Origin of the sequence: Leptolyngbya sp. BL0902 (assembly GCF_016403105.1) — a bacterium.
Lineage (GTDB): Bacteria > Cyanobacteriota > Cyanobacteriia > Phormidesmidales > Phormidesmidaceae > Nodosilinea.
In genome coordinates, this window is record NZ_CP046155.1 from 1,660,822 (window position 1) to 2,583,567 (window position 922,746).

Annotated in this window: 767 protein-coding genes, 4 tRNA genes, 1 other RNA gene, 8 pseudogenes and 2 riboswitches (2 of these 782 cut by a window edge); of the genes and pseudogenes, 360 read left to right on the forward strand and 420 right to left on the reverse strand. The window is 58.0% G+C overall.

All coding sequences use genetic code 11. The features are described from left to right. A protein-coding gene (locus GFS31_RS07505; protein WP_198807571.1) for a GGDEF domain-containing protein crosses the window boundary here: on the forward strand, window positions 1-1,419 show its 3' portion. It extends 192 nt beyond the left edge of the window; only the last 1,419 of its 1,611 coding nucleotides appear in the window; the start codon falls outside the window, past its left edge; its stop codon occupies window positions 1,417-1,419. 135 nt (window positions 1,420-1,554) lie between these two features. Here the strand turns inward: GFS31_RS07505 and GFS31_RS07510 are convergent, their stop codons facing one another. Beyond that, window positions 1,555-2,319 (reverse strand): PspA/IM30 family protein, encoded by a 765-nt coding sequence (locus tag GFS31_RS07510; RefSeq protein WP_198807572.1) that lies wholly within the window; start codon window positions 2,317-2,319, stop codon window positions 1,555-1,557. 98 nt (window positions 2,320-2,417) lie between these two features. Beyond that, entirely contained in the window at window positions 2,418-3,668 is a 1,251-nt protein-coding gene (locus GFS31_RS07515) for a hypothetical protein (protein WP_198807573.1), read from the reverse strand. Window positions 3,669-3,841: 173 nt separating this feature from the next. On the opposite strand from GFS31_RS07515, the gene GFS31_RS07520 reads away from it, so the two are divergent. From GFS31_RS07520 to GFS31_RS07535, 4 genes are all read left to right on the forward strand, one after another. Continuing rightward, entirely contained in the window at window positions 3,842-4,153 is a 312-nt protein-coding gene (locus GFS31_RS07520) for a DUF6464 family protein (RefSeq protein WP_198807574.1), read from the forward strand. Between the two features lie 22 nt (window positions 4,154-4,175). Next, window positions 4,176-4,763 carry a hypothetical protein gene (locus tag GFS31_RS07525; RefSeq protein ID WP_198807575.1) on the forward strand — a complete coding sequence of 196 codons (588 nt, stop codon included), beginning with the start codon at window positions 4,176-4,178 and terminating at the stop codon, window positions 4,761-4,763. Window positions 4,764-4,845: 82 nt separating this feature from the next. Further along, window positions 4,846-5,406 carry a pentapeptide repeat-containing protein gene (locus GFS31_RS07530; RefSeq protein ID WP_198807576.1) on the forward strand — a complete coding sequence of 187 codons (561 nt, stop codon included), beginning with the start codon at window positions 4,846-4,848 and terminating at the stop codon, window positions 5,404-5,406. A 108-nt stretch (window positions 5,407-5,514) separates the two neighbouring features. Next, window positions 5,515-6,159 carry a hypothetical protein gene (locus tag GFS31_RS07535; RefSeq protein ID WP_225907612.1) on the forward strand — a complete coding sequence of 215 codons (645 nt, stop codon included), beginning with the start codon at window positions 5,515-5,517 and terminating at the stop codon, window positions 6,157-6,159. Window positions 6,160-6,260: 101 nt separating this feature from the next. Here the strand turns inward: GFS31_RS07535 and xseA are convergent, their stop codons facing one another. Next, entirely contained in the window at window positions 6,261-7,493 is a 1,233-nt protein-coding gene (gene xseA / locus GFS31_RS07540) for an exodeoxyribonuclease VII large subunit (protein ID WP_198807577.1), read from the reverse strand. A 354-nt stretch (window positions 7,494-7,847) separates the two neighbouring features. Here xseA and GFS31_RS07545 point away from each other — a divergent pair, with 354 nt between their 5' ends. Then, window positions 7,848-8,750, forward strand: a complete 903-nt coding sequence (locus tag GFS31_RS07545; protein WP_198807578.1) for a cell division protein FtsX — start codon at window positions 7,848-7,850, stop codon at window positions 8,748-8,750. Window positions 8,751-8,796: 46 nt separating this feature from the next. Here GFS31_RS07545 and GFS31_RS07550 read toward each other — a convergent pair whose 3' ends face one another. Then, window positions 8,797-9,573, reverse strand: coding sequence for an S-adenosyl-l-methionine hydroxide adenosyltransferase family protein (locus tag GFS31_RS07550; RefSeq protein WP_198807579.1), 777 nt, complete (start codon window positions 9,571-9,573; stop codon window positions 8,797-8,799). 110 nt (window positions 9,574-9,683) lie between these two features. Here GFS31_RS07550 and GFS31_RS07555 point away from each other — a divergent pair, with 110 nt between their 5' ends. Then, window positions 9,684-10,394, forward strand: a complete 711-nt coding sequence (locus GFS31_RS07555; RefSeq protein ID WP_198807580.1) for a cysteine hydrolase family protein — start codon at window positions 9,684-9,686, stop codon at window positions 10,392-10,394. Window positions 10,395-10,458: 64 nt separating this feature from the next. Here the strand turns inward: GFS31_RS07555 and GFS31_RS07560 are convergent, their stop codons facing one another. The 4 genes from GFS31_RS07560 to GFS31_RS07575 all read right to left on the reverse strand — a co-directional run bounded on the left by GFS31_RS07560 (window position 10,459) and on the right by GFS31_RS07575 (window position 12,995). Next, window positions 10,459-10,770 carry a hypothetical protein gene (locus GFS31_RS07560; RefSeq protein ID WP_198807581.1) on the reverse strand — a complete coding sequence of 104 codons (312 nt, stop codon included), beginning with the start codon at window positions 10,768-10,770 and terminating at the stop codon, window positions 10,459-10,461. A gap of 194 nt (window positions 10,771-10,964) precedes the next feature. Further along, a complete protein-coding gene (gene surE, locus GFS31_RS07565; RefSeq protein ID WP_198807582.1) occupies window positions 10,965-11,648 on the reverse strand; it encodes a 5'/3'-nucleotidase SurE in 684 nt (227 codons plus the stop codon). Between the two features lie 12 nt (window positions 11,649-11,660). After that, window positions 11,661-12,641: a porphobilinogen synthase gene (gene hemB, locus GFS31_RS07570; RefSeq protein ID WP_198807583.1), complete on the reverse strand. Its 981-nt coding sequence runs from the start codon at window positions 12,639-12,641 to the stop codon at window positions 11,661-11,663. Window positions 12,642-12,857: 216 nt separating this feature from the next. Beyond that, window positions 12,858-12,995: a photosystem II reaction center protein K gene (locus GFS31_RS07575; protein WP_190496662.1), complete on the reverse strand. Its 138-nt coding sequence runs from the start codon at window positions 12,993-12,995 to the stop codon at window positions 12,858-12,860. Window positions 12,996-13,295: 300 nt separating this feature from the next. Between GFS31_RS07575 and GFS31_RS07580 the strand changes: the two genes are divergently transcribed. Then, the gene (locus GFS31_RS07580) at window positions 13,296-14,642 is read left to right on the forward strand and encodes an ATP-dependent RecD-like DNA helicase (RefSeq protein ID WP_198807584.1); all 1,347 of its coding nucleotides are present in this window, start codon (window positions 13,296-13,298) and stop codon (window positions 14,640-14,642) included. A 184-nt stretch (window positions 14,643-14,826) separates the two neighbouring features. Here GFS31_RS07580 and gcvP read toward each other — a convergent pair whose 3' ends face one another. The 3 genes from gcvP to sppA (GFS31_RS07595) all read right to left on the reverse strand — a co-directional run bounded on the left by gcvP (window position 14,827) and on the right by sppA (GFS31_RS07595) (window position 19,457). Next, complete coding sequence (gene gcvP / locus GFS31_RS07585; RefSeq protein WP_198807585.1) at window positions 14,827-17,826, reverse strand: aminomethyl-transferring glycine dehydrogenase; 3,000 nt, start codon at window positions 17,824-17,826, stop codon at window positions 14,827-14,829. A 208-nt stretch (window positions 17,827-18,034) separates the two neighbouring features. Then, the gene (gene aroH, locus GFS31_RS07590) at window positions 18,035-18,421 is read right to left on the reverse strand and encodes a chorismate mutase (RefSeq protein ID WP_198807586.1); all 387 of its coding nucleotides are present in this window, start codon (window positions 18,419-18,421) and stop codon (window positions 18,035-18,037) included. A 169-nt stretch (window positions 18,422-18,590) separates the two neighbouring features. Further along, a complete protein-coding gene (sppA, locus tag GFS31_RS07595) occupies window positions 18,591-19,457 on the reverse strand; it encodes a signal peptide peptidase SppA (protein WP_198807587.1) in 867 nt (288 codons plus the stop codon). Window positions 19,458-19,725: 268 nt separating this feature from the next. Here sppA (GFS31_RS07595) and GFS31_RS07600 point away from each other — a divergent pair, with 268 nt between their 5' ends. Beyond that, a complete protein-coding gene (locus GFS31_RS07600; protein WP_198807588.1) occupies window positions 19,726-20,748 on the forward strand; it encodes a DMT family transporter in 1,023 nt (340 codons plus the stop codon). A gap of 56 nt (window positions 20,749-20,804) precedes the next feature. Here the strand turns inward: GFS31_RS07600 and GFS31_RS07605 are convergent, their stop codons facing one another. Then, entirely contained in the window at window positions 20,805-21,692 is an 888-nt protein-coding gene (locus GFS31_RS07605) for a sensor histidine kinase (protein WP_198807589.1), read from the reverse strand. Between the two features lie 187 nt (window positions 21,693-21,879). Here GFS31_RS07605 and GFS31_RS07610 point away from each other — a divergent pair, with 187 nt between their 5' ends. Continuing rightward, window positions 21,880-24,609, forward strand: a complete 2,730-nt coding sequence (locus GFS31_RS07610) for an MGH1-like glycoside hydrolase domain-containing protein (RefSeq protein ID WP_198807590.1) — start codon at window positions 21,880-21,882, stop codon at window positions 24,607-24,609. Window positions 24,610-24,671: 62 nt separating this feature from the next. Here GFS31_RS07610 and GFS31_RS07615 read toward each other — a convergent pair whose 3' ends face one another. Beyond that, entirely contained in the window at window positions 24,672-25,769 is a 1,098-nt protein-coding gene (locus tag GFS31_RS07615) for a 4-hydroxyphenylpyruvate dioxygenase family protein (RefSeq protein ID WP_198807591.1), read from the reverse strand. A 277-nt stretch (window positions 25,770-26,046) separates the two neighbouring features. Here GFS31_RS07615 and GFS31_RS07620 point away from each other — a divergent pair, with 277 nt between their 5' ends. From GFS31_RS07620 to GFS31_RS07635, 4 genes are all read left to right on the forward strand, one after another. Next, window positions 26,047-27,576: a phytoene desaturase family protein gene (locus tag GFS31_RS07620; RefSeq protein WP_317135088.1), complete on the forward strand. Its 1,530-nt coding sequence runs from the start codon at window positions 26,047-26,049 to the stop codon at window positions 27,574-27,576. 144 nt (window positions 27,577-27,720) lie between these two features. Further along, a complete protein-coding gene (locus GFS31_RS07625) occupies window positions 27,721-28,206 on the forward strand; it encodes a hypothetical protein (RefSeq protein ID WP_225907613.1) in 486 nt (161 codons plus the stop codon). A 163-nt stretch (window positions 28,207-28,369) separates the two neighbouring features. Beyond that, entirely contained in the window at window positions 28,370-29,236 is an 867-nt protein-coding gene (locus GFS31_RS07630) for a hypothetical protein (protein WP_198807593.1), read from the forward strand. A gap of 216 nt (window positions 29,237-29,452) precedes the next feature. Next, a complete protein-coding gene (locus GFS31_RS07635) occupies window positions 29,453-30,913 on the forward strand; it encodes a RecQ family ATP-dependent DNA helicase (protein ID WP_198807594.1) in 1,461 nt (486 codons plus the stop codon). 105 nt (window positions 30,914-31,018) lie between these two features. On the opposite strand, the gene GFS31_RS07640 is transcribed toward GFS31_RS07635, so the two are convergent. Beyond that, window positions 31,019-35,161 (reverse strand): hypothetical protein, encoded by a 4,143-nt coding sequence (locus GFS31_RS07640; protein ID WP_198807595.1) that lies wholly within the window; start codon window positions 35,159-35,161, stop codon window positions 31,019-31,021. Between the two features lie 453 nt (window positions 35,162-35,614). Here GFS31_RS07640 and GFS31_RS07645 point away from each other — a divergent pair, with 453 nt between their 5' ends. Together GFS31_RS07645 and GFS31_RS07650 are read left to right on the forward strand one after the other, a co-directional pair. Continuing rightward, window positions 35,615-36,805 carry an HhoA/HhoB/HtrA family serine endopeptidase gene (locus GFS31_RS07645; protein ID WP_198807596.1) on the forward strand — a complete coding sequence of 397 codons (1,191 nt, stop codon included), beginning with the start codon at window positions 35,615-35,617 and terminating at the stop codon, window positions 36,803-36,805. A gap of 82 nt (window positions 36,806-36,887) precedes the next feature. Then, window positions 36,888-37,232, forward strand: coding sequence for a DUF4870 domain-containing protein (locus GFS31_RS07650; RefSeq protein ID WP_198807597.1), 345 nt, complete (start codon window positions 36,888-36,890; stop codon window positions 37,230-37,232). 87 nt (window positions 37,233-37,319) lie between these two features. Here GFS31_RS07650 and GFS31_RS07655 read toward each other — a convergent pair whose 3' ends face one another. Next, the gene (locus GFS31_RS07655; protein WP_198807598.1) at window positions 37,320-40,781 is read right to left on the reverse strand and encodes a PAS domain S-box protein; all 3,462 of its coding nucleotides are present in this window, start codon (window positions 40,779-40,781) and stop codon (window positions 37,320-37,322) included. Between the two features lie 798 nt (window positions 40,782-41,579). On the opposite strand from GFS31_RS07655, the gene GFS31_RS07660 reads away from it, so the two are divergent. The 3 genes from GFS31_RS07660 to GFS31_RS07670 all read left to right on the forward strand — a co-directional run bounded on the left by GFS31_RS07660 (window position 41,580) and on the right by GFS31_RS07670 (window position 47,465). After that, window positions 41,580-45,896 (forward strand): response regulator, encoded by a 4,317-nt coding sequence (locus tag GFS31_RS07660; RefSeq protein ID WP_198807599.1) that lies wholly within the window; start codon window positions 41,580-41,582, stop codon window positions 45,894-45,896. Next, window positions 45,893-47,047: a response regulator gene (locus GFS31_RS07665; RefSeq protein WP_198807600.1), complete on the forward strand. Its 1,155-nt coding sequence runs from the start codon at window positions 45,893-45,895 to the stop codon at window positions 47,045-47,047. Before GFS31_RS07660 ends, GFS31_RS07665 begins: the two co-directional genes overlap by 4 nt. 175 nt (window positions 47,048-47,222) lie before the next feature. After that, window positions 47,223-47,465 carry a DUF6761 family protein gene (locus GFS31_RS07670; protein ID WP_190493176.1) on the forward strand — a complete coding sequence of 81 codons (243 nt, stop codon included), beginning with the start codon at window positions 47,223-47,225 and terminating at the stop codon, window positions 47,463-47,465. Window positions 47,466-47,687: 222 nt separating this feature from the next. Here the strand turns inward: GFS31_RS07670 and GFS31_RS07675 are convergent, their stop codons facing one another. Beyond that, complete coding sequence (locus tag GFS31_RS07675; protein ID WP_198807601.1) at window positions 47,688-48,035, reverse strand: hypothetical protein; 348 nt, start codon at window positions 48,033-48,035, stop codon at window positions 47,688-47,690. A 114-nt stretch (window positions 48,036-48,149) separates the two neighbouring features. On the opposite strand from GFS31_RS07675, the gene GFS31_RS07680 reads away from it, so the two are divergent. The 3 genes from GFS31_RS07680 (at window position 48,150) to GFS31_RS07690 (ending at window position 52,229) form a co-directional block, all read left to right on the forward strand. Further along, window positions 48,150-48,314, forward strand: a complete 165-nt coding sequence (locus GFS31_RS07680; protein WP_198807602.1) for a hypothetical protein — start codon at window positions 48,150-48,152, stop codon at window positions 48,312-48,314. A 100-nt stretch (window positions 48,315-48,414) separates the two neighbouring features. Then, the gene (locus tag GFS31_RS07685; RefSeq protein WP_198807603.1) at window positions 48,415-50,241 is read left to right on the forward strand and encodes a hypothetical protein; all 1,827 of its coding nucleotides are present in this window, start codon (window positions 48,415-48,417) and stop codon (window positions 50,239-50,241) included. Further along, window positions 50,238-52,229, forward strand: a complete 1,992-nt coding sequence (locus tag GFS31_RS07690; RefSeq protein ID WP_198807604.1) for a DUF3685 domain-containing protein — start codon at window positions 50,238-50,240, stop codon at window positions 52,227-52,229. Before GFS31_RS07685 ends, GFS31_RS07690 begins: the two co-directional genes overlap by 4 nt. Window positions 52,230-52,270: 41 nt before the next feature. On the opposite strand, the gene GFS31_RS07695 is transcribed toward GFS31_RS07690, so the two are convergent. Then, window positions 52,271-52,429 carry a hypothetical protein gene (locus GFS31_RS07695; protein ID WP_198807605.1) on the reverse strand — a complete coding sequence of 53 codons (159 nt, stop codon included), beginning with the start codon at window positions 52,427-52,429 and terminating at the stop codon, window positions 52,271-52,273. Between the two features lie 680 nt (window positions 52,430-53,109). On the opposite strand from GFS31_RS07695, the gene GFS31_RS07700 reads away from it, so the two are divergent. Further along, the gene (locus tag GFS31_RS07700) at window positions 53,110-53,631 is read left to right on the forward strand and encodes a hypothetical protein (RefSeq protein WP_198807606.1); all 522 of its coding nucleotides are present in this window, start codon (window positions 53,110-53,112) and stop codon (window positions 53,629-53,631) included. Between the two features lie 17 nt (window positions 53,632-53,648). Here the strand turns inward: GFS31_RS07700 and GFS31_RS07705 are convergent, their stop codons facing one another. Beyond that, on the reverse strand, window positions 53,649-54,560 hold the full coding sequence (locus GFS31_RS07705; protein ID WP_225907614.1) for an FkbM family methyltransferase: 912 nt from the start codon (window positions 54,558-54,560) through the stop codon (window positions 53,649-53,651). An 82-nt stretch (window positions 54,561-54,642) separates the two neighbouring features. Beyond that, window positions 54,643-58,323: a Yip1 family protein gene (locus GFS31_RS07710; RefSeq protein ID WP_198807607.1), complete on the reverse strand. Its 3,681-nt coding sequence runs from the start codon at window positions 58,321-58,323 to the stop codon at window positions 54,643-54,645. 330 nt (window positions 58,324-58,653) lie between these two features. On the opposite strand from GFS31_RS07710, the gene GFS31_RS07715 reads away from it, so the two are divergent. Next, window positions 58,654-60,096, forward strand: coding sequence for a sodium/glutamate symporter (locus GFS31_RS07715; protein ID WP_198807608.1), 1,443 nt, complete (start codon window positions 58,654-58,656; stop codon window positions 60,094-60,096). Window positions 60,097-60,108: 12 nt separating this feature from the next. Here GFS31_RS07715 and GFS31_RS07720 read toward each other — a convergent pair whose 3' ends face one another. Together GFS31_RS07720 and GFS31_RS07725 are read right to left on the reverse strand one after the other, a co-directional pair. After that, a complete protein-coding gene (locus GFS31_RS07720; RefSeq protein ID WP_198807609.1) occupies window positions 60,109-60,327 on the reverse strand; it encodes a hypothetical protein in 219 nt (72 codons plus the stop codon). A gap of 193 nt (window positions 60,328-60,520) precedes the next feature. Next, on the reverse strand, window positions 60,521-60,850 hold the full coding sequence (locus tag GFS31_RS07725) for a hypothetical protein (RefSeq protein WP_198807610.1): 330 nt from the start codon (window positions 60,848-60,850) through the stop codon (window positions 60,521-60,523). 244 nt (window positions 60,851-61,094) lie between these two features. Between GFS31_RS07725 and GFS31_RS07730 the strand changes: the two genes are divergently transcribed. Next, a complete protein-coding gene (locus tag GFS31_RS07730) occupies window positions 61,095-62,402 on the forward strand; it encodes an aminopeptidase P family protein (protein WP_317135089.1) in 1,308 nt (435 codons plus the stop codon). A 166-nt stretch (window positions 62,403-62,568) separates the two neighbouring features. Then, window positions 62,569-63,330 carry a response regulator transcription factor gene (locus GFS31_RS07735; RefSeq protein ID WP_198807612.1) on the forward strand — a complete coding sequence of 254 codons (762 nt, stop codon included), beginning with the start codon at window positions 62,569-62,571 and terminating at the stop codon, window positions 63,328-63,330. 153 nt (window positions 63,331-63,483) lie between these two features. Here GFS31_RS07735 and GFS31_RS07740 read toward each other — a convergent pair whose 3' ends face one another. Together GFS31_RS07740 and GFS31_RS07745 are read right to left on the reverse strand one after the other, a co-directional pair. Continuing rightward, window positions 63,484-64,527 carry an ABC transporter permease gene (locus GFS31_RS07740; protein ID WP_198807613.1) on the reverse strand — a complete coding sequence of 348 codons (1,044 nt, stop codon included), beginning with the start codon at window positions 64,525-64,527 and terminating at the stop codon, window positions 63,484-63,486. 41 nt (window positions 64,528-64,568) lie between these two features. Continuing rightward, window positions 64,569-65,417 carry an Npun_R2479 family HD domain-containing metalloprotein gene (locus GFS31_RS07745; RefSeq protein WP_198807614.1) on the reverse strand — a complete coding sequence of 283 codons (849 nt, stop codon included), beginning with the start codon at window positions 65,415-65,417 and terminating at the stop codon, window positions 64,569-64,571. Between the two features lie 410 nt (window positions 65,418-65,827). Here GFS31_RS07745 and GFS31_RS07750 point away from each other — a divergent pair, with 410 nt between their 5' ends. Then, window positions 65,828-67,171: an efflux RND transporter periplasmic adaptor subunit gene (locus GFS31_RS07750; RefSeq protein WP_225907615.1), complete on the forward strand. Its 1,344-nt coding sequence runs from the start codon at window positions 65,828-65,830 to the stop codon at window positions 67,169-67,171. A gap of 17 nt (window positions 67,172-67,188) precedes the next feature. Here the strand turns inward: GFS31_RS07750 and GFS31_RS07755 are convergent, their stop codons facing one another. Beyond that, window positions 67,189-68,367, reverse strand: coding sequence for a histidine kinase (locus tag GFS31_RS07755; RefSeq protein WP_198807615.1), 1,179 nt, complete (start codon window positions 68,365-68,367; stop codon window positions 67,189-67,191). A gap of 614 nt (window positions 68,368-68,981) precedes the next feature. On the opposite strand from GFS31_RS07755, the gene GFS31_RS07760 reads away from it, so the two are divergent. The 3 genes from GFS31_RS07760 to GFS31_RS07770 all read left to right on the forward strand — a co-directional run bounded on the left by GFS31_RS07760 (window position 68,982) and on the right by GFS31_RS07770 (window position 71,086). Beyond that, window positions 68,982-69,554 carry a hypothetical protein gene (locus tag GFS31_RS07760; protein ID WP_198807616.1) on the forward strand — a complete coding sequence of 191 codons (573 nt, stop codon included), beginning with the start codon at window positions 68,982-68,984 and terminating at the stop codon, window positions 69,552-69,554. An 81-nt stretch (window positions 69,555-69,635) separates the two neighbouring features. Next, a complete protein-coding gene (locus GFS31_RS07765) occupies window positions 69,636-70,073 on the forward strand; it encodes a hypothetical protein (RefSeq protein WP_198807617.1) in 438 nt (145 codons plus the stop codon). Between the two features lie 35 nt (window positions 70,074-70,108). Further along, window positions 70,109-71,086, forward strand: coding sequence for a HEAT repeat domain-containing protein (locus GFS31_RS07770; RefSeq protein ID WP_198807618.1), 978 nt, complete (start codon window positions 70,109-70,111; stop codon window positions 71,084-71,086). Between the two features lie 116 nt (window positions 71,087-71,202). Here the strand turns inward: GFS31_RS07770 and GFS31_RS07775 are convergent, their stop codons facing one another. Further along, entirely contained in the window at window positions 71,203-71,871 is a 669-nt protein-coding gene (locus GFS31_RS07775; protein WP_198807619.1) for a DUF1269 domain-containing protein, read from the reverse strand. Between the two features lie 263 nt (window positions 71,872-72,134). Here GFS31_RS07775 and GFS31_RS07780 point away from each other — a divergent pair, with 263 nt between their 5' ends. After that, window positions 72,135-74,078, forward strand: a complete 1,944-nt coding sequence (locus tag GFS31_RS07780) for an ABC-F family ATP-binding cassette domain-containing protein (protein ID WP_198807620.1) — start codon at window positions 72,135-72,137, stop codon at window positions 74,076-74,078. 156 nt (window positions 74,079-74,234) lie between these two features. Here the strand turns inward: GFS31_RS07780 and GFS31_RS07785 are convergent, their stop codons facing one another. Together GFS31_RS07785 and GFS31_RS07790 are read right to left on the reverse strand one after the other, a co-directional pair. Continuing rightward, window positions 74,235-75,206 carry an SPFH domain-containing protein gene (locus tag GFS31_RS07785; RefSeq protein WP_198807621.1) on the reverse strand — a complete coding sequence of 324 codons (972 nt, stop codon included), beginning with the start codon at window positions 75,204-75,206 and terminating at the stop codon, window positions 74,235-74,237. Between the two features lie 106 nt (window positions 75,207-75,312). Further along, window positions 75,313-75,744: an NfeD family protein gene (locus tag GFS31_RS07790; RefSeq protein ID WP_198807622.1), complete on the reverse strand. Its 432-nt coding sequence runs from the start codon at window positions 75,742-75,744 to the stop codon at window positions 75,313-75,315. A 218-nt stretch (window positions 75,745-75,962) separates the two neighbouring features. On the opposite strand from GFS31_RS07790, the gene GFS31_RS07795 reads away from it, so the two are divergent. Next, window positions 75,963-77,813, forward strand: a complete 1,851-nt coding sequence (locus tag GFS31_RS07795) for a PP2C family protein-serine/threonine phosphatase (protein WP_198807623.1) — start codon at window positions 75,963-75,965, stop codon at window positions 77,811-77,813. A 26-nt stretch (window positions 77,814-77,839) separates the two neighbouring features. Here GFS31_RS07795 and GFS31_RS07800 read toward each other — a convergent pair whose 3' ends face one another. Continuing rightward, entirely contained in the window at window positions 77,840-79,006 is a 1,167-nt protein-coding gene (locus tag GFS31_RS07800; protein ID WP_263974919.1) for a geranylgeranyl reductase family protein, read from the reverse strand. A 330-nt stretch (window positions 79,007-79,336) separates the two neighbouring features. Here GFS31_RS07800 and rimO point away from each other — a divergent pair, with 330 nt between their 5' ends. After that, the gene (gene rimO / locus GFS31_RS07805; protein ID WP_198807624.1) at window positions 79,337-80,659 is read left to right on the forward strand and encodes a 30S ribosomal protein S12 methylthiotransferase RimO; all 1,323 of its coding nucleotides are present in this window, start codon (window positions 79,337-79,339) and stop codon (window positions 80,657-80,659) included. Between the two features lie 99 nt (window positions 80,660-80,758). Then, complete coding sequence (locus GFS31_RS07810) at window positions 80,759-82,186, forward strand: DEAD/DEAH box helicase (RefSeq protein ID WP_198807625.1); 1,428 nt, start codon at window positions 80,759-80,761, stop codon at window positions 82,184-82,186. A 756-nt stretch (window positions 82,187-82,942) separates the two neighbouring features. Here the strand turns inward: GFS31_RS07810 and GFS31_RS07815 are convergent. The 3 genes from GFS31_RS07815 to GFS31_RS07825 all read right to left on the reverse strand — a co-directional run bounded on the left by GFS31_RS07815 (window position 82,943) and on the right by GFS31_RS07825 (window position 85,201). After that, on the reverse strand, window positions 82,943-83,548 hold the full coding sequence (locus GFS31_RS07815; RefSeq protein WP_198807626.1) for a Uma2 family endonuclease: 606 nt from the start codon (window positions 83,546-83,548) through the stop codon (window positions 82,943-82,945). A gap of 107 nt (window positions 83,549-83,655) precedes the next feature. Continuing rightward, the gene (locus GFS31_RS07820) at window positions 83,656-84,240 is read right to left on the reverse strand and encodes a Uma2 family endonuclease (protein WP_198807627.1); all 585 of its coding nucleotides are present in this window, start codon (window positions 84,238-84,240) and stop codon (window positions 83,656-83,658) included. A gap of 70 nt (window positions 84,241-84,310) precedes the next feature. Then, window positions 84,311-85,201, reverse strand: a complete 891-nt coding sequence (locus tag GFS31_RS07825; protein WP_198807628.1) for a hypothetical protein — start codon at window positions 85,199-85,201, stop codon at window positions 84,311-84,313. Window positions 85,202-85,441: 240 nt separating this feature from the next. On the opposite strand from GFS31_RS07825, the gene GFS31_RS07830 reads away from it, so the two are divergent. Together GFS31_RS07830 and GFS31_RS21665 are read left to right on the forward strand one after the other, a co-directional pair. After that, window positions 85,442-85,813, forward strand: coding sequence for a hypothetical protein (locus tag GFS31_RS07830; protein ID WP_198807629.1), 372 nt, complete (start codon window positions 85,442-85,444; stop codon window positions 85,811-85,813). Beyond that, window positions 85,810-85,923 (forward strand): annotated as a pseudogene (locus GFS31_RS21665) (hypothetical protein); the annotation flags it as partial. The gene GFS31_RS07830 and the pseudogene GFS31_RS21665, both read left to right, overlap by 4 nt. Window positions 85,924-85,930: 7 nt before the next feature. Here the strand turns inward: GFS31_RS21665 and GFS31_RS07835 are convergent. Further along, entirely contained in the window at window positions 85,931-86,206 is a 276-nt protein-coding gene (locus GFS31_RS07835) for a hypothetical protein (RefSeq protein ID WP_198807630.1), read from the reverse strand. A gap of 537 nt (window positions 86,207-86,743) precedes the next feature. Here GFS31_RS07835 and GFS31_RS07840 point away from each other — a divergent pair. Then, window positions 86,744-87,007 (forward strand): hypothetical protein, encoded by a 264-nt coding sequence (locus tag GFS31_RS07840; RefSeq protein ID WP_198807631.1) that lies wholly within the window; start codon window positions 86,744-86,746, stop codon window positions 87,005-87,007. Further along, window positions 86,988-87,428, forward strand: a complete 441-nt coding sequence (locus tag GFS31_RS07845; protein WP_198807632.1) for a putative toxin-antitoxin system toxin component, PIN family — start codon at window positions 86,988-86,990, stop codon at window positions 87,426-87,428. The genes GFS31_RS07840 and GFS31_RS07845 overlap by 20 nt, the downstream gene beginning before the upstream one ends. Window positions 87,429-87,670: 242 nt before the next feature. Here the strand turns inward: GFS31_RS07845 and GFS31_RS07850 are convergent. Together GFS31_RS07850 and GFS31_RS07855 are read right to left on the reverse strand one after the other, a co-directional pair. Further along, a tRNA-Val gene (locus GFS31_RS07850) sits at window positions 87,671-87,742 on the reverse strand. Between the two features lie 142 nt (window positions 87,743-87,884). After that, complete coding sequence (locus GFS31_RS07855; RefSeq protein WP_198807633.1) at window positions 87,885-88,355, reverse strand: hypothetical protein; 471 nt, start codon at window positions 88,353-88,355, stop codon at window positions 87,885-87,887. A gap of 275 nt (window positions 88,356-88,630) precedes the next feature. Here GFS31_RS07855 and hetZ point away from each other — a divergent pair, with 275 nt between their 5' ends. From hetZ to GFS31_RS07870, 3 genes are all read left to right on the forward strand, one after another. Continuing rightward, window positions 88,631-89,770, forward strand: a complete 1,140-nt coding sequence (gene hetZ, locus GFS31_RS07860; RefSeq protein WP_198807634.1) for a heterocyst differentiation protein HetZ — start codon at window positions 88,631-88,633, stop codon at window positions 89,768-89,770. A gap of 45 nt (window positions 89,771-89,815) precedes the next feature. Then, complete coding sequence (locus tag GFS31_RS07865; protein WP_198807635.1) at window positions 89,816-90,742, forward strand: hypothetical protein; 927 nt, start codon at window positions 89,816-89,818, stop codon at window positions 90,740-90,742. Window positions 90,743-90,879: 137 nt separating this feature from the next. Continuing rightward, window positions 90,880-91,350, forward strand: a complete 471-nt coding sequence (locus tag GFS31_RS07870; protein WP_198807636.1) for a gas vesicle protein K — start codon at window positions 90,880-90,882, stop codon at window positions 91,348-91,350. Window positions 91,351-91,513: 163 nt separating this feature from the next. On the opposite strand, the gene GFS31_RS07875 is transcribed toward GFS31_RS07870, so the two are convergent. The 3 genes from GFS31_RS07875 to GFS31_RS07885 all read right to left on the reverse strand — a co-directional run bounded on the left by GFS31_RS07875 (window position 91,514) and on the right by GFS31_RS07885 (window position 93,759). After that, a complete protein-coding gene (locus GFS31_RS07875; RefSeq protein ID WP_198807637.1) occupies window positions 91,514-92,080 on the reverse strand; it encodes a hypothetical protein in 567 nt (188 codons plus the stop codon). A gap of 106 nt (window positions 92,081-92,186) precedes the next feature. After that, complete coding sequence (locus GFS31_RS07880) at window positions 92,187-93,353, reverse strand: RNA-guided endonuclease InsQ/TnpB family protein (RefSeq protein WP_198807638.1); 1,167 nt, start codon at window positions 93,351-93,353, stop codon at window positions 92,187-92,189. A 235-nt stretch (window positions 93,354-93,588) separates the two neighbouring features. Then, window positions 93,589-93,759: a DUF4278 domain-containing protein gene (locus tag GFS31_RS07885; protein ID WP_198807639.1), complete on the reverse strand. Its 171-nt coding sequence runs from the start codon at window positions 93,757-93,759 to the stop codon at window positions 93,589-93,591. Window positions 93,760-93,799: 40 nt separating this feature from the next. Next, window positions 93,800-93,855: riboswitch (Glutamine riboswitch) on the reverse strand. Window positions 93,856-93,994: 139 nt separating this feature from the next. Between GFS31_RS07885 and GFS31_RS07890 the strand changes: the two genes are divergently transcribed. Next, entirely contained in the window at window positions 93,995-94,819 is an 825-nt protein-coding gene (locus GFS31_RS07890; protein WP_198807640.1) for a creatininase family protein, read from the forward strand. A gap of 44 nt (window positions 94,820-94,863) precedes the next feature. On the opposite strand, the gene GFS31_RS07895 is transcribed toward GFS31_RS07890, so the two are convergent. From GFS31_RS07895 to GFS31_RS07935, 9 genes are all read right to left on the reverse strand, one after another. Further along, on the reverse strand, window positions 94,864-96,321 hold the full coding sequence (locus GFS31_RS07895) for a phenylalanine--tRNA ligase subunit alpha (RefSeq protein ID WP_198807641.1): 1,458 nt from the start codon (window positions 96,319-96,321) through the stop codon (window positions 94,864-94,866). A gap of 69 nt (window positions 96,322-96,390) precedes the next feature. Then, entirely contained in the window at window positions 96,391-97,554 is a 1,164-nt protein-coding gene (locus GFS31_RS07900; protein ID WP_198807642.1) for an adenylate/guanylate cyclase domain-containing protein, read from the reverse strand. Between the two features lie 117 nt (window positions 97,555-97,671). Continuing rightward, window positions 97,672-100,968, reverse strand: coding sequence for an MHYT domain-containing protein (locus tag GFS31_RS07905; RefSeq protein WP_198807643.1), 3,297 nt, complete (start codon window positions 100,966-100,968; stop codon window positions 97,672-97,674). Between the two features lie 433 nt (window positions 100,969-101,401). Next, window positions 101,402-102,493, reverse strand: a complete 1,092-nt coding sequence (locus GFS31_RS07910) for an AI-2E family transporter (RefSeq protein WP_198807644.1) — start codon at window positions 102,491-102,493, stop codon at window positions 101,402-101,404. Between the two features lie 18 nt (window positions 102,494-102,511). Continuing rightward, complete coding sequence (locus tag GFS31_RS07915; RefSeq protein ID WP_198807645.1) at window positions 102,512-102,841, reverse strand: DUF2288 domain-containing protein; 330 nt, start codon at window positions 102,839-102,841, stop codon at window positions 102,512-102,514. 139 nt (window positions 102,842-102,980) lie between these two features. Then, entirely contained in the window at window positions 102,981-104,321 is a 1,341-nt protein-coding gene (locus GFS31_RS07920; RefSeq protein ID WP_225907617.1) for a YcbK family protein, read from the reverse strand. A gap of 260 nt (window positions 104,322-104,581) precedes the next feature. After that, the gene (locus GFS31_RS07925; RefSeq protein ID WP_198807646.1) at window positions 104,582-105,034 is read right to left on the reverse strand and encodes a DUF2214 family protein; all 453 of its coding nucleotides are present in this window, start codon (window positions 105,032-105,034) and stop codon (window positions 104,582-104,584) included. Window positions 105,035-105,119: 85 nt separating this feature from the next. After that, window positions 105,120-105,866 carry a type 1 glutamine amidotransferase gene (locus tag GFS31_RS07930; RefSeq protein ID WP_198807647.1) on the reverse strand — a complete coding sequence of 249 codons (747 nt, stop codon included), beginning with the start codon at window positions 105,864-105,866 and terminating at the stop codon, window positions 105,120-105,122. 92 nt (window positions 105,867-105,958) lie between these two features. Next, the gene (locus GFS31_RS07935) at window positions 105,959-108,307 is read right to left on the reverse strand and encodes an ATP-binding protein (RefSeq protein ID WP_198807648.1); all 2,349 of its coding nucleotides are present in this window, start codon (window positions 108,305-108,307) and stop codon (window positions 105,959-105,961) included. Between the two features lie 397 nt (window positions 108,308-108,704). Here GFS31_RS07935 and cobN point away from each other — a divergent pair, with 397 nt between their 5' ends. Continuing rightward, entirely contained in the window at window positions 108,705-112,754 is a 4,050-nt protein-coding gene (cobN, locus tag GFS31_RS07940) for a cobaltochelatase subunit CobN (protein WP_198807649.1), read from the forward strand. Window positions 112,755-112,812: 58 nt separating this feature from the next. Here the strand turns inward: cobN and argF are convergent, their stop codons facing one another. From argF to GFS31_RS07970, 6 genes are all read right to left on the reverse strand, one after another. Next, on the reverse strand, window positions 112,813-113,730 hold the full coding sequence (gene argF, locus GFS31_RS07945; RefSeq protein WP_198807650.1) for an ornithine carbamoyltransferase: 918 nt from the start codon (window positions 113,728-113,730) through the stop codon (window positions 112,813-112,815). 131 nt (window positions 113,731-113,861) lie between these two features. Further along, window positions 113,862-114,569 (reverse strand): TIGR02466 family protein, encoded by a 708-nt coding sequence (locus tag GFS31_RS07950; protein ID WP_198807651.1) that lies wholly within the window; start codon window positions 114,567-114,569, stop codon window positions 113,862-113,864. Window positions 114,570-114,632: 63 nt separating this feature from the next. Continuing rightward, complete coding sequence (locus GFS31_RS07955) at window positions 114,633-116,270, reverse strand: 2-isopropylmalate synthase (protein ID WP_198807652.1); 1,638 nt, start codon at window positions 116,268-116,270, stop codon at window positions 114,633-114,635. Between the two features lie 299 nt (window positions 116,271-116,569). After that, on the reverse strand, window positions 116,570-118,087 hold the full coding sequence (locus tag GFS31_RS07960; RefSeq protein WP_263974920.1) for a M16 family metallopeptidase: 1,518 nt from the start codon (window positions 118,085-118,087) through the stop codon (window positions 116,570-116,572). A 204-nt stretch (window positions 118,088-118,291) separates the two neighbouring features. Continuing rightward, a complete protein-coding gene (locus GFS31_RS07965) occupies window positions 118,292-119,947 on the reverse strand; it encodes a M16 family metallopeptidase (RefSeq protein ID WP_263974921.1) in 1,656 nt (551 codons plus the stop codon). A gap of 235 nt (window positions 119,948-120,182) precedes the next feature. Further along, the gene (locus GFS31_RS07970) at window positions 120,183-121,754 is read right to left on the reverse strand and encodes an ABC transporter permease subunit (RefSeq protein WP_225907618.1); all 1,572 of its coding nucleotides are present in this window, start codon (window positions 121,752-121,754) and stop codon (window positions 120,183-120,185) included. 199 nt (window positions 121,755-121,953) lie between these two features. On the opposite strand from GFS31_RS07970, the gene GFS31_RS07975 reads away from it, so the two are divergent. From GFS31_RS07975 to GFS31_RS08025, 11 genes are all read left to right on the forward strand, one after another. Beyond that, window positions 121,954-122,718, forward strand: coding sequence for an amino acid ABC transporter ATP-binding protein (locus GFS31_RS07975; protein WP_198807653.1), 765 nt, complete (start codon window positions 121,954-121,956; stop codon window positions 122,716-122,718). 154 nt (window positions 122,719-122,872) lie between these two features. Beyond that, complete coding sequence (locus GFS31_RS07980) at window positions 122,873-124,051, forward strand: response regulator transcription factor (RefSeq protein WP_198807654.1); 1,179 nt, start codon at window positions 122,873-122,875, stop codon at window positions 124,049-124,051. Between the two features lie 36 nt (window positions 124,052-124,087). After that, complete coding sequence (locus tag GFS31_RS07985; RefSeq protein ID WP_198807655.1) at window positions 124,088-128,155, forward strand: PAS domain S-box protein; 4,068 nt, start codon at window positions 124,088-124,090, stop codon at window positions 128,153-128,155. Continuing rightward, window positions 128,148-128,528 (forward strand): response regulator, encoded by a 381-nt coding sequence (locus tag GFS31_RS07990; protein WP_198807656.1) that lies wholly within the window; start codon window positions 128,148-128,150, stop codon window positions 128,526-128,528. Before GFS31_RS07985 ends, GFS31_RS07990 begins: the two co-directional genes overlap by 8 nt. Before the next feature lie 164 nt (window positions 128,529-128,692). Beyond that, window positions 128,693-129,082: a response regulator gene (locus GFS31_RS07995; RefSeq protein ID WP_198807657.1), complete on the forward strand. Its 390-nt coding sequence runs from the start codon at window positions 128,693-128,695 to the stop codon at window positions 129,080-129,082. 178 nt (window positions 129,083-129,260) lie between these two features. Next, complete coding sequence (locus tag GFS31_RS08000; protein ID WP_198807658.1) at window positions 129,261-129,755, forward strand: DUF1269 domain-containing protein; 495 nt, start codon at window positions 129,261-129,263, stop codon at window positions 129,753-129,755. Between the two features lie 398 nt (window positions 129,756-130,153). Continuing rightward, a complete protein-coding gene (locus GFS31_RS08005; protein ID WP_198807659.1) occupies window positions 130,154-130,927 on the forward strand; it encodes an SH3 domain-containing protein in 774 nt (257 codons plus the stop codon). Between the two features lie 87 nt (window positions 130,928-131,014). Further along, complete coding sequence (gene folB, locus GFS31_RS08010) at window positions 131,015-131,392, forward strand: dihydroneopterin aldolase (RefSeq protein WP_198807660.1); 378 nt, start codon at window positions 131,015-131,017, stop codon at window positions 131,390-131,392. Between the two features lie 123 nt (window positions 131,393-131,515). Next, on the forward strand, window positions 131,516-132,412 hold the full coding sequence (lipA, locus tag GFS31_RS08015; protein ID WP_198807661.1) for a lipoyl synthase: 897 nt from the start codon (window positions 131,516-131,518) through the stop codon (window positions 132,410-132,412). Between the two features lie 17 nt (window positions 132,413-132,429). Further along, window positions 132,430-133,197, forward strand: coding sequence for a lipoate--protein ligase family protein (locus GFS31_RS08020; RefSeq protein ID WP_225907619.1), 768 nt, complete (start codon window positions 132,430-132,432; stop codon window positions 133,195-133,197). 237 nt (window positions 133,198-133,434) lie between these two features. Beyond that, window positions 133,435-134,706 carry a SpoIID/LytB domain-containing protein gene (locus tag GFS31_RS08025; protein WP_225907620.1) on the forward strand — a complete coding sequence of 424 codons (1,272 nt, stop codon included), beginning with the start codon at window positions 133,435-133,437 and terminating at the stop codon, window positions 134,704-134,706. A 39-nt stretch (window positions 134,707-134,745) separates the two neighbouring features. Here the strand turns inward: GFS31_RS08025 and GFS31_RS08030 are convergent, their stop codons facing one another. The 4 genes from GFS31_RS08030 to GFS31_RS08045 form a co-directional block, all read right to left on the reverse strand. After that, window positions 134,746-135,177, reverse strand: a complete 432-nt coding sequence (locus GFS31_RS08030; protein ID WP_198807662.1) for a pentapeptide repeat-containing protein — start codon at window positions 135,175-135,177, stop codon at window positions 134,746-134,748. Window positions 135,178-135,587: 410 nt separating this feature from the next. Next, window positions 135,588-136,958 carry an N-acetylmuramoyl-L-alanine amidase gene (locus GFS31_RS08035; protein WP_198807663.1) on the reverse strand — a complete coding sequence of 457 codons (1,371 nt, stop codon included), beginning with the start codon at window positions 136,956-136,958 and terminating at the stop codon, window positions 135,588-135,590. 76 nt (window positions 136,959-137,034) lie between these two features. Beyond that, window positions 137,035-137,547 carry a GNAT family N-acetyltransferase gene (locus GFS31_RS08040; protein ID WP_198807664.1) on the reverse strand — a complete coding sequence of 171 codons (513 nt, stop codon included), beginning with the start codon at window positions 137,545-137,547 and terminating at the stop codon, window positions 137,035-137,037. A gap of 91 nt (window positions 137,548-137,638) precedes the next feature. Further along, window positions 137,639-137,815, reverse strand: a complete 177-nt coding sequence (locus GFS31_RS08045) for a hypothetical protein (RefSeq protein ID WP_198808327.1) — start codon at window positions 137,813-137,815, stop codon at window positions 137,639-137,641. Window positions 137,816-138,596: 781 nt separating this feature from the next. On the opposite strand from GFS31_RS08045, the gene GFS31_RS08050 reads away from it, so the two are divergent. From GFS31_RS08050 to trpA, 8 genes are all read left to right on the forward strand, one after another. Further along, window positions 138,597-140,165, forward strand: a complete 1,569-nt coding sequence (locus tag GFS31_RS08050; protein ID WP_225907621.1) for a DUF3370 domain-containing protein — start codon at window positions 138,597-138,599, stop codon at window positions 140,163-140,165. Window positions 140,166-140,340: 175 nt separating this feature from the next. Continuing rightward, window positions 140,341-140,829, forward strand: a complete 489-nt coding sequence (locus GFS31_RS08055; RefSeq protein WP_198807666.1) for a hypothetical protein — start codon at window positions 140,341-140,343, stop codon at window positions 140,827-140,829. Between the two features lie 96 nt (window positions 140,830-140,925). Further along, entirely contained in the window at window positions 140,926-141,291 is a 366-nt protein-coding gene (locus tag GFS31_RS08060) for a metal-sensitive transcriptional regulator (RefSeq protein WP_263974922.1), read from the forward strand. Window positions 141,292-141,445: 154 nt separating this feature from the next. Then, window positions 141,446-143,023: an endo-1,4-beta-xylanase gene (locus tag GFS31_RS08065; protein ID WP_198807667.1), complete on the forward strand. Its 1,578-nt coding sequence runs from the start codon at window positions 141,446-141,448 to the stop codon at window positions 143,021-143,023. Between the two features lie 393 nt (window positions 143,024-143,416). Continuing rightward, window positions 143,417-143,968 (forward strand): DNA starvation/stationary phase protection protein Dps, encoded by a 552-nt coding sequence (gene dps, locus GFS31_RS08070; protein ID WP_198807668.1) that lies wholly within the window; start codon window positions 143,417-143,419, stop codon window positions 143,966-143,968. Between the two features lie 626 nt (window positions 143,969-144,594). Next, window positions 144,595-144,837 (forward strand): NAD(P)H-quinone oxidoreductase subunit L, encoded by a 243-nt coding sequence (gene ndhL, locus GFS31_RS08075; protein ID WP_198807669.1) that lies wholly within the window; start codon window positions 144,595-144,597, stop codon window positions 144,835-144,837. A 4-nt stretch (window positions 144,838-144,841) separates the two neighbouring features. Next, window positions 144,842-145,138: a DUF3007 family protein gene (locus GFS31_RS08080; RefSeq protein ID WP_198807670.1), complete on the forward strand. Its 297-nt coding sequence runs from the start codon at window positions 144,842-144,844 to the stop codon at window positions 145,136-145,138. 221 nt (window positions 145,139-145,359) lie between these two features. Then, window positions 145,360-146,157: a tryptophan synthase subunit alpha gene (gene trpA / locus GFS31_RS08085; RefSeq protein ID WP_198807671.1), complete on the forward strand. Its 798-nt coding sequence runs from the start codon at window positions 145,360-145,362 to the stop codon at window positions 146,155-146,157. A 17-nt stretch (window positions 146,158-146,174) separates the two neighbouring features. On the opposite strand, the gene GFS31_RS08090 is transcribed toward trpA, so the two are convergent. Beyond that, window positions 146,175-146,450, reverse strand: a complete 276-nt coding sequence (locus GFS31_RS08090; protein ID WP_198807672.1) for a hypothetical protein — start codon at window positions 146,448-146,450, stop codon at window positions 146,175-146,177. Window positions 146,451-146,795: 345 nt separating this feature from the next. Between GFS31_RS08090 and GFS31_RS08095 the strand changes: the two genes are divergently transcribed. The 4 genes from GFS31_RS08095 (at window position 146,796) to GFS31_RS08110 (ending at window position 149,737) form a co-directional block, all read left to right on the forward strand. Further along, on the forward strand, window positions 146,796-147,440 hold the full coding sequence (locus tag GFS31_RS08095; protein WP_198807673.1) for a response regulator transcription factor: 645 nt from the start codon (window positions 146,796-146,798) through the stop codon (window positions 147,438-147,440). 63 nt (window positions 147,441-147,503) lie between these two features. Continuing rightward, window positions 147,504-148,379: an S-methyl-5'-thioadenosine phosphorylase gene (locus tag GFS31_RS08100; RefSeq protein ID WP_198807674.1), complete on the forward strand. Its 876-nt coding sequence runs from the start codon at window positions 147,504-147,506 to the stop codon at window positions 148,377-148,379. A gap of 178 nt (window positions 148,380-148,557) precedes the next feature. Then, a complete protein-coding gene (rpe, locus tag GFS31_RS08105) occupies window positions 148,558-149,259 on the forward strand; it encodes a ribulose-phosphate 3-epimerase (protein ID WP_198807675.1) in 702 nt (233 codons plus the stop codon). A 289-nt stretch (window positions 149,260-149,548) separates the two neighbouring features. Next, window positions 149,549-149,737, forward strand: coding sequence for a hypothetical protein (locus tag GFS31_RS08110; RefSeq protein ID WP_198807676.1), 189 nt, complete (start codon window positions 149,549-149,551; stop codon window positions 149,735-149,737). Here the strand turns inward: GFS31_RS08110 and GFS31_RS08115 are convergent. Further along, on the reverse strand, window positions 149,734-150,195 hold the full coding sequence (locus GFS31_RS08115; protein WP_198807677.1) for an orange carotenoid protein N-terminal domain-containing protein: 462 nt from the start codon (window positions 150,193-150,195) through the stop codon (window positions 149,734-149,736). The genes GFS31_RS08110 and GFS31_RS08115 overlap by 4 nt on opposite strands. Window positions 150,196-150,525: 330 nt before the next feature. Here GFS31_RS08115 and GFS31_RS08120 point away from each other — a divergent pair, with 330 nt between their 5' ends. Continuing rightward, window positions 150,526-150,924 carry a polymer-forming cytoskeletal protein gene (locus tag GFS31_RS08120; protein ID WP_198807678.1) on the forward strand — a complete coding sequence of 133 codons (399 nt, stop codon included), beginning with the start codon at window positions 150,526-150,528 and terminating at the stop codon, window positions 150,922-150,924. A gap of 16 nt (window positions 150,925-150,940) precedes the next feature. On the opposite strand, the gene GFS31_RS08125 is transcribed toward GFS31_RS08120, so the two are convergent. Beyond that, entirely contained in the window at window positions 150,941-151,231 is a 291-nt protein-coding gene (locus tag GFS31_RS08125; RefSeq protein WP_198807679.1) for a hypothetical protein, read from the reverse strand. Between the two features lie 34 nt (window positions 151,232-151,265). Here GFS31_RS08125 and GFS31_RS08130 point away from each other — a divergent pair, with 34 nt between their 5' ends. After that, the gene (locus tag GFS31_RS08130) at window positions 151,266-151,748 is read left to right on the forward strand and encodes a hypothetical protein (RefSeq protein WP_198807680.1); all 483 of its coding nucleotides are present in this window, start codon (window positions 151,266-151,268) and stop codon (window positions 151,746-151,748) included. Between the two features lie 65 nt (window positions 151,749-151,813). Further along, window positions 151,814-152,569, forward strand: coding sequence for a serine O-acetyltransferase (gene cysE / locus GFS31_RS08135; protein WP_198807681.1), 756 nt, complete (start codon window positions 151,814-151,816; stop codon window positions 152,567-152,569). A gap of 56 nt (window positions 152,570-152,625) precedes the next feature. Here cysE and GFS31_RS08140 read toward each other — a convergent pair whose 3' ends face one another. Then, window positions 152,626-153,555, reverse strand: coding sequence for an NAD-dependent epimerase/dehydratase family protein (locus GFS31_RS08140; protein WP_198807682.1), 930 nt, complete (start codon window positions 153,553-153,555; stop codon window positions 152,626-152,628). Between the two features lie 363 nt (window positions 153,556-153,918). On the opposite strand from GFS31_RS08140, the gene GFS31_RS21570 reads away from it, so the two are divergent. Both GFS31_RS21570 and GFS31_RS08155 read left to right on the forward strand, forming a co-directional pair. Further along, complete coding sequence (locus tag GFS31_RS21570; RefSeq protein ID WP_263974923.1) at window positions 153,919-155,298, forward strand: pentapeptide repeat-containing protein; 1,380 nt, start codon at window positions 153,919-153,921, stop codon at window positions 155,296-155,298. A 58-nt stretch (window positions 155,299-155,356) separates the two neighbouring features. Beyond that, window positions 155,357-156,004: an HAD hydrolase-like protein gene (locus GFS31_RS08155; protein WP_198807683.1), complete on the forward strand. Its 648-nt coding sequence runs from the start codon at window positions 155,357-155,359 to the stop codon at window positions 156,002-156,004. Here the strand turns inward: GFS31_RS08155 and pdxA are convergent. Next, complete coding sequence (gene pdxA, locus GFS31_RS08160; protein WP_198807684.1) at window positions 155,984-157,087, reverse strand: 4-hydroxythreonine-4-phosphate dehydrogenase PdxA; 1,104 nt, start codon at window positions 157,085-157,087, stop codon at window positions 155,984-155,986. The genes GFS31_RS08155 and pdxA overlap by 21 nt on opposite strands. A gap of 194 nt (window positions 157,088-157,281) precedes the next feature. On the opposite strand from pdxA, the gene GFS31_RS08165 reads away from it, so the two are divergent. Together GFS31_RS08165 and GFS31_RS08170 are read left to right on the forward strand one after the other, a co-directional pair. Next, window positions 157,282-157,386 carry a PetM family cytochrome b6-f complex subunit 7 gene (locus GFS31_RS08165; protein WP_198807685.1) on the forward strand — a complete coding sequence of 35 codons (105 nt, stop codon included), beginning with the start codon at window positions 157,282-157,284 and terminating at the stop codon, window positions 157,384-157,386. A 76-nt stretch (window positions 157,387-157,462) separates the two neighbouring features. Beyond that, complete coding sequence (locus tag GFS31_RS08170; RefSeq protein ID WP_198807686.1) at window positions 157,463-158,419, forward strand: SDR family oxidoreductase; 957 nt, start codon at window positions 157,463-157,465, stop codon at window positions 158,417-158,419. A gap of 156 nt (window positions 158,420-158,575) precedes the next feature. Here the strand turns inward: GFS31_RS08170 and GFS31_RS08175 are convergent, their stop codons facing one another. The 4 genes from GFS31_RS08175 to GFS31_RS08190 all read right to left on the reverse strand — a co-directional run bounded on the left by GFS31_RS08175 (window position 158,576) and on the right by GFS31_RS08190 (window position 162,865). Then, window positions 158,576-158,815 (reverse strand): NifU family protein, encoded by a 240-nt coding sequence (locus GFS31_RS08175; protein ID WP_198807687.1) that lies wholly within the window; start codon window positions 158,813-158,815, stop codon window positions 158,576-158,578. A gap of 208 nt (window positions 158,816-159,023) precedes the next feature. Beyond that, complete coding sequence (egtD, locus tag GFS31_RS08180; RefSeq protein ID WP_198807688.1) at window positions 159,024-160,001, reverse strand: L-histidine N(alpha)-methyltransferase; 978 nt, start codon at window positions 159,999-160,001, stop codon at window positions 159,024-159,026. A 162-nt stretch (window positions 160,002-160,163) separates the two neighbouring features. After that, window positions 160,164-161,453 carry an ergothioneine biosynthesis protein EgtB gene (gene egtB, locus GFS31_RS08185; protein WP_198807689.1) on the reverse strand — a complete coding sequence of 430 codons (1,290 nt, stop codon included), beginning with the start codon at window positions 161,451-161,453 and terminating at the stop codon, window positions 160,164-160,166. A gap of 38 nt (window positions 161,454-161,491) precedes the next feature. Beyond that, window positions 161,492-162,865, reverse strand: coding sequence for a S41 family peptidase (locus GFS31_RS08190; RefSeq protein WP_198807690.1), 1,374 nt, complete (start codon window positions 162,863-162,865; stop codon window positions 161,492-161,494). Window positions 162,866-163,249: 384 nt separating this feature from the next. Between GFS31_RS08190 and GFS31_RS08195 the strand changes: the two genes are divergently transcribed. Beyond that, window positions 163,250-165,355: a prolyl oligopeptidase family serine peptidase gene (locus GFS31_RS08195; RefSeq protein ID WP_198807691.1), complete on the forward strand. Its 2,106-nt coding sequence runs from the start codon at window positions 163,250-163,252 to the stop codon at window positions 165,353-165,355. 295 nt (window positions 165,356-165,650) lie between these two features. Here the strand turns inward: GFS31_RS08195 and GFS31_RS08200 are convergent, their stop codons facing one another. The 4 genes from GFS31_RS08200 to GFS31_RS08215 all read right to left on the reverse strand — a co-directional run bounded on the left by GFS31_RS08200 (window position 165,651) and on the right by GFS31_RS08215 (window position 170,044). Next, the gene (locus GFS31_RS08200) at window positions 165,651-166,769 is read right to left on the reverse strand and encodes a site-2 protease family protein (protein ID WP_198807692.1); all 1,119 of its coding nucleotides are present in this window, start codon (window positions 166,767-166,769) and stop codon (window positions 165,651-165,653) included. A gap of 272 nt (window positions 166,770-167,041) precedes the next feature. Then, window positions 167,042-168,721 carry a transglutaminase-like domain-containing protein gene (locus GFS31_RS08205; protein WP_198807693.1) on the reverse strand — a complete coding sequence of 560 codons (1,680 nt, stop codon included), beginning with the start codon at window positions 168,719-168,721 and terminating at the stop codon, window positions 167,042-167,044. 134 nt (window positions 168,722-168,855) lie between these two features. Then, entirely contained in the window at window positions 168,856-169,026 is a 171-nt protein-coding gene (locus GFS31_RS08210) for a hypothetical protein (RefSeq protein WP_198807694.1), read from the reverse strand. Window positions 169,027-169,153: 127 nt separating this feature from the next. Then, complete coding sequence (locus GFS31_RS08215; RefSeq protein WP_198807695.1) at window positions 169,154-170,044, reverse strand: LD-carboxypeptidase; 891 nt, start codon at window positions 170,042-170,044, stop codon at window positions 169,154-169,156. A gap of 207 nt (window positions 170,045-170,251) precedes the next feature. Here GFS31_RS08215 and trmB point away from each other — a divergent pair, with 207 nt between their 5' ends. The 3 genes from trmB to GFS31_RS08230 all read left to right on the forward strand — a co-directional run bounded on the left by trmB (window position 170,252) and on the right by GFS31_RS08230 (window position 173,661). After that, window positions 170,252-170,887 (forward strand): tRNA (guanosine(46)-N7)-methyltransferase TrmB, encoded by a 636-nt coding sequence (gene trmB / locus GFS31_RS08220; RefSeq protein ID WP_198807696.1) that lies wholly within the window; start codon window positions 170,252-170,254, stop codon window positions 170,885-170,887. A 171-nt stretch (window positions 170,888-171,058) separates the two neighbouring features. After that, window positions 171,059-172,531, forward strand: a complete 1,473-nt coding sequence (locus tag GFS31_RS08225; protein WP_198807697.1) for a sugar transferase — start codon at window positions 171,059-171,061, stop codon at window positions 172,529-172,531. 305 nt (window positions 172,532-172,836) lie between these two features. Continuing rightward, window positions 172,837-173,661 carry a glycosyltransferase family 25 protein gene (locus tag GFS31_RS08230; protein ID WP_198807698.1) on the forward strand — a complete coding sequence of 275 codons (825 nt, stop codon included), beginning with the start codon at window positions 172,837-172,839 and terminating at the stop codon, window positions 173,659-173,661. 197 nt (window positions 173,662-173,858) lie between these two features. On the opposite strand, the gene ahcY is transcribed toward GFS31_RS08230, so the two are convergent. Together ahcY and panB are read right to left on the reverse strand one after the other, a co-directional pair. Then, on the reverse strand, window positions 173,859-175,133 hold the full coding sequence (ahcY, locus tag GFS31_RS08235) for an adenosylhomocysteinase (RefSeq protein ID WP_198807699.1): 1,275 nt from the start codon (window positions 175,131-175,133) through the stop codon (window positions 173,859-173,861). A 266-nt stretch (window positions 175,134-175,399) separates the two neighbouring features. Next, a complete protein-coding gene (gene panB, locus GFS31_RS08240; RefSeq protein WP_198807700.1) occupies window positions 175,400-176,185 on the reverse strand; it encodes a 3-methyl-2-oxobutanoate hydroxymethyltransferase in 786 nt (261 codons plus the stop codon). A 216-nt stretch (window positions 176,186-176,401) separates the two neighbouring features. On the opposite strand from panB, the gene GFS31_RS08245 reads away from it, so the two are divergent. The 4 genes and pseudogenes from GFS31_RS08245 (at window position 176,402) to GFS31_RS08260 (ending at window position 179,388) form a co-directional block, all read left to right on the forward strand. Then, window positions 176,402-176,695: a nucleotidyltransferase family protein gene (locus tag GFS31_RS08245; RefSeq protein WP_198807701.1), complete on the forward strand. Its 294-nt coding sequence runs from the start codon at window positions 176,402-176,404 to the stop codon at window positions 176,693-176,695. Between the two features lie 184 nt (window positions 176,696-176,879). Further along, window positions 176,880-177,727 (forward strand): annotated as a pseudogene (locus GFS31_RS08250) (IS630 family transposase). Beyond that, entirely contained in the window at window positions 177,717-177,992 is a 276-nt protein-coding gene (locus GFS31_RS08255) for a DUF86 domain-containing protein (protein WP_225907622.1), read from the forward strand. Before GFS31_RS08250 ends, GFS31_RS08255 begins: the two are co-directional and overlap by 11 nt. A 106-nt stretch (window positions 177,993-178,098) precedes the next feature. Next, window positions 178,099-179,388 (forward strand): pentapeptide repeat-containing protein, encoded by a 1,290-nt coding sequence (locus tag GFS31_RS08260; protein ID WP_198807703.1) that lies wholly within the window; start codon window positions 178,099-178,101, stop codon window positions 179,386-179,388. Between the two features lie 141 nt (window positions 179,389-179,529). Here the strand turns inward: GFS31_RS08260 and GFS31_RS08265 are convergent, their stop codons facing one another. The 5 genes from GFS31_RS08265 to GFS31_RS08285 all read right to left on the reverse strand — a co-directional run bounded on the left by GFS31_RS08265 (window position 179,530) and on the right by GFS31_RS08285 (window position 183,535). Next, window positions 179,530-179,763 carry a photosystem II protein, Psb35-related gene (locus GFS31_RS08265; RefSeq protein WP_198807704.1) on the reverse strand — a complete coding sequence of 78 codons (234 nt, stop codon included), beginning with the start codon at window positions 179,761-179,763 and terminating at the stop codon, window positions 179,530-179,532. 357 nt (window positions 179,764-180,120) lie between these two features. Continuing rightward, window positions 180,121-180,642 (reverse strand): hypothetical protein, encoded by a 522-nt coding sequence (locus GFS31_RS08270; RefSeq protein ID WP_198807705.1) that lies wholly within the window; start codon window positions 180,640-180,642, stop codon window positions 180,121-180,123. After that, the gene (locus GFS31_RS08275) at window positions 180,639-181,292 is read right to left on the reverse strand and encodes a hypothetical protein (protein WP_198807706.1); all 654 of its coding nucleotides are present in this window, start codon (window positions 181,290-181,292) and stop codon (window positions 180,639-180,641) included. The genes GFS31_RS08270 and GFS31_RS08275 overlap by 4 nt, the downstream gene beginning before the upstream one ends. Window positions 181,293-181,449: 157 nt before the next feature. Then, window positions 181,450-182,442 (reverse strand): NAD(P)/FAD-dependent oxidoreductase, encoded by a 993-nt coding sequence (locus tag GFS31_RS08280; protein ID WP_198807707.1) that lies wholly within the window; start codon window positions 182,440-182,442, stop codon window positions 181,450-181,452. 163 nt (window positions 182,443-182,605) lie between these two features. After that, on the reverse strand, window positions 182,606-183,535 hold the full coding sequence (locus GFS31_RS08285) for a carbohydrate ABC transporter permease (RefSeq protein WP_198807708.1): 930 nt from the start codon (window positions 183,533-183,535) through the stop codon (window positions 182,606-182,608). A gap of 377 nt (window positions 183,536-183,912) precedes the next feature. Between GFS31_RS08285 and GFS31_RS08290 the strand changes: the two genes are divergently transcribed. The 3 genes from GFS31_RS08290 (at window position 183,913) to GFS31_RS08300 (ending at window position 188,677) form a co-directional block, all read left to right on the forward strand. Then, window positions 183,913-186,915, forward strand: coding sequence for an AAA family ATPase (locus tag GFS31_RS08290; RefSeq protein WP_198807709.1), 3,003 nt, complete (start codon window positions 183,913-183,915; stop codon window positions 186,913-186,915). Between the two features lie 91 nt (window positions 186,916-187,006). After that, window positions 187,007-187,360 carry a hypothetical protein gene (locus GFS31_RS08295; RefSeq protein ID WP_198807710.1) on the forward strand — a complete coding sequence of 118 codons (354 nt, stop codon included), beginning with the start codon at window positions 187,007-187,009 and terminating at the stop codon, window positions 187,358-187,360. Window positions 187,361-187,441: 81 nt separating this feature from the next. After that, window positions 187,442-188,677 (forward strand): LL-diaminopimelate aminotransferase, encoded by a 1,236-nt coding sequence (locus tag GFS31_RS08300; RefSeq protein WP_198807711.1) that lies wholly within the window; start codon window positions 187,442-187,444, stop codon window positions 188,675-188,677. Between the two features lie 81 nt (window positions 188,678-188,758). Here the strand turns inward: GFS31_RS08300 and GFS31_RS08305 are convergent, their stop codons facing one another. The 3 genes from GFS31_RS08305 to tatA all read right to left on the reverse strand — a co-directional run bounded on the left by GFS31_RS08305 (window position 188,759) and on the right by tatA (window position 193,142). Next, complete coding sequence (locus GFS31_RS08305) at window positions 188,759-189,166, reverse strand: hypothetical protein (protein WP_198807712.1); 408 nt, start codon at window positions 189,164-189,166, stop codon at window positions 188,759-188,761. A gap of 127 nt (window positions 189,167-189,293) precedes the next feature. Continuing rightward, window positions 189,294-192,185: a CapA family protein gene (locus GFS31_RS08310; protein ID WP_198807713.1), complete on the reverse strand. Its 2,892-nt coding sequence runs from the start codon at window positions 192,183-192,185 to the stop codon at window positions 189,294-189,296. Between the two features lie 765 nt (window positions 192,186-192,950). Further along, window positions 192,951-193,142: a twin-arginine translocase TatA/TatE family subunit gene (gene tatA, locus GFS31_RS08315; RefSeq protein WP_198807714.1), complete on the reverse strand. Its 192-nt coding sequence runs from the start codon at window positions 193,140-193,142 to the stop codon at window positions 192,951-192,953. A gap of 166 nt (window positions 193,143-193,308) precedes the next feature. On the opposite strand from tatA, the gene GFS31_RS08320 reads away from it, so the two are divergent. After that, entirely contained in the window at window positions 193,309-195,153 is a 1,845-nt protein-coding gene (locus GFS31_RS08320; RefSeq protein WP_198807715.1) for a tetratricopeptide repeat protein, read from the forward strand. 112 nt (window positions 195,154-195,265) lie between these two features. Here the strand turns inward: GFS31_RS08320 and GFS31_RS08325 are convergent, their stop codons facing one another. Next, a complete protein-coding gene (locus GFS31_RS08325) occupies window positions 195,266-197,014 on the reverse strand; it encodes an ABC transporter ATP-binding protein (protein ID WP_198807716.1) in 1,749 nt (582 codons plus the stop codon). Window positions 197,015-197,196: 182 nt separating this feature from the next. Between GFS31_RS08325 and GFS31_RS08330 the strand changes: the two genes are divergently transcribed. From GFS31_RS08330 to GFS31_RS21575, 4 genes are all read left to right on the forward strand, one after another. Continuing rightward, window positions 197,197-197,817, forward strand: a complete 621-nt coding sequence (locus GFS31_RS08330; RefSeq protein ID WP_198807717.1) for a chorismate lyase — start codon at window positions 197,197-197,199, stop codon at window positions 197,815-197,817. 335 nt (window positions 197,818-198,152) lie between these two features. Beyond that, window positions 198,153-198,235: riboswitch (Glutamine riboswitch) on the forward strand. Between the two features lie 40 nt (window positions 198,236-198,275). Beyond that, entirely contained in the window at window positions 198,276-198,701 is a 426-nt protein-coding gene (locus GFS31_RS08335) for a DUF4278 domain-containing protein (protein WP_198807718.1), read from the forward strand. 352 nt (window positions 198,702-199,053) lie between these two features. Further along, window positions 199,054-199,953, forward strand: a complete 900-nt coding sequence (locus tag GFS31_RS08340) for a hypothetical protein (protein WP_198807719.1) — start codon at window positions 199,054-199,056, stop codon at window positions 199,951-199,953. A 296-nt stretch (window positions 199,954-200,249) separates the two neighbouring features. Further along, window positions 200,250-200,423 carry a hypothetical protein gene (locus GFS31_RS21575; RefSeq protein ID WP_198807720.1) on the forward strand — a complete coding sequence of 58 codons (174 nt, stop codon included), beginning with the start codon at window positions 200,250-200,252 and terminating at the stop codon, window positions 200,421-200,423. 289 nt (window positions 200,424-200,712) lie between these two features. Here GFS31_RS21575 and GFS31_RS08350 read toward each other — a convergent pair whose 3' ends face one another. Then, a complete protein-coding gene (locus tag GFS31_RS08350) occupies window positions 200,713-202,344 on the reverse strand; it encodes a cation:proton antiporter (RefSeq protein WP_198807721.1) in 1,632 nt (543 codons plus the stop codon). Window positions 202,345-202,498: 154 nt separating this feature from the next. After that, window positions 202,499-205,051: a glycogen/starch/alpha-glucan phosphorylase gene (locus GFS31_RS08355; RefSeq protein WP_198807722.1), complete on the reverse strand. Its 2,553-nt coding sequence runs from the start codon at window positions 205,049-205,051 to the stop codon at window positions 202,499-202,501. Between the two features lie 500 nt (window positions 205,052-205,551). On the opposite strand from GFS31_RS08355, the gene GFS31_RS08360 reads away from it, so the two are divergent. The 10 genes from GFS31_RS08360 to dapB all read left to right on the forward strand — a co-directional run bounded on the left by GFS31_RS08360 (window position 205,552) and on the right by dapB (window position 215,883). Continuing rightward, window positions 205,552-206,985 (forward strand): potassium channel family protein, encoded by a 1,434-nt coding sequence (locus GFS31_RS08360; protein ID WP_198807723.1) that lies wholly within the window; start codon window positions 205,552-205,554, stop codon window positions 206,983-206,985. A 250-nt stretch (window positions 206,986-207,235) separates the two neighbouring features. Continuing rightward, window positions 207,236-208,582, forward strand: coding sequence for an ATP-binding protein (locus tag GFS31_RS08365; protein ID WP_198807724.1), 1,347 nt, complete (start codon window positions 207,236-207,238; stop codon window positions 208,580-208,582). A 6-nt stretch (window positions 208,583-208,588) separates the two neighbouring features. Next, window positions 208,589-210,079 (forward strand): tetratricopeptide repeat protein, encoded by a 1,491-nt coding sequence (locus tag GFS31_RS08370; RefSeq protein WP_198807725.1) that lies wholly within the window; start codon window positions 208,589-208,591, stop codon window positions 210,077-210,079. 66 nt (window positions 210,080-210,145) lie between these two features. Further along, complete coding sequence (locus tag GFS31_RS08375) at window positions 210,146-210,352, forward strand: AbrB/MazE/SpoVT family DNA-binding domain-containing protein (RefSeq protein ID WP_198807726.1); 207 nt, start codon at window positions 210,146-210,148, stop codon at window positions 210,350-210,352. Continuing rightward, complete coding sequence (locus tag GFS31_RS08380; RefSeq protein ID WP_198807727.1) at window positions 210,349-210,726, forward strand: type II toxin-antitoxin system VapC family toxin; 378 nt, start codon at window positions 210,349-210,351, stop codon at window positions 210,724-210,726. Before GFS31_RS08375 ends, GFS31_RS08380 begins: the two co-directional genes overlap by 4 nt. A 332-nt stretch (window positions 210,727-211,058) precedes the next feature. Continuing rightward, window positions 211,059-212,741, forward strand: a complete 1,683-nt coding sequence (locus GFS31_RS08385) for a S8 family serine peptidase (RefSeq protein WP_225907623.1) — start codon at window positions 211,059-211,061, stop codon at window positions 212,739-212,741. Between the two features lie 67 nt (window positions 212,742-212,808). Further along, the gene (locus GFS31_RS08390; protein WP_198807728.1) at window positions 212,809-213,561 is read left to right on the forward strand and encodes a lipase family protein; all 753 of its coding nucleotides are present in this window, start codon (window positions 212,809-212,811) and stop codon (window positions 213,559-213,561) included. Window positions 213,562-213,613: 52 nt separating this feature from the next. Continuing rightward, window positions 213,614-214,207: a GIY-YIG nuclease family protein gene (locus GFS31_RS08395; RefSeq protein WP_198807729.1), complete on the forward strand. Its 594-nt coding sequence runs from the start codon at window positions 213,614-213,616 to the stop codon at window positions 214,205-214,207. A 275-nt stretch (window positions 214,208-214,482) separates the two neighbouring features. Then, window positions 214,483-215,052, forward strand: coding sequence for an acetolactate synthase small subunit (ilvN, locus tag GFS31_RS08400; protein ID WP_410503862.1), 570 nt, complete (start codon window positions 214,483-214,485; stop codon window positions 215,050-215,052). Window positions 215,053-215,058: 6 nt separating this feature from the next. Further along, on the forward strand, window positions 215,059-215,883 hold the full coding sequence (gene dapB / locus GFS31_RS08405; RefSeq protein WP_198807730.1) for a 4-hydroxy-tetrahydrodipicolinate reductase: 825 nt from the start codon (window positions 215,059-215,061) through the stop codon (window positions 215,881-215,883). A gap of 217 nt (window positions 215,884-216,100) precedes the next feature. Here the strand turns inward: dapB and GFS31_RS08410 are convergent, their stop codons facing one another. The 6 genes from GFS31_RS08410 to GFS31_RS08435 form a co-directional block, all read right to left on the reverse strand. Then, a complete protein-coding gene (locus tag GFS31_RS08410; RefSeq protein ID WP_198807731.1) occupies window positions 216,101-216,745 on the reverse strand; it encodes a sigma-70 family RNA polymerase sigma factor in 645 nt (214 codons plus the stop codon). A 377-nt stretch (window positions 216,746-217,122) separates the two neighbouring features. Beyond that, window positions 217,123-217,719, reverse strand: a complete 597-nt coding sequence (locus GFS31_RS08415; protein ID WP_198807732.1) for a heme-copper oxidase subunit III — start codon at window positions 217,717-217,719, stop codon at window positions 217,123-217,125. Window positions 217,720-217,777: 58 nt separating this feature from the next. Next, window positions 217,778-219,421, reverse strand: coding sequence for a cytochrome c oxidase subunit I (ctaD, locus tag GFS31_RS08420; protein ID WP_198807733.1), 1,644 nt, complete (start codon window positions 219,419-219,421; stop codon window positions 217,778-217,780). 142 nt (window positions 219,422-219,563) lie between these two features. Then, window positions 219,564-220,556: a cytochrome c oxidase subunit II gene (locus GFS31_RS08425; protein WP_198807734.1), complete on the reverse strand. Its 993-nt coding sequence runs from the start codon at window positions 220,554-220,556 to the stop codon at window positions 219,564-219,566. A gap of 419 nt (window positions 220,557-220,975) precedes the next feature. Next, complete coding sequence (locus GFS31_RS08430; RefSeq protein ID WP_198807735.1) at window positions 220,976-222,910, reverse strand: hypothetical protein; 1,935 nt, start codon at window positions 222,908-222,910, stop codon at window positions 220,976-220,978. A gap of 90 nt (window positions 222,911-223,000) precedes the next feature. Further along, window positions 223,001-224,650 (reverse strand): serine/threonine-protein kinase, encoded by a 1,650-nt coding sequence (locus GFS31_RS08435; protein ID WP_198807736.1) that lies wholly within the window; start codon window positions 224,648-224,650, stop codon window positions 223,001-223,003. Window positions 224,651-224,826: 176 nt separating this feature from the next. Here GFS31_RS08435 and GFS31_RS08440 point away from each other — a divergent pair, with 176 nt between their 5' ends. Continuing rightward, window positions 224,827-225,807: a Gfo/Idh/MocA family protein gene (locus GFS31_RS08440; protein ID WP_263974924.1), complete on the forward strand. Its 981-nt coding sequence runs from the start codon at window positions 224,827-224,829 to the stop codon at window positions 225,805-225,807. A 286-nt stretch (window positions 225,808-226,093) separates the two neighbouring features. Here the strand turns inward: GFS31_RS08440 and GFS31_RS08445 are convergent, their stop codons facing one another. The 6 genes from GFS31_RS08445 to mfd all read right to left on the reverse strand — a co-directional run bounded on the left by GFS31_RS08445 (window position 226,094) and on the right by mfd (window position 231,135). Next, window positions 226,094-226,321: a hypothetical protein gene (locus tag GFS31_RS08445; protein ID WP_198807737.1), complete on the reverse strand. Its 228-nt coding sequence runs from the start codon at window positions 226,319-226,321 to the stop codon at window positions 226,094-226,096. A gap of 42 nt (window positions 226,322-226,363) precedes the next feature. Continuing rightward, window positions 226,364-226,774, reverse strand: a complete 411-nt coding sequence (locus GFS31_RS08450; protein ID WP_198807738.1) for a putative toxin-antitoxin system toxin component, PIN family — start codon at window positions 226,772-226,774, stop codon at window positions 226,364-226,366. Next, complete coding sequence (locus GFS31_RS08455; RefSeq protein WP_198807739.1) at window positions 226,771-226,983, reverse strand: hypothetical protein; 213 nt, start codon at window positions 226,981-226,983, stop codon at window positions 226,771-226,773. The genes GFS31_RS08450 and GFS31_RS08455 overlap by 4 nt, the downstream gene beginning before the upstream one ends. A 28-nt stretch (window positions 226,984-227,011) precedes the next feature. After that, a complete protein-coding gene (locus GFS31_RS21255) occupies window positions 227,012-227,164 on the reverse strand; it encodes a hypothetical protein (protein WP_263974925.1) in 153 nt (50 codons plus the stop codon). 61 nt (window positions 227,165-227,225) lie between these two features. Further along, window positions 227,226-227,567 carry a DUF6972 family protein gene (locus tag GFS31_RS08465; RefSeq protein ID WP_198807741.1) on the reverse strand — a complete coding sequence of 114 codons (342 nt, stop codon included), beginning with the start codon at window positions 227,565-227,567 and terminating at the stop codon, window positions 227,226-227,228. 31 nt (window positions 227,568-227,598) lie between these two features. Beyond that, complete coding sequence (gene mfd, locus GFS31_RS08470) at window positions 227,599-231,135, reverse strand: transcription-repair coupling factor (RefSeq protein ID WP_198807742.1); 3,537 nt, start codon at window positions 231,133-231,135, stop codon at window positions 227,599-227,601. A 380-nt stretch (window positions 231,136-231,515) separates the two neighbouring features. Between mfd and GFS31_RS08475 the strand changes: the two genes are divergently transcribed. The 7 genes from GFS31_RS08475 (at window position 231,516) to GFS31_RS08505 (ending at window position 243,940) form a co-directional block, all read left to right on the forward strand. Then, complete coding sequence (locus tag GFS31_RS08475; protein ID WP_198807743.1) at window positions 231,516-232,982, forward strand: ATPase domain-containing protein; 1,467 nt, start codon at window positions 231,516-231,518, stop codon at window positions 232,980-232,982. A 24-nt stretch (window positions 232,983-233,006) separates the two neighbouring features. Next, complete coding sequence (locus GFS31_RS08480; protein ID WP_198807744.1) at window positions 233,007-233,411, forward strand: hypothetical protein; 405 nt, start codon at window positions 233,007-233,009, stop codon at window positions 233,409-233,411. 17 nt (window positions 233,412-233,428) lie between these two features. Further along, window positions 233,429-235,537, forward strand: coding sequence for a putative bifunctional diguanylate cyclase/phosphodiesterase (locus GFS31_RS08485; RefSeq protein ID WP_198807745.1), 2,109 nt, complete (start codon window positions 233,429-233,431; stop codon window positions 235,535-235,537). Window positions 235,538-235,674: 137 nt separating this feature from the next. Further along, entirely contained in the window at window positions 235,675-236,385 is a 711-nt protein-coding gene (locus GFS31_RS08490) for a hypothetical protein (RefSeq protein ID WP_198807746.1), read from the forward strand. A 268-nt stretch (window positions 236,386-236,653) separates the two neighbouring features. Then, window positions 236,654-239,053: a phosphoketolase gene (locus GFS31_RS08495; RefSeq protein ID WP_198807747.1), complete on the forward strand. Its 2,400-nt coding sequence runs from the start codon at window positions 236,654-236,656 to the stop codon at window positions 239,051-239,053. 308 nt (window positions 239,054-239,361) lie between these two features. Beyond that, window positions 239,362-242,616, forward strand: a complete 3,255-nt coding sequence (locus GFS31_RS08500; RefSeq protein ID WP_198807748.1) for a glycoside hydrolase family 15 protein — start codon at window positions 239,362-239,364, stop codon at window positions 242,614-242,616. Between the two features lie 121 nt (window positions 242,617-242,737). Next, entirely contained in the window at window positions 242,738-243,940 is a 1,203-nt protein-coding gene (locus tag GFS31_RS08505; protein ID WP_198807749.1) for a response regulator, read from the forward strand. A 56-nt stretch (window positions 243,941-243,996) separates the two neighbouring features. Here GFS31_RS08505 and glgA (GFS31_RS08510) read toward each other — a convergent pair whose 3' ends face one another. Then, window positions 243,997-245,487 (reverse strand): glycogen synthase GlgA, encoded by a 1,491-nt coding sequence (gene glgA, locus GFS31_RS08510; protein WP_198807750.1) that lies wholly within the window; start codon window positions 245,485-245,487, stop codon window positions 243,997-243,999. Between the two features lie 127 nt (window positions 245,488-245,614). Between glgA (GFS31_RS08510) and GFS31_RS08515 the strand changes: the two are divergent. The 4 genes and pseudogenes from GFS31_RS08515 to GFS31_RS08530 form a co-directional block, all read left to right on the forward strand. Then, window positions 245,615-245,944 (forward strand): annotated as a pseudogene (locus GFS31_RS08515) (Uma2 family endonuclease); the annotation flags it as partial. Window positions 245,945-246,297: 353 nt separating this feature from the next. Next, window positions 246,298-247,317, forward strand: a complete 1,020-nt coding sequence (locus GFS31_RS08520) for a sugar transferase (RefSeq protein ID WP_198807752.1) — start codon at window positions 246,298-246,300, stop codon at window positions 247,315-247,317. 58 nt (window positions 247,318-247,375) lie between these two features. Beyond that, a complete protein-coding gene (locus GFS31_RS08525; RefSeq protein WP_198807753.1) occupies window positions 247,376-248,677 on the forward strand; it encodes a Ycf66 family protein in 1,302 nt (433 codons plus the stop codon). 166 nt (window positions 248,678-248,843) lie between these two features. After that, window positions 248,844-249,833, forward strand: coding sequence for an NAD-dependent epimerase/dehydratase family protein (locus GFS31_RS08530; protein WP_225907624.1), 990 nt, complete (start codon window positions 248,844-248,846; stop codon window positions 249,831-249,833). 8 nt (window positions 249,834-249,841) lie between these two features. Here the strand turns inward: GFS31_RS08530 and sppA (GFS31_RS08535) are convergent, their stop codons facing one another. The 3 genes from sppA (GFS31_RS08535) to GFS31_RS08545 all read right to left on the reverse strand — a co-directional run bounded on the left by sppA (GFS31_RS08535) (window position 249,842) and on the right by GFS31_RS08545 (window position 253,294). Further along, entirely contained in the window at window positions 249,842-251,722 is a 1,881-nt protein-coding gene (gene sppA, locus GFS31_RS08535) for a signal peptide peptidase SppA (protein WP_198807754.1), read from the reverse strand. 71 nt (window positions 251,723-251,793) lie between these two features. After that, entirely contained in the window at window positions 251,794-252,735 is a 942-nt protein-coding gene (locus tag GFS31_RS08540) for a glycosyltransferase family 2 protein (protein ID WP_198807755.1), read from the reverse strand. Between the two features lie 322 nt (window positions 252,736-253,057). Further along, a complete protein-coding gene (locus GFS31_RS08545) occupies window positions 253,058-253,294 on the reverse strand; it encodes a DUF4327 family protein (protein ID WP_225907625.1) in 237 nt (78 codons plus the stop codon). A gap of 426 nt (window positions 253,295-253,720) precedes the next feature. Here GFS31_RS08545 and thrS point away from each other — a divergent pair, with 426 nt between their 5' ends. The 3 genes from thrS (at window position 253,721) to GFS31_RS08560 (ending at window position 259,934) form a co-directional block, all read left to right on the forward strand. Further along, entirely contained in the window at window positions 253,721-255,532 is a 1,812-nt protein-coding gene (gene thrS / locus GFS31_RS08550) for a threonine--tRNA ligase (protein WP_198807756.1), read from the forward strand. Between the two features lie 181 nt (window positions 255,533-255,713). After that, the gene (locus GFS31_RS08555) at window positions 255,714-257,660 is read left to right on the forward strand and encodes a cation:proton antiporter (protein ID WP_198807757.1); all 1,947 of its coding nucleotides are present in this window, start codon (window positions 255,714-255,716) and stop codon (window positions 257,658-257,660) included. 186 nt (window positions 257,661-257,846) lie between these two features. Beyond that, window positions 257,847-259,934 carry a S8 family serine peptidase gene (locus GFS31_RS08560; RefSeq protein ID WP_198807758.1) on the forward strand — a complete coding sequence of 696 codons (2,088 nt, stop codon included), beginning with the start codon at window positions 257,847-257,849 and terminating at the stop codon, window positions 259,932-259,934. Between the two features lie 70 nt (window positions 259,935-260,004). Here GFS31_RS08560 and GFS31_RS08565 read toward each other — a convergent pair whose 3' ends face one another. Then, window positions 260,005-262,278, reverse strand: coding sequence for a pentapeptide repeat-containing protein (locus tag GFS31_RS08565; protein WP_315865631.1), 2,274 nt, complete (start codon window positions 262,276-262,278; stop codon window positions 260,005-260,007). Window positions 262,279-262,645: 367 nt separating this feature from the next. On the opposite strand from GFS31_RS08565, the gene carB reads away from it, so the two are divergent. Both carB and GFS31_RS08575 read left to right on the forward strand, forming a co-directional pair. Next, on the forward strand, window positions 262,646-265,888 hold the full coding sequence (carB, locus tag GFS31_RS08570) for a carbamoyl-phosphate synthase large subunit (RefSeq protein WP_198807760.1): 3,243 nt from the start codon (window positions 262,646-262,648) through the stop codon (window positions 265,886-265,888). A 223-nt stretch (window positions 265,889-266,111) separates the two neighbouring features. Continuing rightward, window positions 266,112-266,480 (forward strand): hypothetical protein, encoded by a 369-nt coding sequence (locus tag GFS31_RS08575; RefSeq protein ID WP_198807761.1) that lies wholly within the window; start codon window positions 266,112-266,114, stop codon window positions 266,478-266,480. A 234-nt stretch (window positions 266,481-266,714) separates the two neighbouring features. On the opposite strand, the gene GFS31_RS08580 is transcribed toward GFS31_RS08575, so the two are convergent. Together GFS31_RS08580 and GFS31_RS08585 are read right to left on the reverse strand one after the other, a co-directional pair. Continuing rightward, window positions 266,715-266,918, reverse strand: a complete 204-nt coding sequence (locus GFS31_RS08580) for a hypothetical protein (protein ID WP_198807762.1) — start codon at window positions 266,916-266,918, stop codon at window positions 266,715-266,717. Window positions 266,919-266,950: 32 nt separating this feature from the next. Next, window positions 266,951-267,718 carry an endonuclease/exonuclease/phosphatase family protein gene (locus tag GFS31_RS08585; RefSeq protein ID WP_198807763.1) on the reverse strand — a complete coding sequence of 256 codons (768 nt, stop codon included), beginning with the start codon at window positions 267,716-267,718 and terminating at the stop codon, window positions 266,951-266,953. 218 nt (window positions 267,719-267,936) lie between these two features. Between GFS31_RS08585 and GFS31_RS08590 the strand changes: the two genes are divergently transcribed. Further along, window positions 267,937-268,488, forward strand: coding sequence for a Uma2 family endonuclease (locus GFS31_RS08590; protein WP_198807764.1), 552 nt, complete (start codon window positions 267,937-267,939; stop codon window positions 268,486-268,488). A gap of 112 nt (window positions 268,489-268,600) precedes the next feature. Here GFS31_RS08590 and GFS31_RS08595 read toward each other — a convergent pair whose 3' ends face one another. The 19 genes from GFS31_RS08595 to GFS31_RS08685 form a co-directional block, all read right to left on the reverse strand. Beyond that, window positions 268,601-272,344 carry a PAS domain S-box protein gene (locus GFS31_RS08595; RefSeq protein ID WP_198807765.1) on the reverse strand — a complete coding sequence of 1,248 codons (3,744 nt, stop codon included), beginning with the start codon at window positions 272,342-272,344 and terminating at the stop codon, window positions 268,601-268,603. 201 nt (window positions 272,345-272,545) lie between these two features. Next, on the reverse strand, window positions 272,546-273,265 hold the full coding sequence (locus GFS31_RS08600) for a Uma2 family endonuclease (protein WP_198807766.1): 720 nt from the start codon (window positions 273,263-273,265) through the stop codon (window positions 272,546-272,548). Between the two features lie 199 nt (window positions 273,266-273,464). After that, the gene (locus tag GFS31_RS08605; protein ID WP_198807767.1) at window positions 273,465-273,920 is read right to left on the reverse strand and encodes a PPC domain-containing protein; all 456 of its coding nucleotides are present in this window, start codon (window positions 273,918-273,920) and stop codon (window positions 273,465-273,467) included. 81 nt (window positions 273,921-274,001) lie between these two features. Further along, on the reverse strand, window positions 274,002-274,712 hold the full coding sequence (locus tag GFS31_RS08610; RefSeq protein WP_198807768.1) for a hypothetical protein: 711 nt from the start codon (window positions 274,710-274,712) through the stop codon (window positions 274,002-274,004). Beyond that, window positions 274,699-277,095 carry a CHASE2 domain-containing protein gene (locus GFS31_RS08615; protein WP_198807769.1) on the reverse strand — a complete coding sequence of 799 codons (2,397 nt, stop codon included), beginning with the start codon at window positions 277,093-277,095 and terminating at the stop codon, window positions 274,699-274,701. Before GFS31_RS08615 ends, GFS31_RS08610 begins: the two co-directional genes overlap by 14 nt. An 82-nt stretch (window positions 277,096-277,177) precedes the next feature. Beyond that, window positions 277,178-280,282, reverse strand: a complete 3,105-nt coding sequence (locus GFS31_RS08620; protein ID WP_198807770.1) for a CHAT domain-containing tetratricopeptide repeat protein — start codon at window positions 280,280-280,282, stop codon at window positions 277,178-277,180. 157 nt (window positions 280,283-280,439) lie between these two features. Beyond that, window positions 280,440-280,742 (reverse strand): DNA-binding protein, encoded by a 303-nt coding sequence (locus GFS31_RS08625; protein ID WP_198807771.1) that lies wholly within the window; start codon window positions 280,740-280,742, stop codon window positions 280,440-280,442. Then, complete coding sequence (locus GFS31_RS08630; protein WP_198807772.1) at window positions 280,732-281,067, reverse strand: type II toxin-antitoxin system RelE/ParE family toxin; 336 nt, start codon at window positions 281,065-281,067, stop codon at window positions 280,732-280,734. Before GFS31_RS08630 ends, GFS31_RS08625 begins: the two co-directional genes overlap by 11 nt. A 78-nt stretch (window positions 281,068-281,145) precedes the next feature. Continuing rightward, window positions 281,146-281,856: a tetratricopeptide repeat protein gene (locus GFS31_RS08635; RefSeq protein WP_198807773.1), complete on the reverse strand. Its 711-nt coding sequence runs from the start codon at window positions 281,854-281,856 to the stop codon at window positions 281,146-281,148. A gap of 170 nt (window positions 281,857-282,026) precedes the next feature. Next, window positions 282,027-283,238: a DUF1822 family protein gene (locus tag GFS31_RS08640; RefSeq protein WP_225907627.1), complete on the reverse strand. Its 1,212-nt coding sequence runs from the start codon at window positions 283,236-283,238 to the stop codon at window positions 282,027-282,029. Beyond that, the gene (locus tag GFS31_RS08645; protein WP_198807774.1) at window positions 283,235-284,578 is read right to left on the reverse strand and encodes a hypothetical protein; all 1,344 of its coding nucleotides are present in this window, start codon (window positions 284,576-284,578) and stop codon (window positions 283,235-283,237) included. Before GFS31_RS08645 ends, GFS31_RS08640 begins: the two co-directional genes overlap by 4 nt. 215 nt (window positions 284,579-284,793) lie before the next feature. Beyond that, entirely contained in the window at window positions 284,794-288,072 is a 3,279-nt protein-coding gene (locus tag GFS31_RS08650; protein ID WP_225907628.1) for a tetratricopeptide repeat protein, read from the reverse strand. Between the two features lie 110 nt (window positions 288,073-288,182). Then, the gene (locus tag GFS31_RS08655) at window positions 288,183-291,146 is read right to left on the reverse strand and encodes a CHAT domain-containing protein (RefSeq protein ID WP_198807775.1); all 2,964 of its coding nucleotides are present in this window, start codon (window positions 291,144-291,146) and stop codon (window positions 288,183-288,185) included. A gap of 189 nt (window positions 291,147-291,335) precedes the next feature. Then, window positions 291,336-291,791, reverse strand: a complete 456-nt coding sequence (locus GFS31_RS08660) for a hypothetical protein (protein ID WP_198807776.1) — start codon at window positions 291,789-291,791, stop codon at window positions 291,336-291,338. Window positions 291,792-292,055: 264 nt separating this feature from the next. After that, window positions 292,056-294,857: a CHAT domain-containing tetratricopeptide repeat protein gene (locus GFS31_RS08665; RefSeq protein ID WP_198807777.1), complete on the reverse strand. Its 2,802-nt coding sequence runs from the start codon at window positions 294,855-294,857 to the stop codon at window positions 292,056-292,058. Window positions 294,858-294,913: 56 nt separating this feature from the next. Next, window positions 294,914-295,330: a hypothetical protein gene (locus GFS31_RS08670; protein WP_198807778.1), complete on the reverse strand. Its 417-nt coding sequence runs from the start codon at window positions 295,328-295,330 to the stop codon at window positions 294,914-294,916. A gap of 94 nt (window positions 295,331-295,424) precedes the next feature. After that, on the reverse strand, window positions 295,425-295,676 hold the full coding sequence (locus GFS31_RS08675; RefSeq protein WP_198807779.1) for a hypothetical protein: 252 nt from the start codon (window positions 295,674-295,676) through the stop codon (window positions 295,425-295,427). A gap of 110 nt (window positions 295,677-295,786) precedes the next feature. Next, window positions 295,787-296,881: a 3-isopropylmalate dehydrogenase gene (leuB, locus tag GFS31_RS08680; protein WP_198807780.1), complete on the reverse strand. Its 1,095-nt coding sequence runs from the start codon at window positions 296,879-296,881 to the stop codon at window positions 295,787-295,789. 82 nt (window positions 296,882-296,963) lie between these two features. Beyond that, complete coding sequence (locus tag GFS31_RS08685; RefSeq protein WP_198807781.1) at window positions 296,964-297,620, reverse strand: MotA/TolQ/ExbB proton channel family protein; 657 nt, start codon at window positions 297,618-297,620, stop codon at window positions 296,964-296,966. A 94-nt stretch (window positions 297,621-297,714) separates the two neighbouring features. Here GFS31_RS08685 and GFS31_RS08690 point away from each other — a divergent pair, with 94 nt between their 5' ends. Both GFS31_RS08690 and nadA read left to right on the forward strand, forming a co-directional pair. Continuing rightward, on the forward strand, window positions 297,715-298,344 hold the full coding sequence (locus tag GFS31_RS08690) for an L-threonylcarbamoyladenylate synthase (RefSeq protein ID WP_198807782.1): 630 nt from the start codon (window positions 297,715-297,717) through the stop codon (window positions 298,342-298,344). 134 nt (window positions 298,345-298,478) lie between these two features. Beyond that, on the forward strand, window positions 298,479-299,444 hold the full coding sequence (gene nadA, locus GFS31_RS08695; protein ID WP_198807783.1) for a quinolinate synthase NadA: 966 nt from the start codon (window positions 298,479-298,481) through the stop codon (window positions 299,442-299,444). A gap of 85 nt (window positions 299,445-299,529) precedes the next feature. On the opposite strand, the gene GFS31_RS08700 is transcribed toward nadA, so the two are convergent. Both GFS31_RS08700 and GFS31_RS08705 read right to left on the reverse strand, forming a co-directional pair. Next, complete coding sequence (locus tag GFS31_RS08700; protein WP_198807784.1) at window positions 299,530-300,036, reverse strand: hypothetical protein; 507 nt, start codon at window positions 300,034-300,036, stop codon at window positions 299,530-299,532. Window positions 300,037-300,177: 141 nt separating this feature from the next. After that, entirely contained in the window at window positions 300,178-300,660 is a 483-nt protein-coding gene (locus tag GFS31_RS08705) for a TerB family tellurite resistance protein (RefSeq protein WP_225907629.1), read from the reverse strand. 430 nt (window positions 300,661-301,090) lie between these two features. On the opposite strand from GFS31_RS08705, the gene GFS31_RS08710 reads away from it, so the two are divergent. From GFS31_RS08710 to GFS31_RS08730, 5 genes are all read left to right on the forward strand, one after another. Continuing rightward, window positions 301,091-301,726, forward strand: a complete 636-nt coding sequence (locus tag GFS31_RS08710; RefSeq protein ID WP_263974926.1) for a M23 family metallopeptidase — start codon at window positions 301,091-301,093, stop codon at window positions 301,724-301,726. 1 nt (window position 301,727) lies between these two features. Next, a complete protein-coding gene (locus GFS31_RS08715; RefSeq protein ID WP_198807785.1) occupies window positions 301,728-302,567 on the forward strand; it encodes a DUF3153 domain-containing protein in 840 nt (279 codons plus the stop codon). 115 nt (window positions 302,568-302,682) lie between these two features. After that, complete coding sequence (locus tag GFS31_RS08720) at window positions 302,683-303,021, forward strand: lipopolysaccharide assembly protein LapA domain-containing protein (protein WP_198807786.1); 339 nt, start codon at window positions 302,683-302,685, stop codon at window positions 303,019-303,021. A 107-nt stretch (window positions 303,022-303,128) separates the two neighbouring features. Further along, the gene (locus tag GFS31_RS08725) at window positions 303,129-304,001 is read left to right on the forward strand and encodes a segregation/condensation protein A (RefSeq protein ID WP_198807787.1); all 873 of its coding nucleotides are present in this window, start codon (window positions 303,129-303,131) and stop codon (window positions 303,999-304,001) included. 272 nt (window positions 304,002-304,273) lie between these two features. Next, on the forward strand, window positions 304,274-305,440 hold the full coding sequence (locus tag GFS31_RS08730) for a sugar phosphate nucleotidyltransferase (RefSeq protein WP_198807788.1): 1,167 nt from the start codon (window positions 304,274-304,276) through the stop codon (window positions 305,438-305,440). A gap of 174 nt (window positions 305,441-305,614) precedes the next feature. Here GFS31_RS08730 and aat read toward each other — a convergent pair whose 3' ends face one another. The 5 genes from aat to fabD all read right to left on the reverse strand — a co-directional run bounded on the left by aat (window position 305,615) and on the right by fabD (window position 308,858). Continuing rightward, entirely contained in the window at window positions 305,615-306,208 is a 594-nt protein-coding gene (gene aat / locus GFS31_RS08735) for a leucyl/phenylalanyl-tRNA--protein transferase (protein WP_317135090.1), read from the reverse strand. A gap of 99 nt (window positions 306,209-306,307) precedes the next feature. After that, window positions 306,308-306,697: a phage holin family protein gene (locus GFS31_RS08740; protein ID WP_198807789.1), complete on the reverse strand. Its 390-nt coding sequence runs from the start codon at window positions 306,695-306,697 to the stop codon at window positions 306,308-306,310. Continuing rightward, window positions 306,690-307,241, reverse strand: coding sequence for a hypothetical protein (locus GFS31_RS08745; protein WP_198807790.1), 552 nt, complete (start codon window positions 307,239-307,241; stop codon window positions 306,690-306,692). The genes GFS31_RS08740 and GFS31_RS08745 overlap by 8 nt, the downstream gene beginning before the upstream one ends. A 65-nt stretch (window positions 307,242-307,306) precedes the next feature. Beyond that, window positions 307,307-307,945 carry a lysophospholipid acyltransferase family protein gene (locus tag GFS31_RS08750; protein ID WP_198807791.1) on the reverse strand — a complete coding sequence of 213 codons (639 nt, stop codon included), beginning with the start codon at window positions 307,943-307,945 and terminating at the stop codon, window positions 307,307-307,309. Window positions 307,946-307,970: 25 nt separating this feature from the next. After that, entirely contained in the window at window positions 307,971-308,858 is an 888-nt protein-coding gene (fabD, locus tag GFS31_RS08755; RefSeq protein WP_198807792.1) for an ACP S-malonyltransferase, read from the reverse strand. 192 nt (window positions 308,859-309,050) lie between these two features. Here fabD and GFS31_RS08760 point away from each other — a divergent pair, with 192 nt between their 5' ends. Beyond that, window positions 309,051-309,614 (forward strand): type II CAAX prenyl endopeptidase Rce1 family protein, encoded by a 564-nt coding sequence (locus GFS31_RS08760; protein WP_198807793.1) that lies wholly within the window; start codon window positions 309,051-309,053, stop codon window positions 309,612-309,614. Between the two features lie 131 nt (window positions 309,615-309,745). Here GFS31_RS08760 and groL (GFS31_RS08765) read toward each other — a convergent pair whose 3' ends face one another. The 4 genes from groL (GFS31_RS08765) to GFS31_RS08780 all read right to left on the reverse strand — a co-directional run bounded on the left by groL (GFS31_RS08765) (window position 309,746) and on the right by GFS31_RS08780 (window position 313,924). Continuing rightward, window positions 309,746-311,380: a chaperonin GroEL gene (groL, locus tag GFS31_RS08765; protein ID WP_198807794.1), complete on the reverse strand. Its 1,635-nt coding sequence runs from the start codon at window positions 311,378-311,380 to the stop codon at window positions 309,746-309,748. Between the two features lie 120 nt (window positions 311,381-311,500). Continuing rightward, on the reverse strand, window positions 311,501-311,812 hold the full coding sequence (gene groES, locus GFS31_RS08770; RefSeq protein ID WP_198807795.1) for a co-chaperone GroES: 312 nt from the start codon (window positions 311,810-311,812) through the stop codon (window positions 311,501-311,503). A gap of 243 nt (window positions 311,813-312,055) precedes the next feature. Further along, the gene (locus GFS31_RS08775; RefSeq protein ID WP_317135091.1) at window positions 312,056-312,976 is read right to left on the reverse strand and encodes a histone deacetylase; all 921 of its coding nucleotides are present in this window, start codon (window positions 312,974-312,976) and stop codon (window positions 312,056-312,058) included. Window positions 312,977-313,078: 102 nt separating this feature from the next. Then, a complete protein-coding gene (locus GFS31_RS08780) occupies window positions 313,079-313,924 on the reverse strand; it encodes a hypothetical protein (RefSeq protein ID WP_198807796.1) in 846 nt (281 codons plus the stop codon). 524 nt (window positions 313,925-314,448) lie between these two features. Here GFS31_RS08780 and GFS31_RS08785 point away from each other — a divergent pair. Further along, complete coding sequence (locus GFS31_RS08785; RefSeq protein WP_317135092.1) at window positions 314,449-315,420, forward strand: homogentisate phytyltransferase; 972 nt, start codon at window positions 314,449-314,451, stop codon at window positions 315,418-315,420. A gap of 24 nt (window positions 315,421-315,444) precedes the next feature. On the opposite strand, the gene GFS31_RS08790 is transcribed toward GFS31_RS08785, so the two are convergent. After that, window positions 315,445-316,542: a DUF4268 domain-containing protein gene (locus tag GFS31_RS08790; RefSeq protein WP_198807797.1), complete on the reverse strand. Its 1,098-nt coding sequence runs from the start codon at window positions 316,540-316,542 to the stop codon at window positions 315,445-315,447. Window positions 316,543-317,023: 481 nt separating this feature from the next. Here GFS31_RS08790 and GFS31_RS08795 point away from each other — a divergent pair, with 481 nt between their 5' ends. After that, window positions 317,024-318,451: a hypothetical protein gene (locus tag GFS31_RS08795; protein ID WP_198807798.1), complete on the forward strand. Its 1,428-nt coding sequence runs from the start codon at window positions 317,024-317,026 to the stop codon at window positions 318,449-318,451. A gap of 4 nt (window positions 318,452-318,455) precedes the next feature. On the opposite strand, the gene purU is transcribed toward GFS31_RS08795, so the two are convergent. The 5 genes from purU to GFS31_RS08820 form a co-directional block, all read right to left on the reverse strand. Continuing rightward, window positions 318,456-319,310: a formyltetrahydrofolate deformylase gene (gene purU / locus GFS31_RS08800; RefSeq protein ID WP_198807799.1), complete on the reverse strand. Its 855-nt coding sequence runs from the start codon at window positions 319,308-319,310 to the stop codon at window positions 318,456-318,458. A 57-nt stretch (window positions 319,311-319,367) separates the two neighbouring features. Then, a complete protein-coding gene (locus GFS31_RS08805; RefSeq protein WP_198807800.1) occupies window positions 319,368-320,129 on the reverse strand; it encodes a DUF4340 domain-containing protein in 762 nt (253 codons plus the stop codon). Between the two features lie 125 nt (window positions 320,130-320,254). Then, a complete protein-coding gene (gene rimM / locus GFS31_RS08810; RefSeq protein WP_198807801.1) occupies window positions 320,255-320,890 on the reverse strand; it encodes a ribosome maturation factor RimM in 636 nt (211 codons plus the stop codon). 8 nt (window positions 320,891-320,898) lie between these two features. Next, entirely contained in the window at window positions 320,899-322,191 is a 1,293-nt protein-coding gene (locus tag GFS31_RS08815) for a valine--pyruvate transaminase (RefSeq protein ID WP_198807802.1), read from the reverse strand. Between the two features lie 225 nt (window positions 322,192-322,416). Next, window positions 322,417-323,238: a photosystem II manganese-stabilizing polypeptide gene (locus GFS31_RS08820; protein ID WP_198807803.1), complete on the reverse strand. Its 822-nt coding sequence runs from the start codon at window positions 323,236-323,238 to the stop codon at window positions 322,417-322,419. Window positions 323,239-323,640: 402 nt separating this feature from the next. Here GFS31_RS08820 and GFS31_RS08825 point away from each other — a divergent pair, with 402 nt between their 5' ends. Together GFS31_RS08825 and GFS31_RS08830 are read left to right on the forward strand one after the other, a co-directional pair. After that, complete coding sequence (locus GFS31_RS08825; protein WP_225907630.1) at window positions 323,641-324,048, forward strand: hypothetical protein; 408 nt, start codon at window positions 323,641-323,643, stop codon at window positions 324,046-324,048. A 320-nt stretch (window positions 324,049-324,368) separates the two neighbouring features. After that, on the forward strand, window positions 324,369-325,988 hold the full coding sequence (locus GFS31_RS08830; RefSeq protein ID WP_225907631.1) for a hypothetical protein: 1,620 nt from the start codon (window positions 324,369-324,371) through the stop codon (window positions 325,986-325,988). Here the strand turns inward: GFS31_RS08830 and GFS31_RS08835 are convergent. Next, window positions 325,912-327,222, reverse strand: a complete 1,311-nt coding sequence (locus tag GFS31_RS08835) for an NAD(P)/FAD-dependent oxidoreductase (protein WP_198807804.1) — start codon at window positions 327,220-327,222, stop codon at window positions 325,912-325,914. The two genes, GFS31_RS08830 and GFS31_RS08835, sit on opposite strands and share 77 nt — an antisense overlap. Before the next feature lie 462 nt (window positions 327,223-327,684). Beyond that, entirely contained in the window at window positions 327,685-329,583 is a 1,899-nt protein-coding gene (locus GFS31_RS08840) for a tetratricopeptide repeat protein (RefSeq protein WP_198807805.1), read from the reverse strand. A 296-nt stretch (window positions 329,584-329,879) separates the two neighbouring features. Here GFS31_RS08840 and GFS31_RS08845 point away from each other — a divergent pair. Beyond that, window positions 329,880-329,952 (forward strand) — tRNA-Thr (locus GFS31_RS08845). Between the two features lie 287 nt (window positions 329,953-330,239). Continuing rightward, window positions 330,240-330,815 carry a Uma2 family endonuclease gene (locus tag GFS31_RS08850; protein WP_198807806.1) on the forward strand — a complete coding sequence of 192 codons (576 nt, stop codon included), beginning with the start codon at window positions 330,240-330,242 and terminating at the stop codon, window positions 330,813-330,815. Window positions 330,816-330,844: 29 nt separating this feature from the next. Here GFS31_RS08850 and GFS31_RS08855 read toward each other — a convergent pair whose 3' ends face one another. From GFS31_RS08855 to GFS31_RS08880, 6 genes are all read right to left on the reverse strand, one after another. Next, window positions 330,845-331,978, reverse strand: a complete 1,134-nt coding sequence (locus GFS31_RS08855) for a glycosyltransferase family 4 protein (RefSeq protein WP_198807807.1) — start codon at window positions 331,976-331,978, stop codon at window positions 330,845-330,847. A 77-nt stretch (window positions 331,979-332,055) separates the two neighbouring features. Next, entirely contained in the window at window positions 332,056-333,210 is a 1,155-nt protein-coding gene (locus GFS31_RS08860) for an NAD-dependent epimerase/dehydratase family protein (RefSeq protein ID WP_198807808.1), read from the reverse strand. Between the two features lie 154 nt (window positions 333,211-333,364). Continuing rightward, the gene (locus GFS31_RS08865; protein WP_198807809.1) at window positions 333,365-334,537 is read right to left on the reverse strand and encodes an esterase-like activity of phytase family protein; all 1,173 of its coding nucleotides are present in this window, start codon (window positions 334,535-334,537) and stop codon (window positions 333,365-333,367) included. Between the two features lie 112 nt (window positions 334,538-334,649). Then, window positions 334,650-335,348, reverse strand: a complete 699-nt coding sequence (locus GFS31_RS08870; protein ID WP_198807810.1) for a TIGR04283 family arsenosugar biosynthesis glycosyltransferase — start codon at window positions 335,346-335,348, stop codon at window positions 334,650-334,652. Then, the gene (locus GFS31_RS08875; protein ID WP_198807811.1) at window positions 335,333-336,007 is read right to left on the reverse strand and encodes a TIGR04282 family arsenosugar biosynthesis glycosyltransferase; all 675 of its coding nucleotides are present in this window, start codon (window positions 336,005-336,007) and stop codon (window positions 335,333-335,335) included. The genes GFS31_RS08870 and GFS31_RS08875 overlap by 16 nt, the downstream gene beginning before the upstream one ends. Window positions 336,008-336,035: 28 nt before the next feature. After that, window positions 336,036-336,377 (reverse strand): Dethiobiotin synthetase, encoded by a 342-nt coding sequence (locus GFS31_RS08880; RefSeq protein WP_198807812.1) that lies wholly within the window; start codon window positions 336,375-336,377, stop codon window positions 336,036-336,038. A gap of 356 nt (window positions 336,378-336,733) precedes the next feature. Between GFS31_RS08880 and purD the strand changes: the two genes are divergently transcribed. Beyond that, on the forward strand, window positions 336,734-338,014 hold the full coding sequence (gene purD / locus GFS31_RS08885) for a phosphoribosylamine--glycine ligase (RefSeq protein WP_198807813.1): 1,281 nt from the start codon (window positions 336,734-336,736) through the stop codon (window positions 338,012-338,014). An 11-nt stretch (window positions 338,015-338,025) separates the two neighbouring features. Here purD and GFS31_RS08890 read toward each other — a convergent pair whose 3' ends face one another. From GFS31_RS08890 to GFS31_RS08905, 4 genes are all read right to left on the reverse strand, one after another. After that, window positions 338,026-338,292, reverse strand: coding sequence for a hypothetical protein (locus GFS31_RS08890; protein WP_198807814.1), 267 nt, complete (start codon window positions 338,290-338,292; stop codon window positions 338,026-338,028). A 114-nt stretch (window positions 338,293-338,406) separates the two neighbouring features. Next, a complete protein-coding gene (locus GFS31_RS08895; protein ID WP_198807815.1) occupies window positions 338,407-338,901 on the reverse strand; it encodes a pentapeptide repeat-containing protein in 495 nt (164 codons plus the stop codon). A gap of 138 nt (window positions 338,902-339,039) precedes the next feature. After that, window positions 339,040-340,686 (reverse strand): CTP synthase, encoded by a 1,647-nt coding sequence (locus GFS31_RS08900; protein WP_198807816.1) that lies wholly within the window; start codon window positions 340,684-340,686, stop codon window positions 339,040-339,042. 47 nt (window positions 340,687-340,733) lie between these two features. Beyond that, window positions 340,734-343,226, reverse strand: coding sequence for a putative PEP-binding protein (locus GFS31_RS08905; RefSeq protein WP_198807817.1), 2,493 nt, complete (start codon window positions 343,224-343,226; stop codon window positions 340,734-340,736). Window positions 343,227-343,689: 463 nt separating this feature from the next. On the opposite strand from GFS31_RS08905, the gene GFS31_RS08910 reads away from it, so the two are divergent. Together GFS31_RS08910 and GFS31_RS08915 are read left to right on the forward strand one after the other, a co-directional pair. Continuing rightward, window positions 343,690-344,439 (forward strand): ComF family protein, encoded by a 750-nt coding sequence (locus tag GFS31_RS08910; protein WP_198807818.1) that lies wholly within the window; start codon window positions 343,690-343,692, stop codon window positions 344,437-344,439. 618 nt (window positions 344,440-345,057) lie between these two features. After that, entirely contained in the window at window positions 345,058-348,900 is a 3,843-nt protein-coding gene (locus GFS31_RS08915) for a caspase family protein (protein WP_198807819.1), read from the forward strand. 67 nt (window positions 348,901-348,967) lie between these two features. Here the strand turns inward: GFS31_RS08915 and GFS31_RS08920 are convergent, their stop codons facing one another. The 5 genes from GFS31_RS08920 to pstB all read right to left on the reverse strand — a co-directional run bounded on the left by GFS31_RS08920 (window position 348,968) and on the right by pstB (window position 356,104). Then, window positions 348,968-350,110 (reverse strand): glycosyltransferase family 4 protein, encoded by a 1,143-nt coding sequence (locus GFS31_RS08920; RefSeq protein ID WP_198807820.1) that lies wholly within the window; start codon window positions 350,108-350,110, stop codon window positions 348,968-348,970. A gap of 56 nt (window positions 350,111-350,166) precedes the next feature. Continuing rightward, the gene (locus GFS31_RS08925) at window positions 350,167-351,624 is read right to left on the reverse strand and encodes an MFS transporter (RefSeq protein ID WP_225907632.1); all 1,458 of its coding nucleotides are present in this window, start codon (window positions 351,622-351,624) and stop codon (window positions 350,167-350,169) included. Window positions 351,625-351,729: 105 nt separating this feature from the next. Then, window positions 351,730-352,716 (reverse strand): DNA repair protein RecO, encoded by a 987-nt coding sequence (recO, locus tag GFS31_RS08930; protein WP_198807821.1) that lies wholly within the window; start codon window positions 352,714-352,716, stop codon window positions 351,730-351,732. 57 nt (window positions 352,717-352,773) lie between these two features. Then, window positions 352,774-354,993 (reverse strand): AAA family ATPase, encoded by a 2,220-nt coding sequence (locus tag GFS31_RS08935; RefSeq protein WP_198807822.1) that lies wholly within the window; start codon window positions 354,991-354,993, stop codon window positions 352,774-352,776. 307 nt (window positions 354,994-355,300) lie between these two features. Beyond that, window positions 355,301-356,104, reverse strand: coding sequence for a phosphate ABC transporter ATP-binding protein PstB (gene pstB / locus GFS31_RS08940; protein ID WP_198807823.1), 804 nt, complete (start codon window positions 356,102-356,104; stop codon window positions 355,301-355,303). A gap of 407 nt (window positions 356,105-356,511) precedes the next feature. Between pstB and GFS31_RS08945 the strand changes: the two genes are divergently transcribed. Next, window positions 356,512-359,019, forward strand: coding sequence for a PAS domain-containing protein (locus tag GFS31_RS08945; RefSeq protein ID WP_198807824.1), 2,508 nt, complete (start codon window positions 356,512-356,514; stop codon window positions 359,017-359,019). A gap of 125 nt (window positions 359,020-359,144) precedes the next feature. Here GFS31_RS08945 and GFS31_RS08950 read toward each other — a convergent pair whose 3' ends face one another. Both GFS31_RS08950 and GFS31_RS08955 read right to left on the reverse strand, forming a co-directional pair. Further along, on the reverse strand, window positions 359,145-360,119 hold the full coding sequence (locus GFS31_RS08950) for a DUF1517 domain-containing protein (RefSeq protein WP_198807825.1): 975 nt from the start codon (window positions 360,117-360,119) through the stop codon (window positions 359,145-359,147). Between the two features lie 110 nt (window positions 360,120-360,229). Next, a complete protein-coding gene (locus GFS31_RS08955; RefSeq protein WP_198807826.1) occupies window positions 360,230-361,078 on the reverse strand; it encodes a hypothetical protein in 849 nt (282 codons plus the stop codon). 235 nt (window positions 361,079-361,313) lie between these two features. Between GFS31_RS08955 and GFS31_RS08960 the strand changes: the two genes are divergently transcribed. Continuing rightward, the gene (locus GFS31_RS08960) at window positions 361,314-361,967 is read left to right on the forward strand and encodes a TetR/AcrR family transcriptional regulator (RefSeq protein WP_225907633.1); all 654 of its coding nucleotides are present in this window, start codon (window positions 361,314-361,316) and stop codon (window positions 361,965-361,967) included. On the opposite strand, the gene queG is transcribed toward GFS31_RS08960, so the two are convergent. Further along, window positions 361,959-362,933 (reverse strand): tRNA epoxyqueuosine(34) reductase QueG, encoded by a 975-nt coding sequence (gene queG, locus GFS31_RS08965; RefSeq protein WP_198807828.1) that lies wholly within the window; start codon window positions 362,931-362,933, stop codon window positions 361,959-361,961. The genes GFS31_RS08960 and queG overlap by 9 nt on opposite strands. A 364-nt stretch (window positions 362,934-363,297) precedes the next feature. Between queG and GFS31_RS08970 the strand changes: the two genes are divergently transcribed. The 8 genes from GFS31_RS08970 to GFS31_RS09005 all read left to right on the forward strand — a co-directional run bounded on the left by GFS31_RS08970 (window position 363,298) and on the right by GFS31_RS09005 (window position 370,409). After that, the gene (locus GFS31_RS08970) at window positions 363,298-366,678 is read left to right on the forward strand and encodes a tubulin-like doman-containing protein (RefSeq protein WP_225907634.1); all 3,381 of its coding nucleotides are present in this window, start codon (window positions 363,298-363,300) and stop codon (window positions 366,676-366,678) included. A gap of 126 nt (window positions 366,679-366,804) precedes the next feature. After that, window positions 366,805-368,178, forward strand: coding sequence for a hypothetical protein (locus GFS31_RS08975; RefSeq protein WP_198807829.1), 1,374 nt, complete (start codon window positions 366,805-366,807; stop codon window positions 368,176-368,178). Window positions 368,179-368,447: 269 nt separating this feature from the next. Then, window positions 368,448-368,723, forward strand: coding sequence for a hypothetical protein (locus tag GFS31_RS08980; RefSeq protein ID WP_198807830.1), 276 nt, complete (start codon window positions 368,448-368,450; stop codon window positions 368,721-368,723). Continuing rightward, a complete protein-coding gene (locus GFS31_RS08985) occupies window positions 368,720-368,980 on the forward strand; it encodes a hypothetical protein (RefSeq protein ID WP_198807831.1) in 261 nt (86 codons plus the stop codon). The genes GFS31_RS08980 and GFS31_RS08985 overlap by 4 nt, the downstream gene beginning before the upstream one ends. 79 nt (window positions 368,981-369,059) lie before the next feature. Beyond that, window positions 369,060-369,281, forward strand: coding sequence for a hypothetical protein (locus tag GFS31_RS08990; protein ID WP_198807832.1), 222 nt, complete (start codon window positions 369,060-369,062; stop codon window positions 369,279-369,281). Between the two features lie 51 nt (window positions 369,282-369,332). Continuing rightward, a complete protein-coding gene (locus GFS31_RS08995) occupies window positions 369,333-369,557 on the forward strand; it encodes a DUF433 domain-containing protein (RefSeq protein WP_198807833.1) in 225 nt (74 codons plus the stop codon). Further along, on the forward strand, window positions 369,554-369,895 hold the full coding sequence (locus GFS31_RS09000; protein ID WP_198807834.1) for a DUF5615 family PIN-like protein: 342 nt from the start codon (window positions 369,554-369,556) through the stop codon (window positions 369,893-369,895). Before GFS31_RS08995 ends, GFS31_RS09000 begins: the two co-directional genes overlap by 4 nt. A 190-nt stretch (window positions 369,896-370,085) precedes the next feature. Beyond that, a complete protein-coding gene (locus GFS31_RS09005) occupies window positions 370,086-370,409 on the forward strand; it encodes a nucleotidyltransferase family protein (protein ID WP_198807835.1) in 324 nt (107 codons plus the stop codon). 104 nt (window positions 370,410-370,513) lie between these two features. Here GFS31_RS09005 and rsmD read toward each other — a convergent pair whose 3' ends face one another. The 7 genes from rsmD to GFS31_RS09040 all read right to left on the reverse strand — a co-directional run bounded on the left by rsmD (window position 370,514) and on the right by GFS31_RS09040 (window position 374,920). Then, the gene (gene rsmD / locus GFS31_RS09010) at window positions 370,514-371,071 is read right to left on the reverse strand and encodes a 16S rRNA (guanine(966)-N(2))-methyltransferase RsmD (protein WP_198807836.1); all 558 of its coding nucleotides are present in this window, start codon (window positions 371,069-371,071) and stop codon (window positions 370,514-370,516) included. 49 nt (window positions 371,072-371,120) lie between these two features. Then, window positions 371,121-372,338 carry a hybrid sensor histidine kinase/response regulator gene (locus tag GFS31_RS09015; RefSeq protein WP_198807837.1) on the reverse strand — a complete coding sequence of 406 codons (1,218 nt, stop codon included), beginning with the start codon at window positions 372,336-372,338 and terminating at the stop codon, window positions 371,121-371,123. A 26-nt stretch (window positions 372,339-372,364) separates the two neighbouring features. Beyond that, window positions 372,365-372,796, reverse strand: a complete 432-nt coding sequence (locus GFS31_RS09020; RefSeq protein ID WP_198807838.1) for a response regulator — start codon at window positions 372,794-372,796, stop codon at window positions 372,365-372,367. A gap of 102 nt (window positions 372,797-372,898) precedes the next feature. Further along, window positions 372,899-374,020: a DUF3326 domain-containing protein gene (locus GFS31_RS09025; protein WP_225907635.1), complete on the reverse strand. Its 1,122-nt coding sequence runs from the start codon at window positions 374,018-374,020 to the stop codon at window positions 372,899-372,901. Between the two features lie 101 nt (window positions 374,021-374,121). Further along, the gene (locus tag GFS31_RS09030; RefSeq protein ID WP_198807839.1) at window positions 374,122-374,346 is read right to left on the reverse strand and encodes a hypothetical protein; all 225 of its coding nucleotides are present in this window, start codon (window positions 374,344-374,346) and stop codon (window positions 374,122-374,124) included. A 12-nt stretch (window positions 374,347-374,358) separates the two neighbouring features. After that, a complete protein-coding gene (locus tag GFS31_RS09035) occupies window positions 374,359-374,676 on the reverse strand; it encodes a 2Fe-2S iron-sulfur cluster-binding protein (protein ID WP_198808126.1) in 318 nt (105 codons plus the stop codon). A gap of 70 nt (window positions 374,677-374,746) precedes the next feature. Beyond that, window positions 374,747-374,920 (reverse strand): hypothetical protein, encoded by a 174-nt coding sequence (locus tag GFS31_RS09040; RefSeq protein ID WP_198807840.1) that lies wholly within the window; start codon window positions 374,918-374,920, stop codon window positions 374,747-374,749. Between the two features lie 153 nt (window positions 374,921-375,073). Between GFS31_RS09040 and GFS31_RS09045 the strand changes: the two genes are divergently transcribed. Beyond that, window positions 375,074-375,634: a DUF2854 domain-containing protein gene (locus GFS31_RS09045; RefSeq protein ID WP_198807841.1), complete on the forward strand. Its 561-nt coding sequence runs from the start codon at window positions 375,074-375,076 to the stop codon at window positions 375,632-375,634. Between the two features lie 67 nt (window positions 375,635-375,701). Here GFS31_RS09045 and GFS31_RS09050 read toward each other — a convergent pair whose 3' ends face one another. The 5 genes from GFS31_RS09050 to GFS31_RS09070 all read right to left on the reverse strand — a co-directional run bounded on the left by GFS31_RS09050 (window position 375,702) and on the right by GFS31_RS09070 (window position 380,635). Next, window positions 375,702-376,550 carry a metal ABC transporter permease gene (locus tag GFS31_RS09050; RefSeq protein ID WP_198807842.1) on the reverse strand — a complete coding sequence of 283 codons (849 nt, stop codon included), beginning with the start codon at window positions 376,548-376,550 and terminating at the stop codon, window positions 375,702-375,704. 91 nt (window positions 376,551-376,641) lie between these two features. Further along, entirely contained in the window at window positions 376,642-376,941 is a 300-nt protein-coding gene (locus tag GFS31_RS09055) for a helix-turn-helix domain-containing protein (RefSeq protein ID WP_198807843.1), read from the reverse strand. A gap of 612 nt (window positions 376,942-377,553) precedes the next feature. Next, window positions 377,554-377,925: an MGMT family protein gene (locus tag GFS31_RS09060; RefSeq protein ID WP_198807844.1), complete on the reverse strand. Its 372-nt coding sequence runs from the start codon at window positions 377,923-377,925 to the stop codon at window positions 377,554-377,556. Window positions 377,926-377,976: 51 nt separating this feature from the next. Continuing rightward, window positions 377,977-380,124 (reverse strand): glycogen debranching protein GlgX, encoded by a 2,148-nt coding sequence (gene glgX / locus GFS31_RS09065; protein ID WP_198807845.1) that lies wholly within the window; start codon window positions 380,122-380,124, stop codon window positions 377,977-377,979. Window positions 380,125-380,212: 88 nt separating this feature from the next. Then, the gene (locus tag GFS31_RS09070) at window positions 380,213-380,635 is read right to left on the reverse strand and encodes a hypothetical protein (protein ID WP_198807846.1); all 423 of its coding nucleotides are present in this window, start codon (window positions 380,633-380,635) and stop codon (window positions 380,213-380,215) included. Between the two features lie 258 nt (window positions 380,636-380,893). Between GFS31_RS09070 and GFS31_RS09075 the strand changes: the two genes are divergently transcribed. The 4 genes from GFS31_RS09075 to GFS31_RS09090 all read left to right on the forward strand — a co-directional run bounded on the left by GFS31_RS09075 (window position 380,894) and on the right by GFS31_RS09090 (window position 385,853). Then, complete coding sequence (locus GFS31_RS09075) at window positions 380,894-382,834, forward strand: caspase family protein (RefSeq protein WP_198807847.1); 1,941 nt, start codon at window positions 380,894-380,896, stop codon at window positions 382,832-382,834. A 40-nt stretch (window positions 382,835-382,874) separates the two neighbouring features. After that, the gene (locus GFS31_RS09080) at window positions 382,875-383,366 is read left to right on the forward strand and encodes a DUF427 domain-containing protein (protein ID WP_198807848.1); all 492 of its coding nucleotides are present in this window, start codon (window positions 382,875-382,877) and stop codon (window positions 383,364-383,366) included. A gap of 60 nt (window positions 383,367-383,426) precedes the next feature. After that, complete coding sequence (locus GFS31_RS09085; protein ID WP_198807849.1) at window positions 383,427-384,392, forward strand: UDP-glucuronic acid decarboxylase family protein; 966 nt, start codon at window positions 383,427-383,429, stop codon at window positions 384,390-384,392. 75 nt (window positions 384,393-384,467) lie between these two features. After that, window positions 384,468-385,853, forward strand: coding sequence for a UDP-glucose dehydrogenase family protein (locus GFS31_RS09090; protein WP_198807850.1), 1,386 nt, complete (start codon window positions 384,468-384,470; stop codon window positions 385,851-385,853). Here the strand turns inward: GFS31_RS09090 and GFS31_RS09095 are convergent. After that, complete coding sequence (locus tag GFS31_RS09095; RefSeq protein ID WP_225907636.1) at window positions 385,850-386,422, reverse strand: DUF1824 family protein; 573 nt, start codon at window positions 386,420-386,422, stop codon at window positions 385,850-385,852. The genes GFS31_RS09090 and GFS31_RS09095 overlap by 4 nt on opposite strands. 104 nt (window positions 386,423-386,526) lie before the next feature. Here GFS31_RS09095 and radC point away from each other — a divergent pair, with 104 nt between their 5' ends. The 3 genes from radC to nrdJ (GFS31_RS09110) all read left to right on the forward strand — a co-directional run bounded on the left by radC (window position 386,527) and on the right by nrdJ (GFS31_RS09110) (window position 390,632). Further along, window positions 386,527-387,258, forward strand: coding sequence for a RadC family protein (radC, locus tag GFS31_RS09100; protein ID WP_198807851.1), 732 nt, complete (start codon window positions 386,527-386,529; stop codon window positions 387,256-387,258). A 227-nt stretch (window positions 387,259-387,485) separates the two neighbouring features. Next, on the forward strand, window positions 387,486-388,691 hold the full coding sequence (gene nrdJ, locus GFS31_RS09105; RefSeq protein WP_317135093.1) for a ribonucleoside-triphosphate reductase, adenosylcobalamin-dependent: 1,206 nt from the start codon (window positions 387,486-387,488) through the stop codon (window positions 388,689-388,691). Window positions 388,692-389,567: 876 nt separating this feature from the next. Continuing rightward, window positions 389,568-390,632, forward strand: coding sequence for a ribonucleoside-triphosphate reductase, adenosylcobalamin-dependent (gene nrdJ, locus GFS31_RS09110; protein ID WP_317135097.1), 1,065 nt, complete (start codon window positions 389,568-389,570; stop codon window positions 390,630-390,632). A gap of 157 nt (window positions 390,633-390,789) precedes the next feature. On the opposite strand, the pseudogene GFS31_RS09115 reads toward nrdJ (GFS31_RS09110), so the two are convergent. Continuing rightward, a pseudogene (locus GFS31_RS09115) lies at window positions 390,790-391,068 on the reverse strand (transposase); the annotation flags it as partial. 80 nt (window positions 391,069-391,148) lie between these two features. Between GFS31_RS09115 and recG the strand changes: the two are divergent. Next, the gene (recG, locus tag GFS31_RS09120; protein WP_198807853.1) at window positions 391,149-393,725 is read left to right on the forward strand and encodes an ATP-dependent DNA helicase RecG; all 2,577 of its coding nucleotides are present in this window, start codon (window positions 391,149-391,151) and stop codon (window positions 393,723-393,725) included. 1,374 nt (window positions 393,726-395,099) lie between these two features. Here the strand turns inward: recG and GFS31_RS09125 are convergent. Further along, entirely contained in the window at window positions 395,100-395,591 is a 492-nt protein-coding gene (locus tag GFS31_RS09125; protein WP_225907637.1) for a hypothetical protein, read from the reverse strand. A gap of 66 nt (window positions 395,592-395,657) precedes the next feature. Then, entirely contained in the window at window positions 395,658-396,623 is a 966-nt protein-coding gene (locus GFS31_RS09130; protein ID WP_198807855.1) for a TIGR04168 family protein, read from the reverse strand. 161 nt (window positions 396,624-396,784) lie between these two features. Between GFS31_RS09130 and GFS31_RS09135 the strand changes: the two genes are divergently transcribed. Then, window positions 396,785-397,603: an HAD-IIB family hydrolase gene (locus tag GFS31_RS09135; protein ID WP_198807856.1), complete on the forward strand. Its 819-nt coding sequence runs from the start codon at window positions 396,785-396,787 to the stop codon at window positions 397,601-397,603. Between the two features lie 61 nt (window positions 397,604-397,664). Here GFS31_RS09135 and GFS31_RS09140 read toward each other — a convergent pair whose 3' ends face one another. After that, entirely contained in the window at window positions 397,665-399,416 is a 1,752-nt protein-coding gene (locus GFS31_RS09140; protein ID WP_225907638.1) for a DUF697 domain-containing protein, read from the reverse strand. A gap of 298 nt (window positions 399,417-399,714) precedes the next feature. Between GFS31_RS09140 and GFS31_RS09145 the strand changes: the two genes are divergently transcribed. Beyond that, the gene (locus tag GFS31_RS09145; protein WP_225907639.1) at window positions 399,715-400,170 is read left to right on the forward strand and encodes a T3SS (YopN, CesT) and YbjN peptide-binding chaperone 1; all 456 of its coding nucleotides are present in this window, start codon (window positions 399,715-399,717) and stop codon (window positions 400,168-400,170) included. On the opposite strand, the gene GFS31_RS09150 is transcribed toward GFS31_RS09145, so the two are convergent. The 4 genes from GFS31_RS09150 to sat form a co-directional block, all read right to left on the reverse strand. Beyond that, window positions 400,167-400,937 (reverse strand): DsbA family protein, encoded by a 771-nt coding sequence (locus GFS31_RS09150; protein ID WP_198807857.1) that lies wholly within the window; start codon window positions 400,935-400,937, stop codon window positions 400,167-400,169. The genes GFS31_RS09145 and GFS31_RS09150 overlap by 4 nt on opposite strands. A gap of 77 nt (window positions 400,938-401,014) precedes the next feature. Then, window positions 401,015-401,734 (reverse strand): potassium channel family protein, encoded by a 720-nt coding sequence (locus GFS31_RS09155; protein WP_198807858.1) that lies wholly within the window; start codon window positions 401,732-401,734, stop codon window positions 401,015-401,017. 78 nt (window positions 401,735-401,812) lie between these two features. After that, window positions 401,813-404,062, reverse strand: coding sequence for a caspase family protein (locus tag GFS31_RS09160; RefSeq protein ID WP_198807859.1), 2,250 nt, complete (start codon window positions 404,060-404,062; stop codon window positions 401,813-401,815). 45 nt (window positions 404,063-404,107) lie between these two features. Then, window positions 404,108-405,289 carry a sulfate adenylyltransferase gene (gene sat, locus GFS31_RS09165; RefSeq protein ID WP_198807860.1) on the reverse strand — a complete coding sequence of 394 codons (1,182 nt, stop codon included), beginning with the start codon at window positions 405,287-405,289 and terminating at the stop codon, window positions 404,108-404,110. 522 nt (window positions 405,290-405,811) lie between these two features. Here sat and glyS point away from each other — a divergent pair. Then, window positions 405,812-407,968, forward strand: a complete 2,157-nt coding sequence (gene glyS, locus GFS31_RS09170; protein WP_198807861.1) for a glycine--tRNA ligase subunit beta — start codon at window positions 405,812-405,814, stop codon at window positions 407,966-407,968. Between the two features lie 116 nt (window positions 407,969-408,084). On the opposite strand, the gene GFS31_RS09175 is transcribed toward glyS, so the two are convergent. Next, a complete protein-coding gene (locus GFS31_RS09175; protein WP_198807862.1) occupies window positions 408,085-408,822 on the reverse strand; it encodes a succinate dehydrogenase/fumarate reductase iron-sulfur subunit in 738 nt (245 codons plus the stop codon). A 262-nt stretch (window positions 408,823-409,084) separates the two neighbouring features. Beyond that, on the reverse strand, window positions 409,085-409,249 hold the full coding sequence (locus GFS31_RS09180; RefSeq protein ID WP_198807863.1) for a hypothetical protein: 165 nt from the start codon (window positions 409,247-409,249) through the stop codon (window positions 409,085-409,087). Window positions 409,250-409,611: 362 nt separating this feature from the next. On the opposite strand from GFS31_RS09180, the gene GFS31_RS09185 reads away from it, so the two are divergent. The 3 genes from GFS31_RS09185 to GFS31_RS09195 all read left to right on the forward strand — a co-directional run bounded on the left by GFS31_RS09185 (window position 409,612) and on the right by GFS31_RS09195 (window position 410,812). Continuing rightward, window positions 409,612-409,827 (forward strand): DUF2997 domain-containing protein, encoded by a 216-nt coding sequence (locus tag GFS31_RS09185; RefSeq protein WP_198807864.1) that lies wholly within the window; start codon window positions 409,612-409,614, stop codon window positions 409,825-409,827. Window positions 409,828-409,870: 43 nt separating this feature from the next. Next, window positions 409,871-410,263, forward strand: a complete 393-nt coding sequence (locus tag GFS31_RS09190; protein WP_198807865.1) for a DUF1257 domain-containing protein — start codon at window positions 409,871-409,873, stop codon at window positions 410,261-410,263. Window positions 410,264-410,347: 84 nt separating this feature from the next. Next, window positions 410,348-410,812: a ferredoxin gene (locus tag GFS31_RS09195; protein WP_198807866.1), complete on the forward strand. Its 465-nt coding sequence runs from the start codon at window positions 410,348-410,350 to the stop codon at window positions 410,810-410,812. Window positions 410,813-410,883: 71 nt separating this feature from the next. Here the strand turns inward: GFS31_RS09195 and GFS31_RS09200 are convergent, their stop codons facing one another. Beyond that, a complete protein-coding gene (locus GFS31_RS09200) occupies window positions 410,884-414,789 on the reverse strand; it encodes a hypothetical protein (protein ID WP_198807867.1) in 3,906 nt (1,301 codons plus the stop codon). 249 nt (window positions 414,790-415,038) lie between these two features. Here GFS31_RS09200 and GFS31_RS09205 point away from each other — a divergent pair, with 249 nt between their 5' ends. Continuing rightward, window positions 415,039-416,241: a cysteine desulfurase family protein gene (locus tag GFS31_RS09205; protein ID WP_198807868.1), complete on the forward strand. Its 1,203-nt coding sequence runs from the start codon at window positions 415,039-415,041 to the stop codon at window positions 416,239-416,241. Between the two features lie 36 nt (window positions 416,242-416,277). Here the strand turns inward: GFS31_RS09205 and GFS31_RS09210 are convergent, their stop codons facing one another. The 11 genes from GFS31_RS09210 to lysA form a co-directional block, all read right to left on the reverse strand. Next, window positions 416,278-418,206, reverse strand: coding sequence for a GTPase family protein (locus GFS31_RS09210; protein WP_198807869.1), 1,929 nt, complete (start codon window positions 418,204-418,206; stop codon window positions 416,278-416,280). A 138-nt stretch (window positions 418,207-418,344) separates the two neighbouring features. Beyond that, a complete protein-coding gene (locus tag GFS31_RS09215; protein ID WP_198807870.1) occupies window positions 418,345-418,545 on the reverse strand; it encodes a hypothetical protein in 201 nt (66 codons plus the stop codon). A 206-nt stretch (window positions 418,546-418,751) separates the two neighbouring features. Then, on the reverse strand, window positions 418,752-420,182 hold the full coding sequence (locus tag GFS31_RS09220) for a low-complexity tail membrane protein (protein WP_198807871.1): 1,431 nt from the start codon (window positions 420,180-420,182) through the stop codon (window positions 418,752-418,754). A 4-nt stretch (window positions 420,183-420,186) separates the two neighbouring features. Then, on the reverse strand, window positions 420,187-423,225 hold the full coding sequence (infB, locus tag GFS31_RS09225; protein ID WP_198807872.1) for a translation initiation factor IF-2: 3,039 nt from the start codon (window positions 423,223-423,225) through the stop codon (window positions 420,187-420,189). 351 nt (window positions 423,226-423,576) lie between these two features. After that, window positions 423,577-423,861 (reverse strand): YlxR family protein, encoded by a 285-nt coding sequence (locus tag GFS31_RS09230; RefSeq protein WP_198807873.1) that lies wholly within the window; start codon window positions 423,859-423,861, stop codon window positions 423,577-423,579. 206 nt (window positions 423,862-424,067) lie between these two features. Then, the gene (gene nusA / locus GFS31_RS09235; RefSeq protein WP_198807874.1) at window positions 424,068-425,495 is read right to left on the reverse strand and encodes a transcription termination factor NusA; all 1,428 of its coding nucleotides are present in this window, start codon (window positions 425,493-425,495) and stop codon (window positions 424,068-424,070) included. A gap of 83 nt (window positions 425,496-425,578) precedes the next feature. Then, on the reverse strand, window positions 425,579-426,049 hold the full coding sequence (gene rimP / locus GFS31_RS09240) for a ribosome maturation factor RimP (RefSeq protein WP_198807875.1): 471 nt from the start codon (window positions 426,047-426,049) through the stop codon (window positions 425,579-425,581). A gap of 169 nt (window positions 426,050-426,218) precedes the next feature. Next, window positions 426,219-426,407: a hypothetical protein gene (locus GFS31_RS09245; protein ID WP_198807876.1), complete on the reverse strand. Its 189-nt coding sequence runs from the start codon at window positions 426,405-426,407 to the stop codon at window positions 426,219-426,221. A 188-nt stretch (window positions 426,408-426,595) separates the two neighbouring features. Further along, a complete protein-coding gene (locus GFS31_RS09250) occupies window positions 426,596-427,351 on the reverse strand; it encodes an isoprenyl transferase (RefSeq protein WP_198807877.1) in 756 nt (251 codons plus the stop codon). After that, window positions 427,348-428,268, reverse strand: a complete 921-nt coding sequence (cdaA, locus tag GFS31_RS09255) for a diadenylate cyclase CdaA (RefSeq protein ID WP_198807878.1) — start codon at window positions 428,266-428,268, stop codon at window positions 427,348-427,350. The genes GFS31_RS09250 and cdaA overlap by 4 nt, the downstream gene beginning before the upstream one ends. Window positions 428,269-428,394: 126 nt before the next feature. Further along, window positions 428,395-429,804 (reverse strand): diaminopimelate decarboxylase, encoded by a 1,410-nt coding sequence (lysA, locus tag GFS31_RS09260; protein WP_198807879.1) that lies wholly within the window; start codon window positions 429,802-429,804, stop codon window positions 428,395-428,397. A gap of 190 nt (window positions 429,805-429,994) precedes the next feature. Here lysA and GFS31_RS09265 point away from each other — a divergent pair, with 190 nt between their 5' ends. From GFS31_RS09265 to GFS31_RS09295, 7 genes are all read left to right on the forward strand, one after another. Then, entirely contained in the window at window positions 429,995-430,597 is a 603-nt protein-coding gene (locus GFS31_RS09265; RefSeq protein WP_198807880.1) for a GNAT family N-acetyltransferase, read from the forward strand. Window positions 430,598-430,796: 199 nt separating this feature from the next. Beyond that, window positions 430,797-433,262, forward strand: a complete 2,466-nt coding sequence (locus GFS31_RS09270; protein ID WP_198808130.1) for an ATP-dependent Clp protease ATP-binding subunit — start codon at window positions 430,797-430,799, stop codon at window positions 433,260-433,262. 285 nt (window positions 433,263-433,547) lie between these two features. Beyond that, window positions 433,548-434,240: a response regulator transcription factor NblR gene (gene nblR / locus GFS31_RS09275; RefSeq protein ID WP_198807881.1), complete on the forward strand. Its 693-nt coding sequence runs from the start codon at window positions 433,548-433,550 to the stop codon at window positions 434,238-434,240. Window positions 434,241-434,288: 48 nt separating this feature from the next. Continuing rightward, complete coding sequence (locus GFS31_RS09280; RefSeq protein ID WP_198807882.1) at window positions 434,289-434,924, forward strand: DUF192 domain-containing protein; 636 nt, start codon at window positions 434,289-434,291, stop codon at window positions 434,922-434,924. 451 nt (window positions 434,925-435,375) lie between these two features. Further along, complete coding sequence (locus tag GFS31_RS09285) at window positions 435,376-435,948, forward strand: helix-turn-helix domain-containing protein (protein ID WP_198807883.1); 573 nt, start codon at window positions 435,376-435,378, stop codon at window positions 435,946-435,948. Window positions 435,949-436,018: 70 nt separating this feature from the next. After that, a complete protein-coding gene (locus tag GFS31_RS09290) occupies window positions 436,019-436,156 on the forward strand; it encodes a hypothetical protein (protein WP_198807884.1) in 138 nt (45 codons plus the stop codon). An 83-nt stretch (window positions 436,157-436,239) separates the two neighbouring features. Further along, window positions 436,240-436,410, forward strand: a complete 171-nt coding sequence (locus GFS31_RS09295) for a DUF433 domain-containing protein (protein ID WP_198807885.1) — start codon at window positions 436,240-436,242, stop codon at window positions 436,408-436,410. A gap of 207 nt (window positions 436,411-436,617) precedes the next feature. On the opposite strand, the gene frr is transcribed toward GFS31_RS09295, so the two are convergent. Continuing rightward, window positions 436,618-437,178, reverse strand: coding sequence for a ribosome recycling factor (gene frr, locus GFS31_RS09300; protein WP_198807886.1), 561 nt, complete (start codon window positions 437,176-437,178; stop codon window positions 436,618-436,620). Further along, window positions 437,168-437,896 carry a UMP kinase gene (gene pyrH, locus GFS31_RS09305; RefSeq protein ID WP_198807887.1) on the reverse strand — a complete coding sequence of 243 codons (729 nt, stop codon included), beginning with the start codon at window positions 437,894-437,896 and terminating at the stop codon, window positions 437,168-437,170. The genes frr and pyrH overlap by 11 nt, the downstream gene beginning before the upstream one ends. Before the next feature lie 302 nt (window positions 437,897-438,198). On the opposite strand from pyrH, the gene pgl reads away from it, so the two are divergent. From pgl to GFS31_RS09330, 5 genes are all read left to right on the forward strand, one after another. Next, a complete protein-coding gene (gene pgl, locus GFS31_RS09310; protein ID WP_198807888.1) occupies window positions 438,199-438,960 on the forward strand; it encodes a 6-phosphogluconolactonase in 762 nt (253 codons plus the stop codon). Between the two features lie 128 nt (window positions 438,961-439,088). Then, the gene (locus tag GFS31_RS09315; RefSeq protein ID WP_198807889.1) at window positions 439,089-439,547 is read left to right on the forward strand and encodes an FHA domain-containing protein; all 459 of its coding nucleotides are present in this window, start codon (window positions 439,089-439,091) and stop codon (window positions 439,545-439,547) included. A 74-nt stretch (window positions 439,548-439,621) separates the two neighbouring features. Beyond that, window positions 439,622-440,317 carry a lecithin retinol acyltransferase family protein gene (locus tag GFS31_RS09320; protein ID WP_198807890.1) on the forward strand — a complete coding sequence of 232 codons (696 nt, stop codon included), beginning with the start codon at window positions 439,622-439,624 and terminating at the stop codon, window positions 440,315-440,317. Window positions 440,318-440,503: 186 nt separating this feature from the next. After that, entirely contained in the window at window positions 440,504-442,345 is a 1,842-nt protein-coding gene (locus tag GFS31_RS09325; RefSeq protein WP_198807891.1) for a mechanosensitive ion channel family protein, read from the forward strand. 218 nt (window positions 442,346-442,563) lie between these two features. After that, window positions 442,564-444,414: an N-acetylmuramoyl-L-alanine amidase gene (locus tag GFS31_RS09330; RefSeq protein ID WP_198807892.1), complete on the forward strand. Its 1,851-nt coding sequence runs from the start codon at window positions 442,564-442,566 to the stop codon at window positions 444,412-444,414. A 173-nt stretch (window positions 444,415-444,587) separates the two neighbouring features. Here GFS31_RS09330 and GFS31_RS09335 read toward each other — a convergent pair whose 3' ends face one another. Together GFS31_RS09335 and GFS31_RS09340 are read right to left on the reverse strand one after the other, a co-directional pair. Then, window positions 444,588-445,544, reverse strand: coding sequence for an RNA polymerase sigma factor, RpoD/SigA family (locus GFS31_RS09335; protein ID WP_198807893.1), 957 nt, complete (start codon window positions 445,542-445,544; stop codon window positions 444,588-444,590). A 98-nt stretch (window positions 445,545-445,642) separates the two neighbouring features. Then, complete coding sequence (locus GFS31_RS09340) at window positions 445,643-445,792, reverse strand: hypothetical protein (RefSeq protein WP_198807894.1); 150 nt, start codon at window positions 445,790-445,792, stop codon at window positions 445,643-445,645. Window positions 445,793-446,369: 577 nt separating this feature from the next. Here GFS31_RS09340 and prfB point away from each other — a divergent pair. The 3 genes from prfB (at window position 446,370) to GFS31_RS09355 (ending at window position 449,387) form a co-directional block, all read left to right on the forward strand. Continuing rightward, a protein-coding gene (gene prfB, locus GFS31_RS09345; RefSeq protein WP_198807895.1) for a peptide chain release factor 2 occupies window positions 446,370-447,495 on the forward strand; the annotation gives its coding sequence in 2 pieces (ribosomal slippage) (window positions 446,370-446,444 and window positions 446,446-447,495; 1,125 coding nt in all). A gap of 285 nt (window positions 447,496-447,780) precedes the next feature. Further along, window positions 447,781-449,013 (forward strand): formamidase, encoded by a 1,233-nt coding sequence (fmdA, locus tag GFS31_RS09350; RefSeq protein WP_198807896.1) that lies wholly within the window; start codon window positions 447,781-447,783, stop codon window positions 449,011-449,013. Window positions 449,014-449,018: 5 nt separating this feature from the next. Beyond that, a complete protein-coding gene (locus GFS31_RS09355; protein ID WP_198807897.1) occupies window positions 449,019-449,387 on the forward strand; it encodes a zinc ribbon domain-containing protein in 369 nt (122 codons plus the stop codon). 476 nt (window positions 449,388-449,863) lie between these two features. On the opposite strand, the gene GFS31_RS09360 is transcribed toward GFS31_RS09355, so the two are convergent. The 7 genes from GFS31_RS09360 to GFS31_RS09390 all read right to left on the reverse strand — a co-directional run bounded on the left by GFS31_RS09360 (window position 449,864) and on the right by GFS31_RS09390 (window position 455,827). Beyond that, complete coding sequence (locus GFS31_RS09360) at window positions 449,864-450,085, reverse strand: BrnA antitoxin family protein (protein WP_198807898.1); 222 nt, start codon at window positions 450,083-450,085, stop codon at window positions 449,864-449,866. 6 nt (window positions 450,086-450,091) lie between these two features. Then, window positions 450,092-450,334, reverse strand: coding sequence for a YgiT-type zinc finger protein (locus tag GFS31_RS21670; protein WP_198807899.1), 243 nt, complete (start codon window positions 450,332-450,334; stop codon window positions 450,092-450,094). 226 nt (window positions 450,335-450,560) lie between these two features. Beyond that, entirely contained in the window at window positions 450,561-450,782 is a 222-nt protein-coding gene (locus GFS31_RS09370) for a hypothetical protein (protein WP_198807900.1), read from the reverse strand. A gap of 110 nt (window positions 450,783-450,892) precedes the next feature. Then, window positions 450,893-451,294, reverse strand: a complete 402-nt coding sequence (locus tag GFS31_RS09375; RefSeq protein WP_198807901.1) for a PIN domain nuclease — start codon at window positions 451,292-451,294, stop codon at window positions 450,893-450,895. Continuing rightward, window positions 451,291-451,485, reverse strand: coding sequence for a type II toxin-antitoxin system VapB family antitoxin (locus GFS31_RS09380; protein ID WP_198807902.1), 195 nt, complete (start codon window positions 451,483-451,485; stop codon window positions 451,291-451,293). The genes GFS31_RS09375 and GFS31_RS09380 overlap by 4 nt, the downstream gene beginning before the upstream one ends. 111 nt (window positions 451,486-451,596) lie before the next feature. Next, complete coding sequence (locus GFS31_RS09385; protein ID WP_198807903.1) at window positions 451,597-452,745, reverse strand: hypothetical protein; 1,149 nt, start codon at window positions 452,743-452,745, stop codon at window positions 451,597-451,599. 436 nt (window positions 452,746-453,181) lie between these two features. Further along, window positions 453,182-455,827: a DUF3536 domain-containing protein gene (locus GFS31_RS09390; RefSeq protein ID WP_198807904.1), complete on the reverse strand. Its 2,646-nt coding sequence runs from the start codon at window positions 455,825-455,827 to the stop codon at window positions 453,182-453,184. A 466-nt stretch (window positions 455,828-456,293) separates the two neighbouring features. Here GFS31_RS09390 and GFS31_RS09395 point away from each other — a divergent pair, with 466 nt between their 5' ends. Beyond that, window positions 456,294-456,698 carry a hypothetical protein gene (locus GFS31_RS09395; RefSeq protein ID WP_198807905.1) on the forward strand — a complete coding sequence of 135 codons (405 nt, stop codon included), beginning with the start codon at window positions 456,294-456,296 and terminating at the stop codon, window positions 456,696-456,698. Between the two features lie 94 nt (window positions 456,699-456,792). Here the strand turns inward: GFS31_RS09395 and GFS31_RS09400 are convergent, their stop codons facing one another. The 3 genes from GFS31_RS09400 to GFS31_RS09410 form a co-directional block, all read right to left on the reverse strand. Beyond that, the gene (locus GFS31_RS09400) at window positions 456,793-457,476 is read right to left on the reverse strand and encodes a Crp/Fnr family transcriptional regulator (protein WP_198807906.1); all 684 of its coding nucleotides are present in this window, start codon (window positions 457,474-457,476) and stop codon (window positions 456,793-456,795) included. 115 nt (window positions 457,477-457,591) lie between these two features. Then, window positions 457,592-458,452: a 3'(2'),5'-bisphosphate nucleotidase CysQ gene (locus tag GFS31_RS09405; protein ID WP_198807907.1), complete on the reverse strand. Its 861-nt coding sequence runs from the start codon at window positions 458,450-458,452 to the stop codon at window positions 457,592-457,594. A gap of 82 nt (window positions 458,453-458,534) precedes the next feature. After that, entirely contained in the window at window positions 458,535-458,912 is a 378-nt protein-coding gene (locus GFS31_RS09410) for a YccF domain-containing protein (protein WP_198807908.1), read from the reverse strand. Window positions 458,913-459,111: 199 nt separating this feature from the next. On the opposite strand from GFS31_RS09410, the gene sfsA reads away from it, so the two are divergent. After that, window positions 459,112-459,846 (forward strand): DNA/RNA nuclease SfsA, encoded by a 735-nt coding sequence (gene sfsA / locus GFS31_RS09415; RefSeq protein ID WP_198807909.1) that lies wholly within the window; start codon window positions 459,112-459,114, stop codon window positions 459,844-459,846. A gap of 36 nt (window positions 459,847-459,882) precedes the next feature. On the opposite strand, the gene GFS31_RS09420 is transcribed toward sfsA, so the two are convergent. Then, window positions 459,883-460,272: a DUF1622 domain-containing protein gene (locus GFS31_RS09420; RefSeq protein WP_225907641.1), complete on the reverse strand. Its 390-nt coding sequence runs from the start codon at window positions 460,270-460,272 to the stop codon at window positions 459,883-459,885. Window positions 460,273-460,407: 135 nt separating this feature from the next. On the opposite strand from GFS31_RS09420, the gene GFS31_RS09425 reads away from it, so the two are divergent. Beyond that, window positions 460,408-460,749 carry a hypothetical protein gene (locus GFS31_RS09425; protein WP_198807910.1) on the forward strand — a complete coding sequence of 114 codons (342 nt, stop codon included), beginning with the start codon at window positions 460,408-460,410 and terminating at the stop codon, window positions 460,747-460,749. A gap of 375 nt (window positions 460,750-461,124) precedes the next feature. On the opposite strand, the gene GFS31_RS09430 is transcribed toward GFS31_RS09425, so the two are convergent. From GFS31_RS09430 to GFS31_RS09510, 17 genes are all read right to left on the reverse strand, one after another. Beyond that, window positions 461,125-461,577, reverse strand: coding sequence for a nuclease (locus GFS31_RS09430; protein ID WP_225907642.1), 453 nt, complete (start codon window positions 461,575-461,577; stop codon window positions 461,125-461,127). Further along, complete coding sequence (locus GFS31_RS09435; protein WP_198807911.1) at window positions 461,571-461,855, reverse strand: hypothetical protein; 285 nt, start codon at window positions 461,853-461,855, stop codon at window positions 461,571-461,573. The genes GFS31_RS09430 and GFS31_RS09435 overlap by 7 nt, the downstream gene beginning before the upstream one ends. An 82-nt stretch (window positions 461,856-461,937) precedes the next feature. Beyond that, a complete protein-coding gene (locus GFS31_RS09440; protein WP_198807912.1) occupies window positions 461,938-462,114 on the reverse strand; it encodes a hypothetical protein in 177 nt (58 codons plus the stop codon). 17 nt (window positions 462,115-462,131) lie between these two features. Further along, a complete protein-coding gene (locus GFS31_RS09445) occupies window positions 462,132-462,488 on the reverse strand; it encodes a DUF5615 family PIN-like protein (RefSeq protein ID WP_198807913.1) in 357 nt (118 codons plus the stop codon). Then, window positions 462,481-462,864, reverse strand: a complete 384-nt coding sequence (locus GFS31_RS09450) for a DUF433 domain-containing protein (RefSeq protein WP_198807914.1) — start codon at window positions 462,862-462,864, stop codon at window positions 462,481-462,483. Before GFS31_RS09450 ends, GFS31_RS09445 begins: the two co-directional genes overlap by 8 nt. 93 nt (window positions 462,865-462,957) lie before the next feature. Beyond that, entirely contained in the window at window positions 462,958-463,137 is a 180-nt protein-coding gene (locus GFS31_RS09455) for a hypothetical protein (protein ID WP_198807915.1), read from the reverse strand. Between the two features lie 31 nt (window positions 463,138-463,168). Beyond that, the gene (locus GFS31_RS09460; protein WP_198807916.1) at window positions 463,169-463,432 is read right to left on the reverse strand and encodes a type II toxin-antitoxin system RelE family toxin; all 264 of its coding nucleotides are present in this window, start codon (window positions 463,430-463,432) and stop codon (window positions 463,169-463,171) included. Further along, entirely contained in the window at window positions 463,425-463,703 is a 279-nt protein-coding gene (locus GFS31_RS09465) for a hypothetical protein (protein ID WP_198807917.1), read from the reverse strand. Before GFS31_RS09465 ends, GFS31_RS09460 begins: the two co-directional genes overlap by 8 nt. 21 nt (window positions 463,704-463,724) lie before the next feature. Further along, window positions 463,725-463,883, reverse strand: coding sequence for a hypothetical protein (locus GFS31_RS09470; RefSeq protein ID WP_198807918.1), 159 nt, complete (start codon window positions 463,881-463,883; stop codon window positions 463,725-463,727). Window positions 463,884-463,914: 31 nt separating this feature from the next. Beyond that, window positions 463,915-464,322, reverse strand: coding sequence for a hypothetical protein (locus GFS31_RS09475; protein ID WP_198807919.1), 408 nt, complete (start codon window positions 464,320-464,322; stop codon window positions 463,915-463,917). A gap of 6 nt (window positions 464,323-464,328) precedes the next feature. Next, entirely contained in the window at window positions 464,329-464,538 is a 210-nt protein-coding gene (locus GFS31_RS09480; RefSeq protein ID WP_198807920.1) for a hypothetical protein, read from the reverse strand. A 422-nt stretch (window positions 464,539-464,960) separates the two neighbouring features. Then, a complete protein-coding gene (locus GFS31_RS09485) occupies window positions 464,961-465,668 on the reverse strand; it encodes a hypothetical protein (protein WP_198807921.1) in 708 nt (235 codons plus the stop codon). Further along, window positions 465,665-466,804 carry an AAA family ATPase gene (locus GFS31_RS09490; protein ID WP_198807922.1) on the reverse strand — a complete coding sequence of 380 codons (1,140 nt, stop codon included), beginning with the start codon at window positions 466,802-466,804 and terminating at the stop codon, window positions 465,665-465,667. The genes GFS31_RS09485 and GFS31_RS09490 overlap by 4 nt, the downstream gene beginning before the upstream one ends. A gap of 370 nt (window positions 466,805-467,174) precedes the next feature. Then, window positions 467,175-470,363 carry an excinuclease ABC subunit UvrA gene (gene uvrA, locus GFS31_RS09495; protein WP_198807923.1) on the reverse strand — a complete coding sequence of 1,063 codons (3,189 nt, stop codon included), beginning with the start codon at window positions 470,361-470,363 and terminating at the stop codon, window positions 467,175-467,177. Window positions 470,364-470,570: 207 nt separating this feature from the next. Then, a complete protein-coding gene (locus GFS31_RS09500) occupies window positions 470,571-471,293 on the reverse strand; it encodes an amino acid ABC transporter ATP-binding protein (RefSeq protein WP_198807924.1) in 723 nt (240 codons plus the stop codon). Continuing rightward, window positions 471,286-471,945, reverse strand: coding sequence for an amino acid ABC transporter permease (locus GFS31_RS09505; RefSeq protein WP_198807925.1), 660 nt, complete (start codon window positions 471,943-471,945; stop codon window positions 471,286-471,288). Before GFS31_RS09505 ends, GFS31_RS09500 begins: the two co-directional genes overlap by 8 nt. 9 nt (window positions 471,946-471,954) lie before the next feature. Further along, complete coding sequence (locus GFS31_RS09510; protein WP_198807926.1) at window positions 471,955-472,746, reverse strand: transporter substrate-binding domain-containing protein; 792 nt, start codon at window positions 472,744-472,746, stop codon at window positions 471,955-471,957. Between the two features lie 237 nt (window positions 472,747-472,983). Between GFS31_RS09510 and GFS31_RS09515 the strand changes: the two genes are divergently transcribed. The 5 genes from GFS31_RS09515 to GFS31_RS09535 all read left to right on the forward strand — a co-directional run bounded on the left by GFS31_RS09515 (window position 472,984) and on the right by GFS31_RS09535 (window position 476,598). After that, window positions 472,984-473,068, forward strand: a tRNA-Ser gene (locus GFS31_RS09515). Between the two features lie 33 nt (window positions 473,069-473,101). Continuing rightward, complete coding sequence (locus GFS31_RS09520) at window positions 473,102-473,953, forward strand: ABC transporter ATP-binding protein (protein WP_198807927.1); 852 nt, start codon at window positions 473,102-473,104, stop codon at window positions 473,951-473,953. Window positions 473,954-474,002: 49 nt separating this feature from the next. Beyond that, window positions 474,003-474,446, forward strand: a complete 444-nt coding sequence (locus tag GFS31_RS09525) for a hypothetical protein (RefSeq protein WP_198807928.1) — start codon at window positions 474,003-474,005, stop codon at window positions 474,444-474,446. Between the two features lie 9 nt (window positions 474,447-474,455). After that, window positions 474,456-475,067, forward strand: coding sequence for an SMC-Scp complex subunit ScpB (gene scpB / locus GFS31_RS09530; RefSeq protein WP_198807929.1), 612 nt, complete (start codon window positions 474,456-474,458; stop codon window positions 475,065-475,067). A 7-nt stretch (window positions 475,068-475,074) separates the two neighbouring features. Then, the gene (locus tag GFS31_RS09535) at window positions 475,075-476,598 is read left to right on the forward strand and encodes a cobyrinate a,c-diamide synthase (RefSeq protein ID WP_198807930.1); all 1,524 of its coding nucleotides are present in this window, start codon (window positions 475,075-475,077) and stop codon (window positions 476,596-476,598) included. Between the two features lie 94 nt (window positions 476,599-476,692). On the opposite strand, the gene GFS31_RS09540 is transcribed toward GFS31_RS09535, so the two are convergent. Together GFS31_RS09540 and GFS31_RS09545 are read right to left on the reverse strand one after the other, a co-directional pair. Then, window positions 476,693-476,872, reverse strand: a complete 180-nt coding sequence (locus tag GFS31_RS09540) for a hypothetical protein (RefSeq protein ID WP_198807931.1) — start codon at window positions 476,870-476,872, stop codon at window positions 476,693-476,695. 151 nt (window positions 476,873-477,023) lie between these two features. Further along, window positions 477,024-478,622, reverse strand: coding sequence for a photosystem II high light acclimation radical SAM protein (locus GFS31_RS09545; RefSeq protein ID WP_198807932.1), 1,599 nt, complete (start codon window positions 478,620-478,622; stop codon window positions 477,024-477,026). A 571-nt stretch (window positions 478,623-479,193) separates the two neighbouring features. On the opposite strand from GFS31_RS09545, the gene GFS31_RS09550 reads away from it, so the two are divergent. The 21 genes from GFS31_RS09550 (at window position 479,194) to GFS31_RS09650 (ending at window position 507,639) form a co-directional block, all read left to right on the forward strand. Beyond that, entirely contained in the window at window positions 479,194-479,526 is a 333-nt protein-coding gene (locus tag GFS31_RS09550; RefSeq protein WP_198807933.1) for a DUF1830 domain-containing protein, read from the forward strand. A gap of 98 nt (window positions 479,527-479,624) precedes the next feature. Beyond that, the gene (locus GFS31_RS09555) at window positions 479,625-480,059 is read left to right on the forward strand and encodes a DUF4079 domain-containing protein (RefSeq protein ID WP_198807934.1); all 435 of its coding nucleotides are present in this window, start codon (window positions 479,625-479,627) and stop codon (window positions 480,057-480,059) included. 29 nt (window positions 480,060-480,088) lie between these two features. Continuing rightward, the gene (locus tag GFS31_RS09560; RefSeq protein WP_225907643.1) at window positions 480,089-480,736 is read left to right on the forward strand and encodes a hypothetical protein; all 648 of its coding nucleotides are present in this window, start codon (window positions 480,089-480,091) and stop codon (window positions 480,734-480,736) included. A gap of 216 nt (window positions 480,737-480,952) precedes the next feature. Next, entirely contained in the window at window positions 480,953-481,492 is a 540-nt protein-coding gene (locus GFS31_RS09565) for a tetratricopeptide repeat protein (protein WP_225907644.1), read from the forward strand. A 284-nt stretch (window positions 481,493-481,776) separates the two neighbouring features. Then, the gene (locus tag GFS31_RS09570; RefSeq protein WP_198807935.1) at window positions 481,777-483,594 is read left to right on the forward strand and encodes an aspartate kinase; all 1,818 of its coding nucleotides are present in this window, start codon (window positions 481,777-481,779) and stop codon (window positions 483,592-483,594) included. 290 nt (window positions 483,595-483,884) lie between these two features. Continuing rightward, on the forward strand, window positions 483,885-484,739 hold the full coding sequence (locus GFS31_RS09575; RefSeq protein WP_198807936.1) for a universal stress protein: 855 nt from the start codon (window positions 483,885-483,887) through the stop codon (window positions 484,737-484,739). Between the two features lie 637 nt (window positions 484,740-485,376). Continuing rightward, entirely contained in the window at window positions 485,377-486,699 is a 1,323-nt protein-coding gene (locus GFS31_RS09580; protein ID WP_198807937.1) for a CmpA/NrtA family ABC transporter substrate-binding protein, read from the forward strand. A gap of 157 nt (window positions 486,700-486,856) precedes the next feature. Continuing rightward, on the forward strand, window positions 486,857-487,702 hold the full coding sequence (gene ntrB / locus GFS31_RS09585) for a nitrate ABC transporter permease (RefSeq protein WP_198807938.1): 846 nt from the start codon (window positions 486,857-486,859) through the stop codon (window positions 487,700-487,702). A gap of 356 nt (window positions 487,703-488,058) precedes the next feature. Further along, window positions 488,059-490,053, forward strand: a complete 1,995-nt coding sequence (locus GFS31_RS09590; RefSeq protein WP_198807939.1) for a nitrate ABC transporter ATP-binding protein — start codon at window positions 488,059-488,061, stop codon at window positions 490,051-490,053. 88 nt (window positions 490,054-490,141) lie between these two features. Further along, on the forward strand, window positions 490,142-490,981 hold the full coding sequence (locus GFS31_RS09595; protein ID WP_198807940.1) for a nitrate ABC transporter ATP-binding protein: 840 nt from the start codon (window positions 490,142-490,144) through the stop codon (window positions 490,979-490,981). Window positions 490,982-491,169: 188 nt separating this feature from the next. Further along, window positions 491,170-494,622 (forward strand): CHAT domain-containing protein, encoded by a 3,453-nt coding sequence (locus tag GFS31_RS09600; protein WP_198807941.1) that lies wholly within the window; start codon window positions 491,170-491,172, stop codon window positions 494,620-494,622. A gap of 134 nt (window positions 494,623-494,756) precedes the next feature. Continuing rightward, entirely contained in the window at window positions 494,757-495,776 is a 1,020-nt protein-coding gene (locus tag GFS31_RS09605; RefSeq protein ID WP_198804640.1) for a trypsin-like serine peptidase, read from the forward strand. A gap of 114 nt (window positions 495,777-495,890) precedes the next feature. Then, window positions 495,891-498,197 (forward strand): caspase family protein, encoded by a 2,307-nt coding sequence (locus tag GFS31_RS09610; RefSeq protein ID WP_225907355.1) that lies wholly within the window; start codon window positions 495,891-495,893, stop codon window positions 498,195-498,197. A 51-nt stretch (window positions 498,198-498,248) separates the two neighbouring features. Beyond that, window positions 498,249-498,563, forward strand: a complete 315-nt coding sequence (locus GFS31_RS09615; RefSeq protein ID WP_198804641.1) for a hypothetical protein — start codon at window positions 498,249-498,251, stop codon at window positions 498,561-498,563. Next, the gene (locus GFS31_RS09620; RefSeq protein WP_198804642.1) at window positions 498,550-498,948 is read left to right on the forward strand and encodes a type II toxin-antitoxin system death-on-curing family toxin; all 399 of its coding nucleotides are present in this window, start codon (window positions 498,550-498,552) and stop codon (window positions 498,946-498,948) included. Before GFS31_RS09615 ends, GFS31_RS09620 begins: the two co-directional genes overlap by 14 nt. Before the next feature lie 216 nt (window positions 498,949-499,164). Further along, a complete protein-coding gene (locus GFS31_RS09625; protein ID WP_198804643.1) occupies window positions 499,165-501,711 on the forward strand; it encodes a type II CAAX prenyl endopeptidase Rce1 family protein in 2,547 nt (848 codons plus the stop codon). Beyond that, the gene (locus GFS31_RS09630; RefSeq protein ID WP_198804644.1) at window positions 501,708-502,721 is read left to right on the forward strand and encodes a hypothetical protein; all 1,014 of its coding nucleotides are present in this window, start codon (window positions 501,708-501,710) and stop codon (window positions 502,719-502,721) included. The genes GFS31_RS09625 and GFS31_RS09630 overlap by 4 nt, the downstream gene beginning before the upstream one ends. Window positions 502,722-502,790: 69 nt before the next feature. Further along, window positions 502,791-503,990 (forward strand): lipase family protein, encoded by a 1,200-nt coding sequence (locus GFS31_RS09635; protein ID WP_198804645.1) that lies wholly within the window; start codon window positions 502,791-502,793, stop codon window positions 503,988-503,990. A gap of 212 nt (window positions 503,991-504,202) precedes the next feature. Further along, window positions 504,203-504,829 (forward strand): ribonuclease D, encoded by a 627-nt coding sequence (locus GFS31_RS09640; protein ID WP_198804646.1) that lies wholly within the window; start codon window positions 504,203-504,205, stop codon window positions 504,827-504,829. Window positions 504,830-504,985: 156 nt separating this feature from the next. Continuing rightward, complete coding sequence (locus tag GFS31_RS09645) at window positions 504,986-506,956, forward strand: D-Ala-D-Ala carboxypeptidase family metallohydrolase (RefSeq protein WP_225907356.1); 1,971 nt, start codon at window positions 504,986-504,988, stop codon at window positions 506,954-506,956. 11 nt (window positions 506,957-506,967) lie between these two features. Beyond that, window positions 506,968-507,639: a lysozyme gene (locus tag GFS31_RS09650; protein ID WP_198804647.1), complete on the forward strand. Its 672-nt coding sequence runs from the start codon at window positions 506,968-506,970 to the stop codon at window positions 507,637-507,639. 249 nt (window positions 507,640-507,888) lie between these two features. Here GFS31_RS09650 and GFS31_RS09655 read toward each other — a convergent pair whose 3' ends face one another. Beyond that, the gene (locus GFS31_RS09655; protein WP_198804648.1) at window positions 507,889-508,029 is read right to left on the reverse strand and encodes a hypothetical protein; all 141 of its coding nucleotides are present in this window, start codon (window positions 508,027-508,029) and stop codon (window positions 507,889-507,891) included. 116 nt (window positions 508,030-508,145) lie between these two features. On the opposite strand from GFS31_RS09655, the gene GFS31_RS09660 reads away from it, so the two are divergent. Continuing rightward, window positions 508,146-509,042 (forward strand): AEC family transporter, encoded by an 897-nt coding sequence (locus GFS31_RS09660; RefSeq protein WP_198804649.1) that lies wholly within the window; start codon window positions 508,146-508,148, stop codon window positions 509,040-509,042. A 171-nt stretch (window positions 509,043-509,213) separates the two neighbouring features. On the opposite strand, the gene GFS31_RS09665 is transcribed toward GFS31_RS09660, so the two are convergent. Together GFS31_RS09665 and GFS31_RS09670 are read right to left on the reverse strand one after the other, a co-directional pair. Next, window positions 509,214-510,053, reverse strand: coding sequence for an inositol monophosphatase family protein (locus GFS31_RS09665; protein ID WP_198804650.1), 840 nt, complete (start codon window positions 510,051-510,053; stop codon window positions 509,214-509,216). 137 nt (window positions 510,054-510,190) lie between these two features. Beyond that, the gene (locus tag GFS31_RS09670; RefSeq protein WP_198804651.1) at window positions 510,191-510,559 is read right to left on the reverse strand and encodes a 2Fe-2S iron-sulfur cluster-binding protein; all 369 of its coding nucleotides are present in this window, start codon (window positions 510,557-510,559) and stop codon (window positions 510,191-510,193) included. 140 nt (window positions 510,560-510,699) lie between these two features. On the opposite strand from GFS31_RS09670, the gene GFS31_RS09675 reads away from it, so the two are divergent. Together GFS31_RS09675 and GFS31_RS09680 are read left to right on the forward strand one after the other, a co-directional pair. Further along, window positions 510,700-510,786 (forward strand) — tRNA-Ser (locus GFS31_RS09675). 93 nt (window positions 510,787-510,879) lie between these two features. Beyond that, window positions 510,880-511,767, forward strand: a complete 888-nt coding sequence (locus GFS31_RS09680) for an alpha/beta fold hydrolase (RefSeq protein ID WP_198804652.1) — start codon at window positions 510,880-510,882, stop codon at window positions 511,765-511,767. A gap of 73 nt (window positions 511,768-511,840) precedes the next feature. Here GFS31_RS09680 and GFS31_RS09685 read toward each other — a convergent pair whose 3' ends face one another. Together GFS31_RS09685 and GFS31_RS09690 are read right to left on the reverse strand one after the other, a co-directional pair. After that, complete coding sequence (locus tag GFS31_RS09685; RefSeq protein WP_198804653.1) at window positions 511,841-512,545, reverse strand: methyltransferase domain-containing protein; 705 nt, start codon at window positions 512,543-512,545, stop codon at window positions 511,841-511,843. 11 nt (window positions 512,546-512,556) lie between these two features. Then, entirely contained in the window at window positions 512,557-512,739 is a 183-nt protein-coding gene (locus GFS31_RS09690; protein ID WP_198804654.1) for a hypothetical protein, read from the reverse strand. Between the two features lie 313 nt (window positions 512,740-513,052). On the opposite strand from GFS31_RS09690, the gene GFS31_RS09695 reads away from it, so the two are divergent. The 5 genes from GFS31_RS09695 (at window position 513,053) to mnmE (ending at window position 518,789) form a co-directional block, all read left to right on the forward strand. Beyond that, window positions 513,053-515,557, forward strand: coding sequence for a mannose-1-phosphate guanyltransferase (locus GFS31_RS09695; RefSeq protein ID WP_198804655.1), 2,505 nt, complete (start codon window positions 513,053-513,055; stop codon window positions 515,555-515,557). A 157-nt stretch (window positions 515,558-515,714) separates the two neighbouring features. Then, a complete protein-coding gene (locus GFS31_RS09700; RefSeq protein ID WP_198804656.1) occupies window positions 515,715-516,179 on the forward strand; it encodes a single-stranded DNA-binding protein in 465 nt (154 codons plus the stop codon). A 6-nt stretch (window positions 516,180-516,185) separates the two neighbouring features. Then, window positions 516,186-516,854, forward strand: coding sequence for a Uma2 family endonuclease (locus GFS31_RS09705; protein WP_225907357.1), 669 nt, complete (start codon window positions 516,186-516,188; stop codon window positions 516,852-516,854). A gap of 89 nt (window positions 516,855-516,943) precedes the next feature. Then, window positions 516,944-517,378: a SufE family protein gene (locus GFS31_RS09710; protein WP_263974821.1), complete on the forward strand. Its 435-nt coding sequence runs from the start codon at window positions 516,944-516,946 to the stop codon at window positions 517,376-517,378. A gap of 7 nt (window positions 517,379-517,385) precedes the next feature. Next, window positions 517,386-518,789 carry a tRNA uridine-5-carboxymethylaminomethyl(34) synthesis GTPase MnmE gene (gene mnmE, locus GFS31_RS09715; RefSeq protein ID WP_198804658.1) on the forward strand — a complete coding sequence of 468 codons (1,404 nt, stop codon included), beginning with the start codon at window positions 517,386-517,388 and terminating at the stop codon, window positions 518,787-518,789. Here mnmE and GFS31_RS09720 read toward each other — a convergent pair. From GFS31_RS09720 to psbX, 4 genes are all read right to left on the reverse strand, one after another. Next, on the reverse strand, window positions 518,751-520,001 hold the full coding sequence (locus GFS31_RS09720) for a sensor histidine kinase (protein ID WP_198804659.1): 1,251 nt from the start codon (window positions 519,999-520,001) through the stop codon (window positions 518,751-518,753). The two genes, mnmE and GFS31_RS09720, sit on opposite strands and share 39 nt — an antisense overlap. 183 nt (window positions 520,002-520,184) lie before the next feature. Beyond that, on the reverse strand, window positions 520,185-520,547 hold the full coding sequence (locus GFS31_RS09725) for a hypothetical protein (protein WP_198804660.1): 363 nt from the start codon (window positions 520,545-520,547) through the stop codon (window positions 520,185-520,187). A 17-nt stretch (window positions 520,548-520,564) separates the two neighbouring features. Next, a complete protein-coding gene (locus tag GFS31_RS09730; protein ID WP_198804661.1) occupies window positions 520,565-521,365 on the reverse strand; it encodes a Ycf66 family protein in 801 nt (266 codons plus the stop codon). A gap of 311 nt (window positions 521,366-521,676) precedes the next feature. Next, entirely contained in the window at window positions 521,677-521,796 is a 120-nt protein-coding gene (gene psbX / locus GFS31_RS09735) for a photosystem II reaction center X protein (RefSeq protein ID WP_198804662.1), read from the reverse strand. Between the two features lie 195 nt (window positions 521,797-521,991). Between psbX and GFS31_RS09740 the strand changes: the two genes are divergently transcribed. Together GFS31_RS09740 and GFS31_RS09745 are read left to right on the forward strand one after the other, a co-directional pair. Next, window positions 521,992-522,276 (forward strand): YggT family protein, encoded by a 285-nt coding sequence (locus tag GFS31_RS09740; RefSeq protein WP_225907358.1) that lies wholly within the window; start codon window positions 521,992-521,994, stop codon window positions 522,274-522,276. Window positions 522,277-522,294: 18 nt separating this feature from the next. Next, window positions 522,295-523,218, forward strand: a complete 924-nt coding sequence (locus GFS31_RS09745; RefSeq protein ID WP_225907359.1) for an ion transporter — start codon at window positions 522,295-522,297, stop codon at window positions 523,216-523,218. 56 nt (window positions 523,219-523,274) lie between these two features. On the opposite strand, the gene GFS31_RS09750 is transcribed toward GFS31_RS09745, so the two are convergent. The 7 genes from GFS31_RS09750 to GFS31_RS09780 all read right to left on the reverse strand — a co-directional run bounded on the left by GFS31_RS09750 (window position 523,275) and on the right by GFS31_RS09780 (window position 530,911). Then, window positions 523,275-524,150 carry a TlyA family RNA methyltransferase gene (locus GFS31_RS09750; protein ID WP_198804663.1) on the reverse strand — a complete coding sequence of 292 codons (876 nt, stop codon included), beginning with the start codon at window positions 524,148-524,150 and terminating at the stop codon, window positions 523,275-523,277. Further along, window positions 524,143-524,601: a tetratricopeptide repeat protein gene (locus GFS31_RS09755; RefSeq protein WP_198804664.1), complete on the reverse strand. Its 459-nt coding sequence runs from the start codon at window positions 524,599-524,601 to the stop codon at window positions 524,143-524,145. The genes GFS31_RS09750 and GFS31_RS09755 overlap by 8 nt, the downstream gene beginning before the upstream one ends. Window positions 524,602-524,733: 132 nt before the next feature. Further along, window positions 524,734-525,615, reverse strand: coding sequence for a dihydropteroate synthase (folP, locus tag GFS31_RS09760; protein WP_198804665.1), 882 nt, complete (start codon window positions 525,613-525,615; stop codon window positions 524,734-524,736). A gap of 110 nt (window positions 525,616-525,725) precedes the next feature. Beyond that, the gene (locus tag GFS31_RS09765) at window positions 525,726-526,667 is read right to left on the reverse strand and encodes a serine hydrolase (protein WP_198804666.1); all 942 of its coding nucleotides are present in this window, start codon (window positions 526,665-526,667) and stop codon (window positions 525,726-525,728) included. A gap of 88 nt (window positions 526,668-526,755) precedes the next feature. Continuing rightward, window positions 526,756-527,304, reverse strand: coding sequence for a Crp/Fnr family transcriptional regulator (locus tag GFS31_RS09770; protein ID WP_198804667.1), 549 nt, complete (start codon window positions 527,302-527,304; stop codon window positions 526,756-526,758). Between the two features lie 70 nt (window positions 527,305-527,374). Next, window positions 527,375-530,359, reverse strand: a complete 2,985-nt coding sequence (locus GFS31_RS09775; protein ID WP_198804668.1) for an MFS transporter — start codon at window positions 530,357-530,359, stop codon at window positions 527,375-527,377. A gap of 339 nt (window positions 530,360-530,698) precedes the next feature. Then, window positions 530,699-530,911: a hypothetical protein gene (locus GFS31_RS09780; protein WP_198804669.1), complete on the reverse strand. Its 213-nt coding sequence runs from the start codon at window positions 530,909-530,911 to the stop codon at window positions 530,699-530,701. Between the two features lie 65 nt (window positions 530,912-530,976). Between GFS31_RS09780 and GFS31_RS09785 the strand changes: the two genes are divergently transcribed. Then, window positions 530,977-533,061 (forward strand): M3 family metallopeptidase, encoded by a 2,085-nt coding sequence (locus tag GFS31_RS09785; protein WP_198804670.1) that lies wholly within the window; start codon window positions 530,977-530,979, stop codon window positions 533,059-533,061. A 174-nt stretch (window positions 533,062-533,235) separates the two neighbouring features. On the opposite strand, the gene GFS31_RS09790 is transcribed toward GFS31_RS09785, so the two are convergent. Further along, window positions 533,236-533,889 carry a class I SAM-dependent methyltransferase gene (locus GFS31_RS09790; protein WP_225907360.1) on the reverse strand — a complete coding sequence of 218 codons (654 nt, stop codon included), beginning with the start codon at window positions 533,887-533,889 and terminating at the stop codon, window positions 533,236-533,238. Between the two features lie 37 nt (window positions 533,890-533,926). Then, window positions 533,927-534,544 (reverse strand): 4Fe-4S single cluster domain-containing protein, encoded by a 618-nt coding sequence (locus GFS31_RS09795; RefSeq protein WP_198804671.1) that lies wholly within the window; start codon window positions 534,542-534,544, stop codon window positions 533,927-533,929. A 263-nt stretch (window positions 534,545-534,807) separates the two neighbouring features. Here GFS31_RS09795 and GFS31_RS09800 point away from each other — a divergent pair, with 263 nt between their 5' ends. Then, window positions 534,808-535,314 carry an ureidoglycolate lyase gene (locus tag GFS31_RS09800; RefSeq protein ID WP_198804672.1) on the forward strand — a complete coding sequence of 169 codons (507 nt, stop codon included), beginning with the start codon at window positions 534,808-534,810 and terminating at the stop codon, window positions 535,312-535,314. A gap of 124 nt (window positions 535,315-535,438) precedes the next feature. Here GFS31_RS09800 and GFS31_RS09805 read toward each other — a convergent pair whose 3' ends face one another. Continuing rightward, the gene (locus tag GFS31_RS09805; RefSeq protein WP_225907361.1) at window positions 535,439-536,482 is read right to left on the reverse strand and encodes a hypothetical protein; all 1,044 of its coding nucleotides are present in this window, start codon (window positions 536,480-536,482) and stop codon (window positions 535,439-535,441) included. 371 nt (window positions 536,483-536,853) lie between these two features. Here GFS31_RS09805 and GFS31_RS09810 point away from each other — a divergent pair, with 371 nt between their 5' ends. After that, entirely contained in the window at window positions 536,854-537,408 is a 555-nt protein-coding gene (locus GFS31_RS09810) for an HD domain-containing protein (RefSeq protein WP_198804673.1), read from the forward strand. A gap of 226 nt (window positions 537,409-537,634) precedes the next feature. Here GFS31_RS09810 and GFS31_RS09815 read toward each other — a convergent pair whose 3' ends face one another. Then, window positions 537,635-538,219: a Tfp pilus assembly protein FimT/FimU gene (locus tag GFS31_RS09815; protein ID WP_198804674.1), complete on the reverse strand. Its 585-nt coding sequence runs from the start codon at window positions 538,217-538,219 to the stop codon at window positions 537,635-537,637. A gap of 54 nt (window positions 538,220-538,273) precedes the next feature. On the opposite strand from GFS31_RS09815, the gene GFS31_RS09820 reads away from it, so the two are divergent. After that, window positions 538,274-538,918, forward strand: a complete 645-nt coding sequence (locus tag GFS31_RS09820; RefSeq protein WP_263974822.1) for a DUF456 domain-containing protein — start codon at window positions 538,274-538,276, stop codon at window positions 538,916-538,918. Between the two features lie 48 nt (window positions 538,919-538,966). Here the strand turns inward: GFS31_RS09820 and kaiC are convergent, their stop codons facing one another. From kaiC to GFS31_RS09835, 3 genes are all read right to left on the reverse strand, one after another. Next, window positions 538,967-540,523, reverse strand: a complete 1,557-nt coding sequence (gene kaiC / locus GFS31_RS09825; protein WP_198804675.1) for a circadian clock protein KaiC — start codon at window positions 540,521-540,523, stop codon at window positions 538,967-538,969. A 132-nt stretch (window positions 540,524-540,655) separates the two neighbouring features. Then, window positions 540,656-540,970: a circadian clock protein KaiB gene (gene kaiB, locus GFS31_RS09830; protein ID WP_198804676.1), complete on the reverse strand. Its 315-nt coding sequence runs from the start codon at window positions 540,968-540,970 to the stop codon at window positions 540,656-540,658. A 174-nt stretch (window positions 540,971-541,144) separates the two neighbouring features. Next, on the reverse strand, window positions 541,145-541,996 hold the full coding sequence (locus tag GFS31_RS09835; protein ID WP_198804677.1) for a circadian clock protein KaiA: 852 nt from the start codon (window positions 541,994-541,996) through the stop codon (window positions 541,145-541,147). A gap of 283 nt (window positions 541,997-542,279) precedes the next feature. Here GFS31_RS09835 and GFS31_RS09840 point away from each other — a divergent pair, with 283 nt between their 5' ends. From GFS31_RS09840 to GFS31_RS09860, 5 genes are all read left to right on the forward strand, one after another. Further along, window positions 542,280-544,211 (forward strand): sensor histidine kinase, encoded by a 1,932-nt coding sequence (locus GFS31_RS09840; RefSeq protein WP_198804678.1) that lies wholly within the window; start codon window positions 542,280-542,282, stop codon window positions 544,209-544,211. A gap of 284 nt (window positions 544,212-544,495) precedes the next feature. Continuing rightward, window positions 544,496-548,128, forward strand: a complete 3,633-nt coding sequence (locus GFS31_RS09845; protein WP_225907362.1) for an EAL domain-containing protein — start codon at window positions 544,496-544,498, stop codon at window positions 548,126-548,128. 151 nt (window positions 548,129-548,279) lie between these two features. After that, window positions 548,280-548,747, forward strand: a complete 468-nt coding sequence (locus GFS31_RS09850) for a hypothetical protein (protein ID WP_198804679.1) — start codon at window positions 548,280-548,282, stop codon at window positions 548,745-548,747. Between the two features lie 213 nt (window positions 548,748-548,960). Beyond that, complete coding sequence (locus GFS31_RS09855) at window positions 548,961-549,335, forward strand: cyclic nucleotide-binding domain-containing protein (protein WP_198804680.1); 375 nt, start codon at window positions 548,961-548,963, stop codon at window positions 549,333-549,335. Between the two features lie 112 nt (window positions 549,336-549,447). Beyond that, the gene (locus GFS31_RS09860; RefSeq protein ID WP_198804681.1) at window positions 549,448-551,037 is read left to right on the forward strand and encodes a glucose-6-phosphate isomerase; all 1,590 of its coding nucleotides are present in this window, start codon (window positions 549,448-549,450) and stop codon (window positions 551,035-551,037) included. A 67-nt stretch (window positions 551,038-551,104) separates the two neighbouring features. Here GFS31_RS09860 and selD read toward each other — a convergent pair whose 3' ends face one another. The 6 genes from selD to rpiA form a co-directional block, all read right to left on the reverse strand. After that, a complete protein-coding gene (selD, locus tag GFS31_RS09865) occupies window positions 551,105-553,609 on the reverse strand; it encodes a selenide, water dikinase SelD (RefSeq protein WP_198804682.1) in 2,505 nt (834 codons plus the stop codon). A gap of 92 nt (window positions 553,610-553,701) precedes the next feature. Beyond that, window positions 553,702-554,490: a twin-arginine translocase subunit TatC gene (gene tatC, locus GFS31_RS09870; RefSeq protein WP_198804683.1), complete on the reverse strand. Its 789-nt coding sequence runs from the start codon at window positions 554,488-554,490 to the stop codon at window positions 553,702-553,704. A 140-nt stretch (window positions 554,491-554,630) separates the two neighbouring features. Next, on the reverse strand, window positions 554,631-555,674 hold the full coding sequence (locus GFS31_RS09875) for a helix-turn-helix domain-containing protein (protein WP_198804684.1): 1,044 nt from the start codon (window positions 555,672-555,674) through the stop codon (window positions 554,631-554,633). Window positions 555,675-555,840: 166 nt separating this feature from the next. Further along, window positions 555,841-558,639, reverse strand: coding sequence for a U32 family peptidase (locus GFS31_RS09880; protein WP_198804685.1), 2,799 nt, complete (start codon window positions 558,637-558,639; stop codon window positions 555,841-555,843). A gap of 66 nt (window positions 558,640-558,705) precedes the next feature. Then, window positions 558,706-559,332 (reverse strand): class I SAM-dependent methyltransferase, encoded by a 627-nt coding sequence (locus tag GFS31_RS09885; protein WP_263974823.1) that lies wholly within the window; start codon window positions 559,330-559,332, stop codon window positions 558,706-558,708. An 81-nt stretch (window positions 559,333-559,413) separates the two neighbouring features. Further along, on the reverse strand, window positions 559,414-560,124 hold the full coding sequence (gene rpiA, locus GFS31_RS09890; protein WP_225907363.1) for a ribose-5-phosphate isomerase RpiA: 711 nt from the start codon (window positions 560,122-560,124) through the stop codon (window positions 559,414-559,416). A gap of 336 nt (window positions 560,125-560,460) precedes the next feature. Between rpiA and GFS31_RS09895 the strand changes: the two genes are divergently transcribed. Further along, window positions 560,461-561,414: an alpha/beta fold hydrolase gene (locus GFS31_RS09895; protein ID WP_198804686.1), complete on the forward strand. Its 954-nt coding sequence runs from the start codon at window positions 560,461-560,463 to the stop codon at window positions 561,412-561,414. Window positions 561,415-561,488: 74 nt separating this feature from the next. On the opposite strand, the gene GFS31_RS09900 is transcribed toward GFS31_RS09895, so the two are convergent. The 3 genes from GFS31_RS09900 to GFS31_RS09910 form a co-directional block, all read right to left on the reverse strand. Further along, window positions 561,489-562,004, reverse strand: coding sequence for an alpha/beta hydrolase (locus GFS31_RS09900; protein ID WP_198804687.1), 516 nt, complete (start codon window positions 562,002-562,004; stop codon window positions 561,489-561,491). Between the two features lie 106 nt (window positions 562,005-562,110). Continuing rightward, window positions 562,111-563,319 carry a saccharopine dehydrogenase family protein gene (locus GFS31_RS09905; RefSeq protein WP_198804688.1) on the reverse strand — a complete coding sequence of 403 codons (1,209 nt, stop codon included), beginning with the start codon at window positions 563,317-563,319 and terminating at the stop codon, window positions 562,111-562,113. A 194-nt stretch (window positions 563,320-563,513) separates the two neighbouring features. Further along, window positions 563,514-563,909 (reverse strand): hypothetical protein, encoded by a 396-nt coding sequence (locus tag GFS31_RS09910; RefSeq protein WP_198804689.1) that lies wholly within the window; start codon window positions 563,907-563,909, stop codon window positions 563,514-563,516. Between the two features lie 316 nt (window positions 563,910-564,225). Here GFS31_RS09910 and GFS31_RS09915 point away from each other — a divergent pair, with 316 nt between their 5' ends. Continuing rightward, complete coding sequence (locus GFS31_RS09915) at window positions 564,226-565,005, forward strand: metallophosphoesterase family protein (RefSeq protein ID WP_198804690.1); 780 nt, start codon at window positions 564,226-564,228, stop codon at window positions 565,003-565,005. 44 nt (window positions 565,006-565,049) lie between these two features. On the opposite strand, the gene GFS31_RS09920 is transcribed toward GFS31_RS09915, so the two are convergent. The 3 genes from GFS31_RS09920 to GFS31_RS09930 form a co-directional block, all read right to left on the reverse strand. Then, complete coding sequence (locus tag GFS31_RS09920) at window positions 565,050-567,320, reverse strand: DUF3769 domain-containing protein (protein WP_198804691.1); 2,271 nt, start codon at window positions 567,318-567,320, stop codon at window positions 565,050-565,052. A 172-nt stretch (window positions 567,321-567,492) separates the two neighbouring features. Next, window positions 567,493-567,609 (reverse strand): photosystem II reaction center protein I, encoded by a 117-nt coding sequence (locus GFS31_RS09925; RefSeq protein WP_198804692.1) that lies wholly within the window; start codon window positions 567,607-567,609, stop codon window positions 567,493-567,495. Between the two features lie 243 nt (window positions 567,610-567,852). Further along, entirely contained in the window at window positions 567,853-569,181 is a 1,329-nt protein-coding gene (locus GFS31_RS09930; RefSeq protein ID WP_198804693.1) for a hypothetical protein, read from the reverse strand. Window positions 569,182-569,232: 51 nt separating this feature from the next. On the opposite strand from GFS31_RS09930, the gene GFS31_RS09935 reads away from it, so the two are divergent. Next, window positions 569,233-572,625, forward strand: coding sequence for an alpha-mannosidase (locus tag GFS31_RS09935; protein WP_198804694.1), 3,393 nt, complete (start codon window positions 569,233-569,235; stop codon window positions 572,623-572,625). A 27-nt stretch (window positions 572,626-572,652) separates the two neighbouring features. On the opposite strand, the gene rsgA is transcribed toward GFS31_RS09935, so the two are convergent. The 5 genes from rsgA to grpE all read right to left on the reverse strand — a co-directional run bounded on the left by rsgA (window position 572,653) and on the right by grpE (window position 578,099). Further along, complete coding sequence (gene rsgA / locus GFS31_RS09940) at window positions 572,653-573,789, reverse strand: small ribosomal subunit biogenesis GTPase RsgA (RefSeq protein ID WP_225907364.1); 1,137 nt, start codon at window positions 573,787-573,789, stop codon at window positions 572,653-572,655. Beyond that, window positions 573,786-574,043: a sulfurtransferase TusA family protein gene (locus tag GFS31_RS09945; RefSeq protein ID WP_198804695.1), complete on the reverse strand. Its 258-nt coding sequence runs from the start codon at window positions 574,041-574,043 to the stop codon at window positions 573,786-573,788. The genes rsgA and GFS31_RS09945 overlap by 4 nt, the downstream gene beginning before the upstream one ends. A gap of 5 nt (window positions 574,044-574,048) precedes the next feature. Next, window positions 574,049-575,176, reverse strand: coding sequence for a molecular chaperone DnaJ (dnaJ, locus tag GFS31_RS09950; protein ID WP_198804696.1), 1,128 nt, complete (start codon window positions 575,174-575,176; stop codon window positions 574,049-574,051). A 118-nt stretch (window positions 575,177-575,294) separates the two neighbouring features. Continuing rightward, window positions 575,295-577,247: a molecular chaperone DnaK gene (gene dnaK, locus GFS31_RS09955; RefSeq protein ID WP_198804697.1), complete on the reverse strand. Its 1,953-nt coding sequence runs from the start codon at window positions 577,245-577,247 to the stop codon at window positions 575,295-575,297. A gap of 177 nt (window positions 577,248-577,424) precedes the next feature. Beyond that, window positions 577,425-578,099 (reverse strand): nucleotide exchange factor GrpE, encoded by a 675-nt coding sequence (grpE, locus tag GFS31_RS09960; protein ID WP_198804698.1) that lies wholly within the window; start codon window positions 578,097-578,099, stop codon window positions 577,425-577,427. Window positions 578,100-578,698: 599 nt separating this feature from the next. Here grpE and GFS31_RS09965 point away from each other — a divergent pair. The 3 genes from GFS31_RS09965 (at window position 578,699) to GFS31_RS09975 (ending at window position 583,329) form a co-directional block, all read left to right on the forward strand. After that, window positions 578,699-580,702 (forward strand): GspE/PulE family protein, encoded by a 2,004-nt coding sequence (locus GFS31_RS09965; protein ID WP_198804699.1) that lies wholly within the window; start codon window positions 578,699-578,701, stop codon window positions 580,700-580,702. Window positions 580,703-580,912: 210 nt separating this feature from the next. Beyond that, window positions 580,913-582,016 (forward strand): type IV pilus twitching motility protein PilT, encoded by a 1,104-nt coding sequence (locus GFS31_RS09970; protein WP_198804700.1) that lies wholly within the window; start codon window positions 580,913-580,915, stop codon window positions 582,014-582,016. Between the two features lie 92 nt (window positions 582,017-582,108). Continuing rightward, window positions 582,109-583,329 carry a type II secretion system F family protein gene (locus GFS31_RS09975; protein ID WP_198804701.1) on the forward strand — a complete coding sequence of 407 codons (1,221 nt, stop codon included), beginning with the start codon at window positions 582,109-582,111 and terminating at the stop codon, window positions 583,327-583,329. A gap of 157 nt (window positions 583,330-583,486) precedes the next feature. Here GFS31_RS09975 and GFS31_RS09980 read toward each other — a convergent pair whose 3' ends face one another. The 5 genes from GFS31_RS09980 to GFS31_RS10000 all read right to left on the reverse strand — a co-directional run bounded on the left by GFS31_RS09980 (window position 583,487) and on the right by GFS31_RS10000 (window position 586,269). Further along, window positions 583,487-583,900, reverse strand: coding sequence for a metalloregulator ArsR/SmtB family transcription factor (locus tag GFS31_RS09980; RefSeq protein WP_317135019.1), 414 nt, complete (start codon window positions 583,898-583,900; stop codon window positions 583,487-583,489). 134 nt (window positions 583,901-584,034) lie between these two features. After that, window positions 584,035-584,526, reverse strand: coding sequence for a hypothetical protein (locus GFS31_RS09985; RefSeq protein ID WP_198804702.1), 492 nt, complete (start codon window positions 584,524-584,526; stop codon window positions 584,035-584,037). Between the two features lie 152 nt (window positions 584,527-584,678). Further along, window positions 584,679-585,239 (reverse strand): cofactor assembly of complex C subunit B, encoded by a 561-nt coding sequence (locus tag GFS31_RS09990; protein ID WP_225907365.1) that lies wholly within the window; start codon window positions 585,237-585,239, stop codon window positions 584,679-584,681. A gap of 151 nt (window positions 585,240-585,390) precedes the next feature. Beyond that, window positions 585,391-585,780 carry a PadR family transcriptional regulator gene (locus GFS31_RS09995; protein ID WP_198804703.1) on the reverse strand — a complete coding sequence of 130 codons (390 nt, stop codon included), beginning with the start codon at window positions 585,778-585,780 and terminating at the stop codon, window positions 585,391-585,393. A gap of 312 nt (window positions 585,781-586,092) precedes the next feature. After that, the gene (locus tag GFS31_RS10000; protein WP_198804704.1) at window positions 586,093-586,269 is read right to left on the reverse strand and encodes a hypothetical protein; all 177 of its coding nucleotides are present in this window, start codon (window positions 586,267-586,269) and stop codon (window positions 586,093-586,095) included. A 229-nt stretch (window positions 586,270-586,498) separates the two neighbouring features. Here GFS31_RS10000 and GFS31_RS21260 point away from each other — a divergent pair, with 229 nt between their 5' ends. Both GFS31_RS21260 and GFS31_RS10010 read left to right on the forward strand, forming a co-directional pair. Continuing rightward, a complete protein-coding gene (locus GFS31_RS21260; RefSeq protein ID WP_198804705.1) occupies window positions 586,499-587,053 on the forward strand; it encodes a J domain-containing protein in 555 nt (184 codons plus the stop codon). Continuing rightward, window positions 587,050-588,072 carry a WD40 repeat domain-containing protein gene (locus tag GFS31_RS10010; protein WP_198804706.1) on the forward strand — a complete coding sequence of 341 codons (1,023 nt, stop codon included), beginning with the start codon at window positions 587,050-587,052 and terminating at the stop codon, window positions 588,070-588,072. The genes GFS31_RS21260 and GFS31_RS10010 overlap by 4 nt, the downstream gene beginning before the upstream one ends. A gap of 18 nt (window positions 588,073-588,090) precedes the next feature. On the opposite strand, the gene GFS31_RS10015 is transcribed toward GFS31_RS10010, so the two are convergent. Further along, window positions 588,091-588,612, reverse strand: coding sequence for a GNAT family N-acetyltransferase (locus GFS31_RS10015; RefSeq protein WP_198804707.1), 522 nt, complete (start codon window positions 588,610-588,612; stop codon window positions 588,091-588,093). 272 nt (window positions 588,613-588,884) lie between these two features. Between GFS31_RS10015 and GFS31_RS10020 the strand changes: the two genes are divergently transcribed. The 3 genes from GFS31_RS10020 to GFS31_RS10030 are packed head-to-tail and all read left to right on the forward strand — an operon-like array spanning window position 588,885 to window position 591,143. Further along, window positions 588,885-589,622 (forward strand): hypothetical protein, encoded by a 738-nt coding sequence (locus GFS31_RS10020; protein ID WP_317135020.1) that lies wholly within the window; start codon window positions 588,885-588,887, stop codon window positions 589,620-589,622. A 30-nt stretch (window positions 589,623-589,652) separates the two neighbouring features. Beyond that, window positions 589,653-590,564 carry an alpha/beta fold hydrolase gene (locus tag GFS31_RS10025; RefSeq protein WP_198804708.1) on the forward strand — a complete coding sequence of 304 codons (912 nt, stop codon included), beginning with the start codon at window positions 589,653-589,655 and terminating at the stop codon, window positions 590,562-590,564. A gap of 33 nt (window positions 590,565-590,597) precedes the next feature. After that, window positions 590,598-591,143, forward strand: coding sequence for a pyridoxamine 5'-phosphate oxidase family protein (locus tag GFS31_RS10030; protein WP_198804709.1), 546 nt, complete (start codon window positions 590,598-590,600; stop codon window positions 591,141-591,143). On the opposite strand, the gene tsaB is transcribed toward GFS31_RS10030, so the two are convergent. The 4 genes from tsaB to GFS31_RS10050 all read right to left on the reverse strand — a co-directional run bounded on the left by tsaB (window position 591,138) and on the right by GFS31_RS10050 (window position 597,595). Continuing rightward, window positions 591,138-591,785, reverse strand: coding sequence for a tRNA (adenosine(37)-N6)-threonylcarbamoyltransferase complex dimerization subunit type 1 TsaB (gene tsaB / locus GFS31_RS10035; RefSeq protein WP_225907366.1), 648 nt, complete (start codon window positions 591,783-591,785; stop codon window positions 591,138-591,140). The genes GFS31_RS10030 and tsaB overlap by 6 nt on opposite strands. A gap of 120 nt (window positions 591,786-591,905) precedes the next feature. Further along, on the reverse strand, window positions 591,906-595,034 hold the full coding sequence (locus tag GFS31_RS10040; protein WP_198804710.1) for an efflux RND transporter permease subunit: 3,129 nt from the start codon (window positions 595,032-595,034) through the stop codon (window positions 591,906-591,908). 91 nt (window positions 595,035-595,125) lie between these two features. Continuing rightward, window positions 595,126-596,127 (reverse strand): NAD-dependent epimerase/dehydratase family protein, encoded by a 1,002-nt coding sequence (locus GFS31_RS10045; protein WP_198804711.1) that lies wholly within the window; start codon window positions 596,125-596,127, stop codon window positions 595,126-595,128. An 82-nt stretch (window positions 596,128-596,209) separates the two neighbouring features. Next, entirely contained in the window at window positions 596,210-597,595 is a 1,386-nt protein-coding gene (locus GFS31_RS10050; protein WP_198804712.1) for an efflux RND transporter periplasmic adaptor subunit, read from the reverse strand. A gap of 252 nt (window positions 597,596-597,847) precedes the next feature. Between GFS31_RS10050 and GFS31_RS10055 the strand changes: the two genes are divergently transcribed. From GFS31_RS10055 to GFS31_RS10065, 3 genes are all read left to right on the forward strand, one after another. Beyond that, window positions 597,848-598,393, forward strand: a complete 546-nt coding sequence (locus tag GFS31_RS10055) for a PadR family transcriptional regulator (protein ID WP_198804713.1) — start codon at window positions 597,848-597,850, stop codon at window positions 598,391-598,393. A gap of 410 nt (window positions 598,394-598,803) precedes the next feature. Beyond that, window positions 598,804-600,879 (forward strand): NAD(P)H-quinone oxidoreductase subunit 5, encoded by a 2,076-nt coding sequence (locus GFS31_RS10060; protein WP_198808150.1) that lies wholly within the window; start codon window positions 598,804-598,806, stop codon window positions 600,877-600,879. A 379-nt stretch (window positions 600,880-601,258) separates the two neighbouring features. Next, a complete protein-coding gene (locus GFS31_RS10065; RefSeq protein WP_198804714.1) occupies window positions 601,259-602,857 on the forward strand; it encodes an NAD(P)H-quinone oxidoreductase subunit 4 in 1,599 nt (532 codons plus the stop codon). 224 nt (window positions 602,858-603,081) lie between these two features. Here the strand turns inward: GFS31_RS10065 and fusA are convergent, their stop codons facing one another. Continuing rightward, entirely contained in the window at window positions 603,082-605,172 is a 2,091-nt protein-coding gene (gene fusA, locus GFS31_RS10070; protein WP_198804715.1) for an elongation factor G, read from the reverse strand. 605 nt (window positions 605,173-605,777) lie between these two features. Between fusA and ftsH the strand changes: the two genes are divergently transcribed. The 6 genes and pseudogenes from ftsH (at window position 605,778) to GFS31_RS10100 (ending at window position 610,613) form a co-directional block, all read left to right on the forward strand. Next, window positions 605,778-607,688: an ATP-dependent zinc metalloprotease FtsH gene (ftsH, locus tag GFS31_RS10075; RefSeq protein ID WP_317135021.1), complete on the forward strand. Its 1,911-nt coding sequence runs from the start codon at window positions 605,778-605,780 to the stop codon at window positions 607,686-607,688. 224 nt (window positions 607,689-607,912) lie between these two features. After that, window positions 607,913-608,761, forward strand: a complete 849-nt coding sequence (locus GFS31_RS10080) for a sulfotransferase family protein (RefSeq protein WP_198804717.1) — start codon at window positions 607,913-607,915, stop codon at window positions 608,759-608,761. Window positions 608,762-609,006: 245 nt separating this feature from the next. Then, a pseudogene (locus GFS31_RS10085) lies at window positions 609,007-609,147 on the forward strand (transposase); the annotation flags it as partial. An 88-nt stretch (window positions 609,148-609,235) separates the two neighbouring features. Then, window positions 609,236-610,028 (forward strand): annotated as a pseudogene (locus GFS31_RS10090) (IS5 family transposase). A 36-nt stretch (window positions 610,029-610,064) separates the two neighbouring features. After that, window positions 610,065-610,241, forward strand: coding sequence for a hypothetical protein (locus GFS31_RS10095; RefSeq protein ID WP_198804718.1), 177 nt, complete (start codon window positions 610,065-610,067; stop codon window positions 610,239-610,241). A gap of 45 nt (window positions 610,242-610,286) precedes the next feature. Further along, entirely contained in the window at window positions 610,287-610,613 is a 327-nt protein-coding gene (locus GFS31_RS10100) for a hypothetical protein (RefSeq protein ID WP_198804719.1), read from the forward strand. Window positions 610,614-610,673: 60 nt separating this feature from the next. On the opposite strand, the gene GFS31_RS10105 is transcribed toward GFS31_RS10100, so the two are convergent. The 3 genes from GFS31_RS10105 to GFS31_RS10115 form a co-directional block, all read right to left on the reverse strand. After that, window positions 610,674-611,615, reverse strand: a complete 942-nt coding sequence (locus tag GFS31_RS10105) for a DMT family transporter (RefSeq protein ID WP_198804720.1) — start codon at window positions 611,613-611,615, stop codon at window positions 610,674-610,676. A gap of 104 nt (window positions 611,616-611,719) precedes the next feature. Then, window positions 611,720-611,890, reverse strand: a complete 171-nt coding sequence (locus tag GFS31_RS10110) for a DUF1328 domain-containing protein (protein WP_410503850.1) — start codon at window positions 611,888-611,890, stop codon at window positions 611,720-611,722. Between the two features lie 192 nt (window positions 611,891-612,082). Then, entirely contained in the window at window positions 612,083-612,670 is a 588-nt protein-coding gene (locus tag GFS31_RS10115; RefSeq protein ID WP_198804721.1) for a DUF2808 domain-containing protein, read from the reverse strand. A 271-nt stretch (window positions 612,671-612,941) separates the two neighbouring features. Here GFS31_RS10115 and GFS31_RS10120 point away from each other — a divergent pair, with 271 nt between their 5' ends. Continuing rightward, on the forward strand, window positions 612,942-613,637 hold the full coding sequence (locus tag GFS31_RS10120) for a Mo-dependent nitrogenase C-terminal domain-containing protein (protein WP_198804722.1): 696 nt from the start codon (window positions 612,942-612,944) through the stop codon (window positions 613,635-613,637). 94 nt (window positions 613,638-613,731) lie between these two features. Here GFS31_RS10120 and GFS31_RS10125 read toward each other — a convergent pair whose 3' ends face one another. Continuing rightward, on the reverse strand, window positions 613,732-614,244 hold the full coding sequence (locus GFS31_RS10125) for a methyltransferase family protein (protein ID WP_198804723.1): 513 nt from the start codon (window positions 614,242-614,244) through the stop codon (window positions 613,732-613,734). A gap of 167 nt (window positions 614,245-614,411) precedes the next feature. Here GFS31_RS10125 and ispF point away from each other — a divergent pair, with 167 nt between their 5' ends. Then, window positions 614,412-614,906, forward strand: coding sequence for a 2-C-methyl-D-erythritol 2,4-cyclodiphosphate synthase (gene ispF, locus GFS31_RS10130; RefSeq protein WP_198804724.1), 495 nt, complete (start codon window positions 614,412-614,414; stop codon window positions 614,904-614,906). Between the two features lie 101 nt (window positions 614,907-615,007). Here ispF and GFS31_RS10135 read toward each other — a convergent pair whose 3' ends face one another. Continuing rightward, complete coding sequence (locus GFS31_RS10135) at window positions 615,008-617,809, reverse strand: GAF domain-containing protein (RefSeq protein WP_198804725.1); 2,802 nt, start codon at window positions 617,807-617,809, stop codon at window positions 615,008-615,010. A gap of 450 nt (window positions 617,810-618,259) precedes the next feature. Between GFS31_RS10135 and GFS31_RS10140 the strand changes: the two genes are divergently transcribed. Further along, window positions 618,260-619,393 (forward strand): quinone-dependent dihydroorotate dehydrogenase, encoded by a 1,134-nt coding sequence (locus GFS31_RS10140; RefSeq protein ID WP_198804726.1) that lies wholly within the window; start codon window positions 618,260-618,262, stop codon window positions 619,391-619,393. A gap of 8 nt (window positions 619,394-619,401) precedes the next feature. Here the strand turns inward: GFS31_RS10140 and GFS31_RS10145 are convergent, their stop codons facing one another. Genes GFS31_RS10145 through ureE form a run of 3 tightly spaced genes read right to left on the reverse strand, consistent with a single transcriptional unit; the run spans window position 619,402 to window position 622,999 of the window. Next, a complete protein-coding gene (locus tag GFS31_RS10145) occupies window positions 619,402-621,657 on the reverse strand; it encodes a pentapeptide repeat-containing protein (RefSeq protein WP_225907367.1) in 2,256 nt (751 codons plus the stop codon). 56 nt (window positions 621,658-621,713) lie between these two features. Further along, entirely contained in the window at window positions 621,714-622,427 is a 714-nt protein-coding gene (locus GFS31_RS10150; RefSeq protein WP_225907368.1) for an urease accessory protein UreF, read from the reverse strand. 47 nt (window positions 622,428-622,474) lie between these two features. Next, window positions 622,475-622,999 (reverse strand): urease accessory protein UreE, encoded by a 525-nt coding sequence (gene ureE / locus GFS31_RS10155; RefSeq protein WP_263974824.1) that lies wholly within the window; start codon window positions 622,997-622,999, stop codon window positions 622,475-622,477. 139 nt (window positions 623,000-623,138) lie between these two features. Between ureE and GFS31_RS10160 the strand changes: the two genes are divergently transcribed. Both GFS31_RS10160 and GFS31_RS10165 read left to right on the forward strand, forming a co-directional pair. Beyond that, on the forward strand, window positions 623,139-623,942 hold the full coding sequence (locus GFS31_RS10160) for a photosystem II S4 domain protein (protein WP_317135022.1): 804 nt from the start codon (window positions 623,139-623,141) through the stop codon (window positions 623,940-623,942). 548 nt (window positions 623,943-624,490) lie between these two features. Continuing rightward, on the forward strand, window positions 624,491-624,982 hold the full coding sequence (locus GFS31_RS10165; protein ID WP_225907369.1) for a hypothetical protein: 492 nt from the start codon (window positions 624,491-624,493) through the stop codon (window positions 624,980-624,982). A gap of 163 nt (window positions 624,983-625,145) precedes the next feature. On the opposite strand, the gene GFS31_RS10170 is transcribed toward GFS31_RS10165, so the two are convergent. From GFS31_RS10170 to GFS31_RS10180, 3 genes are all read right to left on the reverse strand, one after another. Continuing rightward, a complete protein-coding gene (locus GFS31_RS10170; protein WP_198804727.1) occupies window positions 625,146-625,712 on the reverse strand; it encodes an FKBP-type peptidyl-prolyl cis-trans isomerase in 567 nt (188 codons plus the stop codon). A gap of 163 nt (window positions 625,713-625,875) precedes the next feature. Beyond that, complete coding sequence (locus tag GFS31_RS10175) at window positions 625,876-626,619, reverse strand: response regulator transcription factor (RefSeq protein WP_198804728.1); 744 nt, start codon at window positions 626,617-626,619, stop codon at window positions 625,876-625,878. Window positions 626,620-626,777: 158 nt separating this feature from the next. Beyond that, the gene (locus GFS31_RS10180) at window positions 626,778-627,953 is read right to left on the reverse strand and encodes a hypothetical protein (protein WP_198804729.1); all 1,176 of its coding nucleotides are present in this window, start codon (window positions 627,951-627,953) and stop codon (window positions 626,778-626,780) included. Window positions 627,954-628,253: 300 nt separating this feature from the next. Between GFS31_RS10180 and GFS31_RS10185 the strand changes: the two genes are divergently transcribed. From GFS31_RS10185 to smpB, 4 genes are all read left to right on the forward strand, one after another. Next, window positions 628,254-628,520: a YciI family protein gene (locus tag GFS31_RS10185; RefSeq protein ID WP_198804730.1), complete on the forward strand. Its 267-nt coding sequence runs from the start codon at window positions 628,254-628,256 to the stop codon at window positions 628,518-628,520. Between the two features lie 118 nt (window positions 628,521-628,638). After that, window positions 628,639-630,435 (forward strand): peptide ABC transporter substrate-binding protein, encoded by a 1,797-nt coding sequence (locus tag GFS31_RS10190; RefSeq protein ID WP_225907370.1) that lies wholly within the window; start codon window positions 628,639-628,641, stop codon window positions 630,433-630,435. A 55-nt stretch (window positions 630,436-630,490) separates the two neighbouring features. Next, complete coding sequence (locus tag GFS31_RS10195; RefSeq protein WP_198804731.1) at window positions 630,491-632,722, forward strand: serine/threonine-protein kinase; 2,232 nt, start codon at window positions 630,491-630,493, stop codon at window positions 632,720-632,722. A gap of 300 nt (window positions 632,723-633,022) precedes the next feature. Continuing rightward, window positions 633,023-633,493, forward strand: a complete 471-nt coding sequence (gene smpB, locus GFS31_RS10200; protein ID WP_198804732.1) for an SsrA-binding protein SmpB — start codon at window positions 633,023-633,025, stop codon at window positions 633,491-633,493. A 141-nt stretch (window positions 633,494-633,634) separates the two neighbouring features. Here the strand turns inward: smpB and GFS31_RS10205 are convergent, their stop codons facing one another. Then, on the reverse strand, window positions 633,635-634,159 hold the full coding sequence (locus GFS31_RS10205) for a hypothetical protein (RefSeq protein ID WP_198804733.1): 525 nt from the start codon (window positions 634,157-634,159) through the stop codon (window positions 633,635-633,637). A gap of 211 nt (window positions 634,160-634,370) precedes the next feature. Between GFS31_RS10205 and dxs the strand changes: the two genes are divergently transcribed. From dxs to GFS31_RS10255, 10 genes are all read left to right on the forward strand, one after another. Then, entirely contained in the window at window positions 634,371-636,278 is a 1,908-nt protein-coding gene (dxs, locus tag GFS31_RS10210) for a 1-deoxy-D-xylulose-5-phosphate synthase (protein WP_198804734.1), read from the forward strand. Between the two features lie 665 nt (window positions 636,279-636,943). Continuing rightward, window positions 636,944-638,044 carry a glycine cleavage system aminomethyltransferase GcvT gene (gene gcvT / locus GFS31_RS10215; RefSeq protein ID WP_198804735.1) on the forward strand — a complete coding sequence of 367 codons (1,101 nt, stop codon included), beginning with the start codon at window positions 636,944-636,946 and terminating at the stop codon, window positions 638,042-638,044. Between the two features lie 353 nt (window positions 638,045-638,397). Continuing rightward, the gene (locus GFS31_RS10220) at window positions 638,398-639,234 is read left to right on the forward strand and encodes a tetratricopeptide repeat protein (protein WP_198804736.1); all 837 of its coding nucleotides are present in this window, start codon (window positions 638,398-638,400) and stop codon (window positions 639,232-639,234) included. A 106-nt stretch (window positions 639,235-639,340) separates the two neighbouring features. Further along, on the forward strand, window positions 639,341-642,547 hold the full coding sequence (locus GFS31_RS10225) for a DUF4912 domain-containing protein (RefSeq protein ID WP_198804737.1): 3,207 nt from the start codon (window positions 639,341-639,343) through the stop codon (window positions 642,545-642,547). A gap of 102 nt (window positions 642,548-642,649) precedes the next feature. Then, window positions 642,650-643,819 (forward strand): efflux RND transporter periplasmic adaptor subunit, encoded by a 1,170-nt coding sequence (locus GFS31_RS10230; protein WP_225907371.1) that lies wholly within the window; start codon window positions 642,650-642,652, stop codon window positions 643,817-643,819. A 6-nt stretch (window positions 643,820-643,825) separates the two neighbouring features. Then, window positions 643,826-645,025, forward strand: coding sequence for an ABC transporter permease DevC (gene devC, locus GFS31_RS10235; RefSeq protein ID WP_198804738.1), 1,200 nt, complete (start codon window positions 643,826-643,828; stop codon window positions 645,023-645,025). A 3-nt stretch (window positions 645,026-645,028) separates the two neighbouring features. Then, window positions 645,029-646,201: an ABC transporter permease DevC gene (devC, locus tag GFS31_RS10240; RefSeq protein WP_198804739.1), complete on the forward strand. Its 1,173-nt coding sequence runs from the start codon at window positions 645,029-645,031 to the stop codon at window positions 646,199-646,201. Then, a complete protein-coding gene (locus GFS31_RS10245; protein WP_198804740.1) occupies window positions 646,198-646,983 on the forward strand; it encodes a DevA family ABC transporter ATP-binding protein in 786 nt (261 codons plus the stop codon). Before devC (GFS31_RS10240) ends, GFS31_RS10245 begins: the two co-directional genes overlap by 4 nt. A 267-nt stretch (window positions 646,984-647,250) precedes the next feature. Continuing rightward, window positions 647,251-647,742, forward strand: a complete 492-nt coding sequence (locus GFS31_RS10250; RefSeq protein ID WP_198804741.1) for a T3SS (YopN, CesT) and YbjN peptide-binding chaperone 1 — start codon at window positions 647,251-647,253, stop codon at window positions 647,740-647,742. 191 nt (window positions 647,743-647,933) lie between these two features. Continuing rightward, a complete protein-coding gene (locus GFS31_RS10255) occupies window positions 647,934-648,377 on the forward strand; it encodes an S-layer homology domain-containing protein (RefSeq protein WP_225907372.1) in 444 nt (147 codons plus the stop codon). Between the two features lie 26 nt (window positions 648,378-648,403). On the opposite strand, the gene GFS31_RS10260 is transcribed toward GFS31_RS10255, so the two are convergent. From GFS31_RS10260 to GFS31_RS10275, 4 genes are all read right to left on the reverse strand, one after another. Continuing rightward, window positions 648,404-648,967, reverse strand: a complete 564-nt coding sequence (locus GFS31_RS10260; protein ID WP_198804742.1) for a cupin — start codon at window positions 648,965-648,967, stop codon at window positions 648,404-648,406. Window positions 648,968-649,090: 123 nt separating this feature from the next. Next, on the reverse strand, window positions 649,091-650,398 hold the full coding sequence (locus GFS31_RS10265) for a PQQ-dependent sugar dehydrogenase (RefSeq protein ID WP_198804743.1): 1,308 nt from the start codon (window positions 650,396-650,398) through the stop codon (window positions 649,091-649,093). A gap of 36 nt (window positions 650,399-650,434) precedes the next feature. After that, window positions 650,435-651,691 carry a gephyrin-like molybdotransferase Glp gene (gene glp / locus GFS31_RS10270; RefSeq protein WP_198804744.1) on the reverse strand — a complete coding sequence of 419 codons (1,257 nt, stop codon included), beginning with the start codon at window positions 651,689-651,691 and terminating at the stop codon, window positions 650,435-650,437. A gap of 161 nt (window positions 651,692-651,852) precedes the next feature. Further along, window positions 651,853-653,535 (reverse strand): glycosyltransferase family 39 protein, encoded by a 1,683-nt coding sequence (locus GFS31_RS10275; RefSeq protein ID WP_198804745.1) that lies wholly within the window; start codon window positions 653,533-653,535, stop codon window positions 651,853-651,855. A gap of 452 nt (window positions 653,536-653,987) precedes the next feature. On the opposite strand from GFS31_RS10275, the gene gap reads away from it, so the two are divergent. After that, window positions 653,988-655,013, forward strand: a complete 1,026-nt coding sequence (gap, locus tag GFS31_RS10280; protein WP_198804746.1) for a type I glyceraldehyde-3-phosphate dehydrogenase — start codon at window positions 653,988-653,990, stop codon at window positions 655,011-655,013. 129 nt (window positions 655,014-655,142) lie between these two features. On the opposite strand, the gene GFS31_RS10285 is transcribed toward gap, so the two are convergent. From GFS31_RS10285 to GFS31_RS10335, 11 genes are all read right to left on the reverse strand, one after another. Then, window positions 655,143-656,018 carry a universal stress protein gene (locus tag GFS31_RS10285; RefSeq protein ID WP_198804747.1) on the reverse strand — a complete coding sequence of 292 codons (876 nt, stop codon included), beginning with the start codon at window positions 656,016-656,018 and terminating at the stop codon, window positions 655,143-655,145. A gap of 545 nt (window positions 656,019-656,563) precedes the next feature. Beyond that, on the reverse strand, window positions 656,564-656,758 hold the full coding sequence (locus GFS31_RS10290; RefSeq protein WP_198804748.1) for an NblA/ycf18 family protein: 195 nt from the start codon (window positions 656,756-656,758) through the stop codon (window positions 656,564-656,566). Window positions 656,759-657,101: 343 nt separating this feature from the next. Then, on the reverse strand, window positions 657,102-659,906 hold the full coding sequence (locus GFS31_RS10295; RefSeq protein WP_225907373.1) for a UPF0182 family protein: 2,805 nt from the start codon (window positions 659,904-659,906) through the stop codon (window positions 657,102-657,104). 167 nt (window positions 659,907-660,073) lie between these two features. Continuing rightward, window positions 660,074-661,138: a serine/threonine-protein kinase gene (locus GFS31_RS10300; protein WP_198804749.1), complete on the reverse strand. Its 1,065-nt coding sequence runs from the start codon at window positions 661,136-661,138 to the stop codon at window positions 660,074-660,076. Window positions 661,139-661,293: 155 nt separating this feature from the next. Further along, complete coding sequence (locus tag GFS31_RS10305) at window positions 661,294-662,385, reverse strand: sensor histidine kinase (RefSeq protein WP_198804750.1); 1,092 nt, start codon at window positions 662,383-662,385, stop codon at window positions 661,294-661,296. Between the two features lie 8 nt (window positions 662,386-662,393). Next, a complete protein-coding gene (locus GFS31_RS10310) occupies window positions 662,394-662,621 on the reverse strand; it encodes an indolepyruvate ferredoxin oxidoreductase subunit alpha (protein WP_198804751.1) in 228 nt (75 codons plus the stop codon). Between the two features lie 168 nt (window positions 662,622-662,789). Continuing rightward, a complete protein-coding gene (locus GFS31_RS10315; RefSeq protein WP_198804752.1) occupies window positions 662,790-664,028 on the reverse strand; it encodes an ATP phosphoribosyltransferase regulatory subunit in 1,239 nt (412 codons plus the stop codon). Next, complete coding sequence (locus tag GFS31_RS10320; protein ID WP_198804753.1) at window positions 664,028-665,008, reverse strand: J domain-containing protein; 981 nt, start codon at window positions 665,006-665,008, stop codon at window positions 664,028-664,030. Before GFS31_RS10320 ends, GFS31_RS10315 begins: the two co-directional genes overlap by 1 nt. A 246-nt stretch (window positions 665,009-665,254) precedes the next feature. Continuing rightward, on the reverse strand, window positions 665,255-666,349 hold the full coding sequence (locus tag GFS31_RS10325; RefSeq protein WP_198804754.1) for a glycosyltransferase family 4 protein: 1,095 nt from the start codon (window positions 666,347-666,349) through the stop codon (window positions 665,255-665,257). A 43-nt stretch (window positions 666,350-666,392) separates the two neighbouring features. Beyond that, entirely contained in the window at window positions 666,393-667,067 is a 675-nt protein-coding gene (locus GFS31_RS10330) for a HEAT repeat domain-containing protein (protein ID WP_198804755.1), read from the reverse strand. Window positions 667,068-667,134: 67 nt separating this feature from the next. Continuing rightward, on the reverse strand, window positions 667,135-667,590 hold the full coding sequence (locus GFS31_RS10335; RefSeq protein WP_198804756.1) for a thiol-disulfide oxidoreductase DCC family protein: 456 nt from the start codon (window positions 667,588-667,590) through the stop codon (window positions 667,135-667,137). A gap of 267 nt (window positions 667,591-667,857) precedes the next feature. On the opposite strand from GFS31_RS10335, the gene GFS31_RS10340 reads away from it, so the two are divergent. The 6 genes from GFS31_RS10340 to ruvC all read left to right on the forward strand — a co-directional run bounded on the left by GFS31_RS10340 (window position 667,858) and on the right by ruvC (window position 674,169). Then, the gene (locus GFS31_RS10340; RefSeq protein WP_198804757.1) at window positions 667,858-669,147 is read left to right on the forward strand and encodes a glucose-1-phosphate adenylyltransferase; all 1,290 of its coding nucleotides are present in this window, start codon (window positions 667,858-667,860) and stop codon (window positions 669,145-669,147) included. A gap of 10 nt (window positions 669,148-669,157) precedes the next feature. Further along, a complete protein-coding gene (locus tag GFS31_RS10345) occupies window positions 669,158-669,700 on the forward strand; it encodes an AAA family ATPase (protein ID WP_225907374.1) in 543 nt (180 codons plus the stop codon). A 36-nt stretch (window positions 669,701-669,736) separates the two neighbouring features. After that, the gene (locus tag GFS31_RS10350) at window positions 669,737-671,458 is read left to right on the forward strand and encodes an ArnT family glycosyltransferase (protein ID WP_198804758.1); all 1,722 of its coding nucleotides are present in this window, start codon (window positions 669,737-669,739) and stop codon (window positions 671,456-671,458) included. Between the two features lie 97 nt (window positions 671,459-671,555). Continuing rightward, on the forward strand, window positions 671,556-672,296 hold the full coding sequence (locus GFS31_RS10355; RefSeq protein ID WP_198804759.1) for a DUF561 domain-containing protein: 741 nt from the start codon (window positions 671,556-671,558) through the stop codon (window positions 672,294-672,296). Between the two features lie 228 nt (window positions 672,297-672,524). Next, complete coding sequence (bchI, locus tag GFS31_RS10360; protein WP_198804760.1) at window positions 672,525-673,628, forward strand: magnesium chelatase ATPase subunit I; 1,104 nt, start codon at window positions 672,525-672,527, stop codon at window positions 673,626-673,628. A gap of 55 nt (window positions 673,629-673,683) precedes the next feature. Then, window positions 673,684-674,169 carry a crossover junction endodeoxyribonuclease RuvC gene (gene ruvC, locus GFS31_RS10365; protein ID WP_225907375.1) on the forward strand — a complete coding sequence of 162 codons (486 nt, stop codon included), beginning with the start codon at window positions 673,684-673,686 and terminating at the stop codon, window positions 674,167-674,169. Between the two features lie 92 nt (window positions 674,170-674,261). Here the strand turns inward: ruvC and GFS31_RS10370 are convergent, their stop codons facing one another. Together GFS31_RS10370 and glpX are read right to left on the reverse strand one after the other, a co-directional pair. Then, on the reverse strand, window positions 674,262-675,554 hold the full coding sequence (locus GFS31_RS10370) for a glutamyl-tRNA reductase (protein WP_198804761.1): 1,293 nt from the start codon (window positions 675,552-675,554) through the stop codon (window positions 674,262-674,264). A 325-nt stretch (window positions 675,555-675,879) separates the two neighbouring features. Next, on the reverse strand, window positions 675,880-676,917 hold the full coding sequence (glpX, locus tag GFS31_RS10375) for a class II fructose-bisphosphatase (RefSeq protein WP_198804762.1): 1,038 nt from the start codon (window positions 676,915-676,917) through the stop codon (window positions 675,880-675,882). A 321-nt stretch (window positions 676,918-677,238) separates the two neighbouring features. Here glpX and GFS31_RS10380 point away from each other — a divergent pair, with 321 nt between their 5' ends. The 3 genes from GFS31_RS10380 to hslO all read left to right on the forward strand — a co-directional run bounded on the left by GFS31_RS10380 (window position 677,239) and on the right by hslO (window position 679,477). After that, a complete protein-coding gene (locus tag GFS31_RS10380; protein ID WP_198804763.1) occupies window positions 677,239-677,850 on the forward strand; it encodes a TetR/AcrR family transcriptional regulator in 612 nt (203 codons plus the stop codon). A gap of 44 nt (window positions 677,851-677,894) precedes the next feature. After that, window positions 677,895-678,374 (forward strand): cupredoxin domain-containing protein, encoded by a 480-nt coding sequence (locus GFS31_RS10385; RefSeq protein WP_198804764.1) that lies wholly within the window; start codon window positions 677,895-677,897, stop codon window positions 678,372-678,374. A 191-nt stretch (window positions 678,375-678,565) separates the two neighbouring features. Continuing rightward, a complete protein-coding gene (hslO, locus tag GFS31_RS10390) occupies window positions 678,566-679,477 on the forward strand; it encodes an Hsp33 family molecular chaperone HslO (RefSeq protein ID WP_198804765.1) in 912 nt (303 codons plus the stop codon). Between the two features lie 44 nt (window positions 679,478-679,521). Here hslO and GFS31_RS10395 read toward each other — a convergent pair whose 3' ends face one another. Beyond that, window positions 679,522-680,475: an MraY family glycosyltransferase gene (locus GFS31_RS10395; protein WP_198804766.1), complete on the reverse strand. Its 954-nt coding sequence runs from the start codon at window positions 680,473-680,475 to the stop codon at window positions 679,522-679,524. 441 nt (window positions 680,476-680,916) lie between these two features. Here GFS31_RS10395 and xdhA point away from each other — a divergent pair, with 441 nt between their 5' ends. Next, window positions 680,917-682,380, forward strand: coding sequence for a xanthine dehydrogenase small subunit (xdhA, locus tag GFS31_RS10400; protein ID WP_225907376.1), 1,464 nt, complete (start codon window positions 680,917-680,919; stop codon window positions 682,378-682,380). Between the two features lie 120 nt (window positions 682,381-682,500). Continuing rightward, the gene (xdhB, locus tag GFS31_RS10405) at window positions 682,501-684,825 is read left to right on the forward strand and encodes a xanthine dehydrogenase molybdopterin binding subunit (protein WP_198804767.1); all 2,325 of its coding nucleotides are present in this window, start codon (window positions 682,501-682,503) and stop codon (window positions 684,823-684,825) included. Between the two features lie 43 nt (window positions 684,826-684,868). Here the strand turns inward: xdhB and GFS31_RS10410 are convergent, their stop codons facing one another. Next, window positions 684,869-685,759, reverse strand: a complete 891-nt coding sequence (locus tag GFS31_RS10410) for an ABC transporter permease (protein ID WP_198804768.1) — start codon at window positions 685,757-685,759, stop codon at window positions 684,869-684,871. A 130-nt stretch (window positions 685,760-685,889) separates the two neighbouring features. Here GFS31_RS10410 and GFS31_RS10415 point away from each other — a divergent pair, with 130 nt between their 5' ends. Further along, window positions 685,890-686,585, forward strand: coding sequence for a hypothetical protein (locus GFS31_RS10415; protein WP_198804769.1), 696 nt, complete (start codon window positions 685,890-685,892; stop codon window positions 686,583-686,585). Here the strand turns inward: GFS31_RS10415 and GFS31_RS10420 are convergent. Continuing rightward, the gene (locus tag GFS31_RS10420; protein ID WP_198804770.1) at window positions 686,578-688,398 is read right to left on the reverse strand and encodes an ABC transporter ATP-binding protein; all 1,821 of its coding nucleotides are present in this window, start codon (window positions 688,396-688,398) and stop codon (window positions 686,578-686,580) included. The two genes, GFS31_RS10415 and GFS31_RS10420, sit on opposite strands and share 8 nt — an antisense overlap. A 261-nt stretch (window positions 688,399-688,659) precedes the next feature. Here GFS31_RS10420 and GFS31_RS10425 point away from each other — a divergent pair, with 261 nt between their 5' ends. Then, window positions 688,660-688,905 (forward strand): type II toxin-antitoxin system HicB family antitoxin, encoded by a 246-nt coding sequence (locus GFS31_RS10425; RefSeq protein WP_198804771.1) that lies wholly within the window; start codon window positions 688,660-688,662, stop codon window positions 688,903-688,905. Continuing rightward, window positions 688,905-689,126: a type II toxin-antitoxin system HicA family toxin gene (locus GFS31_RS10430; protein ID WP_198804772.1), complete on the forward strand. Its 222-nt coding sequence runs from the start codon at window positions 688,905-688,907 to the stop codon at window positions 689,124-689,126. The genes GFS31_RS10425 and GFS31_RS10430 overlap by 1 nt, the downstream gene beginning before the upstream one ends. Before the next feature lie 19 nt (window positions 689,127-689,145). Here the strand turns inward: GFS31_RS10430 and GFS31_RS10435 are convergent, their stop codons facing one another. After that, a complete protein-coding gene (locus GFS31_RS10435; protein ID WP_198804773.1) occupies window positions 689,146-690,807 on the reverse strand; it encodes an L-lactate permease in 1,662 nt (553 codons plus the stop codon). 257 nt (window positions 690,808-691,064) lie between these two features. On the opposite strand from GFS31_RS10435, the gene GFS31_RS10440 reads away from it, so the two are divergent. Together GFS31_RS10440 and GFS31_RS10445 are read left to right on the forward strand one after the other, a co-directional pair. After that, the gene (locus GFS31_RS10440; RefSeq protein WP_198804774.1) at window positions 691,065-694,058 is read left to right on the forward strand and encodes a type I secretion system permease/ATPase; all 2,994 of its coding nucleotides are present in this window, start codon (window positions 691,065-691,067) and stop codon (window positions 694,056-694,058) included. A 63-nt stretch (window positions 694,059-694,121) separates the two neighbouring features. Next, window positions 694,122-695,696: an HlyD family efflux transporter periplasmic adaptor subunit gene (locus GFS31_RS10445; protein WP_198804775.1), complete on the forward strand. Its 1,575-nt coding sequence runs from the start codon at window positions 694,122-694,124 to the stop codon at window positions 695,694-695,696. A 91-nt stretch (window positions 695,697-695,787) separates the two neighbouring features. On the opposite strand, the gene GFS31_RS10450 is transcribed toward GFS31_RS10445, so the two are convergent. From GFS31_RS10450 to GFS31_RS10460, 3 genes are all read right to left on the reverse strand, one after another. Next, a complete protein-coding gene (locus GFS31_RS10450) occupies window positions 695,788-696,477 on the reverse strand; it encodes a MarC family protein (protein WP_225907377.1) in 690 nt (229 codons plus the stop codon). A gap of 70 nt (window positions 696,478-696,547) precedes the next feature. Continuing rightward, window positions 696,548-696,871: a phasin family protein gene (locus GFS31_RS10455; protein WP_198804776.1), complete on the reverse strand. Its 324-nt coding sequence runs from the start codon at window positions 696,869-696,871 to the stop codon at window positions 696,548-696,550. Between the two features lie 283 nt (window positions 696,872-697,154). Further along, window positions 697,155-697,931: a phosphoadenylyl-sulfate reductase gene (locus GFS31_RS10460; protein WP_198804777.1), complete on the reverse strand. Its 777-nt coding sequence runs from the start codon at window positions 697,929-697,931 to the stop codon at window positions 697,155-697,157. A 190-nt stretch (window positions 697,932-698,121) separates the two neighbouring features. On the opposite strand from GFS31_RS10460, the gene puuE reads away from it, so the two are divergent. Continuing rightward, a complete protein-coding gene (gene puuE / locus GFS31_RS10465) occupies window positions 698,122-699,042 on the forward strand; it encodes an allantoinase PuuE (protein WP_198804778.1) in 921 nt (306 codons plus the stop codon). Window positions 699,043-699,097: 55 nt separating this feature from the next. Here the strand turns inward: puuE and GFS31_RS10470 are convergent, their stop codons facing one another. The 4 genes from GFS31_RS10470 to GFS31_RS10485 all read right to left on the reverse strand — a co-directional run bounded on the left by GFS31_RS10470 (window position 699,098) and on the right by GFS31_RS10485 (window position 704,583). Further along, the gene (locus GFS31_RS10470; protein ID WP_198804779.1) at window positions 699,098-701,104 is read right to left on the reverse strand and encodes an alpha/beta hydrolase; all 2,007 of its coding nucleotides are present in this window, start codon (window positions 701,102-701,104) and stop codon (window positions 699,098-699,100) included. 108 nt (window positions 701,105-701,212) lie between these two features. Further along, window positions 701,213-702,778, reverse strand: a complete 1,566-nt coding sequence (locus tag GFS31_RS10475; protein WP_198804780.1) for a peptide ligase PGM1-related protein — start codon at window positions 702,776-702,778, stop codon at window positions 701,213-701,215. A gap of 132 nt (window positions 702,779-702,910) precedes the next feature. Then, window positions 702,911-703,843, reverse strand: a complete 933-nt coding sequence (gene hetR / locus GFS31_RS10480; RefSeq protein WP_198804781.1) for a heterocyst differentiation control protein — start codon at window positions 703,841-703,843, stop codon at window positions 702,911-702,913. 200 nt (window positions 703,844-704,043) lie between these two features. Further along, window positions 704,044-704,583: a hypothetical protein gene (locus GFS31_RS10485; protein WP_198804782.1), complete on the reverse strand. Its 540-nt coding sequence runs from the start codon at window positions 704,581-704,583 to the stop codon at window positions 704,044-704,046. Between the two features lie 319 nt (window positions 704,584-704,902). Between GFS31_RS10485 and GFS31_RS10490 the strand changes: the two genes are divergently transcribed. Genes GFS31_RS10490 through GFS31_RS10500 form a run of 3 tightly spaced genes read left to right on the forward strand, consistent with a single transcriptional unit; the run spans window position 704,903 to window position 707,810 of the window. Continuing rightward, entirely contained in the window at window positions 704,903-705,397 is a 495-nt protein-coding gene (locus GFS31_RS10490) for a Ycf51 family protein (RefSeq protein ID WP_198804783.1), read from the forward strand. 50 nt (window positions 705,398-705,447) lie between these two features. Beyond that, entirely contained in the window at window positions 705,448-706,602 is a 1,155-nt protein-coding gene (locus tag GFS31_RS10495) for an iron-containing alcohol dehydrogenase family protein (RefSeq protein ID WP_198804784.1), read from the forward strand. A gap of 2 nt (window positions 706,603-706,604) precedes the next feature. Beyond that, window positions 706,605-707,810 carry an aspartate aminotransferase gene (locus tag GFS31_RS10500; RefSeq protein ID WP_198804785.1) on the forward strand — a complete coding sequence of 402 codons (1,206 nt, stop codon included), beginning with the start codon at window positions 706,605-706,607 and terminating at the stop codon, window positions 707,808-707,810. A gap of 120 nt (window positions 707,811-707,930) precedes the next feature. Here GFS31_RS10500 and asnS read toward each other — a convergent pair whose 3' ends face one another. The 7 genes from asnS to GFS31_RS10535 form a co-directional block, all read right to left on the reverse strand. After that, the gene (asnS, locus tag GFS31_RS10505) at window positions 707,931-709,316 is read right to left on the reverse strand and encodes an asparagine--tRNA ligase (protein ID WP_198804786.1); all 1,386 of its coding nucleotides are present in this window, start codon (window positions 709,314-709,316) and stop codon (window positions 707,931-707,933) included. An 89-nt stretch (window positions 709,317-709,405) separates the two neighbouring features. Then, entirely contained in the window at window positions 709,406-710,089 is a 684-nt protein-coding gene (deoC, locus tag GFS31_RS10510; protein ID WP_198804787.1) for a deoxyribose-phosphate aldolase, read from the reverse strand. 249 nt (window positions 710,090-710,338) lie between these two features. Beyond that, a complete protein-coding gene (locus tag GFS31_RS10515) occupies window positions 710,339-710,683 on the reverse strand; it encodes a type II toxin-antitoxin system RelE family toxin (protein WP_198804788.1) in 345 nt (114 codons plus the stop codon). Next, window positions 710,676-710,915 carry a hypothetical protein gene (locus tag GFS31_RS10520; protein WP_198804789.1) on the reverse strand — a complete coding sequence of 80 codons (240 nt, stop codon included), beginning with the start codon at window positions 710,913-710,915 and terminating at the stop codon, window positions 710,676-710,678. The genes GFS31_RS10515 and GFS31_RS10520 overlap by 8 nt, the downstream gene beginning before the upstream one ends. A 144-nt stretch (window positions 710,916-711,059) precedes the next feature. After that, complete coding sequence (locus GFS31_RS10525; RefSeq protein ID WP_198804790.1) at window positions 711,060-711,860, reverse strand: endonuclease; 801 nt, start codon at window positions 711,858-711,860, stop codon at window positions 711,060-711,062. A gap of 1 nt (window position 711,861) precedes the next feature. Continuing rightward, on the reverse strand, window positions 711,862-713,142 hold the full coding sequence (locus tag GFS31_RS10530) for a DNA cytosine methyltransferase (protein WP_198804791.1): 1,281 nt from the start codon (window positions 713,140-713,142) through the stop codon (window positions 711,862-711,864). Between the two features lie 269 nt (window positions 713,143-713,411). After that, window positions 713,412-713,618, reverse strand: coding sequence for a hypothetical protein (locus GFS31_RS10535; RefSeq protein WP_198804792.1), 207 nt, complete (start codon window positions 713,616-713,618; stop codon window positions 713,412-713,414). Between the two features lie 185 nt (window positions 713,619-713,803). Between GFS31_RS10535 and glgA (GFS31_RS10540) the strand changes: the two genes are divergently transcribed. Both glgA (GFS31_RS10540) and GFS31_RS10545 read left to right on the forward strand, forming a co-directional pair. Next, entirely contained in the window at window positions 713,804-715,279 is a 1,476-nt protein-coding gene (gene glgA, locus GFS31_RS10540; protein ID WP_198804793.1) for a glycogen synthase GlgA, read from the forward strand. A gap of 130 nt (window positions 715,280-715,409) precedes the next feature. Then, window positions 715,410-715,862: an acyl-CoA thioesterase gene (locus GFS31_RS10545; protein ID WP_198804794.1), complete on the forward strand. Its 453-nt coding sequence runs from the start codon at window positions 715,410-715,412 to the stop codon at window positions 715,860-715,862. Here the strand turns inward: GFS31_RS10545 and GFS31_RS10550 are convergent. After that, entirely contained in the window at window positions 715,765-719,346 is a 3,582-nt protein-coding gene (locus GFS31_RS10550) for a bifunctional diguanylate cyclase/phosphodiesterase (protein WP_198804795.1), read from the reverse strand. The genes GFS31_RS10545 and GFS31_RS10550 overlap by 98 nt on opposite strands. Window positions 719,347-720,225: 879 nt before the next feature. Here GFS31_RS10550 and GFS31_RS10555 point away from each other — a divergent pair. The 4 genes from GFS31_RS10555 to GFS31_RS10570 all read left to right on the forward strand — a co-directional run bounded on the left by GFS31_RS10555 (window position 720,226) and on the right by GFS31_RS10570 (window position 724,045). Beyond that, window positions 720,226-720,450: a hypothetical protein gene (locus GFS31_RS10555; protein ID WP_198804796.1), complete on the forward strand. Its 225-nt coding sequence runs from the start codon at window positions 720,226-720,228 to the stop codon at window positions 720,448-720,450. Window positions 720,451-720,473: 23 nt separating this feature from the next. After that, window positions 720,474-721,958 carry a glutamate synthase subunit beta gene (locus GFS31_RS10560; RefSeq protein WP_198804797.1) on the forward strand — a complete coding sequence of 495 codons (1,485 nt, stop codon included), beginning with the start codon at window positions 720,474-720,476 and terminating at the stop codon, window positions 721,956-721,958. Between the two features lie 186 nt (window positions 721,959-722,144). Then, complete coding sequence (locus GFS31_RS10565; RefSeq protein WP_198804798.1) at window positions 722,145-722,702, forward strand: alpha/beta hydrolase; 558 nt, start codon at window positions 722,145-722,147, stop codon at window positions 722,700-722,702. A 122-nt stretch (window positions 722,703-722,824) separates the two neighbouring features. Next, on the forward strand, window positions 722,825-724,045 hold the full coding sequence (locus GFS31_RS10570) for a glycosyltransferase (protein WP_198804799.1): 1,221 nt from the start codon (window positions 722,825-722,827) through the stop codon (window positions 724,043-724,045). A 54-nt stretch (window positions 724,046-724,099) separates the two neighbouring features. On the opposite strand, the gene gmk is transcribed toward GFS31_RS10570, so the two are convergent. Both gmk and GFS31_RS10580 read right to left on the reverse strand, forming a co-directional pair. Further along, on the reverse strand, window positions 724,100-724,726 hold the full coding sequence (gene gmk / locus GFS31_RS10575; RefSeq protein ID WP_198804800.1) for a guanylate kinase: 627 nt from the start codon (window positions 724,724-724,726) through the stop codon (window positions 724,100-724,102). A gap of 106 nt (window positions 724,727-724,832) precedes the next feature. After that, window positions 724,833-725,567 carry a phycocyanobilin:ferredoxin oxidoreductase gene (locus GFS31_RS10580; protein ID WP_225907378.1) on the reverse strand — a complete coding sequence of 245 codons (735 nt, stop codon included), beginning with the start codon at window positions 725,565-725,567 and terminating at the stop codon, window positions 724,833-724,835. Window positions 725,568-725,687: 120 nt separating this feature from the next. Here GFS31_RS10580 and GFS31_RS10585 point away from each other — a divergent pair, with 120 nt between their 5' ends. Next, window positions 725,688-726,776, forward strand: coding sequence for an AI-2E family transporter (locus GFS31_RS10585; protein WP_198804802.1), 1,089 nt, complete (start codon window positions 725,688-725,690; stop codon window positions 726,774-726,776). Between the two features lie 45 nt (window positions 726,777-726,821). Then, window positions 726,822-727,178, forward strand: a complete 357-nt coding sequence (locus GFS31_RS10590; protein WP_198804803.1) for a hypothetical protein — start codon at window positions 726,822-726,824, stop codon at window positions 727,176-727,178. 154 nt (window positions 727,179-727,332) lie between these two features. On the opposite strand, the gene GFS31_RS10595 is transcribed toward GFS31_RS10590, so the two are convergent. The 13 genes from GFS31_RS10595 to GFS31_RS10655 all read right to left on the reverse strand — a co-directional run bounded on the left by GFS31_RS10595 (window position 727,333) and on the right by GFS31_RS10655 (window position 741,910). Then, window positions 727,333-728,931, reverse strand: coding sequence for a B12-binding domain-containing radical SAM protein (locus GFS31_RS10595; RefSeq protein WP_198804804.1), 1,599 nt, complete (start codon window positions 728,929-728,931; stop codon window positions 727,333-727,335). Window positions 728,932-729,189: 258 nt separating this feature from the next. Continuing rightward, the gene (locus GFS31_RS10600; RefSeq protein ID WP_198804805.1) at window positions 729,190-730,260 is read right to left on the reverse strand and encodes a D-alanine--D-alanine ligase family protein; all 1,071 of its coding nucleotides are present in this window, start codon (window positions 730,258-730,260) and stop codon (window positions 729,190-729,192) included. A 217-nt stretch (window positions 730,261-730,477) separates the two neighbouring features. Continuing rightward, window positions 730,478-731,617, reverse strand: coding sequence for a hydrogenase formation protein HypD (hypD, locus tag GFS31_RS10605; RefSeq protein WP_198804806.1), 1,140 nt, complete (start codon window positions 731,615-731,617; stop codon window positions 730,478-730,480). A gap of 89 nt (window positions 731,618-731,706) precedes the next feature. After that, window positions 731,707-731,907, reverse strand: coding sequence for a hypothetical protein (locus GFS31_RS10610; protein ID WP_198804807.1), 201 nt, complete (start codon window positions 731,905-731,907; stop codon window positions 731,707-731,709). A 2-nt stretch (window positions 731,908-731,909) separates the two neighbouring features. Next, complete coding sequence (locus GFS31_RS10615; RefSeq protein WP_198804808.1) at window positions 731,910-732,383, reverse strand: type II toxin-antitoxin system VapC family toxin; 474 nt, start codon at window positions 732,381-732,383, stop codon at window positions 731,910-731,912. Next, on the reverse strand, window positions 732,383-732,655 hold the full coding sequence (locus tag GFS31_RS10620) for a HypC/HybG/HupF family hydrogenase formation chaperone (protein ID WP_198804809.1): 273 nt from the start codon (window positions 732,653-732,655) through the stop codon (window positions 732,383-732,385). The genes GFS31_RS10615 and GFS31_RS10620 overlap by 1 nt, the downstream gene beginning before the upstream one ends. Before the next feature lie 80 nt (window positions 732,656-732,735). Next, on the reverse strand, window positions 732,736-735,339 hold the full coding sequence (hypF, locus tag GFS31_RS10625; protein ID WP_198804810.1) for a carbamoyltransferase HypF: 2,604 nt from the start codon (window positions 735,337-735,339) through the stop codon (window positions 732,736-732,738). Window positions 735,340-735,567: 228 nt separating this feature from the next. After that, window positions 735,568-736,437, reverse strand: a complete 870-nt coding sequence (locus tag GFS31_RS10630; RefSeq protein WP_198804811.1) for an ABC transporter permease — start codon at window positions 736,435-736,437, stop codon at window positions 735,568-735,570. An 84-nt stretch (window positions 736,438-736,521) separates the two neighbouring features. Beyond that, on the reverse strand, window positions 736,522-737,367 hold the full coding sequence (locus GFS31_RS10635; protein ID WP_198804812.1) for an ABC transporter permease: 846 nt from the start codon (window positions 737,365-737,367) through the stop codon (window positions 736,522-736,524). A gap of 155 nt (window positions 737,368-737,522) precedes the next feature. Then, window positions 737,523-738,632: an extracellular solute-binding protein gene (locus tag GFS31_RS10640; RefSeq protein WP_198804813.1), complete on the reverse strand. Its 1,110-nt coding sequence runs from the start codon at window positions 738,630-738,632 to the stop codon at window positions 737,523-737,525. Between the two features lie 199 nt (window positions 738,633-738,831). Further along, window positions 738,832-739,962, reverse strand: a complete 1,131-nt coding sequence (locus GFS31_RS10645) for an ABC transporter ATP-binding protein (protein ID WP_198804814.1) — start codon at window positions 739,960-739,962, stop codon at window positions 738,832-738,834. Between the two features lie 78 nt (window positions 739,963-740,040). Then, window positions 740,041-740,709, reverse strand: coding sequence for a flavin reductase family protein (locus GFS31_RS10650; RefSeq protein WP_198804815.1), 669 nt, complete (start codon window positions 740,707-740,709; stop codon window positions 740,041-740,043). Window positions 740,710-740,800: 91 nt separating this feature from the next. Continuing rightward, the gene (locus GFS31_RS10655; RefSeq protein ID WP_198804816.1) at window positions 740,801-741,910 is read right to left on the reverse strand and encodes an extracellular solute-binding protein; all 1,110 of its coding nucleotides are present in this window, start codon (window positions 741,908-741,910) and stop codon (window positions 740,801-740,803) included. Window positions 741,911-742,949: 1,039 nt separating this feature from the next. Between GFS31_RS10655 and GFS31_RS10660 the strand changes: the two genes are divergently transcribed. Then, on the forward strand, window positions 742,950-743,204 hold the full coding sequence (locus GFS31_RS10660; protein ID WP_198804817.1) for a hypothetical protein: 255 nt from the start codon (window positions 742,950-742,952) through the stop codon (window positions 743,202-743,204). Window positions 743,205-743,257: 53 nt separating this feature from the next. Beyond that, the gene (locus tag GFS31_RS10665) at window positions 743,258-744,538 is read left to right on the forward strand and encodes a murein transglycosylase A (RefSeq protein ID WP_198804818.1); all 1,281 of its coding nucleotides are present in this window, start codon (window positions 743,258-743,260) and stop codon (window positions 744,536-744,538) included. 92 nt (window positions 744,539-744,630) lie between these two features. On the opposite strand, the gene GFS31_RS10670 is transcribed toward GFS31_RS10665, so the two are convergent. Beyond that, window positions 744,631-745,314, reverse strand: coding sequence for an aspartate/glutamate racemase family protein (locus tag GFS31_RS10670; protein ID WP_198804819.1), 684 nt, complete (start codon window positions 745,312-745,314; stop codon window positions 744,631-744,633). Between the two features lie 209 nt (window positions 745,315-745,523). Between GFS31_RS10670 and GFS31_RS10675 the strand changes: the two genes are divergently transcribed. Next, entirely contained in the window at window positions 745,524-746,270 is a 747-nt protein-coding gene (locus GFS31_RS10675) for a TSUP family transporter (RefSeq protein ID WP_198804820.1), read from the forward strand. Window positions 746,271-746,365: 95 nt separating this feature from the next. Then, window positions 746,366-748,021, forward strand: coding sequence for an alpha/beta hydrolase (locus GFS31_RS10680; protein ID WP_198804821.1), 1,656 nt, complete (start codon window positions 746,366-746,368; stop codon window positions 748,019-748,021). An 83-nt stretch (window positions 748,022-748,104) separates the two neighbouring features. Here GFS31_RS10680 and GFS31_RS10685 read toward each other — a convergent pair whose 3' ends face one another. Continuing rightward, window positions 748,105-749,091, reverse strand: coding sequence for a GntR family transcriptional regulator (locus GFS31_RS10685; protein ID WP_198804822.1), 987 nt, complete (start codon window positions 749,089-749,091; stop codon window positions 748,105-748,107). Window positions 749,092-749,423: 332 nt separating this feature from the next. Here GFS31_RS10685 and GFS31_RS10690 point away from each other — a divergent pair, with 332 nt between their 5' ends. After that, window positions 749,424-750,161, forward strand: a complete 738-nt coding sequence (locus GFS31_RS10690; protein WP_198804823.1) for a dienelactone hydrolase family protein — start codon at window positions 749,424-749,426, stop codon at window positions 750,159-750,161. Between the two features lie 2 nt (window positions 750,162-750,163). Here GFS31_RS10690 and GFS31_RS10695 read toward each other — a convergent pair whose 3' ends face one another. Beyond that, window positions 750,164-752,077 carry a WD40 repeat domain-containing serine/threonine-protein kinase gene (locus GFS31_RS10695; RefSeq protein ID WP_198804824.1) on the reverse strand — a complete coding sequence of 638 codons (1,914 nt, stop codon included), beginning with the start codon at window positions 752,075-752,077 and terminating at the stop codon, window positions 750,164-750,166. 99 nt (window positions 752,078-752,176) lie between these two features. On the opposite strand from GFS31_RS10695, the gene GFS31_RS10700 reads away from it, so the two are divergent. Both GFS31_RS10700 and GFS31_RS10705 read left to right on the forward strand, forming a co-directional pair. Further along, the gene (locus tag GFS31_RS10700) at window positions 752,177-752,326 is read left to right on the forward strand and encodes a hypothetical protein (RefSeq protein ID WP_198804825.1); all 150 of its coding nucleotides are present in this window, start codon (window positions 752,177-752,179) and stop codon (window positions 752,324-752,326) included. Between the two features lie 97 nt (window positions 752,327-752,423). Continuing rightward, window positions 752,424-752,618 carry a DUF2283 domain-containing protein gene (locus tag GFS31_RS10705; protein ID WP_198804826.1) on the forward strand — a complete coding sequence of 65 codons (195 nt, stop codon included), beginning with the start codon at window positions 752,424-752,426 and terminating at the stop codon, window positions 752,616-752,618. A gap of 69 nt (window positions 752,619-752,687) precedes the next feature. Here the strand turns inward: GFS31_RS10705 and GFS31_RS10710 are convergent, their stop codons facing one another. From GFS31_RS10710 to GFS31_RS10720, 3 genes are all read right to left on the reverse strand, one after another. Continuing rightward, complete coding sequence (locus tag GFS31_RS10710; protein WP_198804827.1) at window positions 752,688-753,392, reverse strand: Uma2 family endonuclease; 705 nt, start codon at window positions 753,390-753,392, stop codon at window positions 752,688-752,690. Window positions 753,393-753,552: 160 nt separating this feature from the next. Next, a complete protein-coding gene (locus GFS31_RS10715) occupies window positions 753,553-754,611 on the reverse strand; it encodes an aromatic ring-hydroxylating oxygenase subunit alpha (protein WP_198804828.1) in 1,059 nt (352 codons plus the stop codon). A 198-nt stretch (window positions 754,612-754,809) separates the two neighbouring features. Continuing rightward, complete coding sequence (locus tag GFS31_RS10720) at window positions 754,810-755,229, reverse strand: hypothetical protein (protein WP_198804829.1); 420 nt, start codon at window positions 755,227-755,229, stop codon at window positions 754,810-754,812. Between the two features lie 323 nt (window positions 755,230-755,552). Between GFS31_RS10720 and ssrA the strand changes: the two genes are divergently transcribed. Further along, window positions 755,553-755,941: a transfer-messenger RNA gene (gene ssrA, locus GFS31_RS10725) on the forward strand. A gap of 527 nt (window positions 755,942-756,468) precedes the next feature. Beyond that, window positions 756,469-757,308 carry a DUF1350 family protein gene (locus GFS31_RS10730; protein WP_198804830.1) on the forward strand — a complete coding sequence of 280 codons (840 nt, stop codon included), beginning with the start codon at window positions 756,469-756,471 and terminating at the stop codon, window positions 757,306-757,308. Between the two features lie 71 nt (window positions 757,309-757,379). Here GFS31_RS10730 and opcA read toward each other — a convergent pair whose 3' ends face one another. Further along, the gene (opcA, locus tag GFS31_RS10735; RefSeq protein WP_198804831.1) at window positions 757,380-758,723 is read right to left on the reverse strand and encodes a glucose-6-phosphate dehydrogenase assembly protein OpcA; all 1,344 of its coding nucleotides are present in this window, start codon (window positions 758,721-758,723) and stop codon (window positions 757,380-757,382) included. A 140-nt stretch (window positions 758,724-758,863) separates the two neighbouring features. Beyond that, window positions 758,864-760,393 carry a glucose-6-phosphate dehydrogenase gene (zwf, locus tag GFS31_RS10740; protein ID WP_198804832.1) on the reverse strand — a complete coding sequence of 510 codons (1,530 nt, stop codon included), beginning with the start codon at window positions 760,391-760,393 and terminating at the stop codon, window positions 758,864-758,866. A gap of 406 nt (window positions 760,394-760,799) precedes the next feature. Here zwf and GFS31_RS10745 point away from each other — a divergent pair, with 406 nt between their 5' ends. Further along, window positions 760,800-761,219, forward strand: a complete 420-nt coding sequence (locus GFS31_RS10745; protein WP_198804833.1) for a heavy metal-responsive transcriptional regulator — start codon at window positions 760,800-760,802, stop codon at window positions 761,217-761,219. A gap of 133 nt (window positions 761,220-761,352) precedes the next feature. Further along, window positions 761,353-761,805, forward strand: a complete 453-nt coding sequence (locus tag GFS31_RS10750) for a hypothetical protein (RefSeq protein WP_198804834.1) — start codon at window positions 761,353-761,355, stop codon at window positions 761,803-761,805. A 39-nt stretch (window positions 761,806-761,844) separates the two neighbouring features. Here the strand turns inward: GFS31_RS10750 and GFS31_RS10755 are convergent, their stop codons facing one another. From GFS31_RS10755 to GFS31_RS10790, 8 genes are all read right to left on the reverse strand, one after another. Beyond that, the gene (locus tag GFS31_RS10755; protein WP_198804835.1) at window positions 761,845-762,279 is read right to left on the reverse strand and encodes a GNAT family N-acetyltransferase; all 435 of its coding nucleotides are present in this window, start codon (window positions 762,277-762,279) and stop codon (window positions 761,845-761,847) included. 2 nt (window positions 762,280-762,281) lie between these two features. After that, complete coding sequence (locus GFS31_RS10760) at window positions 762,282-763,049, reverse strand: class II glutamine amidotransferase (protein WP_198804836.1); 768 nt, start codon at window positions 763,047-763,049, stop codon at window positions 762,282-762,284. 57 nt (window positions 763,050-763,106) lie between these two features. Then, window positions 763,107-763,970 (reverse strand): BMC domain-containing protein, encoded by an 864-nt coding sequence (locus GFS31_RS21675; protein WP_198804837.1) that lies wholly within the window; start codon window positions 763,968-763,970, stop codon window positions 763,107-763,109. 37 nt (window positions 763,971-764,007) lie between these two features. Beyond that, window positions 764,008-764,766, reverse strand: a complete 759-nt coding sequence (locus GFS31_RS10770) for a hypothetical protein (protein ID WP_198804838.1) — start codon at window positions 764,764-764,766, stop codon at window positions 764,008-764,010. 79 nt (window positions 764,767-764,845) lie between these two features. Continuing rightward, window positions 764,846-766,822 carry a ribulose bisphosphate carboxylase small subunit gene (locus tag GFS31_RS10775; protein ID WP_198804839.1) on the reverse strand — a complete coding sequence of 659 codons (1,977 nt, stop codon included), beginning with the start codon at window positions 766,820-766,822 and terminating at the stop codon, window positions 764,846-764,848. 114 nt (window positions 766,823-766,936) lie between these two features. Further along, window positions 766,937-767,239 carry a EutN/CcmL family microcompartment protein gene (locus GFS31_RS10780; RefSeq protein WP_190496455.1) on the reverse strand — a complete coding sequence of 101 codons (303 nt, stop codon included), beginning with the start codon at window positions 767,237-767,239 and terminating at the stop codon, window positions 766,937-766,939. Window positions 767,240-767,246: 7 nt separating this feature from the next. Then, window positions 767,247-767,585, reverse strand: coding sequence for a carbon dioxide-concentrating mechanism protein CcmK (locus GFS31_RS10785; RefSeq protein WP_080806052.1), 339 nt, complete (start codon window positions 767,583-767,585; stop codon window positions 767,247-767,249). Window positions 767,586-767,782: 197 nt separating this feature from the next. After that, window positions 767,783-768,091 (reverse strand): carbon dioxide-concentrating mechanism protein CcmK, encoded by a 309-nt coding sequence (locus tag GFS31_RS10790; RefSeq protein ID WP_190496457.1) that lies wholly within the window; start codon window positions 768,089-768,091, stop codon window positions 767,783-767,785. A gap of 714 nt (window positions 768,092-768,805) precedes the next feature. Here GFS31_RS10790 and GFS31_RS10795 point away from each other — a divergent pair. The 3 genes from GFS31_RS10795 to GFS31_RS10805 are packed head-to-tail and all read left to right on the forward strand — an operon-like array spanning window position 768,806 to window position 773,419. Next, the gene (locus tag GFS31_RS10795) at window positions 768,806-770,641 is read left to right on the forward strand and encodes an NAD(P)H-quinone oxidoreductase subunit F (protein WP_198804840.1); all 1,836 of its coding nucleotides are present in this window, start codon (window positions 768,806-768,808) and stop codon (window positions 770,639-770,641) included. A gap of 2 nt (window positions 770,642-770,643) precedes the next feature. Beyond that, a complete protein-coding gene (locus tag GFS31_RS10800; RefSeq protein WP_198804841.1) occupies window positions 770,644-772,230 on the forward strand; it encodes an NADH-quinone oxidoreductase subunit M in 1,587 nt (528 codons plus the stop codon). Between the two features lie 55 nt (window positions 772,231-772,285). Further along, window positions 772,286-773,419, forward strand: a complete 1,134-nt coding sequence (locus tag GFS31_RS10805; protein WP_198804842.1) for a CO2 hydration protein — start codon at window positions 772,286-772,288, stop codon at window positions 773,417-773,419. A 64-nt stretch (window positions 773,420-773,483) separates the two neighbouring features. On the opposite strand, the gene GFS31_RS10810 is transcribed toward GFS31_RS10805, so the two are convergent. From GFS31_RS10810 to phoU, 4 genes are all read right to left on the reverse strand, one after another. Next, window positions 773,484-774,518: a hypothetical protein gene (locus GFS31_RS10810; protein WP_198804843.1), complete on the reverse strand. Its 1,035-nt coding sequence runs from the start codon at window positions 774,516-774,518 to the stop codon at window positions 773,484-773,486. 305 nt (window positions 774,519-774,823) lie between these two features. Continuing rightward, complete coding sequence (locus tag GFS31_RS10815) at window positions 774,824-775,486, reverse strand: flavin prenyltransferase UbiX (protein ID WP_225907379.1); 663 nt, start codon at window positions 775,484-775,486, stop codon at window positions 774,824-774,826. A 9-nt stretch (window positions 775,487-775,495) separates the two neighbouring features. Then, the gene (locus GFS31_RS10820; protein ID WP_198804844.1) at window positions 775,496-777,877 is read right to left on the reverse strand and encodes a ribonuclease R family protein; all 2,382 of its coding nucleotides are present in this window, start codon (window positions 777,875-777,877) and stop codon (window positions 775,496-775,498) included. 374 nt (window positions 777,878-778,251) lie between these two features. Further along, entirely contained in the window at window positions 778,252-778,947 is a 696-nt protein-coding gene (gene phoU / locus GFS31_RS10825) for a phosphate signaling complex protein PhoU (RefSeq protein WP_317135100.1), read from the reverse strand. A 390-nt stretch (window positions 778,948-779,337) separates the two neighbouring features. On the opposite strand from phoU, the gene psaM reads away from it, so the two are divergent. Continuing rightward, the gene (gene psaM, locus GFS31_RS10830) at window positions 779,338-779,433 is read left to right on the forward strand and encodes a photosystem I reaction center subunit XII (RefSeq protein WP_198804846.1); all 96 of its coding nucleotides are present in this window, start codon (window positions 779,338-779,340) and stop codon (window positions 779,431-779,433) included. 104 nt (window positions 779,434-779,537) lie between these two features. Here the strand turns inward: psaM and pyk are convergent, their stop codons facing one another. Continuing rightward, window positions 779,538-781,325: a pyruvate kinase gene (gene pyk / locus GFS31_RS10835; protein WP_198804847.1), complete on the reverse strand. Its 1,788-nt coding sequence runs from the start codon at window positions 781,323-781,325 to the stop codon at window positions 779,538-779,540. A gap of 412 nt (window positions 781,326-781,737) precedes the next feature. Here pyk and crtR point away from each other — a divergent pair, with 412 nt between their 5' ends. After that, the gene (gene crtR, locus GFS31_RS10840) at window positions 781,738-782,625 is read left to right on the forward strand and encodes a beta-carotene hydroxylase (protein WP_198804848.1); all 888 of its coding nucleotides are present in this window, start codon (window positions 781,738-781,740) and stop codon (window positions 782,623-782,625) included. 123 nt (window positions 782,626-782,748) lie between these two features. Here the strand turns inward: crtR and GFS31_RS10845 are convergent, their stop codons facing one another. Together GFS31_RS10845 and GFS31_RS10850 are read right to left on the reverse strand one after the other, a co-directional pair. Then, window positions 782,749-784,608: a mechanosensitive ion channel family protein gene (locus GFS31_RS10845; protein WP_225907380.1), complete on the reverse strand. Its 1,860-nt coding sequence runs from the start codon at window positions 784,606-784,608 to the stop codon at window positions 782,749-782,751. 90 nt (window positions 784,609-784,698) lie between these two features. Continuing rightward, the gene (locus tag GFS31_RS10850; RefSeq protein ID WP_198804849.1) at window positions 784,699-785,604 is read right to left on the reverse strand and encodes a transglutaminase domain-containing protein; all 906 of its coding nucleotides are present in this window, start codon (window positions 785,602-785,604) and stop codon (window positions 784,699-784,701) included. Window positions 785,605-785,688: 84 nt separating this feature from the next. On the opposite strand from GFS31_RS10850, the gene GFS31_RS10855 reads away from it, so the two are divergent. Both GFS31_RS10855 and GFS31_RS10860 read left to right on the forward strand, forming a co-directional pair. After that, the gene (locus GFS31_RS10855; RefSeq protein ID WP_198804850.1) at window positions 785,689-787,224 is read left to right on the forward strand and encodes a S10 family peptidase; all 1,536 of its coding nucleotides are present in this window, start codon (window positions 785,689-785,691) and stop codon (window positions 787,222-787,224) included. Between the two features lie 110 nt (window positions 787,225-787,334). After that, window positions 787,335-787,709: a hypothetical protein gene (locus GFS31_RS10860; RefSeq protein WP_198804851.1), complete on the forward strand. Its 375-nt coding sequence runs from the start codon at window positions 787,335-787,337 to the stop codon at window positions 787,707-787,709. A gap of 112 nt (window positions 787,710-787,821) precedes the next feature. On the opposite strand, the gene GFS31_RS10865 is transcribed toward GFS31_RS10860, so the two are convergent. The 4 genes from GFS31_RS10865 to acpP all read right to left on the reverse strand — a co-directional run bounded on the left by GFS31_RS10865 (window position 787,822) and on the right by acpP (window position 793,958). Continuing rightward, entirely contained in the window at window positions 787,822-789,984 is a 2,163-nt protein-coding gene (locus tag GFS31_RS10865) for a Tex family protein (RefSeq protein WP_198804852.1), read from the reverse strand. A gap of 83 nt (window positions 789,985-790,067) precedes the next feature. Continuing rightward, window positions 790,068-792,074, reverse strand: coding sequence for a transketolase (tkt, locus tag GFS31_RS10870; protein ID WP_198804853.1), 2,007 nt, complete (start codon window positions 792,072-792,074; stop codon window positions 790,068-790,070). A 243-nt stretch (window positions 792,075-792,317) separates the two neighbouring features. After that, window positions 792,318-793,571, reverse strand: coding sequence for a beta-ketoacyl-ACP synthase II (fabF, locus tag GFS31_RS10875; protein ID WP_198804854.1), 1,254 nt, complete (start codon window positions 793,569-793,571; stop codon window positions 792,318-792,320). A 147-nt stretch (window positions 793,572-793,718) separates the two neighbouring features. Next, window positions 793,719-793,958 carry an acyl carrier protein gene (acpP, locus tag GFS31_RS10880; protein WP_198804855.1) on the reverse strand — a complete coding sequence of 80 codons (240 nt, stop codon included), beginning with the start codon at window positions 793,956-793,958 and terminating at the stop codon, window positions 793,719-793,721. 185 nt (window positions 793,959-794,143) lie between these two features. Between acpP and GFS31_RS10885 the strand changes: the two genes are divergently transcribed. The 4 genes from GFS31_RS10885 (at window position 794,144) to GFS31_RS10900 (ending at window position 800,149) form a co-directional block, all read left to right on the forward strand. Further along, window positions 794,144-794,950, forward strand: a complete 807-nt coding sequence (locus GFS31_RS10885; RefSeq protein ID WP_198804856.1) for a PD-(D/E)XK nuclease family protein — start codon at window positions 794,144-794,146, stop codon at window positions 794,948-794,950. 160 nt (window positions 794,951-795,110) lie between these two features. Then, a complete protein-coding gene (locus GFS31_RS10890) occupies window positions 795,111-795,896 on the forward strand; it encodes a glutamine amidotransferase-related protein (RefSeq protein WP_225907381.1) in 786 nt (261 codons plus the stop codon). Window positions 795,897-796,113: 217 nt separating this feature from the next. After that, window positions 796,114-799,752: a PAS domain S-box protein gene (locus tag GFS31_RS10895; RefSeq protein ID WP_198804857.1), complete on the forward strand. Its 3,639-nt coding sequence runs from the start codon at window positions 796,114-796,116 to the stop codon at window positions 799,750-799,752. A gap of 13 nt (window positions 799,753-799,765) precedes the next feature. Next, window positions 799,766-800,149: a TrkA C-terminal domain-containing protein gene (locus GFS31_RS10900; RefSeq protein WP_198804858.1), complete on the forward strand. Its 384-nt coding sequence runs from the start codon at window positions 799,766-799,768 to the stop codon at window positions 800,147-800,149. Here GFS31_RS10900 and GFS31_RS10905 read toward each other — a convergent pair. Further along, window positions 800,127-800,873: an SIMPL domain-containing protein gene (locus GFS31_RS10905; RefSeq protein ID WP_225907382.1), complete on the reverse strand. Its 747-nt coding sequence runs from the start codon at window positions 800,871-800,873 to the stop codon at window positions 800,127-800,129. The two genes, GFS31_RS10900 and GFS31_RS10905, sit on opposite strands and share 23 nt — an antisense overlap. 306 nt (window positions 800,874-801,179) lie before the next feature. Here GFS31_RS10905 and groL (GFS31_RS10910) point away from each other — a divergent pair, with 306 nt between their 5' ends. Then, a complete protein-coding gene (groL, locus tag GFS31_RS10910) occupies window positions 801,180-802,844 on the forward strand; it encodes a chaperonin GroEL (RefSeq protein WP_198804859.1) in 1,665 nt (554 codons plus the stop codon). A 119-nt stretch (window positions 802,845-802,963) separates the two neighbouring features. After that, window positions 802,964-804,256: a magnesium/cobalt transporter CorA gene (corA, locus tag GFS31_RS10915; RefSeq protein ID WP_198804860.1), complete on the forward strand. Its 1,293-nt coding sequence runs from the start codon at window positions 802,964-802,966 to the stop codon at window positions 804,254-804,256. On the opposite strand, the gene GFS31_RS10920 is transcribed toward corA, so the two are convergent. From GFS31_RS10920 to GFS31_RS10970, 11 genes and pseudogenes are all read right to left on the reverse strand, one after another. Further along, a complete protein-coding gene (locus tag GFS31_RS10920; protein ID WP_198804861.1) occupies window positions 804,253-805,233 on the reverse strand; it encodes an ATP-binding cassette domain-containing protein in 981 nt (326 codons plus the stop codon). The two genes, corA and GFS31_RS10920, sit on opposite strands and share 4 nt — an antisense overlap. A gap of 198 nt (window positions 805,234-805,431) precedes the next feature. After that, window positions 805,432-806,340, reverse strand: a complete 909-nt coding sequence (locus GFS31_RS10925; protein ID WP_198804862.1) for a cation diffusion facilitator family transporter — start codon at window positions 806,338-806,340, stop codon at window positions 805,432-805,434. Between the two features lie 218 nt (window positions 806,341-806,558). Further along, entirely contained in the window at window positions 806,559-807,086 is a 528-nt protein-coding gene (locus GFS31_RS10930) for a hypothetical protein (RefSeq protein ID WP_225907383.1), read from the reverse strand. A 109-nt stretch (window positions 807,087-807,195) separates the two neighbouring features. Further along, a complete protein-coding gene (gene ndk / locus GFS31_RS10935) occupies window positions 807,196-807,645 on the reverse strand; it encodes a nucleoside-diphosphate kinase (RefSeq protein ID WP_198804864.1) in 450 nt (149 codons plus the stop codon). Between the two features lie 154 nt (window positions 807,646-807,799). Next, complete coding sequence (locus GFS31_RS10940) at window positions 807,800-809,320, reverse strand: aminotransferase class I/II-fold pyridoxal phosphate-dependent enzyme (protein WP_263974825.1); 1,521 nt, start codon at window positions 809,318-809,320, stop codon at window positions 807,800-807,802. A gap of 48 nt (window positions 809,321-809,368) precedes the next feature. Further along, complete coding sequence (locus GFS31_RS10945) at window positions 809,369-809,848, reverse strand: ABA4-like family protein (RefSeq protein WP_198804865.1); 480 nt, start codon at window positions 809,846-809,848, stop codon at window positions 809,369-809,371. 11 nt (window positions 809,849-809,859) lie between these two features. Beyond that, a complete protein-coding gene (locus GFS31_RS10950) occupies window positions 809,860-810,951 on the reverse strand; it encodes a cation diffusion facilitator family transporter (RefSeq protein ID WP_225907384.1) in 1,092 nt (363 codons plus the stop codon). An 80-nt stretch (window positions 810,952-811,031) separates the two neighbouring features. Further along, window positions 811,032-813,017 (reverse strand): two-component system sensor histidine kinase NblS, encoded by a 1,986-nt coding sequence (gene nblS, locus GFS31_RS10955; protein WP_198804867.1) that lies wholly within the window; start codon window positions 813,015-813,017, stop codon window positions 811,032-811,034. Window positions 813,018-813,087: 70 nt separating this feature from the next. Then, window positions 813,088-813,432 carry a hypothetical protein gene (locus GFS31_RS10960; protein WP_198804868.1) on the reverse strand — a complete coding sequence of 115 codons (345 nt, stop codon included), beginning with the start codon at window positions 813,430-813,432 and terminating at the stop codon, window positions 813,088-813,090. Between the two features lie 441 nt (window positions 813,433-813,873). Next, entirely contained in the window at window positions 813,874-814,980 is a 1,107-nt protein-coding gene (locus GFS31_RS10965; RefSeq protein ID WP_198804869.1) for a hypothetical protein, read from the reverse strand. A gap of 172 nt (window positions 814,981-815,152) precedes the next feature. Next, window positions 815,153-815,702, reverse strand: a pseudogene (locus GFS31_RS10970) (IS5 family transposase). 227 nt (window positions 815,703-815,929) lie between these two features. Here GFS31_RS10970 and GFS31_RS10975 point away from each other — a divergent pair. The 5 genes from GFS31_RS10975 to GFS31_RS10995 all read left to right on the forward strand — a co-directional run bounded on the left by GFS31_RS10975 (window position 815,930) and on the right by GFS31_RS10995 (window position 821,094). Beyond that, on the forward strand, window positions 815,930-817,609 hold the full coding sequence (locus GFS31_RS10975) for an ABC transporter substrate-binding protein (protein ID WP_198804870.1): 1,680 nt from the start codon (window positions 815,930-815,932) through the stop codon (window positions 817,607-817,609). A 330-nt stretch (window positions 817,610-817,939) separates the two neighbouring features. Continuing rightward, window positions 817,940-818,437: a DUF4168 domain-containing protein gene (locus GFS31_RS10980; RefSeq protein WP_198804871.1), complete on the forward strand. Its 498-nt coding sequence runs from the start codon at window positions 817,940-817,942 to the stop codon at window positions 818,435-818,437. Between the two features lie 357 nt (window positions 818,438-818,794). Beyond that, window positions 818,795-819,535, forward strand: coding sequence for a hypothetical protein (locus GFS31_RS21265; RefSeq protein WP_198804872.1), 741 nt, complete (start codon window positions 818,795-818,797; stop codon window positions 819,533-819,535). A 33-nt stretch (window positions 819,536-819,568) separates the two neighbouring features. Continuing rightward, entirely contained in the window at window positions 819,569-820,006 is a 438-nt protein-coding gene (locus tag GFS31_RS10990; RefSeq protein ID WP_198804873.1) for a hypothetical protein, read from the forward strand. Window positions 820,007-820,224: 218 nt separating this feature from the next. Then, on the forward strand, window positions 820,225-821,094 hold the full coding sequence (locus GFS31_RS10995) for an aldose epimerase (RefSeq protein WP_198804874.1): 870 nt from the start codon (window positions 820,225-820,227) through the stop codon (window positions 821,092-821,094). 20 nt (window positions 821,095-821,114) lie between these two features. Here the strand turns inward: GFS31_RS10995 and GFS31_RS11000 are convergent, their stop codons facing one another. From GFS31_RS11000 to GFS31_RS11010, 3 genes are all read right to left on the reverse strand, one after another. After that, window positions 821,115-821,843, reverse strand: a complete 729-nt coding sequence (locus tag GFS31_RS11000) for a hypothetical protein (RefSeq protein WP_198804875.1) — start codon at window positions 821,841-821,843, stop codon at window positions 821,115-821,117. Between the two features lie 12 nt (window positions 821,844-821,855). Beyond that, window positions 821,856-823,721 carry an ATP-binding protein gene (locus GFS31_RS11005; RefSeq protein WP_198804876.1) on the reverse strand — a complete coding sequence of 622 codons (1,866 nt, stop codon included), beginning with the start codon at window positions 823,719-823,721 and terminating at the stop codon, window positions 821,856-821,858. Between the two features lie 106 nt (window positions 823,722-823,827). Further along, the gene (locus GFS31_RS11010; protein WP_198804877.1) at window positions 823,828-824,061 is read right to left on the reverse strand and encodes a type II toxin-antitoxin system CcdA family antitoxin; all 234 of its coding nucleotides are present in this window, start codon (window positions 824,059-824,061) and stop codon (window positions 823,828-823,830) included. Window positions 824,062-824,202: 141 nt separating this feature from the next. Here GFS31_RS11010 and lepA point away from each other — a divergent pair, with 141 nt between their 5' ends. Both lepA and GFS31_RS11020 read left to right on the forward strand, forming a co-directional pair. Continuing rightward, window positions 824,203-826,008 (forward strand): translation elongation factor 4, encoded by a 1,806-nt coding sequence (gene lepA, locus GFS31_RS11015; RefSeq protein ID WP_198804878.1) that lies wholly within the window; start codon window positions 824,203-824,205, stop codon window positions 826,006-826,008. An 88-nt stretch (window positions 826,009-826,096) separates the two neighbouring features. Continuing rightward, the gene (locus tag GFS31_RS11020; RefSeq protein ID WP_198804879.1) at window positions 826,097-828,169 is read left to right on the forward strand and encodes a hypothetical protein; all 2,073 of its coding nucleotides are present in this window, start codon (window positions 826,097-826,099) and stop codon (window positions 828,167-828,169) included. Window positions 828,170-828,367: 198 nt separating this feature from the next. Here the strand turns inward: GFS31_RS11020 and GFS31_RS11025 are convergent, their stop codons facing one another. The 5 genes from GFS31_RS11025 to rpmG all read right to left on the reverse strand — a co-directional run bounded on the left by GFS31_RS11025 (window position 828,368) and on the right by rpmG (window position 833,652). Continuing rightward, complete coding sequence (locus GFS31_RS11025; protein WP_198804880.1) at window positions 828,368-828,610, reverse strand: hypothetical protein; 243 nt, start codon at window positions 828,608-828,610, stop codon at window positions 828,368-828,370. Window positions 828,611-828,784: 174 nt separating this feature from the next. Beyond that, the gene (recQ, locus tag GFS31_RS11030; protein ID WP_317135028.1) at window positions 828,785-831,052 is read right to left on the reverse strand and encodes a DNA helicase RecQ; all 2,268 of its coding nucleotides are present in this window, start codon (window positions 831,050-831,052) and stop codon (window positions 828,785-828,787) included. A 111-nt stretch (window positions 831,053-831,163) separates the two neighbouring features. Then, window positions 831,164-833,200 carry a ribonuclease catalytic domain-containing protein gene (locus GFS31_RS11035; RefSeq protein WP_198804881.1) on the reverse strand — a complete coding sequence of 679 codons (2,037 nt, stop codon included), beginning with the start codon at window positions 833,198-833,200 and terminating at the stop codon, window positions 831,164-831,166. Window positions 833,201-833,238: 38 nt separating this feature from the next. After that, window positions 833,239-833,454 (reverse strand): 30S ribosomal protein S18, encoded by a 216-nt coding sequence (gene rpsR / locus GFS31_RS11040; protein ID WP_190496343.1) that lies wholly within the window; start codon window positions 833,452-833,454, stop codon window positions 833,239-833,241. A gap of 9 nt (window positions 833,455-833,463) precedes the next feature. Beyond that, the gene (rpmG, locus tag GFS31_RS11045; protein ID WP_190496341.1) at window positions 833,464-833,652 is read right to left on the reverse strand and encodes a 50S ribosomal protein L33; all 189 of its coding nucleotides are present in this window, start codon (window positions 833,650-833,652) and stop codon (window positions 833,464-833,466) included. A gap of 193 nt (window positions 833,653-833,845) precedes the next feature. Here rpmG and serS point away from each other — a divergent pair, with 193 nt between their 5' ends. From serS to GFS31_RS11060, 3 genes are all read left to right on the forward strand, one after another. Continuing rightward, entirely contained in the window at window positions 833,846-835,123 is a 1,278-nt protein-coding gene (serS, locus tag GFS31_RS11050; protein WP_198804882.1) for a serine--tRNA ligase, read from the forward strand. Window positions 835,124-835,240: 117 nt separating this feature from the next. Then, a complete protein-coding gene (locus tag GFS31_RS11055; RefSeq protein WP_198804883.1) occupies window positions 835,241-837,346 on the forward strand; it encodes an FAD-dependent oxidoreductase in 2,106 nt (701 codons plus the stop codon). Window positions 837,347-837,496: 150 nt separating this feature from the next. Then, window positions 837,497-839,143, forward strand: coding sequence for an ABC transporter permease (locus GFS31_RS11060; protein WP_225907385.1), 1,647 nt, complete (start codon window positions 837,497-837,499; stop codon window positions 839,141-839,143). A gap of 51 nt (window positions 839,144-839,194) precedes the next feature. Here GFS31_RS11060 and GFS31_RS11065 read toward each other — a convergent pair whose 3' ends face one another. The 3 genes from GFS31_RS11065 to GFS31_RS11075 all read right to left on the reverse strand — a co-directional run bounded on the left by GFS31_RS11065 (window position 839,195) and on the right by GFS31_RS11075 (window position 842,812). Next, window positions 839,195-840,991: a SulP family inorganic anion transporter gene (locus GFS31_RS11065; RefSeq protein ID WP_198804885.1), complete on the reverse strand. Its 1,797-nt coding sequence runs from the start codon at window positions 840,989-840,991 to the stop codon at window positions 839,195-839,197. Between the two features lie 174 nt (window positions 840,992-841,165). Then, complete coding sequence (gene nusB / locus GFS31_RS11070) at window positions 841,166-841,831, reverse strand: transcription antitermination factor NusB (RefSeq protein ID WP_198804886.1); 666 nt, start codon at window positions 841,829-841,831, stop codon at window positions 841,166-841,168. 102 nt (window positions 841,832-841,933) lie between these two features. Continuing rightward, on the reverse strand, window positions 841,934-842,812 hold the full coding sequence (locus GFS31_RS11075) for a DUF502 domain-containing protein (RefSeq protein ID WP_198804887.1): 879 nt from the start codon (window positions 842,810-842,812) through the stop codon (window positions 841,934-841,936). A gap of 375 nt (window positions 842,813-843,187) precedes the next feature. Between GFS31_RS11075 and rplU the strand changes: the two genes are divergently transcribed. Both rplU and rpmA read left to right on the forward strand, forming a co-directional pair. After that, window positions 843,188-843,535, forward strand: coding sequence for a 50S ribosomal protein L21 (rplU, locus tag GFS31_RS11080; protein ID WP_198804888.1), 348 nt, complete (start codon window positions 843,188-843,190; stop codon window positions 843,533-843,535). A 94-nt stretch (window positions 843,536-843,629) separates the two neighbouring features. After that, window positions 843,630-843,896, forward strand: a complete 267-nt coding sequence (gene rpmA, locus GFS31_RS11085) for a 50S ribosomal protein L27 (protein ID WP_198804889.1) — start codon at window positions 843,630-843,632, stop codon at window positions 843,894-843,896. 264 nt (window positions 843,897-844,160) lie between these two features. Here the strand turns inward: rpmA and sir are convergent, their stop codons facing one another. The 5 genes from sir to GFS31_RS11110 all read right to left on the reverse strand — a co-directional run bounded on the left by sir (window position 844,161) and on the right by GFS31_RS11110 (window position 852,564). Then, window positions 844,161-846,101 carry a sulfite reductase, ferredoxin dependent gene (gene sir / locus GFS31_RS11090; RefSeq protein ID WP_198804890.1) on the reverse strand — a complete coding sequence of 647 codons (1,941 nt, stop codon included), beginning with the start codon at window positions 846,099-846,101 and terminating at the stop codon, window positions 844,161-844,163. A 227-nt stretch (window positions 846,102-846,328) separates the two neighbouring features. Beyond that, window positions 846,329-848,536, reverse strand: coding sequence for an EAL domain-containing protein (locus tag GFS31_RS11095; RefSeq protein WP_198804891.1), 2,208 nt, complete (start codon window positions 848,534-848,536; stop codon window positions 846,329-846,331). Then, a complete protein-coding gene (locus GFS31_RS11100) occupies window positions 848,493-850,829 on the reverse strand; it encodes a GAF domain-containing protein (RefSeq protein WP_198804892.1) in 2,337 nt (778 codons plus the stop codon). Before GFS31_RS11100 ends, GFS31_RS11095 begins: the two co-directional genes overlap by 44 nt. Window positions 850,830-850,990: 161 nt before the next feature. Next, complete coding sequence (locus tag GFS31_RS11105) at window positions 850,991-851,548, reverse strand: hypothetical protein (RefSeq protein WP_198804893.1); 558 nt, start codon at window positions 851,546-851,548, stop codon at window positions 850,991-850,993. 245 nt (window positions 851,549-851,793) lie between these two features. Next, window positions 851,794-852,564: a uracil-DNA glycosylase family protein gene (locus GFS31_RS11110; protein WP_198804894.1), complete on the reverse strand. Its 771-nt coding sequence runs from the start codon at window positions 852,562-852,564 to the stop codon at window positions 851,794-851,796. Between the two features lie 468 nt (window positions 852,565-853,032). Between GFS31_RS11110 and GFS31_RS11115 the strand changes: the two genes are divergently transcribed. Together GFS31_RS11115 and GFS31_RS11120 are read left to right on the forward strand one after the other, a co-directional pair. Beyond that, window positions 853,033-854,721: a hypothetical protein gene (locus GFS31_RS11115; RefSeq protein ID WP_198804895.1), complete on the forward strand. Its 1,689-nt coding sequence runs from the start codon at window positions 853,033-853,035 to the stop codon at window positions 854,719-854,721. A 32-nt stretch (window positions 854,722-854,753) separates the two neighbouring features. Next, the gene (locus GFS31_RS11120; RefSeq protein WP_198804896.1) at window positions 854,754-855,812 is read left to right on the forward strand and encodes a hypothetical protein; all 1,059 of its coding nucleotides are present in this window, start codon (window positions 854,754-854,756) and stop codon (window positions 855,810-855,812) included. On the opposite strand, the gene GFS31_RS11125 is transcribed toward GFS31_RS11120, so the two are convergent. Beyond that, a complete protein-coding gene (locus GFS31_RS11125) occupies window positions 855,785-856,972 on the reverse strand; it encodes a transposase (RefSeq protein WP_198804897.1) in 1,188 nt (395 codons plus the stop codon). The two genes, GFS31_RS11120 and GFS31_RS11125, sit on opposite strands and share 28 nt — an antisense overlap. 474 nt (window positions 856,973-857,446) lie before the next feature. Between GFS31_RS11125 and GFS31_RS11130 the strand changes: the two genes are divergently transcribed. Next, complete coding sequence (locus tag GFS31_RS11130) at window positions 857,447-858,670, forward strand: ATP-grasp domain-containing protein (RefSeq protein WP_198804898.1); 1,224 nt, start codon at window positions 857,447-857,449, stop codon at window positions 858,668-858,670. 58 nt (window positions 858,671-858,728) lie between these two features. Here GFS31_RS11130 and GFS31_RS11135 read toward each other — a convergent pair whose 3' ends face one another. Beyond that, window positions 858,729-859,832, reverse strand: coding sequence for a KamA family radical SAM protein (locus GFS31_RS11135; RefSeq protein ID WP_198804899.1), 1,104 nt, complete (start codon window positions 859,830-859,832; stop codon window positions 858,729-858,731). Between the two features lie 278 nt (window positions 859,833-860,110). On the opposite strand from GFS31_RS11135, the gene ureG reads away from it, so the two are divergent. Further along, the gene (gene ureG / locus GFS31_RS11140) at window positions 860,111-860,725 is read left to right on the forward strand and encodes an urease accessory protein UreG (RefSeq protein ID WP_198804900.1); all 615 of its coding nucleotides are present in this window, start codon (window positions 860,111-860,113) and stop codon (window positions 860,723-860,725) included. A gap of 100 nt (window positions 860,726-860,825) precedes the next feature. Here the strand turns inward: ureG and ttcA are convergent, their stop codons facing one another. Both ttcA and GFS31_RS11150 read right to left on the reverse strand, forming a co-directional pair. Continuing rightward, the gene (gene ttcA, locus GFS31_RS11145; RefSeq protein WP_263974826.1) at window positions 860,826-861,752 is read right to left on the reverse strand and encodes a tRNA 2-thiocytidine(32) synthetase TtcA; all 927 of its coding nucleotides are present in this window, start codon (window positions 861,750-861,752) and stop codon (window positions 860,826-860,828) included. A gap of 69 nt (window positions 861,753-861,821) precedes the next feature. Next, the gene (locus GFS31_RS11150; RefSeq protein ID WP_198804902.1) at window positions 861,822-863,051 is read right to left on the reverse strand and encodes a polysaccharide biosynthesis/export family protein; all 1,230 of its coding nucleotides are present in this window, start codon (window positions 863,049-863,051) and stop codon (window positions 861,822-861,824) included. 347 nt (window positions 863,052-863,398) lie between these two features. Between GFS31_RS11150 and GFS31_RS11155 the strand changes: the two genes are divergently transcribed. The 4 genes from GFS31_RS11155 (at window position 863,399) to GFS31_RS11170 (ending at window position 868,126) form a co-directional block, all read left to right on the forward strand. After that, window positions 863,399-863,557 carry a hypothetical protein gene (locus tag GFS31_RS11155; protein WP_198804903.1) on the forward strand — a complete coding sequence of 53 codons (159 nt, stop codon included), beginning with the start codon at window positions 863,399-863,401 and terminating at the stop codon, window positions 863,555-863,557. 177 nt (window positions 863,558-863,734) lie between these two features. After that, window positions 863,735-864,619: a cell division ATP-binding protein FtsE gene (gene ftsE / locus GFS31_RS11160; RefSeq protein WP_225907386.1), complete on the forward strand. Its 885-nt coding sequence runs from the start codon at window positions 863,735-863,737 to the stop codon at window positions 864,617-864,619. Window positions 864,620-864,850: 231 nt separating this feature from the next. Continuing rightward, window positions 864,851-865,738 (forward strand): M23 family metallopeptidase, encoded by an 888-nt coding sequence (locus GFS31_RS11165; RefSeq protein ID WP_198804904.1) that lies wholly within the window; start codon window positions 864,851-864,853, stop codon window positions 865,736-865,738. 192 nt (window positions 865,739-865,930) lie between these two features. Beyond that, a complete protein-coding gene (locus GFS31_RS11170) occupies window positions 865,931-868,126 on the forward strand; it encodes a lytic transglycosylase domain-containing protein (RefSeq protein ID WP_198804905.1) in 2,196 nt (731 codons plus the stop codon). Here the strand turns inward: GFS31_RS11170 and GFS31_RS11175 are convergent. The 5 genes from GFS31_RS11175 to GFS31_RS11195 all read right to left on the reverse strand — a co-directional run bounded on the left by GFS31_RS11175 (window position 868,108) and on the right by GFS31_RS11195 (window position 873,981). Continuing rightward, window positions 868,108-868,248 carry a hypothetical protein gene (locus tag GFS31_RS11175; RefSeq protein ID WP_198804906.1) on the reverse strand — a complete coding sequence of 47 codons (141 nt, stop codon included), beginning with the start codon at window positions 868,246-868,248 and terminating at the stop codon, window positions 868,108-868,110. The two genes, GFS31_RS11170 and GFS31_RS11175, sit on opposite strands and share 19 nt — an antisense overlap. Before the next feature lie 257 nt (window positions 868,249-868,505). Then, the gene (locus GFS31_RS11180; protein ID WP_198804907.1) at window positions 868,506-869,792 is read right to left on the reverse strand and encodes a URC4/urg3 family protein; all 1,287 of its coding nucleotides are present in this window, start codon (window positions 869,790-869,792) and stop codon (window positions 868,506-868,508) included. 155 nt (window positions 869,793-869,947) lie between these two features. Beyond that, window positions 869,948-871,288: a GTP cyclohydrolase II gene (locus tag GFS31_RS11185; protein WP_198804908.1), complete on the reverse strand. Its 1,341-nt coding sequence runs from the start codon at window positions 871,286-871,288 to the stop codon at window positions 869,948-869,950. Between the two features lie 365 nt (window positions 871,289-871,653). Next, window positions 871,654-873,051 carry an oxygen-independent coproporphyrinogen III oxidase gene (gene hemN, locus GFS31_RS11190; RefSeq protein ID WP_198804909.1) on the reverse strand — a complete coding sequence of 466 codons (1,398 nt, stop codon included), beginning with the start codon at window positions 873,049-873,051 and terminating at the stop codon, window positions 871,654-871,656. Between the two features lie 180 nt (window positions 873,052-873,231). Then, window positions 873,232-873,981, reverse strand: a complete 750-nt coding sequence (locus tag GFS31_RS11195; protein ID WP_198804910.1) for a heme oxygenase (biliverdin-producing) — start codon at window positions 873,979-873,981, stop codon at window positions 873,232-873,234. Between the two features lie 479 nt (window positions 873,982-874,460). Here GFS31_RS11195 and acsF point away from each other — a divergent pair, with 479 nt between their 5' ends. The 4 genes from acsF to hydA all read left to right on the forward strand — a co-directional run bounded on the left by acsF (window position 874,461) and on the right by hydA (window position 879,180). Further along, window positions 874,461-875,537: a magnesium-protoporphyrin IX monomethyl ester (oxidative) cyclase gene (gene acsF / locus GFS31_RS11200; protein WP_198804911.1), complete on the forward strand. Its 1,077-nt coding sequence runs from the start codon at window positions 874,461-874,463 to the stop codon at window positions 875,535-875,537. A 114-nt stretch (window positions 875,538-875,651) separates the two neighbouring features. Beyond that, window positions 875,652-876,254: a DUF1176 domain-containing protein gene (locus GFS31_RS11205; protein WP_198804912.1), complete on the forward strand. Its 603-nt coding sequence runs from the start codon at window positions 875,652-875,654 to the stop codon at window positions 876,252-876,254. A 166-nt stretch (window positions 876,255-876,420) separates the two neighbouring features. Next, window positions 876,421-877,515, forward strand: coding sequence for an alanine dehydrogenase (gene ald / locus GFS31_RS11210; RefSeq protein ID WP_198804913.1), 1,095 nt, complete (start codon window positions 876,421-876,423; stop codon window positions 877,513-877,515). A gap of 249 nt (window positions 877,516-877,764) precedes the next feature. Continuing rightward, entirely contained in the window at window positions 877,765-879,180 is a 1,416-nt protein-coding gene (gene hydA / locus GFS31_RS11215) for a dihydropyrimidinase (RefSeq protein ID WP_198804914.1), read from the forward strand. A 134-nt stretch (window positions 879,181-879,314) separates the two neighbouring features. Here hydA and GFS31_RS11220 read toward each other — a convergent pair whose 3' ends face one another. The 3 genes from GFS31_RS11220 to ybaK form a co-directional block, all read right to left on the reverse strand. Continuing rightward, window positions 879,315-879,899, reverse strand: coding sequence for a response regulator (locus GFS31_RS11220; protein WP_198804915.1), 585 nt, complete (start codon window positions 879,897-879,899; stop codon window positions 879,315-879,317). Window positions 879,900-880,048: 149 nt separating this feature from the next. Beyond that, the gene (locus GFS31_RS11225) at window positions 880,049-880,750 is read right to left on the reverse strand and encodes a CIA30 family protein (protein WP_198804916.1); all 702 of its coding nucleotides are present in this window, start codon (window positions 880,748-880,750) and stop codon (window positions 880,049-880,051) included. A 180-nt stretch (window positions 880,751-880,930) separates the two neighbouring features. Then, window positions 880,931-881,416 (reverse strand): Cys-tRNA(Pro) deacylase, encoded by a 486-nt coding sequence (ybaK, locus tag GFS31_RS11230; protein WP_198804917.1) that lies wholly within the window; start codon window positions 881,414-881,416, stop codon window positions 880,931-880,933. A gap of 288 nt (window positions 881,417-881,704) precedes the next feature. Between ybaK and GFS31_RS11235 the strand changes: the two genes are divergently transcribed. The 15 genes from GFS31_RS11235 (at window position 881,705) to GFS31_RS11305 (ending at window position 902,275) form a co-directional block, all read left to right on the forward strand. Beyond that, window positions 881,705-882,226, forward strand: a complete 522-nt coding sequence (locus tag GFS31_RS11235) for a DUF2062 domain-containing protein (RefSeq protein WP_225907387.1) — start codon at window positions 881,705-881,707, stop codon at window positions 882,224-882,226. A gap of 163 nt (window positions 882,227-882,389) precedes the next feature. Further along, window positions 882,390-883,442, forward strand: coding sequence for a permease (locus GFS31_RS11240; protein ID WP_198804918.1), 1,053 nt, complete (start codon window positions 882,390-882,392; stop codon window positions 883,440-883,442). Between the two features lie 113 nt (window positions 883,443-883,555). After that, on the forward strand, window positions 883,556-884,362 hold the full coding sequence (locus GFS31_RS11245; RefSeq protein ID WP_198804919.1) for a TIGR03943 family putative permease subunit: 807 nt from the start codon (window positions 883,556-883,558) through the stop codon (window positions 884,360-884,362). Window positions 884,363-884,364: 2 nt separating this feature from the next. Continuing rightward, entirely contained in the window at window positions 884,365-885,999 is a 1,635-nt protein-coding gene (locus GFS31_RS11250) for an Ig-like domain-containing protein (RefSeq protein ID WP_225907388.1), read from the forward strand. A gap of 112 nt (window positions 886,000-886,111) precedes the next feature. After that, complete coding sequence (locus tag GFS31_RS11255) at window positions 886,112-887,914, forward strand: sodium:solute symporter family protein (RefSeq protein ID WP_263974827.1); 1,803 nt, start codon at window positions 886,112-886,114, stop codon at window positions 887,912-887,914. A 467-nt stretch (window positions 887,915-888,381) separates the two neighbouring features. After that, window positions 888,382-889,671: an SLBB domain-containing protein gene (locus tag GFS31_RS11260; protein WP_198804920.1), complete on the forward strand. Its 1,290-nt coding sequence runs from the start codon at window positions 888,382-888,384 to the stop codon at window positions 889,669-889,671. A 27-nt stretch (window positions 889,672-889,698) separates the two neighbouring features. Further along, window positions 889,699-892,005 carry a GumC family protein gene (locus tag GFS31_RS11265; protein WP_198804921.1) on the forward strand — a complete coding sequence of 769 codons (2,307 nt, stop codon included), beginning with the start codon at window positions 889,699-889,701 and terminating at the stop codon, window positions 892,003-892,005. An 11-nt stretch (window positions 892,006-892,016) separates the two neighbouring features. Further along, window positions 892,017-893,903: a polysaccharide biosynthesis protein gene (locus GFS31_RS11270; protein WP_225907389.1), complete on the forward strand. Its 1,887-nt coding sequence runs from the start codon at window positions 892,017-892,019 to the stop codon at window positions 893,901-893,903. A gap of 369 nt (window positions 893,904-894,272) precedes the next feature. After that, complete coding sequence (locus GFS31_RS11275; RefSeq protein WP_198804923.1) at window positions 894,273-895,247, forward strand: NAD-dependent epimerase; 975 nt, start codon at window positions 894,273-894,275, stop codon at window positions 895,245-895,247. Window positions 895,248-895,556: 309 nt separating this feature from the next. Further along, window positions 895,557-896,852, forward strand: a complete 1,296-nt coding sequence (locus tag GFS31_RS11280; RefSeq protein ID WP_198804924.1) for a flippase — start codon at window positions 895,557-895,559, stop codon at window positions 896,850-896,852. Between the two features lie 51 nt (window positions 896,853-896,903). Continuing rightward, complete coding sequence (locus GFS31_RS11285; RefSeq protein ID WP_198804925.1) at window positions 896,904-897,749, forward strand: sulfotransferase domain-containing protein; 846 nt, start codon at window positions 896,904-896,906, stop codon at window positions 897,747-897,749. Window positions 897,750-897,811: 62 nt separating this feature from the next. Continuing rightward, the gene (locus tag GFS31_RS11290; protein ID WP_198804926.1) at window positions 897,812-898,597 is read left to right on the forward strand and encodes an FkbM family methyltransferase; all 786 of its coding nucleotides are present in this window, start codon (window positions 897,812-897,814) and stop codon (window positions 898,595-898,597) included. Between the two features lie 497 nt (window positions 898,598-899,094). Next, entirely contained in the window at window positions 899,095-899,973 is an 879-nt protein-coding gene (locus tag GFS31_RS11295) for a glycosyltransferase (protein WP_198804927.1), read from the forward strand. 208 nt (window positions 899,974-900,181) lie between these two features. Continuing rightward, window positions 900,182-901,390 (forward strand): ArnT family glycosyltransferase, encoded by a 1,209-nt coding sequence (locus GFS31_RS11300; protein WP_198804928.1) that lies wholly within the window; start codon window positions 900,182-900,184, stop codon window positions 901,388-901,390. Between the two features lie 534 nt (window positions 901,391-901,924). Next, window positions 901,925-902,275 (forward strand): winged helix-turn-helix transcriptional regulator, encoded by a 351-nt coding sequence (locus GFS31_RS11305; protein WP_198804929.1) that lies wholly within the window; start codon window positions 901,925-901,927, stop codon window positions 902,273-902,275. Between the two features lie 17 nt (window positions 902,276-902,292). Here the strand turns inward: GFS31_RS11305 and mnmG are convergent, their stop codons facing one another. The 6 genes and pseudogenes from mnmG to GFS31_RS11335 all read right to left on the reverse strand — a co-directional run bounded on the left by mnmG (window position 902,293) and on the right by GFS31_RS11335 (window position 911,256). Then, a complete protein-coding gene (mnmG, locus tag GFS31_RS11310) occupies window positions 902,293-904,212 on the reverse strand; it encodes a tRNA uridine-5-carboxymethylaminomethyl(34) synthesis enzyme MnmG (protein WP_198804930.1) in 1,920 nt (639 codons plus the stop codon). Between the two features lie 159 nt (window positions 904,213-904,371). After that, on the reverse strand, window positions 904,372-904,986 hold the full coding sequence (locus GFS31_RS11315) for a hypothetical protein (protein WP_198804931.1): 615 nt from the start codon (window positions 904,984-904,986) through the stop codon (window positions 904,372-904,374). 216 nt (window positions 904,987-905,202) lie between these two features. After that, window positions 905,203-905,999 (reverse strand): annotated as a pseudogene (locus GFS31_RS11320) (IS5 family transposase). Window positions 906,000-906,078: 79 nt separating this feature from the next. Continuing rightward, on the reverse strand, window positions 906,079-906,597 hold the full coding sequence (locus GFS31_RS11325; RefSeq protein WP_198804932.1) for a Uma2 family endonuclease: 519 nt from the start codon (window positions 906,595-906,597) through the stop codon (window positions 906,079-906,081). Window positions 906,598-906,792: 195 nt separating this feature from the next. Further along, window positions 906,793-909,675, reverse strand: coding sequence for an isoleucine--tRNA ligase (gene ileS / locus GFS31_RS11330; protein WP_198804933.1), 2,883 nt, complete (start codon window positions 909,673-909,675; stop codon window positions 906,793-906,795). 255 nt (window positions 909,676-909,930) lie between these two features. Continuing rightward, entirely contained in the window at window positions 909,931-911,256 is a 1,326-nt protein-coding gene (locus GFS31_RS11335; RefSeq protein ID WP_198804934.1) for a four-carbon acid sugar kinase family protein, read from the reverse strand. 385 nt (window positions 911,257-911,641) lie between these two features. Here GFS31_RS11335 and GFS31_RS11340 point away from each other — a divergent pair, with 385 nt between their 5' ends. After that, on the forward strand, window positions 911,642-912,292 hold the full coding sequence (locus GFS31_RS11340) for a Uma2 family endonuclease (RefSeq protein WP_198804935.1): 651 nt from the start codon (window positions 911,642-911,644) through the stop codon (window positions 912,290-912,292). A 170-nt stretch (window positions 912,293-912,462) separates the two neighbouring features. Here GFS31_RS11340 and GFS31_RS11345 read toward each other — a convergent pair whose 3' ends face one another. The 3 genes from GFS31_RS11345 to GFS31_RS11355 all read right to left on the reverse strand — a co-directional run bounded on the left by GFS31_RS11345 (window position 912,463) and on the right by GFS31_RS11355 (window position 915,122). Next, window positions 912,463-913,827, reverse strand: coding sequence for an FAD-binding oxidoreductase (locus GFS31_RS11345; RefSeq protein ID WP_198804936.1), 1,365 nt, complete (start codon window positions 913,825-913,827; stop codon window positions 912,463-912,465). A 72-nt stretch (window positions 913,828-913,899) separates the two neighbouring features. Next, complete coding sequence (gene rnc, locus GFS31_RS11350; RefSeq protein WP_198804937.1) at window positions 913,900-914,553, reverse strand: ribonuclease III; 654 nt, start codon at window positions 914,551-914,553, stop codon at window positions 913,900-913,902. Between the two features lie 47 nt (window positions 914,554-914,600). After that, the gene (locus tag GFS31_RS11355) at window positions 914,601-915,122 is read right to left on the reverse strand and encodes an NYN domain-containing protein (RefSeq protein WP_198804938.1); all 522 of its coding nucleotides are present in this window, start codon (window positions 915,120-915,122) and stop codon (window positions 914,601-914,603) included. 363 nt (window positions 915,123-915,485) lie between these two features. Here GFS31_RS11355 and GFS31_RS11360 point away from each other — a divergent pair, with 363 nt between their 5' ends. Then, the gene (locus GFS31_RS11360) at window positions 915,486-916,313 is read left to right on the forward strand and encodes an ABC transporter permease (RefSeq protein ID WP_225907391.1); all 828 of its coding nucleotides are present in this window, start codon (window positions 915,486-915,488) and stop codon (window positions 916,311-916,313) included. 25 nt (window positions 916,314-916,338) lie between these two features. Here the strand turns inward: GFS31_RS11360 and GFS31_RS11365 are convergent, their stop codons facing one another. After that, window positions 916,339-917,532: a serine/threonine-protein kinase gene (locus GFS31_RS11365; protein WP_198804939.1), complete on the reverse strand. Its 1,194-nt coding sequence runs from the start codon at window positions 917,530-917,532 to the stop codon at window positions 916,339-916,341. A gap of 450 nt (window positions 917,533-917,982) precedes the next feature. Here GFS31_RS11365 and GFS31_RS11370 point away from each other — a divergent pair, with 450 nt between their 5' ends. From GFS31_RS11370 to GFS31_RS11380, 3 genes are all read left to right on the forward strand, one after another. Further along, entirely contained in the window at window positions 917,983-919,365 is a 1,383-nt protein-coding gene (locus GFS31_RS11370; protein WP_198804940.1) for a putative bifunctional diguanylate cyclase/phosphodiesterase, read from the forward strand. A 41-nt stretch (window positions 919,366-919,406) separates the two neighbouring features. Continuing rightward, window positions 919,407-920,170 (forward strand): IS5 family transposase gene (locus tag GFS31_RS11375; RefSeq protein ID WP_410503851.1). Its coding sequence is split into 2 segments (ribosomal slippage): window positions 919,407-919,742 and window positions 919,745-920,170, totalling 762 coding nucleotides; the frame shifts between segments, so codons are not numbered across the junction. 18 nt (window positions 920,171-920,188) lie between these two features. Beyond that, window positions 920,189-920,551, forward strand: coding sequence for an EAL domain-containing protein (locus GFS31_RS11380; protein ID WP_198808176.1), 363 nt, complete (start codon window positions 920,189-920,191; stop codon window positions 920,549-920,551). A gap of 121 nt (window positions 920,552-920,672) precedes the next feature. Here the strand turns inward: GFS31_RS11380 and GFS31_RS11385 are convergent, their stop codons facing one another. Next, window positions 920,673-920,948: a hypothetical protein gene (locus GFS31_RS11385; protein ID WP_198804941.1), complete on the reverse strand. Its 276-nt coding sequence runs from the start codon at window positions 920,946-920,948 to the stop codon at window positions 920,673-920,675. A 93-nt stretch (window positions 920,949-921,041) separates the two neighbouring features. Beyond that, the gene (locus tag GFS31_RS11390) at window positions 921,042-921,386 is read right to left on the reverse strand and encodes an ArsR/SmtB family transcription factor (RefSeq protein WP_198804942.1); all 345 of its coding nucleotides are present in this window, start codon (window positions 921,384-921,386) and stop codon (window positions 921,042-921,044) included. Window positions 921,387-921,559: 173 nt separating this feature from the next. Here GFS31_RS11390 and GFS31_RS11395 point away from each other — a divergent pair, with 173 nt between their 5' ends. Continuing rightward, on the forward strand, window positions 921,560-921,730 hold the full coding sequence (locus tag GFS31_RS11395; protein ID WP_198804943.1) for a metallothionein: 171 nt from the start codon (window positions 921,560-921,562) through the stop codon (window positions 921,728-921,730). A gap of 136 nt (window positions 921,731-921,866) precedes the next feature. Here the strand turns inward: GFS31_RS11395 and GFS31_RS11400 are convergent, their stop codons facing one another. Next, on the reverse strand, window positions 921,867-922,746 hold the 3' portion of the coding sequence (locus GFS31_RS11400; RefSeq protein ID WP_198804944.1) for an aldo/keto reductase. Its footprint extends 107 nt past the window's final position; the window shows 880 of its 987 coding nt (coding positions 108-987); its start codon lies beyond the right edge, outside the window; the stop codon is at window positions 921,867-921,869.

A 922,746-nucleotide genomic window follows, 5' to 3' on the forward strand; every position in this document is an offset into this window, starting at 1 on the left:
CCCCAGCCCGACCTTGCCCCCATCACCGAAACCCTCTCCCTCGGCACGATCTACCGCATTGAGGAGGCGACCCCATCATCAGCGCCTTCCCAGACAGAGCCCCCTGCCCCTGCCCAAGCGGCGTTAATGGGCCGCATCCATCCCCCCCGCACCTCCTACTACCTGACCCTGTATATTCCGGGCATTGTGGCAGAGTCGCTGTCGGTGTCCCAGGTGAAAACCTTGGCCTACCTGGCTCAGCAGTTGTTGATGTGTCTGCGGGCGGTGCCGCTCCCGCCCGACTTGGTGCCGCCGCCCCTGCCCTCCCAACTGAGTAGCCTAGAGAATCCCGACGATCCCGAAAACTTTGATAATTTGGCCGATCTGGTTCAGCCCAATCAGGACTTTCTCTCCCGCGTGGTGTCCATCAACCCGCCGCGCCCGGTGGGAGACCACCAGGTCTATCCTCGGTTGCCCAGCATGATAGACCTGGTGGCGCAACTCCAAGCCTGCCTCTCCTACGAGCAACTAGGGCAGCTTTTGGGGGAGTATTTGCCGCCGTTTTTCCCGCAGCAGGCCGGACAGTTGACGCTGATTTCGGGGGTGCCTCCCCAAACCTTGGTGCTAGCCCACTGGGGGCATGATCAGCGGTTTAAAACCCTGGTGCAGCAGTGCCCCCTGGTGGATCATCCTGCCCCCTCTCCCCGCTTGGGCCTTTGCACTCGCTGCCACCCGGTTCCTGGCGAAGCCCCCAGCCCCGGCGTTGTATGTACGGTTTTGGGGCACTCTAGTCAGGCCACCTGTCTGCTTCAGGTGAGCCACCTAGACAGCGGCCCCAGCCCCCTGCAAAACACGCTGCTCCAAAAACTATCAGAGCATATGCTCTACGTCATGCAGCGGCTACTGGTGCTAGAGGATTTGCAATCCCAGGCCACCCACGACCCATTGACCGGGTTGCTCAATCGTCGGCCCATGGAAACGGTGCTGCAAAACCTGTGTCAAACCGGAAACCGTCAGCAGTCGGTTAGCCTGATTTTGATTGATATCGACCACTTCAAGGTAATCAACGACACCTTTGGCCATTTGGTGGGCGATCAGGTGCTCAAGGATCTTAGTGTGCTGCTGCGCGGCCATGTGCGGTCGCAGGATATCGTATGCCGCTACGGGGGTGAGGAATTTTGCATGGTCCTGTTCGACACAGCGTTGGATGTGGCCATCAGCCGCGCCGAGAAGATCCGCCGTGCCGTCAAATACCTCACCCTCACCCACGAAGGCACCCCCATCGAACCCCTAACGATTTCCCTGGGCGTGTCTTGCTTTCCTCGCCACGGACAAGACCCAGATCAACTGCTGCAACGGGCCGATCAAGCCCTCTACTGGGCCAAGGCCCACGGTCGAGACCGCACCGCCACCGCCGATGAAGCGGTGACAGAGACCTAGGCCCTTGCCTGCCGCCGTCGCCTGGGCTTGGAGTCAAGGAAAGATGGCACTCCCCCTAGATCCTCTCCCAGCTTTGGGGAGGGCCTAGGGGGGAGTGCGCGTGGGGCCGTCTATCGGCTCTGAGGGTAGCGGGACCTAGATATTGTCGATCTGGGCGCGGAGGGCTTCCAGTTCGGCGTCTACGGCGGTATCCTTGGGGGCGGCGGTGCCTCCGGCGGGGAGCTGAGCTTGATCGACGGTGCCGCCCGATAGCTGGGCTTTCATGGCAGCAAGTTCCGAGTCTACGTCGCCCCCAGCTTCGAGGGACATAAACTGGCTTTCCAGGTCAGCCCCGGCCAGTTCGGCGATGGCTTCGGATTTAGCCTCCATTTGCAGCACTTTTTCCTCCATGCGCTCGAAGGCGGCCATGGCGCTGCTGGTATTGAGGCTGCTGGTGGTGCTTTGCAGTTGTTCGGTGGCCTTGGCGGCGCTGGCGCGGGCCTTGAGCATATCCTTCTTAGTCTTGGCTTCGGCCAGCTTGCTCTCTAGGCCAATCAGGTTGCGCTTGAGCTGATCGACCGTCACGCTTTGGGTATCGAGTTGGGCCTTGAGGGCGGCGGCGGTTTCGGCCTGGGTTTTCTTGCGGACGAGGGCTTGGCGAGCCAGTTCTTCGTCGCCCTTTTGCAGCGCCAACTGAGCCCGCTGCTGCCAGGTATTGGCTTCGCTGCTGGCCTTGTCGTACTGCTGCTGTACGCGCTTTTGGCTGGCGATGGCGGTGGCCACGGCCTGACGCATCTGCACCAGGTCTTCCTGCATGTCAACGATGGCCTGATCGAGGATTTTCTCAGGATCCTCCGCTGCACTAACGGCAGCGTTGAGGTTAGAGCGAACCACTCGGCTAACCCGATCAAATAAGCCCATGATGTCCTGCGTCCTTAAACGGTGTATCGCAATGTCTTTCCTAGTTTATCGAAAGTGAACCGGATCGACTGGAGTCTAGCCGGGGGGATCGACCGATTTTAGGATTCGTCATACCAAACAGCACGCCACGCTTGTTCAGCCTCGGCGGTGGCCAGTTCCCGCTGCACCTTTTGGTACTGCTTGCCCAGCTTGCGCAGGTGCCCTAGGGCTTTCCGCAGTTTGCTGCGCCCCATGGAGGACTGTACATCGCCAAACTCGAGATCCGCCAGCCGCAGGTGAACGGCGGCAAGGTGGGTCATGCGCCCATCCCTGGGATCATCGTCCTCCTCGTCAAGATCGTCATCGGGGTCGTCGTCCTCGTCGGGGTCATCGTCTAGGCGGTCGCGATCCGAGGGCTCTTCGTCTAGGGCATCGTCCATCGTCCCGGCCATGGCCACTAGCACGCTGAGCACGTTGGGTACTGCCCGTCCCCGCATTGGCCCCATCTCAGATTCCGAGGCGGCATCTAGGATAGCCTCCGGCAGATTTGGGATAATCTGCGCCTCTTGCAGCCGTTGGTTGACCTGCTTCGAGACTTGCTGAAGCAGGATGCGAAGGTGTTGCTCTAGCCAAATGTGCTGCTTAGCGAGGCGGGTTGGGGTCATGTTGTCCCCGGTAAACAGCGATTCCCCAAAGGTTTCGGCCATTTCTTCGGCCAATGCCGCCATCACCATCGACTTGAGGATGGACGGTAGCGGCACGTCGTCATCCTCGTCCTGCGAATCCTCGGCTTGCCCGTCGTCCTGCCCGTCGTCCTGCCCCAGATAGCTGGAATCGCGGGCTTCTGCATCGGCGTTATGATCTCCCGGCCCCTCCGGCGATGGAGGGCTGGCGGCGCTTGAATCACCCAAAGCATCTGAGGCATCTGAGGCCCCTAAGGCATCGGCTACATCTGAGGAGCCTGGGCGATCCGGCACATCGTCTGCCGCCGTACCGGGCAAGAATCGGATCGCCAGATTTGATCCTCCCAGCAAGCTGGGGCGGATTACCCTGCCTGGCTCATTAGCGGAGGGAACTGAGGTGCCGACGGGGGCCTCTAGGAGCTGTCCTAGCTGGGTTTGAGCGGCCTTGCCCAGGCGGCGGATATCCCGCTGAAGGGCCTCTCGCTGGGAGACGGACAGGGCCAAAAACGCTTCTGGGTAGACCTGGGTACAGAGGTGGTAGGTGGCCATCACCACCTGCCGCTTCGCCGCTATGCCTAGGTTGTCGAGGTAGCTGGCGTACAAACGACGGAACTCTGCCGCCAGAGAGACCGTGGTAGCCGTGAGGCTATCAATTTCTCGACGAATGGTTTCTACTGGCCTAACCATGGACTATTTTTCACCGAACCACGACTTATCATGCCCGCTGTAGGTAGCCACAGCGGGCTTCTACATTACAGATCACTAAGGAACGCAACGCAACGTACCAATCTACTCCGCGATAGGCGAGGAGACCGGGGGAGCAAGGTAGGATAATTCTGCCAAGTTTTTCGCCCCTATTCATGCTCATTATTGCCCTCATTTTCATCGTTGGTCTTGCCCCGGCCTGTATCTCAGCCTATCTCAGCATTCGCGAGGATCGGGCCGCTAAGGACTACGGCGTCGGGGGTGCGGTGTCTCCCCTGCCCAGCATCACCCGTATGCTGGAGGGCAATGACGACATGCACTACGTCGATGGCCTGGGCTATATGGTTGGCGATATTACCTGCGATCTCAATGCTCGCTCGCCCTATTTGCGCTGCGCCATCAACCCCCTGGGGCCGTGCGATGGATGCAGCGCCTACGCCCCCAGGGTCTTTGATCGCCAGGTTTAGTCGGCCCTAGATGAATGCCTCGATGACGGCCTGGGATACTCCCCACCCGTGGCTCACTGCACCCGAACCCGGCGTTGACCCTGTGGTGCGGGCCAATGCCTACCTGCGCTGGGTGCGCCAGCGTTCCCCCCAATCCGACTGGATTACCCTCCCCGTGGCAGCAGAACAGCACTTGGCGGTGCTCACAGCCCTAGGCTTAGACATCCACACCCTCAACCAGCAACTGCACCAGATTTTGATGGATCTGCTGGCCGGACTGCGCCTAGAGGAGCGGCCCCTAGTGCAAATGGTGGCGGCTCCCCTGGCCCTGAGGGTAGGCATTGACGGCCTGTGTAACCTGCAAACCCAGCCCATCACGCTAATTGTCGATCCCAGCCGCATTGCGGTGGACGATTGGCCCCACCTCGTCGTCCACGAACTGGCCCACGCCCTCACCCAGGGCACAGGCCACGGCCCTCGTTTTTTCCACGCCCTCACGGCCCTCTGCATTGCCCAAGATTTGCCCATCCCCCCCAGCGACAGCCTTCAGCGTGGCCTGTTGCCCTACTGGCCCCCCTGCCGCCCCAACCCCCAGGCCGATCAATTCTGGTCAGCGGGAGAATGGGGCTAGGGACGCATGAGCCCAATGAGGGCGTTCCAGGCTGGTCGTTGGGTGGGACAATAGCCATATTCCTAAACGATTGATAACGGTTATGAAACGTCTCTTCGCCCTCCTGTGCCTGGTTGTCCTGCTGTGGGGAGTGGGGGTTCGCCCTGCTGCTGCCGCGATTCCAGAGGATGTCCAAAAACTGCTCGACACCAACGAATGCCCCGTCTGCATCCTCAATGAAGCCGACCTGCACGGGCTGGATCTGGCCAGCGCCAACCTCAAAATTGCCGTCTTGGTCGATGCCAACCTGGTGGAGACCGATCTACACGACGCTAACCTGATGCTGAGCGACCTAGAAGCTGCCAACCTGACCGGGGCCAACCTTGCCAATGCCCGCATGAACGGGGCCAACCTGCTGCGAACCACCCTGGCCGGGGCCGATCTCTCCGGTGCGGAAATGACCCAGGCCAACCTAGAGGACGCTGACCTCTCTGGGGCCAACCTTTCCAATGCGGTGATGCTGAGCGTGACCCTCGGATCCGCCAATATGGAAAACGCCAACCTGACCGGGGCCAACCTGCGCGGCGTCAACCGCAGTATGGTGCGCTTCTGCAACACCACCATGCCCGACGGAGCCATCGAAAACCGGGATTGCGGCAAGTAGTATCTCCATAGGCAGCCCCATAACCCCTAGCGGTTTTGTGGTGGATGCGGAGTACCTGTCCGCCTAGGAATAAGGGGCTTAAGCCCCTTGCTGAACCCCGCAATAACGATGGTCAATCAGCCGATGGATCTCTTTTCCCAGCCCCCCCGCTGCCGCGTTGGCAAGGTGGTGAAGTCCAACTCCCACTGCGACTATGTGGTGCAGGTGGACGATGCCCAGGATGTCGTTACTCCGCCCAGCCCGGAGGATTGTGGCTTTGGTCAATTCGTCAGCTTCGACAACGACCGCCGCCACTGGGCCGTGGGATTGGTTTACAACTCCCAACTGTTCAACCCCTTGTTTCTCAACAACGGCCCCCGGCTGTCTAGCGAACCCGACCCCCTCTTCACCCCCGACCTGGTACAGGAAACCCGCACCCTGCTGGGCATCGTCTTGGTGGGCAGCTTTGCCGAAGGAGATCAAGGCCGCTACGGCATCCACGGCATCCCCCGCGTAGTCGTCCCCGCCAACACCGCCGTCTACAAAATGACCGACGAGGAAATCTACCAGTTTCACCGCAACGGCGAGGGGAAATCCCAGTTCAGCTACTACAGCCATTTGCTGCGATCCGGCGGATTGTTTGCCGCCCAGCTCGCCCTACAAGTGTTGACCGACCTGGTAGACAGCCACCTCTTCAGCGAGGTGGAGGAAAAGGCGCTGCAAGTGCTGGGTAAAGAACTGAGCTGGAAAAATACCCTAGGGGCCATCCGCTAGGGGTTCAGAGTCGGATCAGGGTTTAGAAAACACGAGAGTGGGGAGCCGTCAGCCGTCAGCGGACACTGCGGACGCCGATGTAATATCGCTGGCAAGATCCCTCAACGCTGGGGCTCCGTGGCCATCACCTGCGCTGTGACTTGGCCCTGGGCGAGTTGGATTTGGAGAACTTGGCCGGGGCTCAGATGATCCGCTTGGGTGACGAGGTGTCCGGCCTCGTCTTTGACCAGGGCATAGCCTCGGCGGATGACGGTGTCGGGGTCGAGGGTCATCAGGTGGGCGCGGAGAGCTTGGCAGCGGTCGGTGGCGCGGCGCAGTTCGCCCTGGACAGCGTAGGTCAGACGCCCCTGAAGCTGCGACATTTTGGCCTGCTGTTGTTCCAGCCGTTGATCGATCCGCAGCCGTTGCAGCCGTTGGCCCAGAGTTTGGAGGTCGTCCTGGGCGAGGGCAAGCGTCTCTGTGACCACGGTTTGCAGTCGAGCCTGCCGTTGCTGGTGGGCCGCTTCTAAGTCGGCCAGGGCCGGGACAGCAGCCAGGGCAGCGGCGGTGGGGGTGTGGGCACATAGATCGGCGGCGAGGTCGGCCAGGGATTCGTCGCGCTGGTGGCCGATGCCTGTAACAACGGGGATGGGGCAATCGGCCACGGCCCGCACCACTCGCTCATCGTCGAAGCAGTCTAGATCCTCGCTGGCCCCGCCGCCCCGTGCCAAAATCACCACCTCAGCTCGGCCATCCTGCGCCACCCGATCTAGGGCTGCTGCGATGGAATCAGGGGCACTATCTCCCTGCACAATGGCCGGGGAAAAGAGAATGTGCAGCCCTGGGTGGTGATGGCCCAAGGATCGCTGAATATCCCCCCAGGCAGCGGCTTGGGGCGACGACACCACGGCAATGGTGCGGGGCAGGGTGGGCAGGGGCCGTTTATACTGCGGGTCGAACAATCCCTCGGCCTCTAGGCGCTGTTTGAGCTGGCGCAGCCGGAGTGCCTTCAGCCCGTCCCCCGTGGGCAACACCTGCCAGACGGTGATTTGATAGCTGCTGCGCTGGGGATACACCTTCACCGTGCCCAGCACCATCACCTGTTCACCCACCTTGGGCAGGTCGTTCATTTTGGCAAACTGGCTGCGCCACGCCACACAGCTAATGGTGGCCTTGTTGTCTAAATCCGTCAGGTTAAAAAATAAACCCTTACTGTGGGAGTTGGCGCTAGAAACCTCCCCAACGACCCACACCCGCCGCAGTTGGCTGTCTTCCTCCAGCAGGGCTTTGATATAGTCCACCAATCCGCCCACACTGAGGGGATCCGCAGCCGGGAGGGACGTAAACGAAACCATAGACACTCAATCGGCAACAGGTCTAAAGGATACCCCTTTCACCATAGCCCGATATTGGGAATTAGCCCGATGTTATGAATTAGGCCGATGTTGGTAATCAGGCCGATGTTGCAAAGCCACACGTTTGCTTGACAAGCCCCCAACAGGTCGATAGCCTCTACAGATTGACGATAGTCTCTACAACCCCACAGGTCACACCACAGATTGAACACCGTGACCCAGATGGGACAGCGCGACCTAGCTTGGGCCTTCCTCTTGGTTGGCCCCTTGGCCGGGGTATCGGTGTCTAGGGGTGCCCAAGGAAGCGGATGTCCTAAACTCAGTCCAGCGCCCAGAGGATGGGCAGAGGTAGCCATGTTCTCGTTTTTTACCCAGGTTGACTATCTGCTGCGGGAAACGCTGCTGGGTCTGCGGCGGGGCGGCTGGATGAACTGGGCCGCCATCAGCACCATCACAGTCTTGCTCTTTTTGTTTGGGGTGAGTTTGCAGTCCACCTGGCAGCTAGAGCGGCTGCTGAACCAATTTGGGAGCCAGCTTGAGGTGTCAGCCTATTTGCAAAGCGGGTTTCAGGCCAACGACCTACGGGCCGCTGTGGTTGCCATTCCCAACGTGGTGGAGGTCACGCCCATCACGAAAGAAGAAGCCTGGGCCAGTCTCGTGCAGGATTTGGGGATTTCCAACATTGAGGGCGCTACGGCCCAACTGAGGGGCAACCCCCTAGTGGACGAACTCAAGGTCAAAGCTAGGGACTCGGAGGCTGTTCCCGCCATTGCCAACCAGCTGGAGCAACTGGAAGGAGTGGATGAGGTACGCTACATCGACGAGGCCGTGACCCGACTGGCCCAGCTCAACGAAGGACTCCGATGGACTAGCATCATGGTCATCACCGTCCTCACCTTCACAGCCACCGCCGTCATCACGACCACCATCCGCCTGATTGTGCTGGCCCGCCGCCGCGAAATTGAGGTAATGCAGCTCGTCGGAGCCACCCGCACCTGGATCTATTTGCCCTTTATCCTACAAGGGGCCAGCTTTGGCATTGCCGGAGCCGCCGTGGCCTGGGGGCTGTTGTTCACCATCCAAACCTTCTTGGCCGAACTCGCTCAGCAACAGGCCGACTTCATCCAGTTCCTTGCCCAGGGGCTCAGCCTCAATTCCCAGCAGTTGATCGTCCTGGCCACGGCCTTGCTGGGGCTGGGCACCCTGGTCGGGCTCATGGGGAGCCTGTTGGCGGTTCGTAAGTTCTCCCTGCGGTAAGTCACCTTAGTTTGGGGTAAGCCTTGATGACCCACCCGAGGAAAGGCTAGGGATGTTGTACCAGGCACACCCGATCTCCAATAGCAAGGCCCAACTCGTTCTGGGCGCTGCCTTGGTTCATAGCGATTTCCAAAAAACCGTGGCTACCGACTAGGGCTAGGGGGGCACCGGGAGCCACATCATTGTAGGCGGTGGTGCTGGGCAGAGTTTTCTGATGCCAAAGGAGATGCCAGGGGCCATCGCTGAGGTGGATCGCTGGAATGGTGGTGATGGCATTGCCAAAGTGGTCGATGTATTGGATGCTGCCCTCCAGCCCTTGGTCGGTGTGTTGGAGGGGTGATACCGGGAGCTGCACCAGGGATTCTGGCGCAAGGGGGGTGCCTAGGGCCGCTAGCGTCACCCCATTGGCCATGTGGGCCGCTACGGGGGCAAAAATATCTCGCCCTTGGAAGGTGGCGCTGGGGGTAGACAATCGCCAATAGGCCGGGTTTGTAAGCTCCACTGCCTCTAGCACCGGGGCGTATTCCAGCACGCCGCTGAGGATGCCGTTGTCTGGCCCCACAAAACAGCCCCCCGCCAGCCGCACCGCCACGGCCCGTCGGTTAGTCCCCACGCCAGGATCAACAACGACGAGATGCACCGTGTGGGGCGGAAAGTAGGGAAACACGCTCAACAACTGAAACCGCGCGGCCCAGAGGTCTTGGGGTGGGATGTCGTGGGTTAAATCTACTATGGTGGTGGTGGGGCAACGGCTGGCAATAATGCCCTTCATTACGCCCACGTAGGCATCCTGGTGGCCAAAGTCGGTTAATAGCGTAATCATGGCATCGGTTTTATCACGGCCTTGCCCTTAGAATAGACCCTGTCTAAGCCAGAGAAACCGTTTTTGTAGAAAAATGGTTAGAGACTGGCGGTCTGAGGAAAATCTTGGCGATGGCTGTCATTGCGGCGCAACCCTACGACTATCCGCTGCCCACCGAGACGGGGATAGCCCTAGTCATTATCGACATGCAGCGCGACTTTTTGGAACCAGGAGGCTTTGGGGCCGCCCTGGGAAACGAAGTTAGCCGCCTTCAGGCCATTGTGCCCACGGTGCAGCGGCTGCAACGGGCCTTCCGGGAACGGGGCTGGCTGGTGCTGCAAACCGTGGAAGGCCACCGCCCCGACCTAACAGACTGCCCTCCCAGCAAGCGCCAGCGGGGCAACGCCGCCCTCAAAATTGGCGATCCAGGGCCGATGGGGCGAATTTTGGTGCTAGGGGAACCGGGCAATCAAATCATCCCAGAACTGGCCCCCAAGCCCGATGAACCCGTAATTGCCAAACCGGGCAAAGGCGCGTTTTACAACACAAATCTAGAGTTTCTGCTCAAAACCCACCACATTAGTCACCTGATTGTAACTGGGGTGACAACGGAAGTCTGTGTGCAAACCACCCTGCGCGAAGCCAACGACCGAGGCTATGAATGCCTTTTGGTCGAAGACGCCACCGAAAGCTACTTCCCCGAATTTAAACAAGCCACCCTGGACATGGTACGCGCCCAGGGTGGCATTGTAGGTTGGACGGCCACCGCCGACCAAGTCCTGGATGGGCTTACGGACATCCCCCTCAACCCCCAGAACAAGGAGGCGTCCTCAGCCTGCTAGTCTGCGGCTCAGCTCGTCGTCGTTGGTAATCCGCTGTAGACAATCTCCCAGGGGCAGAGGTCAATTAGCAGTGCCACAGCAGTTTCAGATCCGCTTGTCGGGTTTCGGCGATGCGTTGATCTTGGTAGTGCAAGTCTTCTAGCCAACGACGCAACTCAACCTCAGATACTAAATGTACCGATTGCCCCGTGATGGGATCGTAGGCGTTCCAGGCTGGAGCGCTGTCCCGGCTCTGGCTTTGCCACACCCGTGGTTCATCCGAGATCTCGACATGGCTGATCACGAGCTGCCACAACCGATGCAGCCACTCCGCCGCCCTCGATGGGGATGATTCGGAATAGGCCAGTTCGGGCCAATAAGCGGTATGCACCTTCATAGTTCACCTCCTGCATTTCTTTTATTAGCCTAATTTTCTGTAGCAAAAATTACAAAAACTGATGTTCATGGATGACATGAACAAAGTTGATAGTTCGGGCTCTTAGGATGATCTAGGACGGGTGCCGCCTTGCGATAGTTGAGCCCATTGGGGGCAGCGATAATCGAGGGTGAGGCCGTCACTCGTTCTAGGGCCTACCAAAGGCAGATTTTGGTGACAGCAATGTTGCCCCCAAAGCAAACCGCCACATCGGAATCGGGGTCGTGGCGGCGGTTGCCGTACTGGCCTGTGTAGTGAAACTGGTTGTCTTCAACCTTGAATTCTGTGGGCAGCGGCTGGGTGCAGGGCGGGCAGAACACCATCTCCGGCTCTGGATCGTGGGTTTGGAGGTGGGGCAGGTTCACGTTCCAAAAGCACCCCGGTGAAAGCGGTTCCGCCATCAGGGTGCGGATCACCTTAGTGGCCAACTGGCGGGCCTTGCCCCAGTCAATGGGCTGGCGATTGCGAATGTAGTGGGAAATGGCGATGCCAGGAACCCGCAACAGGGCCGCTTCTCGCACCGCTGCCACCGTCCCGGAAACGTAGAGATCCGCCCCCATGTTGCCCCCGGCATTGATGCCCGACAGCACCCAAGTGGCCTCAGGACACAGGTGCCCCAGGGCCACACGGGTACAGTCGGCGGGGGTGCCGCCAATGGCAAAGGCGCGGTCGTCGCGGGGTTGGATGGCAATTGGCCCACCCCGGTTCATCTGGTGGCTACAGCCGGAGAGATGCTGATCCGGCGCAACCACCCAGGTCGGCTGATCGGCCAGGGCATCCCGCAGGGCTTGAATACCAGGGGCGTCGATACCGTCGTCGTTGGTGAGGATAAGGGTCATGGATGGAGGTATTTAGGCCAGCCAGCGGGCCACATCCTTGGCATGGTAGGTGAGGATCAGATCCGCCCCAGAGCGCTTGAAGCTAGTCATGGTTTCCATCACGATTTTTTGCTCGTCCACCCAGCCATTGAGGGCGGCGGCTTTCACCATGGAATATTCGCCAGAGACGTTGTAGGCAGCGACGGGCAGATTGGTGGCTTCCTTCACCCGCCAGATGATGTCCATGTAGGCCAGGGCGGGCTTCACCATCAGCATGTCGGCCCCCTCGGCGATGTCGAGCTCAATTTCCTTCAGGGCTTCGGTGCCGTTGGCGGGATCCATTTGGTAGGTGCGGCGGTCGCCAAACTGGGGTGCGCTTTCCGCCGCATCCCGGAAGGGGCCGTAGTAGGCGGAGGCGTACTTGGCGGCGTAGGAGAGAATCGGCGTATCGCTGAATCCGGCCTCATCCAACCCGCTGCGAATGGCCTGCACAAAGCCATCCATCATGCCAGAGGGGGCGATGATGTCGGCCCCTGCCTTGGCTTGGGCCACCGCTGTTTTCTTCAGCAGTTCTAGGGTGGGATCGTTCAGCACCCGTCCGCTGAGGTCGCCCACTTCCAAGTAACCGCAGTGGCCGTGGGAGGTGTATTCGCACAGGCAGGTATCCACAATCACCAGCAGGTCGGGGACGGCTTCTTTCACCGCCGTGGTGGCCCTTTGCACAATGCCGCAGTCGTGCCAAGCCCCAGTGGCGTCGGTGTCTTTATCGGTGGGAATGCCAAACAAAATGATGGCGGGAATGCCCAAATCGTAGACTTCCTTGGCCTCTTCGACGATTTTATCCACCGAAAGCTGGTACACCCCCGGCATGGAGGAAACTTCCTTGGCCACGCTTTCCCCCGGCACCGCAAACAGCGGATAGATCAAATCCGCCTGGGTGACGATGTTCTCTTGCACCATGCGGCGAAGTTGAGGATGCTGGCGCAGACGACGGGGACGATGGGTGGGGAACATAGGCGACGATGCCGAACAAGGGCAAGGAAAAACGGCGATGAAAAAACGTAAAGATATCTAAAACTAAACCGCCATTTTGGAGCGAATACAAGCGGTTGGTTACGTTCTGTAACCTGAAATCGACGGCCTGATATGGCCATGAAAAAAGCTGCCATAGACCCATGACAGCTTTTTAGGGTTTAGAGCCCATCCGTTCGTGGGTGGCCCCCAAAAACCTTATTTGAAGCCCACGGCGGCTTGCCACACAAAGGCCAGCAGCAGGAAGAAAACGGGAATGATGGGCAGCACATCCACCAGGGGATCGAACAGTGAATAGGCTTCGGGTAGCTTAGCCAGCAGCATTACAGCATCCATGAACGGTTAATCCTCTCTCTACACAGCCAAATGAACCGAACCGATTGATGAAGGGAGACACCCCGTGCCCCTGGTTTCAATCGAAATGTATCAGAATTATGACGCATTTTATCACGCTGTGATCGCTATCCTGGGGCAAGGGCTGCCGTCGATTTCGCCTGTCGATTTCGCCCGGAAGCTGGGCACACTGATGGCAGGGCTAAGACCGGAATGAAGCCGGGAGGCTTCAGGGGGCCGATTTGGTGCCGTGTTGCTCATTGTCCTCGCTGCCGTTGCCGACCGTATCCCTCCGCAAAGCCCATGGTGACACCTCAGCCCACCTCTCCGTCTCAGCGTTCTGGCCGAAAAACCCAGAGCCGCAAAACCTCTGATCGCACGGTGGAACTGACCCCCGATCAGGCAACAGCCTTGGCGGCGTTGGATGACTTTGTGTCGGGCGATGAAAAGCTGTATTTGCTGACGGGCTATGCGGGCACGGGCAAAACCACCCTGTTGCAGGCGTTTATTCAGGGGTTGCGGCAGCGGGGAGATCATCGCCCCATTGTGCTGACGGCCTTTAGCAACAAGGCCACCAAAGTGCTGGCCACCATGGCGGCCCGGTGGCGGCTGGAGGTGGACGCCATGACCTGCTGCAAACTGCTGGGGCTGCGTCCGGTGGTGAACGAAGAGGACGGCAGGCAGGTGTTCCAGGTCGATCAAAAGCAGCGCAGCCAGTTCGACCGCTATCGCCTGGTGATTGTGGACGAATGCTCCATGGTCAACGAGGAACTGTGGGAACTACTGGTGAATGCGGTGTCGAACCTGTACCACAGCACCCAAATTTTGTTTGTGGGAGACCCAGCCCAGTTGCCCCCGGTGAATGAGCCGGAATCCGCCTGTTTTCGCACCATTCTGCACCGCAGCGAACTGACGGAGGTGGTGCGCTACGGCGGGGCCATTGGCGTGGTTGCCGAAGACCTGCGCCGCAACCTAGAACGGCCCACCCTGCCCCGCTTCCGCACCGACAGCAACGCCGACCACACCGAGGGCTGCTTTGTGCTGCCCCGCCCCACCTGGGAAAAACTGTTGATCAAAGCCTTCACCAGCCCCAGCTACCAAGACAACCCCGACCAAGTCCGCGCCCTGGCCTACACCAACCGCCGCGTCAACGAACTCAACCGCATGATTCGCCACGCCCTGCACCCGCCCAACGCGCCGCGCTTTGTGGCTGGAGAACGGCTGATTGCCCTCAACCCCTGCCTAAATGAAGAAACCCTAGTGCTGTCTACCTCGGCGGAATGCGAAGTCCTCTACACCGCACGGGGGCGCGAGGGGGAATGGCCCGTGTGGATACTAGAGGTGGAAACCGAAGAGGGCGACTACAAAACCCTGCGCGTGCTGCACGAATCTGGCCAGAGGGAATTTCAAGCCAAACTGGATGGTTTGGCCAAGGAAAAACGCTGGATGGAATTTTGGGATCTGCGCCAGCGCTTCCACGAGGTGGACTATGCCTACAGCCTCACGGTGCACAAAAGCCAGGGTTCCACCTTCCAAGATGTGTTCGTGGATATTCCCTCCATGAAGGCCAACCGCAATATCATCGAACGCAACCAGCTTTGCTATGTGGCCTTTACCCGCGCCGCCAAACGATTGTTTTTGTATCAGTAAGCAACCTCCCAGGCCGTCCACTACCCAGGAGGTTGAAGATAGCCAGGGAGGTTAGGATACCGTGAGTAGTCTGTCCCCCGACGGTTAGCTGCCGCCGATTGTCATGCAGACAATGGTGACAGCAGCTTCACGGTGGCAGTGAGAGCAACGCGCAGGCCAAGGATGCCCTCACTGCATCGACAGCCTAGCCGTTGTGCGTTACCTCACCCGCGCCGTCGCCGTAGGCTTCCATGCCAATGCAGGAGCACACCAGGTTCCGATCCCCATAGGCTTGGTCAATCCGGTTCACCGCTGGCCAGAACTTGGCGCTGCGGCAGAACTCCGTGGGAAACACGGCCTGGGCGCGGTCGTAGGGACGGTTCCAGTTGGAGACCAGATCCGCCGCCGTGTGGGGGGCGTTTTTCAGCAGGTTGTTCTCGGCGTCGGCCTTTCCGGTTTCGATGGCGCGGATTTCCTCGCGGATGGCGATCAGGGCGTCACAGAAGCGATCCAGTTCGGCCTTGGATTCGCTTTCCGTCGGTTCCACCATCAGCGTCCCCGCCACGGGCCAAGACATGGTGGGGGGATGGAAGCCGTAGTCAATCAGGCGCTTGGCCACGTCCTCCACGCCCACATCGACGGACTTTTTGAAGGGGCGCACATCCAGAATGCACTCGTGGGCCACGCGGCCATTTTGCCCGGTGTAGAGAATGTCGTAGTGACCCTCCAGGCGCTGGGCGATGTAGTTGGCGTTGAGGATGGCGACCTCGGTGGCCCGCTTCAGGCCCAGCGGCCCCATCATGGCGATGTACATCCAGGAAATGGGCAGAATGCTGGCGCTACCCCAGGGGGCGGAGGTGACGGCTCCAATCCCTTGATCGCCGCCGACTCCGTGGACGAGGCTATGTCCCGGCAGGTAGGGCACCAGGTGCGCCTTCACCCCAATCGGGCCGACCCCAGGGCCGCCGCCACCGTGGGGGATGCAGAAGGTTTTGTGCAGGTTGAGGTGGCAGACATCTGCGCCAAAGTCCGCCGGACGGCAGAGACCCACCTGGGCGTTCATGTTGGCTCCATCCATATAGACCTGGCCGCCGTGGCTGTGGACAATCTCGCAAATGCGGGCAATTTCCGCCTCAAACACGCCGTGGGTGGAGGGGTACGTCACCATCAGCGCCGCCAGGTTGTCGCTGTGCTTTGCCGCCTTGGCTTCCAGGTCGGCCACATCAATGTTGCCCTCCTCGTCGCAGGTCACGGGCACCACCTTCATCCCGGCCATCACCGCACTGGCGGGGTTGGTGCCGTGGGCGGATTGGGGAATCAGACACACGTTGCGGTGAGTGTCACCCCGCTGCTGGTGGTATTCGCGGATTACTAGCAGTCCGGTGTATTCCCCTTGCGCCCCGGCGTTGGGTTGCAAAGACACGCCATCAAACCCGGTGATTTCCGATAGCCAGGTTTCCAAATCCGTGAACAACTGCCGATAGCCCTGGGCCTGATCCACCGGGGCAAAGGGGTGAATCTGACCAAACTCCGGCCAGGTGACGGGGATCATCTCCGCCGTGGCGTTCAGCTTCATGGTGCAAGACCCCAAAGGAATCATCGCCGTCGCCAAGGACAAATCCTTCGCTTGCAGACGGTGCAGGTACCGCAGCATCTCCGTTTCGCTGTGGTAGCGGTTGAAGGTGGGGTGGGTCAGGAAGGGGCTGGTACGGACGTGGATGGATGGCACTGGCGAAGTACCCAACAATTCCGAACTTTGTTCGCGTAGCGTCTCCGAAGGAGAAACTTTGAACTTTGAACTTTCCTCCCCAGTAAAGACGGTGATCAGATCTTGAAGATCCGCATCGGTAACGGTTTCATCCAGAGCAACAATCAGGGTCTCACTATCCACCACACGCAGGTTGATGCGGTGGGCGGCGGCGCGTTGCAGAATGGCGGATTGCTGACTACCGACGGTGACGTGCAGGGTATCGAAGTAGGGTTCATGGCCGAGGGTGAATCCGGCGGCGGTGAGGGCTTGGGCCAGGGTTTGGGTCTGCTGATGGATGCGGCGGGCGATGGCCTTCAGCCCCTCCGGCCCGTGGTAGACCGCATACATACTGGCCATAATCGCTAGGAGCACCTGGGCAGTGCAGATGTTGCTGGTGGCGGCATCGCGGCGGATGTGTTGTTCGCGGGTTTGCAGCGCCAGACGCAGGGCGGGGGCACCGTAGCTATCTTTAGAAACCCCCACCAAACGACCGGGCAGCTTGCGGGCAAAGGTATTGCGGGTGGCAAAGAAAGCGGCGTGGGGGCCACCATAGCCCAGGGGTACGCCGAAGCGCTGGCTGTTGCCCACCACGATATCCGCGCCAAATTCCCCAGGGGGCCGCAGCAGGGTGAGGCTGAGCAGGTCGGCAGCGACGGTGGCTAGGGCGTTGGCGGCATGGGCCTGGGCGATGAAGGCTTCGTAGTCGTAGATGGCCCCATCGGTGGCGGGGTATTGCAGCAGCACGCCAAAGACGGGGGTGGCAAAGTCGAAACTGCGGTGATCGCCTACTACCACGTCGATACCCAGGGGAAGGGCGCGGGTTCTCACCACGTCGATGGTTTGGGGGTGACAAGCTTCGGACACCCAGAACGTCGTTGCGTCCTTTTTCTTGCGGGCGTTGAAGGCCAGGGTCATGGCTTCCGCCGCCGCCGTGCCCTCGTCTAATAAGGACGCATTGGCGATTTCCATCCCGGTCAGGTCGGTAATCAGGGTTTGGTAGTTCAGCAGTGCCTCTAGGCGACCCTGGGAAATTTCCGGCTGGTAGGGGGTGTATTGGGTGTACCAACCGGGATTTTCCAGCACGTTGCGCTGAATGATGCCGGGAGTGAGGGTGTTGGCATAGCCCAGGCCCAGGTACGATCGCCACACCTGGTTCTGGCTAGCCAGGGTCTTCAGCTTGGCCAAGGCCGCCGCCTCATCTAAGCCCTTGGGTAGGTCAAGATCCTTCGGTAGCCGAATCGCAGCGGGAACCGTCGCCTCGATGAGTTCTTCTAACGACCCATAGCCTAGAGCCGCCAGCATCGCTGCCTGTTCCGCCGCTGTTGGCCCCAGGTGCCGCGCCACAAAGGGGCTGAGGGGTTGCGCTGGTACGGCGTGGCCATTGGTTGCCTTCACCCCATTGGCAGAGGCAGACGGAGAAGAAACGGTAATCGGTGCAGAGAAGGCTTGCGTCATACCCGCTGTGGCTCGCTGTGAAGAGAAACGTCTCAGGCTGGCACGCTCATCCACAAAATCTGAGCGCCCTAGACAGCCTGACTGTTTATATTTTGAAACAAACCTGTTGTTTTTGTCTCAGCGAGTCCATAAATCCACATCCCGCCCACCGTAGGAGCAAGGTCTCCTTGCCCGCTAGATACCCGGTGGGCCGGGGTCGGGTTCAGCGTTAGACCGAGGTGGAGGTGAGGCTGAGGTCGGGGCGCAGGCTTTGGGCTCCGCGCAGGTAGGCGTGGGAAATGGCGGCATGGACGATGGGCAACTGCACATGGAGCATGACCCGAATGCAGCAGGGCAAGCTACCTTCAACGTGCATGTGCTGGACATCGAGCAGGGCCACATTATCCCAACCGGGGCGGCGACGGGCCACGGCGGCGGGGAAGATAGCGTCTAAATCTCGCGTGACGGAGAAGGTGGCGCTAATGATGCAGGAGGGATCGAGCTGGTTGCGCGTTTCTAGGGCGTCTAACAGCTCTGTGACCGCCTCGGCCATGGCCGCTTCGGTGTTTTCTGTCACGGTCACAGCCCCTCGAATTGCCCAGGTTCGCCAGTCCACGCCCTATCCTCCACGATGTTCAATCTGATGATTTAACCTAACCAACGTTTTAATTGACGTTGTTGTGCCAGAACAGCCCACTAAGATGGGCCTAACCAAGGCTCTGCCACAGGTTGAAGCGGCCTCAGCCCAGCGCCCATATTAGCGAATCTTTCTGTTCCCCATCCTATCAGGGCCGATAGAGCCACAGGGGCAGGCCACTGGTGGATTGCTCGAAGGCGATCCAGTCGAGGGTGGCGCTTACCGTTTCGGGGGAGAGTCCGGCGGCGGCTAGGGCGGGATGGATACGATTGACCTGGCCTTCGCTGCTGCCGGGAAGCAGTCGCCGCAGACCGCCTTTTTTCTCGCCGATGGTGATACATTCCGCCTTGTCGGGATCCAATCCGGCTAGTTCTGCCGTCCAGCGGCGGGCGTCTTCTTCGCTGCCGAGGCGGTCTACCACGCCCAGGGAAACGGCCTGTTCTCCGGTGAAGATGCGGCCATCGGCAAAGCTGCGGACGGTGTCTTCCGTGAGGCGGCGGGCCTCGGCCACGGTTTTCACAAACTGGCCATAGCTGATGTCGATCAGCTCTTGCAGGATGACCTTTTCTTCGTCGGTGAGTTCCCGATCAAAGGCGAGAATGTCTTTGTAGGGGCCGGATTTGATCACCTTGAAGGACACCCCCACCCGCTCTAGCAGGCGTTCTAGGTTGTTGCCCCGCAAAATGACGCCAATGCTGCCCGTGATGGTGCCGGGATTGGCCATGATGTGATTGGCCCCCATGCCGATGTAGACGCCCCCAGAGGCCGAAATATTGCCAAAACTAGCGACAATTTTGACCTTCTCTTGCAGGCGACGCAGGGCGGTGTAGATTTCCTGGGAATCGCCCACGGTGCCGCCCGGACTGTCAATCCGCAGCAGTAGAGCCGGGAATTTGCGCTCTTCAATGGTTTTGAGGGCTTCGAGGACGCGCTTACGGGTGGCCGCACCAATCGCGCCAGTCACTTCAAGGCGGGCGATGGATTTACGGGAACGGGGGGGAATCGGCCAAATCATAGCGGTATACAGATGATGGGGAACGAGGGGAGGGCAACGGAAAAGATAGCCGTCCTGTAATGTATTGTAGCTATCTTAACAATTCCCTGGAACGCGCTTTGACAGGCTAGGAGGGGGTTTCGGCAACGACGACGGAACTGCGTTAAGCTTTCTCCAAGGATTCCGATACAAGTCGCTATATTTCTTCATGCCATCCGGTGATGATGCTCTGATGATCCCATCGTCGCGATCCTGACCTCCTCCCCCGCTTTCCTAACGCCGCTTGCCCATGGATGCTTCTGAGTCTCTCCAGCCACCCGCCCGGAACCCCATTCTGCTGATTGCCCCGTTTTTTCTGTGGGGAACGGCCATGGTGGCGATGAAGGGAGCTATGCCCCACACCACGCCCTTTTTTATGGCGGGGATGCGGCTGGTGCCAGCGGGGCTGTTGGTATTGTTGGTCAGCCTGGGGCTGGGGCGTCCCCAACGGTTGAGCGGCAAGGCTTGGCTGTGGATTGCTCTGTTTGCCCTGGTGGATGGCACCCTGTTCCAAGGCTTTTTGGCGGCGGGGTTGCAGCGCACCGGGGCGGGCTTGGGCTCGGTGATGATTGACTCTCAACCCCTGGCGGTGGCGGTGATGGCGCGGGGGTTGTTCGGCGAACACATCGGTGCCCTGGGCTGGATTGGCCTGCTGTGGGGCATTGCGGGCATTAGCCTGCTGGGCCTGCCCGATGAGTGGATTTTCGCCCTCGTCCACGGCAACACCGACTGGCTGACCGACGGCACCGCCCTAGATACCCTGCTGCAAGGGGGAGAATGGCTGATGCTGCTGGCGGCACTTTCCATGGCCACAGGGACGATCTTAATCCGCTACGTCTGTCGCCATGCGGATGCGGTGGTGGCCACGGGCTGGCACATGATCCTGGGCGGCATTCCCCTGTTTGGCCTTTCCGCCTTCACCGAAACCCAGTCTTGGCAAGGGCTAACCGGAATGGACTGGGCCGCCATTGCCTACTCCACCATCCTCGGTAGCGCCCTCGCCTACGGAATTTTCTTCTTCCTAGCCTCCCAGGGCAACCTCACCAGCCTCAGTGCCCTCACCTTCCTCACGCCAGTATTTGCCCTGCTGTTTGGCAACCTGTTCCTGGGGGAAACCCTTTCGTCCCTACAATGGCTGGGGGTGAGCTTTACCCTAGTCAGCATTTACCTGATCAATCGGCGAGAACCCCTTACCCAACGGCTGCGGCAGTGGCTTTTGGCCTGGGAAACCCGATCAACCTCTGCGGGCGCTGCGGAGTCTAACCAGAACTAATAGGGGTCGGCTGGGGGTCGCCCCTGGGCCTAGGTAAACTCCCCCGGCTGGCTTGCCTACGGGTTATCGCTAGCTCGGGGCAAGGTCAGCGTTAGGGTGTGCTGATCGGCGTTGGTGTCAGAGTTGGTGTCAGACATAGACCAGACGGTGCCCCGGACAGCGATGTGCAGGTGCCCCAGCAAACGATGGGCCAGATGATAGCGAAAGCTGGGAGAAATGGCTGGATGAGCGCCCTTGTCTGCTGCGGGTTGGGGGAGGTCGGAGGGCGCAGACGGGGGCCATTGGCTGGCCGGAGCGTTGCAGGTGAAGCTCAGCGTCACGGTGGCATCATCGGATTCGGGATGGCCAACTTCGGTGCCGCCACTGTCTAGGAGGCGAAGGGAAATGGCGGTACTGCCAGCGACAAGGGCCGCTTCGACCAAACCTAGCAGGGCTTGGGTCAGCCAGTGTTCGTCGGATAGCACCTGGGGGGGCTCTGGCCCTGGGTTGACGGTTAGCCGACACTGGCGGTTAATGCACTGCATTTCGGTAAACCGCTGCACGGTGGCCAGAACTTTTCCCAGGGAAACGGAGGTCTGGGCGGGCTCCAGAGCACCGATATCCAGTTTGGACAAACCGATCAGGGTATCCAGATTTTTGAGAATGCGGACAATGGCCTGGTTGGCCTGGGCGATAAATTCTCGCTCTTCGTCGGGATTTTCGCAGAGGTCTTCCAAAATAAGCTGGTGCAGGCTGATCACCTGGTTGATGGGAGCGCGTAGCTCATGGGAAGCTGTGCCGAGGAAGGCAGCGAGGGCGTGGTACTGCTGCTGCAAGCGGTGGTAGGCGAGGCGGAGGATATCGAAATCGACAGGATCGGCAAGGTGGGCGGGGTCGGTAGAAGGGGCGGGATCGGAATAATCAGCGCCATCGTGGAAGGGGCTGGGACTGGCAGAGGAAGGCATGACAGACCAAGGGTATAGAGGGTCACATTTATCGACTAAAGTCTATCGCCCGAAAGCCGATGAGATGTCCTATAACTGCTGTAGATCGGTTTTGTAAGCTGGCAGAGTGCCCCAAGGTTCTTCCTAAATTTGCCTTCTCCTAAATCTGCCTCCTGATTTGTCCCCTATATTCCCTAGGATCTTGACCATGTCCCTAGAATCCCAACGCCTCCAGCAACTCTACAGCGGTGCAACCAACTGGTACAAATGGGGGCCATACCTCAGCGAACGCCAGTGGGGCACCGTGCGCGAAGACTACAGCGCCGACGGCAACGCCTGGGACTATTTCCCCCACGACCACGCCCGTTCCCGTGCCTACCGCTGGGGAGAAGACGGATTGGGCGGCATTTGCGATGATCACGGATTGCTCTGCTTTGCCCTAGCCCTGTGGAACGGCAAAGACCCCATCCTGAAGGAGCGGCTGTTTGGCCTCACCAACGGCGAAGGCAACCACGGGGAGGACGTGAAGGAGTACTACTTCTACCTAGATAGCACTCCCACCCACTCCTACATGAAGTATTTGTACAAGTATCCCCAGGCGGAATATCCCTACGAAGACCTGGTGAAAACCAACGCCAGCCGGGATCGCTACCAGCCGGAGTATGAGTTGTTGGATACGGGCATCTTTGACGACAACCGCTACTTCGATGTGTTTGTGGAGTATGCCAAGGCCGACGCCGAGGATGTGCTGATTCAAATCACCGTGGCCAACCGTGGCCCAGAGGCGGCTCCCCTCCATGTGCTGCCCACCCTGTGGTTCCGCAATACCTGGTCGTGGGAGGACACCGGGGAAAAGCCCGCCATGACCGCCCAATCGGGCCAGAATTGCGGTGTGGTGCAGGCCCATGTCAACAACCCGGTGCTGACCCCCTTCATCCACGACTACTATTTCTACTGCCAAGCCGGGGTGCCGCTGCTGTTCACCGACAACGAAACCAACACCGAGCGCATCTTTGGCCAGCCGAATGAAAATCCCTACGTCAAAGATGGGATCAGCAATTACGTGATCCACGGCCAAACTGAGGCGGTGAATCCTAGCCAAATCGGTACTAAGGTGGCTCCCTACTACCAAATCACCGTAGGGGCCGGAGAAACCACCGTGATTAAACTGCGGCTGACCAAGGCCACTCCCGCCGAGGTGGGCGATCCCTTTGGCGACTATTTTGACCAGAGCTTTGCCGCTCGGATGCAAGAAGCCGACGAGTTCTATGCCACGGTGATTCCCCCCTCGGTGCAGGCGGATGCCGACCGGGCTAACGTCATGCGCCAAGCCCTGTCGGGGATGATGTGGACGAAGCAGTACTTCTACTACGACCTCGACCCCTGGCTGCGGGAGCGCAACGTCAACCCCTGGAGTTCCGTGGCGGACAAAAAGCGGGTGCGGAACAGCGACTGGTTCCACATGAAAAACGACGACATCGTGTCCATGCCCGACAAGTGGGAATACCCCTGGTATGCCGCCTGGGATTTGGCCTTCCACGTCATCCCCATCAGCCTGATCGACCCCGGTTTTGCCAAGGATCAACTGATGCTGATGCTGCGGGAAGACTACCTCCACCCCAACGGCCAAATCCCCGCCTACGAGTGGAACTTTGGCGATGTCAACCCCCCCGTCCACGCCTGGGCCACCTGGGAAATCTACACCCGCGACCGCCAGGTTCACGACGGCAAGGGGGATGTGGAATTTCTCAAGTACGCCTTTTCCAAACTGCTGATCAACTTCACCTGGTGGGTGAACCGTAAGGACGAGGGCGGCAACAACCTGTTCCAGGGCGGATTCCTAGGGCTGGATAATATCGGCGTGTTTGACCGCAGTTCGCCCCTACCCACGGGTGGTTTCCTAGAGCAAGCCGACGGCACCGCCTGGATGGTGTTTTTCAGCCAGCAGATGTTCCAAATTGCCCTAGAACTGGCCCTCCACGACCCGCTCTACGAAGACTTTGCCCTCAAATTCTTCCAGCACACCATGTGGATTGGCGGCGCGATGGATCGCATGGGCGAACACCAGGACGAACTGTGGGATGAAGAGGACGGCTTCTTCTACGACGTGCTGCGCCTGCCCGATGGCACCTCCACCCGACTGAAGGTGCGCTCTCTGGTGGGGCTGCTGTCGGTGATGGCGGTGGCGGTGTTCCCCCGCGAGGTGCTGCAAAAACTGCCGCGCCTGAGCAAGGAAATCCAGGAGTTTCTGGCCAAACACCCGGAACTCACCCACAACATCCACCTCACCACCCAACCGGGCGTGCGCGACCGCTATATGCTGGCGGTGCTGAATGAGGACAAGCTGAAGCGGGTACTGTCGCGAATGCTGGATGAAAGCGAATTCCTCAGCCCCCACGGCATTCGTTCCCTCTCCCGCCACCACCTGGACAATCCCTATATCTTCCACCACGGTGGCCAGGAGTATAAGGTGGGCTACGTCCCCGGCGATTCCACCTCTGGGATGTTTGGCGGCAACTCCAACTGGCGCGGCCCGGTGTGGATGCCCATGAACCTGCTGCTGGTGCGGGCGCTGCTGCAACTGTTCAGCTACTACGGCGAAGACTTCACCCTAGAATATCCCACCGGGTCGGGGGAACAGAAAGACCTGTTCGACATCGCCCAGTGCGTGGCCGAACGGATCGCGGGGATTTTCCTCAAGGACGAAAACGGGCGGCGTCCGGTCTATGGCCCCTGCGAAAAGTTCCAAACCGACCCCCACTGGCAAGACCTGATCCTGTTCTACGAATACTTCAACGGCGATGATGGATCCGGTATTGGGGCCAGCCACCAAACCGGATGGACGGGCTGCGTGGCACGGCTCCTCCAAGCCCTCGGCTACTTCACCAAAGAGATGATTCTGGAACACAGCATCCCCAGCATGATCCGCGATAAGTAACCCCCCAGCCACCCCGTAGGGGCGAGGTCTCCTCGCCCTGGGGTTCTGCATCCAAAGCCAGCTTAGGCCAAGCTACCCCGCTTGCGTTGCTCCTGTTCAATGGCCTCAAAGAGGGCCTGAAAATTCCGTTCGCCAAACCCCTGGGCAATGATGGGGCGTTGATCTGCCCAGCCTTTTTGGCGCTGGATGATCTCAAAAAACAGCGTCGGGATAGGAAAAATGGGCTGGGTAAAGGTTTGCAGGAGCTTGGTCTGGGGGGTGTCGTCGTCCCAATCGGCCAAAATCTGAAGCCGCACCCAGTCCGCCTCAATGTCCCCGTGGCCGGGGCGCTGGGCCAGGGATTGGTAGTAGCCCGGAGGCACATCCAAAAACTGCACTCCCAGCGCCTTCAAACCCTCGACAGTCTTGACAATATCCCCCGTATGCAGGGCCACATGCTGCACCCCGGCACCACGGTTCCAGTCCAAAAACTCCTGAACTTGGGAATTGGCGGTGGTGGGCTCGTTAATCGGCAGGGTGGCTCTGCCTTGGGGATGGGCGAGTACCTGACTCCGCAGCCCCGACCAGGGGGTATCAATGGTAAACCGCTGCTGGGGCCGGAACCCAAACCGCTGCCCATACCACGCCACCGCCGCCGCCAGTTGCCCCGCTGGAACGTTGATCACCCCGTGATCGATGTGGCTAATGGGCGACGCGTCCTGGGGATTCAACGGCCCCTTGACCGCCCCTACCCCCGGCACCCAGGCCATGGGCCGCGCCGATTCTACGAGGGTGTGGCGGAGATTTCCCCAGCCCCGCACCTGGCACCAGCGACCACCCGCCGCTTCGGTAATGGGTGTTAGCAAATCCGTGTCGCCGCCTGCAAATTGGTAGGTCAGGGTGTGATCTAAGTCCGGCACCCAAAAGGCCACATCGCCCAGTCCGGGTGGGTGCTGCTGGAGATAGGCGGCAACGGCGGGATCGGTGTCGTGGGGGGCGCTAATCAGCACGGGGATTTGGCCCAAACACACCAAGGCCGTGTGATCAGCCATTGCAGGATGCGCCATCTGGGCCTGTCCACCCCACTGCCGAACTAAGCAATCCCGCCAGTGGGCCACGTCATCGACATAGAGGTGTAGGTGGTTGAAGTCCATGGAATCGGGAACGGGGGCAATAGACACCAGCCTAGTATGCCTTCTCCATTTCTGGCATGGTCATCGCCAGGGCAACGGGTTCGTCGTTCTGGGGTTGTCCTATCCCTGTCCCAGGGCACAACTTCTAGATGCCGTTCTGTCTAGGGCACGGATTCTGAATCAAATCCGCCGCTATCGTCTAACCAGCGGAGAAAGGAAAAACCTTCTATGATCACCTTGGGCGCTGTTCTACGGCCCCTTCTTTGGCAATGATGGGTGTAATTTTTCGATGGCAAATCCGACAATAACCCCAACAGCAACCGACGTGATCATTATCGGCAGCGGCATCGGTGGCCTGTGCTGTGGGGCGTTGCTGGCGCGCTATGGCCTGCGGGTCGTGGTCTGCGAAAGCCACACCATTCCGGGCGGCGCGGCCCACGGTTTCGAGCGGCAGGGGTTTCGGTTCGATTCTGGCCCGTCGCTCTATTCGGGGCTGTCCTCGCGGCCATCGACGAACCCCCTGCGCCATGTGCTGGATGCCCTTGGCGAAGCGGACAGCATCACCTGGGCCAACTACGACACCTGGGGCGTTCGCATTCCCGAAGGCGACTTTGACACCACCATCGGCAACGACCAATTTTGCCAGGTGTTGCAGCGGGTGCGCGGCGACAATGCCGTGCAGGAATGGCGACGGCTTCAGCGGGTGATGGCACCTCTGGGACGAGCGGCCACGGCCCTCCCTCCGGCTACGTTGCGGCTCGATTTTGGGGCCTTACAAACGGTGCTGCCCTACGCCTGGGAACTGCTGCAAAATGCCCCGGCGTTGGCGCAGTCTAGCCAGCCCTTCAGCACGATTTTGAACCGCACCGTCACCGATCCCTTCATCCGCCACTGGATGGATATGCTGTGCTTTTTGCTCTCTGGGCTCCCGGCTGAGGGCACCAGCACCGCCGAAATCGCCTTTATGTTTGCCGAGTGGTACCGACCGGGGGTGACGCTGGACTATCCCATCGGCGGCAGTGCGGCCTTGGTGAATGCCCTGGTGCGGGGGCTAGAAAAATTTGGCGGCACCCTGCGATTGGGTGCCCCTGTGAAGGAAATCCTTGTCCAAAACGGGCGGGCAACGGGGGTACGGCTGCGTTCTGGGGAAACCCTCACGGCGGGGACGGCAGTAGTTTCTAATGCGTCGATTTGGGATACCCTGCCGCTGGTGCCTGCGGGTGCCTTACCTCAGTCATTTATAGACGAACGCAAGGCCATGCCCACCTGCCCCAGCTTTCTGCACCTGCACCTGGGCATTGATGCCACGGGGCTGCCGGAGGATCTGGCCTGCCACTACATCACCCTGCAAGATTGGGGTCTCGGCATCACTGCCCCCCACAATTTAATTGTCATGTCCATCCCCACGGTGCTAGACCCGTCCCTCGCCCCAGCGGGCAAGCACACCATCCACGTCTATACCCCCGCCACCGAACCCTACGACCTGTGGCAAGGGCTAGATCGCCGCAGTGCCGAGTATGCCGCCCTGAAGGCCGAGCGGGCTGAACCCCTCTGGCAAGCCCTGGAACGGGTGATCCCCGACGTGCGGCAGCGGGTGGAAGTAGAACTGGTGGGCACCCCCCTCACCCACGAACGCTTTTTGCGACGGTATCGCGGCAGCTATGGCCCCGCCGTTTCGGTGCAGGATGGCCTGGTGCCCAGCGGCAAAACACCATTGCCAGGACTGTGGTGTACGGGAGATTGCACCTTCCCCGGCATTGGCCTTCCCGCCGTGGCGGCGAGCGGTTGGATTGTGGCCAACAGCCTCACCTCGGTTAGCCAACAGCAGCGCCTTCTGGGCACCGCCCTACGGTAGGGCAATCCACCCTCAAGCCTGCGCCTTCTCGCCTTAGCCTTCCCCCGCCTGGGTCTTCCCCCACCTAATCCCTTGATCGATAATAGAGATATCCAGCCATGGCCTAACACTCTAACGGTGATCGCTTCAGACTAGGAGGTTGGTATGGCGCTGAATTCGTCTCGTGGTGAAGATCCTCTCTTCCTAGAGGACTTGCGGTTAACCCAGCAAATCACAGTTCTGTGGGGTGTGTTTTTGCTCGGTCTTTTATTTCACACCCAGCTTGCCCTCATGCCCCTGTTCCACGGGCTGAGTGTCCTTGCGGCCCACGGTCATGTGGCCACCACCATCGCAGAGATTGAGCCCGTGCTGTGGGGGATGTTGGCCTTCTTTATCCTGCCGCTGCTGGCCATGGTGGCTATTGTAATCCACCCGTCCCACTCGCTGCGGTTGGCCCACCTGGGGCTTACCGGGGTGTATACGCTGCTGAACCTCTTCCACCTGGCCGCCGACCTGGTGATCCAGCCCGTGGCTTGGTACCAAATTGTGCTGATGGGGTTGTTGGTCAGCGTAGGGCTGTTGCTCAACCGAGCTGCCTACCACTGGGTGAGGCTCCATGTCCCCCATCCCCGGCGGATCGTGCCATCCTAGGGCGTTGCTGACTCCAGGTATAAACGTATCTTGAAAGTCTTGAGAAGCCCACTCACCTGGAAAAGAGGTGATACAATCTTTCGCAATTACTGTGTGGTGTCTAGACCTAATGGTCTATTGCAACGAATCATCGGCAATTTTTGAGGAGTTTAAAAGAAGATTTATGGCCTACTTCAAATCGTTTTCGACTTTAGTAGGGGTGGCGGCTCTCGCTAGCGTTGCCACGGCCCTGCCTGCCCAAGCCGAAGCCTTTACCGCCGAAACCCAAGATGAACTGGCCCTCGCTGTGGTAGAAACCGCTGAGGCCACCCCCGAGGCCAGCGCCGACCTAGCCGTTGAGACCCCCACGCCTGAAGTTGCTGAGGCCACCGTTGTTGAGGCTACGGTTACGGAAGAAGCCACCCTAGAAACAGCCGAAGTGATTCCTGCGGATGCCGCCACCACCGCCTCCCTGTTGATGGAACCCACCGTTCCTGTGGCCTTTCAAGCGAGCGACGAAACCCTAATCAGCTTTGATGATGCCGGACTCCAGGCCGCCCTCAATGGGGCTATCCCCGATGCGGCCCCCGTTGTGGGTGAAGGGCTGGAACTGGCTCAGGCGGGTCGTCGTCCCATGGCGGCTTCGGTTTCTCCGGCCTATCTGGGCGTGGCGGGGAACGTGGGCTTTGGCGATCCTGACAGCGCCATTGGCGACTTTGGCGTCAATGTGATCAGCAAGATTTCCCTCGGCCCCCGGTTTGCCCTGCGGCCCGGTTTCTTTATCTCCGAGCGGTTCACCAACTTTGCGGTGCCCCTCACCTACAACTTCAATACCATGGCGGCTCGTGGGGTGCTGTTCCAGCCCTACGTGGGGGCTGGGGTAGATGTGCCCTTCAACGGCAACACCGCGCTGATGCTGAATGCTGGGGCGGATATTCCTATCTCCCGTGCCTTCACCCTCAATGCCGCCACCAACGTCCGTGTCACCAGCGGCTTTGGTATGGGCTTTTCTCTGGGGGTAGGCTATAACCTTCCCTTCGTCTTCCAGTAGACCCCACACTCATAGGCCAAACTCTCATAGGTCTTGATTGGCCAGATGAGCCTAGTTTCAGAGGCTAGGCTCTCCCTGATTCTCAAAATCTCCAACGGGCGGATGCCAAGAGTATCCGCCTTTTCTTGTAGGTTTGGCCATCCAAAGTGGCCCTTGAAGAGGCCCTGGGCACCTTGGAATCATCCCACCGTTGGGGATTCTATTGGGGGCCTTGCCATGACCACAAGCACCAGCATTACCTGGGATCAGGTTCTACAAACCTTTCAGCGCCACTGGGGCTACAGCCAGTTTCGACCGCCCCAGGACGACATCATTCGATCCCTCCTCGACCGCCGCGATGTGCTGGTGGTGTTGCCCACGGGGGGAGGTAAGTCGCTGTGCTTTCAGCTTCCGGCCCTGCTGCAATCGGGGCTGACCTTGGTGGTATCGCCCCTGCTGGCGCTAATGGAAAACCAGGTGCAAGAACTGCGCGATAGGCAGCTCCCGGCGGCCACCCTCCACAGCCAGATGCCGCCCCACCAGCGCCGCCGCATTTTGCAAGATCTGGAACAGCAGCGGTTGCGGCTGCTCTATTTGTCTCCCGAAACCCTGCTCAGCCCGCCCGTGTGGGAGCGGCTGTGTGCCCCCACCCTGCAACTCAACGGCCTAATTTTGGACGAAGCCCATTGCCTTGTGCAGTGGGGCGAGACCTTCCGGCCCGCCTACCGACGGTTGGGGGCGGTGCGCCAAGCCCTGCTGGCGGTGCGTCCCCCCGGCAGTACTTTGCCCATCGCCGCCTTTACCGCCACCGCCGACCCCCAGGCCCAGCGGGTGCTGCGGGACGTCTTGCAGTTGCAACACCCCCAGATGGTGCGCCTCAATCCCCATCGGGCCAACCTGCATTTGGCGGTGAAGACGGTGATCAGTTCCGGCCAGCGGCAGCGGGCGATGGAACACTTTCTCCGGCAACAGACCCACCGAGCGGGCTTGGTCTATGTCCGCACTCGCCAAGACAGCGAAACCCTGGCCCAGAATTTGCAGGCCCAAGGCTATCGCACCGCTCCCTACCACGCCGGATTGACCGGACAGGATCGCCGCCGCACCGAAGCCGCCTGGATGGCCGACGACCTTCAGTTTGTGGTCTGCACCTCCGCCTTTGGCATGGGGGTGAACAAGCCCAACACCCGCTGGGTGTTGCACTACCAAACCCCCTGCACCATTACCGAGTATGTGCAGGAGGTGGGCCGCGCCGGACGGGATGGCGAAGCAGCGGTGGCCCTCAGTTTGGTCAGTGAGCCAACGGGCTGGCTGGATAACAGCGACCGTCAGCGGGCCAAGTTTTTTGAAACCCAAACCCAACGGTTGCAGCACAAGGCCCAGCAGCTCGTCCGTCAAATTCCAGCTACCGGAGACGTCCGGGAGGTGAGCCAAGCCTTTCCCCATGGTGCGATTTCGCTCTCGTGGCTACACAGCCAGGGACAACTGTGGTGGCTCGATCCCTTTCGCTATCAGTTGCAACCTGCCGCCGCCCGATCCACGGCCAACACCACCAGCCCTAGCCAAGCCATGCACCGATTTTTGCACAGCCGTCAGTGCCGCTGGCAGTCGCTACTGGTGGCCTTTGGCTTTCGTACCGAGGCCCAGTACCTAACCCGCTGCGGCCACTGCGATAATTGCCTCAAATCGCCCGCGCCCTGATGGGCACCGTTGCCCCAGGAATCTAGCTTTTCTCCGGCCTTCGCAAGGGAAAAATCTGCGGAGAATGCCCTAGATCAAACTTGGGGATGGTCGAGGTGGAGTCGGCTACTGCCAGCCGTCTAAATTATCTAGCCAGGTTTGGGTGATTTGCAGCCATTGGGAACGGCGACGCTCGAAGTCGGCCGCGACCCAGATGAGGGCCACCCCCACCGCAATGCCCAGCACCCACTTCATCAGAGGATAGACCGCATTCAGCAGCACCAGTTGATTGAGGGCGTTGAGGGCAAAGACCAGGGTGCCCACGTAGAGAAAGGCACGAATCCGCAGGAATAATCCTGCCGACAAGAGGCCCAGGCTCAGCGCACCCACGGGCCAGCCCGTCCACCGAGTTGAGACCAAAGCCGTGACCAGCACCAAGCTGATCGCCGCCACCCGCAGCCAGTGTCGTACGGTTTTGCCTGTTTCGACTTTCAGGGTTGGGTCAACCTGGGCGATGTAGAGTAGGGCGAGGCTGAGGGGGAGAAGCATCAGCACCGGGTCTTGGATGGCGCGTTGGTTGAGCCAGAGGCCCACCGCCCACACCGCCAGCCCCGCTGACAGGTAAGACACCCGCACCTTGCCGCTGTGCCATGCCAGCCAGCCATAGAAACCCACCAACACCCACAGGGTTGGCACATGGTATGCGCCCTGGGTCAGCAGCGTGATGGTCAGGGGCACGATCACCGCCATCACTCGCCAGGGCCGCTGGGGCCACCCCCAAGTAGACCAAGGAATCCAGTAAATCGGCACCGCCACGGCACAGGCCACCACGCCCCACCAACTATCCAGCACCGCCAGCCCCGGAGCCGCCAGCCGCACCAGCGTAAACCAGCCTACCAGTTCAACCAGCCCGCCATAGACCCAGGCCGATTTGAGATCCGCTTGCTCCCCCCAGCGCCCTTGCCCCAGGGCGTAGATCACCAGCGTTGCCGCCACGGCTACCCCCACCCCCGCCAGGGAGGTCGTTTCTCCCGCCGCCATCAGCCCGAATCCGGCCCCCAGCATCAGCCCAGAGCCCGTGAGCCAGTGCAGGTGCGCTGCCCAGATCAGTTCCTCCTGGGGCAAATCCCACCGCTGAAGCCGCGCCGCCGTCAACCGATAGACCGCCATAATCAGCGCCGCCACCCCTGCCAGCACGATCAACCCATCGGCCACGGCCCCCGCCGGAGCCTGGAGCATTTGGTACAGCACCAGCTCATACCACCCCACTGACAGCCCCATCAGCCCCAGCCAGCGGGCCAGGGGTTGCCGCCCCCGTCGGCCCATTTCTAAAATCAGCAAGGAAGCGCCCACCACCAGCCAGCCCGTCCAGGCCGTGGCGGTGTAGCTCCTCAGCACCAGCGCCAACCCGGCATAGGCCAGGGTTAACCGCTGTAGGGGAACCGCCAACGGCGAACGCATCCGCGCCAGCCCCGTGGCCAAGCCCAGGGAGATAGCCCCTAGGCCCAAGGTGGGCACCGCCAGCGCTAGAGGACTGCCCCACCGCCAAACCATCGCCTCTGCCACCCCAAGCTGCACGGCCCAGCCTGCGATGTAAACCGTTTTCGGCTGCACCTGTCTCCAATAGCGCAGGGCTAGGGCTAGCAGAATCACTAGAACAGCCAGGACGAGCATGATTTGGGGCGGTGCATCCGGAATTATCCAGCCCGTTATCACCCAGTGGGGATAGAGGGTCATCACCGTGAGGGTACCGAGGGCGAGAATGTGGCCCCATTGGTCGCAGGCGGTGCGGTAGAGGGAGGGGAGTGGGGAGTGGGGGGTCGGGAGTCGGGAGTCGGGAGTGGGGGGTCGGGAGTCGGGGAGGATGCGCCAGGTGGCCCAGAGGAGGAGGACAAGGGCGGCGGTGAGGCCGTACCAATTGATCCAGTGGCGAGAGAAGAAGGGAATACTGCGGTCAACCAGGGCGACGATGAGGCCCAGGCCGTAGGTAACGGTGAGGAAGGGGATAGGAGGACGGCGCAGGGTGGCGCTGTGGGTGGCCGAGAGGACGGTGGCGGTGGCGAAGCCAATCAGCCGGGTTTGGGGCATCCCTAGGGTAAAGATCAGCGCTAGGGGGGTGAAAGGCACACTAGCCTCCGTACGGCCCACCAGGGTCAAGGCGACGGGAATGGCTAGCCCCACTAGCGTCCAGGGGCTTTGCAGGCGGACGGTATCGTTCACTAGGTGCCACCACAGCAGCCCGTAGGTGGCGGCAGAAAGCCCGATTCCGTACATCCAGGCGCTTTTGCCCCACAGGTTGGGAAGGACTTTGCTGCCGAGAATGGCCGTGACCGCCATCGCCGTTACCACCGCCAGCCAATGGGTGAGGGGCCACTGGGGCCAGCGTTGGCCGAGGGTAACGAGAATGGTGGCAATGGTGAGACCGTAACTGAGCAGGATCCAACCCTGGGGGCGTCGTCGTCCGGCCAGCACATAGGCGGTAACGGTGGAGGCGATCAAATTCACCACCAGCACCCGCCCAACGGGTATGCTCACCAGGGTCAGCAAGAGGTTGCTTCCTAGGGCGATGCCATCGCTGAAGCCGCCCAACTGGGGCCGATTGCGACGGTAATACCAGTCTCCCAAGGCCACCATCGCCACCACGTAGGGAAACAGCGAAATCCCCAGCAGGGTCGGGGGCCACCAGACCGCCACTAACCTAGTGGTCAGGGTTCCCACCATCGCCTGTCGCAGATCAACGGGCAGCAATTCCCAACCCACAAAGCCAAGCTGCACCGCAATGGCATAGGCCATCAGCAAATCCCGCCGTTTGCCCAACCGCTGCAACGCCTGAAGCCGCAACCCCAGCCCCAGGGCGCTAATGCCAAAGGCTTGGGCCAGCCAGTCGGAGATGGTCAGCAGCCAACTCCAGAGCAGCAGCAGGCGACCGAGGAGGATGGGCCAGCGGGTGAGGGGATTGGGGGATGGGGAGAGGAAAGAATCGGGAGATGCGGGGAGGGGAGAATCGGGGGAATTCGACGAATCTGGGGGATGTTGAGCAACTGGATCAGAGGAAAGATGGCGCTGCCCCAACCAAACCCAAGTGGCGGCATAGATCCCAAAGGCAAGGCCAAATTGCCCCCACTGAAAGGGCGGCACCTGGGTGATGGCCCGCAGCAACAGCAGCCCCAAGGAAATCCCAATCGTCAATGTGGGCCAATGGAAGGCGATAGAACGGTGTGGGCTCCCGGAATCGCCTAATGTTGAGGGCGGCGTGGTGGATCTTTGGCCCTTGGAGCCTACTGACATAGAGACACCGGGACGGGCGGACTCTCCCAAAGTTGGAGGGCGGGGGGCCAGATGAAGCTGTCGGTACAACGTCACCGCTGCACTGCCCAAAACGCTCAGATACACCGCCAGCAGCGGATTACCCGCCAAACTCCAGCCCGTGTGCAGGTAGGCCAGCCCTAGGGTATTGCCCTGTTCAAGCCGCGATCCCCCCTTTTGCCGCAGTTCTTGCATCGCCACCAGGGAGAGAACCCCCGTGGCCACCAGCCCCAGCCCCAACCCGCCGGAGGTGGCCCACACCCCCAGGCCATCCATCGCCCAAAAATTGAGGGGTACCAACAGCAGGGTTATCATGCCCAGGGTTCTGGCGGTAAGTTGCAGATTGGCCCCCCGACCACAGAGCAACCCCACCAGCCAAAAGGCCAGGGTATAGGCCAGCAGCACCAGGTATTGCCCCACCGCATTGAACCGCGCCCACTGGGTTGCCGCCAGCACCGCCGAGGACAACACCACCAAAAAGACCCCCAACCCCAGCAGCCACACCACGCTCAGCTCACTCATCAAACGGTTGAGCCAAACCCCAGTAGGTGAAGGATCTCGCCCTCTGGATGGCGACCTAGCAGGCGGCTCCCTCGGCGGCATGGGGCGTCGAGGGCTCGGTGGCGCATTCCCAGAACGGGAGGGCGGCGGCGGTAGCGTCCGAAACAGGGCCTCTTCTGCCGCGTCCTCGGCCACCTCCGGCGGCAAAAAGTCTGCCACTCTGGGCGATGCAGGGGTGGCCGCTGTTGGGGTTTCGAGGGCGGCGCTTGCGGTTGGCGACACCGAGGCTTGGTCGAATATGGGCGGCAGGGCACAAGCGAGCTGGGCTTGGGCAAGGGCTAGCACCTGTGCCTCAGACAGCAGCCCCAGCCGCAGCCAAGCTTCCAGCCCCTCTAGCAGGCCCGATTGGTCGGGGTCTAAATCCAACTGGAGGCGAAGGGGCGGCACGGAGGGGTCAACCATGGCGGGGCTGCTGAGGTGGTCAAGGCTGCGGAAATGCCGAATGCAGAGGGTCGTGGGCAGGCGGAAGGCACCCTTAACATGAGGATGAAATTAGGGATCTACATTCGTCCTGGCGACAGTGTACTCGACCGGAACCCAGCCTAGCCTAGAAACCTCAACGCAACCCCTGCGGAGATTGTTGAGGCGAGAGACTGCCACGAATCCCACACGACGAGCCTTGCCGCCACCTCACACCGCTGACTCATCCTAGTTCTGCCTCCCTGGGGCTTAACCTGGGGCGATTGTCGAGACTCTGTCATGGGCAGGCCAACACGAGGACGGGGGTTCGGTATCCCCATCCCCCTAGGTTTCGGTCTTTGTGGAACAATTTTGGGTAATGCAAACCACGGCTATGCCGACCGTTCTGCGTCACTGTTGTGCGTAAAAGGGCTTGATCCGTTGAACCAGGAACGTTTGAGTGTAAGACGTTTAAACCTAACCCCGCTGATCCCAGGGCGATGGCAATCCCTCAAGCGCTGGCTGCTGGTGGGGTTGGCCAGCTTAATCACCCTGGTGGCCATACCCGCCGCCCCTGTTCAGGCCCAAAATGCCGCCACCGCTGCCATCGGCAACGAAAGTTTTGTGGCTGGGGCGGTGCGTCGGGTGGGGCCAGCGGTTGTCCGCATTGACACCGAAAAAACCATTACCCGCCAGTCCTCAGATCCCTTCATGGACGATCCATTCCTGCGCGATTTCTTCGGTGGGTTCCCTCGCCAGCCCCAGGAAGAACGCCTGCGGGGCCAGGGGTCGGGGTTTATTATTGACCGGACGGGCAACATTCTCACCAACGCCCATGTGGTCAACGGGGCCGACCGAGTGGTGGTCACGCTCAAAGATGGCCGCAGCTTTGAGGCCATTGTGGAAGGGGTAGATGAGGTCACGGATTTGGCCGTGGTCAAAATCGACGATACCGAAGGCGATCTGCTGCCCGTAGCAGCCCTAGGCGACTCTGACCAAGTGCAGGTGGGGGATTGGGCCATTGCCGTGGGCAACCCTCTAGGGCTCGACAACACCGTTACCCTCGGCATCATCAGCACCCTCAAGCGGTCGAGCAACTCCGTGGGCATTCCCGGCAAGCGCCTAGAGTTCATTCAAACCGATGCCGCTATCAACCCCGGTAATTCCGGCGGCCCCCTCGTCAACCAACAGGGTGAAGTCATCGGCATCAATACCGCTATCCGTGCCGATGCCATGGGCATTGGTTTTGCTATCCCTATCAACAAGGCGAAGGAGATTAAAGACCGCCTCGCCCGTGGGGAAGCGGTTGCCCATCCCTATATTGGTGTGCAAATTGCTAACCTCACGCCGGATATGGCCCAGCGTAACAATGCCGATATCAACTCTGGGATCTATCTACCCGAAGTTGACGGGGTGCTGGTGATTCGTGTCCTTGAAGGTACCCCCGCCGCCGAAGCTGGCCTGCGTCGAGGCGATGTCATCCTAGAGGTGGATGGCGACACCATTCGCAGCGCCGATGCCCTCCAATTGAAAGTGGAAAATACCTCCATCGGCGATACCCTCCAACTGAAAGTTCAGCGGGGCGAACGACCCCTCACCCTGACCGTTACCACGGCTGAATTACAAGAGGCCAATGACCCTCGCTAGTTCACCTCTGATCATAGGCTCCTAATTCTGGATGAACGGAGCCCCTCCTGTTAAATTGCTTTGTCCTAGGAGACCCTGAACCATGCAATCAATGGAAGATCCCGGCACCCGCAAAATTCTGTCCGCCGTCAGCCACGGCTCTATTTTCTTCAATGCCCTAATTCTCAGTGTGGGCGTCCCCATTGCGATTTTGCTGATCTCTAACGATTCCGTCATCAAAAACAACGCTAAGGAAGCGATCAACTTTCACATTAATATGTGGTTTTGGTGGACAGTGGCAGGTTTTCTCGCCTGGATTTTGATCGGTATTCCGCTGCTGATTATTTTGGCCGTTGTGAACTTTATCATGCCTATTTTGGCTATTTTTCATAGCCTTACCAACGCTAACTCTACCTTCCGTTATCCTTTGATTTTGCGGCTGCTTTAGGGCATTTTTGAATCAGCCGTTTTAGGGCAATGGTTTAGGCCACGGGGGCAATGGGGAACTACCGGAATAATAAGATGGTTGGCAGATCTAGGATAACCTAGGCCGCGTATGCAGCAGGCTGTGAATGATGGTGGCCAGTTGGTTGAGGCGCACGGGCTTGGCCAGGTAGGCATTGGCCCCGGCGGCGAGGCAGCGCTCCTCGTCATTGACCATGGTCAGGGCCGTAAGGGCAATGATGGGGATGTGTTCAAACTGGGGCAGGCGACGCAGGTGGCCGATGGCTGTGAGGCCGTCTACACGGGGCATTTGAATATCCATCAGGATCAGATCGGGTGGGTTAGCCTGGGCTTGGTCGATGGCTTGCTGGCCATCGTAGGCAAAGCGTAGGGCATAGCCCTTGGCCCGCAGGTAGCTGGCGATGGTGCTGATATTCGCTTCATTGTCCTCCGCCAAAAGGATGACTGGGGCAGAGCCAGGATCGGCGGCAGGGGCGCTGCTGTTGGGGCGGTCGGCTTCTGGCTCTGTCAAGTGGAGGTTGGATAGGCTAAAGGCGTCGCAGGGAAGATCGATACTGAAGCAACTGCCCACCCCTAATTCGCTGGTCAGGTTCACCTGGCCACCATGGAGTTCCACAATTTGTTTGACCAGGGTGAGCCCTAGGCCCGTCCCGGTGTATTGACGGTTGAGGGCGCTGTCAATCTGCACAAAGGGGCGAAACAGGCGCTGAATATTTTCTGGGGCAATGCCGATGCCAGTATCGGTGATGGCAAAGCGGAGAAAGGACGGAGAGTGGGCCGTTGCATCGCCGAAGGGTAGGGCAACCGAGGGCGATGGGGGACGGGGAGCATCAACCCCAGGATCAGCGGGGGGGAGGAGCGTCACCGTCAGGGAGATGCGGCCCTGGATGGGGGTAAATTTGACCGCATTGGTCAGCAGGTTAAGCAGGGCTTGGCGCACCCGCCGTTCATCCACCCACAGGTTGGGTAGCTGTGAGGGAATGTGCGCTTCCAGGTGAATTTGCTTCTTTAGCGCCTGCTGTTTGACAAAGGCCAGGGTGGAGGAGCACAACGGAGCCACCGGAACCGAGGCCAAATCTAGCTCAATCTGGCCAGATTCAATCTTAGCGACATCCAAAATGTCATTAATCAGCGAGAGCAGGTGGGACGCGCTCCGCTCTACAGTTTGTAGCGCCTTGATCTGCTCTGGGGTGATGGGGCCAAACACCTCCTCCTGCATCCCCTCGGTCATGCCCATGATGGCGTTGAGGGGAGTCCGCAGTTCGTGGCTCATGTTGGCCAAAAACTCGTCCTTGAGACGGGTGGCGCGGGCTAGTTCTTGGTTAGATTGGGCCAGTTCTTGGTTGGCCTGGGTCAGTTGGGCCTGGGTTTGCTGTCGCTCCGCCAGTTCTCGCTGGAGCTGATCGTAGAGGGTGGCCTGCTGGATGGCGATGGCCAACTGGGCGGACAACTGCTGACCCAGACCAATTTCGTCAGTATCCCAATGGCGGCTGTGGTGACACTGGTGAATGCAGAGCAGCCCCCACAGATCATCCCCGCAGATCAGCGGCAGCACCAGGTTAGCCCGCACCTGAAACTGAGACAACACCGATTGATGGCAGTCTTTCAGAACGGTGATGTCCTCCATGGCGCAGTATCGTCCTTGGATGTATTCCGGCGCGTGGTGCTCACCAAAGCAGTGGTCATGGACGGGAATAGCCAACACCGAGGGTAGCCCCGGCAAAACGGCCTCCGCCACAAAGGTTCCATCGTCGTAGCCGGATGCTGGGTCGAAGCGGAAAATGCCCACCCGGTCGGCCTGGAACACCTGACGAATTTCGCGACAGGCGGTGTCAAAAATTACCTGAAGATCCAGGGATTGGCGAATGTGTTGGGTAATTTCCCGCAACAGCGCCTCCTGTTGAATTTGTTGTTGAATGCGTCCTTCGGTCTGCTTTCGTTCTGTGATGTCTTGGATAACAGCGAGGACGTTCTTGCGGCCTTGGGCATCCACCAGCAGCGTGGTGGTAATGGTGACGATGCGATACAAGCCGTCCCGGTGGCGAATGTTCCACTCCTCAGCCACCGAGTTCTGGCCCTGGTGCATCGCGTCCATGCGTTCCATGGCTCGCTGCCGCGCTTCGGAGTCGGGATACAGGGTTTGGTACCAGCCAAGGTGGTTAATTTCGTCCTGGCTGTAGCCCGTAATCACCTCCATTTGCGGATTCCACACCGAAAAGCGCACAAAGGGGAACCCAGGGCAAGCCTGACAAACACAAATTCCTTCCGTGAGGTGATCCAGAATCAGGCGGCGGAAGGTGTTTTCCTGGTGGATGGCCTCCTCCACTAGGCGGCGTTCGGTGATGTCTGTCACCATAGCTAGGAGGCCGTCGTACTGGCCCTGGTCATTCACAATGGGGCTGATGGACACCAGCACCCACAGCGTGGAACCATCCCGACGCCGCAGCGGCAGTTCATCCAGTGCGGCCTGCCCCGCTGCGCACCGTTGAATCAGGGCCTCCACCTGGGGATGAAACGTCACCTCGATGTAATCGAGCCAAGAGGTGCCGACGATGGCCTCGGCGGTTTGCCCCAGCAGGGCCAGCAGGGTAGGATTCGCCAAAACATGGCGGGCCTCGGCATCCAAAATCCACACCCCCTCGCTGGCGGTTTCGATGATTTGGCGGTAGCGGAGTTCACTCTGGTGGAGGGCCAGGGTGCGCTCGGCCACGCGACGCTCTAGGTCGGCGTTCAGTTCTGCCAGGGCCATTTCCACCTGCTTCAGCTCCGTCACATCCTGCACGGTGCCCTGGGATAGGTAGGGATTGCCGTCATCGTTGTAGAGGGTTTCGCACTGCTCCTGCACATACTTAATGCGGCCATCGGGCAACCGCAGGCGGTGCACCACTTTGTAGGGCTTTCTGTCCCACAGGTGGCGACTGTACGCGGCATGGACAGCGGCCCGATCCTCCGGGTGAATAGCCTGCAAAAAGGCTTCGTAGGAGGCTCCAAATTTTTCAGCGTCAATCTCAAAAATGCGAAAAATTTCCTCCGACCAATGGAGCGTGTTCGTCCACAGATCCATCTCCCAGTGGCCAATCTGGGCAATGCGCTGGGCCTCTCGCAGGCGGCGGTTGGCCAATTGCTGATTCTGATCGACCTGCTTACGCTCGGTAATTTCCATCATGACGCCACACCACCGCATCCCACCCTGGGGCAGCAGCTCTGGTTGGCCGTGGGCGCGTATCCATTTCTCCTGGCCCGCCGGGGTAATAATGCGATACTCCTGGCAAAAGGGTTGCTGATGGGTAGCGCTGGCGGCGAGGGCCGCTCGATAGTCAGCCCGATCCGCCGGGTGAATGGTATCGAAGAAGCGCTGTCCATCCTGGGCTAAATCCGCCGCCGCTAGGCCATAGAGTTCCTGGACTTGGGGGCTGATGTAGGGAACCTGGAAGGTACCCCGGAGAGCCTGCTCCAGAATGTAGAGTGTACCGGGAACCATGTTCACCAGATGGGCCAAGGAATCTCCATCAACCAGGGGAGGGATCGGCATACTGTCCTGTTGGGGGGATGGCATTGGCGGATGGGGGCGCATACGGCAAGCGTCTCAGGCCGGGGTGTGGCGATATCCTCTATCCTATCGCCCTTCTCCCCTCCCAAGTCTCAATTTTTAGGTTGGCTCGCTACTGGGGAATTATGCTGAAAACCGCGATGGAGAACCCGTAGAAATCACGATATCTTTACTCATTGAAGAGAAATTCTAGGGTTTAAATCACCCCACCAAACCACCCTAAATGAATGAGAGATAGCACCGCGATGGTGGATTACTTCAGCAGAGCCATGCACTGTATTCATTCCCCTGATTGGGCTGCATGGCTTCACCTAAAACGATCAAAAACGTCCCCCCGCCTACGAACTAGCCAGACCAATGACTCCGTTCTTCTGCGGATAACAGCCCCTCAGATCTCCGCATTTACCACGAGATTAGATCCAGTGGCCTAGCATATTCTCGGTCACAATCAACGACATTCCGTTTTATAGTGAAGCTAGGAAAAGATTATATTTTCTTAACCATCAAGCTCTGTGACCCACTCCCAGGCTTTAGCCTAGAACGAGATTTTGGGACTTTATTGCCCCCATGATTTAGGACAGCGATAACCTAGCCGCTCACACCACTTTCTGGCTTTTTCTAGCGACGGCTTCTCAATTGTTGACACACTTACATGATTATTCACACTATTGACGTTGCCCTTGGTTTCAATCTCCTAGCCCGACCGTTCCCATCCGTTGTCTTTGGGTGCACTCTGCGCTGAGTCTTGCATTAGTTGAGTTGGTTTAGTCCAGGACAGCCATGGCTTCTGCCTTTTTCATTGACCCCGCCAGCCTTGATCTTGCCGTGGTGCGTAATCCCCTGATGGTAGCGCCCGAAACCCCGCTGGTCGAAGCCATCGCCGCCATGACTCAGACCCGCCAGTCTTGCACCCTAGCCGCCACCCCCGCCAGCCCCCTGGCCCTAGCCGGGGAGGTCAGCTGCATTCTGCTGGTGGAGGCCGATTGCCTGGTCGGCATTGTAACGGAGCGAGATCTGGTGCGCTTTAGTGCCGAGAAGATGGCCCTAGCGGGAAAAACTGTGGCGGAGGTCATGATCTCCCCCGTGATCACCCTGGCCGAGGGCGAATTTACAGACGTATTTATGGCGGCTAATCTCCTGCGGCAGCACCGGATTCGTCATTTGCCCTTGGTGGATGAGGGGGGCAAGGTGACGGGGCTGATTACCCACGAAAGCCTTCAGCAGTTGTTGCGGCCTGTGGATCTGCTGCGGCTGCGGCTGGTGGCGGAGGTGATGACAGGCCCGGTGGTGTGTGCCCCCATCCAGGCTACGGTGCAGGAAATGGCCGAACGGATGGCCCGCCAGCGCATCAGTTCCGTGGTGATTGTGGAGTCTGTGGGGGATCGGGCTATCCCCGTGGGGCTGGTGACAGAGCGAGACATTGTGCATCTCTATGCCCTGGGCTTGGCCTTCGACCAAGTGCAGGCCCAGACCGTCATGGGCCAAATGCTGGTGACGGTGCAGCCCCAGGACAACCTCTGGGACGTGAACACCCTGATGAAGCAGCACCAGGTGAGCCGGGTGGTGGCGGTGGACGAAACGGGACAGGCGGTGGGTATTGTCACCCAAACCACGCTGCTAGAAACCCTCAACCCCCTGGAAATCTATCGCCTGGTGGAAACCCTGGAGGCACGGGTAAGCCACCTAGAGGCGGAAAAAATGGCCCTGTTAGAAGGTCGTCGCGAGAAGCTGGAGCAGCAGGTGCAGCAGCGCACCCAGGAGCTCGAGTCCCAGGCCAGCCGCGAACACCTGGTGCGAGACATTGCCACCCGAATTCGGTCTTCCCTGCGGCTGGACAGCACCCTGGACGCCATTGTGCAGGAGGTGCGGGAGTTCTTAGCCTGTGATCGCACGGTGGTATACCGCTTTGACGCCGACTGGAACGGCACCGTCATTGCCGAATCGGTGGATCCAGACTGGCCCACCATTCAGGGTCGTACCATTGAAGATCCCTGCTTCAAAGATCGGGCGGTGAAGCTGTACCAGCAGGGACTCAAGCGGGCCGTGGATGATATTTTCCATGCGGGCTACCCCGACTGCTACATCGATACCCTGACGCTGTACCATGTGCGGGCCAATTTGGTGGTGCCCATCCTCGTCCAAGATTCCCTATGGGGGCTGTTGATTGGCCACCAGTGCAGCGGCCCCCGCCACTGGCACCGGGCCGATCTCAACTTGCTGGATGACATTGCCGTGCAGATTGCCCTGGCCATTCAGCAGGCCGAACTCTATGAACAGGGGCAGCGGGCTATGGCGGCCCTACAAGACCTCAACCACGAGCTAGAAGCCCGTATTGAGCGCCGCACCATCGAGCTACGGAACAGCGAAGCCCGCCTGCGCCGCCTGTTTGACCAAAACCCGGTGGGCATTGCCGTATCCAACCTCCAGGGGCAGATTACACGGGTCAACAACAGCCTTAAAACCATGCTGGGCTATGCCGAAGCGGAACTGTTGGATCAGTCGATCTATGCCCTGTTAGACGATTCCACGAAGGCCGCGCAACCCTGGCTAGAGGACTTGCAGGACTCCACCCTCTCCATGACCACGCGGGAGGTGACACTGCGATCCGCCAAGCGGCGGCGGGTGTGGGCCACCCTCACCAGCGCCCTGATTTTGGATGCCTTTGGCCACCCTGCCGAGGTGATCCACCTGATCGAAGACATCAGCCTGCGGAAACAGGCGGAGGCCGACCTCACCCGCTATGCCCAGGAGGTGGAAGACCTCTACAACAATGCCCCCTGCGGCTACCATTCCCTGGATGGGGAAGGGCGGTTTGTGCGGATTAACGACACCGAACTGAAATGGCTGGGCTATGAACGCCGCGAGGTGATTGGTCGCCACATTAACTATTTCCTCACGCCAAAATCCCAGGCGTTGTTTGCCGAGTCCTACCCGCGTTTCCATCAGTCGGGCTGGGTGAAGGATCTGGACTTTGAGCTTGTGGCCAAGGACGGCACGATTTTTCCGGTGCTGCTGAGCTCCATGGCGGTGCGGGATGCCCAGGGAAACTACCTCTACAGCCGCACCACCACCTTTGATATGCGGGATCGCAAGCAGGTGGAGTTGGCCCTTCAGGAGAGCGAAGAGAAATTCCGACAACTGGCCGAAAATATTGCCGGGGTGTTTTGGATGCGCGACTTGGCCGGAAACCTGCTGTACGTCAGCCCTGCCTACGAAACCCTGTGGCAGCAGTCCCTTGACAGTCTGAAAGCACGGCCTATTTCCTGGCTAGAAGCCATCCATCCCGAAGACCTCGCCCGCATGAACAGCAACGTGCAGGAAAATCTGGCCTTTGACGAAGAGTATCGGGTTACTCTCCCCGATGGCCGGGTGCGATGGATCCACGACCGGGGATTTGAGGTGCGCAATGCCGAGGGCCGGGTCTATCGCCTCGCGGGCATTGCCGAGGACGTGACCGAACAAAAGCAAGCCGCCCAAAAGCTGCAAGCCACCAACGAACAACTCATCCTCTCCAATGCTGAACTGGCCCGCGCTACCCGCCTCAAGGACGAATTTTTGGCCAACATGAGCCACGAACTGCGCACGCCCCTCAACGCCATCCTGGGGATGACTGAGGGCTTCCAGGAGCAGGTGTTTGGCCCCATGACCCCCGAACAACGCCGCTCCATCGCCACCATCGAGCGTAGCGGGCGGCACCTGCTGGCGCTGATTAACGACATTCTGGATCTCGCCAAAATTGAATCCGGCAAGCTCACCCTGCAACGGGCCGCTGTCCCCGTCTCCTACCTGTGCGACTCTAGCCTTACCTTTGTGCGCCAGCAGGCCACCCAAAAGGAAATCCAGCTCTCGACCCACATCCCGCCCAACCTGCCGGATCTGGTGGTGGATGAACTCCGCATTCGCCAGGTGTTGATTAACCTGCTGAACAACGCCGTGAAGTTTACCCCCAACGGTGGCCAGGTGTCGCTGACGGTGGAGGCCCAGCGGCAACCAGGAGCGGCGTGGATCACCTTTGCCGTCACCGATAGCGGCATTGGCATTGCCCCAGAGGCCATCGGCCAACTGTTCAAACCCTTTACGCAGATCGACAGCGCCCTCAACCGTCAATACACCGGAACGGGACTGGGACTGGCCCTAGTAAAGCAACTGGTGGATCTCCATGGCGGCACCGTCTTTGTTTCCAGTACCCTAGGCCGAGGCAGTTGCTTTACGGTGCGCTTGCCCTACGCTGCCGTGGCCCACACCGAAGATGCTCCTGCCCCCGCCCTGCCCGCCATTCCCGATGGGGCCACCGTGCTGATCGTTGAAGATATGCCCACCGCCGCCGCCCAAGTCAGCCGCTACCTGGAGGAACTGCATCTGCAACCCATCACCTGTACCCGCGCCGAAGAGGCGTTGGCCCTGGTTCAAACGCAGCGGCCCGCCCTGATCATCCTAGATTTGATGCTGCCCGATCTCCCCGGCACCGAAGTGCTGAGCCAGATCAAGGCCGACCCACGCACCCAAGACATTCCGGTGGTGATTACCTCGGTGCTCGACGAGCGATCCCAAAGTTTGGCCCTCGGAGCCTTTGATTACCTGGTCAAGCCCATTAGCCGATCCAGTCTGCACCAGGTGCTCGCCCGGTTGGGTCAAGGGGAATTCCGCCACGATGCATCGGGGGATGCGGCTCCAGCGGGGGCTACCCCAGGCTCCCTCCCCGCCGTTGCGGCCCCACCGACAACGCCCCGCATCCTGCTGGCCGAAGACAACCCAGCCAACGTCGCCACCCTGTCGAGCTATCTCAGGCATCGGGGCTTTCAACTGGTGGTGGCCAGCAATGGCCAAGAGGCCGTTGATCGCTGTGCCACCGAAACCTTCGACCTGATTTTGATGGACATTCAGATGCCGATTTTGGATGGCCTTGCCGCCATCCGCCAACTGCGGGCCATCCCCGCCACCGCCACCGTACCCATCGTTGCCCTCACCGCGTTAGCCATGGCCCATGATCGGGAAAACTGTATAGCAGCAGGAGCGAATGATTACCTCACCAAACCCGTTAGACTGAAATCTCTGGTGGACGTAATGCAGCGCCTTTTAGCGGAGACCCACCCATGACAGCTAACTCTGTTTCCCCCCTGTGGGCGGAAACGCTTCCTTCCATTTTGGTCGTTGACGATGAGATCGATAACTTTGATGTTATCGACACCCTACTGTGCCAGGAAAACTACCAGTTGCACTATGCCTCTGGGGGCCAAGAGGCACTGGATTTGCTCAGCACCTTCAAGCCCGATGTCATCCTGCTGGATGTGATGATGCCCAACATGAGCGGGCTAGAGTTTTGCCGCATCCTCAAGCAGGATAGCCACTGGCGCAACCTGCCCATCATCATGGTCACATCCCTCAGCTCCAAGCAAGACCTGGCCCGCTGCCTCGATGCCGGGGCCGATGACTTCATTGCCAAGCCCGTCAATAGCTCGGAACTGCGGGCTCGGCTCAAATCCATGCTGCGGATTAAACAGCAGTACGACAGCCTCCAAGCCCTGCTGCAACTGCGGGAAGACATGGTGAAAATGATCATCCACGATCTGCGAAATCCGCTCTCCAGCATCATCCTGGCGGCGGAAATTATGCGCTATCCCAACCTGCCGCCGGAAAAGCAGGATCGCAAACTAGAGCAGATCCTCGCCTGTAGCTACGAACTCAAATCCCTGATCGACGACCTCTTGCTGATGTCTAAGCTGGAGTTGGGCAAGCTCACCCTCAATCACCAAACCGTGGATTTGGTGGAATTTTGCCAAGCCGCCCTGGTGGGCATGAACGACGTGGCCAGCCAAAAACACCTGCACCTCGCTTCCCAATTTCCGCCCCCAGGCTCCTATCCCATCCAGGTTGATCCCACCCTGTTCCGGCGGGTACTAGATAACCTGATCTCCAATGCGGTCAAATTTTCCCCCGACGGAGCGGAGATTACCCTTACCGCTGCGTACTCAGCGGACAGCGGGTTCCAGATTTCCATTGCCGACCTTGGCCCCGGCATTGCCCCTGACCTACGCCAAAAAATCTTTGAAAAGTATGAGATTGGTTCCCTCGTCACCGGGGTCAATCAAATTGGCTTGGGTCTGGCCTTCTGCAAAATTGCCGTGGAAGCCCACAACGGCGCTATCTCCGTGGCTGACAACCAGCCCAGGGGCAGCATCTTTATGGTGGATGTGCCCTCAGCTAGCCCGCTACCCCCAACCGCTCCAACAACAACGGCGCTATCCTGAAGTAAGCTTTACCCCTAGGTAGAGCCCTCGATGACACGGATCTTCCTAAGCCTGTCTGGGGCCAACGTATGAAGCTACATTAAGGGGTAGGGTGTTGTTCTCCCAAAAGTGGGAACTTTTTAAAGAAGGGGACGCCTTGATCCCCAGTCGTAGTGGAGCCATAACGAAGGAACCTATGCTTCAGGATGCCAAAGCGGTTCGTTACTACCAGCGGATAACCGATGCCTTTGTAGACCACTGGCACCGAGGCTATCGCACCAGCGACCTCCGCCTGTTCTTGGAAGGCTATCTGGCCGCCCTGCGCCACGCTGATGCCCTAGAACCCTACCTGATTCACCGCCTAGAGGAAGATACCCTGCGCTACCTCAACGACCCCTCTAACTTTGCCGTTCCCCAGGCCGAACCCGAAATTTACTAAGTCCTGGCCCGGTAAACGAGCGCATTGGGCACCGCCCAGGGGAGTACTGCCAAGACCGCCCTAGGGAAGCATGGCCCCGACCCTTGGCCTAGAATGCGGGGTTTTCAGGCTTTGTGGCCTTCGCGTTTTACCCTACAGTCCATCTGTGGCGCACCTTGGGCTATCCATGGCGTCTAGCTCGCATTGCCGCCAGATTTGACCTAGGACACCGACGAAGCCAGCCTAGGAGGGTTCTTCGGGGAAGAAGAAGTCGGTGGATTCTTCGTCCTCATCTTCCTCGGCGGCGGTGTAGCTGCGGTAGTATTCCTCCAGCTCAGCGGCGCTGATAGAGCGCTCGGAGGGATTTTCAAAAAAAGTTTTGACCTTTAGGTAGCGACGCAACCCTTCTGCCCCGGCATCGTGCTGGGTGGCGGCTTTGAAGTCTTCGGGGAAGGTATCGCTGATGTGGAGCCAAGCCTCCTCTAGAATGTCCTCCACGTCTTCGTTGGGCGCGGTTTCAATCAGCGCTTCGAGTCCGTCGAGGATGTCGATGACCTTGAGGATTTCTGGCAGTTGTTCCGAATCAGACATTGAGCCGCGTGCAGGTAAAGGCGAAGGAACCGTCATCCGCTCCCCTGGGGCCGAAGAACTTGAGCGACCGCAGAACTGAGGCAACCAGACGACTTAGGAGAATTTTAGAGGACGATGGGTCAGATTGATCGGCGGCAAGCCTGGATTGACGATCCTGGGATGGGACGGCGGATCGGGCCAACCATGGGATTCGGGGCTGGGGGGCTGGCAGGGGGCCAGGAAGTAGGCCAGGAAGTGGGCCGCAGTCACCCTCCAGAAGAAGGCCCGATGGGCGACTAAAAAGGCGGTTCACTTCTGGCGATTGCTTCTAAAATGTGGCATTGCCTGGGCGCTGGCGATAGCGTCCGGCTTCGTTCTTTTGGCTTGGGTGGGTGAGTCCATGGCGTCTACATCAGCGCGTTCGCGATCCGCATCCTCTGGAGCGCCGAAACAACCGCACTATCGGTCTGAGGCAACTCGTCTGCGTCCCCTTGGCTGGCTGTGGCCGGGTTTGTGGATGGTGCTGCTGACGGGGTCGGGGCTATTTTGCGGGTGGGCCTTGCTGTGGCTAACCCGCATTCCGCCCCTGCCCGACTGCGACCAAATCACCCCCTTCCACTCCTCCAGCGATATGCTGTATTGTGCCCAGGCCCAGGCCCGCACCGGGGAACCCAACAACCTCACCCAGGCGGTGCTGCTCACGGTCAACTGGCCCGCCAACGACACGAACTATGACGAGGCCCAGGAGGTGCTGAAGGACGCCTCGGAGCAAATCCTGGTGTTGGCTAACCGCTGGGCTCAGGCCGGACGCTTGGAGGACGCCATCAGGCTGGCGGGCACGATTCCCCTCAACACCCCCCTGCGATCTTCGGCCCAGGCGGTGATCTTTGAGTGGCGGCAGGACTGGGATCGGGGCCAAGCCCTAGAGGCCAACCTCAAAGCCGCCCTGTCTACCCAAAACTGGGAGCAGGCCAAGGACTATTTGGAGGGGTTTAAGGCGATTTCAAGCCCCTACTGGAATACGAATCGCCTCAATTTTTGGCATCACCAAAACCAGCTTGAGCAACAGGCGTGGAATCAATTGTTACAGGCTCGATCCCTAGCCGCCACAGGAACTTCTGCCGATCTCCAGGCCGCGATTGCCTTGGCCCGCGACATTGACCTTCGCAGCCAGGGGTGGGCCACCGCCGAAACGGAGGTTAACCAGTGGGGCAAGCAACTGCTAGCCCAGGGGCTAACCGAGTGGAACAACGGCAATTCTGAGGCGGCCCTCGCCCTGACTAAGGGCGTGCCTCCGATTCCCGACCTCGACCCAGCGGCGGCGGATTTGCAGCGGTTGGCCCAGGCCCAGCGGTTGATGGCCCACACCGGAGCCGATAACCTCGGTGGCGAACCCCACTATGGCCACCTTCTGAACCTGATGGAGGCTATGGCCGCCGTTCAGCAAATCTCCCCAGGCAGCGCCTTTGCGGCGGCCAGTCAGCCCAACCTCGACACCTGGCACGCCCATCTAGAAGACCTTCAGCGGCTTAAGTTCAGCACAATGGTGGCCAAGGCTGGACGGCGCATGACCTACCAGTGGGCCGAAGCCCAGGCGCTTCAGGTGGAGGTAGAGCGACCCCGACGAATCCAGGGCCAAACTCTCATTTCTACCTGGCGGGCCAACCTCGAACGCATTGAGGATCGCCCCATCCTGATCCAGGCGCGGGCCATCGCCCAGCCAGGGACGATTCCGGCCCTGCGATCCGCCATGGATAGGGCCAGCCAAGTCGAGCTGGGGCGGGCGTTGCGAGGAGAAGCCCAAACCTTAATTGCCGCCTGGCGGGATGAGATCCAGGTGATTGAAGATCGGCCCATGCTGGATGCGGCTGTGGCCCTGGCAAATCAGGGTAAGCTGAGAGAGGCTATCCAAGAAGCCCAAAAAATTGGGGCCAACCGCGCCCTCCATAGCCGCGCCCAAACGCTGGTTCAAGATTGGACGACCGAGCTTCAGATTGCCGAAGATCGACCCATTCTAGATCGGGCCAAAAACCTAGCCTACGCTGGAAGCCTCACAGCCGCCATCAACCTAGCTTCTCAAATTGCCCCAGGCCGCGCCCTCCACGCCGAAGCCCGCAGTGCCATCGCTCGCTGGCAGGCCGAGCGGGCCTACATCTGGTCGATTTGGGAGGCTGAGGGTCGCAGCACCCCTACTAGCGCCAACTCCCCTAGTTCAGACTCAGAATGATCGACTCCCCCCTGCGCCTCATGCTTGTTGACGAGGATCCTGTCTTTCGGATGGGCCTGCGGATTTGGCTAGAGCAGACCGCCGGGTATCGGGTCGTGGCGGAGGCTAGCCAGCCGGAGGAAGCCCTGGCGCTGTTAACCCGTTACCTCGGTGGGGGGTGGTCGGAACTGGATGACAATCAATCCGCCGATCCTGGTCAGGGGGCGGATCAGGCGACGGATCAGGGGGTTGATCTCGTCATTCTTGATCTGGGGTTGGGGACAGGGGCTCCGGCCCAGTCTCCCGGCCTGCAACTCTGCGGCGACATCAAAACCCGCTTCCCCTCCCTGCCTGTGCTGGTGCTCAGCGCCCAAGGGGAACCCATCCTGGCCGCCGCCGCCCAACAGTTGGGGGCCGATGGCTTTGGCCTTCGCAGTATGCCCGTACAAGAATTACGGGCCTGGATAGATCGCCTGAGTGGGCGTTCTCCCCAGCGTGAGGTTGGCCCACCCTTGCGCCCCCCCATCACCTCCCCCATTGGGCCTGCCCCCCCTGGGCCCCCCCCTCGTCTAGGGGAGCGCTGGCCGGAGACGCCTACCCTGGGCCGTCGCCCCTGGGCTTCCCTGCGCCGTTCTCTGCGCCAATCATCCCTTCAGCAAATTGAGGCCGTGATGGCCACCATTGAAGCTGAACAGCGGCGGGGGCGGGCTGACCTATGGACAGAGGCGGTGATGGCCGGACGCTACCGAGAGCTGCGAGCGGCCCACTGGCTGATGACTACCCTGCTGGCCACTCCCACCCTCGATGCGACTCCAACGCCGGATCCTAGGGGAGTCAAAGAATCCCGCCCAGCTCCTGAAGATCGGTGGGAGCTTTCCCAGGCCGCCCCAGGGAGGTCGTCCTTTGAACCCTCGCGTCGTCCCGTGGATGACGCTGGGGGCGATGGCTGGGGGACGGCTTCCCCAGGTCAGACATCGCCAGGTACTCTCATGGTCGAAGCGCCTAGGGCCCTTGTGCGGGGAGACCTATCCACCCTGGTATTTGAGCGGGTGTTTCGCACCTTCCAGGGGCGTCTAGACAACACCAGCCAGATCCCCCAGGAAACGGATATTCTGCGGGAAGACCGGAAACGTGAGCTGCTCTACCTTGCCCTGCGTAAGTTTGAGGATGCCCTGGAGGCCATGCGTCAGGCCAACCTGCCGCATGGGCAACTCACAGAACAAAGCGCTCTGCTGCTGCGAGATGTGTGGGCCGCCACCCTGACCGACTTCTTTGGGCGCTACTACACCCTCCCCATGACGAATCTAGAGCAGCCCGTGGTGCCCACCCTGATGGCCGAGGCCGAGGTGGTGCAGCGGTCGATTCTCAGCCCCATTCCCCTGGTGCCAGACCTGCTGGCGCATCTGTTGTTTTACGACGATCTGGTTATTGACGGCGTTCCCCACGCGGCCACTACCCTTCAAGCGCTCAGTCGCAGCCAGCTTTTGCTAGAGCATTTGTTGCTTCAGGTGGCCAATGGCGTCATTCAGCCGCTGCTTAACTGCTTTGCTGATGTGGAACTGCTGAAGAAAAATCTTTACCAGCGCCGTCTGATGTCCAGCCGCGACATCGAGCGCTTTCGCAACGATCTGTCCTGGCGCTATCGCTGGGATGGTTTAGTAAACGAGCCCAAGGCCATCTTTGAAAGTCAGCATCGTCTGTGGCGCTTCACCGAGCGGGGCATTCAAACCCAGACCATCTACACCCCCCGCCGCGACGAACTCGAAAGCCTGTCGGGGCTGCAACGGCTCGTCACCCTCACCATCGAAGCCCGCGATGCCGTGGCTCCCCGCTTTCGGGCGGCGGTGTCTTTCATGGGCAGCGGCGTAGTCTATGTGCTGACGGACGTGATTGGGCGCGGCATTGGCCTCATTGGCCGAGGAATTTTGCGAGGGGTGGGGAATGCATGGCGCGATCCCCGTTCCCGTGGCCCCGCCCGTCCGCCCAATGACGGGGATCAATCCCTTTGATCCCCAGCCGTTGGGTTTCCGGTTCTTTGATCCCCAGCCCCCTAGGCCGCCGCCAGCCGACGAATTGGGGCTACGGGCGGTTCGACATAGGTGGGCACCTCCTCGGGCACCATCACCGGGTCAGGCAGATGAATTTCGATGGGTTGGGGTAAGAGTTCCAGCGGATTGATGTCGGGCATCGCGGTGGTAAACACTGGCATAGAGAGCGAACAGGCATTCCAGCGCCCCTGTACTGGCACCCCAAGCTGATCGCAATGGCCACCCCGTCGCCCCTCTGGCGTGTAATGACGGCAGCGACTACAGCACAAAACTTGACACCCCATCTTTTGCATCGCCGTATCCTAACGTGTGAGAAACTTTCCGTATTTTCTCTCCTGGTCTTTTTGGGGATCGCAGACTTCAATACACCAGGCAGCAAGCCTTTTCATGCGGTTCTTAGGCAAAAAGCTCTCTTCTGATTTCAGATTTTCTTTATATTTTCTTCAAAGATGCTTACATTTACTAAGACGAGTAATCTCTAGGTGATTACGCTACTGAAACAAGCTGGGGATCAAAGTTGATGATGACAGCATTCAGGCTTTTTATGACCAATTCCCTCAACCGTTTTCTATTTCTAGAGTGGCTCTATTGACCCCATAGAAGTTTTTCGAGGGATAGATCCCCAGAACCAGAGGGCTAAGGCTGGCTCAGAGCGCTTCATCGTGGGTCTATCTGCCTAGTGTTGGGGATCACTGACATCGCCCCGGAGAGCGGTAGGCTATGGCCTTGAAATTTCCTCAAAGCCCGTGTTATCAAGAGGCGTCAGGAGATAGGAACCCCGCCCGTTAATGATCGGTGATCGTTGTCCAACCTATCTAGCTCAAGGAGCAAACGACTAGCCATGGTGACTAACCAACTGGATACGGCGGTTAAGAGTTTTCAGCCCATCAACCAAACGGTGGAGCGCTACACTCGGCTCTGTCGGGCCTACGTGCAACTGTCCGAGCGCTTTCACCAGCTTGATGTGGAGCACATGACCTTGAAGGGGCAAGTGGTGCCGCTCCTCAAGGCGCTTAAAATGCAGCAGGATCGGCTGCGGCAGATCCAGGCCGACAAGGAGGCGCTGCAACAGGCGCTAGACCAGCAATCGGCCCAGCACCGTCAGGAGGTGCAGGCCATCGCCCAGACCTACGAGGAACGGATAGACCGCTTAACTCGCCACATTGAAGAGCTTCGATCCCTCGATGGGCTACTGTCGCCGGAAGCGGCCCAGGAACTATCGGAGGCCGAAAGCCAGATGGAGTTAGTGGAAGCCACCATACAGGAAATGGCGGAGGATGACGAGCCTGACCTAACAGAGGATGAGAAAACGCTGTTAGCCGCCTATCGGGCCAACCCTGGGGCGTTTTTGGTCGTGCCCTAGGTGTAGCCAGCCTGGGCCTATCCGGCGGTGACGAGGACGAGGTTGCCGACAATCCAGTTGACCAAGCCACCTCGGTAGGGAGCGCAGAGGCGCTGCACCTGATCGGCGTTCGGCTGGTGATGGCGAAAACTGAGGATGTTACCGTAGACGCCGTTGGCCAAAAAGGGCGTTTCGGTTTCCAAATCCAGGGCTTGCAGGTCAAACACCTTGGCCGAGCTGCCCGGTGCGTAGTCCACCATGATGCTGGTTTGGTAGCCCAGCCGTTGCAGGATTTTGAGGCTGTCGAGGGTGCCTTCCACAAACTCCGGTGCCCAGCCCTGGGTGCCTTGGGCGTAGCTGCTGCCGCCGCCGTATTCAAACATCACCACCGCCGGAAGCCGATCTGGGGGCAGAGCTTCAAACTGCCGAATCACCACAGGTTCCCAGCCTTCGATATCCAGTTTGAGGGCGGTGATCGCCTCAGTTTCGGTTTGGCTCAGCAGCGTGGTTAAATCCAGGGTTTCGACGGTTTGGGTGTTGTCGGAGGATCCGAACCAGTCGGCAGAAAGGGAGCTAAAGTTGCGGTTGCCGACCTTTGCAAATTCGCCCAGGTGCAGGGCGGCCTGCCCCACCTGGTCAGACAGACACAGTTCCAGGAGCGTGATCCCCTGCTGTTGGCAACGGCGTTTGAGCTTGTCCGTAGGCAAGGGTTCTACCGCCACGGTGGCAAAGCCCAACTGGCGAAACAAGTCGCAGTAAAAGGCAAAGGTGCCCACGCCCACATCAAAACAAACGCCCTGGCGCTGGGGATCAACCTCCGGCAGCAGGTGACGGAGCAGGGCTTGGCAACAGGCTTCAACACGCATGGGGTTTGGGGCGAAAGGACGGTGGATGGCCCTCACCCCCAGCCCCTCTCCCAGGGAGGAGAGGGAAGCCGGAAGGTTTTTCAAAGTCCCTCTCCCAACTTGGGAGAGGGATTTAGGGTGAGGGCAAGGGACTGGGCAACTCACGAAGCATCTACACGCCAACCACCTAAAAGGTCATGGGCGCAATGGGTTCGATGGTGGGATCATAACCGCCAATCTGGCTGGTTCGCAGCACCCAGGCGGAAGCGCCGGATTTGAGGAACTGCTGCACCACCACATCGCTGGCCTTGCGGGGCAGCACCGTGCGCCAACTACCCAGGCCCATCAGCAGGTTGCGGAGGGGGTCGTCTTCCAGGGAACTGCCGAGGTTGAATTCGTTCCGTTCCCAGTCGGGGCGGGTGTTGCCGAAGGGTTGGAGGGCGCGTTTGAGGGACTGGCCCAGGGCGATCATGCGGTCAAAGTCCTGGGCTTGGTCAGGGTGGCGCTCGGCCCAGTCTTGGAGTTCGGCTTGGTAGCCCTTCACGCCCTGAACAAGCCCCTGCATACTGGCAAACAGGGCTTGGTTAGAGTCTTGGGAGCAGTTATTCGACGGGCCGACGAAGGTGCCCCCGGTGCCGTCTCCGATGCGGTAGCGGGCGGTCATGGCCTGGAGGTGGGCCTCCATGCGGACGAGGGGCGACATCCGGGCGCGGTCAAAGTCGTAGGTGCGGCTGAAGGCGTCCAGTTTCACCAAAATGTCGCAGGTGGGGCGATTACCCAGCCAGCCCCGCTGTCGATCCCCCTGGTAGCGCGACCAGTGGATCGTGCCCGCAATCAGGCCATCTACGTTGTGGGCATAGACCTGGTAGTAGCGAATCTCAAAGCGGCGTTCGTCGGCGAGGGGATCGTGGACGACCTCGGCCCGTCCGTAGGCAAAGTGGCCAAAGAAAATGGGGCTGAAGGCGGCGGGTTCTTTCTTTTCACCGCCAATACCGCCGTAGGTATGGAGCAGCAAGGCCCGATCTCCCACCTGCCATTCGTCGATGGCCTCGGAGATGGCCTCCGGTCGGCCATTGTCGCGGTGGGTACACAGCACCGATCCCACCTTGCCCTTTTGGTTGGCTACATCAGCCCAGGACTCCTTGCGGATGTAGCGGTAAGCTCCTTTGGCACCGCCAAACACGACCCGCTCTGGCTGAAGCCGAAACAGGGAACGCGGCCCCCAGGCTTGCACGACAAAAATTCCCGCCGCGTCGGGGGCACCGTAGATGTACCAGCCCTGTTCGTTGTAGGGAGATTGCTCAATTCCGGCACTGGTGGAGGGATCGCTGCCGTATAAGTCCAGGTGGCTGGGCTTGGGCACGCGCACCTCCTCAGTGGGGCCATCGAAGGCGCGGCTGACGCGGTTAAAGTGGCGCACCTGGAAGCGATCCGTCCCCGCGACCGGAGCCACAAACTGCACCAGGCCGTAGTAGCGTCCGGTCACTTCCATGGGTTGCCACCGGATCCGCAGGGTGATCCCGTTGGTCTCCCGCTGCACCTGGGGATCTTCCACCGCCACGATCATCTCGTCGTCGGGCAGAGATCCGGCCAGGGATTCTAGGGGATCCACCCGCAGCCAGTGGTTCACCCGCACTGGATGGATCGCCCCACTCTGGCGGCTGCTGTACTCCACATCGGCGCTAAAGTGGACATCGTGGGTGGCGGCCTGCACAAACTGCTGCACCAGGGGATCCTCCGCCCATCTCAGCTTCACCACCTGGCCGATCAGGTCAGTGTGTTCTGCTGGGGCCTGGTGGATTTCGTAGTAGACGCCGCCGAAACGACCCGCCTTGGCTGGAAGGATCAGCCGCCCTACCCAGTCGGCGATGGGCACGTAGCGGCTGGGATCGGGCCGTTGGTTGAGGGGATAGCTTTGGAACTGCACCAGGGGGCTGGCGCGGAAAAGGTCGTAGTGGCTGGGTTTGCGCTGGTTGACGAGGTCATCCCCCAGCACCAGATCTCCTTTCACAATGGCGTTGATGGTGTCGATGGTTTGCTGAAGGGAACTGCGGCCATCTTCAAGGATAAGGTTAGGATCCAAAATGCCCCCCGGTACCTGGTGGCCCACTGGCCCCATGGGAATGATGGAAATTTTGCCCCGCCGCTTGGCCCGATTCCAGTAGGACAGCGGAAAAATCCGCCAGCGACCAGGGAACATCTTAGGGCCGATGCGCTCTACCACATCCTTTTCGCCCACCAGATGATAGAGGTGTTCTAGCTTCAGCAGGTCGATATTGGCGCTCATCACGCCGCCCAAAGAAATCACATCCACCGGAGCACCCAAGGCCCGCTTCAGGTAGGGGCCACAGGCACAAGACATCTGCCCGCCGCCGCTATAGCCAATAAAGGTGACGGGAATACCGCTTTCTAGGGGGTAGCCGTTTTTGATCAGGCCGTTGTAGACGACCTGGGCCATACCTTGGTTATAGAGGGGGCCATAGCGCCTGTCGGCGGAAACTCCCACAATGAGCACGTTGCGAATGTTCACCAGCAGGCCCAAAACGCTCATGGGGTTGGCGAAGCGCAGTTTGTCGGCAAAGCGCCAGAGAAACGCCAGGGGCCGATCCTCATCTAGGGGCGCATTCATCACCGAGTAGGGCATGATGCCGCGCACCAGGGCCACATCGGGCGGCAGGGTGGGGGCCAGAGTATCCAAAAATTCTTCAATGTCCGGCAGATATTCAAAGGTAGACTTGCCGATGCCGTCTAAGTACACCACGTAGCGCGAAAAGGGCTGATCCGACGCCGGAGCCTGGGCCAGTTCCCCCGCATTCACCGTGGTATTCACATCATCCTCATACCAGCCCGCCCACCAGCCGAGGGTTTCTAAGGGAGCCAGCAGCCCCGCCACTACCAGCGCCACTATCCCTACCCACAGCAAATTCAGTACCCACTGGACGGGGTCGGGAAAGGTCGCAAACCAGCCAAACCACCACTGCCGCAGGGGCCGCAACAGCACCAGCATCAGCAGGGTGAGCAGCACCATCGCCACCACGCCCAGGACGGCCTTCACCGTGGCACTCCAGCTTCGCTCCTGGCTGGCGGTGCCATCGGCGGTGGGCAACCTGCCCCCCGACACCGTTGCCCCAGCGCCCGCCAGCGCCATGGCCGGAGGATCGCCTATCACCGCCCCCACCACATCCCCCTGGCTGAGGGAGGCCATGCGCTGGTTCAGTTCCTCCTGCCAGCGGGTGGGCACTTGGTTGAGGCGATCCTCCATGGAGGCCGTCAACCCTCGGCGGCTGGTGACAAGATCCACCCCAGCGGCCCGGTTGGCCACGCCCTTACTCAGCTTGGCAATGGGCCGCCCGACGGTGTTTTGCAAAATTTGCAGCAGCACCCAGCCCCAGCCCACATAGCGGAAGGCTTCACTCGTTGGCAAATTCGTCACCGCCCCAAAGCCCACCACCATCGCCAGCAGGTGCCAGATGGACAGCACCGTCAAAATCGGCACGCCTAGGTAGGGCATGGCCCCCAAAAAGCTGAACAGCAAGGGCGCATAGGCCGCCCCCAACACAATCACAATGGCGCTAGGGGGTACCGAAACCGTCCCCGGCAGCAGGGTAAGGAGCCAGGTGCTTAGCCCCAGGGCCAAAAAACCGCCCGTAAACAGCAGGGCATTGATCAGCAGGCTAATCGCAAACCGGGAGCGCTTCACTTCGTTGAGGAACAGCACCACGCTCTGGCCAATGCCCTGGGAAATCCCCGCCAGCAGCACAATCACCAGGGCAAAGGTCTGCCCGTGGGGCACCGTGGTGGCAATCCGAAAGGCCTCCCCATTCAGGGCAAAAATGTAGCCCAGCACTTCCCAAATGCGATCCATCATGGGGCAATTCCTCAACCTCACGCCATTGTTGTGCCGTCATCTTACTGTACCCCCGGTGAACTCTACCCTAGGGAGGATGTTGGGGGCGATGTGCCCACAGCTACCGCAAGGCCAAAACGCCAGCGTTATATAAACCCCATAGCGTCAGAATGCTAAGATTCAGGGCTATTCCGTGTCATCCGTTGAGCCTCCTGGCTTGTGCGGATGATCTTCCTGGCCCCCTACATAAGGGGGATTTCGCTTCAACGTCCCTGCTTCCCACGGGGGATTCGGGGGATTGCCCGTGGCTAACGGGTGCTGCTGTCGTTAATCTCTAGATGGGGAAAGGCTGTGTTCAACCTCCGAACGGTGATGTTCGCCTTTGTGGTGCTGGCGCTGTTGCTGCTGGCGGGGCGCTACGTCAAACATCAAAGTCGCTGGTGTCAGCGGCTGTATTTGCCTGCGTCGATTGTGGCTGGGGTCTTGGCCCTGCTGCTGGGGCCAGAGGTGCTGGGGGCTATCGTCACCGCCATCGCCGGAGAGGAGGCCTTTCTGGCGGGGGGGCTGTTCTCCCCAGAAATCCGCACCGTGTGGTCGCAGGCTCCGGGGGTGTTTATCAATATTGTGTTTGCCGCGCTGTTTTTGGGCGAAACCATCCCCGCCCCCGCCGATATTTGGCGCAAGGCCGCGCCCCAGGTGGTGTTTGGCCAAACCCTAGCCTGGGGGCAGTACGTGGTGGGCAGTCTAGCGACCATCCTGATTTTGATGCCGCTGTTTGACGTCAACCCCATCGCCGCCGCCCTGATCGAAATTGGCTTTGAGGGGGGGCACGGCACCGCTGGCGGTATGGTAGAAACCCTGGCCGACCTGGGCTTTGAGGATGGCGGCGACCTAGCCATTGGCTTGGCTACCGTGGGCATTGTCTCCGGCATTATCTGCGGTACCGCCCTAGCCGACTGGGGCCGTCGCAAAAACCATGTGGCCATGGTCAGCCGCGATGTCACGGAACCCGACGAAATTCCTGACCTGAATGTGTTGGCGGAAACCCCAGAAATTCGACAGCAGCGGGCTCAGCTCCTGCGAAATCTGCTGATCGATCCCCTGTCGATTAACTTTGCCATTGTGGGGGCGGCCATTGCCGTGGGTTGGGTTATCCTCGAAGCCCTGAAGTGGATCGAGGCCGTCACCTGGGGCCAAACCGGATTTGCCGTGTTTCCCTACGTGCCCCTATTTCCCCTGGCGCTGATCGGCGGCATCGTCGTCCAATCCATCCTCAATCGGCTGGGTCTGGGGGCGTTGGTCATTCGGCCCATGGTTCACAATATTGCTGGGGTGGCCCTAGATGTGGTGATTATCGCCGCCATCGCCTCCATTTCCCTGCGCGTCATCGGCGGCAACCTGGGGGTCTTCCTCATTCTCAGCGTGGTCGGCATTCTGTGGAACGTGCTGATTTTCCTCTGGTGGGCACCGCGCATTTTCCCCACCTACTGGTTCGAGAAGGGTATTGGCGATATGGGCCAATCCATGGGCGTCACCGCCACGGGCATTTTGCTGATGCGGATGGTAGACCCCGACAACCACACGGGAGCCTTCGAGGGCTTTGCCTACAAGCAACTTTTCTTTGAGCCCATCGTCGGGGGTGGCATCTTCACCGCCGCCGCCCCCGTACTGATTGCCAACCTCGGTATTGGCTCCGTCCTCGCCCTGACCAGCGGTCTGCTGCTGTTCTGGATTGTGCTGGGCTACGTCCTCATCCGCCAAGAACGCCGCCGCCCCTCCCCCAGCGAAGCCTAGCCCTGAATGCTCCTAGAACCGAGGCCGGGTGAGCAGGCAACTGAGCCCCAGGGCCACCGACCCGGCTAAGGTGGCCGCCGTGGAGGCATCACTGCCGACCACCACCAAACCACCGTAGATCAGAATACCTAAGCTAGCGATCTGCCCTAGGGGAGTCGCCAAAAAGTCTAGGAAGGCTAGGGACTCCTCTAGGAACCGCAAAAGCTGAAGAAATCGGGCTAGAAGCGCCATAGTCGTTAGCCAGCAAGAGATAACGGCGTCGCCCCACCGTTGGGCCTAGGATGGTTATCCTGCCCAGAACCGTCTGAGACACGATGGGGCTGGGGCCACTAATGGGTATTTTAACCTAACCCTAAGCGGCTAGTGGTCTCTGTACCTTGGGCTACAGGGCCAGGGCCTTTGGGCAGGCGGAGGGTGCCTAACCCTAGCGCCCTTTGCGAAGACGATAAGCCACCATGTCAATCACGTTGCTGGGCTGGGGCCGTTGGTGCGTTCCCGGCCTGGGGGCGGCGACGGGCACCAACGGCGGCAGGGCCAGGGCCGATCCTCCGGCAACAGCAGCCGGGACTACCGAGGGTGGGCCAGGGACAAACAACTGCGAGAAGGAGACATTGATCGCCGCCTCTGGACTCCAGTTGTGTTGTCGCACCCAACAGTGGTCATGATCGCAGCAGACCACATAAAAGTCTGGAACATGGGCATCTTGGCCCTTAAGACGGACTCGTGCCCCGGGTCGAAGAATGAGGGAAGCCATAACGCCAAACCTAAACTAGGCTAGTCATCACACTTCTATATAGTATATTTGAACTGATTTTGTAAAGGAGGATGTTAACCTAGTCAGTATCCTAAGCCATTGGCCTAGGTCTTGGTGCAGCCCTACACCTGACTTTAAGGTTTTGGTCAAAAAATGTATTCTTGGCGGTGAATCTTCTATGATTTTGTCAGAAAAAATAGACTCAAGTCAAGGAAAAAACAGGATCGGCAGCGACAGATCGGCCTTGATTGACTATTTGGCTCAGCGGCGGGCGGATCTGGCCCAGCGGTGCCCGTATCCTGTGCTGCTGTGGGCGGGGGATCCGCCATCGCGGAATTTCCCAGCCAATACCTATCCCTTTCGGGCCAGCAGCCACTTCCTCTACTTTGCCGGACGCCCCCTCCCCGGTGCCGCGCTGCTCTTGGCAGAGGGCAAAGCGACGCTGTTTATGGATGAGCCTGCCCCCAGCGCGGCCCTGTGGCATGGCCCCACCCCCAGCCCAGCCGCTCAGGCAGAGGGCATCGGTGCCCAGGCGGTATATCCCCTGGCGGATCTGCTCCAGCAAACGGTGGATGCCGTTACCCTACCCCCCGATCTCACCCAGGTCTCGGATCGGGCGATGGCCCTTGTGCAATCGCTGGTCGATCTGCGCCTCCGCCATGACGATTGGGCCTTGGCGGAGATGCGCTTTGCGGCCCAGGTCTCGGTGCAGGCCCACCGAGCCGGAATGGCGGCCACTCGCCAGTCGACCACCGAAGCTGAGGTGCGAGCCGCCATCGAGCAGGTGATGATCGCCCACCAGTGCCCCTGCGCCTATAACAGCATCGTCACTACCCACGGTGAGGTGTTGCACAACGAGCACTACCACCACCCTCTGCAACCGGGCGACCTGCTCCTGGTGGATGCCGGGGCCGAAACCCCCCAGGGCTGGGCCGCCGATATTACCCGCACCTGGCCTGTGTCGGGTCAGTTTTTGTCGCCCCAGCGAGATCTCTACAACGTTGTTCTCGCCGCCCACGATGCCTGCATTGCAGCGGCCAGACCGGGGGTGGAATATCGAGACCTGCACCTGCTAGCCTGTCGTACCCTGGCGGCGGGCCTAGTAGACCTGGGCATTCTACGCGGACAGCCCGATGACTTGGTAGAGCGGGATATCCACGCCCTGTTTTTTCCCCACGGCGTTGGCCACCTGCTAGGACTAGATGTTCACGATATGGAAGACCTCGGCGATTGGGCGGGCTATGCCCCCGGTCGGCAGCGCAGTTCGCGCTTTGGTTTGGGCTATCTGCGGCTAGATCGGCCCCTTGCCCCCCGTATGGTCGTCACCATCGAACCAGGGTTTTACCAGGTTCCGGGCCTGCTCACGCCAGCCCGCCAGTCGGGCCAATACGACGACGCCGTGAATTGGGAACGCCTGGAGGACTTTGCCAGCGTGCGCGGCATTCGCATCGAAGACGATGTGCTAATTACGCAGGAGGGGTGTGATGTGTTGACGGCGGCCTTGCCCGTTGTGGCGGAGGAATTGGAGGCGCTGGTCGGGGGGAAGGGATAGACGAAACGGCGACCGTGGGGAGTCAGGGATCGGGGAATACTGGGGGATGGTGTCGCGGCTGGTTCGTTTTCGGGCCATCGTCTTCCTGATAATCTTCCAGTTTTCTCTAGTAAGGGGGCTGGATCAGACCTGATATGATCCAAGAGAAGACTTTTTCACCCTAAATATGAATTCCGCAGAGCTTTTGTCGTCGGTCTCGCCCAACCTGCGCGTGGGGCTGGGGCGAGTGCTGATTGTCGAAGACGAAGACCTGATTCGGGAAACCCTAGCCCTGGGGCTGGCAGAGGAGGGTTTTGAGATTTTGATTGCCGCAGATGGCCTCACCGCCCTTGATCTGCTGGGAGGCACTGCTAGCGCCAGCCGGGTCAGCCGCCCAGAGATTAACCTCGTGGTGCTGGATCTTATGCTGCCGGGGATGAACGGTCTCGATCTGTGCCGTCTTCTACGCCACCAGGGCATTGATGTTCCCATTTTGATGTTGAGTGCCAAGGGCACCGAGACAGATCGGGTTGTAGGACTCGAAATTGGGGCCGACGACTATCTAACCAAGCCCTTTGGAATGCGCGAACTGGTGGCCCGTTGCCGCGCCCTGTTGCGTCGTCGCCAAGGCCAGCCCCAGACAGATCCAGATAACGTTCTAACCTTTGAGGAAATTGCCCTGCATCCCCAGGAATGTCGCGTCTTCCTGCGGGGTGAGGAGATCAGCCTCTCGCCCAAGGAGTTTCGCATTCTGGAACTCTTTATGGGGCAGCCCCGGCGGGTATGGTCTCGCGATCAGATCATTGATCAAGTGTGGGGTCACGACTTTATGGGCGACAACAAAACCGTGGATGTCCACATCCGCTGGCTACGGGAAAAACTAGAGACCGATCCTAGCCACCCCACCTACATCAAAACGGTACGCGGCTTTGGCTACCGCCTAGGCTAGCCCCTCAGCAACTCTAATCTCTGGGGCAGGGACGGCTGATCGACTTACGGTTGGTCTAACCCTAGCCTCAGTTCGGGCCAAACACCGCCCCAGCGCCTAGCCTTGATTGACCACTGACAGGCTACGCCCTGATCGATAGGATGCTTGGCATCGCTACTGTTTCAAGGTTCTTGGATCCAAAGCATCGCGCAGGCCGTCGCCCAGCAGGTTAAAGGCGAGGGACGTGACCACAATCAAAATGGCCGGGGGCCACACCAGCCAGGGTTGCAGCACCAGGATGGAGGCATTGGTGGCGAGGGTGAGCATATTGCCCCAGGAGGCGTCGGGTTGTTGGATGCCGAGGCCGATGAAGCTCAGCACCGCTTCCGCCAGGATGAAGCCGGGGATGGCCAGGGTGGCGGCGATAATGCCGTAGGTGGCGGTTTGGGGCAACACGTGGCGAGTGATGATGTAGAGGGGCCGTCCGCCCATGACGCGGCTGGCCTGGACAAAGTCTTGCTCTTTGATGGAAAGCACTTGGCCGCGAATCACCCTGGCGAGTCCGGCCCAGCCCACTAGGGAGGTGATCAGCACGATCAGGAAAAAGCGCTGGATGCTGCTGAGTCCGGCGGGGAGGACGGCGGCGAGGGCGACGAGGAGGTAAATGCTGGGGATGGTCATCAGCACTTCCACAAAGCGCATCAGCACGGCATCTACCATGCCGCCAAAGTATCCGGCGATGCCGCCCACCAGCAGGCCCAGCGGGAAGGAAATCAGGATGCCGATCAGGCCCACGGCAAGGCTGACGCGGCTGCCGTGGATGAGGCGGCTGAATTGGTCGCGGGCCTGTTCGTCGGTGCCGAGCAGGTTGAGGTAGCCGGGGCCAGTGGTGTCGAGTAACTTGAGTTGTCCTGCCTCGTTGCGGTGCAAAATCCGCAGGGCGGAGGGCTGGCTGCGATCTACGATCAGTTCTCGATCCCCGGTTTCTAGATCCACCGGGCCCTGGGTGGTGGGGTAGACGTGGGGGAAGAAGCGCCCGGTGTCGGCGTCGCGCCAGTAGATTTGGGTGGGGGGCAGTAGGGAGCCGTTGGCCTGGGCGGCGTAGGGGCTGTAGGGGGCAAAAAAGTCGGCCCCAATCGCCACGGTGTAGAGCAGAATTAGCAATACAGCCCCCAGTTGGGCCAGACGATTGGTTTTAAGTTTGCGCCACCAGGTCATAGCCGCTTCGTGTAGATTACGTGGGAGTTTAGGGGTGCCCGTTACGTGTGAATAACGGTTTTCTCGTTCTCCACCATAAACACATTTGAGTAAAGGTTAGCAATGATTTGCTTGCCTTCTTGGGTGAGGGAGAGGTAGCGCAGGCCGTCTTGGATGTAGGGATGCACCACATTCCAATAGAATCCGGGGTAGTTGGCGCGGAGATCGGCGGGGTGCTCATAGCCGAGTTTTTGGTTTTGTCCGGTTTCTTCAAATTCGTAGAACAGGGCACCGATTTTCTTCAGGTAGCGGGGATCACTAAGCTGGCCGATCAAATCCGCCGCCCGCACTAGGCCCGGAAAGTGCTGGGTGTCTTGGTGGTCTTCCTCCTTGGGCACCGGGAAGCGGGTGAGTTCAATATTGCGTTTGATCACCTCAGCGTTGATCAGCTTGTTGCCGCCAAAGCGTTCTTCAATAAACCGCTTGCCCCGGTCTACGTGGTAGGGCGTCAGGGAGGCATCAGACGCCCCCGGTTGCAGCATCACCATTTCGTCCCCTTGGCCCGTGGAATACAGGTGGTTGCGGTCTTGGTCGTGGCGGCAAACGCCCTTCACGTAGCCAATGTCGTGACAGACCAGGGAAATGATGAAATGCATCCAGTCTTCGCAGGTGACGCCGCCCTCGCGGATGTGTTTGCCGCGCAGAATTTCTTGCCCCACTAGGGCCACCAAAATAGTGTGCTCGACGTTGTGATAGAGGGCATCGCTGTTGGCGATATTTTCCAGCGCCATGCTGCCCGCCCAGGCAATGATGTCTTCGTAGGTGGGGTTTTGGCCGCCGTAGGTGCGGTGATAGCCTGTCCTAAGCTTCGTGACAAAGTCGCTGATGAGGAGTTCGGTGGCGTTAAACATTCCCAAAACCTGCCTTCGTTAGCCTGAGTGAACGGTAGTGGAACCGGAACGAGCCGCTGCGGTGAGCCTGGAGGGTGAGACGGTGACGATAGGGAGGGCGATGGTTAGGAACTCGACTCACGGGCTTTGTTGTGTAAAGGTACCAGGTTTCCTTCTTTTGTACCTACTGCTATTACACCAAATCCCCTGTTCTGGGAGTGTGATTTTAGTCAGCAACCACCGTGAACTAGGCTACATTCCAAAATACTAGGGGGTAAAAGCAGCGCAGCAACACTGCCAAGCCATTGATCCGTCCTAGGTGGGGCGGGGCTAATCCAGCCGTTCCAGTTGGCCTGACGCTGAACCAACCGTCCTGCCCCGTTCCCAAGGACGGGAATGAATCAGGCATAATGGAGGCGATACATTTTGTAATGTTTTGGCTGACCTGTGCCCTGAAGGACAACGCTGTGCAGAACCTCCATTCTCCCCAATCGCGAGAATCCACCGCTCCATCCATTACCGAAGGCATGGCCTATGGTGATGTGGCTCCGTTATCGAAGGGTCGCCCCTGGAAGCCTGTGCTGTTGGGGTTGGGGGCTGGGGTGTTACTAACCCTGTTGGGCACGCGCATCCTGGGTGGTCAACAGGCGGCCCCACCAGCGGAGGAAACGGCCCCCGCCCCGGCCCAAGCGTCCCAAACGGTGACGGTGGCCCCTGTCGTTCCGGCCTCGGTGGCGGATACCCTGGCGGTAAACGGCACGGTGCAGGCGGTGGATCTGCTGTCCATTTCCCCCCAGGCCAGCGGACTGCAAATTCAGCAGTTGCTCGTCCGCGAAGGCGATGCCGTGGCCGCAGGGCAAGTCTTGGCAATTCTGGACGACGCCACCCTGCAAGCGGATCTGCGCCAAGCCCAGGCTCAGCTATCGGTGTCCCAGGCCCAAGTCACCCAGCGGCAGGCGTCCCTCTCCCAGGCCCAGGCCAACGTAGCCGAGGCCCAGCAAAACTTAGAGCGGCTGCGCACCCTCGCCGCCCAAGGGGCCATCAGCGAACAAGAACTCACCCGCCAACAAACCCAAACCACCACAGCCCAGCAGGCGGTGGGCTTGGCCCAGGCCGAAATTGAAAGCGCCCAGGCCGGGGTGCGCTCCCAGCAGGCGGTGATTGATCGGCTACAAACCCAGCTTGGCCAAACCTCGGTGCGGTCTCCGGTGGCGGGCATTGTGGCGGAGCGGCGGGCCAATGTGGGCGATGTGGCCTCCCCCGGCAACCCCATCGTGACGCTGATTCAAAACAACCAGCTCCGGCTGGTGGCCGAAGTGCCCCAAACCCAGTTGGATCGAGTCTCTGTGGGGGCCTCGGTCGCCATTTCCTCCACCGCCGATAGCCGCCTGCGCCTCCAGGGTACAGTGCAGTCCATCGATCCCGTGGTAGATGCCACCAGCCGCACGGCCCAGGTCAATATTTCCCTCCCCGGCAGCGACCTGCTGCGTCCCGGTCTGTTCCTGCGCGGCGATATCCGCACCAACAACCGCCAGGGGCTCGTGATCCCCGCCACCGCCCTACAACCTCAGCCCGATGGCAGTTCCCTCGTCTTTGTGCTGGGCGAGGGCAACCAAGTCACCGCCCGCTCGGTGGAGTTGGGCAACCGCCTTCCCTCCAACGGCGACCAACCCGCCCTAGTGGAGGTCATCCAAGGCTTGCAGGCTGGCGAACAGGTCGTCACCTCCGGCGTCGGCTTCTTGCAGGATGGCGACATTGTCCGCCTTGCGCCCTAGGCTGCGTCCAGGCCAGCCTAGGCGCGGTAAACGGGCAGCGTGAAGTAAAAGGCGCTGCCTTCTCCCGGTACTGAATCCACCCAAATTTGGCCGTAGTGGGCGCGGATGATGCGCTGACACAGGGCCAACCCCAGGCCATAGCCCTCCTGGGTCACATCGCGCTGGAGGCGAAAGCTTTCTTCAAAAATACGGTCTCGGTTTTCCACCGGAATTCCTGGCCCGGTGTCGATGACGCCAACCTGCACCTTTTGGGTGGTGCGATGCAGGGCAATCAGGGAAACCGTGCCGCCCTCCGGTGTGTATTTGATGGCGTTGTCGAGCAGATTGCTAATCACCCGCTTCACCTGGCTACCGTCGGCATAGACCGGGGGTACATCCTTGGGCACCTCGGTTGCGAGGTTGAGTGCCTTAGCCTGAATGCGATCCTGGGTTTCCTCCACCACCGCTTCACACAGGGCAACGAGGTTCAGTTCCTGGGGGTGGATTTGTAGATCGAGGGTGGCACCTCGGGCGGTTTTCAAAATGTCGGTAATCATGCGGTTGATGGCCCGCACCTGGGTTTTGGCGTGCTTTAGCAGTTGGCCCGTTAGCTCTGGGCTGAGGTCGAGGTTGCGGCGCTGGTTGGGGGCATAGCCCAGCTCTAGGGTTTCGATGGCGATGGAGGCGGCGGTGAGCGGATTTCGCAGATCGTGGGCCATCATGGCAATGATGCGGTCTTTGAACCGCAGCTGGGCTTCCAGCTCGTCTTTGATTTGGTTGAGGCGAAAAATTTCGTCGGATAGCTTGATGAGCTCAGCGGAGTGCGTTACTTGATCATCTGCCTCGGCCAGTTCTAGATCGAGGGCCGTCGCCTCCAGCAGGGAGGGAATATCTTTGGTGGGAGGCTGGTGTTCCTCTTGCCAGCGGGGCCACCAGTGCTCTAGTTGGCTAACAATGTCGCTTCCGGCTAGTAACTGCTGCGGCGGTGGCGAAACTTTCACTAGGGAAGGGCTAGCCACCAGTTTGTAATGTTCCGCGAGGTAGGGCTGCTCGCCGATGTCTACCACGTCTAGATGAAATTGAAACCGATCCTCTAGGGTTTTGAGGTATTGCCGAATCTGCTGGACTTGCTGGGTCAAACTGGGGCGCTTGTCAATGAATAGAAGAAGTTTCAGGGGCACCCGGCCCTGGCCTAATGTATCGGCGGCAACTTCCATACCATCTCCCCGGACTGCGCCACTCACCATGACTCACGCACCTTGACTGAAGGATAGGCCATTGCAGGCCCATCAGGCTATATATAGCCTAGCCTGATCCGCCCATGCCAACGGGATCAGAAGCCACACTCCCAGGCATCGGGCCTAGGCATCGTCCCTCAGCCCCAGCAAGATGTCCTCTCACCTGAGAATGAGGCCCGCAGGCTGGATTTCTCTATCCCTGGATGGACGCAGCACCGATCCTTGGCCGGAGGTCAACCCCAGCGAGATGGCTGACAATTATAGAGGTGGCACCTTAGCCCCTAAGTCGCCAAGGCATTGCCTCTATAACAACATTAGGCGGCGACCAAGCCCACTTATCCGGCCCTTTATCTAGGATTCCCAAGCGGCTAGGCCATGGCCCAAACCTTGTTCAAAGAGTTGTTACGGTCAGCCAAAATCCCCCGATTTGGACAGACGGTTCCACTACATTGAACGTAAGGGCTGTGTGGTTAGCAGCCTCTGCCTAGGGCCTTCACCACAGTGCCATCCCCGACCCACTAGCGGTCTAGCTTAACCCATCTAGGGTTGAAAACATTACGACATCAGAGGAGGGACATCCCATGATCGGATCCATGACACTATCAAGATCAGTGTTGTCTCCGCTGCGATGGGCAACACCTCGTTCCCTAGCCGGAACGGTGGTAGCCTGTGCTGTCGTTCTGGGGCTGGGCCTCAAGGCTCAGGCCAACTCTAGCAATCTGGTGATCCTTGAGCAGTCTCCAGCCATCGTAGAAACCCTAGCCCAAGCGGCCCGATCCTTCCCTGCACCGGGGCAATATCTCTTTGGCCAGTCTGCCGAGCCCGACCAAATTGGCCACGGCTACATCGCGATGGAAAGCAATGGCCAAGACCTTTATGGTGCCCTCTATTTTCCGGGTTCTTCCTTCGACTGCTTCTATGGCCAGGTGCAAGGCAACGCCCTCGCCATGACCATCATCGACAGCTACAGCGAGGAAGCCTATCCCTACAGCATCGCCCTCGATCCCCAAAGCGCTATCGCCACCGAAGATTTGGGAACCACCACCGTTCCCCTCAACCTCCATGGGTTCCATGCCCTCGAACGCCTCACGGATAACGACCAGCGGATGCTAGAGGTGTGTCGGGCAGAGGTTGCCCCTGAGCTATCTAACCGCCCTGAACAATAGTTGTTTGGTTAACCTGTTAACGGTTGAAAACAAAGCGCTATCCTATTCTGAAAGCTAATCTCTTTCGTCTAAGCAGACAGCGTGAACGCAGCAGAACAGGCCAACAGCATCGAGTTTGCCAGCAAAATCGCCACCGTAGTCGGGCTGTTTAAGGGCGAATTCCCCGACCTGCGGGTGGATCTCAAACCCTGGGCCAATGATCGGGAAACCCGCGACCTCGTCGATCCCGATTCTATTGACCTGGGGTTTCACTTTCCGGGGGTGAGCCGTCTGTTTCGCTGCCGCAGCCTGCTGGTGCAAATTCGCCTCCACCCCGACCCCGATACCGAAGAACGGCGCGTCATCGGCCTAGAGGTGGCCGGGTTCGACCATCGCGGCAAACAATGGACGCTTTCCACCATCGACAACTGGGCCTTTTCGGGCAGTCTTTCCCCAGATCCCACCTGCGGCGAACGCCTCAAACAATGCTGCCGCCAAACCCTAGCGCTTTTTTCTAACTCCCCCGATGCGGCACAATAGCGTTCTCATTCTTCTTCCAAGGAGAACGAATAGATATGATCAATCTTCAAAATCTTCAGGATATATTGAGCGATCCCAAGATTGATGAGGCCGTCTTGAGTGAAAATCAAGACTTCTTTACAGAGTTATGCCAACATAGTCCAGGTCATATATTAAGAGACCAGTATTTACCTGCTCCGTGGCAAGCATGGCTAGCTCGACATCCTAGCGTAGAATTGCGCCAATCTACGGCGAACAACCCTTGTTTGCTCAGAGAAATCATAGAACGGCTTGCGAAGGACGATGATGCTGGCGTCCGTGATGCAGTGGCGGGAAACTTAAATACTCCCCCAGAAATTTTGAGTCAGTTAGCTACAGACCATGTTCGGAATGTACGCCTCCATGTTGCTCGTCATCGGCAAACTTCCAGCGACACACTGCTAGGCTTGATGCAAGACCCATTATGGGAGGTACGCAGAAATGTGGCTTGCCACCTCAATACTCCGGTGGAAGGATTGATTCACTTAGCCCACGATTCAGATTGGCGCGTTCGCCATTGTATTGCTGAACATACCAAGACTCCCGAAACTCTTCTGATAAGACTCGCCCAAGATGTTGATTCACAAACTCGCTGCGCTGCGGTAGCCAACTCCCGATTTCCGTTGAGTCACTTAATCCACCTAGCGAAGAGTGAAGACCTTTGGCTACGTCGAGGGGTAGCTCGTAATCGTTGTGCCCCTGAATTTCTCTTAATTCATCTGGCTCAGGACAGAGATGAGTCGGTTCTCTACGACGTTGCTGGCAATCCTAATACGCCCGCAAAAATACTATCTGATTTATCCCAAGTTTTTGTTGTAAGTATTCTGGTGCAAGTTGCCAAAAACCCTAACACTCCAGGTAGCGCCTTAGCGCAACTGGCTCACATCAACGATGTCGCTACCTTAGCTAACGTTGCCACTCACCCTAATGCCTCTAAGGAAGTACGCCAACTAGCCTTAGAGAAAAAAGCATATCTATCGAGGGATTATCTATAGCCGTTTTGCTCCAGATAAGCTTGAAGAAAGCGCTAAGAACCTTGACTTGCAGGTTGCCCAGATTAAGGTGCAGCTTATTGGTCAAAAACGGCTATATCTGGTCAGGTCAGGCAGCGTTATGCCATTGAGGAAGAGTTTTCTTCGTCCTCATCATCGCCAGCAAGGAGAATTTCAGCGCTGTCTAAAAAGAGACCTTCATCGGTTATGGCCACACCGCCGATGCTGAGGCTGTCTGTGGTTTGAGCGATGCGGGCGGCTCCGAGGGCATCGGTTCCGGCCCCGGCGGTGTAGAGGACGTTGCCCCCGGCCTCCAGTTGTTCAGCGATGTCGGCCTTGATCACCTCGCGGATGAGCTGGGCTCCGGCGGCGGCGAGGGCGGCTTCGAGTTGTTCCACCCAGGTGTGTTCAATCACGGCAATAATCGCCGAGGTATTGGGCTGAAGGGCCGATCCCAAGTCCTTCATTTCGGCCTTAAGGGGAGCGCTGCGGAGTTTGCCCACCAGCGCCCCAATCACGCCGCCCCCAGCGGCCACGGCCACCGCCGGAGGAGCCAACACCAAGCCGATCAGGCCGCCGACCACACCGCCCGTCATTAGCCCTTTGCGGCTGCGGCGTTTGGCGTCGGTAATTTTGAGCTTGCCCTCGGCGTTTTTGACCACCACGGCGGCATCTATGATGCCGATCAGGCCATCCCGTTTTCCTTGCTTAATGTCTTCCATCACGAGGCCAGCGCCATCCACGCTGTTAAAGGCGGCCACAATGACCTGTACGGGGCTTTCACTCATAACGATGTTCTCCGGTTATGTAATGGCGCAGACTTGAATAGTATGCCCCGTCTGGCGACGATTAAGGGCAGGTGAATGGTAGGGGACGTCACCTTGCGATGGAGTCCTACCGTCACTGTAGGCAGCAATCCTAAGAAACCCGTAGGGCTGAATTGATCCGCGCATCCAGCGGCGGATAGGTCACACTATTAGACTGGGGTAGGGCCAGATCCGCTCGGCTCTAGCTTTTGGTTGATTGATTTGCGTTATTTGGCTTTGGTGCTATGACCCTGTTTACCCTGCGCTCCGCTCACAAAGACTTTGGCATCAAAGAAATCCTGCGGGATGCCAGCTTCAGCCTAGAGGAGGGCGACAAAGTGGGCCTGATTGGCACCAACGGCTCCGGTAAATCCACCCTGCTCAAGATGATTGCGGGGCTAGAGCCCTTCGATGGCGGCGAGTTTTGGGTGAACCCCGGCGCTAAAATCGTCTACCTGCCCCAGCAGCCCGACTTTGACGCCAACCACACGGTACTTGAGCAAGTATTTGCCGACGCCGGAGAATCCATGGCGCTGATTCGCGAGTATGAAGACCTCTCGCACCACTTGGCCCAGGGCACCGGGGATAGTGATCGCCTGATGGCCCAGCTCTCTGTCGTGGCCGAAAAAATTGCCGCCGCCGATGCCTGGGATTTGGAAACCAGCGCCAAGGTAATTCTCAGCAAATTGGGCATCGAAGACTTTGACGCTAAGGTAGGCGATTTATCCGGCGGCTATCGCAAACGGGTAGCCATTGCCGCTGCCCTCCTAGCCGACCCCGACGCCCTGCTGATGGACGAGCCCACCAACCACTTGGATGCCGAATCGGTGGAATGGCTGCAAAGTTATCTCGGTGGTTTTCGCGGAGCCTTGCTGCTGATTACCCACGACCGCTACTTTTTGGATCAAGTCACCAACCGCATCCTAGAAATTGACCGGGGAGACCTCTATGGCTATGGCGGCAACTACGCCTATTACCTAGAGAAAAAAGCCCTATCCGAAGCTTCAGAAGTAAGCTCCCAAAAGAAACATGCGGGCGTGTTGCGACGAGAACTGGAATGGCTAAAGCGTGGCCCCAAAGCCCGCAGCACCAAACAAAAAGCCCGCATTGATCGCATTGGGGAAATGCAAAATCGGGAGTTTAAGCAAGCCCTGGGCAAGGTGGATATTTCCACAGCAGGTCGCCGCATTGGCAAAAAGGTGATCGAGCTAGAACATGTGGCTAAAAGCTACGAAGACCGTACCCTATTCAAAGACTTTACCTATGCCTTTGCCCCAGATGATCGCGTCGGCATCATTGGCCCCAACGGCGTCGGAAAATCGACCCTAATGAATGTGATTACCGGACGGCTAGAGCCAGACAGTGGCACCGTAGAGATGGGCACCACCATCCACGTCGGCTACTTCGATCAGCATTCCGACGATCTGTTTACCAACCCCAGCCAGCGGGTGATTGAATACCTCAAAGAAACCGCCGAACTGGTCACAACCGCCGACGGTAGTACCATTACCGCATCCCAAATGCTGGAGCGGTTTTTGTTTACCCCCAACCAGCAATATGCCCCCCTCGAAAAACTCTCTGGGGGCGAACGGCGGCGGCTCTTTTTGCTGCGGGTGTTGATGTCGGCCCCCAATCTGCTCATCCTCGATGAACCCACCAACGACCTGGATGTCCAAACCTTGAGCGTGCTGGAAGAATACCTAGAAGAATTTAACGGCTGTGTGATTGTGGTATCCCACGACCGCTACTTCCTAGATCGCACCGTCAATACCATTTTTGCCTTTGAGGGCCATGGCATTCTAAGACAGTATCCCGGCAACTATTCTCTCTATTTAGACTATAAAAAAGCGGAAAAAGAGCGGGAGGAAGAACGCCAACGGGAAGCCGCCAAAGCCAACGAAAAAGCCGCTTCCTCTAGTCCGTCAGCCAAAACATCCAGCGCCGCACCTTCCAGCTCTAGCGCCCCAGGCAAGAAACTTTCTTACAAGGAAAAGCGCGAGTACGAACAACTGGAAACCCAAATTCCAACCCTGGAGGCCGAGAAAGAAACTATCGAAAAACGGCTCTACGGCGATGCCCCTAGCGACTACGAAGAAGTCACCCGCCTGTCGGAGCAACTCGCCGCCCTTTCCGCCCAAATTGACGCCGCCACCGAACGCTGGATGGAACTCGCCGAACGCCTGGAATAGCATCTTTTTCAGCCTACGCCCCTTCAGACTACTCAACTCGTAGGTGAAGTGGCGTAATCGCGGCATCCAACCAGGCCCAAAAGCCTCGGCAGCATTGGGTTCCGCTGGGCTAACCCCAACCGACGGGGGAAATGTATGGGGCCGCCAGGATATCGGCTAGCCCATGGGCGGGGTGTTGCCGTCGCCGACGATGGCCCGCATGCCCTCTAGGGTGGCGGGGATGCTCTTGGGATCCATAAACATCACTTTGCTGCTGTCGCTGCTGCCGATCTTCAGCCCCATTTCGAGGTATTGCTGGGCCAGGATGTATTGCAGCGATTCCCGTGCATCGGGGTCGGCGGCAATGGTTTTGGCGATGATCTGGATGGCCTGGGCCGTAGCTTGGGCTTGGAGCACCTGCTCTTGCTGGAGGGCCTGGGCGCGGAGGATGATGGATTTTTGCTCGGCCTCGGCATCCAAAATGGCGGCGGTTTTGCGGGCTTCGGCATCCAGCACCGCCGATTCGGCCCGTCCCTTGGCGGAGTTCACCGCCGATTCTCGCTCCCCTTCGGAGGTGAGGATAGCGGCCCGCTTTTTGCGCTCGGCGGCCATTTGCAGCTCCATGGAATCTTGAACGGCCTTGGAGGGCACGATGTCGCGCAGTTCTACGCGAGTGACTTTGACACCCCAGGGGTCGGTGGAGATATCCAGTTCGCGCAGCAGGATTTCATTAATTTCGGAGCGGGCGGTGAAGGTTTCGTCGAGTTCCAGTTTGCCCATCTCGGCTCGCACCTGGGTGAGCACCAGGTTGACCATGGCCGATTGCAGGTTTTCTACCTTGTAGTAAGCCTTTTCCATATCCACAATCCGCCAATAGACCACCGCGTCCACGCTGATGGAGACGTTGTCGCGGGTGATGCACTGCTGGGGTGGAATATCTAGCACCCGTTCCCGAATGGTTTGCTTAAACACCACGCGATCCAGGAACGGCACCACAAAATTGAGCCCAGGGGACAGCTTTTTGCCCGTATATTTGCCTAGGGTTTCTACCAGTGCCTCATCACTTTGGTTGACGATGCGAACCCCGCTGGCCGCGATGGATCCGCCCAGAATCATCATGGTGATGATCAATCCGAAAATACTTCCCATGGGTCAAAGGCTCCTCAAGTGTTTGAACAGGTGAATCGGTTGATGAACCAAGGCAGGAGGGGGTTGAACAGCAGACTCTATCGGGCCACAACGCCCAGAGATATGGCTATGGCCACTCCTTAATCTCGCTCTCAGGCATCACGTACAGGGTGTTGCCCTTGCGCCGCACCACCACCACCGTTTGGTTGGCTCCAATGGTAATGGTTTCATCGTCGCAGCGAGCCTGCCAGGAATTGCCCTCGTAGAGCACACGCCCCGCGTCTCCTGGGGCAATGGCTGTTAGGGTACGGGCCTCGGTGGCATCGAGCAAAATGGGGGGCGTCCGCTGGGGCACAAACCGCTTCAGGAAGAAAATGAAGACCAACGACAGCACCATCCACAGGGCGGCTTGCAGGCTGAATTGGGGCACCACCAGCGACACCAGCGATACCAGGATGGCGCTGACTCCCAGGGTGGACTCAACAAAGGCGGTGGGAATAAAGAGCTCCATCAGGCAGAGCACCGTTCCTAAAATGAGCCAGAACAAGGCATAGTTCATAGTGATCAGGTGGCCTAACCTAATGTTTGAGAGGTCTAGGTTTAATCTATCCTTAGAGGCCAAAGCTTGGGGTCGCTAATTACATTCTTTTAACGGAGAGTAACGGTTGTGGCGGATCATTATCCTCCCTTAGGCTAGGCCTGGGGCTTTCCTGCCCTTTTCACAGCGCCTGTGCCCCAGCCCCCAATGTTTCCCTTGCCCCCAACCTGTCTGAGTCTATGAACCGTGCTGAGCGCTTTTCCTCCCGCTACCAGCCCTACCTCTGGGTGGTGGGCGATGGGATTGAAACCCTGCCCCTTGATGAACTGGTGAGTCAGCGATACCGGGTGGTGGCCCCGCGTCTATGGCTCGATACCCAGCCTGAGCAGCGGCCTGACACCCCCGATACCCTGCCCGACCAAGCCCTGCCCTACCTCCGTACCCATTCCCTACGGCTCCATGTGCCGGGGCTCTATGGGGCACTTCAGCCCGGACTCTCGGATCCCCTTTTGCTGCTGGAAAATGCCCCCATCCATCCCCAGGCGGGGGTTCTGTTCCCCGCTATTGAGACGGCGCTGGCTGGGGCCGACCCTCTGCGCCAAATGCAATGGCTCTGGCAAACCTGGGAACTATGGCAGCGGCTAGCCCCCTACGATCTGCGCCGCAGTTTGCTCCAGCCCCAAAACCTGCGGGTAGAGGGTTGGCGCATTCGGCTCCTAGAACTCTATGACGATGGGGCAGCTCCCGGCTTGACAGATCTGGCTGCTCTCTGGCAGTCCTGGCGAGAGTCTTGGCATCCCTCCCTCTCCGAGCCCCTCACGGTCTTGATCGCGGCGATAGAAGCCGCCGAAGCGGATGAAGACACCCTAGAACTAACGCTCAACCAACTGCTCCTAGCGCAAAGTGCCCTGCGACCGGGCCGCTTTGCCCTCACTGGAGCCACCGCCATTGGCCCCACCCAGCCCCGCAACGAAGATGCCTGCTGGCCCGATAGCACCCTCCTCGACACCCGTGCCGAGAACGGCCTTCAGGTGGGCATCGTCTGCGATGGGGTAGGTGGCCACGACGGTGGTGAAGTGGCGAGTCAGTTGGCCATTCAGTCCCTCAAACTGCAACTGCAAACCTTCCTGGCGGAGGTGGAGAAGGAGACTCAAATTCTGCCGCCCCAGGTGATCATTCAGCAGATTGAGGCCGTTCTGCGCATCGTCAACGACTTAATCAGCTTTCAAAACGACAGCCAAAGCCGGGTGGGACGGCAACGCATGGGCACCACCCTGGTGATGGCGGTATTGGTGCCCCAACGGGTGATTACCGAGGCCGGGGCGCAGCGGGTCACGGAGGTCTACCTAGCCCACATTGGCGACAGTCGCGCCTACTGGATCACCCCCGACTATTGCCACCTGCTGACCGTGGATGACGACATCGCCGGACGGGAGGTGATCGCCGGACGCCAAACCCTCTCCCTCGCCCTAGAACGCAGCGACGCCGGAGCCCTCACCCAAGCTCTGGGCACCCGCAGCGGCGACTATTTCCATCCCCATATTCGGCGCTTTGTCCTGGATGAAACGGGGGTTTTGCTGCTGTGTTCCGATGGCCTCAGCGACCACTACCGCATCGAAGACGCCTGGGCCAACTACATCGGTCTGATTGTGAAAGACATCGTTACTTTAGAATCGGCGGTGGCCTCCTGGCTGGAGTTGGCTAACCAAAAAAACGGCCACGACAACGTAGCAGTGGTGCTTATCCACCATCGCATTGCTGCCCCCGTCGAGGCACCGACCGAGGCTGAAACCACGGCCCCTCGCGTTTCCCCCACCGAATCCACCCTCTACGGCGAAACCTCAGAGGAAGAAGCCAGTGCGCCCCTCACACCCAAGCCCAAGCCTGTGCCCCTGTGGGTACTGCTGCTGTCGGGGGCCATTTTGCTCACCGCCGTAGCCAGTTGGTGGTTTACCCGTCCCACGCCAGAGCCCACCACGCCCGAAGATGCCATCGAAATCCCTGTGGTGCCCCCCAGCGACATCAACCCACTTGACCCCGAATCACAGCCTGAGTCTGAGGAGGGCGCTGATCCCGATACCCCCAATTAGGGCAGTTCTCGCCAGCGGAGCCACCCTTATCGCCCCGGAATCAGCCCAGCACCTAGGCGTTTCATCACCCGGTTGGCAATGTCGGCGTACTGCACTTCCCCCGCCAAAATTTGGCCTAGGCGCTGGGTGGCGGTGGGGCGTTTAATGCCCACTCGGTAGCCAATCCCCGGCACCCGGAAGAACAGGCCCGAAATCCGTTTGGCCCACTGCATATCCGCCCCCCAGGATGTCTGCATCTCAGCGGTATAGTCCGCCAGGGCACCCGTTTCGCCGGATAAGGCCCGATGGATTGCCGCCGCTGCCTTGACGCCGCTAATCATGCCGGGACGAATGCCCTCGGCACTGAGGGGATCCACAATCGCCGCCGCCTCGCCCACCAGCACCGCCCGCTCCCTGTGGAGGGGATGCTGGCCATCCCACAGCTTCAGCGCATGGTGATAGGTCTGGGCCTGGGCGGGGTTGACGCCAATGGTTTGGCAATAGCGATCTAGGGCGGTTTGATAGTCCGCTGTGGCCTTATCTGCGGCCTTACCAACGGCGGATTTGCCTACAAAGGACGCCGCCCCAATGGAATAGCCCTGGCGCTTAGGAAAGTTCCACAGACAGCCCTGCTTCACCAGGCCAAACTCAAAGCTCATCGGGAAGGTGTCCGCCACGGGATCGGCGGTCGTCACTTCCAACAGCGTCGCGATACGCAGGGGCAGGCTCGGAAAGCCCAGCCACCCCGCCATCGGCCCCTGGGCTCCATCTGCCGCCACCAGGTAAGACGCGGTGAACGGGCCGCTGGGTGTGGAAACCTGCCACCGATCCCCGGCTAGGGCGATCCCCGTCACAGGGGTGCCGTCCTTGACCTCTGCCCCCTGGGCTTGGGCTTGCTGCACTAGGAACTGATCAAACACCTCCCGCCGCACCATCCAAATCGGCTCGGCGGTTTCGAGGGCGGCGTCAATGGGGTCGTCAAGTTGGTAGGTATAGCGCACTTGCCGCCGCTGGTTGTCGATGGCGGGGGCAAAGTCGAAGTCAAAATACTGGGCCACACTGGGGGAAACCGCCCCACTGCAAGGCTTGTAGCGCGGGAGAGAAGCCGCTTCCAGAACCAGCACCGAACGCCCCTGCTTGGCCAGGTGGTAGGCTGCTGACGATCCCGCTGGCCCCGCTCCCACCACAATACAATCGTAAATCCGGTCGTCCATCGCGCTTCTCACCCCTCTCCGTACCCGCTCTATGTCCTCCCAGCCTAGGGGAAAACCAGATGCCTTGATGCATCGATCCGAAAATATGTTAAGTTGTGTTAATAGTCTAGGGATTGTCGGCTATCAAGCCTCACAACAACGCTTAGGCGGGTTAAACCCAGCCATCACCAGATTCCCTTGGGTGGATAAATCCGGTGGTAGGTATCCAAACTCGCTCTCAAAGTATGCGTTTTCAAACGATGCCCTAGGGCCACAGCAATGGGAGGTACTGTTCATTCTTCCTGATGCTGAAGGATAACATCTGTACCTGTTGTTGTTAGGAATTGATGCATGGGGCTGAAGCCGACCGTTGCCTTTAACCATTTAGGATGCGAGAAAAATCGCGTTGATACGGAACATATGCTGGGCTTGCTGGTGCAGGCGGGCTATGGCGTGGATGCCAACGAAGAATTGGCCGATTACGTGGTGGTCAACACCTGTAGCTTCATTGAGGAAGCCCGCAAGGAGTCGGTGCGGACGCTGGTGGAACTGGCGGAAGCAAATAAGAAGATTGTGATCACGGGCTGTCTGGCCCAGCATTTTCAAGACGAATTGCTGGACGAATTGCCGGAAGCCGTGGCCCTGGTGGGTACCGGAGACTACAACCGCATCGTGGAAGTGATCGAGCGGGCCGAGGCCGGGGAACGGGTGAAGCTGGTGACGCCAGAACCCACCTACATCGCCGATGAAACCGTGCCCCGCTACCGCACCACCGCCTCCAGTGTGGCCTACCTGCGGGTGGCGGAGGGCTGCGACTACCGCTGCGCCTTCTGCATCATCCCCCACCTGCGCGGCAACCAGCGATCCCGCTCCATCGAGTCCATCGTGGCCGAGGCCAAACAACTGGCCGACGAAGGGGTGCAGGAACTGGTGTTGATCTCCCAAATCACCACTAACTACGGTTTGGATCTCTACGGCAAGCCTGCCCTGGCGGAACTGCTACGGGCCTTGGGCGAGGTGGATGTGCCCTGGATTCGGATGCACTACGCCTACCCCACGGGGCTGACTCCGAAGGTCATTGACGCCATCCGCGACACCCCGAACGTCCTCCCCTACCTGGATTTGCCCCTCCAGCATTCCCACCCGGAGGTGCTGCGGGCCATGAATCGGCCTTGGCAAGGGCAGGTCAACGACGACGTGATCCACCGCATCAAAGACGCCCTCCCCGAAGCGGTGCTGCGAACCACCTTCATTGTGGGATTTCCTGGGGAAACCGACGAACATTTCGAGCATCTGCTGGCCTTTGTGGAACGCCACCGCTTTGATCACGTCGGCGTGTTCTCCTTCTCTGCTGAGGAAGGCACCCCCGCCTACAGCCTGCCCAACCAAATTCCCGAAGCCCTGCGGGAACAGCGGCGCGAAACCCTAATGCTGGCCCAACAGCCCATCGCCTGGGCCAACAATCAGGCGGAAATCGGCAAGACCGTGGACGTGCTGATCGAGCAGGAAAACCCCGCCACGGGCGTTACCATCGGTCGCTCTAGCCGCTTTGCCCCAGAGGTGGATGGCGTCGTCTACGTCACGGGTTCGGCCCCGCTGAACGACATTGTCCCCGTCACCATCACCGCCGCCGACACCTACGACCTGTTTGGTCAGATCGCCGAAGTGCCCTAGCCCCAGCGATCCCAGCGGTGGATCCCCCTGGTTTTATGCCCCCTAGCGGCCTCTGTTTTCCCGTTTCTCCCGACTGTGTCATCTCTTCGAGGATTCGTTATGACCTTCTCCTTTGCCAGCCTAGGTTTGTCGGCTGCCCGTGTTAGCCACCTAGAATCCCTGGGCTACCACGAGCCCACCGCCATCCAAGCGGAGGCCATTCCCCACCTGCTATCGGGCCGGGACTTGATTGGTCAGGCACAGACCGGGACGGGCAAAACCGCTGCCTTCTCCCTGCCGCTGATGGAGCAGGTGGATCCCAATAATCCCGCTGTCCAAGCTCTGGTGCTAACCCCGACGCGGGAACTGGCGCTGCAAGTCTGCCAAGCCATGCGGAGCTACCGCATCCAGGGACGCCCCAAAATCCTGGCGCTCTATGGTGGCCAATCCATCGACCGTCAGCAAGAACAGCTCCGGCGTGGGGCGCAGATTGTGGTGGGTACTCCAGGCCGTGTCCTCGACCTGCTGAACCGAGGCACCCTCTCCCTCAAAAGCCTGGGCTGGCTGGTGCTGGATGAAGCCGACGAAATGCTGAATATGGGCTTCATTCAGGATGTGGAAAAAATCCTCAGCAAAGCCCCCGCCAATCGCCAAACCGCCTTTTTCTCCGCCACCATGGCCCCAGAGATTCGGGAACTGACCACCAAGTTCCTGCAATCCCCCGTCACCGTCACTATCCAAGCCGCCAAAGCCTCGCCTCGGCACATTCAACAAATGTCCTACGTGGTGCCTCGCGGCTGGACGAAGGTTCGCGCCCTGCAACCGATTCTAGAAATCCAAGACCCCGAATCCGCCATCATCTTTGTGCGGACGCGCCGCACCGCCAGCGATCTCACCCGCCAGTTGCAGGCTGCTGGCTACAGTGTGGACGAATACCACGGCGACCTCAGCCAGTCCCAGCGGGAACGCCTGCTGCTGCGGTTCCGCCAACAACAGGTGCGCTGGGTCGTCGCCACCGATATCGCCGCCCGGGGCATCCATGTGGATGACCTCACCCACGTCATCAACTTTGACCTCCCCGATGCCGTGGAAAACTACGTCCACCGCATTGGCCGCACCGGACGGGCCGGAAAAACCGGGGTCGCCATTTCCCTGGTGACGCCCCTAGAAAAGTACAAGCTGCGCCAAATTGAACGGCAAACCAAGCAGCCCATGACCATCATGCAAATCCCCACCCGCGCCGAGATTGCCGCCCGCAATCTGGAACGGCTGCGGAGCCAAGTGCGGGAAGCCATCACCAGCGAACGGCTGGCCTCCTTCCTGCCCATTGTGTCCCAACTCAGCGAAGAGTACGACATCCACACCATCGCCGCCGCCGCCCTGCAAATGGCCTACGACCACACCGTACCTGCATGGCAGCGCAGCGATCACCATGTGCAGACCGAATCTAGCCCTAAGACGTCGGGAAGCCATAAATCCATCCCCGCCCCCAAAAAGCGCAGCCAGCGAGTTTCCCAAAACCAACCTGTAGAATCTCCTGGCAATTAAAGGCCACCCCAGTGTGAAAACGTTTAGGTGAGTGTTATTTCGTTAGATTACGTATGAAACAACACAACCTAAACTCTGAGGCATCCTAGAATTAGGTCAGTACCGGATCGTGCCGCTGCCTAGTCTGGGAGGTTTTGAGCCATGCTGGTCATGATGACGGATAACCAAATCATCTCGCCCCACACGATCTGTCAGAACTGTCTTCTGGCAGATCACAATGGAGAACCCCGGTGGCGACAGGGCAGTTTAGGGTGCGGTCGCCTAGTGTCTGGGCTGAGTCATGGACAACCTGCCCAGTTTGAATGCCAAATGGGCTTTCGTGTCGCCAGTGTTGATTGACCGTATCCCCTCAGCAATCGCTAAGACGCTGGGGGTGATGATACAGGCATGGGCTAGGAGATGCAACGCTGTAACGGAGCAGAGAGCCGTTAGATAGGGCGCTTGATGCGCTGTCATTGCTTTGGGTCAATTAAGCCCTCCGTTGGCAGACAGCTTGCTCATCAGCCCGTTGTGGGGGAATAGCTGTAGTGCGTTATGTCCTGTGTCAAAAACCAGGCGCTGTGGCGCATTTCTGATTGCCCATTGGACTCCATAGGCATCGATCTGGTTGACTGACAAAACTTGCTAGAACCCATCTTCATCGAAGGGGCCAGAGACCTGAACCCTACGTGAATCCAATGCGGTAGAGGAATGGTTTTCGCGTCTGCTGAAAATCCTTTTTCAGTCAGGGCATCAGTCCTCACTGTACTGTGGATATTATGATCCTGGCGGCAAAATCTCTGACAGAGAAAGCAAAATATCGGAGAAATTCAGAGGCGACATTTGATTCGGCTCAGTCAAGATGAGGTGGTGACAATAGCCCATTGCCGTAGGTTCGCGAAAGAGATGGATCTGGCGATTTTTGAGATCCAGAACCCAATAATCGGCAATGCCCGCTTGGGCATAGAGCTTGGCTTTTACCTCGCAATCTTGCCGTAGGGTGGAATCGGCCACCTCCACCACGAGATAAACCTGCTCTGGACGAGGATGCTGCTCGGCATAATCCAGAACGGTACCTTGCACAACCGCTAAATCCGGCTCCGGTTCCGAGAAATCGTCCAGTTGGATAGGGTCTTGGGTGCGAACTAGAGCGCGTTCTTCCAATTGGGCACGCAAGGCATTGGCTAGGAGATGCAGCGCTGTGACGTGGGGTGTGCCTTTGGGAGCCATTAGGGTGATCTGTCCAGCCAAAAGTTCTGTGCGTTCGTCGGCCCTGAAGAGGCCGAGTTCCCCCATGCGGTGGTAGTCTCGCACCGTCCATCGCTTGAGCTGGCTCGGTTCCAAGACTAGGGAACCGCTAGAAAGGGCGCTTGATGCCGTCATCGCTCTCCAGAGTTGGGGTCGGTAAAGCCCCCGTGTTTACAGGATAGTTTACCCAAGGGTGACTTATGGAGTAAGTCAAGTCAGGAACTATTGGGAAAACTGAAAAATCAGGGCATTGAAGAAAGCTGATCAAGGTTTTTGTAGAGAGCCTCAATTTCGCAAATCAAGTTAGTACTGCTAAGTACAAGGGCGTCGCCGTCCTGAAAAATCTGGGGAGCCCATAGATTATTGGAATGACACTGAAACCGTTCGACCAAAATTTGACTTTGGTGAATAAGCATATACTCTTCTAACGTAGAAATAGTTTTGTCATCGGAGAACTTATCGCCCCTATCAAAAGCCTCATTAGATTCAGATATAACTTCGATAATGAGCTTGGGATAGAGGATAAACTCCTCGATAGAGGTACGGTCACGCCTATCACAGGTAATGGTTAAATCAGGATAGTAAAAGAGATTAAGGGCTGGCAGACACACCTTCATACCCATAGCATAGGAAATGTAGTCCGTACCTCGTAGATGATTGACGAGGAGAGCTGAAATATTACCAGCAATGATGACATGGGCTTTACTGACCCCTGCCACTGCAATAAGCTGTCCTTGCAAATATTCGTGCTTAATCGGACTGATGCGTTCGATAGCTAAATACTCGTCAGTCGTAAAGCATGAATACCGTCTGTTTCTCCTGGTCATTGAAGTATATCTAGTGTTTGATCAATACTAAGCTTAAAGTAAGCGATGTGGACTTCTATATTACTTGGAATTACTTAAACCAAGATGGTGGCAGAAGGAATATTGGGCCTTTAGGATGTACACGAATAGAGTCTTCAAAGATCTCTGACCATTTCTCAAAACTCTGGGCAAGGTTTTCTTCCTGTTTTGCATCTATAGCCATCATTCCTAAACAGTCTGTCAAGTGAATTCTGGCTCGACGACCATCAAAGTTCTTGTAGACACCATCGAGCATCACGTAGAAATCGATAGTCATCACAGATTTAGGGGATTGTGAGACAGGCAAGGGAGAGATACTTTCTTGATGATTCCAGATGCCTGAGTAAGCGCAAAACTTTGATGGAGCGAACTGTTTAGAGTAAGGGTCAAATACAAAATAGGTGATGGTGCGCTGTCCCCACTTATCCCTTGCAGTAGGATCATGGAGAATTTCATGGTTCCATTGCCTCAAATTTAGAAAAATCTCCAAAAAGTCTCCAACAAAGTGGAGCCTTCTATCCTGGAGATCAAGAACAGATTCAGAAACAGCTATGGCACGAAGGATCTCCGCTTTGATATCCAGGAATTCGTTGACGATAGATTGCTCGGATAGGTGATTGATTCTTTTGATATTCTTTGGAGATAGTTGAGGCAAGAGAACCGTTTGAAATGCATTCATCCCGATCTCTCGCATGAGAGCAATCGTATTAGCAGCTAAATTCCGTCTTCCTCTGGCGACATGGGAGCTAACCATGCTAATAAAGGCATCATTGGTCTGTTGGGCCTGGAAGAGATGGGTTGTCGCAAATTTGGCATGATTCGCAACTGGATCAGCTCTGCTAACCTCAAATTCAATCCATAGCTTTCTATGATCTTCTTCTCTTTCTAAAAGTACGTCTGCCCTGGATGAATATCCCAGGATATCAGACAGTTCTTCTGGCAAGACTTGAACCTCTGAACGACACGACCAACCCGTTGGTAGTTGGCGGCTAAACTCGGTTTGTAGAAAGCTCGTTAGGCGACCCATCGTAGAGGGGTAATGGTTGTAATGCGCTAATTATATCGCCTGGACAAAAAACACGGGTATGGTCTACTTTTCAACTTCCTCCTTTCTCTCTGGCACCCCAACCCGGCTTCCCTCAGACAACTGCGATAATAAACGCAAACCCTCTCTGGCATTGCCATGGCAAAAATCACCCTCGACATCCCAGACGAGCTGATCGACCAACTCTCCGAACTAGGCCAGCCTATCGCAGACTGGCTACCCCAGCAGTTGCCCAACCTGCTCACCCAAGGTCGCCAACCCGCCATTCTCCCAGCCCACATCTACCGCTACATCCTCGACTTTATCGCTAGCGGCCCTACCCCCCAGGAAATCTTAGACTTTCGGCTCACCCCAGCCATGCAAGACCGTCTGCGCAGCTTAGTGGCTCGCGCCCGCTCCGGTGACCTCATCCCCTCAGAACAAGCCGAACTCGACGAATATGAGCGCATTGATCACATCATTGTCATGCTCAATGCAGGCCATTTCAGCAACCTGCTGGGGCAAGCATGAACAAAGCCTATATCTCTGTCAGCTTGCGTCGTTTCGTCGAGCAGCGGGCCAACAACCGATGCGAATATTGCCTACTGCCAGGGGCGGCCACCTTCTTCCCTCATGAAATTGACCACGTCATCGCTGAAAAGCACGGGGGCAAGACAGATGTCTCTTGCGGTACAACTCCCACAGATCGTCAATTCGCCTTGGTTCAGCCACTTTCTGAACCACCTCCGGCTTCGGAAACAGGCGATATTTTTCTTTGGTGGGGTCAAAGGTGCCATTCTTCAGATCCACCGCCAGCAACTCAGCCCGGTTTTCTGGGCCAACTCTCGATGCGTCGGCGTATCCTTGGCCCCGATGTAGCAGTAGTCCGCCTTGCCCTGGTACGTCCAGTAAAGCCGCAGCCATCCATGGCTCACGCCGATAGACACGCTCCCCTTTGGAGCCTTACGACGTCGTTGACGCTTTTCTGGGTGGACAGTATCGGCAGAAACCTCAAAAGTCGCTCTGTTCAACACGTTGGGCCATGGAACTCAATTATCCTAATCGCATCCGGATAATGAGTACTCCTGTATCTATCCATACCTCTCGGTGACGGCTTAATGAGAATTTCAGATTCCCAAAAACAACAATGCGTAAGGGCTAGAGTCCTTACGCATCAAAAGGTTTACGGACAGAGCAAGGGCGATGAGAGGGTTTATCGATCTGGCGAAATTTGGCTTCGTGTCTGAGGCTCTTGATGCCCCTGACTGTGTTGCTCAACGAAGTCGAGAATATGGCGATTAGCGTCTTCAGTATGGATTGGAATGGGCAGGGTCTCTGGCCCAGTGGCATCGTAGCTGGCTAGAAGCCAGTCGCCCAAATTTTTTGTGCTCAAGCCCTGGCCTCATCACCACAATCCTTGGGGCTAAACTTAAAGCAGAATCCCTATCAGCCCTGAGTGCGATGACCAAGACCAACGTTGTCAGCATTACCCAAGCACGTCAGTTTGCCTTCCCGCCCGAAGTCCTCGCCACCCTAGAGCCAGGAGACGAGTATCTGCTGTGGCAAACAGACGACACGATTGTGCTGAAGAAGATTACCCAGCCCCTCTCCTTCGATGCCTTGTTTCAGCGCATTGAAGCCCTTGGCCCTGATCCCGATCAACCCACAGAGGCCGAAATCTGTGCCATTGTAAAAACCATTCGCCATGACCGAGCCCAAGCTTAATGTCGTGCTCGACACCAACGTTTGGGTTTCGGCCCTGCTGTTTGGTGGGCAACCAGCTCGTCTGGTTCAACTCGCTCGCGATGGCCAAGTGCAACTTTGTATGTCTCAAGCCTTGCTGAGCGAGTTGGCTGATGTACTGCGCTATCCCAAATTCCAATCTCGCCTACAGCGTATCGGCACAACTCCAGAATCGCTGCTCATCAACATCTCGCGACTAGCCTCCTTTGGCACAAAGGTTGTCTCCATCGATGTGCCAGAGCTGCGGGATCTTGACGATAAAATTGTGCTTGAAGCGGCCATTGCGGCCCAAGCGGTGGCCATTGTTTCTGGCGACGACGATCTTTTGGTGCTCAAAAGTGTTGCGGACATCCCTATCCTGACCGTTAAAGCATTTCTAGCCTGCTACTTCCCAGATTGGTAAGTTCATACCCGCGAGAGCAGCACATGGCTACTCTTTGTGGGAGGCCGTAGAGAACCCTCGCGGCACCAGCAACCTTTCCTCCTGCGATACATCGCCCCTTGGCTCACAATGAATCCCACCACTAGGGGTCAGTGAAACAGGATGATCAAACCTACTCAGTGACGGCTTAATGAGAATTTCAGATTCCCAAAAACAACAATGCGCAAGGGCTAGAGTCCTTACGCATCAAAAGGTTTAGAGTATGGGCGATACTGGATTCGAACCAGTGACCCCTTCCGTGTGAAGGAAGTGCGCTACCACTGTGCTAATCGCCCGTCGGTTCTATAAGGTAGCACAGGATGCGGTTTGAACTCAACCAATTTCGCCATTTTTTTGACCAGGCTACGAGGGGGATGTCACCCCTATAGCAGTGGGCTAGGTTGCCCGCTTGGCTTATTGAGCGATACGGCCTTCTATTTAAGCGATATCCGATGGAGTGGGCGGAGCTTGGGTTTGGGTGAGCTGAGCCTGGACGAGGGCTTCGAGATCTTGGCGGCGCACTTCAATGCCTTGCCCCTGTTGACCAGGCACTTCGCAGAAAATTAGGCTGTCGATGGGCTTCATAGCCAGCAGTTGGAACAGGATATTAATGACGGGAACGGGTAGGGCCATCACCTGGGGATCTTTTATGGTGGCTTGGCTGGCGGCGGCGTCTTGCAGGGTGGGATAGGCGTAGACGACATTTTTGCGCGCGGCAGGCTGGGTGCGGTTCGTGAGGGTGGTCATCACCCAGCTTTGCTCTAGGTTTTGCAGGATGTAGTACTGGGGATGCTGAAGCTGGACGGCAATGGCTTTTAGCACCGGAGCAATAGCAGCGACAGCATCCGGGTTAATCAGATGGCTGGGGGTGTTTTGGATGAGGTCGGTAATTTGGTTGTCGAGGGTCATGGAGAGTAGGGCGCTAGGGGGAGATCGATAGTTCTACGGAGAGATGTTAGACTTGGCCTAGGGAATAATCCAGAAGAAACCTTGCTGCCCACGGGATGGAGTGGGGTTCCTCTGCCGTCATCAGTATAGAGTAGCGCTGTCGGTTCAAGATGGTAGCCACGGCAGGGGGCGCATCTACACAGCCTGCATACCTTGGGATATCGCACGATGGGGTATCTCGCTTTGGGGTATTGATCATCAAAAATGACCCAGCGATCTGTGTTGGTTTGGGGGTAATGCGCTTGAGCCAGGAAAGTTGCGTGCTGTCGGCGGATGCATTCGCTCAGGATTTGTGGGACGAGCTGCGGGAAAAAACCAGCGCGGCGGAGGGGGTGTGCTGGGCGGTGGCTAATCGGATTAGCCAGGAAGTGCAGCGCATCTGCCGGGAAAGCGACCGTATTCAGTCCTCTGGGGAGGTGGCGGTGTGGGCCAAGACCCTGGGCAAGCATCGCCTCGATCAATGCCTCCGCTACTACCACCTTGGATCGCGGCAGGGGCGTGTGGAACTGCACAGTACGCTCAGTTCCATGGTGTATCGCCACATGACGCTCCCCCAAACCCAGACGAGCTACCAGGCTCGGATAGCACTGATTGAAGATTTTTTGCAGGGCTTCTACGTAGAAGCCCTGAGTGCCTTTCGGCGTGAGAGCCAACTCACGGATCACTATCAGCCGCGTACTCTCTTGGAATTAGCAGAGTATATGGCCTTTGCGGAGCGCTACGGCAAGCGTCGGATTCCGCTACCGGGGAACCGCAGCCAACAGTTGATTGTGCTGCGGGTACAAACCTTTATCCGTCAGCAGCCGCCGGAGTTGGCCATTGATATCACCCAGGCCATTGATTATGGTGGCGAGGCCGACGATCTGCGCCCCATGGCCTCCCACCAGCGCATCCGGGAGGAACTGCTGGCCCAGGGAGAAGAACCACCGGATCACTCCCTGCGGGATACGGTGATTGATCGGCTGATGGCGTACCTCAAGGAGCGAAATCAAGAGGATTGCGCCGATTACTTTACCCTGCGCCTACTAGACCTGCCCGCTCAGGAGATTGAAGATCTTTTACACCTCACCCCCCGCCAGCGCGACTATCTTCAGCAGCGCTTCAAGTACCACCTGCTACGCTTTGCCCTCTCTCACCATTGGCAACTGGTGCACGAGTGGCTAGGGGTGGGCCTAGAAACCAACCTTGGCCTCACGCAGCCTCAGTGGCAGCAGTGGCACCACACCCTAACGGCCCAGCAGGCCGAGCTGTTACGCCTCAAGCAGTCGGGCATGGGCGATGGAGAAGCGGCTAAACAACTGGGCCTCACGGCCACCCAACTCCAGAAACAGTGGACTACATTATTGGCACAGGCCTGGGAAATTCGTAATCTTTAGTATCCGGATAGACGGATTGGGGCGATGAATAGAGACTCAGATATCATGAAAGCCATCCTGCTGAAGCTGCTGTTTGAAGCGGTTCCGGCGGAGAATCCCCCATCAGAAGAGGATAACTTGGGTTTTCAAGACCCCTGGCCCCATCCCCTCACCATCGATGATGTATCGGCCTATTCCCATGGTGCAGACCCCAACGCCGTTTTCGACCCTGGAGATCATCCCGTCGTGCAAACTCAATTTGAGGCTCTTTTAAAGCGTCGCCTAAGCCAAGATATTGCCCAACATCCACCGCTGTTTCCGTGGGAACAGGCGCTACAAGATTACCCTGATCACCTGCGATCTGAGGCAGACCTCACCACTCTGTGGCTAGACCACCTGCGAACCCTAGAAGTTCCCGCTAACTTTCCAGAGGAGGTGCTGACAGAACTGTTTGGCCACTGCCAGCGGGTTGCCCGCCAGACGGCCCAACTAGGACGGCAACTGGTGGAGGCTGTCGAGGATCTCTTTCCTAACCAACCCCAGACCCTAGTCTACGTTGCGGGCCTGGTGGCAAGGCCCAACGCCCGATCCGCCACCACCGAAGCCATCAGCAGCCTAGACTACACCACCGCCTCCACCCAGCAGCAAATTGCCCTCACCATGCTGGCCGCTCGCAGCATTTTTGAGGCGCTGTCCCTGGTGGTTTCGCCCCTCACTCCCAGCCTCACCCGCACCTGGACAACCACCGACGGCCCCCTCAGCGTGACCGCCTCTCGGTTGACGGATACCCTCCTAGAGATTCGCGCCGAGCTTCCGGCAGCGGGGGCCGTCACGCTCACGGGGCTCAGCGATACCCTCCACGCCGACCGCTCTAGTCCGGGGGATTTGATTCTGCAACTGACCCATCCCCATCCCCAAACCCCCTACGTCCTAGAGGTTAGCCTGGGGCAAGAGATGTCCCCCCTACGGTTCCAGATTGTGGTCGAAGCCTAGGCCCCTAGACCAGCCGATCTCAGGAGGTAGGCTAGGGTGAACCCCAATCTTGATTGCTCCGGCCCCGGCCTGGGGTGCGTAGTATCAAGGGGTGATTTCAGCAGGGTAGTATCAAGGGGGTGGTCTAAACTAGGAGTATGACCACTGATGTGCCCGACTCTACCCCATTCCCTGACATCGCTCTACAGCCCTCGTCCAAGGCCGATGCTGGCCTAGCGCCGCTGCTGCTGACGGTGATCGAGCTGGTGCGTCAGCTCATGGAGGCTCAGGTGATCCGACGCATGGAGGGAGGCGACCTCAGCGACGATGATTTAGACCGAGCCTCGGAAAGCCTCACCAAGCTGGAGGAGCAGGTGGTCAAGCTTTGCGATATTTTTGAGGTCGATCCTGCGGATCTTAATATTGATCTAGGAGAAATTGGTACCCTCTTGCCCAGGGCAGGGCATTACTACCCCGGTGAAGTCTCCCAAAGTCCGACGATTCTGGAGTTGTTGGATCGTCTTCTGGATACAGGGGTGGTGGTGGAGGGCAATGTGGAGCTTGGTATGGCGCAGCTCAACCTGATCCACGCCAAGCTGCGCCTAGTGCTCACGTCTAAGCCAATTTAGGGTGCGGTCGTCGTCAAGATCACTAAGGTAGAGACAACTAAGGGGGTAGGCCGTTAGCTTACCCCCTGATTGAGGCCAAACCCCTCTGCCTTGGCTGGGTTTGCCATCCATTCCTTCCCGTATCCACCTAGGCGTATCTCCTGGGAGAAACCTAGGCTAAGTGCTAAAAATCATCCTCGTCCACGGGGCTGGGGGAGGTTGGCATTGCCATCGGATTAGCCTGGGTAGGGGGCTCCACAACCGGGGTGGCAGGAGCATCCATGGTCGGGGCGGGGGAGGTCGCTGGGGCTGGGGCTGAAGAAACCGCAGGCGCAGACGGTGCAACGGGTGCTGCTGCCGGAGCTACCGGGGCTGCCTTGGGCGCTGAGGCTGCCGGAGTGGAGGCAGGCAAACCCAGTTGTTGACGGGCTTGGCTGAGCAAATAGGCCGAACCTGATTTGATGGTATCCAGCAGGGCCGCCCCCGTGGTTTCCATGGATAGCGGCTCAGCATCAGCGCTTTTGGTGCTGAAGTTGGTGTACCAAACTCGCGTCCGGCTTCCTAGGCTGATGGAATTGCGGTAGAACCACTCTCCCCCCACAAAGGTGAGGCAAATCACCAGCCACAACAACAGCCCGGTAGCTCGCAGGATCTCCCAGGTGCGGGTGAGCATTTTTTTATAGATCTCGCCCGTTTCGCCAGAAAAGACCAGTTGGCCGACAACATTGGCCTGTTCTTTAATTTTATCCATCGAAGATAGTCCTCCTAAAGGTCGATGTATATAGGGACTTCAGCCGATTGACACTCCCCTAGCCGCAGCCAGAAGGATTCTTGGTTCAACGACCGGGCTTACCCCGTCAGGCCGGAGCCAAACGGGATAGCGGCCCCATCTCCCCAAGCGTAGAAATTCCCCTGTGCCCCAGGGTATTGAGTCCAAGCTGCAAGATGTTAAGGGCGGCCTGCCCATCTCGGTCAGCTTCATAGCCGCAATAGGAGCAGCGATGGGTTCTGACGGAGAGGGCTTGGGTGACGATTGCACCACAACCGGGGCAAGGCTGGCTGGTATAGCGGGGTGGTACGGCAACCGTAACTTTCCCATACTTCGCGCCAAAATAGCCTAGCCAGCGACAAAAGGTTGCCCACTCGGCATCACTAATCGACTGGGCCCCGTGCCGATGGTGAACAAGCGCTTCCACCGTTAAGGCTTCGTAGGCGACCAAGTCGTTAGATTGGATCAGCGCGTGGGCAATTCCCTTCACCCACTCTATACGCTGCCTACTTACCCTTAATTGTGTCCGGGCGTATCGGCTCCTAGCCCTGTGATAGTTCTTAGACTGAGGTTTGGATCCTTTACGGAACTTTCTAGACTTTTGTCGATTGGCCCGCTTGAGCCGTGCCTCAGCGTCTCGATAAAACGGAGGGGCCTCTACGACACGGCCATCGCTGGTGGCGATGAAATAGCGAAAGCCTAAATCAATGCCAATGGCTCGCTGGCTCGGCTCTATTTGAACCTGGCTTTCGGCCTGGATACAGAACTGAACGTAGTAGCCATCGGCCCGACGAACTAGACAAACCCGTTTAATGCGGGACTCATCGTAGTGCGCCAGATCGTAGGTTCCGATCAACCGCAGATCTCCAATGCCAAAGCCATCGGTGAACCGAATGCGCTTTGGCCCCAACAGCTTCCAGCCAGAGGTTTTGTATTCTACCGAGCGAGAATGCCGTTTGAACTTGGGGAACCCCACGGGCTTAATTCCCCGTTTGCAGTGATCGTAGAACCGACTGATTGAACTCCAGGCCCGCTCCGCCGAGGCTTGACGCGCCATGGAATTGAGTTTTTTGGCAAAGGGAAACTCCTCAGCCAAGTCTTTGCAGAGCTTGTTGAGGTCATACTTGCCTACCCCCCGGTTGTCCATCCAATAGCGCAGAGCTTTGTTCCTCACAAACTGCGAGGCGCGTATGGCATCATTAATGGCGGTCGCTTGGGCGGGTTTTACCCTAGCCTTGAACTCAAGGACAATCATCGCATTATGCTATCACAAGCAGCATAAAAAGATGCTGAGGTCAGCCCAGCCTAAAAGCTGAGCTAGACACACCCGATGGTGGCCTTGCTTTGGCTGGGCGCTAGGCCCCACGGTGATCCCATGTTTCAGCGCTGTTCCGCTTCTCCACCATAAAAATCTCCCCCGCAGCCTTGAGACCTAGGGGGAGATGAAACTATCCGCCAATGGAGCAGAATAGTGGTAAACCGCTAGAGGTTTAACGGACTACGGCTCCACGGTACTTCAGCCCTTGAACCCGAGCAGCAGGAGCCTGCTTGGCCAGATGCCGAGCAACCGTCGCGCCCCGATAGCGACCGATGACTTCTTCTTCGATGGAAACCTGGGTGTCGGGAGCGTTGTAGCTGACGCCGCGATAAATGAGGGACATAATTCGCCTCTCCTTAGGATGAGTGAAGGGAGTAAACAGAGGCGCGTTCCTTCGGGCTAGGCCCTACTTCCGTCTCTCAGAGGAGAGATGAACGTTCTTTCTGTATGTATTGTTACCGTTTACCAGGAAACTGTCAAGGCTTTATGTCAGGGAACCTAGAAGACTATCCCGTTGCGTGGGCTACCCCGAGGAATGGTATCGTCACAGGCAACGGCCCTTATCCCTTACCCTACCCATGCACGGCCCCATTCCTCCCCATCGTTTTTTCCCCTATCTCACCTGGACGGAGATTGAGGCGATGCCCCACCGCGATCAGGTGGTGGTCGTCCAGCCCATGGGCGCGGTTGAGCAGCATGGCCCTCACCTGCCTTTGGTGGTGGATAGCGCCATTGCCACCACGGTTCTGGGGCAGGCCCTTGACCACCTCGATCCCGCCATTCCGGTCTACAGCCTGCCGCCCCTGTACTACGGCAAATCCAATGAGCACTGGCACTTTCCTGGCACGATTACCCTGTCTGCCGAGACCCTGCTGCGGGTGATTACGGAGGTGGCCGAAAGCCTGTATCGGTCAGGGTTTCGTAAGCTTGTGCTGCTGAATGCCCACGGGGGCCAACCCCAGGTTCTCGAGATTGCCGCCCGTGATTTGCACCTGGCCCATCCCGATCTGATGGTATTTCCGCTGTTTGTGTGGGCGGTGCCCAATGCGGCGGCAGAGTTGCTGACCCCCCAAGAGCTTGATCTCGGTATCCACGCGGGAGATGCCGAAACCAGCTTGATGCTGTCGATGTTGCCCAACCAGGTGCGGATGGATCGGGCCAGGGCAGAGTTTCCCCAGGATTTACCCACCGAGAGTTGGCTAACGATGGAGGGGGCGCTCCCCTTCGCCTGGGTGACGCAGGATCTAAGCCAGAGCGGCGTGTTGGGCGATCCTACGGTGGCTACGGTGGAGAAGGGCGACCAGTTGCTAGCGTCCCTGGTGCAGGGTTGGGTAAAGGTGCTGGGGGATATCCATCGGTTTCAGCAGCCCGGTAGCCAGGGGCGATCTCAGATCGACGGCTGACCTCCTCCTCTGCTTGATTTCCCTAGGCTGACTGGGGGGTGGGCTTAGGGATTCAGGCGAATGGCAATGTCGGGGCCAATTAAGTCCGAGAGCTTATCCATGCCGTAGAGCAGCATGGCGATGCGTTCTAGCCCCAGCCCCCAGGCCACGGTGGATTTGTGGCCGCAGCCCAGGGGATCTAGCATTTCCTGGCGAAATAGCCCGGAGTTGCCCACTTCGATGTAGCCGCCGCTGGGGGCGTGGTAGGCGAGCACCTCCAGGGAGGGTTCGGTGTAGGGGTTGTAGGTGGGTTTGAACTTGAGATCGGTGAAGCCCAGGCGCTCGTAAAAGTAGGTGAGGTAGCCCATTAGGGTACGCACGCTCAGCAGTTCGCCAATCACAACGCCTTCGATCTGGTGAAATTCTGCCAGGTGGGTGCGGTCTACGGTTTCATTGCGAAATACCCGCTCGATGGAGAAATACTTGCCGTCCTGCCCCTGAAGTTCATACAGCCGTTGGGCGGTGGAGGTGGTGGTGTGGGCGCGGAGGAGGGCGCGGCTGGCTTCGGCCTCCGTCCACTGGCCGCCGTAGTGGGTTTCGTGGCCTTGGCGCACCCGCTGGATCAAGTCGGCATCCTCCGGCAGGGGCAGGGTCTGGGGATTAGCCAAGTAGAAGGTATCCTGCACCTCGCGGGCGGGATGATCCTGGGGGGTGAAGAGGGCGTCAAAGTTCCAAAAGGCCGATTCCACAATGCTGCCAGACATTTCATCAAAGCCCATATTGAGGAAAATATCGCGGATGCGCTGGATGCACTGGGTCAGAATGGTGGGCCGACCGTAGGCCACATTGGGCACTTCGGCCTGGATGTCGTAGGGTTTGAGGTTGGCCTGCTGCCATTGCCCCGACAGGATCAGCTCGCTGGTGAGGGTAGTAACAACATCGCTGAGGGTGAGGGCTTGCAGGCTGGGCAGTACCGTCAGGCTGTGGTCGATCTCTAGGTGTTGAGCCACATAGCCCTGCTGCTGAAGCCAGTCTAAGGAAGCCGAGGGGAGGGCTGCGCTCTCCTGCCCCGCTGTGATGTGCGCCAGCACGGCCTGCCGCTGTTGGTAGGCCGCCAGTACCGCCGACTTGAGGATCACCACCTGCCCCTCGCCGTCGCCATCGGCCAGATCCACCGCCTGTTCCCGGCGCAGGGCTCCATAGTGGAGGCTGAAGGCAGACCCCAGTTCGGCTTGGAGGGTGCGTCGATCCGTCTGCCCCTGCAACAGCCGCTCCGCCAGGGCCATCCCTGGGAGTTGCCCTCCCAGCGCCTGCCCCTTGGTGGTCAGCTTCCAGGTGGGGTGGGTCTGCTCTTGCCAGTGTACGTAGCCCTCTAGGGCATCGCTGCGGATAAAGCCATTGATAAAATTGACATCAAAGCCATGCTGGGCACAGAACTGGTTGAGGCTATCGACCTGGGTGTGGGGCTGCAACAGGGCCACAAACTGACGCTGTTTGCCAGTGAGCTGAAGCACATCGAGCATTGCGGTACCGCCGGACTCATATCGTTGTTCCTAGCCTACCAGGGGATCTGAGCCCTCGCGGCGCATCGGCTAGGTGGGCATACAAAACTCTACCGCCTGATCGGGGTTGAGGGTGAGGCCGGGGCGGGAGACAAGCCAGTAGGTGGGGATGGGATCGCCGCTTTTGAGGGTGATATTACCCCGCGCTTCGCAGATGAAGTCCTGCTTGAGGTAGTGGTAAGAGCGATCTGAGATTTGAATCCTTCCGGCCTCACCGCTAGATTCCATGAAGCTGGCGATGTTGACCGTATCGCCCCAGAGGTCGTAGATAAACTTGCGAATGCCGATGACCCCGGCCACCAAGCTACCGGAGTTGATACCAATACGTAGCTGAAAGGGCTGGCCATCGGGGCGGCGAAAATCGCCAATGGTGGCCTGCATATCTAGGGCCATCTGGGCAATGGCATGGGCGTGATCGGCCCTTGAAGCGGGCACCCCTGCCGCCACCATATAGGCATCGCCAATGGTCTTAATTTTTTCGAGGCCGTGGCCCGCCGCCAATTCATCAAAGCGGGAAAAGATACGGTTGAGCTGGCGCACCAGGTCGCAGGGGGTCATCTGGGCCGACACCTGGCTAAACCCCACGATATCCGCAAACAGGATCGTTACTTCATCGAAGTGGTCGGCAATGGCCCGCTGGTGTTCCTTCAGCCGCTGGGCAATCTGAAAGGGCAGCACATTGACGAGGAGTTCCTCCGACCGCTGGCGCTGCTCCCGCAGTTCCAACTCTACCCGTTGCCGCACCTGAATTTCCTGCTGAAGCTGGCGGTTTTGGGCCTCAAGCTGCTGTTGCTGTCGCCGAAGGTCGATCTGGTGCTGCACCCGGAGCAACACTTCGTAGGCTTTGAAGGGCTTCACAATGTAGTCAGCAGCCCCTAGGTTAAAGGCGCGTTCCTTTTCGGCCTCGGCATCGCGGGCGGTGAGAAAGATAACCGGGATGGCTTGGGTGGTGGGATCATCTTTCAGGTGCTCACAGACCTCAAAGCCATCCATGGCGGGCATGGTGATATCCAGCAGCACCAAGTCTGGCGGGCTAGCGGCAACGGCCTGAAGCGCCATGGCTCCACTGATGGCCTTGCGGCAGCGGTAGCCGCGTCCTTCGAGAATGGTGGACAAGACCCGGAGGTTATCGGGGATATCATCCACCAACAAAATATCCACATCCTCGGATAGAGAGGCAGCGGCAGTCGTCATAGCAGATCACAGGGAATCGACAGGGAAACAGGAACAACCAATCAAGCCAACCCATCAAGCTAGACCATCACCAGACCCAGGGCCAGACAGCCCTGGGCTCTTGATGGGCCTTTGCCCCTAGGGTGAGGACGCCCCCTGGAGGAGGGGCTGGGCCGTGAGATCGAGGATGATATCGAGGCGGTAATCGTTGACGAGGTGGGTGAGTTGGGCGGCCAAGGTGTGCTGATGGGGGGGCAGTTCAGCAATTAGCCGAGTCACCTGGCGATCATCGGCGGCCTGGGCCGCTTGGCGCAGTTGGGCAATCCAGTCGGCGGGTAGATGCATGAGATCAGCATGGGTCAGGGGGCGATCCCCCATTGGCACACCGTCTTCCTTCGAGTCTAGCGCTGGTTGGCCACTGTTGTAGTCGTAGGTAAGATGCAGCCACTGGCCAACGGCCTCTAACAACACCTCCCGCTGGATGGGCTTGGGCAGCACCGCATCGCACCCCGCTGCCAAACACACCGACTGCTGCTCCTCAAACACACTGGCCGTGACGGCAAGGATAATGGGATGGGCTTGGGGGTTGTCGGGGGCGGCTGTTTGCCGAATATGGCGAGCTACCCCATAGCCATCCAAAATGGGCATCCGCATATCCAGGCAGATCAGGTGGGGATGCCAATCGGCCCAGATATCAACGGCCTCCTGACCGTTACAGGCTTCACACACCTCAAAGCCTACGGACTCTAGCCAGTGGCGCATCAGCAAACGGCTTTCCGCCACATCGTCTACGACCAGGATACGCGGTACAGCTTGGCCAGCGCTGAGGCGCAGGATGGAGGACTGGGGCTGGGCGTCGGAGGGATGATCGAGGGTGGTGAGGCTCACAGGGAGCGTGACCGTAAAGATAGACCCCTCATCGGGCCGACTATCCACCTGAATTTCGCCGCCCATCAGTTGGGCAAAGCGGTAGCTCAAGGACAGCCCTAACCCCGTGCCTTCCGCCGATTGGCGGCCCGATTGGGTTTGCTCGAAGGGCTGGAAGAGGTTGGCCATCTCCGCTGGGGCCATGCCCACCCCCGTATCCTGTACCTCCACCACCAGGCAATGGGTCTTCGGGAAGGTGGATCCGCTGTCTACCCTAGGATTGGGTTCTAGGCGAGACCGCACCACCACGCTGCCCTGGTGGGTAAATTTGATCGCATTGCCGACCAGGTTAATCAGGATTTGCCGCAGTTTTCCGGCATCGGTCCACAGGTGCTGGTTCATTGCTGGGGGAGGCGACACCAGCAGGCAAATGCCCTTGGCCTTCGCTTTAATTTGCAGCATGTCCCCCACCCCTTGCAGCAGTTGGGACAGGTCAAAGGATTCTTCGTCTAGGGTGAGCTTGTTGGCTTCAATTTTGGCCAAGGACAACACGTCGTTGATCAGCCCCAGCAGGTGGTTGCCGCTGCGGTTGACAATGCCGATCAGGTGGCGATGATTATCCTGGAGGGTGGCGTCCTCACTGAGAATCTGGGTGAACCCTAGGATGGCGTTAAGGGGCGTGCGCAGCTCGTGGCTCATGCTGGCCAAAAATTCGCCCTTGGCTTGGCTGGCGGCGTCGGCAGCGCGTTTGGCGAGGGCGAGGGCTTCGGCCTGCTGCTGGGTTTGGTGCAGCAAATCCGCCTGCTGCACCGCCGTACCCAACTGGTTGCCCACCTGGATCAGCAGCTTTACCTCGTGGCGTGTCCACAGTCGGGGTTGGTGGTGTTGGTAAATGCCTAGCAGCCCCCACAGTTGGCCCCCGGCAAAAATTGGCACAATAATATAGGCCCGCACCTGCCATTGCTCTAGGAAGCCCAAATAGCAGGGGCTAAAGCCTCGGGTGTAGATATCGTTAACGCAGTGGAACGTGCGATTGGTGCGGTAGGTTTCGGCTTGGGTGGCCTGGAGGTAGGTGTCCTCTAGCAGGTAGCCCTCTTCTAGGGGGTCGCTTTGCAGTTGCCGCGCCCCGCAGTTGCCCTCATCCACCAGCCGATCGCCGCTGGGATCTTGAATCAGGGTGGATTGGGCCAGGGGATCGGTGAGGAACTCGGCCACCACGGTGCCGCTCCAGTCGGGGTTGAACTGGTAAATCCAGACTCGGTCGCAGTCTACCGATTGTTGAAGCGCCTGGGTCGTGGCGCTAAAAATAGTCTCCAGGTCTAGGGTTTGGCGCATTTGCTGCACAATGCGGGTGATGGCCTTTTCCCGGTTGGCAATGGCCCGCACCGCATCCTCGGCCTGTTTTTGGATGGTAATGTCGCTACAGGTGCACACCGCGCACTCCACTTGGCCTTGGTCATCCTGTTGGGGATCCACATTCACCAGCAGCCAGGTAGGGCGGTCTCCGTGGTGGGCGCTGACTCCCATAACCGCATCGTGACAGGGAATTTTGTGGGCAATGGCCTGCTGAACGGGTAAATCGTGGAGGGCAAAATAGCTGCCATCCTCCCGGAGAAATGTGGCAAACTGGCCAAAAACTACGGGTTGGTTGGTATCTTCGGGCAGGCCCAACAAACGCCGTGCCGCCTGGTTCGCCGTCATAATTTCTGCCTTGGCATTGAGCATTAGCACCCCCACCCCCATGTCTCGAATCAGGGTGCGGAAGCGTTGTTCACTCTCACTCAAGGCCTCTGCCTTTACGCGCTGTTGTTTCAGACGCTGATCGACCCAGGCGGCGAGCAGCGCCAGCCACAGCATCAGCCCTGCCCCCACGGCTACCGCCAGGGCGAGCCAGCGGGACTCTAGGTGGGGAACTTGATCAAAGGTGGGCCAGGTGAGGCTGGGGTCGGGCCAGATTTGAGTTGCCATCATACCCGTGTAGTGCAGCCCGCCGATGCCCGCCGCCAGAACCAGTACTGCTAGGCGCTGGAACCAGGCGAAGTGCTTCACATCTGGGGCCATTTGCCGCAGCCCTAGGGCCACCGTGGCCGCTACCATAGCCATCACCACCGAGGTTGCCACCAGGGGCCAGCGGTAGGTGATGTGGGCAGGCATCTTCATGGCGGCCATTCCGGTGTAGTGCATCCAGGTGATAGCCAGCCCCATCATGCTGCCTCCAGCCCCCAAGGCTAGGCCATTGGCCATAGGTCGTTCAGCTAGCCACAGAGCAACCGCCGCCGCCAAAATACCGTAGGCCAAGGACAGCCCCGTTGTGAATGGATCGTACTGCACGGTTAGAGGCATCTCAAAGGCCAGCATGGCCACAAAGTGGGTGGCCCAAATGCCGATGCCCATGGCCGTCCCTCCGCCTAGCAACCACAGCCAGCGCACGGTTCCTGCCGTCCCGATCACCTTTTGCCCCAAGCTGAGGGTGGTGTAGGCGGTGAGGACGGCAACGCCCAAGGACAGTGCCACCAGCCCCAGGCTGTAGTGCCCTAGGATAATCCCGCTGGCTGCTAGCTCCACCATAATGTTTGCTCCTCAATGTCCTTCAGCCTGATGGCGTATTAACGGTGTGAATGATGGAGGGAAGCGCGACGAGCTTGGGCGACAGATGCCAGTGCCCCACAGCGCAACCATGGGTTTTCATCGCCGAGGCTTTGTTGCTACGGACAGACACCCATGTATAAACTATGATATCAAACAGTATCTATAGCTACGATTTAAAACCACAATGACAAGAACAAGCACCCTTTGTATACAACCATAACAAGCAATATCCGCAAGGATCGCCAGAAGCGTCATGAAAATAGTCTGTGATAGACATCACATTTACTCAATAAGTGATGCGAAGAATGAAGGGCTAATACGAGGTTTCTGACGTTGGGGTGCTGCCCCAAGGCAGGGCGGCAGGTATCGGTCGGTTTTCGGGGCAGGCGTGCTTTGGGGGGTGGGTCGAGGGCTAATCTGACGTAGATTTGCCGCGCATGGCGTCAATCTCTAGCCAGGTGATCATCACCCCCGCCACAGGCACCGCTAGAAAGAGCCCCAGCACTCCGGCCACGGTGGCTCCCACAATGAGGGCAAAAAACATCACGACAGGGTTGATATCGAGGGAATCCTTCATCACGTAGGGCAGCAGCAGATTTTCCTGCACCTGTTGCAGCGCCACACACACTACCAGCGCCGTCAGCGACATCCAGGCGCTTTGGGAGAGCAGCAGCAGGGTAATTAACCCCACACCCAGGGTAGCCCCAATGCCGGGGATGAGATCCAGTAGACCTGCGATTAGCCCCAAAAAGGCGGCGTAGGGAATGCCCAGCAGCAGAAAAACCAGAAACGTTGATCCGCCAAAGAACAAAGACAGCAGCAGCAGCCCCCAAAAGAAGCCCAGCAGGTTGTGCTGTACCACGGTATTGAAGCGCTTTTTGTGGCGAATGGGTAGATGCTTGAGCAGCCACCACCACACCTTGGCCCCGTCCAGCATCATAAACAGCGTGACCACGGCGATGAGAATGGCTAGTACCAGGTTCGCCAGGGTAGACTGGAGCAGCCCTAGCCCAGCCGTCAGCACCGACACCGCCTGACTTTGGATGTGGGGTTCTAGCCCCTGCACCTGCACCGGAATGTTCCAGGCTCGAAATAGGCTGTCGAGGTCGTTCACCCAGGGCATTACCGAGGCTGAGAGGCTTTGCAGGTTAGCCACCAACTGCTGCCCCTGGGAAATCACGACGGTACCCAAGGTGAGGGACAATCCTACCGCGATGGCCAGGGCCGTCAAAAACACGGCAATGGTGGCCAGGGCTTTGGGTAGCCAGCGACTCAGCCAAGTGGCAGGATGGCTGAGCAAAAAAGCCAAGATTGTGGCCGTGACAAAAACCGCAATGAGCACCCGAAAGTAGGCCAGAAGCTGGATCAGCGCCCAACCGCTGGCGAACAACAGCAAAAAGCGGATCAGCACATGGTTACTAATTACGCTCCAGATTCCTTCCGCCTCGGTATTTTCGATGTCGTCGGGGGCGGGCGGCTCTCGGTTGAACTCCTCAAGTCTCATAGCCTGTCGTCAGCCCAATTAGGCCAAGGGAAGGTCGGGGAACATCGTCTCTGGGGCCTCACTATCTTGCACTAGCACAAAGGGCTGCACAATCAGGGACTGAAAGCGCTTGCCCACGGCCTGGGCCCAGGTTTCTAGCTGGTGGGGAGAGGGCTTGGTAATCAGGGCCTCCGCCATCCAGCGGTTGACGGCAGCCACGTCGTCGGTGGCAATCGCCACGCCTACTTCGGCCAAGTCCAGCCGCGCATCCACCAGCACCACCGCCCCCCGGTCTGCATGGGGGCTGAGCCAGCGCCATTCCGCTGGCCCTACCATTTCAGTGAGTTCGGCTTTGAGGTCTTGGGTCATGGACGTTGCGGGGAGTGGGAAGAACAACAGGCTTACCGGATCAGCATAACGCACTGTCCGACCGCCCTTGGAGGCGGATCGATGGTGGGGCGATCTCCGTAGGCCCATACATTGCCCTACTCCAGTGATGGGCGTGACCTCAGAACCCCCAGGTGCGCCTTGGCCCCAAATCCAGGTGGATGATGTTGGGGATGTTGCTGTAGATGCCGATGCCACCGGGCCAGCTCAGCATCACGGCGTTGGCCACCTGGCGACCGCTCATGCCCTGCACCTGCAAATCGACGGCGTTGCCCACTAGGTGCTGGCTACGGGTAGCCCCGCCCACAGCGGCATTGACATCGGGGGGACGGTACCAGGAATTGACCCGAAAGGGCCGTCCAATGCGGTTACGGACGGGTTGTAAGGCTCTGGCTAGGGCAATGATGTTATCGGCAATGGCCTTGGTGGGGGGGATGCGGGTCGCGTCACGGGTGGCCTCTCCCCAGGTGAAGTTGCCCCCCGGAATAATTGGTTGATCCGTATAAAAGGTAGAGGTATACCCCGGCAGTCGGAAAGGCCGTCCAGTAAACTGCGGCGGTGGCGGCGGCGGCGGCGGTGGTGGCGGCGGTGGTGGCGGCGGTGGTGGCGGCGGTGCCACCGGACGAGGATAGACCACTCGGCCAGCCTGTTCTACCTGGGCATGGCCCTCAAACACATACCAGGTATTAAAGCCCGCCAGGTCGTCTTTGACGTATTTGAAAGTGAACCGAATGTGGCCGTTAAAGCTACCCTGGGCATCGGCGAAGGCATAGCTGGCCAGCACGTAGGTGGTGCCCCGGGTAACGGTGATCATCTCCGCCGCCGCGAGTTGGCTAGATTGCAGCGGTCGCCGTTTAAAGGGGGTATCGCGGTTGACCCGCAGGATAAAGGCATTAGGATCTTCGCGGGGGTAGACCACATCGCCGTCAAAGGTGACAAAGGCGTGGGGCGTAAAGGTAAACCAGGTGCTACGCCCTTGGATGAAGTCTTGGGTATCGCGAATGGCAAACTTGATGTGGTTATTAAAGTTGCCCTGGGAGTCGCTGAAGGCGTAGGAATGCAGGTTAAACTGCTGCCCCCGTCGTGCTGAGGCCCGCTCGCTAGGGTCGAGCAAGGTGGAATCTAAGGGACGGCGCTTGAGGATAGTGTCGCGGTTGATCCACAGGACGGGCATACTCTCCTGGTCTTCTAGGGGGTAGAGGATCACCCCATCGGCTGACTCCACCTGGGCATCGCCACTGAAGACAAACCAGGTATTGAACCCGTTGATACTGCGGTCTCGCATGGCAAACCTGATGTGCCCGTTGAAGGGGCCATTGATGTCGGCATAGGCGTAGGAATGCAGGGGGTAGGTGCTGCCTGCCGCGATGGCTACCTGCTCGTTGGGTTGCAGGGCATCCGCTGGTTCGGGGCGCATTTTAAACACCGTAGCCCGATTCACACGCAAAACTTGATTACTCATCGCGATGCCCTGTAAAAAAGCCGACACACCGAGGGAGGCTGGGGAACGCCGCCCAGTGTAGCCCAAATTATTGTAGGCGGCAGCGGTTCCCTCCAGGCCATGAATCTCACGTTATGGCGGCTAGCCCCAATCCTGGTCATTTACCCCCGATTGAAACATCAATCCCGCTCTGGCTTAATCTGCTGTTGACTGAGGTTTCCGCCACGAAGAAAGCCTCAGTCCGTATAGGGGGGGTATTCGGATAGAGCATTGGGCCACAATCAGGCCAGCAGACCACGGGCCAGCATAGCCGCCAAGAGCGGAATCAGCGCCAAACCCAGCAGTTCTCCCCGCACAATCCAGACAAACCGTTGGCCTTGGGCGGTGGTGAGGGTGGGGGGTTCTGCCTTGCGTAGGCCGCCAATCCAGGTCAGCACGGAAATCGTGGGATAGAGCGACAGGAGCCCCACCCCAATAAACAGCCCCACCTTGGCGTGGAACACAGGGTTGTGGAGGTAGTAGTCGGCCCCTTGGCCAAAGTACATCACGCGCAAAATGCCCGTGACCAGCACAGTGACGGCGGCAAGGCCATAGAGACTATCGGTGATCACCAAGCGCCACGCTTGCTTGAGGGTGATCTCGGCGGAAAAGAGCTGGTGTTCGACCACCAGAGCAGCAAAGGCCACCATAAAACTAAGGTAATGCAGGTAGGCGGTCAGGGCGCTGTTCCACATGGGCTGTCCTCACTCGGAAAGGTATTGGGGGAAAGTAGGTTGGGGAAGGCTCCGTCAGGAACAAAAACCCAAACGGTTAACTACCTTAGCAGAGGATTGGGAGGCTACAGGGCGGTGTGTCTTGGGCAGCGGCCTGCACCTGGGCATACCAGCATTGGGCGAGGGTTTCGGTAAACTGATCGGCTTTGGCCCAGTGTTGATCAAACTGTTGCTGAACCTCCTCCAGGAGGTGGGGGGATTGGGTTTTGACGGTGTTTGACAAAAACGCCCACCAGCCCCGGAAAATATCAGGAGTCGCTTCGGGGTGGAACTGGAGCCCGTAGGTGTGGGAGCCCAGACGAAAGGCTTGGTGCTTGCAGCGGTCGCTGGTCATTAGCCAGTCGGCCCCCGCCGGGAGGTCAAAGGTGTCGAAGTGCCACTCCAGCATCGGCATACCGTCAGGAAAGTTCTGAAGCCAGGGTTCTGGAGCTGCTGTAGCGACTGGAAACAACGGCGTAAAGCCCAACTCAGGCGTGGTATTGGCATAGACCGCTGCCCCAAAGGATCGGGCAATCAACTGGGCTCCTAGGCAGATTCCAAGGACGGGCTTATGCTGGCGGTGGAACTGCCGAATCAGCGTCATGGTTCGCTGGAGGTGGGGAAAATGCTCGTCGTCCCAAGCCTGCATAGGGCCACCCAATACCAGAAGACCGTGGTACTCGCCCTGGGGTGGATGGGATCGCTGGGCGGCGTTCCAGGTGTGGAGCCAAGCTCCCTGCAACTCCAGGTATCGCCCCAGCAACCCCGCTGGAACGGTGTCTATATGCTGTACAACGAGAATGTCGGTGGACACAGACGTTAGCCTCCCAAGGCATGGGTAATAGCTCAGACTGAACAGCAAGCATCAGCCTGGGATAATGCCTAGGACAGCATAGCCCTAAACCTCTAAGGATTTGATAACCCCGGAGCCGGATCACTCATGAGTTGGCGCATGGTGGTGAGCAGTTGCTTGGGGTTGACGGGGTGCACCAGGGTAGCGGCGGCTCCGGCCTGCCGAGCCTGACGATCTTGGTCGGGGGAAAGATCCGCCGTGAGGGCCAAAATTTTGACCCTAGGATGGTGGAGGGACTGCCCCAGGGCGGTAATAATGTCGTAGCTGTTGGCGCTAGCGAGACCTAGGTTGATAATGATGGCGGCGGGCTGAAGCAGCTCTACCTGATCCAGTACCCGCGATCCGTCCACAATCCAAATCACCTGATAGTCGGCGGCGGTGAGCATATCGCAGATAATGCTGGCGTTTTCCTCGTTGTCTTCCACCAGCACAATTCGACCGACCACGGGCTCATCCACCGGGGGGGACGGAATCGGAGAGTCGCCCTGGCGGCGCTGAAGGGGAATACGGACGCTAAACAGCGATCCTGAACCCACCTTAGACACCACTTTGATGGATCCACCATGGAGTTCTACCAGTTGTTTAGTCAGGGCTAAACCCAGCCCTGTGCCCTGGTATTCTCGCTGGCGCACGTTTTCGAGTTGTTGAAACTTCTGAAACAGAAGCGGTTGGGCCGATTCTGGAATGCCAATGCCCGTATCGCTCACCTCAAACACCGCCACGTTTTGCTCTCGCCGCACCCGCAGGGTGACTTTGCCCTCGGCGGGGGTAAACTTCACAGCATTGCTCAGCAGGTTGCTGAGAATTTGCCGCACCCGACGCGGATCCGCCACAAAGCTATCCTGGTCTGGGGCAATCTTGAGATCAAGCACCACATCCAGGTCATTTCTGGCGGCTTCGGCCCGAAAGGCATCGACGCTTTGGCGGCTCAGGGAAGTAAGGGAAAACTCGCGGACTTCTAAAACGGTGCGGCCCGACTCGATTTTAGATACCTCCAAAATGTCATTGATGACGGTGAGTAGGTGTTCGCCGCTGGTGTGGATGGTATTGAGGTAATCCCGCTGGCGTTCGCTCAAGTCCCCCAACGACCAGCGCAGCAGCGTGGCCGACATGCCAATGATGTAGGTAAGGGGCGTTCGTAACTCGTGGCTCATGGTGGCCAAAAAGTCGCTCTTGGCTCGGTTGGCGGCCTGGGCGGCGGCCAGGGCATCCCGCAAATCCTGGGTGCGCTCAATCACGCAGACCTCTAGGTTTTGGGTTTGGCGCTGCAACTGCTGATAGAGCTGGGCCTGGTTGATGGCGATGGACAGGTGCTCGGCGATGTGGCCTAAAAACTCAATTTCCCAGGCTTCCCAGTGGCGTTGGGCATTGCACTGATGGACAATCAGCAATCCCCAAAGCTGCTGCCCCACCAAAATCGGCACCACCACCTTAGACTTCACCCCCACCTGGGCCAAAAAGTTGTGGAGGCAGGGCACCGAGGCGTAGGTTTCGTCAATGTCATCCACCACAACGGTTTGGCCCGCCAGGTAACGCTCCCGACAGGGGGGCGAGTGGCTAAAGCAAAAATTCTCGGTGTAGTGCAGCACCGAGGACAGGGTTTCGCTGGCCTTGGCTTCGTAGGTGATGTAGCCCCCTTGGCGGGCAGGCTTGGCCACGACCTCCGCTAAGGAATGCGGGGCATGGGCGCTCTGGTCAGGGGATAGCGAGGGCAGGGCCTTGGATGCGGCCTGTGGGAGGGAGTCTGAAGGCAGATTCGACCATGAGTCTGAGGGTGAGCCCAAACCTGGATCGGAGCTTGGATCTGAACTTGGTGCCGCCTGGTCATGGGCTGAAGACTCCGAAAATTGGTAGATCAACAGCCGATCTGCCTGGAGAAAATGCCGCACTTCCGACACCGTGGTTTGCAAAATCACCGATAAATCAAGGCTCTCTTGGATTTTTGTCACCACCTGATTCAGCACCAAGCTGCGCTCAAGCTGGCGATCTAGGCGATCTTGGACGGGCTTGCAGGCAGAGGGCACAGCCGTGATACAAAAGTCTAGCCACGCCAGCATGAACTGGGCCTGGGCCGCAGGATCCAACGGGCCAAGGTGTTGCCTCAAATCTGCCAGATGAGCCCGTTGCGCTGGATGATCCGAGGCCGCGACCCCATCGTCTAGGAATGCCTGAATAGCCGACGGATCCATCACTAGGTAAAGCGCGACCCCATCGGGCGGCACGGCCTGGGCTGCTTCAGTCTCCAGCGGCTCCTGAATAGGCTCCGCCAGCAACAGCACCGCCAGCGATGGGCCAAGGAGACCCCAAAATTGATCCGATGGCTGAAGCGCTTGGGGATAGTCTGCTTCGGTAATGAGGGTAAGCTGATAGCGCTGGCTATATTGATCCAGGAACAGCCCCATAGAATCCAGCACTGTTCTGGTAATAATCTGTTGAGCACTATCCGGAAAAAGCCTCGGCATTCGCTTATTTAGGGGCTGAAATCGCCCATTTTAGGTTCGTTTTCGTGAAAGCCAGCCTGTTATGAAGGGAAATCTAAAGGATCAATCGAAGTCAATATCCTATCGGTGACGGGTGCTAAAGTCAGTGAAAAAACTAGATATCTTAATCGTTGATGGCCATGCTCCGCCGATGCCAGAGTGGCGTTAAGGGTGCCTGCCCTCTACGGACATCTGGCGGGAGATGGTAGGACATCGCCCATAAATCGTTATTGTCTATAGTAGCTTTGGCCGTGCCTCCTCTCCGGCATCCGCTAGAGTTCCTTCAGATTTTGGCGTTCCTTCTCTTCAACCCTGTCCTATGCATCGCTTAGCTGCCACCCCCGGAGGGTGGACTCCCGACACCGACGGCGTGATTTTTGTGGAGCAATCCCCCGCCGATTGGGTTTTCCTCACCGCCGCCGATACCGAAATTCAGACCCTCGCCGCTGCCCAAAAGCGTTTACCCCAGGGCTTTCCCTCGCTGCGTGTGGCCAACCTGCTCCAGCTTCAGCAGCAGTTGGCCATCGATACCTACGCCGACACGGTACTCAACCACGCCAAGGTCATCATCCTGCGAATCCTCGGTGGCCGCGCCTACTGGCCCTATGGTCTAGAGGTCGTCCAAGATACCGCCGCCCAAACCGGATCCCACCTGATTGTCCTCCCTGGAGATGATCGGCCCGCCCCGGATTTAATCAGCCATTCCACCGTGCCCCTCACCGTGGCCAATCAACTCTGGCGCTACCTAAATGAAGGCGGCGTGGAGAATATGACCCACGGGCTGTTGTGGCTGGGCGATCAGCTTTTTGGCACCAATTATCGGCCCCCAGAACCCCAGGAAATTCCAAAAGTGGGGTGCTATCCGTTTGGCCTAGCCTCTGCTGCCCTCACCCCTAGCCCCCACTCCCCACTCCCCACTCCCCACTCCCCACTCCCCATCGGACTTCTCTTTTACCGCGCCCACTACCTGGCAGGCAACACCGCCCCCATCGACGCCCTCTGTGCTGCCCTAGTGGAACGAGGTTTGTCGCCCATCCCGGTGTATGTGTCGTCGTTGCAGGATCCCGATGTGCAGGCGGAACTGTTGGCGCTACTGAAGCCCAAGGACAGCCCCGGCATTGAGGTGCTGCTGAATACCACCAGTTTTTCCGTGGCCAAGCTGGATGGCGGTACGCCCAACCTGGATCTCTGGGAACGGCTGGATGTGCCCGTGTTGCAGGTGATCCTCAGCGGCGGCACCCAGGAAGCATGGGCCAACCAAAGCCTGGGCCTTTCCCCTAGGGATATCGCCATGAACGTGGCCCTGCCGGAGGTGGATGGGCGGATTATTACCCGTGCGGTGTCCTTCAAGGCGGCACAGCAGCGCAGCGATGCCCTAGAAACCGATGTCGTCACCTATGAACCCGTGCCCGACCGGGTAGATTTTGTGGCGGATTTGGCGCGGCATTGGGCCACCCTGCGCCGCACTCCCGTGGCCGAACGCCGCATTGCCCTGGTGTTGGCCAACTATCCCAACCGCGATGGTCGCTTAGCCAATGGGGTCGGCCTAGATACACCCCAAAGCGCCATTGAAATCCTCCACGCCCTCCAAGCCGCTGGCTACACCGTAGGCGATATTCCCACCGATGGCGACGACCTGATCCAACGCCTCACCGCTGGCCCCACCAACGACCCCGAAGGCCGAGACTTCCGCCAAATTCGCCAAACCCTGCCCCAAGCTGACTACCTCGCCCACTTCCACCACCTCCCCGCCCCTGTCCAATCCGGCATGGTAGAACGCTGGGGCCAACCCACCCCCCACACCCCCGACTCCAGCCCCAATTCCCAGTCCCCAACCCCCATTCCCCATTCCCCATTCCCCATTCCCGGCCTCCAACTCGGCAACGTCTTCATCGGCATCCAACCCAGCCGGGGCTACGACGTAGATCCCTCCCTCAACTACCACGCCCCCGACCTCGAACCCACCCACGATTACCTCGCCTTTTACCTGTGGCTGCGGAAGAGTTTTGGAGCGCAGGCCATCGTCCATGTGGGCAAGCACGGCAACTTAGAATGGCTCCCCGGCAAGGGTGTCGGCCTTTCCCAAGATTGCTACCCCGAAGCCATGTTTGGCCCCCTGCCCCACCTCTATCCCTTCATCGTCAACGATCCGGGGGAAGGCTCCCAGGCCAAACGCCGCGCCCAGGCGGTGATTCTCGACCACCTGACGCCGCCCCTCACCCGCGCCGAACTCTACGGCCCCCTGCAACAGCTAGAAGGCTTGGTAGACGAATACTACGAAGCCCAAAGCCTCGACCCCACCCGGCTCAAGGTCATCGGCGATAAACTCCTCACCCTCCTCACCGAAACCCACCTCCTTAGCGAAATTTCCCCAAAAATCACCTCAAATTCCCCCCAAAATCACCCTCTCCCCCTCCCCTCGTCCACCAATCTCCCCCTCTCCCCCTCCCAAAATCTCCCCACCCTCCTACCCACCCTCGACACCTACCTCTGCGAACTCAAGGAAGCCCAAATCCGCGACGGCCTCCACATCTTTGGCCGCTGCCCCGACGGTCGCCAACTGCGGGACTTAATCCTCGCCATTGCCCGCCACCCCGGCCCCGGTCGCCAGGGGCTTACCCGCGCCATCGCGGAAACCTGGAACCTCGACCTCGACCCCCTCACCGCCGACCTGGGGGCACCCTTCGATCCCGCCTGCCAATCAGGGAGTCATCCCTCATTACACACCTGCCGCATCGTTGGCGATGTTGTTGAAGCATTAGAAGAAGAAGCCGCTCGGTTCGTGGAAGCCTTGCTACACGGAGAGTCCCCTGATCCGAGCCGCCCTCACCCTAGCCCTCTCCCAGAGGGAGAGGGAACCGGAGGTATACCTGACACTCAGCTAGAAATAGATCAGTCACTATCTGAGAACCTAACCCACTCCCCCTCTAGCCCCCCTCTCCCGGGGGGAGAGGGGCTGGGGGTGAGGGCCAACCTCCCTACCGAAGAGAACTCACCCCTTACCCCTGAACTCCACTGGATCCAAACCACCCTCCTCCCCGCCCTAATCCGCACCCGCGACGAAATCACCTACTTACTTAAGGGTCTGGACGGTCGCTATGTGCCCAGCGGCCCCGCCGGAGCGCCCACCCGCAACCGCCCGGATGTGCTGCCCACCGGGCGAAATTTCTTTTCCGTAGACATTCGCGCCATCCCCACCGAAAGCGCCTGGGATGTGGGCCGACGGGCGGCGGAAACCCTGATTGTGCAATACACCCAGGACAACGGCGACTATCCCCAAACCCTGGGCCTGTCGGTGTGGGGCACCTCCACCATGCGGACGGGGGGTGATGATTTGGCTGAAGCCCTGGCCCTGATGGGGGTGCGTCCGGTGTGGGATGGGCCTTCGCGGCGGGTGGTGGATTTTGAGATTTTGCCCCTGTCGGCCCTGGGTCGGCCTAGGGTGGATGCCACCCTGCGGATTTCCGGCTTCTTTCGGGATGCCTTCCCCAATTTGATTGACCTGTTTGATCAAGCGGTGGCGGCGGTAGCGGGGTTGGACGAACCCGCTGACCAGAATCCGTTGGCGGCACGGGTCAAGCAGGAATCGGCCCAGTGGGAACAGCAGGGACTCACCCCAGAGCAGGCGGCGACCCGTTCCCGCTATCGGGTGTTTGGCTCCAAACCCGGTGCCTATGGGGCGGGGTTGCAGGGGTTGATTGAATCCCAAAACTGGACGACCGACGAAGACCTCGCCCGCGCCTACCTGAACTGGAGCGGCTATGCCTACGGGCGCAAGGCGGAGGGCCACGCCGCACCGGAAGCCTTTGAGCAACGGCTGCAACAGTTGCAAATCGTCCTCCACAACCAAGACAATCGAGAGCACGACCTGCTGGATTCCGACGATTACTACCAGTTCCAGGGGGGCATGACGGTGGCGGCGCGGACGCTTCAGGGTCAGCAGCCCACGGTTTACTTTGGCGACAATGCCATCACCGCCCAGCCCAAGGTGCGGACGCTGGAGGCGGAAATTGCCAAGGTCTACCGTTCCCGCGTGGTCAACCCCAAGTGGATTGAAGGGGTAATGCGCCACGGCTACAAAGGAGCCTTTGAAATGGCCGCTACGGTGGATTACCTGTTCGCCTACGACGCCACCGCCCGCTGTGTGGCCGATCATATGTATGAGGGCGTTGCTAACGCCTACGTGCTGGATCCCCAGGTGCAAGCCTTTGTGCAGCAGTCGAACCCCTGGGCGCTGCGGGACATGGCGGAACGGCTGTTGGAAGCCCACCAGCGAGGAATGTGGGCCTCGGCGAATCCCACGATGCTGGACGACCTGCGCCAGATTGCGAACGAGGCGGAGGGCATCCTAGAGGCTCGACAAACGTAGCCCCTTGGGGACAGGCTTGGCGGCTGCCCCCTCCATCCAGGGAGAAGCGTCCTGGGAACTAGCCGAGGACGCTGGCAAGAAGGGCCTTCTGGGCGTGCATCCGGTTTTCCGCCTGATCCCACACCCGCGAGGCGGTGCCTTCGATCACCTCGTGGGTGATTTCTTCGCCCCGGTGGGCGGGCAGGCAGTGGAGCACGATGGCGTCGGGGCTGGCTTGGCTGAGGAGGGCGTCGTTGACCTGGTAGGGCTGGAAGATGGGCAAGCGTTGATCCGCCAAATCTTCCTGACCCATGCTGGCCCACACGTCGGTATAGAGCACCTGCGCCCCCCGCACCGCTGCCTCTGGATCTTGGGTAATCATCACCTGGGCATCGTGGGTTGCAAGGGCTTGGGCCTGGGCCACAATGGCCGGATCGGGGGTGTAGCCTTCGGGGGAGGCGATGTGGACGTTCATGCCGACCATGGCGCAGCCCAGCAGCAGAGAGTGGGCCACGTTGTTGCCGTCGCCCAAGTAGGTGAGGGTCAGCCCCTTGAGGTCGCCAAATTCCTCTTGAATGGTGAGCAGGTCGGCCAGAATTTGGCAGGGATGCTCTAGGTCGGTGAGGGCGTTGATGACGGGAATGCTGGCGTAGTCGGCAAATTCCTGGATTTCGGCCTGGTCAAAGGTGCGAATGGCCACCACATCCAGATAGCGATCTAACACGCGGGCGGTGTCGCTGGTGGGTTCGCCGCGCCCTACCTGGGTGACGCCAGCATGGAGATCCAACACCTGCCCCCCCAGTTGGTACATGGCCACGGAAAAACTCACGCGGGTGCGGGTCGAGGCTTTGCGAAACAGCAGCCCCAGCACCTTGTTGGGAAACAACGGATTGCTCCGGCCCGCCTTCAGGTCGGCGGCAAATTCCAGGAGTCCGGCAAGTTCGTCGGCACTGAGGTCGCTAAGGCTGAGAAGATCGCGTCCGCGTAACGATGGCATGGGGCGTATCACTGCTCTAAGACATGAAAATACGACATTAGCAGATCCAGGGGAGGCGGTTCCCCCGAATTTGTATTCTAGACCGTGAATTGTTAGGAAATCCTGGGGAAGCTTCCCGACTGGAATGCCGCCTAGCTCTCCCCAAACCGTTTCCACTGGCTGGGGGGCGGGGTCAAAAATTCGTAGGAACCCGCCGATTGGCCGGGGGCGGCGGTGAGCACGATATCAAAGGACAGGGAAATCCGTAGCCCTTCGGTGTGGTTTAGGGTGACGCCGTGGCGCTGTTTGGAGGGAAACACGATCAAACGCCCCTCCGTCGGCAGGTAAAGGGCCTGGTCTTGGTTGAGGTAGTTCCACTGGGCGATGATGTCGGTGTTTTCGCTGCCCAGGCCGGGGCTCACTTCGTTTTGGCGAACATCATCAAAAAAGGCCAAACAACCCGCCTCATCGCTGCCCGATTCTGGCACCGCTACGTAGTACACGGCGCTAATGTGGGCGGTGTTGTGGCAGTGGGAACCCACCTCCTGCTGATGGCGCGACACCACGGGCCAAGCCCGCTGGATGTACAAATCCACCTGATCCAAATCCAGCCCTAGGGCCTCTAGGTATTGCCGGGTGTGGGTTTCCACCTGGGCCACAACCCAGGCAAAGCGCGGATCGAGGTGGATTTGCGCCACCCCGTGCAGATCGCCCGTCCAGGCCATCTCCGGGAAGTTGCGCGGCTCATAGCCCGCCTTTTCTAGGGCTAGGACGGCCTCGATCAAGGCTTGCCGATGCTGGGACGCATCAGGCAGATCCTCGTAGTAAATCGCCAGGGGAAACCAGGTGTCTACGGGCATGGGAAACGGTAGCGGCAGTGCTCCACTAGGGGACGGATGGCCTTGGCCAGGGAACGACGGGCGCTAGGCGACGGTGACGGGGGCAGCATCTCGCTGGGGATGGAGTGCCTGCCCTTCTTGCAGGGCCGAATAGAGCCGATTGAGGGCGTGCAGGTAGGCGTGGGCCGAGGCTACGACGATGTCGGTGTTGGCGGCATGGCCAGAGAACACCCGCTCCCCGTGGCGAATGCGGATGGTGACTTCGCCCAGGGCATCAATGCCCGCCGTGACGGACTGCACCGAGAATTCGATCAACTGATTCTCGATATTCACCACCCGGTTAATCGCCTTGTAGACCGCATCCACGGGGCCAGTGCCAATGGCAGCATCCATCAGTTCTTGGCCGTCGGGGGTGCGGATGGTGACGGTGGCGGTGGGTTTGGCGCTGTCGCCGCAAGACACCTGCACCAGGCCGAGGTGGAAATGTTCGGGAGCCTGCTGGGTTTCGTCGTTGACGATGGACTGAAGATCCCAGTCAGTGATCTCTTTTTTCTTATCGGCCAGTTCCTTGAACCGCAAAAAGGCCCGGTTGATAGACTGATCATCCAGCTCATAGCCCAGTTCTTGCAGGCGGGTGCGGAAGGCGTTGCGGCCCGAATGCTTGCCCAGCACGATCTGGTTGTCCGTCAGACCGATGGAGGTGGCGTCCATGATCTCGTAGGTGAGCTTGTTCTTCAGCACACCATCCTGGTGAATGCCAGATTCGTGGGCGAAGGCGTTGGCCCCCACAATCGCCTTGTTGGGCTGCACAAACATCCCAGTCAGGTTCGACACTAGGCGCGAGGTTTTGTAGATCTGGCGGGTGTCGATGTTGGTGAGGGGTTCTTCCGAATCCGCCGGACGACCGAGGAAGGGATTGTAATAGGAACGGCGCACATGCATGGCCATCACCAACTCTTCCAGGGCGGCGTTTCCGGCCCGTTCGCCAATGCCGTTGATGGTGCATTCCAACTGCCGCGCCCCGTTTTTGACGGCCTCCAGGAAGTTGGCCACCGCCAAGCCCAGGTCGTTGTGACCATGGACGGAAATCACCGCCTGGTCGATGTTGGGCACGTTTTCTTTGATGCCGCGAATCAGGTTGCCAAACTCGGTGGGGGTGAGGTAGCCCACGGTGTCGGGGATATTGACCGTAGTCGCCCCAGCAGCAATCACCGCCTCCAGCATTTGGTAGAGAAATTCGGGGTCAGAGCGTCCGGCATCTTCGGGGGAAAATTCCACATCGTCGGTGAAGGTTTTGGCGTAGGCCACCATCTCCGGCGCAATGGCCAGCACCTCGTCCCGGCTCTTCCGCAGCTTGTACTGCATGTGAATGTCTGAAGTGGCGATGAAGGTGTGAATCCGGCCCTTGGCGGCGGGCTTGACGGCTTCTCCGGCTCGCTCAATGTCGGCCTTCGTCGCACGGGCAAGGCCGCAGATCACCGGGCCATCGGCGGTACCCACTTCGCGGGCAATCTTTTGGACGGCCTCAAAGTCTCCAGGGCTGGCAAAGGGGAACCCGGCTTCAATGATGTCTACCCCCAGCCGCGCCAGTTGCCGCGCAATGATCAGCTTCTCCTCCACGTTTAGCGTCGCCCCAGGGGACTGTTCGCCATCCCGCAGGGTGGTATCAAAGATCAAAATGCGGTCGTGCGAGGGGCGGTCGGGGCTAGACGAGTGGCTCATGGTAACTCCCACAAGGTAGAGGTAGAGAAACCGTAACAGCTACGGCAACAGGCAAAACGTCGATACAGCTAGGTGATATAAAACGACAACTACGCAAGTTCGTCGCTGTTGTCACCCTAGCTTAGGGTCTCTAAACAAATGTATCGATTCTAACTATTCTAATCCCAGAAAGTCGGATTCGCTACGACTTAGCCTCCCAAAATCTAATCATTCGCTGACCATGGCCGGGGCGACGATCCGCACATCCGGCCACAGATTTGGGAGCGCCCTCTGGGGAAGCGCCCTATCGGCCATCGGGCTTAGCTCTGTGATGGGGCGGGAATGGTGATGTCGATGGCGGTGACTTGGCCATTGGGGGCCAGGGTGGCGAGGGCGGGGGTGATGCCGGATTGATTCCCCACCACCAGGATCACCAACTGGTCGGGATCCAAACGAGCCTGGGCCGCCGTCAGGACATCCTGGGCGGTGGTGGTTCTCACCTGGGACTGGAACTGGAAGATAAAGTCAGCGGGATAGCCGTAGTATTCATCGCGGATCAGACGGTTGAGGGCTTGGCTGGGGGTTTGGAAGTTAAACACAAAGCTGTTCAGCACCGCATCCTGGGCCTGGGCCAACTCAGCGGCGGTGATGGGCTCTTGGCGGATGCGATTAATTTCGGCCTTGACGGACTGCACAAAGGGCACCGTGGTTTCGGTGCGGGTTTCGCCACCGCCCACGAACAAGCCGGGGTAGTCTAGCCGGGGTGCCCAGAAGGCATAGACCGAGTAGGCGAGGCCCTGACGGGAGCGGACTTCGTTGAACAACCGCCCCGAAAACCCATTCAGCACCTCATTCATCACCGACAGGGCGGCGTGGTCGGGATAGTTGAGCTGGCCGCCCAAGTGGCCAATCTGCACCGAGCTTTGGGTCATCTGGGGTTGATCCACCACAAAGACTCCGGCCTCGGCCTGGGATACCTCCGGCAAGGGCGTTACGGTGAGGGCCGTTCCGGTGCCGCGCCAGGAGCCAAAGCGCTGCTCAATCAGTTGCTTCATGGTGGCGCTGTCAAAGTCTCCCACAATGCCGAGGATGGTGCGCTCTGGCCGCACGGACGCTTGGTAGAAATCCAGAATATCCTGCCGACCAATGGCCGCTAGGGTGGCATATTCCACGGTGCGGGCGTAGGGGCTGTCGGGGCCGTAGACGCGCTTACGAAACTCGCGGGAAGTGATGCTGTCGGGGCTGTCGTTGCGGCGGGCAATGCTGCCGCTGGCTTGGCGCTTGAGGAAGTCAATTTTGTCCTGGGCAAAGGCGGGCCGCTGGATCACATCGGCAAACAGGGTCAGGATGTCTGGGGTGTCTTCCGCTAGGGCGCTAAAGCTGGCACTCCCCGCCGCAAGGTCAAAGCCCGTTTCGATGGAGGCTGCCCGATCCTCTAGGGCTTCGTTCAGGGCGTCGGCGCTGAGGTTGATGGTGCCCCCCAGCCGCATGGCCTCCCCGGTGATGCTGGCCAAGCCCACCTGGGTTGCTGGCTCAAACCGAGACCCGGTGCGGAAGGTGGCCGATCCGCTCACCAGGGGCAGCTCGTGGTCTTCCATCAGGTACACCACCAGGCCATTGGGCAACTGGTAGCGCTCGTAGGCAGGCACCTGCACCTCCGGCAACGCTGGGAAGGAAAGTTCATCAAAGTGTCGAGGGGTGAGGGCATTGGCGGGGGCGGGCCACCCCAGCAACAGGCCCAACCCCGTTCCCAGCAGGGCCAGCAGCAGCATCGTCATCCAGCGGCGGGGAAGGCGGCGCGGACGGGGGACAGGGGCAGTCGGTCGGTTATGAGTCATGGCTTAGGTCAAGATGGCGGGGTAATCAAGGGTAGGCAGAGGCTCTAGGGGCGTCCGCAGCGGGCTGGGGGATGGTCATGAGCCTCCCTGGGTGGTCAACGGGAAGCCGAAGATCAGGCCCCCTGTGGGCAGGGGAAAACGGAATTTAAGGATCTTTGGGCAACAGGTCGCCTCAAAGCCCCTGGCCCAGGGCAGGGGACTCGCCTACTGAGTGGGGGCGGTCAGCAGCCTGACGGCGGTGCGCTGCTGGGCCTGGAAGAGGCTCTGGGCCACCCGCTGCACATCCGCCGTGGTCACTTGCTCAATGGCGTCGAGGTCGCGGAAGATGTTGCGCCAGTCTCCGGTTTTGGCCTGGTACTCCGCCAGCAGGGAAGCGAGGCCACTATTGGAGTTGAGGCTCCGCAGCAGTCCGGCGCGAGACTGGGTTTTGACTCGATCTAGCTCAGCCTGGGAGACGGGTTCCCGTTGCAGGCGTTCTAGCTCGGCGTGGAGCAAAATGGCGATGTCGTCGGGGCTGTGGCCGGGGGCAGTGAGGCCATAGACGCCAAACAGGTTGTCGTACTTGTTGCCGGGGAAGCCATTGAGGGTGCCAACATCCAGCGCCACCGGATTATCCACCACCAAGGCCCGGTAGAGGCGGCTGGTGCGGCCACTGGTGAGCAGACCGTCAATCATGTCGTAGATCACATGGTCGGGATGGCGGAGGCTGGGGCGAGGGTAGCCCTCGATGTACCAAGGCTCTGAGGGCAGTTCTAGGGTGAGGTTGCGCGGCGCAGTTTGGGGCGGCTCATTCACCAGGGGCTGGGGCGGCGTGGGACGGGCGGGATAGCGGCCAAAGTAGACCTCGGCAAGGCGTTTCACCTCGGCAGCGTTGACATCGCCCACAACGACCGCCGTCAGGTTGCCGGGGCCATAGTAGGTGTCGTAGAAATCCTGGATATCCTGGCGGGTGGCGGCATAGAGGTCGGCCTCATAGCCAATGATGGGCCGTCGATAGGGGTGCTGCTCAAAGGCATTTTCCAGAAAATTCTCGACTAGGGTGCCGACGGGGGAGTTGTCTACCCGCATCTGCCGCTCCTCTAGGATGACGTCTTTTTCCTCAAAAAATTCCCGGAATACGGGATCCAAGAATCGCTCCGATTCTAGGGAAAACCACAGTTCCAGCTTGTTGGCAGGCAGGCTGTAGAAATAGCGGGTGGCATCGGCCCCGGTGGTGGCGTTCAGCCCCACGCCCCCGGCCTGCTCGATAATTTGGCCGTACTGGTTTTGCACCACATAGCTAGAGGCCTGTTGGCGAAGGGCTTCTAGCTCGGCCTTCAATTCCGCAGATCGGTTGGCATTCCCCGCTGCTTCGGCCTGGAGCTTTTCAGCAAACACCCGATCCATCGCCGCTAGCACCTGGACTTCTGAGGCATGGTCAAGGGTGCCGATGCGGCTGGTGCCCTTAAAGGCGAGGTGCTCCAGATAGTGGGCCACTCCGGTTTTGCCGTCCTCCTCATCCACCGCGCCCACATCGGCGTGGATCATAAACGACACCACCGGAGCCTGGGGCCGCTCTAGCACAATGAAGGTCATGCCATTGGCCAGGGTGAACTGGGTAACGGCTTCGGTAAAGCGATCAAGGTAGGGCTGAATGGAGGTCTGCCCAGGCCGGAGCCCCTCCGCCCAAGCCGGAGCCATGCCGCCCAGCCCTAGCATCACCGCCAGAACTAAGGCCAGCCCCCGTCCCCCTAGCATTCCCAGCCAGCGGCATCCCGGCCAGAGGCGGGTAGTGAGGAGTTGCAGGAGGGCTTGCCCCCATAGCATCGGGCGGACGGTTGGATGACGGAAGGAACGAGGACGCAGGAGCGGTGCAGACATAGGCTGAGTTAGAAAAATCCCAGCCTCCAGGATAGTAGAGCAACGCGGTTGTTGACCATTGGAGGCGACGGTTCGCCAAGGCTCCATGGGGCTGGTCGATTCCGTACCAACGGGCGATCAAACCATGCCCCAGCCGCGCCGTCCGCCTTGGGTTAAGGCGGTTGATCAAGGCCGGGACACCGAATCCAACGGGGCACAAATCAGCCGGAACCCCGAATCAAACGGGAGAATATCCCTAGGGGCTGGCCTGGGTAGGGGTCAACGGCTGAGGCTGAGGCTGGATGGGCCGATTGAGCGGATTCATCACCACCTCTAGGCGCTTGAACAGCAGAGAAGCCAGGGAGGTCATCACCAGGTAGACTAGGGCCACGGCCAGGTAGATCTCGAAGGCGCGGTAGGTGGTGGCCACCGTGAGTTGCCCTTGGCGGAACAGTTCCTCAAAGCCGATCACCGCCGCCAAGCTGGTGTCTTTAATCAGGGTGATGAACTCGTTGCCGAGGGGGGGCAAAATCCGCCGAAACGCCTGGGGAAAGATAATGTAGCGCATGGTTTCGATGGGGTTGAGGGCGAGGGATTCTCCGGCTTCCCACTGGCCCCGGTCGATGGATTGGATGCCGCCGCGCAGAATTTCCGCCAGGTAAGCGGCCACATTCAGGCTGAGGGCCAGAATGGCGGCAAAGAAACGGCCAAAGCTGAACTCTAGGCCCAAACTTTGGAACAGGGCGGGCAGGCCAAAGTAGATCATGAACAACTGAACCAGCATCGGCGTGCCCCGGAAAAAGTCCACATAGACCCGGCCGATCAACCGCAGGAAGGGAAAGGGGGAAATCAGGGCAAAGGCCAGTAGGGTGCCGCCGATCAGGCCAAAAATGAAGGAGAACACCGTCAGCAAAATCGTTACCCAGGCTCCGCGCAGCAGGTTACGCCACAGTTGGGGCCAGTTGAGGCCGCTGGCGGTGCCGCTGCTGAGGGCGGGGGCTACCACGGGCAGTTCGGGCGCGTCGGCGGTGAACCACTGGCGATAGATTTGGTTGTAGGTGCCGTTTTGGATCAGGTCGCCCAGGGCCGTGTTCATCAGGGCTAGGTCTTCGGAACCCTTGGGCAGGGCGATGCCGTAGTATTCCTCGGTCAGCAGTTCACCGACGATTTTGATGCCCTGGAGGTTGGCTTCGTTGATGGCAAACAGGGTGACGGGCAGATCATTCACCACCGCATCCACCCGGCCATTCAGTAGCTCTTGCAGGGCCAGGGGGGCGCTGTCGAAGGTGCTGATGGCGGCTCCATCGACCAGTTTGGCCTGTTCGGCTCCGGTGGTGCCAATTTGCACGGCAATGCGCTTGTTGGCCAAGCTCTCGAAGGAGTCGATCTCGGTATCGCTCTCTCGTACCGCAATGGCCAAGCCCGCCTTGAAGTAGGGTCTGGAAAAGTCGATGGTTTGAGCCCGTTCGGCGGTGATGGTCATGCCGCTGATGGCCCCGTTGATGGTGCGGGCTTGCAGGGCCGGAATTAGGCCATCAAAGGGGAGGGCGATGAATTCCACCTCGCGCCCCGCCGCCTCACCGATGGCGTTCATCAGGTCAATGTCAAAGCCGATCAGGTTGCCCGTGGCTTCATCCTTCATTTCAAAGGGCGGGAAGGCGGGCTCGGTGCCAATTTTCCAAACTGGGGGTGAGCTTTGGGCGGCTCCCTGGGAAACCCTAGGCCCATACCCCAACCCCAGCACCAGCAACACCCCCAACCCCAGGGCCAAGATGCGCCTAACCCAGTGACGACGCAGCGCCAAACGAGACAGAACAGAATCCACCACAGCGTTACTCCCTCCCAAACGGTATAGACCTAGGCCAGATGGGATGACCCCACTAGACCGCTAATGAACCATATAGAGGGGTGGAATGGCGAAAATGTTGACTTCGCTACAGATTTCTCCTCAAAATCCGTGGATTTCTTTAAGAATTCTCAAGCTTATATCCGCTGCCCGATAATAGCCCTAGCGTTTTGGCCCGCCTATGACCGCCCTTTCCTCCCCCAGTTCCGTCATCACCTGCGAAAATCTGCACAAAAGCTTTGGCCCCATCGAAGTGCTGAAAGGCATCTCCACCGCCTTTGAGAAGGGGGATGTGGTCTCCATCATCGGCCCTTCGGGCTGTGGCAAAAGCACCTTTCTGCGCTGCCTCAATCGGCTGGAATCCATCAACCAGGGGCGACTGGAGGTGATGGGGCAAGATATGTCCTCCCCCAAGCTGTCTTGGCAGGCGCTGTACCATCTCCGCAGCCAGGTGAGTATGGTGTTTCAGCATTTCAACCTGTTCCCCCACCTGACGGTGCTGGACAACCTGATGCTGGCCCCCCAAAAGGCGCTCAAGGTCTCCAAGGCCGAAGCCCAGGATTTAGCCCTCCACTACCTGACCAAGGTGGGCCTAGGGGAACGCGCCCACGCCTACCCTGAACAGCTTTCTGGGGGCCAAAAGCAGCGGGTGGCCATCGCCCGCAGCCTGTGCATGAAGCCGGAGGCGATTTTGTTTGATGAGCCCACCAGCGCCCTCGACCCCGAACTGGTGGGGGAGGTGCTGGGCGTGATGCGGCAACTGGCGGAGGAGGGCATGACTATGGTGGTTGTCACCCACGAAATGCAGTTTGCCCGCGAGGTCTCGAACCGGGTGCTGTTTTTCAATGCCGGACTGATTGAAGAGGAAGGCGTGCCTAGCGAGGTCTTCGCCAACCCCAGCAGTGATCGCCTCAAGGCCTTCCTGCGCCGCCTGAGCCAACACTGATTTCCCTCGATCTTCCAGGGCCTTGCAACCCTCACCTCAGCCCCCCCAGACCAAATCCTAAGAATGATCTCAGGCTCGTCTAGGACGGGTCAAAGACTAGCGTATCTTGGTAGGCAGCAAGGCTGATGATGCGCTGACCTAGGTGGCTGTACCGATGAAAATTTTGCTGATGGAGGACGATGCCCCCACCCGTGAGCACCTAACCGCCATTTTGTCGGGTCATCGCTATGCGGTGGACAGCGTTGAGGACGGCACCACGGGGCTGGAGATGGCGATGCAGTGGCCCTACGACCTGCTGATCGTAGATTGGCAATTGCCCTCCCTCAGCGGCCTGGAGGTCTGCCAGCGACTGCGCCAGAGGGGAAGCCAGACGCCCATTCTCATGTTGACCGTGCGGGATGCCAACGCCGACATTGTGGCAGGGCTGGATGCCGGAGCCGATGACTACCTGGCCAAGTCCTCCGAGCCATCCCAGTTGTTGGCTCGGGTGCGGGCCTTGCTCCGACGCAATGCCACGGTGGCCGATCCGGTGCTGCGCTGGGGGGATCTCACCCTCGATCCGGCCCAGGCCCAAGTCACCTACCAAGGCCAGCCCATTTCCTGCCGTCCTAAGGAATACGAGCTGCTGGAACTGTTTTTACGCAATCCCCAGCGCCTCCTCACCCGCAGCCTGATTATCGATCACCTCTGGCCCATGGCCGATGCCCCCACCGAAGGATCGATTACCAACCTGGTGAAGGATGTGCGCCAGCGGTTGAGGCGGGCGGGCCTGCGCGACCATCCCATCGAAACCGTCTACGGCCTAGGCTATCGGCTCCGGGCTCCAGCGGTCATCGAGGCCCCACCCTTTACGCCAGCGGCTGCCCCCAGCCAAGAGGCCCCGCCCGTGGTCAAGCCGGATGTTGAGCTGGACATTAAGCCGGACGTCAAACCAAGCGCCACCACGGATAGGGAAGCCGGGGATGATCTGGCCCTAGGGCCAAGCCTGGAGACCGCCCTACCTCCACGCTTAGCCACCGCCCTAGAAGGAGCCACCCAGCGCTTTCACATTGCCCTAGACCAGCGCCTTGCCCTGCTCGAACAAACCGCCGCTGCCGCCGCCACCCACACCCTCACCGCCGAGAAGCGCCAGCACGCCTTTGCCGAAGCCCACCGCCTAGCTGGGGGATTAGGAATGTTTGGCTATGGCCAAGCGGCCCAGGCCGCCGAAGCCCTGGAGTTACTCCTGTGCCCCGCCGCCGCCCAGCTTGCCTCTCCCCAGCTTGCCGCCCAAATGCAGCACCACCTCACGGCCCTCAAACAAGCCCTCACCCACCCCCCTGACGGATCCTGAACTTGTCTCCACCCGCCTCGCAACTCCTGACTTCCCATGCCCGCCCCCTTCCCCCGCCCCCTTCGCCCCTTGGCCAGTATTCCGCTGCTCTGGGTGATAACCATTCCCCTCGCTGTGTCGGCCCTGAGTTCCTTGGCGGGGGCGATCTATGTGTCCTATCGCCATAGCCAGGGGGTGGTCGTGGAACTGGGGCAGCAATTGCTCGGCAAGACCAACCAGGTGATTCATCAAGAACTGGAGGACTATCTGGAAATACCGCTGCTCATGAACCACCTGAATGCAGACGCGGTGGATCGCTACGGCTTGGATATAGCGGATTCAGCCACCTTAGAAGCCTTGCTGTTTAGCCGATTGCAGCAGTTTGAGGAGGTCGCGGGGGTTTGGTTTGCAAGCCCAGAGGGACGGCTGCGGGTGGTGGAGCGTGACCCAGACCCACGCCTGGTGGTGGCAGAGCCCACTCAGCCCAACCGTGTGGCCGTGTATGAGCTAGGGCCGACGGGGGCGCGAGGCTCCTTGGTGGAGGTGTCGGAAGATTTTGACCTGCGCCGGGATCGACCCTGGTATGGGGGCGCAGTGGCGCGGGGGCGGCTGGGCTGGAATCCGCTGTTTCCGCCAGGGGCATCGGACGACCTCACCCTCGACCACCTCACCCTGAATGCCTCCCAGCCCATCTATGCCCCGGACGGCACCCTGCGAGGGGTGTTTGCCGTGCATCTACGGCTGGATACGTTGAGTGCGATGCTGCAAACCTTAGATATCGGCCAGGTGGGCTATGTCCTCATCACCGATGCCAATGGGGCGATTGTGGCCACCTCCAGCGCCGAACCGCCCCATCGCCTGGAGGGGGGCAACGGCACCGCCCAGCCGTCTCGCCGTCTCGCCCTGGCCACCAGTCGGGATCCGTTCCTTCGGGCGCTGAATTCCCTATTGCAGGAGCAGCACCTCTTGCAACGGGCCAGGGACACCGAGGCCGCGATGGCACAGTTTCGGCACCACCAAACGACGCACTACGTGAGCGTATCCCGGTTTCACGATGCCTACGGCCTGGATTGGCGGATCATCACCGTGGCCCCAGATCGCTATTTTCTGGGACATCTGCCCCGCCACCAGCAGCAAGCGCTGTTGCTGTGGCTGTTGGGGGTGATCAGCGCCCTAGGGCTGGGCCTGGTGGTGGCCCGGTTGTTCCTGTATCGGCTGAGGCACTATTACCGGGCGAGCCAAACTTTGGCGGCGGGCGACCTCAGCCAGCGTCTACTCACAGACAGCCCCATCCGAGAGCTAAACGGCATGGCCAGCGCCTTTAACCACATGGCTGACCAGTTGCAACAGTCCTTCCAGGGCATCCAGACCGCCCTCCAGGAGTCGGAGGCTAAGTTCACCACGATTTTTCGCGCTAGCCCGGTGCCCATGGCCATTGCCACCCTCAAGGAGCGGCGCATGGTGGCGGCCAATCACAGTTTCTTGACCCTGCTCAAGCAGCCGACGGAGGCGGTGGTGGGCCATCGCTGGGAGGACTTGGGGGCCAACCCCGACGGGGGTGAACCCTGGTGGCAGACCCTTGATATCCCGCCGCCAGTCCGCGATCTAGAGGTGCAGATCGCAACTGGGGCGGGGGTGCGTACGGTGCTGCTGTCGGCAACGGTGCAGGCGCTATCGGGGGAGGACTGTATGATCCTCACCTTCCACGACATTACCCAGCGGCGACAGGCGGAGGCCCATCTGCGCCAAACGGAGCAATGGCTGCGCCAGTACAGCCAGATTTCCCCCACCATGATCTACACCTACGTCGAAACGGCTACGGGGGGCCATGGCTTTGAATACCTCAGTGCTGCCCTAGAGGACATTGGCGGCATCAGCGTGGAGGAGGGGCTGCGGGATGCGAACGCGGTGCGGGGGCTGATCCATCCAGCGGATCGAGACGCCTACCTCCAGGCCGAAGCGGAGAGCGAAGCTACCCTCACAGCCTTTTCCCACCAGTGCCGCATTGTCACCCCTGCTGGCCAGATGAAGTGGGTGCATGTGCAGTCGCAGCCAGAGCGTCGCCGAGATGGATCGACGGCTTGGCATGGGGTGGTGGTGGATATCAGCGCTGAAAAGCACATGGAGGAAGCCCGATTGCAGAGCGAGGCCCAGCGACGTGCCATTCTCAATGCGCTGCCCGACCTGATTGTGCGTACCCGCCGAGACGGCACCTACCTGGAGATTAAGCCCGCCGCTACCTTCCCCACCGAGTTACCCTATTTTGTTGTGGGCAATAACCTGCGCCAGGTCTTGCCGCCCGATTTGCTGGTGCCCTACCTACAAACCATGGAGCGAGCCTTTGCCACGGGCGAAACCCAGTGCTATGAGTACGCCATTGAGGTGCAGGGAGAGACCCTCTGGCAGGAGGTGCGGATGGTGCCCATGGGCCTAGAGGAGATGCTGTTTGTGGTACGAAACCTCACCGATCTGCACCGCATGGCCATGGCGCTCCAGGAGAGTGAAACCCGATTTCGCCAGCTAGCGGAAACCGTAAAGGAGGGCTTCTTTGTCTACGAAATGGCAAGTCGTCGCTACTCCTACGTCAACCCGGCCTATGGGGCTGTGCTAGGGTTGGCTCCCCAGCCCGATCCACCCATCAACAAGCGCTGGGAACGCCTCCTAACCCATAGCCCCGCCGATCAGCCAGCCCGGAGCTTCATGCTCAGCCAGGAGCAATGGCTGAGCCACATTCACCCGGAGGATCGGCCCCGCATTGAAGCGGCCCTACAACGGGAACGCCAGGGGGAACTCTTCGACCAGGAATATCGCTACATCACCCCCGCTGAAGATCTGCGCTGGCTGCGATCCAAGGCATTTCCCCTCAAAGATGAGACGGGACAACTCATCCGCATTGTGGGTACTGTGGAAGACATCACCGAGCGACGACTGGCCGAAGATGCCCTGCGCCAGAGCGAAGCCCGTTTCCGCCGAGCCTTTGACCACGCCCCCTACGGTATTTCCCTGGTGTCGCCCACGGGCCAGTTTGTGATGGCAAATCCCAAATACTGTGCCCTGCTGGGCTATAGCGAAGCCGAACTACGCCAACTCCGGTTTCCAGACATTACCCACCCCGATGACCGCGAAGCCGACTGGCAGGCATTTCAACGCATGATGGCTGGGGATGCTTCGGCCAGTCAGATCGAAAAGCGGTACCTTACCCAGGAGGGGGAGGTCATCCCCGTAATTATCAACACTGCCCCCGTCTACGATGTCAATGGGCACCTACTCTACTCCGTGGGCCATGTGCAAGATATTCGCGAGCGCCAAGCCATCGACCGCATGAAGGACGAGTTTATTTCCGTGGTCAGCCACGAACTCCGCACGCCCATCACCTCCATTCAGGGTGCCCTAGCCCTGCTGGGAGCCGGGATCTATGCCAACCGCCCCGACAAGGCCAAGGCTATGCTGGAGATTGCTATTAACAACAGTGATCGCCTCGTTCACCTCGTTGATGATATTCTCAGCTTCGAGCGCCTAGAGTCGGGCCGGGTGCAGCTTGAGCCCGAACTCTGCCAGGTGGAAGACCTCTTTGCCCAGGCCGTCGATAGCGTCAAGGCCCTGGCGGATCAGGCCCACATCACCCTAGAGACCCAGCCCCGCTGCGCCCCCCTAGAAGCCGCCCCCGACGCCATTGTGCAGACCCTTACCAACCTGCTCAGCAACGCCATCAAGTTTTCCCCTCCGGGCAGCACCGTCTGGCTCCGAGCCACCCTTACCGACGCCATCGATCCCAGCCCTGCCTCCTCAACCCGTCTTTCCCCCAACTCCCGCCTTCCCCCTCCCGCCTTCCCCCTTCCGCCTTCCCCCACCCCACCCTCCTACCTGCTCATCACCGTCCAAGACCAAGGACGCGGCATCCCCGCCAACAAACTCGACCACATCTTCGAGCAGTTTCAGCAGGTGGATGCCTCGGATTCTCGTCAGCGGGGAGGAACGGGGCTGGGCCTTGCTATCTGCAAACGCATTGTCGAGCAACATCAGGGCCGCATTTGGGTAGAGAGCCAATTAGGCCAGGGCAGCACCTTCTACGTTGCTCTTCCCCTCCAGACCCCCAACGCCTCCCAGGAGGTCTTCCATGCCTAAACGCCTGCTGATTGTGGACGACGAAGACGATATCCGCACCATCGTCACCGCCGCCCTCGAGGAACTCGCGGGTTGGCACATCATCGAAGCCGACACGGTGCAGACGGGTTTAGACCTCGCGGTCAGGGCCCAGCCCGATGCCATTTTGCTCGACATCTCCATGCCCGACAGGGACGGCTTCAACCTCTTTGCCCAGCTTCAGGATCAGCCTGCTACCCAGGCTATTCCCGTGATTGTGTTCACCTCCAAGGTGCTGGCCCAGGATCGATCCCGATTCGCCACCCTCGCCATCGCCGGGGTTATCACCAAGCCCTTTGATCCTCTACGTTTGGGCAACCAAATTGCCAGCCTCCTCGCCTGGGAAATCCCCTAGGGTACCGCCACGACAACCGCTGCCCTACGGCCCTCAAATCCTATAAATTTCCTATAGTCTTGCGGTAGGCTTAGGGTCGGGTTCTAGGGTTGCCCATTGATGGCTGTCACAGTCCTTGCCCCAGCCTTGCTCTGATCTTTGGTTCCCAGTTTGAGGGACATTCCATGCCTAGCCCAAGGCTGCTGTTGATTGAGCATGAAGCCAGTCTTCGAGAGGTTCTGGGTGCTTGCCTAGGGGAACTAGGAGACTGGGACGTGACCACCTCTCGGTTTATTCAGGAGGGGATTTTACTGTGCAAAAAACATCGCCCTGACGTAATTTTGGTGGATGCCTCAACTCCAGAAGCCGACGCTCTCCTACTGATGGAGCAGCTTAAGCGCGACTCTCTTAACCAGGCCATTCCCATTGTTTTGATCAGCGCTAAAGCAGACTGGTTTACAGCCCCTGAACTACACCAGATGGGCTTTTTAGGCGCTATTTCTAAGCCTTTTAATCCATCAACACTGTCTGCTAAAATTCACCACATGATGGCTTATTCAGCTTCAACCTCCTAGGGATAGCAGCTACATCTAAAGATAAGCTTAACCTTTTCCTGGCAGCCATAGCCTACACTGAGAAAGTTCCCTGAAGACTTTCAGAGACTTTTTCTTGGCCAACGGTTTAGAATACTTTAGTTTATTCACAGCTTTGGCCAATCAATTTCACAAGGCTTCACAAAATCAGGAGAATTTCATGTCTACGTTAACCGTGTGGAAATTTAAGACCGCTGAGGGTGCAGAAAACGCCTTAGCCAAACTAGAAGGTCTGCAAAAACAAGAGCTAATCAAGGTGCTAGACGCTGCCGTGGTCACTTGGCCAACGGGTCGTAAAAAGCCTAAAACCTACCAAGCCGTGAGCACCGTAGGGGTAGGAGCCCTGGGGGGTGCCTTTTGGGGGATGCTGTTTGGTTTGATTTTCTTGGTGCCTCTGTTTGGCATGATTGTGGGCGCAGCAGCAGGTGCCCTATCCGGCAAGTTTACCGACTACGGCATCAATGACGACTTTATCAAAGACCTGCGCGATAAGGTAACAGAAGGCACCTCCGCGCTCTTTTTGCTGACCGGACAAGTTACCGTAGACAAGGTTAGTGAAGCCTTTTCTCCCGATGAGGCTGGCGAACTTATTCAGTCCAATCTATCGGCAGAACAGGAAGCTAAACTGCGGGAAGACTTCGGTGCTGAGTTGTAGACTAAGCATCAGATTCCAGGGTTCTCCTAGATAGCACTGGCTAGCTGATGGGAGTTTGCTAAGCCTATGCTGACGCTAATGGGGGTGAACTCTGGAATCGATCCCACGCTTGTCACCCTCCCCCGATAGCCCTTTCCCAAGCTGGAAGATAGACGTTAAGGCTGGCCTCCCTTTGCTTCGCCCATGGGCCGCCAGCCTGCGGTGATGAATACCCGCCTGGGGGGTCTCAATGGAAACTTCTATACCTTCTCTGTGGCCGCCTGCGAGTAGGCCGCTGACGGGATCTGGGCCTGCCGATTCGTCCAGGTTTTTAGCGCCCGGAGATCTCACTTTTCGAGGGATGGTGTAGCATGGCGGCTGATTCATTTCCACCGTGAAATAGCGCCCTGGAGAACGTTATGCTGTGGCCCCTTGGAGGAAACGCCCCTTGGTTGAGGGTTGGCCTGGTTGGCCTGCTGTTGGTGGCGGGCTGTAGTAGCTCGGATACCATAGCCACCGAAGCCAGCACCCCCACCGACGCCCCCCCTGAACCAGCGGCGGCCCCTACCCTAGAGGAAACTATCGCTGGGTTCCGCGCCGCCGTGATTGATCCGCCCCGTGTGACTACCCTATCTGGCCAAACCCCAGGGGCAAAAATTAACTTGCGCTCCCAGCCCACCACCCTCTCCCCCATTGTGGGCAGTGGCACGGCGGGGGATGAGGTGCGGCTGCTGCGCCTCGCGGAGGGGGAAGGGGGCTATAGCTGGTACTATGCCCAGTCTCCGGCGGCGGATCAAGAGGGCTGGGTACGGGGTGACTTTGTGGATATTAGTAATGCCACCCCGGTGACGGCTACCCCCTCAACGGCACCCAGCGCCGCCCAGAATGCCCTAGCTACAGCCTCTCCTCCCTGTGGATCTGACCGACAAGAAGCCCTGTTTGAAACCCAGTCCTACACCGTGCATTTGTGCCAGTCGGCCCAAGGGCTGCGCTACGTAGGCACCAACCGAGCCACCCAAGAGTCGGTCATTATCGACGATGTGGCCGTTAACCAATCCGTCTACATTGCCATTGACGGCAATCAGCAATACCATATCAGCGACACCCACCTCGCCCGCTACGAAGTGCACGACGGCAGCTATCGGCCCCTCCAGAGCGAGCCCGTAACTCGGTTTGAGCGCTTTTTGTATTAGAACGCTCTTCGCCTTCGTGGCCATGGATTAATGGGAGAATCCCTGGAGAAAGCCCCGCCTTGCCCCTGCCCTTGCTTGATGCCGTAGATGGACACCCTAGACGCCCTTCACCTCACTGCCATTCGTGCCTACGGCTATACGGGCGCTCTACCCGAAGAAAACGTCCTGGGCCAGTGGTTTGAGGCGGATCTCACCCTCTACCTCGACCTGTCCCGCCCCTGCCAGAGCGACCACCTGCCCGATACCCACAACTATTGCACCGTCGTTGAGCGCACCCAGCGGATCATTCGCGAACAGCGCTTTGCCCTGATTGAGCGGCTAGCCGGGGAAATTGCCCAGGAAGCTCTGGCCACCGACGGTCGAATTCGTCGGGTGCGGGTGAAGGTGACAAAGCTGACACCGCCAATTCCTGACTTTAGTGGCCAGGTGGCAGTAGAAATCACCCGCGATAGAATGCAACCATAGCAACAGCCCGCCGAGCTGATTGCCGTTCATCCACAGCCCTGGATGATGCATCCGCCGGGTGAAGCGATGGCTAGTGCTGCCGCTGTCCCTCCTCTCTCCTGCCCTGATCTCCCGCACCCACCCATGGCCGCTCCCCACTCCCTGCGCGACGACATTGCCCGTATGCCCGATTGGCTCCGCCGCCCCATCGGCAAGGCCAGCGAAATTTCCACCGTGCAGCGGATTATTAAAGAGCGACACATCCACACCATCTGTGAAGAAGGTCGCTGCCCCAACCGGGGAGAATGCTACGCTAACCGCACCGCCACCTTCCTGCTGATGGGATCCGTGTGCACCAGGGCCTGCGCCTTTTGCCAGGTAGACAAGGGCCACGCCCCCATGACCCTCGACCCCTACGAGCCCGAAAAAGTCGCAGAATCGGTGCGGCTGCTGGGCTTGCGCTACGTGGTGCTCACCTCCGTGGCGCGGGATGACCTGCCCGACCATGGGGCCAGTTGGTTTGCAACGGTGATGGCCACCATTCGCCAGGTCAACCCCGGCACCGCCATTGAAGTGCTCACCCCCGACTTTTGGGGTGGCCTCGGCGGCGAAACAGCCCAGGCCGACCGGGTTCGCACCGTGGTTGCGGCCCAGCCCGCCTGCTATAACCACAACCTCGAAACCGTGAAGCGCCTACAAGGCCCCGTGCGGCGAGGGGCCAAATACGACCGCTCTCTGCGGGTGTTGGCCCTGGTCAAGGAAGCGAACCCGGCCATTGCCACCAAGTCTGGCCTGATGGTGGGCCACGGCGAAACCGAAGCGGAACTGATCGAAGCCATGGCCGATTTGCGTAGCGTGGGCTGTGACCGCCTTACCCTCGGCCAATATATGCGCCCTTCCCTCGATCACCGTCCCGTAGACCGCTATTGGACGCCCGAAGAATTTGACCGCCTTGGCCATATCGCCCGCGACATGGGCTTTTCCCACGTTCGTTCTGGCCCGCTGGTTCGCAGTTCCTACCACGCGGGAGAATCCCCCTGAACCGGGAGGCGAGTACCATGTCCCAACCCTGGCGACTGATTCCGCCCATGGTGGCCCCCGGTGCCCTACACATGGCTATTGATGGGTGGTTGCTGGATCAGCACCTCCACCACGGCCACCCCCCCACCCTGCGGTTTTATACCTGGGATCCTCCCGCCATTTCCCTGGGGTTCAGCCAGCGGCGCAATTTGCCCGATCATTGGTCTACGCTCACCTGGCAGGGACAGCCCATTGACCTAGTGCAGCGACCCACCGGGGGGCGAGGTGTGCTGCACCAGGGCGACCTCACCTATGCGCTGATCACCTCCGGGTGGGATGGAACACGGGAGCAGGTGTATCGCCATCTGTGCCAGTTTTTGATCCAGGGCTGGGGCCAGTTGGGGCTCCCCCTGGAGCTTGGATCAGCCACCCGGCCCGACCTCTCCTCTGCAAACTGTTTTGGGCTATCCACCGCCGCCGACCTAGTGACGCCGACCGGGCTGAAGTGGATTGGCAGCGCCCAACTGCGGCGGGGGCAGGCGATTCTTCAGCATGGATCTATGCGGCTCAATCCAGACCCAGACTTGTATGAACAGGTCTTCCAAACTCCGGCCCCTAGGGTAGATGCGGGGATCGTCCTGCCTCCTCAGTCCTCCATTATTGATGCCCTCGTGCAAGCGGCCACCCGCAGCTTTGGCTGCACCTTTGTGACCCAACCCCTCAGCGCCAAGGAGCTAGTCAGCATTCAGTCGCGCAGCCATGACCACCCTACCAAGGCCAAAATCGGGGAACAAAACTGGCGGTGAAAGGACTGAGGCCCCCACGTTCCGAAGGGTTGATAGCAGAGGGCTAGCGAGCCAAACGCTAGAGCCATGGGCATCGTTGGCACAGCCTGAAGCGTTGGCAACGACAGGGCAGTATCGAGACCCGACTCTGACGGGCCATCGGCAAGGGGCGGTCGTTTTTAGAGGTTTGCGGTTAAATAGTAGGGGGACTTTGCATCGAATAATGTCATTGGTTGTCGCAGAGGTTGGGACGTTAGCATGAAGCGTTTTTGGATGACTGGGCGGTTTCAGCCTCACCAGCCGACCCTTCGGCAGTGGCCCCTCAAGTCTGTGCGAAGCTTGCCGATCAAAATTCCAAACCTGGGGGCGTTTCAGATCCCGGCCTGGAGAGCAGTCCAGGCATCACGGCGGCTTCAGATCCTTGGCGGTCTGGCTCTGGCTGGGCTGGTGATTACCCCGCTGTCGCTAGCTTCTGTCCATCGGAGGGGGGCTCCCTCGGCCCCTGCCATGGTGCAGTCCTCCCTGTGGGAGGCTACTGGGCTCGTGCGGCAGTCGGTGGTGGATCTCCACCGAATTCAGCGCCTTGCCATGCAGGCAGGCATGGCGACACCCAATCTGGATGCGCCTGACGCGGCCTCTACGGTCGAAGAAGACGCCGCTTTGGCCAGTGCGCCCTCGGCTCCAGCCGCACCCTCGGCCCCCCAGACCTCGACGGTGGTATCTGCGGCCTCATCCCGCACCGTGCCCCAGCCGCCCCCGGCCCCCAGCCCTGCCATCAACGTCGCCTTTGACCCGGCCAAAACCATTGATACCAACCTAGAAATGCGGGTAGCCGTGGCCAGAAACGTGTCCTCCCTTGAGGTAGCGACTTCCACCGATGGGTATTTGATGGATCTCAACGGCCAAGGGTTTTGCAACCTTCCCGCCCAGCGGAGCGTAGTGATTCGGCCCCAAGGCGGCGGATTGGGCTATGGCGGCTGTCAGCTCACAGGCACCATCTGGCTAGAACCGGGGGAGGGGGGCTATGTCTATGTGGGCAATGCCTGGTTTAAGGGGCGAGTGCTGCTCATGGCTAGCGGATCAACCCTGACCGCCGTAAACTTTGTGCTGATGCATGACTACCTCAGCAGCGTGGTAGGCAGCGAAATGTATGTGACGTGGCCCCTAGAAGCCCTCAAAGCCCAGGCCGTGGCCGCTCGATCCTACGCCCTGGTACACCACGTCCGCCACGCCAATCGCGCCTACGACCTAGACAACACCCAACGCTACCAAGCCTACCTAGGCATCGCCAAGGAAACCAACACCACCCAGGCCGCCGTAGCCGCCACCTCCGGCGAATTTATTAGCCACAACGGCGGCATCGTGGAATCCCTTTACGCTGCCTCCGATGCCATTGTGCAATCGGCCCACAGAGGCCGAGGGATGAGCCAACGGGGCGCGATGGAACTGGCCCGCCAGGGGTTCCGCTATACCGAAATCCTCAGCAATTACTACCCTAACACCAGCCTTTCTCGCCTGGTGGTGCAGTAGGGCAAGCCCCCCGGCCTTTGGCCTTGTTCAAGCTAGGGCTTAGTCGCCGCCAATGCTAATGGGCGTACCGACGATTTCGGTGCCTGTTAGGTTGGCATTCAGCCAGGAGGAACCCGCCACTTCAGCGAAATAAATCCGGGCCTCGGTGAGGTTGGCGTCATCTAAAACAGCGTTGTTCAAGAGGGCGTTGGTCAAAAAAGCTTGGCTGAGGTTGGCTCCTTCCAGGTTGGCCCCAGAGAGATCCGCGCCTTCTAGGTTGGCTTCCGTCAGGTTGGCCCCAGATAAGTTGGCCCCCGATAAATCGGCTCCAATCAGGTGGGCTTGGGTGAGATCGGCCCCCGAAAGATCGCAACCTGCACAGAGGTTAGTGGTTAGAAGTTGCTGCACCTGGGCGGGGTTCTCGGCCTGGCTGGGTAGGGCTATCACCAAGGGCAGAGCAAGGGCTGTGCCAAGGGCAAGGGCAAGTTTCATGATATTCCTCCAGGGTGGGTGCAGCGCCTCCTGGACAGAACCTTTGGCCCTGCTGAAAACCAACAGGGCAGTGACAGGCTTACCTCGGCCTTCCCAGAGGCAGGACACACCCTTCACATCAAAAACAGTACGAAAACGGCTCAAAAACGGCGCGGGTTGCCCATCAAATCGCCTGGGAAGGGCTGCTGTCTGAAGCGCTATACGCTGATCCTGGCACATTCCCCCGGCCCTCGCCAGGGAAACACCCAGCTCCGTAAAGAAACGATAACTCTGTGCCCCCGTGGGTTTTGCCCCCGATTCCATGCCTGCAACAGCATCGCTGGGCAGTAGGGGCACCGCAGACTTGATCGGGCTCCAAGCAGTGTAAACGACCCTCATGCTTGGGCTGCGCGAGTCCGTGGAGACTGGGCTTAGAGCATCCCTGCCGATTCGTAGAGGCGGCGCATGAAGGCGAGGATTTTGCGGCCATAGTCGGGGTCGCTATTCCAGCGTCCGGTGAGTTGATCCACCAGGGGGGCCACGCCCCGGCGCACAAACTGAAAACGCGGATCCACCTGGCTTTGAATCAGCGGCTCTAGGCTACCGTAGGCTTTGAGGTGCTGAATTTGGGCGCGAACGCCAATCCGAGCGGTGGGAAAGGAAGACCCCTCTGGGCCACCCGTGGGCGATCCCAAACCGCCAAAGTTATTGTGGGCGGGGTTCAGTCCGCTACCAAAGTGGAGGGAGTTAGTTTCCACCAGCATTTGGCAAAAGGCGATGTCGTGGTTGATGCCCTCAATGGCGGACTCTTCGCGGTAGAGCTTGGCTAGGTCTTGGTACTGGGTGACGGCGGCTTCGTTGACGGTTTTGAGGAACATGATTAACTGCACCTCAGAGCTACTGCCCAGCCCCATCAGCCGATCCATCGATCCGGGGCAGATGCCCATGCCCGTGGCCGAGCGCAGGAGCAGGGTGCGGGTTTCACCGTTCCAGTTCACCGAAACGTTGTAGCTCCGCAGATCCACGGCCTTGATATAGACCACATTGCCGTAGCGCAGGCGGGTGATGTTGGGGGCGTTGGTGAGGTTAACCCCCAGCAGATCGGCCAGGTCTACGGGCACGTAGGAGTTGTTGTTGACGATGATGCCCGTTTCGGGGTAGATGCCGCCGTTGATGCTAATGCGGATTTCGGGAAAGGTGGAGGCGCTAGGGGTTGTCGTTGCTGCCGCCGCCACCGGGGCCACCGACCGACTCCAGGAGGCCAGCCCGTCGGCCAAGCCCAAGGCCACATCCCGCCGCTGGTTTTGGATAATGGCCAAATCCTGGGGGCTGGTGAGGTGGCCAAGTTCCATCAGCAAGGACGGACAGCGCAGGGATCGGGTGAAATCGAGCCAGCCCGTGGGCGATTCCGTGTCGGGTTTGGCCCCCCGGCTGGGTAGTTGCGTCACCCGTCGCCGCAGAGCCAGCAGCAAAATCTCCGCATGGGAGCGACGCACCTCGTTTTGGGCGATGTAAAACACCGAAGATCCGCGCACACCGGGATCGCTGTAGGCTCCGCCGTGGATTTCCAGCGCCACATCCTGGGGCTGGCAGCGCATGTTGATCCAGGCAATGCCCTGGGCCGTGCTCAGGTCGTCGGGCACCGCCAGCACAGGTAGCCCTCGCGACCGCAGTTCCGCCACCACCAAGTCCCGCACCTGGATCATCTCTGCGGCCTCGGTGGTGCTGGCCAACACCAGTCCCGGATCGGCTACGCCATCTTCGTAACCGCCGTGGCCCGCTGAAATAAAAATCTGTGCCATGGTGACAAGGGGTTGAGCAACTCTCTGGCCAGAATCATACCTATGAACTGGGCCATTGGGACGGTTTTCCCGCAGCCTACCCCCGCCCAAAGCGCTGAAGCGCCTCCCCCGTCAGGCGGCACAGTTGCCACTCGGGTTTGATCTCCGCCCCCAGGCGCTGATAGAACTCAATGGCCGGGGTGTTCCAATCCAGCACACTCCACTCAAACCGCCCACAGCCCTTCTCTAGGGCCACCTGGCCCAGGTACTTGAGCAAGGCTTGCCCCACCCCCCGCCGCCGATAATTCGGCAGCACAAACACATCTTCCAAATACAAACCGGGCTGCATCAGGAAGGTGGAAAAATTATAGAAATACAGCGCCATCCCCGCCGTGCTTCCCTCCAGTTCCGCCAGCACCGCCTCGGCGTAGGGCCGCTCCCCAAACAGGTGACGGGCCAAATCCTCCGGGCGTCCCGTCACCTCATGGGACAGCTTTTCGTATTCCGCCAGCGACTGGATGAGGGCGACGAGGGTGGGCACATCCGCCGGAGTGGCGGGACGAATGGTGATGGCGGTCTGGAGGGTCGAGCTGGAGTCGGAAAAGGCCATAGATGCAACAAAGCCATACTAGGAGAAGTCGTTTCCCATCCTAATATGGCCTAGGGCGGCGGTGGCGATGGCAACCGCCTAGGGCTCAGGGCTAAAGGCCGTCGGACACTTCTACCCGCTGGGCAAAGGGTTCGCCTTCAAAGGGCTGTAGACCAATGGCGGGATAGTTGTCGTCGCTGGGGCCAAAAATGCGAGCGATAGGATCCACAAAGTATTGAGTCAGCCCATCGAGAAAGCGCCCAAAAACTGACATTGCAGAGCGTTTCATAGTGCCACCTTAGCATGGGTAACGTTTTGGAAGTTGGTTTGAAGATTGGCAGCTTTATGCTCGGGAGAAGATCGCCTGCCAATTCATAAAACCTTCAGAAAAGCCTATTAAAAGCCTGCTAGACTGCCTTAGAGCCAGAGCTAAGTCAATCAAAAACAATGCTTTAAGATCTTGACGAGCTTTGATAAACCAGCTTTTTTGTCAAAGGATATAGAAAATTACAGTTGCCTAAACAGTGTGTTTTAGCTAGGCTTATCTGACAGTTAGATGAGTTATCCCCTAACACTTTTATCCTACGAGATTAAGGCCATCCGTCCTCATCGGTAGTGACTATTCTTTACAGACTTAGCCAGGGGCCAGCAAGGGTCAAAATCCGTAAGAATCCCGGAAAACCGCTGACCTCGCGCCACCCAAGATCCCCAAGCCAAGATCCGCAGGCCGCGTTGGGATCCAAGCCCAAGCCAGCATCCTGTTTCAGGGGGCTGTACCTTGACCTTGATCCCCGTCAGGCAACAAAATATCTCCAAATATTTAAAGATGCTTCAATTTTTAGCCATTGGGCGTGAAATGAGCAGCCCCACGAAATGGTATGTTGGATCGGATTAAAACTGGTGACGAGCCAGTCGGTATTTAGGGGTCGGTCTACCAGATTGAGTTGTCTCCCCTGGGGCAGCCTTCCGTGTGTTAACTTTCCGTAGTTTCTGAGATCGCCATGCTAAGTGCACTTGTGGCTTTGACGCTTTCCCCGGTCTTCGCGCAGATTCCGCAGACTGAGGCAGCGATGCCGGCACCCGTCATTCCGGCGGATCCAACGGAGACGGTAATTCTTTCCCGCGATGGTACCTACGCCGAGGTGATTCGGCGGCAAGAAGTACGACCTCTTCCAGGTGGCCTTGACAACGTTCCGGTCTTTAACAGCAACAGCCCTGAGGTGGTGCAGCAGGAGGGCATTTTGCTCTCCACCTTCCCCCCAGAGGGTATGGCTACTCCCGCCGCCCACCTCAACTACGCGTTCAACGGGCGGTTTGACATTTTTGCCCACCACATTGCCCGAGGGCTTGATGCCGATGATCGGCGCACCCTGTTTATTGGGGTAGTGGTCTACAATCCGGGCAGTGAGCCCGTCACCGTTACCCTTGAGCAAGGGGTGAGCTATCTCAGCCAGGAAGCCCCCTTCTTGCAGTTGCCAGATATGCGGCTGAGCAACAACGGCAATGTCTTTGCGGGGCCAGGTAGCCGAACCGCCACCGATATGCTGCGGGGAGCCAGTCAGGCCCATTGGCCGCGCTCGATCACCATTCCGCCGGGTCATGTTCACCTGCTGATGAATACCCCCATTCCCCTGCGTCAGCTCACGGTTCCCGCCAACGGCAGCCATCCCCAGGGGGCTATTATTCCTAAACCCCAGGTGCAGCCCGTTACGGTCACGGCGGCGGCGGATCAAATTTTGGACGCCAATGGCCAGGTGCTGCCACCCCCACCCGCTGTAGAGCGTCCCATTCCCAGCAATGGGCGCACTGCCATGATGTATCTCACCAGCGATGGCCCGGTGCATTTGGCAAGTTTAGCTAAGTATGCTGACCGCACCGCCTCTGGAGATGAAAAAGTCCCCACCCTCAGCGACTGGATTCGCATCCTCAAGCAGGGGCGGCTGTCGGGGCCACGGGATCTCCCCCCCTCCGACCCCAACACTTTCCGCAGTGGCCGCTTCTACTATGGCCGGGTAGCGGGTGTGGCCAAAGGATCGGTCTGGCGGGCCAACCTCACCGACACCCCTGAGGCCGAGGTGCTGACGGTGCCCACGCCCGGTAGCTCTATTTCCTATGTCATCAGCTCTGTAGACCGCAATACCTTTGGCACGGGGCAGATTCAGAGTGCGCCTATGGTTGCCCGGTACCCTGATACGGCCTTCCGAGCCCACGGCAACTACGGTGTACGCTACAGCCTTAACCTGCCGCTGCACAACAACACCAGCACGGCTCAAACCGTCACCATCAAGTTCCAAACGCCCATGCAGGATGACGCCCTGGTGGCGGGGCTGCGGTTCCGTCGTCCTCCCGAAAACCGGATTTTCTTCCGGGGAACGGTGCGCGTCCGGTTTAGAAACCAGATGGGCATTGAGCAAACCCACTATGTCCACTTGGTGCAGCGCCGGGGGCAGGAAGGAGAACCGCTGCTGCGCCTCACCCTACCTCCTGATACTCGCCGCGATCTGGCTGTGGACCTGATTTACCCCGCTGATGCAACGCCCCCCCAGGTGCTGACGATCTTTAACGGCAACAGCAGCCCGGTGTTTGGAGCGAACGACCCCACACCGACCCCTTCGCCTTCCCTCAGCCAAGACTTCTAGCCAGTCTCACGCCGCTGAGGATCCTCTATGGGAGGATTCTCCGTAGGGAATCTTCGATCCCAGCCCTTGCGGGCGGTGGTTCTAGGCGTCCTCACGGGTTCGAGAGCCAGGGCGAGGGCGGGAGCGCTATATTGGCTAAAGACTTTGAAGACCCACGGTGCGGGAGGAGATCGCGATGATGATGGGAATAATTCACAGACTAGGTAGGGCTTACCGTCAGGCCACCCCCCAACAGGTGGCGTTCCGGCGCTCTGGGCTGTGGGGCGGCAGTCTGGTGCTGGTGGCCTTGCTGATGGTGGGTTGTGGCCCTAGCACTACCGCACCCAGTGACCCTGCCACCAGCGGTGGATCAGGCGACGGGGCAGCGGTCAGTGCGGTGAGCCCGGAGGCTTCCCTGGCCCAGCACCTCGCGGCCACAGGCAGCACCATGTATGGAGCCTACTGGTGTCCCCACTGTGCCGACCAAAAGGCCATGTTTGGCGAAGCGATTGACCTTGTTCCCTACGTGGAATGCGCCGCCGATGGGGAGAACGCCCAGCCGGAACTCTGTAGCGCCAAAAATATCCAAGCCTACCCCACCTGGGAAATTGATGGCCAACTCTACCCTGGGGTGAAATCCCTAGAGGACTTGGCTCAACTGTCGGGCTATCCGGCCACACCCTAGCCCGGTGATATGGGTCTAGATCGCGGGTTCTGTCCTAGGTCATCGCTCTACTGTCCCCATCTTTTTTCCTAAACCCTTGTCTTTTTTCCTAAACCCTTGCACAACCTCACTTCCCATTCTCACCCCCATTCCCACGAGCCTCTGACGGCATCCGCAGGGCATAGCGACAGCTCCCGATCTGTCCATCCCCACGTCCACGATCCAGAATCCTTGCGCCGTATTGCCAACCGCCTGTCTCGCATTGAGGGACACGTTCGCGGTATCAAAACCATGGTGCAGGAAAGTCGTCCCTGCCCAGACGTCCTTGTGCAAATTGCGGCGGTGCGAGGGGCGCTGGATCGGGTAGCCCGAATTATTTTGGACGAGCACCTGACGGAATGTATCAGTCGGGCCGCCGAAGCGGGCAACATTGAGGACGAGATTGCCGAGCTTAAGGCCGCGCTAGATCGCTTTTTGCCCTAGGGCGTGTCATCAATTGGAGGGAAATCGCAATTTTGCGCCACTCCAGCAGCCTAGCCAAGGGGGTTAAGCCCCTTGTTCCATAGAGATATGGACGGCATAATGCGGGTCTGAGCTTATTTGATGACACCTCCTAGCTTGTTCCCTGACTGTACCTATGGAACGTCGCGATTTTCTTCGCACCGCTACCGGGGGATTGCTGGTGTCTCCCATGGCGCACGACCTTAGCCGCAGGCTTGCCCAAGCCCAGGATGGATTCCTAGAGATTTTGGTGTACCGACCGGATGGGGTACCCGTCTCGGTGGATCGACTGCGGCAGTTGTACAGCCTAGATTTGGACGACGAGCCCCTACCCCACCCGGAGCGGCACATTGAGCCGGGGCAGGTTTGGCTTCGTTCGCCCCCGTCGGCCCCCTTTGCCCTGGCGCTGCAACTGCCCGTCGAAGGGTTTGGGGATGTCACCCTCTACGCCGATAACCAGGGCCGAGGCTTTACCCCGACAGATTTTCCCCTGGTGCTGAATGCCGCCTTTGCCCGCGACCGTCTGCATCGGGTCAACAAAGCGATTCGCCAGTGGCAGCGGCAGGGCTACGGCGTTCCCCAATCGATTCGGGATCGTCTGGATAAAGCCCAGGCTTTTCTCCATCAGGCGAACCAGGAACCGGATCGCCCTCGCCAAGTGGCCCTGTGGAATCAGTCCCTCAATGAAAGCCTCTGGGCTGGGGAGGAAGCCGCCCTCAGCCGCGCCCGCCAGCGCATCGCCCGCACGGCTCCCCGGCGTTCGTTCAAACTGGGCTGTAATGCCTTTGGCCATCCTTACCTGGGCGCTACCTACGACCACTACTTCAGCGCCCTGTTTGACACCGCCACGGTGCCCTTCTACTGGCAACCCTTCGAGCCAGAGCCGGGGCAATTCAACGACGCCACCCTAGAGCAGCAAGTCACCTGGCTCCAGGCGAAGGGCATTCGGCCCAAGGGGCATCCCCTGGTGTGGTTCCACGAGGCTGGCATTCCCGACTGGGTGCGCCCCATGACCTACGACCAGGTTAAAGCAGCCCTACGCCAGCGGATTCTGGCCATCACCCGTCGCTATGGCGACCGCATTCCCGCCTACGACGTGATCAACGAAGCCCACCACGTTCCCTGGAGCAACGACCTCAACTACAGCCCGGAGCAGCTGGTTGAACTCACCCGCCTCGCCTGCGACACCGCCCGGGAAGGGCATCCCACCGTGCAGCGGATTGTGAATAGCTGCTGCCTGTGGGCGCGTAACGTAGCGATGTATGGCCCACCCCAGCGCAGTCCCCTGCAATACCTGCGGGCTTGTTTAGCGGCCAACCTTGACTTCGAGGTGATCGGCCTTCAGCTTTACTACCCCGACCAGGATATGTTCGAGATCGACCGGATGCTAGACCGCTTCACCGCCCTTGGCAAACCGATCCACATCACCGAAATGGCGGTTTCCTCCAGCACCGGGGTGGATGAAAACTCCCAGCTTGGCGACGCCCGTGGCCTGTGGCACGCCCCCTGGAGCGAAGCCGTCCAGGCCGACTGGGTGGAGTCCATCTACACCCTCGCCTACAGCAAGCCAGAGATTGAAGCCGCCACCTGGTGGGACTTTTCCGACCAGGGCACCTTCTGGCCCTTTGGCGGACTGCTGCGCCGCAACCACCAGCCCAAAGCCGCCTACTACCGCCTCAGCGCCCTCAAAACGGCCTGGGGATTGTCCGCCTAACCCGTCCTGGCACTACCGCTCTCCTACCCAAATTCCGCCCTGGGGTACAGGCATCATCCCGCCCTCGTCGCCTAGAGTCTAGACAGCGATGGCCTCGGCGGCGTTGCCTAAGCGTGCACCAATGCCGCCCTGTCCCTCCACCGACCTATGTCCTTAGACGGGTCTTTGCTAACCGAGCTTGCAAGTCGTACTCATAACGACTATGATTTAAGAGTATTCAACTTCAGCCCACAGTTCCCAATTCGCAGACTCGGATGCCTCTAGGCCAAATCGCCGCATCCCAGTTGCCCCATCCAATCCGCTGCACCGATGAGTGCCCTGGATGACGGTTGTGACGGTTGAGCGTCCAAATCATTGGTTTTTGTTGATTCTTGTTGATTTCAGAGAGGCATTATGATTGCTACTCCCACCCGCAAAGCTGACGCTACGCGCAAAGCTGACCCTGCCCGTCGGTTCTACCCCACCCGCATTGATCTACCCGCAAACGTCCGTGCCCAGGTGGTGGCGGTACTTAACCAAACCCTAGCGGCCACGGTGGATCTCAAAACCCAGGCCAAGCAGGCCCACTGGAACGTCAAGGGGATGAGCTTCCTGCAACTGCATGAACTCTTTGACGAGATCGCCGGAGAGCTAGAAGGCTATGTGGACATGGTGGCGGAACGGGTGACGGCCCTAGGCGGCACTGCCCTCGGTACTGCTCGCACAGCGGCTAACGCGTCGATTTTGCCAGAATATCCCTTTGAAGCGGTGGATGGGCCTGAGCACGTAGCGGCTCTGGCCGAACGACTGGCGCTGTACGCCAAGCACGTTCGCAAAGCCATCGACACCACCGACGACCTCGGCGATGCCGACACCGCCGATCTATACACCGAGATCTCCCGCACCGTAGATATGCGGCTGTGGTTCCTGGAAGCCCATCTGGTCAAAAAATCAGACCTCGACTAGGTTCCATTTGGCAAAATGGGGGCGGAGGGACTCGAACCCTCACGACCGCAATGGTCAACGGATTTTCATCCTCCCGCCGCTTTCGCGACCGCTAGGCTTGGGGCTGTGCCCTAGCCAGCGTTGAGAATTGGACCCTCCCTTTACCCTCGGCTTGACGTTAGGGTAGCTCCCGTCGGGCCTCTGCACCTTCCAGCCTAATGTCCCGATTGACCGGGGTGTTGGGCTGGCTTGGCTCAGGATTGCCGTGTTCAGGGCCTTGGCCTGGGCTTGGAAATCCAACGCACCGCCGCCACCCCAAAGGTAGGTTTCCCTGAGTTTGAGAGCTTCCACTTAGCAGATTTCTCCGCTAAGGCTCAGTTTTCTAAGTCCGTAGCGTCTACCATTCCGCCACGCCCCCATGACGCCACCCTAGGCTTGGCCCGTGGCAACGTCGTGTATTATTCCACCACCAACTGGCCCCAATTGCAACCACCACCTCAGACTCTTGGTGCCAGATCGGGCCAATAAGGACTTGTTCAAGGGCCGCATCCTGCCCTGACAATCCCTTACAATGGCTGAAAGATTGTCGGCCATGGAGGTAAACATCCGCGACGATCTGGCCCCTATCCGCTCATGGTTTGGACGTTATGCTTGCCGATTTCACCCTTTCCACGGATCTCCTGATCACCCTAGCGCTCTACGGTGGCCTAGCCGGAGTGTATTTAGTGGTGCTACCCCTGGCCATCTTGTTCTATTTGAAAGCCAACTGGCACCGGGCTGGGTCGGTAGAGCGGACGGCGCTCTACGGCCTGATGTTTGTTTTCTTCCCAGGGATGCTGCTGTTTAGCCCCTTTCTAAACTTTCGGCCCCAGGCCCGCAATCTGAGCTAGCCCCATGCGACGCATTGACGTATTTGGCATTGGTATCGGCGTCTTCCTGGCTGGAGGCGGGCTTTTCCTCGCCTTTCGGGTGCTGGGCCTAGACGGCATTTCGGCAGGCATTTGGAGCCAAGCCGTGATGGTGGGCGGCATTGTCGGCTGGCTGCTGACCTACCTGTTTCGGGTTGTCAGCCACAACATGACCCTCAACCAACAGATGGAAGACTACGAAACCGCCGTGCTGCAAAAGCGCCTAGAGGAGCTGACGCCGGAGGAACTTGCCGCCCTACAGGCCAAACTGGATGATCAGTAGTCCCTAGATCTCCCTATTCCCCATCTCCAGGGATCTCTATTGCGGCAGAATCCAAGCCGCTCTGCCCCCATGAATCTTCCTCAGATCTGGCCCCCGACGACCTAGCTTGGCCAGTCATCGGGGGGCGCTCTCCCATCGTCGCTAGATCAGCGCTGGCCAGCATAGACGCCGTGCCCGTCTTGGGCTAGAGTGCTCTATTGGACGTTTATTGGCCCCTTCCTATGGCTCGCGTTGCAGAACATTTCCAGGCCCTCAAAGCGCGGGGCGAATGCGCCCTCATTCCCTTCATCACAGCGGGGGATCCTGACCTGGAAACTACAGCCGCCGCGCTGAAGGTTTTGGACGACAACGGAGCCGACCTGATTGAACTGGGGGTGCCCTACTCTGACCCGCTGGCCGATGGCCCGGTGATTCAGGCCGCTGCCACCCGCGCCCTGGCGAAGGGCGTCACCCTCGATCAGGTGCTGGATTTGGTGAAAACCGTTAGCCCCAGCCTGACTTCACCGATCATTCTATTCACCTACTACAACCCGATTTTGAATCGCGGCATCGAGACCTTCATGGCCGACATCGCTGCTGCCGGAGTCGCGGGTCTCGTGGTGCCCGACCTTCCCCTAGAGGAAGTAGAGGGGTTGCTACAAGCCGCCGCCGCCGCCCATATCGATGTGACATTGCTGGTGGCCCCCACCTCGCCCCTAGATCGCATTCAGGCCATTGCCGCCCAGGCCCAGGGGTTTGTCTACCTGGTGAGCGTCACCGGGGTGACGGGGATGCGTCAGGAGTTGCAAGGTCGGGTGAAGGAACTGCTCGACAGCCTAAAGCAAACCACCGACAAGGCCATCGGCGTCGGCTTTGGCGTCTCTGGCCCAGACCAAGCCACCCAACTACGCCAGTGGGGGGCCGATGGCGTGATTGTGGGCAGCGCCTTTGTCAAACGGCTCGATAGCGGGGATTCCCCAGCGGCCCTTCAAGACATTGCTAACTTTTGCCGGGATCTCAAAACCGCCATCCAGGGCTAGGACTGGAGGGCGCTAGGTTACGCCTGCCAGTCAGGACAGGGGCTATCCGCCAGCCAGCCGTAGGGATGCATGGCGCAAATCAAGGTGTGGCGACGGGCGCGACTGGTGCCGTAGGCAACTCCGTGATAGTTGGCACACTGCCGACAGGGCAGGGGCCGGGAAGGGGTAGGATCGGCAAAACCCACCTGGGATCGCAAAATGTGCTGCTTGCTTTGCCGACGATGCCACTGTTCATAGGCCCGACGATGGCAGCGGGCATTGGCACGGCTGAACAAATCCCCTGGGAGCGTCACAGTACCCTCATCCGAGTTGAGTGAGTAGCGATGGGTTCTAGCCTAACGAAAGCGCTTTCCTAACGGCCTGAGTGTGAAACAGATCGAAAAAATCGATCCCAAAAATTGCGATCCCGCTCTCTTTTCTCCCATTCTGCAAAAATCCTCACGGTTGGATGACGCCGAAACCCGTGTCTTAGAGTATTATCAGCAGTGACGGATAGATCCGTCTAGGTTGGTGCGTCGGCTGGGCTAACCGAAGAGAACGCCGCTGAAAAGTTTTGTCAAATCATAGATCGTTTGGTGTAGGCTAACCCACCCAGTCGGGAATGATGAATTAAGAGCTATTGGAATCACTGTCAGAGCATGAAGGATCCTAACGCAGGCGACCAAAAGCAACTCTTGCTAATTGACGACGACCCCAACCTCATTTTGCTCGTCAAAGATTATCTGGAGTTTCGGGGCTACGACGTCAAAACCGCTGGCAACGGTCGTGAAGCGTTGGAGCTGTTGGAAGACAGTTTGCCCGACATGATTATTTGCGATGTGATGATGCCCGAAATGGATGGGCACACCTTCGTTAAGCACGTCCGAGATAATCCAGAAACCGAGTGGATTCCCATCTTGTTCCTGTCCGCCAAGGGGCAAAGCCAGGATCGGGTGAAGGGGCTGAACACCGGGGCTGATGTCTACATGGTCAAGCCCTTCGAGCCAGAGGAACTGGTGGCCCAGGTGGAGTCCTCCCTGAAGCAGGCTTCTCGCCTGATCAAGCAACAGGCCAAGGCGGGCGGTGGCCCTGCCATTCAGGTGCCCTTTGATGTGGAACTCACCCCCACGGAGCTGCGGGTGGTGCAGTTTGTGGCGCGGGGCATGGCCAACCGCGAAATTGCCGACGAACTCCAGGTCAGCCAGCGCACCATCGAAAGCCACGTCAGCAATATGCTGGGCAAAACCGGGCTGCACAACCGTACCGAACTCGCCCGCTGGGCCATCGAAAACAACAAAGCCTAGGTTCTCGCCCCATCATCCCGCTATATGATGGGGGTCGGCGTATTGGCAGGACTGGGCAAAACGATGGCAGCACAGGCGCGAATTGGCATTATCGGCGGCAGTGGACTCTACCAAATGGAGGCGCTGACGGATCGAGAAGAGGTGCGAGTGGAAACGCCCTTTGGCGATCCCTCCGATGCCATTATTTTGGGCACCCTAGACGGCACCCGTGTGGCCTTTCTGGCCCGCCACGGTCGGGGCCACACCCTCATGCCCTCGGAACTGCCCTTCCGCGCCAACATCTACGCCATGAAGTCCCTGGGGGTGGAGTACCTGATTTCCGCCTCGGCGGTGGGTTCCCTCAAGGAAGCGGCCAAGCCTTTGGACATGGTGGTACCGGATCAGTTTATCGACCGCACCCGTAACCGCATCTCCACCTTCTTTGGTGAGGGACTGGTGGCCCACATTGCCTTTGGCGACCCAGTCTGTCCCCAGCTTGCCCAAATCGTGGGGGATGCGGTGGAAAGCTTAGACCTACCTGACGTCACCCTACACCGGGGCGGCACCTACATTTGCATGGAAGGCCCCGCCTTTTCCACTAAAGCTGAGTCGAACCTCTACCGCAGTTGGGGGGCAACGGTGATCGGCATGACCAACCTGCCCGAAGCCAAGCTCGCCCGCGAAGCCGAAATCGCCTACGCCACCTTGGCCCTCGTCACCGACTACGACTGCTGGCACCCCGACCACGACAGCGTTACCGTGGAAATGGTGATCGGCAATCTGCAAAAGAACGCCACCAACGCCCAGCGGGTCATCCGCGAGGTCGTCAGCCGCATCGCCGCCCATCCCCCTGAATCCGAGGCCCACTCCGCCCTCAAATACGCCATCATTACCCCCCTAGACAAAGCCCCCCAAGCCGCCCTCGATAAACTCAGTTTGCTGCTGCAAAAGTACCGCTAAGGGGCTACCTGGGTGTTCCGGCTTCTTCAACAAACTGGGTTCTCTAGGTGACGGAAGACCACGCCCCGACCGAGATGAAGAAAGGCTGGTCAGAAATTCAGAACTTTTATGAGAAGAGCGCTTAAGCCTTTGTTACGATGGTTACGAATGCCATTGCGCACCAAGGAGAACATCCACCATGCCACAGAGCCAAAAGTCCGTCGTTATTTCCCCTTCCATCCTGTCGGCAGACTTTAGCCGCCTAGGCGAAGAAATCAAGGCCGTTGATGAAGCCGGGGCCGACTGGATTCATGTGGACGTGATGGATGGTCGGTTTGTGCCCAACATCACCATTGGCCCCCTGATTGTGGATGCCATCCGGCCCTACACCCAAAAGCCCCTGGACGTTCACCTGATGATTGTGGAGCCCGAAAAGTACGTGGCGGATTTCGCCAAGGCTGGGGCCGACATCATCAGCGTCCACGCCGAGCACAACGCCTCTCCCCACCTGCACCGCACCCTGGGCCAAATCCGGGAACTGGGCAAGCAGGCGGGTGTCGTGCTCAACCCCTCCTCTCCGCTGTCCCTGATCGAGCACGTGCTTGATCTGTGCGACCTGATTTTGATCATGAGCGTGAACCCCGGCTTCGGTGGCCAGAGTTTCATTCCCACCATGGTGCCCAAAATCCGCGCCCTGCGGGAAATGTGCGATGAGCGCGGCCTGGATCCCTGGATTGAAGTGGATGGCGGCCTGAAGGTGAACAACACCTGGCAGGTGCTAGAAGCCGGAGCCAACGCCATTGTGGCTGGGTCGGCGGTGTTCAACGCCCCCGACTATGCCACCGCCATCGAAGGCATCCGCCACAGCAAGCGCCCCACCCCCGAACTCGCTGCCGTCTAGGATCTAAGCTGGAACATAGCTGCCCACCGTCCTGCGGTGCTATGCTCCGGCGTCTAGCTCACATCAACGGCCTAGGCTATTTGGCTTAGGCCGATTGTTTTTGGGAAAAATCCCGGATAGCGCAGATAGTGCCTTGGATCGACCCGCGATGGGGAACCACCCATCTCACACCCAAGGGTGAACGCGATCACTAATGATGGCCTGCACCGTCACATTATTGGCTACAGCCCGTCATCATAGGAAACTGTGGCCAGGAATAGGCTAGGAGTATCCCCATTCAGGATCGTCCATGCCTACCCTGTCCCTGCTCGTTTCCTTGGATTTATCTGCGCCCTGTCTGCTCTGTGCCCAGAGGGCCGCAGTTCGCCAGGGCTGCCCTCTCAACTCAGGGGCAACAGCCCAGCGCCAGACCCAAGCCCAAGCAGAGCAGCGAACCGAAACCGCCGCCCTATGGGAGGTGATGATGCGTCCGGCCTAGGCTATGGCCTGTCGGAGGAAATGAATGCGTTCATTCAGCCCCATGCCGCTGAGGCGAGAGCGTAGCAGATAGGTGTCCGCCTGACGATTCGCCCGTTGCACCACCGCTTCCCAAGGCAAATTGCGCCCCCGGTTGAATAAGCGATGCCAAAATGCCAGCTTCATATTTGGATTCAAGGCTTGGTAGGCATGGGTGAACCGAGTATCGGCATGGCCCAAAATATCCCGACAAATATCTATCTGCTCCTCCCGACTCACCTGCTGCACCTGCTGCACCAACTGCTGCACCGCTTGGGAAAATAGGGCCAAGGGGGCTACCGATCCAAAGGCTTGGCCCATGGTGTCGTAGGCTTGCCATAGGGTCACAAGCTGGCAGTCCGTTGGAGCCTGACGAAAGAGGCCGACAGTATCTTCGACGGAAAAGCGAAGTTCTTGGGCACGAACATTGGCGATAGTCATCGGAGTATCCCTCATGGTGATTTGTTATAGATGGCCAAATTGGCCTAGGGCTAAGCCTGGAAGATGCGTCTCCTTACGGACGCCGATTCTGAGCCGAAAAATCTAAAATGCTAAAAAACAGATATTTTTTCCTGCTGTTTATATTGATCCCCATTTTTTTTGGGACAGGGCCATTTCTTCCAAGTTTCTTAGGATTTGCGGATCGCGTTACACTGTCTCTGGTCTACTGCGCCATCGAAATCCTAGGGAAAGCGGTGGATCATTCTGCCTATTCATTTGGGCAAGGTTGCCCCATGTCGTACCATGTTTCATCTAGGGAAAAGGCTATCTATGCTAAAACGCAAGCCGACGCCGATGCTCACCTACCTGAGCCAAAAAACCGAGTTTGAGGGGGTGCTCCACGCCGAGGGTATGCTGCGGGTGGACGGCATCATCCACGGCACCGTGGAGGTGAATGGAGACCTAGAAATTTCGGCCTCTGGACTGGTAGAAGGGCCAGAGGTCAAAGCAAGGAATATCGTGGTGCAGGGCGTTCTCAAGGCGAAGGTCTGGGCCGAAGGCAAACTCACCCTCAGTCGCACCGCCCGCCTGGAGGGGGACGTCGTCGCCGGATCCCTAGAAATTGAGCCCGGAGCCTACTATACGGGCTACATCGAAACCCGCGATGCCAAATCCTTGCCCCCCGCCCGCGAACTGCCCGAACTCTACGGCACCACCACCGATCTCTAGGGCAACCCCAGCAGGCTTAGGAGCGCTCATCATCGTGCATCAGCCAGGTTGCCAGACCCAAGCCTGCCACAATCAGCATCCATGGTGAGGGCACCAGCAGTTGCCCCAAACCGGGCAGCAAATCTATCGTGGTGCAAATGAACCACGCTATCGACGCGCAAAAAATTAACCAGACAATTTCCATGGGAGATAGCGGCTGAATGGCTTGGAGCGGAGGAAGCAGCGACATCGAGGGCACCGCCTTTCGTGCCTCAGCCAGTTTAACTTCTGTCCATCCCCAGGCCCAAGGGGGGGGATCGTCGATCATGCTAGTGCTATCTCTACAGTAAAGGTGGATTGCCATGGGGATCCTACGTCAGCGATATGGGGTAGTAGCCCTGGCCCTCTTGGCCCTGGGTGGCCTTGGCTCTGCCGCTGCCCTGGCCCAAACCGCCAATTTTGCGCCCATCACCCTATCCAGCGGTCAGCCCACCGCCACCGTCAGCGGCACCACCGCCGGAATTTTCTCCGTGGGCAACCTAGCCATGCGCGATCAGCGGGGCACCATCTGCGTGGGGTTTGCCGATGCCAGCCCCAGCCACATCCTTACCCTGCAAGATCCTATGGCCCAAATCACCCTCCAGGTGAACAGCGGCGGCAGCGACACGACCCTGCTGCTGCAAGGCCCCACCGATAGCCTCATCCGTTGCGGCGAAGATAGCGGTCGGCGCAACTTAGACGACCGCATCCAGGCCCAAAACCTGCCTGCAGGCACCTACCGCATTTGGGTCGGATCCCATGACCAAGGGCAACGCATCAACTACTCCCTCACCGTTGGCCCCTAGCCCTGTTAGGGATCACCAATCCCACGCTAGGATAGTAGTGCCCTTGCTGATTTTCCTGAAAGCCTGTGCTTAAAACTCTGGTTGCAGATTTCCGTGTCGTTTTTGATCGCGACCCCGCTGCCCGCAACTGGTTAGAGGTAGTGACTTCCTACCCAGGGTTCCATGCCCTGGCCATGCATCGGTTTAGCCACTGGCTATGGAACCTGGGCATTCCAGTGATGCCTCGGCTGCTGTCCCACTTGGCCCGCTTTCTCACAGGTATTGAAATTCACCCTGGGGCCACCATTGGTCGAGGGGTGTTCATCGACCACGGCATGGGCGTTGTGATTGGCGAAACCGCCATCGTGGGCGACTATGCCCTAATTTACCAAGGCGTGACCTTGGGCGGCACTGGCAAAGAAAGCGGCAAGCGTCACCCCACCCTAGGCGAGAACGTCGTTGTTGGGGCTGGAGCCAAAGTATTGGGCAACATTCAAATCGGCAACAATGTCCGCATCGGCGCTGGATCCGTGGTGCTCCGTGAGGTGCCCTCCGATTGCACCGTGGTCGGGGTGCCCGGTCGGGTGGTCTATCGCTCTGGAGAACGGGTAGAACCCCTAGATCACGGACGACTGCCGGACTCGGAAGCCCAGGTTATTCGCGCCCTCGTAGACCGGATTGAAGCCCTAGAGCGAGAGGTGCAGGCGATGAACCAAACCGCTGCCGCCCCCACCCTAGAACATGAACTGGCCACCGTTGTAGCCACTGGCCGGGGCGACCGCACCCTCTGCCGCATCCAGGATCGCACTATCGATGAATTCTTTGACGGTGCTGGCATCTAGACCCCTTGGCAGCGGGCGTCACGCGCAGGGCGGGCATAGCTCACCCTGCGCGTGACCTAGCCGAGAATTTGGTCGTCCAAGCTGAAATTCACCTCGGTTTTGGCTTTTCCTGTGGCCAGGTAGTCGTGCTGGAAGGAATCCTTCAGCCCAGTTACCAGGTCAAACTTCGGAGCCCAGCCCAGTTCGGCTTGGGCTTTGTCGATGGCGGTGAAGAAGTGCTGCACCCGCATGGGGAAGGCTTTGGCCTTGCCGAAGTCGAAGGCTTTGGGGTCGTAGTGGACGATGTCGAGATCGGCGGGATCTTTCCCGGCGGCTTGGGCACAGGCGCGGGCGAGGCCATCAAAGGTGACAGCCTTTTCGCCGGAGATGTTGTAGATCTGACCAATGGCGGTGTCGTTGCCCAGCACAGCGGCCATAGCTTCGGCTAGGTCTTGCACATGGCCCAACTGGGTGAGGTGCATGCCATTGCCGGGGATGGGGACAGGCCGCCCCCGCACGATCCGGTCGAAGAACCAGGCTTCGAGGGGATTATAGTTTTGGGGGCCATAGATATATACCGGACGCACGGAGGTGAAGGGCACCCCCTGGGCCTGGAGGTAGGCTTCGGTTTCAAACTTGCCCTTGTGGCGGCTCTTGGGATCGACAGCATCCCCTTCGATGTGGGGCATTTGGTCGGCCTTGAGGTATACCCCGGCAGAACTGACGTAGACGAAGTGCTTCACCTTATCACCAAACAGTTCTACCAAAGGCTGAGTGTCTGAAAGTTCGCGCCCGTTGTTGTCAAAGATGGCGTCGAAGGATTCTCCCGCCAGCTTACTTTTCAAGGTATCCGCATCGGTGCGGTCGCCGACGATGGTTTTCAATCCCTCTATGGGGGCAGGCTTTTTGCCCCGGTTAAACAGCACTACCTCGTGCCCTTGAGCCACCAATAGCTTGGTCAGATACACCCCAATAAACCGGGTGCCGCCCATCACTAAAATCCGCATCCTTACCTCCCAACCGCAGAATTACGCTAATTCCAGCCCAAACCGATCTGGCGAAAAGGCTCAGGGGAACAGAACCATGGCGGTAAATCAGCCCCCTTGGCTGTCTCTACAGCGGGCCAGGTGCCTGCTTGCGCATGGATTCATTCGAGTCCCTAAGCCCAAGTCACTTCTCGGAAGAACTGGGTATGTGTCCCTATATTAAGCCGTGGCGATCCCCGAAGTTTGCTTTAAGAATCAGTCGGTTTGGGGAGATTGACCTTAAGCTAAGCAGTAGATCCAGGCCAAGCCCTTACGCGGGAGGGGGAACCCGCCTAAAATGTTAGGAATCGAAAATTTTACCCTGCGGTGTGAGCACACCTCCCTATGCGAGAGCTGGATAACGCCTACCGAATGCTAGAGCTAGAGCCTGGTGCCTCCCTGGAGGAAATTAACCAGGCTTATAAGGATCTGGTGTTTGTCTGGCATCCAGATCGCATTCCCCAAGACAACGAGCGTCTCTACCAAAAAGCCCAGGATAAAATTAAAGCCCTCAACCAGGCGCGGGATCTGCTGCGTACCCACAGCCGCAATGGCCGCAGCAGTGCCAGTTCGGCCAACAGTCGCTATGGTAGCAGTGCCAGCCGCTCCTCCTCCTCCTCGAGCTACTATTCAGCCTCCCAGTCCTCCAGCGAGGGCAGTGACCGCCGCTACTATGGCAACAACTACCGTCCGCCCTACGGCTACGGCAGCGGCTACCGTCGGCCCTACGAGCCTAATTCGGCCCAGGCCAGCAACCCAGGCAACAGTCAGAGCAACGGCCAGGGCAGCAGCCAGGGAGCCAATGGGACAGGGCAATCAGCCTATCCCAACTACCAAAGCCGCTACTACCGCTATCAACAGAATACCTATGGCCCGCCACCCTACGGCTCTGGCACCGCAGCCAGCAACGGTCAGGGGACTGCGGCCCATGGCCAACCTAAGGCCGATACGGCTAAACCTTCAACCAACGGAAATTCCGCCAATGGCACCGCCGCCAGTGATACCGCCGCCAACGGTACCTCCACCAGCAGCAGGGAGTCCGCCGCCACTGGCCAACCAGGATCCTCCCCAGCCTCTAGCTCCTACCAAACCTATCGCCAACGGCGCGATGCCGCAGCGGGGGTAGGCCGTTCCTCGTCCGGGCAGAGCGGATCCTCTGCGCCGGGCCAAGCTAGCGGTTCAGAGGATCCTAGCCAAGCCTCTGGCCGCTCCGGCGTTAACCCCAATACGACGGGCCCCACTGGCCCCAAAGTGACTCCCAACACCGCCCCACCCCAGGGTTCAGCAGTCGATCCGGGCTACAACACCTACAATGCCCACACCCGCAACGCCGCCAGCAGCGCCCACCGAGATCGCCAGCGCCCTGACCTCAGCGGCAAAGACCTGCGGGGGGCCAACCTGCGGGAAAAAGACTTTGCCAACCGCAACCTCAGCGGGGCCGACCTCAGCGGGGCCGACCTCAGCGACGCCTTTTTGCACAAAGTTAACCTCAATCGGGCCAACCTCAGTAAAGCCAAGCTCTTTCGCGCCAATCTGCTCCAGGCCGACCTCAGCCATGCCAACCTGCGGGAAGCCGACCTAATTGGGGCCGACTTCAGCGGGGCCGACCTCAGCGGGGCCGACCTCAGCGGGGCCAAGGTTGCCGTGGGAGGACGCACCATGGTTAAGCTCACGGGCACCATCCTCACCGGAGCCATTATGCCCGACGGCTCTATTCACGATTAGCGGCTCCAGTCATTGAGCCAGTTACTGAGCTAGTCACCAAGCCAGTCACCAAGCCAGCATGAATCTTTTGTTTGACCTCGACGGCACCCTGACGGATCCCCACACCGGGATTGTGGCCTGCCTCCAGCACGCTTTGACCGTCATTGATCACCCCATTCCCGACACTGACGCCCTCACGGCCTTAATTGGGCCACCCCTGCGCCAAGGGCTCAGCCAACTGCTGCAATGCCCTCCCGAATCTCCCCTGGTGGATGCCGCCATCGCCGCCTATCGCGAACGGTTTGCCGCCGTCGGCCTATTCGAGAATCGCCTTTATGACGGTATCCCCACCATCCTAGACACCCTAGCCGCCCGTCACCGCCTCTTTGTTGTCACCTCCAAGCCACGCATCTTTGCCGAACGAATTGTCACCCATTTTGGCCTTGCCTCCTACTTTCAAGCCGTCTACGGCAGCGAGCTAGACGGCACCCGATCCGACAAAGGCGACCTGATTGCCCACGCCCTCTCCCAGTCTCGCCTAGCCGCCGCCGACACCGTAATGATTGGCGACCGCCAGTACGACATCATCGGTGCCTTACGTCACCAGGTTTTGCCCGTGGGCGTACTGTGGGGCTACGGATCGCGCCAAGAACTCATCCAAGCCGGAAGTCACCATCTGCTCCAGCACCCTAGGGAGCTAACCACCCTAGAGCGACGACTGACCTAAGCGTACCTGGGCCAGTTCAATGGCTAGGTCGATGGCGGCGATCATGCTGCTGGGGTCGGCGATCCCCTTCCCTGCAATGTCAAAGGCGGTACCGTGGTCGGGGGATGTCCGAATGAAGGGTAGCCCTAGGGTCGTATTCACCGCGCGGTCAAAGGCCATCAGTTTGACCGGAATCAAGCCCTGATCGTGGTACAGGGCCAGGTAGGCATCGTGGGCTAAGGGCATCGCCTGGGACTCGGTGCCAAACCAGGCTTGACCTGGGCGCACCCACAGGGTATCCGGCGGGGTGGGGCCATCCAGTTGCGCCTGGGGATAACGCTGGCACTGGGCCTCCAGCCAGGGAATCAGCCAGTCCTGTTCTTCGCGGCCCAGTTGGCCCCCTTCGCCGCTGTGGGGGTTGAGTCCAGCGATGGCAATCCTGGGTTGAGCAATGCCAAAGTCTTGGCGCAGGCTGCGGATGAGTAAGTCCAGCTTTTGGGACATCAGGGCCGGATTGAGCACCTGGGGCACCCGCTGAAGGGGAATGTGGGTCGTCGCCAGCATCGTCCGCAGGGGCCAGCCTGTGTGGGGAGATCGGGCCACAAAGGCCATGGCGAAGTCCTGCACTCCGGCCCCCTCCGCCAACAGCTCCGTTTGGCCAGGGTAGTTGTGGCCAGCGGCTTTCCAGGCGGATTTGGCAATGGGGGCAGTGACAATGGCCTCAAACTGCCCAGACACCGTAGCGGCGATGGCGGCTTTCAGGTAGGCAAAGCTAGCGGCTCCAGTGGCGGCACTCTCCTGTCCCCAGTCAAACTTGCCGTCGGCGAGGGACGACGGCACTTCTACCAGCGTGATCTGATCCCTCTGGGGCCAGGGTTTTACCCCAGGCGCGTGGCTAAAGTGGGCCAGGGTGCGCTCCAAAACCTCCGCGCTGCTCAAGAGCGTAATCTCAGCCTGGACTGACCAATCCTTAGAGGCCAGGGCTTTCAGTACCACCTCTGGGCCAATGCCAGCAGGATCACCCAGGGGAATCACTAACCGGGGGCGGCTGGGTGCCGTGGCGGCAGAGGCATGAGGCGTGATGGGTTTAGGAATCGTGGTCATCGGCGGCGTCACCAAACGTTCTAAAATAGGGGCGGCTTACGGAATGGGCTTTGACCCCAAGGTTCTAGGCCCTCATAGGGTGGCTCAGGGCGTTTAGCCTTCGATTCATTCCTAGTTTGCGCTGAGGCTAGGGTCAAAATCTATCCATGCAGCCTTGATATATCGCTTTATCTGCTGTTGTAAGGAGTTTTCTAATGGGCGGCGAAATTTTTAGCACCTCTGTTCTTATCTTTACCTTAACCCTGGTGGGGCTGGGGGCAGGCTTCCTGTTGCTGCGGATCCAGGGCGGCGAAGAGTAGATTTCTTCCCGACCGCCTGCCGGGGGGGAGTCCATCTGATATTCTTAGAACAAGTTAACTTTTGTATCATTCCCCCATGAAAGTACTCGTTGTTGGCGCGACTGGCACCCTAGGCAGGCAAATCGTTCGCCGTGCGTTGGACGAAGGGCACGAGGTGCGCTGTATGGTCAGAAGCGCCCAGCGGGCGGGCTTTTTGCGGGAATGGGGCGTGGAATTGGTGCGGGGCAATCTCACCCAGCCCGATACCCTGCCCCCAGCCCTAGCAGGGGTTGATGCGGTGATTGATGCCGCCACGGCCCGCCCCTCAGAATCCGTGCAAACCGTGGACTGGCAGGGCAAAGTCAACCTGATTCAAGCTACCCAGGCCGCTGGAGTGAAGCGGTTTATCTTCATTTCCATCCTCAATTCTGAGAAATTCCCCCACGTTCCCCTCATGAACGTGAAGCGCTGCACCGAAAAATTCCTGGCCGAGTCCGGGCTAGACTACACCATTCTGCAACCCTGCGGCTTTCTCCAGGGCCTCATCGGCCAGTACGCCATCCCCATCCTAGAAAAGCAATCCATCTGGGTGATGGGCGAAGCGGCCCCCACCGCCTACATGGACACCCAAGACATCGCCAAGTTTGCCATCAAAGCCCTCACCACCCCCGAAACCGTCAACCGTACCTTCCCCCTGGCTGGGCCTCGGGCCTGGGGGGCCTACGAAATCATCCGCCTCTGTGAGCGCAAGTGCGGCCAGAGTTCCAGGGTATCCCGCATTTCCCTCGACCTGCTGCGGGTAATTCGCAAAGTCGCCTACTTCTTCCAGTGGGGCTGGAACTTTGCTGACCGCCTCGCCTTTGTGGAAGTGGTCTCTGGAACGCAGCCCCTAGACGCCCCCATGGATGAGGTCTACAGTGCCTTTGGCATGAACCTAGAGGACACCACCACCCTCGAAGACTATATGCAAGAATACTTCAGCCGAATCATGAAAAAGCTGAAGGAACTCGACTACGACCGCGACAAAGCCAGCAAGAAAAAGCTGCCCTTCTAAGGGGATGCCTACTTGGGGACGCCTACTCACCACTAGGGCGACATGGCGAAACAAGAAAGGCAGCAAGGACAGCAAACACCCCACCCATTTCAGGTTTCCCCTGGGTGGGTAGGGGGGCATCTCACCCACTGGGCCAAGGGATTGGGCCGTTAGGGCTTAGAAGACCTGCTCAATTTCGGCGATTTCGGGGATGAACTCCCGCAGGCGGCGCTCGATGCCCATGCGGAGGGTCATGGCAGAACTGGGGCAGGAACCACAGGCCCCTTGCAGCCGTAGCTTTACAATCGGGCCATCAATTTCCACGAGTTCCACATTACCCCCATCCGCCAACAGGTAGGGGCGCAGTTCATCCAGCACCTGTTCAACATTCTCGGAGGTGAGGGCAAGGGTTTGCATGGCAGAATCCTAGGGGTAAACATCTTCTCTATTGTTTCATTGTAAGGATATCCCTAACCCTTCAGGCCATGGCAACCGTTGAATTCTTCTGGGGTGGCAATAGATCAGGGAGGTTCCTGGCCCAGAGTTGAAATCCTAGCAGGCCAGAGGATATCCCACCGGGGAATGCGGTGGCCCTAAAAGTGCTTCAGCCTAAAAGTGCTTCAGCCTAAAAGTGCTTCAGATGGTGGAGGCTGAAGTGCTGATCAGGGTCAACCCAGACTTCGATGGGCTGAAATCCTGCCTCCATCGCCAAAAGCTGAAATTCCTCAACCGTGTACTTGTAGGAATACTCAGTGCGCAGCGTCTCGCCTTGGGTGAAGGAAATTTCAGCGTCGCCGATGGCAACGCCCTGATCTGCTAGGCTCACAATGGCCATTTCAATGCGTCCGGCAGCTTCATTGTAGTGGGCTTGGTAGGTGAACTGGCTGAGGTCAAAATTGGCCCCCAGTTCTCGGTTGATGCGGGTGAGCAGGTTGAGGGCAAAGGCGGCGGAAATGCCCTGGGCATCGTCGTAGGCGGGTTCTAGAAGGCTGGCGGATTTTTTCAGGTCTACCCCCACAATCAACTCCCCCAGCCCCGCCACGGTTTTGAGAAAGGCGACGGCATCAGCGGGCTCTAGGTTGCCGATGGAAGAGCCAGGGAAAAAGCCAAGGGTGGGGCGCTGGTGCAGTTCCGGCACCTGATCCAGCGGTAGGGGTTGGGTATAGTCGGCGCAGAGGGCAATGGTTTCGAGGCCGTCAAAATCCTGCATCAGGGCGAGGCAGGATTCTTGAAGATGCTGGCGGGAAATATCCACCCCCACGTAGGTATGCACCTGGGGCGCAGCCTGGAGCAGAATCCGAATTTTTTGGCTGCTGCCGCTGCCCAATTCCACCAAAACCCGATGGTTGAGGGCGCGGGCAATGTCCTCGGTGTGGGCGCGGAGGATGGCCATCTCGGTGCGGGTGAGGTAGTACTCCGGCAGTTGGCAAATGGCATCGAACAGTTCTGAACCCCGTTTGTCGTAGAGGAACTTGGCCGAGAGCGCCTTTTGGGGCTGGGCCAAGCCCTGCAATACGGCACTACGGAAATCCTCCATGGGCGGATGGAAATCGTACAGTTTGACAGACTGAGGCTGGGCCTGAAAACGCGCACCGGAAGACATAGGAAACCTTAGAATTCGCTGGGAGATGGCGGCAACCATGGGCCAAAACAACGATACTGGCCTGGTTGAGGAGTTGATGTGAGTCGCCGCCGTAGAGGCATCGCGGTTGCAGTGTCTCTCCTCCTATCATCCTCCAGGATGAACCGGGTCGATACCCATGCCCTAACGCGCTAGACGAATACCGCTAAACTGCCAGCGAGCACTAGGCGGGAAAAAGTTACGGTAGCTGGGCCGAATGTGGCCGGGGGGCGTGACGCAGGATCCGCCGCGCAGCACCATTTGGTTGCACATAAATTTGCCGTTGTACTCGCCCACCGCACCAGGAGCCACCCGAAAGCCGGGATAGGGCAGGTAGGCGCTTTGCGTCCATTCCCAGGTGTCGCCATAGAGTTGGTAAATTGGGCCATCGCCCTGGGCGGGCTGGGGGTGGAGGGCATCGCTCATCAGCAAATTACCCTGAGTGGGGACGGTGGCAGCGGCCACTTCCCATTCGGCTTCGGTGGGTAGACGGTAGCCCCGCCACTGGGCATAGGCGTCGGCCTCGAAGTAGCTGATGTGGGTGACGGGTTCGTTGACATTCAGGGGACGCAGGCCACCGAGGGTCATCACCCACCAGTCGGCCCCTTGTTTTTGCCAGTAGAGGGGCGCTTGCCAGCCGTCCCGCTGCACCGTGGCCCAGCCTTCAGAAAGCCAGTATTGTGCGGTTTGGTAGCCGCCATCGGCGATAAATTCTAGGTATTCGCCATTGGTGACGGGACGGTTGGCCAGGGCAAAGTCATTCAGGTAAACCCGATGGCGGGGGCCTTCGTTATCAAAGGCAAACTGGTCGAAGGTTTGGCCAGAGGTTTGATGGCCGATGTCATACAGTCCGCCTGCGAAGTCCACAAAATCCAAGGCTGGAGCCGTCTGGTCAGCCTGCACCAAGTCCTCTCGATAGGCAGGATGGAGGGGGTTCACCGCCAGGTTGTATTTCAGGTCAGTCAGCAGGAGTTCCTGGTGCTGCTGTTCGTGGTGTAGGCCGAGGGTGATTAGGGCGGCGATGTCCGGTTCTTCTCCCCGCTGGCGAATCAGGCGATCCATAGCCTCATCCACGTAGGCCCGGTATTGGTACACCTCAGCCACCGTGGGTCGGGAAATCAGCCCCCGCTGGGGCCGAGGATGACGGCTACCCACCGCTTCGTAGTAGGAGTTGAACAGGTAGCCATAGCCGGGGTGGAAGACCTCGTAATCGGCTAAGTAGGGCCGTAACAAAAAGGTTTCAAAGAACCAGGTGATGTGGGCCAGGTGCCACTTGGGCGGGCTCACGTCGGCCATGCTCTGTACCCCATAGTCTTCAATCACTAGGGGCTGACAGAGGGTTTCGCTGAGTTGACGGACGGCAGCATAGGCACCCTCAAGGTCTGGCCCTGGGGCGCGGCCTAGGCGAGGAACCTCAGTGGAGGAGAGAATCATGGCGCTAACAGGTTGGTGATGGGGTGGCCATACCCACTCTACGGCTCCGTAGGCTCAATGCGGCCCAGTTGCCGTGGCCCCTGGGTGCCTTGGCGAGCGATGATGGCCTGTTCCAGCGCCTCGGTAGCACGCACAAACTGGAGATCGGCATCGGTGCCTAGGCGATTGGGGTTGCTGAATAACTCGCTGCGCTGACGGTCATTCAGTTCCACTACCACATCGGGGGTAATGCCCTTACGGCTGATGTCGGTGCCGTTGGGAGTGAAGTAGTGGGCCACGGTGACGGTGAGGCCCGAACCATCGGACAGGCCGTGCAAGGTTTGCACCAGGGCCTTGCCGAAGGTGGGGGTACCAACGACGGCGGCGCGGCGATTGTCTTGCAGGGCTCCGGTGAGGATTTCGCTAGAACTCGCAGAACGGCGATCTACCAGCACCGTCAGGGGCAGTTGGGTGAGGGCCGTGCGGTTAGCGGAGAGAGATTCTGTGGTGCCATCACGGTAGACAGTGCGAACAATGGGGCCGTGCTGGAGCCACATACGGCCAATGTCAATGCTGGCCAACAGCAAGCCGCCGGGATTGCCGCGCAAATCGAGCACAAACCCCTCTACGCCCTCTGCGGTGAGGGCCAGAATCGCTCGCTCCATTTGAGGGGCGGCATGGGCGTTGAACTCGATCAGCCGGATATAGCCGATGGATCGCCCGCCCACGGTGCGGTTAGCGTATTCCACGGCGGGCATTTCCATCCGGGCGCGGGTCACAATGATGCTGCGAGGATTGCCGCCATTGCGCCCAATACTCACGGTCACTTGGGAATTTTCCGCCCCCCGGAGCCGTTGACTTACCCCTTCCGCCGTGAGGTTGGCGGTGCTTTGGCCATCCACCATGACAACGTGATCGCCCACCATCAACCCAGCCTGTTCGGCGGGAGATCCGGGGGTGATGGCGGTGATGACCACGCGATTCTCCTGGCGCTGCACCTGCACCCCAATACCGGATATCTCCCCGGCAGTTTGGTCGGTGAGGTCAGAATATTCGGCGGGCGAGAGAAACCGAGTGTAGGGATCGTTTAACTGGCGCAGAGCGGCCCGCAGAGCACTATAGGCGGCTTCGCGGGAGGTGTAGTCTTGGCTGAGCAGGCGCTGGCGAGTGGCTAGCCAGTCCGTTTGGTTGAAGCTGGTATCGACGTATTCTCGATTAACAATCTGCCAAGCCTGATCCAACACCGCCTTGGGGCTCTCTTGCAGGTCAGAACCAACGGCGACACTGCGGGACTGGGTCGGCAAACGAAGGGCTTCACTGGTGGAGGCCGTTGCGGGCGCTAGGCTTACCCCTCCTAGGGCAACTGCCGCCAGAGGGGCGAGGAGGAGCGCACGCAGGGAAACGGTGGGCAACTTTTGGGGCAATACCAGCATGGCGATTCCGATGACCTGGGCAAAGGGAGGGAAAAGGTCAGGTGGGCTAGATTGGCGAAAAACCGACAAAAACGAACTATTTTTCTGAGGAAAACCTACAGAATGGATTTGTCGCCCCCGTTAGCGATGCTATCGGCCCACCACCGCCACGGGTATCCCGCCACCTGGCCCCATTGTGACGGATCGGTCAAAGCTTTGGCCAGATAATTGTGCCAATTTTGCAGAATGCCACAGATTTCTTTAAAGTTCGTGAAGCAGCCGTACTCTCCTCACCGATCTCCCCCACAGCAGCAATCCTCGCAACGGCATCCCCGTGGGCAGCGCCAGCACTTCCTGTTAGGGTTACTGATAGCCCTTGGTTTTGCTGTAATGCCCATGTCTGCGATGCCTGCACCTGCCCAATCCCTTGCCTACCCCGCCAGCCCCCGCCAAGCCCAGGTGGATGTGTACCACGGCGTTGAGGTGGCCGATCCCTACCGCTGGCTAGAGGACACACAATCCGCCGAGACCCAAGCCTGGATTGAGGCCCAGAATCAGCTCACCTTTGGCTATTTAGCCCAACTGCCGGGACGGGATGCCCTCAACCAGCGGCTCACAAAATTATGGAATTACGAGCGCTACGGTACACCGTTTAATCGGGGTGGACGGTACTTTTACTTCAAAAATGACGGCCTGCAAAACCAAAGCGTCCTTTATACCCTGCCCAGTTTGGACGCTGAACCGAGGGTGCTGTTAGACCCGAATACTCTGTCCGAAGATGGCATTGTAGCCCTCAGCGGCATGGCGGTCAGCGAAAATGGGGCGTACCTGGCCTACGGGCTCTCCGCCAGCGGGTCAGACTGGGTGGAATGGCGGGTGCGAGACATTGCCACCGGGGAGGACACCAACGACCTGCTGAAGTGGGTGAAGTTCTCTGGAGCCTCCTGGAGCCACGACCACCAGGGATTTTTCTATAGCCGCTACGACGAACCCGACCCCGCCAATCTCCACGAGGCCGTTAACTACTACCAAAAGCTCTACTACCACCGCCTTGGCACCCCCCAAAGCGAAGATGTGCTGATCTACGAACGGCCCGACCAAAAGGAATGGGGCTTCAGCGGCGGCGTCACCGAAGACGGGCGCTACCTGGTAATTTCTGTGTGGCGCGGCACCGATCCGAACAACCTGGTGTTCTACAAGGATTTGGCCAATCCCGACAGTCCGGTGATCGAACTGATTTCCGAATTTGAGTCCAACTACAGCTTCGTGGCCAATGAGGGCACTCGCTTCTGGTTCCGCACCGATTGCCAAGCCCCCAAGGGACGCCTGATTGCCATCGACCTCACCCAGCCCGACCCCAACCACTGGCAGGAGGTGATCCCCGAAGGCGAGGACACCCTAGAGGGGGTGAGTCTGCTGAACCATCAGTTTGTGGTGGATTACCTCAAGGACGCCTACACCAAAATCCAGATTTACGCCCTAGACGGAGCCTGGGTGCGGGATGTGGAACTGCCGGGAATTGGCTCGGCGGGCGGCTTTGACGGCAAACGCGAAGACACCGAAACCTTCTACAGCTTCACCAGCTTCACGGTGCCCAACACCATCTACCGCTACGACATGACTACCGGGGAAAGCACCCTCTACCGCACTTCCCAGGTGGATTTTGACCCCGCTGCCTACGAAACCCGCCAGGTGTTCTACCCCAGCGCCGACGGCACCCGCATCCCCATGTTCATCACCCACAAACGGGGGCTGGAGCTAAACGGCCAAAACCCCACCCTACTCTACGGCTACGGCGGCTTTAACGTGTCCCTCACCCCGGCCTTTTCCGTCAGCAATTTGGTGTGGATGGAGATGGGCGGCGTCTATGCGGTGCCTAACCTGCGCGGCGGCGGTGAGTATGGCGAAGACTGGCACCAGGCCGGAATCAAGCTCAACAAACAAAACGTGTTTGACGACTTCATCGCCGCTGCCCAATGGCTGATCGACCAGGGCTATACCACCTCCGCCAAACTTGGCATCATGGGCGGCAGCAACGGCGGCTTGCTCGTCGGAGCCTGCATGACCCAACGGCCCGACCTCTTCGCCGTGGCCCTGCCTGCCGTGGGGGTGCTGGATATGCTGCGGTTTAACCAGTTCACCATCGGCTGGGCCTGGGAATCAGACTATGGATCGCCCCAAAATGAAGCAGAATTCCGCGCCCTCTACGCCTATTCGCCCCTGCACAACCTGCAACCGGGCACCGCCTACCCCGCCACCCTGATCACCACTGCCGACCACGATGATCGGGTCGTCCCCGCCCACAGCTTCAAGTTCGCCGCCGCCCTACAGTACGCCCAGGGTGGCGAGGATCCGGTACTCATCCGCATCGACACCAAAGCAGGTCACGGAGCCGGAAAACCCACCGCCAAAGTGATTGAAGAAGCCGCCGATAAATGGGCTTTCGTGGCCTATCACCTAGGTCTTGAGACTGACCTCACCGATGGGGTAAAAAACGGTATCAGCTCGTGATTCAGGCAGCGTTGGCAAGTAGGGCGAAGGACGATTTGCCCCAGAGCCCAGGCACCGCCTGATTTTGGGATGCGTATGATTCGGTGGGACGGGCGATGGCGCATCGGAGTCGAGCCCTGCCCGTGGTGTAAAAAGTCCTGAAACACCGTAGGGCTTCAGTTCACTGACAATCCTAAATCCGATTAGGAAACCCCCTATTCGGGTTGAGGCTTCGACCAGTTCAGCCCCAGCAGGCTTCGGTTTCAAATCGGGGGCAAACAATCGGGATTTAGTATCCGTGATCTGTTCGCAGTGGCTAAGCCACCTGGGGCGATTGCAGCAACGCCTGAATCGAGCGCTTTTCTAGCAGACCCGCTAGGGATCCATCGTTATCAATCACCGCCAGAGCGTTGATATTGCGGGTTTCCAGGGTCTTCACCACCTCCATCAGCGGTTGCTCGGCCCCCACCGTCAGAATGTCTCCCGCTGGTTCCATGATGGCGGACACGGTGGTGGTATCCCACTGGTCGCGGGGCACCTGCTTCAGGGCGTCTACCAGTACCGTCCCTACCAGCAGCCCCGTTTCGTCGGCCACTAGGAACTTACGCCAGGCCGAAGGCGCAGCCAAAAGGGCGTTTTCGGCAAACTCTCGCAGGGAAACGTTCGCTGCGGTAATGGGGCTATCTTGCGCCACAGCATCGGCGGCAGTAAGGCCCGTGAGACGACCTTGCACTGCGCCAAACTGGGCGGTACGGTTGGCATTTTGCAGCAGGAACAGGCCAATCAGTAGCGCCCAAAAACTGCCCAAAGAGCTAAGCCCCAAAACAGACGCTCCACCCAGGATGATCGCCGTCCAGCCCAGCAGTTGACCCACGCGGCTGGCAAACACCAAACCCTTGTGGGGCTGTCCCGTAATCTTCCACACCAGCGACTTCAGTACATTACCGCCATCCAGCGGCAGACCAGGAATCAGGTTAAAGGCTCCCAGTGCCAGGTTGATATAGGCCAAAAGTCCAACGATTCCGGCAATTGGGCCAGAGAGGGGCAACGCCAAACCCGCCACCGAGAACAGGCCAAACAGGGCAAAGCTCACTAGGGGGCCAGCGATGGCTACCTGAAATGCGCCTTTGGGGGTCTCGGATTCTTTTTCTAGGGCCGCCAACCCGCCAAACAAAAACAGCGTGATTGAGTTGACCCCGATGCCCTGCTGTTTTGCGGCAAAGCTATGACCCAGTTCGTGGGCCAGCACCGAGGCAAACAACATCAGCGCCGAGCCCAGCCCCAGCACCCAGGGCAATGCCCCACCCAACGCCGGAAACGCCGCCGCCAGTCCGCTGCCGTACTGCCACGTCACCAGCAGCAGCACCAAAAACCAAGACCCATTCACATAAAAGGGAATACCAAATAGATTCCCTACTCGTAAGTTGCCGTTCATGGGGCACCTCTCATTTAAAGCCTGAGGACAGGGGGCGAAATCCTGGGATTTGTGTCCTGTCCATAGGTCTTATTGTAACGAACTGTTAATGAGGCTCTCATCTATCGGGGGTAGGGAGAACCGTCGCCCCTAGGGTGGGTCTGCTCGACCTTGGCGACCTCAACCGGGCAACCCGAGCTTCACCCAAAAGGCCGTGGCGTTCACAATCAGGGCCACCGTCGCCGAAATTAACAGGGCAAAGGCTAGCGCCACCATGGGGTGTGATCTTTATCCTAGGGTTGCAGCTCGCCTAGGATGCGAAACCGCATATGGTTGACGGCCAAATCGCCGAGCTTCGTGTCGGGGCTGCCTTCAGGACGGATTAACTTCTCGAAGGGGATGCCCTTGCCCATTTCCACGTGCCACCAGGGCAGGCCCATGAAAAAGCGAGTGGGGTAGGGGCCACCGTCTTGGATGTCGTCGGGGTTGGATTCCATCGGTAGCCAGCCCGTGCCGGGGATGTAGAACTCAATCCAAACGTGGTTGAAGTCGGGTTCTAGATAAATGCCGGGTTTGTCGGCCTGGGCGGGGCATTTGTAGCGGCCCACGGTGCGACAGGCGATGCCGTTCAGCCGCATCAGCGCCAGCAGCAGGCCCACGTATTCACCGCAGGAGCCGCGCCCCCGTTCGAGCACCACGTCCGGGGTGTCGATGGCGGGGGTGACGGCGTAGGAGAGTTTGTCGTAGACGTAGTTGCGGATGCTGAGCACCTGGCGCAGGAGGTTGGTTTCGCGGCCAATGCTGTCGCGGGCGGCGGCTTGGATCAGGGGGCTATCCATGGCCAGTTCGTCATCGTCGATGAGGTAGCGGGGGCCAAATTCCGTGGGCAGGGGCGGGGCGGCTTCTACTTGGCGGGGGGTGAGTTGGTACTTGATGCCGTAGACCTCTACCAACGCCCTCCAGCCAAAAATGTGGCGTTCGTGGGGGTCGAGGGTGGGGAACTTGAAGCTGGCCACCCGTTCGCCGTTTTGCAGATCTTCTTCGTAGGGCAGGCCCACGGGCTCGATGGTGCGCAGGGTTTGACGGTCGGTGTGGGTGGGGAAGGCCATGCGCCATTCCACGTTTTGCAGGGCAGCGGCGTCTTCTAGGGCGTCGATTTCCTCTACGTAGGTCATTTCCACTAAAAAGCCGTTGGTGCGGCAGTAGTTTTTGGCCTTGTCCCAGCGGTAGGTGAGGGGGTGGATCAGGGTGGTATCCCGAAAGGTGAGTTCAAAGGGGAGTTCGCTGTTGGGGTCGTCGCGCACGTAGGGTTCTTCGTTGGTGTAGGAAACCCAGAGGGTGCCCTGCTCCGGCTGGGTGTGGGGCGGTACGGCAATCCCCGTGGGTGTGGGGAAGGGGGTAAGCATTTTGACCACCAGTTCCCCGGTGGCGCGGTCGAGGCAGTAGACGGTCTGCTCGGTTTGGTCGCAGGCCCAGAGGTAATCGCCCCAGACCGAGATATTTTGTACCCCAATGCCCGGTGCCGGGAACTGGGTGATGCGCTGGCCCGAATCGCGGTTGTAGACGTAGATGTAGCCCGCCTTTTTGCAGCTCACGTAGAGGGTGTTTTCCCACACCGCCACGCCATCGGCGGTGTAGGGCAAGGTGAGGACGGGGGTGAGGTTAATGGCATCGAGGGCGGTGACGTAGATGCTGTGGCCCTTGGCGATCCACACTCGCCCTTCCCAGTGGGCAATTCCGGTGGCCTGGTCAAACTCGGCGGCGTGGCGCGGGTTGAGGATAGCGGCATCCCCCGTCTTGGGGTCAATCTTGAGCAAATAGCCCCGAAAGGGATCGACCGCTAGCAAATCTTCTCCCCGCAGGGCCAAGCCATAGACCGCCTTCACCCCAATCGGCTGGAGCAAATGGGAGGCAAAGGCGGAGGAATCCGATGCAGTTGCAGAGGCAGGGGCAGCAGAAATGAAGTCAAGCATGGGGGGCACGGTCATACCTAGGAGCGGCCACGGGTTGGCCATTGTATTGGTCATATCCTAGGGGACTGTGCCCGAAAAAAGTGTATTTTGCTAGGCCAAGGGCAAAATCAACAGGCCCCACTCAGGCAAAGTGGCTACTCGCCTTCCTGGCTGATCTGCTGCTCTACGGTGCTGATGGCCGCATTCACTGCCGCCAGCCGGGTTTCGAGGGAATCGCGGAAGGCTTTCATCATCTCTAGTTTGTAGCGCTGGTACTGTCGTCGAGACTCGGTGCTGGGGGGCATACAGAAGGGAGGAAAAAACATGGCTTTACCGCAAGAGGGACGTTTTTATTATGGCCACAAAATTTTAGGAAGGGGAGAACGCTATGGGGTGTGATCGACTTGTTACCCGCAGTTCTGCCCCCCAGAGCAGGCTCACTCGATCCGCAGGCTACAGGATGGCGAGGGTACCCTGATCGCCGTTGAGGTGGGCCATGGCCCCTACGGGCAGGGCAGCGTTGTCGCCATCGTGGCCAAAGGGCAATCCGGCAACAATGGGAATCCCCAGATCCCCCAGGCGATCCCGCAGCACCTCCTCTACCGTAAAGCTGGGGACGTTTTCGGGCGGTTCGCAACGGCTGAAGCGGCCTAGGGCAATGCCTTTCACGCCCTGAAATTTGCCCATCATGCGCCAGTGGGTGAGCATGCGGTCGATGCGGTAGGGGGCTTCGGTGACATCTTCTAGGGCCAAAATCACCCCGTCTAGGTTGGGTTCGTGGGGGGTGCCCAGCAGGTGGGTGGCCACGGTTAAATTCGCCGGAAGGAGTGGCCCCGTCACCCGACCGCCGCCCCAGCCCAGCCCCCGAATGGAAGGGATGGGTTGCCCCATGAGCAAGTCCTTTAGGCGCTGCTGCGACCAGTCAGGCTCTGCGGCCAGGGTGGTCATCAGCGGCCCGTGGATACCGACGATGCCCTGTTGTGCCAACCCCCACAGCAGGCTGGTGATATCCGAAAAACCCACGAGCCACTTCGGCGGCAATGGATTGGGCCACTGCCATTGTTCCAACACCCTGGCCCCGCCATAGCCACCCCTAGCGCAGAGGATGGCCTTGTAGTCGGGATTGGTGAGCACCTCCATCCAGGCTTGGCGACGCTCGTCATCCCGTCCGGCCAAATAGCCCCACTTCTGGCCCACGGCGGCAGGGACGTCAATTTCAAAGCCCCAACTGCGCCACAGGTCTAGCCCTTGTTTAAAGGAGTCCAACTCACGCAGGGCACCGCTGGGGGCCATCACGGCTAGGCGATCTCCGGGCTGAAGCGGTGGTGGATAGATGGGCGTCATCGAAGCTGGAGGGATCGCCGTCGGAGGGATCGCATCGGGTGATGCTGGGGTGTCTTGAACCGGGACATTCGGTGCATCCGACGGCTGAGAACGTGGGAAATCAGGCGAGGTTGCCCTGGCCCTGGGCTCCGGCTGGGGGAATTGAACTATCTGCGAGGGGGGCTGTGGCATGATAGGGAGTTGGAGTCTTAGCAAATAGGTCAGCTTGTGGCGGTTGTTCGGGTGCGCCAGCACGTTAATCCACTCAGTGAAAAATACCAGATTCCCATCCCTTTCCCCGACTGGAGCCAGGTTTTCCCCCATCCCCAGCGGCCCCTGCACATTGACATCGGCAGCGCCAAGGGGGTGTTTGCCATGGAAATGGCCCGACTTCAGCCAGAGTGGAATTTGCTGGGTCTAGAAATTCGCAAACCCCTGGCGGAAGAATCCCAGCGGCGCAAGGAAGAACTGGGCCTGACGAACCTGCACCTGATGTTTTGCAACGCCAACATCTCCTTCCGTCCGCTGATGGAAAGCTGGGGCGCGGCCAACCCCCTGCAACAGGTGTCGATTCAGTTTCCCGATCCTTGGTTCAAAAAACGCCACCAAAAACGTCGGGTGCTGCAACCGGAATTGGTCAATGACATCGTTGCTTTCCTGCCCAGCGGGGGCCGGATTGTGATTCAGTCTGACGTAGAAGACCTGGCCCTAGATATGGTGGAACGCCTGGGCGAACATCCCCAACTGGTGCGCACCGCTAATTATTGGCTACCAGAAAGCCCCTTCCCCGCCCAAACCGACCGCGAGCGCGTCACCCTAGAGCAGGGGCTCCCGGTCTACCGAGCCATTTTTAGTAAGCCGTAGCGCAAGGGTAAAACCTGCTGAGGCTAATCGTTTCATGCCTTTCCCGCCACGCTATGCGGCCCTTGGCTAACAAAATGTGACTAACGGGCCTGGGCTGATCGTTTCTCCGGGAGATTGCGGAATACTGACGAAGAAGCCTTCGGTTTTGTCCCCCGTGCTGGGGTTTGTTCTATGGATTGCCACCGTGCTGCGCCCACCGTGTTTAAGTATCGGCCCCACCTCCGTCGCGACCGCTCCCAGGATCTTCGGGCTCCCCGTCGGCTGCACCTGCGGGATGCCTTAACCTGGTCTACCCAGCGCGGGCTGGTGCTGATGGCGGGGGATGTGCTGGCGTTAGGGGTGTCTTGGCATTTAGCCCGGTCGCTGAACCAGCTATTCTCGCCCATTCCATCTCAGTTGGTGTGGTGGACGTGGCTGGGGTTACCCAGTCTGTTTTGGGTGATGGTCGCCTATACCCTGGGCCTGTTTACCTATGCGGGGCTCTACCGATCTAGCCGTCAGGTCAAAAACTACCTCCAGGCGGGCAAACTGGTCAGCTTGGTTTACCTCACGGCCCTGGTGGTGATGTATTTTTACGATCCCAAGCTGGATTTGCCCCGGTCGCTGTTTTTCTCCGCCTGGATCAGCAGCGTCGCCTTTGTGGTCATCACTCGCGTTGTCATGACCCTGGCCCTGCGCCCCTTAGAAAAATCCCGCAACCCCACCCGTGTGTTTCTGATCGCCCCGGCCCATCGGCTCAAGCGGCTGGCGGATATTTTAGATCAGCGGGCCAGGGTGCCTGTGATTGGGGCGGCCCTGGCCTCCACAGCCAACTCCAGCGCCACCTACCAAGCCATCCTCGCCTCCAACGCCACCCTGGTTCTGGCGGAAAGCATTCCCTCCGCCGACTTGGCCTCAGAACTGTACTGGAAACTGCGGCGGGTGGGTCTGCCCATGCAGCTTCTCCCCACCAGCCGCGATATGCTCTACCGACGCGGCCAACCCGAAACCGTCGCCGGACTGCCTACCCTCCGCCTCGATGCTCCCCTCGTTGGCGGCTGGGACTACCGAGTGAAGCGCTGGATGGACTACCTCGGTGCGGGGTTGGGCGTGCTGATGTTGGCCCCCGTGTTCCTCGCCATTGCCATCGCCATTCGCCTCGATTCCCCTGGCCCCGTCTTCTTTCGGCAAGAGCGGGTGGGCCTCCACGGCAAGCCCTTCCAGGTCTGGAAATTCCGCACCATGACCGCCGATGCTCCCCAAAAACAGGCCCAACTGGAACAACAAAACGAAACCGCCGACGGCATTTTGTTTAAGGTCAAACACGACCCCAGGGTGACGCGGGTGGGTGCTTTTCTGCGCCGCACCAGCCTGGACGAACTGCCCCAACTCTTTAACGTCCTCTGCGGCCAAATGAGCCTGGTTGGGCCTCGTCCCTTGCCCCTGCGCGATGTTGCCAAGTTCGACGGCTGGCACAACATCCGCCACCAGGTTCTCCCAGGGGTGACGGGGCTCTGGCAAATTTCAGGTCGATCCGACATCGACACCTTCGACGACGTGGCCCGCCTCGATCTCCACTACATCGACAACTGGTCAATCAACCTCGACCTAGAAATTCTCACGGAAACCGTCGGCATTGTGTTCCTAGGCAAAGGGGCCTACTAAGCTTCTGTTCCCCAAGTTTAGAAAGCCCTGACTTGCCCACCCCAGGTCCCCCAGCCAGGGGCTGGGCAACACCGTCAAAACTTGGCTATCCTTAGTCTTCTACTACGCTAGGGTGGATCCATTCATAGCATTTTAGCGGGGCTGCTGCTAAGATTTAAGCCATTGCCAACCGATTGGCCTGTCTCCTAGGGGTGCATCTCAGATCAAGGCACTATCTTTTAGCGGTAAGGTACTGCCAAAATTATGATCTACCACGCTGCCCTGCCGATCCGCAAGACATGCTCAATCCTATATGAGACAAGATAATGGTGCTTCAGAATCTCTTTGAGAGGACGTATATTATCAACCTCCCAGAGCGAGCCGACCGACGCCAAGAGATTCAAGCAGAGCTCAAAACCATTGGGTCTGACTTAGCACCGGGAAAAGTAGAGTTCTTTGAAGCGATAAAGCCCACCGACTATGGGGCTTTTCCTCGCCGTGAGGTACTAGGCTGTCTTCTCAGCCATTTACACATTCTCAAAATAGCCAAAGCCGAGAACTTAGAGAACGTCTTGATTATTGAAGATGATCTAGCAATTTCTAAGCGCATCCAAAGAGTAGCCCAGTATCTACCTGATTTCCTGCAAAGTACAGACTGGGATATTCTCTTTCTTGGCTTTTTGCCACGGTATGGCCTTCAATTTAAAGACTATTACCAAGAGCCCGTCGAGCAAGAAATCAACCAATATACCGCCAGATCTTTTTCTGCCAAAATCACTAATAAGCCCCTGCGAGGCACGCACTTTTATGCTGTCAATCGAAAGATATACACTCCTCTCATCCACTATCTAGAGGAGTTGCTGAACCAGCGATTCAAGGAAGCCTCGGCGGTTTCTATCCAATCTTTCGATAATCTAGATGGAGCCTATCTAGATACAGCCTATTTCCTCTTTAATCAGGCCCATAAAAATACTCGAATATTCATTGTTTGCCCACCTCTAGGGTGGCAGCGCAGCAGTCGAAGCGATATCAATCCTTCCAGACTTGATCGCCTAGAAGGTCTATCATTTTTGCTGACTATCTATCGCGGCATTAAATCTTTTGTTAAGAAAAACATGGAGTCTGTTCACCCTTTTTTCTTTTCAAGATAGGCAAAGATTAGGGTTCTTTCTGCGGCTGTCCTTTGCGCCATTGGCCGCATCGGCAGCTGCGCCGTTTCCCCAGGGTTGTGCCGGACGTCTAGGCCCAAAAGAGTAAGGCACCATGACCTGAAAAGTAATGCAGCTTTTCTTCAGGCCATGGTGCCTCAGCGTCCTAGAACGACCTAGGGCTGAACCACAGAGGTGGCTTAGGTGCCCACGGTCCAGGAGTTGATGTACAGTTCCTGCTCAGCTGTGAGGGTATCGACTTCGATGCCCATGGCTACCAGTTTCAGGCGGGCGATCTCCTTATCTACCGCTTCGGGGATGGAGTGCAGACCGGGGGCCAGAGAGCCCTTGTTCTTCACCAGGTATTCGCAGGCCATGGCCTGGTTGGCAAAGCTCATGTCCATCACGGCGCTGGGGTGACCTTCGGCAGCGGCGAGGTTCACCAGGCGACCTTCACCCAAGACGATTACCGACTTGCCGTTGTTCAGCAGGTATTGCTGGGTGAAGTTGCGGACTTGTTTCACTTCGGTGGCCATGGTGCCCAGGGATTCTAGGTCGATTTCGATATCGAAGTGGCCGGAGTTGCAGACCATGGCTCCGTCCTTCATCGCCTCGAAGTGCTCGCGGCGGATGACGTGCTTGTTCCCAGTGACGGTGATAAACAGGTCGCCCTGGGGAGCAGCCTCAGCCATGGGCATCACTTGGAAGCCATCCATGGCCGCTTCGATGGCGCGGATGGGGTCGATTTCGGTAACGATCACGTTGGCGCCCATGCCCTTGGCCCGCATGGCGGTACCCTTGCCACACCAGCCGTAGCCTGCGACAACGATGGTTTTCCCGGCCAGCAGCACGTTGGTGGCGCGGATGATGCCATCCAGGGTGGATTGCCCGGTGCCGTAGCGGTTGTCGAAGAAGTGCTTGGTGTCGGCGTCGTTCACGTTCATGGCGGGGAAGCTCAGCACCCCATCCTTAAACATGGCCTTGAGGCGGACGATGCCCGTCGTGGTTTCTTCGGTAGTGCCGATGATGTCGGACAGTTGCTCTTTGCGGGTTTGCACCAGGGTGGCGACCACGTCGCTGCCGTCGTCGATGATGATGTTGGGACGGTGATCCAGGGCAGTTTCTACGTGGCGGTGGTAGGTGGCGTTGTCTTCGCCCTTGATGGCGTAGACGGGGATGCCGTAGTCGGCTACCAGGCTAGCGGCCACATCGTCTTGGGTAGACAGAGGGTTGCTGGCAATCAGAATGGCATCGGCCCCAGCATTCTTCAGCGCGATGGCTAGGTGGGCAGTTTCGGTGGTGACGTGGCAGCAGGCGGAGATGCGAATGCCCGCCAGGGGTTTTTCCTGGGCAAAGCGATCCTGAATCTGCCGCAGCACAGGCATTTCGCGCCCAGCCCATTCGATCCGCTGCTTGCCTTGGGGGGCCAGCTTGATGTCTTTGATGTCGTACTTAAGTTGTAACGTGGTGGTCATAGATTCTATGCCTAGTGAATGTGTCAGCCGATCTCAGGTGGGAACTGGGTCTTGAACCCAATCTACGTTGAACCGCCTAGCCTTGGCCCTCACCCTAAATCCCTCTCCCCAAGGGAGAGGGACTTTGAAGGACAACTCCGATTCCCCTCTCTTTCCTGGGAGAGGGGCTGGGGGTGAGGGCCACGCTAAGGTTCATGGCAGACAGGTTAAAAACCGTCCGTGTGCCCTGGGGGTTTTGGGGTCAGCCTTCTTAGCTTAACGGAAATTTACCCAGGGTATTGCCCCGACCGTACCTCCTCACAGAACTGCTGGGCGGCATCGATGGCTTGCTGGCGGAGGTTGGCGTAGGCTTTGGCAAAGGGCGGCTGCCAGGGCGACAGGCCCAGTACGTCTGCCGTTACCAGCACCTGCCCGGTGCAGTGGGGGCCAGCGCCAATGCCAATGGTGGGAATGGTGAGGGTGTCGCTGATGCGTTGGGCCAGGTCGGCGGGGATGTGTTCCAGTACCAGGGCGAAGGCTCCGGCTTGTTCTAAGTCCTGGGCTTCGGTGAGGATGCGGTCGGCTTCGGCCTCGGTTTTGCCCTGTTTGCGAAAGCCGCCAAACTGGTTCACCGACTGCGGCGTCAGACCCACATGGCCCATCACCGGAATGCCCCACTGCACCAAGTTTTGCACTCGCTCGATCACCGCTGGATGGCCCCCCTCTAGCTTGACGGCCTGGGCGGCGGACTCTTTTAAAATGCGACCCGCCGAACGAATGGTCTCTTCCACGCTGGGCTGGTAGCTGAGGAAGGGTAAGTCCACCACTAGGAGCGCTCGTTCTACCCCGCGCCGTGCGGCCTTGGCGCAGATCAGCATATCCTCTAGGGTGAGCGGCAGCGTGGTGTCATAGCCCAGGGCCACCATGGCGAGGGAATCCCCCACCAGGATGATGTCCGCCCCAGCCTGGTCGGCAATGTGGCCCGACATCACATCCCAGGCCGTCAGCACCACCAAGGGCGAGGCTCCCTGCCGCTGCTTCCAGGTCGCCACTTGCGAAACACTCACTGCCATCGTTGCCGCCTCAGAATTTCTATGCCATCGTTCGCTACCCCCAAATTATCCCTGTCCACGGGGTCGAATTTCGCGGTATTCGCGGTATTCCCCAGACCGTTGCCCGGTGCCCCCCCATTGCAACCGCAAGGTATTGACAGATAGGCCACCCAGGGCCGAAAGGGAACAGGGTAAACTAGAGGATGGGACTTAATGGCCTTGAAGGGGTTGGCCTTTATGAAAACTCTGGAGGAAATTCAGCAGTGGCTTATACACAATAAGCCCTTGTTACAAGAACGTTACAGCGTTCGAGAATTAGGTATTTTCGGCTCCTATGTCAGACAGGAGCAGACGGAATCTAGCGATGTTGACCTATTGGTTGAGTTTTCGGAGACACCGAGCTTATTAAAATTTGTTAATTTGGAAAACTACCTTAGCGATAACCTGGGAGTCAAAGTTGATCTGGTGCATAAGACAGGTTTAAAGCCGCGCCTTGGAGAGCATATTTTGGCAGAGGTTATTTATCTGTGACCAGGCGGCAAATTCAGGACTATTTGCAAGACATTTTGGATGCTGTCGCGGCGGTTGAACAATTTACAACGGGCATTGATTTCGACACTTTCTCGCAAAACTTGGAAAAGGTATAGTTGATTGACTTTAGACTGGGACGTTTTTAAGCTATTTATAAGCGGAGTGATGGTTGAACGAAGAAACGATGCCTTACAGTCTGGATTTAAGGAAGCGCGTGATCGACTTTGTAGAAGGAGGTGGCAGCATCTCGAAGGCGGCGAAAACCTATCAAGTCGGTCGTGCGACAATCTATCGCTGGTTAAATCGAGTCGACTTGGCCCCGACCAAGGTAACCCGACGCCAACGTAAACTCGATTGGGACGCTCTTCGCAAAGATGTGGAGCAGAATCCAGAAGCCACGTTGAAGGAACGGGCTCAGAAATTTGGGGTGAGCATTAGTGCGCTCTCTAAGGTCTTCAAGAAAATGAAAATCACCCGAAAAAAAAAGAACTAAGGTATCGAGAGCGAAATGCAGAAGAACGCATGAAATACTATCGAACCCTGAGAGCATTGATTCAGGTGTATGGCGTCAAAAGCCTGGTCTATATTGATGAGTGTGGGTTTGAGGAAGGCGTGGCTTGTCTGTACGCTTGGTCGAAACGGGGAAAGAAAATCTATGGAGAGCGCCAGGGCAAGCGAGGGAAGAAGGAGAATCTGATTGCGGCCCGGAGGAAAGGCAGAAAAGACTTGATTGCCCCAATGTTGTTTACCGGAAGCTTAGATGCTGAAGGATTTGAGGGATGGTTTAGTCTGTTTTTGTTGACGAACGTCACGACCCCCTCAGTTTTTATTCTAGATAATGCTCCCATCCATCGAAAGACGAAGATTAAAGAACTAGCAGAAGAGGCGGGGCATCAGATTTTATTTTTACCGAAGTACTCTCCCGACCTAAATGATATCGAGCATGACTTTAGTGCCTTAAAGAGAGCCAGAATGTATGCGAAACCCGGCACTTCTCTGGATGACATTATTCGAGACTATTGTGCTTCCTGATGTCTCATTACTAATTCCATCAACTATATTTGCGGTTTCACGAGCTATCGAAATTATGGGTGAGGCCGTAAAGCGCATTCCCGATTCGGTGAGAAGCCAGTATCCTGATGTTCCCTGGCGGGACATTGCTGGAATGCGGGATAAATTGATTCATGATTATTTCAATACGGATGTAGAAATTATCTGGAAGGCGGTTCAGGAGGACGTTCCTCAGTTGAAAACTATGATTTCTAGAGTGATCGTTGACTTAACAGAGAAAAAATAATTAAGCGCCACGGCATACCCTGAGACATCTGCTTAAGCCAAGACCTCGTATTATCTAAACACCGATTACCTAAACATCGACATCGCCCCCCTGATTCTGGTTGCCCATGACCTCTGTGCCACCCAACCCTGCCCCCCTCGGTGGAAACAGCCCTGACCGATCCACCGCCTCCATTCCGCCATCGGTCGCGCCTACCCCAACGCCTCCCGCGACATCTCCTCCAGCCGTGCCTGCCAATGCTCCTAGCCTAGGGGAGGAGCCGATGCCTGTGAGCGACCTATCGCCTGCGTTAGCCAGCCCCCTCGCCACCGCTAATGCTGTGACCTTGGTGGCGGTGGGGGTGATTGTGATGGGGCTGATTGTCGATAGCGTTTGGTTGATTTTGGCGGGTTCTCTGGTGGCCACGGTGGTCTCCCTGCGATTGATGTGGCCCGTCTTTGCCGAAATTTTGGCAGAGCTTTCCCCCCGGCAACAGTCCCTCGTGGTGTCTATTCCCAGTGCTTTTATCGGCCTGTTTGGGCTGATGCAGATTACCGGAATTAACCGCGCCATCCTCACCTGGGGGCTGACGTTGCGGTGGGATGTGCTGGGGGCGCTGGGGGATTTTTTGGGAGCGGTGGGCCAGATTTTCATTGCCTTTTTGGCCCTGTTTGTGGCGTGGCGACAGTACGTCATCTCCCGCGACTTGACGGTGCAGCAAAACCTGATTACCCAGCAGCAAACCATCGACGCCTACTTCCAGGGCATTTCCGACCTGGTGCTCGACGATGAAGGCTTGCTAGAGGACTGGCCCCAGGAGCGCATCATTGCCGAGGCCCGCACCGCCGCCATTCTCAGCAGCGTGGATGCTGGGGGCAAAGCTAAGGTGATTCGCTTCCTGTCTCGCTCCCGCCTGCTTACCCCCCTCAAACGGGATGCCCGCCTGGGACGGGCTATCCTCGACGGGCGGGGCGGCTACGAAGAAGATCGGCCCCAGGGCACCCGCGTCATCGACCTCGGGGCGATGCTGGCCATGGCCGACTTGCACAGCACCGACCTGCGCTGGGCCGACCTCAGTGAAGCCAACCTAATCCGCGCCAACCTGCAACGGTGCGACCTGGTGAAAACCAACTTTTCCCGCGCCATCCTCTGCGATGCCGACCTCTCCGGGGCCGACCTGATGGGCACTCTGTTGTTCTACGGCAACGCCAAAACCGCCACCCCCCGCACCCGCACAGGCACCCCCGATTACATCACTGGAGCCAACACCGGGGCCGTGATCGAAGGCATCAACCTCACCAACGTCGAACGCCTTTCGGAGGAACAGCGCTGGTATTGCTGCGCCTGGGGTGGTTCCCTCACCCGTGCCACCGTGCCGGGGGGCTGCGGCGATATTCCCAACCTGCTGGGCCGCTAGGCCGCCATCAACTCCCCAAAAAAAAGACCCAGCCAAGCCGGGTCGAGAGTTCACTGTGGGGAAACCATCCCTAGAGAGAGGAGAACAAAGATTTAGAGTGTACCGACAGTACAGGCTCCTAACGCCAGTCCTGAGAGCGTCCTAAACTTGGCCAAGGGTGTTGCTGGTGAAGGCATCGCCGGAGTAGGCCGGGACGCGGTCGGTGAAATCGGTGGCTTGTCCGGTCACGCTTTGGGCCAGTTGGTCAAAGGATGCGGAGTTCCAGTTGCGCTCGTGGATGGGCTTGCTTTGCTCACCCCGGAAATAGGCTTGGCTACCAATCAGAGCCACGGCAACCCAGCCAACCACAAACAGAGCAATCAGAATGGCAAACATGGAAGACCTCCTAAAAGGCTAACGTTCTTGGGCAAAGGCACCGCCAAGAACCTGAAGTTAACGGAAGAAAAGGTGCATTTGCCTTGTATGTGTATCAATGTAACAAAAAAGAAACGATATGTAAAGATAGATTGCCATTTTATTAATGTAGTGATATTACGATTTTGGGTGAGGAGAGCCGAACCTCAGCGCAGCCGAACCCCAAGCCAGTTCCCTAGGGATTGGTCTGTCATCAGCATGGTTATCAGCGTTGACATTGCATCTGGCGAACAACGGGCGCACTCCTCCCTGCCCTCGCCCTAGCAATACCGCTAAGGTGAAAGCAGAGGGGCAATTGTTTGAGCCTCAGATGTTCTATTACTGGTTAAGCAGTTGGACGGCTTCCTTCCAACTCCGGGGCTTGATCGAAAATGCGGCTTTTACCGCTCCCAGCGTTGCATAGCGAGCCTTGAGGCTGGCCTCTGTCCAAGGGTGCGCGGCCTTATCGACAGTCTCAGCCCCAGCAGCCTGCGTAAGGTGATCAAGCTGTTGTTGGGCCGTCAACTCACGAACTTGGCGCTCTAGCTGAGCGACCCGCAACTCATCGAGGTGTTGCAGTTTGGTTTCAGCAGCCACGTAGGCTTCATAATGTCCCTGGGCAAGGGCTTGCTGCCGTTCAGCCCTAAGCGCATTAAGGATAGGCTGTAGGTCTGCCCCTGAGTCTGTTGTTGCCTCCAGTTGCGGTATGGATGGAGACTCATAGGCGTCTGTAAGCGCTTCTAGGGCGGTCGTGAGCATTTCCTCTTGAGCCTGGGCGGCGTGCAATGTTGAAACCCCGGCAGCGTAGAGGGTTTGCTTTAACTCATCCATATCTTTTTGTCGTTCGCTGCGTCGTCTCATTGCTCAATTCCCGTGTAGTCTTGCTCAATTTTCTCTAGAATTTGCCGCAGTTGTTCAGGGAGTTGTGCCCGTTGCTCGAAGCTAACGTCTTGATAAGCGCGGGCAATTTCGGTCATGTCTTGGTCATACTCAGCTTCAACCGCATGGATTTTCTGATAGGCTTTTCCGAGTTGTTCGGTTGTGGTTTTAAGGTTTTGCATCGCTGTTTTATAGCGATCCATTAATTGATTGACCTGTTGTAGGACGCGGTTATGCTGCCTGACAATATTGCCTAGGCGACCACGCATAGAATTGCGGGATTGAATGGCCGTCTTTAACCGCTGCAAAAGCTGCTGATTGTGATGGTGTTGTTCCTTAAGTTTTAAGCTGGCTTCCTCAAAGGCTTGCTTCTGCCTTGTTATCTCTTCATCGGCCTGCGTAAGTTGTAGATGGACTTGCTCAACAGCCTGCTTTTGCCTTTCTATTTCCTCATCGGCCTGGAGCAGTTCATGCTTTTTATTTTTGATTTCCTCGTCGGCCTGGATTAGATCTTTGAAAAGATCATCAACCTGTTTCCGGCGAGATTCTAACTCTTCTGCCTGCCTAGCCCAGTTATGATATTGAATCTGAGGGGGCTGAGCTTGATTTTTGTTGCGGTTGAGGTTTTTCATCGCCAAACTACGAATGTTTTCTTGAAGTCAACAACGACCAACGACCGTAACCAGCGCCACAGGGCTGCAAATCATAATGTTGCTAGCCTCAAGATGCCCAGCAACTGCAAAGAACAACCCACTCAATTGATCTAGGAGGCTTTCAAACAGCGGATCTTTAAGCTGGGATATTGTCTTCCCACTTGCGGGGGGGGCTGGCGCGGCGAATGTTGCGCCAAATTTGCGTGGCGGCTAGGGTGCCATCGGCTACGGCAATGGAAACTTGGTTGAGGCCCTGCTTGAGGTCGCCCAGGGCAAAGATGCGTTCGTGGCTGGTTTGGGCCATGGTGTTGGTGACGAGGTTTTCGCCGTCCCATTCCAGTCCCTGGATGTCTTTGAGGTAGTGGTTGTGGTAAATCGACCCCATGCTGACTAGGCCCGTGGTGGCTTCGACGAGGGTGCCATCAGCCAGCTCTACGCCGCTGAGGTGGTGCTTATGGCCGTGGAAGCGCACAATGGGCGATTCGTGGAGGGGATAGCCATGCTCTGCCAGTTTTTGCTTCATGGCGTCGCTGACCTCAAACAGGCCGTGGGTGAGCACGGAGATGTAGGGCGTAAACCAGTTCATCACGAAGGCGGCGTTAATTTGGCCTTCCGATCCAGCAATCAGCACCGCCTTTTGGTCGCGCATGTCGTGGCCATCGCAGATCATGCAAACGTGGAGGGTATATCCGGCGAAGTCGTAGACGTTCTGCATGTCATCGAGTTTGGGCAGCACGTCAATCACCCCAGAGGCGGCGATTAGGTAGCGGGTGCGGAACACAGGATAAGTGCTGTCTTTTTTGCCCACCTTCACTTTTACAGCAAGGGTGTCGCCCTCGTCGGCAACAGCTTCCACAAACCCGCGCAGGTAGTCGGCTCCCCAGTCTACCGCCTGCTTCATGCCGTGGTTGAGAATGTCGCGACCGGGGGTGGTGGGGTCAAAACCGACGAAATTACGCAATTCCTGCATCCACACCGAGCGCCCTTTGCCCTTCTCAATCACCAGGCAACTGAGGCCATAGCGGGCCAGATAAATAGCCGCCGACAACCCACCCATGCCACCGCCCACCACAATGGCGTCATAGACGTGATCGAGGCGGGTCTCAAGGTTTTTGCTGGAAAGTTTCATGGCGACTGGCTAAGGAAGGGCGACAAGGTTAGATAGGCTGCAATGGAACACAAGCCCCCACCTAGGATATCGCACGGCCTTGGGGGATTTCTAGGCCAAATCCTACCCACCCTAGCTCCTCCATCTCGCTGCCGAGGCTTTTCTCTGGGCTTAGGGCCTCCTACTAGTTCATGGGCGTTAAATCCCCTTTGCCTAGGGTCAATCGCAGGGCAGAGAGGGCCAAAATAGCCAGGAATAGAGCGAGGCCAATGGTGCAGGCGTAGCTGATTTCCAGCTTTTCAAAGGCTTGCTCGTAGATGTAGTAGACCATAGTTTTAGAGCTATTGCGGGGGCCGCCCTGGGTCATGATGAAGACCTCCTCGAAGACCTTGGTGGCGGCAATGGCGGAAATAATCGCCACCAGCCACAGGTAGGGCCGCATTAGGGGCAGGGTGATATCCCAGTGGCGTCGCCAGCCGTCGGAGCCGTCGATGGCAGCGGCTTCGTAAAGATCCTGGGGGATGCTTTGTAGCCCCGCCAAATAAATCACCATATAGTAGCCCAGGCCCTTCCAGATGGTGACAAGCATCACGCTCCACAGCGCCAGGTGGGGGCTGGTGAGCCACGGAATGCCACGGGAAATTAGCCCTGTGGCCGTCAATACCTGGTTAAACAGGCCATTTTCGGCATAGAGCCACCGCCAAGCGATGCCCGCCACCACCATCGACACCACCACCGGAGAATAATAGGCCACCCGCAGCCAGTGGATGCCCCGCAGTTGGCGGTTCACCAAAATCGCTAGCCCCAACGGCGCAAAGGTGAGTACGGGCACTACCCCCAGCAGGTAGACCAGGCTATTCCGCACCGTTTGCCAAAATACCTGATCGGCCATCAGCCGTTTGAGGTTGGCCAACCCTACCCACGTGGGCGGTGCCGTGAGATCCAGCCCAAAGCTAGTGAAGCTGAGGTAAAAGGCTTGCAGCGCAGGCCAAAAAACGGAAATCGTCAGGGCCACTAGGGCGGGTAGCAAAAACAGGTAGGGCACCGCCGCCTGGGGAATTTGGGCGGGGAGGCGCTCCAGACGGTAAAGATTGCGATGGGGGGGAGAAGTCATGGCAGGGAGGTAGGGCTTGACCCCAATGAAAGATGTGGGGCACAGTCTTCGACATCGTCATCATCATACTCATACCTATCGCCCCCAGGGCACAAGGATAACGGTGATGGGTAGCAGCTCAAACCGTGTTGAGATGGCCACCGATTCACCCTCAAGATAGGCTATTTCTGGCAGGCAGAGGGCTGGAGTCTCTATCTCTGAAACATCGGCTTCTAAAAAGTTGTGGACAACCCGAAAGGGCGGTGGCAGAGAGGATTTCTACAGTATTTTTCTGGGGTTTCTTGGCCTTTTCAGAAGGCTTGATTTGATTCGTGCTCCGCAAAGCGACCGGAAGTTCTGGCGTACTGTACACTAGGGAAAGTGGTGCTTTTGTATCCATGATCCCCAAGCAAATTACGCTGAAAAACTTTCTTAGCTACCGTGAGGCTAGCCTAGACTTTAGTGGGCTGCATGTGGTTTGCATTGCAGGACAAAATGGTGCCGGGAAGTCGTCGCTTTTAGAGGCCATTGGCTGGGCATTATGGGGCCAAAGCCGGGTAGCCAGCGATGATGACGTCATTCACCAAGGGGCGATGGAGGCTAGGGTAGCCTTTGTGTTTCAGCAGGGGGATCACCAGTATCGGGTGATGCGGAGCCGCCACCGCCAGCAGGGGGCCACCCTAGAATTTCAGGTACAGACGGATCAGGGCTATCGATCCTTAACCCAACGCAGCATTCGCGCCACCCAGCAGCTTATTGGCCATCACCTAAAGCTGGACTATGACACCTTTATCAACAGTGCTTACCTGCGCCAGGGCGGGGCTGACGACCTGATGATGAAGCGCCCCAGCGAACGGAAGGCGGTGCTGGCACGGTTGCTCAAGCTTGACCGCTATGATGTGCTGGCGGAACGGGCGCGGGAACAGGCCCGTCAAGCCAAGGCCGAGGTGGATCTCCGTCGTCAGGCCCTGGCGGGGTTCACGGCGACCCTGGCCGATTATGAAACCACCCTGGCCTCCCAGACCCAGCTTGAGGCCGATTTGCAGGCCCTGGATCGCGATCTGGCGGATACCCAGGCCCACATCCAGCACCATCAAACCCAGGCCCAGGCCCACCAGGATCGGCAGCAACAGCAGCAGATCTACAGACAGCAGCGCGATCATCTCCTGGCCCTTCAGCAACAAACCCAATCGGCTTTGGCCCAAGCGGAGGCAGACGCCCACCGCTGCCAGAGCACCATCGCCGAGGCAGCGGTGATCCTAGCAGGGGTTGAGGCCTTGGCGGCCCTAGAGGCCGAGGAACACGCCCTAGGCCAGCGGCTCCAGGAGGCCCAAACCTGGCAGCAACAGCTGGAGCAGGTGACGGCGGACTATCAGGCCCAAGCCCAGGCTCTCCAAACTCGGCAGCAAAAGATCCAAAGCCAGTTAGAGGCGGTACTGGCCCAGCGGCAAGAACTCGCAGACACCCTCAACCAAACCGAGAACGTGAAGGCAGCCTGTGATCAGTTGGCGGTGGCCAAAGCGCGGCTTAAACATCTGGATGCCTTACAGCTTCAGGTGGGGCCGCTACGCCAGCGGCAGCAGCAGCTTCAAGCCCAGCTTCAGCGCCAAGAAACCCGGCTACAAACCCGCCTAGAAGAAGCCCAATCGGCCCTCGACCAGGGGCATCAGGCCCAGGCCCAACAGCCACCCCTGGAGGTCTCAGCCCAGGCGGTGGAGCAAACCCTCAGCTACCTAGAGCAGCGCCAGGTCTATCAAGATCAGGTGCGCGATAAGGGGCTAGAGCGACGGAGTTTTGTGGCCATGCTCCAGGCTAAGCAGCGAGACTGCGAAACCCAGATGGCCGAGATTGCCCAAAAGCTGTCGATGCTGGGCCAGCCCGATGCCCTGTGTCCGCTGTGTGATCGCCCCCTGGACGGCCCCCATCGATCCCTCGTCACCGACCGCCAGCGCCATCAGCAGCAAGACTTGCAGGATCAAATTTGGGTCATTCGCGAACAGTTGGCGGCCTCCGAGCGAGAAATTCAGGTATTACGGCAGGAATATCGGGCGGTAGAGGCTGAACTGGCGCTTTATGGCCCAGTGTTCCATCGTCAGGGCCAAATTGATGCCCAGCGAGCTTCACAGATTTCCACCCAGCAGCGTCTCCGGGAGCTGGAAACGGAGTGTGTCCAGCTTCGGCAATCCCTTCAGGAGCGCACCTTCGCGCCCGATCTCCAGGCCGAACTAGGCCAGATCGAACATACCCTTCATCAGCTTGCCTACGACGACCGCGACCATGCCCTGGCACGAGGGCAAGTTAATCGCCTGCGGTGGGCCGATCTCAAGCAGCATGATCTCACCCAGGCCCAGCAGCGCCAGCGACGGCTGCGGGAACAACAGCGCCAACTAGAGCAGGCACTCGTAGACATTGATAGCCAGCAGGCGGAACTAGACCAGGGGGCCATGGCGGAGGAAATCCAGGTGCTCCAGGCAAGGCTGCAACCCCTCAAGGCGGATCTAGCCCGCTACCATGGGGTGCGGCAGGCGCTTGGGGAGGCCCAGGGGTGGCACCGTCGGCAGCAAGACTTGGCACAGGCTCGGCAGCAATGGCCCCTCATAGAGCAGCGCTGTGCAGAGTTGCGCCGTCAGCAGCACGATCAGCAGCAGACTCTCGCCCAGATTACCGCCCAAATCGAGCAGGGCCAGCCCCCTACGCCTGCCCATGATTCGACCGATCTAGATCGGCTCACCCAGCGGTTGGCCACCCTACAGCAAAAACGGGATTACCTGCTGGCCCAGGTGGGAGCCCTCGCCCAGGTACAGCACCACCAGGCTGCCCTGCAAGCTCAGATCGATCAGCAGCAGCAGGACTTAGCCCTGGCCCAGCAGCGTCAGCAAGTTTACCAGGAATTGGCCCTAGCCTTTGGGCGCAAAGGCATTCAGGCCGCCATCATCGAAAATCTGCTGCCCCAACTGGAGGCGGAGGCCAATCACCTGCTGGGGCGGCTGAGTCATCACCAGCTCCATCTGCGCTTTGTAACCCAGCGAGCCAGTAAGGGGCGTCATGGGAAGCGGATCGAGACCCTCGATATCCTGATTGCCGATGCCCAAGGCACCCGCCCCTACGAAACCTACTCCGGCGGCGAAGCCTTTCGGATTAACTTTGCCCTGCGGCTGGCCCTCGCCCGCATTTTGGCCCAGCGGTCGGGGTTGGCCCTACAACTGCTCATTATTGACGAGGGCTTTGGCAGCCAAGATCCCCAGGGCTGCGATCAGCTCATTGCGGCTATCAATGTCATCGCCGCTGACTTTGCCTGTATCCTCGCCGTCACCCACATCCCCCACCTGCGCGAAGCCTTCCCCACCCGCCTGGACATCACTAAAACCGTCCAGGGTTCGCAAATTGCCCTGTCCGTTTAGGGCTCAGGGCCAGTGTGACCTCCTTAGGGCAACCCGACGGCCACCCTCAACGCGCTAGCATACGACTAGTTCGTCGCTCCCTGCTGCGCCTATGCCAACCTGCCCCCGCTGTCAGTCTGCCCTAGACGCTGCGATGGTTCACTGTCCTCGCTGTCAGCTTGTGCTCAAGGCCCATGGACATCCTGGCATTCCCCTCCACCGGGCGCTGGATGGCGAACCCCTCTGCGCGACCTGTCGCTACCACGCTGACGATAGCTGCAATTTTCCCCAGCGCCCCCAGGCCCAAACCTGCACCCTCTACCGCCCTCCCATTCAAGAAACAGAGGAGCATCGATTCCCCCCTCGGCGGGGCTTCCTCGGTCAACGGTGGCGGCAATACCAAGGGCTGGGGGCAGTGCTGGCCTTGCTGTTGATCAGCCTTGTGGTGGTTCTGCTGCAAGGCTAGGGAAATTAGGGCAATTTCGATCCCAAAACACCCTGGTAATGGCGGTACTCTGGTTGAAGCAACAAATCGACACAAACCAGCATGGCTACCATTAACGATAACTACCTCAAGCTCAAAGCGGGCTACCTGTTTCCAGAAATTGCCCGTCGGGTCAATGCCTTCGTGGAGGCTAACCCCGATGCGCCGATCATCAAATTAGGCATTGGCGATGTCACCGAACCCCTACCGGAAGCCTGCCGCAACGCTATGATCCAGGCGGTGCAGGATATGGGAGATCGCGGTTCCTTCAAGGGCTATGGCCCCGAACAGGGCTACGGCTGGCTGCGGGAGAAAATTGCCCAGCACGACTTCCAAGCTCGGGGCTGCGACATTGACGCCTCGGAAATCTTCATCTCCGATGGCTCGAAGTGCGACTGCGGCAACATTCTCGATATCTTTGGCGACAACAACTCCATCGCCGTCACCGACCCGGTCTACCCCGTCTATGTAGACACCAACGTGATGGCGGGCCACACGGGCGAAGTGAACGACAAGGGCGAATACGAAGGGCTGGTCTATCTGCCGATTAGCGCCGAAAACAACTTCACGGCCAGCATCCCCAGCGAAAAAGTAGACCTGATCTACCTCTGCTTCCCCAACAACCCCACCGGGGCCGTGGCCACCAAGGAACACCTGCAAGCCTGGGTGAACTACGCCCGCGCCCACGGCTCCATCATCCTGTTTGATGCCGCCTACGAAGCCTTCATCACCGACCCTACCATCCCCCACTCCATCTACGAAATTGAGGGAGCGCGGGAGTGTGCCATCGAGTTCCGCTCCTTCTCGAAGAATGCCGGATTTACCGGGACTCGCTGCGCCCTGACCGTGGTGCCCAAGGCCCTGAAAGGCAAAGCCGCTGACGGCAGCGAGGTGGAACTGCATGGGCTGTGGAATCGCCGCCAGTCTACCAAGTTCAACGGCGTGTCCTACCTTGTGCAGCGGGGGGCCGAGGCAGTTTATTCCCCCGAAGGCCAAGCCCAAACCAAGGCGCTGATTGACTTCTACATGGAAAACGCCCGCATCATCCGCGAGCAGCTCACTGCCGCAGGCATCAGCGTCTACGGTGGCATCAATGCGCCCTACGTGTGGGTGAAAACCCCCAACAGTCTATCCAGTTGGGATTTCTTCGATAAACTACTGCACACCTGCCACGTGGTGGGCACCCCCGGTTCGGGCTTTGGGGCCGCTGGGGAAGGCTACTTCCGCATCTCCGCCTTCAACAGCCGCGAGAACGTCGTAGAAGCCATGCGCCGCGTCACCGAGAAGTTCCGGGCCTAGGCTTCTGCCGTCCTAGAGCTGAACCCTTGGCCACGGGGATGGTGCTGTATCGCCATGGCAGTGCCATCCCTCGGCCTCGGTTCAGCGTTGCTGAGGATCCACGCACCAGGCCGCCAACCCAGCCAAGTGTAGGCAGGCATTGAGCACGACCACGTCATCCTCTAGGCCAGCGGGCGACTCGAAATCTGGGTCATCGTCATCGGTTTCCACAAAGTAAAGCATGGCCCCCTTCAGCCAAGGCTGCGATACGGCAGGCAGGGTAGCCCACTGGCCCAGCAAGCGGTCATAGGTCGTGGCTAGGGCTTCGGCTTGGGCTAGATTGACCAAAGAACTCCCCTGGGCGGCAAAGCGTGCCCGTTGCAGGTGAGCCTGGACGCGATTGCCCAGGTAGGCCAAATCAATCGCGTCGGCCCGTTGGGCACAGCGCACAAGGGCCTCGGAGAGGTTGGCATCCAGCCCCTCCGGCAGTTGAGACAGATCGATAGGCATAGGTGTTTTACGAACGACAACAGGGCCACAGGTGCCCCCATGGCCTAGACTTAGGATGCCCTAAGCCACCCTCTGCCAACGTCTCCTTTACAGAATGCAGCCTAGGAGGACAGGGCAGAGCTACCCCTTAGAACTGATCCTCGGCGCTGGAGATGACCTCTGGGCTAGGCACCCCTGGCGTAGGGGTCGCTGTCGGGGCTGGCTCTGGGGCCAAGGCAACCTCTGCGCCCCTGGCCCCCGCCACACCAGCAACGGCGTCTGGGCTATCAGCGGCACCGAGCGGCCCTACTAGGGGCTCAGCTTGGGGTGGAATGACCTTTGTTTCAGGGAAGGCCGCTGCTGGGATCGTCTCTTTGCCCTGGTCTGGCTCCTGCCCCACCGGAGCAGCCTCGCTTCGGCCCTCCTTCTCCTCGGCAGCAGCGCTCGGGGTCTCAGGCTCCTCCCCTTCGGGCAGGGCTTCCAGCATTTCGTTTACCCCTGGCTCCTCGGCCACCGGAACATCGGCGGGGCTGGGGGATACATCCACAGCTAGCTGGGGGGCTGGAGATCTGGGGGGCGCGGACGGGGCAACCTGGTCAACCATCGGGGCCACCGCTGGATCTGGGCTCAGCGACGTGGGGGCCACCTCCATGGGAGCCGTAGGCACCGCAGGCACCGTGTCGTTCCAGGCTTCGGCGGCAGGGCCAGAGGGGCGCAGGGATTCAACAAGTCGCCGCAGCAAGTCGGGCTGGGTTTGGGCGGCGAGGGTATCGTCTTCGGCCCCAGATCGGTTTTGGGGAACGGGCTTAAACTCCTGCTCTCTGGGCGAAACCTTCGGCCCCCACTCCGGCAAGGTTTGATCCATTTGGTTCAAATCGAGGCCGGATTCGCCTTCGGGTAGAGGCAGTTCGAGGGTATCGCTGGGGGTGTCCTCGGTGGCTGGGGAGCTAGCGTCGTCCGCTTGGATCTGCTCTGTTCCGTCCCCATTGTCTGGCTCCGTCACCTCGGTCTCGACGGGTGCAGGATCGAGGATGAGGATATCCTCAGCGTCGGGGGTGACGAAGGGGCTGCTGGGGTCGAGGTCGGCGGGGGATGGCATGGCCGGAGCGGTCAAATCTAGCACCACGGACGACTGGAGGGGGGTTTCAAACTGGGCAGAGGCTTCCTGAATCCGCTGAAGCACCGCCTGTCCCTCTTGGCCAGACAGGGTTTGGGGCCGAGAGTCGCGAATCCGCACAGGCACAAACTCCACCTGCATTTGATCCTCTTGCAGCGATACCTTCAGCACCGCTGAATCTTGATCGCGCAGGGGCTGGTCAGGCTTAAAGACAAAGTCGCCTAGGGAATAGGCAATGGGCCGACCTTTGTAGATTTCTCCTCCCTGGATCACGGTGGGATGGTAGCCCACCACCACATCAGCCCCTTGGTCAATGGCAAGGCGGGCCAGGTTGGTTTGCACAAAGTTGGGGGTTTCCTCCAGGTGATCGACCCAGCGGAAGTTCACCACAATCCAATCCACCTGGTCGCGGATAGCCTGGATATCTTGCACAATTTCTGGCATGTTCTGGGCATTAAAGCCCGCCCGCTCCTGGAAGGCCGTAGACCGCTTGAAGTTCTCCAGCTCTCGCACCACCGCTTCGTTGGTGGTTTCGTTGGCCCCAGCCCGCTCTCTGAGGGCGTTGGTATCCATGGCGGCATTGTTGCCTCCCATGGCATAGCTGAGGTAGGCAATGCGTTTGCCCTTCACGTCTAAGATTTCGGGACGACGGGCTTCGGTGGCGTTCCGCCCTGCCCCCACCCGGTAGAGGCCGTTGCTGTCGAGGGCGGTCAGGGTTTCCGCTAGCCCTTCAGCCCCGTACTGCATCAGGCTGCTGTGGGTGAGGTTGACAATATCAACGCCGCTGTTGGCCAACATCCGCGCGGCCTCTGGGCGCAACTGCTGACGAAATCCCTCTTCGAGGGTCGTCGCTGCTGTGGCAAGGGGAGTCGCTAGGTTTACTAAGGAAACGTCTGCCTTAAAGTAAGCTTCCACATCGGCAAAAAATCCGCCATTTTCCTCAATTTCAGCAAAATTGAGGTTTTCGAGAGAAATGTCGCCCCCAAAGAGCAACATCACCTGATCTAAGGGCAGGGGGCTGGGCTTGGTGTGGGGAATCACCGCCACGGGTTCTAGGGCCGTATCCACCACCGACGGACGAGAACTCGATCCCTGAGCCCTTGGCGGACGGGGAAACTCCGCTGGAGCCGCCGTAGTTGTACTGGATCGACCTACGGGATCAACCACCGTTTGGCCCACGGCCTGCCCTGGGGTAGCCTCCGTGGAGGGCCGCAATGCTGGGGTTGTCTCGGCGGTCGCCGCATCCCAAGCACCACCGGGAAGATCTAACGATTCTGCCCCAACGCTGGAGCGATCCTCATGCACCTGGGCAGAGAAACTAGGCAAGCTGGGGGATGGCCCCGACAGAATCACCTCCAGCAAGCAGCCAAACACAAAGGCCGCCACCGCCGACCCAGTCAGCATCATGGTACGCAGGGTTTTAAACCGCTGACTGTTGGCCTTGGAGGCTGTCGCGGAGCGACGACGGGGAGTGCGGAGGGACGGTGGCAGGGGGGCTTTGCTTCGAGGGACGGCCTGGGCGATTTGATCGTTGGCCTGTCGTCGTCGCAGGGCCGGGGTCGAAATCTTGATCCGTTGTTTCCACAGCACCCGCTGCCACCCCACTGGGCGAGCCAGAATGTAGATGCCCTCAATCAGTTCGGAGTTGAGTTGCCAAACGCGATGGCACAAAAACCGCGTCAGCCGATCCTGAATCGGTGCCCGCTCAAACTCCACCGTCAGCTTGAGGCACCCCGGTCGGTCGTCGGCCTGCACCTGCACAAAAATTCCCTGATTGACCAGAGGCTCATTGAGCCACAGGGCTAAGTCCCGAAAATAGCCCGCCGCCGCCCGTTCCTTCACCGAAGGGGGGGCCGCCGGAGGGGCCGCTGGAGGAAGCTGGGGCTGGGCGATGGGCCGAGGGGGAACAACCGCGCTAATCATGGTGAGACCTGAACAACACACAGAGGCGAAAACCGCCGAAAGACCTACCCTAGGGCCAAAAGTTGGCCCAGGCAGCGAATCTTAATGGGCCATGATAGCCACTTTTTTCAGAAACGATGAACCTTTTTAGCGCAACGGCCAGATTTCCCGACGTCTCCTTCCCCTTGCCCCGGCTTTCCCCATGTTTGCTGGGTTGATGAGACGGCCTCCCTGCCGGGTGAAGAGCAGTCGTCTTAGCCAAACTCGTGAGCGATGCGGAGACTAAGGCACTTGAGTATCACACAAATCAATTAAAAGCCTGGGTAATCCTACGGAATCCAGCCCTGCTTGAATCGCTCGCTCTAGGGTAGATTCGGTATTTATCTCGAAGTCATGCTTCTTTGCACCCTAGACAATGTAAGTAGCTCTGGAGAATACAGGTACGCGACAGCTAGAGTCCACTTGGGGGCAATTGGGCAATAGCAAACTCCTGCCTATTCAACATTCTCACAGATAAATGTGTCCGATCCCAGGGGGCTTTCAGGGGTCGGACACTTTTATTTTAAATCCATCTGGGCAGGGTCAGCCTTTAAACCAGGGGTAAATACGTGGGATTGGGTATGGGCACCACGCTGGACGGTAGGTTGAACAACAGTAGGCGACAGGAATCGGCCCAGTCCTGGTTGTCCTAGGGCTGGTTGCAGGCAGGAGATGCCAATGGCTAGGGCGACCCGACCGTGGAGGGGTCAAAAGAGCCCGAACTGCCGGGGAAATCGGGCCACGCCCCTAACGATAGTCGGCGTCTTCAGCGTCTTGGTAGGGGTCGGTTTCACTGGGCTTAGCCGCATTCACCTCTTCTTTGAAGCCTCGCAGGGTTTTGCCCAGGGCTCCACCCAATTGGGGGATTTTTTTTGGCCCAAAGATGAGCAACGCAACGCCAAGCACAATCGCAACTTCAGGCCAACCTAAATTAAACATGGCGATAGCAGTAAGTGAACATCTAGCCGACAACTAGCCGACAACAGCCACCCTGGGAATCCGTCCGGCCTAGGGCTGGTGGACTCTGGCGACTCAACGGCATTCTCCCACGATTCTCTCGGACATTTGCCGTTATCCTGATCACCATCCCCCCCAATTTTCAACGATGACCTCACCCTACCAAATGCTGATCGATCAACTGGTGACGGATACCCTGAAGGGCAAAATCCAGTCAAAGCAACAGGTGTATCGGCGGTTGCAGCAGGGGCTCGAACCGGGCAGCGGCGAACTGTTTGAGCGGGCCTTGGCCCAGACGCTGGCTCAGGTGGAGCAGGGGCTAACGGAGGCGGACGAATTCAAGCAGGCGAAGGCCCAACGGCAGCAGCGGGCGCTGAAGATGATTGAGACCGAGTGGCAGCGCTGGCAAGCCGATAACCAAGCCTCCGCTGTCTTGACTGGGGTGGCGGCAGAGCTGGTTCAGGGAGCGGCGACGGAACGGCTGACAACCCTGCTGACGGCCCTCGACCCCAACCAGCCCCAACCGCTGGATCGCGATCAGCTCCGTCAGTTGGCCCATACCCTGCATCAGGCCGCAACAACGGAACCCGAAGCCCAAACTGGCCCTGACCTCAAGGCCTTGGCTCAAGGGTTGGAGCAGGGGCTTACCACCTGGCAGGGGCTAGAGACCGAGGTAGTGGGCTGGATTTTTTCGGCAGGGCAGTCCTCCCTCGGTTTTGGGGATAGGCGTGAAACCCAGGGGCCTTGGGCTTTCTGGGGTAAGCAGACCCAGCTTCCATCCCTGCGCTACCTGTTTGAAGATGTGGCCCTCAACCAAAACGTTACCGCAGCGGGCCTGTCTGCGCCCCTCCTCACAGCGGACTGGGTGGCCTGGGTGGTGGTGCTGCAACGGCTTCAGCGGGCCTTGGTCAACTGGTTTGATCAACAGCCCTACGATCCCAAGGCCGGGAAACGCCTCTCCATTGCCACGTTTTTGAGCTTTGCCGTGGTGTGGAGCCAAATTGCGCGCCGCCTGAGCCAACTGGGGCAAGTCTCCCTGGCCCAAGGAAGTTTTCAGGTGTTGCTACAGGGGTTGCGGCAGTTTGCCAATCAGCCCTATTTCCCCCTCTACGGTGGGTTGTTTACGGCCCTGTCTGGGGAGCCCCTGCGAACGCTGCTAGACTACCTGGATCAGCCCCTTCAGCAGGTGCCCAATACGGCCACAAAGGGCCGCATCCTAACGCTGCTGGGCTATTCTCAGCGGGCCATGGGCAACTATCTCCAGGCAATGGCCTTCCACCAGCAGGCCCTGACCATCGCCCGCGAAGCCCAGGATAGCGGGTGCGAAATTGCCAGTCTCAACCACCTCAGCCGCACCGCTGCCGCCCAACAGGACTATGAAACGGCCCTGGGCCACAGCCAGCGGGCACTAATGCTGGCTCGCCAGCAGGGAGACACCCTGGGTCAGGCTAATGCCCTGGCCAACCTTGGCTCTAGTCAGGTGGCCCAGGGGCAGGCCCAAATCCTAGCGCCAGAGCAGTATGAGGCGGTACTGAGCTATTTGGAGCAGGGGGTAACGCTGGCGGCCCAGGTGGGGGATCGCCCCAGCCAGGCCCTCTGCGCCAATAGTTTGGGAATTGCCTACCTCAAGCTCGGCCAGTATGAGGCCGCGATCCATGCCCTGACCAACGGTTTACAGATTGCCCAGGCCATTGGCGATAGGTTCCTCGTGGCGTCAAATTTGGCCCATTTGGCGGCATCCCAGCAGGGATCGGACGATCTGGATCAGGCTATTCTCACGGGCGGGTTGGCCATGTATCTCTTCAACCAAATGGGATCGGACGACTGGCGACAACCCGCCGCCTTGCTCAGCATTCTCCAGGGGCAGATGGGGCCAGAGGCGTTTCAGGCCACCCTCGAAAGCCATCGACCCCAGATTCTTGCCGCCATTGGCGTAGACGGCTACGACTACCTCTTGCCCCTGCTCACCCGCTACCGAGAAACCTTGGGCTAGTCAGGACACTCACCGCAGTGCCATCAGTCGATGCTTCGGTAGCGGAGGCCGAACCGGATGCGTCGCGTTAGGAGCCGCTCAGCCACCCTGATGGGCCGACCCCCAACAGAGATCAATGCAGTTCGGCTTCGAGCTGGTGTTGCTCCCACAGTTCCCGGTAGAGGCCCCCCTGGGCTAGGAGGTCGCTGTGGGTGCCCATCTGCACAATGCGGCCCTGATCCATCACAAAAATGCGGTCGGCGGTGGCGGCGGCAGACATTTGGTGGGAGATAAACAGCACGGTTTTTTGCTGAGTGCCCTCGGACAGGGCGTTCAAAATGGCGGTGGCCGTGCGGTTATCGACGCTGGAGAGGGCGTCATCTAGTACCAGGATGGGGGCATCGATTACCAGGGCGCGGGCCAGGGCGGTGCGCTGTCGCTGGCCCCCCGACAGAGTAATCCCCCGTTCCCCCACAATCGTGTCGTACTGATGGGGGAAGTTCTGGATTTCGGCGTCCATTTGGGCCTGTTTGGCGGCGTACTGCACCTCGCCAAAATCCGTTAGGGGTACACCATAGCGAATGTTGTTTTGGATGCTGGTGCTAAACAAAAAGCTGTCCTGGGGCACGTAGGCAATGGCTCGCCGCAGGTCTTGCAGAGGCACTTCTAGCACATCACGGTTATCAATTTTGAGCTGCCCTGGCTCTACCTCCAGCAGGCGGGGCAGGGCGTTGGCCAGGGTGGATTTGCCGGAGCCAATCGGCCCCACAATGGCGATTCGTTCCCCCGGCGCGATGGAAAAGCTGACCCGATCTAGGGACGGGGTCTCGCTGCCGGGATAGGTATAGCTGAGGTCGCGGGCTTCTAGGCGTCCATCCACCGCCGTGACGGGCAGCGGCACCAGGGGCGGATGGTCTTGAATTTTGGGCTCGGCCTCCAGAATGGCCTCCACCCGGTCGATACTGACCTCGCCGCGCTGGTAGGCGGTGATGGTGAACCCCAGCAGGGCGGTGGGAAACACCAGCCGCTCCACGTACAGCAGCAGGGCCACAAAGTCGCCCACGGTGATGCCGCCCTGGGCAATGGTGCCCGCCCCGGTGGCCAAAATCACCAGCAGGCTAATGCTGGCCAGCCCCCCCAGCAGCGGAAACAGGGTGTTGCGGGTTTTCGAGAGGGTGAGGTTAGCCTTCAGCAGGTCGTGGTTGAGGCGCTGGAAGGCTTGCCGCTCGTTCTCTTCCTGGGCGTAGATTTTGATCAGGGCAATGCCGCTCATGTCCTCTTGGATCAGGTCGCTGAGGCGAGACAGCCGCTCCTGTAGCTCCATCTGCTCTTGGCGCAGGCGGTTGCTGAAGGACTGCACCAGTACCAGCATCACCGGATAGACCACCAGGGAAATCAGGGTCAGCCGCACACTGATGGACAGCATCACCGGAATCGTGAGGGCGTAGGCAAAGGCAGTGTTGGCCAAACTGAGGATGGCGAACCCCAGCAGCCGCCGAATGTTGTCCACATCGCTGGTGGCGCGGCTGATCAACTCTCCAGCGGTGTTGCGGCTAAAGTAGGCGGGCTCCATTTTCAGCAAATGCTCAAAAATGCGCTGCTTCAGGTCAAACTCCACCTGTCGCCCCACCCCAAATAGGGTAATCCGCGACACCATGCGAATCCCCCACATCACCGTGGCCAGAACGAAGACCATGAGGGCGTAGTACAGCACCCGGTCGTAGCTGAAGGCGACTTGCAATTCGTCGATGCCGTCGCGGATCAGCAGCGGAATCCACACGCCCAGTAGATTTACCAGGAACAATGCCCCCACCCCTAACGCCGCCTTGGGCCAATGGGGGCCGAGGTAAGTGCCTAATTTTTGTAGCCGTGATCGCGCCATAGCCGCCGCCTGAACTGTTCTCCTATCCTAGACGAATCCCCGCCGGGGGGAATCTGTCTGGCCCAGTCTGCCCCCTCAATCGAGATCTTTACCCGTCTGCCGCCCGATCCCGTGGGCAACATTACCCCCACCCGAAGCACAAGGTTTACTATGAAGCTAGAGATGAACTTTTGTAACACACCTTGGCCTCTGCAACCCAGCCGATAAACCCCAACGCCCTCCCCTGTGCTTGGCACGCCCTAGAACCCCAGTGGCAGGCCGGATCGCCCTTGGTGCAGCAGGGGCTCCCCCACGACCAAATGGCCCCGGCATGGCAAATTTTGCTGTTGGGCGACGGTTCCCCCACCCGCCACCTGCAACTGCTGACCCGCGAACCCACCGAAGTAGACGTGATTGATATGTCCCGCGTGGGCATGGATTTGGACGGGGCACCGGACATTATTCGCGTAGTGCCGGGGCCACGGGTGCGCCGCCAGGTGTGGCTCCGAACCGCCTCCGGGCAGCGTCTCGCCTATGCCGCCTCCTGGTGGGAAGCCAGCCATGTGGACGAGTATTTACACAATAAATCTCTGCCGATCTGGGCCAGCCTCGCCCGCCTGCGGACAGAACTGTATCGCGATATTCAGGGGCTCTATTTTGGCAACTCTCCAGCCCTAGAAGCTGCCTTTGGCCAACCGGGGCCGTTTTGGGGCCGTCACTACCTGTTTTGGCACCGAGGCAAACCCCTAACGCTGATTTACGAGGTCTTTTCCCCCTACCTCACCCGCTACCTAGGGCCAATGCAAAGGCCGATTGAGCCCTAGAGCCGTTCGGCAGCGCAGGGCGGCGTAGCGATCTGCGGGCGGCCCTACCGCCTAGACTAGGTGCTGCTATTGTTCTATTCCGCCAGTAGCACCCTACGGTCTATCCCTAGCTGGGGGATAGATCCTGATCTGTCTTGGCGAACTCGGGCGCTAGAAAGCAGGAAATTGGGATTCTAGCGGCTCCATTGGTAAAGATTTGCAGATTGGCCTGGGGCAGCGTATGGCTTAAAAGCCTTTCCCAGAGAAGGCTTCAGGCTTTTTAGAGCCAAGCTTAACAAAATGCCATGAGTTGTTGACATAGAGAGATTTCCGTAAAATTGAATACAGAACATCTAAACGTTCATCTGGGCTTCCCTAGGACGGCACTGCCCCCTAAGCCTAGACGGAAGTAAGGAGCTGTCTCCTGAAGGAACGCGCCCTCTGAGCCGTTGTTGAATCCTTTTTTGACAGGAGCGTTTATGAAACTGTGTTATCGCGGGGTTGAGTACGAACAGAATCTCCCCTCTCTCGAAATGAAAGACAGTGAGATCACGGGCTGCTACCGAGGCCGTACCCTCACCTTCTCCTACCCTAGCCATGTGCCTGTGCCCCAGCCTGTGGCTCGCTATACCTACCGTGGCGTGGGCTATGAAACCACCGCCCAAGGACGTGTTCAGCCCGTAAGTGCTAGCCCTGCGGCAGAGGTTCGCCAGCCCGTATTTCAGGGCATTAAAAGCGCCGATAGCCCGATGATGCAGGCCCGCCGCCACCTGTTGATGGAGGCCAGCACCGCCCATCGCACGAATATTCAGCGTTCCTTAGATCATCGTCTTTCGGTGGCCAAGGCCCAGGGCAATGACCTCCTGGTGCAGCAGTTGGAAGCTGAACTGCACCAACTGGCCTAGACGCCATTGGGACGGGGTGGCTGCATCGTCGGATGTTTGCCTTCCCCTGTTTCCACCAAATATCCAGCGGTTTTAGTCTGCGCTAAAAGACTAAAACCGCTAGGGTTTTCAGTCTGCGCTGTAGCTGGAGCAGCCCAAGGGCATCTACAAAGATGCCCTTTTTTTGGGTCTAGGCTACCCTTGAATCCACAATCATCCCGTCCCCACCCGCAACCCACCCGGAGGGGAGCGGTTCCCTCGCCCCATTTCCCAGATGCAAGATAGCCATGCCCCCCATCCATCCAACCCCTTGCGTCTACACCGGGCTAGGCCAGACGTGCCGCCGACTCACCAGCCACTTGCCCCCCAGGCAATGGGTGATTTGTGGCGGGGAGATGCGGTAGCGGCCTGTGGTTCCCTGTGGTGGGATGGGTTTGAGGGGGTATGGACAGCAGACAGGTGGGACGGCGACCTAGGGGCGACCGCATCGCCAAGGGTAGGGCGATTGGGCGGATTGGAGGCGACCGACACCGAGGCCGCCGTGGCATTTTTGCACCAAGCGGGGGATGTTCTGCGTCAGCAGGGCTGCACCCTAGCCCTAGGGCCGATGGATGGCACCACCTGGCAAAGCTACCGTTGCGCCCTGACCTGGGACAACGGCCCCCCATTTTTCGGTGAACCCCAGACCGATCCGCGCTGGGTAGACTGGTTCCTCCAAGCCGGATTTACCCCCGTGGCCAAGTACGTATCGCGCCTGTGTCTGGATTTGACGCAGACCCATTCTGCCCAACGACAGCGACATACTCCGGCCTCGGTACAGATTCAGTCGGCCCAGGGTGTGGCGGTTGAAGCCCTGTTGCCCAACATCTACGCCCTGGTGATGGCCAGCTTTCGACGCCAGCCCCTGTTCCAGCCCTTGCCAGAGCCGCTGTTTATCCAACATCTGCGGCCCCTGCTATCCCAGGTAGATCCGGCCCTGATTCAACTCGCTTGGGATCACGATCACTTAGTCGGGATTGTCCTCGCTCTACCCGACCTGCTGGCGACGGATTCCCAACGATTCATCATCAAAACCCTGGCAATTTGGCCCAATCGAGCCTATGCCGGACTGGGAACAACGCTACTTGAAGCAGCCCACCGCGCCGGATATCACCAGGGCTATCGGCAGGCCATCCACGCCTTGATGCATTGCCAAAATCCGTCCCTCAGCCTCAGTCGTCGCTATAGCCAGCCTTTCCGAGACTATGTGCTGATGGGCAAAGCACTCGCCTGAAGCCAACAAAAAACCCAGCCGTCCAGAGCTGGGTTGGGGGTAAAGGGTGGATTTAAGGGTTGGATTGAAAGATTTGATAAATCGGTTGGATTGATGAGCCTTGTTGGCTTAGTACCGCTGATGTTAGCAAAGAATTCTGGATTGAGTGGCGATTGGGGCGCGGCTGTTAGAGAATCTTGACATTGACGGGCCGAGGAACATCCCAAACCTCGGATCGTTGTGGCGGGCATGATGGGGCTAGGGTTAGCCCAACAGCTTCTCAACCTAGGTCGCACGGTCGCCATGATTTATGGTTGATGTCGATCCTCTGGCGTGCCGATTTGCCCGTGAAAAAATTGGCGTTATGGCCTTTGAGGGCAGCGCAGTCAGCGATAAACTTCGAGTCGGGCCAAGTTGAGGTGCTTAAGCTGCCGATTTCTAATGATGCCTATGTGGCTGTTCAGACGGTGGCCCAAATTGGCCAAGACTAGGATTTCTCTAAGGGTCCGCTGATTATGGACTACCAGCGCTATCCCCACACTGGGCTGGAAATTCCGAACGGCAATAAGTAAGGGGTTACAATTATGGATAAGACGCATTTCGACTTCCCTCAATGCCCCCACGCAAGGCAGCAGGAGGGTTGAGCGCAGTCGAAACCCGGAGCCAAACTTAATTTTAATTTAGCCATTCTACTTACTGTTTTGGAGGCGGGATCAACCATTCTCATGGTAACTCGTCCCGATTTAGTGAAGACTATGATCAACTACCTAGGTATTTACACTAATCATCGTCCAGCGATAGAAGTTTCTCATCCAAATCTTTAACGTAGGAACTGACTAAATCTTCTGGAACAATGCGTTTTCGGAGTGCATTGCTGACAGCTCCCTTTTCGGCTAACAACAACTGCCGCCGAATGCTATCTAGCTGACTATCGTGACGCTCTGACTGCCCTGTTCTCGAACGGTTGTAAGCATCTCTCAATACTCGTTCTGAAACGGCGACCTTCGCTTGATAGGATGCCCATAGTTCTTCGTAGACAGCTTTAGATAGAACACCTGCTTTTAACAGGTTATCTAACTCATCTTGGGCCGCTTTCGCCGCAATCAATTGAATCTGGAGAGCCCCAATTTCTTGGATTACATTCGACACATGGCTGATATTGAGATTTTTGATCAGCCAAGGCAATGCCAATCCTTGAATAACCAAGGAAAATAACACCGCTCCAAACACGACCTCAACAATGAAATCACGCCCTGTCAGTGTCAAAGGAATAGCCACGGTTAAGGCCATAGAAAGCGAACCCTTGATATTCCCAAGCACCAAGACATGCTGCCACGATAGGGGAATGGGACGATCAATCCACCGCAACAGGGCTAGAAGTGAGTATACAGAGAAAATACGCCCTAACTGGTAGGCCAAAATAACTAATAAAATTGAGGGTAGAGCCTGCCATAGGGCTAGCGGATTAATTTCAATGCCAATCAGTAGAAAAATAAATGTGTTGACAATAAAACCTGCATATTGCCAGAAGCTAATCAGCGTGATTCGATCTGAGGCAGACTCAGTTCTGGGTAGCCCAAAATTGCCGAATACAAGGCCAGCGACCACAACGGCAACGGCCCCTGATACACCCAAAAATTGCCCAATCTGAAACGTTCCTAAAGCTAGGGCTACGGTCAATAACAGGCTACTGAGTGGGTCTTGTAGGCGCACAAAAACGGGTAAACAGAGATAGCCCAAAACGCCACCGACAATCGCCCCCCCTAAGGCCACCGCCAACACCTCTTGGATACCTTGGGCAACGGTGATACTACCCGTGGTGTAGATGGCGAGGAGCAGGTTAAACGACACCAAGGCGGCGGCGTCATTAAAGAGCGTTTCGCCCTCTACGATGGTTGAAAGCCGAGAGGGAACCTGAATTTCTTTAAAGACGGCAATGATGGAAACTGTATCGGTATTGGCCAGAATGACCCCGACTAAGAAGGCCGGAATCCACTCTAGCCCTAGCCCAAATTTTACGACGGTAGCAATAATAGCTGAGGAGAGAATGGCCCCAGGCCCAGCCAAAATGGCAATGGGTTTGAATGTACTTCGGAGTCGGCTAATATCCGTATTAATTGCCGCATCAAAAATTAGAATAGGCAGAAAAAGATTGAGGACTAAAGAAGGATCGAGGCCGACTTGGCGAGATAAAAAATTTGTCAGGGGCAAACCCGCCAGTACCAACCCGGTCACGTAGGGAATGCGCAATTGCTGCGTGACTAGGGCCACCGTTGTTGCCACAAGCAGCAGGGTAATCAGAAGAATAGCGAGTTCAGGAATATCTGTCGCTGTTTGACCATTGACCGCCGTAGAACTGTCTAAGTTCATCGCTTGCGCTAGTAAGAAACTAATAATCAAGAATTCCTCCATGGATTAGCTTTGTCAACAAAAAACTCAGCCGATTAGAGCTGAGTTTAAAGGTAAAACGTACAATGAGGACTTAGATTTGAAGGCTGGGTTTAGGCGTTTGATCCCTGAGCTTTTGAAGCCTAGGCCTGCCCATGCTAGCAAAAAATCCCCTATTCTACTGAATCCGGCAGGTTAGCTCATTGCCTAGGCCAAAGTCCCCGTCGGCGTATTCCGTGAGGGTGATGGGCAGGGGCGAGGCTTTCCAGATGCCGTTGCAGTAGTCGCGGACGGAGCGGTCGGAGGAGAACATCCCCATACGAATGGCGTTGAGGATGGCCATGCGTGTCCAGCTATCGGTGTGGCTGTAGGCCTCGCCCACGGTGTGCTGGCAGTCGAGGTAGGACTGATAATCCGCCAACAGCAGGTAGGGGTCTTGGTAGAGCAGTTTGTCGAGCAGGGGCTTGAACAAGCCACCGTCCCCCTGGGAAAAGTGGCCGGAGGCAATCAGGTCGATGGCGTCCTTCAGCAGGGGGTTGGCCTGGTAGTAGGCGTAGGGGTTGTAGCCCTGGGCCTTGAGATCCACCACCTGGTCGGCGGTGAGGCCAAACAGGAAGAAGTTGTCGGCCCCCACGGCATCGCGGATTTCGACGTTGGCCCCATCCAAAGTGCCGATGGTGAGGGCACCGTTCATGGCGAATTTCATGTTGCCTGTACCGGAAGCTTCGTAGCCAGCGGTGGAAATTTGTTCGGACAAGTCCGAAGCGGGGTAGATGCGCTGGCTGTTGGTGACGTTGTAGTTGGGCAGAAAGATCACCTTCAGCTTGTTGTGCAGGTCGGGATCTTTGTTCACCATGTCGCCCACGGCGGTGATCAGCTTGATCATCAGCTTGGCCATCCAATAGCCCGGAGCCGCCTTGCCCGCAAAGATGAAGGTGCGGGGGGTGATCTCCAGATTGGGGTTTTGCTTGAGCTGGCTGTAGAGGGTGACGATGTGCAGCACGTTGAGGTGCTGGCGCTTATATTCGTGGATGCGCTTCACCTGCACGTCGAACAGGGAGGCGGGATCGACCAAAATGCCGAACTGATCGTGGATGCGGCTGGACAGATCCCGTTTGACGGCCTGTTTGATGTCGTGCCACTCGTCGCGAAAACCGCTGTCGTCGGCGAGGGGTTCGATCTGCTTCAGTTCGTCGAGGTGCTTGATCCAGCGGTCGCCAATGCGGCTGGTAATCAGGGTGCTGAGGCGGGGGTTGCTGAGCACCACCCATCGACGGGGAGTAACGCCGTTGGTGACGTTGCAGAATTTTTCCGGGAACAGTTCGTAGAAATCCCGCAGAACGGTTTGCTTCAGCAATTCACTATGCAGGGCCGCGACGCCGTTGATGGTATGGCTACTCACGCAGGCCAGGTTCGCCATCCGCACGTAGCGCTCGCCGCTTTCGTCAATCAGCGACATCCGCGCCAACCGTCCGGCATCCTTGGGGAACTTCATCCGCACCAGTTCCAAAAAGCGGCGGTTGATTTCGTAGATGATGTCCAAATGGCGGGGCAGCAGCTTGCCGAAGAGGCTGATCGGCCATTTTTCCAGGGCTTCGGGCAGCAGGGTGTGGTTGGTGTAGGCGAAGGTTTTTTGGGTAATTTCCCAGGCCAGCGTCCAGTCGAGACCGTGCTCATCCAGCAGCAGGCGCATCAGTTCCGCCGAGGCAATGGCGGGGTGGGTGTCGTTGAGCTGAATGGAGAATTTTTCGTGGAACTTCTCCACGGGCAAACCCTGCCCCGCCAGGATGCGGAACATATCCTGCAAGGAACAGGAGACAAAGAAAATCTGCTGCTCTAGGCGCAGTTGCTTCCCGGCCTGGGTTTCGTCGTTGGGGTAGAGCACCTTGGTCAGGTTCTCGGAGGAGACCTTTTTCTCCACCGCGCCGTAGTAGTTGCCCTGGTTAAACACCTCAAAGTCAAAGGATTCGACGGCCTCGGCCTTCCACAGGCGCAGGGTGTTGGCAGTGTTCACCTGGTAGCCCAGGATCGGCGTGTCGTAGGGAACGCCTAGCACTTCGCGCTCCGGCACCCAGCGCACCCGATAGCGGCCTTGGTCATCGGTGTAGGTTTCCGTATGTCCGCCAAATTTCACTTCCACCGCCCACTCAGGACGCACCACCTCCCAGGGGTTGCCGTTGCGGAGCCATTTGTCGGTGCGCTCCACCTGCCAGCCGTCCTTAATATCCTGGTGAAAAATGCCGAACTCGTAGCGAATCCCGTAGCCCAGGGACGGAATTTCCAGGGACGCCATGGAATCCAGATAGCAGGCCGCCAGCCGTCCCAAGCCGCCGTTCCCCAGCCCCGGTTCCTCCTCCTGGGCCAGCAACTCATCAAAATCCAGACCCAGTTCTTCAATCGCCTGCTTCACCTCGTTATAAAGGCCCAGGTTAATCAAGTTATTGCCCAGGTGTGGCCCCATCAAAAATTCCGCCGACAGGTAGCACACCGTCCGCGCCCCGGCCTGGGTATAGCGCTCGGCGGTGGTGTTCCATCGGTGCAGCATCCGATCTCGCACCAGGTAGGCCAGGGCCATGTAGTAATCGTGCTGGGTGGCCAAGGCGACGGGCTTGCCCTGTACAAAAAACAAATTGTTCAAAAACGCCCGCTTAATGCTGTCAATGCTGGAACCCGTGCGTTCTCCAGCCAGGGCAATGGCGACAGCGGCATCGGTGGTGGCAGTGTTGTCCATGGATGGGTAGACCTTAGGCTCCGAATAATTGCAGTAACGGACGGTATGACGTGCCGAGCACGAACGACAAGCGACTATACCCTATCAGATCAAAGTCAGAACGCAAGGATTGTGGCCTAGGGCACGATTTAATTTAAGTTTAAGGGGATGGACTCATCTGACCTCGTGGAAGCAGAAACGGCCCAGACTCACCCTGATTGACTGACAAAACTTGCTCAAACCTACATCTGCTAAAGGGTCAGGAAACCTGTCCCCCACATAAACCCAGGGCTGTAGGGGCGCAGTTTTCGCGCCCGAATCAGAAACTTTTGTCTGTCAACCAGAGCCTCACCTGCAATCGGGCATTTTCCAAGAGCTAGAACGATGAAAATGCGAGATGATTTTCCTGCGATTTCTTACTGGCCCTAGACCAATCCTTGTAACCTGCTGGCTGTGCCCAAATAAACCTCTCCTCTCCGCAAAATTGGCTATGGTAATGGGTGCTGTTTTACCCCGTGGCCATGACGCCCCCCTCTCTCGCCCCTTCCATGCAGCAGCGGGTGGATCGTGCCCTCCACTCGCCCACCATCGAGTTCATGCTGATTGGGCTGATTTTGGCCTCAGTGCTGTTGGTTTTTATTGAGGTAGGGTTGCCCTTTGGCAGTGGGGGCCACGGGGTAGTCGTAGGGCTTCAACGCTGGCTAACCGGGGCGTTTTGGCTAGAACTAGGACTGCGCGGTTGGGCAGCCCGGAATAAACAGCGCTTCCTCAAGCATTACTGGTGGGATATTCTGGCGGTAATTCCCTTCCCCACTCAGATTGTGGTGCTACGGCTGTTGCGGCTGCTGCGGCTGCTGCGGGTGGGCATTTTGCTAAACCGCAACCTAGGCCGAATTTACCCCGCCCTCGCCATTGGTCTGGGAGCGCAGATTGGCCTAGTAGCTATCCTGGGAGTGCTGCTACTGGGGGGTGGCCTGGGTATTTTTCTGGCTGAAGGGGGCATCAACGACGACATTGAAAACCTGCCCCAAGCCCTGTGGTGGAGCCTGTTTACCCTTGTTGCCGCCGAGCCGATTGGGGCCGAACCCGTTACTCTGGTGGGGCGCATCCTGACGCTGATGGTGATGCTGGGCGGGCTGACCCTGTTTGCGGTGATTACAGGGCTAGTGTCAGCGGTGATGGTACAACGACTGCGATCCACCATGGAGTATCGGACGATGGCCCTGGACGAACTGAGAAACCACACGGTGATCTGCGGCTGGAACCGCAACGGACGCCACATCGTTGAAGAGTTGCTGTTTGACGGCGGCTTGCAGGACAGCCCGATTTTGATCATCGCCGAATTTGAGGAAACCCCAGAACGGTCGTTGCGTCACCTCAACCTGTCCCACATTTATTTCCATGTGGCCGACTACACCCGCATCGACGTGCTCAAATCCATCAACATTGCCCAGTCCGCCCGCGCCATCCTATTGGCCGACACCACCCGCCCCCGCAGCGACCAAGACATCGACGCCCGCACCGTCCTCGCTGCCCTCACCATCGAAAAAATTAACCCCGCCATCTACACCTGCGCCCAACTGCTCGACCGCCGCAACGACGTCCAACTCAAGGCGGCGGGAGTAGATGACGTGATCGTGGCCGACGAAGTGACCAGCCACATGATCGCCACCTCCGCCCGCACCCAAGGCTCAGTGGAGGTGATGGCCGAACTGCTCACAGTGCAAGTGGGCAATCAGTTCTATAAGGTGCCCATTCTCCCCTCCTGGGTGGATCTCTCCTTTTGGCAGGCGGTAGATCGCCTCAAACGATCCCACGATGCCTTGCTGGTGGCCGTAGAACTGAGCTACCCCAATCGACACACCTTGGTCAATCCCCCCGCCAACTATCGCCTTGGCCCCAAGGATCAACTCATCGTCATCGCCCGCAAACGCCCAGAACTGAGGGACTATTGAAGCCTGACCTGGTCAAGACCGTCCTTCATCCACCCGTCGGCAACCTTGGATATCTGTACTAGGATGGCATCAACCCCTCTCTCCCGACCTGACCATGCCGTCGTTCTGATTTTCTACACCCCGGCAGAATGAGCCCGATGTGCGGATCTCGCCCCTTTATCCGCCAACTCTTGGCTGAGGGGAAAACACTGTACGAGCAAGACCAAACCCTGGGGGTAAAATTCAAACAATTTGACCCATAACCTGCCCTATGACCGCCACCCCACGCCCCAGCGATGAAGAACTGCTGACGGAAATCTACAGTTCCTTTGAGCCGTTTAAGCCTCCGGTGAAGGAAGCCTACGTGGATTGCCAGGAGGTGCGGGGGCGTTGGGATGTGGTGCGCGAACTGGGCCGACGCATCACCCGATCTAAGGAACCCACCTGTCAGTTGTATACGGGCCATCGGGGGGTGGGCAAATCCACGGAACTGCTGCGGCTGCGGGAGTTTCTGGAGGGGCGGGGCTATTTTGTGGTGTACTTTGCCGCCGATAACGAAGACCTGGAACCCCAGGATGCGGAGTATGCCGATATTCTGTTTGCCTGCACCCGCCACCTGGTACAAAGCATCCCCATCGACAATCACAACCCCCTAGTGGATTGGCTGCGGGAGCGGTGGGAATCGATGAAGGAACTGGCCCGCTCGGAGGTGCAGTTTGATGGGCTGAGCCTGGAGGGTCAGATTGCCCAGTTTGGCAGCATTAGCTCCACCCTGCGCACCATCCCCGACAAACGGCGGGAAATTCGCCAAAAGGTGAACGACTACACCCCTTCCCTAGTGGCGGCGCTGAACGATTTTATTCAGGAAGCCCAGAAAACCCTGCCGGAAACCTGCCCCGGCATTGTGATCATGGCGGACAACCTGGATCGGATAGTGGAAATCCAGAAAGAAGGACAGCCCAGCAACTACGACGAAATTTACCTCAACCGCAGCGAAATTTTGCGGGGACTAGCCTGCCATGTGATCTACACCGTGCCGATTTCCATGGTCTATTCCGAACGGGCCACCCGCCTGGAGGACAACTATGACAAGCCCGACGTGTTGCCCATGGTGATGGTGCGCTACCCCGATGGCACCCTCAACCCAGAGGGGCTGGCCAAGTTTCGAGAAATTATCCAAAAACGGGTGGCGCTGATTGATGCTGACCTAGCAGAACACTTAGATAGCCAACTCTTCGACAGCCCGGAGACCCTAGAACATCTATGCCTGATGAGCGGCGGACACCTGCGAATTTTGATGCAGCTCATTCAGCGGGCCATCGACTGGACGGATCGCCTGCCGATTACGGCCCAAGCGGTGCAAATTGCCATCGAAGAAGCCCGCGAAACCTACCTCAACACCATCCAGGCCGACCAATGGAAACTGTTGGCCCAAGTCTGCCAAAACCGCTTTGCCGACAACGATCCCCACTGTCTACGGTTATTGCTAAACCGCTGTCTGCTGGAATATCGCTACTATGATCAGCAAGGCAAACTGCACCGCTGGCACAACGTCCACCCCCTCATCGAAGACCTCCCAGCCTTCCAACGCGCCATGACCCAAAACCCCTTCTCCTAACTCTCCATGACCCTGGCAAAAACGGCCAAACAAATTGCCGCCGACCCCGAAGCCCAATACCAGGCTTTGCGACGGTCTTTGCGCCGCCGAAAAGGGTTTGGGTTGTTGTTTATCCAAGCCAGCCCCGCCAAGGCCCAGGAACTTTTGCAGCGCCTCCAAACCGACCTGCCCCAGAAAACCATCGGCACCCTCACCCTCACGGAACCCATCACCAATCTCTACAACCTGGTAGCCGAACGCCCCGACCTGGCCGACCTCAATATCCTCTTCATCCAAGGCATCGAAAAATCCCTAGAAGCTGATATTAAACCGGGCTATGGCGGCGAAGGCGACTACTACAACCTCGATACCCTGCCGCCCCTGCTTAGCCACCTCAACCAACAACGCGACAACTTCCGCGACCACTTTGGCCACCTGTGCTTTGTGTTTGTGGTGCCGCCCTTTGCCCTCAAATACTTCCTCCGCCGCGCCGCCGATTTCCTCGACTGGCGATCCGCCATCTTTACCTTTGCGGATACCCACGCTGAAGAACGCAAGATTCAAGCTCGAATTCAAGTTGCCCAGGGTGAAGAAACTAAAGATAGCAACCTGCAAGCTTTGATCTATTTTTTGCAAGGCAACGCCCAAAACGAAACTGGTGACTATAAAAAGGCTATCGCAAGCTACGATGCCGCTGCAGCAGTCGCCGTGATACCCGAATTCCATGGCTTGATTAACAATAACAAAGGGATTGTGCTGGAAATCTTGGGCCAGCATGAGGCCGCGATCAGTTGCTACGACGCCGCTTTGACCATCAACCCCAACAATCATGAAGCGCTCAACAATAAGGCGAATACGCTAAGCAACTTAGGTTATTATGAAGCCGCAATAACCACTTACGATGCTGCCTTAGCGATCAAACCCGACTTGCATGAGGCACTCAACAACAAAGGGATTGCGCTGGAGAAATTAGGGCAGTATGAGGCCGCCATCGCCGCTTATGACCAAGTCCTAGCCATCAAACCCGATAAACACAACGCACTCTACAACAAAGGAATTGCGTTGGATCACTTAGGTCAGTACGAGTCCGCTATTGCTGCTTTTGACCAAGCTCTAGCCATCGAACCCGACGATCATGAAGCGCTCAACAACAAAGGGATTGCGCTGGGGAAATTAGGGCAGCATGAGGCTGCCATCGCTACCTTTGACCAAGCCCTAGCCATCGAACCCGACTATCATGAAGCTTGGGACAGCAAAGGTTATGCCTTGGCAATGAAGGGGTGCTTTGATGAGGCCATTATTTGTTTCGATAAAGCTATTGAGATTAACCCTCAATATGCCAATGCTATTTACAATAAAGCGTTTACTGTAAGTAGAACGTGCAACTTAGATGAGGCATTAGAGTTACTTCGGTGGGCCATTGCCCTAGACCCCAAGTATCGCACCATGGCCAAAACCGACACCGACTTTGACCCCATCCGCCACGACGACCGCTTTCGGGCCTTGGTGGAGGGTTAATAATGGGGAGATGAGTGGGCGAACAGATTAGGAATTGAGAATAACGATATGAATCAAACACTTTCTATGGCATCTGTTACCGTATCAGCAGATTTGCAAATCACTATCCCAGCGGCGGTGGGCCAGTCCCTAGGGCTTTCTGAAGGGCAGCGCTTCCAGGTTGTGCGGTATCAAGACCGAATAGAACTGATTCCCATTCGCCCAGTGCGATCCCTCAGGGGTTTTCTTAAAGGAATGGAAACCACCCTAGACCGAGATACCGACCGACTATGAAGAACGTGGTTGACTCCTCTGGTTGGCTGGCCTATTTTGCCGACGAACCCAGTGCAGACTTTTTTGCCCCTGCGATTGAAGATATCAGCGGCTTAATTGTGCCTACAATTAGCTTGTATGAGGTCTTTAAGCACATCCTGGTTCGACGCAGCGAAGATGAAGCGATGCGGGCTGTGGGGGCTATGCTGCAAGGCCAAGTGATTGATTTAGATCGTGAATTAGCGCTCAACGCTGCTAAGCTTTCCGTAGAAAACAAGTTGCCAATGGCAGACAGCATCATTCTTGCCACAGCCTATAAGTTCGATGCCATTGTTTGGACTCAAGATAACGACTTTGAGGGATTGCATAACGTTCGCTACTTGGCCAAGACATAGGTAGGCTCTAGTTTTTGCCTACGCCGAACGTTGCCCCCATCCGCCACAACGAACGCTTTCGGGCCTTGGTAGAGGGATGTTAACAGGATCAAGAAGATCGCCATATCAGTGAAATGTGGCCGTACGTTCAATTGATCCAGAAATGCAACTGACTGCGCTGCTCTTTCCTCTGACGCCTTCTATGGCAGTGTTGCCTCACAAAGAGACTGGCAGGACTTTTGAGTGAAAATCTTAAGGAGGACAGCGGATTTGCTGCCGCTGGCGGTGCCTTTGCGATAGAGTTTGCCCAGGGAGCGATCCCGCCACGTCATCAATGGTTAGGACGGTTATCTATGGGCAAGCAGCGCCGGGGAGCCAGCATGATCTCCCGCCTCACGTCAGGGGCTCGTTCTCGCCAGGGGCGGCGTGGATCGGCTTGGGGCAAAATCGGGCTGGGAGCGCTGGGTGGCCTCGGTCTGTTGGCCCAGCCGGGATGGGCGCTGTTGACCTCGGTGGGGGCAGAGGGCATTGATGCCCGACGGCTCCATGGCGCACCCTACCACCTCACCGGGGAAAAAATTGCCATTGGCCAGGTAGAAATTGGCCGTCCGGGGCAGTTTGGGCTAGATAAGCGGACGCTCATGAACTCCCCTGTGGCGGTTTGGCGGGTGTTGCAGCTAGATCGGTGGGCCACCGCCAACGAATTTGTGGATGGCCATGCGGCTAACGTCGCCAGCGTTATGATTAGCCAGGACAAGACCCTCACCGGGGTGGCCCCAGAGGCGCTGCTCTACGCCGGGGCGGTGGGCAGTATGGACAATAGCCGCAGTGCCCAGCCAGAGCAATGCGTGGTTTCCCAGGCGGTAGCCGAACAAAACGGCGGCGATGTGCGGGCCTTGAACTACAGCTTTGGCGAACCCCTCAGCCGTGATCCTCGCGCTAATCCGGTGCTGGATGGCAATGCGCTGCTGACCCAGTGCATTGATTGGCTATCGCGACGGCATGGGGCGCTCTATGTGATTGCGGGCAACCAGGGCCGAGGGGGGATTCCCATTCCCACAGACAACTTCAATGGCCTCAACATTGCCTACTCCCGCCGCGATGTTAATGGCCGCTTCACCCGGTTGGATCCGGCTAACCTGGGCAGCGAACCCACGGTACGATCTCCTCGCTCTCCCAACCCTGAAACTAATGTGGGGGCGAGGCGATCCATCAGCCTTGTGGCTCCCGGCAGCGAGATTGAAATGTTTGACCCCGACGGACGACAACGGATCTCCAGCGGCACCAGCTTTGCGGCTCCCCATGTGGTGGGCACCATTGCCCTGATGCAGCAGTTGGTGGATCGCCAGATTCGCGCCGGACTCGATAACTGGTCGGTCAACGGACGGCACCCCATGGTGATGAAGGCGGCCCTGCTGAACTCCACTGACAAGCTGGAGGACAGCGGCGATGGCCTCCGCCTGGGTATGGCCCGCACCTTGGTAGACAACAACAACCGCCCCTGGACTGACTCTGATGCCTACCGCGACCCCAAAATTCCCCTCCACCGCGACCTTGGCACCGGGCACCTGAATGCCTACCGCGCCTACCAGCAGCTTTTGCCCGGATCCTTTGGGCCAGGAGACCGCATTCCCACTGTGGGCTGGAACTTAGGTGAAGTGGATCAGGCGAATGCCCAAGCCCACGACTATGTGTTTGCCGAATTGCTCCAGGGCGGCAGCTACCTGTCGGCCACCTTGGCCTGGGAGCGGGTGGTGGATTTGGTAGACAGTAACCGCAATGGCCGCTACGACCTGGGAGAAAGCTTCCAAGATCGGGGCCTGAATGACCTCGACCTTTACCTCCTACCCGCCGACAGTGACGACCTCAGTGCCAGCCTGTGGTCATCGGAAAGCGATGTAGACAGCGTAGAGCACCTGTTTTACCAAATTCCTGAAACCGGATACTACAAGCTGAGGGTGGTCTACCAGCGCCAAGTCCATGCTCAACCTGCCCAGCCCTATGGCCTCGCTTGGTGGGCCGTACCAGCTCCCTGAGTTGGCCCATGAGATCAGGCCCTAAAATCGGCATGTTAGATTTGCCCCTACGTTAGGAGTCCGCCCCATGGTTGACTATGCCTTGGCTCTCACCTGTGCCCGTCTGTGCGAGGAAATCTACCGCGACTTTAGCGGGCTGCGCTTTTCCGCCTATCCCGATGTGGAACCCACCTTCATCCAAAGCCAGGATCAAGGCTTTACCGATACCCAGGCGGCGGTCTTGAATAAGCTCAACAGCGACCGGGTGTACCTCATCTTTCGCGGCACCGACAAATCCATCGACTGGATGAACAACGTCCAATTCCGCCAGCAAATCTACCCCTACGGCGACGGTAACACCGACGTTAGGTTTCACCAGGGTTTTATGACTGCCTACTTTGCCGTGCGCGATCAGGTGCTAGACACCCTCGCCACCTTCACCGGGCAGGAAGTGGTCATCACCGGGCACAGCCTTGGCGGTGCATTGGCCACCATCGCGGCCCTCGATCTTCAATACAACTTTGGCCGCGCCAACGACCTCCGGTTCATCGTTAACGCCTTTGGCGCACCCCGCGTTGGCAACCAGGCCCAGGTAGAGTCCTATAATCGCCGGGTGCCCAACAGCCAGCGGTTCATCTACGGCTGGGATATTGTCACCCGTGTGCCCCGCGAATGGCAGGGGTTTACCCATGTAGATACGGCCATCCAGCTTGGATCGCGACTCACCTGGCGCATCCTCAGCCGCCGCTTCAGCGACCACGCCATTGCCGCCTACGTCGCCGCCCTCGAAGCCGACTCCCCCCTCACCGCCCCCGAAACCCTCACCCAAGCCCTGCAATAACCGTTCTCAATTCCCGACTCCCGACTCCCGACTCCCGACTCCCGACTCCGCCATGTCCGCCCCCGATCAACCCTCCCTCCTCTCCCAATCCGACCTCCGGGCCGCAGATGTCTCCTGGGCCTACAACCGGGAGTCGGGCACACCCATGTCTCCCGCAGAATTGCAGCAGTGGAAGCAACGGGTGGCGGACTACCAGCGGTCGGTGCAGCAGGCTCCAGCGGAAAAACAGGGCTGTTTGTTTGAGATCGATCCCCCCATGGCCGAAACCATCGACCCCTTCACGCTGCTGCCTCAGAATGCCGAATTTTGGCGCGGTCAGTTCCAGGAGGCGGGCGTTCCGGCCCTGTATTTTGTGGTGGATCATGAGGTGCCGCTGCTGCTGTATGTGGGGGAAACGGTGAAATCGAACCAGCGCTGGCAGGGTGTCCACGACTGCAAACGCTACATTCTGAGCTACGTCTCTGCCCACCGCATCCACGACCTGCCCGTGGCGGTCAACATTGGCTTTTGGCCCCACGCCGAGGCCGACCGCAGAGCCCGCCAGCGCCTCGAAAGCGATCTTATCCGTCGCTGGCGATCCCCCTTCAACAAAGAAAACTGGACGATCTGGAGCACTCCCTTTGTGGGGGGCAAGCTAGAGGGCTAGGTCGCTGTCGGGGTTCCCATGGCCTCGCTACCCCCAATGGGCGAGGTCTTTGGCTTGCCACGGCGAAAATTGTCCCTACTCTATGTCAAATCCCATGTAAGCCATGGTTACGGTTGCCGAAGGGGCCAGGATTTCGGGGTATGATGATGGTTTGCGGAAGCTGCCCAACCCTGTCTATCCCTACAGCCAGTTGGGTCAGAGCCAAGCCTCGATGGCTTCCCCCGTCCATCGCCAGTTTTCCAATCTCAACCCTAGCGAATTCCCTTCCCTGTCCTATGGTGAACACTGCCGCTCTCCCCGTCACCGCCCCCGCTGCCCCCCAGGCCATCAAGCACACCCTCTCTGTGCTGGTGGAAGATGAGGCGGGCGTTCTCACCCGCATTGCGGGGCTGTTTGCCCGTCGAGGCTTCAACATCGAAAGTCTGGCGGTTGGCCCAGCGGAAAAGTCTGGCGTGTCCCGCATCACCATGGTGGTGCCGGGGGATGAGCAGGTGATTGAGCAACTCACCAAACAGCTCTACAAGCTGATCAACGTGATCAAGGTCAACGACATCACCTACACCCCCTGCGTCGAGCGCGAACTGGTGCTGCTGAAGGTGAGCGCCACCAGCGCCAACCGCTCCGAAGTAATTGACCTAGCGCAGATTTTCCGGGCCAGGGTGGTGGATGTTTCCGAAGACACCCTCACCCTAGAAGTGGTGGGCGATCCGGGCAAAATTGTGGCCATCCTGCAAATGCTCAACCGCTTTGGTCTGCGCGAAATTGCCCGCACCGGAAAAATTGCCCTCCCCCGCGAATCCGGCGTTAACACCGAATACCTCAAATCTCTGGCCGACAAAATCTAAACCCCTATGACAACCCCAACCACAATTCCCGTTGTTGTCAACGGAGCCTGCGGCAAAATGGGCCGCGAGGTGATTAAAGCGGTGGCCCAAGCCGAGGATATGACCCTGGTGGGGGCCATCGACAAAAAGCCCGACATCCTTGGCCAAGACATTGGCGAGGTGATTGGCTTTCGGCCCCTAGAAGTGCCCGTCATGAACGACTTGGAGGCCACCCTAGTCGCCGCCCAAAGCGAAGGGCAGGCGGTCATGGTGGACTTCACCCATCCTGATACCGTGTATGAGTCGGTGCGGGCAGCGATTGCCTACGGGGTGCGCCCCGTGGTGGGCACAACGGGGCTCAGCCCCGCGCAAATCCGCGATCTAGCCGAGTTTGCCGACAAGGCCAGCACCGGATGTTTGATCATCCCCAACTTCTCCATTGGTGTGGTGTTGATGCAGCAGGCGGCGCAGCAGGCGGCGCAATACTTCGACCATGTGGAAATCATTGAACTGCACCACAACCAAAAGGCTGACGCCCCTAGCGGCACCGCAGTACAAACGGCCCAAATGCTGGCCGAAGCCCAAAAGTCCTTCAATGCGCCCCTGGTGAAGGAAACCGAAACCCTGCCCGGTTCGAGGGGCGGGGCCACCCCGGAGGGTATCCACATCCACAGCGTGCGGCTCCCCGGCCTGATTGCCCACCAAGAAATCCTCTTTGGCGCACCGGGCCAACTCTACACCCTCCGCCACGACACCAGCGACCGGGCCAGCTTTATGCCGGGGGTGCTGCTCTGCATCCGCCGAGTGATGCCCCTCAAATCGCTGATCTACGGCATGGACAAGATCCTCTAGGGTTGCGCCATTCCAAGGCATCCTACCCCCATCTGATTTTTGGACATCAGATGGGGCACTCTAATTAGGGGCGGCGGGCTTTTAGCGCCCTGAAACAAGGGCCAGTCTGCGGCGATATCGCAGATGGCCTAGTCTGCTACTTAGGGCTACTTGGGCTGGTAGGCGCAGAGATTGAACAGGCCGTGGCGGTTGGAGTAAAGCCTAGCCCGCTCAGTTCTTACTCGCTACCAAGGTAGGGCTGCAAGTCTACCTGAAGGCGCTGACGGGCACGGGCAATACGAGACTTGACGGTGCCGAGGGAAACGTTGGTAATCTCCGCAATTTCCTCGTAGGCCAAGCCCTGGATTTCCCGGAGCACAATGGCGGTACGGAAGACTTCGGGCAGATCGGCGATGGCCTGGTGAAGCTGGGTGTAAAACTCTTGGGTCATCAGGGTATCTACCGGGCCGGGGTCGGCAGCGGGAACATCCCACTCCACGGATCCATCCTCTAGGTTGAGGGGGGCATCCAGGGATAGGGTGCCGCGAGAACGCTTGCGGCGGCGCAGCTCGTCGTAGAACAGGTTGGTGGTGATGCGGCCTAGCCAGCCCTTAAACTTGGCGGGTTCGTTCAGCCGTCTAATGTTGCGGTAGACCCGAATCCAAACCTCCTGGGAGAGGTCGGCCCGGTCGGCCCAGTCGGGGGCAAGGTGGTAGAGCAGCTTGTCCACATGGCCCTGGTAGCGGCGCAGCAGTTCGGCAAAGGCCACCCGGTCAGGACGGAGGCGCTGCTGACAAAGGGCCACCAGTTCTGAGTTGGTTAGCTCGCTGGGGCTAACCGCTGGCTTGGAAGTTCTGAGGGGGACAGACCAAGTAGAGAACATAGGATGACTTATTCTTTCTACAATGACGCCGTTCTATCGTGGCGCTACGAGCACCGTTCACAAACAGCACAGCGCGATTGGATCTAGACCCGATCTCGCCATGGCTGTAACTCCTCTCACCAAACCCCGTGGGGCTTGTCCGTATTTTGCACGGGGGTGGAAGACCGAACATCCCCCCTTGTGCCTGTAGCTAGGTTGGCACACCGCCCCCTAGTCACCGCCCAAAATCTGCACCATACCCATTCATTCCATAAAAAACTGTCCCGGTCGATAGATCTTCCAGGACAGCGTCGCTATCTCAGGCATTCCCGCTCAGGCTCCATGGGCCATGCCATGGACGGGATGCCAGATTTTCCTCAGCTTGCAACCCTTGCCAGTTACACCAGCGTTAGCAGGTAGATCAGGGTGAACAGCACAATCCACACCACATCCACAAAGTGCCAGTAGATTTCCGCCATTTCCGGCCCGGTGTGGGTCACGTCGCTGTAGTGCCCAGCCCGCCGAGACCGCCACAGAACGCCCAAGATCAGCAGTAACCCAATGAACACATGGACTCCGTGAAAGCCCGTCATCAGGTAGAAGCAGTTGCTAAATAGATTGGTTTTGAGGCCATAGCCCAGGGTCATATATTCATAGACCTGACCTACTAAAAAGACGGCTCCCATCGCTGCCGTGACGCCAAACCAGAGCCGCATTTTGGCCAGGTCATTTTTCTTAATAGCCTTGGTACCGAGGTTAATCACCAAACTACTGGACACCAGAATGAAGGTGTTCACCGCAGGCAATAGCAGTTCCACCTCGGTTTCTTTGGGGGGCCATTCCGCGATGGAGCTGCGGAACACCAGAAACACCGCAAAGAATCCGGCAAACATGAGAAATTCTGAGGCCAGAAAGGTCAGTAATCCCAGAACCCGAAGATCTTGGTGCTCCTCATGGGCAACGGCGGGCGTGGCTGAATCGATAGTGCCTTGCATAGGAAATTGGGTGAAAAAGGGACAGGAAAAGGTGGGCATTGCCCACCCTACGTTTACGCTAAGAGGCTGTTTCTAATTCCTTTTCAGGTTCGTGGCCATACTCGTAGGGGCCGTGGGTGACAACGGGTAGCACTTCCCAATTTTCGATGATCGGGGGTGAAGCGGTTGTCCATTCCAAGGTCAGCGCGTTCCAAGGATTATCGCCAGCTTCTTCGCCTTTATTCCAACTCCACAGCACATTGCTGTAGAAGGGAATTACCGACACCGCAAGGATATAAGCGCCTACCGTAACGAGCTGATTCAGGTCGGTGAATTGGGCGTCATACATGGCCACTCGGCGGGGCATTCCCTGCATTCCCAAGGCGTGCATGGGGGTGAAGGTGAGGATGGTGCCGATGAAGGTGAGGACAAAGTGAACTTGGCCCAGTTTTTCGTTCAGCATTCGTCCGGTAATTTTGGGGAACCAGTGGTAGACCGCTGAGTAAATCCCAAACACCGAACCGCCAAAGAGCACGTAGTGAAAATGGCCAACCACGTAGTAGGTATCGTGGACATGGATATCAAAGGGAGCGGTGCCGAGGGTGACGCCGCTGAGGCCCCCAAACACGAACATCGACAACAGACCAACGGCGAATAGCATGGCCGTGGTGTAGCGAATTTTTCCGCCCCAAAGGGTGGCAACCCAGCTAAAGATTTTGATGCCTGTGGGTACGGCCACAATCAGCGTGGAAATGGTGAAGAAAATCCGCATCCAGGGGGGCGTACCGCTGGTAAACATGTGGTGAACCCACACAAACAGGCCCACAAAGCAGATGGTGAGCGAGGAATAGGCAATCGCCTTATACCCAAAAATCGGCTTACGGGCATGGACGGGAATCACCTCCGACATGATGCCGAAGATGGGCAGAATCATCAGATAAACCGCCGGGTGAGAATAGAACCAGAAGAGGTGCTGATACACCACCACATCGCCGCCCGCATCGGGTTTGAAGAAGGAGGTGCCAAAGTTGATATCAAACAGCAGCAGAATCAGCCCAGCGGCGAGGACGGGGGTGGAAAACAGGGCCAAAATAGACGTCGCCACCATGGCCCAGCAGAATAGGGGAATTTGATCCCACTTCATGCTGGGGACGCGCATTTTCCAGATGGTAATCAAGAAGTTGACGGAACCCAAAATAGAGGAAGTTCCCACCAGCACAATCGCCAAAATCCACAGGGTTTGGGCGGCGTTGGCGGTAATTTCGCTCAGGGGCGGGTAGGATGTCCAGCCTGCCTGGGCACCGCCGAAGTAGAAGCTGCCTAATAACAGCGCCCCAGCGGGAGGATTCAGCCAAAAGGCGATGGCGTTCAGTTTCGGGAAAGCCATATCCCGCGCCCCAATCATCAGGGGAATTAAGTAATTGCCAAATCCCCCAATGGCGGCGGGCACAATCCACAGAAAGATCATGATGGTGCCGTGGTTGGTCAAAAAGGCGTTGTAGAGTTCGGGGCTGAGGAAATCTGAATCCGGCGTGGCCAATTCTGTCCGCAGCATGACGGCCATAAAGCCGCCGACCAAATAAAACAAAAAGGAGGTGACGAGGTACTGAATCCCAATTACCTTGTGATCCACATTAAAGGTGAAGTAGTGGTACCACTTCCACTTATCGGGATGTCCGTGGGGAGCCACAGGACTGTTAAAGGAAAGGTCTGCTTGCGCCATAAAGGGGGTTGGTTAAAAACGTCTTTGGAAGGTTGGGTTGGTTAGATTGAGTGAAGTTTCTGAGTGGTGTCTTGCTTTAGTGCCTTGCTTTAGCGGTGCCTTGCGCCGCGTTGGCGTTAGCCTCGCCTGGGCGTTATGCACCCTACGGTTTGAGGGTTGGGGCTAGTTGGGCGATTTGGGCCGCTTCGATGGGGATGTCTTGGGCGATTTGGGCCAGGTATTCGGCATCGGTGCGAGGGGCAGAGTTGAAGGCCACCGTTTCGGCAGAACCAGGCAGGGCGGCGACGCGACTGGCTTCCCAAGCAGCGTAGTCTTCGAGGGAATGGACGATCACCTGGGTTCTCATGCCGCCGTGGTAGGCTCCACAGAGTTCGGCGCAGACGACGGGATAGGTGCCTTCTTTGGTGGCCACAAAGCGCAGTTCAGCGGGCTGACCGGGCAGGGCATCCTGCTTGAGACGGAATTGGGGCACCCAGAAGGAATGGATCACATCCTGGGCTTCGATGAGCAGTTGCACATCCTGGCCAATGGGAACATGGAGTTCACCGTCCACAATGCCCGTGTCGGGGTAGCGGAAAATCCAGGCGTACTGCATTCCGGTCACATTCACCGTCAGGTCAGGGATATTGCCCTCCACCATAGGCGATGCCCCAAAGCCGTAGACCTGGCGGGTTTTGCCCTCTTCTGCCTGGGCCAGCATGGGCGAACCCACATCGGCCATTTCGTGCTGGGGCGCTTGGGCCATCATCATGCCGCCGTGGTGATGGCCACCGGGGGCAAAGCCGCCCATATCTTGAAACACCACCACGCTATAGAGCCCCAACCCCACCACAATGATGGCGGGAATAGCCGTCCAAAAGGCTTCTAGGGGCAGGTTGCCCTCAATGGGAAGGCCGTCGGTGTCGTCCCCTTTGCGGCGGCGAAAGCGAATGAGCGAATAGATAATGGCACCCTGCACCACAATGAACAGGGCCGTGCCGATAGTGACCATGACGTTAAAAAAGTCATCCACTAGGGGCGCTTGTTCTGAAGCTTGAACGGGTAGAAGGTGATTATTTTGCCCATACCAAAGGCTGATTAGGGTCACTACTACCCCAATCACGAGAGTCCAAAAGGGGGCCGGAATTTGTTGCATAGCCGATCTCCGCAGGGGAGGCGCAGGATGGGAAACGGAATTTAACGCGACTACTAAAAAATAGGGTCGCCGTCTATGGCATCCTAAAACCCAAGTCTTTGGAGAGCGGTAAAACTTTGGATTTGCTTTAGAGTGTCCCAGCTCAGTGCTTATCAAAAATCCATAAACATTTCACAATCCAGCACTGACTCAAGAATCCAGCGTCAGCGGATCGCCAACGGGCTCTATTCATCTGGTCTTGGCCCTTATCTGAGCTGAGGTTCTACTAAACCCTACGTTGAAACCCCTAATTCTCCTGGGGGGCATTGCGGCGAACCGAGTGGATTAGGGGGTTCCTATGTGGGGTTGTCGCCGCGTAGGCGGGCCGCGCCCTACAGTCCCATTCTTTGGGAAGCGGGGCTATGGCTTCGGATTTGGCATTAGATGTAGGGCCGTTTCCGCAGGTCGGGTTGGGGGCGATCAGCGGGTTCGGAATCGGCGGGGGCTTCCCCCCGGTCAGAGGGGCTGGATTCGCCCATGTCTTCTGGTTCTAAGGGCTGGAAATCGAGACGCGGCTCGGTCATGTAGGGCTGGGTGAGGTAGGGCTCAATGAGCTCTGGCATCACCATGCGCTGTTCATCGGCTCCGTTGGGGTCGGCTTCGCTAGGATCCGCTTCCTCTGCGGGTGCTGGCGACATATCCGTTGTAGCAGGCACCTCATACACCGGAATGGGGGGCGGATCTGGGGTAACTGCTGGCTGATCGTCACCAAATCCGGGTAGGGTCTGCTGTTGAGCCCAATTTTTCCAGCGCTTCATCATTCCCTTGCCCCGCTCCATGGGCGATGCTGGGGGCATCGTCATCTGAGATGGGGAGGCCTGGGTTTGCGTTTGGGTGGGTGAGGTCTGCCCTTGGGAATCTTCCGAAGCAAACGGATCCAATGCTGGGACGGGTTCGCTATTAGGGGGTATCTCCGTATCGGGTTGAGGATCCGCTTTCGGGGTGGGCTGGCTAGCGTTAACGTTGCCCCCTCGATCTTCGACCTCTGGGGCAGGGGCGAAAATGGGAGACTCCTCGGTTTTTACCTCTGCCTCGGACGCTTTAAGGTTAGCTTCGTCTGGGCTGGAGGTTTCGAGATCCGTGGTTTCGATATCAGTAGTTTTGAGATCAGTAGCTTCGAGATCGGTCTTGTCACGATCCTCCGATCCTAGGCCAGGTTCACTGATCTCAGGGGCGTTGAGGGCAGATTCATCCGGGTCAGCCGCGTCTAAGGCGGAGTCGCTAGGATCCGTTGGCGCTGGGGTGGGTTGGTCTTGGGCCTTGGTCTTGCTGGCAGGGGCGGCAATCGTTGGCGCTGGGGACGTTGGCGGCACAGTAGAAGCAGGCGCATCAGCTTCATTCATGGCCTCATCAATGGGCTCCGGCGCGGGCGGCGTGTAGGTGGGGTCGATAATGCTGGCGACGGCCTTGAAGTCTAGCTCGCCGCGCACCAGGCGAGACAGGGTATCGGTGCCGCCGGGCTGGTAGTCGATAATGCGGACAGTGTTGTTGAAGCGATTGTCAATGGGGCGTCCGGTTTCGTCAATTAGTTCTAGCTGCACCCAGTTTTGACCGGGCTGGAAGCCTTTCAGGTAAATGGGCTGCCATTGGTCAAACACAAAGCTTTGGCCGTTGACGGTGCAGCGAATCCGCCAGTCGTGAATATCGTCCTTGGAATCGGCCTGGGCGCTGAGGTGCAGGGGGGCATTGGTAAGGTAGAAGTCCAGCATGATTGGCTCGGCCCCGTAGGTGCCCTGGGGGCGGCTGTAGGTCAGCAGGGGGGCGCTGGCGTTGACTTCGTTTTGAGGAGTGGGGGCAAAGATGTGGAAGGTGCGCTGGTCAAAGGCTCCTTCATTTTTAAAGCTTTCGTGCCAGGGGCGAGAGGCAAAGACGCGCAGGGTGTGGGTGCCGGGAGCTAGGTCTTCCAGGATCAAGGCTTCCGAGGCATCGTAGACGGCTTGGTAAGGCTGGTCGTCTAGGAATACGTGGAGGTGGGGGCCAAGCTGCCAGGTTTTGTCTTTAAACAGAGGCAAGCCGCGCACCTGAAACCGCACCGACACCGTGGCATTCTCCACCACTTCCCCCGGTCGGGGGCTGAGGATCCGTACCTGGGGGGTGTAGGCATCAATGATTTGCTTGAGGGTGTCTAGGGTTTCCGGTGGCGACACCTCGGCAATGGGGCCTGCCAGCAGGTGCGGCGCTTCCGTGGGTTCCGCCAGCAACGCCGTGGGCTCCGTGGGTTTGGCACAGCCCACCACGGCCCAGGTCAAGACAATCATTGCTAACAACGCCACTATCCGCTGCCCGCGATGGATAACTCCCTGTGCGTTCGCCATGGCCCTTGCACTACCCTAAGTCTGCCTTATTACCATAGGGCACTTTCGGGCCTTTAATACCACCGACCGGGTGCCTCGACCATCGGATCTCTAGAGGATCCCCCGACGGCCATTGGGCAGCACTGTAGACCAGTTGGTGCGGGCGGTGGCGAGTTGCTCATCGGTGATCAGGGCTCCCGTGAGATCAGCTCCACAGAGGTTAACCCCTCGTAGATTGGCATTCGATAGGCAAGCCTGGGCCAGGTTAGCCCCCCGCAAATCGGATCCCTCCAAGTTGGCGTTGTGAAAGTAAGCTTTGACGAGCTTAGCGTTACGAAGGTTGGCCTTGGGCAAGCTGGCTCGGCCAAAGTTGGCGTTGCTGAGGTCAGCCCCCTGAAAGTTGGCGTTAATCAACTTAGCTTGGTTGAAGTTGATATCAGTCAAAGCTGCCCGCTGCACATCCAGAGCGCGGAAGGTTTGGGAGGAAAAATCACGCCGCCCCTTGGCATACTTTTGCTTCACCTCCTCTGAGGTCATTTGCAGGCGGGCTGGACGGGCCGCTGAGGATGGCCCCCGGTCAGCGGCAGATCGCGAGGCGGCAGACCGGGAAGCGGTATATCCGCCATAGCTGCTGTTGCCAGCGGAGGGCGCATCAGCCTGACTGCTACTGGCCCGTTCTCGGCGGGCGCGAATGGCCGCGGCAAGGCGGGCCGCTGAAGAGGCGGGGGAGTTGTGGTCGTAGCTCGAGGGGGTCGGCTCTGGAGATTTAGCCCCTAGTCGTCCATTGTGGCCACCCGTAACATCCTTGTTGACGTCCTTCGGTTGGGTGGGGGTAGCCATATTTTGAGCGAGGCTCATCAGGTAGGGCTCTAGATCCAGATCCCGCAGCACCGCCTCCGCCGATTGGTAGCGGTGGCGCACAGAAATCTCCAGCATTTTCTCCAGCACCTTAGCAAAGTGGTCGCTGACGTGGACTTTGTCGCGCCAGAGCAGTTCCCCCGTCATCGGGTCATAGTTGAGATCCTTGGGGGCTTTGCCGGAGAGCAGATAAATGCAGGTGACGCCCAGGGCGTAGATATCGCTGGCATAGACCGGGCGCATGGCCATTTGTTCGGGCGGGGCATAGCCCGGAGTGCCGATGGCATAGGCGGTGAGGGCCGTTTGCTCGGAGCTAGCGGCCTGCACAGGGTTGACCTTATCTTTGACGGCTCCAAAGTCAATCAGCACCAGCTTTTTGTCTTGGTCGCGGCGAATGATGTTGGCAGGTTTGATGTCTCGGTGGATGACGTGGTTGGAATGGACAAACTGAATCATCCCCAAAATTTCGCTGAGGAACTGCTTGACCCCGGCCTCAGTGAAGGGGCCACCCCGCTTAACTTCCTGCTGGAGAGTGGCCCCATTGATAAATTCTTGCACCAGGAAAAATTCCTGATCCATTTCAAAATAATCGAGCAGGCGGGGCAGTTGGGGGTGGCTACCAATTTTGCCAAGAATTTTGGCCTCCCGCTGAAACAGATCCCGCGCCATATCAATGAGCTGCTGGGAGTCGGTGGCGGGGCGCAGTTGCTTAATGACGCAGGGGGGTTTGCCCGGTAGCATTTCGTCCCGCGCCAGGAAGGTAGCCCCAAAACCGCCGCGCCCCAAGGCCCGCAGCACCCGATAGCGACTACGCAGCAGCAACGATGCCCCACAGGCTTGACATTGCACCTGGGTGGGCGGGTTTTTGGGCTGAGGACAATCGGGATTGATACAGTAGCTCATTCGACCCAGTGACTCTATCGTGGGGGGCCAAGGCGGGCGGCTAGTGCCACCTTAACTTAATTATTCCCCGTTTCGGAGAGGGGTTATAGCATTCATCGCTAGGGAAATATACTTCTGGAGGAATTAGGTGAGCCACTGTGAAAACTTGGTAAACCTTCACGGGAGACAATGGGCAGGTGGCGATTAACATTGGCATGGTAGGAACGGGCTTCGTTGCTCAGCGGCGGGCAGAAGCCTTGGCGGTGGATGGACGGGGGCGACTGGTCGCGGTGACAGGGCACCATCCAGAGGATACCCAGACCTTTGCCCAAACTCACAGGGCTACCGCCGTGGCAGACTGGCCCAGCCTCATCTCCTGGCCAGATCTGGAGGTGATTATAGTCAGCCACGTGAATTGCGACCACGGGATGGTGGTGCGCGCAGCCCTGGAGGCAGGGCGACATGTGGTGGTAGAGTATCCCCTCGCCCTAGACTGGCGTGAGGCCGAACGCTTAGTAACCCTGGCCCAACAGCAACAGCGCCTGCTCCATGTGGAGCACATCGAGGTTTTAAGCGGCAATCATCAAGCCCTCAAGGCCAACCTATCCGCCCTTGGTATCCCGCTCCATGTCCGCTACGTCACCCTTTCGCCCCAGCGTCCCGCCCCAGATCGGTGGACCTATCAACCCGATTTGTTTGGGTTTCCCCTGGTGGGTGCCCTCTCCCGTGTCCATCGCCTGGTGGATGCCTTTGGCCCTGTAGCCCAGGTATCGGGTCAAAACCAATATGACGGCTGGTCAGAGAATCCTGACACCTTACCCCGCTATCGCACCAACCTCTGTGCGGCGCAAATCACCTTTCAATCGGGCGTTCAAGGGGAACTGCTCTACGGCAAAGGAGAAGCCATTTGGCAGGCGACGCGACGGCTGGAGGTCATCGGCACCCAGGGCCAAATCCACATCGACGGCGACACAGGTCAGGTGATCACCGCTGAGGGCACCACACCTCTCGAAATTGGGTCTCGCCGAGGTTTGTTAGCCGCCGATACCCGCGCCGTGTTAGATCACCTCTGCCAAGGCACCCCTCTATATCTCACCCCTGCAGAAAGCGTTTACAGCCTGCGAGTGGCCAATGCCATCGCCACCGCCGCCCAAACCGGGCAAGTGGTCAAACTCTAGCTCGACAGGACATAACGAGGGCACTTTGACCTGTGATGTGGGGCAGAGGTCGTTATGGATGCCCTCAGACTTCAATGAAGTCCTACTCAGTCTTGGCTGGCTGGTTGACTGACAAAAGATTCTGCTTCGGGCGCGAAAACCGCGCCCCTACCGCATTGGATTCATGTAGGGGTCAGGTTTTCTGACCCTTTGACGAATGTAGGTTTTCGCAAGTTTTGTCAGTCAATCAGCTTGGCTGGGGCGAGGGCGGGGGATGACGTGATATCGATGTTCTGCATCTGGTTGTCTATTGTGGTTGTGGCATCGCTTCAATCAACGCCCTAAGCGCTTTGTTAACGGCTTTAGGAGTCGTAAATACCTGGGCTACATCATCATCTAAAACAACAACCTTGAGCTTTTCTACAGAATTTCCAACAGCAAAACGATTAGGCTTTGCTTTTTGATAGTCAAAGCGATACTCTGGCTGCAAATTATTGTCACAAATCGGCATGGGGTTAGAAGGTGTTTCATCCATACTTCCAACGCACTGGTGAGTAGGCCGAAAGAAAATTTGATTTTAGCCAGACCATAGACGTTCTTCGTAGGCCGCAAATTCCGCAGGCGAAAGGATGTCAACCGATTGAAAAGGGTTGAGCGACAACAGATCCTTATCGCCAGTAACAATACAAACAGCATTACCAGCAATTGCTGTTCCTAAAACGTTGTCATCATCAGCGTCTCGACAGATCTGAGAGGTGAAGGGAATCGGTTTAACGATCTGGACTCTATTTTGTAAAAGTATTCTAATAGATTGGGAGTCTTCATCAGAGAGGTTGAACTTTTGCGTCAAATTTCTATGCAGCTCTTGAAGAATGAAATCAGATGCGATCACCTGATGAGAACGTAGACAATGCTCGACTAGGCGATGACAAACACCTTTGGCGATGAACGCAGCGATCAAGACATTTGTGTCAATTACCAGCTTCATGACACCAGTTCAAAAATGTCGTCATCTGTATATTCTGTTTGAGCTTTTTGCAGCAGTTGGGAACGTAGCGATCTGAATTGATGGATGAACAGATAGTCGCGAATAGCCGATTGAGCCACGCTTTCTGGGGAAAGCCCCTCAGCTTGCGTCATCGTAACTAGCATGGCTTGGATGTCTGGGGGCAGTGTAATGGTTAGCGTATCGTTCATAGATTTAGCCCAACACGAGATACAACAACTATATCTCTGATTCAGTTAACCGCCCCTCAACAGGTTCGTACTCATCTTCTAACAGCCAGGTTTGGGCTTCGTCGTAGGTAGCGCTGCTAAAGACAACCTTGTAGCCATCAGCGGGATCATGGATGCGACAACTGCCAGAAGGTTCACCCATCAACAACAAAAGGTAAGGTGGGGACAGCAATGGGTCGATCCATACCTCAACAAAGTCCCACTCAGTCTTGGCTGGGGCGAGTGCGGGGGATGACGTGGTATCGATTTTCTGCATCAATTTTCACCTCTCCATAGAATAACGGAGTACTTGAACCATCGTTGGGGCTGATGCGATAACCAATGGCTTCCGTAAAAAATAAGCCATAGCGCTCATACCCTCGAATGTTTCCTGTGAACTCACCTCTGGCCTTGATGGCTTCGGCTACGCTTTCCATTGTGGCTGCATTCTTAAAAATGTGGGCAGCCCTGCCTCGGCGTAGCAACCGCTGCACCTGGGGCGTGTCCGGCAAGTGCTTGGCGATGTGCCTGGTATCGAGGGTAATCTGACGTTCAATACCACTCATGACTTAGCTCATGGGACGAATTCCAACGGCTTTAACTCGCCAGTGGCTCTGGTATTGCCTCCTGCAAAAGCCCCAGCCATTCGGTCAGGCTTTCGAGTTGTTTTTCGGGTTTGAGGGCACCCAAACCGCGCACGACGATTTTGCCGCTGCCGTAGACGAAGCGAGATTGGAGGTGGCTGGGCAGGTTTTCGCTGAGCTTTTTCCAGGCGGGGCCTTCCATGGGGGTTTCTAGGATGACGTGCTGTTTGCCTTCGGGTTTGATGCGGGCGATGCCAGCGGCCTTGGCGACCAGTTTAAGTTCCAGCATTCGCACCAGTTGTTCGGTGGCGTGGGGGATGGGGCCATAGCGGTCGCTGAGGTCGGCGGCGATTTGCATCAGTTCTACCTTGCTGTTGGCGGCGGCGAGGCTGCGGTAGGCGCTCATCTTTTGTTCGAGGTCGGGGATGTAGTTGTTGGGGACAAAGGCGGTGACGTTGAGATCGACCTGGGTGTCTTCGACTTGGGGGATGTCCTGGCCGCGAATTTCGGCGATGGCTTCCTCCAGCATGTCCATGTAGAGGTCGAAGCCGATGGCATCCATCTGGCCGGATTGTTCCACGCCCAGCAGGTTGCCGACGCCGCGAATTTCCATATCCCGCATGGCCAGTTGGTAGCCGGAGCCGAGTTGGGTGAATTCTTGGATGGCGCGGAGCCGCTGGCGGGCTTTGTCGGAGAGGGCTTTTTTGGGGTAGAACAACCAGGCGTGGGCTTGGATTCCGGCCCGTCCCACTCGTCCGCGCAGTTGGTAGAGCTGGGAGAGGCCGAAGCGGTGGGCATCTTCCACCAGGATGGTGTTGACGCGGGGAATATCGAGGCCGGATTCGATGATGGTGGTGCAGAGCAGGATTTCCGCGTCGCCGTTGCTGAAGGTGAGCATGGTGGATTCCAGTTCGCCTTCGTCCATTTGGCCGTGGGCGACGGCAATGCGGGCAGCGGGCACCATTTCGCGAATTTTGGCGGACACATCCTCGATGCCTTCCACCCTGGGCACCACGTAGAACACCTGGCCACCCCGGTCTAGCTCCTGGCGAATGGCAGTGCGGATGGCTTCGGGATCGAGGGGAGAAAGGTGAGTTTTGATCGGGCGACGGGACGGGGGCGGCGTGGTGATCAGGCTCATTTCGCGCACGCCGGAGAGGGCCATGTAGAGGGTGCGCGGGATGGGGGTGGCGCTGAGGGTGAGCACATCCACCTGGGTTTTGAGGGATTTGATTCGCTCTTTTTGGTTCACCCCAAACCGCTGTTCTTCATCGACGACGAGCAGGCCCAGGCTCTTGAAATCGATGCCCTTGCCCAGCAGTTGGTGGGTGCCGACGACGATATCCAGTTCCCCGGTTTTCAGCCGTTGCAGGATGTCTTTTTTCTCGGACTGGGTGCGGAAACGGTTGAGCAGGCCCACCTGGATCGGGTAGGGGGCGAAGCGTTCCTTCAGGGTGTGGTAGTGTTGTTGGGTAAGGATGGTGGTGGGAGCCAGCAGAGCCACCTGTTTGCCAGCGGTGACGGCCTTGAAAATGGCGCGGAGGGCCACCTCGGTTTTGCCAAAGCCCACATCGCCGCAGACGAGGCGATCCATGGGACGGTCGCTTTCCATGTCGCGCTTCACGTCCTGCACCGCCTTGAGTTGGTCGGGCGTGGCCTGGTAAGGGAAAGAGTCCTCCAATTCCTGCTGCCAGGGCATATCCGCCGGAAAGGAAAAGCCCTCCTGCTTGGCCCGCTGAGCGTAGAGTTGGAGCAGATCCACCGCCACCTTTTGGATCGCCTTTTTGGCCTTGCCCTTGGTTTTCTCCCAGGCGGAACTGGTCATTTTGTTGAGCACCGGAGCCTGCCCCGTCGCTGCCCGATAGCGAGACAGGGAACCCACGGAATCCGCCGCCACCCGCAGCAGCCCATCGGCGTACTGGATCACCAGGTAATCGCGGGTTTCGTGGTTGAGGGTGAGGCTTTCTAGCTTGATGAACTTGCCGATGCCGTGGCTGCGATGCACCACAAAATCCCCCGGCTTCATCTTGTTGGGGTCTACCTGCTTGGAGGCCGCCCGCCGCCGCTTGCGCACATAGCCGCCCGTAGCCAGAGTATGCTGCCCAAAAAATTCCCGGTCGGTCACAACGGCAATGCGGAAGGTGGGCAACACAAAGCCCTCTAGCTCCGCGAGGCCAGAATACTTCACCGCCACGGGCACCCGCTGCCCCTGGAGCTTGTCGATGGCGTTGTAGTCCCTGGGGTTGGGGATAAACTGCGCCGGACAATCGTGCTCCTGCAACAACGCCACCGACCGCGAGGGCTGCGCCGACACCAGCCACACCGCATGCTTGCGGTCGCACTCCTGCCGAATCGTCTCCGCCAGCTTGCCAAACTGGTGCGGAATCGCTGGCACCGGACGACTGGCCAAATTCAGCCCACCGTGGTTCACCTCCGTCAGCTCCGACAAAAACAGACGAGGGAAGACTTCCGCATCCGCCAGAGTATCCCCAAAAGCCCGATGAATCTTCGGCAAACTTTGAACTTTGCCTTTTGAACTTTGAATTTCCTCTAACTCCGACTCCCGACTCCCGACTCCCGACTCCCGACTCCCCACCTCCTGCCAATGCTCCTCCACATGCTCCACCCACCGATCACCGTGGGCTTGGCACTGATCCACTTCATCGATGGCGAGGAGGGTGTTTTCGGGTAAGTAGTTCAGCAGCGAGGCCGGACTGTCAAAGGCCAACCCCAGCCAGCGGCGGGTGCCTTCGGGAACGATGCCGTCGTTGAGTCCTTCGAGGGCAGCGGCGGAAAAAAGCCCCTCCAAGTGGCCCTGTTCCCGTAGGGCTTCCAAAATCACCGGGCCATACTGGGTGGGGGTGAGGACGAGATAATCAATGGCATCGAGGGAGCGCTGGCTGGCGGGGTCAAATTCCCGCATCCGTTCCAACTCATCGCCAAATAGTTCCAAGCGCACGGGCAGTTCCGCCGCCACGGGATAGACATCAATAATGTCCCCCCGCTGCGCCCACTGGCCCTCGGTTTCCACCACCTGGACTCGCTCGTAGCCCAGTTTGGCGAGTTGCTGGCCTAGAGCTTTGAAGTTGACTTCCTGACCCAGTTGCAGCCGCAGACAGTAGGGTTCCAGCGCATCAACAGGGGGTAGGTGAGGCTGAAGGGCGCGTTCTGTCGCCACGATGGCAATGCGGCGGGCGGTGTCCTCTCCCCGCAGGGCCAGCAGATCGGCGAGGACTTGCAACTGCCCCCAGGTCATTTCCGATTCCTGGTCAAAGGGGTCGTAGGGGGAAGCCTCCGAGGTGGGGTAGAAATGCACCGTGTCCCAGCCCATCGCCTCCAGTTGGGTGGCCCAGCGTCCGGCTTCCTCCAGGGTGGCAGTGATCACCAGCAGGGGCCGATCCTTGGCCTGGGCTAGGGCCGAAGACACCAATCCCTTGGGCAACCGCGCCGCCCCGTTGAGGTGCAAACTGCCCTGCTGATCCAGCTTGCCCAGCAGTTCTGTGGTGAGGGTAGAACGTTGCAGCGCACGGGTGACGGAGGAAAAGGCCATAGGGCTACGGGTAGGGTTAGGGATGGGGGAGTAGGGGAAACGGCACACAGAACATCCCCCTAGTGCCTTGACTAAGGGAAACCGAGAGCCCAGTGGGATGGGATACCTCTCGTTTAATGATCTTAATTTTACCTATCTTAATACGGTGCCACGGGGGCGGTTTGAGCGGGTGTTTTGGCGAGATGACAACCGGGGGATAGCTTTCGGGCCGTGGCGGGGGCAGAGAGGGGCGCATGGCCCAAAAATCGCCCAAGGTTGGTGCTAGGGGGTGAAGATATGCTGATTTTATCGGGCTGGAGGATAGCGCAGGTTTACCATAGTAAGCGAACCTATCTTACCTATCCTAGGCGGGGGTAGGGTGGCAGCATCGGGAGTATGGCATGACCAATCATGGCGTGATTCGCCAGTCTACGGGCATTGATGGGCTAGACGAAATTTTGGACGGAGGTCTAGTACCTAACCGTACTTACTTGGTGCGGGGTGGCCCTGGCACGGGCAAAACTACCATCGGCCTCCACTTTTTGGCGGCGGGGGCCAAGGCTGGAGAGCGCACCTTTATGATTACCCTGGGCCAACCGGAGGATCAAATTCGTCAGGATGCCCAGTCGATGGGGCTGGACTTATCGACGGTGCAGGTGCTGGATCTCAGCCCCAGCAAGGATTTCTTCATGGCGGATGAATCCTATGATATCTTTTCCCCCGCTGAGGTGGAGCGCGTGCCCACCACCCAAACCATCATTCAGGCCATTGAAGCCCACCGCCCCCAGCGGATTATGGTGGATGCCATTACCCAACTGCGCTATCTCAGTGCCGACGCCTTTCAGTTCCATAAGCAAGCCCTGTCCTTCCTGCGATTTCTGACCCAGGGCAACGACCAACCCGCCACGGTGATGTTCACCTCCGAGGCCAGCCCCGAAGCCCCCGATGACGACCTGCGGTTTATGTGCGATGCCGTCATTAACCTAGAGTTCAACCAGCATGAACGGACGCTCCAGGTGTCGAAATATCGGGGCAGCGAGTTTCAAAACGGCGTGCATTCCCTGCGGTTGAGCAGCCGAGGGGCGGAGGTGTTTCCCCTGTTGCGGCCCCGTGCCCATAGTCGCAAGGTTTTGGTCGAATCCCTATCCTCTGGCGTGCCCGAACTGGATGAACTGCTCCACGGCGGTCTAGAACGCGGCACCGTCACCATCATCACCGGGCCAACGGGGGTGGGTAAATCCACCCTGGGGATGCAGTTCATTAAAGAAGCCGCAGGCCGAGGGGAGCGCTCTGTCATTTACTCCTTTGAGGAAGAGCAGGAAAATTTGCTGCTTCGCTGCGATAAGGTGAATCTGCCCGCCCGCCGCATGATGGAACGGGGCACCCTCTCGGTGGTAAAGGTGGATCCGCTTCAGCTTACCCCCAACGAATTTAGCCGGATCGTGCGCCAAGAGGTGGAAACTCAGCAGGCCACCATGGTGATGATTGACAGCACCATGGGCTACCGCCAGTCCTTCCGCACCGCCGACGAAAAGCACATGAGCGGCGAGATTTTGGCCCTCTCCCGCTACCTGTCGAACATGGGCGTGACTACGCTGCTGTCTAACGAGGTGGAATACGTCACCGGAGACTTTCGCCCCACGGAGGTCGGCATTAGCTTTTTGGCAGACAATATTATCTTCATGCGCTACTTGGAAATGGACGGCCAGATGCAGCGGGTGATTGGGGTGCTAAAAAAACGCCTGAGCGACTTTGAAAAAACGCTGCGGCCCTTTGCCATCACCCTTTATGGCATCAAAGTTGGGCCGCCCATGGTCGATCTGCGCGGTATTTTGACAGGCAATCCCCACCTCAAGGCCGACTCCTAAGCCCTTTGTCGAGGACTCCTTGCCATGCCCCCACCCACCCCCACAGCCCCCACCGGGGATGGAACGCAACCCGCATCCTACGTGGTGGTGCTATCGAGCCTGCCCCGCAATACCGAACTGCTGGTGGAGTTTATTCAACGGCAGGGCTATCCGGCCCAAGGGGCCACCGACCTCGACGATTTAGACGGCTTACTGGACGATGGAGCCGCCGTCAGTCTGGCCTTGTTGGATATTGCGGGCCTCAATGCCGGATTATGGAGCCGCTGCGAACGGCTGCAAGCGCTGGGCATTCCGTTTTTAATTATTTCGCCCCGCCAAAGTGTCGTGGTAGAACGGGAAAGTATGGCCCACGGGGCACGGGGCACCCTAACCAAACCCCTGGTGATGCGCGAGCTCGCCGCCCTCATCAACGCATTACTGAAAGACTAAGCGGGGAGTAGCCGGGAATGACCCAGTTTCAGCCGAATGTAACTAATTCCTTGGAAACCGTTGATCCCCCGCCCCTGGAGCGATCCAACGAGATGATTTTGATCGCCGTTACGGGGGCACAAGACAGCAAACTGCTGAGCCAACAGCTCAGCCCCTACTACCAGGTGTGCAGCCTAGAGCCGGGTACTGAGGCGCTAGAGCAAAGACTACAATCCAGCGAGTTTGACCTCGCCATTCTGGACGGCATTGCTCTAGATCGCCATTGGCAAACCCTGGGGCAGCGTAAGGCCACGCACGAGCCCATCTTGCTACCGTTGTTGCTGGTGTCCTCTCGGCAAAACCTGGGCTATGTCACCCGCAACCTGTGGCAAATCGTCGATGAAATTATCATCACCCCCATCGAGCGGCGGGAACTGGTGGCCCGCATTAACATCCTGCTGCGGGCGCGGCGCTACTCCCAGGAGTGGCAGTCTCGCTACTTCATGCTGGCCGATGCTGCTGCCATTGGCATTGCCCTGGTGCAAGAGGGCACCATTGCTTGGGCCAACCGCACCCTCACCGACTGGCTTCAGCAACCCTTAACGGCCCTGCTGGGGCATCCGCTGCTAAAGCTGGTCTGCCCGGAGGATCGCCCACGGGTCGATCAGGCTATCCAAAATTCGACGGGGTGGCTAGGGGCCGTCACCTGCGACGAAGTCTATCTCGATCTGCCCCAGAAATGTGCCGTCGAGTTGCGCTTTCAGAGTTTGAGCTATGGGGATCGGCCCGCCATTTTGGCCCTGTTGACGGATATTACCGAGCGGGTGAACTATCACAAGCACCTCATCTGGCAGACCCAATTCGATGCCCTGACCGGGCTGGCCAACCGCCATCGCCTAATCACGCGCCTCGAACAGGCCATCGGCTATGCCCAGCAGCAGCACCATCAGATCATTCTGCTACGCATTGATCTCAACCGCTTCAAAGACTTCAACGACGCCTGGGGCCAAACCGCCGGGGATGTGCTGCTCCGCAACATCGCCCAACGCCTAGCCGAGGACTTTACCGAACCCCACACCGTCGCCTACTGGGGGGCCGGAGAATTTGTGATTGCCCTGGCCGATCCCTCAGCGGATCTCGATTGGCTGGCCTGGGTGGATCACATTATCCAGCGCATTTCCGCTCCCTGCGGCATTGAGGAGGATCGCGAGGTCAGTATCTCCTGTCGGGTTGGCATCAGCCGCTATCCCCAAGACAGCCACGAAGCCGAAAGCCTAGTCCGTAAAGCGGGGGTGGCCCTTTCTGCGGCCAAGCAACAGGGGCTGAGCCATGCCCTCTATACCCCCGGTTTGATGACCGATTTATCCCAGCGGGTGGCCCTAGAAGAAGCCCTGCGCCACGCCCTAGAGCGAAACGAACTCTATCTGCTGTATCAACCCAAACTCAATCTTTCCACCGGACGCATTGACGGAGCCGAAGCCCTGCTGCGGTGGCGCAATCCCGCTTGGGGAGAGGTCTCACCCGGACAGTTCATCCCCCTCGCCGAAGCCACGGGGCTGATCTACGACATTGGGGCCTGGGTGCTGCGGGAGGTGTGTTGCCAAATTCACCAGTGGAGCGAGGAAGGGCTGTGTTTGGGCCGCATTGCCGTTAACCTCAGTGGTCTGCAAATTCAGCGGGGGGATTTAGTTGAAGTTGTGCGCCATACCATGGCCGACTTCGGCATCCATCCGGCTCAGATTGAGCTAGAGGTGACGGAATCCTTTTTTCTGCACTACAACGACCACATCGACACCACCCTCCGTACCCTCATGGATCTGGGTATTACCCTTGCTATTGACGACTTTGGCACGGGCTACGCCTCCTTGGCCTACCTCAAGCACCTTCCTTTTAATGTGATCAAAATCGACAAGTCCTTTGTGGATGGTTTGCCCGACCATCAGGGCGATTTGGCCATTGTGCGCGCCATTATCGCCATGGCCAAAAGCCTAGGCTTAAAGACCGTGGTCGAAGGGGTTGAAACCGAAGACCAATACGCCTGCCTCGCCCACGAAGAGGTCACTTGGTTCCAGGGGTTTTGGTACAGTCGCCCCATTTCCCCGGCGGTGTTGGGCGATCTGGTGCGACAACAGATGGCTCCACCGTAGACCATGCTTCTCGGTACCGCCGCCGAATCTTTTGTCAGCCAGTCAGACCCCATGGTCTTTGATCGCAGCCTCGTTGACCCTAGAGGCAGCATCGCCAAAGTTTAGGTATTATCTATCAACGCGCATCCTCAATACCTATGGCCCAATTGCTGAAGCCTACGATCCTTCGCTATATCATCACTGTGATCTTAGTAACGGCCATGGTGTTGCTGGCTCGATTGGTCATTACCTGGGCCGCAGAAATTTTTCTGCACCCCATACCCATTGCCGGGGGATGGATTAAAAGCCTCGAACTGATTGAACTCAGCGTGATTGTGCTGTTTGCGCTGTTGGGTTTTGGGCTGGGAGCGGCTGCCATGCACTTGCCCGCCAAAACCTCGCTAGGCTGGAAAGCCTTGGCCTTGGTGGTGATTTTCCCGCTGGTCTTTTTCAGTAGCTATTGGCTGAGGTATCAACTGTGGCTAAATCAGGTGACGGCCCAATCGGATCTCCCCCGCCAGCAGGTTGTAGAGACCGCCAACGTTGCCCTGGAGCGAGAGAGCGGCAGTGGCGGATTTTGGGGCTACTATCGCACCACCGTTCGGATGCCCCTCCTCCCGGCCACGGGAGAAGAACTCCAGCGCATGACCGAAGATCAGCGCTGGTTTCGCGCCGAACTGACCCGATTCAGCGGCATTGAACCGGGCGTCTTTTCCATGATTTTTGACGGCGCAGGCTGGGGCATTCGGGCCTTCTATCTGCTCCTGGCGGTAGGTACTAGCCTCATCTACTTCCTGAAGGGCGTAGCCTGGGCCGACACGCAACACCTCCGCCGCCTCACAAAAATCAAGCCTCAGGTATCGCCCTAGAAGATGCCCAAGCCCTCTGGATTTCCCTGGCCCCTTAGATCTCCTCTCTGGGGGCCGCGCACCCATCCTAGGGAATCATTCCTGCGGCGTAATGCGCTGCCCTAGGGCGGCAAAGTGTTCTCCATTAACCCCGCCTTAAAACAGATTTGCTAGGGTACAGGGGCCTGCACTGGGCCTTCTGGAGTGGTCTTCTCAGCCCTCTAGCCTAATGGGCCATGCCGCGATTCATCGCGTGGGCTCGATTTGCTCTCTCAAATTTGGCAGACCTATGGTAGCAACGTTCTCTCCTCCATCTCAAGGGTTAACCGACGACGAACTTTACAAAATCCATGCCTACTGGCGCGCCTGTAACTATCTGGCGGTGGGCATGATCTATCTCAAAGACAACCCGCTGCTGAAGGAACCCCTGAAGCCAGAGCATGTGAAGCATCGCCTGCTGGGTCACTGGGGCGCATCACCCGCCCTGAGCTTCACCTACGTCCACTGCAATCGGCTGATTAAAAAGTACGACCTGGATATGATCTTCGTGGCTGGCCCTGGCCACGGTGCCCCCGGCGTCCTCGGCCCGGTGTATTTAGAAGGTACCTACTCGGAGATCTATCCCGATAAGAGCGAAGACTACGAGGGGATGCAGCGCTTCTTCAAACAATTTTCCTTCCCGGGCCACATCGGCAGCCACGTCACCCCCGAAACCCCCGGTTCGATTCATGAGGGCGGCGAACTGGGCTACAGCATTTCCCACGCCTACGGGGCGGTGCTGGATAATCCCGACCTGATCGTCACCTGCGTGGCCGGAGATGGCGAGGCGGAAACCGGGCCACTGGCGACGGCGTGGCACTCCAACAAGTTCATCAACCCGGCCCGCGATGGGGCGGTGCTGCCGATCCTCAACCTAAACGGCTATAAAATAGCCAACCCCAGCATTCTCTCCCGCATTTCCCACGACGAACTCAACGCCCTGTTCTACGGCTATGGCTACACCCCCTACTTTGTGGAGGGCAGCGACCCCACCGAAATGCACCAGAAAATGGCGGCGGTGATGGAGGAATGCGTCCTCAAAATTAAGGAAATTCAGCGAGACGCTCGCATCAACGGCAATGTGGAGCGCCCCCGCTGGCCGATGATTGTGCTGCGGTCGCCCAAGGGCTGGACGGGGCCAGACTATGTGGACGGCCACAAGGTAGAGGGCTTTTGGCGAGCGCACCAGGTGCCCATGGGCGGTATGCACAGCAACCCCGAACACCTGCACGACCTGGAAACCTGGATGCGGAGCTACGGGCCAGAGGAACTGTTTGACGAAAACGGCACCCTGCGGGCGGACATTAAAGCTATGGCCCCCGCTGGCCCCCGCCGCATGAGTGCCAACCCCCACGCCAACGGTGGACTCCTCCGCAAGGCGCTGAAAATGCCGGACTTCCGGGACTACGAAATTCCGGTGCCCCATCCCGGCAGCGTGGAGTTTGAAAACACCAAGGCCCTGGGCATCTTCATGCGCGACATCATGCGCGACAACGTCAAAAACTTCCGGCTGATGGGGCCGGACGAAACTCACTCCAACCGTCTGCACCCGGTCTATGAAGTCACCAAAAAGGCGTGGATGGCTGACTTTTTGCCGGAGGACATGGACGGCAGCGAACTCTCCCGCGATGGTCGGGTGATGGAAATGCTGAGCGAACATACCCTGCAAGGCTGGCTGGAGGGCTACCTGCTGACCGGACGCCACGGTCTGTTCCACACCTACGAAGCCTTTGCCCATGTGGTCAGCTCCATGTTCAATCAGCACGCCAAGTGGTTGGACATCTGCAAAAACCATGTGCCCTGGCGGCGGTCGGTGTCGTCCCTGAATATTCTGCTGTCCTCCCTGGTGTGGCGGCAGGATCACAACGGCTTTAGCCACCAAGATCCCGGTTACGTGGACTTGGCCACCAACAAAAGCCCCGAAGTAGTGCGGGTTTACTTCCCCCCCGATGCCAACTGCCTGCTCTCCGTGGCCGACCACTGCTTCCGCAGCGTGGACTACATCAACGTGATCGTGTCCGACAAGCAGAACCACCTGCAATACCTGACCATGGATCAGGCCGTCCAGCACTGCACCAAGGGCATCGGCATTTGGGACTGGGCCAGCAACGACGACTGCGGCACCGAGCCAGACATTCCCGATGTGATCATGGCCTGCTGCGGCGACATCACCACCAAGGAATCCCTGGCCGCCACCGCCATCCTGCGGGAGGAGTTCCCCTACCTGAAGGTGCGATTTATCAACGTGGTAGACCTATTCAAGCTGGTCTCGGAAGGGGAGCACCCCCACGGCTTGAGCGACCGGGATTTTGATTCCCTGTTCACCCCCGACAAGCCCGTGATCTTCAACTTCCACGGCTACCCCTGGCTGATCCACAAGCTGGTCTACCGCCGCTCCAACCAAGACCGCATCCATGTGCGCGGCTATAAAGAGCAGGGCAACATCAACACCCCGCTGGAGCTGGCGATCAACAACCAGATCGACCGCTTTAACCTGGTGATCGACGTCATCGACCGGGTGCCCAAGCTCGGTTCCGCCGCCGCCCACGTGAAGGAAAAGATGAAAAACAAAATCATCGAATGCCTCACCTACGCCCACACCGAAGGCAAAGACCAGGACGAAATCACCCACTGGAAATGGCCCTACTAGGCCGTTGCTCTAACCCGCAGGGTATCTTCCCGACCGGAGGATCTTCGTCGTTCTCGCTCTAGATGCGCGCGCTCTCGCCCGACGGGAGGGCAAGGCTAGAGCGGGTCTCCCCCGAAGATCCAACCATAGGCGATTCAGGGCAGCCCCAATGACGCTGACTAGGCTGGTCAGCGAGGTTTTACCGTATAGTTAAGGTCTAATTAAGGGCGGTCTAGGCTGTAGCTTAGGGGTGGATCTGGCCTTGTCGGTGGCCGTTGCGTTGATCCATTTCCCAACCCGTCTTTCAACCCCGTTGTGCGTTCCTATCTATGTTTTTAGTTCATCTCCAAGAGCAGTTAGACCGTTACTACCAGCAGGTAAAGACGGGGATTCTGTCGCGGCAGCATCCCGTTAGCGGCCTCATGCCTGCCAGTACGGCGGTGAACAGCCACGGCAACTACACCGATGCCTGGGTGCGGGATAACGTCTACAGCATTTTGGCGGTGTGGGGATTGGCCTTGGCCTATCGGCAACTGGATGACGACCAGGGCCGCACCGTGGAGCTAGAGCAAAGCGTGATTAAGCTGATGCGGGGGCTGCTGGTGGCGATGCTGCGGCAGGCCCACAAGGTAGAGCGGTTTAAGGAACGCCAAGACCCCCTGGAAGCACTCCACGCCAAGTACGATACGGCCAGCGGCACCCCCGTGGTGGGCGATGACGAATGGGGCCATTTGCAGATTGACGCCACCTCAGTCTTTTTGCTGATGCTGGCCCAGATGACGGCCTCCGGGTTGCAGATCGTCTACACCCTAGACGAAGTGAACTTTGTGCAAAACCTGGTCTACTACATTGGCCGCGCCTACCGCACGCCGGACTACGGCATTTGGGAGCGGGGCAACAAAATTAACCACGGCAAGCCGGAACTGAACGCCAGCTCCGTGGGCATGGCCAAGGCGGCATTGGAGGCGATGCGGGGCATTAACCTGTTTGGGATGCGCGGTGGTCAGGCGTCAATTATCCATGTGCTGACGGACGAAATTGCCCGCGCCCGGATTACCCTGGAATCCCTGCTGCCAAGGGAATCGGGCTCTAAGGAAGTAGACGCGGCCCTGCTGAGCGTGATTAGTTTTCCGGCCTTTGCGGTGGAGGATGCGGCCCTCGTCCGCAAAACCCGCCAGAAAATTGTCGATAAGCTGCAAGGAAACTACGGCTGCAAGCGCTTCCTGCGGGACGGCCACCAGACCGTGATCGAAGACACCACCCGCCTCCACTACGAACCGGAGGAACTGCGCCAGTTTGAGCACATCGAATGCGAGTGGCCGCTGTTTTTTACCTACCTGTGGCTCGATAGCCTGTTTGCTGGGGATCAAGAACAGATCGCCTTCTACCAAGAGCGTTTAGCAGCGCTAGAGGTGCAGCGGGACGGGGTAGGCTTGCTGCCGGAACTGTATTACGTCCCCGAAGCCAAGCTGGATTTGGAGCGGGAAAAGCCGGGGAGCCAAACCCGCGAACCCAACGACAACCTGCCCCTAGTGTGGGCACAGAGCCTTTACCTGCTGGGCCAACTGGTGCGGGATGGGTTGCTGAAACCGGGGGATCTGGATCCACTAGGACGGCATTTGAAAGTGGGCGAACAGCGCTATCCCCTGGTGCAAATTGCCCTGCTGGCGGAGGATAAGGCGCTTCAGGCGGAACTCAGCACCTGCGGCCTTGACACCCAAACCCTAGAGGAAATTGACCCCGTGCTGGTTTTTCCGGCAGCGGAACTGTCGGCCATCTACGCCGAAATTGGTAAGAATGAGACGCTGGCCATTAGCGGGCGTCCGGTGCGGCGGCTACGCAGCCTGACTACCTCCCGCGTGTTTCGCATCCAGGGCCAGCCAGCGGTGTTTTTGCCCTCGTTTTTGGATCAGCAGCGGTTTTACCTCACCCTGGACTACCACTTTTTGGTGGCCCAAATTCGCAGCGAACTGGCCTACATCTACGACCACTGGCGCGAACCGGGTCGCCCCACCGTCACGCTGCTGCTCACCCACGCCATGTTCCAACTGGGGCACAAACCCATCCACCAATCGCCCCTGCTGGCCCTGATGCAGGAAATCAGCACCGGGCGCTGCGACCATGTGCCCGTCCGCCTTGGCCCTCTGCATCAGCTCATGATGACCGCTAGCCTAGAACGGGTTGATAACGTCAACAACTACCAGTTGGGTAGTGGTGCGGTGGGCTATAACCCGCTGTGGACAGGCTATCTGGGCTTTGAGCCGGGACGGGATGGCCCGCTGTCGTTGCTGGAGGAATTTGACCTTGAGCAGGAAACCAACCTAGAGCGCATCCTCAGCCACCTACGGGAGTCGAGCAATGTCTACGAGCAGATTGAACTCCTCAGCACCCTCAGACACCTGAAGGGACTGAGCTTTGATACCGGACTGGGTGGCCCCAACCGCGCCGTGACCGTAGGAAACCTGCTGGACGAAATCTATGCCAAGGCCAGCCAGCTCGAACAGTGGGACATTCTGCGGCGGGCAGCGGGCTTGCTAGAAAAGGCCGACATCACCCTCTCCGATGCGGTGACGGAACTGCTGGTGCGACAAAAGCAAATTTCCGTCGGCAAATCCTACAGCGAAGATTCCCTGATCACCGAACCCATGGCCCACGGGGAAATCGTCGAAAAAATCCGCACCTTCTGCGGCGACGACGTGCGCGACCATGTTCTTACCCAAGAGGTGCTGATCGATCTGAGTATTTTGATTAAGGCGGAACCCACTTTATTTAACGGCCTGCTGACCCTGCGGGTCGGCTACCTGCTGCTGTTGCTCACCAGCGAACTGGCCCGCGAACGCGACCTCCCCCAAGACGAAGCCTACGGTCAATTGCTGGCCCTCAGCCCCCACGAGTTGAAAAAACGCCTGCGCCAGGTTCTTGCCGGATTCAGCGGCCTCAACCAGTCCATCTTCCAGCGAGAATCCCTGCATGTTAAACCCCATAGCGCCATCAACTGGCAGGTCATCCCCGACGAACTGGAAGCACTCCCCGAAACCGAAGCCCCCACCCCCCAAGACTGGTGGCGAATGCGCGTCATCGACGGCGAAATCGCCCGCATTCCCCAGGAGTTTTATAGCCAGGTGTGGGAGGTGTTGCGCCACTCCAAGGGCATCGTCATTGGCAACAAGCTCGACCGCAAAAACCGCCTTGACAGCGCCCATATTCTCTCGGAGATGACCCCCGGTGAGCAAAACTTCGAGCGCTGCATCACCCACCTGCTCAGCAAAATCCAAGCGCCGGAGTATCGCCACGTCAACCTCGAAGCCCTGCGGGAAATGGGGGAAATCTTCAAGGTCAACCCCGACCTGTACTTTGAGGACTACATCTATCTGGATGTCCTCATCGGCCACGCCGTCCGCCTTGGCTGGCTCGATCAACAGCCCGAACGCTTCGCTACCTACGAATCGGACAAAGCCCAGGCATGGCATTCCTTCTACCAACTGCCCCCGGCCCAGTGCGCCACCTACATCGCCATGGCCCTCCAGTTCCTCACCGTATTGGGCGAGGCCGAGGCGCAACCAGAGTCGGAGCCCGTCGTCTAAGGCCACAGCCATCACCCAGGTTCAGGGGCGTTAGTCCGCATGGCGTATTCCCTTGTAAAAAATACTACGCTATGATGCTTGATACGTAGCGTAGCCGACTGTCTTACTGCGGAGGAGCGCCGTGAAAGTTTTAGTGATTGAAGATGATCCCATCGTTGCGGCATCACTTCATCATCTGCTGGGCCAGTACCGCTACTCCGTAGACATTGCGAGCAGTGCCGAGGTGGGCCTAGAAATGGTCGCCGCCTACGCCTATGACCTGCTGGTGCTAGACCGTGGATTGCCTGGAATGGATGGCGTGAGCCTATGCCAGCGGTTGCGGGCCGAGCGTCAAGACATGCCTATTCTGCTGCTCACGGGGCAGGGGGGAGAGGGCCACTACCAGGCCGAAGCCCTGAATGCTGGGGCTGATGACTACGTGGCGAAGCCCTTTGATGCCGAGGAGTTGGTGGCCCGAGTACAGGCGCTTTTGCGGCGCAGCCACGGTATTGCGCACCCCATTCTCACTTGGGGTGGTCTTGCGTTAAATCCGAGCTGTCGTCAGGTCAGCTATGGTGATACGCCTCTGTCGCTCACCCCGAAGGAATACAGCATCCTAGAACTCCTGCTGCGCCATCCCACCATGGTGTTTAGCGCCCAATCCATCCTTGACCGCGCCTGGGACTCCACGGATGCGCCAGGGGAAGAGGTGGTGCGATACCACATCAAAGAATTGCGCCACAAGCTTTCTGTGGCCGCTGCGCCCAAAATGCTCATTGAAACAGTGCACCGAGTCGGCTATCGGCTCAACCCACTGTATGCTTCTCCGCAGAGCACCCAGGGCGAACCCATCCCTGCCGAACCGCCACCGTCTGTCCTACCCCAAGAGACTGACCTCACCACCCGAAACCATCAGTTGCAGACGGCCCTGGAGATTTTGCAGACATCTCAGGCCAATTTACGCCAGCATCTAGCCGATCTCCAGGCAATCCAAGCCGCCCTCACAACGGAGCGCGATTACTATCGAGACCTGTTTCAGTGGGCTCCAGAGAGCTACTTGGTTAGCGATCTCCAAGGCACCATTCAGGCGGCGAACCAAGCGGCGGGTGCCCTGTTGGGGACAGCCCCTCAGGCCCTTATCCACCAGTCCCTAGCCCAGTTTGTGGCCGGGTCAGATCGCCCAGCCTTCCAAGCTAGCCTCCGCCAGCAACGTTGGCCCTATCCCTGGAGAATTCACCTACAAACCGCCCAGGGCAATGGGGTACCCGCCCTGATATCCGCCACGCCCATCGTGGATGTTCAACATCAGTGGATAGGGCTACGCTGGCTGATTCGGAAAGAATAAGCCCACCCCGCACGGGGGATCTCGCAGGGGCCGTTGATGGACGCTGGAGCCGCGACCTAGATCGTGGTCTTTGCTTCAGGGCTGAGGGGTGCAGCCTCGGCAGCATTGGCGGATCCGTCGGCGCTGGCGACGTTTACCAGAGGAGCAACCTTGGGTGCTAATTGCTCCCGATAGTCGAGCCCTAGGACTTCGCTGTAGAGCTTGATGTATTCCACCGCCGACTTGTCCCAGCTAAAGTCTTGGCCCATGGCCCGCTGCTGGAGTTCGCGCCACGCATCCTTGTAGCGGTACCCTTCCCAAGCCCGAATCAGGCAGGTGAACAGGTCGAGGGGTTCGTAGCGGTCGAAGCAGTAGCCCGTTCCGGCGTGGTTAGCGGGGTCGTGGTGCTGCACGGTATCCACCAGGCCGCCTGTGCGCCGCACGATGGGAATACAGCCGTAGCGCATGGCGATCATCTGGCTGATGCCGCAGGGCTCAAACCGGGAGGGCATCAGGAAGGCGTCGGATCCGGCGTAGATGCGGCGACCAATGCCTTCGCTGTAGAGCAGGTAGGTGGCCATGCGCCCCCGGTAGCGGCTGGCCATTTGCCAGAGCTGGGTTTCGTAGTAGCGATCCCCGGTGCCCAGCACAATGATTTGGGAATCGGTGTAGGACAGGAACCGATCCAGAATTTGCAAGATCAGGTCAATCCCTTTTTGCTCCACCAGACGTCCGACGAGGCCGATCAGAAATGCTTGGGAATTGACCTCTAGGCCCAGTTCTTCCTGGATGGTGATTTTGTTGATGCGCCGCTGATCGAGGGTGTCGGCGGTGAAGTTTTTGGCAATGTAGCGGTCGTTGGCGGGATCAAAGGATTCGGTATCAATGCCGTTGAGTAAGCCGCTGAGTTTGCCCTGTTCGTAGGACAGCAGCCCGTCGAGCTGTTCACCGTATTCGGGGGTTTGGATTTGGTAGGCGTAGGTGGGTGATACGGTGTTGACCCGGTTGGCAAACTGAATCGCCGCCGCCATGGTGTTGTGGCTTTGCATGTACCAGGGGCACCAGGTCATTTGCTCGAGCTGCCAGCGCCAGGGGCCTTGATAGGCCAGGTTGTGGATGGTGAAGACGGTTTGGATGTGGGGGGTTTCGTGCATCCAAACCGGAATCATGCCCGTGTGCCAGTCGTGGCAGTGGATGATGTCGGGGCTCCAGTAGTTCCAGGCGAACTCAGCGGCTCCATTGGAGAAGAAGGTGAACCGCCAAAATTCGTCATCGCCAAAGTACACCCGGCGGGGATCAAAGGCGGGATGGCCAAACAGGTAGAGGGGAACGTCCGAATCGGGGAAGGTGGTTTCGTAGACCTCGAAGTCGTTGAACATGGCGGTGCCTTTCCAGATGGACTGCTTGGGGATGTCCACCTTGTCGGGCATGAAGCCGTAGTAGGGCATAAAGATCCGCACATCGTGCCCCATCTTGCGGAGCACCTTGGGGAGGGAACCCACCACATCTCCCATGCCGCCAACCTTCGCCAGGGGCGCTGCTTCTGCTGCCACAAAAAGAATCTTCATATCGCCCCGCTTTTGCCGAAATCACTGCACAAATCCTAGGTTCCAGTCTACGGGGGTGTGGCGGTTATGCCTAGACGTTGGGGCTGATTTCCGTGTCTCTGGGAGGTATCTATAATTTCGCTTACCCAATGGGGCCGAACGCTCCCCCGATGTGGCCTGGGTGCGGCTAGAACGCTGGCAACGGCTGACCCCGGCAGAACAGGATTCCTTCCCGCCCCTCTGCCCCGACTTTGTGATTGAATTACGGTCTAAAACCGACCGCCTTGCCCCTTTACAGGCCAAACTGCGGGAATATCAAGCCAACGGTTGCCAACTGGGCTGGTTAATCAATGGGCAAGATCGCCAGGTGGAGGTGTATCGGGCCGAGCAGCCGCCGGAGATACTGGATGCGCCGCTGACCCTATCTGGGGAAGCCCTCTTGCCGGGGTTGATCGTGAATACACTGGAACTTTGGTAGGCTTTGCCCTCCCAAATCTGTAATTAGAGGGATTCGCGATTGGAGGGATTTTGGTGGATCGGAAAAGGGCGTTAACGTTAAGAATCTCATCGGGTTTAGATCACCCCGGCCCCCTTGTCTAGGGCGATACCTAGGAAAAATCCTCGCTAAGTCCTCAATCTCCTGTTAAGAGTCGTTGAAGGGGTGACGAGAATTACGCACGCTATCCTGGGTAAACCCTTATAGTGCCCCTATAGGTTTTGGTTAAAACTGGGAATCCTAACCTTCAAGGGATCTTCGCTCCTTCACATCTATAGAAGGAGGCTGGCCCCGACCTTAACCGTTCTGCGACTTGATCTCTGAAGGACGCCGCTATGACCTCACCCTTTGCCGCTAACCAGGATGCCACCAACCCCACCCCCCAAGTGGACACTACTGCACCCTCCAGCGTCGTGTCTGTGCCGCCCACCCTCACCGTAGTAGAAGCCGTGGAGTTTGAGCGCCAGGTGCGGGCCGTCTGCCAACAGGATCCCCCGCCCCACACCGTGGTCATCGACTTTAGCGCCACCACCTTTATGGACAGTAGCGGCATTGGGGCACTGATGCTCTCCTACCGGGCCTGCCAAGGGCGGCAAATCCCCATGGTGCTGCGCGGGGTGCGAGAGCAGGTGCAGATGGTGCTGAGTATGACCGACCTCGACCAAGTCTTTACCATAGAGCCCGGAAACTCCGATGAGGCCACCCCCGTCAGCCCTGCGCCAGCGGCCCTCACGGCCATCACCACCCATCCCTCTGTGACCTCTCGCGGTAAGCGGGCCATGGATATTGTGGGGGCCGTGGTGGGGTTGGGCATTACCGCAGTGCTGTCGGTGCCCATTGTGATTGCCATCAAACTAGAGGACGGTGGGCCAATTCTCTTTCGGCAGGTGCGCTGCTCGTGGATGGGCAAGCGGTTCTACATCTGGAAGTTTCGATCCATGGTGAGAAACGCCGAAGCCCTCAAGGCCAAGGTACAAAACGAAGTCGAGGGGCCGCTGTTCAAAAACGAAAACGATCCGCGTATCACCAAGGTGGGCCGATTCCTGCGCCGCACCAGCCTGGATGAACTGCCCCAGTTTTGGAACGTGCTGATGGGCGACATGAGCCTAGTAGGCACCCGCCCCCCCACGCCCGACGAAATTGAACAGTACAAAATCCCCGAATGGCAGCGGCTGGACGTAAAACCCGGCATGACCGGAGAATGGCAGGTGAACGGGCGATCCACCGTGAAAAAGTTTGAGGACGTGATCCGCATGGACTTGAACTACCAGGAAAACTGGAGCCTGATGTACGACATGAAGCTGATCGTTAAGACCATCCTGGTGCTCTTTTCCAAGAAATCGGGAGCCTCCTAAAGCCATCGCCAGACCTGCGATAGAGTGGGGTGGATGTGATGGATAACGAGTACAGGACATGGTGGCACAACTCTTGTCCGGGGCATTGGCCGGGATTGTGGGACTGGGCAGCGTTGCCCTTTACCTAGCGGCTTTTTTCTTCCCAGAGGTACACCGCCGCCACGACTTTTTTTGGAGCGGGGTGGGCTGCTTCTATGCCCTCATTCTGTGGCTCGATGCAGGGCAAATCACCCCCACCGAACTGTTGGGGCACCTGGCCAGCATTAGCCTGATGGGCTGGCTGGGCTGGCAAACCCTCACCCTGCGCCGCAAACGCACCCCTATTTCTCAACAAACCCCCTACACCGCCGATTCCTGGCCCACCTTTCGCCGAGAAATGACCGCCCTGGGCCTGGATGCCCTGCGCCAAACGCCCCTGCGCCGCTGGTTGCCCGATCCCAATCCGGCAGAACCCTCTGGCATCAAGGGCATTCGGGTCTCGGCGCTGAAGGATGTGGGCTATGAATTTGTAGACTCCGTTGAGCCCCCCGAACCTGCTGCGGTGGCTAAGGTGAGGGCACTCCCACGCAGGGTTAGGGACAAACTCGTCCAAGACGAACCTGTTCAAGCTAACCCTGTTCAAGTCCAGCCCGTCCAGGATGAACCTGTCCAAGATAAACCCGTTCCAAGTGAACCTGCGCAAGACAAGGCCACCCAAGACGAAAGTGAGACCCTAACCCGCGATGCCGTCATCAGTGATCCCATAGCAGGGGAACCCTCCAAGGCGGCTGCCATTCCAGGTGATGCCGCTCCAGCCACTCCAGACCCAGAATCGCCTCCGAAAGATAGTTCTCGGCAAGATGCTTCTCAGCCAGCGTCCCGTGAGCAGGTCGAGCAAAGGGTAAGGGTTTCTCGCCCAACCGTCCCCCCCCCATCGCCCCAGCGTCAGCCATCCCTGAAGCAACCTTTAGCACGATCTTCGCCAACTCCATCGCCAGCCGCCAGCCGTTCCGGTGGAAAATCGTCCACAGCCTCCCCACGCGGCACGATGACCTTGGGCCAGCGTGTCCAGGGCTTAACGACCTGGGTGCAAGACCTGGTGCGGGCCAAAACCGCTCCCAAGCCGAAACGAGCGGTGATTGAGATTCCACCCCGGCCCTCCTCTTTGGCGAAACGACCCGATGCTGTCCGCAACCCAGAAACGTCGTCTTCCACGGCCTCTTCGTCGCCGGATTCGTCTGTTGCCACTCCCAAGACCAGGGTTCCGTCAGAACCCGCCATCTCATCAGCCCAGCCATCTCAATCCCCGGCACCGCCTCGGACAGACTATCCTGCCCCAGAAAGCAGCAATTGGGATGACGACGATGAGGACTGGGTTTAACGTCAGTCGCGCATGAAATTAGCTTCTTCAGACCAGTTCTAGAGGACGGCGGCAGAAAACCCAGCAGACACGGGGCCTAGGCTTGGATTTCATCCCCCCACAGGCGAAAATAAAGCCATAGGCATTTTGCCAATGGAATTAATTGATAAGGACTAGCTAAAAACCCTTGGATACTTCCGCCTCAAATTCCCCTTCCCCAGGGTCTGTACGGGTCTTTATGACCGGGGCCAGCGGCTGCATTGGGCACTACATTCTAGAACTGCTGATGCAGGCAGAGCGCTACGACATTTATCTACTGCTGAGAAACCCCGATAAGCTGCGATTACCCGTGGCCAATCACCCCAGGGTGCATATTCTCGAAGGTGGTCTGGCGGATATTGATCGATACGCTGACCTGATCCCGACGATGAACCTGGCCATTCTCACCGCTGCCGCCTGGGGTGGCGATGATGACTATGTGTTTGGCACCAACGTCCACCACAACCTGCGGCTGATGTCCATGCTGGATCCAGATCGCTGCCAGCAGGTGATTTACTTTTCCACCGCCAGCATTCTAGATCGCAGTGGCAAACCTCTCCCAGAGGCAGGCACCCTCGGCACCGACTACATTCGCAGCAAGTACAAGTGCCACCAGCGACTACCGGAACTCGCCCTCTACCCTAAGATCACCACGGTGTTTCCTACCCTGGTCTTTGGGGGAGATAAGGACAAGCCCTACTCCTTCATCTCTGCCGGGTTGCAAGACGTCACTCGCTGGGTGGGGCTGGCGCGGTTCCTTCAGGCCGATGCCGGGTTTCACTTTGCCCACGCCCAAGACATTGCGACGGTGGTGGCCCATCTGCTAGAACACCCGTCGGACAAGGGCTACCGGGAATTTGTAATTGGCAACCCGGCGCTTTCGGCCAACCAAGCCATCGAAGAAATTAGCGACTATTTTGGTCAACGCATCTGGTTTCGGGTGCCCCTGTCCATTGGGTTAGCCAATCTGCTGATCAAGGTCTTCCGGGTGCAAATGGCCCCCTGGGACTACTTTTGCCTGCAATATCGCCACTTTGTCTACCAGGGCGCGATTAACCCGGCCAGCTTTGGTATGGATCCCTACTGTGCCACCCTGGCAGATTTGCTGCGGGTTCACGGCATTGCTCGTCGCTCCTAAGCCCGTCCCTAGTCTAGTCTGAGGGTATAGGGTAGGCGCATGTAGAGCCCACGGGGGTCGTTGAGGGTGGCAATCAGGGCAAGGCTGTCTCCGAGGAAACGCTCTCCCTGGGCCGTGAGGGTATCGGTCGCCAGGGGGGAAACGGCAAAGGGCTGGGTAACTAGGGGTCTGCGGCCACGGGCCTGACCTTGAGCACCCAGAAATGTGACCCAAAACTGCTGCCAATCACTGGGTTTGGGATAGCTTTCTATACGCCAGTCTTCGCTGAGTTCCGCCAGGTTAGCGGCGGTTTCAATGGCCTGCTGAAGCCCCCCCAGTTCATCTACCAGTCCTAGGCTTTGGCCCGCTTGGCCCGACCACACCCGCCCTTGGGCTAGGTTGGCCACTTCGGCGCGGGGCAACTGACGACCGCCCTCCACCCGATCTAAAAAGGCGTTGTAGAGGGTATCGACGGTGCCTTGGAGAATGCCCAGTTCCTGCTCGGTTTTGGGGCGCGAAACGGAGAAAATGTCGGCCAATTCAGCGGTTTTTACCCCCTCCCAATTGAGGCCCACACGATTGCTGAGGTCTTCTAGGTTTAGAAATAGGCTGAATACCCCAATGGAGCCCGTAATGGTGCCCGGTTGCGCCACAATGGCGTCGGCACTAGCGGCAATCCAGTAGCCCCCGGAGGCCGCTACATCCCCCATCGACACCACCACCGGGATGCCCTTGGCCTGGATCAGCTGCACTTCCCGCAGAATGACCTCCGAAGCCAGGGCACTCCCCCCCGGACTGTTCACCCGCAGCACCACCGCCTTCACCTCGTCATTTTGGCGCAGTTGGCGCAGTTGGCGGGCTAGGGTGTCTCCGGCAATCACCCCGGTGCCTAGGCCATCAGATCCGCTATCGCCGTAGACAATCGGGCCTTCGGCGTAGACCACTGCCACCTCGGCACTGGCGGAACGGGTGGCCCACTCGTCTTCTACGGTGGCGGCGTAGGTTGGGAGGTCAATCTGCCGAAACTCGGCTGCGTTGTCTCCGTCGTCGTCGGATTCTCCGGTCAACTCCCGTAGCGCGGCAACTACCTCATCTTCGTAGGCTAGGTCATCTACCAAGCCCGCCGTCTTCGCCGCTTCGCCAAACAGCAGCCCTTGGGTATTGGCAATCGCCTGAAGCTGCTGGGGCGTGAGAGATCGGGGCTGGGCCATGGCCGTCAGCAGCCCTTGCCAAATCTCTTGCAGCAACCGCTGGGTTTGCTCCCGTTCCTGGGGGCTCATGGCGTTGTTGGTGAAGGGCTCCACCGCCGACTTATAGGCTCCGGTGCGCGTCACCTGCACCCCAATGCCCAGCTTTTCTAGGGCGTCGGCCTGGTAGAGAGTTTCGCTGTAGAGGCCGTTCATTTCCAGGTCGCCAAAGGGATGGAGGTAAACGGTATCCGCCAGGGCCACCAGGGCATATTCCCGCTCCGACCAAGAGACATCGTAGGCCAGGATGGGTTTGCCGGATGCCTGAAACCGGGTCAACACCTGGGTGATCTCCTGTTGATTAGCCAGCCCCATCCCCACGGTAGAGCTGCCCTTGAGGTACAGGGCCACGATTCGATCATCCTCGGCGGCGGCCTCTAGGGCCAAAACCACCTGCCGTAGGGCCACCTGGGGCGACATCCGGCCATTCACCACAAAATCCCCTGGAGCCTGAACCATGGGCGTATCAGGTACCAGGGTGCCTAGGTCGTACACTAGCACCGAATCCTTCTCGACGGTGGGGCTACCGCCGCCCCTGGCCAATCCGGCAATCAGAGCCCCCGTCAGCCCCACGGCCCCTAGGGCCAACAACCCACCCGCCACCAGAAAAAACAAAACTGACCCAGTGAAACTGGCCAAGGTGTACTTCAAAAACTGCCGCATGGCGGAGGGCTCGCGTGAGGAGGATGCTTACCAATGTACCGTAGTGCCCCCCTGGCCGCACTGGGGCGTCCTCACCCCCCCTGCTGCTGCATTTCGGCGTAGGCGGCGTAGACCCCCTGCACGTTGTACCAGTTGAGAAAAACCCGCGCCACCTCTAGGGCCAGTTGGGGTTTGCCCTGGGCAATCAGCCAGCGCAGCAGGGGGGCCAGGGTGTGTTCGTTCAGCCGTCCGCCCAGGGAGAGCGCACCCCACAAAATCCGGTGCAGCCCGGTCATTTGAATCATCATCCGCACTTCACGGGTGGGGTGTTTTTGGTAAAACAGCACCCCCATGCGGCCCCGCTGAATTTCCTTGTCGATCAGCGAGGGTACATCTTCTAGGGCAAAGGGCGGGTGCCAGTGGTAGCCTACCGCTTCGGGCACTTTAATCAGGGACAGCCCCAGGTTTTTCAGCCGCACCCCCAGCTCCAAATCTTCCCAGCCGTAGAGGGTGAACTGGGTATCAAACAGGCCCGCCTCCATCAGCCAGCGCTTGGCAATGGCGACGTTGCCCGTAGCAAAAAAGGCTTGGGAATAGTCGGTGATTTTGTAGGGTTCGCTGGTGGGGTTGTCGAAATTGGCCGTATTTACCACCCGTCCGTAGGTGAAGAAGCGGTCGTGGCCTGCCTTGGCCTGGGCTGCTTGCAGGGCGGCGGCGTGGGACTGCAAAAAGCCTTCCAGCACCACCAAATCGCTGTCGATGAAAATAATGGTGTCGCCCTGGGCTTTTTCAACACCGAGGTTGCGGGCGGCGGCGGGGCCTTTATGATCTTGCTCAAACAGCACCACATGGGGCAGTTCTGCCTGGTGCTGTCGCAGCCAAGCCACGGTGCCATCGGTGGAGCCATCATCGACCACCACCACCTCGTAGCCTGCGATCAGGGTGGCTTCGTAGGTTTGTTGTTCCAGCGCCCGCAGACATTTCTCTAAAATCGGCAGGCGGTTGTAGGTGGGAATGACAACGCTAAAAAACACAAATCGCCTCCATACGGCTTCCCTATCCTAGCCCTTTCGCTACCAATCTCTAAGGCGAGTATGCCGAACCTAGGGGTGGCCTGCGACCCAAGACATCCTCACAACAAAAACGCTGGGGAATTGCTCTCCAGCGTTTTGCGTCTGCCCAATGGGATCGAGTGAGATCCTAATCTGGCAATGTGTCTACGCTAATTGATGATTAGATTTCGGTCGGGGTTGAGTTTCTTGATGGTGCATTGCTGCGCGTTGGCGATAGCCTCGCTTTAGCGTTATGCACCCGACGGAATCTTCGCCCTGACGGCGTGAGCATTGGACGTGCAGACTAATCTTCTTCCCAGGTTTGGACGGCTAGGAGGTCGGCGATGGGATCTTGGGTGGAAAAGTCAAACTCTTCGAGTTCTTTCTTCCAATGGGCCCAATCGTCGCCAAACAGCAAAGCAATTTTCCAAATGGGGTCGCTGGGCTTCACCATTTTGGATTTTTTCACCAAAGACTCGACTTGTCGCTGAAATTTCACCATGGGGTGGACGACAGCTACGTCGGCAGTTAGTTCAACCATATTTTCTGTTAAAAAAGCTCTTCGATATTGCGGTGGAAACGCTAGCCCGCACAGACTTGAAACTGGCGCTAAGACTAACTTTGCACTTCAGGGAGTCAGGATAACACAAGACTATGGAAAACAGTCAAACGTTATTAGAATAACGAAAACTTTTTCCCTGGACTATCCTGCCTTAGGGCAAGGACGGGGAGCGGGATCGCTCACTCGTGGCTCCATTCACACTGTACTCACTAAATTGCCCTTTGCCTAGGGGGTAGTGGCGTACAACTTCACGATAGCGCATTTCAGGCCCGATGGAGCCGAACGAATCGGTTTTGGGGCAGGGATATCCGTACTTTGGCCCCAAGAACATCGGGCCGAAGGATAATCGCTCAACATTAGTCGCTAAACTAGGTCTAGTCTTTTTGTCTTTCAACCCGTTGACCCATGGCTTCCTCCGCCCCCTCTGTTTCTGCCGATAGTCAGCCCATGGTGCTGCCCCGCACCAGCGAATCTGAGGCGCTGAAGCGGATCCGTCACACCTTTTCCCATGTGATGGCGATGGCGGTGCAGCGGCTTTTTCCCAAGGCGCAAGTCACTATCGGCCCCTGGATCGACTATGGCTTTTACTACGACTTCGACAGCCCGGAACCCTTCACCGAGGCGGATCTGAAGGCGATTAAGAAGGAGATGATCAAGATCATCAACAAAAAGCTGCCCGTGGTTCAAGAAACCGTGACACGGGAGGAGGCCCAGCGGCGCATCGAAGCCCTGGGGGAACCCTACAAGCTGGAAATTTTGCAAGACCTTCAGGAGCCCATTACCCTGTACCACCTGGGCGAGGAATGGTGGGATCTCTGCGCGGGGCCGCACGTTGTCAGCACGGCTGACCTCAACCCCAAAGCCTTTGATTTGGAGAGCGTGGCCGGGGCCTACTGGCGCGGCGATGAGAAGCGGGCACAACTTCAGCGCATCTACGGCACCGCCTGGGAAACCCCGGAACAACTCCAGGAATACCAGCGGCGACGGGAGGAAGCCAAACGGCGGGATCACCGCAAGCTGGGGAAAGAACTGGGCCTGTTTATTTTTGCCGATGATGTGGGGCCGGGGTTGCCCCTGTGGACCCCCAAGGGCACGGTGCTGCGGGAAACCCTGGAAAACTTTCTGAAGCAAGAGCAGGTAAAGCGGGGCTATCTGCCCGTGGTAACGCCCCACATTGGCCGGGTGGATTTGTTCAAAACCTCGGGCCACTGGCAAAAGTATAAGGACGACCTGTTCCCGATGATGGGCGAAAACGAGGACGAGGGCTTTGTCCTCAAGGCGATGAACTGCCCCTTCCACGTACAACTCTACAAGTCTTCCCTGCGCTCCTATCGGGAACTGCCCCTGCGTTTGGCGGAATTTGGCACCGTCTACCGCTACGAGCAATCCGGTGAGCTGGGTGGCCTGACGCGGGTGCGGGGCTTTACCCAGGACGACGCCCACCTATTTGTCACCCCCGACCAGTTGGACGACGAATTTCTCAAGGTGGTAGATCTGATCCAGTCCACCCTGCGGGCGCTGAAGTTAGACACGTCTTTCCGGGCGCGGCTGAGCTTCCGGGATCCCGCCTCCGACAAATATATCGGCTCCGAGGATGCCTGGAACAAGGCCGAAAACGCGATTCGCCGCGCCGTGGAAACCCTGGGAATGCAGCACTTTGAGGGCATTGGTGAAGCGGCCTTCTACGGCCCCAAGCTCGACTTCATCGTGCGGGATGCCCTAGATCGGGAATGGCAACTGGGCACCGTGCAGGTGGACTACAACCTGCCGGAACGCTTCGACCTGGAATACGTGGCTGAGGATGGCTCCCGTCAGCGTCCGGTGATGATCCACCGCGCCCCCTTTGGCTCTCTGGAACGGCTGATCGGCATTTTGATCGAAGAATACGCCGGAGACTTCCCCCTGTGGCTGGCCCCGGAACAGATGCGGCTGCTGCCCGTCACCGAGGAGCAAGCCAGCTTTGCCCAGGCCGTAGCCGACCAATTCCTGGCCCAAGGGGTGCGGGTGGTGGTGGATGCCAGCGGGGATCGCCTCGGCAAGATGGTACGCAACGCCGAAAAAGCCAAGGTGCCGATCATGGCGGTGATTGGGGCCAAGGAAGTGAAAACCAACGCCCTCAGTATCCGCACCCGTGCCCAGGGCGAACTGGGGGCTACTCCGGTCTCTGAGGTCGTTGAGCGCGTCACCCAAGCCATCCGCGAACGGGAAGACTTTTAGGGGCAGGAACAGATCCTTGGGAGAAGCCCGGTTGCTTAGCATACCTGGGCTTCTGGGTGGATCATTCAGGGGAATAGAGGGGCTGGGAAGCCCAGTGCTATCCTAGACGGGACTTGCTGCAAGGAATTTTCGGGCCGTCCAAGGGAGATTCCCTTGGGCTGGTTCACCGCTAGAGAGAGCTATGGACAACGCCTTCGAGCTAACGCTGCAAATGGTGCTGACGGTTTTAGCCGGGGTGACGGCTCAGGTGGTGGGCGAGTTCGCACGGGTGCCCAGCATCATCTTTTTGCTGATCTTTGGCATCGGTCTAGGGCCAGATGGCCTGGGGCTGATTCATCCCCAATCCCTGGGGGTGGGGTTGGAGGTGATGGTCTCCCTGAGTGTGGCGCTGATTTTGTTTGAGGGGGGCCTCAGCCTGGAGCTGAGCGAACTGGGCCAGGTGTCTAGCAGTTTGCGGAACCTCGTCACCATTGGCGTGTTTGTCACCCTGATTGGTGGCGGCGTGGCGGCCCACTGGCTGGGGGAATTTCCCTGGTCGTTGGCGTTCCTCTATGCCTCGCTGGTGGTGGTGACTGGCCCCACGGTGATTACGCCCCTGCTGCGCCAGGTGCAGGTAGACCGCAAGGTGTCTACCCTGCTGGAGGGGGAAGGGGTGTTGATCGACCCAGTGGGGGCGGTGCTGGCCGTGGTGGTGCTGGGGATCATCCTCAATGGCGATGCCGATGTGGGGTCGGTGGTGGGTGGCCTCACCCTGCGCCTGGGCATTGGCACGGTGATTGGGGCCATCGGCGGCGGGTTGATCGGCTGGTTTCTGAAGAAAGCCAGTTTCGTCAGCGATGACCTGCGGAACCTGGTGGTGCTGGCGGGGCTGTGGGGCATTTTTGGTCTGGCCCAAAGCGTCCGCAGCGAATCGGGCCTGATGGCGACGGTGGTGGCAGGCCTGCTGGTGCGCTCCCTTTCGGTACCCGATGAACGGCTGCTGCTGCGGTTTAAGGGGCAGCTTACGGTGCTGGCGGTGTCGGTGTTGTTCATCCTGCTGGCGGCGGATTTGTCCATTGCCAGTGTGGTGGCCCTGGGCTGGGGGGCGGTGGGCACGGTGCTGGTGCTAATGCTGCTGGTGCGGCCCGTGAGTATTTGGCTGTGTACCCAGGGCAGCGGCATGAACTGGCGGCAAAAGGCGTTTCTAAGCTGGATTGCCCCGCGCGGCATTGTGTCGGCTTCGGTGGCGTCCCTGTTTGCGATTTTGCTGACGGAACAGGGCATTAGCGGCGGCGATGCCATTAAAGCCCTGGTCTTTCTCACCATTATTATGACGGTGCTGGTGCAGGGGCTGACGGCCCGCTGGGTGGCCCAGGGGCTTGGCATTGCTAAGGCCAATGCGGTGGGGGCGGTGATTGTGGGCTGCAACCCCCTCAGTGTGCTGATTGCCCGCTTGATTAAGGACTACGGCGATCCCGTGGTGCTGATTGACACCAACGAAGCCGCCCAAGAGGATGCCGCCAAGGAGGGGCTTGACCTCCTCATTAGCAGCGCCCTCGATCATGGGGTGCTAGAACAGGCGGGGCTGGCCAAGGCCGGAACCTTTCTGGCTATCACCAAAAACGGCGAAGTCAACGCCGTGGTGGCCCAGCGTGCCCTAGAGGAATTTCAGCCCCCGCGTGTCATCGCCGTTATGCCCACGGATAAAGACCTTGGGGAAGTGCCCAACCAGGGCAAGCTGAAGGAAGCCCAAACCCCCAGCCTCTCGTTGAAAAAGTGGAACCGCTACCTCACGGATGGGGAAGTACGCCTAGGGGAAACCCGCCTGCGATCCGATGCCACCGAACTGCAACAGGCTCACCTGTCAGCCCTGGTGCGCGGCGGCGAGATGATCCCTCTGCTGGTGGAGCGGGACGGTGCCCTCCAGATCGCCCTCGGCCAAGATGCCTGGAAAGTGGGGGATCGCCTCATTTACCTGCTCCATGACGCCACCCCCAAACTCCTCAAGCGCCTTGGGGGCAGCACCCAACCCGTCAAGCTAACCCCCGAACCCTTGCCCACCGTGGAAGATGTGCCCCTAGCCCCCCCGGAACCAACGCCCGCCCTAGAAGATCCACTGAACCCACTGCCCACCGTCCCAGACTCCTGAGTTACGAGTGGGGGGGCAGGGGCCAGACAGCCTGTAACAAATGATGACGTCCAGGGACTCACACGCCAGGAAAGGAGAAGTTTTCCTGAAGAATGTTCCGGCGGTAAAAAATGTCCTCTTTACTGGGAAGAGGTACTGAAGATCTGGACTCACGATCTTGTGTATCCGCTGCCGTCAGGGGCACGTATGAGCACACCGAGTTTGCCTACCCTACCCGACCGCGTCTTTGCCGAAGCCGTGGTGCGTTCTGCCAGTGGCGCGTCGTTGCTAGACAGCCCAGAGGCCGTCACCAGCGAGACGGTGGATCAATTTTTGGCCAGCGCTGACACGGTGCAAGCCGCTGCCCAAGAATTGCGCTCCGCCGGGTTTGACGTTATCGACATCGGCAGTATTTCTATCACCGTAGCGGCTCCCCCAGTCATCTACGAACGCGCCCTCTCTACCCAGCTTCAGGCGGTGGATCGGCCCGTGATCAAAGAACTGGGCCAAGCCACCACCTCCACCTTCATCAACGCCGCCGACACCAAACCCTTTGGCGAAGTGGATGTCTCCTGCACCCCCTTTAGCCAATTGCTGGATGGCGTTGCCCTCAGCGAACCGCTCTATTATTTTGGGTGCGATACCCCCTCACCCACCCCGCCCCTCACCGCCGAAGACTACCTAACCGTGCCCGATGGCGTGGCCGAAGGACTCAACGCCCAACCCGCCCATCGGCAAGGCATCACGGGCAAGGGCATCAAGGTAGTGATGGTGGATAGCGGCTGGTATGCCCATCCCTACTTCGCCAAGCACAACTACAACGTCAAGGTCGTCCTCGCCCCCGGTTCTACAAACAGCGACACCGATGGCCTTGGCCACGGCACCGGAGAATCCGCCAACCTGCTGGCCATCGCCCCCGACATCGAACTCACCATGGTAAAGGCCGATGTGGCGATTTCTGGCGCATCTAAGCACGTCAATGCCGTCAGTGCCCTCCGCAAAGCCATTGAACTGCGGCCCGATATCATCTCCTGTAGCTGGGGTTCCGACCAACGGCGGCGGATCATTTCCCCTTACAACCGCGTCATGGGGGCGGTGATTGCCGATGCGGTGCGGCGCGGCATTACGGTGGTGTTTTCCGCTGGCAACGGCCAATACGGCTTCCCCGGCCAACACCCCGATGTGATCTCGGCGGGTGGCGTCTATCGCTACATCAGCGGCCCCCTCAAGGGCACCCTAGAGGCCAGCAACTACGCCAGCAGCTTTGTCAGCCCCATGTATCCGAAACGCAATGTGCCGGATGTGTGCGGCCTGGTGGGCAAACTGCCCTACGGCAGCTACCTGATGCTGCCCATCCCTCCGGGCTGTGAAATCGACCGTCGCCTCTCCGCCCTCAACGATGGCACTAAGGTGTCCGATGGCTGGGCGGCGTTCAGCGGTACCTCCGCCGCTGCCCCCCAAGTCGCCGGAGTTTGCGCCCTACTGAAACAACTTAACCGCGACCTTTCCCCCGCCCAAATTAAAGCCATCCTGCGAGACACCGCCATTGATGTCGCCGAGGGCTACAGCAATCCCTCCAGCAGCGGAGCCGCCGCCAGGGCAGGCCCAGATTTGGCCACGGGCTACGGGCTGGTGGATACAGAAAAAGCGATCAATTCTGTTCCTAAATTCCCTAAAGCCCCCAAAGACGCTTGTTGTGAACCCTGTGCGTCTCAGTCAGATTTCCAATCAGACCCCCAACGTTTACCCTCATTACCTACCCGGAGCACCACCATGAGCAGCGAATTCCCAAAACTTCAGAAGCATTTGGACGAGATCAGAATCAAGATTGATAAAATGCTGAAGGATGAGTTTATTAAAAATGAACTTATTGAAGAAGTCGAATTAGAGATTAAGCCTGAATTCTTTGTTTCCCGATCTTTCCAAGCTGATGTTGTACTCAAACTTCAAGAGATACTCGCTAAATTGCCTACAACGGGTTCTGGAAATTCAAAAAAAATCGATGCCAGCAAGATTCAGAAACAACATATTTTTGCAGCACAAAGTCTATTGCAGATGTCTCGCTGTGAAAAATTAGCCATTGGAGTTCTGGTCTCAGGTCTAGAAAGTAGCTCAGAGGAAGTTCCTGAACTTGCTTCAAAGGCACTAGGAGAAATAAAAAAATACTTAGCTAACAATAGCATTGATTCTTTTGCCAATAATGGTTTAAGATCTTTGCCTGGCAGACCACTAAGTCTACCGGAATGTGAGAATCTTGGACTTGATTACCCATGTGGATATAAGCCTTTTAGTTGATTTAAGCTGTTACACGAAATTCGCTTAATCAACCACAGTATGTGCCTAGAATAGGCAATATCTCAATTCATCAATGCTGTGTTGTGCGTTCATATTCGTAGAATATGCCGCCTTCAAGCATGATCTTTCGTATGAGTTCGCAATCTCTGTCTGGATCCAATTCCATATTGCTAGGCAATCGAGTTTTACAGATAAATGATTCATTCAACTGATCTTCTGTTAAACCTATACTATTTTCTAGATTGGCCATAAAGAAATAACTATTTTTTAAGTTGGCATTCTTTAGAGAGGCATTGTGAAAATCAGCATTCATGAGATCAGTGCCTTGAAAATCTGCCTCGTCTAGATATGCATTTCTAAAGCTGGAATTTGCCATAACAGCTCGCCTAAAATCACCTCTCCATGCAAATGAATCATGTAGACTAATTCCAAGAAGATTCTCATTGCATAATTTGACTTCATCCAGATTCCCTCGTTGTCCAGAGAGGAGTAAGTAACGCAGAAGGAAAACTGCTTGTGGATTTTGAGTGCATGAATCGTCCAGAAAAAGAACTGAGTGGGCGATTTTCAGGACGAAAAAATGAGTGACTAACAAAGAACCTAAAATTGGAAATATTGATATTGCCAAAATATTTTTAGCTATTCTATTTCTTTGAAAATCAGAAGATTTTTGGATGAAATCGCAGGTGTTTTTTGAGATTTTGGCTTCAAAGGTTTCATGGTCTAATGAGACAAAGAATCTCGCATTATACAAGGCTTTACCCTGCAATAAATACTCATTGTCTCTCTGATGATTTTCCCACTCTTGAGCAGCCTGTTCAATTTTGTCGCGTTTGCGTAGAAGTTCCCATTGGTCAGCAAGCCAGTCCCGCAATTCAGACCAGTTGTGGATAAGGGCCTCATGGGCGACTTCTACCATTTCAATTTGTTCTTCGTTGGCAAAGGTGATTAAAATCCATACACCAGGGCGGGTAAACTGGTCAATAATGGCTTTAACTTGAGCCGCATCTTGGTCTTTAGTAGCCAGTTCTGAGAGAGGAACACGGCGGCGGGTCGCGGTTTTGTCGTCGTTGACTTTGATTAGGCGCAGGAAGATGGATCGGGCGATCTTTTGGTCGGCTTCTGAGAGGTTTTCGTAGATTTTTTTGGCTTCATTGGCGAGGGCACCGCCGATGCCGCCTACACGGTTGTAGGTTTCGATGGGTTCGATGCCTTGGCGCATTTCTTCCCAAATTTGGGTCAGCAAAAATTGCAGCAGGGGCAAGGCTCCCTCTTGGCCCATGGCATCTTTAACGAGGATTTGCACCAGGGATTTATTCAGGAGCAGATTGACGCGATCTCTCGTATTGCGGTCGAGTTTGGCGAGGGCCAGTTTGGCGGGTTGGGTGATGGCTTGTTCCAGTTCTGCGGGCTGCATCACGGGGATGAGGCGACCGGGATCGGCGAAGAGTTGGTTAAATTGGGGATGCTGTTGGGTGGCGCTCAAAAAGTCGCTACGCATGGTGAGGATAACGGCGACGCGCTGGCTGGGGTCGATGGCGGCACCGCGCAGGTTGCAGATAAAGGCGTGGCGTTCCTGGGCGTCTTCGCAGAGGGTGTAGATTTCCTCGAATTGGTCGATTAGAAGAATCAGGTAGGCTTTAGGGCTGTTTTCGAGCAGGCGGTCGGCGATGAAGCGGAGGCCATCGAAGGCTTGTTTGCTGTCGGAACGCAGCAGTTCGTCCTGAAATTCGCGGATTTTAGCGATGGAGAGGTCGCCTGGGGTGGCAAGGCGGGCCAGGGCGGTGGCGAGCACTTCCAGGGGATGGTTGCCCGGTTTGAGGGTGAGGATGTGGGGGCTATCTTTGCCGGGGAGGGGGTGTTTGCGGAGGGCGGGAATCAGTCCGGCCCTGGCGAGGGAGGATTTGCCGGATCCCGATGGGCCATAGATGGGCAGCACCCGAATGGTGTGTGGGTCGGCGTAGCGTTTTTCAAAGCGTTGGCGCAGGTCTTCCACCAGTTGGTCGCGGCCAAAGAAGCGGTCTTGGTCTTCCTCCTCAAAGGCGCGGAGGCCTTGGTAGGGGTTTGGCCCTAGCTCTAGGGGGGTGGGGTCGGTGGGGGCTGGAAGCGGAGGAGGTTCCGGTAGGGTATCTAGATCCTCCAGCAGTGCCGAAATTTCCTCTAACCCTCGGCCTGTCGGGCTTTCGACCCATTCCAGCAGTGCCATCACTCGACTGGCCTGGGGGGCGCTGGGGCCAGGAACCAACCCAGATGGGGGCCAGATGGCAAAGAGTAGTTTCTCAAAGTCGGGAGTGGCGAGACGGTTGAGAGCGTTGGCAAGCTGAAGACGGCTGAGACCAGACATGGCGAAGGTGTAGCGCACTTGTGCTTAGGATACCCATCCCTCTGGAGAAGCAGCGGGTTATCTCGGAGGCTTTACAAACTGTTGAAGTTGGGTGGCGACGCCAGGAGAAAACTGAATCAATACCTTAAATCGTTCTAGCTCGTCGGGCCTGGGCGACAGAATGAGGGGATAGGGCTGGGATGCGTGGGACAATCGCGGCGACACGTTATGGCTTATGGAAGTTTTAGGTAGTTTTGCTTAAATTTAAGGAACGGTGACATTCCGCTCCTTGGCCCTCTCCATCGGCCCTGACGGTTTCAAGATGAGCAATCGGATTCCGCCGTTAGCCCTTAGAATAGGTTGGATTTTCTCACCACCCCTCCTGCTTATGCCTCGCCGCGACGACATCAAAAAAATTCTGCTGATTGGCTCTGGCCCCATTGTGATTGGCCAAGCCTGCGAGTTTGACTACTCCGGCACCCAAGCCTGCAAAGCCTTGCGGGAGGAGGGCTATGAGGTGGTGTTGATCAACTCCAACCCGGCCACGATTATGACCGACCCGGAAACGGCGGATCGCACCTACATCGAGCCGCTGACGCCGGAAATTGTGGAGCGGGTGATTGAGCGGGAGCGGCCCGACGTAATGCTGCCGACCATGGGCGGACAGACGGCGCTGAACATTGCCGTGGCGCTCTCCAAGAACGGGGTGCTAGAGCGCTACGGGGTGGAACTGATTGGGGCGAAGCTGGAAGCCATTGAGATGGCGGAGGATCGCAAGCTGTTTAAAGAAGCCATGGAGCGGATTGGGGTGGGGGTATGCCCCTCTGGTTTGGCGGAAACCATGGATGAAGCGCACCAGATTGCTAAGCAAATCGGCAGTTTCCCGCTGATTATTCGGCCTGCGTTCACCATGGGCGGCACCGGGGGCGGCATTGCCTACAACCAGGAGGAATTTGAAACCATTGCCCGTTCGGGGTTGGACGCCAGCCCGGTGTCCCAGATTTTGATCGAGCAATCCCTGCTGGGCTGGAAGGAATACGAGCTAGAGGTGATGCGCGACCTGGCGGATAACGTGGTGATTATCTGCTCCATCGAAAACTTTGACCCCATGGGCGTCCACACGGGGGATTCGATTACCGTGGCCCCGGCCCAGACGTTGACGGACAAGGAATACCAGCGCCTACGGGATGCCTCGATTAAGATCATCCGCGAGATCGGCGTGGAAACGGGCGGATCGAACATTCAGTTTTCGGTCAACCCCAACACGGGCGAGGTGATCGTGATTGAGATGAACCCTCGCGTGTCGCGCAGTTCGGCCCTGGCCTCTAAGGCGACGGGCTTCCCCATTGCCAAGTTTGCGGCCAAGCTGGCGGTGGGCTACACGCTAAACGAAATCTCCAACGACATCACGAAGAAAACCCCGGCCAGCTTCGAGCCGACGATTGACTACGTGGTGACGAAGATTCCCCGCTTTGCCTTCGAGAAATTCCCCGGCACCTCCAACACCCTGACGACTCAGATGAAGTCCGTGGGTGAGGCCATGGCCATTGGCCGCACCTTCCAGGAATCCTTCCAAAAGGCGCTGCGGTCTTTGGAAATTGGCCGAGCGGGCTGGGGCTGCGACATGGCCGAAAAACTGCCTAGCCTCAACGAAATTCGGCCCAAGCTGCGGGTGCCCAACCCAGAGCGGGTGTTTGAACTGCGCCACGCCATGCAGTTGGGTCTGACGGTGGATGAAATCTACGAACTGACGGGCATCGACCCCTGGTTTTTGCGGCAACTGGAAGGGCTACTGAAAACCGAGAAATTCCTCAAGCGCACCGCTTTAACGAGTCTCAGCGCCGACCAAATGCGGGCGATCAAACGCCAGGGCTTTAGCGACCGCCAGATTGCCTACGCCACCCAAACCACCGAAGACGAGGTACGCCAGTATCGCAAGGGCTTGGGCATTATTCCCGTCTACAAAACCGTGGACACCTGCGCCGCCGAGTTTGAAGCCTTCACCCCCTACTACTACTCCACCTACGAAGACGAAACCGAGGTGCTGCCCAGCGACCGCCCCAAGGTGATGATCCTTGGCGGTGGCCCCAACCGCATTGGCCAGGGCATCGAGTTTGACTACTGCTGCTGCCACGCCTCCTTTGCGTTGCGGGATGACGGCTACGAGACCATCATGGTCAACTCCAACCCGGAGACCGTTTCCACGGACTACGACACCAGCGACCGCCTCTATTTTGAGCCGCTCACCAAAGAGGACGTGCTCAATATTATTGAGGCCGAAAATCCCGTGGGCATCATCATCCAGTTCGGTGGCCAAACGCCCCTAAAACTGGCGGTTCCCCTCCAGCAATACCTGGCTTCTCTGCCCACGACAACAACCAAAATTTGGGGTACTTCGCCGGATTCTATCGACACCGCCGAAGACCGGGAGCGCTTCGAGGCCATCCTGCGAGAACTCGACATCAAGCAGCCCCCCAACGGCATGGCCCGCAGCTATCAGGATGCGCTGAAGGTGGCTCAGCAGATTGACTACCCCGTGGTGGTACGGCCCAGCTACGTCCTCGGCGGGCGGGCGATGGAAATCGTCTACTCCGACGAAGACCTCGAACGCTACATGACCTACGCCGTCCTCGTCGAGCCGGATCACCCCATCCTGATCGACAAGTTCTTGGAAAACGCCATCGAGGTCGACGTAGACGCCATCGCCGACCACACGGGCCAAGTCGTCATCGGCGGCATCATGGAGCACATCGAGCAGGCGGGCATCCACTCCGGCGACTCGGCCTGTTCCCTGCCCACCATGACCCTGCCCCCCGAAGCCCTCGCCACCATCCGCGACTGGACGACCAAACTGGCCAAGCGCCTCAACGTCATCGGCCTGATGAACATCCAGTTTGCGGTCAAGGGCGATCAGGTCTACATCATTGAGGCCAACCCCCGCGCCTCCCGCACGGTGCCCTTTGTCTCCAAGGCCATCGGCCATCCCCTAGCCAAACTGGCGGTGCGGGTGATGTCCGGCAAAACCCTGGCAGAACTGGGCTTTACCACCGAGGTCATCCCTAGCCACATTGCGGTCAAGGAAGCCGTCCTGCCCTTCGACAAATTCGTCGGCACCGACGCTCTGCTGGGGCCAGAAATGCGCTCCACCGGGGAAGTCATGGGCATTGACGCCGACTTCGGTAAAGCCTTCGCCAAGGCGGAACTGGGGGCCAACCAAAAGCTGCCCCTCACTGGCACGGTCTTCATTTCCATGAACGACCGCGACAAAGCAGCGGTGATTCCTGTGGCGAAGGAAATGGCCGAGATGGGCCTGAAGCTGATTGCCACCAGTGGCACCCGCAAAGCCCTGATGGACGAAGGGCTAACTGTAGAACGCATTCTCAAGGTTCACGAAGGCCGTCCTAACATCGAAGACGCCATCAAAAACGGCGAGATTCAACTGATCATCAACACCCCCGCAGGTAGCACCGCCCTAGAGGACGACCGCTCCATCCGCCGCACCGCCCTCGCCTACAAGGTGCCGATCATCACCACCATCGCCGGGGCCAGCGCCACCGCATCGGCCATCCACTCCCTGCAACAGCATCCCCTGGAGGTGAAATCCCTTCAGGAGTACGTGGGACGGTCGTAAGTCATGGGGCGATAGGTTGAGGTACTGGGTCATTAGCAACCTCCCAGCACCTCAACCGAGCAGCAACTCTACCTTCCAGCGCCTAAAATAGCCGCATCACCAGGGCCGTCGCCGCTGATTACAATGGGGATATTCCGTCGCTCAGTTTGGGTTAACTTCCTGGGGTTAATTCCCAACACCCTTGTGACCGTGCTTGCCATTGCCGTTGCTTTCCTTCGGTTCTATGACGCCCAAGACTTCCTCATCCTCGGATTCATCGACAACCCCCGACTCTGGAGCAACCGACTCACTGTGGCAGCCCTCCTGGCTACACTGGCTAGTTTCGGCGTTGAGTGGAACCGTCGAAATCGAGAAACAAACCGCCTGGCTGAAGAAGCACAACGAAGAGCTGAGGAAGATCAACGAAGAGCTGAGGAAGCAGCGCGAGCTGAGGAAGATCGAGCTGAGGAAGAGCAACGAAGCATACGAGAGGAAAACCGAAGAAATCAGGAAGCAGAACGAGCGGCTAGCCGAGCTCGAATCCAAAATCGATGGATCGTTCTACAAATACGGTATTTATTCAACCCCAGCGAAGAAACCCGATCAGCCATAGCCGATTTTCTCCGGTTTTTGCAGGAATATGGTGAAATCTAGGCAGGATTTGGGGAATACCAATTGTCTACGCGGCTGGGGCGGTATCTCCAAGGACAACAAACGGTTTTTAGCGCAAACAGTTTTCAGCAGAGACTCGACCCGTGTTGTCACGGTATCTAACGGGCGAGGTATCTAACCGGGCAGAAAGCCTCGCCCGTTGGGTTGGCGGGGTTAGGAACCAGGATTATCTGAGTTAATCAATGGTGATGGTTTGGGGGCCGCTGCCGTTTTGGTGATTGGCGCTAGGGGCGGGGCTGGCTCCTTGGCGACGCAGCCAGTCCTGTACCGGGTCTTCGGCGAGGTTGAGCCGCAGGAGGCCAGAGGCCACGCCGCCTAAAAACGCCGCCGGATGGCGCATCAGTTCTTGCACAAAGGGCGAAAGTTCGTCTAGAAACATGGGTATAGTCCTCCATTCCACGCCTCGTTATCCTAGCCCGAAAGTCCGCGACAGGTAATCTCGATCCCCACCCCAAAGTGGTCGGAAAGCCCCCGCAGTTCCTCCAGCCCCTCTGGCCACGCAAAGGTGCGCTGAATCTCAAGCTGGGGGTCGTCCGTCATGCAAATGTGGTCGATATTGGAATGCTGGCCGTTAATCAGCCGCCGCACCGGGTCGTTATCGCCAAAGGTGAGACATTCCAGGTCGGCTTCTAGGAGGGCTTGGCGTAGGGCTTGCTTGGTGCGCCGCGATCCATAGTAGGGCAGCACATTGAGATCCTGGTTAAAGTCTCCAGCTACGATTAGCAGGGTATTGGGGTAGCGTTGCCGCAGCCGCTGCCAGTCGGCCTGTTGAACTGCTAGCGCCGCCAAAAAGGACTCGCCCGCTTTGCCAGAATAGCCCCGCCACGAACTCCCCAGCCAGGGCAGCACGGTGCCATAGACTAGGCATTGGCCCCCGCTGTCTAGGTCAATTAGGGCGCAGGCGGTGCGCTCTGGGTCAGCGGTCATAAGGGGCAATACCGACCGTAGATCATGCTCCCGCACCGCAAGGTGTATCCAGTGGGTCTCGTCACGGCACCCGTTTGCCCCGGCTTCAACCCGATCACTGATCACCGACCGATAGCCTGCGAGGGTGAATTCGGGATGGGTTTCGGTAAAAATCCACAGGTCAGCGTCGGTGTGGTCTATCCAGTGCCGTTGGGCTTGGGCTTGGGGCGTGGAGGGCTGGGCTCGCTCTAGGTTCCAGGTGGCGATCTTCATACCGGATACAAGGGGCAGAGAATGGTAATAAAAATTACTAAACCCCGGACAACTTGCCTTTGCATAGCATCTTCGATACAAAGTTCTTTGGCAGAACGTTTTGATGCGCTCCTCAATCCAGGATTGGATGCACCGTGGGATGCGCGGTTTCTGACAAGAAATCTCCTAAGCTAGGGAAAGAGATACCCCCGTTGCCCCCTACCTTGAGGTACTGTGCTGTGGCCTACCTATCCTCTGCCCTGCACCACAATTCGATCTACTACGCCCGCATCCTGCGTAACCTGATGGGCTTGCTGGAGGCCAGTTGTCGCGACAGTTTTTATGAGGTGTTGCCCAGGGGTGTGCAGGTGTGGGTGCCGGAGGGAAACTGGGGAATCTATCCTGATCTGACAGTGATTGCTGGGGAACCGCTTTTCCATGAGGGCTACGCCAACCGCCTCACCAATCCCTGCCTGCTATTTGAGATCCTGTCTGAACCCACCGAGGGCTATGAACCGACCGCAGACACCATGCTGGAACGGAGCGGCAACTTTAGCGCCTGTCGCCATATTCCCTACCTTCAGGAATACGTGTTTGTCCATCAGCACAACCCCAAGGTAGAGCAGTTCTACCGGGCCACCGACGATGTGTGGGAGCTGGCCATCTACGAAGGACTAGAAGCAGTGGTAGAGCTCAACTTGACTGATACTCGCCTGCCGTTGAGCAACATTTATCACGGGGTTGAGTTAGCGCCTATCCACACATCCCTGGGCTATACGGAATCCGAATAGAAAATCTCCTATATCAATCAAGGCTTTCCTCGTTGAGGAGGCGATGCCAACGACCAGATCAGCCTGAGCGGAACTGATTTTTTAATCGGGGATAGACGACCGGGATTTCGTATTACGTCAAGGAGGCCCGCTCCCGTACCAAATGCTGCACCAGATGCCCCACATCCCTCAGCCGCAGGGGGCGTGGAAGAGTCGCCTGGGCTCCAGCAGCGAGGTAGCGGTTGGCCTCTTCGGGGCTAGCCTGGGGGCCAAGCAGGGCCACAATGGGAATGATATCCCCCTCATCTGCGGATCGGGTGTGGCTGAAGAGTTGACCTAGGGTTTGGGTGAGGGTCTGGATCAGCACTACGCCATCGGTGGCTTGGGTATCTACCATCACCAGGGCTGGAGGAAGATTTTGGGGCGTGGCCAACAGGTCTGCTTCGGAGATCACCTCTACTCGGTAGCCCTTACCCCGGAGATAGCTAGACAGGCTGCTCGGCAAAACAGCATCCGCCGTTATCAGCCAAATTAAAGGAGACGCTGGCGGCCTCGTCTCCGGGTGAGTAGGGCTAGCCGAAGCGAGGTCGGCGGCAACCGCATAGGGTAGGTAGACCGTGAAGCAACTGCCTTTCCCTAGGGCGCTGGTGAGGACAATGTGGCCCCCATGCAGCTCTACCAAGCGCTTCACTAGACCCAAGCCTAGCCCGGTGCCTTCGTACCTACGGTTGAGGGCACTATCCAACTGGATAAAGGGATCAAACACCCGTGCTTGATCCGCTTCTGCAATGCCGATGCCCGTATCGCTGACCGAGAGACACAGGTAGGCTGGGGGGTCGCTTTCCTGGGTGGCCTGCCCCTCCGAGGGTTGACCCTCACGGGGCTGTACCGCCATCGTGAGGGTTATCGATCCCCCTTCGGGCGTGAATTTGACTGCATTGCTGAGCAGGTTAATTAACACCTGCCGAATGCGCCGTTCATCCACAGTCATGCGGGGCAGGGCAGCGGGCAACTGGGTGGAGAGGTGGATGGCCTTGGCTTGGGCCTGGGGCTGCACAAAGGCGAGGCTGGCGGTGCAGAGGGCCACCATATCGACGGGAATGGTCAGGTCGAGGGTCATCTGTCCCGATTCCAGCTTGGAGACGTCCAAAATGTCGTTGATCAGCGCTAATAGGTGGGATCCGCTGCGATCTACCGTTTCCAGCGCCTGAACCTGCTGGGGGCTGACGGGGCCAAACACCTCCTCCAGCAGCCCTTCGGTCATTCCCAAAATAGCGGTGAGGGGCGTCCGTAGTTCGTGACTCATGGCCGCTAGGAATTCGTCCTTGAGGCGAGTGGCTCGCCGGAGGTCTTCGTTGGTCTGCTGAAGCTGGATCTCGGCCTGTTTGCGGTCGCTGATTTCAATGCAGTAGCCCACAATTTCCTGGGGCTGGCCCTGGGCATCGCGCACCAGGCTCAGTTCATTGCGCATCCAGCGGTATTGGCCGTTGCGGTGTCGCCAGCGATACTCATGCACCGAGTGCCCCTGCTGGAAAAAGACCGCCAGTTCCTCCGTCACCCGTTCGGCATCGTCGGGGTGGATGTGAATGGCCCAAAAGCCTTCCCAGCCAACGATTTCTGCTGGGGAATAGCCCACCATGCCCTCAATATTTTGGCTGATGAAGGTGATGGTGTAGTCCATGCTACAGGCGAAAATAGCGGCGGGGTTAGTGGCCAAGATAAACTCTAGGCGATCCTTGAGCTGTTGGGTTTCTGCCTCAGACTGCTTCAAGACCGTGATATCCTGCACCGACCCAAGGATAGAAGCCACCCGGCCATCGGCGTCGCGGCTGAAGACGGTATAGCGGTTGAACACCCAGCGAGGTTCGCCCTGGGCATCACAAATCCGTAGTTCATTGCTGCGAGTTTCACCGTCGGCGAGGTCATTCAGGTGGGCATAGTCATCGATCAGCCGTGCTAACTGATCAGGGGGCAACAGCCGAGAGAAAAAGTCAGCCCCCATGGCCAGTACGTCTTCGATGCTGTAGCCGAGAATGTCCTGCACGGCCCCGCTCACGTAGAGGTTGCGGCGTTCCTTGATGCCGTAGACATACAAAATATTGGGCGAGGCATCGGTGATGTGCTGTAAAAAGGCGCGGCTCTCCTTAAGGGCGCGTTCCGCCCGCTTCCGATCACGAATATCCACCGCCAAGCAGAGGGTTTCGCGTTCGTTGACCATCACGCCCCCAATCAGGATAGGAATCCGATGGCCTTCCCGATGGAAGTACTCCTTCTCAAAGGCGCTAATCCAGCCCTGCTGCGCCAGTTCTACCGCCAGTCGTCGATCCTGTTCGGCATACTCCGGCGGGGTGAGGGCATCCCAGCGCAGGGCTCCTGCTTCTAGGGCTTGGCGGTCATAGCCCACCAGGGTTAAAAAATAATCGTTAGCCTCCAAAATGCTGCCCTCTAGATCGGTCAGCAGCAGCCCCACCACATCCGACTGGAGAAGCTTCCGAAAACGACTCTCGCTGGTTTGCAAATGGGCGAGGGACTGGTTGAGGTCGGCCTGACTGGTTTGAATCGTCTGCGCCATCCGATTAAACGTGTCCGTCAGATGGGCCAGTTCGGCAATGGCGGTGGGCTCGGTCAAGACCTGGGGCAATCCCTCCGCCAACCCTTGGCTGGCCTGGGCAATTTGCCGTAGCGGGGCCATAATCAACCGTGCGGTTAGCCAACCTAGCCCCGTCGATGCGAGCAGCGTCCCCCCCCACAGAAGCCATAAACTCCGCTGATTGGCCTGCACATTGGCCATCAAGTCTGCATTGGGCAATATCAGTACTAGTACCCAGTCTAGGCCATAGGAATCTCGGTAAGTTTGCGCATCCACATACAGCACATCGCGGTTGACTTGCAGGGTTGCATGGCTGTGGCGAGGCAGGTGATCGAAGGTCGCATTCCCCTGGAGCAGGTGTTGGGCAACGGCTCGCAGGTGGGGATCGTCGCTCTCCTGGGCATAGAGGCGCTGAATGGTGCCTTGTGCATCGCGGCTATAGGGTGGGTCTGGAGCAGAACTAGCGACTAGCGCCCCAGACCGCTCCCAAATAAACGCCTGCCCTGTCGGCGAAAACTCTAGCTCAGCTAGAAACTTGCTAATATCCGCCAACAGCAGAAACGAATTTAAGACTCCCTCAAATTGCCCCTGGTCATCCCGCAAGGGCAGCAGGGCATTGATGGAAAGCTGGGATGTGGTGTGGGTCGAAAAAATCGGCGACCAAGCCTGACGGGGGAGGGACTGCGCCGCCCGATACCAGGTTAATTCGCTGAGGGGTAAAGATTGGGTGTAGGCCACTTCTTGCGGTAGGCCCCGATCATCCACCAAAGAAAAATAACGTTCGCTGAGATGGAGGGGGTTGCGATGAATTAAAAAAGGCGTGTTGGGCAACAGAGATCGCCCTGTGAGTTGCTCTGCTTGGGCCAGGGATATGGGGCTGGTTAACTTGCCGTAGCCTAGCTCTAGCCCCGATTCTAGCCCTAGGGTCACGGGGGGCAGGGTGGGCGCAAGCTGCATTTGTCGCCACAAAATCTGGCGCAGTTGAGCTTCGTTCTCCACAGGCCACTGGCTTTGCTGAAGGAGCTGGTAGGTGGCTTTTAGGGCACGATGGTGCCGCTGCAACCGCAAATCTAGATCCGCGTGAATGCGCTGGGCAGTCTGTTCACGGAGCTGCTCAGCGACCTGCTCTAGATCCTGTCGGGCGCTGCGCTGAGACAGGTAAACCGCCACCCCCACTGCCCCTGCCACCTGCACCACAAAAGGTACCACCAGCACCCACAGCAGGGGCACTCGGGGCCACTTCTGCCGCTGGGCATTGGGCCAAACCTGAGGCAACGGCAACTTCATAGGTCAGCGAATTGTTGAACTGCGGCTTTTTCCAGTGTCCCTCTGTCAGACTATAGGCATACAACCCCATAAACCCTGATTTTACCCTTGCGGGTTCTACTGAATTAGGGCCGCTGAGATACTGGTCGTGTCGGATCCCTCTACAGCCTCAATAGCCAGGTGATCCAGAGAGCAATTACGGCTTGTTGCGTTTAGATCGTCCTAGGCAATCTCATCAGGGTCAATCCCTAACTCCCGGAGCTTGGCGGCTAGCCTTTCACTCCGCTGCCGTTCGGCCTTAGCAGATTCCTCTGGACTGGGCACCAGGTTGCCCTCTGGGGTAAAAAAGCGCAGTTGGTTGTTGTGAATGCCCAGGTACAGCCCCAGTTGCTCACTCCAGCGCCAGCCCCGATCATTGGCCTCCAGCGGACGATAGGTGCCATCAACTAAATGAAATCCCTCAAACTCCAAACTATGGGGGTCGAACCAAAAATAGTCGGGGGTGCGGAAGGTGTCTTGGTAAAGCTGCTTTTTCAAGCCCCGGTCGGTCTGGGCAGTGGAGTCCGACAGCAGCTCGATAATCACATGGGGGTACTTGCCCTCCTCTTCCCACACCACCCAACTCTTGCGAGGACGACGCTCGGTACCCAGCACCACAAAGAAGTCCGGCCCTCGGAAGTCCTCCGACTTGCGCTGCTTAGGGCTGTAGTAAATGGTGAGGTTGCCAAAGGCGTAGTAATCTTGGCGGTCGCGCCAGAGCCAATCTAAACACTGAATTAACAGCAGAATTTGGCGCAAATGAAGTTCGGTTTCCAAGGGGGGTTCGTCGCTATAGAGGTCGCCAGGGGGAAACACCACCGCTTGCTCAGCCGGGGATGCCGCCGTCTGGGACGGATCGTTAGGGGCGATCACGGAAGTAGCGGAGGGCTGGGCAAGCGTCATGGCAAGGGTGCGAGTGCGGGTGCTTTCAGTATAGCGATGCGAGTAGGGCCAGATTTTTTGTAGGTGAGGTAGCGCAATAGCAGACCCCAACCAGCCCAGCCACTCTGGCGGGTGTTGGGGTCTGATCCGCTGCACTCAACCTACGTTAGGGATGGGTTCTACTTTAGGAATGGGTCAGGCCATCCGGGAGGTGGAATCCCTACTGGGGCAGCACCGCCAGACGGTAGGATCCCTGGCCTTCAAACTCGAAGGATGTCACCAGCAGCAGGTATTGTTCGGTGCCGGGGAGGGTGATGTCGATGCGGGAGTTGGTGTTGGTGGGGCTGATGTCGTCGTTGGAGGCGATGGATTCGCCCTTGGCATTAATCAGGATCAACACGGGGTCGAAGTCATCGCTGTCTAGGGTGATGCTCACCGATTGTCCGGCGGTGCCGTTGAAGGTATGGGTGGAGGCAAAGCGGTTGCCTTGGTCAAACTCCACCACCTGTTTGTGGGGGCCAAGGCGGTCTTGGACTTGCAACAGGGGCGCAGAGGCCACCGCATGGGCAAGGGAAAGGGTTGGCATGCTGTGGGCGGTATGGCGTACCGACAACGGGGCAGCGGTTGAAATGACTAGGGTGGCAAGAAAAAGGCCGATGGTGCTGAGGCGTTGCATAGGAGTAAGTCCTTACGAAGGGGGTTGATTGCGGTCGTAGGGACTTACTTCTGAGCCATCACCACTTATTCAGGTTTGGGATTATCCATCCCTGAACATATCTTGGGCACAAATCGCCTCAACCACGGCCTGACGCATCATGGCCAAAACCCTGGAGGGGTCGTCTACCGAGAACAACCAGCCTAGGGCATCGGCATTCAGGTTGCGATCCAAAAAGAATTCGGCCTTGGCTAGGGCGATGGCTTCTGTATCCAGATCGTTGTGGGCTAGATTCGCTTCGAGGTGGGCTAAATCGGTGGCAATTTGGTCGCGCTCCTCGCCCTCCGGCATGATCTGCAAAGGAAATCGGCGGCTAGAGACTACACGGCCATCCAGGGCAAAGGTCTCGACTTGCTGCTCGTAGGTGGTGCCCGGTTCGAGAGGATCGCCGTTGTAGGGCTGGATGGCGACAAAGGTTTCATCCGGCGTCAACGGCGTTGTCCAAAAGGGTTCCTCGTCATCTGAAATATAGAAAGCCGTACTTTTGAGGTCGCCCTGGAGGATCAGCAGCGGTTCTAGCGTCCAAACCATCTCGCCATCGCCAGGGCTAACCAGGCAAACGCCACTGCCCCGCGATCCGCCATCGCGGCCACGGTTGGTGTCTTGCAACGGGCCACCGCTGGCCAGAGTGCGAAGGCGACCCCAACTTAGCCAAGGGCTGAGCGTTTCGGAGGATGCGGGGGTGAACGAGGACAGAGTGGCCACCACCGCCACACTACCGATAGCCGCCATCATCCATCTAGCTTTGTTCATCGGGGGCCTCCTTAAGCTTGGGTAAACTGTACAGCCAAACTGTGAGCGTGGGCAGCAGCCAGGGCAACAGCACCGCCGCCGACAGATACACCTGCAACGCCAACACTCCATAGCCCAGGGTGGCCATCACCAAGCAGGCCGCTAGGGTCATCCGTTTGGGGGAACGTTGGCGAAGGTACAGGGTGAGCGCTTTGCCCACCGCCGCCGCCGCCAGCACCAGCCACAGGTCGGGGATGGGAATCACCAGGCGATTGTGGAGTAGGTGGTGGGTGATGTAGGCATGGGTTTCGCCGCCCGTGAAGTCGAGCAGGCGTTGTCCGGTGCGGTCGCGCCAGTAGCCAATGGCGGCGGGCTGGGGAAAGTTGTCGTCGCCCTCGCGGCCAATGCCTGCGGCATCGTAGTAACCCGGCACGATCATCACCAGGGTGTTGTCGAGGCGGGAGAGGGGCAACAGGGCCGTTTCCGGGTCTTCCAAAAGCTGCCAAGCGGGCACCGTGCGGTAGACCTGGGAGGGGGGAATGGAAAAGTCGATTAGCGGTTGCAGCCAGTGTTGGCCCCAGCGGGTGGAGAGTTGGGTGAGGGGATGCACCTCGGCCCACGGAGATAGGCCCAGGGAAGTCTCGCGCTGGTAAGCTTGCACTTGGGCTTCTAGGGCAGGGCCGCTGAGGCTGGGGCGAGGCACATTTGAATCGCCTTGTTTGGCTCTCTGGTGAAGTGTCCAGGCGGTGGCCAACTGGTAGCTAAAGGGGGTTTTGGCGTCGGGATGGGCCTCGCGGGGCAGCACATGGCGAAAGGGAATAAAGGCGTTGCCCTGCAAAATTCGGTCAGGGTCGATCACGGTGGGGTAGGGGGTTGTCCAGGAAAAGTCGCGGTTGCGGCTGCTAATCAGCACGGGCCAGGTTTGCTGATCCAGGGCGCGGCTCAGGGCTTGGTTGAGGGCGGGATCGTGGTCGGTTTGGGGTAAGTCGAGGATGTAGTCGAGGCCAATCACAGCGGCCTGACGATTACTCAGTTCAGTAATCAGGTTGGCCAACAGGGCGCGGTTGATGGGTCTGGGGTTGTCGATGCCCAGGCGGGTAAAGGTTTCGGGGTCGATCTGCACCAGCACAATCGGCGAGGGCGAATCGGCGGCCACTTGCCCTGTGCGATCTCGGTAGATGGCCTGGGCCAGCACCCGCTGATCCAGCAGCCAATCCTGGACGGCAGGCACCAGGCTAACTAGGCAGAGGGTCGCAACGGTGACGGCCTCGTAGGCGGTGGGTTGCCAGCGACGGATCAGGGAACGCCAGCCCACGGGCTGAATCCGGTAGGGCACCGAGTCGGGGTGGCGAAACAGCGACGGCACCAGGTAAGCCGAGGGATAGGTGAGTTCCTGCTTCACCTTGAGGTAATCACTGGCCTGACGCAGGGCCTCCTGCACATCGTCGAACTGGGTGAGGTGCTGCAACAACTGCACCAAAAAGGTTTGGGCCACCTGGTTATGAATCGGCTCCCGCATAATCGCCACCTGGCTCAGCCCCAAGCTAATCAACGCCTGAGCGATATCCAACCCGCTGCACGAGTTAAACAGGGCAAACTGAAGCCCGTGGCGCTGAGCGGCTTGCAGGGCGGGGGCCAGTTCCTTGATGGAAAGGGCGGTGTTGGGCGCAATGGCCACCTGGCCATCCAGCAGGGCCGATTCGTTGCTGTGTCCGGCAAAAAACAACACATCCCAACCGCGAGGATCGGCAATGGTGCGGCCAATGCGCTGCTTGAGGGCGGTAGTATCTTCCCCCGGTTGCCAGCCCAGGTAGTGAATCTCTAGCAGCCGATTTTGGGCATTGAGGGCGTTGCGTTCGCCCGTAAAATTCAGCCCGGTTTCGTCGCCCAGGATGGCCAACACCCGCGCCTTGCCCCGCCGAAAGGACTGGCGATTCACCGTCGTGGCCCGAATATTCGGCGGCGAGCGCACAATCTGCACCTGCTGGCCCAATTCCCAGGTTTCCCAGGGCAGACGGGCAATGTCTATGGGGTCGCAGGCGATGAATAGCTCCAAGGGGGTGCCGTTGCGCTCCGCCGTTTGGGAAGCCGCCGCCAACTCGGCCCGCAGGTCGTAGAGCTTGCCGTCCTTCAACCAAGTGTGAAACTCCGACAACAGCCGCGCCTCGGCCTGCTTAAGCTGACTGTGCCAATCCACCTCCACCGCCATTACCTGCCCTGCCACTCCCACTCGGCCCCGCATACCGTGCTTGTAGTAGCCCAGGTAGGCCCGCTGCCACGCGCCATACAACCCCAGCAACGCCGGAGGAAACGGCACAGTCACCGTTAATCGCTGCCCCTGGCCCCAGGTAAGGTCAAACAGGCAGCTTTGGTCGATTTTGTGGATAGTTAGGCGATAGGACATGGGAGGGGGCAGGGTGAAAAAGACGCGGTGAACTGGAGAGGGGGAGAGGGGGAGATACCGCTCAGAAGGCGTAGGTTGGCCATTACTCCATCGGGCTCCATTGGCCAGAGAACATAAACGAGGCCCAGTAGTAGGGATGCTGGTAGGTCGGATTCTGCATAAACTCAAGCTGTACTTGGCGCAGGGCTTCGCTGCGGCCTTCGCCGTCGGTGAGGCGTTGGTAATAGCGCTGCATCAGTTCGGCGGTGCCGAGGTCGTCCACCTTCCACAGGCTCATCAGTTGGCTTTCGGCCCCAGCCATCACAAAGGCGCGACGCAGCCCATAGACCCCTTCGCCATTGGCCACGTCACCTACCCCGGTTTCGCAGGCGCTGAGCACCACCAAACGAGTGCCACGCAGATTGAGTGTGGTGGCCTCTAGGGCGGTAAGAACGCCATCTTCCCCAGCACTGGTGCGACTGTTGAACCCAGCTAGGGCCAACCCAGACCGCAGTAAGGGATTTTCGTTGTTGACGGGGCGAGTCGGCGGCGCAACCAGGCCCGTGGGTTCCAAAAATCCGGTGGCTCGGTCGCCACGGGTGGCCGGGGGCGGCACAAATTCCACATCTTCGAGGAAAAATCCGTGGGTGGCGATGTGCAGAATGCTGGGGGCTTGCACGGCCTTGAGGGCGTTTTCGGTGGCGGTGGTTTCGGTGAGGAGGATGGCGTTGCTGGGCAGCAGGGGGGCGATGGCCTCGACTTCTCGCTGGGTGCCGGGGAGGGGGCCAAAGCGGAGGTTGGTGATGTCGGTGGAGCGTTGGGTGGCCCTCACCCCCGGCCCCTCTCCCATGGGGAGAGGGGAGTTAGAAGCGGCGGCGGTGAGTTGGGTGGCGTTGGGGTTGGCGGTGTCGTAGTTGGGGTTGGCGAAAATCACCGGGGGCTGCTGGCTGGGGGCGGGGTTCTGCAATCGCAGCAGGTCGCGCCCGGTGGTGAGGTGGGTGAGGGTGTAGGTTTCGACCAAATAGCGGTCTTGCTCGTCAAGCAGGGCGGCGAAGGGGATCAGGTTGAGCTGGCTGTCGGGGGAGAGCAGCAGGTGGGTGGCCTCGCCGAGCAGGGGGCGGATGGGGGCCATGACCAGATCATCCAGGGCGCGGGCGGTGGTGCGGGCTTGGGTGAGATTTTGGGAGGTGCGGGTGGCGGCGAGGAAGGCACGGGCGACGGTGTCGATGGCTTCGGCCTCGCCCAGGTCTACCCATTTGGGATTGCCAGTGCTGTGCAGAATGTAGGCGGCGTAGCGAGGAGTGCCCCAGCGTTCGGACTGGCTAGCGGCGGGGTTGAAGGGGCGATACTGCACCAGTTCCACCAGGGCAGCATCAGCGGGAATCAGCGCCTGGACGGCTTCGATTTCGACCGGCTCGGTTTCGACCCGGAACTCGGCGCTGCGGCGGGATAGTTCGTTCTCTAGGCGGTTGGCTTCTTGGCGGAGGTTGTCGATGCGGTTGCGGTAGACCTCTGGGTCTTGGTTGCCTAAACCCGCATAAAGTTGGGTGGCGAGCTGGGTTTGCGCGGCGGTGTAGTCATCCAGCAAAGGGGCGAGGTCGGTACTAAGGTTTTGGCGTAGGAGTTGTTGGGTGTCGGTGACGGCATCAAGGACGCGGCCCTTGCGGCGGAGTATGGTGGTGAGGGCGAGGCGGGCGGCGGTGGGATTAGTTGCGGCGTTTTGTAGGTGTAGAGAAGTCACATGATTGGTGGTGGCAGAAAGGGTAGCGATGTATGCCCGTTTGCGATCATCAGAGCCGATGGCCAGGTTTAGGTTGAGGTTGGCTTCTTCAATAGCCAGTCCTTGCCGAAAGTATGTGAGCGCTGGCTCAATTCTGCTTTGAGCATGGTAAAGCCCAACTAAGTTATTGAGGCTGGTAGCGATATGAGGATGACTGTCTTCCAAATGCTCTCTATGAATCGCCAGTGACTCTTGCATGAAGAGTTCAGCTTCCCTATAGCGTCCTTGTTCCACGTACAGCGTTGCCAAATTGTTGAGATTTAGGGCAACATCAGGGTGACTACCGCCCCAATGCTCTCTGCGAATTGCTAGTGATTCCTCGAGAAGGGATTCAGCCTGATCATATTGTTCTTGAGCCTGATACAGCCCAGCTAGATTACTAAGGCTAGAGGCGACATCAGTGTGGCTAGGGCCAAAATGCTCACGAAGAATCGTCAGCGACTCCTGGTAAAGAGGCTCGGCCTCCTCGTAGCGCCCCTGCACAAAGTACAGCAAGGCAAGGCCATTGAGGCTTTGGGCAACGTCGGGGTGGCTGTCGCCCAACTGCTCATAACGAATTGTGAGTGCCTCTTGGTAGAGAGGTTCAGCTTCCCCATAGCGCCCTTGATCATGGTACAGCGAAGCCAAGTGGTCTAGGCTTTGGGCGACGTCAGGGTGGCTGTTACCCAAATGCTCATGGCTAATTTCCAACGCCTCTTGAAAGAGTAATTCTGCCTCCCCGTAGCGCCCTTGGGCCTGATATGTCGAAGCAAGGTTATTAAGACTGCTAGCGACATCAGGGTGGCTGTCACCCAACAGTCCACCAAGAATTCGTAGGGACTCCTGGAATAGTGGTTCTGCCTCATCAAAGCGCCCTGCCTCATACAGCTCAACTCCCTGAGCATTGATACGGACTGCTTCAGCTCGTTGTTCGGCTCGCTCTACGTCAGCCGTGGTTCCAGGTTGTATGGTTAATTGATAACGTCCCGTTTCACCGGAGATAAAAGAGAGCACACTAACCTGGTATGTGCCCGTGTCAGGCAAGCTCAGAACAAGACGAGCATTGGTGCCTTCTCCACCATCATGATTTGCACCAACCAGTTCGCGATTGAGGTCAAATAATCCTAAAAATGTGTCAAATTCATCGCTGATGAGATCAATGACCACAATTTGACCCGCTACAGCTTCAAACATGTGGACAGTCCAAAATCGGCCATCGCTCATAGTTTCGCTGTTCTCATCCAGCACCCCCGTAAAAGTCAGCGGCTCAAAGTCTGGAACCGACTGGGCCACCTTTATCGACTTACCCTGGGCCGAGGGCTGCGACCACGCCCTGGGGCTATGGCCCAGCAGCAGCAGCGCCAGCAGCGCCAAACTCGCCAAACGGGTTGGCCTGCTTTTCTGAAATATCCAAAGCAGTCTGCGGATAGGCTGGGGCAGGGATTTCATCGCAACCTCTGGGGGCTAGGGGGTCGATAACAGGGGCATTTCCTCCTTATATAGTCCTGGCCGAGCCGAGCTTATTCAGTTTGGCCCAGACAATCTTTAGGATTTGGTGCTACCGACGCCGATAGGCTCAGCTTCCATGCTCTGCTATGGCGATTGCCTAGGCTGCGTTCGACTCAATCGGCTTTACGGTCAGGGTCAAACCCACTGACTTCAAAACCGCAATCAGATTGATCAGCGTTGGGTTGCCATGCTCAGACAACATCTTGTACAGGCTTTGGCGATTGAGGTCTGTAATTTCAGCCAAAATACCAACCCCGCCGTGGGCATCGGCCACATAGCGCAGCGCCATCAAAAACTCCGCAACATTGCCGCCCTCAATCGCCGCTGAGAGATAGTCCGCCGCTACCTCAACATCACACAGTTCTTCAACCAAAATATCGTCATAGCTTTCAGTCGGCATGGCTTGTATACTCCTGCCAATAGTCGTGGGCATTCTGAATATCCTGCGGCTGAGAAGACTTGTCGCCGCCGCAAAGCAAAATCACGATCTCAGCCCCATCCAACCCAAAGTAAACCCGAAACCCTGGCCCAAAGCTGAGCCTTAATTCGTACACCCCCGCCCCCACACTACGACAATCGCCAAAGTTGCCTAGCCGCAGTCGATCAATCCGCTGCAAGATCCTGGCCTTATATCGTTTGTCCTTCAGACCCTTAATCCAAGTCTTGAAGGGGGTTTTGCCACCGGGTGTCACGTAGGATTTGACTAACCTGGGCTTGCTTTCCATAGATGAATTGTCGCATAAAAGCGACTGGGCAATTCAGAGATTCATGATTGGCCGCGCTGACCGTGCTACACCTAGCGACTACTGCCCCAGCGCCAACGCTTCCAAATGGTGCTTCATGGCCAAATCCCCGTGGCCACAGAGGCGGCAGAGTTTCGCCATCTTTCGCCGCACCTTCACCTCAAACCAGCGGCCCTCAAACACCGCTGATTTAGATTGGGCCATATCCAGCGCCCCTTCGTAGCAAGCCAGGGCATACCAGTATTGCGACTGAGCTTGGTACACCTGGCCGAGGTCAACCAGCACCAGCGCTTCGCCCACTTCATCACCTAGCCTATGGCGAATCGAGAGTGCCTGTTCAAGCTGTTTTACCGCCAGGGCATAGTGCCCCTCACAGAAGTTGGCCTGACCCAGCAGGTGCAGGGCGGCGGCATGGTGGGTTTGTACCTCGGTGGGGGGGTGGGGGGTGAGGCTGGCCTTGGTAAAGCTGTGTACTGCAAGATTGGCCCAGCGGCGGGCGGATGTGTAGTCATACCGTTGCAGCATTAGGGTCGCCAGTTGGCAACAGGTTTGCCCTAGGCCCAGCCAGTCTTGGGCGGCGCGAAAGGCGGGAATTGCTTTTTGGTAGCAGGCCATCGCCTGGGGCCATCGCTCTAGTTGCAGGTAGAGCAGACCTTCGGTGCGGTGGGCTTGGGCAACCTGGCGGGATAGGGTGGTTTGGACATCGGCAAGTTTGGCTCCGATGAGGGCAACGGTGGCTACGGTGCAACGGAACGATAGCTGAACGTTCATGGAACAACGGTTGAATGGGGGCATCCTGATCTATGGCTGGCGATACAGAACCTATTCACGCTGACTTTTCCAAATTCCTGGCACGGCAACCCAAAACCCTCCAACCTTGGCCTAGCTCTGGGGGGGCATTGCTTCGCGAAGGTATCCTACGGGCTGGGCTAGGCGTGCGACTAGATTTCTGGCTGAAAGGCAAAGGGGGGCCAGTTCAGGGTAGAGCCGTTGGGCATTTCAACGGTAACGGTAAACTGCTCATCCCAGGCGCCGATTACCTGACCGTAGACGTAGGTGAGGTCTGGGCCTGGGGTTTGGTTTACCAAAATGCCTTCGGCATCGCGCACCACGAGGCGGATACCGGGGGGGAGCTGCTCTCCGGGTACTGGCCCCAGGAAGAAAATAATCGACCATTCCGGCGGCGAAGACTCAAACATCGTCCAGGTGAGGGCGTAGAGGCGAAAGGGAAGCCCCACGCGCTGGAGGTCGGTGTAGGCTCCTCGCGCGGTTCTGGGAATGGAGACCCCTTGGGGGGCAAGCTGGCGCAAGACGGCCTCAAGCTGCTCGGCGGGGGTGCTGACGGACATCATGGCGTGGGCGGGGGCCAAGGGGGGCAGCAGGTTCCAGGCCAGCCCATCGGCCACGGTGTCGAGTTGGTCGCGCAACCAGCGGCCTGCGTTGATTAGGCGATCCATCGACTGAGCTAGATCGGGCCGTTGTCCTGTTGCAGATAGGGCGGATGCCGGAGTCGCCTGGGTTGGGGCAGATTCGGGGCTGGATGCCGCCAGTTGGTCAGGATTCAGGCAGGTGAGGTAGAGCAGAATATCTTCGGGAGAACGGTCGAAGTAGGCCACGGGTACAACATAGGTGCCATCGGCTTGAAGGATGAGATCTCCCCGGCGTTGGTGGGCCAGCAGATGATCGCGTCGGAGTCCTGCCAGGATGGTGACTTGATCCGCTTCTTCGTGGACTTCCGCCAAGATATAGAGGTGGGCGAAGTGGGCGGCATCGTCTAGGCTGCTTTGGGGAATCGTCACTACGTCATCACTGAGGCTACCCTGGGCCACGATGGCCAGTCGAAAATCGTTGACCGTGTAGAGGGAATCCGGGGTAGGAAGACCGTTGGGGTCGTAATACAGCGGGAGATCATTGGCCCCAGATTCTAGCCAGGTTTGTAGCCCCTGCACCGCCATGGCCCGCAGCAAGGTTGGCCACTGCTGAGACTCGTCAGGATGTTGCTGACAAGCCCGCACTGCCCAGTCCATCGCAGCGGGTGACAGGGCGACGGTGGTAGCGTGGCTGGGCTCAAACTCAAACTCGGTCGATTCTGTGGCGTGGCTCATAGGACGAAGGGCGATGAAGGGATGGGCAGCGAAAGAGGGCAACATCATGACTCGGCACCCGGCATAAAGGAATGAATGGTGATACAAAGCTGCTGAGAAAACAGGCTTTTGGCGGTGCGGCCCTTGGGCTGTTGGGCTTCGGCGGCGGCTTCGGCCAGGAGGCTATCTACCGTTTCGGCCAGCAGGGTTTCTAGGGTTTGGTCGATGGCCTGCAAGCGGTCGGCAGAGACATAGGCCACGGCCTGACGCCGGACGGTTTCGTAAATGTTGGGCAGCAGGCGATGGCGCACCTCCGACCGCAGCCGTTTGAGGTTGAGCAAGCGATTGACCTGCACCTGGGAAGTGAGGCCGATGTCGGCGGCAAATTTGCCCATGGGTAGCCCCCGGCAGTGGAAGAGGTGCAGCCCTTGCACGTAGGCCCGATCCTGCGGTGGTTTGCGGCCTCGCAGCCGATCCACATTGGCCTGAATGACGGCGGCAATCGCCCCATCCAGTTCCTTCACCAGAGCTTGGCGATAGGCTTGCAAAAACTCGTCTTGGTCGTCGCCTGGATCGGGGGGCTGGCTGGTTTGGGTGGTGGCCACCGTTTCCCAGTCGAGGCCGTCGCTGTGGTAGACCGGGGCAGGCCCACCCCGCACATGAACCCGATACTGCCGCAGTTGGGCCGCCAGTTGGCGCAGTTGAGCCAGCACGTCTTTGGGTGGCAGGTCGGGGTTGATGGCCCGTAGTTGCTCGGCGGTGGGCGTTTGGCAGCGGCCTCCTTTTCCACTCACACGCTGGGCGATCCGCGCCCGTTGGTAAACCTGGTGATAGCGCCCTAGCAGGGTGGTTGCCTGGGTCACTTCATACTCGCTGCACAGGTGATACTGCCGCAGAATGCGCTGGAGTTGGCCGGGTTGGGTGTCGTTCAAAATGGCCCAGTCGCTGGCGCGATAGAGTCCTTTTTCTAACAGCGCCTGGTTTAAGGCCGGATGATGGCTGGTGCGCCGACTGGCCCAGGTGCTGAGGGCGGCTTTGGCGGGGTCGTAGGTGGCCAAAATTTCCAGGCTAAAGGGCGGAGAGGTCGCGTCTAGTCGCCCATCGTCATCCAGCACCAGGTAGAACAAATCGGTGGCGGCAAAGCCATAGTCTCGCCCAAACCGCTGGGCCAAACCCAAACACACCTGCTGAATCTGGTGACTAATAAAGCACCGCAGGCTGAGCTGCGCTAGATCCGCCTCTGGGCCACCCGCCGCCCAGGTGAGAAAGATCATCTGCGACCAATCAGCTTCGGGGGCAGAGGCAATGGTGGCCTGGAACCAGGCTTGCACTTGGGGAAGCGCCTGCACCTGACACTGCCCTGAACTCGTCAGGCGCACCAGTTGCCAATAGCGGGAAGCGGTATCCATGGGTTGCTGAAACGTGTGGGCCAAGGGTAACAGTCAGGGTGGCAGGGTCATTCCCCCCGCCACTATTAACTATTGCTGACCACCGAGAACTTATTCATGGAGTTTCAGGAATTTTGGCAAGGCTTGCCTGTCCGGGAATAGAGTCCGCTGGCTGAGCCAAGTCGTTTACGCAATGTCTTCCAACAGGAAACAGCCTGCGGGATAGTGCGACACGACTAGAGGCCATTGCCAATCAGAATGAATGGTGCCCAGTGGTAGGGGTGCTGGGAGCCCACTGCTGAGAGCGGTCTGCTATCAAGGGTCTCAACCGAGATAGAGGCTCGGGAAGCAGCGAGGCGGGTGGCGGTATCTTCGTTGTAGAGCAGGCTGAGCTGCGCCTGACGCAGGGCCTCAGCTTTGGTCAGTTCGCCTGTGGCTAGGAACTCGTAGAACCGCTGCATCATGACACTGGTGCTGTCGTCGTTCACCTTCCACAGAGAGGCGATCACGGTTTCGGCCCGCCCTGGAGCCAGAAAGTAGGAGCTAATGCCCGCAATTTCGGAGCCGTCCCCAGCGGGGCCACCCAACGCCGTCTGACAGGCGGAGAGCACCACCAGGTGTAGATCCTCCAGCAGGTGTTCCCGCGCTTCGATGTCTGCCACCTCCAGGCGACTGCCATCCCCCAGCAGAATATAGGAATCACGAGGTCGTCCGGGCACAAAGGCGGCGTGGGTGGCAATGTGCAGCACTCGGTGCCCCAGCAGATTAGTCTCCAGGGTATTGAGGGTAAAGTCTTGATCGAAAAAGACGCTGCCAGGGAAAATGCCCTGGCCAGGGGCCGCCGCCCCCCGCACGATGCCCGTCAGCTCATCCTTGACCGCAGGTAGCGGGTCAAAGCCTGGAAACGCCTGGGTCAGCCCTAGTCCCAGCACCGGAGCCTCGTCCACGGCCCCCAGGCGGCTGGTGGTGTTGGTCACCGCCGGAGAAAGGACGGTGGAGAGGGTGTAGCGCTCCAGTAGATAGCGTTCCCCATCAAACAGCACCGCCATGGGGATGTAGCGGGTGACCCGGTCATTGACGAAAATCAGTTGTTCAATGTTGTTAGCCTCCAGGGGCGCTTCCAGGGGCCGCACCAACCAGTCGTAGAGCTGCTGGCTGGGGGCTTGCAGGTCGCTGAGGTTGCCCGCTCGGGTCAACTGTTCTCCCAACCGCTGCACGGCCCTGGATAGCTCGGCCTGGGAGACCGACACTTCCACCGTGCCCACAGCACCAGCGGTGGCCCACAGTAGCCACAGCTTGTCTTCGGTGACGAAGGGATAAATCAAGACCGAGTTGGGGTTGGCGGCCAGCAAGGCACGGGCATCGCTGCCCAGGCGGCTGGGGTCTTGGAAAATATCGTCGTTCCGCCGATTCTGCCGTGCCTGGTCTTGGAAGGTGGCAACCCGGTCTTGATACTGGTGGTTAAGGGTGGTGAGCTGCTGGTTCAGGTCGTTGAGGTCGGGACAGTTGGTTCGACGACAGGCGGCCACCTCCTGGCCAAAGGCGATCAGGTCGCCGTGGGCTGCGACGATGGGTTGCTCGGTGTCGGTATAGGCCACGGCGGTGCCAGTCCAGGTGGCGCGGGTGTTGGTGAACTCACGCAGTTCTTCGAGCTGCAACAGGTCGAGCACCTGCTGGGCTTCGGGTATGCGTCCTTGGGAGAGGAGCAGGTTGGCTAGACGACGATAAGACCCGGCAATGGTGTCGGTGAAGGACTGTTGCAGATTAGTGTCTAGGCCACGAATGTCGCTGCGAATGGATTCATGTACTGCAACGCTGGCTTTGAGGAAGACAATGGCTAAGTCGGGGTTGCTTTGCTCATCAAAGAGAACACCAAGGTTACTCAGGGCAAGCCCTTCCCCTGCTCGATCACCAATCTCGCGGAAAAGAGCTAGACCTTGTTCATAGAAAGCCATGGCTTGGCGATAGTCTCCCAAACCGTCGTAAGCACTACCCAAATTCCCTAGGGCACGTCCTTCCCCTGCCCGATTGCCAATCTCGCGGTCGATTGCCAAACTTTGTTCATGCAAGGCAATAGCTTGGCGATAGTCTCCCAAACCGTCGTAAGCACTACCCAAATTCCCTAGGGCACGTCCTTCCCCTGCCCGATCTCCAATCTTGCGGGAGATCGCCAAACTTTGCTCATAGAAAGCAATGGCTTGGCGATAGTCCCCCAGACTGCCGTAAGCAATACCCAAATTCCCTAGGGAACCTCCTTCCCCTGCTCGATCGCCAATCTCACGAGCGATCGTCAAATCTTGCTCATAGAAGGCAATGGCTTGGCGATAGTCTCCCAAGTTGCGGTAAGTATTGCCCAAACCACTCAGGGCACGTCCTTCCCCTGCCCGATCACCAATCTCGCGGGCGATCGTCAAACTTTGCTCATGGAAAGCAATGGCTTGGCGATAGTCTCCCAGGCTGTAGTAAGCATTGCCCAAATTCCCCAGGGCAGTTCCTTCACGCGCCCGTTGGCGAAGCCTCTCCTCTGGAGAATCGCCGAGCTCGCGGAAGATAGCCAGACTTTGTTCATGGAAAGCGATGGCTTGGCGATAGTCCCCAAAGTTGCGGTAAGTATTGCCCAAATTCCCTAGAACACTGCCTTCCCCTGCCCGGTTGCCAATCTCGCGGGCGATTGCCAAACTTTGTTCATGGAAAGCAATGGCTTGGCGATAGTCTCCCAAACTGCCGTAAGCAATACCCAAATTCCCTAGAACACTGCCTTCCCCTGCCCGGTTGCCAATCTCGCGGATGATCGCCAGACTTTGTTCATGGAAAGCAATGGCTTGGCGATAGTCTCCCAATCTTTCGTAAGCAAGGCCCAAATTCCCTAGAGCGTTCCCTTCTCCTTGGCGATCTTGGCTCTCTAGATAGAGAGCCAGCGCCTGTTCCCATGATCGCAGTGCCTCCCGAAACTGGCTAATGTTAAGTTGCTGCCCACCCTGTTGCAATAGCCGATTGGCCTCCACCTGCCGCAAATGCTGCAAAGCCGCCCCACTCAGCAAAGGCACAGCTTGCTCAGGAGCACTCTCCACAACCGTCAGCCGATAGCGCCCGCGAGAGGTGGCCTCTAGCCCGTTGGCCCAAACTTGGTAGGTGCCATTGGCAGGCAGCGTCAGCGTGATGAATGAGTGGTAGTTGCCTGCCTCGGTGTCGATATCATCATTCCTAGCTAGCTCGTTGCCCTTGCTATCTCTCAGCAGCAAAAACGTGTCGAATTCAAGGCTTTCCAGAGTGATGGCGACTATTTGGCCCGCCCGTCCCTCAAAGGTGTGGGCGTCGTACAGGCTGCCATCGTTGAGGATGCTATCACCGTCCTCAAGCACCCCCTCTACCTGAAGAAGAATTTCAGAATCAGCCTGGGCCATCGCGGCGGGTATCAGATCCCAGGGTTCTTTGAAGGACCCTGGGATCTCGGCAAAGGGCACCATAACCGCCGTTGCTGCGACCAAACCCAACCACTTTGCTGCATATCTCATAGGGGCAATGCTCCGCCTGGGGGTGACACCACTATATAGGTCTGGGCCAGAGTGACCGATTCAGATGATGGCATGGGAAAGGATAATTAATTGATCACAAACTCAGAGCACTATTCGGCTTGCCCCATCAGCGTAAGCGCCGCCCACAGTCGGGGATCGGGGTGGTTTTCTAGGGTCGTCAGCATGGCTTGCCGAACGGCTTGGGCTTTGTCTCCGGTTTGTTCCCACTGGTCGTAAAACGTCACCATCCATTCGGCGGTGGCGGCATCATCCACGGCCCACAGCGACACCATTAAACTGGGCACCCCCGCCGTTACAAAAGCACGAGATAGGCCAATCACCCCATCGCCTGTAATCCGTCCTCCCCCGGTGTCGCAGGCGCTCAACACTACCAGTTCGGCGTTCAGGTTCATTTGCAGAATTTCGGCAGCGGTGAGCAAGCCACTATCGTTGGCAGAAGGGGCCAGCGCAATCGCCCCCGGCACATCCAGCACGCCAGAGTCCTCCGGGGTGCCATATTCCAGCAGCCCGTGGGTAGCGAGGTGGATCACCCGCGCCGCAGGCATCTGCGCGACAACGGCGGATTTGCTGGCGTTACCACTGAGGAGAGCGTTGGCATCCAGGGTATCGGCAATGGCGATGGCCTCCCGCTCAGCTCCGGGTAGGTTGCTGAGTTGTGTGGTTTGGTTGGTCTGGGGGTTCCAGACGGAGGGCATGGTCGGGTTGCCGACAATCAGCAGGTCAGTGGGTCGATCTGTGCGGGCCTGCTGAGCCACTGCCTGTTGAGCGGTGAGGTCAAGGACTTGAATGGAGGGAGCCGTGAGAATGGTGTGGTTTTCGATTAAGTAGTCGCCGTTGCCATCTACCAAGGCCGCAAAGGGAACTAGAAATAAATCTTGGTGAGGAATAAAAACCACCCGCTCGTTAGGATCCGTGGGTAACGATTGGGCAATCGGCTCAATTAAGAATCGGTGGAGTTGTCGCAACTGCTGTTGCCGCTGACCCTGACGCCGTTCCGCCTCTTCGGGGGTCACTTCGGCGATAACGGTAGCCCGGTCTTGGCTTCGCGCCCCCAGGGTTTCGCGTACTAAATTGACCAATTCAGGTAGATTTTCATCACCCAAATCTACCTGCTGAAATTCAATTTCCCCGGTGGGCTGAACCACCCAGATAAAAAGAGATTTTTCTGAAATAACGGAATAATTGACTAGGGTAGCATTCTGTTCTCTGGCAACCCGTTGAATTCCTGCCAAGTCGAGGCCATTGATAGACTCTAAACTTGTCACGTTGGTGTTAGCGTTATTTGCGATGCGGTTAGCCAACAACTCTACAAAGGCTCTGGCTCTACCTTGTTCTGCATAAACCAGAGCTTGTTCTGGCTTATTTTGGCCAACTAGTGATCGCTGGAGATTTGAGTAAGCGCCTAGATAAGTATCAAAAAAGGAAACTTTTTCAGCATCAGATAAACTTGCTGTTCGGAGGGAATCAAAAATAGAAATCGCACTCAAAAATGCATTTGTTGAATCAGAAAATTGATCTAATTCATAGTAAGCCAGACCCAACTCATTTAGTCCAAATCCTTCACCCCTTCGATCATTGATTTCGCGAAAGATTAAAAGAGATTGACTAGACCATGTAATCGCCTCTTGATATTGACCTAATTTAGTGTAGGTAGCTGCTAAATTAACGAGTGCATTTCCTTCATTATGTCGATCACCAATTTCATGGCCAATAGTGATACTTTGCTCATACAGTGAAATTGCCTCCTCATACTGCCCTAGTCGGTCATAGATGGCACCCAAAAGCACCAGCATGGCTCCTTCGGCCCACTGATCGCTGATCTGACGATTAATCTCAAGGGATTGTTCATAGAGTGAAATTGCCTCCTCGTATCGCCCTAGTTGATAATAGGAAATTCCTAGGCCACCCAAGGCACTTCCTTCACCTGATAGATGACCAATCGCGCGCGCAGTAGCAAGCTGTTGCTCATAGAGGGTACGCATTTCTTCATATTGCCCTAGATTGTTATACAGACTTGCTAAATTACTCAGTGTGTTACTTTGACCCTGTCTACCTAGTTGCGGAAAAATAGATTGCACTGTCGGGTTACGGTACAGCTCTAATGCCTGATTAAAGGATTGCAAAGCTTTTTGAAAATTTCCGACTTGATTTTGTCGAATACCCTGGTAAAATAACCCATCTGCCTCTCTTAAGTATGAAGCGGAAAGCGCATCTTCTGTAGAGGCTAGCTGGAGTTTTAGACGATAAGATCCAGTATCTCCAACCGCATGAGAATTTGCCAACAGGCTGTATGTACCTGTAGTAGGTAGTGTAGCAACAATGAGAGAATGAACCCCTGCTGAATCATCGCTTTGTAGCAACTGATAAGGAAGATGCTCTGCTCCATTGGGAGCTAGCAGGATTAGGAAGGTGTCAAATTCCTCACTTACCATATCAATGCGAATGGTTTGTCCTGCATGTCCTTCAAATGTATGTACATTGTAATAACTGCCATCATTAGGCGAAACTTGACTCGTTTGATCGAGTATACCCTCAACAAAGTGGGCACCTATCTCAATTTCTTCTACAAAAGAAGGCTGAATTAAAAGAGTATAAGATCCAATTTCATTTTTATCATAAGAATTTGCCCACAGTGTGTAAATACCTGTAGTAGGCAGCGTAACAAAAATGCGAGAATTTGTTCCATCAAAGTCGTCATTTTGTGTCAAAACAGAGCCATCTGGAGCCAGCAACCATAGGAAGGTATCAAACTCACGACTCTCCATGTCAATGCGAATGGTCTGCCCTGCTTGTCCTTCAAAAGTATGGGCGTTGTAATAACTCCCATCACTAGTCATCACTTGGCTTGTTTGGTCAAGACTCCCTTCTAACCTTTGAGGTGTAACGGCCTGCTCTACTTGGGCAAAGGCTTGTTCTGGCAACAGCAATACAGCGGCAGGCAGGGCTACAGGAAAAAGCAACCAAGAGAGGAGCACTGAAAGCAGGGAAGAGCCTTGCATAAAGCCACCTAAACCAAAGATGAGATAGTTTCTGGAGTATACTAAACCCACCACAATTCTGAACCTAGTAAAAATGGTGTGCGAGCCTGCAGGAGCATCAAGCTTTGTTTATGCCCGTACCATCTATTATCTTTATCTACTAGAAACCAAAAAACGAAAATATTTGGAAAGATTTAATGCGAAGAGGGCTGTCGTTACCCTCCTAGCCTGCTGCGTAATGTGCTAGTGCCTTAGTATTGTGTCTTATCTTCTAATTACCTCTAAGCTGACAGGACAAGCGCCCAATGGATTGATGCAGCCAAACATTGAGTATTGAATCGAGAAGGTGCCCCCATGGTTAACTGTAAACTCAAACGATTCATTGCCAATCCGATTAGGAGCTTCTAGTAAGAGATTTCGGCGGGTAGCATCATAGATTCGGATATCAACATCACCAAGAATGGTGGAGGCATTTAGAACATAGGTGCCGGGGCCAAGATTATAATCAACATAATTCCGTTGTCCCGAATGGAGAGAGCCAATAAACCTAGCACTGGCTGATCGAGGGTTCACACCCTCTGCCAGAAATAAGATAGACGCCGTTAAGGGGATGAAGACAATCGATTGCAGGATTTTCATGTTTTTTATCAGATAATTTTTCTGGAATACATTCATTTTTGGGTTGAGTTTATGACTCAGCAGGTTGCGATCATCTTCCATTCGCTCAAACCTCTAGCGCTATCCAACGTCACCACTACCTATTTCTGGGCTGGGTGAACCTATTCAGCTTTGCCAAGAAACCCGATTTCTGGACTGATTGTTGATTGGTATCGCCCAACTCTGAGCACTCTGGTACGCGAAACCGGGTCCCTAGCTTCGTTGTTGGGAAACCTGCAAAGTAGGCGGCGAGATTAAGATAGCTTGCTTTTATAGTTGGCCACTAGGATCATTCATCGCGGTGGATCAATCTGGGAGTGGCCAAACTTAAAGACCGTTGCCAATGAGAATAAACGGTGCCCAAAAGTAGGGGTGAGCCAAGTTACGGCTCTCTCGGCTCTGGAGCGGCTGGCCTGTGGCGATCTCCACTAACTCTCCGGTGGCGCGGGTACCTCCCACCGCCGAAAAATCATTGGTAATCAGTGCGTTCTGCGCCGCCTGCAACGCTTCGGCTTTGGTCAGACCCTGCCCTAGCGCATCATAAAAGGCTCCCATGAGTACCTGGGTGCCCTGGTCGCTCACCTTCCATAGGGAAGCTAGAACCCCCATCGCCCCCGCCTCCTGGATTTGATAGCCCAGACCCAAAATTTCTACGCCGCTGCCCAGTTCTGCACTGCCCACCGCCGTTTCGCAGGCACTCAGCACCACCAGTTCGGCATGGTTCAGGTTCCAGCTTCGGCGAATATCTTCGAGGGTCACATACTCACCACTGCCCAGCACCACAAAGGATTGGCGCGGGTCATTTTCTACCACCGCCCCATGGGTGGCCAGGTGGAAAATGCTGTAGCTGCCCAGGCGATTCTCTAGCTCGGCTCGGCTAAAGCCCTGGTTGAGCAATACCCGAGTATTGGGGATTTGCGCGGCTAGGGTGTTGACCTCGGTTTCGGTGTAGGGCAAGTCCTCGAAGGTAAAGGCCCGGTCGCCCACATTCACCGTAAAGGTGCACTCCGCACAGGCTGCTGCCAGCAGTCGCCGCCGATGAGCATCGGGCACCCGGTCAAAGTTAGAGAGCGACACCGCCGTAATGTGGCTGAGGCTGAAGCGCTGGGCTAAATACTGGTCGCCATCGTGCAACGCCGCCAGGGGCACATAGCGCAGGGCACCATCCGGCGCATAGAGTAACGACTCAATCCCCGCCTGGGCCAGGGCATCTTCTAACGGAGCCACCAGCCAACCATAGAGCTGCTGGGCGAGGGGCTGAATATCGCTACGCGGGTTTTTGAGGGCTTGGCCAAAGGCCACGATGGTGCGGTTGAGTTCGGCCCCCGATACGGCGATGGGGTAGCGCAGGGGTGGGCCATCAGCGGTGACGAGGACGAGTTCGAGGCGGTCAGGCAAAATCAGCGGGTAGAGCAGGGCCGTCTTTTGGGGCAAGGCGCGTAGGTTGTTTTGCAGGGCGCGATGCTGGGTTTCGATAGCTAAATTTTGGCCCTCAGTTTCCTGACGAATTTGGGCCAATAGCTGCCGCACCTCCGGCAACTCTAAAAAGGCGGTGAAGCGGCGTTGCACATCGGCATTACGCTGACGCAGGGTGGAGAGGCGCTGTTGCTGAGTGGGGCTAAGGCTGTCGTAGTCGGCAGCTTGCAGTTGAGCAAGTTCGTCGGCATCGGCAATGACTTGGTTGTAAAGGGCCAGCAGGTCGGTTTCCATTGGCCAAAAGGCTACGCTGCCGCTGGTGTCGTCGGTGCTGCGAACTCCTCCCAGAGAATCATCCAGTTCCTGCACCTTCAGCAAATCCAACACCCGCTGGGCTTCTAGGATGCGGTTTTGTTGCAACAGCAGGTCGGCTAAGAAGCGGTAGGCATCGGCAATAGTATCGGTGAAGGACTGTTGCAGGGCCGTATCCAGTCCACGAATATCACCACGAATAGATTCCCGCACCTCGACACTGGCTTTGAGAAAGGTAATCGCCAGTTCAAGTTGGTTCTGTTCCGCTAACAGAAACCCGATATGGCTCAGCAATAAACCTTCTTCTGCCCGATTGCCAGTCTCCCTAGCAATAGATAGAGCTTGCTGATATTCTTGAAAAGCTTGATGATATTGCCCTAAAATGACATTAGCATAGGCTAACCCACCCAGCGAACTACCTTCGCCAGGACGATCTCCAATTTCACGGGAAATGGCCAAACTTTTTTCATAGAGACTGATAGCTTCTTGATAGTTCAAAAGCCAAAGATAAGCATTACCTAGGTGATATAAAGCGACTCCTTCTGATCTGGAATCACCAATCTCGCGGGAAATCTTTAAGGCTTGCTCATAAACATCAATTGCACGTTGATACTGCCCCAGCGTGACGTAACTAACTCCTAAGCTAGTGAGAGCGCTGCTTTCACTAACTCGATCACCAACTTCGCGGGCAATAGCCAAACTTTGTTCAAAAAAGTCAATGGCTTGTTGAGTTTGCCCCAACTGGCCGTAGGTATAGCCGATTTGGCCTAGTGTGTTAGCTTCACTATCCTGATTCCCCATCTGACGGGCAAGTTCCAGGCTCTGCTCATAGAAACTAAGGGCTCGTTGATAGTCTCCCAATCTGTCGTAAACACTACCTAGCCCTCCTAAGGCATGTCCTTCGCCGTTGCGATCTCTAATCGCACGGGTGATAGTCAGACTGTGCTCATAAAATGCAATCGCTTGGCGATAGCTTCCTAAACCAAAATAAGCATTACCCAAACCATTCAAGATATAGGCTTCACCACCACGAGCCCCTCTCTCACGGGCGATAGTCAACCCTTGCTCATAGAAGTCAATCGCTAGGGAATAGTTTCCTAGAATGTAGTGGGCACCACCTAAATTAGCTAACGTGCGACCTTCGCTATCACGATCCTGAATAGCTTGATAGAGCATCAGCGCTTGCTCCCAATGTTGAATAGCCTCTCGCAACTGGCTGGCTTCGGCGTATTCAACGCCTTGTTGCAACAGTCGATCCGCCTCAACCTTACGGTCTTCGACACTTTGAGCCATCGCCGAGACCGTCAGACTCCAGGGTTCATTAGAAAAAACAGGATTCTCAAAAGGCACCAGCACAGCCGTCAGTGCAACCACAGCCAACCACTTCCCGGCCTGTCGCATGGGGGCAATACTCCATCTAGGGATGACATCACTATATCTGTCTCGCCACGATCCACTTATTCAGTGGTTGATTCAATGGTTGCGATAACCTGAAACGCCGACTCATCCAGGGGTTCTGTCTGGGCATTGCCATTCACCACTGGGTGTAGCGTCACCTCCAGGGTTGTCCAATAATCCATATTGCCTTCGCGTTCTACGGTAAGCTCCACCGGGTCGCTAAAGGCTGAAACCGCCATCCCGTGGCGAAACCGTTGGCTCTCAGCATCCCAATTCACGCCCGTGGCAAAGCGCCGATAGCAGGTACGGGCGACAGGGCGCGATAGCCCATGACTGGACTGGTCGAAAGGGCGACTGGCAGCGGCACTATGCCAGCCAGTCAGGGCAATGATGTAGAGAGGGGGCGGGTGAGACGGGCCGCAAAGGCAAACGGGAGGCGTTCCATCATGGTGGAGACTCTGGTTGAGGGCCAGCAATGGCGGGTTGCTTTGCCCTCACCTATAACTCTCACTAGAGAACTTATTCCCCCCAATGCCATGAGGAAACTGTACCCTCATGGTTGGGGAGACGCTAGTGCAATCCAGGCTCAATCTGGTTGAGGGGAATGAAGCATTCACTGGGTAAGAGGATCGGGCGCTCCCCAAAGATCAGTTTGCCGCGATGGGTTTTGGTGCTGATGGCAATGCCCACGGGCCGCTGGAAATCTTCGGGATGCACCTCGTAGTAGGTGCGGTAGATTTGGCGGGCAGCTTTGAGCAGGGCGGGGTTAAAAACCGGGGACAATAGGGCGGTATCTGGCAGAGATACCGCTGTCTCGCTCATAACGGAAGGAGGGTTCTGTAGACCGTACACGACTCACCTGTGACTCTTCGACAAGACTTTAACCGATATCCCCAGGGCTGGTTAATCGTTGCCTAATGTTAATCGAGAACTCAGGATTCGGACGCATTAATTGCCGCCAGGAGTGCGTCGCCCATGCCCTTGCAGCCCACAGCGGTCATGCCCTCGGACATGATATCGCCCGTCCGGTAGCCCTGGTCGAGCACCGTATTGACCGCTTGTTCGATGCGGTCGGCGGCGGCGGGTTGGTCTAAACCGTAACGCAGCATCATGGCCGCACTGAGTACCTGGGCGAGGGGGTTGGCCTTGTCCTGTCCGGCAATGTCGGGGGCGGAACCGTGGACAGGTTCGTAGACCCCCGGCCCATCAGCTCCCAGGCTGGCGGAGGGCAGCATCCCGATGCTTCCGGTCAGCATGGCAGCGGCGTCGGACAAAATATCGCCAAACAGGTTTCCGGTGACGATGGTATCGAACTGCTTGGGCCAGCGGATGAGCTGCATGGCCGCATTGTCTACATACAAATGGCTGAGGGTGACATCGGGGTAGTCCGCTGCCATCGCGGTGATCCGATCCCGCCACAGTTGCGACACCTCTAGCACGTTGGCCTTGTCTACCGAGCAAAGCTGCCCCCGCCGCTTTTGGGCCGTTTCAAAGGCGACTTTGCCGATGCGGTCAATCTCGGAATCCGTGTAGGCCATGGTGTTGACCCCCCGCTTTTCCCCGGTTTCGGTTTCAAACAAGCCCTTGGGGGTGCCAAAGTAAATGCCGCCCGTCAGTTCGCGAACCACCATGATATCTACCCCCTCCACCACCTCGCGTTTGAGGGAAGAGGCATCCACCAACTGGGGCAAAATCGTGGCGGGGCGCAGGTTGGCGAACAGCCCCAATCCTGCCCGCAGCGCCAAAAGACCCGTTTCTGGCCGCTGGTGCCGGGGCAGATTGTCCCACTTGTAGCCGCCGATGGCCGCCAACAGCACCGCATCGCTGCCTTTGCAGGTATCCAGCGTGGCCTGGGGCAGGGGTTCCCCGGTGGCATCAATGGCCGCGCCCCCAATCAGCGCCTCCTCAAACTCAAAGCTCAAGTCCATCTGCCGACCCACGGCCTTGAGCACATCCACGGCAACGGCCATAATTTCGGGGCCAATGCCATCACCGGGCAGCAGGGTAATGCGGTAGGAGGAGGTCATAGGACAGGTTCGTAAAACGGTGGACAAAGGGGGCGCAAACGGCCCCTGGGCAGCTTTCTATCATACCCCGGCAGGCCGACCCTCAGACCGATTTCCCGCCCCAGTCCCCGCTGCGTCCAGGATTGCGATCTTGACGATAGTGACGCCGCTGCAAAATCTCCAGCTTGCCTGCGGTTTCCTGAATGAGCGCCCGCTGCCGTCGGTAGAGCCCCTGGAACAGGTTGGCCAACAGCAGGGCCACGATGGCCACCACCAGTCCGGCGGCGGTGGAGGTGAGGGCTTCTCCTACCCCCAGGGTCACGCCGGGTTCGTTGCCCCCTTCCCCCAAACGCAGCGAGGCCAGGGCTCCCATCAGCCCCAAGACCGTTCCCAATAGGCCCAGCAACGGCGCAATGCCCACCACCGTCTCAAACCAGGTTTGAAACCGCTTGAGCTGGGGCGTTTCCGCCTGGGCCGCACTTTCTAGGGCCAAGGAAAATTCCTCTGGCGTGGCATCGTCTAGACTAAGGGCGGCGAGAAAAATTCGGGCGATGGGGCTATCGGGGCGCTGCTTGAGCAAGGCCATGGCCCGCTGAGGATGATCGGCATAGGCGGCGAGCAGGGCCGTTAACCAAGCTCGCTGCTGCCGGAGGAGGCATCCCCAAAACCAAGCCCGCTCCACGGCCAGGGCCAGGGTGAGTCCCGAAAATAGGAGGAGAGGCACCATCACAATGCCCCCCGCTGCCAAAAGATTGACCATAGATTTAGATCCACCCCCAGATCCACCACGCAGCGCCCATCAATCCTACATTGGAGAATGTGAGTTTGCCTTGATCCATCACCTCAAACAGCCCATGCCCCAGGTTTCCCTCTCAGACTTTTTGGCCGCCGTGCAGTCTGGCCAACTGGTGAGTTTTCCCACCGATACGGTGCCTGCCCTCGCGGCCTTACCCCAGGCCAGTGACCGCATCTACCACCTCAAACAGCGCAGCCAAACCAAACCCCTGATTTTAATGGGGGCCAACCTGGCGGATCTCTGGCCCTACGTGGCCGGGTCAGCCACCGATCAAGCTCGCTGGACGGCCATGGCAGAATGCTATTGGCCCGGAGCCCTCACCCTGGTGCTGCCCGCCAGCGACCGCCTGCCCCCCGCCATGAATCCGGCCAACACGGGCACCCTCGGCCTGCGGATTCCGGCCCATCCCTTGGCCCGCTACCTGCTAGAACGTACTGGCCCCCTGGCCACCACCAGCGTCAATCACTCTGGCCAGCCCCCCCTCGACACCCTGACGAACATCGCGGCGGAGTTCCCCGATCTCACCCTCCTCAGCCCCATCGCCCTCACCGAGATTTATGCCCAGCTTGGCGAACCAATGCCGCCACTGGATCAGCCCCAGGGTTCTGGCCAGCCCTCCACCGTGGTCGCTTGGCAAGGGGAAACCTGGACGGTGCTGCGCCAGGGATCGGTGCTGGTTGAGCCCTAGCCGCCCCGCAACCCCAGACCGATTCGAGGGGCAATCCGAGGACTGGAAATGCCGTCGGATCCTCGACGACTTTTGGTGAATTAAACTATAATAAAGACAGCTTCATCCTGTTCTTCTACTAAAAGTTGGCTCCTGTGTTTACGACCCTTTCTCCCTCGGCGGCAGTTTTGCCCGAACGTTTAGACCTGTTTGAAGCCATCGAAACGCTGAAACAGGAGCTAAACGCCGTTATTCTGGCCCACTACTACCAAGACCCTGATATCCAAGACGTAGCCGACTATATTGGCGATTCTCTGGGCTTATCCCGTCAGGCGGCGGCCACCGATGCCGATGTGATTGTGTTTGCCGGGGTTCACTTTATGGCAGAAACCGCCAAAATTTTGAACCCCACCAAGCAAGTGCTTCTGCCCGACCTCGATGCAGGCTGCTCCTTGGCCGATAGCTGCCCCCCCGATGCTTTTGCCGCCTTCAAGGCCCAACATCCGGGGCATTTGGTAATTTCCTACATTAATTGCACGGCTCACATCAAGGCCATGAGCGACATCATCTGCACCAGCTCCAATGCGGTGAAGATTGTCCAGCAAATCCCCGCTGACCAGCCGATTATCTTTGCCCCCGACCAAAACCTAGGCCGCTATGTGATGGAGCAAACCGGGCGCGACCTGGTGCTGTGGCCCGGAAGCTGTATGGTGCACGAAATTTTCTCGGAGAAAAAGCTGGTGCAGTTGCAGGTCGAATACCCCGATGCCGAGGTGATCGCCCACCCCGAATGCGAAACGGCGGTGCTGCGCCACGCCCACTACATCGGCTCCACCACCGCCCTGCTGAAGTACGCCCAGGCCAGCCCCAAACAGCAATTCATCGTGGTGACAGAACCGGGCATCATCCACCAAATGCAGAAGGATGCCCCCGGCAAGCAGTTCATCCCCGCCCCGCCCACCGCCGCTTGCGCCTGCAACGAGTGCCCCCACATGCGGCTAAACACCCTTGAAAAGCTTTATCTCGCCATGAAAAACCGCCAGCCCGAAATCACCCTACCGGAGGATTTGCGACTGGCGGCCCTGGCTCCCATGCAGCGAATGCTGGAGATGAGCGTTTAGGATCGGGAAAAAAACCAGAATCCGTGAGCTTTTCCAGCTCCCCTCCTCGCAGGAGAGGGGCTGGGGGTGAGGTCTTCTGAGACCGTTAACGACAGTTGCCCCGACCCCACTGCATGTCGTAGCCGACGGAAACCTGGTCGCCAATTTGGGCGGGGTTAGGGGAAAGGTGAACCAGGGTGACATCCGCCATCCCCTGCACCGAACCGCGCCAGATGTCTTCTCCGGCGGCGTTGGTGCCGTCATAGCTGAGGAAAGACTCCGCAAACACTTCTCCAGTGGCGGGCCGCTTCAGCTCAACCCGCGAAAACCCGGCCTCACGGGTAAAGTCAACCGTAAAATCGATATCGTTCACCGTGATGGATCCGGTGCAAGTCATAGCCAGATTGTCCTGGTTGGGTTCTTCGGGAGGGGCTGAGGCGGCCTGGGGCACCGGAGTGGTATCGGGGGCCGGAACCACATCCTCCGTGGGGGCCGAGGTGGGTTCGGGGCTGGAGGTTGCCGTATCTTGGGGCTGAGAGCCGCCATTGCAGGCTACCGCTCCCAGACCTAGCAGCAGGGCGGATCCCATCAAAATCATCCGCGACTTGATCATTGGGCTAATCTCCTTGTTATTGAACGAAGCCGGATCACCTTATACCGCGCAATCGTAGAAATCTTATAGGAACCCTGCCGTTTCCCTGGTGATGCGGTGCATGGCGGCGCGAAGGTTCCCCACGTTAGCTTGGACGCTGCCCTAGCTGGCCTGGATGAAATCCTGCAACGTGCTGGTCAACTGTTCCACCAGGGTGGCGGCACCGGGATCGGCGCTGGCTTGCTCAATGTGCTGCACAGTGTCGGCGGGGAGCCCCAAGAGCGTCACCAACTGTTGGTAGGCGTTGGCTTCTTCAGGGTTGATCAGGGCTTCGTCGGGGGTGCGGGCGCTGGCGCTGATCACCTGATAGCCCAACTTCAGCACCAGTTCTTTTTCGGCGGTTTGGGTGAGGCGGGGCACCAGTTCGCCGAGGGGAATATTCTGCATCAGGTAGTCGCGCAGTTCAGCGCGGAGGGCGTCTCGATGGGCGTCGCTCTGGGCAAAGAGATGGCTAAATTGATCCAGCATTACTTCCACCTCTTCATCGGCGAGGTGGCCATCGCTCCAGGCGAGGGTGGCGGCAATGCGAAGTAGGGTCATTTGGGCAGGGCTGATGGAGGGAGGCGACGGGGGCTGTACCGACATAGAAATCTCCACGGTGTTGGGTAATGGAAATTGAGGCTGAGGCGTATTAGTAGTGACCCTACCACGGCCCCTTTTTCTACCCCGACCCCCATTGGGCCAATGTCATCAATCTCTACAAAACCACGGAAAACGATACTTTCCCGCCCTGCCTTGGCCTTGGGCGGGAGGGCCGATGGATTGGTATGGATTGGATAGCCGACGGATGGATGAATCGTGCGGGGTGCGGGGAATGCCTGCCAGAAACGGGAAATCGGCCTGGGTGATGGGATGAGGGGACAGGCCAAAAGGGGGCTAGACAGAACACAGCGCCGGGGGGCCAAAAAAGGTTATCCGCGTACGGAAATCTGGGATAAGCTTAGGGCGATATCCCCCCTCAGGAGTGCCTGTTTAAGGCGTTGGGATCATCGCTGCTCCCCCTCAGTCTTTGCGTATGATGTGGCAATTTTTGACTCAATTTGCCCCGGCTCGGCGGATTTCCGCTCGGGTGCTGCTGCCCCTGCTGGGAACAACGGCCCTCCTCACCACAGTGGCTACCCTGCCGCTGCGCCAAATGGTACAGGCTCAGGAAGTAGCCATGGGCAGTGCCGTCATGATGTGGACTCAGGCGTCCTTCCCGGTGGAAAATTTCCAAACCTATACGTCGCCCTTTGGCTATCGTCGAGATCCCCAAAGCGGTGCCCAGCGATTCCACTACGGCCTGGATTTGGCCGCTCCCAACGGTAGCTATATCCGCAACTGGTGGGCCGGAGAGGTGCTGTGGGTTGAAGATCAAGGGGCCTGCGGCACCGCTGTGGCTATCCAGTCGGGGGAATGGACGCACATCTACTGCCACATGCATGGCCGGGTAGAGGGCAGTGGTCAAAGTCGGACGTTGGTGGATCGTCAGGGCGGCATTCAACTGCGCCCCGGCCAAGCCGTGCCCGCTGGAGCCCGCATTGGCCGGGTGGGGATGACGGGCCGCACCACAGGCCCTCACCTGCACTGGGGCATGAAGTACCAAGGAAATTGGGTCGATCCCGCCCTGGTGCTTCAGGCGATGTATGTCAGTCAGCAGGCGGCACGATAGGATGCGGGGTTGCCGCTGGCGTCTCTGGAGGCTGGGGCTGTGGGTCAGCCTAGTGTGGCTCTTGGGGGGATGTTTTCAGGCCGATCTCACCCTTCAGTTTGACCACCACCACCACGGATCTTGGACGCAAACCCTCACCCTCGGAGAGCGTAACCTGGCCTTTATTGGGGATGCGCTGGATCCGTGGCTAGCGGAAATTCGCCCTTCGGTGCAGCGCTTTGGGGGGCAAATTCGGCAAACCCCCAGCCGCCTGGATCTGACGGTGCCCTTTAGCACCCCGGCGGATTTGGCCAGCCGTTTTAAGGACGTGTTTTCTGCCCCGTTGCCGGAGTCTCTGGGTGTTGGGGCAATGGAGGCCACGGCAGGGCGTTCTGTGGCGGAAAATTCGGCGGCGCAGGACGCGATGACGGCTCCGTTGGAGATGGCCGCAACGGATGCCCAATTGGCGCTTCCTGGCCTGGGTATCGTGCCCTTTCGCCTTGAGGCCCAAGAGCAGAACTGGGGCTTGTTCAGCCACGTTCATTTGACCTATGACCTCGACCTCCGCGCTGTGGAAGGGGTTGTCGCGGCGGCCACCCAGGCGGAACCCACCCGCGAAGATTGGGTCTCCTTTCGGCTGCGAGTGCCTTGGGGGCTGCGCTCGGTGGCCTCTGAGGCCCTAGCCCCAGTCCGCCGTGATGCCCACGGTGCCCAATGGAATCTCCCCCTCGGACAACAAATCCACATTGACGTGGGGTTTTGGTTGCCCAACGGGGTGGGGCTGGGAGGGTTGGCCCTGGCGCTGATGGTGCTGCTGGGCTATGGCCTCCGCTATCGCTGGCTAGGGCCACCTCGGTCGTGACGGGCGCGTTTACGATGGGCTGAGGCGCTTAGCTGAGGATTCTTAAAGGAAAGTCGCCTTGGTCTATGGGAGGATAATCCCCAACAAGTAGGTTGAATCGTTAAGACACACCGCCATGAAACAAATTAACTTCGTCGTCATTTTTGTGATTGCCCTGGCCCTGGTGTTGTTCGCCATAGAAAACACGGAGCCCGTGCTGATCCACATTGCCAAGGGGCTAGATGTGGAGGCTCCCCTGTGCGTTGAGCTGATGATGGCCATGGGCATTGGAGCTGTGCTGGCCTGGGTGTTTAGCGTGTGGGCTCAGGTACAGGGCTATCTGGCGGTGAATCCGCAGGTGAAGCAGCGAGAAATTCGCATTCAAGAACTGGAGCAGGATGTGGAGCGCTATCGGGTGGAACTGGAGGAACAAAGCCTGTTGTTGCCTGCCTCCAAGGCCAAGGCCGAGGGCTAGGGCAAAAAGGTGGCCCCATCCTACCGCCCAAGACAGATGCCGAAATCTCCAACCTGAGTTAAGATCCGTCGATCCTTCCGGTGTGGCCCTTGCAGGCTGTTGACTCCATGGCTGCTTCTTCCCTTGCCCAAACCGCCATTGCCTTTTTGATCGATCTCGCTGAACGGGGCGAAATCGACCCCTGGGATGTGAAGGTGATTGACGTGATGGATCGGTTTCTCACCAGCCTGCACGATCAGGCCGAAGCCTTGGCGCAACAGGGCCGCACCCCCTACGAAGCCAACCTGTCCGAGTCGGGCCAAGCGTTTCTCTATGCGTCGATGCTGGTGCTGCTGAAGGCCGATGCCATGGTGCGCAGCGAAACCGCCGAACCCGACGAGGTGGAGGAGGAACTGTTTTGGCCGGAGGAAGCCCTGGCCACGGTGCCCCTGCCGCGCAACCTAGAGCGCCATCTCCATCGGCGGGCGGTGGCCGCTCCCCCCAAGCGGCGGCGCGTCACCCTAGAGGAGCTGATTCAGCAGTTGGAGGCCATGGCCGAGGTGATGGCCGACCACCAGCCCCGCAGCCGGATGCGTCGCGCCAAACCCCAGGCCAAACGGCAGGCCGTCCGCGCCATTGCCCAACTGGCCCACCAAGAAAACCTTTCGGAAATTGCCGCCGCCCTAGAGCAATTCCTCGATGCCTACTGGGACACCCTCGACGATGATCATCCCTGCTGGCTCGACTTTGAAGAGCTGATCCAGGCTTGGCCCAACTTTCAGCCCGAAGAACTGAAATCGGCCCACCCCTTTGCCACCGAGGCCGAAGCCCTCACCCACGAGCGAGTTGGGGTGTTTTGGGGGCTGTTGTTTCTGTCGGCCCAGTCTAAGGTGGAGCTGTCGCAGCAGGCGTTCTACCAAGACCTGCGGGTACGCAACCTCAACCGCTCTCCCCTCAGCGCCGAGGAAGCGGGCCTGGAGCCGTTTATCCTGCCCGACTAAGCCCGGTAGACTAAGCTAGGGACGGGCGTCAAGCGGGGACAAACTGGGGCGGTATACGCTGAATTTATCCCAGCATGAAGACTGCCTACCGTTGACCCGCCGCGCTGGTGCCCTATTTTAACGTCCTGATAGGATAAACAGGCCGTGGCTTGGAGCGCCAACTATGGGACGTCTGGATTGACTTGCCCTGGTTTTCCGCCATGATGTTAGGGTGCTGCGTCTAGGCTTGGCTTGTTATAGGTTCGTTATAGGTTTTAAGGACAGTTATTGTTATGAAAGCAATGATTCTGGCGGCTGGGAAAGGGACTCGCGTGCGTCCCATCACCTACACCATTCCCAAGCCCATGATCCCCATCATGCAGAAGCCCGTGATGGAGTTTTTGCTGGAACTGTTGCGGCAGCACGGCTTCAATCAAATTATGGTGAATGTGAGCCACTTGGCCAACGAAATTGAAGGCTACTTTCGGGATGGGCAGCGGTTTGGGGTCGAAATTGCCTATTCCTTTGAGGGGCGGATTGAGGAGGATGGCCAACTGGTGGGCGAGGCCATCGGTTCGGCGGGGGGGATGCGAAAAATCCAGGACTTTTCCCCATTTTTTGACGACACCTTTGTGGTGCTTTGTGGTGATGCCCTGATTGACCTCGACCTCACGGAGGCTGTGCGCCGCCACCGCGAGAAAGGATCCATCGCCACCATCATCACCAAAACCGTGCCCCTCAAACAGGTGCCCAGCTATGGCGTGGTGGTGACGGACGATACGGGCCGGGTCAAGTCCTTCCAAGAAAAGCCCGCCGTGGAGGATGCCCTGAGCACCGAAATCAACACCGGGATCTACATTTTCGAGCCCGCCGTGTTTGACTATATTCCCTCCGGCGTTCCCTTCGACATTGGCGGCGACCTCATGCCCCGCCTGGTGGAAAATAACGCCCCCTTCTACGGCATTCCCATGGACTTTGAATGGGTAGACATCGGAAAAGTGCCCGACTATTGGCGTGCCATTCAGGATGTGCTGACCGGAGTGGTTGACCTGGTGGATATTCCCGGCCAGGAAATTCGCCCCGGCGTCTACACCGGACTGAACGTGAAGGCCAACTGGGACAACATCCATATCGAAGGCCCGGTCTACATTGGCGGCATGACCCACATTGAAGACGGCGCGACCATCATCGGCCCCAGCGCCATTGGCAACAACTGCGACATTTGCAGCGGATCCATCGTTGATAAAAGCGTGGTCTTTGAATATTCCCGCATCGGCCCCGGCGTGCGCTTGGTAGACAAGCTGGTGTTTGGCCGCTACTGCGTCGATAAAACCGGAGCCTCCATCGACATGAAAGCCGCCGCCCTCGACTGGCTGATCACCGACACTCGCCAGGATCTCCCCGCCAACCCCCCGGTGGAGCAACGGGCCATTGTGGAACTCCTGGAGCAGCACATCTAGACCCCTCCTAGACCCCTCACTGACAACCCAACCCTGCAAGGGGCAAGGTATCGGCTTTGAGGCTGACCTTGAGCCCTCCGCCTAAATCCCTCTCCCGTGGGGAGAGGGACTTTGAAGCTGGCTAGTTTCCTGGGGGGAGAAGGGCGGGTTGATGGGGTTGGGGCTTGTGCTCGACTATAGGAAGGTGCAGTTTTGGGCCAGGGCCACCTTCAGCAGGGTTTTGTAGTCTCGCTCGGGCACGATGTAGGCCCCAAATCGGGCGAGGTGGGGGTTCATCATCTGGGCATCGAACACAATAAAGTGCTGTCGCCGCAGATGTTCCACCAGTTTCACCATGGCCACTTTAGAGCCTTCCGAAATCCGAAAAAACATGGATTCGCCGATGAACGCGCCGCCGATGGCCAAGCCCAGGATGCCGCCCGCTAGCTCGTTGCCCTGCCAGGTTTCAAAGCTGTAGGCCCATCCGGTTTGGTAGAGCTCCCAGTAGACCTGCTTCATGTCGTTGGAAATCCAGGTGGTATCTCGGTCGGCGCAGCCTTCCACCACCTCCTGAAAGGCTTGGTTGATGGCCACCCGGAAGCGGTTTTGGTTCAGGGCTCGACGGAGCGAGGTGGGGTAGCGAAAGCGTTGGTCGAGGGGAATGAGGGTGCGTTGGCGGCTGGCGTACCAGCCCAGATTATCGCCATCATCATCGGCCATCAAAAAATAGCCCTGGGAGTAGCCGTCAATAATGGCGTCGATGTCGTACTTGGGTGGGCGCAAGGTCACAGGAAGTCTCCGTACCGCTAGTCACTATTATCCTTCAGTCCCTTGGGCTTATCGCTGGTCGCGGGGGCAGTGGACGCTGAAAAAGCCATGGCAGGTTCCCTAGGACTTGGCCCGCAGCAGGGCGACGGAACGGGCCAGACGGGCTTGGGTTTGCACCATAACGGGGCCGCGCAGGCGGGCTTGCCCCACGATGAGGAGCAGGATGCCTAGGCCACCATTCACCCCAGCCACGGTGGCTACCGATTCTAGCCAGTCCCACCCTAGACGATGGAGGCCCAGGATAGCCACCCCCTGGAGTAGGATGAGCCCCATAGAAAATAGGCCGATGCCGAGGCTGAGCAACACCACACCGCCCAGGAGGCGCTGACGTTCGTAGGTGGCTTCCTGCACGGCCACATCCAGGTGTAGATCCACCAGCACCGAAAACAGCCGCACAATGCGCCCCAGGTAAGCCTCCATCCGATCTAGGACAGACTCGGAACTAGCCACGCTTGCCTCCCAACAGCAGTCCTACAATAATGCCTAATCCCAAGGCCATGAGCAGGCTGGTTCCAAGGTTGCGGCGGGCCTTTTGCTCCAGTTCGGGCAGCAGATCGGCCTTAAAATCCTGCATGAGCTGGTCGGTGCGCTGTTCGAGTTCCCCCAATAGTTGGTCAATGGTGGAGGGTAGGTCGTTCGAGGTTTCTGGCACCGTTGCGGGGTCTGTCGCGTTGAAAGTTGCTTTGGAGGCTTCTGGCACCGTTGCAGGCGCGGGTTCTGCTGGCCTTGTATTCTCCGGCGCGGGTTCTGCAACCGGGTCAGGGGGGGGCTCGGTGGGCAGCAGGCTGGCCAGTTCGGCTAGGTGCCGACGCACCAGGGCGCGGGTGTGGTCGGTGTGGGTGGCGATGTAGATAACGGTGGCCTCTGGGTCATCGGCGACGTTTTCTAGGGCTTCCTGACTGAGATCGGGCCACTCCTCTAGCATCAGGGGCACCAAGTCGGTCAGGGGAAGCGTGGAGAGGGCTGGGCCAGGGCAGGGGTCAGCTAAGGACATGGGAGCTAAAACGCGAGGGCAACGGGCAATAGATAAGGCTATTCTAGTCCCATCGCCGAACCTGGCTAGCGACCCAAATCATGGAGGCGATGGATGGCCTCGGTGCATTGGGCGGTGACGGCTTCTAGGGCATCGCGCTTGGTGGTGGAGGGGGGGGCAATGGGTTCGCCAATGCGGATGGTGAGGGGCACCGGGCGAGGCAAGGCCAACCCCTTCTTTAGAATGCTGTGATTTCCCCAAATGCTGACAGGCAGTAGGGTGGCCCCAGCCTTGGCGGCAATCATAGCAGCTCCAATTTTGGGGTTAGGGATGCGGCCATCGGCGGTGCGGGTGCCCTCTAGGAAGATGCCCACCGCCCAGCCTTGGTCAAGCTGTTTCAAGGCTTCGCGAATGGCGCTACGGTCGGCACTGCCCCGCTTAACGGGATAGGCTCCGTAGAGGGTAATGGCCTGTTTGAGGACGGGCACCTGAAACAGTTCCTCCTTGGCCATGTAAGACACCGGGCGGCGCACGGCGGCGGACAATAGCGGCGGGTCGAAGTCGCTGGCGTGGTTAGCCACCACCAGGAGTTTGCCCGTCATGGGCACGTTTTCGGCCCCATGCACCCGGCCCCGAAAGTAGGTGTGAAACAGCGGACTCACCACCGTCCACTTAAACAGGTGATAGAGCAGCAGATTAACGGCAGGTTCGCGATCACGGCCCATGGTCAAGTCCTCGGAGGGGAAGTATCTAGCCCTGGGCCTCTAGCTGGGCTAGGGTGCCCACGTTGACTAGGGCCAACTCTTTGCAGGTGCGCTTAATTAGCCCGGTGAGCACGTTTCCTGGCCCCACTTCGACCACGGTATCGATGCCGAGGCTGGGCAGGGCAAGGCTAATTTCGCGCCAGCGCACCGATCCGGTCATTTGCTGCACTAGGCGCTGTTTCAAGACCGATCCCTCGGTGGCGGGGGTGGGGTCTACGTTGGAGAGTACGGGCACCTGAGCCTCGCGGAAGGTCACGGGCTCTAGCACCGTCGCAAAGGTCTCTGCCGCCGAGGCCATTAGGGGCGAGTGGAAGGCTCCGCTGACGTTGAGCTTCACGGCTCGCTTGGCCTTGACGGCTCCCATCACGGCCTCGACGGCGGCGGGGGTGCCAGAGATCACGACCTGGCCAGGGTTGTTGTCGTTAGCTAGCACGGCCCCAGGGTTGGCGGCGAGTTGGGCCATCAGGTCGTCCATATCGAACCCTAGCAGGGCCGCCATCATGCCGTCGCTGGCTGCGGCCATCAGTTCCGCCCGCTGCTTAACCAGGGCCAACCCGTCGGCAAAGTCAAACACCCCAGCGGCATAGAGGGCCACGTATTCCCCTAGGCTGTGCCCTGCGACGGCGGCGGGAGACTGGCCCCGCTCCTTCAGAAAATCCACCAGCAGGGTTTCTAGCACGTACAGGCAGGGCTGGGTGTAGCGGGTGTTGGAGACCTTGTCTGCGGCGTCTTGGATCACCTCCGGCACCGACCAGCCCAGTACCGCCTCGGCCTCGGCAAACCGGGCCTGGGCCTGGGGTAAGTCGGCCAAATCCATTCCCATCCCAATGGCTTGGGAACCCTGACCCGGAAAGACCCATGCTGCTGTGGTCATTGCTGTTCTACCCTCTCCTGCGCGAACGGTGTGGTTGTGTGGTGGCTGACTGGTCACACGGAATGAGGTTAATGTCTCACAAAACCGTTCACCCAGAACAGTCTGTCTGCCAAAACCTGTGGGTACAGGGGCCGTGCCGACAGCCGGAAACCGTGGCTACCATAGTGCTAAGTCGCTATTCCCGCCTGTGCGTTGAATTATTTTCGTTTGCGGATTTACATTGCCCTGCGCGTTAGCCTGCATCGGCTGGAGATGGCGGTAAAAACGCGCCCTCGCTGGTCAGATTGGGCGCTAGCGGCGGGGCTGTTGGCGGGCTATAGCATCCTTATCCTGCCCTTGGGGTTTTGGCATCACTGGCTGACGCTGGGGGTGGCGCTACCGTGGCCCCAGGGGGTGGGGCTGGCGGCGCGGGTGCTGGTCATTCCGGCCCTCACCGAGGAAGGCTTTTGGCGGGTGCTGATGTTGCCCCACAAAACCGAAATCCTCACCCCTCGCAAGCGCTGGCTGGTGGGAGTGCCCATGCTGGGCCTTTTTGTGCTGATGCATGGGATCAGCAGCCTCACCCTCTATCCCCAGGGGTTTCCGACCTTTATCTCACCGATGTTTCTGCTGTCGGCTACCCTGCTAGGGCTGATTTGCACCCTGGCCTACTGGGCCTCTGGGTCGGGCTGGGTTCCGGTGGCAATGCATTGGCTGGTGGTGTTTGTGTGGCTGATGTTTTTGGGCGGATATAGCCAACTGGGGCTGGGCGGCTAGAAAAACCCCTGACTCGCTGGTCTCGTGGGCGAGGCAGGTCAGGGTGGATGCGGCTGAATTTGGCCTAGGGCTGGGCTGTCTTCCCCAACGCCGGATGGATAGGGATTGGGGAAGAACGGGGAGCTACGACCTTAGTAGTCGAAGTCGCCGCCCATGCCAGCACCTGCGCCAGCGGCAGGAGCCTTAGGTTCAGGCTTATCGACCACGATGCACTCGGTGGTGAGCACCATGGAGGCAATGGACGCCGCGTTTTGCAGCCCAGAGCGGGTTACTTTGGCGGGGTCAACGATGCCAGCCTCGAACATATCGACAAACTGGTTGTTGGCGGCGTCGTAGCCGATGGTGAAGTCTTTTTCCTTCACCTGCTCGACGATCACCGCACCGTTGAAGCCCGCGTTTTCCGCAATCCGATTGAGGGGAGCGGTGAGGGCACGGGTGACGATCTGGGCACCCAGCAACTCTTCGCCGCTGAGGTTGGCCTTGGCCCACTCCTCCAGTTGGGGAGCCAAGTGGGCCAGGGTGGTGCCGCCGCCGGGGACAATGCCCTCTTCCACCGCCGCCTTGGTGGCGTTGATGGCATCTTCTAGGCGCAGCTTGCGATCCTTCATTTCGGTCTCGGTGGCCGCACCCACTTTGATTACCGCCACACCGCCGGACAGCTTGGCCAAACGCTCTTGCAGCTTCTCTTTGTCATAGCTGGATTCAGTTTCTTCGATCTGACGACGGATCTGCTCGCAGCGAGCCTTCACAGCCTTCTCGTTGCCCTCGGCCACGATGGTGGTGGTGTCCTTGGTGATGGTGATGCGGCGGGCGCTGCCCAGCATATCCACCTTCACGTTGTCGAGCTTCAGCCCGGTGTCTTCGGAGATCACCTGACCACCTGTCAGCACGGCGATGTCTTCCAGCATGGCCTTACGACGGTCGCCAAAGCCGGGAGCCTTCACAGCGGCCACGTTCAGCACGCCGCGCATCCGGTTCACCACCAGGGTCGCCAGGGCTTCTTTTTCGATGTCTTCGGCGATGATCATCAGGGGCTTGCCAGAACGGGCCACCTGCTCTAGCACGGGCACCAGGTCTTGCACCAGGGTGATTTTTTTGTCGGTCAGCAGGATGTAGGGGTCGTCGAGGACGGCTTCCATCCGCTCGGTGTCGGTGACAAAGTAGGGCGATAGATAGCCCTTATCGAAGCGCATCCCCTCGGTGACTTCCAGTTCGGTGGTCATGGACTTGCCTTCTTCCAGGGAAATCACCCCTTCGCGGCCCACCTTGTCCATGGCGTCGGCGATCATTTGGCCCACTTCGTCATCGTTCCCGGCGGAAATGGCCCCCACCTGGGCGATGGACTTAGAATCTTCTACGGGACGGGCGTGCTCGGCAATGCGATCCACCAGAAACGCGGTGGCCTTGTCGATGCCGCGCTTGAGGGAAATGGCGTTGGCACCCGCAGCCACGTTCCGCAGACCTTCCTTCACAATGGCGTGGCCCAGCACAGTGGCGGTGGTGGTGCCATCTCCAGCGGCGTCGTTGGTCTTAGAAGCGGCCTGACGCAGCAGGGAAACGGCGGTATTTTCGATGTGATCTTCGAGCTCAATTTCCTTGGCAATGGTGATGCCGTCGTTGATGATTTGGGGTGCACCAAACTTTTTCTCTAGCACCACATTGCGACCCTTGGGGCCAAGGGTAACGGCCACCGCTTCGGCCAACATATCAAAACCGCGCTCTAGGGCACGACGGGCATCTTCGTTGTAGGTGATGGTTTTAGCCATAGAAAAACTATCCTCCCAACAAGGTGAATTTGTTGAAACTAACTGCGTTTGGTTGAAGAAAAATTGGATTGGTAATTGCTCCGAGAAATGGTGGGCGGTGCCCACCCTACCTAGGGAGAATTAACCTAGGGCGGCGAGGATATCGGACTCGCGCAGGAGCACGTAATCGTCGCTGCCGAGTTTGATGTCGGTGCCAGCGTACTTGGAATACAGCACCTTGTCGCCCACCTTCACTTCGATGGCCTGGTAGCTGCCGTCATCGTTGCGCTTGCCGGGGCCAACTTGAATTACTTCGCCAACCTGGGGCTTTTCCTTGGCGGTGTCGGGCAGCAAAATGCCCCCAGCGGTCTTTTCTTCAGCTTCGCTCACCTTCACCAAGATGCGATCCCCTAGGGGCTTCACGGTGGACGCATTTAGGGTAACAGCGGCCATAGTATTCCTCCATTCACTAACAGCATAAGAAGGCTGGAAATTCGCAACAGCAAAGGGCAAACCTGCAACGGTAAGGAACAGGTCTATGTCCCTGAACTGCCGATTTTCCTGGGAGGGTGCCGGATAAATTAGCACTCTCACCACCTGAGTGCTAATTTATCCGGCCATCCCCGCTTCGACAATTCTTTGCTAGGTGTGGTTTGCCGAACTTCGGCCAGTGGTTGCCTTGGCTAGTGATATGCCCTACAGCCGATGGCGACGGAAGACCTCGGTAGCGGCCCGGTGCAGCAGCGAATGACGGTAAATCAGGTCGTCCATGGCATCGCCATAGCCGCCACCGATGACGCAAGCGACGGGATATCCAGCGGCGATGCAAGTTTCTAGCACCCAATGGTCGCGCTGGTAAAGCCCGGTATTGGTGAGGGCCAGCTTGCCCAGGCGATCCTCGCGGTGGGGGTCGGCCCCGGCATCGTAGATCACCAGGTCGGGCTGCACCTGGCTCAGCAAATCCGGCACATACTGGGCCAGGGTGTGCAGATAGGCGTCGTCCTCCATACCCACGGGTAGGGGCACGTCTAAATCGCTGGTTTGCTTGCGGGCTGGAAAGTTGGCGTCGCAGTGCATGGAAAAGGTGAACACGCTGGGGTCATCCCGAAAAATCCAGGCGGTGCCGTCCCCCTGATGGACGTCCAGGTCAATCACCAGTACCCGCTGCACCTGGCCCTGCTGCTGCAATACGCGGGCGGCAATGGCGATGTCGTTAAAAATGCAAAAACCCGCCCCGTAATCGGGAAAGGCATGGTGGGTGCCGCCAGCGGTGTTGCAGGCCAGCCCCCGACTGAGGGCCAGCTTGGCTGTAAGAATGGTGCCCCCCACCGCTGTGCAGGTGCGCTTCACCAGGGCCGCACTCCAGGGTAGGCCAATGCGCCGTTGCAGCTTGGGGTCTAGGGTGCCCTGCTGATAAGCCTGCACATAGGGGGGGCGATGCACCAGCTCCAGCCAGTCTGAGCTGGGGGCTCCGGGGTGGTAAATTTGGTCGGTAGTAATCACCCCATCCTTCAGCAGCCGATCCTTCAGTAGGGCAAACTTCGGCATGGGAAAACGGTGCCCCTCCGGCAGTGGGGCCACATAGTCGGGATGAAAAATAATCGGCAGATCGCTCAAGGCCCAGTCTAGAATGCCCCATTGGCGATCATGCCAGCGGAATCCCTATCTCGCAAGGCAAAACCCCAGGAAAAAGAGGCGTCTTTCCCAAAAACTAGGCCATCACATCAAGGACGACAGGGAACGCCGCTGCCGCAGATCCAGGGCATGGGCCAAGCTGTCCTCTTCCCAGTCGAGGGGGTGGGCTTCCTCGTCGGGCAAGACCTCCGGCTGGTGAGGATCGGCGGCTTCTGTACCCTGGGGGCTAGGCGGCATCACCTGGGCGGGGGCCGGAGGCGCGGGAGACGGACGGGGCGGACGCGGAGCCTGCATGGGGGCGCGGGGCACGGGGGCAACTGCGCCTGCCTTGCCAGCTTGGGCCGCATCCACCGAATCATCAAACAAGTTCATGGCCAGATCGTCCGCCATCGCCCCGTCGGCATCTGCCAAGGTCAACGGTAGGGTATCTCTCACGGCGCGGGCACCCTGCACAATCACGGCATCCCGTTCGGGAGAATAGGGCCGCAGCCGCTTTGGCCCGGTAGGAGTAGGAGGCTTGGGCTTTACCCGGCGCACCCGACGCACCCGGCGTTTGACCCGGCGGCGGTGGACGGTTTTAGCCTGTTGGGTAATCACCCAGCTCCCTAGGGCACAAAGCCCCACCAAACTGCTAAAGCCCCACAGAGTCACTTTGGTCTTTTGGCGCGGGAGGGCGGTAACGCTGGTGGATGCGGTAGCCCCCAGGGGATCTGCTGCCGCTGGGTTGGCCTCTGATCGGGGCTGGGGGATCGCCACAGAGCGGGGTGTCTGTACCGGAGATGGCCCTGTGGCTGTTCGATCCGGGTTGTTAAACACCAGGCGCTGCGCGGCCACCGCCGCCACACAAATTGTGATGAGCCACAAACTGCCCAGCACCGTCAGCGGACGATGGGACAGCAACCTTACCCAAAATCGAGGGGAACTGGGCACGGGCGCTTGAGTCGCCGAAAAAAGCGCGTTAGGGCTGGGGGGGGAATGCTTCCCGGTATCTCGCACCATGGTAAGTGACCTAAGTCTAACGAGTCGCCTCGGCCTCTGAACCCAGCAGAAGCCTAGGACTGACTATAAGGATAGCGAGGAGCGCAGAATATAGCGTCGTTTTTTGGCCACGGGCCGAAGGTCTTCTCGAACCCAGGCAACCCGTCCGTGGACTTGCCAGCCGTTCTCACCCTATTCAAGCAGGTAGATGAAAGCCATGGTTCAAGGGGGCTTGCCAGTCTTTTCCCTTAGCCCCCTTGGCTTGGACGGTACAAATCACGATACAAATCACGATGCAAATCATCGAGAAACCATGCGACAGCCCGGAAGAAACGCGACTCTCCATCTGCCTGTAGGCCATGATTTAGGGCGAACAGCCGATAAGCTAGAGACGGCTAACATTTTTGTGGGCCATGCGGTGCCCCCAGGGGCCCTAGCTAGATCGTTACGCTAACCTGCCCATCGAGGTACCTGTTGTGACCGTGTCCCCCCAGGGGTCTTCCCCGCGCCTACGCTTTCGCCAAAATCCCCTGCGTTGGCTCTATGCCCTATGGAAATTTTGGCGACCCCATACGGTCATCGGCACTAGCCTCAGCGTGTTAGGCATCGCCATCATCGTGCTGGCGGATGGAGCCACAACCTCGGTGCCCAACGGGTTGGGGATGGTAGGCACTGCCCTCGCAGCTTGTCTGCTGGGCAACCTCTATATTGTGGGCCTCAACCAACTGGAGGACATTGCCATTGACCGCGTCAACAAGCCCCACCTGCCCCTGGCGGCGGGGGAATTTACGATCTCCGATGGCCGCTGGATTGTGGCCCTGGCCGGAGTGGGCGCGGTGGCCGTGGCGGCGGGGGGCGGGCGCTGGCTCCTGGGCACCGTGGGCCTCAGCTTGATGATTGGCACCGCCTATTCCTTGCCTCCCCTGCGGCTCAAGCGGTTTCCCTTTTGGGCGTCCTTCTGCATCTTGGCGGTGCGGGGAGCGGTGGTCAACCTGGGGCTGTTTCTGCACTTTAGCCAGCGGCTGGGTCAGCCCTTGGCCATTCCGGGCCGGGTGTGGGCTTTGACGGTGTTTATCCTCCTATTCAGCATTGCCATCGCCCTTTTCAAGGATATTCCCGACATCGAAGGAGATCGCCGCTACGGCATTCGCACCCTTTCCCTCCACCTAGGCCAGCGCCCGGTGTTTAACCTCGCGAGGGGCTTGCTTACCGTGGGCTATGGGGGGATGGTGCTGGTGGGGCCTTGGCTGGCGGGGGTCAATCGGCCCCTGTTGATCGTCACCCACCTGCTTGCCCTCGCCGCCCTGTGGATTGCCAGCTTTCGGGTTGCCCCCCTCCATCCCCACCGCCCTGGGGCTACTCTCTCCTACCCCAACTTCTACCAATTCATCTGGAAACTCTTTTTTCTGGAGTACCTCATCTTTCCCCTTGCCTGCTGGCTTGCCTAGAGTTCGTTCTCCATGGCGTGAGGCTTAGGGGCGCTGACTGGCAGGCAGAATGAGCGTATCCGTGAGGGAGGCTATCCGGTGGTGCGGCATGGCGTGGTAGCCGTTGGCATCGAGGTGTTTGATGCGCTCGAAGAACACCTCATAGAAGCGCTCTAGGCAATCGCAAAACCAGGCTTGGTAGTGGGGCCACTGGTCACGCTGGTCAAAGTCTACATTGTCCAGCAGGCAGGCGATCACACAGGTCTGATCGCCGCTGTCGTCCCAAATCAGGGGCAGGCCAATTTCGTCGGCAATGAGGTCTCGCTCGTGGGCTAGCAGATAAAAGTGGGCGTGGGCATCAGTGCCCGACAGCAGCAGCTCGGTATAGAGACTGCGGTGCTCCAAATCGAGGATGGCATTCAGACGAAAGCCCGCCCTGGCAATGGCAAAGCCCATGGTGGCCTCCGGCGTAGGGTTGCCCGGTTTTACCAAGCTACCCAGGCGATCCATCTGCTCGCACAGGCCCGTCCAAAAGTCTAAATTGGCCTGCTGAGCCTCAGTCAGGGGTTCTGGTTCCGGTTCTGGCTCTGGCGCTACCGTCCCCCTCGTCTGGGGCTGGGAACCTTCATCGGCTCCCTCCTCAAACTCCCCCAGGCTGTCTTGCAGGGCTGTGAAATTCACGGCCATTGCGTTTTTCCCGATGCACCATAGCTCTACCTCTACTCCCAAGAAGGCAACCTGGGCTTGGCCAAGCTGATTCAGCCAGTTGAGGGTTTGCTGATGCTCGGTCGTGAACTCAGCGGCGATCCAAACCACCGTTGAAGCCTCTGCCAACGCAGCCCCGGTGATCAGCGCCCCCAGTTGCGGCGTTTCACTACTTCCTGGATAGGCGGCGACCAGGACAATCTGATCCGTCTCCGCCTCCTGAAACAAGCCGTACTCTGAAGCGCTACCAGCCTTGTCTTCAGGGCCATCATCCTCAGCCCAGGGAGCCAGGGTCAGCCCCAAGGCATCGCTAAGCAGGTCTAGGTTTTCGGCCTCCGCCAGCCAGTGCTGAAAATCGGCGGCATTTTGCCAATAGTCAGCGGGATTCATTTTTTCGAGCCGTCCCAGCTTGGGTTTGGCAGATGGCTTGGGCCGCATGGATAAAGTCACTCAGCAGGGTTTATGATCCTACCTCCTATTATGGCCTAGGGCGTCTGCAAACCTCATGCTAACCAGGGCAAAGGCCCACCCACGGCGCGAGGGCCAGCCTGGGGCCAGCCGTTGGGTATAACGATAGGTTACTAAACCTTGACCTACCCTTAGCAACTGAGTGAAAATACTGAAGAGATGCACGGGTAGCTAGCCCATCTCTTCATGACGTGCTCTTAACACTATCGTCGTTTTACCCGTGCTTGGTGGGCTCCACAGCCTAGATTTTTGCGCTCTCTAACCACCTAACCCAAGGTGTCCTAGGCGTTTGTTTTTACACAAGCTCCCCAATTTTTGCGCCTCGTCTTGCCCCAGGCCGTGATCACCAGCCCATTTCCTCAGTCTATGCCCACCATCAAAACATCAAGGGTGGCCTCATTATTCATGCCGTCCGGCTCGATGCATTGCTGACTTAAAAGGAAGGTTTATCATGAGTCAACTGACTGGAAACCTAGGGGGAACCCCCGAAGCCGATAGCTTTACTGGATCACTCACCCTTGCCAGTGATGGCCCACTTTCGGCGGCGGCTATTGTCAACGCTCGTCTCCTCAGTCTCAGCGGTGATGATGTTATCCAGGGCATCGCGCTGGTCACGGCAGCGGCGGGGGAATCCGCAGGGCTGAAGTCTGCCTTCATCGACACCGGAGACGATGACGACACGCTGTATTTTTCTGCCCTGTTCAAGTATTCGCCCTCCTCCAGTGCGCTCCTTCCGGCGGCTAGCTATGGGGTGCAGTGGGCCACCATCCTCACGGGCAGCGGTAACGATATCCTGCGGATTGAAAGCGGCCTCGCCGATACTCCCTTTGGGGCCAGCCCAGCCTATGGGGTCTATCAATCCAGCCTGGATACTGGTGACGACGATGACCGAGTCACGGTGACGGCTCGCTCTGGCTTTGACACTGGCCCCACCTACGGACTCTACCAAAGCACGCTCAAGGGCGGGGCAGGACAGGACGAACTCATCATTGAGAGTACCAGCACGGGGTATTTTCAAGGGACGCCAAGCTACGGCAGCTACCAAAGCACCGTGGACGGCGGTAGCGGCAATGACGAGATCTCTCTGTCGGCCTACTCAGGTTCACGCGGTGGCGGCACAGCCTACGGTGCGCTAGAAACCACGGTGCTGGGTGGGGCAGGTCGGGATGAAATTACCCTTTCCGGTTCGGCTGGCGGGATGAGCCACAGCAGGAGTTACGGCGCAGCCCAGAGCTTAGTAGATGGTGGCACAGGCAACGATCTGATTACGCTGTCGGCTATGGCTTCCGGTGCGGCAGATACCCAAGCCTATGGTCTATTCAATGGCCGAGTGCTGGGGGGCGATGGCAACGATGAGATCATCATTTCAGGCTCCACAAACAGTGGATCCAATGGTCAAGGCATCGGGGTTTATCGAGGTACGGTGAACGGCGGCTATGGGGACGACGAGATCACCATTTCAGGCGAGCATACCCACGACAACCCCAGCAATGTGGCCTACGGGCTGTGGCAAGCCTCGGTCTACGGCGGCGCAGGGAACGACATCATCACCGTTAGCGGCACCACCCTGGCCTTCAAAGACAGCCTGATCCACGGCGGGGACGGGAATGATCGCTTTGAGGTGGGCATCGGCCACGGCACCGTAGATGGTGGTGTGGGACGTGATCTCATTCTGCTGGACTTCTTCGAGGCCCAAACCATGACCGTACAAGCCTTGGCCAATAACGGCCTCCGCATCACAGGCACTGCCGATGCCCAGGGCAATCTTCTAGAGGCCCCCTGGACGCAAACCATCATCAATATGGAGCAGTTTCAGGTCGGCAGCCACCTGTTTACAACCAGCCAGGGGGCGGCAGCCTACCTCCAAAGCTTGACTTAGGCCCTCAGCCAAAGACCACGGTGCGGTTGCCGTAGACCAGGGTGCGGCTGTGTAGGTGCAGGCGCACGGCACGGGCCAACACAATGCGCTCCATGTCCTTACCCTTGCGGATCAGTTCCTTCACGTCGTCGCGGTGGCTGATGCGTACCACGTCCTGCTCGATAATCGGGCCTTCGTCGAGATCGGAGGTGACGTAGTGGGCGGTGGCTCCAATGATCTTCACCCCCCGCTGATAGGCCCGCTGGTAGGGGTTGGCCCCCATGAAGGCGGGCAGGAAGGAGTGGTGAATGTTGATCACCTGGCTGTATTCCGCCAGAAAGTCCGGCGAGAGCACCTGCATATATTTAGCCAGCACCACGAGGTCAATGTTGTAGTCCTTCAGCAGGGCCAGTTGCGCCTGTTCCTGCTCGGCCTTGGTGTCCTTGGTGATGGGGAGGTGGTGGAAGTCGATGCCGAACTGGTCGGCGATGGGCTTGAGGGTGGGGTGATTGCTGATGATTAGAGGAATCTCGGCTTTAAATTCCCCGGCCTTGTGTCGCCACAGCAAATCTAACAAACAGTGATCCTGATGGCTCACCCAAATGGACAGACGGGGCACATCATCGGAAAAGCTGAGCTGCCAGGTGGCCCCCAGGGGTTGGGCGATGGCGTTGAAGGCGGGGCCAATGATCTCGCGGGGCAGGTTAAAGCCCTCCAATTCCCACTCTAGGCGCGACAAAAACAGCCCTGCTTCTGGGTCGCAGTGCTGGTCGGCGTGGAGGATGTTGCCGCCGTTGGCATAGATAAAGTTGGCCAGTTTAGCCACCAGCCCCTTTTGGTCGGGGCAAGAGACCAGCAAAATCGCCGTCGGAGAAGCCATGGTTGGAAGGTAATAGGCCCAGGGAACTCTGGAATCTTATCATTTGTCGCCGATGACCTAGTTGCCTTCTCCATTGGGTGGATTGGGTTCGGCGGGGTCGGCCTCCGTCGCTCCGTCGCTGCCAGGACGATCCGCCGGGATCTCGATCTCTAACGACGGCTCGGCCAAGGGAAGATTCTCCAGTGCCGGATCACCCAAGGCCGGGTCATTGTCTGAGGATGCTCCGGGCGAGGTTTCCCCTTCTCCCTCCACGGGCATCTTCCATTCTTCGAGGGGACGGTTGATGCCGTTGGCCACATCGCGAGTCACCACCAGCACCTCATACTCGCCCGTGGGAGACGCCGGGGGCCAAGTTTCACCGGGATCCACAATGGCGTAGTTGGCGTTGCCGCTAAAGTCTCGCCCCCCCAAAATCAAGACGTACTCGGTGCCGTCTTGCAACACTACGGTGACTTGGCCGAGGGGTTGGTCAAGGCCGAAGTCGGCCAGTTGATCCGCCGCCATTGTCACCCGTTGCAGCGGAGAATCGGTGATTAAGCGACTCAGCAAAAAGGCCACCGCCCCCGGTTCTGCCACCCGGTTTTCGGGCTCAATCATCTGCCAGTTGCCAGCCCCATCCCCCTCAAACACCAGTACCTCGCCATCGCGCTCCACCGTCACGGTAGCAACGTCGGTTTCAGCAAAGCGAAAAATTGCCCCCCGCCCTGCCTGCACTTGGCTGGCGGGCTGGCGGCGCTGCTGCGATTCGCCCATCAACACCCCCGCTCCCAGCAATAGGGCTACACCGACCAACACCACCGTTCCGCGCTTCAGCTTCATGGCCCAATGTTCTCCTTTCCATGACATTTCACCGAGGATCCATCTTAGCCAAGGGCGCTACCCGTCGCACCCAGGAGTCCGGTCTAGGGGATATTGACCGCTTTGGTTGGGGCCGAGATCGGGCGCTAGGCATCCAGAAGACCGTCGGGGGGCGTGAGGTAGAGACAGCCGTTGGCCAGGTCTACGGTCGGCACAATGGCTTCCACAAAGGGCACCAAGACTTTGCGAGACTTAGGGCGGGATTTGGGCCGATCCGCTACGGGGGAATCCTGGGGCAATGGGGCACCGGAATTTTGGGCCATAGCCTGATCCGATGCGCTAGCGTCCGGTGCGCTGGGATGCAGGGTAATTTCTAGCAGATCGTTCCCGGCTTCGTAGAGGTCGGTGACGAGGCCGATTTCCGCCCCGGTGGCCTGGAGGATGGCCCGTAACCCCATCAGATCGGCGGCGTAGAATTCACCCGCTTCCAAATCGGGGCGATCTGCGGCGGGCACCAGCAGGGCACAGCCGCGCAGGGCCTCGGCCTGGGTGCGGTCGTCAATGCCGTCTAGCTGAATCACGTACAGCCCCTTGCCGTCCATGGATCGCCCTTTGACCAGGGTGACAGGCTCAGGGTTGGGCCGCTGGGGATATTGAATCCACCGCGCCCCCGGATCGAGGAAGCGCTCAGGAAAGTCGCTGCTGGGATAGACCCGCACTTCGCCGCGCACCCCCTGGGGAGCCACAATGCGGCCAATTTCAATCCAATCGGTATCTGCCATGCGATCTCCTACACCGTCGCCACGGCGGCGGGAACGGTGGCATACAGATCGTCCACCACCCTGGCCAAACGCTCAGCGGCGGTGGCCAGTTCTGGGGCGCTGGCGGTGAGGCTAATCCGCAGACATTGGCGGGTGTGGGGCCAATCCTCCCGCAGGCCGGGGAAGAAGGGGTTGCCTGGGACTACAATCACGCCCTCCTGCTTCAGCCGTTGGTATAGCGCTTGGTCGGTGATGGGCAGATGGTCGAACCAAATCCAGGCGAAAATCGCCCCCTCACCCCGATGCAGATACCAGGGCACGGACTGGGGCATGGCCCGATCTAGGGCAGCCTCTAGCACCGCAAATTTGTCTTGATAGTAGGGGCGAATCACCCGCTCCGAAATCTCCGCCAAAGCACCGGAGGCGATGGCGCGGGCGGCAATGGCCTGTCCATAGCGGGAGGAGTGGATGCAGAAGTTGGTCTGGAAGCATTCCAGCACCTCAATCAGGGCCGGATCGCCAATGGCCACCCCCACCCGTTCCCCCGGCAGACCCGCCTTCGAGAGGCTCATGCAGTGGAGGATGTTCTCGCCAAACAGGGGCGTCATCTCGGTAAAGTTGAGGGCCGGAAAGGGCGGGGCATAGGCGGAGTCGATCAGCACGGGCACCTGGTGGGCGGCGGCAAGGTTGGCAATTTGGCGCACCTCGTCATCGCTGATCACGTTGCCCGTGGGGTTGCAGGGGCGGGAAAACAGCACAAAGCCCGTATCCGCCGTAATTTCGAGCTGGCTGAAGTCGGGCCGATACTTAAACCGATGGCCCGCCTCATCCACCTCCAGGGCCGGACGGTAGGCCTTCACCGCCTCCGGCACCAGGGAAATGCCGCCGTAGCCCGTATAGTCTGGGCTGAGGGGCAGCACAATGTCCTTCATGTGGCCGCTGCGGGTATAGCCCCCCAGGGCGTTGGCCGCTAGGAAATAGAGGGCCTGACTGCCGGGGGTAATCAAAATGTGGCGATGGGTGAGAGACAGCCCGTAGCGCTGGTTAAAGTCGTTACAGATGGCCTCCACCAATGGCCCATAGCCCTGGCTGGTGCCGTAGCGACACACCACCTCGCCATACTCCGGGCTGTTGAGCAAATCCTGGGTGCAGTCTCGCCAAAGCTGCTCCACCTCCGGCAAAATCACCGGATTGCCCGCACTGAGGTTGATGAAGTCTCGCCCCTGGCCTGCCCGTAGGGTTTCAATGATGTCTTTCATAATGGCGCGAACCCCCGTCAGGTGGGACATTGCTTCGCCAAATTGAGTCAGAGCAGGCAGCATAGGCATTCAACCGATGGGGAAGGGACGGCGGGGATAGGCCGATAAAAAGGCATTCCCCTACTATATCAAGCGGGTTTCCCATCCATGGGTTTCCTCGGTGGATTGACTTGGAGAAGTTAGGGCATAAAAAAGCAGGGATCCATTAGAACCCCTGCTTTTTTATGCTTACTGCCAATCTAGGAACCGTTGGAAAGGCCCAAGGCCCGGTTTCCTGGAGCTTTCTCCCTAGACTTCCTCTAGACGAGCGTAGAAGACGCCTTGGACTTTGATGTCTACAGGCTCAGCGGTGCCCATGTCGGTGTCGGAGGGCTGTTCGGCCTCGAAGGTGCCGCCAATTTCCCCGGTGCTGCCGTCAATTTTGGAAATCCGCAGGGACATATGGCCCTGGCCGATGTCGAATTTTTTGACGGTTTCTGCCACGTACTCGTCACCGCTGGCGGGCAGGGCCACGGCGGTATCGTATCCGGTGGTCAATCCGCGAGCCTTGGGATCCAGGAAGTTGGAGGTGCGGTAGGAGGGTACTTTGTAGTCGCCTTCAAAGTCGGTGGAGGTGGTGAGGGCACCAAGGCCAGGTTGGGACTGGGCCGTTAGACCTTTGACGGTAAACAGGAAGGGCTCTTGTTGGCCACCGGGCAGTTGCACGGTGATGGCTTGGAAGTCGATACCACCCGTTTCGGAGAACAGCAGGCTGCCGTCATCTTGAACGGTGAGGTCGCCGCGCACCTGATCCAGACTGGAGGTATAGCGGGTCAGCACCTTACCAGGAATGTAGGCCGCTTCCTGGCGCTTGGAGGTGGGCTCTTCCTTCACAAAATAGGCGGTGGGCTCAATACACATCCCCACAATCTCGTACTTTTTCCCGGCCTCTAGGGGCAGGCTACCCCGAGTCATCTCGGAGAGTTGGGGGCACTTGTTGGCCAAGCCCGTATTTCGGATTTGGTCATAGGTTAGGGGCACACTGCTGGTGGCGGTGGGGGCCTCACTACAGGCCGTTAGCACGCTTAGGCAAACGGCCAAAAACGCAACGATAAGGGCGCGATACCTCATTGTCTACCTCAAATCAGCATGTAATAAAAACTAGGAGCCACTTACTGTCTTAGAGATTGTTAAACAGCGCAATGGCAAACCCCGCGAGCACCGTAGCATAAGCAGGCTGACCGAACATAAAGAAAAGATCAGACGCTTTGGATGCGGCTCTGATCTCCTCGAATGCTGCACAATCCCCAATCGTAGGACCTCAAGTAAGCATTCTACATGGCTTCAGGCTTCTTTCTCAGAATTCTCCGATCATTCCCCCCTGCCCCTTGGCCCCGTCTTGGGCAATTGGAGGCTGTTTGCCGTCAGACCTTGGGCAGACACGGTGGATGAGGGAGATGTAAAGTTCCGCAACGCTTGCCTGGGATGGAAGTACAAGTATTAAGCTATTTAACAAATTCTAGCCTTGACCCTATGACTGAATCGGTTTCCATTGAATCCTCCGAGGTCTCAGCGGCGGCGACCGGGGCTCTAGCCCAGGATTTGCAGGAGATTGCCACCGCCATTGATGCCGCCGCCCAGGGCCGCAAGGGGGATAGCGTCGCCCTCTTGGCGCTACTGCGGCTGTTAGAACAGCACCATCGCGATATCTGTGAAACCCTGTTCCGCGATTCTTTGCCCAGCAATCGCCACACCCTTTACACCCTACTGCGCGACATTGAGGTGCATGGTGGCTGGCCCTACATTCAGCGGATGAAGCTGAGATCGTTTCTGGCCAACTATCCCCATCTAGAGGAAGCCGCTGAGCCTGACCCTCCGGCCTTCCCCCCGGAAGAAGACTCTTTGGACGAGGACTGCCCGCCCATCATCCTAGATGACTAAATCCTAGATGGCTGATTGCCCTGGATGAAGGCCCTCTGGATGACGGCCCTGGGTGCTGGATAGTTCTGGTTGCCCTAGATCGTCAGCCCCAACCGTGCTAATCCTGTGGAGTTCCATTACCATAGCTCCCCATGGGTGGTGATTGGGCGGTTCTGTCGGGAACTGAATCGGTCATTGTTTCGTTAGAGACAGGGTGGCCCTGGGACATCGGTGCAGGTCTGGATCAATGGCCTGGTGCTTTCAGGGGGGGAGCTGGTAAGCCTAGGGCAAACCTGGGCCAAGGCTGGGGCAAAACTAGGGTTTAGGTGGATAGCGTGAGCATGGTCAACCAAGGCGGGATCAACCAAGGCGGCAGTCAACCCTTAGCTGGTGTAGATCAGCACCTATCACGGGTGGCAACGGGTGAAAAGCGGCCCTCTCACCCCAGACCTTGGCGGCAGCGAGCCCAGGGAGTCACGCTTCATGGGCTGGCTCTGGCGGTGGGGCTGGTGGGGTTGGCCCTCCCCCGTCCAGCCTTGGCCAACCTCAATGTTTATTGCCAAGTTTCCCAGGCAGAGGCCCAGGCCAAGGAAGACTTGCGACGAGCGGCCTTTAGCGGGGATGCTACGGCCCAACAGCAGTACCAGGCCACCGTGCGCCAGCACGCCGAGAACCTGCGCCGTTGCCGAAGCCAGCAGTGGCCCCAGCGGCAGGCGGTGTGGCTGCGGCTCTACCCCTGCGACCTTCAGCCCGGTGTGCTGGAGGCGGTGATGGATCGGGTGGTGAACCTGGGCTACAACGAGGTCTACGTCGAAGCCTTCTATGGCGGGCAGGTGCTGTTGCCCCAGGCCGATAACCCTACTGTGTGGCCTTCGGTGGTGCAGTCTCCCGGCTACGAGCGGCGAGATTTGCTGGCGGAATCCATCGAAAAAGGCCGCTATCGGGGGCTGAGGGTGGATGCTTGGGTGTTTGCCCTCAACTTTGGCTATACCTATGGCCTGCGTCAGGATCGACAGCAGGTGCTTGCCCTCAACGGTCGGGGCCAAACCACCCACGCCTTTGCGAGAGCAGGGGAGTCCAGCAATCCCGATGAAGTATTTGTCGATCCCTACCATCCCCAAGGGCGGGCCGATTATGCCCAAATGCTGGCGGCCATTTTGCGCCGTCGCCCCGATAGCGTTCTGTTCGACTATGTGCGCTACCCCAGGGGGGTGGGGGCCAACTCCGTGGTGGATAGCGTAGACGACCTGTGGATTTACGGCCAAGCCTCCCGCGAAGCCTTCCTTCAGCGGGCCGCAAATCAGCAAGGGCGAGAACTGATGCGTCGCTACATCAGCCGAGGATCCCTCGAAGACAGCGACATTGATGAAGTTCGTGCCCTCTACCCCAACGAGGCCGAGCCCCTGTGGCAAACCCGCCAGCCCACTCCGCGCCAGCCCAACCAGCCCCTTCCCGCCGCCGCCAGTCTCCGGCCTCAGTTTCAGCGGGAACTGTGGCAACTGGCGGTAGCCCATGCGGTGCAAGGGGTGGTGGACTTTGTGAAAATGGCGGAGGATCAGGCCCGTCGTAGCGGCATTTCATCGGGGGCGGTGTTTTTCCCCGATGGCAACCAAACCGTGGGCACGGGCGGCTACGATTCGCGCCTGCAATACTGGGAGCGCTTTCCTACCACCATGGCGTGGCATCCCATGGCCTACGCGGTGTGCGGCCACACGGGCTGCATCTTAGACGGCATTCGGCGAGTGATTTCCATGGCTCCGGCCAACTCCCAGCCGTTGATTATGCCCGCCATTGCCGGAATTTGGGGCCAGCCCACCCACAACCGCCCCGCCATTGAAGCCCAAATGGAAGCCATGCGGCGGGCCGTGCCAGAAATCAACGCCGTCAGCCACTTTGCCTATTCTTGGCAGGATCCAGAGTTTGACCGGGTGCGGAAGTTTTGTTCGCTGACCCGGCCCTAGCCATGGCCCGCCCCGCCAGCCAGCCCGTCGTCCAGGCATTCTGGAAGTTAAAGCCGCCCGTAATGCCGTCAATATCGAGGATTTCCCCGGCAAAATGCAGCCCCGGACAACGGCGACTTTCCAAGGTTTTGAAGTCCACTTCCTTCAGCGCCACCCCGCCACAGGTGACAAACTCATCCTTAAACACGCCCCGTCCGGCAATGGCGTAGCGGCCTTGGGTGAGTTCGGTGACGAGTCCTTGTAACTGCCCCTTGCTGAGGTTGGCCCAAGTGAGGTCGCGATCTAGCCCTACCCGCCGCTGAAGCAAGTAGAGCCACAGCCGCCGCGACAGGGCCGGAAAGGGCGAAAAACTCACCATCAACCGTTTACCCTGGTTTTGTTTGAGATCCAGTAAGGTTTGCCGCACGTCGTCTTGGCTGAGGTGCGGGAGCCAGTTGACCCCCAGGCTAGCCCGATAGCGCTGCCGATGGAGATCTACCGCCCCAAAGGCCGACAGCTTGAGGATGGCGGGGCCGCTCAGCCCCCAGTGCGTGACCAACAGCGGGCCACGCTGTTTGAGGGGTTTGCCCTGGTCGAGGTGCAGGGTCAGGGCCACATCCTCCACCGATACTCCAGCGAGGGCATGGAGGTCAGGATCCGCGACGTTGAAGGTAAACAGCGACGGCACCGGAGGCACCAGGGTATGCCCTAGGGACTGGGCCAGCCGATAGCCCAGGGCACTGCTGCCCGTGGCCAACAGCAGCCGATCACAGCGCCAGGATGGTTCTTCCTTCACCGCTACCGTGAAGCCATGATCTCGCTGGGTAATGCCCGTCACCGCTTGGCCACAGTGCAGGGTGATGCCCCGTCGCCGTGCTTCCCCCAGCAGGCCCTCCACAATGGTGGCAGAGTCATCGGTGGTGGGGAACATTCGCCCATCGGCCTCGGTTTTGAGGGCAATGCCAAGCCGCTGAAACCAGGCGATGGTGTCCTTGGGCTGAAACTGGCTGAAGGGGCCACGCAGGGCACGGCTGCCCCTAGGATAGTGGTTGACCAGCACCGCCGGATCGAAACAGGCGTGGGTCACATTGCAGCGCCCGCCACCAGAAATTCGCACCTTGGCCAGGGGTTCGCGCCCTGCCTCAAACAGGTGAACGGTGGCTGAGGGAGCCGCTTCGGCACAGGCAATGGCCCCAAACACCCCCGCCGCTCCGGCTCCGACAACAATCACTTGGGCAGACGGGGATGGAGGCATGGGCTACAGGTATCGGGTTGAGCATGGGGAGTGTCTAAGCGCGTGGGCTGAGAGGGCACGGCTTCGTCGTAGCCCAGCCTTGCATTGACGACGCTAGGCACCCAACGGGCTAGAACGCGGATCTCCTACAGTTTACAAGCTGCCTTGCAAAGAGCAGGGGACATCACCCCAAGTTCCCTGTCCCCATGTCCATCGAGGCTTTCCTCGCTGAGGAGGCTACACCAACGACAAGCTCAGCCTGAGCGGGATCGGTTGTTCCATTGGGAGGAGGCAACCGGGATTTAGGATCCATCGGCGGCTATAGGATCGCTATAGGATCCGTCGGTGGCTACTAGAGAATCATGACACCTGCTGTCCGTGACCTACTCCCGACACCGATGCCAGCAGACAGTGTGGGCTTCTTCCCCCGGAAGTGTTCTACCCCTGGATACCGGGTTCGAGCTTCTCCTACTAAAGTTGGTACTAAAGTTGGGGCAAAACGCGACCGAGCAAATCCGGTGGCAGTTGAGATAAAACAGCCTGCTGTCCAGAGAAGCCCAGAATCTCGAAATGGAGGCGCACGGAATACACCAGGGCAGTGGCCAGGGTATCCAACGCTTCGGGCTGATCTTGCCAGCCTTGGTAGGCCAGAAGGTAGTGACTGAGGGCGGCGTTGAGGTGACGTTCTCGGTCTTCGGATTGATCGGCAGGCAAGGATAGGGCCAGTTGGTCGTGAACAATGCCTGCGCTGTGGCAGGTGGCCCATACATCAAACCCAGGGGGCTCCGAGGGCGATTGCTGGAGCAAATATTCCACGGCATCGAGGGCGGCTTCGTAGGCATCCACGGCCTGCCGAAGGCTGAGCAGGCGTTCTTCAGGCTGGGAAGTTTGCTGTTGGGCCAAGTCCCAGTAGGCGGTGCCGAGGTTGTTGTGGGTGACGGCGCAGCCCGCCGGAGTTGTGACCAGGGTGCGATAGACCAGCGCCGTTTGGTAGGCATCCACAGCCTGCTCTAGCCAGGGAATGGGATTTTCGTGGTGGGCGAGGCTCCAGTAGGCGATGCCCAAGTTGTTTTGCAGCATGGCATATTCTTGGGGCTCCGCCTGGGGCGTACGGTAGCGCAGAGCTTCTTGGTAAGCGACAATGGCCCGGTGCAAATGGTACTGGGGCCGCTCTATCTGTGAAAGCCGCCAATGGATCGTCCCCAAGCTATTTTGGCCGTTGGCATAGGCAAGGGGATCGGCGGCAACATAGCGTAGGGCTTGGGAGTGGGCCTCCACAGCCTGTTCCAGATACCCCAGGGGATCTCCCAAGTCTGCCAGTTGGGTATACACCCCGCCTAAATTGCCGTAGAGCCGCCCTAACGTATCTAGGGAAATCTGTGCCCGGTTGTCCGCCGATCCCTCAATAGCTTGTTGATAAGCCGCCACACTGCGCTGAAGCCAAGGCTCGATGGCCTGCGGCTGCGACTCTCGCTGGGCTCGCATCCAGTACAGGCTGGCCAAGTCATTGAGGGCATCGCACCAAGCCCTATCGCCCACCCCCAAATCCTGAGTTGCCCGTTGATACACCTCTAGGGCAAACGTCAGCACGGGTAGACCCTCTGGCCCTGGGGTAATCTCCCCCCGGCAAACCTGTGCCAAAGCCAAGTGCGCCCGCGCCAGGGTAAGCGGCCCCGCCTGCTGTTGGTGCAGCCGATGAATATATTGCCACCGCTGGCGAATGGCCTCCTGACGGGCCAGGGCCATGGGCAACACCAGCCCCTCCAGCATTGTTGCAGCGGTTGAAGACTCTGTCTCCTCAGACGCCAGCGACGGCACCGAAGGAAACTCTACCACCGCCGAGGTCGGCTCCCCCTCAAACTCATACAGCCCATTTCGCAACTGCCAAAACCCCGGCACCATCTGCTGAATTTTGCCCAGCCAGGGCCGAGGCAGCCATACCACCAGCCGACCATCCAGCTGGGTTAGCAGCGCATCGACCCGCAACAGCGATGCCAAAAACCGCTTTTGCACCGTAGGCGACTGCCGCGTTAGGGCCTCAATTCCCAAAATTTGGAACGCCGGAAGGGTTCTGCCCTGATCCGCTAGTCGGGGCTGCTGTTTTAGCCACAGTAAGACCTCCTTCACCACATCAGGATGGTCTGCATCCAGCCGCAGCGTCACTAGGGGTGAGGGCTCCCGTCCCGCCTGAGAGGCCCCCGCCGCTGCGGTCAGATCCGCCGCCAACTGCCGAGCCAACCGCTGCTGCAAGGCCCCATCATCGCAAACGGCCAACAGCAACTGTCGCCGCAAGTGAAGCTGTAGCGCCGCCCGCAACTCTTGGTAGACGGCCCGATTGTGCCCCAAAAACGTCTGTGAATTCAACGAAATAGCAGCAACCACGGCAAAAAGATGACGAGTAGATGACCAACCCCTATCCCGTTCACGACAGCGGAATAACCCAGCCACCAGAATCGGGAACTAGCACAACCCAACTTCCCAAAGTTTCACCGATACCCGTGAAAACCCGGAGGATTGGGTCGTCCCTTAACTAAAGTTTCATCACTGTCACAAGGATTTAGGCTAAAAGCTGTGCCACTTCCCCCGCTGGGTAAGGACTTACCGTTCTCCAACGCTGCCTCCCGGCACAACACGCCTGTCCAAAGCATCGCCAGACCGCTATACTTGAAGGTGCTTTTGCTGGTGTAGCTCAGTTGGTAGAGCAGCTGATTTGTAATCAGCCGGTCGCAAGTTCGAGTCTTGTCACCAGCTTTTCTGTGAAACCCCTGTAGCTGAAGGGTTACAGAGGTTTTTGCTGACTGGCCATCTTCAATCATGAAGTGCCTATGTATTGAACTAGACATTCTTTCCGGCAACTTTGACCAGGGCCTAGGCAAGTACAAGCCACAGTCGGCCATGAGTATGACATCGCTGCTGGATATTCACCCAAGCTGAATGATCTGTGGCGGCAGTACTGTGCCAAAAGGCCAGGATGATGATACGAAGCTGTTCCCCATCTTGCTTGCTAAATTAAGGATATCCTTTGCGCTCTCGGTGCCATGACGACCCTGACCCTAACCCTCGACCCGGTGGTGCGGCTCACCCATGAGCAGTTCTATGAGCTGTGCAAAGTGAACCAAGACCTTCGCCTAGAGCGCAGCAGCACCGGAGAGTTAATCCTCATGCCTCCCACCGGATGGGAATCTGGCAAGCGCAATGCCGACCTCATAACTAACGTCACTCTCTGGAATCGTCAAACCCAGATGGGCTTTGTCTTTGATTCCTCTACCGGGTTTTCGCTCCCCAATGGGGCAGATCGTTCGCCAGATGTGGCTTGGGTAGAAAAATCACGCATTGAGGCCATCGCCCCTGATCCAGCTAAGTTTTTGCCCCTGGCCCCCGATTTTGTGATTGAGCTACGGTCTGCGACAGACAAACTCACTACCCTAGAGCGCAAAATGGCTGAATACCGAGACTGTGGCGTGCGTCTGGGCTGGCTGATTGACCCGCAGGAAAAGAACGCGCAAATCTATCGCCTGGGCCGACCCACAGAATACCTCAACCAGCCGGAACAACTTTCTGGAGAGGCGGTGCTACCGGGTTTTATCCTCTCCCTGGCAGAAATTTGGGAGTAGGCTTGGGTTTTGCTGACTACTACCATACCCTAGGCCGCTAGGGGCAGGGAAGTTTCGGCGAGGACTTGGTGGTAGAACTGCTGAAGCTGACGGGTGGCGGCGGCCCAGCCCCATTGTTCGGCTTCGGCCACGGCATCTTGGCGCATGGTTTCCCGCTCGGTGGTGGCTTCAATTAGGCGGCGGGTGGCGATGATGGCCCCTTCCTCGTCCTTGGGGTCGAACAAGAACCCATTGACCCCATCGGTGACGATATCGGGAATGCCGCCGGAGTTGGCCGCTACCACCGGACAGCCTGCGGCCATGGCTTCGAGCAGAACCAGGCCGAGGGTTTCGGTGCGGGAGGGAAACACAAAGGCATCCGCCGAGGCGTAGGCCGAAGCGAGATCTTCCCCGGCTAGGTAGCCGACAAAGTTCGTCGGCGTATCGGCAAAGTGGGCTTCGAGTTCGGTGCGGTAGGGGCCATCGCCCACCAGGGCCAGCCGCGCACCAGGAATGGCTTGCAGGATGGGCTTGATCCGGTCGATTTCTTTTTCGGCAGATAGTCGGCCAATGTAGAGCAGCAGCGGTGCTTCAGGATGCCCTTGGGACAGGCGATCCCGCATCGCGGCACTGGCCAGTTCAGGCCGGAACAGTTCGGTATCGACGCCCCGCTGCCACACGTCGATGCGTTCTACCCCATGCTCCGACAGTTCGGCCTGCATGGCAGTGGAGGTAACGAGATTGATGCGGGCCTGGTTGTGCATGGCCTTGATCAGTTCCCACATCACTCCTTCCAGCATCCCCAAACCGTAGTGCTCCAAATACTTGGGCAGGTGAGTGTGGTAGGAGGCCACCAGGGGCACGTTCATGGCTTTGCTGTAGTAAATCCCCGCTAGGCCCAACACCGCTGGGTTCACGACATGAATCAGGTCGGGCCGAAAGCGATCTAGGGCCTCCCCAATGGAGGGCCGGGGCAGGGCCAGCTTGAGTTCAGGATATAAGGGCAGCGGGAAGCCCGATACGCCGTGGATTTTCGCCCCTCGGTATTCCGTCAGCCCACCCTCTGGGGAAAACACCAAAACCTGATTGCCCTGGCGCTGGAGATGATCGACGGTGTGCTTGAGGCGGGTGACAATGCCATCAACCTTGGGCAAAAAGGTCTCGGTAAAGAGAGCAATTCGCATGGAGAACCGGGGGCTAAGGGAAGACAGGAAAAATTAAGGAGGGCCAGGGCCTTGGTAGACCCTGACCCTAGCGTGGACTAGCTACGCCGCCACTGCACCTTGGGCATGATCTGGCTGTGGTCAACGCGATCTTTGTACTTAACCGCGAAGTTCAGCAGGCTATCTAGCAGCGAGTCGGACAGCAGGTGGGGCTGTAGACCCAGATCAAGCAGGTTGGTGTTCTTGGCGTTGAAGTAGTGGTCTTCAGCTTCCACGCGGGGGTTTTCGAGGTGGTTGATTTCCACATCGAGGCCCAGGGTGGTGCCTGCTTTCTTCACCAGCATGGCCAGGTCGCCGACGCTGAACATTTCGGTGAACTGGTTGAAGACGCGGAAGATGCCGGGGTCGCCCGGATTAGCGATGGCGATTTCGATACAGCGCACGGTGTCGCGGATGTCTAGGAAGGCGCGGGTTTGGCTGCCTTTGCCGTACACCGTCAGGGGGTGCCCCACGGCGGCTTGGATACAGAAGCGGTTGAGGGCGGTACCAAAGACGCCGTCGTAGTCGAGGCGGTTGATCAGCAACTCATCCATGCCCGTTTCTTCGGTGAGGACGCCGTAGACCACGCCCTGGTTGAGGTCGGTGGCGCGGAGGCCCCACACCTTGCAAGCAAAGTGGATGTTGTGGGAATCGTGTACCTTACTGAGGTGGTAGAAGGAACCGGGCTGTTTGGGGTAGGGGAGGGTGTCCTTGCGGCCATTGTGCTCAATGGTGATGTAGCCCTCTTCGATGTCGATGTTGGGGGTGCCGTATTCGCCCATGGTGCCCAGTTTCACGAGGTGGCAGTCGGGGAAGTTGTCCCGCAGGGCGTAGAGCAGGTTCAGGTTGCCAATCACGTTGTTGGATTGGGTGAGCACGGCGTGTTCCCGGTCAATCATGGAGAACGGGGCGGAACGCTGCTCGCCAAAGTGAACCACTGCTTCCGGCTGGAAGTCCAGCATGGATTTTTCGAGGAAGGGGTAGTCGTTGATGTCGCCGATATAAAGGTCGATGTGCTTGCCAGTCAGCTCTTTCCAGCGCTTGAGACGAGCCTGGATGGGGGCGATGGGGGTCAGAGTCTCGATTTGCAGTTGAGCATCCCAGTGACGCCGCACCAGATTATCGAGGATCCCGACTTCGTAGCCACGATTGGAAAGATAAAGAGCGGTTGCCCACCCGCAGTAACCGTCACCGCCAATTACAAGGACTTTCATATCAATGCTTCATTCTCGTTGCTGATACCAAGACAATTTACCAGTTTGGCGACCCTGTAAACCACCGATCTTGAAATATCCGTAAAGCCAAATCTGCTGCTGTGACGATTGATTCGGGCTAGGGAAAGCCCCTGTTATGGATCCAGTACAACCTTTATCGCAGCCCTTGCAGCCGCAACAAAATAAACTGCGTCGGTCGCCCTGGCTCAAAGTTGTTGTCGCTGACCAAAATCAGGCTTTGGCTCCCGTCGGGCAGGCGCGGCCCTAGGGTCATGCCCTCTAGGTTGTCTACGGGAAGGGTGGTGTTGGCAAAATCCAGCACCAGTTGTTTGCGGATGGGAGTGATCCCCTCGGCCCCGCGCAGGCTAGCAAGGGTAGAGGTGTCCGTTGCGCCCCCTGTCGCCAGTTGATACAGTTTGACGTTAAAGCCTCGCAGGCCAAAGGCCCGTTCTAACCCCAAAAAGTGGCCCCCCTGGTCAATTAGGAGTAGTTCCGTCAGGCCGTTGACCACTGCCCCGGAGGGCTCCAAATCGAGGGGATAGGCGTGCTCGGCAATCAGGGTGGATTGATCTTGCCCTAATAAATAGTGTAGAAAGCGGCTCTGAAGCGGCTGGGCGGGGTCAGGTTCGTAGTCTTGTACTAGGGCCGACTCTGTAGCCATGAACAGACGAAAGGGCTCTGTCTGTCCGGCGGTGCCCGGTGTGGCGTTAAGGGTGAGAGCTTCAAAACTGAGGTTGTTGCGGACGCCCTGGGTGGGTGGATCGGCGTCATCGGGCAAAAACCGATCTGGGATGCGAAAAGCTGTCACTAGCCGACCCGTGGCCCGATCAAATTCTCCCAAGAAGGGCGGAATGCCTCGCGGGACGTCACCCTCGCTGCTCATGAAGACGCTATTGCGGGGGGAGAGGGCAAAACCCTCTGGGTCAAGCTGGCCACGGGGATAGGGGTTGCCCTCGCCATCGGTGAAGGGCGTCACGGACTGAATCGTCACATCCCTAAACCGGGGCTGGCCATCGTTGCCCAGACTAAAGGTCAGCACCAGTTGATAAAACCGAGGTGGCCCAAAGCGGCCCCGGTCATCGGACAGGGCATAGAACTGATCCACGGAACGGTCGTAGGCCAGGGCCGACAATCCGCCCACGGTGGTATCTTGAAACTCTTGGGTGGGCAGCGTGTAGACATCCAGCACCTCCGCCACCAGGGGCAAAAACAACCGTTCCTCCGCCCGCAGTTGGGGAATGGCGCAACCGCCCAGCGCTAGGGTGATGCTGAGCACGAGCGCAAAGACTTGTAGCCCGCTCCGACTGAAGATTCCCGTCTGTCCCATGGATGCCTGTCCCTCCGTTGCTTGCCTGCTGTTGCTTACGGCGAATGGCGTGGGGCGATCACCGCAGCCTGACGCGATCACCATGCCATCCGATCCTTAACATGGTTTGGGGTTATCCCGGTTTAGATCGACCCAAATGACGATACCAGTGGGCCAGTTTGGTGATGTCCCACCCCAGCAGATAGCCGATCACCATGCCCTGGTTGGCGAGGGTGGTGCGCCCCACCCCCAGGCGCTGCCAGCGACGGCTGGAAGTAACGACAGGCACAGGCACAATGGCCACTCGGCCCTGACGGTTGAGGCGCTGCACCAGGTCAAAGTCTTCCATAATGGGCAGTGAGGCAAAGCCACCCAGGCGATGGAATTGCTCAGCAGTCAGGAAAATAGCTTGGTCGCCGTAGGGCAGCCGCAGCCAGCGCGACCGCCACCTCACGCCCCATTCCACCCAGCGCAGACCCCAGCCAGGGCCGTCGATGGCTAGGTCAAAGGCTCCGGCTACAACGCCCGGTTGGCCTAGGGTTTGGCGCACCAGAGCGGCGGCGTTGGGCGGCAGTCGGGTATCGGCATGGAGGAAAAGCAGAATGTCCCCCTGGGCAATGCTGGCCCCCCGGTTGAGCTGCGCTCCCCGCCCCCCAGCGGCCACCACTACCTGGGCACCCCGGGCCTGGGCGATGGCGCAGGTGTCATCGGTGCTGCCCCCGTCGGCCACAATCACCTCTAGGGCTGAGGGCAGATGGTCTAGGGCAGGGCCGAGGGTCTGGCCTTCGTTGAGGGTAGGAATGATAACGGAGATACCTACGGGCCGGGACATGGGTCGGTGGAAACGCTGGAGGGTAGGTTGGGGCCACTAGGGGAGCTAGGCCGCAACGAAGACGGCAGATGGGCCAGGTCCTCTGGGGTGTCAATATCGGTGAGGGTGGGCAGGTAGGTGGGGGTGAGGTGAAGGCGCTGGGCCTGGGCAACGGTTTGGGCCAGTACGGCAGAGGTACTCCAAGCAATATCTTGGAAAAGTTCGGGCTGGGGAGCTGTCAACCCCAGCAGATAGTAGCCACCATCCTGGGCGGGGCCAAGGACAAGATCGGCCCCGTTGGCCAGAGTCGCTAAGCTTTGATTAAGCAAGGCTGCATCCAAGCCGGGACAGTCGGTGCCACTCACAAGGACGATTCCATAGCCCTGGGCGAAGGCCCAATCCACGGCGGTGGTGAGACGATAGCCGAGATCGCCCTCCGGTTGGGAGCAGTATATCAGGCCATCACCGAGCCAAGTCCGCATCGCTGCTTCCGAGGCCCCGCAGTACCACAGAGCGATATCCACCGCCGCATCCATTGCTCGCACCTGGGCTATCATCCCCTCCGCCAAGCGTTGATACAGGTGGGCCGCTCCCGCTGGGCCGAGGGCCGGAATTAGACGGGTTTTGGCTTGTCCTGGGGTAGGATAGCGGGCAAGCACCAAGACACAGGCAGGCCCCATAGCATCTGTCTCCAACCGAGGTACCGATTTAGTTCGTCTGTCCGGTCATAATGGTGCGGGCCGACTGGCGCAAGCGCGTCAGGTCATCGGCCAGCAGCGGTGGCCAAAAGACCCCCTCCGCAACACCCTGACGATAGAGGTGGGTGCTGTCATCGATCAGCACCAGCAATGCCTTTAGCAAGGTGCGGTCTAACACGGGCTCGTCCTTGAGGCCATCGTCAAGCACCTTGAGCGCCAGGATGAGCGACGTTACCTGCCCAGGGAGAGGCGGTTTCCCCCGACGCAGGCAGGCAATAAACGTCTCCCGCTGATCGTCCGTGGATGAGAGGGTTTGCTGAAGTAAAAACTGGTGGGCTGTGTCAAAGTCCATAGGGGTTCTGAGCAAGGGTCGTAATAGGCCAGGGGGGTTAACTGTAGAAACAGCCGCAAAAACAGCCATAGAAAACAGCCGTAGAAATACGGTGGTGATGCCCCGCGTATGCTCTCTTATTCCTCGCCCTAGTGTATCGCCCTGGGGCAGTCTTAGCACCACCGTCTCCGTCGATGGGGCCCAACCATACCGAATGGTGGCTGGCAATGGCCCACACAACGGTGTTGTTTCGCCAGGAACATGGGAGAATAAAGGGCGCAATGGCTATGGTGGAAAATGCTGCATCATAGTGCCTAATGCGTCTGCTGCCGCTGATCCAGCGCAGGCAGATAACGTTATACCGTGGGAGGTTCTTTGTGAAAGCTTTAGTGATCGGCAGTGGTGGCCGAGAGCATACCCTAGCCTCAGTGTTACTTCAGTCTCCCAAAATTACGGAAGTGGTATGCATTCCCGGTAACGGTGGCACCGCCGCCCTGGCCCACTGCCGCAACCTTGCCCTCAACCCCGAAGACTTTGAAGGCATTGCCCGTTTTGCCCTAGTCAATAATCTGGAGTTGGTGGTGGTTGGCCCAGAGCAACCCCTCGCCCTCGGCATCACCGACTTCCTCCAGGCTCAGGGCTTAAAAGTATTTGGCCCCTCTCAGGCGGGGGCGCAGATCGAGGCCAGCAAAGCCTGGGCCAAGGCGCTGATGGTGGAGGCAGGCATCCCCACCGCCGAAGCAGCGGTGTTTGAGGCCGAGGCTCCGGCGCTGGCCTACCTCAAGGCCCAAAAGGCTCCCATTGTGGTCAAGGCCGACGGTTTGGCAGCGGGTAAGGGTGTGATCGTCGCCCAAACCCTGGACGAGGCCAAAGCGGCGGTTTCCGACATCTTTAGCGGCAAGTTTGGTGCCGCCGGAAGCCAGGTGGTAATTGAAGAATTTATGACCGGGCAAGAAGCCTCCGTGCTAGCCATCACCGATGGCCAAACCATTCGGCCCCTGCTGCCCGCCCAAGACCACAAAGCCATTGGCGAGGGCGACACTGGCCCCAATACAGGCGGCATGGGAGCCTATGCCCCCACCCCCATCGTCACCCCGGCCCTGATGGATCGGATCCAAGCCGAAGTCCTAGAGCCCGCCCTTGCCACCCTGCGTCGTCGCGGCATTGACTATCGCGGCGTCCTCTATGCGGGGCTGATGATTACCCCCCAGGGCGATCCCAAAGTCGTCGAGTTCAACTGTCGCTTTGGTGATCCCGAAACCCAGGCGGTGCTGCCCCTGCTAGAAACACCGCTGGATCAGGTTGTCCTGGCCTGCATTGAGGGGCGTCTAGACGCCCTACCGCCTCTGGAATGGAAGCCTGGTGCCGCCGCCTGTGTGGTGCTAGCCGCCGAGGGCTACCCCGATGCCTACCCCAAGGGCATGGAAATTTCCGGCCTCACCGACGCCGCCGATACCGGAGCCCTCGTTTTCCACGCGGGCACCCAGGCCAAGGGTGGCATTACCGTGGCCAACGGAGGCCGAGTGTTGGGGGTCACAGGCTTAGGTGACACCTTCGAGTCCGCCATTGCCAATGCCTACGCCGCCGTAGACAAAATCCACTTTGACGGCAAGTACTGCCGCCGCGACATCGGCTACCGGGTGAAGGGCCTCAAATAATCAGCCCAGCCCTAGCCTAAATCCTCCGAATCCCACTTGAGAACAGCGGCATCAACGCCCTGTTCTCGCTTGCGTTTGGCGTCTTCCTCAAACCACTGGATGATGTGGCTGGCCGAGAGGGAGGCGAGGGGAATATCCAAGTCGGCGGAGATAACCCCCAGCAGTTTGGCGGTGGAAATGGTGAGGCGGGCCAGGAATTTTTCGGGGGAAGACAGCAGCGCCCCATCTACCTGGGCTGATTCGGCCTCGGTGAGGAACTGAGTAGACTGATCAAGCATGGATTGCCATCGGTAACAACGGGACGGAAGCGAAGATAGGGGGCGGCAGACGACGGGCAGAGTTTGACCAATCACGTCGAGCGTTTACACACCACGGCGTTTTCTCAGCCCAGCCTAGCGGCAACCGAGGCTGTCGCGGGTAGAGACTTGGGTGGTGGGGTTGGTGCCGTCGGCAATTTTGCAGAGTTGGGCAATTTGGAAGCGGTCGATGATGGCTCCAGAGAAGTCGGCCCCGGTAATTTTGGTGTCGTGGAAGCTGCTGCTGGTGAGTAGGGCGTCGATAAATTGGGCATTGGAGAGATCGGCTTCGTCAAAAATGACGCGATCGGCGAAGGTCTGCGAGAAGTTGGCCCCGGTTAGGTTGGCCCGCACAAAGGAGGCTTTGGTCAAAATGGTGCGGCTGAGGTCGGCGTCGGTGAAGTTGGCCTCTCGCATTTCGGCGGCGGCAAAGGAGGTACCGGAAAGGTTTTGGCCGGAGAAGTCGCGAAAGCTGAGGTCGGTGAGGGTGTAGTCCACCGTATTATCTTGGGCGAGGGCCACCGGGGTGTTCCCCAGCCCGCCGAGGAGAATCACCATCGCCGCCAGCATTACCGACCACAGCTTAGCCATCCCAGATTTCCTAGACCGCATAGACACCATTCATTTCCTTTTCCCACGGCGGGGTTGCTATCCCAATCATGGCCCATTTTGCAGGGTTCTGCCAAAGTAGGGCTATCCCTAGCGCGAGGATCCCATCCTGACTTAGCGCTAGGCTTCCACCGCTGTTCCCAGGTTCGCGGCGACGGGTTCTGCTGGGGCCGACTGGCCTAGGGCCGCACTAACCAACCCCAGGAAGAGGGGATGGGGTGTGCTAGGGCGAGACTTGAATTCGGGGTGGAACTGGCTGGCGATGAAGAAGGGATGGTTGGGCAGTTCTACAATTTCCACCAGGCGACCATCGGGGGAGGTGCCGCTGACCTGGTAGCCCGATTCGAGGAACAGGTTGCGGTAGGCGTTGTTGAACTCGTAGCGGTGGCGGTGGCGTTCGTAGACGACCTCTTCGCCATAGAGGCGGCTGGCCAGGGTGTTGGGGGCGAGGCGACAGGGATATAGCCCCAGGCGCATGGTGCCGCCCAGATCGACCACGTCCTGCTGTTCGGGCAGGAGGCTGATCACCGGGTTGGGCGTATCGGGATGGAATTCGGAGCTGTCGGCGTTTTCGAGGTGGGCCACATTCCGCGCCCATTCCACCACCGAGCACTGCATCCCCAAACACAGCCCCAGGAAGGGAATGCCCCGTTCCCGCACGTACTGAATCGCCTGGATTTTGCCGTTGACGCCACGGGTGCCAAAGCCACCGGGCACCACCACGCCATCCATCTGGCTGAGGTAGGTGTCGGCTCCGTCGGTTTCAATGTCCTCGGAGTTGACCCAGTGGATTTGGAGGGCGGCTTGGCGGGCAATGGCGGCGTGGCGCAGCGCCTCCACCACCGACAGGTAGGCATCACTGAGGCTGACGTATTTGCCGACGATGGCGATATTCAGCGGCTGGCTGGAGCTAGAGAGCCCGTTGACAATGGCTTCCCAGGTGCCCAGATGGGGCTGACGGGGTTCCATCGCTAGGATCTTGAGGGCCTGCTCGGCCAGTCCTTCCTGCTCTAGGTTGAGGGGCACTTCGTAGATGCTGCTGGCATCCTGGCAGGTGACGACGGATTCCACCGAGACATCGCAGAACTCAGAAATCTTTTCCTTCATCGGTTCTGGCAGGGGTACCTGGCAGCGGCAGACCAAAATATCCGGCTGGATGCCGATGGAACGCAGTTCCTTGACCGAGTGCTGGGTGGGCTTGGTTTTCAGTTCTCCGGCGGAGGGAATCCAGGGAATCAGGGTGACGTGCATATACAGCACATCCTGCCGCCCCACGTCCTTGCGGAACTGGCGGATGGCTTCGAGGAAGGGGAGGGATTCAATGTCGCCGACGGTGCCGCCGATTTCGGTGATCACCACATCGGGGTTGGTGTTGCGGGCCACCCGATGCACCCGGTCTTTAATTTCGTTGGTGATGTGGGGGATGACCTGAACGGTGCCGCCATGGTAATCGCCGCGCCGCTCCCGGTTAATCACCGCCTGGTAAATCGACCCAGTTGTGACGCTGTTCAGCCGCGACATGGCCGTATCGGTGAAGCGTTCGTAGTGGCCCAAATCCAAGTCGGTTTCGGCCCCGTCTTCGGTCACAAACACCTCCCCATGCTGGAAGGGGCTCATGGTGCCGGGGTCTACGTTGAGGTAGGGGTCGAGCTTGAGGATGGACACGGAATAGTCCCGCGACTTCAGCAGCCGCCCCAAACTGGCGGCCACAATCCCCTTGCCAATGCTGGAAACCACACCGCCCGTCACAAACACAAACTTGGTCATTGCTGCCAAACCCCAGACCCTTAACCTGTTAATTGTGCCACATTGCGCTAGCCCCTGCCCCCTTGGCGCTGCTCGGCCTGCCACACCGCTTCTAGGGTGAACGGTAGGGCAGCGGTTTCCACGGAAATCGAGTCGATGCCCCAGGCCACAAACTTGGCAATGAGGTCGGGGTGGCGCACCGGGGCTTGACCGCAGATGGAGCACACCAACCCGCAGCGGTGGGCTTCTTGGATCAGGTGAGCCATGGCCATTTGAATCACCGGATGGCGTTCATCGTAGGCGGAGGCCATGATGGGCTGATCGCGATCCACTGCCAGCAGCAGTTGAGTGAGGTCGTTGGATCCAATGGCGATCCCTTTCACCCCGGCTTGGGCATAGGCCGGGATCGAAAACAGCACCGAGGGCACCTCGGCCATAATCCACAGGGCAAAGTCCTCGTAGTCTGTGAGTCCGGTCTGGCGAAGATATTGCTGACAGGCCAGCACCTCTTCCACGGTACGCACAAAGGGCAAAATCAGCTCTAGGTTGGTATATCCAGCCCGTTGCAGGGTGGCTAGCGCCCCCAGTTCCACCTCAAACAAGCGGGCGTCGATACCGTAGCTGAGGGTGCCCCGCAGGCCCAGCATGGGGTTGGGTTCTAGGGGTGGGCTCCCTTCTAGGGCTTGCCATTCGTGGGAACGCAAATCCAGGCTGCGGTAGCGCAGAGGCTTGGGGCCAAGGATTTTTAGGATGGGTTCAATTTGCTGCACAATCCGGCTTTGTAGCTCGGCCCCCTGCCCCTCGTTCACCCAGTGCCAGGGGTGACGGCCCTCCAAAATATCCAGCAGCAGCCACTCCGACCGCAGCAGCCCCACCCCGGCAATGTGCTCCGCCGGGAGGGCATCCAGCCGCCGAATTTGGCTGAGGTTGGCCATCACCTTGGTTCGCAGTTCCGGGTAGCGACCGACGGGCATGGGCGGGGGCGGTACGGCGGGCTGGGCGGGCGGCGAGACTGCCATGGCCGGGACGCGGGCGGGATCTAAGCCATAGACCACCCCTCGGTCGCCATCCAGAAACAGGAGCATGGCGTCTTCTAAAATTTGGGTCGCCTGGGGAGATCCGACAACGGCAGGGACGCCAATTTCCCGCGCCAAAATAGCCGCATGGCAGGTGGCCCCGCCCTGCTCGGTGACAATGCCCGCCACCGCCCCTAGCTGAAGAAACACATCGGGCTGGAGATCGGGCAGCACCACAATGGCATTGGGAGGAAGCGGGCGCGGCAAATCTTGAGGCTGAGAGGCCACCACCGCCACCCCCTGCACCTGCCCCGCCGAAGCGCCAATGCCCTTAACCACCGCACAAATGGCAGGAAGGTGAGGAGGATGAGGCGGTTGGGCAGACGTAGTGGGGGGGGGAGTCAGTGCCCCAGGGGGCTGGGCCAGCGCCGGGGGGGCTGGGGGGAAATAGGGCATCACCTGGGTGACGATAAACTGCCAACCCTCGCCCCCTTGCCCAGGGCAGAGAATCCACTCTAGGCCCAGGTCAAACTCCAAGGCGGTAGGAGCCACCCAAGGATCCGTCGCCAATACCTGACGGCTACGCTGACCTAGGTCAATTAACTGGTAGACCTGCTCTGGGGTCAGCAGTGGCGGCAACACTGGATCCTCCCGCTGAATCACCCGTAGGGGCAGTCCCGGCGCAGTCTCTCCCAGGGCCTTGCCCCCCAATGCCCTGGTTCCTGATTGGGATGTGCCTCCCGCAGATGAAGATGAGGGGGGCGTTGACGGTAGATTGCTCCCCAGAGCCGCCATCGCCGCTGCCTCTGGGCCAAGGCTGACGCAGTATCTCTGCTCCTGAAATCCAGGCTTCCATTGCACGCTATTCGGCTGGGTCAGCGACATTTGGCCCCGGGCTGGAATCGCCTCCCCCCGCACTAGGGGCAGTCCCAGTCCCTCCACACAGTCCCACGTGGCTTCCTTGGCCCCCAGCCGCAGCGTACCCGATACCAGCGCTGGATAGAGGGGCATGACTAGGGTGGCCAAGGGCAGTTGGGCGAGGGACTGGCGGCGATGTCGCCACACCACCAAGCTCCGGGCCGAGATCGCCTCCCCCCAAAACTGCTGAAGTGCCTTGGCCAAGGGCACCATTGCTGGACTACCCACCTGGGCAGGCAACAAACCCAAGCCCAGATCAGCGCGGCGGCGAGTAATGGGCCATCCCAACGACGCCCGCAAAATCCAGGTTGGATGGGGCCAATCCGCCCAGTCAGCCCCTAGAGATGACAGGGGTGGCGCATCCGCCCAGGCCCGCTGAGCCTGCTGGCTGAGGTGCTGTAATTCGTGGAAGCCCGCTTGTTCCAGCCGTTCCCCATCCTCTAGGCGCTGTCGCAGATCTGCCCCTAGGGCGGTTGCCCAAACCTCTTGCCAAGCCTGAGCTGCAATGACCCGCCCCGCCGCAACGGGGATCTGCTGCCTCCCCAGTAACCCCAGGGCATAGGCTTTGTAGCCCACCTGCGGTAGGTCATTGGCACAGACCCGATCTAGCGGTTGCAACCAGGACATGGCAAAAGCGGAGACAGATCTTGAAGGGGGAAAGCTAATAATCCGCTTGTTATGGGAACCCGCTTGTTATGGAGAGTCTAATATAAACAAAAATTTATGAACGGTCTTATAGGGTGGCCTACTATGGCAATGCCTCGGAGCCGTCATGCCATCATCGCGATGACCGCGTCCTTCCATGGGCTTTTGCTTGGCCTAGAGCCCCTTGGCCTAGGAGTCGGCTGCCTAAACATTCCAGAATAAGCAAGCGCATTAGGATTGTTATACCTCCACTGTACGTCCAATCCGCAGGATCTGGGTAGAGTGGGCGACCATCCACGGCTGGCCCCCCGACCACACCCCAGAATAGCCACGACTACTCAACCACTTACGCCAATTAGCGCTTTCCACCGCCCCATCGCCCTGACAGAATAAACCTAACCGTATCGTGACATCTACAGGGCCGCACCACACCGGAGGAAACACTATGGGTATCGGACTCGGCCAAGCCCCCTGGCAGCGCAGCCAGGCTCTCCTCGACCTCTTCCTCAGCCGCGCCTGCCCCCTCTGCGAACGGGCAACGCCCCAGGTACTTTGTCCCACCTGCGTAGGCCAGATTCGCCAAAGTCGCCTCGCCACCCCCCTCGACTCCAGCCACCCGGGGCTTCCCATCCTCAGTTGGGGGCGCTACGAAGATACCCTGCGGCAAATCATCCGCCAGCTAAAATATAGCGGCCACCCCGAACTAGCCCACTGGCTGGGGATAGAACTAGGCCAAACCTGGCAGCAATACCAGCGAACCACTCCCCCATCCCCTCGCCCCGTGGTGCTGCTACCCATTCCCCTTCACCCTAGCAAGCTCAAGCAGCGCGGCTTTAACCAGGCCGAACGATTGGCGCAGGGCATGAAGCGTATCGTCCCGGCCCCCGTCGTGGGAGAAGGACTCCTGCGAGTGCAGGCCACCCAAGCCCAACATAGTCTCAGCCGCGAGGAACGTCAGACCAACCTCGCCCACGCGTTCCAGGTTAATCCCCGCCATCTGCCAACCCTCCGCCTCAAAACCGTCTGGCTAGTAGACGATATCTTCACCACCGGAGCCACCGCCCACGCCGCCGCCCAAATCCTCCGCCACAGCGGCATCTCCGTTGGGGGCATCTGCACCGTTGCCCGGTCTGGATTGTCGTCCCCCAACCCAGACCAGGCTGACACCGTTAAATCAACACAGAAAAATCACTGAATTTCAGCTTTTCTTTAGTTTTTAAGGCCGCCAATCTATAAAGAATGTTGTCAATAGAGTGATGTCTAAGAACTGTTATCGCACTATGTAAAAAACTATCGGGATGGGTTCAACCTAACTGTCTGACAAAAGATTCTGCGGCGGGCGCAAAAAACTCGCCCAGCTACAGCATTAGATTCACCTAGGGCTCAGATATCCTGCTCTTTCGGCAGATACGGGTGCTAGCAAGTCTTGTCGGTCAACCAGGGGTTCAACTGGCTAGGATTGCGTTGATCTATGGAAAAGAGAGCAATCAACAAAACGCTTTGTTACCCTTAGTTAAGAGGAGATTTGAGCCAATTTGAAATCATTCTATTCTTTAAAGAAATAAGCTTAACCATTGATGAGAGACGGCTATTCACAAAGTAGGGAAACTGCGCTTTAGCAACCTGGGTTGACCCAGGCCAGCCTAGAATCGTGAGGTTTTTCGGCTTGAGCGTCAAGTCTTCGACCTGGTGAATCAATGCTGTAGCCTCACCCCAGAAAATATGGATTACATGGAGCGCACCGCACCAAACGCCCATTCAGCACCTCAATTTCCTATCGTTTAATCCAATTCATCACCCTTGGCAGGTTCCCATGGCCAACATCTACACCCTCCTCGTCGGCATTAACCAATACGATCCCTCTTCCTCGGTGCCCCATTTACAGGGCTGCACCAACGATGTGCAAGCGATGCAGACCTATTTAGAAGGTCGCGTGGGCCAAGAGGGTGGACAGTTGCAGGTGAAAACTTTGCTGAATGAAGCGGCTACACGGCAGGCGGTGATTAATGGTTTCCGTAACCACCTGGGGCTGGCAGGCCCGGAGGATGTAGCGCTGTTTTTCTATGCGGGCCACGGTTCCCAAGAACAGGCCCCGGAGGAATTTTGGCACCTAGAGCCAGATCGTTTGAATGAAACCCTGGTGTGCTACGACAGCCGTTGCCAGGGCAGTTGGGATTTGGCCGACAAAGAATTGGCCAAGCTGATTGCGGAAGTGGCGGCGAACAATCCCCATATGGTGGTGATTTTAGACTGTTGCCATTCCGGTTCTGGCACCCGTGGCGATGCCGAGGCCAGCGAATCAGTGCGGCGGGCACCCACGGATAAACGTCAGCGGCCCATCGACAGCTTTATTGTGACGCCAGAGGAAATTCCAGCGGCAGCGCCTGTGACCCGCAGCCTGGGGGCTGTCAGCGGTTGGCGGATTCCCCAGGGTCGCCATGTGTTGTTGGCCGCCTGCCAAGACATTGAAGAAGCCAAGGAATATTCCAGCGATGGCGAGCACCGGGGGGCGTTTTCCTACTTTTTGCTAGAGACCCTGCAAAAGGCTAACGGCAGCCTCACCTATCGCGACCTGTTTAAACGCACCTCGGCCCTGGTGCAAAGTCGGGTTTCGGCCCAGGCTCCGCAGCTAGAGGCCAGCGTTCCCGAAGATTTGGATCAGCCGTTTTTGGGCGGTGCGATTCGGCCTAGGAGTCCTCACTTTTTGGTGAGTTGCCACCCCCAAGAAGGCTGGATCATTGACGGCGGCAGTATCCACGGTATTCCTCAGCCCAAGGGCGGAGAAACGACGGTTTTTGCCCTATTTCTGTCAGATATGGCTGATAGTGATCTCGGCCACAGTACGCCCCTGGGCACCGCAACGGTCATGGCGGTGAAACCCACATTTAGCCGGGTCGAACTTTCAGGTATCGAGTCGCTCTCGCCGGAGATGGGCTTTAAGGCGGTGGTCAAAACCTTACCCTTGCCGCCTATGGGGGTGCATCTGTTGGGGGATGAGGCTGGGGTAGGGCTGCTGCGTGGTGCGATTATGGGCAGTAGCTTTCAGCCTGCTTCTCTGTATGTCAGAGTCGTGGAAGATGTCGCTGATGCTACGTTTCAGGTGGTCGCCCAGGATGGCGAATACCGCATCAAACGACCCGCCGATGATCGGATTTTGCTGGAGCCCGTGCGCGGTTTTGACAATGGTAAAGCCCGCGAAACCCTCGGTTTGCTAGAGCACCTAGCCCGCTGGACAACTACCCTAGAACTGCAAGGCTCTCCCACCAGCCGCATTGCCGCTAATGCCATTCGGATGGAAGTGATTTTGCCCGACCAAAGCCGTCACCAAAGCGACCTGCGGTTGAGCTATAGCGCCGACAACAAAGCGCCCAAATTCCAGATCAAACTCACTAATACCAGTTCCCAGCGGCTCTATTGCACCGTGTTGGATTTAACCGAGCGGTTCGCCATCAGTGCGGCCCTGTTTGAGGCAGGGGGCGTGTGGTTGGATCCAGGTCAGGAAGCCTATGCTCGCCAGGGGGAATTGGTCTCGGCCACGGTGCCCAAGGAGTTGTGGGAACAGGGCATTACGGAATTTAAGGACGTGCTGAAGCTGATTGTTAGCCCCACCGCCTTTGATGGACGGTTGCTGGAACAGCAGAAACTCAATCTCTTCCAGGGCGAACTGCACGGCTTCTATCGAGAGGATGTGACCCGTTCCATGCCGCCCAAGGGGATGCTGAATCGGCTGATGAAGCGCATCCAAACCCGCGACATTGGCGACGACGAGGACGAAGACACCACCGACGACTGGATGACCAGCCAGATCACCATTACCACCGTGCGCCCCAGGGAAACCGTGGCCCTCTCTGCCGCTGCGCCCCAGGTCACGTTGATGAATGGCATTACTATCCAGAACCCGGAGGGCTTTTCGGCCCAGGCGCGGCTTACCACCGTCACCCAATCCACCCGCGATTTGGGCAGTCACATTTTGCCGCCGTTGCTGAGGGATCAGACCCAGGCGTTTCAGTTCACCGCCAGCCGCGCCACCGATCCGGGTCTGAGTGCGCTGGAGTTGCGGGACGTGAAAAATTCAGAGGCCGTCACCGCCGCAAATCCTCTGAAGCTGGTGGCCGATGTGGCCCTAGAACCCGACGCCATGGTGCTGCCCGTGGCCTTTGATGGCGAGTTTTACCTGCCTCTGGGGCACGGCATCAGCAAAGACAACCAAACCGAAATTACCATCGAACACCTGCCGGAACCCATCAGTGAAGGGCAACGCAGCCTGGGAGGCGCGATTCGGATCTTCTTCCAAAAAGTGGTGCGGCAAAAGCTGGGGTTGCCCTTTGAATACCCCTTCCTCCGGGTGGCGGAGGTCAATAACGGCGAGGTCACTTACATCACCGACCCCGCTACGGTAGCCAGTCGGGTGGCCCAAGCCCAGCGCATTGCCCTCTACATCCACGGCATCATTGGCGACACCGAAAGCATGGTGCCCAGCATCGAAACCGCCATCGCCGCCCTAGCCGGAGAAGCCAAACCCCTCAAGGACTGCTACGACCTCGTTTTGGCCTTCGACTACGAGAGCCTCAATACCAGCATCGAGACCCATGCCCAGGGCCTCAAACAACGGCTGGAAAGTATCGGCCTTGGCCCCAACCACGGCAAAACCTTGCACATTATTGCCCACTCCATGGGGGGGCTGGTGTCCCGCTGGTTCATCGAGCAGGAGGGCGGTAAGGAGGTCGTCCAACACCTGATTTTGCTGGGCACTCCCAGCGGTGGATCCCCCTGGCCCCAAACCGTGGCGGGCATTACCACGCTGCTGACGATGGTGCTGAATGGCCTGTCTAAGGTGACGTTCCCCATCGTGTTTGTCTCCAGTGCCCTCAAACTCTTGGCCAAGGGCGTGGAAAGCATTGAAACCATTGATGTCACCCTGGATCAGATGGATCCCAATTCCGACTTCATCAAACAGTTGGCCATCACCCCCGACCCCGGCATTCCCTACACCGTGATTGCTGGAAATATTGCCCTAATTCCCGCCGACCATCCCCAGGGCAACCTGCGGCAACGGTTGATGGAAAGGATGAAGGGCTTGATGGAACTGCCGTTCTTCGGCATTCCTAACGACCTGGCGGTAACGGTAGAGAGCATCAAAGCCGTCCCCCCCGGTCGTCAGCCCGCCCCGGTGATGGTAGAAGTGGCTTGTGATCACCTGGTCTACTTCAGCGATCCGGTGGGCGTCAAAGCTCTAGGTGACATGGCCCAAAGTGCACTGACAGGGACTCTTTCCAGTCCAGAGCTTTCTACGTCAGAATCACTTGCCTCGGAGCCATTTAGCCCAGAACTACCCAGCCCAGCTTCTCCCAGTTCAGGATTGCCTAGGCCAGACCCTCTTCAGGATGAACCCTCTGAAGTCACAGGTGATGCGGTGTTCCTGATCTCTGGGACGCCTGACATCGTTGGGCCTGACCCGGTAACAGCGAATCCTGTCACACCTGCTGACTCAGGGCCAGAAACATCCCCTAAAAATCCGCTGTGGTGGTGGATTGTGGCGGCAGTGGTCTTCTTGGTGGTGGGCTTTGTGGGGTTGAAGGTATCGAACCCACCGTCGGAGCCTGTTCCCAATCTGCCCCAGTCAGGGTTGAGCTCTGGAGGGACTTGGACACTCTAGATCGCTCTCCGTGGGCGAGGGGGCCGGGGCATCGGGCTACTGAGCTGAACCCGAACTGAGGTTAGCGTTACAGACCAAGGGCCACTGGAGACCGGGAGGCGACCACCCCATAAAGCTGTTCCAGGGCAGAAAGGTTGGCGCTGAGGGTATAGCGAGAGACCACCCGTTCGCGGGCTTTGCGGCCTAGAAGCTGGGCAATTTCGGGATGGTCGCGCAGCAGGGGCAGAATGGTTTGTAGCTGCACGGCTACCCGCTGGGGATCTAGCACAATCCCGGCCCCGTTGGATAGGACTTCTCCATCGGCCCCGGCATCGGTGGCCACGCAGGCCGTCCCGCAGGCCATGGCCTCCAGCAGCGACAGAGACAGCCCCTCCACAAAGGAGGGCAGGATAAAGCCATCGGCCCCCCGCAGCAGGTCAATGCGGCGCTGTACGTCGGAAACGTAGCCCAGCCAGAGGATATTGTCGTCGTCGTAGAACAGCTTGAGGGAGTTTTCTAGCGGCCCGCTGCCCATGATGGCCAGCTTGCAGGTTGGCCCCATTTCCGCCTGTCGCCAGCCCTTCAGCAGGGATTCCACGTTTTTTTCGGGGGAAAGCCGACCCTGGTAAACAAACAGCCGTTCGGCCCCCAGTTCCACCTTCGCCGCTGAGGGGCCGGGGGCGTAGCGCTGGGTATCCACACCGTTGGGAATCACCACCAGGCGATCATCGGGAACGCCCAATTTGTTCAGCAGGTCGCGCTGGAGATCGGAGAAGACGATCACCCGGTCGTAGTTGGCCAAACAAGGAGCGTAGAGCTGGTAGGTGAGGTGCTGGGTGCCGGAGGTGATGCTGCGTACCTTGCGGTCGAAGGCAGGGTGGAAGGTGGCCACCAGGGGCAGACCCAACTCAGCGCAAATTTCCGGCAGGCGAAAATCCAGGGGCGACAGGGTGAGGGAAGCGTGGACAATATCGGGCTTCAGCCGTCGCAGGGCGTTGGTCAGCAGCTTGCGCGACTTGAGGGAGGGAATGGTGAGAATCTGCGACTTAAACAAAAAGGGCAGGGGCACTTCGGCGGATTCAGGATGGGCCTCTTCCTCGGCTTCCTGGGGTTGGGCAAAGTGCAAAAACGTCACCCGATAGCCCCGGTCTAGCAGGGCATTGGTGATTTCTCGACTGTAGGTGACATTGCCGCAGAAGGGGGATTTCTTGCCAAGCCACGCGATATGCATTCACAGTTCGGGGGATAGGGGGAAGGGCCAAGGGATAGAGACGACAGGGGGGCAATCTATCTCAAAGCCGTATCGGCAATATACCAGGTTGCCACACCCACCACACCCACCATCACCCCCAGCACCCCAAACACCGTCGGCAATCCTAGGGCTGTTTCCACTAGACTCGCTAGGGCCAGGGGCAGGGTGAGGGCAATGTTGACCAGGTTATTTTGTAGGCCGAATACTTTGCCCCGCATATCCTCCGGGGTGGTTTCTTGAATTAGGGTTTGCATGGGGATCGCCACTAGGGATCCCGAAAAGCCCAGCACCGTCAGCAGCCCTAGGGACAGCCAGAGTTGTTGGGTCGTCCAGGCCAGGAGTCCTAGGCTGAGGGCCATGCCCAGGGTGCCCCACAGGCTGAGGTAGCGGCGCGGCACCCGGTGGCCAGAATGCCCCACAGTAATCGCGCCCAGGGCCAGACCAACCCCACCCGCCGCCAGCAAAAAGCCAAACTGAGACGCCTTCAGGGTGGGCAGCAACTCCGCCAGCCGCACCCCCAGCACCGCCAACGCCGCAAACACGCAGGACAGCAGCACCAACTGCACAATCGCCACCCGCACCTGGGTATGGTGCTTGAGGTAGCTCAGGCCATCGCGGATATCCCGCCAAAACTGCGACCAGTCTTGCCCGGTGGAGAGGGTTTCTTGGCCGGGACGCAGGGTGGCCAAACACAGCCCCGCCAGCAGGTAGCTCACTCCCACCAGCACCGCTGGGCCATTGTCGGTGATGCCCAACATCAGCATCAGCCGATCTGCCAGGGCCAAGAGGGGCTCACCCACCGCAAAGCCCACAATCACCGAGGCGGTCATGGTCGTGGTGTAGAGGGAGTTGGCAGGCAGCAGGTCGCCCTCCTTCACCAGCACCGGAATGATGGCCTGCTCTGCGGGGGCAAAAAACTGGGTGAGGGTGGAAATGGCAAAGGTGACGGCCAGGAGCAGCCAAAAGGCCAGCGGCCAGCCCGCCAGGGTGCCCCAATCCGTGGCCACCCACAGGCAGAGGGGCAGCAGCAGCACCAGCCCCCCCCGCAGCAGGTTCGACAGCACCAGCACCGACTGCTTGCGCCAGCGATCCACAAACACCCCCGCCGCCGCCCCAAACAGCACCGCCGGAATCGTGAAGGCGATCATCACTGCCGATACCCAACTGCTAATGCTCTGGCCGGGGGTATCAAACCGGGCGGAGATGATCGCAATCATCAGCACCAAGTAAACCTTGTCCGCCAGTTGGGAAAACACCTGCCCCAGCCACAGGGTAAGGAAATTTCGGTTTTGCAGCACCCGCCCAAAGCCGGGGCCATGGGGTTCTTCCCCGGCGGACGGACTTGAATTGGGGTCAGCGGCGGGTTGGGGCGAGGGAGCGGTATGCATGGAGGGGGTGTCGTCGGCTGGGCTGACGGTTTCGCCATAGCCAGGGCGATCATTGACCTCTGGGGTGGTCTGGTCTGAGGAATCGATATCAAACTCGCGCAGCATGGGGAAACCAACGAACCAACGTCATAACCGAGATCTGCTAAGGGCGACCCACCAATGACCCGACCTTTTTCGTCCTAGCGCCATGTCTAATTAAGCTATGTCTAATTAAACAGTAGCAAAGCAGACATCAATCAACGCCGCCGAACGAATCGGTCGCTCGAAGTAGTCCTGGGCATAGTTTCGCAGCAGACGCTCAATTCTGGCCCAAACGAGGGACTGGGTTGAGGATACTGTCGCCAGGGCATCGGGTAGCACGGGCAGGGTGGTGATAATTTCCGGCTTGCTCAACTGCTGGAGCAGCACCACTTCCATGGCGTTGAGGGACTGGGGTGGGGCGGTATGGGCGCGATAGGATCCGGTGGCCTCCCGTGCGGCTTGGGTGTCTGGAAAATCGGCGGTGAAGGTGTCTGAGGTAGCGGCTTGGGCCGTGTCAGAGTCCGAGGCCAAGGCTCCTGAATCGAAGGCATCGGAAACAGACGCGGGGCGTTTTTTCGGTCGGGGTCGCTGGGGTGCTTGTCCCTGGTTGAAGGCCGACCACTGCACCAATCCCCCCGCTTCGGGGCTAAAGCCCACCGTCCAGGCCGCATCCATCAAATTCGGCACAATGTCCTCCCGGCTGAGGCAGCAGCGATGTACCTCCGGGGCCACCCCCGCCAGGGCCAACAGGTGATACAACCCGTGGGTGAGGGCCGCCAGCAGCGCACTGGGCGGACTGGCTTCGATACGTTCCAGGTGCTCCACAAACAGATGATATAGATCCGCCTGGGAGCCGTCATTCAGGGCCATAAACAGCACAATTTCCGCCAAATACTGGCTAGCGGTGAGGCGTCCCAAATCCTGGCTCAGCTTGGGAAAGGTACGGGCCGTTTCCGCCTGCACCACCTTATCCAGCCGCTTGCCCTTGGCCACCAGCCAGTCGTTAATCACAAACAAATCGCTGCGCCCCCCCAGCCGCGACTGATGCTTCCGCGACCCCGGTGCCACCGCCCGAATCAGGCCCAAATCGGGGGTGAGAATGGTCAAAATCCGATCCGCCTCCCCCAGGGGCATGGCCTTGAGGTTAATTCCGGTGGCTTTGTAGGTGCGGCTCATGGCAAGGGGGGATCACAAAAAATAAGGACTCCCAGAACGCGAAATCCTTAACTTACTCTAGGCGGTTAGGCTGGCTTTCAGGTAGACCAGGGTGGATTGCCAGTCGATGGTTTGGGCCGTGAGCTGGCGTTGGCAGAGGGTTTGGATGGCGGCTAAATCTTTTTCGGACAGATGGGGGGCAATTTGATCGCGGTAGCTGGGGGGATGGTGATCCACCGCAAACCAGCGCTGTAAAAGGGCTTCGGACAGGTAGATTCCCGTGTGCAGTCGGTTGGTGGAAAGCTGCACGGTAAATCTGGCCTGATGAAAGAGCGTTTCTAGGGTGTCGGCCTGCCAGTTAAATCGGGGATCATCGCTGGAGGCCAAGGCGTTTTCTTCAGCTTGCTGCCAACGTTTGACCAGGGCTTTGCTGAGGGACGAGGCATCCACCAGGCTGGAAATGCGCTGGCTGTGGCGGGGGATGGTTTCCACCAGCAGCACCACGCCCCCTGGGGCCAGCCATTGCCGCAGAATGTCCACAAACCGCTCCCGGTTCACCGCTTGGCCAAAGGCGTTGCGGCCTACGATACGCTCAAAGGCCAGATCGGGACTGTGGGCCGCGAGGTAAGCGGAGAGGGCTTCGTAGTCGGCGTGGACGAGGGCGGGGCGGTGGAGTTCCGGCAGGGCGGCGGCTTGCTCGGCGAGGGCTTCGTAGTCTTGGGCATTGTGAACCCTAGCGTAGACCTGGCCTTCGGGCACGCGGCGCAGGGCTTCCCAAGTCAGCAATCCCGTGCGGGCGTGGAGATCCAAAATGCGGTGATGGCGCTGGGGTGGGGCCAGGTCAAACAGACGATCCCGCACCTGACCCAGTTGCACTCCGGCTTGGCTAAGGGTGCGTTGCAGCCAGCGGTCTCGCGCCGGATCGTCGGGGCTGTAGGTGAGCACGTCCGGCAACCCGCTGGAGCCATCCACCAAGGCCGCTAGTTGGGCCTCTCGCCGCTGGGCCACCTGGGTTTGCAGGGCCGCTTCGTAGCCCTGGCTGGAGGGTTGATAGAACACCTGCCCCTGGAGGCCGTTCGGCAAATACTGCTGCGCCACCCAATGATCCCGGTAGGCGTGGGGATAGAGGTAGCCCTGGCCGTGGCCTAGGTCGGCCTTGTCGCGGTTGGCATCCCGCAGGGGGTTGGGTACGGCGGCTTCGCGCTCCCGTTCTACCGTGGCCAGCGCCTCAAAAAAGCCCATGGTGCTGTTAGATTTGGGGGCCGTCGCCAAATACAGCGTCGCCTGGGCTAGGGGATAGCGCCCCTCCGGCATCCCGATGCGGTCGAAGGCATCGGCGCAGCTTGTCACCACCGCCACCGCCTGGGGGTCGGCCAAACCCACGTCTTCGCTGGCGAGGATAATCAGCCGCCGCAGAATAAACCGAGGATCTTCCCCGGCATAGACCATGCGGGCCAGCCAGTAGAGGGCGGCATCGGGGTCGGAACCGCGCACGCTTTTAATAAAGGCGCTGATGGTATCGAAGTGGGCGTCCCCTTCCTTGTCGTAGAGCACCGCCCGCCGCTGGATCGACTCTTCAGCGACAGCCAGGGGAATCGTAATGTTGCCCGCGTTGTCGGGAGGTGTGGTTTCCACCGCCAGTTCCAGGGCATTCAGCAAGGCTCGCGCATCGCCATTGGCCACGTTCACCAAATGCTCCAAGGCGTCTGGCTCTAGGTGAATGGGCCGATTGCCGTAGCCCCGTTCTGGGTCGGTCAGGGCTTGGTGAACCACCCGCCGCAATTCCTCCGGCCCTAGGGACTGCAACTGAAACAGGCGAGAACGGCTGACCAGCGCCTTATTCACCTCAAAATAGGGATTTTCCGTAGTGGCCCCAATCAAAATCACCGTGCCATTCTCCACCCAGGGCAGCAGCGCATCCTGCTGAGCCTTGTTGAAGCGATGCACCTCATCCACAAACAAAATCGTGCGCCGACCATAGCGCCCCCGCAAATCCTGGGCCTGGGCAATGCCCTCCCGCAGGTCTTTCACCCCCGCCAGCACCGCATTCACCGCAATGAAGTGGGCGCTGGTGGTGTTGGCAATAATCTGGGCCAGGGTGGTTTTGCCCGTCCCCGGTGGGCCAAAGAAAATCAACGACGACAACTGATCCGCCTGAATCGCCCGCCGCAGCAACCGCCCCGGCCCCACCACCGCATCCTGGCCAACAAACTCATCCAACGTCCGAGGCCGCATCCGCGCCGCCAGGGGAGCTTCCCGGTCAATCTGGGCTTGGCGGTTGTGGTCAAACAAATCCATAGTTAGCCCACCTTCAACACACACTCCGGCTTATATCCTGCGGGAACATAGGCCAACACACCACAGTAGACAAGCTGCCTACCTCATTTCCCATATGCTCTCATTTCCCAAGCGCTAGGGATGGTAGCCCGGTGATGCTAAACAATCAAGGCTTCCCTGTAGTCTAAAATGTGACCCCAAAATAGGCTCCTGCCAGCCATCTCTAGTTGACCTAGGCTGATTGCAGAACCCTATTCATCGGTGATGCAAGCCTACGGAGCCTGACAAACAGGCAGAATCTTTGGGCAGTTAGCTAGATCTCTGGGCCTTAGCCGAATCGTCCAGAGACATAGTCGCGGGTATATTGCTCTTGGGGGTTGTTGAAGATCACCTCCGTGCGGTCATACTCGACCAAAAAGCCCACCTTGCCGCCTCGGTTGGTGGCTTCGGCGTTAAAGAAGGCGGTGCGGTCGGACACCCGCGACGCCTGCTGCATGTTGTGGGTAACGATGATGATGGTGTAGTCCGCTTTGAGTTGCTGCATGGTTTCCTCAACCTTGATGGTGGAGATGGGGTCGAGGGCCGAGCAGGGCTCATCCATGAGGATAATATCCGGCTGGATGGAGATGGCGCGGGCGATGCAAAGGCGCTGTTGTTGGCCACCGGAGAGGGAAAGGCCACTCTCTCGCAGCTTATCTTTCACTTCGTCCCACACGGCGGCTTTACGGAGCGAGGTTTCCACCAGTTCGTCCATATCGCCTTGATAGCCATTGATGCGGGCTCCCCAGGCCACATTTTCGTAGATAGATTGGGAAAAGGGGTTCGCCTTTTGAAACACCATGCCAATGCGGCGACGCAGGCTAACCGCGTCAACCTGTTTGCTGTAGATGTCTTGGCCGTGGAAGGTAACGCGGCCCTCCACGCGGCAACTAGGGATCAGGTCGTTCATGCGGTTAAAGCAGCGGAGTACCGTGCTTTTGCCGCAGCCTGAGGGGCCAATGAAGGCAACAATATCGCGGGTGGGGATATCAAGGTTAACGTCGCGAACGGCTAGGGTAGGGCCATAGTAAACATTGAGGCCCTCGGCCCGGAGGGCAAGGCTGGTGGAGCTAGGGGCAGACAGGTTAGCCATGGAAATACCCAAAATTGCGCGACAGTAAACGGTAGGGAACCAAAGGACAGGACACAGCGATCATAGTTTTTACTATCATTGCAGGGGATGGGACGACCTGGGGTTAAGACGAGGCTAAGCACCTTTGGCCAAGTTCTGGGCTGAGGCCAGAGTGGGGCACTCGTCATTGCGCCAGATCACTGCAAGCGGCGGAAGTCATGCCTATGATGCTGCCACGGGTGATGTTACCGACCTGGGGCAACGGGTATAGCCTGCTGCTAAGGGAGAAGCGTCCTGATTCGGTCGGTCGTTTCTTGATCTGTGGAGACCAATGGCTGTCCTCACAGATGGCGCTATCGGTGGGTCGCTTTATCCTTAAAAGACCAGGTTAGGGTGCTTTGCTTAGAATTCTTTCGCCGATCATATCCGTGTCCACCCCTCCTACCTCTGGACGCTTTAGCCCCCAGTTCGCGTCCCTTTCCCTCCGTACCCTGATGCTGGCCGTTTTGGCGCTGCAAATGGCCGGAGTGGTAGGGCTGATCATCTTTCTCAGCTATCGTCCAGACTGGCAAGCCCTTGGCATCCTGAGCCTAGTGGTTATCATCGCTGCCATGGGGGTGGGGCTGCTGGCCATCGATCGGCTGTTGCAGTCTTTACAAACCCTGAAGCGGGCAGCCCAGGCGATGGCCCAAGGCCAGTGGCACCCGCCCTTGCAGCCCTCACGCTTTGGAGAAATGCGCCAGTTGATGCTGGCCTTTAACCACATGGCGGCTCAGCTTCAAGGCTCCTTCGCCGAGCTGGAATACTTTAACCAAGCCCTCGCCACCAGTGAGCAGCGCTGGCGCGAGTTTCTAGACGCCATTCCCCTCGGCATTGTGGTTTACGACCGGAACGGTCAACTGGTGTTTGCCAGTGCTGAGGCCCGTCGTATGCTGGGCTTAGAGAACCTACCCTCGGTGCCGAACCTCAGTTTAGCCGAGACCTTTCTAGCCTACCGGGCCGATGGCGCGGAGCCCTATCCTGTCGAGGAGCTACCTGTGACCCAATCCCTCCACGGAGATCGGGGCTGGGCCGACGATTTGATTCTACGCCAGGGCAACCACAGTATTCCTGTGGAGATGGCCAGCACCCCCATTTTTGAGCGCACGGGGCGGGTCGAGTTTGCCGTGGCCGCGTTTCAAGACATTACGACCCGACAACAGGCGCAGCAGGTACTTACAGACTATAGCCACACCCTAGAAGCCACGGTGGCCCAGCGCACCGATGCCCTCCACCAGGCCCAGATTACCCAGCGGGTCATTCTCCAAGCCATCCCAGATCTGCTGATGCGCTACAACCGAGACGGGATCTGCCTGGATGTTTTGAGTACCGGATCCGTGGCGATGCTTGCCCCCCCTAGCACCCAACTTGGCCGCTCTCTGGCGGAGGTGTTGCCCGCCGATATGGTGGCCGAGCGCATGCGCTATATCCATCTCACCCTAGATACAGGTCGGCCTCAGCAGTATGAGTACCGCTTTGAGACCTCGATGGGGTGGCGGCATGAGGAGGCCCGCCTCGTGATGAGCGGTGAAGATGAAGTGCTGATCATCGTGCGAGACATTACCGAGCGCAAGCAGGCAGAGATAGCCCTGCGGGAGAGCCAAGCCCTTTATCGTTCCTTGACCGATGTGCTGCCCCACGGCCTATATCGGCTGGATCGACAGCACCGCCTCACCTTTACAAATCCGGCCTACCTCAGCCTGATTAACTGCACCTCCGAGGACTGCCTAGGCAAGACCGCCTTTGACCTCTTCCCCGCCGCCCAAGCCCAGCGCTATGTAGAGGACGATGAAGGGGTGATGTCCACCGGATCGGCCCTCAACAAGGTTGAGATCTACGTTCCCCCAGGCCGCTCGGAAACCCACTACCTTCAGATGTGTAAAACGCCTCTCTACGACGAAAACGGAACCATTGTGGGGATGCAGGGGGTGTTTTGGGACGTGACGGAGCTGAAGCAGACCGAAGCCGCCCTCGCCCGCCAAAAGCAGTTCTTGCAAAATGTCATCGACAGCATCCCTAGCATCATTGTGGTCAAGGATCGAGAGAGCCGCATTCAAATGGCCAACCAAGCCAGCGCCGCCCTCCACGGCATGACCCCCGAAGCCATGCTGGGCCGACAGGATGTGGAGATGAACCCGAATGTCTCTCCCCAAGAAGCCGAGGAAAACTACCGCATCAATCAGCACGTGATTGATACCGCAGAACCCTATCAATCGGAGCAGGAAATTGCCGACGTGCATGGCGTCAGCCGCTGGTACCAAATTTTGGTCAACCCCTTCCGCGACACCAACGGCAACATCAATGGCGTGGTGGGCAACTGCATTGACATCACTGACCGCAAGCAGATAGAAACCGCCCTCCAGGAAGCCAACGAAAAACTAGAGCGCCTCGCCACCCTAGATGGCCTTACCCACATCCCCAACCGCCGCCGCTTCGACCAATACCTAGAACAATCGTGGCAGTGTCTGGTGCGAGAGCAGCAGCCCCTATCGCTGATCCTGTTTGACGTAGACTACTTCAAACTTTACAACGACCATTTTGGCCATCAGCAGGGGGATGAAGGCTTGATTGCCATTGCCGAAGCAGCCAGTCGGGCGGTGAAGCGATCCGCCGACCTGATCGCCCGCTATGGCGGCGAAGAATTTGGGGTCATTTTGCCCAACACTAACCGCATCGGAGCCGAAAACGTGGCAAAAGCCATCCAGCAGGAAGTGGCTGACCTCCAACTCCCCCACCCCAAGTCGGAGATCAGCGATTATCTCACGGTCAGCATCGGTATTGCCAGCACAGTCCCCGACCCCGACCAGTCGATGGAGGAGCTGATTGCCACCGCCGATGCCGCCCTCTACCAAGCCAAGCGTCGGGGTCGCAACCGCTACTGGGTTCGCCTCCTCTAGCCCGTCTCGATGGCCTAGGCGATGCCATCAAAAAGCCCCCGTCCTAGGCTGGGCGGGGGCAGGCAGGTTCATCCTAATCCTACAGAGGCGTTAGCCAGCCAGACCTGTTCTGGCGCTTCCTGGTGCTACAGCAGCTTCAGGTTAGGATATTCTGCAATCATTTCATCAGCGCTGAGAGTTTCCCCAGACTGCTGGGGCGTCCACAGCACTTCCACCGCCAGAAGGTTATCGCTGGCAATGGCTCCCATTTTGCCCAGGGCTCGCCGCAGGTCATCGGTGGAGCGAATGTCGGGCAGGTCTAGCTTGCCTTGGGCCGCGACTACCAGCGTGGCCAGAATATACTCCCCAGGGGTAGCCCAATCGTCGGCTTGGCCGGGCAGGGTAGCCTTGGCCGTCGCTTGGGTAATCTGGCTGTTGACGTTGGACAGCGTTTCCTCTGTGAGTTGGCTGCGGGTCGCCAGGGTATAGCGGTTAAATTCCTGCTCGGCACTCAGTAGACGGGTTTGGGTATCTTCGCTGGCTCCGTAGACCCAGTAGTCGGGGTGGCGCAGCAGGGAGAGGGTGGTTTCTTGCAGCAGCTTGGCTAGCCCAGCGGTACTGCCCGTATCGGCAGTGAGGGCGAGGCGGTTGAGGTCATCCTGGAGGGAGCGGGCATTGGCCAGCAGCCCCACTTGCAGCTTGGCCACCGTCACCGGAGGATTGCTGGAGGCGGCGATGGGCATCGCGTCATCTCCGTCCCCAGATCGCCGGAAGCTGTTCACCAGGAAATTGGCAATGGCAAACACCATCAGCAGGGTAAACAAGCCGCCAAAGCCACCCCCAAAGCCAAATAGGGGAAACAAGAAGGGAAAGCCAAAGCCGAAGCCCCCGCCGGGATAGTAGCCCCCGCCACCCACCGGAGCGCGAGAAGTCGGGGCCGGGGCCATGCGAGGAGCCGGAGCCCGGAAGCTGCCGCCACCGATGCGCCCTCCGGCCTTGGCCGCCCAGGCTCCATCGGCATGGCCAAAGACCAAGACGACGGCTAGCCCAAGGGCAAGCAGGGGTTTCCAGAGGGGTTTGACCCGTGGCAGCGTCAAGCGTTGAAAAAGTCGTTGCAGCATAGCGTTATAAACACCGGAAATGTCAGGCGTTGGTTCATATTTCTATACTTTACCGCGCCCGTCCCCAGGAGCTAGGGCCAAGCGGCCCTTAGCTGGGTGGGAAAGCCGTACTATTCGGCGGATTGCATCCGTTCGGCTTCTTCTAGGGCCAAGGTTTTATTGCTGGCATAGACGGCGATGCGATCCTGGGCGATGGGGTAGCGCTCGTCCTCGGGGGGCACGTCGGCCATCAAATCGGAGGCCCGCTGCCACCGCACCGCTAGATCCAGCCAGTCGGCGGTGGTGGTGGCTGATTTTCCGTCCTCAACCGCTTGCTGGGCAATGCGAACGGCCAACACAAAGGGATCTTGATCCGCCGGAATGGCCGGAGTTACGGGGGCGGTGGGGCTGTCGGTATCGGGTGAAGACAGTCCATCTAGGCTAGCCCGCAGCCAGTCTTTGGTGGCCCAGCCCACAATCAGCAGCAGCAGGGCCAAACTTGCCCCACCAATCAGCCCCCGCCAAAAGGCCGACCGACTAGCCATGGTTTTCGGGCTGGGCACATCCTCCAAAAAGGGCGTGCGCTGGCGTGGAGTGCGGGCATCCTGCCACAGCCGCACCAGGGGGTTGGGCCGTTTGAGGGTGACGGGTTCGGCCCACAGCAAGCTGTTTTCTGGATCTCGCTTAATCTCGTCCAGCCAGAGGAGCTGCTGTTCCTGCACAATGCGACTATTGATGTTGACCTTGGTAATGCCCTTGGGGCTGATCGACTCCAGCACCGTTTTGACCTGATCGACCACGGTGGCTTGGGGCAACTGATCGGCGGTCGCGGCTTCCACGAGCAGTTGCAGCACGCCGTTATCCTGCACTGCCCGCGTGCGGATGCCATCCTGAGCAAAGTGCTCGTTGAGAAGCTGAATAATGGCGGCCACGCTGCCCTGGCGTGCCTGGAGGTCAATATCGTCGATGGTGGAAGGCATGGCAAATATAACCCGTAACAGTAGGCGGCCAACGGGATCCCAGGGTCATTGATTGGCGATGATCCCAGAAATTATATCAAGCCTTGCCCAAACTGCCGCCCTTCTACCGTCCACCCTCTTCTGTCCTTTCCCAGACCTCTGTAAGATAGATTCACCAGGGTAGCCAACGGGCGGGATTGTGGCACCGATGTACTGCGCTCGATCCCCATTTCCCAACGGCGAGAGGACATCACAGGTGGGCCAAAGCTTGGAACGGAACGACAAAGCAACGCAAATCCTCAAGGGAGCCATGCAGGAGTTTCTGCATTATGGCTATGCAGGCACCAGTATGGATCGAGTAGCGGCTACTGCTGGAGTCTCTAAACCCACGGTATACAGTCATTTCCACGATAAAGAGGGGCTATTCCATGCGCTGGTGAAATACGTGGCTCAAACCCGCTGCCAGCAGGTCATGGGTAACGAAACGCTCCAGGGGCCGCCTGCGGTGGTGCTGCGCCAGGTCATGACCAAAGCTATCGACAGCGAAGTACAGGATCTCGACTATCAAAATTTTGTGCGCCTGGTGGCTGGAGAGTCGGCCCGGTTTCCGCACCTCGCCCAGGCTTTCATCGAACACCTGACCAAGCCCGCCATCGAAGAACTCACAACCTACCTCAAGACCCGCCCCGAACTCCACCTCGCCGACCCCGAAGCCATGGCCCATATTCTATTGGGATCCACAGCCTTCTATATCCTCTCCCAGCGCATCATGCATGGCCACACCCTGCTGCCCCTAGACGCCCAGCGATTGGTAGATAGCCTGGTGGATTTGGTCACTGGCTCTGCCCTCGCGACTGCTTCTCGCGCCATGATGTCTTGTGATCTTCCTGCTGGCGATAGATCAGGGTGAAGATGGCTCCCCATTTTGCAGGATGGCCTGGGCATTGCGTCGCCACATGGCAGGCTTAATGCGCCGCAGGGCCGAGGCTCGGAAGCGTTCGTCCCATTCGGCCTCTGAGATCTGGGCAAGATCCGCCAAAGATGGGGATAGATGATGGGGATAGGGCTGAAATTCCGCCACATCTGTGGGCTGGGCAAAGCGGATATTCCAGGGGCAAACCTCCTGGCAAATGTCGCATCCAGCCACCCAGTTTTTCAGGTGAGGAACAATGGTATCCGGCAGGGTATCAGCGCGGTTTTCGATGGTGTGGTAGGCAATGCAGCGGTTGGCATCCACCACGTAGGGCTGGGTGATGGCCCCGGTGGGGCAGGCGTCTAGGCAGCGGGTGCAGGTGCCGCAATGGTTGGGGTGGGGGCGGTCGGGCTCTAGTTCTAGGGTGGTCAGCAGTTCGCCCAAAAACACCCAGGAGCCGTACTGACGGGTGATCACATTGCCGTTTTTGGCCAGCCAGCCCAGCCCCGCCTGCTGCGCCCAGAATTTGTCCTGCACCGGGCCAGTGTCGGCATAGTAGCGCACCTGCACCGGGTGCCCCGCTGCTTGGGCCTCCTGCTCTAGCCAGTCAGATAGGGCCTTCAGCCGCTTATGCAACACACGGTGATAGTCTCGCCCCCTGGCGTAGCGGGAGATTTTGCCCTGGGCTGGATCGGTGGGCTGAGGATGAGGGGTGTAATAATTCAGCGCCACACAGATGATTGAACGAACCCCAGGCAACACCTGGCGCACATTTTGCCGTTTGGGGCTGTCCATCCAGGCCATATCCGCCTGGTAGCCTTCCTTGATCCACTGCTGAAGGTGATCTGCCGCCGTCTGCTCAGTATCGCTAGGCGATGCTTCCACCGCCGCAATACCCACTCGGTGAAACCCCAGGCCCAGAGCATAATCCGTCACCTGTTGGCGATTAGGGGGAACGTTCATCAGCCACCACAACTCCGTCCGTCTCTAGTCTAGGGCTAGCGCGTTGATGAGGTAGCGATACGCCAGGGATGCACCAGCCCCCGATGCCCCCAGCCAGCCCGATTTCATGGGGATAGTGTCCTGAATTCTCGAATTTTCTTGAAGATTACGGGGGCATTCCCTAAGGCTGGTCTAGCTTAGGGGAAACGGCCCTCACCCCCAGCCCCTCTCCCTTAGGGAAAGGGAGGCCGGAAAATTATGATTCAAAGTCCCTCTCCCAGCTTGGGAGAGGGATTTGGGGTGAGGGCAGGGACGTAGCTCCCTAGCTAGACTAAAAGCACGTCCGCTTCAATCACCCCTCACCTATCCCTTCGGTGCCCCAGCTATGAGCGAATACACAGGCATGACCCCCACGGTAATCATCGGTTTGGGGGGGACTGGCAAAGAGATTTTGATTAAAATCCGCCGCATGATTGTGGAGCAGTATGGCTCCCTGGATGCGCTGCCGATTGTGTCGTTTTTGCACATTGATACCGAACAAAATGCGCGGGTTTCTGAGGCGCAAACGGTCTTAAAACAAGATATTTCTCTGCGGCCCATTGAGCAGATTTGGGCCAAGGTGGAGGATGCTAAGGCGATTCTCAATAAGCTGTCGGCCTATAGCTATTTGGACGAATGGTTCCCCAGCGAATTAAAAGGGACGGACTCGATTTTGGCGGGGGCGGGTCAGATTCGCGCCCTGGGGCGGTTTGCCTTTGCCCTCAACTATCCGCTGATTAAGGACTATTTCAATAAGGCCAAGGGGCGCATTGTTGGTCACGAAAAGTTCATGCTGGATCGCTGGAAGGTTCAGTTAGATAAGGGCATCAATATTTTTGTGGTCTGCTCCCTGTCTGGCGGCACGGGTTCCGGCATGGTGCTGGATTTGGCCTACAACCTGCGGGACTGGGTGCCGATTTCGGAACTGCCTCAGACCAGTTCGTTTTTGGTACTGCCGGGAGCGTTTTCGGGGTTGGGGGATCGGGTGATTGCCAATGCCTACGCGGCGTTGATGGAACTCAACCACTTCAGCCGGGGCGACACCCGCTTTGACGCGCAGTATAGCGACAGCCAAAGCGACCGCATCACCAGCCAGAGCGGCCTGGATGTGCCCTTCAACTTCACCTACCTGGTGGGCAACAGCAACGATAAAGTGACGTTCCCGACGTTAGGGGATGTGCTGGAAATGGTGGCTCAGAACGTGTTTTTAGACTTTAGCTCCGGCTTTAGCCAATACAAGAAGCTGGTGCGGGATAACGTGCGTAAACATTGGGCCAGCCCCGATGCCCTGGGCTATCCGCAAAACTTCATGAGCTTTGGCCTGTCCAGCATTCAGTTTCCGGTGGAGCGGGTGTTGAATGCCTGTTCGGCACGGCTGGCGGGCAAGTTGGTGGATTGGTGGAGTAACCCCACCCCGGCCCCTTCGGCGATGTCCGACCTGATTCGCACGGAAATTTTGCCGGGACTGTTTTTGGCAGAATCGGAACACGATCACCAAATCATCGACAGCATCAGCATGGGCGACAACAAAAAGCCCTACGCCAAGGAGGTAGCAGACTGGGTAGCGGGGATTCGCAAACGCCGCAATGATTTGAACATTCCCTTCGAGAATTTGCAGCGGTTTATCTCTAACGAACAGGAGAAATATGCCCCCCACTTCCACGACACGGGCACCGATCCCAAGCGCTGGAGCGACTACTTCCAAAAAATGTGGGATAACCTAAGCTGGCTCATTCCTGAAAAGCGCAAGGAACTGCGGGCCACGGTGTATCAAATGGTGGAAGATCGCTTTCGGGGGCCAAAGTTTACCCGGCAATTTTTGGAAGTGTTAATTGAAGTCTTTGCCGACTTCCGCAGCAAGTTTGATCAAGATCGTCAAAAAAATTGGTTGCCCAAGGAACGTTCGGCCCAAAATGCCCTGCAAACCCTGCTCAAACAGATCGATAACCACGCCCAGCAAATGCTGATGCTCAACCGCAAAAAGGTCATTGAAGATGATTTCACGGGCATCATGCAGGCGCTAGAGCAGATTTATGTCTCCAAAGTGGAGGTCAAGGCCCGCACCCTGGGGGTGATGCTGCTGGATGGCCTGCGGGAGGAAATTGACCAGCTTTTGGTAGACCTCACCGCCTTTGAAACCGTGCTGGCCAACGTCCAGGCTGAACTCAAGGATAAGGAGCGCGTCTACACCCGCGAAACCGGGGGGCTCACCGTCAACGGCATTTTGCTCTACGACGAAAAGGAAATCGACGCCGCCTACCGCAATACCGTGGCCGACCAGGAAGAAACCCTCTGCCAAACCCTCTCCCAACAGGTGCTTGAAGACCTGCGCCTGCGCCTGTTCGACCTCTATCCCTTCGATGCCCTGAAGACCAAAGACCTCTACGAACGGCTGCTGGGGCAATCGATGGAGGTGTTTCGCCGCCGCAGTCAGCTCGACATTTCCACCGCCCGCAAGTTCCTCGAACAATACCCCACCGTGGAAATGCAGGAGGCCCAAATCAAAACCACCTTTGAGAAATCCGAAGCCTTTTTGCGCCTCAGCCAGGAGCAGAAAAAGCTGGGCTGGGACGACAAGTTGGAGAAGTACCAAAAACTCGTCGGCATCCAGGGCGGCAGCAAACCCACCGACCCCGCCGTGTCGGCCCTGCTGCCGATGATCCGCAAAACCAGCACCGTCACCGACAAGGAAATTCGCCCCCTCAACGACCCCTACCACATCTACTTTGTGCAGGAAACCGGAGCCTTTCCGCTGCGGATGATTGAGGGCATGGAACGGATGCGATCCCTCTACCGCGCCGTGTCCCAGGCCGACCACAACCCCCTCCACACCCACCAAGACTACCGCCAGTTTGGCGACGTGATGCCCGAAACCAGCAACGAACGGCAGGCCCGCTACAACCTGATGCTGGCCAACGCCCTGGGCCTGGTGCGCGAGGAGGAAAACCGGGTGACGGGCTTTGCGGAAATCAAGTTCACCTACCGTGATAAGCTGACGGGCTTCGACAAAACCGACGTGATGGGCACCACCTGGGAGGAGGCCGAGGACTTCCTGCTCACCGACCAAAACCGCCGCCTCGCCGAAACCCTGGACAACGCCATCCGCGCCATCGGCGAACAGGCCGCCACCAAACCCCAAAAGCAAGCCCTCTACACCCAGGTGATGGCCTACCTACAACAGCAGGAACGCACCCTCCCCGGCGGCTCCGACAGCGAGGACTACAAACGCATCCAAGCGGCAATCTCCAATTTCGTCACCACCCACCGCCTCTTTATTCCCGGCGAAAATCCCGCCCCCGCCGCCACGAGTCCCATGACGCCTTCACCCACGACTCCGCCCCCCGTGACCTCTGCCCCGGTCACGCCATCCTCTGCCCCTGCCGCTGCCTCCACCGATGAGAACCTGGGCAAATACGCCAAGCTCGTCGAAACCTGCTACCGTCGCGGCGATCCCTCTGCTACGGAGCTAGAACTGCTGGAAAAATTCCGGGTGAGGTACGGTGTTTCGGTGGAACAGGCCAATGCCATTGCCGCCCAGTTCCAACCCCAAGACACCCTAGAACAGTCCGCCGCTGAATATGCCCTGATGTTCCGGGCTTTCATCGAAAATGATGGCGACATTGACCTAGAAGAACAAGCCCAACTGCTGGAACTTCAGGAAGAACTGGGCCTGACCAATGAGCAGGTGGCCATTATTGAGGAGAATGTGCGATCAGAGTTGGCTTAGGGCCACACCGAGATCCCAGGGTTCTTCAAGAACCCTGGGATCTGATCTGTAAGAGCAGTCTAATCCTAGAAGCTAAGAATCTAATAGTCTTCATTTAAATGTTGTCAATTCAAAGCAGAAATATAAATGCACGAAGCTTTAATGGTTCTTTCCAACAATCAATTCCAGAAAGTGATAGCGGATCGCGTTCAGCATCAGGATTTTAAAAGAATATTTCAATGCCCTGAATGCCATGCAACACTCACTTTCCGAAGAAGCTATACAAGGAACGGCCATCATGTACCTGCTGCATTTGTTCATCCTCGGGACGGCAAACCGTGCGAGGAAAGGGTCGAATACAATTTTTCACCAACCAAACAGCTTTCACCTTTTGAGTTAATTAATCGAGGACAGAATACTCAAAAGCTTGAAAAAGCGTTTTTGCGTTGCCAAAAATATTTTGCGATAGGCACACAAAAGAGTTCTAAGATTCCCTCTATGCTTGATGGATGGTACAACACAGCGGCAGGAAAAAGTTCGCGTGGAGACTATTGTTGCGGCATATTTGATTTAACCATATTTGACGATCCCTTTACTGAAGATTGGATAATAACAGATAGCAACTTAAAGAAGAAAATTGAATACAACAAAATCAACGGAGCGATACATGATAATCCTGATTTTTTGATTGAAGCAGTATCAAAAGTATTCAGCTCGAGGAGGCTAGATATACATTTTAATCAAGAGGTACATAAAGTAAAGAACTCTATTCTGTCAGATCCTCAAAGATTCAATTTCTTTGAGAAGAAGAGAAAATCTGATTGGTGGAAAGAGTTTTATGAAAATATTTATGGAAAGACCCTAGATTCTTTATCCGTTGAAGATTTAGTGGATGAACATATTGCTCATCTGAATGGTCTACTAAGATATCTGCGACAAGGAATTTCCCTTGAGGCCAAAAAGAAATTCTTTGAGGTTCTTATTCTTGGAAGTCTTGATTTTCCAGTCACTAGAGATATTGTATGGACTCAGGAACAAAGAAATAGCTATGAGAGTAGCGTATTAGTGGGCTTGTGTATTCAAGAGGCCGATGATTTGGCAAAGAAAAATGGAATTGACAAGAAGGCTATTTTTTTAGACTATCCAATTCATATAATCGCAGAAGCTAGACGAAAGGCTCGATTGAACTATGAACGCATATTTGAAAGTATACTTTTAGAACATCGCAGCAGCGTATTAAAGAAGCGAGAAGGAATGATAGAATCTTTTTCCTTGATGAGTAAAGATTTTCTTGAAGGTATAATGACCGATCAACATCTAAAGGATGCCATATCTGATTTCGATAGGGGCAAGAGAAGTTTAGGAAGTCGGTTTATTAGATTTTTTGTCTCCAGACAAATATCTTTCATAAAAAGATATGACTGGTCTGTATTGCCTTTATTTTATGAAGATATACGATTTCTTTACTTAGATTTCTTTCAACCTAGCAAAACGAGTAAAGAATCATCAAAAGCGGATTAAAAAGCCAAAAATATATTGCTAGAAATGTTGAATTTAATCTAAATTAGCGAATAAATAAAGTCTGAAACTTTTATGGCATTTAAATTTATCACCGAAATCTTCGTCCACTACTGGTAACGCCTAATTGCCAAGCATCCCGCCATTACTGATTTAGCAAATCTTCTGCAATGACAGAGAAAACCAAAACCATCCTCTGTACTTTTCCTTGCATCACCTTCCACATCGAAAACTCAAAATAGAATAACACCATCACAATTGAGGACAATTCTATGACCGTTCGACAACGACGTTACAGCAAAGAAGAACTCGCCCGACGAGGGCAAGAACTGTATGAGACTAGCATTCGGCAACAAGTCGAAGCTGGAAACGAGGGTAAAATAGTAGCCATTGACATCGAAACAGGTGATTTCGAGGTTGATGAGAACATTGTGCCTGCAACTAATCAACTCTTTGAACGACATCCTGATGCACAACCCTGGGTGATTCGGATCGGACATCGTGCCGTCGATCATTTTGGGGCGCGAAGCTTGAAAAAAACACCATGATGCAAGGGGTTGTCAATTTACGGCGTGAAGCAACTCTGACGGTTGTTGTGGGTAGCTCTAATCAGAATGTACAAGCCATCGAAGCGGTAATTGATACAGGATTTACTGGGTTTCTGTCCTTACCATCAGCAATCATCACCACGCTCAACTTACCTTGGAGTGCCTCCGACATTGTTACCTTAGGAGACGGCAGCGAAACCCTGTTCGATTTATACACAGCCGTTGTGCCTCTAAAAATCCCTGCCTTTGCATCCTAGGTTTCAGGATAAAAGCCGAGCACAGAACTCAATCAAAATCTTCATCAATTGAGACCTTGAGCTTAGGACTATACAAAAAATGCCGACTGAAATCCAGAAAATCTATGATCACGTTCTATCAACGTTATCGTCTAACGAACGATTACAACTGGCGACGCTAATTCTAAATAGCCTTGTTCAGGAAACCATCAATGTGGACGAAAGCGGCACTTGGACAGAACAAGATCAACGTGATCTCACCACGTTTTCCTTGCAATACGCCATGACTTCATTTTCCGACGATGAGGAGATAGTCGAGTGATTTATAATCCGGGTGACATAGTAACTATTGAACTTCCTGAGGTCTTTTAAAATGTCAAAGCTACTTGAAAGAATCACCATCAATCCAAAGCAATGTGGAGGTCGCCCTTGCATTCGCGGTATGCGAATCCGGGTCTCTGACATCCTAGATTTATTTGCAGCAGGCTTAAGTGCCGAAGAAATTTTAGAAGATCTGCCAGATCTAGAAATGGAAGACATCCAAGCCTCCCTAACCTATGCTGCCCGGAAGCTCAATCATCCCATCCTAGTCGCATGACAACCCTCTGGATCGACGCGCATCTTTCCCCAGCCCTAGCAACCTGGATAACGGATAACTTTGATGTAACCGCAGTGGCACTTCGAGATATTGGATTACGGGATGCCGAAGATCCTGACATCTTCGAGGCTGCAAAGTCGCAATCTGTCATCTTTATGACCAAAGATAGAGACTTTGTTGATCTGGTTGATCGCCTTGGGCCACCCCCTCAAATCATTTGGCTAACCTGTGGCAACACCTCAAATGCTCGGTTGCGAGAGATTTTGGGTTCTGTTCTACCCACGGCTTTAGAAATCCTATGCTCAGGTGAATCCTTAGTGGAAATTGGTGGAGATTAAAATTAATATTAGCCTAGGGCACGCACTAGAAAAGCCCAACAAAAATGCGTTGTTAGAGCCAGTAGACTACTCAGATTTAGAGTGGAAATACAATTGAAATTCCCGCGATTATATAGTTTAGTATTAGAGAATCTGATTACTACTGATGATGCCTAAATTTCCAAAATCTCGATATTAGGGTAAGCATTCTATGTCAACAACACCCGTACAAACAAAGGCCCAAGCTCTGGCCTTGCTCCAAGAGCATGATCAGGAACTATACCACTTTGGTGTTAAGCGTTGCGGCATTTTTGGATCCTTTGTTCGAGACGCTAAAATCCATCCTCAAAGCGACGTTGATATTTTGGTCGCCTTTGAGCCAGACCAAAAAACCTTTGACAACTTTATGAATCTCTCCTTTTTCCTAGAAGATCTCTTTGGCCGAACCATTGACCTTGTTACGGTCGAATCCTTAAGTCCTTACATTGGCCCACGTATCTTGGAGGAGGTTGAATATGTCTCCATCCGCCCGTGAATACCTACAGCATATTCTTGATGAAACAACCTGCACAGACCTTCGGGCATTGTCTGGAGGGTAGCGTCACACAGGGCAAAATTGCTCTGGGTTGCCGGAAGTGGCTAAGGCGAATTATCGGGGGATGAGACTTGGTAGAAAGCGAGATGGGTGGTGCCGTAGTGCTTTTGGCGCACCAAAGTTAAACCGGAAATTTCGGTCGGTTGCCAGCCGTTAGTTCCGTGCTCTACGGCTACTTCTCCGGTGGGGTTTAGCAGCCCATAGCGGGCAATGCGCTCTAGAACGGGGTCGTAGAGATCGCTGATGTAGGGCGGATCAAAGTAAATGAGGTCGAAGGGCTGGTGCTTCAGCCGTGAGAGTTGGTTCACCACATCGCCTTTGAAGAGACGAAACACCTGGTCAGGCTGGGCCACGCGCTGCCAGTTTTCCCGTGCCACAGCATAGGCAGCGGCGGATTGCTCGATACCCACGACTTCAGCGGCTCCGCGACACAGCGCCTCGGCTCCCATGGCTCCACTGCCAGCGCAGAGATCCAGCCAGCGACAGCCCGCCACTCGCCCCTGCCAAATGTTAAACAGCGCCTCCCGCACCCGTGCCGCTGTGGGCCGAGTGGCCTCGCCAGGGAGGGTTTTGAGGGCACGATTACCGTAAATTCGCAGCATAGGATAATCCTATCAGTCTGGTTGCTCCCAGGCCCAGGGAAGGGCGGCATTATCGAGGGACGGCGATTTGGCGGGGCAGGGTGACGGCGAAGGTAGAACCTTGGCCGAGCTGGCTTTCGACGGTGATGGTACCGCCCATGAGGGTCACGAGGGATTGAACGATGGCTAGCCCTAGCCCGGTGCCCGATTGGCGGCGGCGCAGGGTTTGGTCGCCCTGGCGAAAGGCTTCAAAGATATGGGGGCGCTGGTCGGGGGGAATGCCGATTCCGGTATCGGCGACGGTGAGGAGGATGGCATTGGCCCGATTTGGCGCAATGGCGGCGGAGACGTGCACTTGGCCCTGGTCGCTGAACTTGATGGCGTTGGACACCAGGTTGGTGAGGATTTGGCGCAGGCGGCGTTCGTCGTTCATCAGGATTGGATCGTCTAGCTCTAGGGTGGCCTCTAGGGAAAGGGCCTTGACCTGGGCGAGGGATTGTAAGTCCGACAGCACCGACGTCACCAGGCTATGGAAATTTACCGGGGCAGCCATGAGGGTCATCCGCTGGGCCTCCAGTTTGGAGAGATCCAAAATGTCGTTGACGAGGGCGAGCAGGGTTTTGCCATTGGCGAAGATGCGCCGCACCATCTCTGCCTGGTGAGGGTTGAGGTTGCCCTTAGACTGGCTTTCGAGGATTTGGGAAAACCCCAAAATGGCGTTCAACGGGGTACGAAGTTCGTGGCTCATGGTGGCCAAGAATTCCGACTTCACTCGGTAGGCTTCCAGCAGCTTTAGGTTTTGGTTTTCGATGTAGCGACGTTGGCGTTCCAGTTCCTCATTTTGCAGGGTCAGCAGGCGGTTGCTTTCCTGGAGTTTGGCCTGGGCTTGGGCCTCTCGCTGCTCGGCGGCATAGACCCGGAGGGCATTCCGCAGCAGCAGGGCCAGTCGGTCGGCAGATACCCGCGTCTTGACCAGATAATCGCTGGCTCCGGCCTTCATCAGGTCTACGGCGATCTGCTCATCTCCTTGGCCCGTCAGCACAATTAGGGGAATGGTGACGCCCTGCCCCCGCAGATCCCGAATTAGCGTCAGGCCATCGCGATCCGGCAGTTGGTAATCCAAAAATACGCAGTCGTAGGACGCTTGCCGCAGTTGGGCGAGGGCCTGCTCGGCATGGGTCACTTCCGTCACCGTCACCGCTAGGGCCGACCGCTCCAGGGCGCGGCAAATCGCCATCCGATCCACCTCGTCATCGTCTACCAGCAGCAGTTTTAGCGATTCGATCATGGAGTTAAGGGGGATGCGGGCGGAGGCTAGGGAATCTCGCAGATAGCCCAATAGTCGTTCAGGGAAGCAATCACCTCGGCAAAGGTGGCAAAGGCGACGGGCTTGAGGATATAGCCCGCCACATTTAGGCGATAGGCTTCGAGGCGATCCTGGTCGGCGTCGGAGGTGGTCAACACTACCACGGGGGTGGCCTTGAGGGTATCATCCCGGCGCAATTCCCGCAAAAACTCTAGGCCATTCATTTTGGGCATGTTGATATCCAGCAGCACTACCCGTCGATCCTTGGGCAGGGGCGCTTCGGCCTCAGCGGCTCCTCGCAGCATATTTAGGGCTTCGAGGCCGTTGTGGGCCACATAGAGCGGATGGTGGATATTTTGGCGGCGAAAGGCCCGCTCTACATTCATTACATCAACTTCGTCATCCTCCACCAAGAGGACGTTCACGGTTCGTTCTGGCATCGTTCGGTGCTCCGAGGGTCATCATTCTTCCCCATCTGGCCCCATTGTAAGCAGCGATACCAATAGCCTCAATCTGCCCTAGGGGAGAGCCTTGCCCCTGCTCTAAGGGGTGTTCTGGGGCAGCACCGAAGCCGTCCTAGGGGTTATCCAGGGCGCAAGGTGAGGCACCTGGGGGGTTAGGGCTTGGGGATGCACCCCAGCTCGATGGGCAGCAATGACCCCGACGGCCTCCAGGTAAGAGGCCACGGTCACGGGCGATCCTCCCAGGGCTGTGAGGGGAACGTTCAGCGTCGTGGTGTTGTCCGCCACGGCAATCACCAGGGTGTGGGTGCGGCTGAGGCTAAGGACGGCACCGCCCCCGCAGGCACTCGCAGGCACCACAATGGCGTCTACCTGATCGGCCCACATATCCCCCGCGCCACGATCTCCACGGGTGACAAACTGCGGCGCACGGCTCAGCCCCGCCAGCACGCAGGGCAAAAAGGTGTAGCCAATTTCCTCCGCCGCCGCCTTGGGCGATACCAGCGGATCCAACGGCAGCGGACTAAGGGCCGGAGCATGGGCACAGGGCACCCCAAAGCGACGCACCACCAAATGACTAATCACCGCCTCGGCCCCGGCTACGAGGTCAACCCCTTGGCCTAGGCGATAGTTTTGCAGAGTTTCCACGTCGGCTTCATCCTCGTCATCGGGGAAGCGAGCCACCACCGCAATGGCATCGGCCCCAGCGGCAATGGCTTTTTCTGCCGCCCGCAGCAGACTATCGGGCCGCTCTAGGGTGCCCCAGGTGGCCCCGGATTCTGCCTGCCGTAGCGTTACCCCTAGGGGCGCATCGGTGATCACATAGTCCCGCAAATCTAGGCCCAGGGTGGCGCGGGTGGCTTCGGCGGCTTGGATGTGGCGTCCGCGCAGATCGTCTTCGATGGCGGCATCTAGCACCAGGCCAATGCGGTTGCGATGCACCGGACGCAGCCCCCATCGCCCCGCCGCAAACTGATCGAGCCCATACCCTTCCACATACAGGGCATTGGGCAGGGGCCAATATAACTGCGCCCCATTCATCACGTTGGGATGGGTAATCAGCCGATCTACCACCGAGGCCACCACCCGCGCCGCTGGCAGGGCATCCCCCGCATAGCCGCCAATGGCCGCTCCCACCCCCGTCGGCACCACCATCACCGCCGTGTAGGGCCGAAACCCATGCCCCGAAAATCCGCTCATCATCCCCTCAACCCTTTCCGCTACCTTGCCGCCTGCCGTTGCTATCCCTAAAAACTTGTCTCATCCTGGGCCTAGGGCAACCGATTTGCCGGGGGCGTCTAAATCTACCGTGATGGCACCTCTACTGTGGTGACAACGGCCTCCACCGTCGCCAAGCCCGCCGCTTCATCGACCTGGGTGATGGCCCAACGCAAGGGCTCTCCCACCTGACCTAAGGCTGTTTCCACGGTGGTCACGGGGTCAGCCTTGAGGTCAGCCAAGGATAGGCTCAGGGTGATGAAGTGCGTATTGAGGGTTGGGAAATTGAAAACGTGGGGATGGCAGGACATGGAATCAGCGCCTTAGCCCTTGCCAAACTGCTTTTGGTAAACGATGTCTTCTTTTTCGGTCTCAATTTTGAGGTCAGAGCGGGGGTAGGCCACGCAGAGCAACGCATAGCCCTGTTCTTGTAGATCGGGGCTCACCCCCATGCAGTCGGGCTGATCCACCGTGCCCTCAACGACCAGAGCCGCACAGGTGGTACACACCCCCGCCCCACAGGAGGTGGGCAAATCCAGCCCCGCCGCATGGGCCGCCTCCAGAACGGTTTGATCCTCCGGCACCGCAATGGTGGTGGTGGTGCCCTGGTGACGAATTTCTACGCTGTAGCTGGTGGCCATAGTGGGAATTGCTCGATGGTAGTGACTGAGTGGGGTGTGCTGCATAGCAACTATGCAACTATTCAACCTATCATCCCGCCGGGAAAGTGCGGTCAAATTCTTCCAGCAAATCGTCCATTTCCTCTAGGGCTTGGTTTACATCAATGCGGAGGGTGCCTAAGTCGGGCTGCTCCAGCAACCGAATCAGGGCGTCTCGCTTACCCTTAATCGCTTCTACCTTGTCCCGAATGGTCTGTGCATCCATAGCGTTGTTCCACCGTCGTGCTTAGGGTCGTCCTTAGATAAGATAAACAACTTTGGGGGCGGTGGGGAGTCAGAAGTCGGGAGTTCTGCTGCCCCTACCCTTCTCGCCGCCAAGGGGGCATGATGAAGGGAGTGATGTGAACGTGGGACTGCTATGTTGGGCCGAATTAATCTAAGTCTGGTGCTGCTGGCGATTGGGGGAGGGCTAACCATCGTGGGCTTTGTGGCCTATTTTCAGGCCAACGCCACCCTCAATCTCGCCGGATTTTTCTATGGCATTCCCATTTTGCTGGGGGGATTGGCGCTGCGGGCAGCAGAACTAGAGCCCGTATCCTACAGCCAACCCCCCTCGCCGGAGGTGATCGCCCTGCGGGAAGCCCAGGCTACCCCCACCCAAAATCAGGTGCGCCTAGATGTCACCCGCTACCGCTACGGCCAGGAAGCCCATTTGGATGTGGCGCTACAAAAGCTGGGCCTCAGCCCCACGGGGGACGAATGCCCAGAACTCAGCAGCATTTGCGAAGTGGAGATGGACGGCAACTATGCCCTGGTGCTGGAGTTTGATTCGCCCACGGTGCCCTTCTCCACCTGGGTCGAAAAGCAGGGCAAAATCGAAACCTTCTTTGGGCCGGGGGTGCGGGCCGAACTCAATGCCCCTGCCGAAGACAAGGTGAACCTCGCCCTAGTGACGGTGCTCCCCGCCGCTGACGCCTAGACAGCCCAGCGGGTTGGCGCTGATCGTGGTTTGGGCTGAGGCAGCGACGGGGACAGGGGCGATAAAGTTATTCCCCGGCCATGCGGCGGCGCAGACCACGGGTGAGGATGCCCTGACGGGGGCTGAACAGCAGGGCCAGCAAAAACCCAACAAAAACCGTGAGACCAATGGCGGGGCCAGAGGGCAAGTCGAGGTAGTAGCTGCCGTACATCCCAATAACGCCAAACAACACCCCAAACCCAGCGCCGCCAATCATCATCCAGTGTAGTTCCGTCACCAGAAGGTAGGCGGTGGCGGCGGGGCCAACCATCAGCGCCACCACCAAAATAACGCCCACGGTTTTTATCCCCGCAATAATGGCCAGGGTGAGGGCAGCGGTGAGGCCCAGGTTAATGCGCTGAACGGGCAAGCCCAGGGCTTCAGCCCCCAGGGGATCGAAGGTAAAAAACAGCAGTTCCTTGTAGAACAGCTTCACCCCCGTCAGCACGATCACCGTAATCAGCGCAATTTGCCAGAGATCCTGGGGCACAATGCTGAGAATATCGCCGAACAGCACTTGCTCTAGGCTGATGGGCGTTTGCAGCACCGTGAGTAGGGTAATCCCAAGGGAAAAAAAGGTGGAGAAGGTGATCGCCATGGCGGTGTCGGCCTGGATGCGCGACTGGCGGCGAATCCAGGCAATTACAGCGGTGCTGCATAGGCCCATAGCAAAGGCTCCCAGCAGCATCGGTAGGCGCAGCACCTGGGCAATGGCCAAACCGGGCAAAACGCCGTGAGCCACCACATCCCCCAGCATGGCCATACGCTGCACGATGAGATAAGTGCCTACCACAGGGCAGAGAATCCCCGCTAGAACGCTGGCAACGAGGGCCTGACGCATGAAATCGTAGCTGAGCGGACTGAGCAACCCGTCCATAGGGCAATGTTGGTTGAAAGGGCCATCGCCATCTTAGGAGATTGCTGACCTAGTGCCCAACCGAGCCCCCCAGCCCTAGGGCTACTCCACCCTAGCGGGCGCTGGCTCGACGAGATAGCCCGCTCGATACCTCAGCCCCCTTCAGGCCGAGGGCATCGGCATAGCGCTGAATGCAAATCCCGATGGGCCATGTTCCGGGCAAATTGCGAAAATCACGGCATTCAATGGCTTGAATCAACGCAGGAGATAGAGAACTCCGCTGGGCCACATCAATGATGGTGAGCCCTTGCTCTAGACGTACTTGATATAAATAAGCAGCAACTTCACAAAAGTGATCTTGTTCCGATGTCTGAGCCAGTTTAGCTACTTCCATATCCTCTGTGATGGACATCCTTGAGCGACCAATATCCGACATTAGCATACCCACAAAAGAGACCATAGAGTGAGGGCATCAGGTAAGGTTATTTTCAGTATCAGGGCTTTTTGTGATAGCCAGACTATGTCTTGCCTGAGATTGAGCCTAGGTTTTGATGCACTCTGATCTTAGCTTATGTGATTTCTGAGCCTCGTTCAAGGGCAGAAAGGTATGCTGTAATTTTGACAGAAAAAAGTAAATTATTGCTCTCCAGAGGGAGTCGATGCTTTTCTATTATCCGCCAATCTTTTCCTAGGTTGATTTCCAGAATCAGATCATCAACGCCATGAAAGACAGGGTTTAAGTCAGGAGCTAAAGCCATAAGGAGGTAATTAAAATCTCCAAAAAGTCATCTTTTCAGAATAGATTGCTTACCTTTGAGACCTTTTAAGCTGACTGGCTGACAAAAGATTCTGCGGCGGGCGCGAAAACCGTGCCCCTACAGCAAGGTTCACGTAGAGGTCAGGGCTCCTGACACTCCAACCGCCTATCTCCAAAGAAGGTTGGGCCTAGCAAAGCGGTATTCCACATCCGTAGTGACCGGGATTGAGCATCCGGCAGGGATGAAGGTTCTCCAAAAGCTTAGTCCTATTCGTCTGTGATTTCCGCTTCTACCACCGGGCGCAGGGCGGTTGCTATGAGATCTTGTGAGGGTTGCCAGCGGTAGCGCTGGAGGTCAATGCGACCCTTAGCATCAAACTCAATGCCCTCATCCTCTAGGATCACCCGCTGAAGGTCATCGGTGCCGTTACGAAAGGGCGATTCGGAGACTTCCCCCTTAGCGTTGATCACCCGTTGCCAGGGCACATCATCCTTGTCCATGTCCACTCGGTAAAGGGCATAGCCCACCAGGCGCGGCTTGCCAAAGAGTCCCGCCAGTTCGGCTACCTGGCCATAGGTGGCGACTTGTCCGGGGGGAATTTGCCGGACGATGGCATAGATGCGCTCGTAGGTCAGCATCGCTGAGAATCCTTTTCACCGAAAAAACTACGCTCACGGGAGCATCACAGGCTACTGGAAACACTGCTGGCAGCGCAGGACGACGACGGAAAAATCCGCCAGGGTAATGACTTCGTCGGGGATGTAGCTGTGGGCATCCTCCACAAAGCCTGTGTCCTTTTGGGTGTCGAGTACCAGCGTCCAGGCCTTTTGCTGGAGGGTAATTGGGATGTGGAATTCCTGGGCTTTGGATTGGGCGTTGAATATCAGCAAAAAGCTGTCGTCTACGACCCGTTCCCCTTGACGGTTGGGGGCCATCAGTTCGGCTCCGTTGAAGAAGACGCAGATGGCCTTGGCCTCACCCTCATTCCATTGGTCTTCGGTGATTTCTTGGCCGCTGGGGTTATACCAGCCGATGTCGTGGATGCCGGAACCGTGGATTTCACGGCCCTGGAACCAGTGGCGGCGGGACAGGTTGGGGTGCTGGCGGCGAAGCTGGATCAGGCGGCGGGTGAAGTCTAGAAGCTGCTGATTTTCCGGCGTGAGGTGCCAGTTGAACCAGGAAATCTCGCTGTCTTGGCAGTAGGAATTGTTGTTGCCGCCCTGGCTGCGGCCCAGTTCGTCGCCCCCCAGCAGCATGGGCACGCCCTGGGAGAGGAGGAGTGTCGTCAGAAAATTACGCTGTTGCCGTTGGCGCAGTTCCAGGATGTCGGGATCATCGCTATCGCCCTCTTCGCCGCAGTTCCAGGAGCGGTTGTAGCTTTCGCCGTCGCGGTTATCCTCTTGGTTGGCTTCGTTGTGCTTCTCGTTGTAGCTGACCAGATCGCGCAGGGTAAAGCCGTCGTGGCAGGTGATGAAGTTGATGCTGGCGTGGGGCCGCTTGCCGTTGGCCTGGTAGAGGTCGGAACTGCCCGTAATCCGAAAGGCAAATTCCCCCAAACGACAGTCGTGATCGCGCCAAAAGTCTCGCAGAGAATCGCGGTATTTGCCGTTCCATTCCGACCACAACAGCGGAAAGTTGCCCACCTGATAGCCGCCCTCGCCAATGTCCCAGGGTTCGGCAATCAGCTTGGTGGTCGAGAGGACGGGGTCTTGGTGGATGATGTCGAAAAAGGCGGCGAGGCTGTCCACTTCGTAGAGTTCCCGTGCCAGGGCCGAGGCCAGGTCAAACCGGAAGCCATCGACGTGCATCTCCTGCACCCAGTAGCGCAGGCTATCCATAATCAGCTTGAGGACCTGGGGATGGCGCACGTTGAGGGAGTTGCCGCAGCCCGTGAAGTCCATATAGTACCGAGGCGCATCCTCTACCAGGCGATAGTAGGCGGCGTTGTCGATGCCGCGCAGGGTCAGGGTTGGCCCCAGGTGGCTGCCCTCCCCCGTGTGGTTGTAGACCACGTCGAGGATGACCTCGATGCCCGCTCGGTGCAGCGCCTTCACCATGCGCTTAAACTCGTTCACCTGCTGGCCTGCCGTTCCGGTGGCGCTATAGCCCGTGTAGGGGGCAAAGTAATTGAGGGAATCGTAGCCCCAGTAGTTCCGCAGTCCGGTTCCGGCCAGGTGCCCCGGAAAGGCGTGGAAATGATGCACCGGAAGCAACTCGATGGCGGTGATGCCCAGGCTTTGGAGGTAGTCGATCATCACCGGATGGGCTAATCCCGCATAGGTGCCGCGCAGTTCCTCCGGCAGGTCTGGGTGGCGTTGGGTAATGCCCTTCACGTGGGCTTCGTAGATGACGGTGCGGTGCCAAGGGGTATCGGGATGACGATCATCGCCCCAATCGAAGCTAGGGTCAATCACAATGCCCTTCGGCATATAGGCGGCGCTATCCGTTGCCGAAAAGGAGAGATCGGTATCGTCTTCGGCAATTTCCGCCATGTTGTAGCCAAAGGTGGCGGGATGCATCTGCACATCGCCATCCAGGGCACGGGCGTAGGGGTCGATCAACAATTTATGGGCATTGAAGCGATGCCCCATTTCAGGATTGTAGGGGCCGTGGACGCGATAGCCGTAGCGCTGTCCGGGCTGTATTCCGGGCACATAGCCATGCCAAACGTAGTTTTCCACCTCCGTTAGGGGAAGGCGGGTTTCCTGTCCCGCTGCATCAAACAAACACAGGTCAACGGCGGTGGCATTCTCGGAGAACAGGGCAAAGTTGGTGCCTTGCCCGTCCCAGGTTGCGCCGAGGGGATGGGGACGCCCCGGCCAGACTGTCATGGTCATGGTGCCACAGCAGGATAAACGGCTACGTTCAGCTTAACAGGCTTCCCCTATCGGGCTATGGGGGCTGGCGGAGAGGTGCGAGCCGCTCTTAGGGCAGGAGTAGGGCGCGGGCGGCGGGGTAATACTGCACCCAAGACAGCACATCGGGTTGGCGCTGCCAATCGCGGCGGCTAACGGCCACAGCAAGCACGGGCATGGAGAGCCCCTGGCTTTCGCCGATGATAGTGACAACCACATCGGTCATCAGCACGTCGCTGTCAAAGCTGCGCTGCACTCCGGCGCGGGCGATGATTTCTGATCGACGCAGGAAGGTTTCAAAGCTTTCGTTTTCTTCCCGCACTAGGAACAGGTTGAGCCGGGAGGTGTAGGCTTCGGCAACGGGGGGAGCCACCGCCAACGGCACACCCGCCAGCCCCATACTCAAGGTCAGGGCTAGGGCTAGCTGTAGGAATCCTCGCCGCCACGGCCCCGTGGATGTAGCGCGCCGACGTGGAATACGATAGCGAGCCATGACACCTTCCTCCGAAACAGTTGTGGGATTCCCTGGCAGGACAAGCAGGATAAAGCAACCCCAAGGGGATGCTCTGCCCCAAGACGCGCTGGCCTGGGCTAAGTTCCATTGTATCGAGCCGAGCGGGAAACGCTTCAGCCAACTGCGCCCAGGTCAGACGAAAAAATCCAGACCATAAAATAACGTGGGGTTTCCTGCTCCTCTCTCGGAGGTAGGCGCTACTATGGCAGGTAAATTTCACGGAGACTCCCCCCAGGCATGGCTAGCCACTGGCCGATAGTTGTCGGCATCAACCAATACCAACAGCTTCAGCCGCTGATGTACGCGCAGTTTGACGCCATTGAGCTGAAGGATTTCCTGGTGCAGGAGGCGGGGCTGGCTCCCGATGCCTGTGCCCTGCTCACGGATGTCTCGCCCATGGTGTATCAGGGGGCGGCGTTTCCCAGCCGCGATGTGCTGCTGCAACGGCTGAGCCAGACGGTGGCCAAGGCCGGGGCCAACGATACCCTTTTGTTTTTCTTCAGCGGCTATGGGGTGAGTTGGGAAGGGCAAGATTATCTGCTGCCCATTGATGCCGACCCCAGCCGCATTGTGCAGACCGGGATTTTGATCGCGGATGTATTCAAAACCCTGACGGAGGGAGCCGCCTCTCAGGTGTTGGTGATGTTGGATATGAACCGTCCCCAGTCGGCCATTGCCCCCTCGCGTTTGGGGCAGCAAACCCTAGAACTGGCTCAGGACTTGGAAATTCCGCTGCTGCTGTCCTGCCAGCCCCAAGAATTTTCCCAAGAAACCCTGGCTGTTCGTCACGGGCTATTTACCGAAGCCATGCTCGAAGGGCTGCGGTTCCACGGGTGCCTCACCCTCACCCAACTGGCCGACTATTTGGCTACCCGCGTGCCCGAACTCTGCCGCCACCACTGGCGACCGGAGCAGCACCCTGTAGCGGTGATTCCAGCCGCCCAGCGGTTTTTGATGCTGGTGCCTCCAGCGGCGGCGGGCACCATTGCCGGAGGCCCCAGCCTTGCGCCCCCCATCCTCGGCGATGGCGTCCCCCTGGTGGATGGCCCTTCTGTGCCGCCCTCGGCCCTGGTGCCGCCCTCACTACCCGCGAGCTTAGCTGCTGCCGAGGAGCCTCTGGTAACAGCGGCGGACGGTGGCGCACCTACGGCAACCCCAGCAACCCAGACTGAGGAAACGGCCCCCCCACCCAAGACCCAAGCTCCGGGCTGGCCACAGTGGGCCATCCTGGGGGCAGGGGTGCTGCTGTTGGGGGTATTACTGCGGAATCAGGCGGTCTTTTGGGGCAACCGTACCCCTACGCCAGATCTACCAGGAACCGAAGCGCCTTTAACACCGCTGCCCGACGGGGGTGAGACCACCGACGTTTCCCCTGGGGAAGCCCCCGCCGAAGAAACGGCCCCGCCAACGCCTAACCCCCTCTTTCCGGGCACCACCATCGACGGGCCAACGGCGCTGGGGCTGGCCCGCCAAGCTCTAGCAGGTCGCCAGTTTGGGGAAGCGCTCACCTGGCTCAATCAAATTCCTGAAGGGGAGCGACCGGAGGACTTTGATGCCCTAGTAGCCCAGGCCGAAGCTGGCCAAGCCAGCGCTGTGGTAACGGGGGAGGTGATCCTCAACGATGCCCGCCGTTTGGTGGAGCCCGTGCCCGCCTCGCTGTTTAACGACGCCATTGAACGCGCCCGTCAAGTGCCTGTGGGCGATCCTCAATACGACCGTGCCCAGGCCGACATCGCCCGCTGGAGCCAGGTGATCCTAGACCTAGCCGAGGGCCGCGTTGCCGCTGGAAATTTTGATGGAGCCATCGCCGCCGCCAGCCTAGTCCCCGCTGACCAAGCCGAGACCTACGCCCAGGCCCAGGCGTCCATCCAACGCTGGCAGCAGCGCCAAACCAACCGCCAACTGCTGCAACAGGCCCAGGGGATGCTCCAGCCGGATCAGGCGACATCCTTTAGGGATGCCATTGTTTTGGTGCAGCAAATCCCGGCAGACTACCCAGAATACCCCGTGGCCCAGGAGCGCATTAGCCAGTGGAGCCAGGATATTCTAGTGATTGCCCGCGCCCGCGCCGCCGCTGGAGACGTGGCCGGAGCCATTGCCGCCGCCGAGCGAGTGCCCCCCAACACCAGCGCCTACGACCAAGCCCAGCAGGAAATTCAGACCTGGCAGGGGCAGTAGGGCTTCCCCATACTCCTTATCTTCCTGATCCTAGGACACCATGCCCACCCCCATCCCCCCTGGCCCCGGTCAAGAATCTGTTTGGGACTACCCCCGTCCGCCCCGCCTAGAAGCCTCCCCCCGTCGTATTCGGGTCGTGTTTAACGGCGAGGTCATCGCCGACTCTTGCCGCCCCCAGCGCGTGCTAGAAACCAGCCATCCCCCGGTGTACTACCTCCCGCCGGAGGATGTGCAGATGGCCTACTTTCAGCCCACCACCAAGGCCAGCTTTTGCGAGTGGAAGGGAATGGCGGCCTACTACACCATCACCGTGGGCAATCGTCAGGTGGAAAACGGCGCTTGGTACTACCCAGAGCCCACCGGGCCTTTCCGGGACATTGCCCACTACATCGCGGTGTATCCCGGCAAAATGGACGCCTGCTATGTAGACGACGAGCAGGTGCAGGCCCAGCCCGGAGACTTCTATGGCGGCTGGATCACATCAGATATTGTGGGGCCGTTTAAGGGCGGTATGGGCACCTGGGGCTGGTAGTCGGGTTCCCAACTGGGGTACCTTGGAGGCACACCTCCACCGATTTCTAGGCAACCCGTTATGCGAATTTTAGTCACTGGAGGGGCCGGGTTTATCGGTTCCCACCTGATTGATCGGCTGATGACCGCAGGCCATGAGGTCATTTGCCTCGATAACTTCTATACGGGCCGCAAACAAAACGTCCTGAAATGGATGGATCATCCCTATTTTGACTGCATTCGCCACGATGTGACGGAGCCGATTCGCCTGGAGGTTGACCAGATTTATCACCTCGCCTGTCCGGCTTCCCCGGTGCACTACCAGTACAACCCGGTGAAGACCATCAAAACCAACGTGATTGGCACTTTGAATATGCTGGGGTTGGCCAAGCGGGTGAAGGCTCGGTTTTTGTTGGCCTCCACCTCAGAAATCTACGGCGACCCCCTAGTTCACCCCCAAACCGAAGACTACTGGGGCAACGTTAACACTATCGGCATTCGCAGTTGCTACGACGAAGGCAAGCGCGTCGCGGAAACCCTCTCCTTTGACTACCATCGTCAAAATAATGTGGATATTCGGGTGGCGAGAATCTTCAACACCTACGGCCCCCGGATGCTAGAAAATGATGGCCGGGTGGTGAGCAACTTTGTAGTGCAGGCCCTCCAGGGTATTCCCCTGACGGTCTACGGCACCGGGAGCCAAACCCGTAGTTTCTGCTACGTATCCGATCTCGTCGATGGCTTAATTCGGCTGATGAACAGCGACTATGTTGGCCCAGTCAACCTCGGCAATCCCGATGAGTACACCATCCTAGAGCTAGCCCAAGCAGTGCAAACCATGGTGAACCCCGACGCCGAACTCGTCTACAAACCCCTGCCCCAGGACGATCCCCAGCGCCGCCAGCCCGACATCACCAAAGCCAAAACCCTCCTCCACTGGAGCCCCACGGTGCCCCTTCAAGAGGGCTTGACTCGCACCATTGCCGATTTTCGCCAGCGGATGGAGGAAACGAACGCCACGGCCACCCCGTCCGTGACCTCGGCCTAGGGATGCGATAATTTTTCGGCTGCCATTTTCCGTCTGCAATATTTCCGCTGGTTGATTTAGTGAGGAGTTCTGAACATGCGTGTATGCGTCATTGGCACGGGCTATGTGGGTCTTGTTACCGGGGTGTGTTTAGCCCATGTTGGCCATGATGTGATCTGCATCGACGTGAACGAAGAAAAAGTGAAGCTGATGCAGTCGGGGCAGTCTCCCATTTTTGAGCCGGGTCTTTCGGATCTGATGCAGTCCTCCATGGCGGCGGGGCATCTCCAGTTTTCCACCGAGCTCAAGCAGGGGGTAGATCACGGCGAAATTCTGTTCATTGCGGTAGGAACTCCGGCGCTGCCCAACGGCGAAAGCGACACCCGCTACGTCGAAGCCGTGGCCAAGGGCATTGGTACCCACCTCAACGGCAGCTATAAGGTGATTGTGAATAAATCCACGGTGCCCATCGGGTCTGGAGACTGGGTGCGCATGATCGTACTAGACGGGGTGGCCGAACGGCAGGCCGTGCCCGTGGCCGCAGGCAGCACCGAATGCAGCGCCTCAACCGTCACCGCCGACTTTGATGTGGTCAGCAACCCAGAATTTCTGCGGGAAGGCTCCGCCATCTACGACACCTTCAACCCCGACCGGATTGTGCTGGGCAGCAACAGCCCCCGCGCTGTGGACATGATGCAGCAGCTCTATGCCCCCATCGTGTCGGGCCAGTATCGCGAGGTGCCCGGTGGCGACCCTGTGCCTGTCTTGGTCACGGATATCAGCTCGGCGGAGATGGTGAAGTACGCCTCCAACGCCTTCCTCGCCACCAAAATCAGCTTTATTAATGAGGTCGCCAATATCTGCGACCGGGTGGGGGCCGACGTGACCCAGGTGGCGGCGGGCATTGGGCTAGATTCTCGCATTGGCCAAAAGTTCCTCCAGGCGGGCTTGGGCTGGGGCGGCTCCTGTTTTCCCAAAGACGTCGCGGCCCTGATCCACACCGCCGAGGACTACGGCTATGAGGCTCAACTGCTGAAGGCGTCTGTGGCCGTCAACCAGCGCCAACGGCTGATCGTTCTCGAAAAACTTCAGCAGGTGTTGAAAATCCTCAAGGGCAAAACCATCGGCCTGCTGGGGCTCACCTTCAAACCCGACACCGACGACATGCGCGATGCCCCGTCGCTGATTCTCATTGAGCAGCTTAACCGCCTAGGGGCCAAGGTAAAAGCCTACGACCCCATCGTCTCCCAAAGCGGCCTGCGCCACGGCCTGACCGGGGTGATTGTAGAAAACGATGCTCTCCACCTAGCCGACGGCTGCGATGCCCTCGTCCTCGTCACCGACTGGGCCCAATTCCAAGACCTAGACTACGCCGCCCTAGCCCAGCGCATGCACAGCCCCATCCTCATTGATGGGCGTAATTGCCTCGACCGCGAAGCCCTAGGGCAGGCCGGATTCCAGTACGTCGGCATTGGCCACTAGGGCCGAAATAGGGTGAAGGGAAAGGGGCCGTAGGTGCCCACAAGTTCCGCATATTCGGGTTCTGAACTGTGGAAGGTAATCAGTACGCCCCGCGATGGGCCGCTGTAGTCATCCAGATACCAGGCTCCTTTAAGGGTGTTGAACTTGAGGTAAACGGCTCCTTCCCGCGTTGGCAAATCCAGCGTCACCGTCACTCCTAGGGCCGCCAAAAATGACTCCATCGCCTCCTTGGCCTCAGAGAGGGTATCGGCACAAATGCCAAGGGTTTGGTAGTCGGACAAATCGTTGAAGGTAGCCAAGTCTTGGCGCATCTGATCGAGGTCAGCTGCGCTCAGTGCGGGAGGCGTCTTTAGGCAACTCAAAACATTCAGCCGCTTACGGATAGCAGCGAGATCGGCGGTGGGATGGGTCGAAACCATGGTGTCCTCAGCAAGGGAACTGGACAGGGAACTTAGACAGGCGATGGGGGTAGAAGGCTGACGTCGGCGGGTGGAGGATGCCGTGGGGCCTAAAAACCAGAGATCCCACCGAGCATCGAGGTCAAACCCTCCCCAGGACAATTTAGCCAATTGGCGTAACCCTAGCCTAGGGGGTTCCATCGAAGCCGCTACTTGGGCTTACTAATCCTGGGTCAAATACCCGTCGCCTAGGGATTATAAGGTGCACTTCAGCTATGACTTACCACGTCCGAGTGTTGGATATGCCGTCCAGTGATCGCCCCCGCGAACGATTGTTGTCCTACGGCTCTAAGAGTCTGTCCACAGCGGAACTACTGGCTATTTTACTAGGAACCGGGCAAGGCCCCGGCAAACTTTCGGCGGTGGGTTTGGGGCAATTAATCTTGCAGGAAATGGGCCATAGCCAGCGGGATCCCCTCTCCGCCATGCGCGACATGACCGCCCACGACCTCACCTGCATTCCGGGCGTTGGCCCCGCCAAAGCGACTACCATCATCGCCGCCATCGAACTCGGTAAGCGCGTCCTCCAGGCCATTCCCCCCGAAAAAACCGTGGTAGATGATCCTGCCATCGCCGCCGCCGCCCTCAGCCACGACCTGATGTGGCAAACCCAGGAGCGCTTCGCCGTGGTACTGCTGGATATCCGCCATCGCCTGCTGGGCACCAAGGTGATCACTATCGGCACCGCCACCGAAACCCTGGCTCACCCCCGCGAAATCTTCAAAGAAGTGATTCGCCACGGAGCCGTGCGCTGCATCGTGGCCCACAACCACCCCAGCGGCAACCTCGACCCCAGCCCCGAAGACCTTTCCCTCACCCGCCAACTGCTTCAGGGCGCACAAATCCTCGCCACCCCCGTTTTGGATCACCTGATCCTCGGCAACGGCGACTACCGCAGCCTGCGCCAAACCACCCAACTCTGGCAAGAAACTCCCCAAGGAGCCTAGGAATTGGGGATTAGGGGCTAGGGATTAAGGTATTGGGAGCGAAAACGAATGGGACGAACCGTAGGGTGCCATTCGCGAAGCAATGCACCCCTAGATACTGCTGTGCAGTGCTACGGACGGGGGCTAGATTTAGCGTCATATAAGGTTCTGTATCGCAGGACAACACTAAATCGAGGAGAATTGGGTATCATGGAAAGCTGCTTACTCTATTCCTGCAAGGCTCTCCCATGGTTCAAGAAATTCCCCGTACTCGGCAGCAAGGGCCGTTCCCCGAAGCCGCCCCTGCCGCATTCCCGGTGTTTTACCGTACCTATAGCCGTCGAGGCGAGGTGGTGCCGGGGCAACGGGAAACCTGGGATCAAGTCTGTGACCGCACCCTCGAAGGGCTCAAAGAACTGGGCAACCTCACCGATGACGAGGTTGAACTGCTCAACCGGATGCAGCGTCAGGTGAAAGCCCTGCCCTCTGGTCGTTGGCTGTGGGTGGGCGGCACCGCCTGGAGCAAGCAACCTGAGAACTTCTCTGGAGCCTACAACTGCACCAGCACCAACGTTGTAGACTGGCGCGCCTTTGGCCTGATGATGGACTTGGCCATGATGGGCTGCGGCACTGGGGCTATTTTGGAACCCAAATACATCAACCAAATCCCCGCCATCCGTAACCGCATCAGCGTCACCATGGGCGGCGACATTGGCGAAACCCCCGCCGAAGAACGCCGGGAAATCACCGAAGTTTCCATCGACGGCAACCAGGTCAACATTCGTGTGGGCGACAGCCGCCAGGGCTGGGTGCAGTCCTACCAAACCCTGCTGGAACTCTCCACCGATGAGCGCTTCACCGACACCGTGGAAGTCACCATCGACCTGCGCGATGTGCGCCCTGCCGGGGAAAAACTCAAGGGCTTCGGCGGTGTGGCCAACCCCATCCGCCTCTCGCTGCTGTACGACCGCTGCGCTAACATCCTCAACAAAGCCCTCGGTCGCCAGCTCAATTCCGTCGAGTGCTGCCTGCTAATCGACGAAGCCGCCGCCTGTGTGGTAGCAGGTAATATCCGAAGATCAGCGGGAATGAGGCAATTCGACAGCAATGACGACCTAGCGGCTGGGGCCAAGGACAACCTCTGGCAACAAGATGCCGAGGGCAACTGGCGCATCGACCCCGAACGGGACGTGCTGCGGATGGCCAACCACACCCGCGTCTTCCACGAAAAGCCCAGCCTGCAAGATTGTGTAGACTCGGTGCGGAAGCAGTTCTATTCCGGCGAGGGCGCAATTCAGTGGGCTGGAGAGGCCATTGCCCGGTCGAATGCAGATTTGCTCAATACTGCCGAAAAGAAGGAGGTGTTCATTCAGCTCTATGGTGAGTCTGAAGAAAAAGCTAGGGCCTATCTCAAGCAGCTTTTGCTTGAGCATCGAGGTGCTAGCGAAGGTTAGGGTCGCAGATTGCGTCTGATGTGGAGAAACCGATTTGGAGAGAATTCATGGCAATTGATACAGCAAGCATCGAGCTAGAGCTCGATCATCGATTGGGCTGTTATGGCCTCAATCCGTGTGGTAGATGATTTTGCCTCACGTTAAAAACCCGGCAAAAACGGGGAAGGCTGCGATGCTAATCCCGTGGTAACCAGTTGGGGTAACGCCCGCTGGCACCGTACAGAGTAGAGGATGAAACTTTATAGTTAGCCATTTAGATCTGGCGTACTATAAAGACTATAATTCCTCCACGAGTGTCGGGCTACGTCATGAACGGAAGAACCTATTGTGGGCATTACAACGGGTATTATCTCAAGTCCACCTTGGAATATATCTATGCTCGGTATCTCGACCATGTAGGCATCGCCTGGGAGTATGAAGTAAAAACCTTTCAGCTCTCCAACGGCGGTTCTTACAAGCCTGATTTTCGGCTAGAAGACGGTTCCTTATTGCTCGCGAAAGTGTTCAGTTAGTGCTGTCCGAGGAAAAATCACACCAGCGGTGATTACATCCATTCAAGAATTAGCCCTAGCGTTTGCGACAGCCAATTCTGAGGCGATTCTAAACTGCAAGCTCAACGCGATTCGGCCTATACTTCAACCGTTTTACGATGAAGTGTTTCGGCGATACAACATCCAGGACGAACGAACCTTAAGTAAAGCGCTCCTTGGCTATCAGGCTAGTCGAAAAGACATCTTGGCCTACTTCCGTTCTTTAGTAGAAAAGGTACTCGGAACTACAGGGAAATGAATCTGTAGAACTAGGGGATAAAGAGCCTCTAGGGTAACAACATTTTTTCTGCCGTCACAATAACAACAGCAGAAAAAACTGGAGATCATCGGAGCTGATTTTCATTGCAATTTGGCGGAGGTACATTTGAATCAGCTTGATCCTGGCAACCTTCAGGATCAAGAGGATGCCTTCACGGCGGCGGCGCTGTCGGTGGCGGTGCTGTTGAACCACCAATTTAACGAGCCCCGCTATCAGCAGTCGCGCCTGGAAGATCCGATTGTGGGAGTGTCCTTCACCGGATTGTTCGACTTCTTTGTGCAGGCGTTCGGCGTAGACTGGCTGCGCTGGTGGGAGGCGGGCCGTCCTGACACCATGCAGGGGCTGGAGTTTAAACAGAAAGAACAGGACTACCTGACCCGCTGGAAGGAGATCGTCCATCGGGTGGTGTGGGAGTACTGCGACCGTCACGGGTTGAAGCGGCCCAACCGCTGTACCACGGTGCAGCCTGCGGGGACGAAATCCCTGCTGACGGGGGCATCTCCTGGCTGGCACCCGCCCAAGGCCCAGCGCTTTTTGCGGCGGATTACCTTCCGCAAGAACGACCCCGTGGCCATGGCCTGCATCGACTACGGCTATTCCGTGGTGCCCTCCCAGTCCGACAAGGACGAGAACGGCAACCTGTTGAATGATCCCTTCGACCCGCGCTGTACCGAGTGGCTGGTGGAAATTCCTGTAGAAGTGCCCTGGGCCAACCTGCCCGGTGCCGACGAAATCGCCATCGAAAAATTCACGGCGGCGGCCCAGTTCGACTTCTACATGCAGGTGCAAAAGTACTACACCACCCACAACACCTCGGCCACCATCGAGTTTCGAGAGCCGGAACTGGAAGCCCTGGGCGAACGGATTTACCAAGCCATCCAAAACGACGAGGGCTACATCTCGGCGGCGCTGCTGGCGCGGTTCGACGACCTGCAAACCTTCCCCCGGTTGCCCTTCGAGCCGATTGACAAGGCCACCTACGACGCTGAAAGTCAGAAGGTAGAAGCCCGTCGCGGCACGGCGGATTTCCACTCAGCCCTAGCGCTGTACGATGCCGGAGACCTGATCGAAGCTGGCCCCGCTGGCTGCGACTCCGACAAGTGCATGATGCCGGAACAAAAGCCGGAGTAGATCCGCATGGAAAGTCCCCTAGTCGATGCCTCAAAAGGCAGACCTAGGGGGTTTTTATAGCCCATCGTCCTCTCAGATCAGCCCGTTGAGGCAAAATCTGGGAGGACGTTGTTTACATCAGCCTCGGCTGCATCAAGGACAAGCGGCGCTGCTGAATAGCAGGATGATCCGGTCGTCCTGCCGAGACCTGAACCCAGGCCCGTAATCGGTTGTGGATCGCGTCCCAGGTGCCGTCGTTCACCCACGCTCGATAGTCCGTGTAGACGGTTTGCCAGACCGGGAAGTCGCTCGGTAGGTCTTGCCAACCGCACCCTTGCTTGACTAGGTAAAAGATAGCGTTCAGCACCGCCCAGAGGCCGACCGTTCGAGGCCGACCACCGGGCTTTGCTGGAGGTAACAGGGGTTCAATCAACCTATATTCTGTGTCTATATCTATAGAATAACCCGCCCCCTAGAGAACCTAGTGCCCCGGTCTCTTGGCATACTAGAGGCGCTGGCGATTTTTGTTCCTGCCCTATGGTGTCCGATCCGCAACCAAATTCACCCGACTGGCTGCGTCTGCAACGGGCGCTGTCGGTGGAGGCTGAGAGCGGGTTTAACGACCTGGTGGGCAAACAGCAGACCTTCAGCGAGTTTTTGCGAGACAGTTTGCAACAGCCGCCGGGAGTGTTGCCGCCGGATCAGCAGCGGTCTTGGCAGAGTTTGGCCCAAAAGTATAGTGACTATAGCGATTTGGGCTTTGCCCAACGGCAGCATTTGGTGGCGGAAACGCGGCGGTTTCTCTACGGCACCCAGCGGATGCTGGAGCAGTTTGGCAAAACCCAGGCCCAGCGGGGGCGGGGAGACGGTTCGGAGGACGCAGGGGACAGGGGGGATGCGGGGACGGGGGGAAGGTCGGCGGCATCGGCATCTGCAACGGTGGCGACTTCGGCGGCAAAGCGTAGCCCTAAGACGGCGCAGGTGGCGGGAACCAGTCCAAATAGCTTTGGCTTTGGGTTGGATCAACCGCTCACCTACCTGAAGGGGATTGGCCCCAAGAATAGTGAGCGACTGGCCAAGCTGGGCCTGTTCACCGTGCAGGATGTGCTCTACTACTATCCCCGCGACCACATCAACTATGCCCAGCAGGTGAAGATTCGCGACCTGGTGCCGGGGGAGACGGTGACGATTGTGGGCACGGTGAAGCGGGTCAACTGTTTTACCAGTCCGCGCAACAAGAAGCTGACCATTTTTGAGCTGCAACTATCGGACGGCAGCGGCACCCTCAAGCTAAATCGCTTTTACCCCGGCAACCGCTACGCCACGCCATCTTGGCAGCAGCAGCAAAAGCGCCAGTATCCCCAGGGGGCGGTGGTGGCGGCGTCGGGCTTGGTGAAGGAGGGCAAATATAACGTGACCCTGGAGGATCCGCACCTGGAGGTGTTGGACAGCCTCAGTGATCGCATCGAATCCCTCACCATTGGGCGGCTGGTGCCCGTGTATTCGCTGACGGAGGGGGTGACGGCTGACCTGGTGCGACGGGTGGTGGTGGCCTCGTTGCCAGCGGTGCCGTTGGTGAAGGATCCTCTCCCCGTGGATGTGCGGCAGCGCCAGGGGTTGGTGGCGTTGGAAACCGCCGTTGCCCAGATTCACTTTCCTGATGACGAGGAAAACCTGACCCAGGCCCGCCGCCGCCTGGTGTTCGATGAGTTTTTCTATCTGCAACTGGGCCTCTTGCGTCGTCGGCAGCAGCAGCGCCAGCAGCAAACCGCCATCACCCTAGCCCCCACCGGAGAGTTGATTGACCGCTTCTATGGCATCCTGCCCTTTAAGTTAACCGAGGCCCAGCGGCGGGTCGTGAACGATATTTTGTCTGACCTGCAACAGCCCATCCCGATGAACCGCCTGGTGCAGGGGGATGTGGGGTCAGGCAAAACCGTGGTGGCGGTGGTGGCGATTTTGGCGGCGATCCAGTCCGGCTATCAGGCGGCGTTGATGGCCCCCACGGAAGTCCTCGCCGAGCAGCACTATCGCAAACTGGTGGACTGGTTCAATCAGCTGCACCTGACCGTGGAACTGCTGACCGGATCGACTCGCGCCGCCAAACGCCGCAAAATTCTGGGGGAACTGGCCACGGGGGAACTGAAAGTCCTGGTCGGCACCCATGCGCTGATTGAAGACCCGGTGCAGTTCTGTGCCCTGGGCCTGGTCAGCATCGACGAACAGCACCGCTTTGGCGTCCAGCAACGGGCGCGACTAATGCAGAAAGGCGCGAATCCCCACGTCCTCACCCTCACCGCCACCCCCATCCCCCGCACCCTGTCGCTAACATTGCATGGGGATTTGGACGTGAGCCAGATCGACGAACTGCCCCCCGGACGCAAGGCCATCCAAACCACCCTGCTCACCAACCAAGACCGCACCCACGCCTACGACCTAATGCGGCGGGAAATTGCCCAGGGTCGCCAGGTCTATGTGGTGTTGCCCCTGGTGGAGGAGTCGGAAAAGCTCGACCTCAAATCCGCCGTGGACGAGCACCAGCGCCTCGCCGAGGTGATTTTCCCTGAATTTAAGGTTGGTCTGCTCCACGGCAAAATGTCCTCCGCTGAAAAGGACGCGGCCATCACCGCCTTCCGCAACCAGGAAACCCATATCCTGGTGTCCACCACCGTGGTCGAGGTGGGCGTAGACGTACCCAACGCCTCGGTGATGCTGATCGAACACGCCGAACGCTTTGGACTGTCGCAACTGCATCAGCTCCGGGGGCGGGTGGGTCGTGGGGCGGCGCAATCCTTCTGTTTGTTGCTCAGCAGTAGCCGCAGCGAAAATGCCCTGCAACGGTTGCGAGTGCTGGAACAATCCCAGGACGGCTTCTTTATTGCGGAAATGGATCTGCGCTTTCGAGGGCCGGGGGAAGTGTTGGGTACCCGACAATCTGGCCTACCTGATTTGGCGTTAGCGAGTTTGATCGAAGACCAGGACGTTCTCATGTTGGCCCGCGAAGCTGCGGAATCTCTACTGAACGAAGACCCTACTCTCTCCCGCTGGCCTCGGTTAGCGAAGGAACTACAACGTCGCTACGACAAATTTATGGGCGGGGCGATTATGACCTAGCGGATCCAGCCTACAATGAAGGGGCATCCGCGCCCTGATTAGCGAAAGACTGCCCCATGGAGAGAGTCGCTTTTCCAACCTCAGCACGTAACAGATGGGTTCTTTGCCCCGCCACAATGCCCCTTAAAGCCTCACCCCTAGCCTAGGTCTTTTCTGAAGCACCCTCACCCTCAAGCCGATCCTAGGCCATAAAACAGGCCAAACGAGAGCGAAAAATTAGTCCAATTTCAGTCCAGACATAAGGCAGAGAATCTGAAACTATTGCAAAACAGAAGCTTGAGGATTTTGATTGTTTGCGGTGTAGGCAACTACTCAAAAAACCTCTTTATCCACGGGTGTCTAGGGTTCTGCTCTGCTACAAACTCTTCCAGCAACCTTCCTGTCCAGCGATGTCCAACAAGGACCTCCGCGAAGCAAGGGTGTCACTGGAACTGCCCTAAAAATCCGCGCCAGCCGCCCAACCTCAACTACGTTGCCTTGCTAAACCAAGCCCAAATTTCATCACCCCGACCTCCAAAGGGCGAAGCGGCAGGGTACATTCGCGGCGATAGCCCCACCCATCAAAACCCTGATCGCCTCGGCGAGACGCAAGGCACCCCCAAACGAATCAAGGGTAGCCAAGCAGAATTTGACACTAGTCTTAAGACAAGAATAAGCAGTCTAATAAAAAGTCTAGCTTCGAGACTTAAAAGACCTGATGCGAGATGCCTTCGATGGTGATGCGCCTCAAGCCAATAATGCACACGCAAGCACCCTCATCCGAGAAGCTATGGAGTCAGGCATTGCACAGCACGTACAGAAGGTGCCCTGCGCACTGAGCCCATAAAGCCAAGTTCAAATCGAATTTGCTACCATATCTCGTAAAAAGACTCATAATTATCTAAATAAGTCTATTAAAAAGATGATTAAGTCTATTTGCGAGATTATTGTCAACCCATTGCTCAATTCTTTGCGCCTAGGCTGTGACCGCAAGATCGAGATCAGAAAAGTCCCTTAATAAGAATTAGCAGTCTATTCAATAGACTTAAAATGAGGTGTTTAAGACTTTTTGCAAGACAACCTACTTGCTTATCACCTGAGTTTGCGATAGGTCAATTGCTGTCATCTTGAGCAATCTGCTTCCTGGATTGCCAGAGCGTAGGTCTACTGGATTTATCGGGGGCGTGGTTCCCTGCTCTCATCCAGCGCCTATGACATTCATGGCGGTGCTGATGATTCTGTCTCAATAAAGGAATCAAGGATGTCTAGATTGGACTATTTTTAGTACTATCAAGTCCAGATATAAGACTTGCGGGCGATTCTTGGGAGTATTTCAGGACTCTGGGGCGCATGGAAACGGCCACTATCGAATAAGAAGGCTGATGGCCTCTATTCTTAATGGTTTTTCATATTATTTTCTGTGGATAAGATTGGAGTGCTGGCTGGCGCAGCGGATTGCTGTTGTTTGAGCGCTTCCCATTGTTGTTCGAGTTCTGCGCGTTCTTGTTTTAGGCTGCGCTCTAGTTCTTGGATTTCGTCCCGGCGGGCAGCTGTCTCTAGGGCGCGACGATCTACCTCTTGGCTTTTTAGGGTGAGGGACTGCCGCCATTGTTCGGCCCGTTCAATCTCCTGCTCTAGGGCGGTAGGGGTGACGCCATAGCTGAGGTAGTCTTCGACTAGATTGAGCACCCAGGCGGTTGCGTCTTCAATGGCGCTAACTTGGTCTGGCCCTTCCACATCTACCAGCACCAGATGGCCTTCTTGGAACGCTAGCAAGCGAGAGGTTTCCACGGTGCGCTCGGCAGGGAGGCGTTCCCAGGTGGATTCGGAGGTACGCACCGCCAGCAGCGCGAGTTCAGCCCCGCCAACTAATGTTTTTCTTTGCACCTTCGCCAAATACTGCATGGGCGGCTACGGGATTGCGATGGACTGAGTATACCGCTAGAGATCGTTTCAACGGACGGGGGATGTTCCGGTTAGCGCCTGGTGGAGGAGGGAAGGCTCCATCAGGTCGTTGTCGTCAACGATGCCGAGTTGATCATCGACCCAAACCTGGCGAGCACGAGTGACCTGGTTGGCTTGCAGCGTGACTAGGGAAAAGTGGCGTTGGGTGACACCATTCTGCTGTCGCCAACGGGGCACCCTAGCGGCATTGAGGTAAACCGTTGCCCCAGCGCTGTGAATTTGGCGGCGCAGGCGATCTTTGCGATGGCGTAGGGTGTGGTGCATGTGCCCAAAGGCCACCAACGGAACGGTTTTACCGCTCTGCTTAGCGTAGGCAATGGCCGCCGCTAGGTCAGGATCACCATAGTCACTGCCGATGGGGTTCCAATCTCGCCCACAGGGATCTTCGGGCGCTGCGCCCAATCCCTGTGGGCCACTGTGGCCAATGAAAATGAGGTTGTCATAGGCGGTTGCATTCACGGCATCGCACAGACGCTCGATGGACGCTTCCCAGCTATTGACCCCATAGCGTTCGGCGTAGAAGGGGGCATTTGTCCAAGTGGAGCCCCCCCAGCTAAACGGACGTCCACCCACTACCGATAGGCCCAACTGGGGTAAGTCTAGATGGCCATAGCCTACATGGCAGTGGCCCAAATCCTGCAACTGCTGGGCGACCCAATCCTCCTGTTGGCGGTTGTAAGGGCACTTCTTTTGACCCCAAGGCGTAGCGCTGTACCAGGCATCGTGATTACCTAAAATTACGGCTTTGGGCAAATCTAGGGCCGCCACCTGGCGCACCAACGCAACGGCCTCATTGCCAAAATCACCTACAAACAGCACTAAATCCACCCCCAACCGATGCAGAGCCAGCGCATCAGCCTCGCTCCACTGATCGTGGACATCTCCCACCACAGCGAGGGTGAGGGGCGCGGGGGCGCGGTTAGTATGGATTGGGGCGGAGGCAACGGAGGTCATGGGCGAGGCAGGTGGAGGGATGAGAGAGAATGAGGGTGAGGGGCAATCTCAAGCTATTCAAGGGAGTTTGCGATCTACTGAGCCTATCTTTTATTAAAGGTCAAAATTTATTAAAGGCCAAAATTACCAGACAATAAACGGGTATCCACCGGGCCGAAGTCATGCCTTATCTAATTTTTACCGACCTCGACGGTACCCTCCTCAACGCAGAAACCTACGACTGTCAGGCCGTACAGCCTGTTCTGACGGCCCTGGCTCAGCGGTCTATTCCGGTCATCCCCGTCACCAGTAAAACCCGTGCCGAAGTAGACCACCTGCGGCAGGCCCTGGGGTTGCGAGATCCCTTTGTGGTGGAAAACGGCAGCGCGATTTACGTCCCCCAAACCGGAATTCCCTTTCCTTGCCCAGCGGGGGAGGACGAGGGCAACTACCGCGTTGTGACCCTGGGGTGCAACTATGTCACGGCGCGGGCCGGATTGAAGGCCATGGCCCAAATCTTGGGTCGTCCGCTCAAGGGTTTTGGAGATTGGAGCGTGGAGCAAGTGGAACAGCTCACGGGGCTATCGACCGCAGCCGCCAAACGGGCCAAGGCCAGAGACTTTAGCGAACCGTTTATGACGCCCAAAAACGTGACAGAGGCCGATCTCCAAGGGGCGGCAGAGGAAATGGGGTTTCGGGTGGTGTTAGGAGATCGCTTCTCCCATCTGATTGGCGGCGCAGCGGGTAAAGGAGAAGCGGTGCGCCAACTCGTAGCCCTCTACCGAAGCGCCTACCCCGATACTCCCCTCACCACCCTGGGCCTGGGTAACAGCCCCAACGACATCCCTATGCTAGAGGTGGTCGATCAGCCGATCATTCTACCCGGCGTGTCGGGTCCCCATCCTCAACTGGCGGAGCGGGGTTGGCCCGTAGCTCCGTCTCCAGCCCCTACGGGTTGGGCCGAGGCCGTCATCCATCAGATCGATGACCTGGCTCCATGAAACAGCTCCATGACCTGGCTCAATGGGATTGAGTTCCCTCACCCCCTTTTTCCACCCAAGTCTAGCCCTGCAACTTGGCCCGCAACTCAGTTTTGATGCGGCTCAAAATCGAGGCTTCATCTAGGCTGTCTAAAATTTGGCGTACCACAGCCTTTGGCCCCTCTGGCCCCCAGGCAGCTCCGTTGGTGAGGTAGGTTTTGGCGACTTGGCCTAGGCCGTAGGTAGAGAGTCCAGCCACCGCCGCTTGGGTGAGGGCCACAGGAATGTAGGGCGCAAGGGACAGGCCCCCCGTCGCCAAGGCTGACACCCCCAGTAATCCCTTCAGGGAACTCAGACCTACCGTCACCGCCACTTCACTGAGGGTAATGCCGCCAAGGCCGACAGCAATTTGCTTGAGGAGCTGAATCGCTGCCGTTTGGGTCATGGGCAGACCGTAGATGCGGGAGAGGGTGAGGATCAGCGACACGTCAATCAGGGCTCCACTGATTAGGTCGGCCATGGTGATGGGGTTTAGGGCCACAGCCACAGCCGTAATCATCACCCCATTCCAGATCGTGTCGTCGGCGATGCGGTCACAAATTTGCCGCTTGCGTTCCACAATTTCTGCACTGATGGCGTCGGCATAGATCAACGTGTTTAGCGCCACCAGAGCCTTACCCTCGCGGTGCAGGATGTCCAAAATCTTGAGTTTGAGGTCGTCTACCTGGGGCGTTCCCCGCACGGTTTCGTAAACGACAGAGCCATCCCCCTGCTCCACCGCCTGCACCGCCAGGGGAGCCGCCGCCACCCGCACGATTTCCTCCGGCGAAATCAAATCCTTCAGCCGTTGGTCGCAGAGAACGTCGTAGATTTGCTGGCAATCCGCCTCCGGGTACTGATCCATCTTGTTGAACACCAGCAGAATTGGCTTGCTGGCCCGCCGCAGGGCGTGGAGAGCTTCATACTCCACCCGCGTCAGGTCGCCCGCAATCACAAACAAAATCAAGTCCACCTGTTCGGCAACGCGCTGAGCCAGGGTAGCCCGTTCCTCCCCCGCCACCTCATCCAGGCCGGGGGTGTCAATCAACTCAATGCGCGACTGGCCGAGGCTCTTCAGCGACACCCGCCGTAAATCCGGTCCCTCCTCAGCCCCCGCGCCCCAATCTTGGGCCACCGACCACTGCGCTCCTTCCACCACTTGGGTGACGCCGTGAATCGGGCCTGTAGCAAACACCTCCGCACCCAGCAACGCATTTAGCAGCGACGACTTGCCCCGCCCCACCAGACCAAACACCGCAATATGAACGACGGTGTTCTCCAACTTATCTAGCAACCCGCTGAGGCTGTGGATCGCCTCATCCAGGCCCGTGCGCTCCCGTGGGGTTAGGTTCAGCCGCTGCACCAAATCCCGCAGCGCCCCCTGGGCACGGCGATAGTTGGCGTCATCTTGCAGGGTTTGAACCTCTCCCACCAGTTGCCCCAACTCCTGTTCCACCTCATCCCAGGTGGGGGGCCGAGAGGGCGGCGGTGGCAGAGGACGGACGGCGCTGGGCAGGGGCGAGACCGGGGAAGCAGGAGGGCTGTCTGGGTCAGAGGCCATCCAGGTAAGGGCCGCATCCACATCGTCCCAGATCCCATCGTCCCACCCTGGAATATCCCTCGCCAAAACGATGGCCGTACTAGGCGGTGCAGCCCCGTCAGACGATCCTGGGCTCCTGGGAGACGGTTCGCCAGGAGATAGTTCACGAGACTCACTAGGAGACAGTGCGCTGGAAGACGCTTCGGCAGCAGACCATTCGCTGGGCAAGGGAGAAGACAGTTCGCTAGAAGCCATGGGCCTGATGTGTGATAACCCGAATCTTCAGCATAGCGAAGGGCTGCTCGTAGCAGGGTGAGAACTCCCAGGGAGATCACCGGAATTTTGGACGATTCTGATGAATCCCTTAGCAAGGGATGCGAGAATAGGTCAGAAAAGCGACGTTGGGCGACGTTCGATTCTCCCTTGGGCGATCAGCTGGGCTAAAGTGCGGCAGTCACCCTCAATCTGCGCCGCAGTTCTCCTTCTCGGCCATCTCACAGCGGCAATCTCGTAATTGCCAATCTCGCAATCGTATCGACACTAGACAGACACCATGGGCAGTATCGAGTTCAAAACACCGGGCCAACGGGAGGTCTACTACCGGATTTTGCCCTGGATGCATGATTTATTTGGGGAGTCTCTGGTGGTGTTTGAGGATGAGCCCCTGTTTATCGTCAATCTAGGCTCAGCGGTGGCCTCCACGCGGGTTGTTCCGTGGCACGAAGACGAAACCCTCATCACCACTCGCTCCTACGTGGTGACAGACATTCACCTCACCCCAGAGCTGAGTTACTACCTGCTACGAGAAAACAACAACATCTACTTTGGCCGCTTTGCCTACGATGCCGAAAACGACATTGTGTTTGAACACAGCCTCCTAGGCGAAGGCTGCGAACGCAATGCCCTCAACCATTCCGTCACCACCGTCATCCGCATCGCCGATAACTATGATGACGAAATTGTGGCCCGGTGGGGTGGCAAGCGAGCCCTAGACCGTTGGGCTTCCTAGTCGGTGCTGGGTTGGTTCACAGGCTCGGAGGGTTGGGTGTTGGCTCGGATGCGCCCATTGATGTCCTGGAACAAGATTTCCAGCAGTTCCGGCGTAATGGCCCCCGGAATTAGCAGGTCGTTCATCAGAAAGGTGGGGGCGCTTTGGAGTTCGAGGCGCTGGGCCAAGGCCCGATCCCGCTGGAGGGTGGCCTCTGCTTCGGGGCCGTGGCGATCTCGGTTGAACTGCTCCAAATTCAACCCGATGGCGCTGGCAAGCTCCAGGTAAAGATCCTCCCCCAGCCGTTCCTGATTGGCAAAGAGACCATCGTGGTAGAGCCAAAACTGCCCCTGCTGGCCTGCGGCCCAAGCGGCTTTGGCGGCGGGGGTGGCCTCAGGATGGATATTATCCAAGGGAAAATGCTTGTAGACGTAAAGCATATCCCCGTTGTGGCGACGGATAAAATCCTTCATCTGGGCGGCAGAAACAGCACAGTAAAGGCACTGAAAATCAGAAAACTTAAACAGCACAATGGCCGCATTGGGGTTGCCCTGGGTGGCCGAGGTGGCGATCAACTCTGCCCGATCTAGGCTGGTGATCACCTCGGTGACAACGGCCTGCTTAGGGCCAGTAGCCGCTGGGCTATCGGACGGGGGCTCGGCTGTCCCCAAGAGCGTTGGCCAAGGCACCAGGGCCGCCAAGGGAACGATTAACCCCAGCCCCACTAGGCCCAAACAAAACCACAACAAACGCTTAGAGTGAAGAATCTTTTGCCAGATTTGTGCCATGGGGGAGAGGGGTTCTGTTACCGGAGTGGGGGGCAAAGGTGCAGCCTGGGGGGCCATGAGGGGCCACGATGACCCAGCTATGGGCGGTGCAGGGTAGATACCAAAGACGGCGGATCGGGGGCAGAGCAAAGCCCCATGAAGTCGATCAACTGTCGCACCAGTTCGGGCTTAGTGACGGCAAGGATGGTAGAGCCACTTTCTAGGATAGAACTGCCGTTGGGAATGCTAAGGGCTTCGTGGGGATGGGCTTGGTAGCCAATGATGAGCGTCCCCGCCGGGAAGCGAGGATCCTGGGCAATTTCAGCCACGCTGCGGCCCACAATCGAGCAGGTTTGGGGAATAGACAGCTTCAGCACTTCAATTTGCCCCTGTTCAAAATGCATCATGGCATCCACCTGGGGATACTCAATGGCGTTGACCATACGGTTAATGGCTAGGTCTACCGTGCTCATGATGTGGGTTGCGCCCGCCAAGTGATAGGGCTCCGCAAAGTCGCGATCACTCATTCGCACAATGATTTGCGGCACGCCATAGTGTTTGCACAGCGTTACCAGGGCCAGGTTCAGGGCATCCTCCTGAAGCGTGGCAATCACCACTCCAGCCTTGCGAATCCCGGCCTCTAGCAGCACCGTCGTATTTACAGCGCTGCCTTCAAAGGCCATCACCCCAATCTTTTCGCGCACCTGCTGACAGACAAGGGGGTTGCTATCAACCACCGCAATGGTGTGCCCCATGGCCAACAAAGTTTTGGCCAATTCTGTACCCATGCGCCCCATGCCGCCAATCAGTATGTACATCTCGCCTCCTGCTATCCTCACCTATCCTAGCGGAGTGCCAATCCGAAAAAAGCCCCGACCCTTTGGAGAGGGAGGCTCCTAGGACAGGGTGATGCCATAGCTGACATGCAGCGTAGCCCACTGTCGATGGTCTAGGGCATAAACATCCCCAACACTGCGCCCCTCTGGGAGCGCATCGTCATGATGGAGGTCTTGTAACAGGGCTTGGGCAAATTTCAGGGGTTGCTCAACCCGCTGTAGGTCGGCCTGGGGAGGGGGCAAAGCGCCATCGGCAGCGAGTACCGCAAGGCTGTAGGTCAGGGGTTGGGCGCTGAGAACAATGTGTGTCTCAACCCAGGCGGTAGACCCCAGAATGCCCCAGCCGTTGGCCTGATTGGGCACCAACAGGGTTTGTCGAGGAGCCAAGGGCGGCAGGATAAGCTGGGTCTCGTCGGTATTACCGCTCTCTTCAGGGGGCACCACCAAAGCCGAGCAGTCTCCTTGGCTATTGAACCGAATCACCATCACGTATAGGGGCACTGCGCTATGGTTGGTGATGCGATACTGGAACCGGGTATCCCGTGGCAGGTTGAGGCGAGTGGGGCCGTTGCCGGGATCGGTGAGGCCGGGGTGGGTGCGGCGGCTGGCTTCTGTCTGTTGGCGCAGCAGCACCGTGGGCTTGGGGCCAACGGCTTCCACCGCCACTGAGGCCGCAAGCCCAGAGGCAAAGCGGTTTTGGGTCAGGCGGATCAGCTTCAGGGCCAATAGGGAACGCAGGGTGGGCGTCAGGCGCGTAATAGCGGTTTTGACCGCCTCATCCTTGGCTAGCATAGTCCCCGGCACCAGGGTGCGATTGGGGGCAAACAAACCATAGCTGCTTTCTGTTTGCCGATCTGGGGAGGCCGGACGGTCACTTTCGTTGGCGCGACCCACAGGCCCCAAGGGCAAACGCCCAAACAGCGCGTCGGCACTGTGATCTCCCGCAGTTTGGGCCGTCACGAAGGGCAACCCTGCTAGAGCGCTGGTAGCATCCACTCGCTCCACCCGTTTAAGTTGGGCATCTAGGGCCACACCGAGGGAAAGGTTGGTGGGCAACAGGCGCACTGTTTCGTACAGCGGCTGGGCCGTGGTGGGTAGGGGGGCATCGGCCATCACGGGTTTGGCGATGCCATGGAGGCCCGTACGCGACTCTAGCCGCAGGTCTAAACCAGGATCGGGGAAGACATCGGGGACCGTGGACTCCGTAGACGTAGCGGCATCGGCAGCGAGAGGATTGGGGATGGTAAACCGAGATCCGGGCTGGAGGTAGGGCAGTAGTTCTGGCGAGAGCCCGCCCAGCCAAAGGTCGAGGCTGCGTTGGTCGGCGGGTTGCGCTATGCCTGCCGCATTGGGCTGATCTGGGGGCAAGCTGTAGGGCATAGTCACGGCCTTGGGCACCAGCACATTCCCCAGGGTTGGGACTTCATCCGGCCCAGTCCAGCGCTGGAGCCGATCCCCCGTCCGCTGGATCAGCAGCTTGGGATTGGGATCCGCTGCGGCTTCCCATAGACCTTGGGTGAGGGCGTAGGTGAACAGTCCGGCGCTGAAGCCATCCCACGGCCCCTCTAGCACCAGACTGCCGGGGGTATTGGCTCTCAACAGCAAACCGGGCCAAGGGGTTTCGCCTTCTCTGGCTCCTTCCACCGTGCCCAAGAAAGGTTCCGGCAAGTGGCCCGTGGGCACCGTGGGCCGAGATCGCACCTTCATATTGCCCCAGCGCAGATAGCCCGTATCCTGGCTTCCGGCGTCGATCACCGTGGTCAGATTAGCTGTGGCCACCCGTCGCAGAATGGCCGAAATTTCCACCTCAAACAGGTCATTTAGGGCGGGCTGATCGCTGCTGGGCAGGCGTCCATCCACGGGCACCCAGGTGCGGTAGGTGCGGCTGGGGTTGCCGTCCCAGCGCACTTGGCTACCGTAGCCGCTGAAATGCAGCAGCACCACGTCGTCGGCCTGGGCCTGCTGAACGAGGTGCTGATCGAGGGCGTTGAGGATGCCCTGGCGGGTCGCCGCCTGATTCGTGAGGGTGAGGATATCCGAGGGCGCAAAGCCAAAGCGGTGGATAAGCAACTGCCGCTGCATCTCCACATCGGTGAGGCACCCCTTGAGGACAATGTCTTGACCAGGGGTGGGGCTAATGGCCCGATCTGGGTACTGGTTAATGCCAATCAATAGGGCCAGCTTGCGACGGGCAGGTTTGCCGAGGGCTTGGGCATAGGAAGCGGGCCAAACCAGGCTACCCCCCCCTACGCCTAGCGCCCCCAGCGCCAGAATCGCCCCTTGCAAAAACGTCCGTCGATTCAGTGTCACGGAATGGCTTGCCCCAGTGATGGTGTGCCCTAGGTAGAGGATACCTTAGCCGACTGCTTCGGGGACTCGCATGGCGCGGGCCAGTTCCGCCGCCACTTCGGGCCGGGAGAATTCCGGCGGGGGCAGTTCTCCCCGGCGCAGCATCTCGCGTACCTTGGTGCCCGACAGGTGGATGCGCTCCTCCTTGGTGCTGGGGCTGGTTTTGGAGGTGGCCATGCCCCCCGTGCGGGTGCAGTAGAAGGCGTGCTCAAACTTCATCGGCACGATGCCCAGTTCGGCGGGGTCAAACTCGTCGAAGATGTACTGAGCGTCGTAGGTGCCGTAGTAGTCGCCCACCCCGGCATGGTCGCGCCCGACGATGAAGTGGGTGCAGCCGTAGTTTTTGCGAATTAGGGCGTGGAAAATGGCTTCCCGTGGCCCTGCATAGCGCATGGCAGAGGGGTTAATGGCCAGAATCACCCGATCCTGCGGGAAATAATGCTCCACCATAATTTCGTAGCAGCGCATCCGCACATCGGCGGGGATGTCGTCGGACTTGGTGGCCCCGACCAGGGGATGCAAGAACAGCCCGTCCACGGTCTCTAGGGCGCACTTTTGAATGTACTCGTGGGCGCGGTGGATGGGGTTGCGAGTTTGGAAGCCCACCACGGTTTTCCAGCCCTTTTCCCGGAACATCGCGCGGGAGACAGCGGGGTCAATTTGGTACTTGGGGAACAGGGGATGGGGATCCCGCTGCATTAGCCAGATCGGGCCAGCCAGGTTCACCGCGCCCTGCTCATAGACCACCTTCACGCCGGGATGCTTGTCTTCGTCGGTGCGGTAGACGTTGATGGCCTCGCGGGCTTTGTCGTAGGTGTATTTTTCTTCCAGTTCCAGCACGCCCACAAAGCGCCCGGTGGGGTCATCCAGTCGCACCAGGGAGCCTTCCTTCAGGGGATCCGCCACCGCTTCGCTCACAGACAGGGTGACAGGCACCGCCCAGGGCAAGCCATTGGCCAACCGCATATCCGTCACGACGGGATCGTAGTCGGCCTTTTTCATAAAGCCGTCTAGGGGGCTGAAGCCGCCAATGGCAATCATCACCAGGTCGGAAAAGGCCCGTTCATCCAAGGTCACACGGGGCAAATGATCGGCCTGATCCAAAAAATGGGCTTCCTTTTCGGGGGAAACTAGGCGATTGATGAGCGTGCCACCGTGGGGGGCAATACCATCCTTATGCATCGTCATGAGAGATACCGTTTTCCTACACTGGGCGACATTGGCCGCGAAGTCAGACCGGAGCAGCGTCATTACCCCTAGGGTCAATGTCCGCCGTTGTCATTAAGGCGATGAACCATACTCGCCAGGGCCACAAACCACACAATGGCTCGATTGACTCGCTTACTCCATGAAATTACATCTTGGCACCAATGTCACCTGCGACGGAGATTTTCATGGGTTCAAAATTCAATTTGACTGCAATTCAACTGCGATTAGACGGGAATTTATCTGCTGTAGAAAATTCTGCCACAGAGTCGAGGTCGCCACCGAAGAATCATCTGCCCATCAGCCGTGGATGACCGTGGCGATCTCCTCACCTTGGTATCGAGTCATGGGTTTATGTTGACCTGTCCCTCCACAAACCCCCAAAGCCCAGCGTCGCTTCTTGGTAGACTGGTAAAGCTGCAAAAAATCTGGCCTGTCAGGGTGATGGCCCTATTCAGGCCCAGTCGGTAGCACTGCGATCCACGGTTTACTTTCTCTTTTCCTATGGCGACATTTTTGCTGGAAGTGGGCACCGAAGAATTGCCCGCCAGTTTTGTAAGCGATGCCCTGGCTCAGTGGCAGCAACGGGTTGTGGCAGATTTAGAAGAACAGGCCCTCGCCCCAGAACTGGTGCGGTTTTACGGCACTCCTCGGCGGTTGGCCATGGTGCTAAAGGGGTTGCCCGACCGTCAGCCCGACCGCACGGAGGAGGTGAAAGGCCCCCCGGCCCAGGCGGCGTTCAAAGACGGCCAGCCCACCAAGGCCGCTGAAGGGTTTGCCCGTTCCCGTGGGGTCGAACTCGATGCCTTGGAAGTGCGCGAAACCGATAAGGGCGCGTTTGTCTTCGTCACCCAGGCCATTGCCGGACGACCCGCCGCTGAGGTGTTGACAGAGCTGATTCCCGGCTGGATTTTGAACCTCGAAGGCAAGCGCTTTATGCGGTGGGGCGATGGCGATCTGCGCTTCCCTCGGCCCATTCGCTGGCTGGTAACGCTGCTGGATACCGAAGTGCTGCCCCTCACCCTGGAAAATGGATCCATCACCTGCCAGAGTGGTCGCCATTCCCAAGGCCATCGAGTCCTAGCGCCAGAGGCCATCGCCCTGAAGCAGGCCCAAGACTATGTGGAAACCCTGCGCCACGCCTTTGTGGAAATCGATCCCGTTGCCCGTCGCCTGCTGATCCAAAAGCAGGTGGAGGATGCCGCGAAGGAATTGGGTGGCGTACCCGTTATTTCGGAAGCCCTGTTGGACGAAGTGACCAACCTGGTGGAGTGGCCCACCGCCGTCGTCGGCCAGTTTGACGCAGAATTTTTAGAACTGCCGCCGGAAGTCGCCACCATGGAAATGGAAAGCCACCAGCGCTATTTCCCGGTGCGGAAGTCGGCCCAGTCTGCCGACCTCATGCCCTACTTCATCACTATTTCCAACGGCGATCCGGCCAAAGCCGCCATCATCGCTGAGGGCAACGCCAGGGTGATCCGCGCCCGCCTCTCCGACGGCAAGTTTTTCTTCGATGCCGACCGGGCCGTTTCCCTGGATCAATTTGTCGAAAAGCTGGAAACCGTCACCTTTGAGGAGCGGCTGGGTTCCGTGGCCGCCAAGGTGCAGCGCATCGAAGCCATCGCCGCCCGCATTGCCGCTCAGCTTGGGGTCGAGGCTGCGACTCGCCAACACATCCAACGCGCCGCCCACCTGTGCAAGGCGGATTTGGTCTCCCAAATGGTGGGAGAATTCCCCGAACTCCAGGGCGTGATGGGCCAAACCTACGCCACCCACAGCGGCGAACCCGACGCCGTCGCCACCGCTATTTTTGAGCACTACCTGCCTAGGGGTGCCCACGACCAACTGCCCCAAACCCAGGTGGGCCAAGTCGTTGGCATTGCCGACCGCCTGGATACCCTGGTCAGCATCTTTAGTTTGGGCGAAAAACCCAGCGGTTCCTCCGACCCCTTTGCCCTGCGCCGCGCCGCCAATGCTGTGGTGAACATCATCTGGGCGGCGGGTTTGCCCCTTAACCTGCTGGCCCTGCTTCAAGATGTAGTGGCCGATGCCGTGGCGAATCCGGGTATCCCCATTGCCGACGCCGAACCGCTGCTGGGCCAACTGCGGGACTTTTTCCTCCAGCGGGTGCAAACCCTGCTCCAGGACGAATTGGGGATTGATTACGACCTGGTGAATGCCACCCTAGGCGAAGACAATCCCGCCTACGCCGACCGCGCCCTGGTGGATTTGCTGGACACCAAAAATCGGGCGCAGTTCCTCCAGGAAATCCGCCAGGACGGACGCCTTGCCACCATCTACGAAACCGTTACCCGCGCCACCCGCCTTGCGGCCCAGGGCGATCTGGCCACTACGGTTCTTGACCCCGCTGGATTGGTGGATGCCAAGCAGTTCCAATCCCCCGCCGAACAGGCGTTTTTGGACACCCTAGACACCCTACTGCCCCAAACCCAAGCCGCCCAGGCCAGCCGCGACTATCAGCAGTTGCTCTCCGGCCTTCAGCAAGCGGCCCCCGTGGTCAGTGGTTTCTTCGATGGCCCCGATAGCGTCTTGGTGATGGACGAAAACCCCGCCATCCGCCAAAACCGCCTGAATCTGCTAGGTCTGCTGCGAAACCATGCCCTGGTATTAGCTAACTTTGGGGCGATTGTGAAAGGCTAGGGGTGATGCGAGTCGGGCTGCTTATCTGAGTTGAGAGCAGCCCAACCGCTAGCGAGAAACAGCGCCATAGCGAACCGAGGCCCACAGCACTTCCCCAGCCCCTCAAACCCAACCCCTCAAAACTGAGCCATGAGATATTCCCGACGCAGACGAGCAATGGCGTCGATGGAAATCCCCTTGGGGCACACCGCCTGACATTCGCCGTGGTTAGAGCAGTCCCCAAAACCTTCGGTGGCCATTTGCTCAGTCATCGCCAGAACGCGGGCTTTACGCTCAGGATGTCCCTGGGGCAAGAGGGATAGGTGAGCGACCTTAGCTGCGGTAAAGAGCGAGGCGGAAGCATTGGGACAGGCGGCCACACAGGCTCCACAACCAATGCAGGCCGCATAGTCAAAGGCTTGATCGGCCTGGGGCTTGGGCACAGGCAGGGCGTTGGCCTCCGGGGCAGACCCGGTTTTGACTGAAATATACCCCCCCGCCACCATAATCCGGTCGAGGGCGGTGCGATCCACCACCAGATCCTTCACCACCGGAAACGCCTGGGCGCGCCAGGGTTCTACGGTGATGGTGTCGCCATCTTGGAAGTGACGCAAATAGAGCTGACAGGTCGCCGTTTCTTGCTTCCCCCCGTGGGCCTTGCCGTTGATCATCAGACCGCAGGATCCGCAGATGCCCTCGCGACAGTCGTGATCAAACTCCACCGGGTCTTCCCCTGCGTGGATCAGTTGCTCGTTCAAAACATCCAGCATTTCCAGGAAGGACATATCTGGATGGGCTGTGGCCAGGGTGTAGGTGCGCAGTTGCCCCAGCTGATCGACACTGGGTTGTCGCCAAATCTTGAGGTGAAGTTGCATCGTACCAGACCCAGATCAAACAACGTGAAGCACCGGGCCAGCCTTGAGGAGCTTTGCCGATTGAGCCCTGTTCCGACGGGAGATGGCCTGAACCGAGCCCTCTCTAGGGTATACCCGATCATTCCAGAAAAAACTACCCTACCGATGACCAGCTAGCGCTCCTCTTCTGAACTGGCGGCGAGGCTGGCCCATCAACGCCAGGGGCACCCGCCAACCCCAAAGCCAGCTTGCTCTAAACTAGCTGAACCTCAATCAGCCTGCCCTAAATCAGGTTGAGAAAATGCAGTACCCCTTCCCCACTGAGACGCTCGATCACGATGGCAAAGGCAAAGCCCAGCATGGCAAGGCGGCCATTGAGGTTCTCGGCATCGCGGGTAAACCCCCAGATGGAGGACTCGGCCTGGGCGGGGGCAGATAGGCGGGTCATAGCTTCTCCTATTTGTAACGCTTTGTTAAGAAGGATAACAATTTACCTGCAAAAATGGGATGCCTCCCTAGGCCGTCTCCGCCCAACAGCCCGGTTTACACCGCTCTTAGCCCTTTGCTTCTACCTTGACGCCCCCAAAAAGTTACGCGACACTACATCTCATCGAGAGTATCGCTCTCCCCAAACAATGCAGGTCAATGCCAGTTATTGACTTTTGCAATGTCCAGCGGCAGCGAAAACCCTTGATCCTTAGTAGGATAAAATGGCACGGTTTCTGCACTAGCCCCAGGTAAAAGCTAGATACAAACCTAGGTCTATCCGTGCTTTTGGCCTTCCGTGACCCCAAAAGTGAACACCTATCTATGGAAACCCTAGAGTTCATTATTTATCCCGATGGTCGGGTTAAGGAGATGGTGACAGGCATTGTCGGGGCTTCCTGTGCCGAAGTGACGGCAGCCATCGAAGCCCAGTTGGGCACGGTGGTCTCCCATCAAACCACCTCCGACTACTACGCCCAACCCCAAGAGCAATCGCTCCAGGAACGGGCCGCAACTCAGGTTTCCTACAGCCAGTGGTAAGCGCTTATCTTTAAGGTTTTGTTCTCAATATCCCGAAGAAAACATGTCACACTTTAGCCAGATTAAAACCAAGCTCCGTAACCTGTCCTCCCTGCAAGCGGCCCTCACCGATTTGGGCACAGCATGGAAAGCTGGCCCCTGTTCGGTGCGCGGCTACCAAGGCCAAACCGAAGTAGCCGAACTGGTGATTCCCCAGGAAAATGGCTATGACATCGGCTTTCGTCGCAACGCCGACACCCAAGACTATGAACTGGTGGCCGACCTGCAATATTGGCAGCAACCCCTCACGGTGGATGGTTTTCTGCGCCAAGTGACCCAGCGCTACGCCTACAACACCGTCATTACTGAGAGCCAGCGCCAGGGCTTTCAGCTTGCCGAAGAACAGGTCCAGAGCGACGGTTCAGTGCGCCTCGTGGTGCAGCGCTGGAACGGTTAGGCTCACTGCTCTGGTGATGGTGACCAAGATCCTTAGGCGGATCGCGAGGCCATCGTTCTTTCCTGTTGGCACGGAGTTTGCCCCATGGCTGATGTCGATTCCTCTCTGAACTGCCCCGCCCCGCCTAGCGGGCTAGAGCCTGAGTTGGGCGGGAACCTGCGCCAAGCCGATGACCGTACCGGACTAGAGCCGGAACTGGGGGGGCAACTGCGGCAGCGGGGGGTCTATGTGGATGAAATCACCTGCATTGGCTGCAAACACTGTGCCCATGTGGCCCGCAACACCTTTTACATCGAGCCCGACTACGGTCGTTCCCGCGTCTACCGTCAGGATGGCGACTCGGAGGACATCATTCAGGAAGCCATCGACACCTGCCCCGTAGACTGCATTCACTGGGTAGACTACACCGAGCTGAAGCAGCTTGAGGCAGACCGCAAACACCAAGTCATTCCGGTGGCTGGGTTCCCGGTAGATAAGGCCACCGCCGTTTTACAAATGCGGCGTTCCAAGCTCAAGGCCCAACGAGCTTCCCACAAGTCAGACACCTAGGCAGGGCCGTTCCGCATGGGTGATGCGTAGTGGTGCGTTAGGCATGGGCTAGATCACCGATGGCACTCATCTCAGAACAACGCCGCAGACGAGTCCTTGACCCATGCCCCCAGGGATTGGAGCACATCTAGTTCGGCAGCAGAGAGCCCTGTAGCTCCCTGGAGGTTCACCCCGGCATAGGGGCGATCGGGCTGAAGTTGGTGGCGGCAACCGCCTCGGTCTACCTCCCAAACGAAGACGTCTGAATTGTGGCTGGCCGTAGCCAGGGATGTGCCATCAGCGCTGAAGAGAGCCGCCCAAATAGGCTGGCGATGCCCCCGCAGACGGCGACACCGACGGTTAGTTTGGGGATGCCACAAATCTACTTCAGTGCCGTGGCTGGTGGCCGCGAGGGCGGTGCCGCTGGGGTCAAAGGCGACGCTATGGATCCAATGGCCGTCGGGCGGTGCCCAGCGTCCCAATGTGCGCCCCTGGGGCAGATCCCACCAAACAACGGTGCCATCATGGCTGGCGCTGATCAAGGTTGCGCCATCAGGGCTAAGGGCAAGGCTGTGGACGGGGCGCTGATGGCCCTGCAGCCGTCGGGGCTCTGCATCCTCGGGGGGCCACAGAGCAATAGTGCCGTCCCGATGGCCGCTGAGGAGGCGGGGATGGTTCAACCTGGGGTCGTCCTTTCCATCGGTTGCGCCCCAGATAAGGGTAGAGGGCGGCGCAGACCCACTAGGCCACTGCTGCAAGCGTTGGCCACGACTAACTGACCACAGAGATAAGGCGTGGGCATCGGCACTGGCTAGCCCTTGGCCATCGGGGCTGAAGGCAAGGCAATGGGCCAACTGATGAGCAATCCACTGGCGCTGTCCCGTGGCGCTGTGCCACAGGTGAATCGTTTGGTTGGCGCTGGCGCTAGCACACCACTGGCCATCGGCACTGAGGGCCAAGGCTTGGATCGAGTCGGTGAGGCCCGTTAGGGTGCGGGGGGAAGAGGGGCGAGGGTCTAGTGGCCAAAGCCTGAGTTGGTCATCGCTGTGGCCCGTCAACAGTTGGGCAGCAGCGGTGCTGAGGGCCAAGTGGGTGACGGGATGAGCCTGCCCTAGAAAGCGGCGGAATGCTTCCCCTGTGTTAGCCTGCCATAGGTGAATCTGATAGTCACTCCCCGTGACCAGGTATTGACTGTTGGGGCTGAAGCTAAGCCACCACACCGGAGCCTCTGCCGAAGGTAGGCCATAGCAGAGAGTCCGGCTGGGGATATCCCACACCACCACGCTAAAGTCGGGACGGCTACAGGCCAGGTATTGCCCATCGGGGCTGAGGGCAAGGGCGGGCAAGGGCTGGACATCAATGGTCAGCAACCAACAGGGACGCCCCGTTTGCACATCCCACAGCACGAGGCCATGGTCGTCGTAGCCTGCCGCAAAGGGTAGGGCAGGGCTGTGGGGATCCTTGGGGTCGGGCAAAAATCCAGCGGTGCGAATCGAAGCTGGAGCCGGAGCCCGAAAGGCCGTGATGAGGCACGCCTGGGATAGATCCCACAGGCAGGTAGTTTGGTCGTCGCTGCTGATCAGGCGATCCCCCGCTGCACTAAAGGCTAAGCTATGAATCGCCCCTGGATGCTCTGTCCAGCAGGCCCAGCAGCGCCCAGAGGCCACCTCCCACAGCCGCAGTTCCCCTTGGCTATCCCCAGAGGCCAACCAAACGCCATCTCCGCTGAAGGCCAGGGCTTGTACCGCCGCCCGGTGGCCGCAGAGGGCATCCGAGTGGGTGCGACGACTCAGCAGCCAGAGTCTAATTTGCCCCGTGGCGTCGCCCGTAGCCAAGGTGTCACCATCGGGGTTAACGGCTAGGGCCTCAATGGCCAAGGCCGCACCGTCGTCGAGCCCCTGCACCCCCTGGCCCCGATCCACCGACCACAGCAGCAAACGCCCCTCCTGGTCGCCCGTTACCATCAGCGGTTCCTCACCCTCGGCTAGGGCCATCGAACCGCTGGCTAGATTCACCGGAGGACAAAAGGCCACCCGAGGACTGCGCCCTAGGGCTGTCGCAAAGGCCGTTTGCCGAAACTGCACCTGACGGAGGTTAGCCCCCTGCACACTAATCTGGCGGAGGTCGGCCTGCCAGAGGGCCAACTCAGAAAAATCTGCCCCGCTAACGCTGACCCCCAAGGATTGGCAAAGCTGCAACCAGTTCGCCGCCCCAAAGCCGGGTTGGCCCCGGTGCTGTTGCCGCAAGGTCTGAAGCCGTTGATGACACGCCTGCGTCAAGTCTGCCAAAAGAGGGAACCGCTGGCGTAATTGCTGGGCCAAGGGATCGACTAGGGCGGATCGCTGCTCGGTTTGCACCGATTCTGAGGCCGTCATCATCACCAGGGGCAACCGCTGAAGCCAGTGAAACTCCCCCGCCAGCCATTCCATGGCCAGCAGATCTAGCAAATGAGGCTCCACCAACCTTTGCACCAAGGGCGGTAGACCGAGGTGGGTATCGGTAGGGGGGAAATCAGACGGGGGACCCTCCGGCTTAGAAACCTGGCTTGGAATTTGGGGCGTCCCTTGCGGCCAGGCTGGCAACCTATGGGACGGAGAGACTGGGGCCACCTGCACCTGACACAGCCCCCGATCAACCAAGGACTGCACGACCGCTGGCCCAGGATAGTTGGGCATTGCCGTTTGCAATGCCTTTAGGGCAACCGGAGCACGGGCCAAAGCCAGCCAAAATAGCAGGTACTCTTCCTCAAAGGTGAGCCGTTGCAGGAAGGCTTTCCAGGGATCTGCTAACCATTCCGGCTGGGGGCTTTGGGCGAGGAAGGCCGCAAGCTGGCCCTGATAAACCGTGGTGAGGGTAGTGGCGAGGCGACGTAGCAGCAGCGGGTTGCCACCGTAGCGTTGCCTAAACCGTTCCCCTTGGTCGGGCGTCATAGATAACACCCCACGCTGGTGCAGCAAGGCTTGGGTCTCCGCCGCACTCAGGTCTGACAGCCCATAGCCCTGCGCCCGTGGCCCCATCCACTGAAACCGATCCGCCGGAGGCTCACGGCTAATAACCACCACACTACTGGCATGGGCGTGGGTGGCCCACCGTTGCAGCAGGCGCTGTAGCGTTTCAGTGCCCGGTTGGTAATGGCCTGCCAGTTGCTGGGGCGCTAGCCGAGTTTCCAGCCCATCCACCACCAGTAGGCAGCGCTGTTGCTCTAGCTGGGCCAAGACCCCATCTATGCCGACGGTGCCTGGGGCAAACGGTTCCTCCGGCCTCAACCAATCCGCTAGGGCCACCAGCAGCGACGCATCATCGGGATAGTCCGCCAGATCCACGTAGCCACAGCGATCCATCTGGGGGCCAAGGCGGTGGATGAGCTGCCCCGCCAGTGCGGTCTTCCCAACACCGGGCAAGCCCCACAGCAACACCAGCCGACAGGGGCCATCCTCTACCCCCTCCCCAGTAATCCACTGACTGAGGGTGGCCAAGTCCTCCGCCCGACCCCAAAAATCCGCTACCTCCATGGCTGGAGCCGATCTCACCCCCCGCTGGGCCACTGGAGCCGCTCCCCCAGCATTGCCCAGTGTCTCCGTGCTGGCTGTCCCCAAGGTTGGCGTCAAGGTTGGCGTCTCAGATCCTGGTACTCCCAATCCTGACGCGCCTAACCCTGGCATGATAAGTCCTGCCGCTGCCGACGAGTCCACCCCCAGTCCACGGGGGGATTTTCCCTGCTGAGCCCAGGTTCGCAGCACATTTTGTAGGTTACGCTTTGTCACCTTAATGCCCTGGTGGTGGGGATCCACCAAGCCAGATAGCAGGTGCCATAGCTTTGGCCCCACATCTTTTTTGAGGTAATCCTCGGAGTAGCCCACCGCCTGGTCGGCCATGGCCCCGTAGGTTTGGTTGTGCCAAGCGCCCTGCAATACCAGGCGCTCCACATCCTTTAGCGGTCGCCCAAGCTGCTCCAGAGCCGCCTGATTGACTAGCCCCGCAATGTCTTCAAAGTCCATTCACCTGCCACCCCTGGCCCCGGATGCCTAGGGCTTAGTCTACCCCGAATAATTCAGCCCTTTCCAGAACTCCCTGGGGGCCGGGGGTAATCCATGGCCAAACCATGGCAGCAGACGCCCATCAACCAAACCAGTTGGGGGCGATTTTCCATCGTCTAGGGCTGTCATTCGCCCAGAACCGCTATAGCATCAAAGGACGAGGTGAACTTCCCCCAGGCAAACTTCCCCCAGGCAACCAGGGACATAGCGATGACTCAGCGACCCATTTATCTAGATGGCCATGCCACAACCCCCGTAGATCCACGGGTGATGGAGGCCATGATTCCCTTTTTTACCCAGCAGTTTGGCAATGCCGCTAGCAGCAGTCACCTCTATGGCTGGGAGGCCGAAGCCGCCGTCAAGCAGGCCCGTGAGCGCTTGGCAGCGGCGATTAATGCCAGCCCAGAGGAAATTGTCTTCACCAGTGGGGCCACGGAGGCCAACAACCTCGCTATCAAGGGCGTCGCGGAGGCGTATTTCCAGCGGGGGCGGCATATTGTCACCGTGCAGACAGAACACAATGCCGTCCTGGATCCCTGCACCTACCTCGCCAGCCTAGGGTTCGAGATTACCGTTTTGCCCGTGCAGGCCAACGGGTTGGTCAATCTGGATGACCTGGAGGCTGTACTCCGGCCCGACACGATTTTGGTGTCAGTGATGGCGGCCAATAACGAAATCGGCGTGCTGCAACCCCTGTCAGACATTGGCCAACGCTGCCACGACCTGGGCATCCTCTTCCACAGCGATGCCGCCCAGGCCATCGGCAAGGTGCCGTTGGACGTGCAGGCCATGCAGGTGGATTTGATGTCCCTCACGGCCCACAAGGTCTACGGCCCCAAGGGCATCGGTGCCCTCTACGTGCGGCGGCGCAACCCCAGAGTCACCCTGGCCCCCCAGCAGCACGGCGGTGGCCACGAGCGGGGGATGCGCTCCGGCACCCTCTATACGCCCCAAATTGTCGGCTTTGCTAAGGCGGTGGATCTGGGTCTGGCAGAAATGACCGCAGAAACCCCACGGCTGAAGGGGCTGCGCGATTACCTCTGGGCCAGGTTACAGGCGTGTGATGGCCTCGTAATGAACGGACACCCTAGCCAGCGCCTACCGGGCAACCTCAACCTCAGCGTAGCCGGGGTTGATGGCCAAGCCCTGCACCTAGGGCTGCGATCCCTAGTGGCCATTTCCTCCGGGTCGGCCTGTAGTTCCGCCAGCCGCCAGCCCTCCCATGTGCTCAAAGCCCTGGGCCGCAGCAATGATCTCGCCTACGCCACCCTGCGCTTTGGCCTGGGCCGCTTCACCACCGCCGACGAAATTGATCACGTAGCCGAGGGCGTCATCGCTACGATTACCGCCCTGCGCTCCGCCGCCATAGATCCCATAGATCAAGGCCACACCGTGCCAGAGGCTATTTCCTAGCGATGGTTGGGTGGTGGTTGAGGCCAGCCATCGGGGTCAACGAGCCGCAACGGATACCTGAACCGACTCAAACTGGGAAAGGTAATGATCAATGCGCTGGCGGGTTTGGTCGGCGGTGAGGGATTGCGTCCAGTATTCCACCATGGCATGGCCAAAGGCCCAGGCGGCTTTGTCGGGGTGGGTGTTGTGCTCTAGCAGCAGCGGCCAGAGGGAGAGTAAATCAAGCTGAACACCAGGGGGCGCAACGACTTTATAGAGGTCGTAGGCGAGCTGGAGCTTACCAATCACCACAGGTAGCTGCTCGATGGGAATTTGTTCTGCCAACAGGTAGGCCAGGGTTGGGGTTCCGGTGGTGAGGGTGGCCAAAAATTGCAGAATTGGGCTCTTGAGGAAGGCCGCAAGCCCCTGGGTGGTGCTCATTTGCAGGCGGTAGCGGTCAATGATTCGGGCGGCGGCGATAACCTTGGAGTCTCGATCTCGCAGAAATCGGGCTAGGCGAAGTTCCTGGGTGGGGTCGATCTGCTCCAGCAGGGTAACGGCCAAAGCTTCGGCATTCCAGGCCAATCGGCCATTGGCGGGGTCGTAGGTGACGAGGGGCAAAACCCGATCACACAGGTCGCCCAGTTGAGTTTGGCGATATTGGGTAGCTTCTCGGATCGCGATTTCCTTAGGCCGATTGCCCCACTGCCAGTCGTAGGGAGGCTCCCACTCCCGCAAAGGCCGCAGCCGATCCACCTGGGTAACAATGGCAATGGTGCCCAGGTCGGGCACGGCTTCCCGCATGTCTTGGAGTAGGTCGGCATCCATTTGCAGAGCCGGATCCAGGGCTGGAGTAACCAGCAGCAGCAAATCCGATTGATGGGCACAATCCAGCAGTGCTTCGCGATAGTCCTCTCGCTCCGCCTGTTCATAGCCAGGAGAATCCCACAGCGTCAGAGTTTCGCCGCTGTCGGTCTGCCAGTGGTAGGTGCGGATGGCGTCGGTGCTGGGTAGCACATCCACCTCGGCCAGATTCGCCTCAAACAGGGTGTTGATAACGCTGCTTTTTCCGGCCCCGGTGCGCCCCACCAGCAGCAAATTCAGGGGCTTTTCTGCCAGAGTATCAGCGGGTTCCGCCTGATCAAGAATGTCCCGCAGGGTTTGGGTTTTGATCTGGGGCAGCGCTGAAGCCTTATCCGCAGGTAGGGGCATATCGGGCAACTGTCCCCCGTAAAGCAGCACCGCCTGCCGATAGAGGTTACGCAGGGCCGCTTCCCGCAGCAGACTATTGAGGTTGCCTAAGAGTTGCTGATTGGCCACGGCACTGGCAGGTTGGCTAACGGTGCGGGCGGCGGCGGCGGCAGGATTGAGGAACCACTGTGCCCATCCCCAGGCTTGCCATAATTTTCCAGCTACGGGCTCCAGTTTGCGGTAGACCTCATAGCCCTGTACCGCTTGTCCCACTGTCACCTGGCCCAGCACCGGGGAGAGTTGATCCATCCAGCGATCCATTTCGTCCACGGTGCCCCGCAGCAGGCCGTAGGCATCGGGCACATAGATGTTCAAGAGGGGATATTTGACCTCTGGGTAATAGGCATTAGCCACCGCCGTCACTACCTCCCGGCAGCGCTCCCCAAAGGGATTCCAGTCCTCCCAAACGGGCGGATCGGCTTGGGCCTGTGCCAAAATCTTCTCTAACGCCGCCTCAGCCTCGGATCCGATGGCCGTATTGGGGGTTACCGCCTCCACCGCTGCCTCTAAATCCTGTTCCGCCTGCTTCAGAGCCTCAGCTATAGGTTGTCGTAACGGCTTCAGCCAGCGAGCCAGCAGCCACCGCCAGCCGACTAATACGACTGCTACGATAGCCCAGATCCAGTTAATCCCCCAGGCGTGAATTTGTGCCCCCGCCGCTGCCACCACAAACCCCACAATGCTCAAGGGGGGCAGGGCCAACACAATCCATTGCCAGGGCTGAAGCTTAATCATGATGGGGAGAATCCGTCTACTGTGCCTACTATAGCCCTCCCCGGCTGGGCCATAAAACGCAAAACAGCCACAGCTTAGCTGCGACTGTCTGGGTTAAAGTACGTTACCAATGATTTTGGAAATCCCTAGGGAAAAGACTTAGTAGGCTAGGGTCTCTAGGGTTTCGCGCAGGTAGCGGCGCACCAGGTAGTCCAGGGAAACGTTGTCCGCTTCACCTTTTGAGAGTTCACCTTTCCAACTCCGAAAGCCTGAACTGCTGGCAATCGCAGAACGTAGGCTGCTCCAAATTTGGGCGTGATCAGAAAGGGCGCGGGAGTCCGCAGAACGAGATACTGCCATAGCTGCCTCAACAACGTTTTAGGTCAATCAACAAAACAAACTTGAACACTGCACCGATAGAAGGTAAGGTCGGCGTCAGGGTGATACCGCTGAACTTTGACCCGTTGGCGCAAGGGCTATAGGTTTAAGATAGCGCAAGTTTCTTGGGGGTCATTGTGCTTGGGGCCACAATTCGGCCCTTAAACCGCCAAAATTCAAAGCTAAAATCAGGACGGATCGGATATCCGCACCACAGCCACTTCAACGGTCTGTTCCTTGGCTGACTCCACCGAGGCTTCCCAATTGGGGTCTTGTTCCCAGTCGTGGGTGGTCTGATCCCATCCGTCATTGCCGTGATCCCAGTCTTCAGAAGATTGAGATTCGGCCTGGGGTTCGGACACTGAAACCTCAGCGATACTTTCAACAGTCTCAACCGTCTCTTCAGCCGCTACTTCAACGATGGTGTCGTTGCTTTCGAGGTCAATTTCTTCAACCGCTTCAACGGGAAGGTCGTTAACTTCGAGGTCAGTCACTTCGCCAGACACTTCGACCGTAATTTCGTTGGTTTTGATGCCAATTTCTTCAACCACTTCAACGGGAAGGTCATTAACTTCGAGATTGTCAGCGTCTTCGACCGTCGCCTCAACGGTTGTAAGGTCGTTAGTCGCGTTGTCGCCACTGAACGAATCTGCGCCGTCAAGACGATCCATAGCGTCGTTCAGGGAAATGGTGGCGGACTCGGCGACCTCTAGGGTGACTGGTTCTGGGCTTTCAGGCAACGCCTCATCGTTAGCCGCTAACTCGGTTGAGGGCTGGAGTGAATCGGCCCACACTTGAGCTTCATCCATTTCGGGCTCGAAGGCTGTAGCATCCGGCCCTGGAGAGAACGTGATCTCTGGGGTGTCAATTGCAACCTTAGCCAATGCCGTCTCAGCCAACTCTACTTCAACGAGTTCTGGGCCGACAGCAGGTTCTAAATCAACAATTTCTTCTAAATCAACAGCGCCTGACTCTTGTGCCACAAGCGCTTGCTCAACGCTGGCCTCCACCGCAGACACCGCACCCTCAGGCGGCAGCACTTCCGGCAACAGGCGCTTTAAGGGAATTCCCACCTGGGTAAAGTTGGCTTTGACCTGATCTAAAGAATAGGGAGTGGTGCGTTTAAAGCGCTTCTCAGAGGTAGCCATGACGGCCAGAACGCTGACAGGCACCTGGAGAAACAGGTTAGCTAGGGCGAAGGATCCCGCCGCCACCGCCAGTCCGCCAAAATGTCCCAAGGAGGCGAAGGGCGTAATGTCTGCCGCCACCACAGCCCTAGGGTAGATTTCCCACAGCAGCCAGACCAGCAAGATCGGAGACACGATGGCCAGACTACGCACCCACCACTGCTGGAAGATCGTCAGCATCCGCCTCTGATCGTCGCTAAGAGCAGTCGGTTTTAGGGTGAGCGCCAGCAAACTGAAAATATAGAAGGGTCGCCTAAGCTGCATCCACAGCGCCGGGGAAACCCCCAGCAACGCCAGCAGCGCCAGTTCAAGACCGGGCCACTGGGGCGAACCCACCGCTAAACCCAGCATCGAGATTGCCAGCCACAGAGGAACCGTGGCGAGGCCAGCCAGGTGTACCCAAAGGTACGGGTCGTAGCGGTGGGTAGCCATAGGGTTAGGTCATTGCTAGGGTACGTCGCTTCGTCACCATGCGGAAGGCGTCGATGATGTCGCCCTCCTTCCAGTCGCTGAAGCTGTCGATGCCGATACCGCACTCGAAGCCTGCCGCAACGTCTTTGGTGTCTTCCTTCATCCGTTTGAGGGAGTCGAGCTTGCCCGTGTAGACAACCTCGCCACCGCGCACCACCCGCAGGTTGCAGTTGCGCGTTACCTTGCCCGACAGCACATAGCAGCCTGCCACAGCGCCCTTGCGTACTGGGAAGACGGCCCGCACTTCCACCTGGCCGAGGGTTTCCTCCACCATTTCGGGATCGAGCAAGCCTTCCATGGCCCCTTGGATGTCGTCCAGCAGGTTGTAGATCACCTCGTAGTCTCGCACATCCACGCCCAGACGATCCGCCGACTGACGGGCACCGGGGGCGAGGGTGGTGTTGAAGCCGACAATCACCGCGCCACTGGCAGCCGCGAGATCCACGTCGGTTTCGCTGATTTCGCCCGGAGCGGCCAGCAGCACCCGAATCTGCACCTCGTTCTGGGGCAACTGTTGCAGGGCGGCGAGGATAGCCTCGATGGAACCCTGCACGTCGGCCTTCAGCAACAGGTTGAGATCCTTCAGATCCCCTTCCTGGACTTGGGCTGAGATGGTGTTCAGCGTCACCCGGCGAGAGGCCATCGCCTGCTGGAGGCGAGACATCCGCTGCTCAGACATCCGCTTGTCGGCCACTGCCCGCGCCGTTTTCTCATCGGGGTAGACCTCGAACTCGTCCCCAGCGGCGGGGACATCGTTCAGACCCAGCACCTCCACCGCAAAGGAGGGCGTGGCCTTGTCTACCCGCTGGAGTCGGTCGTCGAGCATCGCCCGCACCTTACCCAGCACGGGGCCAGCCACCAGGGAATCGCCCACCTTCAGAGTGCCGTTTTGCACCAGTAGGGTAGCCACAGGGCCACGGGCCTTGTCGAGGTTGGCCTCGATGACAGTACCCCGTGCCCGACGGTCAGGGTTGGCCTGGAGGTCTTCCACCTCGGCCACCAGCACAATCATTTCCAGCAGGGTATCCAGGTTTTCGCCAGAGAGGGCGCTGACGGGCACCATGATGGTGTCGCCGCCCCATTCTTCGGGCACCAGGCTGTGCTCCATGAGCTCCTGCTTCACCCGGTCGGGGTTGGCGGTTTCCTTGTCCACCTTGTTGATGGCGACAATCAGCGGCACCTCAGCGGCCTTGGCGTGGCTGATAGCCTCAATGGTTTGAGGCCGTACCCCGTCATCAGCGGCCACCACCAGAATGGCGATGTCGGTGACACGGGTACCCCGCGCCCGCATGGCGGTGAAGGCTTCGTGACCCGGCGTATCCAAGAAGACAATCTGGTGAGACTGTCCGGCGTGCTCCACATCCACGTGGTACGCCCCGATGTGCTGGGTGATTCCCCCCGCCTCGCCCTGAGCCACCTTGGTTTTGCGGATGGAGTCGAGCAGGGTGGTTTTCCCATGGTCTACGTGGCCCATAATCGTCACCACCGGAGGCCGACGCTGGAGGCTTTCCAGATCTGCCGCGTCGAGCATTTCCGTGACCTTCTTAGCCTCAGACTGAGCGGCTTCGGTTTCAACCACCACCTCAAACTCCTCGGCCACCATCTTGGCGGTTTCAATATCAAGGGTTTGGTTGATGTTGGCGGCGATGCCCTTGAAGAACAGGGACTTGATCAACTCGGTGTCGGGCACCATGATCATCTCGGCCAGCTCATGCACCGTCAGCCCTTCGGTGAGCACGATCAGTTCAGGCCGCTCCTGCTTGGGAGCCGATTCCCGCCGATCCCGTCGTCCACGACCGCCACCACTGCTGCTGTCGCGGTGCTGGGGGCGATGGCTCTTCACCGTGGGGGTGGAGGGCTTGCCGCTGCCAGCGCTCTTGGGCTTGGGCGGACGAGCCAAAGACATACTGAGGTTCATGGCCTCGGTGTCTTGCTCTTCACCGTCTAGCTCATCGGCCAGGGCATCGAGATCTTCGTCTTCGTCCTCTAGGACGGCCTGACCCCGGCGCTTGGTCTTGCTGACCTTGCCCGCCTTTTCGCGCATTTCCATTTCATCGTCTTCGTCCTCCCGTTCCTTGCGCTTGTGGCGCGGGGGTGAAGGCCGACGCAGGCGGCTTTCTAGATCTAGAGGATCCACACCGATGACGGAAATAGAGTCGTCGCCGCCCTCTTCTTTACCCTTCGCGGCGGTTTCCTTGGCCGGGGTCGGGGGCGCATCAGGACGACGCAGTTTGGGCTTAGGCTTCAGACGGGGGACGTTAACATTTTCGTCCTCGTCCATCTCGCGAATGGGAATGGTAGGCCGTACCGCAGGCTCTTCGCCATCCCGAGCCTCGGCCCGCTTAATGACGGGGCGAACAGGGCGGGGCGCATCTCCAGTCTTGGCGCTAGGCGGTGCCCCAGCGGCAGCGACAGCACCCCGGCTGGGAGGGCCAGCCAGCTTGGGTCGAGGTGCTACCGCCGCCACCTCAACGGTTTCCGTAGGCTCTGGACGATAGTCATCATTACTGGGGGGGGCCGAAACCGCCGCCGCTGGACGGTTGGGTGCAACGACTGGACGGGGCTTACGATCCTCCATTAAACCGCCGTCTTTAGCGCCTGGGCTAACGGGACGGCTGGGCTTATCAACGATATCGGCAGCAGGACGAGTCGGCTTACTCGGTGCTGCCCCGTCATTGGCTCCCCCATTCCCAGGGCCACCCTCAGCGGGCCGTTCTGGTTTGGGCGTCACACGGTGGCGACGGATTTCTAAAATCTGCTGTTTTTGCTCTGGTCGGCTGCTGCTCTTAACTAGGTTAGGGCGAGGACGATTTGGGCGAGCGGCACCACCGCTTTGGCGCGTTTTCTGAGCTTCTGAGCGAATTTGCTCTGCCTGTGAGTCATCAAGGGTGCTGCTATGACTTTTCGCGGCAATGTCAAGGCGATCACAGATCGCCAAAATATCCTTATTCTCCAAATTCAGTTCCTTAGACAATTCATAAATTCTGACTTTGCCGTTGTTCATCCAGTTCTCCCTACGCTAGTCAAGAAAATTAGTTCATAAAGCCAACCTGCTTCGTCCAACACAACGACATCAAAACCATTCTGACGCATACGTTAGCCTAGCAAGGCATTGTAAACCAAAGCTAGATACTCTCTGAGCCATCTAATCTAGTTTACAGATTTATCGGATGGGATGGGCAAGCTTTCCCGTCCGGTGGTAGGTTTCTAGGCTGCGGATGTCCCCCTTCCCAGTGTAGTCAAGGCCCAAGCGCCTAGGCGGCGGCGCTTTTGGGTGAGGCTAGTCAGGCAAGATAGACCAGCTTTTTCCCAGTATGCCCAGTGGGGCATGATTTCCCTATCCTAGCTTAGGAAGCTAACGGCTCGGCAGCTTGGATGCCAAGGGGCTGACGCCAGCCTCTAGGCGCTGCCAAAGCTGGGGCCAAAGACTATCGGGAATGGGCGCTTTGAGGGCGCGACCAAGACGGTTTTTGCGCTGGGCAATCCGCAGACAGTCGGCCTGGGGGCACAGGTAGGCAGATCGCCCCATACCCTGATCGAGGCAGACGGTGGTGGAATGAGCCAGACGCACCACTCGCCAGAACTCAGCCTTGGGGGCAACGCGCCGACAACTGACGCAGCGCCTATCGTTGGGAGCCATAGGGTAAAAGCGCAGTCCGATGAACAACTTACCCCACGATAGCAGCTATCCTTCAGCCCCCAGCCCCCACGGGCTACTCCCTGTCCATCAGTCACTGATATTGATGCCGCGTAGATCTACGGAACCGTAGCGCCACGGGAAAAGGGAATCGAACGGGAGATGCCCTAGGGCTAGCCCAAACTCAGGTGCCGTGGGCTGGGCTAGGGCTATTCCTCCTCCGTTGCGGCGGATTCTAAGTCTAGGTCTTCCGCCTCGTCTGTGGGAGCGATGGGTTCGGGCTCAGCGGGTTCCACGTCCTCCTCCTCTTTGAGGAATCCGGCTTCCAGTTCGGCCTCCACTTCTTCGGCGGCGGCGGCAATGGCGGCCATCTTGGCTTCGCGGGCGGCTTGGGCGGCTTTGGCCTTGGCTTCGGCTTCGGCAGCTTTGGCCTGGGCTTCGGCTTCGGCGGCTTCACGGGCGGCTTGCAGTTCCGCTAGTTTTTGATCTTCGGCGGCATAGTCATACTTGCCCGCGTCCTTGATGTCGATTTTCCACCCGGTCAGGCGGGCCGCAAGGCGGACGTTTTGCCCCTCTTTGCCAATGGCGAGGCTGAGCTGATCTTCGGGCACCAGCACATGGGCCTGCCGCTCGTCGGGGTTAACCAGGCGCACCTCATCCACCCGGGCAGGGCTGAGGGCGTTGGAAATGTAGGTGGCAGGGTCGGGCGACCAGCGGATCACGTCGATTTTTTCGCCGCGCAGTTCGTTCACCACCACCTGAATCCGCGATCCCCGTGCGCCAATGCAGGCCCCGACCGGATCCACGTCTCGCTCTAGGGTATCCACGGCAATTTTGGTGCGGGGGCCAACGGAGCGGGAGGGCGGGTTGGCTTCGCGGGCCACGGCCACAATGCGGACGATTTCGTCTTCGATTTCCGGCACTTCGTTGGTGAACAGTTCCACCACCAGGGCCGCATCGGCACGGGAGACCAACAACTGCGGCCCCCGGTGAGACCCCTCAGACACTTTTTTGAGGGCAACCCGGAAGGTGGCGTTGGCCCGGTAGTTGTCGTTGGGCAGTTGATCCCGCTTCAGCAGTTCCGCCTCCACTTCCGGCTGACCCACGCCGCTACTCACGGCCATAATCACCGACTGCCGCTCAAACCGCAGCACCCGCGCATTCAGAATCGCTCCTTCGAGATCCTGAAACTCCTCCTGAATCAGCTTACGCTGCTGATCCCGCAACTTCTGGGCCAGAACCTGCTTGGTTTGAATCGCTGCCATGCGGCCAAAGTCACCCTGATCGGGCGTGACATCCAGCACCACCGTATCCCCGGCCTGGGCTTCGGGAGCCACTTCCCGCACTTCGTCCAGGGCGATCTGGTGATCCTGGCTGGTCACTTCCTCGACGATGGTTTTGGTGGCCAACACCCGGAACCCCTGTTCGCCGTAGTCATCCACATCCAGTTCAATATCGAAATTGTCAAAATACTCTTCATCGAAGTGGAGGCCCATTTGCTGGGTGCGGCGGTAGCGTTCGTAGCCCTTCAGCAGCGCCTCGCGTAGGGCATTTTCTACAGCGTGTTTGGGCAGATTCTTTTCTCGACTAATGGTGTCGATCATCTCCTGCAAATTGGGCAGATTAACCAGAGACATAGACAATTACCTTTCAACAGTGTGAGTTTGAAATACATGGGAAGGCCGAGGGTAGGCCCACGGAAGACCGCTATTCGGGGCTGCTAATCAGGGCTTTCGTTACTCAGTTCCACAGCGGTCACGTTCTCGCGGGGCAGGGTGATGGGTTTGCCCCGTTGGCTAATCACCACAGCGGCATCGTCCCGGTGCAGGAGTTGACCCACCCAGGTTTGCTTGCCCCGGTAGGGTTCTGCCAGCCGCACTTCCACCATGAACCCCTTGAATACGATAAAGTCCCGGTCGGTGGAGAGGTCGGAGGACACCCCAGGACTCGACACCTCCAGCACGTAGGCATCGGGAATCAGATCGGAGCCATCGAGGACTTCTTCGAGGGCTTGGCTCATTTTTTCGCAGTCCTCTAGGCCCGTATCTTCGTTCTCCAGGCTGCGGATATCAATCCGTAGAACCGGGGGAGACTGGTTAGTTTGAAAGACTGCCTCCACCACTTCCAGTCCCAGTTGTTCGGCAACGGGGGCAGCAAGGGCAAGCACCTGGGGGATGATGGGGTGAGTCATGGCGAAGAGCGGCGGGGCGAAGGAAGAACTGGTATCTAGGGCGGGATTGCCGTGAACCAGAGGCCCACGGACAATAAAAAAGTGGGCGTTGACCCACCTCCCTAGACCCTAAGACTAAAGGAACCCAAGCCCGAAGACTTGAGTGCTTCTATTCTAACCAACTTTGGCCCTATTCGGACTCCATGCGGTTGAGGAGTTGATACACAAAGAGTTGCCGTAGGGCAGCGGCCTCTAGGTTGGGCTGGTTCGCTCTGGCCTGAAGTTCGGCAGAGTAGTAAACCAGCCCAGCGGTGGTCAGCAGCAGAATCACGATATTCCGCAGAATGAGGTAGCAGGGAAGACAACGATTTTTCATCATGATGAGAAAACCCCGATGCCGTGTTAGCGTGTGGCGACGTAACGGCTATAGCTCTATCTTAACCGTTCGCCAAGACCGTGCTGATGGGCATTATACGGTCAATAAGATCGCGCCTTAGCCTCTCCTCAGGGGTTCTTCACCCATGGACAGGAAGGACTCTGGAAAAAGTGCGCTTACCACGGCTGAGGCTAAACATTCACTTTGCCAAAGCGGCGTTCTCGCCCTTGGTAGGCGATGAGGGCTTGGTGAAATTCAGTGAGGTCAAAGTCGGGCCAGAGAGTGTCGGTGACGTAGATTTCGGCGTAGGCCAACTGCCACAACAAAAAGTTACTGATGCGCATTTCGCCACTGGTGCGGATGAGCAGGTCGGGATCGCGTAAGCCCGCTGTGTAGAGCTGCTGGCTGAACCGATCCTCGGAAATGTCGTCGGGCTGAAGTTCTCCCCGCTGTACCTGGGCCGCAAGACGGCGGCAGGCTTCAACAATTTCCTGGCGTCCACCATAGTTGGTGGCCACTGTGAACTCAATGCCCTGATTATCCTGGGTTTTAGCCATGGCCTGCTCAATTTCCGCTTGGAGGGAGGCGGGCAGAGCGGTGAGATTCCCCACAAAGCGAATCCGCACATTTTCCGCCATCATTTCCATGAGTTCTTGGCGCAGCACCCGTTCAAACAGGGTCATCAAGAAGTCCACTTCCTCTAGGGGCCGACCCCAGTTTTCTGTGGAAAAGGCGTAGGCCGTGAGGGCACCAATGCCCCAATCCCGACAGACCCGCAGCAGGGTTTTGAGGGTATCTACCCCGCGTCGATGGCCCATGATGCGGGGCAGTCCCCGGCGTTTGGCCCAGCGTCCGTTACCGTCCATAATCACCGCCACATGGTGGGGTAGGCGGTCGGGGTTGAGATCGGTGGGGCGGACGTAGGGCGCGAAGGGCTTGGGGGTCATTTTTTCTCTCGAGGAGACGACGATGCCGGACGAAATAAGCGGAGAAGCAAAGCGAGGGCCTGACTACTGAGCCGCCGCCCCAGGGTGCGAAGCTGGGGAGCTACGGCCTCACGATCCCCCGTTTTGGAGAACTTGGCGTTGAGGATGCTCCGCAGGCGGCTGCTCGTCAAGGGCCGATCTAGGATACCGCCCTCTGCCAAGGAAATCGAGCCTGTTTCCTCAGACACCACCACACACACACAATGTTCAACCCGTTCGGTGATGCCCATAGCGGCCCGGTGGCGAGTGCCCAACTGCCGCGAGGCCACCCGCTCGGAAATAGGCAAAATCACCCCGGCGGCGAGGATGCGCGATCCCCGAATCAGCATCGCCCCATCGTGGAGCAGGGTGGTGGTTTGAAAAATGGTCTGAATCAGTTCCTTGGATACCTCGGCATTCATCCGCACCCCAGGCACCGAAAAGTCTCGCTCGTCGATGGGCTTATCCACCTCCAGAATTAACAGCGCCCCCGTCCGATTTTGGGACAGTTCCTTCACCGCGTCCACAATTTCATCGATGACGCTGTCTGGCTGGGCCATGGTTTCCTTCGGCGGACTCAGCAGCTCCCACAGTCGGCCCTGCCCCAGCAGTTCTAACAGCCGCCGAAACTCCGCCTGGAGAATAAACGCCATGGCCACCGCCGAGCCAATTACCAGCTTATCCAGCACAAACCCCAGCAGCGTTAGCCCCAGGAATTTGCTCAGTGCTGCCGCCAGCATCAGAAAGATCAGCCCCCGCACCATCCACAGGGTACGCCGCTCGCCAATCACCACCAGCACCACATAGCTGAGGGCTAACACCAGCGCAATATCGAGGGCCTGGAGCGCAAACCTGACCCGGTCTAGGTTGGTTAGCCATTGCTCCCAGGGATAGTTCATGCCGTGTTAGAAGGAGGTGCCTTGCGGATAGTGCGGCGCGTCGAAGGTGGATCGAGAAATGCGAGGCTAGCCGCCGAAACGTCAAAGGAACCTTGGAGATTGGCGGCTTATGGAGGCTGAACGAATCTAGGGCTGAGCGGCCTTGAGGGCGAGGGACTCCGGTAGACAGTCCTGACGTAGGAGATCCTGAAGAGTTTCCCGCCGCAGAATTAGACGGGCTTCGCCATCCCCAACGAGAACCGCCGCTGGTCGGGGCACTCGGTTGTAGTTCGACGCCATGCTGTAATTGTAGGCACCCGTGGCCGCAACGGTGATCACATCGTCGGTGCGCAGGGTAGGCAGGGGCGCGTCTTTGATCAAGATATCCCCCGATTCGCAGTGCTTCCCGGCTAGGGTGATGGTTTCGCTGAGGGGAGCCGACATGCGGTTGGCCACCAGGGCGCGATAGACCGATTGGTAGGTGATGGGGCGCGGATTGTCGGACATGCCCCCATCCACGGCGGCGTAGGTGCGAATACCGGGGACTTCCTTTTGGCTACCCACCCGATAGGCCGTCACACAGGCACTTCCCACCAGGGAACGGCCCGGTTCGCACAGCAGCCGGGGCAGGGGCAGACCTTGGGATTTACAGGCGGCAACCACGCTGTCGCAGACGGTTTTCACCCAGGTTTCGATGCTCGGTGGGTCATCGGATTCGGTGTAGCGAATGCCCAGACCGCCCCCCACGTCCAGTTCCGTCAAGGTGAGGCCGTAGCGCTGGGCCGTCACAATCCACTGGGCCATCACGCCGCCGAGATCGGTGTGGGGGTTGAGTTCAAAAATTTGAGAGCCAATGTGGGCATGGACGCCGAGGCAGTTCAACTGGGGCTGTCCGGCCAGGAATTGGAACACCGATTCAATTTGGTCGGGATCAAAGCCAAACTTACTATCCAGGTGTCCGGTGCGGATGTATTCGTGGGTGTGGCACTCGATGCCGGGGGTAATCCGCAGCAGAATGGGCACGGTTTTGCCCTGCTGGGTAGCCAGTTCGCCCAGGGTTTTCAGTTCGTACCAGTTATCGACAACGATGCGGCACCCGGCATCCAGGGCCAGGGTCAGCTCGTCCACAGACTTATTGTTGCCGTGGAAATAGATTGTGTCAGGATTCACCCCAGCTTCGGTGGCGGTGAACAGTTCCCCCGCCGAAACCACGTCGATCCCCAGCCCTTCGGATGCCACAATGGCGCACACCGCGAGGCAGTTCCAAGCCTTGGAGGCATAGAGCACCAGGGCTTCGCCGGGATAGTACTGCTCGAACCCTTGGCGATACTGGCGGCAAGCCGCACGCAGGCTGTGGTCATCCAATATATAGAGAGGTGAGCCAAACTGCTCCACCAAATCCACCACGTCGCAGCCGCCCACAGTCAAATGATCCGCATCATTCACGGCAGCGGTGAGGGGCAGCAGGTTTTGGTTGGGTGAAGGCGAAGGCGAATCGGACAGGTAGCGGCGGCTGCTCTGGGTGCCAGCGTTGGTCGGAGGAGAGGTGAGTACCATGGAAAAAATCAGAGAAAATCTGCCGTAGAGGAATGTCTAGTAATGTCTATGCCCGGTCTGCCCTAGGGGGTTGGGTGCCAGGGCTAGGCTCTCGCCCTAGGCCGAAACCATAGACGGCCCACAATTCAGCCGCCGTTCGGGCATCCCATAGACCAGTGTACAATCAAGGACTGTGTCGATTCCCTGTGCCATGGGGCAAATTTTCTGCACTACCCCCACCCCCGATCACATCCCGGCCCTGGTTGATTTCGATCAACAGGTGCTAGGGGGGCTATGGAGTGCCGACGGCTATCAACGGGAAATGGCCAGCCCCAATAGCTGCCTGCGGGCGCTTAGCTTCTCGAATTTAGGGGCCAGCGCTGCCATCAAAGACGACTCCAAGGTCAACTATCCCGACCTGTTGGGAGTGGGTTGCTACTGGGCCATTTTGGACGAAGCCCACATCACCCTGCTCGGCATCCTACCCACCCACCAGCGGCAGGGGCTAGGGCGGTGGCTGTTGCTCCATCTACTAGAGGACGCCTGCGACCGGGAGATGAGCCGCGCCACCCTAGAGGTACGGATTTCCAACCAGCGGGCCATTGATCTCTACGAAAGCCTGGGTTTTAGCGCCTTGGGCCAGCGCAAACGCTACTACCATGACGGGGAAGATGCCCTAGTTCTCTGGCAAAATTCCCTAAAAACCGCTGCATTTCAGGAGAATTTGCGTTCCAGACGCATCGCCACCGAGGCCCGATTAGCCCAGCAGGGAATACAGATTATGACCCCAAAAAATGTAGCCAACCGAACCTAAAACCGAACCATTCCGGTTGCGAAAATTAATATTTTCTTCCAAAGCCAAGGATTGATCGGCCTTGATCCCGAGGTCATTTTAGGGATCGTGGGGATCCCATCCCCCATTGGCAAAATCAATGGTTTGATGGGCCACAAACCACAAAAATCGCTGTGCTAGAATTTCCCTATCCGGCACGCACCAGGTGATTAATACCATCATGTTTGAACGCTTCACAGAAAAAGCTATTAAAGTCATCATGCTGGCTCAGGAGGAGGCACGTCGGCTTGGCCACAACTTTGTGGGCACCGAACAAATCCTGCTGGGGCTGATTGGGGAAGGCACGGGCGTGGCCGCCAAGGTCTTAAAGTCCATGGGCGTCAATCTCAAAGATGCCCGTATCGAGGTCGAGAAGATCATTGGTCGCGGTTCTGGCTTTGTGGCCGTCGAAATCCCCTTCACCCCCCGCGCCAAGCGGGTGCTTGAACTCTCCCTGGAAGAGGCTCGTCAACTCGGCCATAACTACATTGGCACCGAGCACCTGCTCCTGGGTCTGATCCGCGAAGGCGAGGGGGTCGCGGCCCGCGTGCTCGAAAACTTAGGCGTTGACCTCTCAAAGGTGCGAACCCAAGTGATTCGGATGCTGGGGGAAACCGCCGAGGTTTCTGCTGGAAGCAGCGGTGGGCGCACCAAAACCCCCACCCTGGACGAATTTGGCTCCAACCTGACCCAGATGGCCACCGACGGCAAGCTGGATCCGGTGGTGGGTCGGCAAAAGGAAATCGAGCGGGTGATTCAAATCCTCGGTCGGCGCACCAAAAACAACCCGGTGCTGATTGGCGAACCCGGTGTGGGTAAAACCGCCATCGCCGAGGGCTTGGCCCAGCGCATCGGCAACGGCGACGTGCCAGACATCCTGGAAGATCGCCGCGTGGTGACGCTGGATATTGGTCTGCTGGTGGCGGGCACCAAGTACCGAGGCGAGTTTGAAGAACGCCTGAAGAAAATCATGGATGAGATCCGCACCGCCGGAAACGTCATCCTGGTCATCGACGAAGTCCACACCCTAATTGGGGCCGGGGCTGCGGAAGGCGCGATTGATGCCGCCAACATCCTCAAGCCTGCCCTGGCGCGGGGTGAACTCCAGTGCATTGGGGCCACCACGTTGGACGAGTACCGCAAGCACATCGAGCGGGATGCTGCTCTGGAACGCCGCTTCCAGCCCGTCATGGTGGGTGAGCCCAGTGTCGATGAAACCATCGAAATTCTCCACGGTCTGCGGGATCGCTACGAGAAGCACCACAAGCTGAAAATCTCCGACGAAGCCCTGGAAGCAGCGGCTAAACTCTCGGATCGCTATATTTCCGACCGCTTCCTGCCCGACAAGGCCATCGACCTGATCGACGAAGCCGGATCCCGTGTGCGCCTGATCAACTCCCAGCTTCCCCCCGAAGCCAAGGAGAAGGATCGGGAACTGCGCCAGGTGCTGAAGGACAAGGACAACGCCGTCCGTTCCCAGGACTTCGATAAGGCCGGGGAACTGCGGGATCGCGAAATGGAGCTGAAGGCCGAAATCCGCGCCATTGCCCAAAACAAAGCCACCGAAGACGCCGAGGGCGAAGACCAACCCGTCGTTGGCGAAGAGGACATCGCCCACATCGTCGCCTCCTGGACGGGGGTTCCGGTGAACAAGCTAACCGAGTCCGAGTCCGAGAAGCTGCTGCACATGGAAGATACCCTGCACCAGCGCTTGATTGGTCAGGATGAAGCGGTGAAGGCGATTTCCCGCGCCATCCGTCGGGCCCGGGTGGGCCTCAAGAACCCCAACCGTCCCATCGCCAGCTTCGTCTTCTCTGGCCCCACCGGGGTCGGTAAGACGGAATTGGCCAAGTCCCTGGCCTCCTACTTCTTCGGATCCGAAGAGGCGATGATCCGGCTGGATATGTCCGAATTCATGGAGCGGCACACCGTTTCCAAGCTGATCGGCTCTCCTCCGGGCTATGTGGGCTACAACGAAGGCGGTCAGCTCACCGAAGCCGTCCGTCGTCGGCCCTACACCGTGGTGCTGTTCGATGAAATCGAAAAAGCCCACCCCGACGTCTTCAACATGCTGCTGCAAATCCTGGAAGACGGTCGCCTCACCGATGCCAAGGGCCGCACGGTGGACTTCAAGAACACCCTGCTGATTATGACCTCCAACATCGGCTCTAAGGTGATCGAGAAGGGTGGCGGCGGCCTCGGCTTCGAGTTCGAGCAGGATCAGGCCGAATCCCAATACAACCGGATTCGCTCTTTGGTGAACGAGGAACTGAAGCAGTACTTCCGCCCAGAGTTCCTCAACCGTTTGGACGAAATCATCGTCTTCCGTCAGCTCACCAAGGACGAGGTGAAGCAAATCTCCGACATCCTGCTGAAGGAAGTATTCAACCGTCTGACCGAGAAGAACATCAACCTGCAAGTCACCGAGCGCTTCAAGGAGCGTCTGGTGGAAGAGGGCTACAACCCCAGCTACGGGGCACGGCCCCTGCGTCGGGCCATCATGCGCCTGCTGGAGGACACCCTGGCCGAGGAAATTCTCTCCGGTCGCTTGGGCGATGGCGACACCGCCACCGTCGATGTAGACGACAGCGGCAAGGTAACAATTCAGTCCGAGCATCGGCGTGAGCTGATCTCCGCTGAGAGCTAACCGCTGGCCCTCACCCCAACCCCTCTCCCACAGGGAGAGGGGAGCCGGAAGTCCTTCAAAGTTCCTCCCCCACATTGGGAGAGGGACTTAGGGCAAGGTCTGTAGAGATTCCGTGAGCTACATCAGTCGCTGATTCGGATCGACGGTTCATCAAGATCGGTTACTCAAGGGGAGGGCTACTTTGGCCTTCCCCTTTTACATTTCACAAGGTCATGGCCTTCACGCGCTATAATCGCGATGTTTTGACTGATACCAAAGTTAACCCCCCAACCGATTGAGGAGGCTATGGGCACCGCAGCAGCGTCGGAACCCACCATTTTGATTCTGGGTACCAGCGAGGGGCAAACTCGCCAGATGGGCCTTGACCTTCAGGAGGCAGGCTATCATCCGGTGATGGCCCATAGCCGTAAGGAGGGTCTTGCCTTGGCCACAGACATCAGCCCCGCCCTGATTGTGGTAGATCGGCTGCTGGGGAACGAGTCTGGGCTGTCGGCCTGCCAAGCCCTGCGAAAACAGGGCATCAAAACGCCCATCGTGCTGCTAATGGTGAAGGAGAACCTGGAAGATCGGGTGGCCTGCCTGGAGTGTGGGGCCGATGATTACTTCCTCAAGCCCTACCGTGCCGATGCTTTCCTCAAAATTGTGCAGCTTTACCTCAAATCCAGTCCGGCGGAGGTGGAAAGCCTGCGCTTCGGCGAACTCACCTTGGACTTGGTCAACCGCCACGCCAGCCGCAATGGTCGTGTGATCGAACTCACCATGAAAGAGTTTGACCTCTTGAAGTACCTGATGGAACATCCCCGCGAAGTTCTCCATCGGGAGCAAATTTTAGAAAACGTTTGGGGTTACGACTTCGTGGGCGAATCTAACGTGATTGAGGTTTATATTCGCTATTTGCGCCTAAAAATTGACGGTGAAGACGAAAAACGCCTGATTCAAACCGTGCGCGGCGTCGGCTATGTGCTCCGCGAAAGCTAGTTTCTCCCTGTCTACTTTTCTTTCTATAATCTGCGTCCCGGTGGTGCCATGGTTTTCCGATTCTTGTCAACCTGCTCGCGATGGCGTACTGGCCTGTGGTCGGGCTGTTGCGCGGTGCTGCTGGCCGCTAGCGTCGGCTGCACGAACCCCCAAACCATAGCTCCCACACCGACAGATACTAGCCCAGGGTCGGACAATCCTGCCCTCAGCAGCCCACCTCACAACAGCTTGGAACTTGAGGCTGACGACACACCCACAGAGCCCGACGACACCGCTAGCAATGCCACAACCAACCTAGGTCAACAGTTGCCCATTACCGCCAAAACAACTCTGGGCGGTAAAGAGATCTTCCTAGAGGTAGCTGCAACTCCGGCCCAGCAAGCCCTAGGACTGATGTACCGCGATGCCCTACCCGACGACCGAGGCATGGTATTTCCGATGAATCCCCCCCGTCCGGTACGCTTTTGGATGATGAACGTGCCCGTAGCCCTGGATATGGTGTTTGTCTACCAAGGCCAAATTCAGTATATCGCTGCTGAGGTGCCCCCCTGTATCGCCGATCCCTGCCCCACCTATGGCCCCGACAATCAACTGATCGACCACGTGATTGAACTCCGAGCCGGACGTGCCGCCGAACTAGGCTTGCAGGTAGGTGATGCTGTCGAGATTCTTCCCATTGATTAGACGGATTAAAGGGGTTGACTCAACGGGTCATAGCTAGGTAGGGAACAGACACTTTATGCTAAATCCTGATTGTTCACCCCTGATTGAAAAACCGACCTTGCTCAGGCTGAGCCTGTTGTTGGCGTAGCCTTCTCAATGGGGGAAGCTTCAATTTATATAGGGGATTCCGACTCAGCTTTAGTGTTACACCAACAGACAAAGCAAGGGCCAAAAAACTATCTAGAGCAGCACTGAATTGGCCTAAAGCGTTGACCTGGATAGACTCGGCTTATTTCCGACAAGCTATCAAACTTGTCTTGGGCCGCATCGGTGGTGGAATAGCGGAAACACATGGTACTTTAGGGCTAATTCTCTGACTCTAGAGCTTGCATCAACGTAGTAAGTAAGTGAACAGAATTAAACATAGCGATGGAGGTAAGCTGAAGAGCCACCCATCGAGATTGTTCCAGCGATGTCAACACCTCCTCTGCGAGTTGAACTGAGTGCGGAGGAAGACCTCACCCTGCAAGAGTTGCGAGTGGCATCTGACGTGCCTCAACGCACCAAAGACCGGGCTGAAGCACTGAGGTTAAGCCATCGGGGATGGACGCCAGCCCAAATTGCTGAATATTTGGGTTGGCAAGTCGCCACAACCCGCAGGGCGATTCATCGTTGGCAGCGGGAGGGGCTCTATGGGTTGTGGGATAGTCCTCGCCCAGGTCGTCCGTCGCCATGTACCCCAGCCGTGATGAGTGCATTAGAGCAGCATCTATTGACAGAGGAGGGCACCGTTAATAGTCGTCAACGACGAGACATGAGCTATGGCTTAGTCGTCGGCAGCCTCACGAGTGCCACTTACATCCGATTCATGAATTGGCAAGCCACCCGCGCCCAACGGCTATTTCAGCGTACCGGTATTGCCACGGTGATTGTCCAGGATAATGCCTCGATCCATACCAGCAAGGCGGTGCAAGAGCGGATGCCCATCTGGCAGCCTCAAGGTCTAGATTTCTTTCAACTGCCCCCATACTGTTCGCAGATGTAGCTTGCTTCCCGCAGGGTATCCGATTGAGACCGAATGGCATCAACTCAAAGCCCATGAGATGCGAGGTGCGATGTTTGAAGACACCTATGACTTAGCGATGGGTGTGATGACTGGATTGAACCGTCGCGGAGCCCAAGCAGGCTACACACTCAAACGCTTTAGTTTTGCCTCAAATCGTCAAGCCAATCCTAAATTCCTCATGGTCTAGCAGGACTACGTTTATTTAGGGCCATCTACTTACCAACTCGCTGCATTCACATAACCCACTGAATAACCAACAGGAGAAAACCCATGCTGGGCTTTGATCGGATTACCTTTGATCCAAAAATTATGGCTGGGCAAGCCTGTATTCGTGGAATGCGGGTTCCAGTTTCCTTAGTGTTGAACCTAGTCACCAATGGTCAGACCGTAGAGGCCATTATTGAAGACTATCCCTACCTAGAACTTGAAGATATTCAGTAATCTTTGCAGTATGCCGCTTGGCTGGCCTCTGACCGAATTTATTGGGCTGAGGGTGCCTAATGAGATTTCTAGCTGATATGGGTATTTTACCCTGCACTACATCTCACCCTAGCCTAAAAATATCCCAGAGTTCTGACGTGGTTGGCGATGAATATTGGCATCGCTCCACTTGGAACCCTGGGATATGGCGTGACCCAAGACGCTGGGTTAGACAGTGGTGATGTCCTTTTCTTTGATGGCTAGGAGATCATCCAGCTTAGCGATGTATTTATCGGTGAGCTTTTGGATTTCGTCCTGATAGTCGCGGGATTCGTCTTCAGAAATCTCGCTGGCTTTCTCTAGCTTTTTGATGCCGTCGATGCCGTTGCGGCGCTGGTTGCGGATGGAGACCCGGCCTTCTTCAGCGATTTTGTTGGCGGTTTTAACAAATTCCTGCCGCCGCTCGGTGGTGAGGGGGGGAATATTCAGCCGAATCACCTTGCCGTCGTTGTTGGGGGTGAGGCCCACGTCAGACATGGAAATCGCCCGTTCGATGGCGGTTAGAGTGCTGCCGTCGTAGGGCTGAATCATCAGGGTGCTGGCGTCGGGGATGGAGATGTTGGACATCTGCTTGAGGGGGGTGGCCACGCCGTAATATTCCACTTCAATCCGGTCTAGCAGGGAGGCATTGGCCCGCCCGGTGCGGATGGTGTTGAAGTTGCGCTGGGTGGCCTCGGTGGCCTTCTGCATTTGGTCTTCAATTTCAAGCAAAATATCGTCAGCTGACATCACAAGCCTCTCCTACAATCGTGCCAATGGGTTCACCCGTTAGCGCCCGTTTAATGTTACCAGGCACTGACAGGTCAAATACCATGATAGGGATGTTGTTGTCCTTGCACAGGGCAATGGCGGTGCTATCCATCACCTTGAGGTCGTGCTGGAGCACATGGCCATAGGTGAGGGTGCGATAACGTTTCGCCTCCGGGTTAATTTTAGGATCAGCGTCGTAAACACCGTCAACCTTGGTGGCCTTGAACACCACTTCGGCGTTGATTTCGGCGGCGCGGAGGGCGGCGGTGGTGTCGGTGGTAAAGAAGGGATTGCCGGAACCCGCCCCAAAAATAACCACCCGGTTTTTCTCCAGGTGGCGAATGGCGCGGCGGCGAATGTAGGGTTCGGCCACTTCCTGCATGGCGATGGCCGTTTGGACGCGGGTGGGCACGCCCTTGCGTTCGAGGGAATCTTGCAGGGTCATGGCGTTCATCACCGTGGCGATCATGCCGATGTAGTCCGCCGTGGCCCGATCCATCCCCGCCGCCGAACCCATGATGCCGCGAAAGATGTTGCCTGCGCCCACCACAATGGCGATTTCAATGCCCTCTTCCACCACCTCGGCAATTTCAGCAGTGATGGCTTCTACCACGTTGGGGTCAATGCCGTAGGCGAGATCGCCCATCAGGGCTTCGCCGCTCAGTTTGAGTAAGACTCGCTTATAGGGATTCGTCATAGGAGGTCGGTGTAGGTGAGGTTCGTGAGGTCTAGAAAGTCCCACACCACTATACCGAGTGCTAGGGTCAGTGACTCACAAACCCCAAAGCAAAACCCTCATCTTTCCAGTTCCCAGCTTCCGATTCCCGCTTCCTGACTTCTGACTCCCTATATTCCCTATTCCCCACTGCCAACTCCCCTAAAGATTTCATGGAACTTCCCAGGCTCCGGCCAAAATCAAGCTAGGCTACCTACAGCTTTGCAGGGCCAGCCCTCCCGTGGCCGCCGCTGCCATTCGGTCTATATCTCTGGGGTGCATCCATGACTGAGCCAACCATTTCCATCCTGCCGGACAAAACGGCCCTCGTGCAGTATGCCCTAGGGCGTTCGGTAGACATCATTCAGCAGGCCATTGCCGACCACGGCTATTGCACCCTGGCGCTGGCGGGGGGCAGCACCCCCAAACCCCTCTACGAAGGATTAGCCCAGCAGGATTTGCCCTGGGACAAGCTCTACATTTTTTGGGGCGATGAGCGCTATGTGCCTGTGGATCATCCCGATAGCAACGCAGGCATGGCGAAGCAGGCTTGGTTAGACCAGGTGCCCATTCCGGCGGATCACATCCACATCACCCCCACCGCCGAGGGCGATCCGGCCCAGTCGGCCCAGGGCTATGAGGATATGCTTAAAGCGGCGTTTGCCCCGTTGCAACCCCTGTCTGGGGCGGGCTTTCCTCGGTTTGACCTGATCTGGCTGGGCATGGGCGACGATGGCCACACCGCGTCCCTGTTTCCCCACACAGCGGCCCTAGAGGAGGCAGAACGCTGGATTACTGTGGGCGACAAGGACGGCGAACCTCGGATTACCTTCACGGCCTCGCTGATTAACCACAGCCGTCGGGTGATGGTGGTGGCGGCGGGGGCCAGCAAGCAGCCTGCCCTGGCCCAGGTGTTTTCGGCCACGGCAGCGGACGCCGACTACCCCATTCGCCTGGTGCGGCCCACCGGAACCCTAGAGTGGCTCCTAGATGCCGAGGCTGTGGGTAATTTGGCCTTGCCAGACGCGCAGCGCATCACCCCCTAGGGGCTGGGGGCACCGCCGGGGAATGAACCTTTTTATCTTTTCTGCCCTCGGTTGCAGTCACAGTGCGCGAAGTTCTGAAGACTCCCCTATGATTAGTGTCTATAAGCTAGAATCTCAAGCCAGTTAATGTGATTACCCTTTCCCTGCTCCATCCCCTGCATAAAACCCCGGTACAGCACTGGCCTTTTGACCAGGAAACCGTGATCCGGGTGGGTCGATCTAGCGATAACAATGTGATTCTCTACAGTGCGGTGGTGTCGCGGCACCACGTGGAAATTCTTCGTACCGAAAATGGCTGGCGCATCAAAAACATTGGCACCAATGGCACCTATGTGGACGGCAAGCGCATCGACGAAATTCCCGTGGAGGATGGAATCATCATTCGGCTAGCCCGATCTGGCCCCAACATCCAAATCCACACCACCCCCGAAAAGCGCGACCCGCTGAAGGAACTGCTCAACAGTCGGCGACGGGAGGACAGCCACAGCCCCGACGATCTCCATCCCATCCCCACCGCCCTCGATGCCGACGATATGCCCCACCAGGCAACCCTGATTGGCGAGGACAAAGACGGCCTCACCCCCTAGTGTTCTCTCCGGCACTGGAAAGATCGGTGTCGATAGCCGTTCCCTGTTCCCCGTTTGCTCCTGGCGAGGTGCCCATGGTGAGAAGCGATCAAATCTACGTGATGCGCCCCCTAGCAAGTATTCAGGGGGTCTACCAACACCACGGCATCGACTGCGGCGATGGCACCGTTATCCACTACCGCAAACTGGGAGACGACGCCCAAATCGAGCGCACCAGCCTAGAGATGTTTTCTTGGGGCAACCCCATTCGGCGGGTGTATCACGCCGCGATGGATCCCGAAGATGTAGTGATGCAACGGGCCGAAAGTCGCCTTGGAGAACGCCAGTATGATTTGTTCTTCAACAACTGCGAACACTTTGCCACCTGGTGCAAAATAGGCCGTTCCGAAAGCGCCCAACTTGCCGCCTTTGGCCTTGATCGAGACCGGGTAGCAAGCCCTCTATTTCATCGCTGGGCCGAACGCACCAGCCAACACCAAACCCCAGAACAGGCGCTCATTCTGTTCCATAGGGCCATGGGCGACATTGCCGTGGCCTACCAATCCGCCCTCACCCAGCAGCAGACCCTTCAGCAAGAGATGGATACCTGGCAAAAGGTGGCCGAACGGGCCTTATCTCAACAGCGCGAAGACCTCGCTAGAGCCGCCCTCCATCGCAAAGTCACGGCCCAGCGCCAAGTGGATGACCTCACCCAACAACTGCGCGACTTGGTGGGGGTAGAACTATCGCTTCAGCAAAGCCGGGAGATGGCTGAGGGGAGAGGCTTGTAGGGAAACCGGGAAGCAGCGCCTGCATGGGGGTGCGGTTGAGCCGTGGGGAAGGCAAGCGGCTTAGCTGAGGATTGAAGGCCGAACTGGGTTGCCTCACAATCCGAAAAATTCGCCCTATCATGGTTTCCCGGTGCGCCTAGGCCCAGATGGGGCCGTTGCCACCGTTGCTGAGACGAGTTGGGGGGGGTGAAGCGCTTGATTTTTCCTAGGATGCGGCGCTGGTGGTGGGTGATGGTGCTGGCGGCGGTGGTCGTCTCGGTTCAGGGTTGGGGCTTCCGTCCGGCCTTGGCGCAATTACCTAATCCGCTGGGAGGAGCTGGGGGCAATGGCCCACCCCTGGGGGTGCAGCGCATTGGGGTGCTGGAGGCAACAACCGTTGTGCTAGACGGCAACAATCTGTTTGACATTGCCTCTCCGGTGGTGTTTAACCGCAGTGAACCGGGGGAACTGGTACCCGTAGAGGTGCGGGCGCGGCAGATTGAAACCCACCTCAACCAAGTGGTGAGCCAAACCCTGCAATACCTCAGCTTGAATCCAGAGATGGGAATGCCGGAAGCAGACATTCGGGCGCTGATTCAGGTCAATATTCAGGAAATGAACAAGCTGCCCGTGCTGTTTGCCACCGTGGGCAATCTGCCCGACCCCAGGGGCCTGCTAACGGTGATTGATAGCGATGCCCAGTACCACGGCCTAGCCAAGATGGAACTGGCGGCCATCTGGCAGGAAATTTTGGAAGAAAGCCTGCAAGATGCCCTGGTCAGTCGGTTGCCCGGTGCCCTGCAAATGCGGCTGCGGCGGACGGGGGTGATTGGGCTGGTGGCCCTATTGATCACCCTGGCCCTGGCAGGCATTTGGCAGGCGTTGGGCTGGCGCAAGCGTGATTTGGAACAACGCAAGGCCGACGAAGTCAGCGGTCTGGCTCCACCGATGCCGTCCGGTCAGATCTCAGTAGCAGCGTCTCCTGGGCCACGGTCTCGCCCTGTTCCCTGGCCCCACGCCCTTTCGGTGGATCATCGGCTGCAACTGGTGGCCTTTCTGCGCTGGCTGATGTTTTGGGGCATGGCCTTTGTGTGGATTATGGCCCTCGCCAGTGTGCTGTACCAGTTTCCCCAAACCCGCCGCTATGCCTCTGGGCTGTTTTCCACCCCGGCCCTGCTGCTGCTGACTTGGTTTGTGGTGGGGTTGCTCAATCGCCTCGCTAACCTTGCCATTGACCGCATTGCTAGCGCCTGGGAAAAGAACGAACTGGGCAGCGTGGAAAATATCCAGCAAAAGTCGATGCGAATTTCCACCATTACCCGCGCCGCCAAGGGGTTTAAGACCACGGTGATCTACATCCTGGCGCTGCTGTGGGTGTTGCAGGTGCTGCGGCTGGCCCCGGCCTCGCTGCTGGCGGTGGGGGCGTTGGCGGCTTTGGCTCTGTCCTTTGCGGCCCAAAATTTGGTGAAGGACTTGGTGAACGGCTTTCTGATTTTGATGGAGGATCAGTACGCCATTGGCGACCTGGTTTCCACGGGCCAGGTGACGGGCATTGTGGAAAACCTCAACCTGCGGATTACCCAAATTCGCGGCGAAGATGGCCGCTTGGTGACGCTGCCCAACAGCCTCATCTCCCAGGTAGAAAACCTCAGCCGCACTTGGTCGCGGGCCACCCTCAAAATTGATGTGGCCTACGGCACCGATGTGGATCACGCCCTGGCGGTGGTGCGCCAAACCGCGCAGAAAATGGGCCAAGACCCCACCTGGGGCTACGCCATCCTCGACGCCACCGAAATGCTGGGGGTCGAAGCCATGTCCCATGCGGGGCTCACCCTGCTGCTGTGGATCCGTACCCGTCCGCTGAAGCAATTTTTGGTAGCCCGCGAGTTCCGCCGCCGCCTACGAATTGCCTTTGAACAGGAAGGCATCGCCATCGGCGTCCCGCAGCAGGTGTGGCGGGGCGATCACCCGCTGGAGCCCCTCACCGATGCAAGCAGGGCGGACTCCTGGGAACGATCCCCACGCCCTGCGGGGCCAGATAGACCCTAGGAAGAGCCCATCACGGTTTGGTGCGTTAACCAACGGCAACTGTCTCGGTTTTGGCAAACTGAGCTAATATCTAAGCCGATTTAGGTCATTGCTGGGGCGAATGTCCCCCGATGTCATCCCCAATGCCGCCTTGGGCGTGTTCCGAGGCAGCACGGATGAATTCGGGGAGGATTTTCAGCGGCCTAGGGATCTTTAGCGGATGTGGGAGGCCGATTCGCTTGCGCGTTCAACAGGTATTTACAGGGGTTGTCGGCGTGGTGGGGGCCTGCCTGTTTGGGGGGATGCCCGCCAAGGCCAGCCCACGACTCCACACGTGGCAGTTTGACACGGGACAAAACCGCTTTATGTTCACCACCGAGGGCGGCGTGCAACCCCAGGTGAGCCTCGGTCAGCACCCCAATCGGCTGATTATCGACCTCCCTGGCGTGGTTGTGGATGAGGCCGTGGCTGATCAATTCATTGGCGGCGCGGTATGGGCCGTGAAGGTGATGCAGGTGGATGCCCGCACTACCCGCATGGTGCTAGAGCTTGACCCTAACTACAGCATTGATCCCGGTCAGGTGCGGGTTTGGGGGCTGACGGAATCTCAATGGGTGGTGCAGTTGCCTAGTTTTGCTCCAGGGCAGGGTACCGACGACGACCTAGCCTGGACAAGCGCCACCGCAGACACCCCCCAGGCGTCCCCACCCGCCAGTCACCCCTCCACCCAAACCTGGCCCAGCCATTCGTTACCGAGTCAGCCCCTCACCCTGCGCCCCAGGGAAAGAACGGATCCCGTCCCTCCAGCCTATGGAGATCTTCAATCCAAAGCCAATTCAGGGGCGGGGATGGATACGGGGATGGATAGCGTTGTCCTTCCGCCAGCGACGCTTCACCGCAGCGCCACTCCGTCCACCCTCAGCCCGTTTCCCTTTCCCTCGGCGCGGCCTGCCACCCCGCAACCGCCTCCCAATCCGGCGGATGTGAACCTTCGCCTATCGCCCCGCACCAACGCCACCCCCCTGCCGCCGCTGCTCAGCCGCAACCAGATTAGCTATGCCCCAGTGACGACGGTGGCCACGGTGATTCAGGGTATTCAGGCCACGCCCCACGGGTTTTTCATGCCCCTAGCCGGGGCCTCGCCCCAGGTGCAAATCTACCGCACCCGCGACGCCAACCAGATGCGGCAGATTGTGATCGACGTGCTGAATGCCGCCATTCCGTCGCAGCTCACCGCCGATGCGCTTCCGGTGCCCCGCTACGGCGTCTCTCGCTGGACGCTGACCCAGTTCCCCACCCTGCCCCCGGCGGTACGCATCACCCTCAACCTCGATAACGTCAGCCCCGATTGGCAGGTGAGCCCGGTGGCCGGAGGGCTGATGATTACCCCCGTTGGCACAGCCGCCCAGCAAGTGGCCACGGCCCCAACCACGGTGGTGCTGCCTGTCCTCCATACCGCCCCCGGAGGCCAAACCTTCTCCCCAGGGGCCATGGCTCCGGTAGCCCAGGCTCAGCCCGCCGTTAATCCTTTGCCCCAGCATGGTCAGGTGCTGGTAATGATCGATCCGGGCCATGGCGGGGCCGATCCGGGGGCGGTGGGCATCGGTGGTTTGCAGGAAAAAGTGGTGGTCAGTGCGGTGTCTCAGCACGTAGTCAATGCCCTCAGCCGCCAAGGCATTGCCGTACAGGTAACGCGCCAGGGCGACGAAACCCTCGACCTACAGCCCAGGGTAGACCGTGCCGCCGCCGCCAATGCCACGATTTTTGTCAGCATCCACGCCAATGCCGTGAACATGCAGCGCCCGGAGGTGAACGGCCTAGAAACCTACTATTTTTCTGAAACCAGTCTGCCCCTGGCCAATGCCATCCATCGGCGGGTGATGGGTTCCGTCTCCATGAACGACCGAGGCGTGAAGCAGGCCCGGTTCTTTGTGCTGCGCCGCACCACCATGCCCGCCGCCCTGATTGAAATCGGCTTTGTCACCGGAGCCCTAGACGCCCCCAAGCTGCGCGACCCCCAGTGGCAGGCCCAAATGGGGCAGGCCATCGCCCAGGGCATTGTGGACTACCTCCAGAGCGGCGGTCGGTGATGGGAGGTGAGGCGCGGCTAACCCCAACCCCTCTGCCACAAGGCTACCGCTTGTACATCAGCCCACAAGGAAAGGGGATCTAGCCAATATCAAAGCCCCTCTCCCATCATTGGGAGAGGGGGTGGGGGTGAGGGCCGCACTCAGGCCCAGGAACGCTTCTTGATCTACGGAGCTTAGCTCGCGAGGTATTCGCGGATGTCGGATTGGCGCTTACGTAGTTTGGTGAGGGCTTCCCGCTCAATTTGGCGCACCCGTTCGCGGCTGATGGAGAGGCGATCTCCAATTTTGGCGAGGGTCATGGTTTGGCCGTCAGCAAGGCCAAAGCGCAGGGAAAGTACCTCCCGCTGTTGGGGCGTCAGTTCGCCCATGAGGCGCTCTAGGTCTTGGCGCAGGGAGGTTTGGGCGGCAAACTCTTCGGGGGAGGGGCCGTCGTCTTCCAGTAGCTCTACCAGTTCGGTATCCTGGTTATCGCCCACCTTGAGGTCGAGGGAGAGGGGCTGACGGGCCTTTTCCAAGTATTCCCGCACCTGCTTGGTGGTGAGGTCGCACTCGGCGGCGAGTTCGGCTACGGTGGCGGCGCGGCCATGCTGTTGGGCGAGCTGTCGCTGGGCTTTTTTCAGCTTATTGAGTTTTTCGGTGATGTGGATGGGCAGGCGGATGGTGCGGCTTTTTTCGGCGATAGCGCGGGTGATGGCCTGACGGATCCACCAGTAGGCGTAGGTGGAGAAGCGATAGCCCTTGGTGGGGTCAAACTTTTCGACGCCGCGCTGCATGCCGATGGTGCCTTCCTGGATCAGATCCAGCAGGTCAACGTTGCGCTTGATATATTTTTTGGCCACGGAAACCACCAGGCGCAGGTTGGCTTCCACCATTTTGCGCTTAGCCATCTCGCCCTCACGAATGACCCGCTTCAGTTCTGGCAGAGACACCGAAGCGGCTTCAGCCCAGGTCTCCAGGCTCAGGGTTTGTCCGGTGGCCTCCTCAAGGTCGCGCCTCCGGGCCTCCAGCAGAGACAACCGCTGCACCTGTTTCCCCAGAACAATCTCTTCCTCGTGGGTCAGCAGGGGCACCCGACCGATCTCCTTGAGATAGGTGCGTACTAAGTCGGTGGAATGCGGCGACGTTTTCATGGCAAAAGCAGACTAAACGGTAGGGAGGAGTCTAAACAGACCAGTCGGCCAACACGTGAGCGCATCTGGGGGCCAGGTGCTCAACCCCAGAACAGCCCCTAACGGCGACGATCAGCGGAGCGATCATCCACAGGGATTGGGATAGGAACCTCTTGATGGGCGGCTTCGGCCTCGGCCTTGCGATTGGCGATTAAATAACCAACGCCTAGGGCGATCAGCGCACTGTCAAGCAGAGTGGCAATGTCCATAACTGTTGTGACTCGAATCTTTATGTAAACAACTGTAACATTTATGAACAGGGTCGGGAATAGTTATTCTTACTCAATTTGTTTTTGTAGCGACCTGAACTCTTTGCAGGATATAGCGTTTGGGGGCGGTGGACTGCATTCCTTGCGACATATTTTTCGTGGCAAACCCAAAAATAATCTTAAGTTTCCATAGAAGTATTAACGATTGTTGCGATTTCTTTAGGAAAGGGGCTCAGCTAGGGGAGTGATTACTCCGGTGGGTGATGGCGGCCATGGAGGGTGTCCGCGATCTTGCCCTTGAGAACTATGATCGTCCTAGGGCCAGCGGTTGCACTCTATCTGGGGAGAGGTTGTCTGAGAAGAGGCAGGGGGCGGCGGGGGTGCAATGAGCCCAGGATCTACTAATTTAGTGGTGTGGGCTCAGTGGTGTAGGTCATCTTCAGCAGATCGCCCGCTCCATGGGGTAAGGCTGCCTTCGCTGGCTCAAGGGCAGGTCAGGTGTCTCCCCCATCGTGTTCCGCGAGATCTCCTGATCCTCCCAGGCCCCGTTCCAACGTTTCTTTTTCTCAGCGATCCCATGCTCGACACTGTAGACCTCAAACGCGACCTCGACCAGCTCACCCACCGCCTGGGTAAAACCCAGGACTATCTTTGACATCCCTGCCCTAGAAGCGAAGATTCAAGACCTAGAGCAAGTTGCCGCTCAGCCCGACTTTTGGGACGACCAAACCAAGGCCCAGGAGACCCTTCAGGAACTGAGCGACTGTAAGGCAAATGTGGCCCAGCTCACCCAATGGCAGGCCAGCCTAGAGGATGCCGCCGCCATCCTAGACCTGTTGCAGGTGGAGAGCGACGAAGCCTTGCTCCAGGAGGCGTGTGACAATGTGTCCCAACTCAGCCACGAGCTAGACCAGTGGGAGCTTCAGCAGCTTTTGGCTGGCCCCTACGACAAAAAAGGGGCCGTGCTGACCATCAACGCCGGGGCAGGCGGCACCGATGCCCAGGATTGGGCAGAAATGCTGCTGCGGATGTATACCCGCTGGGCGGAGCGGCAGGGCTATGGTGTGCATTTGGTGGAGATGTCTGAAGGGGAAGAGGCGGGGCTGAAGTCTGTGACGCTGGAAATTACTGGACGCTATGCCTTTGGCTACCTCAAGTCTGAGAAGGGCACCCATCGACTGGTGCGAATTTCGCCCTTTAATGCCAACGGCAAGCGCCAAACTAGCTTTGCTGGGGTGGAGGTGATGCCGATTTTGGATCAAACCGTGACCCTAGATATCCCCGAAAAGGATCTGGAAATCAAGACCTCGCGCTCTGGTGGGGCGGGGGGCCAAAACGTCAACAAGGTAGAAACGGCGGTGCGGATTACTCACTTGCCCACGGGTATTTCCGTGCGCTGCACCCAGGAGCGCTCCCAACTGCAAAACCGCGAAAAGGCCATGGCTATCCTCATGGCTAAGCTGTTGATTATCGCCCAAGAGCAACACGCCCAAGCCATTGCCGAAATTCGCGGCGACATGGTGGAAGCGGCCTGGGGCACCCAAATCCGCAACTATGTGTTTCACCCTTACCAAATGGTGAAGGATTTGCGCACCGGGGTTGAAACCACCGCCATTACCGATGTGATGGACGGCGAGTTGGAGGCGTTCATCCAAGCCTACCTGCGCCAGGAAAGTCAACTGATCCAAGAACCTGCGGTGTAGGCTGTCCATTCTCCTGTCAGGTTCTTCGGTTGCAGGGAAACCATTGTCTAGAGTCGATCACCCTCCTGACTCCCAGAGGAGGGGGGTGATTGGGGGTGAAGATGATCGCACAAGCGAGCAACCAGTTTATGAGGATTTTACAGTCCTCGGTTGATGCGGATTGATGTTGAACTAAGGCGACGTTGCGGGGCCACATGCCCCCCAACAAAAGTAGTCTTGGATACGGTTCAAAATTTTTCCCATGATAGGGTATGGCCCAGTGACCGCTATCGAGGATGCATTGTCATGGCTAGTACCCTGATCAAAATCGATTTGGACAAGTCTCCCTACGAGAACGACATGATCCACAATCGCTGGCACCCAGATATTCCGATGGTGGCTATGGTCAAGCCGGGGGATGACTTTATTATTGAGTGCTACGACTGGACAGGGGGCCAAATCCACAACAACGACAGCGCCGACGATGTGCGCGATGTGGATCTGACCCAGGTGCACTTTCTCTCTGGCCCCGTGGGCATTGAAGGGGCCGAACCGGGGGATCTGCTGGAGGTAGATATCCTCGATATTGGAGCTTTTGAGGCTAGCCAATGGGGCTTTAATGGCTTCTTTTCCAAGAAAAACGGCGGCGGATTTCTCACCGAGCATTTCCCAGAAGCGCAGAAGTCGATCTGGGATTTCCACGGCATGTTCACCAAGTCTCGCCATGTGCCCAACGTGGAGTTTGCGGGGCTGATTCACCCCGGATTGATTGGCTGCTTGCCCTCTAAGGAAATGCTGGCGGAGTGGAACCAACGGGAAAGCGCCCTGGTGGCCACCAACCCCGACCGGGTGCCGCCCCTCGCCGCCCTGCCCTACGCCGAAACCGCCCACATGGGCCGCATGCCCGCCGACCAAGCCAAAACCGCCGCCGCCGAAGCCGCCCGCACCGTTCCCCCCCGCGAACACGGCGGCAACTGCGACATCAAAGACCTCTCCCGTGGGGCCAAGGTGTACTTCCCGGTCTATGTCAATGGCGGCGGCCTGTCGGTGGGCGATTTGCACTTCAGCCAGGGCGATGGCGAAATCACCTTCTGCGGTGCCATCGAAATGGCGGGCTGGATTCATTTGCGGGTGAACCTGATCAAAGACGGCATGGCCAAGTACGGCATCAAAAACCCCATCTTCAAGCCCAGCCCCATCAAGCCCCGCTACGAGGACTACCTGATCTTCGAGGGCATTTCCGTCGATGAACAGGGCGAACAGCACTACCTAGATGTCCATGTGGCCTACCGTCAGGCTTGCTTGAACGCCATCGAATACCTGACCAAGTTTGGCTACAGCCGCGCCCAGGCCTACGCCATCCTCGGTTGTGCTCCGGTGCAGGGCCACATCAGCGGCGTGGTGGATATCCCCAACGCCTGCGCCACCCTCTGGCTACCCACCGAAATCTTCGACTTCGACATCCAGCCCGGTGCCGCTGGCCCCCAAGCCCAAGCCAGCGGCACCATGGATATTCCCCTATCCCCGGATAAGGAGTAGCGCCCATGCCGCTATACGACTACAAATGCCGGGAACATGGCTTGTTTCAGGAGTTGGTGCTGCTGTCGGCAGGGGATCAACCCCAGCCCTGCCCCCACTGCGGCACCCTCTCAGCCAAGGTGATTGTCCTGCCAGCCACCATCCTGGGGCTAGACCCGACCCACCAGGCCATGGCCCGCAACGAGCGCAGCCAGCACGAGCCCCAGTTTTCGACCCCAGAACAACGGATCGAAGACCGGGCCAAGCAGCGCCACGACCGAGGCTGTGGGTGCCAAAGCTGCCACGATCCAGCCCTCAGCCCGTCTAAGGCGCTCTATACCGCCGATGGCAAAAAGTGGTTCCCCTCCGCCAGACCCTGGATGATTAGCCACTAGCCCACCATCCTGATTCCCTTGTTGCCTATGCCGCAGTTCTCGAAAACATCGTAATTGGTGTTTTCGAGAATGAATCCATTGCTATCGTTTAAGTGCTTCGCGCCTGACATTTTGTGGTTCGGTAGTGCCTTTGCAATACTCACAGGTGTGTCCATACATACGATTAGCCCTCAAGTTCAGCTATCTAGTTGAAGATAGTGGTGAATTATTTCTATGGCGAGGCTTTCTGGGGGGTTTAGAAACAATTGTTCTAGCGCTTTTTGCCTGTCGTTTTCGCAAATCATCACAAATAGCTTTTAAATCATATTCAAAGGCTTTCGCGTAGTCTTCTCGATTTTTGTGGATTCTTCTAGAACTTCATTGTTCCATATATCTAGGCTCCCATTAACTCGTAAGGTATGCAAGTTGTGAGTAGTTTTTCTGCGAGTAATTTTGATGCCGAGAATACATCCTCCAGTTGAAAATCAAACAAATTTCTATGCGACTGGCTGTTCGCCGTGACTTTCAATGTAATGGCGCAAAATTGAGTTAATTAAAGCTTTATATTCGCCACCTTGGGATTGAAACCAGTTCAACACATCGGGTTCAATTTCAACGAGCTGATGGGCTTGGGATGCAGGAATCCTCAGCGTGGCGTTTTCAAAAAATGCCTCGGTTAAGGGGGGAATGTCGGAGTAGTCGATGCCTTCTTCGTCCATGAGTTTTTAGGCTGATTTTAGATGGGCGACTGGAATTCTTTCAGTTCTCTCAGGTGATACAGATCCAGTAGCAATGGCATGGACAGCATGAAGGATATCGGCTGAATAGTATCGGTTGCCGCAGTTATCGCAAACACCAATTACGATATCTTCGAGGATGACAAATCCGTCTCTATGCTTGAATGCTTCGCGTTTGACGGTTCGAGGTTGAACGGTGCCTTCGCAATACTCACAGGTGTATCCATACATACGATTAGCCCTCAAGTTCGGTTATCTAGTTGAAGATAGTGACGTATTATTTCTATGGCGAGGCTTTCTGAGGGGTTTAGAAACAATTTTTCTGCCGCTTTGTGCCTGTCGTTTCCGTAAGTCATCACAAATAGCATTTAAGTCATACTTGAAGGATTTGGCATGGTCTTCTCGATTTTTGTAGATTCCTTCTAGAATTTCATTACTCCACATATCTAGACTCCCATTAACTCGTAAGGTGTGCAAGTTCTGAATATTTTCTGTTATTGGCGGCGATGTCTGACTCGGCCTTGGCAATCAGGGGATCGAGTTTTCCGGTGGCAACGTCGGATTCAAGTTGTCTATTCCACATTTCGTCGAGATACTCTTGAAGCCAGGTTGCTAGGGCGCGAATTTCATCTTCTGGCAGTTGCTTGATTGCGGTCTCAACGTCTAAGCGCTTCGTCATAGGATATTCATCCTTGAAGACTGCATCTATTCTATCGCTGAGGTAGGTGGTGCATTGCAGCCAAGGCGGTTGACTTAAGAGGTTCTGGCATTGGAGATGTACCCGACAGGCTACTCAACAACCAGCACGGAAGCTAAGCCTAAGTGCTTAACGCAAGGAATAAAGTCTCTATCTGAAAATAGGAGGATATGATTTTCTTCAATACAAAAGGTGGCGATAATCATGTCAATTGTTTTGCGGACTGTGATTCCCTTTTTTCTGAGGAGACGAAAGTTATCTGCGCTCTTAATGGCCAGACTTATGTTAATTAAGTTGAATATCGTGAGGGAGGTGAGCAACTGCTTGGCTGTTTCATAATCGGCATCTTGGCGAAATCCTTGCAATACTTCTGTAAGAATGATGTCGCCAATGGCTAGGGGTTGAGTACTCAAGAGTTGGTCAAGGATCTTTACCTGAGGTGTGTTGCGACCATTAAAGTAATCAATCCACACGCTAGAATCGACTAAAATCATGGGGATGTTCTCATCTCATCAAGGTCGCCACTCCAGGGTAGTTTGCCGCGAAAGGCTTTGATGGCTTCTTGTCGTTTAATTTGAATGAGCATGGTTAGGGCTAGTTCAATGACTTGATCGGTTGCGGTTAGGCCAGTGGCTTGCAGGGCATCGGCCATGAGTGATTCGTCAACTTCTACATTGGTTTTCATGGTTTTAGCCGTGAAAGAGAATGTTTTATAGTGTTGCATAGCGCATTGCGAACAAGGCGATTAACCTAATATTTGCAAAGGATGTTGATGCTGTTAATGCAACCTATCGCGCTAGTTCTTACCTCGGTTGTTCAGCTTTCTTGCAAGTGAAGCCCAACTATTTGCAGAAACACCAAAGAAATCTTTTGCTTCCTTGAAACTTGAAAACTCTAATTTTAGAGATTCTTCAGTATATATTTTGATGTCATCGGAATTTTTATCGTCAAGTTGATCAGTTATACTTTCGCCGGAAGAGTCAGGAAACAAATTTTCGTTTTCATTATCCTCACGGTTTGAATTAACCTTCTCTGCTAAGTCCATCCAATCGTTAGCATCAATGTCAAGGCTGAGACAAGCATGTTCAAAAGTCACATAGTTCTCTTTAAGATGCTTGGCCAACTCTCGATTAAGATTGGCTTCTGCATTCTGGATTTCAGCGGCAGCAGCAACTTGAGCTTGATCAAGTTGAGCCTTAGAACCTTCATTAACCAGATTCAGAAAACTTTCCTCCTCCTCTTTTTCTTGCTTTTTCGATTCCTTCAAGAGCTTAGCCGACTTTTCAGCATTTTCAAATCTCTCAGTCTCTTTTTGAATACGCTTGATTTGACTCAAAGAAAAATACACCCAAGCAGAAGCGAGAATAGGCGTCAACAATAAAATTGCCAGAAGACTAGGAAGTACAGAATTGATCGCAATCCCAATAACTATTGGTGAAAGCCAGATCGAAACCCAAAATAATTGTTTCGTACTCTTAAGCGACTCATAATTCTTTCGTTGGCTTTTGGACTCTAAATAAATAGATTCATAGCGTTTTATGTCTGCCATTTTTACAAAGGTTAGACATTCTGCCAGCCTAACCTTTGCGATTTCATTATTTGATCGGGATGCTTCTATCATAATGTCAATTTTATTTAAGACAGAGTCATTAGCATTGCTAATAGAGGCGTTAAGGTTAGATCTTGTCCTAGAGACTCCTTTATAACGAAATACACGTCCATGATTTCTAACAGAAGCTCTTTGATCTCTTACCCAAAGCTTTAAACTGGTTTTCTCTTGCCTGTAATTTCGCTGAATTTCTTCATAGACCTGAATTGCTCTCAGGCAAATCACCCCTATTTCTTTTGCGTTATCAGCCGATATGATTATATTGTTTGTGGCAGCTAATTCCTCGTTTCGCTGAGAGAATTCAGAGGGATTGAGATATCTAAATGTGTACGTCATAGTTCTTCGTCTTGAGGTTTTCTACTATTTCCACATGGAGATGAATATTTGAATGAATGCCACTAATTTATTCTGTCAAAAAAGGACTTGCTGATAGATAAGCGGATCGGATTTTAAATCTTGAACGACTACGGTAGTGGAAAATTTTCGAGAGCTTTGTAATCCTCAAGAGTGTCTTCAGCATGGTAGCGACATCCACGGATTGCAAAAAACTGCCGTAGCTCTGACATTGAAATAACAAAGGCTCCTTAGGGAGCCTTCGCCAAAAGCTAGTTTTGGTATTCAGAATCGTCCTTACCGGGTTTCCTCGACCTGTTCAGGTGACGGGATGTCATGCTGTGGGCATGTCTACTGCATCCTATCCCAGACCTTAGCTCAGGACACTTGTTGCGTCAAGTGGCCGGAGTTGCTTGAATGCAAACGATGATCGGCCCACTCAAACCTGCTCCAGGGTCTTCAGCACAGCGGCCACATCCACCGAGAGATATTCGCCAAGGCGGAGGATTTCGCGGACTTGGGCGCGGCTTTCTAGGGAGAGGGATTTGCCGCTTTGGGCGGATTGTTTGAGCAGGGCAAACACCTGGCGGTGGAGGTGTTGGTAGAACAGTTCTTGGGGGCGTTCTAGGGACAGGCCCAGGCCCAGGCGGTCGCCGAGGTCGATTAGGCGGCCCAGCCATTCCACATCGGCGACGAGGGAATCGGTGGACTCTTGGCTAAGGATTTGCCAAACGGAGCGGCCAATCAGGCGTTCTAGCATGGGTTTGGCATCGGGCAGGGAGAGGCTGGCATGGAAATAGCTGGCCTCGGTGGCGATGGCATCCAATTCGTTGATGAAGTCTTCCCCTTGGCGGAGGGGGTTGGCGCTGGGGTCGCTGGTTTCCCGTTCTAGGGCGTGGAGCACCTCTAGGGTGCGCTGGCTGAGGGCGATATCGGCGGCGACTTGCAGTTCGCGGGGCACGGGCAGGCCATCGCGGTGGAAGGCACGCAGCACACCGTAGTTGTCGCGGTAGACCTGGGAATAGAGTTGGTCGAGGCGCAGCAGCGTGTCTTGGGAGAGCAGCTTCATCATCCGGTGGCGTTCTTCGGCAAACAGGTCTTGCAGGCTGTAGGCTTGGGTGCCGAAGGTGCGGTTCATGGCCAGGATGGTTTGGGCGGCGCTGGCTTGGCTGAGGCAGTCGAACAGGTCGTCCTTGGCCTGGGTGTAGTCGAGGCGGGAGTGGAAACTGCGGATGCAGCAATGGAAATCCCAGCCGCCTAGGTGGACAACGGCAAAGGCGAGGCTGAGGGCTTCGCGGGTGATGGTGGAGGTGATATCCACCAGGCCAACGGCGAGGGAGATGGGGCCAAGGCGCTGGCGGCGATAGTCGTGCTGTTCGACGGTGTAGCAGTAGACAGACTGCTGGCGGCGATAGTCCGTAAACAGGGAACCCATGGCGTAGTGGGCGGCCACCTGCTCTAGGCTGATGCGGGAGGGTTTGACCAGGGCGCGATAGACCCCGGCTCCATCCTTGAACTCGTCCACATTGCTGGGAGCCTGGGCCAGCCGCATCACAAATTCCTGCTCCAGGGCGATCCCCGCCACTTCTCCGGCGAGTTCGAGGGCGCGGGCAGCGTAGCGCAAAATTTGGGTGCCTTCGGGCCGAGAGACTTCCTCAAAGAACCAGCCGCAACTGGTGTACATCAGCAGGGTGTGGCGCTGCATTTCCAGCAGGCGCAGGGTTTCCACCCGCTCGCTGGGGGAAAGCTCCCGCCTTTGGTGAGCGGCCAAAAAGGCGTTGAGGCTGTCGTCACTGCGGTCGCCCATCACCTGAATGTAGGCATCCCGCGCCGCCCAGGGATCGCGCAGGAGGTCAGCCCCCCGCTGTTCAAACACGATGGCCAGCTTGTCCCGCAGCCAATCCAGGGCATCCCGCAGCGGTCGCCGCCATTGTTGATGCCACACATCGCCGCCGCCACAGCCGCAGTCCTCCTGCCAGCGGTCTACCCCGTGGGAGCAGCTCCAGGCAGTGACAGGCTTCAGTTCGGCTTCCCAGGTGGGGGGATGGGTGGCCAGATAGTGGGCGTAGTTGGTCACCGTCCAGCCCTGGCGGGGGAATTCTTCGGTGACGGCATAGGCCAGAGCTTTTTCGGCCCCGGCCTTGTGGTGGCCAAAGGTTTCGCCATCGGTGGCCACAGAAATGAGCTGGAAGGGACGGTGATCCCCATGGATCGCCTGCCCGATGCGTCCGGCAAAGTGGGAGGAAGCGGCCAGCACATCGTTAAAGCCCATGTCCCGCGAGATCGGGCCATCGTAGAAAAACACATCAATATAGCGGTTGGGATCAGCGCTACCGTCCTCGTTTTTGAGGAAACAGCGGTAGGGACGGCTGGGATCAATCTGGCCACCGCCCACCTCTTGCCAGTCTTCTCGCTCGCCGTGGTGGCTGGCCAAGGGCCGACAGCGCTGCACCTGGGAGGGAGCCAGGATGGTGAACTTGATCCCCTCCTGCACCAGCACTTCCAGGGTGGGGTAATCCACCGCCGTTTCCGCCAGCCAAATGCCTTCGGGATCGCGCCGGAACCGCCGCCGAAAATCCGCGATCCCCCATTTCACCTGGGTGACTTTGTCTCGTGGGTTGGCCAGGGGCAGAATGATGTGGTTATAGACCTGGGCAATGGCGTTGCCGTGGCCCTGCAAGCGGGCGCAACTGTTGCGGTCGGCATCCAAAATGCGCTGGTAGGTCTCGATGTCGTGGCGCTCCATCCAGCTCAGCAGGGTGGCCCCCATGTTAAAGCTGATGTATTCAAAGGTGTTGACGATGCGTACCACCTCGCCCCGGTCGTTCAAAATCCGGGCGTAGGCGTTGGGCCGATAGCATTCGTGGTGGATGCGCTCGTTCCAGTTGTGGAAGGGGGCGGCGCTGGGCTGCTTCTCAATGGCATCCAGGTAGGGATTTTCGCGGGGGGGCTGGTAGAAATGCCCATGCACACAGACAAATACTCCGGTGCTCACGGCGGGGATCAGCCCACTGCTAGGAATTTCGGCTTTAGACGCCGGATCAATTGCCGCGTCAATCACTGAATGCCGAGAGGAATCAGCCATAGGTAAAGAAGGGGATAAATTGCAAAAAATGTTTTATAAAAATGCCCAAAGCGCCCTATCAGACTGGCTTTGGGGCATGGGATAACACCATTCAAAGCCGAACTTTTATCATTGGATGACGATTTAAGCACCCCAGGTTTGCTTAGGAAGGGGTATTCATAATCTCCATTATGGTAGCGCCCTTTTTTCGATGGCCGCTGCAATACTTAACCTGCCGTGATATTTCGTCATTGGAATCAGGACTGGCTACGGAGATAGGATAGGCTCCAGCCCAAGGCAATCTGCATAGGCGGAACATGGCGATCTTGCCCCCTGACGGGCTGACACAACGCCGAAACGCCCGGATTTTTTGTAGGTTGGGTCTAGGCAAAACCTGATGGCAGAATCAGCGAGCGTTAATTTCGGCCAATACCGCCTAAACTTGGGCTGTTTAGGGATAGTTGCACCACTGCAAACGAGCACCGCCATGATTGATTTGGACATTACCAGCACCCGCGTTGAAGAGTTGATTGTGAGCCTGGGTGAGGAGGGCGAGGAGGTGCTCAGCGGCTACACCATCACGGGCACTCTGGCCGATGGCCGTACCCTATGGCTGGCGGATGTCACCGCCAACACGCATCCTGCCATGGAGGACTTGGATATTGAGGAAAACTTGAGCAGCCCCACGGTGGAGGAGGCGCAGGTAATTGCTCACCTGCTGGCGGCGGCTCCGCAGATGCAGAGCATCATTTTGGCCCTGGCCACCGAGGCGATCCAAAACGACGGACGCATTGACATTGACCACGCCGTCTATGCCCTAGAGGTGCTGGCGTCCCTCAGCGAGGAGGAGATAGACGACAGCGATGAGGGCGAAGGGGACTGGGACGACTGATCACAACTCCGCCCATTGGCCCCTGAGGAGCCTCCCAACTAGCCGTGGGGGGCAAGAGGCTGGGTCGATCTCAGCCGAAACACCGCCCCTGCGGCTACATCCGCCCCGCCAAGTGGGCGAGTTGTTTGGGCGATTTGAGGGTGAGCACGGCCCGGTCGGTATCTTGGCTGAGCCAGCCTTTTTCCACCAGCTTAGCCATAATTTTCTGGGCTTCATCGGCGGTGATGTCTGAGAGATCCGCCATATCCTGGGCGCTCATATCCAGCAGTTCCACCCCGGCTTCCACGGGCTGACCGTAGGCTTCCTGGAGCGAGACGAGGGTGTTGGCCAGTTTTACGGCGGGGGGCTGTTGGCGCAGTTGCAGGCGCAGGTTAGTTTGGCGCAGCCGTTGCACCATCAGTTGCAGCAGACGGTGGTGCAGTTGGGGATCTTTAAACAGGGTTTGGATGAAGCGCTGGGCGGAAATACTCATCAGCTTGACGGCGGTCATCGCCACCACATCGGTGGAGCGAGGGGATTCGTCCAAAATCGCCATTTCCCCAAAGAAATCGCCCTTGCCCAACACCGCCAGGGTAATGAAACGGTCATCCACATGGCGGCGCACCTTCACCCATCCGGCCTCAATAAAGTAAACGGCGTTGCCCCAGGCGTCTTCCATCACCACGGCCCGGTTGGCGGGGTATTCGTGGTGGGTGGACACCGAGAGCAACCACTCCACAGTTTCGGGGCTGGCGGCACTAAACAGGGGATAAAGCTCGGTAAAGATATCAGGCTGCATAGCAGACAAGCATAAAGGGAGAAGCGACGAAAGCACCAGGGCTGACTGTCCCTATTGTGCCCTGCGAAGCGGCGAAACCGATCCCTAGGTGAATCGGAGTTGGGTGGGAGATCCCCTAAATTAGGGCAGGGGCAGTGGCCACAACGCGCTGAATGACAGGCCGAAACTGCGCCATATAGGGGGGCCAACCCACGAGAATTGGCTGCCGATGGGTGACGGTATCTGGATCAACGTGGGGTTCGCTAAAGCGTAGGGGGTTGCCGTCTAGGTCGCAGCAGACCAGCCCCGCCGCATGGGCGAGGGCCAAGGGGCCAACGGTATCCCACAGCTTCACCCGGCCATTGAGGTAGATATACAGCCCCGCCTGCCCGGTGATGACCTGCAACACCTTGAGGCCAAAGCTGCCCAGGGATACAAAGGACATCCCCGGCAGGTGGCGAACCAGATCTGCCCCATACCGTCGCCGATCCTGATCGCCAATCACCAGGTTCCACCGTTGGCCAGAAATCAGGGGCGGATGAACGGGCGTTAACGGCTGTGGCGAGTCATACCCTTGCTGCCAAAATAACCCCTGTTCTCGGCTTCCCCAGTAGATTTTCCCGTGGGCAGGAGCGTGGATCCATCCGGCCTGGGGCTGACCATCCAGCAGATAACCCACCATCACCGCATAGTTGGGCCGTCCGTGGATAAAATCATCGGTGCCGTCGATGGGGTCAACGAACCACAGCCGCCGCTGGGATACCTGGATCTGGCGCACCGTGGCTCGATTTTCCTCGGTGATGATGCCATCCTCGGGAAAGAGCGTCTGGAGTCCCGCCAACAACTTAGCATCCAAGGCTCGATCTACCGTGGTGACGTAGTCATCAACGCCCTTTTCAAAGACCTGAAAGCCAATCTGCGCCTGCTGACGGGCATAGTCACCACAGACCGTCACCAAGTGACGAATGGCATAACAATCTGCGGGGCGGAGGGACATGGTGCTGAGGCCAACGGGGGAACACGTAACCAACCCTTCCCAGTCTAGCCGGAAGGTTGCCCCTGACGGGCGCTGGCTGGCGTTAGGAAATGCGCTGAAAGCGGCGACCGAAGGGAAACAGCGCAATCACCACCAGCTTGACGTGCTGTTTGGCGAAGGGCAGGCCAATGATGGTGATGGCCAAAATGAGGGCGTGGGTGAGATGGGTAATGGCAATGCCCCAGCCCACCACCAGCATCCACACCACGTTGAGGATAATGTTCACCACGCTGTTGGCGTTGGTGTCCTCCACAATTTCGCGACCAAAGGGGGTCATGGTGGCGGTGCCCAGCTTAATGGCTTGCAGGCCAAAGGGAATGCCGATGATGGTCAGACACAGCAACAGCCCGCCTAGGATGTAGCCCAGTCCGGCCAGAAATCCACCAAAAATTAGCCAGATGATATTGCCCAGTAAGCTCATGGTTGGGTGCTCCTCAGAACGGGATGTTCCTTCAACAGATGATCGTTGGATCGTTCACCATCGCCTTCAGGATACCCAATGGAGCCCCCGATGGCAGGGCGGTTTGGGCCAGTTTATGGGTACGGATTGACCCACCCCGTCGAGGTGCGACCGTCGGGTTTCCTGGTAGGGTAGTCCATGACCCTCTGCCCCATGCCCTATGGCCGCTACCGATTGGTTTTACCCCTTTCCTCCCCTCCAGGAGGGCACCCTGCTCAAGCGCTACAAACGTTTTTTTGCCGACATTGAACTAGACAGCGGCGACATCATCACCGCCCACTGCCCCAACACTGGCCCCATGACGGGCATTTGCCACATCGGCGGACGGGTGATGGTTTCCCACAACCCCAGCCCCAAGCGCAAGCTGGCCTATACCTGGGAACTGGCGGCGGTGAACGACACCGTACCTACCTGGGTAGGCACCAATACGGCCCTCCCCAACCGGGTGATGAAATCGGTGCTAGAAGCGCGGCTGATTCCTGAACTGGGCGATTACACCACCATCCAGCCGGAGGTGCGCTACGGCCACGATGGCAAAAGCCGGATTGATTTTGTGGTATCCGGCGAGGAGGGCCAGCCCCCCACCTACATCGAAATTAAAAACACCACCTGGGCCAAGGACACCCTCGCCCTATTCCCCGATACGGTGACGACCCGGGGCCAAAAGCACCTCCGGGAACTGATGGGCCTGATCCCCAACGCCAAGGCTGCCATGGTGTACTTCATCAACCGAGGCGACTGCACCCACTTTGCACCGGGCGATGCAGCCGACCCCACCTACGGCGACCTGCTGCGGCAAGCCATGGCCGCTGGGGTACAGGTGCTGCCCTGTCGGTTTGACATCACCCCCCAAGGATTGCGCTATCTGGGCTTGGCTCCCCTGGCGTTTGAATGATGACGTCCCGCTAGGAGGCGCTGCCGATGGAGGCCCCTACCCCTGCCGTAGATTTTCCTGGGCAAGACGTTCCCGCTCTAGGGCCAACTCCATCTCCATCTCCTTGCCCAAAAAGTAGTTCAAAAACGTCCGAATCACGGCAATCAGCCCCAGACGGGCCAAATCTTGGCTGGTGGGAGCCACGGTGGTGCCCAGGATATCTGCCCCTAGCTGAAATTCCAGCGCCAGGGCCAGCCAACTGCCAAAGGCCAACCGCACCTGGTTAAAGGGAAATTCCCGCCCCCGCGACTGTCGCCGCAACTGAACCCACAGGTGGAGGGTTCTCAGCAGTCCCACAACAATACACAGCACCGAAATGGCCTCTAGCACAAAGGTCGTCAGCACGACCACCTGCTCTAGCCCCTGTTCTAGGGATTCCACCAACATCGACTTATCTCCTCTGTTCTGTGGCGCTTTCGCTGCGTTTGATTCGGTTAATGCCGTTCATGGCCATTCTCCCTCCCTTGTCCCCTGATTTGGTAGGCTTGAGGCTCATTCCCCCTAACCTCTCCCCGTTGATTTATGTCTCAAGCCCTAGAAACCCCCGATCAGCAGATTGCGGTGCTCGAAGCCAACGTCCTGAAAATTTGCCAGGTTTGCGACCAAGGCTACCAAGCACTGGGCGAAAAAGGCACCGTCATTGTGCTGCGCCAGCTCGAAAACCCTACTCTAGAACTGGAGGATTGGCAGGTAAAATATCGCCCCCTCAGCCGCATTGACGATATTCTCTCAGACTGGAAGCAAACGCCCCTCCAGGATATGATTATTCGCTACAACCCTGATGTATCAGTGGTTTGCACCTTTCTTTACCCCAACGGTGCCCACACCAGCTACCACTTTGGCAAGGTTTCCCCCAGCGACTGAAGGTGAGGGCTAAATCTGCCCAAGAGCGCCCTCTGGATCAACTCACCTGCGGTTCCAACCCTCAACGCCAACCCCTCGTAAAGTCCCTTGATTAAAGTTGAGCATGGAACTTTAACCTGTGCAGCCCTCCATAGACGCTCTCCACAGACAAAGACTTAACGCCATTGGCGAAGCCGCAGCAATACTAATCCAAGCTGTAGAGGCCATTAAATAAGCAATAGCCTAGTCCTATCAGGCTACAGAGCCTCCATGGCAGCGCCCTTATCCTGTCGGATGCCGCTCTAGCGCCTTGGCCCAATACTTGCCCGTGTAGGAACCCGCCACCTGGGCCACCGCGTCTGGGGTGCCCTGGGCAACTAGGAAGAGCTATTGAGCCTACGCCAGGATGTTTTGCCATTGCTCTGCCGCAATAAATCTAGATAGATGTCCCACATTAGTTGTGGCAATGACCACCGAGGATACCGTTATCGTTTGGGCCTGGGCAATGAGGATCATATCACCGTCAATGGTTTTATCGCCTGCGGTGGGCTGTCCCTGCTGCCGTGCCTGCGCCCATAATGCCGCCGCCTGACGCATAGCAGCGGTGGTAAGGGGCAAATACTCAACCCGCTCACACAAGCTATCCAGCCTAGCGAGTCCCTTCAGCTTATTGGCTCGTAACAATTCCCGCCGAACTTCGTAATCCGCAATTTCAGGAACAATGATGCGAGTACCCGCATTCAGATGAGCCTGAAGCCACTGATTACAGGCGATGCCATAGGACGAAAGCTTTGGATTCGTGATCAACCTGATTGGCCCGGTATCCAAGACAATGGCCCGTTCTACCATGTCTGTCCCTTCATCTCGCTGGGGAATAATTCGCGGTCAGACAGCCGATCCTCGTCTAGCACTTGCAGCAGATAGCGGCCTGTCTCCTGCTGCTCCGCTTCGTCCTCATCGTCAATCCAAGACTGAAGCATATCCACCGTTTCGGCTTGGTTTTGCTTAACGATGAGCGATGTCGCCAAAAGCTGAAGGGTCATGGCTTCAACCGATAGCCCGTGTTGCGCGGCTGCTTGCGCTAAGTATTGCTCTAACTCGGGGGGCAGATCGAGGGTTAAGGTCATCGTTCTATCAGGCTACATGGCCTCTATGGTAGCGCCCCTACCCCGCCGGATGCTGCCCTAGCACCTTGGCCAAATACTTGCCCTAAAAAACAGGAAATAACCGGGAACCCGCCACCTGGGCCACCTCTTCCGGGGTGCCTTGGGCGATCAGTTCGCCGCCTCGGTCGCCGCCCTTTGGGCTGAGGTCAACAATCCAGTCGGCGCAGCGGATGACGTCGAGGTTGTGTTGGCCTATGAAGACAGCATTGCCCCTCCCCATTGCAACTAATTTTCGTCTCAGGATCGCCATTGGTTTAACCAGCCAACTTGCCCCAGCCAAGTATCCGCCGTAGTCTCCTGCAACAAGCGATCCAGGGCGTGGATCAAATTAGCCAAGCTCCAGCTACTCTGAGCCGCCAGGATGATACCGCTATGTTCGGGATATTGCACCGCCAGCGCCAGAAAATCCTTCACATTAAAGGTAAAAATACATCGGCCCTGGGCTGTCGCTTGCAGAAGCTGGGCTTTATCGCTGGCGTCTTCCGGCATCCAGGGGTTGGGGGTTCGGGTAACATCATGTCCACGGGCCACCAAGGTTGAATGCAGGGCTTTGATGGAGGTATCTGCATCCAAGTGCAGTTTTGGGCTAGGCATGGGAGGCCTCGATTGCAGCCTCTAGTACCATCGCACCCTCTATCTCGACTTGGTTTGCCGCATAGAAGGCGAGGGCATCCTCAATTTGAGGAATACTCAGGCTGTATTCTTCTGCCAGTTGTTCCTTGGTGAGGCCCCACTGGTGGAGGGCAATGGCGAGGGTTTGTACCCGAATACCCGTACCCGCGACCACTGGCACAGGCTGACCGCTGGCTCCCTGGCGATAGACCACGTTGGGGAATGCCGGATCGGTAGCCTGATGTAAGACTTTCGCCAAAAGCTTAAGGGTCATGGCTTCAACCGATAGCCCGTGTTGCGAGGCTTCTTTCGTCAAGTATTGCTCTAATTCGGGGGGCAGATCGAGGGTTAAGGTCATCGTTCTATCAGGCTACATAGCCCCTATGGTAGCGCCCCTACCCCGCCGAATGTTGCTCTAGCACTTTGGCCAAATACTTGCCCGTGACGGCTACTATTCTGCGGATAACCACTGATCGTTAGGTTCTGGCGCAATGTCAGCGACCTTAGCTAATACGGCCTCGTAGCTAGAGCGATTGCCTTGGCTGGCACGTTCTTTTAGATACCCTTCGGTGGTTAGGGCTGAAATTTTTTCAGCAATTTTTGATTGCAATACGGCTTTGAGGATGTTCATCGCTTACGCCTCCCGTTTTACTGCATTCCCTTTATGGTTCATAGGCTTCGCTGCGGTGGGCGATGGCTATGACGAAGACCTGCACTATATCATCGTTCACGGAGTAAATGACTCGGTAGTCGCCAATTCGATAACGATAGTAGCCTGCGTACTCGCCTTTGAGAGCTTTGATGTTGGGGTGAAACCGGGGAGTTTGCTCTAGCTGCTGCAAACATCGAGCAATTTTCTTGGCTAGGGCTTTATCTGCATTGGCATAGGTTTTTGCGGCATCTGGGTGAAGGAGAACGTCATACATCGGAGCGAATGGTTCTCCATGCGGTGTACTGGGCTTGGGGCGTTGCCTGGTTTTGCTTAATGCGTTCTAATAATCCAGGAATGGCTAAAAGTTCTTGGGTGGCGGCTTCGCTTTCTGCATTTGCTAGGTAAGCAGCAAAATCGACCAGAACTTGTAGACGCTCTGGGGAGAGTTGTTTAAGGGAATTATTAAGCTGGCATTGTAGTTCTGCTACAGATACTGCAACGACTGAATCCATATCTTCGACTGGGAAATTATCGGTAGAGTTCATAGCAGTTACCGCTTAGTGACTTTAATGAGGTGTAAAAAATGGTTTTGATTGGACTGAAATTACATCGTATACTTTTCCTGAAACTGAAGCTTTCTGAAGTTCGCGCTCTAGCCATTGCCGTTTTTCGTCAGACAGAGAAAGAATGACCTGCGCTAAGGATTCCACTATTTCTTGATTCATGGAATATCTCCAAAACACAGCATTAGACTATCTATGGCGACTTGGGTTTAACCTCAAATTCCATTTTGGAGCGATAGAAACAGACATCAAATTCCATGAAAAAGTTTGTCTGTCCTAAAATGAGAGGAGCATCCTGACTTTTTGTCCAGGCAAATGCTAGCCGAGTCGGTGCAATATCTCCAACTTGAACCATCGCAAAGAAAGGTATAGCAGGCTGGGCGCTCAAGTTGCCTGCTAGTTGAATGATGGCCTTGCTGTCGTCCCAAGTGGCTCCCAAGCGGAGTCCCAAGTCATAGGGCATCACATTGATGGTCGCACCGCTGTCTACCAGTCCAATCGCCTCAACCGTTTGATCTTCACGGCGAAGAATGAGCGGTACCCTTGGCAAGCTATCAAACTCGTCTTGGGATGAATCGGTGGTGGAATAGCGGAAACGCATGGTGATTTAGGGCTGATTCTCTGACTCTAGAGCTTGCATCAAGGTAGCACCAGCCCCAAAGTTGTTGTAAGGGGTTGGCAAGTCATAGACTTTGAAGGGTTTTAGAGGTGAGATATCCTCGGCTGCTTCTAGATCCTCTGCCAGAATCCGAATCAGTTTTAGCTTCTCAATAATGGAGAGCTGACGGACGGATGGAAGAACTTCAGACAAAGTCATATAGTGTCTCCAAGCTTAAAGCCCTGTACTGCAAGTGTAAATCTTTAGAGAATGTTTGAGCAGTGATCTGCTGTAACTTTAGTCATCTATCAATCCCCCTCCTCAAAAAGAATTTCACGCTCTAGCGATTTTCGTTCCTCGTCAGACAAAGCAAGAATGACCTGCACAAAGGATTCTACCAACTTTTGATTCATGGGCTATCTACAACTTTTAAGAGAGTGCTTACACAAAATTTTAATTGGCCTCATTTTTGAAAAACATGAACTTAGCAAACCCTGTATTTTGTTGACAGTAAATTTATGCGATAGCAAACAATCTTAAACTCCTAGAAATGACTTCTCTGCCGTCCGTACCAATGAATTACCAAAGTGATTAATATTGATATTGAATTAGCATTATGTTTTCTCAACTTATATTTTTAATCAGCCACTTTCTTCAGCCATTTGAACCATAATATTCTTGACTTTTTCACAGAACTCCAAAAAAAGCTGGAAGGTTAGGAGATCTTTCGGCTGGTCTTGAACCCTTTTCTGAAGCTCATCAAAATAGTATTTCTCTTTTGCATCTTTAGGGTTTTTCTTGCTATATATTGTGTTTCTTGACCTAAAAACTTCTCTCAGATATTCATAATGAAAATCAGCATGATTTCTCATTTCATATTTCCCCATTTCTTCAGGGTTACTTCGAGAGACATCATAGTAATTCACATAATCTGCCAAGGGTCGCTCTAATGGTTGCCTAGAGTCGAAAATCTTCCTGTTGCCCAGCAGCCAAGTCTCTATACATCGATTTTGTATAATAATTTCAACTTTAGTTCTTCCCAGGTTGACTTCTTCATTGCTGATAAAGTCACGAATATATTGAACTCTTTCCTCTACTGACTCCTCGTCTGCATCGACACATATAACAAGATAATCATATCTTGCAACTTCTGAAATTTTGTCAACGGCATTTTCAAGGCCATCATACAAAATTCTAGGATAACCCTCTCCACTAACGAGGTAATAATTATTGGCTTTAACTTGGTCGTGATACCTAACTCTTACTAGATTCGGAACAAGATACTCAAGCCATCTTGGATATATCTTTCTCTCTGTGCTATTCCCCTCAACTAAGAAGTAAATATTCATCTCTGCTCTTCTAAATCTGCTTCATCTTCCAGAACATTTATTAAATCGATAAATGCTTTCTGTCTAGACTGAGATATATGAAAATCTTCTGGACTTTTGGCAGTTACTAAGCCAGCCTTTCGAATTATTATCTTCCAATAGGCGGGACTAAAATTATTTATTATGTAGGGATGATGGCTAGTAATAATAAATTGTGAATTTTTATCATCCAGCACAAGTTCGGTCACACTGTCTAGACAGTTAATGCCTAAACTATTTTCAAACTCGTCAATCAGGATAATGCAGTTTTCAGGAGCTAGATATAGCTCACTAATATACATTAACGTCTTCATCATTCCTGATGAGATATTTTCGATCCAACCATCTACGCCTTTTTCTCTAATACTGATTGTGGTAGCCTCCTTTAGGAGTTTAGATAGCGCGATAGGGATATCCTCGTCTTTTATTGTCTCAATTTTTACGTCTGAGACATTTGGGAAGATCGACATGAAAGCTTCTTTAATTCTATTGAATTCTTCTGGAAGTATCCTGTAGAGAATAGCTAGCTTTATAGGTACTGGCAAGCCACTTTCCTTCAAAACAGAAAGCGAAGATTTTTCAAACTTTTTAAAGATAGATATTGGCAAACGCCAAACCCGATCAATACTGTCAGAATCAGCCAATATAATTTTATCTAATGACTCTTTTACGGGAGCAATTTGATCCTCTTGCTTCAATAGCTCAACAACACTTTCAAAAGGTGATAGCTTAGGAGTCTTGACCCCATTAAATATTATTTCCGAGTCTTTTCGCTCTATCAAAACACTTTCATTATTGCAGACTAGCTTTTCACTTATAAGTTTTACCTGCTCATTTTCTTCTGGACTCTCGTCGATTGAGATGGCATTTTCTTTTGTTTCAAACTCCCCACTCCAAGTATATTCAAGATTGTTGTCTGCAATGAAACAAACATTCCATTTAACTCCGTTAAGGGATGCGCCATTAGCTATAGACTTCAAGCTATAAATGGATCTGAGTATTCTTGTTTTCCCAACACCAGATACACCAACTAGGAGGTTTAGATTTGGCAAAAAATCGACTTCTGCTAGCTTCCACTTATACTCATCATCGTAGTACTCTAATCTTTTTATTTGCATAGTAGTGATAATCTCCTAACCATCTTAAGGACAGATCAAAACTGTAACAACTCTTTTGGTGGGTTCTAGTGCTTGTATAGAAATTTATATTACTCCAGGCATAACTAAGTGAATGACAAAGGAATCAGAAGCTCCAGGAGCTATGCTAAGCCAACCAGCATCTAAATTGCATATCGGCTTTCTCTAAAGCTCTTGCTGTAAGGCTTTTGGGTGATTTGGTCATTACATTTTAGATGACTAATAGCTCAGTAGCATTTTAACTATTTCATAAACGTTGGATCCGGATAATAATCACCACTATGATAGGTATTCTCCATCACACCTGCGGGATAACGCCCAGACTTTAAGGAATTAATTATCATCCTTGCCCCTACCCCGCCGGATGCTGCTCTAGCACCTTGGCCAAATACTTGCCCGTGTAGGAACCCACCACCTGGGCCACCGCTTCCGGGGTGCCCTGGGCGATCAATTCGCCGCCTCGGTCGCCGCCCTCTGGGCCGAGGTCAACAATCCAGTCGGCGCAGCGGATGACGTCCAGGTTGTGTTCAATCATCAGCACCGAGTTGCCCTTGTCCACCAGGCGTTGCACCACATCCAGCAGTTTGTGGACATCGTAGAAGGACAGCCCGGTGGTGGGTTCGTCGATGAGATAGAGGGTTTTTCCGGTGGAGCGGCGGGCCAGTTCGGAGGCGAGTTTCATCCGTTGGGCTTCGCCACCGGAGAGGGTGGGGGCGGTTTGGCCCAGGCGGATATAGCCCAGGCCCACGTCCACCATCGTTTGCAGGCGGCTGGCGGCCTGGGGGATATTTTCAAAGAAGGCGAGGGCTTCTTCGGCGGTCATGTTCAGCACGTCGGAGATGTTTTTGCCCTTGTAGGTGACTTGCAGGGTTTCGCGGTTGTAGCGCGCCCCTTTGCACACCTCGCACTGCACATAGACATCGGGCAAAAAGTTCATTTCAATCACGTTCACGCCCTGGCCACCGCAGGCTTCGCAGCGTCCGCCCTTGACGTTGAAGGAAAACTGCCCCGCCTTGTAGCCCCGCGCCTTGGCCTCGATGGTTTCGGTGAACAGGTTGCGGATGACGTCGAACACGCCCGTGTAGGTGGCGGGGTTGGAGCGGGGGGTGCGGCCAATGGGGGATTGGTCGATGACGATGACTTTATCCAGGGCTTTGAGGCCATCCAGCTTTTCCAGGTCTTTGGGGAAGGGGACTTTGCTGCCGAAGTGGTGTTGTAGGGCGGGATAGAGCAACTCGTTGACCAGGGTGGATTTGCCGGAGCCGGATACCCCCGTAATGCAAACCAGCTTGCCCAGGGGCAGCTCCACGTCCAGGTTTTTCAGGTTGTTGCGGTGGGCATTTTTGAGGGTGAGGGATCGCCCGTTGCCGCTGCGCCGTTCTGCTGGGGTGGGAATGCTGAGCCGCCCGGAGAGGTACGCGCCCGTGAGGGAATCCTTCGCCGTGGTCAGCGCCTTCAGGTCGCCCTCGGCCACAATCGCACCGCCGTGGATGCCCGCCCCAGGGCCGATATCGACGAGGTGATCGGCGGCGCGGATGGTGTCTTCGTCGTGCTCCACTACGATCAGGGTGTTGCCCAGATCCCGCAGGCGGGTGAGGGTGTTGAGCAGGCGGTCGTTGTCCCGCTGGTGCAGACCGATGCTGGGTTCATCCAACACGTAGAGCACCCCGGTTAGGCCAGAGCCGATTTGGGTGGCCAGTCGGATGCGCTGGGCCTCGCCACCGGAGAGGGTCATCGCCGTGCGGTGCAGGGTGAGGTAGTCCAGCCCCACGTCCATCATGAACTGCAAGCGGGCGCGGATTTCCCGCAGCACCAAGGCCCCAATTTGCAGTTGGCGGGCCGAGAGCTTGGGCGCGTCGCCTTCTTCGCCCACCAGGTTACGAATGCGGCTGAGGCATTCCCGAATCGAGACATTGGTGAGGTCGCTGATCGAGTGGGGGCCAATGCGGACGGCGTTGGATTCCGGCTTCAGGCGGGTGCCGTGGCAGACTTCGCAGGTCTGATCGACCAGGTATTTCTCTAGCTTTTGCTTGTAGAGTTCCGAGGTGGTTTCCTTATACTGTCGTTCCAGGATGGGCAAAACGCCCTCATACTGGCGATAGTAGCCCTTGCGCTCCCGGTAGCGCGAGTCGGATTCAATGTAGATTTTTTCCTCGCTGCCGTGGAGAACGATGTGCTGCTGTTCGGGGGTGAGGCTGTCCCAGCGGGATTGGATTTCAAAGCCAAAGGCTTGGCCGACGCTGTAGAGCAGCGAGAAATAATAGGTGTTGTCCTTTTCCGACCAGGGGGCCACGGCGGCGTAGACGGGCAGGGTGGGATCGGGCACCACCAAATCCGCCGAAAAGGTGCGCAGACTGCCCAACCCGTGGCAGTGGGGACAAGCGCCATAGGGCGAGTTGAAGGAGAATAATCGCGGCGACAATTCCTCCATCACCGCCCCATGTTCGGGACAGGCGAAGTTTTCCGAAAAGACCAGTTCCTTCGGCAACGCATCGGCCAAGGCCGCACCATAGCTACCCCCGGCCTCCGCCGCCTGGGGGACTCGATCCGGTAGGCGATCCGATAAAGACACGACATTATCCTTGGCGGCCACTGCTTCGGATCCTGATTCCTGGTTCTTGTCGGCCAGAATGTCAATCACCGCGATCCCCTCCGACCGCTTTAGACAAGTGGCCAAGGAATCCGCCAAACGTTCCTGCAAACCGTCTTTTTTCACCAAACGATCTACGACGACTTCGATATGGTGGCTATGGTTTTTGTCGAGTTCAATGTTGTCGGTCAGTTCGCGAATTTCCCCATTCACCCGCACCCGCACAAAACCTTCCGACGCAAGGCTGGAGATCAGCTTTTTGTGAGTTCCCTTCTTGCCGCGCACCACGGGGGCGAGGATTTGGAATCGCGTCCGATCCGGCAGGGCCATTACCCGGTCGATCATTTGGTCGATGGTTTGGGGCGAAATGCTGCGGTCGCAGTGGGGACAGTGGGGATCCCCGGCCCGCCCGTAGAGCAGACGCAGATAGTCGTAGATTTCCGTCACCGTACCCACCGTGGAGCGGGGGTTGTGGGAGGTGGACTTTTGGTCGATGGAAATGGCGGGACTCAGTCCCTCAATGGCATCCACATCGGGCTTATCCACCTGGCCCAAAAACTGCCGCGCATAGGCACTGAGGGATTCCACATAGCGGCGCTGACCCTCGGCAAAAATCGTGTCGAAGGCCAGGGAGGACTTGCCGGAACCGGAGACCCCCGTAAACACCACCAGCTTGTTGCGGGGAATCTCTAAGTCCAGATTCTTGAGATTATGCTGGCGCGCTCCCCGAATGCGAATCACGTTGTCATCGAGGGCGGAATGGTGGTGGGCGAGTCCAGCGTGGCCGAGGTCAATCCCGGATTCCGCGGGACTGTCCTGACCGTTGACGGCCTGTTTGCTGGTGGATTTTTTCCTGCTTGTCTTGCCCGTGGTGGAGGCTTTACCCGTTGTGGACGCTCGCCCGTTGCGAGAGTTGTCGGATTTCTTAGCAGCAGCGTCCGATTTCGGCATATTGGGGGGCTTCGTGACAATGCCCTATCAATTTAACATTTATACACACAGGTGTCTGAGGCCCGACGCTCTTTAGGAAGGCTTACCCAGATCACGCTGCCCAGCCGCAGGAAGCCCCCCAACCCCCGCCCCTTATGCGGGAGAGGATCCAAAAGGATGTGCCCCGGCGCTACGGACGGGTCAAGGCATGTGTCCGAGGAACGAAACCTACAACACTTTTTCCAAAAACTGCTGGGCGCGATCACTCTTGGGGCTGCTGAAGAACACATCGGGCGGGGCATCTTCCACCAAATAGCCGCCATCGAGAAACAGCACCCGGTCGGCCACTTCGCGGGCAAACCCCATTTCGTGGGTGACGATGCACATGGTAATGCCCGTATCGGCTAGCCCCTTCATCACGTCTAGCACTTCTTTCACCATTTCGGGGTCGAGGGCGCTGGTGGGTTCATCGAAGAGCATGGTGTCGGGCTGCATGGCCAGGGCGCGGGCAATGGCCACCCGCTGTTTTTGTCCACCGGAAAGCCGGGAAGGATACTGATCTGCCTTTTCGGCAAGCCCCACCTTGGTGAGCAAATCCAGGGCAATTTGGCTGGCGTCGGCCTTAGACAGTCCCTTCACCTTCATGGGGGCGTAGGTGAGGTTTTCCATCACCGTTTTGTGGGGAAATAGGTTGAAGTGTTGGAATACCATGCCCACATTTTGGCGCACTTTTAGGATGTCGCACTTGGGGGAGGTGATATCCATGCCGTCCACAAAAATGTGGCCAGCAGTGGGGGTTTCTAGCAAATTAATGCAGCGCAAAAGGGTGGATTTTCCTGACCCAGAAGGGCCAATAATCGCCACGACCTGACCCGTTTCTACCTCCGTGGAAATGTCCTTGAGGACTTCCAATGGCCCAAAGGATTTGACCAGACGTTCGATTCTAATCACTGCGGCGCATCCTCCGTTCCAACACTTGGGCGGCCTGGGTGAGACCCATAACCATGATGTAGTAGATAACGCCGACCACAATCAGCGGCTCGAAATACAAAAAGGTTTGCCCCGCCACCACCTGCGCCCGCCGCATCAAATCCAGCACGCCGATGGTGGAGACCAGGGCAGAATCCTTCAGCAGGGCGATGCTTTCGTTCACCATGGCAGGCAAGATATTTTTGAACGCCTGGGGCAAAATGATGTCCAGCATCATCAGCTTGTAGGGCACCCCCAAGGACAGCGCCGCCTCCCGCTGTCCCTTATCCACCGCCATAATGCCCGCCCGGATGGTTTCGGAACTGTAGGCGGCGGAGTTGAGGGCAAAGGTGAGCACCCCGGCCTCAATGGGGGTAATGCGGTAGCCGATGAGCTGAGGAGTGGCAAAGTAGACCAGGGCCAACTGCAAAATCAGCGGCGTACCCCGAAAAATGGAGGTGTAAAACTCCGCAAACCACCGCACAGGCTTCACTGAGGAAATTTTCAGCAGTGACAACAGCGTGCCCAGGGTGAACCCAAACACCGCCGACAGCAGCGTGAACTGAAGCGTCACCACAACGCCCCTAAGGATGAAGGGCAGCGATGGAACAATTTGACTAAAATCTAGGTTCATGGCGATGCCCTAACTTTCCCGGTCGCCAAACCACTTCAGCACCAACTCTTCCATCAGGCCGCTGCTCTTCATTTCCGCCAGCACCCGGTTAAAGTCCTCCACTCTTTCGGAGTCCTTGGGGAAGGCAATGGCTGAGCCTGCTGCTTCTTGGTCTTCGATTTCCACGGCTCTCAGGTCGGGGTTGTTGGCCAAAAAGCCATCGGCCACGGTGTTCTCCATGATGGCAGCGTCAATCCGGCCCGACCGCAGCTCTTGGACGATTTCGTTAATCCGGTTGAGGGGGGCCAAGGTGAGGTTTGGCACCTCCGCCACGAGGTCGTTGCCCAGCCCCTCTTGGATGGATCCTAACTGCACGCCCAGGGTTTTTCCCGCCAGGTCTTGTGGCCCGGTGATGGCTTGATCCGCCGGGAACACCAGCATATTTCTGGCTTCAAAGTAGATTTCGGAGAAGTCTACATTCTGCTTGCGTTCTTCGGTGGGGGTCATGCCCGCCATCACAAAGTCGGCCCGTCCAGCCTGCAACGCCGGAATTAGGCCATTGAAATCCATATTGGTGATTTCTAGCTCGTAGCCCAACTCCGTGGCAATGTGGCGGGCAATGTCGATATCAAACCCCACAATTTCCTCGGTGCCGCCGGAGGTCTCCACAAATTCGTAGGGGGGATAGTCTGCCGAGGTGGCCATCACCAAGGTTTGCCCCCCGCTCCCTCCTGTTGAGGAGCCACCGCCACAGGCTGAGGTGAGCCCCACCGTCAAGCAGGCCACAGCGGCGGTAGAAGCCAAAAACCAACGGCGTTTCATGGGGACTCCTTAAAACCAGTTCTAAAGGGGGTATTCCTAACAGTTAGGAAGATTAACCCCCGAATATAGTGCATAGCTTGGGCTTTCGCCATACCCAGGCTAATCACCCCCGTGATCTGGTGCTGGCGCGTAGATTACATTTTGGGGGTTTGGTGTCTTGGGTGGCCGAGGATTTCCAGAATGCCTCTCCTGGCGTTCTGGACTCCCCCAAGGGTGATATAACAGAAATACTCACCGGGAGAGGTGGCAGAGTGGTCGAATGCGTCCGACTTGAAATCGGATGAGCCGCAAGGTTCCGTGGGTTCGAATCCCACCCTCTCCGTCAAGATAGACAATACGGGATATCTCATAGGCGATGGCTGCTGCGGTTTGTCTGCAAAATGTGCACAAGGTCTACAACGGGGTGCCCGTCGTCAATGATCTTTCCCTGTCCATTGAGGCGGGGGAGGTGTTTGGGCTACTGGGGCCAAACGGGGCCGGAAAATCCACCACCATCCGCATGGTGACGACCCTGACCCGCCCCAGCCAGGGAGACATTGTGGTGGCCGGGTATGACGTCAACCGCCAGCAGCTTGAGGTGCGCCGCCAGATTGGGGTGGTGCTGCAACAAACCAGCGTGGATGGCGACCTGACGGTGTGGGAAAACATGGAATTCCATGGCCGGATGCACCACATCCCCACGGCCCAGCGGCGGCGCAGCATCGACACCTGGCTGGAGTATGTGGAACTGCAAGATCGCCGGGACGACAAGGTAAAAACCCTCTCCGGCGGCATGAAGCGGCGTCTGCAAATTGCCCGTGCCCTGCTGCACAACCCCAAAATTTTGTTCCTCGATGAACCCACCGTCGGGCTAGATCCCCAAACCCGTCGCCGCCTCTGGGAAATCATCCAGCGCCTCAACCAGCAAGGTATGACCATGCTGCTCACCACCCACTATATGGATGAGGTGGAATACCTCTGCAACCGGATTGGGGTGATGGATCAGGGCAAGCTGATCGAACTGGGGACGCTGGATCAACTGCGTCAGCGCCACGGCCAGGGCATCATCATGACCCAACGGGACGACCGCTGGGACTATCAGTTCTTCCCTACCCTGGAAGCCGCCAATGCCCACCTCGACCAACAACCCGACAAAACGGGCATGATGGTACGCCCCTCCAACCTGGAGGATATTTTTGTGGAACTGACGGGACGAAACCTGGATTAAAGGCGGTATGGTATAGGCGACGTATCCTTGCCCCTAGGAAACATTTGCCATGGATTTAATGGGTTTAGTCAACCAAGTCATCGCCAGCAGCGACACCGAAGCCAGCAAAGGGCTGGTGGGATCGTTGCTAGGCAGCCTCAACCAAGCCCCCGTTGAGAACACCCAAATTGGAGCCATCGCCGGACAGTTGCAGGGGGTGCTGCAAACCAAGGCCCAAGGTCAGGCCGATGCGGGATCCCTGATGGGCGTGCTGCAAACCGTGGCCAGCAGTGGAGCCATTGAACAACTCCTTGCCTCCGATCAGATCTCCGCCATTGCCAAGCAGGTCGGCGTCGATCCGACCATGGTGAGAAGCGTGACGCCGCTGATTGCCCAGTTTTTGGTGAAGGGATCGAACCAGCAGGGCGGTGGGATGCTGCAAAAGGTGCTGTCTGGGGAAGTGGATCTGGCCCAGATGGCCAACCTGATCGGCATGGCCAGCAAGTTCCTGTAGTCTGTCCCTATGTCGAGCCTAGCCACCACCATCGAAGCGATTTTGTACCTCAAGGGCCAGCCCCTTTCCCTGGCCAAGCTGGCGGAACTGGCCCGCTGCGAACGGGAAGACATTGAGGAAGGGCTGATTGACCTGATGGACGAGTATGCCCACCGGGATGGAGCCCTGGAAATTGTGGAGACGGTGGATGGCTACTGCCTGCAACTGAAGGAGCGCTATCGGTTTTTGGTGGATATGCTGATCCCCCTCGATCTGGGGGTGGGGGCGCTGCGAACCCTCGCCGCCATTGCCCTGCGCGGCCCCATCAGCCAAACGGATTTGGTGGATCTGCGCGGGTCGGGGGCCTATCAGCATGTGCAGGAACTCCTGGCCCAGGGCTTTATCCGCAAGCGCAAGCAGTCCGATAGCCGATCTTCTCTGGTGCAGGTGACGGATAAGTTCTACCAGCATTTTGAAATTGACCAACTGCCGGAACTGCGCCCCAAAGCCGCCCGCCCACCCAGCCCCGCTGATGTGGAAGAGGATGATCCTGACGGGGCTGACCCCGAATCTGACCCCGAAGCGGCGGATGCGGTGGACAGCCCCCCAACGGCCCCATCTGCCGTGGATTCCCTAGCTTGAGGCGGCCATGAACGGGAACCCCACGGGCGGAGTGGTGATTGCCGGGGAGCGTAGCGGCGTGGGCAAAACCACCGTAACCCTGGCGCTGTTGTCGGCCTTGGCCCAGCGTTCTCAGCGGGTGCAGTCCTTCAAGGTGGGGCCGGATTATATCGACCCCATGTTTCACCGTCGGGTGACGGGTCGCCCGTGCTACAACCTTGACCCGGTGCTGACCTCAGCGGCCTACGTGCGCCAGTGTTTTGAGGAACGCTGCCGGGATGCCGACTTTGCTGTGGTAGAAGGGGTGATGGGCCTGTTTGACGGAGCCACCGGATCGTCGGACACCGCCAGCACCGCCCACATCGCCAAGCTGCTGAACCTGCCCGTGGTGCTGGTGGTGGATTGCAGCCGCCTCTCCCGGTCGGTGTTGGCCATTGTGCATGGCTATCGCAGCTTGGATCCAGACCTGACCCTGGCGGGGGTGGTGCTGAACCGGGTGGGTAGTGATCGCCACTTGGAACTGTTGCAGGATGCCCTGGGCACCCTCGATCTACCCATCCTCGGCGTCCTGCGTCGGCAGAGTGATATCACCATCCCCGACCGCCACCTGGGCCTGGTGCCAACGGCGGAACTGCCCCAACTTCAGGACTGCCTAGATCGCCTCGCTGACCTGGGCCAAACCTGCTTTGACTGGGCGCGGCTGCTGCCCCATCTCACCCCATCCCGCCCACCGTCTCCGGCAGAGGCATCCCCAGAAGCATCCCCAGAGGCATCCCCAGAAGCATCCGCCCAGAACAAACCCTCACATCACCTCCCTACGGCCAGCCCGTCGCCGTGGGGGCTGTTCTCGCCCAATCAGCAAGGGGCCTGTGACCGTATCCGGCGCACTCGCCCCCGCCTCGCCGTGGCCCAGGATGCGGCCTTTAGCTTTTACTATGCCGACGGGCTGGATTACCTGGCCGAGTTGGGGGCCGAACTGGTGCCCTGGAGTCCCCTGGCGGATGCAACCCTGCCCGAAGCGGTGGATGGGCTGTACCTTGGGGGCGGTTTCCCAGAAATGTTTGGGGCGGCCTTGGCGGATAATCAGCCCCTGCGGCAGCAGCTTCGGCAGCGCATCACCGCCGGATTGCCCACCTACGCCGAGTGCGGCGGCTTGATGTACTTGGCCGAAACCCTGGTGGACTTGCAGGGGCAGGCGTGGCCCATGGTCGGGGTGCTGCCCACCACGGTAACGATGGAATCGCGGTTGACCCTGGGCTATCGACAGGCCACCGCCACCGTCGCCAGCGTCGCCCTTCAGGCCCACCAGCAGGTGTGGGGCCACGAGTTTCACCATTCCCAGGTGACGGTGCCGCCCACGCCGCCGCTGTTTCAACTGCGCCGCTTTGATGCGAAAAACCCCCACGCCACCGAGGGCTGGGGGTCTCGCCATGTCCATGCGTCCTATGTCCATCTCCATTGGCAGGGCTGTCAGGTTCAGGCGGTGCAGTTTCTCTCGGCCTGCGCCGACTACCGGGCTACGGCCAGTCTCTCCGCGTTCCCCAGGGCCTAGGATTTGGGCACTGTCGCGTCAGTCGCTGGACTGCACCGTTCACAAGCCTCTGGCCTGCGGCAGGCGGGACGCCCACGCGACGATGATATCGAGGCTATAGGCCGGGATTGTAGCCACGGCCCAGCATTTGGGCGGTGCGGCACTGAGTTTGCGTCGTCCAGGTTTTGTCCCTAGGAGCATCATCCCCCAGGCCGGGATCATAGCCAACGCTGAGGATGTGGCCAAATTGGGTCAGTTTTTTGGCATTCCAGCCTTTGGATTGGGTCGTAATCATAACGTCTCCGGTTTGTTAAGCGGTTTTATTGACCTCTAAATCCTAACAAACCGTATCTTGTGTTACCAAAACCATCGTTTATGTTATCCATGAGAAGGTTTGATGGAACGATGGCGAGGCCCCATTTCCCCTGAGCACCTTGGACGAGCCGCTAAGCCGACAGGGAAGCCAGGGGGCGTTTTTCTTCCTGGATGGGCGCACTCAGGGCTTCCTCTAGGGGGGCGCGGCCTAGGCGTTCTTCCAGGATGTCCATTACCTCGCGGCCAAAGTCGTCGGGGTTGCGCTGCCACGCTTCTAGGCAGACTTCCCCAAAGAAGGAACCCAGCGGTTCGGGGTTCCACAGCAGCTTTTTCGACACCCAGGGCAGATGGATATCGAGGGGGTTGTAGTCACGCTTGAGGATGTTTTTCTCGAAGGCGTATTCTTCGAGGTGGGTGTGGGGTTGCAGGCCGATGAAGAAGATGGCGGGTTCTACCTTGTCGCGGCCAAAGACTTCTTCGAGGGCGCGGTGGTAGGCCAGGGTTTGGCGGATGGTTTCGGGCCGTTCGTCAATCACATTAAAGGAGTAGTTGACGGACACTAGGTCGTTGAAGCCAGCGGCCTTCAGGTCTTTGCAGTTTTGCAGCACCGTCCGCAGGTTGTAGCCCATTCGCATTTTGCGCACCAGTTCTTGGGAACCGCTGGTAATGCCGATTTCAAAGTAGTTCATGCCCGTGGCGACCATCAGGTCGGCCAGCTTGGGCGTGATGTTGTCGGCGCGGATGTACGCGGCCCAGTGGATGTCCTTCATTCCAGCATCGAGGATTTTTTGCAGCAGTTCTTCGGCATCCTGCATGAAGCGGCGGGCCGGGATGAACTGGGCATCGGTGAACCAGAAGTTCCGCACGCCCCGGTCGTAGAGTTGGCGCATTTCGGCGACGACTTCATCGGCGGGGTTAATGCGAACCTGCTTGCCTTCCACCACGGTGTAGACGCAGTAGCAGCAGTTGTGGGGACAGCCGCGCTTGGTTTGCACGCCGATGTAGAAGTCTTGATCTTGCAGGTAATAGTCAAATTCGGGCCAAATTTGCTCAATATAGCCGTAGTTGCAGGCGCTTTTCTCGATGGGTTCCGGTTCTTCGTGGATCAGGCGCTGGCGGGGGGTGGTTTCTCCGGCAATGTAGCAGCGCTGATCGGAGAAATCTTGCCCCCGCAGTAGCCGCTCTAGCAAGGTTTCCCCTTCGCCCACGGAGATAATGGTGCCCTTGGGCAGGCGCTTATTCAGTTGTTCGTAGAACACGCTGACGGCCCCGCCGCCCACCACCACGGTGACGTTATCGTGATGGCGTTTGGCCCGTTTTAGCCCCCGCTTAATCAATCCCTGGTTGCGCCACAGTTCCGCCAGGTAGGTCGTCGCCATCCGCAGACCACCCATCGCCCCCCGCGCCTTCAGAAAGGGGTTGCGGGCATAGAAGAATTCAAAGGCGTTTTGCAGCGGGTTGCCGCCCCGTCCGCCCACGGGGGCAAAAATCTGGATATCTCGCCAGGAGAAGACCAGCAGCGTGGGCCGAAATTCGTCGATGCAGCGATCTAACGCCGCCCCATAATCCAAGGGCGGCACGGCTCCGAGGTCGAAAATCCGCTGTTCTAACTGGGGGAACTGCTTGTGAAGATGATCGGCCAAGTACACCACCCCAATGGGAAAAATCGGGTTGCAGGGCAACCGAACGTAAAGCACACGGGGCAGATCGGCAGATTGAGGGGTCATCATTCGCTATTGGAGACGCTATCGGAGAAACAGGCCAAGTGTTCCAAACGGGACAGCCCTTGCCAGGGGATCGCTCACCCTGAGAATGGTTCACCTATCTTTACAATAACACTGCCCACCGAGGGCGGCAGCGGTAGGAAATTCGCTTCTAGGTCAAGAGGGATAGACTTGGATCAATAGGGGCATCACGGCTCTGCCCCAGGCGCATGGCACAACGGGGCCTAAGCCATCGCCTAAAACCAAAGAAAATATTAAGTTTTTCGGCTCTAGAGAGGCTGAGATTGGGGCGGATGAGCCCCTGCTGTCCCCTTAATGTCTTTTTCAAATATCTTCCCGAAGACTGTGCCCTAGGACATAGAACCAGCCCAGAAAAATAGTCCTTTAGTATGAGTCCGTCGTTGGTCAAGTTGGGCCGTCAAGCCCTTGCAGATAGGTAAAGTCTTCCAAAGAAACGTTACTTTGTATGCCTTATCATTACAGTCTCCCAGGGGTTGGTAGTCGCCTTTACAGCCATTGGGGATCACCAAGTGCTAGGGTCTCTCTAGTGATTCATGCAGTTATGCCCGCAGCATCAATGGCACAAATTCTTGATCCCATCCCTTCCGATAGCTCCAAGCAGGTGCTCTGTTGCTATGTCAACGCCACCAGCAAAATTCAGATTGCTCGCATCACAAATGTAGCCGATTGGTATTTTGAACGGGTTGTCTTTCCGGGTCAACGCCTGATGTTTGAAACGGTTCCCAAGGCCTTGCTAGAGATTCACACGGGTATGATGGCGAGCGCCATTTTGTCGGACACCATTCCCTGCGAACGCCTCGCCGTTGACCAAGACACCCTTGAGGTCATTGCCGAACCGCCCCCGTCCCCAGAGTCCAGTGCCGAGCAGCCAGTGGCAGCGGCATCCTAGGAAGGTATCGAGCTGTAACATCCCGTGCCATAGATCGCGCCGTGGTCGCGAGGTCGTGCTATTGAAAAGGTAAGTCTTCCTGCGTTTGGGCTCAAACTTTGGACTTACCTTCTTTTTTATGGCTATGGCGCATTGCCGCGTGGTCGATGGGGCTCACCCTCACGGGCTACGGGCTCTTGGCCGCGACGGGGGCGTACTGGGCCTATCGTCGTCGCCAACCGGATCCTCCATCCTGGCTGCGGCTGTTGCACCTCACCCTAGGCGTCACGCTGGTGATCTTGGTGTTGCTGCTGTTGTCCATCGGCATCGTCGGTACCCTGGGCGAATACGGAAACCTCGGCCATTCTGTACATTTGCCTTTGGGACTGTCGGTGGTGAGCTTGGTTCTGGCCTCCGCCTGGAGTGCCAGCCGTATTAGTGTAGAACGGCCCTGGGCCAGAAAACTTCATCTCGCCCTGAATGGCGGACTCGCCCTAGCCCTAGCGGGAGTGGGCCTATCGGGTTGGCAGGTTGTTCAAAAGTATTTACCTTAGGGGAAGCCCATCCACTGCCGACGTCCCCCATGGATTCCACGCCCCTTGAGACCGCCGATGCTTCCGGTGTTGCCGTCCCTGAACTTTCAGCGAAGCCCAGGCTAGAAGACACCGGGGAGAACCGCCAGGTGTTTCCCATTGCGCCCTTCATTCGCCTCACGCTGTTGTTGTTGTACGTGGCGTTGATGGGGCCATTGCCCTTTCTGGCCAAGGCGACGGAGGCTCCCGTATCGCCTCTGGTTCTCACGGTGGGGATTGTTCTCGGTTGGATCGGGCTCTATGGTGCCCTCGGGCAACGGGTGGTGGTGGATGATCAGGCCATCGAAGTCACCTATCCCGCCTGGATTCGCTGGCTATTTCGGGGTGGCTGGCGGTTGCCGTGGGATCAGGCCCAGGCGATTAAGCCTCGTTCTACCGGGCAGGGCGGCATCGTCTACTACTTTGTAGGGGCTGATCCGGTGGGGGGCCAGCCCAAAGCCTACTTGCTACCGATGCGCGTGGCGGGTTTTGCGCGATTGGTGGGCCTGGTGCAGCGCTACACCAATCTCGACACCCAGGACATCAAACCCCTCGCCCAGCCCTGGATGTACGGCATTTTGCTGCTGTTTACCCTGTTTTTGCTGCTCATTGACCTGTGGACGATTTCCACCGCCCTCTCCCTCCCCGGTGCGGCCTAAAGCCCTATCCTGAAGCGGCTGTCTAGGTCGTGAATTGCGGCTATACGTTTCACCGCTTCATTCCCATCCGACTGGGTGCTCGGTAGCACGAACAACCTACGGTAGAGCGGGCATCCTGCCTGCCAGAGAGACAGCCATCTTGGCTGTTCTACATTAGGTTTATGATCAAGTGACGTCACTCAACACCCTTAACGTTACGCCGCCCCTGCGGGGGAAATGCTTGCTACCATGACCGCCGATTCCCGTGCCCAGGCCCAGACCGAATATGCCTATGGCCAAGCGGCCTTTGAACATGGCCAATATCGACAGGCGGTGGAGCACTTTGAAGCAGCGGTGGGCCTTGCCAAGGCCGCGACTCCCCTCGGAGGAGAAATCCAGATTTGGTTAGTCAACGCCTACAACGCCGTCGGTCGGGCGCAAGAGGCCGAAGCCCTGTGCGAAACCCTCACCCGCCATCCCGACCTGGAGGTACGCAAGCAGGCCAAAAACCTGCTGTACATTCTGCAAGCGCCCCAACTGCGCCGTCCCGGCAACTGGATGAGCCAAATTCCCGACCTGGGCACCCTAGAAGAAGGTGATTCCTTTAGCGGTCGCGGACTGGCCACGGTAGCTCCCCGCAGCGCTCCCAAACGTGCCGCCAAACCAGAGCCGGAACCCCTTGATCCCAGCCAGATCAACACCCGCGACAATGGCTTTTTGTGGTTGGCCCTAGGGTTTGTGGGGCTGGTGCTAGGTGGCCTGCTGTGGCTGAGCTAATAAGCTAGGCAGAAGATGAAGGGGTAGAAACTGCTGATATAATGTCGGATCTGTCTAAAGCGTTACGTCAGTTTAGGGATTTCGGTTTAAATTTGGGCCAAGCCCTCTGGGGATAGGCTCATTTGGGCCAAGCCCGTTGGGGGTCAGCCAAGTTGGCGCAAGCCCGTTGGGGTCAATTTGCTTAGCCCACCGTTGAAACGGGTTCATAGGCAGATTGGCAAAACGATGGGAGCCGCTAGGGGCTTGGTCGGGTAGCTGTTGCAGGGATGAGGAAGGCAAGAACTATGGCGCTGATCGTACAGAAATATGGGGGCACCTCCGTGGGCACCGTGGAGCGCATCCAGGCGGTGGCGCAGCGGGTAAAGGCGACGGTGGAGGCCGGGAATAGCGTGGTCGTCGTCGTTTCGGCCATGGGCAAAACCACCGACGGTTTGGTGAAACTGGCCACCGAAATTACCGATCAGCCCAGCCGCCGCGAGATGGATATGCTGCTTTCCACCGGAGAACAGGTGTCCATTTCGCTGCTCTCCATGGCGCTACACAGCATTGGCCAAGACGCCATTTCCCTCACCGGGGCGCAGGTGGGCATCATCACCGAGGCCGAACATACCCGTGCCCGCATCCTCACCATCAACCCAGAGCGGATGCAGCGCCATCTAGCTGAGGGAAAAGTGATTGTGGTGGCGGGCTTCCAGGGCATTAGCCAAACCACGGATTTAGAAATTACCACCCTGGGTCGGGGCGGCTCCGACACCTCAGCGGTGGCTCTAGCAGCGGCTCTCCAGGCCGATAAGTGCGAAATCTACACCGACGTACCGGGGATTCTCACCACCGACCCGCGCCTAGTGCCCGAAGCACAACTGATGGAAGAAATTACCAGCGACGAAATGCTGGAACTGGCCAGCCTGGGGGCCAAGGTGCTGCATCCCCGCGCGGTAGAAATTGCCCGCAACTACGGCGTGACCCTAGTAGTGCGCTCGAGCTGGACGGACGAACCCGGCACCCGCGTGATTTCGCCCCAGCCCCAGCCCCGCCCCCTGGAAGGCTTGGAACTGGCCCACCCCGTCGATGGCGTGGAGTTTGACACCGACCAAGCCAAGGTCGCCCTGCTGCGCATTCCCGACCGTCCTGGCATTGCCGCTCGGTTGTTTGGCGAACTGGCTGGCCAGGATCTCAACGTAGACCTAATCATCCAGTCCATCCATGAGGGCAACACCAACGACATCGCCTTCACGATGGTGCGCTCCAACCTCAACCGGGCCGAAGCCGTGGCCGAAGCTATCGCCCCCGCCCTCCGCAGCAACCCCACCGACACCACCCAAGCCGAGGTGATGGTAGACACCAACATGGCCAAAATCAGCATCGCCGGAGCTGGAATGATTGGCCGTCCGGGGGTAGCCGCCAAAATGTTCTCCACCCTGGCCGAGGCGGGCATCAACATTCAGCTCATCTCCACCTCAGAGGTGAAGGTAAGCTGCACCATCGACACAGCAGACTGCGACCGCGCCCTCGCGGCCCTGTGCGAAGCCTTTGAGGTTACATCTTCTTCCATGCCCCAGTCCGAGGGGCCAGCCCTCGCTTCTACCAAAAGCACCCCGGTGGTGCGCGGTGCCGCCCTCGACATCAAACAGGCCCAGGTGGCCATCCGCCATGTGCCCGACCAACCCGGCATGGCGGCGAAAATCTTCCAACTCCTGGCTAATAACGGGGTTAGCGTGGATATGATCATCCAGTCCCAGCGCTGCCGTTTGGTGAACGGCCAGCCCACCCGCGACATCGCCTTCACCGTGGCCCAGGCCGATGCCCGCATGGCCAAGGAACTGATGGAACAGGCCGCCACCGACCTCGGCTTTGGGGAAGTCGTCGTCAACGAAGCCATTGCCAAGGTGAGCGTGGTCGGCATTGGCATGATCTACGCCCCCGGCGTGGCCGCTCGGATGTTCAAGGCGCTTTCTGAACAGGGGATCAACCTGCAAATGATCGCCACTTCGGAAATCAAAATTAGCTGCGTGGTGGATGAAGCGGAAGGGGTCAAAGCCCTTCAAGCCGTTCACCATGCCTTTGGCCTCGCAGGCACTCAAGCTATCGTTGTCCCCGCTTAGCAGGATACTGAAGCATCTGACCGTCTGACCGCTAGACCTTGGATGCTCACTCCAGATGCTCACTCCATCGGCCTGCCCCCCTTGTTGCCCTTGGGTGGGTTAACCCGTGCATCCCCTCGTCAATACAAATTATGAATGGCAACCAAGGAGGGGGAAAGCCCATGCCTATGATGGTTGAGGTGGACGACGCGCAAGGCATTATCCTGTCTGCGATTGAGGCGATTGACCACCGTTTTCGTTCACGACAACTCTCACGACAATTTTATTCGGCAGTTTGAGACGAGGATCCCATGATAGAAAAAATTCTTTTGGCCGACTCTGGCACTGGGAATACCGAAGCCATGATGAAGGTGCTGATGGATATTCCCCTCATCCAGCGGGCGGCGGTGACAGTGCTCCATGTGGTGCCCTCCCAGGTGTCTGCCGAAACCATGGCCAGCAAGTGGGAAGAGGGCGGACGCACCCTAGCCACGGCCATCCAAAACCTCAACCTCGACCCCGGCAAGGTAACGGCGGTGCTGCGGGAGGGCGACCCCAAGGATGTGGTGGTGCAGGTAGCCGACGAAACCGACGCCAGCCTGATCGTGATGGGATCGCGGGGGCTGCAAGGGCTGAAGGCGATTCTGGAAAATTCCGTCAGCCAGTACGTCTTTCAGTTGGCGTCTCGTCCCATGCTGCTGGTGAAGGACGACCTCTACACCATTCGCCCCATCAAGCGGGTGCTGGTGGCCATGGATAAATCCGACTCGGCCAAGGAAGGGCTGAACATCGCCCTCACCCTGCTGCGCGACATCAAGGGCGGCGAACTCACCCTCGTCCACTCAGTCTCCAGCCTGAAGGCCAAACCCTTTGATATCACCAGTATTGACGCCAACCAAGATCCTGTGCTTGTTGCAGCGGCAGAAGAGGCCCGCAAGTATGGTGTGACCTGCAAGCTAGCCGCCCCCGAAGGCAAGGCCGGACAGCGCATTTGCCAACTGGCGGAAGACCGCAATATCGATCTGCTAATCCTCGGTTCCCCCGACCGTCGGCCCACCATTGCCAAGGGCTTGCCCGATTTGGATAAGGTGCTGGGCGAATCCCTCACCGACTATGTGCGGGTCTATGCGCCTTGCCCGGTGCTAATCACCCGCATGAAGGGCTAGGCTGAGGTTCGATCAATCTTAGGGTTCTCTAACTTATAGCCCATTGATAGCGGCATCCCAGCTAGAGTCCTGGGATCTGGTGAATCGGCATCCCAGCTGCAAACCGCCCAATAGCAGGGGTCTCTTCGGAGGCCCCTGCTTTGCGTTGGGGCCAAGAAACCGCTGTATTATGCAAAATCTACATGTGAGTCATGCATAAAAAGTATCGCCTAGGGGAAAACGTAACGAAACATACAAAAGCACCTTGAGAGTTTGAATAATTTGTTAACAAACATAACTAAGCTTTTTTCAAGGTCTAACTTTGCCGAAATTTTGTTTAGCCGATGGAAGCCAATTCATGTTTGAAAAGGTCGCGTTTTATTGGGCTTAGGTCGGCTTGTCTACTTTTATGGGATTGGATTTTTGCAATCTTCCCACGGCCTTGCTTTAAGGTTCAGCCGCCCATAGGCCAGAGGTGTAGATAAAGCCGAAATGCGGATCTGTTGATCCTAATTCTGGTTTTTGATTTGCTTCTGCGACGGTGTTTGAGACTATCAAACACGCTGTCTATTACAGATTTATTCGTTGCAATGACGTCAATGTGTTCCCTGTTGAAGGGTGGCGTTGCCCTAGGTTATTAGGATTTTAAGGATCAACCATGACTCGTCTCAATCGTCGTAAGTTTTTGTTCACTGCTAGCACCGCCGCCGCTGGTACAGTTTTCCTCCACGCCTGTAGCCAAGGGGGGTCTAATACCTCTGCTGATGCGGGATCGACAACGTCTCCCATTGCTGACACTGGGCCTGTGGAAGGGCTGGAAACCACCACCGCCAAGCTGGGTTTCATTGCCCTCACCGATTCGGCCCCGCTGATTATTGCCAAGGTGAAGGGCTTTTTCGACAAGTACGGTATGACCGATGTGTCGGTGGAAAAGCAAGCCTCCTGGGGCACCACCCGCGACAACATCGTGCTGGGTTCCAGCGGCGGCGGCATTGATGGGGCGCACATTCTCACCCCCATGCCCTACCTGATTTCCCAGGGCATCGTCACCGATGGCCGCAAAATTCCCATGTACATCCTGTCTCGTCTGAACGTCAACGGCCAGGGCATCTCCCTCTCCAACGACTACAAAGACCTCAATGTGGGCCTAGACAGCAGCACCCTCAAGGATGTGTTTGCCCAGCGCAAGTCTGAAGGCCGGGATCTGAAGGCGGCGATGACCTTCCCCGGTGGCACCCACGACATGTGGATTCGCTACTGGCTGGCCGCTGGCGGCATCAATCCCGACAGCGACATTTCCACCATTGTGGTGCCGCCCCCGCAGATGGTAGCCAACGTCAAGGTGGGCAACATGGACGCCTTCTGCGTGGGCGAACCCTGGCCCCTGCAAACCGTGAACCAGCAGATCGGCTTCAACGCCCTCACCACCGGGGAAATGTGGAAAGACCACCCCGAAAAAGCCTTTGCCATGCGGGCCGACTGGGTGGATGCCAACCCCAACGCCACTAAGGCGCTGCTGATGGGCGTTCTGGAAGCCGCCATCTGGTGCGACCAGCCCGAAAACAAAGAGGAAATGTGCCGCATCCTCTCCGAGCGGGCTTGGTTCAATGTGCCCTTTGAGGACATCATCGACCGATCCATGGGCAAGTTTGACTTTGGCAATGGTCGGGTGGAGGAACTGCCTGAACTGATGCAGAAATACTGGAACGACAACGCCTCCTACCCCTACAAGAGCCACGACCTCTGGTTCTTGGTAGAGAATATTCGCTGGGGTCTGCTGCCCAAGGATACCGATGTCAACGCCTGGGTAGACGAGGTGAACCGCGAAGACCTCTGGCGCGAAGCGGCCACTGCCCTCGGCCAAGAATCCGCCATTCCATCCAGCCCCTCTCGCGGCGTGGAAACCTTCTTCGATGGCGTCACCTTCGACCCCGAAAATCCCCAGGCTTACCTGGACAGCCTCCAGATCAAGAAGGTCTAGCCCCAACGCTGAACCTACCCTTTTCCCCCACCCTGGAGATCCCCCTAAATCCCCCTTAGAAAGGGGGACTTTGGCCACCATCTACTCCCCCCTTCCCAAGGGGGGCTGGGGGGATCCAACCTAAGTCGCCCCACCACCTCGCCACTGGAGATTTCCCATGACCGCACCCCTCGATATTCGTCCGGCGCGATCGCGCTTTAACGTTGCCCGATTGGGTAATCAAGCCCTCAACTGGCTGAAAGGTCTGATTGCCCCCGCCGTTGCCATCGCTGTTTTCTTGGTGGTGTGGCAAATTTTGACCATGAGCCCCGATGCCAACCTGCCCACGCCCATCCGCACAGTTCAAGACACCTGGGAACTGATTATCAATCCCTTCTTTGACTATGGCGGCACCGATAAGGGGCTATTTTGGCAGGTCTGGAGCAGTCTGCAACGGGTGGCCATTGGCTTTTCTTTGGCAGCAGTAGTGGGCGTGGCTCTGGGCATTTTGGTGGGTACCAGCCCGCTGATGTACAGCGCCCTTGACCCCATTTTTCAAATTCTGAGAACGGTGCCTCCCCTGGCCTGGTTGCCGATTTCCCTGGCAGCGCTGCAACAGGCTGGCCCTTCTGCCATTTTCGTGATTTTTATCACCGCCATTTGGCCGATTATTATCAACACCACCGAGGGTGTGCGCCAAATTCCCCAAGATTACAACAACGTCGCCAAAGTTCTCAAACTGTCCAAACCCACCTATTTCTTCAAGATTCTCTTTCCCGCCACCGTGCCCTATATTTTCACGGGCCTGCGGATTGGGATTGGCCTCTCTTGGCTGGCCATTGTGGCGGCAGAAATGTTGATTGGCGGCGTCGGCATCGGCTTCTTTATCTGGGATGCCTGGAACAGTTCCCGCATCAGCGATATCATTATCGCCATCATTTATGTAGGCGTTGTGGGTCTGTTGCTGGATCGGCTGATTGTCTTCATCGGCACCCTGGTGCTGCCTGAAGAACAGAAGAAATAGCCCTCACCCCCAGCCTAGAACCCTCACCCCCAACCCCTCTCCCATGGGGAGAGGGGAGCTAGAAGGGGAGACGGATAGGAAATCCTAGGGTTCTTTGACTTTGTTCAAGACGGTAGCCAATCACCCAAACCCAAACCCTCAAATCTGGTTTAAGTAGGTTGGGTGAAACGAAGCGGAACCCAACAGACGAGATCCCAGGGTTCTGAAGTTTGTTACTGCACTAACCTCGATACTTTAGTTAGAACCCTGGGATCTGAAGCTGATTACGCCACACCACAGAATTTTGTTGGGTTCTGTCATCGCGCCACCCAACCTACGCCAAGCCTTATTCCCTGACCCTAATCCCCCCACGAACCATGGCTGTTTTTGTTGAAGTTGACCACGTTGATCGCGTCTTTAACCTGCCCGATGGTGGGGAATATATTGCCCTCAAAAATATTGATCTGAATATCCACAAAGGGGAATTTGTCTCCCTGGTGGGGCACTCTGGCTGCGGCAAATCCACCCTGCTGAATATTCTTTCTGGATTGGATAAACCCAGCAGTGGCGGCATCATCCTAGAGGGGCGGCAGGTGACGGAACCTGGCCCCGACCGGATGGTGGTGTTCCAAAACTATTCCCTCCTGCCCTGGCTGACGGTGCGCCAAAACATCGAGCTGGCGGTGGATCAGGTGATGGGGCACCATCCCAAGGCGGTGCGGAAGCGGATGGTGGATCACCACATTGACATGGTGGGGCTGCAAAAGGCGGCGGACAAGCGACCGGGGCAGATTTCCGGCGGCATGAAGCAGCGGGTGGCGATTGCCCGTGCCCTGGCGATTAGGCCCAAGCTGCTGTTGTTGGATGAACCCTTTGGGGCGCTGGATGCGTTGACCCGTGGCGGTTTGCAGGAACAGCTCATGCAGATTTGCCAAGAGCATGAAGTCACCTGTGTGATGGTGACGCATGATGTGGATGAGGCGCTGCTGCTGAGCGACCGCATTGTGCTGATGACCAACGGCCCCGAAGCCCACGTGGGTCAGATTGTGGATGTGCCCTTCCCTCGCCCCCGCGAGCGCATGGAGGTGGTGAAGCACCCCAACTACTACAGCCTGCGGAACGAGATTGTCTATTTCCTCAACCAGCAAAAGCGGGCCAAGCTGCAACGGGCCAAGCCTGCGGTGGCGGTGGCGGCCAACGGCCTGGAAAAGGTGAACCTGGAGCTGGGGTTCATTCCCCTGGTGGACTGTGCGCCGCTGATTGTCGCTAAGGAAAAGGGCCTGTTTGAAGCCAACGGTCTCAGCCAAGTGACCCTGAACCGAGAGCCGAGCTGGAATGCCATTGCCGATGGGGTCACCAAGGGACGGCTGGATGCGGCGATGATGGTGGCGGGGATGCCCCTGGGCTTGACCCTAGGCTATGGCAACCAGCGCCCGATGCCCATGGTCAGCGCCCTCACCCTCAGCCGCAACGGCAACGCCATCACCTTTAGTAAGCGCCTGTTTGATCAGGGCGTGCGTTCCCTAGAAGATTTCAAAGCAGCTCTCGACCGTCGGCCCGACCAAGTGCATACCCTGGCGGCGGTGCATCCCACCTCCATGCACAACCTACTGCTGCGCTACTGGCTGGCGGCGGGCGGCATCGACCCCGACCGGGACGTGAGCGTGACGGTGATTCCCCCGGCTCAAATGGCCTCGAACCTGAAGTCGGGCACCATCGACGGCTACTGCGTGGGCGAACCCTGGAATGCGCGGGCGGTGGCCGAAGGGCAAGGCGTGGTGCTGGCCACCGATAACGACATCTGGCCGGGGCACCTCGAAAAGGTTCTGGGCGTCACCGAAGCCTGGGCGAACCAGTATCCCAAAACTCACCTCGCCCTGGTGAAGGCGCTGCTGGAAGCCTGCGAATACTGCGACGACCGCCGCAACCGGGAGGAAATTGCCGAAATGCTGGCCCGTCCTGAATACGTGGGTGCCGACGAAGACCTGATTCGCCAAGGCTTTATCGACCCCTACGACCGAGGCGACGGCAGCGAACCCCAGCAAGTGCTCAACTACATCCAGTTCTTTACGGGCAAGGCCAACTTCCCCGATGTCACCGAGGCGGTGTGGATGATGACCCAAATGGCCCGCTGGGGAATCACCCCCTTCCCCCGCAACTGGCTAGAAATTGCCGAACGGGTGAAGCGATCCGACATCTTCGGCCAAGCGGCCCGCGAACTGGGCCTGCTCGACATTGGCCGCGACCGTCACACCATCACCCTCTTCGATGGCATCCCCTTCGACCCCGATCATCCCCTCGACTACCTCAACCAATTCGCCATCAAACGCGATTTGCGTATTGAGGAAATGCCGATGGAAAGCCGCCGATAATTTTGCCTTTTGAACTTTGAACTTTGCATTTTGAATTCAAAGTTCAAATTTGAGCCTTCAAAACTCACCCCATCCTCTTTAACTGACCATGCAAGTGTTAAACTCTCCCACCCAATCCCCCTCTGAGCGCCTGACCCAGGAACCCTTCTTGGTGATCGACAACCTCTCGAAGGTCTACCCCACCCCCACCGGAGACTACGTGGTGCTGGATGGCATCAATCTCGCGGTGAAGGAAGGGGAATTTGTCTGCGTCATCGGCCACTCTGGCTGCGGCAAATCCACCCTGCTGGATATGGTGGCGGGCTTTCGGCAACCCACCGAGGGCCAAGTACGCCTAGAGACTCAGCCGATCCAAGAACCCGGCCCCGACCGCATGGTGGTGTTCCAAAACTACTCCCTGCTGCCCTGGCTCACGGCCTACGAGAATATCTATTTAGGGGTGAATTCCGTCTTCCCCAACAAGCCGGAAAAGGTGAAGAAGCGGATTGTGATGGAGCACCTCGCCCTGGTGGGCCTAGAGGAAGCCGCCCACAAAAAGCCCGGTGCCCTCTCCGGCGGCATGAAGCAGCGGGTTTGCATTGCTCGTGCCCTAGCCCTGCGGCCCAAGGTGTTGATTTTGGACGAACCCTTCGGTGCCCTCGACCCCATCACCCGCGAGGAACTTCAGGAGGAACTGCTGAAAATCTGGCAAGACCACAAAATTACGGTGTTGATGATCACCCACGACATCGATGAAGCCCTGTTTTTGAGCGACCGGGTAGTGATGATGACCAACGGCCCAGCGGCGCAAATCGGCGAAGTGATGAGCGTTCCCTTTGCCCGTCCCCGCGACCGCAGCCGGATTATGGAAGACCCCCGCTTCTACGAACTGCGCAACGAAGCCCTCGACTTCCTCTACCACCGCTACGCCCACGACGATACGGAGTAACGGAACAAGCCCAGCAATATCAAGCGTGACCCATCTGTACTACAGGGCCTCTAGCATTGGCTTTTGCGCTACTTTCAGGGCAGGGTCGCAAGGCTCTAGCGTGGGCAATCATCGGCCAGAAAGGTGAATAAGTCGTCTGGGGCAGGGCAGATATAGTGGTGTCATCCCCTAGATGGAGCATTGCCCCCATGCGACAGGCTAGAAAGTGGTTGGGTTTAATGGTGCTGACGGCTCCGCTGGTCTTTATTGGATCAGCTTGGGCCAAAGCCTCTGAATGGCCCAACATCAAAGATACGCAATTACTGACACCAGGCATTCAGACCAAGGAAAGTACCTCAGGTACCTTTAGCACTACGTACCACCTAGATGACCGCAGCGGGAATATTACGCTGCAATCGGGTAACGATGGCGCTGATTCGGTGCGGTTGGTCAACGCACATCAGTTTGAAGGTCGGGCAGGTCAGACAATGACCATCCAGGTTAGAAGTCGTGACTTTCCGCCCTACCTCCTCCTGCTCGATGAATCCACCAAGGCGCTGGTGGGTGTTGGATTGATCACCCTAGTTTCCAATGAGGATGCTTGGCTGGTGGCTACCCTGCCAGCAGACGGCACCTACAGCCTCTATGTGACCACCCACAACGACAATGGTCGGGGAGCCTATCAGTTTCGGATTGCCAACGCAACGGAGGCGGAGATTTTGACCGCTGAAGCTGCGTTCCTATCAGAGCGGGGAGGGGGGCAGTACGATGATGGGAACTTTGCCGCCGCACTACAGTTTTATGGGCAAGCCTTGAACAACCTCCAATCTGTAGATGCGATGGGCCGTGAGGCCATACCCGAAACGCTGTGGGCGATCCATAGCCGAGAGAAGGCCAGGATATTGCTGATGATGGGCAATGCCCACGACCCCCTAGGCAATTATGAGCAGGCCATCGACTTTCAGCAGCAGGCCATTGACCTTCGGCGTCAACTTCAAGATCAGCGAGGTGTGGCTGTTGCGCTGACGGCCCTCGGCAATACCCACAGCCGTCAGCAGCAGCATGAAGCGGCCATCGCCGCCTACGAACAAGCCTTAGAGATTTGGCAAGCCCTAGACAATAGAGCAGAGACAGAGTCCCTGTTAGATCGACTGGGAAACCTCTACAGCGTCACCCACCAGCACCAACGCGCTATCGAGGCCCACGAGCAATCCCTAGCCATCAAGCAGGCCAACCAGAACCGCCGTGGTGAGGCAGAAGTGCTGCGGTATCTTGGCATCTCCCATCGCATCCTCAGTAACTATCCCCAAGCCCTTGACCTTCATCAGCAGTCTCTCACCGTCGCCCGTGCGATTTCAGATCGCACCCAGGAGGCAGCAGCCATTGGTAATTTAGGGCTCGTTTATGGGGCGATGGGCAACCCCGCGCAGGCCCTTGACTGGCATCAACAAGCCCTAGAGATTTACACCGAGCTTAGCGACATTAACGGGCAAAGTAATGCTCTAGACAGCCTTGGTATTGCCCATTTCAATCTAGGGCAGTATCCGCAGGCGATGGAGTCCTATCAGCAGGCACTGACGTTATCCCATGGGGCCAATGACACCGCTGGGATTCGCCGCACAACCAATAACCTGGGCTTTTTGTACCAAACCCTAGGCCGAGACGAGCAAGCTTTTGAACTGTATGAACAAAGTTTGAGTTTGGCCCGCCAGTTGCAAGATCGCTCTAGTGAAGCTCTAGCACTTAGAAACCTGGCATCCGTTCACCCCAACTATTTTCGCCGCATTGAACTGTTGAACCAAAGCATTGAGATCGCCAACAACTTAGACGAACCTCTCGCCTTGATTCGAGCTTGGGTTGACCTAGGCCAATGGTACTTTGCCAACCCTAGGACGTTAGGAGTGTCAGAGGGTGCGTTACAGGTTGATTGGAGATACCCAGAAATTCTAGAGTTCTATCAACGAGCACTCACCCTTGCTCAGCAGCGTGGCCTGCGGGCCGCAGAGGCTTCTATTCTGAATGACTTGGGCAATGTTTACCGGAGTATCAATCCATCCCTAACTCCAGATGCAATCATCGCCTACGAGCAAAGTCTTGCCATTTACCGCGAACGGGACAATCAAGCGGAGGTAGGGAATAGTCTCTATCGGCTGGCTCTTGCTCACCTAGATTTAGCGCAGTATGCCCAGGCAGAACAGTACCTACAGAGCGCTCTAGACGTGCTCGATAACCTGCGCGAAGGCGACCTCAGCGATGCGGATAAGTTAGCGCTGTTTGAAACCCAACGGGGAGCCTATGGGACTCTACAACGTATTCTGATCAATCAGGGGCGGACGGAAGATGCCTTGGTGGCCTCAGAGCGGGGAAGGGCCAGGGTGTTGGTCGAAACATTAGCCAATCCAACAGGCAACTCAGTGGAGCTAGAGCGTCTTGATACCGTCCCTAATTTGGCCCAAATTCGGCGCATTGCCCAGCAGCAAAACGTCACCCTTGTGAGCTATGCCAGACCCCAGGGGGCCAACCAACTCTATATCTGGGTTGTGCAGCCCACGGGCAACATTGCCTTTGAGTCGGTAGCCCTGGCCTCAGAGACCAGTCTTGCGGTAGAAAATGCAGCGGGAAACATCGAACTTCAGCGTCAACCCTCAAGCGAGCCTCGCCTACAAGACTTGGTCACGATAGCCCGCCAGTCCCTTGGCGTGCGCGGCGACCGTTTTGCCACTGCCCTTGTGGAACTTACCCCCGAAGCCCTGGCCCGTCAGCAGGCCGAAACCGAAGCCAACCTCCGCCAGCTCTACGATGTGCTGATTGCCCCCATCGCCGACCTGCTGCCCACCGACCCCACGCAGCCCGTGGTCTTTGTGCCCCAAGACGAGCTGTTTCTGGTGCCCTTCGCCGCCCTCAAAGCGCCCGATGGCCAATACCTGATTGAGAACCACACCCTTCTCACCTCTCCCTCCATTCAGGTGTTTGGCCTTGCCACCGAAGCTAGGGCCAGCGGCGGTTCCTTTGCGGTTCGCAACCCGCTGATTGTGGGCAACCCCACCATGCCCACAGTCACCTTCCTCAGCGAGGGCGGCACTTTCCAGGATGTGCGGCTCGATCCACTGCCCGGTGCCCAGCGAGAGGCCGAAGCCATTTCGGGCTTTCTGCAAACTCCCGCTTTGCTAGGAAATGCCGCCACCAAAACGGCGGTGCAGCAGCGCATGGCGGGGGCCGATGTGATCCACCTAGCCACCCATGGCCTGCTAGAGTATGGCGACCCGCAACAGACTGGAACCCGTGACTTTCCCGGTGCCATTGCCCTCGCCCCTGGTGGTGGCGATGACGGCTTGCTAACGGCGGCGGACATTTTGCAGATGAACTTGCAGGCGGATCTGGCCGTCCTCAGCGCCTGCGACACCGGGCGGGGGCGAATTACGGGGGATGGCGTAGTGGGTCTATCTCGCGCCTTTGTGGCGGCGGGGGTGCCCAGCATCATCGTGTCCCTGTGGGCGGTAGATGACGAGGCCACGGCTGACCTGATGGTGGCCTTTTACGACCATTGGCAACAGAGCGGCGACAAGGCCCAGGCATTGAGACAGGCCATGCTCACCACCCTGGAGCAACACCCCGACCCGCGCCTGTGGTCGGCGTTTACGCTGATTGGTTCTCCCAATTAGGGTGGGCTGTCTATGGCTTACAGAGTCCTAGACTACGGATCTTCCTCAAGGTTGCCATGAAATAATGTGGTGGAGCTGTATAAGTCTCATCACGTCAGACGTAGATCACACTGTTTACCCACGTTGTGATTCTGATGAAACGACTGTCTTTGTCTAATCTGTCTTTGTCTAATCTGTCCTTGTTCAGAGCCGCAGGGCTGATGGCCACGGGTGCGGCCCTGCTCGGCGCGGGGGTGGCCACTCCCCTAGCAGCCCAGGCGGGGTCTGCGGTGCTGGAGGCGTTTACCCAGGCACAACACGCCGCCGCCGAAAAAGCGCGTAGCTTTGGCCTAGGGCCGGATCTTGAGTCCCAGATTCCAGAGGAATTGAACCAGTCTCAACATCCAACCGCGCAGGATGCTGATGGGAGTGGTCGAGGTATTATCGGCCTCAGCGATGATCGCGCTCCGATGACCAGCCGTAGCTATCCGTGGTCGGCGATTGGGCGACTGCAAAGCCCGGTAGATGAGAACACCATCACCATCTGTAGCGGCACCTTGGTGGCTCCAGATATCGTCCTCACCAATGCCCACTGTGTGATCAACCCCGAAACCAGCGAAATCAAGCCCGACATCACCTTTCATCCCAATATGATTGATGGCCGCGTGGCCGACCCCAGCCACATCGCCCAGGCCGTAGACCTGATCTATGGCACCGATTTTCGCAACGACAACCGCGCCCCCCACCCCCAAGATTGGGCTTTTGTGCAGCTAGATCGTCCCCTCGGCGACACCTACGGCACCCTGGGCTGGACGCCCCTTTCTGTGGGCGACCTGGTGCGGAACCACCGCAACCAAATCATTACCGTGGGCTACTCTGGCGACTTTCCGGCGGAGGCACCGGGGCGCACCGCTGGCGTCCACATGGGCTGCAATGTGCTGGGCGAAGTGGAAGGTAGCCTCATCCACGACTGCGACACTCACCCCGGCTCCTCCGGTGGCCCAATGATGACGGTGATTAACGGCGAGTACCGCATCATTGGCATCAACTCCGCCGAACGCACCGAACGCGCCACCAACCCCACCACGGGCGAGGTGGTCGCCAGCCGAGGCATCGTCAACTACGGCGTTAAAATTCAGCCCATCATCGACTTCCTCCGTCAGGCCCAACGATAGCCCCCCAGCCAGATCGGGCCATCAAAATCCCCAAAACCCTCCGATCTGGCCTAACCTTATCCCAACTCCCGACTCCCTGTCCCCGACTCCCTGTCCCCGACTCCCCCCTTCCCCATGCCCCCCATCAAACGCCGCCACTTCCTACAAGCTGCCGGATCCACCCTCGCCGCCCTTGGCCTCAGCCAAACGGACTTTTTACGCCAAACCCAGTCGTACAGTCGCGCCCTGGCCCAAACCACGCCCCGCAAACTGGCCCTGCTGGTGGGCATCAATCAATACAGTGCCCTCAATATCCCAAACCTGAACGGTTGCGTTCGCGATGTGGAAATGCAGTACGAGGTGCTGGTACACCGCTACGGCTTCAACCCCAGCGACATTGTGATGCTCAAAGACGGCTCGGATTTGCTGCCTACACGGGCCAACATCCTGCAAGCCTTTGAGGAACATTTGATTGCCCAGGCCCGCCCCGGTGATGTGGTGGTGTTTCACTATTCCGGCCACGGGTCGCGGGTGTTGGATCCTAACCCGATTGTGGTGAGCCAGTGCGGCCCCAACAGCAATCCCAACGGCATCAACGGCACCCTCGTCCCCAGCGATGCCACCTTTACCCGCATCAGCGACATCGAGTGGGGCGTAACGGACATCATGGGTCGCAGTCTGTTTTTGCTCACCCAGCGCCTCCAGACCGACCAGGTTTGCATGGTGCTGGATAGCTGTTTTTCGGGGGCGGGCACGCGCGGCAATGCCCAGGTGAGATCCACCACCAACTCCCGCCTCAGCAATGGGGCAAGAATCCTCCGGCCCAGTGAGGCCGAACTGGACATGCAGGCTCGATGGAAGCAAGATTTGGGGCTAGAACTCGATGCCTTTAACCGCCGCCGTTCCGAGGGCATTGCCCAGGGCATCGCCATTGGCTCCGCCAGTTGCGACCAAGAAGCCTACGAACTGCCCTTTGACACCAACGCCGTCGCCGGAGCCTTCACCTACCTGTTGACTAGCTACCTGTGGCAGCTTCCCGCGCCAGAATCCGCCCGCACCACCCAGATCAACCTCGTTCGCAGCACCCGCCTCGCCGCCCAAAGCCGAGGTACCCAGGTGCCCATCTTCGAGGCTGCTCCCGGCAGCAATGTTCTGGATCAGCCGCTGTATTTTGCCAATACCCTGGCCCCCTTTGCCGAAGGCGTGGTGCTCAGTGTCATCAGCGACCAAATTGAACTGTGGCTGGGGGGCATGTCAGAACACACCCTCCAAACCGCCCAACCGGGCAGCGTCTATGCCCTGATCGACCCGGCCACCGCTCAAGAGGTCGGAGATATTCGGCTAGAGTCGCGCATCGGCCTGCGAGGCATTGCCCGCCCGGTCGGAACCGTCAACGCCCGGTCAGGGCTGCTGGTACGCGAGAAGGTCGCCGCCCTCGCCCTGCCCACCCTGCGAGTCGGCCTAGATCCTTCCCTCGCTGCCGAACAGCAGGTGGCCACCACCGCCCTCACGAGTGCCCTCAGCACCAGCAACGGCGACAGTCGTGTCACCGTGCTGCCCCTCGACCAGCAAAGCAACGTAGCCTACGTGCTCGCCCGCACCGATGACGACACCCAAGCCCGTCTGCGGCAGGCCGGAATCCCCCCCGAACATCTTCCTGCGGTGGGTTCCATCGCCCTCTACTCGGCAGACTTATCCACCGTGGTGCTGGGCACCGCCGGAGGAGCCGTCAACGAAACATCAGCGGCGGCGGTACAGCGGCTACGGCCCCGATTGCGCGGCTTGCTGGCGGCCCAAGTGCTGCAATCCCTAGCCGGACTCTCCTCAGATTTGCGGGTCAGCGGGGAGATCATCCCCCGTAGCGGCCAGGGCGGCACCGTGCCCTTTGCCAGCCGAGGCTCCCGGGGCCAGGGAAGCGTTCGCACCCAAATTGCCCCCGCCACCTATCAATCTGAGGAACTGATCGACGTTCGCATCACCAACGAAGAAAGCACCCCCGTCTACGTCGCTTGCCTGATCATCGACAGCAGCGGCAATTTAATTACCCTACACCCCGCCCGCTGGGATGCCCCTGACCTAGCCTCCCAAATTGCCCCCGGCGAGTCGCTGGTGGTGCCCCGCGCCGAAGATGGCGTGCAGTTTAGAGTCAAGGGTGCAGGCTTTTTAGAAATTTTGACCATCATCAGCCAAACTCCGCTGCGGGGGCTGCTGCGCAATATGCAGGCCATCGCCAGCCGAGATGGGCGCACCCGTGGGGCCGTCCGTTTTGGTGACGGCGCAGGGGATCACCTGACGATGCTGGATGACCTCTTGGGAGACGTAGATACCCTCTCCCGCAGCCGCGCCACCGGGGCGCTAGAAAGCCGCATAGACAGTCAATCTACAGCGGTTGAAGCCGGGGCCATTGCCGCCTTTTCTACCATTCTCGAAATTGTGGAGTAATTGAGCAGCAGTTCTATACTGGACGTATTCCACCCACCCAGGGGGAGACCCATGCAAACCGAAACCCTCAACGACCAAGCCCTCGAAGATCAAGCACATCAAGACCAAACCCTCAAGGCCCAAATTCTGGCCGAGTTGGATCACCTATCGGGCGAAACCCTAGCGGAAATTCTGGCCTACGTGCAGTCCCTCAATCCTGAGTCTGCTTCGACGGCCTCAACACCGACAGAGGAAGCGATCAATAGGGCGGCGGCGTCCACAGATGAACCAGATGTTGTTTTTGCAGATCAAGAGGCTGTTTGGCAAGCCTATTTAGAAACCGAAGCCGAGCGAGAAGAGGTGTATTGTCGCCTTGCAAACTCCTAAATTTCTGACGATTGAAGCCGTCCTGCGCCTTCATGACAGGCAAATTGAACGGTTCGGCGGCACCGCTGGCCTGCGCGATCAGGGCTTGCTAGATTCGGCCTTGGCTCAGCCCCAGGCTACCTTCGGCGGCGAGTGGTTGCATCCCACCCTGGCGGATCAGGCGGCGGCATATCTTTATCACCTGTCGCGCAATCATCCCTTTGTGGATGGCAACAAGCGCACAGCCTTTGCGGTGATGATGACGTTTTTGCGGGTCAATGGCTACCGCCTGACGCTGACCGATGATGACGCCTACGACCTGGTGATGCAGGTGGCCCAAAGGCAAGTGGAGAAGGATGCGCTGGCGGCTCGCTTGGCGGCGGCGTTGGTGCCCACGGAAGACTAAACGCCAACGAAGATCAAGATCTACGCAATCGGGGATGAATTGCCCTTAAAATAGCGCCATTCCGACGTTAAGGATGATGGCCCCTAGGGTTTTCTGGGGAATGTCTGTCCTTATAATTGGCCTTGCCCCCCATCTAATGTGCCGATGGCTAACCGTAGTGCTGTGTATTCTGGGTCTTCTACTAGGTTTTGGCGTCGGTCGATAGGGTCGATAGGATTGCGGCTGAAGGGCTGGCGGCGATGGTTAGCCTTGGCCCTCAGTGTGGCCTGCTTGGTGCTGCTGGGTTCGGTGGCGTGGGGGCAAGATCACTCAGAAACCGGGGGGCTCACCCCAAGACCCATGCCCCTGTCTAACTACGAACTGGCCCAGGCTCAGCCCTTCAACCGGGCGGAGAACTACCCCATCACGCCCCTGCCCACTTCGCCCCTGCTGCGACCCAACGGGGATTGGCTTGGGCGGTTGATTTTGCCCAGTGAGAACGAGTATGCCGCCGATCCGGGGGATTGGGCCTGGTTTGAGGTGTGGCATGGGGCGGATCCGGCCATGGTGGGGCAGGTGGTGAAGCTGACCTGGCAACCGGGGGAAGACAACACCCGCTACATCCAGGCGGTGACGAAGGATATTACCTTTTCCCCCCAGGCCGAGCGGTTTTGGGAGAATGGCAATATTGTCCCGATTCGACTGAATGGGCGCAAGCAGGTGGGGCCGATGCAGTCTTTGGCCGGGGCGCGTCCCCAGGATGATGTGACGGTGCGGCTGGTGGAGCCGGAACGGGTAGATGAAAACGGTCGGCCCGTGCTGCAAACCACCCTAGAGCCCATTCAAATTACTGGGCGCGAGTATGGTTTGGTGAAGCTGTTAGAGCCGGACGAGGCGGTGAATGCAACCCTGCCGACAGAATGCCCTGGCCCTGCGCCTTGCCCGACGGAATTCTTCCGGGTGCAGTTCTACGATGCAGCGACCCAGGATTTTACTGGCCCCATCGGCACGGTGCGGATTCCCCAGCAACCCATGGCTCGCAGCGAGCGGTTTTTCTCCAATATTCGCGACCTAGTGGATTCCCCCGCCGGACGGGAGGGCTGGTATATCTACGGTTCGCGGGATGGCGATGGGATGTTTACGGTGCAGTCCCTCAAGCCGAGGGCGCTGTTTCAGCTTCAGCCCGACCAAGTGGTGCTGGGGCGCGATCCGGGGCTGAAGTACATCAATCGAGGCAACTGGCGGGATACGCCCCAGCGCAAGGGCACCCTCCAGCGCGTCCTAGTTAGCCCCAACGGTGGCAGTTCCGATGCGGCCCGCGCCCAATGGAAAGAGGGCGACTATGGCCTGCTGGTTCACCTGTTTGGCGGCATTGGCGGCGAAAATAGCGAGTTTGCCCCCGTGGGAACGGTCACAGGCCACTTTTCCTACGGCCTCACCCGCGTGGTGCGAGAGCCCATCACTAACGAGCTTCAGTTTGCGGTGCAGTATCAGCAAGTCTATGCCCACAACGGCGGCGGCATTATCTCCGGCACCCACGACTGGGCTGACTATACGGGGGACATGCAGCGGGGCTGGTTGGGGCTGCGTCCCCTGTCGGACATTGTGGTGAAGCTCGATTCCTTCATCACGCCCTTGCAGTTTGGCGATGTGACGGTGTCGCTGTTTCGCGAACTGCTGATTCAAACCCAGGTGATGATGGCCCGCTACCGCACCGGGGACGGCACCGGATTTTCCGGCGTAACCCCGGCCACCTCCTGCGTGCAGGATTCCAACCAGGCGTTATTTATCGCCATGCAGCAAATCCGCCGACAGATTGAGGAAAACCCGCAGATTGTGGCGTGGGTGCGGCAAAACCCCAACAGTCCTGAAGCCCGCCGCGCCCTAGAATTTGTGGCCCTAGGGGAAGACTTGGAAGCGCTACTCACCCCCTACGGCGTCATCCGGCCCGACTGGCAAAGCAACGCCGACACCCTGGCAGGGGTGGATACGACCGGGGTGTTCGCCAACAATCGCGGCCTCTTTAGCGGTGCCCTGAGCTGGCAGTCGATGATGCCCCGCTGGGGTCATGATGCGGTAGCCCGTGTGTTCCTGCGCCACGGGGGCCAGCTTTGGTTTTTGCGAACGAACATGGTGGGCGGCAACGATCCCCGCATAGAGCCCATTCCTCCCACCGGGCTGATGGGCGGCATTCCCGTCGTTGGCACCGTGGCCCAGCGGTTGGCCGATGCCTTTGTCACCTGGCCCCAACCCGACACGATTTTAGTGAGTCTATTGGGCCTGCTTCTCTACGGAGCCGTGGCCCTGCCCTTTGGCCGTCGCAGCGGATTTTTGGTGGGCAAAAACGCCATGGAGTCGCCCATCTATACCCTCTTGGCCGGGGTGAAGCTCTGGTTTGTGCCCTGCCTGGTGGAGGAACTGATCTTCCGGGTGGCGATGCTGCCCCACCCCATGGAGGGCGTGCCGGGGTGGCGCTGGCTGCTGTGGACGGTGCTAAGCGTGACGCTGTTTGTGCTGTACCACTACGGCTTAGGAAAAACCCTGTACCGGGAAGCTAAGGACACCCTACAAGATCGCCGCTTCCTCACCCTGGTGGGCTGGCTGGGGCTGCTATTGGCGGGGCTGTATTGGATCACGGGCTCCCTGTGGCTGGTGGTGTGGGTGCATTGGGCCGTGGTGGTGGTGTGGCTTTTCACCCTCGGCGGCTTTGACCGAATGCCCAGACTGGGCCGCCGCGCCCCCAAACCCGACCCTGCGCTACCCCCTGCCGAGGTGTTGCCATGATGCCCAACGATAACGCCAATCCGAAACAAGACCATCTAGGACAGGATGCCCCAGGGGGAAGCACCCCAGACGACCGCAGTCCCGGCAACGATCTCGAATCGAGTGCTTTGGAAACGGAGAATCTCGAAACGGAGAATCTCGAAACGGGGAACCTGGGAGCAACTGATTGGGAAAGGAACGATCTGGAAAAACGCGCCTGCCTCCATACCCTCGCCGCTGTGGCCAATTTGGACGGCACCCCCACCCCGCTGGAGCTAGACGCCTTCCTCAAGGCCCTCACCACCTTCCAGCCCTGGCCTGCTGACCTCACCCCGGAGGGCTTGCTGAATCAGCACCCAAACTTGGCGGAGCATCTGCCCTCCATCACTACTCCAGAACGCCAGCAGCAGGTGTACCAAGCCGCCTTTGGCATTCTGCGATCTAAGGGCATCACCCGACAAGAAGCCGCCGCCCTGGCCCAAATACGCTCGGCCTTTGGGATAGCACCCGCCCTGGCCAGACGGTTAGAGCGTCGGCCCCTGCAAGCCCTCCCCCCCGAAACCGTCAACTCTACCCTAACGGGCATGGTGGCGATGATCTACCGCGAAGGCCAAGTGCGCCGCATGATTATCGACTACTGCATGGCCACCGCCATTGTGGGCCTAGTGCCGATTCGGGGCGGGGGCAGTTTGGAAGTCAAATTCCTCGTCGTGCTAGGGCTGATTTTGAAGATGATCTGGGATATTCGCAACCAGTGGGGCAAACCCCAGGGCCAGGATGCGCTGGCGGTTTTGGGCAACTTTTTCGGCTTTGTGTGGGCGGTGATGGCCGGATTTTTGGCCTGGGGCACCATGATTGCCCTCGGCGTGATTGTGCCCTATGCCGGAGCTTTTGCCGTCGCCGCTGGATTCACCACCGCCACCTGGATCGCCGGACAATCTACCAACCAGTTCTACACCAGCCCCCAACGGCCCGATTTAGTCGCCCTCCGCCGCGCCTTCCCCACGCTGCTGCCCCCTGCGGATTCCTAGCCCTGGCCCCCATTCAATTTCCCGATTGCGTTCCCTCTTACCCCTTTACTGCCCTGTCGGAGCCTTGTGATGGATATCAACCCTGGAAAAGTCAACCGCCGACACTTTTTATTGGGCGGTGTCGCCGCTGGCAGTGCCGCCACCTTTGGCACCGAGTCGATTCGCCGACAGCGAGCCGCCGAGCGACAGGCCATGATTGACGCCTACGCCGCCCAGTTCTACAACCCCAACGACATCATTCAGGCGGCAGTAACGGGCGATACCCGCATGGTGGAGGAGTTTCAATCTATCCAGGCTTCGGCGGCTTTTCCGGCTCCTCCCATTCCCTACAATCGCGAGATGTCTAAACGGCTGATTTTGCTGAGCCGTCTGGCCACCCAGCAGTACATCACCGGGCGCAACGACCCCACCTACGACGGCAATCTTCAGCAGTTGTTGGATTACGACGAAAGTTTGGACAAGTACCGCTTGGTGACGAATTTTCGCGGCCAGGAACGCCAGGTCAACGACACCGTAGAAATTCAGATTCCCCAGGAGATCATCGACGACCCCACCCTGATCAACAACCCCACCACCCTAGAAGACAACCTCTCCCAAACCGAGGACGCCATCCGCACGGGTGTCACCACCGCCGTCAGCATTGGTCGCCGCATCGAGGTGTTTTTTGGCTTTTTGCTAGAGTCCGACGACGACAGCATTCTGGTGTTTCGCGGCACCCAGCGCACCTCCGAATGGATCGGCAACATCTACGCCGTACAGCAAGACTACCTCAACCCCAACACCGATCAGTCCATCGGGCGCATCCACATGGGGTTTCGCCGCATTGCCGACGGTATCATCAACCCCCTGGCGGTGGATGCGGTGCGGCAAATTAACCCCAACAAACCCTGCTATGTGTCGGGCCACAGTCTCGGTGCAGCCCTGGCGACGGTTTTGGCCCTTGATATCGCCTTCGCCGTGCCCGAACTCCAGCCCCAGCTCCAGGTCTACGTTTATGCTAGCCCTAGGGTGGGCAATCCCAATTTTGTGCGGAGCTACGCCCAAATTTTGCCCAACAGCTACCGCATCACCAATCTGGCCGACCCCATCCCCACCATGCCCCCCACCCGAATGCGGGCGGAATTTGTGCATATTGGCGAAGAATGGGCCTTTCTCAGCCAGGGCGGAGACGTGCTGCCCAACCACATTGTGGATACCTACCGCCGCGCCATCAACGCCGAGGTGGAAAGCAACCAATCAAGAAATTTCCCCCTGGCAGGACTGGCCTAGGGTTCAGGGATCCATCGAGCCATGGACGCCCCAACCCTGCTGTGAGAGAAATCATGAATTGGCATGAACCGGATCGGTTGCTGAATCTTGGTTCCTCAATTCGGTAGATTGGTATAGGCCAACCGCAGACGGGCCTGGGCCAACCGCCCGCCACCGACCCCCTAGGCCACCTTTAGCCCCCCAGCAGCCCCCAATCGCCCCTTGAATCGGTTATGACAGACAACTTCGAGATTTTTGACCGCGACCTTTCCACCGACGTCCTCAACCGCTACCTCCAAGCCGAGGTGATGGCCTGCGACACCGAAACCATGGGCCTGTTGCCCCAGCGAGATCGGCTTTGCCTGGTGCAGCTCAGCAATCCAGAGGGCTATGTGGCTGTGGTGCGAATTGAACGGGGCCAGACCGAAGCCCCCAATCTGAAGCGGCTCTTAGAAGCGGAACACAGCCTCAAACTGTTTCACTTTGCCCGGTTTGACCTCGCCACCCTGCGCTATCACCTCGGCATTCACGTTAACCCGGTATTTTGTACCAAAATTGCCAGCAAACTAGGCCGCACCTACAGCCCCAAACACGGCCTCAAGGATGTGGTCAAGGAGCTCGACGGCACCGAACTAGACAAAACCGCCCAAAGCTCCGACTGGGGCAACGCCATGAACCTCTCGGAGGAGCAACTGCGCTATGCCGCCAACGATGTGCGCTATCTCCACAGCATCCACCGCAGCCTAGAAACCATGCTGAAGCGAGAAGACCGCTGGGAACTGGCCCAGGATTGCTTCCGCTGCCTACCCACCTTCGTCAGCCTCGATCTACTGCAATACAACAACCTGTTTGAGCACTAACGCAGATCGCCAGTAGAGCGCCCATAAATGGCAAAGTCTCCGCCGTGGGAACGGATCGGGGGTGGGGAGTTCTGTCTGGGAAAAGAGGAACTATGATGAACGAGTTCTGACTGATCACAGACTTCTCATTACCGATCCCTATCCACGAGACGCCCCATGGGAACTTGGGTTAAGCAAACCGACCAGGCCATTTACTTGATGTCCGGGAATACCTACCTGGAGGTGATTCCCAAGCGTCCTTCTACCACCAACCCCAAGGAGCAGGTGGCCAATGTATCGGCCATGAAGGGCTGGTTTGCCCGTGGAGATCGGCCCAGGGGCATGACCTTTGCCATCGGCACGGGGGATCCAGAACCGCTGCCCACGCCGCCGCCGCCGGGGGCCGGGGACGGGCTGTTGATTCCAGACAACAACCAAATCATTGTCACTAGCGACACGTTCTTTAAGATTCGGCCCGTGCAGTCCAGCGGGCTCACCTCCTCGGAGAAGGTGTGGGTGCGGCGGGGTACCCAACTGGCCCTGCGCTACTACGCCGATGGCGGCAGCGACCACTGGCGGGTGGAGTTGGCAGACCCCTTGGGCGATGGCAACCGCACCCTTTGGTACGTCTACAATCTTCACGCCCGTCTCGGCACCGAAGCCACCCTCACCGTCACCCGCGACACCCTGTTTAAGCGAGAACCCAAGCCCTCCACCAGCCTGCCCAACAGCGCCAAGGTGTTTGTGTCCGAGGCGCAAACCTTTAGGCTCAAATCCTTTCGCCCTGCGGCGGACAATCACACCCTAATTGAACTGGCCGATACCACCCTTGGCCCCAGCAACGAAACCCTGTGGTACGTCTACAACCTCCACGCCAGCGCCAGCACGGGCGGCGGCACCATCCCTCGCCCCCACGATGGCCTTCAGGTGCAGACGGTGCGGGATACGGTGTTTACCCTGCGGCCCGAAGCGCCGGAAACCCTGCCAGAGTCGCAAAAGGTGGCGGTACCCAGGGGCCAAGTGTTGAACATTCAGTACTACATCGACCAGGGCAGCGACCGCTGGCTGATTGACCTGGTGAGGCCAGAACTGGGCGATGGTCGGGCCACCCAGTGGTACATCAACACCCAGGACACCAAGCTGATCTCCGCCATCACCCTGACGGCGGTGACAAATACGGTGTTCAAAGCCGAGCCGATAGCTTCCTCGTCCCTCGCTCCGGAGGACAAGGTAGACATTCCGGCCAACACCCAGTTCAGCCTGATTGGCCATCTGCCAGCGGCGGGCAACCATGCCAAGGTGCGCTTGGCCGATACCACCCTGGGCGAAGACGAAATCGATACCTGGTACGCCTACAACCCCCATGTGCGGATTGTGGGCCAGCGACAACTGCTCCAGGTGCGGGGAGATACCATCTTCAAAACCAGCCCCGCCCTATCGAGCGAACTGCCGGAAACCGACAAAGTGCTGGTGAAATCCAACACGGTGCTAGAAATTAGCTCCTACTCCCAGCCGGAGAAAAACCATGTGCGGGTGGCCTTCAAGGGGGCGTTCCTGGGTTCCCAACGGCGCAATACCTGGTTCTGCTACGTGCCGGATATCTACATCATCGGCACCGAAATCGGCAACAACCCCACCGACCAAGGCCCGCCGCCGCCCCCCTCCGGCAGTCGCGGCATGGCCCTTCAGTTTCCGGGCTTTAGCGGCACCTATTATTCCAATGACCCGATTTACTGGACAACCCAGTACGGCGACCGGGGCAACTTTACCTGGGGCGAAGCCCTCCACGTCAACACCAGCACCGGGCAGTATCGCCGCCCCGCCAATGCCGAGGTGATCTACGGCATTCTCCGCATTGCTAAGGCGCTGGAGGACATCCGCAAACGCTACGGCAGACCCGTGATCATCACCTCCTGGTATCGCGATCCGGCCACCAATGCGGCGGTGGGTGGGGCGTCCCAGTCGCGCCATTTGCTGGGGGATGGGGTGGATTTCGTCGTCTCTGGTCGCCATCCCTACGATGTCTACGCGGATTTGGATAGATGGTGGGGCAACCAGGGTGGCTTGGCCAGCTCCCGATCCTTCACCCACATTGATGCCAGGGGCTATCGCGCCCGCTGGAACTACGACGGCACTGGCCCCGCTTAGGAGGAGAAACCATGGGCACCTGGATTAAAGAAACCGATCTGGCCATGTACCTGATGCAGGGCGGCGTGTGGATTTCCCGCATCACCAAAGCCCCCTCAGCGGCCAACCCCAAGGAAAAAGTGGCCGACATCACCGGAATGGAAGCCTGGTTTTCCCGCGCCGATGCCCCCACCGCCATGACCATTTCCCTCGGCACCGGAGCCCCAGAACCCGACCCCTGGCAACCGCCCCCCACCGCTGGCAAAATCAACGCCGAAGGGCTGGCCCTGGTCAAACACTTTGAAGGACTACGCACCACTGCCTACCAAGATTCCGTCGGCGTGTGGACGATTGGCTATGGCCACACCAGCATGGCTGGCCCGCCCCCGGTCTACCCCGGTATGACCATCACTACCGCCGAAGCCGAAGCGATTCTTCAGCAGGATTTGGAGGTGTTCGAGCGGGGCGTTTCCCAGGCGTTGACCATCACCACCACCGCAAACCAGTTTTCGGCCATGGTGTCCTTCGCCTTTAATGTGGGCCTCAGCGCCTACCGAAGTTCTACCCTGCTCCGCAAGCATAACGCCGGAGACTTCGCGGGAGCCGCCGCCGAATTTCCCCGCTGGGTCTATGCCGGGGGCGAAGTGCTGCCCGGTCTCGTCCGCCGCCGCGACGCCGAACGCACCCTCTACCTCAAACCCTAGCCCTACTTAAACAAAATTGATTCAGCAGATGAAGAAACCGATCTAACAGTAATTAGCCACGAAGCTTGGGACATTAGGACTCATCATCAGTCTGAAGAGGGAGAAGCCCCATCATTTCATGATATGCAGTATCTTCTTGAACTAATCGCTGCTGATTTTAAGATCGAGCAAATGTTGCTTTTCCAAACAATGTAGGGTGACGGCAGGAACGCATTCATAGCACCATGAAAAGACATGAAAAAACTATTGTCAGAGGCGTCCGGGTTCCTGAAAGTTGCCATTAAAGAAGAGGTAGAGCCAGGAATTTGGCTTGGCCAGCCGCTTGACCAAGACCTTAATCAACCGATCATGGTTTACGCCCACGACTACCTTCAATGCTATCCATGGCATGAACTAGCTCTCTAAAACCCATCCAATTTTTGTTCACCATAGATTACGATTTGCACATCCATCCTACGTTCTACATAAACCAACGGGGAGGATGTAGTTTCTAGAAAGAGTTCTCCGTGCTGTTAAAAATTCTGCCGCTGCTGCTGGTCTGCGTTTTGGGTTTTGGGCTGCGGCGGGTTGGTCTGATAGGCTCTAGGGATGCCCAAACCATCGGCACACTCTTGACCTATTTGGCTTTGCCAGCAGTAATTTTACGCGCCCTGGCCACCGCCACTCTCACGCCTGACCTCATCTACCTGCCCCTCTCCGCGCTGATTGTTGTCCTAGGGCTGACCCTGATTGGGGCATTGATTCTCAAACCGCTGAACTGGCCACGACCCCAGGCTGGGGCTTGGATGATCACCTTTCTCACCTTTGAGGGCGGGGCCGTGGGCTATCCCACCATGCTGCTGGCCTTTGGAGAAGAGGGATTGAGTCGGCTGGTGTTGTTTGATCTGGCCCAAGCCGTCTACCTGCTAACGGTAGTCTACGGCATTGCCACTTGGTATGGATCCGCCGAAATCACCCTAGGGCGAGTGGGTCTGAAACTGGTCAAAACTCCCTTCTTTTGGGCAATCTGGATTGGCCTAGGCCTAAATTTCCTAGGCTGGCAACCGCCCCCGCTGATGGCGTTGCTGGATATTTTGGCCAACAGTTTTGTATTTCTGGTGCTGGTGCTGCTGGGGCTAGAATTTCACCTGCAAATCGCCTCAGTAGGGCGGTTTCTGGCCCTAGCCCTGCTAAAGGTGAGCATTGGGCTGGGGTTGGGTTGGGGCATCTCTGCCCTATTTAGTCTGACGGGGCTAGAGCGGGCAGCGGTGTTGGTGGGATCGGCTCTGCCCCCCAGTATGCTAGCCCTTTTGTTTGCCCAGGAAAACCAGCTTGACACCCGCTTTGTGATGAGTTTTATCTCCGTTGCTGTTCCCATCTATTGGCTGGTTATGGCGTTTTTTCTGCCCCAATTATCTGTCTAGACTAGAGGCTCTATTCGATCCTATTCGGGCCTTCTAAAGGAAGATCGGCAGAAGGCTAGGATTGTCATTCCTACGCTCAATCTGAATCAAAAAACATAGCAGTTCTCTGATTGATGCCGTACACCTATAGCCCTAGTTGACTGACAAAAGATTATGCATCGGATGCACGCCCTAGGGATGGGGTAGGGGTGTGAAGTCGAGGGGTTTCACCTGCTGAAGCACCTGAGCCATGGCGTCATGGAGGTGGCCATTGGTGGCCAATAGCCGACCGCTCTGGACGATCAGGGGGCTTTGGTCGTAGGCGGTGACTTTCCCTCCGGCCTCGCGGATGAGGGCAATGCCAGCGGTAATATCCCAGGGAGACAGGCCCCGTTCCCAGTAGCCATCGAGGCGACCGCAGGCGACGTAGGCCAGGTCTACCGCCGCCGATCCCCCCCGCCGCACGCCCTGGGTGAGGTGGGTGAACTGGCAGAATTCGGCATAGTTATTGTCGGCGGTGTCGCGGCGGTCGTAGGCAAACCCGGTGACGAGCAGGCTTTGGGCCAAATTATCCGTTGTCGAAACCTGCATCGGCTGGCGGTTGAAGGTAGCCCCTTGCCCCTTCGCCGCTTGAAACAGCTCGTTCAGGATGGGGTTATAGACCACGCCCAAAATCGGCTCGCCCTCAAACAGCAGGCCAATGGAAACCGAGCAGAAGGGATATTGGTGGGTGTAGTTGGTGGTGCCATCGAGGGGATCAATCGCCCAGAGAAAATCGCTGTTGGCTTGCCCTCCGGCTCCCGATTCCTCGGCCAAGATGCCGTGACTGGTGGGCAGATGACGGCCCATCACCGCCATAACCGCCGCCTCTGCGGCCCGATCCGCCTCGGTTACAAGGTCGCCAGATCGCCCCTTTTCCCGCACATCCTGGAGATTGCCCCAGTAGTGCTGAAGCACCGCCCCAGCTGATTGCGCCGCTTCGGTGGCTACATCTAGCCAAGTGAGTAGATCACGGTCGGAGGGAAAGGTCATGGGAGCCAGTACAGATGACAAAGGACAAAGGGCTACCGTTGGGTAGTGCTGAGGAGACGTGACCTCTTCAGCGGATAGCCTAGTAGGATGCGTTGGTCGACGGCATGAGCCAAGCCCGTGGGCCAACCAACCGACGGCTAATCGTCTTCTAGGGGGAGGCCAAAGCGCACCTTGCCCTTGCCGAAGTAGCGGCCAAACTGAAGTTCGTAGACCTCGTCTTCGTCTTGGGTTTCCACGCGCAGGTCGCTGCGGGCATAGCTGACGCAGAGCAACGCATAGCCCTGGGCCCGCAGGTCGGGAGAGAGCCCCATGGCCTCTGGCTGCACGAGATCGCCCTCCAGCACCCGCACGGCGCAGGTAGTGCAGGCTCCGTTGCGGCAGGAGAAGGGGAGGTCGATGCCTTGGCTTTCGGCGGTGTGAAGGATATAGCGATCCTCGGGCACCTGAAACTGGTAGGTTTTGTTGGTATCGCGGTGGTGAACGATAACGGTGTGGGTAGGAGCCATAGCGCCGATGAAAACCAGGACAATGAGGGGTTTATCCTCCTATGCTCTCATGAAAAATTCCTTCCAAAACAAATTGTGGCATTTTGGGCCTTTTCTTTGGTAGGATATCTATCCGGTGGCGAAATGCTACCCCACACCCTGGAGAGATGGCCGAGCGGTTGAAGGCGCAGCACTGGAAATGCTGTTTAGGGGTGACTCTAACGAGGGTTCGAATCCCTCTCTCTCCGTCCCTAGCCCTGACATAGTCCTAAGCGTAGTCTTCCCTAGCGCTGAGCTAATGGATTGACCTCAACGCATGGTTGTCTACGGATCGTGATTCTGTGCTTCAGTTTCAGCCAGCGGGTTTTGTGCAGCGGGTGATGGCCACGCCCCTTGGCGTCATGGCCTACTATACCCATCCCCCTGCGGAAGAGGGCCAGGATGATCGCCCGCCCCTGGTGTTTTTGCACAGCCTGGGGGGTGGGTCTTCTGCCTTTGAATGGTCGAAGGTCTATCCTGCCTTTGGCCACAGCCACCGGGTGATCGCCCCTGATCTGGTGGGCTGGGGGCAATCGGCCCATCCGGCGCGAGATTATCACGTCCAAGATTATTTTCAGGTCATCACCCACCTGCTCGAAGCTTTGGCAGAGCCGCCCGCTCTGGTGGTGGCCACCTCGCTGACGGCGGGGGTGATTATCCGGCTGGCGACCCAGCGCCCCGATCTATTCAAGGGATTATTCCTCGTCTCGCCCTCCGGCAACGGCGACTTTGGCCGCGACTACCGCGCTAGCCTGCCCGCTCTGTTGGCCAGCACCCCTGGTGTGGATAGCCTGCTCTATCAACTGGGTGCGGCCAACGAACTGGCGGTTCGGGGCTTTCTGTCTACCTTCTTGTTTGCCAACCCCAGCCGCATCACCGAGGACATGGTGCAAGCCTATCTCACCTGCACCCAACAGCCCAACGCCCAGTACGCGGCCTTGGCCTCCCTCAACGGCACCATTAGCTTTGACCTATCGCGCTATATGGGCCAGCTTGCCACCCCCACCCACATCATTCTGGGGGCAAAATCCCGCTTCACGCCGCCCAACATTACACGCCGCCTCGCCAGCCTCGCCCCCCAGGCCGTGGAGGCGGTGGTAGAGCTTCCCGACGTTGGGGTGCTGCCTCACCTAGAGCAGCCTGAATTGGTAGTGGAGGCTCTCCAAGAATTTCTCAACCGCTGGGCGTAGCGGGTCAGCCCTGGACGTTAGAAGCTCCCCAGAACCGTTCAAGACCTCTTCAGTCACTTCTAGAAATCTTCAATTAGCCATCCCACTTCACCTTAAACAGGCGAAACAGTTCGTAATCGCGATGGGAAACCACCCGTCCGCCGTTCGATTTCACCAAAGCAGGCCACTGATCCAGGGAATCAAGCTGCACTTCGGCCCCCAGGTAGGTTTCTAAAATTGCCCAGCTTTCCGCCAGGGGCGCGTCGGGGTTGAGGGCATCGAACAGAAAGTGGCCACCGGGCTTGAGGACTTTTTTCACCTGTTGCAGCACCGTGTCCCAATAGTCAGCGGGGTAGTAGCAACTAACGCCCGTGGCGATTACCAGGTCGAAAAACTGGGGTTCGTAGTGATCCTGCAAACGGTGGGCGGGGGCTTGTTTCATGCCCTTAAAGAGCTTGGAATTGAGCTGTGGCCCCCGGGCGGTGACGGCCTTGCAGGCAAATTCGCTGATGTCGTGGCCGTGGAACAAGGCGTCCCAGTCTCGCCAGGGATAGACCAAAAAGCTGATGCCGCAGCCGATATCGAGGCAGTGATCTTTTTTGTGGGGTTTGATGGCTTCCCAAAAGGGCGTGGAGATGTGCGGCGTTAACCGTCCCGCCACCCAGTCTTTGAACAGGGGCATTTCTTCGATTTCCTGGGGGAGGTCGAAGGGTTGGCCCGAAAATTCTTGGTTATAGCGCTGGGCAACGGCCTGGAGGGTGGCTCCCCAGGGGGAGGGATCGGCGTTGGGTAGGGGCATTCGTGTTTGTCCTAACCTTTGAGGGCGCGGTTGAAGTTTTCGCGATAGGACTTGCTGGAGGCCAACAGCAAGGGCCACAGCAGGGTCAATTTCACCTTGCCCTCGCTGAAGGTGGTGCGCTTGAAGCCTGCCCAGAACTTCCAAGCGCCGCCGCCATAGACACCCATCAGCACCAGAAACAGCAATGGACTCATAGGTTTTCCTCCGGTTGGGGCCTTCCCCTTTCTTACTAAAATACTAAGGGTTGGTCAATTTGTGCAGAACAGCGGGTCGTGATCAGGGGTTAGGGCCAGGGTCAGTAGGCGGCAGGAAGGTCGTTTTACCCCATAGCCTCAGCCCTAGGATAGACATCTAGGTCGCGTTCCTCCCGTAAGCTATCGATGTTACGGTAGCCTCAAGGGTTCCCAGGTATAGTCGGCAGGGGAGGAATGGGTTAATAACGGGTCGATGGCTCACAGGCGAATCGACAGGGTTGCAAATACCGTTGAGTAGCAGGAAGGAGACAAGATGCGTGCAGTGCTAATGGCTGGCGGTTCAGGGACACGGTTACGCCCCCTCACCTGCGACCTTCCAAAACCGATGGTGCCCATCCTCAATCGCCCTATCGCCGAGCACATCGTCAATTTGCTAAAGCGCAACGGCATCTATGAGGTGATTGCTACGCTGCACTATCTGCCCGACGTCATGCGCGACTATTTCCAGGACGGGCGCGAGTTTGGGGTGCAGATGACCTACGCCGTGGAGGAGGATCAACCCCTGGGCACGGCGGGCTGCGTCAAGAATATTGCGGATTGGTTGGACGACACCTTTTTGGTGATCAGCGGCGACAGCGTCACGGATTTTGATCTGCAAGCGGCGATTCGCTTCCATCGGCAGCGGGGATCGAAGGCGACCCTGGTGCTCACCCGTGTGCCCAACCCCATCGAGTTTGGGGTGGTGATTACCAACGCCGAGGGCCACATTCAGCGCTTTTTGGAAAAACCGTCAACCAGCGAAATTTTTTCTGACACCGTCAACACAGGTACCTACATTCTGGAACCGGAGGTGCTGGACTACCTGCCTGCCAACCAAGAGTGCGACTTTTCTAAGGATCTCTTCCCCCTACTGCTGGCCAAGGGCGAACCGATCTACGGCTACGTGGCCGAGGGCTATTGGTGCGATGTGGGCCATCTGGATGCCTACCGCGAGGCTCAGTACGACGCCCTTCATGGCAAGGTGATGGTGGACTATGCCTACCCGGAGACCTCGGTGGGGATCTGGGTGGGCGAAAATACCTACATCGACCCCACCGCCCAACTGCATCCTCCGGTGATGATTGGCAAAAACTGCCGCATCGGGGCGCGGACGGTGCTGGAACCGGGGACGGTGATTGGCGATAACGTCACTATCGGCAACGACGCCGACCTCAAGCGCCCGATTGTCTGGAACGGGGCCATTGTGGGGGATGAGGTACACCTAAGGGCCTGTAGCATTGCGCGGGGGGCCAGGGTAGATCGGCGTTCCCATGTGTTGGAAGGGGCGGTGATTGGGCCGCTCTCCACCGTGGGCGAAGAGGCCCAGATTAGCCCTGGGGTGCGGGTTTGGCCCAGCAAGCAAATTGAGTCAGGGGCGATCTTGAACATCAATTTGATTTGGGGCAACACGGCCCAGCGCAATTTGTTTGGGCAACGGGGGGTTTCGGGGCTGGCCAACATCGACATCACGCCGGAATTTGCCGTCAAACTGGGGGCGGCCTACGGGTCTACTCTCAAGCCCGGTTCCCACGTCACCGTCTCGCGGGATCAGCGCAGCATTTCCCGCATGGTGTCCCGGTCGCTGATTGCGGGGCTGATGTCCGTCGGTATCAACGTCCAAAATCTGGAATCCACCGCCATCCCCGTGGCCCGTGTCGCCCTGGTGCAGATGGGCGTGGTGGGCGGCATCCACGTTCGCCTCCATCCCACCCGCCCCGACCAGGTGTTGATTGAATTCTTCGACGAGCGCGGCATCGACATCGGCAAGGGCAAGGAAAAGAAAATTGAAGGCGCTTACTTCAAGGAAGACCTCCGCCGTTCCGCCATCGACGAAATCGGCACCGTCACTACCCCGGCCCGCCTGGTGTCCACCTACATCACCGCCTTTGAAAAACACCTGAATGTCGAGGCCGTTACCCATAGTCAGGCCAAGGTCGTCATCGACTATGCCTATGCCGTGTCTGGGGCAGTGCTGCCGCAAATCCTCGGCAAGTTTGCCTGCGATGCCGTAGTGCTGAATGCCAGCCTGCGCCAGTCGCCCCTCTCCCCCGACGAACGCGAGGTGATGCTGGGCCAACTGGGTCAGGTGGTGCAGGCGCTGCGGGCCACCTTTGGGGCGCAGGTGTCGGCCAACGGCGAACAGTTGATTTTGGTGGACGAGATGGGGGCGCAAATTCGCGGCGAAACCCTTACGGCCCTGATGGCCCACCTGATGCTTACCGCCCAGCCCAGGGGCACCATCGTCGTTCCGGTGCAGGCTTCCGGGGCCGTGGAACACATCGCCCGTCGCCACGGTGGCCAGGTGATTCGCACCAAGGCCAACCCCACGGCGCTGATGCAAGCCTGCCAAGAAAACCCCAACGTCGTCCTCGGCGGTAGCGGTGACATGGGCTTTATTTTCCCCGAACTGCACCCCGGCTTTGATGCCATGTTCTGCATCGCCAAGCTGATTGAAATGCTGAGCCTACAAGACCATTCCCTCGGCCAAATCTGGTCAGACCTGCCCCGCACCATCCACCGCAGCCAAACCCTGCGCTGCCCCTGGACGGTAAAAGGTGCCCTCATGCGCCATTTGGTGGAAACCACACCCCAGGAACGCCTAGAACTGATCGACGGGGTTAAAATTTTAGGAGACAACCCCGACGACTGGGTGCTGGTGCTGCCCGATGCCGGGGAACCCCTCGTCCATCTCTTTGGCAACAGCCAAAACCGAGACTGGCTCGATGCTACCCTCAACCAGTACCATAGCCAGGTGCAGCACTTTATTGACCAAGCCTAGGGGAGGCCGTCCTAGGGAGTTCAGTCGCCCCTGAATTTCCCCAATCCGACAGGAAAGCCCGCCCTCGGTAAGCCAAGTCAATCGCCTGCGTCCAAGCCCTGCCGTCCAAGCCCTCGGGTCAGGGCCGCTCAATCCGGGTATCGAAGGAGAATAGCCGATGAACAACTGTATGCTTTTGGCGGAGATCGTCCAAGCGCCCCAACTCCGCTACACCTCGGATACCCAAACTCCCGTGGCCGAGTTTGTGGTGCAGTTCCCCGGCCTGCGGGACGGCGACCCAGCGGGGCAAATGAAAGTCGTCGGCTGGGGCAACCTGGCCCAGGAAATTCAGGAAAACTACCAGGTGGGTCAGCGCGTCCTGCTTGAAGGTCGCCTGGGCATGAACACCGTGGAACGCCCCGAGGGCTACAAAGAAAAACAGGCCGAACTCACTGTCCAGCGCATCTACAACGCCGGAACCTTCGCCACCATGCCCATGGCCGCCCCCACCCCCCTCACCGCCAGCGCCCCCGCTGCCTCAGCGCCGCCCCGGCCCGCCGCCACTCCCCGACCCACCGCTCCGACCCCCAGCCCCGCCGCTGATTCCGACCCCGGCATCAACTACGACGAAATCCCGTTCTAGGGCGGAATGGCCATCCCCACCATGACCTCCATCCTCGCCACCCCTCTCAGCCAAATTGAGCTAACCCCTGGGAGTGCCCTACAAATTTCGGGCCTCTCCTGGGATAGCTACGGAGCGCTGCTGGAGGAACTGGGCGAAACCCGCGCCACCCGTATCGCCTACGACCAGGGAGTGCTAGAAATCCGAATGCCGGGACAGTTGCATGAAGTCATCAGCCAGGTGCTCGCCGCCATCATTCTGACCTTGGCCGAGGAATCGGGACTAGAGTGCAACAATTTAGGTTCTATGCGGATGAATCGGCCCGATTTGGCGAAGGGAGTAGAACCAGACGGCTGTTTTTATCTTCAAAATGCTCACGCTGGCCAGGGCATGGGTTCCAGGACACCTCTAGAGTTACCCCCCGATGGGGTGCTAGAGGTCGATATTGCCAATCGTTCCGACCATAAGCTGTCCATCTACCAGGCTATGCCCATCCCTGAGGTGTGGCTATATCGACAGGAAGCCCTGACTTTTTTGGTGCTCCAGGACGGTGACTATCAGCCCCAGCCTGTTAGCCGTGCGTTTCCTTTCGTCACCGACGACCAACTCAACCAGTGGATTCAACTCCGCAAAACCGGAACTGACCTCACCGTAATCCGAGCGGTGCGCCAATTTTACCGGGATAGGTTGAGATAGTGGGGAATTTACCTCGGCCTCCCCATTCCAAGGGGGTGGTTGTGTGAGAATAATCGTTGTCGCCTCCCATTGTTCTGTGGCCCCGTTCTATGTCTACCCGTCCCGCGTCCGTCGAAAAAATCGTTAGCCGTTTTCAGCAAACCGCCGACCCCAAGCGTCGCTACGAGCAGTTGCTGTTCCTAGCCAAAAAGCTGGATCCCCTGCCGGAGGACTGCAAAACCCCGGAAAATAAGGTGCAGGGCTGTGTCTCCCAGGTGTTTGTGGTCGCTGACCTAGTGGAAGGCAAGGTGCAGTACCAGGCGGATTCTGACGCCCAAATTACTAAGGGTCTGGTGGCCTTTTTGGTGCGGGGGCTCAACGGCCTCACGCCCCAGGAAATTGTTGACCTCAGCCCCGATTTCATCAAAGACACCCAGCTCGATGTCAGCCTCACCCCGTCACGGGCCAATGGGTTCTACAACATTTTCAAAAAAATGCAGACCCTGGCGGCGGGGTTCCTGGTAGCCTCGTCGGCCCAAGGTTAGGCCCGTTATGGGTATCGATAGGGTTCAAACCAGCCAGCCGCCCCAGGGCGAAACCATTGCGGCCATTGCCACGGCGATTGTGCCACAGCAGGGCAGCGTGGGAATCGTACGGCTGTCGGGGGCGACGGCGTTGACTATTGCCCAGGCGTTGTTTCGGGCTCCGGGGCGGCAACCCTGGGAGAGCCACCGCATTCTCTACGGCTATGTGGTGGATCCTGCCACGGGGCAAACGGTGGATGAGGCACTGCTGATGCTGATGCTGGCCCCCCGTTCCTACACCCGCGAGGATGTGGTGGAATTTCACTGCCACGGCGGCGTGATGGCGGTGCAGCAGGTGTTGCAGTTGTGTTTGAACCAGGGGGCACGGCTGGCCCAGGCGGGGGAATTTACCCTGCGGGCCTTTTTGAACGGAAGGCTCGACCTCACCCAGGCGGAGGGGGTGGCGGATTTGGTGGCGGCGCAATCGACCCTAGCGGCAAGAACGGCTCTGGCGGGGGTGCAGGGCAAGCTGACTCAGCCCATTCGCGCCCTGCGTTCCCGGTGTTTGGATATTTTGGCGGAGGTGGAGGCCCGCATTGACTTTGAGGACGACCTGCCGCCCTTGGATGAGGCGTCTGTTCGTCGAAATCTGGATGGGGTGCTAGCCGAGGTTGACCAACTCCTGGCCACGGCGGAACAGGGGGAACGCCTACGCACGGGGCTGAAGGTCGCCATTGTGGGACGGCCCAATGTGGGTAAATCCAGCCTGCTGAATGCCTGGAGCCGCACGGATCGCGCCATTGTCACCGACCTGCCAGGGACGACCCGCGATGTGGTGGAGTCGCACTTGGTGGTGGGCGGCATTCCGGTGCAGGTGTTGGATACGGCGGGGATTCGCGAAGCTACCGACCAGGTGGAGCAGATCGGCATCGAACGCTCTCGACGTGCCGCCCAGGCAGCGGATTTGGTGCTGCTGACCCTGGATGCCACGGCAGGCTGGACGGAGGCGGATCAGGCGCTTTACGACCTAGTGCAGGATCGACCCCTGATTGTGGTGATTAACAAGCGGGATTTGGTCAATCAGGACATCGCCATTGCCCTGCCCGATGCCCATGTGCCCACGGTCTACACCGCCGCCGCCCAAAACCAGGGCATCGACGCTTTGGAGAACGCCATCCTCAAGGCAATCCACGCCGACCAGATCGCCCTGAGTAATTTGGAATTTACCCTCAACCAGCGCCAAGCCGCTGCCCTCACTGAGGCCCACATTGCCCTGCGCCAGGTGCAGCAGACTATTGAGGGTCAGCTTCCCCTCGATTTTTGGACGATTGACCTGCGTACCGCCATCCACGCCCTTGGATCCATCACGGGGGATGAACTGACAGAATCTATGCTAGACGAGATTTTCAGCCGTTTCTGCATCGGCAAATGAGGGCATCGGGGAGATGTCCTTGGGCCTCGGCAGCGTCGCCTGGGCTGGAAGCCACAGGGTAAAGCAACTGCCCTGCCCTGGTGCCGATTGGACAGTGATGGTGCCGCCGTGGAGGGTCGCCAACCGTTGCGCCAAATGCAGCCCCAACCCGTGGCCCGCCCGTCGGTGATCGCCCTGGCGAAACCATTGAAAAATGGCCTGCTGCTCTGCTGGAGGGATGCCAATGCCTGTATCTTGAACCTGCACAGAAACCCAGGCACCAGAATGCTGGGGGCTAGACGGTAGACCTTGTGGAGGCTCTGAGGTCTGCCCTAGGGTAATCTCAACCCCGCCTTGGTCGGTGAACTTGATGGCGTTGCCCACCAGATTGGTCAAAATCCGCCGCAGTTCCAAGGGATCGCCCATCACCACCGGAAAGTCTGCGCTGTGGGCAGACGAATTGGGTGGGTCAGCCCTGGACAATGAGGCATCATTAACAATGAACTGACACGTCAACCCCTTAGCGGTGGCCAAGGGGGAAAGGGCTTTGGTAACGGTATCCGCCAGATCGGGTAGGGAAATAGCAACCTGGGTCAAGGTTTTCTGTCCGGCTTCATGGCGATAGACCTCTAGCAGCGTGTTCACCATGTTCAGCAGATGGTCGTTGCTGTCGATGATGCTCCCCATAGCCTCGTGGGCCTCATCGGGCAAGGGGCCAAAAGCCTGGTTACGGCACAGCTTTAGCATTCGATTAGCCGCAACCAGAGGGGTACGCAAGTCGTGGGTGAGGCGGGCCACAAAATCATCGCGCTGGCGCATCATGTGGGCTTGGGCATCCATACTGCGCTTTAATCGCAGCAGAGACCGCACCCGCGCCCGCAGTTCGTTCACATCTACAGGCTTGCGGATAAAGTCATCAGCCCCGGCATCCAACCCCTGCACTAGGCTGGACTGGTCATGGGCGGTAATCAACAAAATGGGAATGTAGGGCAGATCGGGATTTTGCCGGAGGCGCTGCGTCACCGCGTAGCCGTCGAGGTCGGGCATCATCACATCCAGCAAAATCAAATCTGGAGGTCGCTGCTGCACCAGATCCAGCGCCGCCTGCCCCCCAGAGGCTAGCCCGATGCAGTAGGCAGGATCATCCAGAATTGTTTCAATCAAAAACAGGTTATCCGGTGAATCATCCACCGCCAGAATATTAAAAGGATCCAACACCGATGCTGCGGCCATTGACCAACTCTATAAGATAGGTCAACAAGGGGGGAGACAGCCTTGCCTGCCATGCTTCTCCCTTGCCGACGTGTGCTTTTTTATTTAGCCCACAGTCTATCGGATCATTCCTCTATCTATCGGTTGGACTTGTCACGATTTGGACGACGAGCCCTGGGCAAAGGCGTGAGAACGCACCCCTGATTACTCCGCTTGGCCACTTTGACGGCCCAGTTCGTAGACCCCACCCACCATGAAGGCAATGATCCCCAAACTCACGGCCCAACTACCGCCCAGGCTAAAGGAAAGACCGTAGTGGGCCACACCACCAAGGGCCAAGAAGGGAACGACGCTGAGCAGCGAAGCCGCCGCCATTTGGGCCTCTGTCTGCCCTGGGCGGTTCAATCGGGTTGAAGCCTGCGCATTGGTCTTGAGAGAATGAATCCAGCGTTGACAGCCATCAATCACCCGGTCGGCCACGGGAGAAAAGCCCAGGTACAGCGCTAAGGCCCACAAAACGGTTCCGGCAATAGAGCCTAGGGAAAAGGGCAAAACGGAACTCACCATAGAACTCATCATTGGCTCTAGCCCCACCCATCAGAGGGGCCGCCGGGTCGATAGTCGGGCCGAGGAGGATTGCCCTGATACCGATCTTGGTAGTCGCTGCGGGTTTTGGGCCGACGGCGACGGAGACGCTCATCGGGGCGGGGGGCGCTGCTGTAGGTTGATCCCTCAGAATAAACCGGGCCGACCGATCCGTCGGAATAGCCGGATCCATCCGAGCGTTCCCCAGGCCGTTCCCCAGGCCGTTCCCCAGGCCGTTGATCGCCAAAGTCATCGGGGCGTGGGCTGGGCGGCATGGCACCCCGGTCATCATAGCGGGGGGCGTAGGGATCCTGGGCATAACCAGAGGACTGGGCGTAGGGCCGTCCGCCTTCGTCGCGCCCGCCCAGCATGGGACGAGGCCGAGCGTAGGGGTCTTCTAAGCCATAGTCCCGCCGATCCAGTTCTGCCCGCATGTTGGCACGGTTGTCTCCGCTATAGGCTGGACGACTGGGGCGATTTTGGGGTCGATAACCGCCGCCATAGCCATCGCGACCATCGCCCTGGGGTGTAGGGCGACCTTGGTAGGGCTCGCGGCCATTGACATTTTGAATCAGGAGGGCGGTTAGCATCCCCACCATGATCATTTGCTGAAAAGATGGGATCAGTTCCATGGTGAGATGCCCTAACAGGAACACCCCTGAAATCAGCATCAGAACGGCATAGACCCGATCCGAATCGCGCCCATACCCTGGCCTAAAGCGCTCTAAAAAAAACAGCGCAACGGCGCTGAGAACCAAAAAAATACCAAGCAGGAGGGGAACAGGAGTACCAAAATTCACAGTGGATTCCTCGATAGGATGGCAACGCCAAGGCTAGGAGTTCCCCAAGGGCCAGAGCGCGTACCTGGAATGGATAAGTTGGATCCGCAGGGAGCTAGATAGGCATGTCCGTGAGGGTGGCTATGGCCCCTAGGCAACCTCGGCGACAGCCCTAGTCTCACCAATTCTAACGGACTTCCGACGATTCTATAGAGGCTAGTCTGTCATGGTGGCACAGAACCACGCCATGGACTTGAGGCTTCCTACCTAAAAAGGGTCGGCAACTCGGCGTCACCGACCCTCTCCACCGCTAGCCTGAGAAGAACGAAAGACTACTGACGCTGAATTTTGTCCCGCTGGCTCAGGAAGAGGAGCGCGATGGTCGCGGGGACGACAACGATCAACGCTCCGGCCAGAATGCTCAGAAGGAAATTGGTGAGGGAAGGTGTCATAGGGGTGTGTCCTGATAACGATTTCGACAAATTGTTACTCAATATTATTGATCAACTTAACACGGTGAACACAACAGCCCGTCTAGGATTCAGCCCCAGATGGTCAAATCCCTAAGGTTTCTGGGGTTGGTAGAGCATCATGCGGTGTTTACAAAGCTTTAGAATGAAGGAAACTTTAGATTCCCAGGTGTGACTATGGCCCTGTCCGTAGCGTTGAACTGGGGCGTAGGGCTACTGCTGGCTCTAATGACCCTGCTGTTTATTTTCCGTATTGTGCTGACCTGGTACCCTCAGGTTGACCTCACCAAACTGCCCGTATCCCTAGTGGTGTGGCCCACGGAACCGCTGCTGGCTCCGGTGCGAAAACTAGTTCCCCCCATCGGTGGCGTCGATATTTCCCCGGTGATTTGGGTGGGCATCATCACGCTGCTGCGAGAAATTTTGGTGGGGCAGCAGGGCTTACTGCGTATGCTGGGCTAGGGGTTGCCCACAAGCATCATGTCTTCAGACCCTAGCGTTTCTAACCCCATTTCTGGCCCAACCTCAGACCTAGGAGGATCTCCCCAGGCTAGTTCTGGGGCGATGGCAGGCATCAAGGACAGCATCCCTACGGCGGTCTATCCAGCCCTGGGCACCAGTCGGCGAGATCGCCTGCGCGGCTACCTAGAAACCACCGAAACCTTGACCGGGCAAGTGATCAATGGCGTCATTGTGGCGCTGATTTTTTTGTCCGCCGTTATTTTTGTGGTCAAAACCTACCCGATTTCCCCCAGTTTAGACACCTGGTTAAATCGACTGGATTGGCTGATTGTATTGGCCTTCACCCTAGAATATGGCCTGCGGCTGTGGGTGGCTCCTCACCCCTGGCGCTATGCCCTCAGCCTCTACGGGTTGCTGGATTTGGTGGCCATTCTCCCCTCCTGGATTGGGGTGTTTGATATCCGCTTTTTGCGCTTTTTTCGGTCGCTGCGGATTCTCCGACTGGTGCGAATTTTCAACAATCGCCTTTGGTTTGGCCAAGTTACCAGCGCCGACAGCCTAATTCTGCTGCGGATTCTGTTCACCCTAGGGGCGATTATTTTTATCTACTCCGGCCTAATTTTTCAGGTGGAGCACCCCCGCAATCCCGATGGGTTCAAAACTTTCTTAGACGCCCTCTACTTTGCTGTTGTCACCATGACTACCGTGGGCTATGGCGATGTCACCCCCATTTCCGATGCTGGGCGCGGGCTCACGGTGGCCATGATTCTAACGGGCATTGCCCTAATCCCTACCCAGATCAGTAGCCTCATCCGGCAGTTGGTGAAGGTGACAGACTCCCGCCACCAGCCCTGCTCCGGCTGTGGCTGGGCCAACCATGACGATGATGCTCGATTCTGCAAGCGCTGCGGGACAGGGCTGGAGCACCTGGCAGCAAAATAACCCCATGGGCCATGGGCAGGCGACCCGCTCCCTTGACCCGCAAGGCCCAGCGATCTTCAACCGAGGGCCTTGCGGGCTTGGAGGGCAATCTGGAGAAAATCGGGGTCGAGGGAGGCGTGACCCTCCAAACCGCCAGGGACAGGGGCAGAATCTGGGGTGGAGCTTGGCGCGGTGGTGGTCATAGGGGTCATGGGTTGATCCAGCCAGAGCAGGTATTCGATATTGCCCGCTGGCCCCACCAAGGGCGACCAGGTGACGCCGCGATAGCTCCAGCCGAGGGTCATGGCGGCATCGAGAACGCTGGCGAGGGCGGCGGCATGATCCTTGGAATCTCGCACGACACCCTTCTTGCCGATGCGATCCCGCCCTACCTCAAACTGCGGCTTGACCAGCAGCACCACCTCGCGGGGGGGCACCAGCAAGGCCCAAAAGGCGGGTAAGACCTTGGTGAGGGAAATAAACGACACATCCATCACCCCAAGGTCGGGACGGGGATCGGTGGCGCTGTACAAATCGTCAGGGCTGAGGTGGCGCAGGTTGGTGCGCTCTCGCAAAATCACCCGGTTGTTTTGGCGCAGTTCCCAGGCCACCTGGCCATAGCCCACGTCAATGCCGTAGACCCGGCTAGCCCCGGCCTGCAACAGACAGTCGGTGAAGCCCCCGGTGGAGATGCCGCCATCGAGGGCCACGCGCCCTGCCACGGTGACGGGAAATTCCGCTAGCGCCTTGGCCAGTTTCTCGCCCCCCCGCGACACGTAGGGCGATTTTTCCTTCACCTGAATCTCCGCATCCTCGGCGACGGCGGTGCCCGGTTTGTCGATGACGGCGTGGTTAACCTGCACCTCTCCCGCCTGAATGAGGCGCTGGGCCTGCTGCCGAGAAGGACACAGCCCCCGCTCTACCAAAAGCACGTCTAACCGCTGCTTAGCCACGCCCCTGCCCCGCCTTGGCCGCCCGGATCTGGTGTTGCCGCGCCGCCACCTGCTCTAGGGCATACTTTACCCGATCCAGTCCGGCCTTGGTGCCTTGCTGCTGGTAGCCCTCGCTGGCCTGCACTAGGATTTGGACGGCTCGGTTGTCGTTCCCCAGGTTGGCGTGGGCGAGGCCGCCGTTATAGAGGGCTTCGGCGCAGGTGGGTTCGAGGGCGATCACCTGACTAAATTGGTCGATGGCTTGGGCGTAGCGCCCTGATTCAAAGGCTTGCACGCCCGCTTGAAAGTATTCCCGCGCCCGATCAGTCACGGGTGCGGACAACTCTTGCACCGGAGCGGGAAACAGTACCGTAGCCCCCAAAGGACGGCGATAGGCCACCAGCATCGACCCCATGCCAAAGCCCAGAATGCCCAGGACAACAACGAGCCAGGTAATCAATTCCGTTGACATGGAAGGGGACATCCTTAGGAATAAGGGTAGGGGATCTCGCGAAAAGCCCAAGCCAGACTGTTTTTGGCAAAGGCCAGCGGGAATCGGCAGCGCCGGGGATCTGGCCCCAGGAGGGAGGCTGTCTATCGTTGCTTAATCCGCCGTTGACCGCCAAACGGCATCGGCCACTCGACACACATCATACATTTCAGCGCCATCGTGGACTCGGATCATGTCGGCCCCGCCCGCAATGGCGGCACAGCAGGCCGCCGCCGTACCCCATACCCGCTGTTGGGGATCAGGCTGGTCAAGGATCCATCCAATAAAGCTTTTGCGCGATGGCCCCACCAGCAGCGGGCAGTCTAACTCGCGGAATTTGCCCAAGTTGCGGAGGATTTCGACATTTTGGGGATAGGTTTTGGCAAAGCCTAGGCCGGGGTCGATGGCGATTCGACTGGGCTTGACGCCTACGGCAATGGCGTCTTCAATGCGGCGCGCTAGGAATTCGTAGATGTCGCCCATGAGGTCGGGGTAGTCGGTGTGCTGCTGCATGGTGGCGGGGGTGCCGCGCAGGTGCATGAGCATCACCGGAACGCCTAGATCGGCCACGGTGGAGAGCATGGCCCGGTCGTAGGTGCCGCCGGAAATATCGTTGATCACGTCGGCCCCGGCCTTAACCGCCGCCCTGGCCACGGCGGATCGGGTGGTATCGACGGAAATCACGGCCTGCCGGAGAATCTCGTCCTCGTCGGCCCGAATGGCCTGGATCACCGGAATTACGCGGTTTAGTTCCTCCTCCCTAGAAATGGCCTCCGACCCTGGCCGGGTGGACTGCCCGCCAATATCGACGATGTCGGTGCCGTTGTGTACCAAATGCCGCGCCTGGGAAACGGCCCGCTCTACCGTGGCAAACTGCCCCCCATCACTAAAGCTGTCGGGGGTGACATTGAGGACGCCCAGAAGGTAAGTACGGCTGCCCCAGGCGAAGGTACGGTCGCGAAGTATCCAGGGGGTGGGCGTGGTGGGGGCTGACATGGAGCGGCGTCCGGGGTGAGGGCGAGGGGCAGAGGGGATTCTAGCACGCCCTTGGCACGCCACAACTCGCACCAGACACGGCCATTGTTCCCCAGAATTTCATTCTACCCCTAGCTTGCCAAGCGAGTTTGCGCGGCTAGGTGCTGGGTGAGGTAGGGAATGAGGTCGCGATTTTGGCTGTGTTCCGGGCCTTCGGTAAAAATCACTAGGGTGAAGGGATGGTGTCCGGGGATTTCAACGTAGGCGCTATCGTGGCGCACCTGACTGGTAAACCCCGCCTTAGAGTAAAGGGCGGCGTTGGTGGGTAGCCCTGCCCCAATAAACCCCGTCACCTGATCCTCCTCCGGGCTGGGGGGGCGTTCTAGGGTGAGATCTCGCCGCATCAGCGCCAGCATGGCCTGGGATCGGGCCGCCGACACCGCCACACCGCCCGCGATGCTGTGGATCAACCGGGCTACGGCATTGGTGGTTAGGGCATTGCGGTTGTCATAATGTTCGCCCACAAAGGCCCGCTCGCGGCCATAGGGGCCATCGCCCCAGGTTTTTTGGTTGAGGTTGGCCGTCGCCACCTCTGGCCACTGCAAAGACTGAAAAAAGCGATTCACAATATTGCGCTGATACTGCCAGGTTTCAAAGGGGCCGGGGGGCAGTTCGGGGCCGCTGGTGGTGCCAGACAGCACATCTACCACCAGGCTGGTGGCGTCATTGCTGGAGTCCACAATCATGTCTTTGAGGGCGCGGTCTAGCTCCGCTGAGGGGGGCACCATGCCCTGCTCTAGCCACTCGTGGGCCGCCACCAGATAAAACAACTTCACCACGCTAGCTGGATAGATTAACTCTACCCCCCGGTAGCTGGCTCCCCGGGGCGAGTGCTGCCAAAATTCGTGGGCACTAAGGGCACCGCCTGTGTTGGTCAGGTAGGGCGGATCGTAGACCACCCAGGTAACGGCGATTTGGTGGGGAGCGAGGGCCGGATAGGCCTCCCAAAGCTGATCTAGGGCCTGCTTTAGCCCTTGGTTGAGATCAGCATCGTCGGTAAAAAAGGTTTTCATGGAGCAACGGGCTGGGCCTTGAGGAGGAGCAGGAAACGTGACTGAGGTAGGGGCAATGAACCCCATCAGGGCGGATCGGGTCGGCGGGTTAGTACAGAATCGGGCTGTCCCAGGCGGGGACGGGATAGCCATTGCCCGACCGCTCTGGCAGGGCTGCGGGCACTCCCCGGTCAACCTTAGCCGCCTTGAGGCGATTTTTCACCAGGTTGAGATCCTGGTTGAGTTCGCGGATGCGGCGGGACAGCAGGCGAATAATGTTGACGGCAATGCCGGGGGTTTCGTCGATGGCGTCGTAGAGCTGCTGCTGGGTCAGCACCAGGCAGTCGCAGGGGGCAAGGGTGGTGACAGAGGCGGATCGGGGTTCGGCGTCAAACACCGACATTTCCCCAAAGCAGTCTCCCGCCTGGAACTGAGCCACCTGCTGCCCGCTGAGGTGGACGCTCACCTGGCCCGACACAATGATGTACATGGCCCGTCCCTCTTGGCCCTCGGTGATGATGGTGTAGCCCGCTTCAAAGTGAACTTCGTCCATAACCGGGGCCAGTCGCATCAAAAAGTCATCCCGCAGTTCCTCAAAAATGGGCACTCGGCGGATAAACAGCAGGCGATCTAGGCTGTTGAGGGTGGTGCTTGGCATAGAAAAATTAACGCCGACGGAGAAAAAGGCCGCAAACCGCTGAAACCATCCCAGATTAGGCCATCCCAGGTTAGGGCTCTGGTTCCAAATTATAGGTGTTGATCAGGTGGTTGACTTGGTTGGCCACCAATTCGTTGGGGTCGTGCTGCATCCGGGGCAAAATGTCTCGCAGGGCGCGGGGGGAGGCCACCGCAAGATAGGCCAGAACGGCCTCCCGCACAAAGCCCGTGGGGTGCTGGAGCAGGGCGAGGGTGTGTTCCGCCGTAACATTCCAGTGCTTGGCTTTGGCTAGGTGAAAACAACAGGCCAAGGCCCAGTCCGACAGAAGGCTCCGCAGATCCAGCAGTTGCCGCAGGCGATCTCGCGGCGACAGGGGCGTGTAGGCAATCAGCGGGGTTGAGAGGCTGAGGCGCTTGAGCTTGTCGGCGTCGGGCTGGCGATCTAGCAGAATGAGAATCGTGCGCTTGCTGGAAATGTCGAGGCAGTTATCGAGGATTTCTAGCCCCTTGGCCCAACTCGACACCGACCCGCTGAGGCTGGCCTGGGCCGCCTGCACCGCATTGGCTGGCGAGATAAACCGCAGCAGCATGAACAACCGCTCAATGGCGTCGATTTCCAGCCCCTCCAGGGCCGATAGCAACAGCCGTTCCTCCACAGTGGTGGCCTGACCGAGGTCGAGCTTGGCCGCCAGGATTTGGCCCACAAAGGCCAGTTCCGTATCCAGCAGATCCTCAAAGCCGCTACGCCCCAGCAGTTGATCCAAGGCGTTGTCAATCAGGCTGGATCGCTTCACCCCGGTTTCTTGGTAGAGCTTCAGCAAAATCCGCAGAATTTGGCGACGGGTTGGCCCCCAGGAACTCATCAAGTTTTGGATTAATAGCTCTAAGGCCCGCGAGGTACCGATGGCCCCAATCACCTGCCAAGACTGGTTTCGTAGCGCCTCTGGTTTATATTCATCGGTGGCCAGGGCCTCCAGCATGGGCAGGGCTTCATCTCCTAGGCGGGTGAGGGCATCGCTGGCGGCGGCGCGGGTCGATTTATACTGCAATGCCCGCAGGAGGGATGGGTAGTATTTTTTGTACTGGGTGGCGGCAATGGCCTCTAAAATGGCTCGCCGCACCCGCAGCGACGGATCCTGAAGCAGGTCGTCAATGTAGATGCTGAGGGACTCCATGTAATCGGCCTCCCCCAGGGCTTGGCAGCCCATCACCCGTTCCCGTTCTCGCTCATTCACCAGCATTTTTCGCAGCGTGGCCGTGGCCTCGGCACGGTCGTTGATATTGCCCCGGCGCAGCATCAGCGACGCCGCTGTCCCCCGCACCACCGCATCCACATCGGGGGAGAGGTAGGGCCGCAGCTCATTGATATCGTAGGTTTCCTGGGCCAGCCACACGTAGCGCAGGGCCAGTGCCTGCACCTCCGGGCTAATGCGGGGCTGAGTCAGGAGGGTGCGCACGGATTGGTGATATCGCGGATCGGGATGGTCGAGCATCACCTGAAGACTGTGTTGCTGAAGACCAGGGGAAAAGTTGGCCAGGTGAGGAGTCAACACCTCGCCCAGTTCCTTCGGCGCAATCTGACTCAGAACGTCGATATAGGAATGCTTGTCGGCTTCAGACTTGTTTTTTTCCAGCCCTTCCACCAGGTTCTTCTTCATCCCCCGTCGATCCCCGTCGGAGAAGGTGGTGAGACCCCGTTCGGCCCCCTGCACCAGCAGATTGAGGTAGCGGGTACGAAGCAGCGCCATCAGCCCAAACCACACCAGCCCCGCCACCACCGTTCCCGTCAGAAAAATTTGGGACTGAATGATGACATCGTCGAGGCCAATGCGGTTGGCCACGGCAATGGTGACGAGAATCGCCACCCCGGTGCCGCCCATGGCCAGGGGCTCAGCGATACCGCCCACCCAAGACTGCACCGTACTGCGTACCCGGTCGGGGATGGGCTGGAAGAGGACGGGGCGGGTGGTGGCCACTAGGGTATAGCGCAGCCACTCGTCAAAAAACTTGAGAATGACGAGGCCAAAGAAAAGGGCCTCTGCACCCCCCAAAATGGGAAAACTAGCGGCCAAGGTGAGCATACCTGCAACCACAATCACCGAAGGCAACACCAGGGCGACCGCAAATACCCCTTCCCGCTCAATGAGACGGCTGGAGGTAAACCATTGAGTAAACAATTCGATGAGCCCTAGCAAACCGCTAAAAATCCCCAGGAAGGCGGCAATAGCTTCAACTTCGAGGTTGCGATCTAGCTGCTGAAAAAACTGAAATTCAATGGAGAACAGCAGCATTTGGGCCAGCACAAAAAAAGAAAATAGCAGCACCACATACTGCCGCATGGCACCCTTTAGGCGCTGGCGAGATTGATAGCTTTCTACGTCCTGGGCCTGCCGTTTAGGCGAATCTGGAAAGGCGTGGGCATAGTTAACGCTGAGGTAGTAGAGAATCACGGTTCCCACAATCATGACGCCAAAGGACAGCATCATGACATTTTGAAGACCAATGAAACGCATTAAAATGGCTACCGAAAACCCACTCAGTACATCAGCAAGCAAATTGCCGCTGCTGATAATGGGAAAGGCTCGCTTAATCTCACGAATATTAAAAATTTGATTGGCCGTAACCGATAGGTTTAAGTCATTGAGGTTATAAATTGCCTCAATCCATAGTCTCAATAAAAAGACCGTTAAAAAGGTAAACGATTCTACTGATAAACCCCACAAAAAAATCGGGATCGGCAGGGCCATCAGGAGCGAAATTAAAACAATCACCCAGCGCAGGGGAAACAGCCGTTGCAGCCAGGAATAGACCACGCTCATGCCCAGCCCCACCCCGGCGCTGAAGATATAAATCCAGGGCAGGCGTGCCGCGCCATACTTGCCCAAAAACAGCTCCGCCGAACTGACTTCCAGCCACAAAATCCCCATGGATGTGGCGGTGTAAAAGGCAAACATCAACAGGGTGCGGCCCTGCTCGTCGGCGCGTAGGTTAATGAGGTTGAGGAAGCGTTCCCGCAGTCCTCGACGGGGTGAAGCGGGGATGGAAGATACACTCATGCCGTTGCAGGGAGGAAGTCTATGCCTAAGGATAGCGAATGGCCTGCGCCTAGGCGTCAAGGCGGCAACAATCTCCCATTTCCTGGGAATCGACGTCTCATACTGAGTCCGGCTTGCTTACCCCCAGTATCAGCGGGCGAGGAGACCGCTCCCCTCCGGTCTATCGAACTAGAGATCGGGGTTTTCTGGATCAGATTTGATATCGGTTTGATATCAGCCAGATCAGCCCTGGATCGCCGGAGGGTTAGGGTTGTCTGTTCAGGTGGGGCTGCTTCCTGCCATGGGCCATTTTCTAGAGGCCCAGTTGGTCATGCTTCTAGCAGACGGGCGAACAACAGGCTATCCATGCTGCAAATCCTCGGCGACCCGCTCGGCAAAGCCGCCCTGTAGCTCCAACCGATGGCTGCCAGGACACTGAAGCACACCAAGGGTAGCGCTATACTGGGCTAAGCTAAACTCATAACGACTTCGACTAGCCTGTTTCTCCCAGCTAGGCCACGGTCTGCCGCTCCAGCGTCTGGTTCCGGCCAATCCGGCGGGAATCGGAGACAATGGCTAAAGAGATCCTCTTAACGATTGCGACTCTACTCCTTTAACGATCCTTAACTGTTCTAACTATGACGGTCACTACTGTACACAACCCCCTCCTTCTCGGCACTGGGCTACCGCCCTTCGACCGTATCGAAACCGCCCATATTGTCCCTGGTATTAAAGCCCTGCTGGAAAACCTGGCGGCGGACTTTGCGGCACTCGAAGCCAGCGCCACCCCCACCTGGGATGGTTTGGTGGAACCCCTCACCCGCATTGAGGAGCGCCTAGGCTGGAGTTGGGGCATTGTGGGGCACCTGATGGGGGTGAAAAATAGCCCCGAGCTACGGGCCGCCTACGAAGAAGTGCAGCCCGCCCTGGTGCAGTTTGCCACCCAAATGGGCCAGAGCAAGCCCCTCTACGACGCCTTTAAGCAACTGCGGGCCAGTGCCGAGTGGGACAGCTTTGACCCGGCCCAGCAGCGGATTGTGGAAACCTCCATCCGCGAGGCGGAACTGTCCGGCGTGGGATTGGAAGGGGCCGAGAAGGATCGCTTCAACGAAATTCAGCAAGCCCTGGCGGAACTGACCACCAAGTTTTCCAACAACGTGCTGGATGCCACCAAAGCCTTCAGCCTTACCCTCACCACGGCGGAAGAAGTGGACGGCCTACCCCCCAGCCTGTTGGCCCTGGCGGCACAGCTAGCCCGTGACGCAGGCTCAGAGGGCGCAACCCCCGAAGCTGGCCCCTGGCGGATTACCCTAGATTTCCCCTGCTATGGGCCGTTTATGCAGCACAGTCGGCGGCGGGATTTTCGGGAACAGCTCTATCGCGCCTTTGTCACCCGTGCTTCCGAAGGCGATGTGAACAACAATCCCAACATCGAGAAAATTTTGGCCCTGCGCCACGAAATGGCGAACCTGCTGGGCTACAGCACCTATGCCGATCTCAGTCTGGCCCGCAAAATGGCCCCTTCCGTGGAAGCCATCGACAAGCTGATGGGCGAACTGCGTGCCGCCAGCTACGACACCGCCGTCAAGGAGTTGTCGGATCTGCAAGCCTTTGCCGCCGAAAAAGGAGCCGCCGAAGCCAACGCCCTCACCCACTGGGACACCGCCTTTTGGGCCGAGCGCATTCGCGAAGAACAGTACGGCCTCAATGATGAAGAACTGCGGCCCTACTTCCCCCTGCCCCAGGTGCTCGACGGATTGTTTGCCCTGGCGAATCGGATTTTCGATATCACCATTGCCCCCGCCGATGGCACGGCCCCGGTGTGGCATCCCGATGTGCGCTACTTTCAGGTGCTCAACGGCGGCGGCGACCCCATCGCCCACTTTTATCTCGATCCCTACAGCCGTCCTGCGGAAAAGCGGGGCGGAGCCTGGATGGATACCTGCATCAATCGGGGCAAAATTGCCGGACAGGTGCGCCTCCCCGTGGCCTACCTGGTGTGCAACCAAGCGCCCCCGGTGGATGGCAAGCCCAGCCTGATGACCTTCCGCGATGTGGAAACCCTGTTCCACGAGTTTGGCCACGGCCTGCACCACATGCTGACCCAGGTGGACTACACCGGGGCGGCGGGCATCAACAACGTGGAATGGGACGCCGTGGAACTGCCCAGCCAGTTTATGGAGAACTGGTGCTACCACCGCGATACCCTGCTGACCCTGGCCCGCCATGTGGATACCGGGGCACCCCTGCCGGAGGATCTGTACCAAAAAATCGTCGCGGCCCGGACGTTTATGACCGGAAGCGCCATTCTGCGCCAGGTGCGCTTTGGCTGGACGGACATTGAACTGCACCACCGCTATCAGCCCGACGGCGGCGAAACCGTGGCCGAAGTGAACCAGCGGATTGCCGCCCAGTCTTCGATCCTCAAGCCGCTGCCGGAGGATGCCTTCCTCTGCGCCTTCACCCACATTTTTGCCGGGGGCTATGCCGCAGGCTACTACAGCTACTTCTGGGCCGAGGTGCTGAGCGCCGATGCCTTCGCCGCCTTTGAGGAGGTGGGCCTAGAGAACGAGCAGGCCGTCGTGGAAACGGGTCGTCGGTTCCGCGATACCGTCCTCGCCCTAGGTGGTAGTCGTCACCCCATGGAAGTCTTCAAAGCCTTCCGGGGTCGGGAACCCAGCACCCAAGCCCTGCTGCGGCACCGGGGGCTAGTGGCGGCTTAGAACCGTGGGTTCTCCTCACCCAAAGTCCCGCTCCCATGGGAGCGGGACTTTGAACCCTTCTAGCTCCCCTCTCCTTGGGGGAGAGGGGCTGGGGGTGAGGGAGGCCAGGGTATCGAGCCACTGAGTTTAACTCGACCTGAGGTTCATGGGATCTGCGCCACAGAAACCGGGGGTTTAGCCCATTGATGACCCATCCTCGATCCCCACCTCCTTCACAGCGGTGGCAATCATCAACCCCCAAAAGAAGCCAAAGCGTTTGCGCTGGGAAGCGTTGACCTGCAACCCCGCCTGTTGAAAAAAAGATGCGAGTTCCTGCTGGGTATAGCAGTTATGGTGGGCGGGGTCGCGCCATTTCAGCCAGAGATCACAGAGGCGACACCACAGAAAATCTCGACACCAGTCCAAAATCACGATGCGTCCACCCGGTTTTAGCACCCGTTTCATATCTATCAGGGCGGCGACGGGATCGGGGAAATAGTGGAAGGCGCTGGCAGAAAGGATGACATCAAAGGTCTGATCCGCGTAGGGCAGGGCTTCGGCTTTGGCCACCTGAAAGCAAACCTGGGGCCAGGAAGCACATTTTTTGCGGGCCGTGGCAATCATCGCTTCGGCCAAATCAATGCCGTGGATCACCTGATGGGGCTGGACGGCAAGCTGAAAGCGCTCCAGTTCTCCGGTGCCACAGCCGACATCCAACACCTGTTCATCGGGGTGCAAATCGGCCCAATCGAGCAAAAACCGCAGGGTGGGGTGGGTGTAGTGCTGCCAGCGACGATCATAGTCCTGGGCCATTTGGTTATATTGCTGCTGAACCACGGGGGTCTTCATGGAAATCCTGGTTTAACGGGCTTTGCCTAACCTGTGCCTAGTCTGTGAGCAATTGCCCTCGGTATCCGGTGACGATGCGGCTACCGTCTTTGAAAATGTGGACTTCCAGTTGGTCGCTGGCCCAGGTGATGGCGTTTTTGAGGGCCGGGTTGAAGATGTGAACCCGCTGATTGCGCGACGACACTGGGGAATCTGGGGCATTCACCGCCTGAGATTCAACAAACGGCCCGTCAATCAGCAAATCCAGTTGATCCAGCAAATCCTGGGCACCGGGGGGCGCATCGGCGGATTGCAGTTTTTCGAGGGTGAAGCCCGTGAAAGACATCACGGTTAACCCATGGGCCTTTACCAAGGCCGCTAACTGGGCCAGGGCCGGAGCCTGCCAAAAGGGTTCCCCGCCGGAGAAGGTGACACCCTGGTTTTTGGGGTTGGCCAAAATACGCTCGGCTAAGTCTTCTATAGCCACAAGTTGATTTTCCTCGAAGCTCCAGCTTGCCGGGTTAAAGCAGCCCGGACAATGCAGCAAACAGCCCTGCACCCACACCACCGCTCGGCAACCGGGGCCGTTCACCTCCGATTCGTTCACGTAGCCCATGATATTGAGATGTCCGGCGGGGATGCGGCTGAGGGCATCGGGGGGAGTGGGGGGAGTCATGGTGAGAAGCGGGTGGGGAGTCGGGAATCGGGAGTCGGGAGTCGGGAGTCGGGAGTCGGGAATTACAAAGGCAGTGAAGGTGGAGGGAATGCAGGATTGGGGTTGATTCTAGCGAAAAGGTTACTTCATAGCCAAGCAGTGATTAATGAAGCGTAATGGGTCTGTATGGGCGATTGGGGTGCAGGCCCAGAGGATGGTAGCCGTTGCGACGGACCCCCCTACGCCAGTGGTAGCCTAGGGGCAAGTCTGATCGTCAATCGACCATGTCTGTATCCTCTCCCCCTCGCAGTCAGCGTCTTCTTGTGGTGGAACCCATCACCGCCGAAGCCTTTGCGCCCTATGGCCAGGTGATTTTTCCCAACACCGATGGAGCCCCCTTTGGCCCCGCCGATGCCCAGCTCGTCCTCAACCAGGGCATTCCGCGCTTTTACCTGATGACCCTCACCCACGCGGGCACCGAGTTTCACGCCCTTACCCGCCATCGCCGCTGCACCCAATGCCTAGGGGCGCTGGCCAATCAGGATTGGCTGATTGCGGTGGCCCCTCCCAGCGAGGCTGACCAGCCCGACCTTAGCGCCCTGAAAGGCTTTCATATTCCGGGGCACTGCTTCATCAAGCTGGCGGTGGGCACCTGGCACGCGGGGCCATATTTCACCCAGCCCAGCGTTACCTTTTACAATTTGGAACTCAGCGATACGAACCTCACCGACCACCAAACCTGTAATCTCGCCCAAACCTTTGGCCTCAGTTTTGTCCTCAAGGCACGTTAGGTGGGCGGTGTCCACCGTCTGATATTCGCTGTAGATGGGTCATGACTAACCTACGATTCAGTCTCGGATTGGGCATGAGAGCCAGGATCAAGAGGTTATCCGTGGGCGGTGTTCACCCGACGCTTTAATCTTCCTCGACCAGTTGCCAGCGGATGGTTTGGGCGGTGGCGCTGTTCAGTTCCCCCAGGCGCACCTGCACGGTCTCACCGATGATGGGGCCGAGGGCGGTGAGCAGGGCGCGGAGGTTGGGGGTACTGTCACCGCTGTCTACATAGACGCGCTCGGAGAGTTGGTTCAGTCGTTTCCAGGCGGTATAGAGTTTGGCGGCGGTTTGCTCAATCAGGGCGGCCTGGGCCACCATGTCGGCGGCGGAGTTGAGGCACCCAACTCGCAGGGCTTCCTCTAGGGCCAGTTCTAGGTCAAAGTTGCCGATTTCTAGAAGCTGTACCTGGTTAGCAGAGGCTAGGTATTTCGACAGATAACGCGCTTCGGCGGTAACTTGCTTGAGGGTATCCAGGTCGGGGTTGAGTTCGACTTCGGTTTTGAGGGTGGTTTGGTGGACGGGGGGAAGCTTTTCCATCTCCTTCACCAGGGGGGCAATGTAGCGGCTGGGGATGGTGTTGTTGGCGGCTTTTTCCCGCAGGGTTTCGGGGATGAGATCCGAGGTCATCGCCGCCCATTCGTTGGCCACTTGGCGCACTTCGCGGCGGGTAACGTGATCCCCTTTGCGGGCCACATCGCTGACCAACTGCTGCACCTCTGGGGCGGCTTTGGCGGTTTCCACAAAGGCCCGCTTGCTGAACTGGTTAACATCCTTGGGGGTCAGCATCCCCGAATCCAGGAGGTGATCGGCGCTGTCCGCCAGTTCAATCAGGTTATAGGCGTAGCTTTTGGTAATTTCGCGCTCCTTCAGCCAGTTGAGGAAGCCCGTACCCCGGCCATCGCCGCCCTGCTTTTCCCGGTCACGCACGGCGCGAAGAATGCGCCCCCGCCAAATATCCGTTTGCAGGTCAAAGCGGTCGCACACCTGCCAAGCCGCTTCCACCTGGCGGTTGAACTCGTAGTCCGAGATGCCCTCATCGTTGGGATCCGGGAGCTCAAAAGCCAACTCCTCCACCTGCATGGCCGACCGAATGGTCTCCGATGAGTAGGGGGTTGATGCTGTCATTCCGTTCTTGGCGCTTAACACAGGGTCTTTTTCTCCCACATTTTTTCCCATCCATGCGGCGATCCCCCTAGGGGGCGATGGCGGGGTGTGAATTAGTATAAAGCTAACCCCAGGGCCAACAGTGAACAAACTCTGGGGAAATGGCGCTACCCCTGGGATCTTGCGCCCTCCCATTAACGGTCAGACCTAGGTGAGGGAAGCGGAGGCGGGCCTTGTGGGGCGCTATATCTAGCGTAGCCCATCGGGTTGAGGGGTGTGGCCGTTCGTGGGCGTCGTGTCACAGTTGGTAATGGTGGAGAGTGCACAGTTGCGGGCGGTTCCCGGAAAAGGGCGAGTATCATACGGGAGTTGTCCTACCCCGTCCTGCCGCCATGTCCACCGATTCCACCACGGCCCTGGTGCTCCAGGCCCTCCAGTTCGCAGCCCTCAAACACCGAGACCAACGCCGCAAGGATGAGGCCCAGTCTCCCTACGTCAACCACCTGATTACGGTGGCTAACCTGCTGGCCAACGTGGGGGGCGTTACCGATCCCGTCACCCTGATGGGGGGCGTGCTGCACGACACCCTCGAAGACACCGCCACCACCCCCGCCGAGCTAGAAGCCGCCTTTGGCCTCGCAGTCTGCCAAGTGGTGCAGGAAGTGACCGACGACAAAAGCTTGCCCAAGGCCGAGCGCAAACGCCTACAGATTGAACACGCGCCCCATCGGTCTCACCATGCCCGCCAGATTAAACTGGCCGACAAGATTTCCAACGTGCAGGATATTGCCGTTTCGCCCCCGGCCACTTGGCCCCTGGAACGCCGCCAGGAATACCTCGCCTGGACAGAGCAAGTGGTGGCTGGATGTCGAGGTGTAAACCCCGCCCTCGAAGCTCTCTACGACCAAACCCTGGCCCAGGGGTGGCAGGCCCTAGGTCGATCCTAGGGCTGATCTGGGGCTTCAGTCGGATTCGGCGGGGCCTTAGGCCACCTTCTTTGCCAAGCGCCCCCCTTCATCGCCTTGGGTGCCGCCGTCTCATACCAAATCCGAGTTAGGAACCCCCGATTCCTACCCCCGCCAACGCTAGGGGCGATGTCTCCTCACCCGCTCAGGATACCGAGGGCAAACGAGCCGGATTGAGTATCAGATGCCGTCGTATCGGGTGCCGCTCTTAGTAGCAATGACGACCATCAGAATTAGGTCTGGCTTGCCCCTGTCCTTGGCGCATGGCCCCAAGGAGGGTGGACACCACCACACAGCGATGGCTGCGTCGGCCCCCAGCACCAACAACAGTGATGCGCCCTAGCTGAGATCTGACGTTGCCTTTATGGTCAAATCTCACGTAGTAAATGCCGCCACTCTGAAGCAGCGTATTATCTTCGCCTGCAAGGCCCACGCCTTCAATCAGGGGTATCCATTGCGTGACCCGAACGGCGGCGATGGAGTCGGGATGGCTCGCCCATTCCAGCCTGCCATTGCGTTCCCGCAGGCTAAAGCGCTGGGGCTGGCGCAGTTGGGAGGCATCCCACTGGGTGCGACGCAAAGCCTGATAGAGCATGGATTGGGTCATGTTGACGCGCCGCTGATCGAGAAACCCCAACCAACTGGGGAGGGCAATGGCCACCACAAGGGCGACCAGCGTTACTACAATGAGGCTTTCCAGCAGGGTGAAGCCCCCCTGGGGGAAAGGTCTTTGGGATGCTACACGCCTTGCCTGGACAGAAGCCCCAGGTGGCCGGGAAGGAAATGAAGCCATGGTGTACATTTACAAGTAGACGCCCCTAACTGGCCTAGGATGCCCGCCCCTGCTATGTTTGCCCCTGCTTTGCCATCCCCTCAGTCAATCGGCGTATCTCTTGGCGCATTCGGGTCTCTCCCCATCAGCAACGTCATTGCTCAGGTCACTCCAACCGCCTGGGTGGCTCCCCTCTACGGGCTGTTGCTGCTGGTAATGGTCGTGGGGGTTGTGGGGGCGGTGGTGCCTGCCCTGCCAGGGATTAGCCTCGTGCTGGGGGCCGTGATTGTGTGGGGCTTTGTGGTGGGCTTTAGCAGCCTGAAATGGGCCTTGGGGGTAACGATAGTTGCCACCGTGCTGAGCGTCCTGATTGACTACCTGGCTGGAGTTCTGGGGGCGCAGCGGGTAGGGGCAAGCACTTGGGGCCAAGTGGGGGCGTTTATTGGGATGTTTTTGGGGCTGTTTGGGCTGCTGCCCCTGTTGCCCACGGGCATTCCGCTGCTGGGTCTGCTGCTGGGCACGGTGTTAGGGGCTTTTATTGGCGAATTTCTGTACCGCCGCGAGCTGGCGCTGGGTCAACGCATGATCCAGTCCGGCAAAGTAGGGATAGCCATTGTGGTGGGCACACTGGTGGGCAATGTGCTCCAGGGAGTATTGGCGCTGATAGCTTTTGTCGTGTTTGTGGCGACGACCTGGCAAGGCGTTTGGGCGCTGATGTAAGCTCTCCCTAAACTTCCGTTCCTATTCCTAAGCAGAAATCGGCAGCGGCTACTCCATAGCGTCGCTTTGGACACCCTGGACGATGCGGGACAGTTCGCTCTTTTCGTCCACGGCAATGCGGGTGGGAGAACCGCTGATAATCCGCTCCAGGTTGCGGAAGGAGTCTTTAATTTCCGGGCCGTGGCTGCTGATGGTGTATTCCCGAATGCCCTTGTCGTGCCAGGAACCGCGCATTTTGAAAACGTTGATGGCGCGAGACATTTCGCCGCGTACCTCCACGTATTGCAGCATCAAAATCGTGTCGGTGATGGTGGAAATGTGGGACTCGGTGATGGAGTGCAGCCCCATGAACTGCTCGGTGGTGTTGGTGAAGAATCCGGTGATTTCCTCCTGCTTGGCAAAGCCCGTGACGCCAATCACAAACTGGCGGAAGGAGTTGTTGCTGACGCCGCGATCCAGGGCTGAAAGGGAGTCAATCGCCATGCGGGCGGGCTTGAACTGGGAAATCTCGGTCTTGATGATTTGTAGGTGATCTTCCAGGCCAGCGGATTCGGGGTAGGCGCAGATGATTTTGAGGAGGCCCTGCTGCTCCATGGCCTCAAAGTCGATGCCCCAGGAGTAGGCGTTGCGGGAGAGCTGGGCGCGGGATTCTTCGTAGGCAAACAGGATGGCCCGTTCTCCGGCCTTGCAGCCATCGACGAGGAACTTGCTGACCAGCAGGGTTTTGCCCGTACCCGTGGCCCCGGTAGCCAAAATGATGGAATCCTTGAAAAAGCCGCCGCCGCACATTTCGTCGAGGGTGGGCACGCCGGAGGACACCCTGGCATTGGAGGATCGCTGGGTCAATCGCATCGCTCCCAAGGGGAAAATGTTAACGCCGTCGTTGGTGATGGTGAAGGGATATTCCCCCTTCATGTGGGTGGTGCCGCGAAGCTTGAGGATTTCCATGGTGCGGCGGCGGCGTTCCCCTTCCAGGGCGTTGCGGACGATCACCACGTTGTCGGAAACAAATTCTTCCACCCCAAAGCGGGCGACGGGGCCGTATTCGTCCAGGCGTTCGGTGGTCATTACCGTGGTCACGCCCATCAGCTTAAGGCGGGCCACCAGGCGAAAGATTTCTCGCCGCACCACGGAGGCGGCATCGTACTGCTGAAACACCGCCGTCACCGAGTCGATGGAGACGCGCTTGGCCTTGTATTTGCGGATGGCGTACTGGATCCGCTCGATTAGGGCCGACAGGTCAAAGTTGCCCACCACATCCTGACCTTCCGGGTCGGGGGAGGCATCGAGGATGAACAGCTTGCCCTCGTCCACCAGCTTTTGCAGATTCCAGCCAAAGCTGTAGGCGTTTTGAATGATGTCCTCCGGCGATTCCTCGAAGGTGACAAACACACCGGGCTCGTCAAATTCGGTGATGCCGTTGTAGATAAACTGCACCGCAAACAGCGTCTTCCCCGTCCCGGAGGTGCCGCTGACCAAGGTAGAACGACCCATGGGAATGCCGCCATGGCTGATGTCGTCAAAGCCCTCGATCATGGTGCGGGTTTTGCGAACCCCCAAGGGCAGGGTAGAGGAGGGCAGATCGGGTTGGGCGTTGTCAGTCATGGGAAGGGCTTAGGGCAAACAGGAAGGAAGAGGCAAGGCCATCAGGGGTGAGCCATTAGCATACCGTGATCCGATGGGCTAGATCTGACTCACAGGGGCTGAGTTGCGGCTCAGCGACAAGGTCATGGTCGGTTAGTTGTAGATATCATCCTCACGGAGTTCATCGTAGAGAAGATCGAGGCCAATCAGCACCCGTTCTCGGTCGGAGAGATCGCCGATAATTTTCCGCACCGGGGGCGGCAAAATCTTTGAGAGGGTGGGGGTGGCGAGGATCTTATCCTCCTCCGCCAGCTGGGGATTTTTCAGCACATCAATCACCTTGAGGGCATAGACCCCCTGAAACTCTTGTTCGAGAATGTTGTTGAGGGTTTTGAGCGCCCGAATCGAATTGGGCGTATTACCCGCCACATAGAGCTTCAGGATGTAGGTTTTTTTGACGGCACTCATGGGCTTATGCTCTGCAAAGGAAGAACTAGGGAAACCTAGATTAGGGACGCCATTGATTATATCGGCTGAACTGAACTCGCCCTTATCCAACTCCCGCAGAACCACTGTCCGTGGATTTACTGACCCCGTTTTTGACTACAAAGAGGATGGTTGTGGCCTCAGCGGGTGGATAGGCTAGGGCTCTCTAGGAATAGAGCGGCGATACATTTCACAGAGGTGGGCGATCACATCAATCAGGGTGAGACGGTAATCCAGCAAAATTTCCTCACTGCGCCCCTCCAGCTTAAGCTGCTTGGAGAACTCATCCATCAAATCCATGTGCATTTCCACAATCAGCGATACCGAAACATCCGCCATGAAGGCTTGATTCACAAAGGCATCAATGTTGGGATTGAGGTTGGCGTCGTTGGAAAAATAACCCAGCACAATCTTGCGGTAGTCAATTTTGAGCTGGTTGAGAAGCGCGTCACGGTCAACCTGACTCATATTGCGGAGGAAGTATTCGGGATTACGCTTGTAGTAAACGCCAAGGTAGCCCAGGCGGGCCTTGAGCTTGTCGGTGAGACGCCCCTGCTGGGCACTCAGCAGTTCGGGAATAGCTGCCGCCGCCGCAATAGGCGGTAGGACAGGGCTGGCGGGCAATGCCAAAAACTGCTGAATGGCGCGGGTGATGGCGGCTTCCAGTTGGCCGAGGTGGTCGCTGGACAGAACCACAACGGCACTGTGGTAGACCTCGGCCCAGGGCTGGTGGGTCAAGCTATGGTCGGAGGGATCCGCCGCTGAAGCAACCACCACTACGGGCAGCAAAATGCCCGCCTCGGCCAAGGCGGGCAGCCAGGGTTTCAGCAGGGCATCTTCGGTGACGAGGCAGTCAATTTGAGCGCCTCGATCTCGCAACTGCACCAGACTCTCCTCCACGGTGGTGCCCAAGCACACCACAAATCGGTCGGGCGATAAAAGCTGCCCCGCCTCAGCCAGCGACTCCCGAGACCGAGCAAGGATATAGATCTGTAAGGGTGCAACCAAAGTAGCTAATCTGCTAAAAGAACGCTAAACCGTGAACGCCAGCCGCCAATGCTAGCCTGGGATGATAAGCCCAGGATTGAGTGGCTGTCAGAACGTTATCTTAGAGCCCGGCCAGGTCACAAATGTTGATATTTCTTAATTGTAAAGGCTGGTTGCCAGGATGTTGCCTGATTATTGCAATTTACAACCTCGCCAATAGAATCGTGATCAGGCCCATGGCTAGCCCCATCACCATCAAGGTGGGCCATGCTCCCACCGTCTTCACCCATAGGGCAGGCTGAGAATGGCGTCGTCGTCTTCGTCCCAGCCGTCTTCACCCCCTAGCCCAGAACCTCCAGCTTTGGGGCTGTGGCCTTGGCTGATGGCGGTACCCAGCTATCCACCCACCGCCACCCTCGCCCAGGTGGTGGCCGATCTGGCCCAGCGGGGAGGATCCCCATGGCCTAGCCACATCATTGTGGTAGACAATCATCAGCGCCCCCAGGGAGCTTTGGCCTTGGGCTGGTTGTGGGTGCGCCAGCAAGGGGAAGATCCCGCCGCCGTGGATCTTCAGGCTTGTTTGGCCCACCTAGAACCCGTGACCGCTATCCTCGCCGATACCGATCCTAACGACCTGGGGCGGGCGCAAATGGCTCTGTCTGCCTCCTGCTGGGTGGGAGTGGACGCCGAGGGCACCTATCGAGGCACCGTGAATCGGCTCGCCTTGGTTGATCAGGGGTATGGGCTGTCGGCGGGGCGGGCTGTCGATCACCGTCGGCTACGGGCCGCCTCAGATCAAGAGCAGCAGTGGGTCATGGCCATTGGCCATGCCCTCAAAAACCCCCTCACGTCCCTATTGGGGCTGTCTACCCTGCTGTTAGATCATCGGGTTGGCCCCCTCAACGACCGTCAGGCCCGCTATGCCACCTTGATGCGGCGGGCCATTCGCAAGCTGATCCGCCTTGTGAATCAACTGGTGGACTGGATGCGCCTGGAGGCAGGGCAAATTGACCTTGAGACGGAGACCCTAGACCTGCGAGCCTTAACGGAAACCCTGCTGCCTACATTTCTCACCAGTTGGCTGCCCGATGCCGTTGCCCCTCCGCCCTGGATGGCTACCTTTAGCTGCTCTCTGCCCGCCCACCTGCCTGCCCTCAAGGCCGACCAGCGACGGGTTCAGCAAAGTCTGTACGGCGTTTTGGGCTATCTCCTCCACCGGGGGGCTACCCCTCAAACCCTCACCCTAGAGCCTTGGGGTTCCTGGGTTGGGCTAACGATCCGAGCAGAGGCCCCGGATGCCGACGTTCCGGCATCCATCCCCTGGACTGTCACCCTGGGGGTCGAGGTAGATAGTTTAGAGACGTTGGGGTTGGCCCTGGCCCGTCGCCTTTGCCAGCAGCAGGGCGGCGACCTGGTGGGGTTCTGCTCTCCCCTCGATGGCTACCACATTACCCTCCTGTTCCCCCCGGATCGATCCCAGGCCGAGGCAAGGGCAGGGGGCGATACCGGACTGGAACACCTTGTCTTGTTGGTCAGCACCAATGGCAACCAAGTCAGGGCCCTCCAGGAATACCGCACCGACCAAACCATTCGGCTGCTGCTGGCTACCGGATGGGAGGAGGCCATGGACTTAGCTCAGCGGCTCACCCCATCCCTAGTGTTGCTAGATCAGCCATCCCTGGTAGATTTGCCGCCGAACCCCCTGGCCATTTTGGCCCAGATGATGCCCCGCCCTGATTCGCTGGTGATGGTGAACAGTGCCGATTCCCTGGCCTTAGCCCTAGCGACCCTGTCCAGACCATCCCCCGTCCGGGAGATAGTCCCGCCGCCTCTCCCAGCCACCCCTACCCCCAGTCCACCCACCCTGCTGATCTTGGCCTACCGAGGTCGATCTTCCCGCGAACCGGGCACCCTCGACACCGACTGGCAGGCTACCCTGCAACGACAGCGCTGCCGTTTGGTGCAGGCCGATGACCTGGTGCAGGCCAGACTACTCTGCCGGGTGTGGCAGCCCCAGGCCATTGTGCTGACGGGCGGCGAGGGCTTCACCACCGAAGACTGGGACTGGGTGGTGCAATGCCCAGAGCTGATGGAGCGGCCCTGGATCACCCTCTCAGCCCTGACTGGCCCTGTTCCGGCTGGGTTAGTGGTGGTGGATGGGGCCCAGATTCTAGCGCCCTCTACGCCGGAAGACCTGGTACATCTGATACAGATGCTTGAGACTACCCAAGGGTAAGATAGGATACTAAAAGCAACAATATTTAACGAAAACTAGCCCCATAAATTCCATCAACAGCGGCGATCTGAGAACCATGCCCCAACGATTCCCAGTCCCCTAGCCTCTGCTCGGTTCGCAGTTTAGGGACCTCCCAACTAGGGCCGTTGTGATCTCTGGATCTGGCGTTGGCAGGGCTGAAAAGTGCCTTGTTAACGCTGTCGTTGAGTCGTCTGGCTAGGTTGGCCGTTCCGCTCGGTCATTTTGCTTGGCACTTTAGTTTGGCAGTTTCGCACCAAGATTCTGTGAGTAATGATCGCGACTTCCAGTGTCAACCTACCGCCTACCAACGGTTGATTGACAGCTTGCCTGGGATTGTCTTCCAATCCGTCAATGACCATGACTGGTCCATGCGCTATCTCAGTGCAGGCTGTCAGCGGCTGACGGGCTATTCAGCGGAGGAACTCCTGGGAACAGATAATGACCTTACCTACAATCGCATCACCCACCCTGAGGATTTACCCCGCGTGATGGAGACCATTCGGAGCGACCTGGCGACCCACCAAACCTACGAAGTGGAGTATCGCCTGCTGCCCCGCAGCGGAGGCGAAAAATGGGTGTGGGAGAAGGGCATCGCGGTGCTCGATCAAACGGGCCAAGTGGTTCGCCTGGAGGGCTTCATTACCGACATTACCCCCCTCAAGCAGTCAGAGGCCGCCCTCCGCACCATCGAGCAGACCCTGCGGTCGCGGGAGTCCTTGCTGCATCTGGTGCTAGACAGCATCCCCCAGCCCGTCTTTTGGAAGGATCGCCAGAGTCGTTATCTGGGCTGCAATCGGGCCTTTGCGGCGGCAATGGGGGTGGCGGATCCCCAGGAGGTCGTTGGCAAAACGGACGCCGACCTAACGTTAGTCAGCGCCGAGGAGGCCGCCTACTACCAGGCCCGCGACCGCCTGGTGATGGATCACAACCAGCCCGATCTCCATTCCCTAGAGCCCCAATACTATGCCGATGGCCAGCAGCGCTGGATCGACTGTAGCCGTCTGCCCATGCACAACGACCAGGGTGACGTGATTGGCATCCTGGCCATTTTTGCCGATATGACCGATCAAGTCCTAGCCCACCAGGCGCTCAAGCTCCGCGAATCCTACCTGTCTACCGTGTCGGCGCTGCAACACCAGTTGCTCAGTTGGCAGTGGGACTGGGCCGATCCCAACCTGAGACGGGTATTTGCCACCCTGGGGGAGGTCTCCAAGGCCAGCCGCGTGTACTACTACGAACTGTTCCAAGACGAGACGGCGACGTTGCGACTGCGCCAGCGGTTTGAATGGTCAGCCCCTGGGATTCCGGCGACGTCGGATCTCCCGGCCTACCAAGTGATGCCTCTGGTGCCGCTGTTTGAGGACTGGTATCCCCCCCTAGCCCAGGGCCAATGCCTAAACCTCACCCAGGATCAGTTTTCGGAGCTTCAGTACCAGGCCCTCTCGCTGCCGCCCAGCAACGTTAAGTCCTTGCTGCTGCTGCCGTTGATCATCCAAGGGCAGTTACAGGGAGTGATGGGTTTTAGTCAGTGCGTGACCGCCCAAACCTGGGGCCAAGCCGAGGTGGACTTGCTTCAGGTGGTGACGGCGGATATGGCCCTAGCCCTAGAGCGGCAACAGTCAGAACAGGCCCTGCGAGCAGCGGAGGCCAAGTATCGAAGCATGTTTGAAAATGCCGTTGAGGGAATCTTTCAAACTACGCCCGACGGCCACTACCTAACCGCTAACCCCATGCTGGCGAAGATCTATGGCTACGATTCGGTGGAGGAGCTGATGGATCGCCTCACCGACATTGATCACCAGCTCTACGTCCATGCCCATCGGCGGCAGGAGTTCATCAATGCCATTGATCGCACCGGGGCGGTCATTGGGTTTGAGTCGGAGGTCTACCGAAAGGATGGCCGCATCATCTGGATTTCCGAATCGGCCCGGGCCATCTATGACGACCAAGGCAGCATCATGGGCTACGAGGGCACGGTCGAGGACATCTCCGAGCGCAAACGGGGTGAAGCTGAACTTCTGCGGCGAGACCAGCTCTTGCAGGGGGTGGCCCAGGCCAGTCATCGGCTGTTGGCGGCGGCCCACATTGATGCGGTCATCCCGGAGGTGTTGGCCATTTTGGGAGAATCGGCCAATACCGACCGGGCCTACATCTACGAGCACCATCCCCACTCCCAAACCGGGGCCGTGGCCATGAGTATGCGCTACGAATGGACCCGACCAGGCATTGCCCCCACCATCACCCAGCCCCACTGGCAGGACCAGGCCTACGAAACCCTAGGGGTGCAGCGCTGGTACGAGGCGTTTGCAGCCAATCGGCCCATCGCCGGTTTGGTGCGCCACTTCCCCGCCCAGGAGCAGACCCTGCTGTATCGGGATGACATTCTCTCGATTTTGATGGTGCCGATCTTCATCGACCAAGACCTATGGGGCTACATTGGCTTTGATGCCTGCCGCGAGGAATGGGAATGGAGCACCAGCGATGAGTCCATCCTCGTCACCGTGGCAGCGAGTTTGGGGGGCTTGCTGAAGCGCCAGCAAACCGAGCAGGAAATGTACCACCAGGCCTACCACGATACCCTCACGGGCCTGCCCAACCGCACGTTTTTCAACCAACACCTGCCCGAAGCCCTGAACCAGGCCCGCAACAGCGACCAAATGCTGGCGGTGGTGTTCCTCGACCTGGATCGGTTCAAAACCATCAACGACACCCTCAGCCACGCCGTGGGGGATTTATTGTTGCAGCAAGTCACCCAGCGCATCGCCAAAACCCTGCGGGCGGGGGATATTGTGTCTCGCTGGGGTGGGGATGAATTCACCCTAATTTTGCCCAATATTTCCAGCGCCGAAGACTGCGCTAAGGTGGCCCAGCGGATCGCCCATCAGCTCACTGAGCCCTTCTTGCTCGATGGCCACGAGCTCTATGTCACCACCAGCATCGGCATCGCCCTCTATCCCCACGATGGCGACGAAATGAGCGTGCTGCTGCAAAACGCCGATGCCGCCATGTATCGCGCCAAGGAACAGGGCCGCAACACCTATCAGTTCTACACCCAATCCCTCAGCACCGAAGTGAGTCAGCGGCTTCAGCTCGAAAGCTACCTGCACCATGCCCTGTCTCGCCAAGAACTGCTGCTTCACTACCAGCCCCAGGTCGATCTAGCGACAGGCAATGTGGTGCAAATGGAAGCCTTACTGCGCTGGCACCATCCCCAACTGGGCCTCGTCAGCCCACCAGCCTTCATTCCCCTGGCAGAGGAGACCGGGCTGATTATTCCCATTGGGGAGTGGGTATTGCGAAGCGCCTGCGCCCAGGCCATGGCTTGGCAGCGGCAGATAGGGTGCCCCATTCGGATAGCTGTCAACCTATCGGCCCGCCAGCTTCAGCACCCCGACCTCGTTGCCGTTGTGGCCTCAGTGCTGAAGGACACGGGGCTCCCCCCCCAGGATCTAGAGCTAGAAATTACCGAGACCACCGCCATGAAAGACGTCGAAGCTTCAATTCGGCGATTGCTGGCCCTGCAACGCCTGGGGGTTCGCATCTCCATGGACGACTTTGGTACCGGATACTCCTGCCTCAGCTACCTCAAGCAAATTCCCCTCACGGGCCTCAAAATTGACCGGGCCTTTGTGAAGGATTTGCCCACCAACGCCGCCGACCAAGCCATGGTGCAGGCCATCACCGCCATGGCCCAAGGGCTGGGGCTGAGTGTGGTGGCAGAAGGGGTCGAAACCCTAGAGCAAATGACCTATCTCCGTCGCTACCACTGCTACGTCATGCAGGGCTACCTCTTGGGCAAACCGCTCCCCGCCGCCACCGCCGCCCACTACTTAACCCATCGTTACGATTATCTCCAGCCTGCATCACCCCTGTCTCGCCTGCCATCGGCCTCCTAGCCTGGATTCTGGCCTTTGGCCCTCCCCTGCTGTGGATAGCCTTACTCTTCTCTCAGTGAAGAATTATTGAGGTATCACAAGTTACACGACTTCCCTTGGGAAGATTAAGGGGTGTAGAGGCCAGGGTTGCGAACGCGCCCTATAACATTCCATGAATAACGCACTCCTAGAGGCTATCCAAAAATCCGATGGTCGCTACCTGAACGACCAAGAACTGCGCTCCTTCGACGAACTAGCCGAGGCCTTTCAAACTCGCATCGCCGCCTACCTATACATCAAAGAGCACAGCAAAGAATTGGTGATCAATGCGCTGCGGCGGCTGATTCAAACCCCCCATCGGCAGGTGGTGCAAGAGCACGGAGCCCAGTGCCAGCGGGACATGATGTATACCCTGGAGTACATCGCCAAGGGCTTGCTGCTGCGGGATGAAGACGGCTTCATGGAAGAGTACCTGGTGTGGATGCAGAACATCCTCCGCGCCTTCCATCGTCAGGATGCCTGCGTTGTCGCCTACAAGCTGCTGAAGGAAGAGGTGCGTACCACCATGCCTGGAGATCAGTCCAACACGGTAATCCTCTACCTCGAAAAACTCATTGAAGCCCTTGATACTGGCATTTAAGTTGTATCAAATCATGCCTAGGAGTGGGTTCGCCCTAGGGCATACGCCTCTGCAAGACACCCAGCGGCAGGGAAAACGGCGGCGCTCCCCAGGTTGGGCTGCGCCGGAGGCCGGGGCTTAAAGTGGCGTTAACCCGGCAGGGCAAAGGGCGCTATAGAATGGCTGGCATAGGCTTCTGTTTGTACTATTCATCCATTGTTGAGAGGCGCTGCCATGCTGAATCCGGCCCACGCTATTGCGCTGTTTGCGAAGGCTCCCGATGTGCAGGTCTATAGAGCAGGGGACGTCATTTTTGAGATTGGCGCTGTTGGCCAAGTGATGTATGGCGTGATTGAGGGCGAGGTAGACATGCTGGTAAACGGCAAGGTCTTTGAGACCATTCAAGCCGGAGACGTGTTCGGGGAAGGAGCCCTGGTGCAGGATCCGCCCCTACGGGCCTCAACTGCCGTGGCCAAAACCGACTGTAAACTCGCCGCTGTGGATCAAACTCACTTCAAGTTTTTGGTGCAAGAAACCCCCCTCTTTGCCCTAGAGGTGATTCGCAGTATGTCTACCCGGCTGCGGAGTGCCAAGGCCAATCTCGCCTAGGATTTTGGGAGAAAGGCAGTGTTATCTCACGATTCAGCCGAAATTCCTCAAAACGAAAGAGCACCCCTTCAGTACACTAATAGAGCATTGGGTTCGTACGAGGACTAAGCGCATGACGGCAGCGGCTCTTTGGCAACGCTACAAGGACTGGCTCTACTATCACGAGCGACTGGGCTTTTACCTCGACGTCAGTCGCATGGGGTTTGACGATGCCTTTGTGGCCAAGATGCAGCCCCGTTTTGCTAAAGCCTTTGAGGACATGGCGGCCCTGGAGGCCGGAGCCATCGCCAACCCCGACGAAAACCGCATGGTGGGCCACTACTGGCTGCGGAATGCTGATCTTGCCCCCACCCCAGAACTCAAGCAAGACATTCTAGACACCCTGTTTCACATTGAGCAGTTTGCCAGCCAGGTACGCACCGGGGGGATTTGCCCACCAGGGCAAGAGCACTTTACCGATGTCCTGTCCATCGGCATTGGCGGGTCAGCCTTGGGGCCACAGTTTGTAGCCCAAGCCCTAGGGCCAGATTTCCCGCCCCTCAAGATTCACTTTATTGACAACACCGATCCCGAAGGCATTGACCGCACCCTCGCCAAGCTGGAGGACGTGCTGCCCACCACGCTAGTCATCGTCACCTCCAAATCCGGCGGCACCCCCGAAACCCGCAACGGTATGTTGGAGGTGATGAATAAGTTTGCTGCCAAGGGGCTAGATTTCCCCAAGCAGGCGGTGGCCGTCACCGGGCGGGGGAGCCTCCTGGAAAACCAGGCTATCCAAGAGGGCTGGCTGGCCACCTTCCCCATGCGCGATTGGGTCGGGGGCCGTACCTCGGAACTGTCCGCTGTGGGTCTGCTGCCTGCGGCCCTGCAAAACATCAGCATTCGATCCATCCTGGGTGGGGCCAAGGAAATGGACATCGCCACCCGCGTGCCCGACCTGCGCCGCAACCCCGCCGCCCTGATTGCCCTCGCCTGGTATTACGCGGGCAACGGCAGGGGCGATAAGGACATGGTGGTATTGCCCTACAAAGACAGCCTGCTGCTGTTCAGCCGCTACCTCCAGCAGCTCGTGATGGAGTCCCTCGGCAAAGAAAAAGACCTCGACGGCAACGTGGTCTATCAGGGCATCGCCGTCTACGGCAACAAGGGTTCCACAGACCAACACGCCTACGTGCAGCAGCTTCGGGACGGTCTGCCCAGCTTCTTTGTCACCTTCATTGAGGTGATGAAGGATCGGGCTGGAGAATCCATCGAGCTAGAACCGGGCATCACCTCCGGCGATTATCTGTTTGGCTTTTTGCAGGGCACCCGCAAAGCCCTCTACGACAACGCCCGCGAATCCATCACCATCACCATTCCCGAAGTGAATGCCCACACCGTCGGGGCACTCATCGCTCTCTACGAGCGGGCCGTGGGGCTCTATGCCTCCCTGGTGAATATCAACGCCTACCACCAGCCGGGGGTAGAGGCCGGGAAAAAAGCCGCCGCTGAGGTATTAAAAGTGCAGACGGCTATTGTGGACACCCTGCGCCAAAGCGAGACCCCCCTCAGCCTGAAGGAACTGGCTGAAAACGCTGGTTATCCCGATGACATTGAAACCATCTACGCCCTCGTTCGCCACCTCCACTCCAACCAGCGCCAGGTGGTCATCCACGGTAATCCAGGCTATCCCGATGTGATCAAAATCGCCGCCATTGCCTAGCCTCAGTTCCCTGCCACCTCGCCCCTGAGTACCAATCCCCCCAAACTGAGGTGTGCTGATGCATCCCCTAACGCTGATGGAACGTCAGTCTGAGGGGCGTTTTGGTCTGGTCTAGGGGATGCACTGTGCCAATGATGGCGGCGGCGGGGTAGCCCTGCTGATGCAACTGCTCTAGGCAGGCGTTAGCTTGGTCGGCGGGTACGGCGGCGAGCAAGCCTCCAGCGGTTTGGGGATCAAACAGCAGGGGATAGGAGGGGTGGCGGGCGTAGTCGGCGGCGTGGGCGATGGACTGAGCGGCCTGTAGATTCTGGGCTTGTAGGGAACTGACGATTCCCTGGGCGAGGGTTTCGTGGGCACCGGGCAACAGGGGCAGGGCATCGAGATCAACGGTGGTGCTAACCGCTGAGGCATTGACCATCTCCAGCAGATGCCCCGCTAGGCCAAACCCCGTCACGTCCGTACAAGCGGTGGCTTGGTGCTGCCGAAAAATCTCGGCGGCGGCGCGATTGGGGGTGATCATGGCCTCAATTGCCGCCTCAATCCAGCGACCCTTGGCCCGTTTCTGCATGTCCGCTGCAAACAGGGTGCCCGTGCCCAGGGCTTGGGTCAGAATCAGCCGATTGCCCGCCTCCATCCCGCCCTTGCGGAGGAGGTGATCGGGATCCGCGACCCCGTTGCAGGCAAAGCCCAGGGCTAGGTTTGGGCCTTCTATCGTATGGCCACCAACGAGGGGGGTGCCTGTAACCTCTAACCCTGTGTAAATGCCGGACAGCAGGTGATAAAGGGTTTCCGTCTGGAGCTTCGGCGTGGCATAGGGCAGTTGCACCATAGCTAGTACGCTGTGGGGCTGGGCTCCCATGGCATCGAGGTCGCTGAGGCCATGCTTGAGGGCAATTTGGGCAAAGACGAAGGGATCGTCCACCAACGCCGGGAAGTAATCCACCGTGTGCACCATCACCCGACCGGGGGGGACGGCCATCACGGCAGCATCGTCGGGGGATTCTAGGCCAATCAGCAGGTCTTCTGGGGCGGTGGCAAGGTGAGGAAAATCCAGTCGGACACGACGGATAGCCTGGGAGAGGACGGTGCTGCCAATTTTGGAGCCGCAGCCGGAGCAGGGGAGTGGGGAGTGGGGAGTCGGGAGTGGGGAGTGGGGCGTCGGGAGTCGGAAGTGGGGCGTCGGGAGTGGGGGGGATTGGGGAGGGGAGGTCATGGCCGGGAAGTCGGTGAACAGGGCCATGAATTTGCGGTCGATGTGGTCTTTCCAGCGGCGGCAGAGGGGAGATTCCCAGGCAAGAGGGCCACGGGCGGCAATGGTGTTGCCATAGCCCACGTCGATGAGGTTCAGAAATTTCTGCTGGGGCCGAAAGGGTTGGAGGGGTTGGCCTTGCAAGAATCGGCGCAGGTTCTCGTAGAGCGGCTGGCCTTGGCGCACGGCAAACACGCCTGCCTTGGGGCGGGGATGGTTGACCATGGTGGCCACATCCCCAGCGGCAAAGATGTTGGGATGGGACAGGGTTTGCAGGGTGTCGCCCACTTGAATAAAGCCCTGAGTGTCTAGGGACAGACCGGAATCCTGGAGCCAGCTAGGGGCGGCGGCATTCGTCACCCAAAAAACGCGATCACACCCCACCGCTAATCCAGACTCGCTGTGGACAATGCTTTGTCCTGTCGCCTCATCCAGGGTGATGGCCGTCACGGCATCCTTCAGATGTACCTCAATGCCCCGCTCCTGGCAGATTTGCAGAATGCGGCGTCTTGTCCAGCGGTTGCGGCCCTCCGCCAGTTCAGATCCGCGATGGAAGAGGTGAAGGGTGGCCCTCACCCCCCGGCCCCCTCTCCCACGGGGAGAGGGGGAGCTAGAGTTTTCAACGTCCTTTTCCTGTGGGAAGAGGGATTTAGGGAGTGGGAGATCAGGGGAGTCGGGAGTCGGGAGTCGAGAGTCGGAAGGATCGTCAAAGTCCCTCTCCCTGGGGGAGAGGGATTTAGGGTGAGGGCCATCTAGGGAATCAGGCAACAAGCTTTCCAGAAATGTCGTTAGCCGAGCCTCCATGTTCAGGGTGAGTTCTACGCCGCCTACGCCGCCGCCGACAATGGCAATGGTGCGCGGCTGATCGGGCTGGGCCTGGATTTCCGCTAAAAAGTCCTGCCACTGGTGGAGGAGTTTGGGAACAGGTTTGGCGGGGATGGCGTAGTCTGAAGCACCGGGGACGGTGAAGGTGGCGGGGGTGCTGCCTGTGTTGATGGACAGCACATCAAAGGCGATGGGGGGATGGTGGGCGCAAAGCACCCGCTGATTGGCCAAATCCAGCCCCACGGCTCGATCCATCACCAGGCGGCAGTTCGCGAACCGGGTGAGGGGGCGCAGGTCGATGTGGGCTTCATCGAAGTCATACACTCCGGCCACATGGCTGGGCAGCATCCCGGAATAGGGGGTGTCTACCAGGTCGGTAATCAGGGTCAGCCGCACGCCGGGGAGGGGATTCATGCCCCACTTTCGCAAGACTAGGGCGTGGCTATGGCCGCCGCCCAGAAGCACGAGGTCGGTGGTAAGGGGCGTAGCTGGCATCATGGCTGACGTTACCCCAGCAGGTCTAGGAACGGTTGCTGAGCGAGTTGCATCGGTCGCTGAGGTATCGGTCGCTGTAGCATCGCAGGGTGTCCCTAGCGGCCAATGGCCTTGACCAGGAAAATGCCGCCAAAGTAGAGGAACAGCACGGCCCCGCCTAGCAAACTTTGGGTAACGGGGTCGGTCGATGGCGTGAGCACGGCCCCCAGCACAGCGGCCCCCAGCAGTACGTAGCGCCAGCCAGAGAGCATTTGCTTCGAGTTGACAATGCCCAACAGCCCCAGCAGCAGTTGCAAAACGGGAATTTGAAACGCCAGCCCCGTACTAAACAGCAGCAGCAGCACAAATTCAAAATAGCGGTCGATGGACCATAGCTGCTCCACCACGTCGGCCCCGTAGCTGATGAAAAAGTTGAGGGCGGCGGGAATGAGGGCGAAGTAGGCGAAGAACAATCCCGCAAAGAACAGGACGCTAGAACCCAGCACCATCGGCCCCACAAGGCGGCGTTCCCGACGGGTGAGACCGGGCAGCACAAACATCACCACTTGGTAGAGGATGAAGGGACTGGCGATAACTAGGCCGCTGTAGCCCGCCACCTTGAGGGAGACGAAGAAATATTCCCCCGGCGACAACTGGAGAAACTTAACCCCCTGGGCAGGAATTTCCAGCAAGCTAACGATGCGGTTGACCTGCCAGAAACAAGCCACAATGCCCACCAGCACCGCAATCAGCGAGTAGAAAATCCGCATCCGCAGTTCTTCCAAATGGTCGAACAGCGACATTTCCACATCGTAGGGCGCTTCGTCCAGGTCAGCCTCAGCAGTGGCCCCGTTGAGGCGGCTTTGCTGGGGAATGGCGGTGTCAAGATCGGTGGGCGGCGTCATGGCGGCGGCAATGTCCCAGGGAGAAAGGGGCGGTTACGGTGCGTTCTGTGCTTCTTTGGTGCTTTTTATTGTAGCGGGATGTTCCAAGGAACCTAGGGGAGTGCTAGACCAGGGCAACCCTGCTAGACAGCGATTTTTCCCTAGGGGGTAGCGAGTTCGGCGGCGTTGGAATTGGGGTTAAGCCGCAGGGTACGCACCGCCCCAGAGTTGCCCAGCACCACCGGATCCTCGCCGTTAAAGGAGAAGGACACGCCGCCCGCATTGCCTGTGGTAAAGACCAGGGAATTTTGGGCCGTCCAGGTTTCCTCATAGCCACTCTCGGAGGTGCCTTCGTAGACCGTGCGACCATCGGCCACCACACTCAACCAGGAGCGCTCAGTGAGTTGAACCGCCACCACAATGGGAGCCTCTAGGGCCACGGGTTCAGGCTCAGGTTCAGGCTCAGGAATCACGGGGGTTTCGGGTTCCGCTGGCGTGACTTCCTCGGTGGGCGCTTCAGCGGTTTGGGGGGCTTGGCCTCGGCCCAACACCATGCCAATGCCGCCACCAATCAGCAAAATGGCTCCCACCATCAGCAGCCAGAGGGGAAAGCCGCCCCGTCGATCCGGCAGCGGGGCCATCGGTGGCAGGGAAGTAGATAGAGGCGCGTTTTGCACCGTGGAGGTCGGAGCCTTAGCAGGTTGGGAAGCCGCCGCCATGGACGCTGCCGAGGGGACAGGCTCAGGGGCAGGAATCGGGGTAGGGGCAGGAATGGGCTCAGGGGCCACAACAGGCTTTTCGACGGTTGCGGGGGCGGGCGTTTGCACTACCGTGGGAGCCGGAGTGGACTGAGGCTGGGGCGCAGGTTTGGCCACCGGAGCAGGGGCCGCAACACCATAGCTCATCGCCGGAGTGGCCGCACTGGAGTCCGTCATCATGGGCGGCGGCGTCACCACAAATTCCTGGGAAATGGCCTTGCCATCTAGCCCTAGCGCCTCGGCATAGCGACGGATGAAGCCCTGGATAAAGACGGGCTCTGGGAGTTGATCCTCGCGCCCAGTTTCCAGGGCTTGCAGCAGGGCGGGGCGAATGAAGATTTGGTTAGCCAGGATGTCTAGGGACAGTCCTTGCTCTTGCCGCACTTGGCGGAGATAATCCCCGATGCGTTGCAGTTGCTCAACCTGGATAGGCGCTAAGTTTGCCACGCGACCTCACTGAACTCGGTGATGGTTAATGAATCTAAACGAAGTTATTTTAATGGATGGCGGCCAGGGATGGCGGGATTTGGCTAGCATTACCCCAGATTCTGCCCCTTCACCACCCCATGACCTCATATCTCACGCCCTAGGGGCAGGGCATCGCGATTCCCACCTAACGACCGCTTTTGCCCCCCTTGCGGCTAGGGGAAGAGCCGGAATCCATTGGCCCACGGGTGACGCCCAGCTTGCTTTCCAGCTTCAGGCTGCGCCAGAGTTGGGTGCCTGTGATGTGGCCGTCCAAAAGCTGCTGATATTGCTGAATGGTACGGCTGACCTGGGCCGGGGTTTCGTTGAGAAATTCTAGCCGCAGGGTGTGCGCCCCCAGGGAAATCAACCGCTGGGCGTATTCTGCCCCGGTTTGGGCCACGCCGTTGAACAGGGTATTGCGGCATCCGGCATCGGCCTGGAGGATGTGCTCGGTGCCCACCCGATCCCGCAGTTTCACCCCATGGCTTTCGCAGGGACGGCCACAGTCCCGAAAATCCTTGCCGTCAGACAAAAAGGCACAGAACACGCAGTGCTCCATGTGGAACATCGGCATGTGCTGATGCAGGGTGATCTCAAACCACTGGGGCGGGGCCGATTGCAGCAAATCCCCCAGTTGGTCGGCGTTGAGGTCGTAGGAGGCCGTCACCCGTTCCATGCCGTAGCGCTGGATGAAGTAATCCGCCGTGAGGGCGTTGGCCACGTTGAGGGAAAAATCCCCAACGCAGCGCTGATCGGCAAAGTAGGCCAGGTGATCGTAATTTCGCACCAGATAACCATCGGCCTCCGAGCGTTTCACCTGCTCCAAAATGTAGGTTTCGCGGGGCTTGGTGATGCGCGGCGGAGCCACCCACAGGGTTTGGTTTTTGTGGCGACGATTGGCCCGGAACCACTGCACTGTGGCGCGATAGGTGGCGGGGTTTTCCCATTCGCAGTAGATGGTGTCAATGCCGGACTCTAGGACGGCTTCGAGTTGAGCCTGGGTGCGGACGAGGACGGTGAGGGTTGGGGAATCGGGAATCGGGAGTCGGGAGTCGGGAGTCGGGTAGGGGCGGGGTTCCCCCGTCCCCAACGCATCGGGAGTCGGGAGTAAGTCCGTGAGCTTGGCTTGGGGCGAAAGTTGCCAGCGGCGGGGTTGGGCGCGTTGGGCATCCAGGGTTTCGACGATGGCGCGGCGGAGGCGGTTGAGTTCGCTGACGGGCAGCATGACGGAGCCGCTAAGTCGATTGTCGAGGGAACCTAGGCGGAAAGGAGTGTTGCCCAGTCGGCCCAACTGTTGTTCCAATCGTTCCGTGGTGAGGGGATTGGTTTCGGCAGCGACCAATGGCATGGCAGACTCCACCTGGGCGATGTGGCCGACCTCATCCTGGGCGGTCAACACCAAGGGGTGATCCACTTCCCCTTGAACGGTCACGGCAATGGGGCGCTGAAATTTGGGGGTATCTCCGGCGTAGGTTTGGCGCAGTTCCTTGTCTAGGGCAGGGTCGCTGGTCTTCCAGAGCCAATCTCCCACCCGAATGCGGTTGAAATTCACCGCCTGTCGGCCAAATTCTAGGGCCACCTCCTCGCCCTTAGGGATGACCTGGTAAATGCGGCCCCCTTCCTCCTGGGCGGCGGGCTTGCCTTGGTCAAACACCACGCCATCCCCGGCTTTTAGAGGCGCTTCGGGCGTTAGAAACACTCGCCCCCCAGCAATGCGGCTGACCCGACCGAGGTACACCCCCCGCTTTTTGCCAAACCGTCCGTGAACGAGCGCCTGGTTATCAATACCTTCAAACCAGCCCGTATACAGCCCACGGGAAAAGGCCATTTCCAACTGATAGCGATCCTCCGCATCAGCCTGCGCAAGATCCCCCCTGCCCCCCTTAGTAAGGGGGGAATGAGGCTGATTCAAAGTCCCCCTTACCAAGGGGGATTTAGGGGGATCCCCAGCCTTGGCCGCTCGTCCCTCAGTCTCTTGCCCCCGATCTAGCTGAATACTCCCTTGCTGGAATTCGTTAGTGATGCTAGAAAACGCCGCATCAATGGCGCGACGGTAAATGCGGGTGACGTTGGCCACATATTCCGGCGTTTTCAGGCGACCCTCAATTTTGAGGCAGTGAACCCCCACTTCGCCCAGGGCAGGCAGCACGTCCAACCCCGACAAATCCTGGGGACTGAGCAGGTATTGACGGTCGCCCAAATCCACCGTTTCGCCATCGGCAACCAGGTCGTAGGCCATGCGGCAGGCTTGGGCACATTCCCCCCGGTTCGCCGACCGTCCGCCCAGGGCTTCGCTCGTCAAACACTGGCCGGAATAGGCCACACACAGCGCCCCGTGAACAAACACTTCCAGGGGCATAGCGATGGCCTGATCCCGCAGGTGATCCTGAATGCTTTGGATGTCTTTGATGGAGCATTCCCGCGCCAGCACCACCAGTTGACAGCCCAATTCCTTCGCAAAGGCCACCCCCGCCGCACTGGTCACGGTCATCTGGGTAGAGGCATGGATGGGAAAATCCGGTGACAGGTGTCGAATCAGCCGACAGAGGCCCACATCCTGCACAATCACCGCATCCACCCCGGCGGCGATGATGGTTTTGAGGTACTGCTCCGCCTCCGCCAGTTCCGCCGGAAACACCAGGGTATTGAGGGTCACATAGCCCTTCACACCGCGACGGTGCAAAAAGGCCATCAAATCGGGCAGATCGGCCTCGGTAAAGTTTTCGGCCCGCATCCGCGCATTAAACCGATCTAGGCCAAAGTAAATGGCATCGGCCCCATTTTCCACCGCCGCCTTAGCGCAATCCCACTGCCCCGCCGGAGCCAGCAATTCCGGGCGTTTCAGAGGGATTTCAGAACGCTCTGGCGTAGGGATGTTGTCAGGGATCAATCCCGTCTGAGAAGCAGGGCTGGAGGCAGGATCGGTCGGCAGGGAAAGAGACATGGCAGCGTAGGACGGGCACGGCCCATCATTCAGAAACGTAGGGGGAAACAAGGCTCCCTCCCCAGTCTAGGGCTTCACCGCCAAGACCTGTACCACCGCACTACGGCCCCGGTGGCCAATGCCTTCGTGGATGTCCCGCTCCAGTTCTTGGCCAATTTTGAAGGTCAGCCCCGCTAGTTCTTGCTGAAGGGTGGGCCAGTCCATCATCAGGTCGGCGGTGGGTGGCCCTCCGGTTTTGAAGGTGAGCTGGGCCGGGGTGTAGGCTTCTAGCACGAATACCCCACCGGGCCGCAGCCCTTCTACCACTCGTTGATGTATCTGAGCGCGTAGGGGCGGGGGCAGATGGCAAAAGATGGAAACAATGCCGTCCCAACTTTGGGGCTGAATTTCAAACTCCGCCAGGTCGGCCACGAGGGTTTGCAGCGGGACGCCATGTTCTGCCGCCAGCCGTTGGGCCTTGGCAATACCGACTTCCGAGGCATCCACCGCAGTGACCCGATAGCCTTGCTGGGCCAGATACACTGCATTGCGCCCCTCGCCCTCGGCCAAACAGAGGATTTTGCCCCTGGGGATTTGCGGGCAAACCTGACGCACAAAGTCGTTGGGCTGTTTGCCGTAGAAGTAGTCCGGTCGGTTGTAGCGGTCGTCCCACATGGCGTTGACCTGGGTGGTGGCTGGGGGAAATCTCCTCAATCCTAGTAGATTTCCTGGGTGAGGAGCCGAAGGGTTGGGGACGGGGAGACCCCGCCCCTACGGTTGGAATTTAGATCGGGGCTACAGCTTGCGGACGCTGGCTTGGCCGTCTTTCACTTCGCCGATGAGAACTTCGGTGGCGAGGCCGACGAACAGGCCGTTATCCAACACGCCAGGGATGTTGTTGATGGTTTTTTCCAGGCCAGCGGGGTCGTCGATGGCGGTGAACTTGACATCCAAAATCATGTTGCCCTGGTCGGTGATGACGGGGCCATCTTTTTTGATGCCCATCCGCAGTTCGGGTTTGCCGCCGAGGGCTTCTAGGGCTTTGCTGACGGGGGTAACGGCCAGGGGCAGCACCTCCACGGGCAGAGCAAAGGTGGTGCCGAGTTTGTCCACCAGTTTGGAGCTATCCACCACCACGATGAATTCCTTAGCCAGCCCATCCACAATCTTTTCGCGGGTGTGAGCTGCGCCGCCGCCCTTCACCAGGTTCATGGTCGGGTCTACTTCGTCAGCCCCATCAATGGCGATGTCGATGCCGTCGATTTCGTCCAGGGTGGTGAGGGGAATGCCGTACTGCTTGGCCAGCACCGACGCCTGGAAGGAGGTGGGCACCCCTTTAATATTGCTGATTTCGCCCTTGGCCAGCCGCTCGCCAATGAACTGAATCGCAAAGGCCGTGGTAGACCCCGTACCCAGACCCACCACAGTATTGGACTGCACCCGCGCCGCCGCCTGCCGTCCCACTTCCTGCTTCATCAACTTCACAGGATCCATTTCTGCTGCCATGGGGTTCTCTCCTTCGGTTGTCTACCCAATATCGGTATCTAGCATGACCTAAACCGGGTTCTCTGCATAGCCTTCGGAGTTGCCCTCTCCCCAAACCCCTCTCCCAAGCTTAGGAGAGGGGCTTTGAGCGATTTGGGGACTCCCTTGATCGTGAGCAATTCTCTAGGGATGAGGGCCAAGCAATCGAGAGCACGGGCATAACCTGATCTGGGCTGATTTTCCTTCGCTTGAGCTTGCTAAGCTGCTGATAGGGCTGTTGATGGGAATGATCAACCCGTCATGCAGGGCAGATGGGCAATGGCCAGGGATAGTAGACCGCAATTGATGACACAATCCATGACGAAATCGGTAACGGAATCAGTATTTTTAGGAGCGCGTCCGGGGGCGTTGGCGGAGGCGGGCCATCAGCGGATTTGGCATTGGCGGGGCTGGCGGGTGCGCTATTGGTTTCATCCTGGCCCGTCGGGGGACTCAGAGGGTTCGTTAGATGCGAAGCGTTGCGCCAAGGCACCGATTTTGTTGATTCATGGCTTTGGGGCGAACCTCAACCAGTGGCGACATAACCTGCCCGTGTTGAGTGCGGTGGCTCCGGTCTATGCTATTGACCTACTGGGTTTTGGCGATGCCGAAAAGGCGGCGGCAAACTACGGGGCAACCCTGTGGGCCGAGCAGGGGGCGGATTTCATCCAACAGGTGATCGGCCAGCCCGTCAACTTGGTGGGGCATTCTCTGGGGGCGTTGGTGGCGTTGACGATGGCTCGCCGTCACCCTGATTGGGTACGGCAGTTGTTGATGGTTACGGTGCCCACCCCGGCCTCCCGTGAAGATTTGGTGGCGGACTGGGTGGCGGATTTGGCCCGCACGGTGGAGAGCCTGGTGGCGTCCCCGTTATTGCTGCGCCCCCTGTTCCGGGTGGTGCGGCGACGGAAATTTTTAGAACGGGCCTTGCGCGGCATTTACATCCACCCAGAAAAGGTAGACGAGGAACTGATCGACACCTTTGCCCTGCCGCCCCAACAGCGGGGCGCGGCCCGTACCCTGTGCTATTTGGTGAATGCCCGCAGCGACCCTGGCTTTAGCCCCTCGGTGAAGGGCATGCTGGCTAACCTCACCCAGCCCACGCTGATTTTGTGGGGTCAGCAGGATCGGGTGATTCCTTCCCGGTTGGCGGACGGTTTAGCGGATCTCAGCCCTCAAATTCAGCTTCAGTTTTTGCCCGATGTGGGTCACTGTCTCTACGACGAAGATCCCGACACGTTTAACCAGGTGGTGACGCAGTGGGCCACCTAGCGCCCGGTTTGGTTGAGCCGGATCGGCGCAGAGGATTTGGCCGAGTTGAGCGTTGGTGCTAGAGCCGGGGCAAGCTAGCGCAGGATGCGGGAGAGGGGCCGTAGGAAAGTGGCGAGGCGATTGTAGGCGGCTTGGATTTGCACCCCATCCACCACAACGGTTTGGGTGGGATAGTTTTGGAGCACCTCCAGCAGGGTGATTTCGTTGTCATCCAAGGCCGACAGCACCAGGGCCGAACGCAGTGCTTGCCGCCCAGCGTCTCCAGCCGGGGGGCGAATGGCCACTCCTACCTGATCCAGCATCCACTCCCCCACAAAGCTGTTGAGCACCCGATCCAGCGTCAACCCATCCACAGCAATGGGGCGGGTGATCACCTGCTGCAATTCCTGGGGATTTTGCCCGACTTGTCGGAGCAGCCCTCCCAGAGTGCCGGGAGCTTCCCCGGTTTCGGCCAGGGTTTCTAATTCTGAGATAGGCACCGTGCGGCCAAAACCCCGATAGGTGAGCAGCACTTCTTCAGCGGCCCAGGCCGAAGCCGCCATCACGGGTAGGGCGGCTAGGGTTAGCGCAAGGGTGAGCAGGGGTTTCATGGCTGTGTTCCAGTTGGTGATTTATGCAGGCCGTCATCCCCCCTGGGGTAGGGAAGATAATGACCTGAGCTTGAGCCCCAGGAGCCACGGCCTTAGCCCTAACTGCCTAAGCGGCCTCAAACTCGATGGGATATCCCACCTGTTCTACCCAGGGTAGGCCAAATTCGCCAAGCTGGGCCAGGAAGGGATCGGGATCGAACTGCTCCACATTCCACACCCCGGCACCACTCCACTTTCCGGTGAGCACCATGGCCGCTCCCAGCATGGCCGGAACGCCCGTGGTGTAGGACACGCCCTGGGCTCCGGTTTCTTGGTAGCAAGCGGCGTGGTGGCAGTTGTTGTAGATGAAATAGGTGCGCTCTTGGCCGTCCTTGAGGCCGCGAATTTGACAACCGATGGAGGTTTGGCCCGAATAGCCTTCGCCCAATGAAGCAGGTTCGGGCAACACGGCCTTGAGGAACTGGAGCGGCACGATTTCTTGGCCTTCGTAGAGGACGGGATCAATCCGGGTCATGCCGACGTTTTCTAGCACCCGCAGGTGGGTGAGGTAATTTTCGGAGAAGGTCATCCAAAACCGGGCGCGGCGCAGGCTGGGGAAGTTTTTGACCAGCGATTCCAGTTCTTCGTGGAAGAGCAGGTAGGATTCGCGGGGGCCAACGTCGGGATAGTTGACCGGGCGATGCACCGAGAGGGGATCGGTTTCGTGCCACTGGCCATTTTCCCAGTAGCGGCCCCGCTGGGTGATTTCGCGAATGTTGATTTCGGGGTTGAAGTTGGTGGCAAAGGCTTTGCCGTGGTCGCCTGCGTTGCAGTCCACAATGTCGAGGGTGTGCATTTCGTCGAAGTGGTGCTTGGCGGCGTAGGCGGTGAACACGCCCGTTACCCCCGGATCAAACCCGCAGCCCAGCACAGCGGTGAGGCCCCGCTCCTTGAAGCGGTCTTGGTAGGCCCACTGCCAGCTATATTCAAACTTGGCCACGTCGGGGGGTTCGTAGTTGGCGGTGTCGAGGTAGTGAACGCCCGCCTCTAGGCAGGCATCCATCAGGTGCAAATCTTGGTAGGGCAGGGCCACGTTAATCAAAATGGCGGGCTTAAAGGCGCGAATCAGCTCAACGGTTTCGGCCACGTTGTCGGCATCCACCTGGGCGGTAGACAGGCGGGGCGAGTTAATCCGGGCGGCAATGGCGTCAGCCTTGGCCTTGGTGCGGGTGGCCAATAGCACCTCCGAGAACACCGCCTCATTCTGTATACATTTGTGGGCCACCACATTGCCCACGCCGCCTGCCCCAATAATTAAAACGCGCTGTGCCGTCATTCCTGCTGTATCTCCTTCCAGGTTGTATGGAGGTAGCCCCTGGCAGATACAGTGTACTCGAAATGAATCCAGACCGTAGGCAGACCCAACGTCCTTGCCCAGCCAGAGATCTACGCCCCTCTCCAGCCTAACCCCGCCGACCTAACAACACCTTAAGCTGGGGTTAAGTCTTCGCCGATCTGGGCCAGATCCAGCTAGCGACGGGGCGCTTCTGTCCAGACAATTTGCCGCTCTTGGGGAGGCTTGTAGCCGCTGTATTCTTGGATTAGACGACTGGCCTGGGTGGGGTCAAAGTAGCGATCAAACTCGGCCTTGAGGCGGCCATGGGACAATCTGGCCGCCTCCACCGCTTGGTTTACCTGCTCTAGGCGATCCGCCTGGGCTTGGATGTAGGGCACCAGTTGGCTGAGGGCGGTGAGAGAGGCCACCGTTAACACGCCGTTTACCGCTAGGCGGGCGCTGAGTTCAAAGATGGGGGTGTGGCGGGCCAGTCGTCGGGCGAGGGGAGACGGGCGGCGGCGGCGCTGGGGCGGGCGCGGGGATCGGCGGGGCGAGGGGCGACGGGAAGGGGGCTGAAGCGGAGCGTGCATGGGCAAACCAGGGGACGCAGTGGAGGCCTGTGTAAGGTAGCCCCCATTATGGCGGAGAAAACGCTAAACGTTACGGTTATTTGTAAAAACCTGGGAAAGCAAGCCACTCACCACCAGGATAGAATCGGTGCAAGAGCAGAATTAGGGTTAGCCTGCTCTGCTCAATTTCAGTAAAATTACCGTATTCTAAAGGAAAGGTTTGAATCTGCCCCGCTACATCCATCACCGATTAAGTTGAGGATTAACCTGGGTTGGCCAAGCCGCCTTTGGGCGTAGCAACCGACGGCGTCGGCTCTCCCTTCCTGTCAACGATAGTATGCCCCGACAACTCATTATTGGCGATATTCACGGCCACTACGGCGGTCTGCAAGTTCTATGGCGGTTAATTGCGCCCACCGCCGCCGACCAGGTTTATTTTGTTGGCGATTTAATTGACCGGGGGCCGCGCAGTGCAGAGGTCGTGGAGTTTGTGCGGCACCACGCCGCTGGATGTGTGCGAGGCAACCACGAACAGCTCCTCATAGACGCCATGGGTAGCGGTGAGGAGGACGGCACCCGACTCTCCGCCCTAGAGGGCTGGCTTTACAGTGGCGGTCAAGCTACCCTCAACAGCTACGAAGCCCACCCCCACCTGCTGGAGGAGCACCTCGACTGGATCCGTAAGCTGCCCTCCTACCTGGACTTGGGCAATCTCTGGCTCGTCCATGCCGGGGTTAATCCGGCCCTTCCCCTCAGCCAGCAAACCCCCCACGATATGTGTTGGATTCGAGAGGTTTTCCATCGCAGTCCGCAGCCCTACTTTCCCAATAAGCTCATCATCACCGGGCACACTATCACGTTCACCTTTCCCTCCATTGCACCGGGGCAGGTGGTGGAAGGTAAGGGGTGGCTAGACATTGACACAGGCGTTTACCATCCCCGCAGTGGTTGGCTGACGGCCCTCGATTGGGACAACCAAATGGTCTATCAGGTCAATGTGTTCACCACCCAGCAGCGGGTGCGTCCCTACGCAGAAGCCGTCACCTACCTAGATCCATCCCTAGTGCGATCTCGGTCGAGGGGGCTGCCGGGTCGGCTCTCCCGCATCTCCCACTGAGGCTCGGCGGCATCTGGCGTTGAGGCCGCTTGTCTGAGCAGGAACTACTGAACCTGGGGATCGGCAGTAGGGGTGGTGCTGTCGAAGGGATCGGTCTGCCCCACCCAATCAAACTGGCTGAGGCGGAAACCTAGGAATCCGGTTTCGCGAGTGGGGCTGTATCGAAGGGTCAAACCGTAGGTGCGCCGCCGATATTCTAAGCTGAAGCTGGTGTCAATTTCTCGGCCTGTGCTGAGGTTGAAGGCAGTTTGAAACCCCATAAGAATCGGCCCATAGATCTGCTGGACAATGCCCCCCGACAGAATGCTGCGGTCTACCTGGCGGTCAAAGAGAAAGGGTGAGTCATCGCCGCCAATGAAGCCTTGGGCAAAGCCCAGATTGAATTGGGTGTAGTCGAAATAGTTGCGCGACAGGTGGCCCACTTGCCCCAGCAGCCGCACCCTGGCGTCTAAAGACTCCTGGGCATTGTTGCTGCTGTAGTAGGTAGCAACGCCCCTCAGCCCAGCGGTTAGGGCGAGGGAGGGGACGAGGGGGCGTGGGGAAAAGCGCAATCCCTCGGTGGCGGTACTGGGTTTGGCTTGGCCTTGCCACAGAAGAAAGCGGCGACTGAGATCCACCGCACCCTGGGCACGGAACAGGCTGGTAAGCCCCACAGCGGTACCGGGGCCGAGCAAGTCTTGGCGGTCGGTATTGGCGGTGACATACTGCCCCGAAAGTTGGTAGCTCAGATTGAAGCCCGTATCTCCCAAGGGGATGACCGGAGATTCGAGCAGCAGCCCCATGCTAGACTGCACGTTCTGAAAGCCCAAGGATCCATTAAACAGCCGATCCCGGTAGGTATATTCGGCACTTAGCCGATGGGTGCCCACCAACTGCTGTACCCGCAGGTTGGCCCGAACGCGGCTAGTAAAGTTATCCAGGTCTAGTCCTGACAGGCTAACCAAACCCAAGGCCGTGGTGCGTGGCCCCAGATTGCCCCTAGCCCTAGTGACTAGCCCCACATTGGCTGGGTCTAGCAGATTGCCACCCGACTCGCCTAGCCAGCGAGAAAGGTAGAACTGAGGCGCAACCGACACCTGAAATCTCCCTACCTCCAGGGCGGGGAACTCTCGATCTATAAACAGACCATCTCGATCTCGGTTGTCGTAGCCCAGGTTAATCAACAGGGGATTGAGGAAATTAGCGGGCAATTCGCCATTCTGGAACTGGTAGCAGGGGCGCACCAGGGGCAGGCTAAGCCGTTGGTCAAAGACGAGCCTAGGGTTCTCAATGCACAGCTCGTCTTCATTGTCGGAGCGGGGGGCAAAGCTGACCCGATTGCCGCGCAGTTCCAGTTCTGGGGGCGAAAAGGGATCATTGGTGAGACGGAGGTTTTCGCCGTACCAGCCATCGGCATCAAAGGAAAGCTGGCTGGCTTCAAAGCGGATTCGCCCGGTGCCAGGGCGCTCGGCCCCAAACATCGTTGTTGCCGGATTGAGGGAAAAGGAAATCCCACCTGGGCTGGTGACTTGGGAAATTGACCCCTGCCCCTGTATCCGATCTTCTATGGGATTCGCTGAGTCAGTGGATAGATCGTTGGGAAAGGCAGTTGAGAAGTCGTCGGCCAGGGTCGCAATTTCGAGGGAACCTCGCGCTTGGGTCAGGCTTCCAGCCCCTTGCAGCAAATTGTAGGTGGCGGTATCTCCCTCAACCACCTGGCGGTTGCGGCTTAAAAAAACATCCCCCTCCGCTCGCAGGTAGCGGTTATTGAGGTTGATCCAAATTCGTTCCGCCGCAATTTGATCGGCCCCAAACTGCACCAGCACATTGCCATTAGCTGTTACCACCTGGCGCGGCACATCGAGGGCCTGCTGATCCGCCAAAATACGGACGAAAGGGATATCTGCTGGCAGTGGCCGATCAGAATCTTCTGCCTCTGGATCATCTAAACCATCACCAGACTCAGGACTATCAGACTCAGGACTATCAGACTCAGGATTCCCAGGTTCAGAACTACCGAACTCAGGATTCTCAGGCTCAGGACTATCGGACTCAGGATTCTCAGGTTCAGGACTACCGAACTCAGGATTCTCAGGCTCAGGACTATCGGACTCAGGACGGCCAGGTTCAGGATCATCCGGTTCAGGGCTACCGGACTCAGGCCGTTCAGATTCAGATGGGCTCACCTCAAGGCTCTCGGCGATAGCATCGTCTATCCCTAGGGCATACTCCTCAACGGATTGATCTACCCACATCGTTGAGACAAGGGCCGGGGGATCTGTGGCCTGGGATCCAGCCATGGGAGGCAAATCCAACGGAATCAGGGGTAGGGGCATGGGCTAGGAAACCACCGCAAAAACAAAGCCCGACAAGCGGGCTCTAAGCTATGAGATAGGTTAACCCAATCGAGAGTTCCTTCTACCCCATCAGCGCCTCAGAAACCTCAAGACCATCGAGGGATCGACTGCCGACACCCCGTGAGCCCTTGCGATTCCTCAGGTTATGGCCTTACTCAAGGTCTTGGCGACCGGGGTTGCGGGAGGGGTCGCCGCTGAGGAAGCCAAATACAAACAGCGCCACGAAGAAGGTGACAACCAGGTAAACCACAATTTTTAGAGTCAGCATGATTTTAAGTCTCCAAACAGCCAGCTAGAACAGCCCCAGGTCATCCCATTGGGCCTCTCAACCGCTCTGCCGCAACCCTAAGTCGCACACAGAACTTAACTTGGGTCTATCATACGCCAAATCTTCCCTCGCCCAAAGCAAGGCCCAAAAGTGAAAATTTCGCCCCAGAATTGGCTGCAACCATGGCCTAGCCTAGGATGGGCGTTTTTGGGGTTGAGGTTCGGTGTCCAGGATCCATCGGCCCTAGGCTGAACGCCCCCGCAGCCATTGCCAAGCCCGTTGCAGCCAGGTCTCGGCCTGGTGAAGTAGGGCATCGAGCCAGCGCAACACCACCACCAGGGGATGATCCACATAGTGGACGAGGGCAACCTGGGCCTCAATGGCATCGTTTCCGGGCAAGCCCTTTAGGTCAGCACCTTCGCCCCCAGTGTTGCCCCAGCCCAGAGTAGGTGAAGTGGTGTCGTCAAAACCGCCCGCCCAGCGATCACCGTTGCGATGCCCTGCCCAATTGGCCCTAGCTACCGTGCCATCTTCGTTAAGGTAGGTGACGACCTCGCGGGTCGCCCAGGGTTGGGTGGCCACAGCGGACGATCCGGCCACCACCAATGCCTCGGCTTCAGCATGACCGAGGCGACGGCAATCATGGGATGGAGCCCAGGCCGAAACCCCGTAGGGCACCGGAATGGATGGGTAAGGGTTCATCGCTAACGCCGCACCCCAATCAGACGTCGCCCCTAGCTGTGGAAAGTCCGATGAGACAGGTTGCCCTGGGCTGGCCATAGCCCGTTCCCACCAAGCTACGACCCCCTGGTTTTCCCATTGTGCCGCTTGGGCTTCACCAAATAGGTTGGTCACTTGGGCGAGGGGGCTGGCCTGCATCCAGGCAAGGGCTTGGTTGGCCCAGCGCACCGGAAGCCATTGATTCTCAGTTGCCTGGGGTAGAGGAAGACCGGGAGACCGAAGCCGTCGGTTGTGGCCCTGCCGCCGACACCAGCCTGCATATTCTGCCATCAGCAGGGTAATGGCTCGCTGAAGGTGTTCTCGCTGGAGGTCGGTGAGGCCGTTGAAAATGACGTTATTGGCCGTGACGAGCACCAAGTGACGGGTAGCCAAATCTGACGCCAAGCCGCACACCGGAGTTGACAACGGCACTATTGACCACGGATCGGCCACAATCACGCTATCTACACGGGCCTGACGCAACAGGTCGCCAACGGCATTTTCAGGGAGATTCTCTGGATACAAGCCCCCAGCCTCCCGCACCGTTAGGGGTTGGGTCAGGGAAAGCAGCGCTCGAATCGGGGCATCCGCTGTCAGGGTTGGCGGTACGGCTGGCTCACCCGTTAGCAAGGCCACCACCTGTTGCCAAGGCTTTGTCGTTTCCAGGGTGCGGGCCGCAGAGCGCACCCCCTGAAACGCCACATACAGGGGGAACGCAATCACCTGAACGCCCCACAGCAGCACCGTTTTTCCCTGACGCAGCAAACGTTCGGCACCGTGGGCCATCTGTCGGTACCCGGCCAACAAACGGGACACGGTCTGGCTTTGAAACGGGCGCGACGAAGAAGCCATAGCGTTGCCGACTCTGCGTACACTGAAGACTGCCCTGATCATACCGGAGCCATGTCCCTCTCTCACGATTCTTCAGCTACCCCATCCCAGATTGACCGCACTGTGGAGAAGCTCCGTGGCCTCAGCCAGCAGACGGTACAAGCGACCTGGCATGTCCGCAGGGGCGGGGTTTCCTCTCCCACGGACACCGAGGGTAAACCAGCCGAACTTGGCATGGGCAGGATGGAATGGTTGCCGGGGGAGGTGAATGGACGGGGGCATATTGCCTGGGAGCGAGGGCGGCGGGGGTTGGAGCTGTCTCAGCGGTTTACCTGGCCAGAGAATTTGGGCGGCTATCCGCTGGCGGGCTTGTCGGCCAAACTGGCGCTGCGGTGGTGGGCGGAGCTGGCGGAAATCTACGTTAATGGCAAACTGGCCCACACGGGAGATATTTTTGACTGCTGGACAAGGGTGGATCTGACGGCAGCGGTAAACCCCGGCGAATCGGTGGAGGTGACGCTGAAACTCCTTAGCCCTGGCCATGATGAGGGGGCGTTGGTGAAGTCGGAACTGATGTTTGAATCCCAGGATGAAGCCAACCCAGAGCCCGCCTTTGTGGCCGACGAATTGGCGGTACTGACGACCTATCTAAAACAGTTCGCGCCGGAAAAACTGGGCATTCTGGAAGATGCTCTGGCGAACATTGCTTGGGATCAGGTCGGTGATGCGCCTCAATTTCACCAGTCCCTCAACCAAATGCGGGAGGCGCTGAGCCCGTTCACCCCCTGGCTGAAGCAGCGCACGGTGCATTGTGTGGGCCACGCTCACCTCGATCTGGCTTGGCTGTGGCCTGTGGCCGAAACCTGGGACGCCGCCCAGCGCACCTTCGAGTCTGTCCTCAAATTACAAAAAGACTTTCCCGAACTGACGTTTACCCATTCCACCCCGGCCCTGTTTGCGTGGATTGAGGAACACCGTCCCGACCTGTTTGCCGAGATGCAGACTCAGGTGCAGGCCGGACGCTGGGCCATTGATGCGGGGCTGTGGGTAGAGCCCGATTTGAACCTTCCCGGTGGGGAAGCCCTAGTGCGGCAAATTCTCTACGGCCAGCGCTACTGTGCCGAAAAATTTGGCACCGTCAGCGCCCTGGCTTGGCTACCCGATACCTTTGGCTTTTCCTGGCAGTTGCCGCAATTACTGACCCAGGGCGGCGTCCGCTACTTTGCCACCCAAAAACTACGCTGGAATGACAGCAACCCCTTTCCCCACGATCTCTTTGTTTGGCAGGGGCTAGACGGTACTCCCATCACCGCCGTTACCCTGCCCCCCATTGGCACGGATATCGAGGCCCCAGAAATTGCCCAATACGCCGCCCAATGGGAGGCCAATACCGGGTTTCAGGATGCCCTCTGGCTCCCTGGCGTGGGCGATCATGGCGGTGGCCCCACCCGCGATATGCTGCTCAAAACCCGCCGCTGGGCCAAATCCCCCCTCTTTCCCACCCTCACCTTCGGCCACGCCCAACCGCTGCTAGATTCCTTGCTCACCACTTCCACAGACGTAACTCCCCCATCCTCCCCTCTCCCCATCCCCCCATCCCCCACGCTCCCCACCTGGAACGACGAACTCTACCTCGAACTTCACCGGGGCTGCTACACCACCCACGGCGACCAAAAACAGTACAACCGCCGCTGCGAAGACATTCTTTTTCAGGCAGAACTGTGGAGCACCATCGCCCACATCCTGACGAAATGCCCTTATCCCAAAGCCGAGCTAGAAACGGCCTGGAAACAGGTACTTTTCAATCAATTTCACGATATTTTGCCTGGATCTTCCATTCCCGAAGTATTTGCCGATGCCAACGAAACTTGGCAAGCTGCGTTGGAAACAGGACAGCGGATTCTCGCGAAGGGGTTGGAAACCATTGCCCAAGCCATCACCCTACCGACCGCCCCCGATGCCCAAGCCCTTCCCGTCGTGCTGTTCAACCCCCTCAACTGGGAACGGGACGAGGTGGCCAAGATTCCTTTACCAAGCGCATGGGCAGATCACCAACACTGGCAAGCCCTAGACAGCACGGGGCAGGAACTTCTGACGCAGTGGAGCGGCCCTCAGTCCCTCAGTCTTTCTCTCCTCCAGGCAGCAAAAGAGGCAGGGGCAGCCAAGCTAGCCCTGCTAGCTCCCCTCTCTTCCCCGGAAGAGGGGTTGGGAGTGAGGGCCAAAGTCTTAGTGACGGTCTCCAGGATTCCCTCCGTTGGCTATCGGGTCATTTGGTTAAAACCTATCACCGCCGACCTCCCATCTCCCCACTCCCCACTCCCCACTCCCTCAAATTGGATTCTTGAAAACCTGCACCTCCGCGCCACCCTGGATGCCAAAACCGGAGAAATCGCCAGCCTGATTCACAAAGCCACAGGCACAGAAACCTTCAGCGCGACCGGGAATCAGCTTCAGGCATTTAAGGATGCCGGACAGTATTGGGACGCCTGGAACATTGCCCCAGATTATCAAGATCATCCCCTCGATGGGTTCTGCCTGGAATTGATGCAGTGGGCGGAGAACGGCCCCTGTCGGCAGGTAATTCGAGTGGTGAAAACCTTTAATCAGTCCACCTTTGTCCAGGACTACGTTTTGGATGCCACCTCGCCCCACCTCATGATTCGGACGACCGTGGATTGGCAGGAAACCCAGGTGTTGGTGAAGGCAGCATTTCCGTTGACGGTATCGGCAGATCAGGCCACCTACGAAATTCCCTTTGGGGCCATCCAGCGCTCAACCCATCCCCAAAGGCCGGAGGAACGGGCGAAGTGGGAAGTCCCGGCCCTGCGCTGGGCGGATATGAGTCAACGGGATGAAGCGGGGCAGAGTCGAGGCGTGAGCATCCTTACGGACTATAAGCACGGCTTTGATGCCACCCCCAATCAACTCCGGCTGACCTTACTAAAAGCGCCCCTCTGGCCCGACCCCACCGCCGACCGAGGGCAGCAGACCTTTACCTACGCCATCTATCCCCATGCCGGAAGCTGGCAGGAATCCAAGACCGTGCGGCAGGCGCGTAATCTGAATATGCCCGTGCTGCCATGGTTTCCGCCTCAAGATGTGGCGATGGACAATCGGCCATGCCAACCATTGGCTGAGACACAAAACTGTGCTGGTGCCGAAAACTGCCCTGAAACGGGAAGCTTTTTGCACGTCGGGGAGACCACCTGGGTACTGTCGGCCTTGAAGGTCGCGGAGGATCAGAACCATCAGGTCATCCTGCGCGGCTACGAAAGCGCTGGAATCGCCGCCCAGTTTTCCCTAGCTGGAATTTTGGCAGATCTGCCGATGGCAACCACGAACCTGCTAGAGCAGCCGATCAACGGTGCCCCAACGCCTGATCAGCCTGAACCCATCGCGGTGAGGCCATGGCAGGTGATCAGCCTGATCTTGGCGCAACCGTCTCCATCGCCCCTGCCCAATTAGGCTACGTCGGCTACGGTAGAGCAGGTACTAGCATCTTAAATCGCTGCGGTCGTCATCAAGGTCTTCCCAGTCGGCCCCGTCGGTGGTGGTGTAGTGGAGGTCTTCGAGGGCTTGGCGCTGGCGACGACGGGATACCCGGCGGTATTTCTTGGCCTGAAGCATAGGTTCCTGGTGGATTTCGCCTAGGCCGCCCACCTTGCGTTTGAGCTGGGCTTGGTCTGGGGAGCGGCTGGCTTGAGCTGCTTGCAGGGCCTCAGCCTCAGCCACGAGGGTGCTGTACAAATCGTAGCGATCCCAGTCGTTGCCGACGGCGCAACCGGGCTCATCGCCATGGAGGCAGTCGTTAAACTGACAGGCATCCTGGGCGAGGCGGCGGCGAATCTCAGGGAAACAGGAGCCTAGGTCGGCAGGATGTAGGGTGAGGTCGGGCTGGTTAAAACCGGGGGTGTCGGCCAGTAGACCGCCCTGGGGCAGGGGAAAGAGTTCCACATGGCGGGTGGTGTGGCGACCCCGCCCCAACTTGCCAGAGACGGCATTGGTGCGGAGATGGGCGGCGGGAATAAGGCGATTAATCAGGCTAGATTTCCCCACCCCAGAGGGGCCAGACACCACCGTCACCCGGCCCTGGAGCCGAGGCTGAAGCGTTAGCCAGTCCTCCCCCTGATGGAGGCTAATCAGGAGCGGATCGTAGCCCCACTGGCGCAGCCGATGTTGCCAGAGGCGGCGGGTGTGATCGGTCACTAAGTCCTGCTTATTGAAGCACAGCAACACGCTTAGCCCGGTGGATTCCGCCTTCACCAAAAACCGACTCAGTTGATGGGGATCCAAATCGGGCTCGGCGAGGGCAAACAGCAGCAGCACCTGATCCGCATTGGCAATGGGAGGTCGGTCGAGCACCGTCTGGCGGGGGGCAACGGCGGCAATGGCTCCCCGCTGCCCTTCCCAGTCTGGATCTACTACCTGCACCCGGTCGCCCACCATCACCCGCTGGCCGATTTTTTTCAATCGTGCCCGCCGAATGCAGAGCAAAGCCCGACAGGGGAGTACTTCCCGGTGGGCATCCTGCTCCAGCGTCACCCAATAGTAGTTGGCCTGCACCGCCGTCACCACTCCCCAGAGGGGCGTTTCAGGCTCGGTCGAGGGGGAGGCTATGGTGCGACTCACTGGGATCGTCGCACCTGGAGTCGGCAGTAATCGCCGCAGTCCTCCAGGGCTTCAATGGCATAGCCCTCCATGCGGAGGCTGTCGGGCACCTGCTCCACAGGCTCACCCGCGTCGAGCCACACCTCTAGCAGGGCACCGGGGGCCATCTTTTCAAGCTGGAGCTTAGTCCGCACAAAGTTGATGGGACAGGGAGTGCCCCGTAAGTCCAGGGAAAAGTCTGGAACTGGAGACGTTGTTTGGAGGAAGGAATCCATGCTGCTCATCCGCGAAATAACCCCCCCAAAAAGCCTTCAATGCCGCCCCGGTTGACCTTGTCACCGCGAATTTCCGCCAGCTTTTCGACCAGCTCCCGCTCTTCGGGCTTGAGGCGGGTGGGAATATCCACCTGAATCGTAATCAAATGATTGCCCCGACTGACGGGGTTCCCCAGCTTGGGTACACCACGATCCTCCAGCGTTAGCACGGTGCCCGGTTGTGTACCTGCCGGAATTTCCATCTCCACGGGGCCATCCACGGTCTCCACCTGGATTTTGCAGCCCAGAATAGCTTGCAGGTAGCTCACCCGCAGGTCAGACAGAAGGTTGATGCCATCCCGCTTAAAGGCGGCATCTTCCGTCACAAACAGGTAGACGTACAAATCTCCTGATGGGCCACCCCGCAGTCCAGCGTCGCCCTCCCCAGACACCCGTAGCCGGGTGCCATTGTCTACCCCAGCGGGCACCGTAATTTTCAGCTTCTTGGTTTCCTGGGTTTGGCCACTGCCGCCACAGACATCACAGCGGTCTTCGATCACCTCACCCGTGCCGCCACAGGTGGGGCAAGCCGAGACTTGGGTAAAGCTGCCGAAGGGGGTGCGGGTGGCCCGCCGCACTTGGCCTGTGCCGCTACAGGTGCCGCAGGTGGTGGGGCGCGTACCGGGCTTGGCTCCGTTGCCGCTACAGGTGCCGCAGGTTTCGAGGTGGCTAATTTTGATTTCTTTCTCGCCGCCAAAGACCGCTTCTTTAAAGTCCAGCTTCAGGTCAAGGCGCAAATCATCGCCTCGGCTGGGGCTACGACGGCGTGGTCCACCTTGGCCCATACCGCCAGAGAACCCGCTGAAGAAGCTCTCGAAAATGTCGGCAAAGCCGCCCATGTCGCCAAAGTCTTGGTAGCCAGCCCCGGCGGCACTGCCCACCCCAGCCTCACCAAAGCGGTCGTAGCGAGCCCGTACCTCTGGCTCAGACAGCACTTCGTAGGCTCGGTTAATTTCCTTGAAGGTTTCCTCCGCGCCGGGATCTTTGTTGACGTCTGGGTGGTATTTGCGGGCTAAGCGGCGATAGGCACGCTTAATCTCGTCTTGATCGGCACTGCGCGAAACACCAAGCAGGTCATAGTAATCACGGGCCATAGGGGGCTACCTAGACAACTCCAGCAACATATCCAAGTCTGCACTATATTAAGCAGCTTTGACCGCCTTGGCTAGGTGGGATACCCGCCCTAGGGTCTGGGTTGGACTCGGTTGCAGGCTAATCAATGGCCTCGTAGTCGGCGGTGACGGTGGCATCGAGGTCGTCGTCATAGTCACCCGCATCGGCGGCAGCACCATAGCCTCCTCCATTGTCTTCGGGCTCGTAGTCCGAGAATCCCATGTCGTCAGAGCTTGAGGTGTTGGTGCTGCTGTAGAAGCTAGAGCCGATGGCAAAGAGAGCCGACTGAAGCTCGTCGAGGCAAGTTTGCAGCGCCGATGGTTGAATGGTAGGACTCTGGACGGCACGGCGCAGTTGAGCGGCCTTAGCTTCCAGGTTGGCGCGAGTGGAGTCATCCATGGCGGCCCCGTGGTCGCGCAGGGTGGCATCGTAGCTGTTGAAGAGACCGTCGGCCTGGTTGGCCAGTTCCACCACCTGTCGCCGCCGCTCGTCTTCGTCCGCAAAGACCTCTGCATCCTGGCGCATTTGCTCCACTTCGCTGGCGCTGAGCCCTCCGGTGTTGGTGATGCGGATGCTCTGGGCGCGTCCGGTGCCTTTATCGAGGGCAGATACCTGCAAAATGCCGTCGGCGTCGATCTCAAAGGAGACTTCGATTTGAGGGACACCCCGGGGAGCCGGAGGGATACCCGTGAGTTGGAACTTGCCGAGGCTCTTATTGTCCTTGGCCATGGCCCGCTCCCCTTGGAGCACGTGGATCTCTACCGAGGTCTGGCCGTCGGTGGCGGTGGAGAAGGTCTGGGATTTGCTGGTGGGAATGGTCGTGTTCCGCTCAATAATCTTGGTGAACACTTCGCCCAGGGTTTCGATACCCAAGGACAGCGGTGTTACGTCTAGCAGCAGCAGATCCTTGACCTCGCCCCCCAGCACCCCCGCCTGGATGGCCGCCCCTAGGGCCACCGCTTCATCGGGGTTGACGGAACGATCCGGGGCTTTCCCCCCAAAATACTGGCTAATGGCCTGCTGTACCGCTGGCATTCGGGTGGATCCACCCACCAGCAAAATCCGATCAATGCCCTCCGGGGCCAGTCCGGCATCCTTCAGGGCTTGCTGCACGGGCTCCAGGGTAGACTTAACCAAATCGGCGGCCAACTGCTCGAAGTGAGACCGCGTTAGGCTCATTTCCAGGTGCTTTGGCCCGGTTTCATCCGCCGTAATGAAGGGCAAATTGATGGAGGTGGAGGCCAGGTTAGACAGCTCAATCTTGGCTTTTTCAGACGCCTCCCGGATGCGCTGGAGAGCCATCCGATCCGCTGAGAGGTCGATGCCCTCTTGGTTGCGGAAGGCTTCGAGGAGCCAGTCTACAATGCAATTATCAAAGTCATCGCCACCGAGGTGGTTGTTGCCCGCCGTAGCTTTTACCTCGAAGACGCCATCCCCCAGTTGCAGGATGGAGACGTCGAAGGTGCCGCCCCCAAGGTCAAACACGAGCACCGTCTGGTCTTGATCCTGTTTGTCTAGGCCATAGGATAGGGCCGCAGCAGTGGGCTCGTTAATGATCCGCAGGACTTCTAGGCCAGCGATGGTGCCTGCGTCCTTGGTAGCCTGACGCTGGGCATCGGTGAAGTAGGCCGGAACGGTAATCACCGCCTGGGTGACGTCGGTGCCCAGGTAGGCTTCGGCATCCTGCTTGAGCTTTTGCAGAATCATGGCCGAGACCTCTTGGGGGGTGTAGGTTTTGCCCCGAATTTCCACGTCAACGGTTTGATCGCGCCCGCTGACGCAGACGTAGGGTACCCGACTCCGCTCGGCCACGGTGTCATCCCAGCGCCGCCCGATGAAGCGTTTAATGCTGTAGACCGTGTTTTCGGCGTTGGTGACGGCTTGGCGTTTGGCCAATTGGCCCACCAGACGCTCACCGCCTTTGCCAAAGCCCACGATGCTGGGCACCGTGCGCCCCCCTTCCGTGCTGGTAATCACCACTGGTTTGCCGCCTTCAAGCACGGCAACACAGCTATTCGTTGTCCCTAAATCGATGCCGATTACTTTTCCCATAGCCCGTGCTGTTGAACAAAGTGACTGCCCAGACCCCGACTGCTGTGCCCCTTCTAGAAGGGAACCCCTGACGACCAACTGTGGTTAGTATGCCCCCCCTAGGGATGAAAGTTATCGCACTGCGAGGAAGACAACGAAGTATGAACCGGACAAGGCCACGGTTCTGCCCGGTGCTGTCTAGCTCTCCTCGGAGGCAGGGCTATCCGCTTCCGGTGGGGCCGCAACCTTCACCATGGCGTAGCGCAAAACTCGATCTCCGAGCTGGTAGCCCCGCACAAACTCTTCGATCACCGTACCTTCGGGGTGGTCAGCGGTGGGTTCCCGCATAACCGCCTCGTGGAGTTGAGGATCAAACTCTTGTCCTTCCGCTCGCAGGGCCGATACCCCCAGGCGCTTGAGGGTCTCCACAAGTTGCTTGTAGACGCTTTGATAGCTCTTGTGAATCGCCATCTCTGCCTCGGTTTGGGGCTTGATTTGAGATCGAGCCCGCTCAAAGTTATCTACCACAGGCAGCAATTCAATAACCGTATTGCCTTTGACCTGGTTTTCCAGATCTTCCTTTTCCCGGGCGGTGCGTTTTCGGTAGTTTTCAAAGTCTGCCGCAATGCGAATGGCCTGGTTAGACTGATCCTCAATCTGGGCTTTAAGGTCAGCAATCTGCTGCTCGAAGTGGGCTACCTCGACCCCAGATGCGCTGCGAACCCCAGGTTCTTCGGCTAGCTCGGCCTCCAGGCCGTCTAGGGCCTGATCAATATCAATATCAAGGGCCGCGTCCTCTTCGTGAAGTTCCTCCACCCCCTCTGTGGCGGGCGCTGCTTCGGGGATATCCGCTTGATGCTGTTCGTCAACCATGCCAATCTCGTAACCTGACTACGTGTAAACTGGACGACTTGTTCTGGCAGACCTAGGAGTCAACTCCCAGAGGTCTGGCTCAAGCTTATCTTACTTACGTAGGCCGTCAACAGCACAGTTTTTGCCGACCTGGTTCTAAATTCGCCCTAATCTGTGCCGACAGACGAAAATTCAACGGAAGCACCGCAGCGCTGACCTCGGCAACCGGGGTTGCAATCAACGGCTAGGACAGCATTCTGCCCTGGGCTCAGACCTGGCTGGGGTGGGCCATCGCTTCTGGGGCGTTAGTTTAAGTTACGTAACAATCCGCAGGGGTCGGCTGGGGGGGTAAGCACCTAATTCCTAAGGACTCGATTAAAACTAGAGGTAGGTCTTGGGCTTTTCTGACCCCTCCCTCCTCAACAGGTGGCTCAATCGGCAGTTTCCAACCCTGAAACCCACCGTAGCAAATGTCGCGCCGATCAAGGGGGATAGGGGTATGATCGGAACTAGAGTGGGGTGTAGCTTGGGCTTCTACTTCTGTAACCGTTGGTGCGGTCGTAATTAGGGACGCCTTTGACTAAATATGTTTGCGATTCTTCTGTGTTGGCATCGGCACTATGACTAATTCTCCTTCGTCTCGGCGGGCGCTTGTTCTACAACGAAGTTTTTCGCCCTTTGGCAATAAGCTGATCCAAACGGGCTACGTAGATTCGGAACAGATGCAGAAAGCCCTCGCGGAGAGCCGCAAAACCGGGCAATCCCTGACCGATGTCCTCGAGTCTTTGACCGGGCAGCAGTTGGCCCCAGAACTGCTGCGCCAGTACAAGAAGCAGCAACTCTTTGAGCTGAAGATTCTCTACGGGGTCGAGTCCCTCGATCCAGAACTCAGCGATGTCTCAGCCGCCCAGATCGGTAGCCTGATTGACACGCTCATTCCGGTGGATGTCTGCCGCCGCCACCGCCTCGTCCCCCTAGCCCAAGAGGAGGGGGATCAGCCAGCGGTACTCGTGGCCATGGTCGATCCTGAAAACCTTGAGGCCCAGGACGACCTGAACCGCATCCTGCGCCCCCGCAACATGGCCCTGCGCCGCATGGTGATTACCGTTGAAGACTTTCAGCGGCTCATCTCCACCTACCTCGATGAGGCGGTTGCCAAGCAGAAAAAAGAAGAACTCGATGCCGCCGTTGACGTCCGCACCAGCCTAGAGGAACTGGATTATGGTGGCGACCTAGAGGACGTCATTGACCAGGAAGCTGATCTTGGCGAGGCCCTGAAGGATGCTGGGGCGGCTCCGGTCATTGCCCTAGTGAACAAAATTCTGGTGAAGGCGCTGCAAGAGGGCGTTTCCGACATCCACATCGAGCCCCAGGAAGAGTATCTGCGGGTGCGCTTCCGCAAAGATGGGGTGCTGAAGGAAGCCCTGCCCCGGATGCCGAAAAAAATCATCCCAGCGGTAACAGCCCGCTTCAAGATCATCTCCGACCTCGACATTGCCGAGCGACGGGCTCCCCAGGATGGCCGGATTCGCCGGATCTTCCAGGGTCGTAAGGTAGACTTTCGGGTCAACACCTTGCCCAGCCGCTGCGGCGAGAAGGTGGTGCTGCGGATTCTGGATAACTCCGTCACCCAACTGGGGCTCGACAAGCTCATCACCGACCCCACCTCCCTCAAAATTGTCCAGGAAATGGCAGCGCGGCCCTTTGGGCTCTTGCTAGTGACGGGGCCAACGGGTTCCGGGAAAACCACGACCCTCTACTCGGTGCTGTCGGAGCGCAATGATCCTGGCATCAACATCAGCACCGCCGAAGACCCGATTGAATACACCCTAGAAGGGCTCACCCAGGTGCAGGTGATTCGGGAAAAGGGCATGGACTTTTCCGCCATTCTGCGGGCCTTTTTGCGCCAAGACCCGGATGTGATTCTGGTGGGGGAAACCCGCGACCGAGAAACCGCCAAAACCGCCATTGAAGCGGCCCTCACCGGGCACATGGTGCTCACCACCCTACACACCAACGACGCCGCCGGGGCCATCGCCCGTTTGGATGAAATGGGGGTGGAATCCTTCATGGTGTCTAGCGCCCTGATTGGGGTGCTGGCCCAACGCCTCCTGCGGCGGGTCTGCGGCGATTGCCGCATTGCCTACCAGCCCAGCGTGGACGAACTGGCCCACTTTGGCCTCAGCGCCTCCGCCGATGGCGAAGTGACCTTCTACAAGGCCAACACCCTCTCCATCGACCAGGTGGCCGAAGCGCGGGCAAAAAATACCCTCTGTCCCACCTGTCAGGGCGGTGGCTATAAAGGCCGGGTCGGGGTCTATGAAGTGCTGCGGGTGACGGAGCGCATTCAAAAGCTGATCTCCGACGGGGCACCGACGGAGGTGATCAAAGAAGCCGCCGTAGAGGAGGGAATGCAGACCCTGCTGGCCTACAGTCTGTCCCTGGTGCGCCAGGGCTATACCACCCTCGATGAAGTCGAGCGCGTTACCTTTACCGACACGGGCCTAGAGGCCGAACTGAAGGCAAAGCGGAAAGCGTCGCTGACCTGTAGCTGTTGTAGCGCCGAATTGCAGCAGGAGTGGTTAGACTGCCCCTACTGCCTCACCCCCCGCTTTGCGGAGTAGTGGAGCCCCACTAGGATAAACACCTGTACCCTAGGAAATGTGTTCAGCAGCCTAGGTAGACTCCCTACCATCAGGCCATTCGATAAGTTTTATGGGGCCATGACACGATTGTTCACTCCTGTGGGCATCCTGAGATCAGCCTTTCGGGAACCCGGCTGACCACCTGTGAGGGTTCCTTTCCCACCCTTCTCTCCAGACAGAGGTAAATCCATGGAATTGATGATCGAAGATTTGATGGAAGAGGTAATCGAGCGGGGCGGCTCTGACCTCCACCTCTCGGCGGGACTGCCCCCCTACATTCGGATCAGCGGCAAACTAACGCCCACCGAGCACGAGCCCATGACCTCGGAAGCCTGTCAGCGGCTGATCTTCAGCATGTTGAACAACACCCAGCGCAAGCAGCTAGAGCAAACCTGGGAACTGGACTGTTCCTACGGGGTGAAGGGGCTGGCCCGCTTCCGGGTCAACGTATACAAAGACCGAGGCACCTACGCCGCCTGTCTGCGGGCGCTCAGCTCCAAAATTCCCAGCATGGAAGTTCTGGGATTACCTCCCATCGTCCACGAACTGGCCGAAAAACCGCGCGGCCTCATTCTGGTGACGGGGCCAACGGGTTCCGGGAAATCCACCACCCTGGCCTCGATGATCAACAACATCAACCTCACCCGTCCAGAGCACATTCTGACGGTGGAAGACCCCATCGAGTTTGTCTATGAGCCAATTAAGAGCCTGATTCACCAGCGCCAAATTGGGGAAGATACCAAGAGCTTTGCCAACGCCCTGCGGGCCGCCCTGCGGGAAGACCCCGACGTGATTCTGGTGGGGGAAATGCGTGACCTAGAAACCATCTCCCTGGCCATTTCCGCCGCAGAAACGGGCCACTTAGTCTTTGGCACCCTGCACACCAGTTCCGCCGCCCAAACCGTAGACCGGATGATTGACGTGTTCCCCCCAGAGCAGCAGCAGCAGGTGCGGGTGCAGCTTTCCGGCTCCCTAGTGGCGGTGCTCAGCCAAACCCTAGTGCCCAAGGCCAACGTCAAACCGGGCGAGTATGGTCGGGTGATGGCCCAGGAAATCATGGTGATTACCCCCGCAATTGCCAACATGATTCGGGAGGGCAAAACCGCCCAAATCTACGGGGCCATCCAAACCGGGGGCAAAGTGGGGATGCAGACCCTTGAGAAGGTACTAGCAGACCTTTACAAGTCTGGCACTATCTCCTTTGAAGCCGCCATGTCTAAGACCTCTAAGCCCGACGAACTCCAGCGCCTCCTTGGCCCAGCACCTGCCGCTGCCGGAGCTGGGCGTCGCTAATCTCCAGCCCCCCGGACGCCGACCTCAAGGGGATCAGCATCCGGGGACAATCGCTATAATGCTCTCACCATCATCCTTCGAGGCCTTGAGCCATGCCTACCTACGTTGCCATTGGTCGTGATGCCACCGGAAGCCAGCGGAAAGAACGGATTTCTGCCGAAACCCCCAACGATGCCCGCACCCTGCTGAAGAATCAAGGTTTATTTGTCCTAGAGATCAAAGAGGAGAAGGGTTTTAACTTCAGTATGGAGGCCATCTCCACGTCAATGACCAAGGTGACGGTCAAAGACAAAGCGATTTTCTCCCGCCAGTTTGCAGCCCTAGTGAACGCTGGGGTAGCCCTCGTGCGGGGGCTAGGCGTCTTGGCCGACGACTGTACCAACCCTAAGCTGAAACAGGCGCTCCTAGCCATCAACGCCGACGTGCAGCAGGGCACCAACCTCTCTGACGCCATGCGGAAGCACCCCGCCTGCTTTGACAACCTCTACGTAGCGCTGGTGCAAGCCGGAGAAGTGGGCGGGGTGCTCGATGAGGTGTTGAACCGCCTAGCCAAACTCCTAGAAGACCTCAACCGCTTGCAGAACCAGATCAAATCCGCCATGACCTACCCGGTCGTGGTCGGGTTGCTGGCGGTCACGATCTTCATTGCCATGACGATGTTTCTCCTGCCCATCTTCGCGGATATGTTTGAACAGATGGATGCAGAGCTGCCTGCCTTCACTCAGATGATGCTGTTGATTAGCTCCTTTTTGCGTAAGTTTCACAACTGGGTGCTGATGATTGCCATCATTTTCTCCTCTAGCTTTGCCTTTAAGCGCTACTACGCTACCCTCAATGGCCGCCGCACCGTAGATCGCATGGCTCTGAAAATGCCTCTGTTCGGCGACCTAATTCAAAAAACGGCCACTGCCCGCTTCTGCCGCACCTTTGGTTCCCTCTCCAAAGCAGGCGTCCCCATTCTGACCTCTCTGGAAATCGTCCGCGATACCGCTGGCAACCAGGTGATTTCTGAGGCGGTGGATGAAGCCCGTAAGGACGTACAAACCGGGGGGATGATTAGCATTGCCCTTCAGAAATACGGCGTTTTCCCCACCATGGCCATTCAGATGATCAGCATTGGCGAAGAAACTGGGGAACTGGATGGGATGTTGATGAAGGTGGCGGACTTCTACGAAGATGAAGTAGAACAGGCCGTGAAATCCCTCACGAGCATCATGGAGCCGATCATGATTGTGGTGCTGGGGGGCATGGTAGGCTCCATCCTAGTGTCGATGTACCTGCCGATGTTCAAAATCATGGACGTGGTGCAGTAGGTCATTGGGCGTTGAGGAACGCCCCTACTCCCTTCCGCACGTTGCTTCTTGCCCCAAAGCCCCTAGGCGCATCTGCACCCTAGGGGCTTTGGCATGGTAGAAACCGTGAGAGGGTGGCGTTCTTGCGCCGAGGCCGAAACCCAAGACCGGAAGACACTTAGGGTAGGGGCTGGCGAAAGGCTTCTAGTCCGGCAATTTTTTCAGACTGCTGCTGCACCTGCATGGACAGCGAGTCGCACACAAGCTCGCAGAGGTCAAACACGAAGGCGTTAGCGATTTGATAATACACGCACACGCCCTGCTGCTGACGCCTGACAACCCCCGCCTGGGCCAAAATTTTCAGGTGTTTAGACACATTGGCCTGCCCTAGGCCCGTGGCTTCAATAATCTCGGATACATTCTGGGGGCCAACCTTGAGGGCACACATAATCTGGAGGCGACTCGACTCGGAGAGCACCTTAAAAAAGTCGGCGACCAGTTGCAGGGTCTCTGGGGGAAGCTGCATAAAGCGGCAGTCGGTCGCCGGGGAGGTTACGACGGAGGGCGGGGAGGCCAAGGGAGAGGAAGCCATAGAGGAATGCGCGGTAAGTCAAGGCTAAGGATTAAGACTTTATTATATAACCTTGAAGTAGTATATTGAAGCCGCGCTCAGATCCGACTGCCCTAGTTGGTGGTTTTTCGCCTCTTTGGATCTTTACCCTGGCTCTATCCCCAAGCACCCACTTTGGCGTCATCGCTAGCTGGCGCAGATCGTACCGTTAGGGAACGGTTCAGCTTGATCATATCGAAGGTGTCCCCTAGGGCAGCGGTGAGGGTGTGGCGCGTGTGGTTGTGGGCCGTGCGCTCGGCCTCCAGAGATTGGGTTAGCTTCTGGCAGCGCTCTACAAGGGCCGTGAGTTGATCTTGGAGACCCGACAGGGAATCGGCACGTTCTAAGCTCTGAACAAAGGTTTGGGCCTCGGTTTGGGCGCGTTGCTGATCAAGCAGTCGCTGGGACAGTTCCACGATCTGAGCCTGCTGCTGTTCGGCCTCTTGTCGCCGCTGACGGGCTTCATTTTCATAGAGTCGTCGCCAGTTAGCGGCGCTATTGTGGGCTTGGTCCCGCTCACGGCGGGCATCGGCTAGCTGGTGCTGAAGGGTTTTAACCTCCGCAATCCATTGAGTGATGTCTTGGCTCATCACAACTCCTGCAACCATAGGTTTGTAACCACATCGCCGCCCAGTATAGCGAGCCCTGCCCAATCTGAACTCATCCCTGGGGTAAATCCTAACGGGAGATCACCCTCGCCATGGGGGTTGAGACAGCCTTAGAAAAGTCTGCCCAGGGCGTTGGTCTGGGGACAAAGCCGCTAGGGCTGGGCCGGGGCAATTTCGGCGGCAGCGGTGATAATCAGATCGCGGAGTTGGGCTTTCCACGCCTGTTCAAGGGCCAAGAGTTCATCACGATGGGCCGTAACCGTCACCTGGGGATCACCGTCGGCCCCCGCCTGGGCTGCGAGGATAATCTGCTCTTCCCGTCCAGCCCGCTGCCAGTAAAACCAACCCGCCACCGGAGACAGCAGCACCAGGCCACCAAAAGCCATGCCTACCCCAGGCACCAGAATGGCCAAAACCAGGGCAAAGCACAGCCCTCCTACCGCTGCCAGACTGCTAAGAAAGATGGCAAGAAACCAACTGGGACTCACCTGGCCTTTGAGAACCATCTGATCCAAGGTGGGGCGAGCATCTAGACGGTAGGCCCGCTGCTGGAAATACACCGTGAGGGCATCTAGCGTAGTCATAGGGTCGGCAGGGGCGTTGAGAATCAGAACCTCTGTCCGATCCTTCGTGGAGGCCCGGATAAAAAAGAATAACCCCACCATCAACAGCAGGGTTAAAAATACAGTGGAATACAGGATCGTTTCAGTCACGGGAAAGCTCGGCGGTGAGGGTACTGTTCTACAGTACGCAATGTTGCGCGATTCAGCTAGATTGCGGTTTGGCCCCCTACGTCTGACCTCAGATGCGCCCAGCTAGATCCAAGCACTAGCCTGGGCGGCACAGCCTTCGACCCAAGCCAAGCTAGAGCCGAGGAACCGATAGAATGGGGCTATCGGCATAGGCGGGGGCGGTGGAGTTTCCCATGTAGGTTTTCCAAAATTCCGCAAGTTCCTCCGCCTGCAATCGCCAGTCAGGGTTGAGGCGATACATCCGCCGAGGTCGGCCTCGCCCTTCTACCTTTTTCCAATAGCCATCAATGGCTTTTTCGTCCTCTAAAAACTTGAGCGCTCCGTAGAGCACAGTATCGGAGAGACGATAGTGAACAAACTGCTCGGAGAGACGCTGAATCAGTTCTGTGCCGTAGGAATCCTGCTGTAGCAGCACCGCCAGCACGTAGCACACGGCCAGTTCCTTGTTGAGATAGATCGGCGGTGGATCCTCAAAAAACTGGTAAATATCCTCAAACTTCATAGTCTCTCTCCAAGATATGAACGGGCCACTCACCCTGGAATGGCGAAAGGCTGACCTGGGTCACACTGGGGCCAAGGATCAAAACCGTTCACCATGAACAGCGATTTCCTAAAAAATTGGGCTACCCTGCCGCGCTGGGCTTGGCGAAACTGGGTAGGTTAATTCTAAGCACAGGTGATCCCCGCCGTGACATGGAAGCGATAGATAGTAACTATCTGCAAATTTTTTTAGAGATTATTAAATATTCGTGGCCAGAGAGAATTCAAAACGCCATAAATGACGTGAAATGGATCCAACTTTGCCCCTGTTAATTCAGGCTTCAGGCTGACGAATGATCGCAAGGGCGACGTCGCTGAGCAAAGGCATGAGCTGTGCTTGAATTGCCTCGGACTGATTGCCCCAAAGCATTTTGCAGAAGGCTCCCTTGCCTTGATCCCCGGCGCGATTGAGTACAGAAGCCAGCTTTTCACAGTTGGTTATTTCGTCCATGGGCTCTCCAGGCAATAGTGGGGCTATCATAGCCGACTTCTGCCTGGGTGCCACCCCATGGGCTGATCGAGGAGATAGGCGCGTCCACCAAAAATCAGCCTCTGCCCTTTCTAGAGTTTTTGGCCTGTTGCCCGACTTTTAGGCCACGATGATGAGCGCTTCACCACCAGTAGGGGAATACTAGGCCGAGCGGTCTCCGCTTACTCCCTATTCCCATTTTCCCTTGGCCATGGATGAGTTTGCTGCCTACTACACCCTCTTCAATCTTCGCCCCGAAGCCTCTCCCCAGGATTTGAAGGTGGCCTACAAACGACTGGTCAAGCAATGGCACCCAGATCGCTTTGCCACCGATCCCGTTAACCTAAGCATTGCGGAAGAAAAAATCAAGACCATCAACATTGCCTACGAAGCCCTCAAAGCACGGCAGGAGGGCGATTTTTCTGGCATGTCATTCTCCAATGCCAGCCGCTACACAACCTCCGTCAAAACTCGCCGCACTAGTCCTAAGGAATTTTATGATCATGCCAAGACTCTGATTAAGGCAGAACAATATAAAGATGCAGCAGACGAACTAGCTCACGCGATCAAGCTAAATTCAAATTATGCAGCAGCCTATCATTTAAGAGGTATTTTATTCTCAGTATTAGGCTTTGAAAATCGTGCAAGCAGTGATTTTAGGAGAGCATCAGAATATGGCTTATATCAAGTTGACTATGATGATGAGATTATTAATTTGATAACCAATCATCAAGACTTTAGGTATCTTATCTTAGCTATTTATTGAAAAAGACTCCATCAAAAGAGGCGCACGGAAAACCTGGCAATCAAGGAAAAAATAAATCCTCATCTCCAAGCCCTGACAAAAGAAACAGCGATTCACCTGAAGAATTCAACTCCAGTAAAACTAGAGAAGCAGGATTTACGGTTAACTTTGAATCTGGTGAAGATTTTGCCCTAAATATAGAGCCAGTCTCTTTTGTCACCATGAGTCACAGCAAAAAGCTTATTGCTACGGGCAATAGTCATGGGATTATTGAACTATGGAATTATAAGAGGAAGCGCAGCTTTCATATTCTTAAAGGTCATATTGGTGCCATAACTCATTTGACCTTTAGCCCTGACGATCAAATTCTCTTCAGCAGTGATCAAGTTGGCACTGTCCGAATATGGAATTTAAGTGATGGTAGTTTTATCAAACAAATCAATGCGCATCAAAACGAGATTGAGACCTTATCTATTGACTATGCGTCTAAATCACTAATAACCATAAGTGATGGAGAGGCCAAAGTATGGGATTTCCGAGACTGCAAGCTATTAAAGGTGCTATCACACCCTAAAGTCTCAGCCTTATTAATAGCTCTTGGGCATACTGGTTTGTTCAGCATTTGTGGTTTTGTTGATGGCTCTATTTATTTACATCAAACGCTAAAAGCTAACAAGATTCAGCCTATTCAAGCTCATGCTCAGGCTGTACAAGCCTTGGATTTCTTTAAAAAGAATCTAGTCTTTGCCACTGGCAGTTCTGATGGCAATGTTAGCCTGTGGCAGTTTCCATCGGGAGAGCGGCGTCAGACGTGCCAATCGGCCCCAAGCGGTGTGACAGCCCTCGCCTTTTGCCATCAGGGTAGATTGCTCTGTGGGGCAGATGACCAGGGACATCTCATGGTTTGGGATGTGGCTTCTGGCGCGTTGCTCGATACGGTTTCGGCCCACAGCCCAGGGAGAATCAGCCTGATCACCGTGGCCGATGATGCGCTGCTCAGTGCCGGGGCCGATGGGGCGATGCGTCAGTGGCGGTTTTGATGTCGCCTCCCATGGGGCCTAGTCTGGATACCAGAACATACCTTTGATGCCTTCTGGATCCGGCATGAAGCCCAGCCCTCGGTAGAAATCCACTACATGGGGGTCGGCAAAGAGGGTGACGTTGCTAATGTCGTCGCTGCGGAGCTTCTTGATCATCTGCTTCATCAGTTCCTTGCCCAGCCCTCGACCCTGAAAGTCGGGGTGTACTACCACATCCCAGATGGTAGCGTTAAAGGCATGGTCGGAGGTGGCCCGCGAGAAGCCAATCAGCCGCCGCCGCGCCCCCCGCTGCTCCCACATCGTTACCACGAGGTAGCTGTGCTGGATGGCCTTGCGAACCTTGCGAATTGGCCGTCTGGCCCAGCCCACCGCGTTGCACAGTTCCTCTAGTTCGTAGAGGTCAATCTCGCGGTCGGTGCTGAAAATGATGGTGCTGCTCCCCCGCTGCTCTGGGATCGCCTCTAACACCGTGCCAGAGGCTTCCGATTCTCCCGGTGTAGCACCATCGGATCCATTAAAGAGACTTTTCCAAAAACCCATGCAGGCACAGCCTAGTATTCTGAGGAAATCCGCAGACCAATTCTAATCTAAGAGGATGGCCTTATCCTAGGGCTTTCCTTCTATCCGTGCCATTTAAGTCGTTTAGGAGGGTGACTAACCGCTAAGATTGGCATCATCTGGGTTTTGCGTCGGGTTCGAGGGCGAATGCCAGCGGAGTTCAGTCTTGTCACCTAGCTGCCGTGGTTGGCTGATCCCATGGCCCCTGCCTCGTTTCCTCTGCCTCTCAAGGAGGAGGTGTTCGCATTAACGCAATGGAGTCTATCTTCTCTAAAATGGCCGTTGGCTTAAACTCCTCCACTGTCGATCTGTTAAAGCGCTTTAACAGATCGTTTCCGCAGTTCTATGAACAGTTTGTTAGCAGCGAAATCCAGCTTCAGAACCTGAGGTTAGCCTACCAGTTATATAAACAAAAAAAAGCTGTCATAGAAATTCGGCCAGAAAGCAGCAAAAGCGCCCTATTTTTTGTCTACCGAAATCAATCTTTTTTGCTCAGCGATATTTTTGGGGTTTTAGCTGCCTATGGCCTGACAATCCATAACCTCAGCCTCTATGGCCAAATTGCTCAGCCCATGCTGGTGTTTATAAAAATGGTTGTGTCGCGTGGTGGAAAGGCCCTCTCACCTCAAACCTCAGAAAATGTTTGTCGGGCCATTCAAGAATCCTTAGCAGGGCATTTTGAAGTTGAAGAAATGCTGTCGGTAGAGTTTAACCTCGATGCTGGACTAGAGGGAGTAGAAACTGAATTTTATGTAGACCCCGTGTTCCATTTACCAGCCTTGTTAATCGAGGCCAACAACCAACCAGGACTCTTTTATAAAGTCATGTATGCCGTGTGGCAGGAGGATCTACTGGTGGTCAACGCCAATCTGCTGGTGTGGCGTGGGCGCACCCGGCTGATTCTCTATCTGCTTGGCCCCAACGAAAACCTGATTCCCGAATATTTGGGTCACAAAATTGCCGAGGGGATACGCGCTCGGCTCACAGGCTAGGGTAGGATCGAGCTATGGCTACCGCGACCTATGGCTACCGCAACTCTTTTTGGCGTTCCCCATAACTACGAACTGACGGCAAGCAGCGACGCCACCCCTCTGGTGTTCGTCCACGGCTGGATGTTAAGCCAGCAATATTGGCAGCCCCTCCTGCCCTACCTCACCGATGCCCACCCCTGCCTGCGCTACGACCTGCGCGGGTTCGGGCAATCTTGCCACCACTTAGATCGGTATCAGCCCGGTCTGCCCGCCGCCGCCGAAGCTCTGCAATCCAGCGCCTCACCCTACGGTCTAGCTGCCTATGCCCGCGATTTGGCGGAACTGCTGCGTCAGCTTCAGCTTGGCCCAGTGTGGCTGGTGGGGCATTCCCTAGGGGGCAGCATCGCCCTGTGGGCCGCCCACTGCTACCCAGATCAAGTCAAGGGGGTGACGTGTCTAAATGCGGGGGGCGGGCTTTACCTAGAGCGCGAATTTAATCAGTTTCGCCAGGTAGGGCAAACCATTGTGCGGTGGCGAGCGCCCTGGATGCGCCACGTGCCACCGCTCACCTGGGCCATGATGCGGGCCTCGGTGGTGCAGCCCCTCGCCTATCGCTGGGGGCACCAGCGGCTAACGGACTTACTGGATGCCAATGCCGACGCTGCCCTAGGTTCCCTGCTGGAATCTACCACCGAGCATGAAGTGCACCTGCTGCCCCGTCTGGTCAGCACCCTCAAGCAGCCTGTTTACTTCATTGCGGGCGATCAAGATTCGGTGATGGATCTCAAGTTTGTGCACCACCTAGCGGGCTATCGCCCCGGTGCTCAAACTGGGGAAACCACCGTCATTCCCATCACCAACTGTGGTCATATGGCCATGCTGGAGCAGCCTCAGGCCGTGGCCCAGGCTATCCTAGCCCAAGTGCAGAACTACCCTGCCCCCGCTGAATCAGCCCTGCTATAAGCCCAGTCTTCTACCGACGAATCCACGGAACCCATGTCTTACCCTACCCCCGAAAACGGCTGGGTCAACACCGCCGACGGCCAAGATCCCACGGCCCTAGCCACGGCCCAAAGCCTCCTGACAGAAACCCTCTACGGCACCCTCTCCACCTGCTCTGTAGATGGCCTGCCTTGGGCTTCCCCCGTCTTTTTTGGCTACGACACCGCCTGGAACCTCTACTGGAGTTCTACCCAGGCGGCCCAGCATTCCCAAAACCTCTATGCCAACCACGGACGCGCCACCATAGCCATCTACCGCACCGACCAGCGCGAAGGCCAGGTGCAAGGACTGTATGTGTCAGGCATCGCTACCGAAGTGGAGCCCGCAGCGGTGGCCGATGTCATTCCCCTGCTGTTGCAACGGGGGAGCCCCGGTCAACAGCGCACCCCCGCCGATTACCTCGCCCTCTCGCCCCGCCGTCTCTATCGCCTGCAACCCCATCGCGTTTGGATTACAGGCCCCCGCATCGCCCACAGCCCAACTATCTTGATCGACACCAAGATTCAGCTCGACCTCAGCGCCCTCCGCCCCAGGTCATGACGCTACGGGATGTTGGCCGTAGTAGGGCACCGCTTCGGCCCAGTGGGGCCTATGGCCTGCCTGCCAATCTTGATAGGCCAGGGTCAGGACTTGGGCCACGGTGGGGGCTAGGTTATCGGTGGCGGTAACGGCCTGGATGGGGCCAGGGAACTCGGCTAAGGTCTGTTCCCAAGCGGCGGGGGAAACCACGTGTTCCGCTTGCAGGGTTTTGAGTCCGGTAGGAGTGGGTTGGTAGATGGCGGTGAAGCGCATCTCTCGCTGGGCTTTGAGGTCTACGGCGATGGCTGGGGCGTTGGTGAGGTCAAGATCAGGAGTCTGGTCAACCACAGATTGGGCTAGGGCGGCGAGGCTAGAGATGCCAAACAGCGGGATATTCAACTGTTGAGCCAGGGTGCGGGCCGTGACTACGCCGATGCGGGTTCCGGTGAAGCCCCCAGGGCCACGGGCTACGGCCAAAAAGGAGAGATCTCCCCAGGCGTAGGGATGGATAAAGTCCATCAGGGTGGTGTGCAAATGCATCGAGAGGTCGCGGCCAAAGTTCCACGTCTGGGCGCGGGTGATCTGTTCAAAGTCACTGAGCGCCAAGCCCAGGGCCGGACTGGAGGTGTGGAGAGCCAAACCTAGCATAGGGAAACGGGTCATGGGTGGGGACGATGCCCCCGGTCGTCGCCATCATGCCATAGATTCAGGGGCTATCGATGGAACGCACAAGGAAGCGTTGTACCCCTAGGTGACGACGATCCAGCCCCAAGGATTGGGGGGTCAGGGAAGCGTCTGGGATGCCAGATCAGGCTGATCCTGATCTCTGTGAGGGGCCAGGGGGGATCTGGGTGCCGCAGGGGCGTTTTCTCGATAGCTCAGCAACCGATACATGGCGGGAATATAGTAGAGAGCCAGCAACGTAGCGCCACCAAGGCCCCCGGCAATAGCAATGGCCAGGGGTGGCCAAAATCCGGTGGGATCCAGCAGCAGCGGCACAAAGCCGACGATGGTGGTCACGGTGGTAGCGATCACATGGCGGGTGGCATGGAACACGACGGCTTCCACGGCCTGGGGATAGCCAAGACGCGCTTCGGGGTCTTCTCTCAGGGCAGCTAGCACCACAATTGAGTCGTTGATAGCTAGGCCGATTAAGCCCAGGGTGCCGAGGATGGCGGTGAACCCAAAGATGGAACCAAACAGCTTGAGGGCCAAGGCCGCCAGCCCCACCGCCAACACGGCCACCGATCCAATCAACGCCGCTAGGCCAAAGGAGTTAAAGGACAGCACCAGAGTAGCCGTCATCAGAATGCTGAGCACTCCCACGGTGGAAAGCAGGTTGCCGATGGCAGACCCTCTGGCATCGGCTTCGCCCCCGTACTCAATGCGGTAGCCGGGGGGGAGTTCAAAACCCTGATCAACCAGCCGATTTTGAAGGTTGGCGAGGACGGTACTGGGCAATGCCCCGGCGGTGATAAAGCCCTGGACGGTGTTGATTCGCTGACCATTTCGGCGGCTAATGCTGGCAGTGTCGGGCACTAGGTCTAGCTGGGTGATCGCATCCAATGGCATCGGCCCCCCAGCGGTCACCATATCTAGGGCGGCGATGGCCCCTAGGTTCCCCTGATCCTGATTGGGCACCCGCACCCGCACCGGGATGTCGCGGCTATCGTCGAGGATGGATCCGCCTGTGCGCCCGTCTAAAGCGGCGTTGATCTGCACGGCAATGGCCTGGTTGTCTAGCCCCAATCGTCTGGCCTGGGGTTCATCCACGGTTAGGGCCAGCTTGGGTAGGGTTTCGGTGAGGGTAGCGCGAGTATGCACCACGTCGGGCACCTGGGCCAGTTCGGCCCGGAGGCGATCCCCCCAGGCCCGCAACCCGGCTATGTCTGATCCGTAGATCCGCAGCTCAATGGGGGCATCGAAGGGCGGCCCCTGTTCGAGCTGCTTCACCAACACCTGGGCCTGGGGAAAGGCGGCATCCAGATCCCGCTGGAGGGTTTGAATGGTTGGTCGAATGTGATCGGTGCTCGCCAGTTGGACAATGCCTTGGGCGTAGTTTTGGGCATTGCGGCGATTGTCTAGCACGTTATAGAAAAAGGGCGGTGCGGTGCGGCCCATAAACCAGTGGATTTCTTCAATGTCGGGATCCTGGAGGGCGAGTTCCCGTACCTGACTCACCTGGGTCTGGGTGGCGGCTAAGGACGCCTGGGTGGGTAACTCAAACTCAATCTGAATTTGGTTGCGGTTGGTGGGCGGAAAAAACTGCTGAGGTAGCGTCCCAAATACGGCAAAGCCCATGACCGGAAGGATTAACGACAGACCCACCCCCAGCCAAGGACGGCGAAAGACCACCCTCAGGCTCCATCGGTAGGCCTGGGCTAGGGTGTCGTTGGATAGACCGTCCTGCAACCATCCCCAGCCCCCCGGTATCGGGTTCCACTGGTGCAGCCGCCCGACCAGGGAGACGATCACCGTCAGCGACAGGGCCAAGGAACTTAGGAGCGCCAGGATCACCGTCAGGCCAATGGTGCCGATAAATTCCCCCACGCTTCCCGGCGAGGTGGCAATGGGCACAAAGGCCAGTACCGTGGTCAGGGTGCTAGCCCCCAGCGGCACCAGCAGATGGCGCACGGTTTCAGCCACCGCCTGCCCCGGTGCTATCCCCGTGCGCAGCCGCCCCTGCGCCTCATCTACCACAATGATGGCGTTGTCGATCAGTAGCCCCAGGGCGATGATGATGCCCGTCACCGACATTTGGTGCAACGGCACCCCCAGCGTCCCCATGGTGCCGAACACCATGAGCGTGGTGAGGGGCAGGGCCAGACCCACCAACAGGGCCGACTTCCAACCCAAAATCAGCAGCGATACCCCAATCACCAGTAGCGATCCTAGGATGAGGTTACTCACCACCCCATCCAGCCGCTGCTGCACGTACTGACTCTGATCGAGCACCACGGATAGCCCCATGCCTTGGGGCAACTCCCGACGAAAGTCCTCCAGCACCTCCCGCGCCTGCACCGCCCACAGATCGACCCGTGACGCCGATTCAACCTTGGCGGCGACGGCAATGGCCGGATGCCCATCCACCAGGGCCAGATCCGTTGGGGGATCCTGGGCTGCCTTGGTGACGATGGCCACATCCCCTAGCCGCGCCACCTGGCCCCTGTCTCCCGCTGCAAGGGGGATGGCGCGAATCTGCTCTAGGGTGCTGAGGTTGCTGTTCACCTCCAGCAGAAATTCGGTGCTGCCGCTGCGAAACTGCCCCGCCGACACCTTGGCATCACTGGCGGCAATCTGCTGGGCCAAGGCCGCCGCCGATAGGCCCAACCGAGAGAGTTCCGTCGCCGCGATATCCACCCGAATTTCTTCGTCCGGCTCGCCAAACACATCCACCGTCTCGGTGCCTGGGATGGCCCGTAGCCGATCCTCCAGCACCGCCGCCAGCCGCCCCATAATGGCGTAGTTGGGCGCATCGTCTTGCTGCCAAGTGAGGCCCACGATGATGGCATTGGCCTGGGTCGAGCTATCGGCGTACTCTGGCACGGAGGCATCGGCGGGCAGATCCGGCACGGCGTCATCCACCTTACTGCGCACCTTGGCCCACACCGAATCCACCTCGGCCACGGTCTCCTTCAACTCCACAGTGATCACAGAAATACCCGTACCGCTGGTGGATTGTAGGGATTCGACCTCCTCCAGTTCAAACAGGCGATCTTCAATCTTTTCGGTCACCAGGGTCTCCACGCGCTCCGGGGTTGCCCCCGGCAAGAAGGTGGTAATGCGGGCAAAACGCTGGACAATTTCGGGATCCTCCAGGCGCGGCAGGGTGAGGAAGGCGGAGAGGCCCCAGACCACAATCAGCACCAGGGTGAGGAGGAGAAGTTGGCGGTTTCGGTAAAAGAGGTTCATGGGGGTGGGGTAAACGGGTATCGCGGGCCAAGTGCCTTAGCCTTGGCGAAAACAGGTCTATTGGTGGTGCGATCCAGGGCTGATATTAGGGCTACAGATAATGGGCCTGACGGTACCAGGCGACCATATCGCTGAGGGTGATTTCCAGGGGGCGAAACTGAACACCCAGCTCACGCTGAGCCTTGGTGGAGTCGTAGGCCAGCCTTGCCAGCATGATTTTGACTCCCTCAATGGGGATTTCGGGCCTTTGCCCCGTGAGCTGCCCTACCCAGGTGGAGATGATCGCCAAGATCCGCATCCCCAGGCCCGGCATAGCCAGTTTGGGCGCGGGCACGCCGCTGACCGCTGACAGGTGACCCATGAGGTCAGCCGTGGAGTAGTACTCACCCCCGACCAAGTAGCGTTGGCCTGATTGCCCTAGGGAGACCGCCTTCACCATGGCCGCTGCCACGTCTCGCACATCCACGTAGGACATGCCCCCCGCAGGCCGAGCTGGCATTTTGCGATGCAAAGCGTTGAGGACAAATTGGCCCAGTTCCGTGGGGGCGGCGTCCTGGGGGCCAAGCATGGCACCGGGGCAGATCATCACCACGGGCATCGCGTGGGTCTGGGTAAAGTTGACCACAGCGGCCTCGGCCAGCAGCTTACTTTTAAAGTAGGGGTTGCTGTAGGTGATTGGGCCAGGGGGGGTCGTTTCATCGCCCGGTGAGCCGTTGGAGTTGAGGCCAATGCAGCCTGAGGAGCTGACGTAGATAGCCTTGAGGACTTGGGCCGCTGCCGCCACCTCCAGCAGTTCGAGGGTAGCGTCGATATTTAACCGCTGAAGCATGGGCCAGTGGTTGCCCGAAGCGTAGGATTCCCGGAAGTAGGCGGCGGTGTGGAACAACACGTCGCACCCCCGCAGTTCCGCTGCAAAGGCGGGAATAGCCTGCAAATCCCCTTGAATCAGGTGTACCTGGGGCAAGTCACCGAGCAGAAACTGGGCTTTCTCTAGATTGCGCACTAGGGCTTTGACGAAGTAGCCCTGATCCACCAGTTCGCGCACCAGGTTGCTGCCAAGTAGGCCGGTGCTGCCAGTAACAAATGCTTGCATAGGGATAGGTCTCCTAGGGATGGGTCTTATGGGGATGGGTCTTATGGCGAGCGCTTTCGCTTTATTGCGGAAGGGTGCGCCCCTAGTCCGTAAAGCTGACAGCCTGGCCGGGAACAACGCGATGGGTACCACTGCTGATGATGCGATCCCCCTCCTCTACCAACCCCTGGACGAGGACGCGGTCTCCTTCGGTGTGAATAATGTCTACGGGCTGACGGGCCACGGTCGCCCCAGCCTCCCCAGGGCTAGACTCTCCGGCACCAGAATCCCCGGTGCCAGACTCCCCCTCATCCGCAACCACATACACCGACCACAACCCCTGTTCCCCCTGCACAAGGGCCGTGGCGGGTAGCCAAAATCCCTGGGCTGGCTGCGTCTCGCGCAGAACGAGCCGGGCCGTTTGCCCCAGGGTGAGATCCTCTGACGTATCCAAGGTCAGCACCGCCGTCACGGTACGACTGGTGGCTTCCAACTCCGGCAGCAGGGCGGTGAGGGTGGCGGAGAAGGGGCGATCCCCCACTGCTACGGTTTGAACACTGCCCAGGGCAAGGCCATCGGCCATATCCGCCGGAATGCCAATCCGGGCTTCGGCCCTGGATCCTTCAAGGATCTGCACCACGGGCTGACCACCGCTGACCACCACCCCCTCATCCACCAGGCGATCACTGATCCGCCCAGAAAAGGGGGCCGTAATCACCGCCTTGGATAGATCCACCTGGATGGCCTGAAGGCTGGCATCAAGCTGGCGCACCTGGGCTGCCTGAGCCGCGATCTGCTCCGGGCGGGTTCCGGCCATTAGGTCATCTAGTTCGCTCTGGGCAGAGGCTAGGCGGTTTTCCAAGGCCTCGGTGCCAAAGGTTTGCTGATCGAGTTCCTCACGGGAAATCGCCCCCTGCTGGTAAAGATCGGCACGACGATTGCGCTGGGCCACCGCTAGGGACAATTGACGTTCCAGATCGCCCACGGCCCCCTGGGCCGCTGCAATCACCTGGGGACGAGGACCGTTCTGCAACTCACTTAGAAGGGCCACAGCCTGATCCCGCTGGGCCACTAACTGCTGGCGCTGAGCCTCTAGGGCGCGGGTGTCGAGGCGGGCTAGGGGCTGACCAGCCGTAACCCAATCCCCCTCCTGCACCAGCACCGCCATCACCGTCCCTGCCTGCTCAAACCCTAGGGCACTACGACGCTGGGCCACCAGTTCCCCCACATACTGACGTTCCACCAGGTAAGACTCCACGGGGGTCAGCGCCACCACCTCCACGGGTAGGGCATTGGCCCCAGGGGTTGCCGGGGCAGGACGACCTAGCCGCAGGCCCGCCACCGCCACCAAGGGCACCGTAGCCAGGGGCAACAGCCACCATCGGCGGGGTCGAAATTGCCAACCACCGGGCCGTTTGGCAATCGGCCTCGCAGGCTCAAGCCCCGTTGGGCCAGCCACCAAATTCACCGAATCAGAAGCGTGAGCCATAGCAACACCTTGTTGAGAGACAGCCACCAGCAAGAAAATCAGCCGACCGTGACCGAGATCGATAAACCCACTGAACCCGATCCCCTGGCCCCCCTAGCCGTCAATCCAACCAGCGCTGAGGGGTTGGATTGGGTGGTCAGGGATCAGCGCTCAGATATTCAACTTTTAGATATTCAACTTTTTTGCTATCACCCTAAAAAGTTATACTCAAAATGTTGAATATGTCAATGATGTTTCTCGCATCAACCTCCTATGGCCCTGTCCCACACAATTTTGGCGGTTTTGTCTCAGCAGCCCTACAGCGGCTACGACATCAGCAAACGGTTTGAAGAAAGCGTCAGTTGCTACTGGCAGGCCAGTCCGCAGCAGATCTACCGAGATCTGAGCAAAATGGAGCAGCAGGGCTGGGTCGTCTACGAATCGGTGCCTCAGGAGGGCAAGCCAGACAAAAAAATCTATAGCCTCACCGAGGCAGGACACACCGAACTATGCCGCTGGTATGCCGAACCCACGGAACCGACCCCCATCCGCGAAGACTTACTCGTTCGGGTATTAGCCGCTCCCTACGTGCCAGAGGGAGGGTTGATAGACGAGCTGCACCGCCGCCGCCAGATTCACGCTGACCAGCTCGCAAACTACCAAGCGATGGACGATCAATACCAGGCCCTGGCCGATCCGCCAGTGATCGAACAGTTTCGCTACCTCACGCTGCGTCGGGGGATGCGCTACGAGCAGGACTGGATTGACTGGATTGATGAAGTTCTGACCTTCCTGAACGCCCATGATCGAAACCCATGATCGAAACCCAGGGGGTTAGAGAGACGATCCACCTGAGGCGTTGATGGATACCTGGGCTGGGGTTCACGCTGGCTCAAAGAAGTCGGTTCAATTGAGCTAGTTCAATTGATTCAGTTCAATCTAATCAATTCTCGAGATTGAAATAATCGTTGTAGCCATTACTCTCCAAAACAAACATCTTTCTTAAGAAATGGGTCGCAGGTTATTGAGATCGCCACAATGGGCCTATGGCAAGGTGTACAGGCAAATCAGGATGGGGCAATTCGGGGAAAAAATGGGTCGAAATATGAGGAATTTCCCCCTAACTGTGTCGGTCATCTTATTATTTCGTGGGTGCGGGTATGTCAAAATGTAAGCGGTTTTTTGCCAACTCACCTCAGCTCTTGGAGTAGGCAGTCACAATGGACTCGATGGAACTTCTGTATCAATACGCTTGGCTGGTGCCAGTGCTGCCTCTGATTGGGGCGGCGGTGGTGGGCACGGGACTAATCTCCTACAGCCAAACCACCAGCAAACTGCGGCAACCCTCCGCCATCTTCATCGTCTCCCTCACCGGGATGGCGATGGTGCTTTCGTTTTTAATCTTTTGGAGCCAGTGGCAGGGCCACCCCGCCTACACCCAAATGTTCGAGTGGGCCTCGGCGGGTGATTTCCGCATCGAAATGGGCTACACCGTAGATCACCTGGCTTCGTTGATGCTGGTGATCGTCACCACCGTCGCCTTTTTGGTGATGATCTACACCGACGGCTACATGAGCCACGATCCGGGCTATGTGCGGTTCTACGCCTACCTCAGCCTGTTTAGCTCCTCCATGCTGGGTCTGGTAATCAGCCCCAACCTGCTCCAGGTGTATGTGTTTTGGGAGCTGGTGGGGATGTGTTCCTACCTGCTGATTGGCTTTTGGTACAACCGCAAACCCGCCGCCGATGCCTGCCAAAAGGCATTCGTCACCAACCGGGTGGGCGACTTTGGCTTGCTGCTGGGCATTCTGGGCCTGTTTTGGGCCACGGGCAGCTTTGATTTCGACATCATGGGCGAACGGCTGACGGAGTTGGTCAACGTCGGTAGTCTGGCCCCCAGCGTTGCGGCGATTTTTGCGGTGCTGGTGTTCCTTGGCCCGGTGGCCAAGTCGGCCCAGTTCCCCCTCCATGTGTGGCTACCCGACGCCATGGAAGGCCCCACCCCCATCTCCGCCCTAATCCACGCGGCCACGATGGTGGCGGCTGGGGTGTTCCTGGTGGCGCGGATGTATCCCGTGTTCGAGGACATCCCCACGGTGATGACCGTGATTGCCTACACCGGGGCCTTCACGGCCTTTATGGGGGCCACTATTGCCATCACCCAAAACGACATCAAGAAAGGGCTAGCCTTTTCCACCATGTCCCAGTTGGGCTACATGGTCATGGCCATGGGCGTTGGGGCTTACAGTGCCGGACTGTTCCACCTGATGACCCACGCCTACTTCAAGGCCATGCTGTTCCTCGGCTCCGGCTCCGTCATCCACGGCATGGAAGCGGTGGTCGGCCACGATCCCGTGCTGGCCCAGGATATGCGGCTGATGGGCGGTCTGCGCAAGTATATGCCCGTCACCGCCTACACCTTTTTGATCGGCACCCTGGCCATCTGCGGCATTCCCCCCTTCGCCGGATTCTGGTCGAAGGATGAAATCCTGGGAGCCACCTTTGCCGCAAACCCCGTCCTCTGGGCCGTGGGCTGGCTGACGGCGGGGATCACGGCCTTCTACATGTTCCGCATGTATTTCTCGACCTTTGAAGGCGAGTTTCGCGGCAACGACGAAGGCATCCGCCGCGACCTGAAGCGGGCGCAACTGCAAAAGATGGGCCTCTCCCTTGGCCCTGGGGCGATGAACCCCCAAGAGCTGACCCTCGATGCCGATGATCACGACCACGACGATCACGGTCACGACCACGCCCACGAACCCCACGAATCCCCCCTGTCCATGACCTTTCCGCTGATGGCGCTGGCGGTGCCCTCGGTGCTGGTGGGTCTGCTGGGGACACCCTTCGCCAACTACTTCGAGGCGTTCATCCATCCCCCCAGTGAGGTGTTTGACGCTGCCGAAGCCGCCGAGCACTTCGACCTCAACGAGTTTGTGCTGATGGCCGGAAGCTCCGTTGCCATTGCCACCGTGGGCATCATCATCTCGGTGCTGATGTACCGGACGAAGGTGATTGATCCCAAGGCGATCGCCGCCAAGATCCCCTTCCTGTACAACCTGTCCCTGAACAAGTGGTACGTGGACGACATCTACGAGGTGGTCTTCGTTCAGGGCAGCCGCAAGCTGGCCAAGCAAGTGCTGGAAGTGGATATCCGGATCGTCGATGGTCTGGTCAACCTGGCGGGCTTCGTCACCCTAATCACCGGGGAAGGGCTGAAGTACCTGGAAAATGGCCGTGCCCAGTTCTATGCCCTGATTGTGTTTGGGGCCGTACTGGGGCTGGTGCTGCTGTCGGGTGTGACTTAACTTCTCGCTCAGTAGATAACGGACATGCTCCTTGACCGAGATCCAGCCCTCACCCTAAATCCCTCTCCCAACTTGGGAGAGGGACTTTGAACTACTTCCGGCTCCCCTCTCCTCCCTGGGAGAGGGGCTGGGGGTGAGGGCTACGAGGACTGTGCTATCCATTGAATCTCTGGACTCAAATTCCCCTTTATTCAGGGGGATCTAGGGGGATCAGATTTTGATTTCCTTCGTTCGTATAAAAACTGTTGCGATTTTGCCCCATTTTCAAGATTTTCCCGTTAGATACATAGCAAGGCCAGATACAAGCAAGGCCCGCCCCTTGGCAAACCGTCCCTCTGACACCACGCCCCTTTGACAAACCGCGACGAGAAACAGCTCTATGGACCTCGCGACTTTTCCTTGGTTAACAACCGTTACCCTGCTGCCCTTGGTGGCCTGCATCGCCATTCCCTTTTTGCCCGACGACAATGGCAAAACGGTGCGCTGGTATGCCCTGGTGGTGGGGTTGATCGACTTCGTGTTGATCGTCACCGCCTTCTACCTCAATTACGACTTCAGCAACCCCGGCCTCCAGCTCGTGGAGAGCTATACCTGGGTGCCCCAGCTTGATTTGAAATGGTCGCTGGGTGTCGATGGTCTCTCCATGCCCCTGGTACTGCTGACCGGGTTTATCACCACCCTGGCGGCGCTGGCGGCGTGGCCCGTCACCCTCAAGCCGAAGTTCTTTTACTTCCTGCTGCTGGCCATGTATAGCGGCCAGATTGGGGTGTTTGCGGTGCAGGATATGCTGCTCTTCTTCCTGTTCTGGGAACTAGAGCTGATTCCGGTGTACCTGCTGCTGTCGATTTGGGGCGGCAAAAAGCGTCTCTATGCAGCGACCAAGTTCATTCTGTACACGGCGGGCGGGTCGCTGTTCATTCTGGTGGCGGCGCTGGCCATGGCCTTCTACGGCGATACCGTCACCTTCGACATGACTGCCCTGGCGGAAAAGGTCTACCCCATGCGGCTACAACTGCTGCTCTATGGGGCATTCCTAATCGCCTACGCCGTCAAACTGCCGATTATTCCCCTCCACACCTGGCTCCCCGATGCCCACGGCGAAGCGACGGCCCCAGTACATATGCTGCTGGCGGGGATTCTGCTGAAAATGGGCGGCTATGCCCTGATCCGCATGAACTTTGGCATGTTGCCTGAGGCCCACGCCTACTTCGCGCCGATTCTGGTGATCCTGGGCTGCGTCAACATCGTCTATGCGGCCCTGACCTCCTTTGCCCAACGCAACCTGAAGCGCAAAATCGCCTACTCCTCCATTTCCCACATGGGCTTTGTGCTGATTGGGATTGCCTCCTTCACCAGCCTGGGCCTGAGCGGTGCCGTGCTGCAAATGGTGTCCCACGGGTTGATTGGGGCCAGCCTGTTCTTCCTGGTAGGGGCCACCTACGACCGCACCCATACGCTGATTCTGGAAGAAATGGGCGGCGTGGGTAAGAAAATGCCCAAAATCTTCGCCATGTTCACCGCCTGCTCCCTAGCCTCTTTGGCGCTCCCCGGCATGAGCGGATTCGTGGCCGAGTTGATGGTCTTCGTCGGCTTTGCCACTAGCGATGCCTACAGCCTCACCTTCCGCATCATTGCCGTCACCTTCATGGCCATCGGCGTGATTCTCACCCCCATCTACCTGCTGGCGATGCTGCGGGAAATCTTCTACGGCCCCGAAAACAAAGAACTGGTGGAACACGAAGAACTGGTAGACGCCGAACCCCGCGAGGTGTTTATCATCGCCTGTCTGCTGGTGCCCATCATCGGCTTTGGCCTCTATCCCAAAATGCTGACCCAAATCTACGACTCCACCACCGAAAAGCTCAACACCCGCCTCAATCAGGTGTTTGTCTCCCAAGGGGATGCAGCAGAGCTAACGGTGCCCCTAGCGGCGTTGCCTGTCCTCAAAGCGCCCTCAGTGAGTGAACCTGGGGTCTAGATCGTCCGGTTATGTCTCAGCTAGGCGGGTCTGTCCTTGGGCAACCCGCCTTTTTTCGTTTTCAAATCGCACATTCAGCAGCATGGCATCTTGATTTGATGGCAAGTAGTCGGGCCACTGTGATTGTGACCACAAAAAAGCCCTGATCTCCCAGAGACCAAGGCTAAACCATTCTGGAGGTAAAAGAGCGGCTGGATCTCTCCCCAGCCGCTCGGTTGATGGAATTAGGAGGCCGCTTGGCGTTCCTTGGCTTCCTTGATCACCGTTTCTGCCACGTTGGCGGGGCAGGGGGCATAGTGGGAGAACTCCATGGAGAACTGACCGCGCCCAGAGGTCATCGTCCGCAGGTCGCCAATGTAGCCGAACATTTCGCTCAGGGGCACATCGGCCTTCACCCGTACCCCGGTGAGGGTGGGATCCTGGGACTTGATCATGCCGCGACGACGGTTGAGGTCGCCGATCACGTCGCCCATGTAGTCTTCGGGGGTGAACACGTCCACCTTCATCACGGGTTCCAGCAGTTGGGGGCCAGCCTTGGGCAAGGACTGACGATAGGCCGCTTTGGCCGCAATTTCAAAGGCGATGGCCGAGGAGTCCACGGGGTGGAAGCCGCCATCGGTGAGGGTAACTTTGAGGTCTACCACGGGGTAGCCCGCCAGCGGCCCTTTGTCGATGCTGGTTTCAAAGCCCTTTTGCACCGCAGGCCAGAATTCGCGGGGCACGTTACCGCCCGTCACCTTCGACTCGAACACAAAGCCGCTCCCTGGTTCACCGGGCTCGACGATGTAGTCGATCTTGGCGTACTGACCGGAACCACCGGACTGCTTCTTATGGACGTAGCCATCGGGCAGCGTCTTGGTGATGGATTCACGGTAGGCCACCTGGGGCTTGCCCACCTCCACTTCCACGCCGTGGGTGCGCTTGAGGATGTCCACCTTGATGTCCAAGTGCAGTTCGCCCATCCCCTTGAGGATGACTTCGCCGCTTTCTTCATCGGTTTCCACCTGGAAGGAGGGGTCTTCCTGCACCATCTTGCTGATGGCCATGCCCATTTTCTCGTTGTCGCCCTTTTTCTTGGGGGCCACCGCAATGGAGATCACGGGGTCGGGGAAGACCATCGGTTCTAGGGTGGCGGGGTTTTTGGGATCAGCCAGGGTGTGCCCGGTCTGCACGTTTTTCATGCCGATCAGGGCCACGATGTCGCCCGCCTGGGCCGATTCCACCTCTTCCCGGTCGTTGGCGTGCATTTCCACAATCCGGCTGATCCGCTCGGTTTTGCCCGTGGCGGTGTCGAGGATGGTGTCGCCCTTCTTGATTTGGCCAGAGTAGAGTCGGGTGAAGGTGAGGGCACCGAAACGGTCGTCCATGATCTTGAAGGCCAGGGCGCGGAGGGGCTTCTCCGGATCCACGTAGGCAAAACCGCCCGTGGGGTTGCCTTCCAGGTCGATTTCGGGCTGGGGAGGCACTTCCGTGGGGCTGGGCAGGTAGTCTACAACGGCATCCAGGACAAGCTGCACGCCCTTGTTCTTGAAGGAGGAACCGCAGTAGGTGGGGAAGAAGGCCAGTTCGCGGGTGCCCTTACGGATGCAGGCTTTCAGCTCGTCGATGGAAATTTCTTCGCCTTCGAGGTACTTTTCGAGGGCTTCTTCGTCTTGCTCAACCGCCAGTTCTACCAGCTTCTCGCGATATTCTTCCACCTGATCCACCATGTCGGCGGGCACATCGGTGATTTCGTAGTTCTCAGGCTTGCCAGAATCATCCCAGATCCAAGCCTTGCGGGTGAGCAGATCGACCACGCCCACAAAGTCGTTCTCGGTACCAATGGGCAGCACCATCACCAGGGGTTGAGCGGCCAGCACGTTCTTGACCTGCTCCACCACCTTGTAGAAGTTGGCCCCAATCCGGTCGAGCTTGTTGACGTAGATGATCCGCGCCACCTTGGAGTCGTTGGCGTAGCGCCAGTTGGTTTCCGACTGGGGTTCTACCCCGCCGGAGCCGCAGAACACGCCGATGCCGCCATCTAGCACCTTGAGGGAACGGTATACCTCGATGGTGAAGTCTACGTGGCCGGGAGTGTCGATGACGTTGAACTGGTGCTCTTTCCAGAAGCATGTGGTGGCTGCCGACTGAATGGTGATCCCCCGTTCCTGTTCCTGCTCCATGAAGTCGGTGGTGGCGGCACCATCGTGCACTTCGCCGATTTTGTGGATGCGGCCTGTGAGGGCCAGGATACGTTCGGTGGTGGTGGTTTTCCCCGCATCTACGTGGGCGAAAATACCAATATTTCGGTAACGGGTGAGATCTTTCGTGGGCATAATAACTGCTTCTCCGGATTCTGTGCGACAGGCCGCTGGCGACCACCTAACAAGGGTGACTCAGACGGGTTCTGGGTTGCCCTGGTAGCCATTTACAAGAGGATTCTCTATCACGCGAGCATGACGACGAGTCTTGGGTGAGGCTGCGGTAACAACGCCTAGTATGAACTATTGTAAAACCCCTAGCCCCCTTCTTGGAATAGGCCGGGATGGCGAGGGGATTTTACGCAAAGCTTATCTAGCATAGCCGGATTAAGCCCCCATCGTGTCTGGCAACCTGCCCCAAGCCCCAAGCTGATGTGGGGAATTGTAGATATTTGGCCGGAGGGCCTTGGTGGGGGGGCGCAAGCCTGCAAAGTCGGCTGTTTTACTCTGCCGTTTTGCAAGTTTTTTGACAGCGAGGGGGGTGCTGGTTATCCAGGCAGCTCTGGCTATCCGCTCCGGTCAAAGGTTCCCAAGACCACCGTGAGCCTACCGTCGGGCCTTAAAACATCTCTGGGCAAGTCAGGTTTTAAAGTGGGGGGTTAGACTAGGAAGCAGCCCTAGCTAGGCTCCCCATGGGGGTGCCCAGGCTTGGGGCGCTGTTTACTTGTCGGCCCATGTCTATGCGTTTTTCTGGTCAGCCTGCCCGCTCCCACCGTTCCCAATCCCTGCGTACGACCGCCACAGGGGCCATTACCGTGGGTTGGTTGTTGCTCCAAAGCTTAATGCCGCTGCCCCCAGCCATCGCCCAGGGATCTGCCGAAAACGGTCAAATGTCCTACGGCGAGTTTTTGAACAACATCAATGCGGGCCTCGTGGAAAGCGTTGAACTCGACGAAACTCGAGGGATTGCCTACGTCACTCTAGAGGGCGATGCATCGGGACAGCCACCGCATCAGGTGCTACTGTTTGCCGGAGAGCGCAACCCAGAACTGATCCGCACCCTGCGCGACAATCAGGTGGATGTGAACATTCGTGATACCAGCGGCAGTTCGGCCCTGGCTTGGCTGGCGACCAACTCTCTGCTGGCGCTGATTTTGATTTTGGGCCTGCTGATGCTGCTGCGCCGAGGGGCTGCCGGGGCCGGAAACGCCATGAACTTTGGCCGCTCCAAGGCCCGCTTCCAGATGGAGGCCAAAACCGGGGTGGTGTTCGACGATGTGGCCGGGATCGAAGAGGCCAAGGAAGAACTGCAAGAGGTGGTGTCCTTCCTAAAAAGTCCCGAAAAGTTTACGGCCATTGGCGCACGGATTCCTAAGGGGGTGCTGCTGATTGGTCAACCGGGCACCGGGAAAACCCTTCTGGCCAAGGCCATCGCTGGCGAGGCGGGGGTTCCTTTCTTTAGTATTTCCGGCTCAGAGTTTGTGGAAATGTTTGTGGGGGTGGGGGCCTCCCGCGTGCGCGACCTGTTCCGCAAAGCCAAGGACAACGCCCCTTGCATCGTGTTCATCGACGAAATTGATGCCGTGGGTCGCCAGCGGGGCGCAGGCATCGGCGGCGGCAACGACGAACGCGAACAAACCCTCAACCAGCTCCTCACCGAAATGGACGGCTTTGAGGGCAACAGCGGCATCATCGTCATCGCTGCCACCAACCGGGTGGATGTGCTGGATACGGCCCTGCTGCGACCCGGACGCTTTGACCGCCAGGTGGTTGTCGATCTGCCCACCTACAGCGGACGGCTGTCCATTCTGGAAGTTCACGCCCGCAACAAAAAAATTGAGCCGGAGGTGTCCCTAGAGGCTGTTGCCCGTCGCACTCCTGGGTTCTCCGGGGCTGAGCTAGCCAACCTGCTGAACGAAGCTGCCATCCTCACCGCCCGCCGCCGCAAGGAGGCCGTCACCATGCAGGAAATTGAGGATGCCATCGACCGCATCACCATCGGCCTCAGCCTCACCCCCCTGCTCGATAGCAGCCGCAAACGCATGACCGCCTACCACGAAGTCGGCCACGCCCTGCTCACCACCCTGCTCACCCACTCCGACGAGCTGAACAAGGTGACAATCATCCCCCGCTCCGGCGGCATCGAAGGCTTCACCCAGTCCCTACCCAACGAGGACATCATTGACAGCGGCCTCTACACCCGCAACTGGATCGTGGATCGGATTACTGTGGCCCTGGGGGGCTTTGCCGCCGAAGCCGAAGTGTTTGGCGACGACGAAACCTCCACCGGAGCCAGCGGCGACATCCAGCAGGTGACCAACCTGGCGCGGCAGATGGTGACGCTCTACGGCATGACCGACCTCGGCCCCGTGGCCCTAGAAAGCATGGATAACCAGGTATTCCTGGGCCGCAACCTGATGCCCCGCAGCGAAGTGTCCGAGGAGATGGCCAGTAAAATTGATGCCAAAGTCCGCGAGATTGCCCTTACCTGCCTGACCCGCGCTCGTCAGCTTTTGCGCGATAATCGTGTGCTGATGGATAACCTTGTGGATCTCCTAATGGAGCGGGAAACCATCGACGGCGATGAGTTTCGCCAGATCGTCAGCCAACACACCGAAATCCCTGAAAAGTTCTTGGTAAAAGCTAAGTAGGTAGCTGGGAAAATCATCCGTCAAGCACGCTGAGGCGTAGTCAGGCGCTTGACGGATGGCTGAGGATGGCAACGGGCAAAGATGAGGTGTACACAGGCTCCAATCGACTGAGGTACAAATTTCCAACTATAATGCCATGGGCTAAGGAGCCATCACCAAATTTCTCGCACCTATTTTCTATAGCCCTAACAAAGCTTGAAGAAACTCCTTCTCGATCTAGACCTATGACCAAAACTAAAGAAAATTTTCAACTACACTTCATTGGCATAGGCCCCCAAAAGAATGGATCGACTTGGCTGCATGAAGTTCTAGCCTGCCACCCTCAAATCTTGTTGCCAAGCGGCACCAAGGAAACCATGTTCTTCGACAAATACTACGATAAAGGCGAAGCATGGTACACAGACTATTTCCCCAAGATGAATGATCCTCAGCAAAGAGTAGGCGAAATAGGGCCAACATACTTCACCTGTGAAAAAGCAATTGAAAGAATTAAGCGCCTTAGTCCTAACTGCAAAATAATCATTAGCCTCAGAAATCCAGTTGCTAGAGCAATTTCTCTACATCATCACCATCTGAATAAGGGCAGAGTCTCCCCAGTTTTTCAGGATGCTGTACAAAAAATGCCTGAGATCCTAGAGTCAGGCCATTACTCTCAATATCTGCCCAAATGGATGGATGCCTTTGGGTCTAGTCAGATTCATATAGTTTTTTTAGATGACATTCAGAATAATAAGCAAGAAGTTTGGCAGGATCTATGTAAGTTCCTTGGGGTCAGCCCAGTGCCTATGCCAAATCGGGCCTACGAAAAAGTGAACGCCAAAAGAATGTCTAAGTATCCTTGGCTCGCTAGGGCAGGCGTTGAAGTTGCTATCAAGATGAGAGAGTATAAACTTCATGGTTTAGTAGAAACGCTTAAAAAAGCAGGTCTAGAGAAAATATATTCGGGTGGTGAAGCCAGAATCTTGCCCCTATCAGCCCAAGATATCGAGTGGCTCAGAAATCTCTATGAAAAAGATGTTCAGTACTTAGAGCAACTAACCCACAAAGACTTATCTGGCTGGAGACACTTTTAGTCTTATATTTTATATTGGCCTGTCCTAGGATGAAGCCTGGGGAGCATCCCACTTTCGCGAAAACAGTGCGAAGGGGGAGAATAGGAGGGTAGCCCCAGAGATGACTCACCATGACACCAGAAGACCAAAAGCGCTTGGAAGACTGTACAGCGGAGATTGCCGAGATTTTGTACCGCAATAGCAACCCAGCAAGGCTCGATAGCCTAGCAGGCATCGAGCAGACCGTGCGCCAGCAAATGCTGGAGGAAGTCAGCCCCCGAGTGGCCCTTGTCCTAGGTGTGACGGTAGAGGGCACGAAAAGCCTCCTGGGCCTCTGGATTGGCGAGGCCGAAGCAGAGGGGGCCAAGTTTTGGCTGAAGGTGCTCACTGACCTGAAAAACCGGGGTTTGAGAGGGCGTTTGAAAAGCCGCATAGTCAGTAAAAAAGCTCACACGGTATAGGCTGTACATACAAACGTTCAACCCCGTGAGAGCCATGAGTAAAGCCTACACCAGCAACTTAACCCGCGACCAGTATGAGTTGATTGAACCCCTCTTGCCCCCAGCTAAAGCCCGGTGGTCGCCCTCGAACGGTCTGCCTCTGGGCGGTGCTGAACGCCATCTTCTACCTGGTCAAACAGGGGTGTACGTGGCGCGACCTGCCGAGCGACTTTCCGGCGTGGCAAACGGTCTACACGTACTATCGAACCTGGGTAAAAGACGGCACCTGGGATGCGATTCACAACCGATTACGGGCCTGGGTGCGGGTCTCGGAAGGCCGACCGGAAAGCCCATCGGAGGTGATTTTGGACAGTCAAAGCGTCGCTACTGCGCCCATGGTGCATCGAGCCGTGGGCTTTGATGCGGCCAAAAAGACGAAGGGACGGAAGCGGCATGGCGTGGTCGATACCTTGGGCTTGGTGATGGCGGTGGTGGTCACGGCGGCCAGCGTCAGCGAGCGAGACGGTGGGAAACTAGCATTGCACAAACTGCATCAGATGGGAGCGGCCATGGCCCGCATTTATCTCGTGTGGGTGGATGGGGGCTACAGCGGGTTTAAGTTTCTCCAGTGGACGATGGACACCTTGGGCTGGATTGTCGAGGTCGTGTTACGGCCCAAGGAGGCTAAGGGGTTTGTCCTGGTCAAAAAACGTTGGATTGTGGAGCGCACCTTTGGCTGGTTGCGCTGGTCACGACGACTGGTGCAGGACTACGAGCAGCTTCCTGAGAACTCGGAGGCGATGGTCAAAATCGCCATGATCCGGATCATGGTGCGGCGTCTAGCGTAATTCGCTACACCCTACCCCCTTTTCAAACGCCCTCTTATGGATTTGCGAAATCCGTGGTTGCGCCTGGTGGGGGAACGATTGCAGAAACCAGATCAGCAAACCGTGGACTATTGGCGAGTGGAAGCGGCGGGATTGCGCCACCTATTGCGGGGTCTATCTTGTTTGCAGTGTCGGGCGGTGGTGCTAGAGATTTTGTTGGGTCTTGCGTCCTAGGCCGAACCCGATCAGACTGGGGTGTAGCGCAATGTTGGATGGCCCATGCGAGCCCGGATTGATTCGCCCATTTTGTATCTGCATCAGGACGATGTGCCGCCCTACAAAAAGTCTGGGTCGGTGGTGCGAAATAACTATTTTTGGGCGCTGCGATCCATCGCGGATCGCGCCTTTTTTAACCAAGACTGGGAGTTTGCCGACGAAGTGTGGCCTGCCCTGGTGCGGATGCTGACCAGCTTTGCAGAGTCGGGCTATTTGGGCTTTTCTGAAACGATGCTGGAATTTGCCGAGGGCGAGGACATCCCGGCGGTGCTCAAGCCAATGGCCACTTGGGTGGCCCCAGAGGAGGAGGACGAGGGGCCAGAGGATTAGACGAAAACAGGATGGAACATCCGACGTCCTGGTGCAGGGCTGGCCAGATCGCCCCATGCGCTAGCCCTTGGCCCGAAGGTTGGGTTTGTGGAGGCTGAGGAGCGCCACGCTCACGGCAACGAGGATAACACCAAGGGACTGCACCCAGGAGAGATATTCTTGCAGCACCAGGGTCGCCAAAACAGCGGTGAGGGCCGGGTTGGCTGCACCTACCATGGCGGCAGCGGTGGCCCCTACGTGGCGAATGCCCAGGTTGTTGAGCAGGTGCCCCGATGCGGTGGCCAGGGCCGACAGCAGCGCCCCCACCCACAGGCCCGCCCAGGGTAGCCCTTGGAGATCCACAGGCCAGATCAGCAGACACAGCCCCGACAAGACTAGGGTGATTGCAAAGCTAAGGCCTGTGAAGGGCAGGGGATGGTAGGTTTCAAAGGCTTTTTGGGCGACGACGGTATAGAGGGCATAGGCCAAGGCCGACGCGAGGCCAAAGATCACCCCCAGCCCGCTCGTGGTTCCGGTGCTGTCTAGGGGCACGGTGAGGCCGCTGCCCAGCAAAATTAGGGCCATAATGCCCCAGCGCATTCCCGTTGGTCGATGGCCAAACCACCCCCAAGACAGCAGCGCCGTGTAGACCGGGAAGGTGAAAAACAGGGTGAGGGCAATGCCCGTAGGAACTAACCCCACCGACACATACAGCAGGCCCAGATAGAGAAACATCAGTCCCCCTCCGGCCAAGGAAAGCCCCAGTTCCTGGCGATGATGTGGCTGCTTCAGGCCATACACATCGGGCCAGAGGTTGGGGTAGATCGGGGTGAGCGTGAGGGCCATTAGCGGCACCCCCAGCAGCATCCGCATAAACAGCAGCAAAAAGGAATTGGGTAATGTGGGTTCTACAAATCCGCCCACCGTTAGGCCACCCCAGGGGAAGGGGTTAAACAGCACCCGCGCCACCAGGTTTTGCAAGGAAAAGCACCCTGCCGCCAGCAAAATTATCAGGTAGCCCATGGATGAACCCAACGTCTGTCGCTTACCAACCCAATGTAGACTAGCGGGCTGGCTCGATTCTTAGACGTGGACGCGAATGGGGGGCCGGATCCTCTGACGAAGCCTTAGACTCCCTTTAGCAGGCCGCTGAGCAGAGAGACCAAGAAAACCGCCAAAAATAAATAGAACAAGATTTGGGCAATGCCCGCCGCGCTGGCAGCAATCCCGCTAAAGCCAAAGAAAGCGGCAATTAGGGCCACGGCAAGGAAAAGTAGGGCATAGCGCAACATCGTCATTCCTCCTAGGGAAAATTCATCGGCTTGCCATCAGCGATACCAAGCCTGACCTGCAAACCTGGGCTTATCATCACCCAAGTTCTAGAAACGCAAATCTACCGCCTACAGGACATTTCGCCCTACCCAGGGAGGGAGAAGGGCCGATGGTGGTCTACCTACCCTGGCCTATGACGCATCTCGATCAGCGGCAGACTAAGGCCAGCGATGGCGATCCTGCTCATAGAAACTGAGGCGGGCAAACCCCATAAACCGAGGCTGTACAACGTCTCCCGCCGGAAAGGCTGTGACTCCAAACAGATACACCCCAGCCCAGCGCGGGTTGCGGACAGGGTGCAGAGCCAGGGTTACGGTGCCGCCCGGAGGGAGGGGTGGGTCAAAGTTTAGGGTGAGGGTTTGGGCCGCTCGATCTTCAACCACCTCCCCCAAGGTTACGGCCCTACGCTCCTCGCCCACGGTCTGCCACACCTGGGTAGCGCCCAGACGGTAGCGAAAGGTAGGATCGCGGCCTTCATCCAACCGAATAACGATGCGATCCATGGGCACTTGGGCGGCGGCGGGAACGTCCACCGTGAGGTAGTAGATGGCACCGCCATCGCTGGCGAGGTTGCGAGTCGTGCGACTGTCGATGAGGCGGGGCTGGGCGACGAACGCTACGGTGGTGCCCTGGGCCTGGAGCGCTACCGCCTGGGGTAACGGCCACGGCGACAAGATCCAAGGTGTGAGGCCAGCGAGGAGAGCGAGGGCCAGCCATCGACGGGGGCGGAGGAAGGGGTGAGCCATGGTGGGAGATCCGTTAGGGCCATAGCCAGCCTAACAAACGTCACAGAGAAACCATCTTCCCTGGAGGGTGGAGGTTAGAATTAGAGCGATCAGAAGCATGGTTCGGGCCATCCAGGCTGAGCTCACTCTATGATGTGGGCCATGCTCCTAGGTTCTAGACCTTGCCCAGACCTTGTTTCCAGGCCATGGGTCGCCTAGGGGTTGGGATATCTAGGGGTTGGGTCGTTCTGGAGCACCGTCTATGCTCGGTTTATCCCCGTGAGGACAAGCTATGGCGACCATCACTCCCTCTCCCTATACCCAGGAGCAGATTAAAGTTTGGATGCGGGGACTGCTGACCTTGGCCTGGGCCGATGGTCACTTTGACGACGAAGAGAAAGCCCTCATCATTGCCATTACCCAAGACGAACTCGCCCCCTGCACCGACTTTGACCACTTTGACCCCGTTACCCCAGAGGAGTTGGCCGACACCCTGGGCCACGATGCCCCCGCCGCCGAAAACTTCCTGCGGATGGCGGTGATGGTGGCCTTGGCCGACGGCGTCTATTCCCTAGAGGAAGACCAACAGCTTCAGCGGTTTTGCGAAGCGCTCCACCTCGAAGACACCGTGCTGGCGTCGGTGCGCTCCACACTGTATCCCCCCGCTACCGAGGCTTCAGCGGCGGAAACCCTGCCCGCTGGCCTACGCCCCCCCGCCCAGGACGGCAAGATCGACCCCCTCAAGCCCGCCCGGGAATGGCTGGATCAGCTTGAGGTGCACGATCCCCGATTAGCTCGGTTTGTGTGTAAGCTGATTCCCTCCCAGTGCCCCTTCGAGCGCGATGTGGTGCTGTTTAAGAAAAAGCTGGTGCACATTCCGGCCATGTGTAAGCTCAATCCTCTCTACGATCAGCTCGTGGGGCTGCGGTTTCGGGCGTTGTCCTACCTGGCGGATGAATGCGGCGAGGATGTCACACCGCTGCTCTAGGGCCATCACCCCCATCCGCCAATACCCGCAACAGCCCGGTGCCAGCCTCAAGACCTGACCGCCTAGGGCCAGATTCTCTAGAGCACCCGTGGGGCTAAAACACCCAGGGAATCAGCTTCTTGACGCGCTGGCGATAGTCTTGGTACTCAGGGTAGCGCTCTTGCAGCCAGACTTCTTCCTGATTGGCTTTGGCATTCAGCACCCCAAATAGGGCGAAGGACACCGCGATGTGGCTAAGGCTAAACTGCCCTAGGCCCAGGCCAAAGGTTCCCAAAATCAGCCCGCTGTACAAGCTGTGGCGTACCCAGCCATAGACTCCCGTTTGCACCAGTTCTCCATCCTCACGGGGGTAGGGCAGGGGCGTAAGATTCTGGCCTAAATCTAGCAGGCCCTTGCCCAGCAGCAGCGTGGCCAGCAGGGTAATGCCCCCAGCCAAGCCCATAGCGCCGTAGCGCCACCCCAGGGGGATATGCGCTGGAGGAAAGGGCTGATAGCGGGGCAGGACTACATAAACCCCCAAGAGCACCATTTGCGCCAGCACCCAATATTCCCCCCGTTGCCCTTTCCAACTGTCGGGGGTAAAGCCCCATTGCCGCCAAAAATTCATGGTGGTGCTCCTCATCGGGTTTGGTTTTCAAAAGTATGGCGTTAGCACTGGCCTGGATCAATCCCCTCTGTCCTAGGCCCTTCAGATTCTTGGGGGCATGACCCTGGCCCGATCCCCAGTTCGTGATACAACCATTACGTACCTCTCTGCACCCCCTCAGTACGGCAATGACTTCCCTGGCGCTACGCATTGGCAACGGCTACGATATCCATCGCCTGGTGGAAGGACGGCCCCTGATCTTAGGCGGCATTACCATTCCCCACCACCAAGGGCTCGATGGCCACAGCGATGCCGATGTCCTCACCCATGCCATTATGGACGCGCTGCTGGGGGCGCTGAGCCTGGGAGACATTGGCCTGTATTTTCCCCCCGGAGATCCCCAGTGGGCCGGAGCCGATAGCCTCAAACTGCTGGCCCAGGTGAACGCTATGGTGCAGGAGCGGGGCTGGGCGGTGGCCAACGTCGATACAGTGATTGTGGCGGAGCAGCCCAAAATGAAGCCCCACATCGAAGCCATGCGCACCCAGTTGGCCACCGTGCTAGGGGTTGATCCCAGCCAGGTGGGCGTAAAGGCGACAACCAACGAAGGGCTTGGCCCCGTGGGACGCCAGGAGGGCATTGCTGTCCATGCCGTAGCGCTGTTGACCTCATCCCCGAACTAGCCAGCCCCCCAGGGCATCCTAAGCCTTGAGGGCAGTGAGCAGGCTAGGGCTAGGGCGGCTGAGTCGAACCTAAGCTGAGTTGAACCTGAAGGGAGGACGGCCTAGGCTGGGGGTGATGCGGGGTGGGGCGAGGGCACGCCAGGACGCGTGAGGGGCAGGAGCAGACGGCTGTGGGTGCGGCCATCCTCCATGCGGGAAAAGGCGACCTCTCCGCCCAGTTGATCGAGCAGGCTTTTGCAGATGGCCAAATGCAAACCGGGAGGCTGATCCAACGGCGAGGGAGCGATCACGTCGGCGGTGCTGCCCGCTTTGAGTTCTGCGAGGAGGGCAGGGTCGCAGTCACCGTCATCGGTGATAGAAATCTCAATCCAGTCTAGGTTGATGACCCGGCACCAGAGGTCAACCCGCCCCCCCACAGGACAGCGCTGGCAAGCCGCCATAAAGATGTCGTAGAGCACCATATCAATTTTGGCCGCGTCTCCGGCAATCAGGGTGCCCCGGTCGCTTTCGTTGTGCACCTGCGACCACAGTTGGCGACTTTCCAGCAGAGGGGTCATCCGTTCTACCAGCCGACTCAACAGGCTGACAAGGGGGGTGGCCTTGGGGCGATAGCGCAGTTGCCAACGCTCTTGTTCAATGACCTCCGTGGCCTCACCGAGACGGTGCTGGATCTGACGAAAGCCGATGGTCATAGCCGCAGGGATCTGGCCGCTGGCTTGGGTGGCAGCGGTGGTCAGATCCGACAGCAGTTTAGCGATCTGGCGATGGAATTCGGTCAGGTAGTGGTGTTTGTACCAGTTGAGGTGTTCTAGATCCTGCCGCTGTTGGGTAAATAGGGCAACCAGCAACAAATGCCGCCGCGACCACGCCAATTGGTGGCCTAACAGGTTCACGATGGTGAGCTGATGCTTGCTCCAGGGCACCACTGCCCTGGAGACCACCACTACCATGGCGGTGATGGCGTGATTGGGGGCGGTGCGGAGCGCTTTGACCAACAGGCGACTGCTCGCCGGAGCCGATAGCCAGGTTTGGGTAGCGGCGGGAATTTCGCTGGCGGGCAGGGTCAACAAATCGTCCACCTGGCAGGCCCAGTGGATGAGCGCATCGTCGGTGGCAATGGGCGACCGGGGCTGCACCCACGGGAATTTTTCGGCCTTCACCACCTGAGAGACTTGGGCCTGGGAATCTCCCGGCTGCCAGGTGACTAGCAGCGCCAGGGATCCCTGAAGCCATTGCAGCACATACTCAAGGGTCGTTTGCTCAAGGCGGTCGATGTCCACACTTTGGTGCAGCGCTTGCAGCCCCCACTCCAGGGCCGCGTAGGTATCCTGCTGTTGCTCCATCTGCCGCTGAAGCTGCCACTGGTGCAAAATGACCCCAATTTGGCGGCCCACGGCCATCATCAGGTTTTGATCGGCCACAGTCCACTGGCGCGGCCCCTGATCGCTAACCACCACCACCCCATCGGGGGCATGGCCGGGGGCCACATTGCAGGCCATCACCGCCTTGGCCCCCAGGGCGAGAAGGTGGGGCCGCCAAGCCATCAGCTTTAGGTCTTGGGCCAGGTGGTCAATCACCACGGGTAGGGTACGGCGCTCCAGCATTTGCCAGTCCACGTCGTCCAGCTCAGGCCAAAGGGTGTCGGTGCCTGGGGTACGATGGGCCTGACCGTGGAAGCACAGGTCGTAGGCCCGTCGTTCGGGGTTAAACAGCAGCACCACAAACTGCTGAATGCCGAGGTGATCTTGCAAATTGTTAAAGCAGGTTTGGAGGGCGTGTCGCCAATCCCGCTCGTTGTAGATGCCTTGGATGACGCCAGTGGCAAGGGCCTGTTCAATCTGGCTGTGGCGCTGGGTTTCTTGGTAAGTTGCTACGGGCAATGCCAAGCTGAGCAGGTGCGCCATCGCCACTAGAATCTGTTTGTCAGGCTCCTGCCACAGGCGGGGGCGGTTCTCCTCCACCGACAAAAACCCCACCACCTCCGAACCCAGGGTAATGGGGGCCACCATAATGGCATCGGCATGGAGCTGCTGCATGAGGCGATGGGGAATCACCGCTTGCAGGGCTCCCTGGCTTTCGCCCACCGTCACCAGCGGCTCGTGGCACAGGGCTTGGTAGAGGCTGCGCATCTCCGCAATCGGCAGTTTGGGGGCCAGGTGGCCGCGCTGGATAGCCGTCGCCGGGTGGGCCTGACGCTGCCAGAAATAGCTGCCCTTGGGCTCTAGCCAAAACACACGGGTGCGCGTGGGGGCCAAACATCGCTGGGTTTCGCGCACCACCTCATGGATTTGGCTATCGAGATCCTCCAGGGCTCCCAAGCGCCCCAGCACCGCCAGCAGGGGTTGATCCAGACGCTTGGTCTGCTGTCGCTGCTGTTCGGCCTCAAACTGATGCAGCGCCTCGGCTACGGCCCCCGTGACAATGGCCAGGGAAGACTGTTCTGCCGTCGAGAGGGTTAGCCCCCAGCGCGATGAAGCCATCACCAACAGCCCAAAGCAGGTCTCCTGACGCTTGATGGGATAGACCACCGCACTTTGCAGGGCCAACTGCTCTGCCAGCGATCCCCATTCCCCTGCCCGTGGCTCGTGCTGCAAGTCGGCCACCATCACCGGACGCTGGTGAATCACCGCCTGCTCCATCAAATCGCCCGGAGTGAGGTTGAGGGTGCTCCGCAGGGGCCGCATCGTCTCCGGGCAGTGGTAGCCGTGGGCAATCAACCGATGGCGCATCGCATCATAGCGCCCCATCCAGGCCAGATCGAAGGGCAGGGTTTGGTGTAGGTAGTCTAGGGCCACGGTCAGAGCCTCGGCGGCATTGGCCGCTATCCGAATGGCCCTGAGGACACGCGCCAAGGACGCCATTTGTCGGTCATAGCGGGACTCGGGGGGCTGCAACTGCGCCATAGGGGTTGGGAACTCGGTAAATCGGGGCTTAGTCAATCGCGGCTAGAAAATCTCGACCTAGGGTTTGGGCGTCTCCCATCGAGATTCAAACACCCTGGGGATGGGCACAGGGCAGCGGCTGATCTAGGTTCAGGCACTTATTTTTGGCATTAGTCTTCTATTCTACGCTGCGGCCCATGGCGGGTCAGGAGATCGATCACAAGTTGTTGAAGTCGTGGCTAAGGGCGCGGCTAACGGCGTTATGGATAGCCTTCTCCCCTGCCCGGTCGAAGGTGGAGGGTTGGGCAGGGTGAACAAGCCCAGTATGATGACATCGTCGCCGCTGCTGCGTTTAGTTCCTGCCGCTAGAACACGACCGATGGTGATATTCCTCACCAGATCGACGGTGCAGCCAATCGACAACATCCCTAACCGATCCCTCTCTACCCACCCTTCATGAGCTGACTTCGCGTGAACGATCCCTACCTCCAGTATCTCCGCCCTCTGATTTTCAATCGCCTCAAGCTCGATCCTGAATGGCTGCACGGCTATGCCATCGGTATTTTGCAGTGGCTGGGCCAACCCACCTCGGCCCGGTCAGGGATTCAAGCCTGGGCCAAGCAGCAGTTTGGCTATGCCGACCCGCGTTTGGAGCAGCAGGTTTGGGGAGTTTCCTTTCCCAACCCCCTGGGGCTAGCCGCCGGGTTTGACAAAGATGGCCAAGCCGCCCTAGCTTGGCCCCTGCTGGGCTTTGGCTATGCAGAATTGGGCACCGTCACCCGCCATGCCCAGCCCGGAAACCCACCACCGCGCCTGTTTCGCCTGGTGGACGACGAAGCCGCCCTCAACCGCATGGGCTTTAATAACCAAGGATCCGCCGCCCTCGCCGCCCGGTTGGGACTCTACTGGGAACACCATCGCCCCACCGTTCCCATCGGCATCAACCTAGGCAAGTCTAAAATCACGCCCCTAGAAGAAGCTGCCGAGGACTATCGCACCAGCTTTCAGGCCCTCAAACCCTATGGCGACTACTTTGTGGTGAACGTGTCCTCCCCCAACACGCCGGGACTACGCACCCTCCAAGCCGCCGACCAACTGGCACCCATCCTCGCCGCCCTGCAAGCCGAAAATGACGCCCACAGGCCCCTACTGGTGAAAATTGCGCCGGATTTAGACTGGCCCGACATCGACGCCGTTATTGAGGTGGCCCTAGCCCACAACCTCGCGGGCATCATTGCCACCAACACCACCCTGTCGCGGCAGGGGCTGAAAACCCAGATTTTGCCCAAAACCGGACGCCCCATCACCGAAGAAGCGGGCGGCATCAGCGGGGCACCCCTGCGCCAGCGTTCCACCGAGGTGATCCACTACCTCTACCAGCGCACCGGGGGGCAGTTGCCGATTGTGGGGGTGGGAGGCATCTTCACCGCCGAAGACGCCTGGGACAAAATCACCGCCGGAGCTACCCTGCTCCAAACCTACACCGGATGGATCTACGAAGGCCCCTGGATGGTGCAGCGGGTGATGGCGGGGCTAGTTGCCAAGCTGGAGGAACACCGCCTGGATCGCCTCAGCGATGCCGTGGGCTTGCGCCATCGATCCTAAAAGGCCCCCTAGAAATACAGCAGCAGGTTGAGGCCGGGGATGGTGCGGGAGAGCGTCCACAGCAGCAGGGCGGTGTAGAGCAGCCCTAGGCCCCACTGATACCACACCAGGACGGTGACGAGGCCAGGAACGTTTTCGTCGCGCAGGCGGAGGTCGTTGAAGCCAAATTTGAGCCAGTTGTTGAGGCTGAAGTCTAGGTAATTCAGCCAGTTCCAACGGCGATCCAGCAGGATGGGGGTATAGCGATCTCGAAAGAAGGGAAACTTGGGAATGACGGGCAGACGGGCAATCAGCAGGCGCAATTGTCGCATACTGCCGTCTTCGACCAGGTAGCTATCGTGGATTTGGTCGTGGAAGCGGCCCTTTTTCAGCAACAGGCCAATTAGCAGCAGGGGCACCGGGAGAATCAACAATCCCAAGCACAGCAGGGTGAGGTGGGGATAGTCGGCGGCGCGAATCAGGTTGTTTAGGCCGAGGATGAGCAGTAAACCACCCCCCCCGCCGAGCCATAGCCCTTCGCCCACGGGCGGTAGGATGGGGGTGGGGGTGCGCCGTCGGTAGCGATCCACAAACCAAAACATCCCGGCAAAGGTGGGAATGGCCACCAGGCCGACGCCAAAGATTAGGCCAAAGCTGGTGCCGTAGTGGCTGAGCACAATCAGCACCGCCAGCAGCATCCAGCGCAGGGCGAGGGTCAGCCGTCCACCCCAGTTGCCCTGGCGACGGGCAAGGACGTGATCCCGCACTTTGACGTAGGCCGCCAGGTCGATGCCTTTGACGTTCAAAATGTCGTCCACGGCCACAATGGTTTTGTCTTGGCGGTAGGCGATCAGGGCTTCGGCTTGGGATTCCTTAAACCCCGCCTTCACCAGCGCCCCTAGGGAGGCATGGTTGAGGTCGGCCCCAATCAGTTGGCGCTGCCAGTCCTTTAGGCGCAGGCGCTCGGTGGCGTAGGCGATGTGGTTGGCGTCGCTGATTTGCTCAATCTGGCGAAAGTTGCGCTCCAGGTTTCGCAGCAGGGTTTCGTTTCCGGCCAACTGCGGCACCGAAAAGGCTCGCCCAATGCGCCCAGGGGTGCCTAACAGGCGGGTTTGCTCCACGCTGAACTCCATTCCGGGCACGTTCAGGTAGGCGTCGGGCTGAAAAATGGTATCGCCAAAGTCGGCCTCTGGCCCCAGCAGCGCATTGCGCAGGTTCACCGGAGCCCCAAACCGAGCCTGCCGCAGAATCAGCGGGGCTTCAAAGCGGGCCTCGGTCAAAAACAAGGCCCGATCAAAGCGATCTCGCAGAAAAAAGGCGGTGCCCTGCCAGAGGGTGCGGGCAAAGTCGGCGGTGCCCTGCCACTGCACCCGGCTAAAGTTCAGATCTCCGGCCAACTGGCTACCGCTAAAGTTGGCGTTGTCCTTAAACTCCGCTCCTTGAAAGTTAGCCCCCTGACGAAAGGTGCCCTGATCAAACCGGGCCGGGGCAAAAAAGATCGCATTCTTGGCCTGCACCCGCCCCCGAAACTCCGCCCCCACCCAGTTCACCTCTTGGTTAAACCGTGCCCCCGCCAGGTAAACCTCCTGATCGAACACAGCCCCCTGGGCCAAAACCCTCCCCAGCAGGTAGGTTTCTCCGGCGGTAAAGCGCCCCTCAAAGCGAGTTTGAATGGCCAGGAGCGGCCCCCGGAAGAGGTAGATGTCCTGGGTTGTTCTATCTGCCTGAATCAGCAGTGATTGAGACAGGCGGCTGAGTTGAGATAGCCGCTGCCGATCTCGCTTCAGTTGCGACAGCCCCTCCGGGCTCAGCAGAGGCGCTAGGGTGTCGCCGTAGAGGGGTTCCCGCTGGCCTAGCTTTTGCAGGTCAAACTCCCCCTGCACCGTGGCGTAGCTGAGGTCGAGCATGGGGGGCGTGGCAGGTCGCTGGAGGGCATGGCTGAGCAGGCGATAGAAGCTGGTGGTAAAGGCGGGGTCGGTTTTGAGGTCGATGGTAAAAGAGCGGAGGTCAATCACGGTACGCCCCTCCCGCTGGAGAGGAGTGGCCACCCGCTGCCGCAGCACCTCCAGGGTCAGCGCTGGGTGAGCCGGAGGAGCAGCCCATGCCGTCGGCACCAAAACAAGGTTCGCCATCACCAGCATCGCCACAACCCAGGACAACCACCGCAGCGACCGCAGCGACCGTTGGACTGTCCAAGTCCAACGCCGTGATAGCGCTCCTAACCCTGGCGGATCGGGGGCAAACCCTAGGTAAATCAAGCAGACAAAGGCAAAACCTGGAAACAACACAAAAACAGGGCGAGGGGTTGGCGTAGGGTCAGCAGAAGTGAACTCAGCGGGGGTCAACTGCGAAACAGGCGGCTATAGAGGGTTTCGTGCTGCATACTGGCCAGGGATGCCCCCCACCCCCCCAGGGCGAGGTCGTCGGGATCGATAGCCGCGCATTGGAGGGCCGTGGTCTGAATGGGCACATTAAGCTCGATCAGCATTCGCTGGCCTTGGGTTTGGCCCAGGGGCACCAGCTTCACCGCCGCCGTAACCAAGTTGGTTGCCCAACTCTGGAGATAGCCCAACACCGCCGCCGAGGCCGGAATCTCCCAGTGCGATGCCAATACCGCAAAGCTAACCACAAAATTACAGGGCTGGCCAATGGTTGCCAGGGCAGGGCTCAGTTCGGGGTGCAAATCCTGCGTCAGACGAGCCAGGGCGCGTCCGGTGGCCCAGCTCTGGTTCCGGCTTTCCTCGCTGTCTCGCAGGGCCGACAGCCAGCGGTTATCAGCGGCGACCTGGGGCCAGTCTTCTGCCCGAACAGCGCTGTAGAGGCGGTAAAGATAGGTGGCCTCCACCCGCACCAGCCCCAGGGCCAACTCCTGCTCTAGCCACTGCCCCAGGGCATCGGGGCAGGTCATGCCCTGGTTAATCAGGGTTTCCAGCCCTTCAGAGTAGCTGTAGGCCCCTACGGGCAGGGCTGGGCTGGCCAGTTGCAGCAACCGCAGCAGGGCAGGGCTGGTTTCCATGGCTAGGGCAGGAGGCGGTGTAGAAGACGGGGCAAGCATGGGCAGAGGCGAGGGGTGGAATGCTGGGAGGGCGAGGGCAACGGCGGCTAATTGTCGTGGTGGTGGGAGCCGTGGTTGTGGGAGCTATGGGTATGCGGGTGGTGGGTGGGTGGGCTGTGGGCGTGGGAGCTCTGGTAGGCTCCAGCCTCCGGCTCGAAGGGCAGCGTCAGGGTTTGTACCGTCAGATCCCCCAGTTGGTTCAGCATCGCTTCCAGCACCGAATCTGGCTCTAGCCGCAGGCTATGGGGGGTAATTTCTAGGGGCACATGGCGATTGCCCAGGTGATAAGCCGCCCGCATCAGCGACCAGGCGGAGGCCGCCGTTACTTGCAGCACAGGCTCAGCCTTGGCCACCACCCGCACCCGTTGGCCCTCGGCAGTGGACAGGAGGCTGTTGCCCCGCACCACGCTGCCCCTGGGTAACTGAAGCTGCACTGGGGTGCCATCGGTGGCCACAAAGCGATGGCGAGATCGGGTGCGTTCCTCAGCGGTGAGGGCCAGTTCCGCCACCACCACCGCCGCTGGATCCGCCGACAAAATTTGGGTTACGGTCAACACAGGTTGCGTCTGCACAGGGCGATTTCAGTCTTGGTTTAGACTTCTTTGTTTTACCACGGGGGCCGCTGTCCTCAGTACCTAACCTCCATCCTGCGATATCTGCCCATCGCCCCCAGCCCCCTAGGTCAGGATGGCGATAAGGTGGAAGGGAGATGTGTTTTGGTATAACCCTCTGCCCATGCTGCCCAAGGATGACCTGCTGAAGTCCGTTGAAAACCGCGATTGTCTAGCCCGTCTGCTCGATCAGGCGGAACAGGCGATCAAAACCTGGGACATTGTGGTGACAGATTTTCTCTCGCCACCAGAGCGGGTGGAGGCCGAATCGCTATTTCAGCGGCTCACCGATGTGCATCTTTTAGGCTGGGGCGGCTATCCCCAGGCCGAACGCCAACGCCTCGCCATCGCCCGCAGCGACTTGCCCCTAGACGCCAGCCACATTCCCCTCGCCCTCGTGAGCTTGGCCGGAAACTTTATGTTTGACCCCGCCACCCATCGAGACTTTTTGGGATCGCTGCTGGGCACCGGGCTGGTGCGCGATAAGGTGGGCGACATTATCGTGCTGGGGGAGCGGGGAGCCCAAGCTATTGTGGTGCCAGAACTGGTAGACTTCCTCACCCTGCACCTCACCCAGGTGCGGTCTGTTCCGGTCAAAACCCAGATGATCGCCTGGGATGATCTGAAGGTGCGCCCCCCCCAAACCAAGGATCTGACCACCGTCGAAGCCTCCCTGCGGCTAGATGCGGTGGCCTCAGCAGGGTTTGGTATGTCGCGCAGCAAAATGGCTGACCTTATCTCTGGCGGAGATGTGCGGGTCAACTGGAAAACCATCACCCAGCCCAGCCACACCCTTGCCTCCGGTGACTTGGTTGCCATTCGCGGCAAGGGGCGGCTCTCCATTGGCGATGTGGCCGTCACCAAAAAAGAACGCTACCGCGTTAACCTCACCCGTTACATCTAGGCAGACCATTGGGAGTTGGGAGATATGGACGCCCCCACTGCCAATGGGGCGAGAGACGGAATTGTTAACACTCCCCACGCTAAAGCGGCAGGGATTCTTAGCTCAGCAACCGAGCTTTACGGAGCAGGATTGCCCCACCCCCGTCAGAGACTCCATCTTCCCAAGCGGTAAGGGCCGTTAGGGCCTGCCAGTTCTTGTGCCAGTTGCGTGTGCCAGTTGATCCAGGTGACTGTGCGCAGCGGCGCTAAAGCGGTGGGCGAAACGAGATTCTTAGGCGTGGCTGAGGCCCCCAAAAGCCACCAAATCAATCTAAATCGCCCCATCTAAGACAAAGTCTCCGAGTAGAAATGGTGATGGCGTATCACCCACTACAGAAAGTGTCATGGACATCTGGATACCCCCTAGCGCCGGGGGATACAACAGTGACATAGCGAGAGACAAGGAATCGACACCCACCTCACCGCTATACCTGCCCCCACCGAATGCTTCTGATTCAGGCCATGTCGGGCGGGTCGTCTACACACACAGTTTGCACTCGGAGAATCGCCATGAAAACTCGTTCTATCGCCGCTCTTGCCCTGGGTCTGACCGCTGCATCCATGGCTGCCCTGCCCCTCACCGCCCAAGCCCAAGAACGCCCCACCGACTTCAACTATGTGGGCGCTGGGGTTTCCATCGGTGAACTGGGCAACAGCGATTTTGGTCTGTCTGTTAACAGCAAAATCACCGTTGCCGACCAAGTTTCGGTGCGCCCTGGGGTGATGTCTAACCTCAACTTCAGCGAACCCAACGGCGAAACCGTCTTCCTCCTGCCCGTCACCTACGATTTCAACCCCATCACTAACAACGGTCGGCTGATGCCCTTTGTGGGGGCTGGGGTGTCGGTGTCTACCGAAGGGGCCGGGGCTGTTGGGCCGCTGGTCACGGGCGGGATGGACTACCGCATCACCGACCGGGTAGTGGCCAACGGCACCGTGAACTGGTCGATCTACGGCAACAGCCAAGTGAACGGCACCATCGGTCTGGGCTACACCTTCTAACCCCTCGCCCGCTGGGGGCTCAACCCCTAGCGGCTGAGGCCGCCCCATCTTGATGGTCTCTTGTTGGCATAAACTCAAAACCCCCCAGGCACTCAACCTCTGGGGGTTTTTTCTTGTCATCAGAACCGTCAGAGCAATCAGAACCGCCAGATTGTGGGTTGCCCTAGCCAATGCGCAGCAGTTCTACATCAAAAATTAGCGTGGCGTTGGGAGGAATAACGCCGCCTGCCCCACGGGAGCCATAGCCCAGTTCGGAGGGAATCACCAGCTTGCGCTGACCGCCTACCCGCATGGTGCCTACCCCTTCGTCCCAGCCTTTGATCACTTGGCCCACGCCGATTTGGAAGGTGAAGGGACGGCCCCGGTCGCGGGAACTATCAAACTTGGTGCCGTCTTCTAGGGTGCCCGTGTAGTGAACGGTAACGCGCTGGCCCGCCTGGGGCATAGCTCCGGTGCCTTCCACAATGTCAACGTACTGGAGGCCGGATTCGGTGGTAATTGGGGTTTCGTCGGTCATGGTTGCAGGGGTTTCTGAATCATCAAGGGTTAGGTCTGCCGCCGCCTGAGCAATTTGAACCGGGGCTTCGGTTGCGACGGGGGAGGTTTCTACCACCGGGGCCGACGTTAGGTTGGCCGCAACGGCATCTTTGGCCCCAGGGGAAATCTGCGCCACCAGCAACACGACACAGCAGGCCGCTAAAATTCCTAGGCTAATCAAAATCTCTCGCACAAGCTTACTCCCATGGCTAGCTCACTGCCACGATCATATAGCAAAGGCTTCCCCCCACTGGCTGAGTCTGGTCGATGGCAAAGGTGATGTTTTAGGATCCAGAGAGGGGCAACTCCCCTTACCTGTGGGAGAACGGTTGGGTGTATGGCCTATGGATAAGCCGCTAACCAAACCGATAGCCAAAGCCGCGTAGGGTGATGACATAGCGAGGGCGACTGGGATCGGGTTCAATTTTTTCGCGTAGCCAGCGAATGTGGACATCGACGGTTTTGCGATCTCCCATAAAATCTTCGCCCCATACGGCCTGGATGAGCTCTTCCCGCGACCACACCCGATTGGGCATTCGCATCAGCAGTTCCAGCAACCGAAACTCCTTCGGCGAGAGGGCTACCTCCTGCCCCGCCACCACTACCCGACACTGCTCTTGGTAGAGAACAATGTCTTGGCAGGTTAATACGGTGTTGCCTACCGCTGGTGTTGCCCACTGGGAACGCCGCAGCAGCGCCCGACAGCGAGCCACCAACTCCCGCATACCGAAGGGTTTGGGCAGATAATCGTCTGCGCCCACCTCTAAACCCACCACCCGATCTAGCTCCGAACTGCGGGCGCTGAGAATCAAAATTGGGGTGTCTAGGTGGTGGTGTCGCATCATCCGGCAGATGTCTAGCCCATTCACACCGGGCAGCATCAGGTCAATAATGGCTAAGTCTACCTGTAGGGCCGTCTGGCTAGGGGACGGGAAAATCAACTCCATAGCCTGCTGCCCCGATTCTGCCATCACCACCTGATAGCCTTCATCGGTCAGCGCTAGGGCAACGGTTTCGCGGATCAAGACTTCATCATCAATCACCAAAATCCGTTCCGCCTCCTGAGGGCGATGCACCGCTCCTACGGCTTCCTTTGCCACAGTTCACCCGTGCGCCTTGCAAATTACGACTGCTTCCCATCATCGGCGGTTGAGCTTAAGGCCAAGCCGAGAACAGATTAAGGTTGCGTAAATGTCGCAGACGGCAACCCAAGGCTACCTACCGGGGGCACAGTCCCTCAGTCCCTCCTCCACGGTGGCTAGGGATAGCGCATGGGGCCGGGGGAGATCGGGGGTAAGTTGGGGGTGGGCGGTGGCTGGCTAGGGGGCTGAGTCGGCAGTGAAATCGGTGGATAGTGGGGTGGCTGCGGTTGCGGAATGATGAGCGTGGGAATGGACAGGATGGGAGGCACCACGGGCAGCCCAGGATAGAGCCGCTGGAACGTGCGCTGGAGATCGCTAATACCGGGAAGTTCGGTGCTGAAGTCCTGAATCAGTGGCCCTTCCACGAACTGGATAAAGTCCTCCGAGGTGAGGCGGCTGATCATCGCCCTGTTGCCCTCGGCATTGATCAGCACCTGCTGCCCTGCCCCAATCACCAGCACGGTTTCAGGGGTAAAGTCTACTGTCTCCCACAGGGTTGCCTCGCTATCGTTGCTGGGGGGGCTAGGGATCTGACCCAGGTTGAGGGCGGGGGTGACGGGGGGCGGGATGGCAGGCCGATCAGAATCTAGGGATTGCTTGGTTCTGTCTGCTGACCAGACTACCCATAGGCTATCGGGGTAAACCTCTGTGGTGTCAGGTTCAAATTCGGCGGGATCGGACTCGGCAGGATTGGACTCAGTAGGATCGGACTCGGCGGGATCATAATCAGGGCGGTCTAGGTTGTCCTCGGCATCCTGGAGGAGATCCCTATTGCCCCGCTGTCCTACCCACACTTCGCCCTCAAATACCTTAATTAGGGTTTCTCTATCCTCGTTCACCTCCAGGGTATAGAGCGTGCCGCGCACCCCAGCCATGGTGGTGGTCGAGCAGCCATTGAGGGTGCCATTGACCAGCAGCATTCCTCGGCTGAGTTCGGCGCAGGGGCCTACCATCAGGCTAGAGTGATGGGCCAACCGGGCCACAGCTCCCGTATTAAACCGCAGCGACGTGCGAGCCAACTGGGTGCGGACTCGCTGCCGATTCTGGGCCACGCTATTAACGGTGGCCTGTCGATTTTGAATGAAGACCTGATCGCTATCCAGCACCTCCGTGATGGTGGCGTCAGAGACCGTTTGGCCCCAGGCGGCAAAACGGGGCAGCGCCAGAACTCCATGGCCCAAAAGGGCGCAACTGACCACCGCCAGCAGCCGTCGGCTAGCCGACCGCCTAGGCCGTGAGGTGGACGCTGTGACTGGCCTGATGCCAGCCCAGGGGCGAGGGGAGGACAGCATCGGGGACACCTATGGAAAGGCTATATCTCTATGATCCGCCTTGTTTTGGCAGAGTTCCATCGGTGGCACAAATCTTCATCCCCACCTTCAATGGCCCCTGCCGCCATCTCTAGGCAGAATCCGGGGATAGCGTCTAATCCGAATAATCCGAAAGCCGAATCACAAACTCCTTATAGATAGAATGGCTAAATTAAACTTAAATTTGGCTCCGGGTTTCGACTGCGCTCAACCCTCCTGCTGCTTGGCGTGAGAGCATTGAGCAAAATCGAAATGCGTTTTTTGGATTCTGGCGGTTAGCCTATGCCCTGGTTTGTCAAAATCGAGAAAGGTATTGTCGATAAGTCCACCTTCGACCAACAGGTTCCAGCCCATGGGGCCTACGTCAAAGATCTCATTGCCCAAGGCCACCAAGCCAAAACAGGCTACTGGGCCGAATACGGCGGCGGGATGCTGCTGTTTTGGGCGGCATCTAGGGCAGAGGCGGAGGGGATTGTGGCCGCCGATCCGTTGATTGTGCATGGCTGCGTTACCTACGAGCTGCATGAGTGGCGCATTGTGGTGGAATAACCCAAGCTAGGTAAGGTGCAGGGGGAACCTACCCCACGGGGGCGACGTCTGGGAGAGGCGGTGCCGTGGGACGGAAGACCAGCCGAGGTAGAGAGACAGGGGATTAACAGGTCAACTCATGGGGCAGGCGGTGATGGTGAAGGCAGGTTGGCGGGTGGTGATGACCCTAGCGACGGGGATGGCCTTGCTAGGAGCGGTGGCTTGTAGCCCCCTGGGCCTAGGGGAGAGCGCTACCCCCCCAGCGGAGGCTGACGTTGCCCCAGTATCGCGTGATCCCAACACCCTGCGGCTGCTCTACGGACGTTCCGTCGTCACCCTCAACCCCCACCTAGCCACGGGCTACCAAGATTTTGAGGCGGCTCGCCTGAGCTACGAACCCCTCGCTAGCCACAACCAAGCGGGCGAATTGATTCCCTTTTTGGCGGCGGAGATTCCCACCGAGGACAACGGAGGGCTATCTGAGGACGGCACTAGCGTGATCTGGACTCTGCGCCGGGATGTTACCTGGGCCGATGGCGAACCCTTCACCGCCGAGGATGTAGTGTTTACCTTTGATTTCATCCGCAACCCGGAGGTGTCTGCTGCCACCGCCCAGTTTTACGACAAGGTGGAATCGGTAGAGGCACTGGATGATCATCGAGTCAAAATCACCTTCTCCAGCCCCACCCCCGCCTGGGATGTTCCCTTCACCGGGCAGACGGGGATGATTTTGCCCCAGCATCACTACGCCGACTACAACGGCCTCAATGCCCGCGAAGCTCCGGCCAACCGCCAGCCCGTCGGCACTGGCCCCTACCAAGCCATCGGCTTTGAACCGGGCACCGTCATCTATGAAGCCAACCCCAACCATTGGGATGGCCGTCCGGCCTTTCGGCGGGTAGAACTTCAGGGCGGTATGGCTCCCTACGCAGCAGCGCGAGAGGTGCTGCAACGGGGCAGCGCCGACTTTGCCAACAACCTTCAGGTGGAAGCTGACGCCCTCGCCGCCCTCAAGCCCAACGCCCTAGGCGAGGTCTCCTATCTGTTCGGCTCCCAGGTCGAGCGAATTATGGTGAACTTTGCCAATCCCTTTGTTCGCACCGAGGCGGGGGAGCAGGCCAGTCCCCAAGTGCCCCACCCCTACTTCAGCGACTGGCGGGTACGGCAAGCCATCAACCTGGCTATCGACCGAGACACCATCGCGAAGGAACTCTATGGCCCCGCCGGAAAGCCCACCGCCCAGCTTTTGGTGGCCCCAGAGGAGTACCGAATTCCTGACCTAGCCTACGAATACAACCTGGTGAAGGCCAAGCTGCTGCTAGAGCAGGCGGGCTGGGTCGATTCTGACGGCGATGGCGTTCGTGACCGCAACGGCGTTCCCCTGGAGGTGTTGTTTCAGGCATCGGTGAACCCCGTGCGCCAGCGTACCCAAACCATCGTGGCCGACAGCCTGAAGGAACTGGGCGTGGGGGTGCAAATTTCCCGCGTGCGGGTGGATGAGTTCTTCTCGGCCAACCCTGAGCATACCAACAGCCTCAACCACTTCTATGCCGATATGCAGATTTACTCCATCGGCAACGAGAGCCCCGATCCCACCACCTACCTGAGCTGGTGGAGCTGCGACAAAATTGCTTCTATGGCCAACCAGTGGCAAGAACCCAACAACGCCCGCTACTGCAATCCTGAATACGACCGCCTGCTAGCCGAGGCCAGGGCCGAACTCGATCCCGACCAACGGGCCGCCCTGTTTCGGCAGATGAATGAAGTCCTCACCACCGACGTGGCCGTGATTCCTGTTGTGCATCGGGCCTTGGTGAACGCGGTGTCTAACCGCCTTGCCCCCGTGGAGTTTACCCCCTGGGACGCCAGCACCTGGAACATCAAAGACTGGGCCCTAGCCCCCGCTGAGCCCTCGGCGACCTCATCCGCCAACTAGCCCTTAGCCCATCGCTCCTAGACTGGGGCATCCCGGCGAGGGTTGGTCATGCCCTATGGAAATTACCCCAACAGCACCGGAGCAATTCCCTTCGGAAATGGCTGGGAATCGGGAGATGTTCTATAGGATGGGGACAGTGGTAGAGCGTTCAGCCAAGGGGAGCGTGATGGAGCCAGCGGGACAGAGAAATCAACGGCTGGGGGGGCGCTATCGCCTTTTGCGGCAAATTAACGGCGGCGGCTTTGGCCCTACGTACCTGGCGGAGGATACCCACCGCTTTCAAGAACTGTGCGTGCTGCGGGAGTTTAACCCCCAGGTGCAGGGGAAAGCAGCGCTGGATCAGGCCCAACTGCTGTTTGAGCGCGAAGCTAGCCTGCTCTATCAGTTGGATCATCCCCAAATTCCCCGGTTTCGGGAACTGCTGCGGGAGGAGAATCGGCTGTTTTTGGTGCAGGACTATGTGGAAGGCCCCACCTATCGCCAGGTGTTGGCCCGTCGGCAGGCCCAGGGGGGGCAGCTTTCCGCCGCCGAAGTGACACAGCTTTTGGCCCAGGTGTTGCCCGTCTTGCAATATCTGCACGGGTTGGGCATGGTTCACCGCGACATTTCCCCGGACAACCTGGTGCAGCGCAACGCCGATGGTCGCCCGGTACTGATCGACTTTGGCAGCGTTAAGCAACTGCTGGTGAATGTGCGGCACCAGATGGGGGTGCCCCAGCCCTACCTGTCTCCCAGCGGCACCCTAACCCGCCTAGGCCATGCCGGGTACATTCCTGAAACCCAGGAAAAGACCGGAATCGTCAGCCCGACGGACGACCTCTATGCCCTAGGCATGACGGCCCTGGTGCTGCTGACGGGCAAAGAGCCCAGCGAACTCTATGATGAGCGCAAGCAAGCCTGGATCTGGCCCGAACACATCGACATTCCAGATCGGCTGCGGCAAACCCTAGAGCAGATGGTGGCCAAGGATTTGGCCCAGCGGCCCACCTCGGCGACCCAGGTGATGGCGATGCTCAATGTGGCCAACCCCTACGACCTCTCTGCCGCCGATGGGGCCACCCTGCCGATTCGGATGCAGCCCCTAGTGCCACCACCACCCGATTTGCCCCCGCCCTCGACCGTGGTTGCGCCGCCCCCCCGTCGTTTTCTCCGGCCCCTCAGTCCGCCGCCCACTCCGGTCTATCCCCCTCCCGGCGGCGTTCAGGGAACTGCGGACGCCCATCCTCCTAACCTCAACAACTCTGGCCCCGTCTATCCCAGCCCGGTCTATCCCGACCCGACCTACCGTGTGCCACCCCAACGCGCGCCCATTCTGTCGCAAAAGTCTGGCCAAGCTGGAGGTTGGCTGGCGTTGGCTGGAATCGCCCTCGTGCTGGGCATGGCGGCAGGGCTAGGCTGGTGGCTCGATCCCTTCGGTTGGCGAGAACCAGAGGTAGCGGATACGGGCGGCAACGGCGGCACAAGCTCCAACCTCAGTGAGGCGGAGCAGGCCCGCAAACAGGCGATTCGCGACCGGGCTACGGCCCTAGGGGTGAACTGGGCTTACCTCGTCAGCCTCACCGATCAATTTTTCTTTGAGCAAAACCCCACCTTGCAGGGCACCCAGCTCACCGACCAACCCCAAGACGCCCCCCTGCGGGAGGAATGGGACGCCCTTGCCACCGCCCACCTCGACCGCATCGAAACCCACCTCAGCCCAGAGGCCAGGGGCAAACTGGGGCGCTATAACCCCGCCGACCAAGACCGCTGGCAGCGCCAGGTCAACGAGCGCTACGTCAGCCGCAAAGCCCTGGAGGACTTAACCAACGCCCGGTTCCAGTCGATTTTTCCAGGACGCGCCCAGGCGGGTTTTGTGGAAACCCCGGTGGATCAATTTCGGCTGGCCTTGGCCCAAGATCGCGTCACTGCCATTACCAGCGGCGAGGCATTGACGGAAATCCGCTTTGAACCAGGCCGCTTTGACCACCAGGCGTCGGGCAACCTCGCCCCCGGTGATGGCCAGATCTACATCCTCAACCTGCGCCAGGGCCAACTGATGCGGGTCAATCTCCAAGCTCCACCCGACGACGCCCGTCTCTCAATCTACGTCCCCATCCCCACGCCGGAACTACCCTATATCCTGGCTAGCGCCGCCCAAACCACCTGGGCCGGAGAACTGCCCCAGTCGGGCTATTACGAAATTGTGGTGACGTCCCAAACTGGGGAACCCACTAACTTCAACCTCACGGTGGGGGTAGATAATGTGACCGACGCCGCCCCCGACCCACCCCCCGCCAAGACCCAGTGATGCGTCCACCCTAGAACAACCGCCAAGACGGCTGTTCTACATTGCTGTTCTACATTAGGGTTGTGATCCTGACTGACAAAAGATTCTGCGTCGGGTGCGAAAACCGCGCCCTTACAGGCTTAAATTCACGTAGGGATCAGGTCTCCTGATCCTTTGGCAGATATGGGTTCTAGCAAGTTTTGTCAGTCCACCAGGTTGTGATCTACTAAAGGGTTTTCTGGGAAAAAGCAGCGTCTACTCACGGATCACCTAGGATCGCTATAGAGAAGCAAAGATAATTAGTCGGGAAGGGAGGGCCGCATGGCCGATGAGAGTAAAGGGTTTAAGATTGTTAGCGACAACCGCCAAGCCCGCCACGAGTATGAAATTCTCGAAACCTACGAAGCGGGGATTGAACTGCTGGGTTCTGAGGTGAAGTCTATTCGCCAGGGCAAGGTGAACCTGCGGGACGGCTTTGCCCAGCTTAAGGATGGGGAACTGTGGCTTCAGAACATCCACATTTCGCCCCACACCATGACCAACAAAGCCTACAACCACGAGGCCAAACGCCCCCGACGGCTGTTGATGCACCGCGACGAAATCCGCAAGCTGATCGGTAAAGTGGAACAAAAGGGCCTGACCCTGGTGCCGCTGAAAATGTACCTAAAGGGCGGCTGGATTAAGGTCAGCATTGCCCTGGCACGAGGCAAAAAGCTCCACGACAAACGGGAATCCCTCAAGCGCAAGCAGGAGAAACGGGAGACGGATCGCGCCCTCAGTAGTCGGGGGTAGGCTCTTTATCGTCCGAGGTTGCCCTCACCCCCAGCCCCTCTCCCTCCTGGGAGAGGGGAGCCGGAAAGTGTTGCAAAGTCCCTCTCCCGTGGGGAGAGGGATTTAGGGTGAGGGCCACTTCGGACACTAGGGTACGGAGTTTTACCGAGCCGGGATGAAGCTGGGGGCCACATCCACCGGACGGTAGCCAGCGGCAATGCACAGGGCCATGGAGTCGGTGGTGGCGATTTCGGCGACGAGGGCGGTGTCAATCACGCAGTCGGCATAGCGCACGGGCAGAATGCTGCGGTGGCAGTGGTTCAGTACGGCGGCGGAGTTGGGTACGTCCAAAAACCCGTGGATATCCACCACGCAGGAGGCCACTTCCAGAGGCCGACGATCTCGACTACAGGCGGCGAGGGCAGCTTCGGCACTGAGTTCGGTAACAGCCGTGACATCAAAGACGCAACTGGAGACCTGTTCGGGCCGGAGGGCACTGGCGCAGGCGGAGGCTACGGCTTCGGCAGAAAGCCCGACTTCTAGCAAATCCGTCACGCATTGGCCATAGTTATAGTCAATGGCTAACCCAGGAGATGCCAAGGCTAACGGGGCCAGAACTGCGCTAAACAGGGTAAACGGTAGCGTAAGGTACGGGCTGAGGGACTTAAACACAGGATGATGAACCATAACAGAACGTTAAGGGTTATATCGCTTAATTAACGGCTGTAATCAAGCGTTACCCAGTGCGGATCAAGATAGTCAGTAAACACCATGGGATCGCTTCACCACGAGAGTCTTCCTGGCTGGGGTTGCCCATGGGGCCAGATTCTAGACGCCGAATCTTCTACAGTGAAGATAGCAGGAAAAGTCCATTGCGTGACCCAGAGGTTAATTTAGTATGCGCCTGAGTGATGTAACCCATCCCAACCAACTGCACGGTCTAACGATTCGGCAGCTTGAGGATATTGCCCGTCAAATTCGCGAAAAGCACCTGGAAACCGTGGCCGCCAGTGGTGGGCACCTGGGGCCGGGGCTGGGCGTGGTAGAGCTCACCCTGGCGCTGTACCAAACCCTGGATCTCGACCATGACAAGGTGGTGTGGGACGTGGGCCACCAGGCCTATCCCCACAAGCTGATCACCGGGCGCTTCCACGATTTCCACACCCTGCGCCAGAAGGATGGGGTGGCGGGCTACCTGAAGCGCAGCGAGAACCAGTTTGACCACTTTGGGGCAGGCCACGCCTCCACCAGTATTTCCGCCGCTTTGGGGATGGCCCTGGCGCGGGATATGGCGGGCGAGAACTACAAAGTGGCGGCGATTATTGGCGACGGTGCGCTCACTGGCGGCATGGCCCTGGAGGCCATCAACCATGCGGGCCACCTGCCCCATACCAACCTGCTGGTGGTGCTGAACGACAACGAAATGTCGATTTCCCCCAACGTGGGCGCGATTCCCCGCTACCTCAACAAAATGCGGATTAGCCCCCCGGTGCAGTTCCTCACCGACAACCTGGAGGAGCAGTTCAAGCACCTGCCCTTCCTGGGCGATTCCCTCTCGCCGGAACTGGATCGGGTCAAAGAAGGCATGAAGCGCCTCGCGGTGCCCAAGGTGGGGGCGGTGTTTGAGGAACTGGGCTTTTTGTACATGGGGCCTGTGGATGGCCACAATCTGCAAGAGCTGATCACCACCTTCAAGGAAGCCCACAAGCACACGGGGCCAGTGTTGGTGCATGTGTCTACCACCAAGGGCAAGGGCTACGCCATCGCCGAAAAAGACCAGGTTGGCTACCATGCCCAATCCCCCTTCAACCTGGCCACGGGTAAGGGGATTCCCTCCACCAAACCCAAGCCCCCCAGCTACTCCAAGGTGTTCGCCGAAACCCTGATCACCCTGGCGGAAAACGACCCCAAGATTGTGGGCATCACCGCCGCCATGGCCACGGGCACGGGGTTAGACAAGCTCCAGCAAGCCCTCCCCAAGCAATACATCGATGTGGGCATTGCCGAACAGCACGCCGTTACCCTGGCCGCTGGTCTGGCCTGCGAAGGAGCGCGTCCCGTCGTGGCGATCTACTCCACTTTCTTGCAGCGGGGGTTTGACCAGATCGTTCATGATGTCTGCATCCAAAAGCTACCCGTGTTCTTCTGCCTAGACCGGGCCGGGATTGTCGGTGCCGATGGCCCCACCCACCAAGGCATGTACGACATCGCCTACCTGCGCTGCATCCCCAACCTGGTGCTGATGGCTCCCAAGGACGAAGCCGAACTGCAACGGATGATGGTGACGGGCATCAACTACACCGAGGGGGCCATTGCTATGCGCTACCCTCGCGGCAACGGCTACGGCGCACCGCTGATGGAAGAGGGCTGGGAACCCCTGCCCATCGGCAAGGCGGAAGTGCTGCGCCAGGGCGACGATGTGCTGCTGTTGGGCTACGGCTCCATGGTGTATCCCGCCATGCAAACCGCCGAAATCCTCAGCGAACACGGTATCGAAGCTACGGTGGTGAACGCCCGCTTCGCCAAGCCGTTGGATGAGGAGCTGATTCTGCCCCTGGCCAAGCAAATTGGCAAGGTTGTCACCTTTGAGGAAGGCTGTCTGATGGGCGGATTTGGCTCCGCCGTAGCCGAGTCGATTCTGGATGCCCAGGTGCCCGCCTCCGTGCTGCGGATTGGGGTGCCTGATATTCTGGTCGATCACGCCACCCCCGATCAGTCTAAGGTCGCCCTGGGGCTCACCCCGTCCCAAATGGCCGAGCGCATCCTCAGCACCTTCAAGGTGGAAAAGCCTGCCCTAGCGGTGTAATCAACCGTTTGGTGTAAGGCCAAGCAGCCAGATCCCCGTCGCTGAAACCAGCAACGGGGATTTTTTAGCAGGCTGAACACCATCTGGTTGACTGACCAACGTTGGTTGAAAGCCGAATGGAAAACTCCCTATATCCATTAAGGTTTTTCTGGTTGAGGAGGCTACACCAACGATAAGCTCAGCCTAGGCGGAATCGGTTTTTCAATCGGGGGTACATAACCGGGGTTGGCCATGAAAAGCGCTGCTGTAGGAGAACTTTGACCCTGTGGCAATCAATCTACGTCCTCGCCGATCAGTAGAATGGCTAAATTAAAATTAAGTTTGGCTCCGGGTTTCGACTTCGCTCAACCCTCCTGCTGCCTTGCGTGGGGGCATTGAGCGAAGTTGAAAGGCGTTTTACCCATAATTATGACCCCTTACTTATCGTCAGTCTGAAAAATTCAGGTTGACATTTTATCGGATAAATTTGTCGGATAAATATATTCAGATAAGCCTCAACATCGACGGCCTTTAGTATTTTCCCTGAATCGTATTTTCTGCATGGTTCAGAGAATTATCTCGGACGCTAGATGGGAGTTTCATCGCTGAATTGCGGCCCTGTCGTTCTCATCTGGTGTCTAAAAATAATCTGTATACTAGCTGAATCACTCAACCAACCCCTTGTTATGTCCCTGCGCCAAACGCCTCTCTATTCTCGCTGCATAGACCTCAAAGCCCGGATGACCGAGTTTGCTGGCTGGGAAATGCCCGTGCAGTTTGGCGGCATCAAGCAGGAACATGAGGCAGTTCGCACCCGGGCAGGCTTGTTTGACATTTCTCACATGGGCAAGATGCTGTTTCGAGGCAATGGAGCCCTAGCGGCACTGCAACGGTTGGTGCCCTCCTACCTAGGCCGCCTCACTCCCGGCAAAGCCCAATATACGGTGCTGCTGAACCCCCAGGGCGGCATTATTGATGACCTGATTATCTACCTGAAGGATCGGGATGCATCGGGCGTAGAACAGGTGTTTACCATCGTCAACGCCGCCACTACTGAAAAAGATAAAGCCTGGTTTCAGGCACATCTCGCCGAAAGCGGGGTAGAACTGGTGGATCAGTCCAGCGCCTTTGCGCTGCTGTCGGTGCAGGGGCCAAAGGCCGCCGAGTTGCTGCAAACCTGTGTGGCCGAAAATTTGTCTGCGGTGGAGCGTTTTGGTCACTTGGACGGAACGGTATTGGGCAAACCCGCCTTCCTTGCCCGCACCGGGTACACCGGAGAAGATGGCTTTGAGATTATGCTCGACCCTGCCACCGCCGGAGACCTGTGGGATACCCTGCTGGCGGCGGGCGTGGCTCCCTGTGGTCTGGGTGCTCGCGATACCCTGCGCCTAGAAGCCGCCATGGCCCTCTACGGCCAAGATATTAACGACACCACGAGCCCCCTAGAAGCTGGGCTGGGCTGGCTGGTGCATTGGGACGAAGCGGGTGACTTTGTCGGGCGATCCGTCCTAGAGGCACAAAAATCCGGGGGAGTGTCCCGCCGATTAGTGGGTCTGGCCTTATCCGAACGCCACATTGCCCGCCACGATTACCCTGTCCTCCACGAGGGCGAACCCGTTGGCATCGTCACCAGCGGCACCCTCTCTCCCACCCTCAATACGCCCATTGCCTTGGCCTACGTTCCTAGTCATCTGGCTAAGGTTGGGCAGACCCTAGCCGTAGATATTCGTGGACAACAGCGCCCCGCCCAAGTGGTCAAGCGTCCTTTCTATAAGCCCCAGTCCTAGGGTCTTGATCTTCGTCGGGTATGGGGGTGTGAATAGATCGTTACCCTTAGACCTTAGTGCCTCTGCTAGCGCTGGCTTGGCCTAGCAGTGCCTAAATTGCGCTGCGCGACGAGGGACGCAGACATGGCTTGGTACAAGGAATCTCGACCTTGGTTTGTACCCGGTCACGCTTGAGGTTGAGGCATCACCTCTGGAGGCTTACCGTATCTCTAGTTTATCCTGTCTCCGAGATAACACTGTCTCGGAGATAACATTTGGCCCAGAGATCGCATAAGCTTAGGGTATGCGTCCCAAGGTAGCCTTCCGGTGAATGCCTTGTTTAGGATCGTCCCCCTCACGCTTAGATCACTGTTATGGCCGTGAGTCTCGATATTCCCCCGCCCCCTCCCCTGAGCCGCGTTAAGCTGTTAGAAGGCCAAGGTAATGCCCTCTATGCCGCCGGACGCTACAGCGAAGCCCTGACTCGGTTTGAGGAGTGTCTAGCGCTTCAGCCCAATCGCCCCGAAGTTTGGACGCTCCATGGCTTTTGTTTAACTGCCCTAAAACGCTTTGAGGATTCTCTCCATAGCTTTGACCGAGCGGTGGCTCTAGATTCGGACTGTGCCTTAGCATGGCACGGTAAGGGCCATGCCCTGGGCAAACTCAGCCGTTTTGAGGATGCCACCCTGCACCTGCAAGAGGCGCTACGAATCAATCCTGCTGATAGCAAAGCTTGGTACAACCTAGGGACGGCCCAAAATCAGCTGCGGCAGTACGATCCAGCCATTGTCAGCTTTGGGCAGAGTCTGAAGCTCAACCCTAACGACCACCGTGCCCGATACAACCAAGGGGTAGCGCTCTGTGGCTTGCACCGCTACGAAGAAGCCCTAGACACCCTGCGGCAAGCCCTGGCCCTCAAGCCGACGGCCCACTACATCTGGAACCAGTGCGGCACGGCTTTAATCCAACTAGGTCGCTACGCCGAGGCCCGCGCCGCCTTCGATACGTCCCTGCGCCACCACGCTGATAATCCCAATGCCTGGTACGGCAAGGCCCGTGCCTACGCCATGGCGGGCGATTTAGAGCAGACCCTTCAGAGCCTCTATCGCACCTTTGTGCTTAGCCCCTACGTCTATAAGGTCATGGTGCAGATCGACGCCCACTTTGACGGTCTGCGAGACGATCCCCAATTTCAAAAACTGATCGACTGACATAGATTGGCTGAAGCGGCTTAATTTATGTCCCCAAGCGAACCCCAAACGGGCCATCTACGGTATCCTTTAGCAGATTCTCCCTGACCCTGCGGTGCGGATATTCATGGAAAAGCTGCCTAGGCCATCGTTGTTTGTGCTGTCGCTGATTGGAGCCTTGGCTGTGGGGCCGAGCCTGGAGGGGGTCTGGCAGGGTGAGGAGATCAGGGCCACCGTAGGGTTTCCTCTGCCCCTGGCCGAGGCGTCATCCATGGCCCAGGCTCCGGCCCCCCCACCCCCCACCTCGGAGATCGCCGCAGCCCCCCCTGTCTTAGCCCTATCGCCGGATGGACAGTACCTCGTGCGGGGCACCGCAACCGGGGATCTGGTATGGCTTGATGATCAGGGGCAGGCCACGGCCCAAACCGTAGCCCAGGCCCACCGAGGGGCCGTGCTGGCGGTGGTCATTAGCCGCGACGGGCAAACGGTGATCTCCGCCGGAGCCGATGGGGCCGTGCGCCGCTGGGATCGCCAAGGTAATGCCCTAGGGGAGGCCATCCTCAGCCAAGGGAGCCCCCTGACAGCCCTGGCCCTCAGCCCCGATGGCCAAGGGTTAATCGCAGGGCGGGCTGATGGCTTAGTGGAGCCATGGTCGCTGGCGACGGGGACAGCCCAGGGGGATCCGGTCGCCGCCCACGCAGCGGCCATCCAGTCCCTCGACTATATGAGTGGTGGCCAAAACTGGGTCAGTGGTAGCCAAGACGGCAGCTTAGCCCTATGGAATGCGGACGGTAGTCCAGCAGGACGCATTCCATCGGCCCACGGTGGCGGAGTCAGCCAGGTGGTCAGCAGCCCCGATGGCCAAGGGATAGTGTCTGCCGGGGGAGATGGCACCCTGCGATTTTGGGATCGCGTCACCTTCCAACCGCGCGGGGAGACCCTAGCGGCCCATGGGGCTCCCATTCGCGCCGTCGCCTACAGCCCCGATAGCCGCACCTTAGCTACTGCCGCTGCCGATGGCAGTTTGCGCCTGTGGAACATCGACGGCACCAGTCGCTGGTCTGAGCCTGTAATGCTAGACAGCGAGCCTCGTTTCCTTGGGTTCACCCCAGCGGGAGATTTAGTCGTTGGCACCGTGGATGGTCGCGTGGAGCGCCGTGGCCCCCAGGGCAATGTCGTGGCGTTAACCCGCGCCCAGGCACCCTCCTCTGAAGATCCTGTCCTCAGCCCGCCCGATGGGTTTAGTGCTCTCCAAAACCTGCCCCAAAACACCTGGTGGATTTTAGCTGCTGTTCCGGCCCTGCTGATTTTGGCAGGAGCTGTGGGGGCGCTGCTGGGGGGGCGTTCCCCGGAGGAGGAAACGGCGGCGGCAGGGGCCGAGGAGACCGACCTTGGCCCTGAGCCTAGAGCCCATGAAACCGACGAAGCCGACGAAGCCGACGAAGCCAAAGGAACAGCGGCGGATCTAGACCCGCGCAACTACCACAATGCAGCAATGGAAGCGGGAATTGGAGAAGCCGATGCTTCTGAAGGGGTGGCCTCGCGCTCAGTTCAGCCGCTCGCTAACCCAACGGATGCCCAACCGCCCGCCCTGCCACCCGAAGCCGACCTAAGCTGGGACTGGGCCGAGACAACCCCCACCAAGGCCACGTCTCTACAGGCCGACCCCGCCAACCCATTGCCTCCCGAAGCCAGTCTCGTGGCTGATCGCAGCACCAACCCCCAGCCCCCGGCCAACAAGCTAGAACAGGCGCGGGCGGATCTGGCTGGAGGGCGTCAGCAGCTGCGGGCAGGCCAGTATGAGGCGGCTCTTTTATGCTTTAACAGCGCCATTGAGGCCACCGAGGTGGAGCGCCTCAAAGCCGAAGCTCTGAGTACACCCATGGGTGGGATTAACGCCCTGGCCACCCAGGCCCAAACCCAGCGGGGCCATGCCCTGGGGCTCTTGGATCAACCCAGCGAAGCCATGGAGAGCTATAACACGGCCCTGGGGCTGGATAGTGCGGCCCTAGAAGCCTGGGTAGGCAAGGGCCGACTGTTGATGGCCCTGGGGCGCTACGAGGAGGCACTCTTCTGCTTTGATAGCGCCCTAGAACTAGACAGCAGCCTGGGGCCAGCCTGGGCCGGAAAAGGGCAAGCCCTCCTGCGCCTAGGCCGCCATGCCGAAGGCCAAACCTGTCACCACCGCGCCATTGCCCTGGGTTTGGAAAGCCTGGGGCCACTGCCGCCCTACCCCACCCTCGATCCTGACACCGGGCGGGCTTCCGATGACGCGGCGATGGCGACCATCAATGACCCGGTTTTTCCCCTAGAGCCTTTGGTTGCCGCTCCTAGCCATGGCGATCCCGACGTTCCCCTGGCCCTTCAGCAGGTGGTGATGGGGTTGCCCTCCGCTGACACCGACCTAGCCTATGCCTTCCCCAGCGACTATGGAGTACCACCAGAGCTGATGGCCGACGTGGCCGATTTACCCAGTCAGGCGGAAAACAGCGTGGAAGCACCCACTTGGCCATCCACCTCGGCGGAGCCCAGCCCCCTGTCTCAGGATTTGGGAACAGCGCCTTGGGTGGAGCCTATCCCTGAGGATCGGGAGGCTGAAGATAGCCCAACCGTGAAAGAGGTAGATCCCAGTCATGCTTCGGATCTTTCGGTGGAGAACCGCTGGAACCCAGACCAGGGATGGCCCACCCCCAAGGCCACCGCCCTTGATCCGTCGGCCCTAGATACCCCTAGCGGATCTCGATCAATCTCATCGGGAGCCGCTGTGTCCCCGTCCGCCGAAGCAGCCCCAGGGAATTGGCCAGGGAATTGGGGGGCGTCCTGGGCCGCAGAGGCGTCCGCAGAGTTGATTCCCCCGGTCGAGTTTGACGAAAATTGGCCCCAGGATCTGCCCCCAGAGGTGATCGCAGCAATGGCCAGCATTCCTGCTGGGTCGCCCGATGCCTTTGGGCCACTCCCTCCGGTGTCTCCTCCCACCCCTCCTCCGGTAGCCGCTCTCATTCAGAGTGGCATCACGCTGACCCTCGACCGATCCCAGGGGCCGCGCTTCTACGCCCTTTGGCACATTGAGGAGGAAGATCGGATCCAGGCGAAGCAGGCTGGGGGCGAAATCCTGGCGGTGCGCCTCTACGACGTGACCGGACACCCCACCCAAACGCCCCTGCCGCCCCCCGTAGAAGAGCAGCGCTGCCACGACGACTTTGCCCAGGACTGGTATCTAGCCATTCCCCGCTGGAATCGCATCTATCTCGCCGAAATTGGCTACCTCTCCAGCCGTGGACAGTGGCAAGCCTTGGCTCGATCCTCGGAGGTGCCCGCCCTGGCCAACGGCTGAGCGGCATTGGGTTACGTTCCGTTGCGTTGATTGACGGTACTACACCGTTCAGTTAGGTTTGAGGGGCTACGTTTGCCCTTCACTGCCGTAGCCCGAAGCGATATGACGATTCAGTCCACCGATTTTTGGAAAAAGCCCAGCCTATGGATGGCGCTGGTCGCTTTGGTGTTGGTCGGGCTGGGGTCTACCCTGGCCGTGCGCCATCAACTCGCCGTGCGCCAAGCTGCCCAAGAGCGCGCCGCCCTACCCCCGCCTCGCCAGGTAAAGGTGGTGGCCCTGGGGCGCATTGAACCCGCAAGTCGCGTGGTGCAGGTGTCGGCCTCCGAGGCAGGTCGGATTGATCGGCTGATGGTGGCCAAGGGCGACCAGGTAGAGGAAGGGCAGATCGTGGCCTATCTGGATCGCTACGCGGTGCGACGGGCAGAGCGGGATTTGGCCGCCAGCCAACTGGCCGAAGCCCAGGCCCAACTGGCGGCTCAACGCAACCTGGGGCAGGCCCAAGTCCAGGAGGCCAACACCCGTCTGGCCCAGGTGAATGCACCCCAGCAGTCGGCCATTGCGGCCCAGGCGGCGGCGGTGCAAAGCCTCCAAGCCCAGTTAAATGTGGCCGAAATTGACCTAGCCCGCTTCCAGCAGTTGCACCATTCTGGAGCCATTGCCCGTCAAGAACTTGACCGTCAGCAGGCCGCAGTCAACCAACTGCGGGCCGACGTTGCCAATGCCCAGGCCACTCAACAGCGCCTAGAGCAATCTCGTGCCACCGACATGACCAACGCCGAGGCTCAACTGGCGTCAGTGCAGGCCAACACAACCTTGGCCCAACTGCAAAGCCGAGTGGATTCCGCTGCCCAAGCCCTGGCCCTGGCCGAGGCTCAGCTCGCCCTCACGGTGGTGCGCTCTCCCCAGGCAGGGCAGGTGTTGAATGTGCTGGCCTACCCTGGAGAAGCAGTCGCTCCGGGCAGCGGGCCGATTTTGTCCCTGGGGGATACCCGCCAAATGTACGTGGTCTCCGAAGTTTACGAAACGGACATTGGCCGCGTGAACCTGGGCCAGCCCGCCACCGTCACCAGCCGCAACGGAGCTTTTCCCGGCACCCTCACCGGAACTGTAGAGGAAATCGGCCTCCAAATTGCCAAAAACGACGTGATTGACGATGACCCCGCCGCCAATGCCGATGCTCGCGTCGTCGAAGTCCGCGTCCGCCTCGACCAAAGCGAGGTCGTCGCCGCTCTCACAAATCTTCAGGTGGATGTGGCCATTGATATTGAGTAGCGCCCTATGCCCCCCAAGTCCAACGCCAAGCCAACCCGTCGGCCCCGATTGTCGCCGCCTCGGCACATTCCCCTAGCCTGGTACAACCTGCGCCACGACCGGGCTAGGCTCTTTGTGGCCGTGGCAGGCGTCACCTTTGCGGTGCTGCTCATGTTCATGAATTTGGGCTTTCTGGGAGCCTTGGTGAACACCACCTCTAACTTCTACGACCAGTTCAATGCCGACATTGTGCTGATGTCACCCCAATCGCTGGAAATTAGCACCACTAAAGCCTTCCCCCGTGAACGCCTCTACCAAGCCGCTGGCATTGAGGGCATAGAGCGGGTAATGCCCCTGTATATGGAATATTCCCTCTGGAAAAATCCCGAAACAAAAATCAGCCGCGCCCTGTTTGTCTACGCCATTAACCCCATGGATCCGGTATTTCTGATGCCGGAACTCAGCACCCCAGAGGGCCGTCGGGCCTTAGAAATTCCCAATTCTACTTTTATTGATCGGCTCTCTCGACCAGAATTTGGCCCCCAAACCCTTGGCCTAGAAACAGAAACCGACCGTCGCCGCATTACCATTGTGGGTCAGTACGATCTAGGTGGGGGCTTTGCCGCCGATGGCACCCTAGTGATGAGTGATCAGAACTTTATGCGATACTTTTCCCCTCGCACCCTAAGTCAGGTAAATATGGGCCTGGTACAGCTCGAACCAGGGGCCGATCCTCAGCGGGTAAAACAGGCAATTTTAGACCGTCTTCCTGCCGACGTAGAAGCCTACACCAAACCAGAAATTATTCGCAAGGAAAGTCAGTTTTGGATTCAAACAACCTCCATTGGCTTTATTTTTGGCCTGGGGGTGCTGATTTCCTTCGTCGTTGGCACCGTGATTGTCTACCAAATTTTGTATACCGACATCCATGAGCATCTACGGGAATATGCCACCCTAAAAGCCATTGGCTACGGAGGAGATTACTTATTTAAAACGGTAATTCAAGAATCTATTATCTTAGCGGTGATGGGCTATGTACCAGGGTTGATACTGTCTCTAGCCCTGTACGAAATGGCGACCCAAGCGACCGCTGGTACGCTACCCCTCAAAATGACCATTTCACGGGTCATCCTCGTCTTCACCCTGACCGGAATGATGTGTGTGATCTCCGGCCTAATTTCGGTTCGCAAAGCTGTCACAGCCGATCCTGCGGAGGTCTTTGCTTAACCGATGTTTCCTACTCCCCTTGCCCTCCTCAATCTCACCCATGACCGCAAAAAGTTTGCGACTTCAGTGGCGGGGGTAGCCTTTGCCGTGTTGCTGATGTTTTTATTTAATGGGTTTAAAAATGCGCTCTACGACAGCCAAACGCAGCTTTTAACCGAGCTTAATGGTGAGATTGTCATCATCAATCGGCTGAAGGAAAATATGTTTGTGCCTCGTTCCTTTGCCCGACGGCGGCTGTACCAAGCCCAAGCCTTTGAGGGAGTGGAAGGGGCCTACGCCATCTATACCAGCGAAGCCCGCTGGAAAAACCCCGAAACCCGCAAAACTCGGCCTGTGCGGGTGATTGCCTACAACCCCGCAGATCCGGTGCTGCTGTTGCCCGATGTGCTGGCCCACCGAGAAGACCTAACAATGCCCAACACGGCCCTCATTGATAGTCGCGCCAGGGCGGAACTAGGGCCAAGGGAAGCCGGAGTGATTACAGAACTAGCAGATCGAGAAATTCGCATTGTAGGCACCTTCAGCCTAGGCACAGACTTTGCTGCGGGCAACGGCAATTTAATCATGAGCGATCAGAATTTCCTGCGTTTTTTTGCCAACCGTGGCCCCGAGGAAGCCGAACGCAGTTTTTCTACCGCCGATATTGGTCTTTTGCACACCGCACCGGATACTGATATTCATGCCCTCGTCACAACTCTGCGGGAAAACCTGCCCCAAGATGTTTTGATCTTACCTAGAGATGGGCGCGAAGGCTTCATCATGCGGGAGCGGCTCTACTGGGAACAAAATACCAACATTGGCTTTGTATTTTCTCTTCTGACGGCTATGGGCTTTGTCGTCGGTATTATTTTGGTATATCAAATCCTCTACACTGACGTAGCTGATCATTGGTCAGAATATGCCACTCTCAAAGCCATTGGCTATACCAATCGTTATCTGATGGGCGTGGTGATTCAGGAGGCCATCATTCTCTCTGTATTTGGCTTTATTCCTGGCTTCTTAATTAGTCGAATTTTCTATAACCTAGGTGCAACGGTAACAGGCTTGGTCTTTAAAATGACGATAGAGCGAGTTGTCAATCTCTATATTTTAACCTTTGTGATGTGTTTAGTCTCTGGCTTAATTGCCGTTCGTAAAGTGCAGCGCACCGACCCAGCGGAGGTCTTTGGTCTATGAGTATCTTCCCTGCTGCATTCCCTTCAGATTCAGAGCCCCCACTCAATGATGTCTCTGTGCAGGTGCAGGGGCTCAACTATTTCTTTGGTAAAGGCGACCTGCGAAAACAAGCCCTCTTTGAAATTAACCTTAGCCTTCACCGGGGCCAGATTGTCATTATGACTGGCCCCTCTGGTTCTGGCAAAACTACCCTACTCACGCTGATTGGTGCCCTGCGGACAGTGGAACAAGGCAGTTTGCAGGTGCTAGGACGTGAGCTCCATGGTTTAGGCCATCGTCAGCGGGTGGAAGTGCGGCGGAATATTGGGTTTATTTTCCAGGCTCACAATTTATTTGCGTCCCTCACGGCAGCTCAAAATGTGGAAATGGCCGTAGAACTCACGAGTGGACTGCGACAAAAGCGCCAGCGGGCGGTAGAAATGCTAGCGCGGGTTGGTTTAGCAGATCGAGTGGATTATAAACCCGCTAACCTTTCCGGCGGACAAAAACAGCGGGTGGCCATTGCCCGCGCCCTGGTCAACCATCCCCAACTCATTTTGGCCGACGAACCCACAGCGGCCCTCGACAAAAAATCCGGGCGCGATGTCGTCACCATCATGCAGCAGCTCGCCAAAGAGGAGAACTGTACTATCCTCATAGTCACTCACGACAACCGTATTTTGGATGTAGCCGACCGTATTATTAATCTAGTGGATGGTCGTCTAGAATCTGATGAAAGCCCCCAGCAATTTGCCGACGCCCACGCCCTTAAAGCTCTAGATGGTAGTATGTTTGTCATGTAGAGTCTGACGCTATGCAAGCTCAGGAAGGCAACCATCCTGCCTGAAATAGACATGACTAAGTAGAATGGCTAAATTAAAATTAAGAGTTTGGCTCCGGGTTTCGACTGCGCTCAACCCTCCTTCTGCCTTGCGTGGGGGCATTGAGAAAAGTCGAAATGCGTTTTACCCATAATTGTGCCCCCTTACTTAAGAGGAGCTTTTCACGACATGAAAAAATTAGACTAAGTCCTGATTGATCGCGAGTTCTGCATTGGTGTTTCTCTTCCTATGGTGCTTTCTTTTTCTAGCACAGTTCAAGCCCTCACCTACACTAAGGTAGCAGACTATTTGCAAACAGCTAGCCTCTTCAAAGATCGTCTTCGCACCTACGAAGATCAGCCCAAATTTGATGTTCTCTACGGATCAACCTTGGTAGAAATTGAGGTTCTGCCCTGGGAAGTTCACCCCTGGCAAAAGGCCGACCTAGCCACGGTGCGAGCCACCAGTTGTGTGACCATGGGCAGTACGGTTAGCCCAGATTTAATGCGCTTTTTGCTGACCGAAAATCGTCGGATGCGGTTTGGGGCCTTTCACCTCGATGAGGCCGATCACGTCTTCTTTGCCGAAAGCGTCCTCGGTGGCGAAAATATGGACGTGATGGAACTGCAAACCTGCATTCTCTCCGTCGTTACCATTGCCGATACCTACGACGACCTAATTGCCGAACGATTTGGCGGCCAACGCGCCATCGACCGGATGGAGGGCGTCCAGAGGCTTTGATCTGACCCAATGGTGCAACCTTGACCTCGATGACAGCTACCCTAAGCAACGCCAGGATCAGGCTCCGAGGCGTTATGGATGGATCCCCTACGAATTCGCTATAACAGAACCATAGAAGGCAACCCCTGCTGCCCAGCATCGTCTGTAATCCCTAGCCCCAGCTATCAGTTCTAGAGGAAGAGCCGAAGACTATGAAACACGTAGGATGGATGCCCTGGAGTACGGTGTTGATGCTGGCCCTGGGCGGTGGATTAGCGGCGACGGCCCAGGCAGAGGTTGATCTAGGGCCAGAAACCGGGCCGGACGCCAGTTCTAGTCTCCAGGCCCAAAACCAGCCCCTTGTTCTACCTTTTACCGATGTTCCCAGCGACCACTGGGCCTACCAAGCCCTGCTTAACCTTGCTGGGGTGTACGGTTGCGTGGGGGGCTATCCTGACGGCACCTTTCGCGGGGAAAACGCCGTGACTCGCTATGAGTTTGCCGCCGGAATGGACGCTTGCCTAGGAGCACTGAATACGCTCCTTCAGTCGCAGCACGGCCAACGCCAGAGCCTAGAGACCTTCAGACAAGCCCTTGAGCAAGATCTCCAAGATCTGAGGTCGCTGGACAATACCCTCGATACGCTCAGCCCCTAGGGGCCAAGGCTGCGGTGGCGGCTACCCTAGGGCCTGAGGTGGGGGGCACCGTAGAGAGCTAAGGCCACGGTGGGCGTTTCCCCCAAGGTTATGCGGCGGTGGCGGGTGTGATGGGTAAAAGCGATGACGTCCCCTGGATTGAGGATAAGGTCTTGGGTAAAGGGTTCTGGCTGGGGTGGGTCAACCCCAAGGGAAGGCCCCCCCAGTTCATGGCGCATCTGCCCGCTCACCAGCGCTAGGATGCCCCAGGTATCGTAGGTTTTGGGCGCAATTTCAGGCCCCGGTAGCCAAGTTACCATCTGTAGGGTAAGGGGAAACTCGTGCTCTTGATAGAGGTCACGGCTGGCCCAGCCCTTCTCTGGATCAGGCGTCAGTGCGGTGGTTTTTAGCCAGTAGGAACTGCTCAGCAGCTTTCGCACCAGGGGGGTGATGGCCTCGATGCGGCTGATATCGTCGTGGAAGGTGGCGAGGATGTCTTCCACATCGGTGAGAAAGCGGTAGAGGCGGTAGTATTGCCCCGGTTCGAGGGAGTGAGGATGACCAAAGGGACGATATTGGCCGTCGTCGGTGACTAACCAGTTGTGATGCATGGGAGTACCCAAAAAAGTAGATTAGCCCCTTGGGGTTATCTCTACCTTAACGAAGGGCGGTAGCACTGGGAATGGGGCGTTCTTCAGTGCCACCGCCTTTGGGATGGCGGCGCATTTGCTGGGCTAGGGGTTAGGCTCCAGGCGCACCAGGCGACCGTTAGGGGCGTCGGTGAGGACGTAGATCAGGCCATCGGGGCCTTGGCGCACATCTCGCACCCGCTGACCGATGGGAATGCGTGCCTCGCTGACCAGTTGCCCCTGATCATCCAATTCCAAGCGCAGTACCGCCTGGGCCACCAGCCCCCCGGCAAACAACTGCCCCTGCCATTGGGGGTAACGGTCGCCGCGATACACCGCCAGCCCCGACGGCGCAATGGCGGGCGTCCAGTACAAGATTGGATCCGCTAAGCCGGGACGCGACACCGCATCCGAGATGGGGCCGCCGGAATATTCTTCGCTGTAGGTGACGAGGGGCCAGCCGTAGTTTTCCCCCGCTCGGAGCAGGTTCAGTTCATCCCCTCCCCGCGAACCGTGTTCCGTAGACCACACCTGCCCCGTTGCCGCATCCAGCGCCAGGGCTTGGATATTGCGATGGCCGTAGCTCCAGAGGGCCGGGTCGGTCTCGGCGGTGTTCACAAAGGGATTATCGGCGGGGATGGTGCCATCGTCATTCAGCCGCACAATGGCCCCCAGGTGAGTTTGGCGATTTTGGGCCTGGTGACGAATCAGTTCTCCATCCAGCCGCAGGGGCGGGTTGCCGCCATCGCCCACCGCCACCAGCAGGGTGTCATCGGGCAACCACAGCAGCCGCGAGCCAAAGTGCTGCCCCTGGGGTTTGTCGCGGTTGGTTTCAAAGATCACCGTCCAGTCGGTAAACCCCTGATCCTCCAGTCTGGCCCGTGCCACCCGCAGCCGATTGGCCTCAGCGGTGCCGTGGGCATAGGCCAAATACACCCAGCGATTGTCTTCAAACTGGGGATGCAGGGCAATGTCCAGCATGCCGCCCTGGCGCTCGGCCAACACCGGAGCCACCCCGGCCAGCGGCTCTGGATCGAGGACGCCATCCCGCACCCGCCGCACCCGCCCTGGTCGCTCGGTAATCAGCAGCGTGCCATCGGGCAACCAGGCCATGCCCCAGGGATGCTCTAGCCCCTCTAATACCGTCACCGCCTGCACCGACGCATCGGCTGGAGCATCAGGATTAGCCGCCACCGTTGCGGGGGCCTGGGCCAAGGGATCGAAACCCATTGTCCCTGAAGCGGTTGCCGTAGGGGGGGTGTCCGTTGATGACGGAGCCGATGATGGATCTATCGCCTCAGCCTCCGGTGTGGGCGAAGTACAGCCCACCAACAGCAGTGCCACCCAGATAAGGGACTGCTTGAGCCCGAATAACCGATCCCGTCGTGGCTGTCCCAAACCTCTTGCCGTCATGGCTATACCTCTACGCAAACGCTGGTTTCCCTTCCATTAGCGCACCACCATCACCCGGACGACCTCCCCCTGGGGCAGGATTTCTGTACCTACGGGCACCACCGCCAGGGCATTGGCCCCCGCCAGGTTTACCAGGTTGCCAGAACTGTGGCTCCCTCCAGCCAAGGTGAAGTCGTAACGACTAGGATTTTCGGGATTGGGAGACAGCCGCCCCCAGAGGTAGATTTCCCTGGGGCCACCGCCCTTGAGGGAGGACTGGGTAACGGCTTCAACAAACGTAGGCGACCAGTTTTCCCTCAGACCCGACCGCTTCCGTAGGGCGGGTTCCACAAAGCGCCAAAAGCTCACCAGGGCCGAAACTGGATTCCCCGGCAGGCCAAAGTACAGCGTGGGGGAAGGCTGGGTCGCCGTTGCCGGAAACGTGGCTACGGTTAAGGGTTTACCCGGTCTCACCGCCACGGCACGAATGTGGAGGGTTGCTCCTAAATCGGTCAGAATGTGATCGACATAGTCAAAATCCCCCACGGAAACGCCGCCGGAGGACAGAATTACATCGGATCGGGAGAGCGCAGACCGAATTGCCACCGCTAGGGCTTCCGGCTGGTCGGGCACAATGCCCAGCAGGATTGCTTCGGCCCCCGCTGCCTGCACCAGCGCCGCCAAGGCGTATTGGTTAGAGTCCACAATTTGCCCCGGCTGGAGGGGCGTTTCTGGGTTCACCAGCTCATCCCCAGTGGAAAGGATGGCTACCCGAAGCCGCCGAAACACCGGGACTTGGACGCACTGAGCCGCTGCCAACACCGCCAATTCTGGCCCACCTAACGCAGTTCCTGCGGACATGAGAGGTTGTCCGGCCTGGTAAAAGCTGCCACGATGGCGCACAAACTGACCGGGTTGGGGCGCTTCCAGGATGAAGACCTGATCCCCTTGGCGCTGGGTCACTTCCTGCATCACCACTGTGTCTGCTCCGACGGGCATCATCGATCCCGTGAGAATGCGGGCCGCTTGTCCTGGGGCCACGGGCTGGGTGGGGGGCTTTCCGGCGGGGATGATTTCGGTCAGCGCCAGGGATACGGGGTGATTGGCCCCAGCCTGGACAACGTCGGCATAGCGCACAGCATAGCCATCCATAGCGGAATTATCCCAGTGGGGCATATCCAAGCTCCCCGTGACGGGCTGGGCCAAAATGCGCCCCGCCGCCGCCCCCAATGGCACCGTTTCCACGGCCTCCGCCCCATCGAGGGGATGCACTAGAGATAAGATAAGGGCCTCCGCCTCCGCCGCTGGCACCATGGGGCTGTCCTGGGTTAACGCTACGTTTTGAGCCTACCCTTCTAGGCTAACCCCAGCAAGTCTTGGCAGGGTTTTCCGACCCCTCGGCCCAGGCTAAGGCTGGTTGGTGCCAGAGCCGGGGAGGCTGCTGTAGAGTGATAAAAGATTCACCAGAGAAGCCCCTAGGAGACAGGTTCACACCCATACTGCTGGTGGGGCAGCGTCGCCGAAGACCAAGTATCCGGCTTAGCTTGGCAAAGGATGGTGTCTTGATCGGCATTGAAACCCTGAATCTGATCTGGAAAATCCTTGGGAAGCCAGCGAAATCCTAGAAGCCACAGGTCTACAGATGTCGCCGTGGGCAGGGGCACCAAGGGCACAGCATCAAGGGATGCGGTAGGGCGGGGGTCGGGCGTGGAGAAAGGCAGGAAAGACCAGTAGAGGGGTGTAGTCTGTAGGTTACTTCGTTGGCTGATTTCCCACATTAAGCTGAGGCCCAGGGCAATTTCAGTATCCCCTTGATAGGGCATTAGAAAGAGTTGCGGGGGTGAGGATGGTACTATTTCATCAGCCAAATTTTCAGGATTATAGGGCGTGGTGAGGGCTAGATTGAATATGACAAAGATGCAGCTTATTCCTCCAGCTAAGAGAGGCAGGGCTGATTTGAATCTAATGTTAATACGAGACAATTTTGATGAATTAATCGACCATTTCTCTTGAGATCGGTGATTAACTAAGGTAGCTCCTAGCAAAGCGCAAACAGCAGGATAGTAAACAAAGTTATAGCGAGGTGCTAGGGATAGATCCTTGCCAAGGACATAAATGATAACCCAAAACTGAAGCAAGACCAAACCAATGAAGCAGATTAAGATATGAGCGGAAGTTCTCGCCCTCGAATCGTGCCTTAGCTGACGCAAGCCGCCGTAGGCTTCTTTCATCAGCCACCCGAAAAATACCACCATCAACACACCCATAGGGATGGCGATCCATGCGGGTTGCTGCTCAACGGGAAAGCTGACGACCATAATGATCCAGCCAGCTAACTTTTGATAAATGGGTGGAATATAGTTCACCCAGCTTGTTCTAGAGAGCGCTATCCAGTTGGTTTCTGGCCTCCCCATGTGATCTAAAATGATAGGCAACCAGGGAAGGTAGCTCGATAAAAGGGCTATTATGGCTAACCCTGCCATAGTCCAATGGCGAAATGTTAGATGAGATCGGTGCCTCAGCATCCATAGCAATAGCGTTCCTATCTGAGCTACTACAGCAATTAAAAAGAAGTAGTGAGTATACAGTCCGATAATATTCACTAGCAGCCAGAATATCCAAATCCAGAGCTGGATTCGTTGATGGCCTAGGTTGTTGATGATTTGAACTAGCCCTAGCAAGGCTAAGGCAACGCACAACATTGGAGCTGTATAGTGGCGGGCCTCCTGGGATAGGTCAACATGAAAAGGAGACACTGCCATCAATGCAGCGGCCATTAATCCTGCCATAGGAGAAAAAGCGCCACGATTGAGCGCGTACAGAACGATGACTGAAACCACCCCCAGGATTGCCGAAAATGATCGCAAACCCCAGGCTAGGGAAACATCAAACTGGGCAATTCCCTTGAGCCAGTAGTGTAGTCCACAAAAGAAGAGTGGAGGATGAATATCCTGAGTGGCGACTCGATGAGCAATTTCAGGGCAGCTAGAAGGACGAAGAGTGAAAATATCATGAATGGCTGAGACAGGCAGAAGAATATTACGAGGAACTGCATCAAATCCCTGGCCCAGACTGAAGAGAGCTGTGTAGGATTCATCTAGCCAAATCGGTCGAAAGTCAAGATAAAAAAATCGCAGCAGCAGGGAAAGACTAACCATGCTGATTAGCACTAGACCATGATAATAACTGGGTTTCACGTCAGTGGCTTAAAAAATGAATGTCTGAATTGTAGCCCTAGTCTTGTAGCCTTCAGCCCATTGACCACCAAGGCAATATCCCTGAACTCTGAAGGAAAAGCGTAAATCTGCGGCCCTTGGGCCATTTGCCGTTTACATGGAGAAGGATAAGGATGATTTCTCCAAGCCACCCTAAGCTCAGGAGGGCATCCTTCACGATCCCTCAACCCAGCAACGGCGGCGGACTAGAGAACAAATAAGCTCCTTGGTAAGGGCCTCACCCTCTGGTGGACAACGCCTAACCCAAGGTTTATCGTGATCTCGTTTGCGCGGGCGTTAGGCGATAGGCGGGCTATCAGAAAGGGCTGTCAGTCACCCTGTAGCCTCCGTAACCTATCTCGGTTGAGCCCCATCTACGCGAGGAATAATCCAGCATGGCAACGCTAAAAGTTGGTATTAATGGTTTTGGCCGTATTGGCCGCTTGGTGCTTCGGGGTGGCCTCACTAACCCCAACATCGAGTTTGTTGGCATTAACGACCTAGTACCCCCAGACAACCTAGCCTATCTGCTCAAGTACGACTCCACCCATGGCCGCTTTGACGGCACCGTAGAGGCAGCGGCAGACGGCATCATCGTCAACGGCAAAAAAATCCCCTGTATGGCGGTGCGAAACCCGGCGGAACTGCCCTGGGGCACCCTGGGCGCAGACTACGTAGTAGAATCTACCGGGCTCTTTACCACCTTCGATACGGCGTCTCAGCACGTTCAGGCTGGGGCTAAACGGGTGGTGCTCTCGGCTCCCACCAAAGATCCCGACAAAGTTCACACCATGGTGGTCGGCGTCAACCACGAAACCTACGACCCCGCCAAGGACACCATCGTGTCCAACGCGAGCTGCACCACCAACTGTTTGGCCCCCATCACCAAGGTTATTAACGACAACTTCGGCCTCAGCGAAGGGCTAATGACCACGGTACACTCCGTCACCGCCACCCAACCCACGGTGGATGGCCCCTCTAAAAAAGACTTCCGAGGTGGTCGGGGGGCAGGGCAGAATATCATTCCCTCCTCCACGGGGGCGGCGAAGGCTGTCACCTTGGTGCTGCCCGAACTCAAGGGCAAGCTGACGGGGATGGCCTTCCGGGTGCCCACCCCCAACGTGTCGGTGGTTGACCTCACCTTCAAGACCGAAAAAGCCACCACCTACGAGGACATTTGCGCCGCCATGAAGGCCGCCGCCGAAGGCCCAATGAAGGGCATCCTGGGCTATACCGAGGACGACGTGGTGTCTTCCGACTTCATCACCGATGGCCACTCCAGCACCTTTGATGCCGGGGCAGGCATTGGCCTCAACAGCAACTTCTTCAAGGTGGTGGCCTGGTACGACAACGAGTGGGGCTACTCTATGCGGGTGCTCGACCTGATGACCTACATGGCCCAAAAAGACGGCATCCTCTAGCCTTCCAGCGTCCGCCCAGGATGAGGGCGTTTAGGGCGCAGGGTCGTTAAACGAATCCCGCACTCCGGCGAAAGGAGTGCGGGTGTAGGATGGCACCGACGGCCAGAGGTATCCTCTGGCCGACCCAGGCTAGCGGGCCGGGAAATACAGGACGGGATGCCAACTGCGGCGTAGAATGTCGCGGGTGAGGCTGGGGGTAGACCACTTCAGGAATCCTCCGAGGCTGCTGGCACAGGTGGCAATCGCTCCGATATCGTACTGTTCGGCGGTGAGCATAATTTGTTGAATCGGGTCGCCCTCCACAACGGTGGTATTGACGACCAGCCCCAGGCTGGAGAGATCCGCCTGAATTTTCTCGCATTCCGCCTGGGCTTGCTCAACGGGATGATCGCCATGAAATTCGCGGCGGATATTGTCATCAATCACCCACAGCAGCCGTACCCGCTCTAGCACCGAGTGGGGGTTGCCCTGCACCTGCTGTCGTACCTTATCAATTAAGGTGTGGCCCATTTCTTGACCATCGTAGGGCAGCAGCAGGTAGCGGAATAGGTGAGTCGCCCGTAGCTCTAGCTCGGCGGTGGTGTAGGTGGAGATCAGCTGAGGCCGCAGAATCATCAGGGGGACGGAGGTTTTTTCCGCCAGTTGCATCGTGGTGCTGCCAAACAGCTTTTCCTCAAGCATCGTCCGGGTCGGCGATCCTAGAAAAATCACGTCGGCCTTACACTGCTTGGCAAGGCGGAGAATATTGTCGCTGGCCCGCCCCATTTGCACCTCCACCTTCACCTCAACGTGGTCAGGCACATTCCGCAGGATATCCGTGATGCGCCGCTTGGGCTGGGCCAGAAGTTCTGGGTCACTGCTAGGAATTTCCCGCTCCGCATCAATGGCAACGTTATGAAAAAAGGTGAGGGATTGAAATCCCCCGGCTGCCAGACTGGGCACAAACTGCGCCAGACGATGCATCCCATCGGTAAAATCTGTACAAATCAGAGCGCGTTGAAACATAGTTGCCTCGTCGTTGCCTCGTCTCAGTGCAAAGGGGCAAGCCCTGCCCAATACCCGTCCAGACGTCGTTCGCAGACGCTCAACCGCAGGTACTTAGCCAGCATGGTCAGCTATGGCCATACCCCGCTACCACTACGATAACGTTTGGACAGAATGTTTCAACGCAGGGGACAGGGCATCCCCGCAGGGAAGGCAATGGCATAGCTAGCGTAGATCCTGAACCCACTGACCGCATTCCACCAAGGAAGCGGAGAAAGCTTGAAGCATCTGGGGCAAACATCTGGGAGTAAAGGCAAAAATCATCATTTCAGTAGCGGGTTGATGATGACCCTAGCTCCTAGGGGCTCGACGCAGATCAGATAAACCGAAGACGGAACCAGTTTTGATGCAACAACACCAGGGGATATGGACTCGCGGTCTGAGGCAGTAGTTAAGAAGCGGAGGCCCCAACATCCCTTGCCTGATTCTTGAGAACCCTGCGAGAGAGGGAGGTCGCCATCTTCAAAACAGACTAGCGAAACCTCGGAAGGCGCGATCTAAGCACGCTACATTTGGGGATTTGGGCCAATGCCCCATTCGTGCTTCAGAAACTGCTTGTACATGGTTTCGCGCATCATCATTTGCTCGTAGAGCTTGACCAGAAATTGTTGGGCCTGTTCACGGCTCATCTGGTTTACCTGGGTCTCGAAGGATCTGAGGTTAAACTGCTGCTCTAGGGAAAGTTGCATCGGTTCGTTCATGGTTCGACTCCTGAGAGAGAACAACGCTGGGGCCTATCGTTGGATAGCCCAACTGAGTACGCCGCTTTTCCTAGGGCCTGGGCGGTGAGAGCAGCCCAGAGAACTCTAGGGAAAGAAACATGGTCAAGATGCGGCCCTTGAACAATGTTTTACAAATTATAACAATTGTTTGACAAAGGCTCTAACTTGACAGGGCGACGATATAGCCAGTAAGCCCTAAAGTGGCTTAACTGGACTAAAGGTTTACAATTTTTAGCAATAATGACTGAGTAAAAATGCTCAGGACGAACGATTCACCGAAAAGACGGTGGGCTGATGGATCGTCGAATGGGGAAGCCGGGAACTAGGGCGTCTGTTCCGCCAGTTGTTGCAGCAGGGTTTCGAGCTGCTGCTGGGCTTGACCATAGCGCTGCCAGTCGCCTTGCTGAAGGGCGGTTTGGCCGTCTTGGTAGGCGGTGAGGGCCGATTGAATCAGGCTGCTCAGATCGCTGGGTAGGGGAGTGGGAACGCTGCCGTCAGAGCCGCCGGGGCTCTCGATGGCGGGAAGACGGGCCGCGCCAAAGATGGCCTCTAGGGCTTGGTCGAGGGTTTCGCGCATCACCACCTGATCGCCGTAGGACACAATTACCCGCCGCAGTTCTGGCAGCGCCCCCTGTTCCGCCCGTAGATAAATGGGCTGGACGTAGAGCAGGGATTGTTCGATGGGAATCACCAGCAAATTACCTCGCAGCACCCGCGACCCCTGCTGGCCCCAGAGGGTGATTTGTTCGGAGATTTCCGGGGTTTGGTTAATGCGGGCTTCGATCTGGCTGGGGCCAAAGACGAGTTCCTGCTTGGGGAATTCATAAAGCATCAGCCGACCATAATTCTCGCCATCGGAACCGCCCGCTAACCAGGCAATCATGTTGTCGCGGTTGGCGGGGGTGAAGGGCAGAATTTGCAGAAATTCCTCCTGCTCCAGCTTGGGCAGTTTCATGATGATGTAGTAGGGGGCCATGGTTTCCAATCGGCCATCCACAGAATGTTCGGGGAAGCGCCAGAGGTCTTCGCGGTTGTAGAAGACTTCGGGGTTTTCCATGTGGTAGGCCCGGTACATTTGGGCCTGGATGGTGAAGATGTCTTGGGGATAGCGCAGGTGTTGCCGATAGCTGGCGGGCATGGCCTCGCTGGGCTGAAACAGGTCGGGGAAAATCTTTTGGTAGGTGGCGAGAACGGGGTCGGTGGTGTCGCGGACAAAAAATTCTAGGGTGCCGTCGTAGGCGTCGATGAACACCTTCACCGCGTCCCGAATATAGTTGGTGCTGGGCGGCAGCAGGCCATAGCTGGGGTCAGAGAGGGCCAGGAGGGTACTGTAGCGTTGCAGGGGTTCGGCGTAGGGGTAGCGGTCGCTGACGGTGTAGCCATCCATTACCCACTTCATCCGGCCATCCACCACCACCATGTAGGGGTCGCTGTCGTAGGTGAGAAAGGGGGCCACCCGCTGCACCCGGTCGCGGATCAGGCGGTGGTAGTGGATGCGGGAATCGCCATTGAAGTAGTTGGAAATCAGGATTCGCAGGTTGCCCAGGTCGTAGGCGTAGGCAAGGCGGCGCAGGAGGGAATTCAGCGGCACGCCCCCCTGTCCGGTATAGCGGTAGGTGGCGTTGGTGTCACCCAGGGGGTAGTCAAATTCGTCGGTGTTGGTGCCCGTGAAAATGTAGTTGGCGGTGTCCTCCCCGTAGTAAATGCGGGGCTGATCCAGGGCCAAATCCACATTGGAGTCCGGCGGCACATTCCGCAGGAAAAATTCCGGCATCCCGTTGCTGGCCACCCGGTTGACGGGGCTCATCACCAGGCCAAAGCCGTGGGTGAACTTGAGCTGGCGGTTAATCCAGTTCTGGGCCTCCGGCGGCAACTGCGCCACCGATAGCTCGCGGGCGGAGAGCGTTACCTGGCGATAGTCGCCGTTGAGGGTGTAGCGGTCGATATCGACATCGCTGAAGTTGTAATAGAGCCGAATTTCCTGAAGCTGCTTGTAGGAACTCAGCAGCGGCACATCGTCCCACAGGCGAATGTTGCGAACCGTGGGCTGGTTGTTGTCCAAAATGGCCCGATCCAGGGGACTATCGGCGGGAAAGGGCTCCGCAACCACCTCCGTCAGGTTGTAGGCTTGGCGGGTGAAGGCGATATTGTGCTCGATGTAGGGCCGCTCCATGGTGAGTTCGTTGGGCTCCACCACAAAGTTTTGCTGAAACCAGGGGTACAGCCCATTCACCAGAATCAGCACCGCCAGGTATAGCCCCATACCCACAATCGGCAGGGAAAAGCCGCTGCGCCACAGGGCCAACACAAACAGCACCGCAATGGCCAGGGTGACAAAGCCCATCAGCCAGTAGGCTTGCAGCCGCGCATGGACATCGGTATAGCCTGCCCCAAAAATCACCCCGGATTCCGAATACAGCAGAGAGTAGCGATCCAGCCAGAAGCCCACCGCCAGCAGCGCCGCCAGCGCCGCCAACAGCAAACACAAATGGGCCTTGGCCTCCCCGGTGAGGAAATACTTCCAGCCCCGCTCAGGCCGAATTTCCCCCTTCATGCCGTAGACGGCCAGGGTTAGCAGCAGCGCCCACACCACCAGCCCCAGCAGGTTGCTCTGCAAGCCCTGCCACAGGGGCAGGCGAAACAGGTAAAAGCCGATGTCGTGGTTAAAAATTGGGTCGGCTTGGCCAAAGTCGGAGGGATTGAGGAACCGCAAGACCCGCTCCCAGGCCGCTGCCCCCCGCCACGCCGCTCCCAGAGCCAGCAGCCCAATGGCCCCCAAACCGCCCAGGTGCAGCAGTTGTTCAAACTGTTCCTGCTGCTGAGGACTGCTGTAGCGGCTAGACAACCGATAACTGCGTTCGCGGGTAATCACCCTGGCCAGTTGATAGTTGCCCCACAGCCAGAGGGCCGTGAGCCCAAAGGTGCCCAGCCCTAGCCCCAACTGCCACCGCAGCCGCTTGCCAAAGACGGATCCATAGCCCACCGACTGAAACCACCAGGATTCCGTCAGCAGGTGAACCAGGCTACCCATCATCACCAAGATTGCCACGGCCACCAATAACCAGGGTAGCCAGCGACCGCCGCGATAGGTGGGCCATGCAGATTTGGAAGATTTGGGAAAAGTCACAGGGGCTAGGATCTAGAGTGTTGAGCGTTCGCCCTGATCCTAACCCAAGGGAGAAAAGGGGTTAGCCCTTGGTAACGTTTTCTCAAGGGTGTGGCCCTCCCAAGGATTGTCTTCTCAGGAAGTTCCTGCCAAAAGAAGCCCACCCTTGGGCGCAGGGATTGAGGATCCTAGGAGGAAGAGGTGGCCCGATTAAAGCGCCGATTGCGCCAAGCCCGAATCGCCTGGGCCTGCCGTTGTACCGCCGTGAGGTACTGGGTAGTGGATAGTTCCTCCGTGGGGGCAGGGGGCGGAGCTGACCGAGTGGTGGATAGACATTGCGTAAGGCTGTCGAGGTGGGGTTCTAGGGCCAAATCCCGCACCAAATGGTCGATGGACTCGTAGCGATCCCGAGGATCAGGGCGCAGCATCTTGTCCAAGACGGTGGCAAAGTGGTCGCTGATAGTAACGGTGTGTCGCCAGCGCACCTGGCCTGTTTTTGGTTCGCTGTCAAACTCGATGGGGGTGCGGGTTGTCAGCATGAACAGGCAGGTCATGCCCAGGGCGTAGATGTCGCTGCTGTAGCAGGGGCGCAGGGCCAGTTGTTCCGGCGGCGCAAACCCCGGCGTTCCCACAAACTGGCTGACGGGAGCCTGGTGGGCATGGGCGTCTTCCAAATCCGTCAAAAACTCTCGCACTGCCCCAAAGTCAATCAACACCAGGCGACGGTCAAACTCGCTGCGGATGATGTTGGGGGGTTTGATATCGCGGTGAATGATGCGGTTGCGGTGGATGAACTGCAACACCGGAATCATTTCCTGCAAGAAAAACTTCACCTGGGCCTCGGTTTGGCGGCCTTGCTTGCGAACTTCCTGGGCAATCGTCTGTCCCTGGATATATTCCTGCACCAGATAAAATTCACCCCGAATGGTGAAGTAGTCGAGCAGGGAGGGAATTTGGGAGTGGCTGCCCAAGTTGGCCAACACCTTAGCTTCTCGCCGAAAGCGCACCTTGGCCCGCTCTAGGGACAGATTATTTTTGGTTCGGGGGGCCAACTGCTTAATCACGCAGCGGGGCTGACCCGGTAGCCGCATATCCTGGGCCAGATAGGTGACGCCAAACCCTCCCTGCCCCAGGGCGCGTAACACGCGGTAGCGCTCCCGAAATAGGGCCTGGGACTGATAAAACGCGCCAATTTCACCGCTGAAGCTGCGATCACGATGCCCATGGGAGGATGAGACGACGGGGTCTGACATAGGAAAAAACCGAGGGCCGCAGAACCAGGGAGGCGCACCAAGCTGCTACCCAGCGTAGCGTGATGCTTCTATTCTACTAGTATGCCCATCGAGCGGCCCTAAGCCGTCTTGCCCTAGGATTTGGCCCGCCTTCTGTCTAGACGTTCCTCGGTACCCTAGGCTTGGGGCAGCCAAAAGGTAAAGGTTGTCCCCTGGCCCAGGCAACTGGTGACGCTAATTTCACCCCCCTGCACCGTAACTAAGCGTCGGCAGATGGTGAGGCCGAGGCCCGTACCGCCGGAACTGCGGTTGCGGGAGCGGTCGGCTCGCCAGAAGCGTTCAAACACGTAGGGGACGTCTTCCTCGGCAATGCCAATGCCCGTATCCGCCACGGAAAGATAGACGCGGTTGGGTTCGGCCCAGGCGCGTACTACAACTTTGCCCTGGTCGGTGTAGCGCAGGGCATTGCCGAGCAGGTTAATTAAAATTTGCTCAATGCGGCTGGGGTCGGCGTAGACGGCGGGCAGATCGGGCGGGCAATCGAGCACCAAGGCCACCTGATCGGGGTGGGCCTGCTGTCCCTCAAAGGTCTGGATCAAAACCTCTAGCAGCGGCGGCAAGGCCAAGCTCTGGGCCTGAATCGGCAGATAGCCCGCCTCCAGCTTAGAGAGTTCCTGGAGGTCGTTAACGAGGCGCTGAAGACGAGTGGTTTCTGCGGCGAGCCGTTCGTAGAGTTCCGGCTGGGGGGGGACGGTACCATCGGCCAAGCCCTCTAGGTAGCCGTGGAGAATGGTCAGGGGGGTACGTAGCTCATGGGTGAGGTCGCCCACCAGTTCCCGTCGCCGCTGTTCCACCCCCTCCAAGTCGGAGGCCATGCGGTTAAAGCTATTGGCCAACCGCTGAATTTCCAAAATCTCGGAGGAGGGCACCCGCGCCGCCAGATCGCCAGCGGCAAACTGGCGAGTAATCTCAGCCATCTGGTCAAGGGGCCGAATAATCCGCCGCGAGACCCAGTAGCTCAGGGCCCCCGCCGCGCCGCCCCCCACCAAAATCGACCACACCATGCCCTTGCTCCAGGCTTCCTCTACCCCCTTGAGCAACTGGGTGCGGCGATGAAGGCTCATCACCCCGTTTTCGTAGCGCTGCATGGTAATCACCAGCAGCCGAGGCGTGTATAGACGGCCCACCACCACCAGGGTGACAATGCCCACCGTCATCACCGCCATGTGGGAGAGAAAGAGGCGCGTGCGCAGGTTGCCCTTGGCCATGCCGATTCTCAACTGGGAGTTTGCTGAAGATCGGGCTGCTCTTCCGGCAAAATAGCTCCCTCCACCGGACAGACCTGAAGGCAAATGCCGCAGTCAATGCAGGTGGAAAAGTCAATCCAGTACCAGTCGGTACCTTTGGTGTTCTTGCCAGGGCCTTCGTGAATACAGGCTACCGGGCAAGCATCGACGCAATCCGCAACTCCTTCACAGACATTCGTAACAATGGTGTGGGCCACAGGGTCTCCTTATCGTGGTGAAACTCAAACAACGGGCAAGGTGCGATGCCGACAACGGTAAACCAAGCAGGCCACCCGCAGCATCAGGCAACACTGTGCCGCCAAACCGACCGACGCCCCGGCCCAGAATCCGTATGATCCTGGACTGGGCGCTGACCATGTATCACGTTAGTGTAGGGTTTCGATTTGTGGCAACCCATTGGCGTCAATCCAGGCAATGTGCTGGATGTGGCGATGGCGGGCAACGGCTCGCAGGGCATCCTGGGAGGGCACCTCCGCCAGGTGTACTTCTGCCCGCACTAAATTGGCCGAACCCCGGAGAGTTTGGGCATAGGTAAAGGCCGCCACCGCCGCCTGGGGCACCGTGGGCACCACCAGCCAGTCGCTGGGAGGGGTGCTCTGGGGCAGTCGTCCACTGGGCAAGAGCGCCTGGTGCAGCATGTCAATGTCAAACACAAAGCCAATGCCGGGGAAGCCTGCACCTTCGGGGCTAAACACCTCCAGCAGGTGGTCGTAGCGGCCCCCGCGCCCTAGCACCTGACAACCCAGTTCCGGCGGACTCACCACCTCAAACACCAGACCCGTGTAGTAGTCAAAGGTTTGAATCAGGCTGAGGTCGAGGATGAGCGCAGGTCGATCCAAGGCTTCTCCCTGGGAGGAGGGCACCTCGCGCAGCAGCGCCACCAAGGACTTGAGCCGCTGAAGGGACGCCTGCCCCTCCGGCCCTAGGTCTAGGGTGCCCAGGGCTTGCAGAATATCCTCAGGCTCCCCTCGCAGGTCTAGCAGGTAGAGCGCCTGTTCCCGCTGCTGGGGCGATAGATCAAGGGTTTCTAGGGTAACGCGATCTAGATGGGCTAGGGACTGGCGTACCGCCCTCCGCACCGCCGCTGGAAATGGCTCCAGCAAGGCACGGGTGAGCTGAGCATCCCCCAACAGCAAGCTCCAGCCCCGCAGGTTGAGGCTGGCCAGTCCGTCGGTGAGCAGCAGCAGCATTTCGGCATCGGCTAGGGGATCCCCAGCCCCCAGCAACTCTACCCCCGCCTGGAAAAATTCCTGCTGACTGCCCCGGTGCCCCTGGTCGGCCTGCCGGAAGACGTTGGCGTTGTAGTACAGCCGCTGGGGGTAGGTCACACGGCTAAGCCGACTCACCGCCGCCCGCGCAATGGAGGCCGTCAGTTCTGGCCGCAGACCCAGGCGTGGCCCAGCGGCCTGGTGTAGCTCAATCACGGCCTCCTGGTCAATGGCACCCCCGGCCATCAGCGTATCCAGCCGCTCGATGGTTGGTGTAATGATGCGGTGGTAGCCCCAGCGCTGAAAGACTTGTTCAAGGCGATCCTCAATCCAGCGTTTTTGGGCCACATCTAGGGGCAATAAATCCCGCGCTCCGGTTGGCGGCTGATAAACCATTATTTTTTCTTCCCTCCAAATAATCCACCAAAGAAGCCCCCCCCCTTGTCTTCGGGCTTGCCCTTAGCGGGGGAGGCCCCCTTGGCCGGGGGCTGGCTCCCTCTGGCCGGAGGTTTTCCAGGGGGGGCCTTGGCTGCACTGGTTTGGCCTCTTTCCAGCTTGGTCTGAATGGCCTGGGCGATCTCATCTTCAGGGGCCAAATCCAGCGCCCGCTTGGCATGAACCTTGGCCATGGTGGCTTGCCCCGCCTTGAGGTAGAGGCTGGCCAAATAACTGTGGCACTTGGCGCTGTTGGGATAGGCTTTTAGGGCCTCCCGCATTTCTAAGACCGCCCGACTATAGTCATGGTCTACTTCAAAATCCTGGGCTCGCTTTAGGTAGCTCTCTAAAATCATCGCCTGGGTGCGACGAGGGGGCGGCGAGGGAGCTTTGGCCGGAGCGCCCGGTGGCGGCGGCGGGGCGGCAGCAGCCGGGGCAGAGGCAGCCGGACGAGCACTGGCCATGGGGCCGTCGCTGGTGCGATACAGGTACACCAGATTTAGCTCGCTCAACTGGCCGATCACGTTTAACGTCTGGGTTAACTGTTCGTACTGCTGATTGGCCAAGGCTTTGACAGCTTGATCGTAGGCCAAGTCTACCTGGGATGCCTGGAGCAATGTCTGGGCGGACGCACTGGTAACGGCCGGGGGCGTGGGGGATCGCCGCAGTCCTTGCCCCTTGAGCTTCAGGATAATCTGGTGCTCGCTGAAGATTTTTTCCTGACTCAGAGCTTCGTAGGCCGGGTTCACCCATTTCGAGAGCAGATCACTAGCCTGTTGGGCATCCTCGTCGGAAATGCCCGAAAGGCTATCGGGGTGAAGCTTACGAGCAATCATGAGGTAGCGCTTGCGCACCGCTTTGGCATCGGCGGTAATCGGAATCCCTAGCACCGCATGGTGATCCTCAAAGTCGAGGCTAAACAGTCCGGTATCGAGTTTCATGGTTCGCTATTTTCCTTCGCCTTCACCGCACTAGGCCCAAGCCCTTTTCAGAGTATTCCATTTCTAGGGTGGTCTGGGCTATCGCCCACCCCAATTCCTATCCCAAACGGGGGAGTTCCTCCCAGGTGATCTTCCTAGGGTAACTCTGTTCCCTATAGACTCGCCTGATCACCCCTTCTTGGCCACGGCGAGACACCCAGTTGGGCCGTCGATGGGGGATGAAGCGAGCCAGCAGGGGCGTGAACGCTAAGGGCGGGGCTCAGCCATCGGTGGCGACGTTCCCAGCATGGCCTGAAACCAAGCCTCAAAGCGATCTCCTAGGGCCGGAAGGGAGTATTCCGTTTCGGCCTGCTGACGACAGGCTACGCGATCCAGAGCCTCAATGCGGGTTAGGGCCTCGGCCAGGGCAGCGATATCGTCGGGGGGCACCAGCCAGCCCGTAGTTCCAGACCGCACAATTTCGGCGGGGCCACCCCGGTCGTAGGCAATCACAGGCACCCCACAGGCCAGGGCTTCGATGGCCACATTGCCAAAAGCCTCCACCCAGCGAGGGGTCATCACTAGGGCGCGGCACTGGCCCACAATCGCTTGCAGGGCCTGGGTGGGCAAAAAGCCGAGGTAGCTGTCTGCCGCCTGGGGAAAGCGCTGACCCAGGCTTTGCCAGTAGGCTTCATCCTCCAGCTTGCCTAAAATCTTCAGGGGGATTTGGGCCATCTCCGTCGCGGCGAGGGCATCCTCCAGGGCTTTTTCCGGGGAGATGCGCCCCAGCCACGCCACCGCCTGCCCCGGAGTCGGACAAAACTGATAGCAGCTCAAATCAATGGCGCTACTGAGAATCTTGAAGGCGGCACCACAGCCAAAGGTCTCGGCCTGGGTGCGGGTATAGGCTCCAAGGCGGCCAGGGAACTGATCGGCCACCTGCCGCACCGCCCCATCCATTGCGTCGCTGAGGGAACCCATCGTAACGAAGTGGGCCACCGGGGTTTGAAAAAAGGGGGTGAGGTAGAAGGGGAGCCAGTCGTAGGCAAAGTTGACGATTAAATCATAGGCGTCTTGATGTTGGCGGGCGGTGTCCCACATGCGCCCCAAAACCCCATCCTGATGCAGAACAATGGGGGTGTCGCGCCCCTGGGTGTGGGCGGTGGGCTGAAGCGGGCCAGAAACGCCAACCACAGGCAAATCCCCCAGCACTGAGCCCGCCGGAGCAAGAATGGTAACGTCATGCCCCCGCCGCCGCAGTTCTTGCCCTAGGTTCAGCAATGTTAGTTCAACGCCGCCCCCCAACCCCGACCCCAGCGGCCCCACCGGGGTAGACACCAACAGCAACCGTAACCGATCCATACACATATCCTTTGGGGTCATCTGGGGGCAAGTCAGGGCATTCTCAAAGCGCCTGCGCTTCAAGCCGATCTAGAGAAATGCGGGCGGCTTCGGCCACCTGAAAGTGAATGTCTTTTTCTAGGTAGCGCAGGGCGGCTTCGGTTTTGGGGCTGGGCAAATGGCCCAGGGCTTCGGCGAGGCGCTGCCGCACCAGCCAATCGGGGGACTGGGCAAACTTGAGAATCTCGTCTACGGCGGCCACATCGCCAATTTCTCCCACCGCCGCAATCGCCGCCTGCTGCATCACTTCCTGATCGCTCTGGAGGGCCTGCATTAGCACATCGTGGGCGCGGGGATCTTTGAGATTGCCCAGCGCCACCGCCGCACTAAAGCGTACCAGCCAGTCGGTATCTTCGTAAAAGGCCCGCACCAAGCTTTCAAAGGCGCGAGGATCCTCGAGGTACCCTAGCGCCCCAGCGGCGTCGGCCCGGATGCCGTAGTCTGGGTCGGAGGTGAGCAGGCGAATCAGAATGTCAAAGGCGTGTTCGTCGGGCTTGATCCCCAGGGCAAACACCGCCATCGAGCGAATTTGCATATTGTCGTCATCAATGACCTGCCGGATCAGCGGAGCTGCTTGGGCCGCTGGCACATCCCGTAACGACGCCAGGGCCAACATACGATCTTTGGAGTTAGGGCTCTGGAGGTTGGCCGCAATCTGATCTAAATCTACGGAGGCCATGGCAATCTCAGAAAAGTTACATCCCTTTACATTATAAACTAGCCCCTTCACCTGTCCCACCGCGCCGCTAGTTGACCCGGCAGCGATCCCCACAGCTCGCGGCGCGAACTTCCCGTTCTGCCAGCAGCGTTTCTAGGCTGGGGCGTCCAGTGAGGGTCAAACGCCACTGGGCCCACAGGCCGTAGGCCCAGTCCACCAGGGGGCCAAGGATGGGCCATCCCGTGGGGGCATAGATCCAGCCCGCCCCCAGCACCCGATACACCTGGCGGAAGACTTCCACGTTTTTAATCACGGTGCCGTCGGCCCGCACCGCATGGATGCGCCCCATCGCCGTTGCGTAGTCAATGCCGCCGTTGTCTGCCGCCGAATAGTCGTCCTCGGCAATGTTGGTGAATTTCACCAGCCCTCGGCCCTTGTCCTTGCGTTTCAGGGCTTCTACCTCCCACAGACAGAGGGGGCATTCGCCGTCGTAGAGCAGGTTAATTTTCCAGGTGGGGGCAGAGACAGAGGGGGGCAGAGTCATGGCGTTCGCAACCAAGATAGCAATCTCTAATAGCTTAACGAAACATTACATTCTGGCTCTAGAAAACCTTTTTCCTAGCTCTGAGAGCAAAAATTAGGCATCGCCGGAGCCTCACAGGGGCGTCTCCGGCGGGGATAGGGCCTGGGATGTGAGCTAGGTCACAATCTGCCACAATCTTCTGCGATCCCCCTTGTCAAGGTGTACCTGCCGTCCCAAACTGTAGATGTGCAAACCAAGGAAATCTTCGGGGATCAACGAGGAAGCGTCGTGAAATCAGTATTGGCGATTATTTTGGGTGGGGGTGCCGGCACCCGGTTATATCCATTAACCAAGTTTCGGGCCAAGCCAGCGGTTCCTCTAGCCGGGAAGTATCGCCTCATTGACATCCCGGTGAGCAACTGCATCAACTCCGAAATTCATAAAATCTACGTTCTCACTCAGTTCAACTCTGCGTCGCTCAATCGCCACATTGGCCGTACCTATCAGTTTTCTAACCTGACCGACGGCTTTGTGGAGGTACTGGCAGCCCAGCAAACCCCCGAAAGCCCCAGTTGGTTCCAGGGCACGGCGGATGCGGTACGGAAATACCTCTGGCTGCTGGATACCTGGAATGTGGATGATTTCCTGATTTTGTCTGGGGATCACCTCTACCGCATGGACTACAGCCTGTTTGTAGAGCGTCACCGGGCAACCAACGCTGACATCACCCTCTCCGTGGTGCCCATGGGCTATAAACAAGCCTCAGAATTTGGCCTGATGAAAATTGACGGCACCGGGCGCGTGGTGGACTTTAGCGAAAAACCCAAGGGCGAAGCGCTCGACCGCATGAAGGTAGATACCACGGTGCTGGGCCTCACCCCAGATCAAGCCCAGGAGCAGCCCTTCATCGCCTCCATGGGGATCTACGTTTTCAAAAAGCAAGTCCTGATTGACCTGCTGCGGAAGGGCGTTGACCACACGGACTTTGGCAAAGAAATCATTCCCGCCTCCGCCCGCGATCACAACGTTCAAGCCTACCTATTCGATGGCTACTGGGAAGACATCGGAACGATTGAAGCGTTCTACGACGCCAACCTAGCGCTGACGATGCAGCCCCAGCCGCCCTTCAGCTTCTACCACGAAGACGCCCCCATCTATACCCGCTCGCGCTACCTGCCCCCCAACAAGCTGCTCGACTGCCACATCACCGAGTCCAGCATCACCGAGGGCTGTATCCTCAAAAATTGCCGCATTCACCACTCCGTGATTGGTCTGCGTCAGCGCATCAACGCAAACTGCACCATCGAAGACTCGCTGCTGATGGGGGCCGACTACTACGAACCCCTCTCCGAGAGCAGCCAACACCTAACACGGGGCAAGGTGCCCATCGGGGTGGGCGAAGGGTCAGTCATTCGCCGCGCCATTATCGACAAAAACGCCCGCATTGGCCGCAATGTGCAGATCGTCAACAAAGAAAACGTCCAAGAAGCGGAACGGGAAGACCTCGGCTTCTATATCCGAAGCGGCATTGTGGTAGTGCTGAAAAATGCCACCATCCCCGACGGCATGATTATCTAGCGAACTCCTGGTGCCCCCCGCAACGGACGATATCCTCGCCCATGTAGCGGAGGGATCAGCACCGCTGCTGGTGCTGGTGGGCCTGCCGGGAAGCGGAAAATCTACCTGGTCGGCCCAGTTTTTGTCGGTCCGTCCAGGGTTTCGCGTGGTATCTACCGATGATTGCCGTCAGCGGCTCTATGGTGATGCTGCCCTTCAAGGCGATTGGCGGCGGGTTTGGGCCTGCGTTCAAACCGAGTGGCAGCAGGGGCTTGAGGCCATCACCCAGGGGCACCTAGCGGGGATCCTCTACGATGCCACCAATGCCCGCCGTCGCCACCGTCGCTCTGCCTTGGTGGCCGCTCGGCAAATGGGATTTAACCCCCTTGTGCTGGTGTGGATCGACGTGCCGCTGTCGGTGGCCCTGGCCCGTAATCGTCAGCGGTCTCGCCAGGTGCCCGATGACGTGATCGCCGCCATGCACCGCTCTCTCCAGGGGGCTCCCCCTGCCCTAGCCGACGGGGCCGATCAGGTCATCCATATCCCCATCCCGTCGCTGGAGGGACAAGCCTAGGCGCTACTCTAGGGGGTGATCCGCTCAACCACGGCCATGGCTTCCTTAGACCCCAAATCATCCCAACTTTCCCAGTTTCAGGCGGGTATGGAGGACTGGTTTCGATCTCCAGTGTGGCGCTGGGGACGCTGGTGGCTGCTGGCGTTTTTGGTGGTACGGATTGGGTTCTGGGGTGCGGCGTTTCCCAACCCCGACGAAGCCTACTACTGGCTGTGGGGGCAGCGACCTAGCTTTTCCTACTACGATCACCCGCCCTTCCATGCTTGGATTCAGGGACTTTCGGCCACCCTGTTGGGGCGTTCGACCTGGGCGCTACGGTTGCCGAACCTGGTGAGCAACGGGATTTTGGCCGTCACCTTTTACCGCATTGGCCGCTACCTCTATGGCGACGATGGCGGAGATCGGCTCTGGCTGATGATCCTGCTGCTGGCCGCATCCCCGCTATTTTTTCTGTTTTTGTCGATGGCGTGGCACGACCACTGGCTTGTCACCTTGGCCGTGCTCAGCAGCTTTGATTTTGTCCGGTTTGTGGATAGCTACCAGGCCGATGGTCGAGGCCAGTCTCGCCATCTGTACCGAGCGGCCCTGTTTTTGGGATTGGCCGGACTCAGCAAATACAACGCCCTGTTTGTGGGCCTGGGCTTTCTGGCGACGCTGTTGACCCAGCGATCCCTGCGGCGGCTGTTGCTCGATGCTCGGCTGTACATCGCCTTGGGCATCACCCTCCTCACCCTGTCCCCGATTTTGATTTGGAACTGGCAGCAGGGGTTTGCCTCCTTTCAGTTCTATGGGGATCGCACCAGCGGCGGTGATGGCCTCACGCTGAACCTCCTACAACCCCTCGTCTTTCTGCTGCTGTGCGGCCTCATCCTCGGCCCCATTCACACCTGGGGCCTGTGGCGATTGGGGCGACGGTGGCCACGGGTGAGCCAAAATTTTGTGCGGCCTTCCCTCTATCCGGTGGTGGCGGGGTGGATGTTTGTCCTTTCAACGGGCACCTTTGTCGCCCTTTCCCTGGTTTCGGTGGCGCTGTATTACTGGAATATCCTGGCCTACCCGCTGCTGCTTCCCCTCTTGGCGGATCGGTTTTACCGTCAGGATTTACAGCCCGGTCAGAATCAGGATGAACCCAGTCACGGAGAAATCAGCTACGGGAAAACAAGGTTTCAACAAAGGGGACAAGATTCGCCACCACCGATGCGACATCCTCGCCAAATGGCCGTAGCGCAGGGATTAGGGCTGTTTGCCGTCACGGTGCTGACGTTTCATTACACCGTCATTCCCATTACCGCCCTGTTTGGGCCAGCCGATAACGACAGTGCCGCCCTGTTTGGCTGGGATCAGATTGCCGCTGCCGTTACCGTCCAGGCCGAAACCCTTGAAAACCCGCTGTTGTTAACGACAGATTATCGCTCCGCTGGGGCTTTGGCCTACCAGTTGGATAACCCTGATGTTCTCGCCATTTCGGGCCGCATTGACCAAACCGACTTTTGGTACGACGTGGAAGCCCTCGACGGTCGGGATGCCGTTTTGCTGGGGGAAGACTGGCACCCCATTTGTCCCGCCCACCTGGCCATGTTTGAACGCACCGATCTGCCCCAAATCGTTACCATTCAGCGCTTGGGTCGCCCGATTCAGACCTATCACCTCGTCACAGGCTACGGCTTTCGGGCCAGGGAAATCGGCTCTCCCCTCGATCCCGCCTATCCCCTCGCCTTTACCACTGATGGCGAACGCTGCGAGCCGGACGTGCCCTGAAGTCGGCCAAGGGTGGCAGATCGCGATTCGGTTCACCACAGTACAGCCGACAATGCGACAATGGGGCAGACTGAATTCAGCGTTTGAGAGATTTTCTATGCGTTCTGACCTACAACAGGCTTTGGCCAACCAAACCGCCCTCAAAATCATCAGCGGCCTCACCAACTTCAACGCCGCCCATGTGGTGGATATTGTGAAAGCGGCTGACCAAGGCGGGGCCACCTTCGTAGATATCGCAGCCGATGCGGAACTGGTGCGCTTGGCCAAAGCCGCCACCACCCTCCCCATCTGCGTCTCTGCGGTGGAACCCGAAGCGTTCCTGGCTGCTGTGGCCGCTGGGGCAGACCTGATCGAAATCGGTAACTTCGATGCCTTCTACGCCCAAGGTCGCCGTTTCGAGGCTCCCGAAGTGCTCGACCTCACCCGCCGCACCCGTGCCCTGCTGCCGGAAATCACCCTCTCCGTCACCGTGCCCCACATTCTGGCGCTGGATGAGCAAGTGGCCCTAGCCGAAGCCCTGGTCGCCGCTGGTGCAGACATCATCCAAACCGAAGGCGGCACCAGCAGCCAGCCCACCCACCCCGGCACCCTGGGCCTAATCGAAAAAGCAGCTCCCACTCTGGCCGCGGCCTACGAAATCTCCCGTGCCGTGTCCGTGCCCGTCCTCTGCGCCTCTGGCCTGTCCGATGTGACCGCACCGATGGCCATTGCCGCCGGGGCCGCTGGCGTGGGCGTGGGTTCCGCCGTTAACAAGATGGATAACCCCCTTGCCATGATCGCCGTGGTTCGCAAGCTGGCCGAAAGCCTGCAAGTCGCTCGGATCGCCGCCCGCGCCTAGGATCTCTAAGGTTCTAGGGATCTAGAATGGCTACGCTCCCAGGGCCATGACAACCCTGGGAGTCCATGCTCCTGGTGTCAGCCTGAATCGCAGAGGATGGCGTAGACGATAGTGCTGCTATCGCTTTAAAACCCTGCATAGACAACGTACAAGCGCCTGTTTGGACGCCAGCACTGTGGCACAATGAACAATAGATTTTTGTTGTGCCGTAATCTTTAAGAAACGCCAGTGAGTTCTACTGCTGCCCCATCCTATTCCTCCCCTGCGCCTCGGCGGGCGGTTTTTCCCTTCACCGCCGTGATTGGCCAAGACGACATGAAGCTGGCCCTGCTGCTCAACGTCATTGACCCCAAAATTGGCGGCGTCATGATCATGGGCGACCGAGGCACCGGAAAATCCACCACCATTCGCGCCCTGGCCGACCTGCTGCCCGAAATTGACGTGGTAGCCGACGATCCCTTCAGTCGGTCGCCCAAGGATCCTGATGTAATTGCTGAGCGGGGCACCACGGAACTGCCCATCGCCGCCAAAAAAGTGCCCATGATCGACCTGCCCCTAGGGGCCACCGAAGACCGGGTCTGCGGCACCATCGACATCGAAAAAGCCCTCTCCGAAGGGGTCAAAGCCTTTGAACCGGGCCTGCTCGCCAAGGCCAACCGGGGCATCCTCTACGTGGATGAAGTCAACCTGCTGGACGATCACCTCGTAGACGTGCTGCTGGACTCCGCCGCCTCCGGCTGGAACACCGTGGAACGGGAAGGCATCTCCATCCGCCACCCGGCCCAGTTTGTGCTGGTGGGTTCTGGCAACCCCGAAGAAGGGGAACTGCGGCCCCAACTGCTCGACCGCTTTGGGATGCACGCCGAAATTCGCACCGTGCGTAACCCCGAACTGCGGGTAGAAATTGTGGAGCAGCGTTCCGCCTTTGACCAAGATCCCGCTGGCTATCTAGCCCAGCATGAGGCCAAGCAAAACGAACTTCAGGCCCGCTTGGTGGAGGCCCAAAAGCGCCTGCCCTCCGTTACCCTGGAGTACGAAGATCGGGTACGCATTTCCGAAGTCTGCGCCGAGCTGGATGTGGACGGTCTGCGGGGCGACATTGTCACCAACCGCGCCGCCAAGGCCATCGCCGCCTACGAAGGCCGCACCGAAGTCACCCTCAACGATATTCGGCGGGTGATTGTGCTATGCCTGCGCCACCGTCTGCGGAAGGATCCCCTCGAAAGCATCGACTCTGGCTTTAAGGTGGAGAAGGTGTTCTGCAAGGTGTTTGGCCTCGCCGACCCCGATGAAGCCATGGCCAACGGTCGCCAACCCGTTGGGGTGAAGTAATTTCGGTGTCTGTGAGTGATCTACACCGCGATCTACCTCGCGTGATCGGTCTACCGTGACCCGCATTTTGGGCATCGATCCTGGCTTGGCCACCCTGGGCTTTGGGGTTATCGACACTCCCTCCCAGGGGGCCGAGTCAGCGGTGACGGTGATTGATTTCGGCGTGATTTCCACTCCGGCTAAAACCCCGGTGGGCGAACGCCTTTGCACCATTTACGACGATCTCCATAGCCTGATCGACCAGTTTCAGCCCGATCAGGTGGTCATCGAGAAATTCTTCTTCTACCGCATGGGCAACACGATTTTGGTGGCCCAGGCGCGGGGTGTGGTGATGCTCGTCCTCGCCCAATACCAGTTGACGCCGACCGAGTTTACCCCCGCCCAGGTCAAGCAAGCCCTGACCGGATACGGCAACGCCGACAAGGCCGAAGTCCAAGAGGCCGTAGCCCGTGAACTCAACCTCGATAAAATTCCTCGCCCCGACGATGCTGCCGATGCCCTCGCCCTCGCCCTCGCAGGATGGTTTCAACAGGTGGGCTAGCCTGGTCAGGGCTCTGCTGCCCGTTAGCCGCCTTGCCCCAGTCGGGCCTACTTCTGTAGCGTAGGCCCAACTGGGCGCTGAATCCGGGGTGACTAGCTGTACTTTTGGCTAGAGGCAGGCTCAAGGTCAAACAGCACATGGAGGGTCTGCATGGCCCGTTTGCGGGCTTCGATGTCCCGCTGGGCGCGGAGCTGCACCATGGGGTCGTGGAGGATTTTGTTGACGATGCCACGGGTGAGGGCTTCAATGACCTCTTGGTGCTTTTCGGCAAACTCGCTGCCCAGACGGGAGAGGGCTTTTTCCAGTTCCTGTTCGCGGATAGACTCGACCTTGTTGCGAAGGCTGCTGATGGTGCCCACAGTGTCGAGGGAACGCCACCAGTCCATGAAACCTTCTACCTCTTCATCCAAGAGCACCTGGGCTTCCATGGCCATGCGGCGGCGGCTGGCTTGGTTTTGGGCGACCACGGCCTTCAGGTCGTCCACATTGAAGGCGTGGACGTTGGGCAGCTCGTTGACGTTGGCGTGGACGTTCAGGGGCACGGAAATATCAAACACCATCAGGGTACGGTTGCCGTCCAGAATCGGCTCCAGGTTTTCCCGGTGCAGAATGGGCTCGGTGGCGGAGGTGCAGGTGAACACCACGTCTGAGTTCTGCACGGTCTCCAGCATGGCGTCGAGGGTGCCCGTTTGGATGTTGGCCTCTGGGAACTGCTTGGCCAGTTCATCCGCCCGATTGATGGTGCGGTTGAGGATGGTGATGGGGCAAGATTCCTTGGCGTTGAGGTGCTGCACCAGCAGACGGGCCATTTTCCCGGCACCGAGGATGCTGATCTTGCAGGTGTCTAGGTTGGGTACCTTCAGTTTGGCCAGTTCCACCGCCGCTGAGCTGATGGACACGGCCCCGGTGCCGATGCTGGTTTCGCTGCGGACGCGCTTTCCGGCGGTGAGGGATTGCTTCAGCAGGCGATCCAGCACCCGGCCTAGGCTCTTGTGCTGCTGGGCCAGTTGGTGAGCGTGCTTTACTTGGGCAAGGATTTGGCCTTCGCCAAGGACGAGGCTATCTAGCCCCGCCGCCACCCGCATCAGATGATTCACGGCGTCTTGGTGCAGCAGGATGAACAAATGCTGGCGCAGTTCCGGCAGGGGCAGGCCGCTGTGCTCTGAGAGGAACTGAGTTACTTCCCGGATGCCCTGCTCAGTCTCCTCGGTGACGATGTGAATTTCGAGACGGTTGCAGGTGCTGAGGATAGAAACTTCGTCAATGTGAGGACAGTGGGTGAGATGGGCAATCGCGTCTCCCGTCTGAGCCGTGGGAATGCTGAGTTTTTCACGAATTTGAACGGGGGCGGTTTTATGGCTCAGACCAATTACGGCGATATTCATTCTTCCTCCACGCGTTTAGTAATTCACCTAATTTATCGTGGCCGCTGGTGGTAGCCGCCGCTCCTACCATCCTTGCCAGAAGGCGGCGGGGGATGGAGCATGGGCCAAATAACCGGGCGCACAAAAGCCAATATGTTTGAACTTAGAGACAAATCGGCGCTGACTCAAGGAAACTCAACAAAAGTCCATCAAAAAATGTAAAGACCCGAAAAAAAGAGATGCGGATAGCCACATCTCTAAGGGAAAAGGGCAAGGTCGTCTCCAACCTTACCTTTTCCCAGTGATTCATCCTTAATGGGGGATGGGTTATCGGCAGAGCCGCGCCCTAGCGGATTTGCAGGGTCTTGGGAGCCTCAAACATGTGGATGGTGTCCACGAAGCGGGCAGTCTTAGACTGGCTGGAGATGATCAGGGACTGAGTCCGGGCACCGCCGTGGAAGAAGCGCACGCCGTTCATCAGTTCGCCGGAGGTGATCCCCGTGGCGGCAAACAGCACGGTTTCGCCGGAGGCCAGTTCTTCAGCGTCGTAGACTTTGTCGATGTCGGTGATGCCCATTTCGTTGAGGCGGGCGATGTTGGCTTCCTTGCTTTCGCCAATCAGGCCAGTCTTCACCACTTCAGGATCGTAGATCAGCTGACCCTGGAAGTGGCCCCCCAGGCAGCGCATGGCGGCGGCGCTAATCACCCCTTCGGGAGCGGCCCCAATCCCCATCAGAGCGTGGGTATTGGTACCGGAGAAGGCGCAGGAGATGGCCGCACCGACGTCACCGTCGGCGATCAGCTTCACGCGAGCCCCGGCATCGCGGATTTCTTTAATCAGGTCGTTGTGGCGATCCCGTTTCATCACCACCACCACCAGTTCGTCGATGGCCCGGTCGAGGCACTCGGCCAGGATTTTCAGGTTCTCGGTGGCGGACTTGTTGATATCTACATGGCCCTTGGCTTGGGGAGGAGCGGCCAGCTTCTTCATGTAGAAGTCGGGGGCAGCAAATAGACCACCCTTCTCGGAGATGGCCAGCACCGCCATGGAGCCGTTTTGACCGTAGGCCACCAGGTTGGTGCCTTCACAGGGATCAACGGCGATGTCGATTTCCACCAGTTCGTCGGGGTTGCAGTAGGCTTTGGCATCGGGCTGGGTGCAAATCCCCACTTCTTCACCGATGTAGAGCATGGGGGCATCGTCCCGTTCACCCTCACCAATCACAATGCGGCCGCGCATGTGGATTTTGTTCATGCGCTCCCGCATGGCTTCTACGGCCACTTGGTCAGCAATATTTTTTTCGCCTTTGCCCATCCAACGGGCCGAGGCGACCGCCGCCTGTTCGACCACCTCAATAATCTCAAGACCGAGGGTACTTTCCACGGGATTAATCCTCCAAGTGCCTATATCTAGTAGGTTTTCGCGTTCCCTATCTCAGCTTCTCAGTCTATCAGACGGTGGGATCAAGGCATAGATGATTGGCGCAAAGACCTGGGCTGCTGATCTTGGGTTGGGCCGCTGTTTACGGTCTCCCAAAGGGGGAATTCCGCCGACCGCACCCTGGACTAAGTGAGTAGTTATCTCAGGTTTTATGTGGTTATGTAAATCCGCCTGCGCCTGCCATGGTCCAAGGGGCACAATGCTGGGTAGAGCATTTTTTGCGGTGCTCTGGGGGCTCCACTCGCTACCAGCAGGTTAAACACCATGGTGCCGTTTTTTAAAACCGCGACCGAAACTGACACCGAAACAAAGATTCTCCAGGCGGCACTCAAGCTCTTTGCCCAGCGGGGTTATAGCGGCACCACCACCCGCGATTTAGCCCAGGCGGCAGGGGTGGCGGAGGGTACCCTGTTTCGGCACTTTGAAAATAAAAAAGCCATCCTCGTCGCCGTGGCCAGTCAGGGCTGGGTGGAGATTTTGACGGACTTGCTCACCGAACTCAGCGAAATGGCCAGCTACAAAGCCATTGGCCAGGTCATGCAGCGGCGGATGCTGAATCTTCAGCGCAATTCGGCCCTGATGCGGGTGTGCTTTATGGAGGCCCAGTTTCATCCCGAACTGCGGGAGCAAATCCAGACCGAGGTGATCGGCAAAATGATCGACGTGGCCGAAGCCTTCTTCCAAACGGCCATGGATCGCGGCGTCTATCGCCCCATGAATGCCCGCATGGTGGCCCGCGTGTTTTTGGGGATGTTTACCGTGGCGGGGTTCAGCCAAGAGACCCTAGGAGATACGGCAGGCTCAGCCCAATCCATGAAGGAACTGGCGGAATGCCTGACCGATATTTTTCTCAACGGCGTGTTGGCATCAGCCTAGGGCTAACGCGATACTGAATGGGATTGAGTAGCGGGAGCAACACCATGGTTTTGGGCAGCAGAAAACCCCAACAGACAGGGCTGGGGTGGTGGAAGGCTCTAGCCTGGGTAATCCTGGGCCTAGGGGTGCTGTGGACGAGTCCGGCCTGGGCCGTGGCCCCCACCCAGCAGCCCGCCGAAACCGTCTCCATTCACCTCGGAACGGCAGCGGGAGAACTACGGTTTGAGCCGGATCATCTCACCTTCACCGCTGGCCAACGCTATGCCCTAGTGCTAGACAACCCCAGCCCCGAAAAGCATTACTTCACGGCCAAGGATTTTGCCGATGCCCTCTGGACGCAGAATGTGAAAACAGGCGGCGTTGAGGTGAAAGGAGCCATCCACGAGCTAGAACTCAAGCCAGGAGCCACCGCCACTTGGACGATGATTCCCCAAAAACCGGGCACCTATGAACTCCACTGCTCCATCGTTGGCCACGCCGAAGCGGGCATGGTGGGGCAAATCACCATTCAGCCCCCCGCCTAGGCCAATCCGTCACGGGTGCCCTGGCCCACCATCAGGATCGAGATCGCCTCATCCTGCTGTCTCGCCCCCCACGACCTGCGCCCCATCTCCACCAGGGGTGAGCCACGGGCAAAGGAAAGCGGGCCATGGGCAGGGCTTTGCAATGGGCGACAAAACAGGTTAAGAATAGTGAAGCAATTTGGTGTACGTCCATGGCAGACCAATTGATTCGCGCCACCGCCGCCGAGGGAGGCATCCGAGTGGTTGGCGTGAACACCACGAAACTCACCGAAGTCGCTCGCCAACGTCACCAACTGTCCTACGTTGCCACGGTGGCGCTAGGGCGTACGATGGCCGCTGGGTTGCTGCTGGCTTCCAGCATGAAGCGGCCCCAATCCCGCGTCAACATTCGCGTTAAAGGGGATGGCCCCATCGGCGGCGTCATGGTGGATGCAGGGCTGGACGGCACCGTGCGCGGCTATGTGGGCAATCCTGCGGTGGAATTGCCGCCCAATGCCCAAGGGAAACTGGATGTCGGTACCGCCATGGGCCATCAAGGCCACGTCTACGTGGTGCGCGACGTGGGCTATGGCTACCCCTACTCCAGCACCGTAGAACTGGTTTCCGGCGAAATTGGCGACGACCTCACCCACTACCTCGCCACCTCCGAGCAGACGGCCTCGGCCCTGGTTTTGGGTGTCTATATGGGCAGCGATGGCGTCGAAGCTGCTGGGGGGCTGCTGCTGCAAATCCTGCCCCGCGCCGCCGAAGACCTAGAGATGATTACCACCCTAGAACAGCGCCTCTCTAGCCTGACCAACTTTACCCCCCTACTGAGGGCCAACAAAACCCTGCCCCAAATTTTTGAAGACCTGGTGGGCGACATGGGGCTCACCCTCTTGCCCGAAAGCCAACTGGTGCGCTTCCACTGCCCCTGTTCCTTTGATCGGATGCTGGGTGCCCTCAAAATGCTAGGGGAAGACGAGCTGCAAGACATGATTGAGAAGGACAATGGTGCTGAAGCCACCTGCCACTTTTGCAATGAAATCTATCAAACTAGCAGCGACCAACTGGCACAACTCATCAACGATCTACGCCAGGATCGCCAGGAAGTCAGTCGGTAGGTAAAAGCGCAGGTTTCACCCTTGCCCCGCTGCCCCTCAAACCACTAGGGTCGTTGAAGATACCCTTCTGCCAGGGCAATTAAGCTGAGGGTGATGGTCGCACTCAGCCCGGCTCCCAAGGCCCCAAGGGTCGTGATCAGGAGGACAATCAGCCCCGTCAGCCCCATGTAGATCAGGGTGACGACCATGGGGGGAATGCCTCGCTGCGGTAGACGCTGATAGACATGGGTGCGGTGCGCTTTGAAGATATTCTCACGCCGGAGCAACCGCCGAAAGAGGGTGTAGATAGCGTCTCCGGTAATGGGCAGGGTGAGGGCGAGGAGAATCCAGTGCTGGCTGGGGGCCATCATCAGGGCTAGGGTGATGGCTCCGCCGAGGGTGGTGCTTCCCACATCGCCCATAAAAATTTTGGCCGGAGGCCAGTTCCACCACAGGAATCCCAGCAACGCCGCCGCCAACAAACCCCAAATAGGATTTGCCAAATACCAGCCCAAAAAGGCAAACTGCACCAAACTAACGCCCCCCACCAGGCCGTCCAACCCATCCATGAAGTTGGTGAGGTTCACCAGCGTGGTAAAGCCAATCAAGGTTAGCACCACGGCAATGGCGATGCCCCCAGGGCCGAGGGCTTCAAACCAAGGTTGGGGAAAGGGGCCGAAAAAATATACCGCCAAACCCGCGCTCATGAGCTGCACCCCGTAGCGTGTTCGTGCCGAGAGGGAATGGAGGTCGTCCCAGTAGCCGATTAGGGCGAGGGGCAGGAGCACAATCACCACAGCCATCAGGTTCGACAGCGCTACCCCAGGGCTGAGCCAAGGTAACAATGCCAAGGCCAGCAGGAACGCCACCCAAAACCCTAGCCCTCCCCCACGGGGCGTAGGAACGGTATGGGAGCTGCGGTGGTTGGGGATATCGAGCAGTTGAGCCCGAAGACGCTGGCGAATGAAATTGACCAGCAAGGCGCTGAGCAGGGCAGTAAGGAGCAGAAGCAGCGGCATGGAGAAATCGGCAGTAGGGTCTACAGGCTGGGTAGATGGCCCGCGACAAATGTCCCATCATCATAAACGTCTACCGCAGGCACAGCCAATGGATTTCCGCCTTGGCTTTGGATGGCCAACCTAGACCGTGATCGGGCTGCACTGTCATTTCTGAGGTTTGGGCTGGGTGGGGGGCTAGGTCAGATAATCATGTATTTGGCATTAAAAATCATCACTTTGTAGTTAGGGCTACTTATGTTAGTCCCAGCAACCCATTAGCCTCAACCTCTATAGCGACAACGATGATGGACAATCGAATGCTGTCTCGTTAGCTTCCTCAACAACAGCCGGGTTAGATCGTCTTTCTTGCCCGGTTTTCTGGTGTATGGCGGCTGAGTAGACCCATTTTGGCATCGGCGGCGGCGCTGCAAACAGTTGGTTACTCCTAGGTGGAACGGCTCTGTGACCCAGCAATCTGTGACCCAGCAACTCGATACCCAATTCACCCTAACGATTAACGGAGAACCTGTCTCCGTCAAAGCCCTTTCTCCGGCGATGACCTTGCTGGAATACCTGCGCCTGAGCGGACGAGCAGGCACCAAAGAAGGCTGCGGCGATGGCGACTGCGGCGCTTGCACCGTGGCGATCATTGGCGAAGGGGCCGATGGCACCCCCCACTATCAGGCGGTGAATAGCTGCCTGATTCCCCTCGGTGCGGTGGCGGGGCGACAGGTGTTTACGGCGGATGGCATTGCCCAGTGCCGCATTCCCAAAAGCCCCCTGGTGAAAGAACCCGTCACCCTAGAGCAGTTGCACCCCGTCCAATCGGCGATGGTGGAAACGGGCGGTTCCCAGTGCGGCTACTGCACTCCCGGCTTCATCATGAGCTTGTTTGCCGCCTACTACAACGGTGGGCCGGATGACCTCTCGGTGGAGGGCAACCTCTGTCGCTGCACGGGCTATATTCCCATCCGGCGGGCGGCGGCGATGGTGGCGGCGGAAACCCCCCAGGACAGCTTTTCAGAACAGTTGGTGTCAGCCTCCACGGAACTATCTCCCCTGGCCTACACCGGACACGAAGAACAGTTCTATCGGCCCGATTCCCTGACCGAAGTGCTGGAACTGCTGCAACAGTATCCCACCGCTACCCTGGTTGCTGGGGCTACGGATCTCGGCCTAGAAATGAGCTGGCATCGACAGCATTACCCGATTCTGATTTCCTTGGAAGCTGTCACGGAACTAAAGCAGGTTCACAACACCCCCGACTTTGTGGAAATTGGTGCAGCCGTTCCCCTCAGCCACATCGAAACCAACCTGCACGGCATTTTCCCCAGCCTGGACGAGATGATCCACTGGTTCGCGGCGCGGCAGGTGCGCAACCGGGCCACTCTGGGCGGCAACATCGGCACCGCTTCCCCCATTGGCGACCTGCCCCCGGTGCTGCTGTCGTTGGATGCCACCCTGAAGCTGGCTGGCCCCAGCGGCGAACGGGTGATGCCCCTGGCGAATTTCTTCCTGGGCTATCGCCAAACCCAACTGCAAGCGGGCGAGGTGATTGTCTCCGTCACCATTCCCAAGGCGACCACCCCCGGCACAGATCGGCGGCTGGCCCAGTCCTACAAAATCGGCAAACGGGGCACCGACGACATCAGCATCGTCGCCGCCGCCTTCCTGGTGGATGTGGATGCCAACAACCAAATCCTCCACGCCCGTCTGGGCTACGGGGGAGTGGCTGCTACCCCAGCCAGAGCGACCGAGGCCGAAGCATTCCTCGTCGGCAAGCCCTGGAACCACAGCACCATCCAAGCCGCGAAAACCATCCTGCAAGAAGCCTTTACGCCGTTGACCGACCTGCGGGGCAGCGCTGAGTACCGCAAGCGCCTAGTCGTGAATTTGTTTGAGAAGTTCTTCTCAGAATTCCCGTAGCAGCCCTCACCCCCAGCCCCTCTCCCAGAGAGGAGAGGGGAGCCGGAACCCAACCACCGTCCTACTTTCTCTTTACCCCTTATCCCCCTCAACCCAGTCCCCAAAACGAGGTAAGCCCCCATGAGTCCAGTCGGAACACGCAAGAGCCACGAAAGTGCCGCCGCCCACGTTAGCGGTACGGCAGTGTATACCGATGATCAGCGGGAACCGTTGGGGATGTTGTCGCTGTTTCCGGTGATTTCGCCCCACACCCACGCCAAAATTACCAAGCTCGACCCCAGTCCGGCCCTGAAGATGGCGGGTTGCGTGACGGTGCTGACCGCCGCCGATGTGCCGGGGGAGAACAACACCGGGGTGATCGTCCACGACGAAATTTTGTTGCCTACCGATGAGGTCTACTACTACGGCCAAGTGGTGGCCTGGGCGGTGGGGGAAACCGAGGCGGCAGCACGGGAAGCGGCGGGTAAGGTGGTGGTTGAATATGAACCCCTGCCTGCGTTGAAGACCGTGCAGGAAGCGATTGCCGCCAGCAGCTACCACAACGATCCCCAGTTCATTCGGCGGGGGGATGCGGACGCGGCCCTGGCCTCGGCTCTCCACACCTTCTCCGGTGAGGTGGAGGTTGGTGCCCAAGACCACTTCTACCTCGAAACCCAAACCAGTTGGGTGGTGCCCGATGGCGAGGGCAATTTGCAGGTGTTCGCCTCCACCCAGCACCCCACCGAAACCCAGGAGATTGTGGCGCGGGTCTTGGGCCTGTCGAAAAATCAGGTGGTTTGTACCTGTCTGCGCATGGGCGGGGCCTTTGGCGGCAAGGAATCCCAGGCGAATCCCTTTGCGGCGGCGGCAGCGTTGGCCACCTACAAAACGGGTCGTCCGGCCAGGGTGCGGCTGCGGCGGCACCACGATATGTTGATCACCGGGAAGCGCCACGGGTTTTTGAACCAGTACGAGGTCGGCTTTGATAACGAGGGCAAAATTCTGGCCATGAAGGCGCTGCTGGTGGCCGATGGCGGCTGGAGCCTTGACCTGTCGCCCCCGGTGCTGGCGCGGGCCATGCTCCATGTGGACAACGCCTATTACATCCCCAACCTGGAGGTGGAGGGGCGGATCGCCAAGACGAATCGGGTATCGAACACCGCCTACCGGGGCTTTGGCGGGCCGCAGGGGATGATTGTGGCGGAGGAAGTGGTAGACCGCATCGCCCGTACTCTAAACCTGCCGCCGGATGTGGTGCGCGAACGCAACTTCTACCACGGCACCGGAGAAACCAGCACCACCCACTACAGCCAGGAAATCGTCGATAACCGCATCGCCCGCGTGTGGCAAGAGGCCAAGGCGAACTCCAACTACGAGGCTCGACAGGCGGAAATCGCCGCCTTTAACGCCAGCAGCCCCTACAAAAAGCGGGGGCTGGCCATCACCCCCGTTAAGTTCGGCATTTCCTTCAACAAGGTGATGTATAACCAGGCCGGATCCCTGGTGCTGATCTACACCGACGGCAGCATTCAGCTTAACCACGGCGGCACCGAAATGGGCCAAGGCTTGCACACCAAGATGATCCAAGTCGCCGCCAAAGCCCTGGGGGTCAACATCGACCGCATTCGCATGATGCACACCAGCACCGACAAAGTGCCCAACACCTCCGCCACCGCCGCCTCTAGCGGATCTGACCTGAATGGCCAAGCGGTGAAAAATGCCTGCGAAATCCTGCGGGATCGCCTTGCGGCGGTGGCGGTGCGGATGCTGAACCTGGACGCCCCCGAAGACATGGTGTTTGAGGACGACTGGATCTACTGCCGCACCTACCCCAGCGCCCGCATTTCCTTTGATGAAGTGGTGAAACAAACCTACAGCGAACGGATCAGCCTTGCCGCCACGGGCTTCTACCGCACCCCCAACATTTTCTGGGATCCCAAGCTGGGTAAGGGTCGCCCCTTCTACTATTTCGCCTACGGTGCGGCGGTTTCTGAAGTGGAAGTCGATGGCTTTACGGGCACCTTCAAGCTGCGCCAGGTGGATATCGTCCACGATGTCGGCGAATCCCTCAACCCCTTGGTGGATAAGGGGCAGATCGAAGGCGGCTTTGTCCAGGGCATGGGCTGGCTGACCATGGAAGAACTGGTATGGGATGGCGAGGGTCGCCTTCGCACCTTTGCCCCCAGCACCTACAAAATCCCCACCATCAGCGAAATTCCCGAAAACTTCACCGTCCACTTGCTGGAACGGGCTGCTCAAGATGGCGTCATCTACGGCAGCAAAGCCGTGGGAGAACCACCCTTCATGCTGGCCATGTCCGTCCGAGAAGCCATCCGCGCCGCCGTTGCCGCCTTTGGCGATGCCGACTATGTGCCCCTGGGCCTACCCGCTACGCCGGAGGCGACCCTGTGGGCCATTGAAGGGGTGCGCGAAGCCAGCCGGGAAGCCCAGCCCGTGGGTTTCTGAACTATCTACGACTCACCCAAGGACGCCTTGGCTAGGAGAGCTTTCATCGGCGCGATGACTGGCGCTGGAGGGGGTTCATCAGTTCGTTTAGGCCCTCGCCCACCAGGGAAAGCCCCGTCACCATTAGGGTCAGGGCTAAGCCAGGGAAGAGCGCAGGCCACCAAAGGCCCGTGGGCAGCGCATCGAGGGCTTGGCGAATGTCGGCTCCCCATTCTGGCACCTGCTCTGGCAAACCGAGGCCCAAAAAGCCCAGCCCCCCCAACACCAGGATGGCATCGGCGGCGTTGAGGGTAAACAGCACGGGCACGCTTTGAATCACGTTGAGAAACAGGTAGCGGCTCAGCACCGTCCAAGGATCGGCCCCCATGGCCTGGGCGGCTTCAATGAATAGCTCTGTTTTCACGCTGACGGTGTGATTCCGCACCACACGGTAATACTGGGGAATGTAGGCAATGCTGAGGGCGATGGCCGCATTGACCACCCCGCGCCCCACCACAAAGGCCAGCGTCACCGACAGCAGTAGACCGGGCAGGGTGTAGATCGTATCCATGAAAAACACCAGGGCTCGGTCTAGCCGCCCGCCCAAATAGCCGCTCACCATCCCCAAGGGCACCCCAATCACCACACTCAGGGCCGTGGCCAGCAACACCACCTGCCACGCCGCCCGACTGCCGAAGAGGGTACGGGCAAAGATGTCGTAGCCTTGGCGGGTGGTGCCAAACCAGTGCTCGGCCCCCGGCGGCTGGTGGATGGGGTTTTGCAGGGCCGTGGTGGGGTCTTGCAGCCAGCCCCAGCCCTGCATCAGCGGAGCCGACAGGGCAACGACCACAAACCCCAGGGTGATCACCAGGCCCGCCACCATTAGCGTATTGGAGACCGTAGCCTTGGAACCAAACAGCGGCAGCGCCAAACGGGGACGGGGAGTAACGGCCATGGGTTTGCAAAGAAGGGCGACCCCTATTATGCCAGAGGGGTGGGGACGGAAGGCGGGAGTGGGGAATTGGGAGTGGGGAGTCGGGGCTGTCATAATGGGGCTAGAGCCGCAAGGTAGCCTGACGCACTGCATGTTGTCAGCAAATCCAGTGGATACCCAAGACGATGCTGTTTTGGAGGACGTGATGAGCCCCAACACCATACCAACGACGCCAGCCGCCGCTGACATCCTCGCCCAGGCTGCTGAGATCCACGGGCAAAAGCCTCCTGCTGCCGAGGTGGTTCAGGCACTGCTGGATGCCGAACGGGCCGCAAAGCACCCCCGTCCGTCCCTAGCCGTGGATGCCTTGCTGGGGCGCTGGCAATTACGATTTACCGCACCCAATAAACCCGCCTACAAAGCCGGAATCCCCGTCGGCAAGGGCTTCTACTGGCCTACTCTCTTTCCTGGCACCATCACCTTCAGTCGTTCTGTCCAGTCCCCCAATTCAGACGCCACCCCTGTCGATTCTGGCTCCCCAAATACCACCCCAGACGACGCCCTCACCATCGAGAACCAAATTCAGCTTGGCCCCCTTGCCCTACGCTTCAGCGGCCCCGCCAAATTTTTGCCCAAGCAAAACCTGCTGGCCTTTGATTTTGTTCAGGTTCAGCTTTGGGTGGGCCGTCTGTGCCTGCTGAAACTGCCCATCAAGGGCCGCGCCGGAGCCGCAAATTTCGCCACGACCTCCATTGCCAAACTGCCCTTCTTCGCCTTTTTTGCCGCCACCCCTCAATACCTCGCCGCCCGTGGCCGAGGGGGAGGGCTGGCCCTTTGGGTTAATTGACCTGGCGCAGCGATTCCTGTGGCTCAGCCGCAGGGTGGCGTTGCCCCATTTGCACCTGCCACAGGCTGGCGTAGATGCCCTGGTGAGAGAGCAATTCCTCATGGGTGCCAGATTCCACCAGTTGGCCGTCTTCCATCACATAGATGCGGTGGGCGTTGCGGATGGTGGAGAGGCGGTGGGCAATGGCGATGGTCGTGCGGTTTTGGGTGATGGTGTCGAGGGAGCGCTGGATGGCGGCTTCGGTTTCGTTATCCACCGCTGAGGTGGCTTCATCGAGCACCAGGATAGGCGGATTTTTGAGGATGGCCCTGGCGATGGCGATGCGTTGGCGTTGGCCACCGGAGAGCTTTTGGCCCCGTTCGCCGACCAGGGTATCGTAGCCCTGGGGGAGGGCTTGGATGAAGTCGTGGGCCTCGGCTAGTTTGGCGGCGTGGATAATCTCCTCCCTAGTGGCGGCGAAGGTACCGTAGGTAATGTTTTCGGCCACGGTGCCGTGGAACAGAAACACATCCTGGCTGACCAGGCCAATGCCCCGGCGCAGGTCGGTAGGGTTGATGTCGCGGATATCCACCCCATCGAGGACGATCTGGCCCTGGCTGACATCGTAGAACCGTAGCAGCAGTTTGACCAGGGTGCTTTTGCCCGATCCGGTGGAGCCAACGATGGCGATGGTTTGCCCAGCGGGCACTTTCAGGGTCAGGTTTTCTACCACGGGGGGACGGTCGGGGTAGGCAAAGCGGACGTTCTCGAAGCGGATTTCGCCTTTGATTTCGCTGACGGGCACCCGCAAAGATCCAGGCGTAAGGACAATCGGGGCATCCAGCAAATCCATCACCCGATTCGTCGAAGCCATGGCCCGCTGGTATTGGTCGAAGGTTTCGCCCAGGCGGGTCAGGGGCCAGAGCAACCGCTGGGTGAGGAAGACCAGGACACTGTAGGTGCCGACGGCCATTTGTCCGGCCACGGTGGCCAAGCCGCCATAGACCAGGGTGGCGGTAAAGCCAAACAGGATGAGGACGCGAATCAGCGGAATAAACAACGCACTAAGGGCAATGGCCCGCTGGTTGCTGAGGCGATAGGCTTCGCTTTCGGCCTGGATGCGCTGGATTTCGTAGTCTTCGGCGGTGAAGCTTTTGATCGTCACCATGCCGCTGAGGTTGTTCGACAGGCGGCTATTCAGCAGGCTGACTTTTTCCCGCACGTCGGCATAGCGGGGGGCCAGCTTGTTTTGAAAGGCCACCGCCCCCCAGACAATCACAGGCATCGGCAACATCGCCAGCCAGGCCACCTGGGGAGCCAGCACAAAAAACGCACCGCCAATCAAAATCACCGTCGTAATTACCTGGAGGACTTCGTTCGCCCCTCGATCCAAAAACCGCTCTAGCTGGTTGATGTCGTCGTTCAGCACCGCCATCAGTCGGCCACTGCTGCGGTCTTCAAAGTAGACCATATCGAGGCTTTGCAGGTGGGCGTAGGCCTCCACCCGCAGATCTTTTTGGATGGATTGGGCCAGGTTGCGCCACAGCACATCGTAGGCGTACTCAAAGGTCGATTCCAGCCCCCAGATCACCACCGTCAGCAGCGTCAGCGCCACAAACTGCCCCGTAATGGAGGTGATGCCCCACTGGGCAATCCAAGAATCCTGCTGTTGCACCACCACATCCACCGCCAAACCAATCAACACCGGGGGCGCGAGGTCGAAGGTTTTGTTTAGCACCGAGCACAGGCTGGCCAGCCACACCCGGCGGCGATACTGACGGCCATAGCGCAACAGGCGGCTGAGGGGATGGGGCGGACGAGCAGGGGATGACATGGTAGAACGACGATGAGAGCAGGTTTCTTCACGATAGAGTTGCACTTACCAGGTTGCAACCAACCCCATGATTTCCACCAGGCTAATAGCGGTGCCGAACAGCGGCCAGGTTTGCCCTGCTAGATTAAAAAAATGCCGTCGGCTAAGGTGAGAGGCATCTGTTTGAGAAATCGCTTGAACCCTCGACCACAGCGATCTCAGGGTGGGCTATGGCCGCAGCCCATAGACTATGATCAGCCTAGGGTCAAAGGGGGATCATCGATGCTGACGCGATACATTCAAACGGCCATGCAGCAAGCGGTTTATGAATTGCTAGACGATGGCACCTTCTACGGAGAGATCCCGGCCTGCCCAGGGGTGATGGGGAACGCGACAACCCTAGAGAACTGTCGCGAAGACTTACAAAGCGCCTTGGAGGAATGGCTGATTTTGGGGCTGCGCTTGGGGCATACCCTACCCATCCTCGATGGCATCGATATCAATCCGGTGATGGGTGAGGTGGCCTGATGCCCGCCTATGGCCCCATCAAGCGCAGCGACTTGCTCCAATCGCTCAAGCGCATGGGCTTCGATGGCCCTTACTCTGGCGGCAAGCATCAATTCATGGTTAAGGCAGGATTGAGACTCACCATCCCGAATCCCCACCAGGGAGACATTAGCAGAGTTCTCCTGGCCAAGATTCTTCGCCAAGCCCAAATCAGCCGTGAAGATTGGGAACGGTTGGACTAATGGGTCAAACTTGCCTCTGTCAAAGGGTAGCAATTAGGCCAATCACCCCCGCCAGGGCCAAGTAATACACCACAATGGGCAGCAGTTGGCGAATGAGGATACCCTCTCGACCCAAGAGGCCCACGGTAGCGGCGGCGGCGACCACGTTCGAGACGCAGATCACATTTCCTGCCGAAGCGCCCACGGTTTGCAGGGCCAAAATCCAGTCGGGGGCTTTGCCGATGCTATCGGCCACACCGAACTGAAACAGGGAAAACATCATATTGCTGACGGTGACACTGCCCGCCACAAAGGCCCCCACCAGGCCAATGATGGCGGCGAACAGGGGCCAGGTTTGCCCTGCCAAGTCAGAAATGCCGTCGGCCAAGGTGAGGGGCATACTGCTGAGGTTGGCCCCGTTGGTGTCGGTGTTGATGAACACCCGCGCCATCAGCACAGCAGAACCGAGGGCAAGGGCAGTTTTTTGCAGCAGCGGCCCAGTCTGGCCCACCGCCTGCTCCATGACCTTCGCCGGAACCCGGTACAGCGCCCAGGTGATGCCAATGACGACGAGGAACAGCGTCGGCGGCAGATAGAGCGGCGTGGTGCTGATGGCGACGGTGGTGCCAAAAATGCTGGGCCAGGTGAGTTTGGCGCTTTGCAGGGTGGCTTTCAGGGGCAGGGTATTCAACCGAGACAGCACCAGAATAATTCCCAACATCACGTAGGGGAGCCACGCCTTCAGCACCGTCATCGAGGCCGGGGGCTGGGCCAAGGTGGGGGCGGCACTGCCCGTCCAGGCATCGGGCCAGGTATCAGACGGCGGAAAATCCCAGGGTTCCTTCGGCTGCAACCAACCCTGCCGGACGACGGTGACGGTGATCAGCAGGCCCACCAAGCCGCCTACCATGGTGGGAAACTCTGGGCCAATGAACAGGGCGGTGAGCAAGTAGGGCACGGTGAAGGCCAGCCCCCCCAGCAGAGAGAACTTCCACAGGTAGGGATCGGCAGGCTTGCGGTTGGGATCGCCAAACAGGCGGGTGAGGGTGGCCACCAGCAGCAAGGGAATGAAGGTGCCGATGATGGCGTGGATAATCCCTGCCCGAACGCCCACCTGGGTAATCGCTTGGGTTAAGGTCAACCCTTGACTAGTGAGCGTGGTATTCACTGCCGGAGACCCGCCCAGCCCCGCTGCCATGCCAAACACCAGCGGCGTGCCCACCGCCCCAAAGGTGGAGGGGGTGCTTTGGATAATCAGCGCCGCCATCACCGCTGCCATGGCCGGAAACCCCACCGCCACCAGCAGCGGCACCGCAATCACTGCCGGAGTGCCAAAGCCGGAAGCGCCTTCAATAAAGCCGCCAAACAACCAGGCAATGATGATCACCTGCACCCGCCGATCCTGGGACAGCCCCAGCAAACTTTGGCGAATCACACTCAGGGCACCGGACCCTTGCAGCACATTCAGCAGCAGCACCGCCCCAAACACGATGTAGAGAATTTCTAGGGCAATCACCGCCCCTTGAATTAGGGCCGCGCCCAGGTAGGCCGGGGGCACCCGCCAGATCAGGCCCGCCACCAGCAGCGTTACCGCCAGGGCTCCGGGCATGGCCTGATCCGCCGGACGACGGGCCACCACCAACAGCAGGAAGACGGTGACAATGGGCAGCAGCGCCACCAAAAAGGCAAGGGTAAGGGGCATAGGTCAGGCCGGAGATGTCACGCAGGTCGTTCAGAAGATTAACTGTAAATCTCCGTAACGACTAGTATTAACTTCTTTATTCTCCAGGAGAATTTTCTAGGCAATCTGAAAACAATAGAAGAAGTTAGGGGAATTTCAGGATTGAGCGGCTAGGGTTAGACCACGTCCTGCCCCCAGTTCAGTCCCAACCGAAATGTCCCCGTGGCCATCGTTTTTGATCGCCCTGCTCCCTGCGGTGCTGTAGTCCGCCTTTGACAATGACCCAAACGCCCCTTTCCCCCATCCAGTCCCTCCGCGCCTTTTCGCCCTTTGACGAACTGCCGGAGGCCGTTCTCACCACCCTGACCCAGTCGGCAACGCCCCTGCGCTACCGGGTGGGACAGCCCATGCTGCGGCGGGAGGTGCTGAGCCAGCAGGTGATCGTCATCCTGGAGGGGCAGGCCCGCCTGTTGGGCTACGATCCGCGCCTTCAGCAGCCCGTCACCCTCCAGCGCCTAGGGCCGGGGGAAGTGGTGGGGGCGATCAGCCTGATTCGGGGCCAGCCCTGCGAGACGGTGATTGCCTCCACGGAAATCGTGGCCCTCAACCTGCCCTCCTACACCTTTTTGCAGTGCCTCAACGACTACCCCAGCTTTGGGGCGGCCCTGCGCGACCACATCTACCCCGTCGAAGCCTTTGACCTGCTCAGCCAGCACGCCGAAAAACAGGCGCTGGATTTGGGCGATATCAAGACCAAGGCTCGCCTGGTGTGCGAGGAATCAGCCATTGTTAACTTCCCCAGCGGGGTGTGCAGCCTGCGGAATTTGGATCCCAACTTGACCTGGATCCTCAGCGGCGGCACGATTTTGAACCAGCCTGTGGGGTCGGCCCTGAAGGTGGATCCCCAGGCCACGGTGGAGGTGATTAGCCCCCAAGGAGCGCGGCTGATTGGCCTCACGCCCACGGTTTTGGCCGAAACCTTCCAAATGGAGGCGGAACCGGAACCGGAGGCGGTCTATCGCCCGGTGGAGGTGCTGGATGTCAACGGCATCCCCTACGCCACCGATGCCCAGATGACGGCCAATGATCGCAATGCCGAAGCCACAGCCAAGGGCGATGGCCGCGCTAGGGGCTACCCCTACGCCAGGGGGCGGGGCCAGGTGGATGGAGCCTTGGCCTGCTTTGATATGCTCAGCCAGCATTTCAAAATGCCCTTCCGTAAGGATGTGATTCGCAAAATTCTGGTCAATCAGCAGGAGCGGGTGGGCTTGTCCATGCCCGTGCTAGGGGGGCTAAGCGAAATGCTGGGGCTGAAGACCCAGTTGGTGCGGGTGCCTGCGGCGGCCTTTAGTCGGTTGAATACGCCCTGTTTAATTCAGTGGCACGAAAGCTTTGCAGTGGTCTACGAAACCTCGGAAAAAGCCTTTATTTTGGGCGATCCCGAAGTCGGGCTGATCCGCCGCACCCCCGAAAGCTTTGCCGACGCCTGGGGCGACAGCGGCGAAGTGCTGCTGATGGAGCCCACCCGCGAAACGCCGCAGCAAAAGTTTGGCCTGCAATGGTTCTGGCCCTCCATCGTCAAGTACAAATGGGTGCTGATGGAGGTGTTCATCGCCTCGTTCTTTGTGCAGCTCTTTGGCTTGGCCAACCCGCTGATGATCCAAATCATCATCGACAAGGTGATCGTGCAAAACAGCATCGACACCCTGCAAGTGCTGGGCATTTTTCTGGTGATTGTGGCGGTGTTTGAGGCGCTGCTCAGCAGTTTACGAACGTATCTGTTCGTGGACACCACCAACCGCATCGACATGACCCTGGGGTCGGAAATCATCGACCACCTGTTCCGTCTGCCCCTGCGGTATTTTGACAAACGCCCCGTGGGGGAACTCTCCAGCCGGATTAACGAGCTGGAAAATATCCGATCCTTCCTCACCGGGACGGCCCTCACCGTGGTGCTGGATGCGGTGTTTTCCGTGGTCTACATCGTGGTGATGTTCATCTATAGCTGGCTGCTTACCCTGGTGGCCCTAGCGACGATTCCGCTGTTTGTGGCGGTGACGATGCTGGCCGCCCCCATTGTGCGGCGGCAACTGCGGGTGAAGGCGGAACGCAACGCCGCCACCCAGGCGCTCTTGGTAGAATCCCTCTCCGGCATCCAAACGGTGAAGGCCCAAAACATTGAGCTACGCACCCGCTGGAAGTGGCAGGAACGCTACGCCGAATACGTCAGCGCTGGGTTTAATACGGTGCTCACCTCCACCACCGCCAACAGCGCCAGCAATTTTTTGAACAAACTCTCGGCCCTGCTGGTGCTGTGGGTGGGGGCCTACCTGGTGCTGAAGGGCGAGCTTACCCTAGGTCAGCTGATCGCCTTTCGGATTATTTCCGGCTATGTGACTGCGCCGATTTTGCGCCTCGCCCAGCTCTGGCAAAACTTCCAGGAAACCGCCCTGTCCCTAGAGCGTCTCTCCGACATCATCGACCATCCCCAAGAAACCGACGTCCACGACGCCCAGCAAATCCCGATGCCGGACATTGTGGGCCAAGTCAGCTTTGAGAATGTGGCCTTCCGGTTTGGTCCCTCCGGCCCCATGCAGTTGGTCAACATCAACCTGGAGTTTCCCTCCGGCATCTTCATCGGCATCGTCGGCCAAAGCGGCTCCGGCAAAAGTACCCTGATGAAGCTGCTGCCTCGGCTGTACGAAGTGGAATCGGGCCGCATCCTGATCGACCAGTACGACATCAGCAAAGTGGAACTGCATTCCCTGCGGCGGCAGATTGGCATTGTGCCCCAGGACAGCCTGCTGTTTGAGGGCACCATCCAGGAAAACATCTCCCTCACCAACCCCAACGCCGACGCCAAGGCCATCCTAGAAGCCGCTCGCATTGCCTGCTGCCACGACTTCATCATGGAACTGCCCCTCGGCTACAACACCCGCATCGGCGAACGGGGGGCCAGTCTCTCCGGGGGCCAACGCCAGCGTATCGCCATCGCCCGCACCATCCTGCAAAACCCCCGCCTGCTGATTATGGACGAGGCCACCAGCGCCCTCGACTACGACACCGAGCACCAGGTTTCCCTCAACCTCCATGCCTGGGCCAAGGGGCGCACCGTGTTCTTCATCACCCACCGACTGAACACCATCAAACAGGCCGACCAAATCCTGGTGATGGATCAGGGTTCCGCCGTGGAACAGGGCACCCACCGGGAACTGATGGAACTCCAAGGCCGCTACTACACCCTCTATCAGCAGCAGTCCAGCATGATGTAGCCCTCACCCCCAGCCCCTAATCCCCGCTCCCCACTCCCCACTCCTTCATTCCCCCCAAACGCCATGGTACGCATCCAAGCCTTCCCCCCCGGTCAACAGCCCAACGGCAGCAGCCCCAATGGTCACAACGGCCATAGCCCTAATGGCCATAGCCCCAATGGCCATAGTGGCGATGCGGTGCTGTCTACCACGCCTTCGCGGCAGCTAGAGACCTTTGATAAGCCCGTGATTTTGCGTCAGTCGCCCCGGTGGTCGCGGGCGGTGGTGTGGAGCATTGTGGGTGTCACCACGGCCACTGTGGCCTGGTCGTTTTTGGCGAAGTTCGAGCAGGCGATTCCGGCCCAGGGCAAGCTCGAACCCCAGGCGATGGTGCAGCCCGTCCAGGCTCCGGTGGGGGGCGTGGTGCAGCAGGTGCATGTGCAGGAAGGGCAGGCGGTGCAGCGGGGCGATTTGTTGATCAGCCTCGATCCCCGCACCAGTCAGGCCCAGTTGGCGTCTCTCCAGGCTATTCAGACCAAGATTAACGAGGAAAACGCCTTCTATCGGTCGCAACTGGCGGATCAGACGGGGGTGGCGGCTCCGGCGGAAATTTCCCCTAGCCTGGTGCAGCTCACCAGTAATCGCTCGGCCCTGATGGCCGAAAACGCCCTCTACCGCGCCCAACTGGCCGGAGACACCACCGGGGCCAGCCTCAGCCCCGCCCAGCGAGAACGCCTGCAAGCGGCCAACGCCGACCTCGATTCTCGCCTCAGCATTGCCCGCCTAGAGGTGGAGCAGTTCAAACGTCAGCTCACCCAAACCCAGGCCCAACTGGCCAACGCGCGACAGGATTTAGCCCTCAACCAAGACATTCTGATTCGGGTACAAAGCCTGCAATCTGAGGGCGGGATCGGCGAAATTCCGCTGTTACAACAGGGCCAAGAGGTGAAGAACAAGCAAACCGAGGTCAACCGCTTGGTGGAAGAAGAACAGCGCTTGATGGTGGCCATTGCCCAGGCCGAAGAAAAATTCCGCAACACCCAAACCACCTCCCAGGATGATCTTCAGCGCCGCATTGCCCTCAACGATAACCAAATTGCCAACATTGACAGTCAGCTCACCAAAACCATCCTAGAAAACGACAAACGCCTGCAAGAGGTAGAAAGCCAAATCACCGAGCTACAGCAAACCCTGGTGTATCAAGAACTACGGGCTCCCATCAACGGCACCGTGTTTAACCTCAAGGCCAACCAACCGGGCTTTGTCACCAATTCCACCGAGCCGATTATGGAGATTGTGCCCGACGATGCCCTAGTGGCGCGGGTATTCATCACCAATCGCGACATTGGTTTTGTGGAGCCGGGAATGCGCGTGGATGTGCGGATTGACTCCTTCCCCTACAGCGAATTTGGCGACGTGAAGGGCACCCTCACCCACATTGGTTCCGATGCCCTCCCCCCCGACCAAATCAACCCCCAATACCGCTTCCCGGCAGATATCACCCTGGAGGAACAGTTCATTGTCATCAATGGCCAACCCGTTCAATTGCAGTCGGGGATGTCCCTCAATGCCAACATCAAAACCCGCCCCAAACGGGTGATTATGATCTTCGCTGACCTGTTCACCCGCAAGATCGACAGCCTCAAGACCGGGCGCTAGGACAGGCCCCGCTGGAGACGCGATGGGTAAGATCTCGCCCCAACAGGGAGTAACCCATCGCCAGCCCCCAGCCATGGCGTTATTCATGGCGCTATGGAGCCCACCCAATGAGGTTGAGGTCGGTGAGCCAGTCGGCCAACCCATTGAGGATAAGCTGCACCCCAATGGCCATCACAAACAGCCCCAGCAGGCGGCTCATGGCCTGGATGCCGCTTGCGCCGAGTATCTTCAGCAGCAGGCTGGAACTGCGAAGGGCCAAAAAAATACTCAGCCCCACCAGGGCAATGGCCGTAGCCGCCGCCAGCAGGTGCAGCACCAGGGGTAAGGACGTAGCTGTGCGGGTTTGGGCCGCTAGGCCAACGGTGACGGCAATCGCTCCCGGCCCCGCCAGTAGAGGAATGGTCATGGGCATAAAGGAAATGTCCCGGTGCTGATCCAATCGTTGGGCGGCGTCTTGGTTATCCACCTGATTGAGTTTAGGGTCGGAGTTCATGGCTTTCCAGGCGGCGTGGAACACCACCATCCCCCCCGCAATGCGCACCACCGCGAGGGAAACCCCGAAAAAGTCGAGCAAGCTGCCGCCAATCAGCAGCGCCCCCACCAGCAGCAGCACCACGTTGCGGGCAATGGTGACGGCATAGCGATGGCGCAGATCCTTGGGAACTCCGGCGGTGAGCACCAAGAAGACAGGCACAGCACCAACCGGATCTACCACCGGAAACAGCGCCGCTATCCCGCCAAGCACGACATCAAAAAAGGGCTGGGCGGTCATGGCATCCATCGGAATTGAGGGCGAGGGCCAAGCGCAGGGCCGTCAAGGGAGTTGGGGATCGACTGGTCATACCTTCAGGTTACTTCCAGGTGCGGTTTTCGAGATCGCGCATTTGTCGCTCTAGGCGATCTAGCCGTCCACGCAGTTCGTCCATTTCGGCCTGGCGGGGCACGCCCAAATCTTGCAGGGTATTGCGAAATAACCGCTGAAACTGGTCTTCGAGGGCGGCATTATTGACATTGAGCTGGGCCATCATGTCATCCATAAAGCCCTTGGCCTGCTCTGGGTTAAATTTGCCCTCCCGCACCCAATCCTCCGTCACCTGCTTCAGCCGCTCGGCCACTAGGGAAGTGGTGCCCACGCCAATCATCAGCAGTTGCCGGAGCAGGTTGTTGGTATCCATAGGTCAAGCTATCCTCCGCGAGGGATGGGGTAAACGCGGGCTTCTGGGCAACCCACGGCTCTATTCTGGCAAAGATTGCGGGATTGCTCAGGTATTGAAAGCCGTACTGTGGGTCAGGGAGAATGGGGAATAGCCTATAGCCCATGTTTCCTTGTCCCAACAGAATCACCGTTGGGGTGGGGATTTTTGGCCCCAGATATGGCCTCATCCAAAGTTGCCGATTCCAGGAATGGTTGCTGTCAGGGAATGACCTAACTCAGGCATTGCCGATCCCAGGAACCGATTACAGGGAGCTGGAATCCAGGCTGGCGGCTTCTTCGGGAGATTGGGGCAGGTGCAGGCCGCATTCTTGCTTAAGGCCCTTGAATCGGGTGTCGCGTTCGTTTTTGTCGTTGGCAGAAATGGGGCGGCTAGAGTGCCAATCGCCCACGGTGACGTAGCCTTTATCAAAGAGAGGATGGTAGGGCAAGTCGTGGGCCACCAGGTATTGGTAGACCTGCTTGGAGGTCCACTGGAGGATGGGCATGAGTTTGTAGCGTCCGCCCTGGAAGCCCACTCGGCTAAGGGTGCGGCGGTGTTCGGTTTGGTCGGCTCGCAGACCTGCCAGCCAAGCGGTGGCCCCTAGTTCTGTCAGCGCCCGCTGCATGGGTTCTACCTTGCGGATGTGGTCGTAGCGGTTGAAGGATTCCACATCGTTTTGCTCCCACAGCCGACCATAGAGGGCTTCCATGCGGGCGGGGCTGAGGGGAGATTGGTAGACTTTTAGATTCAGGTGCAGCCGCTGGGTGAGTTCTTCGGCAAAACGGTAGGTTTCTACGGGCAGATACCCGGTATCGACCCAAATGATAGGAATATTGGGCACTACCTGAGTCACCAAGTGCAGCATCACTGCCGACTGGATGCCAAAGCTGGTACTCAGCACCAGGCCCTCGCCAAAGGTGTCGTAGCCCCACTGCACCAGGCTGCTCGCATCGGCATCGGCCCACTGCCGATTCACCGCCTCCAAATCGAGGGCAGGACTAACCGGACGCGGGCTTGGCGATAGCGCGACATCTGACATCGGTGGACTCCTAAAGCGCCTTAGTCTATTACCTTATCCTGATTCCTTGGCCAACGACAGATTGGATCCTCGGCCCGTTTCACGGCTGTCTCCAGGGGTGGCGCTGGTTGGGTTCTCAGCGATTGCCCTGCCCAACCCACCCCAATTCGGCCTAAAATCCGTCTTGATTAGATTGTATACAGTAGCGGCTATGACCTTCTCCCACTCCTACCCCCGCGATCTGATGGGCTATGGCCCGACACCGCCCCATCCCCACTGGCCTGAGAATGCTCGCATTGCGGTGCAGTTTGTCATCAACTACGAGGAGGGCAGCGAAAACTGCATCCTCCACGGCGATGCGGCCTCGGAAACGTTTTTGTCGGAGACGGTGGGGGCGGCTCCGCTGCCGGGGGTGCGCAATATGAACATGGAGTCGATGTATGAGTACGGCAGTCGGGCAGGCTTTTGGCGGCTGCATCGGTTGTTCACCAGCCGAGGGCTACCCCTGACGGTCTACGGCGTAGCGATGGCGATGGCCCGCAACCCGGAGGCGGTGGCCGCGATGAACGAGGCCGGGTGGGAAATTGCCAGCCACGGCTACCGCTGGATTGACTATCAGTACGTTGGCGCTGAGACCGAGCGGGAGCACATTCGCAAGGCGGTGGAGATTCATACCCAGGTGGCGGGAACTCGGCCCCTGGGCTTTTACCAAGGCCGCATGAGCCCCAACACCCGCGCCCTGGTCGTCGAAGAAGGCGGTTTTCTCTACGATGCCGACAGCTACGCCGACGATCTGCCCTACTGGACGTTGGACTACGGCAAACCCCACCTGATCATCCCCTACACCCTCGACAACAACGATATGCGCTTTGCCACCTACGCCGGGTTTAACTCAGGGGATCAGTTCTTTGCCTACCTGCGCGATGCCTTTGACACCCTCTACACCGAAGGAGACGAAGCTCCCAAAATGATGAGCATTGGCCTGCACTGTCGTCTGGCCGGACGCCCCGGACGCGCCGCCGCCCTTGCCCGCTTTTTGGACTACGTGCAGGGCCACGAGCGGGTTTGGGTTTGCCGTCGGCTAGACATCGCTCGCCACTGGCACCAGCACCATTTCCCCCAGGGGATATAGGCGTCAGAGGGTTGCTAAGGATGGAGATTCTGGGGTAAGCCCAACCTCAGGCTAACTAGGGCTTACCCAAGGGTTGGGCAGCGGCGGGAGTTGGGGACGGGCGGGGATAGAGCATGGCGGGGGTGGTGTTTTGCTCGATGGCGTGCAGCATCTCCCGCATCGTCCCTTCTAGGTTGTCGCCCTGGATATCCACCCGGTAGCGGAAGGGGGAGAGATAGCCCTGGATGCCCTTGTCTTGGCAGGCCAAATGAAGCTGGCTGAGGGCCACGTGGGGGTCGGCATCGAGGGTTTGGAGGTAGCCGCCAAAGCCCAAAAAGGCCAGCCTGTAGAGGATCTGCTGGGTGAATTGTCCTTCAAAATAGCCGCCGTGAACATCGCGCTTGCCCAGGGCATAGTCGAGGGTGAGCAGGAAGTAATCCCAGGATTTGAGGACGGGTTTACCTTTGGCCTGGGTCAGCAGGCCCATGGTTTGGGCAGAGCAAGTGTTGTCGGCGGGGTTGTAGCGCACGTCTACGTAGTCGGTGCAGTCAAAGTAGGTGAACAGGTCGGCGATGGTGGCCTGGGTGCTGTCGCCGAAGGGTTCATCTTTGAACAAATCGGCCAGGGTGACGACCTTATTGGCCCGGAACCGCTGGAAGGTGAGGAAGAGGTATTGCATAACATTTTCTGTCGCCGGGGCCTGGGCGGTCGCCGGGGCAATGGACTCCTCTGATGATGCCTTCTTCTTGGGTGCGTTCTTCTTGAACAGGTTGTCGAGGGCGTTCAGGTTAATAAAGCCATTGTTAGAGGCACTATCGGCGGCGCTGTCGGAGGGGGATTTCAGCGCCACGTTGCCCAAGCGATAGCCCCTGGCCTGGGAGCGGCTGGGGAAGGCAATATAGTTGGCGGCGGTGGAGGCCAACCGCAGAGCAACGTCGCCTTCGCTGGAAAACAGGTAGGACTCGGAGAATCGCCGCAGGGACGAGGCCAGAAAGTTGGCCCGACTGGTGACAATCGTCAGCACGGGAATATCGGGGGAAGCCAGCACCAAACGCTCTAGCCGAAACACATCCCCCACATTGCTGTCGGGGCGCTGGCTGATGGAGCTGTTATCAAACACGTCCGACAAAATCCGCACCACATTCGTGACCACAAACGCCCCCATGCTGTGGCCAATAAAGCTGAGCTTGACCTTATTCTTTTGGTTGCGCCTTGACCAATAGCCCTTCGCCTGGGCCATGGCTTTGGCCTGATCCACGGGGCTCCCGTAGGCCATGCCAGGAAACATCTCGGCGGCGGTGCGCTCCACCAGGGCGTGGTCAATTTGGCGCAGCAGTTCAACCAGATCCAGCACCCCAAAGTTATTGGCGCGGTAGTTATCCCGAAAATAGACCACCAGCCGCAGCACCACCAGGGCAAACATCAGCAGCCCCAGAGCCGCAGCCAGCCCAAACACCACCGCCAGCAGCCCACTCCACAGGGTTGCACCCCAGGGCTGAAAATAGAACACCACCAGCAGCACTAGGCCAACAGTCCCGGTGATCAAAATGTCGCGGGGCAGAGGCGGCAAGGCCCATAGGGCTTCAGAGAGTCGGCTGAGTTTCACATTTTCCGAAGGCCAACGATAGCCAACAAACACCCGATTGGGGTGAGTGGCAATGCTCTCATCATGGCGGTTTACATACTTAAAAATGTTCTTATACCAAGCCTCCACCCCGCTGCGACTGGTGTTGTAGCCATGCACCGTAATCACCAGTTCGGCGGTGCCCTCAGGATGGGTGGTCATCATGCGATGGAGGTGATCGGCAATGGCATTTACCCCTTGCTGGGCATAGTCCTGCTGCTGGGCTGGGGTCAATTTGGGCCGCTCATCCTGGGGCTTCTGGATACCCCGCGTCCCAGGGCGCTGCTTGGGAGGAGCTTTTTCCTCTTCAGGGTCAATATTGGGAGGGGCGCTACTCATCACAAAGTAGCCAGGGATGCGGCCTGGAATCCCCTGGGTGTCGTCCATCTCGACAATGGTTGCGTGGCCCTCTGGCTGAAAGACAAACTTTTGAATACTGAATGGCAGCATAGACGCCATAGACGCACCCCACAAACAACAACCGTGGAACCCATCGGGGCATCCCCCGTTGTTCCCAGGGTAGCCGACCCCTTCTCGTTGGCACCCCTTCGATTTACGAAATGTAGGCTAGTCTTGGCCCTGGGTGGCGTCGTCGAGGGCAGACACCACTTGGTCGTAGATTTCGTTGGCGTGGGCGGGGCTGGTGCCAATGCAGGTGAGGCCCAGTTTGCCGTACTCCGACAGACAGCCCATCAGGTGAAAGGCCGCACCCACGCCCAAAATCGAGTTGAAGTGGAGGCGGTTAGTGACGATGATGTCCATCAAATCACTGGGCAGCAGGCCACGATACTGGGGCTTTTGCAAATTATCTGAGGCTCGGTAATAGCGTACCTGCTCCTGCTTGGTGTAGAACAGACCGTCCTCTGGGTGAAAGCGCCCCTCGGTGAGCATTTTCATCGCCATCAGGGGATGGGTGGTGCCGCCCTTACGCAGGTTGATTTCAATGGCCTGGAGATCCCAGGTGGGCTGATCTGGATCGCCCTGGCGCACGGCAATGAAATCGACCCCGTAGCGTTCTAGGGCACCCTGGGCCGCCAGTTCTTCACCGATGCGTTGGCCCATGGCCTGAATATCCAGCCGATAGTCTGACCGGGCCGGAAAGGAACAGCCCAGAAAAATTTGGCCATCGGGGCCGCCCAGTTCTTGGTCGTGGGTGGAGAGAATTTCCACGGTACCCAGGGGCGTAATCCGGCCCTGCACGCTGGGAGATTGCTTATGATCGCCCTCAATAAACGCTTCGGCGATGGCCCCCAGTTGGTGGATCTTTTGGGAAAAGTGGGGCCAAGCTTCCGTTGCACACTGAAAACTGAGGTGCTGGAGGGCCTCCTGAAGCGCCTGGGTGCGGGCCGCTGTGCCTACGGTGCCGGGGGCAATGGCCGCCAGGGGGCGCAGATCCATAATGGCGTTGCCCTCGCCAGAGAAGCCCTCGTCTAGCTTGATCACCATGCGCTGCAAATCGGGCACCTGCTCCCACACATCGGCCATGGCAGCGGCCAGATCGGCTTCAGAAAACACCAGATCGCTGCCCGGTGGGTGGGGAATGCCGCAGCGTTTGAAGATTTCTCGACTGCCGCTTTTGGTGCCCCAGCCCAGCAAATCTGGATCCACCGCCAGCAGGGGAATATCCAGGGCGAGGGACAGTTGCTGCTCTAAACTCGTTGCGTTGTAGCAGGTGATATAGGCCCGCTGCGGATCGAGACGCCGCCGGATTCGCTCCAGCAATCGGGGACGCTCCAGGATTTTTTGGGTCAGGGGCTTTTGGGAACTGTCGTAGGTGGCCAACAGGGTCAGCCGTTCCCGCGCATGGGAGCTAGGAATTCCCGGCAGCAGCTCCAGGTAGTAATCCACAATGCTGGGGTGCAGGGGCTGGGAGGTGAGGTAGATAATCCGAGTGTTGGGATTACGCAGCCGAATCAGGGAAAACAGCAGCCGCTCTTCATAATAATTTACCCCTTCCACCTTTTGCAGTTCCTCCTGGTTGAGGCTGAGGGAGGGCACCACCACAATCTGTCGCTCTTCGGTGTCAAAGGTGTCGGCAGAACACCAGCGCTGGCGCAACTGCCGCTGAAGCTGCTGAAATCGGCTGGTCGGGGCGTCAGGGCGTGCTGTGGTTGGCCATCTGCTCGACACCATGATTCCTCCTGGGCGCAGCCCAACATCACCCGAAACGCTGCCCTGAGTATAGGGGATCACCCCCAACCAATCTGCCTAAACGGCCTTAGATCCACAACGGCTTAGGCAACCTAAAGCCCAAACCCGCCCGGACTAGTCGCCCTCACGGGTGCCCGCCGCAAACTGAAGCACCATCGGATAGCCGCCCTCCTGGTGGTACTTGTCGGCCCAAGTACGCAGCAGCACATCCAACTCCTGAAGCGCCTCTTGGCGGTGGTCGAGGTTAATATCAAACACCTCCACCCCGCGCAGCACGCCCTCTTCGCTACGCACCCAAGCCTGCAAAATGCTGAAGTAGCGGGCCACGTCGTCAATCATGGCGAAGGCGCGTTCCCGCTCATCCTTGGGCGCATAGGATTCGCTAGCCAAGGCGTAGAGGGGGATATCCACTAGGGGCGAATCCACTTGCAGCACCGTGCCCGAATGCAGCAGCCGAAACTTAATGTGCATCATCAGGGCATCGCTGAAGGGCATCCGCTGAGCAGCAGGGAGTTCCTTCTGGGACAGATCATGGAGCTTTTCGATCAGTTCATGGAACGCCACTTGGTCTAGGATGCGGGCCTTGGGCGCACCGGGAGGCAGGCTGTCTTCAATGGCTTTGCGTTCGCCCGGAGTGAGGCCCGGTTGCCGTACTCGCGACTCCTGCGCCCCACAGGGAAACTCCTCCTGCCACAAAAACGGCAGGGCAATGAGGTAGTAGGGTTCCTTAGAATTCAAGACCTTCAGGCTTTGGCCTTCGGCTACGGCGGTCTGAATTTCCTGCACAATGGCCTTCACCCGCTTGGGCTCGACATGGTACAAAAAGCCCGTTTTGCGGATGTTTTGCCCGCATTCCAAAAAACTGCTGTAGATGGCAAGTTTGGCCGCTGTGGTAGCCGCATCCAAAAAAGCGCCGTAGCGGTGCCCTCCCATTTTCATCGTGCCCATGGCCAGATAAAGCAAGATCCAGTCGGCGGGGCTGTTTTCAACCACCTGGGCGAGTATTTGCCGAATTTGATCGGGAGGAAGTTGAGACGGCTGACTCACGATAGAACTACTACCATCGGGCGGAGTGGGAAAATGTAATGTCAATCAGGCCGTGCCTCTGAAACTCCATGCGGCCCCCAGGGCTAATAATATACCGTGAACCTTACCCCCGCAGGCCCTTTTGCAGCGATCCACAGGCTGGTGATATCTGTCTGGTAGACGATCTACACTGGCCATCTATGCCCGACGACACCGACGATCTACTGTTGCGCGGGTGGGGCATCGGGGGCCTGGGTTGCGCCACAGTAGGCATTCACCTCAGCAATGAGCGTCGCTTCCGTTTGGGATAGGGTCTCAATGGCGGCAACGGCATCTACCGTCTGCTGCTGAGAGGCTTCGATAGTCGCGGGCAAGTCATCCTCTGAGGCCACCGTCACCACCATATCCATGGCCCGACTGGCTTCCTCTAGGGCGCTGCTGAAGCCCTGCACCACACCGATATAGTCCGCTCGAAAGGCTTCTAGGGTTTCATCCCGCAGAGAAATGGCCTCCAGATCGCTCACTAGGGTATCTAGGTTGGTCACGACCTTATCGACGGCTGCCGTGTACTGGCTGGCAGCCGCCTTAATATCGTCTAGATTTCTGACCTGGGCGGCTTGTTCACTAAAGGCTTGGATGTCGGTTTCAAACTCCGGCATGAAGGTTTGAGTTTGGTTTACCACCGATGCCAGATTGTTGCACTGAGCCACCTTGGATGACCCACAGCCCGTCAGCACCAGGGCCGCCAATGCCCCTAGCATCAGGCCTCGATGACGCGCACCCCTCTGGATTGACCCCTTTGCTGCTGTCATCATAGCTACCGCCATCCCGTCATCCATTCAGTACGGCTTCAAGTTTTACCGCGTCTTGGTCGGCTTTACAAGGTTCTGGGGGCATGGATTGTCTCGAAATGCCCCTAAACCTGGGGGATGGCAATTCTCCAGCCAGGTACCAAGGACAGGGTACGATCAGAATAACGTAGAGAAAAGCCGTCAGAATCCCGGTGGACTAAGCAAGGTGCCCCTAGTCTAAGGCCCGTTATCTGCGATATGTTTGTTAATCTATCTGCACTATAGAGCTATGCCAACACCAGCCGAATTTTTGCAAGCTACCCAATGGGCCGCGATTGGGACGGTTGCCCTCGCGGTGATTGCCGGACTTGGATTTGTTTTTAAATGGGGCATTCGGTTTCGCCTGGTGGGGGCTGCGGGATTTGCGGTGGTGCTAACGGTGGGGCTGCTGGGTCTCAGCTTTGAACCCTTCAGCCGCACGGTGATTGAAGGCGCATTGCCCTACACCACGGTGTACGATTCCGGCTCTAGCCAAATTGTGATTGCCGTGCCCAACGCCATCACCGAAGCCGAGCTAGACGCCACCCTGCGCCAAGCCGCCAGCAACCTGTTCAAGCCCTACCGCCTGGGCATTCCCGGCCAAACCGCCACCGTTCGCGCCCGCGCCATTGTGCATGGAGACAACGGCGTGTCTCGGCTGGTTTACCTCGGCCAAGTGCAACCCGCCCCCAAAGACTCTGGCCTCGACTATCAGGTGCAGATTAACCGCGACCTCCTGGCCTAGCCCCCGCCTCACACCCCCACGTTCTAGGTATCTCTGTTCTGGGTATAGCCATGACGACTAGCCTTTCCGTAACGTCAACCCTTGCCATTGCTCCGGCCCAGGTGGTGCGGGGAGAAGGCATTTTATCGACCCAGGGTGAAGCCATCGCCGCCCTAGGGCAACATCCCCTAGTGGTGGGTGGACAACACAGTTTGCCCCGGATGCAACCGCTAATCGAGTCCCTCACCCAGGCCGGACTGACGCCCCACACCGCCGACTATGGCCGCGACTGTAGTGAAGCCACCCTAGAACGGTTGCGCGGCATTGCCCAAGATCACCAAACCGATGTGGTGATTGGGGTGGGCGGCGGTAAGGCGCTGGATACGGCGAAACTGCTGGCCCATCAACGGCGCTGTCCGGTGGTGACAGTGCCGACTTCGGGGGCGACCTGTGCGGCGTGGACGGCGTTGTCGAACGTGTATTCCGAAGCCGGAGCCTTTCGTTACGATGTGGCGCTGGATCGCTGCCCAGATCGGCTGATTTTGGACTACGCCCTGATTCGCACCTCGCCGCCGCGCACCCTGGTGGCAGGCATTGGCGATGGCTTGGCCAAGTGGTACGAAGCCTCGGTGAGCAGTGGGTCTTCCGACCAAACCCTGATTATTTCGGCGGTGCAGCAGGGGCGGGTGCTGCGGGATATTTTGTTCCAAAAAACGCCAGCGGCGTTGCGTCAGTGGGGTGGCCCCGAATGGCGGGAAGTGGTGGATGCCACGGTGTTGCTGGCCGGAGTCATTGGCGGCGTGGGCGGTGCCCAGTGTCGTACCGTGGCGGCCCACGCGGTGCATAATGGCCTCACCCAACTGCCCGCCTGCCACGACGCCCTCCACGGCGAAAAGGTGGCCTACGGCATCCTGGTGCAGCTTCGGCTAGAGGAAATGGGCGGCAAGTCTTCTCTGGCCACGGCGGCGCGGCAGCAGCTCATTCAGTTCTACCGCGCCACCGGATTGCCCCAAACCCTGGCGGATCTGGGCCTGGGGAACGCCACCCTGGCCGACCTTCAGCAGGCGGCGGACTTTGCCTGCCGGGAAGGTTCCGACATTCACCACCTGCCCTTCACGGTATCCCCCGATGCCCTGCTGGCGGCGATGGTGTCGCCCCTCTGCCCCGAACTGCGGGAACGCCCCCGCCCATCCTCATCTCCATCTACGGCTCCCTCGGAGGTATAGCCATGACCCTTAGTTGGCTCCAGCCCGCCCAGCGCATTAATTCCCTGCCCCCCTACGTCTTTGCTCGCCTCGACGAACTCAAAGCCCGCGCCCGCGAACAGGGCCTCGACTTGATTGACCTGGGCATGGGCAACCCCGATGGCCCCACCCCCGCCCCTGTAGTCGAAGCAGCCCAACGCGCCATCGCCGACACCGCCACCCACGGCTACCCCCCCTTCGAGGGCACCGCCAGTTTCCGAACCGCCATCACCGACTGGTACTCCCGCCGCTACGGGGTGCAGTTGGATCCCTCCTCGGAGGCCTTGCCCCTGCTGGGTTCCAAGGAAGGCATCACCCACCTGGCCATGGCCTTTATCAATCCGGGCGACCTGGTGCTGGTGCCGACCCCGGCCTACCCCGCCCACTTTCGCGGCCCCGTCATTGCTGGAGGAGACATCTACCACCTGCACCTGACCGCCGAAAATCAGTGGTTGATCGACTTTGACGCCATCCCCCCCGAAGTGGCCAAACGGGCCAAGGCGCTGTTCTTTAACTATCCCAGCAACCCCACCGCCGCCACCGCCCCCCGCGAATTCTTTGAGGCCGCTGTGGAGTTTGCCCACCGCTACCAGGTGCTTTTGGTTCACGACCTCTGCTACGCCGAACTGGCCTTCGACGGCTACCAACCCACCAGCCTGCTGGAAATCCCCGGCGGCAAGGAGGTCGGCGTCGAGTTCCACACCCTCTCCAAAACCTACAACATGGCCGGATGGCGCGTGGGCTTTGTGGTGGGCAACTCCCAGGTGATCCAAGGGCTCCGCACCCTCAAAACCAACCTAGACTACGGCATCTTTGCCGCCCTGCAACGGGCCGCTGAAACGGCCCTCTCCCTGCCCGACCACTACCTCCACGAAGTCCAAGAACGCTACTCCACCCGCCGCGACTTCTTGATTAAGGAATTCGCCTCCCTCGGCTGGACGGTGGATCGCCCCCAGGCCACCATGTACCTCTGGGTGCCCTGCCCTCTGGATAGCACCTCCACCGACTTTGCCCTTTCCGTGCTGCAAGAAACGGGCGTGGTGCTCACTCCCGGCAACGCCTTTGGCCCCGGCGGCGAGGGCTACGTGCGCGTCAGCCTGATCGCCGACTGCGACCGCCTGGGGGAAGCCATGGATCGCATTCGCAAGGCGGGCTTCCGGTTCGATGCGGCGGTGACAGCCCCAGTCTAGGCAACTATGGCTTAGGGGCGCTGGCGCTGGGGACGACGGTTCAGGGGCAGGAGGCTGGTGGAGCTACTCAGCGGCCCGGCCCCTGGCTATCTGCGAATCTTGGAGGACAATCCAGGGCGGCTAAAAGTCGATGCTGTCGGGGGTGCGGGGGAAGGGGATGACATCGCGGATGTTGCCCATTCCGGTCATGAACTGTACCAGCCGTTCAAACCCCAGGCCAAATCCGGCGTGGGGCACGGTGCCAAAGCGACGCAGATCCAGGTACCACCAGTAGTCTTCGATGGGCAAACCCGCCTCCTGAATGCGGCGTTCTAGCACATCCAGCCGTTCCTCCCGCTGGGAACCGCCGATGATTTCGCCCACCTTTGGAGCCAGCACATCCATAGCCGCGACGGTTTCGCCGCCGTCGTTGAGGCGCATATAAAACGCCTTGATGCCCGTGGGGTAGTCGGTGACGATGACGGGCTTTTTGAACAGGTCTTCGGCCAGGTAGCGCTCGTGCTCGGATTGCAGGTCAATGCCCCACTGGACGGGGAACTCGAAGGATTTATCGGCCTTTTCCAGCAGCTTGACCGCTTCGGTGTAGGTAATGCGCTCGAAGGTGTTGTAGATGATGTTGTCGGCGGTGGCGAGGACGGAATCGTCGATGCGCTGGTTGAAAAACTCCATGTCCTCCGGGCAGGCGTTCAGCACCGAGCTAAAGATGTACTTCAGGAAGTCCTCGGCCAAGTCCATGTTGCCCACCAGATCGCAGAAGGCCATTTCCGGCTCGACCATCCAAAATTCGGCCAGGTGACGGGAGGTGTTGGAATTTTCGGCGCGGAAGGTGGGGCCAAAGGTGTAGACGTCCTTGAAGGCCATAGCCATGATCTCGGCTTCCAACTGACCGCTGACGGTGAGATAGGCGGGTTTTCCGAAGAAATCCTGGCTGTAGTCCACCTTGCCCTCGGCGGTTTTGGGCACCTGGGTGAGATCCAACCCCGTGACCGCAAACATTTCCCCCGCCCCTTCGCAATCGCTGGCGGTGATGATGGGGGTGTGCATCCACACAAAGCCGCGCTCTTGGAAAAACTGGTGGATGGCTTGGGCGCAGGCATTTCGCACCCGGAAGACGGCCCCTAGGGTGTTGGTGCGGGCACGCAGGTGGCCCAAACTCCGCAGAAACTCGAAGGAATGGCGCTTTTTCTGGAGGGGATAGGTTTCCCCGTCCGCCGTGCCAAAAACGGTGAGGGTCTGCCCCTGAAGCTCCACCCGCTGCCCCTTACCGGGGGATTCCACCAGATCGCCGCTAATTTCGACAGACGATCCCGTGGTCAGCGCCTTCACCACCGTGTCGTAGTCGGCCAGGTCGGCATTCAGCACCACCTGCAACCCTGCCATGGAAGAGCCGTCGTTCACCTCCAAAAAGGTGATGCCCTTGCCCTCCCGCTTGGTGCGAACCCAGCCCTGGATGGTGGTGGCTTGACCGGGTTGGCCGCTGTGCAGAATGTCTCGAATACGTAGCATGGTTGGGTACAGGGGGTTAGGGGTTAGGGATTGAAGATTAGGAATTGGAGGAAGTGTGCTTGGATTAGCCCATTCCTTATCCTACAAAATCAAGGATCCTGCTGCTGTTGTTTGACCAAATCTGGCCCCCAGGAGGTGCCGATGCGGGTGGCTCCAGCCTGCACCATGGCGAGGGCTTGTTCGGCGGTGCGGATGCCCCCGGAGGCTTTGATGCCCACCCGCCCTTTGGAAAGTTCGGCTAACTGCTGCACGGCCTCCACCGTGGCCCCGCCCTGCCATCCGGTGCTGGTTTTGAGGAAGGAGACTCCGGCATCCATGCAAATTTCCGCCGCCAGGGCAATTTCTGAGGGGGTGAGCACCGCCGTTTCCAAGATGGCCTTGACGGGCTGTCCAGTTTCTTCGCAGATGGTGGCGATTTCCCTGTGAATGGCGTCGTGCTGGCCGGATTTGAGCCAGCCGAGGTTGATCACGACATCTAATTCCGTCGCGCCATTTTCTACGGCCTCCTGGGCTTCGTAGAGTTTGGTGGCCGAAGTCGTGGCTCCGGTGGGGAAGCCGATCACCGTGCAGACCTGCACCGGGCGCTGGTGGAGCCGATCCCGCGCCTGCCGCACATAGGTTGGGTAGACGCAGACAGCGGCAAACCCGTAGCGGTCGGCCTCATCGCACCACTGGGCCACTTGGTCGGGGGTGGCGGTGGGCACCAGCAGCGTATGGTCAATCAGGGGGGCGAGGTCGATGGTGTCGGGGGTGGAAAAGAGTCCTTGAACCATGGGGCTGTCTCCGTGGGGTGATACGCGCCTACTTGGATGATCCTACACGGACACGGAGAGTCGCCCATGGACATCGTGCAGATTGCGGCTGAATGAGGGTAGAGGTCAAGGTACTAGGATGATTCAGATGGAATTTACAGAAGCTCTAAGTTCCCAAGATCTGAAGGCATTGATCAAGGAAAACCTGCGGGAAGTTTTACGGGAAGAGCCATTTTAGTTATTCTCTTTGAGAACATTGAACTGATTCTTTTATTCAGAGCTTTCGATAATGCTCTGAATATCATTAGGTGTAATATCGACTTGCTCAGATTTTGCGTAAATCGTTAATAAGATAATCCCCGTCTCTGCTTTGACGTAATAAATAAGACGATATCCGCCGCTTTTTCCTTTTTGAAAATCACTGTTTTTGACTCTCAGATTGAAAACAGAATAGCCAATTCCAGGAATTTGATCCCCAGGTAACTGTCCTCTTTCAAGCTTTGCAATAATCGGCTTAATATCATCTTGAATGCGGCGATATTTCTTGGCAAGTTTGCGAAGATTATGGTTAAAGGTAGGTGAGGCTTCAACTTGAACTCTGGGCTGGTCAGTCATTTTCTAGACCTTCCCAAAGTTGAGACGCAGGAATGGTTTGGTCTGTCATAGCTTCGTGCCAAGCTTGCTTAAAGTCTTCCAATAAATCTGCTTGCGAAGGTTCATCATCATCGGTTATCTCTGGAATTAAGACAATAACCTCTACACGACTATTTCTATCGATAACGAGAGGTTGATCTAAGGTGATCTGTCCTTGCTCATCAATTGTCCCCATAACTTTTAATGCTTTCATATTTACTCCGCTATGATTTTAGTTGTTGTTTTCAATCAGAGTCCAAGTCAGTTTGAGCTTTTCTATAATTGAGAAGTGATGAATAGATGGAAGGAAACCAGATAAAGCCGCATGGATTTCTAGGTATCATTATGCTTGTCTAAGCTATTCTTCAGATTGAGACATCAACCTAATTTCCTCGTCAGTTATGCCGTCTTTACCAACTAATCTATAATGTCGCTCATCAACGACTGAAAGATGAAAAATATTATCACTTTCTTCAACTTCTAGCTCTAAAATGGCTACCTCATTTTCAGATAGAAATTGTAATGCAACAGGTTTACAAATTGCATTCGGATAGCGATGCTTGCAAAACTCTATGTCTTGCATGACTTGCACTATACCAAATCTGTCTCCTGGAGATTTGGCCTGACAAGGTATGACAAAGTGTGAGCCTCTTTTGTTGATACCGAGATACACTTCATCAATTTCAATTTGGCCAATATTTTTGATAGTTGTTCTAAGGTGGTTCTGAATAGAGTAACAAGTTAGTCCAGTAAAAATATCAATAAGTCGGTTGTAGCGAACTTTTGTAAGGAGTGCTTGTTCATCCGTCCCCGGAGCATACCTCCTAACAGTCTCAGGTGTGGCGTCTGGAATTTTTATTTTCTGTCGGTTAGTGGTGGGTGCTATTTTACCAGGTGACGCTAACCTAAACTCATAGGTACTAATTCCTGTTCCTACTATTATCCATTCATAGCCAGACTCACATGTCATTTTGATTGACTCAGGCAATTCCCTGCGAAATCTGTATGAGTATGGAATATCGCCAAGGTTTTTAATCCGTGAAATCCCCAGATCATCACACGCCTGTGCCAATTCATCACGATCAAAGGGAACCTTGATGTTGCCATCAACATAGTTCTTGATAAAAACTCTTTCGATAATATGGTCGTACTTACTCATGTTACACTCTCGCCAACCGTTTTCTCTTGGGAATTACATCATCTGGAATATTCCAATATTTTGATGATTGACCCATATTGAAGTGCAATAACTCTTCATCCTGCTGATTTAATGTATAGACTTCAAAGTTTATCTCATCTAAATCCATAGCCTTGATAACTTGCCTCCCTAAAGATTTAGATAGGAATGGAATGACTGAATTTCCAATTTCCCTAAATCCGTGCCAAATCGTGTTATGGAAACGAAACCAGTCAGGAAAGGTATGTAATCGTGCGGCTTCTCTTACAGTAATACACCGAGGTTCGGAGTAGTGTATTGGTCTGGGTGCAGTGTATGCGCCTTTGTCGCTAGCTGTTCCAGCCCTTAAGGTATTACATTGGCCATTAATTGCCAGTTTAAAGAATCTACTTGTTCTTTCTACGCTACCTGGATTAGTTGCTCTAAATTTCTCAATCGATGTTTGGGTATGTTTAGAGCCAATGTGGCCATAAACCTTGTTTGAGACTAATCTTCTATGACACAGTGAATATTCACCGTTTGGCTGGATCGAAAAATTATGCCTTAATCCTGAATAGTCTAATTTCGATGTATCTATGCCATTATCACCTTCGGTAAAGGCACTATGTTTTGCTAAATCATGAATAGCTTCTCCGCAGGTTGATAGCGGTGATAAGCCCATATTGAATAATAGCCCTGCTGAATCAATATCTGCATGAGTGGGTAAAGGATGCCTGGCCTTATTAACATCTAGTCGCGAGCCTAAAAGGATTAGTCTTTTCCTTGTTTGCGGCGCTCCATACAGAGAGGCATCCAGAACAGATATGGGTTTATCAATACAATATCCAATGCTTTCAAGCTCAGAAATCAATTCATCCAAGAATCGTCTATGTTTCCCTGATGCCATGCCAGGAACATTTTCAAATATAAAATATTTTGGCTTTATTTCCTTGATCACCCGAACATACTCGAATACCAATGCATTTCTAGGATCGCCAAGTTGTCGCTTGCCGATGGAAGAAAAACCCTGACAGGGCGGCCCGCCTGCTACCAGGTCTATCTCACAGGAAAATTCATTGTGTTTTATGGCGTTGAGCAGTTCTTGTGAAGTAAGCTGAGAAATGTCTTTGCAAATCGTCGCGCTATAAGGAAAGTTGAAATGATGGACTAGGGCATGAATGGCATCAAACTCCACAGCCGCAGCAATATCAAATCCCGCTGCTTCTAAGCCGAGAGACATTCCGCCACACCCGGAGAAAAGGTCTATAGCTACGGGTCTTTTCATCGTCTGAATGCTTCTTTTGTCCGTGTAGATAGGTTTGCGGGCTGGAACTAAACGTGACTTTTGTTAATGATGAGAGGCTGATCTAAGGTGATCTGTCCTTGCTCATCAATCGTTAAAGGTATAAATAGGCATAGGCTTAGAAATCAGACTTGTCATCGCCTCAGTCTAGACATTATCGATCAACTCGGCAAGGTAAGACTCGCAGCTTAAGCAATTGATCATCATCGCACGTTTGGAACCCTATCTAGCCATTGCTTGCGCCACCATCACTACTCTTCTTCAGGAGCAGTTTCAGGACTGGCAAGGGGCACCACGTGGGTAACGCGAACCAGGGTTTCGTCCTTGTTGGGTTTCACCAGGCGGGGGCATTCTCCGGTGCAGCCTGGGCGGGGCACGGTGGCGGCGGGGAGGATGGCGATGCGGTCGGTGTTGGAGAAGAGGGCGGGGCGGGCAGGAAGGCCAGAAACCCGTTTCATGGTGGGCCATTGGGGGCCGCTTTGGGGGTAAAGCGCTAGGCTGACAAAGCTCACTGATGCTGATGCCTCGTTACAGGGGCAACCGTTGAAGCACTGGGTCTACGCCCTATCCCCTTGCCTACGCCCCAACATCCTGATTGAATAGGGGCATCAAAAAATGAACTTTTATAAACGGAGAGTTCTCCATGTACATCGTGCAGATTGCTTCGGAATGCGCTCCGGTCATCAAAGCTGGGGGCCTGGGCGATGTGGTCTATGGCCTCAGCCGCGAGTTGGAAACGCGGGGCCACTGCGTCGAAATCATTCTGCCGAAGTACGACTGCATGCGCTACGACCACATTTGGGGTCTGCACGAAGCCTACCGGGATTTAATTGTGCCCTGGTACGGCACCGATATTCTCTGCGATGTGTATTGCGGCTGGGTGCATGGACGGCTGTGCTTTTTCATCGAGCCGAAGTCCTGGGAAATGTTCTTCAACCGGGGCTGCTACTACGGCTGCGACGACGACCCGATGCGGTTTGCCTTCTTTAGTAAGGCGGCGATGGAGTTCTTGCTCCGCAGCAACAAGCGCCCGGATGTAATTCACTGCCACGACTGGCAAACCGGGCTGATTCCGGTCATGCTGTTTGAAATCTATAAATACAACGGCATGGAGTTCCAGCGGGTGCTCTACACCATCCACAACTTCAAGCACCAGGGCATTGCTGGGGTGGATATCCTGGAAGCCACGGGGTTAAACCGACCGGAATACTACTACCAGTTTGGCCAACTGCGCGACAACTTCAACCCCTTCGCCATCAACTTCATGCAGGGGGGCATCACCTACGCCAACCACGTCAACACGGTCTCCCCCTACCACGCCTGGGAAGCCCAGCACACCGACCAGGGCTTTGGCCTCGGCCACACCCTCCACACCCACCACAACAAGTTTTCCGGCATCCTCAACGGCATCGACTACGACGTGTGGAACCCGGAGGTGGATCGCTACATCCCCCATCACTACGGCATCACCACCTTTGAAGACAAAGCCCTGAACAAAAAAGTGCTGCGGGAACGGCTGATGCTGGGCCACGGCGATAAGCCCGTCGTCGCCTTCATTGGCCGATTGGATGACCAAAAGGGGGTTCACCTCGTCCACCACGCGATTTACTACACCCTTAGCCGGGGTGGACAGTTTGTGCTGCTGGGTTCCGCCACTGAAAAGGGCATCAACGACTGGTTCTGGCACGAAAAGCTGCACCTCAATGACAACCCCGACGTGCATCTCGAAATCGGCTTCAACGAAGAACTCGCCCACCTGATCTACGCCGGATCCGACCTGATTGTGGTGCCCAGCAACTTTGAACCCTGCGGCCTCACCCAAATGATCGGCCTGAGGTACGGCACGGTGCCCATCGTGCGCGGCGTCGGTGGCCTGGTCAACACCGTGTTCGATTGGGACTACGACGGCTACCACGAACCCGAAGAGCGCAACGGCTTTGTCTTCTTCCAAAGCGATACCGTCGCCCTAGAATCCGCCATGGATCGCGCCTTTGATATTTGGGAAAAAGAACCCAAACTCTTCCAGCAAATTGCCCAGCAGGGGATGCAGTACGACTTCTCCTGGAATAATCCGGGAGAGGACTATGTGGCCCTGTACGACTACATTCGCCACAAATAGCCGATGCAACCCAAATCGGGGTAAGCTTAGCAGCCCTATCCCCTTAACTCTACCCCCAGAGCAGTAAAGTAAGTTTGAGATCTACTGAGGCTTCTCCGTCGAACTTCTCGGTTGTACTTTCCCCACGCCCATGGCTGATTCTGCTCCCTGGTTTGAGTACCGTGTTGTTGTTCACCCCCACCACACCGACTATGCTGGCATTGTTTGGCACGGCACCTATATTGCATGGCTAGAGGAGGCACGGGTGGCCTACCTACAACGGCACAACCTCACCTTTGCCGATTGGGTCAACGCCGGGGTAGATCTGCCCGTGGTGGATATGGCCCTGCGCTATCGCCAATCCCTGCGGCTGGGGGATGAAGCCCTCATTCAGGCACGAACGGCTCCTTTTAGGGGCGTGCGCCTCGTGTGGCAATACGAAGTGCTGAATTCTGCGACCCAGGAACTCTGTTTGGATGGCACCGTTACCCTTGCCACGGTGGATCTCACCAGTCGGCGGGTGCTGCGTCGGCTGCCCGATCACCTGCAAGCGGCCCTCTCGTCACCGGGGGAAGGCAAGGGCCAAGGAGCGGGGCAGGTTTAGCGATGCCGTAGCCCTGGGCAAAGTTGACCCCTAGGGCGGTGATGCGCTGGAGGATGGCGTCATTTTCCACATATTCCGCCACGGTTTGCAGCCCCATGGCCTGACTAATGCGGCTAATGGCTTCCACCATGGCGCTATCGATGGCGTCGCTCACCATATCTTTGACAAAACTGCCATCAATTTTGAGGTAGTTGACGGGCAAGTGTTTTAGGTAGGTGAAGGAGGACATGCCGCTGCCGAAATCATCTAGCGCGAAGTGACAGCCCAAGGATCTAAGCTGCTGGATAAACTGGCTGGCTTGGATCAGGTTGGCAATGGCGGCGGTTTCGGTAATTTCAAAACAGACCAGGTGGGGCGGCACCCCGTATTCCTCAAACTGCTGCTTGAGAAAATCCACCATGCGGTCGTCGGTGAGGCTGTGGCCCGATAGGTTGATGGCGTATTGAATGGGGGGCTGTCCAGCGGCGGGCTGTACCTGGTGCCAGTGTTGAAACAGGGTGTTCACCACCCAGCGGTCAATTTTGCCAATCAGGTCGTAGCGCTCGGCGGCGGGGATGAAGGCCATGGGTGGAATGATGGTGCCGTCGTTGTCGAGCAGGCGGATCAAGATTTCGGCATGATCCATGGCGGGGTAGCTGGGCTGGGTGGGCCGGATGGGCTGGGCAAATAGGCAAAATTGATCGTTCTCAAGGGCTTGGGTGATGCGGGTGGCCCAGCGAATTTCCCCTTGCTGCTGGGCCAGGGTTTGGTCGTCGGGCTGGAAGAGATGGACGCGGTTACGGCCTGTATTTTTGGCGGCATAGCAGGCGGCATCGGCATACATCAGCAGGGATTCTAAATCCTCCACCTGGGGCGTAATCGGCACTACCCCAATGCTGGCCCCAATGGTGAAGACATGGTTATCCCAGGTGAAGCGAAAATCCTGCACCGTTTCCCGCAGGGCATCCGCCACCCGCAGCCCTTGGTCAAGGTCGCACTGCTGGAGTAAGACGCCAAATTCATCTCCTCCTAGGCGGGCTAGGGTGTCGGTTTTGCGAATGTGGGCTTGCATCAGGGCAGTGATTTGGCGCAGCAGTTCGTCTCCTACTTTGTGGCCACAGGTGTCGTTGACAATCTTGAAGCGGTCAAGGTCGAGATAGCAGAGCACATGGGTGCCAGATTCCACCTGAGTGCTTTGGATGGCCTGCTCTAGGCGGTGCTCGAAGGCGCGACGGTTGACCAGCCCGGTGAGGGGATCGTGCATGGCCTGCCAAAATATCTGGCGGGTGAGCTGGCGGGCATGAGTGACATCGTGGAACACCATCACCGCCCCCACGGTTTGCCCCTGGCGATTGCGAATTGGCCCAGCGGAGTCATCAATGGCAATTTCGCGACCCCTGCGAGACACCAAAAAGGTATCGCCATTTAAGCCAACGATCTGGTTTTCCCGCAGGGCTTGGAACACCGGATTTTCAACAGGTTCACGGGTTTCGTCCAAAAGCAACTGAAAAATCTCACCGAGGGGTTGGCCCTGTGCTTCCCCTTGGCTCCAGCCCGTCAGTTCCTCCGCCACGGGGTTGATATACTGCACCCGCCCCTCCACATCCGTCGTAATCACCGCATCGCCAATGGAATGCAGCGTCACCTGGGCCAGTTCCTTTTCGTAGAACAGCATTTCTTCGATGTGCTTGCGGTCGGTGATATCGGCAAAAGAGGTAACTACGGCGTAGGGCTTATCCTCCCCAGGGCGGAACATGGGCTGGGAATTAATGGAAATCCAGGTGAGTTCACCGCTGGGCTTATGCACCCCCATCACCACATTGCGGCAGGGCTGTCCGGTTCGCAGGGCCACCATGGCGGGGTGGTCTTCCCCCGGCATGGGCGATCCATCTTCGTGGATGCTACGCCAACGGGGATCAATCGAGGTGAGCCCCTGCAATTGGCCCATGTTCAGACCCAGAATTTCTTCGGCCCGTTCATTGCTGGCCTGCACCACGCCATCGGCACCCTGCAACACAATCCCCTCCGCCAGGGCTGTGACCAGGGATCGATAGCGCTCCTCGCTTTCCCTCAGCACCGCCTCGGCCCGACGTTGTTCCGTCACATCTCGATAGCTCAGCACCTTAGCCACCGCTTGGCCATCCTGCCACTGGGGGCGGGCGTGGCGCTCAAAAATTTGCCCATCTTTGAGCTGCACCACATCCATCGTTTTTTGCTCCAGGTTGGCCATCATTGCCTGGGTGGCCCGCAGGAATTGGTCGGGATCCTGGAGTTGATCGAGCACAACGGGATAGAAATTGGGGATTCCACTACCGCTACGCACCTCCTCTGCCAAGGCCGCAGGAATACCCCACATCTTGAGGAAGCGCTGGTTCCAGTGGGTCAGATGCATGGTTGAATCCAGCACCAAAATGCCGTCGGCGGTGGATTCTAAGATGGACTCCAGGGCCGAAGTCGTAGCCGCCTGCTGAGCATTTAACCGTTGAATCACTCGACTGCGTGACCTCAACCGCCGATCCACCCACACCAAGCCCGTGATGACGATGGCCAGCAACATCCCCTGAATCAGCATGAGGTTAGCCACTGGTTCAATGGCCGCATCCACCTCATTGGCCAGGGCCGGGATTTGAGCACCGACCTGATGCCCCCAACTTCTAAGGGCATTCCACAAAAACACGCTGGCCATCAACATCCCAAAACCTGCGCCCCCCGCACACCAGCAGGGTGTTTCCAACTCCCGGTGCCGCGCTAGGGCATGGGCCAGCAACCCCAGCCCCAGCCCCAACAGCCCCGCCGCCGTGGGAATGGAAATCCCGGTGAGGTAGCGCCAGGTGTGGTCGTCGCCAATCTGAGCCAAGTAGCCCAGCAGCCCGATTATCCCCATAGCCAGCACCCCAAAGGATAGGAAACCCGCTAAACCTAGGGCGCGATCCGGTGGCAGATCTGGGGTAGCAGGGGTTTTCCAGGGCCACCGCTGCCAACGTCGGGGCACCCCCGCCAGCAACAGGGCTATCCCCGCCAGGGTAAAGCTGAAGGCGAGGTTGGGCGACGGACGACCGGGAATGGGCCGATCCACCAACACAAAAAACTGCTCCACGGGTTCGATGATGCGCCCTGAGTGCAGCCCATCAGCCCCGTACAGGGCGGGGGTGATGTAGTCAGTCATCAGCCATTGGTCAATCCCCAGATTCACCTTAAAGAGGTACTGAATCAGGGTGAGGACACCAATGGCGAACACCCCGCCAGCGGGCACCCAAGCCCACCGTTGCCCCCGCCGATGCAGCAACAGCAGCAGCGCCAACCCCGCCAAGGCCAAGGCCAGGGCCGTGTTGTAGCGCATGGGGGGCGAACCGGGCGGCACCTGAAGCAGCCCCGGTATCTGCAAATGCCATGCGGCCATCATCACCAAGCCCAGACTTAGGGCAAACCCGCCCATCAACCGGGGAATCCACCGCTGCCAGGGTGGGTGCGGCATTGCAGCGGACGGAGAAGATGCAGGAACCATGGCACATACGGACAAAGAGAACAACCTTTCCTCAATATGCCCCTATCCCTGGGTGAAGTTTGACATTGGTCGTAGAAAGTTAATCAACCCTATAGGCGATGCTTCCCCAGTCTAGGCAGAGATCCACCGCTTGCCCTAAAAGGTCACTGCATCTACTACCAGCGTTACTATCATCGAAAGAATCAGGGCAAAGACTGAAGGGATCATCCACCATAGGTTTACGAGGGGCTGGTGCCTGCGCTGTTTGAGGCGTTGTGAACAGGAACTTAAACAAAGGGATAAAGCTCTGATTTGTCCAGCGTCGCTCTCTGCTAGTGCTCTCCTGTTGATGGAGAGAAAAACAAATTCCCCGTTGCTTCGTTGACGCGAATAGTCATATTTTTCAACCAAAATAATTTGACTGTTGAGATTCAGGCTGCGAGCCACCTACTTTCCAACTAGGGTTGCTTGCTAATCAGATATTATCAGTAGCTAATCTTCAGACAGCTTTTAAGTCCATGATCACAATTATTTGTAAGATGCATTTCGACTTCGCTCAATGCCCACCCGCCAAGTAGCCAGAGGGTTGAGCGTAGTCGAAACCCAGAGCCAACATTAATGTTAATTTAGCCATTCTACTTACCATAGGCTTTCAAGACTTACAGCCTCACCGCAACTGTAGAGCCTTCTCTAGGAGACTTCGCCAGAACCACTCCGTCAGGGGGGATGCTCATAAACGGTAACAGCGGATACATTGTCGCCACGGTCAGGCTGCAAAAGGTAACAACTCGTTAACATGACCTAAAGAGATTCTAGGGTTTTGGGGAGGCTCTAAAATCTGGGCTTTATAGTAGGTTGTTGCTATTTGCATTGCAGAGTTTTTCTCGATCCATTAGCCTAGTGAAGACCGATTTGGTGTTAGAACATTATGCCAAAGGTGTGCTGAGCAAGTTGATCAGCAAAGAAGAGTGGGTTGTTTTTTCAAACTTTATAGGTATTGGCTATATTGGCTTTTCTCGTATGGATATTTTCGTGATATGCATCGGATTAGTTTCATCATGGCGCATGGCTTCGCTTTGGCGGCAGCCGCGCTTTGGCGTTATGCACCCTGTGCATGACCTTTAATTAGCACCTTCAGGACAAACACCATGGGAAAACCGACGGGCTTTATGGAATATCTGCGGGAAGTGGCGCAAGAGGTGGCCCCCGCTGATCGGATTCGTAATTGGGACGAATTTCACCTGGCCATGCCGGAGGACAATTTGCGTACCCAGGGCGCACGGTGTATGGATTGTGGCACGCCCTTTTGCCATACGGGCATCACCATCAGCGGCATGGCCAGCGGTTGCCCGATTAACAATTTGATTCCCGAATGGAACGATTTGGTCTATCGCGGCCTGTGGGAAGAAGCCCTAGAGCGGCTGCACAAAACCAACAATTTCCCGGAATTTACCGGGCGCGTCTGTCCGGCCCCTTGCGAGGGTTCCTGCGTGTTGGGCATCACCAGCCCCCCGGTGACGATTAAGAACATTGAGTATTCCATCGCCGAAAAGGGTTGGGAATCGGGCTGGATTACCCCCACCCCGCCAAAGCAGCGCACGGGCAAAAAGGTGGCGGTGATTGGCTCTGGCCCTGCGGGGTTGGCGGCGGCGGCGCAGCTTAATTCGGCGGGCCATTGGGTGACAGTGTACGAGCGGGCAGACCGTCCCGGTGGGCTGCTGATGTACGGCATCCCCAACATGAAGCTGGACAAGAAAGAGGTGGTGCAGCGGCGGCTGGATGTCCTCGAAGCGGAGGGCGTCACCTTCGTTTGCAATACCGAAGTGGGCAAAGACATCGCCGCCGAAACCCTGATGCAGGACTTTGATGCGGTGCTGCTCTGCACGGGTTCCACCCAGCCGCGAGACCTGCCCATTGAAGGCCGCGAGTTGCAGGGCATCCACTTTGCCATGGAGTTTTTGACCGAAAACACCCGTACCGTCCTGGATGGCCAGCCGACTCCAGGATTCATTCCGGCGGCGGGTAAGGATGTGGTGATCATCGGCGGCGGCGACACCGGGACGGACTGCGTGGGCACCTCCATTCGCCATGGCTGCAATAGCGTCACCCAGGTGGAAATTATGCCCCAGCCGCCGGAAACCCGCGCCGCCAACAACCCCTGGCCGGAATGGCCCAAGGTCTACAAGATGGACTACGGCCAAGAGGAAGCCGCCGCCCAGTTTGGGGCCGATCCCCGCACCTACCTGACCACGGCGACGAAGTTCGAGGGCGACGAAAACGGCCATGTCAAAGCCGTTCACACCGTCCAAATTCAGTGGGGCAAGGATGAAAACGGGCGCTTTGTGCCCCAGCCCATCCCCGACACCGAGAAGGTCGTCCCCGCCCAATTGGTGCTGTTGGCAATGGGATTCCTTGGCCCAGAACAGCCCCTTATCGACGCCCTAGGTCTTGAAAAAGACGCCCGCAGTAACGTCAAAGCCCAGCACGAGCAGTACACGACCTCGATCCCCGGAGTCTTCGCCGCCGGAGATTGCCGCCGAGGCCAAAGCCTGGTGGTGTGGGCCATCAATGAAGGGCGGGGCGCAGCACGGGAATGTGACCGCTACCTGATGGGCCGTACTGAGCTGCCCTAGGACTGGCGCGAGTCTGAGGCTCGGTTTGCAGGGGGTGTGGCATTCGCAGCAATGCCCCCAGCCGCGCCTAGTTCACTGCTGCATGGATGCGTTGAGGCCGAGTTGAAACTTTCTGGGCCTCGATGCGTCCATTATGGTTGATGATCAAAGCCTGTCACCGTCAGCCACGAGTTTGGGGAAGCCACCATGAAACAACTCTCTCTACTGTCCATGGCTCTCGTGGGATCGGGGCTGCTGGGTTTCGCCCCAGCGGCCCTAGCGGCAGAAACCGTGGTGCTGCAATACCGAGGGTTTAGCCGCACCGTGGCCGTGGCCGACCTGGCCACCTTAGCCGAAACGGGCGAAGCTCCAGCTAGCTTGGCGGGGATGCTGCGACAGGTGGGCCAGCGACCTGAAACCCTGCAAACCGTGCTGAGCCAACCCCTGATGACCGATGTGGTGATGCTGGATAAGGCGTTGAATAGCCTGCCCGGAGAGTGGATGCTCGATCAGGTCAGTCAGGCCATTCGTCCGGTGAGCGGGGAGGCCAGTCGGCAGGCGCTACGGTCGGCCTTGGTTGCCGCCGCTGATGACGATGGTGAAGTAACGCTTTTGGAAGTCCTCCAAGCCTACCCCACCGAAACCGTGGTGCTGGAGGTGGATCGCCTTCAGGCCACCTATGAGCGCATGACTACTTTTTTGGAGCCGATTTCCCGCATTTTGGGCACAAACATCCTCGATATTATTCTCCGGGGCGGGCTTTGAACCCTGGAAGGGCTGCGGTAGGATGATGGCCTGTTCAACAATCCAGTGCTGCCTGAATTTAGGGTGCATGGTCGGCCTGGGCCAGCCCTAGGGCGGATGTGGTGTTTTCGATTCGGTGCCCTATGGTTTCCCAGCTTCAACGGCTTGTGCCCTGTCCTACTGGCCTGCTTCAGGTGCCGGATCTGCCTTCGGAGGAGGGGGCCGCGCCGACCCTGTCTCTCATTATCCCCACCTACAACGAGGGTCAAAACCTAGGGACGTTGCTCAATGCGCTGGTGGCTGTCCTCGATCCGCTGTTGCCCAACGATTACGAGCTAATTTTGGTGGATGACGACAGCCCCGATCTCACCTGGCGGCAGGGGTTGGCCCTTGGCGAACATCTGCCCCAACTGCGGGTGATGCGTCGGCAGGGAGAGCGGGGGCTATCTTCGGCGGTAATTCGTGGCTGGCAGGTGGCCCAAGGAAGAATCTTGGGCGTCATTGATGCCGATCTGCAACATCCGCCGGAGGTGCTGCAAGGGTTGCTGGAAGCGATCCAATCCGGGGCCGACTTGGCCGTGGCCAGCCGCCATGTGGAGGGGGGCGGCGTTAGCGAATGGAGCTTGGCACGACGGATTCTATCGCGGGGGGCGCAAACCCTAGGGCTACTGATTTTGCCCAGAGTGGTGGGCCGAGTGAGCGACCCAATGAGCGGCTTCTTTATGGTGCAGCGTGCAGCCATTGCAGGGCCACGGCTCAACCCCAAGGGCTACAAGATTTTGCTGGAAGTTCTTGGTCGGGGCACCATCGACACGATCACCGAGGTGGGCTACGTCTTCCAAGAACGCCAGGAGGGCAGCAGCAAAGTCACCGGGCGGCAATACTTCGACTACATTCACCACCTGTTGCGGCTGCGGGCTGGGGGCCGTTTGTCTCACCTGCATCGGCGCTTTCCCTGGCAGCGGTTTCTGCGCTTTGGCCTAGTGGGGCTCAGCGGCGTGGTGGTGGATATGGCCATCCTCTACCTGCTCCACACCACCCTAGGACTACCCCTCACCCGCAGCAAAATTGTGGCGGCGGAAATCGCCATCTTCAATAATTTTGTGTGGAATGATGCCTGGACCTTTGCCGATGTCAGCCTGCGGCAGCGGGGTTGGCCAGCCCGGTTCAAGCGGTTCCTCAAGTTCAACCTGATTTGCCTCGGCGGGCTGGTGCTGAATGTGCTGGTGCTGAATCTGGTCTACAACCTGATCTTTGGCCAGCGCTGGGCCTATCTGGCCAACCTGATCGCCATCGGCCTAGTCACGATTTGGAACTTCTGGCTCAACCTCAAGCTCAGTTGGCGCGTCACCCAGGTGAAATAAGTCCCTGGTCGTCCAACCCTTTCCCCGCCTCCAGCCCGTTGTTCCGACGGGGAGTTACTGGTCAAAGATGGCGGTTTCAAGCTGTTGCAGGGCCGTTTCGAGGTCGTCGTTGATGATCTGCACATCAAATTCGGGGGCGGCGTCAATTTCCACCTGGGCGCGGGCCATGCGGCGCACAATGGCGTCTTCCGAGTCTTTGCCCCGCAGTCGAATGCGCTGCTCTAGCTCATCCAATGAAGGGGGCAGCACAAACAACTGAAGCGCCTGAGGAAAGGTGTGCCGCACCTGACGAGCGCCCTCCAGTTCAATTTCTAGGATCAGCCACTCGCCTTCCTCTAGGTGGCGCTGCACAGCGGCCTTGGGGGTGCCGTAGAAGTTTCCGGCAAACTCGGCCCACTCCAGCAGGTCGCCGTTGTCCACCATCGCTTGAAACTGCTCGCGGCTAACGAAGTAGTAGTCCTTGCCGTCTACCTCACCGGGGCGGGGGGATCGGGTGGTGGCCGAAATGGAAAGGCCCAGGCTGGGATAGCGCTCCCGCAAAGCCTTGAGCAGGGTGCCCTTACCCACGCCACTCGGCCCAGTAAACACAATCAGTCGTCCGGTACGAGAACTGGCGATGCTGGGAACATGGTCGAGGGTGGGCTGATGCAGATTGGGAGAGGGTGGGGTGCTAACGGCCATGGCAATGAGGGTGGGGTAGAACGTGGCAGCAGAGGTGATCGGTGGGGGCTGGGGATCTGGCGGGGGGACAGAACCAGAAAACCTTCATTCTAAAGAACGACGGGCTCTACGCAACAGGTGGGACATCAAATAAAACGGTGGTCATGTAGCGTTCGGCCCAGGCATCGCCAAAGGCTTTTTCGAGAACGCGGCGGGTTTTGTCGTTTTGCTGTTGTTGGGTGCAGTAGCGTTGTTGTCCGGCCAGAATGGTAGTCGTCAAGTCTGGAGTAGGCTCGGTGGCCACCGCCTGCTGACAGTGCAGGGTGAGGTAGTCGGCGATGAGCTGAACAAAGGCAGCTTCTTCTTCGGGGCTGGTGGGCCGAATGAAGCGGCAGTGGGGCGAAAAAATGGTGCCCCATTCTGGCAAGCCGCGTTCTTGGGCGAAGGGCGGTGGGGCCAGGGCCGTGAGGGCTTTGTCATAGGCGGGGGGCAGGGTGTCGGCCACGGGGGAAAGATCGACAATGGCGGCGCTGATTTGCCCTCGGCCACCCACCAGGTCGCAGCCAAACATCGGTAGGCCGTATTCAGGATTCGGGAACATCACACAATGGAGGATGTCCAGGTTATTGCCGACCCGCGCCAGTTCTAGGTGCAGCTTGCGAAACTGGGGCGCTTGGTAGCCGTGGTTTTCGATGGTCAGCCGTTCGCCCTCTAGCTTGCCCTCCACATAGCCCAAGTCCTCCGGCAGTGCGTAGGGAGACAGATCCAGATAGTCCTGCCACACCGCCTCGATACGGTTGGCCAAGGCCCGAATCATGGGGTGCTGCTGTTCCCGCAGGGAAGGGAGAGGAGAAGACGCCATGGAACCAGAATGCATATAGTAGACTTTCAGCATATCAGCCTACGCTAGCAGGCTGTGACCCGCGATACGGTTTCTTGGCAACCGCTGGCTCAATCTTGGCGTGGTAGAGAGGAGAGACGGGTGAAGCTCACAGACTGGATTAACTTAGCGCTGCTCGGCATTAGCTTGTATGTGCTGTGGCGGTTTCGGCAGATTGTGCTGCTGATTTTTGCTGCCGTCGTCCTCGTGACGGCCCTCAATAGCCTGACGCGGCTGTTTGTGCGTACCTATGGCTGGCCCCGCGACCGGGCGTTGCTCGTCACATCGGCCTTTGTGGCGTTGGGAGGCTTCATTTTTCTGGGCCTTGTCTTTCCTCTCTTTGCCAGCCAGTTTCAGGAACTATTGGAACTCACTCCCAAGGGGTTTGCGGTCCTCACGGGCTGGTTCGACGACTTCCGCGCAAATCCGCCCGACTGGTTTCCCGACCAAGATATCCAGCTTATCCCTGACTTTAGCGAACTGCTGCGTCAAGTCACCAATATCAGCACCACGGTCTTCGGCAACTTCCTATCCTTCTTCTCCAGCTCGGTGGCTATTTTGCTGCAAGTGCTGCTGCTGCTGGTTCTCACCCTGATGATTTTGGCTAATCCTCCCGCCTATCGGGGGTTGCTGCTGCGGATGTTTCCCTCCAGCTATCGCCAGCGGGCCGATGATATTCTCACCCGCTGCGAATCCGCCCTCATGTCGTGGTTGGGGGGAGTGGCGCTCAGCTCAATGTTTGTGGGCACCCTCAGCTTTGTGGGGCTGATTATTTTGGGCGTGCCCTATGCCTTTGCCCACGCCGTCCTCGCTGGGATGTTTAACTTCATTCCCAACCTGGGGCCAACCCTCAGCGCCATCTTTCCCATCTTTGTGGCGCTGCTGCAATCTCCCGGCAAGGCCCTGGCGGTGCTGGTGCTCTACGTCGTCATCCAAAATGTTGAAAGCTACTGGTTCACCCCCATGACCATGCAGAAGCAGGTTTCCCTTCTGCCCGCCGCCACCCTCATTGCCCAGATTTTCTTCACCACCTTCCTCGGCCCCTTGGGGCTAATTTTGGCCCTTCCCTTGGCGGTGGTCTGCAAAACCTGGATCGAAGAAGCCTGGATTAAGGACGTGCTAGATCGCGATGGCCCATCGGATTCGGCCCTCACACCCCCACCTCCGTCCCCCTTTCTCGGCCATCGGTAAGCCAATTCACGATAAGATCGGCGGGTTGCAATCAAGAGAGATACTATGGCCGATACCGATACCCCCAACCCCTCCCCCGATAAGCCCAAGAAAAAAATTATTACCACCAGCAGCCAACGGAACGAAGGCGGCGAAGGTGGCGAAGGCGGCGAACGTCGTGAACGTAGCGAACGCGGCGAGCGTCGGGGTGGCAAAGGTCGTCGCGGGGGTCGGGGTCGGGAAGAGGAACGCAAACCCGCTGTTCCCCCCGCCCTCATGCGCGGCCCCAGGCCCAAGCCCAAAGCTGAAGTGGTGGAAGAGGTGATTGAAGAAACGGCTGCTGAGACTGAAGCCGCCCCTGAAGAGGCTCCTACCGAAGACGCCACGACCGAGGCGACAGCTGAAGCCACCGCAGAGAGCTAAACCTTCGGCTACCCCAAACCGGGATTCTGAGCATCAACCCTGGGGTAGCGTGAATGACCTCAGGCTGTGGATGAATCTGTGGATGATCTAACGGTCTAAGAAAACCCCTGGGATCGAGGCATTGCGTCACGTCCCAGGGGTTTGTGGTTTTGGCCTAGGCTGCGAGGGGCGCTTCTTCTGGGGTGGGCGTGGCCAGCTTGGCGGATTGGTAGGCGGCAAGCTGAGCTTCGATGTTTTGGCGCACGATTTGACGGAAGTCGAGGAAGTGCTCGGCCTGGGCGCAGACGGAGACATAGTTCGCCGCTACCGCAGGGTAGCGCCAGAGGATGATGGCCAGGTTGATCCAGAAGCGCAGGCGGGTCTTGCGCTTAATGCCCTGCCGCCAGAGGACGATGAAAAAGGCACGGATGGTAATCCAGTTAATATCCGGTGCCCCAGCGGAGACGGTGCGGTTTTTATAGTTGCGTTTTTGGGCTTCTCCTAGCATCAAAAAGTGGCGGAAGGTGCGGTTGAGGACAATCAGCGGATCGTACAAATCCCAGAAGGTTTGGATAAATTCTTCAGTGATGTCTTCGATGGGCCGAGTGGGCACGAAATTCATCAGGGTGGCCTGGTTGATGTCGGCGCTCTTGCCCAGCAAGCGACCTTCTTTTTCTAGGCGGTGCCAGAGGGCGGTATCCGGCAGGGCTTGCAGCATACTCACCATGGCGGTGGGGATGGCGGTTTGCTCCACAAATTGATAGATGCGTTCGCCTGCGCCTTTTTTCTCGCCGTCAAAGCCGACGATGAATCCGGCCATCACCCGCAGTCCGGCGTTGGCAATGGCGACCACCGATTCCGATAGCGGATCGCGAACATTTTGGAACTTTTTGGTGAGGGCGAGGCTATCGTCATCGGGGGTTTCGATGCCTAAAAAGACGGTGCCAAAGTTGCAGTCCACCATCATCTGCATCAGTTCTGGATCTTGGGCCAAGTCTACCGAAGCCTCAGTGGCAAAGGAGAAGGGATAGCCGTGCTCCTCCATCCAGGGCTTCATGGCCGTCAGCAGGCGTTTGACGTTGCGCTTGTTGCCGATGAAGTTATCATCCACCATGAAGATGCTGCGCCGCCAGCCCAGGTCGTAGAGGTACTGAAGCTCGGCCAAAAGCTGATCGGGCTCTTTGGTGCGGGGTTTGCGCCCATAGAGCACAATGATGTCGCAAAATTCGCACTGAAAGGGACAGCCCCGCGAAAATTGGATCGACATTTCGGCATAGGCATCTAGCTCCAGCAGGTCGTAGCGGGGGATGGGGGTGTCGGTAACGGCGGGTTTTTCGCCCCCAGAGCGGAAGGTGCCGCTGCGGTCGCCCCGTTCCACCGCCTCCACAAACATGGGTAGGGTAATTTCCCCTTCGTCTAAAATCAAAAAGTCGGCCCCGGCTTCTTCCGCTTCGTGGGGCAGAGAGGTGGGATAGGGGCCACCCACGGCCACCAGCTTGCCGTATTCCTTCGCGGTACGAATAGCGGCCAAAAAGTCGGGCCGATGGACGATCATGGCGGAGACAATCACAATATCGGCCCAGCGCCACTCGGCGTCTTCCACCTCCCGCACATTGCGGTCTACCAGCTTAAAATTCCAGCTTTGGGGCAAAATAGCCGCCACCGTCACCAGACCCAAGGGCGGCAACTGTGCCTTCATGCCTACCAGTTCCAGGGTTTTATCAAAGGACCAAAAGCTTTTTGGAAAACGAGGATAAACCAGCAGGATATTCATGGATACTAACGTAGGATTTCCGCCATCCTACGAGAGTTATCCTAAATGTGCAAACTGGAAGCCGTGGGAGTGTCCCAGTTGGCAGGATTTTTAGCCGTTTTGGAGGGTGTGCCAGCGTTCATCAACATCCCCTAGTGCGGGGATTTTCTATCGCCTTGCTGACCTTTTGGCGTGCTTTGATTGACTCAAATCTATGATTTGTCCTGGGTTAATCCATGGTGATGACGGCCCCTGGCGATAGCGACCCTCTGAATCACCCTAGGCGGCGTGGCGTTCGAGGGCCAACTGCACCAGGGTATCCACCAGTTCCGGGAAGGGTACACCGCTGGCCTCCCAGAGCATGGGATACATACTGGTTGCCGTAAAGCCGGGGAGGGTGTTGATTTCGTTGATCAAGATTTCCCGGGTAGCTTCCACATAGAAAAAGTCCACTCGCGAGAGTCCGGCGGCATCCACGGCCTGAAACGCCTTCACCGCCATGTCCCGGATTTGCTGGCTGACGGCCTCCGGCAGAGGGGAGGGAATGGTGAGGTCGGCTTGGCCGCTAGTGTATTTGGTTTCGTAGTCGTAGAAGTCGCTCTGGAAGGAGATTTCCCCCAGCACCGAGGCCCGTGGGTTGTCGTTACCGAGGACGGCGCATTCCACCTCGCGGGCCACCACTCCGGCTTCGACGATCAGCCGTCGGTCGTAGCTGGCGGCACTGTCGAGAGCGGCTTCCAGTTCGCGGCGGTTGGTGGCCTTGGCAATGCCCACGGAAGACCCCAGGTTGGCGGGTTTGACAAAGCAGGGATAGCCCAGTTCGGCTTCAATCTGGTCGCACAGTTTAGGGAACACGCAGGGATTTGACCACACCTCACTGCGGTTCACGGCCAAATACTTCACCTGGGGTAGACCCGCCTGGGCAAAGGCGTTTTTCATGGCGATTTTGTCCATCCCCGCGGCCGAACCCAGCACCCCAGAGCCCACCCAGGGGCGCTGCATCAGGGTGAACACGCCCTGTACGGTACCGTCTTCGCCGTTGGGGCCGTGGAGCACCGGAAACCACACGTCCACCTCATCCACCTGGCTAAACTGGGGCAGTCGTTGCAGCGACGTGATAGTTTCGGCGGCAGGTAAGTCGCTGAGGGGAAGTCCGGCGGCAAGTACCTCAGCCGCCTCAGCACCCGCCAGCCACACGCCATCCTTACGAATATAGACGGGCAAGATGTGGTACTTCTCCGCATTGGCCCCGCTGCTCAGCCCCCGCGCAATCGCCTGGGCCGACCGAATCGACACCTCATGCTCCCCAGAGCAGCCGCCAAATACCAAGCCCACCGTCATCGCCGTCATTGTGTCGCCCCTATCACGCCAGTTAGCGCATAGGGTATCACAGACTGCTTGGCCTATCGCGGCAGGAATGATTTGGGGCACAAAGCCCACGGCAAGCCCCAGATGAACGATGGACGTTTGCTCGTCGGGAACCCTAGAAAGACATGGACAAGGGCGTAAAAAAGGGCATGAAAAAGGGTGTGGAGACCACGCCCCTACGATGCCATCGTCACTTGACTTATACTCGACTCACCTGCCGTCGCTCCGTGGCTAGGCGTCCATATTTGTAGTAGGCGGCGCAAGCTCCCTCAGAGGACACCATGCAGGCTCCCAGCGGACTTTCTGGCGTGCAGGCGGTGCCGAATACCTTGCAATCCCAGGGCTTTTTCACACCTTTTAGAATCTCGCCGCAGGCACAGGCCCGATGATCCGCCACCTGCCGACCGGGGAGGGTGAATTTCTCTTCCGCATCCCACGCCGCCAGGGCTGGTCGCATCCGTAGCCCAGAGGCCGGAATATCTCCCAAGCCACGCCATTCAAAGGTGGGGCGCACCTCAAACACCTCGGCCATCGCCCCCATCGCCACCGCATTACCCTGATCGTTGACAAGGCGGGTGTACTGATTTTCCACCTCACAACGGCCCTCCGCCAACTGCCGCAGCACCATCCACACCGACTGCAAAATATCCAGCGGCTCGAAACCCGACACCACCACGGGTTTACCATAGTGAGCGGTAATCACCCGGTAAGGATCGGTGCCAATCACGGTGCTAACGTGCCCCGGCCCCACAAAACCATCCAGTTGCAAATCGGGGTTATCCAGCAGGGCTTCCAAGGCCGGAACTACCAGGACGTGGTTGCTAAACAAACTAAAATTCATCACCCCCTGATCCCGCGCTTGCAGCACCGTGAGGGCCGTACTGGGGGCCGTGGTTTCAAAGCCAATGGCGAAAAAGACCACTTCTTTATCAGGATTGGCCTTCGCCATCGCCAACGCATCCAGCGGCGAATACACCATGCGAATATCTGCCCCCTCCGCCTTGGCCTGGAGCAAATTCAGCGTTGAACCGGGCACCCGCATGGCATCGCCAAAGGTGGTGAAAATTACGTTGGGCTGCTGGGCAATGGTGATGGCATCATCCAATCTTCCCTTAGGCATAATGCACACCGGACACCCCGGCCCATGGACGAGTTCAATGCTGGTCGGCAGCAAATGTTCTAACCCAAACTTAAAAATGGCGTGGGTATGGCCCCCGCAAACTTCCATAATTTTGATGGGGCCAGGTCGATCCTGGGTTAGCTTTTCCGCCAGTTGGGTAATATCCGCCAAAACGCCTTGAGCCTTAGCCGGATTACGAAATTCATCAACGTATTTCATAGGTTAAAGATAAAGACAAGTATTTGTGATTCAAAAAGACAGAGAAAATCGCTGATACAAGGAAAATTATGATTTCATGATTGACATTCCTAATTTTTGCCAGAAACTTTTTGGAGATTTGTCCAGCGAGTTGCCTGACTGCGATTCGATGACAGGTCAACTATTTCTCTGCCGCTTTCAGCTTCTTGTTTTTGCAGGTCAGCAAATAGCGATTTTAAGTCGTAATTGAAGGATCTCAGGTATTCTTCCCGAATTCTATGAATCTCTTCTACAATTTCATCTCGATACATTATTAATCTCCAAGTAGTTCGTAGGGTGTGCAAAGGATGGGTAGTTCATATCCAAAGTCGGCGCTAATTTGTGCTAACCGCCTTTGGATTTGGGCATTCGCTATGTGTTTACAATTCCATGTCAGCAGGTAGTCCATTCCATGAATTGTTGAAGCAGCAATATGAACGGCATCAATATCGGCTTTTGCGGGAAGATTGCTGCGTGCTAGAAAATTCTCTGCCAGACCCAGTACAGATGAGTTCAGCTCGAGTATTTTGATTTGGCTGATGATTTCGAGGCGTTGCGCTGCGATTTCGGCATCTCCCTGAGAGGTTTCCTTGACAACAGCTTGTGATGCGTATAATTGAAACTTACTACGACGATTCTCCCACCACTCCTTTGTTATCTCAATATTAGCGGCTACCACTATATCTCGGCTTGGGCGCGCAGTGAGATAGCCTAAAATGCTTGTTTCAATATAGATAGTTTCACTCATCAAAAGTTCGCTATTTCTAGTTCCTTAGTGTCAAATTCTGCCAGTTGATCTAACAAGACCAGAGTAGCAGCAGCTTCGTCAGGGTCGATGCGGTTGAGGGCAAAGCCAACGTGAACCAGCACCCATTCCCCTACACAGCTTTCGAGGGGATGATCGTCATCCACAATGCAGGCAATGTTAACAGGACGCCGCACGCCGCTGATATCCACAATGGCGAGTTGATTAACGGGGTCACTAATGGATTGAATTTGACCGGGAATACCTAGGCACATGGGAATTTTTTGGAGTAAGTTTTGAACTTTGAATTTTGAACTTTGAATTGAACACCGAAATCTCCATCGACAAAAGACGATTAGGGCGGTGGTTGAGCCGATTGGGCAGCGGCAATCACCGCTTGACCGAGGGAAAGCCCGCCATCATTGGGAGGAACTTGGTGATGGGTGAGGACGGTGAGGCCAAGGGTTTGCAGGCGCTGCGTCACTTGGGCGGTGAGGATTTGATTTTGAAACACGCCACCGGAAAGCGCAACGGTCGTGGCTTGATGGTGTTGGGCTAAGTGTTGCACCAGCGTGGATAGGGCATTGGCGAATCCCACATGGAAGCGGGCAGAAATTAGGGCGGGGGCGGCATTTTGTTGCAAATCCTGGAGCAGACTGGGCCACATTGGGGCGGGATCGAGGATGAGGGGTTGCAGTTCTGATGCGGAATCTGGCCTGTTGGTCTCCAGGATCGGTGGGCGAGGAGACCTCGCCCCTACGGCATTGGATAGGCCCTGAAGGGTGAAGGCATAGGCGGAATTTTGGGCGGTTTCGAGGTGGTGGGGTTGGATCAGGGCTTCCAGTTCGATGGCTCCTTGGCCTTCGTAGGTGGCGGTTTCGCGGCAGAGGCCCACGGCGGCGGCAACGGCATCAAACAAGCGTCCTGCCGAGGAGGCCAGGGGCGCATTGAGGTTTTGGGCCAGCATGGTATCCAGCAGGGCCAGGGGTTGATGTTTGAAAAAGCGCACCAAGTCCAGTTTGGGAAAGGCTTTTTGCACCGCGTCCCAACTGCCAAAGGCGGCAACGAGGTGGGCGTAGGTGTTGCGCCAGGGTTGGCGGATGGCTTGGGTGCCGCCCAGCATGGCCACGGGCTTGAGGTGGGCGAGGCGTTGGTATTGGCGATAGTCCGCCAGCAAAACTTCGCCGCCCCAGAGGGTGCCATCGTCGCCATAGCCGAGGCCATCTAGGGCAATGCCGAGGACGGGGGCGGTGTCCAACGGCAAACCGTTATCGGCCATGCAGGCGGCGATGTGGGCATGGTGGTGCTGCACAGTGGTGAGGGCAAGTCCCTGACGCTCGGCCCAGTCTTGCCCCAGTTTGGTGGAGAGGTATTCTGGGTGGGCATCCACGACGAGGTGGGTGGGGTCGTATTCAAACAGGTTGAGGTAGAGATCGAGCGCCTGCCGATAGCCCTGGTGGGCCGCTGCATTTTCCAGATCGCCCAGGTGTTGGGAGAGAATCGCCTGTCCGGGCCGCAGCAGACAGAAGGTACTTTTCAGTTCGCCACCTAGGGCCAAAATCGGCGGTAAATCCTCAAATCCAGCGGGTAACGCTATCGGAGCCGGAGCATAACCCCTCGCCCGCCGCAGAATTTGGGGTTGGCCATCGACCACCCGCACCACCGAATCATCCACCCGGTTCACAATGTCGCGGTTGTGCAGCAAAAAGTAGGTGGCAATGTCGCCCAACTGCTCCCGCACCGCCTCGTTGGTGATGCACTGGGGCTCGTCGGAACGGTTGCCGCTGGTCATCACAATGGGCCGATCTAACCGCTGCAGAATGAGGTGGTGCAGGGGCGTGTAGGGCAGCATGACGCCGAGGGTGCCCAGTCCAGGAGAAAGGGACGGGGAGAGGGGGAGAGGAGGAGAGGGGAGTCGGGAGTCGGAAGAGGCGGAGAACTTTGAACCTTGAACTTTGAATTTTGAATTTTCAACTGGCGTGAGGAGGACAATGGGCGCAGCGGGGCTTTGTAACAATTCGGCTTCTTGGGGGCTAACGTCGCAGTAGGGGGCGATGGCCGCGAGATCCTTCACCATCAGGGCGAAGGGCTTGTGGTAGCGGTGTTTGCGCTGGCGTAGGGTTTGAACGGCGGCCTCGTTGGTGGCATCGCAGGCGAGGTGAACGCCGCCCAGCCCTTTGATGGCAACAATTTCGCCGCGCAAAATTAGGGTGGCGATGGCTTCGGCTTCGTCCACCAAGGAAAGGGACTTACTGCATAGGGGTTTGCCGTCGGCCCGTTCTAGCCACACCTTGGGGCCGCAGACGGGGCAGGCGGTGGGCTGGGCATGGAAGCGGCGATGGCCCACATCCTGGTATTCTTGGCGGCAGGAGGGGCACATCTCGAACCAGGCCATGCTAGTGCTTTGGCGGTCGTAGGGTAGGTGGCGGATGATGCTGAGCCGGGGGCCGCAGTGGGTGCAATTGGTGAAGGGATAGCGAAAATGGCGGCGACGAGGGTTGAAGATATCCGCCAAGCACTGGGGACAGGTGGCGGCATCGGGGGGAATTTCGGTGCGGGCGGGGGTGTGGGCACTTTCAACAATGGTGAAGCCTGCTTCAGTCACCGCATCTAACGGCAGGGATTGCCGCTGAATACAGGCAATTTTGGCCAGCGGCGGCTTTTCCTTCAGCAAATGGGTGACAAACTGGTCAATTTGGGCTGACGTTCCGGCCAAGTGGATCAACACGCCTTCCCCATCATTCAGCACATGGCCGCGCAGACCCAACGCTACCGCCAGCCGATAGACTGTGGGCCGAAAGCCGACCCCCTGAACGGTGCCCGTCACCCGCAGCACCTCGGCTAGCGGGGTTTCTACGAGGGGTTGAGCAGTTGCTTGGGGCGTGGCTCTACGTTTGGGGGTGTAGGGCGCTGAAATATGGGAAGTGACAGATTGAGCGGAATCAGAGGAAAGCGTCATGGCAACTAACGCAATGCCCAGGGCATCAACGACCAACTGCGTCCTAGTCAAACAGAACGCCATACCTACGAGAGTAAAGGGGGCATGGCGCTTTGTTTAAATCCCTATGATTTTCTTTAGTGTTGGGCCACAGCAGTGCGACGATCAGCGGAGTTGTTCTGGGCCATAGCGTCTGGGCCTGGACGATGCCAAGCCATGGGTCTGCCAAGGAATTGGTTTACGAGATGCCTAGGCTTTGTTGTTGATCAGCGCCTTGGAGAGGCCGGAGAACCGTTCCATGGCAATCATCAGCAGGGCAGTGAGGAAAATCAGCACCCCGGAGATGGCGGCGGCACGCACGTCCAGGTCGTTTTCGATCATCGACCACATGCGGATGGGCAGCATTTCGGTGCGGGCATCGGACAAAAACAGTGTCACCGCCACGTTGTCGAAGGAGGTGAGGAAGGCCATGAACGCACCAATCAGCACCCCTGGTTTAATCAGGGGCAGGGTCACGTTGAAGAAGGTGTAGGCAGGGCTGGCCCCCAGGGCGCTGGAGGCTTCCTGGAGGGAGGAACCAAGCTGGGTAAGGCTGGCCAGCACGTTCCGCACCACGTAGGGCGTACAGATGACGATGTGGCCAATGATTAAGGTAAACAGGGACAGGCGAATGCCCACCATGGCAAAGAAGGCCATCATGCCCAAACCCAGGGCCACACCGGGCAGGGCCAGGGGCGACATCACCAGGGCATCCATCGCCGCCACCCAGCGGCCCCGGCTGTTGATCATGGCGAGACAGGCCGAAACCCCCAGCACCACACACACAATGGCAGTGAACAGGGCCACCTGAAAGCTATTCAGGGCAGCAGCCCGGAGTTCGGGGAAGCTAAACAGCGACAGATACCACTGCAAGGAAAAGCCGGGGGGCGGAAATTGCAGTGTAGCCGAGGAACTGAAGGAGGCCAACAGCACAATGATGGTGGGGGCCGTGAGCATAATCAGGCCCAGAATGGCGAGGATGGGCATCACCACCGCAAAGGACACCTGATCCAGCTTGCGGAGGGAGTAGGCCGACTCGGCGGGCAGTTGGGCGGGTGGGTTGAGGGAGGTGGAGGACATGGCGGTTCCTAGGGAGTCTGCGTTGGCGAATCGTCAGAGGTGAGTTGTCTGAGGCGGATAGTTTGGGTTAGGAAATGGTCTGGATTAACGGATGTAGCGGCGGCTGCGTTTGCCGAAGGCACCCAAAATCAGCACCACGGCCACCACCATGATCAGCAACAGGGTGGAGACGGCGGCGGCAAAGGGTTGGTTTAGCAGTACGATGCCCTGTTGATAAATCAGTGTCGGCAGATAGATGAGCTGGCCCCCGCCGATGATGGAGGGCGTGACGAAGGAGCTGACCGTGAGGGCAAACACCAGCAGCGACCCAGAAATCATCCCCGGCAGGGTGAGGGGGAAGGTGATTTGCCAGAAGGTGCGCCATGCCCCACCGCCTAGGCTTTTAGACGCCGCCGCCAGCCGGGAATCAATCTGGGAAAGCGATGCCACAATGGGCAGCACCATCATCGGTAGCCAAATTTGGGTGAGGGCAATCAGCACGCCGTTGTGGGTAAACAGCAGGCGGATGGGTTCCTCGATGAGTCCGAGTTTCATCAGGGCCGTATTGATCAACCCCTGTCGGCCCAAAATCACTACCCAGCCAAAGGTACGAACCACCGCACTGGTGAGCAGGGGCAGCATGATCAAAAAGGTGAGTACCCCCTTCCAGCGGGCGTGGACATTGGTATAGAAATAGGCGACGGGGTAGCCAATAATTAGGCAGGCAATGGTGACTTGAACCCCCAACCAAAAGGTATCGGTGAGGGCTTTGACGTTGACCGCATTGCCAAAGAATTTGGTGTAGTTCTCTAAGGAAATGCCGCCAGCCCCAGCCTGAAAGCTAGAGGCAATCAAAATCACCAAGGGTACGATGTAAAACAGTTGCAGAAAAATGGCCAGGGGCAAGGCCAAAAAGTCCTGTTTAGGTCGCAGTAGTTGGCTGATGTTCATAGCGTTTAACTGGCTGAGGTTGACATGCGGGCAATCCTGAAAACTCAATGTTGACCTAGAGAAGAACCCCGATGTCTGACCCAAATGACAATCCTGGGATGATGGCCAAGATTAAGAAACCGGGTTTCTAGGTAGGGCGTTTTGCCTAGGAATTTCTACAGTTGAATGGCCTGATCAAAGCGTTCAATCCATTCGGAGCGATTGGGGTTAATTTGTGACCAATCTAAGAACACCAGATTGCCAAGGGCTTCATCGAGGGTGGAGCCAAATTTCTCCGCCAGGAGGCCCGTTAGTTCCACATTGCGGTTGACGGGCAAAAAGTTGTAGGGCTCCTGGGACATGGCCGTTTGCACCTCTAGGCTGAGGCTGGCGTCAATGAAGGCGGCGGCGGCGGCGAGGTCAGCGGTGGTGTTGGCCACAATTTGCTGAGAGGGCCGCATGGCAATCGCCCCTTCCTGGGGAGCCACCCATTCAATGTCCACCCCACGGGCCTTCAGGGCCATGACGTTGTTCAAATCGTGGGGAGCCAGGGCAATTTCCCCCTGCTGGAACAGCGTAGCCAGGGCTCCAGAGTTGGCGGCGAGGCCCGCTAGGTTCGGTTTGAGTTCCTGCTCTAGGGCTTCAAAGGCGGGTTCAATGTTAGATTCACTGCCGCCGCGCAACTTGGCCAACTGCACCATCACCGAAGTGCCCTGGGTGGTCTGCATCCCCTGCATCGACACCCGACCCCGGAACTGCGGATCGTAGAGGTCTTCCCAGGAGGTGGGTGGGGTGGTGATTTCGCTGGGATTGTAGGCCAAGCCAATTACCTGAAGGCCCGTGGTGGGTGCCCAGCCATCGGGGCTCAGCAGTTGGGGGGCCACCTGGTCGTAGTTGCTGATCATCTCCACCGGGATGGGCACAAAGAGTTCCTTAGAAGCCGCATTAAAAGGGCCTTCGTCAATCAGCGCCACGTCAAAGGGGGGATTTTGCGGAGCTGCCGTCAGTTGGGCCACCTGCTCTAGGGACACCATCGTCACCAGGTTGGCACTGCCCCCGCCAGCGGATTGAAAGGCCGGAACAATCACATCCCGATAAAGCTGCTCCCAGCTTCCGGCAAAGGTAGTAACAATCAAATCCGACCGACCGCCCCCGCTGGTGCCGCCCCCAGCAGAGGTTTGGGTAGGTGTGGTGTCGCAGGCTTTAATCAGCAGGGCGGTACCCGCAAACAGGCCAGTCCCCAGCAGGGTACGACGGCTAAATTGAAAGGATCCAGATCGGGACACGAACTCAAACTCCGGTAACTATAAACAAACACTTGTGCCAAAGCCGACCGATATGCCCCAGCATCCAAGGGGCAAGGAGACCTCGCCCCTACGGTTGGTTGGATTGGGAATTGGGGTGGGCTAGATCGGGTTAGGCACCATTCCTAAACACAAAGACCACGCTTAGGGCGGATGTGAACTGAGCCCACCCTTGCCCGACCTAGGCGGTGAAGACCGAACAGGCGTCGGAGGCCACCAGATCAAGGTGAATTTGATCGCCGGGGGCAAGGGGCTTGGTTCCGAGGGTGCGGGTTTGGGTGAGCTTGATGTGCAGGTCGTTGGCGAGAACGACATCGTAGGTCATCACCGCACCGAGGGGGAGGCACATGGCCACGGTGCCCGCCAGGGTGTGGCGGTGGGATTGGGTTTGAACCCGCAGGTTTTCGGGCCGAATGGCCACGGTGATCGGGGTTTGGGAGGGGAGGGCGTGATCCGTTGTAACCTCCAGTTCGCCACCAGGAACCTTGACCAAATAGCCCTTATCTACCCGACCCAGCACCTCCCCAGGCAGGTGGTTGCAGGTGCCCACAAAGGAGCTGACAAAGGGTGTAGCCGGACGGTCGTACAAATTGCTGGGGCTGTCGAACTGGTGAATTTCGCCGCCAGACAGTACCGCAATGCGGTCGGACATACTCATGGCCTCCTCCTGATCGTGCGTCACCATGATGGCGGTGATGCCGCGATTGCTGAGGATGCGGCGAATTTCAATCTGCATATCCAGGCGTAGGCTTTTATCGAGGGCGCTGAGGGGTTCATCCAGCAGCATGATGCGCGGCTCTACCGCCAGGGCACGGGCAATGGCCACCCGCTGTTGTTGGCCTCCCGATAGTTCGCTGGGCACCCGCTTAGCCAAGTGGCCGAGCTGCACCATGTCTAGCATTTCGCCTACCCGGTTGGCCACCTGAATGCGAGACATCTTGCGTCCCGCCCGCAGCCCGTAGGCCACGTTGTCCCACACGGTCATGTGGGGGAAGAGGGCGTAGTTTTGGAACACAATGCCCGTGCCCCGCTCACTGGGAGACAGCCCCGTCACCGATTTGCCGTCGATCAAAACGCTGCCCGATGTGGGGTCGAGGAAGCCAGAAATGATTCGCAGCAGGGTGGTTTTACCGCAGCCGCTCGGCCCCAACAGCGACACAAACTCTCCCGGCTGAATGGCTAGGTTGATGTCCTTCAGGGCCACAAAGGAACCAAATTGGTGCATCACCTGGGACAGGGTCAGGCTGTGTCCTGAGTCGGTGCCCAGGGTGGCGACAGCGGCTAGGGTGGCGGGAGATTGGGTGGCTTGCATGAACCTTAGGGGGGGTGGATGGACATTGAATGTTGTGGCCTAAACAACCTCAATCAACCGTCAAATCCCAGTCTTAGACTAGGGCGCGGCCACAACGCTGGGATCGGGAGGGGTGGGAATGGCAAGGTGGATGAGTTCACCAATTTTGGTGTACTCCACCGGGCCACCCAGGCGAGTGACAGGCTGCATGTGCACTGTATCCACCAGCCCCAGCTGACTTCTGTATAAATCCTTGCGGATATGGAAACGCAAGACCTGACCCAGCACCATAATGCTGGCGGCTTCGGCCACGGGCACAATTTGGGTGACTCGGCACTCCATCGCCACCGGGGCACCCTGAATCATCCAGGGCCGCACCTCCGTGGCGGGCACGGCTTTCAGTCCCGCTACCTCAAACTCATTGGTGCCGTGGGGCAGTTCCATGGCGGTTTTCACCATCGCCTCCGACAGGGCTTCATCCACCACATGGCAGACAAACTCTCCCACCTCTCGCACATTGCGTAGGGTGTCTTTTTCCTGGGGGTCGCGGCGACGCAGGGCCACCGAAAACATCAGCGTGGGCGGAAACCCCGACACCGCATTAAAAAACGAGTAGGGCGCTAGGTTGGGCTGGCCCTCGGCGCTGATCGTAGACACCCAGGCAATCGGGCGCGGAGCCACCACGCTGGTTAACAAGTGATAGGGGGCAGGCACCTCCATCTCCGCTGTGGCCAGGGTGATCATCTCTGGGGCGTCAAGGTCGGGCATGGTGGGTCGGGCACTGTAGGCTCAATGGGGAAGAAGGGCGAGGAGACCTCGCCCCCACGGGGTCAACGCTGGGGCATTGGGAGGCTTGGGCCTAGGACTGCACGGTTTGGTTGAACCGCTCAATCCATTCAGCCCGCTGGGGGTTGATGGTGGGCCAATCGAGGTTGTGGGCCATGGCGATGAAGTCATCCACCGACTCGATACCCATGGAGGCCAACTGGGGCGGTAGTTCCACGGTGTTGTTGGAGGGGATGTAGAAGTAGGGTGCACCCGTCACCTTGGCTTGGGCGGCAGCGCTGAGCATGGCATCCACGTAGGCCACGGCGCGATCAAGTCCAGCCGCCGGGTTTTTCACAATGTTGAGGCTATAGCGGGCAGCGGCGATACCGCTCTCCAGGTTAGCAATGGCCATGGGCACACCCCGTTCCGCCAGGGTAAGCACGTCGTTGTGCCACATGGGGCCAATATCTACTTCGCCTTGCTGGAAGAGGGTGAGGAGTGCGCCGGGGTTCGCCGCCACACCGCTCACCCGGGGCAGCATTTCGGCCACCGCCTCAAAGGCAGGCTCGATGTTGTCTTCGCCACCCCCCAGCACCTTGGCGAGTTCTACCATGAAGGAAGTACCCAAAATGCTGTTGAGGCTGACCAGTCCCAATTGAGCGTTTAGGTTGGGGTCGAGCATCGCTTCCCAGGAGGTGGGGGGCGTTTGCACCCGCTCGGTGTTGTAGGCCAGCACAATGCCCTGGGCGTAGAAAATTGGCGCGAGGCCCTGGGCACTGAGGAAGGCCGGATTCACATCGCTGCTGTTGGGGCTTTTGTCCATCGGGAAGGGCTGGAGCAGGTCTTCAGCTACAGCCACGGCATTTTGCCCGTCGTCCAAAATCAGCACATCAAAGGGAGGGTTATTGGGAGAGGCCTTCACCCGCGCAATTTGCTCGAAGGCTAACAAAGGCTGAGCACTGACGCTCACTCCGGTCTGCTCTGCAACCACCGGAGCCAACGCTTCCCGAAATAGGCTATCTGTGGTGCCAGGGAAAGAGGCAACAATGAGTTCACCTTCAACGCCACTGGCCGCCGTTGAAGTGGCGCTGCCCTGGGGGGCCGAGGCATCGCAACCTTTCAGCGCCCAACTAGCCCCCAAAAACAAACCCGCGCCCAAAACAGAGCGACGGGAAATCCGCTGAATAGATCGGTTGTTCACGTTCTAGAGACCTCTCTGGATAGTAGCTAGACAAACACTAGGCATCTGTCAACGCCTGCCTTACCACCTCTGCCCAGGATGCTGAAACAGAGACGGCACGGGGCAACCTTAGCCCCAAGCCCTGGCTAATTTTTCCCAAAGTTAACTTTTCTCAAAACCTGGGTAGTATTCTGTATACAGACAAGTTCCAGAGGCGTCCGTAGTCCAGGCTACCGTTTTGGCAAGAGAGTCATCTAACCCCCAGGCCCATTGCAGGCTGCGCGCAGCCCCCATGGAGAGAAGAGGGGCGGGGGGATCTTCATAGTGCACTTCCATGCCCTTCGTCCGGACGCAGTCTGCTACCGCACGTCCTACGGAGAGGACGTCAAAGCCTGACCTTGATAGACCTGAGCCATGTTTTGGTTATGGAAAACCTGCTTAAATTCCACGGAGATAGAGAGTGTAATCATCGCAAAAAAAATCCAGAAGAAGTCATTTTGAGCCAATAGGGATGGCTCGGCTAGGTTAGTTTGAACTAAAAATATCAGAGCTATAATGACCCAAAAATAATCCAAACAGAATTTTTGTCGGACTAATAAATAAGCTTTAATCAAAGTAGACCAGTAGATTCCCAAGAAGATCAGAAACCCAAGAAGGCCGAGCTGAAGCAAAAAGTCTAGGTAGCCATGGTGAGAGTGAGTCACTGGCCATCGAACAGCTACCGTACCGTTAACCAGGCTAACGGCCCATAGCTGTTCTCCCTTGAGTCCTGATCTAAGCACCGATCTGAGTACCGCTGAGTACCGAGGAAAATTTGCTCATCATTGGGGGATGCCGCTTTACACCAGGGTTGTCGCGTTGCTGACCCATGATTTGAAGGCTCTGCCATGGGCTGCGTGGCTAGGGATGGAGATAATAGCGGCTATCAAGGGGCTTGAGAAGAGGGAGGAGCCTTACCAGGGGATGGGGCAAGGGCCATAAAAATTTCCCCAACGGCGATGCCATTTTGGGGAGTAAACAGCCCATAATAGGGGTCGGTGAACAGAAGGGAGCGCAAACCATGCCAAGAACGCCCAGTGAATACGTGATTCACATGCTGTTTGACGGGGGCCACCACGAAGAAGTGCGCTTCTCCTCCATCCAGGATTTTCAGAAGTGGTACAGCGGCGAGCTCATGCCCAAGGCCAGTTCCGACGAATTTATTACGGTGCCCCTGCCCAAGGTCAATCCGGGAGAATACATGGTGATCCGGCCTTCCCGCCTCACCGCCATTCGGGTGGAACCTGTGTTCAGTTCCAGCGTCGAACGATTTTAGCCTGCCTGCCGTGAACCGACGGCGGCAGGAGGTTGCTTCACAGGATAGAAGGCATGGGTAACAAGGCATGGCGGCAGCAACATCTGCGGCTTGGAACGCTGGGGCTAGCGGCGGGGTTGGCGTTGATTGTGGGGCTAGAGGGAGCTTTGGCGCGAACGGCGGAGCGGCTGGAGCATCGTCCGGCTACCGTTGAGGGCACCCTTCACCCTAGGGAGACCCAGAGGCCCCTCGCCCAGGCCACGGTGTTGCCCGACCCTACGCCCATTGTGCCCTTGCGGCCTCTCCCTGCGTCGGATGCTGCCCGTGTTTGGGCCACGGTGACGCTGCCCCAGGATCGCCGCCCCCTGCTGCAAGCCATTCAGCATAGTTTCACTTACCTCGCGACGCCTAAGGCCAGGGCCGACTACCAGGCCCACCCCACCCCCGGCGTGACCCATGATCGGGTGGAGCGCAGTCTGCGTCGTTTGCGGCATTTGGTGCAGCATAGCCCCAACGATGCCGCCTTCCAAGCGGCCCTGACCCGAGAGTTCGTGCTGTATCAGTCCGTGGGTCGAGATGGGGCTGGAGAGGTGGGGTTTACGGGCTATTTCGAGCCCTACTATGCCGCTAGCCCCGTGCCCACCGCCGAGTTTCGCTATCCCCTCTATCGCCGCCCTGCCGATCTGGAGTCTTGGCCCACGCCCCACCCCACCCGCCTTCAGTTGGAGGGGGCCGATGGCTTGCAAGGGAGTCAGGGGCCGCTGCGGGGGCTGGAGTTGGTCTGGCTGGCCAGTCGCCTAGAGGCGTTTTTGGTGCAGGTGCAGGGGTCGGCCAAGCTGGGGTTGCCCGATGGCCAGGTGATGACCGTGGGCTTTGCGGGCCGCACCGATTATCCCTACACCAGCATTGGCCGCGCCCTGATCGAGTCTGGGAAAATTGCCGCCGAAGACCTGTCGCTGCCCAACCTGCTGGCCTACTTTGAGGTCCACCCCGACGAACTCGATATCTACATCCCCAAAAACGACCGATTTATCTTTTTCCGTTCCACCGATGGCGGGCCACCCACGGGTAGCCTCAGCGTTCCCGTCACCGCTGGCTACTCCATTGCCACAGATAAGTCTCTAATGCCGCCCGGAGCCATGGCATTGATCCAAGCGCCCCTGCCCCAGCACACCCCAGACGGCGACTGGGAGCACCCACCCACCACCCGCCTTGTGCTCGACCAAGATACGGGCGGAGCCATCCTTGGCCCCGGTCGGGTCGATCTGTTTGTGGGCTCTGGCCCCGAAGCCGGGGAACTGGCAGGCCGGATTAATCATCCCGGACAGCTTTACTACCTCCTGCTGCGGCCCTAGCTTTGTCCTGGGGTCAGCCCCCTAGCGGCGACAGGTGGGACGATTATCCCCTGGACTTTGGATGGTGCCTAACCAGGGAACCCTGGATAGACCTAGCCAGGATGATACAGCCCTCGGCGGGTGGTGGTGTAGCCACAGGCCACCAGCGATTCCGCTAGCTTGGTGGCACAGGCAATGCCGTCGAGAACGGGCACCCCAAGTTCTGCGGCTATCTGGCTGGCCATTCCGGTAACGGGGCCACCACCCAAAATCAACACATCAGCTCCGTCGTGGTCGAGGGCCTGTTGTCCGGCGGTGCGGCAGGCGGTGATAGCTTGGGTGGGGTCGGCGAGCATGGCGGCATGGCTAACGGGGGCAATCCGCACGGAGGCAAGGCGGGTGTGGAGGCCATAGTGGCGGGCCAAATCGGCAATGGTGACGGCATTGTGAGGGCCGAAGGTGACGATGCTGTAGGATCCGCCCAGCAGGTGGGCGCTGAGCATAGCGGCTTCGGCCATCCCCACCACCGGAATCGACAGCTCGTGGCGGGCGGCCTTTAGTCCTGGATCGCCAAAACAGCCGATGATAGCCGCATCGTGATCATGGGCCTGGGCTTTGAGGGCCACCACCGTTTCCACCGCCGCCGTTGCGAACTCCCAGTGGGTGCGAATCACCGGGGTTCCTGCCGCCGTTAGCCCAGTAATGGTGGTCTTTGGGGCCGCGACCGTGCGGGCCACGGCAACCATGCGATCCGTCACCGCCTCGGTGGAGTTGCTGTTAACCAGTAGAAGTTTCATGGGCGTGGTCATCGCTGATGGGGAAAGCCAGCTTCATCGTGGGTTGACCAGGGCTGAATCGTCAACCCCTATGGCCCACTGGTTGGGGGCCATCCATGGGGAGGGGCACGAAATCGGCTATGGTCGGTCAGGGAATGCCTGGGCTCAGCCCCATGCGGTGCGGTGGCTAGGCCCAATTAGACCAGGGCATGAGGATGCGGATCGTGGATATGGCCACTGTTGCTCTACTGTTTGCCGTTGCCGTTGTGGCGGGCTGTGTCGATACCATCGCAGGCGGTGGTGGGCTGATTACCCTCCCAGCGCTGCTGATGACGGGGATGCCCCCGGCGATGGCTCTGGCAACCAGTAAGCTCCAGGCCACCGGGGGATCCGTCACCGCGACGCTCTTTTTTCTGAGACGGCAGGCCATCCAACTGACCGCCCATCGCTGGGCCATAGCCACCACGTTTTTGGGGGCAACCCTAGGGGGATGGCTGGTGCTGACCCTGGACGCCAGCCTTCTAGCCCGCCTGATTCCCTTTTTGCTGATGGCCCTGGGCACCTACTTTGCCCTTTCTCCCCAGGTGGGGCAGATGGATCAGCAGCAACGGCTAGGATCGACACCCTTCGCCCTGACCATTGCGCCCCTGATTGGCTTCTACGACGGCTTCTTTGGCCCCGGCACCGGGATGTTTATGGCCCTAGCCTTTGTGGGCCTGCGCGGCTATAACCTTACCAAGGCCACCGCCCACACCAAATTGCTGAACGCCACCAGCAACGTGGCCGCCCTTCTGTATTTCATGGTGTTTGGCCAGATCGATTGGCGGGCCGGACTGGCCATGTTTGTGGGGCAGTTGCTCGGAGCCCTGCTGGGGGGCAGGCTTGTGCTGAAGCATGGCCCATGGCTGATTCGGCCCATGATTACGGGGGTCTGCTTTGTCCTGGCCCTCAGACTGCTGCTGGCACCGCCCCCGTGATGCCAGAAATTTCCATCCATCCGCTTTGATTTCTGAAGAGAGGATGTCACACTCAGAAAACAGTGGACGATAGAAAAACCTTGGCGAGAAAACCAATGAACATGAAGCGATGGGGTCAGGCGGTGTGGGGATCCTTGGCGCTGGGGCTAGCGCTGAGTGGTCAGGTTCCAGCCCAAGCCGCAGACACCGTGATTTTAGAATTTGGCCCCTTCAGTCGGTCGGTATCGGTGTCGGCCCTGGAGGAATTTGCCCAGGGCAACGATGCCAGTCGAGAATTGGCCCCGCTGCTGCGCCGCCTTACCCCCGACCAACGGGAAGGGCTGCGGACTGGGCTAACGGCCAGCCGGGATGTGGAACTGGTTCCCCTCAGCCAGTGGTTCAACGACCCCATGGGGGAACAGTCCCTCTCCTTTTTGGGCCAGATGATCCGCACCCAGGCGCGGCTGAACGGCCAGCAAGCGCTGCGGGCGGCGGTGGTTAAGGCGGCGGCGGAAGACAACACCCTCTCCCTGCTAGATGTGATTCGCCATTTCCCGACGGGTACCCTGCGGCTAGACCTGGCCCAACTGCTTTTCAGCGCCCAGCAAACCCTAGATGAAGCCGCCCTCACCCATCAGGTGCTCGAAGCCGTGCGAACCCAGTCTCAGCAGGACGCCGCCCAGCAAATCCTTGACACCGCTGGCCTGCCCGACCTCACCCAACCCGGCCCCCATGGCCACCGTCAGGTGTCGCTGCAACTGACGGATCCAGCCCGCAACCGCACCATTCCGGTGGAGGTGGTGGTGCCCCAGGATGTGGCCACCGTCCCCGGCCCGATTCCGGTGGTGGTGCTGTCCCACGGCCTAGGCGACCACCCCGAAAGCTTCTTGGATGTGGCGGCCCACGCGGCTTCCCACGGTGTAGTCATGGTGTTGCCCGAACACATTGGCAGCAACTTTAGACAGCAGCAGGCCATGCTCAACGGTGTTGCCCGCGAGAGCTTTCTACCCGAAGAATTCCTCGACCGTCCCCTGGACGTCCGGTTTATGCTGGACGAACTGAGCCGCCGCAACGCCGATACCTTTGGCGGACGGCTGAACTTAGAGCGGGTGGCCGTAGTGGGCCACTCCTTTGGGGGCTACACGGCTCTAGCCTTGGCCGGGGCTACCATCGACTTCGAGCGCCTAGCCCAGCGCTGCGCCCCCAACACCAACATCGTGGCGGATGTGGCCTTGCTCTTAGAATGCCGCGCCTTGGCCCTGCAATCTCAGCCCGCCGTGGTCGAGCAACTGGCCACGGGGGTAGCCGATGATCGGGTGGCCTTGGTGATGGCCTTTGCCCCAGTAGCCAACCTCTTTGGCCCCACGGGGATGGCGAATATCCAGCGTCCGGTCATGATTTTGGGAGGAGCCCTCGATATTGTGGCTCCGGTGGTGCCCCAGCAAGTATCAGCCTTTAGCTGGCTAACCACCCCCGACCGCTACCTCTACCTGGCGGACAACAGCTCCCACAGCCCTGCGTTTACCCGATCCATCAGCCAATTGCTCAACTTTGACCAAGACCTCGACCGCAGCCTCGATGAGGCCCTCAGCATCTCACGGGGGGTAAACAAAGCGCTCATTGTGGCCTTCACCCAGGTCTATGCGGCTAACCGAGAGGAGTTTACCCCCTTTCTCACCGCCCGCTACGCAGAAACCGCCAGTGCTGATCCCTTCCGCTTCCACATGGTTCAAGCCCTACCCGCCGACATCCTGCCGCTGCTCACACCCTAGCGCTACCCCAGGCTTCGGGGCAGCGTGTCTAGAATCGACCGAAAATCAGCCAAATTGCCCTATTCAGGCGGCTCTCCTTGGGCCTAGTCTAGCCCCAGTTCTCGCTTCAGCAGGGTGATGGATTTTTCGCCGATGTAGTTGTCGCACACCACCAGGTGGGGCGGACGAATCAGGTCATCACGGGCGGCGGCGATGGTTTTCTTCACCGTGGGCAGGCTGGCTTCGTCAAACACCACGATGGTTTGGGCACTGCGCACCACGGCACCGAGTTTATAGCTGTCTTCGGTTTGGGCGGTCATCACCAAAATGTCGTCGCCGCGCAGGCTGTAGCTAATCACCTCCGCCGCCCGCAAAATGCCCGTGCTGAGGCTGACCATGCCGAGGCAAGTGCCCTGGGGCAAATCCTTCAGCAGGCTGAGTTCTTTTTTGTAGTCGTAAATGTCAACAGCAATCACCCGTACCGATTTGGGGGCGGCGATGGCCTCGGCTTCGTTAATGAAGTAGCGGCTTGTCACCACCGTGCCAGACCGAGCCTGGGCCAGCACCGCATCCAATTCCTCTAGGGGCACCAGTTGTAGGGGAATTTTGAGCGCTGCCTCCAGTTCCCGCACAATCAGTTGGCCCGCGCCGATGTCTTGGCTGGGCACCGTCACCAGCACCCGCGCACTGCACCGCAGCCGCCAGTCAATTTCTGCCAAAAACAACTCCCGCGCCTGGTTGAGGGAACAGCCCTGGCGCAGCAACTCATCCAAACCCGATTCCACCACCGACCGCGCCTGGGGAAACTCATCCCACAGGGCCGACTGGGGCCGCGCACTTTCCCCCACCCCCTGCTCCCGCACGTAGATGCCGGATCCGGGCAGGGCTTCTACTACTCCGGCATCCTCAAGCTGGCGGTAGACCTTGCTGATGGTGTTGCGGTGTAGGCCCGTGTGCATCGCCAGTTGGCGGGTGCTGGGCAGTCGGTATCCGGGGGGATACTGCCGGGAGGCAATGGCAAACCAAATTTGGTCGTAGAGCTGGGTCGAAGCGGGAATGTCGCTATCGGGCTGAATATGAAACTGCACCACCACACTTACCTCCGAACAAAGGCCACGGGATTGATTGTCGGTTTGTCCTTAGAGACTTAGAACATGGCTAAGCCCCTGCGGCCCTCACCCTAAATCCCTCTCCCCCTGGAGGAGGGACTGTGAAGGAACTTTCCGGCTCCCCTCTCCCGTCCTGGGAGAGGGGCTGGGGGTGAGGGCTCTTCTCCATTGATCCACAGGCCGTACTGCTAATTTAGGACGAAACCTCCACAACGCGCCGTCATCTTTCCCTGGCCGTAGGGCCGCGCAATAATTTTTGACATTTGCCCCAGCCCCAGCGGTAAGGTAAGGGATGTTGATCATCCCCAGCCGCCATGTCTTCCCTTGTCCGTAGCGCCACCGTTTCCATCACCAGCGGCGACCTGTCTATCCCCGCCTATCTGGCCGAACCCTCCCGTGAGGGCCACTTTGGCGGCGTGGTGGTCATCCAAGAAGTCTTTGGCGTCAACAGCCACATCCGCGACGTGACGGAACGCATCGCCGGAGCGGGCTACGTGGCCATCGCTCCCCACATCTACCACCGCCAAGCCCCCCACTTTGAGGTGGACTACACCGACGAGGGCTTAACCCAGGGCCGTCAATACAAAACGGGCACCCACGCCGAGGAACTGCTGAGCGACGTGCAGGGGGCGATTGACTTCCTGCTGGCCAAGGACAACGTGCGTCCCGGCGGCGTGGGCTGCATTGGGTTTTGCTTTGGGGGCCATGTGGCCTACCTGGCGGCGACCCTGCCCCAGGTGAAGGCCACCGCCTCCTTCTACGGTGCGGGCATCGTCAACAGCACACCGGGCGGCGGCGAACCCACCCTCAGCCGCACGGGCGACATCGGCGGCACCCTCTACGGCTTCTTTGGCGACCAGGATCCGCTGATTTCCCTGGAGGAAGTGGATCAGATGGAGGAGGCGCTGAAGGCCCATCAGGTGCCCCACCAAATCTTCCGCTACCCCGACGCCGACCACGGTTTCTTCTGCGACCAGCGCTACAGCTACAACGCCGCCGCCGCCCAAGACGCCTGGGAACGGGTGCTGGATTTATTCAGCAAAACCCTCTAGCCTCAACAGCACCAAAAGCGCAGGGTTTCATCGGCACTGGCACTGACGATCATGCGGCTATCGGGGGTAAAGGCGAGGGCCGTTACCGACCAATCGTGGCGCATCGGTTGCCCCGGATCAGGTTCCCCCAAGCTCAACTGGGCCAAATTCATCAGGGTCAGTCGTCCGGCCTCGGTGCCGATAGCGAGCCACTGCCCATCAGAACTCAAGGCCAAAGCCGTAATCGAGGTGGAAAACCGTTGGATCAGCGATCCCTGATCAGAAGCTTGCGCCGTCCACACCTGCACATTGCCCTGGGCATCGCCGCTGACGATGCGGCCATCCTGGGGGTGGCAAGCCAGGGCCGTAATCGGGGCTTTGGGGGCGGTGATGGTGTGGCTCAGCCGTCCGGCGGGCAGCGACCACAGGCGAATCGTGCGGTCTTGGCCACCGCTGATCAGAAGCTTGTCGGTCACGTTAACGGCCAGGGTCGTCACGGCAGCTTGGTGATGCACCAACACCTTGGGCTGAAACTGCTGCGAGGGGGACACCAGATAAATCCGCCCATCGCCACAGGCCACCGCCAGGGTATCGCCGTCGGGGCCTAAAGCCAGGGCCGACACCTGCCAACTCGTGAGGGGAAGCCGTTGACGATCACCTGGATGGGCCAAATTCCACTGAATCACCTGCCCATCTTCGCCGCCGCTAATCACCGTTTCGTTAGCGCCAAACGTCACTGCGTTCACCTTGCCCCGATGCCCCGGTCTGCGCAGGGTTTTGCGAAACTGGTGCAAAAGCTGACCATTGGTACAGTCCCACAGGCGCACCGACCCATCCGCACAGGCCGCCGCCAGGGTGCAACCTTGGGGGCTGATGGCTAAATCCTGAACCACAATTCCGGGGAGATCGATGCGGTGGCGGGCTTGCCACGTGGGGGGTGGGGTAGGGGCGAGGTCTCCTCGTCCCACAGGAGTCGGGTAGGGGCGAAGTCTCCTCGTCCCCAAGAACTTTGGCATCGGGAAGGCTTTGCCTGGGGAAGACGGGACTGGGGAAAGACTGCCCCATCGCAGGTCGGCCATCACCTCCTGGGCGCTGCGGTAGCGTTCCTTCAGGCGACGGTTCACCATTCGGTCTAGAACGCGGGTCAGGGCAGGGCTGATGGGTTGGGTAAGGAACGGTTGCCAGATCCAGGCATCCTCGCCCACGGCATAGAGGTCGAAGGGATGAAGCCCGGTCAGCAGGTGCAGGGCAGTGAGGCCGAGGCTGAAAATATCGCTGGCAAAGACGGCCTTGCCGAGGGTTTGTTCGGGGGCGGCATAGCCCGCACTGCCGATCACAGTTCCGGTTTGGGCCATCGCCTCCAGGTTCACGGTTTTGGACGCGCCAAAATCCACCAGCACCCAGGGCCGATCATCCGAGGGGGCGATGATGTTGGCGGGTTTGATGTCGCGGTGGATGACCTGATGCTCGTGGACAAATTGCAGCACAGGCAGCAGGTCGCTCAGCAGGCGGCGAATCTGGGCTTCCTCTAGCGGCGGATTCAGTTGGTCGAGGTTGGGGCCAGGGATGTATTCCTGCACTAAAAACTGACCTTGTTCGGTATCCAAGGCTTCTAACAGCCGGGGAATTTGGGGATGGTAGCCCAGGGTGGCGAGCTGTTCGGCCTCCTGCCAAAACCGTTGTCGTTGTGCTTCAGGCGTTTTATCTTGGCGAAAACCTTTGGAATCTGGCCAAAGCTGCTTGATGACGCAAACTTCCGGCGGCTGAACGCCCTCATCCACCGCCCGATAGGTACGGCCAAAGCCCCCCTGCCCCAGCACCGCCCCACACCGATAGCGCTGATTCAGCCGCAAAGGCGCACCGCAAGACTGGCACCGCAGGGCCGCAGCCGGGTTAACGGGCTGGGCACATTGGGGGTTAAGGCAGAGGCTGTCCATAGGTAGGACGGATGAAAGGTAACGCCATCCTACTGAAGATTCGGCAAGATTTGGCTTGGGTAACAACAGGCAATTATCGAGGGAGCCTCCGAGTCTGTATTGGTGGAGGTGCTTGATTTTCTCCAGTTTTTGCAGGCTAAGCAGGCTGAAGATGCTGCTGATCTTCAAGCGGCCCGTGAAGCTCTGGCGACCGTGGCCACGGAAGGTACGGTGTCTTGGGACGCCCTCAAGGCCGATGTCGGGCTATGAGCTATCGCCTGGAGTTCACCAAGCCTGCTGCCAAACAATTTAAGGCGCTTCCTCTGCCAGTACAGCAACGGCTGCAATCCAAAATGGAGGTCGCGGTATGAAAAAAATTAGCTACAGCAAAGATGTGGATGCCCTGCTGATAGAGCTATCCCAGGAACCCATCGCCTACGCCGAAAAAAATGGTCAGGTGATTCTCCACTACTCCCCCGACGACAAACTCGTTTTGGTTGAAATCCTTGATTTCAGGCGTTTTATGTCGGAAGATGCGGTGGCCGCTCTCCTGGCTTCTTAGAGCTTTGGTGCATTGCGGCCAGGGGGTTGATTGCATCGTCCCACAAGATATCGATGCCGCGAATGCACCCTACGCTGGGGTAGAAAGCTGCGCCACAAAAGCCTGATGTTCTGGAGATCGCAGCCCCCTTTGCAGCACCGTTAACACCTGGGCCATATCGCCGGAAAGTATCGCCCCCGTCGCTAACCACAGCCCCGGAAATCGCTGGCTGCGGATTACGCCCTCGTTGTCTATGGGCAGGGGTTGATAGTCGCCTTCGGTGAGGTGGTACCAGTCAATTTTTTGCTCAAACGCTTGCCATACCAGGTATTCTGCCACCCCATTGCGGCGATAGGCTTGTTTTTTGGCCCCTAGGTCAATGGCGGCGCTGCTGGCGGCAATTTCGATTACAAGTTCCGGTGTGCCCTCTAGGTAGCCGTCTGCATCCACGCGGGTTTGGCCCCCGGCAGCTTCGTTAATCAGCAGCACAACATCGGGTTGTAGCTCGTTATTCCAATCGAGGCGCACGGTGGGTTCGATACCTAGGCTTAGCCCAGGGGTCATCACCTGATACGTCCACACCCAACCATGGATGCGGCTGTGGGGTTCGGCGTGTTGTTGAAACCGCAGGGGTGAGGCCACGTAGACAACTCCTTCAATCAGTTCGGCCTGGGTGACGGGGGCAGTGGCATAGCGACGCTCAAACTCTGGGCGAGTCAGACGGTCGCCGCTTTCGAGGGGTGGGGCCACCGTGGGTTTGGCCGATTGAACGGAAGTCGCGGGAGTGGTCGTCATGGGACGGGGCATTGGTAGGGTGGTTCTATGCTAGCCAATGGCCTGGAGTGTGGGATACATCCTGATCGTTGAGCATACCAGTCTCTCAGCACACACCATCTCTAACCGCATCGCATCAAGGCATCCCATCAAGATTTTGCCGCTCTACTACCTTGAATGGTTAAGCCCGCCACTTGAGCAGTTGCGTTTTGACGGGAGTAACAAACTCTCGCGATTCGTCCTGGGAGCGCTGGTATTCCTTTTTAAGCTGATAGTACCAGCGGGCCAGGGTGTCGGAATCTTTGATCAGCCGCAGCACCGATTCGTGTTTTAGCCCCTCCTGTTGTTTGATCACCACATCCCGATCCTGTCCTAAGAAGGAGCGAATCAGGGTTGGCAAAATGGGCTTCAGCAGGTTGCCCCAGGGGATATCCCAATAGAGCTGAAAGGTAACGTCAGTTTGGTCGTCGGTGAGGGGCGTGACGGTGGTTAGGTTTACGACCCGGTTTTTGGGGGTCGTGGTTTCTTCGGTGCGTACCCCCGGCAGGTAAAAGATGATCTCGTTTTCGGGTAGGCCGCCAATTAACCAGTAGCCTCGGCCCATGTGTTCGGGCATTTGGTGACGACGCATGGTGAAGCCGTAGGGCGAGGGGTCGAACCATTTGATTTCGTCGTTGAGGGTGCCGCCCCGCCACCACCAGGAACGATGGACAAAGGGCGAGTGGGCCGGGTCCATTAACCCCACCACGGCATGGTCGATGTAGCAGGGAAAGCGCATGGTGTAGGTGACGTTGGGGGCCACCTCATCGCCAAAACCGGGCACCCTGGGCACGTCGAATCGGGGCGGTTGGGCCTTTGTGCGGTCGGGGTCGGGGATATACACCCAAAGGTTGCCCTGCACTTCTTTGACCTCGTAGCTGCGCACGTCAAAGCGGCTCAGATCCATCTCCTGCTCTGGCATCAACGACGGAATTTCGGCGCACTTGCCATGCTCATCAAAGCGCCAGCCGTGGTAGCAGCACTGCACGGTCTCGCCATCGTACCAGCCGCAGCTTAGGGGAACCGCCCGGTGGGGGCAAAGGTCGCGGATGGCAAAGGCTTTGCCCTGGTTGGTGCGGCCAAACAAAATCGGCTCGTTGAGCAGGGTCTTGGCCACCATTTTCCCGCGCTTGAGGTCGGCGCTGGGCATGGCATGGTACCAAATATTACGCAGCAGATAAATATCGTTGACAGCAACCACAGGCCCTAAGCTCTTTGATGAAAATAGCCTTTACAATACTATCGCGCCGTTCAATGGCTCATGATGATTTTGAACAGCAAGGGTGTGCTTCTGCCCCAAAATTAAGGCAGATTAATGCGATAAAACCGCCCTTGTCCTAGCTGTCTCCCCCAAGGAGAGGCGTAGGCAAGGGCGGTATGCCCAGGATAATCCAGATGTCTAGTCGAGGTAGCCCATCAGCACGGACGGACGGGGATCGATCACGTCGTTGGGCGCAATGGGGCGATCACCGGGAAGCGTATGGAGGTCGGAAATAATTAGGGTACTCACGCCGACCGGACGGTGGCCGGGTAGGGTATCGAGGGTGGAGATCATGAACGTATTGGCCCCAATGGGACGCTGACCCGCCTGATCGAGGGTGCCCACAATTTCAAAGCTGCTGAGGGCAATGGGCCGATGGTTGGGCAGGCTATCGGTTTCCACCAAGCGAGTTTCGTCATCCAGAACAAATACCACCCCACTGTCGCCAGCTTTCACCAATCCTCCTTCCGAGGTGTTGCGCTTGGCTCGGCTAGGACGTCGAGGGCTGGTCTCTTTTTCTGGGGTTTCGGGGTTGCTGGCGTCGTTGGGGGTAGTCATCGGTATTAAAGTCCTTATTGCAACAGGCCGTCACCAGGAGGGCGACCGCCGGGGTGAATATCAAGGCCGCACCCTCGGCTAGCCGAGGTAGCTCACTGCTGCCCGAAGTTAGGGAAACAGGATGCTTAAGAGATAATTATACGTCGAGGGCTGTCCCTCTCAGTTTATGAATGATTATCAATGCTATAAGGGCGCAGCGGCTAAGGGGGCATCCGGGGTGGGCCGTCACCGACCGGAAGGGCGGCTTTCCCTACCGCAATTCTAGGGCAACCCTCTCCCAGGGGTAGAATCTTGGCCTATAATAAACGAAAGAGTTCACCCAGGGGGCTGTAACGGTTTCGACGTTTTGACGAAAGTCACGCTGTGATACAGGCCGAGAGGGAGTCCACTCTCGTTAATCCAGGCTCAAAACAAACGTAAGTGCGAACAACATCGTTCCTTTTGCTCGTAAAGCTGCACCTGTTGCCGCTTAACTAAAACTCTTTTAGCGAGCGTTCATAGTTTGACTCCGTTAAGGACTATGGACAAAACCCCAACGGATGCACTGACAGGCGTTCTCTAGTGAGTCTGTCGGCTAAGCTTTCATTAGAGCATCCCACCGTCCGGGATAAGTGGCGGTTCCTGCCCCAAGGATTAGCGGGGCTAAGCCTGTGAATGAGTGGTGTGTTAATACTCAAAGCGGACACGGGTTCGACTCCCGTCAGCTCCATTCCTACAACATGTGTTTGATTATTAAATATTTTTCCAAGTAAGAGACTCAATGTTGGGTCTCTTTTTGCATCTGCCTATACTGAGAAGGTAGCCCTAGGCTACGGAAGGTTGGCAACGCTTAGGGAGGTCGATCTTCCTGAAAGTTGTCTGCTGCTATTGTTTTTTTTAAGAGTTTTAGGAACATGCAATTCCCCGTCTGGCCTTACCTAAACCAACCCATCTTTAACCGTAACCACCAGGCGATTTATAATCCCTGGCGATTTTGGCGTACCTACCAAGTGCGATTTCTAGAGCGTTGCTGGCTGCGGGAATATCGTCCTGAGGAACATTACAAATCTTAGTTTAAATGTCGCAAAAAAACTAAGAATTCCTGACGTTTAACTCGATCCAAGCAACCGTTGTGATTCCCCCTAAAAGACGGCAGTGTGCCCAGGTGTAGGGAGAGCATTGGCTCATCGGTTATCACTAACTTCAAATTTCGCTACATTAAGATACACACAACACCGGATGGGCGAATTGGCGACAGCTATGGTAAATGGGATCGCAACCTGGCAAGAGGTGACGGGCAACTGGATTTTGATGCCTCCCCGCCCTCGGGGTATTATCCATTTTCTCGGCGGGGCGTTTGTGGCAGCGGCCCCCAGCGTGACCTACCGCTGGTTGCTAGAGAACCTGGCAAGCCAGGGCTACATCATTGTGGCTACTCCCTTCATCAATACCTTTGACCACGAAGCAATTGCGGAGGAAGTCCTGATTACCTTCAGTCAGGCCCTGCGCTATCTGGATCGACGGCTCGGCATCAATGATCCGTATCTGCCCATCTATGGCCTAGGGCACAGCATGGGTTGCAAGGTACACCTCCTGATTAACAGTCTGTGGGAGGTGGATCGGGCGGGAAACATCTACATGAGCTTTAACAACTACCCAGCCAAACGGTCGATTCCTTTTTTAGAGCAGGTGGCGCAGTTTAGTCCTGCGCTGGATGTGGAGTTTACTCCCGGCCCGGAGGCGACGCTAGCCCTCGTGCGGGATCAGTATCCGGTAGCGCACAATCTGCTGATCAAGTTTCGGAACGACACCATCGACCAAACCCGACCGCTGGCGGATACGCTGGTGCCGCGCTTTCCACAGCAGACGACGGTGCAGATCCTTCAGGGTAGCCACACAACGCCTATTGCTCAAGATATTGGCTGGCAGCCAGGGGATTCGTTTTCGCCCCTCGATGCCCTAGGCCAATTTGTGAAGCAGGAGTTTTATCGGGATCTAAACCAGCTCAAGCAGACACTTTTGACCTGGCTGGCCGAGCCTATCGTCCCTCCCAAGGCGACGCCCATTGCCCTCAAACGAAAGGGAGCCGAGACACCCTAGGAGGGTGGCAAGCCGTGTCCCTCCAGGTGGGTGCGAGTCAACAGCGAACGAGACGGTTAGGTTGGCAATGCTCAGGCTGACTCCCCCTGAAGCAGGCGCATCATTTTGGCCACCATGGCGAGGCTTTCTTCGTAGAGCACATCTTCGCCCCAGCGCTGGAGTTGTTGGCCCAGCATGAAGTCCGCCTTTTGGTCGGAGAGGGCCGTCACCTGTTCTACTTGGCACGCCTGGGCACCGCCCCCCGCCTCCATGCGCATACAGCCTGTGGTTTCGGAGCAAAGGATGGTGCAGCAGTTGGCGCACTCGTTGGTGGAGAGTAGGCGAATTCCGGTGAGGTCGCCGATTACTTCGCCGGAGTCGGCTACGGGAATGCCCGCCAGTTCCGCCTCAATTTCGATGCCATTTGGCCCCCGGAAGTGCAGGGTTTTGAGGTTGTAGACGCCCCCTTGTTCGGTGTAGTCCACGGGTTCCCACCCCAGGCGACTAGCAAACCAGCCTAGGTACATCAGGGCTTGGGCGGCGTTGCCCTGCTCGTAATCGACGCTGATGCGGTCTACATCCTTGAGGGATTCGCGGCGTTCCGGGGGGTCGTAGGCGGCGGCAGTGAGTTCTTGCCACGGGGCCAAACGGTGCCAGTTGAGGTCGGCGATGGTGATGCCTTCTTCGATCAGGCACTGCATGGTGTGAAGTTCGGCTTCGGCATCACTGAAATAGCTGGAATCGACGATGATGCAGTTGCTGGATTTAGCCAGGTTTTGGAAAATCGGCTGCTCTGGGCTAGGGGTGGCCTTCCACCACACAAACCGGGGCAGTTCCGGCAGAATCAAAGACGCCACCAGGTCGCTCACCCGTTCCAACGCCGCCTTGGTGCCGCGCAGGGTGATGTACTCGCAGCAAATCAGGTTGCTGGTGCTTTTCTTTTGCACGGGGCAGTAGGCGGAAACCTGGGCTGTCACCCCGGTATCTTCGCCGAAGGTGGGGCAGAGGGTGATGACGCGACAGGGGTTATGGGCGGAGATGGATTCGCTGAGGTTGAAGCCGCGCAGGTCGGGGTTTGGGTATTCCTTTTGGATTTGGGAAAGCTGGCTATACTCCTCGCGCACCCTGGCCAAGGTGGGTGGATCGATGCGTCCCGTCACCCGCAAATCATAGGCGATCTGGGCCTGACGAATGCCCTCACGGGTGAGGGGGCCGTGGTTGCCGTCGATGGGGCCGGGGTAGAATTCCAGGGCTGCGAGGACTTGCTGCACCTCCTCCGGCTCATAGATCACCATGGTAAAGGTGCTGGCGCGGGTGGCCACGGGGGCGGCGGCTCCGGCATCCTGCTGTCGCCAGATATTTCGCAGTTCCGATTCAATCTCGTCGATGGAAATGTCCTTGGGGCGCTGGAGCGCAACGGTGGGGGTCATGGTCATGGCGGTTTGGGGAGTTAGGGGTTAGGGAGCAGGGAGTGGGGAAGAGAGTGGATTTCTTGTCCCCCTCTCCCACCTTGGGAGAGGGGCTAGGGGAGAGGGCCTCCGGGGCTAGGGGTGTAGCTTACTTCCCAAAGGGTGGGCTACAACCTGCGCCAGCGGCGACCGTCTTTGTTGAGCAAAAACTCCGCTTCCATTGGCCCCCAGGTTCCGGCTTCGTACATGGGGATGGCGGCGGGATCGGCGGGGGCGTCCCACACTTGCAGCAGGGGGGTGAGCAAGCGCCAGGAGGCTTCCACTTCGTCGCCCCGGGTGAACAGGGTTTGGTCGGCTAGCATACAGTCCACGATCAGGCGAGCGTAGGCATCGGTGTTGGCTTGGCCAAAGGCGGCATCGTAGCGGAAGTCCATATCCACCGAGCGCGTCCGCAGGGAGTTGCCGGGGGTTTTGACCTCAAACCGCATAGAAATACCCTCGTCGGGCTGAATCCGCAGGGCCAAGACGTTGTGGTTCATCTGCTGGGCGGCAGACTGGAACATTAGGTGGGGCACTTCCTTAAAGTGGATAGAAATTTCGCTCACCTTTTTGGGCATTCGCTTTCCGGTACGCATGTAGAAGGGCACCCCCTTCCAGCGCCAGTTGTCGATTTCCAGCTTGAGGGCGCTGAAGGTTTGCACCGTGGATTCAGGATTTGCGCCCTCCTCCTCACGGTAGCCCGGTACCGATTGCCCCTTCATCCATCCGGCGGAATATTGCCCCCGCACAGCGCTTTGGCTAAGGTCGTCAATATCTGAGAGTCGGGTGGCTTGCAGAACTTTCGTTTTTTCGTTGCGAATGCTGTCGGCATCGAGGGAGTTGGGCGGCTCCATTGCCGTCAGACAAAACAACTGCATCAGGTGGTTTTGCACCATGTCCCGCAGGGCACCGGAGGTTTCGTAGTAGCCCGCCCGTCCTTCTAGGCCCACGGTTTCCGCCACGGTAATTTGGACGTGATCCACAAACTGCCGATTCCACAGCGGCTCGAAAATGGCGTTGGCAAAGCGAAACACCATCAAGTTTTGGACGGTTTCTTTGCCGAGGTAGTGGTCGATGCGGTAGATCTGCCGTTCGTCGCACACCTTCTGTACCACCCGGTTCAGCACCTGGGCCGAGGCCAGATCTTTGCCGAAGGGTTTTTCGATGATCAGCCGCTGCTTGTCGGGGTCTTCCAGCATCCCTGCCGCCCCAAGCTGCTGGGTGGCTTCCCCAAAAAAGCGGGGGGCCACCGAGAGGTAAAACACCCGATTGCCCTTGGTGCCCCGCTGCTCGTCCAGTTCTGCCAGCAGAGTTTTCAGGGTTTGGTAAGACTCCGGGTTGTCAATATCCCCAGGGCAGTAGTACAGCCCCTTGGCAAAATCCTCCCACACCGCCTCATGGCCGATGCCGTTGCCAAATTCCTCGATGCCCTCGCGCAGGTGCTCCCGGAAGAAGTCGTGGCTCCATTCCCGCCGCGCCACGCCTACAATCGTGAGCTCTGGGGGCAAGCGCCGCTCCCGCCGCATTTGGTAAATGGCGGGGACAATTTTGCGCTGGGTGAGGTCGCCAGAGGCCCCAAAAATCACCAGGATTTGCGGCTCCGGGATGCGGTCTTGCTGAAGGCCAACCCGCAGGGGATTTTCAATCAAAGACACCATAAGCGTTGGGGGTAGGGAGTAGGGGCAGTTGTAACCAAAGCCGTCGCGACTCAGAAGGCCAGCGTGGGTGAACCCAATGGGCCCACGTTGTTATTGTGGCGGCACTTGCCAAGAATCTGCCCATACTATAGATGGTCTTAATCAACGGCGCGGGGCTTCCAGTACCCATGTGATTGATGGAGCCATGCAAGACAAAAGCGCCTAGCCGGATTCGTCTTGGCCTCTTGATTTTAAGGCAGTCCATTCACCCACGCCCTGGAAAGCCCGTAAGTTAGCATCAAAACTTGGCTTGGCGGAGACAGCCATGGTCATAGCCCACTTCAGGGGAACTTCTCGTCCGTTGCACCAGTCATGGGCCGATGGCCCGCCCTGCATCGTCGCGACTTGTTAGGAGCAAGAAACCATCATGATCACCACTACCCACCTTAAAATCGGCGAAGTGTCACGCCAGACTGGGGTGGCCGTCGGTGCTCTGCGCTACTACGAAAGCCTGGGCCTCATTACCTCCCAGCGCGGCCAGAACGGCTACCGATACTACGCCCCCACCACCGTGCAGCAGGTGGAGTTCATCAAAAAAGCCCAGGCCCTCGGATTTTCCCTAGAAGACATTAAGGAGGTGTTGACAGTACATCAGCAAGGCCACACCCCTTGTCACTTTGTCCAGTCCCTCTTGCAGCAAAAAATTGATCATCTAGAGGCCCAAATTCATCAAATGACAGTCTTCAAAGCAGAACTCGAACAGTACCAGGATCAATGGGCCAGCCATCCCCCCCAGACGACCGATGGGGAGATTTGCCCCCTCATCGAAACCGTTTCCTTGGCATAGTCAAAGGCGGTGATAAGCTACCCTAGCCCTCTTAGGGCATCCTGCTACTCATTCCGTTTTCCCTGTGTTAGCCAGCCTTGCGTTCTGGGAATACTTTGGCTATCCCCAACATAGTCTCGATGGATGAAAGACTATGACGTATCTCCAACTTACACAGCAGACAATCAAGAACTTAAGAAAGGTATCCGGTTCTATCCCCGACAGGATGCCCATCTTTTGGAAAGGATTCAGAATGTCCCTAGACGAAGCTTGTGAGGTGATTACCGCGCTAGAGCAGGCCAAGGCCAGACGCATTGAGCGCTATCGGAACTCTCAGGTAGGCTCTCAAATTACAGCCATGGCTTTTGAAGGAACGAAAGGGGCATTGCAAGTCACCGCTAAGGGTCTGAAACTTAACCCTATTACCGCCTTAGCAGGAATTATTGTGGATGCAGCGGAAAGAGGTATTGATGCAACTGGTGGCCTGATCGTTGATGGCATCAGTACAAGCAGTGCTACCATTAACCTCCCAGTTGTTCAAGAACTGGAAGAGGCTATCCAGCAGCTTAACAAGCTCGTCTCTGATGCCCAAGCCTCGAACTTATAGAGCAACAGCAGGAGACTCATAGGGTAAGCCAGCCCATCGTCAAAATACCCGTTTAACCCAATACTTAGGGGATTCTGCGTATCCCTGGCGGGCATAGAAGCGATGGGCTTGCAGACGGCGGCTGTGGCTGTGGACTTCAAGGCGATCACACCCCCGCTCTTGGGCAAGTTGATAGGCTTGTTCCTCTAGGGCGGTGCCAACGCCTTGTCCTCTGGCTTCAGGGCTGACGCAGAGATAGCTGATGCGGCAAAAGTCCCCCGGCAGGGCCAGTTGGGGGATGAAATGCAGGGAAATCACACCCACTACGGCCTGCTCAACCTCGGCTACCAGCAGCACGGCATCGTCGTGATCAAGCTGGCGCTGAATGCTGCGGTTGAGAAAATCAAGCTCAACGGGATAGCCTAAGGCATCGAGGAGCATGGCTATCACCGCACTGTCTGCTACAGTGGCGGGCCGGATGTGGATGGATCGCATGGCTAGAGGGCTAGGGGTAGGCCGTTGTGAAACACCAGCAACTCGCCGGATTTGATGGGCGTCCACTGTTCGTTATCGGTTAGGTGGGTGGTGGCGATGATGGCGACTCGGTCGCTGGGGGTGGTGAGTTCTTGAAAGTTCACCGTCAGGTCTTCGTCAATCAGGTGGGCGGCAGCAAAGGGCGCTTGCCGCACGATGTAGCAGAGCTTGGTAGAGCAGTGGGCAAAAAAGTGTTCCCCGTCGGAGAGCAGGTAGTTGAAAATGCCGTGCTGGGCAATGTCGGCGGTGATGGTTTTGAGGGCCGAGTAGAGGTCGGTGATCGGGGGCTTGCCCTGGGGAAACCGCTGGCGCAGACGGTTGAGGATTTGGCAAAAGGCGCGTTCGCTGTCGGTTTGGCCCACGGCTTGATGGAGGCCGGGATTAACCGCCAGGGTGGGGACATCGCCGTTGTGGGCAAACACCCAGTAGCGGCCCCACAGTTCGCGCTTAAAGGGGTGGCAGTTTTCTAGCCCCACTGGCCCCACCGTGGCCTTGCGAATGTGGGCAATCACGTTCATGGATTTGATCGGATACTGCCGCACCAAGGTAGCAATGGGGGAGGTACTGGAGGGGTTGTCATCCAAAAACACCCGGCAACCCAGTCCTTCAAAAAAAGCAATGCCCCAGCCGTCTTTGTGGTCGTCGGTTTTGCCACCCCTGGCACAAAAGCCTTCAAAGGAGAAGCAAATATCCGTTGGCACGTTGCAGTTCATTCCGAGGAGTTGGCACATGCGGATGGTGGGGATGGGGTGGCACGACTCCCGAAAAATTTTAGCGGATGTTCTGGATCAAAGTTCCTCGTCGGCCAGTTCGCGCTCTAGCTCTAGGCTGAGGGGTTGGGCCAGTTCTTCGGTGGCCGAGGCTTCCAGGGCCAGGGGTTCGGCCACGGCTTCTTCCTGCTTGGCCTCCAGGTTGATGGGCAGGCGTAGGGGTTGTTCTTCCTCCATTGCCGCCTGGGGCAGGGAGTCCGCCAAGTCATCCAAGGGCCGAGGAATCACCATTACTGCATGGAGTTCGCCGATGCGTTCCGCTTCGTGCATTCCGGCTTCGATGGCAATGGCCACGTTGGGCAATGAGCCGCGAATCAAAATCGTACAGAGCCCGTCGCCAATGGTTTCGTGGGAAATCAGCTCCACATCGGCGGATTTGGTCATGGCATCCGCTGCGCCCACCATGGCCGGAAAGCCCCGCGTTTCCAAGAGCCCAATGGCTTGACTGCCCAGCCGACTTTTGCCTTCGCGCCGCAGTTGTTCCCACCGGGCACAGATGGGCAGCACTGCTTCCAGATTAGGCAAAGGCCGAGGAATCAGGCTGGAGGACGCCGTTTGGCCCGCCTCTTCCACCGCTTCGACGCCCGCCGAAACCGCCATCCGCACGTTGGCCACCCCGCCCCGCACAATGGCCGTACAAAGGCCACTTCCGGTTTTTTCGTAGCCGACGAGATACACATCAGCGGCCTTCAGCATGGCATCCGCCGCCTTCACTACCACCGGAAACCCCGCTGCCGACACCATGCCCAGGGCCGAGCCACGGTACTTGTCAAACCGACTTTTAGGCTCCGACTGACTGGCGGGAGGGGTGGCCAGGTTCAGCTTAGCCTTGGGGGCCAATTTCAAGTCTTGTTTTGAGGCTAATTTACCGTCGGCTTGCATAGAGCGCCTCTAGGGGATGAGATCCGTATACTCCATTCTAAGGCTTGTCCTCAGGAGACACACCCCCGGACGTGACACCATTTAACGGCTGCCGATGGGGAAACAGCTTGGATAGGAGGTCTTGCACCTGCTTTTGCCCGTGGGCGGGTGGACGGGTGCCGTTAGAAGGGATGGGTGAATCGGCCTGATCAGCCGGATCGGCTTCCAATTCTACGTCACCACCTCCCTTTTCCTTAGTTTCGGCCTCATTGGAGAGGGACGGGGTAGACGTGTCAGCCGCGTTGTCTTGAGAGGTTTCGGAAAGTGTCTCTTGAACGAAGCTTTCCTGCGGAGAAGTGACTTGAGCAGGGATTGCTTGAACTGAGGTTGCCTGAATAGGGGTTCCTTGAATGAGTGTCTCTTGGGCAGATCTTTCCTGAACCGATGCGTCTTGAATCAATGCAGCTTGCTGGAAGGCCACTGGATTCGGGGCCGTTCCGTTTGCAGAAGACTGGCTGGGATCGCCCAATAGAGAGTTAGGGGGCACCACTTGGCCGGACGAAATCGCGGGATTAATCAGGGTGCTTTCTGCGCCAATGCAGGCGTTTTGGCCAATGCGTCCGGCACCAACAATCAGCACACCGCTGCCCAGTACCGCCCCCGGTTCAATCACCACATCTCCCCGGACGGCCTGGATAATCACGCCGCTGCCCACGCACACCCCAGGGGCCACCACCAACCGACAGCCCGGAGCCGCATCCAGCACCACACAATCGCCAAGGGCCACGCCCTCGGCTACCTCAACCTGTCCCCCCAAAGCAGGAGCGTCAGGATTGGCAAGTGCCGTTGGCAGTGGCCCTATCATTGGCTATCGGTATCCCTAGGAACGCCCTAACTTAAGGACGCTGGATGGTGACTTCCGCCGCCCGCCGCTTGGCCTTGGGATCCACGGCAACTAGGCGAACATACTCGCCCTGGTGTGCCCGCAGTTGGCCATCAATGGCGGCCAGCAAATCCGAGACGCGGCTCCCTTCTAGGGTGGCGCAGGTCTTCCATACGTTGCTGCGATAGCGACGCTGATCAGCGGCCTCTAGGCTGAGACGATAGCCCTGGTTGACAAACTGGTTCACCTGTTGGGCGGTGTCTTGGCTGAGACCTTGACCGCCGCCCTGGCTGGCCGGAGCAGGGGCGGACGCTTGGGGTGCAGAGTAGGACGCTACGGGAACACTGGGGCCGGATGCGGGGGCTTGACCAGGCCGTTGTACGGTCACTTCAGGCCCACGGCGCTTGGCTTTGGGGTCGATGCCGAAGATGCGGACATACTCGTTGGGGTAAGCGGCCATGCACTGAGACACCGCCGCCAGTACCTCGTTCTCGCGGTTGGAGGTGATGGGAGCGCAGGTTTGCCACACGCCACTGCGGTAGCGACGGGTATCGGCGTGCTCGGCCCCAATGTGGTAGCCCTGGCTGATCAGTTGCCGCACCTGCTGGGCGAGGTCGCCACTGAGGTTCACGGCACCACCGCTGGCCGGACGCTGACCCACGGAACGGCCAAAGCCTGTCCCCGCTGGAACCGAGGAGCCGCTAACGGGCTTGCCATCGGGCCGCTGAATGGTGATGGGTGCAACCCGCTGGTTGGCGCGGGGGTCAATGCCGAACAGGCGCACGTATTCCCCGGCATGATCGGCCAGACAGGCTTCTAGGGCCGCTAGTACCTCCCCCTCACGGTTGGAGGTAATGGGAGCGCAGGTCTGCCACACGCCGCTGCGATAGCGACGGCCATCGGCGTGCTCGGTGCCGATGCGGTAGCCCTGGCTGATAAACTGGCGCACCTGATTCACCACCTCAGCGGACAGGGATCCCGCCGCCACCGCCGCCGGACGGTAGGCTTGGCTGGCCCCGCTGGAAACCGCAGGCACAGAACCATTCACCTCAACGGCCTTGCCATCGGGCCGCTGAATCGTCACCGGAGCCACCCGCTGCTTGGCCTTGGGGTCGATGCCGAACATCCGCACATACTCGCCCCGGTGCTCGGCCAGACAAGCCTCTAGGGCGGCAAAGGCTTCCCCTTCACGGGTGGCCTGGATGGGGCTACAGGTTTGCCACACCCCACTGCGGTAGCGGCGATTGTCGGCGTGCTCGGTGCCAATGCGCAGACCTTGGGCCAAATACTGGCGCACCCGCTGCACAACATCGGGGGAAAGCTGTTGAGATTGCATAGTACCTAATCCATCGCGTTCGTTTAAGTTGGAGCCAGCTAAGTTAGAGCCTGCCAAAGCCGAGGGCGACTCCGCCGATAGGGCGTTCAGCTCAGTTGATAAAGCATTCAAATCAGCGGGGGCGGGGCCATAGCCGAGCAATTCTCGCACCAGAGCCAAGTCTTGGGGGCTAACGTCCGGCAAACCATCGGCCTGACTTTGGCGGGTAATCACCGATCCCGACGGCACCAATTTGCCTGGGGGAACCTCCACATCCTGCACTAGGGCGTGCATCATCACAATGCTGTTGGCCCCCAGGCGGGCATTGAAAATGGTGGAGCGAAACCCGATGAAAACGTTGTCGCCAATGTAGGCTGGGCCTTGAATCAGCGTCCGGTGGGTGAGGGTTGCGCCTTGACCAATCCAGACGGTGTAGGGTCGCTGGTCATCGCCAAGCACCCTAGCCTGACCCAGACCGTTAATCGTGACCCCTTCCTGGATAACCGTGCGAGAACCCACCACACAGGTTGCTCCCACCTGAGCCCGCAAAGCCGCGCTGGGGGCAATCGCCACCCCCTGGCCTAGGCGCACATCGCCCACGGACTCAAACCTAGAGAAAGCTCCCTCAGAGGTGGCATCCGACACCCGAGACGCCGCCAGCGTGCTGACCGTCATGATCCAAGTCTCCAAAAAAATCAGCGCCCCTAACCAGGAACCCCTTAGCCCGGATAGGCAATGTCCAGAGCGGTTCCCCAACCCTGGACGGTTGCCATTGCGGCTTGGCTACCCCTAGCTAAAATCGTGCCGCTTGTCGTAGAGGGCACCGCTGTCGAGGCTGACGGTATCAACAATGGCGATCACCGCTGCATCCACCGGACGCCCCTCATAGCCGGGATGTTGACGGGCACCGCTGCCTTGGGTAATCAACACCCATTCCCCTGTCCCTGCGCCGACCACATCTGCCGCTACGGTGTAATCGGGGAGCAAGTCCCCCGTTTCGCTGATGAGCTGCACCAGCAAAAATTTCACACCGCTGAGGCTGGGCTCTTTGCAGGTGCTAACCACCGTGCCGCGCACCTTAGCCAAGAGCATGGCTTACCTATCTGCCGTAGGGACGAATACCGCTGACGCTCTCGCGGAACTGTTCCACCGCTTCGGTGTAGCGAATGGGCAGCACGAACTCTAGGTTTTCGTGGGGGCGGGCGATGATGTGGGTGGACAGCACTTGGCCACCGTTCACGCGCTTAACATTTTCAATACCAGCGGCCACAGAGGCTTGCACCTCAGACACATCGCCACGGACGATGACAGTGACGCGACCGCTACCAATTTTTTCGTAGCCCACCAGGGTGACGCGAGCGGCTTTCACCATCGCATCGGCGGCTTCCACCACAGCGGGGAAACCCAGCGTTTCTACCATACCAACTGCAATTGCCATGCTTGTAAGCCCTTCCTTAAGCTTGTATTGTTTACTGGCTGTGTGCGTAACCTACGTCGCCCTTGGCCAGACGCCCTTGGGCAACACGTATAAAGTTAGGAAAGCCATTTTTACCGTTCCACACGTCCGTCACGGACTTGGGCCCCATAGACCTGGGTTGCAGAACCAAAACGACAACCTATGAAGCAAGGTTTACCCTAGCTTCGGAACTGCTCCACAGCCTCGGTGTAGCGAATGGGCAACACAAACTCAAGGTTTTCGTGGGGACGAGCAATGATGTGGGTAGACAGCACTTCGCCACCGTTGACGCGCTTGGCGGATTCCACCCCAGCGGACACAGACGCTTGCACTTCGGACACATCACCACGCACGATCACGGTGACGCGACCGCTACCGATTTTTTCGTAGCCCACCAGGGTTACACGGGCGGCTTTCACCATGGCATCCGCCGCTTCCACGACAGCCGGGAAACCCAGGGTTTCAATCATTCCAACAGCAATTGGCATTGTCGTAATCTCCTTGTTAAATCTAGATCTTTTCCCCTGCGTTCACCCAGGAATTCAGCCTTTATTGGCAGCATGAACAGTCCCGAACTCATCAAGAAACGGGATTTGCTCAAGGTTAGTGAAGGCGAAAAGAGCTGATTTCTCTTTGATGACAACCTAAGCATAGGTGTCGATTGACACTTTTGCAATATAAGTCTCAATGATTGTTGCTAATGTTGAGTATTATTAAACCTTATCCCCAAAGCCCTTGCGAAAGCGGCCATTGGCGGCTCTTTCCGGGGTGAGTCCTCACCCTCATTTAGGGTCTGCCAGGGGGCTGCTGTTGACCTGAGTCGCCCTCTATCGCCACCTAAAATTGATGGATGCCAGAGTTGCAGTATTAAAATTATATCTGGGCATTGCATTGATATAAATCAATTGTTTTGGTCGCTGGGCATGATCTCCGGGGGGATTCACGAATCGGGTAGGATGATGGCTAACGGCTGATAGCTCGGTCTGGCCTTCTGGGTTTTGGGGCGGGCGAGGGGGTGCAGATCAACGGTTGGAATCCGCCATCCCGGCATCGCTTCGTTCACATATCTTAATGGTGCAATGGCCACGAATTCGTCAGGCTGGAAGGAGTAGGTCTGCGGTGACGCCCTCTTTCCCGATGGGTCAGCGTTGGGTGGATGGGTGGCCTGTCGCAGATTGTTTAGACGAGGTAGTGACGAATTTATGAACCAAATGTGGGTGGAGACAAGTTGGCTGCTGCCAATCTATGGGCTGCTGGGGGTGGTGTTGGCCCTGCCGTGGTCTATGGGCTTTATCCGCCGCACGGGGCCAAGGCCAGCAGCCTACCTCAACATCGCCATGACGCTGTTCGCCTTTATCCACGGCCTGTTGGTATTTCAGGGCATTTGGAATGAAGGTTCCCAGGAACTCGTTTTCTCCTGGTTCAAGTTTGCCGACCTGCATTTAGAGCTGGCCTTTGACATCTCGGTGCTGAACCTGGGGGCGCTGGAGCTGATTACCTTCCTCAGTCTGCTGGCCCAGGTGTTTGCCCTAGGGTATATGGAAAAGGACTGGGCCTTGGCTCGGTTTTACTCCCTGATGGGGTTCTTTGAAGCGGCCATGAGCGGCTTGGTGCTGAGCGGGTCGCTGTTCGTCTCCTACTCGCTGCTGGAGATGCTGACCCTTTCCACCTACCTGCTGGTGGGCTTTTGGTATGCCCAGCCCCTCGTCGTCACCGCCGCCCGCGATGCCTTTTTGACCAAACGCATTGGCGACGTGCTGCTGCTGATGGGCGTCGTAGCCCTGGCGGCAATGGCCGGAAGCCTAAACTTTAACGACCTCTATGGGTGGGTCAAAACCGAAAATCTTTCGCCCCTGGTGGGGACGCTGCTGGGGCTGGCGCTGATTGCGGGGCCGATTGGCAAATGCGCCCAGTTTCCCCTGCACCTGTGGCTGGATGAAGCGATGGAAGGGCCGAACCCAGCGTCGATTTTGCGAAATTCCGTCGTCGTCACCTGCGGGGCCTACGTGCTGATTCGCCTTCAGCCGATTGTGGTGCTGTCCCCTGTCACCTTGGGGGTGCTGATTGCCCTGGGCAGCATTACGGCCATCGGGGGTTCCCTGGTGGCCCTGGCCCAGATTGACCTGAAGCGGACGCTGTCCTACTCCACCAGCGCTTACCTGGGTCTGGTCTTCGTGGCCGTGGGGACAGAGTGGCCCGGTGTGGCGATTACCCTGCTGCTCACCCATGCGGTGGCCAAGGCGCTGCTGTTTATGGGGGTGGGCAGCATCATCACCACCACCACCAGCCAAAACCTCACGGAAATGGGCGGTTTGTGGTCACGGATGCCCGCGACGACCCTGGCCTTTGTGATTGGCTCCCTGGGCATGGTGGGAATTTTCCCCCTCGGCTGCTTCTGGGGGCTGCGGATGGGGGCGGATTTCCTCAGCCAGAGTTCGCCCCTGCTGGCCTTAGTTTTCCTCTTGGTGAATTTCTTAACGGCCCTGAATTTGACCCGTGTCTTCCGCCTGGTCTTTCTGGGGCAGGCCCAGCCCAAAACCCGCCGCGCCCCAGAGGTGCCCTGGCCGATGGCGGTGCCGATGGTATCCCTCTCCATCGTGACCCTGCTGGTGCCCGTGATGATGGCCCGGATGTCGCTATTGCCGCCCGTGGAGTATTTGAACTGGCCCGTAACCGCCCTCCTGGTGGCCTTTGGGGTGGCAGGGGTCGCCCTGGGATCGGCGATTCCCCTGTCCAAGTCCCTGGCCCGGTCGCGCAATCGTCCGGTGCGGATTCTCCAAGACCTGTTGGCCTACGACTTCTACACCGAACGGCTCTATGCCAACACCGTGGTCGCCGCCGTGGGAGGGCTGTCGCGCCTGAGCAATTGGTTTGACCGCTACGTGGTGGATGGCCTGGTGAATGCCGTCGGCCTAGCGTCACTCTTGGGCGGAGAAAGCCTGAAATACAGCGTTTCTGGCCAATCTCAACTGTATTTGTTCACCATCATGGCCGGGGTGGGCCTGATTGGCGTTTTCATGACCTGGAGCCTGTGGTAGCCATGCTGAGCGTACTGATTCTGATCCCGTTAATTGGCGCACTGGCGGTTATCCTTTGGCCCGGAAAAATTACGCCGCTCACCGCAAAATGGGTCAGCGGCGGCACCATCGGCCTAACGCTGCTGTGGGTGATTTTTCTGGCGACCCAGTTTGACATCACTACACCGGGCTTTCAGTTTGAGGAATTGCTGCCCTGGGTAGAGCCGCTGGGCCTCAGCTATCGCCTAGGGCTGGACGGTCTTTCCCTGCCCTTGCTGGTGGTGAATAGCCTGCTGGGGATTGTCGCCATCTACATCAGCGACCCCCACCTGCATCGGCCTCGGCTGTATTACGCGCTGATTTTGGTGATCAGCAGTGCCGTGGCGGGGGCGTTCCTCTCGGCTAACCTGCTGCTGTTCTTCATCTTTTACGAATTAGAACTGATTCCCCTGTACCTGCTGATCGCCATCTGGGGCGGGGCACGGCGGGGCTATGCGGCCACCAAGTTTCTGATTTACACCGCTCTCTCGGGGATTTTGATCCTCGGTGCCTTCCTGGGCCTAGTGTGGCTGTCGGGCAACACCAGCTTTGACTACGACAGCGGCTTGGCGACAGCGTTACCCCTGGCCCAGCAAATCATCCTGCTGGTGGCGCTGCTGATTGGCTTTGGCATTAAGGTACCGCTGTTTCCCTTCCATACCTGGTTGCCCGATGCCCATGTTGAGGCGTCTACTCCGGTTTCCGTGCTGCTGGCGGGGGTGCTGCTGAAGCTGGGCACCTACGGCCTGGTGCGGTTTGGCCTGGGCCTGTTCCCCGATGCCTGGATGGCCCTGGCTCCGGTGATGGCGACCTGGGCGGTGATCAGCGTTCTGTATGGTTCCCTCGCGGCCATTGCCCAGACCGACATGAAAAAAATGGTGGCCTACAGCTCCATTGGTCACATGGGCTATGTGCTGCTGGCAGCGGCGGCTTCGACCCCCCTCAGCATTGTGGGTACGGTGTTCCAAATGGTGAGCCACGGGCTGATTTCGGGCCTGCTGTTTTTGCTGGTGGGGGTGGTCTACCACACCACGGGCACCCGCGATCTCACCGTACTGCGCGGCCTGCTGAACCCAGAGCGGGGCTTACCCTTCGTCGGTTCCCTGATGATTTTGGGGGTGATGGCCAGTGCAGGGATTCCCGGCATGGTGGGCTTTATCTCGGAATTTCTGGTGTTTCGGGGCAGTTTCCTAATTTTCCCGGTGCAAACGCTGCTTTGCATGGTGGGGTCGGGCCTGACGGCGGTGTACTTCCTGCTGCTGGTAAATCGGGCCTTCTTTGGACGGCTGGCGGTGGCTCCCCCCAGTGGCTCCCCCCAGTTGGATGTTGACCTGCCGGGTGTGACCTGGCGCGACCGCCTGCCCGCCCTGGCCCTGGCCAGCCTGATTATCGCCTTTGGCCTTCAGCCCAACTGGATGGCCCGCTGGAGCGAACACACCACCCTCGCCCTCCACGAACCCTACCAAGGCTTTGTCCAGGCCAGCATCCTACGGATGGCTCCCCTGAACGAGTCCCTCGTCGCCGATACCCTAGTGATGGATGCCCCAGCAACGACCCCGCTGCTTCCCTGATCGTCCATCCCCCCGCCGCCCCCCTTGCCGATAGCCCTATCGAGACCTCACAGCCATGACCCACACCCTCCCCAAACCCGCGTCGGTGCATCCCCTAGAGCCATTCATCGACCGTCTGCTGTCGGCGGATGCCCTGCTGCCGCACTCGGACACCAACGTGCTGGAGGTGGTGGGCATCCTCAAAAGCTACGGGGTGGTGCTGGATGCCTACTCGAAAAACCTGATCTACATCGCCGATCATCAGTTTTTGGTGCTGTTTCCCTTTTTCAAATACTTCAATGGTGAGGTGTCCTTCGGGAAATTACTCAAGCACTGGTGGCACGACCGCATCAACTTCGAGTACGCCGAATACTGCATGAAGGCCATGCTCTGGCACGGCGGCGGCAAAATGGACGAGTACTTGGACTCCGAAGAATTCCTAGCCCTCTGTCGCACAGCCACCACGGCCAAAACGAAATCGAATCCCCTTGTACGCAGCATCAACGCCGTTTTTCCCGATTTCCTCACCGAGCAAGTGCGCCAACTCGCCTACTACAGCGCCCTCGGCCAGTTTTGGCGGGTGATGAGCGACCTGTTCATTGACCTCTCCGACGCCTACGACGCTGGCAAGGTCAACACGATTCCCGAAGTAGTGGCCTTCATCAAAGCGGGCCTGGTTGCCGCCGCCAGTAACCCGATTACCTACAGCGTCAACATCAACGGCCAAACCTACGACCTCATGCCCAAATCGGCAGGGCTCACCTTTTTGATGGATGTGGCGGTGCCCTACGTGGAGGCCGTCTTTTTCCGGGGTGCGCCGTTTTTGGGCACGGTCTCCTACAACGCCCAGGCCAACCAAATCCCCGCCGAACAGGGCCAATTCCAGTACGGTGCCCTCTACGCCGACCCCATCCCCGTGGGCGGTGCGGGCATTCCCCCGACGCTGCTGATGCAGGATATGCGCCACTTTCTGCCGGATTATTTGACCGAGTTCTACCTCGCCAGCGGTCGCGGCCTGGATGATGTGCGGGTGAAGATTTGCCAAAGCTTCCAAAAATCCATGTTTTGCGTCACCAGTGCCTCGTTGCAAGGCTTGCTGCCCCACGCCGCCGACACCACGAACCCCCAAGAGCAGGTCGCCAACCGGGATTTTCTCGCCGCCTGGATGGATCGGCTGATGACCTCCCGTTTGGATGTGGTGCAGCTTTAGAGCCACTACCGGGGACGATTGGCAGCGATTGACTAGGGGAAAGGGCAACCACTTTAGACCGCCACTATTCTGTAGCCTTGGGCGAGTCAATTGGGGGCGGAGGGATAATGACCCGAAAATCGGCATCCACCACACCCTCATCATCGAGATCGGGAGAATTAGGCTCTTCGTCCTCGTAGGCGTCCCCATAGTTATCTTCGCCATAGTCAGGGTCATAGCCGCTGTCGTCGCGATCCCCATAGATATCATCGGGGGGAGCATAGATGCGGTCAGTCTGGCCGGATTCGGCCTGTTCGCGATAGCTGTAGGAGTAAATTGATCCGTCTCGATAGACCTGGGTGGGCGGCTTCGGGGCTTCGTAGGCCCTGGCAGGGTGAGGTTCCGATCCGTAGGAGTCGGGGGCAGGCTGACCGTCGATGTCGTCCCAGCCTTCGGTGATCTCCTCCAGGCTTTCCTCCACGGGGCTAACACCAGAGGAACGGTAGGATCGGGGATCAACGTCATCCCAGTCGTCGGTGATTTCCCGCAACGATTCCTGCACCCGTGGGTCTGGGCCATCGTCTGGGCGGCGACCCAACCAGCTCAGGGGAGATCGGAAAGTGCCTGGGGATGGAGAGGGATGGGGAGATCGCGGCGGTGCTCCCGCTGGAGGTCGCTGGGGTGCAGGTTCGGGGCGACGGTGATCGTCCCAACTGCTCCACTGGGTGGGAGATTCCAGATCCGTCCAATCGCGCCAAGAACCATCGGCTGGAACGGATCGGGCGGCGGCATCAGCGGAAGATTGCACCTCTTGGCGACGGTCAACATCGCTAGGACGAGAAGGCTCGTTGGGATTGGCAGGCTCGTAGAAGGGTTGGGGCTCGTACTTGTAGCGATGGCGCGAGGATTTACCTCGAGTAGGTGGCCCCACGATGGCATTCATGGCTAGGGTGGTCAACCCGCCGAGAAGAATGGCCAGCACTAGCCAAAGGCCCACGGGCAGGGCCAAGGTGCGCCCCCCCAGGAACACCAGAGGCAAGCTAAGAGACAAATTTTGCAGGCCCAGGAGCAGCAGCGTGCCCAGCGCCAGTAGTCCCACAACCCAACGTGTTGTTGCCATGGCCTCAATCCTCTCGGTCAACGGCTTTGCCTATCCTATCGTGCTGGGCGACTTGCCTGAATGCGAACCCCAAACCCCGGTTTGTGAGATCAGTAGCTCACAAACCTGCTCTTTTGTCGTAAGCTCACCCTCACCCTAAATCCCTCTCCCATGTTGGGAGAGGGACTTTGAACAAGGCTCTGGCTCCCCTCTCCCGTCCTGGGAGAGGGGCTGGGGGTGAGGGCGACAAGACTTTGCGATCTACTGAGCTTAAGCAGCCCATGGTTGCTGGAGCAGTCGGTGAAAAACCGGGGTTCTCCCGAACATCAGGAATCTTCTGGCGGTGCAATCTCATGGGGCAGATGGCCCTGCCAGCGGTTGAGGGGTACGCAGTCGATATCGAGCTGGTCTAAGGCGCGGGCGATAACAAAATCCACCAAATCCTCGATGCTTTGGGGATGGTGATACCAGGCGGGAATGGCAGGCACAATGCGGGCTCCAGCTTCCGCCAAGGTCGTCAAATTCCGCAGATGAATGAGGCTGAAGGGGGTCTCGCGGGGCACAATCACCAGTTTGCGGCCCTCCTTGAGCTGCACATCGGCGGCACGTTCCAGCAGGTCGGAGCTCATGCCCGCCGCCAGCCGTGCCACGGTGCTCATGCTGCACGGAATCACCACCATGCCCGCCGCCCGAAAGGATCCGCTAGCGATGGAGGCCCCTACGTCGCCCCAGGGATGGCAGCGCAGGGTACCTGCGGCCTCAACGCCAGCCTGCTGTCGCCAAAATTGGGCCTGTCGTTCGGGGTCGAGGGGCATGGGGATACCTTCCTCGGCCTGCCACACCATTTGACAGGCCTTGGAAGCCACCACATCCACCGTGCCCCCCGCCGTTAGGACGTGCTTGAGGGTACGGACGGCGTAGATCAGCCCGGAGGCTCCCGTGATCCCCACAATCAAGGGCCGAGCCGGGGGCTGGGGCATGGATTGCATGGTCACAACCTATTCGCTCTCGTCGCTGCTAAGGTCAGATCCAGCGGTTTCAGGGGCGTCCTCGTCGTAGGCGGGGTTTTCTTCGTCGTCGGGCATTTGACTGCCGCCACCCACGGCCACTAGGTCAATCTGCTGACGATAGTAATCGACGCTCTTCACCTGCACATCTACCTTGTCGCCAAGGCGGTATTGCTGGCGGTTTTTACGGCCCACCAGTTTTTGCTGACGGGCGCGATACTCATACCAGTCGTCCTTGAGGGAGCTGACATGCACCAGCCCTTCCACCAGCAGCTCTTCGATTTCCACAAAGAAGCCGTAGGACTGAACGCCCGTAATCAGCCCGTGGAAAACTTCCCCCGTGTGGGAGCGCATAAATTCGGCCTTTTTCAGCCCCTCTAGGTCAGATTCGGCCTCCTGGGCCAGCCGTTCCCGTTCGGTCAGGTGGATGGCAAGGCGGGGTAGGTCGTCCTCTAGATCGTGTTGAATTTCGGGGGGCAGCACATTCCAGCTAATTTGACCGTGGCAGGCGCTATGGTGCAAATCCACACCGTCCTTAGATCGGGTGGAGCGACGATCTCGGCCCGACTCGAACACCGCATGGAGGATGCGATGCACCACCAAATCCGCATAGCGGCGGGAAGGGGAGGTGAAATGGGTGTAGCCCTCGGCCAAGCCCAGGCCAAAGTGCTGGGAGGGATGGGTGCTATAGAAGGCGGGCTGGATGGTTTCGAGCAGCAGGTAGGTGAGGATTTTCTCGGCGCTGGAGTCGGCAAACTGCTCCACAAACCGCTGATAATCCTTGGGCTGGGGCGCATCTTCGGCTTCTAGGGTGAGCTGGATGTCCATGTTTTCCGCCAGCTTGGTGAGTTCCTGCACGTCGTTGGGGTCGGGGGCGCGGTGCAGTCGATAGATGGCTGGAACGCCCAGGGCTACCAGATGTTGGGCCACCAGTTGATTCGCCAGCAGCATACATTCCGTCACCAGGGGGCGGGAAGACACCCCTGCCGACACCACCATGACGCCCAGCAAGCCCTCGTCGTCGTACTGGAACTTGGGAGAGCGGTAGTGGGCCAGGGGTTCTTCGGCATCGGCGGGGAAGTCGTACTCCGGTAGGTTGAGCTCGAAGGATCCGCGATGGAGCCGCTGCCGCTTGATGGCTTGGCTGAGGTAGAGCAGATTGTCTAGGAGATCGTAGATGGGGGCGAGCTTTTTCAGGGCCTTCGCGTCTACCCCTAGGGTGCTGAGCGCGTCAGGGTTATCCCGCTCTAGAACAGCCTGGGCCTCTTGGTAGGTGACGTGATAGTTCACATTCACCACCGAGGGGCGAATTTCGTACTCCAGCACATGCCCGGTATCGTCTAGGGTGGCCAGCATCGACAGGGTGAGCCGATCCTTACCAACCTCCAGGGAACCCAAGCTACCCGACAGCGGCGGCGGCAGCATAGGAATCACCGTATCGCCCAAATACACCGAGGTACCGCGCCTAGCCGCCTCTTGATCAATGGCGGAATGGGCCGGGATGTAGTGGGTAATGTCGGAGATGTGAACCCCCAGCCGCCAGTGGCCCGCCTCGGTTCTGTCGAGGGTGAGGGCATCGTCCATCACCGAGGCGTTGGGGCCGTCAATGGTGAGGGTGAGGGCCTCGCGCAGGTCTAGACGATCCTTGAGGGCCGTTTTGCCTAGGCGGGTGGGCAGGGCTTCGGCTTCCGCCAGCACCCGATCAGAAAACTGGCGGGGCAGGTCGTGCTTGCAGTGGACGATATCGAGGTCGGAGGCCGCTTCAGCATCGCTGCCCAAAATTTGCGCCACCCGCCCCTGGGGAGGGTTTTGGCCGAGGGGATAGCGGACAATTTCTACGTGGGCCAGTTGATCGACGGCCTCGTTTAGATTGCCGCCATTGGCCAACAAAGACAGTTCAAACAGCAGCCGATCATCCAGGGGCACCGCCCGGTAGTCTTCCGCTTCCTGCTTGACGCGGGCCAACACCGAGGCATTCGCCCGTTCTAAGATCAGCCGCACTTCACCTTCGGGGCTGCGTCGTCCGCTGCCTTCTTTGGTCACGCGCACCAGCACTCGATCACCATTCCAGGCGGTATTCAGGTGGCTTTCCCGCACGTAGATATCTTCGGCCCCTTCCTCATCTTGGATGGCAAAGCAAAAGCCTTTGCTGGAACAGCGCAGCTTGCCTTCCACCACGCCATCCTCAGAGTTGCGCCGATATTTACCCCGCTCTTTCACCAACACCCCAATGCGTTCTAGGGCGTCTACGGCAATCTGCAAGTCTCGCTGACTCGTGTCGGTGGTGCAGTGGAGCTTCTTTTCGAGGTGTTTCAGGGTAAGGGTTTTGTCTTTGCCAAAACTCGCGAGTAATGCCGCAATCGAAAATTCCATGTAGCGATCATTCCTAAGGATTATTCGTGTCTGACTCGGGCCTAATTCGGGGTGGGTCATCCATCGCGGAGTTGGGCAGTAACGCCTGGGTCTTGTAACCTAGCCATCGCGAGGGAGGTTGATTCAGGGGCTGACTGGGAACAGAACTGGATGGGAGGCCCACCGCCAGCCGTGAATCGAACGGTTTGACCGCAGCCTGAATGGGGTCGGAACGGCCAAACGCCGTGGCTTGCTCAATCCGGCAACGGAACTAGCAAGACCTACCTTTTACAGTGTCTCAACAAATGGGACGCTGTCAAATGTTTTTGTCAATATCGCGTTACGTTTTGCAATGGATTGCGGCGGGGAAGCACCCTGAGGGGGGCTAGGGGGGGCTAGGTGCGCTCTCCAGTAATCATGTAGGCCACTCGCTTGCCCACGTTGGTGGCATGGTCGGCGATGCGTTCCATGTAGCGAATGGCCAGCACCAGCAGCACCGTCGGCTCAATGGATCCGGTGATGTTGGTCTGGTGGGCGAGGAGGTTGTACAGCTCTTCGTAGTCGTTGTCTACGGCGTCATCTTTTTGCTTAATGTCTAGGCCAGCGGTGGCGTCGAGTTCCGAGAGGGCCAGCAGACTCATGGCCACCATGGATCGGCAGCGGTCGAGCATGGTGTTCACGCGGCCCATCAGGGGGTGGGCAGGATAGGGAAACAGCTTGATCGCCACATCTCCCAAATCCTTGGCGTAGTCGCCAATGCGTTCGAGGTCGCGCACCATCTGAATAAAGGCTCCCACCCGGCGCAAATCAGCATCGGCGGGGGCAGGCAGGGTGAAGAGGTGCATGCAGTCTACTTCGATTTGGCGATAGAACCGATCCACCTGTTTGTCTTGACTTCGCAACCGTTGTGCCGCCTCCAGGTTGCGATCACAGAGGGCATCGCGCGCGAGCACGCAGGAATTTTCCACGAGGGCACCCATGCGTAATAGATCACGCTGTACCCGGAGCAACTGACGCTCAAACTCGCTGCGCAGGGGGGGCGTCGTGTTTACAGGGGTTGAGGGCGTCAACCATGGATCCGAGTCCTGCACCAATCGTTTCTCCCTGGGGTTGTTCCAATCCAAGGGCTTGGCGGAGTAGTCGCGCCTAGCCTACTGAAAAACTATAGCGCCCTGAGACGAAATGCCGTGTTGGCCCTCGAACAAGGTTTTGTTAGCTTGGCATTAACTTTCCCCAAAATTGCCCAAGTTTCCCCAATACCCTGAACCTCAAGGCCCTGATCCTGGTGATTGCACCCACGGAAGTGACGATGCCTGAAGACGGTAGCCCACCAGCTCGGCTCAATGGCCCTGACGTTTGTAGACCATTAAGCTGTGTAACAGTTACCCCGGCCCCCAGCGAAGAAAAGACCGACTTAGTTAACAATCAGGTCTAGACAAGTCTGTCATCCATCGTTCACACCGTTTGTGAGGAATTGTTCTATGGCGCTTTCTGATACCCAGGTTTACATCGCCCTGGCTCTGGCCCTAATCCCCGGCTTCCTGGCCTTCCGACTGTCCACCGAACTGTACAAATAGCCTCTCAGGATGGGGCTCAACCACCATCAACGCCCCGTTCATCATCCGATATAAAAGCCCCTAGTTCAGCAGAGCTAGGGGCTTTTGTCTTGTGAGGCGATCCCCTACAGACCCAAACTAGGGCCAGTGTGAGTAGCACTGCGGGCTCCGGCGTACACGAGGCCCCGGCGGGTATCGAGGGTGAGGATGGTGCCGTCGCGGATAATTTCCGTGGCGTTTTTCACCCCTACAATCACCGGAACTCCTAGGCGTAGGCCGATCACCGCCGCGTGGCCCGTCAGGCTCTCGTCTTCGGTGATGATGCCCCCAGAGCGGCGGATGGCTTCGACGAAATCAGCACTGGTGCGGGGCACAATCAAAATTTCGCCCTCATTAAAGTCGTTGATATCCAGGCTGCTGTGGGCCACCCTAGCCCGACCGCTGACGGAAGCTTCGCCGATGCCCACGCCCCGGCCCAGCACCGCTGTCACCACATCCACCTTGATCAAATCCGTGGAGCCCGACACCCCTTGCAGGGTACCTGCCGTTAGCACCACCAGATCGCCATCGTTGAGCAGGTGCTTCTCCTGGGCCACCCCCATCGCTGCCTGGAAAGTTTGGGTGGTGGAAGGCAAATCCAGCACCAGCAGCGGCTTGACGCCCCACACGAGTTGCAGTTGGCGAGCCACATTCACATGGGGCGTAATGGCCAGAATCGGCGTTTGAGGCCGATATTTCGACACGTTGCGAGCGGTGGATCCGCTTTTGGTCAGGGTCATAATCGCCGCCGCATTGAGCTGGGAGGCAATCCGCCCCACGGCTTGGCTAATGGCGTTGGGGATGGAGTAGGCTCCGCTGTTTTCCAAATCGCGACGATCCAGCCCCTCCTGTTCGGTACGCACCGCCACCCGCGCCATGGTGGCCACGGCTTCTACGGGGAATTTGCCCACCGCCGTTTCGTTGGAGAGCATCACGGCATCGGTGCCGTCCAAAATGGCGTTGGCCACGTCCGATACCTCAGCGCGGGTGGGGCGCGGGTTAGACACCATGCTATCCAGCATTTGGGTGGCGGTAATCACCGGAATGCCGAGGGCGTTGGCGGTGGCAATCAGCCGCTTTTGCAGAATCGGCACATCTTCAGCGGGCAGTTCCACCCCCAAATCGCCCCGCGCCACCATCACCCCGTCAGACAGCGACAGAATCGCCTCCATCTGTTCGATGGCCTCGTGCTTTTCAATTTTGACGATCACGGGCACAGGCTTTCCGGCCTGGGCAATGATTTCCTTAATTTCCAGCACATCCTGGGGGTTGCGGACAAAACTGAGGGCCACCCAGTCCACCCCCTGGTTGAGGCCAAACATCAGGTCTTCCCGGTCTTTGTCGGTCAGCGCCTTGATAGACAAGTACACCCCTGGGAAGTTGACCCCCTTGTTGTTGGTCAGCAGACCACCCACCACCACGCGGCAGTGGAGTTCCTGGGCATTGATATCCACACCCTCCACCTTCATTTCCACCTTGCCGTCATCCAGCAGAATGGTGGAGCCAACGGGGACTTCCTCCGCCAGCTTGTCGTAGGTGACGCAGGCCCGCTCTTGGGTGCCCAAAATCCGCTCGCTGGTGAGCACAAAGGGATCGCCCTTCGCCAGTTGAATCGCCCCCTGCTCGAACTTGCCCAGGCGAATCTTCGGCCCCTGCAAGTCTTGCAAAATGCCCACGGGCTGGTTCAACTCAAAGGACACCTGGCGAATCAGACGAATACTGCGCTGGTGGTCTTCATGGCTACCGTGGGAAAAGTTGAGCCGCAGGGTGGTGGCCCCGGCTTCAATCAGGGCACGGAGCACGTCAGCATTCTGGGTTGCAGGGCCGATGGTGGCGACAATTTTAGTACGGCGGTGATTGGTACTCAGCGGCATAGTGAACTCTCTAACATGAACTGAACGACAACCCAGAGGCAAGCAAAATCAGGGGGTCAAACCCCGTTGGGATGCCCAGCAGACAACCTCTATCCCCAGACAACCTTTACATCAAGGCAGACAACCTTTACATAAAAATTGGGATTTTGTCACTCTAAAGCAAATCTGAGCCCAAACATCGACGCCCGCCGATGACTTTGATCCAACCGAGGTCATCCTGCCCTACCTCACCGATTCCGGCGGCGTCCTAGGCAAAGAAAGGGGGGTAATTCACGAAACCCGCCCCAGAAAACGCTTCTAGCCGCCCCCAGCCCCCGTGACTGAGATTTTTACCGATAGTCCGTCACAAAACTTTATTAACGCCGCGCCGTAACGTATACTACCGAGGATACTGGTGTAGGAGCGATGCAACATGTCGGCGGCAACGGAGCCCCTGACGATACGAAAAACGGTGCCCCCTGAGTTGTTGAAAACTGAGGGCGGCTTAAGTCCGAATACCATAATGTTTCTGGCCTCCGTAGGCTTGATCAGCGTTTCCACTGTGGGCTACTTTCTGTGGAGTTGGCCCAGTTGGTGCGTGTTTTTGATGAATGTGCTGTCCCTCCACCTGTCCGGGACGGTCATTCACGATGCTTCTCATAATTCTGCCCATCGCAACCGTATCGTCAACGCCGTTCTCGGCCACGGTAGCGCCCTGATTTTGGGCTTTTCCTTTCCGGTGTTCACCCGCGTGCACCTACAGCACCACGCCCACGTGAACGATCCTGAAAACGATCCGGATCACTTCGTCTCCACCGGAGGGCCGCTGTGGCTGATTGCCGCCCGCTTCTTCTACCACGAGATTTACTTCTTCAAACGCCAACTCTGGCGCAACTGGGAGCTGCTGGAGTGGTTCTTGGGCCGCTTGGCCGTCGCCCTGCTGGTGTTTGCCGCCTGGAAGTTTGACTTCCTGGGCTACATCTTCAACTTTTGGTTCTCCCCGGCCTTGGTCGTCGGCATTGCCCTGGGCTTGTTTTTTGATTACCTGCCCCACCGCCCCTTCGAGGAACGGGATCGCTGGAAGAACGCCCGCGTTTATCCTGGTGCCGTCCTAAACGTGCTGATCATGGGCCAAAACTACCATCTGGTGCATCACCTGTGGCCCTCGGTGCCCTGGTACAAATACAAGCCCACCTACGAAGTCATGCGGCCTTTGCTGGACGAGAAGGGTTCACCTCAGTCCCTAGGGTTGCTGCAAGTAAAGGACTTCTTTAGCTTTCTCTACGACTTGTTTCTAGGGATTCGATTTAAGCGCCATTAACGCTCAGCGACGGTCATCGTCTTGACCTCAAACCAGGCAGGGTAGGTCATCACAATGGCCCACCCTGCTCAGCATAGGCTCGGGATCAACCTTAGAGTCTCAAGAACCCTAGAATCTCAGTTTTTAGGACTGTTTGACCCCAAAGGACGGGGCAATATAGTCCTCTGGCAGGTAGTTGGCGGGGATGGTGGAGTGGTTGCCATCCCGCAGGGCGGTGTAGCCCGGTGAGAGAATTTCGATATCGGCGGCGTTGCAATAGTCTTGGATGTTTTGGTGTAGGGCCGAATAGATGAGGGGCATTTGGTTTGGGGCGGCGGTGTAGGCGCTGAGGGTGTAGCTGACGTTGAAGTCGTTGAGGCCCGTTTGCAGAACGAAGGGGGCAGGGTTGGATTGGATGTTGGGGGTGGCCAGGGCCGCTTCGATCAGCACCTCGTGAACCTTGCGCCAGGGCAGATCGTAGCCGAGGGTGATGGTAGTTTGGAGCACCAGATAGCCCCCGGCCTCGCGGCAGATGGCGCTGAAGTTGGTGACGTTGCTGTTCAGTACCGAGGCATTGGGGATGGTGACGGTTTCCTTTCTGGGCGTGATGACGCGGGTGACAAATAGGGATTTGTCCTGCACTTCGCCGATGATGCTGTCAATGCGGATGAGATCGCCAATCCGAAAGGCGCGGGTGTAGATCAAAATAATTCCGGCCAGGGCGTTGGCGACGGCGGAGGAGGACCCCAGGGTCAGCAAGGCCCCGATAAACAGCGACACCCCCTGAAAGGCTGGAGATCCAAATCCGGGCAAAAACGGCCCAGCGATCACAAAGGCGATGGCCACAATAAAAAACATGGCAAGGCGAACGGTGGGCTGCACCCATTCGGGGTAGAACCAGGGGTAGACATCCTGCCGCCCTAGTTCGACAATCACTTGCTTGGCAAACTCGATCACGTAGTAGGTGATGAGGGCCAAAATCCCCAGCATCATCAGGTTGGGTAGATAGGCCACAAACCCCTGGGCCAGGGCACTAAGGCGTTCTGCAATGTCTCGCAGCAGGCTGTCGCCAATTGCCTCTGTGGCTGGAAACTGGCTGAGCACAAAGGGCACATAGAGGTAGAGGGCAAACAGCACGACCCCCATCCGCACCAGTTGGATGATGCTCTGGAGCAGGTAGCTGGTGGCTCCGGCCCCTAGCAGGTGAATCGACCGGATTCGCAGGGCGAGGATACCGCTTTCCCGCTGGGTCTGAATGCGGCTGGACAGCTTAGAACAGAGGAAAAACAGCCCTCGCAGAAAAATAACCAGAATTAACGTGCTGACTACGATAGCGACTAAGTTGGTGGCCGTCCGCCTGAGGGTGCGGGCCTCCCGATAGTCGATCAGAGCCTGCTGAATCCAGTCCACCGCCATCGCTGCCAGTTCGGGGTGAGGCCGACCGTAGACAGCTTCGTCCTCTGGGCGAACGGTAAACAGCACGCTATCCCCGGCAAAAACAACGCTCTGGGTCTCCCCCGTTTCCGCCCGAATGTCGTCGGGGGCAATGCTGCTGTCCGCCACAGCCGCCTGAATGCGCTGGGTGAGGATAGCGGCCCGTTCCTCGGCGGAGACCCCCTCAAGGCCCACCCTGACCCGAAATAACTCCCTGCCATCCAGCACCACCGGAAAGCCGTCGATGGCATTGCCTACGAGGCGGCTAGGTGGTGCCCCCCCCTGAGCCAATGGCGTAGCTGACGGGCTGGCGGTTGTCTCTGGAGCAGGGGCCGTTTCCTCGGTTGCGGTTGTTTGAGCGTTTTGAGTTTGGGCCACGTAAGTGGGGGGAGCAGAAGTCTGGGCCAGAACCCCATGAGCTTTCCCCGGCATAGCATGGGTGCCCCCGATCAGCAGCGCTCCCAGCAGCGCCACCGCCATCCAAAACAGCCGCCATCGCTGCCGAGGTAGCGCCCCACGGAAGGCCAAGGGACTGAACGGATATCGAGATTTCGCGTGGTTAAGGCCCATTCGTGGTGCTGTCCTTTGAAGCGTGAGTGATTGAATCAACGTCGATGGGGGCGAAGGAGTTGGGACGAAGGAGTTGGGGTGAGGGCGACGTCATGGCCCTTGATATTCCCGCTGGTCGGCGAGTTTGCGGATGGCAACCTGCACCGACATCCCCAAATAGTCCGAAGCCTCTCCCATCCAGGAACCCGATAAGGGAATCACCTGTCCGGGATGGCGGGCGATGGCCACAGGGACAAGGTCAAAGCCTTCGCTGATGCGGTTGGTGGGGTCATAGTTGCGCCATCCAGCACCGGGAAGATAGACCTGAAGCCAAGCGTGGGTGGCCCCAGAGCCAGTCATGCCCACATCGCCGCCATCCAAAGCCGCATCATACAAGTAGCCACTGACAAACCGACAGGCCAACCCCAGCCGCCGCAGGGCTTCAATCATCAGCCAAGCATAGTCGCGGCAAGTGCCCATGCCCGTTTTCAGGGTATCGCCAGGGGCCTGGGTGCCCTCCGCCTCGCGGGCTTCATACTTGAGGGTGCTGTGGATGGTATCCATCATGCGGTTGATCACATCCAAGGTACCGTCCTGATCGCCCAGCACAAACCGCCGTGTCCAATCTGCCACAAGGCCATCAACGTCCTCGGCATGGGGCCGCATAAAGACGGCTAAATCCGTCCATTCGTCCGGCGTATACTGCACGGGCAGTTCCTCTGCCCTGGGGTCGAGGGGAAACTCCTGCACCGCCCGATAGCCGAAGTGCTCCCCCCGCACCCGATAGGTGACGGTCAGTTCCTTTCCTGGAGTTTGCAGGTCAATCACCGCCACGTTGTTAGACAGGGTATCCATCACCCAGCGCACCTGGGAGGGCAGGTTAGTTTCTAGGGCGTAGCTCAGCACCCGTCCGCCGTAGCTACCCCTCGGCAAAAAAATAGCGCGGTGGGTTCCAAAGGTAACGGGCTTGGCGTAGCGGTAGGTGGTGACGTGCTCTAGATCATAGATAACGCTCATGGCGGGATGGCTGGAGGGACACAAGTTAGGATAAGACCATTTCCCAGTTCTCTGGGCTTTGTTACCGCATTTCAAGGGATCTCGATGACCGCTTCCACCTCCAGCCGCCAGGGCTGCATCACCCAACACACCCTCACCACCGCCCAGGGCATGGTTCCCTACACCGCCAATGCCCAATGGCAGTTGATTTACGAGCACGATCAGCCCGTGGCTGAACTATTCCACGTGGCCTACACCGTGGATGACGCCGACCCCAGCCAGCGACCGCTAACCTTTGTGGTGAATGGTGGGCCAGGGGCCGCTTCCGCCTACCTACACATGGGGGCGATGGGGCCAAAGCGGGTGGTGTTTGAAGCGGATGGGGGCCTGCCCAAACCGCCCGTGCAAATTGAGGACAACGCCGAAACCTGGCTAGCATTCACGGATTTGGTCTTTATCGATCCCCTGGGGACGGGCTTTAGTCGGGTGTTGGCCAAGGAAGACGGTGCTTCAACTAAGGCCGCATCAAAATCTAGCGATTCCAGCCCCGCATCGGAGGAATTGCCCTCTGACCCCAAGGGGAATCCCCCGTCGGCAACGGCTACCCTCGACAAAGCCAAAACCTTTTGGGATACAGACCGGGATCTCAAGGCCCTAGGGGAATTTATCCAAGGCTATCTGTCAGCCCAAAACCGCTGGCTGTCGCCGATTTTCATCACCGGAGAAAGCTATGGCGGGTTTCGGGTGGCCAAGTTGGCCCGCCACTTGCAGCAGGATTTTGGCGTCGGGCTGAATGGCGTTGTGATCATTTCCCCGGTGTTAGAGTTTGACCTGCTCTACGGCACCGACTACAGCCTCACCAACTGGGCCGTCACCATTCCCTCCATGGCCGCTGCCGCCGTCTACCACGGGCGGGTCAGTACCACCGACAGCCCAGCCGCCCACGCCGCCAAGGCCGAAGCCTTTGCCCGCCAAACCCTGATTCCCTTTTTGGCCCTCGGCAATCTGGCCACCGAGGACGACCGCCAGCGAGTCTATGGCGAACTGGCGGCGCTGATTGGCCTTCCCCTTGATGTGGTGCAGCGCCACCGGGGCCGGGTGGATATGGAAACCTTTGCACGGGAACTGCTGCGGGATCAGGGCCGCATCCTGGGGCTCTACGACGCCTCGGTAACGGCCCTCGATCCCTTCCCCAATCGCCCCCTCAACGAGGGCACCGACCCCACCCTAGATGGGCTAGATCGCCTGTTTACGGGGGCTATTAACCACCACCTGCGCAGCACCCTCGGCGTTTCCACCCCCCTCACCTACCACCTGCTGAACTACGACGTGTTCAAAGCCTGGAAATTTTTGTCGGAGAAAGACCGCAAACAGGGCTTTGTGGGTGCCGTGGACGATCTGCGGGTGGCCATGGCCCTCAACCCCCACATGCAGGTAGCCATCAACCACGGCTTCTACGATCTGGTCACGCCCTATTTTTCCTCCAACCTGCTGGTAGATCTCATGGCCCTCAGCCCCGAGCTACAGCCCAACCTGACGCTGCGCCACTTTCAGGGTGGCCATATGTTCTACACCTGGGAGGCCTCTCGACAACAGTGGCAGCGCTCCATGCAGGCGTTCTACCAAACCGCCCTGGCCTAGAAATATGAGTTGCTTTGTTAACTTTTGTATCTAGATCGCCCTTGACCTGATGCGAGAGCGTAACGGAACTTGATAATTAACTCAGAAAAGCAGGTTAGAAGGACAGACCTATGGGCTTTATCAAATCAATCTTTGGCATCATTGGCGGCGTATTCAAGGCCATCCTAGGCGTGTTTGGCGTCGGCAAAAAATCCGAGTTCTTTATGGAACTCGATGAGGGTGATGTGGCCCCCGCTGCGGCTCCTGCTGCGGCTCCTGCCCCTGCGGCAGCTACAGCCGTTGCAGAGCCCGTAGCTGCCCCTGCCGCCCCTGCTGCCCCTGCGCCTAAGCCTGCACCAGCAGCTCCCCAATCTGCTCCATCAGCCCCGGCGGTTCCCAGCTTTGCGGCTAACTATTTGGTGGGTTCCACCCTGCCCAGCCGTCGCCGCCCTGGCCCCAGCATGTCTCCCTTCCGGGATATGGCCAAGCAAGTTCAACCTCGCTAGGTTAATCAGGCCATTACGACTCAGGCCATTACTACAAGGAAGGGTTCGGGATATAGAATCTCGAACCTTCTTTTTTGGGGGCTTGCTAGTTCTTTGGGCCTGTTTTTCCGCCCTAGCCTTGTTTAATAGATAGGCCAATGCGTTTCAGTTTGGTATCCACATCCATCACGCGAACTTTGACCACTTGGCCCACTTTAACGATGTCGTTGGGGTCACTGACGAAACGGTTAGCCAGTTGGGAAATGTGAACGAGCCCATCTTGGTGAACGCCCACATCCACAAAAGCCCCGAAGTTGGTGACGTTGGTAACTGTGCCTTCAAGCACCATACCCGGCTTAAGGTCGGTGATGGTGTTGATGTCGTCCTGAAAACGGGCGTAGGTAAACTGATCACGAGGGTCACGACCCGGTTTTTCCAGTTCCTTCAAAATATCCTGGAGGGTGAGTTCTCCGGCGGTTTCTGTGGTGTACTGACTAATCTGAAGGCGTTTGAGGCGATCCGTAGCCTGGGAAATTTGGGTGAGAGGAATCCCTAAATCCGCCGCAATTTTATCCACAATGACATAACTTTCGGGGTGAACCGCCGTATTATCTAGGGGATTTTTGCCATCGCGAATGCGCAAGAAACCCGCCGCCTGTTCAAAGGCTTTGGGGCCAAGCTTTTTGACTTTTAGCAGATCCTTGCGAGACAGAAACGCGCCGTTGGTGTTGCGATAGTCCACAATATTATTCGCCACCGCCGGAGTAATGCCCGACACGTAGGTGAGCAACTCGCGGGAGGCCATATTCAGGTCTACGCCCACATAATTCACGCAGCTTTCGATGGTTTCATCCAGCTTTTGCTTCAGCCGTTTTTGATCAACATCATGTTGATATTGCCCCACGCCGATGGATTTGGGGTCAATTTTCACCAGTTCCGCCAGGGGATCTTGCAGCCGTCGGGCAATGCTGATCGCCCCCCGCACGGTGACATCTAAATCAGGAAATTCTGCGGCGGCTACTTCACTGGCGGAGTAGATGGACGCCCCGGATTCATTGACAAAAACCTTCACGGGCGGCTGGCTCAGGGTCTTCAAGACTTCTCCCACAAAGGCATCGGTTTCGCGGCTGGCGGTGCCGTTGCCAATGGCGATCAGTTCGATGCGGTGCTTGCGAATCATTCCGGCCAAGGTTTCCACCGCCCGCTGCCGTTGCTGGGCCGACTGGTGCGGAAAAATTGCCTGGTACTCTAAAAACTTGCCCGTGCTGTCTACCGCTGCCACCTTGCAGCCCGTGCGAAACCCCGGATCTACGCCCAGGGTTGGCTTCATCCCCGCCGGAGGCGATAGCAGCAGATTTTTCAAATTGGCCTCAAAGGTTTGGATCGACACCTCATCGGCCCAGGCTTTTTTCTCTGCCATCACTTCGCTGGTCAGCGAGGGTTTCATCAGTCGGCTGTACGCATCTTGAATTAGGGTTTGGTAGAACTGACGCAGCTCCGGCACTGAAGTTTTTACCGTGCCTTTGGCCAGGGTACTGAGGATGGGTTCAGCCTCAAGCTCAAGGCTCACCTTCAGCACTCCCTCCCGTTCTCCCCGCAGCAGGGCCAGCAAATTGTGGGAGGCTATTGACCGCACCGGATTGTGATAGGCCCGGTACATTTCGTACTTGGTGCTGCCTTCGGGATGATCTTTTTTGATGCTGGCGGTAATTTGGCCCTGCTTTAATAATTGATCCCGCACATAACGACGCAGGTCGGCCCGTTCCGCCACCTGTTCTGCCAAAATGTCTGCCGCCCCTTGCAGCGCGTCCTCCACCGTGACCACGCCCTTTTCGGTATCCACAAATCCCTGGGCAACCTGGCTGAGCTGGAGGCGTTGCCCCGATTGGTTGCTGGCCTCAATCTGCTGGGCCAAGGGCTCCAAACCCTTCTCCTTGGCCATGGTGGCGCGGGTGCGACGCTTGGGCCGATAGGGTAGGTAGAGGTCTTCTAGTTCCGTTTTTTGCTGACAGGCAAGAATCGCGGCCTTCAGGTCGGGGGTGAGCTTGCCTTGAGATTCAATTTCCGTTAGAACCGTTTGGCGACGGTCTTCTAGCTCGGTTAAATACTGGTGTCGCTCCGCAATTTGCCGCAGTTGCACCTCATCCAGATTTCCGGTGCGCTCCTTGCGGTAGCGGGCCACAAAGGGCACCGTCGCCCCTTCCGCAAACAGGGTCAGGGCGGCGTGAACTTGGGGATCGTGCAGATTGAGTTCGGCAGCAATCACCGAAACTAAAGACGGTGCCGAAGGGGGCATAACGGTAGCCCTAGGTAGTTGCAATGAGGAGAGGCAACCAAGGTGTACAGACCCATCAGTTGCCCCCTAGCTAAGTTAGCCGCCTAGCCCAGCAGAGCCTTGGCGCGGCTGACCACGTTTTCTACGGTAAAGCCAAACTTCTCCATCACCAGGCCACCGGGGGCGGAGGCTCCGAAGCGATCCACACCGATGACGTCGCCTTCGGCCCCCACGTAGCGGCACCAGCCCATGGTGATTCCGGCTTCCACGGCAAGGCGCTTGGTGACGGCCTTGGGCAGCACGGATTCTTGGTAGGCGGCATCCTGGGCGTCGAACAGTTCCCAGCAGGGCATGGAAACCACGCGCACCTTGGTGCCAGCGGCCCGCAGTTCCTTGGCGGCATCTACACAGAGGCTGACTTCGCTACCCGTGCCGATCAGGATCAGGTCAGGGGTGCCCTCGCAGTCATCAACCACGTACGCGCCCTTGGCTACGCCCTCGATGGAGGCACCGGGCAGGTTGGGCAGGTTTTGACGGCTGAAGGCCATCAGAGTCGGGGTCTTGCGGTGTTCCACGGCCACTTTGTAAGCGCCGGAGGTTTCGGTGCCGTCGGCGGGGCGAATCACCAGCAGGTTGGGGATGGCCCGCAGGGAGGCGATGGTTTCCACGGGTTGGTGGGTGGGGCCATCTTCGCCAAGGCCGATGGAGTCGTGGGTCATCACATAGATCACCCCGGCTTGGGACAGGGCCGAGAGGCGAATCGCCGCCCGCATGTAGTCGGCAAACACCAGGAAGGTGGCGCAGTAGGGAATTAGGCCAGAGTTGTGCAGGGCAATGCCGTTACAGATCGCGCCCATGCCGTGCTCCCGAACGCCGAAGCGCAGGTTGCGGTTTTCGTAGCTACCCTTCTGGAAATTGCCGGAAATCTTCAGTTCCGTCAGGTTGGAGTGGGTGAGGTCGGCGGAACCGCCAATCAGTTCAGGCAGGGCCGGAGCCAGGGCATTCAGGGTGACTTCGGAGTTCTTCCGGGTGGCCAGAGCCTTGTCTGCGGGGGTGTAGGTGGGCAGGCTGTCGGCCCAACCTTCGGGCAGTTTGCCGGAGAGCATCCGCTCAAATTCGGCGGCTTCGGCGGCGTACTGGGTGCGGTAGGTGGCAAGGGTAGCTTCCCACTCGGCTTGCAGGCTGGCCCCGCGTTCGACGGCCTTACGCATGTGGTTGAGGGCGTCTTCGGGAATTTCAAAGTCGCCGTAGCTCCAGCCCAGGTTTTCGCGGGTGAGCTTGATTTCGTCGGCACCCAGGGCGGCACCGTGGACACCGGGGGTGTCCTGCTTGTTGGGAGACCCGTAGCCGATGGTGGTGGTGACTTTGATCATGGAAGGGCGATCCGTCACAGCCTTGGCAGCTTCGATGGCTTTGGCGATGGCGTCCAGGTCGGTGTTGCCGTTTTCGACGTGCTGAACGTGCCAGCCGTAGGCTTCAAACCGCTTGGACACGTCTTCGGTGAAGGCAATGTCGGTGGAGCCGTCGATGGAGATGTGGTTGTCGTCGTAGAGGGCGATCAGCTTGCCCAGGCCCAGGTGGCCCGCCAGAGAGCAGGCTTCCCCAGACACGCCTTCCATGTTGCAGCCGTCGCCCAGGATAACGTAGGTGTAGTGGTCTACCAGGGTGGCGTCGGGCTTGTTGAACTTGGCGGCCAGGTGCGCTTCGGCCATGGCCAGACCCACGGCGTTGGCAATGCCCTGACCGAGGGGGCCAGTGGTGACTTCCACACCGGGGGTTTCAAAGTTTTCGGGGTGGCCGGGGGTGCGAGCGCCCCACTGACGGAATTCTTTGATGTCGTCTAGGGTCACGCTGTCGTAGCCCGTTAGGTACAGCAGGGCGTATTGCAACATACAGCCGTGGCCCGCCGACAGCACAAAGCGGTCGCGGTTGAACCACTGGGGGTTCTTGGGGTTGAACCGCATGAACTTGTCCCACAGCACGTAGGCCATCGGTGCGGCACCCATGGGCAGACCGGGGTGGCCAGACTTCGCTTTTTCTACGGCATCAATGGCCAAAAAGCGAATGGAATTAATACAGAGTTCTTCCAGGGATTGGGTTGCAACAGCCATAGTTTCAACAGCTTAACGACGGGTTATTCGGAGCAGCGGACGGTGAACCAGAGAATCAGCGAAACAAAACCAAAACCAACAAACACGACAACAAACCTTGACCGCTCAAGATTTCTACAATTGCCCCCGCCTTCAGCAGACCGTTCAACCGGGCAATTGTCAACACCTTCACTCGGCAGGGCCGACCTCACATCGGCCCCTAACGCCAAATCTTTAGGTCATTATACCTATGCTTTTGTAACTCTAGCTACGGTACTTTCGGAAAGCTAGGGTAACATTGTGCCCCCCAAAGCCAAAGGAGTTGGACAGCGCCACTTCGATGGGCATGGGCCGACTCTGATTCGGCACGTAGTCCAAATCGCAATCGGGGTCGGGGTTATCCAGGTTGATGGTGGGCGGAGCCACATCGTTCGCCATGGCCAAACAGGTCGCGACCGCTTCAATGCCACCGGAACCGCCCAGCAGGTGCCCGGTCATGGACTTAGTGGAACTCACCGCCGCTTTGTAGGCCGCTTCGCCCAACGCAGTTTTGATCGCCTGGGTTTCGGTGGGGTCGTTGGCTCCGGTGCTGGTGCCGTGGGCGTTGATGTAGCTCACCTGATCCGGCGTAATCCCCGCATCCTTTAGGGCTAGGCGAATGCAGCGGGCGGCCCCTTCGCCACCGGGAACGGGGGCGGTCATGTGGTAGGCATCGCAGGTCATGCCGTAGCCCACCATTTCGGCGTAGATGGTGGCTCCTCGGCTGAGGGCGTGCTCCAGTTCTTCGAGGATCAAAATGCCGCAGCCTTCCCCAATCACAAAGCCGTCGCGATCCTTATCAAAGGGACGGCTGGCGCGGGTGGGGTCATCATTGCGGGTAGACAACGCACGGGCGGATGCGAATCCGGCGACCCCCAGAGGCGTCACAGCGGCCTCGGTGCCGCCGCAGATCATCGCCTGCACTTGGCCCATTTGAATCAGCCGAAAAGCGTCGCCGATGGCGTTAGAACCAGCGGCGCAAGCCGTCACCGTACAGGTACTTGGCCCCTTGGCTCCGGTGTGGATGGCCGTTAGCCCAGCGGCCATGTTGGCAATCATCATCGGAATCATGAAGGGGCTACAGCGGCTGGGGCCACGGGTGAGGTAGATTTCCTGCTGATCCTCCAGCACCTTGAGGCCACCGATGCCGGAACCAATGCAGGTGCCCACCTGTTCGGCGTTGAGGTCGGTAATTTGCAGACCCGAATGCTGAACCGCGCGCTGGCTGGCGATCACCGCAAACTGGGAGAAGCGATCCATGCGCTTGGCGTCTTTCTTATCCAGAAATTCCGTGGGGTCAAACCCTTTGACTTCCGCCGCAATTTGAGAGGCATGGTGAGAGGGATCAAAATGGGTGATCCGAGCAACGCCGCTCCGTCCTGCCTTTAGCCCCTCCCAATAGTCCGCCAGACTATTGCCGATGGGGGTGATGGCATCCATGCCAGTGACAACAACACGCTTTAATTCAGAGTGGGCCATAACCAAGGTCTATTAAAAATAGAATCAAGCCCCACGCAGAGACAGCGCCCAACGGAGGCTAGATTCGGTACGGTCTGAAGGGTGAATACTAGGGATGGGGCTCCATCGCTGGGGTGAAGCTGGCCCTAGATAACTAGGACAATGGGCCTAGGCGGCTTTTTCGACGATGAAATTCACCGCGTCTTGAACCGTGGCAATGCCTTCAGCGGCTTCATCGGGGATTTCGATGTTGAATTCTTCTTCCAGAGCCATCACCAGCTCAACGGTATCCAGAGAATCCGCGCCCAGATCGTTGGCAAAGCTGGCTTCGGGCTTCACTTCCGCCTCATCTACCCCAAGCTGTTCGCTGACGATCTTCTGAACCTTATCAAAAACCTCTGCGCTCATAGGACTCCTTCGCCTCTCCTGGAAAATGTACAGACAACAGAAAACCTTATCACCTAGCGATCCGAATTCAACCAAAAGGATGGCTAGCCCCGGCACTAAGGCTACTTAAATTTGGGCATTGTTCCATACTACTCGTAAAGCGTCCCCCTTAAAATCAGTGATAGTGGGACGGGAGGACAGGCGCGATGCCATTGGTCACGTTGACCCAGGGACAGCTCAAACTACTGGAACTCTGCCCCCGACGGTTGCAGTACACCCACCTTGACCAACTGGCCGCACCGGAGGATCCCGCCATGCTGGAACGGCAACGCTGGGGCACCCGCTTCCACCTAGCCATGCAGCAGCGGGAAATGGGCCTGCCCCTGGAACCCCTGCTAGATCAGGATCCTGAACTGGCGGCGGCTATCCAAGCCCTAGAGGAACAATCCCCCGATTGGTTTGGCCCTGAAAGCAACCCTACGGAACCGGAAATTCTGCGCCAGAGCGAACACCGCCGCAGTTTGGCCTGGGGTGCCTATGAGCTAACTGTGGTGTATGACCTGCTGCGCCTAACGCCCCACAGTGGCCACATTATCGACTGGAAAACCTACCGCCAACGGCCCAAGAAAACCCAGCTATCCCAAGACTGGCAAACCCGCCTCTACCTCTATGTGCTGGCGGAAACCACCGACCTTGACCCCGCCCACCTATCCATGACCTACTGGTTTGTGCCACCTCCCTCAGCGGGCAAGCCCAAGGCAGCGGATCGCCCTGGAGCCGTCACCATTACCTATTCGTCCCATAAACATCGCACCACCGCCCGCGACCTCCGCCGTTTGAGCCACTACTTGGACGACCTGCTCGTCGCCAAGGAATTTCCCAAGGTCGATGCCGCCCTAGGCCACTGCCTGCGTTGCCCCTTTGCCCTGCGCTGCCAGCGGGCCGATGCCCCCGCCGATCCGCTGTTGTCCCCCATCCCCGCCATCGAGACCATCGACGAAATTCCGGTTTGAGTCGCCATCCAGCAGACTATAGCTCCAGCATTAGGTCTAGATTGGCTCAGAGTGGGCTGTTTCGCACCGGGGCTTAGGCTAAGGTAGGGATAGCCTACCGTCGGGGAAATTCCTGATCTGTTCAGCCCGTCGCTTGTTTCGGCCCATCGATTCCAGTGCTATGACCCTCAAACGTTCACCGCTGCCAATTTTGACCCTGGTGCATCAGGCCACCTCAAACCCTGGACTGGTGGGGGCAATTTTGACTGAGATGGGCTATCGCCTGGATATTCGCTGCTTGGCCGTGGGGGATGCGTTGCCGCCTAGCCTCGATCACCACAGTGCGGCCATTGTCTTTGGTGGCCCCATGAGTGCCAACGATGACCACTTGCCCTTCATCCGCCAAGAATTGGACTGGATTCCGACGGTATTAGCTGCCCAAAAGCCCTATTTGGGGATTTGCCTGGGGGCGCAGTTGTTGGCCCGCACCCTGGGGGCGAAGGTGGCTCCTCACCCCGATGGCCTGCGGGAGATTGGCTACTACCCGATTGTGCCCACTCAAATCGGGCGATCCTTTTTGCCCCAGCCGATGATCGTTTACCAGTGGCACCAGGAGGGCTTTGAGATTCCCCACGGGGCTCACCTCCTCGCCAAAGGACATACCTTTAGCCATCAAGCCTTTGGCTACCAGCGGGCCTTTGGGCTGCAATTTCATCCCGAAATTACCACCACCATGGTCAACCACTGGACAACGGAAGGGGCCGATCAACTCGCCTACCCCGGTGCCCAAGGCCGTGCCCACCACATCAGCCACCATCGCCTCTATCGGCAATCGGTGGAGGGCTGGCTGCGGCGATTCTTAGTCCAGTGGATAGCCGCCCCCACCCAGGCGGAACAGGTCTGGAACCATTACCACCACCCCAGCCATGCCCAGCCCTTGGCCCAGCGGGGAATCTCCCTGGCCTAGCGTTGCAGAATACCGTTATCTGAAGCCACGGTTATAGACATTTCGACTCACTTTGAGACCCCCATGGGTTGGCTTTACAAGGGGCATAGCCGATTCAGATGTCTTATGACTTATCGAAATTAACGATACGATTCCCTCCCTAAGCGCACTTTTTTGGCGAGGATGGGATTTATAAGGTTAATCGCATCAATGCCAATGGCTTCTGGGGGTATTCAGCATGGCAAGCATTGACGTTAGGGCATCAATGGATACCCATGGTTCCCGTCGTCCTACGCGGCCTTTCCACATCAATCATGCGATTGGGGCGCACAGAATCGCAGATATTGCCCTGCAAATTCGCCAGTCGCTGGATCTGTCCACCATTTGGCAAACTACCGTGGATGCGGTGCAACAGGTCTTGGACTGTGATCGCGCCCTGCTTTACCAGTTTGCCGCTGACAAGAGCGGCCAAGTCGTGGTTGAGGCGGTGGCAGATCCGCAATGGTCGATTTTGGGGCAAACCGTCCACGATGTTTGCTTTGAGGCTAGCTGGCTAGAACCCTACGACGAGCGGCAGGTGCGGGTCATCGTCGATGTCGCCACTGCTAACCTCACTCCCTGCCATGCCGAGTTTTTGGCGGGGTTTCAGGTCAGGGCCAACCTGGTGGTTCCGGTGCTGTGCGAGTCGCGGTTGTGGGGTCTGCTGATGGCCCATCATTGCGCTGCGCCCCGCAACTGGTCGTCTGAGGAAATAGCGAGTGTGCAACAGCTTGCGGTTCAGGTGGGTATTGCCATTCAGCAGGCTAATCTGGTGGCCCAACTGCAAGCCGCCAAGGCTGACCTAGAGGCTCAGGTCGCAACCCGCACCGCCGCCCTAGAGCAGGCCAACCAGCAACTCGCCGCCGAGATTGCCGACCGCAAGGCGATCACTGCCGACCTCCAGCAGCGGGAGGGATTTTTGCGCCAGGTGCTCGATAGCCTGTTTACCTTTGTCGGTGTGTTGACCCCCGATGGCACGTTGGTGGAAGCCAACCAGGCTCCTCTAGATCTAGCGGGACTTACCCGCGAGGATGTGGTGGGAAAGCCCTTTGCCGAGGCTTACTGGTGGGCCTACTCGACCGTGGCTCAGGATCGAATTCGAGCGGCGATTGCCCAAGCCAACCAAGGCCAAGCGGTGCGGCTTGATATTGAGGCCCAGGTGCGAGGGGGCCATTTTCTGACCATCGACTTCTCGCTTAACCCCCTCCGCGATGTCACGGGGCGCATTACCCATCTGATTCCTTCCGGGGTTGATATTACCCAGCGCAAACAGGCCGAAGCCAACCTGCGGGCCAGCGAAGCCCGGTGGCAATTTGCCCTAGAGGGCTCCGGCGATGGCGTTTGGGACTGGAATACCCAGACCAACACCGTATTTTTCTCGCGCCAGTGGAAGGCCATGCTGGGCTATGGCGAAGATGAGGTTAGCAATAGTTTAGATGAGTGGAGTAGCCGAGTTCACCCCGATGATTTAGAGCAATGCTATGCCGATTTGCAGCGCCATTTCAGTGGCGAAACTCCCCTTTATCAAAATGAACACCGGGTGCGTTGCAAAGATGGTAGCTATAAGTGGATTCTTGACCGGGGTAAGGTGATCGAATGGGCTGAATCTGGTGAGCCATTGCGCGTGATTGGTACCCATAGCGATGTCAGCAATCGCAAACAGATAGAACTTGATCTGAAAGCCACAAACGAAGAACTGGATCAATTCTTCTCGGTTGCCCTTGATCTACTCTGCATCGCCGATGCCGATGGGTGTTTTCGTCGCCTCAACCAACAATGGCAACAGACGTTAGGGTATTCCCTCGCTGAGCTAGAAGGAGCCCGATTCTTAGACTACGTTCATCCAGAGGATTTGTCGGCCACCCTGGAGGGGTTAGGTCACTTGGCCAACCAGCAAGCGGTCAATCAGTTTACCAATCGCTATCGGTGCCAAGATGGCTCCTACCGTTGGATCGAGTGGCACTCCGTACCCGTTGGCAACCTCATCTATGCCGCCGCCCGCGATATTACGAATCGCCGACAGGCCGAACTCGACTTAAAACAAGCCAAGGAACAGCTTGACTTGGTGCTTCAAGCTTCATCGGAAGGGTTCTCTGACTGGAATGTACTCACTAACGAAATCTACTTTTCTCCCCAGTTCAAGCAAATGCTGGGCTACGCAGAGCATGAATTTGAAAATTCCTTAGCCATGTGGAATTCCGTTATCTTTGAGGAAGATAAAGAAGCCGCCTGGAAATTAGTAGAGGACTACAATAACGGCATTGTTGATAATTTTTCAATGGTTCAACGATATCATCATAAGGATGGCTCTATTGTTCATTTTCTAACCAATGCCATCCACTTAAAAGATGCTGAGGGGCAAGTGGTGAGAATGGTGGGTAGCTATCTAGACATTACCCCGATAATCACCCTGCAAGAGGCCCTAAAAACCTCGGAAATGCAGCTCGAAAGCGTCTTAGATAGCTCCCTCGATGGCATTATGGCGTTTCGCTCGGTGCGCGATGACGAGGGCACCATCGTTGACTTTGAGTGGCTCTTGAGTAACCCAACGGCCTGCGAACTAGTGGGGCGCACCGAGGCCTATCTCGTAGGTCAGCGGCTGCTCGAAGAAATGCCGGGTAATCGCGAAGAAGGGCTTTTTGATGGCTATGTCCATACGGTCGAAACTGGCGAACCCTACCATCGAGAATTTCACTATAGCCATGATGGTATCGAGTCTTGGTTTGAAACTATTGCCGTCAAGCTCGGCGATGGTTTTGCAGTTACCTTCCGCAATGTCACCACCCTGAAGCAGTCGGAGCAAAAGCTACAACAGGTTAACCAGCAGCTCGAAGACCGGGTCGCCGATCTGGATCAACGCCATGCTGAAATGCTGATCCTGAGCGAAATCAGCGACTTTCTCCAAGCCTGCTCCACGGTGGAAGAAGCCTGCCACACCATTACCAACCTGGTCGCCGCCCTCTTCCCTGACTGTGCCGGGGGGATTTTTATCACCCGCGCATCACACAATCGCTTGGAAATGGTGAGCGGTTGGGGTGACGCCCTCCCCTCGAAGACCGATTTTGAACCCCATCACTGTTGGGGGCTACGCCGGGGGCGGATGCACTACGTGGGCCAAGATCGCCTGAGCCTGCGCTGCCACCACATTCCAGCCGATGCCGCCCTAGAGACGACCCTCTGCATCCCGATGATGGCCCAGGGCGAGACCCTGGGGCTGTTGCACCTCAGCACGGCAACACCGGGAAGCTTGCCCGAACCCAAGCAGCAGCTCGCCCGCACCCTGGCGGAGCAGGTGGGCATGGCGATTGCCAACCTCAAACTGCAAGAAACCCTCCGCCACCAGAGCATCCGCGACCCGCTGACCGGGCTCTACAACCGCCGCTACCTGGAAGAAATGCTCACCCAAGAGATCGTGCGCGCCCAGCGCAAACAGCACGCCCTTGGGGTGATCCTGCTCGACATCGACCATTTCAAGCAGTTTAACGATACCTTTGGCCACGATGCTGGCGATTGTGTGCTGCAACAGGTCGGAACTCTCCTGAGAGAGAATGTACGCAATTCTGACATTGCCTGCCGCTATGGGGGCGAAGAAATGATCCTGATCCTGCCGGAGGCCAACTTAGCGGAAACCTCCGACCGGGCCGAAATGCTACGAGTCGCGATTAGCCAACTGTGCCCCCACCATCACGGGCAGAGCCTAGGCACCATCACCGCATCCTTGGGCGTTGCGGCCTTTCCCCACCATGGCCACACCGTCGAAGCCCTGATCAAAATCGCCGACGAGGCACTCTACCAGGCTAAAACGGCGGGTCGCAATCAAGTTTTTAGCCCTGCGTAGCGGATGGATGCAGGTGTACCAGCGCCCGAACCAGGCGGGACAGGTGATGCCCTCGGAGGACACCGTGCTCTATCCCGATGACCGCCTAGTGGTGCTGGCCTCCATCAGCGGGTTGCGCCGTATTGAACAACACCAACTGGCGACCAAAACCTGGGGTATTGAAGTGCAAGCCGCGCTGACGGCTGATGCCCGCTTCGACGGAGCCTCCGAAATTGCCCGCATTACTGGGCTCAACTTGGGCCTAGCCCGTCAGTTCATGGCCCAAATTCCAGGACAACTGCCCCAGCCCCTCTACCACCACCAAGCCCTGCGGTTGGTGCGACACCTGCACCGTGTCCAAGTCAAGGCGCAGATGATTGCCACCCCAGCCTCCCCTAGTAGCGAATTTGTAGGGTGACGCTGGCCTGTACCGTTTGTTCGCCGCCGATGATGGGGGTGGAGTAGTCCGCCGAGGCGCTGGCCATTTCTGCCCGCCGCAGCATGGGTACGGGGATCGGGGCATTGGCCCCATTAATTTGGATATTGACAATTTCCTGTGGCCCCAGGTTGAGGGCGCGGAGCACGGTGTTGGCCTGGGTTTGGGCATCGTTGACGGCCTCCCGCAGGGCATTCTGACGAGCTGTCTCTAGGACGGCGTCATCGGCCACAAAGCTAATTCCTCGGATTTGGTTGGCCCCTACATTGACGGCGTCATCGAGGATGGAACCCATGGCCTCGGTGGGCACCTGAAAGCTCACGGTGTTGCTGCCCGTATAGCCAATCATCTCGGTTCGTCCGTTTTCGTAGTTATAGCGGGGATTGAGCTGCACCCCCGTCGTTTCCAGCTTTTCCACATTGCGCGACCGCAGCAGTTCCACCACCGCTGTGGATCGTCGCGCCACCTCCCGCTGCACCGTGGCGGCATCGGTGCCCTCCACATCCACCCCCAGGGAAACTTGGGCCTTGGTGGTTTGCACAGACACTTGCCCCTGCCCGGTGACGGTAAGGGTACGCAGGACAGTTTCTTGGGCCATGGCGGTGGGGGTGAAGAAGGGGGTAAACACAAAACCGGAGGCAAGGGCCGCTGAGGTGAGCAGGGCGGCGGTCAATTGTTTGGGGGCTAAGCGAGCTAAGGGCTTCACAATCTCAAAACCTCACAGGGATATTAGGAGCTTCGAGTCCTAATCTGCCACGGGCCAGGGCCGTCCCCATCGTTGTTACCGAATTCGATACATCCCTAGGGAATCTTGTGAAAAGCGTCTGGCTCCCCTCTCCTGGGAGGAGAGGGGCTGGGGGTGAGGTCTTCCGGGACGGACTGGAGTGAGGTCTGCCGCGAAGGATCGGTTATTGCGACTTACCCTCGACACTCTCCAACGGTAGGCTAGGCGGGTTAGCACTCGGTCATAGAGAGTGCTAAGTTGGTCTCTGGAGAGCTGAAAGAGCAGGACATGGCAAAAAAAGTTTCCTTTGATGAGGCGTCGCGGCAGTCCCTAGAAAAGGGCGTCAATGCCCTAGCCGATGCCGTTAAGATTACCCTCGGCCCCCGGGGGCGCAACGTGGTGCTAGAGAAGAAGTACGGCGCACCCCAGATCGTCAACGATGGCATCACCATCGCCAAAGAAGTTGAGCTAGAAGACCCCTTCGAGAACCTAGGCGCTCGCCTGATGCAGGAAGTGGCCTCCAAAACCAAGGATTTGGCTGGGGATGGCACCACCACCGCCACCGTGCTGGCCCAAGCCATGGTGAAGGAAGGCTTGAAAAACGTGGCCGCTGGCACCAACCCCGTCAGCCTGCGTCGCGGCATTGAGAAAGCAGTCGCCGCCCTGGTGAGCGAGATCGCCGCCGTGGCCAAACCCGTGGAAGGCAATGAAACTATCGCCCAGGTGGCCACCGTTTCTGCGGGCAGCGACGAAGAAATTGGCCGCATGATCGCCGACGCCATGGAAAAAGTGACCAAGGACGGCGTCATCACCGTGGAAGAGTCCAAGTCTCTCTACACCGAGCTGGACGTGGTGGAAGGGATGCAGTTCGACCGGGGCTATATCTCCCCCTACTTCGTCACTGACCAAGAGCGCATGGTGGTGGAACTGGACAACGCCCGTGTGTTGATCACCGACAAGAAAATCGGCTCCATCCAGGATCTCGTTCCTGTGCTAGAGCGCATCGCCCGTGAGGGTGCGCCCCTGCTGATCATCGCCGAAGACCTGGAAGGGGAAGCCCTGGCTACCCTGGTGGTGAACAAGGCCCGTGGGGTGTTGAGCGTGGCCGCTGTGAAGGCTCCCAGCTTTGGCGAACGCCGCAAGGCCATGATGCAGGACATCGCCGTCCTCACCGGAGGTCAAGTGATTTCCGAAGAAGTGGGCCTGAGCCTGGATACCGCCGACCTGTCTATGCTGGGCGTGGCGCAGAAAGTGACCATCACCAAGGACACCACCACCCTGGTTTCCGAGGCAGGCAACAAGGCCGACATCGACAAGCGCATCGCCCAAATCCGCAAGGAACTGGCGGCGACCGATTCCGACTACGACAAGGAAAAGCTCTCCGAGCGCTTGGCTAAGCTGGCGGGTGGTGTGGCTGTGATCAAGGTCGGAGCCGCCACCGAAACCGAACTGAAGGATCGCAAGCTTCGCATCGAAGATGCCCTCAGCGCCACCAAGGCCGCTGTGGAAGAGGGCATCGTCCCTGGCGGTGGGGCTACCCTGCTGCACCTAGCGCCCAAGCTAGATGCCGTGAAAGCCTCCCTCACCGCCGAGGAAGCCATTGGGGTGGACATCGTCAAGCGGGCCATTGAAGCGCCCCTGCGCCAGATTGCCGACAACGCGGGCCAAGAGGGCTCCGTCATCGTCGAGAAGGTGAAAGCCCAGGGCTTCCCCACGGGCTACAACGCCCTCACCGGAGCCTACGAAGACCTCATCCAGGCTGGGATTGTTGACCCCGCCAAGGTCGTGCGCTCTGCCCTGCAAGATGCGGCCTCCATCGCGGGTTTGGTGCTCACCACCGAAGCCCTCGTGGCCGAAATTCCTGAACCTGCGGCCCCCGCTGGTGATCCCGGCATGGGTGGCATGGGCGGCATGGGTGGCATGGGTGGCATGGGCGGCATGGGCATGATGTAGTCTGCCCGACATGGCCGTCGCCATTCCTTAAATAACCCCTAGCCTCTAAGGGCGCAGTTTCGGCTGTGCCCTTATGCTTTGTATGGCCAGCATTATCCGTGGGTTGAGGAGAGGTGGAAATGACTCGTAAACGCAAGATTCCCAGCAAAAACTCTAAACGGCCTCATCCGTCTACCGCCAACCCTCGGTCAACGGATCGGATACCGGGACGATCTGCCCTCACCCTAGACGCCAATCAGTTTTTGATGGAGTCTCCCACCGATTCAGAGCTCTCCGACCTCGATGAAGATCGCGACGACGAGGACGACCTGGACGAGATCGTCGAGTTTAACTACAGCGCCCCCGGCACCCTCCCCGGCACCCTAAATATTCCAGAAGACGCCCTGCCCACGGAACTGGTGCTGATGGCCTATGGCCCTAACGGCTCCCTCAGCAAAGCCATCGAGCGCATCGAAGACTGCCGCACCATTGTGAGGCAACAGCCCGTGAGCTGGATGGATGCCCGTGGGTTGGGCAGCGAAGGCATTCTGAAGCAAATCAGCCAAGTCTTTTACCTGCACCCGCTGATGTTGGAAGACGTGGTGAACGTGCCCCACCGCCCCAAAATTGACTTTTACGACGACCAAATCCTGGTGATTATGCAAATGGTGCGCTCCAAGGAAACGGGCACCCGCGTCACCAGTGAGCAGGTCAGCTTTGTGCTGGGCCAAAACTTTCTCGTCACCTTCCAAGAAGAACCCGAATGGGACTCCTTTGAGCCCGTGCGCGACCGCATCCGCCGAGGCACCGGAGCTATCCGCAACCAAGGGGCCGACTACCTCGCCTATGCCCTGCTCGATACCATCGTAGACAGCTTTTTTCCGGTTCTAGAATCTATTGGCGAAGAACTAGAAGCCCTAGAAGAAGAAGTCGTCGATAACCCCAGCCGCGAAACCATCGAAAGCATCCACCGAATGCGCCGTGCCCTGATGAAATTGCGCCGCTACATTTGGCCCCAGCGCAGTGTGATTAACAGCCTGATTCGCGATAGCGAAGACCTAGTCAGCCAGGAGGTCAAACTTTACTTACAGGATGTCTACGACCACATCGTACAGGTGGTTGATATTATCGAAAACTACCGAGAGATTGCCTCTAGCTTGATGGATGTGTATCTGTCAGCCATCAACAACCGCATGAATGAAGTAATGAAGCTTCTCACGGTGATTTCCTCTATTTTTATCCCCCTTACCTTCATTGCTGGGGTCTACGGCATGAACTTTAACCCCGCATCTTCCCCCTTCAACATGCCCGAACTGGAATGGTTTTGGGGCTATGCACTTTGCCTAGGAATAATGGCCCTTATTGCAGGATTGCAAATCTATTTCTTTTGGAAACGCGGCTGGTTTGATAACTTTTCCACCACGCGCCGCTAGTGGCCACCACTGGCAAATACTCGGCCAATCACCTCCTCTACCGGAGGATCGCTGACGGTCAAATCCTGCACCTTGAGGTCGGTGAGCAGGCGGCTGACGGTTTGGGTGAGGGCTTCGCGGCGCACAATGAAGCTGGCGGTGCAGCCCTCCAAGGATTCCAGTTCTCCATAAGCGGCCAGTTGGGTGGCGTTGCAGTGGTCGGCCAGTTCTACGGTCACTTCGCGGTAGGGGGCAAAGCGGTTGAGCAGTCCGTCGAGGTCGCCATCGTAGATTAACTGACCCTGGTGAATCAGCAGCACCCGCTTGCACAGGGCGGTGATGTCGGCCATGTAGTGGCTGGTGAGCAGGATGGTGGCCTGGTAGCGCTGGTTATAGTCGCGCAGAAAATCGCGCACCGCCACCTGGGCGTTCACATCCAGGCCCAGGGTGGGCTCATCTAAAAACAACACCTGGGGCCGATGGAGCAGCGCCGCCAGCATTTCCGCCTTCATCCGCTCTCCTAGGGAGAGTTTGCGGACGGGCTGGGTGAGTTTGCCGCCCAGATCCAGCATTTCGCTGAGCTCGTTCACCCGTTCCCGAAACACCGCATCCGATAGCCCATAGATGGCGGCGTTGATGCGGAGGGAATCGAGGGCAGGCAAATCCCACAAGAGCTGCTGCTTTTGGCCCATCACCAGGGTAATGGTCTTCAAAAAATCCGTTTTGCGCTGAAAGGGTTCATGACCGCCCACCGTCACCTGGCCGCTAGAGGGATGGATCAGCCCCGTCAGCATTTTCAGGGTCGTGGTTTTTCCGGCTCCGTTTGGGCCCAAAAAGCCCACCACTTCCCCCGGTTCGATGGAGAACGAGACCCCCTTAACCGCATCCACAGTGCGATACTGCCGACGGAAAAAATGCCGCAGGGTTCCCCCCAGACCCGCCTCCTTCGCCGCCACCTGATACCGCTTGCTCAGCCCATCAACCTGAATGAAACCCATAGCCGTTAAGGATGCCCTAGCTGCGAATCCGGCTTTCACTGTAGCGCCTAGGGTGCCCTCCTCACCATCGGGGCAAGGTATTCCACGAAAATCCATAGGAATCAGTCAGCCAGTTGGTTGGATTCGTCCAGGAATCGGTAGATCAGTTTGCGGATTCGTCTGGGAATTAGTCGGCTAGTTTGCGGATGCGTCCAGGAATCAGTAGGTCAGTTCTTCGGATTCGTAGCTGTGGGGCTCTAGGTGAATGGTGATGCGGGCAGGGCCATAGAGCTTTTCTAGGTGGGTTTCCACGGTTTCAGTGATGGCGTGGGCGGCGTCTACGGTGGTGGGCTTAACCACTAGGTGCATATCAATAAACACCTGACGGCCCAGCAGCCCCCGTGAGGCGATGCTGTGGCAGTTCATCACCCCCGGCACCTGCATCACCTGGGCGTGGATAGCCTCCGGGGCAATGGCCATTTCATCCACTAGCCAGGGCAGATTTTCCCGCAGCACCGTCCAGCCACTTTTGAACACCAGCAGCGCCACCGGAAAAGCCAGGGCCACATCCAGCCATTGAAACCCTTGCCAAATGCCGATGAGCCCCGCCAGCACCACAATCGTCACCCAAATATCGCTCATGGTGTGACGAGCATCGGCAATCAAAATCTTGCTGTTGAGGGCGAGGCCCACCCGCCGCTCATAGAAGGCCACCCCAATGTTGATGCCTAGCACCACCAGCATCACCCACAGCGCCGTTGGCCCCATCGTTACCGGATCGCTTCCGGTTAACAAACGCTCGATGGCGCTGGTGAGAATTTCAAAGCAGGCAATCCCCAAAAAGGCGGCAATGCCCAGGGCTCCAATGGCCTCAAACTTGTGGTGGCCGTAGGGATGATCCCGGTCGGGGACGGGGTTGGCCAAGCGGTTGGTGGCTAACCCCAGCACGTTGTTGGCGCTGTCGGTTACGCTGTGGAGGGCGTCCGCCATGAGGCTGAGGGAACCCGTCAGGCTGGCAACCGTGGCCTTGAGCACGACCACCGTTAGGTTCAAACCCAAGGTAATCAACAACACCCGCTGAACGGTGCGACGGTGATCGGGGCCTCCGTGAGCAAAAGACTGCGCCATCCTTCCCTTCCTTGGTTTCCTTTCCTCAAGACTCTATCTTGCCCTGGCAATAACGACAAAAACGCCAGTCCGGCGAGGCAGAACTGGCGCTATAAGCTCACAGATATGGCTGTTCTTAGGATGCCCAATCTGGTCTGTAAAGCGCCACAGCTAAGCCGCAAGATAGCGAAGCTTTGGATTTTCTTTAGATTTCTATGACGGCCTTGATCAGGCTTCGATCAGGCTTCCGGGGGCGCATCCTCGACGGTTTCCAGCCGTTGTAGGCAGGCCATGAGGGCGGCACGAACGGACTCGTGGGTATATTCGTCGTCGGGGTGCGGGGTTTGGCCCGGTTTCTGGAAATGGGGCCGCTCATCGTACAACCGCCCCCACAGCACGTCGGTTTGGTGCACCAGGTTGTACAGGGTTTCGGGGGAGGCCAGCACCGCTCTCAACAGATCCTTAACGGCCTCAATGGGCTCATCTACATGGCGGCTGAGGCGAATGGTGTCATCCTCCAGCCAGCGGATCAACACCTGCTGAAGGGCTCCCTCCAAGTCCTCCAGATTGGCCTTGAGGATTTGGATCGCCTCACCCTGGGCCTGCACCAGCTTGGGCACCGGAGACTCGCCCTTCATAAACCCGCCTGCCTCCTGGCCAATGGCCTCCGCTAGGGAAAAGGGCCGCCCCCGGCGAATGTCCTGCTGAATCTCGGCGTCGGACAGGTCGGTCGGCGAAGGGTCGTCAGCGTTCAGAGGGTCGGGCATGGTCAACACCGTGGAAAAGGGACGTTACAGTTCCTCCGGTTCCCCTCTCCCTGGGGGAGAGGGGCTAGGGGTGAGGGGCAACAGAGACGCGGCGTTCCGCTGAACTCGCCTATTCGTAGAGCCAGGAATGGGCGCTGGTCTTCCAAGACACCAGTTCCGCCGCCGTGAACCACAGGGCAATTTCGGCCTCGGCGGTGTCGGGAGCGTCAGAGCCGTGGATGATGTTCCGGCCTACGGTGAGGCCCAAATCACCCCGGATGGTGCCGGGATCGGCTTCCTGGGGTTTGGTGGCTCCGATGATTTTGCGGGCGGAGGCAATCACATCTTCGCCTTCCCACACCATGGCCACCACGGGGCTAGAGGTGATGAAGTCCACCAATCCGGCAAAGAAGGGCCGTTCCCGGTGAACGCCGTAGTGCTTTTCCGCCAGTTCGCGGGGCACGGCCATGAACTTCATCCCCACCAGGGTAAAGCCCTTTTTCTCAAACCGACCAATAATCTCGCTGACCAGACCGCGCTGTACGCCGTCGGGCTTAATCATCAAAAAGGTGCGTTCCACAGATACGGGCTCCTAACATGAAAACGGTAAGACCTCTTCTATGCTCAGAAACGGCGGTCACTTTGTAAAGGATTTTTTCAGAGTTTTTGCTTCCGCCCTCCAGCGGTCGCGCCTAGGATCCCGATTAGACCCTGGCCCACCCCAGGCCAAATCGTTATCCCTGGGGCGTTGGAGTACGAATCACCTTGAGGGTGTGGAGGGTGGGGTCGCTAGCTCCGGTCACGTATCCTCCCTGCTGGGCCACGGTAGCGAGATGGGCCAAGGCGGCGGCGGTGATTTCCTCCCCGGCCATCACGGTCGGAATACCGGGGGGATAGGCGGACAGGGTTTCGGCACTGAGGTGGCCCAGGGCTTCGGCGGCAGGCAGGGTGACGGTGGGGGCAAAAAACGCCTCCCGTGGCGATAGGGGCGGCAGGGTAAAGGGCGGGGAGGGGAAGGTTGGGCCGGACGAGGGCAGGATATCGGGGGATGAGGCGGCAATGGTCGGAGAAGCAAGCGAGGCAGAACCACACCGGGCGACCAGTTGGCGAAACCCTTCGATGCAGTGATCCCCGTCGGCAGTGGTGTTGCCCAGGCTGACCACTAGGGTAAGGTGGCGCAGTTCTGGCAGTTCCACGGTGACGCCCAGGGTATCGTTGAGAATTTCGTCGGCCTCCAGCCCTGTGATTCCCAAAGCCGCCACATCCACGGTAGTGCGGGTCAAGTCTAGATCCCGAACGCTGGCATAGGCCGCCACATCCTGGGGAGCAATCACCCGCAGCCCCGGCAGCATTGCCAACTGCTCCCGCAGGGTTTGGGCCAGGGCTAGGGTGTTCGAGAGCAGCGCCTTGCCCTCGGTGGCCATCTGGTAGCGGGCGGCATCCAAGGACGCCAGCAGCAGCGAATTGGGGCTGGTGGACTGGGTGAGTTGTAGCGCCGCCTGTAGCCGATCCCGATCAATGCGGTTGCCCTGAACATGGAGCATGGAAGCTTGGCTGAGGGCGGACAGCACCTTGTGGGTAGACTGCACCACCAGATCGGCCCCCTGATGCAGGGCGGGGGCAGGCAGATCGGGATGGAAGGCGAAATGGGGGCCGTGGGCTTCGTCTACCAGTAGGGGAATGCTGTGGCGGTGGGCGATGGCGGCGATGGCCTCTAGGTCAGAGGTCATGCCGTGGTAGGTGGGCGACACCACCAGCACCGCCCTAGCGTCTGGGTGATGGGCTAGGGCCTCGGCAACGGTTCCTGCTGGGAGGCCCAGGGCCAGACCTAAATCTGGGGCATACTCTGGCTCCACAAACACAGGCCGTGCCCCCGCCAGCACCAGCCCCGCCACGACAGATCGGTGGGCATTGCGCGGCACCAAAATCTTGTCCCCCGGATTGCAGACCGCCAAAATTGCCGCCTCCAGGCCACAGGTGGATCCATTGGCCAGAAAGTAGGTTTGCTCTGCCCCAAAAGCCGCTGCCGCCAGGGCTTGGGCCTGTAAGATCGCGCCTTCTGGTGCGAACAGGTTATCTAGCTCCGTCAGTTCTGGCAAATCGGCCCGTAGAGCGGCTTCCCCTAACAGGTCACGTAATCGGGCTGGTGCGCCTTGCCCCCGCTTGTGTCCAGGGGTATAGAACGCCGCCTGGGGCCGCTGGGCACAGATCTGTAACGCACTCAAAAAGGGAGTCTGGGTTTGGTCAAGCATCATCGCCACGGGCTCCACACTCGCCCCCTAGGAAAGCCGTCCCCATCGGGGCTAGGCCACCGGAGACGTTGGATTTTCAGCGGCGGGCTTGGCTAGGCGCTGCCAGATGGCGGTCGTAACCAGGTGAGATAACAACCCCATCGGCCCCGCAAATAGGGCCAGCGCCAGGGAATGGCGGGTGAACACTCCGGTTTCCTGGCCTTGCAGGTAGATCCAACGGCCCACAAACAGGTCGAAAGCAAGGAAATGTACCCAGCCCGTGGCGGTGATGAAGGGAGTGGCGAAGAGGTTGGCTAAGTCCGCCAGTTTCAGGTTGGGGTCAGAAAAGGCTTCGATGCCCTCCACATTACCGAAGCTGGCCACAAACAGGAACAGGTATAGGCTGGCCAGGGCGGCGATGGGCCATAGGGAGGCCATAATCGTGCGGGTGAGCTTGGCGTTGGGCACCAGCACCATCAGCGTCCAGAAGGGCAGCACAAACAGGTTGGCACCGCTAAAAATTAGCTCTAGCAGGGAATCGTCGATGGCCATTACAGATCCTTCTAAACAGGGGCGTCGGTTTCTAGTGTGCCACTGTCCAACCGATTCGGGGAGGATTGATTGGGGGTGGCCGGAACGCCGCGCACCCTCACCCAGCCCAGGTAAGGAAGCTGCTGCTTCAGGGCGGTTTCAACCTCAGTGACAACGGTTTGGCTAGCGGCAAGGGAGAGTTCGGGGTCTAGGGCCACATCCAGTTCCACGTACAGCCGATGGCCCAACCAACGGGCTTTGAGGGTTTCCGATCCCTGCACCGCCGGGACGTGATCCAGGGCGTGATCCACCGCCTCCAAAAATTCCGGCTCTACGCCATCCAGCAAACGGCTAAAAACAGTTTGGCCCGATTCCCAGACAATTTTCAGCAGCACGGCGGTAATCACCAGGCCAATCACCGGGTCGGCCCAGGGATAGCCCAGGCTCACCCCGATGGCGCTTAGCAACACTGCCAAACTTACCAGCCCGTCGGCCATGGCGTGTTGACCATCGGCGATCAGGGCGGCACTGTTGATCCGTCGGCCCACCCGCATCCGAAACAGGGCCACCAGTTCGTTGCCCACAAAACCGACTAAGGCCGCCGCCGCCAAGGCTCCTAGATGGCTGAGGGGTTCGGGATGGTAAAAGCGCTCGATGGATTCGTAGGCGGTGATGATGGCGCTAATCAGCACGACGCCGACAATAGCCAGTCCCGCCAAATCCTCCAGTCGCCCAAAGCCGTAGGCAAAGCGCTGGGTGGGTTGACGGCGGGAAATTAAAAACGCCACCCCCAAGGGCAGGGCCGTCAGGGCATCGCCGATGTTGTGGATCAGATCCGCCAGTAGGGCCACGCTGCCGGAGAGCCAGAAGACTCCCGCTTGCAGGACGGCTGTAATCACCAGACCCACCAGCGACCATTTCACCGCCCAAAGCCCCTGCTCCGAGGCGGCAATTTCGGGGTCAATGGCTCCGTGGACGTGGCTATGGCCACCTTCGCCATGATGATGCCCGTGGTGGTGTCCGTGGGAATGCCCGTGACGATGGCGATGGTCTTCATGCCCGTGATCGTGAGGCCCGTGATCGTGGGGATGAACGGCTTGGGTCAGATCAGGAGGGGATGGCACGGCAACGGGTACCTCAGAGGATGAGACCGCTGGGGTCGGATAGGAGGGGGATGGGGTCATAACTAGGCCGAAACAGGGAATTAATTGGCGCTGAGGACGGTTTGGGCTGAGGGATCGGCTTCGGCGGCATCAGCGGCCTGGGCTAGATTGGATGGCTCGTCTGCCGTGGGTTGGATGGCGAGGTCAAACCAGAAGGTGGTGCCAACGCCGACTTCGCTGTCGAGGTGAACCTGGCTGTTGTGTTTTTCGATGATGTTTTTGACGATGGATAGCCCCAGTCCGGTTCCCTCCAGGGTGTGGACGCGGTTTTCCACCCGGAAGAATCGGTCAAAAATCGCCTGCTGATCTTCCGGGGCAATGCCGATTCCGGTGTCGGCCACCTCCACACGGATGCAGTCGGCTTGGGTCTCGTCGGCGCTACCGTCCTGGGTTTGGCAGGGCACACGGTGGGCGCGGAGGGTAACTTGGCCACCGGGTTCGGTGAATTTCAGGGCATTGCCCACCAGGTTAGTGAACACTTGCAGCAGTAGGTCGTAGTTGCCCAGCACCGGGGGCAGGTTGGGTTCCACCTCTTGTCGCAGCTCAATTTGCTTGTCTCTGGCGTGGAGGCGGTGGGTGCGGAGGGTTTGCTCGATGGGCTGCACAATGTCCACCGCGTCGATGACGTACTGACGGCTGGATTCCAGGCGCGACAGATCCAGCACGTCGTTGACCAGGCGGGTGAGGCGGTCGGTTTCGTGGTTGGCGGTTTCGAGGAATTCCTTGCGCTCGGTGTCGCTCAGGTCTTCGCCGTATTCGTGCAGAGTTTCGATAAAGGACTTGATGTTAAACAGCGGCGTCCGCAATTCGTGGGAGACGTTGCTAATAAATTGTGCCTTGGCCTCGTTGAGGGCGGCTTCGCGGGTGATGTCTTGGATGGTAATCGCCAGCCCTTTGACGTTTTCCTTGGCCTGATCCAGCACCGTATTCAGCAAAATTCGCAGGGTGCGGTGGCTGGGTTCCGTCAGGGGAATGCGAAACTCCATCGCCTCGGCCTCGCCCTGGACGGCCTGGAATAGGGGCCGTGTCAGTTGCACCCGCACCGGGCTGGGCAGGTGTTCCAAAATATTCGCCCCATCCAGAGTTTGGTTGTCCCAGCCAAATAGGCGGCGGGCGGTGGGGTTCACCAGCACCGCGTGCATGTCGCTATCCAGCAAAATCGCGCCATCGGCAATGGTAGAAACCAGAGTTTCCAGCTTGGCCTTTTCGGCAGTGAGTTCTTCAATATTCTGCTCTTCGTAGCGCTCTAGGCGCTCGGCCATGTCGTTGAAGCTGTAGATCAACTCGCCCAGTTCCCCACCCAAGGGCAGGTCGATGCGCTGCTTAAAGTTTCCGGCGGCGATGTTTTTTACGCCCAATAGCAGTTCTTTGATGGGCTGGGTAATGGTGAGGGCATTGAACACCGCGCCTAAAATCACCATCACCCAAATGGAGACAAACACCGCAATGGTGACATCCCGCGTCAGATGAGAGGAAGCCACGACGGTCGGGTTGGGGTTGATGCCCAGGGCCAACACGCCCAGGTGCTTGCCGTTGTAGTTCATGGGCACAAACACATCGGTCACTTCCCCGGCGGGCGTGAGATGCTGGCGCACCAGGGGACGGTCGGTGGTTTCGGCGTAGCCCTCTGGCAACTGCATCCGCCGCCGCAGGGTGAGGGAATTTTGCACCGCCGCTTCGGAGAAGGGAATGCCAAAGAAAATGTCGCCGTTCTCGTCGGCGTAGAGCATGTACCGCACGCTGGAGGTGCTTTGGTAGAAGCTGTAGGAGAACCGGGCCAACTCCGTGCGGTCGGTTTCGTTGACCAGGGGGGCCACGTTCGCCGCCAGCAAAAGGCCCAAGTCGCGGGCAAAGCGGGTGTCGTTCAGCCGCGCATCGTACTGAATCGTGTTCACTGCCCAAAAGGTGAGGCCGCTGGTAATCAGCGACACCACCAACGTCGCCCCCGCCATCAGCCGGGTTTGTAGGGTGAAGTCGCCCCACCAGCGAAGGAACAGTTCTTGGATCTTAAGAAGTAGCCTGATCAAGGGTGCCCTGGAAGACTAGACGCGCAAGTTAGCCTATATTTTGGCACGATCTCGCCCAGTTCGCCGCCCGCTAGCCATCAAACAGCCCCTCAAACTCCTGGCGCAGGCGGCTGTAGTTCACCACTCGGCCCACCAGCAGCTTGTCTTGGCCTTGGGCGGTGTCAAACTGCTGCTTCCAGTGGCGCACGTCCTCTTCCTGGTGCAGCCAAAATTCCACAATTTTGCTGACAATCTCGTCCCAATCCCAGTCGGGCTTGCGGTGGACGACCTCCGTGGCGCTGATGAAGGCATCCAAGGTGCAAACCGTACTGCCCAAAAAGGCTTGACTGCGCTGGGGTGTGGTTTCCATCCGCTGCTGGTGGGTGAAAAAATCAAGCACCGGAGCAACGCCGACGATATCAAAGCTGTAGGACATGGCGAAATCTTGAACTCAAAGGGGTTTGTGATGGGGAGTGGGAAGTAGGGATTAGGGCAGAGGGCTGATTGCACGATGCCCTAACTAGGCCCAACCGGACGGCTGCACCCCTGGGTAATAACGGGTCGTAAAAAGGTTTCAAAAAATGATTGAAGCCATGCTAAACGCTGGCACCGGAAGCAGCAAGTCCAAGGTGAACATCTTGCACAAAATCCTACCTGGCTAACTCTGATTCCCCTGGGATGCCTTGCGGCGAACCAAAGCGGTCAGAGTATTTCCAGACAGGGCTAGCACCCCGACTACCCTACAATCCTACTCTTTGGCAATCGGGGTTATGAGATTCGGATTTGGGATTCGGATTTGGTATTGGGAGGGTGCTGGCCCCGTGGGGTTGGTGGTACGCCAAGCCCGACTACCATTGGCGGCATTAACCGCCCATCGCTAGCGTTTGAGGCCCAGAGAGACTTTTCTACGAATGTTGCTCACTGGATCTCTGGTAGCTGGGCTCTGTTCTAGTGGAAAGCTCGTCTGCCAAACAACGGCGTTGTCCCGTGTGAGGCTAGAGACCGTTAGGGACTGAATGCCTGACTGGCTGAGCTTATCGGGGCCTTGGCTACGCAAAAAGAAGTGCAGTTGCTCGGCCACCTCTTCAGAATTCACCACCCGCACAGCTAGCCAAGAAACTCGGAGTTCCCCCTCTTGCAGGGCCACCTGGGCTGAAATTCTTTGCTGGCGAAGCAGCGTTTCCAGTTGGTTTACCACACTCTCGTCCTCTGGGGCTTCTGTAGCCGCCTGCTCCGACGCCTCTGGGGCTGAGGGAGTTGCCGTTGTAGCAGCAGCGGGCTTAGGGCTGTGCTCCCAGTAGTCTTTAAGGGCGTAGAATGCTTTTTTCAGCTCTTCGACCCTGGTGCGGTCGCCGTATTTGAGGGCCAAGGCCTTGAGCTTAAAGTATTGGTCTGATGCGGCTTTAAGCGGAGTTCCTGATGCGAGTTCCAGAAAGGCATATTGGGCAGCCATGGGATGATCGTCCTGGGAAGCGGCGATGGCCTCAGTCCCGTCAGTGATGGCCTCAGCCTCGGCAGGTAGCGTAGGATCGGGGACGGTAGTGGCTGCTTCGGGTGGAACGGTCGGCGACACCGCTTCGGCTTCGATGATTGGTACAGCTGGATCGGTGGCAGCCTGTGGGGCGTCCTCCCCCAAATCATGGTCTGATGCAGTAGGAGCCATGATGGGAAACGTTTGTACCTCACCGTCCTCCTCAGCTAAGGAAACCTCGGTACCCCAGCCCGGAATGGACGGATCCGGGGTGTAGGCATAGACCTGAAGACTATGGATATCTCTGACCTGGAGCCGTTTTAGCCCGCGCCGCAGGTAGTTGATGGTGGGAGTAGGCGCAGGAACCGATGGACTGGTTAGCCAGATCTGCAAGCAACTATCCTGGCGCTCGCAGTAGACAGTCATCCCTTTTACCTGAAACGCTTCATTCATGAGGTGGGCGATAGCTGCCGCGTCGCCCTGCCTAGCCTGCTGGACTATGGAGGAGTTCATGGTTCACCTCGTAGAGGGTTGGGAGTGATCGTCACACTTCTTTGAGCATACCCATCCCTTCGGTAAACAATATCGCCACGATCAGAATTTCTTCCTCAGCCAGATCCAGCCCAGATGGCTACCGCCCTCGCCCAGCAAGCAACTGCTTTCCGTAAAGCCCTAGGGTGTGTCATCAAATAAGCCAGAGGACGCAAGCAGCCATGTAAATAGCGCAGAGAAAGGTCTCGGCCAGTTTGTCATAGCGGGTGGCAATGGCTCGGTACTGTTGGAGTTTGGCCAAGAAATTCTCAATCAGGTGACGAGCCTTGTACAAGTCTCGGTCATCCTTCCGGGGTGTCTTGCGGTTGCGTTTGGGTGGAATCACCACCGTGTTGCCTTGGGCTTCGAGCGGTTCAATCACCCGTTTGTCGGCGTCATAGCCCTTATCGGCAAACACGGTGTCGGTGGGAAATCGGCCAACAGAACATCCGCCCCATCGAGGTCCCAGGCTTGTCCGGGGGGCAGATGAAACCCCGTCGGATTGCCCAAGGCATCGCAGGTGGCATGGATTTTGATGCTTAATTCCCCTTTGCTGCGCCCGATGCACTGGGCCTTGGCATCTCCCCTTTTGCCCCAGCACTATGCTGGTGGGCGCGGACGATAGTGCTGTCAATCATACCGGGCAAGAGATCCTGGATACATTCCCACTGGTCGTCACGTAGGGCATAGCGTCGGGTTGGCATGAGTACGAAGCAAATAAACTGTCACCTCCTCACTGTTACCTAAATCGATGACACGCCCTAAAGGCGCAGCCGATGATCCACAATAAACGGTGTTCCGACAACGATGGTCAACGCCAAGCTGCCCTAGGGCCAACCCGCCAGGAGGAACGCCCCCTGGGTGGATCTTGGATTTGATCCCTCAAGATCGGCTGACTGTCACTGCTTACTACTTTGGACTGGGGAGAACTATGGTTGATTTGGCCTCTCGATGGCGCGGTTTATCACGATGGACGATGGGACGACGGCGGTTTGGGCGACGTACCCTTCAGTTTGTGGCGCTGTTTAGCCTATGTTTAGGCGTTGCCCTAGGCTGTGCCGGGAACAACCAACCCGCCGCCAATGCCCCCACCTCAGGATCGAGTAACGGGCGTATTGCCCTGGGTACAACCCTCACTGCCCGCACCCTCGACCCCGCTGACGCCTACGAAACCTTCCCCGGCATTTTGCTGTTTAACCTAGGGGATCGGCTTTACACCTACACCCCCGGCACCACCGACTTGGTACCCCAACTGGCCACGGATATGCCCGCCATCAGCGAGGATGGCCTCACCTATACCATCCCCCTGCGCCAGGATGTCACCCTCCACGATGGCACCCCCTTCACCGCCGAGGTGATGGTCTTTTCCATCCGGCGGTTTATGGAAAATGGTGGCCGTCCGGCCTACCTGCTGTCGGACAAAATTCAGTCTGTGGAGGCAACCGGGGACTATGAACTCACCATTACCCTCAGTTCGCCCTTTGCGGCCTTTCCAGCCCTGCTGAGTTTTTCAGGCATTACCCCCGTTTCCCCCGCCAGCTACGAAATTGGATCGGGCCAGTTTAACCCCAATACCTTTGTGGGTAGCGGCCCCTACAAACTTGCCAGCTTTGCCAGCGATGCCATCAAGCTAGACGTCAACGAAGACTACTGGGGCGAGGTTCCGGCCAACCAGGGCATCGACATCCAAATTTTCACCAGCCCTGCCAACCTCTACAACACCTTTCGCACCGGTGGCCTAGATGTGGCCTACCAAACCCTCGACCCCGAACAAATTGCTACTCTGCAACGGGAGGCTGACGCTGGCGGTTGGCAGGTGATTGAGGGCGGCACTAACGTGATCAACTACATGTCCCTCAATCGGCGCATTGAGCCCCTCGATGATGTGCGGGTGCGGCAGGCCATCGCCGCCATGGTCGATCGGCCCCTGCTGAACAACCGCGTCTTCCAAGGGCAGGCAGAGCCGCTGTATAGCCTGATTCCCCCCAGCTTTGCGGTGTCTCAGCCCGTGTTTCAAGACGCCCTAGGCGACGGCAACTTTGACAAAGCTCGCGAACTGCTGACCGAGGCCGGGTTTTCGGAAGCTAACCCCCTCACCGTGGAGATCTGGTATCCCTCCGCTTCCACTATCCGCAGCATTGTGGCCAATACCCTCAAAGAATCCATCGAAACGGCCCTGCCGGGGCTGGTGACAGTGGATATTCAAAACACGGAGGGGGCAACCCTGTGGCAAAACGTGGGCCAGGGCATTTATCCAATCATCCTCTCCAACTGGTACCCCGACTTCTACGACCCGGATACGTTCATCCAGCCCTTCCTAGGGTGCGAGACGGGCAGCGTGGAGGCAGGCTGTGAGGAGGGGGCGTCCCAGGCGAATGGCTCCTTTTTCTACAGCGCCGAGGCCAACGCCCTGATTGCCCAACAGCGGGCTGAGCAAGACCCCGCCGCCCGTCAAGCCATCATTGACGACCTGCAAACCATGATGGTGGAAGAAGTGCCCTACGTGCCCCTCTGGCAAAATAAAGACTTTGTCTTCGCCCAGGATGGCGTGGGCGGTGTGGGCATTGAACCCAGCCAGCAGTTCCTCCTCTGGCGCATCACTCGCTCCTAAAGTTAGACTCGCCGCTTCGGCACCCTAGGCTCCCTTGGCCACGGTGTTTCAGCCTACACCGGGGGCAACAGCCCAGGGTGTTGGCCTATGGGGGCTGGGGCTGCAATGTTGGAAATGCAGCCTGGTCAGACGGCTAGCGGGCGGCATCGGGGCTGGCATGGCCCGATACCCCGCCATAGTCTCCGCACAGATCGCCATCTCCCTAGCTTTACGCTAGGCTGACACAGTCCTCCTGCCGGAGGAGTTCTCCCCGCAACCAGGGGCAGCCGCACTGACCCCATCACGAACCCTTGCCCCGCCTGCACCACCACCGCTAAGGATATTGACACCATGGTTAGACTGTTTCTTGCGCTAGTCTTGGGCGTTGCCCTCAGTCTGGGCGGCTATCCCAGTTCGGCCCAGGCTATCGGCTGGCCTAGCCTCCCTGCGGCCCTCACGCCTCCGTTGCCCTCCGTTGCCGCCGCCGTCCCCACCGGGGAAGTGAAAGCCTTTGCCAAAGCCTACCAGTCGATCCAAGCCATTCGGGACGAAGCAGAGACTAAAATGGCCGAGGCCGTTGAGGGCGCTGGATTCACCGTAGAAGCCTTTAACGACCTTGCTGACAAAGCCCTCGCCGATAACGAGCCCCCCGCCGATGCCGCCACAGCAGCCACCTTTGATGGCGTGATTGAGCGCATCACCATCCTCCGCCAGGAGGCCGAAGAGACTATGGTTAAGGCCATTGAAAAGGCGGGCATTTCGGTTGATCGGTTCAACGAAATCCTCGACCTCTCTGACCAAGATCCCGATCTCTACCAGCGCATCGGCGACCAAATTAACGGTCGCTAGGCGCTCGGTTCATCCCGTCAGCGCCCATGATGACTCCTTAACCCAACGGGTTGCCAGGGTGCCCATGGGCGTTGCGCTAACAGCAGCGGTCAGCCTGGCCCCATGCCCCCGCTAAAATGCGGCCTTAAGGTATAGCCCTGCTGAAAGGTGGCCCCATTAAAACCCAATGGCGGCGTGGGCTACCATCGCGCACAAATACCGTACTCAATCCCTGAAATCCTGACTACCATTGAAGTAGCGGTTCATGGAACCCCGCCCACAAGAGTCACCATGCTTACCACAGCTTGGGTGCCCAACCTCGCTTCAGGCTATCGCACCCGTTTTTCGCTTTTTCCCAGACTTCCTTCGCCAGAATCTGTGACTGTACCCCCTGCGGCCCCAGGGCTTGCAAGCGCTGGGCCGCGCCCTCTGGAGGTCGGCCCCCAGGCAGGATTGGCGGCCTTGACCCAGCCGCTCCCCGACCCAGCGCCGCCGCGCCCCCGGCGATCCCCAGAACCTACGGCGGCAACCATCAGCCATGGGGGGGCCGAGCTGCATGATCGAGAAACAGATTCCCTAGACGTGCAGCTGACGTTGCCTGTGGATGAGCCAGAGCCCAAACTGCCGGAGATTTCTCCGATGACCCTGGGCTTAGCCACCCAAGATGTCCGAATGGTACTGCGAGAGCAAACCGAACAAAGTCAGCTACTGACCACAAAACTCAATATTTTATTTGTGGCAAATAGTGCTCTGCTCACTAGTTTGAGTATCTCGCGTCTTCTAGTGAGTGGAAATCTGTTTAGCCTAGCGGAAATATTAGGATTTTTAATTAGTTTCTCCCTGCTGATGCGAGCATTTTTGCCTCGCCAAGTCGCCGTTACGCCCAACTTAGAAGACAGCACATTTTTAGAGCGCTACCTAGCCCTGAGTTCCCAAGATTATCAACTGCAAATGCTGGTCAATTTAGCGGAAACCTATAATGCCAATAAACAGCGCCTAGAGGATGTCTCCCAAGGGCTAAAATACGCTGCCTACACCATCTGGGCGACAACTGCTATTATGCTGATCAACATCGTTGCGGTTTATGTTACCAAGAATTTACAAGCCCCGATGCTCTAGAACGTTATCGTTCGTTGATTTAGGGTCTCGCCTATGGTCTCCTCTGATCTAACCGACAGCCACCCAGCCTTTGAGGTTACGCCCAAGCGGGCTGACGCCTATGCAGTGGAGTCCACGGAATCTAATACGGGAAGTCATGATCCGGGAGATCCGGTAGCGGAAAAGCGGGTCGCTTTGCCCAAACCCGACACCAACAACATCACGGTGCTCACCGAAAGCTTACCCAACGACCCCATTTTGCCCTGGCACCACTTCGATTCTCCCTGGCTAGAGAAGGAGGAATCCGCCGCCACTGCTCCGAGAGAAGACGCTGCGCCATCCGCCGATGACGATAGTAGTGAACAGCTTTCCCTGGCGCTTGATGGGGTTACTTCTGCAGAAATGAGGCCCAATTCTGAACTATCGACAGGCCATTCCCTGAAGGCCCACTCCACCGAAACCCCGCCAAAAATTTTGGAGACAGGGGCCTAAGAGGCAGCGGTAAAGGTGGTGAGTCTCACTTTGTAGAAAACGTATTTGAAAACATATTTATAGGCAAGGTTTATAGGCAAAACGCCTAGGATGGGTCTAGGCGTAACTCCCTTCGAGCCAGATCGCGCGGGCGATGCCTCTGGCCTAAGTTTGTTCTCCGATGAGGGATAGCCCTAGGCTTGTGGTAACGTCTAGGCATCGACATCCTGAGGTGCCCCGTGTTTGCCGTTGCCCTAAAAGCTGGCCCAACTTCCACGTATCTGCTGTCGGATTTAGAGACGTCGTCTCAGCTCGAACTGGTGCCTCAGCGAGGGGGCCTTGTCACCCGTTGGCGGGTGGAGGGCCAGGAGATTTTGTACTTTGATGAGGCCCGCTTTGCCGATCCGGCGCTGTCGGTTCGGGGCGGCATCCCTATCCTGTTTCCCATTTGCGGCAATCTGCCCGATAACCAGTACAGCCTTGATAGCCAGACCTACCATCTCAAGCAGCACGGCTTTGCCCGCGATCTGCCCTGGCAGGCCACTGGGCAAGCCACCACTAACGCGGCTAGCCTCACCCTGGAACTGAGCAGTTCTGCCGACACCCTAGCCCAGTATCCCTTTGCCTTCAAGCTGTCGTTTACCTTTATCCTGCGGGGCCATCGGCTAGAACTCCAGCAGCAGTTCACCAACCTATCCGACCGCGCTATGCCCTTCTCTACTGGGCTGCACCCCTATTTCCAGGTCAGCGATAAGCACCAGCTTGAGTTTGAAGTTCCTGCCACTGAGTTCCAAAACCATCTGACGGGCCAGGTAGAGTCCTTTGGGGGCCAGTTTGATTTTAGCCAGCCCGAAATTGACCTCGCCTTCCAGAACCTCACGGCAAAGGCTGCCACCGTGACCGACCGCCACCTGCGCCGACGGCTCACCCTGTCCTGGAGTGAAGCCTATACTCGCCTTGTTTTCTGGACGGTGCAGGGCAAAGACTACTACTGTCTAGAACCCTGGACAGCTCCCCGCAATGCCCTCAATAGCGGCGATAGCCTCCTGCTGGTTGCCCCCCAGCAAACCGTGGAGACCTCGGTGCATCTGGCCGTTGCCTTTTGGTAGGGGAAGGCCCAGGGGGTGGTTCACAGGGAAATTTCAGTGGGGGAGGCAAGCTTGGTTTCGTAGTAGCGGCAGGCCCAGTAGCCTACGGTATAAATGAGCGCGGTGTCTGTGGCCACATCCACCGCCGCCCCCACCAGGGGAACCGGATTGAGCAGGCCCAACCCCGATTTCACCAGGCCCGACGCCGAGGCCGAGATCATCCAAATCGTCAGCACTTCGCCCCGCCGCGTCCTGTCCTCCGGAGAATAGCCGTAGAGGGCGGCAATGCGGTAGATCATCTGGGCCTGCAAGGCGGCGACAGCACCCACATCCATCAGCGACAACAGTAGGGTGAGCGGGGGCGCAACGTTAGAGACCAGGCTGACCCCGGCGGCCTTGAGAGCGGTGTCGGCCATGACCTGCTGGGCCAGGGTGCGGGGGCTGGCCTGGGGATCGGCGTGACGCAGGTAGTCAATGCTCTGGCGCACTTGGTTGACGTTCACTTGGCCCAGGGCGGCCAACAGCCAGCTCAGCCCCGGCAGAGATGTCATCCCCTCAACCAGGGGATGGGTGGCCACAGGGGCGATTACCTGCCCCACGCTGTCGGTGAAGGGTTCTAGCCAGGGCTGCAACGGCATCATCACCCCGTTGCCTGCCTGGGCCACGGCGTCATCTACCGCTTGCAGGCCTCCTTGGGCCAAGGCCGCAAGGGCCTTCAGGGTCTCCTGGGTGAGGTCGGTTGGCGGTGGGGCCGGGTGAGAATGCGCCATGGGAAGCAGCCCTTAACTGGTGGGATAGACCGGGTCTTTATCAATCATCACGGGGGCTTGGTAGAGCAGGGCTGTGAAGGCCACGGTAGAACCCAGCCCCTCTCCCATACTAATAAAATGAACCGTGCCGCCCATGGCTTCGACTAGGCGCTGGGAAATGGCGAGCCCCAGCCCGGTGCCCCCGTACTGCCGAGTGCGTTCACCATCCACCTGACTAAAGGACTGGAATAGGCGATCCTGCTTTTCGAGGGAGACGCCAATGCCAGTATCCATCACGCTAATTTTTACCGTCCCCGGCCAGGTGGTGCCGTCATAGTCTACTTTATGGGGTTTGACCTCGGACTGGATGGTAATACTGCCTTCATGGGTAAATTTTACGGCGTTGCCCACCAGGTTTAGCAGCACCTGCAACAGCCGTTGATAGTTGCCGTTGAGGGTAATTTCGTCGCGGGTAGCGGGGAGGAGAATATTAAATTCTAGGCCCTTGTGTTCGGCCATGGGGCGGGCAAAGTTTTCTACATTGGCCAGCAGTTCCTTGAGGTTGACAGGCCGCATTTCGATCTGCATTTTGCCCGCTTCAATTTTGGCAATATCTAGCACATCGTTAATCAGCTCTAGCAGGTGAATGGCAGACTTGTGGGCCTCCTGCAAAAATTCCTGCTGTTCTTCGGGGTCGTCGGCCATGCCGTCTAGCACGAGCTTCAGAAAGCCAATGATGCCGTTGAGGGGAGTTCTGAGTTCGTGGGAGGTATTGGCCAAAAATTCGCTTTTCAGCCGCGAGGCTTCCTCCGCCTGCTGACGAGCCTCCTCCGCCTGCCGCTGGGCCTCCTGAAATTCCTGCTGCTTTTCTAATAAACTCGCGTTGGCCTGTTGCAGTTTAATCGCTAGGGCATGGCTTTCGGCAAAGCGCTGGGCATGGGCTACGGCGGTACCCACCTGGTCGGCGAGGTCGGTAATGAGGCCAAGTTCTACCCCTGTCCACTGGCGGCCACCCCAGTCGTAGAGCAGAATAAACCCGTTGATTTGGCTTTGGTAGCGGGTGGCGACCACCACCGCCGAGGGCTGGCCAGGGGAATGAACGGGGCTGGCGACAGGCACCTGGCTGGGGTCAACGGGAGACAGCACCGCTCCGGCATACTGGGCCGCCCGTTCCAGGTGCCCCCGTTCGCTCTTGGGCAGGGGTTGCCCCAACCACCGAGGCCCATCGGGCGACTGGATATATTCGGCCACCACCTGGGCCAAGGAAGAGGCTGGGTCGAGGGCACAAATCAAGCAGCGATCTGCCCGGAACAGTGCCCCCAGTCCCTCCACGGTCTGCTGCTGAATGGTCTCTAAATTGAGCGTCCAGCGCACATTGCGGGTAATTTGGTTCAGCCGAGGGGCATAGGCTTGGAACTGAGCCAGGGAATTGGCATGGATGGCCTCTGCTGGATCGGGGGGAGGGCAGGGGGCCAAAATCTCTGACCACAGCGGGGATACCGTCCAGTAGGCCGTAGCGGCAACCCGTCGGGGCTGGCCAGCGGGGGCCAGCAGAGGCTGAAACACCCAGGTAGCCTCTAGGCTGTGGGCTCCTAGCGGGCAGCGCCCCGCCCATGGCCCTACCCAGGGCAGCGGGGCACCTTGGCTTTGCAGGGTGGCCAGCGCCGCCGCAAAGGCATCTACTCGGTCAAAGGCGACCATCTCAATCAGGGGACGACCAACCCAGCTTGCGGCTAGCGTGGTCGGTATCTCGCCCCCAGCCAAGGCTTGTATGGAGATGACGGCCCCCATGGGGCTGAGCACCAATAACCACACTGGCCCCACAGCAGCACTCTCCACCGGGGGAGAAACCGATGGATCGGCAGGAGGAAAAACCGGGGGTTGGGGATCAACGCTCATCGCGGTTCAGGGCAGGGCCACCACAACATCAAGCTTAGCCACATCCAGCGGAGTTGGGATCGGGGTTTGTGGGGATTGGGAGCTGGGCTTTTGGAGCAAGGAAAGGCTAGTCGTTCCACTCGCCTTTGGGGGGCACCGTGGGGTTGCGGGGCAGGGTGCGTACCAGGTCATCTTCTGAGCGCCGATCTCCTCGCAGCCATTGCCGCAGAGCCACTTCAATCACCTTGGCCGGGTCGGGGGTCAGGTGCTTCACTTGGTCGAGCAATTCTCGGTCGATCTGCACCGACAGCTCGACTTTCCCATCGGGGCCTGGGGTAACGGGGGTTGCAACATCTTCCATAGTTTCGTTCATCCGTGGGCTGCCATAGAACGTTCATGCACCCTTCAAGATTACCCCACTCAGCCCAGCAGCGAAGGACGGGAAGATACCATTACAATAGGTAAAGCCTACAGAATCCCTCATTCCCCTGGTACGCCTTTTATGACAGAGGTTCCCGTCTCTCAGATTCGTAACTTTTCGATTATTGCCCACATCGACCACGGCAAATCGACCCTCGCGGATCGGCTTTTACATCGCACTGGCACCGTCAGCGACCGCGAAATGAAAGAGCAGTTCCTCGACAACATGGATCTGGAGCGGGAACGGGGTATCACCATCAAGCTCCAGGCCGCCCGCATGAACTACAAGGCCCAGGACGGCAAAGATTACATCCTGAACCTGATCGACACCCCCGGCCACGTCGATTTTTCCTACGAAGTCTCTCGCTCGCTGATTGCCTGCGAAGGGGCGCTGCTGGTGGTGGATGCCTCCCAGGGGGTCGAGGCGCAAACCCTGGCCAACGTGTATCTGGCCCTAGAAAACAACCTGGAAATTATCCCGGTTCTCAATAAAATTGACCTGCCCGGAGCCGACCCAGAGCGGATCAAAGCTGAAATTGAAGAAATCATCGGCCTCGATTGCAGCAACGCCATCCTGGCCTCGGCTAAGGAAGGGGTGGGCATCGACGAAATCCTGGAGTCCATCGTTTACCTGGTGCCGCCGCCGCCGGATACCGTCGAACAACCCCTCCGCGCCCTGATTTTCGACAGCTACTACGACCCCTATCGCGGTGTTATCGTCTACTTCCGGGTGATGGACGGCAGCATTCGCCACAAGGATAAAGTGCGGCTGATGGCCTCCGGCAAAGAGTACGAAATCGACGAACTGGGCGTGCTGGCCCCCACCCAAACCCGCGTCGATGAACTCCATGCCGGGGAAGTGGGCTACTTTGCGGCCTCCATCAAAGCCGTGGAAGATGCCCGCGTGGGCGACACCATTACCCTGGTGCAAAACCCCGCCACCGAGCCGCTTCCTGGCTATGCCGAAGCCAAGCCCATGGTGTTCTGCGGCCTCTTCCCCACCGCCTCCGACCAGTTTGAAGAACTGCGGGAAGCCCTGGAAAAACTGCGCCTCAGCGATGCGGCCCTGCAATACGAACCGGAAACCTCTAGCGCCATGGGGTTTGGCTTCCGCTGCGGATTTTTGGGCCTGTTGCACATGGAAATTGTGCAGGAACGCCTAGAGCGGGAATACAACCTAGATCTGATTACCACCGCCCCGTCGGTAATCTATCGGGTGACGACCATCCAGGGTGAAGTGCTGGAAATCGACAACCCCAGCACCCTGCCCGACCCCCAGGCCCGCGAGAAAATCGAAGAACCCTACGTCCAGCTCGACATGATCACCCCCGAAGAATACGTGGGGACGCTGATGGAACTGTGCCAGGGGCGGAGGGGTGAATTTAAAGACATGAAATACCTGGCCCAGGGTCGCACGACGCTGATCTACGAAGTGCCCCTGGCCGAGGTGGTGACGGACTTCTTCGACCAGATGAAATCCCGCACCAAGGGCTACGCCAGCATGGAATACCACCTAATTGGCTACCGCGAAAATCATCTCTCCCGGCTGGATATCCTGATCAACGGCGACCGGGTCGATTCCCTGGCCTCCATCGTCCACCGCGACAAAGCCTACTACGTGGGCAAAGCCCTAGTGGAAAAACTCAAAGAACTGATCCCCCGTCACCAGTTCAAAATCCCCATCCAAGCCGCCATCGGTAGCCGCATCATTGCCAGCGAAAGCATCCCCGCCCTGCGGAAGGACGTCTTGGCCAAGTGCTATGGGGGCGACATTTCTCGGAAGAAGAAACTGCTACAAAAGCAGGCAAAGGGTAAAAAACGCCTGAAGGCCATCGGTACCGTGGACGTGCCCCAGGAAGCTTTCATGGCTGTCCTCAAGCTGTCCTAGGCCGCGCCTGCCCATACCGTCTGCCTAGATGGCGAAAAAGGGGATATCCTAAAGCATCGTCGGGCTACGCTCCCGTGGGGGGTTGGGTATGGAGTATTGGGAATTTCTGCTGCAACAGGAGGGGGATCACCATTGGTTGCCCCTAGATACGGCGCAGATGGAAATTTTGGAGGGCCGCTACCGCATCATGGCCCACACCAGCGCGGCCCACACTCCGGTGCGGGTGCAGGTCAGCCAGCGGCTACTCGACCAAGATCCTCCCAAACGTCGCCATTTTAAGCGCCAGGGCCAAACCAATGCCGATGGGCTGATGGTGGTCATTCCCTTTACTCGGCTTCAGGCGGGCACCTGGGATATTCACTGCTCCAGCGTGCTCGAAGACGCTGCCAGCTCAGCCACCGAGGAAGCCCCTTGGGCCTACCGGGTTCAGCTTCAGGTGCTGCCGCCCGGAGGAGACGATGACGAGGTTTGGCTGCTGCCCTCCGATGAAGCGGATCTTGCCTCCGCCCCCGTGGCCCCTGTTCGTCGTGCGGTTCAGCCCGCTCTAGACTTGGAACAGGCCGCTGCCGCCCTCGATGAAGCCCAGGCCGATCTCGCCACGGGCGACGCCCTCCAGGGCGGGGCACACCGTCTGCACCTCACCCAAACGGCTCTGCTAGGCCAGGAGGGCTCCGAGGTTGATCTCACAGGCCATGTGGTCGGAGCCCAGGCGGGAGAACCCTGTGCGGCCCTAGCCTGGGTGGTGCGGTTGGTCGATCCCCAAACGGCCACGGCGGTAGCCCTCACCCCCTTTGCCCTAGAAGCCGCCACCCTGCCAGCGGATTTTCATCTGTCCCTCTCCATTCCCCCCTACCTAGAGACGCGCCTGCTGTTGGGGGAACTGGCCCTAGTGCATACCCCAACCATTGCGGTGCTGGCCCTGCAACGGTTTACCCTCACGGTTGATTTGGCTTCTGTGTTTGACACCATCGCCAACCAGGCCGAAGCAGAAACCGACTACATCCTCGATTTTGCTGGGGGTGGCCCCGGCCAAACCCTCACCGGAGAAGCCAAGGAGGAAACGCCCCCCAGTCGGCCTCTAGATTTGCCCCAGGGGCCACCTCGGTCGGTGCCCGTGTTCACCTTGCCCCGCGATGGGCTCAGCCTCCCCCCCAAGCTCTACGAGCCTTCCCCCCACGAGGCCAGTGCTCGACGGCCTACGCTGCCACCCTTTGGGGCTCAACGGCCCAATACGCTGTCGCCCCAGCCCGCCCCGGCAGAGCCAGACACCCAGCCGGATGTCCTCGCTGACCTTAGCCCGGAAGCCCCTACCTCCCCTGTTGACCCGGTGCTGCCAGCGCTATCTACCGAGCCTGCCCCATCGGCCCAGACCACCAAGGAACCCCCAGCCCCCTCCAGCCCAGAACCGCCGCCGTCGGCCTCAGAGGGGACTCGTTCGGCCCTCCGCCTACCGCCCCTGCCCCACCCTCCATCTCCATCCGCCCCGCCCCCCACTCCCAGCGTCCCCCTGCTGATGTCCCACGAAGTGGCGGGCTTCCGTGATCTGAACCTGCAAGAGCGGTTTTGGTCCCGCCTCAATGAGATGGCCGTGTCGATTCAGCAGGAGGCCCAAGACCGTCGCCCTGAGCCCGATACCGAATCACCCAGACCCACAGAAGACGCCGCCGCTATCCCAGCGCCCCCCGAACCCTTTGCGGGAGAAGTGGTCATCTACGAAGATGAGGACGAAACCCTCGGCCCACTCACTACCCCAGCGGCACAGGTCATCTCCCCCGTGCCCCCCACCTCCGATGAACCCCTCGCGCCACCCCAGCCAGATCTGGGCTTGCCCAGCGGCGACCTGATTGCGGGCGACCCCATCCTGGTAACGTTGCGCGTCCCCTTCCACCCCAACCGTCTGTACCTGAAGGTCTGGATCTCCGATCCACAGACCCGCAGCCTAGTGGACGAACCTCGCCAGGTGATGAACCTCCGCCCCAACGGCCACAACCAACTGGAAGGCAGTCTTCAAATGACGGTACCCCTGGGCTGTCTGGAAGCCGAATTTGAGGCCATCGCTGTCGATATGATGACCCAGCAGGAAAGCTACAAAACCACGGTGAGCCGAGCCATTATCCCCGCTGGCCTAGCGCCGCCCATCCAAGATGACTTTGACGTGTAGCGTCACCCTGATTGGCTGACAAAAATTACTAGACTCATCTCTATCGAACGATCAGGAGACCTGACCCCTACATGAAACCAATGCTGTAGGGGCGCGGTTTTCGCGACCAACGCAGAATAATTTATTAGTCAGGTTGGGTTCTGCTATGGTGCCACCTAACCTACAAAGCTAGTATCAATTTCAACCGATCTCATTACTTCAATTAATGACATCGCCCAATGAAATGCTCACTGTCACCTCGGCGATACGCACATCTCGATCTGTATAATTACCCTGTATCTCTGCTTTCTTGGCACGCATATCCTCAATTTCTATATTTTCTTTAAGGGTAAAAAGGGTCGCATATTCGATTTTCTCGATCTCGATCCAGTCTTCATCACTCCAACACTGAGAAACTGGCGAAGCTTCATTTTCGGCGGCAACAATAATCCACGCATTCATAAAAAACCTCTGTCAAAAGTTAACGGTTTAATTTTAGTTGATAGATATATGGAATGGGTATGAAAGAAAGATAAATTCGGCAGGTAATTTGATTCTGTAGACAGACATTTTTTGATAATTCTCCGCAAAAATACACTTGATTTATCAGCGCAGGCTTACGGTTCTTGACAATGCTTAACTTTCTGAAACCGATGATTGTTCTCGCTGCCAATCGGCCCGCACTAGGCGAATTTCATCGAAGGAGTAACTGTCTCCCAGTCGTTCGCGGAGGTCGCTGAGGGCAAAGGTCTCTTTGGTGTCTAGAACTTGGCGGATAGTGGATTGTCGGGCGGGGGGAACTAGGGCGTCTAAGTTAATGGATTCACCGTTGAGAATCAGCAGTTCTAGATGGGTAGCAATGGTGACGGGTTTTAGGCCGCGTTCTTGGGCAATGGCTTCAATACTGTGGCCCTGCTGGAACAGTTGTAGGGTCAGCCGATGGGTGTTGCCAACGGGTTGAGGACGGCTGCTGAAAGTCTGGGGCTGGTTGGTATTGGATGGGAGAGTGATTGGGGGCGCGGCAGAGGTAGAAATCGGTTGAGTTGGGAGGCCATTATCAGCACAGAATTGATGGATAACGTCCAAAAAAGCGTCACCATATTGATTAAGTTTGCGGCTGCCGACACCGGAAAGCTGGCCAAACTCTGCTAAGGTTTTGGGCCGTTTTTGGGCCATTTGTTTGAGGGTCGATTCGTGAAAAACGACGTAGGGCGGCACACTTTGTTGGTCGGCCAATCGTTTGCGGAGAGCTTTGAGTTCGGTCAGTAGGGCGACGGTTTCAGGGGCATTATCAAACTTGACTGATTCCGTCGTTGATCGGGTTTCAACGGGTTTGATATCCTTGGGTACAGCGACCTCAACGGTGAGTTGTTTGCGGAGAATTTGCCAGCTTGCGGCATTCAGTTTGAGTACCGGAAATCCGTCGGTGGTTTCGTCTACAAAACGCTGATGCAAGAGGGAACGGCCTAGTAATTTCCACTCTTCGACGGAGCGATCTTTACCGATACCGTGGGTGGAAAGTTTGTCGTGGCCGAGGTTCACCACCTTTTGATTTTTGGAGCCGCGCAGGACGTCGATGATGTGCATCATGCCGAAGCGTTCTTGGCAGCGGGCCACGCAGGAGAGGAACTTTTGGGCCTCAATCGTCCAGTCTTCGATGGGGGGCGGGTTGGTGCAGTTGTCGCACTGGTGGCACAGCCCCGCCAGGGTTTCGCCAAAGTAGCTGAGCTGAATTTGGCGGCGACATACCGTACTTTCGGCATAGTCCACCATTTGCCGCAGTTGTTGGCGGGCGATGCGCTGCTCGGTTTCGTCGGGCTTTTGGCCAATCAAATATTCCGCTGTGGCTACATCGCCATAGGCCAAAAATAGCGTGCAGTGGGCGGGTTCGCCATCTCGTCCGGCCCGTCCGCTTTCTTGGTAGTAGCCCTCGATGTTGCGGGGAATGTCGTAGTGGATGACAAACCGCACATCGGGCTTGTTGATGCCCATGCCAAAGGCCACCGTGGCTACCATCAGCCGAACATCGTCGCGAATGAAGCGGGTTTGGTTGTCGCGCCGCACCTCGTCCGCCAGTCCGGCATGGTAGGGCAGTACCGATTCTCCGTCTTGGGTCAGCTTTAGGGCCAGTTCATCCACCCGCTTGCGGCTGAGGCAGTAGATAATCCCCGATCCCGTTTGCGATCTGACCTGTTGCAGCAACTGCTGATAGCCGTCTCGCCCCTTGGGTCGCACTTCGTAGAACAAATTAGGCCGATTAAAGCTGGAAACCTGCACCAGCGGATCTCGCAGCCGCAGTTGTTGGGCAATGTCTTGGCGCACTCGTTCCGTGGCGGTGGCCGTCAACGCTAGCAAACTAATCTGGGGGAAGCGCTCCCGCAGTTCGTGCAGCCGCCGATATTCGGGCCGAAAATCGTGGCCCCACTCGCTCACACAGTGGGCTTCGTCAATGGCAAAACCGCTAATGCCCACCGTCTGGCTCAGGTTGTTGAGAAACTGGATAAACCCCAGATTCTGCAACCGTTCCGGCGATACGTAGAGCAGTTTAATGTCTCCCCGCAGCAGGGCCGCTTCCCGCTGGCGCAGGGCCTCACCATCCAGGGAACTATTCAAAAACGTGGCGGCAATGCCGTTATCTTGCAGGCCCGCTACCTGATCCTGCATCAGGGCAATCAGCGGCGACACCACCACCATGACGCCAATCTTCAACAACGCGGGCAACTGGTAACACAGCGACTTGCCACCCCCTGTGGGCATAATCACCAGGGTGTCTTGATTCTTCAGCGCTGCCTCAATCACCCGCCGCTGCCCAGGCCGAAACTCGTCGTAGCCAAAGTGGTGCTTCAGCGCTTTTTCGAGGGAGGGGAAGTCCGCCACGGGAGTTGCCGCCTGAGCCATAGTCATGTGTTGTTACCGATAAACCCTGGGCTACCTAGGATACCCGTACTAGATTCTACGCGGACGACCTTGGTTTGTCATTCCGCCAAATCACCTGACAACATTGCGCCTATCAACTTAGGCGGAGGCTGCCAGACTAGAATCGGCCTCCTCGGTCGCCACTTCTTCAAAGCGGATGATGTCTTGGCGAGGGTTGGCATGGCTAACCCGCACCTGGAACTGTTCCCCTAGGGCGACGGAACGGTTAAAACGCATGGCCAGTTCTAGGCCCAAGTCTTCTACCATAATCAGCCCCAGGCCGTCATCCTCCCGCAGCCAGCGCAGCAGCATCACATCCCACACCTCGCTTTGGTTACGGCGCAGGTATTCCAAAGCCCAGTAGCGCTTGGTTTGGCGTTCTACCAGGGTGGCTTCGTAGGCGGCGGTGCTGGCCCCTTGGGCAAGTTCCGTCACTTCGTGGGAGGAAAAAGGCGGTGGATCGCCGCGCAGGTGGGCCTTGAGCTGGAAGTGAACGATCAAATCCAGGTAGCGACGGATGGGGGAGGTGACTTGGCTGTAGCTGTTGAGGCCCAGGGTAGCGTGGCGGCTGGGGGTCACGCCCACCTCACTGCGGGTCATGCAGCGGCGAATGGCGGAATCGCGCACCCAACCCGTTGGCAGTTGGATCAGTTCTTCGTCGGAGGGCAATTCTGGCTGGGGCTGGCTGCGGAAAGGAATCGCGAGGTCGTGGGTTTGGCCATAGTGGGCGGCCACCTCTCCGGCTAGGATCATCATCTCCGCCACCATCTGACGGGCCGAAGAATCCTCCAGCACCTCGATCACAATGTCGTCTTCGGCCTCCCGCACCTTAATGACGGATTCGGGCATGTTGATGTTAATCGCGCCCTGAGTCACCCGCCACTGCCCTCTCACCTGAGCCCATCGGGCTAGGTCATGCAGTTCTGGCTCGGCGGTAATGCCCAGTTCCAGCAGTTCGTCCACGTCTTCGTAGGTGAGACGGTAGGTGGGCTTGATTAGGCTGGTGGCGATGGTGTAATCCTGCACGTCCCCAGCCTCGCCGAGGACAATGCCAAAGCTGAGGGCGCAGCAAATCTGCCCCTGCACCAGGCTCATCGGCCCGGTGGCCAGCTCGGCGGGGAACATGGGAATGATGCCCGTGGGTAGGTAGACCGTGGTGCAGCGGCGGCGGGCTTCCAAGTCCAAATCATCGCCGGGGATCACCCAGCGGGTGGGGTCGGCGATGTGAATCCAAATCCGCTGGCGACCATCCTCTAGGGTTTCGAGGCTGAGGCCGTCGTCAATTTCTTGGGTGCTGGCATCGTCAACGGTGTAGACCTTGAGGGGGGTCAGGTCTAGGCGCTGGGGATCATCGAGATCGGGCGGCGGAGACTGGAGCCGCTGCTGCACCATAGTTAGGGTGTCCTCGGAGAATTGGCTGGGGATCTGGCTGCGGCGCAGGGCCAGATTTTCGTGGGGCTGCCACAATCCCCATGCCACTAGGGTATCAAATGCGCCCGCCGCCGTTGAGGCACAGCCCATCGCATTCAGCAATTCCACGGCCTGGTTGCGCTGGCTAGATTCCTCCCCCAGCAGGGCAAAGCGTTCTAGGACTTCGATGCGAGGGCGATCCGTTTTGTCCCAGGCCACGGCTTCTCCCGCCAAGCCCTGACGCGCCTTGGCCATGAAGGATTCCCATTCCTGCTGACGCTGGGTTTCCCGCTCCATCTGGTGCTTAATTTCGTTGACCTGACTCGCAGGGCGAGGTTCGTAGCGGTCGCCCTTTTGCTTGAAATAAATCTTATCTTCGCTCAGCAACCGATGGGCCGCGTAGCACAGGGGCGGGCTTTGGTCGGAAAACAACAGCGCCGCCAGGGAAGCCGGATCGGCGGATTCCTCCGATTCCGTCAAAAATTCCCAGGCCACCTCCAGGCTAGAGGGGTCGATATAGCCCTCCGCCTCGTTTAAAAATGCTGAAATGTCGGCGGGAGTATACCTCTCGCCGACCACTTCATAGCTCATCTCTCTGGGATGTAGGGTATGGGATTGGCCACGATCATCCATGACCACCCAGTTTTTCTTGCCCTCAGGCCGATCAACGACCCCCAGGCGGGGCTGACCCTGGTGTTTGAATTCGACTAATGTTCCCTTTTCCACCAGAACCCTACCCTACAATCGCCATCTCTAAGCCTAGCCTAGCCTTCCCCGTTCACATAGGGGAGTAGGGCCAGAATGCGGGCGCGTTTGATGGCGACGGTGAGATCCCGCTGCTGCTGAGCGGTCAAGCCAGTAATCCGGCGGGGCAGAATTTTGCCGCGCTCGGTGACGAACTTGCGGAGCAAGTCTACGTCTTTGTAGTCAATTTTTTCTTCGGGCTTGATTGGAGATACTCGACGACGAAAATAGGCCATGGGAGTTGCTTACTTGATTTCTTTGTGGACGGTGTGCTTGTTGCAGTGGGTGCAGAACTTCTTCAGTTCGATGCGGCCCGTCGTGTTGCGACGGTTCTTTTGGGTGGTGTAGCGAGATACACCGTTAGAGCGCTTGTCCGGGTTAGTCCGGCATTCAGTGCACTCAAGGGTAATGACGAGGCGGACGCCTTTAGCCATGACAGTTCACCTAGAGTAGTGCGGATATGAAGTTAAGACACAGTCTTTCAGTATCCCACGGCAAGTCGATAAATGCCAATAGTTGATCCGGTTTGCTAGGCCAGAGAGCCCCTTGTTCACCCTACATTTCCTGATATTCTGGACTATTGGCTAGGCCCAGCGGGCACTAGTGGGCGAATTCTAAGGAACGGCGGTGCTGGATTTACGGCAAGTACGGGAAAACCCAGAACAGGTACAGGTAGCCTTGGCCAAGCGAGGATCCTACGACCTTGCGCCACTGCTGGAGTTGGATCAGCAGCAGCGCCAGATTGAGACGGTGCGGTCTCAGCTTCAGGCCCGCAGCAACGACATTGGCAAGCAAGTCGGGCAGGCGATCAAGGCTGGGGCAGCTCCCAACGGGCCAGAGGTGGCGGCATTGAAGGAAGCGGGCAACCAGGTCAAGGCGGAACTGCAAACCCTGGAACCCCAGGAGCGGGATCTGAAGGCCCAGATTGAAGCCTTTCTGCTCACCCTGCCCAACCTGCCCAGCGACACCACCCCCGTGGGGGCCGACGAAACTGAGAACGTGGAAGTGCGCCGCTGGGGCGATGACCTGCAACCCCAGCACACCATCCAACCCCACTGGGAGATTGGCGAAACCCTCGGTATTTTGGACTTTAAACGCGCTGCCGAAAAAATTGCCCAAAGCCGCTTTGTGACGCTGATCGGGGCTGGCGCGGCGCTAGAACGGGCCTTGATTTCCTTCATGCTGGATCGCCACACCCAGGCGGGCTATCAGGAAATTATGCCGCCCTACCTGGTCAATTCAGCGGCGCTGACGGCCTCGGGGCAACTGCCCAAGTTTGCCGAGGAAAGCTTCCAGTGCCGCGACGATGATCTGTGGCTCACCCCCACCGCCGAGGTGCCCCTCACCAACCTGCACCGCGACGACATCCTCTCCACCGAAGCCCTGCCCATCCACTACTGTGCCTACACCCCCTGCTTCCGGCGCGAGGCGGGTAGCTACGGCAAGGATACCCGTGGCCTAATTCGGCTGCACCAGTTCAACAAGGTGGAGATGTACAAATTCGTCCGCCCCGATACGTCGTTTGACGAACTGGAAGCCTTGGTGGCCGATGCCGAAGACATTCTGCAAAAGCTGAAGCTGCCCTACCGGGTGCTGGCCCTTTGCACGGGGGATTTAGGCTTCTCTAGCTGCAAAACCTACGACTTGGAAGTGTGGATGCCCTCCGCCCAGCGCTACCGCGAGATTTCGAGCTGCTCCAACTGCCTCGATTTCCAAGCCCGTCGCGCCAATATTCGGTTTAAATCCCCTGGCCAAAAGGGCACCCAGTATCTCCATACCCTGAATGGATCTGGTCTGGCCATTGGCCGCACCATGGCCGCAATTTTGGAGAACTACCAAGAAGCTAACGGATCCGTGCGGGTGCCGGAGGTGCTGCAACCCTACCTGGGCCGAGAATACCTATAGGCCCATCCTATAGCCCCCATAACGAATCGGCGCTGTAACGGAACGGGTACTGGCGATTGAGCGGTATACAATCGAGAGAAATTTGCCTCGAACACCACCGTTTAGAGCGTCCTTCCCATGCAACAGCTTTTTCGTGCCCTCACCACGCCATTCCTAGCCGCTGTGGTGGCTGCCGGATCGTTTCCGTTACCCATTGGGCAGGCCCAGGCCCAGCCATCGGCAAATCCTAGCCCTTTTGGCCCCAATACGCCCACGCCGGATCAGGTGGTAGAGTGCGAACTACTTATCGTGGGCGGCGGTTTGGCGGGCACAGCCACGGCCTACGAAAGCCTGCTGATGGGCCACACCGTCTGCATGACGGAGCTGACCGACTGGGTGGGGGGGCAAATTTCCTCCCAGGGCACCACGGCGCTGGATGAATCGCGGGAACAGCGGCGGCGGCTGTTTTACTCGCGGGGCTACAACGACCTGCGGCGGCGGGTGGAGGAAAAGTATGGCGAGCTCAACCCCGGCCAGTGCTGGGTGAGTGTGTCTTGCTTTATGCCCGCCGATGCCAACGCCATTTTGATGGAGATGCTGGCGGAGGCCGAACGCCAGGGCGGCGGCGAACTGAAGTGGTTCCCCAACACGGTGATCAAAGAGGTGGGCTTCAATGCCGACCGCAGCCACATTGATACCATGATGGCTATTCGCCACAGCCCCGCACCGGGAACGGCTCCCCTGAATACCGATTTTCTGTCGGAAATTATCGAAGACGCCTACACCTACGAAGATTCGGCCCGCCTGTCGAAGGAAATTATTCAGTTTGTGCCCGCTGGCATTGACACCAACCGCTTCCCCAATGCCGATCCAGATCGGGTGGATTGGTTTGTGGTCGAAGCCACGGAAACCGGGGAAATCATCGCCCTGGCTGATGTACCCTACGAGTTGGGCCTCGATCCCCGTTCGCCCCTCAACCCCTCATCTCCGGTAGCCGAGCGGGACGCCTACTGCACCCAGGGCTTCACCTACACCTTTGCGATGGAGCGCACCGCCGAAGCCCAAACCTTCGACGTGCCAGAGTTCTACTCCATCTACGAGCCCTACTACAGTTGGGAAAAAGAGCGTCCCCAACTGCAAACGCCCCAGGATCACTTTGACTTTGTCTTCACCTATCGCCGCCTGTGGAGTGCGGCCCCCCGGCGACTGAACGAGCGCATCTTTGGCTCTCCCCGTCCGGTACCGGGGGATATCTCCATGCAGAACTGGACGTGGGGCAACGACTATCGCCCCGGCACCTCCCGCGATAACCTCATCCTCACCCACGACCAACTGCGTTCCAGCGGCCAACTGGCACCAGGGGGCTGGCTGGGTGGTCTGCGGACGGAGACCCTGCGCCGAGGGGAAGAAAATGCCATCGGCTTCTTCTACTGGCTCACCACGGGCACCACCGATTCCCAACTGGATGATTCCTGGAAGGAACCCGACCCCTACAACCGCTACCTCAGCGGGCTCGACTCTCCCATGAACACGGCCCATGGGTTGTCGAAATATCCCTACATTCGCGAAGCCCGCCGCATCATTGGCCGTCCCTCTCCGGGCTACGACAGCGGCTTCATGATCAGCGAGATTGACTTCTCCTGGAACGATTTCACCTCCGAGTTCTACCAGCAAAATCTGGATCGCAGCACGTTCACCTCCATGCGGCGGCTCTTGGCTGGCCTAGACACGATTGACACCTTCATGCCCGGAGCCAACCCCGATGAGTTCCATGTGCGGGGGCGGTCTCGCATGTACCCCGACTCGGTGGGTATCGCCCAGTACGCCATCGACTTCCACCCCTGTATGCGCGACTACCCGCCCGAAGCGCCTGGGAACATTGAGCGGCCTGGGGTGCGCCAAGCCCACGGCCAAGCCTTCCCGGCCCAAATCCCCCTGCGGGCACTGATTCCCCAGCGGGTAGACAATATGCTCGTCGCCAGCAAGAGCATCGCCGCCAGCAACATCGCTGCCGCTGCCTACCGGGTGCATTCCTTCGAGTGGTCGGTGGGAGCTGGCGCGGCCCATACCATCGACTTCTCCCTGCGGAACGGCGTGCTGCCCTACGAACTGGTGGAAAACCTGCCCCGCCACAACCCGCTCCTCCACGCCCTGCGCCAGGAGCTTGAGGCCAGCGGCAACCCCACCCAGTTCCCCGACACCTCCATCTTCAACGAAGAATGGACGGAGTGGAAACCCTGGTAAGTCAAGCGCCCTAGGGGGATGAGCCCGCCTTTTCTCCATCGGTATTGCCCTGCCTTCGGCGGGGCTTTTTTGTGGCACTGGACGGTGGCAGCGGACGCGGTGCCTTAAGCTAATAAGGAATGACTAGCATTAAGCTCCATGGATCGTTTTATGTTTGCGTCTAAGTTGCCGTTGCGCTGGCCCGATGGCTGGACGGTGATGGTGTCGGTGATTGCGCTGGTAATGGTGTCTCCAGTGCTAATCATTCTCGCCAGCGTGCTCACGGGCACCAGCGATGCCTGGGAACACCTGGCCTCCACCGTGCTGCCGCAGTATATCCGCAACTCCCTGGTGATGATGGCGGGGGTAAGTCTGGGGGTGCTGGTCATCGGGGTGAGTACGGCGTGGCTGGTCAGTGCCTGCCAATTTCCGGGGCGACGCAGCTTGGAATGGCTGTTGCTGCTGCCCTTGGCTGCTCCCGCCTATATCCTGGCCTACGTGTATACCGACACCCTGGAATACTTTGGCCCGGTTCAGACCTTTCTGCGGGGCCTCTTTGGCTGGGAACAGGCGAATCAGTACTGGTTTCCCAACATCCGATCTATCCAGGGGGCGATTCTGCTGTTCAGCCTCACCCTCTATCCCTACGTATACCTTTTGGCCAAGGTGGCCTTTGCCGAGCAGTCTACCGCCACCCTAGAAGCCAGCCGTTCTCTGGGCTGTGGCCCCTGGCGCAGCTTTTGGCGGGTGGCGCTGCCCCTGGCCCGTCCGGCCATTGCGGCGGGGGTGGCCCTGGCACTGATGGAAACCCTCAATGACTTTGGTACCGTCGCCTATTTCAGTGTGCCCACCTTCACGACTGGAATTTATCGCACCTGGTTTGGCATGGGCGACCGTCCGGCGGCGGTGCAGCTTTCGGCGGTGTTGCTGCTGTTTATCTTTGCCCTGGTGTGGCTAGAGCAACGGTCGCGGCGACGGTCGCGCTACTACCAAAGTCTGGCGGCGGCGGCCCCCTCTCGCTATGGGCTGAGCGGCTGGCGCACCCTGGGAGCTTGGCTCGCCTGTGGCCTGCCAGTGCTGCTGGGGTTGGTCATCCCCATCGGATTGCTGATCGCCATGACCCTCCGCAACGCCAGCGCCACCCTCAACCAGAGCTTCGTCACTCTCAGCATCAATAGCTTGACGTTGGCCACCCTGACGGCCCTGATAGCCATGGGGCTGGCCCTGGTGATGGCCTACGGACTGCGGCTAAACCACACCCCCTGGCTACGACTGGCGGTGCAGGGGGCCAACCTGGGCTATGCGGTACCCGGCGCGGTGATTGCCGTGGGTACCCTGATTCCCATGGCCCGATTCGACAACGCCATTGACGCCTGGATGCGCCAGAGCTTCGGCTTTTCCACGGGACTGCTGCTGAGTGGCACCATCGTTGCCCTGATTTTTGCGTACCTGGTGCGATTTCTGGCGGTGGCCTTTGGGTCGGTGGAGGCGGGGCTCACAAAAATCAAGCCGTCCCTAGACGATGCTGCCCGCAGCCTAGGCCAGAGCCCGAGCCAAACCCTCGCCCAAATCCATTTGCCCCTGCTTGGCAACAGCCTGCTGACAGCGGTGATGCTGGTGTTTGTGGACGTGATGAAGGAGTTGCCCGCCACCCTGATCATTCGCCCCTTCAACTTTGATACCCTGGCGGTGCGCGTCTACCAGTATGCCGCCGACGAACGCCTCGTGGAAGCCGCCGCCCCGGCCCTAGCCATTATCCTGGTGGGGCTGCTGCCCGTATTTTGGCTCAGCCGCCGCATTGCCCAGACGGGGCGCTAACCGAGGGTCGGCCCTAGGGATTCGGGCCTGGGTCAGGCCGCTATCCCTAGATCAGTGATCGGCATCCTGCGGTATGGATAATCCTAGGGTTTGCATGGCTTGGTGGGTACTGAGGAAGACCCGCTCTGCCCCGCCTAAGTGGTCAATGAAGCCCGCCTGGATGAGTTGATCCATCACCGGGCCTTTGACCTCACTGAGGTACACCGTTACTCCAGCTTCGCGCAATCCTTCAATGAGGTTTTCGAGGGTGTCGAGGGCGCTGCCGTCGATGTGGTTGATGGCGCTGCAAATCAGCAGCAGGGCGTCGGCGCTGGGGTGATCGGCCACGGCCCGCATGAGATAGTCTTCCAAATATTTTGTGTTGGCAAAATAGAGGCTTTCATCCACCCGAATGGCGAGGACGTTGGTGTAGGTCTGTACGTCGTGGCGCTTGATGTTGCGGAAATGCTCCGTTTCGCCCACGCGCCCAACCTCAGCAATGTGGGGCCGACTGGTGCGCCAGAGGTAAAACACCACCGAGGTCACAAAGCCAACGACGATCCCGGCCTCAATTCCCACAATCAGCACCGCCATGAAGGTAATCATCAGCACCCAGGCATCGGCCCGATCTGCCCGCCAGAGGTGCTTGATGCTGTCGAAATCGAGCAAATTGAGCACCGCCACCAAAATTACCGCCGCCAACGCCGCCTGGGGCAAGGAGTAGAACAGGGGCGTAAAAAACAGCACCACTAGGGCAATCAGCAGGGCGGTGATCATCGACGCTAGCCCGGTATTGGCCCCGGCTGTAAAGTTCACAAAGGAACGGCTAAACCCCCCCGTGACAGGATAGCCCCCGGTGAAAGCCGCCCCCAGGTTTGCCGCCCCGAGGCCGATCAGCTCTTGGTTGGCGTCAATGCGCTGCCGTCGCTTGCTGGCCAGAGACTTGGCTACGGCAATGCTTTCCATAAACCCCACAAAGCTAATGGTGAGGGCCATGGGCAGCAGTTGTTGCCATAGGGAGGCATCTAGCGGAGGCTGCGTTAGGGGCGGCAACCCCCTAGGAATCTCTCCCACAATGGAGACGCCCGCGCGGCTATCTAACCCCAGTAGCGCCACCAGCCCAATGCTGACCACCACCACAAACAGCGGCCCACCCCGGCTAATCGGCGTAGACCATAGGGCAGGCACTCCCCAATCTTTTAGGAATTGGGGCAAGCGTTGGCCAAAAAACAGCAGCACCGCCATGCTGCCCAGCCCTAACCCCAGGGTGACAACGTTGGTCTCCGGCACGGCCCGCACCAGATGAGACAGGGTCTCAAAAAAGCTCTCCGAGGAGGGAATCTTGACCCCCATTAGGTGTTTAAGTTGACTGGCCCCAATCACCAAGGCGGCGGCGTTGGTAAAGCCCACAATCACCGCATGGCTGAGGAAGTTGACCAAAAACCCCAGCCGCACCACCCCCATCAATATCTGAATGAGGCCAATCATCAGGGCTAGGGCCAGGGCGGCTGCAATGTAGTCGGCACTGCCTGCTTCGGCTACCTGCCCCACACTGGTAGCCACCAGCAGCGACACCATCGCCACAGGCCCCACCGCCAAGGCCCGACTGGTGCCTAGGGCGGCATAAAGTATCAGCGGCACAATGCTGGCATACAACCCCACCTGGGGCGGCAACCCGGCCAGCATGGCATAGGCCATCCCCTGGGGAATCAGCATCACCGCCACAATGGCCCCAGCCATCACATCCCCCACTAAGTCGGCGGACTGATAGTTTAGGCCCCAATCCAAAATCGGCAGGTAGCGGCGCAGCAGCACCAGCCAGGATGACGACGAATTAGCGGGCACCGCCGAGAAGGGAGACTTTGCCATAGGTCGGGGGAGTTAGACAGGTTGCAAGGTGGACATGGTTCTAGGATAGGTGATCCTGAGATTAATTAACCATCTAACCAAGTAGGAATACTTTGAAAAAACTCTGCACCCTCGCAGTGTGGGATCCGGCAGCGGTGTCCCATCCCTAGATCCGCCCTGGAGTAGGATCTCAGCCTACTGGGGGGTTGGCTTGCCCTCCGCTGCTCCCTGGGATTCAGCCCCTTGGCCCTCAGTGTGGCGATCTACCACCCGCTTCAGCACGCCATTGATGAACCGAAAGCCCTCTTCGCCGCTGTAGCGCTTAGCAATTTCCACTGCTTCATTGATGGCTACCCGGTCGGGGGTGCCGAGGTAGTCCATCTCCACCACGGCAATGCGAAGGATATCGCGATCAATACGGGCCAGGCGCTTGAGTTGCCAGGCCACCATGGCCGACTCCAGCACGCTATCCACCTCCGCCCGATGCTTGGTGGTGTTGGTCAACAGTTCCATGGCAAAGGCCCGCACCTCTTTTTGGTTGGTCATTTGTAGGAATTCGGGCATTTCCACCGCGTGGGCCAAGCGATTGATGGCCGTCTGGGTCAGATCAATGGCTTCATCGACCATGGCACGGCTGCTTTCTAGGTCGGTGGCAACCAGGTCGGTATCCACCAAGCGCTGACTCCCCCGCTTGAGTTCGTCGGAAGCGGTTTCAAGCGCATCCTTAGCTTCGGCAGCGAGGGTTTTGACAGCGGCCTGCAACAGGTCGTCTAGGTCAAGCTCCTGGAGCTTTTTGGGTTTTTCCGGCAACTGGCTGAGGCCCAATAGAGCCAATTCGCGAGCCATACGACGAGCCTGCATAGCAGGTACCTCCGAGATCAAAAAAATAGCCCAGCCTAGGAATGAGCGTGACCAGAGGCCCAACGCCAGCTATCCCCTAGGACTGAGTGAAGCTTTGCTATCTTAGCAATCTTCGTCTAGGGGCACGCTAGAGAGTTGCGGTTCGGCCAGGGGGAAAACGGAAAGCTGCTGGTCGGTATCGGCCACTGCTGACCCGACCTGGCCTAGGGAAAGGGGCGCTGGGGCTAAGTCGTCTGGGGCTAGGGTGGGCATCGCCAGGGTGGCAATGCGCTCTGGGGGCACCGCCGCCGCCAGGTTAGGGCCAACAATGCCCCCCGACAGCAACACCTTGAAGGCATCTTCGATGGAAATGGCAAGGTTGATCACATCGGTTTCGGGTACCACCGCGTACCAGCCGCTGGTGGGGTTGGGGGTAGTGGGCACAAACACGCTCAGCATTTTGGGGGTGGTGGCTGTGGCCGCACTCATGGCCCCCGTCACAAAGGCGATGGCCCAAATGCCCTTGCGGGGGTATTCCACCAGCACCACCCGCCGAAACCGGGTTTTAGAATCCTGAAACACCGTCTGCAAAAGCTGTTGCAGGGTTTTGTAGACCGACCCCGCCAGCGGGATAGACTGCACCGTCCGCTCACCCAAATCTAGCAGCCAGCGTCCGGCAATGTTGCGGGCCATCAGGCCAATCAGCAAAATGGCCGACAGGGGCACCGCTAACCCAATACTGAGATTAATGAGGTCAACCAGGAGAGGGTGAAGCCCGTCAAAGGGTGCTAACTGCTTGGGAAAACGGGTCAGGAGCCGAATGACCCAGTTGGCAATGGTGATGGTGAGCCAGATGGTGGTGGCCAGGGGAATGATCACCAGCAGCCCCGCAATCAGGTCATTTTTGAGGTCTTGTTTGAGCTTTTGCAGCACAGGCAACTCGTGGCGTTCGGAACCGGAATGGGCAGCGGCGCTGAGGGTTGGAGAACTCTCAAGATCCATAGTCTCACAGAAGACGATCTAGGGTGGTTGGGTATGGCTGAGACGAAACGGCCCCAGGTAGACCCGTCTAGGGATAACTGTTCGTATTGTAAGCAGTGGTGTCCCAGGCGCGCAAAGCCAGCGGTTGAACCCAACCCAGCGACCGATCTGAAATCCCCCTATCCTGATTGGAAGCCGTGCGGTTACGCATTCCAGACGGTGACTCCCCAGATCCCCGCCCGTGGGCCGGGGCTTGCGCAAAAATAGCTTGACAAAAAGGATGAACGATCTGGATAATGAAAGACTGTGTTTATTCGCCCGGATCAGGTTCCCAAGCCCGACAGCTACTCCGTGTAGCGCACGATTGGCACCTGTACGGCGGTTATGAGGATAGCTATGACATACGCAATTGTGGCAACGGGTGGCAAGCAGCTTCGGGTAGAGCCCGGTCGCTTCTACGATATTGAGCGTTTGCCCGTGGAAGCCGAAGGAGAAGTCACCCTGGATCAAGTGCTGTTCGTTGATAACGACGGCGAATCCCTGGTGGGGCAACCTCTCGTGGCAGGTGCAACGGTGACGGGAACGGTGGTGAGCCACCTGCGCGGTCGCAAGGTCATCGTTTACAAAATGAAGCCCAAAAAGAAAACCCGCAAAAAGCAAGGCCACCGTCAGGAACTCACCCGCCTGATGATCAACTCCATCCAAGTGAACGGTAAAACCATTGCCAGCAGCGCCGCTGAGTAATCGCTAGGATCAGTCCACTAAAGCCAAGCGGCCCTCGGCCACGATGCCCAGCCGCAGTGAGCTAAAGTAACATTACGTAGGGTTAGGGAAAACCATGGCAAGTAAGAAAGGTACAGGTAGTACAAGAAACGGGCGCGACTCAAACGCCAAACGCCTTGGCGTCAAGCGCTACGGCGGCGAAACCGTGCGGGCAGGCAACATCCTGATTCGTCAGCGCGGCACCAAAGTTCACCCCGGCGAAAACGTGGGACGCGGCAGAGACGATACCCTGTTCGCCCTCGTTGATGGCGTTGTCACCTTCGAGCGTCGCGGCAAAGCGGGTAAAAAAGTCAGCGTCTACCCCGTTGCTGCTTCAGCTTAGGCTCGGCGTCAACTCAGTCTAGTCAAAAGCCCCCCTGACAATGTTAGGGGGGCTTTTACTGTGGGTTCATCCCTCATACTAAGGACGTTCAGGGTTCCTAGAGAGCCCTGAACGATTGGAGTCTGATACTCAATCCCCATAGCCCTCCCCCTATATCAGTTAAGGTTTTCCCCATTGAGGAGGCGATGCTAACAACAAGCCCAGCCTGAGCGGGGTCAGCTTTTAGATCGAGGGTACGCCACCGGGATTGAGCACTACCGGAGATTATTCCGCCGTTTGCTGAAGGTAGAGCGCTAGGGCATCGGCAACCACTTGGCCCATGGATCGGCCCTCCTTATCCGCCGTGGCCTGGAGGGTGAGGAAGAAGTCGTGGGACACGCTCAGGCGGTGGCGACCTTCCTTGGTGTGGCTGGGGGTATAGCGCAGGGGATCGTAGGCGTCGGCGAACTGGCGCAGGGCTTCAAACCCCACCCGGTCGCAGAAATCCCCAAAGCTTTCGCCCTTTTTGCGGCCATCGCGGAAGAACACAAACAGCGGCTCTAGGGTGGTCTCTAGGTCATTATCGTGCAGCCGTTCCATGTAGGGACGGGCCAGCCGAGTTTGGTCAGGCGATCCGCCCAGCCAGAGCTGGTAGGATTCTGGCGCACTGCCCACAAAACCCAGTTCCGCCATGTAGGGACGGGCACAGCCGTTGGGGCATCCGGTCATCCGCACCACAAAGTGCTCGTCGGGGAGGCCCACCTTGGTCAACAGGGCGCGAATCCGGCCCAGGTTCGTGGGCATAATCCGCTCGGATTCCGTAATCGCCAAACCGCAGAGGGGCAGGGCGGGGCAGGCCATGGCGTAGCGCACCAGGGGATCCAGATCGGTTTCTTTTTGAATGCCGCAGCGGGTGAGGATGGCCTGGACGGCGTCCTTATCTTCGGGTTTGATGTCGTAGAACAGAACGCTTTGGTTGGGCGTTACCAACATGGGCAGGTTGAATTTCTGCACAATCTCCCGCAGGGCGGTTTTGAGCTGAAGGCCGTCACGGTCGAGGATGCGGCCATTTTCGATGGGCACGCCCACAAACCAGTTACCGTCGCCCTGTTCGTACCAGCCCAGGTAATCGTAGAACGTCCACTTGGGCAGCTTTTTGAAGGGCTTGAGGGGCTTACCCAGGTAGGTTTCCACCTGCTGCCGGAAGCGCTCCACCCCCCAATCGTGGATCAGGTACTTCATGCGGGAATGGCGACGGTTGACGCGGTCGCCGTAATCCCGCTGGGTGGCCACGATGGCCTTCATCAGGTCGAACACGTCGTCCTTATCCACATAGCCAATTTCGTCGGCCACCCGGGCAAAGGTTTCTTCCTTATTGTGGGTGCGGCCCAGACCACCGCCAGCCAGGACGTTAAAGCCCTTCAGCTTGCCCGCCTTGTCGGTGATTACCACCAGGGTGACATCGTGGGTGTAGGCATCGATGGAGTTGTCCCCCGGCACCGTCACCGCGCACTTAAACTTGCGGGGCATGTAGTGGGTGCCGTAGATCGGCTCTGGGCTGTCGGGGAAGAGGGTGTTGTTGACGTTGCGCTGGCGGGCTTCCACCACCTCCGGGTGCTCCTCGGAACTGAGGAACTTCTCCCCATCCAGCCAAATTTCGTAGTAGGCCTCGGTTTGGGGCCGCAGCAGGTCGGCGATGTGGTTGGCGTAGTCTTGGGCAATCTGGTACTCAGGCCGATTCTTGAAAGGGGCCGGAGGAGCCATCACGTTCCGGTTCAGGTCGCCGCAGGCCCCTAGGGTCGAGCCAAGGTTTTTCACAATCGCCGCGATGGTGGCCTTCAGATTCTTTTTCAGCACCCCATGGAGCTGAATGCCCTGGCGCGTGGTGGCCCGCAGGGTGTGGTTCCCATACTCGTCGGAGAGTCGATCCAGCGTCAGGTATAGCTCCGGCGCAATATACCCCCCCGGATTGCGGGTGCGGAGCATCATCTGATAATCCTTCTCCTGGCCCTTGGTGCGGGTGTCGCGGTTGTCCTGCTGGTAGGAACCGTGGAATTTCAGGATCTGGATCGCTGATTCCGAGAAAAAGCTGGTATCCGTCAACAGTTCGCTGGCCAGGGGCTCGCGCAGGAAGTTGCTGTTTTCCTTGATGTCTTCAACCTTGGAGCGCTTGGCCGAAGCGGGGTTGGGGCCGGATTGGGCGGGTTTGAGAGGAGTCTGAACCATGGCAGCAGCAGGTGAACCGTTAAAGAGAAGGCGTCGGGGTAAGGAGCATCCACCCATGGACAGGCCCGTTGACCAAGAAACCTATACCCCGGTAAGTCGGTCGGGATTGGGGTGAATTCTTTCGTATGGTAACACTGGATCCACCCAATCCGATCCCTGTCCCACATAAATTCACGGTACACCGTTCAGGACAGGGCCGGGGATGGGGTGGGGCGGCAGGTTCTCGGTTAGGGGGCGGTGGGCAACTGGTTCAGGCGGTGGGTGATGGCTTCGGCGGGGAGAGGACGGGCAAAGTAGTATCCCTGACCAACAGGGCAGCCCATGTGAAGGAGCTGCTGGCGCTGGTAGTCGGTTTCTACGCCTTCGGCTACGACCTGCATTCCCATGCCCTGGGCCAGGTTGAGGATGGCGCGAATGATGCCTAGGGCTTCGGGTTGGGGCGCATCGGGCTGCATTTTGCCGACAAAGGACTGATCAATTTTCAGAACATCTACCGGAAAGCGGTGCAGGTAGCTGAGGGAGGAGTAGCCTGTGCCAAAGTCGTCGAGGCTGATTTGGATTTGCCGTTGGCGGAGGCTGGCTAGCACTTGGGCGGTGTGGGCGGTGTCGTCGATGAGGGCGCGTTCGGTAATTTCGAGGTGTAGGAGGGCAGGGTCGAGGGAGGTTCCGGCCAGCACTTGGTCGAGGGTGTCGAGAAAGTCGGCCCGCTGGAGCTGCTGGCTGGCCACGTTCACGCTAGCGTAGAGGGCGCGGTCGGGAAACTGGCGATGCCAGCGCTGCAACTGGTGACAGGTGGCCCACAGCATCCATTCGCCCACGGCCTGGATGAGTCCAGCCTCCTCGGCGATGGGGATAAATATCTGGGGGCTAATCATGCCTCGTTCGGGGTGGGGCCAGCGGGCTAGGGCTTCTACCCCCAGCCATCGTCCGGTAGCTAAGTCTACCTGGGGCTGGTAATACACCTGAAGCTGATCGGTTTCAATGGCCTGCCGCAGGTCATGCTCTAGGGTGAGGCGATGCAGCATTTCCTGGTGCATTTCTGGGTCAAAGACCTCGTAGCAGGCACGACCTCGGCTTTTGGCCCGGTACATGGCGGTGTCGGCATCGCGCAAAATTTCGCTGCCGCTGCGGTAATAGCCTGCTGACCAAACAATGCCAATGCTGGCACTGATGACCACCGACTGATCTTCGAGGGAGATGGGATGGGCTAAGCCAGTTTGGATGGCGGTGGCCATATCAATAGCGCTAGTGATGTCGTCGAGGTCGGGCAGCAGCAGGGCAAATTCATCGCCGCCCCAGCGGGCTAGGGTGTCAAAGGGGCGCAGGTATTGGCTCAGGGTGTTTACCACAGAGCGCAGGAGGTGATCTCCGGCACCGTGGCCCAGGCTATCGTTGATGAGCTTGAAGCGATCAATGTCGATAAACAGCACCGCAAAGGATCGGGGCGCTTTGCCCTGGTGCAGGGCGTAGTCTACCCGCTCCATAAACAGGGTGCGATTCGGCAGTTGGGTGAGGTCATCGTAGAGGGCTTGGTGCCGCAGTTGGGCCTCCACCCGCACTCGCTCCGTCACGTCCCGCGAGACCGTTTGTACCTGCACCAGGCGACCCCGTTCGTTGAGGATGGGCTTGGCCAGGGTTTCGAGCCAGAGGTCGTCGCCGGAGGCCCGCACGGCCCGGTAGACGATCTGGGCCATGGTTTGGGGGGGGCGCAACGCCTCAATCTGCAACCGCACCCGCTCCCGGTCGTCGGGATGGACTAGGTCATAGAACACTTGGCCCAGCAGTTGGTCGGCGGTATGACCCAACAGCCCCAAACAGGAAGGACTAACGTAGATAAAGCGCCCCTGACGGTCGTGGAGACCCACCAAATCGCTGATGTTGTCCGCCACTAGGCGATAGCGCAGCTCCGAGTCTCGCAGGTCTTTCTCAATGCGCTTGCGTTCCTCCACCTCCTGGCTGAGGATGCGGTTAGCCTCCGCTAATTCGGCGGTACGTGCCTGCACCTGCTGCTCTAGGGTTTGATTCATCTGCCGAATGGTGCGCTGGGCCGATTGAAGCGCCAACTGATTTTTGACCCGCACCAGCACCTCATCTAGCTGGAAGGGCTTGGTAATGTAGTCTACGCCCCCGACCCCAAAGGCTTGTACCTTGTCGATGGAATCTCCTAGGGCGCTGAGGAAAATCACAGGCACCTCCTGGGTAGTGGGGTGGGCCTTCAGTTGCCGACAGACCTCGTAGCCATCCAGCCCCGGCATCCGAATATCCAGCAATACCAGGTCTGGGGGCTCGGCCTGGGCTGCCCGCAGGGCCATCGCACCATTTACCACCCCGCGCACGTCATAGCCTTGGTTGGCCAGCGCCGCAGACAGCACTCGCAAGTTCTCTGTGGTGTCATCCACAATCAGGATGATCGGATTCTCTTCCGGCTGCGTCACGCCCTTGCTCTACCCATTCGACAATTTTGTCACAACGAAAATCTTCTACCCAGCGGCGTAGGGTCAGAGCCAAGGGCTGACGGTCGTGGGGCAACGCCTCCAGCAAGGCATAGAGGGCTTGGCTATTGGCTACCATTGCGGCTTTGTACAACTCCGCTACCCAGTCGGCGGGCAGACCCGTGCAGTCTAGGTTGGGGGATCCTGGAAGCAGCGAAGCTGAAGGGCCGGGATCCGTAGAGGGCGTTGGATCGGCATAGAGATAGCGTACCCCAAGATGTTGTTGGATAGCCTCCAGCAGGTCGTTCTCCCGCAGGGGCTTGCGGAGGAAGCGGTCGCAGCCGCTGGCCAAGGCCACGGATTCCTCTTCGTCAAAGGCACTGGCACTGAGGGCGAAGATCACAGGCTGGGCCTCCCCTGCCATGGATCGAATGGTCTGGCTGGCTTGGTAGCCGTCCATGCGGGGCATTCGCAGATCCATCACAACCAGGTCGGGCCGCCATTGCTGCCACTGGGCCACGGCCTCCTGGCCATCCCCTGCCCCCTTCACCACAAAGCCGAGGCTGCCCAGCAGCACCATCATCAATCGCTGGTTGGTTTCATTGTCATCGGCAATCAGCACACGCGGCACGGGTTGATCGGGGGCGAGGGCCACCACCTGATCCACCAGGGTACGGGGCTTGAGTTCCACTTGGTTGACCGCGACCACGGGCAGATCGAGGTAGAAGGTGCTGCCCTGGGGGCCAGATTCGGCCAGGGTAAGATCGCCCCCTAACAGGTGGGCAAAGCGACGACTGAGGGCCAGCCCCAGCCCTGTACCATCCTGGCGGGTGCGGCCTGTATCGGTTTGGGAGAAAGGCTGAAACAGGCCTGGAATCTGATCGGCGGCAATACCGGGGCCGCTATCGGTGACGCAAAAGCGCAGCAGTGGCGGACAGGCCGTGGCATCGGCCCAGGTGACGACGAGGGAGACGGTGCCCGCCGGGGTAAATTTTAGGGCGTTATCCAGCAGATTCAGCAAAATTTGCTGGAGCTTGCCAGAATCACTGCGCAGGTAGGGGGGTAAGCCATCCTCGATCTGAAAGGTAAGCCTGATGCCCTGGGCGTTGGCGCGGGGCAGCAGCATGTCGATCAACTGCTGCACCAGGTCTGGCAGGCTGAAGGCGCTGGTAATCAGACTCATTTGGCCCGCCTCAATTTTGGCCAGACTGAGGATGTCGTTGATCAGGCTGAGGAGGTATTCGCCGCTGTGGGCAATGGTAGATAGGTGATCTTGGGTATCGTTGGGCAAGCGGCGGTCGCGGCGCAGGAGTTGGGCATAGCCCAGAATGGCGTTCAGCGGCGTCCGCAGTTCGTGGCTCATGTGGGCGAGGAAGTCGCTCTTGGCCCGGTTCGCCCGCTCCGCCGAGTCCTTCGCCTGCTGGGCCTGATCCAGCAGGGTAATTTGGTAGAGGGCCAACCCCAAATGGTGGGCCACCTGGGTCATGAGGGCGATGTCGTCAGGCAGCCAGCGACGCGGGCCAGCATTTTGGTAGACGCTCAGCAATCCCCACAGCCGCTCCTGCTGAAAAATCGGCACAATGGCGTAGGCCCGCACCTGGAACTGTTCCAAAATGTCGATGTGGCAAGGGGTATGGCCACTCAGGTAAATGTCGTCAACGGCGAAGGTTTCCCGGTTTTGGTAGCGTCCCCCCTGGTGTTCTTGCAGATAGGTATCGGCCCACACCGTGCGCCGTCCCTCTCCCACTAGCGACAGCCACCCCGCCGCCACCGACTCGGCCACGAAATGACCACTCCAGTCCTCCTCAAAGCGGTACACCGACGCCCGGTCGCAGTTCAATAGGTGCTGGAGTTCCTGGGTAGCAATGGTGAAGATATCTTGCAGGTCAAAGCTTTGGCGTAGCCGATCTACCAACCGCCCTAGGGCTTTCTCCCGTTCAATTTGGTGCTGAAGCCTCAGCTCTGCCCGTTTATAGCGGGTGATGTCGCGCCCCACCGCCTGGATTTCTGCCAGTTGGCCCTGATGGTCAAACTGGCCGTGGTTGTACCACTGCTGCCAAAGCACATCGCCGCTGGGGGTTTGAATACGGGTTTCGTGGTTGAGGGAAGCATGATCCGCTGTAATCGTCATGACATTGAGGTCTGGCCAGCCGTCTAGGCTTTGGCTCAGATGGGGCGGATCGGCCAAGGACTCGGGGTTGGCGGGGTCGCAGCCAAAGTATTGACCATAGGCCGCGTTGACATAAACCACCGTGCCATCCGCCCGAAACCGACAGACCAATTCGGACTGGCTCATCTGTCGTTGCTCTCCACCATGAGGATTAGGGTTCTGTATGTAATCTAGATTACCTAAGTTAGCCCCCAACCTAACGAGACTCTCCCCTGCATGACCACTAACCCCAGGCTGTCTTCATCACCCAGTTAATCTTGGCCCTGGGGTCAATTTTGACCACCGTTTCACCGATCAAAATTGGCGATGGCGCGAGCCGCACCAATGCTTTGATCGCCAGGGCCAAAGGTCAGCTCCAGCGCCTGTTGATCGGCAAAAGCACGACTGGCCTCGCGGTAGACACTGCGGCTGGTGGGCAGGGTACGGCGCTGGCCATCGTAGTCAAAGGTAATGGCGTAGTCCACGTTTTTTTGGAGAATCGGGTCGGTGCGCTGTTCGATGGCTTCCCGTCGGCGTTCCTCCAGTTCGTCGGCGGTGGGGCGGGGCGGCAGGGCTGGCCACCAGAGGCCCTCATCGTCAGGCCCCGTTACTGCCCCTTCGGGACGCACCCGGTTACGGTTTACTAGGCTGGTTGATTCAAAGGTTTCTCGACGGATGGTGCGCCGCTGGTCAAAGCTGCGGGCATAGTCCACCTGCCAGGTATAGGTGACGGTGGCCATGGCCTCGTAGGTGCCCGTGGTGATGGTATTGCCTGTGGCAGGGTAGGTCTCGCAGCCGGAGAGCAATCCCACCCCTAGGGCTAGGGCGCTGAGGCGAGTGAACCAGGTAGAACCAGCGGTTGGCATGGGGAATTCGGGAATTAGGGAACGGGAGCCTAGATGTTAGGCCAAAGCTATCTAAGCCATACCTCTGCAATACCATCCCTAAAGGGTAGCCAACGCGCCCCGCAGGAAGCTTTGAGAATCGGCACAGGGCTTACCTGACCTCCATCAAGGCGGGCTAAGTCACGGTTTGCCCTGAGTCCGTCTCGGCATGACTAGGAAAGGGTAGGGGGCGGGCGGGCGAATCACTCAAGCTCCTGGGAGCAGGGTTAGGCAGGCGGCTGGAGTTCGGCCAACTTCGCTTTAACAGCCTGGATATCTTGCCACATCAACCATTTGGGGCTGCCCTTCTCACGCGAGGGGTTGCGTAGCAGGTAGGCCGGGTGAAAAATCGGCATACAAAGCCGTCCGTCCCACTCAAACCACTGCCCCCGAATTTTGGTGATGCCGTCTTTGAGGCCCAAAATACCCTTCACCGCCGTTGCCCCAGTCAGCAGGATAATTTTGGGATCAACGAGGCGAATTTGCTCTAGGAGATACCCTTTGCAGGCAGCCACCTCATCAGTGGTCGGCACCCGGTTGTTGGGAGGCCGACATTTCACGATGTTACCGACGTAGACATCCCGCTCCGTATCCAGCCGCACCGAGGCCAAGATTTGCTCCAAGAGTTGCCCCGACCGCCCCACAAAGGGTTTACCTTGCTCGTCCTCCTGTTGCCCTGGCCCCTCGCCAATGATAAAGATGGGGGCATCGGCACTGCCCCGGCTAACCACAACGTTGGTGCGGGTGGGGGCGAGGCCGCAGCGCTGGCAGGCATGGCAGTGGGTGGCTAAGTCCTCTAGGCTGGCGTAGGTGCCAGGAGCAATGGCCACTGAGGCCGTGGTGGGAATGGCGTCATAGTTAACAGACGAATTGGCAGATGAATTGACAGACGAACTGGCAGGCGAGTTGCTGGCAGAGGTAGGCTGGCTAGACTCCTTCGCGGCGGCGGTCGCAGTGACATCTTCCAGGGAAAATAAACTAATTTGCTCGTCTGCCATGGGGTTCAATCAATGCAACAAGGAAAGGCAACGGGAATTTGTCAACCATTGTAAAGCGATTATTCGTCCATTCGATAGACCTTGGGCCTATCTGCTAGGAAAGGCATGGCCGGAGCCGCGACCTAGGGGCAAGAATCATGTCAGACTGCCCAAAAAATTGAAAGTTCCCTATCATTGCGCCATCAAAAAAGTGATGACATGACACGATTTCCCAACAATTCTTACACCAAGTTGTGGCCATGGAGATAGGGTAGAAGCCTATGTTAAACCCTTGAGGTCTTTCATCTTAGGGCAGACCTCCAGCCTAGCAAAAGACCAAACCAGTCCCTAGCTTGTGCCTTGCATCGCTCAGTCTAGAGAGGCTATGCTAACCGCTGACGGAACATCGTTGGCAATCGCAGCATGATAGACCTTTGGGCGCAGTCACTTCAGTCAACCATTGATGTGCCCAAGGTGCAGGTGTCAATAGTGAACACCGATTCGATCCAAGTGATTCTCTACAGCCCCGATTTAGCCACCATCAACCAAGCTGCTCCTTGGATTGTATGGCTGAAACGCCACTGGCCTGGGGACGGCGGGGAGGTTTCCCTAGTGGCTCAGTGGGGCGAAAGCTACCTGTGGCGCGAGGTCGTTACGGTTACGAATTCCTCCAGTCAGGGACGTTCACAACTCCTTGAAGGTTCTGAAATAATCACCTCAGAAAGTCTTACTGACGCACTGGTCGATGAACCTGAAAATCCGATCAAAAAGAAAAACTCTTCTCTCTCGTATTCAGAATTTCACTGGAAGTATCGACACATTTCCCCCCTAAGTCATGAGGCAGATGAGACAACTCAAGAAGCCGCAAGGGTCATTCACGCGGAGGATTACAAACTTGCCTGGATTGGGCTGGCCATTCTGCTCTCTCTGAATACCTTGTCCCAGCGATTAGGGGAAGTTGTTTCTATTAGTAATTTTCTGGACAATGTTGGCGTTGAGAGCATTTTTTTGGTTTGGATTTTGGATGCTGTCCTGCTCATTATTGCCACATCATTGCAGTCTTTGTTGGTGGATCGCATCTTTCGACTGACCCTCGCCAAGCTAGTAGCTTTTGTCGTGGCGGCCCTCTTTGCTCTGTGCTGGCTATTTATGAAGCTTGGGGCTCCTAGCGGACTCACCTTCACCCTAATGTTTTTGATTGCTCAACAGCAGATGGTCTTTGTCCCCGTCGTTTTCTGGACATTAGCCAACGACATTTTTGATGTAGCAGTTGGGCGGCGGATGTTTCCCCGTTTGGCGGCGGTGGCCTTTGCCGGAAGCCTTGTTGGCAGCGGCATGGCAGCTCTCATGCCCCAGCTTCCTGGGTGGCTCAATGTCGAAGCCATTCTCCTAGGAAATGTGGGCATTTATTTAGGCATTATCCTCATTCTACAGGTATTTTTTAAGCCTGCTTGGATTCGCAAAACGGCCACCACTTCCCTCAAGGTTCAGGAGGTACTGAGGGAAGGCTTTGGTTTTATTCAGGATGTGCCTGCCTTTAAGTTTTTGATTGCATCCTTAATTTTGCTCTATGCTGGCGACGTTTTAGTTGAGTACTACTTCTTTGCAACGGCTAACAGCGTCTTTCCCAATCTGAATGAGTTTCAGACCTTTTTTGGGCTGTTCTCACTGCTGCGGCAGGGGGCGTATCTGCTCATTCAGGTATGGGTGGTAGAGCGATTCGTCAATGCCTTAGGGCTGCGGTCGATTTGGATTGTTGCTCCCATTGCCACTGTGCTGGCCGGGACAAGCGCCCTAGGCATTGCGGGTCTTGCCGGGGCTACCCTCAGCGTGGCCTTGCTCAAACTCCCCCTCTACGGCATTGACGAGACCGCCCGCAAAAATCTTCAGGGTTTAATTCCGGAAGAGCGGCGGGGGCGAGTGAGTCTATTTATGGATGGTTACGTCATCGCGCTGGGATCAATCATTGGTGCCATGATGGGGGCAGGGGTATTATTCCTCGGAACCCAACTTGCGTTTCCGAGCCAAACCAGCCTACTGCTGCTGGTGATGGGTTTAGGTAGTGTGGCCGTCGCCATGGCCACGCAGGTTCACCGTACCTACGAAACCTCCATGCTGAACTGGCGTCTCAAACGCCGTCAGCGCGGACGATCTTCCATCCTCGATCAATTTCAATAGCCGACAATCCATCTTTTGAGTCGCCATTCCCCATGACTGTCTTCGTCGATACCCACCGCGAGCCACCCCAGCGGCGGCGCTTTGTTAGTCTTCAGGTACGCCTGCTGGTAGGGTTTACTATCATTTTCACAGGCGTATTCTCGGCGGCCTACTACTGGTTCTATACCTTCACCATAGAAAGCGCAGTAGCCAGCCTCCGAAAAGATCTCAACAACACCCTAGAGGGAGCCGCCGCCGGGGTTGATGCGGAGGAGTTAATTGACCTTTATACAACTGGGGAACCCAATGCAGCGGGGTTTTCCGATGATCCCCGCTACCTGAATCAAATTTCCTGGTTTGAAACAATTCAACAGCTAGAGCCCCGTGCTTGGCCCTATGCCTACATCATGGTTGGATTGGCCGACCAAGACACTGCCAGAAAGCAGGTGCGAGATAGCAATGGCAATATCAGCGTTGAAACCTTTGTTCCTAGCCATGATCGGCAGTTGGTTGGGGTTGTCGATCTATGGGCCATTCACGATCCGGCCAAGTCTTACTTGTTTCTAGACATGGGTGAAGCCAGCCATTATTCTGTGCGGGCTTGGAAGGAAAATCGACTCATTGAACGCTCAGATTTGTATGCTGATGCTTGGGGTGAATGGTTTAGTTCCTACACGCCTATTCGCAATGCCGAGGGGGAGGTGGTGGCACTCTTAGGTATTGATTTTGAGGCTAGCTATGTCAATCAACTCAAGCGCTCGCTAGTGGATCAGATTATTATCTCCTTTAGTTTGGCTTACATCACCTTGTTTATTCTAGTGTACGTCAGCTCTAAATTTTTTACTCGTCCCCTCAAACATCTCAGCTTTGCAGCCAAGAAAATTGCTAATGCGGAATATGACGATACCGAATCCTTTAAGCTTCTCAGCAGTCGAAAGCTAAGGGATGAATTCACCGATTTATCCGACACTTTCATGATGATGACAGCTAAAATTAGAGGCCGTGAAGAGGCTCTAAAAACGAGGGTTCAAAAGCTACAAATCGAAATTGACGAGACTCGCAAACCTGACTGCCTGACACATCTTTATGCGGCCTCCCAAGGGGGTAGCTGACAGCGCATGGACTGGATCCTAGAGAACCAGATGCGGTCATAATATCGGGCTTCTGCCTTTTTAGATGCAAAACAGGGATCTGGGTCAACGGTCAATAGGGGGATGGGGTTGAGCAACGGACGCCCTTTGTTGACCACCCCTCTAAGCCAGCGGAGGCCGATTTTGAGATAGCTGATGCCCCGTGTCCAATGAGGGTCAACCTGAGAGCGGAGACCGTCGAGTTGAGCGGCCATGCCCTGGGTGGTGCCATAGAGGATGGCGACTGCCGCGACGAGGTAGAGACGTTCGAGGGCTTGGGCGGAGCGGATGCCGGAAGATTCGAGGGCAAAGGCCCCGGATTTTGAATCGAGGAACAGTTCCTCAACTCGGAACCTGAGGGCATATTGCCACAGGGTATTGAGGGTCGGCGGCTCATCGGTGATGACCGCCCAGGGCTCCTTAACGCCTTTGACGTTAGCCAGAACCAGGTTGCAGCGCCAGCGCCCATCGGCCCACAGGCCAATGCCCTCATAGAAACGAACTTCGCCCTTGGGGGGCCACAGAACACCTACCTCAATCGGCTGACGGCGGGGGCCATGCACCACCACATCACTGGGCAAGCGTAAAGCATAGTGCCATCGACTGTCGCTGAGCCACGCCAGCAGGTCATGGTTGGCAAACCCTCGGTCGGCTAACAGCATCACATCGGGATAAGCCTGCAACAGTCGATGGGCTAAGCGCAGCATCGGCAAATACCGTTGGGCACTGACCGTGGCACTAGGATGCTCTAACACCCGCCACAGCAGGGGCACCGCCCGCCCACAACAGGTCACGGACAGGTGAATCATGCAATACCGATTCCACAGCACCGTCGTATCGAGGGCTAGGTAGAGTCGCCGTCCTTTCCACCGATGAATCGCCGCTAACGCCAAGGGCACGTACAGACTTTTAATCCGCACCCGGTGATTGCTCATAAACCGTTGCCATCGTCGTTCGGTGCTTTGCGCTTGGCGGGCGCGACTGGGAACATAGGCCTCCCACTCCGGCAGGCTCAACCGACCACTGCACACCAGCGCCGTCACCATCCACGCCAGCGCTTTGAGGTGCCGTAAATCCCGACGATGGCTATATTGACGCAGCAAGGACAGCACTTGATCATAGAGACAGGTGGTGGATGACATGGCAAAGACCCTGAAATACGCAAATTCCAGCGTCTCATGTCACCTCACCTTTTCCCCTCCCACCACGAGGTTTCAAGCCTTTCACCCACTTCTGTCAGGCAGTCAGCTCGCAAACAGCGAGAAGTGAAGGAAATTGTTGAGTCTGACTTTTTCCGAGAACTCCAGCAAAAAGCCGCAGAAATTCGACGCCGTGCTAGGGAATATCCTGAGGGAGAGGAGGACGTTGATGGGGCATCCTCAGACAGTTCCCTTTGAATAGCATAAACCCGAAGAGACCCCCCTGCATCAAATGAGGTTTTGACCAGCGCAGCCTGAGCAGCATCGGTTTTTAGTCGGGGGTAGGCAATCGGGATTTCGCAGAATAGACAGGCCAAGCTGGCGGCGACAGGCTTGGCAGACACGTTAGGAGAACTTGGATTGACGGCTTTAGTGGTATGCAACACCTATGAGTCCTACGGTGTTTTTTTGAGGGGCTTGCAAAACTCTGCTGATTTGGTTCATCCGGTGGGGGATCGGTCGCTTTTTTATCTCCCTAGCCCCAAGCTACTGGTCACGAGTGTCACGCCCCCTCACCTAGACTATGTGCGGTCTCTGGGATACGTCATCCAGAGCTTTTCCCCCCGTCGGCCCAGTCCGTCTCTGTGTCAGGACTTGATCACCGATCAGGAGTTAAGCCACGCGCTGTTGGCGGCGATTGATCGGGATGCCCCCCTAGAAATTGTGCCCTACGGCAACACGGCTGAGTTTTTCCAGATGGTGGCCCACTATCAAACTCAATATGCGCTCACCATCGCCCTGCCAGAATCGCCCGTCGCGTCGTTGGGCTGGTTCCGTGATGCCCTAGATGGCAAGTCGGTGTTTGCTATGTTGGCCCCAGCGCTGCTGGAGGGAACGGCTTGTCGCTTGGCCCCTCGGGTGGTGGCCGATTCGATTCCCCAGGCGACAGCGGCGGTTCAGACGTTTCTCGCCCAAGCCCAAGCCTGTGTGGTGAAGCCCGATGTGGGCTACTTGAGTTTGGGGCTGATGCGCTTTGATCCCCATGATTCCTGGACTCAAGCCACCATCGAGGCGCACCTGCGCCGCAATGCCGCCTTTGGCCACCGCAAACTCTCGGTGGAGGCATGGATTCGCAGCGGCATCGAGGGCCAGTCGCCTTCGGTAGAGGTATTTGTGCCGCACCGAGGGAAGCCCTATGTCACCTATGTGTGCGATCAGGTATTTTCGGCAGACAACTTGTTTGCGGGCATTGCCCTACGCCCTGAATTCTACGCCACCGCCTGGGCGAAAACCCTCAGCCAAGGAGCCCTCGCCGTGGCTGATCGACTTCAGAGTTTGGGCTACTGCGGCTACTTTGACCTAGATGCCATCGTAGATTCCGAGGGGCAGGTCTATGTGATTGAAATGAACCCACGCCGCACCGGGGGCACCCATGTCCATGACCTGGCCGAATTTCTAGTGGGTCAGGACTACTGCAACCGGGAGGTGCTCCTCAGTGGATCTCTAACCCTGAAACACCCCTGCACCTGGCCCGAATTAGAAATCGTGTTGCGGGAGTCGGGGTTGCTCTATCCCCAAGGAGCTGTGATTCCGGTACAAACGTCATCTTTGCCCTTGGGCTGGCTGGGCTACGTCATCCTAGCGGCGGAGTGGGAGGCTGTTCAGGGCTGGCAGAAGCGGCTACTCGCCTTATTGACCTAGCTCCAGCAGCCCGCCGCCCGACGGTGATCGTCGTTGAATGGTGATCGCCGTTGAGACGCTAATACCCATCAGCGGGCTCTTGGTAAATCACCGGGTCTCCCCTGTAGGTTCGCAAAACGACCTGATGATTGGGGCGTTCCTCCAGCAGGGTTTGGGGTGCAACCACGACTTTGCCACCACCGCCCGGAGCATCTACGACATACTTGGGAACCGCATAGCCGCTGGTGTAGCCCTGTAAGTTGGAGATAATCTCCAGCCCCTTGGCGATGGAGGTGCGGAAATGCCCTGCCCCGGCCACCAAGTCGCACTGGTAGAGATAGTAGGGGCGAACCCGATGTTTCACGAGTTTGTGAACCAGTTGTCGCTGCACCTCCACACTGTCGTTAATCCCGGCGAGTAAAACACTCTGGTTGCCGAGGGGAATGCCCGCATCTGCCAGCCGCGCTAGGGCTAGGGCCACCTCGTCGGTTAGCTCTTTGGGATGGTTGCTGTGAATGTTGATCCAAAGGGGATGGAACTGGCGCAGCCGTTGGCACAACTCTGGGGTAATGCGCTGGGGTAGAAAAATGGGAACTCGACTGCCAATGCGGATAATCTCTAGGTGATCGATAGCCCGCAGTTGCCGCAGCAGATGATCCAGGGCGTCATCAGAGAGAGTGAGGGGATCACCGCCGCTAATCAGCACGTCGCGAATTTCGGGATGGTTCCTCAGATAGGATAGTTGGGCCTCTAGGGCTTCTAGGCTGAGAGATTGATGAAAGTCTCCGACCAGGCGGCTGCGGGTGCAATAGCGACAGTAGCTGGCACAGTGGGGCGTGACCACCAGCAACACCCGATCAGGGTAGCGATGCACCAAACCGGGCACCGGACTTTGGGCTTCCTCTGCCAAGCTGTCGGCCATCATGCCCTCAAACGGCTGTAATTCTCGTCCTAGGGGAATTACCTGCCGACGAATAGGACAGTTAACGTCTGTTGGATCCATTAACTGGGCAAAGTAGGGGGTGATATCCACCCGAAAGTGGTGGGGAGCCCTCAGCCCTTGCCGTTCCTCAGGGCTTAGATCAATGAAATCCTCCAAATCCTCAATGGAGTTGAGGCGATGCTTGAGCTGCCAGCGCCAATTCTGCCAATGTTCGGCAGAAACGTCCTTCCATTTTTCCATTCCGTGTTGCTCTCATGTGCGGTGGGCCGTGGCGGTGGACACCTTCGGCATTGGTTTAGGCTTAGCATGCCCATGGTGGGGCCAACCATGGCCCCTGGCGGCAATTTCTAGGCCGAGGTGCCCCCATAGCTAGCCATGGCGGGCCAGCGGTAGCAGCACCAAGGAGCACCAAAAGGAGCACCAAACGCCTTGGCCTTTGGGAATCTTGCGTCAGCGCCGCCGCTGGCAAGGGGAGGTTTGCTACCATACCCAAAACCTTAAGATTGGATCATGCAACCATGACAACTCCCTTTCGTGTGGGTGTGGCTGGCCCAGTGGGTTCTGGCAAAACCGCCCTGGTGGATAGCCTCTGCAAGGCGCTGCGGCAGCGCTTCTCCATCGCCGTTGTCACCAATGATATCTATACCCAGGAAGACGCCCAGTTTTTAGTCCGCAGTCAAGCCCTCAGCCCCGACCGCATTGTGGGGGTAGAAACGGGGGGCTGTCCCCACACCGCCATCCGCGAAGATGCCTCCATGAACCTAGTGGCCATCGAAGCTCTAGAAGCCCGCTTTGACCCGCTGGATTTGGTGTTTGTGGAAAGCGGCGGCGACAACCTGGCCAGCACTTTCAGCCCAGAATTGGTGGATCTCACCCTGTATGTCATCGACGTGGCCGCCGGAGACAAAATTCCTCGCAAGGGTGGCCCCGGCATTACCAAGTCTGACTTTTTGGTCATCAACAAAACCGATCTGGCTCCCCTGGTGGGGGCCAGCCTAGAGGTGATGGATCGCGATGCCCGCACTATGCGCGGCTCCCGGCCTTTTGGCTTTACCAACCTCAAAACCCAGGCAGGGCTCGATACCATCATCACCTTTGTGCTAGACCACGCAGGGCTTGGTGTGGCGGCGTAGCCTCCCTTACCCCCGGCCCCTCTCCCATGCAGAAGAGCGGCGTTAGAGGCGATCTGCAACGGCTTTTTCCACGGTGGATTTTTCTACGCGGGAAAAGGGGTTAGGGCGAGGCCGGAAGGGTTGTTGTTTCGAGTGAACCGGACTGGGGCCACTGGGGCTCGATGGCCAGATGGGCAGTGGGGTTAAACTGATCCTCTAAGGCCGAACCCAGATCGTCATCGGGGAAGGGTTCGCCAGCCGGGATGCGCCGTTCCTCTAGGTCTTGGAAATTAAACAGATTGGGGTCGGCCAGTTGAGAAGGGGCCACATTTTGCAGGCTGCGAAACAGGCTGTCGGTGCGCCCCGGCCATTGCTTTTCCCAGTCCTGGATCATCTGTTTAATTTGGGCCCGTTGCAGGTTGGCCTGGGAACCGCAAAGGGTGCAGGGAATGATGGGAAACTGCCGATAGCGGGCGTAGCGGGCGATATCAGGTTCGGGGCAGTAGGCCAGGGGCCGAATCACCACATGGCGACGATCATCGGTGAGCAACTTGGGCGGCATGGCCTTGAGGGTGCCGCCGTGAAACATATTGAGGAATAGGGTTTCGATCAGGTCATCCCGGTGGTGGCCGAGGGCAATTTTGGTAGCTCCCTCCTCAGCGGCTACTCGGTAGAGAATGCCCCGCCGCAGCCGCGAGCACAGCCCGCACATGGTTTTGCCTTCGGGGATGACTCGCTTGACGGTGCTGTAGGTGTCTTGCTCCACAATGCGGTAGGCCACGCCGATGGACTCAAAATACTCTGGCAGCACATGGGCCGGAAAACCGGGCTGTTTTTGATCCAGGTTAACGGCCAAAATCTCGAAATGAATGGGCGCACTGCGCTGGAGGTGGCGCAAAATATCCAGCAAAGTGTGGGAATCCTTGCCGCCCGACAGGCACACCATCACCCGGTCGCCCTCCTCAATCATGCGATAGTCGCGGATGGCTTGCCCCACCCGCGCCCGCAGAAAGCCCTGGAGCTTTTTAAAGCTATTGGAGGTAGGCATCTGTACGCCAACCATAGACCGCGCCTCAAATCGGCCTCGATCATACCAAATTCCCATCCGCCCTTCTCCCTAGGGACGGCCTGTGCGGTTGCGAGTGCGAATCTCGTTGAGCTGGTTGAAAATGCTGGTAATGCCCAAGACAGGATTAACCACCGCCGCCGCCGCCCCGCCCAGCAGCCCTAGGAAGTCTGCATTGCGGGCCAGCCCCGTGCGCGACACCACCACAATGTCGTTCTCCCGCAGAGCCGGGTTGTTTTCTTCGTTGATACCCGCCGTGAGGTCGATGGGGATGGTGCGGTTGGTCACGGTGCCGTCGGGGTTCAGCCGAATGAAGGCCACCTCGCCACCTTGGGCACGGGGGTCATCAAAGCCACCCGCCGCCAAAATCGCCTGGTTGAGGGTTGAGTTAGCCCTCACCGTGACGCGGCCTGGGGCACGCACTTCGCCCACCACATCTACCTGTACCTCATTGGGAGCAAAGTTGGCTTCGGCGAGGGCTTGGGCCTCTTCGGGGCTGAGGGCTACCGCCGTGGGGATCAGCACCGTATCGCCATCCCGCAGCAGCAGGTTTTGGGACTGCTGGCCGTCTTCTAACAGGGCAAAGAAATCAATGAAAATGACATGGTCGGGGCCATTGAGCTGAGGACGACGCACCTCAATGTTGCGAATATCCGCCAGTTGGGTGATACCCCCGGCGGCCTGGATGGCCTGAACCACGGTTCGCAGTTCGTTGGGGTTGGGCTGCACTCCGTCGGGGGCCTGCCCTGGGCCAGTGGTGTAGGCTCCGGGGCGGCGCACTTCGCCCACCACCGCCACCCGCATGGGCCGGGGGGTAAACAGGGTCAGCGTTACCACCGGGTCGCGAATGAACTGAACGTAGCGCTGCTCTATGGCGCGGGCGGCTTGCTCCAGATCTAATCCTCGCACGGGCACCCGGCCAATCCAGGGCAAGTTGATCGTGCCGTCGGGCAGCACGTTATAGAGGTTGTCAACGGGGAGGCGGTTGTTGCCCTGGGAATTGGCCAGTTCTGGCACGTTAAACATGTCAAACCGCACCACATCCCCCGGCCCTAGCACATAGGCATCGTTTTCGGCGGCGTTAATCAGCGCGGCATTATTAGACCAGGAGGGTGGAGTGGCCGGGGCCGCCTCTGGGAAAAACGGCTGGGAGTCGGGAGTGGACAGCGGCAAGGTTTGGGCTAGGGGCTGGGCCAGCAGCGGCGTCACATGGCTGGAGACCAACCCTAGGGTAATGAGCGAACCGAGGGCGGCACGATAGGTCGGATTCATGATGGGCATGACATATTACTCCAAGTATCACGGGCTTCACTCTCCCCCGGCTTTGGGCAGAGGGCTGCAAGAGCCCTGAATTGAGGCTGTGGCGTCCACATCGATAGTGGATGATAGCCCATCCCAAGCCAGTTCTCCGTAATTTCTGGGACAGCCTCATCAAGCCTTTAATAACCGATAGAGGATTTTTACTGAACTAACGCTATCGATTCGTCGCGCTATCGGGGGCTGCGCCAGGAGCCTAGGGCCATTGACACCTAGGGCCTAGATCGATGTTCCTGATGTTTGGAGCGTGTTTTGAGATTGTGTTTTGAGATTATCCTAGAGGCCAGAAAGTTCCCTAGCGGTGTTCCCTAGTGTTTACGGGCCTGGATTTGATTGTGGTGTTCTTGGTGGTAGGGCTCATCTTCTACGCCACCAGCGCTGAGGGGGGCGGGTCTGGATCCAAGCCGGAACCCTTGACCCTCATGGTGATCGTCATTGTGGCGGGAATGATTCTGATGTCCTTCCTGTGACGATGATTCTACGGGGGCGGTCGCGACGGGAATCAAGACGGGAATCAATCGTAAAAGGTTTAAGTTTATTGAAAAAAAAGACTAGCGAGGAATCAACTCCAGGCTTTCCAGTACAATGGCGTGCCAAAAGCCTAGCGACGATGCTCCCCTGCCCCTACTCTAGTTAGGACGTTCCCTATGCCCCCTGTTGTGCCTCGCGCCACGGATGACCCTCGCCTAAGCCAGTTACCCGCCTCCGTACAAGCTCACCTGAAAGAGCGTTTCAATATGGTGGTTCCGGCCCCGTCCGCTGCTGCTAAAACCCTATTCTCCTCAACCGAAGCCCCTGCCCCTGTGATCTCCCGTTCCCCTGCGCCCCCGGTGGCCACCCCCGACGATGCTAAGGCCCCTGCTCCCGCCGTGGTGATGCTAGACAAGGTGGAAAAAATCTACACCAACGGCAGCACCGCCCTCGTCGATGTGAGCTTAACCGTGAACCAGGGAGACTTTTTGTTTGTCACTGGGCCATCGGGGTCAGGAAAATCGACCCTGCTGAAGCTGCTCTACGGCTACGAACGGCCCACCAGCGGAGAGATTCTAGTGGCCAACGAGCCCATCGCCAAACTGCGGGGCAACCAACTGGCCATGATGCGCCGCCGCATTGGGGTGGTGTTCCAAGACTACAAACTTCTGCCCCGCCGCACCGTGGCCGAAAATGTGGCCTTTGTGCTGTGGGCGCAGGGCTTCACCCGCAAGGAAATTCATCGCCGCCTGTGGCCTGCCCTGAAGATGGTGGGGCTGCAAAACAAAGCTCAGTGCTTCCCAGACGAGCTGTCTGGGGGCGAACAACAGCGGGTTAGTATCGCCCGGGCGGTGGTCAATACGCCGCCCCTGCTGCTGGCGGACGAGCCCACGGGCAACCTCGACGCCGACAATTCCCTCCAGGTCATCAAAATCCTCAAAAAGCTCAACTCCATCGGCATTACCGTCATTGTCACCACCCACGACGAGCAGTTGGTACGCATCTCCAACCATCCCGTAGTGCAGCTGAGAAACGGTCGCCTGCACCACCTGGTTCGTTAGTCTAGGAGCCGATCTAGGAGCCTGTCGCCGCTGCGTTGCTCCTCCCTCACCAGTTGCCATGACGGGGTAGAACGGCTGGCTCTAGCCCCTGGCCGCAGATGGCGCGGGGAAAATCGAGTAGGCGTTTGCTCTGGGGCTGGGGGCTGGAACCCCAGGGCGGACAAACGCCGTCAAGGGTGATACGCTCTAGCCAGCGTGATCACCCAACCCTACAAACTACCTCACGGGCCTATGAACTACCTCACGGGATATCGCCCCTTTAGTCGTCGTGCTGTGCTGGCGGGGCTGTTGGCCGGATCCGCCAGTTGGGCGTGGGCTAGTCGGGCCTACGCCTACGATGTGGTCATTTCCCCCGCTAACCCTCAACTGGGGGATACCCTGTCTGTCATCATCCAGGCTAGCCAGCCCGGTGCAGCGCCACCCGTTGTCACCCTCAACCACAGCACCCGCTATCCGGTGTTTCCGCTGTCGGGCAATCGGTTCCGGGCGTTGATCCCCACCAGCCCACTAACACCCCCAGGCACCCTAACGATCCAGGTGATGGGCGACGAGGGCAACCGAAACCTGGCGGTGGGCCTCCGAAATCGCAGCTTTCCCACCCAGCGCATCACCCTGCGCCCCGGCCAAGCCAGTCTGGGTACCCCCCACGAATTTGAACGCGTGGCGGCGTTTAGGGATCTGGTAACTCCAGAGCGCTTTTGGAATGGGGCCATGGTGCGACCCAACCCAGGGCGCGTGACCACGGTCTACGGTGTGCGCCGCTACTATAATGGCGTCTTTGCCCAAGACTACTACCATCGCGGCGTAGACTATGCCGCCCCAACCGGATCTCCAGTGGTTTCCCCGGCGGCAGGCCGAATTGCCCTCGTCGGTCGGGTATCCGAAGGCTTTGAACTTCACGGCAACACCGTTGGGATCGACCACGGCCAGGGCGTGCTCAGCATCATGATTCACCTCCACCGCATTGACGTGAACGAGGGGGATTTTGTTCAGGCGGGGCAAGGGATTGGCACGGTGGGGTCAACGGGCATCTCCACGGGCCCCCACCTGCACTGGGGGCTGTACGTCAACGGCATTTCAGTGGATCCTGTCCCCTGGCGAGAGCGGGGTTTTGAGTAGCCTGGTGGCCCCAGGTACCCCTGGTGTGGATGGAGCCTAGGAGGAGGGATCCCTAGGCTTAGGCGTGGTTTGGCCCAGATATCATTTTCCCGCTGGCCGATTGGAGAAAACGGCCACCTGTCCCCCCCGAAATCGGGATTTTCTGCTACAACAACCCATAGCCGAACCCCATCGCCGAATTTCCTTCCTCCCATGCTTAATCGGATTAAACAGCGTCTGCCCCTGCTGGCCCTAGCTGGCCTTAGCGCTCTGTCCTTTGGGATGGTGGCGGCTTTTGTGAACAGTACCGAGGTCATCACTCCGAGGGACAACCTCGGGGCGGCGGAGACTCCCCTGGGGGGACGGGCACAACATCGCTGGGACGACCCCGTTCTCGATCTGGCGCTGCAACCCGCCGAACAACGGGCGGCGGCGTTGACCCAGTATGCCCAGGGGCGCGATTCTATCAGTCAGCATCGGGCTCGGTATCTGCTGGCGCTGGATTTAATCGCGGCGAATCGGGGCGGCAGTGCGCTGCCTTTGCTGGAGGGGTTGGAGGCGGACTATCCCGAAATGGCCCCCTACGTGCTGCTGGCCCAGGCCCAGGCCCAAACCGCCGCTGGCCAAACCGTTGCTGCCCAGGCTACCCAAGATCGCCTGCTAACGGAATACAGTGACGATCCCGCCATCGCGCCCCTGCTCTACAGCCTCGGACAACAGGACTCGGCCCGGTGGGATGAACTCCTCCAGCGCTTCCCCGACCATCCCAAATCCGTGGACGTCGCCCACCAGCGGCTGACCGAGAACCCCAATCGGGCCGATGCGCTTCCCCTGTTGCTGACGGTGGCGCGGGCAGGGTTGCACCATCCCAGCGCGGGGGATGTGCTGCTGCGGCTAAAAAATCAGTTTGCGGATCAACTTCAGCCCGAAGACTGGCAGACCGTGGGCTTTGGCCTGTGGCGACGGGATGCCTACGCTGAGGCTGGCCCTGCCTATGCCCAAGCGCCCCCATCCCCCCGCAACCTCTACCGGGCCGCTAGAGGTTTGCAGATTGGCCGTCAGCGAGATCGCGCCATTGCCCTCTACAGTCAGCTAGATCAGCAGTTTCCCGATGCCCCAGAAACCGCCACGGGCCTCCTGCGGCTGACCCTAAGCCTCTCGGATCAGCAGTCCCTGGACGTGCTGGATCAGGTGGTGGCTCGCTTCCCCGACCGCGCCGCCGAAGCCCTGGGGATGCGGGCAGACATTTTAGACAACCTCAACAGCGCTGCATCGGCCCAGGCCACCCGCGACGCCATTCTCCAAGACCACAGTGCCAGCAGCACCGCCGCCCAAATTCGCCTCACCAAGGCCCGCAACGCGGCTCAGCAGGGTGACTTGGCCATGGCGGTGCGCTGGGGTCAAGAGGCCATCCAACAGAGCCCCGATGGTCGAGATGCCGCCGAAGCTGGATTTTGGGCCGGAAAGTGGGCCACCGACCTGGGCCAGACTGATGTGGCCCAAACCCTGTGGGAACAGGTGATCGCCCATCAGCCCGAATCCTACTTTGCTTGGCGATCTGCCGTTCATCTGGGCTGGGATGTGGGTGACTTCACCACCGTGCGCGACAAAATGCCCGCCATCGCCCCCCTCACCCGCCGCAGCCCCCTGCCCACTGGGTCGGATACCCTGAAGGAGCTGTATATTTTGGGCCAAGACCGAGCCGCCTGGGAGCGTTGGCAGACCGAATACGTCAATCGCCAAGATCCCTCGGTGCCGGAGCGGTTTGTGGATGGCCTGATGCGCCAAACCCAGGGCGACTTTTTAGACGGCATCTTCCAGGTGGCCAGCCTTGCCTCTGTAGACGACCCGGAGGACATCGCGGCCTTCAAAGCCCTCAAGCAAAAGCCCGACTATTGGCATGGGGTCTATCCCTTTCCCTTTGCCGATTTAATTCAAACCTGGTCGGCCCAGCGGCAGCTTAACCCTCTGCTGGTGCTGGCCCTCATTCGCCAAGAGTCTCGGTTTATGCCCCGCATTCGTTCTGTGGCCGGGGCCGCTGGGCTCATGCAGGTGATGCCCGGTACGGCCCAGTGGATCAAAGACCGCGAACCAACCATCACCAGCTACGAAATCACCGACCCCCACGACAACATCAAGCTGGGCACTTGGTACTTGGACTACACCCATCGCGAGTACGACAATAACTCTATGTTGGCCATGGCGAGTTACAACGCTGGCCCCGGTAATGTGGCGAATTGGGTGAACCGAGGGGGCTTCCGCAACGACGACGACTTTGCCGACAAAATCCCCTTCCCCGAAACCAGAGGCTATATTCAGTCGGTCTTTGGTAACTACTGGAACTACCTGCGGCTCTACGATCCCACCATCATGGCCGAGGTAGAACGAATTCAGCAGCGCCATCGGTAGGCAGCTCCCAGCGCCAACGGTGGAGACTCCCCCACCAGGGAAGATCGTCCAGCGGCAATAACCTGGGCAGGCATGTCGTCGCCCAGCCCTGTCCAGCCGCCCTCGGCCCCACGAAATGGCAAAAAAAACCCTAGGATCCCTCCAGGTGTCCTAGGGTTTAACAATCAGGGTGCATCTACTTTCCTTTAATACGAGACTTAGGGGAGGCTTCCGGACAAGTTGGAAAAATTTTTCCACGGATTTTTCATCCCACCGGGGCCTCGGCCCTACGGGGCGATCCAGGGGGCAAAACATAGGCAAGACAGAACAGCCTGATGATCTCGTTCGGGAACAGGTCAGGAGGCCCGACCGCCTTGGCTTCGTTGAATTGCCAACCGCCCTAAAAAACCGTACCATCACTCGCCAAGGTGAGCGGTGGGCCACCGTGGGGGCGTTTTTCGGCGGCGAGGGCACGTCCTGCGGCCCAGGTTCCCCCTTGCAGAATTTTTACTAGGGGCAACTCGATAGCGGTTTGGTGCCGTTGTTGACGCAGGAGATCCGCCAGGTCATCCAACAGGCAGAGGGTGAGGGCGCGCCATTCCACAATCAGGGGCGAGTTGGGGGGATGGGCGATTTCCAGATCGGTGGGGTCTTTGAGGCTGAGGACGCCGCTATCGAGGAAAAGCCCACCGTTGCGATATTCTGCCAGCCCCGTGAGCTGATCCAAATTGGTGATGGTGAGGCCCAGGTCTTGCAGGGGTTCCAACAAAGAATAGGTGAGCCACTGGGAGAGTTTGTGGAAGGGGACAAGTTGGCTCCCCAAACCCGTATCCGGCAGTTGGGGATGGGGCCACACATCGCCCAGGTTGACGCCGCCGAGGGTGATGCGTCCCGGCCAGATGGGGCCAAATCCTTGCAGGACGGTGTGCAGTACCGTGACCGCTGAGAGGGTTTGATCCTCGGACTGACTCAGCCAGTAATCCACCAAATTTCCAGGCCGGGGATTTGTTTCACCGAAGAGGTGAGGCTGTTGTTGCAGGGCGTGACCAAGGGTTTGCAGCAGCGAAACTCGTCCCGCTAGTCCCAACAATGGATTTTCGGGGCTGACTTGGAAGGCTGTTCCCAACCGTTCCGGCGTTAGTTGACTGAGGCCGAGGGCATCCGCTTGCCAGGGGTGATCGGGTTGGCTGGAAAAAAGTCCCTGCCCAAAGCTGTGGAAGCTGGCAATAGCTAAGCCTTCCGACCGCTGAAACACCTGACCCGTGCCCGGTTCCCCGTAGCGCCAGGTAGAACCTGCCCCGGCATCGAGCAGCACACTCGTCACCGCCAAATCGACTTTGATTCGTGCCTGCTCTAGGGGGTCGAACGCAGATAGGCGGGGTTCCAGGGTGGCCAATCGGGAGACGCCATCCACCTCAAAATGTCGCCAGCGGGAATGGAAGGGCACATCGCCCTGGGGATAGGCCCGATCCATCAGCCGCCGCACATAGTCCGCCGTTGCGGGTAGGGCGTCTGGGTGTAAGTGAAAGTGGCAGAGCTGATCGGCTTTGGCTAGGGCGTAGAGCCTTCGGCAGCGTTCGCGGATCGCCTGGGGGCTTTGCAGATAGGCGACGACTTCGGCGGTTTGGGTTGGATTGGGTTCGATTATGGGGGCGGTGTTTAGGGTGTTTTCGGCTGTGGTTTGCATCAATATCGTCCTTAAGCGCAGTAACGATTGAGTTGAGGCAACGGGCTTTTCGCCTACCTTTTCCTGGGGAACGCTACGCGAACGGGAAGCGAGCTATACCCCCAGCCCCTCGTATTCTCATAGGGAGGAGCGGGGGGCTGGAAGGTGAGGTCTACCTATTCCGTCAGCCCCCGTCCCTTCACCTGGGCCAAATCGTCCTCCGTCAGTACCCCGGTATCCGTATAGTAGCCTGCCGCTTTTTTGGCCTCAATTTCCACCTGGGCATCGGGGGGGATGAGTTCGGGCGGGATGGGCACACGGGTGACGATTTCAATGCCGGAGCGCACCACGGCGTTGTACTTCATGTCGCTCATGGAGATGAAGCGGTCGATGCGGGTGATGCCCAGCCAGTGCAGCACGTCGGGCATCAGTTCCTGGAAGCGCATATCTTGCACTCCGGCCACGCATTCGGTGCGGGCAAAGTAGGCATCGGCGCGGTCGCCGCCCTCCTGGCGTTTACGGGCGTTGTAGACCAAGAATTTCGTCACTTCGCCCAGGGCGCGGCCCTCTTTGCGGAAGTAGACGATCAGCCCTGCGCCGCCTTTCTGGGCGGTTTGCACACATTCCTCAATGCCGTGGACGAGGTAGGGGCGACAGGTGCAAATGTCGGAACCAAACACATCAGAGCCGTTGCATTCGTCGTGGACGCGCACGGTCAGCGGACGCCTGGGGTCGGCGATGGCGGCTACGTCGCCCAGGATGTAGAGGGTAATGCCGCCGATGGGGGGCAAAAACACCTTCAAATCCGGGCGCGTCACCAGTTCCGGGAACATCCCCCCGGTTTGCTCAAACAGGGCATGGCGCAGGTCGTCTTCGTTCACCCCAAGGCGCTGGGCCACTCCGGGCAGGTACCACACGGGTTCCACCGCTGCCTTCGTCACCACCAGGTCGCCCCCTGGCTTCATAATTTGGCCATCCTCCACCAGCCGCCCCTGGCGCACCGCCTCGTTGAGTTCCGGCATTTGAATGTGGGCGCGGGTGATGGCGATGGTGGGCCGCAGGTCGATACCTTGCTCCAACAAGGGCTGATACACCTCTCCCACCATGGCCCCCCAGGGATCGAGGGAGACAATCTTGCTGGGGTTGGCCCAACTAGGATGGGGGCCAATGGGCACCGCTGGGGAGGTATTGGTGAGGTCGGGCCGATGGTCGGGCTGGAGTACGCCGCTGGCCACCGCCAAGGCCCGATACACCGCATAGGAACCGGAATGGGTGCCGATCACATTGCGATGGCTAGGGTCGCTGACTGTTGCCACAATCGGGCCACGCTTCAGCGGATCGGCCTCGCCCCAGTGAATCGGCAATCCCCGCTGTCCCGAACGGCTAGGGTGGGACGTGAGGACAATGTGGCGACGTTTGCCTGGGGAAGCCCCTACACCCTCCGGCGCAGGAATACTCGATGTGGGAACGCTTAGCCTGGGAACATTAACAGCGGCGGCACCATTTAGCTCAACCATAGATACCTCGGCTCTCAATCAGCGGTTAAAGGATTGAAGCCAATTAATGTCGCACACTTGGCCAATGGAAAAAAGCTCATCCGCAACAGACGGACACAATTACCCTTCAGTGCCCATGGGCCAAAGGAAGGGTGCCTTGGGATGAGGCACGTTTGCGGGAATGGCAGATGAATCGGAATAAATAGACCGATGCTTAGCCAGTACTCGCCGCATCTCTTCCCTAGCTGTGGTCGATCACCTCGATGCGAAATGCGAAAATGGGCATTTATCCCCTTACCCTTTTGCTGACCTGCTTCGTCCTTGTTGCGTTAACATCTGTCGGCATGGGCAACTGTCGTTATCCTATCCGCATACGCTGCGTATGGTTAAACCGACTGGGAAAACTGCCGGACGGTTTTGTTTCGCAGGTAGGTATCAAACACGGCGGCGATATTGCGAATTAATAACCGCCCAGCGGGAAGAACTTCAATGTGATTAGGCGTTAATCGCACCAAGCCATCCATTTCTAGAGCGTGGAGATCTTGACGTTCACGAGCAAAGTAATCGTCAAAATCTTGATCGAACCGAAGGTGATATTTTTCTTCAATGGCGGTTTTAGATAGCTCAAACTGGCACATCAATTCCATAATCACCGTGCGACGAAGAATGTCGTCTTGACTGAGTACCACGCCCCGTTCGATGGGTAAAACATCGGCATCCATCGCCTTGTAGAAATCCCGCAGACCCTTGTGGTTTTGGGCATAGACATCGTGCAACATGCTGATAGAGGTCATGCCAAAGCCCAGCAGGTCAGATTCGGGCTGGGTGGTATAGCCCTGGAAATTGCGGTGTAGCTGGCCCTGGCGTTGGGCAATGGCGAGTTCATCGTCGGCCTTGGCAAAGTGATCCATGCCGATAAATTGATAGCCGCCAGCGGTGAGGCGGTCGATGGTCATATGGAAGATGTCGAGTTTCTCTTCGGGGCCAGGGAGGGTAGCGGGGTTGATGTGCTTTTTCTGCACGGGTTTCAGCCAAGGCACATAGGCAAAGTTGAATACGGCAATCCGGTCAGGATCAAGACGTAGGGTTTTCTCGATGGTGTTTTGGAAGGTGGCCAAATTCTGGTAGGGCAGGCCGTAAATGAGGTCTACGTTGACGCTTTCAAACCCCGCCTCCCGCAGCCAGCCCATGGCGTTAAACAGCATGTCCTCCGGCTGAATCCGGTTAACTGCTGCCTGCACTTTGAAATCAAAATCTTGCAGACCAAAGCTCACCCGCTTAAAGCCTAGGTCTTTCAGAAAGCGAACATACTCCCGATCCAAATCCCTGGGGTTAACCTCAATGGAAATTTCCGCCGCTGGGTCGAAATCAAAATTTTGGTGCAATACATTCCACAGCCGTTCTACCTGAGATTGGGTGAGGTAACTCGGCGTGCCACCACCCCAGTGCAGTTGATTAACCTTACGGTTGCTGACTCTCTGGGACATCTGGATAATGTTTTGATCCAGATAATCTAAGTAAGGATCGGCTACTTTTTTATGGCGCGTAATCACCGTGTTGCAGCCACAGAAATAACAGGCCGATTCACAAAAGGGAATGTGGCAATACAACGAAAGCGGTGTTTGTTTATAGTTGCCAATGGCAATGGAAGCTTCCAAATCCCTAATGCTAAAGCTCTCCTTCATTTCCGTAGCGGGCGGATAGCTGGTGTAGCGGGGCAGGGCTTGGTTGTACTTGTGCAGCAGAGCAGAATCGAAAACAACGGAATTGGCAACAGAGAGCATAGTTATCGAGAGTTATGAAGGGTGGATTGGCAATGTAGGGTACATTTACGAAACAATGCACCAAAAGGATCGGCCCTCACCCCCAGTCCCTCTCCCAAAAAAGGAGAGGGGAGCCGGAATAGAGGTACAGAAACACAAGGCCGTTGTAGGGTGCATTGCTTCGCGAATGCACCACGGGATCTATTCCGTTGCCATCAGGGCCACCATGCCGTGGTGGTGGTGGCGTTCGGTGCTGCCGGGACGGTCTTGGCGGGTGATCAGGTCAAACACATGGTCGCCCACGGCGGCGCGAACGTCGGGTTCCAGTTCGTGGAAGACATCGCGGTTGAGGGCAAAGGCCAGGTTGGTTTCGTCGATGAGGGCCTGAATCAGCGCCTCATCCACGGGCAGGGCATTGAGGGCTTCCCGGTAGCGGATTTTGAAGTCGCGCTTGGCTTCTACGGTGGGTAGCGCATCAAATTCATGGAGTCCCGTACCCTTGTCAGGAGGCAGGTTTAGGGCCGAGCGGACAATATGCCGCAACCCCTGTCCACCGGAGAGATCGCCCATATAACGGACGTAGGCATGGGCCACCAGCAGGGCCGGATTGCTGCGCGACACCTCGCGAATGCGGCTGACGTAGTGGGCTCCGGCGGGGGTAGCCTGAATCAGATCGCGCCAGTTGTCACCGTAGTAATAGGCCAGGTCTTCCTCCAGCTTGGCCGTCCGCAGCAGTTCGCCAAACACCATCGGCCCCACGGCGGGATGATCGGTATGGTGGGCCATTTCTTCTTCCAGGGCGCTGTAGAGAAAATACAGGTCGGCGGTGAGCTTTTTGAAGGGTTCTAGCTCCACCACACCCTTGAGAAAGCACTTCATGAAAGCGGTATTTTCCGACAGGGTATGGGAGGTTTGGCTGCCTTCCCGCAGCCGCTGAGCCAGATCGGTCATGGGTGTACCTCGCAAAAACAATGTTTCGAGAAAAATCTTTTCATCACTATACAGCTATGAAGCGCCAGATCTAGGCTGATAAGTTAAGTTTTATGTCTGCCAAGGGCGAGTCATGGGGATGGGCCAGATCGTCCCCCTTGGGAACCCGGCAAACCCTGTCGGGCCATTGTTAGGAAACGTTACCTAGGGCAATCGCGACTCCCAAAACCGCCCTAGGTCTAGCCTTTTGGGAGCCTCAAGGGTGCGATCAACACCGAAGTCCAGGGCAGTTTTTCTGAACGGTAGGGAAAAGGGGCTAAGGGCTATGCTATGTTTTATAGCCATAAAGCGATGAAGCAATTCCTTGGGGTCACAACGCCCTGTCGCTGACGTTTGCAATCTTCTCTCTCAACCCATCCCCTCCCTGGAGGGGACTTTTGTAGGGGCCTGCGGCCTCTCTGGTTCATTTTCATTGCCCTTTATCCCTTCCAAATAGCCCTATGGTGACTGCTCTCCCCAAACCAGCCCCACAGCCTGGTAATAGCCAAGTCAAAACGGCCATTGAAGAAAACCTGCTTTCTCCCCGGTTTTACATTACAGATTTCGACAAAGCCGCTGACCTTGACCTCTCCCTAGAAGCGGAAGGCATCCAGGCGATGATCGAGGAAATGCGGGCCGACTATAACCGCCACCACTTCATTCGCGATGATTCCTTTAACCAGGTGTGGGATCACATCGAAGGGGAAGAACGGAAGGCGTTTATTGATTACCTGGAGCGCTCCTGCGTATCAGAATTTTCAGGCTTTTTGTTGTTCAAGGAACTGTCCCGTCGCCTCAAGGATCGCAATGCCCCCCTGTCGGAAATCTTTCACCTGATGGCTCGCGATGAAGCCCGTCATGCAGGATTTCTGAACAAATGTATGCAGGATTTTGGTATTTCCCTGGACTTGGCGAAACTGACCAAAAACCGCACCTATACCTTCTTTCCAGTGGAGTGGATTATCTACGCTGTTTACCTGTCGGAAAAGATCGGCTACTGGCGCTATATTCTGATTTTCCGCCATTTAGAACAGCATCCTGAACACAAGTTCTATCCCCTGTTCAACTATTTTGAAAGCTGGTGCCAGGATGAGAACCGCCACGGCGATATTTTCAAGGCACTGATCCGTTCTCAACCCCATATGTGGGATACCTGGAAAGGTCGTTTGTGGAGCCGATTCTTCCTGCTGTCCGTATTTGCTACCCACAGTTTGACGGTACATGAACGGGCCAAATTCTACGAAATGCTGGGCCTCGATGCCACGGAATTTGATACCCAAGTGGTGCGCAAAACCAACGAAACCGCCGCCCGTGCTTTTCCGGTGTCGCTGAATGTGGATCATCCCCAGTTTTTCCCTCGCCTAGAACGTTCCGCTGCCCGCAACCTCAAAATGAAGCAGATTACCGAGGGTTCTGGCCCTAACTGGCTGAAGTCCTTGCGGAAGCTGCCCCTGGTGATGGGCATTGTGGGCGATCTGCTGCGGCTGTATCTAATTGCCCCTGTGAACGCCGAAGCCCTGCGTGGTACGGTGCGCTAGCCCTGGGTCTGCCCACCGGGTGTTTCATTTGCTAACGTCTGGGCGATGGATGCAGGGAAAACGACGGGCAACCGTCTAGGATAGGGGGCAATCTCTGTTTCCTTGGAGGCCCCCATGATCGATGTTCCTTGGCGTTGGAGCCTGTTGGCTCTCTTGCTGGCCGCCGTGGGGTGTCAGAGTGCTCCGCTGGGTTCGCCCTCCGCCCCATCCTCTGGCGGGGAGACGGTGGCGGTCGATTGGGCCTCCGATGCCGACCTGCTGCCTGCGGTGTTGGCCCAGGTGGAGGATCTGGATCTTTGCGATGGCTTCTTCCAGGCCGAGGTGGCAGCGGCGGAATCCGAGATTTATCCGATGGGGGATCGGGCTCTGGTGCAGGTGCTGTGTGCCCATGCGGCCTATCAATCGGTCTATGCCTATGCCGCTGTTTTCCCCGATGGCACCCTAGAGCCACTGACCTTAGACGTGTTCTATCCCGATGGGGCGGGCGACTTTCAACGCGCTAGCGAGGCTACGGTGGGCGGCATCGTCAACTTTGACCCCAGCTACGATGAGTTGACGGTGTTTAGCAAGGCCCGTGGTCTAGGGGATTGTGGATCCTTCGCCGTCTATCGTTGGACGGGCCAAGCCCTCGACCTCGAAACCTACCGCTACCAAGACTGCACCGACACCCCGGAAAGAGCCCCCCATCCAGCTACCTATCCCCTGGTTTACCCCTAGGGTGCAGCGGGTTGGGATGGGTAGGCCAACGCGTTGCTGGGAGAAAACTGGGGCCAAGTGGTGGGGTCGGATTTCTGGAGATTTTGTCTCATAGGGTTGGGTTCTGGCCTATTCTGGCTGATGGGGGGTAGGCACCTCCATCCATTGACCCAAGAAAGGCACGCCCATGCGTATTGGACTTCCACAGGAAATTAAAGATCAAGAATTTCGGGTGGGGCTTACCCCAGCAACGGTCTACACCCTGTGTCAGCAGGGGCATGAGGTGGTGGTGCAATCGGGGGCAGGGGCGGGCTCTGGCCTGACCGATGAAGCCTATCAGGAGGCGGGGGCCACCCTCGTGGAGGATGCCGCTGAAGCCTGGGCGCAGGAATTGGTGGTGAAGGTCAAGGAGCCTCAGCCCTCAGAATATGCCTACTTTCGGCCCGATTTGATTTTATTTACCTATCTGCACCTCGCCGCAGAGCGTGCCCTCACCGAAGCCTTGATCCAGAGTGGGATTCAGGCGGCTATTGCCTACGAAACCGTGACTACGGGCGACGGTCGGCTGCCGCTACTCACCCCCATGAGCGTGATTGCCGGACGGCTTTCGGTGCAGTTTGGGGCGCGTTATTTAGAACGACAGCAGGGCGGTCGGGGGCTGCTGTTGGGAGGTATTCCTGGGGTGGCCGCCGGGTGCGTGGTGATTTTGGGCGGCGGCGTTGTGGGCACCGAAGCGGCTAAAATTGCCGTCGGCATAGGAGCTAGGGTGCAGATTCTCGATATCAACGTTGACCGTCTGGCCTACCTAGAAACCCTATTCGGCTCGCGGGTGGAACTGCTCTACAGCAGCCCCCTCCGCATCGAAACCTCAGTTCCCCAGGCAGACTTGCTGATCGGGGCCGTACTGGTGCCGGGGCGCAAGGCTCCGGTGCTAGTCTCCAAAGAACTGGTGGCCGAAATGAGGCCCGGTTCGGTGATTGTGGATGTGGATGTAGACCAGGGCGGCTGTATCGAAACCCTGCGGCCCACCTCCCATAGCCAGCCTACCTACCTTGAGTCCGGCGTCGTTCACTTTGGCGTGACCAATATTCCCGGTGCGGTACCCTGGACGGCGACCCAAGCCCTCAATAATGCCACCGCCCCCTACGTCCTCAAACTGGCCAACCAGGGGATGGGCGCATTGATTACCGATGCGGGCCTGAAGGCGGGCCTGAATGTGGCCAAGGGGCGGCTGGTGCATCCGGCGGTGCAGGGCGTCTTCCCTGATCTGGTGACGCTGTAGCCCATTGACCGTGGCGAAGGGATCGGGTTTGATCTGTGGCTCAGGCGGTGACGTCGTGGCTCGATGAACGGAGGATTGACGAGGGCGAAGCTTAAACTTTCCTGGATAAATCCGTGAAATTGGGCTGAGGCTCTATAGTCAAATAACCCGTGAAAGTCAGCTTGTTGGCCGTTTTTAGGGATGGCTGAACGTTCCCCATGGTAGACCCTGATTTGACCGGGCTATCCCTGCTCAATCGAGGGTTTTACGATGACTCAGGTGCTGATTAAAGGCGGGCGCATTGTCACCGCCGTAGATGACTATGTCGGCGATATTTTGGTGCAGGAGGGCCGCATTGAAGCGATTGGTCGCAGCCTTGCCGCCGAAAATGCCGAAGTCCATGACGCCACTGGGCTGATGGTGTTTCCGGGCGGCATTGATGCCCACGTCCACATGGAAACGCCCATGGGCAACGATGTCTACACCTGCGATACCTTCGAGTCGGGCACCAAGTCAGCGGCCTTTGGCGGCACCACCACCATCATCGACTTTGCCCAACAGTTCCATCACGACAGCCCCAAGGCGGCGCTGGATCGACGGCTGGCGGCGGCGGAACCCCAGTGCTCGGTAGACTATGCTTTCCATGTCATTTTGACCGACGTCAACCGCGATTCCCTGGCGGAACTGCCGGACTTGATCAACCAGGACGGCGTTTCCAGCTACAAACTCTACATGGCCTATCCCGGTGTGTTGATGGTGGACGATGCAGCCATTTTCAAAACCATGCGCCAGGTGGGAGGGCACGGCGGCATGGCCATCCTCCATGCAGAAAACGGCCTTGTGATTCAAGCCCTGATCGACGAAGCCCTCGAACAGGGCCACACCTCGCCCCAGTATCACCAGCTCACCCGCCCCCGGCTGATGGAGGGGGAAGCGGCCCATCGCGTGATTCGCATTGCCGAACTGGCGGAGGTGCCCTCCTATATTGTGCACCTGTCGGCCAAGGAAGCCCTGGATGCGGTGGTAGAAGCGCGGGATCGCGGCGTCCATGCCTTTGCCGAAACCTGCCCCCACTACCTGTTTTTGGATCAGTCCGAATACGACGCCCCCGGCTTTGAAGCGGCCAAGTATGTGATGACGCCGCCCCTGCGCGACCACGACTGCCAACACGCTCTCTGGCGTGGCCTTCAGTTCGACGACCTACAACTCGTCGCCACCGACCACTGCCCCTTCTGCATGAACGAGAATCCGCTGGGAATCCTCAAATCCAAACAGTTTGGCCGCGATAACTTCAACCGCATCCCCAACGGTGCCCCAGGGGTAGAACTGCGGCTGATGCTGCTCTACGATGGCGGCGTGCGGGCCGGACGGATTAACCTCAACCGCTTTGTGCAACTGACCGCCACGGCCCCCGCCAAAATGTTTGGCCTGTTTCCGCGTAAGGGCACCATTGCCGTGGGCAGCGACGCCGATCTCGTGCTGTTTGACCCCAACGAAACCCACACCCTCAGCGCCAGCACCCACCATTCCCTGGTGGATTACTCCCTGTTTGAGGGACGCGAGGTAACAGGCAAGGTGAAAAAAGTGTTCCTGCGCGGCCATTGCATTGTAGACGGCGACCAGTGGCTCGGTCGCCCCGGCATGGGCCAATACCAGCGACGCGGAGCCTCTGGCCGTGTGCTGTAATGCTCCAACGCTCTAGGCCATCATCCTAGGCCATAAGCCAACGACTTCCCTAGATCCCCTGGCTCACAAAACAGGATCTAGGGAAGCCCCAGCGTGCGGATGGTGGCGAACTTGGCCTAGCTGCCTGAACTGGCCTACTTCATCTTTTGCTTGATGAAAGCCAACACCTTAGCCAGTTGCCCCTTCAGTTGGGTGACTTCAGCCTGGAGCTGCTTCACCTCCGTTTGCAAGGCCGCAAAGGCTTCGGGACTCACTCCCCCACCAGCCGCCGCTGGGGCCGGGGCCGGGGCCGCTGGCGGGGCCGCTGGGGCTGGGGCCGCAGCGGGCACATTGCGGCGAGGTTTGCGGGCCTTGACCATGGCGGCTTTGATGGCTTCAATCAGTTCCTTTTGCTCAAAGGGCTTCTGAATGAACTCAAAGTACTCGAAGGGCTCCGACATTTTCTCGGTGACTTCTTCTTTCCGGCCCGACATCAACACCAGGGGGATTTTCTGGAGATCTGGACTAGCCTGAATTTCCTGGAACACCTCCCAGCCACTCATGCGCGGCAGCAAAAAGTCGAGCATGATCAGGTTGGGGTGCTGCTCGCGGATGGCGTCCATCCCTTCTACGCCATCCTTGGCCTCGATGACCTCAAAGTTGCCCTGGGGAAGCATGTCGCGTACGCGCATACGAATCACCCGACTATCATCGATGACCAAAATCTTGTGACTTGCCACAGTGGACTCCTCTTACGGTGTCGAAGCAGGTTGGAGACAACAATGCCATCCATAATAGTTCAGGTTGCCGGAAAGCTCTCGTCTTTTCGCGAATAAATGGGTTTATGGCGGCGAGAGCCCCGGTCGCTTGCCGTTGGAGCGGCTCACACCTAGCGATAGGCGGCTATGGTCTGCACCTCCAGGCAAAACGGGCCGGGGACAAAGTGAGGGTTGAGGGCCTGGTCATACTCAAACTTGCTCAGCATCAGTTGCAACGACCGCAGGCTGGAGGGATCGAGGGGTTTGGCATCGGGCTGGGAACGAGCGCGAAACACGGGCACCAGATTGCTAAAGGGCACCGCCACAGTGATCCACGCCTGGGGCACCGTATCAAAGGACAGCCCGTAGGCTACAGCATCCCAGCCATCGCGATCTCGCAAAAAGACCTTGTAGCGCTGGCCATCTCCCCGTAGGCGCAGGGTCAGTCCTTGGTAGGTGCCCAGGTTCAAAGGCGGGTCAAAATTACGAGTCCGCACCGAGGCAAAGCCCCCAGAGTTATCGGTGGAAACATAACCCGTGAAGCAGGCTGCGTTCTCCCCAGCTTGCAATCCGCTGCGGCTCACGCCGCCCATCACCACATCATCCAACGCGCCCCACAGAGCCATTAGGTCGAGGCTGCGGGCCGAACGGGGATGGCTGAAATCAAACAACACCCCATTGTCCATCTGGGGCGGCTGGGGTAACTGGGAACCAGAGAACATTGCTTTTAGGGTGCTAACGACAGGAATGGACTCGAAAAAATCTAGGGTTTGCACCAATCGGCCAACATCCCAGGGAGAGCGGCCTTGGTTGGGGGGCGGGGAGGAGGTCATGGGGAGTCGGGAGTCGGGAATCGGGAGTCGGGAATCGGGAATGGTTGTGATCCTAGCGTGGCCTTGGAGGATCGCCGCCTAAGCGTTGCCCCAGTTGGGCAGCACTAGGCACTAGATCATTGCCTATCCTAGGGCAGGGATTAGGATAGCTGTACTCCTCTGGCGAAGAGCTTCCACTCGTTATGGTCTGGCCAGTGGCCCTAGGGTCGCTTGGGTGGCGGTGAGATAGTCCTGGGGGGCCAACCACAGCATAAGCCCCCGCTTCCCTGCCGAAACGGCGATGTGGTCGAAGGTCAGCATCGATTCATCCCCGTAGATGGGGTAGGCTTTCTTGGTGCCCAGGGCTGTCACGCCCCCTCGGATGTAGCCCGTGAGGGGCTGAACGTCCTTGAGAGGCACGGTTTCTACCTTACGCTCTCCAGCAAGGCTAGCTAGGGCTTTGAGGTCAAGCTGAGCATTTCCGGGCACCACGGCAAGGCAAACCCCCTGGCGTTCTCCCCGTGCCACCAGGGTTTTGAACACCTGTTCTGGAGGGATTCCCAGCTTGGCGGCGGTGCTTTCGGCAGCGAGGTCGTCGGGATTCACCTCGTACTCCAAGACTTGATAGGGGATCTTCAGGCGGTCGAGGATGCGGGCAGCATTGGTTTTAGCGGTGGCTTTGCTCATGGGTGGCGTGTGGGAAGAAGACGTCCCGTAGGTTTGGCGATGCGCTCACAGAAAATCCTTGCCAAACTACGACAAACTCTGACGCGGTTGGTTTATTCAAATCGTCGCCGATAGAATAGGAAAGAATCATTCTTTAGCGTGGGTTTGTGCCGCTGCGGCTGATCCCTAACCGGACATCGCTTCGATAGGGAAGGCTGTTTGCGGTGTCAAGTTTCGCCCAGCGTCAATGCGCCTACGCTGTTGCTGCATGGTCACTATCTCCGTTCTCTCTTCCCCCTGTCTGCCCCTATGACCCTAACCAAAGATACCGAACTACCCGAAAAATCTGCCATGCGTAAGGGAATTCCGTCGGACTGGCAGCGTAAGATCCGCTACGTCTATCTGCGGTTTATCCGGCTTCAGGGTAGCCCGGAACAACTGGCTCGGGGCATGGCCAGCGGGGTATTTTCTGGCTGTTTTCCGCTGTTTGGCCTGCAAATCGTCATTGGGCTAGCGGTGGCTACGGTGGTGCGCGGCAATCGGATAATGGCCGCCGCCGCCACCTGGATTAGCAACCCCTTCACCTACCTGCCGATCTTTGCTTTTAACTACCAGGTGGGCGTCTGGATCTTGGGTAGCAGTTCCACCCAGGGCTTCACCGACCTAGATAGCCTGCGGGGTTGGGCCGACATGGGCACCGAAGTCTCGGTACGGCTGATGCTGGGCAGTGCGGTGGTGGGCGTCATTGCAGGGTTGCTGAGCTACTACTTAGGGCTTCCCCTCATTCGGCGGCTGCGTCAGCGACGGTCGTTTCCTAGCCGCCTTCGGTAGTCGGTGCATCGACGACCATGGCTGGGGATCGCCTAGAGGTGGCTGATCCCCGGCTCCAGACAGGCCAGAGCAAGATCCGCTAAAATGGGCGTCTGCCAACCTGGAATGATCCAGGGCAGCGGCAGGTTTGCGGAGTCATGGCCATAGCTGGGGTTCAAGACCGATGGTTCAACTCAATAACGGCATCACCCTCTTTTTTAGCCTGCTGGTAGAGGCGATGCCCTTTTTGCTGTTGGGGGTAATTTTTTCCAGTGTGCTGCTGCTGTTTGTTGATGAGCAAAAGCTGCTGGCCCTGATGCCTCGCAACGTGCTGTTAGCGGCCCTGGCCGGGGGGCTGATTGGCTTTCTCTTTCCAGTGTGCGAATGCGGCAACATCCCCGTTGCTCGACGGCTGTTGATGAAGGGAGCCCCCACTGCCGTAGCCATTGGCTTCTTGCTGGCGGCTCCCACGGTCAATCCCATCGTGTTTTGGGCCACCTGGATTGCCTTCCGAGATCAGCCGGAAATCGTCTTTTTGCGAGTGGGCTTCACCCTGGTGGTGGCCATGGCCGTGGCTCTGATCTTCAGCGCCCAAGCCGATATGCGGCCTTTTCTGCAAGATAATTTGGCCCGTATGATGGGCGACCCCGCCGCCCCGCCCGCCGCCACTGGGCTTCAGGGTGGATCGCCATCCCCAGCGGAGGATGAAGCCATTTCGCCCTTGCTGCGGTCAGGCACTTTTTTGATGCAGTCCCCCGGTCAGGTGCTGCAACTGGATGCGCCCCCGGCCCAGGTTTTGGCTCAAGTCACCGGAGCACCGCCGCCCCTCCGATTGCGGTTTCGCATGATGGTAGACAACATGGTGCTGGAAACGCGGGAACTGGGGGCCGTGCTGATTTTGGGCAGCGCCATTGCCGCCTTTGTCCAGGTGGCGATTCCTAGGGAGGTCATTCTCAGCTTGGGGCAGGGGCCAGTCACCTCTATCCTGGCGATGATGGCCCTAGCCTGGGTGGTTTCTATCTGCTCCACGGTGGATGCTTTCTTTGCCCTGTCCTTTGCTTCGGTGTTCACTAGCGGGTCGCTGTTGGCCTTTCTGGTGTTTGGCCCCATGATCGACCTCAAAAATATCAGCCTGCTACTGACAGTCTTCAAAGGACGGGCGATTATCTACCTGTTTCTGCTGGCGGCCCAGCTCACCTTTTTGCTGACCCTGGTGATGAATTTATATGTGGGGTGAGGTGGCTTATCCTGCCCTTGGGCGAGGGGATATCCAAGTTCCTTCCCCACCGCTAAGCTCCTAGGCTTCCATGTCCTTAGCCTTTCGTTGGCTGACTTCTCAATTTAGGCGTCATGACCTCCTCTATTCGTTCCCGCCGTCGGCCATTGCCCTCTCCCCGGCGTGTTTCCCTACCCTGGCAAGCCATCATTGATGGCCTGATGCTGCTCCTGTGGGCGGCGATGCTGCTGCGGTTTACCGTTACGGGGCAAATCTACCTGCTGCTGCACCCCGACTATATGTGGCTGTCCCACATGGCCATGGTGCTGACCTTTGGGATGGGTATGGGCCGGATGTGGCAGGTGTGGCAGGTGGTGCGGTTGCAGCAGCGCCAGGGTGGCCCCCGCAGCCAGGAGCACATTGCCCTGCTGCCCCGCCGGGTGAGCACCGGGCTGTTGCTAGCGGTGGCGGTGTTTGGGCTGATCTACACCCCCCGTCCCTTTACCAGCGAAACGGCCCTCCAGCGCGGCATTACCGAGGTGTTGAGCCAAACCCGGTCGCGCCCCCAGCGATTTGTGCTCAGCGGGGCTTCGGAGGATCGCACCATTGTGGATTGGATCCGCACCCTCAATGTCTACCCCGAACCCGAAGCCTACGCAGGGCAGGCCGTCAACGTGAGCGGCTTTGTCACCCATATGCCGGGTTGGCCCGACAACCTATTTATGATTACCCGCTTTGTGCTCACCTGCTGCGCCGCCGATGCCTACCCCGTGGGCCTGCCTGTGGAATTGCCGCCCGGTACTCCGCGCCCCGCCCCCGACACCTGGCTGGAGGTGACGGGCCGGATGACCACCCAAACCCTCGACAACAAGCGGCAACTGGTGATTGGAGAAGCCGCCCTGACCGAAATTCCCCAACCGCGTACCCCCTACGAATACTAGCCATGGCTCGTCGTCGCTCTCGCCGCCCTGACCAGGGGCCAAACCGCCGTTCTCCGGCTGCCCTGTCCTCTACGTCATCCTCCCGTCGTCAACCGCTGGATCGACTGGCGGTGGGGGCGATGGCGGTGCTGACCGTGGTGCTGGGAATATTAGTCTTTTCCGGCGACCACGCTACCGCTAGGGTACGAGACTTTAGCTGGCAAAATCGACAGGTGGGGGTGGAGGATCGCGCCTTTTTGATCACCTTCAGTCGGCCTATGGATCCGGTCAGCGTTGAGGAAAATCTTGCCCTCGATCCGCCCTTCCCCGGCAAGGTGAGCTGGGCGGGGCGTCGGATGGCCTATACCCTCACCGAACCCCTGCCCTATGGCCAGTCCTTTACCCTACGGCTAGACCGGGCGCGGGATCGGTTTTCGGCCCCCGATGCCGATGTGGATCGGTTTCAGTCCTTTGAGGCGGGCTTTCAGTCTCGCAAACGCGCCTTTGTCTATATTGGCACCGAGGGCGACGAGGCTAACCGCCTGGTGATGGCCGACCTCGATCAGCAGGAGCGGGTCATCCTAACCCCAAGAACGCTGTCGGTGCTGGCCTTCGAGCCCTATACCCTCGGCGACAGGATTTTGTTCTCGGCCATGGATGCCGATGCCCCCGACGGCCTGCTCAACCAGCAGCTCTACACCGTCACGACGGGCATCGTCCCCCGCCCGCCCCAGGATTTGCTGGCTGAACCGCCGCCCTTCTGGCAACGCCTGCTGCCCACCCCCACGGAGGCCACCCCAGGGGAACTGACGCTCGTGCTAGACAACCGCAACTACCAAAACCTGAAGTTTGACCTCTCCGCCGATGGCCAAACCATTGTGGTGCAGCGGGTGAACCGCGATGACCCCGCCGACTTTGGCCCCTGGGTGGTGCGGGCAGGCAGGGCTCCCTATCCCCTCGATACCGAGCCGGGGGGAGACTTCTTGATTGCCCCCGATAGTCAGTCCCTCGTGCTGCTCCAGGGGGAGGGCACCGCCATCCTCGATCTCAGCCCCGACGCTACCCGTGGCCCCCAGCTACCCCTCGACTTTTTGCCTAACTACGGTCAAGTCCTAGACATCGCCAGGGATGGATCCGCTGCCGCCATGGTGAACTTTAACCAAAACGACCCAGAAAAGCGATTTACCGAGTCCCTCTTTTTGGTCACAAGCCTAGGGGATGAAGAAGAACTACTGCGGGTCAGTGGCTCCATTCGCGAAGCCCAGTTTGATAACCGCCGTCGCTTTCTCTACGTGCTAGCCAGCGAGCAGGTTGACAGCCGTCGCCGTCGGAATGGCCTTGAGGTAGAAGATTATGCCGAGCAACCGCTGCTGCTGGTTATTGACCTGGAGGCTAGGGCTATGACGAAGCTCGCCACTCTCCCCCAACAAACCACCCAGCACATGAGCCTTGCCCCCGATGGTCGCTCCCTGCTGCTAGACGTAGCCCAGTTTGAGGACGTGGCCGACGGATCGGCTCGCCCTCGTCGCGACGAAGACCTAGGCCCTGGGCTGTGGCACCTGCCCCTGTTTACCACCGCCGCCGACCAATCGGCCCCCACCCTAGACAGCCCAGAATCCTTTCCTTTCCAGGGTATCCAGGCTACGTGGTTGCCCTAGCCTAGGGCAACCCTTGGGGTCGTGCCAGACATCCTTCCGCTGGCTAGCCCCGCCCATCCCTGGAGAGAAAATGACGGTAGCACCGATGGGTATGGCAAGATAACAGCGGTGTTTGACGGTATCCCCTGTGATTTGGATTGACTGGGCCATTGTGGTGGCCTATCTGGTGTTTTCCCTGGGCCTGGGGCTCTACCTAGGCCGCCGAGCCTCTGGTAGCCTGGTGGACTTCTTTGTGTCGGGGCGTTCTTTGCCCTGGTGGCTGGCCGGAACCAGCATGGCCGCGACCACCTTTTCCATTGACACCCCCCTCTACATTGCTGGGGTAGTCGGCAATCGCGGCATTGCAGGCAACTGGGAATGGTGGAGCTTTGGCATCGCCCATGTGGTGATGATCTACGTGTTTGCGCGGCTGTGGCGGCGGTCGGAAATCATTACCGATGCTGAGCTTACAGAACTCCGCTATGGTGGCCCGATGGCGGCTTGGCTGCGGGGGGTAAAAGCCTTTTTGTTCGCGGTGCCGATTAACTGCATTGGCATTGGCTATGCCATGCTGGCCATGGTGAAGGTAATCGACGCCCTACAACTGTGGCAGTCCGTGGGCATTGAGCCGGGGGAGAGCCTGAAACTGCTCAGCGTCATTGGCGTCAGTATCCTAGTGCTGGTCTACGCTGGCTTCTCAGGACTATGGGGCGTCGTGGCGACAGATTTTTTCCAGTTCTTCCTAGCCCTGTTGGGGGCGATTATTGTGGCGGTCGTCGCTGTGGCCAACCTGGGCGGCATGGCCCCCCTCATCGAGCAGGTACAAGCCCTGGGCGGTACCGATCTGCTGGCCTTTGTGCCCCTAGAGCGATCCGCCGAGGGCGGTTGGTACCGCTGGAGCGAAACCGCTGGGATCACCGTGAGCACCTTTTTGGCCTACGTCACCCTGCAATGGTGGGCTTTTCGGCGCAGCGATGGCGGGGGCGAATTTATCCAGCGCCTCGCCGCCGCCAAAGACGAAGCCGAGGCAGAAAAAGCCGCCTGGTTTTTTAATATCCTCCACTACGTCATCCGCACTTGGCCCTGGGTGGTAGTGGCCCTCGCTGCCGTGGTGATCTACCCCAACCTAGAAGACCGGGAACTGGGCTACCCCATGCTGATGCTGGACTTTCTGCCCCCGGCACTGTTGGGGCTGGTGGTGGCTTCACTCATCGCTGCCTTTATGAGTACAGTATCGACCTTAATTAACTGGGGTGCGTCCTACCTCACCAACGACCTGTACGGACGTTTCCTGCGCCCTAATGCTCCCCAAGCTGAACTGGTACTGGCTGGCCGACTGGCCTCGGTGCTGGTGACGGCCCTCGGTGCGGTCGCGGCATTTTATTCCCAGGATGTGACCACCGTATTTCGACTGGTGATTGCCATTGGCACCGGGCCGGGGCTGGTGTTAATTTTGCGCTGGTTCTGGTGGCGCATCAATGCCGCTGCCGAACTGGCCGCCATGGTGGCCGGGTTCCTGATCGGCCTTGTCACCACCGTGGTGCCCGTGCTGACCATCTCCGACTTTGGCCTGCGCCTATTCGCCACCACCCTCGCCACGCTGGTGCTTTGGGTCGCTGCCATGGTGGCTACCCCACCCGAAAGCGATGAGACGTTGGATGCCTTCTACACTAAAGTGCGTCCTGGTGGCCCCGGCTGGGCACGGCAGCAACAGCGCACGGGCCTCGTCCCCGTCCAATCCCTCCGCCACGATTGCCTCAGGGCCTGCGCCGCCCTATTGCTGCTCCTGGGGGCGATGCTGGGGGTTGGTGGGTTCCTCCTCTATCAACCCCTAACGGGCTGGGTGTGGCTGATAGTCGCGGTGGCGGGCGGCTGGTGGCTACGGCGTCTCGGCAAGGGACAGCCGCCCCATGTTCCCCCCCCGGAGGAAATATAAGGTGTTTCCCAAATCGGCTAGCGTCGGGGCGGTACTCTAACCCTAGACCAATCGCTGCCTAGGTAGCAGACCTCCACCCTGTGGAACTCCAGGGGCTTGGGCCTGTCTTAAGACTAGGGCTCTCTACCTGATAGGGCATCTAAACCTCCCCCAGATCAGGGTTTCTTCTCCGGTAGTGGACAGTTTCCAAAGTGGCTTGGGTATGCTAAACCCCAAGCGGACTGTAGAATGTATCGAAGTCCAAGGGCGTCCCGGCAGTATTAAGGCACCTCCCTCTCACCACTAAAATGACTCAGCCGATGAATTGGAGACTCTTGTGTTCAGCCCTTCCGCTTTCATGCTTGTCCCTATGCTCCCTCTCTGGTGCCTACGCGCTTGCTCAAGATGCGCTCCCTTGGCCGGGAACTGCGCCCACCAACCCTAGCGTAGCTTCCCCGACGCCCTTTCCGGCCCCTAACCTCGCCCAGGTGGCTGCTCCAGGGCAGCGTGATGCCTACGTTCTAGGGCCAGGCGATCAACTTCAAATCACCGTGTTCAACGTTCCAGAGCTCACGGGGCCTCATACTGTCCTTGTTGACGGCACGCTCAGCCTTCCCTGGGTGGGTGATGTGGATGTCCAGGGGATGACCCTGCGGGAAGCAACGGATCTGCTCACCTGGCGCTACAGTACTCTGCTAACCCGTCCGCCTCAGATCACCCTTAGCTTGACTACTCCCCGTCCTGTCAGGGTGGTGGTGGCGGGCGAAGTGAGACGGCCAGGGGCCTACGATATCAGCTTTGCCGATGGCGGCGGTAGTGAAAGTGTGGGCATCAGTTGGCCGACCCTCACTCAAGTTATCCAAACCTCCGGGGGCGTAACAGAACAGGCCGATGTGCGCCGGATTCAGGTCATTCGGCCCAATCGTTCCGGCGGATCCTCCGTTCTACAGGTGAACCTCTGGGATTTAATTCAATCGGGCAACTTAGAGCAGGATCTTCGCCTTCGCGATGGCGACCGAGTCATTGTCTCTGCTGCCCCCAGAACCCCAGAAGAAGCACGTCGGATTGCCGCCGCTAATTTCTCTCCCCAAGAACCCCGGCTGATGAGAGTGGCCGTGGCCGGAGAGATTCGACGCCCCGGCACCTACTCTAAAGAAGTGGCCCCAGGAGAGGTCGGCCCGACGCTAACCGAGATTATTCGGGAGTCTGGAGGCATTACCGAACAAGCCGACGTGCGCCGGGTGCAGGTGGTTCGGCCCACCCCCACTGGGGAACCCATGGTTCTAGAAGCCAACCTGTGGGACTTGATTCAATCGGGAGATATAGAACAGGATCTCCAGTTAAGGGACGGTGACCGGGTCATTGTCTCTGCTGCCGCCATTCCCCCCGGAGAGTCCCTGAGAATTGCCACCTCCAACTTCTCGCCAGACAGCATTATGGTGCAGGTGGCAGGCGAAGTACCCCGAGGCGGCAACCTAGAATTACCCGTCAACGCCAGCCTCAATCAGGCCATTCTGGCCGCTGGTGGGCTCGATAGCGCCAGGGTGCAATCCTCCTCTGTAGAGTTGGTGCGCCTTAACCGAGACGGTACGGTTCTGCGGCGCACCTATAATGTTGATCTATCATCACCGCCCAACGATGACAATAATCCGATCCTGAGGGCCGATGATGTTGTGATTGTGCGGCGAAACACCATCGCTCGAACAACCGATTGGCTGAACGTTTTACTCGCTCCCTTTGTTGGCGTGGCTACCTTTTTAAGATTATTTGGTCTTTAGTTGAGCAGTTTGTTCTTGGGCAAGGTAATGGAAGATCTGAAGCATACAGAGCCAATAGCTAACGGTGATGGCCGCCACTACATCCTGCCTTCTAGGCCCAGTTTTGATGACTACCAAGGTATCACCGATGATCATGACGGTGAGGATATTGAACTTCGTGATATTCTTGCTGCCCTCAAACGTCGCTGGAAAACTCTTTTGACCGTCTCTGCTGTAACCTTTGTCGGAGCAGCAGCTATTTACTTAGGTCTTCCCCCAGTCTATATAAGATCATTTTCGATGGCGGTAGAACCTCTAGATAGACTCACAGGTCAGGATTCAGGTACATCTATTCTCAATACAATCCCTGGAGGGCTCATTCCTGGAGGAGCACTTCCTGGGGGAGTGGCTAATGACTACAGCAGCCTGATTACAGTCTTGCAGAGTGAGTTGGTCTTGAACCCAATTGTTCAGGTAGCTCAGGCTCAGGATCCTGACTTTGACTATGAAAGACTTCTGGAAAGTCTGAGTATTACGCAAGCTGGGGGAGCAAAAATCCTGGATGTTTCTTTCAGGGCGCAGAACCCAGACTTAGTGCAGTTGGTTGTTGCAGAATTACAGGCGGCTTATCTAGACTACAGCACCGAGACTCAGCAGATGGGACTCATTCGTCGACTTAACGATCTAGACGTCCAGGTGGAAGTACAGCGGCAGGTTGTATCGACCACCCAAACAGCTTTGGCTCAGTTTCAAAGTGAGAATCAGATTCTTGATCTTAGGGCCGCCGGAGAAGCCTTGGAACTGCGGCGCAATACTGTTTTACTAGAGCAGCAGAATGCTCGAATTACCCTAGAAGCAACCTTAGAAACGTATAATAATTTGCGCAACCAGTTGGGGCTACAGCCAGCAGAAGCTGTCTTTGTGGCAAACCTCAGCGAGTCGCCCGTATATCAGAGCTTGCTAGCTCAATACCGGAGCTTGGAAAGTGAAATCGCCATTGAATCCGCCCGATTCAGAGCCGATACGCCTGTGATTCAAGCGCTTCAAGACAAACAGGCGCAGTTGTTACCGCTCCTTGAGGCTGAAATAGAGCGCAACCTAGGTAACGCAGTCACCGCGACGGGATCGATCACGCCGCAAACCTTGAGCTATCAGGGCAGCATTGGCCGAGATTTAGCGAAGGAACTGGTCGCATCCGTTAACCAAATTCAGGTTCTACAGGTTCAAGACCAATCCTTATCTCAGCTCTACAATGCATTGTCTAACCAGCTAGGGAGCTTGGTCAATCTAGGTAGTGACTTTCGGGAAATTGAGCGCAACCTTACCCTTGCAGAAGCCTCTTTGCAACGACTTTTGGCTGCTCAACAAGAGCTTAAACTACAGCTAGAAGCGGAAACCAATCCTTGGGTGATTGTGTCAGGGTATGACCTGACAACGCCTTTAGAGCCGGAAAGCCGCCTTCTTCGCAGTCTAGTCCTCGGCTTTGTGGCTAGTTCGGTCTTGGGTCTAGGGGTAGTCTTCCTACTAGAAATGATGGATCAGTCCTACCATGACGCTAACTCTGCTAGTAAGGAAACTCAGTTGCCTGTTTTGGCGCTGATTCCCTGGGGCAGACCGTTAGTTGCTCCAGCACAACTGCCGCAGAGAAGCTTAGTTGCAGCCCAAGGCCAATCCTTCGTGCGATCTACAGATCGCCCCGGAGTTCAGCAACCCTTAAGCGCTGACCAACCAGGGTTCTCCTCAGAGCAGAGCCAGTTTGAATCGGCATTTCAAGCCTTGGAGGCTAACCTTCACCTTCTCAGTAGTAATAGTTCACCTCCAGTGCTGCTTGTTTCTTCCTCTGCCTCAGGCGAGGGAAAAACAACGGTAGCCTGTCATCTAGCCCTTGCCTCAGCTAGGGCAAATCGTAAGGCATTGTTGATAGATTGCGACCTCGAAAATCCGCAAGTGGCCCAATACTTTGGTATTCCGTATCCGGCCCATTCACCTCAGTTGCCTATACCTGGCAGTGCAGCACTGCCAACTGTAACACCCCTAACAAAGGATGGCAGGGTTGATCTACTTCACTTTCCTGCTTCGCAGTTTATTTCTCCCATTGACTTATTGACAAATCCTCAGTTCGATCTCCTCCCCAAAAAATACCGCGATGAATATGATTTGATCATTCTAGATTCATCGGGCTCATTGAATACTGCCGATACCAAACTCATTAGCCAGCATGTTGATGCGGTATTACTCGTTCTCAGGCTCGAAGAGACTGATAAAAGCGTTGTCAATGGTGCAATTAGAGATTTTCGCATGGTATGCCAAGTTCCTATCTTGGGCTTGATAGCCAACGGTATAAAGTTAAGGTAGGTACATCATCCATGGGTCTATTCCGTAAACTAGCTACACTTCCCCGCCGAGCCAAGCTTTACATTCTTTGGCTGACGGATGTTTTTGCCATCACCTTAGCTCTATATATTGCTATTTGCCTGACTCAACAACGTGTTCTGTCTATCGATGAGCTATCAGTTTATGAGCCTCTGATTTTATTGAATATGATAGTTAAGACCCTCGTTTTTTATGCGGTGGGTTTACATCGTTCTGTCCTAAAATATATCAGCCCTGACCTACTGTGGAAAGGTGTAGGTCTGTCTAGCATAGCCTTTGGTTTTCTTTTGGCATTAGTGCCATATCTAGACTATTCTTTTATTCTTTGGATCAATGATCTGGTCTGGACATTTCTGTTGGTACTTGGAGTCCGCTCCCTTGCTCAGTTCCTAGTTTACTCTGAAGCTATCCACAACCCTAGAAGACCCCTAATCATCTACGGAGCGGGAACGGCAGGTTCTCAGCTTGCTAAGGTTTTGTCTTCAGGCCGCGAATTTAGGATTGTGGCTTTTGTCGATGACAATCCTCAAATTCAATCTCATCTAGTCGGCGGAATTATGGTGTACAACCCTGTACTTCTGCCTAAGCTAATCAATGATCATGGGGTTGAAACGCTACTTCTTGCCATGCCTTCTGTCCCCAGGCAAGAGCAAGCGTCAATCCTTGATTCCCTATCAACTCTACCCGTAACAGTGAAAACTGTTCCGACCCTGGAAGAAATTATATCGGGGAAAACAGGAATTAATGCGCTGCTTCCAGTCAGCATTAAAGACCTCTTAAATCGTGACGAGGTCTTACCTGATGAATCCCTCCTAGCAGCAGATATAGCAGGGAAAGCAGTTCTTGTGACTGGCGCTGGAGGTTCCATAGGATCGGAGTTGTGCCGTCAAATTGCTCTCCAAAGTCCACAGCATTTGATTCTTTATGAACTTAATGAGTTTGCTCTATACAAGATTGATCTCGAACTGAGTGAGACTTTTCCTGATTTAGCTTGTACAGCTTGCCTTGGATCTGTAACTGACTCTGTGCGATTAGAAGCTGTTTTAAAGCAACATCGGGTTAATACTATCTACCATGCTGCGGCCTATAAGCATGTTCCCCTAGTAGAGTATAACGCCGGAGCTGCTGTCGTTAATAATGTCTTAGGGACTCAGACCGTTGCTGAAGTTGCTCTCAAGCAGAATATTGGCACCTTTGTTTTGATATCGACGGACAAGGCTGTGCGGCCGACTAATGTTATGGGAGCAACAAAGCGAGTTGCGGAGCTCATCTTGCAGGCTATTGCTACCCATCGCAATACCACTCGATTTAGCATTGTTCGATTCGGCAATGTTCTCGGAAGCACTGGGTCAGTCGTACCTCGATTTAGTGAGCAAATTAGGTCAGGAAAAGCCGTGACGGTCACTCATCCTGATGTAACGCGCTACTTTATGTCCATTCCTGAAGCTGCTCGATTGGTCATACAAGCTGGTGCCATGGGTTTACAAGGCGAAGTATTTTTATTGGATATGGGTAAGCCCGTCAAAATCTATGATCTAGCAAAGCAGATGATTCATCTGAGTGGACTAACTCCTAATGTTGATGTCGCCATAGAAATAACTGGCCTACGACCTGGAGAAAAGCTTTACGAGGAGCTTCTCATTGATCGTACTAAAGCTGCTCCGACCCAACATCCAAAAATATTTATGGCTCAGGATGGTGACGTTGATCCATCTCATCTCTATCTGTATTTAGACTTATTGCTGAAAGCAGCTACTCAGAATGACACCGTTGCTATCAAGAAATACCTCAAAGTCATTGTGCCTGAATACCAGCCAAAAGATAATGCTGTGCTCTTAGCTTCAGAGCAGATAAAGCAAGAAAGCAACTGGGTTGTCTAGTCTAATTTTTATCAAACTAGACCTGCTAATCGAGTCGAATCTTGTTGACATTGCCTTTGTGTAACCCCACCAGTATTACAGGGTAGTCATCTAGACTTATCAGCATATAAAATAGCTGCTGAAAGATATATCCTACAGGGGTATTGATGTTACAAATACAATGAAATTACTACAGCGGCACTCGACCTAGCGAGGTACATCTTGAGAGCTAGGATTCATATATAACAAGGGCTTTGAGCTTCGTACTGTACCTCACGTGATCCAAAAGCGCTGTATTAATCCATTGAGTAGCAAGAGTTTTATTGATGTTAGGTATAGGCCAAGTAATAAGCTATGATTAGCTAGATGCAACGCATGAGAATCATAAAAATGAAAATTCTTGTAACTGGTGCTGCTGGTTTTATTGGTTTTCATGTCTGTCAGGCTTTACTTGATCAAGGAGAGCATGTCATAGGAATAGACAATCTCAACAACTACTATGATCCAGCTCTCAAGCAGGGACGACTCAAACAAATTCTTCCCAGAGTAAATTTTGAGTTCTTCAAGCTTGATCTAGCTTCGCGCGAAGAAACATCTAGCATATTTAGTCAGGTTCAACCGCAAATAGTAGTACATTTAGCAGCACAAGCAGGAGTTCGACACTCCCTTAAAGATCCCCATTCTTATGTAGATAGCAATCTTGTTGGATTTGTCAATGTCTTAGAGGGATGCCGCCACCAGAATGTTGAGCACTTGGTATATGCATCTTCCAGCTCAGTATATGGAGCTAACACTAAAATCCCCTTCTCTGTTGATGATAATGTTGATCATCCAGTAAGTTTGTATGCGGCAACTAAGAAAGCAAATGAGCTGATGGCTCACAGCTATAGCCATCTCTATAATTTACCAACCACTGGTCTACGTTTTTTCACAGTCTACGGCCCTTGGGGCAGACCAGATATGGCTTACTTCTCCTTTACAAATTCTATTCTTTTAGGTAAACCAATTAAAGTATTTAATCATGGGAAGATGCGCCGTGACTTTACATATATTGATGATGTTGTTGAGGGTGTAGTAAGAATTCTCAACCATATTCCTCAGAAGGCTCCCCCTATAGCCCCCTATCGTCTTTATAACATTGGCAATCACAGTCCAGTTGCTCTAGCCGAGTTTATTGAAACTTTAGAGACATGTTTAGAGAAACAGGCTGAAAAAATATTTTTACCCATGGAACCCGGAGATGTGGTCGAAACCTATGCCGACGTTGATAATTTGGTAGCAGACGTAGGCTTTGCTCCTAATACGCCATTAGTATCTGGCTTGGAAAAATTTGTCGCCTGGTATCGAAACTTTTATGGGATTTAGGCTTAAACATTGGCTGAAAAACTCAAGGTAAAGTTCTTACATGAGGGAGACTCTTACAACTTATGGCACTTTAAGGTGATTGAGAAAAGATCCTTAAAGGTGAAGTAATCTTGCCTTGAATTGACTTTCTGCCAGGGTTACTTTACAACAATATCTTTCTTTAGGACTTGCCTGGATCACATATAACAACAAATGGCTTTCTGACTCTAAAACATAAAAATTTAAGCTAGAGAGCTATATCTGTATAAGGCAGCTTACTTTGAATTTTACTAGCTATTGCCTCAATCTTATTAATAGGAGCTAAAGATTATGAGAAGAAAAATAATCAAAAAAATCTCTGGCACTGGACTGATTGGTATTGCTCAAAAAGCTGGGCAGCTTCTGGTTTCTGCTATTCTTGCACGTTCTTTGGGTGCAGAAGACTATGGTGTGTATGCCTATGCCCTTTCCGTTATTGTGATTTTGTCCTTGCCTATTAATGCAGGCATTCAGCAGGTCGTTATTCGTGAAACTGCAACCTTTGAGCTTAATCATGACTGGGGACTACTAAAAGGACTATTGCAGTGGAGCATAAGTGTCGTACTTGGCATATCAATTCTTGTAATTTCTTTATCTGTAGGCATAGTCCTATTTTTTATCAACGACAACTCTGGCATTCTTGATCCGAAGACTTTCATGATAGCAATCCTTGCTTTACCTATCGATTCGTTATCTTTGATTCGAACTGCTTTGATGCGAGGTCTACGACATCCTGTATCTGCTTTTTTGCCTGAGGGAATAGTTCTTCCATGGATTAATATTGCCCTTATTTTATGGCTACTATTACATGAAAGAAGCCTATCACCACCTCATGCTATGTCCGCTAGGCTTCTTTCCTCCATGATCTCTGGTTTCCTTGGATTTATTCTGGTACTTAAAGTAATTCCCAAAGAAGTTTTTTCTAGTCATGTAAATTACCATATTAAAGGATGGCTTTCTGCCATTGTTCCTTTTACCTTGTTTTACGGAATTAATCTCATTAATACTCAAGCAGATATCATAATGCTAGGTTTTTTCAGGAGACCTGAAGAGGTTGGATTATATCAGTCCTGTATACAATTAATTCTTCCTTTGTCAGGCATTATGTTGACAATTAATTCTGTGATATCACCCTATATTTCTAGGTTTTATGAGCAAGAGAATAGGGCAGAGCTTGCAAAGATTTCTACCTTGGGCGCTAGGGTAAGTCTATTCATTTTTATGCCTTTTTGTCTCATCTATATATTTAAAGGTCAGTTCATCTTGAGGAACTTGTACGGCGATATTTTTGCGCAAGCAGCTCCAGCCCTAATGATTCTATCAGGCGCAACTCTTGTGAATGTTGCATTCGGGCCAGTAGCAACCATCTTGAATATGACCAGGAATGAGAACGAATCCTTGAAGGGCATCCTCTTAAGTGCATTCTTCAATTTGCTGGCGAATCTGATAGTAATTCCTCGGTATGGTATAATTGGAGCCGCAATCACAACACTGATATCCTACTTGATATGGAATATCTTCTTATGGATTAGACTTAGAGCTAAGTTGGGATTGGATTCCTCAATCGTTGGTTTTCACTCTTTGTGAGGTTGTGGCCAACCTTATCAGTCATATTTTCTCAAGACAGGTGGATTTGCTGTGAAGACCGCTGTTATCTCTTCGTTCGATAAACTGACAGGCTTAATCCATGCTTACGTGCCACCGAAAAGATCGGTCAACGTGTTAGATGAGGATATCTTCCTAGTGTCATATCCTAAGTCGGGAAACACTTGGCTTAGATTTATTGTTGCTAATCTTATTAACTCTGCTACAGATATTTCATTTTCTAATATTGACTTGATCGTGCCTGATATATACAAGGTTTCTGCTGCCAAGCTCAGAAAAATATCAAGGCCAAGAATCTTAAAGAGCCACGAATATCTAGATGTCCGTTATGGAAAGGTTATCTATATCGTACGAGATCCTCGGGATGTCTTGCTTTCTTACTACCACTATAAAATCTTGAGAAAGAAGCTCTCAGAGTCTCACCCACTGGATGATTTTGCCCAGGATTTTCTGCATGGCAAGATTGATAAGTTTGGAACCTGGCAAGATCATGTTGGAGGATGGTTGGGTGCCAGGAAAAATTCCCAGGACTTCTTGTTATTAAGATATGAGGACTTGATTAAGGAGCCTTTTCTAGAGACAAAGAAGGTTGCTAATTTTATTGGATTGAACGCATCAGACGATGCCGTGCAAAGATCGCTGGAACTAAGCTCATTCAAAAAAATGAGAGAACTTGAAAAAACAACGGGCAGCAATTCAGCAGCCTTGCGAGGATCTCGGAAAGATATGTTTTTTGTTCGGGAAGGACGATCGGGAGGGTGGGTCGAAAGTTTACCTGATGTAATCAGTGCAAAAGTGATCGAGAAGTTTCAATCGGGCATGGTGGAAGCAGGATATTTAGAGGCTTCTACTGGTAATGCTCAGTCGATGAAACCCTAGCAATATTAGCTGTTCACCTTTGGCGACCCTGAATTAATCTCCCTTAACTAAGGTTTTAAGAAATGACTGAAACTGCACTAGTCCATCAATTCAATAATGGAATCAAGGTATATGAAAAGCATCTGACTGACGCCCAAAAGGCACGTTATCAGAAGCATAATCTTCATGAGCCACTGGAAGAAGAAATCTTTCTTAAGATCATTAACTCAATTCCAGAAGGTGGCTGTTATTTGAATATTGGGGCTGCCATTGGTTATTATGCTTTGCTGGCTAAGCAGCAATCTCCAAGCCTTGATATTCACGCCTTTGAACCGCTTGAAACACACCGCAACTATTTCCGTGAAAATATACTTCTGAATACATTTAGTGAAGGTGACTTTCACATTTATGCTGAGGGCATCAGTTCATCTAGCTCTAGTCAAGATTTTGTTGAAAGCTCCTATGGCAGCAAAATAGCATTAGGCTTTAACTCCACTCGCAGTCTCACTGCCAGAACAAAACTTGGATTGAGAAGACTAGCTAAACGTCTTCTGATCTCCCTAAAACTAAGAAAGAAAGAAAAGACTGTAAAAATCAATACAACCACTATAGATGCTTTTTCTGAACACTTAGGAAAGCCTGTTGATTTATGCCAAATGGATATTCAAGGATTGGAAATTGAAGCTCTCACTGGCGCGTCTCAAGCTATGGAGTCAGGAAAAGTTAAAGTATTCATCATTGGAACCCATGGACTTTTCTGCCATCAAAAAGTAATAGAGATTCTATCTTCCTTCGATTACAGTATCGAGTTTGAGGACTTTACTCCCTCTGATCAACCGGACGGCATAGTTGTTGCGCGCAAAAGATAATCCCAAAGAAGTTGAATTTAGAAACTGATCGACTAGCGCTTGCTGTGATCTTACTAAGATGAAAACCTGAATACAGCCGTAATTAATCTAGTAAGGAGCACTTTGAACCATAGGATCAAGATATGACTAGGAGTTTGAGCCTTGCACTGTGCCTCACGTGATTCAAAAGTGCTGTAGATTACTTCAATATTTTGTGGATTCTCGAATATTGATTCTATATGTCCATATGAACCTGACTGAACTTAAAGTCAATTAGAAATCAAGGAAAGAAGGCATGAACAATCTAGGCGAACTGCTATCCGATGGTAACTATTGAGAAAAATCCTGATCCTCACTTTGGCACCTCTAGATTTTAGGCTTTTCCCATGCTCTCTTTGAACCTTAGCCCACTTTAATTTGTAAATCGACTGGAAAACAATGCTATCCTGCGCAAAGGGATAACATTGTTTCTAGAAGAAAGTAAAGTCATTGTAAGGCGTTAGGAGCTTGCATAAATTATGGAAGTAGGAGTTAGAATTCCATTTTTTAGCGTTATTACTGTTGTTAGAAACGAGAAAGATTCCATATTAAAAACACTTCAAAGCGTTAAAGATCAAGGGACTTATAGTAGTCCAGAACTCATCATTGAACATGTTCTGGTTGATGGTCTTTCAACCGACGGTACTGCTTTAGCGATTGAGGAATTCATTGCTAGTAATACAACCTGTCCGCAGATAATTTACAACTACGTTTCCGAAATGGATAGTGGTATCTACGACGCGATGGATAAGGGCAGATCCATGGCATCTGGACGCTTTATTTTTTTTCTAAATGCGGGCGATAAGTTTTCAAGCAATGATGTTCTCAACCAAACTTATGAGTCTATTCTTCAGGTCGAGAATCTTGATCTAATCTTTTATGGATCAGTAAATATTAATAGTGAACTAACTCACTGGAAGCGTCCTGCTGTTCGACCAGACTCTAGGATACATCAAATAGACAATATCAATCGTTTACCTCATCACCAGTCTATTTTTTATCCTAGGTCATTTTATTCAAATCATAAATATGATATTCATTTTATCAAATACGGTGATACTGACTATACTTTGCGCGCCTGCCAACAATTTTATGCCTATTACCTAGACTTAGAAATTACAAGCGTAACTCTGGGTGGATTTAGCACTAAAAAACATACTTTTAAGGAGGCTTATAAAATTTATCTAGATTTTCAGAGGCTTAGCAGCAGGCATCCGTCAAGTTTTAGCATTCTAGAGAGGCTTTTAAAGCCGATCTCTTTTATACTTAAATTTTTACTAGATATGGTTGGAGGTGCTAGGCTTAAACATTGGGCCATGAAGAATATTTACAAAATAAGGCAAAACAGAAAGTCTTGATGCTATTGGTCTGTTTTGAACCTGCTGACCCGCAAGCTATTTTTTCAATCAACTCCGTTGACTATAACGTAGTGAGATGTAGGGTTTAATATTAACGACGCTTGATATTTTATAGTCGTTTTGAAGAAAGACTTATGTCACTACATTTCTGATTTTCAATCAATTATCTAAAAATGAATTTTCCGTAATTGAGAAAAACAAGTGAGATATGCTTAAACCTTTTTTATTCGCTCTGGCTTTGCGTTTTATTATAGCTATCATAGGATTTTACTTCGTCACATTACCTTATTCTTCCGACGATGCCGTCTACAACGATAACACAGCCTGGCTCCTCAGTCAGTCAGGTTTTTGGGAAGTATTCTCCAGAGATGTACCTAGAAGTGGATCTGAGTACTATGTAAGATTTATTGGCTTTATTTATTATTTTATTGGTAGATTGCCGCTAGCAATGATACTTCTAAATGTCTTGTTTGGTTCTTTAACTGTACTCAATATTTATCTTCTCAGTTGTTTCTTGTGGGGAAAGAGGTGGGCTGTTCGATGCGCGTGGATTGCCGCCTTGTTTCCCTCCATGATACTTTTGTCTACTGTACTGTTAAGGGAAGCGCCAATACACTTTTTCTCTTCTCTTGGACTCCTATATTTGGCCAGATTTTTTAAGTTTAGAAGAGCAGTAAACTTTCTTGGATTTTTAATTTGTTTTTTATTAGCTGCATCTTTGCACTCTGTCTTTATTATTGTTCCTATTGTCCTAGCAATCTATACTTTTATAAACCAGTTGTCAAGTAAGAAAAAAAGAATAATGAAACGGGGCAGATTTATTCTTGTCTCAATGATTCTTCTGGTTTTGTTAACTACGGCCTTGTATAGTGGATTTGGACTTGCAAAGTTCGCAAGATTAATTGAAGATTTTAACGCTTTTAGCTTACAGCAGTTGTCGCAAATCATCTTCGATGTTCAAGCATCACGAGCACGAGAAATCAATCGTGGTACTTATTTGTCAAGTCTCCAAGTCTCTAGGCCAACCGACTTGATCTTACATGCCCCTATTCGATTTGTATACTTCCTTTTTTCTCCATTCCCTTGGATGATATCAAGCTTGTCTGACCTTTTTGGCATTCTTGATGCCTCTCTATACGTGTTAATCATTTTATTGATTGTTAAAAATAGAGTTATCTCTAAGCAACAGAAAACTAGTGACTCCTTTTTGATTTTTGTTTTGGCCGCTGTCTTGGCGTTAATTTTTTTGCTTGCCTTTTCCACATCAAATTACGGTACTGCTATTCGTCATAGGGCTAAACTGATCGTCTTCCTTCTTCTTTTGCTACCTGGATCAGTCTCTTTCTTATTCCAAGAAAATAGCTCTCGTACTAGTAAATCGAAAAGAATGCTCATAGGGAGACGACTAGAGAGGTGATGGGAGTCTGAAAATATCTTTCCTTTATCTCACTATTAAAACCTTAGTACAAAAGCTATTCAGAACTTTTTCCATGGGGAAAGAGGATGGCATCATGCTGACTGCCTGACACATCTCTGGAAACCCCTGATTTCTCGTGGGGGACGTTGGCCCAAAAGCCCCTTCAGCCAAGCTCTCCGGCTCCAACCCAAGGGCTATAGGCTTCGGCTCCAAGACAACGCATTTTCAAGGCTTTCGGGACTTGTGTCAGGCAACCAGGGCATCATGTCTTAGCCTCATTTTAGAGAAGTGGATGAAGATCTCGCTCAGCAAGTTAATGACTGACTGATGTATTAGGGGAGCTAAGATTGAGTGGCTAAACTACTGAGTGGCTAAACTACAATGGTCAGTCTGGCTTTGAGGCTAGTATGGAGGTCAGCAACGAGATATTTATTAAGAAAAAATTAAATTTGAGCTATCTGCAACAAGAATAACCATCAACGACGGAATAATCTTTCACAATGGGAAGCGACATCCTCAAGGAGAGTGATGCCAATGCTTCATTCTGTTCAGGTTGCTCCCGTCCGCTCTACCCAGGATGGACATGTCCACTGTCCAGTTCGCCACGTGCTATCTTACATTGGCAACAAGTGGGCTATCCTAATTTTGGGAGAGCTTTTCCAGGGCAACCGTCGTACCAATGAGTTTCTTGCAGCTCTTCCCGGCATTAGCACCAAAACTCTGACTGCTCGCCTACGCGAACTTGAGCGTTGTGGTTTGCTGACACGCACGGTGTTTCCTGAGGTGCCGCCCCGGGTAGAGTATGCTCTGACCGAGAAGGGACGGGAAATCCAGCCCATCATAGCTGCCCTCAGTCAGGTAGGGGAGCACTGGCTTGGCCAATGACTGCTCTGCAATATTCCCTAAGCACCAGTGAGCACCACCTCACTACGGCGGGACTGGATCTCTAGATGTACCAGCAGGGCGTTGACATCCGCAGGATTCACCCCGCCAATGCGGGAGGCTTGGCCGATGGTGAGGGGTTTCACCTGGTTGAGCTTTTCCCGCGCCTCTTTGGAGAGGGTGTCGATGGTCATGTAATCGAGGGTTTCAGGCAGTTTGCGGTTGGCGTTTTTGGCGATTTGGTCGATCTGGTTTTGTTGCCGCTGGATGTAGCCGGAATATTTGATGTCGATTTCGGCCCCTTCTTTTTCTTCGCGGCTGAGGTCGGGATGGCCTAGGCCGTAGCGATCCAGATCTACATAGTGGAAGCCGGGACGACGGAGCAGATCGGCGAGGGTGATGGAGCCTTTGATGCGCTGGTCGGTGTCGGCGACAATTTGCTGACCAACGGGGTCATTTTCCTTGACGCGGGTGGCTTGCAGGCGATCTTTTTCGGCGGCGATGTGGTCGTATTTGCGGGTGAACAAGTCCCAGCGACGGTCGTCGATCAGGCCAATTTCCCGTCCCAAGGGGGTCAGTCGTTGGTCAGCATTGTCAGACCGTAGCAAGAGGCGATATTCCGACCGGGAGGTGAGCATTCGGTAGGGTTCCCGCAGGTCTTTGGTACAGAGGTCGTCGAGCAGGGTGCCGATGTAGCTGCCTTCGCGGGGCAGGATTAGCAGATCTTGGCCCTTCACCAACCGAGCGGCGTTGACCCCGGCCACAAAGCCTTGGGCGGCGGCTTCTTCGTATCCGGTGGTGCCGTTGATTTGTCCGGCGCAGAACAGCCCCTCCACCCGCTTGGTCATCATGGTGGGGTAGCACTGGGTGGCAGGGAGATAGTCGTACTCCACGGCGTAGGCGGGGCGCAGCATGGCACAGTATTCCAACCCAGGAAGAGTGCGGAGCATGGCCAGTTGCAGTTTTTCCGGCAGTCCTGTCGAAAAGCCCTGGACGTAGATTTCGGGGATATCGCGGCCTTCAGGTTCGAGGAAAATCTGGTGGCTTTCCTTGTCGGCAAAGCGAACGATTTTGTCCTCAATGCTGGGGCAATAGCGGGGGCCTTTAGAATCGACCCAGCCGCCATAGATGGGCGAGAGGTGGATGTTGTCTTGGATCAGGCGATGGGTTTCGGCGGTGGTGCGGGTGAGGTGGCAGGGCATTTGCTCACGCTCAACCCACACCTCTGGGTCAAAGCTGAACCAGCGCACGTCCTCATCACCGGGTTGGGGTTCCAGAATATCGAAGTTGATAGAGCGACGGTCTACCCGCGCCGGGGTGCCCGTTTTCAATCGTCCGGTTTCAAAACCCAGGCGATTCAGGGTGTCAGTCAGCCCCTCGGCAGCAAATTCCCCGGCCCGTCCTGCCGCCATGGATTTGTCGCCAATCCAAATGGTGCCGCCCAAAAACGTCCCGGTGGTCAAAATCACCGCCCGACAGCGAAAGGCCACTCCAAAGTAGGTCTGGATGCCGATTACCTCATCGTTTGGCCCCAGCACCAAGTCCGTCACCATGCCCTCGCGGATGGTCAGGTTGTCCTGGTTTTCCACGATGGTTTTCATCACGGCGGCGTATTCCCGCTTGTCGGTCTGTGCCCGCAAGGCCCACACCGCAGGGCCACGGGAGTTATTCAAAATGCGCTTTTGCAGGTAGGTGCGGTCAGCCATTTTGCCAATTTCGCCGCCCAGGGCATCCACCTCATGGGTGAGCTGAGACTTGGCAGGGCCACCCACTGCCGGATTGCAGGGCTGCCACGCGATTTTGTCCAAATTCAGGGTAATCATCAACGTGCGACAGCCCAGCCGCGCCGACGCCAGGGCCGCCTCGCAGCCGGAATGCCCCGCCCCTACAACGACAACATCATATTCATCCAAAAAGTCAGCGGTATCGGGGGCAATCATGGGCGTTGGGCAAGGGGTGAATAATAAGGATCAAGTAAAAAAGGGCCAATCCGAAAAGTTAACAAAGCTTGGCCGAAATTGGCGCGAGATGAAAGGCACTAGTCCGCCACATTAATTCTAGCGGGTCAGGTCTGGGGAATTGGGCCGAGTTCCCCTAGGTTAGGACGAGGAGAAAATCCGTACCACTAGGGCGATGAAGCTATGCACCAAGGCTGAACTGAGACAACTACCCACCAGTGCACCGAGAACGGCAGGGGAAACAGGGTCAAAAGTGTTAGGAAACAGCCCTTCGGCGATGGTGCTGAAGAGGAGCACCATGATCAGCGGCAGCAGGCTTCCCACTAGGCTGCTGCCCAGTAGACCCACTCCCTGCCACAGTAGGAAATTGGAGAGATTTTGCTGGCTGGCCCCAAACCAATAGCCCCAGGCCACCGACCATACCCCAATCAACAACCCAGAACCCAGAAACAGCGGAATGAAGAACACTAGAAAGAGAATGCCACCGCCTTGGCTTTCAAAGGTTTCTGGGAAAAACGTCTGGAGCATGGCAATTCCTAGACCTAGGCCCAAGATTGTTGTGACAACAACGGCCAGCGCCATCCAGACCAAGAAGAGAAAGGATCGACTTTTGACCCAGCAAACGACCCCTGCCGCCAGAAAATACAGCAGCACCATCCCCGCCAGCACGTAGAACGATCTCTCCGTGACGACCATAGAATCGCCCCAAGGGTCGCGATTGCCAGCGGTCTGTAACAACCAATAGGCTAATCCCATCTCGCTTTCCTCCTACAATGATGGCCCAGGGCTACTTCATTCTAAAGAGTTCGAGGGGTGAGTTTAGAAGAAACCCACAGCCCTGCTGGCTGACGATCTACGCTGACTATTCTGACCGCCATGTTATCGATTTCAGCCCCGATCTCATTGCATTAGATCTTTACCTCATAGGTTTGAGAGGATATTTGGAAACCCGGAGACGGGATATGCAACGCTTCAGGCGAGTCTCCGTAGCATGATACGAATCATGGCGATGTGAATGAACGCCTCCGAGGATTCGGGCAAGCGCTCGTAATCGACATTGAGGCGGCGACACCAATGGAGCCACCCATAGGTGCGCTCCACCACCCACCGTCGGGGTAACAGGACAAAGCCCTTGGCGGTTTTGGGGCGTAGCACCACCTCCAACACGATAGCCATCCAGTCAATCACGGTTTTGAAGAAGTGTTTGCCCGAAAATCCGCTATCGACCCAGATTAGGCTCAGACGAGGCAGACGTTGCCGCTCATCTTGGACGGTTTGAAGGAGTTGTTTAGCTCCTTCTCGCTCCGGGACACTGGCGGCGACCACCTTCACCGATATCAAAAGCCCCATCGTATCGACTAGGGTAAAACGCTTGCGACCCTTGATTTTCTGGCCCCCGTCATAGCCCACCGATTGGCTCACCATCACCGCACTGGGCACCGTCTGAGAGTCTAGGGCTCCGGCACTGGGGGTGGGAAATCGGTCTTCGGACACCCGCACCCAGTCCACCAAATGGTCATGCACCCGCTTCCAGGTGCCGTCGTGTTTCCATTGTCGAAAATAGTAGTAGACCGTGGAATAGGGCGGAAAGTCCTGGGGTAACAGCGACCAGGCACAGCCCGTCGCTAGGACATACAGAATGGCATTGACCACCGCGTATCGTATCGGTCAACCGTGCGAGGCCGTCCCGTGGCGTTTGGGCCAGGGAGCAACGGGACGAGTAGTTCCCACTGGTCATGGGTCAGGTGGCTGGAATAAGCTGATGGCATAGCTTCCACGAGGCTACAGTGATTGTTACTCTGAGCCTAATACCGAGGAAGCCTTTTCTGCGATTCGGGTCGCTGTGTGCTAATTGCTACTTTCCAAATATCCTCTAAACGTAGGCTGCTTAGGGCTGCCAATAAACACCCGCCCACCCAAACCCCGATAGTCCACAATCCAATATTCTGGGATGCCAAACAGGGCATATTCTTCCACTTTGCGGGCATAGTCCGTTTCCCAATTGGTGCTCACCACCTCCACCACCAGCTTTACCGAAGTGCCCAGGGTAATCACAGGTTCTCGTTCCCACAGCGGCTCATGGGCCAAGGCCAACTCGTCAAGCACCACTACATCTGGGCGGCGAGCCGTCGCAACATCTGCAAACGGGCGCAGCAGACAGGTGTGAGGAATCACCCACGGATGACCCTGGCGATCCATTTCAATGCTGAGCTGGCTGGCGGCGATTTTTCCGGCAGTGGTTTCGTGAGAGCCAGTGGGTGACCTCTCAATCAGTTCTCCGTCGGCCAGTTCGTAGCGGGGGTTATCGCCGTAGCGGGCGAGAAATTCGTCAACGCCAAGGATCAGCGACGATGAAGTCTGAGTCATGGAGAAGACTCCTGGAACTGAGCAGTCATAGAACGATTGTAGGAAATGGGGAGAGTTTGGACATCAGCAGCCCAATCGCAAAAGACGCAGACCAGAGAAATCCGATCTGCGCCTGAGCTTTGAGATGGCGGCATTAGCAGCTTTTCCGGCCCCCCTCTCCCTTGGGGAGAGGGGTTGGGGGTGAGGGCCAGCAATCTAGAACGTCCCCGCTAGAGCCTCCACGCAGCGGTCGCAAATCGTCGGGTCTTCGGCGGATTCGCCCACATGGGTAGAGTAATTCCAGCAGCGGTCGCACTTTTGGCCATCGGCATCCACCACGCCAACGCCCAGGGAGTCGGATTCGCTGCGGTACTTCAGCCCAGCTAGTGGCTCGGCGGAGTCCAGCACCTCCACCTGGGAGACCAGGAACAGGTAGCGCAGTTCATCGACGTGGTTATTCCCAGGGGCAACAGCATCGTCGGGGTTGAGGCTGATCAGCGTTTTTCGCAGGTCTGCATCGGCCACGTATAGCAGCACTTTAGCTTCTAGCGAAGAACCAATATCCTTGGCGGTACGGGCCTGTTCTAGGACTTTGTTCACTTCCTGGCGGATGGTGCGGAGTTGGCTCCAGCGGTCTACCAGGCTGGGTTGCGACCACTGGGGATCGAGCTTGACCCAGCCGGATTGGAACACGGATTTGTGCTCGGTGGGGTAGGGCAGATTTTGCCAGATGTCTTCGGCCATGTGGGAGAGCACTGGGGCAATGGCCTTGGCTAGGGCTTCAATGGCGACGGCCAGCACGGTTTGGCAACTGCGCCGCCGCTGGGAATCCGCCGCGCTGATGTACAGCCGATCCTTGGCCACATCGAGGTAGAAGTTGGACAGATCGACCACGCAGAAGTTCTGCACGGTTTGGAAGAAGCGGAAGAACTGGAAGGTCTCGAAGGCATCGGTGATGTCGGCGAACACCTCGGTCATGCGGTGCAGCATGTAGCGATCCAGTTCCGGCAGTTGGTCGTAGGGGACGGCATCCTTGGCGGGGTCGAAGTCGTGCAGGTTGCCCAGCAGGAACCGGGACGTATTGCGGATTTTGCGGTACACGTCCGCCATTTGCTTGAGGATGTTGCTGCCCAGGGGCACGTCGGAGGAATAATCCACCGAGGACACCCACAGCCGCAGCACATCGGCTCCGTAGGGCGGCTCCTGCTTCTGGTTTTTGCCGCCGTTGATCACCACGTAGGGATCGACCACGTTGCCCACGGACTTGCTCATCTTTCGGCCTTGCTCGTCTAGGGTGAAGCCGTGGGTCAGCACCGTTTTGTAGGGGGCGTGGCCATTCACCGCCACACTGGTGAGCAGGCTGCTCTGGAACCAGCCCCGGTGTTGGTCGGAGCCTTCTAGGTACATTTCCACGGGGTATTTTAGTTCTTCCCGCTGTTGGGCCACCGCCGCCCAGGAGGAGCCGGAATCGAACCACACATCCATGGTGTCGGTGCCCTTGCGGTAGGTATGCCCGTTGCTGCGGTAGGGTTCGGGCAGCAGATCAGACTCAGAAAGCTCCCACCAGGCATCAGACCCTTTTTCGGCAAAGAGGGCCTTGATATGGGCCAGGGTGTCGGCGTTGATCAGGGGTTCCCCGGTTTCCTCGTCGTAGAACACCGGAATCGGCACGCCCCAGGTGCGCTGACGGGAAATGCACCAGTCGGAACGGTCGGCCACCATGGCGGTGATCCGATTTTCCCCGGTGGCAGGAATCCACTGCACTTCCTGGATCGCCTTCAGTGCCTCGTCCCGGAAGCCCTCAACCGACGCAAACCACTGCTCGGTGGCGCGGTAGATGGTGGGCTTTTTGGTGCGCCAGTCGTAGGGATATTTGTGGACGTAGGGCTCATGCTTCAGCAGCGAACCCGCCTCTTCCAGGGCTTTGATCACCGCTGGGTTGGCATTCTTCAGCACGTTCAACCCGGCAAAGGGGCCAGCCTCTTCGGTCATGTCGCCCTTTTCATCCACCGGGCAAAGAATCGGCAACCCGTAGCGCTGACCCACCCGGAAGTCTTCGTCCCCGTGGCCGGGGGCGGTATGGACGAGTCCGGTACCAGATTCCGTGGTCACATAGTCGCCGCCGATCAGGATTGGGCTTTCCCGGTCGAACAGGGGATGACGATAGGTGGACTGCTCTAGCGCCGCCCCCTTGATTTCTGACTTGACGACCAGATCAGACCCCAACACCTGGGTCATGCGCTCCACTAGGTCTTTGGCGATGATCAGGTACTGGAACGGCTCGCCGGAGGCCACCTCCACCACGGCATAGGTGAGGTCGGCGTTCACCGCCACGCCCAGGTTGGCCGGAATTGTCCAGGGGGTCGTCGTCCAGATTGCCACGCCTAGCTGACTTAGGTAGGGTTCCAGGGCAGATCGGGCATCGGCAGACGCACTCACCATCGGGAAGGCGGCATAGATACTGGGGGAGGTGTGGCCTTCGGGATATTCCAGTTCCGCCTCCGCCAGGGCCGTTTGGGAACTGGGGCTCCAGTGGACGGATTTCAGCCCACGATAGATGTAACCCTTGAGGAACATCTGGCCAAACACTTCAATTTGCGCTGCTTCGTACTCTGGGGTGAGGGTTTTGTAGGGTTCATCCCAGTTGCCCCACACGCCGTAGCGCTTAAAGCCTTCCCGCTGCCGTTCGATGGTTTTGAGGGCAAAATCCCGCGCCTTGTAGCGTAGCTTGATGGGGGTAAGCTTGGCCCGCGCCTCGTCGTCCATCGCTTGCAGCACCTTTAGCTCGATGGGTAGACCGTGGCAGTCCCATCCGGGGACGTAGCGCACCTTGCGGCCCTTCAGCAGTTGGTACTTATTAATCGTGTCCTTCAGGATCTTGTTCAGGGCGTGGCCAATGTGCAGGTCGCCGTTGGCGTAGGGCGGCCCATCGTGCAGCACAAACACCTCACCGGGGTTTTGGGTAGACAGGGTTTCATAAATCTGTTCCGCCGCCCAAAAGGCTTGAATTTCCGGCTCGCGCTTCGTGGCGTTGGCCCGCATATCAAAGCGGGTTTGGGGCAGCAGAACGGTTTCTTTGTAGCTTTTAGGGTCTGTCACAGCCGCAGATTTAAAGATGAAGGACAAATCTTAACCATGATCGCAGATTTGGCCCCCGGAACATGTCTAGGATTAGCCAAACCTGTTCGGGGTATTTCTATACATTAGGCCAGGTTATGGGTAATTGCGGCGGCGAAATCCGCTGAGATAGGGCAAAATGGCGCTTCCCATTGGTCACGGTTGCTCCCTGCTGCACCGGGCCGTCTTGGCCATCGACTAGCCCCTGCACAACGGGTCAATGATCCATCGCCTAGGCTAGTCATCGGATCTAGCAAGGCGCTGATAGGCGGTAGCCAAGGCCGTAGCATCGCCCACGTTGCCAGGAAACAACACCACAGGCAGGTCAGGAAACTGGGGATGATCCGCCGGAGTTCGCACGACAGAAACCCCCGGCAAAATTTGGCCCAACAGCCGCGCCGTGGTCAGAGCAAGGCCCGTGCTAAGGGTGTCGTTGGAGGTGATGCCGCCCTTACTGATTAAGAATCCGATATCCAAGGGCAGTTTTTGAATCACGTCCATCAGCAAGCGGGAGACCTCCAGGCCAAAGTCTAGACGGGCTTGGACTGTGGCGAAGGTAAGTTCCTGACGGCTGGTGTAGACCACGGGGGTGAGACCGTCGCGGTGGGCGGTGGTGATCTGTTTGATCAGGTTGAACAGCAAGATTTCGCGGGCGTCTTCGTCGCTGTCGCGCAGTTCGGCCACATCCACCTCTAGCCCCACCACACCGGGAGCTTGCAGCAGATGCTCCAACTGTTCCGTAGTTTTTTTAACGTGGGAGCCTACAATAATTGCCCCCGGCTTGCCGTCTCGCACGTAGGAAGCCATGTGGTCGGCGTCGATGGGCTGGGGCGGCAGGGCAGCGAGGGCCGTGAGAATGCTGGCGGCACTGCGGAACAAAAACCGTTTCCCTTGGGCAGCGGCGGCAAGCAAATCCTGGGCAAAGCGATCCAGGTCGGCCTGCCCTTCGCCATCTACCACGCCGCAGACATTGCCCTTTAGGGCCATTAGCCGATCTAGGCAACCGCCGCGCACATCGGCCAGGGTAAAGCGCTCCACATCTTGGGCCACAATGCCGCCATCGGTCTTTTCGGCCACGTAGTCCGGTAGGTAGCTGGTGCTGTAGCCAAAGACGGAATCCTTGGCAAACTCGGTTTCGTGGACGGGCACGGGTTCGCCATTCACCATTAAATAGTGGCGACTGTCGCGGGTGATGCGGCCTCCCTCAAAAAAGGCAGGCACCAAAAAGTGAGCATCAAACGGCCCCAGTTCCGCCGCCATCACGTCGGTTTCGATGGGGTAGTGGCCGCGCAGGGTGGAATCAGAACGGCTGATCACCAAAAACTCCTGCACCCCCTCTAGGGCGATGGCCTGCTTCAGGTTTTGACACACCTCGCGGGTCACAGCCTCGGCGGCGGCGGGGCTGAGGGCGCGGGTGTTGGTCAGCACAAAGAAAATGGGGGACTCGTCCCGCAACCCCTGGCGCAGAGTCTCCACATCCCACCGCATCAACAATAGACAGCTATGTACTGTCTGGGATCCGGTGGGGTCGTCGTCTAGAACAATAATTTTGGGCTGAGCCATCACCGCTGGCCTCGATATGTGGGGAGCAAAAATAGCGAAAATGCATTAAATACTACTATCCCGCATTGGGGTATCCACCGCCAAGCCCGAAACACCTGGTTCAATTTAGGAAGTCATAGGGGGATCGCCCCCTGCCATTGGCGATCCCCATTCCCCCTACTCGTCCTTGGTCAAAACCGTTGGCAGCTTACGCGATGGATTGGCCCGCACCGAACTAATGACCGATCCCACCGCCCATAAGTCTGCTCCGTGCAGTAAGTGTAGGGCTTTATCCGAATGGCATCCCGAACTTGATCAAGCAGTGGCTTGGGTGAAGGATTCGATTGTGAATTTAGCAAAAATTCAATCTGGTAGACTGAAGGTGTTGATTAGGCTAAGTTGACCCATGGCTCTTGCGATTCCCTCGGGGACGGCACAGCCGAACGCCCAGCTAACACAACAAAAGCCGCTTAGCTTTGACGAATTCCTGACCCAGTCTGGTGGCGATAACCGTTATGAGTTGATTGATGGCGAGGTGTTTGACTTGGAACCAACAGGTCAGCATGAGGAAGTTGCCGCCTTCGTAACCACAAAAATTTGTGTCCAGATTGAGAGGACAGGTTTGCCTTGGTTTGTTCTTCAACGAGGACTATTGCGTCCCTCTAATGCAGGCATGACAGCGTTTCGACCTGATGTTGCCGTTGTTGATCGAGATGAATTGATTAAAGAACCATTTTGGTCTGAACAGTCAATTCTGACGCTAGGCCGTTCGATTAAATTTGTGGCAGAGGTTGTGAGTAGCAACTGGCAAAATGATTATGCTCGCAAGGTTGAAGACTATGCAGCTTTAGGTATCTCAGAGTATTGGATTGCTGACTACGCGGGGCTGGGGGGAACCCGACACATTGGGAAACCCAAACAGCCGACCCTTTCTATTTGTACGCTAGTGGATGGAGAGTATGAAATTCATCAGCTTCGAGGCAGCGAGATGATCGTCTCTCCAACCTTCCCAGAGTTGAGACTAACGGCTGAACAAGTTTTAAGGGCTCATAGGTAACGGCGGCATAACAACCCCAACGCAGCGGACGGTCAAAAACTGCTGGTGCTGAGTTCTAGATTATCTGCTACTGCTGATTTGAGCCGTTAGATAGTTTTAGGCAAATGGGTTCGTATCGCTCCGATTTTCAAAGGAATGACCAGGGGGGAATTGCCCAGCCTACGGTGCTGTCATGCCTGCCGTTCTAGCCAGCCGCGCATTTTGCCGGGGTTGAGTAGGCCGTAGGGATCCACCTGGGCCTTAAAGTTGACCTGGGTGTGATCTACCTGCTTCATGCCGCCATCTTCCAGTAAGTAGGTGTGGGGATTGGCGATAAACGCCCCGTTATCCTCGTGGTAGCGGATGATCTCGTTGAGGCGATCCTCGGTGGTGTAGCGCACTAATTGCAGTGCTGCCGGACACACCCGCCCCCCCACGCGCAGAAATTCCAGGTGCATCAACACCTCATCGCCAAAGTACCGATAGAAATGTTCGACGGACTTCAGATCCGCATCGTAGGGAAACAGCGTTTGTAAATAGGTGAGGCTGGGATCCACACTGCGGGCATGGAGGGTGGTGTGGTTCCAGGTAAATTCCACCAGCAGCGTTCCTTTACTGGCATCCTGGGCCGATTTTTGATAAGTCACCGTGCCGCCAAATTCCCGCACCAGTTCGCCAAACGCTTCCCAGGAAGACTCGGCCACCATGACAAAGGCCGCTGCCTTGCCCCCTGGAAGGTACGGCTGAAGTGCGCCAAAATAGCTCGGCACGGGCCATGCAAACACGGTGATCAGCTTTTTCATCAGTCCGTCCGATTCGCCCAACACCTGGCCAAATCGCGCCGCCGTCATAAAGTCGTCGAACACCACAATGGCCTCAGCCCAGGGGTAGGCTGGCCCTAGGGGAATTTCCAGCTCGGTGATGATGCCGTTGGTGCCGTAGGCGTGGTTCACCTGCTGCACCGCATCGCCCCGCAGTTCGATGACGCGAGGTTGATCCTCCATCGTCACCACCCGCACCGCATTCAGGTTGCCGCGATCCCGCAGTTGGCCGTAGGTAATTGACCCCATGCCGCCGCTGCCCCCGGCAATGAATCCGCCCATGGTGGCCGTCCGGTAGGTAGAAGGGGCCATCCGCAGTTCCCAGCCTGTTTCCCGCGCTGCCCGGTCAATGGCTGCAAGTTTAGCCCCTGGTTCTACACAGGCCACCCCCGGCTTTACCCACTTCACCTGGTTCATGGCGCTGAGATCCAGCACTACCCCACCCGCCAACGGGATGCATTGGCCATAGTTACCCGTGCCCGCCCCCCGCACCGTCAGCGGCACCCGCTCCACCACACAGCGCTGGGCCACCTGGATGACCTCGGCTTCATTCTTAGGGCGCACCACTAAATCGGCCCAATAGCCCGCCAACTGCTGCTGAAGCACGGGACTAAAGTGGTAGTAGTCCTTCGATAATTTCTCGACCTGCCCCGGCTCCCGCACCACCTCAATCTCACCGAAGGAACTGGCAAAGGTATCCCAGTTGATGGACGATGGAGCGCTGACGGTGGTCATAGGGCTGGCTTGATCAAAAACAACTCTTTTAGTGTAGGTAGCTTGATGATGAAACGCTAGAAAATACCGCTGCTATGGCCTATTTCCCTGAAGGTGCCGTAGCGCTTCCCAAGCCGCTTGTTTACGCGCATCTTTTTTGCTACGCCCTTGACCTATGCCACAGCATTGATCATTTACATACACTCCAATTTCAAAGGTTTTAGCATTGTCAGGACCAGTTGAGCTTAGTTCTCGATATTCGGGCAGTCCACCAAAATTAGCCTGCACAAATTCCTGAAAAGCACTCACTGGATCGCCAGGAGGCAACGACGTCACCTGATCTACTAGCGGACTAAAAATGACCTTGGCATAATCGTAAGCCGCCTGGATTCCAGCATCTAACCGATAGGCTCCTATCAACGCTTCAAAGGCATCAGATTGCACACTAGGATTATTGCGCTCATGCTGGGCACCATATCCCAATCGCAACAGGTCAGGTATTCCTAAATCCACCGCAATGGCCGCAAGCTGACGTTGATCAACGAGTTGATCACATCGCTTTGACATCTCGCCTTCATCCATATTGGGGTATTTTTCAAATAGCAAGTCTCGCGCCACAAATTCAATGACGCTGTCGCCTAGAAATTCGAGTCTTTCGTTGTCAGGCACTCCATGTTCCCTGGCATAGGAACTATGGGTGAGAGCTTGCTGAAGGAGTTTTTGGTTCTTAAATTCAGGTAGTTTCATAGTTCTTTTTCAAACGGTGATAGAAAGTCGTATCCTTGGTTAGTCTATCAAGACCAAGCCAAGGACAGGATGGTTTTCCCTAAGGCTATTTCTAGCTTGCTAAGGGCATTTTTTTTAAGGTCTTCGATGTAGACAATGCCCTTGGGTAGCAGTTGCCTTAACTGCTTGCTCATGTCGTTTCGTCGTCCAATGACGATAACCTTGATTCTCTGAGCCAGTAATTCTTTCACCAAGGGGGCAAAGTCTCCGTCATTCGTGGCCAGCACTAAAATACTAGGCGGGTGAGAAGCGCAAAGCTGCCTACAGTCAGCCATCATGAAGCGATCTAATCCATTTTTAGATCGATCCGCTACATCAAGGCATTGCCAACCCTGATTTTGTATCGTTTTTTGACGGTTAAGCTTCCACTTCCGCCAGTCATGGTAAGCCCACCGAATCGAGACGGTTCCAAAGGTTGAGGCAATCTTCAAGATAGCGTCGCCATTTTTCAGGAGATCAATATTTTGACCATCAACAGCTACAGCTACCGTAGAACAATTACGCTGAATTGAAATAACTTGAGCACTCATGATAGAGCCTCCTTAAAAGATAGAAGGAACGGCTCTACGCCCTTTTATTGTCAGAGATGACTGATAAAATTACTACCCTGATAAAGAGCCTTATTGTATTACTTTAAGACTCTTTATCAGAGCAACTATCTTTACATAGCCGCCTTATCCTTGCTAAATAGTTTTTGCTATGAGGCAAGGACAAGGCAGCTGTGTAAAACTAGCTGACCAGCAGCACTAAACGTTTTGGAACGCAGAACTTAAATCGAGATTAGCCCAGTTGACCTTGGGGCGTCAAGACCTAAAGCGTCATTTGTCGGCAAGATGGCATGGCCTTGCGAGAATTGCCGTACAATTATTAAGGAATATTTCAATCCTTGTGCCGTGACTGATACCCTCACCCGTCCTCGTCAGCAGACTGCTCCTTCATTGCCGCTCAAAACCCTGTGGGCCGATACGCTGACGGTGTTTTGGGGAGACTGGCTGGATTTACGGGTGCGGATTCCCCAGGTGGCGTCGTCGGGGTTGGTGTCGCCGCTGATTTATATTTTGGCCTTTGGCTTGGGGCTGGGCAGCGCCATCGATCAGGTGTCTACGCCGCCAGCGGGGGACAACTACTTGGAGTTCATTCTGCCGGGGATGGTGGCCCTGTCGTCGATGGTGATTAGCTTTGGCGGCACCACGTTTTCCATTTGTGGGGATCGGCTGTTCACCAAAACCTTTGAGGAAATGCTGCTGTACCCGGTGCATCCCCTGGCGCTGCACCTGGGCAAAATGTTGGCGGGGATTGTGCGCGGGATGATGACCGCGAGTTCTGTGATTTTGGTGGCGGTGCTGTTTACCGGGCGAATCTGGAGCTTTGTAAACCCCTTGTTTTTGCTGCTGGTAGTGCTGAATTGCGCGGTGTTTGCAGGGTTGGGGGTGATTGTGGGCCTGAATGTGAAGTCCTTAGAAAGTGTGGGGCTGTTCAATAACTTTTTGATTGTGCCCATGTCCTTCCTGGGCGGCACCTTTTTTGACCCCACCATGCTGCCTCCCGCCCTCAAGGCCATTGTTTACTTACTGCCGCTGACCTATACCACCATTGGTCTACGAGCCGCCGCCTACAAGCCCCTGACCGAGTTTCCGTGGTACGCCATCCCGGTTTTGATCGTCGTCGCGGTGGCCCTGGCTCTGGTGGGGGCTCAACAATTTTCTACCCAGCAGGACTAGTTGTTGTCTTCGTTCAGCCCATGAGCTAGCCCTCTTTCAGGTTCGGCCCTTGACCAGGCAATGGGCCAGGATTGGGGCCGTTAGCACTGGGCACAGGGGTATTTTCCACAGGCAAGAGGGCCGTGTCTTCCTGGGCGATGGCGATAGCCGTGGCCTCCGACGTTTCGGCAGGCACCAGTTGGGTGTCTCCAGGGGCAGAGATGGGGCTGGGCACCAAACCGCCAACGCCTCGGTACCAGGTTTGGTAGAGGTGGGCGATGGAGGCGCTAAATCCGTTGGGCAGATGTTGCAGGGCGTCTAGGGCCGCTTGGGCATTGGCATAGCGATCTCGAAAGTCGCTACGCACCATCTGATCCAGCACCTCGGCTAGGCCGCTAGAAACCCCTGGGGCGTAAGGTCGCCAGTGGATTTCATGGGTGCCAGCGCTGGTGCCAAGGGTTTGGGGATGAAGCCCTGTCAGAGCGCGGATCCCCATAATGCCAACGGCATAGACATCGCTGCTGAAACAGGGCTGGCCAGAGCGCTGTTCGGGAGGCATATAGCCCTGGGTGCCAATGCTGAGGGGAGGGCTAACCGTCCCAGGGGCAGTGGCGTCTTCGGAAATAGTACGCACCTGTTGCACCGCCCCAAAGTCGATCAGCACAATCTTGCCGTCTCGATGGCGACGGATGAGGTTAGACGGCTTAATATCCCGGTGAATGACCTGCTGGCGATGGATGAAAGACAAAATTTCCAGCACCTCTTGCAACAGCAGCAGTACCCGCGTCTCCGACCAGGGCTTACCCGCTTCAATTTGCCGACTGAGACGACTCCCCTCAATGTATTCTTGGGCCAAATACACCTGCTGATCTTCCTCAAAATGGGCCAGCAGCGTAGGGATTTGGGGATGGCTCCCCAGTTCGTAAAGCACCCGTGCTTCGTTATCAAACAACTGACGGGCCTGGAGCTGAGTTTCGGCAGTTTGGCCCTCCGGCATCCTAAACTGCTTTAGCACGCACCGAGGATGATTGGGCAGGTGCAAGTCCGCTGCTAAAAACGTGTGGCTAAAGCCCCCAGCGCTCAGCTGCCGCAGAAGTTGATAGCGCCCACCGAGGGGCTGATCACGCAGGGCATTCACCTCGTTGTCATCGCTAGGGCCGCCATAGGGATGACCGGGCTGGGCGGGCGGCGGCTCAGCGGCTGAAGAGGTAGGGCTGATACGGTTGGTAGTGCGACCCATATTGGCATATGCAGAATTTTCAGGAAATGGGTTGAGCTATCAACGGGGTTGCCCCAGCACTTAGGCTCACGCTCTGGACGCCGAGGGCAGCAGTGGTGGATAGCCTTGGACTTGACAGAACTTTACCTCAAAAAAGCCCGGTGTGTTGTGCTGAACCTACGGAAGCTGATCCAATCGATCAGGCCATTCTGCGCCTTTCTTTCGGTTCATCAGCCCTGCCCCAAAGGAGATCGTCTCGCCGCTCCACGGGAATCTGTTGAAGAATTAGGAAGCACCCATCTTGATGAATGATTTTCGGTGGCAAACTGGGAACACTAAGCCATAGGATCTGCTTGAGGAGTGCTATCAGGGAACGCGACACATTCTCTGGGATTAGGCGTGGAACTGTTCCCAGATCTGGATGGGCTATCCCCCCGCCGTTGGCATTATCTACCTAGGATGGTTGTTTCCATGCTCGAACTTGCAAAGATCCAGGCCCCCCTAGACGTGACCATCCTAGACCACTTGCCCGACGCCATCCTAGTGGTAGGGGCCAATGGCCAACTGCTCTTTGGTAATCACCAAGCTCACCTACTGCTATCGGGCTATTTGCCCAGTCTGTGGGATCTAGACAGCAATCACCAGTACCGCGTCCTAGACCGCTACCGTTGCCCCCTGTCCCTAGAGCAACTCCCCCTGCGGCGGGTGGTGGCAGGAGAGACGCTGGAGAACGAAGAACTGGTGCTGGTGCGGCGAGGGGCGGATCATCTGCTGTGGGTAGCCGTGAGCGGTGGCCCCGTGCCCATGGAGGAAGCAGCGGTGGGAATCCTCTCGGTGCGAAATATCTCGGCCTCTAAACAGCGGGAACATCGCCTGCACCACCAGGCTTACCACGATGCCCTAACTCAGCTCCCCAACCGATCTGCTCTGATTGACCGAGCCAATCACCTGCTGGCCCAGGGTCGAGAGGCCGACTCTATGGCGCTGCTGTTTATCGACCTAGATCGGTTCAAACAGGTTAACGACGCCCTAGGCCACCAGATCGGCAACCAACTCCTAGCCGAATTAGGCCAGCGGCTGCACCAGGCCATCCCCGTCAATGCCATGGCGGCTCGGCTGGGGGGGGATGAGTTTGCGGTTTTGGTAGAGCACCTAACCAACCTAACCGAAGCAACGGCCCTAGCAGAAACCCTGCGACATGCCCTCACCCAGCCCGTCCATCTCACTAACCACGTACTCCATGTGGATGCCAGTATTGGCGTTGCCCCTGGCCCTGCCGCCTACCGCCACGCCGAAGACTGGCTACGGGATGCCGACACAGCGATGTATCAGGTGAAAGATCTGCCAGACTGTCACTGGTGTCTTTTTGATGGATCCCTAGAGACCCAGTATAGCCTGCGCCTTCAGGCCGAAGCGTCCCTGCGCCAAGCCTTAGACCGGGGAGAACTCCGGCTTTACTACCAGCCTATTGTCACCATTAGCACCCAGGCCATTATTGGGTTTGAGGCTTTGGTGCGCTGGCAACATCCAGAACGGGGCCTGCTGCTGCCGGGGGAATTTATCGCTACCGCCGAGTCTAGCGGGCTGATTATTCCGCTCAGTTGGTGGGTGCTGGAGGAAGCGTGCCGCCAAATGCAGGTTTGGACGGAGACCTATCCCGGCATGGCCCATTTCACGGTTAGCGTGAATATGTCGAGCAAGCAGTTTTTCCAGAAAAACCTGGTGGCTAAGGTTCAAGAAATCTTGACCAAAACCGGGTTTGATCCCCATCGTCTGAAGCTGGAAATTACCGAGGGTGTTCTGATTGATCACTCAGACTCCATCATCGCCACCCTAGGGCGTGTCATCAATTGAGGTAAATTGGAAAGGCTATTGTTAACCTGATATACCCAACCATGACGACCCGCCGCCATGCCCTACGCGACGACCAATGGGAACGCATTCAGGATCTGCTGCCCGGTTCTAAAGGCTGGGTCGGCGTGACCGCCCAGGACAATCGCCGATTTGTGGAGGCGGTGCTGTATCGCTATCGGGCCGGCATCCCCTGGCGAGATTTGCCAGAGCGCTTTGGGCATTATCGCAAAGTCCATACCCGCTTCCGTCGCTGGGCGAAAACCGGAGTCTGGGAACGGCTCTTTCGCGCCTTAGCCAACGATGCCGATAACGAATACCAGATGATTGACAGCACTATCGTCCGCGCCCACCAGCACAGTGCTGGGGCAAAGGGGGGGATGCCAACGCTCAGTGCATCGGTCGCAGCAAAGGCGGATTAAGCACCAAAATCCATGCCACCTGCGATGCTTTGGGAAACCCGACGGGGCTTCATCTGACGCCCGGACAAGCCTGTGACCTCGATGGGGCAGATGTTCTGTTGGCCGATATTCCCACCGACACCGTGCTTGCCGATAAGGGCTATGACGCCGACAAACGGGTGATTGAGCCGCTCGAAGCCCAGGGCAAAACGGCGGTGATTCCGCCCAAACGCAACCGCAAGACACCCCGGGAGTATGACCGAGACTTGTACAAGGCCCGTCACCTGATTGAGAATTTCTTTGCCAAACTCAAACAATACCGAGCCATTGCCACCCGCTATGACAAGCTGGCCGAGACCTTTCTCAGCGCCATTTACATGGCGGCTTGCGTCATCTGGCTTATTTGATGACACGCCCTAGAACAACTGCGGGATCTGGGCATTCGCCTTGCCGTAGATGACTTTGGCACGGGGTATTCCTCCCTCAGCTATCTGCACCAGTTTCCCTTTGACTGCCTAAAAATTGATCGTTCGTTCATCGAAAACGCCGATCAAGACTTTGAGAAACTAGAAATTCTTCAGTCCGTCGTGCGCCTTGCCTGGAATTTGGGTTTGGACGTGGTAGCCGAAGGCGTAGAGACCCATCGCCACTATGCCCAACTGAAGGCGTTGCGCTGCGAATCGGGCCAGGGCTATCTATTCTCCAAACCCCTACCCCCCGATGCCGTTGAACAGGTGCTTCAGGAAGAACACAACCGCAGCCAAAACGAAGGGCAAGAGCCCGCGTAGTGGTCGCCGTTGAAAAAGCCCACTAGGGAGGCGGCAGACCAACCTGAGACAGGATATCTAGGGACTCCAAGGACAAGGCAATGCCAGGGGTGCGGTGATCCCCAGGGTAAAGCAGCACCCCCTAGCCGTTGACGGAGACCTTCACCCCAACCTCTTCCCGCTGCTTGGGAACCGGGGCCGAGAGGTGGGCCGGAATAGGCTGCATGGGGGCCATGGTGCGGACGGTTTCAGGGGCCTGGACGGCTGCCTGCTCAGCCACTTGGTCGTTCTGATCCACCGCCTGGGCTGCATCCGCCGCATCCATCTGATCACAAATGGCCTTTGCGAGGGTCATGGCGGCGTAGATGCCTGCGAGGTAGAGCACGAAGTCAAAGGCTCCGAAGTAAATCTGAAACATGGGCGATCTCCTCCCACTGGTATAGACGACGGCACAGAGGACTGAACAAACTAATTGGGCCGATATTATCTCAATTTTTTGACTTGTGCAGATTCAATCCAGGGGATGGGGCTCGTCTAAATGCTCGGAGGCGGCGTGGTAAAGGTCAAAAATGTGGTGGTCGGTGAGGCGATACACCACGGTGCGCCCCTGCTTTTGGCGGCTCACCAGGCGCAGACTGCGAAGGGTGCGTAACTGATGGGACACCGCCGATTCGCTCATGGCCACCACCGCCGCCAGTTCTCCCACGCGCCGTTCCCCTAGGGCCAGGGCAGACAAAATCCGCCAGCGGTTAGGATCCCCCAGACCACCAAAAAACTCGGCCATTCGCTCCGCTTTCTCCAGGCTCAGAATTTCTGGCACAGACTCAACCGAGGGCTGGGGAGAAGGGGAAGACATCGAGATTTCAAGGCAGGTTCACAACAACCCAAATTGTCCTACCAGAGGCGGCAGGGTTAGGCATTATTTCTAGTCTTGTCCAGCTTAACAAATTCTCAACCCCTGAACAGTTGTTCATGGGTTAACATGAAACCATGAACAACAATTCATCTTTATAGATGATAGGAGACCCCATGACCGCCGTAACCCAAATGAAATGCGCCTGCGACTCTTGTCTGTGCATCGTGGACACCAGCAAAGCCCTCGAAAAAGATGGCCACTACTATTGCAGCGAAGCCTGCGCCAGCGGACATGCCAGCGGCGAGGGCTGCGGCCATAAGGGCTGTGGCTGTCACGGCAGCTAGCCTCATCCCAGGGCAGCTTAGCTTATCCACCAGTCCTCTCCCTAGTGCCCCAGCAGCACGGGAGAGGGCGCTTTGGATCACCTCCGCATCCTGCGCCTAGGGATGGAGCAAGGGCCGGGGGCAGCGGTTATCCCAGCTAGCGGGATTGGAAGATGTTTTGCACCATGGATTTTTCGCTACGGCGACTGGCTTGGTCAAGGGCATCAATTTCCCCGGCATCCAACATCCAGCCGAGGGCTCCCAGGTTTTGTTCAGCCTGAGCGAGGGATTTCGCGCCTGGGATAGGAATGGTGCCCTTAGCCATACACCAGTTGAGGGCCACCTGGGCCGATGTTTTTTGGCGCTGGGCCGCAATGTCGCCTAGGGTTTGCTGGAGGGGTTGAATCTTGGGCAGCAGTTGGCGGAACAGCCCCCCCCTCAGCCCCGGAGGGAAGGGCCCCTCCGCCGAGTATTTTCCAGTCAGCAGGCCCAGGGCTAAGGGGCTGTAGGCCATCAGGCGAATCCCTAAATCATCACAGAGATCCTTCAGTCCCAGGTCTACGATGGGGTAGGTGGAGAGAAGGGAATACTGAACTTGCAGGGTGAGGATGGGTATGCCCCGCGCCTGGAACCGCTGATGGGCCAGCTTTAGGCGCTTAGGGCCAAAGTTGGAAAGGCCAATGCCCTTAATCTGCCCCTGCTCGTAGAGATCCATCAACCCCTCCAGAAACGGCCCCTCCTGCCAGGGGGCGTAGTTGGCGGTAGACCAGTGCATCTGGGCCAGGTCAATGGGCCGTCCTAGCCGCTGGGCCGAGGCGGCTCCGGCTTGCCTCACCGACCGTCGAGTGATGCGCCAGGGATAGGCCGCTAGCTTGGTGGCCAGACAAATCTGATCTTGGTTTGGCCCAGCATAGGCGCTGGCAAACTGCCCTAGCAGGGTTTCACTGCGGCCCTTCAGCCGACCTGTGCCGTAGGAGTCACCGCTGTCAAAGAGGGTTACTCCCCGCGCCACGCAGGCATTAAAAACCCGCTGCAAT

Coding starts and splice junctions, on each gene's coding strand:
- GFS31_RS07510 (WP_198807572.1), bottom strand. CDS start 2,319: ATGGGCTTATTTGATCGGGTTAGCCGAGTGGTTCGCTCTAACCTCAAC.
- GFS31_RS07515 (WP_198807573.1), bottom strand. CDS start 3,668: ATGGTTAGGCCAGTAGAAACCATTCGTCGAGAAATTGATAGCCTCACG.
- GFS31_RS07520 (WP_198807574.1), top strand. CDS start 3,842: ATGCTCATTATTGCCCTCATTTTCATCGTTGGTCTTGCCCCGGCCTGT.
- GFS31_RS07525 (WP_198807575.1), top strand. CDS start 4,176: ATGACGGCCTGGGATACTCCCCACCCGTGGCTCACTGCACCCGAACCC.
- GFS31_RS07530 (WP_198807576.1), top strand. CDS start 4,846: ATGAAACGTCTCTTCGCCCTCCTGTGCCTGGTTGTCCTGCTGTGGGGA.
- GFS31_RS07535 (WP_225907612.1), top strand. CDS start 5,515: ATGGTCAATCAGCCGATGGATCTCTTTTCCCAGCCCCCCCGCTGCCGC.
- xseA (WP_198807577.1), bottom strand. CDS start 7,493: ATGGTTTCGTTTACGTCCCTCCCGGCTGCGGATCCCCTCAGTGTGGGC.
- GFS31_RS07545 (WP_198807578.1), top strand. CDS start 7,848: ATGTTCTCGTTTTTTACCCAGGTTGACTATCTGCTGCGGGAAACGCTG.
- GFS31_RS07550 (WP_198807579.1), bottom strand. CDS start 9,573: ATGATTACGCTATTAACCGACTTTGGCCACCAGGATGCCTACGTGGGC.
- GFS31_RS07555 (WP_198807580.1), top strand. CDS start 9,684: ATGGCTGTCATTGCGGCGCAACCCTACGACTATCCGCTGCCCACCGAG.
- GFS31_RS07560 (WP_198807581.1), bottom strand. CDS start 10,770: ATGAAGGTGCATACCGCTTATTGGCCCGAACTGGCCTATTCCGAATCA.
- surE (WP_198807582.1), bottom strand. CDS start 11,648: ATGACCCTTATCCTCACCAACGACGACGGTATCGACGCCCCTGGTATT.
- hemB (WP_198807583.1), bottom strand. CDS start 12,641: ATGTTCCCCACCCATCGTCCCCGTCGTCTGCGCCAGCATCCTCAACTT.
- GFS31_RS07575 (WP_190496662.1), bottom strand. CDS start 12,995: ATGGATGCTGTAATGCTGCTGGCTAAGCTACCCGAAGCCTATTCACTG.
- GFS31_RS07580 (WP_198807584.1), top strand. CDS start 13,296: ATGGTGACACCTCAGCCCACCTCTCCGTCTCAGCGTTCTGGCCGAAAA.
- gcvP (WP_198807585.1), bottom strand. CDS start 17,826: ATGACGCAAGCCTTCTCTGCACCGATTACCGTTTCTTCTCCGTCTGCC.
- sppA (WP_198807587.1), bottom strand. CDS start 19,457: ATGATTTGGCCGATTCCCCCCCGTTCCCGTAAATCCATCGCCCGCCTT.
- GFS31_RS07600 (WP_198807588.1), top strand. CDS start 19,726: ATGGATGCTTCTGAGTCTCTCCAGCCACCCGCCCGGAACCCCATTCTG.
- GFS31_RS07605 (WP_198807589.1), bottom strand. CDS start 21,692: ATGCCTTCCTCTGCCAGTCCCAGCCCCTTCCACGATGGCGCTGATTAT.
- GFS31_RS07610 (WP_198807590.1), top strand. CDS start 21,880: ATGTCCCTAGAATCCCAACGCCTCCAGCAACTCTACAGCGGTGCAACC.
- GFS31_RS07625 (WP_225907613.1), top strand. CDS start 27,721: ATGGCGCTGAATTCGTCTCGTGGTGAAGATCCTCTCTTCCTAGAGGAC.
- GFS31_RS07630 (WP_198807593.1), top strand. CDS start 28,370: ATGGCCTACTTCAAATCGTTTTCGACTTTAGTAGGGGTGGCGGCTCTC.
- GFS31_RS07635 (WP_198807594.1), top strand. CDS start 29,453: ATGACCACAAGCACCAGCATTACCTGGGATCAGGTTCTACAAACCTTT.
- GFS31_RS07640 (WP_198807595.1), bottom strand. CDS start 35,161: ATGGTTGACCCCTCCGTGCCGCCCCTTCGCCTCCAGTTGGATTTAGAC.
- GFS31_RS07650 (WP_198807597.1), top strand. CDS start 36,888: ATGCAATCAATGGAAGATCCCGGCACCCGCAAAATTCTGTCCGCCGTC.
- GFS31_RS07655 (WP_198807598.1), bottom strand. CDS start 40,781: ATGCCGATCCCTCCCCTGGTTGATGGAGATTCCTTGGCCCATCTGGTG.
- GFS31_RS07660 (WP_198807599.1), top strand. CDS start 41,580: ATGGCTTCTGCCTTTTTCATTGACCCCGCCAGCCTTGATCTTGCCGTG.
- GFS31_RS07665 (WP_198807600.1), top strand. CDS start 45,893: ATGACAGCTAACTCTGTTTCCCCCCTGTGGGCGGAAACGCTTCCTTCC.
- GFS31_RS07670 (WP_190493176.1), top strand. CDS start 47,223: ATGCTTCAGGATGCCAAAGCGGTTCGTTACTACCAGCGGATAACCGAT.
- GFS31_RS07675 (WP_198807601.1), bottom strand. CDS start 48,035: ATGTCTGATTCGGAACAACTGCCAGAAATCCTCAAGGTCATCGACATC.
- GFS31_RS07680 (WP_198807602.1), top strand. CDS start 48,150: ATGGGTCAGATTGATCGGCGGCAAGCCTGGATTGACGATCCTGGGATG.
- GFS31_RS07685 (WP_198807603.1), top strand. CDS start 48,415: ATGGCGTCTACATCAGCGCGTTCGCGATCCGCATCCTCTGGAGCGCCG.
- GFS31_RS07690 (WP_198807604.1), top strand. CDS start 50,238: ATGATCGACTCCCCCCTGCGCCTCATGCTTGTTGACGAGGATCCTGTC.
- GFS31_RS07695 (WP_198807605.1), bottom strand. CDS start 52,429: ATGCCAGTGTTTACCACCGCGATGCCCGACATCAATCCGCTGGAACTC.
- GFS31_RS07700 (WP_198807606.1), top strand. CDS start 53,110: ATGGTGACTAACCAACTGGATACGGCGGTTAAGAGTTTTCAGCCCATC.
- GFS31_RS07710 (WP_198807607.1), bottom strand. CDS start 58,323: ATGATGGATCGCATTTGGGAAGTGCTGGGCTACATTTTTGCCCTGAAT.
- GFS31_RS07720 (WP_198807609.1), bottom strand. CDS start 60,327: ATGGCGCTTCTAGCCCGATTTCTTCAGCTTTTGCGGTTCCTAGAGGAG.
- GFS31_RS07725 (WP_198807610.1), bottom strand. CDS start 60,850: ATGGCTTCCCTCATTCTTCGACCCGGGGCACGAGTCCGTCTTAAGGGC.
- GFS31_RS07735 (WP_198807612.1), top strand. CDS start 62,569: ATGAATTCCGCAGAGCTTTTGTCGTCGGTCTCGCCCAACCTGCGCGTG.
- GFS31_RS07740 (WP_198807613.1), bottom strand. CDS start 64,527: ATGACCTGGTGGCGCAAACTTAAAACCAATCGTCTGGCCCAACTGGGG.
- GFS31_RS07745 (WP_198807614.1), bottom strand. CDS start 65,417: ATGTTTAACGCCACCGAACTCCTCATCAGCGACTTTGTCACGAAGCTT.
- GFS31_RS07750 (WP_225907615.1), top strand. CDS start 65,828: ATGTTTTGGCTGACCTGTGCCCTGAAGGACAACGCTGTGCAGAACCTC.
- GFS31_RS07755 (WP_198807615.1), bottom strand. CDS start 68,367: ATGGAAGTTGCCGCCGATACATTAGGCCAGGGCCGGGTGCCCCTGAAA.
- GFS31_RS07760 (WP_198807616.1), top strand. CDS start 68,982: ATGACACTATCAAGATCAGTGTTGTCTCCGCTGCGATGGGCAACACCT.
- GFS31_RS07770 (WP_198807618.1), top strand. CDS start 70,109: ATGATCAATCTTCAAAATCTTCAGGATATATTGAGCGATCCCAAGATT.
- GFS31_RS07775 (WP_198807619.1), bottom strand. CDS start 71,871: ATGAGTGAAAGCCCCGTACAGGTCATTGTGGCCGCCTTTAACAGCGTG.
- GFS31_RS07780 (WP_198807620.1), top strand. CDS start 72,135: ATGACCCTGTTTACCCTGCGCTCCGCTCACAAAGACTTTGGCATCAAA.
- GFS31_RS07785 (WP_198807621.1), bottom strand. CDS start 75,206: ATGGGAAGTATTTTCGGATTGATCATCACCATGATGATTCTGGGCGGA.
- GFS31_RS07790 (WP_198807622.1), bottom strand. CDS start 75,744: ATGAACTATGCCTTGTTCTGGCTCATTTTAGGAACGGTGCTCTGCCTG.
- GFS31_RS07795 (WP_198807623.1), top strand. CDS start 75,963: ATGAACCGTGCTGAGCGCTTTTCCTCCCGCTACCAGCCCTACCTCTGG.
- GFS31_RS07800 (WP_263974919.1), bottom strand. CDS start 79,006: ATGGACGACCGGATTTACGATTGTATTGTGGTGGGAGCGGGGCCAGCG.
- rimO (WP_198807624.1), top strand. CDS start 79,337: ATGGGGCTGAAGCCGACCGTTGCCTTTAACCATTTAGGATGCGAGAAA.
- GFS31_RS07810 (WP_198807625.1), top strand. CDS start 80,759: ATGACCTTCTCCTTTGCCAGCCTAGGTTTGTCGGCTGCCCGTGTTAGC.
- GFS31_RS07815 (WP_198807626.1), bottom strand. CDS start 83,548: ATGACGGCATCAAGCGCCCTTTCTAGCGGTTCCCTAGTCTTGGAACCG.
- GFS31_RS07820 (WP_198807627.1), bottom strand. CDS start 84,240: ATGACCAGGAGAAACAGACGGTATTCATGCTTTACGACTGACGAGTAT.
- GFS31_RS07830 (WP_198807629.1), top strand. CDS start 85,442: ATGGCAAAAATCACCCTCGACATCCCAGACGAGCTGATCGACCAACTC.
- GFS31_RS07835 (WP_198807630.1), bottom strand. CDS start 86,206: ATGGCTGCGGCTTTACTGGACGTACCAGGGCAAGGCGGACTACTGCTA.
- GFS31_RS07840 (WP_198807631.1), top strand. CDS start 86,744: ATGACCAAGACCAACGTTGTCAGCATTACCCAAGCACGTCAGTTTGCC.
- GFS31_RS07845 (WP_198807632.1), top strand. CDS start 86,988: ATGACCGAGCCCAAGCTTAATGTCGTGCTCGACACCAACGTTTGGGTT.
- GFS31_RS07855 (WP_198807633.1), bottom strand. CDS start 88,355: ATGACCCTCGACAACCAAATTACCGACCTCATCCAAAACACCCCCAGC.
- hetZ (WP_198807634.1), top strand. CDS start 88,631: ATGCGCTTGAGCCAGGAAAGTTGCGTGCTGTCGGCGGATGCATTCGCT.
- GFS31_RS07865 (WP_198807635.1), top strand. CDS start 89,816: ATGAAAGCCATCCTGCTGAAGCTGCTGTTTGAAGCGGTTCCGGCGGAG.
- GFS31_RS07870 (WP_198807636.1), top strand. CDS start 90,880: ATGACCACTGATGTGCCCGACTCTACCCCATTCCCTGACATCGCTCTA.
- GFS31_RS07875 (WP_198807637.1), bottom strand. CDS start 92,080: ATGGATAAAATTAAAGAACAGGCCAATGTTGTCGGCCAACTGGTCTTT.
- GFS31_RS07880 (WP_198807638.1), bottom strand. CDS start 93,353: ATGATTGTCCTTGAGTTCAAGGCTAGGGTAAAACCCGCCCAAGCGACC.
- GFS31_RS07885 (WP_198807639.1), bottom strand. CDS start 93,759: ATGTCCCTCATTTATCGCGGCGTCAGCTACAACGCTCCCGACACCCAG.
- GFS31_RS07890 (WP_198807640.1), top strand. CDS start 93,995: ATGCACGGCCCCATTCCTCCCCATCGTTTTTTCCCCTATCTCACCTGG.
- GFS31_RS07895 (WP_198807641.1), bottom strand. CDS start 96,321: ATGCTCGATGTGCTTCAGCTCACTGGCAAACAGCGTCAGTTTGTGGCC.
- GFS31_RS07900 (WP_198807642.1), bottom strand. CDS start 97,554: ATGACGACTGCCGCTGCCTCTCTATCCGAGGATGTGGATATTTTGTTG.
- GFS31_RS07905 (WP_198807643.1), bottom strand. CDS start 100,968: ATGGTGGAGCTAGCAGCCAGCGGGATTATCCTAGGGCACTACAGCCTG.
- GFS31_RS07910 (WP_198807644.1), bottom strand. CDS start 102,493: ATGAGACTTGAGGAGTTCAACCGAGAGCCGCCCGCCCCCGACGACATC.
- GFS31_RS07915 (WP_198807645.1), bottom strand. CDS start 102,841: ATGACCCAAGACCTCAAAGCCGAACTCACTGAAATGGTAGGGCCAGCG.
- GFS31_RS07920 (WP_225907617.1), bottom strand. CDS start 104,321: ATGAGTAATCAAGTTTTGCGTGTGAATCGGGCTACGGTGTTTAAAATG.
- GFS31_RS07925 (WP_198807646.1), bottom strand. CDS start 105,034: ATGTGGAACAGCGCCCTGACCGCCTACCTGCATTACCTTAGTTTTATG.
- GFS31_RS07935 (WP_198807648.1), bottom strand. CDS start 108,307: ATGGGGCTGTTCCTGGATCAATATAGCCAGCGCTATCAGCTTACCCTC.
- cobN (WP_198807649.1), top strand. CDS start 108,705: ATGCATCGCTTAGCTGCCACCCCCGGAGGGTGGACTCCCGACACCGAC.
- argF (WP_198807650.1), bottom strand. CDS start 113,730: ATGCCATCGTTACGCGGACGCGATCTTCTCAGCCTTAGCGACCTCAGT.
- GFS31_RS07950 (WP_198807651.1), bottom strand. CDS start 114,569: ATGCCCGTAGACACCTGGTTTCCCCTGGCGATTTACTACGAGGATCTG.
- GFS31_RS07955 (WP_198807652.1), bottom strand. CDS start 116,270: ATGAGCCACTCGTCTAGCCCCGACCGCCCCTCGCACGACCGCATTTTG.
- GFS31_RS07960 (WP_263974920.1), bottom strand. CDS start 118,087: ATGACTCATAACCGACCGACTGCCCCTGTCCCCCGTCCGCGCCGCCTT.
- GFS31_RS07965 (WP_263974921.1), bottom strand. CDS start 119,947: ATGTCTGCACCGCTCCTGCGTCCTCGTTCCTTCCGTCATCCAACCGTC.
- GFS31_RS07975 (WP_198807653.1), top strand. CDS start 121,954: ATGACCGCCCTTTCCTCCCCCAGTTCCGTCATCACCTGCGAAAATCTG.
- GFS31_RS07980 (WP_198807654.1), top strand. CDS start 122,873: ATGAAAATTTTGCTGATGGAGGACGATGCCCCCACCCGTGAGCACCTA.
- GFS31_RS07985 (WP_198807655.1), top strand. CDS start 124,088: ATGCCCGCCCCCTTCCCCCGCCCCCTTCGCCCCTTGGCCAGTATTCCG.
- GFS31_RS07990 (WP_198807656.1), top strand. CDS start 128,148: ATGCCTAAACGCCTGCTGATTGTGGACGACGAAGACGATATCCGCACC.
- GFS31_RS07995 (WP_198807657.1), top strand. CDS start 128,693: ATGCCTAGCCCAAGGCTGCTGTTGATTGAGCATGAAGCCAGTCTTCGA.
- GFS31_RS08000 (WP_198807658.1), top strand. CDS start 129,261: ATGTCTACGTTAACCGTGTGGAAATTTAAGACCGCTGAGGGTGCAGAA.
- GFS31_RS08005 (WP_198807659.1), top strand. CDS start 130,154: ATGCTGTGGCCCCTTGGAGGAAACGCCCCTTGGTTGAGGGTTGGCCTG.
- folB (WP_198807660.1), top strand. CDS start 131,015: ATGGACACCCTAGACGCCCTTCACCTCACTGCCATTCGTGCCTACGGC.
- lipA (WP_198807661.1), top strand. CDS start 131,516: ATGGCCGCTCCCCACTCCCTGCGCGACGACATTGCCCGTATGCCCGAT.
- GFS31_RS08020 (WP_225907619.1), top strand. CDS start 132,430: ATGTCCCAACCCTGGCGACTGATTCCGCCCATGGTGGCCCCCGGTGCC.
- GFS31_RS08025 (WP_225907620.1), top strand. CDS start 133,435: ATGAAGCGTTTTTGGATGACTGGGCGGTTTCAGCCTCACCAGCCGACC.
- GFS31_RS08030 (WP_198807662.1), bottom strand. CDS start 135,177: ATGAAACTTGCCCTTGCCCTTGGCACAGCCCTTGCTCTGCCCTTGGTG.
- GFS31_RS08035 (WP_198807663.1), bottom strand. CDS start 136,958: ATGGCACAGATTTTTATTTCAGCGGGCCACGGCGGTTACGAAGATGGC.
- GFS31_RS08040 (WP_198807664.1), bottom strand. CDS start 137,547: ATGGCCTTTTCCGACTCCAGCTCGACCCTCCAGACCGCCATCACCATT.
- GFS31_RS08045 (WP_198808327.1), bottom strand. CDS start 137,815: ATGAAACGCTCTGCAATGTCAGTTTTTGGGCGCTTTCTCGATGGGCTG.
- GFS31_RS08050 (WP_225907621.1), top strand. CDS start 138,597: ATGCCGGCACCCGTCATTCCGGCGGATCCAACGGAGACGGTAATTCTT.
- GFS31_RS08055 (WP_198807666.1), top strand. CDS start 140,341: ATGATGATGGGAATAATTCACAGACTAGGTAGGGCTTACCGTCAGGCC.
- GFS31_RS08065 (WP_198807667.1), top strand. CDS start 141,446: ATGGAACGTCGCGATTTTCTTCGCACCGCTACCGGGGGATTGCTGGTG.
- dps (WP_198807668.1), top strand. CDS start 143,417: ATGATTGCTACTCCCACCCGCAAAGCTGACGCTACGCGCAAAGCTGAC.
- ndhL (WP_198807669.1), top strand. CDS start 144,595: ATGCTTGCCGATTTCACCCTTTCCACGGATCTCCTGATCACCCTAGCG.
- GFS31_RS08080 (WP_198807670.1), top strand. CDS start 144,842: ATGCGACGCATTGACGTATTTGGCATTGGTATCGGCGTCTTCCTGGCT.
- trpA (WP_198807671.1), top strand. CDS start 145,360: ATGGCTCGCGTTGCAGAACATTTCCAGGCCCTCAAAGCGCGGGGCGAA.
- GFS31_RS08095 (WP_198807673.1), top strand. CDS start 146,796: ATGAAGGATCCTAACGCAGGCGACCAAAAGCAACTCTTGCTAATTGAC.
- GFS31_RS08100 (WP_198807674.1), top strand. CDS start 147,504: ATGGCAGCACAGGCGCGAATTGGCATTATCGGCGGCAGTGGACTCTAC.
- rpe (WP_198807675.1), top strand. CDS start 148,558: ATGCCACAGAGCCAAAAGTCCGTCGTTATTTCCCCTTCCATCCTGTCG.
- GFS31_RS08110 (WP_198807676.1), top strand. CDS start 149,549: ATGCCTACCCTGTCCCTGCTCGTTTCCTTGGATTTATCTGCGCCCTGT.
- GFS31_RS08115 (WP_198807677.1), bottom strand. CDS start 150,195: ATGACTATCGCCAATGTTCGTGCCCAAGAACTTCGCTTTTCCGTCGAA.
- GFS31_RS08120 (WP_198807678.1), top strand. CDS start 150,526: ATGCTAAAACGCAAGCCGACGCCGATGCTCACCTACCTGAGCCAAAAA.
- GFS31_RS08125 (WP_198807679.1), bottom strand. CDS start 151,231: ATGATCGACGATCCCCCCCCTTGGGCCTGGGGATGGACAGAAGTTAAA.
- GFS31_RS08130 (WP_198807680.1), top strand. CDS start 151,266: ATGGGGATCCTACGTCAGCGATATGGGGTAGTAGCCCTGGCCCTCTTG.
- GFS31_RS08140 (WP_198807682.1), bottom strand. CDS start 153,555: ATGCGGATTTTAGTGATGGGCGGCACCCGGTTTATTGGGGTGTATCTG.
- GFS31_RS21570 (WP_263974923.1), top strand. CDS start 153,919: ATGCGAGAGCTGGATAACGCCTACCGAATGCTAGAGCTAGAGCCTGGT.
- GFS31_RS08155 (WP_198807683.1), top strand. CDS start 155,357: ATGAATCTTTTGTTTGACCTCGACGGCACCCTGACGGATCCCCACACC.
- pdxA (WP_198807684.1), bottom strand. CDS start 157,087: ATGACCACGATTCCTAAACCCATCACGCCTCATGCCTCTGCCGCCACG.
- GFS31_RS08165 (WP_198807685.1), top strand. CDS start 157,282: ATGGGCGGCGAAATTTTTAGCACCTCTGTTCTTATCTTTACCTTAACC.
- GFS31_RS08170 (WP_198807686.1), top strand. CDS start 157,463: ATGAAAGTACTCGTTGTTGGCGCGACTGGCACCCTAGGCAGGCAAATC.
- GFS31_RS08175 (WP_198807687.1), bottom strand. CDS start 158,815: ATGCAAACCCTTGCCCTCACCTCCGAGAATGTTGAACAGGTGCTGGAT.
- egtD (WP_198807688.1), bottom strand. CDS start 160,001: ATGTCTTCCGGTGCGCGTTTTCAGGCCCAGCCTCAGTCTGTCAAACTG.
- egtB (WP_198807689.1), bottom strand. CDS start 161,453: ATGATTCTCTCCTCCACTGAGGTTCCTCGCCTAGGCCGCGCCCCAGGG.
- GFS31_RS08190 (WP_198807690.1), bottom strand. CDS start 162,865: ATGCTGGTATTGCCCCAAAAGTTGCCCACCGTTTCCCTGCGTGCGCTC.
- GFS31_RS08195 (WP_198807691.1), top strand. CDS start 163,250: ATGCCTGCACCTGCCCAATCCCTTGCCTACCCCGCCAGCCCCCGCCAA.
- GFS31_RS08200 (WP_198807692.1), bottom strand. CDS start 166,769: ATGAACGGCAACTTACGAGTAGGGAATCTATTTGGTATTCCCTTTTAT.
- GFS31_RS08205 (WP_198807693.1), bottom strand. CDS start 168,721: ATGCTTGACTTCATTTCTGCTGCCCCTGCCTCTGCAACTGCATCGGAT.
- GFS31_RS08210 (WP_198807694.1), bottom strand. CDS start 169,026: ATGTTTTTTCCTCCCTTCTGTATGCCCCCCAGCACCGAGTCTCGACGA.
- GFS31_RS08215 (WP_198807695.1), bottom strand. CDS start 170,044: ATGACGCCCATCTATCCACCACCGCTTCAGCCCGGAGATCGCCTAGCC.
- GFS31_RS08225 (WP_198807697.1), top strand. CDS start 171,059: ATGGATTGCCACCGTGCTGCGCCCACCGTGTTTAAGTATCGGCCCCAC.
- GFS31_RS08230 (WP_198807698.1), top strand. CDS start 172,837: ATGGTGCTTCAGAATCTCTTTGAGAGGACGTATATTATCAACCTCCCA.
- ahcY (WP_198807699.1), bottom strand. CDS start 175,133: ATGACCACCACGTTACAACTTAAGTACGACATCAAAGACATCAAGCTG.
- panB (WP_198807700.1), bottom strand. CDS start 176,185: ATGGCAGTGAGTGTTTCGCAAGTGGCGACCTGGAAGCAGCGGCAGGGA.
- GFS31_RS08245 (WP_198807701.1), top strand. CDS start 176,402: ATGAAAACTCTGGAGGAAATTCAGCAGTGGCTTATACACAATAAGCCC.
- GFS31_RS08260 (WP_198807703.1), top strand. CDS start 178,099: ATGACCTCTGTGCCACCCAACCCTGCCCCCCTCGGTGGAAACAGCCCT.
- GFS31_RS08265 (WP_198807704.1), bottom strand. CDS start 179,763: ATGTTTGCCATTCTGATTGCTCTGTTTGTGGTTGGCTGGGTTGCCGTG.
- GFS31_RS08270 (WP_198807705.1), bottom strand. CDS start 180,642: ATGAGACGACGCAGCGAACGACAAAAAGATATGGATGAGTTAAAGCAA.
- GFS31_RS08275 (WP_198807706.1), bottom strand. CDS start 181,292: ATGAAAAACCTCAACCGCAACAAAAATCAAGCTCAGCCCCCTCAGATT.
- GFS31_RS08280 (WP_198807707.1), bottom strand. CDS start 182,442: ATGAAACTTTCCAGCAAAAACCTTGAGACCCGCCTCGATCACGTCTAT.
- GFS31_RS08285 (WP_198807708.1), bottom strand. CDS start 183,535: ATGACTTCTCCCCCCCATCGCAATCTTTACCGTCTGGAGCGCCTCCCC.
- GFS31_RS08290 (WP_198807709.1), top strand. CDS start 183,913: ATGATCCCCAAGCAAATTACGCTGAAAAACTTTCTTAGCTACCGTGAG.
- GFS31_RS08295 (WP_198807710.1), top strand. CDS start 187,007: ATGCCAACCTGCCCCCGCTGTCAGTCTGCCCTAGACGCTGCGATGGTT.
- GFS31_RS08300 (WP_198807711.1), top strand. CDS start 187,442: ATGGCTACCATTAACGATAACTACCTCAAGCTCAAAGCGGGCTACCTG.
- GFS31_RS08305 (WP_198807712.1), bottom strand. CDS start 189,166: ATGCCTATCGATCTGTCTCAACTGCCGGAGGGGCTGGATGCCAACCTC.
- GFS31_RS08310 (WP_198807713.1), bottom strand. CDS start 192,185: ATGATTAGCGCGGTTGTTCCCCCTCGGCCCATCGCCCAGCCCCAGCTT.
- tatA (WP_198807714.1), bottom strand. CDS start 193,142: ATGTTTAATTTAGGTTGGCCTGAAGTTGCGATTGTGCTTGGCGTTGCG.
- GFS31_RS08320 (WP_198807715.1), top strand. CDS start 193,309: ATGACCTCACCCTACCAAATGCTGATCGATCAACTGGTGACGGATACC.
- GFS31_RS08325 (WP_198807716.1), bottom strand. CDS start 197,014: ATGGCGCGATCACGGCTACAAAAATTAGGCACTTACCTCGGCCCCCAT.
- GFS31_RS08335 (WP_198807718.1), top strand. CDS start 198,276: ATGAAACTGTGTTATCGCGGGGTTGAGTACGAACAGAATCTCCCCTCT.
- GFS31_RS08340 (WP_198807719.1), top strand. CDS start 199,054: ATGGGTGATTTGTGGCGGGGAGATGCGGTAGCGGCCTGTGGTTCCCTG.
- GFS31_RS21575 (WP_198807720.1), top strand. CDS start 200,250: ATGTCGATCCTCTGGCGTGCCGATTTGCCCGTGAAAAAATTGGCGTTA.
- GFS31_RS08350 (WP_198807721.1), bottom strand. CDS start 202,344: ATGGAGGAATTCTTGATTATTAGTTTCTTACTAGCGCAAGCGATGAAC.
- GFS31_RS08355 (WP_198807722.1), bottom strand. CDS start 205,051: ATGGACAACACTGCCACCACCGATGCCGCTGTCGCCATTGCCCTGGCT.
- GFS31_RS08360 (WP_198807723.1), top strand. CDS start 205,552: ATGACGCCCCCCTCTCTCGCCCCTTCCATGCAGCAGCGGGTGGATCGT.
- GFS31_RS08365 (WP_198807724.1), top strand. CDS start 207,236: ATGACCGCCACCCCACGCCCCAGCGATGAAGAACTGCTGACGGAAATC.
- GFS31_RS08370 (WP_198807725.1), top strand. CDS start 208,589: ATGACCCTGGCAAAAACGGCCAAACAAATTGCCGCCGACCCCGAAGCC.
- GFS31_RS08375 (WP_198807726.1), top strand. CDS start 210,146: ATGGCATCTGTTACCGTATCAGCAGATTTGCAAATCACTATCCCAGCG.
- GFS31_RS08380 (WP_198807727.1), top strand. CDS start 210,349: ATGAAGAACGTGGTTGACTCCTCTGGTTGGCTGGCCTATTTTGCCGAC.
- GFS31_RS08385 (WP_225907623.1), top strand. CDS start 211,059: ATGGGCAAGCAGCGCCGGGGAGCCAGCATGATCTCCCGCCTCACGTCA.
- GFS31_RS08390 (WP_198807728.1), top strand. CDS start 212,809: ATGGTTGACTATGCCTTGGCTCTCACCTGTGCCCGTCTGTGCGAGGAA.
- GFS31_RS08395 (WP_198807729.1), top strand. CDS start 213,614: ATGTCCGCCCCCGATCAACCCTCCCTCCTCTCCCAATCCGACCTCCGG.
- ilvN (WP_410503862.1), top strand. CDS start 214,483: ATGGTGAACACTGCCGCTCTCCCCGTCACCGCCCCCGCTGCCCCCCAG.
- dapB (WP_198807730.1), top strand. CDS start 215,059: ATGACAACCCCAACCACAATTCCCGTTGTTGTCAACGGAGCCTGCGGC.
- GFS31_RS08410 (WP_198807731.1), bottom strand. CDS start 216,745: ATGTTCTCTACTTGGTCTGTCCCCCTCAGAACTTCCAAGCCAGCGGTT.
- GFS31_RS08415 (WP_198807732.1), bottom strand. CDS start 217,719: ATGCAAGGCACTATCGATTCAGCCACGCCCGCCGTTGCCCATGAGGAG.
- ctaD (WP_198807733.1), bottom strand. CDS start 219,421: ATGGCGCAAGCAGACCTTTCCTTTAACAGTCCTGTGGCTCCCCACGGA.
- GFS31_RS08425 (WP_198807734.1), bottom strand. CDS start 220,556: ATGCAACAAATTCCGGCCCCCTTTTGGACTCTCGTGATTGGGGTAGTA.
- GFS31_RS08430 (WP_198807735.1), bottom strand. CDS start 222,910: ATGGCGAACGCACAGGGAGTTATCCATCGCGGGCAGCGGATAGTGGCG.
- GFS31_RS08435 (WP_198807736.1), bottom strand. CDS start 224,650: ATGAGCTACTGTATCAATCCCGATTGTCCTCAGCCCAAAAACCCGCCC.
- GFS31_RS08445 (WP_198807737.1), bottom strand. CDS start 226,321: ATGGATGAAACACCTTCTAACCCCATGCCGATTTGTGACAATAATTTG.
- GFS31_RS08450 (WP_198807738.1), bottom strand. CDS start 226,774: ATGAAGCTGGTAATTGACACAAATGTCTTGATCGCTGCGTTCATCGCC.
- GFS31_RS08455 (WP_198807739.1), bottom strand. CDS start 226,983: ATGAACGATACGCTAACCATTACACTGCCCCCAGACATCCAAGCCATG.
- GFS31_RS21255 (WP_263974925.1), bottom strand. CDS start 227,164: ATGGGTGAACCTTCTGGCAGTTGTCGCATCCATGATCCCGCTGATGGC.
- GFS31_RS08465 (WP_198807741.1), bottom strand. CDS start 227,567: ATGAGTGGTATTGAACGTCAGATTACCCTCGATACCAGGCACATCGCC.
- mfd (WP_198807742.1), bottom strand. CDS start 231,135: ATGGCCTTTTCCTCCGTCACCCGTGCGCTGCAACGTTCTACCCTCACC.
- GFS31_RS08475 (WP_198807743.1), top strand. CDS start 231,516: ATGACCAATCATGGCGTGATTCGCCAGTCTACGGGCATTGATGGGCTA.
- GFS31_RS08480 (WP_198807744.1), top strand. CDS start 233,007: ATGCCCCCACCCACCCCCACAGCCCCCACCGGGGATGGAACGCAACCC.
- GFS31_RS08485 (WP_198807745.1), top strand. CDS start 233,429: ATGACCCAGTTTCAGCCGAATGTAACTAATTCCTTGGAAACCGTTGAT.
- GFS31_RS08490 (WP_198807746.1), top strand. CDS start 235,675: ATGGCCCAATTGCTGAAGCCTACGATCCTTCGCTATATCATCACTGTG.
- GFS31_RS08495 (WP_198807747.1), top strand. CDS start 236,654: ATGGTAGCAACGTTCTCTCCTCCATCTCAAGGGTTAACCGACGACGAA.
- GFS31_RS08500 (WP_198807748.1), top strand. CDS start 239,362: ATGTTTTTAGTTCATCTCCAAGAGCAGTTAGACCGTTACTACCAGCAG.
- glgA (WP_198807750.1), bottom strand. CDS start 245,487: ATGAAGATTCTTTTTGTGGCAGCAGAAGCAGCGCCCCTGGCGAAGGTT.
- GFS31_RS08520 (WP_198807752.1), top strand. CDS start 246,298: ATGACCTCACCCTTTGCCGCTAACCAGGATGCCACCAACCCCACCCCC.
- GFS31_RS08525 (WP_198807753.1), top strand. CDS start 247,376: ATGGTGGCACAACTCTTGTCCGGGGCATTGGCCGGGATTGTGGGACTG.
- sppA (WP_198807754.1), bottom strand. CDS start 251,722: ATGCGGCAGTTTTTGAAGTACACCTTGGCCAGTTTCACTGGGTCAGTT.
- GFS31_RS08545 (WP_225907625.1), bottom strand. CDS start 253,294: ATGGTTGAACTAACTGCCGACGTAGCTGTCGTCCACCCCATGGTGAAA.
- thrS (WP_198807756.1), top strand. CDS start 253,721: ATGGCTTCCTCCGCCCCCTCTGTTTCTGCCGATAGTCAGCCCATGGTG.
- GFS31_RS08555 (WP_198807757.1), top strand. CDS start 255,714: ATGGACAACGCCTTCGAGCTAACGCTGCAAATGGTGCTGACGGTTTTA.
- GFS31_RS08560 (WP_198807758.1), top strand. CDS start 257,847: ATGAGCACACCGAGTTTGCCTACCCTACCCGACCGCGTCTTTGCCGAA.
- GFS31_RS08565 (WP_315865631.1), bottom strand. CDS start 262,278: ATGTCTGGTCTCAGCCGTCTTCAGCTTGCCAACGCTCTCAACCGTCTC.
- carB (WP_198807760.1), top strand. CDS start 262,646: ATGCCTCGCCGCGACGACATCAAAAAAATTCTGCTGATTGGCTCTGGC.
- GFS31_RS08575 (WP_198807761.1), top strand. CDS start 266,112: ATGACGCCCAAGACTTCCTCATCCTCGGATTCATCGACAACCCCCGAC.
- GFS31_RS08580 (WP_198807762.1), bottom strand. CDS start 266,918: ATGTTTCTAGACGAACTTTCGCCCTTTGTGCAAGAACTGATGCGCCAT.
- GFS31_RS08585 (WP_198807763.1), bottom strand. CDS start 267,718: ATGAAGATCGCCACCTGGAACCTAGAGCGAGCCCAGCCCTCCACGCCC.
- GFS31_RS08595 (WP_198807765.1), bottom strand. CDS start 272,344: ATGAAGTTGCCGTTGCCTCAGGTTTGGCCCAATGCCCAGCGGCAGAAG.
- GFS31_RS08600 (WP_198807766.1), bottom strand. CDS start 273,265: ATGACGCTTGCCCAGCCCTCCGCTACTTCCGTGATCGCCCCTAACGAT.
- GFS31_RS08605 (WP_198807767.1), bottom strand. CDS start 273,920: ATGCAACGCCTCAGCACCATCGGCCTTTTTCTTGCCACCCTAGTCATT.
- GFS31_RS08610 (WP_198807768.1), bottom strand. CDS start 274,712: ATGAACAAAGCTAGATGGATGATGGCGGCTATCGGTAGTGTGGCGGTG.
- GFS31_RS08615 (WP_198807769.1), bottom strand. CDS start 277,095: ATGTCCTATCGCCTAACTATCCACAAAATCGACCAAAGCTGCCTGTTT.
- GFS31_RS08620 (WP_198807770.1), bottom strand. CDS start 280,282: ATGAAATCCCTGCCCCAGCCTATCCGCAGACTGCTTTGGATATTTCAG.
- GFS31_RS08625 (WP_198807771.1), bottom strand. CDS start 280,742: ATGCCGACTGAAAGCTATGACGATATTTTGGTTGAAGAACTGTGTGAT.
- GFS31_RS08630 (WP_198807772.1), bottom strand. CDS start 281,067: ATGGAAAGCAAGCCCAGGTTAGTCAAATCCTACGTGACACCCGGTGGC.
- GFS31_RS08635 (WP_198807773.1), bottom strand. CDS start 281,856: ATGAACGTTCAGCTATCGTTCCGTTGCACCGTAGCCACCGTTGCCCTC.
- GFS31_RS08640 (WP_225907627.1), bottom strand. CDS start 283,238: ATGATGTTGCCCTCTTTCGCTGCCCATCCCTTCATCGCCCTTCGTCCT.
- GFS31_RS08645 (WP_198807774.1), bottom strand. CDS start 284,578: ATGGATACCGCTTCCCGCTATTGGCAACTGGTGCGCCTGACGAGTTCA.
- GFS31_RS08650 (WP_225907628.1), bottom strand. CDS start 288,072: ATGAGATATGCAGCAAAGTGGTTGGGTTTGGTCGCAGCAACGGCGGTT.
- GFS31_RS08660 (WP_198807776.1), bottom strand. CDS start 291,791: ATGGAAGATGATCGCAACCTGCTGAGTCATAAACTCAACCCAAAAATG.
- GFS31_RS08665 (WP_198807777.1), bottom strand. CDS start 294,857: ATGCGACAGGCCGGGAAGTGGTTGGCTGTGGTTGCACTGACGGCTGTG.
- GFS31_RS08675 (WP_198807779.1), bottom strand. CDS start 295,676: ATGAGCGAGACAGCGGTATCTCTGCCAGATACCGCCCTATTGTCCCCG.
- leuB (WP_198807780.1), bottom strand. CDS start 296,881: ATGACCTCCTCCTACCGCATTACCCTGCTGCCCGGTGATGGCATTGGC.
- GFS31_RS08685 (WP_198807781.1), bottom strand. CDS start 297,620: ATGGTCAATCTTTTGGCAGCGGGGGGCATTGTGATGGTGCCTCTCCTC.
- GFS31_RS08690 (WP_198807782.1), top strand. CDS start 297,715: ATGCCCCAGGTTTCCCTCTCAGACTTTTTGGCCGCCGTGCAGTCTGGC.
- GFS31_RS08700 (WP_198807784.1), bottom strand. CDS start 300,036: ATGATCAAGTCGCGGATGATTTTGATGGGATCCGCCCTGCTGCTAGGT.
- GFS31_RS08705 (WP_225907629.1), bottom strand. CDS start 300,660: ATGTCGGTACAGCCCCCGTCGCCTCCCTCCATCAGCCCTGCCCAAATG.
- GFS31_RS08710 (WP_263974926.1), top strand. CDS start 301,091: ATGATGTGGCAATTTTTGACTCAATTTGCCCCGGCTCGGCGGATTTCC.
- GFS31_RS08715 (WP_198807785.1), top strand. CDS start 301,728: ATGCGGGGTTGCCGCTGGCGTCTCTGGAGGCTGGGGCTGTGGGTCAGC.
- GFS31_RS08720 (WP_198807786.1), top strand. CDS start 302,683: ATGAAACAAATTAACTTCGTCGTCATTTTTGTGATTGCCCTGGCCCTG.
- GFS31_RS08725 (WP_198807787.1), top strand. CDS start 303,129: ATGGCTGCTTCTTCCCTTGCCCAAACCGCCATTGCCTTTTTGATCGAT.
- GFS31_RS08730 (WP_198807788.1), top strand. CDS start 304,274: ATGAAAGCAATGATTCTGGCGGCTGGGAAAGGGACTCGCGTGCGTCCC.
- GFS31_RS08745 (WP_198807790.1), bottom strand. CDS start 307,241: ATGTCCTTAGCTGACCCCTGCCCTGGCCCAGCCCTCTCCACGCTTCCC.
- GFS31_RS08750 (WP_198807791.1), bottom strand. CDS start 307,945: ATGGGCCGTGATCGCGAACCTGCCGTTAATCTGCTGCTCTATCACCTG.
- fabD (WP_198807792.1), bottom strand. CDS start 308,858: ATGACCACAGCAGCATGGGTCTTTCCGGGTCAGGGTTCCCAAGCCATT.
- groL (WP_198807794.1), bottom strand. CDS start 311,380: ATGGCTAAAACCATCACCTACAACGAAGATGCCCGTCGTGCCCTAGAG.
- groES (WP_198807795.1), bottom strand. CDS start 311,812: ATGGCCGCTGTTACCCTAAATGCGTCCACCGTGAAGCCCCTAGGGGAT.
- GFS31_RS08790 (WP_198807797.1), bottom strand. CDS start 316,542: ATGCGGCCCAAGCCATCTGCCAAACCCAAGCTGGGACGGCTCGAAAAA.
- GFS31_RS08795 (WP_198807798.1), top strand. CDS start 317,024: ATGAGTCAACTGACTGGAAACCTAGGGGGAACCCCCGAAGCCGATAGC.
- purU (WP_198807799.1), bottom strand. CDS start 319,310: ATGGCTTCTCCGACGGCGATTTTGCTGGTCTCTTGCCCCGACCAAAAG.
- GFS31_RS08805 (WP_198807800.1), bottom strand. CDS start 320,129: ATGAAGCTGAAGCGCGGAACGGTGGTGTTGGTCGGTGTAGCCCTATTG.
- rimM (WP_198807801.1), bottom strand. CDS start 320,890: ATGGCAGATACCGATTGGATTGAAATTGGCCGCATTGTGGCTCCCCAG.
- GFS31_RS08815 (WP_198807802.1), bottom strand. CDS start 322,191: ATGCTGCCTGCTCTGACTCAATTTGGCGAAGCAATGTCCCACCTGACG.
- GFS31_RS08820 (WP_198807803.1), bottom strand. CDS start 323,238: ATGAGGTATCGCGCCCTTATCGTTGCGTTTTTGGCCGTTTGCCTAAGC.
- GFS31_RS08825 (WP_225907630.1), top strand. CDS start 323,641: ATGACTGAATCGGTTTCCATTGAATCCTCCGAGGTCTCAGCGGCGGCG.
- GFS31_RS08830 (WP_225907631.1), top strand. CDS start 324,369: ATGGTCAACCAAGGCGGGATCAACCAAGGCGGCAGTCAACCCTTAGCT.
- GFS31_RS08835 (WP_198807804.1), bottom strand. CDS start 327,222: ATGCCTCCATCCCCGTCTGCCCAAGTGATTGTTGTCGGAGCCGGAGCG.
- GFS31_RS08850 (WP_198807806.1), top strand. CDS start 330,240: ATGACGACCCTGACCCTAACCCTCGACCCGGTGGTGCGGCTCACCCAT.
- GFS31_RS08855 (WP_198807807.1), bottom strand. CDS start 331,978: ATGCGAATTGCTCTCTTTACCGAGACCTTTTTGCCCAAGGTTGATGGC.
- GFS31_RS08860 (WP_198807808.1), bottom strand. CDS start 333,210: ATGAAAGTCCTTGTAATTGGCGGTGACGGTTACTGCGGGTGGGCAACC.
- GFS31_RS08865 (WP_198807809.1), bottom strand. CDS start 334,537: ATGGGACAGACGGGAATCTTCAGTCGGAGCGGGCTACAAGTCTTTGCG.
- GFS31_RS08870 (WP_198807810.1), bottom strand. CDS start 335,348: ATGTCCCGGCCCGTAGGTATCTCCGTTATCATTCCTACCCTCAACGAA.
- GFS31_RS08875 (WP_198807811.1), bottom strand. CDS start 336,007: ATGGGGCCTGCCTGTGTCTTGGTGCTTGCCCGCTATCCTACCCCAGGA.
- GFS31_RS08880 (WP_198807812.1), bottom strand. CDS start 336,377: ATGGACTTTGACACAGCCCACCAGTTTTTACTTCAGCAAACCCTCTCA.
- GFS31_RS08890 (WP_198807814.1), bottom strand. CDS start 338,292: ATGCTTGATCAGTCTACTCAGTTCCTCACCGAGGCCGAATCAGCCCAG.
- GFS31_RS08895 (WP_198807815.1), bottom strand. CDS start 338,901: ATGGCTAAGCTGTGGTCGGTAATGCTGGCGGCGATGGTGATTCTCCTC.
- GFS31_RS08900 (WP_198807816.1), bottom strand. CDS start 340,686: ATGACCAAGTTTGTGTTTGTGACGGGCGGTGTGGTTTCCAGCATTGGC.
- GFS31_RS08905 (WP_198807817.1), bottom strand. CDS start 343,226: ATGTCCTGGTTGCAACCGCTAGATCGGGTCTGTGCCAATGACCTACCG.
- GFS31_RS08910 (WP_198807818.1), top strand. CDS start 343,690: ATGGGTATCGGACTCGGCCAAGCCCCCTGGCAGCGCAGCCAGGCTCTC.
- GFS31_RS08915 (WP_198807819.1), top strand. CDS start 345,058: ATGGCCAACATCTACACCCTCCTCGTCGGCATTAACCAATACGATCCC.
- GFS31_RS08920 (WP_198807820.1), bottom strand. CDS start 350,110: ATGCATATCGCGTGGCTTGGCAAGAAATCCCCCTTCTGCGGCAATGTC.
- GFS31_RS08925 (WP_225907632.1), bottom strand. CDS start 351,624: ATGCTGCGCGAGTTTGATATCGATTCCTCAGACCAGACCACCCCAGAG.
- recO (WP_198807821.1), bottom strand. CDS start 352,716: ATGAGCCGCACCTACAAAGCCACCGGAATTAACCTCAAGGCCATGCCC.
- GFS31_RS08935 (WP_198807822.1), bottom strand. CDS start 354,993: ATGGATTTGTTTGACCACAACCGCCAAGCCCAGATTGACCGGGAAGCT.
- pstB (WP_198807823.1), bottom strand. CDS start 356,104: ATGGCTAACCTGTCTGCCCCTAGCTCCACCAGCCTTGCCCTCCGGGCC.
- GFS31_RS08950 (WP_198807825.1), bottom strand. CDS start 360,119: ATGCTGCAACGACTTTTTCAACGCTTGACGCTGCCACGGGTCAAACCC.
- GFS31_RS08955 (WP_198807826.1), bottom strand. CDS start 361,078: ATGCCTTCCACCATCGACGATATTGACCTCCAGGCACGCCAGGGCAGC.
- queG (WP_198807828.1), bottom strand. CDS start 362,933: ATGAACGTTCCCCCTAATCGCCAACAGGTGACGGATTATGCTCTGGGC.
- GFS31_RS08970 (WP_225907634.1), top strand. CDS start 363,298: ATGAGCGAATACACAGGCATGACCCCCACGGTAATCATCGGTTTGGGG.
- GFS31_RS08975 (WP_198807829.1), top strand. CDS start 366,805: ATGCACGAAGCTTTAATGGTTCTTTCCAACAATCAATTCCAGAAAGTG.
- GFS31_RS08980 (WP_198807830.1), top strand. CDS start 368,448: ATGACCGTTCGACAACGACGTTACAGCAAAGAAGAACTCGCCCGACGA.
- GFS31_RS08985 (WP_198807831.1), top strand. CDS start 368,720: ATGATGCAAGGGGTTGTCAATTTACGGCGTGAAGCAACTCTGACGGTT.
- GFS31_RS08990 (WP_198807832.1), top strand. CDS start 369,060: ATGCCGACTGAAATCCAGAAAATCTATGATCACGTTCTATCAACGTTA.
- GFS31_RS08995 (WP_198807833.1), top strand. CDS start 369,333: ATGTCAAAGCTACTTGAAAGAATCACCATCAATCCAAAGCAATGTGGA.
- GFS31_RS09000 (WP_198807834.1), top strand. CDS start 369,554: ATGACAACCCTCTGGATCGACGCGCATCTTTCCCCAGCCCTAGCAACC.
- GFS31_RS09005 (WP_198807835.1), top strand. CDS start 370,086: ATGTCAACAACACCCGTACAAACAAAGGCCCAAGCTCTGGCCTTGCTC.
- rsmD (WP_198807836.1), bottom strand. CDS start 371,071: ATGCTGCGAATTTACGGTAATCGTGCCCTCAAAACCCTCCCTGGCGAG.
- GFS31_RS09015 (WP_198807837.1), bottom strand. CDS start 372,338: ATGATCGAATCGCTAAAACTGCTGCTGGTAGACGATGACGAGGTGGAT.
- GFS31_RS09020 (WP_198807838.1), bottom strand. CDS start 372,796: ATGCCAGAACGAACCGTGAACGTCCTCTTGGTGGAGGATGACGAAGTT.
- GFS31_RS09025 (WP_225907635.1), bottom strand. CDS start 374,020: ATGATGAGCGGATTTTCGGGGCATGGGTTTCGGCCCTACACGGCGGTG.
- GFS31_RS09030 (WP_198807839.1), bottom strand. CDS start 374,346: ATGTCCTGCCATCCCCACGTTTTCAATTTCCCAACCCTCAATACGCAC.
- GFS31_RS09035 (WP_198808126.1), bottom strand. CDS start 374,676: ATGGCCACCAGCTACAGCGTAGAAATTCGTCACCAGGGCACCACCACC.
- GFS31_RS09040 (WP_198807840.1), bottom strand. CDS start 374,920: ATGGATGCACAGACCATTCGGGACAAGGTAGAAGCGATTAAGGGTAAG.
- GFS31_RS09045 (WP_198807841.1), top strand. CDS start 375,074: ATGTTGGGCCGAATTAATCTAAGTCTGGTGCTGCTGGCGATTGGGGGA.
- GFS31_RS09050 (WP_198807842.1), bottom strand. CDS start 376,550: ATGGACGGGTTGCTCAGTCCGCTCAGCTACGATTTCATGCGTCAGGCC.
- GFS31_RS09055 (WP_198807843.1), bottom strand. CDS start 376,941: ATGTCCATCACAGAGGATATGGAAGTAGCTAAACTGGCTCAGACATCG.
- GFS31_RS09060 (WP_198807844.1), bottom strand. CDS start 377,925: ATGCTGACCTACGAGCGCATCTATGCCATCGTCCGGCAAATTCCCCCC.
- glgX (WP_198807845.1), bottom strand. CDS start 380,124: ATGACCATGACAGTCTGGCCGGGGCGTCCCCATCCCCTCGGCGCAACC.
- GFS31_RS09070 (WP_198807846.1), bottom strand. CDS start 380,635: ATGGCTCGCTATCGTATTCCACGTCGGCGCGCTACATCCACGGGGCCG.
- GFS31_RS09075 (WP_198807847.1), top strand. CDS start 380,894: ATGGCTAGCCACTGGCCGATAGTTGTCGGCATCAACCAATACCAACAG.
- GFS31_RS09080 (WP_198807848.1), top strand. CDS start 382,875: ATGCCCACCCCCATCCCCCCTGGCCCCGGTCAAGAATCTGTTTGGGAC.
- GFS31_RS09085 (WP_198807849.1), top strand. CDS start 383,427: ATGCGAATTTTAGTCACTGGAGGGGCCGGGTTTATCGGTTCCCACCTG.
- GFS31_RS09090 (WP_198807850.1), top strand. CDS start 384,468: ATGCGTGTATGCGTCATTGGCACGGGCTATGTGGGTCTTGTTACCGGG.
- radC (WP_198807851.1), top strand. CDS start 386,527: ATGACTTACCACGTCCGAGTGTTGGATATGCCGTCCAGTGATCGCCCC.
- nrdJ (WP_317135093.1), top strand. CDS start 387,486: ATGGTTCAAGAAATTCCCCGTACTCGGCAGCAAGGGCCGTTCCCCGAA.
- recG (WP_198807853.1), top strand. CDS start 391,149: ATGGTGTCCGATCCGCAACCAAATTCACCCGACTGGCTGCGTCTGCAA.
- GFS31_RS09130 (WP_198807855.1), bottom strand. CDS start 396,623: ATGACCTCCGTTGCCTCCGCCCCAATCCATACTAACCGCGCCCCCGCG.
- GFS31_RS09135 (WP_198807856.1), top strand. CDS start 396,785: ATGCCTTATCTAATTTTTACCGACCTCGACGGTACCCTCCTCAACGCA.
- GFS31_RS09140 (WP_225907638.1), bottom strand. CDS start 399,416: ATGGCTTCTAGCGAACTGTCTTCTCCCTTGCCCAGCGAATGGTCTGCT.
- GFS31_RS09145 (WP_225907639.1), top strand. CDS start 399,715: ATGGGCAGTATCGAGTTCAAAACACCGGGCCAACGGGAGGTCTACTAC.
- GFS31_RS09150 (WP_198807857.1), bottom strand. CDS start 400,937: ATGGCACAAATCTGGCAAAAGATTCTTCACTCTAAGCGTTTGTTGTGG.
- GFS31_RS09155 (WP_198807858.1), bottom strand. CDS start 401,734: ATGTACATACTGATTGGCGGCATGGGGCGCATGGGTACAGAATTGGCC.
- sat (WP_198807860.1), bottom strand. CDS start 405,289: ATGACGATGCATAAGGATGGTATTGCCCCCCACGGTGGCACGCTCATC.
- glyS (WP_198807861.1), top strand. CDS start 405,812: ATGGCGACATTTTTGCTGGAAGTGGGCACCGAAGAATTGCCCGCCAGT.
- GFS31_RS09175 (WP_198807862.1), bottom strand. CDS start 408,822: ATGCAACTTCACCTCAAGATTTGGCGACAACCCAGTGTCGATCAGCTG.
- GFS31_RS09180 (WP_198807863.1), bottom strand. CDS start 409,249: ATGACCCGCCTATCTGCCCCCGCCCAGGCCGAGTCCTCCATCTGGGGG.
- GFS31_RS09185 (WP_198807864.1), top strand. CDS start 409,612: ATGGAAACCCTAGAGTTCATTATTTATCCCGATGGTCGGGTTAAGGAG.
- GFS31_RS09190 (WP_198807865.1), top strand. CDS start 409,871: ATGTCACACTTTAGCCAGATTAAAACCAAGCTCCGTAACCTGTCCTCC.
- GFS31_RS09195 (WP_198807866.1), top strand. CDS start 410,348: ATGGCTGATGTCGATTCCTCTCTGAACTGCCCCGCCCCGCCTAGCGGG.
- GFS31_RS09200 (WP_198807867.1), bottom strand. CDS start 414,789: ATGGACTTTGAAGACATTGCGGGGCTAGTCAATCAGGCGGCTCTGGAG.
- GFS31_RS09205 (WP_198807868.1), top strand. CDS start 415,039: ATGACTCAGCGACCCATTTATCTAGATGGCCATGCCACAACCCCCGTA.
- GFS31_RS09210 (WP_198807869.1), bottom strand. CDS start 418,206: ATGATTAAGCTTCAGCCCTGGCAATGGATTGTGTTGGCCCTGCCCCCC.
- GFS31_RS09215 (WP_198807870.1), bottom strand. CDS start 418,545: ATGGCAGTATCTCGTTCTGCGGACTCCCGCGCCCTTTCTGATCACGCC.
- GFS31_RS09220 (WP_198807871.1), bottom strand. CDS start 420,182: ATGGCTACCCACCGCTACGACCCGTACCTTTGGGTACACCTGGCTGGC.
- infB (WP_198807872.1), bottom strand. CDS start 423,225: ATGAACAACGGCAAAGTCAGAATTTATGAATTGTCTAAGGAACTGAAT.
- GFS31_RS09230 (WP_198807873.1), bottom strand. CDS start 423,861: ATGGCTCCCAACGATAGGCGCTGCGTCAGTTGTCGGCGCGTTGCCCCC.
- nusA (WP_198807874.1), bottom strand. CDS start 425,495: ATGTCTCTGGTTAATCTGCCCAATTTGCAGGAGATGATCGACACCATT.
- rimP (WP_198807875.1), bottom strand. CDS start 426,049: ATGACTCACCCCATCATCCCCCAGGTGCTTGCCCTTGCTGCCCCCGTT.
- GFS31_RS09245 (WP_198807876.1), bottom strand. CDS start 426,407: ATGATGAAAAATCGTTGTCTTCCCTGCTACCTCATTCTGCGGAATATC.
- GFS31_RS09250 (WP_198807877.1), bottom strand. CDS start 427,351: ATGACCCCCAAGCCCTTCGCGCCCTACGTCCGCCCCACCGATCTCAAC.
- cdaA (WP_198807878.1), bottom strand. CDS start 428,268: ATGAACTATCCCTGGGAGCAATGGCTAACCAACCTAGACCGGGTCAGG.
- lysA (WP_198807879.1), bottom strand. CDS start 429,804: ATGGTACTCACCTCTCCTCCGACCAACGCTGGCACCCAGAGCAGCCGC.
- GFS31_RS09265 (WP_198807880.1), top strand. CDS start 429,995: ATGGGGCAAATTTTCTGCACTACCCCCACCCCCGATCACATCCCGGCC.
- GFS31_RS09270 (WP_198808130.1), top strand. CDS start 430,797: ATGTTTGAACGCTTCACAGAAAAAGCTATTAAAGTCATCATGCTGGCT.
- nblR (WP_198807881.1), top strand. CDS start 433,548: ATGGGCACCGCAGCAGCGTCGGAACCCACCATTTTGATTCTGGGTACC.
- GFS31_RS09280 (WP_198807882.1), top strand. CDS start 434,289: ATGGTTTTCCGATTCTTGTCAACCTGCTCGCGATGGCGTACTGGCCTG.
- GFS31_RS09285 (WP_198807883.1), top strand. CDS start 435,376: ATGTCAACACCTCCTCTGCGAGTTGAACTGAGTGCGGAGGAAGACCTC.
- GFS31_RS09290 (WP_198807884.1), top strand. CDS start 436,019: ATGTTTGAAGACACCTATGACTTAGCGATGGGTGTGATGACTGGATTG.
- GFS31_RS09295 (WP_198807885.1), top strand. CDS start 436,240: ATGCTGGGCTTTGATCGGATTACCTTTGATCCAAAAATTATGGCTGGG.
- frr (WP_198807886.1), bottom strand. CDS start 437,178: ATGTCAGCTGACGATATTTTGCTTGAAATTGAAGACCAAATGCAGAAG.
- pyrH (WP_198807887.1), bottom strand. CDS start 437,896: ATGACGAATCCCTATAAGCGAGTCTTACTCAAACTGAGCGGCGAAGCC.
- pgl (WP_198807888.1), top strand. CDS start 438,199: ATGACTGAGCCAACCATTTCCATCCTGCCGGACAAAACGGCCCTCGTG.
- GFS31_RS09320 (WP_198807890.1), top strand. CDS start 439,622: ATGGTGAGAAGCGATCAAATCTACGTGATGCGCCCCCTAGCAAGTATT.
- GFS31_RS09335 (WP_198807893.1), bottom strand. CDS start 445,544: ATGAAAACGTCGCCGCATTCCACCGACTTAGTACGCACCTATCTCAAG.
- GFS31_RS09340 (WP_198807894.1), bottom strand. CDS start 445,792: ATGGACATTGCCACTCTGCTTGACAGTGCGCTGATCGCCCTAGGCGTT.
- fmdA (WP_198807896.1), top strand. CDS start 447,781: ATGGCTAGTACCCTGATCAAAATCGATTTGGACAAGTCTCCCTACGAG.
- GFS31_RS09355 (WP_198807897.1), top strand. CDS start 449,019: ATGCCGCTATACGACTACAAATGCCGGGAACATGGCTTGTTTCAGGAG.
- GFS31_RS09360 (WP_198807898.1), bottom strand. CDS start 450,085: ATGGACGAAGAAGGCATCGACTACTCCGACATTCCCCCCTTAACCGAG.
- GFS31_RS21670 (WP_198807899.1), bottom strand. CDS start 450,334: ATGTATGGATACACCTGTGAGTATTGCGAAGGCACCGTTCAACCTCGA.
- GFS31_RS09370 (WP_198807900.1), bottom strand. CDS start 450,782: ATGACGAAGCGCTTAGACGTTGAGACCGCAATCAAGCAACTGCCAGAA.
- GFS31_RS09375 (WP_198807901.1), bottom strand. CDS start 451,294: ATGATTTTAGTCGATTCTAGCGTGTGGATTGATTACTTTAATGGTCGC.
- GFS31_RS09380 (WP_198807902.1), bottom strand. CDS start 451,485: ATGAAAACCAATGTAGAAGTTGACGAATCACTCATGGCCGATGCCCTG.
- GFS31_RS09385 (WP_198807903.1), bottom strand. CDS start 452,745: ATGACGTACACATTTAGATATCTCAATCCCTCTGAATTCTCTCAGCGA.
- GFS31_RS09390 (WP_198807904.1), bottom strand. CDS start 455,827: ATGGCTGATTCCTCTCGGCATTCAGTGATTGACGCGGCAATTGATCCG.
- GFS31_RS09395 (WP_198807905.1), top strand. CDS start 456,294: ATGATTGATTTGGACATTACCAGCACCCGCGTTGAAGAGTTGATTGTG.
- GFS31_RS09400 (WP_198807906.1), bottom strand. CDS start 457,476: ATGCAGCCTGATATCTTTACCGAGCTTTATCCCCTGTTTAGTGCCGCC.
- GFS31_RS09405 (WP_198807907.1), bottom strand. CDS start 458,452: ATGTCCCTCCGCCCCGCAGATTGTTATGCCATTCGTCACTTGGTGACG.
- GFS31_RS09410 (WP_198807908.1), bottom strand. CDS start 458,912: ATGAGCTTACTGGGCAATATCATCTGGCTAATTTTTGGTGGATTTCTG.
- sfsA (WP_198807909.1), top strand. CDS start 459,112: ATGGCCGCTACCGATTGGTTTTACCCCTTTCCTCCCCTCCAGGAGGGC.
- GFS31_RS09420 (WP_225907641.1), bottom strand. CDS start 460,272: ATGTTGGTGGAATCCCTAGAACAGGGGCTAGAGCAGGTGGTCGTGCTG.
- GFS31_RS09425 (WP_198807910.1), top strand. CDS start 460,408: ATGTCTCAAGCCCTAGAAACCCCCGATCAGCAGATTGCGGTGCTCGAA.
- GFS31_RS09430 (WP_225907642.1), bottom strand. CDS start 461,577: ATGGTAGAACGGGCCATTGTCTTGGATACCGGGCCAATCAGGTTGATC.
- GFS31_RS09435 (WP_198807911.1), bottom strand. CDS start 461,855: ATGACCTTAACCCTCGATCTGCCCCCCGAGTTAGAGCAATACTTAGCG.
- GFS31_RS09440 (WP_198807912.1), bottom strand. CDS start 462,114: ATGGGGAGGGGCAATGCTGTCTTCATAGGCCAACACAACCTCGACGTC.
- GFS31_RS09445 (WP_198807913.1), bottom strand. CDS start 462,488: ATGCCTAGCCCAAAACTGCACTTGGATGCAGATACCTCCATCAAAGCC.
- GFS31_RS09450 (WP_198807914.1), bottom strand. CDS start 462,864: ATGACCTTAACCCTCGATCTGCCCCCCGAATTAGAGCAATACTTGACG.
- GFS31_RS09455 (WP_198807915.1), bottom strand. CDS start 463,137: ATGAACATCCTCAAAGCCGTATTGCAATCAAAAATTGCTGAAAAAATT.
- GFS31_RS09460 (WP_198807916.1), bottom strand. CDS start 463,432: ATGTATGACGTTCTCCTTCACCCAGATGCCGCAAAAACCTATGCCAAT.
- GFS31_RS09465 (WP_198807917.1), bottom strand. CDS start 463,703: ATGAACTCTACCGATAATTTCCCAGTCGAAGATATGGATTCAGTCGTT.
- GFS31_RS09470 (WP_198807918.1), bottom strand. CDS start 463,883: ATGAATCAAGAAATAGTGGAATCCTTAGCGCAGGTCATTCTTTCTCTG.
- GFS31_RS09475 (WP_198807919.1), bottom strand. CDS start 464,322: ATGCGTTTCCGCTATTCCACCACCGATTCATCCCAAGACGAGTTTGAT.
- GFS31_RS09480 (WP_198807920.1), bottom strand. CDS start 464,538: ATGACTTTGTCTGAAGTTCTTCCATCCGTCCGTCAGCTCTCCATTATT.
- GFS31_RS09485 (WP_198807921.1), bottom strand. CDS start 465,668: ATGAATATTTACTTCTTAGTTGAGGGGAATAGCACAGAGAGAAAGATA.
- GFS31_RS09490 (WP_198807922.1), bottom strand. CDS start 466,804: ATGCAAATAAAAAGATTAGAGTACTACGATGATGAGTATAAGTGGAAG.
- uvrA (WP_198807923.1), bottom strand. CDS start 470,363: ATGCCGAAATCGGACGCTGCTGCTAAGAAATCCGACAACTCTCGCAAC.
- GFS31_RS09505 (WP_198807925.1), bottom strand. CDS start 471,945: ATGAACCTAGATTTTAGTCAAATTGTTCCATCGCTGCCCTTCATCCTT.
- GFS31_RS09510 (WP_198807926.1), bottom strand. CDS start 472,746: ATGAAACGCCGTTGGTTTTTGGCTTCTACCGCCGCTGTGGCCTGCTTG.
- GFS31_RS09520 (WP_198807927.1), top strand. CDS start 473,102: ATGGCTGCTGCGGTTTGTCTGCAAAATGTGCACAAGGTCTACAACGGG.
- GFS31_RS09525 (WP_198807928.1), top strand. CDS start 474,003: ATGGATTTAATGGGTTTAGTCAACCAAGTCATCGCCAGCAGCGACACC.
- scpB (WP_198807929.1), top strand. CDS start 474,456: ATGTCGAGCCTAGCCACCACCATCGAAGCGATTTTGTACCTCAAGGGC.
- GFS31_RS09535 (WP_198807930.1), top strand. CDS start 475,075: ATGAACGGGAACCCCACGGGCGGAGTGGTGATTGCCGGGGAGCGTAGC.
- GFS31_RS09540 (WP_198807931.1), bottom strand. CDS start 476,872: ATGATTACGACCCAATCCAAAGGCTGGAATGCCAAAAAACTGACCCAA.
- GFS31_RS09545 (WP_198807932.1), bottom strand. CDS start 478,622: ATGATGACCCCTCAATCTGCCGATCTGCCCCGTGTGCTTTACGTTCGG.
- GFS31_RS09550 (WP_198807933.1), top strand. CDS start 479,194: ATGGCACAAATTCTTGATCCCATCCCTTCCGATAGCTCCAAGCAGGTG.
- GFS31_RS09560 (WP_225907643.1), top strand. CDS start 480,089: ATGGATTCCACGCCCCTTGAGACCGCCGATGCTTCCGGTGTTGCCGTC.
- GFS31_RS09565 (WP_225907644.1), top strand. CDS start 480,953: ATGCTTGCTACCATGACCGCCGATTCCCGTGCCCAGGCCCAGACCGAA.
- GFS31_RS09570 (WP_198807935.1), top strand. CDS start 481,777: ATGGCGCTGATCGTACAGAAATATGGGGGCACCTCCGTGGGCACCGTG.
- GFS31_RS09575 (WP_198807936.1), top strand. CDS start 483,885: ATGATAGAAAAAATTCTTTTGGCCGACTCTGGCACTGGGAATACCGAA.
- GFS31_RS09580 (WP_198807937.1), top strand. CDS start 485,377: ATGACTCGTCTCAATCGTCGTAAGTTTTTGTTCACTGCTAGCACCGCC.
- ntrB (WP_198807938.1), top strand. CDS start 486,857: ATGACCGCACCCCTCGATATTCGTCCGGCGCGATCGCGCTTTAACGTT.
- GFS31_RS09590 (WP_198807939.1), top strand. CDS start 488,059: ATGGCTGTTTTTGTTGAAGTTGACCACGTTGATCGCGTCTTTAACCTG.
- GFS31_RS09595 (WP_198807940.1), top strand. CDS start 490,142: ATGCAAGTGTTAAACTCTCCCACCCAATCCCCCTCTGAGCGCCTGACC.
- GFS31_RS09600 (WP_198807941.1), top strand. CDS start 491,170: ATGCGACAGGCTAGAAAGTGGTTGGGTTTAATGGTGCTGACGGCTCCG.
- GFS31_RS09605 (WP_198804640.1), top strand. CDS start 494,757: ATGAAACGACTGTCTTTGTCTAATCTGTCTTTGTCTAATCTGTCCTTG.
- GFS31_RS09610 (WP_225907355.1), top strand. CDS start 495,891: ATGCCCCCCATCAAACGCCGCCACTTCCTACAAGCTGCCGGATCCACC.
- GFS31_RS09615 (WP_198804641.1), top strand. CDS start 498,249: ATGCAAACCGAAACCCTCAACGACCAAGCCCTCGAAGATCAAGCACAT.
- GFS31_RS09630 (WP_198804644.1), top strand. CDS start 501,708: ATGATGCCCAACGATAACGCCAATCCGAAACAAGACCATCTAGGACAG.
- GFS31_RS09635 (WP_198804645.1), top strand. CDS start 502,791: ATGGATATCAACCCTGGAAAAGTCAACCGCCGACACTTTTTATTGGGC.
- GFS31_RS09640 (WP_198804646.1), top strand. CDS start 504,203: ATGACAGACAACTTCGAGATTTTTGACCGCGACCTTTCCACCGACGTC.
- GFS31_RS09645 (WP_225907356.1), top strand. CDS start 504,986: ATGGGAACTTGGGTTAAGCAAACCGACCAGGCCATTTACTTGATGTCC.
- GFS31_RS09650 (WP_198804647.1), top strand. CDS start 506,968: ATGGGCACCTGGATTAAAGAAACCGATCTGGCCATGTACCTGATGCAG.
- GFS31_RS09655 (WP_198804648.1), bottom strand. CDS start 508,029: ATGCCATGGATAGCATTGAAGGTAGTCGTGGGCGTAAACCATGATCGG.
- GFS31_RS09665 (WP_198804650.1), bottom strand. CDS start 510,053: ATGACCTTTCCCTCCGACCGTGATCTACTCACTTGGCTAGATGTAGCC.
- GFS31_RS09670 (WP_198804651.1), bottom strand. CDS start 510,559: ATGGCTCCTACCCACACCGTTATCGTTCACCACCGCGATACCAACAAA.
- GFS31_RS09685 (WP_198804653.1), bottom strand. CDS start 512,545: ATGCCCCTACCCAACGCCGATCCCTCCCCCTGGGGAGCCACCCTCCAG.
- GFS31_RS09690 (WP_198804654.1), bottom strand. CDS start 512,739: ATGAGTCCATTGCTGTTTCTGGTGCTGATGGGTGTCTATGGCGGCGGC.
- GFS31_RS09695 (WP_198804655.1), top strand. CDS start 513,053: ATGCGTGCAGTGCTAATGGCTGGCGGTTCAGGGACACGGTTACGCCCC.
- GFS31_RS09700 (WP_198804656.1), top strand. CDS start 515,715: ATGAACAACTGTATGCTTTTGGCGGAGATCGTCCAAGCGCCCCAACTC.
- GFS31_RS09705 (WP_225907357.1), top strand. CDS start 516,186: ATGGCCATCCCCACCATGACCTCCATCCTCGCCACCCCTCTCAGCCAA.
- GFS31_RS09710 (WP_263974821.1), top strand. CDS start 516,944: ATGTCTACCCGTCCCGCGTCCGTCGAAAAAATCGTTAGCCGTTTTCAG.
- mnmE (WP_198804658.1), top strand. CDS start 517,386: ATGGGTATCGATAGGGTTCAAACCAGCCAGCCGCCCCAGGGCGAAACC.
- GFS31_RS09720 (WP_198804659.1), bottom strand. CDS start 520,001: ATGGCCGCAGCATCGGTGTTGGATCCTTTTAATATTCTGGCGGTGGAT.
- GFS31_RS09725 (WP_198804660.1), bottom strand. CDS start 520,547: ATGGTGAGTTCCGTTTTGCCCTTTTCCCTAGGCTCTATTGCCGGAACC.
- psbX (WP_198804662.1), bottom strand. CDS start 521,796: ATGACACCTTCCCTCACCAATTTCCTTCTGAGCATTCTGGCCGGAGCG.
- GFS31_RS09740 (WP_225907358.1), top strand. CDS start 521,992: ATGGCCCTGTCCGTAGCGTTGAACTGGGGCGTAGGGCTACTGCTGGCT.
- GFS31_RS09745 (WP_225907359.1), top strand. CDS start 522,295: ATGTCTTCAGACCCTAGCGTTTCTAACCCCATTTCTGGCCCAACCTCA.
- GFS31_RS09755 (WP_198804664.1), bottom strand. CDS start 524,601: ATGTCAACGGAATTGATTACCTGGCTCGTTGTTGTCCTGGGCATTCTG.
- folP (WP_198804665.1), bottom strand. CDS start 525,615: ATGTCAGCCCCCACCACGCCCACCCCCTGGATACTTCGCGACCGTACC.
- GFS31_RS09765 (WP_198804666.1), bottom strand. CDS start 526,667: ATGAAAACCTTTTTTACCGACGATGCTGATCTCAACCAAGGGCTAAAG.
- GFS31_RS09770 (WP_198804667.1), bottom strand. CDS start 527,304: ATGCCAAGCACCACCCTCAACAGCCTAGATCGCCTGCTGTTTATCCGC.
- GFS31_RS09775 (WP_198804668.1), bottom strand. CDS start 530,359: ATGAGTGTATCTTCCATCCCCGCTTCACCCCGTCGAGGACTGCGGGAA.
- GFS31_RS09785 (WP_198804670.1), top strand. CDS start 530,977: ATGACGGTCACTACTGTACACAACCCCCTCCTTCTCGGCACTGGGCTA.
- GFS31_RS09790 (WP_225907360.1), bottom strand. CDS start 533,889: ATGAAGACCCCCGTGGTTCAGCAGCAATATAACCAAATGGCCCAGGAC.
- GFS31_RS09795 (WP_198804671.1), bottom strand. CDS start 534,544: ATGACTCCCCCCACTCCCCCCGATGCCCTCAGCCGCATCCCCGCCGGA.
- GFS31_RS09800 (WP_198804672.1), top strand. CDS start 534,808: ATGTCTGTATCCTCTCCCCCTCGCAGTCAGCGTCTTCTTGTGGTGGAA.
- GFS31_RS09805 (WP_225907361.1), bottom strand. CDS start 536,482: ATGACAGCATCAACCCCCTACTCATCGGAGACCATTCGGTCGGCCATG.
- GFS31_RS09810 (WP_198804673.1), top strand. CDS start 536,854: ATGTCCACCGATTCCACCACGGCCCTGGTGCTCCAGGCCCTCCAGTTC.
- GFS31_RS09815 (WP_198804674.1), bottom strand. CDS start 538,219: ATGGCTTCATTTCCTTCCCGGCCACCTGGGGCTTCTGTCCAGGCAAGG.
- GFS31_RS09820 (WP_263974822.1), top strand. CDS start 538,274: ATGTTTGCCCCTGCTTTGCCATCCCCTCAGTCAATCGGCGTATCTCTT.
- kaiC (WP_198804675.1), bottom strand. CDS start 540,523: ATGACTGACAACGCCCAACCCGATCTGCCCTCCTCTACCCTGCCCTTG.
- kaiB (WP_198804676.1), bottom strand. CDS start 540,970: ATGAGTGCCGTCAAAAAAACCTACATCCTGAAGCTCTATGTGGCGGGT.
- GFS31_RS09840 (WP_198804678.1), top strand. CDS start 542,280: ATGGCGTCGTCGTCTTCGTCCCAGCCGTCTTCACCCCCTAGCCCAGAA.
- GFS31_RS09850 (WP_198804679.1), top strand. CDS start 548,280: ATGAATAACGCACTCCTAGAGGCTATCCAAAAATCCGATGGTCGCTAC.
- GFS31_RS09855 (WP_198804680.1), top strand. CDS start 548,961: ATGCTGAATCCGGCCCACGCTATTGCGCTGTTTGCGAAGGCTCCCGAT.
- GFS31_RS09860 (WP_198804681.1), top strand. CDS start 549,448: ATGACGGCAGCGGCTCTTTGGCAACGCTACAAGGACTGGCTCTACTAT.
- selD (WP_198804682.1), bottom strand. CDS start 553,609: ATGATGCCAGCTACGCCCCTTACCACCGACCTCGTGCTTCTGGGCGGC.
- tatC (WP_198804683.1), bottom strand. CDS start 554,490: ATGACGCCGCCCACCGATCTTGACACCGCCATTCCCCAGCAAAGCCGC.
- GFS31_RS09880 (WP_198804685.1), bottom strand. CDS start 558,639: ATGTCTCTTTCCCTGCCGACCGATCCTGCCTCCAGCCCTGCTTCTCAG.
- rpiA (WP_225907363.1), bottom strand. CDS start 560,124: ATGGCAGCAGAAATGGATCCTGTGAAGTTGATGAAGCAGGAAGTGGGA.
- GFS31_RS09895 (WP_198804686.1), top strand. CDS start 560,461: ATGACGAAATCGGTAACGGAATCAGTATTTTTAGGAGCGCGTCCGGGG.
- GFS31_RS09900 (WP_198804687.1), bottom strand. CDS start 562,004: ATGAAACCCCTGCTCACCCTTGCGCTAACCCTAGCCGCCCTACCCGTG.
- GFS31_RS09905 (WP_198804688.1), bottom strand. CDS start 563,319: ATGACGGCACAGCGCGTTTTAATTATTGGGGCAGGCGGCGTGGGCAAT.
- GFS31_RS09910 (WP_198804689.1), bottom strand. CDS start 563,909: ATGCACGCTCCGCTTCAGCCCCCTTCCCGTCGCCCCTCGCCCCGCCGA.
- GFS31_RS09915 (WP_198804690.1), top strand. CDS start 564,226: ATGCCCCGACAACTCATTATTGGCGATATTCACGGCCACTACGGCGGT.
- GFS31_RS09920 (WP_198804691.1), bottom strand. CDS start 567,320: ATGCCCCTACCCCTGATTCCGTTGGATTTGCCTCCCATGGCTGGATCC.
- GFS31_RS09925 (WP_198804692.1), bottom strand. CDS start 567,609: ATGCTGACTCTAAAAATTGTGGTTTACCTGGTTGTCACCTTCTTCGTG.
- GFS31_RS09930 (WP_198804693.1), bottom strand. CDS start 569,181: ATGGCTTCTTCGTCGCGCCCGTTTCAAAGCCAGACCGTGTCCCGTTTG.
- GFS31_RS09935 (WP_198804694.1), top strand. CDS start 569,233: ATGTCCCTCTCTCACGATTCTTCAGCTACCCCATCCCAGATTGACCGC.
- GFS31_RS09945 (WP_198804695.1), bottom strand. CDS start 574,043: ATGGATTCCTTCCTCCAAACAACGTCTCCAGTTCCAGACTTTTCCCTG.
- dnaJ (WP_198804696.1), bottom strand. CDS start 575,176: ATGGCCCGTGATTACTATGACCTGCTTGGTGTTTCGCGCAGTGCCGAT.
- dnaK (WP_198804697.1), bottom strand. CDS start 577,247: ATGGGAAAAGTAATCGGCATCGATTTAGGGACAACGAATAGCTGTGTT.
- grpE (WP_198804698.1), bottom strand. CDS start 578,099: ATGGTTGACGAACAGCATCAAGCGGATATCCCCGAAGCAGCGCCCGCC.
- GFS31_RS09965 (WP_198804699.1), top strand. CDS start 578,699: ATGACTAATTCTCCTTCGTCTCGGCGGGCGCTTGTTCTACAACGAAGT.
- GFS31_RS09970 (WP_198804700.1), top strand. CDS start 580,913: ATGGAATTGATGATCGAAGATTTGATGGAAGAGGTAATCGAGCGGGGC.
- GFS31_RS09975 (WP_198804701.1), top strand. CDS start 582,109: ATGCCTACCTACGTTGCCATTGGTCGTGATGCCACCGGAAGCCAGCGG.
- GFS31_RS09980 (WP_317135019.1), bottom strand. CDS start 583,900: ATGGCTTCCTCTCCCTTGGCCTCCCCGCCCTCCGTCGTAACCTCCCCG.
- GFS31_RS09985 (WP_198804702.1), bottom strand. CDS start 584,526: ATGGTTGCAGGAGTTGTGATGAGCCAAGACATCACTCAATGGATTGCG.
- GFS31_RS09995 (WP_198804703.1), bottom strand. CDS start 585,780: ATGAAGTTTGAGGATATTTACCAGTTTTTTGAGGATCCACCGCCGATC.
- GFS31_RS10000 (WP_198804704.1), bottom strand. CDS start 586,269: ATGGACGAAATAACCAACTGTGAAAAGCTGGCTTCTGTACTCAATCGC.
- GFS31_RS21260 (WP_198804705.1), top strand. CDS start 586,499: ATGGATGAGTTTGCTGCCTACTACACCCTCTTCAATCTTCGCCCCGAA.
- GFS31_RS10015 (WP_198804707.1), bottom strand. CDS start 588,612: ATGGGTTTTTGGAAAAGTCTCTTTAATGGATCCGATGGTGCTACACCG.
- GFS31_RS10020 (WP_317135020.1), top strand. CDS start 588,885: ATGGAGTCTATCTTCTCTAAAATGGCCGTTGGCTTAAACTCCTCCACT.
- GFS31_RS10025 (WP_198804708.1), top strand. CDS start 589,653: ATGGCTACCGCAACTCTTTTTGGCGTTCCCCATAACTACGAACTGACG.
- GFS31_RS10030 (WP_198804709.1), top strand. CDS start 590,598: ATGTCTTACCCTACCCCCGAAAACGGCTGGGTCAACACCGCCGACGGC.
- tsaB (WP_225907366.1), bottom strand. CDS start 591,785: ATGACCCGTTTCCCTATGCTAGGTTTGGCTCTCCACACCTCCAGTCCG.
- GFS31_RS10040 (WP_198804710.1), bottom strand. CDS start 595,034: ATGAACCTCTTTTACCGAAACCGCCAACTTCTCCTCCTCACCCTGGTG.
- GFS31_RS10045 (WP_198804711.1), bottom strand. CDS start 596,127: ATGCAAGCATTTGTTACTGGCAGCACCGGCCTACTTGGCAGCAACCTG.
- GFS31_RS10050 (WP_198804712.1), bottom strand. CDS start 597,595: ATGGCTCACGCTTCTGATTCGGTGAATTTGGTGGCTGGCCCAACGGGG.
- GFS31_RS10055 (WP_198804713.1), top strand. CDS start 597,848: ATGGCCCTGTCCCACACAATTTTGGCGGTTTTGTCTCAGCAGCCCTAC.
- GFS31_RS10060 (WP_198808150.1), top strand. CDS start 598,804: ATGGAACTTCTGTATCAATACGCTTGGCTGGTGCCAGTGCTGCCTCTG.
- GFS31_RS10065 (WP_198804714.1), top strand. CDS start 601,259: ATGGACCTCGCGACTTTTCCTTGGTTAACAACCGTTACCCTGCTGCCC.
- fusA (WP_198804715.1), bottom strand. CDS start 605,172: ATGCCCACGAAAGATCTCACCCGTTACCGAAATATTGGTATTTTCGCC.
- ftsH (WP_317135021.1), top strand. CDS start 605,778: ATGCGTTTTTCTGGTCAGCCTGCCCGCTCCCACCGTTCCCAATCCCTG.
- GFS31_RS10080 (WP_198804717.1), top strand. CDS start 607,913: ATGACCAAAACTAAAGAAAATTTTCAACTACACTTCATTGGCATAGGC.
- GFS31_RS10095 (WP_198804718.1), top strand. CDS start 610,065: ATGGATTTGCGAAATCCGTGGTTGCGCCTGGTGGGGGAACGATTGCAG.
- GFS31_RS10100 (WP_198804719.1), top strand. CDS start 610,287: ATGCGAGCCCGGATTGATTCGCCCATTTTGTATCTGCATCAGGACGAT.
- GFS31_RS10105 (WP_198804720.1), bottom strand. CDS start 611,615: ATGGGCTACCTGATAATTTTGCTGGCGGCAGGGTGCTTTTCCTTGCAA.
- GFS31_RS10110 (WP_410503850.1), bottom strand. CDS start 611,890: ATGACGATGTTGCGCTATGCCCTACTTTTCCTTGCCGTGGCCCTAATT.
- GFS31_RS10115 (WP_198804721.1), bottom strand. CDS start 612,670: ATGGCTCACCCCTTCCTCCGCCCCCGTCGATGGCTGGCCCTCGCTCTC.
- GFS31_RS10120 (WP_198804722.1), top strand. CDS start 612,942: ATGGCGACCATCACTCCCTCTCCCTATACCCAGGAGCAGATTAAAGTT.
- GFS31_RS10125 (WP_198804723.1), bottom strand. CDS start 614,244: ATGAATTTTTGGCGGCAATGGGGCTTTACCCCCGACAGTTGGAAAGGG.
- ispF (WP_198804724.1), top strand. CDS start 614,412: ATGACTTCCCTGGCGCTACGCATTGGCAACGGCTACGATATCCATCGC.
- GFS31_RS10135 (WP_198804725.1), bottom strand. CDS start 617,809: ATGGCGCAGTTGCAGCCCCCCGAGTCCCGCTATGACCGACAAATGGCG.
- GFS31_RS10150 (WP_225907368.1), bottom strand. CDS start 622,427: ATGCTTGCCCCGTCTTCTACACCGCCTCCTGCCCTAGCCATGGAAACC.
- GFS31_RS10165 (WP_225907369.1), top strand. CDS start 624,491: ATGAAAACTCGTTCTATCGCCGCTCTTGCCCTGGGTCTGACCGCTGCA.
- GFS31_RS10180 (WP_198804729.1), bottom strand. CDS start 627,953: ATGCTGTCCTCCCCTCGCCCCTGGGCTGGCATCAGGCCAGTCACAGCG.
- GFS31_RS10185 (WP_198804730.1), top strand. CDS start 628,254: ATGCCCTGGTTTGTCAAAATCGAGAAAGGTATTGTCGATAAGTCCACC.
- GFS31_RS10190 (WP_225907370.1), top strand. CDS start 628,639: ATGGGGCAGGCGGTGATGGTGAAGGCAGGTTGGCGGGTGGTGATGACC.
- GFS31_RS10195 (WP_198804731.1), top strand. CDS start 630,491: ATGGAAATTACCCCAACAGCACCGGAGCAATTCCCTTCGGAAATGGCT.
- smpB (WP_198804732.1), top strand. CDS start 633,023: ATGGCCGATGAGAGTAAAGGGTTTAAGATTGTTAGCGACAACCGCCAA.
- GFS31_RS10205 (WP_198804733.1), bottom strand. CDS start 634,159: ATGGTTCATCATCCTGTGTTTAAGTCCCTCAGCCCGTACCTTACGCTA.
- dxs (WP_198804734.1), top strand. CDS start 634,371: ATGCGCCTGAGTGATGTAACCCATCCCAACCAACTGCACGGTCTAACG.
- gcvT (WP_198804735.1), top strand. CDS start 636,944: ATGTCCCTGCGCCAAACGCCTCTCTATTCTCGCTGCATAGACCTCAAA.
- GFS31_RS10220 (WP_198804736.1), top strand. CDS start 638,398: ATGGCCGTGAGTCTCGATATTCCCCCGCCCCCTCCCCTGAGCCGCGTT.
- GFS31_RS10225 (WP_198804737.1), top strand. CDS start 639,341: ATGGAAAAGCTGCCTAGGCCATCGTTGTTTGTGCTGTCGCTGATTGGA.
- GFS31_RS10230 (WP_225907371.1), top strand. CDS start 642,650: ATGACGATTCAGTCCACCGATTTTTGGAAAAAGCCCAGCCTATGGATG.
- devC (WP_198804738.1), top strand. CDS start 643,826: ATGCCCCCCAAGTCCAACGCCAAGCCAACCCGTCGGCCCCGATTGTCG.
- devC (WP_198804739.1), top strand. CDS start 645,029: ATGTTTCCTACTCCCCTTGCCCTCCTCAATCTCACCCATGACCGCAAA.
- GFS31_RS10245 (WP_198804740.1), top strand. CDS start 646,198: ATGAGTATCTTCCCTGCTGCATTCCCTTCAGATTCAGAGCCCCCACTC.
- GFS31_RS10250 (WP_198804741.1), top strand. CDS start 647,251: ATGGTGCTTTCTTTTTCTAGCACAGTTCAAGCCCTCACCTACACTAAG.
- GFS31_RS10255 (WP_225907372.1), top strand. CDS start 647,934: ATGAAACACGTAGGATGGATGCCCTGGAGTACGGTGTTGATGCTGGCC.
- GFS31_RS10260 (WP_198804742.1), bottom strand. CDS start 648,967: ATGCATCACAACTGGTTAGTCACCGACGACGGCCAATATCGTCCCTTT.
- GFS31_RS10265 (WP_198804743.1), bottom strand. CDS start 650,398: ATGACGGCAAGAGGTTTGGGACAGCCACGACGGGATCGGTTATTCGGG.
- glp (WP_198804744.1), bottom strand. CDS start 651,691: ATGGTGCCAGCGGCGGAGGCGGAGGCCCTTATCTTATCTCTAGTGCAT.
- GFS31_RS10275 (WP_198804745.1), bottom strand. CDS start 653,535: ATGGTTAGTCTTTCCCTGCTGCTGCGATTTTTTTATCTTGACTTTCGA.
- gap (WP_198804746.1), top strand. CDS start 653,988: ATGGCAACGCTAAAAGTTGGTATTAATGGTTTTGGCCGTATTGGCCGC.
- GFS31_RS10285 (WP_198804747.1), bottom strand. CDS start 656,018: ATGTTTCAACGCGCTCTGATTTGTACAGATTTTACCGATGGGATGCAT.
- GFS31_RS10290 (WP_198804748.1), bottom strand. CDS start 656,758: ATGAACGAACCGATGCAACTTTCCCTAGAGCAGCAGTTTAACCTCAGA.
- GFS31_RS10300 (WP_198804749.1), bottom strand. CDS start 661,138: ATGTCAGACCCCGTCGTCTCATCCTCCCATGGGCATCGTGATCGCAGC.
- GFS31_RS10305 (WP_198804750.1), bottom strand. CDS start 662,385: ATGGCCAAGGGCAACCTGCGCACGCGCCTCTTTCTCTCCCACATGGCG.
- GFS31_RS10315 (WP_198804752.1), bottom strand. CDS start 664,028: ATGGTTTATCAGCCGCCAACCGGAGCGCGGGATTTATTGCCCCTAGAT.
- GFS31_RS10320 (WP_198804753.1), bottom strand. CDS start 665,008: ATGAAACTCGATACCGGACTGTTTAGCCTCGACTTTGAGGATCACCAT.
- GFS31_RS10325 (WP_198804754.1), bottom strand. CDS start 666,349: ATGGATCGGTTACGGTTGCTGTTGGTGTCTACCCCGGTGGGGCCGCTG.
- GFS31_RS10330 (WP_198804755.1), bottom strand. CDS start 667,067: ATGGCCTCCGTAGATTTAGATCAGATTGCGGCCAACCTCCAGAGCCCT.
- GFS31_RS10335 (WP_198804756.1), bottom strand. CDS start 667,590: ATGACTCTGCCCCCCTCTGTCTCTGCCCCCACCTGGAAAATTAACCTG.
- GFS31_RS10350 (WP_198804758.1), top strand. CDS start 669,737: ATGGCTTCCTTAGACCCCAAATCATCCCAACTTTCCCAGTTTCAGGCG.
- GFS31_RS10355 (WP_198804759.1), top strand. CDS start 671,556: ATGCGTTCTGACCTACAACAGGCTTTGGCCAACCAAACCGCCCTCAAA.
- GFS31_RS10370 (WP_198804761.1), bottom strand. CDS start 675,554: ATGAATATCGCCGTAATTGGTCTGAGCCATAAAACCGCCCCCGTTCAA.
- GFS31_RS10380 (WP_198804763.1), top strand. CDS start 677,239: ATGGTGCCGTTTTTTAAAACCGCGACCGAAACTGACACCGAAACAAAG.
- GFS31_RS10385 (WP_198804764.1), top strand. CDS start 677,895: ATGGTTTTGGGCAGCAGAAAACCCCAACAGACAGGGCTGGGGTGGTGG.
- hslO (WP_198804765.1), top strand. CDS start 678,566: ATGGCAGACCAATTGATTCGCGCCACCGCCGCCGAGGGAGGCATCCGA.
- GFS31_RS10395 (WP_198804766.1), bottom strand. CDS start 680,475: ATGCCGCTGCTTCTGCTCCTTACTGCCCTGCTCAGCGCCTTGCTGGTC.
- xdhB (WP_198804767.1), top strand. CDS start 682,501: ATGAGTCCAGTCGGAACACGCAAGAGCCACGAAAGTGCCGCCGCCCAC.
- GFS31_RS10410 (WP_198804768.1), bottom strand. CDS start 685,759: ATGGCCGTTACTCCCCGTCCCCGTTTGGCGCTGCCGCTGTTTGGTTCC.
- GFS31_RS10415 (WP_198804769.1), top strand. CDS start 685,890: ATGTTGTCAGCAAATCCAGTGGATACCCAAGACGATGCTGTTTTGGAG.
- GFS31_RS10420 (WP_198804770.1), bottom strand. CDS start 688,398: ATGTCATCCCCTGCTCGTCCGCCCCATCCCCTCAGCCGCCTGTTGCGC.
- GFS31_RS10425 (WP_198804771.1), top strand. CDS start 688,660: ATGCTGACGCGATACATTCAAACGGCCATGCAGCAAGCGGTTTATGAA.
- GFS31_RS10430 (WP_198804772.1), top strand. CDS start 688,905: ATGCCCGCCTATGGCCCCATCAAGCGCAGCGACTTGCTCCAATCGCTC.
- GFS31_RS10435 (WP_198804773.1), bottom strand. CDS start 690,807: ATGCCCCTTACCCTTGCCTTTTTGGTGGCGCTGCTGCCCATTGTCACC.
- GFS31_RS10440 (WP_198804774.1), top strand. CDS start 691,065: ATGACCCAAACGCCCCTTTCCCCCATCCAGTCCCTCCGCGCCTTTTCG.
- GFS31_RS10445 (WP_198804775.1), top strand. CDS start 694,122: ATGGTACGCATCCAAGCCTTCCCCCCCGGTCAACAGCCCAACGGCAGC.
- GFS31_RS10450 (WP_225907377.1), bottom strand. CDS start 696,477: ATGGATGCCATGACCGCCCAGCCCTTTTTTGATGTCGTGCTTGGCGGG.
- GFS31_RS10455 (WP_198804776.1), bottom strand. CDS start 696,871: ATGGATACCAACAACCTGCTCCGGCAACTGCTGATGATTGGCGTGGGC.
- GFS31_RS10460 (WP_198804777.1), bottom strand. CDS start 697,931: ATGTCAGATGTCGCGCTATCGCCAAGCCCGCGTCCGGTTAGTCCTGCC.
- puuE (WP_198804778.1), top strand. CDS start 698,122: ATGACCTTCTCCCACTCCTACCCCCGCGATCTGATGGGCTATGGCCCG.
- GFS31_RS10470 (WP_198804779.1), bottom strand. CDS start 701,104: ATGGCGTCTATGCTGCCATTCAGTATTCAAAAGTTTGTCTTTCAGCCA.
- GFS31_RS10475 (WP_198804780.1), bottom strand. CDS start 702,778: ATGGTGTCGAGCAGATGGCCAACCACAGCACGCCCTGACGCCCCGACC.
- GFS31_RS10485 (WP_198804782.1), bottom strand. CDS start 704,583: ATGCTAGGGGCATTGGCGGCCCTGGTGCTGACGGGCTGTGGGTCATCC.
- GFS31_RS10490 (WP_198804783.1), top strand. CDS start 704,903: ATGCCAACACCAGCCGAATTTTTGCAAGCTACCCAATGGGCCGCGATT.
- GFS31_RS10495 (WP_198804784.1), top strand. CDS start 705,448: ATGACGACTAGCCTTTCCGTAACGTCAACCCTTGCCATTGCTCCGGCC.
- GFS31_RS10500 (WP_198804785.1), top strand. CDS start 706,605: ATGACCCTTAGTTGGCTCCAGCCCGCCCAGCGCATTAATTCCCTGCCC.
- asnS (WP_198804786.1), bottom strand. CDS start 709,316: ATGCTACGTATTCGAGACATTCTGCACAGCGGCCAACCCGGTCAAGCC.
- deoC (WP_198804787.1), bottom strand. CDS start 710,089: ATGGTTCAAGGACTCTTTTCCACCCCCGACACCATCGACCTCGCCCCC.
- GFS31_RS10515 (WP_198804788.1), bottom strand. CDS start 710,683: ATGACTGACCAGCCCAGAGTTCAAGTTGAAGCCTCACCTACCTTTAAC.
- GFS31_RS10520 (WP_198804789.1), bottom strand. CDS start 710,915: ATGAAAGCATTAAAAGTTATGGGGACAATTGATGAGCAAGGACAGATC.
- GFS31_RS10525 (WP_198804790.1), bottom strand. CDS start 711,860: ATGAGTAAGTACGACCATATTATCGAAAGAGTTTTTATCAAGAACTAT.
- GFS31_RS10530 (WP_198804791.1), bottom strand. CDS start 713,142: ATGAAAAGACCCGTAGCTATAGACCTTTTCTCCGGGTGTGGCGGAATG.
- GFS31_RS10535 (WP_198804792.1), bottom strand. CDS start 713,618: ATGAAACGGGTTTCTGGCCTTCCTGCCCGCCCCGCCCTCTTCTCCAAC.
- glgA (WP_198804793.1), top strand. CDS start 713,804: ATGTACATCGTGCAGATTGCTTCGGAATGCGCTCCGGTCATCAAAGCT.
- GFS31_RS10545 (WP_198804794.1), top strand. CDS start 715,410: ATGGCTGATTCTGCTCCCTGGTTTGAGTACCGTGTTGTTGTTCACCCC.
- GFS31_RS10550 (WP_198804795.1), bottom strand. CDS start 719,346: ATGGTTCCTGCATCTTCTCCGTCCGCTGCAATGCCGCACCCACCCTGG.
- GFS31_RS10560 (WP_198804797.1), top strand. CDS start 720,474: ATGGGAAAACCGACGGGCTTTATGGAATATCTGCGGGAAGTGGCGCAA.
- GFS31_RS10565 (WP_198804798.1), top strand. CDS start 722,145: ATGAAACAACTCTCTCTACTGTCCATGGCTCTCGTGGGATCGGGGCTG.
- GFS31_RS10570 (WP_198804799.1), top strand. CDS start 722,825: ATGGTTTCCCAGCTTCAACGGCTTGTGCCCTGTCCTACTGGCCTGCTT.
- gmk (WP_198804800.1), bottom strand. CDS start 724,726: ATGGCCGTTAGCACCCCACCCTCTCCCAATCTGCATCAGCCCACCCTC.
- GFS31_RS10580 (WP_225907378.1), bottom strand. CDS start 725,567: ATGGCGTCTTCTCCTCTCCCTTCCCTGCGGGAACAGCAGCACCCCATG.
- GFS31_RS10590 (WP_198804803.1), top strand. CDS start 726,822: ATGGCCGATACCGATACCCCCAACCCCTCCCCCGATAAGCCCAAGAAA.
- GFS31_RS10595 (WP_198804804.1), bottom strand. CDS start 728,931: ATGAATATCCTGCTGGTTTATCCTCGTTTTCCAAAAAGCTTTTGGTCC.
- GFS31_RS10600 (WP_198804805.1), bottom strand. CDS start 730,260: ATGACGGCGATGACGGTGGGCTTGGTATTTGGCGGCTGCTCTGGGGAG.
- hypD (WP_198804806.1), bottom strand. CDS start 731,617: ATGAAATACGTTGATGAATTTCGTAATCCGGCTAAGGCTCAAGGCGTT.
- GFS31_RS10610 (WP_198804807.1), bottom strand. CDS start 731,907: ATGTATCGAGATGAAATTGTAGAAGAGATTCATAGAATTCGGGAAGAA.
- GFS31_RS10615 (WP_198804808.1), bottom strand. CDS start 732,383: ATGAGTGAAACTATCTATATTGAAACAAGCATTTTAGGCTATCTCACT.
- GFS31_RS10620 (WP_198804809.1), bottom strand. CDS start 732,655: ATGTGCCTAGGTATTCCCGGTCAAATTCAATCCATTAGTGACCCCGTT.
- hypF (WP_198804810.1), bottom strand. CDS start 735,339: ATGACGCTTTCCTCTGATTCCGCTCAATCTGTCACTTCCCATATTTCA.
- GFS31_RS10630 (WP_198804811.1), bottom strand. CDS start 736,437: ATGTCCTCCACCTCCCTCAACCCACCCGCCCAACTGCCCGCCGAGTCG.
- GFS31_RS10635 (WP_198804812.1), bottom strand. CDS start 737,367: ATGAACATCAGCCAACTACTGCGACCTAAACAGGACTTTTTGGCCTTG.
- GFS31_RS10645 (WP_198804814.1), bottom strand. CDS start 739,962: ATGCAAGCCACCCAATCTCCCGCCACCCTAGCCGCTGTCGCCACCCTG.
- GFS31_RS10650 (WP_198804815.1), bottom strand. CDS start 740,709: ATGCCCGACCTTGACGCCCCAGAGATGATCACCCTGGCCACAGCGGAG.
- GFS31_RS10660 (WP_198804817.1), top strand. CDS start 742,950: ATGCCAAGAACGCCCAGTGAATACGTGATTCACATGCTGTTTGACGGG.
- GFS31_RS10665 (WP_198804818.1), top strand. CDS start 743,258: ATGGGTAACAAGGCATGGCGGCAGCAACATCTGCGGCTTGGAACGCTG.
- GFS31_RS10670 (WP_198804819.1), bottom strand. CDS start 745,314: ATGAAACTTCTACTGGTTAACAGCAACTCCACCGAGGCGGTGACGGAT.
- GFS31_RS10675 (WP_198804820.1), top strand. CDS start 745,524: ATGGCCACTGTTGCTCTACTGTTTGCCGTTGCCGTTGTGGCGGGCTGT.
- GFS31_RS10680 (WP_198804821.1), top strand. CDS start 746,366: ATGAACATGAAGCGATGGGGTCAGGCGGTGTGGGGATCCTTGGCGCTG.
- GFS31_RS10690 (WP_198804823.1), top strand. CDS start 749,424: ATGTCTTCCCTTGTCCGTAGCGCCACCGTTTCCATCACCAGCGGCGAC.
- GFS31_RS10695 (WP_198804824.1), bottom strand. CDS start 752,077: ATGGACAGCCTCTGCCTTAACCCCCAATGTGCCCAGCCCGTTAACCCG.
- GFS31_RS10705 (WP_198804826.1), top strand. CDS start 752,424: ATGAAAAAAATTAGCTACAGCAAAGATGTGGATGCCCTGCTGATAGAG.
- GFS31_RS10710 (WP_198804827.1), bottom strand. CDS start 753,392: ATGACGACCACTCCCGCGACTTCCGTTCAATCGGCCAAACCCACGGTG.
- GFS31_RS10720 (WP_198804829.1), bottom strand. CDS start 755,229: ATGACTACCCCCAACGACGCCAGCAACCCCGAAACCCCAGAAAAAGAG.
- GFS31_RS10730 (WP_198804830.1), top strand. CDS start 756,469: ATGGTAAATGGGATCGCAACCTGGCAAGAGGTGACGGGCAACTGGATT.
- opcA (WP_198804831.1), bottom strand. CDS start 758,723: ATGACCATGACCCCCACCGTTGCGCTCCAGCGCCCCAAGGACATTTCC.
- zwf (WP_198804832.1), bottom strand. CDS start 760,393: ATGGTGTCTTTGATTGAAAATCCCCTGCGGGTTGGCCTTCAGCAAGAC.
- GFS31_RS10745 (WP_198804833.1), top strand. CDS start 760,800: ATGATCACCACTACCCACCTTAAAATCGGCGAAGTGTCACGCCAGACT.
- GFS31_RS10750 (WP_198804834.1), top strand. CDS start 761,353: ATGACGTATCTCCAACTTACACAGCAGACAATCAAGAACTTAAGAAAG.
- GFS31_RS10755 (WP_198804835.1), bottom strand. CDS start 762,279: ATGCGATCCATCCACATCCGGCCCGCCACTGTAGCAGACAGTGCGGTG.
- GFS31_RS10760 (WP_198804836.1), bottom strand. CDS start 763,049: ATGTGCCAACTCCTCGGAATGAACTGCAACGTGCCAACGGATATTTGC.
- GFS31_RS21675 (WP_198804837.1), bottom strand. CDS start 763,970: ATGCAAGCCGACGGTAAATTAGCCTCAAAACAAGACTTGAAATTGGCC.
- GFS31_RS10775 (WP_198804839.1), bottom strand. CDS start 766,822: ATGACGGTCAGCACGCTGGCGGCGTCTCGGGTGTCGGATGCCACCTCT.
- GFS31_RS10780 (WP_190496455.1), bottom strand. CDS start 767,239: ATGCTCTTGGCTAAGGTGCGCGGCACGGTGGTTAGCACCTGCAAAGAG.
- GFS31_RS10785 (WP_080806052.1), bottom strand. CDS start 767,585: ATGGCAATTGCAGTTGGTATGGTAGAAACGCTGGGTTTCCCCGCTGTG.
- GFS31_RS10790 (WP_190496457.1), bottom strand. CDS start 768,091: ATGCCAATTGCTGTTGGAATGATTGAAACCCTGGGTTTCCCGGCTGTC.
- GFS31_RS10795 (WP_198804840.1), top strand. CDS start 768,806: ATGAACCAAATGTGGGTGGAGACAAGTTGGCTGCTGCCAATCTATGGG.
- GFS31_RS10800 (WP_198804841.1), top strand. CDS start 770,644: ATGCTGAGCGTACTGATTCTGATCCCGTTAATTGGCGCACTGGCGGTT.
- GFS31_RS10805 (WP_198804842.1), top strand. CDS start 772,286: ATGACCCACACCCTCCCCAAACCCGCGTCGGTGCATCCCCTAGAGCCA.
- GFS31_RS10810 (WP_198804843.1), bottom strand. CDS start 774,518: ATGGCAACAACACGTTGGGTTGTGGGACTACTGGCGCTGGGCACGCTG.
- GFS31_RS10815 (WP_225907379.1), bottom strand. CDS start 775,486: ATGCAATCCATGCCCCAGCCCCCGGCTCGGCCCTTGATTGTGGGGATC.
- GFS31_RS10820 (WP_198804844.1), bottom strand. CDS start 777,877: ATGGAATTTTCGATTGCGGCATTACTCGCGAGTTTTGGCAAAGACAAA.
- psaM (WP_198804846.1), top strand. CDS start 779,338: ATGGCGCTTTCTGATACCCAGGTTTACATCGCCCTGGCTCTGGCCCTA.
- pyk (WP_198804847.1), bottom strand. CDS start 781,325: ATGCCGCTGAGTACCAATCACCGCCGTACTAAAATTGTCGCCACCATC.
- crtR (WP_198804848.1), top strand. CDS start 781,738: ATGTCGGCGGCAACGGAGCCCCTGACGATACGAAAAACGGTGCCCCCT.
- GFS31_RS10845 (WP_225907380.1), bottom strand. CDS start 784,608: ATGGGCCTTAACCACGCGAAATCTCGATATCCGTTCAGTCCCTTGGCC.
- GFS31_RS10850 (WP_198804849.1), bottom strand. CDS start 785,604: ATGAGCGTTATCTATGATCTAGAGCACGTCACCACCTACCGCTACGCC.
- GFS31_RS10855 (WP_198804850.1), top strand. CDS start 785,689: ATGACCGCTTCCACCTCCAGCCGCCAGGGCTGCATCACCCAACACACC.
- GFS31_RS10860 (WP_198804851.1), top strand. CDS start 787,335: ATGGGCTTTATCAAATCAATCTTTGGCATCATTGGCGGCGTATTCAAG.
- GFS31_RS10865 (WP_198804852.1), bottom strand. CDS start 789,984: ATGCCCCCTTCGGCACCGTCTTTAGTTTCGGTGATTGCTGCCGAACTC.
- tkt (WP_198804853.1), bottom strand. CDS start 792,074: ATGGCTGTTGCAACCCAATCCCTGGAAGAACTCTGTATTAATTCCATT.
- fabF (WP_198804854.1), bottom strand. CDS start 793,571: ATGGCCCACTCTGAATTAAAGCGTGTTGTTGTCACTGGCATGGATGCC.
- acpP (WP_198804855.1), bottom strand. CDS start 793,958: ATGAGCGCAGAGGTTTTTGATAAGGTTCAGAAGATCGTCAGCGAACAG.
- GFS31_RS10885 (WP_198804856.1), top strand. CDS start 794,144: ATGCCATTGGTCACGTTGACCCAGGGACAGCTCAAACTACTGGAACTC.
- GFS31_RS10890 (WP_225907381.1), top strand. CDS start 795,111: ATGACCCTCAAACGTTCACCGCTGCCAATTTTGACCCTGGTGCATCAG.
- GFS31_RS10895 (WP_198804857.1), top strand. CDS start 796,114: ATGGCAAGCATTGACGTTAGGGCATCAATGGATACCCATGGTTCCCGT.
- groL (WP_198804859.1), top strand. CDS start 801,180: ATGGCAAAAAAAGTTTCCTTTGATGAGGCGTCGCGGCAGTCCCTAGAA.
- corA (WP_198804860.1), top strand. CDS start 802,964: ATGACTCGTAAACGCAAGATTCCCAGCAAAAACTCTAAACGGCCTCAT.
- GFS31_RS10920 (WP_198804861.1), bottom strand. CDS start 805,233: ATGGGTTTCATTCAGGTTGATGGGCTGAGCAAGCGGTATCAGGTGGCG.
- GFS31_RS10925 (WP_198804862.1), bottom strand. CDS start 806,340: ATGGCGCAGTCTTTTGCTCACGGAGGCCCCGATCACCGTCGCACCGTT.
- GFS31_RS10930 (WP_225907383.1), bottom strand. CDS start 807,086: ATGCCCGACCCTCTGAACGCTGACGACCCTTCGCCGACCGACCTGTCC.
- GFS31_RS10940 (WP_263974825.1), bottom strand. CDS start 809,320: ATGATGCTTGACCAAACCCAGACTCCCTTTTTGAGTGCGTTACAGATC.
- GFS31_RS10945 (WP_198804865.1), bottom strand. CDS start 809,848: ATGGCCATCGACGATTCCCTGCTAGAGCTAATTTTTAGCGGTGCCAAC.
- GFS31_RS10960 (WP_198804868.1), bottom strand. CDS start 813,432: ATGTCCTACAGCTTTGATATCGTCGGCGTTGCTCCGGTGCTTGATTTT.
- GFS31_RS10965 (WP_198804869.1), bottom strand. CDS start 814,980: ATGAACTCCTCCATAGTCCAGCAGGCTAGGCAGGGCGACGCGGCAGCT.
- GFS31_RS10975 (WP_198804870.1), top strand. CDS start 815,930: ATGGTTGATTTGGCCTCTCGATGGCGCGGTTTATCACGATGGACGATG.
- GFS31_RS10980 (WP_198804871.1), top strand. CDS start 817,940: ATGGTTAGACTGTTTCTTGCGCTAGTCTTGGGCGTTGCCCTCAGTCTG.
- GFS31_RS10990 (WP_198804873.1), top strand. CDS start 819,569: ATGGTCTCCTCTGATCTAACCGACAGCCACCCAGCCTTTGAGGTTACG.
- GFS31_RS11000 (WP_198804875.1), bottom strand. CDS start 821,843: ATGGCGCATTCTCACCCGGCCCCACCGCCAACCGACCTCACCCAGGAG.
- GFS31_RS11005 (WP_198804876.1), bottom strand. CDS start 823,721: ATGAGCGTTGATCCCCAACCCCCGGTTTTTCCTCCTGCCGATCCATCG.
- GFS31_RS11010 (WP_198804877.1), bottom strand. CDS start 824,061: ATGGAAGATGTTGCAACCCCCGTTACCCCAGGCCCCGATGGGAAAGTC.
- lepA (WP_198804878.1), top strand. CDS start 824,203: ATGACAGAGGTTCCCGTCTCTCAGATTCGTAACTTTTCGATTATTGCC.
- GFS31_RS11020 (WP_198804879.1), top strand. CDS start 826,097: ATGGAGTATTGGGAATTTCTGCTGCAACAGGAGGGGGATCACCATTGG.
- GFS31_RS11025 (WP_198804880.1), bottom strand. CDS start 828,610: ATGAATGCGTGGATTATTGTTGCCGCCGAAAATGAAGCTTCGCCAGTT.
- recQ (WP_317135028.1), bottom strand. CDS start 831,052: ATGACTATGGCTCAGGCGGCAACTCCCGTGGCGGACTTCCCCTCCCTC.
- rpsR (WP_190496343.1), bottom strand. CDS start 833,454: ATGGCCTATTTTCGTCGTCGAGTATCTCCAATCAAGCCCGAAGAAAAA.
- rpmG (WP_190496341.1), bottom strand. CDS start 833,652: ATGGCTAAAGGCGTCCGCCTCGTCATTACCCTTGAGTGCACTGAATGC.
- GFS31_RS11055 (WP_198804883.1), top strand. CDS start 835,241: ATGCAACAGCTTTTTCGTGCCCTCACCACGCCATTCCTAGCCGCTGTG.
- GFS31_RS11060 (WP_225907385.1), top strand. CDS start 837,497: ATGTTTGCGTCTAAGTTGCCGTTGCGCTGGCCCGATGGCTGGACGGTG.
- GFS31_RS11065 (WP_198804885.1), bottom strand. CDS start 840,991: ATGGCAAAGTCTCCCTTCTCGGCGGTGCCCGCTAATTCGTCGTCATCC.
- nusB (WP_198804886.1), bottom strand. CDS start 841,831: ATGCAGGCTCGTCGTATGGCTCGCGAATTGGCTCTATTGGGCCTCAGC.
- GFS31_RS11075 (WP_198804887.1), bottom strand. CDS start 842,812: ATGGATCTTGAGAGTTCTCCAACCCTCAGCGCCGCTGCCCATTCCGGT.
- rplU (WP_198804888.1), top strand. CDS start 843,188: ATGACATACGCAATTGTGGCAACGGGTGGCAAGCAGCTTCGGGTAGAG.
- rpmA (WP_198804889.1), top strand. CDS start 843,630: ATGGCAAGTAAGAAAGGTACAGGTAGTACAAGAAACGGGCGCGACTCA.
- sir (WP_198804890.1), bottom strand. CDS start 846,101: ATGGTTCAGACTCCTCTCAAACCCGCCCAATCCGGCCCCAACCCCGCT.
- GFS31_RS11100 (WP_198804892.1), bottom strand. CDS start 850,829: ATGAGCCAGTCCGAATTGGTCTGTCGGTTTCGGGCGGATGGCACGGTG.
- GFS31_RS11105 (WP_198804893.1), bottom strand. CDS start 851,548: ATGCCAACCGCTGGTTCTACCTGGTTCACTCGCCTCAGCGCCCTAGCC.
- GFS31_RS11110 (WP_198804894.1), bottom strand. CDS start 852,564: ATGGCAGACGAGCAAATTAGTTTATTTTCCCTGGAAGATGTCACTGCG.
- GFS31_RS11120 (WP_198804896.1), top strand. CDS start 854,754: ATGACTGTCTTCGTCGATACCCACCGCGAGCCACCCCAGCGGCGGCGC.
- GFS31_RS11125 (WP_198804897.1), bottom strand. CDS start 856,972: ATGTCATCCACCACCTGTCTCTATGATCAAGTGCTGTCCTTGCTGCGT.
- GFS31_RS11135 (WP_198804899.1), bottom strand. CDS start 859,832: ATGGAAAAATGGAAGGACGTTTCTGCCGAACATTGGCAGAATTGGCGC.
- ureG (WP_198804900.1), top strand. CDS start 860,111: ATGACAACTCCCTTTCGTGTGGGTGTGGCTGGCCCAGTGGGTTCTGGC.
- ttcA (WP_263974826.1), bottom strand. CDS start 861,752: ATGCCTACCTCCAATAGCTTTAAAAAGCTCCAGGGCTTTCTGCGGGCG.
- GFS31_RS11150 (WP_198804902.1), bottom strand. CDS start 863,051: ATGCCCATCATGAATCCGACCTATCGTGCCGCCCTCGGTTCGCTCATT.
- ftsE (WP_225907386.1), top strand. CDS start 863,735: ATGCCCCCTGTTGTGCCTCGCGCCACGGATGACCCTCGCCTAAGCCAG.
- GFS31_RS11165 (WP_198804904.1), top strand. CDS start 864,851: ATGAACTACCTCACGGGATATCGCCCCTTTAGTCGTCGTGCTGTGCTG.
- GFS31_RS11170 (WP_198804905.1), top strand. CDS start 865,931: ATGCTTAATCGGATTAAACAGCGTCTGCCCCTGCTGGCCCTAGCTGGC.
- GFS31_RS11180 (WP_198804907.1), bottom strand. CDS start 869,792: ATGCAAACCACAGCCGAAAACACCCTAAACACCGCCCCCATAATCGAA.
- GFS31_RS11185 (WP_198804908.1), bottom strand. CDS start 871,288: ATGGTTGAGCTAAATGGTGCCGCCGCTGTTAATGTTCCCAGGCTAAGC.
- hemN (WP_198804909.1), bottom strand. CDS start 873,051: ATGCTCTCTGTTGCCAATTCCGTTGTTTTCGATTCTGCTCTGCTGCAC.
- GFS31_RS11195 (WP_198804910.1), bottom strand. CDS start 873,981: ATGACCGATCTGGCTCAGCGGCTGCGGGAAGGCAGCCAAACCTCCCAT.
- acsF (WP_198804911.1), top strand. CDS start 874,461: ATGGTGACTGCTCTCCCCAAACCAGCCCCACAGCCTGGTAATAGCCAA.
- GFS31_RS11205 (WP_198804912.1), top strand. CDS start 875,652: ATGATCGATGTTCCTTGGCGTTGGAGCCTGTTGGCTCTCTTGCTGGCC.
- ald (WP_198804913.1), top strand. CDS start 876,421: ATGCGTATTGGACTTCCACAGGAAATTAAAGATCAAGAATTTCGGGTG.
- hydA (WP_198804914.1), top strand. CDS start 877,765: ATGACTCAGGTGCTGATTAAAGGCGGGCGCATTGTCACCGCCGTAGAT.
- GFS31_RS11225 (WP_198804916.1), bottom strand. CDS start 880,750: ATGACCTCCTCCCCGCCCCCCAACCAAGGCCGCTCTCCCTGGGATGTT.
- ybaK (WP_198804917.1), bottom strand. CDS start 881,416: ATGAGCAAAGCCACCGCTAAAACCAATGCTGCCCGCATCCTCGACCGC.
- GFS31_RS11235 (WP_225907387.1), top strand. CDS start 881,705: ATGACCCTAACCAAAGATACCGAACTACCCGAAAAATCTGCCATGCGT.
- GFS31_RS11240 (WP_198804918.1), top strand. CDS start 882,390: ATGGTTCAACTCAATAACGGCATCACCCTCTTTTTTAGCCTGCTGGTA.
- GFS31_RS11245 (WP_198804919.1), top strand. CDS start 883,556: ATGACCTCCTCTATTCGTTCCCGCCGTCGGCCATTGCCCTCTCCCCGG.
- GFS31_RS11250 (WP_225907388.1), top strand. CDS start 884,365: ATGGCTCGTCGTCGCTCTCGCCGCCCTGACCAGGGGCCAAACCGCCGT.
- GFS31_RS11265 (WP_198804921.1), top strand. CDS start 889,699: ATGGAAGATCTGAAGCATACAGAGCCAATAGCTAACGGTGATGGCCGC.
- GFS31_RS11270 (WP_225907389.1), top strand. CDS start 892,017: ATGGGTCTATTCCGTAAACTAGCTACACTTCCCCGCCGAGCCAAGCTT.
- GFS31_RS11275 (WP_198804923.1), top strand. CDS start 894,273: ATGAAAATTCTTGTAACTGGTGCTGCTGGTTTTATTGGTTTTCATGTC.
- GFS31_RS11280 (WP_198804924.1), top strand. CDS start 895,557: ATGAGAAGAAAAATAATCAAAAAAATCTCTGGCACTGGACTGATTGGT.
- GFS31_RS11290 (WP_198804926.1), top strand. CDS start 897,812: ATGACTGAAACTGCACTAGTCCATCAATTCAATAATGGAATCAAGGTA.
- GFS31_RS11295 (WP_198804927.1), top strand. CDS start 899,095: ATGGAAGTAGGAGTTAGAATTCCATTTTTTAGCGTTATTACTGTTGTT.
- GFS31_RS11300 (WP_198804928.1), top strand. CDS start 900,182: ATGCTTAAACCTTTTTTATTCGCTCTGGCTTTGCGTTTTATTATAGCT.
- GFS31_RS11305 (WP_198804929.1), top strand. CDS start 901,925: ATGCTTCATTCTGTTCAGGTTGCTCCCGTCCGCTCTACCCAGGATGGA.
- mnmG (WP_198804930.1), bottom strand. CDS start 904,212: ATGATTGCCCCCGATACCGCTGACTTTTTGGATGAATATGATGTTGTC.
- GFS31_RS11315 (WP_198804931.1), bottom strand. CDS start 904,986: ATGGGATTAGCCTATTGGTTGTTACAGACCGCTGGCAATCGCGACCCT.
- GFS31_RS11325 (WP_198804932.1), bottom strand. CDS start 906,597: ATGACTCAGACTTCATCGTCGCTGATCCTTGGCGTTGACGAATTTCTC.
- GFS31_RS11335 (WP_198804934.1), bottom strand. CDS start 911,256: ATGGCTCAGCCCAAAATTATTGTTCTAGACGACGACCCCACCGGATCC.
- GFS31_RS11340 (WP_198804935.1), top strand. CDS start 911,642: ATGGCTCTTGCGATTCCCTCGGGGACGGCACAGCCGAACGCCCAGCTA.
- GFS31_RS11345 (WP_198804936.1), bottom strand. CDS start 913,827: ATGACCACCGTCAGCGCTCCATCGTCCATCAACTGGGATACCTTTGCC.
- rnc (WP_198804937.1), bottom strand. CDS start 914,553: ATGAAACTACCTGAATTTAAGAACCAAAAACTCCTTCAGCAAGCTCTC.
- GFS31_RS11355 (WP_198804938.1), bottom strand. CDS start 915,122: ATGAGTGCTCAAGTTATTTCAATTCAGCGTAATTGTTCTACGGTAGCT.
- GFS31_RS11365 (WP_198804939.1), bottom strand. CDS start 917,532: ATGGGTCGCACTACCAACCGTATCAGCCCTACCTCTTCAGCCGCTGAG.
- GFS31_RS11370 (WP_198804940.1), top strand. CDS start 917,983: ATGCTCGAACTTGCAAAGATCCAGGCCCCCCTAGACGTGACCATCCTA.
- GFS31_RS11385 (WP_198804941.1), bottom strand. CDS start 920,948: ATGTTTCAGATTTACTTCGGAGCCTTTGACTTCGTGCTCTACCTCGCA.
- GFS31_RS11390 (WP_198804942.1), bottom strand. CDS start 921,386: ATGTCTTCCCCTTCTCCCCAGCCCTCGGTTGAGTCTGTGCCAGAAATT.
- GFS31_RS11395 (WP_198804943.1), top strand. CDS start 921,560: ATGACCGCCGTAACCCAAATGAAATGCGCCTGCGACTCTTGTCTGTGC.